This is a genomic window from Williamsia soli (assembly GCF_017377795.1).
GTDB classification, from domain to species: Bacteria; Actinomycetota; Actinomycetes; order Mycobacteriales; family Mycobacteriaceae; genus Williamsia; species Williamsia soli.
In genome coordinates this window covers 115344-769947 of sequence record NZ_JAFRDR010000003.1, presented here as the reverse complement: position 1 = coordinate 769947, position 654604 = coordinate 115344, and the positions used below count along the sequence as shown (strand labels likewise).

At 64.5% G+C, this 654604-nt stretch carries 570 protein-coding genes, 7 tRNA genes, 1 other RNA gene and 3 pseudogenes (1 of these 581 running past the window's edge); 374 read left to right on the top strand and 207 right to left on the bottom strand.

Going from position 1 to position 654604, the window contains the following annotated elements:
* The 16 genes and pseudogenes from J3S28_RS11950 to J3S28_RS11880 all read left to right on the top strand — a co-directional run.
* The coding region (locus tag J3S28_RS11950) for a GDP-mannose 4,6-dehydratase (protein ID WP_207840734.1) at window positions 1-443 on the top strand (443 nt) is incomplete at its 5' end.
* A 1180-nt stretch (window positions 444-1623) separates the two neighbouring features.
* Window positions 1624-3135, top strand: coding sequence for a sugar transferase (locus J3S28_RS11945; protein WP_207840732.1), 1512 nt, complete (start codon window positions 1624-1626; stop codon window positions 3133-3135).
* A gap of 2 nt (window positions 3136-3137) precedes the next feature.
* Entirely contained in the window at window positions 3138-3677 is a 540-nt protein-coding gene (locus tag J3S28_RS11940) for an arsenate reductase/protein-tyrosine-phosphatase family protein (RefSeq protein ID WP_207840730.1), read from the top strand.
* A 1831-nt stretch (window positions 3678-5508) separates the two neighbouring features.
* Window positions 5509-6186: a CgeB family protein gene (locus J3S28_RS11935; protein ID WP_207840728.1), complete on the top strand. Its 678-nt coding sequence runs from the start codon at window positions 5509-5511 to the stop codon at window positions 6184-6186.
* Window positions 6114-7031 carry a glycosyltransferase family 2 protein gene (locus J3S28_RS11930; RefSeq protein WP_207840725.1) on the top strand — a complete coding sequence of 306 codons (918 nt, stop codon included), beginning with the start codon at window positions 6114-6116 and terminating at the stop codon, window positions 7029-7031. Before J3S28_RS11935 ends, J3S28_RS11930 begins: the two co-directional genes overlap by 73 nt.
* Window positions 7028-8242 (top strand): polysaccharide pyruvyl transferase family protein, encoded by a 1215-nt coding sequence (locus J3S28_RS11925; RefSeq protein ID WP_207840723.1) that lies wholly within the window; start codon window positions 7028-7030, stop codon window positions 8240-8242. The genes J3S28_RS11930 and J3S28_RS11925 overlap by 4 nt, the downstream gene beginning before the upstream one ends.
* Window positions 8160-8672 (top strand): annotated as a pseudogene (locus J3S28_RS28880) (glycosyltransferase); the annotation flags it as partial. The gene J3S28_RS11925 and the pseudogene J3S28_RS28880, both read left to right, overlap by 83 nt.
* A gap of 189 nt (window positions 8673-8861) precedes the next feature.
* Window positions 8862-9560: a glycosyltransferase gene (locus tag J3S28_RS28315; RefSeq protein WP_237341371.1), complete on the top strand. Its 699-nt coding sequence runs from the start codon at window positions 8862-8864 to the stop codon at window positions 9558-9560.
* On the top strand, window positions 9550-10932 hold the full coding sequence (locus J3S28_RS11915) for a hypothetical protein (RefSeq protein ID WP_207840719.1): 1383 nt from the start codon (window positions 9550-9552) through the stop codon (window positions 10930-10932). Before J3S28_RS28315 ends, J3S28_RS11915 begins: the two co-directional genes overlap by 11 nt.
* Before the next feature lie 2 nt (window positions 10933-10934).
* The gene (locus J3S28_RS11910) at window positions 10935-12053 is read left to right on the top strand and encodes a glycosyltransferase (protein ID WP_207840717.1); all 1119 of its coding nucleotides are present in this window, start codon (window positions 10935-10937) and stop codon (window positions 12051-12053) included.
* 191 nt (window positions 12054-12244) lie between these two features.
* On the top strand, window positions 12245-13735 hold the full coding sequence (locus J3S28_RS11905) for a tyrosine-protein kinase domain-containing protein (protein WP_237341370.1): 1491 nt from the start codon (window positions 12245-12247) through the stop codon (window positions 13733-13735).
* Window positions 13736-13775: 40 nt separating this feature from the next.
* The gene (locus J3S28_RS11900; protein WP_237341481.1) at window positions 13776-31679 is read left to right on the top strand and encodes a non-ribosomal peptide synthetase; all 17904 of its coding nucleotides are present in this window, start codon (window positions 13776-13778) and stop codon (window positions 31677-31679) included.
* Window positions 31676-33460: a DUF4012 domain-containing protein gene (locus J3S28_RS11895; protein WP_237341369.1), complete on the top strand. Its 1785-nt coding sequence runs from the start codon at window positions 31676-31678 to the stop codon at window positions 33458-33460. The genes J3S28_RS11900 and J3S28_RS11895 overlap by 4 nt, the downstream gene beginning before the upstream one ends.
* Window positions 33453-34400, top strand: a complete 948-nt coding sequence (locus tag J3S28_RS11890) for an ATP-binding cassette domain-containing protein (protein WP_307797051.1) — start codon at window positions 33453-33455, stop codon at window positions 34398-34400. Before J3S28_RS11895 ends, J3S28_RS11890 begins: the two co-directional genes overlap by 8 nt.
* Window positions 34393-35235: an ABC transporter permease gene (locus J3S28_RS11885; RefSeq protein WP_307797049.1), complete on the top strand. Its 843-nt coding sequence runs from the start codon at window positions 34393-34395 to the stop codon at window positions 35233-35235. The genes J3S28_RS11890 and J3S28_RS11885 overlap by 8 nt, the downstream gene beginning before the upstream one ends.
* Window positions 35236-35350: 115 nt before the next feature.
* Window positions 35351-36160 (top strand): hypothetical protein, encoded by an 810-nt coding sequence (locus J3S28_RS11880; RefSeq protein ID WP_207840713.1) that lies wholly within the window; start codon window positions 35351-35353, stop codon window positions 36158-36160.
* Between the two features lie 57 nt (window positions 36161-36217).
* Here the strand turns inward: J3S28_RS11880 and J3S28_RS11875 are convergent, their stop codons facing one another.
* The gene (locus J3S28_RS11875; RefSeq protein ID WP_207840711.1) at window positions 36218-37396 is read right to left on the bottom strand and encodes a hypothetical protein; all 1179 of its coding nucleotides are present in this window, start codon (window positions 37394-37396) and stop codon (window positions 36218-36220) included.
* 157 nt (window positions 37397-37553) lie between these two features.
* Between J3S28_RS11875 and J3S28_RS11870 the strand changes: the two genes are divergently transcribed.
* The 3 genes from J3S28_RS11870 (at window position 37554) to J3S28_RS11860 (ending at window position 40125) form a co-directional block, all read left to right on the top strand.
* A complete protein-coding gene (locus J3S28_RS11870) occupies window positions 37554-37709 on the top strand; it encodes a hypothetical protein (protein ID WP_207840709.1) in 156 nt (51 codons plus the stop codon).
* A gap of 184 nt (window positions 37710-37893) precedes the next feature.
* Window positions 37894-38796: a diguanylate cyclase domain-containing protein gene (locus J3S28_RS11865; protein WP_207840707.1), complete on the top strand. Its 903-nt coding sequence runs from the start codon at window positions 37894-37896 to the stop codon at window positions 38794-38796.
* Between the two features lie 321 nt (window positions 38797-39117).
* Window positions 39118-40125 carry a GGDEF domain-containing protein gene (locus tag J3S28_RS11860; protein ID WP_207840705.1) on the top strand — a complete coding sequence of 336 codons (1008 nt, stop codon included), beginning with the start codon at window positions 39118-39120 and terminating at the stop codon, window positions 40123-40125.
* A 28-nt stretch (window positions 40126-40153) separates the two neighbouring features.
* Here J3S28_RS11860 and J3S28_RS11855 read toward each other — a convergent pair whose 3' ends face one another.
* From J3S28_RS11855 to J3S28_RS11845, 3 genes are all read right to left on the bottom strand, one after another.
* Window positions 40154-41560 carry a sugar transferase gene (locus tag J3S28_RS11855; RefSeq protein WP_237341368.1) on the bottom strand — a complete coding sequence of 469 codons (1407 nt, stop codon included), beginning with the start codon at window positions 41558-41560 and terminating at the stop codon, window positions 40154-40156.
* 147 nt (window positions 41561-41707) lie between these two features.
* The gene (locus J3S28_RS11850; RefSeq protein ID WP_207840703.1) at window positions 41708-42883 is read right to left on the bottom strand and encodes a polysaccharide biosynthesis protein; all 1176 of its coding nucleotides are present in this window, start codon (window positions 42881-42883) and stop codon (window positions 41708-41710) included.
* Window positions 42884-42941: 58 nt separating this feature from the next.
* On the bottom strand, window positions 42942-43874 hold the full coding sequence (locus tag J3S28_RS11845; RefSeq protein WP_207840701.1) for a glycosyltransferase family 2 protein: 933 nt from the start codon (window positions 43872-43874) through the stop codon (window positions 42942-42944).
* Window positions 43875-44141: 267 nt separating this feature from the next.
* On the opposite strand from J3S28_RS11845, the gene J3S28_RS11840 reads away from it, so the two are divergent.
* Window positions 44142-45512 carry an O-antigen polymerase gene (locus tag J3S28_RS11840; RefSeq protein WP_207840699.1) on the top strand — a complete coding sequence of 457 codons (1371 nt, stop codon included), beginning with the start codon at window positions 44142-44144 and terminating at the stop codon, window positions 45510-45512.
* Complete coding sequence (locus tag J3S28_RS11835) at window positions 45505-47016, top strand: tyrosine-protein kinase domain-containing protein (RefSeq protein ID WP_207840697.1); 1512 nt, start codon at window positions 45505-45507, stop codon at window positions 47014-47016. Before J3S28_RS11840 ends, J3S28_RS11835 begins: the two co-directional genes overlap by 8 nt.
* Window positions 47017-47042: 26 nt before the next feature.
* On the opposite strand, the gene J3S28_RS11830 is transcribed toward J3S28_RS11835, so the two are convergent.
* The 3 genes from J3S28_RS11830 to J3S28_RS11820 all read right to left on the bottom strand — a co-directional run bounded on the left by J3S28_RS11830 (window position 47043) and on the right by J3S28_RS11820 (window position 51603).
* On the bottom strand, window positions 47043-48626 hold the full coding sequence (locus J3S28_RS11830) for a glycosyl hydrolase family 28-related protein (protein WP_207840695.1): 1584 nt from the start codon (window positions 48624-48626) through the stop codon (window positions 47043-47045).
* Between the two features lie 215 nt (window positions 48627-48841).
* Window positions 48842-50416, bottom strand: coding sequence for a glycosyl hydrolase family 28-related protein (locus tag J3S28_RS11825; protein WP_207840693.1), 1575 nt, complete (start codon window positions 50414-50416; stop codon window positions 48842-48844).
* 20 nt (window positions 50417-50436) lie between these two features.
* On the bottom strand, window positions 50437-51603 hold the full coding sequence (locus tag J3S28_RS11820) for a glycosyltransferase family 4 protein (RefSeq protein WP_307797047.1): 1167 nt from the start codon (window positions 51601-51603) through the stop codon (window positions 50437-50439).
* A gap of 178 nt (window positions 51604-51781) precedes the next feature.
* Between J3S28_RS11820 and J3S28_RS11815 the strand changes: the two genes are divergently transcribed.
* Window positions 51782-52891, top strand: coding sequence for a glycosyltransferase (locus tag J3S28_RS11815; RefSeq protein WP_207840689.1), 1110 nt, complete (start codon window positions 51782-51784; stop codon window positions 52889-52891).
* Window positions 52892-52898: 7 nt separating this feature from the next.
* Here the strand turns inward: J3S28_RS11815 and J3S28_RS11810 are convergent, their stop codons facing one another.
* The 6 genes from J3S28_RS11810 to J3S28_RS11785 all read right to left on the bottom strand — a co-directional run bounded on the left by J3S28_RS11810 (window position 52899) and on the right by J3S28_RS11785 (window position 59151).
* Complete coding sequence (locus J3S28_RS11810) at window positions 52899-54227, bottom strand: glutamate-1-semialdehyde 2,1-aminomutase (protein WP_207840688.1); 1329 nt, start codon at window positions 54225-54227, stop codon at window positions 52899-52901.
* 3 nt (window positions 54228-54230) lie between these two features.
* A complete protein-coding gene (locus tag J3S28_RS11805; RefSeq protein WP_207840686.1) occupies window positions 54231-55259 on the bottom strand; it encodes an NAD-dependent epimerase/dehydratase family protein in 1029 nt (342 codons plus the stop codon).
* 1 nt (window position 55260) lies between these two features.
* Window positions 55261-55911 carry a PIG-L deacetylase family protein gene (locus tag J3S28_RS11800; RefSeq protein WP_207840683.1) on the bottom strand — a complete coding sequence of 217 codons (651 nt, stop codon included), beginning with the start codon at window positions 55909-55911 and terminating at the stop codon, window positions 55261-55263.
* Window positions 55911-56699 carry a glycosyltransferase family protein gene (locus J3S28_RS11795; protein ID WP_207840681.1) on the bottom strand — a complete coding sequence of 263 codons (789 nt, stop codon included), beginning with the start codon at window positions 56697-56699 and terminating at the stop codon, window positions 55911-55913. Before J3S28_RS11795 ends, J3S28_RS11800 begins: the two co-directional genes overlap by 1 nt.
* Complete coding sequence (locus J3S28_RS11790; protein ID WP_207840679.1) at window positions 56696-57946, bottom strand: class I SAM-dependent methyltransferase; 1251 nt, start codon at window positions 57944-57946, stop codon at window positions 56696-56698. Before J3S28_RS11790 ends, J3S28_RS11795 begins: the two co-directional genes overlap by 4 nt.
* Before the next feature lie 110 nt (window positions 57947-58056).
* A complete protein-coding gene (locus tag J3S28_RS11785) occupies window positions 58057-59151 on the bottom strand; it encodes a class I SAM-dependent methyltransferase (RefSeq protein WP_207840676.1) in 1095 nt (364 codons plus the stop codon).
* Between the two features lie 35 nt (window positions 59152-59186).
* On the opposite strand from J3S28_RS11785, the gene rfbC reads away from it, so the two are divergent.
* Window positions 59187-59744 carry a dTDP-4-dehydrorhamnose 3,5-epimerase gene (gene rfbC, locus J3S28_RS11780; RefSeq protein ID WP_207840674.1) on the top strand — a complete coding sequence of 186 codons (558 nt, stop codon included), beginning with the start codon at window positions 59187-59189 and terminating at the stop codon, window positions 59742-59744.
* A gap of 30 nt (window positions 59745-59774) precedes the next feature.
* Here the strand turns inward: rfbC and J3S28_RS11775 are convergent, their stop codons facing one another.
* Entirely contained in the window at window positions 59775-61037 is a 1263-nt protein-coding gene (locus tag J3S28_RS11775) for an EAL domain-containing protein (RefSeq protein WP_207840672.1), read from the bottom strand.
* Window positions 61038-61317: 280 nt separating this feature from the next.
* Here J3S28_RS11775 and J3S28_RS28725 point away from each other — a divergent pair, with 280 nt between their 5' ends.
* Window positions 61318-62493 carry a GGDEF domain-containing protein gene (locus tag J3S28_RS28725; RefSeq protein WP_207840671.1) on the top strand — a complete coding sequence of 392 codons (1176 nt, stop codon included), beginning with the start codon at window positions 61318-61320 and terminating at the stop codon, window positions 62491-62493.
* On the opposite strand, the gene J3S28_RS11765 is transcribed toward J3S28_RS28725, so the two are convergent.
* Window positions 62454-63206, bottom strand: coding sequence for a hypothetical protein (locus J3S28_RS11765; protein ID WP_207840669.1), 753 nt, complete (start codon window positions 63204-63206; stop codon window positions 62454-62456). The genes J3S28_RS28725 and J3S28_RS11765 overlap by 40 nt on opposite strands.
* A 396-nt stretch (window positions 63207-63602) precedes the next feature.
* Here J3S28_RS11765 and J3S28_RS11760 point away from each other — a divergent pair, with 396 nt between their 5' ends.
* Window positions 63603-65732 (top strand): Rv1355c family protein, encoded by a 2130-nt coding sequence (locus J3S28_RS11760; protein ID WP_307797046.1) that lies wholly within the window; start codon window positions 63603-63605, stop codon window positions 65730-65732.
* 85 nt (window positions 65733-65817) lie between these two features.
* On the opposite strand, the gene J3S28_RS11755 is transcribed toward J3S28_RS11760, so the two are convergent.
* The 4 genes from J3S28_RS11755 to J3S28_RS11740 form a co-directional block, all read right to left on the bottom strand.
* Complete coding sequence (locus tag J3S28_RS11755; protein WP_207840667.1) at window positions 65818-66696, bottom strand: hypothetical protein; 879 nt, start codon at window positions 66694-66696, stop codon at window positions 65818-65820.
* A gap of 161 nt (window positions 66697-66857) precedes the next feature.
* A complete protein-coding gene (locus tag J3S28_RS11750; RefSeq protein ID WP_237341366.1) occupies window positions 66858-68108 on the bottom strand; it encodes a saccharopine dehydrogenase family protein in 1251 nt (416 codons plus the stop codon).
* 174 nt (window positions 68109-68282) lie between these two features.
* On the bottom strand, window positions 68283-68438 hold the full coding sequence (locus J3S28_RS11745; protein ID WP_094647162.1) for a DUF6131 family protein: 156 nt from the start codon (window positions 68436-68438) through the stop codon (window positions 68283-68285).
* Between the two features lie 176 nt (window positions 68439-68614).
* Window positions 68615-69706, bottom strand: coding sequence for an AbrB family transcriptional regulator (locus J3S28_RS11740; protein ID WP_207840839.1), 1092 nt, complete (start codon window positions 69704-69706; stop codon window positions 68615-68617).
* A 75-nt stretch (window positions 69707-69781) separates the two neighbouring features.
* On the opposite strand from J3S28_RS11740, the gene J3S28_RS11735 reads away from it, so the two are divergent.
* The gene (locus J3S28_RS11735; protein ID WP_207840663.1) at window positions 69782-70255 is read left to right on the top strand and encodes a MarR family winged helix-turn-helix transcriptional regulator; all 474 of its coding nucleotides are present in this window, start codon (window positions 69782-69784) and stop codon (window positions 70253-70255) included.
* A 43-nt stretch (window positions 70256-70298) separates the two neighbouring features.
* On the opposite strand, the gene J3S28_RS11730 is transcribed toward J3S28_RS11735, so the two are convergent.
* Together J3S28_RS11730 and J3S28_RS11725 are read right to left on the bottom strand one after the other, a co-directional pair.
* The gene (locus J3S28_RS11730; RefSeq protein WP_207840661.1) at window positions 70299-72644 is read right to left on the bottom strand and encodes a glycoside hydrolase family 65 protein; all 2346 of its coding nucleotides are present in this window, start codon (window positions 72642-72644) and stop codon (window positions 70299-70301) included.
* On the bottom strand, window positions 72641-73378 hold the full coding sequence (locus J3S28_RS11725) for an HAD family hydrolase (RefSeq protein WP_207840659.1): 738 nt from the start codon (window positions 73376-73378) through the stop codon (window positions 72641-72643). Before J3S28_RS11725 ends, J3S28_RS11730 begins: the two co-directional genes overlap by 4 nt.
* Window positions 73379-73497: 119 nt before the next feature.
* Between J3S28_RS11725 and J3S28_RS11720 the strand changes: the two genes are divergently transcribed.
* The 5 genes from J3S28_RS11720 (at window position 73498) to J3S28_RS11700 (ending at window position 78293) form a co-directional block, all read left to right on the top strand.
* Entirely contained in the window at window positions 73498-74145 is a 648-nt protein-coding gene (locus J3S28_RS11720) for a dihydrofolate reductase family protein (RefSeq protein ID WP_207840657.1), read from the top strand.
* 60 nt (window positions 74146-74205) lie between these two features.
* Entirely contained in the window at window positions 74206-75843 is a 1638-nt protein-coding gene (gene menD / locus J3S28_RS11715) for a 2-succinyl-5-enolpyruvyl-6-hydroxy-3-cyclohexene-1-carboxylic-acid synthase (protein WP_207840655.1), read from the top strand.
* 61 nt (window positions 75844-75904) lie between these two features.
* Window positions 75905-76393: a DUF3592 domain-containing protein gene (locus J3S28_RS11710; RefSeq protein WP_207840653.1), complete on the top strand. Its 489-nt coding sequence runs from the start codon at window positions 75905-75907 to the stop codon at window positions 76391-76393.
* Between the two features lie 26 nt (window positions 76394-76419).
* Window positions 76420-77577 carry a glycosyltransferase family 4 protein gene (locus J3S28_RS11705; RefSeq protein ID WP_207840651.1) on the top strand — a complete coding sequence of 386 codons (1158 nt, stop codon included), beginning with the start codon at window positions 76420-76422 and terminating at the stop codon, window positions 77575-77577.
* A 26-nt stretch (window positions 77578-77603) separates the two neighbouring features.
* Window positions 77604-78293, top strand: a complete 690-nt coding sequence (locus J3S28_RS11700; RefSeq protein WP_207840649.1) for a demethylmenaquinone methyltransferase — start codon at window positions 77604-77606, stop codon at window positions 78291-78293.
* A gap of 68 nt (window positions 78294-78361) precedes the next feature.
* Here the strand turns inward: J3S28_RS11700 and J3S28_RS11695 are convergent, their stop codons facing one another.
* On the bottom strand, window positions 78362-79636 hold the full coding sequence (locus J3S28_RS11695; RefSeq protein WP_207840647.1) for a geranylgeranyl reductase family protein: 1275 nt from the start codon (window positions 79634-79636) through the stop codon (window positions 78362-78364).
* A 32-nt stretch (window positions 79637-79668) separates the two neighbouring features.
* Here J3S28_RS11695 and J3S28_RS11690 point away from each other — a divergent pair, with 32 nt between their 5' ends.
* A complete protein-coding gene (locus tag J3S28_RS11690) occupies window positions 79669-80679 on the top strand; it encodes a polyprenyl synthetase family protein (RefSeq protein ID WP_207840645.1) in 1011 nt (336 codons plus the stop codon).
* A gap of 131 nt (window positions 80680-80810) precedes the next feature.
* Complete coding sequence (htpX, locus tag J3S28_RS11685) at window positions 80811-81668, top strand: zinc metalloprotease HtpX (RefSeq protein WP_207840643.1); 858 nt, start codon at window positions 80811-80813, stop codon at window positions 81666-81668.
* Between the two features lie 63 nt (window positions 81669-81731).
* On the opposite strand, the gene J3S28_RS11680 is transcribed toward htpX, so the two are convergent.
* Together J3S28_RS11680 and J3S28_RS11675 are read right to left on the bottom strand one after the other, a co-directional pair.
* Entirely contained in the window at window positions 81732-82613 is an 882-nt protein-coding gene (locus J3S28_RS11680; protein ID WP_207840837.1) for an LLM class flavin-dependent oxidoreductase, read from the bottom strand.
* A gap of 131 nt (window positions 82614-82744) precedes the next feature.
* Window positions 82745-83236 (bottom strand): YajQ family cyclic di-GMP-binding protein, encoded by a 492-nt coding sequence (locus J3S28_RS11675; RefSeq protein ID WP_084893669.1) that lies wholly within the window; start codon window positions 83234-83236, stop codon window positions 82745-82747.
* Between the two features lie 162 nt (window positions 83237-83398).
* Here J3S28_RS11675 and J3S28_RS11670 point away from each other — a divergent pair.
* From J3S28_RS11670 to rplA, 10 genes are all read left to right on the top strand, one after another.
* Window positions 83399-83479, top strand: a tRNA-Tyr gene (locus J3S28_RS11670).
* Window positions 83480-83641: 162 nt separating this feature from the next.
* Window positions 83642-83714: transfer RNA gene (locus tag J3S28_RS11665), tRNA-Thr, on the top strand.
* 66 nt (window positions 83715-83780) lie between these two features.
* Window positions 83781-83854, top strand: a tRNA-Met gene (locus tag J3S28_RS11660).
* Between the two features lie 120 nt (window positions 83855-83974).
* On the top strand, window positions 83975-84142 hold the full coding sequence (gene rpmG / locus J3S28_RS11655; RefSeq protein ID WP_084834304.1) for a 50S ribosomal protein L33: 168 nt from the start codon (window positions 83975-83977) through the stop codon (window positions 84140-84142).
* A gap of 132 nt (window positions 84143-84274) precedes the next feature.
* A complete protein-coding gene (locus J3S28_RS11650) occupies window positions 84275-85360 on the top strand; it encodes a fused (3R)-hydroxyacyl-ACP dehydratase subunits HadA/HadB (protein WP_207840641.1) in 1086 nt (361 codons plus the stop codon).
* Window positions 85361-85543: 183 nt separating this feature from the next.
* Window positions 85544-85616: transfer RNA gene (locus tag J3S28_RS11645), tRNA-Trp, on the top strand.
* Between the two features lie 106 nt (window positions 85617-85722).
* Window positions 85723-86199 (top strand): preprotein translocase subunit SecE, encoded by a 477-nt coding sequence (secE, locus tag J3S28_RS11640; RefSeq protein WP_207840835.1) that lies wholly within the window; start codon window positions 85723-85725, stop codon window positions 86197-86199.
* Between the two features lie 43 nt (window positions 86200-86242).
* Entirely contained in the window at window positions 86243-87115 is an 873-nt protein-coding gene (nusG, locus tag J3S28_RS11635; protein ID WP_207840640.1) for a transcription termination/antitermination protein NusG, read from the top strand.
* 112 nt (window positions 87116-87227) lie between these two features.
* Window positions 87228-87665: a 50S ribosomal protein L11 gene (rplK, locus tag J3S28_RS11630; protein ID WP_084834297.1), complete on the top strand. Its 438-nt coding sequence runs from the start codon at window positions 87228-87230 to the stop codon at window positions 87663-87665.
* 82 nt (window positions 87666-87747) lie between these two features.
* Window positions 87748-88458: a 50S ribosomal protein L1 gene (gene rplA, locus J3S28_RS11625; RefSeq protein ID WP_207840638.1), complete on the top strand. Its 711-nt coding sequence runs from the start codon at window positions 87748-87750 to the stop codon at window positions 88456-88458.
* A 153-nt stretch (window positions 88459-88611) separates the two neighbouring features.
* Here the strand turns inward: rplA and J3S28_RS11620 are convergent, their stop codons facing one another.
* From J3S28_RS11620 to J3S28_RS11605, 4 genes are all read right to left on the bottom strand, one after another.
* On the bottom strand, window positions 88612-89610 hold the full coding sequence (locus J3S28_RS11620; RefSeq protein WP_207840636.1) for an LLM class flavin-dependent oxidoreductase: 999 nt from the start codon (window positions 89608-89610) through the stop codon (window positions 88612-88614).
* Between the two features lie 91 nt (window positions 89611-89701).
* Window positions 89702-90316, bottom strand: coding sequence for a flavin reductase family protein (locus J3S28_RS11615; protein ID WP_207840634.1), 615 nt, complete (start codon window positions 90314-90316; stop codon window positions 89702-89704).
* A 30-nt stretch (window positions 90317-90346) separates the two neighbouring features.
* Window positions 90347-90889 (bottom strand): dihydrofolate reductase family protein, encoded by a 543-nt coding sequence (locus J3S28_RS11610; RefSeq protein WP_207840632.1) that lies wholly within the window; start codon window positions 90887-90889, stop codon window positions 90347-90349.
* Between the two features lie 8 nt (window positions 90890-90897).
* On the bottom strand, window positions 90898-91473 hold the full coding sequence (locus tag J3S28_RS11605; protein WP_207840630.1) for a TetR/AcrR family transcriptional regulator: 576 nt from the start codon (window positions 91471-91473) through the stop codon (window positions 90898-90900).
* Between the two features lie 123 nt (window positions 91474-91596).
* On the opposite strand from J3S28_RS11605, the gene J3S28_RS11600 reads away from it, so the two are divergent.
* Together J3S28_RS11600 and J3S28_RS11595 are read left to right on the top strand one after the other, a co-directional pair.
* Window positions 91597-92418 carry a DUF2786 domain-containing protein gene (locus tag J3S28_RS11600; RefSeq protein ID WP_207840628.1) on the top strand — a complete coding sequence of 274 codons (822 nt, stop codon included), beginning with the start codon at window positions 91597-91599 and terminating at the stop codon, window positions 92416-92418.
* 10 nt (window positions 92419-92428) lie between these two features.
* The gene (locus J3S28_RS11595; RefSeq protein WP_207840626.1) at window positions 92429-92941 is read left to right on the top strand and encodes a TIGR04338 family metallohydrolase; all 513 of its coding nucleotides are present in this window, start codon (window positions 92429-92431) and stop codon (window positions 92939-92941) included.
* 81 nt (window positions 92942-93022) lie between these two features.
* Here the strand turns inward: J3S28_RS11595 and J3S28_RS11590 are convergent, their stop codons facing one another.
* Window positions 93023-94936, bottom strand: coding sequence for a CocE/NonD family hydrolase (locus J3S28_RS11590; RefSeq protein ID WP_207840624.1), 1914 nt, complete (start codon window positions 94934-94936; stop codon window positions 93023-93025).
* Window positions 94937-95480: 544 nt separating this feature from the next.
* Between J3S28_RS11590 and rplJ the strand changes: the two genes are divergently transcribed.
* From rplJ to J3S28_RS11510, 16 genes are all read left to right on the top strand, one after another.
* A complete protein-coding gene (gene rplJ, locus J3S28_RS11585) occupies window positions 95481-96041 on the top strand; it encodes a 50S ribosomal protein L10 (RefSeq protein WP_084834303.1) in 561 nt (186 codons plus the stop codon).
* Between the two features lie 63 nt (window positions 96042-96104).
* Window positions 96105-96488: a 50S ribosomal protein L7/L12 gene (rplL, locus tag J3S28_RS11580; RefSeq protein WP_030165235.1), complete on the top strand. Its 384-nt coding sequence runs from the start codon at window positions 96105-96107 to the stop codon at window positions 96486-96488.
* A 424-nt stretch (window positions 96489-96912) separates the two neighbouring features.
* Window positions 96913-98070 carry an ABC transporter ATP-binding protein gene (locus J3S28_RS11575; protein ID WP_207840622.1) on the top strand — a complete coding sequence of 386 codons (1158 nt, stop codon included), beginning with the start codon at window positions 96913-96915 and terminating at the stop codon, window positions 98068-98070.
* Window positions 98071-98877, top strand: a complete 807-nt coding sequence (locus J3S28_RS11570) for an MlaE family ABC transporter permease (protein ID WP_084837491.1) — start codon at window positions 98071-98073, stop codon at window positions 98875-98877.
* A 10-nt stretch (window positions 98878-98887) separates the two neighbouring features.
* A complete protein-coding gene (locus J3S28_RS11565) occupies window positions 98888-99745 on the top strand; it encodes an MlaE family ABC transporter permease (RefSeq protein ID WP_207840620.1) in 858 nt (285 codons plus the stop codon).
* 3 nt (window positions 99746-99748) lie between these two features.
* Window positions 99749-101104 carry an MCE family protein gene (locus J3S28_RS11560; protein WP_207840618.1) on the top strand — a complete coding sequence of 452 codons (1356 nt, stop codon included), beginning with the start codon at window positions 99749-99751 and terminating at the stop codon, window positions 101102-101104.
* Window positions 101101-102168, top strand: coding sequence for an MCE family protein (locus J3S28_RS11555; protein WP_207840616.1), 1068 nt, complete (start codon window positions 101101-101103; stop codon window positions 102166-102168). Before J3S28_RS11560 ends, J3S28_RS11555 begins: the two co-directional genes overlap by 4 nt.
* Window positions 102169-102196: 28 nt before the next feature.
* On the top strand, window positions 102197-103231 hold the full coding sequence (locus J3S28_RS11550; RefSeq protein ID WP_207840614.1) for an MCE family protein: 1035 nt from the start codon (window positions 102197-102199) through the stop codon (window positions 103229-103231).
* A complete protein-coding gene (locus J3S28_RS11545) occupies window positions 103228-104493 on the top strand; it encodes an MCE family protein (protein ID WP_372435988.1) in 1266 nt (421 codons plus the stop codon). Before J3S28_RS11550 ends, J3S28_RS11545 begins: the two co-directional genes overlap by 4 nt.
* Window positions 104493-105836: an MCE family protein gene (locus J3S28_RS11540; RefSeq protein ID WP_207840612.1), complete on the top strand. Its 1344-nt coding sequence runs from the start codon at window positions 104493-104495 to the stop codon at window positions 105834-105836. Before J3S28_RS11545 ends, J3S28_RS11540 begins: the two co-directional genes overlap by 1 nt.
* Entirely contained in the window at window positions 105833-107074 is a 1242-nt protein-coding gene (locus J3S28_RS11535) for an MCE family protein (protein WP_207840610.1), read from the top strand. The genes J3S28_RS11540 and J3S28_RS11535 overlap by 4 nt, the downstream gene beginning before the upstream one ends.
* A gap of 64 nt (window positions 107075-107138) precedes the next feature.
* Window positions 107139-107786: a hypothetical protein gene (locus tag J3S28_RS11530; RefSeq protein ID WP_207840608.1), complete on the top strand. Its 648-nt coding sequence runs from the start codon at window positions 107139-107141 to the stop codon at window positions 107784-107786.
* Window positions 107786-108703, top strand: a complete 918-nt coding sequence (locus tag J3S28_RS11525) for a hypothetical protein (protein WP_207840606.1) — start codon at window positions 107786-107788, stop codon at window positions 108701-108703. Before J3S28_RS11530 ends, J3S28_RS11525 begins: the two co-directional genes overlap by 1 nt.
* Before the next feature lie 259 nt (window positions 108704-108962).
* Window positions 108963-112469, top strand: coding sequence for a DNA-directed RNA polymerase subunit beta (gene rpoB, locus J3S28_RS11520; protein WP_207840604.1), 3507 nt, complete (start codon window positions 108963-108965; stop codon window positions 112467-112469).
* A 41-nt stretch (window positions 112470-112510) separates the two neighbouring features.
* Entirely contained in the window at window positions 112511-116467 is a 3957-nt protein-coding gene (locus tag J3S28_RS11515) for a DNA-directed RNA polymerase subunit beta' (RefSeq protein WP_207840602.1), read from the top strand.
* Between the two features lie 153 nt (window positions 116468-116620).
* Complete coding sequence (locus J3S28_RS11510) at window positions 116621-117475, top strand: endonuclease domain-containing protein (protein WP_207840599.1); 855 nt, start codon at window positions 116621-116623, stop codon at window positions 117473-117475.
* A 54-nt stretch (window positions 117476-117529) separates the two neighbouring features.
* Here the strand turns inward: J3S28_RS11510 and J3S28_RS11505 are convergent, their stop codons facing one another.
* Complete coding sequence (locus J3S28_RS11505) at window positions 117530-117901, bottom strand: VOC family protein (protein WP_207840597.1); 372 nt, start codon at window positions 117899-117901, stop codon at window positions 117530-117532.
* Window positions 117902-118019: 118 nt separating this feature from the next.
* Between J3S28_RS11505 and J3S28_RS11500 the strand changes: the two genes are divergently transcribed.
* From J3S28_RS11500 to J3S28_RS11490, 3 genes are all read left to right on the top strand, one after another.
* Window positions 118020-119189 (top strand): NAD(P)/FAD-dependent oxidoreductase, encoded by a 1170-nt coding sequence (locus J3S28_RS11500; protein ID WP_207840595.1) that lies wholly within the window; start codon window positions 118020-118022, stop codon window positions 119187-119189.
* Between the two features lie 116 nt (window positions 119190-119305).
* Entirely contained in the window at window positions 119306-121075 is a 1770-nt protein-coding gene (locus J3S28_RS11495; RefSeq protein WP_207840593.1) for an N-acyl-D-amino-acid deacylase family protein, read from the top strand.
* On the top strand, window positions 121065-121514 hold the full coding sequence (locus J3S28_RS11490; RefSeq protein WP_307797041.1) for a nuclear transport factor 2 family protein: 450 nt from the start codon (window positions 121065-121067) through the stop codon (window positions 121512-121514). Before J3S28_RS11495 ends, J3S28_RS11490 begins: the two co-directional genes overlap by 11 nt.
* 2 nt (window positions 121515-121516) lie before the next feature.
* Here the strand turns inward: J3S28_RS11490 and J3S28_RS11485 are convergent, their stop codons facing one another.
* The 7 genes and pseudogenes from J3S28_RS11485 to J3S28_RS11455 form a co-directional block, all read right to left on the bottom strand.
* Window positions 121517-122314, bottom strand: coding sequence for an SDR family NAD(P)-dependent oxidoreductase (locus J3S28_RS11485; RefSeq protein ID WP_207840589.1), 798 nt, complete (start codon window positions 122312-122314; stop codon window positions 121517-121519).
* Window positions 122292-123518 (bottom strand): MFS transporter, encoded by a 1227-nt coding sequence (locus J3S28_RS11480; RefSeq protein ID WP_207840587.1) that lies wholly within the window; start codon window positions 123516-123518, stop codon window positions 122292-122294. Before J3S28_RS11480 ends, J3S28_RS11485 begins: the two co-directional genes overlap by 23 nt.
* Entirely contained in the window at window positions 123515-124852 is a 1338-nt protein-coding gene (locus J3S28_RS11475) for an LLM class flavin-dependent oxidoreductase (protein ID WP_207840585.1), read from the bottom strand. Before J3S28_RS11475 ends, J3S28_RS11480 begins: the two co-directional genes overlap by 4 nt.
* A gap of 36 nt (window positions 124853-124888) precedes the next feature.
* On the bottom strand, window positions 124889-125767 hold the full coding sequence (locus tag J3S28_RS11470; RefSeq protein ID WP_207840582.1) for an ABC transporter permease: 879 nt from the start codon (window positions 125765-125767) through the stop codon (window positions 124889-124891).
* The gene (locus tag J3S28_RS11465) at window positions 125760-126563 is read right to left on the bottom strand and encodes an ABC transporter ATP-binding protein (protein ID WP_207840580.1); all 804 of its coding nucleotides are present in this window, start codon (window positions 126561-126563) and stop codon (window positions 125760-125762) included. The genes J3S28_RS11470 and J3S28_RS11465 overlap by 8 nt, the downstream gene beginning before the upstream one ends.
* A pseudogene (locus J3S28_RS11460) lies at window positions 126560-127611 on the bottom strand (ABC transporter substrate-binding protein). Before J3S28_RS11460 ends, J3S28_RS11465 begins: the two are co-directional and overlap by 4 nt.
* A 213-nt stretch (window positions 127612-127824) precedes the next feature.
* Window positions 127825-128616 carry an IclR family transcriptional regulator gene (locus tag J3S28_RS11455; RefSeq protein ID WP_207840578.1) on the bottom strand — a complete coding sequence of 264 codons (792 nt, stop codon included), beginning with the start codon at window positions 128614-128616 and terminating at the stop codon, window positions 127825-127827.
* A 251-nt stretch (window positions 128617-128867) separates the two neighbouring features.
* On the opposite strand from J3S28_RS11455, the gene J3S28_RS11450 reads away from it, so the two are divergent.
* The 5 genes from J3S28_RS11450 (at window position 128868) to J3S28_RS11430 (ending at window position 134057) form a co-directional block, all read left to right on the top strand.
* A complete protein-coding gene (locus tag J3S28_RS11450; RefSeq protein WP_372435995.1) occupies window positions 128868-129833 on the top strand; it encodes a TauD/TfdA dioxygenase family protein in 966 nt (321 codons plus the stop codon).
* Window positions 129834-129859: 26 nt separating this feature from the next.
* Window positions 129860-130804 (top strand): TauD/TfdA dioxygenase family protein, encoded by a 945-nt coding sequence (locus tag J3S28_RS11445; RefSeq protein ID WP_207840574.1) that lies wholly within the window; start codon window positions 129860-129862, stop codon window positions 130802-130804.
* Between the two features lie 33 nt (window positions 130805-130837).
* Window positions 130838-131893, top strand: a complete 1056-nt coding sequence (locus J3S28_RS11440) for an ABC transporter substrate-binding protein (protein ID WP_207840572.1) — start codon at window positions 130838-130840, stop codon at window positions 131891-131893.
* Between the two features lie 77 nt (window positions 131894-131970).
* Entirely contained in the window at window positions 131971-133038 is a 1068-nt protein-coding gene (locus tag J3S28_RS11435) for a DNA polymerase IV (protein ID WP_207840570.1), read from the top strand.
* Window positions 133039-133094: 56 nt separating this feature from the next.
* Window positions 133095-134057, top strand: a complete 963-nt coding sequence (locus J3S28_RS11430) for an esterase/lipase family protein (RefSeq protein WP_207840568.1) — start codon at window positions 133095-133097, stop codon at window positions 134055-134057.
* On the opposite strand, the gene J3S28_RS11425 is transcribed toward J3S28_RS11430, so the two are convergent.
* From J3S28_RS11425 to J3S28_RS11390, 8 genes are all read right to left on the bottom strand, one after another.
* Window positions 134042-134821 carry a type 1 glutamine amidotransferase gene (locus J3S28_RS11425; RefSeq protein WP_207840566.1) on the bottom strand — a complete coding sequence of 260 codons (780 nt, stop codon included), beginning with the start codon at window positions 134819-134821 and terminating at the stop codon, window positions 134042-134044. The two genes, J3S28_RS11430 and J3S28_RS11425, sit on opposite strands and share 16 nt — an antisense overlap.
* Window positions 134821-135222, bottom strand: coding sequence for a hypothetical protein (locus tag J3S28_RS11420; protein WP_110468274.1), 402 nt, complete (start codon window positions 135220-135222; stop codon window positions 134821-134823). The genes J3S28_RS11425 and J3S28_RS11420 overlap by 1 nt, the downstream gene beginning before the upstream one ends.
* Before the next feature lie 204 nt (window positions 135223-135426).
* Window positions 135427-135957: a SixA phosphatase family protein gene (locus J3S28_RS11415; RefSeq protein WP_207840564.1), complete on the bottom strand. Its 531-nt coding sequence runs from the start codon at window positions 135955-135957 to the stop codon at window positions 135427-135429.
* A gap of 47 nt (window positions 135958-136004) precedes the next feature.
* Complete coding sequence (locus tag J3S28_RS11410) at window positions 136005-137798, bottom strand: penicillin-binding transpeptidase domain-containing protein (RefSeq protein WP_237341363.1); 1794 nt, start codon at window positions 137796-137798, stop codon at window positions 136005-136007.
* Window positions 137799-137913: 115 nt separating this feature from the next.
* Window positions 137914-138828 carry a serine hydrolase gene (locus J3S28_RS11405; protein WP_207840562.1) on the bottom strand — a complete coding sequence of 305 codons (915 nt, stop codon included), beginning with the start codon at window positions 138826-138828 and terminating at the stop codon, window positions 137914-137916.
* Window positions 138825-139703, bottom strand: a complete 879-nt coding sequence (locus J3S28_RS11400; RefSeq protein ID WP_207840560.1) for a LysR family transcriptional regulator — start codon at window positions 139701-139703, stop codon at window positions 138825-138827. Before J3S28_RS11400 ends, J3S28_RS11405 begins: the two co-directional genes overlap by 4 nt.
* A 13-nt stretch (window positions 139704-139716) precedes the next feature.
* Window positions 139717-140031 (bottom strand): hypothetical protein, encoded by a 315-nt coding sequence (locus tag J3S28_RS11395; RefSeq protein WP_240498310.1) that lies wholly within the window; start codon window positions 140029-140031, stop codon window positions 139717-139719.
* A 248-nt stretch (window positions 140032-140279) separates the two neighbouring features.
* Window positions 140280-142664, bottom strand: coding sequence for a phosphoketolase family protein (locus tag J3S28_RS11390; protein ID WP_207840559.1), 2385 nt, complete (start codon window positions 142662-142664; stop codon window positions 140280-140282).
* A 176-nt stretch (window positions 142665-142840) separates the two neighbouring features.
* Between J3S28_RS11390 and J3S28_RS11385 the strand changes: the two genes are divergently transcribed.
* Genes J3S28_RS11385 through J3S28_RS11375 form a run of 3 tightly spaced genes read left to right on the top strand, consistent with a single transcriptional unit; the run spans window position 142841 to window position 146051 of the window.
* Window positions 142841-143722: a DMT family transporter gene (locus tag J3S28_RS11385; protein ID WP_207840557.1), complete on the top strand. Its 882-nt coding sequence runs from the start codon at window positions 142841-142843 to the stop codon at window positions 143720-143722.
* A 7-nt stretch (window positions 143723-143729) separates the two neighbouring features.
* Entirely contained in the window at window positions 143730-144584 is an 855-nt protein-coding gene (locus tag J3S28_RS11380; RefSeq protein WP_207840555.1) for a DMT family transporter, read from the top strand.
* Between the two features lie 45 nt (window positions 144585-144629).
* A complete protein-coding gene (locus tag J3S28_RS11375; RefSeq protein WP_207840553.1) occupies window positions 144630-146051 on the top strand; it encodes a dihydrolipoyl dehydrogenase family protein in 1422 nt (473 codons plus the stop codon).
* Window positions 146052-146060: 9 nt separating this feature from the next.
* Here J3S28_RS11375 and J3S28_RS11370 read toward each other — a convergent pair whose 3' ends face one another.
* The 3 genes from J3S28_RS11370 to J3S28_RS11360 form a co-directional block, all read right to left on the bottom strand.
* On the bottom strand, window positions 146061-146735 hold the full coding sequence (locus J3S28_RS11370) for a hypothetical protein (protein WP_207840551.1): 675 nt from the start codon (window positions 146733-146735) through the stop codon (window positions 146061-146063).
* Between the two features lie 167 nt (window positions 146736-146902).
* Window positions 146903-148273, bottom strand: coding sequence for an FAD-binding oxidoreductase (locus J3S28_RS11365; RefSeq protein WP_207840549.1), 1371 nt, complete (start codon window positions 148271-148273; stop codon window positions 146903-146905).
* Window positions 148274-148323: 50 nt separating this feature from the next.
* Window positions 148324-148782, bottom strand: a complete 459-nt coding sequence (locus J3S28_RS11360; RefSeq protein WP_207840548.1) for a flavodoxin domain-containing protein — start codon at window positions 148780-148782, stop codon at window positions 148324-148326.
* Between the two features lie 149 nt (window positions 148783-148931).
* On the opposite strand from J3S28_RS11360, the gene J3S28_RS11355 reads away from it, so the two are divergent.
* The 5 genes from J3S28_RS11355 to mmsB all read left to right on the top strand — a co-directional run bounded on the left by J3S28_RS11355 (window position 148932) and on the right by mmsB (window position 153385).
* Entirely contained in the window at window positions 148932-149348 is a 417-nt protein-coding gene (locus J3S28_RS11355; RefSeq protein WP_207840547.1) for a toxin-antitoxin system YwqK family antitoxin, read from the top strand.
* 119 nt (window positions 149349-149467) lie between these two features.
* Window positions 149468-149629 (top strand): DUF5302 domain-containing protein, encoded by a 162-nt coding sequence (locus tag J3S28_RS11350; RefSeq protein WP_094647548.1) that lies wholly within the window; start codon window positions 149468-149470, stop codon window positions 149627-149629.
* 196 nt (window positions 149630-149825) lie between these two features.
* Window positions 149826-151346, top strand: a complete 1521-nt coding sequence (locus tag J3S28_RS11345; protein ID WP_207840545.1) for a CoA-acylating methylmalonate-semialdehyde dehydrogenase — start codon at window positions 149826-149828, stop codon at window positions 151344-151346.
* A gap of 9 nt (window positions 151347-151355) precedes the next feature.
* Window positions 151356-152519 carry an acyl-CoA dehydrogenase family protein gene (locus J3S28_RS11340; protein WP_207840542.1) on the top strand — a complete coding sequence of 388 codons (1164 nt, stop codon included), beginning with the start codon at window positions 151356-151358 and terminating at the stop codon, window positions 152517-152519.
* Window positions 152516-153385, top strand: coding sequence for a 3-hydroxyisobutyrate dehydrogenase (gene mmsB, locus J3S28_RS11335; protein WP_207840540.1), 870 nt, complete (start codon window positions 152516-152518; stop codon window positions 153383-153385). Before J3S28_RS11340 ends, mmsB begins: the two co-directional genes overlap by 4 nt.
* Here mmsB and J3S28_RS11330 read toward each other — a convergent pair.
* Complete coding sequence (locus tag J3S28_RS11330) at window positions 153366-154295, bottom strand: PfkB family carbohydrate kinase (protein WP_207840538.1); 930 nt, start codon at window positions 154293-154295, stop codon at window positions 153366-153368. The two genes, mmsB and J3S28_RS11330, sit on opposite strands and share 20 nt — an antisense overlap.
* A gap of 116 nt (window positions 154296-154411) precedes the next feature.
* Here J3S28_RS11330 and J3S28_RS11325 point away from each other — a divergent pair, with 116 nt between their 5' ends.
* The 3 genes from J3S28_RS11325 (at window position 154412) to J3S28_RS11315 (ending at window position 158240) form a co-directional block, all read left to right on the top strand.
* Window positions 154412-155845: an aldehyde dehydrogenase family protein gene (locus J3S28_RS11325; protein ID WP_207840536.1), complete on the top strand. Its 1434-nt coding sequence runs from the start codon at window positions 154412-154414 to the stop codon at window positions 155843-155845.
* A 148-nt stretch (window positions 155846-155993) separates the two neighbouring features.
* The gene (locus J3S28_RS11320; RefSeq protein ID WP_307797039.1) at window positions 155994-156980 is read left to right on the top strand and encodes a ribose-phosphate diphosphokinase; all 987 of its coding nucleotides are present in this window, start codon (window positions 155994-155996) and stop codon (window positions 156978-156980) included.
* Between the two features lie 81 nt (window positions 156981-157061).
* Window positions 157062-158240: an acyl-CoA dehydrogenase family protein gene (locus tag J3S28_RS11315; RefSeq protein WP_207840534.1), complete on the top strand. Its 1179-nt coding sequence runs from the start codon at window positions 157062-157064 to the stop codon at window positions 158238-158240.
* 25 nt (window positions 158241-158265) lie between these two features.
* Here J3S28_RS11315 and J3S28_RS11310 read toward each other — a convergent pair whose 3' ends face one another.
* Window positions 158266-158766 carry a MarR family winged helix-turn-helix transcriptional regulator gene (locus J3S28_RS11310; protein WP_207840532.1) on the bottom strand — a complete coding sequence of 167 codons (501 nt, stop codon included), beginning with the start codon at window positions 158764-158766 and terminating at the stop codon, window positions 158266-158268.
* 143 nt (window positions 158767-158909) lie between these two features.
* Between J3S28_RS11310 and J3S28_RS11305 the strand changes: the two genes are divergently transcribed.
* The 6 genes from J3S28_RS11305 to J3S28_RS11280 all read left to right on the top strand — a co-directional run bounded on the left by J3S28_RS11305 (window position 158910) and on the right by J3S28_RS11280 (window position 162439).
* Window positions 158910-159797: an AurF N-oxygenase family protein gene (locus J3S28_RS11305; RefSeq protein WP_207840530.1), complete on the top strand. Its 888-nt coding sequence runs from the start codon at window positions 158910-158912 to the stop codon at window positions 159795-159797.
* Window positions 159794-160564, top strand: a complete 771-nt coding sequence (locus J3S28_RS11300; RefSeq protein WP_207840528.1) for a DUF4873 domain-containing protein — start codon at window positions 159794-159796, stop codon at window positions 160562-160564. Before J3S28_RS11305 ends, J3S28_RS11300 begins: the two co-directional genes overlap by 4 nt.
* Window positions 160565-160683: 119 nt before the next feature.
* Entirely contained in the window at window positions 160684-160881 is a 198-nt protein-coding gene (locus tag J3S28_RS11295; protein WP_084893604.1) for a hypothetical protein, read from the top strand.
* 15 nt (window positions 160882-160896) lie between these two features.
* The gene (locus J3S28_RS11290; RefSeq protein WP_084837442.1) at window positions 160897-161265 is read left to right on the top strand and encodes an RNA-binding S4 domain-containing protein; all 369 of its coding nucleotides are present in this window, start codon (window positions 160897-160899) and stop codon (window positions 161263-161265) included.
* A gap of 59 nt (window positions 161266-161324) precedes the next feature.
* Complete coding sequence (locus tag J3S28_RS11285) at window positions 161325-161888, top strand: DUF3558 domain-containing protein (protein ID WP_307797038.1); 564 nt, start codon at window positions 161325-161327, stop codon at window positions 161886-161888.
* Window positions 161888-162439, top strand: coding sequence for a DUF3558 domain-containing protein (locus J3S28_RS11280; protein ID WP_207840526.1), 552 nt, complete (start codon window positions 161888-161890; stop codon window positions 162437-162439). Before J3S28_RS11285 ends, J3S28_RS11280 begins: the two co-directional genes overlap by 1 nt.
* Before the next feature lie 493 nt (window positions 162440-162932).
* Here the strand turns inward: J3S28_RS11280 and J3S28_RS11275 are convergent, their stop codons facing one another.
* A complete protein-coding gene (locus tag J3S28_RS11275; protein ID WP_207840524.1) occupies window positions 162933-163745 on the bottom strand; it encodes an acyl-[acyl-carrier-protein] thioesterase in 813 nt (270 codons plus the stop codon).
* 310 nt (window positions 163746-164055) lie between these two features.
* Between J3S28_RS11275 and J3S28_RS11270 the strand changes: the two genes are divergently transcribed.
* From J3S28_RS11270 to J3S28_RS11240, 7 genes are all read left to right on the top strand, one after another.
* Window positions 164056-165774: an FAD-dependent oxidoreductase gene (locus tag J3S28_RS11270; RefSeq protein ID WP_207840522.1), complete on the top strand. Its 1719-nt coding sequence runs from the start codon at window positions 164056-164058 to the stop codon at window positions 165772-165774.
* Between the two features lie 107 nt (window positions 165775-165881).
* Window positions 165882-167183, top strand: coding sequence for a glycosyltransferase family 4 protein (locus J3S28_RS11265; protein WP_207840520.1), 1302 nt, complete (start codon window positions 165882-165884; stop codon window positions 167181-167183).
* The gene (locus J3S28_RS11260) at window positions 167170-167883 is read left to right on the top strand and encodes a class I SAM-dependent methyltransferase (RefSeq protein WP_207840518.1); all 714 of its coding nucleotides are present in this window, start codon (window positions 167170-167172) and stop codon (window positions 167881-167883) included. The genes J3S28_RS11265 and J3S28_RS11260 overlap by 14 nt, the downstream gene beginning before the upstream one ends.
* A gap of 3 nt (window positions 167884-167886) precedes the next feature.
* A complete protein-coding gene (locus tag J3S28_RS11255; protein ID WP_207840516.1) occupies window positions 167887-168969 on the top strand; it encodes a prenyltransferase in 1083 nt (360 codons plus the stop codon).
* 79 nt (window positions 168970-169048) lie between these two features.
* Window positions 169049-169909 (top strand): LLM class F420-dependent oxidoreductase, encoded by an 861-nt coding sequence (locus tag J3S28_RS11250; protein ID WP_207840514.1) that lies wholly within the window; start codon window positions 169049-169051, stop codon window positions 169907-169909.
* Between the two features lie 55 nt (window positions 169910-169964).
* Complete coding sequence (locus J3S28_RS11245) at window positions 169965-171062, top strand: TIGR03857 family LLM class F420-dependent oxidoreductase (RefSeq protein WP_207840512.1); 1098 nt, start codon at window positions 169965-169967, stop codon at window positions 171060-171062.
* Window positions 171059-172114 carry a phosphotransferase family protein gene (locus J3S28_RS11240; protein ID WP_207840510.1) on the top strand — a complete coding sequence of 352 codons (1056 nt, stop codon included), beginning with the start codon at window positions 171059-171061 and terminating at the stop codon, window positions 172112-172114. The genes J3S28_RS11245 and J3S28_RS11240 overlap by 4 nt, the downstream gene beginning before the upstream one ends.
* Before the next feature lies 1 nt (window position 172115).
* Here J3S28_RS11240 and J3S28_RS11235 read toward each other — a convergent pair whose 3' ends face one another.
* The 3 genes from J3S28_RS11235 to J3S28_RS11225 form a co-directional block, all read right to left on the bottom strand.
* Window positions 172116-172934 (bottom strand): mycofactocin-coupled SDR family oxidoreductase, encoded by an 819-nt coding sequence (locus J3S28_RS11235; protein ID WP_207840508.1) that lies wholly within the window; start codon window positions 172932-172934, stop codon window positions 172116-172118.
* Window positions 172935-173094: 160 nt separating this feature from the next.
* Window positions 173095-173949, bottom strand: a complete 855-nt coding sequence (locus J3S28_RS11230) for an SDR family oxidoreductase (protein WP_207840506.1) — start codon at window positions 173947-173949, stop codon at window positions 173095-173097.
* A gap of 43 nt (window positions 173950-173992) precedes the next feature.
* The gene (locus tag J3S28_RS11225) at window positions 173993-174580 is read right to left on the bottom strand and encodes a TetR/AcrR family transcriptional regulator (RefSeq protein WP_207840825.1); all 588 of its coding nucleotides are present in this window, start codon (window positions 174578-174580) and stop codon (window positions 173993-173995) included.
* A 161-nt stretch (window positions 174581-174741) separates the two neighbouring features.
* On the opposite strand from J3S28_RS11225, the gene J3S28_RS11220 reads away from it, so the two are divergent.
* The 5 genes from J3S28_RS11220 to J3S28_RS11200 are packed head-to-tail and all read left to right on the top strand — an operon-like array spanning window position 174742 to window position 179651.
* Window positions 174742-176088: a flavin-containing monooxygenase gene (locus J3S28_RS11220; RefSeq protein ID WP_207840504.1), complete on the top strand. Its 1347-nt coding sequence runs from the start codon at window positions 174742-174744 to the stop codon at window positions 176086-176088.
* A complete protein-coding gene (locus J3S28_RS11215) occupies window positions 176085-177053 on the top strand; it encodes an alpha/beta hydrolase (RefSeq protein ID WP_207840502.1) in 969 nt (322 codons plus the stop codon). Before J3S28_RS11220 ends, J3S28_RS11215 begins: the two co-directional genes overlap by 4 nt.
* The gene (locus J3S28_RS11210; protein ID WP_207840499.1) at window positions 177050-177964 is read left to right on the top strand and encodes a helix-turn-helix domain-containing protein; all 915 of its coding nucleotides are present in this window, start codon (window positions 177050-177052) and stop codon (window positions 177962-177964) included. The genes J3S28_RS11215 and J3S28_RS11210 overlap by 4 nt, the downstream gene beginning before the upstream one ends.
* Entirely contained in the window at window positions 177961-179067 is a 1107-nt protein-coding gene (locus J3S28_RS11205; protein WP_207840497.1) for an NAD(P)H-dependent amine dehydrogenase family protein, read from the top strand. Before J3S28_RS11210 ends, J3S28_RS11205 begins: the two co-directional genes overlap by 4 nt.
* Before the next feature lie 11 nt (window positions 179068-179078).
* Window positions 179079-179651: a TetR/AcrR family transcriptional regulator gene (locus J3S28_RS11200; protein ID WP_207840495.1), complete on the top strand. Its 573-nt coding sequence runs from the start codon at window positions 179079-179081 to the stop codon at window positions 179649-179651.
* Between the two features lie 15 nt (window positions 179652-179666).
* On the opposite strand, the gene J3S28_RS11195 is transcribed toward J3S28_RS11200, so the two are convergent.
* From J3S28_RS11195 to J3S28_RS11185, 3 genes are all read right to left on the bottom strand, one after another.
* The gene (locus tag J3S28_RS11195) at window positions 179667-180437 is read right to left on the bottom strand and encodes an SDR family NAD(P)-dependent oxidoreductase (RefSeq protein WP_207840493.1); all 771 of its coding nucleotides are present in this window, start codon (window positions 180435-180437) and stop codon (window positions 179667-179669) included.
* Window positions 180434-181432 carry a zinc-dependent alcohol dehydrogenase gene (locus J3S28_RS11190; RefSeq protein ID WP_207840492.1) on the bottom strand — a complete coding sequence of 333 codons (999 nt, stop codon included), beginning with the start codon at window positions 181430-181432 and terminating at the stop codon, window positions 180434-180436. The genes J3S28_RS11195 and J3S28_RS11190 overlap by 4 nt, the downstream gene beginning before the upstream one ends.
* 206 nt (window positions 181433-181638) lie before the next feature.
* On the bottom strand, window positions 181639-183366 hold the full coding sequence (locus J3S28_RS11185; protein ID WP_307797036.1) for a class I adenylate-forming enzyme family protein: 1728 nt from the start codon (window positions 183364-183366) through the stop codon (window positions 181639-181641).
* Window positions 183367-183523: 157 nt separating this feature from the next.
* Here J3S28_RS11185 and J3S28_RS11180 point away from each other — a divergent pair, with 157 nt between their 5' ends.
* The 10 genes from J3S28_RS11180 (at window position 183524) to J3S28_RS11135 (ending at window position 195524) form a co-directional block, all read left to right on the top strand.
* The gene (locus tag J3S28_RS11180) at window positions 183524-184165 is read left to right on the top strand and encodes a TetR/AcrR family transcriptional regulator (protein ID WP_207840490.1); all 642 of its coding nucleotides are present in this window, start codon (window positions 183524-183526) and stop codon (window positions 184163-184165) included.
* A 97-nt stretch (window positions 184166-184262) separates the two neighbouring features.
* A complete protein-coding gene (locus J3S28_RS11175) occupies window positions 184263-185963 on the top strand; it encodes a class I adenylate-forming enzyme family protein (RefSeq protein WP_207840488.1) in 1701 nt (566 codons plus the stop codon).
* 280 nt (window positions 185964-186243) lie between these two features.
* Entirely contained in the window at window positions 186244-187494 is a 1251-nt protein-coding gene (locus J3S28_RS11170; protein ID WP_207840486.1) for an ABC transporter substrate-binding protein, read from the top strand.
* A 53-nt stretch (window positions 187495-187547) separates the two neighbouring features.
* Window positions 187548-190313 carry a branched-chain amino acid ABC transporter permease/ATP-binding protein gene (locus tag J3S28_RS11165; RefSeq protein WP_207840484.1) on the top strand — a complete coding sequence of 922 codons (2766 nt, stop codon included), beginning with the start codon at window positions 187548-187550 and terminating at the stop codon, window positions 190311-190313.
* Entirely contained in the window at window positions 190310-191068 is a 759-nt protein-coding gene (locus tag J3S28_RS11160) for an ABC transporter ATP-binding protein (RefSeq protein ID WP_207840482.1), read from the top strand. Before J3S28_RS11165 ends, J3S28_RS11160 begins: the two co-directional genes overlap by 4 nt.
* Before the next feature lie 168 nt (window positions 191069-191236).
* Complete coding sequence (locus J3S28_RS11155) at window positions 191237-191842, top strand: TetR/AcrR family transcriptional regulator (protein WP_207840480.1); 606 nt, start codon at window positions 191237-191239, stop codon at window positions 191840-191842.
* Window positions 191843-191967: 125 nt separating this feature from the next.
* Entirely contained in the window at window positions 191968-193773 is a 1806-nt protein-coding gene (locus tag J3S28_RS11150; RefSeq protein ID WP_207840478.1) for an N-acyl-D-amino-acid deacylase family protein, read from the top strand.
* Window positions 193770-194672 (top strand): alpha/beta fold hydrolase, encoded by a 903-nt coding sequence (locus tag J3S28_RS11145; protein ID WP_207840476.1) that lies wholly within the window; start codon window positions 193770-193772, stop codon window positions 194670-194672. Before J3S28_RS11150 ends, J3S28_RS11145 begins: the two co-directional genes overlap by 4 nt.
* A gap of 38 nt (window positions 194673-194710) precedes the next feature.
* A complete protein-coding gene (locus J3S28_RS11140; protein WP_207840474.1) occupies window positions 194711-195016 on the top strand; it encodes a hypothetical protein in 306 nt (101 codons plus the stop codon).
* A complete protein-coding gene (locus J3S28_RS11135) occupies window positions 194994-195524 on the top strand; it encodes a metallophosphoesterase family protein (protein WP_207840472.1) in 531 nt (176 codons plus the stop codon). Before J3S28_RS11140 ends, J3S28_RS11135 begins: the two co-directional genes overlap by 23 nt.
* On the opposite strand, the gene J3S28_RS11130 is transcribed toward J3S28_RS11135, so the two are convergent.
* Window positions 195509-196198, bottom strand: a complete 690-nt coding sequence (locus tag J3S28_RS11130) for a class I SAM-dependent methyltransferase (RefSeq protein ID WP_207840470.1) — start codon at window positions 196196-196198, stop codon at window positions 195509-195511. The two genes, J3S28_RS11135 and J3S28_RS11130, sit on opposite strands and share 16 nt — an antisense overlap.
* Before the next feature lie 40 nt (window positions 196199-196238).
* Here J3S28_RS11130 and J3S28_RS11125 point away from each other — a divergent pair, with 40 nt between their 5' ends.
* Together J3S28_RS11125 and J3S28_RS11120 are read left to right on the top strand one after the other, a co-directional pair.
* Entirely contained in the window at window positions 196239-197207 is a 969-nt protein-coding gene (locus J3S28_RS11125) for an NADPH:quinone oxidoreductase family protein (RefSeq protein WP_207840469.1), read from the top strand.
* 10 nt (window positions 197208-197217) lie between these two features.
* On the top strand, window positions 197218-197499 hold the full coding sequence (locus tag J3S28_RS11120; RefSeq protein WP_207840467.1) for a DUF2277 domain-containing protein: 282 nt from the start codon (window positions 197218-197220) through the stop codon (window positions 197497-197499).
* An 81-nt stretch (window positions 197500-197580) separates the two neighbouring features.
* Here J3S28_RS11120 and J3S28_RS11115 read toward each other — a convergent pair whose 3' ends face one another.
* The gene (locus J3S28_RS11115; protein WP_207840465.1) at window positions 197581-198480 is read right to left on the bottom strand and encodes an amidohydrolase family protein; all 900 of its coding nucleotides are present in this window, start codon (window positions 198478-198480) and stop codon (window positions 197581-197583) included.
* Window positions 198481-198555: 75 nt separating this feature from the next.
* Here J3S28_RS11115 and J3S28_RS11110 point away from each other — a divergent pair, with 75 nt between their 5' ends.
* Window positions 198556-199287, top strand: a complete 732-nt coding sequence (locus tag J3S28_RS11110) for an alpha/beta fold hydrolase (RefSeq protein ID WP_207840463.1) — start codon at window positions 198556-198558, stop codon at window positions 199285-199287.
* Here the strand turns inward: J3S28_RS11110 and J3S28_RS11105 are convergent.
* Genes J3S28_RS11105 through J3S28_RS11085 form a run of 5 tightly spaced genes read right to left on the bottom strand, consistent with a single transcriptional unit; the run spans window position 199265 to window position 203720 of the window.
* Complete coding sequence (locus J3S28_RS11105) at window positions 199265-200248, bottom strand: LLM class flavin-dependent oxidoreductase (RefSeq protein WP_207840461.1); 984 nt, start codon at window positions 200246-200248, stop codon at window positions 199265-199267. The two genes, J3S28_RS11110 and J3S28_RS11105, sit on opposite strands and share 23 nt — an antisense overlap.
* Entirely contained in the window at window positions 200245-200658 is a 414-nt protein-coding gene (locus tag J3S28_RS11100; RefSeq protein WP_207840459.1) for a carboxymuconolactone decarboxylase family protein, read from the bottom strand. Before J3S28_RS11100 ends, J3S28_RS11105 begins: the two co-directional genes overlap by 4 nt.
* Window positions 200655-201506: an NAD(P)-dependent oxidoreductase gene (locus J3S28_RS11095; RefSeq protein WP_207840458.1), complete on the bottom strand. Its 852-nt coding sequence runs from the start codon at window positions 201504-201506 to the stop codon at window positions 200655-200657. Before J3S28_RS11095 ends, J3S28_RS11100 begins: the two co-directional genes overlap by 4 nt.
* Window positions 201503-202240, bottom strand: a complete 738-nt coding sequence (locus J3S28_RS11090; RefSeq protein ID WP_207840456.1) for an SDR family oxidoreductase — start codon at window positions 202238-202240, stop codon at window positions 201503-201505. The genes J3S28_RS11095 and J3S28_RS11090 overlap by 4 nt, the downstream gene beginning before the upstream one ends.
* 13 nt (window positions 202241-202253) lie before the next feature.
* On the bottom strand, window positions 202254-203720 hold the full coding sequence (locus tag J3S28_RS11085; RefSeq protein WP_207840454.1) for an aldehyde dehydrogenase: 1467 nt from the start codon (window positions 203718-203720) through the stop codon (window positions 202254-202256).
* 66 nt (window positions 203721-203786) lie between these two features.
* Between J3S28_RS11085 and J3S28_RS11080 the strand changes: the two genes are divergently transcribed.
* The 23 genes and pseudogenes from J3S28_RS11080 (at window position 203787) to J3S28_RS28960 (ending at window position 224453) form a co-directional block, all read left to right on the top strand.
* Window positions 203787-204377 carry a TetR/AcrR family transcriptional regulator gene (locus tag J3S28_RS11080; RefSeq protein WP_084837503.1) on the top strand — a complete coding sequence of 197 codons (591 nt, stop codon included), beginning with the start codon at window positions 203787-203789 and terminating at the stop codon, window positions 204375-204377.
* Window positions 204374-205597: a cytochrome P450 gene (locus J3S28_RS11075; protein WP_207840452.1), complete on the top strand. Its 1224-nt coding sequence runs from the start codon at window positions 204374-204376 to the stop codon at window positions 205595-205597. Before J3S28_RS11080 ends, J3S28_RS11075 begins: the two co-directional genes overlap by 4 nt.
* Entirely contained in the window at window positions 205597-206391 is a 795-nt protein-coding gene (locus tag J3S28_RS11070) for an SDR family oxidoreductase (protein WP_207840449.1), read from the top strand. Before J3S28_RS11075 ends, J3S28_RS11070 begins: the two co-directional genes overlap by 1 nt.
* Window positions 206388-207740: a lanosterol 14-alpha demethylase gene (gene cyp51, locus J3S28_RS11065; RefSeq protein ID WP_207840447.1), complete on the top strand. Its 1353-nt coding sequence runs from the start codon at window positions 206388-206390 to the stop codon at window positions 207738-207740. Before J3S28_RS11070 ends, cyp51 begins: the two co-directional genes overlap by 4 nt.
* A 15-nt stretch (window positions 207741-207755) precedes the next feature.
* The gene (locus J3S28_RS11060; protein ID WP_207840445.1) at window positions 207756-207947 is read left to right on the top strand and encodes a ferredoxin; all 192 of its coding nucleotides are present in this window, start codon (window positions 207756-207758) and stop codon (window positions 207945-207947) included.
* A 15-nt stretch (window positions 207948-207962) separates the two neighbouring features.
* Window positions 207963-208514, top strand: coding sequence for a nuclear transport factor 2 family protein (locus tag J3S28_RS11055; protein ID WP_207840443.1), 552 nt, complete (start codon window positions 207963-207965; stop codon window positions 208512-208514).
* A gap of 8 nt (window positions 208515-208522) precedes the next feature.
* Window positions 208523-209788, top strand: coding sequence for a hypothetical protein (locus J3S28_RS11050; protein ID WP_207840442.1), 1266 nt, complete (start codon window positions 208523-208525; stop codon window positions 209786-209788).
* Between the two features lie 6 nt (window positions 209789-209794).
* Window positions 209795-210667, top strand: coding sequence for an SDR family NAD(P)-dependent oxidoreductase (locus J3S28_RS11045; RefSeq protein WP_207840440.1), 873 nt, complete (start codon window positions 209795-209797; stop codon window positions 210665-210667).
* A 31-nt stretch (window positions 210668-210698) separates the two neighbouring features.
* On the top strand, window positions 210699-211580 hold the full coding sequence (locus J3S28_RS11040; protein ID WP_207840438.1) for a PaaI family thioesterase: 882 nt from the start codon (window positions 210699-210701) through the stop codon (window positions 211578-211580).
* Window positions 211581-211917: 337 nt separating this feature from the next.
* Window positions 211918-212691 (top strand): TIGR03084 family metal-binding protein, encoded by a 774-nt coding sequence (locus J3S28_RS11035; RefSeq protein WP_207840435.1) that lies wholly within the window; start codon window positions 211918-211920, stop codon window positions 212689-212691.
* Window positions 212688-214397 carry an acyclic terpene utilization AtuA family protein gene (locus J3S28_RS11030; protein WP_207840433.1) on the top strand — a complete coding sequence of 570 codons (1710 nt, stop codon included), beginning with the start codon at window positions 212688-212690 and terminating at the stop codon, window positions 214395-214397. The genes J3S28_RS11035 and J3S28_RS11030 overlap by 4 nt, the downstream gene beginning before the upstream one ends.
* Complete coding sequence (locus tag J3S28_RS11025; RefSeq protein ID WP_207840431.1) at window positions 214398-215561, top strand: acyl-CoA dehydrogenase family protein; 1164 nt, start codon at window positions 214398-214400, stop codon at window positions 215559-215561.
* Between the two features lie 32 nt (window positions 215562-215593).
* A complete protein-coding gene (locus tag J3S28_RS11020) occupies window positions 215594-217129 on the top strand; it encodes an acyl-CoA carboxylase subunit beta (RefSeq protein ID WP_372435994.1) in 1536 nt (511 codons plus the stop codon).
* Between the two features lie 8 nt (window positions 217130-217137).
* The gene (locus J3S28_RS11015; protein WP_237341362.1) at window positions 217138-219099 is read left to right on the top strand and encodes an ATP-binding protein; all 1962 of its coding nucleotides are present in this window, start codon (window positions 217138-217140) and stop codon (window positions 219097-219099) included.
* A gap of 11 nt (window positions 219100-219110) precedes the next feature.
* Window positions 219111-220268 carry an acyl-CoA dehydrogenase family protein gene (locus J3S28_RS11010; RefSeq protein WP_207840426.1) on the top strand — a complete coding sequence of 386 codons (1158 nt, stop codon included), beginning with the start codon at window positions 219111-219113 and terminating at the stop codon, window positions 220266-220268.
* Window position 220269: 1 nt separating this feature from the next.
* Window positions 220270-221025: an enoyl-CoA hydratase family protein gene (locus J3S28_RS11005; protein ID WP_207840424.1), complete on the top strand. Its 756-nt coding sequence runs from the start codon at window positions 220270-220272 to the stop codon at window positions 221023-221025.
* Complete coding sequence (locus tag J3S28_RS11000) at window positions 221010-221615, top strand: TetR/AcrR family transcriptional regulator (protein WP_207840423.1); 606 nt, start codon at window positions 221010-221012, stop codon at window positions 221613-221615. Before J3S28_RS11005 ends, J3S28_RS11000 begins: the two co-directional genes overlap by 16 nt.
* An 87-nt stretch (window positions 221616-221702) precedes the next feature.
* The gene (locus J3S28_RS10995; RefSeq protein ID WP_207840421.1) at window positions 221703-222161 is read left to right on the top strand and encodes an SRPBCC family protein; all 459 of its coding nucleotides are present in this window, start codon (window positions 221703-221705) and stop codon (window positions 222159-222161) included.
* Window positions 222148-222492, top strand: coding sequence for an ArsR/SmtB family transcription factor (locus J3S28_RS10990; RefSeq protein WP_207840419.1), 345 nt, complete (start codon window positions 222148-222150; stop codon window positions 222490-222492). The genes J3S28_RS10995 and J3S28_RS10990 overlap by 14 nt, the downstream gene beginning before the upstream one ends.
* Window positions 222493-222617: 125 nt before the next feature.
* Complete coding sequence (locus tag J3S28_RS10985; RefSeq protein WP_307797031.1) at window positions 222618-223415, top strand: crotonase/enoyl-CoA hydratase family protein; 798 nt, start codon at window positions 222618-222620, stop codon at window positions 223413-223415.
* A gap of 8 nt (window positions 223416-223423) precedes the next feature.
* Entirely contained in the window at window positions 223424-223546 is a 123-nt protein-coding gene (locus J3S28_RS28575) for a hypothetical protein (protein WP_272874164.1), read from the top strand.
* Window positions 223547-223841: 295 nt separating this feature from the next.
* A pseudogene (locus J3S28_RS28965) lies at window positions 223842-224057 on the top strand (type IV toxin-antitoxin system AbiEi family antitoxin); the annotation flags it as partial.
* 87 nt (window positions 224058-224144) lie between these two features.
* On the top strand, window positions 224145-224453 hold the full coding sequence (locus J3S28_RS28960) for a PDDEXK-like endonuclease domain-containing protein (protein ID WP_237341447.1): 309 nt from the start codon (window positions 224145-224147) through the stop codon (window positions 224451-224453).
* Window positions 224454-224601: 148 nt separating this feature from the next.
* On the opposite strand, the gene J3S28_RS10975 is transcribed toward J3S28_RS28960, so the two are convergent.
* The 3 genes from J3S28_RS10975 to J3S28_RS10965 form a co-directional block, all read right to left on the bottom strand.
* A complete protein-coding gene (locus J3S28_RS10975) occupies window positions 224602-225714 on the bottom strand; it encodes an NDMA-dependent alcohol dehydrogenase (protein ID WP_207840415.1) in 1113 nt (370 codons plus the stop codon).
* Between the two features lie 27 nt (window positions 225715-225741).
* Window positions 225742-227238: an aldehyde dehydrogenase family protein gene (locus tag J3S28_RS10970; protein ID WP_207840413.1), complete on the bottom strand. Its 1497-nt coding sequence runs from the start codon at window positions 227236-227238 to the stop codon at window positions 225742-225744.
* A gap of 251 nt (window positions 227239-227489) precedes the next feature.
* On the bottom strand, window positions 227490-229127 hold the full coding sequence (locus J3S28_RS10965; protein ID WP_207840411.1) for a sigma-54-dependent Fis family transcriptional regulator: 1638 nt from the start codon (window positions 229125-229127) through the stop codon (window positions 227490-227492).
* 99 nt (window positions 229128-229226) lie between these two features.
* Here J3S28_RS10965 and J3S28_RS10960 point away from each other — a divergent pair, with 99 nt between their 5' ends.
* The 5 genes from J3S28_RS10960 to tuf all read left to right on the top strand — a co-directional run bounded on the left by J3S28_RS10960 (window position 229227) and on the right by tuf (window position 235733).
* Complete coding sequence (locus tag J3S28_RS10960; protein WP_207840409.1) at window positions 229227-230936, top strand: SulP family inorganic anion transporter; 1710 nt, start codon at window positions 229227-229229, stop codon at window positions 230934-230936.
* Between the two features lie 414 nt (window positions 230937-231350).
* Window positions 231351-231725 (top strand): 30S ribosomal protein S12, encoded by a 375-nt coding sequence (rpsL, locus tag J3S28_RS10955; RefSeq protein WP_023956148.1) that lies wholly within the window; start codon window positions 231351-231353, stop codon window positions 231723-231725.
* Window positions 231725-232195, top strand: a complete 471-nt coding sequence (gene rpsG, locus J3S28_RS10950) for a 30S ribosomal protein S7 (protein ID WP_084837384.1) — start codon at window positions 231725-231727, stop codon at window positions 232193-232195. Before rpsL ends, rpsG begins: the two co-directional genes overlap by 1 nt.
* 86 nt (window positions 232196-232281) lie before the next feature.
* Window positions 232282-234387: an elongation factor G gene (gene fusA / locus J3S28_RS10945; protein ID WP_207840407.1), complete on the top strand. Its 2106-nt coding sequence runs from the start codon at window positions 232282-232284 to the stop codon at window positions 234385-234387.
* 155 nt (window positions 234388-234542) lie between these two features.
* A complete protein-coding gene (tuf, locus tag J3S28_RS10940) occupies window positions 234543-235733 on the top strand; it encodes an elongation factor Tu (RefSeq protein ID WP_084837382.1) in 1191 nt (396 codons plus the stop codon).
* Window positions 235734-235894: 161 nt separating this feature from the next.
* Here the strand turns inward: tuf and J3S28_RS10935 are convergent, their stop codons facing one another.
* Window positions 235895-236833 carry a CDP-diacylglycerol diphosphatase gene (locus tag J3S28_RS10935; RefSeq protein ID WP_207840405.1) on the bottom strand — a complete coding sequence of 313 codons (939 nt, stop codon included), beginning with the start codon at window positions 236831-236833 and terminating at the stop codon, window positions 235895-235897.
* A 174-nt stretch (window positions 236834-237007) separates the two neighbouring features.
* Here J3S28_RS10935 and J3S28_RS10930 point away from each other — a divergent pair, with 174 nt between their 5' ends.
* The 3 genes from J3S28_RS10930 to J3S28_RS10920 all read left to right on the top strand — a co-directional run bounded on the left by J3S28_RS10930 (window position 237008) and on the right by J3S28_RS10920 (window position 239159).
* Window positions 237008-237868 carry an SHOCT domain-containing protein gene (locus J3S28_RS10930; RefSeq protein ID WP_207840403.1) on the top strand — a complete coding sequence of 287 codons (861 nt, stop codon included), beginning with the start codon at window positions 237008-237010 and terminating at the stop codon, window positions 237866-237868.
* Between the two features lie 86 nt (window positions 237869-237954).
* Complete coding sequence (locus J3S28_RS10925) at window positions 237955-238569, top strand: ClpP family protease (protein WP_207840400.1); 615 nt, start codon at window positions 237955-237957, stop codon at window positions 238567-238569.
* Complete coding sequence (locus J3S28_RS10920; protein ID WP_207840398.1) at window positions 238566-239159, top strand: ClpP family protease; 594 nt, start codon at window positions 238566-238568, stop codon at window positions 239157-239159. The genes J3S28_RS10925 and J3S28_RS10920 overlap by 4 nt, the downstream gene beginning before the upstream one ends.
* 3 nt (window positions 239160-239162) lie before the next feature.
* Here J3S28_RS10920 and J3S28_RS10915 read toward each other — a convergent pair whose 3' ends face one another.
* Window positions 239163-239558 (bottom strand): helix-turn-helix domain-containing protein, encoded by a 396-nt coding sequence (locus tag J3S28_RS10915; protein WP_207840396.1) that lies wholly within the window; start codon window positions 239556-239558, stop codon window positions 239163-239165.
* Window positions 239559-239681: 123 nt separating this feature from the next.
* Here J3S28_RS10915 and J3S28_RS10910 point away from each other — a divergent pair, with 123 nt between their 5' ends.
* The 6 genes from J3S28_RS10910 (at window position 239682) to J3S28_RS10885 (ending at window position 246768) form a co-directional block, all read left to right on the top strand.
* Entirely contained in the window at window positions 239682-241532 is a 1851-nt protein-coding gene (locus J3S28_RS10910; RefSeq protein WP_207840394.1) for an N-acyl-D-amino-acid deacylase family protein, read from the top strand.
* Window positions 241529-242143 carry a TetR/AcrR family transcriptional regulator gene (locus J3S28_RS10905; protein WP_207840392.1) on the top strand — a complete coding sequence of 205 codons (615 nt, stop codon included), beginning with the start codon at window positions 241529-241531 and terminating at the stop codon, window positions 242141-242143. The genes J3S28_RS10910 and J3S28_RS10905 overlap by 4 nt, the downstream gene beginning before the upstream one ends.
* Before the next feature lie 4 nt (window positions 242144-242147).
* Window positions 242148-243107, top strand: a complete 960-nt coding sequence (locus J3S28_RS10900; RefSeq protein WP_372435986.1) for an o-succinylbenzoate synthase — start codon at window positions 242148-242150, stop codon at window positions 243105-243107.
* A gap of 95 nt (window positions 243108-243202) precedes the next feature.
* On the top strand, window positions 243203-244540 hold the full coding sequence (locus J3S28_RS10895) for a cytochrome P450 (protein WP_207840390.1): 1338 nt from the start codon (window positions 243203-243205) through the stop codon (window positions 244538-244540).
* Window positions 244540-245148 (top strand): TetR/AcrR family transcriptional regulator, encoded by a 609-nt coding sequence (locus tag J3S28_RS10890; RefSeq protein WP_207840388.1) that lies wholly within the window; start codon window positions 244540-244542, stop codon window positions 245146-245148. The genes J3S28_RS10895 and J3S28_RS10890 overlap by 1 nt, the downstream gene beginning before the upstream one ends.
* A 3-nt stretch (window positions 245149-245151) precedes the next feature.
* Entirely contained in the window at window positions 245152-246768 is a 1617-nt protein-coding gene (locus J3S28_RS10885) for an AMP-binding protein (protein ID WP_207840386.1), read from the top strand.
* Window positions 246769-246772: 4 nt separating this feature from the next.
* Here the strand turns inward: J3S28_RS10885 and J3S28_RS10880 are convergent, their stop codons facing one another.
* A complete protein-coding gene (locus J3S28_RS10880; RefSeq protein ID WP_207840384.1) occupies window positions 246773-247087 on the bottom strand; it encodes a LuxR C-terminal-related transcriptional regulator in 315 nt (104 codons plus the stop codon).
* 182 nt (window positions 247088-247269) lie between these two features.
* On the opposite strand from J3S28_RS10880, the gene J3S28_RS10875 reads away from it, so the two are divergent.
* The gene (locus J3S28_RS10875; RefSeq protein ID WP_207840382.1) at window positions 247270-251133 is read left to right on the top strand and encodes an nSTAND1 domain-containing NTPase; all 3864 of its coding nucleotides are present in this window, start codon (window positions 247270-247272) and stop codon (window positions 251131-251133) included.
* Window position 251134: 1 nt separating this feature from the next.
* Here the strand turns inward: J3S28_RS10875 and J3S28_RS10870 are convergent, their stop codons facing one another.
* Window positions 251135-252652: an amino acid permease gene (locus J3S28_RS10870; RefSeq protein ID WP_207840379.1), complete on the bottom strand. Its 1518-nt coding sequence runs from the start codon at window positions 252650-252652 to the stop codon at window positions 251135-251137.
* Window positions 252653-252661: 9 nt separating this feature from the next.
* Window positions 252662-253534 (bottom strand): universal stress protein, encoded by an 873-nt coding sequence (locus J3S28_RS10865; RefSeq protein ID WP_207840378.1) that lies wholly within the window; start codon window positions 253532-253534, stop codon window positions 252662-252664.
* A gap of 223 nt (window positions 253535-253757) precedes the next feature.
* Here J3S28_RS10865 and J3S28_RS10860 point away from each other — a divergent pair, with 223 nt between their 5' ends.
* The 6 genes from J3S28_RS10860 to J3S28_RS10835 are packed head-to-tail and all read left to right on the top strand — an operon-like array spanning window position 253758 to window position 257968.
* A complete protein-coding gene (locus tag J3S28_RS10860; RefSeq protein WP_207840376.1) occupies window positions 253758-254387 on the top strand; it encodes an Rv1363c family protein in 630 nt (209 codons plus the stop codon).
* Window positions 254384-254863: a hypothetical protein gene (locus J3S28_RS10855; protein ID WP_207840374.1), complete on the top strand. Its 480-nt coding sequence runs from the start codon at window positions 254384-254386 to the stop codon at window positions 254861-254863. The genes J3S28_RS10860 and J3S28_RS10855 overlap by 4 nt, the downstream gene beginning before the upstream one ends.
* Window positions 254860-255486, top strand: coding sequence for an Rv1363c family protein (locus J3S28_RS10850; RefSeq protein ID WP_207840372.1), 627 nt, complete (start codon window positions 254860-254862; stop codon window positions 255484-255486). Before J3S28_RS10855 ends, J3S28_RS10850 begins: the two co-directional genes overlap by 4 nt.
* On the top strand, window positions 255483-256001 hold the full coding sequence (locus J3S28_RS10845) for a hypothetical protein (RefSeq protein WP_207840371.1): 519 nt from the start codon (window positions 255483-255485) through the stop codon (window positions 255999-256001). The genes J3S28_RS10850 and J3S28_RS10845 overlap by 4 nt, the downstream gene beginning before the upstream one ends.
* Window positions 256002-256031: 30 nt before the next feature.
* On the top strand, window positions 256032-257234 hold the full coding sequence (locus tag J3S28_RS10840; RefSeq protein ID WP_207840369.1) for an NAD(P)/FAD-dependent oxidoreductase: 1203 nt from the start codon (window positions 256032-256034) through the stop codon (window positions 257232-257234).
* Window positions 257234-257968, top strand: a complete 735-nt coding sequence (locus tag J3S28_RS10835) for a DNA alkylation repair protein (RefSeq protein ID WP_207840367.1) — start codon at window positions 257234-257236, stop codon at window positions 257966-257968. Before J3S28_RS10840 ends, J3S28_RS10835 begins: the two co-directional genes overlap by 1 nt.
* Before the next feature lie 6 nt (window positions 257969-257974).
* Here J3S28_RS10835 and J3S28_RS10830 read toward each other — a convergent pair whose 3' ends face one another.
* The 3 genes from J3S28_RS10830 to J3S28_RS10820 form a co-directional block, all read right to left on the bottom strand.
* Window positions 257975-259024, bottom strand: a complete 1050-nt coding sequence (locus tag J3S28_RS10830) for a ferredoxin--NADP reductase (protein ID WP_207840365.1) — start codon at window positions 259022-259024, stop codon at window positions 257975-257977.
* A gap of 50 nt (window positions 259025-259074) precedes the next feature.
* Window positions 259075-259716 (bottom strand): mycofactocin system transcriptional regulator MftR, encoded by a 642-nt coding sequence (mftR, locus tag J3S28_RS10825; RefSeq protein WP_207840363.1) that lies wholly within the window; start codon window positions 259714-259716, stop codon window positions 259075-259077.
* A 90-nt stretch (window positions 259717-259806) separates the two neighbouring features.
* The gene (locus tag J3S28_RS10820) at window positions 259807-260694 is read right to left on the bottom strand and encodes an alpha/beta fold hydrolase (protein ID WP_372435985.1); all 888 of its coding nucleotides are present in this window, start codon (window positions 260692-260694) and stop codon (window positions 259807-259809) included.
* A 270-nt stretch (window positions 260695-260964) separates the two neighbouring features.
* Here J3S28_RS10820 and mftA point away from each other — a divergent pair, with 270 nt between their 5' ends.
* The 5 genes from mftA (at window position 260965) to J3S28_RS10795 (ending at window position 264814) form a co-directional block, all read left to right on the top strand.
* Window positions 260965-261081 (top strand): mycofactocin precursor MftA, encoded by a 117-nt coding sequence (gene mftA, locus J3S28_RS10815; protein ID WP_207840361.1) that lies wholly within the window; start codon window positions 260965-260967, stop codon window positions 261079-261081.
* 1 nt (window position 261082) lies between these two features.
* Window positions 261083-261373, top strand: a complete 291-nt coding sequence (mftB, locus tag J3S28_RS10810; protein ID WP_207840359.1) for a mycofactocin biosynthesis chaperone MftB — start codon at window positions 261083-261085, stop codon at window positions 261371-261373.
* 43 nt (window positions 261374-261416) lie between these two features.
* A complete protein-coding gene (gene mftC, locus J3S28_RS10805; RefSeq protein ID WP_207840357.1) occupies window positions 261417-262643 on the top strand; it encodes a mycofactocin radical SAM maturase in 1227 nt (408 codons plus the stop codon).
* Between the two features lie 46 nt (window positions 262644-262689).
* The gene (gene mftD / locus J3S28_RS10800) at window positions 262690-263877 is read left to right on the top strand and encodes a pre-mycofactocin synthase MftD (protein ID WP_207840355.1); all 1188 of its coding nucleotides are present in this window, start codon (window positions 262690-262692) and stop codon (window positions 263875-263877) included.
* A gap of 133 nt (window positions 263878-264010) precedes the next feature.
* Window positions 264011-264814, top strand: coding sequence for a mycofactocin-coupled SDR family oxidoreductase (locus tag J3S28_RS10795; RefSeq protein ID WP_207840353.1), 804 nt, complete (start codon window positions 264011-264013; stop codon window positions 264812-264814).
* 79 nt (window positions 264815-264893) lie between these two features.
* On the opposite strand, the gene J3S28_RS10790 is transcribed toward J3S28_RS10795, so the two are convergent.
* Window positions 264894-265985: a CaiB/BaiF CoA transferase family protein gene (locus J3S28_RS10790; RefSeq protein ID WP_207840351.1), complete on the bottom strand. Its 1092-nt coding sequence runs from the start codon at window positions 265983-265985 to the stop codon at window positions 264894-264896.
* Window positions 265986-266264: 279 nt separating this feature from the next.
* Between J3S28_RS10790 and mftE the strand changes: the two genes are divergently transcribed.
* The 5 genes from mftE to J3S28_RS10765 are packed head-to-tail and all read left to right on the top strand — an operon-like array spanning window position 266265 to window position 271206.
* Entirely contained in the window at window positions 266265-266993 is a 729-nt protein-coding gene (gene mftE / locus J3S28_RS10785) for a mycofactocin biosynthesis peptidyl-dipeptidase MftE (RefSeq protein WP_207840349.1), read from the top strand.
* A complete protein-coding gene (gene mftF / locus J3S28_RS10780) occupies window positions 266990-268492 on the top strand; it encodes a mycofactocin biosynthesis glycosyltransferase MftF (RefSeq protein ID WP_307797026.1) in 1503 nt (500 codons plus the stop codon). The genes mftE and mftF overlap by 4 nt, the downstream gene beginning before the upstream one ends.
* Entirely contained in the window at window positions 268489-269808 is a 1320-nt protein-coding gene (gene mftG, locus J3S28_RS10775; RefSeq protein ID WP_207840347.1) for a mycofactocin system GMC family oxidoreductase MftG, read from the top strand. The genes mftF and mftG overlap by 4 nt, the downstream gene beginning before the upstream one ends.
* Window positions 269809-269848: 40 nt before the next feature.
* A complete protein-coding gene (locus J3S28_RS10770; protein ID WP_207840345.1) occupies window positions 269849-270733 on the top strand; it encodes a glycosyltransferase family 2 protein in 885 nt (294 codons plus the stop codon).
* 47 nt (window positions 270734-270780) lie between these two features.
* Complete coding sequence (locus J3S28_RS10765) at window positions 270781-271206, top strand: PPOX class F420-dependent oxidoreductase (protein ID WP_207840343.1); 426 nt, start codon at window positions 270781-270783, stop codon at window positions 271204-271206.
* 42 nt (window positions 271207-271248) lie between these two features.
* On the opposite strand, the gene J3S28_RS28715 is transcribed toward J3S28_RS10765, so the two are convergent.
* The 4 genes from J3S28_RS28715 to J3S28_RS10745 all read right to left on the bottom strand — a co-directional run bounded on the left by J3S28_RS28715 (window position 271249) and on the right by J3S28_RS10745 (window position 275842).
* The gene (locus J3S28_RS28715) at window positions 271249-272640 is read right to left on the bottom strand and encodes a wax ester/triacylglycerol synthase domain-containing protein (RefSeq protein WP_207840342.1); all 1392 of its coding nucleotides are present in this window, start codon (window positions 272638-272640) and stop codon (window positions 271249-271251) included.
* A 21-nt stretch (window positions 272641-272661) separates the two neighbouring features.
* Window positions 272662-273543 carry an ABC transporter permease gene (locus tag J3S28_RS10755; RefSeq protein ID WP_372435993.1) on the bottom strand — a complete coding sequence of 294 codons (882 nt, stop codon included), beginning with the start codon at window positions 273541-273543 and terminating at the stop codon, window positions 272662-272664.
* Between the two features lie 416 nt (window positions 273544-273959).
* On the bottom strand, window positions 273960-274775 hold the full coding sequence (locus tag J3S28_RS10750; RefSeq protein ID WP_207840340.1) for an ABC transporter permease: 816 nt from the start codon (window positions 274773-274775) through the stop codon (window positions 273960-273962).
* Window positions 274772-275842, bottom strand: coding sequence for an ATP-binding cassette domain-containing protein (locus J3S28_RS10745; RefSeq protein ID WP_207840337.1), 1071 nt, complete (start codon window positions 275840-275842; stop codon window positions 274772-274774). Before J3S28_RS10745 ends, J3S28_RS10750 begins: the two co-directional genes overlap by 4 nt.
* 360 nt (window positions 275843-276202) lie before the next feature.
* Between J3S28_RS10745 and J3S28_RS10740 the strand changes: the two genes are divergently transcribed.
* From J3S28_RS10740 to J3S28_RS10725, 4 genes are all read left to right on the top strand, one after another.
* Complete coding sequence (locus J3S28_RS10740; protein WP_207840335.1) at window positions 276203-276475, top strand: hypothetical protein; 273 nt, start codon at window positions 276203-276205, stop codon at window positions 276473-276475.
* 95 nt (window positions 276476-276570) lie between these two features.
* Window positions 276571-276792, top strand: a complete 222-nt coding sequence (locus J3S28_RS10735) for an MbtH family protein (protein ID WP_084837346.1) — start codon at window positions 276571-276573, stop codon at window positions 276790-276792.
* Window positions 276793-277034: 242 nt separating this feature from the next.
* Complete coding sequence (locus J3S28_RS10730; RefSeq protein WP_207840333.1) at window positions 277035-277463, top strand: hypothetical protein; 429 nt, start codon at window positions 277035-277037, stop codon at window positions 277461-277463.
* 435 nt (window positions 277464-277898) lie between these two features.
* Complete coding sequence (locus tag J3S28_RS10725; RefSeq protein ID WP_237341360.1) at window positions 277899-311801, top strand: non-ribosomal peptide synthase/polyketide synthase; 33903 nt, start codon at window positions 277899-277901, stop codon at window positions 311799-311801.
* Between the two features lie 112 nt (window positions 311802-311913).
* Here the strand turns inward: J3S28_RS10725 and J3S28_RS10720 are convergent, their stop codons facing one another.
* Both J3S28_RS10720 and J3S28_RS10715 read right to left on the bottom strand, forming a co-directional pair.
* Window positions 311914-312834: an esterase/lipase family protein gene (locus tag J3S28_RS10720; RefSeq protein WP_207840331.1), complete on the bottom strand. Its 921-nt coding sequence runs from the start codon at window positions 312832-312834 to the stop codon at window positions 311914-311916.
* 361 nt (window positions 312835-313195) lie between these two features.
* The gene (locus J3S28_RS10715) at window positions 313196-314071 is read right to left on the bottom strand and encodes a glycosyltransferase family 2 protein (protein WP_207840329.1); all 876 of its coding nucleotides are present in this window, start codon (window positions 314069-314071) and stop codon (window positions 313196-313198) included.
* 331 nt (window positions 314072-314402) lie between these two features.
* On the opposite strand from J3S28_RS10715, the gene J3S28_RS10710 reads away from it, so the two are divergent.
* Window positions 314403-314750 carry a hypothetical protein gene (locus J3S28_RS10710; protein WP_207840327.1) on the top strand — a complete coding sequence of 116 codons (348 nt, stop codon included), beginning with the start codon at window positions 314403-314405 and terminating at the stop codon, window positions 314748-314750.
* Window positions 314751-314765: 15 nt separating this feature from the next.
* Here J3S28_RS10710 and J3S28_RS10705 read toward each other — a convergent pair whose 3' ends face one another.
* The 7 genes from J3S28_RS10705 to J3S28_RS10675 all read right to left on the bottom strand — a co-directional run bounded on the left by J3S28_RS10705 (window position 314766) and on the right by J3S28_RS10675 (window position 321927).
* On the bottom strand, window positions 314766-315500 hold the full coding sequence (locus J3S28_RS10705; RefSeq protein ID WP_207840325.1) for an aspartate/glutamate racemase family protein: 735 nt from the start codon (window positions 315498-315500) through the stop codon (window positions 314766-314768).
* 93 nt (window positions 315501-315593) lie between these two features.
* Window positions 315594-317138 (bottom strand): NCS1 family nucleobase:cation symporter-1, encoded by a 1545-nt coding sequence (locus J3S28_RS10700; RefSeq protein WP_207840322.1) that lies wholly within the window; start codon window positions 317136-317138, stop codon window positions 315594-315596.
* Window positions 317139-317323: 185 nt separating this feature from the next.
* Entirely contained in the window at window positions 317324-318049 is a 726-nt protein-coding gene (locus tag J3S28_RS10695; protein ID WP_207840320.1) for a GntR family transcriptional regulator, read from the bottom strand.
* 85 nt (window positions 318050-318134) lie between these two features.
* Window positions 318135-318623 (bottom strand): hotdog fold domain-containing protein, encoded by a 489-nt coding sequence (locus J3S28_RS10690; RefSeq protein WP_207840319.1) that lies wholly within the window; start codon window positions 318621-318623, stop codon window positions 318135-318137.
* 26 nt (window positions 318624-318649) lie between these two features.
* The gene (locus J3S28_RS10685) at window positions 318650-320158 is read right to left on the bottom strand and encodes a DUF4153 domain-containing protein (protein WP_207840317.1); all 1509 of its coding nucleotides are present in this window, start codon (window positions 320156-320158) and stop codon (window positions 318650-318652) included.
* Window positions 320159-320209: 51 nt separating this feature from the next.
* Window positions 320210-321205 carry a HAMP domain-containing sensor histidine kinase gene (locus J3S28_RS10680; RefSeq protein WP_207840315.1) on the bottom strand — a complete coding sequence of 332 codons (996 nt, stop codon included), beginning with the start codon at window positions 321203-321205 and terminating at the stop codon, window positions 320210-320212.
* Window positions 321205-321927, bottom strand: coding sequence for a response regulator transcription factor (locus J3S28_RS10675; RefSeq protein WP_207840313.1), 723 nt, complete (start codon window positions 321925-321927; stop codon window positions 321205-321207). Before J3S28_RS10675 ends, J3S28_RS10680 begins: the two co-directional genes overlap by 1 nt.
* Window positions 321928-322465: 538 nt before the next feature.
* Between J3S28_RS10675 and rpsJ the strand changes: the two genes are divergently transcribed.
* Genes rpsJ through rpsQ form a run of 11 tightly spaced genes read left to right on the top strand, consistent with a single transcriptional unit; the run spans window position 322466 to window position 327801 of the window.
* Window positions 322466-322771, top strand: a complete 306-nt coding sequence (gene rpsJ / locus J3S28_RS10670) for a 30S ribosomal protein S10 (protein ID WP_003938093.1) — start codon at window positions 322466-322468, stop codon at window positions 322769-322771.
* A 17-nt stretch (window positions 322772-322788) separates the two neighbouring features.
* The gene (rplC, locus tag J3S28_RS10665; protein ID WP_207840311.1) at window positions 322789-323439 is read left to right on the top strand and encodes a 50S ribosomal protein L3; all 651 of its coding nucleotides are present in this window, start codon (window positions 322789-322791) and stop codon (window positions 323437-323439) included.
* A gap of 3 nt (window positions 323440-323442) precedes the next feature.
* Window positions 323443-324114 carry a 50S ribosomal protein L4 gene (gene rplD, locus J3S28_RS10660; RefSeq protein WP_084895858.1) on the top strand — a complete coding sequence of 224 codons (672 nt, stop codon included), beginning with the start codon at window positions 323443-323445 and terminating at the stop codon, window positions 324112-324114.
* A gap of 5 nt (window positions 324115-324119) precedes the next feature.
* A complete protein-coding gene (gene rplW / locus J3S28_RS10655; RefSeq protein WP_207840309.1) occupies window positions 324120-324425 on the top strand; it encodes a 50S ribosomal protein L23 in 306 nt (101 codons plus the stop codon).
* A gap of 40 nt (window positions 324426-324465) precedes the next feature.
* Complete coding sequence (rplB, locus tag J3S28_RS10650) at window positions 324466-325302, top strand: 50S ribosomal protein L2 (protein WP_207840306.1); 837 nt, start codon at window positions 324466-324468, stop codon at window positions 325300-325302.
* A gap of 19 nt (window positions 325303-325321) precedes the next feature.
* A complete protein-coding gene (gene rpsS / locus J3S28_RS10645) occupies window positions 325322-325603 on the top strand; it encodes a 30S ribosomal protein S19 (RefSeq protein ID WP_084835380.1) in 282 nt (93 codons plus the stop codon).
* Between the two features lie 2 nt (window positions 325604-325605).
* On the top strand, window positions 325606-326007 hold the full coding sequence (gene rplV, locus J3S28_RS10640; RefSeq protein WP_084835381.1) for a 50S ribosomal protein L22: 402 nt from the start codon (window positions 325606-325608) through the stop codon (window positions 326005-326007).
* Window positions 326007-326849, top strand: coding sequence for a 30S ribosomal protein S3 (gene rpsC, locus J3S28_RS10635; protein ID WP_084835382.1), 843 nt, complete (start codon window positions 326007-326009; stop codon window positions 326847-326849). The genes rplV and rpsC overlap by 1 nt, the downstream gene beginning before the upstream one ends.
* Before the next feature lie 3 nt (window positions 326850-326852).
* Window positions 326853-327269 carry a 50S ribosomal protein L16 gene (gene rplP / locus J3S28_RS10630; protein WP_084835383.1) on the top strand — a complete coding sequence of 139 codons (417 nt, stop codon included), beginning with the start codon at window positions 326853-326855 and terminating at the stop codon, window positions 327267-327269.
* Window positions 327269-327511: a 50S ribosomal protein L29 gene (gene rpmC, locus J3S28_RS10625; protein ID WP_084835384.1), complete on the top strand. Its 243-nt coding sequence runs from the start codon at window positions 327269-327271 to the stop codon at window positions 327509-327511. Before rplP ends, rpmC begins: the two co-directional genes overlap by 1 nt.
* Entirely contained in the window at window positions 327508-327801 is a 294-nt protein-coding gene (gene rpsQ / locus J3S28_RS10620) for a 30S ribosomal protein S17 (protein WP_207840304.1), read from the top strand. Before rpmC ends, rpsQ begins: the two co-directional genes overlap by 4 nt.
* 135 nt (window positions 327802-327936) lie before the next feature.
* Here rpsQ and J3S28_RS10615 read toward each other — a convergent pair whose 3' ends face one another.
* From J3S28_RS10615 to J3S28_RS10605, 3 genes are read right to left on the bottom strand one after another with little or no spacing between them, the layout of a single operon-like run.
* The gene (locus J3S28_RS10615) at window positions 327937-331185 is read right to left on the bottom strand and encodes an ATP-binding protein (RefSeq protein WP_207840302.1); all 3249 of its coding nucleotides are present in this window, start codon (window positions 331183-331185) and stop codon (window positions 327937-327939) included.
* Window positions 331182-331856 (bottom strand): hypothetical protein, encoded by a 675-nt coding sequence (locus J3S28_RS10610; RefSeq protein WP_307797023.1) that lies wholly within the window; start codon window positions 331854-331856, stop codon window positions 331182-331184. Before J3S28_RS10610 ends, J3S28_RS10615 begins: the two co-directional genes overlap by 4 nt.
* Window positions 331853-332917 (bottom strand): endonuclease domain-containing protein, encoded by a 1065-nt coding sequence (locus J3S28_RS10605; RefSeq protein ID WP_207840300.1) that lies wholly within the window; start codon window positions 332915-332917, stop codon window positions 331853-331855. Before J3S28_RS10605 ends, J3S28_RS10610 begins: the two co-directional genes overlap by 4 nt.
* Window positions 332918-333017: 100 nt before the next feature.
* On the opposite strand from J3S28_RS10605, the gene J3S28_RS10600 reads away from it, so the two are divergent.
* Together J3S28_RS10600 and J3S28_RS10595 are read left to right on the top strand one after the other, a co-directional pair.
* Window positions 333018-333515, top strand: a complete 498-nt coding sequence (locus tag J3S28_RS10600; RefSeq protein ID WP_207840298.1) for a DUF4190 domain-containing protein — start codon at window positions 333018-333020, stop codon at window positions 333513-333515.
* A gap of 204 nt (window positions 333516-333719) precedes the next feature.
* On the top strand, window positions 333720-334928 hold the full coding sequence (locus J3S28_RS10595) for a lipid II:glycine glycyltransferase FemX (RefSeq protein WP_207840296.1): 1209 nt from the start codon (window positions 333720-333722) through the stop codon (window positions 334926-334928).
* Here the strand turns inward: J3S28_RS10595 and J3S28_RS10590 are convergent, their stop codons facing one another.
* The gene (locus J3S28_RS10590) at window positions 334929-335822 is read right to left on the bottom strand and encodes a C39 family peptidase (protein WP_207840294.1); all 894 of its coding nucleotides are present in this window, start codon (window positions 335820-335822) and stop codon (window positions 334929-334931) included.
* A 187-nt stretch (window positions 335823-336009) separates the two neighbouring features.
* Here J3S28_RS10590 and J3S28_RS10585 point away from each other — a divergent pair, with 187 nt between their 5' ends.
* Window positions 336010-336291 carry a hypothetical protein gene (locus J3S28_RS10585; RefSeq protein WP_207840292.1) on the top strand — a complete coding sequence of 94 codons (282 nt, stop codon included), beginning with the start codon at window positions 336010-336012 and terminating at the stop codon, window positions 336289-336291.
* 81 nt (window positions 336292-336372) lie between these two features.
* Here J3S28_RS10585 and map (J3S28_RS10580) read toward each other — a convergent pair whose 3' ends face one another.
* Entirely contained in the window at window positions 336373-337164 is a 792-nt protein-coding gene (gene map / locus J3S28_RS10580; RefSeq protein WP_207840290.1) for a type I methionyl aminopeptidase, read from the bottom strand.
* A 170-nt stretch (window positions 337165-337334) separates the two neighbouring features.
* Between map (J3S28_RS10580) and J3S28_RS10575 the strand changes: the two genes are divergently transcribed.
* The 6 genes from J3S28_RS10575 to J3S28_RS10550 all read left to right on the top strand — a co-directional run bounded on the left by J3S28_RS10575 (window position 337335) and on the right by J3S28_RS10550 (window position 344455).
* Window positions 337335-338429 (top strand): LLM class flavin-dependent oxidoreductase, encoded by a 1095-nt coding sequence (locus tag J3S28_RS10575; RefSeq protein WP_207840288.1) that lies wholly within the window; start codon window positions 337335-337337, stop codon window positions 338427-338429.
* Window positions 338429-339052: an FMN reductase gene (locus J3S28_RS10570; RefSeq protein WP_207840287.1), complete on the top strand. Its 624-nt coding sequence runs from the start codon at window positions 338429-338431 to the stop codon at window positions 339050-339052. The genes J3S28_RS10575 and J3S28_RS10570 overlap by 1 nt, the downstream gene beginning before the upstream one ends.
* A gap of 148 nt (window positions 339053-339200) precedes the next feature.
* Window positions 339201-339710 carry a lipoprotein LpqH gene (locus J3S28_RS10565; RefSeq protein WP_207840284.1) on the top strand — a complete coding sequence of 170 codons (510 nt, stop codon included), beginning with the start codon at window positions 339201-339203 and terminating at the stop codon, window positions 339708-339710.
* A 103-nt stretch (window positions 339711-339813) separates the two neighbouring features.
* Window positions 339814-341544: a hypothetical protein gene (locus J3S28_RS10560; RefSeq protein WP_207840282.1), complete on the top strand. Its 1731-nt coding sequence runs from the start codon at window positions 339814-339816 to the stop codon at window positions 341542-341544.
* A complete protein-coding gene (locus tag J3S28_RS10555; protein ID WP_207840280.1) occupies window positions 341535-342884 on the top strand; it encodes a CHAT domain-containing protein in 1350 nt (449 codons plus the stop codon). The genes J3S28_RS10560 and J3S28_RS10555 overlap by 10 nt, the downstream gene beginning before the upstream one ends.
* A 296-nt stretch (window positions 342885-343180) precedes the next feature.
* Window positions 343181-344455 carry an HNH endonuclease signature motif containing protein gene (locus tag J3S28_RS10550; protein WP_207840278.1) on the top strand — a complete coding sequence of 425 codons (1275 nt, stop codon included), beginning with the start codon at window positions 343181-343183 and terminating at the stop codon, window positions 344453-344455.
* A 107-nt stretch (window positions 344456-344562) separates the two neighbouring features.
* Here the strand turns inward: J3S28_RS10550 and J3S28_RS10545 are convergent, their stop codons facing one another.
* Window positions 344563-345180 (bottom strand): hypothetical protein, encoded by a 618-nt coding sequence (locus tag J3S28_RS10545; RefSeq protein ID WP_207840276.1) that lies wholly within the window; start codon window positions 345178-345180, stop codon window positions 344563-344565.
* A gap of 84 nt (window positions 345181-345264) precedes the next feature.
* Between J3S28_RS10545 and J3S28_RS10540 the strand changes: the two genes are divergently transcribed.
* Both J3S28_RS10540 and J3S28_RS10535 read left to right on the top strand, forming a co-directional pair.
* Window positions 345265-346605 (top strand): hypothetical protein, encoded by a 1341-nt coding sequence (locus J3S28_RS10540; protein ID WP_207840274.1) that lies wholly within the window; start codon window positions 345265-345267, stop codon window positions 346603-346605.
* A complete protein-coding gene (locus J3S28_RS10535) occupies window positions 346602-347735 on the top strand; it encodes a hypothetical protein (protein ID WP_207840272.1) in 1134 nt (377 codons plus the stop codon). The genes J3S28_RS10540 and J3S28_RS10535 overlap by 4 nt, the downstream gene beginning before the upstream one ends.
* Before the next feature lie 78 nt (window positions 347736-347813).
* Here the strand turns inward: J3S28_RS10535 and J3S28_RS10530 are convergent, their stop codons facing one another.
* The 5 genes from J3S28_RS10530 to J3S28_RS10510 form a co-directional block, all read right to left on the bottom strand.
* Window positions 347814-348596 (bottom strand): ABC transporter permease, encoded by a 783-nt coding sequence (locus J3S28_RS10530; RefSeq protein WP_207840806.1) that lies wholly within the window; start codon window positions 348594-348596, stop codon window positions 347814-347816.
* Between the two features lie 125 nt (window positions 348597-348721).
* Window positions 348722-349708, bottom strand: a complete 987-nt coding sequence (locus J3S28_RS10525; RefSeq protein ID WP_207840270.1) for an ATP-binding cassette domain-containing protein — start codon at window positions 349706-349708, stop codon at window positions 348722-348724.
* Window positions 349701-349961 (bottom strand): MbtH family protein, encoded by a 261-nt coding sequence (locus J3S28_RS10520; RefSeq protein ID WP_237341359.1) that lies wholly within the window; start codon window positions 349959-349961, stop codon window positions 349701-349703. The genes J3S28_RS10525 and J3S28_RS10520 overlap by 8 nt, the downstream gene beginning before the upstream one ends.
* Complete coding sequence (locus tag J3S28_RS10515) at window positions 349942-363768, bottom strand: non-ribosomal peptide synthetase (protein ID WP_272874163.1); 13827 nt, start codon at window positions 363766-363768, stop codon at window positions 349942-349944. The genes J3S28_RS10520 and J3S28_RS10515 overlap by 20 nt, the downstream gene beginning before the upstream one ends.
* 281 nt (window positions 363769-364049) lie before the next feature.
* The gene (locus J3S28_RS10510) at window positions 364050-364637 is read right to left on the bottom strand and encodes a TetR/AcrR family transcriptional regulator (protein ID WP_207840266.1); all 588 of its coding nucleotides are present in this window, start codon (window positions 364635-364637) and stop codon (window positions 364050-364052) included.
* A 102-nt stretch (window positions 364638-364739) separates the two neighbouring features.
* Here J3S28_RS10510 and J3S28_RS10505 point away from each other — a divergent pair, with 102 nt between their 5' ends.
* On the top strand, window positions 364740-365735 hold the full coding sequence (locus tag J3S28_RS10505) for an alpha/beta hydrolase (protein ID WP_307797022.1): 996 nt from the start codon (window positions 364740-364742) through the stop codon (window positions 365733-365735).
* A 72-nt stretch (window positions 365736-365807) separates the two neighbouring features.
* Window positions 365808-366548 carry an SDR family NAD(P)-dependent oxidoreductase gene (locus J3S28_RS10500; protein ID WP_207840800.1) on the top strand — a complete coding sequence of 247 codons (741 nt, stop codon included), beginning with the start codon at window positions 365808-365810 and terminating at the stop codon, window positions 366546-366548.
* Window positions 366549-366574: 26 nt separating this feature from the next.
* Here the strand turns inward: J3S28_RS10500 and J3S28_RS10495 are convergent, their stop codons facing one another.
* From J3S28_RS10495 to J3S28_RS10485, 3 genes are all read right to left on the bottom strand, one after another.
* On the bottom strand, window positions 366575-367090 hold the full coding sequence (locus J3S28_RS10495; protein WP_207840264.1) for a VOC family protein: 516 nt from the start codon (window positions 367088-367090) through the stop codon (window positions 366575-366577).
* The gene (locus J3S28_RS10490; RefSeq protein WP_207840262.1) at window positions 367087-367602 is read right to left on the bottom strand and encodes a DUF4190 domain-containing protein; all 516 of its coding nucleotides are present in this window, start codon (window positions 367600-367602) and stop codon (window positions 367087-367089) included. The genes J3S28_RS10495 and J3S28_RS10490 overlap by 4 nt, the downstream gene beginning before the upstream one ends.
* Before the next feature lie 175 nt (window positions 367603-367777).
* Window positions 367778-368308 carry an MTB12 C-terminal domain-containing protein gene (locus tag J3S28_RS10485; protein WP_207840261.1) on the bottom strand — a complete coding sequence of 177 codons (531 nt, stop codon included), beginning with the start codon at window positions 368306-368308 and terminating at the stop codon, window positions 367778-367780.
* Between the two features lie 331 nt (window positions 368309-368639).
* On the opposite strand from J3S28_RS10485, the gene J3S28_RS10480 reads away from it, so the two are divergent.
* The 8 genes from J3S28_RS10480 (at window position 368640) to J3S28_RS10445 (ending at window position 373545) form a co-directional block, all read left to right on the top strand.
* Window positions 368640-369311: a helix-turn-helix domain-containing protein gene (locus J3S28_RS10480; protein WP_207840259.1), complete on the top strand. Its 672-nt coding sequence runs from the start codon at window positions 368640-368642 to the stop codon at window positions 369309-369311.
* A complete protein-coding gene (locus J3S28_RS10475; RefSeq protein WP_207840256.1) occupies window positions 369272-370492 on the top strand; it encodes a sensor histidine kinase in 1221 nt (406 codons plus the stop codon). Before J3S28_RS10480 ends, J3S28_RS10475 begins: the two co-directional genes overlap by 40 nt.
* A complete protein-coding gene (locus tag J3S28_RS10470; RefSeq protein WP_207840255.1) occupies window positions 370489-371520 on the top strand; it encodes a DUF8320 family protein in 1032 nt (343 codons plus the stop codon). Before J3S28_RS10475 ends, J3S28_RS10470 begins: the two co-directional genes overlap by 4 nt.
* Window positions 371521-371668: 148 nt before the next feature.
* The gene (locus tag J3S28_RS10465; RefSeq protein WP_207840253.1) at window positions 371669-371941 is read left to right on the top strand and encodes a helix-turn-helix domain-containing protein; all 273 of its coding nucleotides are present in this window, start codon (window positions 371669-371671) and stop codon (window positions 371939-371941) included.
* 152 nt (window positions 371942-372093) lie between these two features.
* Entirely contained in the window at window positions 372094-372462 is a 369-nt protein-coding gene (gene rplN / locus J3S28_RS10460) for a 50S ribosomal protein L14 (protein WP_110471413.1), read from the top strand.
* Between the two features lies 1 nt (window position 372463).
* A complete protein-coding gene (rplX, locus tag J3S28_RS10455) occupies window positions 372464-372778 on the top strand; it encodes a 50S ribosomal protein L24 (RefSeq protein ID WP_207840251.1) in 315 nt (104 codons plus the stop codon).
* A gap of 1 nt (window position 372779) precedes the next feature.
* Entirely contained in the window at window positions 372780-373358 is a 579-nt protein-coding gene (gene rplE, locus J3S28_RS10450; RefSeq protein WP_084835417.1) for a 50S ribosomal protein L5, read from the top strand.
* A gap of 1 nt (window position 373359) precedes the next feature.
* Entirely contained in the window at window positions 373360-373545 is a 186-nt protein-coding gene (locus J3S28_RS10445) for a type Z 30S ribosomal protein S14 (protein ID WP_023955966.1), read from the top strand.
* Window positions 373546-373579: 34 nt separating this feature from the next.
* Here J3S28_RS10445 and J3S28_RS10440 read toward each other — a convergent pair whose 3' ends face one another.
* The 3 genes from J3S28_RS10440 to J3S28_RS10430 form a co-directional block, all read right to left on the bottom strand.
* A complete protein-coding gene (locus J3S28_RS10440) occupies window positions 373580-374095 on the bottom strand; it encodes a DUF4262 domain-containing protein (protein ID WP_307797057.1) in 516 nt (171 codons plus the stop codon).
* A gap of 108 nt (window positions 374096-374203) precedes the next feature.
* Entirely contained in the window at window positions 374204-375580 is a 1377-nt protein-coding gene (locus tag J3S28_RS10435) for an AIM24 family protein (protein ID WP_207840249.1), read from the bottom strand.
* A gap of 28 nt (window positions 375581-375608) precedes the next feature.
* Window positions 375609-377366, bottom strand: coding sequence for an alpha/beta hydrolase (locus tag J3S28_RS10430; RefSeq protein ID WP_372435984.1), 1758 nt, complete (start codon window positions 377364-377366; stop codon window positions 375609-375611).
* Between the two features lie 387 nt (window positions 377367-377753).
* On the opposite strand from J3S28_RS10430, the gene rpsH reads away from it, so the two are divergent.
* From rpsH to map (J3S28_RS10385), 9 genes are all read left to right on the top strand, one after another.
* Window positions 377754-378152 carry a 30S ribosomal protein S8 gene (gene rpsH, locus J3S28_RS10425; RefSeq protein WP_084835419.1) on the top strand — a complete coding sequence of 133 codons (399 nt, stop codon included), beginning with the start codon at window positions 377754-377756 and terminating at the stop codon, window positions 378150-378152.
* A gap of 12 nt (window positions 378153-378164) precedes the next feature.
* Complete coding sequence (rplF, locus tag J3S28_RS10420) at window positions 378165-378701, top strand: 50S ribosomal protein L6 (protein ID WP_084835420.1); 537 nt, start codon at window positions 378165-378167, stop codon at window positions 378699-378701.
* 1 nt (window position 378702) lies between these two features.
* Window positions 378703-379107, top strand: a complete 405-nt coding sequence (rplR, locus tag J3S28_RS10415) for a 50S ribosomal protein L18 (RefSeq protein WP_084895903.1) — start codon at window positions 378703-378705, stop codon at window positions 379105-379107.
* A gap of 37 nt (window positions 379108-379144) precedes the next feature.
* Window positions 379145-379813 (top strand): 30S ribosomal protein S5, encoded by a 669-nt coding sequence (rpsE, locus tag J3S28_RS10410; RefSeq protein ID WP_084835422.1) that lies wholly within the window; start codon window positions 379145-379147, stop codon window positions 379811-379813.
* Between the two features lie 4 nt (window positions 379814-379817).
* A complete protein-coding gene (gene rpmD / locus J3S28_RS10405) occupies window positions 379818-379997 on the top strand; it encodes a 50S ribosomal protein L30 (RefSeq protein ID WP_084835423.1) in 180 nt (59 codons plus the stop codon).
* A 5-nt stretch (window positions 379998-380002) separates the two neighbouring features.
* Window positions 380003-380443, top strand: a complete 441-nt coding sequence (gene rplO, locus J3S28_RS10400) for a 50S ribosomal protein L15 (RefSeq protein WP_207840247.1) — start codon at window positions 380003-380005, stop codon at window positions 380441-380443.
* Window positions 380444-380629: 186 nt separating this feature from the next.
* Window positions 380630-381955 carry a preprotein translocase subunit SecY gene (secY, locus tag J3S28_RS10395; RefSeq protein ID WP_207840245.1) on the top strand — a complete coding sequence of 442 codons (1326 nt, stop codon included), beginning with the start codon at window positions 380630-380632 and terminating at the stop codon, window positions 381953-381955.
* On the top strand, window positions 381952-382497 hold the full coding sequence (locus J3S28_RS10390; protein ID WP_207840243.1) for an adenylate kinase: 546 nt from the start codon (window positions 381952-381954) through the stop codon (window positions 382495-382497). Before secY ends, J3S28_RS10390 begins: the two co-directional genes overlap by 4 nt.
* A gap of 45 nt (window positions 382498-382542) precedes the next feature.
* The gene (gene map / locus J3S28_RS10385) at window positions 382543-383334 is read left to right on the top strand and encodes a type I methionyl aminopeptidase (RefSeq protein WP_207840241.1); all 792 of its coding nucleotides are present in this window, start codon (window positions 382543-382545) and stop codon (window positions 383332-383334) included.
* A 104-nt stretch (window positions 383335-383438) separates the two neighbouring features.
* Here the strand turns inward: map (J3S28_RS10385) and dtd are convergent, their stop codons facing one another.
* A complete protein-coding gene (gene dtd, locus J3S28_RS10380; protein WP_207840239.1) occupies window positions 383439-383876 on the bottom strand; it encodes a D-aminoacyl-tRNA deacylase in 438 nt (145 codons plus the stop codon).
* Window positions 383877-383885: 9 nt separating this feature from the next.
* Entirely contained in the window at window positions 383886-384527 is a 642-nt protein-coding gene (locus J3S28_RS10375; RefSeq protein WP_207840237.1) for a hypothetical protein, read from the bottom strand.
* Between the two features lie 112 nt (window positions 384528-384639).
* On the opposite strand from J3S28_RS10375, the gene J3S28_RS10370 reads away from it, so the two are divergent.
* Window positions 384640-385449, top strand: coding sequence for an LLM class F420-dependent oxidoreductase (locus tag J3S28_RS10370; RefSeq protein ID WP_207840235.1), 810 nt, complete (start codon window positions 384640-384642; stop codon window positions 385447-385449).
* Window positions 385450-385490: 41 nt separating this feature from the next.
* On the opposite strand, the gene J3S28_RS10365 is transcribed toward J3S28_RS10370, so the two are convergent.
* From J3S28_RS10365 to J3S28_RS10330, 8 genes are all read right to left on the bottom strand, one after another.
* Window positions 385491-387743, bottom strand: a complete 2253-nt coding sequence (locus J3S28_RS10365; protein ID WP_207840233.1) for a molybdopterin-containing oxidoreductase family protein — start codon at window positions 387741-387743, stop codon at window positions 385491-385493.
* A 113-nt stretch (window positions 387744-387856) separates the two neighbouring features.
* Entirely contained in the window at window positions 387857-388867 is a 1011-nt protein-coding gene (locus tag J3S28_RS10360) for a LacI family DNA-binding transcriptional regulator (RefSeq protein ID WP_207840231.1), read from the bottom strand.
* 56 nt (window positions 388868-388923) lie between these two features.
* Complete coding sequence (locus tag J3S28_RS10355; RefSeq protein WP_207840229.1) at window positions 388924-390168, bottom strand: alpha-hydroxy acid oxidase; 1245 nt, start codon at window positions 390166-390168, stop codon at window positions 388924-388926.
* Window positions 390165-391640: a rhamnulokinase gene (locus J3S28_RS10350; RefSeq protein WP_207840227.1), complete on the bottom strand. Its 1476-nt coding sequence runs from the start codon at window positions 391638-391640 to the stop codon at window positions 390165-390167. The genes J3S28_RS10355 and J3S28_RS10350 overlap by 4 nt, the downstream gene beginning before the upstream one ends.
* A complete protein-coding gene (locus tag J3S28_RS10345; protein WP_207840225.1) occupies window positions 391637-393673 on the bottom strand; it encodes a bifunctional aldolase/short-chain dehydrogenase in 2037 nt (678 codons plus the stop codon). Before J3S28_RS10345 ends, J3S28_RS10350 begins: the two co-directional genes overlap by 4 nt.
* A 40-nt stretch (window positions 393674-393713) precedes the next feature.
* Entirely contained in the window at window positions 393714-394883 is a 1170-nt protein-coding gene (gene rhaI / locus J3S28_RS10340; protein WP_207840224.1) for an L-rhamnose isomerase, read from the bottom strand.
* Between the two features lies 1 nt (window position 394884).
* Entirely contained in the window at window positions 394885-396279 is a 1395-nt protein-coding gene (locus tag J3S28_RS10335; protein WP_207840221.1) for an MFS transporter, read from the bottom strand.
* An 80-nt stretch (window positions 396280-396359) separates the two neighbouring features.
* Window positions 396360-396677 carry an L-rhamnose mutarotase gene (locus J3S28_RS10330; RefSeq protein ID WP_207840219.1) on the bottom strand — a complete coding sequence of 106 codons (318 nt, stop codon included), beginning with the start codon at window positions 396675-396677 and terminating at the stop codon, window positions 396360-396362.
* A gap of 334 nt (window positions 396678-397011) precedes the next feature.
* Here J3S28_RS10330 and infA point away from each other — a divergent pair, with 334 nt between their 5' ends.
* From infA to truA, 8 genes are all read left to right on the top strand, one after another.
* The gene (gene infA / locus J3S28_RS10325; protein ID WP_020109371.1) at window positions 397012-397230 is read left to right on the top strand and encodes a translation initiation factor IF-1; all 219 of its coding nucleotides are present in this window, start codon (window positions 397012-397014) and stop codon (window positions 397228-397230) included.
* Between the two features lie 84 nt (window positions 397231-397314).
* Complete coding sequence (rpmJ, locus tag J3S28_RS10320) at window positions 397315-397428, top strand: 50S ribosomal protein L36 (RefSeq protein ID WP_040515091.1); 114 nt, start codon at window positions 397315-397317, stop codon at window positions 397426-397428.
* A 180-nt stretch (window positions 397429-397608) separates the two neighbouring features.
* Window positions 397609-397977 (top strand): 30S ribosomal protein S13, encoded by a 369-nt coding sequence (rpsM, locus tag J3S28_RS10315; RefSeq protein ID WP_084835438.1) that lies wholly within the window; start codon window positions 397609-397611, stop codon window positions 397975-397977.
* Window positions 397978-397980: 3 nt separating this feature from the next.
* Window positions 397981-398388: a 30S ribosomal protein S11 gene (gene rpsK / locus J3S28_RS10310; protein ID WP_084835439.1), complete on the top strand. Its 408-nt coding sequence runs from the start codon at window positions 397981-397983 to the stop codon at window positions 398386-398388.
* A 22-nt stretch (window positions 398389-398410) separates the two neighbouring features.
* Window positions 398411-399016: a 30S ribosomal protein S4 gene (gene rpsD, locus J3S28_RS10305; RefSeq protein WP_084835440.1), complete on the top strand. Its 606-nt coding sequence runs from the start codon at window positions 398411-398413 to the stop codon at window positions 399014-399016.
* Between the two features lie 132 nt (window positions 399017-399148).
* A complete protein-coding gene (locus J3S28_RS10300; protein ID WP_084835441.1) occupies window positions 399149-400204 on the top strand; it encodes a DNA-directed RNA polymerase subunit alpha in 1056 nt (351 codons plus the stop codon).
* A 52-nt stretch (window positions 400205-400256) separates the two neighbouring features.
* Window positions 400257-400838, top strand: coding sequence for a 50S ribosomal protein L17 (rplQ, locus tag J3S28_RS10295; protein WP_084835442.1), 582 nt, complete (start codon window positions 400257-400259; stop codon window positions 400836-400838).
* An 81-nt stretch (window positions 400839-400919) separates the two neighbouring features.
* Window positions 400920-401762 (top strand): tRNA pseudouridine(38-40) synthase TruA, encoded by an 843-nt coding sequence (truA, locus tag J3S28_RS10290; RefSeq protein ID WP_237341356.1) that lies wholly within the window; start codon window positions 400920-400922, stop codon window positions 401760-401762.
* Window positions 401763-401843: 81 nt separating this feature from the next.
* On the opposite strand, the gene J3S28_RS10285 is transcribed toward truA, so the two are convergent.
* Window positions 401844-402329, bottom strand: coding sequence for a TM2 domain-containing protein (locus J3S28_RS10285; RefSeq protein WP_207840217.1), 486 nt, complete (start codon window positions 402327-402329; stop codon window positions 401844-401846).
* Window positions 402330-402358: 29 nt separating this feature from the next.
* The gene (locus J3S28_RS10280; protein WP_207840215.1) at window positions 402359-403816 is read right to left on the bottom strand and encodes a MinD/ParA family ATP-binding protein; all 1458 of its coding nucleotides are present in this window, start codon (window positions 403814-403816) and stop codon (window positions 402359-402361) included.
* A 231-nt stretch (window positions 403817-404047) separates the two neighbouring features.
* Between J3S28_RS10280 and J3S28_RS10275 the strand changes: the two genes are divergently transcribed.
* The 15 genes from J3S28_RS10275 to ahcY all read left to right on the top strand — a co-directional run bounded on the left by J3S28_RS10275 (window position 404048) and on the right by ahcY (window position 415303).
* Window positions 404048-404320 (top strand): hypothetical protein, encoded by a 273-nt coding sequence (locus J3S28_RS10275; protein WP_307797019.1) that lies wholly within the window; start codon window positions 404048-404050, stop codon window positions 404318-404320.
* The gene (locus J3S28_RS10270; protein WP_207840211.1) at window positions 404317-404682 is read left to right on the top strand and encodes a YbaB/EbfC family nucleoid-associated protein; all 366 of its coding nucleotides are present in this window, start codon (window positions 404317-404319) and stop codon (window positions 404680-404682) included. Before J3S28_RS10275 ends, J3S28_RS10270 begins: the two co-directional genes overlap by 4 nt.
* 98 nt (window positions 404683-404780) lie before the next feature.
* The gene (locus J3S28_RS10265; RefSeq protein WP_207840209.1) at window positions 404781-405098 is read left to right on the top strand and encodes a type VII secretion target; all 318 of its coding nucleotides are present in this window, start codon (window positions 404781-404783) and stop codon (window positions 405096-405098) included.
* 19 nt (window positions 405099-405117) lie between these two features.
* Window positions 405118-406446: a hypothetical protein gene (locus J3S28_RS10260; RefSeq protein ID WP_307797018.1), complete on the top strand. Its 1329-nt coding sequence runs from the start codon at window positions 405118-405120 to the stop codon at window positions 406444-406446.
* A gap of 41 nt (window positions 406447-406487) precedes the next feature.
* Window positions 406488-406793 (top strand): PE family protein, encoded by a 306-nt coding sequence (locus J3S28_RS10255; protein WP_207840207.1) that lies wholly within the window; start codon window positions 406488-406490, stop codon window positions 406791-406793.
* 20 nt (window positions 406794-406813) lie between these two features.
* Window positions 406814-407854 (top strand): PPE domain-containing protein, encoded by a 1041-nt coding sequence (locus tag J3S28_RS10250; RefSeq protein ID WP_207840205.1) that lies wholly within the window; start codon window positions 406814-406816, stop codon window positions 407852-407854.
* Window positions 407855-407859: 5 nt separating this feature from the next.
* A complete protein-coding gene (locus tag J3S28_RS10245) occupies window positions 407860-408681 on the top strand; it encodes an ESX secretion-associated protein EspG (RefSeq protein WP_237341426.1) in 822 nt (273 codons plus the stop codon).
* Between the two features lie 130 nt (window positions 408682-408811).
* On the top strand, window positions 408812-409132 hold the full coding sequence (locus J3S28_RS10240) for a WXG100 family type VII secretion target (protein WP_207840201.1): 321 nt from the start codon (window positions 408812-408814) through the stop codon (window positions 409130-409132).
* A 97-nt stretch (window positions 409133-409229) separates the two neighbouring features.
* Entirely contained in the window at window positions 409230-409520 is a 291-nt protein-coding gene (locus tag J3S28_RS10235; RefSeq protein ID WP_084895952.1) for a WXG100 family type VII secretion target, read from the top strand.
* Between the two features lie 214 nt (window positions 409521-409734).
* Window positions 409735-411273, top strand: a complete 1539-nt coding sequence (locus J3S28_RS10230; protein WP_207840199.1) for an APC family permease — start codon at window positions 409735-409737, stop codon at window positions 411271-411273.
* Between the two features lie 171 nt (window positions 411274-411444).
* Window positions 411445-412689 (top strand): alkane 1-monooxygenase, encoded by a 1245-nt coding sequence (locus J3S28_RS10225; RefSeq protein WP_207840197.1) that lies wholly within the window; start codon window positions 411445-411447, stop codon window positions 412687-412689.
* The gene (locus J3S28_RS10220) at window positions 412686-412850 is read left to right on the top strand and encodes a rubredoxin (protein ID WP_207840195.1); all 165 of its coding nucleotides are present in this window, start codon (window positions 412686-412688) and stop codon (window positions 412848-412850) included. Before J3S28_RS10225 ends, J3S28_RS10220 begins: the two co-directional genes overlap by 4 nt.
* Window positions 412851-412859: 9 nt before the next feature.
* On the top strand, window positions 412860-413039 hold the full coding sequence (locus J3S28_RS10215; RefSeq protein WP_030164608.1) for a rubredoxin: 180 nt from the start codon (window positions 412860-412862) through the stop codon (window positions 413037-413039).
* 88 nt (window positions 413040-413127) lie between these two features.
* A complete protein-coding gene (locus J3S28_RS10210; RefSeq protein ID WP_237341354.1) occupies window positions 413128-413784 on the top strand; it encodes a TetR/AcrR family transcriptional regulator in 657 nt (218 codons plus the stop codon).
* 40 nt (window positions 413785-413824) lie between these two features.
* A complete protein-coding gene (ahcY, locus tag J3S28_RS10205; RefSeq protein WP_207840193.1) occupies window positions 413825-415303 on the top strand; it encodes an adenosylhomocysteinase in 1479 nt (492 codons plus the stop codon).
* 87 nt (window positions 415304-415390) lie between these two features.
* Here ahcY and J3S28_RS10200 read toward each other — a convergent pair whose 3' ends face one another.
* The 4 genes from J3S28_RS10200 to J3S28_RS10185 form a co-directional block, all read right to left on the bottom strand.
* Entirely contained in the window at window positions 415391-416233 is an 843-nt protein-coding gene (locus J3S28_RS10200; RefSeq protein WP_207840191.1) for a hypothetical protein, read from the bottom strand.
* 22 nt (window positions 416234-416255) lie between these two features.
* Window positions 416256-417143 carry an Rv0361 family membrane protein gene (locus J3S28_RS10195; protein ID WP_207840189.1) on the bottom strand — a complete coding sequence of 296 codons (888 nt, stop codon included), beginning with the start codon at window positions 417141-417143 and terminating at the stop codon, window positions 416256-416258.
* 200 nt (window positions 417144-417343) lie between these two features.
* The gene (locus J3S28_RS10190) at window positions 417344-417826 is read right to left on the bottom strand and encodes a hypothetical protein (RefSeq protein ID WP_207840188.1); all 483 of its coding nucleotides are present in this window, start codon (window positions 417824-417826) and stop codon (window positions 417344-417346) included.
* Window positions 417827-417962: 136 nt separating this feature from the next.
* Window positions 417963-418598 carry a dTMP kinase gene (locus J3S28_RS10185; RefSeq protein WP_207840185.1) on the bottom strand — a complete coding sequence of 212 codons (636 nt, stop codon included), beginning with the start codon at window positions 418596-418598 and terminating at the stop codon, window positions 417963-417965.
* Window positions 418599-418701: 103 nt separating this feature from the next.
* Here J3S28_RS10185 and mtrA point away from each other — a divergent pair, with 103 nt between their 5' ends.
* From mtrA to J3S28_RS10115, 14 genes are all read left to right on the top strand, one after another.
* Entirely contained in the window at window positions 418702-419379 is a 678-nt protein-coding gene (gene mtrA, locus J3S28_RS10180; protein ID WP_084835465.1) for an MtrAB system response regulator MtrA, read from the top strand.
* Window positions 419376-421019, top strand: a complete 1644-nt coding sequence (mtrB, locus tag J3S28_RS10175; protein WP_207840183.1) for an MtrAB system histidine kinase MtrB — start codon at window positions 419376-419378, stop codon at window positions 421017-421019. The genes mtrA and mtrB overlap by 4 nt, the downstream gene beginning before the upstream one ends.
* Complete coding sequence (lpqB, locus tag J3S28_RS10170; RefSeq protein WP_207840181.1) at window positions 421012-422778, top strand: MtrAB system accessory lipoprotein LpqB; 1767 nt, start codon at window positions 421012-421014, stop codon at window positions 422776-422778. Before mtrB ends, lpqB begins: the two co-directional genes overlap by 8 nt.
* Before the next feature lie 123 nt (window positions 422779-422901).
* Window positions 422902-423591 carry a ComF family protein gene (locus tag J3S28_RS10165; RefSeq protein WP_207840179.1) on the top strand — a complete coding sequence of 230 codons (690 nt, stop codon included), beginning with the start codon at window positions 422902-422904 and terminating at the stop codon, window positions 423589-423591.
* A gap of 383 nt (window positions 423592-423974) precedes the next feature.
* Window positions 423975-424634 (top strand): ribosome hibernation-promoting factor, HPF/YfiA family, encoded by a 660-nt coding sequence (gene hpf, locus J3S28_RS10160; protein ID WP_307797056.1) that lies wholly within the window; start codon window positions 423975-423977, stop codon window positions 424632-424634.
* Between the two features lie 129 nt (window positions 424635-424763).
* Complete coding sequence (secA, locus tag J3S28_RS10155; protein ID WP_207840175.1) at window positions 424764-427583, top strand: preprotein translocase subunit SecA; 2820 nt, start codon at window positions 424764-424766, stop codon at window positions 427581-427583.
* A gap of 161 nt (window positions 427584-427744) precedes the next feature.
* Entirely contained in the window at window positions 427745-428257 is a 513-nt protein-coding gene (locus tag J3S28_RS10150; RefSeq protein ID WP_207840173.1) for an Rv3235 family protein, read from the top strand.
* Between the two features lie 78 nt (window positions 428258-428335).
* Window positions 428336-429763 carry a WS/DGAT/MGAT family O-acyltransferase gene (locus J3S28_RS10145; RefSeq protein WP_307797015.1) on the top strand — a complete coding sequence of 476 codons (1428 nt, stop codon included), beginning with the start codon at window positions 428336-428338 and terminating at the stop codon, window positions 429761-429763.
* A 31-nt stretch (window positions 429764-429794) separates the two neighbouring features.
* Window positions 429795-430319: a DUF6912 family protein gene (locus J3S28_RS10140; RefSeq protein ID WP_207840169.1), complete on the top strand. Its 525-nt coding sequence runs from the start codon at window positions 429795-429797 to the stop codon at window positions 430317-430319.
* Between the two features lie 64 nt (window positions 430320-430383).
* Entirely contained in the window at window positions 430384-430695 is a 312-nt protein-coding gene (locus tag J3S28_RS10135) for a type VII secretion target (protein WP_207840167.1), read from the top strand.
* A gap of 6 nt (window positions 430696-430701) precedes the next feature.
* Window positions 430702-432999 (top strand): TPR repeat domain-containing protein, encoded by a 2298-nt coding sequence (locus tag J3S28_RS10130; protein ID WP_207840165.1) that lies wholly within the window; start codon window positions 430702-430704, stop codon window positions 432997-432999.
* Window positions 433000-433142: 143 nt separating this feature from the next.
* Window positions 433143-433772, top strand: a complete 630-nt coding sequence (locus tag J3S28_RS10125; RefSeq protein ID WP_207840163.1) for a hypothetical protein — start codon at window positions 433143-433145, stop codon at window positions 433770-433772.
* Entirely contained in the window at window positions 433765-434046 is a 282-nt protein-coding gene (locus tag J3S28_RS10120) for a hypothetical protein (protein ID WP_207840161.1), read from the top strand. Before J3S28_RS10125 ends, J3S28_RS10120 begins: the two co-directional genes overlap by 8 nt.
* Before the next feature lie 84 nt (window positions 434047-434130).
* Window positions 434131-435252, top strand: a complete 1122-nt coding sequence (locus J3S28_RS10115) for a ferredoxin reductase (RefSeq protein ID WP_307797014.1) — start codon at window positions 434131-434133, stop codon at window positions 435250-435252.
* Between the two features lie 94 nt (window positions 435253-435346).
* Here J3S28_RS10115 and J3S28_RS10110 read toward each other — a convergent pair whose 3' ends face one another.
* A complete protein-coding gene (locus J3S28_RS10110) occupies window positions 435347-436801 on the bottom strand; it encodes a DEAD/DEAH box helicase (protein WP_207840157.1) in 1455 nt (484 codons plus the stop codon).
* Window positions 436802-437218: 417 nt separating this feature from the next.
* Here J3S28_RS10110 and J3S28_RS10105 point away from each other — a divergent pair, with 417 nt between their 5' ends.
* Together J3S28_RS10105 and J3S28_RS10100 are read left to right on the top strand one after the other, a co-directional pair.
* On the top strand, window positions 437219-438517 hold the full coding sequence (locus J3S28_RS10105; RefSeq protein WP_207840155.1) for a fatty acid desaturase family protein: 1299 nt from the start codon (window positions 437219-437221) through the stop codon (window positions 438515-438517).
* 111 nt (window positions 438518-438628) lie between these two features.
* Entirely contained in the window at window positions 438629-439882 is a 1254-nt protein-coding gene (locus tag J3S28_RS10100) for a fatty acid desaturase family protein (protein ID WP_207840153.1), read from the top strand.
* 79 nt (window positions 439883-439961) lie between these two features.
* Here J3S28_RS10100 and rsgA read toward each other — a convergent pair whose 3' ends face one another.
* Together rsgA and aroA are read right to left on the bottom strand one after the other, a co-directional pair.
* The gene (rsgA, locus tag J3S28_RS10095; RefSeq protein WP_207840151.1) at window positions 439962-440954 is read right to left on the bottom strand and encodes a ribosome small subunit-dependent GTPase A; all 993 of its coding nucleotides are present in this window, start codon (window positions 440952-440954) and stop codon (window positions 439962-439964) included.
* Entirely contained in the window at window positions 440951-442213 is a 1263-nt protein-coding gene (gene aroA, locus J3S28_RS10090; protein ID WP_207840149.1) for a 3-phosphoshikimate 1-carboxyvinyltransferase, read from the bottom strand. Before aroA ends, rsgA begins: the two co-directional genes overlap by 4 nt.
* A gap of 157 nt (window positions 442214-442370) precedes the next feature.
* On the opposite strand from aroA, the gene J3S28_RS10085 reads away from it, so the two are divergent.
* The 3 genes from J3S28_RS10085 to J3S28_RS10075 all read left to right on the top strand — a co-directional run bounded on the left by J3S28_RS10085 (window position 442371) and on the right by J3S28_RS10075 (window position 444335).
* Entirely contained in the window at window positions 442371-443120 is a 750-nt protein-coding gene (locus tag J3S28_RS10085) for a hypothetical protein (RefSeq protein ID WP_207840147.1), read from the top strand.
* 91 nt (window positions 443121-443211) lie between these two features.
* Window positions 443212-443949, top strand: coding sequence for an SOS response-associated peptidase (locus tag J3S28_RS10080; protein ID WP_207840787.1), 738 nt, complete (start codon window positions 443212-443214; stop codon window positions 443947-443949).
* On the top strand, window positions 443946-444335 hold the full coding sequence (locus J3S28_RS10075; RefSeq protein WP_207840145.1) for a DUF5313 family protein: 390 nt from the start codon (window positions 443946-443948) through the stop codon (window positions 444333-444335). The genes J3S28_RS10080 and J3S28_RS10075 overlap by 4 nt, the downstream gene beginning before the upstream one ends.
* Here J3S28_RS10075 and J3S28_RS10070 read toward each other — a convergent pair.
* The gene (locus J3S28_RS10070) at window positions 444332-445246 is read right to left on the bottom strand and encodes an NADP-dependent oxidoreductase (protein WP_207840144.1); all 915 of its coding nucleotides are present in this window, start codon (window positions 445244-445246) and stop codon (window positions 444332-444334) included. The genes J3S28_RS10075 and J3S28_RS10070 overlap by 4 nt on opposite strands.
* A 109-nt stretch (window positions 445247-445355) precedes the next feature.
* Between J3S28_RS10070 and J3S28_RS10065 the strand changes: the two genes are divergently transcribed.
* Window positions 445356-445751 (top strand): winged helix-turn-helix transcriptional regulator, encoded by a 396-nt coding sequence (locus tag J3S28_RS10065; RefSeq protein WP_207840142.1) that lies wholly within the window; start codon window positions 445356-445358, stop codon window positions 445749-445751.
* Window positions 445752-445754: 3 nt separating this feature from the next.
* Here the strand turns inward: J3S28_RS10065 and J3S28_RS10060 are convergent, their stop codons facing one another.
* Entirely contained in the window at window positions 445755-446234 is a 480-nt protein-coding gene (locus J3S28_RS10060) for an aminoacyl-tRNA deacylase (protein ID WP_207840140.1), read from the bottom strand.
* A 108-nt stretch (window positions 446235-446342) separates the two neighbouring features.
* On the opposite strand from J3S28_RS10060, the gene J3S28_RS10055 reads away from it, so the two are divergent.
* Together J3S28_RS10055 and rsrA are read left to right on the top strand one after the other, a co-directional pair.
* Complete coding sequence (locus J3S28_RS10055; protein WP_372435983.1) at window positions 446343-447074, top strand: sigma-70 family RNA polymerase sigma factor; 732 nt, start codon at window positions 446343-446345, stop codon at window positions 447072-447074.
* Window positions 447071-447379, top strand: a complete 309-nt coding sequence (rsrA, locus tag J3S28_RS10050) for a mycothiol system anti-sigma-R factor (protein WP_084896007.1) — start codon at window positions 447071-447073, stop codon at window positions 447377-447379. Before J3S28_RS10055 ends, rsrA begins: the two co-directional genes overlap by 4 nt.
* A gap of 75 nt (window positions 447380-447454) precedes the next feature.
* On the opposite strand, the gene J3S28_RS28875 is transcribed toward rsrA, so the two are convergent.
* Window positions 447455-447529 carry a 50S ribosomal protein bL37 gene (locus J3S28_RS28875; protein WP_369758845.1) on the bottom strand — a complete coding sequence of 25 codons (75 nt, stop codon included), beginning with the start codon at window positions 447527-447529 and terminating at the stop codon, window positions 447455-447457.
* 184 nt (window positions 447530-447713) lie between these two features.
* Here J3S28_RS28875 and J3S28_RS10045 point away from each other — a divergent pair, with 184 nt between their 5' ends.
* On the top strand, window positions 447714-447932 hold the full coding sequence (locus tag J3S28_RS10045) for a biotin/lipoyl-binding carrier protein (RefSeq protein WP_207840138.1): 219 nt from the start codon (window positions 447714-447716) through the stop codon (window positions 447930-447932).
* Window positions 447933-447995: 63 nt separating this feature from the next.
* Complete coding sequence (locus J3S28_RS10040) at window positions 447996-449492, top strand: sensor histidine kinase (protein WP_207840136.1); 1497 nt, start codon at window positions 447996-447998, stop codon at window positions 449490-449492.
* A gap of 140 nt (window positions 449493-449632) precedes the next feature.
* Here J3S28_RS10040 and J3S28_RS10035 read toward each other — a convergent pair whose 3' ends face one another.
* Together J3S28_RS10035 and J3S28_RS10030 are read right to left on the bottom strand one after the other, a co-directional pair.
* Entirely contained in the window at window positions 449633-449887 is a 255-nt protein-coding gene (locus J3S28_RS10035) for a WhiB family transcriptional regulator (RefSeq protein ID WP_023955875.1), read from the bottom strand.
* Between the two features lie 269 nt (window positions 449888-450156).
* Window positions 450157-451137 carry a diacylglycerol/lipid kinase family protein gene (locus J3S28_RS10030; protein ID WP_207840134.1) on the bottom strand — a complete coding sequence of 327 codons (981 nt, stop codon included), beginning with the start codon at window positions 451135-451137 and terminating at the stop codon, window positions 450157-450159.
* A 112-nt stretch (window positions 451138-451249) separates the two neighbouring features.
* Between J3S28_RS10030 and J3S28_RS10025 the strand changes: the two genes are divergently transcribed.
* Complete coding sequence (locus J3S28_RS10025; RefSeq protein WP_207840132.1) at window positions 451250-451720, top strand: hypothetical protein; 471 nt, start codon at window positions 451250-451252, stop codon at window positions 451718-451720.
* Between the two features lie 31 nt (window positions 451721-451751).
* Here the strand turns inward: J3S28_RS10025 and J3S28_RS10020 are convergent, their stop codons facing one another.
* Complete coding sequence (locus tag J3S28_RS10020; RefSeq protein ID WP_372435982.1) at window positions 451752-452405, bottom strand: acid phosphatase; 654 nt, start codon at window positions 452403-452405, stop codon at window positions 451752-451754.
* 75 nt (window positions 452406-452480) lie between these two features.
* Here J3S28_RS10020 and J3S28_RS10015 point away from each other — a divergent pair, with 75 nt between their 5' ends.
* Window positions 452481-453272: a ParA family protein gene (locus tag J3S28_RS10015; RefSeq protein WP_207840129.1), complete on the top strand. Its 792-nt coding sequence runs from the start codon at window positions 452481-452483 to the stop codon at window positions 453270-453272.
* Window positions 453273-453375: 103 nt separating this feature from the next.
* On the opposite strand, the gene J3S28_RS10010 is transcribed toward J3S28_RS10015, so the two are convergent.
* Together J3S28_RS10010 and J3S28_RS10005 are read right to left on the bottom strand one after the other, a co-directional pair.
* Window positions 453376-454596 carry an Rv3212 family protein gene (locus J3S28_RS10010; RefSeq protein WP_207840127.1) on the bottom strand — a complete coding sequence of 407 codons (1221 nt, stop codon included), beginning with the start codon at window positions 454594-454596 and terminating at the stop codon, window positions 453376-453378.
* A 5-nt stretch (window positions 454597-454601) separates the two neighbouring features.
* Window positions 454602-456281, bottom strand: coding sequence for a DEAD/DEAH box helicase (locus tag J3S28_RS10005; RefSeq protein ID WP_207840783.1), 1680 nt, complete (start codon window positions 456279-456281; stop codon window positions 454602-454604).
* Window positions 456282-456590: 309 nt separating this feature from the next.
* Between J3S28_RS10005 and J3S28_RS10000 the strand changes: the two genes are divergently transcribed.
* Window positions 456591-457286, top strand: coding sequence for a ferritin-like fold-containing protein (locus J3S28_RS10000; RefSeq protein WP_207840125.1), 696 nt, complete (start codon window positions 456591-456593; stop codon window positions 457284-457286).
* A 98-nt stretch (window positions 457287-457384) separates the two neighbouring features.
* Complete coding sequence (locus tag J3S28_RS09995; RefSeq protein ID WP_084834953.1) at window positions 457385-457618, top strand: DUF3107 domain-containing protein; 234 nt, start codon at window positions 457385-457387, stop codon at window positions 457616-457618.
* Window positions 457619-457634: 16 nt separating this feature from the next.
* Here J3S28_RS09995 and fasR read toward each other — a convergent pair whose 3' ends face one another.
* Window positions 457635-458300, bottom strand: a complete 666-nt coding sequence (gene fasR / locus J3S28_RS09990) for an HTH-type transcriptional activator FasR (RefSeq protein ID WP_084834927.1) — start codon at window positions 458298-458300, stop codon at window positions 457635-457637.
* Window positions 458301-458386: 86 nt separating this feature from the next.
* Between fasR and J3S28_RS09985 the strand changes: the two genes are divergently transcribed.
* The 10 genes from J3S28_RS09985 (at window position 458387) to J3S28_RS09940 (ending at window position 471910) form a co-directional block, all read left to right on the top strand.
* Window positions 458387-459595, top strand: coding sequence for a DUF3152 domain-containing protein (locus J3S28_RS09985; RefSeq protein WP_207840123.1), 1209 nt, complete (start codon window positions 458387-458389; stop codon window positions 459593-459595).
* A 127-nt stretch (window positions 459596-459722) separates the two neighbouring features.
* Window positions 459723-460898, top strand: a complete 1176-nt coding sequence (moeZ, locus tag J3S28_RS09980; RefSeq protein ID WP_207840121.1) for an adenylyltransferase/sulfurtransferase MoeZ — start codon at window positions 459723-459725, stop codon at window positions 460896-460898.
* 93 nt (window positions 460899-460991) lie between these two features.
* Window positions 460992-461846, top strand: coding sequence for a TIGR02569 family protein (locus J3S28_RS09975; protein WP_207840781.1), 855 nt, complete (start codon window positions 460992-460994; stop codon window positions 461844-461846).
* 202 nt (window positions 461847-462048) lie between these two features.
* Window positions 462049-463485 carry a nitrate/nitrite transporter gene (locus tag J3S28_RS09970; RefSeq protein WP_207840119.1) on the top strand — a complete coding sequence of 479 codons (1437 nt, stop codon included), beginning with the start codon at window positions 462049-462051 and terminating at the stop codon, window positions 463483-463485.
* Between the two features lie 86 nt (window positions 463486-463571).
* Window positions 463572-465611, top strand: coding sequence for a molybdopterin oxidoreductase family protein (locus tag J3S28_RS09965; RefSeq protein WP_237341413.1), 2040 nt, complete (start codon window positions 463572-463574; stop codon window positions 465609-465611).
* The gene (locus tag J3S28_RS09960) at window positions 465608-467059 is read left to right on the top strand and encodes an FAD-dependent oxidoreductase (RefSeq protein WP_207840115.1); all 1452 of its coding nucleotides are present in this window, start codon (window positions 465608-465610) and stop codon (window positions 467057-467059) included. The genes J3S28_RS09965 and J3S28_RS09960 overlap by 4 nt, the downstream gene beginning before the upstream one ends.
* Window positions 467056-469632 (top strand): nitrite reductase large subunit NirB, encoded by a 2577-nt coding sequence (gene nirB, locus J3S28_RS09955; RefSeq protein WP_207840113.1) that lies wholly within the window; start codon window positions 467056-467058, stop codon window positions 469630-469632. Before J3S28_RS09960 ends, nirB begins: the two co-directional genes overlap by 4 nt.
* Entirely contained in the window at window positions 469616-470005 is a 390-nt protein-coding gene (nirD, locus tag J3S28_RS09950; RefSeq protein WP_207840112.1) for a nitrite reductase small subunit NirD, read from the top strand. Before nirB ends, nirD begins: the two co-directional genes overlap by 17 nt.
* Before the next feature lie 19 nt (window positions 470006-470024).
* On the top strand, window positions 470025-471194 hold the full coding sequence (locus J3S28_RS09945; RefSeq protein ID WP_307797010.1) for a uroporphyrinogen-III synthase: 1170 nt from the start codon (window positions 470025-470027) through the stop codon (window positions 471192-471194).
* Window positions 471191-471910 (top strand): sirohydrochlorin chelatase, encoded by a 720-nt coding sequence (locus J3S28_RS09940; RefSeq protein ID WP_307797008.1) that lies wholly within the window; start codon window positions 471191-471193, stop codon window positions 471908-471910. The genes J3S28_RS09945 and J3S28_RS09940 overlap by 4 nt, the downstream gene beginning before the upstream one ends.
* A gap of 169 nt (window positions 471911-472079) precedes the next feature.
* On the opposite strand, the gene J3S28_RS09935 is transcribed toward J3S28_RS09940, so the two are convergent.
* The 5 genes from J3S28_RS09935 to J3S28_RS09915 all read right to left on the bottom strand — a co-directional run bounded on the left by J3S28_RS09935 (window position 472080) and on the right by J3S28_RS09915 (window position 475290).
* Window positions 472080-472994: an SDR family NAD(P)-dependent oxidoreductase gene (locus J3S28_RS09935; protein WP_207840109.1), complete on the bottom strand. Its 915-nt coding sequence runs from the start codon at window positions 472992-472994 to the stop codon at window positions 472080-472082.
* Window positions 472995-473092: 98 nt separating this feature from the next.
* The gene (locus J3S28_RS09930; RefSeq protein ID WP_207840775.1) at window positions 473093-473953 is read right to left on the bottom strand and encodes an LLM class F420-dependent oxidoreductase; all 861 of its coding nucleotides are present in this window, start codon (window positions 473951-473953) and stop codon (window positions 473093-473095) included.
* A 19-nt stretch (window positions 473954-473972) separates the two neighbouring features.
* On the bottom strand, window positions 473973-474359 hold the full coding sequence (locus tag J3S28_RS09925; protein ID WP_207840107.1) for a nuclear transport factor 2 family protein: 387 nt from the start codon (window positions 474357-474359) through the stop codon (window positions 473973-473975).
* A gap of 100 nt (window positions 474360-474459) precedes the next feature.
* Window positions 474460-474855: a nuclear transport factor 2 family protein gene (locus J3S28_RS09920; RefSeq protein WP_207840105.1), complete on the bottom strand. Its 396-nt coding sequence runs from the start codon at window positions 474853-474855 to the stop codon at window positions 474460-474462.
* A gap of 39 nt (window positions 474856-474894) precedes the next feature.
* Window positions 474895-475290, bottom strand: coding sequence for a nuclear transport factor 2 family protein (locus J3S28_RS09915; RefSeq protein WP_207840103.1), 396 nt, complete (start codon window positions 475288-475290; stop codon window positions 474895-474897).
* Window positions 475291-475799: 509 nt separating this feature from the next.
* Between J3S28_RS09915 and J3S28_RS09910 the strand changes: the two genes are divergently transcribed.
* From J3S28_RS09910 to J3S28_RS09895, 4 genes are all read left to right on the top strand, one after another.
* Window positions 475800-477044 carry an ABC transporter substrate-binding protein gene (locus J3S28_RS09910; protein WP_207840101.1) on the top strand — a complete coding sequence of 415 codons (1245 nt, stop codon included), beginning with the start codon at window positions 475800-475802 and terminating at the stop codon, window positions 477042-477044.
* A 199-nt stretch (window positions 477045-477243) separates the two neighbouring features.
* Window positions 477244-478566 (top strand): MFS transporter, encoded by a 1323-nt coding sequence (locus J3S28_RS09905; protein WP_307797005.1) that lies wholly within the window; start codon window positions 477244-477246, stop codon window positions 478564-478566.
* A gap of 107 nt (window positions 478567-478673) precedes the next feature.
* Complete coding sequence (locus tag J3S28_RS09900; protein ID WP_207840097.1) at window positions 478674-481436, top strand: ABC transporter permease subunit; 2763 nt, start codon at window positions 478674-478676, stop codon at window positions 481434-481436.
* Window positions 481436-482143, top strand: coding sequence for an ABC transporter ATP-binding protein (locus tag J3S28_RS09895; RefSeq protein ID WP_207840095.1), 708 nt, complete (start codon window positions 481436-481438; stop codon window positions 482141-482143). Before J3S28_RS09900 ends, J3S28_RS09895 begins: the two co-directional genes overlap by 1 nt.
* 147 nt (window positions 482144-482290) lie before the next feature.
* On the opposite strand, the gene J3S28_RS09890 is transcribed toward J3S28_RS09895, so the two are convergent.
* Window positions 482291-482920 (bottom strand): carboxymuconolactone decarboxylase family protein, encoded by a 630-nt coding sequence (locus J3S28_RS09890; RefSeq protein WP_207840093.1) that lies wholly within the window; start codon window positions 482918-482920, stop codon window positions 482291-482293.
* A gap of 91 nt (window positions 482921-483011) precedes the next feature.
* Between J3S28_RS09890 and J3S28_RS09885 the strand changes: the two genes are divergently transcribed.
* The gene (locus J3S28_RS09885) at window positions 483012-483506 is read left to right on the top strand and encodes a nuclear transport factor 2 family protein (protein ID WP_207840091.1); all 495 of its coding nucleotides are present in this window, start codon (window positions 483012-483014) and stop codon (window positions 483504-483506) included.
* A gap of 90 nt (window positions 483507-483596) precedes the next feature.
* On the opposite strand, the gene J3S28_RS09880 is transcribed toward J3S28_RS09885, so the two are convergent.
* A complete protein-coding gene (locus J3S28_RS09880) occupies window positions 483597-484667 on the bottom strand; it encodes an NADH:flavin oxidoreductase/NADH oxidase (protein ID WP_207840089.1) in 1071 nt (356 codons plus the stop codon).
* 204 nt (window positions 484668-484871) lie between these two features.
* On the opposite strand from J3S28_RS09880, the gene J3S28_RS09875 reads away from it, so the two are divergent.
* The 3 genes from J3S28_RS09875 to J3S28_RS09865 all read left to right on the top strand — a co-directional run bounded on the left by J3S28_RS09875 (window position 484872) and on the right by J3S28_RS09865 (window position 487643).
* A complete protein-coding gene (locus J3S28_RS09875; protein WP_207840087.1) occupies window positions 484872-485906 on the top strand; it encodes an NAD(P)-dependent alcohol dehydrogenase in 1035 nt (344 codons plus the stop codon).
* Window positions 485903-486688, top strand: coding sequence for a crotonase/enoyl-CoA hydratase family protein (locus tag J3S28_RS09870; RefSeq protein ID WP_207840085.1), 786 nt, complete (start codon window positions 485903-485905; stop codon window positions 486686-486688). Before J3S28_RS09875 ends, J3S28_RS09870 begins: the two co-directional genes overlap by 4 nt.
* Before the next feature lie 82 nt (window positions 486689-486770).
* A complete protein-coding gene (locus J3S28_RS09865) occupies window positions 486771-487643 on the top strand; it encodes an amidohydrolase family protein (RefSeq protein ID WP_207840084.1) in 873 nt (290 codons plus the stop codon).
* Window positions 487644-487709: 66 nt separating this feature from the next.
* Here the strand turns inward: J3S28_RS09865 and J3S28_RS09860 are convergent, their stop codons facing one another.
* The 4 genes from J3S28_RS09860 to J3S28_RS09845 are packed head-to-tail and all read right to left on the bottom strand — an operon-like array spanning window position 487710 to window position 491729.
* Window positions 487710-488963 carry an MFS transporter gene (locus tag J3S28_RS09860; protein WP_207840082.1) on the bottom strand — a complete coding sequence of 418 codons (1254 nt, stop codon included), beginning with the start codon at window positions 488961-488963 and terminating at the stop codon, window positions 487710-487712.
* Entirely contained in the window at window positions 488933-489370 is a 438-nt protein-coding gene (locus J3S28_RS09855; RefSeq protein WP_207840080.1) for a nuclear transport factor 2 family protein, read from the bottom strand. The genes J3S28_RS09860 and J3S28_RS09855 overlap by 31 nt, the downstream gene beginning before the upstream one ends.
* Complete coding sequence (locus tag J3S28_RS09850; protein WP_207840078.1) at window positions 489367-490515, bottom strand: acyl-CoA dehydrogenase family protein; 1149 nt, start codon at window positions 490513-490515, stop codon at window positions 489367-489369. The genes J3S28_RS09855 and J3S28_RS09850 overlap by 4 nt, the downstream gene beginning before the upstream one ends.
* Before the next feature lie 44 nt (window positions 490516-490559).
* Window positions 490560-491729, bottom strand: a complete 1170-nt coding sequence (locus J3S28_RS09845; RefSeq protein ID WP_207840076.1) for an acyl-CoA dehydrogenase family protein — start codon at window positions 491727-491729, stop codon at window positions 490560-490562.
* A gap of 161 nt (window positions 491730-491890) precedes the next feature.
* On the opposite strand from J3S28_RS09845, the gene J3S28_RS09840 reads away from it, so the two are divergent.
* The 10 genes from J3S28_RS09840 (at window position 491891) to J3S28_RS09795 (ending at window position 503274) form a co-directional block, all read left to right on the top strand.
* A complete protein-coding gene (locus J3S28_RS09840; protein WP_207840074.1) occupies window positions 491891-493282 on the top strand; it encodes an MmgE/PrpD family protein in 1392 nt (463 codons plus the stop codon).
* Entirely contained in the window at window positions 493279-493758 is a 480-nt protein-coding gene (locus J3S28_RS09835) for a MaoC family dehydratase (RefSeq protein WP_207840072.1), read from the top strand. The genes J3S28_RS09840 and J3S28_RS09835 overlap by 4 nt, the downstream gene beginning before the upstream one ends.
* Window positions 493755-494912 carry an acyl-CoA dehydrogenase family protein gene (locus J3S28_RS09830; RefSeq protein WP_207840070.1) on the top strand — a complete coding sequence of 386 codons (1158 nt, stop codon included), beginning with the start codon at window positions 493755-493757 and terminating at the stop codon, window positions 494910-494912. Before J3S28_RS09835 ends, J3S28_RS09830 begins: the two co-directional genes overlap by 4 nt.
* Window positions 494909-495433: a MaoC family dehydratase gene (locus J3S28_RS09825; RefSeq protein WP_207840068.1), complete on the top strand. Its 525-nt coding sequence runs from the start codon at window positions 494909-494911 to the stop codon at window positions 495431-495433. Before J3S28_RS09830 ends, J3S28_RS09825 begins: the two co-directional genes overlap by 4 nt.
* Window positions 495433-496623 carry a CaiB/BaiF CoA transferase family protein gene (locus tag J3S28_RS09820; RefSeq protein WP_207840066.1) on the top strand — a complete coding sequence of 397 codons (1191 nt, stop codon included), beginning with the start codon at window positions 495433-495435 and terminating at the stop codon, window positions 496621-496623. The genes J3S28_RS09825 and J3S28_RS09820 overlap by 1 nt, the downstream gene beginning before the upstream one ends.
* The gene (locus tag J3S28_RS09815; protein ID WP_207840064.1) at window positions 496623-497528 is read left to right on the top strand and encodes an HpcH/HpaI aldolase/citrate lyase family protein; all 906 of its coding nucleotides are present in this window, start codon (window positions 496623-496625) and stop codon (window positions 497526-497528) included. Before J3S28_RS09820 ends, J3S28_RS09815 begins: the two co-directional genes overlap by 1 nt.
* A 588-nt stretch (window positions 497529-498116) precedes the next feature.
* A complete protein-coding gene (locus J3S28_RS09810; protein WP_207840062.1) occupies window positions 498117-499787 on the top strand; it encodes a flavin-containing monooxygenase in 1671 nt (556 codons plus the stop codon).
* Window positions 499788-499848: 61 nt separating this feature from the next.
* Window positions 499849-500790: an enoyl-CoA hydratase gene (locus tag J3S28_RS09805; protein WP_207840060.1), complete on the top strand. Its 942-nt coding sequence runs from the start codon at window positions 499849-499851 to the stop codon at window positions 500788-500790.
* Window positions 500790-502361 carry a class I adenylate-forming enzyme family protein gene (locus J3S28_RS09800; RefSeq protein ID WP_207840058.1) on the top strand — a complete coding sequence of 524 codons (1572 nt, stop codon included), beginning with the start codon at window positions 500790-500792 and terminating at the stop codon, window positions 502359-502361. Before J3S28_RS09805 ends, J3S28_RS09800 begins: the two co-directional genes overlap by 1 nt.
* Window positions 502354-503274, top strand: coding sequence for a TIGR03620 family F420-dependent LLM class oxidoreductase (locus J3S28_RS09795; RefSeq protein WP_207840056.1), 921 nt, complete (start codon window positions 502354-502356; stop codon window positions 503272-503274). Before J3S28_RS09800 ends, J3S28_RS09795 begins: the two co-directional genes overlap by 8 nt.
* A gap of 152 nt (window positions 503275-503426) precedes the next feature.
* Here the strand turns inward: J3S28_RS09795 and J3S28_RS09790 are convergent, their stop codons facing one another.
* Complete coding sequence (locus J3S28_RS09790) at window positions 503427-504191, bottom strand: cyclase family protein (RefSeq protein ID WP_272874171.1); 765 nt, start codon at window positions 504189-504191, stop codon at window positions 503427-503429.
* 313 nt (window positions 504192-504504) lie between these two features.
* On the opposite strand from J3S28_RS09790, the gene J3S28_RS09785 reads away from it, so the two are divergent.
* Window positions 504505-505248, top strand: a complete 744-nt coding sequence (locus tag J3S28_RS09785; protein WP_207840052.1) for a FadR/GntR family transcriptional regulator — start codon at window positions 504505-504507, stop codon at window positions 505246-505248.
* Between the two features lie 23 nt (window positions 505249-505271).
* On the opposite strand, the gene J3S28_RS09780 is transcribed toward J3S28_RS09785, so the two are convergent.
* Window positions 505272-506924: a thiamine pyrophosphate-binding protein gene (locus tag J3S28_RS09780; RefSeq protein WP_207840050.1), complete on the bottom strand. Its 1653-nt coding sequence runs from the start codon at window positions 506922-506924 to the stop codon at window positions 505272-505274.
* Between the two features lie 246 nt (window positions 506925-507170).
* Here J3S28_RS09780 and J3S28_RS09775 point away from each other — a divergent pair, with 246 nt between their 5' ends.
* From J3S28_RS09775 to J3S28_RS09745, 7 genes are all read left to right on the top strand, one after another.
* The gene (locus J3S28_RS09775) at window positions 507171-508280 is read left to right on the top strand and encodes an alpha-hydroxy acid oxidase (protein ID WP_207840048.1); all 1110 of its coding nucleotides are present in this window, start codon (window positions 507171-507173) and stop codon (window positions 508278-508280) included.
* Between the two features lie 67 nt (window positions 508281-508347).
* Window positions 508348-509094, top strand: a complete 747-nt coding sequence (locus J3S28_RS09770; protein ID WP_207840046.1) for an NADPH-dependent F420 reductase — start codon at window positions 508348-508350, stop codon at window positions 509092-509094.
* A 180-nt stretch (window positions 509095-509274) separates the two neighbouring features.
* Window positions 509275-512655 (top strand): pyruvate carboxylase, encoded by a 3381-nt coding sequence (locus J3S28_RS09765; protein WP_207840044.1) that lies wholly within the window; start codon window positions 509275-509277, stop codon window positions 512653-512655.
* A 190-nt stretch (window positions 512656-512845) separates the two neighbouring features.
* The gene (locus tag J3S28_RS09760; protein WP_207840042.1) at window positions 512846-513577 is read left to right on the top strand and encodes an SDR family oxidoreductase; all 732 of its coding nucleotides are present in this window, start codon (window positions 512846-512848) and stop codon (window positions 513575-513577) included.
* Between the two features lie 48 nt (window positions 513578-513625).
* Complete coding sequence (locus J3S28_RS09755) at window positions 513626-514387, top strand: SDR family NAD(P)-dependent oxidoreductase (protein ID WP_207840039.1); 762 nt, start codon at window positions 513626-513628, stop codon at window positions 514385-514387.
* Window positions 514388-514433: 46 nt separating this feature from the next.
* Window positions 514434-514892: a MaoC family dehydratase gene (locus J3S28_RS09750; protein WP_207840037.1), complete on the top strand. Its 459-nt coding sequence runs from the start codon at window positions 514434-514436 to the stop codon at window positions 514890-514892.
* A 44-nt stretch (window positions 514893-514936) separates the two neighbouring features.
* Window positions 514937-515848 (top strand): NmrA family NAD(P)-binding protein, encoded by a 912-nt coding sequence (locus tag J3S28_RS09745; RefSeq protein ID WP_207840036.1) that lies wholly within the window; start codon window positions 514937-514939, stop codon window positions 515846-515848.
* A gap of 179 nt (window positions 515849-516027) precedes the next feature.
* On the opposite strand, the gene J3S28_RS09740 is transcribed toward J3S28_RS09745, so the two are convergent.
* A complete protein-coding gene (locus J3S28_RS09740) occupies window positions 516028-516432 on the bottom strand; it encodes a MerR family transcriptional regulator (RefSeq protein WP_207840034.1) in 405 nt (134 codons plus the stop codon).
* A gap of 96 nt (window positions 516433-516528) precedes the next feature.
* Here J3S28_RS09740 and J3S28_RS09735 point away from each other — a divergent pair, with 96 nt between their 5' ends.
* The 5 genes from J3S28_RS09735 (at window position 516529) to J3S28_RS09715 (ending at window position 521641) form a co-directional block, all read left to right on the top strand.
* On the top strand, window positions 516529-517272 hold the full coding sequence (locus J3S28_RS09735; RefSeq protein ID WP_207840032.1) for an NADPH-dependent F420 reductase: 744 nt from the start codon (window positions 516529-516531) through the stop codon (window positions 517270-517272).
* 56 nt (window positions 517273-517328) lie between these two features.
* Window positions 517329-518597, top strand: coding sequence for an MFS transporter (locus J3S28_RS09730; RefSeq protein ID WP_207840029.1), 1269 nt, complete (start codon window positions 517329-517331; stop codon window positions 518595-518597).
* Complete coding sequence (locus J3S28_RS09725; protein WP_207840026.1) at window positions 518594-519931, top strand: NtaA/DmoA family FMN-dependent monooxygenase; 1338 nt, start codon at window positions 518594-518596, stop codon at window positions 519929-519931. Before J3S28_RS09730 ends, J3S28_RS09725 begins: the two co-directional genes overlap by 4 nt.
* A 193-nt stretch (window positions 519932-520124) precedes the next feature.
* The gene (locus J3S28_RS09720) at window positions 520125-520886 is read left to right on the top strand and encodes an EthD domain-containing protein (RefSeq protein WP_207840024.1); all 762 of its coding nucleotides are present in this window, start codon (window positions 520125-520127) and stop codon (window positions 520884-520886) included.
* An 89-nt stretch (window positions 520887-520975) separates the two neighbouring features.
* Window positions 520976-521641, top strand: coding sequence for a nitroreductase family protein (locus J3S28_RS09715; RefSeq protein WP_207840022.1), 666 nt, complete (start codon window positions 520976-520978; stop codon window positions 521639-521641).
* Between the two features lie 130 nt (window positions 521642-521771).
* Here the strand turns inward: J3S28_RS09715 and J3S28_RS09710 are convergent, their stop codons facing one another.
* On the bottom strand, window positions 521772-522677 hold the full coding sequence (locus J3S28_RS09710) for a TauD/TfdA dioxygenase family protein (protein ID WP_207840020.1): 906 nt from the start codon (window positions 522675-522677) through the stop codon (window positions 521772-521774).
* Between the two features lie 336 nt (window positions 522678-523013).
* On the opposite strand from J3S28_RS09710, the gene J3S28_RS09705 reads away from it, so the two are divergent.
* From J3S28_RS09705 to J3S28_RS09690, 4 genes are all read left to right on the top strand, one after another.
* Window positions 523014-523928 (top strand): SDR family NAD(P)-dependent oxidoreductase, encoded by a 915-nt coding sequence (locus J3S28_RS09705; protein WP_207840018.1) that lies wholly within the window; start codon window positions 523014-523016, stop codon window positions 523926-523928.
* Window positions 523929-524343: 415 nt separating this feature from the next.
* The gene (locus tag J3S28_RS09700; RefSeq protein ID WP_207840016.1) at window positions 524344-525471 is read left to right on the top strand and encodes a Re/Si-specific NAD(P)(+) transhydrogenase subunit alpha; all 1128 of its coding nucleotides are present in this window, start codon (window positions 524344-524346) and stop codon (window positions 525469-525471) included.
* 1 nt (window position 525472) lies between these two features.
* Window positions 525473-525802: an NAD(P) transhydrogenase subunit alpha part 2 gene (locus J3S28_RS09695; RefSeq protein WP_084839465.1), complete on the top strand. Its 330-nt coding sequence runs from the start codon at window positions 525473-525475 to the stop codon at window positions 525800-525802.
* On the top strand, window positions 525799-527241 hold the full coding sequence (locus J3S28_RS09690; RefSeq protein WP_207840014.1) for an NAD(P)(+) transhydrogenase (Re/Si-specific) subunit beta: 1443 nt from the start codon (window positions 525799-525801) through the stop codon (window positions 527239-527241). The genes J3S28_RS09695 and J3S28_RS09690 overlap by 4 nt, the downstream gene beginning before the upstream one ends.
* Window positions 527242-527426: 185 nt before the next feature.
* Here J3S28_RS09690 and J3S28_RS28300 read toward each other — a convergent pair whose 3' ends face one another.
* The 4 genes from J3S28_RS28300 to J3S28_RS09675 form a co-directional block, all read right to left on the bottom strand.
* On the bottom strand, window positions 527427-527858 hold the full coding sequence (locus J3S28_RS28300; RefSeq protein WP_237341353.1) for an LLM class oxidoreductase: 432 nt from the start codon (window positions 527856-527858) through the stop codon (window positions 527427-527429).
* A gap of 92 nt (window positions 527859-527950) precedes the next feature.
* Window positions 527951-528325, bottom strand: coding sequence for an LLM class flavin-dependent oxidoreductase (locus J3S28_RS28295; RefSeq protein WP_237341352.1), 375 nt, complete (start codon window positions 528323-528325; stop codon window positions 527951-527953).
* Between the two features lie 146 nt (window positions 528326-528471).
* Window positions 528472-530037 (bottom strand): DHA2 family efflux MFS transporter permease subunit, encoded by a 1566-nt coding sequence (locus J3S28_RS09680; RefSeq protein WP_207840012.1) that lies wholly within the window; start codon window positions 530035-530037, stop codon window positions 528472-528474.
* Between the two features lie 389 nt (window positions 530038-530426).
* Window positions 530427-531038 carry a TetR/AcrR family transcriptional regulator gene (locus J3S28_RS09675; RefSeq protein ID WP_207840010.1) on the bottom strand — a complete coding sequence of 204 codons (612 nt, stop codon included), beginning with the start codon at window positions 531036-531038 and terminating at the stop codon, window positions 530427-530429.
* A gap of 40 nt (window positions 531039-531078) precedes the next feature.
* On the opposite strand from J3S28_RS09675, the gene J3S28_RS09670 reads away from it, so the two are divergent.
* The gene (locus J3S28_RS09670) at window positions 531079-532026 is read left to right on the top strand and encodes a zinc-binding dehydrogenase (RefSeq protein ID WP_307797053.1); all 948 of its coding nucleotides are present in this window, start codon (window positions 531079-531081) and stop codon (window positions 532024-532026) included.
* A 295-nt stretch (window positions 532027-532321) separates the two neighbouring features.
* On the opposite strand, the gene J3S28_RS09665 is transcribed toward J3S28_RS09670, so the two are convergent.
* The gene (locus tag J3S28_RS09665; protein WP_307797002.1) at window positions 532322-533206 is read right to left on the bottom strand and encodes a helix-turn-helix transcriptional regulator; all 885 of its coding nucleotides are present in this window, start codon (window positions 533204-533206) and stop codon (window positions 532322-532324) included.
* A 179-nt stretch (window positions 533207-533385) separates the two neighbouring features.
* Here J3S28_RS09665 and J3S28_RS09660 point away from each other — a divergent pair, with 179 nt between their 5' ends.
* Complete coding sequence (locus J3S28_RS09660) at window positions 533386-534237, top strand: SDR family NAD(P)-dependent oxidoreductase (RefSeq protein ID WP_207840004.1); 852 nt, start codon at window positions 533386-533388, stop codon at window positions 534235-534237.
* A 117-nt stretch (window positions 534238-534354) separates the two neighbouring features.
* Here the strand turns inward: J3S28_RS09660 and J3S28_RS09655 are convergent, their stop codons facing one another.
* The 3 genes from J3S28_RS09655 to glpK (J3S28_RS09645) are packed head-to-tail and all read right to left on the bottom strand — an operon-like array spanning window position 534355 to window position 538398.
* The gene (locus J3S28_RS09655) at window positions 534355-535101 is read right to left on the bottom strand and encodes an MIP/aquaporin family protein (RefSeq protein WP_207840002.1); all 747 of its coding nucleotides are present in this window, start codon (window positions 535099-535101) and stop codon (window positions 534355-534357) included.
* On the bottom strand, window positions 535098-536834 hold the full coding sequence (locus J3S28_RS09650; protein ID WP_207840000.1) for a glycerol-3-phosphate dehydrogenase/oxidase: 1737 nt from the start codon (window positions 536832-536834) through the stop codon (window positions 535098-535100). Before J3S28_RS09650 ends, J3S28_RS09655 begins: the two co-directional genes overlap by 4 nt.
* A 49-nt stretch (window positions 536835-536883) precedes the next feature.
* Window positions 536884-538398 (bottom strand): glycerol kinase GlpK, encoded by a 1515-nt coding sequence (glpK, locus tag J3S28_RS09645; RefSeq protein ID WP_207839998.1) that lies wholly within the window; start codon window positions 538396-538398, stop codon window positions 536884-536886.
* Between the two features lie 142 nt (window positions 538399-538540).
* On the opposite strand from glpK (J3S28_RS09645), the gene J3S28_RS09640 reads away from it, so the two are divergent.
* Genes J3S28_RS09640 through J3S28_RS09630 form a run of 3 tightly spaced genes read left to right on the top strand, consistent with a single transcriptional unit; the run spans window position 538541 to window position 542282 of the window.
* Window positions 538541-539314 (top strand): IclR family transcriptional regulator, encoded by a 774-nt coding sequence (locus tag J3S28_RS09640; RefSeq protein WP_207839995.1) that lies wholly within the window; start codon window positions 538541-538543, stop codon window positions 539312-539314.
* Window positions 539311-540828: a glycerol kinase GlpK gene (gene glpK, locus J3S28_RS09635; protein WP_207839993.1), complete on the top strand. Its 1518-nt coding sequence runs from the start codon at window positions 539311-539313 to the stop codon at window positions 540826-540828. The genes J3S28_RS09640 and glpK (J3S28_RS09635) overlap by 4 nt, the downstream gene beginning before the upstream one ends.
* A 29-nt stretch (window positions 540829-540857) precedes the next feature.
* On the top strand, window positions 540858-542282 hold the full coding sequence (locus J3S28_RS09630; protein WP_207839991.1) for a phytoene desaturase family protein: 1425 nt from the start codon (window positions 540858-540860) through the stop codon (window positions 542280-542282).
* A gap of 5 nt (window positions 542283-542287) precedes the next feature.
* Here J3S28_RS09630 and J3S28_RS09625 read toward each other — a convergent pair whose 3' ends face one another.
* The 4 genes from J3S28_RS09625 to J3S28_RS09610 form a co-directional block, all read right to left on the bottom strand.
* Entirely contained in the window at window positions 542288-543646 is a 1359-nt protein-coding gene (locus J3S28_RS09625; protein ID WP_207839989.1) for a phosphotransferase family protein, read from the bottom strand.
* A 2-nt stretch (window positions 543647-543648) separates the two neighbouring features.
* Entirely contained in the window at window positions 543649-544935 is a 1287-nt protein-coding gene (locus J3S28_RS09620) for an acyl-CoA dehydrogenase family protein (RefSeq protein WP_207839987.1), read from the bottom strand.
* 141 nt (window positions 544936-545076) lie between these two features.
* Window positions 545077-545382 carry an MGMT family protein gene (locus tag J3S28_RS09615; protein ID WP_084834648.1) on the bottom strand — a complete coding sequence of 102 codons (306 nt, stop codon included), beginning with the start codon at window positions 545380-545382 and terminating at the stop codon, window positions 545077-545079.
* Between the two features lie 13 nt (window positions 545383-545395).
* Window positions 545396-546175: an alpha/beta fold hydrolase gene (locus J3S28_RS09610; RefSeq protein ID WP_207839985.1), complete on the bottom strand. Its 780-nt coding sequence runs from the start codon at window positions 546173-546175 to the stop codon at window positions 545396-545398.
* Between the two features lie 132 nt (window positions 546176-546307).
* Here J3S28_RS09610 and J3S28_RS09605 point away from each other — a divergent pair, with 132 nt between their 5' ends.
* Window positions 546308-549616, top strand: coding sequence for an ATP-dependent helicase (locus J3S28_RS09605; protein WP_207840773.1), 3309 nt, complete (start codon window positions 546308-546310; stop codon window positions 549614-549616).
* The gene (locus J3S28_RS09600) at window positions 549609-552977 is read left to right on the top strand and encodes an ATP-dependent helicase (RefSeq protein WP_207839983.1); all 3369 of its coding nucleotides are present in this window, start codon (window positions 549609-549611) and stop codon (window positions 552975-552977) included. The genes J3S28_RS09605 and J3S28_RS09600 overlap by 8 nt, the downstream gene beginning before the upstream one ends.
* A 24-nt stretch (window positions 552978-553001) precedes the next feature.
* Here J3S28_RS09600 and J3S28_RS09595 read toward each other — a convergent pair whose 3' ends face one another.
* The 6 genes from J3S28_RS09595 to J3S28_RS09570 all read right to left on the bottom strand — a co-directional run bounded on the left by J3S28_RS09595 (window position 553002) and on the right by J3S28_RS09570 (window position 557190).
* Window positions 553002-554543 (bottom strand): polyamine aminopropyltransferase, encoded by a 1542-nt coding sequence (locus tag J3S28_RS09595; RefSeq protein ID WP_207840771.1) that lies wholly within the window; start codon window positions 554541-554543, stop codon window positions 553002-553004.
* A gap of 30 nt (window positions 554544-554573) precedes the next feature.
* Window positions 554574-555002, bottom strand: coding sequence for a DUF350 domain-containing protein (locus J3S28_RS09590; protein WP_372435981.1), 429 nt, complete (start codon window positions 555000-555002; stop codon window positions 554574-554576).
* A 27-nt stretch (window positions 555003-555029) separates the two neighbouring features.
* Complete coding sequence (locus J3S28_RS09585; protein ID WP_207839981.1) at window positions 555030-555548, bottom strand: DUF4247 domain-containing protein; 519 nt, start codon at window positions 555546-555548, stop codon at window positions 555030-555032.
* Window positions 555545-556036 (bottom strand): DUF2617 family protein, encoded by a 492-nt coding sequence (locus tag J3S28_RS09580; protein WP_207839978.1) that lies wholly within the window; start codon window positions 556034-556036, stop codon window positions 555545-555547. Before J3S28_RS09580 ends, J3S28_RS09585 begins: the two co-directional genes overlap by 4 nt.
* Window positions 556037-556038: 2 nt before the next feature.
* Window positions 556039-556668, bottom strand: a complete 630-nt coding sequence (locus tag J3S28_RS09575; RefSeq protein WP_207839976.1) for a DUF4178 domain-containing protein — start codon at window positions 556666-556668, stop codon at window positions 556039-556041.
* 120 nt (window positions 556669-556788) lie between these two features.
* On the bottom strand, window positions 556789-557190 hold the full coding sequence (locus tag J3S28_RS09570) for a DoxX family protein (RefSeq protein WP_207839974.1): 402 nt from the start codon (window positions 557188-557190) through the stop codon (window positions 556789-556791).
* Between the two features lie 113 nt (window positions 557191-557303).
* Between J3S28_RS09570 and J3S28_RS09565 the strand changes: the two genes are divergently transcribed.
* Window positions 557304-558374 (top strand): potassium channel family protein, encoded by a 1071-nt coding sequence (locus tag J3S28_RS09565; RefSeq protein ID WP_207839972.1) that lies wholly within the window; start codon window positions 557304-557306, stop codon window positions 558372-558374.
* A gap of 42 nt (window positions 558375-558416) precedes the next feature.
* Window positions 558417-559370 (top strand): NAD(+) diphosphatase, encoded by a 954-nt coding sequence (gene nudC / locus J3S28_RS09560; RefSeq protein ID WP_207839970.1) that lies wholly within the window; start codon window positions 558417-558419, stop codon window positions 559368-559370.
* A 2-nt stretch (window positions 559371-559372) separates the two neighbouring features.
* Here nudC and J3S28_RS09555 read toward each other — a convergent pair whose 3' ends face one another.
* A complete protein-coding gene (locus J3S28_RS09555; protein ID WP_207840767.1) occupies window positions 559373-559597 on the bottom strand; it encodes a mycoredoxin in 225 nt (74 codons plus the stop codon).
* Window positions 559598-559818: 221 nt separating this feature from the next.
* Between J3S28_RS09555 and J3S28_RS09550 the strand changes: the two genes are divergently transcribed.
* Both J3S28_RS09550 and J3S28_RS09545 read left to right on the top strand, forming a co-directional pair.
* Entirely contained in the window at window positions 559819-561894 is a 2076-nt protein-coding gene (locus J3S28_RS09550) for an ATP-dependent DNA helicase UvrD2 (RefSeq protein ID WP_207839969.1), read from the top strand.
* Window positions 561895-562451: 557 nt separating this feature from the next.
* Window positions 562452-562742, top strand: coding sequence for a WhiB family transcriptional regulator (locus J3S28_RS09545; RefSeq protein WP_207839966.1), 291 nt, complete (start codon window positions 562452-562454; stop codon window positions 562740-562742).
* An 80-nt stretch (window positions 562743-562822) separates the two neighbouring features.
* On the opposite strand, the gene J3S28_RS09540 is transcribed toward J3S28_RS09545, so the two are convergent.
* The 3 genes from J3S28_RS09540 to J3S28_RS09530 form a co-directional block, all read right to left on the bottom strand.
* Window positions 562823-564139 carry an ABC1 kinase family protein gene (locus tag J3S28_RS09540; RefSeq protein WP_207839964.1) on the bottom strand — a complete coding sequence of 439 codons (1317 nt, stop codon included), beginning with the start codon at window positions 564137-564139 and terminating at the stop codon, window positions 562823-562825.
* A gap of 33 nt (window positions 564140-564172) precedes the next feature.
* A complete protein-coding gene (locus J3S28_RS09535) occupies window positions 564173-565069 on the bottom strand; it encodes a hypothetical protein (protein WP_207839962.1) in 897 nt (298 codons plus the stop codon).
* A 104-nt stretch (window positions 565070-565173) separates the two neighbouring features.
* Window positions 565174-566544: a zinc-dependent metalloprotease gene (locus J3S28_RS09530; protein ID WP_207839960.1), complete on the bottom strand. Its 1371-nt coding sequence runs from the start codon at window positions 566542-566544 to the stop codon at window positions 565174-565176.
* Between the two features lie 221 nt (window positions 566545-566765).
* On the opposite strand from J3S28_RS09530, the gene J3S28_RS09525 reads away from it, so the two are divergent.
* Entirely contained in the window at window positions 566766-567800 is a 1035-nt protein-coding gene (locus J3S28_RS09525; protein WP_207840765.1) for a YlbL family protein, read from the top strand.
* Window positions 567801-567823: 23 nt separating this feature from the next.
* Here J3S28_RS09525 and J3S28_RS09520 read toward each other — a convergent pair whose 3' ends face one another.
* A complete protein-coding gene (locus J3S28_RS09520; RefSeq protein WP_207839958.1) occupies window positions 567824-568447 on the bottom strand; it encodes a PPA1309 family protein in 624 nt (207 codons plus the stop codon).
* Window positions 568448-568708: 261 nt separating this feature from the next.
* Between J3S28_RS09520 and J3S28_RS09515 the strand changes: the two genes are divergently transcribed.
* The 3 genes from J3S28_RS09515 (at window position 568709) to J3S28_RS09505 (ending at window position 572121) form a co-directional block, all read left to right on the top strand.
* Entirely contained in the window at window positions 568709-571702 is a 2994-nt protein-coding gene (locus J3S28_RS09515) for a UPF0182 family protein (RefSeq protein ID WP_207839956.1), read from the top strand.
* Between the two features lie 88 nt (window positions 571703-571790).
* Window positions 571791-571864: transfer RNA gene (locus tag J3S28_RS09510), tRNA-Met, on the top strand.
* 183 nt (window positions 571865-572047) lie between these two features.
* Window positions 572048-572121, top strand: a tRNA-Met gene (locus J3S28_RS09505).
* A 65-nt stretch (window positions 572122-572186) separates the two neighbouring features.
* On the opposite strand, the gene J3S28_RS09500 is transcribed toward J3S28_RS09505, so the two are convergent.
* The 4 genes from J3S28_RS09500 to J3S28_RS09485 all read right to left on the bottom strand — a co-directional run bounded on the left by J3S28_RS09500 (window position 572187) and on the right by J3S28_RS09485 (window position 574434).
* Window positions 572187-572459, bottom strand: coding sequence for a DUF4235 domain-containing protein (locus tag J3S28_RS09500; RefSeq protein WP_207839954.1), 273 nt, complete (start codon window positions 572457-572459; stop codon window positions 572187-572189).
* Window positions 572456-572734, bottom strand: a complete 279-nt coding sequence (locus tag J3S28_RS09495) for a DUF3618 domain-containing protein (RefSeq protein ID WP_207839952.1) — start codon at window positions 572732-572734, stop codon at window positions 572456-572458. Before J3S28_RS09495 ends, J3S28_RS09500 begins: the two co-directional genes overlap by 4 nt.
* Entirely contained in the window at window positions 572734-573129 is a 396-nt protein-coding gene (locus J3S28_RS09490) for a phage holin family protein (protein WP_207839950.1), read from the bottom strand. Before J3S28_RS09490 ends, J3S28_RS09495 begins: the two co-directional genes overlap by 1 nt.
* An 87-nt stretch (window positions 573130-573216) precedes the next feature.
* A complete protein-coding gene (locus tag J3S28_RS09485; RefSeq protein ID WP_207839948.1) occupies window positions 573217-574434 on the bottom strand; it encodes a TerD family protein in 1218 nt (405 codons plus the stop codon).
* Window positions 574435-574658: 224 nt separating this feature from the next.
* Here J3S28_RS09485 and J3S28_RS09480 point away from each other — a divergent pair, with 224 nt between their 5' ends.
* The 3 genes from J3S28_RS09480 (at window position 574659) to J3S28_RS09470 (ending at window position 577596) form a co-directional block, all read left to right on the top strand.
* Complete coding sequence (locus J3S28_RS09480) at window positions 574659-575891, top strand: ammonium transporter (RefSeq protein ID WP_207839946.1); 1233 nt, start codon at window positions 574659-574661, stop codon at window positions 575889-575891.
* Between the two features lie 63 nt (window positions 575892-575954).
* Window positions 575955-576440 carry a DUF5709 domain-containing protein gene (locus J3S28_RS09475; protein ID WP_207839944.1) on the top strand — a complete coding sequence of 162 codons (486 nt, stop codon included), beginning with the start codon at window positions 575955-575957 and terminating at the stop codon, window positions 576438-576440.
* Complete coding sequence (locus J3S28_RS09470; RefSeq protein WP_207840762.1) at window positions 576424-577596, top strand: CaiB/BaiF CoA transferase family protein; 1173 nt, start codon at window positions 576424-576426, stop codon at window positions 577594-577596. Before J3S28_RS09475 ends, J3S28_RS09470 begins: the two co-directional genes overlap by 17 nt.
* Before the next feature lie 48 nt (window positions 577597-577644).
* Here J3S28_RS09470 and J3S28_RS09465 read toward each other — a convergent pair whose 3' ends face one another.
* From J3S28_RS09465 to J3S28_RS09445, 5 genes are all read right to left on the bottom strand, one after another.
* Complete coding sequence (locus tag J3S28_RS09465; protein ID WP_207839942.1) at window positions 577645-578754, bottom strand: glycosyltransferase; 1110 nt, start codon at window positions 578752-578754, stop codon at window positions 577645-577647.
* A gap of 9 nt (window positions 578755-578763) precedes the next feature.
* Window positions 578764-579351: a TetR/AcrR family transcriptional regulator gene (locus tag J3S28_RS09460; RefSeq protein ID WP_207839941.1), complete on the bottom strand. Its 588-nt coding sequence runs from the start codon at window positions 579349-579351 to the stop codon at window positions 578764-578766.
* Window positions 579352-579467: 116 nt separating this feature from the next.
* The gene (locus tag J3S28_RS09455; RefSeq protein ID WP_207839939.1) at window positions 579468-579800 is read right to left on the bottom strand and encodes a transglycosylase family protein; all 333 of its coding nucleotides are present in this window, start codon (window positions 579798-579800) and stop codon (window positions 579468-579470) included.
* A gap of 408 nt (window positions 579801-580208) precedes the next feature.
* Window positions 580209-581432 (bottom strand): acyl-CoA dehydrogenase family protein, encoded by a 1224-nt coding sequence (locus tag J3S28_RS09450; RefSeq protein WP_207839937.1) that lies wholly within the window; start codon window positions 581430-581432, stop codon window positions 580209-580211.
* A gap of 47 nt (window positions 581433-581479) precedes the next feature.
* The gene (locus tag J3S28_RS09445) at window positions 581480-582847 is read right to left on the bottom strand and encodes an acyl-CoA dehydrogenase family protein (RefSeq protein WP_207839935.1); all 1368 of its coding nucleotides are present in this window, start codon (window positions 582845-582847) and stop codon (window positions 581480-581482) included.
* Between the two features lie 284 nt (window positions 582848-583131).
* On the opposite strand from J3S28_RS09445, the gene J3S28_RS09440 reads away from it, so the two are divergent.
* Together J3S28_RS09440 and J3S28_RS09435 are read left to right on the top strand one after the other, a co-directional pair.
* On the top strand, window positions 583132-583551 hold the full coding sequence (locus J3S28_RS09440; RefSeq protein WP_207839933.1) for an NINE protein: 420 nt from the start codon (window positions 583132-583134) through the stop codon (window positions 583549-583551).
* Window positions 583548-583994, top strand: coding sequence for a DUF2752 domain-containing protein (locus J3S28_RS09435; protein WP_207839931.1), 447 nt, complete (start codon window positions 583548-583550; stop codon window positions 583992-583994). The genes J3S28_RS09440 and J3S28_RS09435 overlap by 4 nt, the downstream gene beginning before the upstream one ends.
* A 175-nt stretch (window positions 583995-584169) precedes the next feature.
* On the opposite strand, the gene J3S28_RS09430 is transcribed toward J3S28_RS09435, so the two are convergent.
* The gene (locus J3S28_RS09430) at window positions 584170-584832 is read right to left on the bottom strand and encodes an MBL fold metallo-hydrolase (RefSeq protein WP_207839928.1); all 663 of its coding nucleotides are present in this window, start codon (window positions 584830-584832) and stop codon (window positions 584170-584172) included.
* A 16-nt stretch (window positions 584833-584848) separates the two neighbouring features.
* Window positions 584849-585634 (bottom strand): histidinol-phosphatase, encoded by a 786-nt coding sequence (gene hisN / locus J3S28_RS09425; RefSeq protein WP_207839926.1) that lies wholly within the window; start codon window positions 585632-585634, stop codon window positions 584849-584851.
* A 78-nt stretch (window positions 585635-585712) separates the two neighbouring features.
* Between hisN and J3S28_RS09420 the strand changes: the two genes are divergently transcribed.
* From J3S28_RS09420 to J3S28_RS09375, 10 genes are all read left to right on the top strand, one after another.
* Window positions 585713-586120, top strand: a complete 408-nt coding sequence (locus J3S28_RS09420; protein WP_207839924.1) for a hypothetical protein — start codon at window positions 585713-585715, stop codon at window positions 586118-586120.
* Window positions 586121-586157: 37 nt separating this feature from the next.
* Window positions 586158-587270, top strand: a complete 1113-nt coding sequence (gene prfB / locus J3S28_RS09415) for a peptide chain release factor 2 (RefSeq protein WP_084896209.1) — start codon at window positions 586158-586160, stop codon at window positions 587268-587270.
* A gap of 103 nt (window positions 587271-587373) precedes the next feature.
* Window positions 587374-588315 (top strand): mechanosensitive ion channel family protein, encoded by a 942-nt coding sequence (locus J3S28_RS09410; protein ID WP_504970635.1) that lies wholly within the window; start codon window positions 587374-587376, stop codon window positions 588313-588315.
* Window positions 588312-588758, top strand: a complete 447-nt coding sequence (locus J3S28_RS09405; protein ID WP_237341350.1) for an Rv3103c transmembrane domain-containing protein — start codon at window positions 588312-588314, stop codon at window positions 588756-588758. Before J3S28_RS09410 ends, J3S28_RS09405 begins: the two co-directional genes overlap by 4 nt.
* A gap of 54 nt (window positions 588759-588812) precedes the next feature.
* A complete protein-coding gene (gene ftsE, locus J3S28_RS09400; RefSeq protein WP_207839920.1) occupies window positions 588813-589502 on the top strand; it encodes a cell division ATP-binding protein FtsE in 690 nt (229 codons plus the stop codon).
* A gap of 63 nt (window positions 589503-589565) precedes the next feature.
* Complete coding sequence (ftsX, locus tag J3S28_RS09395; RefSeq protein ID WP_207839918.1) at window positions 589566-590471, top strand: permease-like cell division protein FtsX; 906 nt, start codon at window positions 589566-589568, stop codon at window positions 590469-590471.
* Window positions 590472-590554: 83 nt separating this feature from the next.
* A complete protein-coding gene (gene smpB, locus J3S28_RS09390; protein ID WP_207839916.1) occupies window positions 590555-591028 on the top strand; it encodes an SsrA-binding protein SmpB in 474 nt (157 codons plus the stop codon).
* Window positions 591029-591128: 100 nt separating this feature from the next.
* The gene (locus J3S28_RS09385; RefSeq protein ID WP_307796998.1) at window positions 591129-592100 is read left to right on the top strand and encodes an alpha/beta hydrolase; all 972 of its coding nucleotides are present in this window, start codon (window positions 591129-591131) and stop codon (window positions 592098-592100) included.
* A gap of 276 nt (window positions 592101-592376) precedes the next feature.
* Window positions 592377-592744: a transfer-messenger RNA gene (gene ssrA / locus J3S28_RS09380) on the top strand.
* A 167-nt stretch (window positions 592745-592911) separates the two neighbouring features.
* Window positions 592912-593757 carry an aldo/keto reductase gene (locus J3S28_RS09375; RefSeq protein ID WP_207839914.1) on the top strand — a complete coding sequence of 282 codons (846 nt, stop codon included), beginning with the start codon at window positions 592912-592914 and terminating at the stop codon, window positions 593755-593757.
* Between the two features lie 160 nt (window positions 593758-593917).
* On the opposite strand, the gene J3S28_RS09370 is transcribed toward J3S28_RS09375, so the two are convergent.
* The 3 genes from J3S28_RS09370 to J3S28_RS09360 form a co-directional block, all read right to left on the bottom strand.
* Window positions 593918-595201: an alpha/beta hydrolase gene (locus J3S28_RS09370; protein WP_307796997.1), complete on the bottom strand. Its 1284-nt coding sequence runs from the start codon at window positions 595199-595201 to the stop codon at window positions 593918-593920.
* A 74-nt stretch (window positions 595202-595275) separates the two neighbouring features.
* The gene (locus J3S28_RS09365) at window positions 595276-595860 is read right to left on the bottom strand and encodes an alpha/beta hydrolase (protein WP_207839912.1); all 585 of its coding nucleotides are present in this window, start codon (window positions 595858-595860) and stop codon (window positions 595276-595278) included.
* Window positions 595854-597059 carry a lipase family protein gene (locus J3S28_RS09360; RefSeq protein ID WP_207839910.1) on the bottom strand — a complete coding sequence of 402 codons (1206 nt, stop codon included), beginning with the start codon at window positions 597057-597059 and terminating at the stop codon, window positions 595854-595856. Before J3S28_RS09360 ends, J3S28_RS09365 begins: the two co-directional genes overlap by 7 nt.
* A gap of 251 nt (window positions 597060-597310) precedes the next feature.
* Between J3S28_RS09360 and pgm the strand changes: the two genes are divergently transcribed.
* Window positions 597311-598954 (top strand): phosphoglucomutase (alpha-D-glucose-1,6-bisphosphate-dependent), encoded by a 1644-nt coding sequence (gene pgm / locus J3S28_RS09355; protein ID WP_207839908.1) that lies wholly within the window; start codon window positions 597311-597313, stop codon window positions 598952-598954.
* Between the two features lie 15 nt (window positions 598955-598969).
* Here pgm and J3S28_RS09350 read toward each other — a convergent pair whose 3' ends face one another.
* Complete coding sequence (locus J3S28_RS09350; RefSeq protein ID WP_207839906.1) at window positions 598970-599719, bottom strand: VIT1/CCC1 transporter family protein; 750 nt, start codon at window positions 599717-599719, stop codon at window positions 598970-598972.
* 136 nt (window positions 599720-599855) lie between these two features.
* Here J3S28_RS09350 and J3S28_RS09345 point away from each other — a divergent pair, with 136 nt between their 5' ends.
* The 3 genes from J3S28_RS09345 to J3S28_RS09335 all read left to right on the top strand — a co-directional run bounded on the left by J3S28_RS09345 (window position 599856) and on the right by J3S28_RS09335 (window position 602015).
* Window positions 599856-600602, top strand: coding sequence for a DsbA family protein (locus J3S28_RS09345; protein WP_207839904.1), 747 nt, complete (start codon window positions 599856-599858; stop codon window positions 600600-600602).
* Window positions 600603-600704: 102 nt separating this feature from the next.
* Window positions 600705-600777, top strand: a tRNA-Ala gene (locus J3S28_RS09340).
* Window positions 600778-600908: 131 nt separating this feature from the next.
* Complete coding sequence (locus J3S28_RS09335; protein ID WP_237341349.1) at window positions 600909-602015, top strand: Fic family protein; 1107 nt, start codon at window positions 600909-600911, stop codon at window positions 602013-602015.
* An 82-nt stretch (window positions 602016-602097) separates the two neighbouring features.
* On the opposite strand, the gene J3S28_RS09330 is transcribed toward J3S28_RS09335, so the two are convergent.
* The 3 genes from J3S28_RS09330 to J3S28_RS09320 are packed head-to-tail and all read right to left on the bottom strand — an operon-like array spanning window position 602098 to window position 605806.
* Window positions 602098-602940: an SDR family oxidoreductase gene (locus tag J3S28_RS09330; RefSeq protein ID WP_207839902.1), complete on the bottom strand. Its 843-nt coding sequence runs from the start codon at window positions 602938-602940 to the stop codon at window positions 602098-602100.
* A complete protein-coding gene (locus tag J3S28_RS09325) occupies window positions 602937-604214 on the bottom strand; it encodes a cytochrome P450 (protein ID WP_207839900.1) in 1278 nt (425 codons plus the stop codon). Before J3S28_RS09325 ends, J3S28_RS09330 begins: the two co-directional genes overlap by 4 nt.
* Window positions 604215-604246: 32 nt before the next feature.
* Window positions 604247-605806, bottom strand: coding sequence for an acyl-CoA synthetase (locus J3S28_RS09320; protein WP_207839898.1), 1560 nt, complete (start codon window positions 605804-605806; stop codon window positions 604247-604249).
* Between the two features lie 234 nt (window positions 605807-606040).
* Between J3S28_RS09320 and J3S28_RS09315 the strand changes: the two genes are divergently transcribed.
* The gene (locus J3S28_RS09315) at window positions 606041-606670 is read left to right on the top strand and encodes a TetR/AcrR family transcriptional regulator (RefSeq protein WP_207839896.1); all 630 of its coding nucleotides are present in this window, start codon (window positions 606041-606043) and stop codon (window positions 606668-606670) included.
* Window positions 606671-606848: 178 nt separating this feature from the next.
* The gene (locus tag J3S28_RS09310; protein ID WP_207839894.1) at window positions 606849-607469 is read left to right on the top strand and encodes a DUF1707 SHOCT-like domain-containing protein; all 621 of its coding nucleotides are present in this window, start codon (window positions 606849-606851) and stop codon (window positions 607467-607469) included.
* An 11-nt stretch (window positions 607470-607480) separates the two neighbouring features.
* Here the strand turns inward: J3S28_RS09310 and J3S28_RS09305 are convergent, their stop codons facing one another.
* Window positions 607481-608059, bottom strand: a complete 579-nt coding sequence (locus J3S28_RS09305; protein ID WP_272874161.1) for a sigma-70 family RNA polymerase sigma factor — start codon at window positions 608057-608059, stop codon at window positions 607481-607483.
* A gap of 377 nt (window positions 608060-608436) precedes the next feature.
* Between J3S28_RS09305 and J3S28_RS09300 the strand changes: the two genes are divergently transcribed.
* From J3S28_RS09300 to J3S28_RS09290, 3 genes are all read left to right on the top strand, one after another.
* A complete protein-coding gene (locus tag J3S28_RS09300) occupies window positions 608437-608997 on the top strand; it encodes a type 1 glutamine amidotransferase domain-containing protein (protein ID WP_207839890.1) in 561 nt (186 codons plus the stop codon).
* A 183-nt stretch (window positions 608998-609180) separates the two neighbouring features.
* Window positions 609181-609900 (top strand): SDR family NAD(P)-dependent oxidoreductase, encoded by a 720-nt coding sequence (locus J3S28_RS09295; RefSeq protein ID WP_307796992.1) that lies wholly within the window; start codon window positions 609181-609183, stop codon window positions 609898-609900.
* Window positions 609901-609949: 49 nt separating this feature from the next.
* Complete coding sequence (locus tag J3S28_RS09290) at window positions 609950-610585, top strand: LON peptidase substrate-binding domain-containing protein (RefSeq protein ID WP_207839889.1); 636 nt, start codon at window positions 609950-609952, stop codon at window positions 610583-610585.
* A 37-nt stretch (window positions 610586-610622) separates the two neighbouring features.
* Here the strand turns inward: J3S28_RS09290 and J3S28_RS09285 are convergent, their stop codons facing one another.
* Window positions 610623-611120: a DUF4190 domain-containing protein gene (locus J3S28_RS09285; protein ID WP_207839887.1), complete on the bottom strand. Its 498-nt coding sequence runs from the start codon at window positions 611118-611120 to the stop codon at window positions 610623-610625.
* Between the two features lie 88 nt (window positions 611121-611208).
* A complete protein-coding gene (locus tag J3S28_RS09280; RefSeq protein ID WP_207839885.1) occupies window positions 611209-611889 on the bottom strand; it encodes a hypothetical protein in 681 nt (226 codons plus the stop codon).
* 19 nt (window positions 611890-611908) lie between these two features.
* On the opposite strand from J3S28_RS09280, the gene trhO reads away from it, so the two are divergent.
* The 4 genes from trhO to J3S28_RS09260 all read left to right on the top strand — a co-directional run bounded on the left by trhO (window position 611909) and on the right by J3S28_RS09260 (window position 616430).
* Window positions 611909-612766 carry an oxygen-dependent tRNA uridine(34) hydroxylase TrhO gene (gene trhO / locus J3S28_RS09275; protein ID WP_207839883.1) on the top strand — a complete coding sequence of 286 codons (858 nt, stop codon included), beginning with the start codon at window positions 611909-611911 and terminating at the stop codon, window positions 612764-612766.
* Window positions 612763-613782 (top strand): CobW family GTP-binding protein, encoded by a 1020-nt coding sequence (locus J3S28_RS09270; protein WP_207839881.1) that lies wholly within the window; start codon window positions 612763-612765, stop codon window positions 613780-613782. Before trhO ends, J3S28_RS09270 begins: the two co-directional genes overlap by 4 nt.
* Before the next feature lie 421 nt (window positions 613783-614203).
* Window positions 614204-615451: an N-acetylmuramoyl-L-alanine amidase family protein gene (locus J3S28_RS09265; RefSeq protein WP_372435977.1), complete on the top strand. Its 1248-nt coding sequence runs from the start codon at window positions 614204-614206 to the stop codon at window positions 615449-615451.
* A 28-nt stretch (window positions 615452-615479) separates the two neighbouring features.
* Window positions 615480-616430, top strand: a complete 951-nt coding sequence (locus J3S28_RS09260; RefSeq protein WP_207839879.1) for an SDR family oxidoreductase — start codon at window positions 615480-615482, stop codon at window positions 616428-616430.
* On the opposite strand, the gene nadE is transcribed toward J3S28_RS09260, so the two are convergent.
* Window positions 616399-617223 carry an NAD(+) synthase gene (nadE, locus tag J3S28_RS09255; protein ID WP_207839877.1) on the bottom strand — a complete coding sequence of 275 codons (825 nt, stop codon included), beginning with the start codon at window positions 617221-617223 and terminating at the stop codon, window positions 616399-616401. The genes J3S28_RS09260 and nadE overlap by 32 nt on opposite strands.
* 45 nt (window positions 617224-617268) lie before the next feature.
* Between nadE and J3S28_RS09250 the strand changes: the two genes are divergently transcribed.
* Window positions 617269-618036: a fructosamine kinase family protein gene (locus tag J3S28_RS09250; RefSeq protein ID WP_307796990.1), complete on the top strand. Its 768-nt coding sequence runs from the start codon at window positions 617269-617271 to the stop codon at window positions 618034-618036.
* A 105-nt stretch (window positions 618037-618141) separates the two neighbouring features.
* Here J3S28_RS09250 and J3S28_RS09245 read toward each other — a convergent pair whose 3' ends face one another.
* The 5 genes from J3S28_RS09245 to J3S28_RS09225 form a co-directional block, all read right to left on the bottom strand.
* Entirely contained in the window at window positions 618142-618957 is an 816-nt protein-coding gene (locus tag J3S28_RS09245; RefSeq protein WP_207839873.1) for a DUF6542 domain-containing protein, read from the bottom strand.
* A 129-nt stretch (window positions 618958-619086) separates the two neighbouring features.
* The gene (locus J3S28_RS09240) at window positions 619087-619587 is read right to left on the bottom strand and encodes a hypothetical protein (RefSeq protein ID WP_207839871.1); all 501 of its coding nucleotides are present in this window, start codon (window positions 619585-619587) and stop codon (window positions 619087-619089) included.
* 149 nt (window positions 619588-619736) lie between these two features.
* A complete protein-coding gene (locus tag J3S28_RS09235; RefSeq protein ID WP_207839869.1) occupies window positions 619737-620888 on the bottom strand; it encodes a DNA recombination protein RmuC in 1152 nt (383 codons plus the stop codon).
* Between the two features lie 30 nt (window positions 620889-620918).
* A complete protein-coding gene (locus tag J3S28_RS09230) occupies window positions 620919-621443 on the bottom strand; it encodes a methylated-DNA--[protein]-cysteine S-methyltransferase (protein WP_207839867.1) in 525 nt (174 codons plus the stop codon).
* Window positions 621440-622966 carry a DNA-3-methyladenine glycosylase 2 family protein gene (locus tag J3S28_RS09225; protein ID WP_207839865.1) on the bottom strand — a complete coding sequence of 509 codons (1527 nt, stop codon included), beginning with the start codon at window positions 622964-622966 and terminating at the stop codon, window positions 621440-621442. Before J3S28_RS09225 ends, J3S28_RS09230 begins: the two co-directional genes overlap by 4 nt.
* A 195-nt stretch (window positions 622967-623161) precedes the next feature.
* Here J3S28_RS09225 and J3S28_RS09220 point away from each other — a divergent pair, with 195 nt between their 5' ends.
* Complete coding sequence (locus J3S28_RS09220) at window positions 623162-623401, top strand: hypothetical protein (protein ID WP_207839863.1); 240 nt, start codon at window positions 623162-623164, stop codon at window positions 623399-623401.
* A gap of 4 nt (window positions 623402-623405) precedes the next feature.
* On the opposite strand, the gene J3S28_RS09215 is transcribed toward J3S28_RS09220, so the two are convergent.
* Entirely contained in the window at window positions 623406-624509 is a 1104-nt protein-coding gene (locus tag J3S28_RS09215; protein WP_207839861.1) for a DNA glycosylase AlkZ-like family protein, read from the bottom strand.
* A 118-nt stretch (window positions 624510-624627) separates the two neighbouring features.
* Here J3S28_RS09215 and J3S28_RS09210 point away from each other — a divergent pair, with 118 nt between their 5' ends.
* Together J3S28_RS09210 and ychF are read left to right on the top strand one after the other, a co-directional pair.
* The gene (locus tag J3S28_RS09210; RefSeq protein ID WP_207839859.1) at window positions 624628-625854 is read left to right on the top strand and encodes an AI-2E family transporter; all 1227 of its coding nucleotides are present in this window, start codon (window positions 624628-624630) and stop codon (window positions 625852-625854) included.
* Between the two features lie 125 nt (window positions 625855-625979).
* The gene (gene ychF / locus J3S28_RS09205; RefSeq protein ID WP_207839857.1) at window positions 625980-627059 is read left to right on the top strand and encodes a redox-regulated ATPase YchF; all 1080 of its coding nucleotides are present in this window, start codon (window positions 625980-625982) and stop codon (window positions 627057-627059) included.
* A gap of 80 nt (window positions 627060-627139) precedes the next feature.
* On the opposite strand, the gene J3S28_RS09200 is transcribed toward ychF, so the two are convergent.
* On the bottom strand, window positions 627140-627355 hold the full coding sequence (locus tag J3S28_RS09200) for a tyrosine-type recombinase/integrase (protein WP_207840750.1): 216 nt from the start codon (window positions 627353-627355) through the stop codon (window positions 627140-627142).
* Window positions 627356-627363: 8 nt separating this feature from the next.
* On the opposite strand from J3S28_RS09200, the gene J3S28_RS09195 reads away from it, so the two are divergent.
* The 4 genes from J3S28_RS09195 (at window position 627364) to J3S28_RS09180 (ending at window position 631136) form a co-directional block, all read left to right on the top strand.
* On the top strand, window positions 627364-627684 hold the full coding sequence (locus tag J3S28_RS09195; protein WP_207839855.1) for a hypothetical protein: 321 nt from the start codon (window positions 627364-627366) through the stop codon (window positions 627682-627684).
* 60 nt (window positions 627685-627744) lie between these two features.
* Window positions 627745-628074: a hypothetical protein gene (locus J3S28_RS09190; protein WP_207839852.1), complete on the top strand. Its 330-nt coding sequence runs from the start codon at window positions 627745-627747 to the stop codon at window positions 628072-628074.
* A 765-nt stretch (window positions 628075-628839) separates the two neighbouring features.
* On the top strand, window positions 628840-629994 hold the full coding sequence (locus J3S28_RS09185) for an acyl-CoA dehydrogenase family protein (RefSeq protein ID WP_372435991.1): 1155 nt from the start codon (window positions 628840-628842) through the stop codon (window positions 629992-629994).
* Window positions 629991-631136 (top strand): acyl-CoA dehydrogenase family protein, encoded by a 1146-nt coding sequence (locus tag J3S28_RS09180; RefSeq protein ID WP_207839849.1) that lies wholly within the window; start codon window positions 629991-629993, stop codon window positions 631134-631136. The genes J3S28_RS09185 and J3S28_RS09180 overlap by 4 nt, the downstream gene beginning before the upstream one ends.
* Window positions 631137-631220: 84 nt before the next feature.
* Here the strand turns inward: J3S28_RS09180 and J3S28_RS09175 are convergent, their stop codons facing one another.
* From J3S28_RS09175 to J3S28_RS09160, 4 genes are all read right to left on the bottom strand, one after another.
* Window positions 631221-633071: an AMP-dependent synthetase/ligase gene (locus J3S28_RS09175; protein ID WP_207839847.1), complete on the bottom strand. Its 1851-nt coding sequence runs from the start codon at window positions 633069-633071 to the stop codon at window positions 631221-631223.
* Window positions 633072-633104: 33 nt separating this feature from the next.
* Window positions 633105-635129: a flavin-containing monooxygenase gene (locus J3S28_RS09170; RefSeq protein WP_207839845.1), complete on the bottom strand. Its 2025-nt coding sequence runs from the start codon at window positions 635127-635129 to the stop codon at window positions 633105-633107.
* A 126-nt stretch (window positions 635130-635255) separates the two neighbouring features.
* Entirely contained in the window at window positions 635256-636407 is a 1152-nt protein-coding gene (locus tag J3S28_RS09165) for a CaiB/BaiF CoA transferase family protein (protein WP_207839843.1), read from the bottom strand.
* Entirely contained in the window at window positions 636404-637723 is a 1320-nt protein-coding gene (locus tag J3S28_RS09160; protein WP_207839841.1) for an oxygenase MpaB family protein, read from the bottom strand. The genes J3S28_RS09165 and J3S28_RS09160 overlap by 4 nt, the downstream gene beginning before the upstream one ends.
* 158 nt (window positions 637724-637881) lie before the next feature.
* On the opposite strand from J3S28_RS09160, the gene J3S28_RS09155 reads away from it, so the two are divergent.
* The 3 genes from J3S28_RS09155 to J3S28_RS09145 all read left to right on the top strand — a co-directional run bounded on the left by J3S28_RS09155 (window position 637882) and on the right by J3S28_RS09145 (window position 640834).
* A complete protein-coding gene (locus tag J3S28_RS09155) occupies window positions 637882-638613 on the top strand; it encodes a nitroreductase (RefSeq protein ID WP_207839839.1) in 732 nt (243 codons plus the stop codon).
* A 76-nt stretch (window positions 638614-638689) separates the two neighbouring features.
* A complete protein-coding gene (locus J3S28_RS09150; protein ID WP_207839837.1) occupies window positions 638690-639508 on the top strand; it encodes an alpha/beta fold hydrolase in 819 nt (272 codons plus the stop codon).
* A gap of 39 nt (window positions 639509-639547) precedes the next feature.
* Complete coding sequence (locus tag J3S28_RS09145) at window positions 639548-640834, top strand: TetR/AcrR family transcriptional regulator (RefSeq protein WP_207839835.1); 1287 nt, start codon at window positions 639548-639550, stop codon at window positions 640832-640834.
* A gap of 7 nt (window positions 640835-640841) precedes the next feature.
* Here the strand turns inward: J3S28_RS09145 and J3S28_RS09140 are convergent, their stop codons facing one another.
* A complete protein-coding gene (locus J3S28_RS09140; protein ID WP_207839833.1) occupies window positions 640842-641657 on the bottom strand; it encodes an enoyl-CoA hydratase-related protein in 816 nt (271 codons plus the stop codon).
* Window positions 641658-641846: 189 nt separating this feature from the next.
* Between J3S28_RS09140 and J3S28_RS09135 the strand changes: the two genes are divergently transcribed.
* The 12 genes from J3S28_RS09135 (at window position 641847) to J3S28_RS09080 (ending at window position 654202) form a co-directional block, all read left to right on the top strand.
* Window positions 641847-643235, top strand: coding sequence for an aldehyde dehydrogenase family protein (locus J3S28_RS09135; protein ID WP_207839831.1), 1389 nt, complete (start codon window positions 641847-641849; stop codon window positions 643233-643235).
* A 120-nt stretch (window positions 643236-643355) separates the two neighbouring features.
* On the top strand, window positions 643356-644261 hold the full coding sequence (locus tag J3S28_RS09130; protein ID WP_207839830.1) for an MlaE family ABC transporter permease: 906 nt from the start codon (window positions 643356-643358) through the stop codon (window positions 644259-644261).
* Between the two features lie 86 nt (window positions 644262-644347).
* Window positions 644348-645130 (top strand): MlaE family ABC transporter permease, encoded by a 783-nt coding sequence (locus J3S28_RS09125; protein ID WP_237341386.1) that lies wholly within the window; start codon window positions 644348-644350, stop codon window positions 645128-645130.
* A gap of 4 nt (window positions 645131-645134) precedes the next feature.
* Entirely contained in the window at window positions 645135-646217 is a 1083-nt protein-coding gene (locus tag J3S28_RS09120) for an MlaD family protein (protein WP_207839826.1), read from the top strand.
* Entirely contained in the window at window positions 646214-647224 is a 1011-nt protein-coding gene (locus J3S28_RS09115; protein ID WP_207839824.1) for an MlaD family protein, read from the top strand. The genes J3S28_RS09120 and J3S28_RS09115 overlap by 4 nt, the downstream gene beginning before the upstream one ends.
* Entirely contained in the window at window positions 647221-648213 is a 993-nt protein-coding gene (locus J3S28_RS09110) for an MlaD family protein (RefSeq protein ID WP_307796988.1), read from the top strand. Before J3S28_RS09115 ends, J3S28_RS09110 begins: the two co-directional genes overlap by 4 nt.
* A 1-nt stretch (window position 648214) precedes the next feature.
* Window positions 648215-649258 carry an MlaD family protein gene (locus J3S28_RS09105; protein WP_207839820.1) on the top strand — a complete coding sequence of 348 codons (1044 nt, stop codon included), beginning with the start codon at window positions 648215-648217 and terminating at the stop codon, window positions 649256-649258.
* A gap of 11 nt (window positions 649259-649269) precedes the next feature.
* Entirely contained in the window at window positions 649270-650262 is a 993-nt protein-coding gene (locus J3S28_RS09100) for an MlaD family protein (RefSeq protein WP_237341344.1), read from the top strand.
* Window positions 650259-651218 carry an MlaD family protein gene (locus tag J3S28_RS09095; protein WP_207839816.1) on the top strand — a complete coding sequence of 320 codons (960 nt, stop codon included), beginning with the start codon at window positions 650259-650261 and terminating at the stop codon, window positions 651216-651218. The genes J3S28_RS09100 and J3S28_RS09095 overlap by 4 nt, the downstream gene beginning before the upstream one ends.
* Before the next feature lie 48 nt (window positions 651219-651266).
* Entirely contained in the window at window positions 651267-651926 is a 660-nt protein-coding gene (locus J3S28_RS09090) for a hypothetical protein (RefSeq protein ID WP_237341343.1), read from the top strand.
* Window positions 651927-652002: 76 nt separating this feature from the next.
* A complete protein-coding gene (locus tag J3S28_RS09085) occupies window positions 652003-653067 on the top strand; it encodes an oxidoreductase family protein (RefSeq protein ID WP_237341342.1) in 1065 nt (354 codons plus the stop codon).
* Between the two features lie 43 nt (window positions 653068-653110).
* Complete coding sequence (locus J3S28_RS09080; RefSeq protein WP_207839812.1) at window positions 653111-654202, top strand: ABC transporter ATP-binding protein; 1092 nt, start codon at window positions 653111-653113, stop codon at window positions 654200-654202.
* 20 nt (window positions 654203-654222) lie between these two features.
* On the opposite strand, the gene J3S28_RS09075 is transcribed toward J3S28_RS09080, so the two are convergent.
* Window positions 654223-654604, bottom strand: the end of a protein-coding gene (locus J3S28_RS09075) for a TetR/AcrR family transcriptional regulator (RefSeq protein ID WP_207839810.1). Its footprint extends 932 nt past the window's final position; 382 of the gene's 1314 nt are visible here — the last part of the coding sequence; the start codon falls outside the window, past its right edge — the gene reads right to left on this strand; it ends in the stop codon at window positions 654223-654225.

Below are 654604 nucleotides of genomic sequence, written 5' to 3'. Positions count from 1 at the left end.
TCCCCCGCCAGATCACCAACGTCCTGGCCGGCATCCGCCCCAAGCTCTACGGCCACGGCACCAACGTCCGCGACTGGATCCACGTCCACGACCACAACGACGCCGTCTGGACCATCATCGACAAAGGCACCATCGGCGAGACCTACCTCATCGGCGCCGACGGCGAAGTCGACAACCGCACCGTCATCGAAACCATCCTCGAACTCACCGGCAACCCCACCGACGCCTTCGACTTCGTCACCGACCGCCCCGGCCACGACCTGCGCTACGCCATCAACTCACACCGCCTCCGCACCGAACTCGGCTGGCAACCCCAATACACCGACTTCCGCAGCGGCCTCACCGACACCATCGCCTGGTACCGCAACAACCCCGACTGGTGGCAACCACTCAAAACCCAGGTCGAAAAGACCTACGCCACCACCGAGAGGATCGTTCGCTGATCATGGCGGGCTGGGCAGGCGACCGAGTCAGCAGCGAAAGGCCGTTGCAATGTGTGAGGGCCCGGGGTGTTCAGGGATAGACATCGGTCCGAAGCCGCGGTCTGGTGCACCCATAGGCAGGTCTTGGTCAGGGGACGGAGTTTGGACCTACCTTAGTGAGTGACATCTGACGGTCGCTAATCCCCCTGGGGTGATTCCGTAGGCCAGCGCGCACCAGACAACACGAGTGTCCTCATCTCCGGATCGTGCCTCACGACGGGGACCCTTGGCGTTGCGAACGCCTTCGGCTGACTCGGGGCATACACGTGTGACATCCGACTGGCGGGGTCAGCAGCCCCGAGTTCGCAGGCAGCGACTAGTCGGAAGTCACGATGGTGGCTGTAACAAGCCTCAGCGGACAACGATGTAGTGCGTAGGCGGTTCACCACGAGCTCGTAGACATTGGTGTCTACGAAGTGGTCAGGCGAGGAGCCACCGAGGCGGACCCTGTCATCGGCCGAGATCTACGGTCCAAGCGGACTTGACCAACGAATGGACACGAGCGACCCACTGCGATATAAATGACCGTAACGATCATTATGGCGCGGACGCTGACTTGGCGAACACGTCAGAAATGGCAGTGGAGAGTTTTCGGCGGTCTCGAACTGATGCGTCCGCGTTGGCAACGGTAAAAGTAGGGGGAAGTTCTGATGACATGGAGTTTAAATTTGTGTCACAGTGCGACCCGGGTGAAGCGACGAACCAGTTTCTAAGCCTATAAGTTACGAACGCCAATCGCGTAACAACTCGATCTGAGTGATTTTAATCGACCTGCCTACTGGTTGATGTAGTCGGATTAATTAGGTGCATCGACACGAAACATGTTGTGCTGCAGAAAGCTTCACTGGGCGATGCATCGCTACCCATCGCACTGGAATTCCTACCCGACCGAAAAGTGTGACGCCGGACATAGTCCATATGGTTGTCTAGATTACCGTGAGTTATGAAAAGTAAATAGTGCGTTTCGACTCGCAGTGCAGAAACATAAGCGCTAATGTTCGACTATTAAGTACGAGCGCAGGGCGATCTCAATAGGTGATATTCGTAGGACAAGATGCCCTTTAGTGATAGTTGATTTCTTTCTTGGCAGGGGACAGCTGTCCTATGGACGAGATCCCGACGAAGCGTTGGGGAGGTAGGGATGACACGTAGCACGAGGCTTGTGAGCACTGACTGGCGGCGCGCGCCCCAGGTGCCCCCGCTTGCCGTCCGGCCTCGTCTGCGGACGTGGGCGGATGCCTACATCACCCGCGTTCAGGTCGTGGACGCCGTGATCATCGCTGTCGCCGTTTTTGGTGCCCAACAGATTCGATTCGGATTCCCGTCAGTCTTGGACCCCATCGGTAGATTCAGTACACCGGGAGTGCTTGTCTCAGCGGGATTCGTCCTTGCCTGGATCGTCGCCCTCCGCGTCGTGCAGAGCACAGATCGGCGGATAGTCGGATCGGGTGCCGAGGAATATAGCCGAATCGTTCGAGCTTCCCTCGCCGTCTTCGGGCTGTTGGCAATCGTTGACCTACTGTTCAAGTGGAACGTGGCGCGGGGGCTCCTCGCAATCGCATTGCCAGCCGGCACGCTCGGGTTGCTGCTCGCCCGCTGGTTGTGGCGCTGGAGTCTCGCCCGCGCACGGCGAGACCGTCGGAACCTCAATCAACTCCTGGTTGTAGGTAGTCCGGCATCTGCAGCTCCTTTGATTCGCCATCTCGATCGGAACCCTGGTCTGGGCCTCGAAGTAGTTGGCTTATGCGTTCCTCCGGGGGACCCAGCGCGGCATCGCGACGTGGTTGAAATCGGTGGCCGGAACCACCCGGTCTTCGGCGACTCTAGTGATGCCCGTGATGGGGTGGCGCAGTCCCAAGCGACGGCAGTTGCGGTTACATGCGCCGAAACCCTCGGCCACACGGCGATGCGCGAGTTGTCTTGGGATCTTGAAGGAATGCACGTCGACCTGCTCGTATCCCCCGGAGTTGCGGACGTCGCGGGGCCACGCATGTTGGTTCGCCCGGTAGCAGGGCTGCCGCTCCTCCATATAGATAAACCCCGCTACGAGGGTGCCAACAAGTTCTTCAAGGCAGCCTTCGACCGGCTAGGTGCAGGGTCCATCGTGCTTCTGCTGTCTCCTGTGATGATTGCGTGTGCGATCGCTGTGAGAGTCGGATCCCGAGGACCCGTGTTCTACCGTGCGGAGCGTATCGGCCTGAACAACGAGCCATTCCAGATGTGGAAGTTCCGGACGATGGTTGACGGTGCGGATCAGCAGAAACTCGCACTCGCTCAACAGAACGAGGGCGCCGGGGTTCTGTTCAAGATCCGCGACGATCCTCGGGTAACGCCAATCGGAAAGATATTGCGGCGCTACAGTCTTGATGAGCTGCCACAGTTGTTCAATGTACTTGCGGGCACCATGAGCCTCGTGGGCCCTCGTCCACCTCTACGTGCTGAGGTTGAACAATATAGCGCACTGGTGACGCGCCGAATGCTTGTGCGGCCTGGTATCACGGGGCTTTGGCAAGTTTCGGGTCGGTCTGATTTGGACTGGGACGAATCCGTGCGCTTGGACCTCTCCTATGTCGAAAACTGGTCAATTATGCAGGACGCGATGATTCTCTGGAGAACTTTGCGGGCCGTACTGCGAAGTGAAGGCGCGTACTAGTCGTGAAGGTGCTGTTCGTATATACGGGAAACATATGTCGATCACCCGTCGCTGAGCGCATGCTCGCTGCTAACAGCGACAACATGGGACTGAACCTTGTCGTGCAGAGCGCTGGTACTCGTGCGATGAATGGACACGATATGCATCCGGAGAGTCAACGGACGTTGATCGAAAGCGGCACCGATGCGAGCGGCTTTCGTTCGAGGCTATTGACGCCATCGATCGTCGCTGAATGCGATCTTGTTCTCGGAATGACTCGAGAACATCGTGCGGTTTCCAGACAACACGCGCCAGCGCAGTGGAAGCGCATGTTCGCACTTCGAGAGCTTTCGGAAATTTACAGGCGCGAAACATCTACGGAGAACTACTATCCCACACTCGATCCAATGAGTCCGAACTTGGATATAGCAGATCCGATCGGCCGGAGATCCACAGTATTCGATTTGGTCGCTGTCGACATCGAGACCTGCATCGTGCAAGTAGCACGATGGATAAACGATAACCGCAGCGCTGTCGGCGTCTCTGCTCTTAACCAGCGATAAATGGCCAACGTGGACCGACCGATTGAAATCGGCACTGTTAAACCGTCGCCGGCCCAGCCCCAGCGCACGACGAACTCAAGGCGCCGGGGGGACCAAATAGCAGAAAACGCTCAAGGGCAAGTGCTAGGAACACCAGCCCCTTGCCGGGAACACGCCGTGCACAGACCGCTTAGAGCGCATTGCGACCCAAACGCACCCAAACGCAAAGTCTCCGACTCTACACTTAAGGCGGCAGCAGAGCGATGGTGAGAACCGCCACACGTGCACGCGGCCGACACGCGAAGAGCAGCCGTGATCAGAGAAGCGGTGCGAGTCTGCTAGGCATCGCTAGAGTCTGCTACCTGGCCCTCGTGGGTCTGGGTTTCTTGTGGGCGGCCGAGAGGGGCGTACCGGCTGAAATCGGATACTACTCACTTGCGGTGTCAGTCGGCGCTATTGCCACGGTCATACTCCAGTACGGAATCGACAGGATGCTCCTAGTCGAGCTGAGTGACACTGCCGAAATGACTGTGTCGAGTTGGAAAGTCTGGCTACGAAGACGTTCCATATCGCTTGTCGTTGCACTATCGGCGCTCGTAGTTTCGCTATTCTTCCTACCAATCGGCGTGCCGGTGACGATATTAGTCCTGTCGCGAATATTGCTGTCCGACTTCGAAAATATTGCGATCCCATCTGGAAAGATGAGGCTCGTTGCGTGCGCAACTTTGGTGAACGGGATTGTGTCGGGGTGCGCGATCGCTGCAGCGGGAACTAGCGGAGCCGTCATGCTTGCCTGGGCGTCAACACTGGGCAATTTGGTCGGACTAATTGTGATTAGTCCTGCGCTGCTGCTTTCTACACGCGCCATTAGTACCCGATTCAAGAAAGATGGCGACCTGGCGGCGCCGATTAAACTGAGCTGGCACGCAAGCTTGCCGTTTGCCGGAATGGCGATATCCGCAACTGTATATCAGCGGGCAGACCTCGGAGTGATGGGTCTGCTCGGGGTTACCGCGGCGCAGTTGGCGGCCTACGCAATCGCCCTCCGCGCATTCGAGGCTGTGGTCGCATTTCGTGGGGCATTGGTCCAACATCACGCGTCAAATTCACTAAGCCGAAACAGAGATGCAGCACAATTCTTACAGTGGTCGAAGCGCCTCTGCCTAGCGGCTACCGGCGCCGGACTTTCCATAATTGTCGCAGCTATACTGTTCCGCAACTTGGGAATCTTGTCTGATTACGGAAACATATGGACACTGGTAGCAATAATAGGCGTCGGTACCCCGTTGATCGCCTCACATACACTGACTTCGACTTGGATCTACAGTAACCGAGGTTCTTACGCCACGATGTCAGTGAGTATCGGTTTGGCGACACTATCTGTGCTTATGACATGTGGTGCAATGGTGCTAGGTGGAGTTGCACTAGTCACTGTGGCCGCCACCGTGAAGGAATACGTGTCCTTCCTAGTGTTTTGGAAGCCAATGAAGCGAGAAAAGTATCCTACGCTCGGAATGCAGATCGCAATGATGTGGCCCATTTCTTCGGCCCTACTAGCACTAATATTCCTGGGTTGGGCAGCGACATGAATGCGCCGCATAGATCTGTGACTGCGGGCTCCGTTCTGTTCCTCGGGTTCAAGTGGTGGGGACCTGGACCACACGACTTCGCGGCCGCTGTGTCGCAAAGAACTTCCACCCCGCTCGCCCTTGCAAATCTCTCTGGTACGCCGAGTAGGTTTCTGGTGCGCAACAGCGAGGTCCTCAACTGCGCCACTCGACTTCAGCTTCTAGCTCGACCTGGGGAAAACGAACTCGCAATTGTCATGGCACCGCACAGGTTGGGAGGTGGAGTGCTCCGTCAACTCAAGAAGCGCTCTAAACATCTAGTGGCGTGGATTGGAGACGAGCCGATCGGCGAGCGCGACTTCGCTACGACATTCGACTACTACGATGCGGTCTTTGCGGCAGATTCCTGTTGGAATCAATCGGGGCCGGTCGAAAATATCCATATGCCGTGGCCTCACCTCTTGCCTAGTTACCTCACCACTCTGATATCGCAAACGGTTTCGACGAGCCACAGTCTAGTTATCGTCGGAACCGCGTATCGAGAACGAGTCGAGAGCGTAAGAGCGTTAATTGCACGCGGAATGGACGTGCGGATTATCGGGTCGGGTTGGCCACCGGACTTAAACTCTGAAAAGCCGGTAGATCGTCTCGCTCTAATCGAACGCCTCAGGCGTACGTCCGAGGTTGTCATCAATCTGCCGCACAAGCAAATGAGAAACACCCGCAACCCATTCTTCTTTGATCTTGCCGCTGCAGGTATTCCACAAATTATTGTCGGCGGCTCTGAGGCCGTAGATATTGCTCCACCGCACGCAGTCATATCCAGAATTGAGGATCTCGATATGAACATTATCGAGACAGCAAGAGACGTTTCGGAAAGGCTTCAACAGTGGGCAACGAACTCGCAGACGGTGGACGACCGCATAAACTTGATGATTCAGAGGGTGTCATTGTCTGCGTAATAACCTACGGTCACTCGGAACAGGAAGTACGGCAGGCGCTGGCATCAGCGAAGTCGCTGTCAGACAGAGGCCTGGCGCTGAAGTTGTACGTAATCGATGACTCGTCGGGGCGCGCGCCTCGGGTCGAGTTCGCGACCACACTGACCACACACGCAAACGAGGGATATTCTGCGGCGCTCAACTTCATTTTGAAAGACGTCGTCCAGTCCGAGAAGAGACTGGTGATGATTAACCCTGACGTCGTTATCGATGAGGCGTCCTTGCGTGCACTGTGTTGGCCACCGCAATCTGCGGCTCCCATTCTGGTTCCGAAGATAGTAGACGCCGATCGTCTAGAGAACGTGCGCGAGATCTACACCACTCGGAACGCTCTGATGCAGCTCACGTATGGCAGTCTCTCTAAACAGAAGCAGATGCTTGCGCAGCTTGGAAGCGGAACCTTTCCTCTAGGAAAACCATGGGTGCCGGCCGGTACAGTACTTTCACTAGACCCGCGCTTGCTAGACGGGATCGTGCTTGACCCAGAGATGTTCTGGATCGAAATGAGCGCATTGGCGAGAGACTTAGCGAGCGACACCCAGTTCGAGGTACTTGCTGTCTCAGCGCAACATCTCGGCAATAGTTCCAAGAAAATAGCTTCTGCAACAGTGGAGGCAAGCCTGCTCAATGCACGTTGCGCTTATGTGAGAAAGTACGGGTCGGTCTGGGAGCGGCGACTTATTCCATTTGTGGTCGCGATCGGTCTGGTTGTCAAGATCGCCGCCAGACGTACTACTCCTATTCAGGCGGGACGCATGTGGCTAGTTTCTCGAGGTGCGCTGAACTGGAATAAGGTAAGCAAATGATACTCATTACCGAGTGTTATTCGGGTGAAAATTTGGGAGACCGCGAGCTGGTCGATGCCACGCTAGACAAGGTGACACAGATTCACCCAAACGAAGAAGTGCACATAGTCGCGCTCGATGACAGGATATTCAAAGTCATGTACCCGCGCGTGACAATCCATAAACGAATGTTTGATCGAATTGAATACAATTCGAGAACGGGGATTCCACGCCTCCACCTTTTAGTACAGTGGATGCTCTCAATTACGCTGTTATCTGGAGCTTCGATGTTGCCATCGAAGTATCGGCGGCAAGCAACTGAGCGCGTAGGCATGGCTCTGCCGAGGGGCTTGAAGCCGACTGCCTTGGCATACATGACCGCGACTCACGTATATCCGGTTGGCGGCGGATATATAGGCGATCGATATATCAAGGAGAGCGCACTCACTCTCTGGACCTGGTGGTTCAGTCAACGCTCGGGCGCGGCTGTGACTACTATGCCGATAAGCATCGAAGCAGAAGGTTCACTACTCAAGACGCTCCTCCGGAAGCTAGCTGGCGAAGTCAACATCAACGTTCGTGACCGGTCTAGCAAAGCTGTCGCCGAGAGTTGCGCGTTGGACGCTACTTACGTTCCTGACCTCGCGTTTCGCAACTACGAAAGTCGTCACGACGGGTTGCCGAGCTCGCAGAACGATTCACTGCGTGTGCTGATTGTGCCGGTAGCGGGCGACTATTTCGATGAGAGGACCTGGCAATGGCAGGTCGACGAGATTCTCGCCTATATTCTGAACCATCCACAGAAGGTATTAACCTCGACCTTCGAGATGCATCACCGTGTTGCCCAGTCAAGCGCTGGTCAGGACGGCGACGCGGTCAAGTATATCGAGCAGTCGTTGCCGAAGCACGCAAGTGCGGGACGCTTGGAAGCTGCAAGTTATAGAGCGCTGTGCGAAAGCATACGCCTGGACTTCGACTTGGTGATCAGCGCGCGTATGCACGCCGGAATTGCAGCGCTTTGCAGTGAAACGCCACTTGTTTTGCTCGGCTACGAAGAGAAGCATTCGTCGCTAATGAATGAGATCGGTATGACTAAACAGGCAGGCTACTATGGACGAACAACGGAGGCAGCGCTAGCGGTGATGGTCGATGCGGCTATCAATTTTGACGAAACCGCTCGGTCAGTCGCGATCAAGCAGCTTAAGACCCGTCTCGACGATTGGGCTTCGTAAAATGAGTCGTATCCTTGTCGTTAGTAAGTTCATGCATCACGTTGGTGGAGTGGAAACATATATCGATTGGCAGGCTCGGAACCTACCCGCCGCGGGCCACGACTTGCACTTTTTCGGAATGGAGCCTCCTCTTGGAGAAGTGCCGATGGAATCAGTTAATGGTCGTGTTTCATATTCTCCTACTCGGATTTATGACGTAGATGGAGCCCTAGCAAAAGTTAACAACGGCGTACGGTCGGTGTACTCGCCGGCTGTTAAGAGAAGGTTGTTACGCGTAATTGATCAGTTTAGGCCCGACGTCGTTCATTTTCATGGAACCTGCTACCAGTTGACGCCTTCGGTTGCTCGTGCCTGTGTAGCGCGTGCCACACCCTGCGTTATCACGGCGCATGAGTACAAGACCGTTTGCGCGAACCAGCGGCTCTGGGACGACAGGGCGGGCGCCGCTTGCTTCGCTTGCGTCGGCGAAATGTCAAATGCGCGGCGGTCAATAAACATAATTTCGAAGCGTTGTGTAAAGTCCAGCGCGGCTGCGTCTGCGCTTGCGGCTGTTGAACATCCACTCTCATCAAGGCTGTGGGGGACTGCAAGCCCGGTTATTCATACCCCATCTGCTTATATGAAGTCGGTAATTGAACGATCGGGAGTTGGTGTCGGACCTGTATTGCATTTGGACTTGCCATGGTCACGTGAATCTGCTGCGCAGCGCAATGGTGCCGGAGAGGCCAACGATAAGGCGGACGGCCGTTTTGTCGTTGCGTATATGGGTCGTCTTGCGGTCGAGAAGGGCGTAGACGACCTTGTCAGGGCGTGGCGATTCGTTGAAATTGAGCTACCAAATGCTGAATTGCGCATCTACGGTGACGGTTCCGAGCGGGCAAGGCTAGAATCTCTGGCGTCAGAAATGAAGCTGAAAAAGGCGACCTTCCACGGCGTATACCGCCATGAGGACCTGGAACGGATTCTGCGCGACGTCGATTTGACTGTGCATCCTTCGCGCTGGGCGGAAAATAGTCCGTACACGGTGCGGGAAAGTCTGCAATACGACGTTCCCGCAGTAGTCAGTGATATGGGCGGAATGCCGGAGCTTGTTAATGATCGAACCGGTGCAGTTTACCAATCTTCCGACATTGTGGCGCTCGCCAAGGCGATCTGCGACGAGAGCGGCGTTAGGCGTGCTCGTTCAGCGGGCCTTCGGTCTGGAGTCGCTGAGTTGCGCGTTGACTCTTCCGAACACGTCGCTGCGCTGGCCGATTTGTATGGGCTGGCAATGAGACATGCCGAACGGAGACGGAAGGTTGTTACCAATGGCAGTTAGGCAGCATCAGGGAAAATCGCTGGAGCATGAAACTGAGTCCGGCGCAACGCAGCTAGCAGTCTCATCTGGTCGCGCGACCTTCGGAGGACTCGCGTTCTCGCTTCTGGCGGTTCCTGCGATCTTCGATCTCCCGTTGGCCGGCCTAGCGGTGCTTTGCCCGTTGGTTTTTGCAATTACATTCAAAAGGCTGCGTCCTTTATACCTTGCCATATTTGTTGGATGTTCGCTGACCTGGCTTGGTACGGCTGGCCAGCTGAGTTATCTCGGAGTCTCGTCGATCTCGAGTGAATCATTTAGATTTGCTCTCCTATTCGGCATAGTTTTGGCGGCAATCATCGCAATTCTTGGTTCGTTGCGGTCTGGTAGTCGTTCTAAAGCGTATGGAATCGAAGTATCGACACGGTCTCATGTGTTTCTGCTGATGCTGGCCTTGCTGTTGTTGGCAAATAGGCTGTCATCGGGCATTCCCCTATTGCAAGGAAATGAAGCGCGCCTGCAGTCGGTGGCTAGTGAATCGCCCATCATGGGTATTGCTCTCGGTTCTGCGGTAATTTCTGCGGCCTTTCTCCGGTCTAGCCCGCGGGCCTCGATAGGTGCTCTCCAAATCCTTCTGGTGATCATGACCTTAGGGACGGCAAGCCGACTGCTCATCGTAGCTGTCCTCTTGGGCGTGGCTACTGGCTACCTGGGCCATCTCAACAGGTTCAGTGGAATCGCTCGGAGCCTTGTCGCCGCCTCCGCGGGGTTTGTTGTTTTGGGCGCCGCTCTCTTGACCTATGGTGCCCGCACCGAGGGGCGTCTGGAGGCAATCCAGTCTGAACGCGCAAATGCCATCGGTGGGTTTGCTGGTTTCTTTAATGAGACGCTGGGACCAAGCCTTTATCTGTCGGCGCGAAATGGTTTGTCGGTAAACGAACTCATTCAATCTGGGGGCCTGCAGCCCCCGGGGGGATTTATAATCGGCGGAGCGACGAAGTCCTTGGGTCTGTCCGGGGGGTTCGCCGACCCAGAACGCTGGTTGACAACGGCACTCGGTTTTTCTGTAGATTCTACGGGCGCTATTGCTACACCAATTTGGTCGGGCGCGTTGAGTGACTATGGCTTCTTGGGTGGTCTGCTACTCGCTGCAGTGGTGGGAGCGCTCTGCGTCCTGTATGTCGATTTTGTCCCAGGATCGGTTGTATGGCTCAGCGTGGGGATTGTCTTTTCTTTTTACGGTAGCTATTTGGTATCTGCGCAATTTATCGGTGCCTCGCTACTACTTGCGATGATCTCGATCGGAACTAGGTATCTGCGGGCCGGAGAAGTGCCAAAGTCTGAACCTCGGTCCGCTTCGGTGGCACCTGACTGCTCTACGAACAAGGGAATGTGAAGATGCCCAAGGTTGCGATAATCGGTTCGCGTGGTTACCCCAGCTACTATGGTGGTTTTGAGACCCTCATCAGGCATCTGGCGCCGTACCTTGCCGATGAGGGTTGGGATGCTGTTGTCTATTCGCGGCGCGGCGCAACCGTTGAAGAAGAAGCTTCAGGCAGGCGCGACAAGGGTTCTATAGTCAGCATTCTTACGCCGGGTATTGAGTCTCGATCCATTAGTACCTTGTCTTACGGGTTGTCGTCGGTTTTGCACGCAGCTTTTAAACGCCCAGACGTGGCATTGGTGTTGAATGTCGCCAACGGATTCTGGTTGCCGATTTTGAAGTTGTCGCGCGTGCCTACTGTCGTTAATGTTGATGGAATTGAATGGGAGCGCGAGAAGTGGGGCCGCCTGGCCAAGGCTGTTTTTAAGTTTGGCGCTCGATTTACTGCAAGGTTTGCCGATGTGATCGTAAGCGATTCTGAGGAGATCGCAGCGCGATGGCGGCGCGACTTTGGGCGTGAATCGGAGTTTTTGCCATATGGCGGCACTGTTTCGGCCGACAATGATCCTGTGCCGGGTCTAGCGCCAGGAACGTACATCTTGTATGTCGCCCGGTTTGTGCCCGAGAACTCGACGGAGACATTCTTTGATGCGGTGAGCATTCTTGCTGAGCGTCGTCAAGTGGTGATTGTGGGGTCGACTGGGTACGGCGGCGAGCTCGACGACCGTGCGGCTGCCCTCTCGGCAAGTCACGACAACGTTGAATGGTTGGGTCACCTCAGGGACGACAAGAAACTATTCGCGCTTTGGAGTAATGCTGGCGCATATTTTCATGGGCATAGCGTCGGGGGAACGAATCCGGCTCTAGTTCAGGCTATGGCCTGTGGAGCGCCGACAGTAGCAAGGGACACGGTCTATAACCGCGAAGTCTTGGGTGACGGAGGCGCGGTTTTTACTGCTCCCGACCCACAAGAGATTGCACGCGCTTTGGATGCGCTGATGGAGGATCCAAACCTGAGGCAGCGGCTAACTATGGCCGTTCGTGATCGTCAGTCAGAAGCGTATACCTGGGAGGGGGTCTGTTCTGGTTACGCGAGTGTTTTGCGTTCGGCGATACGACAGCGTCGTGGCTAGCAGTTTAAGAAGGCGTCTGAAGTGCAGAAGGTCGTGATAGGCGCCCGTTGTCCATCGTGCGGGTATTGTCTCCGCGGGTTAGACTTCAGGCTGGAGCCGTTTAGTTCAGTTCGGAGCTGGCCGATGTCGGGGGATGTCTCCGGAGTAGTAATTTTTTCCTGTAGCCACGATTGGGGCTTAAATTGGTGACTATGACCTCGCGCAAGCCGATCAAACCGGCTAAGGCGTCCTCCATGCGTTCATCCCTTGTGGCGCTTCGGCGCGGCTGGCCGATCGTAATTATTCTTGCGCTGCTTGGCGGAGCGGTTGGTCTGGGTCTGAGTTTGTATCAGGATCCTACGTACAGATCAACCGCCACAATGTACGTAACTTCAGGCAACGAAGATAACGCGCAATCCGCTTACCAAGGCTCGCTGGCGTCTCAACAGCGAGTTACGTCGTACACACGGCTGGTGAACTCAGAAGCGGTGTTGACGGGAGCGCTCGGCTCTTTTCAGTCCGGTATCTCCCTTTCTGAAGCTAAGGTTGCGGTCAGTGCGACTACTACGCCTGACACGGTGCTTCTGAATGTCTCTGCTGAGGGGACAAATGCCGTGCGTGCCGCGGAGTTGGCGAATGCAGTCGCAGCATCCCTTGAGGAGTACGTGAGTGAGCTCGAGACTCCGAGCGGTGGTGGGTCGCCACTTGCGAAGATCACTACAGTCTCGCCGGCAAATGTTGAGGACAGCCCGATCGCGCCGCGCACCGAACGGAATGTGCTAGCGGGCATAGCAGTAGGACTGATCCTCGGACTGGCGTGGGTCGCTATTCGTAGCCGGTTCGACAACCGCGTTCGCGACGGCGAGGGCGTCGAGGGAGTAACGAGTGCACCGGTCATGGCGTCAGTGCCATCTGACGACACTTTGAAGGGTCGTGGTCTGATCAACTTTGGGTCGGGTGCGACACTTGCGGCAGAATCGTACAGAAAGCTCCGAACAAATTTGTCATTCGCCAGTGTTGACAGGCCGATCCGGCGAATCTTGGTAACAAGCGCGTTAGCCGCTGAGGGCAAGACCACTACTGCGATGAACTTGGCAGCGGCACTTGCCGAGACGGGTAAACGCGTCGTGTTGGTCGACGCCGACCTTCGACGACCGCAGGTCTATCACCGCACGGGCGGCATCGGGGATATTGGTTTTACGAACTATCTAAAAGGCGACGGAACCATGGCTGACTTGCTGCAATCCAGCGATGTGGTTGGCTTGCATATCCTCGCGAGCGGTCCTCAACCTCCCAATCCGGCTGAGCTGTTGGGGTCCAAGAAGGCCGGTCAGGGTATCGAGAACTTGTCAGCAATGTTCGACTATGTGGTAATCGATTCGCCGCCGCTGTTGCCCGTAACGGATGCTGCTGTGTTGTCGCAGTGGGCGGACGGCGTGCTACTCGTAGCTCGTGCCAATCAGTCTCGGTTGCCCGATGTTGCGGCAAGCATAGAGCAGTTAGAGGCGGTAAACGCCGATCTGATTGGCGTCGTTCTCACTGATGTTCCTACACGAGGCGGTGCGTACAAATATGGCTACTACTACACCTCGTCAGATGTCTTGAAGAATCAGCGCGTCGGCGGTCTCTTCGGAAGGAAGCGAAACAAACACCAAAATATCGAGGTTGCTCTAGAACCAACATCGAACATCGAAGTTAGGTGATATTGCGCCTCAACCCAAGTGAGGAGGGGCCCTCGTGGGCATGGTGCTCCGCCAGCAGCTGACTCGCGCCCAGCGAGCGCTCTGGTCGGCGCAGCAGGCGATGCCCCTGTGCCCGATCAATATCGCCGAATATGTTGAACTGACCGGCGATATCGATCCGGACCTCCTTCGTACGGTGACACAAGAGGTCGGCCGGCAGACCGGGATCGCCTTCACCCGGTTCGAACAGACCTCGAGCGGTGTCGAGCAGGTTATTGACCATGATCTGAGCGGTGATATCACCGTGTCGGATCTGCGTGGCGAAGCCGATCCGATGAACGCGGCCCATGAGTGGATGCGCGCCGATTACACGCGGCCGGTGGATCTGTTCACCGACCGTCTGATGGCGTCTGCGATCCTGCGCGTTGCCGACGACAAGTGGCTGTACTACCAGCGCGGGCACCACCTCACATTCGACGGCACCGGCGCTTTCAAGACGCTCAAACTCGTTGCGTCTGCATATAACCAGCGCGTTGCCGATGGACCCGTCGATGACATTCCTGCCGCGGACTTGGCGGGTCTCGCTCAGGCAGACATCGACTACCGAGCGTCGTCTCGGTACGAAAAGGACCGCGAATATTGGCGTGAGCACGTGGCTGAATTGACGTCGCCGGCGTCTTTGAGTCATCGAGTAGGTCACGCCGGGGCTGACCCTCGACGGGTTTCATGCCTGATTCCGGCTGAGTTGGTGGAACTGCTGCAGCGGGCGGAATCAGCGCTGAAGACCTCGCTACCGGTGCTGGTCGGCGCCGCAGCCTCCGGTTACCTGAGCAGAATGACCGCACGCGACGATGTGGCGCTCAGCCTTCCGGTCGCTGCTCGTACCACCGCGACGCTCCGGAACACGTACAGCACTGTCTCCAACGTCGTCCCGCTGCGGACTGCCGTTGGCGCGGAATCAACGCTCGCGTCTGCGGTCGCATCCACCCAGGCCGCCATGATGGGCGCGCTCCGGCACCAGCGGTTCCGGTTCGAAGACATACGCGAGCTCATGGACGGTGCAACGTCGTCGTTGGCCGCTCGGGAGTTCGCCGGACCGCTACTGAACCTGATGCTGACCGTCGATCCTCTGCAGTTCGGAGACGCCACCGGGTCGTTGCACATCCTCACCACCAGCGCTGTCGATGACTTGGCGGTGAACCTGTACCGCACCGGCAATCCGCACAATTCCAACGAGTTCAGATTCGATCTCGAAGCAAATCCGAATCGGTATGGCCTCGAGGAACTGCGTGGCCATCACGGTCGGTTGCTGGCGTTCATCGAGTCCTTCGCCGCGACAGCGGTTTCGGCGCCGGGCACCACAGTCGACGATCTGCCGTTGCTGTCCCGGTTCGAACGAGACCGAGTTCCGCTCGCCGCCGCACCGCCGCTGTCCGCGATGACACTCCCGCAGCTGTTGGATGAGGCGGCCTTCCGTCACAGTGACCGCCCAGCGTTGCATGCCGGGTGGGCGCACTGGACGTACGACGTACTGGCGGCACGGTCTCGCCAACTCGCGCACATCTTGCAGGCCCGTGGAGCGAAACCCGGGACCACCGTTGCAATCGGCACCGGACGCGGACTCGACCAGGTGCTGTCGTTCTGGGCGGTGGCTCACACCGGCGCCACCATCATGCAACTCGACCCCGCGCATCCCGCGCCACGGATCGCAGCGCAATTGGCAGACTCCGATCCCGTCCTCGTCCTCACGGCCTCGGGCGGCATAGCGGCCGAACACGGTGATCGCTGGTTCGATCTGACCAACGTCGACCTGGCAGGTGCCTCCGATGCCCCTCTGGTCTTCGAACGTCCGATTCAGCTCGCGGACGTTGCCTACCTGGTCTACACCTCGGGATCCACCGGAACCCCGAAGGGCGTGCAGGTCACCCACCGTGGCCTGTCGGCGCTGATGCAACAGCAGCGGCACCTGGGTGCCGACGACGTATTGCGCGTATCCGGACTGGCATCACCGGCTTTCGACGCATCCATCTTCGAGATCCTGTTCGCTGCTGCGGGTGGAGGGGCGTTGTGCCCGGCCCCTTCAGGAATCGTCGGCGGCGCCGAGCTCGCGGATTTCCTCAACGGCAGCTCCGTTACACACACGGTGATCACCCCCAGCGTGCTGTCGTCGATGGACCCGGCCGCGTTACGCGACGGCGTGTCCACCACGTTGATGCTCGCCGGTGAAGCCTGCCCGCCTGATGTGGTGCGGCGCTGGGGAACCGGACGTGAGGTGTTCAACCTCTACGGTCCCGCCGAATCGACCGTCATGGCGACGGGCACCGAACCCCTCACTGCAAGCGGCAGTGCACGTCCTCCGATCGGCAGGCCGATCGTGGGCATGTCCTGCTACGTGCTGGATCACCGTCTCCGCCCGTTGCCGCCCGGAGCGGTAGGTGATCTGTATCTCGCGGGACCTGCACTGGCACAGGGATACTCCAAGCACGCGGGCCTGACCGCAGCTGCCTTCATCGCCAACCCGTGGGGTGGGTCAGGGAGCCGGATGTACCGCACCGGCGACCGCGTTCGCTGGAGTGAGAACTTCGCAGAACTCCACTACGTGGGCCGCAGTGATGATCAGGTCCAGATCCGTGGTGTGCGTGTGGAACCGGGCGAAATCGCCATGGCAGCGATGACCCATCCGGCAGTCCACCAGGCTGCCGCGATCGTGGTCGGCGACGAAGCTGATGCGCGCCTGGCCCTGTACATCGCCTCGCCCGACAACGACAGGCGCCTGACCAAACGGGTCCGCAACCACATCAGTCTGCGATTGCCGACGTCGATGTGGCCGGCCCACATCGTGCAGCTCGACGCGCTACCCATCACCACCACCGGAAAACTCGATCGGGCGGCCCTTCCGCACCCCAGCGACGTCGACACCAGGACTCATCGGGCTGCAGTCACTGAGTCGGAGAGGCTTCTCGCCGAAGCGATCTCCGATGTCTTGACCATCACGAACCCGTCGATGGACGACGACATCCTTGCACTCGGTGGTTCGTCTCTCGATGCCACTCGAATCGTCGCCCGGATCAAAGCGGTCACCGGGTCGACGCTGGGCGTTCGGGACGTCCTCGAGGCCGCGGACCTCGCTGAGTTGGCGGAGGTCATCGACCGAACCGCGTCGGGCCCTCAGCGTGAGGACGCCGTGACGATCCGCCCGCCGCGACCCGAGGCCTCGTCCGGACAGATCTCATTGATTCTCGCCGACCGACTCCAGCCGGGGTCGACCGCAAACCACCTCAGCGCCGCCATCGAACTGCGGGGGACGCTGGATCGGGACGCGCTGATCGTAGCGATCACGGACGTGGTGGAGCGGCACGAGGCGCTGCGCACCATCATCCGGATGGAAACCGACGGCACGGACTGGCAAGAGATCGTCAGTGCGGCCGAAGCTCTGTTCTCCGCAGACTTCGGCTTCGAGGCCCCGGAGACCGACTTCGACCTGCTGAGCGCCGATACGATCGATCCGACCGTCCGGCCTCCGCTCGCCCTGCAGCTCAGAACAATTGACGAAGGCGTCCACCAACTGTTGGTGCGCACCCACCACGCAGCGGTGGACGGCTGGTCGCTCGGCGTGCTCGTCGCCGACCTCGCCATCGCGTACCGCGCTCGGATCGCCCGCGCGGACCCGGCGTGGGCCCCGACGACGCAGTACATCGATGCCGGGGTGGATGCGCGGGTGGCCTCTGAGGTCTCCGCTGCCCAGCTCGAACGCTGGCAGCGACGGCTCGAGAACCTGCCGTCCCGTCCCGAACTGCCGACCGACCTCTCCGTGGCACGAACCAGAACCGAACCCGCGCCGGCCGCGGTGGTGCGTCGCGCACTCGGTCCAGAAATGTCGTCAGCGCTGAATGAGGCTGCGACGCAGCGGGGGACGAGTACCTTTGCCTGGCTGCATGCATGCCTTGCCGTGACCATTGCCCGCTACACCGGCGCCGACGACCTCGTGATCGTCGTTCCCCAAGCGGGACGGTCGGGACCCGACCTCGACAACGCAGTCGGGATGTACGTCAACCCCGTGGCGACCCGTATCCGGATCGCGGCGGCGGAAACCTTCGACGGCGTCCTCGTCAAGTCCACTGATGCAATCGATTTCGCACTCGACAACGCTGACGTACCGTTCTCGACGGTGGCTGCCGCAGTCGAACCCCGGCGCGACATCACCGTGTCACCGCTCGCGGACATCCTGCTGACGTATCAAAACCAGCCACTCGGACAATGGAATGTCGACGACCTCCAGATCGAGGTACACCCATCCGATTCCCGTCATGCACGGGCCGCGCTGCAGTGGAGTGTCGACGACACCGCCGACGGACTGCGCATCGAGCTGACCTACCGCAGTGATCTGTTCAGTCAGTCGATGGCGGCGGCTTTGTGCCACGCATATGTGACGGCGATTGCGCAGTCCGTCGCTGTTCCGAGTTCTTCACCCGCAGAGCTGGTGCCAGGATCACAGACACCCGTGCGCAATGCTGTTCGCCCGGCCGGCGGCACACTGGTAGATCGAATCCGCGACGTCGCACAGCACACCCCGAACGCACCCGCCCTGACATTCGGGGACGAGACCCGCGACTACGGCAGACTCGTCGCGGACGCGGAGACCTTGGCGACAGAACTCCAGGACGTCGGTGTCGGGCGTGGTGACCTGGTCGCGGTGGCTCTGCCGCGCAACGCTGATGCACTCGCGGTCCAACTCGCGGTCCTGTGGGCCGGCGCAGCCTACGTTCCGATCGATCCCGACTACCCTCAGCAGCGGATCGCGGCGATCCTCGAGGACGCCAACCCCCGAGCGGTGGTGGTCAGTTCATCGACCAAGCATCACTTTTCAGCCTCTCTGCCGCAGATCGATCTGGATGGCGGGCGGAGACCTATTGAGTCCAGTGCGCCTTTCACGCCGGTCGACATCACCCCGTCGGACGGGGCGTATGTGATCTTCACGTCGGGATCCACGGGCCGACCCAAAGGCGTGTCGGTCACCCACGGCAACGCGATCGCGCTTCTCGACGCCGCGCGGCAGAGCTACACCTTCACCCCACACGACGTGTTCAGCTGCACCCATTCCACGGCGTTCGACGTCTCGGTCTTCGAGATCTTCGCTGCATGGACCGCGGGCGCACGCGTGGTCTTGGTGGACAGGCCAACGGTTCTCGACCCCCAGCTGCTCTGGCCGCTGCTGCGTCAGAGCGGGGTCACGATCTTGTCGCAGACCCCGTCGGCGTTCTATCCGCTTGCTGTGGTCGCGACCCGCGACGCAGACCCCGGGCAGCTCCGGGCGGTGGTGTTCGCGGGTGAGGCGTTACGACCGGCCCGCCTGCTGGACTGGCGCGCTGCTTTCGGTGAGCGGGTGCTGCTGTCGAACATGTACGGGATCACCGAGACCACCGTGCATCTCACGATCGGTCCGGTCACGCCCTCGGACTCACGGTCGCTGATCGGTGAACCGCTCGCCGGAACGACCCTGTTGATTCTCGATCGCCACCTGCACCCCGTACCGGTAGGGGTGTGGGGGGAGCTGTACGCCTGCGGCCCACAGGTCACCCGTGGCTACGTGGGCAAGCCCGCACTGACCGCCGAGAGATTCGTCGCGTGCCCGGAAGGTCTCGGCGGCGGCAGAATGTACCGCAGCGGCGACGTCGTGCGGATGACGATCGACGGCGACCTCGAGTATCGGGGTCGATCCGACCGCCAGGTCCAGGTCCGCGGCCACCGCGTCGAACCCGGCGACATCGCCTCCGCGCTGACGACCATTTCCGGTGTGGCAGAGGCCGAAGTGCTGATCCGCAACACCGAATCAGCCGGTGGCGGCGACATCACCGGCTACGTCCGGCTGCGCACCGATGATCTGATCGACGACGTTCTCGACGAAGACCGGTTGCGAGTTGCTGCGGGGCAGGTCCTGCCCGGATACCTCGTTCCTGCACGCATCGTCGTGGTGCAGCAGTGGCCGCTGAACGCATCGGGCAAGCGCGATCTGGCGGCGCTGCCCATCCCGGCCGCGCACGCGGAACCGGTGGGCGAGGGGGTCATCTCGCCGGTGCGGGCGGTCGTCGCGGAGGTGCTCAGAATCGACCCGGGCGCCATCGGCCCCAATGTCGGCCTGTTCGATCTGGGTGCGAACTCGTTGTCGGCCATGCACATCGCTTTGCTGTTGTCTGAGCGCACCGGTCGCGACGTCGGCGTTCGGATGGTGGCCGACTCGACGTCGATCGCAGACCTCGAGACGGCGGTCAACGCAGCGCCGCGACACACCAACCCCGGTCTGCCGACGGGCCAGACGTCGCCGCCGCCCCCGACGTCGCAGCAACGGGCCCTGTGGGTTCTGAGCCGTATCGACGCCGGCAGCGCCGTCTACCATCTCCCGGCGGTCCTCGACCTTCCCGGAGCCGCGACCCCACGGACGGTCGTCGACGCATTGACCGATGTCGTTGCGCGGCATGAGGTTCTCCGCACTGTCCTGGCCGACAATGCCGGACTGCCCCAACCCCAGCTCCTTCCGATCGACCGGGTCCGCAACCAGCTGTCCGGATTGCTCTCCCCACGTCCACTTCCCACTGCGCACGCAGCTGCGAACCTGCAGGCGGAGGCTCTGCGGCCCTTCGATCTCGCCACCGACCTGCCGTGGCGTGCCGATCTGTTCAGCGCGGAACCGGGCACCGAACAGAACGACGCACCGGGTGCGGCCCCCACGTTGCGCCTGCTGCTCGTCGCGCACCACGTCGCCGTGGACGGCTGGTCGATGACAGTGCTGGCGGAAGACTTCGGCCGAGCCTTGCGCGCCCGAATCGCGAACACCGCACCCACCTGGCCGGCACCCGCGGCTCAATACCGCGATCATGCCTGGGCCGCGACGAGGGCACTGGGAACTCCTGGCCATTCGAGTGCGTATCGGGATCAGTTGCTCGACCACTGGTCGCGGGTACTCGATGGCGCGCCGATTCATCTGCAGTTGCCGTTCCAAGCGAACCCGGCTCAGATGCCGTCGGGCCCCGAACCCGCGCAGTACCTGGACGTCGCGGTCTCCGAACGCACCCGTGCCGCCCTGCAGCAGTTGGCGGTCGGCGAAAGTGCCAGCGTGTTCCACGTACTCCACGCGGCGCTCGCAGCCACCCTCGGACAGTTCACCGGAACCGACGACATCGTCATCGGTACACCCACCGCGGGCCGGACGACGGACATGATGTCGGCGGTGGGAATGTTCGTGCAGACGGTCGTGCTGCGGAGTGACACTGCGCCCGCAGCGTCGTTGCGTACCGCAATCCGGTTGAGCCACCACGTCGTGACCGATGCGATCGCCCACGCAGAAGTCTCGTTCGAGGAGGTGAAGGAACAACTCGCGCCGCCGCGAACCCTCGATTCCGATGCCTACCTCGACGTCATGATCGCCTACCAGCTCGCCCCCAGCAGTCCCGCAGAACGTGACGTCACACTGACACCGATCCGAGTGGGACAGGCCCGTGTACCCCTCGAGTTCACGATCACCGACAACGGCGAGGGCGCGCCTCTGCAGATCACGCTGACCTACGGGCTGTGGCACGTCCGCCCGGCCATGGCGCAGCGATTGATCGGGGCTCTGGTCCGGACCATCGAGGCGATGTCCCGCACCGTGGATCCGGCAACGGTGACCATGCATGAGCTGACGGCCCCCGACGCCGAACATCTCGCCGACGCCCAGATGCCGGCGGTTCCGGCGCTACGAGACGACTTCGTCGACGTCACCGAAGCCATTGTGCTGCGCGCCTATACAGATCCGGACGCGGTTGCCGTGAGCGACGCCGACGGCGCCGTCACCTACTCCGAACTCGTGAGCCGGGCGATCGATGTCGCAGGGGTCCTGCGCGACCGGAGCGTGGGCCGGGGCGACTTCGTCGCGGTGCTGGCCGACCGAAACACCGACACCGTCGTCGCGATGGTCGGTGTGTTGCTCGTCGGCGCCGGCTATGTGCCCATCGAGCCCACCTACCCGGCCGAGCGGATCGCGGGGATCCTGCGCGACGCGAACCCCGCAGCGGTATTGGGCGCCTCCCGCTACGCAACAGCAGCAACCGGTCTCGCGGACATCGTCGACATCGGGTCGACCGCCCCCTCACCGACGGCACTGGCCGACCTCCGCGACACGGCTGTCGCACCACGCCCGAATGATCCCGCCTACGTCATCTACACCTCGGGTTCCACCGGAACCCCCAAGGGAGTGGTGATCACCAGATCGAACATGGCGACGCTGCTCGAGTCCGCGTTGTCGACGATCGATGCACGCACCGACGACGTGTGGACCTGGTTCCACTCCGCGGCATTCGACTTCTCCGTCTGGGAGATCTTCGGACCGTTGACGTCGGGCGGCAGGGTGGTGGTCGTCGACCACGACACCGCACGCGAACCGGCGGCACTGGTCGAATTGCTGAACCGCCAGGCCGTCACCATCTTGAACCAGACCCCAACCGCGTTCTCACGGTTGCTGCAACTGCCCACGGTGGCGACAGGCAACGGCCGCGCGATCCCGGAGTCGCTGCGAGTGGTGCTGTTCGGCGGCGAAGCCCTGGACCCGAAAGCGTTGGCGTCCTGGCACGCCCGGCATCGCCAGGTGCGACTGGTCAACATGTACGGCATCACCGAGACCACGGTGCACGCCTCGGTCACCGAGGTCGACGTCACGGATTCGCGAAGCCTGATCGGGTCGGCACTCCCGGGCGTGGGCCTGGTCGTCCTCGACCGGTATCTGCGGCCGCAACCGGTGGGAGCCACCGGCGAGCTGTACATCACCGGCCCCCAGGTCACCGCGGGCTATGCCAACATGCCGGGGTTGACCGCCACCCGATTCGTCGCCACACCGTGGGGACCTGCCGGATCCCGGATGTACCGCACCGGTGACCTCGCGCGCTGGGTCGATGACAGCAGGCTGGAGTACCTGGGACGCGGGGATCAGCAGCTCAAGATCCGTGGGCACCGGATCGAACCGGGGGAGATCACCGCCGTCCTGCGCGCGCAGTCCGGAGTGGCGGACGCAAAGGTGTTGCTGCGCAACAGCGATCGGGTCGGCGAAGAGGTGCTGGTCGCCTACGTGGTGGTCGACGACGCAGGTGTCTCATCGACCCGGCTGCGTACGGCGTGCGCGGCGATCCTGCCGGCGCATCTGGTTCCGGCCCAGGTCCAGATCATCGATGACTGGCCGCTGACCTCCACCGGCAAACTCGATGTCGCCCGGTTGCCTGCGCTGACCGCACCTGAGGCCAGTCGGCCGTTGCACGGCACGGAGGTCGCCGTCGCGGCCGCGGTCGCGGAGGTCCTCGACATCGAGGCCGGTGCCATCGGCCCCGACACCAACTTCTTCGAACTCGGCGGGAACTCGCTGTCCGCTGCGCGCCTGTCCGCAGCCATCAGCGCGGTGACCGGCGCCGACCTACCGGTCCGGGCGATCTTCGAACAGCCGACCATCGCGTTGCTGGCCGCCGACATCGACACCGCCTCGGTCCGCCCGCAGGCGCTGCCGGTCGCGACACCTGTGCGGCGAGAACGTCCGAGCCGTGTGCCGTTGACGGCTCAGCAGCAGGCGCTGTGGCTGAACTGGCAGCTCGACCCCGAACGCACCGATTACAACCTCGGCGGTCTGGTCCCGATGGCGGACATGTCTCCCGAACGGATCGGCGTCCTGGTGCGCACACTGGTGGCGCGGCACGAGGGTTTGCGCACACGTTTCCCGGCCGATTCGGCAGGTCCCTGGCAGCAACTGGTCGATACGATCGAGGTCGATACGTCCGCGCAGGTGGTGGCAGATCCCATGGCGGCGCTGGCCGAGCTGGACCGTCCGTTCGATCTCGAGCGTGAACTGCCCTGGCGGATAGCGGTGTTCGAATCCCCGATGGGTGGGGTGGAACTCGCCGTGGTCGTGCATCACATCGTCGTCGACGGTGAATCCGTTCGGGTGCTGCACGCGGAAGCCGCTGCACTCGCCGCGGGAATCGAGCTGCCCCCGGTGTCCCTGGACTACGGGGACTACACCGCGTGGGCCGGCGAGACGCTGGCGCACAACGGTCAGATCCTGCGTCAGTACTGGGAAGGTGTGTTCGCCGAACCGGTCTCACGACCACAGTTGCCATGCCTGCGACCACCGGTGGGAGAGGCCGGACCGGCCTCGATCGCCGAGGTGGTCATCGATCCGGTGCGCATGCGGCAGCTGCGGGAGCAGGCCCAGGCGCATCACAGTTCGCCCTTCATGGTCGTGCACGCGGTGCTGGCCGTTCTCCTCGCCCGGCTCGGGGATGAGCCCGACGTCGTCATCGGGACGGTGGCGGCCGGGCGAGACACCCCGGAGTTCGCGAGGACGGTCGGCATGCTTGCGCGAACCGTGCTGCTGCGCACGGACATCGACATCGAGCGACCCTTCTCGGCGATCGTCCGACAGGTCACGCGGACCGATCTCGACAGCCTCGCGCACGGCGCATACCCGGCGGAGGCGATTGCCGACCTGGCGGATCCAGAACACCGCCGCGGGGTCCGTCCCGTTGTCGATGTCTTCGTCGCCGACCTGGGAACTGCGCTCGAGGGCAACCACACGAATGTCGAACGTCCCTACGCCCGTTTCGGCCTCGACCTGACGGTCGCCGAGGTCGGAGACGCTCTGCAGATCAGGTTGGCGTATTCGGAGTCCCGGATGGACACCGCAGACGCGAAGCTGTTCGTCGACCGGCTGGCGACCCTGCTCTACGCGGTCTTGGACGACCCAGCGGCGCCACCGGCGCGCCACCTCGTCGGATCGACCGGGGACATCGAGTCGATTCCGCAGATCACCGACTTCGAGCCGTTGCCTGATCTGTTGCGTCGCAGCGTGATGACGCAACCCTTGGCCACCGCGGTGGAGGACGAGGCGTGGGTCCTGAGCTATCGCGACCTGGACTCGATCAGCACCACGATTGCCCGGGCCCTCATCGCCCGCGGTATCGGCGCCGGCGACGTCGTCGCAATCTGCGTGCAGCGGTCGGCATGGTCGATCCTGGCCACCTGGGCCATCGCGAAGACCGGTGCTGCCTTCGTCACCCTCGGCGTGAACGATCCGCTGAGTCGGCAACGCACCATGGCGCGCGCTGCCGGGGCGACGATCGGCCTGCACGGGCCGGGGCAGCGGCCAGAACTCTCGGTGGTGGACTGGCTCGATCTCGCGGACGTCGGCAGGGACGCGGCGTTCGCCGGGGACGCCAGTGCGTTCCGGGCCGACGAACGCCGGCGGTCGATCCGCCCGGACGACGTCGCGTACATCATCTTCACCTCCGGTTCGACCGGAGAACCCAAGGGCGTCAGCGTGACCCACGCCGGCCTGCGACCACTCGTCGACGCCGTCATCACGCACGTGGATCTCACGCCGGACAATCGGGTACTGCACAACTACGCCACGACCTTCGACGCCCACCTCATCGAACTGATCCCCGCCTTCGCCGCGGGAGCCACCGTCGTCGTCTGCCCACCGGAAGTGATCGGCGGCAACGAACTGGGCGAACTGCTGACCCGCAGGGCAATCACCACGTTCTTCTCGACACCTGCCGTGATGGCGACGATCGATCCCGAGACCCTGAGCTCGGTGCGAATCGTCGTGACCGGTGGCGAGGCGCTGCAGGAATCGGTGGCCGCACGCTGGGCACCCGGCCGGCGCATCGTCAACTTCTACGGCCCCACCGAGGCCACCATCGCAGCGACGGCCAATCCCTCGGTGGTGGCGGCCCCGGTCATCCCGATCGGACGCTCGATGGCAGCCGCCGCGGCATACGTGCTCGATCACCGGTTGCGGCCCGTGCCCCACGGGATCGTCGGCGAGCTGTACCTGGCGGGCCCCGCCGTGGCGCGTGGTTACACCGGCGCCAGCGCGCTCACCTCGACGAGATTTGTCGCGCATCCGTTCGATCCCAACGGTTCCCGCATGTACCGGACCGGTGACCTCGTACACCGCAACGCCTCCGGTGACATCGTGATGCACGGCCGTAGCGATGAACAGATCAAGGTCCGGGGTGTCCGCCTCGAACCGGCCGAGATCGACGCGGCCCTGATGTCCCTTCCCGGTGTCGAACGGGCAACCACGGCCATCTCGACTGGTGGTGTCGAACCGGTTCTCGCATCCTGGCTCATCCCCGACCCCGACCACCCCTTCGATGCCGGCTCGATCCGCGACCAGTTGCGTGCGATCCTTCCCGGCACGCACATCCCGACACACATCACCGTCGTGGACCACTTCCCGATGACGCCGAGTGGCAAGCTCGATCGCCGAGCGCTGCCTGCGCCGTCACCGGTGATCGACGACCTGGTGCCGCTCCAGACGCCCACCGAGGACATCCTTGCCGCGATCTGGGCCGAGGTGCTCGACGTGCCCGCCGAATCGCTCGGACGGCAGAGCGAGTTCTTTGCCACCGGTGGTACGTCATTGTCGGCCAGCCGAGTTGCCGGCCGGCTTCGTCAGCAGCTGAACCGCGACGTGACGGTGCGCCACGTGCTCGACGCGCGCAGTCTCGCCGCTCTCGCGGCATCCGTGGATCTGCTCGCACCGTCGCTGTCCTCGCGCGACGCACCCCACCACCGGCCCGTTCCCGCCGACCTCGGGTTGGCCTATCCGCAGCAACGGCTCTGGGTCCTGAACCGGATAGACCAGAACTCGACGGCCTATGTGATTCCGATGGTCCTGCGCCTCACCGGTGCACTCGACACCGAGCGGCTCGCCGATGCGGTGGCCGAACTGCAGCGCAGACACGGAACCTTGCGGGCCACATACCCGCAGACCTCGCTCGGGCCAAGGCAACTCGTCGGCGAGCCCGCCGAGGTCCGGCGTGCGCCGGTGACCGACATTCCTGGCGACGGTGTCATGGGGCGGATCGCCGAGCTGATCACCACGCCGTTCGATCTCACGACCGAACCGGGTTTCCGTGCTGAGGTGCTGGTCGCGGGCGAGAGTGAGGCATGGCTGGTGATCGCATTGCACCACGTGGCCGCCGACGGATGGTCGATGCCGATCTTGCTCGGCGATCTCGTCGGTGCCTACTCCGGAGAACTCACGCCCGGACCGGCCCTGACGTACGCAGACTTCACGCAGTGGCAGGGTGCCCACCTCGGCGACCCGGCCGATCCTGCGAGCCGATACGCGCAGCAGATCGCATTCTGGCGGCGTGAGATGGCCGATGTGCCGGGCCCCGTACGCCTTCCGGGTCGAGCGACCGACCCCTCCGACGTCGGCGACGGGGGAGCGGTTCACGGAACCATCGATGCGACGACGCTGGCGTCGCTCACAGCGGTCGGGCAGGCGGAATCGTCGACGCTCTTCCACGTCACGCACACGGCGTTGGCGGCGTTGCTGGCGCAGCGGACAGGATCGCGCGACCTGGTCGTCGGCGCACCGGTGCTCGGGCGTGACGACCCGGTGTGGGAACCGGTCGTGGGCATGTTCGTCAACACCCTGGCGCTGCGCACCGTCGTCGACCCCGAATCAACAGTCCGCACGGCCCTGCGCCGCACCCGTGACACCGACCTGACCGCTCACGCGCACGCCGACGTGCCGTACGACGCGGTGGCGCGTGCCGTGAGCCCGGCCGGTCGAGCCGGGACTGCTGCAGTCGCCGGTGCCGACCCCCTGATCTCGGTGCTCCTGGTCCACCAGGAAGCGCTCGGCGCAATGACGTCCGACCAGTTGGCCCTGCCCGGGCTCGAGGTCGAGGTCCTTTCCGACACCGCACGGCTCGTGGCGCCGAAGTACGACCTTGAGTTCGTGCTGTCGGCCGGGGCCGGCGGCGACCTCGACATCACGGTGGTGCACGGTCCGGCGATTCCCGCCGGGTTGGCGGACGAGTTGCTCGCCGAGTTCACGCGTCTGCTCCTCGCGGCGGCCACCGCACCGGATCAGCCGTTCCCCGTGGTGCACATCCGCGAGATCGCGCCGCGCCCGGAGCCGGCCGAGATCTCCGTCGCCGCGCCACCGAGCTGGTCGCCGGCAGCGGAAGATCTCGAGCTCGAGGGGATTGTCACCGCCGCGATGGCCACGGTGCTGGGCCTGTCCGTTGGCGAGATCGATCGCGACGCAAGCTTTTTCGACATCGGTGGTACCTCGCTGTCCGCCACCCAGGTGGTCGCGATCATCGGCGAGGCCACCGCGACGGCGATACCGGTCAGGCACGTGTTCGCGGCGCCCTCGCCGATTGCTCTGACGTCGCTCTTGCTGCAATCGGAATCCCCGGGCGTCGAAGCGCTCCCGCCGCTGACCGGTGCCGGTGCACCGCCCGACCTCGGACCGGTGCCCCTCTCACCTGCCCAGCAACGGCTGTGGCTCATCCAGCAGATGTTGCCGGAGCGTCCGCTCTACGCGGTGCCGGTGGTGGTCGGTGTTCCCTCCGGCGCGGATCCTTTTGCTGCGTGGAACGCGGTCGCTGCCCGGCACGCGCCCCTGCGCACCATCTACCCGGACCGCAGTGGCGCACCCGTGCAGGTCACGCTCGATGAGATCCCGCCGATCACAGATCTCGGCGACCGCGAGTTGACCGACGTCGTCGCGACGCTGCTGGCAACGCCTTTCGACTTGACCGCATCCGTACCGGTCCGTCCTGCGCTGGTCGATCAGTCCGGACACCGGTTCTTGGTGATCGTCGCCCATCACATCGCGATGGACGGTGAATCGGTCGCAGTGCTCCGCCGGGACCTCGACGCCGCGTTGGCGGGCCGCCCGCTACAGCCGCTGCCCGTCGACTACGGCCAGGTGTCGCGCTGGCAGAACGTCGTCAACGCCGGCACGCGCGACGAGATGCTGAGCTACTGGCAGCAGGCGTTGGCCGGCTACCCGGGGGTACTCGAACTGCCCGACTGCGCTCCCCGGGATCCGCAGCGGTCACTGCGCACGGCCACCGTGGCGGTGCCGGTCGACGAACCGACCACGGAGGCTGTCGCGCTCACCGCCCGCCGCCGCGGCGTCAGCGAGTTCCACGTCTATCACGCAGCTGTGGCCCTCACGCTCTCCATTGCGTGCGGCACAGACGATGTCGCGGTCGGCACGCCGGTGTCGCTGCGGCGGCATCCGGAGACCGCGGACATGGTCGGCATGTTCGTCTCGACGGTGGCGCTGCGGACGACGCTTCACACCGGAATGACGACCGACGATCTACTCGAACTCGTTCGCGACATCGATCTGGCCGCGCTCGATCACGCGCTTCTGCCGTTCGATGAGGTGGTGGCACAGCAAGATCCGATCCGGGAGCTGGGCAGACATCCGGTCGTCCAGGTGACCCTGTCGGTCAATGACGAACCCGGCGGCCATGTACCGAACGAACTGAGCCCGAACTCGGAGTTCGACCTGCAGGTGACCGTCGGCCGCGACACCGCGATGTTCACCTACGCGACGGCGCTCTACGACAAGCGCGCCATCGAGACCCTCGCGCTGCGCTGGAAAGTGGCCCTGCGACTGATCGTCGCCGACGAGATCACGTCGCTCGAGGCGGCCGATCTACGCACCGAAGAGGAGCGGGCCGACCGCTTGCACCGCGTCCCCAGTCGACCCGAGGTGACCTTGGGAGAGCTGCTGCAGGACTCGCTGCGCAGGCGCCCCGCCGCGGTGGCCGTCGACGACGGCGTCACCGCCGCCACCTACGCGCAACTCGACCACTGGTCGGCCGCTGTGGCCGCAGACCTGCAGGCTGCCGGGGTCGAGTGGGGTGACCCGGTGGCGATGATGTTGCCGCGCAGCGTGGAATCGGTGGTTGCATTCTGGGCCATCGCACGACTTGGCGCGGTGTACGTCCCCGTCGACCCGCGGTACCCGTCCGAACGCATTGAACGGATGATCGCGATCAGCGGCGCCCAGGTCGCGGTGACGGCGCCGAACGCGGCCCACCACTGCCGGGTCCAGGTACCCGTAGCCGCACCCGACGACAACGCGCCTGTTGTCGGTTGGACGCCGATGCGCGTCGATGATGCCGCCTACCTGCTGTTCACCTCCGGTACCACGGGAAATCCGAACGGTGTCGTGGTCTCGCACCGGGGATTGCGCAATCTGGTGGAGCCTGCGGTGTTCTCCGCCACCGACGACGACCGCGTCGCCCACCTCGCCAGCCCCAGCTTCGATGCATCGATCCTGGAGATGGTGTGGGCGTTCGCATCCGGGGTGACCCTCGCCGTCGTCCCCGCCGACGACGCCAGCGGCAGGACCCTCACCGACCAGTTGCAACAATTGGGTGTCACGCAGGCATTCGCCACCCCCTCGGTTTTGGCGACCCTCGACGAGACCGCACTGCCCGCGCTGCGTGCCCTCTTCGTCGGCGGCGAGGCATGTCCTCCGGAACTCGTCCGGCGGTGGAGTCATGGTCGTAGCCTGACGAACCTGTACGGACCTACGGAGACAACCGTTCTCGGTACCGCACGTGGTTCGATGCAGCCCGAGAGCGCGGCCGTGATCGGTCGCGGAGTGCCCGGATTGCGCAGCCATGTGCTCGATTCGCATCTCCGTCCGACTCCGGATGGAGCCGTCGGCGAGCTGTACTTCACCGGCTCGGCGTTGGCGCTCGGTTACCGCCGGGACCCTGCACTCACCGCCGCTCGGTTCGTGGCGGCGCCCGGGGGTGAGCGGATGTACCGTACCGGAGACCTGGTGCGCCGGTTGGAAAGTGGCGATCTCGAGTACCTCGGTCGAGCCGACCGTCAGGTCAAGATCCGTGGCCAGCGGATCGAGCCCGGCGAGGTCGATGCCGCACTCGTCGCCGCCGGTGCGCGTACCGCGGCCACCGTGTTGCGCACCGGTCCCACCGGGCCCGTACTGGTGTCGTACGTGATCGCCGCCGATCCCACCGATTCGGTTCCCGAACGCTTCATGGACGTCCTGGTCGCGCAACTCCCTCATCACCTCGTGCCGGCCGCCGTCGTCCTGGTCCCGGAGCTCCCACGCACGCCGGTGGGCAAACTCGACACCGCAGCCCTTCCCGAACCGGTGTGGACCGTCGCCGGCGGCGTGCCCCGTACCCCGACCGAAGCCGCTGTGGTCGAGGTGTTCCGCGACGTCGTCGGCAACCACGAACTCGGCATCTATGACGACTTCTTCGCTGTCGGCGGCAATTCGCTGCTGCTGGCCTCCGCGGCCGCGGCACTGACCGCCCGTCTGGGTCGACCGGTGCCGGCAGCTGTCCTGTTCGCACAGACGACACCCGTCGCGTTGGCCGCCGTCCTCGATCAATACGCAGACCTGGCAGCGGGTCTGGGCGCGGTCGTGGACCTCTCCGCCGGTCGGGCAGGGACGCCGCTGTGGTGCATCCACCCGATCAGCGGGCTGGTGAACGACTACCGTCCGCTCGCTGCCACACTGTCGATCCCGGTGCTCGGGCTGCAGATGCCCGGACTCGACGACCCCGCCGCACCCCACCTGCTCACGATCGAAGAGCTGGCGGCCCACCACGTGGCGACGATCCGCAGCACCCAGCCGAGCGGCCCTTACCGCCTTCTCGGATGGTCGCTCGGTGCGGTCCTCGCACACGAGGTGACCCGCCAGCTCACGGCTTCCGGCGCCGTCGTCGACACACTCGTACTGCTCGATCCGCGCCTTGATCACGAGGCGTCCCGCGGCGCCGCCATCGATGCGTCGCTGGAGGCGGCGCTCAGAGCCATCGACCACGAGAGATTCGAGCAGTACCGGGTACGCTGCGTCGAGGCGATCACCGCCGCCGCAGCCTATCAACCAGGTCCTTCCCGGGCGGAGAGAACGATTTTGATAGCAGCACAAGACAATCCGGACCCCACTCAATGGGAACAGCTGGTCACAGGGACGATGAACCTCGAACGGGTGCCGGTCGCGCATCACGCGATGGGTAGCGAAGAGGCAATGACGGCGATCGCCGGCCTGGTGGGCGGCCACATCGATGCTCCCGTCTCGGACGGCCTGAGCAGCAACACAGATCTCGACATCACCGATGGCACCAGGAGAGAGAATTGACCAGCGCTGCAACGCCTGAACCCGCCCCGAGAAGAAGGTCGCGCCTGCGGTGGTGGCTGCTCGGGATCTTCGTGGTGTTGGTGCTGCTCGTCGCGGCGGCCCTGTATCTCGGCTACCTGGGATTGAAGGCGAAGGATTCCCTGGATTCGGCCCGCGGGCATGCCTCGTCGGCGCAGCGGGCCTTCCTCGACGGCGACACCGACAAGGCTGTCGGCGAAGCGGAGGCCGCCGTCTCCGACGCCCGGTCGGCGAAAGACGATGCGCACAACCCGGTGTGGTCGGCGGCTGCCGCGATCCCCTGGCTCGGCGATCCGCTGCAATCGGTGCAGGAGATGACCGATTCGGTGGATGCGCTGGCGTCGGATGTGCTGGCGCCGACGGCGGAGCTGGCCGGGGTCATCAACCCTGACAACCTTCGATCGGCAGACAACACGATCAACACGGCGGCGCTCGCGCAGGCGCAACCGCAGCTGGCAGTCATCGCCGACCGCGCCGAAGCGATCCAGGCCGACGTGACGTCCACGGACGGAAGCTGGTTCGGCACGGTGTCCGATGCCCGGACCAAGTTGCTCGACCAGCTCACCGAATCCGCGCGGTTCATCCGCGGTACCGACACCGCTGCCCAGTTGCTGCCTCCGATGCTGGGAGGAGGAGGCGAGCGCAACTACTTCTTCGGATTCCAGACACCGGCCGAATCCCGCCCCACGGGTGGACTTCTCGGTGCCTACGGGGTGGTGAGCGCCGAGAACGGACGGGTGAACGTCGACGACCTGGGGACCAACGCCGAAATCGATGCGCCGGCAAACCCTGTCGACCTCGGGGAAGAGTACGACTACAACTACAAGTACAGCCGTCCCTACACCGACATCCGGAACAGCAACATCAGCGCCCACTTCCCGTACGCGGCGCAGATCTGGATGAACATGTGGCAACAGCAGTCGGGTACGCAGCTCGACGGTGCGGTCGCGCTCGATCCCGTCGCGCTCAGTTACCTCCTCGACGCCACCGGGCCCGTGACTCTCGACAACGGCCAGAAGGTGACCGGCGACGATGTCACCGAGCTGACCCTGTCGACGTCCTACCAGCAGTTCGCGAACAACAACACCGCTCGCAAGGCGTACTTGCAAGAGATCGCCCAGAAGTCGGTGTCGGCGCTGACCTCGATGCGCGGGAACACGTCCAAGGTGCTGGAGGCGCTGGGGCGTTCGGTGCACGAACAGCGACTGATGGTCTACAGCGCCGACGAGAAGGAGCAGCAACTGCTCACCGACGCCGGTCTCGCGCACGAGGTCGCCGAAACCCCCGCGCCGTACGCGAACGTCGTGGTCGGAAACCTGGCGGGCAACAAGATCGACTACTACCTGGAACGGGAGATCACCTACAAGGCCGGCAGCTGCGATTCCGACACCCGGACGTCGACTGTCGAGGTGAAGTTCACCAACACATTGACCGACCTGAGTCTGCCGCCGTACGTGATCGGCAGTCTGGGTAATCCGCAGCTGCAGCTACCGAACGGTACGAACTTCTCCGCGGTGACCCTCTATGGAACCGAGGGCGCGACCATCGATTCGGCCACTGTGAACGGTGATCCGATGTTGATGGCCGTCGGCACCGAACGCGGACATCCCTTCGCCACCGGCCAGGTCCAGATCCCGCCCGGTGAGACGGTGACGGTGACGTATCAACTGACGGAACCGACCTCACCCGGTGAACCCGTCGTGCCGGTGCAGCCACTGGTCGACGATCCGGAAGTGAAGGTCGAGGTCCCTGTCTGTGAATGACGCCCACGCAATCGAGGTCGCAGACCTGCGGATGAGCTACCGCGGTGTCGACGCGCTGAAGGGGATCGACCTGGTGGTCCCGGCCGGCACCGTGATGGGACTGCTGGGCCCCAACGGTGCGGGCAAGACCACCACCGTCAGGATCATCGCCACCCTCTTGTCGCCGACGTCGGGTTCGGTACACATCAACGGGATCGACGCTCGGACGCATTCACACCAGGTGCGCAGTCTCATCGGACTGTCGGGACAACATGCCGTCGTCGACGACAACCTGACCGGACACGAGAACCTGGTGATGATCGGGAGACTGTCGGGTCTGGGGCGCACACAGGCCACCCGGAGGTCGCGAGAGTTGTTGGAGCAGTTCAATCTCGCCACGGCGGGCAAACGCCGAGTCGCCACCTACTCGGGCGGGATGCGACGCCGGATCGATCTGGCGGGCGCCATCATCATCAGGCCGCCGGTACTGCTGCTCGACGAGCCGACCGCAAGTCTCGATCCCATCAGCAGAACCGAATTGTGGTCGGAGATCAAAGCTTTGGTGTACGAGGGGACAAGTGTTCTGCTGACCACCCAATACCTCGAAGAGGCCGATCAACTCGCGGACGCGGTGACCGTCATCGTCGGCGGTGACGTGGTCGCGCGCGGCACTCCCGCGGAACTGAAGTCGACACTCCGCACAGCGCAGGTGCGCCTGCAGCTGACCCGCGCGGGCGACGCGAGATCCGCCTCCGAGGTGATCGGCCGGATGGACGGTGTGCACGCCGTTGACGTCGACGGCTCAGTGATCACCTATTCGACGCACGACGCCAGTCGCAGTCTGACCCACGCCATCGGCGTACTCGCCAGAACGGGTATCGAGGTCGCTGACTCGAGTGTCTCCGAACCGACCCTCGACGACGTCTTCGTGTCCCTGGCAGGGAGCGCACCCCGTGGCTGACACACTCGCCGTGGCGGAACCGATCGTTGGCCCGCGGCCACGGAACGCCGGAACCTTCCTGGTCGATTGCGAAGTGGTGGCGCTCAGGAACATCCGAACAATCCTGCGTAACTGGCAGATGATCCTCGGTGTCGTGTTGCAGCCGCTCATGTTCGTGCTGCTGTTCTCGTACGTCTTCGGCGAGGCTCTCGGGGGTGACCGCTATCGGGAGTTCCTGATCGGCGGCATCATGACGCAGACCGTCGCCTTCAATGCAGGCTTCACCGCACTCGGGCTTGCCACCGACATCAAGAGCGGCATGGTCGACCGGTTCCGGGCGCTGCCCATGTCCCGGCTGGCCTTCGTGGTCGGCCGGTCGGTGTCGGACATCACGGTCAACGTGGTGGGGCTGATCGTGATGTCTCTGGCCGGGCTCGCGATCGGGTGGCGCATCGACACCAGCTTCGGCGAGGCACTCACCGGCTATGCGATCGCGCTGTTGTTCGGATTCGCGCTCTCGTGGGTGGGGGCGGTGGTGGGGTTGCTGGCAGGGTCCGCAGAGGCGGCGCAGAGCCTGCTCCTGACCGTGCTCTTTCCGCTGACGTTCATCTCGTCGGCGTTCATCCCGGCCGCCACGCTGCCGGGTCCGCTGCGCGCTGTCGCGAATTGGAACCCGGTGACCGCTGTCGCGCAGAGTCTTCGAGAGTGCTTCGGGAACCCGGTGACGGTGAACCCGCTACTGCCGAATCCCGTGACCTGGGCGTCGGAAAATCCCCAGCTCTACTCGCTGATCAGCATCTGCGCGCTGCTGGTGGTGACAGTTCCGCTGGCGTCGCGGGCCTTGCGTCGCCTCTGACCACCAGATTCAGCCCCGTGTGGGTGCGCCGAGGGCATATCGCCCTCGGTGACGTCGTACGGGGCCGAATGTGGTGGGACAGGTGCCGTGATGGCCTCTGCTGCGTCAGATTCCCATGGATGTCGGGGTGTACAGCCGGGCCGAGCTTCGGGAGCGCGGCCTGGACGGGTGGCAACTGCGTAAGCAGTTGGCAGGCGGGCTGCTGGTCAGCGTGCGGAACGGGTGGTATGCGTTACCGACTGCGGATTCTCTTGTCGTGGAGGCGGTTCAGCTCGGGGGAGCGTTGAGCTGCGTATCCGCGTTGCGCAAGCATGGGCTCTGGGTCCCGGTTGGCTACGAGCGCGTGCACGTGCGGACCACCAGACACGGCAAGCAACATCGGAGCCGCTCGTGCCAGGGTCCGGGCCGTCCTGTTCCGGTGAGCACCGCCCTCGACCCGATCCCGATCGCACTCGGGTGCGCGTTCCGCTGCATGTCGGCCGAGGATTGGATCGCGGTGTGCGACTCGGTCATGAACACTCTCGGGCTGTCGGTCCCGGCGCTCCAGTCCGAGATGGGCAGGGTCTCGCAGAAGATGTTCGACCTGATGGGCAAGTGCGACCCCAACTCCCAGTCGGGGACCGAATCGCTTGCGCGGCTGCGACTGCGGGCAGCAGGTTTCACTGTTCACGTTCAACCATCGATCCACAGGGTCGGTTACGTGGATCTGCGGATCGGCCGTCTTTGGATCGAGTGCGACAGCATCAGTCACCACACGAGTCTGGAGAACTACCGCAACGACCGCCGCAGAGATCGCAACGCCCTGGTGGGCAGGTGGTTGACCATGCGGCTCACCTACGACGATGTTGTCTACGGCTGGGATGAGGTGATGGCCGACATCCGAGCCATCACATCCTCCGATCGCCACCGAATTCGGTCCGGATAGGGGTGGCCGAGGGAAGATAGCCCTCGGCGGTCGCTTACGGGACTGAATGTGGTGGAGCTACCGGGACGGTTCCTCTGACGGCGAGGGCGGTGGGGTGGTCGACGTCGACCTGGTCACCGACGGCCGGGACGGCGGTGTGTAGGTCCACGGCGTGGTGGTCGGAGTCGACGATGTCGTGCGACCGGGCACCCGAATCGGCACCGGACGGTCCGAGGTCGTCTCGGGGGTGACGTCCACCGTCACCGCGGTGGTGGTCGTCGGCTCGACGGTAGTCGTCGTCGACGGCCCCCGGCTGGGCGACGTGATCCGCGGTGATGTTGCGCTGGGCGTCTTCGTGGAGGTCGCCGTGGTTGAACTGACGGAGAAAGGTGCAACCACATCGGCGTTCCGCGGGCTCTCGGAGTCGCCGTTCTTGATCAGGTACGCCGAACCCCCGATCAACGCGGCAGAGACGGCCAGACCGGCCGCGCCGGCGAGCAGCATGCCCTTCCGCTTACCCGGGCCGGCCGCCGCGGCCATAGGCGCAGGTTCGTTCGACTTCGTGAGCGCAGCTGCGCCATGGGCGACAGCGAACTCACCGTGGTCAAGGGGCTGAACTCCCAGGCCGGTGGCTGCGCCCAGCGTGCTCGCGAGGTGGGGGATATCCGATCCCGCGCCGGCCGAGGCGATCATCTCGACGTCACGGCCGCGGCCGGGCATCTTCGACATCGAGTCGGCGACAGCGTTGGCGCCGGCCATCTCCTGCACCGGGGGTGTCCCCGCCGGCAGCGTCGCGGTGTCGACGACGGATTCGGTCAGCGGGTCGACGAGCACCATCGGCTGCACTGCTGCGGTGTGGCCGGCGCCGTCGACGTTGACCACCAGGATCTTGCCCATTCCGGCGAATTGGCGGGCGGCCACCACGGCCACGGCGGTGGCGATCGAGGTGATGCTGGCGGCCAAGAGCCACGCCGGGATGGCGTCGTCGTCGTCTTCTTCGTCGGTCTGCGGGGCGGGGGAGCTTCGTCGTGCTTGATTCAGCAGGATCTGGGTGGAAGGGTCGGCGCACGCGATCCCCACCGAGGTGATCGTCTCGGGGGCCGACCGGATCAGTCGGTCGATGGTGGCGATCAGATCGGACTGCGGCGAGATGGGCATGCGGTTCTGGGCCAGCAGCTCGCCACTGGCGCCGTCGATGAGCACCGACAGGATCTCTCCGGCATCGATGGAGATCCCCAGGACGACGTCGTTCCGCATGACTTCCTTCGTTTGAGGTTCGATCGTGAATGTTAACGCTCGGAAGACCCGAAAATCGACGTCGCATGACGAACGATCGACACCGCGGGAGATAAAAGCTCCCTGTGAATCTTGGTCAACCGTGTCCAAAACGGCAATCTGTTGGCACTATGGACTGGTGCTTGCCGTTGTGATAACCATCGCGGTGCTGGTGTGGATCGCCATCTCCGTGGCTGTTGCAATCCTGGTGGGCCGGGCGATACGGCTACGCGACATCAAGGAGGCGCGGCCGGAGTCGCCCGACGGCGACGACATGAGATCCAGGGCTTCCTGAGGGCACTGAAGTCGTGGTTGGCCCTGCTCTTTTGCTGCAACATGCTGCATACTGTGTCGAAAGGTGATCGTGAAACTCACTTTCGATGGTCTAGGGATACCAGGGGTCGGGAATGCTGTCTGAATCCGAGATCGCCGCCAATAATGGGCGGTTGGTTAATCATGCGCGGGGGCGATCAGAGCTCATGGCGTTGGTGGATACGTTGTCGCCTGGAGTGCTGATCCTGTCGCCCCACGGTGACATCGAGGTAGCCAACGACACGGCGCGGGAGCTGCTCGCGATACTCGAGGGCCGCGGTGGTGCCCGGGTGGACATCGCCCGCCCCCAGACGATGTATCTGGCGGATGGCAAGGAAATCACCTTCGAGCAATTGCCCCACAACACCATCGTCAGGGATCGGCGAGCGGTCAGGGATCTGGAGATCCAGATCGATCGACCCGACGGCGAACGAATGTGGTTGTGTTGCAGCGTATCTTTGATGGACGAGTCCGATCCGGAGTCGTCTGTGGTGGTGGCCTTATCCGACATCACCGAGCTGCACAGGCTGCGTGAGCGCGTGCACAAGAGTGACAACTACGACGCCGTCACCGGACTCCCGAACCTGACCTTCGTCCTCGGGCAGATCGGTGACCTGCTCGCCGCCACCCGCAGCGACGACGCCGACGTGTCGACGGTGGTGATGGTCATCAACTTCGACAAGCTCAAAGAGCTGAATGTTTCCCTCGGGCACCTGCGTGGTGACCGGGCGCTGGCGATGACCGCCGAGCGGCTTCGTGCGGCATTGCCGTCGCGGCATCTGGTGGGCCGCGTCGTCGGGGCCGAGTTCGTCGCCGTCCTGACCGGACTCGACGAGGACGGCATCGAGGACATCTCTGATCTGATCCACCTGTTGCTCACCGATCCCACCGACATCGACGGCAACGACCTGCGGATGCGGGCGAGTGTGGGACTCGTTCGGTTGCGACCCAACGACAGCCGCAGCGCCGAAGACATCATCAGCGACGCCGACACCGCGATGTACCACGCGAAGATGAAGGGCGGCGGCCACACCGTCGACTTCGATCGCCTCCGCCTCACCGGCGTCTGAACCGGCTGTTAGCCACGCGCCGCCTGTGGTTTGAAATATTTAATTTGCACAGATGTCAAGCCAGTGAAATGCGTCATAGCACTGGCGATGGCATGAGTTGACGGCAGGCCGCACGACACCAATCTTGGGGGCCTGCTGTGGGGTCGTCACGGGCTGGGCGTCTACTCACACTCGCAAATGATCGTTGCGATCACGGTGCCCCGTTTAACTTTAGTTAGCCGCTCCGAAATCCGTTGTTGCGGGTATCTGAGCAGCCGTACAGGATCGACAGCAGACGATACGCACGTACTCGGCCATGACTACCAAGGGGACTCGCAAGAGATGAAAACTTTTGCGCGACACAACACACCGAATCGCACAGCCCCGACGCCCGGATCCGACGGCCGAGACGCGGGCCTCGATCACGCGTCCGTCATCAGCTCGCTGCTCGAAGCGGTCGTTGTTGTCTCCGCTCGCCAGGGCATCCGCGTCGCCAATCCCGCGGCACGCGAGCTGCTCGAATTGGATGCACGTCACCTCGGCCTCGGCGGCGGTTTGGCCGGCGTGCTGAGCTTCACCGACGCGGAGGGCTCACCCCTCACTCCGGGCTCGTACCCGGATCGGATGGTGATCCGGACCGGACGGCCCGTCAGCGGAATGATCGTCGGCTACGTGCTGCCCAGCGGGCGACGTGTGCATCTGAAGTGCAACGCAGTGCTCGTCGACGGGAGCGCCGACGACGATCCGACCATCGCGGTGTCGATCCGGGACATCACCGAAAAGCAGGCGTCATGGCGACGGTTGGCCTACGCCGCCCAGCACGACCACATGACCGGACTCCTGAATCGGCCCGCCGCGCTCGCGCGGCTGCAGACGACACTGACCGAGCGACTGCAAGGCGATGGACAGCCACGATCTCTCGCGGTCATGTTCGTCGACCTCGACCACATGAAACGGGTCAACGACACGTTCGGCCACGCAGGCGGGGACCGGGCGCTGATCGCGGTGGCCCGGCGCCTGCACTCGCTGACCCCTACACAGGGGTTCGTCGGCAGACTCGGAGGCGACGAGTTCATCGCTGTGATCGACAGCGACGATCGGGACGAGGTGGACTGGATCTCACGCATGATCCACCAGAGCCTCGCCGAGCCGGTTGCCATCCGCGGACAGAAGTTTGTGATCAGTGCAAGCGTCGGTGTGGTGTGGGTTCGGGGTCGAGGCGATCAGCCGGCTGCCGACATCATCCGCGACGCCGACGAAGCGATGTACGCGGCGAAGATGGCCGGAGGCGGGCGCACGGTCGACTTCGACTCCATCGGACGCGACGGCCTCCGGTCGATCGGGGCGTAGGGGACGCGTCCGTAGCTGTGCCGGGGCGCTACGAGCCGGTGCCGCGGACGACAGCCCGAATCGTCAGGATGATGATCTTGATGTCGAGCCACACCGACCAGTTCTCGATGTAGAAATTGTCGTAGAGCGCCCGGTCTCGGATGCTGGTGTCGCCGCGCAGGCCGTTGATCGCGGCCCACCCGGTCAGTCCGACATCGACGCGATGCCGATCTCCGTACGACGTCACGGACTCTCGGAACTGTTCGACGAAATGTGGTCGCTCCGGACGCGGTCCGACGAGCGACATGTCGCCGCGCACGACATTCCACAACTGGGGGAGTTCGTCGATGGAAGTCTTGCGGAGAATGCGGCCGACAGTGTTCAACCGCGGCGACGCCGTGCCGGGATTCCAGTCCTTGTCCGAGGCGGACGCAGCCACAGGGTTCATGGAACGGAACTTGTAGAGGGTGAACTCTTTGCTGTGCCGGCCGACCCTGACCTGCCGGAAGATGATGGGTGCACGACGATTGCCGAGGTACACGGCCACTGCGGCTGCGGCCATGAGCGGGGACAACACGACGAGGGCGATCAGAGCTGCTGTGCAGTCGAACACCCGCTTACAGCGCCAGTACCAACTGCGGTACGCGTTGCGGCGCACCTTCATCAGGGGAATGGTGTGCACTCGATCCATGTCTGCGCTGAGATGGGTGAACTCGAACAACCGCGGCACTATGTAGATTTCGCAGTCGAGTTCTCCGCACTCGCGCAGTGGTGAGACCAGTGCGGAGTCGGCGGTATTGGTGAAAGCGACGATGACTGTGCCCACGCGTTCGCGCACCACGAGTTCGCGCAAAGAGATGTCGGCGATGACCGGAATGCGGAGCGAGCGCGTATCGAAGAGCGGGTCCCGATCGATGACGGCGACGGGTTCGAGTCCGAACTCCGGGTGCTCGGCAATCCGTTCGATCAGCTCGGCAGCCACCACCCCACCGCCGATGATGACGGTGCGGCTTCGCGAACTGACGTTGCGTGCCCGCCGCCTCCGCCGGACCCCGTAATAGATGACCCGTAGCGCGAACAATGCGGCGAAGAGCAGCAGTGCCCTGGTGAAGATCTCCAGGGTTGTCGTCTCGACATCGAACAAGACGGTGATCAGGAAGATCGCAATGATGCAGGTGCCGGCCAGTCGAGGTATCTCATCGAGCGCCGACAGGGTGATCTGATTCTGGTAGTGGCCGGCCAATTCGATGAGTAGGACGACCACTACGCCGGCGACGAGGGCCTCGATCATCGAATGCCAGAGGACACTCAGGCCTATGGTAACCAGCAAGAAGTCCAGCGCGGCCAAGATCACGTCGACGCGATAACGGAGAATCGACATTCGCGGTCGCGTGGAGTCGCCCGAAGCGCGGGTTTCCTGCTGTTTGCGTTCGGGGGTGAAGTTGGACAATTTCAACGTTGCTCTCCGGCTGTTCGACCCAAGCGGGCGACTATCTCGCGGTGCATCCGTCGGCTCCCCGTCCACGCAACGTGGATGCTTCCCATTGCGTGATCACTGTACTGATACTTGGTCGAATACCGCCAGCTGAGCCTATATTTCGGGTCATTCTTTTCCAGGTTCCCCTGCTGTGCGATCGCCTCGCACAGTGGTACTTGCCCGGTAGTCGGGAGAGTATTTTCTGGCGGCCAGGTGATAGGGAACGAACATGATGACCTCGGTGACCACAAACGACAAGAACACGGCGACTCCGCTGTCGAACGCGAACAGAAACCCCAGCCCCAACGCGACGTACAACGCGGTATTCGCCGCACGGAGCCAGAACACCTGCCTGGTCTGGCCGACTCGCCGCAAGGCAGCAAAGGGAATCGTCGAGAACAGCATGGTCGCTTTCCACAGGCAGGCTATTGCCAGCCCGGGAAGTAACGTGCTGCTCCATGCGGGGCCGAAAATCATGCTCCATAAACCCAGATACGCCGCAACGAATATCGCGGCCGTTCCGAGGACGAAGATCAGCGCCACGTGAGCGACCTCGCCGCGGTGACCGTGGGCGAGCTGTCGGACGCGGCCGTACGCAAGAATCGGTTCGAGCACGCCCGAGATCGTCGAGATGACCCGGAATCCGACCGAGGCGGCGGGTCCGAGCAGAACGAGGATGAAGGCCTGCAGGGTCGGCTGCACGCTTCCGACCGTTGCGGTCTCGCCGGTGACCCAGGCTGCTCGGCGGAGGTCCGGCGGCATCCCGGTGTCGCGGTGCGCGGGACGCGGCCAGTACCTCACGAGGATCGCGACGACCGCACTCGCCGCAAGGACCCTCACACAGTTGGGGTTGTCGAACACGGCCAGCAGGAGCGCTGCGAGGCAGCCACCGACCAACAGGAAGGCCGCCGCCGACTCGAGTTTCCATCTGCCTCGCACCACCCCGATGGTCCGGGCCATCAGGAGACCGGAGGACAACCCGAGGACGCCGATCAGAATGATCGGAGTCGGCGGAACCGTGGGACTCACGATGAGCAGGACCCCGGACACGACGCTGAGCAGTGCCATCCACCACGGCATGAACAGGTCGTGATCGGCCTCGGGCGTGGCCAGACGAGACTCGACGACAAAGGCCGAAAGAAGCTGGGCGACGTAGGTTCCGACGGTCAGCGAGACCGCGAGCTGGCCCTGTTGTTCGATCGGCGCCACCCGCGCGAACACCGCGATGAATATCGCGGGGAACACGTTGAGCGCGAGACCGGCAACGATTTGCGTCGCTGCCTGCAGATGCTTGGCGGTCACCCGGATCGACCGGAGCCTCCTCAGCACGCGACAGGCTCGAATGTCTGGAGTCTGAACCTCACCGCAGGACAGCTCGATGGTCAGATTTCCGAGTGAACTTGCGGCCGAGAATGCCCTCGCTGCGCCCGATGAGCAGTACGAGACCGTCCCGGAATCGATATTTCTTGGGTTCGCGTAGCGGGAGACTAGCGGCCCCGGCGAGGAAACGGATCTTGTCGCGCGCCGGGTAATCCCAGCGCCGGAACATATAACCGGTGCCGCGCCCGTAATTCCGCAATTTGCGGCGCCGTTCCTCAGGGGTGAGGTGGGTGAAGTCCGTGTGTCCTGTGACCGTGATCTCAGGCACCCAGCGGATCGAGAAGTCGTCCGCCTGAGCGAGCTTCAACACGAGGTCGGTCTCGTCCCCGCTCTGCCACGGGGATTCGGACCCTGAACCGATCGTGGTGTCGAACCCGCCGATCGCCTCATAGTGTCGCCGGCTGATCGCCATCGCCGGCACAACTGCCGACCACGCGTTGCGCCTGTTGAACGGCGTACCCGGGGCAGGCACCTTGTTCCTGTTCCCGTCTGCGTCGACAAGGCGCATCGCGCACAACGTTGCCGGAGACACGCAATGCGGAGCGAGCCGTTCGAGGAGGTCGGGTTCCAGCCTGCAATTGTCGGTGAGCAGATAAATCCAATCGACCTCGTCATCGAGCACCGACACCGCGGTGTTGTGCCCCGCTGTGCTGCCACCATGTTTCACAACTGTCCGAATCGTCAATTTCGGCGAGAACTCGCGCATGACTCTCTCCAGGCCGGACGCGGCATCTTCGTTGTCGTCGTAGGCGATGGAAACCGTGTGAGGTGGGAAAGTCTGAGCGGCAAGATCATCGAGAAGCCGGCAGATGTGATCCCACCGTCCGACCGTGGTGATCGCCATGCCGAACGAGGGGCGGGAGTCGGCGGTGTCACGGTTTTGCGGCATGGATGAGCGCGAGTTGTCAGTCATGTTGTTTAGATGTGTCGCGGCGAATCGACGTTCCGTTACCGACCGTTCTTCTCAGCTGCTGGGAACAGAGTGCCGATTCGCACAGAGCGCAGAATCGCTGATCGGTGCCGTAGGATACGCTTCACCTGCGTCAGTGTAAGCGACGATGTGGCGCTTTGCTCGCGGGAATCGAGCCATCTTTGAGCGACAACTGGAGGGTCTGGCGATGATGGACGCAACTCGCGCTCTCGTTGCTCTGGACCTTGTGCGGCACAGAATGTTCTCGTCTTGACCCAGGCGCAAAGCCTGCTGTCCGAGAGCGGCTCCGATACTCCGCCCAGGCGCAGCGCCGTCGCACGATTGCTCACTCCGGCCGTATTGATCCTCGTTCCGGTTGCCGCCTCTTTCATCTCGTGGATGTCGTTGATCGGGTGGTGTTCCGCGGGCGGGTGTCCTGCCGGATCGGTGATGCAACTCCGTGGATTCCTGCAACCGGCATCGATCACCGTTCCCGGGGTGACGATGCTCTTCGTCTGGTACGGAGCAGTGGTCGTGCTCGCGACGATCGGCTGGCGGCTGGGGTCGGGAACCGCACCGGACCCGGAGCTGAACGAGCGGTCCAGCACCGCGACCTTCGAGCGTCGCTACTTCTTCACGATCCTGGCTGCTGCGACGATCGGGGTCGGCTTCTCGTTCTACACGATTGCCGGTGCGACCTCGATCATCGGCTCATTGACCTCGCAGACGGGCAATTCGTTCACCGAGGCTCTCCCGGACTCGGCCGGGATACCCACTCTCCGGTACGCGACCATCCTCGCCGCACCGATTGCCGTCTACCTGTGGCGCAAAAAGGTGATCGGCATCGTCTGGATGCTGATCGCGGTGGCTCTCCTGCTGCTCAATTCCCTGATCGCATCGCGCCTCTCGCTGCTGATGGCGATCGTCGTCTATGTCTTCATCTGGGCAGTCGCCCACCGCCGTAGGAGACCAGGTGGTCAGAGATCTGTCCGGCCGTGGCACCTCGTCGTTGCCGTCCTGATCCTGTTCTCGCTCCTGACGGCTTTGAATTTCGTCCGGAATGGAAACTATTACCGCGATGCGGGAGTCACCAATCCCGTGGCCATGAATCTGTATCAGTCAGGCGCATATCTGGCGGTGCCGGCGCAGGTGTCGCTCGGCGTCTCGGACGCCATCATGCGGGGTAGCTTCGAGAGGCCCGGGGGACCGGTGGAGTCGATCTACGCCGCGCTCCCCAGCTTTGTCGTTCCGGCAGAGGTCAACCGTTCCAAGGAATCGGTGAGCGCAGACGCATACGAATTCACCGTGTCGTCCGCGTCCAACTTCACCACCAACTCCGAGTTCGCCGACACCTATTCTGAGTTCGGTGCCTGGGGCTGGTTGTACACACTGCTTCTCTTCCCTTTGGCCGGGTACATCTTCGGCCGTTTCATGACTTATGGGCCGGTACTCGCGGGCTCCGCGGGAGTGATCGGTTACTGCTTCGCCGAGGTGTGGCGAATCCAATTGTTGACCCAAGGAATTGTCGTATTCCTCGTACTTCTCACGCTCGTCGGCGCGTTCTTCGCCAGTGCGAGCACGAAGGCGGGGAGGGCGCGGGGACTCCGCGCCTCGAGAGGGGAACTGAAGTCCGGTGAGTAACAATCAACGTGGAATCGCCTATCGACCCGACAACGTCGGAAGTGATTGGCTTCGTTCGACGATCGGCGCGCTGCGGAGCAGCTGGATCGTCGTGCTCGTGTGCGTGGTGGTCGGTGGCGCACTCGGCCTCATCCTGACCACACAGCAGGCACCGGCCTACGAGTCGACCGCTACGATCTACCAGACGCCGCGGACCAGCGACAGCGAGAGCACCAGTCGGCAGCGGACCGAGGCCTTCACCGAATTGTTGACGTCGGACCGACTCATCGCGACCGCGCTGGCCGACAGCGGGATTCAGATGTCGGTGTCGCAGGTGCGGGATGCAACGACTGCAGGTGCGAACGAGGGCAGCGCGATCTTGACGGTCACCGTGCGGACCGATGACGCCGACGAGTCGGCTGCCCTCGCCAACGCGCTCGCGGCGGCTCTCCCACCGACTGTCGCCGCCCTCGACGGCGAGCAGGCGAACGGTGCGCCAGGTGACGACGCGGCGGCCCCGACGCGACTGTCACTGGTGACCCCGGCGACACCCGACACCTCGGGGGTCGGCCGCAACTACGGGCGCAACATCGCGCTCGGGATCGCCGCCGGACTGTTGGTCGGCTTGTTGTACAGCTACCTGCGGGCCCAGCTCAGCCGCCGCGTCCAGGGCGACACCGCGCTCGGTACGTTCCTGTCGGGGCCGGTGGTGGCCAGCATTCCGGCAGACAAATCGCTCTCCTCATCCGGCCTCGTCGACTTCCGCGGTTCGGGCGGCGCTGCCGAGGCCTTCCGCCGACTGCGAACCACGATCACGGGTGAGCAACCGGACAACCACGGCTTCCGGACAATCGTCGTGACGAGTGCGACCGATGGCGATGGAAAGACGACAACTGCTGTCAATCTTGCGGTGGCACTTGCCGAAGCGGGCTCGGACGTCGTATTCGTAGACGCCGCTCTGGTAGCCGGGGAGGAGGGTGCTCACCACGCAGGTGGTGGCACCGCCGACGGGTTGTCCGACTATCTGCGCACCCAGCGCGACATCGGCGAGTTCCCGAGCGCGAGTTGGCAGCCGCGTCTGTGGGTCGTCTCGGGTGGCTCGTCCGCGGACAGTCCCTCCGAGTTGCTGGCCACAGGACGGATGAGGGCAGGGCTCGCGGACCTGGCGACGCGCGCCGACTATGTCATCGTCGACTCGACGTCGCTCGGTACCTCTTCTGACGCGATCGTGCTGGCGCGCGCAGCCGATGGCGTGCTGGTCGTCGCGCGGTCCAATCGCACCCGGTACAACGACTTGAGTGATGCCCTCGAACGGTTGTCGCTCGCCGATGTCCCGGTGGTCGGCGTAGTCCTCAACGGATACCCCCGAGCAACGTCGAGGTCGGGCCGCGGTCGCACCGCGGGCCTTTCCGTGGACCGTCTTCTCTCCACGTTGCCGCGTGCGAATGGCAGTGCGGGGGGCACGTTCCTATCCACCGGCGGAGAAGGTCGCCGACGGGCGGTGCCGCCGACGACAGAGAGGTGACGTTCCCTGTCTCGCACCCGCTTTCGCTAGCACCGGACCTCTCGTGGTCTGGTGAGCGTGGTGGGCACGACGCGGAGCGTGGTGATCTTCACCGGAGGGTTGGTCGGGGAGCAGCCGGAGTTGGCGCGTCCGACGATCACGACGGGCGTCCACCCGACATTGGCTGCGGTCCACGTGACATCAACTGTTCTGACCGTCCCGTCGGAGCCCTGGAATTGGACCGCCGGCCCGGCCGAAGCGTTGGCCGGGGCAGTCACGATCACGCGGATCAGAGTGGCTGTGATGAGACTCGAGTTGTCCCCGGAGAAGGCGACGACCGGAGCGTCACTGTTGATCGTGATGTTTCCCAAGATCACACCACGGGTTGTTGCCAGACCGAATATCCCCGTTCCGGAGGCGATCTGAGACGCAGTGGCCGTGCAGTCCCGGATTGTTATCCCGCTGGCAGCGGCGCCCAATGACTCGAGGATCACCGACCAGCGAGGACACGAGCGGATCGTCAGTCCGGAGACATCGATGCCGAAGCGGCTGAACATGTCTCCCGTCGACCCGTTCGGACGCGCGAGAACCTGCAGTCCGGTCTGACAGTTCTCGATGGTGACGCGGTCGAGGCGGATTGCGCGGGACGCGGCATATTGCCAGCCCGCGTCTGCGCCGGGCGACGCGGAGTCGAACACCACGCCGGCGGCGGATTGTGCTCCCCGGATCGTCAGGTCCGTCAGGGTGGCCCCGTTTGCCCCGGCGATGCGTACCCCGTTGGCGCGACTGCCGGCGACGGTGACGGCAGAGATCGTGAAGTCGGCATCGGACCAGCTGCCCAGCTGTGCCAGGGAGAACGTCTGCGAAGCGTTGTCGAATCCGTTCGTCGCGGAGTAATAGGTGACCAGCGCCAGTGCGTCGTCGCCGGTATCGGTGGCGATGTAGTCGCTGACCTTCCCACGACGGCACGCATTGAAGTGGAGTCCGTCTGCCATCGTCTTGTTGACGCGGAGGCCGGTGACGGTGGGATTGGATACGCCCATCATGATCACCCCGGCCTGGGGGCTGGACGTGACCGAGCAATTCAGTAGGGACACATACGAGGCCGGCCCCTTCGAACCGGTCCAGCCGGCCGGCACACTGGTGGACGTCGAGGGGTACCCGACCACGCGGATCCCGTCTCCCATCGACCGAAGTGCGGGCTGCGTCTTCCAGCGCACGACGACACCTCGGAGCGTGACTCGCGATGCCGGACCACGGACAACGATGCCATGACTCGTACCGGCCCCATCGGATGCCAGGTTGTCCATCAAGAGTTCGGCACCGGGTTCGAACTCGACGGTGACGTTGGACAGGCCGGCAATGGTCATCGCGGCCCCACCGGCCGGATTTCGTTGTGCAAAACGATATTTCCCGGGAGGGAAACGTAGGGTGTCCCCGGATCGCAACTGGGACACGGCGTTGGTGATGGCTGCGGAGTCGTCGCGGATCCCGTCGCCGACAGCGCCGAAGTCGCGGACGATCCGGGTCGCCCCCGACGCGACGGCCGGGCAGGCGCTGAGAACCCCGGCCGCAGCGACGATTCCGATGAAACCTCGTCGTGACAACCGCGAGATGGACCTTTCGGGCACAATCACTAGCTTTTCAGTGCTGCGCATATTGCCTCGAATAGTTGGTGGAGAGCCAATAGATCGAGCGACGCACGGAAGATGAACGCCACGATCAAAAACGTACGTCTCGAATAGTCGGCAAAACGGTTAGTTACGCAAACGTGTCGCTTATGACTCCGAATCGTTGGCGTCGACGACGTCGAGACATCGGTGCGCCCGACAGGTCGCAGCCGCGGTCAGCAGCCGTCGTCGATGGGTCCGGCAGCGGTGGTCGGCCGGGTGGTCAGGGTGCCGAATTGCACCAGTGAACTGGTCGTTTGTGACCCGTCGGTGCATGTTGCGCCGGTGATCGCAATGGGGCTCCAGCTCGACGGCGCCTGGGGCCATTGCACATTCGCGGTCGATATCGAGCCCGTCGAGTTCTGGAACTGTGCCAGCGGTCCCGCAGCGGTGGGGTCGGGGCCCGCCGAGGTCACCACGATGCCGAGTTCGTCGACCTGCAGTCGTGCCGAGTCGTTGGCAGAGAACGCCACTGCCGGTTCACTGCTCGTGATGGAGATCTTCCCCAACGTCACGCCCTGGGACGTCTGCAGGCCGACGATGCCCGTACGGTCGTCGATTCCGCTCGCCGACACCGTGCAGTCTCGCAATCGAACGCCGCTGACGGGCCTGTCCGAGAGTGATTCGACGAGTACCGACCACCGGGGGCAATCGCGAATCTGCACGCCGGACACATCGACGTCGAAGCGGCTGAATCTGTCGTCGGTCGCACCTGCTGGTCGTGCGAGTACGTGGAATCCGCTGTCGGAGCTGTCGACGGTCAAGCCTTCGATGGAGACCCCGCGAGAAGCGAGATAGTCCCAGTCCGCATCCGAGTCGGCGGCGGCGGAGTCGATGATGACACCGGCCCCGGTGCGCACTCCCCGGACACTCACGTCGGTGAGTGTCGATCGGTTGACGCCTGCGAGACGGACGCCGTTTGCGTTGCCCCCGTTGATCGTGACGTTGCTGATGGTCAGGTCTGCATCGGACCAGTCGCTCAGCTCGGACAGCGAGAAGGTCTCCGCGCTGTTGTCGAAGGTGTCGTCGGACGAGTAGTAGGTCACCAGTGCCAGACCGTCATCTCCGGTGTTCGTCGCCGTGTAGTTGGTGACCTGTCCGCGCCGGCAGGCGTTGAAGTGGAGACCGTCGGCCATGGTGTCGTGCACCTCGAGGTCGGTGACCGTGAGGTCGGACACCCCCATCATGATCACGCCCGCCTGAGGCGATGACTGTATTCTGCAGCCTTGCAGTGTTATCCGGGACGCACGGCCCTCGGAACCGGACCACCCGTCCGGCACGCCGGAAGATTCTGATGGGTAGCCGACCACCCGGATCCCGTCGCCCATGGACCGTTCCGCCGGCTGCGTGGCCCACCGCACGGCGACACCGAGGAGCGAGATACCCGTCGCCGGGCCGCGGACCACGATGCCGTGACTGGTGCCGGCCCCGTCCGATGCCAGATTGTCCATCACGAGTTCGGCGCCGGCGTCGAAATCGATGGTCACGTCAGAGAGTCCGGCAATCGATATCGCAGCGCCGCCCGCCGGATCCAGCCGGCCGAAGCGATACGTGCCCGCCGGGAAGGCGAGCGTGTCCCCGGACTTCAGTTCGGCGACGGCGGCCGTGATGGCAGCGGCATCATCGCTGACCCCGTCTCCCACTGCGCCGTGGTCACGAATGTTGCGCGTCGAGCCGCGAACCGGCGCCCCGGAACATGCGGCAAGAACGGCGACAACGGGTATCGCGCCGAGAAGGCGTCGTCGGGACACCTTGGGCACCTTCCCGTTCGTCACGGGCTCGTGCCGTCGAGCGCGGCGCAGATCGCCGTCGCGGTCTTCGTCGGGTCGATGGCGGCCTGGCGCCGCGTCACATGCGACCACCCGCGATCGCGCAATTCGCCTCGCGCGGAGTCATCGTCGGAGAACTTCCGGAGTAGTTCCGCGAGGGCGCCGGCGTCGTACGGATCGAAGTAGTCCGCGCCATCGCCACACGTCTCCTGCAGCACCGCGATGTTCGACGACAGGACTGCCGTATGTGAGGCCATCGCTTCGACAGGTGGGAGGCCTGCGCCCTCGTAGAGCGAGGGCATGACCAGCAGGTCGGCACGGGCGACCATGGCGCGTAGCTGGTCGAACGGCAGCCTGCCGGGCACCTCGACGCGGTCACCGAGCTCGTCGACGAGTTGGTTGACGCGCTCGTCGAGCGTTCGGAGGGTGTCGCCGCTGCCGGCGATCACCAACGTGTGTGGCACCGAGTCCAAGACCTTGGTGAAGGCGTCGAGGAGAACGAGGAGGTTCTTGTGGCGCTTGATGTTTCCGACGTAGAGAAAGTACCGGGGCGCAAACGGTGACAGCGCAGGGTCCACCGGCGCCAGCCACGCGTCGTCCACAGGGATGGGCGTCACCGAGACGTTGGCCGACGCCGTGAAGTCGGTCAGCGCCCGCGCCGTCGCCTCGGATGGGGTGAAGATCGTCGCGGCCCGCTTTGCCGTGAGGCGGAGCATCACGCGCGCGTAGGTGCGCCGTGCCGTCCCCTGATTGCTGAGCGATTCGTCCTCGATGTGGAGGGTGTCGTGCACAGTCGAGAAGAACTGGACGCCGCGGTGGCGGCGTCGCAGCAGGGCCACCGGGAACGGGTAGTGCGGGACCCACAGTGCCCGTGGTCGGGCCACTGTCAGTGCGTGATCCCACGCCCGCTGCTCACCGGCGGAGTACATCCGGGCGCCGGCAGGATCGGAATGGATCACCCGAGTGGTAGGGCTGACCGCCGGTGCTGTGTCTCGATCGGCGAGGATCGCGAGGGTCATTCCCCGCTCGCTCATCACCTGCTCGAGGTAACGCAGCTGGGTCCTGATGTAGGTGCCGATGCCGCTCTGCCGGATGTGGCGTACATCGAACAACAGGTCGACCGGAGGCCCGGCGTCGTCAGGCGATTCGTGGGGGAGAGGCGCGGACACGTCGTCCATCCTTCCAGTTGGTGCGTATATCGGCTCACGCCTCGTCGTTTGCGCACGTCAGGCGGCGACGGAGCAACCTGCCGATCGCTAACCGGGGTGGTAGGTTCGGCAATGACACACCGCGTACGCAGGTGCGGGGAGGACCAGCAGGGAGAGGGCGAAGCGGCGTGGAGCAAGCATGAGCGAACCGCGGATGGCGATCGTGCACGAGCGGTTCACCGAGGTTGCGGGCTCTGAGCACGTTGTCGAACAGTTCTCGAAGACCTGGCCGCAGGCAACTGTCCACGTCCCTATCGCCCGCCAGTCCGGCACGCCGGCCGGATTGTCGTCGCCGCCGGTGACCACGTGGCTCGACGGTCCCTACCGACTTCTCGGTCACAAGTCGTACGCCCCATTGGCACCGTTGTTGCCGAGGGCATTTCGTGGCATGGATCTCGGCGCGGTGGATGCGGTCGTCGTGAGCCACCACGCATTCGCCACCCAGGTGGCCTTTGCCACCGAGGCCCCCGTGATCGCCTACGTGCACAGCCCGGCGCGCTGGGCCTGGGACGCGACGTTCCGCGCGCAGGAGGCGGGCGGTGCAGCCGGCGCCGCCGTGCTGTCGGGATTGTCGCGGATGGCACGGAGGGGTGAGCTCGCGGCCGTCGATCGCCTCGATCAGATCGTCGCTAACTCCAGCGCCGTCGCGGACCGGATCCAGCAGTGGTGGGGCCGCGAGGCCGTCGTCGTCCATCCTCCGGTGGACACCCACGGCTTCACTCCGGACTTCTCGGTGGAGCGCGAGGACTTCTTCCTGCTCGCCGGACGGATGGTGCCCTACAAGCGGCCAGACCTTGCGGTCAAGGCGGCACGGCGGGCCGGCAAGCGCCTCGTCGTCGTCGGTGATGGCCGGTCGATGGAAGCCTGTCGGGAGATGGCCGCTGACGACACCGTCTTCCTCGGTCGCGTCCCCCACGAGCAGTTACTCGATCTCTATCGGCGGACCACAGCGCTTCTCATGCCCGGCATCGAGGATTTCGGGATCGTCCCCGTCGAGGCGATGGCGACCGGAGCCCCCGTGATCGCCCTCGGTGCGGGCGGTGCACTCGACACCGTGATCCCGGGTTCCACCGGAAAACTGGTCACGCCAGGCACTGATGACGACGTGGTTGCCGGTCTCGCCGAGGCGATGTCGACGTTCGAGACGAGCGAGCACGATTCGCGGGAGATCCGAACGTGGGCCGAAGGGTTCTCGCGTCACAACTTCGGCGAACGGATGGCGAAGGTCGTCGACGACGTCCTCGCGTAGCCCCCGGCTAGGGGAGGCGGCGCGGGTGTGCGTATCGGCGTACGGCAGGTGCGACCGGGCGGCCGCGGAGCAGTCCGTCGGTGGTGCCGGCCTCCAGTGCGCGGGCATAGGGCCCGAGCGCGGCGCGTGTGGCCTCGATGGTGAGTTCGATGTCGGCGTCGGTGTGGGCGGCGGAGGTGACAAAGGACTGGCCGAGCACTCCGCGGTCGAGGAGTTCCTGCATGAACAGGGTTCGGAACGGTTGCGAGGCATTGCCTTCGGGATCGCGGGTCACGAAGATCTCGCAGGATGGTCGGCCGATGACCTCGACAAAACCTTCGACGCCCGCCTCGCGTGCCGCGGCGTTGACGCCGTCGGCGAGCAGGGCGCCGACCCGTTCCATCTGGCCGATCGGATCGCTCTGGCGGTAGGCCGCGACCACCGCTCGAAACGCCGCGAGGGAACCCCGTTCGGGGCCCTGGGTTGTCGACAGCAAGAAGACGCGTTCGTGATCGGTGCGTAGGCCACCGCGTTCCATGAACTCCCGGCGTCCGGCGAGCGCAGCGATCGGAAACCCGTTGCCCAGGCCTTTGCCCCACGTCGACAGGTCAGGGGTGACGCCGTACAGCGACTGTGCGCCGTGTTCGGACCAGCGGAACCCGGTGATCATCTCGTCGAAGATCAGCAGGGCGCCGTACTTGTCGCATGCCGCTCGTACGCCCTCGAGAAATCCCGGTTCGGGTTCGGCGAGAGCGGTGGCGGCCTCGAGGATCACGCAGGCGATCGACCGCCCACTCAGCACCCGATCGAGCGAATCGAGATCGTTGTAGCTGAACTGATGCGACTGTGCCGTCTGCGAATCCGGGATGCCGCCGTTCATCTCGGATGTCCCGATGAACCAGTCATCGACGGAGAAGAAGGGCTGCGTGCACATCGCCACGCCCTCGCGGCCGGTGACCGCTCGGGCCAGCCGGATGGCGGCGGTGGTGACGTCGGAGCCGTTCTTGGCGAACTTGACCATCTCTGCGGTCGGGACCAAGTCGAGGAAGTCTTCGGCCGCAGCCAGTTCCAGCTCGGTGGGACGCGAGAAGTTGACCCCGTCCACGATTGCCGCAGAGACCGCCGCCACCACGGGTTCGTAACCGTGGCCCAGGGTGACCGACCGCAGCCCCATCCCGTATTCGACGAATTGGTTGCCGTCCACGTCCCAGACGTGCGCACCCTTGCCCCGAACCAGGATCGGCGCCATCTCCTCGGGGTACTGGTCCGAACCCCTGGCGTAGGTGTGTGCCCCGCCGGGGACCAGGTCGTGCAGGCGGGCCTGCAGCTCCGTCGAACGGGTGAACGAGCGGCCCACGGCTCAGCTGCCGACCGGGAGGCGGCGCATGGAATCGTCGAGAACGCCTGCCGCCTGGAGCTTCTCGAGATGCGTCAGACGCGTGAACCGGCTGAAGAACTCGTCGCCGGTGATCCCGGCCGCCTGGTACTCGCGGGTCAGCTCGACGGCACCGTCGGCGATGCTCCACTGCGCCTCGTAACCGAGGGCCTTGCGAATCGCGCTGAAATCGACCCGGTACGACCGCGGGTCGGCACCGTTCTCGCCGGTGATCAGCAGCTTGGAGCCGGGTACCGCGTCGACGACCGCCTCCGCGATCTCCGCGACGGTGACGTTGTTGAGTTCCGAGCCGACGTTGAACGCGGCGCAGTGGATGGCCTCTGTCGGCGCCGACAGCGACAGCGAGAACGCGAGCGCGATGTCGCGGGCGTGGACGAGCGGTCGCCACGGGGTGCCGTCGGACAACACCCGCACGTCGCCGGTGTAGACCGCGTGTCCGACGAGGTTGTTGAGGACGATGTCGGCGCGCAGACGAGGGGAAAAGCCGAAAGCGGTTGCGTTGCGCAGAAATACCGGCGAGAACGACGAGTCGGCGAGTTCGGCGACGTCGGCCTCGACGCGCACCTTGCTCTCGGCGTACGGCGTCAGCGGATTGAGCTCGGCGTCTTCGGTGACGAGGCCGTCACCGGCCGCGCCATACACCGAGCAGGTGGACGCGTACAGGTACCGGCTCACGCCGGCCTCCTTGGCGGCCCTCGCCAGCCGCACCGAGGCGTGGTGGTTGATGTCGTGGGTGATCCCGGGTTCGAGGTAGCCCAGCGGGTCGTTGGACAGCGCGGCGAGGTGGATGACGGCGTCGATGCCTGCCAGGTCGTCGGGGGTGACGTCGCGGAGATCTTTGTTGATGGTCACCGGATCGGTGGGCGCCGCGCCCATCACACAGTCGGCGAAGTACCCGGAGTCGAGCCCGGTGACCGAATGTCCTTCTGCGGTGAGGACTTCGGTCATCACGGTGCCCAGGTACCCCTGGTTGCCGGTGATCAGTACACGCATGTCATGGCCTTTCGAAACTCAATTGGGCTTTTTCCAGTATCAGCGCTTCGGCGTGGGGCGCGCGGCACTGCACGCCCCGGAGGCGGGAGAGGGCGAGGAACGCCGACCCGTCCCCGAACCAGTCATGTCTGACCTGCGACGGATAATGCTCGATGAGCAGTTCGACCTTGCGTTGCGCGACGTCGGTGGACAGCGGCAGGAACACCTGGGGCTGTGGGGTGTCGGTCTCCCACTTGAGGATCTCGTACCCGAGGATCAGGTGATCGCGGAACTCGGTGGGGGCGATCTCGGCGAGGAGCCGGTGATCCTGGTGGGCGTCGTGTCGCTGCGGCGCGAAAACCACGTCGGCAGAGGTGGTTCGGGCGAACGCCGCCACGGTGTTCTTGACCTCGTTCCAGTGCGCGGGCAGGCGGCCGTCGGGGAAATCGCCGATGGTCACCTCCACTGCCCCGCCGGGGCAGAACGCGTCGAGCGCGCCGCGTTCCTCGGCTTCGCGCTCGCTGCCCCCGCCGGTCAGGATCAACGCCCGCACCCGCAGGCCCGGGTTCGCCGCGGCCAGGGTCAGCAGGGTCCCACCCATGCCGATCGCGATGTCGTCGCAGTGCGCACCGATCAGCGCCACCTCCGACACCGACGCCAGCAGAGAAATCATCAGACCGGCGCTTCCGGGCGATTCCACAGCACCCAGGGGCGGTCGCCGCGATGGTAGGACTCGTCGAGTTCGGCGCGCTCCTTGAAGGTGTCGGCCGGCTTCCAGAAACCGAGATGCTGGTAGGCATACAGCTTTCCGGTCCCGGCGAGGCTGCCGCAGACATCGGCGACCAGATCGCCGCCCGGGGGGAGCAGGTCGAAAATGGCCTGGGACAACACAAAGAAGCCGGCGTTCTCCCAGATCGGGAACTCGCTGACCGGGGTGATGCCTGTGACGGTGCTGCCCTCACCGAGCTCGACACAGTGGAAGGACGACTGCGGCGGCACGACCATCATCGATGCGGTGGCCCCCGATTCGTGGAAGCGCTTGATGATGTCGTCCATCGGTGCATCCGTCAGCACGTCGGCGTAGTTCGCGAGAAAGTGCTCGTCGTCGCCGAGGTGCTTGCGGACCCGGCGTAGACGTTCACCGATCGGTGACTCCAACCCGGTGTCGGCGAAAGTGATCGACCAATCGCTGATGTCGGAGGAGAGGAGCTCGACCTTGCCGTCGCTCAGGACGAAGTCGTTGGACTCGGTCTCGGCGTAATTGAGGAAATACTCCTTGATGTACTGGGCGCCGTAGCCGAGGCAGAGGATGAACTCGGTGTGGCCGAAGTGGGCGTAGTACCGCATCACATGCCAGAGCAGGGGACGCGAGCCCACCATCTGCATGGGCTTGGGCAGACCCTCGCCGACATCGTTGCGCATGCGCATGCCGTAGCCGCCGCAGAACAAGACCACCTTCATGTGAGCTCCACTCCCTTGTGCTTCGAATCGATGACCGTGAGTTCCGGTAGTGGATAGACGAGTTCGCCGCCCCACTCGAGTACGTACTGCAGCTGCGCGGTGAGTTCGGTGCGCAGGTTCCAGGGCAGCACCACCACGACGTCCGGCCGGTCGGCCTCGATCCGGTCGGGGTGGAAGATCGGTATCCGGGTGCCCGGGGTGAAGCGGCCGTGCTTGTACGGGTTGCGGTCGACGATGTATTCGATGAGATCGGGCCGGATCCCGCTGTAGTTGAGCAGGGTGTTGCCTTTACCGGGCGCGCCGTAGGCAACCACCCGCTTGCCCAGATCCTTCTGTTCGAGTAGGTATTTCAGCAGATCGCGGCGGATCTTGTCGGTCTGGTCCTGGAGGCTGCGGTAGCCGTCCAGCTCGTGCAGTCCGGCCTCGCGTTCGAGGGCCAGAGCGGCCTCGACCGACGGCTCCGGCGTGTGATCGACGGTGTCGGGCCTGGCCCACAACCGAATCGAGCCACCGTGTGTGGGCAAGAGTTCGACGTCGACAAGAGTGAGGCCGGCGGTCGCGAGAGCCCGGCTCGCAGCGAGCACCGTGTAGTACTGGAAATGCTCGTGATAGACAGTGTCGAATTGGGCCAGCGCAACCAGATTCAGCGCGTGATGGACCTCGATGCTCAGCCAGCCGTCGTCGGCCAGCAGGGTCCGCAGGCCCTGGGTGAAGCCGAGGAGGTCGGGGATGTGCGCGTAGACGTTGTTTGCCGCGACGAGCGCCGCAGGGCCGTGTTCGGCGCGCACCGCGGTTGCGGTCTCCGGGGTGAGGAAGGCCGTGAGGGTCGGTACCCCGCGATCGCGGGCCGCCTCGCCCACGTTCACCGAGGGTTCGATCCCGAGGCATCGAATGCCTGCCGCGACGACGTGCTGGAGCAGGTAGCCGTCGTTGCTGGCGACCTCGACGACGAGTGAGTCGGAGTCGAGGCCGACCCGCTCGATGGCGCCGTCGACGAACGCCTTGGCATGCGCGACCCAGCTGTCGGAGAACGACGCGAAATACGCGTAGTCGGTGAAGGTGTCCTCGGGGGTGATCAGCGCGGGAATCTGCAGGAGGAAGCACTCCTCGCAGATCCTCATGTGCAGCGGGAACGTGGCCTCGGGCTGATCGAGTTCTTCGGCGCGCAGGAACTTTTCACACGGAGGCGTGGCCCCGAGATCGAGCACACTGAGCAGCGCATCGCTGCCACACAAACGGCACGTCAACGTCTTAGTCCTCCCTTGACCCGGCGATCACCGAGTCGAACTGTCTCCCGACAGCAAATAGTTAACCTCAAACTCGGACACGAGACCGGCTCCGGGGCTCCGGATCGGACTCATCGACCGTCGGGGTCGTCGAGGACCCACCGGCCGTCGAGCTGGGGAAAGTGGGCCGAGACCTCCGCGAGAAGGTCCGGAAGCATTAGTAACACCTGATCCGGACGCATGTCGATCATCTCTTCGGGCGATGTGATGGGGACGTCGGTGCCGGGCATCCGGCGTCCCTGCTTGGCGGTCGAGGCGTCGGCGATCGCGGTCACCAGGGACCGGTCGACCCCGGCGCGGTAGAAGACCGCACTCGCCCGGGACGCGGCGCCGTAGGCGCACACCCGCCGGCCCGCGTTCCGCTGATCGACCAGCCATTGTTCGAGGCGCCCGACGTGTCCGTCGGCTGCGGTCTGCAGTCCGGCGACCACCTCGGGCTCGGTGATGCCGAGCTGCGCCTCGTGGTCGAGGATCTCGGTGACCTTCGCCGACGGGGCAACCCCGGCGCCGTGCACGGCCGCGATCAGGTGGGTACCGCCGTAGAGGTCGAAGCTCCAGGCCTCGACCACAGACATCCCGGCGGCCGCGAGCAGCTTCTGCAGTGCTGCCAGCGAGTAGTAGGCAAAGTGCCCGTGGCGCAGGGCGTTCCACTGGCCCTGTTCGACAATGGTGACCAGTGAGTGGAATTGGAGCAGGAGCACACCATCGGGGGTGACGGTTCGGGCGCGGGTCGCGAACGCCGCGGCCTGGTCCGGCTCGTGCATCACCGAGAAGGTGTCGACGACCACGGCGGCGGCATCCCCATCGGCCACCGGGGACAACCCGCGCTCGAACAGATGCGGTAACCACGAGCCGCCGTGGGGGCTCGCGAACTCGGTGACGGAACCGCGGCCGTCGAGCCAGCCGGCCCCCGCGACCTGTGTGATCGCGTCGACGGCCTGGTCGATCAGGGCCTGGGGTTCTACCCCGCGTGGTTCGTCGGTGACGGTGTCGTCGTCGGCCAGTTGGGCCAGACCGCACGTCAGGCACAGATCCATTGCGAGAGGATGAGCTGTCTCTGCTGCGACCACCGGCGCATCGGCAGGCGGGAAGTTGTCCGCGGCAGGCTGATCGCCGAGATCCAGGACACGCTCGGTGACCGCCCCGCCGCAGGCTCGGCAAGTCATCTCACGGACCTCGTTTCTGGTGCAGCATAGGTGGGGTGCGCATTGAAGTTACCGAATTACACGACGTCCTGCTCATGGTGCCGCAACCGCATCGAGATGCGCGGGGGCTGTTCACCCGAACTTTCGACACCGAGATCTTCGACGAGGCCGTGGGTCAACCGGGGCGGTCGAGCACATTCGTCCAGGATTCCCAGTCGAGGTCGGTGCAGGGTGTGGTCCGCGGCATGCATGGTCGATCCGGAGAGGGTGAGGCGAAACTGGTCCGGTGTGCCCACGGCGCGGTGTACGACGTGCTGGTCGACATCCGGCCCGGCTCACCGACCTTCGGCAGGCAGCAGGCGTTCCAACTCGACGACGAGACGTTCGCGCACCTGTTCGTTCCCGCGGGCTTCCTCCACGGATTCCAGGCGCTGACGCCGATCGCCGACGTCTGCTACCGCATCGACCGGACCCATGACGCCACCGAGGACATCAGCGTCGCGTTCGCCGATCCCGACCTGGCGATCGCGTGGCCGCTGACTCCCACGCACGTCTCCGAGCGAGATACGCGGGCGATGAGCTGGCAGACACTCGCCGCGGGTTTGGGAATGTAGCGGGTTTGTGAATGTAAAGGCGAGCGCCGATCACGCGTCGAGGGTGATCTCGTCGGCCGGGGCGGGTTTGCCGAACAGGTAGCCCTGCCCATGGGTGAATCCGATCTCTCGCAGCTGCGCGATCTGTCCCGGATCTTCGACACCTTCGGCAACGGTCGCCATCCCGAGTGAGCTCGAGAGAGCACAGACGGCCTTGACGATGCTGTGCATGGTGTTGTCGTCTGTGCCCACCTTCGCGACCAGGGACCGATCGACCTTGACCACCTGCACGGGCTGCTCGACCATGTACCGCAGCGCCGCGAACCCGGTGCCGAGGTCGTCGACGCAGACGGTGCACCCCAGCGCGTCGAGCTCGATGAGCGTCGCCGACGCGGGCGAACCGACCTCGATGAGATCCCGCTCGGTGACCTCGACCCACAGCGCGTCGGCGGGTACACCGGTGGTTTCGAGGGTCGTGGCAATGAGTTCGGGCAGTGTCCGGTCTTGCAACTGCCGAGCAGAGAAGTTGACCGAGACGAACAGGCCGGGGGGCGCGGATGCGGCCCGCCAGATCGCGAGCTGTTCCAGGGCCTCCTGCACTCCCCAGCGGCCGATCGGGACGATGAGCGACGTGGCCTCAGCGGCGTCGAGGAAGTCGTGGGGCTTGCGGACCTCGTCGGCCACCCGCCACCGCAGCAGCGACTCGTAACCGACCGTCTTCATCGTCGTGATGTCGATGATCGGTTGGTAATAGAGCGCGAAGTCGGTTCCGACCGCGTTCGACAACTCGGTGGTCCTCGAAACCTCGGTCTGCAATCGGGCGATCGAGTCAGGGGTCGCGTGCGCCACCGTGTCGCCGTCGACGATCGCGTAGTGGACCGCGGAGATCGCTGCCTGGACGAGGTCGGCCACGTCGGTGGCGGTGGTGACCACCGAAGAGATGGCCAGACCCTGACAGGCCGGGACGAAGTATCCGCCACCCTCGATATCGAGTTGTCGCGTCAGACACTCCGAGATCAGGCGTTCCACCGTTTCCGGTGCGATGGCCCTGACGTCGAAACACACGGTGAGAAGGTCGTTGTAGGGTCCCACCGACACCGTGCATGCGCGCCCGAGCATCTCGACCAGCGCACTGTGGGCCGCAGGCCTCATCTTCTCTGACGGATCCCAGCCGACCGCGCCTGCGAGGAGGCCGGTCGGGTCCAGGCAGACCACCGAGACGCCGAGGAAATCGAAGTCGAGGTGAGCGGTGCAAGCGCGGATCTCCGTGATTCCGTCGCGGGCGGACCCGGGCGACGATGGGGGGAGCGGCATGCCCAACCTTCCTGCCCACCTGCGGAACCGACACCGGGTCGGGCTCCCATTACACGAGCTGGGTCGCCTTGAGAATACCTCCATCGGACGATTGCGCTCTATGTGCCTGGTCGGGTTCCCGTCGGCTGTCTACACTGCATGGAGCCGTGCGACCCGAGCTGGGTGCACCATCGGGTTTCGTGAAGCCTCCGCGGGATACGATTGTGCAACCCCATCTTCGGCATCGACGAATGCGCGGTGGGTTCGAGCTACTTTCCACGGGGATGGGCAGGCTGCGACAGTGAGTTCACGGTATTTCGAACGCTTCGACGCGCGTTCGACTGCCGTACTCATCAGCACCTTCGGCGCAATCGGGTTGCCGGTCTTCGCATTGATCGCACCGTCGCTCATCGTCGCCGGCGGATTCAAGTATCTCACGGTGATCTGGCTTTTCTCGGCCATTACATTTGCGATCACTCTTTACGTGGGGCGGTTGACCGATCGGCAGTTCGCGATACTCGGTTTCGGTGGGATGGTCGGTGTCGCCTGGGCTGCCTATCTCGTGACAGATCCTGCCGTTTCGCGAGCAATTGTCGCTCTGCTGGCCGCAATTCCCGCCATCGCGGCCATGGCCTCGTCGCTTCGGGTGACCATTTCGTTCGCGGTGTTCGCGATGGGGCTCGCCGTTTACCTGTCCACTCTCAACGCCACGTCGTGGGTCGCGGTGATGGTTGCCGGTGGTGCCTCGGTGACCACCGTCCTGGTACCGGTTTTCATGGTCGGTGCACTACGCCGATCGCTCGATTTCGCGTTGTCGCGCGTGGCCAAACTGGGTGACACCGATCCGCTCACCGGCATCCTCAACCGGCGTGGATTCCTCAACAGCAGCAGTCGTCTGCTGGAATGGATTGTTGTGCACGGAAAGTGCGTGGGCTTCATGATGATCGACATCGACGACTTCAAAAAGGTCAATGACGCCCTCGGCCATGCAGCAGGCGACGCGGTGTTGGTGGACGCCGTCGCGAAAATCGAGAGCGCGGCGCCGCCCTTTTCTCTCATCAGCCGATTCGGCGGCGAGGAGTTCGTCGTCATGTACGCCTCCGACAATCGAGAAGAGTTCTTCGAGATAGCCGAAAACATTCGGTTGGCAGTCGCGGAAAAATGTCCTGTCACGATCAGCGTCGGCGCCGTGCAGGCGCCTTTGGGAAAAACCGCCGCCGGGACACCCAATATCGACAAGGTCATCGATACGCTCACCCGAATGGCCGACCAGAGCGTCTATTACGCGAAGAACGGTGGCCGCAACAAAGTGGTGTCCATGGTGGCCCCGGCGATCCAATGGACCCCAGGGCCACCATCTGAGCCGACCGTCAGGATCGTGGACACGACCCGCAACGTCGGCGTGTTGGCACTGATGCGTCGGGTCACCGACAAAGATCAGGCGGCTCCCGCACGCGACGGCGAGAACAGACTCTGACGGTTGGTGGTCAGCGGCGCCGAGGTGGCCACCATCTGTGCGTACACCGCCGGGTCGGCGTCGGCGGCCAGGGTTTCCCGGTCCCACCACATCAGGCTGGTGCGGTAGCGGTTGTCGGGGTACGGCGAGGCCGGGATGTCCTCGGCCACGCGACCGCCGGCCGACTCCCACCGGCGCAGTACGTGATCGGCGGCCGTCGCCATGATGTAGCGCGTACCCATCAGCGTGAACGTTGGAATGGCCAGGCGTGCGAGCATGCCGGCGACGGTCGGTGCGGCGGGACCGTCGGCCGCCCAGGCGGTCTTCATCTCGACGATGCCCTCGTCCAGCCGTGACCGGATCGCCTCGGTGACCAGTTCCAGGCCGGGCTGGCCCGCCCACTCCAGCAGTGCGTGTGATTGATGCGGGTCGACGTACGGACCCTGAGCGCGGACGCCGCCGATGACGGTGCCGTCCTCGTCGACTGCCGCGTAGAACAACGAGGTGCACTCACCGCGCACCACGGTGTCGTATTCGAGGGCCATGGAGACGCCGTGTGACGCGTACGACGCCCGGGCGCCGTCGAGGTAGTCGAGCCATAGGCCCGGGTCGGACGAGGGTGTTGCGACGACGAGCGACGTCGAACCCCTGACAGTCAGGACCTGCGTCTGGATATCACTCGCGGGGATGTCGGTGCGCGAGAAACGGTGGGCGTTCACATAGTCTGTAGTCACTGAGACTCCTGGGTTGAGGGGTTTGCACTGATACATCATCAATTCATTAAAGACAATTGTTGATGGGTGATGGCTTGCGGCGCCACTTAGTTCGGCGTAGAAAACGGGTTCACCGCGAGGTTCATCTGGTCAATTGTCGCTCGTGGAGTGTGGACGTGTCATCGCCGCTGTGGGCGTCGCCATATCCCGGACTACGATGAGATATCGTTAAGATGTGATTTTCTTTTGTTCGATCCCGCGTATTCGCTTGCTGCGAGCCTTTATTGGCGAACTTTCTCACGCCACGCATTTCAGTTTCCCCCATTTCTGAAGAGACGACTGCATCGGTATAACGTCTCACTACAGCTGGCCACTTGGCCAGGAAACGACGTAGAAGACGGATGAGGAGGCGGTGCCGTGCCCGCGCCAGCGCAGGATCACACGCCGGCAGGAGGGGCGGCCGTCGAGATTCTCGATCCGCGATCCTCGAAGGACCAGCTCAAGCTGGATGGACTCCGAGCCGATGGCGCGGTCGACTTCATCGATCTGACCGCCGAGTTGACCGAGGCGGCAGAGAAGCTTGTGCCCCCTCCGAGCGGCTCGCCGGAAGCCGACGGCAGTCGCTGGATCCACTACCCGTGGCGCGGCAAAGCGGTGCATCTACTCGGCCCGGCCGCATACCGGAGGTTGCGGCTCGATCGGAACCGAAACAAGCTGTCAGCCGTCGAGCAAGATCACGCGGCCACGCTGCGTATCGGTGTGGTCGGTCTGAGTGTCGGTCATGTGGTCGCGCACACGCTCGCTCTGGAAGGGCTCTGTGGGCAGTTGCGACTGACCGACTTCGATGAGATCGAACTCACCAACCTCAACCGGGTGCCGGGGTCGGTCTTCGACATCGGGGTGAACAAAGCAGTGGTCGCGGCCCGCCGGATCGCCGAACTCGACCCCTACCTCGATGTGCAGGTGCATCAGGGAGGCGCCGAGGCGGCGACGATCGATGCGTTTCTCGACGGGCTCGATGTGGTGATCGAAGAGTGCGACTCCTTCGACGCCAAAGTGTTGGTACGGGATCGGGCCAGGGCTCTGGGGATTCCGGTGATCATGGAAACCAGCGATGGCGGCGTGCTCGACGTCGAACGTTTCGATCTCGAACCCGACCGGCCGCTGTTCCATGGCCTGCTCGGAGATTTCGACTCCGAGGCCCTCGCCGGACTCACCACCGAGCAGAAGGCGCCGTTCGCGGTGAAGATCCTCGACGGGGCACGGCTGACGGCGCGCATGGCGGCGTCGGCGCTGGAGATGGGCCGAACCCTGTCTGCCTGGCCGCAGCTCGGCGGCGACGTGGCTCTCGGCGGTGCGACGGTCGCTGCGGCGGTGCGCCGGATCGTCCGAGGCGAGGACCTCCCCTCCGGCCGGGTGCGCGTGGACCTCGATTCGATTCTCGACGGCCTGGAATCCCCGGTTGTCGACGAGGTTGTGCCCGAACGTGTTCCGGCAGATGTGCACACCATCATCGACGGTCTCACCGCCCGCGATGCGGTGCTGTTCGCAGGATCGCGCGCACCGTCCGCCGGCAACTCGCAACCGTGGCGGTTCTCGTCCGACGACGACGGGGTGACCGTGCGGCTGGACGCGACGCCGACGTCGAGCGCCGATGTCGGGCGCCGGTCGTCGGCGGTGAGTCTTGGTGCAGTGCTGCACAACCTGACTGCCGCAGCCGCAGCCGTCGGGGTGTACGGCAAAGCCGGCATCGTCGGGGACGGCGACGACGTCCAGGTGCGGGTCGACTTCGGCGACATCGCCGAAACCGGCGCGAGCATTACACCCATCCTCGACCGTCGCACCAACCGCGCGTTCGGGGACGGCAGCGAACTCGATGCGGGTGTGATCGCGGCGTTGTCGTCCGGCGGTTCCGCCGGCACCGGTGTCCGATTGATCACCGAGCGCAGTGCCCTCGCCGGATTCGCGGCCGTTGCCGGAGCCACCGAACGCCTCCGGTACCTGACCCCCGAGCTGCACGCCGAGATGATGGCCGAGATCATCGATCCATCAGACGTGCACTCCGACACCGGTATCGATGTGGACGACCTGGCGTTGCTGCCGCAACAAGCGCCACTCATGGTGCTGCTGCGCAGGCCCGACGTGATGGCTCACCTGAACGCGTGGGGCGCCGGATCGGTACTGGGTGCCGACGCCCAGGGCCGCGTCATGACGTCGTCGGCGCTGGCTGTGGTGACCCAGGAAGGACGCAGCACAGCAGACTACGTCCGCGGTGGGCAGACGATGCAGGAGCTGTGGATTCGTGCCGAGATGATGGGCCTCGCGGTGCATCCGATGAACCCGGTTTTCCTCTACGCCGACGGCCGTTCGGAGTTGGCGCAGATCGCGCCGGATCGGGTGGACGAATTGGAGTCGTTGGCAAAGCAATTCGCGGACGTCCTGAGTGTGGCCGACGGCGAGGTGGTCACCACGGTGCTGCGCCTGTTCCGCACGGACGCGACACCACCGGCGAGCCGGCGTCGGTCCTTGGCAAACCTGTTGGCCTGACGCCGCTCGAATCTGCTCCGGTTGTGGGAATTTGCTCCGGTTCCAGGGTTCTGGAAGCGGAGCGTCTTTCTGGAAGTGGAGCAAGTTAGGTGGGTCGGGTGACGATGACGCCGAGACGTGCGAGTTTTTGCTCGCGCTTCTTCTCCCGTTCATAGGCGTCGGCAATGGTCTCGCCAGGTTTGAGGTAGCGGATGTACTTGGCGTAACCGTCGAACTCGCCGGCTACCACTCCGTCCCAGTCGAAGTCGGTACGTGCGACGAAGGCGCCGCTCGCGTCGTGAAACCTGTGCTGTAACCGTGGTCTCGGGATGTCGCCGAACGTGTGCATCAACGCGCGTGAGAGTGATTCACCGATGCTCTCCGCGTCACCGTCGGCAATCGCGAACGCGCGGATCGCGTTGGCGACGCCCGTGCGACCGCGGCTGCGGTCCAGAATCGACTCCACGTCAGCGCGCGTCGCGCCCATCCGGAGGGCGCCGTCGAAGGCACACACCGCCTGCAGGAAGCTTCCGATACGAGCGAGGTCGACGGCCGTCCTCGCCAATGAGGTGACCAGCAGGCCGTCGATCTCGATGACTTCGTCTGAGAGCCAGGGCGCCGCATGAAGGACGTTCGCCCGTCCCTTCTTTCGTCCACCCGTTTTCCGATTCGCGGTGAAGTGGACCTGTGTTGTTCGGCCGCCCAGTAGGGGCAGGCCATGCAGGACCGCAGCCGAGTGATGACTGACAGCTTTCGACCCGTCGCCCGCGTTCGCGGCTCCGAGCACCGTGCGTCGATACTGCAACTGTTCACGCTCGTGTTCGGCCAGATCGGTGAGGTCGCAGCTGAACGTGTAAAAGCCACGGTAGAGCCGGGTCAGTTGCCCGGTCTTGACCCGAACCTTCAGTGCGTCGTCCCCGAGGCCGACGGACGCGGCATCGCGTCGCCGGATGAGCCTGTCGTCATCAGAAGTGTTGTCCCCCATGAATCTGATGATGGGCTACGGCTGCGGCCCAGACTGGCGGCCGGAGGGTGGGTTGTGGATGGCCGGCGGAGGTGTGGATAACTTGATCTGCTCCGGTTACAGAGAAATGCTCCACTTCCAGGGCTCTGGAAGTGGAGCATTTCTACAGAAGTGGAGCAGATTCAGCTGAGGCGCTCGGTCTCGAGGCGGAACCCGGCGCCGCGGAGGCGTTCGATGAGGACGTCGCCGATGGCGGCCGCGGTGGTGAGGACTCCGGTGCGCGGCGGCAGATCGTCGCGATGGAGGGCGAGCGACAGAGCGCTCTCGGCGAGCATCACCGCGGTGGCCTTGTATCCGGGATCGCCCTTCGCGACCATCCGCGAGCGATAACGCTTACCCGTCGTGGTGGTCGTGTAGGTCTCGGTGGTGAAGTGTCCGGTCTCCCTGGCCTTCTCGGACGGTCCCTCGCCGGGCTTGGGGAGCAGCCGGTCGAGGACGCTGCGGATCGGCCCGATCGACATCGCGCCGAGGAACGCGGCGGTTCCTGCGGTCACGGCGCCGGCGATGGCCGTCGAGACCCCGGGGATGCCGCCGACGTACATCGTTTCGCCGTAGTGGAAGTCTGGGCCGTATGCGTTGTCGAGAATGGCGTTGCTGCGACGCACGATGCGGGTGTTGTAACTCGCCATGAAGAATGGGGCAAGGGTGCCTCGCAGGCTCGGATCGACCTTGGATCCGCTGACCATGGCCATGTCGCTGGGCTCGGCACTGCGTTTGATGCCGGCATATCCGCCCGGCTCGGTGGACAGCGCGTGTGGGTCGAGAAGTGTGCGACGGGTGTTCGCATCTCCGGCTTCCTTGGCGATCACCCGCATCGAGTCGACGGTGCCGCCGCTGATCCCGCCGCGGAAACTACGTACGACCATGGTGGTGTCACCCATCGTGCCCTCGCCGTCCTCGGCGACCTTCTTGTGGAGCAGGTAGGCGCCGATATCGGAAGGGACGGAATCGAATCCACAGGAGTGGACGATGCGGGCGCCGTTGGACGCTGCCTGATCATGGAACTTGTCGATCGAGAGTCGGACGAACGGCACCTCGCCGGTGAGGTCGACGTAGTCGGTGCCGGCGTTGACGGTGGCGGCGAGGACGTTCTCGCCGTACTTGAGGTACGGCCCGACGGTGGTGCAGACGACGCGGGTGCGCGCGGCCATCGCGTCGAGCGAGGCCGGTGAGTTGCTGTCGGCGATCACCAGCGGCCACTCGTTCGCCGGTGCGGGAAGGTTGAATCGAACCTGCGCGAGCTTGTGCTCGCTGCGGCCCGCCAGCGCGACCTTGGTGCCGGCGGGAGCGTGTTTGGCCAGGTACTCGGCGGTCAGCTTGCCGACAAAACCCGTGGCCCCGTAAACGATGACGTCGAACTCGCGATCACTCATGCCCACGACCTTACTGATCTCGGTGGGGTCGTCGATGCCGGTCGCCGATCCCCATGACTGTTGCGCAGATGACTGTGGCGCGGTACCGCGGGAATGTCCCGTCGTACCGCGCCACCTGAGTCAGTTGTGACTGTGCGGGCCCCTACCCGGCAGAGCCACTCGCTCATTGCGTGTCTAGTAGTAGTGCGCTCGCCCGCCGACCTTGCGGCCCGTGGCGCCGAGGATCCAGAGGACCGCTCCGATGACGATCAGCACGATGCCGATGGTCCACAGAATTGAGATCCCGAAGACGAAACCGAGAATAAGAAGAAGTAAACCGAGAAGAATCATCGTTGATCTCCATACACCCCGAGTTGGAAGCGTTCACGGACTGGTCCGCTCACACCTACGAACCCCCTTTGTCTTTGCACGGCTGCTGTGCCGGGGGTCACGCTCAGAGGGAATACCCCGGTGTCCGGACCATAAACCTACTTTTGCAAACAAATCTGAACAGGTAGGTGCTCGGGTCAGACGGGCACCAGATCATCTGGCGCCGCGGCTCGTCTGCGGCGAAGCCACCACTGATAGCCCCGAGCCGCGAACGGCGCGATGAACAGCATGATGAGGACCCTGACCATCTGGGCGGCCACGATGAAGGCGATGTTGCCTCCGGTCGCCGACGCCGTCGCGAGTACCGCATAGATCCCGCCCGGCGTCGTCGCGAGGTAGCAGTCGAACATCGATTCGCCGGTCCACAGACTCAGCAGCACACCCAACCCGGCGCAGGCCGCGGCGATGACGACGATGAGAAGAGTTGCCAGCGGGAGGATCTTTCCGATCGCAACCAGCGAGGCCCTGGTGAAACCCAAACCCGCCTGCCACCCGATCGCCGCGTACGCCAACTGCACGAGGATGACCGGGACCGCGGCCGCCGACGTGATGCCGAGGAGCTGACCGGCCACGGACAGGATCAGGGGTCCGAGCAGGCCGGCTGCGGGAAGGCGGATCAGCCGGCCCGCGCAGTAGCCGCCGACCATGCAGACCACGAGCATGAGCAGGCCCCACCATGGGTTTCCGGTGTTGCCGGAGAACTCACTGCCGCCTGAAATCGATTCGTGGAACACGAAGATCGCCACGAGCGGCATCGACATAGTGATGATCGCGACCCGCAGGTACTGGATCACGGCGACGATGCGCTCGTCGCCTCCGAGTTCGCGGGCCAGGGCAACCAGTCCCGAGGCGCCGCCGGCGACCAGGGCCAACGATCCCGTCAGCGGGTCGACCCGGCGGTGTAGGCCGAGCAGTGCGCCGCCGATCACCGAGAGTGCAAGGGTCACGAACGCCATCGCCAGGACCGCAGGCCAATGCGACCCGAGACCGGCGAGGGTGTCGGGGGAGATGAGGGTCCCGATGTAGACGCCGAGTACCCCTTGCGCGGCCAGTCCGATCGAGCGGGGCATCGGCGGTTTGTCGCCGCGAGCACGGGGTCCCCAGCCGGCGATGGCCAGCGCCGCCGCGACCACGAGCCCGGCGAACAATGCCGCCGACGGGACTCCGACGGCGGACAGTCCGATGGACGCTCCGCCGGTGATCACCATCAGTCCGATCCACCGCAGCATTGTCATGAGTCTACGCTTGCTAATCGTCACTCGCGAACTGGACAAATAGCGACAGATAGCAAGTATTGTCTTGGTATGTCTGAATCAGGGGTTCACCTGTGGTCTGTCGGCACCGAAGAGGCCACGTCGTTGCGCGAGGCAATGATGGCCGTGACCCGCCAGGCCCGACGCCACCGGCCGGCGCACGGGATGACGATGACGCAGGTCGGAATCCTCGGGGACCTGGACCGCCACGGCGTCAGTACCGTGGCCGAACTGGCCGAACGTGCGCAGGTGAAGGTGCAGTCTCTGACGCTGAGCATGAACAGGCTCGAAGAGCTCGGCCTCATCACCCGCCGCGCCGACCCCGAAGACCGGCGTCGTCAGCTCGTCGAACTGACAGAGGACGCCCACCCTCTGCTGGCGTCGGATCGTCGTCAACGTGATGAGTGGCTGGCCCAGGCGCTCAACACTCTCCCCGACACCGAGCGTGGGCTACTGATGCTCTGCATCCCGGTGCTGCGGCGGCTCGCAGAAACCGGTGGTGAAGCTCAGCCCGAGGACGGGTAGGCGAGGAAGATAGACCCTCGGAGAGCGGCGAGGGGGACGAACTTCACCGAGGGCTTTCCCGCTGATACGGCTCGCAGTGGCGGGGCTGCTGCGGGGGCTCGCGATGGTGCAGTGTCGGGATCGGCAGCACGGTCTCGCCGGAATGCACCGTGAAGGGCGTGCCGTGATGCCGCAACTCCATCGGTTCGCCATAGGTGAGTTGATACGTCGCTTCGTCCGCCCGCACCCGGACCTCGATGCACCGGTCGCGCACGGACAGGCGGAACGTCAGTCCATGCAGACGGGCCGGCAGCCGCGGCGCGAATGTGATCGACCCGTTGTGGTCGCGCATTCCACCGAAACCAGCAACACAGCACAGCCAGGTCCCGGCGAGTGAGGCGATGTGCAGACCACTCGAAGCGTTGTGATGCAGGTCGTGCAGATCGGTCAGGGCTGCTTCGGCGAAGTAGTCGTACGCGAGGTCGAGATAGCCGACCTCGGCCGCGACGATCGATTGCGCACACGCCGACAGCGACGAGTCCCGCACGGTGATCGGGTCGTAGTAGTCGAAGTTCTTGAGCTTCTGTTCCGGGGTGAACGCGTCGCCACGGAGGTACATCGCCAGCACCAGGTCGGCCTGTTTGACGACCTGCTTGCGGTACAGATCCTGATACGGATAGTGCAACAGCAGTGGATAGTTCTCTTTCGGGGTGTTCTCGAAGTCCCACAACGCCTGCCGGGTGAACGACTCGGATTGCTGATGGACGCCCAGGGCGGGATCGAACACCACCAGCATCCGGTCGGCGCAATCGCGCCAGTACGCCGTCTCCTCGTCGTCGACCCCGTGGTGGCGGGCGGTGGCCGGATGCTTCTCGCAGGCGTCCGCCGCATCCCGAAAGTTCTTCTGCGCCATCAGGTTGGTGAAGACATTGTTGTTGGCGACCGCCGAGTACTCATCGGGCCCGGTCACGCCGTCGATGCGGAAATCGCCGCGCAGGTCGTGGTGGCCGAGGGAGGCCCACGATCTCGCGGTCTCGATCAACAGTTCCACGCCTTGCCCGAGCTCGAACTGTTCGTCGCCGGTCGCGGCGATGTACTGCGACACCGCGTGGGCGATGTCGGCGTTGACGTGGACGGCGGCGCTACCGGCGGGCCAGTAGCTCGAACACTCGTCACCGTTGATGGAGCGCCACGGGAACATCGCGCCGACCTGCCCCAATTCGATGGCCCTGGCCTTGGCCTTGTCCAGCGTCGAGTGCCGCCACCGCAGCGCGTCCGCCGCGGCCGCGGGCACCGTATAGGTGAGGACCGGCAGCACGTAGGTCTCGGTGTCCCAGAACGCATGTCCGTCGTAGCCGGGGCCGGTGAGGCCCTTGCCCGGGATCGCGCGGGTCTCCCCGCGGGCCCCGGCCTGCAGCACGTGGAAGAGCGCGAACCGTACCGCCTGCTGCAGTTCGGCATCGCCGTCGAGGGTGACGTCGGCCGAGCGCCAGAAGTCGTCGAGGTACTGGCGCTGGCGGGCCAGGAGTTCATCCCAGCCGTTGTCCAGTGCGGTGGCCAGCGCGGCATCGACCTGCGCGCGCAGCGCCGACGGCGACCGCTGGCTCGACCACCCGTAGGACAGATACTTCACAACAGTGAACTTCTGCCCTGCTTGGACTTTCGCCGTCACCGTGAGTCGGGCGAGGTCGTCACTGAGGATTTCGCAGTTGACCGAATTGGTGCCGAACAGTTCGTGATCCATGCCGGCTGCCATGCGCAGTCCGGACTCTTTTGTGTGGTGACCGAGAACTCCGCGGTGACCCTTCGCTTCGGCGAAGTCGCCGACCAGTGGCCGATCGAGAGCGGCGGCCAGTCGCGGATCGTTGCCCGGCCGCGGGACGTCCTCGTTCGCCAGGAGGTCCGACTGCACCACGATTTCCATCTCCAGGTCGAGCGGTTCGACCTCGTATCGGATGGCGGCGATGGCGCGTTCGGTGAACGAGACCAGGCGCGTCGAGCGCACCCGGACCTTTCGGCCGGTGGGTGAGGTCCAGTCGGTGACGCGCTCCAGAGTGCCTGCCCGGAAATCGAGCTTCCACTCGTGCTCGTCGGCGTTCCCGTACCGCATGTCCATCGGCTCGTCTTCGACCAGCAATCTGATGATCTTGCCGTTGGTCACGTTGACAACCGTCTGGCCGTCCTCGGGATAACCGTAACCGCCTTCGGCATAGGGCAATTCACGCTGCTCGTAGAAACCGTTGAGGTAGGTGCCCGGATTGAAGACCGGCTCACCCTCCTCGAGGTTCGCGCGCAAGCCGATGTGTCCGTTCGACAGCGCGAAGATCGACTCGATCGCGGCCATCGCGTCGGGATCGGTACCCCTCCACGACAGGTGCCAGGGCGCGACCTCGAATCCCGCGAGCCTCATGCGGGCTTCAGCAGGTCGGTGAGGGCGGTGACCACGACATCGGCGCCTCCGCTGCGGAGGTTGCTCGCATGGGTGTCACCTCCGGTTCGATCGACCCCGACCACATATCCGAAACCGCCCGCATGCCCGGCCTGCACCCCGGACACCGCATCTTCGAAGACCGCGGCCTTCTCCGGTGGCACCCCCAGCGCAGCGGCCCCGGCCAAGAACGAGTCGGGTGCCGGTTTCCCGGCGAGCCCACGTTCGGCGATCACCTTCCCGTCGACACGGGCGACGACAAACGGGCTCAATCCGGTTGCCTCCAAGATCTGTTCGCCGTTCTTCGACGACGTCACCACCGCGATCTGCAACGAGACCTCCTGAGCTGCTCTCACATACGTCACGGCGTCGGAGTAGGCCTCGGCACCGTCCTTGTCCAGGAGTTCGAGGAACAGCTTGTTCTTCGCATCGCCGATAGCGGTCACCGACGCCCCGGTGTCGCTCTGTGTCGGCAAGGCGATGTTCCGGGACTGCAAGAAGCTGACGATGCCGTCGTCCCGGGATCGTCCGTCCACGTAGGTGAGGTAGTCGTCCTGGCTGAAGGGTCGCCGTTGCTCGTCGGTGACGTCGGGGTACCCGGCCAGGAACGAATCGAAGGCCTGTGTCCAGGCCTGACTGTGTACGACTGCAGTACTGGTGAGGACACCGTCGAGATCGAAGAGAAGTGCGGTGACGGAATCGGGTAGGCCAATCACGGGTTCGACGGTACCCGTGCTGCGGAGTGGTTGCCCTGTGGCGCGCTGCATCGATGAGTTTCGTCGGTGGGAGGTGTCAAACTCATCGACAACGACGAAAGTGACGAAGGGGACAGTCCATGGCGAAACTGCGAGTGCACAACATCACGATGTCTTTGGACGGGTTCATGGCCGGGCCGGACCAGACTGCTGACGCGCCGATGGGCGCCGGAACAGAAAAATTGCACTCCTGGGTGTTCGACACCAAGTTCGGCCGAGCGATGATCGGCCAGGAAGGTGGTTCGGAAGGGCTCGACAACGACTACCTGGAGCGTGGTGACAACGGGATCGGCGCAACCATCATGGGACGCAACATGTTCGGTCCTATCCGTGACGAGTGGGACGACAGCGGCTGGCAGGGATGGTGGGGCGACACCCCTCCATACGGTCACCCCGTCTTCGTGTTGACCCACTATCCGCGTGACCCGCTGCCCATGAAGGGCGGCACCACCTTCAATTTCGTCGACGACGGTATCCACAGCGCGCTGGAGCAGGCGTTCGATGCGGCCGACGGCGCCGACGTGCGGCTCGGCGGCGGAGCGTCTGCGATCCGCCAGTACCTGGCAGCAGGATTGGTCGATGAGCTTCATCTGGTCATCTCACCGGTGGTGATCGGTGGCGGGGAACGTATCTTCGACGGCCTGGACGCCGGGTGGCCGGCGGGTTTCGAGGTCGCCGAGTTCGTGCCGTCCGAGACAGTGACCCACGCGGTGCTGCGGAAAGTCTGATGCGGTGACCTGCAGGTCATGTGATCGCGACCACGACAGGCGCGAGGCTAGCCTGGTCTGATGAACCCTTCGACCCTGCAGGCCCGAGTGATCGTCGACGAGATGATCCGCGGTGGGGTCCGGGACGCCGTGTTGTGTCCGGGGTCGCGGAACGCCCCGTTCGCATTCGCGCTGCATGCGGCCGATGCCGCGGGTCGACTGCGCTTGCATGTCCGGGTCGACGAGCGCACCGCCGGGTATCTCGCCCTGGGGCTCGCCATCGCGTCCGGCCAGCCCGTTCCCATTGTGATGACCAGCGGTACTGCGGTGGCGAACATGAGTCCGGCCGTGTTCGAGGCAAATTACGCACGCCAGCCACTGATCGTCGTCAGTGCGAACAGGCCCTACGAGCTGCTGGGGTCGGGCGCGAACCAGACCATCGAACAGTTCGGGATCTTCGGCACCCAGGTGCGCGCCGCGATCAGCCTCGGGCTGGCCGAGCAGAACCTCGACACCAACAGTCAGTGGCGTTCGGGCGTGGGCCGCGTCCTGGCCGCGGCACGCGGCGCCCGGACCGGTAATGCCGGACCGGTCCAGTTCGACATCCCGCTACGTGAGCCGCTGGTACCCGACGCCGGGGTCGCACCCACCGACGATCTCGGCGAGTACTCCGGACGTCCTGGCGGTGCGCCATGGACCGTCACCGCCGTCGGCAAGCTCGATGTGCCCGTCGAGATCGACATCACCGAACCGACCGTGGTGGTCTCGGGTCACGGTGCCGGTTGTCTGCCCGAACTCGCCGCGCTGCCGACCGTCGCGGAACCCACCGCGCCGGCGCCACAGAATCCGTTGCACCCCTTGGCATTGTCGGCGCTCCGTCCGACCCAGGCCATCATCTGCGGTCGCCCGACGCTGCATCGACAGGTGTCGACCCTGCTCGCCGACCCCGAGGTGCGGGTGTACGCGCTGACCACCGGCCCGCGCTGGCCGGATGTGTCCGGCAACGTCCTGGCCACCGGATCGCGGGCAGTGACCAGCGGTGAACCCGACGAGGCGTGGATCAAGTCGTGCGCGCAGGCGCACCAGCGTGCGGTGAGCGCGGTGGATGTAGAGCTGGAGCAGTCCGAACACGTCACCGGATTGCACGTGGCGAAGGTGGTGAGCGCCGCGATGGCCCCCGGTGAGCAGCTGGTGGTGGGGGCATCGAACCCCATCCGCGACGTTGCGCTGGCCGGTCACGTGGGCGCCGACGTGCGCGTGCTCTCCAATCGCGGGGTCGCGGGGATCGACGGCAACGTCTCGACCGCCATCGGTGCCGCGCTCGCCGCCGATGTGCGGACCGTCGCGCTGATGGGCGACCTCACCTTTGTGCACGACGCGACCGGACTGCTGATCGGTCCGGCCGAACCACGTCCGCGTCGCCTGACGATCGTCGTCGCCAACGACGACGGCGGCGGCATCTTCGGGCTCCTCGAACAGGGCGATCCGAGGTTCGAGGGCAAGGATTACCTCGGTGCGTACGAGCGCGTCTTCGGCACCCCTCATCACACCGACCTCGCCGCGGTCTGCGCCGGCTTCGGCACCCCGCACCGGGTGGTCACGTTGGCGGAGCTGCCCGCAGTGCTCAACGCCCCGAGTGAGGGGATCGAAGTGATCGAAGTTCGCACCGACCGGTCCCGGCTGCGGTCGCTGCACGCCGCGATCCGCGCGAGGTTGTGATCGCCCGACCGATCACCGCGATGGATTGGGGCGTCGATGACCGGTTGACTATTGTGGCGTCATGTCTCCCACCGTTCTGCGCCGAGTTCAACTCGGCCTGATCTCGCTGGGAGTGATCATCACCATCATGATGGCGATCATGGTGGCCGGGACGTACCGCAACGACATCCTCATCAACCAGGACGAGGCGACCGCCGTGGCCGAGGTGGTCAGTGCGACCCCGACGAAGGCCACCGTCAACTTCTCCACCCCGGACGGCATGTTCCACAGCCCCCGCCTCGGTGTCTTCTACCCGGGGCGGCTGGCAGAGGGACAGCGGATCAGTATCGAGTACTCGCGGGCGAGTCCCGAACTGGTGCGGGTCGCTGGTCGAAACGCAAGCCTGGCGATCGTGCCTGCGCTGTCGGTGCTGATCTATTCGTACCTCGTCATCGGTGCGCTCATGGTCCTCTTCGCTGAGGTCTCCCGGCGCAAGGGCACCGGAGTGGAGCCCGACAAGGGACGTTCATCCGAGGTTCCACCACAGGTCACGGCGACGAAGACCTCCTGACATGTGCCCTGCCCACACTGGGCATCGTGCGAGTGGCAATTGTGTCCGAGAGTTTTCTCCCGAACGTGAATGGCGTCGTCAACTCCGTCCTGCGGGTGGCCGAGCACTTCGACCACACCGGACACGAGGCGATCATCGTCGCGCCCGATACGCCGTGGTCGATGCGGCGAACCGACCGCGACACCTCGGGGCCGAGTCGGGTGACCGGTGCCGACGTCCACTACATCCCGTCGGTGATGGTGCCCAAGGTGAGTTCGTTGCCGGTCGGTGTGCCGGCGCCGTCGATGTTCCGGGTTCTCGCCGATTTCCAGCCCGACATCGTCCATCTCGCGTCGCCGTTCGTGGTCGGAGCGGCCGGTGCTGCGGCCGCACGTCGACTGGACGTTCCCGCGGTCGGGGTGTTCCAGACCGACGTCGCCGGATTCGCGGCGAGCTATGGCATGAAGCTCGGCACCCGGGCGGCCTGGGCATGGACCCGCAAGCTGCACAGTGCCTGCGACCGGACGCTGGCACCGTCGACGGTTTCGGTGAAAGCCCTTCGTGATCAGGGTATTCCGCGAGTCTTCCAGTGGGGGCGCGGTGTTGATGCCGAACGATTCAATCCTGGGCGCCGCGACGAGGAATTGCGCGCCCAATGGAGTCCGGACGGCAAGTTGATCGTCGGATTCGTGGGCCGGCTCGCACCGGAGAAGCATGTGGAACGGCTCGCGATCCTGTCCGGTCGCAGTGACGTGCAACTCGTGATCGTCGGCGGCGGACCCGAACGCGCCCGACTGGAGCAGGTGATGCCGGACGCTGTCTTCACCGGTGAACTGCGTGGCCTCGACCTCGCCCGCGCCTACGCCAGTCTCGACGTGTTCGTGCACGCCGGCGAACACGAGACGTTCTGCCAGGCCGTACAAGAGGCGATGGCCAGCGGGGTCCCGGCCATCGGACCGGACGCCGGTGGTCCGCGGGACCTGATCGGGCACTTCCGGACCGGCTATCTTCTTCCGGTAGAGGGGTTCTCGGAGCGCCTCGTCGATGCTGTGGGGACTCTTCAGGACGCGGGGGTTCGCGCCGAGTTCGGCTCAGCCGCGCGCCGCTGGGTACAGGGACGCACCTGGTCGGCCATCAGCGATCAGCTACTGGGGCACTACGACGCGGTGCTCGGCCGGGATCTGGTTGCGCGCCGGTCGGCCTAGGGTCGCGACGCGGTAGCGTGGCTCTCATGTCACGTGCATCGCTGGCCAAAGAGCCCGCCGACGTCGCCGCCATGTTCGACGGAGTCGCCGGGCGGTACGACCTGACCAACACGGTGCTCTCGTTCGGCCAGGACCGCGGCTGGCGCACAGCGACTCGCAAAGCCCTGGCGCTCGGCCCCGGCGACGTGGTCCTCGACCTCGCGGCGGGAACAGCTGTGTCCACCGTCGAGCTGGCCCGCTCGGGCGCCGAGTGCATTGCGGCCGACTTCTCGCTGGGAATGCTCAAAGCGGGGGCGGGGCGGCCTGTCCCGAAGGTTGCCGCAGACGCGCTGCATCTCCCGTTCGGCGACGAAACGTTCGACGCCGCGACGATATCGTTCGGGCTGCGCAATGTCGCGGACGTCGACGTCGCATTCGCAGAGCTGTTCCGGGTCCTCAAACCGGGTGGGCGAGTGGTGATCTGCGAGTTCTCCACCCCGGTCTTCAACCCGATGCGCGTGGTCTACATGGAGTACTTGATGAAGGCGTTGCCCGCGGTTGCCACGAAGGTGTCGAGCAACCCGGAGGCGTACGTCTACCTCGCGGAGTCGATTCGCGAATGGCCCGATCAGCCGGCTCTGGCCCAGCGGATGCGCGATGCCGGGTTCAACGAGGTCCGCTGGCGAAACCTGACCTTCGGCATCACTGCTCTGCACCGCGGTATCAAGCCCCGGTAGACCCGGAATTGGTGGGTTCTGGCGGACCTCACCTGCGGAAATGCTCGCCAAAACCCACCAAGATCGGGTCAGGAGAAGGGCGGGCGGCTGTCGATCTTCGAGCTGACGATGCCTGCGGTACGCCAGGCGCGCGCGATCAGGTCGGAGTCGTCGTCGGTGATCAGGTTGCCCATCACCCGCACGACCATCGACATCAGGGCCGCCGAGCGGATGCCCGGACGGCCCAGCACCGGAACCACCTTGGGGACCGTCAGCACCGCTGCGAGCCGGCGGGCCGCCGAGAACGCCAGCGAGTACCGCTCCCGGAGCAGGTTGGGCCAGAGCCCCGAAAGATCCTTCTCGCCAAGGACTTCCACTGCGAATCGTGCGGTTTCGAGCGCGTAGTCGATCCCCTCACCGTTGAGTGGATTGACGCAGGCGGCGGCGTCGCCGATGAGCACCCAGTTGGCGCCTGCGACGTTGCTCACGGCACCGCCCATCGGCAACAATGCGGACGCGATCCGCACCGGCGGGCCGGTGAGCTGCCAATCGTCGCGTTGAGAGTTGGTGTAATGCTCGATGATCGGGCGCAGCGCCATGTGTGCGGGCCGTTTTTCGGTCGCCAGCGCGCCGACGCCGATGTTCACCAGACCCGATTTCGCACCCAATGGGAAGACCCAGCCGTACCCGGGTAGCAGCGCCCCGGCGCCGTCGCGCAGTTCCAGATGCGAACCCATCCAGTGGTCGTCGCACCGGCCGGACTCGACATACGCCCGCGCCGCGACGCCGTATGCGGTGCCCCGGTGCCAGGCGCGGCCGAGTGACGTGCCCAAAGCGGACTTCACGCCGTCCGCGACAATCAACTTCTCGACCTCGATCTGGTCCGATCCATCCGCTGTATTGACTTGCACAGCAGTGACTTTGCCGCCGGTGATGGTGGCGCCCACGGCCTTGACCCCGGACACCATCGTGGCGCCGGCGTCGAGCGCGTGGCGACGAATGCGATCGTCGAGCTCGGTACGCGCAACTGCACTGCCGTAGTCGGGGAAGTGGTCGGAGGCCTGCGGCCACCGCACCTGCTGTCGTCGGCCCCAGCCCTGTAGGTCCAGGCCCTCGATCCGCGGGCCGGTGAAGGCATCACCGAGCCCGAGTGCGTCGAGCTCGGCGATGGCACGCGGGGTCAGTCCGTCGCCGCAGGTCTTGTCGCGGGGAAACACTGCGGCGTCGAGGAGCGTCACCTCGTGGCCGGCCTTGGCTGCCGCAGCGGCGGCAGCCGAACCGCCGGGACCTGCACCGACGACCAAGACCTCTGTCCGCGCCGGAATCGGGGTGGGTGCACTCACCCAGTCAGTATCCCGCACCATTAGGCTCGTCCTATGACGGGAGCAGGTCAGGCGTGAAGACGACGTTCGCAGGTCTTGAATTGGAGCCGGAGGCCTTTGCCGCCGATGTGGGTGCCTCGCTCGAGCGTGTCGAGACGTTGCTGCTGGGGGAGCTGTCTTCCGGCGAGGATTTCCTCACCGAGGCGGCCACGCATCTCGCGAAGGCCGGGGGTAAGCGGTTCCGGCCGATCTTCTCCATCTTGTCGGCGCACTTCGGCCCGAATCCCCACGCGGAGGATGTGATCATCTCGGCGACCGTGGTGGAGATGATCCACCTGGCCACGCTCTACCACGACGACGTGATGGACGAAGCCGAACTCCGCCGAGGTGCGGTCAGTGCCAACAGCCGGTGGGGCAACAGTGTCGCGATCCTGTCGGGGGACTTCCTGTTCGCCAGGGCATCCCGCCTCGTCTCGACGCTCGGGCCGCACGCGGTCCGGATCATCGCCGACACGTTCGCCGAACTGGTCACCGGTCAGATGCGCGAGACCGTCGGCGCCCAGGGCAAGGCCGATCCCGTCGAGCACTACCTGCGGGTGGTGTGGGAGAAGACCGGATCGCTGATCGCGGCCAGCGGCCGATTCGGCGCCATGTCGTCGGGTGCGGACGCCGAGCAGATCGAACGGCTCTCCCGCCTCGGCGACAACATCGGGACCGCTTTCCAGGTCTCCGACGACCTCATCGACATCACCTCGGTCGCCGGGGATTCCGGTAAGAACCCGGGCACCGACCTACGTGAGGGTGTTCACACTCTTCCGGTGCTGTACGCCCTCGCCGACCCCGCCGAGACCCGGATCCGTGAGCTGGTCCTGAACCCGGACGGCACGAACCGGCCTATCACCGACGACGCCGAGGTCGCCGAGGCGCTGGCATTGCTCAACAAGTCTGATGGCCTGGTCAGAGCCCGCGCCACCCTGCAGCGCTATGCGGATGCTGCGGAGGAGGAACTGGCTCAACTGCCTGCCGGCCCGGCCCATGACGCGATGAGTTCGCTGGTTCGGTACACGATCGCCAGAATCGGCTAGCAAGCCCGATTGTGGTGGGTTCTGGCGGACCCCACCTGGGCGAACGGTCGCCTGAACCCACCATCTCGGGAACCCTGGTGAGGCTTTCGTTCGTTGCGGCTCCAGTGCAACACCGGACAGGAGTGAGATACATGGGCGGCCATGCCAACGGACTGAAGACGGTTCTTCTACTGGGCTTCATGTCGGCGATCATCGTGGGGATCGGGGCGGCCTTTCGAAGTCCGGCAATCCTGCTGTTCGCCATCGTGCTCGCGGTCGGGTTCAACGCCTACATCTACTTCAACAGTGCCAAGATGGCTCTCAAGGCGATGCACGCGCAGCCGGTGACCGAGGTGCAGGCACCCGCGCTGTACCGCATTGTCCGGGAGCTGGCGACGGTTGCCCGACAGCCCATGCCGGCGCTCTACGTCAGTCCCACCGAGGCGCCCAATGCCTTTGCCACAGGCCGTAATCCGAAGAACGCCGCGGTGTGCTGCACGGCCGGTATCCTGCAGATCCTCGACGAGCGCGAATTGAGAGCCGTTCTCGGGCACGAACTCTCCCACGTCTACAACCGCGACATCCTCATCTCGTCCATTGCAGGTGCCATGGCGGCGGTGATCAGCGGCATCGCCAACTTTGCGTTCTTCTTCGGAGGCAACCGAAACGGTGGTGCCAATCCCGTTGTGTTGCTGCTCATCACGTTTCTCGGTCCGATTGCGGCGACTGTCATCAAACTCGCGGTGTCGCGATCACGTGAGTATCAGGCGGACGCATCCGGCGCCGAGTTGACCGGCGACCCACTGGCTCTGGCTTCGGCGCTGCGCAAGATCTCCGGCGGCGTACAGATGGCGCCGTTGCCGCCCAATCCCGACCTCGCCGCGCAGTCACATCTGATGATCGCCAACCCATTTCGCGCCGGTGAGCGGATGAGCAAGGTCTTCGCCACCCATCCGCCGATGGAAGATCGCATCCGCCGACTCGAAGAAATGGCGGGCGGTCGGCGGTAAGGGCCCGCTCGGCGGTCAGGTCGGCCCGCTGGGCGGCGTTTTCGACACGGTGGGCGGGTCAGGTCACGACAGGTCGCGGACGACCTCCGCGACCTTCTCGAGTTGGCCGAGGTCAGAGCTCGTCGGGATGAGATGGATTTCATCGGTGCCGGCGGCGGCGAACGCCGACAACGTCTCGGCGAGTTCATTTGTCGAGCCCGACCAACCGGTGGTGGGTGCGATCGCGTCGACGAATTCGGATGGAATCCAATTCATGTAACGCCGCAAATGATGGTGTATCTGCCCCCTCGCGGGTTCGGCATCGCCGATCGCGAACCAGAACGACGTCGCCAGATGCGGCGGCTTCTTACCCGCCTCGGCCCATGCCGTCGTCGCGACGTCGAAGAGTTCGCGCTGCTTGGCGACGTCGAGGTCGAGGGTGGTGCCCGCGAGGCCGTCAGCCCACGCGGCCGCGCTGCGCAGGGTCTTGGGCCCGATCGTCCCGACGAGCAACGGCGGCCCGCCTTCCTGGATCGGCGTGGGCCCGACCGGGAGCACAGAATCGGTCTGCCGCTCACCCGCCCAGACCCGCTTCATCACATCGACGCGGTCCGCCATCTGCCGCATCGTCTGCGTCTTGGGGTCCGCGCCCACCGATCGATAATCTTCGTGCCTGCCGCCGACCCCCAACCCCACCGTGAGCCGGCCGTCACTGATCACGTCGCCAGTGGCGAGGGCCTTGGCCAGCATCACCGGGTCGTGCAGCTGGGGGACGATCACCGTGGTGACCAGGCGCACTCGCTCGGTCCACGCCGCGACGGCGCCCAGCAGCGTCAGGCTGTCCGGATTGTCGAACGCGATGCGTTCGCCCCAGCAGAGCGACGAGAACGGTCCTTCGTCGATCGCTTTCGCCCAGCTTCTGAGCATGGTCGCATCGAGGTCCGGTTCCATCACCGGCAACGTCATTCCCACCTGCACGGGCTGATTCTGCGGCATCGATGGCCCGTACGTCCCTGAAATCATCCCCCTGAGGGGTGGCAGGCGGAAATATGCCGTCGGTGACCCGTCACGGGGACGATCTCAGGGGCAATTCACAGCTACCGGTAGTTCACGAACTGCAGAGCGATCTCGAAGTCCTTGCCCTTGAGCAAAGCGATCACTTCCTGCAGGTCGTCGCGTTTCTTGCTCGAAACCCTGAGCTCCTCGCCCTGGATCTGCGCTTTGACACCCTTAGGGCCTTCGTCGCGGATGGCCTTGGTGATCTTCTTCGCCTTCTCGGAGTCGATGCCTTGCACCAGGGTGCCGGTGACCTTGTACGTCTTTCCCGAGCCGATGACCTCGCCGGCGTCGAACGCCTTGAGGGAGATGTCGCGTCGGATGAGTTTTTCCTTGAACACCTCGAGTCCGGCCTGCGCGCGTTCCTCGGCGTCGGAGGTGATCACGATGTTCTCTTCACCGGACCATTCGATCTTGGTGTTGGTGCCACGGAAGTCGTAGCGCTGCGACAGCTCTTTGGCCGCCTGATTGAGGGCGTTGTCGACCTCTTGCCGATCGAGCTTGCTGACCACGTCGAACGATGAATCTGCCATAACGGTCAAGCGTAGCCGCGCCGGTGCCCCCGCTCGCGCAGCATGGGTGCAAAACGTCAAAAGAGGCCCGCTTGTACTGGGCATTTGTGTTCTTGGGCCCTGCCCGATGTAATGTTTCCCGCGTTGCTTTCCGCCGGTCCAAAAGACTGCGGGAGGCAGCTTGCCAGGTTGCCCGAGCGGCCAAAGGGAGCGGATTGTAAATCCGCCGCGCAAGCTACATAGGTTCGAATCCTATACCTGGCACAGCACCAAGAACTCGGCCTCGAGCTGGCTCGACCAGCCCGGGGTCGTTTGGTGCGAGGAGGATGAGAGAACACACGATTTGGCACGCGCCAGCGCCGCTGTGTAATCTCGTTAAGGCCCTTCGCGAGGGCGCCGGAGACGGTGCCGATGTGAGAGGCGAACGCCCCCTTAGCTCAGTCGGTAGAGCGTTTCCATGGTAAGGAAAAGGTCGACGGTTCGATTCCGTCAGGGGGCTCGCTGGACTCAGAACTCGATGAATGCGCAGCCGGCAGCGGCGCGCGGAAGTCGGTTTCCGGGCCATGGCGGTGTAGCTCAGTTGGTTAGAGCGAACGACTCATAATCGTTAGGTCGCCGGTTCGAGTCCGGCCATCGCTACGATGCACACGACGTGCCGCTCACGGCGACACAACAACGTGGAGCCCTTCGGGGGCAACACACCAGACGTGACGTCCCTCGGGGCCGTCGCACCACACGATCCACCTGAAAGGCAATCCCGTGGCCTCCTCAACAGACGTGCGCCCCAAGGTCACCTTGGCCTGCGAGGTTTGCAAACACCGCAACTACATCACCAAGAAGAACCGTCGCAACGATCCCGATCGTCTCGAGATCAAGAAGTTCTGCCCGAACTGCGGCAAGCACCAGAACCACAAGGAATCGCGCTAGACCGCTACAGGCGGTCAGCAGACTGCCTGACATGACCGGGGACGCGAAAGTGTGCCCGGTCTTTGGTCTTTTCTGCGCACCCGGCACTGCCCGGCCGGCGAGGCGATAGTCGAAAGTTAGAGGTCTTCTCGAGTGACGGATGCGAGCCAGAGCAAGGTAGCCGAGCGGGTCGAAGCCCTGCAGCAGGGCGTCAAGCTGACTCCCGACGAGATCGCGGCGCACACCCAGGAAATGGTCGGCTTCAAGTACACCGTCGACGATTACTACGAGGTCGGCCGTGAAAAGGTGCGCGAACACGCCCGAGCCGTCCAGGACACCAACCCGGTGCACTGGAATGAAGCCAAGGCGCGCGAGATGGGTCATGACACCCTCGTCGCAGCACCGACCTTCGTCTCCGTCCTCGGCATCATCGCCCAGCGACGTCTGTTCGAAGACGTGATCACCGGCTACGACCTCTGGCAGATCATGCAGAGCGATCAGCGGCTCGTCTTCCATCAGCCGATCAAGGTCGGCGACCACCTGATCTGCGATGTGTCGCTGGATTCGTTCCGGCAGATGTCCGGGACCGATCTGATGGTCACCAAGAACGTCATCTGGAATCAGCGGAACGAACCGGTGATGACCACCTGGACATCTCTCGCGGCACGCGCAGCGATCGAGGTCGATCCGGAACTGGTCGACAAGATCGAACACGTGATGATGCAGGAGCCCGTCGGTATCGACCCCGGCAAGACCGTCGCCGGTCCCTTCGCCCGTTACGACGACCCCGACCCCGAGGTCGCCCCCCAGCCGTACGGCGCGATCAACTTCGACGAGTTGACCGTCGGCCAGGAGATCCCGGCTCGCACGTTCAAACTCACCCGCGGCAACCTCGTCAACTACGCGGGCGTGGCGGGTGATCCGAACCCGATTCACTACAGCGACGAGGTCGCCAAGGTCGCCGGACTGCAGGACGTCGTCGCGCACGGCATGCAGACGATGGGACTGGGCGCCAGTTTCATCGGTGAGTTCATCGGCGACCCTGCCGCGATCCACGAGTACAACGTCCGCTTCACCAGCCCGGTGTACGTGCCTGCCGGCGATTACGCGGCCGTGGACTTCACGGGGAAGGTCAAGTCGCTGGACCCGCAGACCCGCCGCGGCCAGCTCTCGATCGTGGCCAAACAGGGTGATCGCAAAATTTTCGGGCGAGCACTCGCCAGCGTGCAGTTCAACTGATCTTGTGCGTCGACGGAGCTGGTTGGAGTTCCACCCACCCGGTGACGTACACTCGAATAGTCGTCAGCTCTATTTCAACTTGCGCGCTGCCCTAAGGGTGGCGCGTTGGTTTTGTGTAGTGCAGACGCCGGGTCGACGGAGCCCCGGTGATCACCTCGGTGGTCGTCGGCGAAATCGGCCCAAAGGGGCGTAGCTCAACTGGCAGAGCAGCGGTCTCCAAAACCGCAGGTTGCAGGTTCAAGTCCTGTCGCCCCTGCCCTTGATCGTGTGAAAGCACCTCAGGGCACCCGATGTCAGCTGCCACGCAGCCGGATCAGCTGGTCCAACTGCAGGCATCCGACTTCAGCCACGAGAGGAACAAGTTGAGCAAGCGCGACCGTGCCGAACGCGCCAAGAACGCGGCTGAGTCGACCGACGAGGTCGAGCTCGACAGCTCTGTGGACTCCGAGGCGGATTCGGCGGGCGAGACCGGCAGCGGCGACACCGCGACCGTGGCCCGTCCGAGCGGCAAGCGTTCACCCCGTGGCAAGCGTCCGAGCCTCGCCAAAGACGGCGACGATGACGCGGGGTCGGCAGTTGCCACCAAAGAAAAGACCAAAGACAAGAAAACCGACGGCAAGCGCAAGCGCGTCAAGCCTGAGGACAGCCGCAACCCGTTCGTCAAGTTGTGGGTGTTCCTCACGCAGGTTGTCAGCGAGCTCAAGAAGGTCATCTGGCCGACTCGCAAGCAACTGATCCAGTACACGATCATCGTGCTGATCTTCGTGATCATCATGGTCGCGTTCATCTCCGCACTGGATCTGGGCTTCGCAAAGGCCGTTTTGTGGCTGTTCGGGTGAGAAACCCGTTCGGCTGCTTCGAGGAAAGGGAGCGTGGGCTGCAGTGAGCACCCCCGAGAACGACGCTGTTACCAGCGAGACAGAGACCGACGTCATCGACGAGACAGTCGGTGATTCGGAGGCTGTCGACAGTGCCGTCTCCGATTCCGAAGAGGCAGACGTGGACGTGACCGGCGAGGCCGAGATCGCCGCGCAGGTCACCGAGGACGCCTCCGGCGAGGTCACCGAGGACGCCTCCGGCGAGGTCACCGAGGACGCCTCCGGCGAGGAAGCGGTCGTAGAGCCCGAGGAAGAAGAAGATCCGGTCGAGGCGCTGCGCAAGTCCCTGAAGAAGGCTGCGGGCGACTGGTACGTGATCCACTCCTACGCCGGCTACGAGAACAAGGTGAAGGCCAACCTCGAGACCCGCGTGCAGAACCTCGATGTCGGTGACTACATCTTCCAGGTCGAGGTTCCGATCGAAGAGGTCACCGAGATCAAGAACGGCCAGCAGAAGAAGGTCAACCGCAAGGTCCTTCCCGGCTACATCCTCGTTCGCATGGAGCTCAACGACGAGTCGTGGGGCGCGGTGAGGAACACCCCTGGCGTCACCGGCTTCGTGGGATTGACTTCGCGTCCGTCACCGTTGTCCATGGATGACGTGCTCAAGTTCCTGCTTCCGCGCGTCGAGCCCAAGAAGGCCGCAGGCAAGTCCAGTTCCGACGGTGGCGCCGATCTGGCCGCCGCATCGGCACCGGTCATCGAGGTCGACTTCGCGGTCGGCGAATCGGTCACCGTCATGGACGGCCCGTTCGCGACGTTGCCCGCCTCGATCAGCGAGGTCAACGCCGAGCAGCGCAAGGTGAAGGTGCTCGTCTCGATCTTCGGTCGCGAGACCCCGGTCGAGCTCGCCTTCAACCAGGTAGAGAAGATCTGACGATCCTGCAGGTGGAAAAGATCTAACAGATTTTCGCGTCTCCAGCGGGCGCGAAACCGGGCTGAGTCAAGATTTTCAGCCCAAACGCAATCAATCAGAAACAGGGAAAAGGATGCCCCCCAAGAAGAAGAAGAAGATCTCCGGGATCATCAAGCTCCAGATCCAGGCAGGCGCCGCCAACCCGGCACCGCCCGTGGGTCCGGCACTTGGTCAGCACGGCGTGAACATCATGGAGTTCTGCAAGGCGTACAACGCTGCGACGGAAAGCCAGCGCGGCAATGTCGTGCCGGTGGAGATCTTCGTCTACGAAGATCGCTCCTTCGATTTCAAGCTGAAGACCCCGCCTGCGGCGAAGCTGCTGCTCAAGGCCGCTGGTCTGCAGAAGGGTTCGGGAGAGCCGCACAAGACCAAGGTCGGCAAGGTCACCATGGATCAGGTCCGTGAGATCGCCAAGACCAAGCAGGAAGACCTCAACGCCAACGACGTTGACCAGGCCGCCAAGATCATCGCCGGAACTGCCCGCTCCATGGGCATCACGGTCGAGGCCTGATCTTCCAATAAAGCAAGCGTGGGAGGGCCGGCTCGGTCCGCACCACCAACCCGCATGTGTTGCGGAGAAAGAGAGAGCCAATATGAGCAAAACCAGTAAGGCATACAAGGCCGCTGCTGAGAAGGTCGACAAGTCCAAGCTCTACAGCCCGCTGGAGGCTGCAAAGCTTGCCAAGGAGACCTCCTCGACCAAGACCGACGCAACCGTCGAGGTTGCCGTTCGTCTCGGCGTCGATCCCCGCAAGGCAGACCAGATGGTGCGCGGCACCGTCAACCTGCCCCACGGCACCGGTAAGACCGCTCGCGTCATCGTGTTCGCGGCAGGCGACAAGGCCAACGAGGCCGTCGCAGCCGGAGCCGACGAGGTGGGCGCCGAAGATCTGATCGAGCGGATCCAGGGCGGGTGGCTCGACTTCGACGCCGCCATCGCCACCCCCGATCAGATGGCCAAGGTCGGCCGCATCGCACGGGTCCTCGGACCGCGTGGCCTGATGCCGAACCCTAAGACGGGCACCGTCACCACCGATGTGACCAAGGCCGTCAACGAGATCAAGGGCGGAAAGATCAACTTCCGCGTCGACAAGGCAGCGAACCTGCACTTCGTCATCGGCAAGGCGTCGTTTGATCAGAAGCAGCTCGTCGAGAACTACGGCGCAGCCGTAGACGAGATCCTGCGTGCGAAGCCGTCGGCGGCCAAGGGCCGGTACCTGAAGAAGGTCACCGTCTCCACCACCACCGGACCGGGCATCCCGGTGGACCCGGCGATCAACCGCAATTACCTTGAAGAGGACTGACTCTCTCTTCTAGACCGATGAAAGCCGGGACTCCCTGACGGGGGTCCCGGCTTTTGCTTTCGGGCGGTCTCGCCCTGAAATCGTCCCCAGATGGCGGGTCAATTGGCAATATGCCCGGCGACCCTCCAATCGGGGACGATGTCAGGGCGAAAGTCAGACCTTCGCGGTCTTCATGGCTTCGGCGGTGAGTTCCAGGGACTTCAGCCGGCCCTCGGCGGTCACCGACTGATGCGCGACGATGACCTCGTCGGCCTGGGCCAATTCAGCGAAGTCCTCTAGGAATTCACGCACGTCAGACCCGGTGCCGACCCCGGTGTACTTCATCATGTTTGCGATGCCCTGACCTTCCCGGGTGGTGAGGAAGGCATCGATCTCTTCATCGCTGTAATGCGGGCTCGACGGTCCGCGTGAGATCAGCATGCGCACCCGAATCCGGCGCAAGGCTTCGAAATCGCGGGCGGCGGCCTCGGGATCGTCGGCGGCGACAGCGTTCGCGCCCGCGATCACGTACGGCTCGGACAGCTGACGTGATGGCTTGAAGTCGCGGCGATAGAGAGCCACCGCCTGCTGCAGCGCGTCAGGAGAGAAGTGCGAGGCGAACGCGTAGGGCAGGCCCAATGCGGCAGCGAGCTGCGCCCCGAAGAGCGACGAACCGAGGATGTACAGCGGCACGTCGGTGCCTGCGCCGGGGATCGCCTTGATGCCGGGGATGCGGGACTCGTCGCGCAGGTAACCCTGCAGTTCCAGCACATCCTGCGGAAAGCTGTCGGCCGAACTGTGGTCACGACGCAGCGCGCGCATCGTGGCCTGATCGCTACCCGGCGCGCGGCCGAGCCCGAGGTCGATGCGACCCGGATGCAGCGTCTCCAGGGTGCCGAACTGCTCGGCAATGGTCAGCGGCGCGTGGTTCGGCAGCATGATGCCGCCGGCGCCGAGGCGAATGGTCTCGGTGTGCGCCGCGATGTGCGCGATCAGCACACTCGTCGCCGACGACGCGATGGACTCCATGTTGTGGTGCTCGGCGTACCAAACTCGTTTGTAGCCGTGTCGTTCCGCAGCGCGCGCCAGATCCACGCTTGCGGCGAAGCTCTCCCGGGCGTCGTGTCCGGGGGAGATGGGAGCGAGGTCGAGAATGGACAGGGTGAGGGACATACCTATGGGCCTTCTTAATCCGCGAATACGTTGAACAAGATGTACCTCTGTTCCAACGTCGCGGCGGCCGAGTACCTTCCCGCCCGACAGGTCAGGGTCGTTCGAGCTCGACGACCTTGCTCGGCAGGCCCCACTCGGAGCGGCCGAGGCGGGCCATCGGAGCGAGCTTGGCGAAGTCCGGATGACCGTCGGCGGCAGCCACCGCGGGGTCGACCGTGACCGCCACGACCTTGCCCATCACCACCTGGGAGTTACCGATCTGGAGGATTTGGAACAGCTCGCACTCGATGGCGACCGGGCTGTCTTGGACCCGCAGGCAGTCGACGACCGTCGCCGGTGCCGAAGCGACGCCGACCGCCTCGAACTCGTTGACGTCCTCGTCGAAACCGGCAGAGGTCGCATTGACCTGCTGCATCATGGGCTCGGTTGCCACATTGATGACATACTGCTTGGTTGCTGCGGCGTTGTCGGCGCTGTGTTTGCCGCCGACCGCCGTGAACTGCACGATCAGCGGATCGGTGGAGCTGACGGAGAAGAAACTGAACGGCGCGAGGTTGTCGACGCCATCGGCGTTGCGCGAGGACACCCACGCGATCGGTCGCGGTACGACGGACGCGGTGATCAGCTTGTAGAAGTCCCTCGTCGAGGTGTTGCTGTGGTCGAAGAGAATGCGCTCGGCTGCGGCCGGATTCGGATCTGAGGTCACCCGACCAGCATGGCACCCGCGGCGCGGTGCTCAGTCGGTGACTCGGTAGACGGACTGCGTGATGCCTTGTCCCAGGGTCGTCGACCGCAGCAGTTCCAGCGACACGTCGTGGTCGATGACGCCGAACAGCGGTAGCCCCGACCCGAGGATGACCGGGATCGTGGTGATGGTGAGTTCTGTGATGAGGCCACGTTGCAGAAAACTTGTGATCAGGCGTCCGCCATCGGCGTAGACGTGGTGGATGTCCTCGGCCGCCGCAGCGACGAGTAGCTCGTCGATCGTGCGGTGGACTGTGACGCGGTCGTCGACATCGGTGTCGAGCTGGGTGCTGAGCACCATCACGCGCAGGCCGGTATAGGGCCACTCGTCAAAGGTGGTCCCGATCTCATAGGTGTTGCGGCCCATGACAATCGCGCCGGTGGTCTCGATGAAGGCGTCGTAGCCGGTCTCACCGATGTCCTGGCTGCGGCTCAGCAGCCAGTCGATGTCGCCGTCGGTGCGGGCGATGTAGCCGTCGAGGCTGGTGGCGATGAAGACGGCGCCGGTGACGGCGGGTATCGGGGTGGTGGTCATGGGATTCCTCATTTCCAGGTGGTGGTCAGTCGCTCGAACTCGTCGTCGAGGATCGCGGTGAGAGAGCCGTGCGGTTGCACGGTCCAGGCCAGGAACGTGCCTTCCAACAGGGCGAACAGGGTGCGGGCCGCGGCAGTCGGTTCAAGCGCGCGGGAGAGCTCTCCCGCGTCGATTCCACGGGCGACGACGCCGGCCAGTTGCTGACGTTTGCGTTCCCAGCCCAGCCCCAGCAGCCGGGTGAGCTCGGGGTCGCCGAGGTCCATCGCGAGCGAGGACACGTGATTGGCTGCGTCCGAGATCCGATCGCTGTCGGCGTAGGAACCCACGGACAGCCGCCGGAGCGCGTCGAGAGCGCTTTCCTCGGTGCCGAAGAGCGGGGTCACGTCGATGGAGTCGACCCAGCGTTGGGATACCGCGAGTAGAACGGCCCGTTTCGATCCGAACCGTTTGACGAGCGTCGGAGCGGAGACGCCGGCCTCCTGAGCTGCGAGCTCCAGGGTGAACCGGGCAGAACCCACCCGCGCCAGGACGACGTCCGCGGCGTCGAGTAGCTGCTCGTCGGTGTGAAGCCGGGGGCGGACCATGCGAGTTAGTAAACCAGAATTTCCTAACTCGGCCAAGTCGGATTTCTCCACAGAGCTGGGGCTATCAACAGGCTGAGCCGTCATCTCGTCCCGGTGTCGGTCGAGACGCCTAGGGTTGATCGGGTGCGAGACGACAAACTCCTGACCCGTATCTCCGGGCTGTTGCGGCAGGCCGAAGGCACCGACAACGAACACGAGGCCCAGGCATTCATGCAGGCGGCGCAGCGGCTCGCCACCTCGGCGTCCATCGACCTGGCGGTGGCCCGTGCCCACGCCGGCGGCAACCGTCGGGTCACCCCGGAGCAGCGCAATATTGCGATCGGCGCCGCAGGCAAGCGGGGACTGCGCACCTATGTGCAGCTGTTCGTCGCGATCGCCCGCGCGAACGACATCACCTGCGATGTCGCGAGCAACTCCACCTTCGTCTACGCCTACGGGTTTCCCGGCGACATCGACACCTGTGAGGCGCTGTACGGCTCGCTGGTGGTGCAGATGGTCGCCGCGAGCGACGGGTACCTGAAATCGGGTGCGTACAAGGGTGAGACATTCGCCCGCGTCGTGACCGAACGTCGTGGCTGGGTGTCTCGGCGGGTTGTCGAGGAGAAGCCGCTCTCGCCGATCACCGCGCGCCTCAACTTCCAGTCGGCCTTCGCCGAACGGATCGGTAAGCGGCTGGCCCAGGCGCGCGACGAAGCCCGGGCGCAGGCGGTCGCCGACGATGGCGGAAAGGCCGATTCGGGAACGGCGCTGGTATTACGCAACAAGGAGATCGAGGTCCGCGATTTCCACCAGGAGACCTCGACAGCCCGTGGTACCTGGCAGTCGCAGAGCGCGTCGGCGGGGTACTCGGAGGGTGCACGCCGCGCGGGGGACCGGGCCGGGCGCCGAGCTCGCCTCGGCGACGACGCGCAGCTCGATGGAACCCGCGGGGCACTCGAGGCGTGACCGTGCGCCGATGACGGAACGGGACAGCCAACGATCGGCTCTCTACGCAGCGGAACGATTGGTGCACAACGTGTTCGAACGGGCAAGCGCCGGTTCGGGCGCACTGACCATTGCCGGTACGGCGTTGACGTTGCCGCCGGAGGCGAGGTTCGGGTCGGTGGAGTCGGTGCGTTCCTACGTCGACCGGGTACTGGCGTTGGCGACGGTGGCAGCGCAGTTCCCGCGGGCGCAGGTGCCGGTCAGCGTCCGCGCCAGACGCGGCCAACGGCAAGCTCACTACGAATACAACCCGGCAGGCGGCGCCGGGGTCATCGCTGTTCCCGTCGCCGATGATCGCTGGGCCATGCGCGAGCTCGTGGTGCTCCACGAGGTGGCCCACCACCTGAGTCCGGGGTCCGCGACGGACAAGCACGGACCCCGTTTCGCCGGCACGCTCATAGAGTTGGTCGGCTTGGTTCTGGGCCCCGAGGCCGCCTTGGTCTACCGAGTCACCTTCGGCGACAGCGGTATCGAAGTGGCATAACGGCGGGCACAAATGCACACCGTTCAGTCATTTGCACACGTTCGAACGTGTGCAAATGACTGAAGCGTGTGCATTTGCGCGCTACATCCCCTGGAAGGTGAGATAACTCTGGTGGTAGGGGTCCAGGACGACTTTCTGGGAACGCCAGCCCGACTTGATCAGGTCAGGGACCACTGCGAGGAATCGCGGCATGCTCGCTGCGTAGATGTTGATCCGAAGCCGGTGGCCCTCTTCGATGATCGCGTCGGTGGGGACCAGGTCGATGTCGAGATCGATGGGGGAGTTGGGGGTCACCTTCAGCTTGCGCTTCTTGCTCAGCGGATGGTGGGCAACCAGTAGCGAGCCGTCCTCGGCGTATTCGCAGAGTCCGGGGTCGAGGGACCGGTTCGATGCCGTCAGCGAACCATTCGTCAGGACCGTGGACGTGCCGTCAGGGGCGACATCGTTGAGGGTGATGGCCCACAGAGCTTCGTGACCACCGCAGGTGGTGCGCAGGTGAAGGTTCATCGACCCCGAGATCTGCATCGGCTCGGACATCGGCTCGGTGGTGAAGGTCAGCGCGCCGACCTCCTGGAACTTCGCCTTGGTGGTGAAGGAGCCGCCGAGGAGCATGGTCGCGCCGGCGGTCACCTGGGTCATGTCGCGGGAGATGAACCCGCGCGCATCCGCTCGCAGCTTCAGCTCGCCCGCGGTGGAATTGACGGCGGCGCCGAGGCTGCCGTCATGCCTGCTGTGCTTCGCGGTATGCGACGACGCCGGGGACAGATACAGCCGCTGCACCCGAGCGTCTTTGCGAGGGAACGACTCTCCGGACGTCCAGGATCCGCCCTGCTGCTGCAGGGTCACCGGGCCGTACTCGTCCACGCCGTTGTCGAGACCTTTGAGCCACTTGTCGAACCAGGCCCGCTCGAGCACGTCGACGCGCGGTGGGGCGATGTGCTTGCCGAAGCCGCGACCGGCGTCGAGGTGATAGCCGTCCGCCATGACGAGTTGCTTCTGCCCCGGTTGCAGCTTCAGTTGGTTGTAGATGCGGGTCGCGCTGCGTCCGAACAGGTCGTGCCACCCGCCGAACACGAATGTCGGCGCGGTGATCATGTCGATCTTCGGGTCACGCTCGTCGAAGTATGGGTCGTCGTAGATGCGGGGGTCCCGGCCGGTGAGGAAACCCCATGCCAGAGAGCCGATCTCGGTGGCGGGAGAGGCGACTCGGTCCTTCAGCCAGCGCACGCCGTTGCTGCCGAACGCGTCCGCCAGTGCCGCGGACGGGTTGGGGAGCCACTTGAGCATGTTCACCCCAGCGAGCCAGATCGGGATGAATGCCGATGGGGCGCCGCCGGTGATGTAGATGTCCCGCACGATGTCTTCGCACCCCTCGACCGCGAAGACGGCCTTGAGGTGTGGCGAACCATTGCCCGCGGCCTGCAGAGAATTGATGGCTGAGTACGACCAGCCGGCCATCCCTACGTTGCCGTCGCACCACGACTGATCGGCCGCCCAATCGATGACCTCGATGGAATCGCGCTGTTCGCGTTCTCCGAGGATCTGCCAGCGACCATGCGAGGCGCCGGTGCCGCGCACATCGACGACCAGCTGGACGTAGCCGCTCTGCACGAGCTTGCGGTTGATGCCGAAGACGTCGAGTGTGCCGCCGGAGATGGGAGGTAACGGCAGGCGGTGTGTGGTCTGGTCGATGAGGTCGAGAACGGCGCGGTTGTAAGGATTGATCGTCACCACCGTCGGCATCGGTGATTCCACGATCTGACCGGAGGCGTCGATCGGCCGGACCAGCGTTGCGCGCAGACGTACCCCGTCGCTCATCGTCAGATGAAGGGAGCGATCGATGGAGACCTTGGGGAACTCCGGCTGCCCATCGACCTGTTCGCGCCACCAGAGTGCGTTGGCGCCGCCGGTCGGGTCGCCGAGGGGGAGTGTCGGAGCGCTTCGCGGCGAGGGTGCTCTGCCCGTGCGTTCGTAAGGACTGACCTGGTAGACCATGGCGCTACCTCTCCGCTGGGGAATGGGGCCACGCCGAGCGCGAATCACCCGGTGTGAACCGAGTAATTGCAGGTCGCGGCAACACTCCGTCGTGTTGCTGCCAGTGCTGTTGGTGTTGATAGTGGTTCGTGACCGACCTCACACTGGACTGGTTCGATTCAACGTACCCGAGCGGGTGTTCGGTCGCGACCTTTGGGGTGTTCCGCCGTCACACCTTGATCCCGACGTGGCTGATTTGTAACCGGTGACCCACTGCCGGTACTGTGGCTTCTTGGTGTTCGCAGGCCATATGCCTGCGGACGTCAGTTCAACCAGAGACCGTTGGTCACCGGGGCGCGACTATCGCGAGCCGGCCGAAGGCCCGACACATACGTCGGCGGCCCACGCAGGGAGAACGAGGAATCACTGCTGCAATGCTCTGCCATTGAAGCTCGTGTGCGCCCCGTGCCCTGTGCCGGGGCGTTTGTCGTTGGTGGGGTCAGCGGCCGTTCACGAGACTCGCGCTCCTACGTGCCAACCGACACGTCATGAGAGGAGGCGAAGTATGGCAAATAGTGAAAAGGTCACCGCGGTTGCGGAGATCACCGAGCAGTTCAAGGGAGCCACTGCGGCAGTCGTCACGGAATACCGTGGTCTGACCGTCAAGCAGATCTCGGAGCTGCGTCGCTCACTGGGCGAAGGTGCTGTTTACTCCGTCGCCAAGAACACCCTGGTCAAGCGCGCTGCTGCTGATGCGGGCGTGGCCGGTCTGGACGAGCTGTTCACTGGTCCCACCGCAATTGCCTTCATCGAAGGTGAACCCGTTGTGGCGGCCAAGGCGATCAAGAACTTCGCCAAGGACAACAAGGCCCTCATCATCAAGGGTGGATTCATGGACGGCCGCGCGCTGTCTGTGGACGAGGTCAATCAGATCGCTGATCTCGAAACCCGTGAGGTGCTCCTTGCAAAGCTCGCCGGTGCCATGAAGGGCAACTTGGCAAAGGCTGCGGGCCTGTTCAATCAGCCCGCTTCCCAGGTCGCACGTCTTGCGGCCGCACTGCAAGAGAAGAAAGCTGCCTCCGGCGGCGAAGAAGCCGCGGTCGCACCCGCAGAAGCGGCCGAATAAAACCCCAACACCTCCCTGGTCGCATCACTCTGCGGCCGAGGAAAGAACGAAAGGATTGCCCACATGGCAAAGCTCTCCGCTGACGAGCTCATCGATCAGTTCAAGGAATTGACCCTGCTGGAACTCAGCGACTTCGTGAAGAAGTTCGAAGAGGTCTTCGAGGTCACCGCTGCCGCTCCCGTCGCCGTCGCCGCTGCCGGTGCACCGGCCGCTGCCGAAGCCGCTGTCGAGCAGGACGAGTTCGACGTCGTGCTCGAGTCGGCTGGCGACAAGAAGATCCAGGTCATCAAGGTCGTCCGCGAGGTCGTCTCCGGACTGGGTCTGAAGGAAGCCAAGGATCTCGTCGAGTCCGCTCCCAAGGCGATCCTCGAGAAGATCGACAAGGATGCCGCCGAGGCAGCCAAGACCAAGCTCGAAGAGGCCGGCGCCAAGGTGTCGGTCAAGTAGCTTGCGGATTGCCTTATGGCAGTCAAGTAAGACCGTTTCTTCGCTTTACCCACGATGGCCCGCAGCGTTTGCTGCGGGCCATCGTGCTGTCTCGGGGCCTCTATATAGGCGGCTCCGGACGCCACCCTCACAGGCCCGCTCAGGGGCTCAGTTGCCCCGAAGGTTACCGGCTAGTAGGTTTCAGAACCGATCACGATCAGAGCGCGAAAAAAACTTTTCGGCATAACGTAAGTTACTCCCGAGTAACCGCGGATCTGGTCTACCAGCAACAACCCGTACGGCTCGCCCGACCCAGCACGACCTCGGGAGAACCGTGAACCTGAGAAACGGCGACGGCGCGTATATTCGTCACGCCAAGTGGGTTAGAGTGAGCCGAACCACAGGCTCCGCACGGGGGCGGACTTCGTTTTGGAGGGACATTTCAGTGGGTGTTGAGGTCAGTGTTGAGGGGCTTACGAAGTCGTTCGGGTCGCAGAACATCTGGCGGGATGTCTCGCTGACTCTCCCGATGGGTGAGGTGAGTGTGTTGCTGGGCCCGTCGGGTACGGGTAAGTCGGTGTTCCTCAAGTCGTTGATCGGTTTGCTGCACCCGGAGCAGGGTTCGGTGATCGTCGACGGCACCGACATCACGAAGTGTTCTTCGCGTGAGCTGTATGAGATCCGTAAGTTGTTCGGTGTGCTGTTCCAAGACGGTGCGCTGTTCGGGTCGATGAGTTTGTTCGACAACATCGCTTTCCCGCTTCGTGAGCACACGAAGAAGAAGGAAGACGAGATCCGTCAGATCGTGATGGACAAGATCGAGTTGGTCGGTTTGACCGGTGCGGAGAACAAGCTCCCCGGTGAGATCTCCGGTGGTATGCGCAAGCGCGCCGGCTTGGCTCGCGCCCTGGTGCTGGATCCGCAGATCATCTTGTGTGATGAGCCGGACTCGGGTCTGGATCCGGTGCGTACGGCGTATCTGTCGCAGTTGCTGATCGACATCAATGCGCAGATCGATGCCACGATTTTGATCGTGACCCACAACATTCAGGTCGCTCGTACGGTGCCGGACAACATCGGGATGCTGTTCCGCAAGGAGCTGGTGATGTTCGGTCCGCGTGAGGTCTTGTTGACCTCGGATGAGCCGGTGGTCGAGCAGTTCCTCAACGGTCGTCGTATCGGGCCGATCGGTATGTCGGAGGAGAAGGACGACGCGCAGCAGAAGCGTGAGCAGGAGATGGTCGACGCCGGGCATTCTGATGGTGGCACCGCCGAGGATGTGCGTGGCATCGTTCCGCAGCTGCAGGCGACGCCGGGTCTGCCCGAGCGTAAGGCGGTCGGTCGTCGTCAGGCCCGTGTGCGGGAGATCCTGCATACTCTGCCCGAGCCTGCCCAGCGTGCGATCGAGGAGAGTTTCGAGGTCGAGGACGCCGCGCAGGAGAACCAGCGCGAGGCCTACCGCAAGACCCAGCAGCAGCCGGTGGGGGTCGGCTCGGGTTCCAATTCCGGATACGACGAGACTCAGCAGCAGTCTTCCTACCAGGGCTCCGATGCCCAGACCGAACAGTTCCCCGCATATCGCGCCGGTGACAAGGCTCTCTAAATGACAAGTGCCACCACACGTGGCGTCGACAAGGTTTCGAAGGCTGGCTCTGGGGCGTTGTCCCAGACGGGCAACATAGTCCAGCTGTTCGTCGACGTCGCGCGCCAGACCTTTGTGCGTCCATTTCAATGGCGCGAGTTCATCCAGCAGGCCTGGTTCATCGCCAGTGTGACGATTCTGCCGACCGCGCTGGTCGCCATTCCGTTCGGCGCGATCGTGTCTCTGCAGACCGGTTCGCTGATCCGGCAGCTCGGCGCCGAATCGTTCACCGGTGCGGCCAGCGTCCTGGTGGTGATCCAGCAGGGCGCGCCCCTGGTGACGTCACTACTGGTGGCCGGTGCCGCCGGCTCTGCGGTGACGGCCGACCTCGGATCTCGGACCATTCGCGAAGAGATCGATGCCATGGAGGTACTCGGCATCAATCCCGTTCAGCGACTGGTGGTCCCACGCGTCCTGGCCATGATCTTGGTGGCTGTCCTACTCTGTGGCCTCGTCTCGGTGGTCGGCATCGGCGGTGGTTACTTCTTCAACGTCATCGTCCAAGGCGGTACCCCGGGTGCCTATCTGGCTTCGTTCAGTGCATTGGCACAATTGCCAGACCTCTACGTGGCCTTGCTCAAAGCTGCAGTCTTCGGTGTGATCGCCGGAGTCGTGGCCGCGTACAAGGGGCTCCACCCCGGTGGTGGACCCAAGGGTGTGGGTGATGCGGTCAACCAGGGCGTCGTCATCACCTTCTTGTTGCTGTTCTTTGCGAACTTGATCATCACTGCGGTCTACTTGCAGATCGTTCCGGCCAAGGGTTCATAGGAGAACAAGGGTGACGATCGCCAAAGGCCGAGGAGACATCGGTTACCGCGCGGGCAAAATCGCGCGGGTCCCGCTACGCGTACTGGACGGCGCGGGCGACCAGATGTCGTTCTACGGACGCGCCATCGGATGGTCTCCGCGCACCATTCGCCGCTATCCCAAGGAGCTGCTCCGGCTGCTCGCCGAGGTCGCCTTCGGGTCCGGTGGCCTCGCGGTCATCGGCGGCACCATCGGCGTCATGATCCTGATGTCCGGATTCACCGGTGTGGTGGTCGGGCTCCAGGGTGCAAACGCACTGGACCAGCTGGGGTCGCAGGCGCTGACAGGATTCCTCGCCGCGTACGCCAACACCCGTGAGGTCGCGCCGCTCGTCGCCGGCCTCGCGCTGTCGGCAACAGTCGGTTGTGGCTTCACCGCTCAACTCGGCGCCATGCGGATCTCGGAAGAGATCGACGCGCTCGAGACGATGGCCGTGCCGTCGATCCCGTTCCTCGTGACCACCCGCGTACTCGCCGGCTTCATCGCAGTCATCCCGCTGTATGTCCTCGGTCTGTTGTCGGCCTACTTCGCGTCCCGCCTGATAGCCACGCAATTCACCGGTCAATCGTCCGGTTCGTATGACCACTACTTCAATCTCTTCTTGCCACCTGCAGATGTGTTGTGGTCGTTTGGCAAGGTCATGATCTTTGCGTTCGTGATCATTCTCGTGCACTGCTACTACGGCTACTACGCCACTGGCGGGCCCGCCGGCGTCGGCGTGGCGGTCGGACACGCCGTTCGAGCCGCACTGGTGATCATCGCGGTCCTCGACTTTTTCCTCGGTCTGGCCATCTGGGGCACCACGACGTCCGTCAGAGTGGGGGGCTGATCGATGCAGGCACTCAAACGCCGGGCGCTCGGTCTGGTGTTCTTCCTGGTGGTCGCTTTGTTCCTGACGCTGACGATCATGCAGTACAACAAATCGTTCACGAAGTTCGTCGACGTGAAGCTGATGACGACCTCGGCGGGCAACGCGTTGCCCAACAACGCCGACGTCAAGGCTCGCGGACTCATCGTCGGGGAGGTGCGCAGCGTCGAGCCGAACCTGGAAGACGGCTCGGTGGTCGTCACCCTCGGTCTGCAGCCCGACAAGGTGGACCTGCTGCCGGCCGACACGACGGCCCGGATCCTGCCGAAGACCTTGTTCGGCGAGCGGTACGTGGCGTTGCAGATCCCGGACGGTCAAGAGGGCAGCAAGGGCGATCACCTGACCAACGGCTCGACGATCGACGAGGACAAGTCCGGTAACGCTGTCGAGCTGCAGGAGTTGTTCGATCAGCTGCTTCCCGTGCTCGAGGCCATCCCGCCGGCTGACCTGAACGTGACCCTGTCCGCGCTGTCGAAGGCGCTGGCGGGCAACGGCGAGCGCCTCGGTGCGTCGTTCGAGCAGCTCAATACCGTCTTCAAGGGGATCAACGAGAACATGCCCGAACTCCAGGGCACGCTCCGCGGTCTCGCCAGCTTCTCGCAGACCTACTCCGAAGCCCTGCCCGACGTCATCGATTCCCTCGACACCCTGCGCACCACGACCAACACCCTGGTCGAGCGTCAAGGCGATCTCCGCACAGTGATCGCGGCGGTCACCCAGGTGGCGATCGACGGCACCGGGTTCCTCGAGACCAACCGCCGCGACCTGGTCGATCTGGCGATCCAGTCCGAACCGTTGCTGACGGCGTTGGCACGACAGTCACCGGCGTTCGGCTGCACGTTCAAGAACTTCGCAGGACTGGTTCCCGAAGCCAACGTCATCACCGGCGCCGGGACCGAGAACCCCGGTGTGCGGGTCAACCTGCAGTTCGTCAACCCACGCGGCCGGTACCTGCCGAACCAGGACGAGCCACGACTGTTCGACGAGCGTGGACCGATCTGTTACGAGCAGGCCCGAAACGGCAGGCCTTTCCCGCAGTATCCCGCGGGCTCGGTCAACGACGGCTCGTACCAGCCGCCGTCCCGCAACGCCGGACCCCGGAACATCCCCACGCTCCCTGAGCCGCAGTACTCGGCGATGCCCGACGGCACCGCCACACAGGCTCAGGAGCCCGCCACCAACTACAGCGATCCGAGGAACAAGCTGCAGATACAGGCCATCGTCGCCGCCGCGGCGGGTAAGGAGCCGGCAGAAGTGCCCAGCTGGATCGGTTTGATCGCGGCTCCCACCGTGCAGGGACAGCAGGTGAGCATCCGATGAAGAGTTTGGTCGGACCGCTCATCAAGCTGATCATCTTCGCAGTGGTCACGGTGTTCGCCACCGCAGTCCTCGGGTTCGCCGTCGCCAACGGCGGTGCCGGAGGCGGTACGGACTTCAAGGCGGTGTTCACCGACGCCACGCAGGTGGCCCCGGGCGACGACGTCCGGATCGCCGGCGTCCGCGTCGGTCAGGTCAGTGGCGTCGAGATCGTCGACCGCGACAAGGCAGAAGTGGCTTTCTCGGTGGACCGCGGTGAACTCCCTGCCGGTGTCCGGGTCGCGATCAAACTCCGTAACCTGACCGGTCAGCGCTACCTCTCACTCGAGAAGGGTCCGGGCGACACGGCCGACACCATCGGTGGCGGCACGACGATCGGTCTGTCCCAGACCACCGAGGCGATCAATCTCACCGAACTGTTCAACGGCTTCCGTCCGCTGTTCCAGCAGCTGACCGCGGACGACGTGAACAAACTGTCGGCCGAGATCATCAAGGTCTTCCAGGGTGAGAGCGGGACCATCTCCGAGCTGGTCCGTGACACCGCGAGCCTGACCAACACGATCGCGGACCGCGATCAGGTCATCGGGCAGCTGATCGACAACCTGAACGTCGTCCTCAAGAACCTCAACGAGCACGACGACCAGTTCACCCAGCTGTTGACGAACACAGAGAAGTTCGTCACCGGGCTGGCGAACCAGAAGGAGTCGGTCGGATCGGCGATCACGTCACTGTCCAACCTGACGGCCGTGACCGCCTCGATCCTGCAGCCGACCCGGCCCGCCATCCAGGGATCGATCGCAGCACTGAACGACCTCGGACAAACCGTCGTCGAACGGCAGGACGAGATCAAGCAGACGCTGACCACCCTGCCGATCAAGCTCCAGAAGATCGGCCGGGCAGCGACCTTCGGTTCATGGTTCCAGTTCTATCTCTGTGGTCTCGACGTCACGGCGGGGAACGGTCAGAGCAACCTGCTCACGCAGCCGCTGATCCCGCTGCCGGACATCAACCACGTCCTGTACACGAGCGCAGCGACCCGCTGCTGGGCGAACGAGGATCCACCGTGACCAACACGACGACCAGGGGGGTGACCGCATGACCGATCGACGAACCATCAAGCGCAGTCCTGTCACCATCGGATTCATCGGCATCTTGATCCTGCTGATGTTGTCGACGTCGGCGTTCTTTCTGCAGTCCCTGCCGTTGATCGGCGCGGGCATCATTTACAAGGCCGACTTCTCCGAAGCGGCCGGCCTCCAATCCGGCGCCGAGGTCCGAGTCGCCGGCGTCAAGGTCGGCAACGTACGCAAGGTCGAGCTCAAAGGCGACCGCGTACGAGTGGACATGCAGGTCGACAAGGCCTGGATCGGCAACCAGACGTCGGCCTCGATCCAGATCAAGACCGTGCTGGGCCAGAAGTACATCGCCCTCGACCCGGCGGGTAACGAATTGGCGGATCCGAAGAAGGTCATTCCGCTGGATCGGACCACGTCGCCGTACGACGTCATCGAGGCGTTCTCCGATGCCGCCGATCAGGTCGAGGAACTCGACACCAATCAGCTGGCAACCAGCATGCGAACGCTGTCGGACGCGTTCTCCGGGACCCCGGCGGATCTTCGGTCGTCACTCGACGGCCTCACCCGCCTCTCGGAGACCATCGCCAGCCGTGACCAGAAGGTGCAGGAGCTTCTCGCCGCCACCGCGGACACCTCGAAGCTACTGGCGGATCGCAACCAGGAATTCGAGCGACTGATCTCCGGTGCGGGCGAACTGCTCGGGGAATTGAACAATCGGCAGCAGGCGATCTCGGTACTCCTCTCGAGCACCATCACGCTGTCCGACACGTTGACGGGAATCGTCAAGGACAACCAGGAGCAGATCGGTCCCACGCTGGAGACCCTGCGCCAGGTGATCGAGATCCTCAACGACCAGAACGAGAACCTGCGGCAGTCGCTGACGTACATGGCACCCTTCTATCGCCTGTACGCCAACGTGCTGGGTAGCGGCCGCTGGTTCGATTCTGTGGTGACGAACCTGCTTCCGCCGGCACTGCCGCAGCAGAACACGACACGACTCCCTGTTCAGCAAGAGCAACTGGCGAACGGTGGCGGAACGGTGGCCGGACAATGATGACGTCGGCAAGCAACATGCAGGACACCCGCGGACCGGGGCGGTGGTTCACGCCACGGCACATCGTGTTCCTGGTGATCGGGCTGATCCTCGCCCTGCTGGTCGCCGGTTCGCTGTGGTGGGTGTTCCAACGGGTCACCGCCACCAAGATCACGGCGTACTTCCAGAGCAGCGTCGGTATCTACGACGGCAGCGACGTGCGGGTGCTCGGCGTGCCGGTGGGCACGGTCAGCAAGGTGACCCCCGAAGGCGAGCGCGTGAAGGTCGAGATGACCGTGCAAGGCGATGTCTCGCTGCCGAAGGACGTGGGCGCCGTCCAGGTGACCCCGTCCGTGGTGGCAGACCGCTACGTGCAGCTGACCCCGGTCTATGTCCGTGGGCCGAAGGCGCCGCAGGACTTCACGCTCCAGCTCGACAAGACAATGGTTCCGGTCGAGGTCGACGAGCTCTACGCCTCGGTGCAGAAGCTGTCGGATTCGCTGGGGCCCGAGGGTGCCAACAAGAACGGGGCGGTCTCCGAACTGGTGACCACGGGTGCGGAGAACCTGGCCGGCAACGGCGAGGCGCTCAACGAGACGATCAGCGGCCTGACCAAGGCCGCCAACACCCTGAACGAATCTCGGGGAAATCTCGTCGACACCATCAAGAACCTCGACAGCTTTGTCGGCATGCTTGCCCGCAATGACGCACAGGTGCGCCGATTCAACACCCAGATGGCTGATTTCACGACGTTCCTCGCCGGTGAACGCGATCAGCTCGGGACCGCGCTGGACAAGCTGTCCATCGCGCTCGGTGACGTCGCCGGCTTCGTCGAGGACAACCGGGAGTCCCTGGGCGCGCGGGTCAGTGAGCTGATCCCGACCACCCAGACCCTGGTGGACACGAAGGAGTACCAGAAAGAAATCCTGACGTCGCTGCCGTTGGCTCTGTCGAACCTGGTGAACGCGTACAACGCGGAGTCGGGAACGCTCGACCTGCACCTGACGCTGCCCGAACTCCAGGACCTGCTGGGAGCTCAGTGTGGGCTGCTCGATCTGGGACAGCTCAAGCCAGGGGACCCAGCGTTCGTGGAGTTCAGCAAGACGCTGCGACCGCTCATCGACCAGTGCACCAACGTTGCCGACCAGATCCAGGACGGCATCAAGACGCCGACCCTGAATCTCCCGTTCGGCATCTTCAGCACCGAGAACCAGCAGCGCAGTGGCCCCGTCCCGGGGACGGTGCCAGGCATTCCCGATCCAGGACTGGAGGGTGAGAACTGATGAGATCACCCAGACGCGCGACGGTCCACAAAGCCGGTGCCGCCGCCATGATCGGTGCCGCGGTCATCGCGATCGCCGGTTGCGGAACGCAGGGCCTGCAGTCGGTTCCGTTGCCCGGTGGGGTGTCGGTCGGCGACAACCCACGGACGTACAAGCTGCAGTTCACCGACGTGCTGGACCTGGTTCCGCAGGCGACGGTGAAGTTCAACGGCATCCAGGTCGGGCGCGTGACCGAGATCAAGGTCGCGCCGGACCAGTGGACGGCCGAGGTCGCCATCGAGGTGCAGAACAGTGTCGACCTGTCGGACAAGGCCATGGCGGAGGTCCAGCAGACCAACCTGCTGGGTGAGAAGTACGTCGCGCTCGAAGATCCCGAAAAGAACGCCGATCTGCCACGCCAGAACCCCGCTCAGGTCATCGGCTGCCCCGAGGTGGGGGCGCCCGACTGCCGGACCCGCACCGCGACCGACGTCGAGCAGGTTCTCGGTGCGCTGTCGCTGCTGCTCAATGGCGGCGGCCTCAACCAGCTCAAGCCGATCGTGGACGAGCTGAACGATGCCCTCGAAGGCCGCGAGAGCGAGGTCAAGGGTCTGCTCAACGAGACTGCTCGGCTCATCAACGGTCTCGACGAGCAAAAAGAGAACATCGTCACCGCACTGGACGGCCTCGACAAATTGTCGAACCGTGCGCGCAGTCAGACCGATCAGATCAACCGGGTTCTCGACGAGTTGCCGCGAGGCATCGCCGTTCTCGAAGAGCAGCGGCCGCAGTTCGTGACCATGTTGCAGCAGGTCGACCGGCTGGGCCAGGTGGGTGTGCAGGTGCTCGGGACGGCCCGTGAAGAGATCATCACCGATCTCAAGGCGTTGCGGCCCACGCTGCAGGCATTGGCCGGCGCAGCGCCGGATCTGATCACCGCGTCGCCGCTGCTGTTCACCTACCCGTTCCCGGATGCTCTGCTGCCGGGCGTCAAGGGTGACTCGACCAACCTGTTCGCCAATCTCGACCTGCGGTTGCTCAACCAGCTCGAGGCGCTCGGTGTCGGTCAAGGTGAACCGGTGTACAGCCCGCCCAAGACGGGCCCGACGCCGATCATCGATCCGCAGAACCCGTACTACAACGGCAACGGCCCGCGGCTCGGGTGGCCGACGATCACCCTGCTGCCGTTGCCCAACGCGAGACCGGGACCCAACACCCCGCCGTCGGGTGGCCAGTACGCACTGATGCCCGAGGACCGCGCTGAGCACAGCTTCCTGCAGGCCCCCCTCGCGCTGCTCTCCGGAGCAGTCGGGCAGGGTTCGGGCACGCAATCCACGACGACGCAGCCTGGAGGTGCCCCGTGATCTCGAAACTGGTCAAGTGGCAGCTCGCCATCTTCGTGATCGTCGGTGTGGTCGCCATCGTCTACGTCGGTGCCACGTACGCCAAACTCGACCGTCTCGTCGGTATCGGCTCGTACACGGTGAAGGCCGAGTTCACCGATTCCGGCGGCATCTTCACCAACGGTGAGGTCACCTACCAGGGTGTGCCGGTCGGTCGCGTCGGTGCGCTGACGCTCTTGCCGGACGGTGTCGAAGTGGCTCTGATCCTCGACTCCGACGGCCCGAAGATTCCCGACTCGGCCATGGCTGTCGTCGCGAACCGGTCGGCGATCGGCGAGCAATACGTCGATCTGCGCCCGACGAGCAACGAGGGGCCGTACCTGAAGAACAATTCCGTCATCACCGACACCGACGTCCCCCCAGCGCTCGACGGGGTCCTCAAGTCGGCGGTCGACTTCACCGACTCGATCCCGGTGGAGGACCTGACGACGGTGGTGACCGAGTTGGGCAATGCGTTCAACGGCAACGCCGACAATCTGCGCTCGCTGATCGACTCGCTGACCAACCTGTCCCAGGCCGGGGTGGACAATCTGCCCGAGACCATCTCGCTGATCCAGAACAGCGATGTGGTGCTCGGGACGCAGGCCGAACAGTCAGACGAGATCCTGGCGTGGTCGAGCAATCTGAAGTTGATCACCCAGACGCTGCAGGCCTCCGACCCGGCCATCCGGAGACTGCTCACGACCGGTACGACCAGCGCCACGCAGATCTCCCGGCTGTTGCAGGACAGCGGCGGCGACATCACCACCGTTGTCCGCAACCTCGCCGAAGACGTCCGGACGATTTCGCCCACGTTCTTCGCGGTGAGTCCGTCCCTGGCGTTGCTGTCGGCGCTCTCGAGCGGTAGCTACAGCCCGGCGCCGGGCGACGGCACCATTCACTTCGGCATCGTGCTCGAGGTGAACAACCCGCCTGCGTGCACGCTCGGCTACGAGGGCACCGAGGACATCATCGCCGAGGAGAAGCGGAAGAACCCCGACTTCGACATCAACTACGACGACTTCCCGTTCAATACTGACGCGAAATGTACTGTCGCGCAGGGAAATCCGACTGATGTTCGCGGTGCGGCCCGCTCGGTCTACTCGAACCCGAACATCCCGCAGCCGTGGGACGACAACCCGAAGAAGATGCCCGACACCCTCAACCTCAACCCCATTGCGGAACAGATCGCGTTCCTTCTTGGCGTGCGCGACAAGTGATCTGGGTGGCGGCGCAGACGGCGCGGATCGACCTCTCAGGCGGAGTGTGTACCTTGGGCGGGCGATGACTGACAAACCCAAGCCCGGCCGACAGCGACGTCTAGGTTCAAGGCGGCTGTGGCTGCGGATCTCGGCTGCCCTGGCGGTGGTCGGACTCGTAGCCGCAGTGGTGTGCACCGGCGTCTTCGGATACCAGTGGTACGACGCCAAGTTCAACGTCCAGGCCACGCAGCAGGCCCGCGACGATGCCCAGGACGGTGCCGAGCAGGTGATGCTGAACGTCACCAACATCGATCCCGCGAACATGACCGCGTACCGAGAACAGCTCAACTCGTCGCTCGTCGACGAAGCGGCGAATCAGGTGACCCCGGAGACGTTCCAGCAGCTGGTCGCCGAAGGTGAGGCAAACGGCGGCGCCTCGGCGAAGCTGACGTCGTCGATCGTGCGCAGTGGGGTCGTGGAGTTCAACAAAGAAGACGAGACGGCGAAGGTGATCGTCTACGTCGAGTCGGTGCGCTCGGTGGCGAATCAGGAACCGGTGACCCTGCAGTCGGGTTTCTCGGTCGGAGTCCGCAAGGTGGACGGCACCTGGAAGGCCTCGGACATCCAGCCTCTCGATGCGTTCGCACTGCAGGACCCGGCCGGCGCACCCGCGCCCGCCGACCCCTCCGCAGTTCCTGCGCCCGCCACCACCGCGCCGGGAGGAAACTGATGACCAACCAGCCACCCCGCAGACCCGGCCGACCGGCCGGGCCGCGCGGCAAGATCCGTGTCGCAGGCAGCGGCCCGGCCAAGGGTAAGGTGCGCAGCGGCGCCGAGGACGAGGTCGCCGAGACCACAGCCGTCGAGACCGGCCAGGCGGCCCCCGAGGGAGCTGACGCCGTGGCACCTGATGCGGTGGCAGCCGACGCGGTGGCAGCCGACGACGGGGAAGCGAAAGCTGCAGATGTCGCGGAGCCGTCGGCTGCTGTCGCCGACGACACCGTGTCGCTCGACAAGGGCGGCCGCAAGAGTCGGCCCGTGGCCAAGAGTGCATCCCTGAAGAAGCCCGGACGGGACGATGAGAGCGTCGCCGGCCCGGAGGGGCGTCCGACAGCGAAGGGTACAGCTGCGACGAAGACTCGCAGTGGGTTCCTCACCTGGCGCAAGGTCGCCGCGGTGGCGACCGTGGCCGTGGTGTTCGCGGTCCTGGCCGTCGTACTCGCGTTCAAGCCAGGCGCGAAGACCGAGTCGAATGACGCTTTTCTCGATGCCGCGGCCACCAGCGAGCTCAAGGCGCAGGCCGGTGAGCGGATGTGCACCGTCCTGGGTGTGGACCCGGTGAAGTTCGACGACTGGGCCGCGCGCGCGAAGGCAGCACTGACGGGTGAGTACATCAACGAGTTCAACGAGTACCTGCAGGCCAACCGGGATCTGGCCACCCAGACCGGGCAGGGCGCAGAGTGCAAGGTCGACCTCATCGGGATCAGCAACATGGACGACACCCGCGCCAACGTGATCGGGACCTTCGTGCTGAGCAACACCCAGCAGGGCGTCGCAGTTCTGGGCACTCCCAATCTCGCGCGCGTGGACGTCGGACTGCAGAAGGTCGACGGGCAGTGGCTCATCAGCCGCATCTCTGATTTTTAACCCGGACGCCGCAGACTTTTTTACCAACCTATCCGCGCGTTCCTCTTGACGCAGGGCCGTCTTGGTTGCAGTCTGTTCGCAGTAACCAAAAGGGGTTGTTTACGTGCGCCCTTTTTCTGGTACAGTTGGACGTTGCGCTGGCTGCCTCCTGTCCACCTCACGATTTCACCTTCCGACCACACAAACGTGGAGCCTCGGGTGATCGCCGTTGACCAGGTCGTACAGCAGCGAAACACCACCTAGGCACTACGAGTAATTCGTGTTGGAAGGACATATCTTGGCAGTCTCCCGCCAGTCCACCTCAACCATTCCAGGTGCGCCTCGGCGCGCCTCGTTCGCAAAGCTCAGCGAGCCCCTTGAAGTACCCGGACTGCTTGATGTGCAGCTCGAGTCCTTCGAATGGCTGGTCGGGTCCGCGGAATGGCGTGAGCGCGCTGCATCTCGCGGCGATGCAAACCCTACCGGCGGTCTGGAGGACATCCTCACCGAACTGTCTCCGATCGAAGACTTCTCCGGGTCCATGTCGCTGTCCTTCTCCGACCCTCGGTTCGACGAGGTCAAGGCCTCCGTCGAAGAGTGCAAAGACAAGGACATGACGTACGCGGCTCCGCTGTTCGTCACCGCGGAGTTCATCAACAACAACACCGGCGAGATCAAGTCGCAGACCGTCTTCATGGGCGACTTCCCGATCATGACCGACAAGGGCAGCTTCGTCATCAACGGCACCGAGCGTGTCGTCGTGAGCCAGCTGGTGCGTAGCCCCGGTGTGTACTTCGACGCCAACATCGACAAGACGACCGAGAAGACGCTGCACAGCGTCAAGGTCATCCCGGGCCGTGGTGCGTGGCTCGAGTTCGACGTCGACAAGCGCGACACCGTCGGTGTCCGCATCGACCGCAAGCGTCGCCAGTCGGTGACCGTGCTCCTCAAGGCCCTCGGCTGGACCAAGGAGCAGATCGAAGAGCGCTTCGGGTTCTCCGAGATCATGATGTCGACGCTGGAGAAGGACAACACCGCCGGCACCGATGAGGCGCTGCTCGAGGTCTACCGCAAGCTGCGTCCGGGCGAGCCCCCCACGAAGGAGTCCGCGCAGACCCTGCTGGAGAACCTGTTCTTCAAGGAGAAGCGTTACGACCTGGCCAAGGTGGGCCGCTACAAGGTCAACAAGAAGCTCGGCCTCGTCGAGAACCCGATGGCCGGCGCCCCGGTGCTGACCGAAGAGGACATCGTCGCGACGGTCGAGTACCTGGTGCGTCTGCACGAGGCCGATCCCAACATCACCACCACGATGACCGTGCCCGGTGGCGTCGAGGTCCCGGTCGAGGTCGACGACATCGACCACTTCGGTAACCGCCGCCTGCGTACCGTCGGCGAGCTCATCCAGAACCAGATCCGCGTGGGCCTGTCCCGCATGGAGCGTGTGGTCCGCGAACGTATGACGACCCAGGACGTCGAGGCCATCACGCCGCAGACCCTGATCAACATCCGTCCCGTGGTCGCCGCGATCAAGGAGTTCTTCGGAACCTCGCAGCTGTCGCAGTTCATGGACCAGAACAACCCGCTGTCGGGTCTGACCCACAAGCGTCGCCTGTCGGCGCTGGGCCCCGGCGGTCTGTCCCGTGAGCGTGCCGGCCTCGAAGTCCGTGACGTCCACCCGTCCCACTACGGCCGTATGTGCCCGATCGAGACCCCGGAAGGCCCGAACATCGGCCTGATCGGTTCGCTGTCGGTGTACGCCCGGGTCAACCCGTTCGGCTTCATCGAGACGCCGTACCGCAAGGTCGTCGACGGAACCGTCACCGACGAGATCAACTACCTGACCGCCGACGAGGAAGATCGTTACCTCGTGGCCCAGGCGAACTCGCCGATCGGCGCCGACAACCGGTTCACCGACGATCGCGTCATGGTCCGCAAGAAGGGCTCGGAGATCGAGTACGTCCCGATCACGGACGTCCAGTACATGGACGTCAGCCCGCGGCAGATGGTGTCCGTGGCCACGGCCATGATCCCGTTCCTCGAGCACGACGATGCCAACCGTGCCCTGATGGGCGCGAACATGCAGCGTCAGGCGGTGCCGCTGGTGCGCAGCGAGTCGCCGCTCGTCGGTACCGGCATGGAGTTGCGTGCCGCTGTCGACGCCGGTGACGTGATCATCTCGGCGAAGGCCGGCGTGGTCGAAGAGGTCTCGGCCGACTACATCACCGTGATGGCGGACGACGGCACCCGGGATACGTTCCGGATGCGCAAGTTCGCCCGGTCGAACCAGGGCACCTGCGCCAACCAGCGTCCGATCGTGGACGAGGGTCAGCGCGTGGAGACCGGCCAGGTCCTGGCCGACGGACCCTGCACCGATCAAGGTGAGATGGCCCTCGGTAAGAACCTGCTCGTGGCGATCATGCCGTGGGAAGGCCACAACTACGAGGACGCGATCATCCTGAGCCAGCGTCTGGTCGAAGAGGACGTGCTCACCTCGATTCACATCGAAGAGCACGAAATCGACGCCCGCGACACCAAGCTCGGTGCCGAGGAGATCACCCGGGACATCCCGAACGTCTCCGATGAGGTGCTCGCCGATCTCGACGAGCGCGGCATCATCCGTATCGGTGCCGAGGTTCGTGACGGCGACATCCTGGTCGGAAAGGTCACGCCGAAGGGCGAGACCGAGCTGACCCCGGAAGAGCGCCTGCTGCGCGCCATCTTCGGTGAGAAGGCGCGAGAAGTTCGCGACACCTCGCTGAAGGTTCCGCACGGTGAGACCGGCAAGGTCATCGGCATCCGCGTGTTCTCGCGTGATGACGACGACGATCTGCCTCCCGGTGTCAACGAGCTGGTCCGGGTGTACGTGGCCCAGAAGCGCAAGATCCAGGACGGCGACAAGCTCGCCGGCCGTCACGGCAACAAGGGCGTCATCGGCAAGATCCTTCCTGCCGAGGACATGCCCTTCCTGCCCGACGGCACCCCGGTCGACATCATCCTGAACACCCACGGTGTGCCGCGTCGTATGAACATCGGTCAGATCCTGGAGACCCACCTCGGGTGGATCGCCAAGACCGGCTGGAACGTCAACGTCGCGGAAGGGACGCCTGAATGGGCGTCGAAGCTGCCCGAGGACATGCTCTCGGTGGAGCCCAACACCAACACCGCCACCCCGGTGTTCGACGGCGCCACGGACGCGGAGCTGAACGGCCTGCTGGGCTCGACGCTTCCCAACCGTGACGGTGAGGTGATGGTCAATGCCGACGGCAAGGCCACCCTGTTCGACGGTCGCAGTGGCGAGCCGTTCCCGTACCCGGTCTCGGTCGGCTACATGTACATCATCAAGCTGCACCACTTGGTCGACGACAAGATCCACGCTCGTTCGACCGGGCCGTACTCGATGATCACGCAGCAGCCGCTCGGTGGTAAGGCGCAGTTCGGTGGACAGCGTTTCGGCGAGATGGAGTGCTGGGCCATGCAGGCCTACGGTGCGGCGTACACGCTGCAGGAGTTGCTCACCATCAAGTCGGACGACGTCGTCGGTCGCGTGAAGGTGTACGAGGCCATCGTCAAGGGCGAGAACATCCCGGAACCGGGTATCCCCGAATCGTTCAAGGTGCTGCTGAAGGAACTTCAGTCGCTGTGCCTGAACGTCGAGGTGCTCAGCTCCGACGGTGCCGCCATCGAGATGCGTGATGGCGACGACGAGGACCTGGAGCGGGCTGCGGCCAACCTGGGTATCAACCTGTCGCGCAACGAGTCAGCCACCGTCGATGACCTGGCCAACTGATCACCCTTGCTGTTTCTGACTGAGCTACTGAAAGGTAAATAGTGCTCGACGTCAACTTTTTCGATGAACTGAAGATTGGCCTGGCCACCGCCGACGACATCCATAACTGGAGCTTCGGAGAGGTGAAGAAGCCGGAGACGATCAACTACCGCACGCTCAAGCCAGAGAAGGACGGCTTGTTCTGCGAGAAGATCTTCGGTCCCACCCGGGACTGGGAGTGCTACTGCGGTAAGTACAAGCGCGTCCGCTTCAAGGGCATCATCTGCGAGCGCTGCGGCGTCGAGGTCACTCGCGCCAAGGTGCGTCGTGAGCGGATGGGCCACATCGAGCTGGCCGCTCCGGTCACCCACATCTGGTACTTCAAGGGTGTGCCGAGCCGGTTGGGTTACCTGCTCGATCTGGCGCCGAAGGATCTCGAGAAGATCATCTACTTCGCCGCCTACGTGATCACCGCTGTCGACGACGAACTGCGTCACAACGAGAAGTCGACCCTCGAGGCCGAGATGGAGGTCGAGAAGAAGGGTGTCGCAGACACCCGGGACGCCGACCTCGAAGAGCGCGCCAAGAAGCTCGAAGAGGACCTGGCAGAGCTGGAGCGCGAAGGCGCCAAGGCCGATGCCCGCCGCAAGGTCAAGGATGCCGGCGAGCGCGAGATGCGTCGTATCCGTGACACCGCGCAGCGCGCCCTCGACGATCTCGACGAGATCTGGGACAAGTTCGTGAAACTTGCTCCCAAGCAGATGATCATCGACGAGAAGCTCTACCGCGAGATCCAGGATCGCTACGGCGAGTACTTCACCGGAGCGATGGGTGCCGAGGCCATCAAGCGTCTGCTCGAGGACTTCGACATCGCGGCGGAGGCCGAGATCCTGCGCGACACCATTCGCAACGGCAAGGGGCAGAAGAAGCTCCGCGCGCTCAAGCGTCTGAAGGTCGTCGCAGCATTCCACCAGTCGGGCAACTCCCCGCTGGGTATGGTTCTCGACGCCGTGCCGGTGATCCCGCCGGAGCTGCGCCCGATGGTCCAGCTCGACGGTGGCCGTTTCGCGACGTCCGACCTGAACGACCTGTACCGCCGCGTGATCAACCGCAACAACCGCCTCAAGCGACTGATCGACCTCGGTGCTCCCGAGATCATCGTCAACAACGAGAAGCGGATGTTGCAGGAGTCCGTCGACGCCCTGTTCGACAACGGCCGTCGTGGCCGTCCGGTCACCGGACCGGGCAACCGCCCGCTGAAGTCGTTGAGCGATCTGCTCAAGGGCAAGCAGGGTCGTTTCCGTCAGAACCTGCTCGGCAAGCGCGTCGACTACTCGGGCCGTTCGGTCATCGTCGTCGGCCCGCAGCTCAAGCTGCATCAGTGTGGTCTCCCCAAGCTGATGGCTCTCGAGCTGTTCAAGCCGTTCGTCATGAAGCGTCTGGTCGACCTGAATCAGGCACAGAACATCAAGTCCGCGAAGCGGATGGTGGAGCGTCAGCGCCCCGCCGTGTGGGACGTGCTCGAAGAGGTCATCGCCGAACACCCGGTGCTGCTCAACCGCGCTCCGACCCTGCACCGTCTGGGCATCCAGGCGTTCGAACCGCAGCTCGTCGAGGGCAAGGCCATCCAGCTCCACCCGCTCGTGTGTGAGGCGTTCAACGCCGACTTCGACGGCGACCAGATGGCAGTGCACCTGCCGCTGAGCGCCGAGGCACAGGCCGAGGCCCGCATCCTGATGCTGTCCTCGAACAACATCCTGTCGCCCGCGTCGGGTCGTCCGCTGGCCATGCCGCGTCTGGACATGGTGACCGGTCTGTTCCACCTGACCACGCTGAAGAACGACGCGATCGGTGCATACACCGCGTCGTCGAACGACGACATCGAGCGCGGTGTGTACTCCACTCCGTCCGAGGCCCAGATGGCCGTGGACCGTGGGTTGCTCAGTGTTCAGGCTCCGATCAAGGTTCGGCTGACGCACCAGCGTCCGACGCGCGAGATCGAGCGGGCTCAGTACCCGGAGGGCTGGAAGTTCGGCACCCCGTGGACCATCGAGACCACTCTCGGTCGCGTGCTGTTCAACGAGCTCCTGCCGAACGACTACCCGTTCGTCAACGAGCAGATGCCGAAGAAGCGTCAGGCCACGATCATCAACGACATGGCCGAGCGCTACCCGATGATCGTCGTCGCGCAGACCGTCGACAAGCTCAAGGACGCCGGCTTCTACTGGGCCACCCGTTCGGGTGTCACCATCGCCATGTCCGACGTGCTCGTCTCGCCGGACAAGGCAGCGATCCTCGACAAGTACGAGGAGCGGGCCGACGGCCTGGAGCGCAAGTTCCAGCGTGGTGCCCTCACCGGCGCCGAGCGTCGGGACGCCCTGGTGGAGATCTGGAAGCAGGCAACCGAAGAGGTTGGCGCCGACATGGAGCGGCACTACCCCGACGACAACCCGATCCCGATGATCGTGCAGTCCGGTGCTGCGGGCAACATGACCCAGATCCGCTCGCTCGCGGGCATGAAGGGTCTGGTGACCAACCCGAAGGGTGAGTTCATCCCGCGCCCGATCAAGTCCTCGTTCCGTGAGGGCCTGACCGTTGCCGAGTACTTCATCAACACGCACGGCGCCCGTAAGGGTCTGGCCGACACCGCGCTTCGTACCGCCGACTCGGGTTACCTGACCCGTCGTCTGGTGGACGTGTCGCAGGACGTCATCGTGCGTGAGACCGACTGTGGCACCGAGCGTGGCATCAACACGATCATCGCCGAGAAGCAGTCGGACGGGTCGCTCATCCGTGACGCCCACGTCGAGACGTCCACGTACGCACGTACGTTGGCGACCGACGCGGTCGACGCGAACGGCAAGGTCATCATTGAGCGTGGATTCGATCTCGGTGATCCCGCGATCGAGGCCCTGCTCGAGGCCGGTATCTCCCAGGTCAAGGTCCGCTCGGTCCTGACCTGCAGCACAGGCACCGGCGTCTGCGCCACCTGCTACGGCCGTTCGATGGCGACCGGCAAGCTCGTGGACATCGGTGAGGCCGTCGGTATCGTCGCGGCTCAGTCGATCGGTGAGCCCGGTACCCAGCTGACCATGCGTACCTTCCACCAGGGTGGCGTCGGCGACGACATCACCGGTGGTCTGCCGCGTGTGCAGGAACTGTTCGAGGCTCGTGTCCCCAAGGGCAAGGCCCCGATCGCCGAGGTCTCCGGACGCATCCGTCTCGAAGACGACGATCGCTTCTACAAGATGACCATCACACCCGATGATGGCTCGGAAGAGGTCGTCTACGACAAGATCTCGAAGCGTCAGCGTCTGCGTGTCTTCAAGCACGACGACGGCACCGAGCGTCTGCTCGCCGACGGCGACCACATCGAGGTCGGTCAGCAACTCATGGAAGGTGCTGCCGATCCGCACGAGGTGCTGCGCATCATGGGCCCGCGTCAGGTGCAGGTCCACCTCGTCGGCGAGGTCCAGGAGGTCTACCGGAGCCAGGGTGTGTCGATCCACGACAAGCACATCGAGACGATCGTTCGTCAGATGCTGCGTCGCGTGACGATCATCGACTCCGGTGCCACCGAGTTCCTGCCCGGTTCGCTCACCGAGCGTGCCGAGTTCGAGGCGGCCAACCGTCGCGTCGTGTCCGAAGGTGGCGAGCCCGCCGCCGGACGTCCGGTGCTCATGGGTATCACCAAGGCATCGCTGGCAACCGAGTCCTGGTTGTCTGCGGCGTCGTTCCAGGAGACCACTCGCGTGCTCACCGATGCGGCCATCAACAGCCGTAGCGACAAGCTCGTCGGCCTCAAGGAGAACGTGATCATCGGTAAGCTCATCCCGGCCGGAACCGGTATCAACCGGTACCGGAACATCCAGGTGCAGCCGACCGAAGAAGCCCGAGCAGCTGCGTACGCGGTGCCGTCCTACGACGACACCTACTACAGCCCGGACGGCACCTTCGGTGCCCCGTCGGGTGCGGCTGTCCCGCTGGACGATTACGGATTCAGCAGCGACTACCGCTAGGTAAACGCATCAAAGGCGGGCGTCCTCTTCGGAGGGCGCCCGCTTTTGTGTGTCGAGCGTGTAGTAGTTGCGATGTCGTCTCGATCGATGCCGCAACAACTACACGCTCGAGCTGGTGAGGATCCGTTCGCTGCGCAAGCACGTCGAAGGTGCATGGGGGAGAGGCCCTTTCTGGGCGCAGAGGCGGTGGCGGTTGGCCGTCTCACGCCATACGAGTTGCGCAAGGACTACGTGTCGATCTACCGGGGTGTGTACGTCCACCGCTCGGTCGAGCCCACGCTGCGGGTGCGGACCGAGGCCGCGGTGTTGTGGGCGGGGTCGCCCGTCACCGTCGTCGGCTTGGCGGCGGCGGCCCTGCACGGAACCAAATGGATCGAATGTGATGCAGCGGTCGAACTCAATCGGATGGAGCGACGATCGCCGCGAGGGATCGTGGTGTGGAGCGGTAGGTTGTCTGACGACGAGATCTGCCAAGCAAGTGGGTTGCCTGCCTCCACCCCGGCCCGGACGGCGTTCGATATCGGCAGGCGGCTGGATGCCGATCGTGCCGTCGAGGTTCTGGACTCTTTGATGGGTGCCACCGGGGTCAAAGCGATCGACGTCTGTGCACTCGCCGACAGGCACCCGGGTGCGCGCGGTCTCGCACAGATGCGAGGAGTCCTCGAACTCGTCGACGCCGGCGCAGAGTCGCCGCCCGAGACTCGAACGAGATTGCTGCTGATCAGAGCTGGACTGCCTGCGCCAGAGACCCAGATCGAACTGCGCGATGAGTACGGGCACGTCTACATCCGTCTGGACATGGGGTGGCGGAGGTGGAAAGTCGCCGTTGAATACGACGGCGGGCACCATTGGACAGACCGTCGGCAGCGTTCACGGGACATCGACCGGTGGGCGGACCTAGAGGCTGCGGGCTGGCGCGTTGTGCGGGTCAGCGCTGAGTTGCTCGCGGAACGTCCCGGAGTTGTCGTCGCCCGGGTTCGGGAGGCGATATCCCGATCGAGCGTGTAGTTAGCGCGAAGGATTCTCGGCCGATGCCGCGACAACTACACGCTCGAAAGGAAGCTAGGCGTTGCGGTAGGGCATGTATTGCACGGACCACTGGTTGCCATCGGGGTCGGCGAAGCCGACGAAGTGGCCCCAGGGTTGGATGTCGATCTCACCGGGGTCGATGCCGACGGACTGCAGGTGGTCGTGGGCTTCCTGGATATCGGAGACAACGACCTGCATCCCCTTCACAGAGCCGGGTTCGGCGTCGGTGATGCCTTTGCCGAAGGCGATCGAACAGGCCGAGCCGGGCGGCGTCATCTGGACGAAGCGAACCTCGTCGGAGACGACGTGGTCGTGGTCGACGTTGAAGCCGACCTTCTCGTAGAAGTCCTTTGCCCGGTCGACGTCGGTGACGGGAAGGATGACGAGTTCGAGTGTCCAGTCCATGATGTTCCTCCAGTGCGTGTGCTGAGTTGTTCTTTGCTGCTGAGAACATCATCGCAACCAATGAGGACAGTTTCGGTCCTCAATGTTCGTCGGAGTTCAAATCGGGTACGCGAGGCGCATGAACAGCACCGAGCTTCTGATCATCGGCAGCGGTCCGGGCGGGGTGTCCGCGGCCGAAAGTTATCGCGACAACGGCGGCAGCGGACGAGTGCTGATCGTGACGTCGGACCCCGATCTGCCGTACTTTCGGCCCCCTCTGAGCAAGGATTACCTGCAGGGGGACAGCGGCCCCGACGATGTCGCGCTGCACCCGCGGGAGTGGTACAGCGAACGCAACATCGAAGTACGCACCGACACCTCGGTCCTCGAGCTCGACACCACGGCCAAGAACGCGAGGCTCTCGACCAGCGAGACCATCGATTTCGGCACCGCGATCATCGCAACCGGTGCCCGGCCGGTGCCGATTCCGGTGCCCGGCGGCGAACACGCACTGTTACTGCGGTCCTTCTCCGAGGCCTCGAGCCTGCGCGAAGGCGCCGAGAAAGCGGCTTCGGCCGTGGTCATCGGCGCAGGGTTCATCGGTTGTGAAGCTGCTGCCTCGCTCGCATCGCGCGGGGTGACCACGACCCTCGTCGCGCCCAACGATGTCCCGCAGGAAAGCCGTCTCGGCCCCGATGCCGGCGCCAGGATCCGGGCGATGCTCGACGACTCCGGCGTGCGCTACGTCGGCGGTCCGAACGTTGTCAAGATAGAACCGGGGGCGGTGACCCTGGACGACGGAGTCCGCATCGACGCCGACCTCATCCTCGCGGCGACCGGGATCACGCCATGCGCGGACATCGCGGAGTCGGCCGGCCTGAAGGTCGACGACGGCCGGATCGTCGTCGACGAACACATGCGCACCAGCGCGGCCTCTGTTCTCGCCGTCGGCGATGTCGCAACCGCGCACAACACGGCGGCCGGGCGTCAGGTCGCGACCGAACACTGGCAGGACGCGGTGGACCAGGGGGAGGTTGCCGGCGCGACGGCAGCCGGGGTCGACACATCGTGGGATTCCGTCCCTGGATTCTGGACGACCATCGGCAATCACACACTCAAGTACGCGGCATGGGGCGACGGCTACGATTCCGCGCACCTCGTCGAACGCAATGGGGGCTTCCCGGAAGGTGGCTTCACCGTCTGGTATCAGCGCGGCGGGGTCACCGTCGGTGGGCTCACCTTCAACAGCAACGACGACTACGACCTCGCGGAAAAGTTGGTTGCCGATCATAAACCGCCGCCGGGCTGACGGTAGAGGCGAAAGCGAGCGCAGACTATTTGCGCTATGCCAACATGATTCGCGAGTTCGAGCCAATTCGCCCATTCAACTGACGCGCCGACTCCTACAGGGTTGTAATCCGACCCATGGCCTTCGACACAGTGATCCGCCGAGGCCGGTGGTTCGACGGCACCGGCGCGGCTTCGGGTGTCCGCGACATCGGTATCCGCGACGGCCGCATCGCCCTGATCTCTGCCGAGCCGATCGATGCCGACGGTTGCGCCGACGTCATCGAGGCAGCGGGGCTGTGGGTGCTCCCGGGCATGATCGACATCCACACCCACTACGACGTGGAGGTGCTCGGCGGTCCTGACCTGAGCGAGTCGTTGCGCCACGGCGTCACCACCGTGCTGCTCGGTTCGTGCTCGCTGTCGACCATCCACGTCGACGCCGAGGTGGCCGGGGATCTGTTCGGGCGCGTGGAAGCGATCCCGCGCGGCCACGTCATCTCCAACATCGATCGGCACCGGACGTGGCGCAACGCCCGCGAGTACGTCGACACGCTCTCGTCGCTGGCTCTCGGCCCGAACGTCGCGGCCTTCATCGGGCACTCCGACATCCGGGCCGCGGCGATGGGCCTCGACCGCGCGACCCGTGGCGACGTGGTCCCCACGGCAACGGAACAGGTTCGCATGGAGCGCATGCTCAACAAGGCCCTGGATGCGGGTTTCGTCGGGCTGTCGTCGCAGCAACTGCTGTTCGACAAACTCGACGGCGTCGTCTGCCGCTCCCGGACCCTGCCGTCCACGTACGCGAAGCGGCGGGAGTTGCGCCGACTCAATGCGATCTTGCGCAGGCGTAAGCGGGTGCTGCAGTCGGGGCCCGACATCTCGCGCCCGCTCAACGTGCTGTCGCAGCTGTTCACGTCGCTGGGAGTCGGACGGCCGCAACTGAAGACGAGCCTGTTGTCCGCGGCCGACATCAAAGCCCGACCCGAGGTCGTCCACGCCATGGGCCCGATGGCCAGGCTGATCAACAGGCTCGGCGGCGACTTCCGGTGGCAACACCTGCCCGTGCCATTCGAGGTCTACGCCGACGGCATGGAACTGGCCGTGTTCGAGGAGTTCGGTTCCGGCGCGGCGGCATTGCACCTGCAAGACGCGATCGACCGCAACGAGTTGATGCGGGACGAGAGCTATCGCCGCCGGTTCCGCCAGGATTACGACAAGAAATACGGGCCGAGGGTCTGGCACCGGGACTTCTTCGACGCGGAGATCGTCGAATGCCCGGACGCGGCCGTGGTCGGTAAGACCTTCGGCGACGTCGGACTCGACCGCGGCGGCCTTCATCCGGTCGACGCGTATCTCGACCTGCTACTCGAGCACGGATCGAAGATCCGCTGGCGCACCACCATCTCCAATCATCGGCCCGAGTTGCTGAAGAAACTCGCCAGGGATTCCGGGATCCAGATCGGGTTCTCCGACGCGGGCGCGCACCTGCGGAGCATGGCGTTCTACAACTTCGGGCTGCGACTGCTCCGGCACGTACACACCGCGGCAGAGGCCGGTGAGCCGTTCATGAGTGTCGAACATGCCGTGCACCGCCTGACCGGTGAGCTCGCCGACTGGAACGGCATCGACGCCGGGCACCTGCGCGTCGGTGATCGGGCCGACCTGTTCGTGCTCGACCCCGAACACCTGGACGCCTCCCTCGAGGACTATCGCGAGGCGCAGGTCGAGCAGTTCGGTGGGCTCTCGCGCATGGTGAACCGCAACGAACGTACCGTTCGCATCGTCATGGTGGGCGGTGAGACGGTGTTCGTCGACGACCGCCCAGCAGATGCGCTGGGGCACAAACGCATCGGACGTTTCCTTCCTGCACACTCGAATGAGAAGAGGTACGAACGTGTCAGCTGACAACAAGTCCGTAGTGCTGGGTCTCTGGGCCGCGCTGAGCAAGCGAGACTGGGAGGGGGTCAAAGGTTTTGTGTCCGACGATTGCATCTACATCGACATGCCGGTCGGTCCCGGACTCGCTGCCCGAGGCCCCGATGACATCGTCAAGCGGCTGAAGGTCGGGCTGGAGAGCCTCGCCGACTACATCAACCACGACGGTCTGCTGATCTCCGACGGCGCCGACGTGATGTACGAGCACAGCGAGACGTGGACCTGGGCGACAGGCGAGACCGCGACCCTGGCCTTCGTGACCGTGCACAAAGTGGTCGACGGCAAGATCACCCTCTGGAAGGACTACTGGGACTTCGGTGGCCTGGCGAACACGGCTCCATCGGACTGGATGGATACGCTGGCCGCCGCCGACACGTCGTGGATCTACGACGCCACCGGCCAGGTCTGATCTCAGTAGTAGACGGGTCCGACCACCCCGCCGCCGACGGCGATCGCGTCGCCGGTGATCCCGACACTGCGTGGTGAGGCGAGGAACGCGACCACGTCTGCGACCTCGGAGGCGTCGACGATCCGGCGGATCGAGTTGGTGGCCAGCTCTCTTTCCAGATCGGCCACGGACTCACCTGATTCGGCGGACTTTTCCGCGAGTTGCTCATCGAGACGTGCGGTCCGGGTCCGGCCGGGGTGCACCACGGTGACGTTGATCCCGTGCGGGCCGAGTTCGTCGGCCAGGTTCTTGGTGAGCGCCGACACACTGACGTTCCGGATGGTCTGGGCGATCGAATTGGCCTGTCGGGCACCGAGTCCGCTGATGTTGATGATGCGTCCCCAGCCCTGGTCGATGAGGTGTGGCGCCACGGCCCGAGCCGTCCGCAGGTAGCCGAGCACCTTGATCTCGACCTCGCGGCGGACGACGTCGTCGGTGGTGGCCGCAAAGTCGGTCGGCTTGCCCGCGCTCCACGGTGTCGCGGCCGAGTTCACCAGGATGTCGACACCACCCAACTTTGCGACCACGCGCGCCACCAGCGCCTGCACGGACGCGTCGTCGCCGGTGTCCACCGGGACGTCCACGACCGTGCGGCCCGACTTCCCTGCGATGTCGGCGGCTGCCGCGCTCAGCGCCTCCGCCCCGCGCGCCGCGATGACGACGTCGGCCCCTTCGGTGGCGAGGGCGGTGGCGATCGCGAGGCCGATGCCCTTGCTGCCACCGGTGACGATCGCCCGTTTACCGGTCAGACCCAGATCCATGTGCCTTCTCCTTACCCAAGACGAACTTCGCCCGCGTGTACTGCGGAACATATTTACCCAACAACACCGCTCCACCGGCGGAGAGCCCCGACACCGTGAACGCGGCGATCGACAGCGGGAAGAGCGCAGCCGCGCCTGCGATCGCCAGCGGCCCCGCGAAGAACCCCGCGTCGTGGGTCAGTCGCCAGGCCGCCAGGAACTCGGCGCGACCGGTCGCAGGGGCCACGTCGGCGCCGATGGTCATGATCACCCCGTTGCCGAAGCCGTTCCCGATGCCCATCACGATGGCGACTGCCGCGAAACCGGCCACGGCCGTGGTGAAGGGCAAGGCCACGTACGACACGGCCAGTACCAGGATCGACGGGATCGCCACGAAGGTCCGCCCGAAGCGGTCCATCAGGTGTCCGGCCGGGTAGGCGCAGATGACGTCGGCTGCGGCGCCGACTCCGAACAAGATGCTGGCGACGGCGGGGGACAGGCCGATGTGGTTGGCCCACAACGGCAATATGGCATCACGTGAGCTGCGGGCGACACCGAGCAGCAGCGATCCCGCACCGAGGGTGGACAGCAACCGGCCGTGTTCGGCAAACACCCCGCGGAGGCTGACCGGCGATTGCACCGCGCCTGCGCCCGGTGGATCCGCCAGCCGCGCCATCATCAGCCCGGCGACGACGACTGCCACCAGCTGCACGACGAAACCACCTCGAGCCCCCATCAGCACGATCCCGCCCGCACCGATGAACGGGCCGGCGAAAAAGCCGAATCGCATGGCTCCACCGAACAGCGACATCGCCCGCGCCCGCCACTCGAACGGCACCGCCAGTGACAGGTAGTTCTGCCGCGCCAGGCCCCACACCGCGTTGGCCAGGCCAACCATCGAAATCCCCACGGCCAGCAACCACACAGTCTGCGCCAGTAGGCAGGTCAGTGCACCCGCCGCCGCCACCGAACTCGCGACGATGATCGAACGGCGTTCACCGATGCGCGCGACTATCTGGCCGGAGCAGGTGTCGCCGACCACCTGTCCGAGTCCGACCAGCGCCACCGCCAGGCCGGCGATCGCGACGCCCGCACCGAGGTCGAGGGCGGCCAGCACCATCACCGGTGCGGCCGCCCCCTGCCCGATGCCGTATGCCGCAGCCGGAAGGTAGACGGTCCCTGCCAGCGACCGCAACGGACGCTGAGCATCCAGGGTCGCCGTCATACCGCGGTGGCTGCTTCCTCCCGTGACTCGGCGGCGGTGGGTACGTCGAGACCGTAGTGGCCCCGCAGGGTCGACTCCGTGTAATCCGTGCGGAAACGGCCGCGTGCCTGCAGGATCGGGACCACCTGGTCGACGAAATCATCGAGTCCACCGGGCAGGTAGGGCGGCATGATGTTGAACCCGTCAGCCGCACCGGCGTCGACCCATTCGATGAGGTCGTCGGCGATCTGCTCGGGGGTGCCTGCGATGCTGCGGTGGCCTCGACCGCCACCGAGTTCGCCGATCAACTCCCGAATCGTCAGGTCACCCTTCGCGGCGAGCTGCCGGACGAGTGTCGAGCGGCTCTTGTGTCCTTCGATCTCCGACTCCGGTGGGAGCTCGGGGAGTCGGGCATCGAGGGAGAGTCCCGTGAGGTCGACATTGAAGAATGCCGAGAGCTGCCCGAGCGCGTAGTCGGGAGAGATGAGGTCGGTGAACTCTCGTTCGAGGGCTTTCGCCTCTGCCTCGGTGCCACCGATGAACGGGACGATGCCCGGCAGGATCTGCAGATCGGAGAACGTGCGGCCGTACTTCGGCAACCGGCTCTTGAGGTCCTGATAGAAGCTTCGGCCCTCGGCGATCGTGCGCTGTGCGGTGAAGACCACCTCGGCGTAGTGCGCTGCGAGTTCCTTGCCGTCTTCTGACGACCCGGCCTGCACCAGCACCGGCCTGCCTTGCGGGGATCGCGGCGAATTCAATGGCCCGCGAACCGAGAAATGCTCTCCCACATGGTCGATGGTCCGGACCCGATCGGGGTCGGCGAAGACTGCGCCTTCCACATCGAGCACCACCGCGTCCTGATCCCAGCTGTCCCACAGTTTCGTCACGACGTCGACGAACTCTTGGGCCCGGCGGTACCTGCCGGCGTGCTCGGGGATGGAGTCGAGGCCGAAGTTGAGGGCTTCCTGACTGTTGCCGGACGTGACGATGTTCCAGCCTGCCCGGCCGCCACTGATGTGTTCGAGCGAGGCGAATGCGCGGGCCAAGGTGTACGGATGGTTGTAACCCGTTGAGGCGGTGGCGATCAGACCGACCTTGCTGGTCCCGCCGGCAATGGCCGACAGCAGGGTGATCGGTTCGAAGATCGCCTGGGTGTTGCGCCGGATGTTCGGGCCGATCGCCAGTCCGTCGGCGAAGAAGATCGAATCGAGCTTGCCGCGCTCGGCGATCTGACCGAGCCGGACGAAGTGATCGACGTCGAGGACGTGATGTTCGGCGGTGCGGGGATGCCGCCAGGCGGCCTCATGGTGGCCGACGCCCATGACAAAGGCATTGAGATGCAACGTGCGTGACATGCTATTCCTAGGGTCGAAAGGTCAGGAGGACGACGTTTACCCGTTCGAGGGGGTGCGCCAGCGCGAGAATCGGCGTTCTATGACGACCAGCACGAAGTTGAAGACGAGACCCACCAGGGCGATGGTCACGATCCCGGCGTACATCTGTGGGATCTGGAAATTGAGCTGGCTGGCCATGATCAGGTAACCCAGTCCCGAACGCGCTCCGACCATCTCGGCGGCGATGAGGACAAGGATCGACGCGGCCGCAGACAGGCGGATGCCGGTGAAGATCGTCGGCAGTGCCGCCGGCAAGATCACCTTCTGGAAGAGCCGAAACGACGACAGGCCCAGTGAACGGGCCGATTTGATCAGCAGGGGATCGACGGTGCGCACGCCCGAGATGGTGTTCAGGAGGATGGGGAACATGCACGCGTAGATGACGAGCGCGACCTTGGACGTCTCGCCGATACCCAGGATGAGCACGAACACCGGCAGCAGTGCCAAGGCCGCAGTGTTCCGGAACAACTCGAGGACCGGGTTGAGCAGCTGCGCCACAGGGCGGTACCAGCCGATCACGATTCCGAGCGGGACGGCGACGACGACGGCGACCGTGAAGCCCTTGAGCGCGCGACCCACACTCGCTGAGATGTGTTCGGACAGTTGGCCGCTCTGGGCCAAGGTGATCAGCGCGTCGACGACATCGGAGAACGGAGGCAGAAACGTCTTGTCGACGAGGCCGATACGCGGGGCCACCTCCCAGAACACGAGCAGCAGAGCCAGCACGATGGTCGTGCGGAACACCCAGGTGCCGGTGCGCAGGATGGTCCGTCCCACCGGCTTGCGGGTCCTGGGCTTCTCGGGTGTCGGTGTCGCGACCGGCGGTGCTGCAACCTCGGCGACCGGGGACGCCTTCTCCAGGGTGACGTTAGACATGTGAACCTGCTCCAATCAGTGTGGTGGCCTGCACTTCCGGCCGCAACGAGAGCCAGATCCGGTGCCGGTAGTCGCGGAACTGTTCGGAGGAGCGCAGATCGTCCACCGCCTCGCGGTCGATGTCGATATCGAGGATCTCCTTGATGCGCCCGGGACGTTCGGTCAGTACGGCAACGCGTTGCCCCAGATAGATCGCCTCATCGATGCCGTGAGTGATGAAGAGGATCGTCTTCCCGGTGGCCTTCCAGATGCGGAGCAACTCGTCCTGTAGCGACTCCCGAGTCTGTGCGTCGAGCGCTGCGAACGGTTCGTCCATCAGCAGGACCTCGGGGTCGTAGGCGAGGCTGCGTGCGATGGCGACGCGCTGCTTCATGCCGCCGGAGAGCTCGTGCGGTAGGTGATCGGCGAAACCGTCGAGGCCGACCAGGTGCAGGTACTCATCGGCGATCACCTTGCGGCGACGGCGCGGAATGCCCTTCGCCTCCAGCCCGAACTCCACATTGGCACGCGCGGAACGCCAGGGCAGGAGTGCGTATTGCTGGAAGACGACACCCCGGTCGAGGCCAGGGCCGGTGATCGGTCTGCCGTCGAGCAGGATCTCACCGGACGTCGGCTTGGTCAGTCCGCCGATGAGGTCAAGCAGCGTCGACTTACCGCTACCGCTGGGTCCGACCAGAACAAGGAACTCGCCTTCGGCCGCGGCGATCGTGATGTCGTCGACCGCCACGAAGTCGGGCTTGCCGGGGGAGGGGAATGCCTTTCGTACCGAACGTAGCTCGAGCTTGGGTGTGGTCATGATGCAGCCTCCACAGGGGCACCGTCGGGTCCCGACTCAGGCGGGTAGGTGCCGTTGGCGTAAGGGTTGTCGTCGTTGGTGAAGACGTCTTCCGGGGTGAGCTTTCCCTTCTCGAGTTCACCGTTGCGTACCAGCCAGTCGATCCAGAGCTGGAACTCTTCAGGCTTGATGACTCCGCCGGCGGTCGGGATGGACGAGCTCTGCCAGTAGTCGGCGAGTGCCGGGTCCTCACCCCGACCGCGCTTGCCGATGATGTCCTTGAAGCGTGCGACGACTTCGTCGCGCGGGGTCACCTGGGTCCATCGGACGGCGCGGGCCGTACCTTGCACGAAGTCCTTGACGGCCTCGGGGTTCTTCGCGATGAAGTCGTCGCGCAACACAAGGCTGCCGTAGCTGAAGTCGCCGAACACCGCGTCGGTGAAGAGCTCCCGCAGTCCACCGGTCTCGAGGGCCTTGTCGCGGAAGATGTTGTTGAAGGCGCCGACGTCGATCTGTCCTTGACGAAGGGCGGTCTCGGTGTTGATGGGTGGCACCACCAACAGCTGTACCGAGGCGATCTCATCCTTCGAAAGACCCTCACGTGCAAGCCATTCGCGAATGACGAACTCGGAGTGCGCACCCAGGGTGTTGATGCCTACCTTCTTGCCGATCAGGTCGCGGGCGCTGCGGATCGGGGAGCCGTCGAGTACGTAGAACCCGTTGTAGGTCTTGGAATCAGCGCCGTAATAGTCGACGACAGCGGTGATGGGCGACCCGGCTGACTTCAACTTGACGATGGCTCCGTTGAAGGCGCCGCGCCGAAGTCGGAGTCGCCCGTTGCTGTCGCCTGGATGGACTGCGGTCCGCTGGTTGTTTCACCCACGGACTTCAGTGTGACTTCGCTGAAGTAGCCGAGATCGGCTGCCAGTTCTGGGAATACGACGGTCGATGGTGAGGTGAGATAACGCAGTTCGGTCTTGCCGTCTGCGGTCAGGGTGGCCTCATCGGAGGACGACCCGCACGCGGTCGTTGCCAGTCCGAACGAGAGCGTCAGTGCCAGAACCGCAATCGTGCGCAGACGTCGCGGTGGTGTTAGTTTCACGAGATTCCCCTTCGGTTTTCCGCGCGGTGGATCCCGCGGAAAGTAATTGTTCGAAATCGACGTCCTGCCGAGCCCCTGACAGCGGACACCGCTGATCGATTTCGTGTGCTGGGTCAATGATGTTGGGCGCCGAGCGCCCGTCACAACAAGCTATTTCACGACGTGGAATATGCGGCGCTATTAAATCGTGCCGCGTAAAAGGTCCGGAGAAACCGCCAGCGCTCCCACCGGTGAACCCGGCTTCTGCGGCGATGACTCAGATACCACATCGGTGAGCAGGGCCGCGGTATTCCGCATCGCCGGATAGATCTGGGAGATCAAGTTCTGATTCAGTCGCACGCTGAGTGCTTGCACACCGACCGAGGCGCGGACGCGTCCTCCCGCGTCGAAGACCGGGACGGCAATCGCGGTGACCTCGGCCGGATCCGAGATCGCGTAGCCACGTCGGCGGGCGGCGTCGCCGGCGGCGACTCGCTGTCGCCCTTTTCGCCCTGTGAACGCGACAATCGCGCGACCCATCGCGGTCGCGTCCAGTGCGGCGCGTTGCTCGGGGATCTGGTGGTCACAGAAGGCAACCGGAGGACGCGCCGAGTAGACCGTGACTGCCTGGTCGTCCTCGGCGATACCCAGGCTCGCGGTGATCTTGATCTGGGACGACAGGGTGTGCAGGTGTGGCGCGGCGGCGTCGACGTCGATGCGCTTGGTGGTTGAGGTGGCCAGGGTCAGCAGGCCGTCGCCGATGCCGTAACAATCGGTCTGCGGGTCCTGGGTGAGCAGTCTGCCCCGCACCAGTGCCTGCGCGATCCGGTGAGTGGTGCTGATCGGCAGTCCCACCCGGCGGGCCAGCTCGCTGATCGGGATGAACGCGTCGGTGTTCTCCAACGCGTACAGCACCGAGATCGCCCGTTCGATCGCCTGAGACCCAGTGCGCGGCCGCAGGGGCACTGCGGCCCCGCCCTCGCTTGTGTCCATCGCTGTCTCCCCGCCGACTCGTCAACTCTGTTGGTCACGATCCCCGGTGCGCCGTCCGAGCGGAAGGATTGTGCGCGCCGTGATCTTTTCACCGCGAATTTCGGGCGGATTCGCGTGCTGGTTCCACGTTGTGGAAGCCGCGCTGGTGTTAATTTCCGGCGCCTTCGATATTTCGACTCAGGCCGTGTTCACGGCAACTCGAGTATTCATCCATCGCCAGTTGAGTTATCTCAAGGCCCGAAGAAAGGATCATCACGGTGACCATCACAGCAACCCAGACGGCGGCCGCGTCGACGGTACAATCGATCGAGGTCGCACCGATCGCCGGATATCTCGGCGCAGAGGTCTCCGGCCTCGATCTCACGCACGTGCAGAGCGCGGCAACCCAGCGTGCCCTGAATGACGCCCTGTACGAGTACAAGGTGCTCTTCTTCCGTGATCAGGTCATCGATCACGCGCAGCAGGTGCAGTTCACCGAGTACTTCGGCCGGGTCACAGATGCTCATCCGCTGGGATACGCGGACAAGTCGCCGGAAGGTTATCCGCAAGTGCTGGAGGTGGATTCGCGCACGTACGCCAACCGGGGCGGCTCCAAGCAATACAGCTACGCCAGCTTCTGGCACCAGGACGTCACAGCGCTGGTCAATCCGCCCGCCGTCACGGTGCTGCGGGCGGAGCTCGTACCCGACGTCGGTGGCGACACGACGTGGGCCGATCTCGGCGCTGCCTACGACAACCTTCCGGCCTCACTACAGCGGTTCCTCGAGGGTCTGTACGCGGAGAACCGTTTCGGCGGTCGCGAAAAGCGTTGGGAGAAGCAATCGGAAGCGGCGGCCCTGACCCAACAGAATCCGATCATCAGCGAGCACCCTGTGGTGCGGGTACATCCCGTCACCGGGCAGAAGCTGATCTACGTCAACCCGGGATTCACCAGCCGAATCGTCGGACTCAGTGCTGCGCAGAGTGATCGGCTGCTCGATCTCTTGTTCGCGGAGATCACGAACCCCGCGTATACCGTCCGAGTCCGCTGGACCCCGAACAGTATCGGAATCTGGGACAACCGCGCGACGATCCATCAGGCGCCCACCGATCTCGGCCACCTCGATGTCGTGCGCGTACTGCACCGCACCACCGTCGAGGGCGACATACCGGTCGGTGTTGCGGGTCAGCAGTCGCGCTCGATCTCCGGCGCTCCGTTCTACGCCCGAACCGCCTGAAAACCCGACTCACACAAGGAAAAGCCATGACCATCACCGATCTCCACACCAACGAAGACGATACGTCCACCGTCCACTTCGCTCGGGTCGCCGGCCACATCGGCGCCGACGTCACCGGCGTCGACCTGACCCGACCACTTGATCCCGAGGTGGCAGACGCCATCGTCGCCGGACTCCACCGGCACAAGGTGATCTTCTTCCGTGATCAGTTCATCGATCACGCCCAGCAGATCGCGTTCGCCCGGAACTTCGGTCCGGTGACCGCCTCGCATCCGTACGACGACGATGCGCCGACCGATTTCCCCGAGATCCTGAAGATCGACAACCGCGACTACGAGCGCAAGTTCGGGGTCAAGGCCGCCAGTTACACCAACGAGTGGCACACCGATGTGACCGCGCTGGTCAACCCGCCTGCGGTGTCGATCCTGCGGGCAGGCAACACCCCGGTCCGGGGCGGGGACACCAGCTGGGCCAACCTGGCCGCCGCGTATGCCGGACTACCGGAGTCCATCAAGGAGCTCGTCGACGGACTGCGGGCCGAGCACCGGTTCGGTGGCCGTCACCCGGTGTTCAAGGAGGGCAGCAACTATGGCGACAAGGTGGCCCGGACGCCGCTGATCGCCGAACATCCGGTGGTCCGGGTCCATCCCGTGACCGGCGAGAAGATCCTGTTCGTGCAGCCCGGCTTCACCAGCCGGATCGTCGGCTACAGCAGGCGACAGAGCGACGCCCTGCTCGATCTCCTCTTCGAGGAGGTGACCAACTCGGCGTACACGGTCCGATTGCGGTGGCGCGAAGGCACCATCGCGGTGTGGGACAACCGCGCGACCGCGCACCTGGCGCCGGGGGACGTCAATCACCTGGACGTGGCGCGAGTGCTGTATCGCACCACCATCGAAGGGGACATCCCGGTCGGCGTCGACGGTGCCTCATCGGTCGCGATCTCCGGCGAACAGTTCATCGGGTCCTGACCGGTACCCGAATCACTCACAAGGAAAATGAAGATGCGAAGTCGACCAAAGTTCCTCTCCGGTACCGCGATCGCGGTGTTCACCGTCCTCACGGTGGTCTTGGCATCGTGTTCGACAAGTGAGACTGCGGAGGTCGGGGCGGACGGCAAGGTGACGGTGCGATACCAGGGATGGGCGTCGCAGGTCGGTTGGTCGGAACTCGCCGAATCGCTGGGCTATTTCCAGAAGGTCAAACTCGAGTGGGTCGGTGACACCACGAGCGGGCCGCAGGACATCCAGGCGGTGGCGACCGGTGAGATCGACACCGGCTCGGCATTCAACGGGTCGGTGGCCAAACTGCAGCAGGCCGGTTCGAAGGTGACCGGGGTCGTCTCCACCAATGGTTCGGACACCGAGACGTTCCACGGCTATTACTCCCTCGAAGGCAGCGGCATCGAGACCGCGCAGGATCTGGTGGGTAAGAAGGTCGGCATCAACACGCTCGGCGCTTATCACGAGTACGCCATCAAGGAGTGGCTGCACCGCGAGGGGGTCTCAGATGCAGACATCAAGAATGTGGGGCTGACCGTGGTCCCTCCGATCAACACCGAACTGGCGCTCCGCGAAAAACAAATCGAAGTAGGCAATCTCGGTACGATCTTCAAGGACGTGGCCCTGCAGAAGGGTGGTCTGCACGAGATCTTCCGGGACACCAGTCTCATCGGGAATCTGTCCATCGCCACCGCGGTCTTCCGGGATGAGTACATCGACGAGAATCCGGAGGTCGTGAAGGATTACGTCCAGGGGGTGGCCCGCGCCATCCGGTGGGCGCAGCTGCGTCCGCGTGAGGAAGTGGTCAACCGGTTCGTCAAGATCATCGAAGACCGTGGCCGCAACGAGAACACGGAGTTCGTGAAGCAGTGGAAGAGTCCCGGTGTCCCGGTGCCCGGTGGGGTGATCGAGCCCGAGGAATTCACCCTCTGGGTCGACGAGGCGGTTCGGCTCGGTGAGCTGCCTGCCGGGGTCAAGGTCGAAGAGCTCTACACCAACGAGTTCAATCCGTACGCGAACGGGACGTATCCGCCTGCCTCCAACGAGGAGGGTGTCTGAGTCACTTTCGCTTCATGAGGTCAGGCGCCTGCGATAGCGCGGGCGCCTGACCTCGTTTTGCAATAACGTCGGCAGGGATGACTGAGCCGCTCCGGCGCTACCGCGCGATCATGCACGTCGACCTGGACCAGTTCCAGGTGTCTGTCGAGCGCCGCGGAAACCCGGACCTCGTCGGTGTGCCGGTGATCGTCGGCGGCACCGGTGATCCGACCGAACCCCGCAAGGTCGTCACGTGCGCGTCGTACGAGGCCCGCGATGTCGGAGTGCGGGCCGGGATGCCGCTGCGGTCGGCGTTTCGGAAGATGCCCGATGCGGTGTATCTGCCGCTGGACCATGCGTCCTATGACGCCGCGTCCGCCGAGGTGATGAACACGCTGCGAAGTCTCGGATATCCGGTCGAGGTCATCGGCTGGGACGAAGCGTTCCTGGGTGTGCCCGCGGCGGAGGCGGGGGTCGATCCGATCGAGTTGGCCCAGTCCATCCGGCAGCGGATCCTCGACGAGCGTGGACTGCCGTCGGCCGTGGGGATCAGTGACAACAAGCAGCGGGCAAAGATGGCGACGGGCTTCGCCAAACGCGATCCCGAGCACATCTTCGTACTGAACAGCACCAACTGGATGCCGATCATGGGCGAGCGTGGGGTCGGCGACTTGTGGAGCGTGGGACCGAAGACCACCGCCAAACTGAACGCGCTCGGGATCTCGACCGTCGAGCAGCTGGCCAGCGAGGATCGCGGACGGCTCATCGCCGAATTCGGCCCCCATCTCGGCAACTGGCTCAACCTGCTGTCGCGGGGAGGCGGCGACATCACTGTCGAGACAGAGCCGTACATCCCGCGCTCGCACAGCAAGGTCGAGACGTTTCCCAAGGATCTGTCCGAGCCCGCTGAGATCGATGACGCGATCCGAAAGCTGACGCGAGAGTTGTTGGCGCAGGTGGTGTCCGAAGAGCGGGTCGCGTTCCGGGTCGCTGTCACGGTTCGAACGATGACGTTCTACACGCGCACGAAGTCGCGCAAGTTGCCTGCACCGACCACCGACATCGACGTCATCGAACCGGCGATGCTCGAGGTCCTGCACAAGTTCGAGTTCGATCGGCCGATTCGCCTGCTCGGGGTGCGCCTGGACCTGGTGATGCCGGAATAGACCCTCGGCGCCGGCCGCGGTGCTAGTTTTCCTCCGAGGCAGCGAGAGGAATCAGCATGAGGTGGACGAAGCGATCAGGTGTGGTGGCCGCCGCTCTGGCACTGATCATCGGAATGGGTTTCGCCCCCGCCGCGACCGCTGCGCCGCTGCCGGTCGACCACAACTTCCTCGCCGGGATCCCCGCTGAACTCGCGAACCCGGGTGGATCCCTTCCCGGCTCCAATGACTACGGCTGTAAACCCTCGCCGGAGCATCCCAATCCGGTCGTCCTGGTGCACGGGACGGCCGGCAGCCAGCAGACGAATTGGATCTCGCTGGTGCCTGCGCTCAAGAACGAGGGCTATTGCGTCTTTGCGCTGACCTACGGGGAGCTGTCACCGCAGTGGCCGCTCTCGCGGATCGGCGGCCTCGGCGACAAGACCATCAGTGCCTGGCAGCTCAAGCTCTTTGTCGACAACGTCCTCGCCAAGACCGGTGCGGAAAAGGTTGACATCGTGGGGCATTCGCAGGGTACCCAGATCCCGACCTACTGGGCGAAGTACTACGGAGGCGCCCGCCACATCGACAAGTACGTGTCGCTGGCGCCGTTCTGGCAGGGATCTGACGGTGACGGTCAGGGGCGTTCCGACCTCATCGCGATGTTCGCCGACGCGTTGGGGCTGCCGCCGGCTGCGGTTCCGCAGACCGACTGCCCCGATTGCGTCGCCGCCCCCGGTGACGACGACTTCGCCGCGGCCATCGACGCGCCGAATGGTCCCTACGTCGAGGGCATCACGTACACCAACATCGCCACCCGCTACGACCAGCTCGTCACGCCGTACACCAGCGGCATCCTGGCGGGTCCCGCCGGCATCGAGGTCACGAACATCGTTGTGCAGGACACATGTTCGCTCGATCGTTCCGATCATCTGTCCATCGTCGCGAACCAGCGGACGGAGGCGATGGTCCTCAATGCACTCGACCCGCAGCACCCTCGTCCGGTGCCGTGCCTGGCGGTGCCGCCCTACACGGGTGCGTGAACGAGCTTCAGGAAGGCATCGAGCAGGATCCCGCAGTTGCGGTGCGATTCCTCTGCGCGCGCGGTGATCTCGGCGGTGATCTTCTGGAGATCGATACCGCGCTCGACGACCAGTTGCCCCTCGCGACTCACCGCCCAGCTGGCCTGCCAGGTTGCCCACACCGCAGGGGAGATCTCCGGATGGAACTGCACGGCGAGGTTGCGGCCGAACGTGAACGCTTGCAGCGCAGCCCCGTTGCGCGCGATCTCGCGGGCGCCCGGGGGGAGCGAGAAGCGGTCGAAGTGCATTTGCATCCACGGCCCGTTCGACACCAGCTCGGGCGCCACGCTGTTGACCGTCACGTACCCGTGTTCGGGGTGGTCGGAGCGCTTCACGGTGCCGCCCAGCACCCGACTCAGGAGTTGCCCGCCGAAACACACACCGAAGATCGGCACGTTCGCCGCCAGCGCGGCCCGCAGGTAGGTCAACTCCGCGCCGAGCCAGGGCACGGAATCGTCGTATGCCGACTCCGATGAGCCCATGACGACGACGAAGTCGAAACCGCTGACGTCAGGGAGTTCGCTGGAGGGGTGCACGATCTGGACCTCGTAGCCGCGGTCTGCCACGTGTCCGCGGAGCGTCCCGGTGTCGGCGATACCGCGGTCGGTGTCGGTGTCGTGGACCACGAAGAGGGCTTTGCCGCGCCGGGCCGTCGAGTTCTCGATGCGCTGGGCCGTCGAGGAATCGCTTCGCTGGGCTGTCGAGGTATCGCTTCGCTCGGCCATCAGGTCTTGTCGGGGATCTGTGCGGCGATGTAGACCCCGAGCGCGGCGTAACTCACGGCCACGGCGGTCAGGGCGTACTTCGGCAGCTTCGGGATGCCGCCGGTGGTCAGTGCCGCGGTGGCGTCCCAGGCGTCCACGCCTGCGCCCGAGAGCAGGAGTTTCTTGAGCAGCGGATTCTCCTGCGCCTGCGCGGCCGCGATGACCACGCCACCGAGGTAGACCTCGCGGGCGCCGAACATCTTGTTGGTCAGCTTCGCGCCGGGCAGTGCGGCCTCGGTGCCGATCACACCCTGGGCGGTCGTCTTGGGGGCGAACATGTAGCCGAGGCCGAGCCCCGCGCGTCCCGCCCCGAGCAGTATGGCCATGGTCTTCACGTCGATCTTTGATGCGGGAAGCTTCATTGCTGTCTCCTGGGCCGGCGTTGGGAGTTTTGTCCAGTATGGCCAAAACCGTCTGACTCTGGACATTCTGGGGCCTGCAGCGGCGGTCGTGTGCCTTTTTCGCGTGGTCACTCTTGGGTCGACTCGATCACACCGCCCACCTGTTTTTGCGCGGCCCACTGGAAATAACATGGGGAAGACGCAAATTCGGGTGGGGGAGAGGCGTCAGGGCTCCCGCGGAATCGCCATCTGAACCAGCCGAGCTGTCGGGTCGGGGTCAAGACCTAGCTGGTCCCAGGGTGTTTCGGTGTTGACCACGGCGTATGCCGATGTCGGAAAACGTTCGATCTGCCCTTCCGGGTCAAGGGTCAGTGCCGTGGCAGGCATTCCGGGCTCGTGTCCGACGACGAGCAGCGTCTGCGCCTGCGACGGTGCGTGCAACCGGATCGCCTCGAGGATGTGGTCTGGATGCCCGCCGTAGATGTCGTCGACGTAGGTCACCGGCGCAGCGATGCCCGTCCGTTCCAGAGTCTGCCGGGTGCGGGTCGAGGTCGAGCACAACACGTGGTCGACGGTGAGGCCGGCGTCAGCGATCCAACGGCCTGCGAGGGCCGCTTCGCGCTGTCCGCGTTCGGCCAACGGGCGCTCGTGGTCGCGGACCCCGTCCGGGTAACCGGACTTGCCGTGCCGCATCAATATCAGTGTCCTCGTCACAGCTTCGACGGTAGTCGTACGCCGGTGACGCCAGCAAAGCATCGCCACCAAGCATTGCGATCGGGATCACCGCGAACGGGAGTGCTGACCTAACCTTCGTCTGTCGTCCGGAGGAAGTCGCCGGCGACTTCGACGGCCGGCTGCGAGCTGCCGCCCCCGACGACGAGCGCTGCGAAAGCGATGTCACCGGAGATGCCGGTGAACCATCCGTGCGCAGCGCCGTTGTCGCCGTATTCGGCGGTCCCGGTCTTGCCGCCGAGACCGTTGATGTCACCGAGTGCACTCGCGGTTCCCGAGGTGACCGTTTGCCGCATCATCGCCCGCAACTGGCCGACCACCCTCGGATCAAGAGGCTCCGGCGTCTTGTCCGCCGTGGTCCGCTGGCCGACGATCAGGCTCGGCAACACCATGGAGCCGTGCCCCAGACTGGCCTCGGCCACGGCCATCCCGAATGGTGACGCCGTGACGCTGCCCTGACCGATACCGTTCTCCACCCGCAGAGCCGGACTGTCCGCACTGGGCACCGACCCGGTCACGGTGACGATCCCCGGGACAACGAAATCCACGCCGATGCCCAACTGCTGCGCCGCGGCCGGGAGTGCATCCGGACCGAGCCGGTTCGACAGCGCGGCCATCGTGGTGTTGCAGGACCGGGCGAACGCCGTCGACAGGGGCACCTTGCCGAGGTCGAAGTCGTCCTCGTTGGGTATAGTCCGGCCCTCGATGGTGGCGCGGCCGGGGCACGGCAGGACGGTGTCGGGCGTGGCGGTGCCCGACGACAGCGCTGCTGCGGTGGTGATCGTCTTGAAGGTCGAGCCGGGCGGGTAGAGACCGCTGAGGGCGATGGCGCCATCGCGGTCTGCGGCGCCGTTTTGTGCCACCGCGAGTAGTCCGCCGGTGGACGTGGACATCGCCACGAACACGGCCGGTTTGCTCTGTGCCGCAACGGCCTGCTGGGCCATCAATTGCAGTCGCCGGTCCAGGGTCAGCTGTAGCGGGTCGGTGGGCTGCGCCGCAACCGAGGTGAGCTGGTCGACGGGATTCCCGTCGGTGTCGACGATGCTGACAGACCAGCCGGCACCCTGCGAGACGCGGTCGTTCCACGCCTCGTCGACACCGGCGAACACCGGCGACTTCAACGCCTTGTCGGCGGTGAGGAGTTTCCCCTGCTCCTCGACGGTGACGCCGTTGATCGACTCGAGGCGCGTCCGCACGCGGTCGAGGTCGCGTTCGCGCAAGGTCGCGACGGTGATGGTGTCGCCCTGCTGCTGTGCGGCCGCAGTTCGGATCGATGCGTCTGTGATGGCGGGATCGATGGCGGCGAGAACAGGGGCGAGCGCGGCTGATCCCTCCGTCAGGGCCGCTCGGCGAAGGGCGATCACACCAACGGTCTGCCAGGTCATCAGGTCCGCGCCGCCGCGGTCGACCACGGGGGTCAGCAGATTCCTGTCGTCCGAGTACTGAAAGTGCGTTCCCGGCGCGAGGTTGTCGTGCAGCAGGGTCGGAGACCATTCGAGGCGCCATCCGTCGTCGGTGTCGACGGCACGCCCGCTGGTCTGGTATTCGAGTTCTCTGTCCTCACCGAACGTCCAGGACATCATCAGTTGTCCGGCACCGTTGTCGCCGTCCACGTCCCGGGCGCCCACCCGTACCTCGGCGGATTGGCCGAGGTAGGTGAACATGTCGCTGATCGCTTTGTCCGCCGCCGCAGGATCGGTGGTGTGTTCGGCTGCTTTGCTCGCGTCGCCGGAGGTCAGCGCCGACGCGAAAGCGCCGAAGGGGTCCTTCGGATCGTCACCCAGCGCGGCGCAACCTGTGCCGAGCAGGGCCATGACCATCAGCAGAACTCTTGTCGGGAACCGAGTGCGCTCAACATTTCTCATCGCTCGCGAACTCAACCAGCGCGCCTCGTGCGGGACAACCGGCGACACCCTGACTGCCGATAGCGTTTCGCTATCGGCACAGCTGAGACGACCTGTACAGGGCGCAAAGTCCGTCTCAGCCCTTCGCGCTGCGGACCTCGTTCACAGCGACGCGCGCTGCCTGACCGATCGCCGCTTCCACCGTCGGTAGCGATAGCTCCGATCGCGCGGCGTGGGTGAACACGGCGACGGCGACCGGGTGTTCGCCCGGGTATTCGACGACGGCGACCTCGTTGCGGATCGCTCCGAGGGTCCCGGTCTTGCCTGCCACCGTGGCGATTCCGAGCGGGAATCCAGATGAGATCCGCTGCTTCCACGCCTGTTTGCGCATCGTGGTCCGGATGAAGTCGCAACTGCCGGCCGAGGCGACGCGATCGGTCCAGATCAGATCGAGTAGGCAGGTTGCCTCCCGAGCGGTGGTGGCGCCGGTCAAGGCGGGATCGTAGGCGCTGATCGTTCCGGTCCGGTCGACGTCGGCGAGCGCAGCGAAGGCCTCGGCGACCGTACTCGACCCGGTGTCGGAAAGAAGCTGCTGCTGTACCTGCGCCATACCGCCGACCACGTGTGTGGAGTGCAATCCCGCACCGTCGAGGACTTCACGAACACCGCCGAGTCCGACCTCCGCGAGGATTACATCAGCTGCTGCGTTGTCGGAGACGACCATCATCTGCACGGCCAGGTCGCGCCAGCTCAAGGTGATCGGATCATGCAGGGTGGCAATGCCTGTCGGTCCTTCCGCGCACTTTCTGGGATCGACCGTGACCGTGTCGCGCAGGTTGACGTCGCCGCGGTCGGCGCGTACGCACAGGGCCGCGAGCAACGGGAGTTTGTACACCGATGCCATCACCACAGGGTCATCGGCGTACCAGCCGAACTCGCGTTCCGGCGTGCGCCCGATGGTGCGGGCGTGCAGCCAGGCGGCGCACCCGGCGTCAGCGAAGATCTCCCGAAGCCGTTGCCCGACTGCGCTGCCAGGATGTCCGACCGTCATCGGGAGAGCTTCCACAAGGCCGATTCGAGGGCGTCGATCGGTGGCCTCGGCGCCTCGGGTCGGCGAATCACCAATAACCGCAGTGGCACGTCGTCGGAAATCATCGAGACCGTCTCGATTCCCGTGACGAGACCCAGGTGCCCCGGTACCGGCGCCACGGCGAACGCTTCGCCGCCGGCCACGGCAGCCACCAACTCGCCCGGCGCCCGCACCGGCAGGAACGCCGGGTCCAGACCTCGGACGTGGAGGGTGTCGACGAGTAGATCGAATGCGGGTGGATTAGCGGCGCGCGGCGAGTGCGCCAACGCCAATCCCTGCAACATACGAACAGTCGGCCGTTTTGCCGCCGCGACCGGATGTCCGGCGGGCACCAGGAAGGTGCGATCGATCCTGGCCACCGGACCGCTCTCGAGACCATCACGCACGCAGGGGTGTTCGACGATCGCGAGGTCGAGTAACCCCTTGCGTACATCGTCGACGAGATCGACCACGGGCGCCACACTGATCCGATGCCGCCGGTCGGAGCCGAGACCGGCAAGCGCCGCGGCACACTGCGCTGCGATCGACGGATCGAGGTCGGGCGGAAGCCCGCACCGCAGCACGTCTGCGTGCTCGCGCAGGCGACGTGCCTCGCCGGTGAATCGGTCGGCGTCGTCGATCAGGACCCTCGCACGGGGCAGCAGTTCGCGTCCCGCCGGGGTCAGTTCGGCACCCTGCGGCGCGCGGCGGATCAGGTCGACCCCCAGAGTGCGCTCCAGCCGGCGCAGTCCTTGCGAGACCGGAGGCTGAGTCATCTCCAACCTGACCGCGGCGTTACCGAAATGCCCTTCATCGGCGACGGCAACAAAGAACCTCAGATGTCGGAGCAGGTCCATCAGTGGCCGGAGGTCACGACGCGCGCCGGTGCCGTCCGGTGTGCTCCTCGATACCCGCAGCGGCCAGGGCAGCGCGCAGTAGTCGGACGGTATGGCCCCAGGCCGACGCTTCCTGCTCCAGATGCTGCGCGATCTCGGCGTTGCCGCGATCCCATTCGTGTTCGGCGAGCTCGCGGAGCTCCACCACCTCGTCCATGCCGAAGCCGACGAGCTCGATCAGTGCTGTGGAGTCGGCGCACGCCCATTCGATCTGGTCGCGGCGCAGCGTCATCAGTCGCTCCAGGTCGTCAGCCAGCGCCGACTGCGCCGATGCGGTAAGACCACTCACCCGACCCAGGGTGCCTGACGTGGTGGACCAGGACCAGCTGACGCGCCGAGTACCGGCGGATCTGGTTTCGCCGCGGACCCGACCATCGGCAGTGGGGCCTACCGCCGAGCGTGCCACAATCTCCCCCGAGCGTGCCAAAAAGTACTGCTCACCAGCAGCTTCGGCACGCTCGACGGCAACTTTGGCACGCTCGACAGCGTTGTCGGCACGCTCGACGGGCGGTCGTCGTCGGGATCAGACCGGTGCCGCTAGGACCACTTCCACTCTCGGATCTCCGGCATGTCCTCGAAGTGTTCACGGACATAGTCGTGATGCCTGCGCAGTTGCGACTGGCAGAACTCGGCCAGCTCGCCGCTCTTCTCGGGCACCCGTCTGCTGCGTCGCAGTGCTTCGAGCACCAGGTGGTAGCGGCTCATCTTGTTGAGGACCACCATGTCGAAAGCGGTTGTGGTGGTCCCTTGTTCACTGAACCCGCGAACATGGAACCGTTCGGGGTTGGTGCGTCCGTGTAACTGCTGGTGTACGGCGCGGGGATAGCCGTGGAACGCGAAGACGACATCGGTGTCGGCGGTGAACAAATCGACGAACTGTAGCTCGGGCAGCCCGTGCGGGTGATCGTTCGGCGGCAACAGCACCATCAGATCCACGACGTTGACGACGCGGACACGCAACCACGGCACCCACTCCCGCAACAGATGCGCCGCTGCCAGGATCTCCTCGGTCGGGACATCGCCGGCCGCGGCGAGCACGATGTCGGGCTCCTCCTCGGCTCCCACCGCTGTCGGGTTCTCCGTTCCGGCCCACTCCCAGATCGACACCCCCGCGGCGCAGTGTTCGTTGGCCTGTTCGAGGGTCAGGTACTGAGGATGCGATTGCTTGTCCACCACAAGCACATTCACGTGATCGCGACTTCGGAAGCAGTGGTCGGCGACCGAGAGCAGCGTGTTGGAGTCCGGCGGCAGCCAGACCCTGACCACCTCGGGCGAGAGCGGGATGACCGCGTCGATCATGCCGGGACCCTGATGGCTGAACCCGTTGTGATCGTTGCGCCAGCAGGTGCTGGTGAGGAGCACGTTCAGGGAGGCGACGGGTTCACGCCACGGCAAGGCGACCGCGTGCTGCAGCCATTTGGCGTGCTGCACCAGCATCGAGACGCTGACCATCGCGAACGCCTCGTACGTGGCGAACATGCCGTGGCGACCGGTGAGGAGGTAACCCTCGAGCCAGCCCTGACAGAGGTGCTCACTGAGAACCTCCATGACCCGGCCCTCGGGCGAGAGGCCGTCGTCGTTCTCGGTACGCGGCAGTTGCCAGCACCGGTCTGTCACCTCGAAGACGGCCTGCAGCCGGTTCGACGCGGTCTCGTCCGGGGAGAACAACCGGAAGTTGCCGCCGTGCTGGGCGTCCGAGTTCTGCTCGTAGATGTCGCGCATGAGTTCTCCGAGGACCTTCGTCGTCTCATACGCCCGCGCGCCAGGGGCCTCGATCTCGAGCGCGTACGACTCCAGCGCCGGAATCTTCAGCGGCACCAGGTTGCGGCCGCCGTTGGCGTACGGCGTCGACCCCATCCGCAGATCGCCGTCCGGGGCGAGCTCGGCGAGTTCCTTGGAGAACGTGCCGTTGTCGTCGAAAAGGTCGTCTGGCCGATACTTCTGCAGCCATTCCTCGAGCAGTGTCAGGTGCTCCGGATTCTCGCGCACCCCGGACAGCGGAACCTGATGACTCCAATGGGTGCCTTCGATCAGCTTGCCGTCGACTTCGTGGGGTCCGGTCCAACCTTTGGGCGTCCGCAGCACGATCGCCGGCCACTTCTCACCAATCGACTCACCGGCCCGGGCAGCGCCCTGAATGTCCGCGATCTTCTGGTGAGCCGCCGCGAGCGCGGTGGCCAGAGCGGGGAAGACCTCGCTCGGGTCATCTCCCTCGACGAAAATCGGAGCCCATCCCTGACCCGACAGGTACGACTCGATGTCGCGGTCACTCGTGCGGCCGAGCACGGTCGGGCTCGCGATCTTCGCGCCGTTGAGATGCAGGATCGGCAGGACGGCACCATCGCGGGCGGGGTTGAGGAACGCCGGGATCTTCCACGACCCCGACAGCGGACCGGTCTCCGCCTCACCGTCGCCGACGACGCACGCAACGACCAGATCGGGATTGTCGAACGCCGCGCCCGCCGCGTGGATGAGGGCGTAACCGAGTTCGCCACCCTCGTGGATCGAACCGGGGGTCTGCACACTGACGTGACTCGGGATGCCGCCGGGCGTCGAGAACTGCCGGCACAGGGCTTTGAGCCCCGCCGAGTCGCCGGAGATGTGCGGATAGACCTCGCTGTAAGTGCCTTCGAGATACGTCGCGGCGACCAGTGCCGGTCCGCCGTGACCCGGGCCGGTCACATAGAGCCACTTCGTCCCTGTGTCGCGGATGTGCCGGTTGAGCAGCGTGTAGATCATCGACAAACCAGGGCTGGTGCCCCAGTGGCCCAACAATCGTGGCTTGATGTGCTCGACGGAGAGTGGTTCGCGGAGCAACACATTGTCCTGCAGATAAATCTGGGCGACCGTCAGATAGTTTGCCGCGGCCCACCACCGCAGATCGAGTTCGAGTTCGGAGTCGGTGTATTCGGCCAACGTCATATGCAACAACTTTCGTCGTGCGAGCAGGGCAAGGTCGATTATCGCGGCATCGCAGCGGTGCGCGCCACGGCACGAGTACCCAATGCCGGGCTTTCTCTCTCCCGCCACTGCCTATTCGCTCACACGGCCCGGCGACAGCCAGGTTTCTCTGAGGACATCCAAGTATCGTCGCCTGAGTGCACTTGTTCCTCCCAGCGCTATTGGCGACGCTGTCGGCGCTGCTCGTCGCCTGTGGAACACTCGTGCGTCAACGGTCGTCGACGTCGTCGGGGGGCATCACCAAACGGTGGTGGCTGGGTGTTCTCATCGCGGCCGCCGGCTTTGCGCTGCAGGCTGTCGCGCTCGGGTTCGGTTCCCTGCTCCTGGTGCAACCGCTGATCGTGCTGTCGGTGCTGTTCGCCTTGCCGATGGAGGCCTATCTCGACCATCGTCGCCTGAACTTCCACGAGTGGAAGTGGGGCATCATCCTGACGATCTGCATCGCCGCGTTCGTGGTGATCGCCGCGCCCAGCCCCGGCAAACACAACGTGTCGGCGGGCGTGCTCGCCGGCACGATCGTCGTGGTGATCGCGGTGCTCGCGGGACTGGTGATCGCGGCGAGACTGGTGTCACCGCATCATCGCGCGTTGTTGTTCGGCTCTGCATCCGGTTTGCTGACCGGCGTCCAGGCGTTCCTCCTCAAAGGGGTGGTGACCCAGCTCGGTGACGGTTTCGTCGAGATCTTGATCCACCCCGAGATCTATCTGATCCTGCTGGTTGCGAGTGCCTCCGTTGTCACCCAACAACTGGCCTTCGCGGCGCACGACCTGCAGACGTCGTTCCCCGCGATGACCGTCTGGGAGCCTGCTGTGGCGATGTCGCTCGGCGTGGTGCTGCTCGGCGAGCGGGTCGACGTCAACTGGATCGAAGGGGTCATCGCGGGCTTCTCGCTGGTGTTCATGTTGCGGGCGGTGTTCGTCCTGGCCAGGCATGCCGCCGAGCGCGAGACAGAGTTCGAGGTCACCAAGAGACCCGCGCCCGCACCGGGGGGCAGCGCCATGGGCCCGACGGACCATTAGCGACCCGATGCACACCATCGTCCCGGCGATGCTCGCGGTTGCCGCCGCCTGCCTCATCGCAATCGGAACCGTCCTGCGGCAACGCGCGTCCGCGGCCAGCGGGGCCATCACGCCCGGCTGGTGGCTGGGCGCAGGTCTGGCCGTGTCCGGTTTCGGGGTCCAGGCGGCCGCGCTCGGTCTCGGGTCGATCCTGCTGGTGCAACCGCTGCTCGTCCTCGCGGTGCTGTTCGCGCTGCCACTGGAAGCCTGGTTCGACCATCGCCGCCCGACCCGGATCGAATGGGCCTGGGGCGGCGCCCTCACGGCCTGTGTCGCGTTGTTCCTCTGTTTGGCCTCACCGCGTTCGTCCGACCACCGGCCAGGGCAGTTCGTCTCCGTGGTGACGATTGCCGCAGTCCTGATCTGCCTCATCGGGCTGGTCGTCGCTGCAGAGAGTTGCACCAGCCATTTCCGGGCACTCTTCTACGGGCTCACCGCAGGCGCACTGTTAGGGATCTCGGCGCTCCTCATCAAGACCGTCATCAACCAGGGGGTCGAGAACTCGGCGACCGTCGTGGTGCAACCCGAGATCTATCTTCTGGTGGTGGTGATCGGGGCGGGGATCTATGCGCAGCAGCGCGGTTTCGGATCCGGGGACCTGCAGACCTCGTTCCCCGCCATGACGGTGATGGAACCTGCCGTCGCCATGGTCCTGGGTATTGCGCTGCTGTCCGAGCGGATCTACGTCACGGTGTGGGAGGCCGGAATCGTCTGCGTGGTCCTCGCGGTCATGGTCGTCGCGGTGATCGAGCTGGCCCGTCATTCCGCGATCCGCACACCCCATAGGTTCCACCCGGAAAACCCCAGGCCTGAAAAGTCATAGCCCGCAAGACTGGAACCTCCCCACCGGCAATGGCAGGGTGGGGTGATGGCAGCTGCAAGCGCGTCGAAGTCGAGAGAAGAAGTCGCAGGACTCGATGATGAGAAATCGGGGGACGAGTACGACGTTCTCGTGATCGGTGGTGGGCCGGCAGGCGAGGTCGCCGCTCAATACGCCATCGCCGGATCGGACCGGACCGCCGCGATCATCGAACACGAACTGCTCGGCGGGGAGTGCTCCTACTGGGCGTGCATGCCCAGCAAGGCGCTGCTCCGGCCCGTCGAAGTCCACGCCGCCGCCCGCGCTCTCGACGGGATCAAGGTCGCGAAGAAACTGCTGCCCGAAGAACTCCTGCGGCGGCGCGACGCGTGGGTGAAGCAGTACGAGGACGGTGGCCAGGTGAAGTGGGCGGGTGGCCTCGGCATCGACGTCATCCGGGGCCACGGTGTGATCACCGGTGAGAAGACCGTCGTCGTCGACAACGGTGGCACCGGCCGTACGATCCGTGCCCGGCAGGCTGTCATCGTGGCCACCGGCAGTACCCCGGTGATCCCTGATGTCTTCGCCGGCACCCAGCCGTGGTCGTCCCGCGACGCCACGGGGGTGCGAGAGATCCCGGCGTCGCTCATCGTCGTCGGCGGCGGTGTGGTCGCCTGCGAGGCCGCGACCTGGATGTCTGCGCTCGGTAGCTCCGTGACGCTGCTCTCGCGAGGGACACTCCTCGGTAAGTCCGAACCCTTCGCCGGGAAACTGGTGGCAAAGGCGCTGGCCGACAGTGGAATCGATGTCCGACAGAAGGTCGACGTCACCGAGGTGCGGCGGCCGGTCGCCGACGACACCGGAATCGGCCGCATCCACGGCGATCAGGTGACCGTGGTCGCCGGGGGCGAGGAGTTCACCGCGGACGAGGTCCTCGTCGCCACCGGGCGTCGCCCGGCCCGCGATGGTGTCGGACTCGACGCCGTCGACGGCGACGCGTCCTGGCTGTATGCGGTCGGCGACGCCTCCGGCGGTCCAGCGCTGACCCACTGGGGCAAGTACCAGGCCCGCAACGTCGGGCATCTGATCGCAGCCCGCGCCGAGGGCAGACCCGAACCCGTTGTCCCTGATGATGTCCCGGTTCCCCAGGTGGTCTTCACCGACCCGCAGGTCGCCAGTGTCGGGCTGACGAAGAAGGATGCCGGTGACAAGGGCCTCGACATCACGATCGCCGACGTGGAGTTGACCGGCGTCGCCGGATTCGGGTTGCTCCGCGACGACGCCCAGGGCCGGGCCCGACTGGTCATCGACAAGGCCACCGACACGATCGTCGGCGCGACCTTTGTGGGACCCGAGGTCGATGAGCTTGTGCATGCCGCGACCATCGCGATCGTCGGCAAGGTGCCCACCAGCGTCCTGCGGCATGCGGTGCCCTCGTACCCGACCGTCAGTGAGGTCTGGCTGCAGTTGCTGGAGTCGCTCGACTCCTGATCAGGTAGCTCACGCGCGCAACACGAACCAGCCCTTGGCGTCGGTGATGGTGGTGTCCTCGGGTAGCGATGAGGTGGTGGTCTCGCTGCCGAGGCTGAAGGGCCCGTCTTCGAACAACGTGACGTCGGTGCAGGTGAACTCCCCGGCGATCATCTCGTCGTCGAGTCCGGTCAACGTGACCTCGCAGCCGCTGTGCATGCTGTCGGCGAAGTATCCACCGTCGACCTGCATACCCATGAAAGCGTCGTCGACCCGGTGCGGGACCTCGGTCGGGAGATTGCCCTCCTTCTCGCCATCGATGGTGATGAGCAATCCGGCCGAGGTGTCGCCGAATCGGATGTCTATCTCCTTGTCGGTGGAGTCGAAGTCTCCGCCGCTCGAATCAGATTCGACCACAACGCATTTCTCGGTCCCGTCGGAAAGCGTCACCGAGTAGGCGGACTCGCCGGAGGTGTACTCGGTCGACGAAGTCGGAACGGCCAGCGGACCGGTAGGGGCCTCGCGGCTGCACTCCTGCATCTCGGGCGAGACCGGCGTCTTCTCGGAGGTCGTCGCCACCTGACTCTCGGACGTTGCCGGTGACGCATCGTCTGAGCTGTCGGAACAAGCGGTGAGCAGACCCAGCCCGAGGGCGCCCACTCCCAGGACGGTGGCGACGGTTCGAGCGGAACGGATGGTGGACACGGGATTCTCCTCGGCGAGTTGCTGGCCGACGTTTTGTCGGTCGTCAAGGAAATTACCCAGCGGGCGTACGGCGGGCCAGCGGATGAAATCGTTTGAACGTCAGTGGTTCCGGCTCGGTGTCGATCAAGTGGTGGAACGTCGTCCGCGGCCCGGAACATCGCAAAGCCCTACAGCATCGTGCCCGGGTTGAGGATGCCCTGCGGGTCGAGACTGTTCTTGATGCGCTGGGTGAGCTCGATGACGTCGGCCCCGAGCTGATCGGGCAACCAGCCCTTCTTGAGCCTGCCGACCCCGTGTTCGCCGGTGATGGTGCCTCCCAGGGCGATCGCGAGATCCATCACCTCCCCGAACGCGAGGTTGGCGCGCGCGGTCTCGTCGGCGTCGTTCGGATCGTGGACGATCAGCGGATGCGTGTTGCCGTCGCCGGCGTGTGCGATGACCGAGATCAGCACGTCGCGGTTGGCGGCGATCGCCTCGATCCCGTCGATGAGGTCGGGGAGTTTGTGCAGCGGCACGCCGACGTCCTCGAGAAGCAACGGACCGATCTTCTCGATGGCCGGGATGGCGTACCGACGGGCCGCGGTGAACGCTTCGCCCTCGTCGGGATCGTCGGTGGCGAACACCTCGGTCGCCCCGCAGCGCGTGAAGGCCGCTTCGATGATCTCGACCTCGGCGGCGGCCGCCGCACCAGGTGCGTCGGACTGCGCGACGAGCAGTGCCCCGGCGCTGCGGTCGAGGCCCATCTTGAGCTGGTCCTCGACAGCATTGATCGCGACCTTGTCCATGAACTCGAGCATCGCCGGGCGGATCGTCGAGGTGATCTCGAGGACAGCCTTCGAGGCGGCGTGGACGGATGCGAACGACCCGACCACGGTCGACGCCGCCGCCTGCGGCGGTAGCAGGCGCAGGGTGACCTCGGTGATGATCCCGAGCGTGCCCTCACTGCCGACGAAGAGTTTGGTCAGTGAGAGCCCTGCGGTGTCTTTCAGGCGCGCACCGCCGAGACGTACGGCACGGCCGTCGGCGAGCACCACTTCCATGCCGAGGACGTAATCGCTGGTGACTCCGTACTTGACGCAGCACAGACCGCCTGCGTTGGTGGCAGCGTTGCCGCCGATGGAGCAGATCTCGAAGGATGACGGGTCGGGCGGGTACCAGAGGCCGTGCTCTTTCACCGCTGCCTTCACCTCGGCGTTGAGCAGACCCGGCTGACAGATCGCGGACCGCGTGATTGGGTCGACGGTGATGTCGCGCATCTTCTCGGTGGTGAGCACGATGCCGCCGTCGACAGCGGTGGCTCCGCCCGACAAGCCGGTGCCCGCACCGCGGGGGATGATCGCGATGTTGTTGGCGGCGCACCAGCGAACGGCCGCCTGGACGTCGGCGGTGCTGGTGGCGCGGACCACCGCCATGGCGGTACCCGCAGCCGGATCGAATGCGCGGTCCTGCCGATATGACGCGACGATGTCGGGATCGGTGATCACCACTCCGGCAGGCAGGGCTGTCACCAAGTCGTCGAGCGCAGTGATCGTCGTCATGGTTTCGAGGGTAGTGGCGGTCCGACGCCAGGGGTGCCGGAGCCGAGAAGTCAGTGGTTGGCGGAACTGATGACCTTCGAGATCTCGGCTGCCCACTCTGCTGCCTGGACCTTCGCGGCGATCTTCGACGACGCGTCGTGGCGGCCGTGCTCTCCGACCTGCGAAGCACCCAGGTCCACGAGCTTTTCGGCGATGATCTCGCCGCCGCGGTTGAAGGTGTCGTCGTACACGCTGTCGCCCAGTCCGAAGGTGGCGAACCGCAGGCCGTCGAGCTCCGGCTTCTCGTCGTCGAGACCTTCGGCGAACGGCTCTGCGCCGGTGGGCAACTCGCCCTCGCCGTAGGTGGAACACACGACGACGTAGAAATCGTCGGACGAGAGGTCCTCGACGGCAAAGTCGGTCATGTCGTACATCGACACATCGTGTTGCTGCGACAGCACGTCAGAGATCGCATCAGAAACCAGTTCGGCGGTTCCGGTCTCGCTGCCGTACAGGATCACCACAGACATCTAATTCTCTCTCCACGTAGATCAGGGGCGACTAAGGGTACCCTTTGGCTCGGTTGAACGGACCAGCGGGCAAGTGGCGCCGACCCGCGATTTTAGCGAACAGTTGCCGCATATCCCAGTCGCGTTCCGGCGCTCGGTAACCTTGGCCAATGACAGACGACCAGGCCGAACAGCCCGCCAATGCCACGGATGCGCAGGGTCGTAAGACCGGCTTGTGGCGCGAGTCCGACCCGCACGGCGGTGAGGCGACCGGGACCTACCGCCGGGATCGTCGAGAAGGTCTGTGGCGCCACTATTTTCGTGATGGGACGCTTCGTTCCGAATCGAACTATCACGACGGCGAACTCGACGGGGCGTGTGTGTGGTACCGAGCGGGCGGCGGCCTGTTGCAGAAGGGTTCATTCGACAGAGGTCAGAAGAGTGGGCTCTGGGAGCGCTGGAGTCCGGAGGGCAACCTGATCGATCGCGGTGACCGGATCGGCGGCAAGAAGATCGGGCAGTGGCAGTACTTCAACGCCGATGGGACGGTCGAGCGAACCACGAATCACCGGCCTATGCAGAGCTGACCGATGGTGGCGTTTCGGCCCGGTCGGGCAATGATTGCCCGGACGGCAAAAACCAGCTGACATCGGTTGTCGCCGCTGGATACGCTCACCACCATCAACCGCACGTGAAGGGGTACGACATGGCTGCAGACGACGAGACCAAGCGAAAGTTCCGCGAGGCACTCGAGCGCAAGAAGCAGAAGGGCCAGCCGACGTCCGATCACAAGGATGCGACGTCGAAGGCCGCCGGGCAGCACGGGCCGGAGAGCGGTCAGCAGAATTTCCGCCGCAAGACGGGGTAGTCGCCACCACTCGGCCGAGATGGCCCTGAAAACCGGCACATAGGTGAGCTCCGAGGGGTATACGCCCTCGAGCGGCGGCTATGTGCCGGTTTTCAGGGCCATTCGTCGTCTCGGGCCGCCTGGGGTCTTTATTACTAGGAAGTCCTAGTATATGGTGATGGGGACAACACGCTCGTAGATGACTTGTGAGGACCCCATGACCAGGCAAATCGACCATTTCGTGGACGGCGCACACGTCGCCGGGACCAGCGGGCGCACCGCAGATGTGATGGACCCCAGCACCGGCAAGGTGCAGGCAACCGTTCCTCTGGCCAGTACGGCCGAGGTCGATGCCGCGGTTGCCACCGCAGTCGAGGCGCAGAAAATCTGGGCTGCATGGAACCCGCAGCGTCGCGCTCGCGTGATGATGAAGTTCGTTGCACTCGTCGGCGAGAACATGGACGAACTCGCCGAGCTGCTCTCCAAAGAGCATGGCAAGACCGTTCCCGACGCCAAGGGTGACATCCAGCGCGGCGTCGAGGTCATCGAATTCGCGATCGGCATCCCGCACCTGCTGAAGGGCGAGTTCACCGAAGGCGCCGGCACCGGCATCGACGTGCACTCGGTTCGCCAGCCGCTCGGTGTCGTCGCAGGCATCACCCCGTTCAACTTCCCCGCCATGATCCCGCTCTGGAAGGCCGGCCCCGCGCTGGCAACCGGAAACGCGTTCATCCTCAAGCCGTCCGAGCGTGACCCGTCGGTGCCCGTGCGCCTGGCCGAGTTGTTCCTCGAAGCCGGACTGCCCGCAGGCGTGTTCCAGGTCATCCACGGCGACAAGGAAGCCGTTGACGCCCTGTTGAACAACGACGACGTGCAGGCATACGGCTTTGTCGGCAGCTCCGACATCGCGCAGTACATCTACTCGAACGCAGCCGCGAACGGCAAGCGCGCACAGTGCTTCGGTGGCGCCAAGAACCACATGATCATCCTCCCTGACGCCGACCTCGATCAGGTCGCCGACGCACTGATCGGTGCCGGGTATGGCAGCGCCGGTGAGCGCTGCATGGCGATCTCGGTGGCCGTGCCCGTGGGTGAGGCCACCGCAAATCGCCTGCGCGAGAAGCTGGTCGACAAGGTCAACGCCCTGCGCGTCGGCCACAGCCTCGACATCAAGGCCGACTACGGCCCCCTCGTCAGCAAGGCTGCTCTCGAACGCGTCAAGGACTACATCCAGCAGGGTGTGGACGCCGGCGCCGAGCTGGTCATCGACGGCCGCGAGCGCACGACCGACGACCTGACCTACGACGGTCAGAGCCTGGAAGAGGGCTACTTCATCGGGCCCACACTCTTCGATCACGTCAAGAAGGATCAGACGATCTACACCGACGAGATCTTCGGACCGGTGGTCTGCATCGTTCGTGCCGCGGATTACGAAGAGGCGCTGGCGCTTCCGTCCGAGCACGAGTACGGCAACGGTGTCGCGATCTTCACCCAGGACGGCGACGCCGCCCGCGACTTCACCGCCCGCGTGCAGTGCGGCATGGTGGGCGTGAACGTGCCCATCCCGGTGCCGGTGGCCTACCACACCTTCGGTGGCTGGAAGCGCTCCGGATTCGGCGATCTGAATCAGCACGGACCGGCAGCGATCCAGTTCTACACCAAGGTCAAGACCATCACGACGCGGTGGCCCTCGGGTATCAAGGATGGCGCCGAGTTCGTCATCCCGACCATGGACTGAGACTCCTCAATGTCTTTCGAGATTGATGAGGATGACAGGGTCATCATCGACACCGCGGCAGCGTTCGCGCGCAAGCGGATCGAACCGTTCTCACTCGACTGGGATGAGCGCAAGCACTTCCCGGTCGAGGAGTTACGGGAGGCCGCAGAGCTCGGCATGGCCGGGATCTACACCAGCGAGGACGTGGGTGGCAGCGGTCTCCGCCGGATCGACGGAGTGCGCATCTTCGAGGAACTGGCAAAGGCCGATCCCACGACCGCCGCGTTCCTGTCGATCCACAACATGTGTACGTGGATGGTCGACTCCTACGGGACCGAAGAGCAGCGGAACACGTGGGCGTCGAAGATGGCGTCGATGGAAGCCGTCGCCAGCTACTGCCTGACCGAGCCGGCCGCGGGAAGCGACGCCGCGGCGTTGCGTACCAAGGCGGTTCGCGATGGGGACGACTACGTGCTCGACGGGGTGAAGCAGTTCATCTCCGGTGGCGGCGTCTCCGACGTCTACGTGATGATGGCGCGCACCGGGGCCGAGGGTCCGCGCGGCATCTCCACGTTCATCGTCCCGTCCGACACCCCCGGGCTGTCGTTCGGGGCGAACGAGGCGAAGATGGGCTGGAATGCCCAGCCCACCGCGCAGGTCATCATGGAAGGTGCCCGGGTCCCCGCCGCCAATCTCCTCGGTGGAGAAGAAGGCAAGGGTTTCGGTATCGCCATGAACGGACTCAACGGCGGCCGCATCAACATCGCGGCGTGTTCGCTGGGAGGCGCGCAGGCGGCCTACAACAAGGCCATCAGCTATGTGTCGGATCGGGAAGCGTTCGGCGGCAAACTGATCGACGAACCGACGATCAGGTTCACGCTGGCGGACATGGCCACCTCGTTGGAGACGTCGCGGCTGATCCTGTGGAAGGCGGCCAGTTCGCTCGACGCCGGCCACCCCGACAAGGTCGAGCTGTGTGCGATGGCCAAGCGCTACGTCACCGACACCTGCTACGACGTGGCCGATCAGGCGCTGCAGTTGCACGGTGGGTACGGGTATCTGCGGGAGTACGGTCTGGAGAAAATCGTCCGCGACCTCCGCGTGAACCGAATACTGGAGGGCACCAACGAGATCATGCGGGTAGTGATCGGCCGCGCTGAAGCGGACAAGTCGAGTAAGGGGCAGTACATATGAGCACGATCGCGTTTCTGGGTCTGGGGAACATGGGTGGACCCATGGCCAAGAATCTCGTCAACGCAGGCCATACGGTGCATGGGTACGACCTGTCGGCGGCGGCGATCGCGGCCGCCGAGGCGAACGGCGTCAACGTGGTCGCCGGCGGTATCGAAGCTGTCGCCGACGCCGACGTCGTGATCACGATGTTGCCCAGCGGCAAGGCCGTCCTGGACTGCTACGCGGAGATCCTGCCGGGCACCAAGACCGGTGCCCTGCTGATCGACAGCTCCACCATATCGGTCGACGATGCCCGCACGATCAATCAGCAGGCAGCCGAGCACGGCTTCGCGCAGATCGACGCGCCGGTCTCGGGCGGGATCAAGGGCGCGGACGCGGGCACGCTGGCGTTCATGGTCGGCGGTACCGATGAGGCGTTCCTCGCCGCGCAGGGCGTGCTCGAACCGATGGCGGGCAAGGTCATCCACTGCGGGGACGCCGGCAGCGGACAGGCCGCCAAGGTCTGCAACAACATGGTGCTCGCAGTCCAGCAGATCGCGATCGGCGAAGCCTTCGTACTCGCCGAGAAGCTGGGTCTAAAAGCGCAGGCACTGTTCGACGTGATCACCGGCGCCACCGGCAACTGCTGGTCCGTGCACACGAACTGCCCGGTTCCGGGTCCGGTTCCGACGTCACCGGCGAACAACGAGTTCAAGCCGGGCTTCGCGACGGCCCTGATGAACAAGGATCTGGGTCTGGCGATGGCGGCTGTCGAGTCCACCGGTTCCACGGCCCCGCTCGGCGAGCATGCCGCAACGCTCTATGCGGACTTCGCGCAGGAGAACGGCGGCAAGGACTTCAGCGCGATCATCGAGACGCTGCGCTGATCTGATCCCACGTCGGCATCCCTGTGCGGGCGCCGACATACGACACCGACAACGCAGCCGCCACATTCGCAACCGTGGCGGCTGCGTTCGTCGTATCGCCCGCAGCAAGTCGCGCCGCGAAGACCCCGTTGAACGTGTCGCCCGCCCCGGTGGTGTCGCGGACCGTCGCTGTGCGCGCCGGTATCGTCTCGAAGTCCTGTCCCGGGATCCCGACGAGCACCCCGCCCGCGCCCAGCGTCACGACAACTGCGGCGCCGGTGGCCTCTGACAGCGCTGCCGCGGCCTCCTCGACGGTGTCGGAGTGCTGTCCGACCATGCTCGCCAGCTCGAGGCATTCCCCGGCGTTGGGGGTGAGGATGGGCCCGTACCGGATGGCGTCCGCGATCTCCGGTATCGGTGGGGCCGGATTCAGCACACACTGCGCACCGGCCGCAGCAGCGGTTTCGACGGCAGCGACGACGGCCGCCCCCGCGATCTCGGTACTGACCAGTACGCAGTCACCGGGCCTCAGGTCGGTGAGTGAAGCACGCACCTGCGCCGCGGTCAGCTCGGAGTTAGCGCCCGCGCCGACGGCAATCTGGTTCTCACCGGCCTGATCCACGACGATCAGCGCGACGCCGGTCGGGGAGTCGGTGCGCATCACGGCCCCCACGTCGACGCCCTCGTCCCGCAAGTCGGCCGACGCCCCGTCGCCGGTGTCGTCCGATCCGGCCGCACCGATCAACTCCACGGTTGTCCCGGTCCGGGCGGCGGCGACGGCGGCGTTCGCGCCCTTGCCGCCGCCGTGGCGATCCACCCTGGGGCCGACCACGGTCTCCCCGGGCCCGGGGAGGCGAGGGGTGGCGATCACGAAGTCGACGTTGATGGCGCCCACCACGATCACGCGGGCGTCAGCAGGGGTGGTGTCCATATTTGTTAACCGTACTTCGCACGAATTCCCGGAACCAATTGTGCCGTCCGGCCTACGGGACGGGCTGTCGCTGGTAGACATCAAGAGTAAGCGCAACGCTTCGCGAGGAGAGAAAAATGGCATCACCGAACACCCAGAAGTTCTACATCGACGGCGAGTGGGTGGATCCTGTTTCTTCCGCCACCCTCGACGTCATCAACCCGGCCACCGAGGCGAGTATCGCGACCATCGCCCTCGGCGACGAGAAGGATGTCGACCGCGCGGTCACCGCCGCCCGCAAAGCCTTCGACAGCTTCGCCGCGACCACCCGGGAAGAGCGGATTGCGCTGCTGGAACGGGTGATCGAGGTGTACCAGACCCGCCTCGGCGACCTGGCCGAAGCAGTCAGCTCCGAAATGGGCGCACCGGTCGGCCTGGCATCTGCAGCGCAGGCCCCCGCCGGACTCGGGCACTTCCTCAACACCCTCGAGGCCCTCAAGAACTTCGAGTTCGAAGAGACCATCGGCTCGACCACCGTTGTTTACGAGCCCGTCGGGGTCTGCGCGTTCATCACACCCTGGAACTGGCCGCTCAATCAGATCGGCGCGAAGGTGGCCCCGGCGCTCGCATCGGGCTGCACGATGGTGCTCAAGCCGTCGGAGATCGCGCCGCTGAACGCGCTCGTGTTCGCGGAGATCCTGCATGAGGCCGGCGTGCCCGCAGGCGTGTTCAACCTCGTCAACGGCGACGGCCCCACCGTCGGCGCGGCGTTGTCGACGCACCCCGAGGTCGACATGGTCTCCTTCACCGGTTCGACCCGCGCAGGCATCGAGGTCGCCAAGAACGCGGCTCCGACCGTCAAGCGGGTTGCCCAGGAACTCGGCGGCAAATCGGCCAACATCATCCTCGACGACGACGGGTTCTCGGACGCTGTGGCTCGCGACGTCGCTGCCATGGTGGTTAACTCGGGCCAGTCCTGCAATGCCGGTTCGCGCATCCTGGTGCCGGCAGCGCGGATGAACGAAGCGGCTGAGATCGCCGAGAAGACCACGGAGCAGATCGTCGTCGGCTCGCCAGAGGATTCGGGAACCCACGTGGGGCCGGTTGTCTCCGAGGCACAGTTCAACAAGATCCAGCGCCTGATCCAGACCGGGATCGACGAGGGCGCGGCCGTTGCCGCCGGTGGTGTCGGGCGTCCGGACGGTGTGGACGTGGGGTACTTCGTCAAGCCGACCGTGTTCGCCGACGTCACCAACGACATGACCATTGCCCGCGAGGAGATCTTCGGGCCGGTAATGGTCCTCATCGGCTACGAGGACGAAGAAGATGCGGTCCGCATCGCGAACGACACGAACTACGGACTGTCCGGGTACGTGTCGTCGGCGGATCCCGAAAAGGCCCGCAAGGTGGCCCGGCGGTTGCGGACCGGAAACGTCCACATCAACGGCGCCCCGATCGCGTTCGACTCCCCGTTCGGTGGATACAAGCAGTCCGGTAACGGACGCGAGTTCGGCAAGTTCGGCCTGGATGAATTCCTCGAGGCCAAGGCGATCTTCGGTGACAACGCCTGAGCTGAAGGTCTGATCTATCCGGATGTGAGGCCGGGTGGTCCGCTGCGGACCACCCGGCTTCGCGCCGCCAGCACATCAAGAGGATGATTTGCGGCGCAAGCTTCACTCCAGAGCTCGAACATCCAAGGCAGCAGGGACGGCTAACACGGTGGCAACCACGAGTACGCGGGCCGGCAACGACAAGAAACTGATGCTGTTCTCGGGCCGGGGACATCCCGAGCTCGCTCGGCAGGTGGCCGCGGAACTGGATATCGAGGTGACCCCGCAGACGGCCCGGGATTTCGCGAACGGTGAGATCTTCGTCCGTTTCGAGGAATCGGTGCGCGGCTCCGATGCATTCGTGCTGCAGAGCCATCCGCAGCCGCTGAACACCTGGCTGATGGAACAGCTGATCATGATCGACGCCCTCAAACGGGGCTCCGCCAAACGCATCACGGCTGTCTTGCCGTTCTACCCCTACGCCCGCCAGGACAAGAAGCACCGGGGTCGCGAGCCGATCTCGGCCCGGCTGATCGCCGATCTGCTCAAGACCGCGGGTGCGGACCGGCTCATCACCGTCGACCTGCACACCGATCAGATCCAGGGTTTCTTCGACGGTCCTGTCGACCACATGCACGCGGACCGCACGCTGACCGAGTACATCGGAGCGAAGTACGACCTGCAGCGCATCACGGTGGTCTCGCCCGACTCGGGCCGGGTCCGATCGGCTGAGAAGTGGGCCGACTCGTTCGGCGGCAGGCCGCTGGCGTTCATCCACAAGACCCGCGATCCGCTGGTGCCGAATCAGGTGAAGGCGAACCGCGTCGTGGGCGACGTCGATGGGCAGACCTGCATCCTCATCGACGACATGATCGACACCGGCGGCACCATCGCAGGTGCGGTGCGGGTTCTCAAGGAAGCAGGAGCGGGGGACGTGGTGATCGCCGCGACCCACGGCATCCTGTCCGACCCGGCGACTGCGCGGCTGGCCGAGTGCGGCGCCAAAGAGGTCGTGGTCACCAACACCTTGCCGATCGACGACCTCAAGCGTTTCGACACCCTCACCGTGCTGTCCATCGCTCCACTGCTCGCGCGCACCATCCGGGAAGTCTTCGAGAACGGGTCGGTGACCTCGCTGTTCGACGGGCACGCGTAGCGCGCGTTCCAATTCTTTCCGACATGGACGGTCATCCAGTAAGGTAGAACGTGTTCTAGTTTTCCGTTCTAAGGAGCCGCAATGGGCGAGGTACTCGACCGTATCGAAGAGCACGCGGAAGAAATCCGTGCTGCCGGCGTCGAAGGCGACGAACTGATGCGGTTGCCGGACACCTCGGCGCAGCGACTCCGCGAAGCGGGCGTCATCCGGCTCCTGCAGCCGGTCGAGCACGGCGGGCTGGCAGCGCATCCCCGGGAGTTCGCCGAGACCGTGATGGGCGTCGCCGCGATGGACGGCGCCGCCGGCTGGGTCTCGGGCATCGTCGGCGTGCACCCGTGGGAGCTGGCCTTCGCCGACCCGAAACTGCAGGACGAGATCTGGGGCGACGACCCGGACACCTGGCTGGCTTCTCCGTATGCACCGATGGGCGTGGCCAAGCCCGTGGACGGCGGGTACATCCTCAAGGGACGCTGGCAGTTCTCCTCGGGCACCGACCACTGCCGGTGGATCGTGCTCGGTGCGATCCTCGGCGACCAGCACGGCAAGCCGATCATGCCGCCGACCATCCTGCACGTGTTCCTGCCCCGGGCCGACTACACGATCGTCGACGATTCCTGGGACGTCGTCGGACTCCGCGGTACCGGTTCCAAAGACGTGATCGTCGACGGCGCGTTCATCCCTGACTACCGCACACTGGATTCGGCGGACGTCATGGACGGCAGCGCGCCGCGCAAAGCGGGCCGCACCGAGTCGACGTATTTGATGCCGTTCAGTTGCATGTTCCCTCTCGGCATCACCTCGGCGGTGATCGGTATCGCCGAGGGCGCCCTCGCGTGTCATATTGCCGCACAGAAGGATCGGGTCGCGATCACCGGACAGAAGATCAAAGAAGACCCGTACGTTCTCTACGCCATCGGTGAATCGGCCGCCGAGATCGCAGCGTCGCGGGCGGCGTTGCTCGAGACCGTCGACCGGTTCTACGACAAAACCGAAGCGGGCAAAGAGATCTCGTTCGACGAGCGCGCCATCGGTCGACGTACCCAAACCGCCGCCGCCTGGCGCGCGGTGCGGGCTGTCGACGAGATCTTCGCGAGGTCGGGTGGGGGAGCGCTGCATCGGAAGTTTCCGATGCAGAGGTTCTTTCGCGATGCGCACGCCGGTCTGGCGCACGCCATCCACGTCCCGGGTTCAATCTTCCACGCCTCTGCGCTCACCCAACTCGGCGGCGAGCCCGAAGGCATGATGCGTTCGATGATCTAGCGCGCTGCACGCACCACCTGTTCGATCAGATGTCGCCGGAGTGCTTGCGGACGGCATTGATCGACTTCACCAAGGCATTCGACTGGGACTCGGTCATGCCGACGTCCCCGAAGACCTCGGTGTTGAGTGCGATGGTCGCCTCGTCCACCGTGGTGCGGCCGGCGTCGGTGATCTCCACCAGCGTCGTCCGCCCGTCGGTCGGGTGCGGGACCCTGCGGACCAGGCCGGCTTCCTCCAGCCTGCGGATCGCGTGGGTCACCGACGTGACGTGCACCTGCAGACGATCGCTGGCCTTGGTGATGGGTAGCGCACCGCGTCGGCTGAAGGCCAGCAGTCGCAACAACTCGAAGCGGGAGAAGCTCAGCTCCCACGGCTTGAGGACGGCCTCGACCCGGGCGAGCAATATTTGGTGCACCCGCATCACCGACGTCACGGCCTGCATGCCTCCGGCCACGTCGCCCCAGCCGGCGTCTTCCCAGTTCTTCCGGGCTTCTGCGATCGGGTCGGGTCTGAACTCGCTGGACATCCCCCTATTGAACATCAGGAGTCGGGTGCGCCTGTGCTCTCCACGGCGCGAGCGGTGCGTCACCATCCGATGGAACAGTGATCATTGACACATTAGATAGCGGAGCCTAGCGTCAGGAGAACAAGCCTTCAGAAGGGGAACAGATGTCGGCACCAGCACGTGAGGCCATCGCAACCCGGTTGCTGGGCGGATCGGTCAAGAGATCGTATTCGCCCGTCGTCGACCTCGATTGGGACGCGCCTCTCGAAGAGGGCAAGTATTTTCTGCCGCCGCGCGTGTGCAGCCTGTACGGCACCGATCTGTGGAACGGGCTGACCGAGGAGCAGCGCATCGAGGTCTCCCGGCAGGAGATGGCAAACATCCTCTCCATCGGGATCTGGTTCGAAAATCTTCTCAACCGGGCTCTGCTGCAACGACTCATGACCGAGGACCCGGCGTCGGCGAGCAGTCACTACGCGCTCACGGAGATGGGTGATGAATGCAGGCACATGGTGATGTTCGGCCGGGCCATCGAACGCAGTGGCGCACGGCCGTATGGCATGTCGCTGCCCGAACGAATCATCATGTCGCTCTTACCCTTCGGCATGCGGGGTTCGTTGCTGTGGGTTGCGGCCCTGGTCGGGGAGGAGATCTTCGACGCACTGCAGCGCGAGATGCTCGACGATCCCCAGCTCCAGCCACTGGTGTCGCGACTGATGCGGATCCATGTCACCGAGGAGGCCAGGCACATCGGATTCGCCAGGGACGGCGTTGTCCGCAGGCGGCCGATTCGCGGACGGTGGGAATCGATGATCGCAGCAAATGTCCACGGTCTGAGCGCACTTCGATTCAAGTACCTGTTCACCAACCCGGCCATGTATGCCAGGGCGGGCCTGGACAAGCACGAGGCCACCAAGGCTGCCCGCAGTAATCCGAACTTCCACCGCATGCAGGTGCTGGGATTTTCGAGCCTGGGCAAATTCCTCGAAGACAACGGACTCATGAGCCGGTTCGCGCGCGGGCAGTGGCGGCGGGCGGGATTCCTGGAATGAGTTCGCTACGCGTTGGTGTGGTGGGTGGCGGCCCGGTGATCGACGCCATTCGGGCCCGATTACGTAAGTCGGCGCTGGATATCGAGGTCGCGGACGTCACATCCGTCGGACACTTCGACACCACTCTGGACCGCTGGGACGAGGCGGGCGTCCACGTACTGGTGACGTCGGACCCGCCGCCGTCCGAGAACTACCTGGGGGTGGCCGCACACCGGCACCCCAACCTCTTCTACGCCGGCGCGCCCACCTCGTGGCCCCGGGCGGTCGCGGGATACCTCGTGGCAGCCATCGAAGAACTCGCACTGGCCGGCGCGAGTCGGGTACAGGTGCGCCACCCGATCGAACGGTCCTGGCTCGGGTACGTCCGCGCCACCGGCGGCATCCGCAAACTGGCCCGCGAACTCAAACGATTCGACGCAGGCGACTTCGACTACACCAGCGCGGCGACACGGGATGACGACGTCTACGACGGCCCGGTGGCGATCGAGCACGACGATGAGGTGATCACCACGCGCATGCGGGTCCAAGGCTACTTCGACCCGCTCGACGGACACTTCCACTGGGCCGGAATCGCTTTCGGGGACCAGGTGCGCGATCTCAAAGACAAGCGCGTGACCGCGGTCGAGGTCGCCGTCGCCGATGGTGACCCGGTGCCTGCGCGGCTGACGGACATCACTCCCTGGGGAACCGTCCGCATCACCGGCGTGGGCAGGCCCCCCTACCCGTTGGACGACATCCACATCCTCATCCCGGCTCCATCTCCGTAGACTGGTCGAGCTCCGCCTCCGGCTTCGTCTCCGGTGATCTGGTCGAGCTCCGCCTCCGGCTTCGTCTCCGTAGACTGGCGGTGGTGGCCCGAACCGGTCACACCGGTCCAGGAGGAATCATGGCCAAAGAAATCAACAGAGCCCGCACCGATGCAGTGAAACAGACGGTCGCAGCGCATCCCGGAATGGTTGCGTTCGCACTGGCGCCTGCTGTTGTCGTATTCGGTGTCCTGTGGCTCGTCACCAACTTCTGGCTCGCGCTGCTCGTCGGCCTGGTCGTCGGCGGCGGTGCCGCCTGGACTCTGCTGCGCCGTTAGTGGCCTCGCGCGTACATGGCTGAACCCTCTGCACGAGTCGACAGCTGGATCTGGTCTGTCCGGCTCCTGAAGACCCGTTCCGCCGCTGCGTCTGCATGCCGCGGCGGTCACGTGAAGGTGAACGGGACACCCGCCAAACCCGCTCAGCACGTGGCCATCGGCGACGAGATCCGCCTCCGGGTAGGCGGCCGTGACCGCATCGTCGAAGTCGCCCGCGTCGTGGCCAAGAGAGTGGGGCCTGCAGTCGCCGCGGAATGTCTCATCGACCGCAGCCCGCCGCCACCGCCAAAGGAAGTGCTGGCCGCCCTGCCGCTCCGCGACCGCGGAGCCGGCAGACCCACCAAACGCGAGCGGCGGGACACCGATCGGCTTCGTGGGCGGTGAGACCTGGCACTTCGGGAAGCACCCGAAAGTGCCAGTCGGGCTTCTCTACACTGCAACGTGTGAACACCTCGGCGGGTAAGAGATGGCTCGGATCGCTGGCCGTCCTGGTCGCCGTCGTCCTGGCGCTTGCAGGATGCTCGGACAACGATTCCGATGATGCGGGGCCTGCCGCGACCACGGAGGCGGCTCCAGGTAAAGCGGGCGACGGCCCGTTTTTCGGGGAATGCGGGGGAGTCACCGTCGAGGACGTCGCCAGGGTGAGCAAAATCCCCGGGCTCACCAATACGGTCAACAATCCGTCTGTGTGCGAGTGGGTTACCGCGCAGGAACAGCTGGGACCGCAGCTCTCGTTCAACTGGTACCGCGGCAGCCCGATCGGGCGTGAGCGGGCCACCATCCAGCTCTCCCGCGACAACGTCGAAGACGTCACCATCGACGGCCATGCGGGCTTCATCGGGTCGAGCGAGGGCATCTGCGAGATCGGCATCGCCTTCGGCGCCGACTTCTTCGAATGGTCGGTGTCGTACGGCCTCGCCGTGGAAGGTGTACCGACACCGTCCGTCGCAGAGATCTGCGCCACCGCCAAGACCCTTGCCACGCAGTCGATCGAGAAGGCGAAATGATGCGCCGCAGAGTTGCGGGCACGGTGCTCGCGATGCTCGCTGTCCTCACCCTGCTGGGTGGGTGCACTCGCGCGGTCGACGGTGACGCCACCTCGATCGGCGGCGGCGACGGATCCTCGGACGGCAACGTCGACACCGACCGCTACGACGGCCTCCTGTACGAGTGCGAGATGTTGCAACCCGCCGTGATCGCGAAGACCGTCGGCGGGACGATCGCCGAGCCGGGGTTCTACGGGGCGATCTGCCGGTGGGTGGTCAACGGTCCGGCCATCACCGACGTGACCTTCAACTGGTTCGAGTGGGGCGACATCGAAGTCGAGAAGAGCACGGCCAAAGAACTCGGCTACACCACCGAGAACATCAAGGTCGCCAGCGTCACGGCGTTCACCCAGCGCAATCCTGCCCGCCCGGCGTCGTGTGGTGTGACTGCGCGATCACCCGATCGCGGCGTCTACACCTGGTGGGTCGAGCCGCGGACAGCAACGCCGATCGGCGATCCCTGCGCGGCCCCCACGAGGCTGATGGAACTGTTGCTGGGCGGCGGCCAGTAGGGGTTGAGTTACTGCTCGCGCCGTTGCTGTGAGGAGTATCGAGTTCGGCTCGCCAGCTGTGCTTTCTGCTCGCTACGCTCGCGGGGCAGGCGGCCGCCATCGCGTCGTCTTCCTTCCTCCTCGCATCGCTTCGCTCGCTCCTCGTCTGTCCAGACGACGCGGGCCGCCTGCCGGGCGGTGCGAGTTCGCCTTGCTCACCGCCCTGAGGCGGGGTTCCGTCGAGCGGGCCGATCCGACCGTCGAGCGGGCCGATCCGACCGTCGACCGTGCCGATACCGCCGTCGAGCGGGCCGAAACTGCCGTCGAGCGGGCCGAACTGCCGTTGACCGGGCCTTTATGTCCGTCGAGCGGGCCGAAACTGCCGTTGACCGGGCCTTTATGTCCGTCGAGCGGGCCCTTCCCGCCGGCACGGGCCCACTCGATGTCTGGAGGGGCACGCTCGGCGCACGAAAGGGCACGTTCGGCGACTGGAAGGGCCCGGTCGGCGAGTTGGTCAGGCGGGGGGACGCTTGGTGATCGTGACCGTCGCGGCGACCTTGTCTTCGACTATCAGCCACATGCGTAGCTGATCGCTGACCCGTTCCCGCTTGATGGTCACCGTCGACTCGGGGGCGATGGCACGCAGATACTCGATGACGGCGCGGTGCGGCCCCTCGACGAGATCGGGATGGTCGAGCAGCTCATCCTCGACCGCTGCCCAGTAGGCGGCATTGTTGAGGTGTTTGAACGGATCGAAATCGGTCGCGCGCAGGACGTGGTTCCGATCGGAATCCGTCGTCTCGGGTGCGGGGGCGGTGTTCATCGATTTCCATTTGAGCCGGTGCTCCTGCGCGCTCTGGCTGAGGAGGTCGAACGCGTTGTCGCTCAGACGGGTCGGAAGGCCCTTGTCGTTGACGTTGATCCAGAAGGCCTCGGTTTCGATGAGGCCGTCCTCGCGTGGTTCCGGATTGAACCGGTTGGTCTGGTGGGTCGAGGTGACCCGCACGCGCATGTTCGTCCACCGCGTCGAGAGTGCACCGCACCAGCGTTGCAGCGTCACGTCGCCGGGCCAGGAGATCGGCCTGATGACATCGATGACGGTGCGGCGGACGATCCAGTACGGATCGCTGGTGTGGAACTCGGTCGCTTCGATGTTGTCGTTCGCGATGTCTTGCAGGTAACGGCTCAGTCCGTCCAGACGCAGTCGCATCTCCTGGTCGATGTCGCCGGTGCGGACGCGGTAATTGGCCTCGTAGAAGCGGGCCTGCTCGAGGCGTTCGGGCAGATCGATCGGGGTCAGAGCGTCGGTGGTCGGCTTGTCAGACATCAGCAGATCCTCTCATCCGGAGTACTGGATCGGGGTCGGACGCTCCTACAACACCCGGTGGCAGCATAGGTGGCTTCGCGCAGAGTGAGGTCTGCCACTACCGTTGTGGGACTGACGTCGAAGAGTGTCTCTGCGGTTGGGGTTGATCGAGGGTCTGGCGGCGTCTTACACATGGTGGCCTAATCTGGACACCAATCTGGACAAGTGACAACCCCGAACGGCTCAGCCCTTGGCCGTCGGGGAAAAATCGAGTAAAAATTGGAACACGTTCCAATTCCGGGACGACGAGGATAGTCGAGGTAGAGGCCGTATGGCGCACGTGATCACGCAGCCTTGCTGCAACGATGCCAGTTGCATCAGTGTCTGCCCGGTGAACTGTATTCATCCGACACCGGATGAGCCGGAGTTCATCAGCGCGGAGATGTTGTACATCGATCCGGACACCTGCATCGACTGTGGTGCCTGCATCGACGAGTGTCCGGTGGAGGCCATCTTCCCCGACGATTCACTCGACGAGGGGCAGGAGCGTTACCTGCAGATCAACGCGGATTACTACACCGACCACGACGTCTCGGGTGGTTTGGTGCCGCCGCGCAAGAAGCCGCCGCTGCCGGCAGGCAAGGAACTGCACGTGGCGATCGTGGGGGCCGGTCCTGCGGCCTTCTATGCCGCCGAGGAGTTGGTGAAGCACTCCGCGATCCGGGTCGACATGTTCGACCGGCTCCCGACGCCGTACGGGCTCGTACGGGCGGGTGTGGCTCCCGATCATCCATCGACCAAGGGCGTGGAGAAGACGTTCGCTGCCACCGCTGCCAAGCGGACGTTCGAGTACTTCCTGAACGTAGAGATCGGCAAGCACATCAATCACGACGAGCTGCTGGACCATTACGGCGCGGTCATCTACGCCCACGGTGCGTCGTCCGACAAACACCTCGGCATCGATGGTGAGGACCTGCCGGGATCGATTGCCGCCACCGACTTCGTCGCCTGGTACAACGGCCATCCCGACTACGCGGATCGCGATTTCGACCTGTCCGCTGAGCGTGCGGTGGTGGTCGGCAACGGCAACGTGGCGCTCGACGTCGCCCGCATCCTGCTCGACGATCCCGACCGTCTGGGCAAGACCGACATCGCCGACCATGCTCTCGACAAGCTGCGATCGAGCAACATCAAGGAGGTGGTGCTGCTCGGCCGCCGCGGTATCGCGCAGGCTGCCTACACCAACTCCGAGTTCCTGGCGATGGGCGACCTCGCAGGGGTCGATGTCATCATCGATCCCGATGAGCTGGTCCTCGATGCGGCAAACCAGGAGGCGGAGGATTCGGGCACCCTGGATTCGACGATCGCGACGAAGGTCCGCATCGCGAAGGAGTTCGCCGAGCGCACCCCGACCGACGGCAACAAGCGGGCGGTGTTCCGGTATCTCGTCTCCCCGCTGGCCATCAAAGGGTCCGAAGAAGGAGTCGAGACGATCCGCTGTGTGCGCAACGAGTTCGTCGACGCGCCTGATGAAGCGGCCGACAATCCTGGCGACACCCCGCGGCCCTCGTCGGGCCGGGTGGCGATCAGGCCCACCGGCGAGGAATTCGATCTCCCTGCCGGTCTGGTGATGCGGGCAATCGGTTACACCGGTCTGCCACTGGACGGCCTGCCGTTCGACGGTGGTCAGGGTGTGGTTCCCAACGACGGTGGCCGGGTGCTGGATGCGAAAGACGGGGACCGGGTCGAGGGTGTCTACGTGACGGGCTGGATCAAGCGCGGCGCCACCGGCGGTATCGGGATGAACAGGTTGTGCGGCCAAGAGACGGCATTGGCCGTGATCGCGGACTTCACCGAAGGCAAACTCCCCGAACCGGCCAAGCCGCGTGAGCAGGTACCCGACCTGATCGCCGAACGCGGCGCCGGCCGCATCGCGGGCGATGGTTGGAAGAAGATCGACCTGGCCGAACGAACCGCGGGCAAAGAGGCGGGCCGTCGGCGGGTCAAACTGGTCAGCATCGAGGCGATGGAAGCCGCTGCGCGGGCCTGACCGCTGACCCGCGACGGCGGGCAGACGCGAGGGAGTTCGGCCGGACAGCGAGGACATCGCTGGGCGGATAAGGTTACGGCCACCCAAGGCCCGTACGAAAGGTCACAATGCGCATAGCTCTGCTGTCGTACCGAAGTAAGCCTCATTGCGGTGGACAGGGCGTTTATGTTCGTCACCTGTCGCGGGAGTTGGCTCTACTCGGTCATCAGGTCGAGGTGTTCTCCGGTCAGCCGTATCCCGATCTCGACGAGACGGCCGTCGCTGCCGGCGTCACGCTCACCAAGGTTCCGAGCCTGGATCTCTACAACGACGAGAACCCCTTCCGGACGCCGTGGCCGTGGGAGATCAAGAGCTGGATCGACGCGCTGGAGGTGCTGACGATGTGGACGGCGGGCTTTCCGGAGCCGCTGACCTTCAGCCTCCGTGCGGCGAAGCTTCTCAAAAAGCGCACCGCCGACTTCGACGTGGTGCACGACAACCAGTGCCTCGGTTACGGGTTGCTGCAGATCGAACGCGACGGCCTGCCGGTGGTCGCCACGATCCACCACCCGATCACCCGTGACCGCGAGCTCGCGGTGAAGGCCGCGAAGGGTCTGCACAAGATCACGGCGCGGCGTTGGCACAGTTTCCTGCGCATGCAGGGAAAGGTCGCCCGGAAGATCCCGCGGTTGCTCACCGTCTCGAAGAGCAGCGAAGTCGACATCCGGAAGGCGTTCGGCATCCCCGAGGGTCGCCTGACCACCATCCCGCTGGGCGTCAACACCGATCAGTTCCGGCCATCTGCGGAGCGGATTCCGGGCCGGATCGTCTGCGTCGCCAGTGCGGATGCACCGCTCAAGGGCGTCTCGTACCTTCTCGAGGCCGTCGCCAAGCTGCGCGCCGAGCGTCAGGTCGAGCTCGTGCTGGTGTCGAAGCTGGTCGCCGGCGGCCCGTCGGACACTCGAATCGACGAACTCTCGATCCGGGATTCGGTTCGGGTCGTCTCGGGTCTCGACGACGACGAACTCGCGGATCTGCTGGCGTCGGCCGAGGTCGCCTGCGTGCCGTCGCTGTACGAAGGGTTCTCGCTGCCCGCGGTCGAAGCGATGAGTTGCGGTACGCCGCTTGTCGCGACCCGGGCGGGGGCGATCCCTGAAGTTGTCGGCGAAGCGGAAGAGGCGGCGCTGCTGGTGCCGCCCATGGACTCGGGTGCGCTGGCCACGGCACTCGGCCGTCTGCTGGACGACGCGGAGCTGCGTGACCGGCTCGGGGCGGGCGGCCGCGAGCGGGTCGAGGCCCGGTACAGCTGGGCAGCCGTCGCAGCCAAGACCGCACAGAACTACCAAGAGGCGATCGATGAGTTCGCCGGTACGACCAAATTCGGACAGTCAGAAGATCTCGCCCCAGGAGGCAGCGTTGCTAACCGTTGATTTCGACCGGCTCGGCGTAAGTGCAGGAAGCAAGGTCATCGACATCGGCGCAGGCCAGGGTAGGCACTCGTTCGAGATGTTCCGTCGTGGTGCGGACGTGATCGCCTTCGACATGTCCGAGAGCGACATGGCCGACGTCGCGGAGATGTTCGACGCCATGATCGCCGAAGGTCAGGTGCCGGCATCGGCGAAAGCACGCGCGGAGGTGGGCGACGCGCTGCGCTTGCCCTACGGCGACGGTGAGTTCGACGTCGTGCTGATGTCGGAGATCCTGGAACACATCCCCGATGACACCGATGCCATCGCGGAGATGGCGCGCATCCTGGCCCCGGGCGGCGTCGCCGCCGTCACCGTGCCGCGCTACTGGCCGGAAAAGGTGTGCTGGACCTTCTCCGACGAGTATCACGCCAACGAAGGCGGCCACGTCCGCATCTACAAGGCGTCCGAGCTCGCCGACAAGCTCCGCAGCGCCGGACTCGAGGTGACCGGCACCGATCATGCCCACGCCCTGCACTCGCCGTATTGGTGGCTCAAATGCGCTGTGGGCGTGGAGAAGAACGACAACCCGCTGGTCAAGGCGTACCACAAGCTGCTGGTGTGGGACATGATGAGTGCGCCCAAGCTGACCAGGGTCGGTGAGCAGGTGCTCAACCCGGTGATCGGCAAGAGCGTCATCCTCTACCTGCACAAGCCGGCGTAGGCAATGGCGGCGATCCCCGAGCTCGATGATCTGATCACCGCAGACGAGACGCTGGCCACGGGCCGTGCGATCGCGGCGATGCAGGAACCCTCCGGTGCCATGCCCTGGTTCCCCGGCGGACAGACCGACCCGTGGGATCACATCGAGTCCGCAATGGCGCTCAGTGCCACCGGTCTGATCGCCGAGGCCGAGGCCGCGTACGAGTGGTCGCGGCGCGAGCAGCGGGAGGACGGGTCGTGGCCGATCCGCATGGTGGTCGGCGACATCGTCGATCCCAACACCGACAGCAACTTCTGCGCGTACATCGCGGTCGGGGTGTGGCACCACTACCTGATCACCTCGGACGTGCGGTTTCTGGAGAAGATGTGGCCGACGGTCTGCTCGGCGATCGACCTGGTGGTTTCCATGCAGGCGCCGGGCGGGCAGATCTACTGGGGCGCAACCTATCCGATGCCGGACCAGGCGTCGGGATCGTTCCCGGGGATATATCACTCGGCGCTGGTGACGGGCAATTCGAGTATCCATCAGGCGCTCGGATGCGCGGTCGCGATCGCGGCGGAGCTCGATCAACCGTGTGAGCAGTGGCGGCTCTCGTTGAGTCTGCTCGGCGATGCTCTGCGTAGTCGCCCGCACCTGTTCGAGCCGAAGTCCGAGTACTCGATGGACTGGTACTACCCCGTGCTGGGCGGCGCTATCCGAGGCCGCGCAGGGCAAGAACTCATCGCGCAGCGGTGGGACGATTTCGTCGTGACCGACCTCGGTATCCGCTGCGTCGATCATCGGCCGTGGGTCACCGGCGCCGAGACCTGCGAGTTGGTGCTGGCTCTCGACGCACTCGGTGACACCGCGGATGCCCTCGAGTTGCTCGGCGACATGCAGCACCTGCGGGACCCGGACGGCTCGTACTGGACCGGACTCGTCTTCGCCGACGGGAAGCGCTGGCCGGTCGAGAAGAGTTGCTGGACATCGGCGGCCGTCGTGCTCGCGGTCGACGCATTGAGCCGGACGACGCCGGGCAACGGCATCTTCAGGGACGCCGATCCGCAGGCCGAACTCTTCACCGGTAGAGAAATCCGCGCAATCTAGAACGTGTTACTGTTCTTCGACCTAGACTGGTGTCCAGTCACTGGTCCGTATCGGGCCGGTTGGAAGAGCAGGAGACACGATGGACTACGGAATCGTCCAATTCACGAGTGATCGCGGACTGGCGCCCTCGATCCTGGCCCCGCTGATCGAGCAGGCCGGATTCGACGCCTATTTCGTACCCGAGCACAGTCACATCCCGACCAAGCGGGACGCGGCGCACCCGCAGACCGGCGACTCGTCGCTGCCTGACGACCGCTACATGCGCACGCTCGATCCCTGGGTGTCGCTCAGCGGCGCAGCGGCGGTGACGTCTCGGATCAGGCTGGGGACCGCAGTCGCATTGCCGGTGCAGTCGGATCCGATCACCCTCGCGAAGGTCGTCGCCACGCTCGACCACCTCTCGGGAGGACGCGTCACACTCGGCGTCGGCTTCGGCTGGAACCTCGACGAACTGTCGGATCATCACGTGCCCCCGAAGCGCCGTCGGACGATGCTCCGCGAGTACATCGAGGCGATGACCGCGCTGTGGTCACAGGAAGAAGCCGAGTACGCAGGCGAGTTCGTGAACTTCGGGCCGAGCTGGGTGTGGCCCAAGACCGTGCAGCAGCCCGGTCCGCCGGTCTTGGTCGGCGCCGCGGGCAACGAGAAGAACTTCAAGTGGATCGCCCGCAGTGCAGCCGGTTGGATCACCACGCCGGGTGAGCAGGACATCGAGCAATCGGTGGTGCTGCTCAAGCAGATCTGGGCCGATGCGGGACGCGATGGCGAACCGCAGATCGTGGTCCTCGACTTCAAGCCCGTGCAGGAAAAGCTGGACCAGTGGCGTGAACTCGGAGTCACCACGGTGCTGTATGGCGTCCCCGACGACAGCGAGGAACGCGCAGGTGCTTACCTGACGAAGCTCGCCGGCAAATTGGGTCTGAGTCCGGCGACGGTGTGATCCCCCGACCGTGCGGCGGGGGAGCTGTCGGGGTCATCGCGACGAAGGAAGCGACATGACAGCTGACCTCCCCCCATTGCCTGAACTCGGTTGCTATGGGCTGGCGGGACATTCGAACAGCCCTCGCGACCTGGTGGACGAGGCCAGGCTGGCCGAGCAGTTGGGCATCGGGTCTGTCTTCCTGTCCGAGCGGTTCAACACCAAGGATGCGGGTGTGCTGGCGGGCGCCGTCGGGGCGGTGACCGACAGGATCGGGATCGCCTCGGCAGCAACCAATCACAACACCCGGCACCCGTTGGTCACCGCGACGATGGGCACCACGCTCCATCGCCTGACCGGCGGGCGATACGCACTCGGCCTCGGCCGCGGATTCGACATGCTCTTCGACGTGATGGGTCTGCCGCGGGTCACTTCGGCGCAGATCGAGGATGCCGTCGGTATCTACCGCGCTCTCTGGTCCGGTGGCAGTGTCGTCGGGCACGATGGCCCGGCAGGTGAGTACCCGTTCCTGATGCAAGACGCGTCCTTCGACGAGGACATCCCCATCATGATGGTCGCGATCGGTGAGAAGACGCTGGAACTCGCCGGCCGGATCGCCGACGGTGTTGTACTACATACGTTTTTCAGTGATGAGACCCTGTCGCGGTCGGTGCAGACGATTCGTCGCGCCGCGGAGGAAGCAGGACGCGACCCCGGGGCCGTACGCATCTGGTCCGTACTCGCCACAGTCGAGGATTCGATATCCGAAGAGCTGAGGATGCGAAAGCTGGTCGGCCGGATGGCCACGTATCTACAGGGGTACGGGCACGTGCTGGTGCAGGTGAACGGCTGGGACGCGGCAGATCTCGAGCGGTTCCGAGACGACGAGTTCGTCAAGAACTTCCCCGGCGCCTTCGACGCGATCGGAACGGTCGACGACCTCACCCGGGTGGCAGAGCTGCTGCCGGACCACTGGCTCGCCGCGTCGGCGACCGGGTCGGCAGCACAGTGCGCGAAACGTGTTGCCGACCAGTTCGACTGCGGCGCCGACGGAGTGATCCTGCACGGCGCCACCCCTGAGGAACTCGCGCCGGTGCTCGACGCCTGGCGAACTGTGCGGCCCTCCGGCCGCTTCGACCATCTGCCCGCCAATCCAGGAAGGACGGCATCATGACCGCACCCGTGGTCTCCTCGGTCGCCGAGCTCACCGCCGAGTGGCTCTCCGACACCCTGGGAAAAGATGTGGAGACCGTCACCGTCGAACAAATCGGAACAGGTCAGATCGGCACCTGTTTTCGGTTGGACCTCACCGGCGTGGACGAGCCGACTCGTATGCTTGCGAAATTACCCGCCGCCGATCCCGCAACACGCGAGATGCTCTCCGGCGTGTATCGGTCGGAGGTCAGGTTCTACAGCGAGATCGCGGCCACCGTCGCGATCAGGGTCCCGGAGTGCTACTACGCCGACATCTCCGACAGCGGAGCGGACTTCACTCTGCTCCTGCAGGACATGAGCCCGGCGGAACAGGGTGATCAGCTCGTCGGATGCACGGTGGCGCAGGCCCGGGACGCGGTGGAGAACTTGGCCGGTCTCCACGGACCGCGGTGGTGCGACCCCTCGCTACTCGAGATCGACGGCCTGGCGGTGAACGGACCCGAAGACGCCAAACTCCTCGCCGAGATGTACGGTCCCGCCACGGAGATCTTCATCGACGGCCTCGGTGATCTGATCGCCGACGAGGACCGGGCAACTCTGTGGAAATGCGTTGATGTGGCCGAGAACTGGGCGCTCGCGCGTTCCGGGAGGTTCGGCCTCGTCCACGGGGACTATCGTCTCGACAATCTGCTCTTCCCGCCGAACGGTGGACCGGGTGTGACCGCGATCGACTGGCAGACGCTGAGCCTGGCGCTCCCAGCTCGCGACCTGGCGTACTTCATCGGCACGAGTCTCTCACCCGCCGAGCGTCGCGAGAACGAACGGGAGCTGGTCGCGGGCTATCACCGCGCCCTGCAGACGCACGGTGCTCCCGACTACACCTTCGAGAACTGTTGGGAAGACTATTGTTTCGCGATGATCCAGGGCCCGCTCGTGTCGGTGTTCGGTTGCGCATACGGCGCGCGAACCGAACGTGGTGACAAGATGTTCGCGGCCATGGTCGCCCGATCATGTGCGGCCATTCGCGATGTCGGCACCATCGAGTTGGCAGGCTCTGCTCAGGCCGGGTGAGTCAGCGTGCGGCAAATCCCGCATCGACGGGCAGTGCCACGCCGGTGATGTACCGTCCCTCGTCGCTGACGAGGAAAGCGATCGCGTTCGAGATGTCTTCCGGCTCGACCCAGGGCACCGGAATCAGATTGCGCGTGGCCTCGATGGCCTCGGGGAACGCCTCGAAGATCTCTTCCATCAACTTGTTGCGGATCATCGGGGTGTTCACGCCGGTCGGGTGAATCGTATTAACCCGAATGTTGTGCGGTCCCAGCCAGTTCGCCCAGGTACGCATGAGCCCGACGAGTGCGTGCTTTGCCGCAACATACCCGGTGTTGCCCGGCGCTCCGACGCCGCCGGTGCCTTTGAGGCCCTGCGATGAACTCGTGAGCACTATCGATCCGGCGTTGGCCTGGATGAGGCTTCCGACTGTGGCCATGACCGTGTTGTAGACGCCGGTGAGGTTGACCCCGATGACGTCGTTCCACGGCGTCTCGACATCGGAGCCGTCCTCACCGAAGACGGAGATACCGGCATTGGCGAGGACGATGTTCACCTTGCCGAGCTGCGCTTCGCCCTCCTTGACCGCTGTCTTGAGGGCGGCCAGATCGCGAACGTCGGCCTGGGTGGCGATGATCCGGCGATCCAAAGCCTCCACCTGCCGCACGGTCTCGGCGAGTTCTTCGGGCGTGCCGAGGGGGTAGGGCACTGTCGCGATATCGGCACACAGATCGACGGCGATGATGTCCGCCCCCTCTTGCGCGAGCCTGATCGCATGGCTACGACCCTGACCGCGCGCCGCGCCGGTGATGAATGCGACTTTCCCGTCGAGCTTGCCCACGGCGATTTCTCCCCAGTTCGTTCGAGCGCAGAGCCGAGCGGCCCGCGGTCTTTTCGGATGAACCTGTCAGACAGAAAGTTTCGATCTGGACATCTGTCTGGACTCTTGAATGCACACTAGGGCACAGCGCTGCGCGTGTCCACCGCCCCGATGACGATGCTCAGACGCCCGCCATGCCGACCCGGCCGGAACGCAGCCCGGCGACCACCCCGCCGTCGACCAATAGGTCGGTGCCGGTGATGAAACTCGACTTGCTGTTGTCCAGCAGGAATTCGGCGGCAGCGGCGACGTCTTCGGCGGTGCCGAAGCGCCCGGCGGCCGAGTCTCGGATCATCGCTTCGTAGGCCTGGTGGGCGAAGTCGGCGTTGAACTCCTCCCAGCCCATCGCGGTGGCCACCACCCCCGGGCTCACGCTGTTGACCCGTGCGCCTCGGTCGCCCCACAAAGGCGCCGCGGTCTGTACCCGGAGTTGATTCCCTCGTTTGCAGTACCCGTAGGTCAGGGCCCTGGCGAGGTCATCCGGCACATCCGGCATGTCGAAGATCGCCGCACCGGCCAGTTCGTCGGGGGTACCGCCGCTGAGCAACGCGGCAGCGGCCTGGTCGACCGCCGCTCCGAGGATGTGGCCTGCCACGCTCGCGATGTACACCCCGGCACCGCCCGGGGCGATCACGGAACCGAACACCTCGAGCGAGAGCGCGGTGCCCACGAGGTCGACGTCGACGATCTGCTGTGCGGGGGCCTGAGCGGGGGAGACGCCTGCAGTGTGCACGACGGACGTGATGTCACCGAGCTCGCCTGCTGTTGCCGCCAGGGCGCTCAGAGAGTCTCGGCAGACGACATCAACCCGTTGTGCGTGAACGTCGTAGCCGCTGTGTCGCAGCTGCTCTCGCAGGCTCTCGACCCGTTCGGCATCGTGGTCGGCGATGAGCGTCGGCCTGCCGGAGCCGAGACGGCGCGCGATCGCCTCTCCCATACCGCCGACACCGATGACCACCAGGACGGATCCGGTCATTACTCACCTCTCGCCGGCCGCCGAATGTAGGGCGGTTCGAAAACTATTGTCCGGGTGCGGATTGCAGCCCGGGTAGAACGTAACGTCTGATGTGGCGGAGCACTGCGGTTTGATCATCTGGGTCCAACGTATCGCCGGGAACCGTTGCCAGGCTGATGAGCACGCGAGCCACCCATTCCGACACCTCGGCGGTGTCGACGTCCGGATGGATCTCCTCGCGCGCCCGGGCTTCGACCACGTACGGATGCCAGAATGCTGCGAGGTCCGGTACGAGCCCCTGGACACCTGCCCCGGCGCAGGCAGCGAACTCGTCCGGCTCGGTGGTCCGGAGCTTCATCAGGAGTGCGCCGGGCTCGTCGTAGGCGGTGCGACCGATGGCGACACCGGCGGCGAGCTGGGCCTCGAGGGTGTCGAACTCGGCGAGCGCGGCATGCGATCCGGCCCAGAAGGCCTCGTTCAGCCGGACTATCGCCGCGCCGAGCAGGGTTGCCTTGTCCGGGAAGTGCCGGTACAGCCAAGCGCGCGACACCCCGGCGGCCTCGGCCACCTCGAGGACGGTGGTGGCCCGGATTCCCTTGACGCCAAGGCATTGTTCGGCGGCATCGAGCAACCGGTCCTGCACAGATGCCATGTCGGCGGTGTCGGTCACTGGTCATCCTCGCCTGTTGTCGGCCGCCGCGGGCAGCGGGTAGTGGGTCGAACATAGCAAAACTTGTAGACAGATCTGACGATCTGTGTACTCTGCGAGTGAACAAGTTCTACTTTTTGTCTACTCTGGCGCGAGGAGCTGCAATGCCCGGACCGACCACAGCCGTCATCGGCGCCGGCATCAGCGGGTTGACCGCAGGAAAGATGCTCGGCGACTACGATATTCCGTACACGTGCTTCGAGTTGTCCGACCGGATCGGGGGCAACTGGGCGTTTGGCAACCCCAACGGGTACAGCAGCGCGTACCGGTCGCTGCACATCGACACGTCGAAGCACCGGCTGTCCTTCAAGGACTACCCGATGCCCCAGAGCTATCCGGACTTTCCTCATCACACCCAGATCAAGTCGTATCTCGAGGACTATGCGGATGCCTTCGACCTCAAGAGGAACATCGAGTTCGAGAACGGCGTGACGCATGCCCGTCGGCTGGAATCGGGCGGCTGGGAGTTGCAGACGCAACGAGGCGAACAACGCCACGTCGACCTCCTCGTGGTCGGTAACGGTCACCATTGGGATCCGCGCACGCCGGTCTTTCCGGGGTCGTTCACCGGGGAGTCCATCCACGCCCACGAGTACATCGATCCCAAAGACCCGTTGTCGCTGTCCGACAAGCGAATCCTGATCATCGGGATCGGTAACAGCGCCGCAGACATCGCGGTCGAACTCTCCTCGAAGTCGACCGGCAACGAGGTGACCCTGTCGACCAGATCCGGGGCGTGGATCGTCCCGAAGTACATCGCGGGACGACCAGCGGACAAGTACTACAAGACCAGTCCATACGTGCCGCTGTCATGGCAGCGCAAGATCGCGCAATGGGGCCAGCCGCTCTCGGCCGGACGGCCGGAGAACTTCGGCTTGCCCACCCCGAATCACAAGTTCTTCGAGGCACATCCGACCCAGTCGGTGGAACTCCCTCTGCGACTGGGATCCGGTGACGTGACCCCCAAACCCAACGTCGCGCGACTCGACGGTCGTCGAGTTCATTTCGACGACGGAACGAGCGGCGACTTCGACGTGATCATCTACGCGACGGGGTACAACATCACCTTCCCGTTCTTCGACGAAGACTTCATCAGCGCACCGGACAATCACATTCCGCTCTACAAGCGGATGTTCAAGCCCGGCATCGACGATCTGGTGTTCATCGGGTTCGCGCAGTCGACGCCCACGCTGTTCCCGTTCGTCGAATGCCAATCCCGACTCCTCGGCGCATATGCCGCGGGTAGGTATCGGCTGCCGTCGCAGGAGGTGATGGAGGAGGTGATCATCTCCGATCAGCAGAAGTACACCGGCCACATGCTGGATCGTCCTCGCCACACCCAACAGGTCGACTACTTCATCTACGAGCACGACCTGCGGACCAAGGAGTTGCAGGCGGGCATGGACCGTGCCTCCGAACTCGGCGCACCGGCCTGGGCGGTGTCGGCATGACAGCGCAGGTGGACGTCCCCCGCGCCGACGCCTTCGAGACGGTGCAGTTCACCAGCGGTGGAACTGAGTGCGACGCGTGGCATTTCCGCGCCGCGAACGACGCTTTGGCGGGGCAGACCGGACGGCCGATCGTCGTGATGGCGCACGGACTCGGCGGTACAAAGGATTCTGGTCTCGCGCCGTACGCGGAGCGCCTCGCGGCAGTCGGTCTGGATGTCTTTGCCTTCGACTACCGAGGCTTCGGTGCTTCCGGGGGTGAGGTCCGTCAGTCGGTATCGATCGACGATCAACTCGAGGACTACCGGGCGGCGGTGGTGGCCGCGGCAGCGCTCGACGGGGTCGACGCCGGCAGGATCGTCCTGTGGGGGGTGTCCCTGTCGGGTGGACACGTCTTGGCGGTCGGTGCCGGTCGTGATGACGTGGCCGCGATCATCTCGATGACCCCGTTGGTCAACGGCATGGCCGCGGGCCGCTTGGCATTCGCCAATGTTCCGGTGGCTTCCATCGCCCGCTCGACGGGTCTCGGAGTTCGCAGCCGACTCCGGACCCGGGTCGGACGTACGCCGCTGATGATGCCGATCGTCGCGGGGCCGGGTGAGATGGGCGCTCTGACCCTGCCCGGGTACCGGGACGACTATCTCGGGATCGCCGGGCCGACGTGGAAGAACACCATCGACGCGGCCATCGGTTCCGAGATCGGCTCGTACAGGGCCGATCGCCGCGCCGCCGACATCAGCGCTCCGGTGCTGATGCAGATCGCGGACTTCGACCGGAGTGCGCCACCGCAGTCGGCAGCGAACGCGGCGGTCAAGGCGCGAGCCGAGGTGCGTCACTATCCGTGCGATCACTTCGGGGTCTACCACGGACAGGCCTGGTTCGAACGTGCTGTGGCGCACCAGGTCCACTTCCTGACCCGACATCTCAAACCCTCGCAACCCGAGGTCGTCGACTCGTCGGACTCGTGAGCGCCAGGCGATCGCCGCAGACGGAGCGACTCGTCGATGTCGTCGAGAGGCTTTCGGCGCCGCCCGGACGCAGTGAGAGTCTGACCGACCTCGCCGCCGCACTCGACATCGACAAGACGACGCTCTATCCGATGCTCACCGAGTTGACCAGGGTGGGCTGGGTGGTCAAACACCCGAGCGCGAAGACCTATCAACTCGGTCCTGCCCTGGCCAGGATCGGGAGCGCGGCGGAGGCGGGTATCGCGGAGTTGGCGCCCACCGCAGAAGCGCTGGCCTCTCTGGCGGAGGCCACCGGCAAGCGATGCTGTGTGGTGGTGCCCTCGGGCGACGACCTGGTCGTCGCAAAGGTGCAGTCCGCGACCGCTGGGGACGCAGGCGGTCTCCAGTTGCGCTCCGGTGACCGCGTCGGATTCAGCCCACCACTCGGTGCCGTGCTGGTCGCCTGGTCGTCCGCGGCCGCCGTCGATGCGTGGCTGGACCGTAATCCTGCACTGACCGAACACTATTCGCGGTACCGCGACATCTTGGTCGCGGTACGTCGCAGGCATTATGCAGTTGAGCAGTACCCGACGGCCGAGTCGGGTTTCGACGACAGGGCGGTCGCCGTGACGGGTGCGGACTCCTACGGTTCGCGGCGTACCTCTCGGTTCGCCGAGGGGCAGCAGAGCAGACTGGGTGCCGACATCCTTGTCGGGGCAATCGACGATCACGCCCGCTACCGGCCGCTCTCGGTCAACGCCCCGATCTTCGGCGCGAAAGGCAATCCGGTTGGCGCACTCTGTGTCCTCGACGCGCCTGAACCGATCCGCGGATCACATCTCGCCGAACTGGGCGAACTGGTGAGCTCTGTCGCCGACGACGTCACATCGCGGTTGGGTGGGCGGACGCCGTACCGCTCCGCCCGATCGTGAGCGCACGTCGCGTCATCGTCTGGGGGACCGGAGCGGTCGGGACGGAGGCGCTGCAGACCATCATCGACACCCGCGACGATCTCCAGATCGTAGGCGCGCGAGTGTATTCGAGTGGCAAGGTCGGTGTCGACGTCGGTGATCTCGTCGGTCGACCCCACCAGGGTGTGGCGGCGACCGGTGACTCGGCGGAGATCCTTGCGATGGAGGCAGACCTCGTCATCTACACGCCGCGGACCGCGTCGGTCACGGAGGTCTGCGAGATCCTGGCGTCGGGCAAGAACGTGTGCACGACCGCGTTCATGTTTCATCCGAACCGTCTCGACACCGCCGATCGCGATCGCGTCGTCGCAGCGTGTGAGGCCGGTGGAACGAGCGTGCACGGCAGTGGACTGAATCCGGGCAATCTGTCCGGCGTCCTGCCGCTGGCGCTGTCCGGGATGAGTAAACGCATCGAGAAGATAACCCTGCAGGAGCGCGCAGACTGGTCGGTGTACGAGAGCACGGGAATCACGTTCGACAACATGGCGTTTGGCGAGCCTCTGGAGACGATCAGCCCGACAGGTAGCGATTTCCTTGCCTTCAACAGTGCACTGTTCGTCGAGCAGGTGTGGTTTCTCGCCGACGCGCTGAACGCCGGCATCGACAGGGTCACGGCGGATGTCGAAGCAGTTGCTGCGGTTGCGGATCACCAGATCTTCGATCATCTGTTGCGCGCCGGGACCACCGCCGGCCAACGCTGGAGATGGGTGGGGCGTCGCGGCGACGACGAACTCATCGAGATCGAGGCGCTGTGGACTGTTGGCGGTGAGGACCCTCCGCACTGGCCGAGGCCCAGGCATGGATGGACCCTGACGATCGAAGGGGAGCCGTCGATGCAGACCCACTTCTTCTCCCTCGCCAGTTTCACACGTGACGCGCCGATCGCCGACCATGTCCACGCTGCCAGCGTCGCCACCGCCATGCAGATCGTCAACGCCATCGACGCGGTGTGCGAGGCCCCGCCTGGTCCTGCGACCATGGCCGACCTACCGCTTGTCCGCAGCCACTACGGCTTCGGCAACGCCTCATCCGACCCGATTGCGAGGCCCAACCCACTCCCGTAGTGTCTGGACGCGTGTCTGAACCGACTGCAGTTGAAGCGACCCGCCGGCGTCTGACCGGTAAGCGCGCGGACACGGTCCTCCGGCTCGGCGACGCCACGGTTGAAGTCCTGCGCCAGGTGGGTTACTCGGAGATGACGGTGCCGATGGTCGCCGCGCATGCAGGCATGGCCCGGGCCACGGCGTACATCTACTTCTCCTCGAAAGAACACCTCGTCGCGGAAGTCTACTGGCGACGATTGGCGAGCATCTCGCCGACCGACAACGATGCTCCAGCGGTGGCCGACCGCGTGGTCGCGGTACTGCGTCAGCTCGCCTTGCTCGTCGCGGACGAGCCCGAGTTCGCCGGGGCGGTGACGAAGTCATTGCTCAGCGATGACGCAGATGTGGTGGAGCTGCGAACACAGGTGAGCCGGGTGATCCACAAATCGATCGCTGCAGCCGTCGGCACCGCCGGCGACGCCCAGACCATCGAACTCATCGAGCTGATCTACACGGGCGCCATGGTGCGAGCCGGGTCGGGTCACTTCTCCTACGATGAGGTGGCGGATCAGATGGAGTCGGCCGTCCGCCGCGTTCTGGCGTGAACGGGAGTATGTGTTTCAGCCCATTGCGGCAAGGTGTTTGAGCAGGTCGGGGTATCGGCGCGTGTGTGCGCCTCCGTTGACGTCGAATGCGGCGCCGGTGATCCACGCGGCCTTCTCCGACAGCAGGAATGCGACCATCGCTGCGATCTCCTCGGGTTTTCCGCTGCGCCCGAGCGGGGTGTTCTCGTGGTAGTCCTCGAGCATGCCCGGTACCAACGACAGCCCGGCCACCAGTGGGGTATCGACCAGTCCGGGCGAGATGGCGTTGACCCGGACACCTCGTTCGCCGAGCTCGAGAGCCGCAACCTCGGTCAGCATGAGCACAGCAGCCTTGGCCGCGCAGTACGCCGCCATGCCCTTCGCCGGTTGACGGCCGTTGAGTGAAGCGATCGTGACGATCGAGCCGCCGTCGACGATGTGCCGGGACGCGTACTTGAGGGTGAGGAAGGTGCCGGTCTGGCAGACCCCGATCGTCGTGTTCCAATCCGCGAGACTCAGATCGGCGATGGCACCGGGAATGGTCAGACCCGCACAGTTGACCACGGACTGGGGCCTGCCGTACTTCTCGGAGACGTGGTCGAACAGCGCGCTCACGGATTCTTCGCTCGTGACGTCGACGTCTGCCGACACGCTCTGGCCGCCGATATCGGCTGCTCGTTCTGCAGCGGCCGCAGCGTTCACGTCGGCGATGACGACGAGATCGCCGGTGCCACTGAGTTCTTGCGCCGTGGCCAGCCCGATTCCGGACGCGCCGCCGATGATGATCGATACTTCAGATGAGCTCACGGGGTACTCCTCGTCAGGGGCGTGATGATGATCTTCTGCTGATCAGTGGGACGGCCAAGATTCTCGGCGACCTCCTGGAGGTCTTCCAGGGCCGCAAAAGCGCTGACGTAGCCGTCGAGCCGCAGCTCCCCGGCGCCCAAAGCGCGGGCCGTGATGGCGAACTCATCACGCGAGTAGTAGCTGACGAAGCTCATGGTGATGTCCTTGACGACCGCGCCGACAGGCATGAAGGTGTCCTCGGTCATGCACACACCCGCGATGACGACGTGGCCGCCTGCGGCGATCGCATCAACGCACGCGGCGACCATGCCGCTCTTGCCGACGCACTCGATCACCACGTCGAAGTCGGTTCCCAGGGGCGTGGTCGTCGGATCGATGACACGGCTGGCACCCAGGGCGGTGGCACTGTCTCGACGTCCTGACACCGGGTCGACCACAGTGATGTCGGCGATACCTCGATGTCGAGCCCAGACCACAACAGACAGTCCCACGGGGCCGGCTTCGATGACCAGCACCCTGTCGCCGATGCGGGCGCGCCCGCGATTCAACGCGTGCAGACCGACCGCGAGTGGCTCGACAAGGGCACCGGTTCGTAGGTCGATCGACGGTTCGAGCGCCACGGTCTCAGAAGCGGCGACGGCGACGTACTCGGCGAAACCGCCGGAGCGAACACCCAAGCCGAGAGGTTGCGGGGTGACGCAGCGCGCCGGATCGCCTTCCGCGCAACGGCGGCATCGCCGGCAGCCGATCACCGGCAGAGCCGCTGCGGGGGTGCCGATCGGCCAAAGACCGGCTACGTCGGGTCCGGCTGCGACGACTTCGCCGGCGAACTCGTGACCCATGATCGTCCCGTCCGGCAGGAGCGGATAGGTCTTGAGATCCGAGCCGCACACTCCGCAGCCGTGGACGCGGAGGATCAGTTCGTCCGGTCCTGGCTGCGGATCGGGTACCTCGCGGACGGTGAACTTTCCATTGTCGAGCACTGCAGCTCTCATGATGATCGATTAGCTCACATGCGCGTTGTCGATGTCAACAGTGTCATCCGAGGATTACTTGCCGCACAATGGTTTTCGAAAGACATTTGCACTATGCGAACATCGTGGGTGCCAGATTCGTGGCCATGATCACGGGTGCCTTTTCGACTCGAGGTCTGGCCTGGGGAGCCGACGGCGGCCTGCGCTGCGCTGTCGATGAACTCGGCTCACTGTCCTGGGGTGTTGTGATCCAGAAATGTTTGTCGCAGAACCCGTTTGAGGAGCTTTCCGGTGGCGTTGCGGGGTAGCGGCTCCGTATTGAAGACCACCTCGTCCGGGATCTTCAGTGAACTCAAGGTCGCGCCGACAATGGCCTTGACCTCGTCGCTGCTGATGCGTGCATACTCTGCCCGCGGGCAGACCGCGGCGATCAGACGTTCGCCCAGCCGTGGATCCGGCACTCCGAACACCGCTACCTCGGTGAATCGATCAGACGCTGCGAGAACGGATTCGACCTCCACGCACGAGATGTTCTCCCCCCGGGTGATGACCAGATCCTTCTTGCGGTCCACCAGATAGACCAGGCCGTGCTCATCGACGTAGCCGATGTCACCGGTGCGCAACCAGGACCCGTCGAACGCGGCATCGGTGTCGGCCGGGCGTCCGAAATATCCCTTCATGATCAGACCGCCCCGCAAGTACAGCTCGCCGGCATGGCCCGCGGGCAGTTCGTGTCCGTCTGCGTCGACGACGCGGACATCCATGGTCGGGCTCATCGGCCCTGCGGTCTCCGGGAACGCTGCGAGGATGTCGCCGCCCGCGGTACACACACTCCCGCCGACCTCGGTCATGCCCCATCCGGCACTGCGGCGAGAATTCGGGAGGCGCGTGGATATCTGGGCGGTGATGTTGGGTGGTGTGGCCTGACCGCCGGGAACCACGTTGACCAGGGTCCCGAGCTTGTCCTCGGCACTCTCGATCGTCATGAGGTCGCTGACCACCATGGGCGGGCCCGACATCAGGGTGATCCCGTGCTGCTGGATGAGGTCCGCGGCCCGGACCGGATCCCAACGGTCCATGGTCACGATGAAACCGCCTGAACCCATTGCCGATGAAAGTGCGGCCAGGCCCGACACGTGGAAGAGCGGGAAGATCAGCAGCGCGCTGATCTGTGGCATGAAGCTGCGCACTTCATCGACCGACAGGCCGTACGTGTTGGCGGCGAAGGCGATGTTGGTATCGGCGACGAATCGCATGTTGAGCACGACATTGCAAATGTTGCGGTGCGTGAGCTCAACACCTTTCGCGGCGCCTGAGGTTCCTGAAGTGAACAGTATCAGCGCCGTCGAATCAGGGTCTGCCTGCGGGGAAGGGGGGTCGGGGTGATCACGGGCGATGATCTCCGAAAGGTCGGCCGTGTCGTCGACTGTGGCCTGCGTCGCGATGACCCTGGTGCGTGGATCAGCCGTCCGCACGAGGTCGATCCTTCGCGGGTCGACCACGGTCACCGACGACGGGACATCCGTCATCGCAGCGGTCAGTTCGGTGGTCGAGCTACGTGCGTTGTAGAGCACCGCGACACCGCCGGCGCGCAGGATCGCGAAAAGTGTTACCAGATAAGCATACTGATTGCTCATCACGACGCCGACGTGGTCGCCGGTGGTGATGCCGTAGTCGCGGACGAGCGCGGCGGCCAGTCGGTCGGCATCGGCGAACACCTCGTCGTACGTGTGGGTGGTCTCGCCGTCGGTGACCAACAGGTTGTCGCCGTGGTCGCGGCCGAGTGCGGCGAAGACGTCGTAGAGGCTGGATTCGGCGTGTCGGTAGGTACGAATCGGCTCGCCGCGCACGATTGTCGAGGTCATCTCGAAGGGTGCGCCGGGTGAGGTCAGAGACCGTTCGATCTCACGGTAGGTCTGGACGACGGACTGGGTGTCCACGGTTCCCTGGCTCACACGCCTGCTCCTTGATGCGAAGTCCGCAGTGGACCGCGCGAGATTTGCACTGTGCAAACAATGAGATCTGGGTCACAGTTTGCTGTGCCCATTTAGTCATAGTGGCCTTTATGTGTCAATTGCCGCGAAGTGGCTCGGAACTCGCTACTGTGCACCGATGGTCATCAGCGCCAAGGGAACCCGGCTCAATCGGCGCGGGCTGGAAACGCGTCGTCACGTCCTCGAGGTGGCGATCATGTGTCTGGCCGCCCATGATGCGGCCGACCCGGCCAGTGCGAGTCAGATAGCAAGAGAAGCGGGCGTGACGTGGGGGACGGTCCAGCATCAGTTCGGTGACGTGGACGGGCTCTGGGCGGAGGTACTGGCGCTCATCTTGGACGAGTGGGAACTCCTGCCGTCGAAGTCGGCCCCGTCGTCCAGTGCTTCCCTCGAGTCGACGGCGGATCGCGTTGCCGCGATCGTCGACCGGTTCTGGAATCTGCTGGGGACACCCCGCGCCCGGGCCGTCAACAACCTCCGAACAATGCTGCCGGGGGACCGGGCCGAGCTCGAGTCGGCGTACCCGCGGACCGCAGGTGCCATCGCTGACTGGGACCGGGTGTGGACTGCTTCCTACGAAGGTTCCTTCATCGGCCTGCCCGTGAACTCCGAACGCCTGCGTCGCGTTCGGATCTTCTTGCCCGGAGCGCTGCGCGGGCTACGCGCCGAGTTCGAGATGAGTACCTATGCCGATGAGCCCGAGGGGCGCCGTGGTCTGGTCGAAGCCATCGTCGTTTATCTGGCCACAGAGGATCGATGATGGATTCTGCTGAATCGGACACCGTCGGTGGTCTATCTTCGACTAGAACGTGTTCTCATTGGAGTCCCCGTGACGCTCGTTCCAGAGGAGATGACTCATGACCGCCGCTGTCGAATCGGTGTCCCTGTACCGAGAACTCGAGTCGGAGTTGACCGGTCCGCAGGGTCCGTTCGCGCTGACGACGCTCGACGTCGCGGGAGAGTCCATGAGGGTCTACCGCGAGACCCCGGCCAGTCTCGACGACGTCTTTCGTGGTCTGACCGATGCCTACGCGGATGGCGTTCTCCTGATCGAGGAGGGCGTCGAGTACACCTACCGCGACATCGCCGAGCTGGCGGAGCGGTTGGCCGGCGCGCTGGCTGCGGAGTATCGGATCGAGGCCGGGCAACGGGTCGGTGTGATCATGAGAAACCAACTCGCGTTTGTGGTTTCGCTGATGGCCATCGCGCGACGCGGCGCAGTGGCGGTGCTGTTCAACAGTCGTGAGACGCCCGGTCAGATCGGCGCGGCGGTGGCCGACGCGTCGTGCGTCGTGGTGATCGCAGACGGCGAACGTGCCGCTCTCGTCCGCGAGAGCGACGTACTGGCCGAGCTGATCGTGGTCGACGGTGAGCTGCCCGCCGGCCCGGCGCGGAACTATGCCGACCTCGTCGCGAGCGGATCGGTGAGCCCGGAACCGGCGGCCGTGACAGCCGACTCCCCCTGCCTGATCCTGTTCACCTCCGGTACGTCGGGGCGGAGCAAGGGTGTGGTCCTCACGCAGCGCAACGTCTGCACGATGATCATGAATCTCCGACTGATCAAAGAGATGAACATCGCGGTGAACGCCCGTAAGTACGGCATGGAAACCGACGCCCTGCGCGACTTGATGCCGAAACTGTCGGCGCTGCTGATCTTTCCGCTGTTCCACACCTCGGGGCTCGTCTCGTTGCTCACGACGATGACATCGGGTGGTTTCGTGGTGATCCTGCGGAGATGGGATCCTGCGGCGGCGATCGACATGATTTCCCGGCACAAACTGGCGATGCTCGCCGGCCCGCCGATGGTCATCACCGACCTGTTGTCGGTGAACCCTCCGCCGGAGGCGGTGGCCAGTCTGGTGAACATCTCGCCGGCGGGCCAGGCGACCCCTCCGGATCTGGTGGCGAGAATCGGTGCGGTGCTACCGTCTGCCGGCCGTAGTGTCGGATGGGGGATGACCGAGGCCACCGGGAGTATCTGCACGGCGGGTGGGGATCTGCTGGCGGCGCACCCGGATTCGTCCGGACCGGTGAGTCCGGTGATGGATGTTCGGGTCGTCGACCCGGCGGGTTCCATCGCGCCACCCGGTGCAATCGGTGAACTCCAGGCCCGCGGACCTCTGATCATGGCCGGATACCTCGATCGACCGGAGGAGACGGCGGCGGTATTTGACGGGACCTGGTATCGCACCGGCGATCTCGGATATGTCGACGACAACGGACTCGTTTACGTGGTGGACCGGAAGAAGGACATCGTCATCTCGGCCGGCGAGAACATCTACTGCGCCGAGGTCGAATATGCGCTCATGGCGTCGGGTTTCTTCACTGAGGTCGCGGTGTTCGGGGTCCCTCATGAGCGTCTCGGTGAGACGGTGGTCGCCGTTGTGAACACTCACGACGGCCGGGAGATGACGACCGCCGAGGTCCAAGACATTGTTCGACAGACGCTGGCAGAGTACAAGATACCCACCGAGGTGGTCTTCGACCTCGGGCCGCTGCCCAGGAACGCCACCGGAAAGATCCTCAAGCGGAAGGTGCGCGAAGCCTATTCGGCCTGAGTTCTGACCCGGGCGGTCACGTTTGGAGCTATCAGCAAACGTGATCTTTTGTGCTGTGCGAGAAAGTATCTCGCAGAATGGACGATTGTCTATTCGGTTGACGATACGACCCTCCATGCGTAATGTTCCTTACGTTCCACAACAGAAGTGACGTGTATCACCATCGCTTCGTCCTCCACCCTCGCGCGCCGGATTCGCCGGCCGAACAGTCGCCACCGCGAAGGTGAATCGGCGTCGCACATCTCGTTCGCCCCATCACGGACTGAATAGGACACCACATATGAAGGCACGCAACGTGAATTGTCGAAGGCATCGGGCCGTCGTCGGAGTCGGCATCTCGCTGCTGGTCGCGTCGCTGGGCGTCACTGCGTGCAGTGACGGCTCGGACAGCACGGGCGACAGCGTCGAGTCCTCGTTGGCAACGACCGCTCTGCCGGCAAACGAAGCGACCGGGGCCCCGATCAAGATCGGGTTCATCAACAGTGAGGGTGGCTCCTTCGCGTCGTTCCCGGCCAACCGCGAGAACGCGGAAGCCGCGACCGAATACATCAACGCGAACCTGGGTGGAATCGGCGGGCGGCCCATCGATCTCGTCGTCTGCAAGCAGCAGGAAGAGCCTGCGTCGGCGACCAGCTGCGCCAACCAGATGGTGGAGCAGAAGGTGTCCGCCGTCGTCGTGCCCGGTGGTGCTCAGGGCGGGGCGATGTTGCCGATCCTGGCAGGCGCGGGCATCCCCTACACCGGTCCGGTGGGCGTGACTCCCCTCGAACTCACCTCGCCGGATTCGTTCATGTACACGGCGGGCCTCCCCGGCGTACTGTCCGGAATGGCCGAGTACTCGGCAAAGAACGGCATCAAGAAGGTTGCACTCCTGTCCGGTGATGGTGGTGGCACTCCCGCGGCGATCTCGGCGATCGGCGCTCCGATCTTCCAGGCGGCGGGGCTCGAATTGAAGGTCGTCCCGATCCCGGCAGGAGTGCCGGACCCGACCCCGCAGGTGACTGCGGGTCTGTCAGACAACCCGGATGCGGTGGCCATCGTCGGTGACGCGAACATGTGCATCACGGTTCTCAAGACCATTCAGACCGTGGCTCCCGGGAAGGAACGATTCGTCGTGCCGACCTGTGTTGCACCCGAGGTCGTCGAAGCGGTCGGTGGGTCGGTCATCGAAGGCATCAAAGACTTCACCACCGTCGACCTGTATTCGGACGAGCCTGATTCGGTGGAGTACCGCTCGGTCATGGCGCAGTACGCACCGGACACCGACATTCGCGGATACGGGTACACCGGTTATCAGGGTGTGATGGGCCTGTATCGCGTCATCCAGAATTTGACCGGGGATGTAACCCCGGCAGCGGTGACCGAAGCACTTCGGACAGCGAAGGACGTTCCGCTGCCACTCGGTAGCGGCCTGACGTTCACGTGTGATGGGACGGCGATCCCGCAATTGACATCGATCTGCAGCAAGTCGCTGCTGATCGGTGAAGTGGACAGCCAGGGCCGTCCGCAGAATCTCACCACCGTCGGCTAGATCCGTCGACCTGGCGATCCGTCTGTGTCGTGAAGAAGTTGGGAATGAAGTAGATGACCGAACACTTTGCCTATCTGTTCCTAGGTCTGGGCAATGGTGCGGTGTACGCCGCCCTCGGACTCGCGTTGGTGATGACCTTCAAGAGTTCGGGGGTGGTGAACTTCGCAACGGGTGCTGTGGCGCTGTACACCACGTACACCTATGGCATGTTGCGTCAGGGTGAGCTACTGAACCCGATTCCCGGCTTTCCTTCGTCGATCGATCTCGGTGGTGAGCTGGGACTTGTTCCAGCTGTTGTGATTTCGCTGGTGATCGCGGCGGTGCTCGGGGCCGTGCTGTATCTGGCGATCTTTCGCCCGATGCGGTCGGCACCGGTGGTCGCCAAGGCGGTGGCCTCGATCGGCTTGATGCTGACGATTCAGGCACTGCTCGCGTTGCGGTTGGGGACGTCGTCGGTGCCGGTGGCGCCGATCTTCGAGCCGGGCACCATCTCGATCGGTGAGAGCCAGGTGCCCACGGACCGGATCTGGCTCGCGGTCGTGATCGTCGCGCTGGCGACCGTGGTCGCGTTGGCCTACCACTTCTCCAGATTCGGGGTCGCGACGGAGGCTGCGGCGGAATCGGAGAAGGGCGCCTTCGTCACGGGCCTCTCGCCGGATCGCATCGCGATCAGCAACTGGGCCCTGTCGTCGGTGATCGCCGGGCTCGGCGGCATCTTGATCGCGCCGATTGTTCCGCTCAGTCCGATCGCTTACACGATGTTCATCGTGCCGGCGTTGGCCGCGGCCCTGGTCGGGAATTTCTCGTCCATGGCGTTGACGGTGGCGGCCGGGATCGGTATCGGTGTCTTGCAGTCGGAGGGTACCCACTTCCAGAGCATTTATGACTGGGTTCCCGATTCAGGTGTGTCCGAGGCGATTCCGCTGATCTTGATCTTGGTGTTCCTCGTGGTGAAGGGTCGTCCGCTGCCCAGTCGTGGTGCGATCGTGCATCAGAATCTGGGTCGTGCGCCTCGCCCGAGACGGGTCCTGATCCCGGCCATCGCGGGTACGGGCATCGCGGTCGTGGCGGTGTGCCTGACCTCGGGCAGCTACCGAGGGGCGATCATCGCGACGTTCATCTTCGCGATCCTCGGGCTCTCGCAGGTGGTGGTCACCGGATTCGCCGGGCAGGTCTCACTGGCCCAGCTGACCCTGGCGGGGGCGGGTGCGTTCGGACTCAGTGCGGTCAACACCGAGCTCGGCATCCCGTTTCCGTTTGCTCCGATCCTGGCCGCTCTCATGGCCACGGTGATCGGTGTGGTGGTCGGTCTGCCGGCGTTGCGGATCCGCGGATTGCCGTTCATGGTCGTGACTCTGGCACTCGCGGTCTTCCTGGAGGCCTTCTGGTTCCGCAATCCCTCGTTCAACGGCGGGATCGAGGGCGCGAACTTCGACGCGCCCGACATCTTCGGTGTCGACCTGGGAATCGGTGCGGGGGAGAACTATCCGAGGATCTCGTTCGGTCTGATGTGCCTGGTCATCGTCGTCGCTGCGGCGGTCGGCGTTGCCTTGCTGCGGCGTAGTCGGCTGGGTTCGTCGATGCTCGCGGTGCGGGCGAACGAGCGGGCCGCAGCCGCGGCGGGGATCAATGTGTCGCGAACCAAGTTGGCCGCCTTCGCGATCGGGTCGTTCCTGGCCGGGATCAGCGGCACGCTCCTGGCCTACCAGCAGACGCTCGCGACCGCCGGGTCTTACAGCGTCTTCGCGGGTATCGCCATTTTCGCCGTCATCTACACCGCCGGGATCACCTCGGTGTCCGGTGGTTTGCTGGCCGGGGTGCTGGCACCTGGCGCACTGTTGTTCGTCTTCCTCGACCGGGCCTTCGATTTCGGCGACTACTACGCGTTGGTCAGCGGGGTGCTGCTGATCATCACCGTGATGGTCAACCCAGACGGCATTGCCGGGCGAGTGCAGCATGCGATCGCCTCGCGCCGACAGCCTGGCGGCACGGCGCCGACGGGCTCGGAGGTCGCCCGGTCGGACGAGGAGGCCGATGGCGTCGCGCGCGTGCCGACATCGGATGTGCCGCTACTGACGATCTCCGGGGTGGGAGTCCGGTATGGAGCCGTGGCAGCGGTCAGCGAGGTCTCCTTCGAGGTGTTCGAGGGTGAAATCGTCGGCCTCATCGGTCCCAACGGCGCAGGCAAGACGACTCTCATCGACGCCATCAGCGGATTCGCTGCCGCCGACGGCACCGTGACCCTGGGTGGGCAGAGCCTCGATGGCGTCCCGCCGCACCAGCGCAGTCGCCGCGGGCTGGGCCGCACCTTCCAGGACGTGGAACTGTACGACGACCTGGCGGTACACGAGAACGTCGCGGTCGGGGCTCGCGGCGGCGCAAGCGGATCCGCCGATGTAGACGCGGTCCTGGAACGACTGGGACTCGGTGGTGTCGCCGACGTCACCGTCGCATCCCTGTCGCAGGGACAACGCCAACTGGTGTCGGTGGCGCGAGTGCTCGCAGGCAACCCCTCGTTGGCGTTGCTCGACGAACCAGCCGCCGGCCTCGACAGCACCGAAAGCCGTTGGCTGGGTACGCGTCTGCGCGCCGTCCGCGACACCGGTGTGACCATGCTCCTGGTCGACCACGACATGGAACTGGTGCTGTCGGTGTGCGATCGAATCGTCGTGCTGGACCTGGGCAAGGTCATCGCTACGGGAACCCCCGAGGTCATCCGGGCCAACGAGGAGGTCATCCGCGCCTACCTCGGTGTACCGAAAGGCACGGGCACGTCGTCTCCACCCACCGAACTGACCAAGCCAGGAGCGATGTCATGAGTGCGCTGGTGTGCACCGGGCTCGAAGCCGGATACTTCAAGCGCAGTCCCTGCGTGCGCAACGTCGACCTCACCCTCGAGGCCGGACAGGTGCTGTGTCTGCTCGGGCCCAACGGTGCCGGGAAGACGACCTTGCTGATGACCCTGGCTGGGCTGCTGCCACGCTTCTCCGGGCAGGTGAGCGTCGGTGATGCCGTCATCAAGAGTGGAAGTCCCCGTGCTGCAGTGGGTTCAGGCCTGGTCCTGGTCCCCGACGACCGAGCCTTGTTCCGCGGCCTGAGTGTGCGCAAGAACCTACAGCTGGCCACCCGGGGCCGAGGTCGCGGCAAACAGGCACTCGGGGAGGTTCTCGACTACTTCCCCGCGCTCGGCGCACGTCTGAAGGTCGACGCCGGACAACTCTCCGGCGGCGAGCAACAGATGCTCGCGATCGGACGCGCCCTGATCCAGCAACCCAAGGTGCTGCTGATCGACGAACTGAGCATGGGACTGGCCCCGGTCATCGTCGAATCCATCCTGCCGATCCTGCGGACCGTCGCAGAACAACGAGGAACTACAGTCGTTCTGGTCGAACAACACATACACCTGGCACTCGAAGTCGCCGACCGCGCGGCCATCCTGGTGCACGGAGAGATCGTCCTCGAACAACCCGCTGCTGCCCTCCGCGCTGATCCTGGGCTGGTAGAACGGGCCTATTTGGGCGCGCGTAAGGACGACTCCGAGAGTGTGGTCGCCGCGGCCGATCCGACGAACTGATTGCCCGGGCTCCTCCCATTCGGCATCGTCGCACCGCAGGATACGGACGGCAACGTCGTCGACCGGACCATCGCCAAGATGCAGATCTCGGGCGGCAGCCCACCACTATGATCAGTGTCGTGCAGATGACTCCGGGTTACGTCCGGCCGGCGAGGCGTGAGAAGTTGCATGCGTAGTCACGGCTGGTCGGGCAATGCACCCGCTTCTGATGAGGAAGCCATCGACCGGATTCTCGATGCGGCGGCCGCCATGGTCGCCGAGCCCGGCTCGACGGTCAGGATCGCCGATGTCGCACGGTCTCTCGGGGTGACGCGACAAACCGTCTACCGGTATTTTCCGGGCAGCGATGCGCTCCTCATCGCTGTCGCCATGCGATCGGCGAATGGTTTCCTAGATCAACTGGCGCGGCACCTCGAAGGTATGACCGACCCGGTGGAGGCGATGGTCGAATCGATGGCCTTCAGCGTGGAGAATCTGGCCGGCGATGAGCGCATCAGATTCTTGCTCGGTGGTTCAGGCCAGACGGGAGCAACTGTGTCGCTGACCGGGGACGCCGCGATCACGTTTGGTCGCAGCATGTTGCGCCGCTTCGACGTCGATTGGGAGTCCCGCGGTTTCGATGACGATGCCGTCGACGAATTGGCCGAGTTCACGCTTCGACTGCTGCACTCCTACCTGGTCGATCGTGGCCCGGCCCCTTACGACGGAGCGCAGTTGCGGCGCTTTTTCGCCCGTTGGTTGGGCCCGGCGCTCGCTTGGCCCCAACGGGCCTGAGCCATCCGCGGTGGCGATCTCCTGAATCGCCACCATACGTTTTCCCTGAGGTGTATGGTCAACCGCACAAGTGTCGCCGTCGTGGGGTGACAAGGGGTCGACCCCGCCAAAGGGGAGGATTTTCAATGGCTTTCGATACGATCATCCGCAACGGGCGGTGGTTCGACGGGACAGGTGCACCGTCTGCGATCCGGGATCTCGGCATCACAGACGGCCGCGTCGCAGCGGTTTCCGCCGAACCCCTTGATGCCGACGGGTGCGATGACGTCGTGGATGCGTCGGGCATGTGGGTGGTGCCGGGATTTCTCGATATCCATACGCACTACGACATCGAGGTCCTCGAGGGCGCGGGGCTGGCAGAATCGGTTCGGCACGGCGTGACCACGGTTGCGCTGGGATCGTGCTCCATATCGACGATTCACGCCGATCCCGTCGTCGCGGGCGATCTGTTCGGCAGGGTGGAAGCCATCCCGCGCGACCATGTGATCTCGTCCCTGGAAGCAAACAAGACGTGGAACAGCAGTGAAGAGTACATCCGGGCAATCGAAACCCGTCCTCTCGGCCCCAACGTCTGTTCGTTCATCGGGCACTCGGACATCCGTGCCACCACGATGGGCCTCGAGCGTGCGACCGACGATGACATCAAGCCGACGAAGGCCGAGCTCCGCCGCATGGAACGCATGCTGGGCGAGGCCCTTGATGCCGGATTCATCGGCCTGTCGACGAATCAATTGCGATTCGACAAGCTCGACGGCGAGCTGTGCCGATCGCGCACGCTGCCGTCGACGTATTCGAAGTTTCTCGAGAAGAGGCGACTGAAGGGCATCGTGCGCAGGCGCGGTCGTATCCTGCAATCAGCTCCTGACATAAAGATGCCGCTAGACCTCGCCTTTCAGGCATTCGGATCGATCGGTCTGGGTCGCAAACCCCTGAAGACCACCCTGCTCGCCGCCGCGGACGTCAAATCCAACCCGGTGTCGCCGTACGTGCTCCAGGGCCTGGCAACCGTCGCCAACCGGCTGGGAGCAAATGTGCGCTTCCAGCATCTTCCGGTGCCGTTCACGGTCTACGCCGACGGCATCGATTTCGTCATCTTCGAGGAGTTCGGTTCGGGGGAATTGGCGATGCACCTGACCGACTGCATCGAGCGGGACGACCTGATGCGCGACGAAGACTATCGTCGGCGCTTCCGCAAGGATTACGACCAGAAATTGGGCATCCGGGTGTGGCATCGAGACTTCTTCGATGCCGAGATCACCGATTGCCCTGACCCGTCCGTCATCGGTAAATCGTTTGGTCAGGTTGGCCTCGACCGCGGCGGCATACATCCCGTGGATGCCTTCCTCGATCTGGTCCTCGAGCACGGCCGCACACTTCGGTGGTACACCACCATCTCGAACCACCGTCCGGAGGTGCTCAAGAAGTTCGCGACGGCAGACTACATCCAGTTGGGGTTCTCAGACGCCGGTGCGCACCTGCGGAACATGGCGTTCTACAACATGGGTCTACGCCTGCTCAAGCACGTGCGCGACGCCGAACTCGCCAGCACCCCGTTCATGTCGGTGGAGAGGGCGGTCCATCGGCTGAGCGGCGAGATCGCTGACTGGTACGACATCGACGCCGGCCATCTTCGGGTGGGGGACCGCGCGGATCTGTCGATCCTCGATCCGGAGCATCTCGACGAGACACTCGAGGGGTATCACGAGGAGCAAGTGGCCCAATATGGTGGGCTGTCGCGAATGGTCAACCGCAACAACGAGACTGTGCGCGCCGTGTTCATCAGTGGCCGGCGGGTGGTTCTCGACGGACAACCCACCGCAGTCCTGGGAACGGACCGAACCGGGAGCTTTCTCCGCGCCGGCCGCCCCACGGCCCCGACGACCTCGGCGCAGACCGGTGTTGAGGTGCGCCCGTCGGTCGTCGCACCGTGACCGGCGCCTCGTCCCCGAGCACGCTTCGGATCGAGTTGCCCGAACTCACCATCGCGGCATTGACCTGGGGTCCCGCCGACGGGCCGTTGGCGATATTGCTGCACGGGTACCCCGATTCAGCGTGGTCGTGGCGATATCTGGGACCAGCATTGGCCGGTGAGGGGTACCGCGTCGTCGCACCGTTCACCCGCGGATACGCGCCCACCGACATCCCGTCCGACCGCGACTTCAACATCGGCGCCCTGATGCATGACGTACTCGGGGTGCACCGTGAACTGGGAGGCGGGAAGGACGCCGTGCTCATCGGGCACGACTGGGGCGCGGTGACCGCGAACGCCCTGGCGGCGTATGAGAATTCACCGTTTCGGTCGGTTGTGTCGATGTCGGTGCCGCCGGTGCCGGCGATGACGAAGTCCGATCTGTCGACCTGGAGTCGGTTGCGGCTATCGCGCCGACAGGCGCGCAACAGTTGGTACATCATGTTCAACCAGCTGCCCCTGATCTCGGAGCGATCTCTCGGTCGCCTGATCCCATGGCTGTGGAGTGATTGGTCTCCGGGTTACGACGCGACCGAGGACCTGGAATACGTCTTCGCTTCGCTGCCCACTCTCGAGAACCGCTGGGCCGCCTTACGGTATTACCGATCGGTCCCGTCGCCGCGACGTCCGAAGGCGCGTTACCGAGAGTTACAGCGAGTCTGGCGTGGGGCACCGATAGTGCCCACCCTGTATCTCCACGGCGCTGACGACGGATGTATGCAGGTCGAATACGTCGCTCCGGTTCGAGAGGTGTTACCTCAGGGCAGTCGAGTGCACATCATCGACAAAGCAGGACATTTCCTGCAGGTCGAGCAACCAACGGCTGTGAACGAGAACATCATCGCCTTTCTGACGGACTGATACGAAACCCTCTCGAGCTGTCCAACGGGACACTGCCGGTGCTCGAGCTGGCGGTGCTGATCCCGCAATGGAATCGTGAACGACGAGGTGGGCAGGGACCGGTCCCGAATCAGTTCGTGCGCGTCTTCGGCCCGATCTACCTGCTGGTCCTTGCTGCACTCTGGATATCGGCGCTGCCGGACTATTTCGGCGCACGCGACGGGTTCACCTCGGACGGCACGCAGGTCGGTAGCCTCCTCTACGCGTCCGTCTGCTTCGTCGTAGCGGCCATTCTTGTCATCGCCACCTCCATCGGCGCCCGGCGCACGCTACGTTCGACCAGTGGACCTGCTGCTCATCTCTGACACCCATATCCCCAAGCGCGCCCGGGACCTGCCCGGGCAGGTCTGGGACGCGGTGGACCGTGCCGATGTGGTCATACACGCCGGCGACTGGGTGGACCTTGCGTCATTCGAGGCGCTCGAGGCCCGGTCCCGACGGCTGATCGCATGCTGGGGCAACAACGACGGCGACGATCTGCGTGCCCGGATGCCCGAACGCGTCGATGTCGAACTCGGCGGGCTGCGGTTCACGATCACTCACGAAACCGGTGCGGCGACCGGCCGCGAGAAGCGGATGTCGCTGGCGTACCCCGACACCGACGTTCTCGTGTTCGGGCACAGCCACATCCCCTGGGACACGACCAGCGACACCGGGCTGCGGCTGCTCAACCCGGGTTCACCCACCGATCGCCGCAGGCAGCCGTACTGCACGTACATGACGGCAACGATCGGCGAGGGGACGATCGGTGAGGAGCCGGTGCTCGAGGTCCGGGTGCACAAGCTCCCGGTCAGGAATCAGAAGAGCGGCTGACCGGGCTCGCCTGAGTCGCGTCGCAGCACCCGCAAGGATCCCTGGACACCGACCTCGGTGAACTGGCCGGTCGAGAGGGCCTTCTCGTAGATCTCGAATGGGGGACGTCCGCCGTCCGCAGGGTCGGGGAAGACGTCGTGGATCAGTAGGGCGCCGCCGACGCGCACCCATGGGGCCCAGCCGGCGAGGTCGTTCTGAGCTGCTTCGCTGCTGTGACCACCGTCGATGAAGATGAAGTCGGCGGGCCGGCCCCACACCTTCGCGGCTGCGGTCGACGTGGCCAGCAGCCCGATGACGGTGTCTTCGAGTCCTGCATCCCACATGGTCTGCCGGAATCGGGCGGACGTGTCGAGGGTGCCCGTATGCGGATCGACGAGCGAGGTGTCGTGATACTCCCAGCCTGGCTGGTGTTCCTCGGAACCGCGGTGATGATCGATGGTCACGATGGTTGCGCCCACGGGCTCGGCCGCTGCGCCGAGGAACACGGTGGACTTGCCGCAGTACGTGCCGATCTCGACGCCGATTCCGACGGCATCATCCTTCGACAGATACTGTCCGGCAACCTGATACAGCGCGATGGCCTCGTCGATGGGCATGAAACCGGGGGCGTCGGCGGCCGCTTGGAGATGCCGCTCGGACGGTTGCTCGGTGCTGATCTCGGGTACTGATGTCATGCCTGTGATCCTAGTGGCGTGCCGCGTAGGGTTGTGCGTTATGAAGGCGCAGATACTGAACGAAGAAGCCGGCCCGAGCGGACTCACCCTCAATGACGTCCCCGATCCCGTTCCCAACGACGATCAAGTGCTCGTCGACGTCAAATCGTGCGGGGTGTGCTTTCCCGACCTGCTGATGAGTCAGGGCAAGTACCAGCTCAAGGTGCCGGTTCCTTTCACTCCTGGAACCGAGGTCGCGGGCGTGGTCGCGCAGGCGCCGGCCGGTTCGGGATTCTCCGTCGGCGATCGCGTCCAGGTCATGTCGATCGTCGGCGGTTTCGCTGAGAAGGTGGTTGCGTCCCCCGACCAATTGCTGCGGATCCCGCCGGAACTGAGCTTCGACGAGGGTGCGGCCATGGGTATCAACCTGCAGACCGCGATCTTCGCGCTCAAGACGCGGGCGAACCTGCAGCCGGGGGAGACCGTAGGTGTCCTGGGTAGTGCGGGCGGTGTCGGAGTCGCAACCATCCAGGTCGCAAAAGCCATGGGCGCGAAGGTCATCGCGATCGTGCATCGGAAGGGCGCCGAGGACTTGCTCCGCTCGGTCGGAGCCGACGAAGTCGTCCAGCTCGAAGAGGGCTGGGGCGCAAAGATCAAAGACCTCACCGGCAGTGGTGTCGATGTGCTGATCGATCCGGTCGGCGGAGAGGTCTTCGACGAGGCCCTGCGCCAGGTCGCACCTGACGGGCGCTTCGTGGTCATCGGGTTCGCGGCCGGCGGGATCCCGACGGTCAAGCTGAACCGCGTCCTGTTCCGGAACATCTCGGTGGTGGGCGCGGCCTGGGGCGAGTACGTACGTACGCATCCGGCTTTGCCTGCCCAGTTGCACGAGGACCTGACGGCCATGGTCGCAGACGGGATGCGTCCGCCGGTCAATGTCACGTACACGCTGGACCAGCTTCCGCAGGCGCTCGACGATCTCGCAAACGGCAAGATCCTGGGCAAGGCGGTTGTCAAGATTTCTGAATGAGGGAGTACCGATGTGCCGCAACATAACTGAACTGCGCGGTCTCGAACCGCCCGCGACCGACGTCGAGATCGAGGCGGCGGCGCGGCAGTACGTACGTAAGGTCAGCGGCGTACAGAAGCCGTCTGCGGCGAGCGTCGACGCCTTCGAACTCGCGGTGCAGCGGGTGACGGCGGCGACGACGGAGCTACTGCAGTCGCTGCCGGCCCGGCGCCAACCGCCGAAGACGGTTCCGCCGCTGCGCAGGCCGGAGGTGCAGGCCCGGATCGCGGCCCGGGCGGCTGCCCAGACCTGAAACCCCCTGTAAATCCACATGTTTCAGTCAAAATCACACGTTGCAACATGTGGTTTTGGCTGGAACGTGTGTATCTGCGGGTCAGGCGATAGCGAACAGCCGGGCGGCGTTGTCGTAGAGCACCCCGCGCGTCCAGTCATCACCCAGGCCGAGCCGCGTCACGGCGTCCAGCGCGCTGGTGTAGGTGTAGGGAATGTTGGGGAAGTCGCTGCCCCAGAGGATGCGATCGCCGAGGTCGCGAAGCTTGTGGGCCGAGGGGGCCGGGAACGGCGCCATCTCTTCGGCGAAGTCGGTGAACGCCATGGTGGTGTCGAGATGAACCCGGTCGTATGTTGTTGCCAGATCCAGGAACTCGTCGTACTCAGGCATGCCCATGTGGGCGATGACGAGCGGAAGTCTCGGAAATCTGCGCAGCAGTTCGGTGATCGGCTGCGGTCCGGTGAACTGTCCGGGAGCCGGGCCCGATCCGCAATGGATGACCACCGGTACTGCCGCGTCGGAGATCGCGCCCCAGACGCCGTCGAGCAGCGGATCAGTCGGACTGTAGTTGCCGACCTGGATGTGGGACTTGAACACTTTCGTCCCGGCCTCGATGGCTGCGCTCACATACTCGGGCGCGGAGGCTTCCGGATAGAACGTCGCCGTGTGGAGGCAATCCGGCGTGTGTGCGGCGAAGTCGGCGGCCCAGCTGTTGAGCCACGCAGCCATCTCCGGTTTGTGGGGATAGATCATCGACGTGAACGCGCGAACACCGAACTCGCGAAGGACCTCGACCCGCCGGTTCTCGTCAGCGCGGTAGGTGATCGGCCACTCCCGGCCGACCAGGGGTCCCACCGAATCGAAGTACGCCCAGACCTTGTCCATGACCGGCTTCGGCATGAAGTGGGTGTGCACATCGATCAGTCCGGGCAGGCCGAGTTGCTGCCAGACGGCGCGAACGGCTTCGGCCTCGGCGGCGGACAGCGCTTCGGGTTCAGACACAGTTCTTCACGTTACCCACCGACGGTGTTCATCCCGGAGACGCCTGGTGATCGGCAGCGTAGGCATACTGGCGACGTGTCTGCGCCTGCACCTACGCCAGTCGTCCTCGTCCATGGGATTCGCGTCAGCGGTGCCTCACTGCACCGGATTGCCGCTGCCATTCCCGGTCGAAGGGTGGTGTATCCCGACCTTCCTGGTCACGGTGAGCGCAGGGAGGAGACCTTCACCCTCGCCGGCGCTGTCGACACCATCGTCGATGCAATCGACTCGCTCGGCCGGCCGGCGGTGGTGGCCGGTATGTCGATGGGTGGCTACGTCTCGATGGCGGTCGCGGGCAGGCGTCCAGAACTGGTCGCAGGCCTGGTCGCGATGTGCGCGACCGCGCAACCCAGCCGGCTCTTCGCCACCCCGTTCCGTGCCTTCGGGGCCGCAACCGCGTACCTGCCGGAGCAAGCTGCGACCATGAGCCGGTGGCTGACCCGCGCCGCGGTCGGACGACAGGTGTCGAGCGACATGGAGATCGGTGGCCTTGCGTTGGCATCGATCAAGGACGTCGTTGCCGAGGTTTCCCGGTTCGATGCTCTGGGCGAACTCGCGCAGTATCCGGGTCCGATCGAGTTCATGAACGGTGGGTGGGACCAGTTCCGCGTGAACGAACGTCGCTTCGCAGCGGTGTCACCGCGCGCGAACCTGACGGTGATACCTCGAGCGAGTCATCTGTTCCCACTCATCCAGCCAGAGCTCACGGGCGCGTCGATCACTGAGTTCGCGGAGTCCATCGACGTCAGGCCTTCAGAGCGGGGATGACCTTCTCGCCGATCAGGTGAACGCTCTCCCAGGACGGCTTCTCTGGCATGCCGCCGCACAGAGGGTGGCTGGTGACGAGCTTGAACTCCCGGCTCCGGCAGCGCGCGATGAGATCATCCGGAGTGCACACGACGTAACCTGTGCCACTTCGTAATTCGGCCACGCTCGTCGAACTGTCCCTGACATGAGACGCGTGGTCGCCGTGCCAGGCGTCGTAGGCTTTGGCGTCGGCGAGGAGGAACTCACCGTACTCGCGCCAGAAATGATCGGGATCCTCGGCACAGAACACCGTCGACGGTCCCGGTGGCGGAGTCATGACGAAGCCGGGTTCTCGACCGTGGGCCCGACATTCGGCGTTGTACAACTCCCGCAGTTCAGGGTCGGCGACTTGAGGCTGAAAGCCGAGGTTCAGACGTGCCGCCCGGAGCGCTGCCGCTCGAGATCCTCCGCCGTAGGACAACATGGGATGCGGCTGCGACAGGGGTGTCGGGGTGACCGTCACCGGGCGTCCGTCGAACTCGAACTCCTGACCGGTCCAGGCCTGGCGCAGAACCGTGATCGTGCGTTCGATGTCGGCGCCGCGGGTTTTCCAGGACGCGCCGAGCTGGGCGTATTCGTCGGGGAGGTAGCCCAGTCCGAGGGTGTACGACACCCGGCCACCACTGAGGTGATCGAGCACCGCGATGTCTTCGGCGAGCCGGAGCGGGTGATGCAGATTGACGACGACGGCGGAGATCGTGAGCATGATCCGCGATGTGACCGCCGCAAACGCCGAGGCAACCATCAACGGGTTCGGAAGATACCCGTCGGGGGAGCCGTGATGCTCCGACAGCATCACGACATCCTGATCGTGGGTATCGAGATAGGAGACCTGCTCGACCGCGCGCGCGAACAGTTCGGCACGCGCGGTCGGCGAGGCGCCAGGCGCCCGGAAGTCGTACCGGGTCGCGAAGAAGGTCATGAGCTCGCTGGGGTCCCGTTGCTCTCAGCCTGCTTCCGCTGCGCTTTCTCATACTTGCCGATGACGTCGCCGAACATGAAGTTGAGCCGGGTGCCCTGCGGCCACCCGATGTAATAGCAGAGAAAGAGGGCGATCTCGCGAAGCTGGTCACCGTCGAGTTCCCCGTTGCCAAGGGCGGCACCCGCTTGGATCTCTGCGACATCTGTTTGGCCGGTCGCCGCCAGTGCGCCCAGGAGAAGCAACCGACGATCCCGGATCGAGAGCCCCTCACGCGTCCATACCTCGCCGAAGAGGTGATCGGCAGTGTGCGCGAAAAAGTCTCCCGGCCCGTCCTTCATCTCCCAGCCGTAGACCTTGGACATCATGTCCAAGCCTTTCTGACGCTGCTCAGTTGTTTCTTCCGATGTCATGCGTTGTCCCTTCCCACGCCCAAGCCGTCGGCAAACCGTTCCAGGGCGATCTCGCCCAGTGGAAGTTCCACGCCCAGTTCAGCTCCCAGTTGCAAAGCCAATCCGAGGTCCTTCTCCCCGAGTCCCCGCACGTGGGTGAAGATGTCGTACCAGAAGTCGTCTTTGGCAATCGGGGCAGTGCTGTCCCGCAACATGATCGCTCCGGCCCCACCGGTGATCGCATCGGTGTGGCGAACCACCTTGCCGAGCTTGACGATGTCGATCCCGGCCGCCTCGGCGAGCCGAGAGGCCTCGGTGGTGGCGGTGAACGAGATGAAGTGAAGGAGATTCCGGGCCAGCTTCATCTTGGTACCGGCCCCGATGGGCCCGGCATGGATCATCATGTCCGAAACCAGCGAGTACGGTTCCTTCAGTTTCAGATAGGCGTCCCGCTCGCCACCGACCATGATTGCCAGACGGCCCTGTTTTGCTCCGTCCGCACCCCCGGATACCGGGGCGTCGACCAGGGCCACGCCCTCTGCTGCACAACGCTTTTCCAGGTCGACTGCTGTCTGGGGGCTGATCGTCGAATGGATCGCGATCACGGTGCCCGGCGCCGCCGTTTCGAGGATGCCCTTCGGCCCGGCCACCACGGCGAGAACCTGCTCGTCGTTGAGGACCGTCACTCCGATGACGCTCGCGGACTTGGCAAGTTCGGCAGCGGAATCAGCCCGTGTCGCGCCCTCCACGTCGATGTCCGGGTTCAGGTCGGAGAAGGTCAATCCGCCTTCCCATCCGGCCAGCTGCTGCGCCATCGGCAGTCCCATGTTGCCCAGACCGATGAAACCGACGGGTGCGTGTTCGCTCATGACCGGATGATCTGTCCGCCGTCGACATTGAAGATCTGCCCGGTGATCCAGCTCGCCTCGTCGGAGAGCAGGAACAGGAGCATGCCGACGAGGTCGTCGGGGGTTCCCATCCGGGACAGTGGCAACTTGGCGACCATGTCCTTGACCATGTTGCCCGGCGTGGTCGACTTGGTGGCCTCGGTGTCGATCGGTCCTGGTGCGATGGCGTTGACACGGATGCCGGAACCGCCGAGTTCGGTCGCCAACTGCTGGGTCAGGCCGTTGACACCGACCTTGGCCAGTCCGTAGAAACCGCTGTAAAGCCATGCTGCAGTCGAGGACTGGTTCACGATTGCACTACCGGGTTTCATGTGCCCGTAGACGGCCCTGGTCACGTTGAGTGCACCGTCGAGGTTCACGCTCATGAACTTCTTGTAGTAGTCCCAGGGAACGGTGATGAGGAAGTCGAGCTGCATCCCGCCGTAGATGGCGGCGTTGTTGACGAGGTAGTCGATCTGTCCGTACGCGTCGAGCGTCGCGGTGGCCAGGGCCTGCGCGGACTCGGGATCGGCGACATCGGTGCTGACGTAGAGGCCTCCGATATCTGCGGCGACCTGCTTGCCGGCCTCGTCGTTGAGGTCGGCGACGACGACGTTGGCACCCTCGGTAGCCAGCTGCCGTGCGTAGACCTCGCCGATCCCACCGGCGGCACCGGTCACAATGGCGGTCTTGCCTGCGAATCTGTTGTTGCTCACTGTTTCTTGCTCCCTATGCTGGTGTCGCGATGGCTTTTGTTTCCAAGTACTCCTCGAAGCCGGCCACACCCATCTCGCGGCCGATTCCGGACTGTTTGTAGCCGCCGAAGGGGATGTCGGCGGAGTACCAGATCCCGCCGTTGATGCTCATGGTCCCGGTGCGGACGCCGTCGACCACCTTCTTGATGCGGTCGGGATCGGTGCCCCAGACCGCGCCGGACAGTCCGTAGGGGGAGTCGTTGGCGATCCGGATCGCGTCGTCGTCGCCGTCGTGCGGGATGATCACGAGCACGGGGCCGAAGATCTCTTCCTGGGCAACCCGAGCCGAGTTCTCGACGCCGGAGATCAGCGTCGGCTCGATGAAGTAGCCCTTGTCCTTGTTCGCGGGGCGTCCGCCACCGATCTCGATGGTGCCGCCTTCGTCGCGGGCGAGCTGGATGTAGCTCTCGACGCGGTCACGTTGCACTGCGGAGATGACCGGTCCGCAGATCGTCCCGGAATCGGACGGATCGCCAGCAGGCAGTCCCGCCATGCTGTCGCGCACGTGTCCGATTGCCTCGGAGTACTTTTCGCGCGGCACCAGGAGGCGGGTGGTGATGGCACATCCCTGGCCTGCGTGGGTGACCACAGAGAATCCGGCCATCGAGCAGGCCGAGGCGAGGTCGGCATCGTCGAGGACGATGAACGCCGATTTGCCGCCGAGTTCGAGGAAGACCCGCTTGAGCGACTCGGCCGCGGCGATCATCACCTTTTTGCCGGTGGCGGTGGAGCCGGTGAACGAGACGATGTCGACTCGAGGGTCGGTCGAGAGCAATGCTCCGACGCTGTGGTCACTCGAGGTCACGATGTTGATGACGCCTGGGGGGATGTCGGTTTCCTCGGCGATGACCTTGCCGACCAGTGCCGCACACCAGGGGGTGTCGGGGGCAGGTTTGAGCACGACGGTGCAGCCGGCGGCCAGCGCGGGCCCGATCTTGGCGAAGTTGATCTGGTGCGGGAAGTTCCACGGTGTGATGGCGCCGACGACGCCGGCGGCCTCGCGTTGCACCACGCGGTCGTTCTTGATGCCCATCGGCTTGGCGCGACCGAGGTCGGCACTCCACTCGTAGTTCTCGGCCAGGTCGGCGAAGTAGCCCAGGTCGGCGATGGGTCCCTCGAGTTGTGGACCCGAGGTGAGGAAGTGTGGTGCCCCGACCTCGGCGATGGTGATCTCCCGGAGTTCGTCGACGTGGCCCTGCAACGCATCGCGTAGTTGCCTTAGGCACTTCGCGCGGAACGCCGGATCACGTGACCAGGTGGTCGTGTCGAAAGCGGTTCGTGCTGCCGCGATGGCCGCGTCCATGTCGGCTGCGGTGCCGTCGGCGGCTTGCCCGATCACCTCCTCGGTGGCCGGGTTGATGATGTCGAAGGTGCCGCCGGATCCCGGTACCAATTTCCCGTCTATCAACAGCTCGGAGCTGCTTTCTGGCCTCAGCGTCATCGCCGATCGCCTCCTTCTGGACACGTGTCTGGACTCGCGTTTGAACCTAGTGTAATGTCACTGTCCATGTCCAGTCCGGTTTCTTTCGAATCCACTCGCCGTCGGCTCACCACCGCGCAGGCAGACACGGTGAACAAGCTCACCGAGGCTGCGGTCGAGGTGCTCCGCGAAGTCGGTTACGACGCCCTGACGGTGCGGTCGGTGGCCAAGCGTGCCGGTGTCGCGCCCGCAACCGCCTATACCTACTTCAGCTCCAAGGGGCACGTGGTCGCCGAACTGTTCTGGCGCCGTTTGGCAGAAGAAATCGTGGAGCCCGATCCGTCGCTGCCCAGGGCGGAGCGGGTGGCTGTTGTCCTTCGTTCGGTGTCACTGGCGGTAGAAGACGACAACCAGTTGGCGCGGGCGGTCACGGCGTCGCTTCTCGGATCGGATCCCGACGTCGAGCACCTACGGGTGCGTATCGGCGTGCTGATCCGGCAGCGGCTGTCGTCGGCACTGGTGGCAGACACTGGGGCGCCGGCCGACGAGAGCCTGCTCGAAGCACTCGAAATGCTGTACTCCGGCGCTCTGGTCCGCGCCGGCATGGGTTACGAAACGTATTCCGCCATCGCCGACCGGCTCGTCGCCGCGGCCAATCTACTGCTGGAGAACCGATGACCGCAGGTATGCAGACACAGGTCCCGTTCGACCCGTACGACTACAACTTTCACGAGGATCCGTACCCGACCTATGCGCGGCTCCGAGCCGAGGCGCCGGTTTATCACAACGCGGACATGGACTTCTGGGCCTTCGCCAAGCACGAAGACGTGCGCAACGGGTTCCGTGACGCGGCCCGGCTGTCGAACAGCTGGGGTGTGTCGATGGATCCCGCCGCCTACGGGCCCGACGCGCACAAGTCGATGTCCTTTCTGGCACTCGATGATCCGAAGCACATGCGGATTCGCAAACTGGTGTCGAAGGGGTTCACGCCCAAGCGCATCGGTGAACTCGCGGATCGGATCGCCGAACTGACCCACCAGCACTGGGACCGGTGCCTGGAGATGGGGGAGTTCGACTACGTGACAGAGTTCGCCGGACTGCTGCCGATGGATGTCGTGTCGGAGTTGCTAGACGTTCCGGTGGCCGACCGAGCTCACCTGCGTACCCAATCGGACCTGCTGATCCACCGCGAAGAGGGTGTTTTCGACGTCCCGGAGGCCGCCGTCTACGCGTACTTCGAATTGACTCGCTACTACGGCGAATTGCTCGTCGATCGCCGCAAGAACCCCGGCACCGACCTCGTCTCGGCGCTGCTGGACGCCGAGGTCCTCGATGACGAGACCGGTGAGAAGACCAGACTGACCGAAGACGAGATCATCGGCTTCATGATCCTGATGATCGTCGCGGGCAACGAGACCACCACCAAACTGCTTGCCAACGCCGTGTATTGGGGCTGGCGCTATCCAGATCAGCTAGCGATCCCGATGGCCGATCCAGAAGCCGTGCCCGCGTGGACCGAAGAGACACTGCGCTACGACAACTCGACGCAGATCGTGGTACGCCGCGTGCTCGAGGATGTCGAGTACGGCGGCTACACCATCCCCGCAGGCCAGCGAGTGCTCTTGTTGCTCGGTTCGGCCAACCGAGACGAGGAGGTGTTCGACCATGCCGACCGCTACGAGATCGGTAGGGACAGCGCTCAGACACTCACCAGCTTCGGTCTGGGAACACACTTCTGCCTCGGTGCGCACCTGGCCCGGCTCGAGTCGAATGTGGCATTGGGCCAGATCGTGAAGTCGATCAACCAGGTCGACATCGATATCGACAACGCCGAGCGGGTCCACTCGGTCAACGTGCGCGGCTTCGCGTCGCTTCCCATGAAAGTGAGGGCGCGCTGATGCCCAGATTTGCACCACACCCGGACCGTAGGCCGGTGATCGTCGCCGGAGCATCGTCGGGCATCGGCGCCGCCACCGCCGTCATGCTGGCAGCGGCCGGCTTCCCGGTCGCGCTGGGCGCCCGGCGGGTGGCGAAGTCGCAGGAGTTCGTCGACCAGATCACCCAAGCCGGCGGCGAGGCGGTGGCCCTGCCGCTCGACGTCACCGACGCCGCGTCGATCGACGAGTTCGTCACCAAGGCCGAGGCCCAATTCGGGCCGACCGAGGTCGTGGTCTCCGGGGCGGGTGATCTCGATCCGGGACGCGCACACGAGTTCAGCAACGAGGAGTTCGCCGCGCAGGTCAACATCCACCTTCTGGGCGCCCAACGCTTGTACCGACGGGTCGTACCAGACATGGTCACAAGGCAGCGTGGGGATTTCGTCTTCATCAGCTCCGACGTCGTCGAGCGTCCGCGGCCACACATGGCTGCCTACGTCGCCGCCAAACGTGGCGTCGAGGGACTTGCCGAAGTGGCCCAGATGGAGCTGGAGGGCACCGGTGTGCGGGCCAGCCTCGTCCGACCCGGTCAGGTGATGACGGGTATGGGGATGAACTTCACCCCTGAGGTCGGCGCAGCGGTTCTCAATGACTGGATTCCGTTCGGCTTGGCCCGCCACAGCAATTTTCTCAAGCCCATCCATCTCGCCACAGCGATTCACACGATCGTTTCCATGCCGCGAGGAGCGCACATGCGCTTGGTCGAGGTCGAGGCCGAAGCCCCGGTCCCACGCATCGAAGGAGACAAGAAATGACCCTCACAAAACCCAAGCGCGTATCCGGTGGCGAAGGGGAACACGGCCACCTCGAAGAACTGTCGACTGATCCGATCGGTCTCTTCTGGCGGGTTCGCGAAGAGTGCGGCGACGTCGGGGTCTTTCAGCTCGCCGACCGTGAGGTCGCGCTGGTCTCGGGGGCCGTCGCAAACGAGGCGTTCTTCCGTGCCTCGGAGGAAGACCTCGACCAGGCAGCCGCCTACCCGTTCATGACCCCGATCTTCGGTGAGGGTGTGGTGTTCGATGCCAGCCCCGAGCGACGATCGGAGATGCTGCACAATCAGGCGCTCAAGGGTGCTCATATGAAGCAGCACGCGATCACGATCCCGCTGGAGACCGAGCGCATCATCGCCGATTGGGGCGACGAGGGCGAAATCGACCTTCTCGAGTTCTTCGCAGAATTGACGATCTACACCTCCTCGGCCTGCCTGATCGGCAAGAAGTTCCGAGAGCAGCTAGACGGTCGGTTCGCGCACCTCTACCACGATCTCGAGAAGGGTACCGACCCGATCGCGTATGTCGACGCCCATGCCGACATCGAGAGTTTTCGCAAGCGGGACGCGGCCCGAAAAGGGTTGGTGGAGTTGGTTCAGGAGATCATGGACACCCGGATTGCCGGTGAGCCCGCCACCGATGAGGACAAAGACCTTCTCGATGTGCTGATCTCGATCCGCGACGACGAGGGCAACCTGCGGTTCACCGCGGACACCATCACCGGCATGTTCATCTCGATGATGTTCGCCGGTCATCACACCACCTCGGGTACCGCCGCGTGGACGCTGATCGAGTTGCTGCGGCATCCGGAATACATGGACCAGGTGCGCGCCGAACTCGACGACATCTATTCGGACGGTGCTGAATACAGCTTCGGTGCGATGCGTCAGATCCCCAAACTCGAATCAGCGCTCAAAGAGGCGCTGCGCCTGCACCCGCCGTTGATCGTGCTGATGCGGGTCGTTCAGAACGAGTTCGAGGTCGAGGACTTCCTGATCGAGCCGGGGCAGACCATCGCGGTGTCGCCGGCGACGTCCAACCGCCTGCCTGAGGACTTTCCGAACCCGGACAGCTTCGATCCGGACCGCTACCTCGAGCCGCGCCAGGAAGATCTGGTCAACCGGTGGACGTGGATTCCGTTCGGTGCCGGCCGGCACCGTTGCGTGGGTGCTCAGTTCGCCATCATGCAGCTCAAGGCGATCTTTTCCGTGTTGCTGCAGAACTACGAGTTCGAATTGGCGCAGCCGTCGGAGTCGTACAAGAACGATCACTCGAAGATGGTTGTGCAGATGTCGCAACCGTGCAACGTCAAGTACCGCAAGCGCGCACGTTAGTCAGCGGAGGTTCCCGTGAGGATCGAAGTAGATCTGGATCTGTGCCAGGGGCACGGCATGTGCGAGATGGAGGCCCCGGACTTGTTCGAGGCTGAGCGTGACTCGGTGAATCTTCTTGACCCGCAACCCGATAGCAGTCATTTGCCGGACGTGGAGCGCGCCGTGCGTTACTGTCCGACTCAAGCCCTCAAAGTCATTCAAGAATGAAAGATGGTTACTGTCATGTCTTTTGATCGCGCCGAACTAGACGAGATGAAGGAACGCTGGCTGCAGGCCAACGTAGATTGTGAGAAGACCGGGGACTGGCGACCGCTCTCGGAGTTCTACACCGAAGATGCCACCTACGGCTGGAACTACGGCGCCAAGCACGACTTCATGGCGATCGGACGCGAACAGATCCGGGACTACGCGATCGGATACGAGATGGACGGCCTGGACGGTTGGACCTACCCGTACCAGTCCTGGGTGATCGACGAGAAGACCGGCGACATGCTGGGGTTGTGGAAGCAGATCTTCGAGGCCACCCGGCCGGACGGGAGCCACTACGGACTCGAAGGCATTCAGGGAAGCTGGTTCAAGTACGCTGGCGATTTCAAGTGGGGCTGGCAGCGAGACTTCTTCGATTACGGCAACGTCACGGCCCTGTTCATGGAGATGATGAACGACGGCGTGATGAGCAAGGGAATGCAGGGCCGCATCGATCGTGTGCTCACTGCCGAAGAGCTGCTGCCGGGTTGGTACCCCCTCGGCAAAACGCCGGTTCCGATGTGGTGATCTGACCCATGTCGTACGCAGCCCTCGACCGCACGACCCTGGCGAAGCTGGTCCCCGAGCTCCTGCTGTCGGGCCAGTTGATCGACCGGTCCGGAATGGCGCACTGCATCGCAGCATTTGGACGCGAGACCATGGCCCAGATCGCCATCGAAGAATGGATGGCGGCAAGTCCCGTCTACACCAAGCGGATGCGCACCGCGTTGCAGATCGACGGAGACGGGGTGGCGGACATGTTCAAGTGTCTCCAGCTCGACATCGGCGCACCGCCACAGTTCATGGACTTCCGCTACACGATCTTCGACGAGTACCACGGTGAATTCGTCCTGAACCACTGCGGGGCATTGCTCGATGTCGAGCCGATGGGGGACGACTACGTCACCTCGATGTGCCACGACATCGAGGATCCGACCTTCGACGCGACTGCCATCGCCACCAACCGGCGTGCCCGGATCCGACCGATCCACCGCCCGCCGCGCAGGCCGGAGGGGCGGCACCCGCACTGTGCCTGGACGGTGACGATCGAACCCGACCGGGAAGAGCTGCCACTGCCTCCGGAGTCGATAATCATGTCGGGCACCCGGGCCGCCCATGTCGAATTGTCGGTGATCGAGCCCGGGGGCGGAGGCCACGATGACTACCTCGGTCCGGTCTGGGAGGACCTGAAGTTCGAGGACTGGTCTCATTCGGCGCTGGTGCGTATTGCGGAAGAGGTTGCGCTGCAACATCAGTTACTGGCTCTCGGCTTTCTCATGTCGGTCCGTGGCAAGACCGACGAGGACGGGGCCATCGAGATCTTCCGGAAGCAGCTCACCGGGATCAGCGGGCTGACCGCGGACCGCCTGCGGAAGAGTCTCGGTCTCGACCGGGGAGCCGAAGATCTGGCAACGGTGTTGCGACTTCATCCGATTCTGGGTCCCGTCCAGTACACCGGCGTCCAGATCGAGACGGCCGGCTCGGGAGAGGGCGCCATCGTCAGAGTGCGACTGCCCCGGACATCCGACGCAGTCGTGGATGACGGATGGTTGGCGCACCTCGATCCTGAGCACCTCGAGCCTGTGTTGGCGATGGCCACCGCGGTTGACCTGCGCTGGTCCGAAGTGTCCGGATATGTGGACGGCGACGACCTGGTGATCGAGATATCCCATGGCACCCCGCTCAAGAAAGAACTAGGGGAAGTCGCGATTGCCCGGTTCAGCGGTGGCGCAACGTTCGAGTTCGAAGACCGTGGCCGCGGCATCCCCTTGTCGATCACTCCGGTGACGGCAGGCACCTGAGCGGCCGTGACCACACAACAGCTGCTCGGCAAACGCGCGGTCGTCGCGGGTTCGAGTCGGGGCATCGGACTCGCCGTCGCGAAAGCGCTTGTCGCCGAAGGTGCGTCGGTGATCGTCAACGGACGGGACGATTCGACGACCGAGGCCGCTGCTCGAGAGTTGGTGAGCGGAGGTGGCCGGTCCATACCGGTTGTGGGGAACGTCGCCGACGAGGAGGTGGCGCATCGGTTGGTCGAGGCGTCGGTCAGCGAGTTCGGTGGCATAGACATCGTCATCAATTGCGCGGGGGTCGCTGAACCCGCGGGTTCGTCGATCCTGACGATGAGTACCTACGAGTTCTTCGCCCAACTCGATGCCCATCTCGTGAGCACCTTCGAACTGACGAGAGCCGCGGCCCCGATTCTGGTGCGGCAAGGATCGGGCGCGATCGTCACCACCGGTTCCGCCGCATCGGCGGGCAACTTCGGCGGCACCGGCTATCCGGCGGGGAAAGGTGGGGTCAACAGCCTGTCGGTTGCGCTGGCCGCGGACCTCGCGCCACACGGCGTACGGGTGAACGTGGTGTGCCCGGGTGGTAAGACGCGCTTGTCCACCGGACCCGAGTACGAGGCGCACATCAACGACCTGTTCGAGCGTGGGCTACTCGACGCCGGTACGCGCGACGCTGCGCTCGACCCGGCACCTCCCGACTACGTCGCGCCGCTCTACGCCTACCTCGCGAGTGACCTCGCATCGGGGATCACCGGCCAGATCTACAGTGCTGCCGGTGGATTCATCGGTCGATACCCGGCCTTCGAGCCCTCGTTCGTGGCGTACCGGGGCCACGACGACGAACCGCCCTACACCCTCACGGAGCTGGCAACGCTGGTCACCGAATAACCAGGTTCACGCACGTGGTAGGTGTTCAGTCATGACTGCAGCACCTGACCCCCTGGCCGCCCTCGCCATCTCCTCGTTTCCCGGCGAGCCTTACGGCACCGTGCTGCGACAGCACATCGGCGCCGGGCTCGTCGACCACCGCGGTGAGGTGGGGCTTTCTGCGATCGCGACTCTCGCCGAGATGGTCGGCGGGTCGAGTTTCTATCACTCCCAGCCGCCGGGGACGGCGACAGTGCAATCACGGCTTTCGCTCTCTGTTCCGGAACCGGTCACCCTCGGAGCGCGGGTGACCGGGCGCGGTCGGGTCGTCGGCGCGGTCGAGGGTCACGGCACGACCTATGCCGAGCTCGTCGACGACGCCACCGGAGCCGTGGTGTGTTCGGCCACGGGGCGCGCCGTTGTCGTCAGTAGGGCGACCGGGGAGATACCCCGACGCGACGCGATGGCGACAGAGTCCGAGATGCTCGGCGCGAGTCTGCCCGAAACGTTGGATCCAGCCCTGACCGGACGCGAAATCCTTCGCGGCCTGGCCGACGGAACCATTGCTCCGGGGCCCATCCAGAACGTTCTGGGGATGGCAGTCACCGCCGTGGGGGAGTCGAATGTCGTCGTGACCGCGACGCCGAGCTCGGCGATGGCCAACCAGATGGGAACGATGCACGGCGGGGTCGTCATCGCACTCATGGCCGAGGTGTGTTCGCTCGGTGTCGAACTCTCGGCCGCAGCCGGGATCCGCTACCGGATCAGCGACATCACCGTCAGTTTCCTTCGATCACCCGCCCTCGACGCCGGAGATCTGACGATCACCGTCGAACAGGTGAAATCCGGTCGACGCATCGCATCGGTCATCGCCACCATGGTCGATCCCGCAGGAAAACTTCTGACCCAGGCGGTCGCTGACGGAACTCTGTAAATTTTTGCTCGCCCGCTCGCTGGGTCGTCGCGGCCCTGATCGCACGTTCTTCCCTCGTCGGTCGCATCGCTGCGCTCGCTCCTCCTCAGTCCAGAACGTGCGGGGCCACGAGACCGTGGTGGCTGTGTTGAACTTGCTCGCTCGCTCGCTGGGTCGTCGCGGCCCTGATCGCGTCGTCTTCCTTCCTCTTCGCATCGCTGCGCTCGCTCCTCGTCTGTCCAGACAACGCGGGGCCGCGAGACCGTGGTGGTTCACTCGGCGGCGTTACTGGCACGGTCGGGCCTAAAAACAAGCACCAGTGCTTGCTTTTGGTCAGGGCCCGTGTGATGCTGGCGGCGTGAGCATCGTGGACGAACTGGTGTCAGACCTGTCTGCCGAGACCGAGTTGGTCGACCGTTTGGTGGCCGATTTACCCGAATCGGGCTGGGAAACACCGACTCCGGCTGCCGGCTGGACGGTGAAGGACCAGATCGCGCACCTGTCATGGACTGACGAACAGGCGCGGATCGCGGCCACCGACAAGGTGGCCTTCGACGACATCCTCAAGGTGGCGTGGCAGAACCCGACCGGCTTCGTCGACGACGGCGCCCGGGAGGAAGCCGCCAAACCGACCGGGCAACTCCTCGACGAATGGCGACAACGGCGGCAAGCACTCGCGGACGCCTTGGTCGCCACCCCGAGCGGAGAGAAGCTCCCGTGGTTCGGGCCGCCGATGTCCGCGGCGTCGATGGCCACCGCGCGACTGATGGAGGTCTGGGCGCACGGCCTTGATGTCGCCGATGCGCTCGGTGTGGTGAACGCACCGACCGGTCGTCTGAAATCCATTGCGCATCTGGGTGTGCGGACCCGGGACTTCGCGTATCAGGTCAACGGTGAAATACCGCCCACCGACGCCTTCCGGGTCGAACTGGCAGCGCCGGACGGTTCGACGTGGACCTGGGGGCCGGATGATGCCACCCAGCGCATCACCGGATCCGCACTCGACTTCTGCCTGCTCGTCACCCAGCGGCGCAATCCTTCAGAGCTCGACATCGAGACAACCGGCGAAGACGCGGCGCACTGGGCAACCATCGCGCAGTGCTTCGCCGGACCTCCGGGACGTGGCCGATGACGGCCTCGATCCGGGTCGGTAACTCGTCCGGCTTCTACGGCGACCGGTTCTCGGCGATGCAGGAGATGCTCAACGGCGGGCAACTCGACTACCTCACCGGCGATTATCTCGCCGAGCTCACCATGCTCATCCTCGGCCGAGATCGGCTCCGGGATCCCGGGCTCGGTTACGCCAAAACGTTTCTGCGGCAACTGGAATCCAACCTGGGGACCGCCCTGGATGCGGGAGTGAAGATCGTCAGCAACGCCGGCGGAGTCAATCCCGCCGGCCTGGCGCAGGCGCTCACCGAACTCGCGGACAAACTGGGACTGTCGCCGACCATCGCCTACGTCGACGGCGACGACCTGACCAAGAATGCGGCCGATCTCGGGTTGGGATCACCGCTCACCGCGAACGCCTACCTGGGTGGGTTCGGGATCGCCGCTGCTCTGAGCTCCGGCGCCGACATCGTCGTCACCGGCCGGGTCACCGATGCGTCCCTGACCGTTGGGCCGGCCGTCGCCCACTTCGGTTGGAAACCAGACGATCTCGATCGATTGGCCGGAGCGGTTGTGGCAGGTCACATCATCGAATGCGGAGCACAGGCCACCGGCGGAAACTACTCGTTCTTCACCGAGATCAAAGACATGGCGCACCTGGGGTTCCCGATCGCCGAGATCGCAAGTGACGGCAGTTCGGTCATCACCAAGCACGCGGGCACCGGCGGGGCGGTCACCGTCGGTACCGTCACCGCGCAATTGCTGTACGAGATCACCGGTCCCCGTTATCTCGGGCCCGATGCGACCACACGTCTGGATTCGATTGCCCTCTCCGACCTCGGCGACGACCGGGTCCAGGTCAGCGGCGTGAAGGGCGAAGCACCGCCTGACACGCTCAAGGTGTCTCTCAACCACCTCGCGGGTTTCCGCAACGAGGTCACGATGGTGCTGACCGGCCTCGACATCGACGCCAAGGCCGAACTGGTCCGTAGCCAATTCGAGGCTGCGCTCGACCCGGCACCTGCCGACCTCGCCTGGACCCTGACCCGGCTCGACCAGCCCGATGCTCCTACCGAGCAGCAGGCCAGCGCGTTGTTGCAATGCATCGCCAAGGATTCTGACCCGAAGGTGGTCGGACGGCAGTTCCCCTCGGCAGCAGTCGAATTGGCCCTGGCCAGTTACCCCGGGTTCACGATGACCGCACCTCCGGGGCAGGGCGCGCCGTTTGCGGTGTTCGAGGCCGGTTACGTGCCTGCTTCTGCGGTTACGCACACTGTCCACCTCGCTGACGGCACCGAGCAGGTGATCGCGCCGAGCCCACTGGCGACGTCGGAGATCCCTGAGTCGATCACCGAACGGACGACGCCGGACATGACGGCCAGCTCGTGGGGGCCTACCCGGGTCGCACCACTCGGGGAGATCGCCGGCGCGCGGAGTGGAGACAAGGGGGGCAACGCGAACGTCGGTGTCTGGGTCCGGGATGCCGGGCATTACGACTGGCTGGCAGCGACTCTCACCGTCGAGGCGTTCAAGCACCTCATACCGGAAGCAGCTGAGCTCACGGTTCACCGCCACGAGCTACCGAACCTCCTCGCCGTCAACTTCGTCATCGAAGGCATCCTCGGCCGAGGAGTCGCCGACAACGTCAGGTTCGATCCACAGGCAAAAGGGCTGGGGGAGTGGCTGCGTTCGCGTCACGTCGCCATCCCTGTCGAGTTTGGAGAATGAATGAAGACTCTCGAAGCACCGGCGTGGGGCACGCCGGAACGATCTCAACTACGCAGCACCGTCAAGGCTTTCGCAGAACGGCACATCCTGCCCCATCAGGATGAGTGGGAGCAGATCGGCGAGCTGCCGCTCGACCTCCACAAGCAGGCGGCCGAGGTCGGTCTGCTGGGTCTGGGATTCGGCGAAGACGTCGGCGGATCCGGCGGCGACCTGATCGACGCCACCATCCTGGGTGAAGAACTGCACTATGCGGGCGTTGCCGGCGGTGTGTTCTCGTCGCTGCTCACCTGCGGCATCGCGCTGCCGCACCTCATCGGAGCCGGTGAGGGCGAACAGATCGACCGCTGGGTTCGGCCGACACTTGCCGGCGAGAAGATCGGCAGCCTGGCCATCACCGAACCCGGTGGCGGCAGCGATGTCGGGCATCTGACCACCGCGGCAGTGCGCGACGGCGACGATTACATCGTCAACGGATCGAAGACCTACATCACCTCGGGGGTGCGAGCCGACTTCGTGGTGACCGCCGTTCGGACCGGCGGGCCCGGCGCCGGTGGTGTGTCCCTGCTCGTCGTGGAGAAGGGCACACCGGGGTTCACGGTCACCCGCAAGCTCGACAAGATGGGTTGGCGCGCGTCGGATACCGCCGAGCTCGCCTACGTCGACGTCCGGGTCCCGGTCGGCAATCTCGTCGGTGCCGAGAACTCCGGGTTCCTCCAGATCGCGCAGGCGTTTGTCACCGAGCGGGTCGGGCTCGCAGTGCAGGCCTACGCGAGCGCGCAGAGATGTCTCGACCTCACCCTCGACTGGGTGCGCGAACGCGAGACGTTCGGCAAACCGCTCATCGCCCGCCAATCGGTCCAGGAGGCCGTGACCGAGATGGCGCGCAAGATCGATGTTGCCCGCACGTACACCCACGCGGTCGTCAATGCTGCGATGGCCGGTGAGACAGACCTCATCGCCGAGGTGTGCTTCGCCAAGAACACCGCGGTCGAGGCAGGTGAATGGGTGGCGAACAAGGCGGTTCAGCTCTTCGGCGGCGCCGGATACATGACCGGAACAGAGGTCGAACGGCAATACCGCGACATGCGGATCATCGGCATCGGTGGCGGTACCACCGAGATCCTCACCGGCCTCGCCGGCAAGAGATTGGGATACCACCCATGAGCGCACCCGAGACCACGACTGCGACCGAGTCGATGCTCGGCAAGATCGCCGAGCTCGAAGAATTGTTCACGCAGGCCCTTGCGGGTGGCGGTGAGAAGAAGATCGCCAAGCATCGTCAGCGAGGGAAACTTCTTCCGCGCGAACGGATCGAACTCCTCATCGACGAGGACAGCCCGTTTCTCGAACTGTCTCCGATCGCTGCCTACGGATCCGATTTCCCGGTCGGCGCCTCGATCGTCACCGGCATCGGGGTCGTCGAGGGCGTCGAATGCGTTCTGGTCGCCAACGACCCGACCGTGCGCGGCGGCACCTCCAACCCCTGGACACTCCGTAAAGGGCTGCGCGCCAACCAGATCGCCCTGGAGAACCGGCTGCCGCTGATCAACTTGGTGGAATCCGGCGGCGCCGATCTCCCGACGCAGAAGGAGGTCTTCATCCCGGGCGGCGCGATGTTCCGGGACCTCACGCGACTTTCCGCGGCGGGGATTCCGACACTGTCTCTCGTCTTCGGCAACTCGACGGCCGGTGGCGCCTACCTGCCGGGCATGTCTGATCACACGGTCATGATCGAAGGGCAGTCCAAGGTCTTCCTCGGTGGCCCGCCTCTGGTGAAGATGGCCACCGGTGAGATCAGCGACGACGAGTCGCTCGGTGGTGCCCAGATGCACGCCCGAACGTCGGGCCTCGCGGATTACTACGCCGCCGACGAACAGGACGCCATCCGGATCGGCAGGCGGATCGTCGCGCGTCTGAACTGGCGTAAGAAGGGTCCGGGCCCGGTCGCGGAGACGATCGAACCACGCTTTCCGGCAAGCGATCTGCTCGGCATCGTCCCGGGCGATCTGCGGATCCCGTTCGATCCCCGTGACGTGATCGCCCGCCTCGTCGACGACAGCTTGTTCGACGAGTTCAAACCCGAGTACGGATCGTCACTGTGCACCGGATGGGCACGCATCCATGGTTATCCCATCGGCATCTTGGCAAACGCCCAAGGTGTGCTGTTCAGCGCCGAGGCGCAGAAGGCGACACAGTTCATCCAGCTCGCCAATCGTTCGAACACACCGTTGCTGTTCCTGCACAACACCACCGGCTACATGGTCGGTCAGGAGTACGAGCGGGGCGGCATCATCAAACACGGCTCGATGATGATCAACGCGGTGTCCAACTCGACCGTTCCCCACATCTCGATGCTCATCGGTGCGAGCTACGGCGCCGGTCACTACGGAATGTGTGGCCGCGCCTACAACCCGCGATTCCTGTTCAGCTGGCCGAGCGCGAAGTCGGCGGTGATGGGCGCCGCGCAGCTCGCCGGCGTGATCTCGATGGTCTCGCGCGCCGCCACCGAAGCGCGCGGAGGCACAGTGGACGAGGACGCAGACGCCGGTATGCGAGCGATGATCGAGGCCCAGATCGAGAAGGAGTCCATGCCCGCCTTCTTGTCCGGAATGATGTACGACGACGGCATCATCGACCCGCGTGACAGCAGAACCGTTCTGGGTCTCTGTCTCTCGGCGATCGACAACGGACCGGTGGAGGGCACCAGCAACTTCGGCGTCTTCCGGATGTGATGGAGAACATGCACACAGTATTGGTAGCCAACCGCGGCGAGATCGCCCTTCGGGTCTTCGCCACCTGTCGTCGACTCGGCATCGGCACCGTCGCGGTGTACTCCGACCCCGACGCCGACGCGCCCCACGTGGCGGCCGCCGATGTGGCGGTGCGCCTTCCGGGCAACACCTCGGCGCAGACCTACCTCGACATCGACCTGTTGATCGCTGCGGCAGTTGCGGCCGGCGCCGACGCGGTGCATCCCGGATACGGTTTCCTGTCCGAGAACGCGGCTTTCGCACGTGCGGTCCACAATGCCGGACTGACCTGGATCGGGCCGCCTGCAGCCTCGATCGACGCCATGGGTTCCAAGGTCAATGCCAAGGCGATCATGGAGCGTGCCGGTGTGCCGGTGCTCGGCAACCTCGACCCAGGCACCATCACCGCCGGGGAACTGCCGGTGTTGATCAAGGCGTCGTCCGGAGGCGGTGGGCGCGGCATGCGGATCGTGCGTGACCTGGCCGACCTCAAAGAGCAGGTCTCCGGAGCGGCTCGGGAGGCCGCCTCCGCGTTCGGCGACGACACCGTCTTCTGCGAGCCCTACATCGAACGGGGCCACCACATCGAGGTACAGATCCTCGGCGACGACGCGGGCACCGTGTGGGCGGTCGGTGAACGTGAGTGCTCCATCCAGCGCCGCCACCAGAAAGTCATCGAAGAGGCGCCGTCCCCGCTGGTCGAGCGAGTGGGACAAGGCCTGCGCGACAAGCTGTTCGACGCGGCGCGATCTGCGGCGTCGGCCATCGGCTACACCGGGGCGGGTACGGTGGAATTCCTCGCCGATGACGACGGCCGGTTCTACTTCCTGGAGATGAACACCCGACTGCAGGTGGAGCATCCGGTCACCGAGGAGACCAGCGGTCTGGATCTGGTGGCTTGGCAGTTGCAGATCGCAGGCGGTGAGTCGTTGCCGCCCACCCCGCCGGAGCCGCACGGCCATTCCATCGAGGTTCGTCTCTACGCCGAGGACCCGGCTGCCGATTGGCAACCCCAGTCCGGACACATCCACCACTTCGGTGTCGCCGCCGACACCAGCTTCACCCGACTCGGGGCTGCCGGCGTCCGGCTCGACTCCGGGATCGTCGACGGCAACGAGATCTCCACCTACTACGACCCGATGCTCGCCAAGGTCATCAGTTGGGCGCCCGACCGCACGACCGCCATCAATCTGCTGGCCGGTGCGCTGGGATCGGCCCGCCTGCACGGACCCAGGACCAATCGGGACATGTTGGTCAACATGCTGCGGCACAGTCAGTTCCGTGCAGGCGACACGACCACCAAGTTCATCGACGAGATCGGAATCGACGTGTTGTCGGCGCCGCTGGCCGGCCCCGAACAAGTGCGTCTGGCCGCGATCGCGGTGGCCCTCGCCGACGCAGCGGCGAACCGACAGCGTGCCGCGATCTCGCCGGGATTGCCTGCCGGGTGGCGCAATCTTGCGTCGGGTCCGCAGTCGAAGGGGTACCTGCACGACGACAACGAGATCGAGGTCCGTTACCGGAACACGCGGGACGGTGTGCTGCTGCCGGACGATCCCGAGGTCTCCGTGGGGGCGATCACCCCCGATACGGTGATCCTCACCGTGGGTGGCGTCGACAGACGATTCGTCGTCGACCGACTCGGGGACTCGGCATGGGTGGACTTCACCGGTGGATCGGCAGCCCTGACGCGCAAGCCGCGCTTCGTCGATCCGGCCGAGGTCAGTGCACCCGGATCCCTGCTGGCCCCGATGCCGGGTTCGGTCATCCGGATCGCGGTGGTGTTGGGGCAGGAGATCAAACGCGGCGATCCACTGATGTGGCTCGAAGCGATGAAGATGGAACACACGATCGCTGCGTCTGCTGACGGGATCGTCGAAGAATTGCCGGTGGCAGCGGGACAGCAAGTGGCGGTCGGGGAAATCCTCGCTGTCATCACGGAACAGGATTGAGGGAAGACATCGTGAGCTTTGTAGAGACCGACGAACAAAAGGCACTGCGCAGTTCGGTGGCCGCCCTCGGTGGCCGATTCGGGAGCGAGTACTTCCAGGAATGTGCCCGCGCCGGCCGAAAGACCGACGAATTATGGACCGAGGCGGGCAAACTCGGGTTCATCGGTGTGAACCTGCCCGAGGAGTACGGCGGCGGTGGAGCCGGGATGTACGAGCTGTCGATCGTGATGGAGGAACTGGCCGCGATCGGCAGTGGTCTGCTGATGATGGTTGTGTCGCCGGCCATCTGCGGCAACGTGATCGCCCGGTTCGGCACCGAGGAGCAGAAGCAGAACTGGCTGCCGGGTCTTGCGGACGGCTCCGTCACGATGGCTTTCGGTATCACCGAGCCGGACGCCGGTTCCAACTCTCACAACATCACCACGACCGCACGCCGCGACGGCAGCGATTGGTTGCTCTCGGGACGAAAGATCTACGTCTCGGGTGTCGACCAGGCGCAGGCCGTTCTCATCGTCGCCCGGACCGAGGACGCCAAGACCGGGCGACTCAAGCCGGCACTGTTCATCGTCCCGACCGACGCTCCGAGTTTCGAGTTTCAGAAGATCGAGATGGAACTCCTCAACCCCGAGAAGCAGTTTCTCCTGTTCCTGGACGATGTGCGCTTGCCCGCCGATGCACTGGTCGGGTCGGAGGACGCCGCGCTGAGCCAACTCTTCGCCGGACTCAACCCCGAACGCATCATGGCGGCGGCGTCTGCGGTGGGTATGGGCCGCTACGCGCTCGGCCGGGCCGTCGAGTACGTCAAGGAGCGCACGGTCTGGAAGACACCGATCGGCGCGCACCAGGCGATTGCGCATCCGTTGGCGGTCGGCAAGATCGAGATGGAACTGGCCAAGCTGATGATGCAGAAGGCCGCGACGCTCTACGACGCCGGTGACGACTGGGGCGCCGCGGAACCGGCGAACATGGCGAAATACGCTGCCGCCGAAGCCTGCGTGAAGATCGTCGACCAGGCGGTGCATTCGCTCGGTGGAAACGGACTTTCCACCGAATACGGGTTGGCACCCTTGCTCAACCTGTGTCGCATCGCCCGTGTGGCGCCGGTGAGCCGAGAGATGATTCTCAACTTCGTGGCGCAGAACAGCCTGGGCCTTCCGAAGTCGTACTGACATGAGCGACGTCGTTCGGTACGCGGTCGATGCCGGGATCGCGACCATCACCTTCGACTCACCGGCCAACCGCAACGCCATCTCGGTCGCGCTGGTCGAGCAACTGAGCGATTGTCTCGTCGACGTCCGGGACGACGATGCGGCTCGCGCCGTTGTCCTGACGCACACGGGTGGGACATTCTGTGCGGGAGCTGATCTCAGCGAGGCTGGTCGCTCCCGGCCCGACGTGATGATCGACCTCATGCGGTCGATTCTGGAATTGCCGAAGCCGGTGATCGGCCGGATAGACGGCCACGTCCGGGCCGGTGGATTCGGTGTCGTCGGCGCCTGCGATCTGGTGGCCGCCGGGCCGAAGAGCACGTTCGCACTGACCGAAGCACGCATCGGGGTGGCCCCGGCGATGATCTCGCTGACGGTTCTGCCCCGGTTGACGTCGCGGGCCGCGTCCCGCTACTTCCTGACGGGGGAGAAGTTCGACGCCGCGACTGCGCAGGACATCGGGCTCATCACGGCCGCCGTCACCGACAGCGCCGCGTTGGATGACATCGTCGCCGGGTGGTGTGCCGACCTCCGGAAGGGCTCACCGCAGGGCCTGGCCGCGAGCAAAGCCCTGACCACGGCGTCGACACTTCGTGACTTCGACCGAGATGCGGAGCGGTTGGTGGAGCAGTCGGCAACGTTGTTCGCCTCCGATGAAGCCAGGGAGGGGATGACGGCGTTCCTGACCAAGCAGCCGCCACCATGGGTGACATCGTGACCACCCGTGTGCCACAGCAAGATCGCAGCCGGGCAACACGGCAACGGCTGCTCGACGCGACCATCGAGGTCCTGGCCGTCGACGGCTGGGCCGCGTGCACGGTCGGGGTCGTCGCCGGCCGCGCCGGGGTCTCTCGCGGCGCAGCACAGCATCATTTCCCGACGCGCGAAGACCTGATCACCGCAGCGCTGGAGCACGTGTTCGAATCACTGACGATGCGCGCCACCGACGCGGCCGATCGGCTCCCGCCGGGCGGAGAACGCATCGAGGTCGCGGTCGCGACGGCTGTCGATTTCTACACCGGGCCGGAGTTCAAAGCGGCGCTGCAGGTCTGGTCCGCGGCAGCATCCGACGACGCACTCAAGAAGCTGATCCTTCCGCTCGAGGGTCGGTTCGGTGCCGCGGCTCATCGCCGGACGGTGCACATGCTGGGCGTCGACGACAGTGACCCCCGAGTGCACCGCCTTGTCCAGGCGACGCTGGACTTCGCGCGTGGACTCGGACTCGCAGACACTCTCTCCGACGACTCTGCTCGTCGTAAGCAGGTGGTCGCGGCGTGGGCCGAGCAATTGCAGACGTCGCTCCGCTGAATTTTGTGCAACCGTGGGGTTGCGGGTCATATCGGGAATGTGCAATCCTGGGGTTGCAAGTCGCCAATTCGCGAACTGGAGGACATCATGACCGACGAATTCGACCGCATCGAGAAGCAGATCGACATCGCCGCCGCTGCCGACCGCGTCTGGTCGTTGATCAGCGAACCCGGGTGGTACATCAATGACAAAGCCATCAGAGACCATCGGATCGAGCGGTCCGGTGATGTGGACATCGTCCACGATCCGGTCCACGGCGCCTTCGCAATCCGGACGGTGACGCTCGACCCGCCGAGATATGCGGCATTTCGGTGGATTGCCGATTCGGCAGAGGTTGATGGACCGTCCACCCTGGTCGAGTTCTGGATCGATGAAACAGGCTCGGACTCTGTGGTTCTCAAAGTCGTCGAGAGCGGATTTGCGTCGTTGCCCGGCGATGCGGCCGAGCGGCGCAGGAAGTTCGACGACAACACCGAGGGCTGGACCATCGAACTCGGAGTCGCCAAGGATCATCTCGAAGATGTTCAGGTCGATGTCCGGAGCTGAGGAGACCCTGCCCGCGGTCTTTGCGGCCCTCGCCGACGACACGCGCTGGAACCTCCTGGTTCGGCTGGGTCGATCGTCGGCGTCGGCGTCCGCGCTGGCGGCTGAGTTCCCGGTGTCTCGGCAGGCGATTGCCAAACACCTTGCGGTGCTGGAAGAAACCGGTCTCGTGTCAGCTGAGAAGGCTGGTCGCGAGGTGCGCTTCTCGGCTGTTGGTGCACGCCTGAGTCGCATCGGCCGGGAACTCGACACCATCGCAGCGGGCTGGGACCGCCGATTGGCCGACATCAAGGCGCAGGCGGAGACGTCTGCATCCGAGGGAACCGACGTCTGAGAATCAGGCCAGCTCATCGACCTCGAGGACTTCGTGTCACGCGAAATGGCGCCCAGGGCCGCCGACACAGCGTCGCCCGCCGCTGCAGGCGGTGATCTCTGACCGTTTCTGATAGGAAGTCTGGTGTGACTACCAACCGGGTGACGTGCGATGTTCAAGACGGTGTGGCGCAGGTTCGCCTCAGCCGCCCCGAGAAGATGAATGCCCTCGACCCGGCGATGTTCGAGGCGCTCGTGTCGGTGGGGTCGAGCTTGATCGACCGGATCGATGTGTCCGCCGTGGTCATCGCGGGCGAGGGTCGCGCATTCTGTGCCGGCCTCGATACGGGACAGTTCGCCAAAATGGCAGGTGGCGTCGATGACCTCGTCGTGGAGACCGAGCGCATCGGCGCGGCGAAGGCGCTCGGGCAACAGGCGGCGCACATCTGGTCGTTGGTACCGGTCCCCGTGATCGCCGCGCTGCACGGCGTCGCATTCGGTGGCGGCCTGCAGGTGGCCCTCGGTGCGGACATCAGAATCGCGGCGCCCGATACGAAATTGTCGGTGATGGAAATCGTGTGGGGTCTGATACCGGATATGACGGGCACCCAGTTGCTGCCCGAACTCGTGGGGCGAGACGTCGCCAAGGAGCTGGTCTTCACAGGCCGCCGGCTCAGCGGAACCGACGCTGCCGCGCTGGGTTTGGTGACCCGCGTCGACGACGATCCGCTGGCCGCCGCGACGGCCCTGGCGACTGAGATCGCGGGGAACTCGCGCAATGCGCTCGTTCACGCCAAGCATCTGCTGGATCTGGCCGGGCGGGCGACGCTCGCCGACGGTTTCGACGCCGAACAGGTCGCGATCCGCGAATTGATCGGTTCGCCCGAGCAGACCGAAGTGGTCCGCAAGCGCACTGAGGAGCTCGCCGCCAAGCGCAAGTCCTGACGCCGACCGTGCCCTTCCTGACGCTGATCGTGCTCTTTCGGACGTCGATCGTGCCCTTCCTGACGCCGATCGTGCCCTTCCTGACGCCGACCGTGCCCTTCCTGACGCCGACCGTGCTGTTGGGTAGTTGAGTGGGCTGCTGCTTTTTGCAGCGGATGGAACCGGTCAGGCTCATTCAACGTCGTTTATTGCATTGAATCGGATGGCCCAACACTCTGGGGAGCGGCCCGATCACGGGCTGCGTCGCGTCGGCTGTACCGCGGTGTGCACGTCCCGTTGGACGCGGAGGTCGACCCGGCCTGGCAGATGCGTAGTGCACTGAAGCGGGCTGGACCCGGTGCTGTCATCAGCGGTCTGTCAGCCGCCATCTTGCATGGCATCGCGTAGTTCGACGACGAGTTCGAGGTCGAGGTTTGTCGGCCGGCCACCGGGCAGGGGCGAAATCGTGGCGGAATCAAGGTGGTGCGCGCAGATCTGGATCCGGGTGATGTGACGACTGTCGAGGGTATCCCGGTCTTGTCAGTGGTGCGGACCGCTTACGATTTAGGTCGAAGGCCCCCTGAATGGAGGGCCCTGGGCCATCTCGATGACCTGCTGAAGGTAACCGGCCTCAACACGTCTGACCTGTGGGCGTACATCCGCGCACATCCGGCGACGCGCGGGGTCTGCCAGATTCGTGGACTGATTCCTCACATCGATACGAGTTCTGAGTCTCCACCGGAGAGTTGGTTGCGACTGCTGATCGTTAGAGGCGAGCTGCCCAAACCGGAAACGCAGATTTCTCTGTACGACCAGAGCGGCCACGAGTTCGCTCGCTTCGACCGCGGGTATCGAAAGTATCGCATCGGAGTCGAGTATGACGGTGAAGAGTTCCACTCTACCGAGCAGCAACGTCTTCGCGACAAGGCTCGCGACGCGAAGACCGCAAGCCTGGGGTGGGTAACCGTTCGTGTTCGTGCCGAGCAACTTCGCAACGATCCGCAGGAAGTAGTGAGCGAGATGCGAAAGCATCTGTGGGACAGAGGGTATCGAGAATGAGCGCGGTCGTCGCCGCTAAGGGCACGGTCGGCGTCTGGAAGGGCACGGTCGGCGTCTGGAAGGGCACGGTCGGCGGGTGGGGGCATGGCAAAGGCCCGCACCGCGAGGGGGGACGGTGCGGGCCTTGCCTTATCCGGGTGCCGCGGAACTAGCCCGCGTGGTGGATCACACCCCGAATGTTCTTGCCGTCGCGCAGATCCTGGTATCCCTCGTTGACTTCCTCGAGACTGTAGGTCTTCGTGATCAGCTCATCGAGCTTCAACTGCCCGGCGTCGTACAGCCGAAGGAGTTTGACGATGTCGTACTGGGGGTTCATCGATCCGAACAGGCTGCCCTTGATCGTCTTCTGATTCAGCGTGAGATCGGTGCCCGAGACCTGCACTGTCAGCTTGGTGGGGTCGGCGAGACCGGTGATGACGACCGTGCCGCCCTTGCCGATGACAGCGGTTGCCGCCGAAACGACTTCCTGGTCGACCGTACCGACGAGGATCAGGGCAGCGTCTGCACCCTGGCCCCAGGTCAGTTCGTTGACCTTCTCGGCAGCACTGGCTGCGTCGGCGAAGGCATGTGTCGCACCGAACTTGAGCGCGGTCTCGCGCTTGAGGGCCACCGGGTCGACGACGACGACGTACTTGCAGCCCGCGCCGACGGCACCCTGAACGGCGTTGATGCCCAGGCCACCGATGCCATAGATGACCGCGGTGTCACCGTTGCGCAGGTTGCCCGCGTTCACTGCCGTGCCCCAGCCGGACGGAACGCCGCAGCCGACGAGTACCGCGGTCTCGAGGGGCAGCCAGTCATCGACCTTGACCACGGAGTGCTGTGAGATGGTGGCGCGTTCGGCGAAGGTTCCGAGCATGCACATGGCGCCGAAATCTTTACCGTCACCGTGGAATCGGAAGGAACCGTCGGGCATGGAGCCCTCGAGGATCGTTGCGCCCATGTCGCAGAGGTTCTGGCGGCCGGTCGAGCAGTAACGGCAGGTGCCACAGTTCGGGATGAAGCTGCACACCACATGGTCGCCGGGATTGACCTTGGTGACGCCGGGGCCCACTTCTTCGATGATGCCCGAGCCCTCGTGTCCGCCCACGATGGGGTAGCGGGGTGGAAGATCACCGTCGGTCAGGTGCAGGTCGGAATGACAGAGGCCGGCTGCGGTGTACTTGATGAGGACCTCGCCGGGGCCGGGCCCGTCGAGTTCGAGTTCCATGATCTCGAACGGTCTACCTGCTTCGAGGAGTACTGCTGCTTTGGTCTTCATGTGATTTCCCTCTCGTGAGTTCGATTGTCAGAGTGCGATGTTGACGGACTTGGTTTCCGTGTACAGATCGATCGCCGAGCTGCCGAGCTCGCGTCCCCAACCCGACTGCTTGTAGCCGCCGAACGGCATGGCGGTGTCGAAACCGTTGTATTGGTTGACCCACACCGAACCGGCCTTGATCCGGCGGGCGGTTTTGTGCGCCTTGGACAGATCCTTGGTCCAGATCCCTGCCGCCAGGCCGTAGATCGAGTTGTTCGCGGCCGAGACGACGTCGTCGCCGTCGAACGGCATGGCCGCCACGACCGGTCCGAAGATCTCTTCCTCGACGATCGAAAAGCTCGGTTCGACGTCGACGAACACGGTCGGTTCGATGAAGTAACCATCGGTGCCCCAACGCTTTCCACCGGTCAGCGCGCGGGCGCCGTCGGCTAGGCCCTGGGCCAGGTAGCCGCTTACCTTGTCGAACTGCTCCTGGGAGATCAGCGGTCCGAGCTCGGTGGTGGGGTCGAGCCCGGGACCGATCTTTGCCTTCGAGGCGGCCTCGGCAACCGCCGCGGTGAAGTCGTCGAAAATGGGGCGTTCGACGAACAGCCGGGTGCCGGCGACACAGCATTGACCGTGATTGAACATCCACGCGGCCACCGAGCCGGCGACTGCTTGCTCGAAGTCGGCGTCGGCAAACACGATGTTGGGGCTCTTGCCGCCGAGTTCGAGAGAGACCTTCTTCAGGTTGCCCTGCGCGGCGGCGACGATCTTCTTGCCCACCTCGGTCGAGCCGGTGAACGCGATCTTGTCGACGTCGGGATGTGCGGACAGGGCTGCGCCGGCGTCGCCGAATCCGGTGACGATGTTGACCACTCCGGGCGGGAAGCCTGCTTCTTCGAAGACCTCACCGAGGAGCAGCGCGGTGAGAGGGGTCTGCTCGGCCGGCTTGAGGATGACGGTGTTGCCGGCGGCCAGTGCGGGGGCCAGCTTGAACGAGGCCATCAGCAGCGGGAAGTTCCACGGCACGATGAGTCCGCAGACACCCACAGGGTCGCGCAGGGTGTAGGCGTGGAACTCACCGCCGGGGACGAACGGCATCGACACGTTGACGGTGGAACCGAAGATCTTGGTCGCGAGTCCGGCGTTGTAACGGAAGATGTCGGCCGACCACTGGGTGTCGACGGCGGCGGCGATACCGGCGGACTTGCCGTTGTCGAGGGCTTCGAGCTGGCCGAACTCCTCGGCGCGTTCGGACAGGATGTCGCCGACGCGCCACAGCAGACGCTCACGCTCGTTGGGCTTCATCCGGGCCCAGTGGCCGTCGTTGAACGCCTTGCGAGCAGCGCGGACCGCGCGGTCGACATCGGACGCGTCGCCGTGGGCGACATCGGTGATGGGGGCGGTGGTGGCCGGATCGTAAGTGGTGAAGGTCTTGCCGGACGCGGCAGCGACCCATTCACCACCGATCAGCATCCTGCGTTCGGTCGAAACGAAGTCCCTGACCCGTGAGGTCAATCGGGGTTCGGCAATGGCGGTCATTCACATCTCCTCGTTGAGCATGCACAGTCATGAATATGTGACTGCCGTCATAGTGCCAACGAAGTGTGATGCGTAACTGTCCGGAATTTGTACACCGCGTCGTCTCCGGACACTTCGGTCGAGCTCCGCTTCGCTTCGTCTCCGGACACTTCGGTCGAGCTCCGCTTCGCTTCGTCTCCGGACACCCGGAAGTGGTGGGTTCTGGTGAGCGCGACCTGGGGAAACGGTCGCCAGAACCCACCAAGACCGGGTCAGTGGTCGATGCCGAGGGCCCGGATCCGGGTGTACAGCGTGCTGCGGCTGATGCCGAGCATCTTCGCTGCGTGCACCTTGTTGCCTGCACAGGCACTCATTGCGTCCACGATGGCCGCGCGTTCGGCCCGATCGCGTCCGGACAGCCGGTGCGCGCGTGCTGTCGTCTGGTACTGACTCGGCAGATCGGCGACGGTGATGGTCGTGTCCCCGCGTCGGCCCGCCTCGTCGGCGGCTGTTCGCAGCACCATCGTCAGCTCGGTGAGATTGCCGGGCCAATCGCACGCCAGCAAGGCCTCTCCGGCGGCGGCGCCGAGTCGGGCCTGCGGCGCGACCCGGCTGAGCACCTGGCCCGCGAGTGCCGGGATCTCGGTACTGCGCCTGCGTAGGGGAGCGAGGTCTATTCGTTTGGGGCACAGGGAAATCAGGGCAGCCACCGGACTGCTCAACTCGGCGATGGGGGGAGCGGTCAGCACGATCGGGCCCGCCCCGGCCAGGATGGCGGCCCGTAGCGCGTTGAGGCCCACGGGATCGAGCAGATGCACGTTCTCGACCACGACAGCGTCGTCGGCGCCCAACGCCGTCCCGAGGTCGCTGGCGCTGCGGGTGCCGAGGAACCCGGCCGCGTCGATGACCCGCGCGGATCGTGCGCCCATCAGGTCGGTCGCGGCGCTCGTGCGTCCGGTACCCGGTTCCCCCGTGATCGCGGCGTGGGTCCAGCCGGTGTGCGACGCAACGGGTGCGACCGGGTCAGAGGAGGGTTGCTTGCGCGGCACGACCACACGTGAGAACTCGCTCGGCCGAATCCGGAACAGGGCGCCACCGGCGCTGCCGGGGACCGGGTTCGCGAGCAGGTCCACCGCGTTGCCCGAGGACAGCGTCATCGTGGTGCTACGTTCGCGCGAGTCGAGGTCGGCGGCGACGGCCCGGAGCGTTCCGAAGTCGGCGGACGCCAGGATGTCGGCGGCCAGGGCATTGGTGAGCAGCAGGTCGTCGCCGATCGCCACCACCGCGACGTCGCGTCTCGGGGCGACCCGCTGGAAAGCCTCGACCACCGCGAGCTGGCGGGCACGTGAGTTGTCGAGCAACCTCTGCTCGATGTCGCCGGCGATCCGGTCGACGAAGGGCGCGAACAACGGGTTGACGGTCTGCTCGAGGTTGCTCATGCAGATGATGCCCTCGAGGCGCCGCGACACCGGATGCAGGATGGGCCGCCCGTAGCAGCTGATCGCCTTGAACTGATCGAGAAAGTGCTCGGACGCGTTGATCGTGATGCCACCCCGGATCTCCAGCGGAGTGCCCAGCGCGGTGGTGCCCATCGCGTCCTCGGCGAACCCGACTCCGCTGACCGCGCCGACGGACTCCATCACCCGCTCGACGCGGACGCCACCGAAGGTTCGGGACACGAGCCGTGCATCGGAGTCCACGAGAAGGATCGCGGTGTCGGAATCGGCGAGCTGATGGGCGACCTCATCGAGTACCGGGTTCGCAGCCCGGAGCAGCGGATGGTCGCGGGCGGAGATCGACACCGGCCGTACATCCGGCGAATCCTCCGGATGCAGTCCGCTCATCTGCGACCGTCGCCATGATTGAGCGATGACGGGACGGTCTACCGGGGAGCTGGATCCTGTGGTCATGATCACAGTTGACGTTACCCCCGCCGGCGCGCGTTCTCGTCGAGAGTTGACGTTCCACAACGACGCATGTCTGATCTGCCCCGTTCCGAGGAGAAGTCGATGAGACCCCGAGACGTCGTGTGGTCCGCCGGCCTGGCGCGGCTTCCTGGAATCGCCACCGCGCGGACGTATCGCCGGGAATGGCTCCGCCCGGACATCACGGCCGGTCTCGTGTTGACCGCCCTGCTCATCCCTGCCGGGATGGGGTATGCGGAGGCGGCCGGGTTGCCCGCATACGCGGGTCTCTACGCCACCATCGTCCCGTTGCTGGCCTACGCAATCGTGGGACCGTCGAAAATCCTTGTCCTCGGACCTGATTCATCGCTCGCGCCGCTGATCGCCGCGGCCGTTCTGCCGCTCGCGGTGACCGACGATCCCGAGGATGCACTGGCATTGGCCGGCGTTCTCGGTGTCCTGGTCGGCCTCATCCTGCTACTCGGCGGGTTCTTGCGACTCGGGTTCGTCACCGACCTCCTGTCGAAACCCATCCGGCTCGGCTACCTCAACGCGATCGCCCTGATCGTCGTCGTCGGCCAGCTACCCAAATTGCTTGGTTTCTCGGTCGACGCGGACAACCTGATCGGCGAGGTCGCCGAGACGCTGAAGGCCATTGCCGGCGGCGACGTCGACCCCATCGCCGCCGGCGTCGGGTTCGGCTCACTGGCCATCATCATCGCGTTCCGCATCTGGATCCCGAAGGTCCCCGGTGTGCTCGTGGCGGTGGTCGCCATGATCATCGTGTCGGCTGCTCTGGGGCTGGTCGACGACATCGGGATGGTCGGCGCGCTGCCGGAGGGTATGCCGTTGCCCTCCTTCGGTGGCGTCGACTGGGGCGACGTGGCCGAACTCATCGGGCCCGCTGCCGGCATCGCGTTGATCGCGTTTGCCGACACCGGTGTTCTGTCCCGCACGTTTGCCGCGCGCCACGGCCAGGACGTGAACGGCAGTACCGAGATGAAGGCGATCGGCGTCGCCAACATCGCCGGGGGGATGTTCAGCGGATTTCCGATCTCCGCGAGCGGATCGCGGACCCCGGTGGCCGAACAGAGCGGTGCCAAGACCCAGCTTGCCGGTGTGGTCGGAGCGCTCGCGGTCCTGGTGTTCATCCTGGCCTTGCCCGGCGTCACCGAGTACCTGCCCGACGCCACGCTCGGTGCCGTGGTGATCGTGGCGGCGATGGCCCTGGTCGATGTCTCCGGGATGGTCCGCATGTGGCGGATGAGCAAAGTCGAGTTCGGTCTCGCGGCCGCAGCATTCCTCGGTGTCGCCCTGGTGGGAGTTCTACAGGGCGTGATCGTCGCCATCGGGTTGTCCTTCGTCGCGGTGGTTGCCCGGGCTTGGCAGCCGTACCGCACCGAACTCGTCGAGACTTCCGACGCACCGGGCTTCCACGACGTCGAACGGCACCCCGACGGTCGGCGTATCCCGGGATTGGTGTTGGTGCGTTTCGATGCTCCGCTGTTCTTCGCCAACGGTGACATCTTCGACAATTACGTGCGCTCGGTGGTCGCGGCCGCGGAGGCGCCCGTGCAGTGGGTTGTCGTCGCCGCCGAGCCGCTCACCGGACTGGACACGACGGCGGTGGACGAAGTGGTCGACCTCGACACCTATCTCGAGAGCCAGGGCATCACGTTGGTGTTCGCGGAGATGAAGGGCCCGATCAAGGATCGGCTCGTCCGGTTCGGGGTCGGGGATCGGTTCGACGCCTCGCATTTCTACCCGACCATCGACGCCGCGGTCGAGGCATTCCGGTGCCGTGCGGACGACTGAACCACGACGGAATGGAACTGCGCTCGCGGTGGTTGTAAACGCCGTATAGGACCTCTGCCAGCACTTGGCCGCTCATCTTCGGCAAAAGCCTCGCGACATCGTCGCTGAACTGCAGGATTCCCGCCGCCCGCTGTGGTATCGAGCGATTTTGACCTGGGCATCGCTGGTCGGTACAGTTGACCGCTGGTGCTCGGCCTCCGCTTTCGTCAAGATACGGCCGGGTCCCATCTGCGTGCCTTCAACTACCGCGCCGGGCAAGTTCGACACGCCCGACTGTGGGGTAGGGAAGGCCACACCTGACCAGGGCTTTGTCTTGGTGGGGCGTACTGCGGAGGTTCCGATCTGATCGGGAACTTGCCCGGAGCAGAAACCGCAGCAGAGTACGAAGAACGCCAAACAAAGGAAGAACTCTCAGTGCCAACTATCAACCAGCTGGTCCGCAAGGGCCGTCACGACAAGCCTGCCAAGCAGAAGACGGCAGCGCTGAAGGGCAGCCCGCAGCGACGCGGCGTCTGCACCCGCGTCTACACCACCACTCCGAAGAAGCCGAACTCCGCGCTCCGGAAGGTGGCACGTGTTCGTCTCACCAGCTCGGTCGAGGTGACCGCATACATCCCCGGTGAAGGCCACAACCTGCAGGAGCACTCGATGGTGCTCGTTCGCGGTGGTCGTGTGAAGGACCTCCCGGGTGTGCGTTACAAGGTCATCCGCGGCTCGCTCGACACCCAGGGTGTCAAGGCCCGCAAGCAAGGCCGCAGCAAGTACGGCGCGAAGAAGGAGAAGGGCTGATGCCACGTAAAGGACCCGCGCCGAAGCGCCCGCTGATCAACGATCCCGTCTACGGCAGCCCGCTGGTCACCCAGCTGGTGAACAAGATCCTGCTGGACGGCAAGAAGTCGACCGCCGAGCGCATCGTCTACAAGGCTCTCGAGCAGGCTCGCGAGAAGACCGGCACCGATCCGGTCGTCACCCTCAAGCGTGCGCTGGACAACGTCCGCCCCGCGCTCGAGGTCAAGAGCCGCCGCGTCGGTGGTGCCACCTACCAGGTGCCCATCGAGGTCAAGCCGGGCCGCGCCAACACGTTGGCACTGCGCTGGCTGGTCACCTTCTCCCGGCAGCGTCGTGAGAAGACCATGGTCGAGCGTCTCGCCAATGAGCTCCTCGACGCCAGCAATGGTTTGGGCGCAGCAGTCAAGCGTCGCGAGGACACCCACAAGATGGCCGAGGCCAACCGGGCATTCGCGCACTACCGCTGGTGACCTTCCGAAGCTTGCTTCGGTGGGCGCAGTAGTCGCGCTCGCAATCAAGACAGTCTTCAGTCAGAAAACTTCCCGAAGGGAATCAAGTGGCACAGGAAGTGCTCAGCGACCTGAACAAGGTTCGCAACATCGGCATCATGGCCCACATCGATGCCGGCAAGACCACCACCACCGAGCGAATCCTCTTCTACACCGGCGTCAACTACAAGATCGGTGAGACGCACGACGGCGCGTCGACCACCGACTGGATGGAGCAGGAGAAGGAGCGGGGTATCACCATCACCTCCGCTGCGGTGACCTGTTTCTGGAACAAGAACCAGATCAACATCATCGACACCCCCGGGCACGTCGACTTCACCGTCGAGGTGGAGCGAAGCCTGCGTGTGCTCGACGGTGCTGTCGCGGTGTTCGACGGTAAAGAGGGCGTGGAGCCGCAGTCCGAGCAGGTCTGGCGGCAGGCCGAGAAGTACGAAGTTCCCCGTATCTGTTTCGTCAACAAGATGGACAAACTGGGCGCCGACTTCTACTTCACGGTGCGCACCATCGAAGAGCGTCTCGGTGCCAAGCCGCTGGTTCTCCAGCTGCCCATCGGTGCCGAGGACGACTTCGACGGTGTCGTCGATCTCATCGAGATGAAGGCCATCACCTGGCGCGGCGTCGTGCCGACCGGTGCCGAGCCGACCATCGAGGAGATCCCGGCCGATCTGCTGGAGAAGGCCAAGGAGTACCGCGAGAAGCTGATGGAGACGGTCGTCGAGACCGACGAAGCACTTCTCGAGAAGTACTTCGGTGGCGAAGAGGTCACCATTCCCGAGGTCAAGGCCGCCATCCGGAAACTGACGGTTACCCGTCAGCTGTACCCGGTGCTGTGTGGTTCGGCGTTCAAGAACAAGGGCGTCCAGCCCATGCTCGACGCGGTCATCGACTACCTGCCCTCGCCGCTCGACGTTCCTTCGGTGGAAGGTCACGCGGTCGGCAACGAAGAAGAGATCCTGTCGCGTAAGCCGTCGTCCGACGAGCCGTTCGCGGCGCTGGCGTTCAAGATCGCCGCACACCCGTTCTTCGGGAAGCTGACGTTCGTGCGTGTCTACTCCGGACACATCACGGCAGGCACCGGCGTGCTCAATGCCACCAAGGGCAAGAAAGAGCGCATCGGCAAGCTGTTCCAGATGCACGCCAACAAGGAAATGCCGGTCGAGGACGCCACGGCGGGCCACATCTACGCGATGATCGGCCTCAAGGACACGACCACCGGTGACACCCTGTGCGATTCGAACGCACCGATCGTCCTGGAATCGATGAGCTTCCCGGACCCGGTCATCAACGTCTCGATCGAGCCGAAGACCAAGTCGGACCAGGAAAAGCTGGGTGTCGCCATCCAGAAACTGGCCGAAGAGGATCCGACGTTCTCCGTCCAGCTGGACGACGAGACCGGCCAGACCGTCATCGGCGGTATGGGCGAGCTGCACCTCGACATCCTGGTCGACCGCATGAAGCGGGAGTTCAAGGTCGAGGCCAATGTCGGTAAGCCGCAGGTTGCCTACCGAGAGACCATCCGCAAGACGGTTGAGAAGCACGACTACGTCCACAAGAAGCAAACGGGCGGAAGCGGGCAGTTCGCCAAGGTCATCGTCAAGCTCGAACCGCTGGTCGACGCCGAAGACGGCGCCACCTACGAGTTCGTGAACGCCGTGACCGGTGGCCGCGTTCCTCGCGAGTACATCCCATCCGTGGATGCCGGCGCGCAGGACGCAATGCAGTACGGCGTGCTCGCCGGGTACCCGCTCGTCAACTTGAAGTTCACTCTGCTGGACGGCGCCTACCATGACGTCGACTCCTCTGAGATGGCGTTCAAGATCGCCGGATCGGCCGCCATGAAAGAGGCGGCCCGGATGGCGGGCCCAGTGATCCTGGAACCGTTGATGGCCGTCGAGGTCACCACGCCAGAGGATTACATGGGTGACGTGATCGGTGACCTGAACTCACGCCGTGGTCAAATCCAGGCCATGGAAGAGCGCAGCGGCGCACGTGTCGTCAAGGCACTTGTTCCTCTGTCGGAGATGTTCGGCTACATCGGTGACCTGCGGTCACGGACCCAGGGCCGGGCGAACTACTCCATGGTGTTCGACTCGTACGCTGAAGTTCCGGCGAACGTGTCGAAGGAGATCATTGCCAAAGCAACGGGTGAGTGAATACTCTTCCCCTCGCCTTGGCGATAGCGCCGCCACCGGCGCAAAGCAGATAAAGAAACACCTGCTGCGCACGAACTGAATATTCAATGCAGTGGGATTACACCCAGTGACCAGGACAACCCCGGTCACTACAACAAGTCCAGGAGGACAATCAAGTGGCGAAGGCGAAGTTCGAGCGGACCAAGCCGCACGTGAACATCGGCACCATCGGTCACGTCGACCACGGCAAGACCACGCTGACGGCGGCCATCACCAAGGTGTTGCACGACAAGTTCCCGGATCTCAACGCGAGCTTTGCGTTCGATCAGATCGACAAGGCTCCGGAAGAGAAGGCTCGTGGTATCACGATCAACATCTCGCATGTTGAGTACCAGACGGAGAAGCGTCACTACGCCCACGTCGATGCTCCTGGTCACGCGGACTACATCAAGAACATGATCACCGGTGCAGCCCAGATGGACGGCGCGATCCTCGTGGTTGCCGCCACCGACGGCCCGATGCCCCAGACGCGTGAGCACGTGCTGCTCGCCCGCCAGGTCGGCGTGCCGTACATCCTGGTCGCGCTGAACAAGGCCGACATGGTCGACGACGACGAGATCATCGAACTCGTCGAGATGGAGGTGCGTGAACTTCTCGCAGCTCAGGAATTCGACGAGGACGCCCCGGTCATCAAGGTCTCGGCTCTGAAGGCGCTCGAAGGCGATCCCGAGTGGGTCAAGACCGTCGAAGAGCTCATGGACGCAGTCGACGAGAGCATCCCGGAGCCGGTCCGCGAGACCGAGAAGCCGTTCCTCATGCCCGTGGAGGACGTGTTCACGATCACCGGTCGTGGCACCGTCGTCACCGGTCGTGTGGAGCGTGGCGAGGTCAAGGTGAACGAGGAAGTCGACATCGTCGGCATCCGCGAGAAGAGCACCAAGACCACCGTCACCGGTATCGAGATGTTCCACAAGCTCCTCGACTCGGCACAGGCGGGCGACAACGCCGGTCTGCTGCTGCGTGGTCTGAAGCGCGAAGATGTCGAGCGTGGACAGGTTGTCATCAAGCCGGGCACCACCACCCCGCACACCGAGTTCGAAGGACAGGCCTACATCCTGTCCAAGGACGAAGGCGGACGGCACACCCCGTTCTTCAACAACTACCGTCCCCAGTTCTACTTCCGTACAACTGACGTGACGGGCGTTGTGACCCTTCCCGAGGGCACCGAGATGGTCATGCCCGGTGACAACACCGAGATGTCCGTCAAGCTGATCCAGCCGGTCGCCATGGACGAGGGCCTGCGCTTCGCGATCCGTGAAGGTGGCCGCACCGTCGGTGCCGGTCGCGTCACGAAGATCAACAAGTAGCACTCAGCTAGAACCAGAACGGCGCTCACCCTCACGGGTGGGCGCCGTTTTTGCTGTGTCCAGTAGCGGTCACCCTGAGATCGTCCCCATCCAGGGGTGCCGATGGCATATAGCCCTCGGTGACCCCTCAGGGGGACGATCTCAGGGGCGCCGGTCTGCCCTCACGAGTAGTACAGGAGTGCGTCGCATTCTCCGGTGCCGTGTGGCATGTCGTGCTGACTGTTGATGACGTAGAAGCCGCCCTGCGGGGACGGCGTCACGACCAACATCTGTGTCGCCATCGCCTGGTTGGACAGAGCGATGTGATCACGCAGCAGTGCGAAGATGTTCGTCTCCAGATCCGGTACGTGCAGCACGCGGTACTCCTTGCCGTTGCCGAGGAGGTCGACCTTGGTGACAGAGGCCCAGCCCTGCGGAGTCGTCGCGATGTGGCCGGCCTGCTGCGCGGCCGCGAGATGGTTCGCGGCCGATGTCTGGAGCTGGCTCAGATGGATGTGGAGCTGATTCTCGTGCCGCGCAGCGACTGAGTTGATGCCCAGGGCGGTGACGTGACCCGCCTTCTTCACCGCCTCGGCATACGCCCACTTCCAGTAGTTGATGGTCGTCTTCTTCCAAATGCGGTCGCACTCGATGCCCGAGATGCGTTGCAGCGGGATGAACAGGTTGTCGAAGTCTCGTGTCTGCCCCTTCTGGCCGCCGCGAATCGCATAACCCTGATCTGCATCTCCCGGGGGCTGCGGAGGCGGGGGCGCAGGTGGCGGCGGTGTCGGATTCGGCTTTCGCTGCCACGGATCCATCTTGATCCCGCCGAACACGACCACCCGCTCGTTGGGCGCCGGATAGATCGGCGTCGCATCCTGCACGCCCTCCCAGAGTGCGTAATGCTTGCCGGAGTCGCCCACGTGACCGCACACCGAGGAACCAAGTGGCCCGCACAGCTCCGGCCCGGCCGACCCCGTCCCCGGTAGGTCGCACAGGCCGGGTGCCGCTTGTGCCGGCCCCGACGACGCGAGCGCTCCGACTGCGAGTCCGGCCACGGTGGTGGCGGTGATCGACAGCATTCGCCGCCGGTTGATCTCGGGTGGGTTGATCTCGACCATCGCGGCTACCTCCACACGTGCACTTGCGATGCGAGAAAGTATGCGCCGGGTCATCGCGTGAGGCGTGTCATTGCGAAGAAATCCTGCCGGTCGAATGACTTGGCATCAACACGCTCGACCGGCAAACTGCAGTGCGCGATACTGATCTGCAGACTTCGAGAACAGGGGTGGGCGATGGGCCTTTTCGGGCACGGCAGCAGAGACACAGAGCCGAGTTTCGTGCGGACGTTCGTGCCGATTCTGGCGTTCTCGCTCCTGTGCGGGATCGTCGGCCCGATCTTCCTCGTCGCGTACTTCGTCATCGGCGATCCCATGGTGGGCTGGATGTTCTACGCCGGGCTCGGGATCACCATCCTGGATGTCGTCATCGCCTTCTTCATTTCGCAGTTCACCTACCGGGGAAAGCGCCGGCGGTTCGAACTCGAGCAGACCGGGCGGCTAGGGGTCGCCGACGTGCTGTCGGTGGAGCAGACCAATGTGCAGGTCAACAACCAGCCGATGATGAAGCTCAAGCTGCGGATCCACGGCGATGGGATCGCGCCGTTCGACGCCGACAAGCGGCTTGTCGTCCCGCTGATGCATCTGTCAGCACTCAACGCGCGACGGCTGGCGGTCCTCGTCGACCCGTACTCGGGCCAATTCGAGATCGACTGGCAGCGGACGCCTTTGCTCGCCGGGTCGGCCCCGGCGCGGTTCACCGACACCGACACCGGCCGCGAGTTCGACCTGTCCGGGCAATCGGATGCCCTCCTCGAGATCATGAACGTGTTCAAGAACAACAACATCCCCTTCGGCGGAACGGTCGATCTTCGCTCCAACCCGGTGGCGCGCCAGCAGGTCATGGACATCGTGCGCCGCGTCGGAGGACAACCCGCGGGCGGCCCGGATCTGCGGAAGGCCGACTACGCGGCGCCTCCTGCGCCACCGCGGAGCCCGAGTCAGCGGCTGGCCGAACTCGAGGCGATGCGTGGCGCCGGGAACATCAGCGACGCCGAGTACCAGGCGGTTCGGACGCGGATCCTCGGCGAGTTGTAGACCCGAATTCTGGCCGCTGCTGAGGGCAGAACTGCTCACGGCAGCAACGGCTTTCGTGATCGCCATCGGCCACACAGGATTGGTTCATGACGGATGACAAGACACCCAGTCCCATCGACGACGAACTGGTCACCAGACTTTTTCATCAACGCGTGATCGTGCTCGGCGACCAGCTCGATCAGCAACTCGGCAACCGACTCTGCAGCCAACTGCTGCTGCTGTCGGCCGAAGATTCTCACAAAGACATCAGCTTCTGGATCAATTCGCCCGGTGGATCGGTTCCGGCGATGCTGGCCATCATGGACGTCATGCGTGCCATCCCCAACGACGTGAGCACGCTCGCCCTCGGTATCGCTGCGAGTGCCGGTCAGTTCCTGCTCTCCGCGGGTACTCCCGGTAAGCGGTACGCCTTGACCCACTCGCGAATCCTCATGCACCAGGGTTCATCCGGCATCGGCGGCACGGCTGTCGATGTCGAGTTACAAGCCGACGACCTGCGGCACACCCGCGACACCGTGCTCGCCCTGATCGTGGCCAACACAGGTCGTCCGGCCGAGCAGATCTGGACGGACTCACTCCGCGACCGCTGGTACACCGCGCAGCAAGCCGCCGACTACGGGTTCATCGACAGGGTCATCGACAGTGTCGAGGACATCTATCCCTCGTACTCCAGGCCGGCAGCGCTGGGAGGCCGGCGATGAGCGGCTACACGATTCCGTACGTGGTCGAGAAGACCGCAGGCGGTGAACGGTCGATGGATGTGTACAGCCGACTGCTGTCCGAGCGGATCGTGTACCTGGGTACCGAGATCGACGACGGGGTGGCGAACGTTCTGATCGCCCAGATGCTGCATCTGGAGTCCGACAGCGCCGACCTCCCGATCAATCTTTACATCAATTCCGCGGGTGGATCACCCGAGGCGATGCTGGCCGTGTACGACACCATGCAGTACATCCGCTCCGAGGTGGCCACCACCTGCGTCGGGCAGGCGGGTGGACCCGCGGCGGTGCTGCTCGCGGGAGGCGCTCCCGGACAACGCGGGATCTTGGGCCACGGGCGGGTGGTGCTGCACCAGCCGTCCATCCAGGGGCAGGGTTCCATTCCCGACCTCATCATCCACGCGGACGAGGTGGTGCGGGTGCGTTCGGAATTGGAAGAACTGCTGGCCCGGCACACCGGGAAGGATCTTCAGACGTTGCGCCACGACACCGATCGCGACCTCATCCTGCCGGCTACAGCCGTTGTCGAGTACGGGCTGGCCGATGAGGTGCTCACGACCAGGCCTCGATGAGGGTCAGGACACCATGCGAAGGTGCGCGCGTCCGGTCGCCGGACTCGCGGCAGGCGAGCGGGCTCCGCGGCGGATGCCGCCGACAGCGACGACGGACCGCGACTGCGCGTGTTCGAGCAACGTTGCGACGCCCCTTGTGACGTCGAGCAGCGTGAGTCCGAGAGCGCCGGTGACTGCGGACAGGATCTCGGACGAGGGCTCTTTGCGCCCGCGTTCGATCTCCGAGAGGTACTGCGGCGACACCCCGGCCACCGACGCGATGTCGGTGAGAATACGTCCCTGTGCGGTTCGTTCGGCGCGCAGGTACGACCCGAGCACGCTGCGCCACAGCTCGTCTGGCCGGAAGGGAGTGAACGCGCGTTCCCCGCGGTCGGGGAGGGTCCTCGAGGTGTCGCCCATGTTCCGAAGGTAGTTCGAAGGCCCGCCCCGTGGTGCGGATATCTGCTCTGGGCAGAATTCAGACGAATCTTTGCGAGCGGTCACTCTCTATGTTACCTTTGTCGAGAGTGATGGAGGTCACATATGAGTCTGCAGCAGGAATTAACGGGATCGGTTGTCGGCGACGACGGCGGTCGCTACGACATGGTCGTCCGTGGGGGAACCTGGTTCGACGGGACGGGGGCTCCCGGCCTGCGCCGCGACCTCGGGATCCGTGGCGGCAGGGTCGTGGAGATCTCCAACGCTCCGCTGCCGGTCGGACCCGACACGAAGGTCATCGAGGCCGGCGGTCAGTGGGTCATGCCCGGGTTCATCGACGTGCACACCCACTATGACGCCGAGGTGTTGGTCGCCCCCGGACTCGGCGAGTCCATCCGGCACGGCGTGACTACCGCGATCATCGGGAACTGCTCGCTGTCGACGGTGTACACGACTCCGGTCGATGCTGCCGACCTGTTCAGTCGGGTCGAGGCGTTGCCGCGCGACCACGTGATCGGGGCCCTCGAGCAAGGCAAGGATTGGACGGACCCCGCGTCGTACATCGAGTCGCTCGAGTCGCTTGCGCTGGGCCCGAACATCGCGGCCTTTCTCGGTCATTCGGACATCCGCGCATCGGTGATGGGGCTGGGGCGATCCACGGATCGCGCGCACAAGCCGAGCCGCTCGGAGATGGCCGCGATCAGCAGGGCGATCGAGAACGCACTCGACGCCGGATTCCTCGGGGTCTCGTCGATGACCAATCCCTGGGACAAGCTCGACGGGGACCGCTACCGGTCCCGGTGCCTGCCGTCGGTGTATGCGCACTGGAGCGAACGCCGCAAGATCAACCGAATTCTGCGGAGGCGCGATCGGGTCTTGCAGACGATCCCGAACCTGAACACCAAGTACGACATCCTCTTCTTCCTCGCGGGCAGTACGGGGCTTGGTCGCAAACCACTGCGCACCTCGGTGCTCGCGGCCGCCGACGCCAAATCGGATCGTTGGGTGCGCCGGATCTTCGGACCCCTTGCGACGCTCGCGAACGACATCGGCCGCGGTGCGTTGCGGTGGCAGCATCTCCCCGTGCCGTTCGAGGTCTACAGCGATGGCATCGATCTCGTGGTGTTCGAGGAGTTCGGTTCCGGCCGTGCGGCGCTGCATCTGCGCGAAGAGATGGGCCGAGGCGATCTGCTCTCCGATCCCGAGTACCGTCGGTGGTTCCGCGAGGACTTCGAGAAGAAGTTCAGCTCGCGGGTGTGGCATCGCGATTTCGACGACGCCGAGATCAGCGAGTGCCCAGACGAATCCATGATCGGCAAGACGATCGAGCAGGTGGCTCGCGAACGCGGGGTCCACAGCACCGACATGTTCCTCGATCTGGTGGTCGAATACGGCACGGCCTTCCGCTGGCACACCGTCATCACCAACGACCGACCCGAGATCGCCGATTGGCTGATCAAACAAAAGGGCGTCACCATCGGTTTCTCCGATGCCGGTGCGCACCTGCGGAACATGGCTTTCTACAACTACGGGATCAAGCTGCTGCAGCGGGTGAAAGAGGCCGAACACGGGGCCCGGACGCCGTTCCTCACGATCGAAGAAGCGATTCACAAACTCACTGGCGAACTCGGTGAGTTCTATGGCCTGGACGCGGGATTCCTGCGGATCGGTGATCGAGCGGACTTCGTCGTCGTCGACCCGGCCGGCCTCACCGACCAGACGAAGGAATACGCTGAAGAATCAATGCCCGAATTCGGAGGAATCAAGCGGATGGTCAATCGCAACGACGATGCGGTGACCGCCACGGTTGTCGCCGGTGAATACCTTTATGGCAGCGGCGTATTTGCTCCCGGATTCGGAAACACGCTGCGCAGCGGTCAGTTCCTACGCGCGGGCCAGCCGCGGGGCACGGTGAAGAATCAGCCCGAACAGCTCAGGCACACGGTGGTTGGATGACCCCTGCCACGGACACCACCGGGGATGGCCGACGGACCCAGCAGCAGCGCCGGGACGCGACCAAGGCCCGGCTGGTCGATGCATGCGTGAGCTCGCTGTGCGAGATCGGCTACCAGCGCAGCACGATCAGTGAGATCTGTGGACGGAGTGGGGTCTCGCAAGGTGGATTGTTCAGGCACTTCCCGACCCGGCTCGACCTCGTGATCGCGGCCGCCGACGAGGTGCGACGCAGGCAATTCGAGGCTTTCTCTCAAAGCCTCGCGATGCTGGGGACCGATACTCTGGCCGACTGTCTGTTGCTGGTCCGGGCCGCCTGCCGGGCTCCGGTGAACGGCGCCTGGTACGAGTTGCTGGTGGCGGCCCGTACGGACGCGGGCCTGCGCGAACGCCTTGCTCCCATGCTGGCCGAATATCACACCCAGATCGCCGACTTCGCCAGGATGATACCTTCGGTACAGGGCCTGCCCCCGGGGCAGATCGAGGTGGTCGCGTTGACGGTGGTTCACCTGTTTGACGGTGAATCCGTTGCCGCAGCGGTCAATCCGCAGCCCGCACTCGACGATGCGCGCCTCGAACTCGTTCTCGGCTGGCTCGCCGGGCTCGCGGGATAGGCCGATGCCGATGCCCACAGGGCCGTCGTATTCCGATCTCGCGTCCTCGGCTGTTGTCGTCGCGTTGCCGATGCGGATGCGTTTTCGGGGGATCATGGTTCGCGAGGTGATGATCTTTCGCGGCCCCGCGGGATGGGGTGAGTTCGGGGCGTTCGAGGAATACGACGACGTCGAGGCGTCGGCGTGGTTGGCAGCAGGTATCGAAGCCGCCTATGAGGGCCCGCCGCCGCCGGTGCGCGCGGCCGTCCCCGTCAACGCCACGATCCCCGCGATTCCCGCAGACCAGGTCGCAGAAGTCATCGCGCGGTTCCCGGGTGCGCACACCGCGAAGGTCAAGGTGGCGCAGGAGGGGCAGACCCTTGCCGACGATGTGGCCAGGGTCGAGGCCGTACGCGAGCACATCACCAACGTCCGCGTGGACGCCAACGGAAAATGGACTGTGCAGCAAGCGATCACAGCTCTGCGCGCACTCGGTGAGCTGGAGTACGCGGAGCAGCCCTGCGCCACGATCGAGGAACTCGCCCAGGTGCGCAGGGCCACGACGACGCCGATAGCCGCCGATGAGAGCATCCGCCGCGTCGCGGATCCGCTGCGGGTGATCGCTGCGGGTGCCGCTGATGTCGCCGTCCTCAAGGTCGCCCCGCTCGGTGGGATGCGGCGCGTTCTCGAGCTCGCAGCGGACATCCCGATACCCGTGGTCATCTCCAGCGCGCTCGACTCGGCGGTCGGGATCTCCGCGGGGGTGGCCGCGGCGGCGGCGTTGCCGGATCTCGATTTGGCGTGCGGTCTCGGCACCGGAGGGTTGTTCACCACCGACGTCGCCGAGCCTTTCGTCCCCGACGGCGGCGCGCTGATGCCGCGAACGGTCGACGTCGACGTGGCGGCTCTCCCGCGGGCTGATGAAGCACGAACCCGCTGGTGGATGGACCGCTTACGACGCTGTCATGCACTTCTGAACGGGTAGCCGGGCGATCGGTAGTGGCCTTCGTCACCGACAGAAGATACAATTTCCGCAAAACGTTCCAACAGCGGGCGTTCAGCACAGCGGAGGTTTGGTAAATGTCGGTCATCCTGGCGCAGGCCCCACCTGACAGCGGTCTGAAATCGGTGCGCGGGTCGAAGACCAACGGCGCGATCCAGATCATGAGGATGCGCCGCGATCCGTTCGCCTTCGCCGACGCCCAGCAGTCCGAGTTCGGGCGGGTCTCGTTCATCAATGCGTTCGGGCAGAAGTTGGTGACCTGCCGCGGTCCGCAGGCGGCCGACCAGATCCTGATGAACAAGGACAAGGCGTTTGCGAACGGGCCCGCCTGGAGTTTCTTCATCGGCCCGTTTTTCAACCGTGGCGTGATGCTCCTCGACTTCGAGGAGCACCGCCATCATCGGCTGATCCTGCAGCAGGCATTCACCCAGCCCGTGCTCAAGGGCTACATGCAGGAGATGCAGCCGATGATCACCGAGCGCATCAAGCAGTTCCCGGTGGGTGAGGTGAAGCTCTTCAGCCAGTTCAAGGCCCTCACGCTCGACGTCGCCCTCGAGGTATTCATGGGTCTGGAGTTGCCGCAGGCCGAGGCCGATCGGATCAACAAGGCCTTCATCGACACCGTGCGGGCAGGAGTAGCGCTGGTACGCCACCCGGTGCCGGGCGGACGCTGGTGGAAGGGTCTGCGCTCACGCAAGGTACTCGAGGACTTCTTCATGAGTCATATCGCCGAGAAGCGGGCGGGGGAGTCGCCTGATCTGTTCTCGGTGCTGTGCCACGCCGAGAGCGAAGAAGGCCACCGGTTCACCGACGAGGACGTGGTCAACCACATGATCTTCGTGTTGATGGCCGCCCACGACACCTCCACGATGACGATGACGCAGATGGCCTATCGCATGGCCAAGTCGCCTGAGTGGCAGGAGCGCGCCCGCGTCCAGTCTCTCGAACTCGGCCCGGAACTCGCGTACGAGGATCTGGCCACATTGACCGACCTCGACATCATCATGAAGGAGTCGCTGCGCATGTGCGCGCCGGTGCCGGGTCAGCCCCGCATGGCGATCAAGGACACCGAGGTCCTCGGGCACTATGTACCCAAGGGCTCGATCGTCACGGTGCCGAGCCTGACCAATCACTACGACGCCGAGTATTGGTCGAATCCCTACGTTTTCGACCCCGAGCGGTTCACTGCCGAGCGTCGTGAGGACAAGTCGCACCGGATGGCGTGGTCGCCGTTCGGTGGTGGGGTGCACAAGTGCATCGGGCTGTATTTTGGCCAGATGGAGATTCGGACGATCATGCACCAGTTGCTGCGCGGATTCGAGTGGTCGGTTCCGGCGGACTACACGATGCCGATGGATTTCAGCGCCCTGCCGGTGCCCAGGGACAACCTCCCCGTGACGGTGCGGCGCGTCTGATGCCGCAGTCACCGACCCGTCCCGCACGTAAGGTCCGCAACACCGCATCGCCGCGTGAGCAAGAAGGCGCGATTCTGCAGGCGGCGCGTAAAGAGTTCGAAGAGAACGGCATCCGGCGTACCGGTGTCGACGACGTCGCCAAGCGTGCGGGCGTGAGCAGGAGCACCCTGTACCGACGGTTCCCGAACAAGGAAGCACTCCTGCTCGGCGTGGCCGAGCGGATCTACCTCGACGGCATGATCGTCCTCGAGGAGGCCACCGTCGGGCACGGGCCGCAGGAGGCCGTGGTCGAGGCCTTCCTCGCCGGCGCAGAGCTGGTCAACGAAGACCCGCTCATCCGCAGGATGATGGTCGACGAACGGGACGCGCTCAAGGGCATCACGAACTCGGTCACCGGTCTGTTCATCGAGATCGTCACCGGGCGGATCATGCAGACCCTGCGCGGCGCAGGGGCCCAGATGCCGGACGACGACCTCCATGCTGTGACAGAAATCCTTGTTCGGCTGGTCATCTCGTACCTGGACACCCCGTCGATCGACGAGGCGCGGTCCGAGCCGGAGTCGGTACGCGACTTCGCTCAGCGCTACCTCGCGCCGATGGTGTGGTGAGCGGTGTCGAAGCTCGGCCATCTGAAGACGGAACTGCTGGCGGTCCGAGAGCTGGGGCGCGCGGGCGCGTTACCCGGCGCGAAGCTGGTGCCCCAGATCGCGAGATTGCGCCGCCAGGCCGGTGAGGCCTCCGGGCCCGCGGTGTACGCCGCGATGTACGGCGAGAGGGTCGCAATCATCGACCCCCACGGTGAGGTCACCTACAACGGTCTCGCGGAGCAGTGCCACGGGGTCATCAACGGACTGCGCGAGGTCTTGGCGCCCAGAGGCCAGCCGACGGTCGGCGTGATGTGCCGCAACAGCCGGTATGCCGTGATCGGCCTGCTGTCCGCGATCGGTCTCGGCGCCCGGGTGGTGTTGCTGAACACCGACCTCGGGGCCAAGCAGATGGCCGAGGTGGTATCCCGCGAACGGGTGGATGTGATCCTGCACGATGCGGAGTTCGCCGCAGTCCTCGAACTCGTGGACGCGGATGTACGCCGGTACGTGGCGTGGACGGATGAAGTGACCAGGTCGGCGACGGTGGATGGGCTGGTGGCGGGCAATTCCACGGCACTGCCCCCGGCCCCGTCGTCGAAGTCCTCCCTGGTGATCCTCACCAGCGGGAGCACCGGAGCACCGAAGGGCGCGCCCCGCGATGGCGGTCCGGCGATGTCATTGCCTGCGGGGTTCGTGTCGAAGATCCCTATCCGTGGGTCGGACACCGTGCTCATGTGTGCGCCCGCATTTCACGGCTGGGGGCTGCTCGCGACCATGGTGTGTCTGCTCACAGGCGCCACCGTCGTCATGGACCGCAGATTCAGGGCGCAGGCCTCACTGGATCTGTTGGTCGACAATCGCTGCACCGCGGTGATGATGGTACCCACGATGCTGCGGCGTCTGATGGCTCTGGACGATCGTGATCTCGACCGGATCGACCGAAAGCGACTGCGCATGATCGCCTCCGGCGGCGCGAAGCTCGACGAGTCGTTGGTGCGATCGGTTCAAGCCCGATTCGGCGCGGTACTCCACAACCTCTACGGCGCCACCGAGGCGTCCTACATCACGATCGCCACCCCGGAGGATCTGGCCGCGGCACCGACGACCGCAGGTCGTGCACCGCTGGGGGTCGCCGTGGCGATCATCCGCGACGGCGTTCCGGTTCCCGGGGGAGAGACCGGTCAGATCTTCGTTCGGTCGGGTAGCCAGATCAGCACGTACACCAATGGCACCAGCAAAGAGACGCTCGGCGGCATGCTGGCGACCGGGGACACCGGTCGCTTCGACTCCGCCGGACGTCTGTTCGTGGAGGGCCGTAGCGACGGCATGATCGTCTCCGGCGGCGAGAACGTCTTCCCAGAAGAGGTGGAACTGGCGCTCGGTCGGCACCCCGACATCGTCGACGCCGCAGTGATCGCGGTCGCTGATGCGGATTTCGGAGAACGACTGCGTGCCTTCGTCGTGGCCCGTGACGGCGCGACGGTCACCGAGGAAGAAATCAAGCACTACGTCGGCACCGAGTTGTCCCGGTCGCGAGTCCCGCGCGAGGTGATCGTGGTCCCCGAACTGCCCCGCGGGGCTCAGGGAAAGGTCACGAAGCTGACCCTCGACGCATTGGCCGCCGCACACATGCCGCGCTGAGCGCTCACCAGTCCTCGAGGCGGGTGTACCCGTCCTGGACGGCTCTGGCGAACAGGCTCGATTTGGTTTTCGCCGGCCTGCCGCAGGCCGCATATTTGGCCCGTATTCGTGTCACGTGGGTGCTCACCGTCGCGGCCGAGATATAAAGTCGTGCTGCCGCAGCATCTTTGGAATCGGCGTCGAACCAAGCCAATAACACCTCTATTTCGCGAGATGACAATTGCGGCTTGTCATTCGTTTCGCGAACGAGTCTAAGCGGTGTGGGCCGCGAATCCTTTTCATCTGAATAGACGATTGAATCGCTTGCCTCTGTGTGCATTTGAAGCTCCCCTTCGCCTATCGACCCAGGCGTGTCATTGCCGCACAAGCGGACCTGTCTATCATTTCCAGGATCAGGAAACGATCGCCACCTGAAGTGGCGTATCGGGGCAAGTCGATACGGAATCCGTACAGCGAAGTGGCTGTTCAACGAGGAAGATCGCCAGACGGGATTGGTATCGCATGTATGCGGAAACAGTTCAGACACGGGAGGACCTGGGCCGGGCACTCACCGAACTTCGCGAGAATGCCGGTCTCACGGTCAGGGAATTGGTCGAGCAATCCGACGCCCTGCTCGGAACGGTGAGCGGATGGCTGGCCGGCAATCACGCGCCGACCGCCGCCAGTAAAGAAATGTTTTTCGCCGTGCTCAGAACGTGCGGGGTGGATGATTCCGACACCGATGTCTGGTGGTCCGCGGTACGGCGGGCGCGTCGAAAAGTATCGACCCGTTCGGAAATCGCCCCGACGCCTTATCGCGGATTCGAGTCATTTCAGATCGATGACAGAGAGTGGTTTTTCGGCCGAGAAGATGTGACCGACCGCCTCGTCGACGCTGTCTCGTCGGCAGCATCGAGCAGGGATCCCCGTCGGCGCATGGTGATCGTGGTGGGGCCGTCGGGCGCCGGCAAATCGTCGGTGGTCCGCGCCGGTCTGCTTCCCTCGGTGGGGAGCGCGTCGCTGGCGGGTTGGCGGTCGACCCTGATGGTGCCCGGAACAGATCCTGTCGCGGCTCTCGCCTCGGTCGTTGCGGACGGGACCGGCGACGGAGACGGGCCGCTGCTCGTTGTCGTCGATCAACTCGAGGAGCTCTGGACGTTGGCTCCCGCGGTGGCCCGGGAGAAGTTTCTGGAGGCCGTGACGGAATTGGTCGCCGACAGTGGTGGTCCCGGGGCAGTGGTCGTCGGTGTGCTGCGCGCCGACTACTACGCGCGGGTCTCGGCGGTGCCATTCCTGGTCGAGGTCCTGCAGCATTCGCAGGTGGTGGTGGCGGCGATGGACGTCGACCAGCTCCGTGAGGTGATCACCGGGCCGGCCCGCAGGGCAGGATTGGACATCGACGACGATCTGGTCGAGCTGCTGCTGGCCGACGTGGCTCCAGCCGCGGGGTATTCCGGAGCCACCGCATTGCCGATGCTCTCGCACGCGCTGTTGGCGACCTGGTCGCACTCGGATCGTCGCCGGCTCACCGTCGCCGACTATCTCGCCACCGGCCGCATCAGCGGCGCCGTCGAGCGCACCGCCGAAGCGGTCTACTCCGATCTCGACGACGCGGAGCGTGATCTCGCCAGGCGCCAGCTCCTCGCCATGGTCAACGTCGACGACGACTGGGTCAGTCGACGGAAGGCACCGCTCGAGGCGCTCGGTATCGCGATCGCCGACCCGGTGCCGGGCAGGGATTCGCAGGCAGAGCTGAGCCCACAGACCGCGCGGGCCGTCGAGGTGCTCGAACGGTTCGCGGCGGCGCGGCTGGTCAGTGTCGACGCCGACTACGCGGAGGTGACCCACGAGGCCCTGCTGACCGCCTGGCCCAGACTCCAGCAGTGGATCGATGGTGATCGTGCTCGGTTGTTGATGCACAAACGCTTCCGGCAAGCGTTCACCTTGTGGGAGTCGGGTGACCGCGCCGACGAACTGCTGATCCGCGGCGCCTGGCTCGGCATGGTCAACGACTCCATCCCGGGCGAGCGAGATGAACCGCGACTGACGAGCGCCGAATCGGAATTCCTGCGCGCGAGCAATGAAGAGCAGGACAGGCTCGAGGCGGGTGAGCGGCGCCGGGTGCGGCAACTGCGGCGAACCGCCTTCGGCGTCGCCGTGGTGGCGCTGGTCGCTGCGCTCGCCGCGACGTTCGCGGTGATCGCACGCGGAGACGCGGTCGAGGAGCGGAATCGGGCCGAGCAGCTCCAGAGACAGGCCCTGAGCCGACAACTCGCAGTGCAGTCGGGCGAACTCACCGAGCGCGATCCGGCTCTCGCCCGGCAGTTGGCGATGATCGCCTATCGCACGTCACCGACCTTGGAGGCGCGGTCCAACCTGATCGACAACAGCGCGATCGCCACCCCCGCCCGGTTCCTCGGCCCGGTGGGTCCGGTCAAGGTCGCCTACAGTCCCGGGCGTGGACTGCTGGCCATGGCAGATGCCGGCAATCGCGTCACCCTCTACACCACGGCGCCAGGGGCGACCGGTCCCGTGGTGCTGGGCGGGCTTGCGCACCGGCTCGGTGATTTCGGCGGCCACGACTCCAACGAGGCACTACGTGCTCTGTCGTTCAGTGCTGACTCGAACACCCTCGTGCTCGGGGGGCGTGCCGCGGTGGAGGTGTGGGACATCCGCGATCCGCTGACACCGATCCGCGCGGCGGTGCTGCCGACCGGCCAGCCGGTGAACGGGGTGGCGCTCAGCCCCGACGGCAGGACGCTCGCGGCCGCCGTGGAGCAGGTCGGTGTGTTGGGCTGGCAGCGCGAAGGTGCGAACTGGGTGGCCGCGACCATGCCGAACGTCGCCGGGACCGGGCAGGCTGTCGCCTTCTCGCGTGACGGTTCGGTACTCGCCACGAGCAGCGTGGCACGACGCGTCGATCTGTGGACGGTCTCGGGATCGGGCCTGGTGCCACTGCCGCCCATCGAGCTGAACCAGTGGGCCGACAACCAGCAGGCCCTGAGTCTGGTGTTCGCTCCGACCGGAGAACTTGCGATGGGACTGAAAAGTCACCAGGTGCAGTTCTATGCGCTGATCACCGGCGGTGGCTCGTCTCTGGTGCGGACCATCGAAGGATTCGGGAACTACGTCAACGGCATCAGCATCAGCGACGACGGCAGTCGGCTCGCAGCAGCGGGGTCGGACAACACCGTCCGCGAGTTCGACCTGCGCGCCTCGGATCCTGACGCGGCTCGCATCTGGCACGGGCCGTCGACGTTCACGTCCGTCGTGTACGTCGACGGTGAGGTCGTCGCCACGGCCGACGACGGGGTCGTCACCGCGTGGCGCAGGACGTATCCCGTGATCCGCTTGGGACCGGAGACCATCTTCCAGATACCGGCAGGCTCCCGAAGCCCAGACATCCTTGCCGGCAGTGGGCCGTCGGGAGAGGTCACCCGGTTGCGCGTCTCGGATGGCCCGAACCTAGTCAGGGTCGGGCCCGAGCTCGTGCCGCCGCCGGATGCTTCGTTCTCCGGAGCAATCGGTGTCTCGGCGACCGGTCGGCTGGCCGCACTGGGATCTGCTGACGGCACGATCTACTTCGCGGACTACTCCGATCCCGGGGAACCGAAACTCCTCGGCCCGGGAGTGCGAGCCCTGCAGACGTTGAACGAGACCGTCGACATCAACGAGGACACCGCAATCGCGGTGACCGGCGGTCTCGAGTCGAATTGGCTGCCGGTCATCGACGTGTCCGACCTGGCTGCCCCGAGAGTCGTCTCGAGTATCGAGGTGGGCGAGGGCGTGACCTGGGCGTCGCTCAGCCCGGACGGGAAATCGGTCGCCTTCGCGACCCCGGGCGGATCGGTGTCGGTGTACGACCTCACCGATCCGACGCGGCCGCAGCAGCTGACGGCGATCGAGGTCTTCGACACCGCCGCCCTCTCGGTCCGTTTTCGGCCAGACGGCGACGCGCTGTTGGTGACGTCGTCGACCAAGGAACTCGCCACCATCGACATCACCCGTCGCCGCAGTCCTGAGATCACCGCCCGACTGTCGGGTCCGGTCGGTCAGATTTACAGCGGTGCCTATTCATCCGATGGAGAAACGATCGTGGTCGGGGGCGGCGCCGGTGAGATCTGGACGTGGGATGTCTCCGATCAACGCCGTCCCGACCTCCTGGTGGTGCTCAGGGCGTTCGGTGGGAAGGTGTTCGACGTCCGGTTCGCCGACGACGACCGCACTGTCCTGGCCGCCGGGGACGGCGGTGCGGTGATGTCCTGGACGGTGGACACCGATCTGATGCTGTCCAGGGCCTGCAGCGAGGCCGGTGACCAGATCACCGAAGCCGAATGGCGACAGTATCTTCCGGCCAGTCCCTACGAACCGCCCTGTGGCGGGTGACCTACGGGGATCGATCGGGGGGCGACTGACCCGGTGGTGCGCCGTGGCCCGGAATGGTCGCGGCGCCGCCGAGGGGGTCGGACGTGACGTTCAGCAGTGAGTGTTTACGTCCGTAGACCAGGTAGTACACGAGCACCACCGACACCCACAGCAAGAAGAACACGTAGGTGTACCAGTGCAATCCGTACAGGATGTAGATACATGCCGCGATCGCGAGGACGGGTGTGACCGGATAGAACGGCACCTTGAACGGCCGGTAGAGATCGGGCTCGCGACGCCGCAGGAGGATCACCCCCAGGCTGACGACGCTGAACGCTGTCAGCGTGCCGATGGACACCATGTCGATCAGGTAGTCCAGCGGAACGAATCCCGCGAGCAACGCAACGATGACCGCGACGACGACGGTGTTGTTCACCGGCGTCAGCGTGCGGGCGTTGACCCGGGTGAAGAACCTGGGGAGCATGCCGTCGCGGCCCATCGCGAACAGGATGCGGGTCTGTCCGTAGAGGGTCACCAGGGTCACCGAGAAGATCGAGATGACCGCTCCCAGGGACAGCACCATCGATGGCCAGGTCTGGCCGGTCACCTCTTCGAGGATCGCGGCGAGTCCGGCTTCCTGTCCCTCGAAATCTGCGGCGGTCTGGGCGCCGACAGCGGCCAGCGCCACCAAGACGTAGACGAGGACAACGGTGACCAGGGCAGCGATCAGCGCCCGCGGCATCGTCCGCTGGGGATCCTTGACCTCCTCGCCGGCCGTCGACACCGCGTCGAGGCCGATGAACGAGAAGAAGATCACTCCGGCGGCGACGGTCACGCCGTCCGCCCCGTGGAGGAAGAACGGGCTGAGGTTGTCGGCATTGAAACCCACGAAGGCGATTCCGATGAACATGGCGAGTACGGCGAGCTTGATCGCGACCATCACGAAGTTGGCCTTCGCTGATTCGCTGGCGCCGCGGATCAGCAACAGTGCACATAGTCCGACCAGGATGATGGCGGGCAGATTGACCCACCCGGAATTGTCGTCCCAGGGTGCGGCACTCAGGGCCTGCGGGATCTGCGGGATGTGCAGATAGCCGAGCAGTGCGTTGAGGTACTCACTCCAGCCCACCGCGACAGCCGCCGTCGACACCCCGTATTCCAAGAGCAGGCACGCGGCCACCGCCATTGCGACGATCTCGCCGAGCGTGGCGTAGGCGTACGAGTACGTCGAGCCCGAGACCGGTACCGAAGACGCCATCTCGGCATAGCAGATTGCTGCCAGTCCGGCGGCGATGCCGGCGACGATGAACGCCACGACCACCGATGGGCCCGCGTCCGGCACGGCCACGCTCATCACAAAGAAGATGCCGGTGCCGATGGTGGCACCGATACCGAAACAGGCCAGCTGTGTGGTGGTGATCGTGCGCTCGAGGCCGGTGTCGGCCTCGGCTTCGTCGCCTTTCGGAATCGGCTTTCGCCGGAAGAGGGTTTTCGTGTTCAGTGCGCCGGGCTGCTGCGCCGGGTCTTTGCTCAAATCCATGTGGACACCTCAGCCTGGGAAGATTATTGCCGGAACAGTTGCGGAGGCAACGATTTTCGCCGCCCTCGAGCCCAAGAACACCCGCTTGATCGCGTCTCGTGGCGTGGTGCCGATCGCCAGCACCTCACCGTCGGACCACTCGATGGCGTCGAATGCGGCGTCCCAGTCGTTGCCGGTGCTGATCTTCGTCGGAACACCGTCATCGATGATTTTGTCTGACACCAACTTCTGCATCGATGCGGTCATCTGTTCCTTCCACGCCTCCAACACGCTGCGTTCGACGTCGAAACCGACCTCGGGTGGGAACATGTCCGCGGGTGTGACGCCGAATGTGGCCACCCGCAACGGAACACCCATCCGGGCGGCGAGCGCCTTGGCTGACGTGACCACGTCTTCGCTGTGGTCGTCGCCTGAATACGCACAGGTGACGCCCGTGATACGGGCGCACCTGTATCCCTTGGGCGCCAGCGCCAGCGGGATGGAGCTCGAGTGCATCAGTCGACTGGTCGTCACGCCCAAGGACATCCGGCCGTCGTCGGACCCGTGGGTGGTACCCAGGACGAGGATTTCCCCGTCGTGCTCGGTGAGTACCTTCTGGATCGACTTGGACACCGACCGCTCGCTGACCCGGAGGTAGGTCACCTCGGTGTGCGGAGCACGCAGGGCCAGATGCGCGCGGGCGGCAGCCTCGGCGTCGTCGCCGTACCGTCGGGCGTATGCACTGAATTCAGCGTCCACCCGCGCCAGGGATGGGGTCGTCCACGGTTTCGGTGTCGCGATGACCATGACCAGATTGGTGGACAGTGCGATTGCCAGGCTGGCTCCGAGTTCGACCGCTTCATCACCACCCCGGCCGGGCTGGTACCCGACGATGACACTCATGGTCGCGCGGTATCTGCCGGGCGCGACACCGGATTCGCAGGCGGCGAACCAGCCAGTGTCGGGTGAGTGGCCATCGAGGACCTCCGAATCAGTGTGGTGGAAAACCATGTAACCATCGCAGGCGCGATTCGGCGCGGTTAGCGACAAATCGTTTCTTTACACGCCCTTGTGCCGGACGGACGGGTTCACCGATTCACTGAACGTGTTCTACTAGGCTGTACCGGTGCTGAACGTCCGCGCACTGCGCCCTGCCGTATCCGGGGAGCAACGCGCCCTGATCGCCACGGACAAGGCTGCCCGTGCGCACCTGCGGGCCGCCGAGCGCGAACTGGCCGCCTTGGAGACCGAACTGGGCGAGCGCGAGCCGGATACCCGCCCGCGGTGGCTCACGGGTCTGGTGGTCGCAGTCCTGATCGCGGCAGTCGTCGCAGCCATCGGCGGATATCGATACGCCCACACCGACCGCGGGTTCACCGACGCCCAGTACATGCAGGCCGCCGCCGAGCGGGTCGAGGTGTTGCTGACGCCCGACGCGGGCGACGGTGGCAAGCGCGCCAGGCAGATCCGCGCGGGCGCCACCGGCAGGTTCGGGGACGAGTTCGCCCAATCCACCGACGCGTTCACGGCATTCGTCCAGAAGATCGGCACGGTCTCGACAGGGACTGTCGACGGTGTCGGGATCTCGTCGAGGTCAGGTGAGCGCGCGACACTGCTCGTCACCGCGGCGATCGAGGTGAGGACCGGTCTCGACGACCAGACGCAGGTTCCCGCGGTGCAACGCTTCCGATTACAGGTCGACATGGTGCCCGACGAGGGTGCCCTGAAGATCTCGGCCCTGGAGTTCTACCCGTGACCGCGCGACGCATGTGGTGCTGGTATCTGGCGAATCTGGTGGTGGTCGTCGTCTGCGCGGTCGCTCTGATGGCGGCCTGGCAGCTCCATCGAGGCGACGAAGAATTGGCCACCAACCGTTCCGAGGTACTCGAGCTGGCGGGACCGGCTGTGTCGGAGCTGTTCTCCTCGGACCCGGGCGAGACCGAATCGCAGCGCCGGCGGGCGCTGGCCGTGGTGACCGACGAGTTCGCCCGGGAGTACGGGCAGCTGCTCGACTCGCCGACCGCCCCGACCCAGGCGGTGACCGTGACGTGGAGGCCGGTGCACACGTCGATCGCGTCGGTTGCGGCGGACCATGTCGACACCGTGGTGTCGGCAGCGGTGACCGAAGAGCGGCCCGGTGCCGAATCCGTCGCCTACACCAAGGTTCTGGACGTCAGGTTCGAACGATCCGGCGGGGACTGGAAGATCGCCAGGGCGGACGAGGTGCTGTGAGCGCAGGCGAGGATGAGTCGTCGGCTGCCTCGTCGCGGCGGTTGCTGGCAGCGCGCGAGCGGGTCGCGGAGGCCCGTGTCGACGCCGAGCGCGCGAGCGTGGCGGCGGAGCAGGCGTGGGCGGCCCGTGCGGTCGGGCGTCGGCGTGCGGTGATAGCGGTGACAAGCGGCTGTGCGGTGGTGTGCGTGGCAGCCCTGGTCGCCGCGATCGTCCTCATCGCCATGCATCGCGGCGCGGTGTCGGACCGCGCCCGCGATGCGGATGTCCTGGCGGACACGCGTTCCGCGGTGACAACCCTGCTCACCATCGATCCGGCGCGGGCTGAGGAGTTCGTGGACGGTGCGTTGGAGGTCACCACCGGCCCGCAACGCGAACGCCTAGAGAACGCACGAATCGAGTTGATGGACGTCATCGGCGGGCTGCGGGTGCCGAGCACCGGGCAGGTGCTCTCCGCAGGCATCGTCGGCGAGGCCACCGACGACTCGGCCGACGTCCTCGTGGTTGCCGAGGGCACCAATCCGACCGTGCTGGGAGCCGACCCGGCTCAGAGTCGGGTCGCGTTGCTGGTCACGATGAAAGAGGTCGACGGCCGCTGGAAGATGGATCGGACGCAGCTGCAATGAGCGCCACCGGGGAGAACCTGACCAGACCCGCTGTGGCGGGGCCGATCCTGACGATCGTGTTGGTGGTGCTGATCGCCATCTCGGTGGTGGGTTTCATGGGGCCGGCCGCCCCCGGCCGGGCCGATGAGGATGCGCGACAAGAGGTCCAGCTGGCCACCGCCGACGCGGTCGGCTCCCTGATGACCTTCGGCCCGGATTCGCTGACCGCGCAGCAGCGGACCGTCGGGACCAAACTCACCGGGCGGCTTCTTCTCGAGTTCCGCAGCCAGGGGCCCGCGGTGGTGTTGCCGACCGCGGTGGAATCGAAGGTCGTGATGACGGGTCGGGTGCTGGCCACCGCGGTGAACCGGATGAGCAAGGATGCCGCGCGGGTGCTGGTTTTCGTGAACCAGAGCATTGTGTTACCTGCTGCACGTGCCGAGCCGGAGGTGGTGGCTGTCACTCGCTGGGCGGACATGCGTAAGGTCGACGGAAATTGGCTGCTTGCCGGGTTGCAACAGGTCGGGCCCGGATAGCACGAGGATCCGTGGGGATGTGAGGTGGCGATGAGTGCCGCAATAGTGATTGTCGGGGCCGGTCTCGGTGGCGCGCGACTGGTGGCCGATCTCCGGAACGAAGGCTATGAGGGCGAGCTGATCCTCATCGGCAAGGAGACCCGGATCCCTTACGACCGACCGCCACTGTCGAAGGCGGTGTTGACCGGGGACAAGGACGACGTCGACCTGCAACCGCAGGAGTTCTACGCCGAGAAGAATGTCGATCTGCGGACCGGAACACGCGTCACCGCAATCGATCCGGATGCACACACCGTGACCGTCGAGCCGGTCGAGGGTGGGGCAGCGGAGACCGTCGCGTACAGCACCCTGATTCTGGCAACCGGTCTCGATCCCCGCAGCCTTCCGTTCGCGGCGGGCAGATCCGGCGTGCACACCCTGCGCACCTACGACGATGCGATGGCGCTGCGCTCGGAGATCGAGGACGCGTCCACCGCGGTGGTCATCGGGGCAGGGTTCATCGGCTGCGAGGTCGCTGCGAGCCTGAGCACAAAGGGCCTGAAGGTCACCGTCGTCGAGCCGGCCCTCGCGCCGCTGGCGATCGCACTCGGTGAACAGGTCGGCACCATGGTCGGCCGGATCCATGCGGATCGCGGTGTCGAGATCCGCACCGGCGTCGGCGTCACCGGCATCACCGGAGACGACAGGGTGTCGGGCGTGACGCTTGCGGACGGGACGGAGTTGCCCGCCGACATCGTGGTCCTCGGCATCGGTTCGACCCCGGTGGTCGACTACCTGGAGGGGTCCGGCATCGCGCTGGCCGACCGTGAGTTCGGCGGCGGCATCGCGTGCGACGAGGTGGGCCGCACCAGTGCGCCGGATGTCTACGCCATCGGAGACGTCGCCAACTGGCGCGACGAGCACGGCGTGCCGTCGCGGGTCGAGCATTGGAACAACGTCATCGAGCAGGCCGCGAAGGTCGCGTACGCAATCCTGGAGGTCGACGAATCGAACGCCCGCCCGTTCGTGCCGTATTTCTGGAGCGACCAGTTCGAGGTCAAGGTTCAGGCCCTGGGGCATCCCTCGGCCGGTGACGACGTACACGTGATCTCCGACGACGGCACCAAGTTCGTGGTCTACTACAGCCGCGGTGGCGTCTTCACCGCAGTGGTCGGCGCAGGTAAAGCCGGCGCCGTCATGAAGATGCGGGCCAAACTGCTCGAGAAGACCCCGATCTCGGAACTGATCGGCTGATGCCCGCCGCCGGGCCGGCGCCGACCGCGGCGGCGGTCAAGGCGGCCCTGGCCGGTCTTGCCGATCCTGCCCGCGCGGAGAGCTCGGCCTGGTTCTTCAAGACCGGGCCCGGTGAGTACGGCGATGGAGACCGGTTCATCGGTGTGAGAGTTCCGGCGCAACGCCCCGTGGCCAGAGCTTTTCGCGGTCTCGACCGGGCGGGTGTCCGCGACCTGCTCTCCAGTGAGATCCATGAGCACCGGCTGACCGGCCTGCTGCTGCTCCGGTCGGGTTTCGAACGGGCGCATTCGGAGTCGGACCGTCGGGAATGGGTGCAGTGCTATCTCGACGCGGTCTTCGAGGGCCGCGTCGACAACTGGGATCTGGTGGACTCGTCGGCTCCCTACATCCTCGGCGAATCGCTTGTCGGAGGGGATCATTCGCTCTTGTTCGAGCTGGTCGCGGAGGTCGATCTGTGGCGGCGGAGAGTCGCGGTTCTCGCGACGCACGCCTTCATCAAACGCGGCGACGGCACAACCTTGCTCGAGTTGGCACCGTTGATTCTCGATGATCGTCGTGATCTGATCCAGAAGGCGGTGGGCTGGATGCTCCGCGAAACCGGTAAACGGGTGGACCGTGCTGTCCTACTGGACTTCCTGGAGCAGCATGCAGCCGAGATGGGACGCACCGCCTTGAGCTACGCCACGGAACACCTGGCCGGAGAGCAGCGAAAGTACTTTCGTGAGATGCGCTGACGTGGTTCAGAACTCGATTTTCAAAGTGTTCGACGTCGGCCGGGCCTGGCATCCGAGGATGTAGCCATCGGCGATGTCCTCCTCGTCGAGCGCGCCGACGTTCTCCATCTCCACCGTGCCCTCGGTGACCGTGCACGCGCACGATCCGCACTCACCCTCGCGGCACGAATACGGCACGTCGAGTCCGGCCGACAACATGATGTCGACCAGGGTTTGACTTCTGGGCCAAGACATCTCGTGGACCTCACCGTCGAGCTCGACCTCCACCGACGCGGCGTCTGCGATCTCGTCCTCGGTGAGTTCGGCGGGTGCGGTGTCCTCGAAAGGGTCGCCGGACAGCGAGCTGAAGACCTCGGCGTGCACCTGATGATGTGACATCTCGATGGCGGCCAGGGCTTTGTGCACCGCGTCCATGAACGGTCCCGGACCGCACATGTAGGCGTTGTACGCCTTGAACGGGCGCAGCAGAGTGGCGAGCGACTCCACCGACGGCATGCCCTGCACGGACTGCAGCCAGTGCACCACGGTGAGACGTTCGTGGAACCGCTGCTGCAGATCGCGCAATTCGGCGGCGAAGATCACGTCGTTCTCGCTGCGGTTGGCGTAGACCAGCAGCACCCGACCGCTGCCCTGAGACAGTGCAGATTTGAGGATGGACATCACGGGGGTGATGCCACTGCCTGCACCGAGTAGCAGGATCGGCGCATTCAGGTCCGCGGGGGTGAACACACCCGACGGTGGCAGGACCTCGATCTGGTCACCGACTCGGATGTTGTCGCAGATCCAGTTCGAGCCGTACCCGTCGGTTGTCCGCTTGACGGTCACCTTGGGCTTCTCATCGCCATAGGGGGACGAGGCGAGCGAGTAGCAGCGGGCCACGGATCCCGTTTGGTCGCTCGGGATCCGCAGGGTCAGGAACTGCCCGGGTTTGTAGTGAAAACGCTCGGCGCTGTCTTCCGGCACATCGAAGACCAGCGATTTCGCGTCGCCGGTCTCCTCGATCACGTCGGCCACGGTCAGCACAACGCTCCGGGTGCTGTGCGGGGACACGGTCACCGGCGTACCTCCTAGTCGTGGAGAACTGTGCCCGAAAACAGGAACACGTTCTAGTTTAGATTACCAGTGCCCACACCCGGCCCCGACCTGCTGTCGGTCACGGGTGTGAGAACCTCGTCCAGTCCGTGGGTCAGTATCCGACTGCCCTGGGTCAGGAGTTCGTCGAGGTCCGCATTCGCATCGTCGAGCCACTGTTCGTAAGCGGCCAGGGCCGTGGCCAGCAGTGTCCACGCCACGGTCTGGGGGATGAGACCGGACGGGTCGCTACCGGTTCGCGACGCGACGAACTCGGCGACAACGTTGCGCCACCCGGTGTACATCAGCATCGAATGTGCCTGCAGGGCGGGAACGCCGAGCAACAGGCGCATCCGTCGCCGATGGTGTTCGCGATGTTCGGCGGGCACCTCGTTGAAAGCGAGCAATGCGGTGTGTAAGGCGTCGGCCATCGGCATGTCCGTCGGCAGTTCGGCGAGCAGGCGGCGCATGTCCTGGAGATGTTCATCGAAGTCGCCCCAGGCGATCGCATTCTTCGACGGGTAATAGCGGAACAGAGTCCGGCGGGCGATCCCGGCGGCGGCCGCCACATCGTCCACGCTCGTCTCGTCGAAACCGGACTCGGTGAAGAGATCGATCGCAGCGTCGGTGATCTTCGATTTCGTCGTGCTGGGTCGCCTGCCGATCGGGGCGGTCATGGCACCCGCAATCTGCTGGTCAACGGACAATCCTTCCATGCCCCGGGCATCGGCTCGGGTCGCGGGTGCGACAGATGCAATGGTAGTTGCTCACCGATCCACGAAGTCGAGTACTGCGGCAGTGAACGCGTCGTTGTCGTCACCTGCTGCCGTGTGTCCCGCGCCGGCGAGTTCGACCACTTCGACCGTCGGGACGAGTTCGACGAAACCGCGGACGGCTTGTTCGCTGACAACGTCCGAGAGTCGGCCTCTGATCAGCTGGATCGGAATGGTCAGTGACTGGGCCTGCCGTTCCAAGAGATCGGTGCGAATCATGGACTCGTCGCTCGGGGGCGTGAGGAACGCAGGATCCCAATGCCAGTACCAGCGGCCGTCGTCGCGCCTGCGAAGGTTCCGTTTGAGTCCTGCCGTGGAGCCCGTGCCCCGGCGGTGCGGCAAGTACTCGGCGATCGCGGCGGCGGCCTGATCGAGATCGTCGAATCCGTCGACATTGCCGGCCATGAAGTCCCGAATACGCTGACTGCCGGACTTTTCGAAGCGTGGGACGACATCGACCAACACGAGTTTGTCGACCGCGCCGGTGGGAGCCAGTGCAGAGATGCCGATCCCTGCCATGCCGCCCATGCTTGCGCCGACGATCGTCACCGGATCATGTCGTCCGGTCAACTCGGGGATCTGGTCGAGTACCCCCAGCCCATCCCTGTTCTGCGCCTGCAGGCTGTAGTCGGCTTCCGGGTCCCAGTCGCTGTCACCATGACCTCGGCTGTCGAGTGCGATCACATCGGAACCACGCTGCGACAGGATCCGGCCGGTGCTCTTCCATGAATGGCGGGTCTGACCACCGCCATGCAGCAGGAGAATCGTTCTCGCGGGGGAGTCGTCGCCCCGGACCGGCCTCCAGTGGTCGGCCGCCAGCGAGAGTCCGCCGGAGCCGCGCAATCGCACCACTGTCGGTTGCGGTGCATCAGCTGAATCCACGTCACGCTCCTCTCGGTGTTCTCTGGGTCCAGCCGCCTCCGGCTTCCTCCAGACCCCCTCGACCATCTCACTGAGCCCGGTGGACATGGTGTCCAGGATCGCCGCCGGAGGTGATCGCATCACCGGGGATGGCACGCGCAGCCCTGGGCCACCTGTCCTTTCGGGTGGTTTATGGCGTTTTTCAAAGGACTTCTACTCAAAGCTGGTATTTGTGCACTGAGTGCCATTATGGTGGTGGTCACAGTCCCGACTACATCTGGAGGCAACCACATGACCGCTCAGAACCCGGCTTCGCAGTCCGACAGCGTCACCTCGACCGAAACCGAACTGGTCTCGGAGTCGTTGGTCGAAGAAGTATCGATCGACGGCATGTGCGGCGTCTACTGACATGACCGCTGCCACGACTGATCGTGTGTTCGATGCTGATCGGGCGTGGGTGCTGAATTCTTCGGTCGCACTGCGGCCGGAACCGTTCGGAGCGCTGCTGTACCACTTCGGCACTCGTAAGCTGTCGTTTCTCAAGAATCTGACAGTGGTCGAAGTGGTGCAGTCGCTGCCCGATCACCCCAGCGCCAACGACGCCCTGGCCGCTGCCGGTATCGCCGATACCGACCGTCCGCTCTACCTGAATGCGCTTGCCGCACTAGCTGCTTCGGGCATGATCGTCCACCCCTCTTGAGCTCGCGCGCCCTCGCGAACTCCACCCCCTTGAGGACTCTGCCATGACTTCAATTCTCGAGCGCCCCGCCGCGCCCCGCCAACCTGTCGGTCGCCTTGTCGATCAGTTCGAAAAAGGACTCGACGCCCCGATCTGCCTGACCTGGGAGCTGACGTACGCCTGCAACCTGTCGTGCGTGCACTGCCTGTCGTCATCGGGCAAGCGTGACCCGCGTGAACTCGACACCGCTCAGTGCAAGGCCATCATCGATGAGCTCCAACGCATGCAGGTCTTCTACGTCAACATCGGCGGTGGTGAGCCGACCGTCCGCTCGGACTTCTGGGAACTGGTCGATTACGCGACCGATCACCAGGTGGGCGTGAAGTTCTCGACCAATGGACTCAAGATCGACAAGAAGGTCGCCCAGCGCCTGGCCGCCTCCGACTACGTCGATGTGCAGATCTCTCTCGATGGTGCGACCGCCGAGGTCAACGACGCGGTGCGTGGTCCGGGTTCATTCGACATGGCCATCAAGGCGCTCGAGAACCTGCACGAGGCAGGCTTCGCCGACGCCAAGATCAGCGTCGTCGTGACCCGCCAGAACGTCACCCAACTCGACGAGTTCAAGGCGCTCGCAGATCGTTTCGGTGCCACGCTGCGTATCACCCGACTGCGTCCGTCCGGTCGCGGTGCGGACGTGTGGGACGACCTGCATCCGTTGCCCGAACAGCAACGAGGCCTGTACAACTGGCTCGTCGAACACGGCGACGGTGTGCTGACCGGGGACTCGTTCTTCCACCTGTCGGCGTTCGCCGAACCAGGCCAGGGTGCCCTGCCCGGCCTGAACCTGTGCGGCGCGGGGCGCGTGGTCTGCCTGATCGACCCGATCGGTGATGTCTACGCCTGCCCGTTCGCGATCCATGAGAACTTCCTCGCCGGAAACATCCTGTCCGACGGTGGTTTCAAGACCATCTGGCAGGAATCGGATCTGTTCCTGGAACTGAGGGAGCCGCAGAACGCAGGCGCGTGCACGAAGTGTGCGCACTTCGACGCCTGCCGTGGTGGTTGCATGGCCGCCAAGTTCTTCACCGGTCTGCCGCTGGCCGGCCCCGATCCCGAGTGTGTGCAGGGCTTCGGTGAATCCCTGCTCGCCGAGGACCGCAGTGTGCCCTCGGCCAACAAGGACCACTCCCGCGGTGTCCCGCTGACCCTGATGACGCGGCCACCGTCCCGAGATTGCGACGAGAACCCACTCGCGGGGTTCACGCCGGAATTGACCTCCTCCAAGTAAACGAAGAACCCCGGCAGTGCTGCCGGGTGAGCAAAGGAATATGGCGATGGCGAACCCCTGGTTCGAGACAGTTCTAGAAGCCCAGCGGCGGGCAAAGAAACGCCTGCCCAAGTCGGTGTACTCCTCCTTGGTCGCCGGCAGTGAAAAAGGTGTCACGCTCAGTGACAACGTCGAGGCCTTCTCCGAACTGGGGTTCGCCCCGCATGTTGTCGGTGCCAGCGCCGAGCGCGAACTCTCGACAACGATCATGGGACAAGAGATCTCGCTGCCGGTGATGATCTCGCCGACCGGCGTGCAGGCCGTCGACAAAGACGGCGAGGTCGCGGTCGCACGCGCCGCTGCGGCCCGCGGCACCGCGATGGGACTGTCGAGCTTCGCCAGCAAGCCCATCGAAGAAGTGACCGCGGTCAACGACAAGATCTTCTTCCAGGCCTACTGGCTCAACTCCCGCGAGGACATCCTCAAGCGCGCCGAGCGGGCCCGCGAAGCCGGCGCCAAAGGCCTGATCGTCACCACAGACTGGTCCTTCTCGATGGGCCGGGACTGGGGTAGCCCCGAGATCCCCGAGAAGGTGGACTTCAAAGCTCTCCTCAAGTTGGCGCCCGAACTCGCGGCCCGGCCGCGGTACGCCTGGGACTGGTTCAACAAGGGCAACTTCACCATCCCGGACCTCACCGCACCCAACGTCGTCGACAAGGGGCAGACCGGTCCGACGTTCTTCGGCGCCTACGGACAGTGGATGCAGACCGCGCCCCCGTCGTGGGAAGACCTGGCCTGGCTGCGTGAGCAGTGGGGCGGAGAGTTCATGGTCAAGGGCATCACCCGCCTCGACGACGCCAAGCGCGCCGTGGACATCGGCGCCACTGCGATCTCGGTGTCGAACCACGGTGGCAACAACCTCGACGGCACCCCGGCCACCATCCGCATGCTCGGACCCATCGCCGACGCGGTCGGCGGCGACATCCAGGTGCTGCTCGACGGCGGCATCCGCCGCGGCAGTGACGTCGTCAAGGCGCTCGCCCTCGGCGCCGACGCCGTCATGATCGGTCGCGCCTACCTGTGGGGCCTGGGCGCCAACGGCCAGACCGGCGTCGAGAACGTCCTCGACATCCTCCGCGGCGGTATCGACTCCGCTCTGATGGGTCTGGGCCGCAAGAGCATTCACGAGCTCACTCGCGACGACATCATCATCCCCGAGGGCTTCGAGAAGCGGTTCGGCGAGACCACCGCATAGATCTCCACCGCACACCCACCCGTTTCGGTCACACCCAGTGGTCTCCGGCCCCCTGGTCTTGACCGGAGCGGGTGGGTGTGTTTCTCGGGACCAAACCTGGCCACGCGCCACTAGAACACGTTACAGTTCTGCTATGGGAGATTTCGACGGCAAGGTCGTCTACATCACGGGTATCGCCCGCGGGCAGGGTCGCAGTCACGCGATCAAGTTCGCCGAAGAGGGTGCCTCGGTCATCGGTCTCGATGTCTGTCGGGAGATCACGGCGATCGGATATCCGGCCGCCACACCTGAGGACCTCGAGGAGACGGTTCGCCTGGTGAAGGAAGCCGGCGGCAACATCCTTGCCATCCAAGCGGATACCCGCGATCTCGCCGCGCAGCAGCAGTTGGTGGCCGACGGAGTGGCGCAGTTCGGCCGCCTCGACTACGTGATCGCGAACGCCGGCGTGCTCACCTGGGGTGCGGTCCACGAGCTGACCGAGAGCCAGTTCATGGACGTCATCGACGTCAACGTGAACGGCACCTGGAAGACCCTCAAGGCCACCATCCCGGCGATGATCGACGCGGACAACGGAGGGTCGATCGTGATCATCTCCTCGGTGGCGGGTATCAAATCGATGCCCATGCAGGCCGCGTACTCGGCGTCCAAGCATGCCCTGGTCGGTTTGTCGCACACCACGGCAAAAGAACTGGGCAAGCACCGCATTCGGGTCAACACCGTTCACCCGTACGGAGTCGACACCCCGATGTGTATCGAGGACACCGACGCATTCGCGGTCTTCGAGATGCCCGAGTACCAACCACATTTCCTGCCGATCCTGCCCGGGATGGCCAAGTCCGCAGACATCAGTGACGCCGTGATGTACCTGTGTTCGAAGAAGGCCCGGTTCATCACCGCGTCGTCGATCGAGGTCGACATGGGCGCGACCAAGATCTGACAGACACAAAAGCACACCGTCCAGTCATGTGCACACGTTGCAACGTGTGCCTATGACCGGACGATGTGCATCTGTGGGATCAGTCGAGCCAGAGGGTCGCCGGATCTGTCGCGGCGCGGGCCGGCGCGGCGGGAACGTCCGGCACGGAGCGCGAAAAGCGCGGTGCCACAGCCGGTTGCGTGACCCCGTCGACCTCGATGAGTGTCTGTCGCGCGGCGAGGTGCTTGTTCTGCGTCGCCTCGTCCCAGTCCAGGACCGGCGATGCGCAGGCATCGGTGCCGTCGAAGATCGCGGTCCACTCGTCGCGGGTCTTGGACTTGAACACTTCTGCGAACCGCACCTTCATCGCCGGCCACTGAGGCATGTCGAGCTGATGGGGCAGGGTCTCGTCGTCGGTCAGGCCCATGCCGTCGAGGAGAAGAGCGTAGAACTGGGGCTCGATGGCACCCACGGCGAAGTATTTGCCGTCAGCGGTCTCGTAGACCTCGTAGAACGGCGCGCCGGTGTCGAGGAGGTTGGCGCCGCGTTTGTCGCCCCAGAAGCCGGTTCCGCGCCAGGCCCACATCATCTGACCCAGGACGGAGACCCCGTCGACCATTGCGGCGTCAACGGTTTGGCCCTTCCCGGACTTCTCTCGTTCCAGCAGCGCAGCCAGGATTCCCTGCACCAAGAACATCGATCCACCACCGAAATCACCAAAGAGATTCAGCGGCGGCGTCGGCCGTTCCTCGGCGCGCCCCACCGCGTGCAGCAGGCCCGTCAGAGAGATGTAGTTGATGTCATGGCCGGCCACCTGTGAAAGAGGTCCGTCCTGACCCCAGCCTGTCATCCGGCCGTAGACGATGCGCGGGTTGACTGCGGCGACGTCGTCAGGACCGAACCCCAGTCGCTCTGTGACACCGGGACGAAAACCCTCGATCACGACGTCAGCCTTGGCGATCAGGTTCATGATCGCCTCCTTGTCGACGGGGTCCTTGAGGTTCGCCTCCACGATCGTGCGGTTGCGCAGCAGCTGGTCGGCCACCTGGCCGTCTTGCGGGAGCTTGCCGGGGCGCTCGATGCGCACCACCTCGGCGCCCAGATCGCCCAGCATCATTGCCGCGTGCGGTCCGGGTCCGATCCCTGCGAACTCGATTACCCTTGTCCCGCTCAGCGGTCCGCTCTTTGCCATGTGTCGCCCCTCATCGTCGAGTGGTTGACCACCTGCGCTGCTCGCTCGCATGATGATTTCAAACCAGTACAGTCGGTTCCCCAGTAAACCAGGTACCGAGCATTTGCTCGGGTCGAGCTCCGCTTCGCTTCGTCTCCTTTGCTCGGGTCGAGCTCCGCCTCCGGCTTCGTCTCCTTTGCTCGGGTCGACCTTCGTTTACATGCTCGGGTCGAGCTAGGCCTTTCGGTTCGCCGAGGCAAACCCTTCAGACCGCGACACAGACGGGCTAGCATTGTCCGAATGACATCGTCTGGCGGACTCGGTTTCGAGAGCTGGACCGAATTGGACGGGCGCCGCGCAACCGTGATCGTTCCACTGGGTTCCATTGAGCAACACGGTCCCCATCTGCCCCTTGATACCGACGTCCGGATCGCGACGGCCGTGTCAGAGGCCGTTGTCGGAACGGGCCGCATTGCCCCGCGCGACGGAGGCCCCGACCTGCTCGTGGCGCCTGCGCTGAACTACGGCGCGGCGGGGGAGCATGAAGGGTTTCCCGGCACCATCTCGATCGGCCGGGACGTGTTGATGTCGCTGTTGGTGGAGTACGGTCGCAGTGCGTGCCGCTGGGCTGAACGCGTGGTGTTCGTGAACGGACACGGTGGCAACGGATCGGTGCTGGCCAACGCGGTGAAACAGTTGCGTTACGAAGGCCGTGAGGTTGCCTGGTACGGCTGTGGCGCGCCAGGGGGAGATGCGCACGCGGGTTTCACCGAAACATCCCTGCTGCTGCATCTTTCACCTGAGGCGGTGCGGCAGGAATCGATGGTACGTGGCAACGTGGCGCCGGTGTCGGAGCTGATGACAGCGATGCGCTCAGGGGGTGTGGCAGCAGTGAGTGGCAACGGGGTTCTCGGCGATCCGACGCAGGCGTCGGCCCCCGACGGGAGGCGAATGTTGAACGAGATGGTCGCGCGACTGACCGAGGCACTCGAACGTTGGCACCCCGACGCGATGGGAATGTTGCGGTGATCTCTGATCAGGACAACCGCCGCGATGCCACGGCTGCGGCAGAACAGACGGCGGTGGGTGTCGACCCGGGGTCTGCGTTACCCCCGACGGGTTTCCAGGTTCAGATCGATCCGCACTGCACCGTGTCCGACGACCGACGTCACATCGTGGGCGGCTCACCACTGCGGCTACTGAACCTCTCTGAGGTGGCCGGCGGACTGCTCGACGCCGACGGCAGGCTGATGGTGCACAATCGGCTCACCTCACAGCTCGCCCGCAAGTTGCTGGACGCCGGGGTGGGCCACCCGCGGCCCATGTTCGGACCTTCCGAAACCGACATCACGGTGGTTGTGCCCGTGCGGGACAACCAAGCCGGGATCGACCGGCTGCTCCCTCGACTGACCGCACACCGGGTCGTCATAGTCGACGACGGCTCAGCGGTACCGGTCCTGGCCCCAGGGGCAACGGTGCTGCGGACCGAGCGCAGCGAGGGTCCTGCTGCCGCCCGGAACCGTGGGGCCGCGCTGGCGGACACCGAACTGCTGGCATTCCTCGATTCCGACGTCGTTCCCGAGCACGACTGGCTGACAAAACTGGTGGGGCACTTCTCCGACCCCAAGGTCGCGCTCGTGGCGCCGCGCATCGTGGCTCTCGAATCCGGTGGTGGCGCCACCTCGCGGTACGAGGCGCTGTGTTCCTCGCTCGACATGGGCCGCCGCGAAGGCCCCATCGCCCCGCGCTCACGCATCCCGTTCGTACCCAGTGCCGCAATGGTGATGCGACGCAGCTGTTTCGAAGGTTTCGACGAGACCATGGAGGTCGCCGAAGACGTCGACCTGTGCTGGCGGTTGCACGAGCGTGGCTGGTCACTGCGGTACGACCCGATCGCGACCGTCGCCCACGACCATCGCAGCCGGTTGTCCAAGAGTCTCGATCGCAAGCGCTACTACGGCACCGGTGCCGCACTGCTGTCCGGCCGCCACCCCGGCCTCGGAGCACCGCTGGCCCTGACCGTCCCGATGGCTGCCGCCATGGCCGCCCTCGTGACCGGGACTGCGTGGGGGGTGTTGGCTGCACTCGTCGTCTTCGGAGTGATCGGTGGGCGGCTCCACAAACGCGTGTCGCCGATGCCGGACGCGGCACGCATGGCAGCGAAGCTGACGGCCCAGTCGGTGGGCTTCGGATTGCTGCAGTCAGCATCCGCGCTGTGTCGGCACTATTGGCCGCTCTCGTTCCTGCTTGCTTTGGTGTCCAAACGTTTTCGGACCCTGCTGCTGGCGGTGGCGGTCGGTGAGGCGGCGTACGAGTGGGTCCGTCTGGAACTGTTGAATCCCGAACCGGGTGCCAGGGTCGGGTGGTGGCGCTTCATGGCGCTCAAGCGGCTCGATGATCTCGCCTATGGCGCCGGGCTGTGGCAGGGGGCGCTTGCCGGCCGTAGCGCCGATGCCCTCTACCCCAGGATCAGCAACTCGGTGACCACCGAATCGCGACCCTCGGCAACACGTAGCGGAGTCGGGTGACCGCTGCAGCAGACGCCGGTGCCGACGTGATCGTGGTCGGCGCCGGTAGCAGTGGTTGTGTTGTCGCCGAGCGTCTCTCGCGTGAACCGGAACGCAAGGTGATCGTGCTCGAGGCCGGCGCCGGCGCCCCGTCTGCTTCCTCACTTCGGCTTGATCGGCTTCCTATCGGGGTGGGTTCGGACCGGGTCGTGCATTACCCGAGTCAGCAGGGGTTCGACCTACCCCGAGGGCGGGGGCTCGGCGGGTCCTCAGCCGTGAACGGTGGATACTTCGTTCGCTGGCATCGGGCCGATTTCGACGGCTGGTCGCCGCAGATGTGGCCGATGAGCGCCATCGAAGAGGCCTACGACCATCTTGACGGTGGTAGTCCGGGCGGTGGGGTCATGAATGTGTCGTTGTTCGCCGACGACGAACTGCATTCGTACGCCCACGCTTTCGAAAAATATTGGCAGAAGCAGACTTTCGACACGGGGACGTCGCCGTGGCCCGATGTCGGGATCGTGCGGGTCCGCTCCAATCGTGACGGCTGGTCGCGGCATTCTGCCGCGGGCCTGCTGGAGAAGGCGCGTGCCAGGCCCAACGTGCGAGTGCTGACCCATTCCCAGGTCGTCGGGCTCCGACGGGCAGGTGGTCGCGTCAACGGCGTCGTGGTAGGGGAGCAGGTGCTCTCGGCCGACGAGGTGATCTTGTGCGCCGGAACCCTCGGCACGGCAGAGCTCCTGGCGCGATCGGAAGTGGTCGAGATCGAAGGCGTCGAGGTCTGGGAGCATCGTGAACAACTGGTGCGGTTCACGGCCTCCGGTGGCCGCCCTGAACCTGCCAGGGCGCTGCTCCAGTCCGTGCTGCACACGGCAGATGGTGTGGAAGTGCGTTGTTACAACGACGATTTCGCACAATTCATCGATGGTCTGCCGCCCTCGTCACCCGCATTCGGCGTTGCGCTCATGCACCCCGAGCTTTCCGGATCGATGTCGTGGGATCCGGTGGCGCGGCTGCGCGTCGACCTCGGTGAGATGTCCTCGGAGGATGAACACAAGATTCGCCGCTGCGCGGAACAGGTCGTCTCCATGCTCGGCGGAGATGACTTCGAGACACTGGTGCAACCGGGGTCGCCGCGGATCGAACCGGTGATCCGGACCTCCCAACATGCCTGGGGAACGATGCCCATGGGTGTGCGCACCGATTGGCTCGGAGGAGTCGGGGAGATGCCGGGGCTGCGCATCGTGGATGCGTCCATCCTGCCGACCGCCGGATCGAGCGGGCCACACGCGACGGTGATGATGGTCGCCTGGCAGATCGCGGAATCCATCGCGTGAGTGACGTGCATTCACCTGGCCGTGTCGTTAGCTTGGTCTGGTGACCACATACCGACTATCGGTCGTCGTTCCTGCGTACAACGAAGCCGAGGCCCTACGGGGATGCCTGGACAGTTTGCTGAGCCAGATCTCGCTGATCGACGAGGTTGTCGTCGTCGACAACAACTCGACCGATGACACGGCAAAGGTGGTCGAGGGGTTCACGCAGATCAGCCAGAAGTTCAGGCGTGTCGAGGCGAAGCAGCAGGGTGTCATGTTCGCACGCACCGTGGGTTTCGACAGTGCGCGCGGTGAGCTGATGGCTCGCATCGACGCCGACGCTCGGGTGAACCCGTCGTGGGCGCAGGCGATCCTCGACTTCTTCGCCGCACACGGCGACACCTACGAAGCGGGCGTGGGTATGTGCACCGCGTACGACCTGCCATTCCAGGAACGATTCCGACGCTCACATCGTACATTGACCGAGCAGACCAGGATGAAGCTTGCGGCAGGAGAGCGGGCCGACACACCAAGGCTTTTCGGGTCGAACATGGTCATCACCAAGTCGGCGTGGGACGCTGCGCGCCCGATGAGCTGCATGCGCGACGATGTGTTCGAAGACCTCGATCTGACCCTGTGTATCGAACGCAACGGTGTTCACATCGGACTCATCCCCGGAGCAGACGCCACGATCTCCGGTCGCCGGTACCTGACCCCGGTCGGGCCCTACTTCCGTTACTGCTTGAGGGATCAACGCACGTTTGGGGTCCACGGGCTTCCCGATCGCCGCCGTAAGGCAATCATCCAGATGTTGTTGGTGGCCATGCCGTTCTATCTCGTGCAGTGGATCCCCTTTCGGGCCTACGATCCCGCAACGGAGTCGTTCTCTCTGCGGATGTTGCGCCAACCGGCCGACAACCGGCCGACGCCGCGGGCGCATCGATGATCGAGCGGCAATGGCCACCGGGATGCAACGCCGGTTAGGCTGCCGGTATGACATCTCTGACAGATCCAGCAGTGCGGACCTTTCTCGAGACCGGCACGCGGACCGGGCATCTCGGTTACACGGCGACCGACGGCCGCCCCTTGGTGGCCCCGGTCTGGTTCGTGGTCGACGGCGATCGTCTGGCATTCAACACCGGTGCCGGGACGGCCAAGGGCAAAGCAATCGCCCGCGATGGAAGACTTGTCATGTGCGTCGACCTACAGGAGCCGCCGTACGCGTTCGTCCAGGTACAGGGCATTGCGGAGGTCAGCGACGATCCTGCCGAGGTTCATCGGATCGCGACGGCGTGCGGCGGTAGATACATGGGTGCCGATCGGGCGAAGGAGTTCGGCGACCGAAACGGGGTACCCGGGGAATTGGTGATCTGGATCCGGCCCACGAAAGTCATTGCCTCCTTGGACGCCACGGCCTGACCGAGCACGCTCGCGGGTAGTTGCCACACTGTCCGGGACGACTCAGGAGAGTGCCTTCTGATGTTCCCGAAATGATTCGCGAACACGATCGCAGTAGTCGCCGGTGTCGGGCATCACCGATCCGTCGACGGTGATCGAGATGTTGATCATGTTCTGCCGGTTCAGCACCGAATGTGCAAGTGTCGTCCCGGTCGCGATGGGCTGAATGGCGAAACCGTTGACGATGTTCCAACCGAATATTTTTCGTTCGATGTCAGGTGTGCGTACGTTCGACACCACGGTGTTGAACGGCGCCCGTGTCTGGGCTGTGCGACGCCGTCGGCTGCGGCGACCCAGGTAGGCGAGCAAGCGCAGGACGGGAGCGGGAGTCACCTCCACCATCGCGTTGTCCGTGCGATCGGCATGTGCTGCCAGCGCACGTGCCTTCTCGGCTTTGGTGCCGGCTGCGATGTTCTTCAGACGCACGGCCCTGTCGGGCTCGTCTGTGTGCATGTTCGCGACCATGAATGTGAATTGATTCAGCGTGTTCGACGGTCTCTCTGATCTGGTGGCGACCGGAACCAACGACGACAGTGAGGCCTGCGGCGATTCGCCGTGAGAGGCGAGATAGCCGGCGAGCGCTTCGCCGATGACGGAGAGCATCAGGTCATTGACCGTCACGCCCTCGACGCGCGACTTCAATTCGAGGACTTCGTCACGCGGCAGAGAAACCAGGTCCGCGGTACGTGGCCCGGTGAACGTGCCGTTGAAGCGGGTGACGGGCCAGGCAGTGTCCGGAACCGACGGAGTGTCGGACGGTCGTTGCCGGGCATCGCGGAAGGCGGTGTGAGCGCCGCGGATGAACCGGTACGCGACAGCAGGCAATCGGGCGCTCTCACGCCGGATCAAGGCAGCACGGGACACGACCGCCTCGCCGACGACCTCGTCGGGGCGGATGAGCCTCTCGTCCCCGAACATCTGCGTGGAGATCAGACCGAGCGTCATACCGTCGAAGGCGGCGTGATGACAGTGGAATGCGACCAACGAGACCAGTCCGTCGCGGTCTGGGAATCCCTCGATGTCGGGTATGACATGCAACTTCCACGGTGGGCGGCGCAGATCGAGTGGCGCGTCTGCCAGCCGGGCCAACTGCGCGCGTACCGAACCCCAGTCGCGGCGACCGGACCGATGGATCTCGATGTGGTCACCGATGTCGAAGTCGGCATCGCGCATCCAGTACGGGAGCGCGAAATCGCCAGGGAGTCGAACGAGCTTGCTCCGGAAGAGATCACTGATCTGGATGCGTACCTGCGCCCAGGCGGCGATGTCCTCGACGGTGATCTGGAGAGGTTGACCGTCGGGGTTCTCGACGACGTTGCACGAGAGAACAGTCGAGGCGGACCCGTCGTCGCCCAGATACAGGAACACCGCGTCGCGACCGTTGATCTGTCTCACGTCATCGCCGTTCTGCCGTCGTCAGGTTCTCGAAGCTGCGGCACGACGGTACCCGCGCATCGCGGGGTAGATGAAGAGCAACAGTGCGGCGACCGCCCACAGGACGGTCTTGGTCAGGTTCTCCGCGACCGGCCCCCCGGTCGCGAGCGCGCGCATGGTCTCGATCGCACATGTCATGGGCTGGTTGCGCACGAGCGGTTGAAGAACTTCGGGATAGGCCTCGATCGGTGAGAAGCCCGAGTTGAAGAACATCAACAGGCTGGTGCACAGCGACATGATCGGAACCAGGGGAGCGTTCGAAGCGGAAACCGCCAGCGTCAGAACAATGGTCGAGTACGCGGCTCCGTAGAGCAACGCGACACCGAAGATCCCGAGCGCGGGAAGTATGCCCTGATTGAAGCGCCAGCCGATCAACATTCCTGCCGAGGTGAGCACGAGCGTGCTTGCCAGAATCCTGACCATCTCGACGTTGACGCGGGAGGTGAGGTCGGACCCGCGGTGTACCGGCATGACGTAAAGCCTTGTCAGCAAACCGGTTCTGCGCTCGCTGATCAACCGGGTCCCGACAGCGAGCGAGCCGAACATCGCCCCCACCAGCACAACCAGGGGCACGGTGCCGTACGCGCTGTTCTGTCCGGTCGCCTGACCGATCGCATCACCGAGCACAACCTTGAACATCACCATGCTCAGCAGCGGGAAGAGCATGCTCTGCATCAGCGTGAGCCGGTCGCGGGTGACGACCCGCAGCTGTCGACCGGTCAGGATCTTGGTGTGCCGGAGATATGCCCGGAGTCCGCGTTCGTCGGTCTCCGCGGCCGACGGGAACCGGGTCGCCAGGCCCGATGTGGCATGTTCGGCGGCGTCCGCCTCTGCGGCTCGGGCGGCGATCTGACCCAGATCCAGCCGCTCTGTCTCGGCTTGCTGCAGTTCAGGAGACAACTCGACATAGTCGAGCGACCCACGATCGGTGAACGTGGTGACCTGGCGGTCGACGCGCTGGCCGACACCGGCTGTCGCCTCTGCATGCCGTTCCGCGATCTGTTCGGCGGTCCAGTCCGAGGTCGCGGCTCCGGGAGAGAGCATGGTCCACGGCCCGACCATGGTTCGGCGTGAACCGATGCCACGGATCTCTTGTCGGGACTTCGACATGTCCAGGCGTGTGGTGGGCTCGTCATCGGGAGAGGCTCGCCGGCGCGTTCGAGGTGCCGAATCGCTCGTCCGCCACCAATGATCGCTCTGCGCGGCGTCGTCGCCACGATGCCGCGGGCGGCGAGGCTCAGAACTCCAGCCGCCGCCCGGGCGGTCGACATCTGCGTCGCTCATCGCCTGCTGCTCCGGATGGTCACCCAGGCTCCTCCGATGATGCCGATCGCTGCGATACCTGCGGCCCAGCACACCGACGGCAAGGCCATGTCCCAGGTCGCGGTCCCGCTGTCGAAGCCACGCATCAGTTCTGCGAACTGGGAGATCGGCTGGTTACGGGCGAAGGGCCTGATCCAGTCGGGAAAGCGCTCCTCCGGAACGAACCCGGTCGAGAGCATTCCGAGGATCAACTGGGGGAGAGCGAGCGCCTGGCTGGTCGCCTGAGGGTTCTTGCTGATCGCTCCGATGGTGTCTGCGCCGAACGCGAGAATGATCCCCACGACCATCGACACGGAAAGAAACCCCAGAAAGTTCAGCAGTCCGGCCTCCGGGCGCCATCCGATCACCAGGCCGGAGATCAGCGCCCAGCTCAGCGATATGACGAGCAGGACGACATTGGCGCACAATCGGGCCATCAGCGGGACGATCACGCTGACCGGCATGCTGCGGAGCCGGTTGGTCAACCCGAGGCTGCCGTCGGTCGCCGCGCGCATCGCTGCCGAGGTCGCGACGAAGCCGACCGATTGAAGGCAGATCACGGGCATCAGGAACTGCGCGTAGTTCATGCCCGGGTAACCGTCCATGATCGTGCGCAGCGGGATGTAGAAGCAGATCGTCAGCAGAACGGGCGCCGTCACGCACAGGAAGAACTCACCGCGGCGTTTCATTCCGATCAGCGAACGAGTCGTCAGTGCGAGCCACTGCCGAACAGGACGAACCGTCGGATGGTTGTCGCCGGACGACACGACCCGGGCCGGGGTCAGCGTCGTCATGGGCGCGCTCCGGTGGCCTTTGGGCCCTCGGTGAGTTTGAGGAACACGTCGTCGAGCGAGGGGCGTCGGAGGCCGACGTCGGTCAACTCGATCCCGGCAGCGTCTGTGCGCCGAACTATCTCGACGAGGGTCTGGGTCGCCATGACTGCGGGGAGGGTCAGCGATGTCCGGGCGAGGTCGATGCGGATCTGGTCGGGCGGCACCAGGTCGGACAGCAATGCCTTGATCTTCTTCAGGTCATCGGGGTAGCTGGGCACCACCTCGCAGAACGTGCCGCTGACCTGTTCTTTGAGTTCTCCCGCGGTGCCTTCCGCGATGACCTTGCCCTTGTCGATGACCACGATGTTGTCGCTGAGGAGGTCCGCCTCTTCGAGATACTGGGTGGTGAGCAGGGTTGTGATGCCCTGCTCGCGTAACGACGTGACGATGTTCCACACGTCTTGACGGCTGCGGGGGTCGAGGCCCGTGGTCGGCTCGTCGAGAAACACCACTTCCGGACGGACGACCAGTCCGCACGCGATGTCGATCCGCCGGCGCATACCGCCGGAGAACTTGCCGACCCGCCGCGATGCGGCCTCGACGAGGTTGAACGCTTCGAGCAACTCGTCGGCGCGGGTCAGGGCGTCGCTTTTCCTCAGACCCATCAACCGGCCGAAGAGGATGAGGTTCTCACGGCCGGTCAACGACTCGTCGAGGGCCGCGAACTGGCCGGTCAGCATGATGGACTTTCGGACCGACGCGCGATCCTTCACCACGTCGTAGCCGGCGATGTGGGCGCTACCCCCGTCGGGTGTGAGCAGAGTGGCGAGCATGTTGACGGTGGTGGTCTTGCCGGCACCGTTGGGGCCGAGCAAACCAAGGACTGTTCCGGTCGGCACCGCGAAACTGATTCCGTCGACCGCGGTGAAGGTGCCGAACCGTTTGACCAGACCGTCCGCCACGACGCTGTTCGTCCGGCGGTTGCCGCCCGCGCCCCTGAGCCCGTCGTCTGCAGAAGCGAACGCTGTTGTCGCCGGTTCGTCCCGCGCACTGCTGGTTCCCGTAACTCGGCCTCGCCTCGCTTGCATGTCCGTCCCGTCATCGTCATGGTCGCATGGCGATGCGATCGCCCCTGCCGATTCATAGCGAACCTAGCGCAGAAATCCCGGCGTAACACTACGCGGCGACACGGCGATATCGTCTCTGTGAATGTAATGTCGGCCAATTGGTATTCAAAGGTCGAGCAATAGCTATAGTTTGGTGACCTGGGTTGGGGCAAATGCAGGTCACCGATCAACGAGAACGTGTTTCGTAGGTCGCATTCGACGCACGAGGCGAGATGGGAGGGCGTTGTGGTACTGCAGCTCCGCCATATTGGCAGGGGACCGTCGGCCCGACCCGACGAACGTGGATTTCGCGATCGGGGTACTAGGACCCTCACTCAGCTGGTGCTCGCGGCGGCGGACGCTGCGCGGGACAAACCGGCAGTGATCAGCCGCGACAACGACCACGCCGTGAGCTTCGGCGAATTGAAGGCTCGCGCGCAGAGCGCCGCGATCGCGATGGCCAGTGAAACCGGTATCGACGATTCCGCGTTGACCGTCGCGCTGATGACGGCAGTTCCGGGACTGGCGGTTGCGGGACCGAAGGGGCTCGCGGATACGCTTACCGCGATACGTATTCAAGCAATGATGGTTCTCGCAGAACCACAACAGGTCTGACCTGCGGTTGCCTACGCCCGGTGCCTGGGCGTCGGTGACCATCCGGCGGGCTCGTCGTGGGCTGCGCGAAGCGAGACACGACAGGAGGGTCTGCCATGAGCAACCCATTCGATGACGAAGACGGCCGTTTCTTTGTGCTGGTCAACGACGAGAATCAGCATTCCCTGTGGCCTACGTTCGCCGACATCCCTGCGGGCTGGAACAAGGTCTTCGGCGAAGCGTCTCGCTCGGAGTGCCTCGACTATGTGAACGAGCACTGGACGGATCTGCGGCCGCAGAGCCTCATCGATGCGATGGAAGCAGATTCGGCGAAGTAAGTTACAGTTGATCGTCAAGATCATTACTGTTTGACGTTGCCGCACCATCAGATGTGCGGCAATCGGTCGTGGCTCGAGTCTGTTTTCGCAGGTCAGCGCCCAGCGGACGCTGAGTGTGGCGTGGATCACACTTCAATCGTGTAACAGCTTAGCCATTCTCTCTTCCCTTCTCGTTCGGGTACTGTGAATATAGCTACGCTGGCCCAATTGGGGTCGGGGTACACGCACAGGTTGGTGAGCAGATGGCTATTTCCACAGTCCGGAACGAAGAGGTCACCGCGGAGTTCGCCGTGCCCCTGGCTCAGCTGCCGGAAGCGGTGTCACGACTGACTCGTGTGACGCCGGATCGTGTTGTGGTCCGGTACCGCGCCCGCGGGCTCAACTACCGCGATCTGTTGGCCGCCATCAACCTGATGATGCCCGTCACCCGCAGTCAGAACATGGACGATCGCTCGGCCGTGGTGGCGGCTATCTTTGCCGGCATACCCAACCTTGGTTCGGAACCCGATTCAGCGGTCGTGGCCTCGGTCGTAGACGCCGCGTTGGCCCGGATCGGCGCCGATTTGAACCAGTTGGACATGGCCACCGAGCCGCCGCGTCAGCCCGTGCGTGCGAATCGGACGAGCGAGATGGACCTCCGCGTCATCGCCAGCCGGTTGTCGAGCGCATAAGCCGTCGTCCGACCGAGTCGTCGCCGCACACGCGGCCTACCGTTGTTTGATTTGTCTCCAATGAGCCGGGTGTGTGACCCATTCAATTGCACGACAGGCGTTTGCGGTATCTCTGCTGTTCGGTATTGCCTCTCATGAGGGATATTTAGCATAGAGAACTACAAGTTGGTGCAGCTTGCAGCTGCATCGCGGAACCGGTCCAGGGCCGCTTTGAACTCCTGTAACGCGTGTGACAGCCTGGTCGATAGGTCACAGATAGACACGCCATATCGCGTGTCTGTTAACCGCGGCCCGCTCGCGTGGTTACTGTTGGACTAACCCGTTGCTCGGCACAATGTAAACGATGAAGACTTCGGTCGATACATTTGTCGGAGCACGCAAACGTCATGATTTGAGGCCGAGCCGAGCAGTCGTTCGAGATTGGAGCGCGAGATTTTGAGTGCTGGCCGCTTCGACGAACCAGCAGACGCGCCCGGCGACTCATTCGAGCTGTCGGCAGCGCAGCGTGGGATTTGGTTTGCCCAGCAGAGTCTGGGACAGGTTGCGATCAATATCGCCCAATACGTCGAGCTGTTCGGAAGCATCGACCTCGATACCCTCACCCGTGCGTCTCAGATGGTCGGCCGCGAGATGGGCTCGGGGTACCTGAGCCTCGTCGAGACGGATGCGTTGCCCCTGCAATATGTCGACCGTTCCATCGACGACAGCATCGCGCTTGTCGACGTATCGGACGCCCAAGACCCCGAGCACACCGCTCAGGCCTGGATGCGCGACGAGTACCGCGCTCATGTGGACCTGTTGTCGGATCGGCTCACCACCAGCACCCTCATCCGCCTCGGTGACGACCACTACTACTGGTACATCCGCACCCACCACATAGCACTGGACGGGTTCGGGGCAATGGCCACCGTCACCCGTATCGCAGAGGTCTACACCGCCCTGATCGCCGGCGCCGACATCCCGCCCGGCAAGGGTGCGGAGCTGTCCGAAGTGGTCGCCGAGGAACGCCGCTATCGCGACTCCGACCGGTTCGGGAAAGATCGGGACTATTGGTCGCAACGGACCATCGACCTGCCTGCCCCGCTTTCGCTCGCGCAACACCGCGCCGCGCCGGGCGACTACTCCCGGGTGGCGTCGGTGACCCTGCCGGACGACACCGCACAGCTCCTCGACGAGGCCGCCCGTGAGGCTGCTGGGAGCACGGCGCCCGCGGTCATCGCTGCGTTCGCTGCCTACCTGGCGCGGATGACCGACAGCGAAGACATCGTGCTGAGTTTGCCGGTATCGGCGCGAAATACGGCCAAACTCCGGCGTGCGGGCGGAATGGTCTCGAACATCGTGCCGTTGCGCCTGACCGTCACCCCCGGGACGAGCATCGGCGAACTCATCCGTACGGTCCAGACCGAGCTCACCGGCGCCCTACGTCGGCAGCTGTACCGGCACGAGGACATGAGACGGGACATCGGGCAAGGTACCGGGCAGCGAGGCCTGTTCGGTCCGTCGGTGAACCTCATGATGTTCAAACCGGTGATCAATCTCGGTGACGTCGTAGGACACACGCACGTGCTGACCACCGGTCCGGTGGAAGACCTGTCGATGAACATCTATCCGGGTGTGCACGGAAGCAACTTGCGGGTCGACTTCGAGGCGAATCCGCAGTCGTACTCCGATGACGAACTACGCAGGCACCACGACCGGTTCATCGACTTCCTCGGACAGGTGCTGCGCGTCGGGCCCGACACCACAGTCGGTTCTCTGAACCTCGGCTCGCCCGCAGAGATCGCCGCCACGATGGAGCAGTGGAACTCGACCGAGCATCCGATCGAGTCCGGTGATCTCACCCAGATGTGGGCTCGCCAGGCGGCGCTGACCCCTGACGCGATCGCCATCGTCGACGCGGGGCGGCGGGTGTCCTTCGCCGAGTTCGACGCGTGGACCAATCGTCTCGCCCGCCGCCTCATCGAGGTCGGTGTCGGGCCAGACGTACGGGTCGGGGTGGCGCTGCGGCGTTCGCTGGACATGATGGTCGCGTTGTACTCCGTACTCAAGGCCGGCGGCGCCTATGTGCCGATTGATCCAGACCATCCCAGCGCCCGGATCGCGGACGTCCTGGCGACTGCCGAACCGGCGTGTGTACTGGCGGCGTCCGGTGATCACGAGCAGTTCACGGACTCCGGTGTCCCCGTCATCGCGCCGCAGTCCTTGGATCTCTCCCACATGTCCGATGGCGAGATCACCAACGCGGACCGTTCCGGTCCGCTGACACCGAAAACGCTGGCGTATGTCCTCTTCACGTCCGGTTCGACCGGAAAGCCGAAGGGCGTGGCCGTGCCTCACGGCGCGGTGGTCAACCAACTCGAGTGGATCGCAGGACATTACGGTATCGGCCCGAACGATGTCGTTCTGCAGAAGACCCCGAACACGTTCGACGTGTCGGTCTGGGAGTTGTTCTCCCCGGCGGTCGGTTCCAGGATGGTCGTGGCGAAACCGGATGGCCATCTCGACCCCGAATACCTGGAACAGGTCATGGTCGACGAGGGCGTCACCGCGACCTCGTTCGTACCGGCCATGCTGCAACTCTTTCTCGGGTCGGGAGGCCTGAGAGACGCCGCCGCGCTGCGACTGCTGCTCGTGGCCGGTGAGGCCTTCCCCGCGAAACTTGCAACCCAAGCCCGCCTGGCGCTACCCGAGGTCAGGATCGAGAACCTTTACGGGCCCACCGAATTCACTGTGCACGCCACCTACGCACCAGTCGATTCGACGGTTGTGCAGGGTGTTCCGATCGGCCGTCCGGTATGGAACTGTCGCGCGTGGGTTCTCGACCGCCAGTTGCGTCCCTGCGTCGTTGGCGCGGTGGGGGAGTTGTACCTCTCGGGCGCACAGTTGGCTCGAGGGTACTTCGGCAGGCCGGATCTGACGGCGGAGCGCTTCGTACCCTGCGTGTTCGGTCCGCCCGGAACGCTGATGTACCGGACCGGAGACCTGGTCCGCTGGAACGCCGCGGGTTCCCTGGAGTATGTGGGGCGCAGCGACTTCCAGGTGAAGGTGCGGGGCCTGCGGATCGAACTCGGCGAGATCGAGTCGGCAGTGCTGGCCGACGACGCGGTCCGGGAGACCGTGGTGGTGGTCCACCAGAGCACCCACGGGCAACGCCTGGTCGCGTATGTCGTGGGGGGCGGGACGCCGCTCGACACCGCCCGGTTGATGAACATCGTGCGGGCGCGCGTGCCCGAGTACATGGTTCCCGACGCCGTTGTCGAGTTGCCGCAGATGCCGCTGGGCCCCAGCGGAAAGGTCGATCGCAAGGCACTGCCTGAGCCCGACTTCTCCGCTCATGCAGTGGCTTTCAGGGCGCCGACCACCGACGTGGAACGGGCGATCGCCACCATCGTCGGTGATCTGCTGGGACATCCCGAGGTCGGCCTGGACGATTCCTTCTTCGGCCTCGGTGGCGACAGCATCATGTCGATCCAGCTCGTCTCGCGGGCGCGTGCCATGGGCTTCCACTTCTCGTCACGAGATGTGTTCGAGTGCAAGACGATCGCCGAGTTGGCCGCCGCGGCCAGCGACGAGAGTTCTACGGTGGTGGTCGACGAGCTCCCTGGCGGCGGTACCGGATCTGTCGACGTCACGCCGATCGTGGCGTGGATGTCGGAAGTGCCGGCTTCGGTTGGCCCCTACTCACAGTCGGTGGTCGTGCCTGCGCCGGCCCCCTTCGACATGGAACTGCTGCGACGCACGGTTGCCGCGGTCGTTGCGCATCACGACGTGCTGCGTTCTCGGCTGTACATCGGCGGCGACGGCCGCCCCGAGCACGTTGTCGTCCCGGTGGCCGAGGCCCCGACGGTCGACATCGTCGAACGAAGCGTGTCGGCCGTCCCGGGTACTGCAGGATTCGACGAGCAGCTGACCGCTCTCGCTGAAAGTGCCACGGCGGCAATGGATCCGGCTACGGGCCGGGTCATGAGCGTGACGGTGGTGGATTCGACCGGCGAGCCCCAGGCTTCTCGACGGTTGCTGTTCGTCCTCCACCACCTCGCTGTGGACGGAGTGTCCTGGCGGATCCTGCTGCCCGACCTGGCGATGGTGTGGGCGCAGCTCGCAGCAGGTGAGGAGCCCGCGCTGCCGGCAGTGGGGACCTCGATGCGCCGGTGGGCCCGGGGACTGAACGAACTCGCTGCTGATCGACGTGTCCTCCATGAGCTGGATCATTGGCGATCGACGTTGGCCGCGGTCGACGATTCCACGCTCACCCTCGACCGTGGCCGCGATGTGGTGTCGACCCTGCGGCATCGGGAACTCACCCTCTCCACGAGCCTGACAGACACGCTCCTCACCCGCGTGCCGCAGGCGTTCCATGGGGGCGTCAACGACGGTCTGCTCGCTGCGCTCACACTCGCGACCACCCACTGGCTGCGGTCCAGGGGCGCATCGGCCGATTCCGTGGTCGTCACCCTCGAGGCACACGGCCGGGAAGAGGAGTTGCTCCCGGGTGCGGACCTGTCGCGCACCGTCGGTTGGTTCACCACGATGTACCCGGTTGCTCTGCGCACAGCGGGGATCGACGTCGATGATGCGCTCGCCGGTGGTAAGGCAGCAGGCGATCTGGTCAAGTCCGTCAAGGAGCAACTGGCTGCGGTTCCCCGGCGAGGTGTCGGCTACGGATTGCTTCGTTACCTCAGTACCGAAGGCGCCGCGGCACTTTCGTCGTATCCCGAGCCGGTCATCACATTCAATTACCTCGGGCGCCTCGCCGGGTCCGGTGTGTCGGGCCCCTGGGTTCCGGACGGGGAAAGTGCCCTGCGGGGAACTCGCGGAGCTCACGTACCCGTGCGCACAGCGCTCGACATCAATGCGGTCGTCACCGAATCGCCCGGCGGACCGCAATTGTCGGCCGGAATCGACTATCCCGCGGGGGTCGTCGACGACGAGCAGGTCGACGAGCTCATCGAATTGTGGCAACGGGCCCTCGAGTCCATCGCGCTGCATGCGGTATCGGCCGGTGCCGGTGGACTGACTCCCTCGGATCTCGACCTGGTCAATCTGGAGCAGCCCCAGATCGAGGAGCTCGAGGCACGCTTCGACGACATCGCCGACGTGTGGCCGCTGACGCCGTTGCAGAACGGATTGCTGTTCCACGCCGAACTCGCCGCCGGTGACGTCGATGTCTATGCAGCACAGATGGTCCTCGATCTGAGTGGGCTCGACCCGGAACGGATGCGGCGCAGCGCGGAGGCGCTGATCGCCAGGCACCCCAATTTGCGAAGCGCCTTTTTCACGGACTCGTCCGGTAGTGCGGTGGCGGTGATCCCGGCGTCTGTGCAGACCCCGTGGACCGACCACGACCTGACCGATCTGGAGCCGGGCGCACAAGAGGTCGCGGTGTCCGAACTCACCCAGGACGAACGGCTTCTGCCCTTCGCGATGGACCGGGCGCCCCTGATCAGATTCACGATGATCAAGCGCGGCGACTCTTCCTATCGGTTTGTGATCACCAACCATCACATCCTGCTCGACGGTTGGTCGTTGCCGATCTTCATGAGCGACCTCCTCGGTCTCTACCGTGCCGGAGCAGACGCGAGCTCCTTGACTGCGCCGAGCCCGTACCGGAGCTATCTGACCTGGCTGCACGCGCAGTCTGCGCAGCAGTCGCTCGACGCATGGAAAGCTGCGCTCGACGGGGTCGAAGAACCGACACTGCTCTTCCCAGGTACGGAGGCCCACGGCAGGGGACAGGTACCGCGGCAGATCGAGGTCGTCGTGGCCGATGACCTGATGTCGGGGATCACCGACTACGTCCGTGAATCGGGCGTCACCCTGAATACCGTCCTGCAGACCGCATGGGCGCTCGTGTTGTCGCGGCTGACCGGTAGCAACGACGTGGTCTTCGGCACCACCGTGTCCGGACGACCGCCGCAGGTGCCCGGCATCGAGTCGATGCTCGGACTGTTCATCAACACGTTGCCGGTGCGAGTCGTGCTCGATCCCGGTGATGAGCTGGCGAGCCTGGTCTCCGAGATCTCCGGTCGGCAGACCGCACTGCTCGATCACCACTCCGTGGGTCTGGCGGACATCACCGCCGCCACGGACGTCGACTCGCTGTTCGACACGATGCTGGTCTACGAGTCGTACCCGTTGGACCGCAGCGCGCTGAGCGCCGCCGCAGACATCGATGGCCTACGGGTTGATCACGCGGACGTCCTCGACGCCACCCACTATCCGCTCACCCTGATCGCCGTGACCGATCCCGTGCTGCGGTTGTCGGCCAAATACCTGCCCGGAATCGTCGATCATGAACGCGCGGAATCACTTCTGCACATGATGGTTCGGGTGCTGGAGCTCATCTCGTCGGACGCGGCGCTGCGCGTGGGAGACGTGGACGTCCTCACCGCCACGGAACGGGCGGAAGTCCTCGGTCAGGCCGGTAGCGACGACCTCGACTCGGCGACGTTGCCGGAGTTGCTGGCGGCGGCCGTGGACCAGGCGGCCGATCGCGACGCTGCCGTCTCGCCCGCCGGTTCCATCACCTATCGCGAGCTCGACGAGCGGTCCAACGCCCTGGCCCGCCTTCTCATCGCGCGCGGCATAGGACCAGAGCAGATCGTTGCGCTCGGCATGGGACGGTCGATCGAGTTCATGGTCGGTCTCTGGGCAGTGGCCAAGACCGGCGCGGGCTACCTGCCGGTGGACATGCGTTACCCGGTCGAACGCATCGAACACATGCTGCGGGACTCAGCTGCAGTCTTCGGCCTGTCGACCTCGCGCTGGCGACAGGATCGGCCGACGCTGATCGAGTGGCTCGAACTCGATTTCGCCCAGACCGCTGAGACGGTGGGATCGTATTCGTCAGCTCGTCTGACCGACGACGATCGACGCGCACCGATCCGAGTGTCCAACACGGCGTACATGATCTACACCTCCGGAACCACGGGACTGCCGAAGGGCGTGACCGTGACCCACGGTGGGCTCGCCAATCTCACGCGTGAGCAATCCGACCGGTTCGTCCTGAAGCAGGACTCGCGAACCCTGCACTTCGCGTCGCCGAGTTTCGACGCGTCCGTCCTCGAGGTGCTGCTGGCTCTGGCCAACGGTTCGACGATGGTCATCGCGCCGACCGAGGTCTACGGCGGCGAAGAACTTCACGACTTCCTCGCCGAGTTCGGCGTCACACACGGGTTCATCACGCCCGCCGCATTGGCGTCGGTGGATCCCTCGGGTCTCGAGAAGCTCGAGTCCGTGGTGGTCGGCGGTGAGGCGTGCCCGCCGGAACTGGTGGATCGGTGGGCTCCGGGGCGCCGGATGTTCAACGGGTATGGGCCAACCGAGACAACCTGTTTCGCGGATATTGCCGGTCCCATGCAGCCAGGTGACGACATCACGATCGGGTCGCCGGTCCGAGGACTCACCTCGCTTGTCCTCGACCATCGACTACAGCCGGTACCAGTGGGTGTGACGGGCGAGTTATACCTCAGCGGCCCGGCCATGGCTCGCGGTTACAACGAACGTCCTGGACTGACCGCTGAGCGTTTCATCGCGAACCCCCACGGCACCCCCGGTGACCGGATGTATCGAACCGGCGACGTCGTCCGCTGGGAAAGGCGAGGAGAGCGCCTCGAGATCAAGTACATCGGCCGCAGCGACTTTCAGGTCAAGGTCCGCGGTTTTCGCATCGAACTCGGTGAGATCGACGCAGCTCTCGCGGCGCATCCGGACATCGAGTTCGCCTCGACATCCGGCGCGACGCTGCCATCGGGCGCGACCGCCCTGGTCGCGCATGTACTTGCGTCGAGGCCACTCGACGCCAAAACCGTTCGTGATTTCGTCGGCACCCGGCTGCCGTCCCACATGGTGCCGGGAGCCGTTGTCTTCCTCGACGAGATCCCGCTGACCCGTTCGGGCAAACTCGACCGAGGCGCGCTGCCTTCCGCGGATCTGGAATCGCTGGCCGGCGGCGGGACCGAGCCGTCGACCGAAACAGAACGAGTCCTGGCCGAGGTGCTGGCGGAGGTGCTCGGACTACCGTCGATCGGGGTCACCGACTCGTTCTTCGATCTTGGTGGGAACTCGCTGGTGGCCACCAAGGCTGTCGCGAGGATATCTGCGCTGGTGGGTCGACGGGTCGCGGTCCGAGAGATCTTCGAGAACCCGACGGTGGAGTCGCTGGCAGCACAACTGGATTCGGGACCGAGCGCTACCGCAATGCCTGACCTCGTGGGTGGGGTCGCGGGGGAGCGTCCACCGCTGTCGCTGGCCCAGCAATCGATGTGGCTGCTGAACCGATTGGACCCTGAGTCCGCCGCCTACAACATCGTCTTGCCGTTGACGATGTCAGGCAACGTCGACGTCGATGCCCTGCGGACGGCGGTCGCCGATGTGGTGACCCGCCAGCAATCGTTGCGAACGGTGTTCCCGGACAGTGCCGACGGCCCGTATCAGCGGGTGATCCCCGCCGCAGAGGTGTCGATCGACCTTCCGGTCGTCGATGTCGCCGACATCGACGAGATGCGCTCGTCCGCGCTGCGATTCGCGAAGGATGGCTTCGACGTCACCGGTGGCCCGTCCGGCGACGTCCCTCCGGTTCGTGGAGTGCTGCTGCGTTCGGGTGCCGAGCACCTCTTGCTGGTCACCGTGCACCACATCGTCGCCGACGGAGCGTCGATGGCTCCGCTGGCGCGCGATCTGGTGACCTCGTATCTGGCGAGGACGGCCGGTGGCACACCGGAGTTCGAACAACTCCCCGTGCAGTACACCGACTTCGCACAGTGGCAGCGCCGCGTCCTGGGGTCGCCGGACGATCCGACATCGACAGCGGCCGGTCAACTGGACTTCTGGCGGGGTCGACTGGCCGGAGTGCCGGAGGTACTCGAACTGCCGCTCGACCGCTCCCGGCCGGCTCGCCGGACCATGCAGGGCGACGCCGTGCCGCTGGAGATCCCGCATCGGGTGGTCGCGGCGCTCGACGAACTCGCGCAGCGCAACCAGGCATCGCTCTTCATGGTCGTGCATGCGCTGGTGGCCACGTTGCTTTCGCGGTTGTCCAATTCCACCGACATCACGGTCGGTACGCCCGTGGGCGGCCGCGACCACGCGGACCTCGAAGAACTGGTCGGCATGTTCGTCAACACCGTCGTCCTGCGCACCGAGGTCAACCCTGATGACGTCTTCGGTGACCTGCTCGATCGAGTACGTGCGGCAGACCTCGACGCGTTCGCCAACGACGACATACCGTTCGAAAGTGTTGTGGGCGAGCTCGTCCCGCGCCGGCAGACGTCCCATTCGCCGCTCTTTCAGGTGTTGCTGTCGTTCGAGAACAACGAGACGGCCCGGGTGGACCTGCCAGGCCTGAGCGTCGGGGTCATCGACGACATGGCCACCGGGGCGAAGTTCGATCTCACGATCACGCTGGATGACACCACCGACTCGAGTGGTGACAGGGCGTTGATCGGACGCCTCACCTTCGCGACGGACGTCTTCGACCGGCCGACGGTGGAGGCCATCTCCGCCCGGCTGTTGCTGCTCGCCGAGGCAGTCGCCGATGATCCGTCTTCGGTCGTGGGCGACATCGATATTCGCACCGCCACGGAGCGGCTCGAGGACAGTGCCCACGGTGCTGCTCCGGTGCAGGCACCGAAGGTGTACACAGCGCGCGATCTCGCTGCCTTGCTGGCAGCTGCCGTCGACATCGATCCGGATGCGATCGCGATCGACCACGACGGCACCCGGGTGACCTATCGCGAATTCAACGATCGCTTCGCCCAGCTCTCCGGGCCACTGACCGAGCGCGGGATGGATGCCGACGCCATCGCCTCGGTGGTGCTCACCGGCCTGGTTCCGACCATCATGCTGGCACCCGAAGGCTTCGCCAACGCCCTCGACAACGTGATCGCCGCCGCCGCAACGCTCGTCGGCGACCGTGACCTCGCGGACTACCGCGCCCCGGCCGGTGACGTGCCACTGCAGGTCGAATCGGCGACAACCCAGACCCCGCTGTCCGAGTGGGCCACGCGGGTCCGGGAGAAGCCGGGAGCTGTGGCGGTCCGCGGTCCCGAGACGGCATTGAGTCGGCTCGAACTCGATCAGGCCGCGAACCGGCTCGCGCGAGAACTGATGTCGCATGGCGTCGGTCCCGACGACGTCGTGGGACTGCTGACGCCCCGGTCCGTGAACTGGGTGGTCGGAATGCTCGCGGCATGGAAGGCGGGGGCTTCGTACCTGCCGCTCGATCCAGGCGCACCGGCAGAGCGAGCGGTGGCGGTCGTCGCCGACACCGGCGCCACCGTGGTCGTGGCGAGTCATGCTGCTGTGACAGACGAATTCCGTACCGGTCTCACCGGTGTCGGGGCCCTGCTGATCGAACTCGGGGAGCCCGGCACCGATGATCGCCTGGGCGAGATCGACGCCACCGGATTGCCGGACCGGTGGGTGGAACCGGGCGCAGCCGATCGGCTCGCGTACGTGATCACCACCTCCGGATCGACCGGACGACCCAAACCAACCCTGGTCCCTGCCGCGGGTCTGCTGAACATGTGGAACTGGTACCGCGAGCAGATCGACTTCGGTGACGGTGACGCGGTCCTGGTTGCCTCATCGCCGCGTTTCGACCTGACACAGAAGAACATCTGGACCGCGCTGCGGGTCGGTGGCGTGATCCGTTTGGCACGAGAAGGTTTCGATCCCGAGGAGATCCTCGGGATCCTGAAGTCCGAACGGATCTCGCTTCTCAACCTCGCGCCGAGTGCGCTGGAGCTGCTTGTCGAATTGGATGCCGACGCCGTCATTCCCCAGGTGACGACAGTGGTCGCCGGTGGCGAAGCCCTGCTACCCCGGGCCTACCGGACTCTGCTGGGCTCTCCGGTTCGGCTGATGGCGGCCTACGGTCCCACCGAAGCTGCCGCGACCAGTTCTGCGACGTTGCTGGAGATGTCCGACCACCAACCCAACGAGCCGGGGCAGGTGCAAGACATCGGTCCGATCCCACTCGGACTGCCGATCCCGAATGTGACCTACAAGATCCTCGACGCGCGACTGCGTCCGGTTCCGGTGGGCGTGGTCGGCGAGCTCTATATCGGCGGGATCGCACCTGCACGCGGGTACGGGGGGATGTTCGGCCTCACCGCAGCACGGTTCGTGGCGGACCCGGGCAGCAGCACCGGCGGTCGGATGTACCGGACCGGAGATCTCGTCCGTCGGCTACCTCACGGCAACGGCCAGTTCATCGGCCGCAGCGACTTTCAGGTCAAGGTCCGCGGTCTGCGCATCGAACTCGGTGAGATCGAAGCTGCGCTGACGGCGATCGAAGGCATCCGGCAGGCCGTCGTGTCGGCTCATGGCGAGTCGTCCGATCGTCGATTGGCCGCGCACGTGGCGGGCGCCGAAGATCTGGACCAGGGGGAGATCCGCGCAGCATTGTCGCGGTCGCTCCCTGATTACATGGTTCCAGAGGCCATCGTGATCCTGCCGCTGCTGCCACTGAATGCGAACGGCAAGGTCGACCGAAAAGCCCTGCCCGCACCGGAATTCGGTCAGAGTCAGGTCGAGGAGTTCGTCGCACCCCGTACCCCGCTCGAAGAGATTGTCGCGGGGGTGTTCGCGGATGCCGTCGGCGTCGACAGGATCAGCGTCACGTCCTCGTTCTTCGAGCAGGGCGGCAACTCGCTCAGCGCGGCACGCCTTGCGAACCGGCTTTCCGATGCTCTGGGCACCACGGTGGCGTTGAGGGACGTCTTCGAGAAGCAGTCGCCCGCCGAACTGGCGGCGGTGGTCGAGCAGCGACGTACCAGCGGAGGAGAGTCGGCCGTCACGCCTGCGCGCTTCGTGAAGCCGACCGGCCCGGCGCCCGAACGTATCCCGTTGTCGCTGGCTCAGCAGCGGCTGTGGTTCATCAACCGGTACGACCCGGAATCCGGGGCGTACAACATCCCGATGACGCTGTTGCTCACCGGTGAACTCGATGTCGAAGCTCTCGGAGCCGCTGTCGTCGACCTGGTGGAACGCCAGCAGGTCATCAGAACGATCTATCCGGAATCGTCGGCAGGCCCCGAGCAGGTCGTGGTGCCGATCATGGACGCGTTGCCACCGCTGCGTCTCGACTCGATTCCGCAGGCGCAGGTGTGGGAACGACTGCAGGCGTTCTCCAGAATCGGATTCGACGTCACCTCGACCGTCCCGTTCAGGTCGGCTCTCTGGCGAATCGAGCCGGAGGTGCCGACAGCAGACGGCCCGGATGAACACCTTCTGGTGATCGTGGTCCACCACATCGCGTCTGATGGATTGTCGATGCGTCCGCTGGCCACCGACCTCCTGACGGCGTACCAGGCGCGCCGCGACGGCCGTGAACCCCAGTGGGCACCACTGCAGGTCCAGTACGCGGACTTCGCCATCTGGCAACAGCAGAACTTCGGGGAGGGAGCTCGGCCGGACAGTCTCGCCGGTGTGCAGCTGGCCTTCTGGCGACGAAACCTCGTCGATCTGCCGGAGGTCATCGGCCTGCCGACCGACCGGCCGCGCACCAACGTGCGCAGCGGGGTCGGCGCGAGCCACATGTTCTTCGTCCCGGCAGAACTCCACCAGAAGGTGGTGGACCTGGCAGGGGCCAACGGTCTCTCCAACTTCATGGTGTTCCATGCAGCGCTGGCCTTGACACTGGCCCGCTCCGGCGCGGAGAACGATGTCGCGGTGGGCACTCCGATCGGCGGACGCGGTGCGCCCGAGCTCGATGCACTGGTCGGAATGTTCGTGAACACTCTCGTCCTGCGGACCGAGGTGCCCCTGGCGAACACGGTCGCCGAATTCCTGGCCGCTGTTCGGGCGCGCGATCTCGACGCGTTCGAGCACAGCGACGTCCCGTTCGAGCAGATCGTCGACGCCCTCACCGTGCACCGGTCGACCGCGCACACTCCGCTGATCCAGGTCATCCTCGGCCTGAACAACACGTCGCGGCCCATCCTCGACGTCGAGGGACTCTCGGTGACGCCGGGCGCGGTCGACACCGAGTTCAGTAAGTTCGATCTGGCCTTCGAGTTCACCGAGCAATGGGATGCGGATGGACAGCCCGCAGGACTGGCGGGCTTCCTCGGTTACGCCACCGACATCTTCGATCGATCGACCGCGCAGGCGCTCGCCGAGCGGCTGATCCGCGTCTTGGAGGGCATGGTCGCCGACAGCGGTGCGATCATCGGTGAGATCCCACTTCTCGACGAACGGGCGTTGGCAGAGCTCGTTCCGGTCCGAGGCGTGCAACCGGCCCCGCCTGCGACCCTGATCGAGTTGCTCGAGCGCGCCGCGATGATGGATCCCGCAGGCATCGCACTCGTATGCGGCAGCCTGAACATGACCTACCGGGAGTTGGACGAGAGGTCCAACAGGCTTGCCCGAGAACTGATCTCGCGTGGCCTCGGCCCCGAGGACGTGGTCGCGCTCGGCATCACCCGCAGCATCGAATCGGTGCTCGCGGTGTGGGCTGTGGTCCGCTCCGGCGCCGCCTTCGTACCTGTCGATCCCAACTATCCGGCCGACCGTGTGGCTCATATGCTGGTCGACTCGGGCGCCACGATCGGCCTCACCCGCCGGGTCGATGCGGTGCTGCTGCCCGGCACCGTGGAGTGGCTCGACATCGATGACCCGGGTTTGCACCGGCATCCCGGCGGCCGGATCGACCCGGCGGAGCGCCGCGGCCCGGTGCGAACGTCGAACTGCGCGTACATCATCTACACCTCGGGGACCACGGGTAAGCCCAAGGGCGTCGAGGTGACCCACGGTGGTCTTGCTGCCTTCAGTGAGGAGCAGCGTCGCCGATACGGAACGGACAGTCACTCGCGGACTCTGCATTTCGCCTCGCCGAGTTTCGACGCGTCGGTACTGGAACTGCTGCTGGCAACGGGCCCGGGCGCAACCATGATCATCGTTCCGCCCGGTGTCTACGGCGGAACGGAACTCCATGAGTTGCTGGCGGAGAACGCGGTCACGCATGCGTTCATCACCCCGGCGGCCCTGGCATCGGTTGACCCCGAGGGGCTTCCGTCGTTCTCGGACGTCTCGGTCGGGGGCGAGGCGGTGCCTGCGGATCTGGTCGCGCGCTGGGCACCGGGCCGTCGACTCTACAACGGCTACGGACCCACCGAGACGACCATCATGACCAACATCAGCGATCCGATGGTGCCCGGGGAGCCCATCACCATCGGTGGGCCGATCGCCGGGGTCAGCGCGCTGGTGCTCGACAGCCGCTTGCGTGCGGTTCCGGCAGGTGTTCCGGGTGAGCTCTACATCAGCGGTCCGGGTGTCTCTCGTGCATACCGGGGCCGGCCGGATCTGACGTCGCACCGATTCGTCGCGAACCCTTACTCGACCGGTGAACGGATGTACCGGACCGGTGATGTGGTGCGATGGGTCGAGGTCGGCAAACCTGATGGACGCACGGCTTACGAGGTGGCCTATCTCGGTCGTTCGGATCAGCAGGTCAAGGTTCGCGGCTTCCGCATCGAACTCGGCGAGATCGACGCGGTTCTGGTCGGGCATCCGGCGATCGACTTCGCAGTGACGATCGGGGTCGAGGGCCCTACCGGTGACACCGCCTTGGCGGCGTACGTGAAGGCGAAACCGGGCAGCACGGTGGACGCAGGAGACCTGGCGGACTACGCCGGTGGCTTCCTGCCGAAGTTCATGGTGCCGTCGTCGATGGTCTTCCTCGACGAGGTTCCGCTGACACCTGTCGGAAAGCTGGACAAGCGGGCCCTGCCGAAGCCGGAATTCCGGGGCGGGGCGACGCAACACCGCGACCCGTCGACGCCGATGGAGCAAGCGATCGCGGTGGCGTTCGCAGACGTTCTCGGAGTCGACTCGGTCGGCGCAGACGACTCGTTCTTCGACCTCGGCGGCAACTCACTGGCGGCCACTCGGGCGATCGCCCGGGTCAACGAGATTCTCGGTATCCGCCTGGGCGTCCGAATCCTGTTCGAGGCCCCTGTCGTGGCGGATTTGGCGGAGGCCATCGCGTCCTCGCCGGATCTTGACGGCGTGGCCGTGCGTCCGTTGACCCCGCAGCCCAGGCCGGACCGCATCCCGCTGTCGCTGGCGCAGCAACGCATGTGGTTCGTGAACCGGCTCAACCCCGACGCCGCCGACTACAACATCCCGCTGGGATTGCGTCTTCGCGGAGATCTCGACGAAGAAGCGCTCGCAGCGGCGTTGATGGACGTCATCGACCGTCAGGAGATCCTGCGAACGGTGTATCCGGATTCGGTCCAGGGCCCTTACCAAAAGGTGCTGCCGGTCGCGGAGGCCGTTCCGCAGTTGACCACGCGAGCAGTGGCTTCCGAGCAAGAGCTGCTCGATCTGTGTGTCGAGCTCGCGACCGAGGGCTTCGACGTCACCGGCGCGCCGCCTTTGCGTGCGATGTTGCTGGAAGTGTCGCCCCAGGACCATGTGGTGCTGCTCGTGATCCATCACATCGCTGCGGACGGTTCATCTCTGGTACCACTCGCGACCGACCTCATGGCCGCCTACACGGCTCGGGCCGCAGGTGTCGCGCCGGTTCAGCGACCGCTGAGTGTGCAGTACGCGGACTACGCCATCTGGCAGCGTGCCGTGATGGGATCCGAAGACGATCCGGATTCTCTTGCTGCCCGGCAGATCTCGTTCTGGCGCGAACACCTCTCGGGCCTGCCGGAGCTACTGGACATCCCGACCGACCGGCCTCGCACCGAGAAGCGGTCGGTGGCAGGCGGCGAGGTGTCCTTCACCATCGGCGAGGAGCTGCAGGCGCGGTTGCACGCCGTTGCCCGCGAGAACGAGACCACCATGTTCATGGTGATCCACGCTGCGTACTCGATACTGCTCGCCAGGTTGAGCGGTTCGACGGACGTGGCGGTCGGAACTCCGACTGCCGGGCGAAACGCCACCGCGGTCGAAGGTTTGGTCGGCATGTTCGTCAACACCCTCGTGCTGAGGGCGCAGGTACAACCGTCGGATTCGTTCCTCGATACCCTCGCGGCCACCAAGGCGGCCGATCTCGCGGCCTTCAACAATTCGGAGTTGCCGTTCGAGCAGGTGGTAGAAGCCGTCGCGCCGGTTCGTTCCCGCAAGTACGCACCCCTGGTGCAGGCGATGTTGACGATGCAGAACATCGACATCCCGACCGTGACGTTGCCAGGACTCGAGGTCAGCGGTCTCGAGTCTCCGATTCGATACGTGAAATCGGATCTGGGACTGACCGTCTCGGAGTCGTTCGGTGCCGACGGTCGGGGGCGGGGTATCGACGCGATACTCGACTACGCCGTCGACATCTTCGACGAGTCGACGGTCGCGGCGATGGCCGAACGCTTCCTCGCCGTGGTGACGGCGATCGCCGAGGACCCGAACGTGGTCGTCGGAGACATCGACATCTTGACCGAGTCGGAGCGGCGCTCGGCGGGCGTCGCCCCGAGTGCCGGTGAGGTCGAAGGATTCGGGTCAGCCCTGCAGGACCTGCAGGGCAAGTCGCTCTCGGAGTTGCTGGAGACCGCCGCGCGGATCAACCCGGACGGAATAGCGCTTTCCCACAACGGAACCGACGTCACCTACGGTGCCTTGCACGCGAAGTCGACCGAGCTGGTCGTGACGCTGGCCGCAGTCGGGGTAGGCCCGGAAGCTGCCGTCACGGTCGCCTTGTCGACCCTGTTGCCGGGACTCCTCGAGGGTGAATCCGCAGAAGGCTTCGCAGACCAGTTCGCAGGGATGCTCGCCTCGGTCATCGCCGAGTCGGGACAGGGTCCTGCCGGTCCGTCGACATTGGTCGAGTTGTTCGATGAGCGGGTTGCGCTGGCGCCGGAAAACCGCGCGCTGGTCGACGGGCGATCGGTACTGACGTACGCAGAACTCGACGACCGCGTGAACAGGTTGGCCCGGTTGCTCATCGCGAGGGGCGTCGGACCAGAGAAGCTGGTCGCCATCGCGCTCGACAAGAACGCCGACCTCGTCGTCGCTCTGCTTGCGGTGCTCAAAGCCGGTGGCGGGTACCTGCCGATCGACACCAGTCACCCGCGTGAACGCCTGCAGTTCATCTTCGAGGACGCAGCGCCGACCGTCCTCGTGACCACCGAGGGACACCGCGCCGCCCTCCCGGTCGACCTGCCTCCGAACCTCGTGCTCGACGATCCCGCCGTGATCGAAGAGCTTGCGGCCGCCGGCGGCTCAACTGTGCTGCCAGAGCATCGAACAGGTCCCTTGCGGTCCGAGAACACGGCGTACGTCATCTACACCTCTGGGTCCACGGGTCGTCCGAAGGGTGTGGTCGTACCACACGAGACGGTGGTCGCCCTGATGCGTAACACCGAGGCGGACTTCGGTTTCGACGAGAACGACGTGTGGACGATGTTCCACTCGTACGCCTTCGACTTCTCGGTATGGGAATTGTGGGGACCGCTGCTCTACGGTGGCGCACTGGTGATGGTCGACTTTGCAACCTCGCGGTCGCCGCGGGAGTTCAGGGAACTTCTCGTACGCGAACGGGTCACCGTCCTCAACCAGACGCCCTCTGCCTTCTACCAATTGGCCGAGGCGGATCGGGTCCAGGGCTCCGAGGGGTTGTCGTTGCGTTACGTCATCTTCGGTGGCGAGGCACTCGATCTCGGACAGCTGGACCGCTGGTTCGCCAGGCACGGCGACTCACAGCCGGTTCTGGTGAACATGTACGGCATAACCGAGACGACGGTGCACGTCACCAGGATCCGTCTCGATCGCGAGTTCGCCGCGGCGGCCACCTCATCGGTGGTCGGCGATGCGATAGCGGGATTGCGCGTGCACGTCCTCGACGGCAGACTCCATCCGGTATCTGCCGGAGTGGCCGGCGACCTCTACGTCTCCGGCGTACAGCTCACGCGCGGCTATCTCGACCGCGCCGATCTGACCTCACAACGCTTCGTCGCCGACCCGTTCGGTGCTCCCGGCACTCGCTTGTACAGGTCGGGCGACATCGCTCGGTGGAACTCTCGTGGTGAACTCGAATACCTCGGCCGTAGTGACTCCCAGGTTCAATTGCGGGGATTCCGAGTAGAACTCGGCGAAGTCGAATCGGCCTTGCTGCGTGTCGACGGAGTGGCCTCGGCGGTTGCGTTGGTCGACAGTGCCCAGGATTCGGAACACCCCGGGGAGGACCGTCTCGTCGCGTACGTCGTGCCCACCTTCGGCGCCGAACTCGTCGCGTCGGAGATCCGCAGTGCCGTCGGAGACTTCCTGACCAAGTACATGGTGCCGGATGTGGTGGTGTTCCTGGACGCACTGCCGCTGACGGTCAACGGAAAGCTCGATCGCGCGGCACTTCCGCGGCCGGAATCGGCAGGTGGTGGCCGAGATCACGTGGAACCTCGTACGGCGGCGGAGCAGGCTGTCGCGGAGGTGTACGCGGAGGTCGCCAGGACGTCCTCCGTCGGTGCCACCGACTCCTTCTTCGACATCGGCGGGACGTCGCTGGGTGCAACCCGCGTCGCAGCCCGCGTGTCGGCGGCATTGGGTACGGAGATCACCGTTCGCGACGTCTTCGATCATCCGACGGTGGCCGAACTCGCAGGACTGACGATGAGCCGTGCGAGCGGAAGTCGTGTCCGCCTTCCGCTGGTACGTGCCGAGCGCCCCGAACGGATTCCGCTGTCGCTGGCCCAGGCCCGGATGTGGTTCATCAATCAGTTCGACACCTCTTCGCCCGCGTACAACCTGCCGTTGCCCCTGCGATTGTCGGGTGAGCTGGACGTGGCGGCGCTGCGATCGGCGATCGGCGATGTGGCAGAGCGGCACGAATCGCTACGAACCACGTTCCCGGACACCGCGGACGGGCCATATCAGCTCATCCATCCGGCGCAGGAGTCGCTTGCGGACATCTATCGCGAGATCGAGGTCCGTAACACCTCGGAGGCGATCGCCGACGAGTTGCGGCGCCACGCACTGGCCGGTTTCGATGTCACCAACGAGCTCCCGCTACGGATCGTGTTGCTGCACATCAGCGAAACCGAACACATCCTGATGTTGGTCGCGCATCACATCGCTGCAGACGGCGCCTCGATGGCACCACTGTTCGGTGATCTGGTGCTTGCCTACGAGGCCCGCCGCAGCGGTTCGCAACCGGAGTACGCACCGCTCGCGGTGCAGTACGCGGACTTCTCGATCTGGCAGCGTGCAGTGCTCGGCGACGAGAAAGACCCGAGCTCGCTCGCCGCTCAGCAAATCGATTTCTGGCGTACCGCGCTGACCGGTTTGCCGGAGTCCGTGGAACTGCCCACTGATCGGCAGAGGCCCGCGTTGCAGTCGTTGCGGGGGGCAAGCCTGCCCTTCACCGTGCCCGCGTCGGTCCGGGAGTCTCTGCAACAGGTGGCGCGATCGCATGACGTCAGCATGTTCATGCTGATGCATGCAGCGCTGGCGGTGTTGCTGGAAAGGCTCAGCGGGCAGACCGATATCGCAATCGGTACCCCGATCGCCGGGCGTGGCGAACAAGATCTCGATCCGCTGGTCGGAATGTTCGTCAACACCGTGGTGCTGCGTGCCGAGGTCGACCCGGCAGAGACGTTCGTCGACCTGCTCGATGCAGTGAGGGCATCGGACATCGACGCCATGGCGCACGGCGACATACCATTCGAGCGACTCGTCGAGGTGCTCGATGTCCACAGGTCGACGGCGCATCACCCGTTGTTCCAGATCGCGCTCTCATTCGACAACAATCAGATGCCCGAACTGAATCTTCCCGGGCTCCGGGTGTCGCCGGTCCGCGCGGACTTCGACGTCGCGAAGTTCGACCTGCAGTTGTCGATCGGTGACAACGACGCGCCGGGTGCCGACATCCAAGCGTTGTTCACCTACGCGAGCGATCTGTTCGACGAATCGTCGGTCGCGTTGTTCGCCGACCGATTCGTTCGGATCCTCGACGCTGTCGCCGACGACCCGAACGTCGTGGTCAGCGACATCAATGTCCTCGGCGAAGACGAGTTGGCCTCCCTCGCCGAGACCTCCGGACCCACCGGGGTTGCGCCAGAGACCCTGCCGGCGTTGCTGACCCGCGGTGTGGCGGAGAACCCCGACGGCGTCGCGGTGTCCTACCAGGGCCGCACGCTCACCTACACAGCGCTCGACGAACTCACCAACCGCCTGGCCCGGAGGCTCATCGCGTTGGGGGCCGGTCCCGAGACGGTGGTGGCACTGGGAATCAGGCGGTCGCTGGCGTCGATCGTCGGAACCTGGGCGATCGCCAAGACTGGCGCCGCATACCTGCCGATCAACCTCGACTACCCGCGCGAGCGCATCATCGAGATGATCGAAGATTCGGGGACCCGCTTCGGTGTGAGCGCGTCCGGCGAGCGGAACCTCCCCGCGAGCGTCGACTGGTACGAACTCGACGAGCTCGAGGCCGACGCGGAAGGTGAGCTGTCGACATCGGTGACCGACGAGGACCGCATCGCGGGCCTGCGACTCGACCACCCCGCCTACCTGATCTATACCTCGGGTTCGACAGGCAAACCCAAGGCGGTCGTCGTCACCCACCATGGCCTCGCGAATCTTGCGACCGATGTCCGTGAGCACTACGACGTCGACACGACGTCGCGCTTCCTGCACGTGGCGTCACCGAGTTTCGACACCTCGGTCGGTGAACTGCTGGCGGCATTCAGTGCCGGCGCTGCTCTGATCGTGTCGCCACAGGACGTATTCGGCGGCTCCGAACTCGCCGAACTGATTGCGGCGGAACGAATCACCAATGTCGTTATGACTCCCACCGCCTTGATGACGGTGGATCCCGACGGACTGGACTCGGTTGGTTCCGTGGTGGTCGGCGGCGACATCTGCCCGCCTGAGCTGACCGAACGTTGGTCGGGTGCATTGCGGAATGCGTACGGCCCCACCGAGGCAACGGTCATCGTGACGATAACCAATCCGCTGGCCGCGGGTGACCGGGTGACGATCGGCAGTCCGTTGCGCGGCGTGACGACCCGTGTCCTCGACTCGCGGATGCGGGTCGTGCCGCGCGGGGTCGTGGGCGAGCTCTATCTCGCAGGCCCGGGCATCGCCCGCGGATATCACAACCGTCCGCAGATCACCGCGCAGCGATTTGTGCCTGATCCGTACGGTGAAGCCGGCGCGAGGCTCTACCGCACAGGTGACCTCGTCCGGTACAGCAACGACCCCTCGGTGGCACCGAACTCACTGGAGTACATCGGGCGCAGCGACTTCCAGGTGAAGGTGAGAGGGTTCCGGGTCGAACTCGGAGAAATCGATCGTCTTCTCGACGCGCATCCTGACGTCGATTTCGCGGTGACAGTGGGTACGCCGGGCCCCGGCGGAGACACGGTGCTGGTGTCGTACATCCTCCCGAAGGATCTTCGAGACGTCGATGTCGATGCCCTCAAACGCAGTGTAGGCGAACACCTCCCACAACACATGGTGCCGTCGGTGGTGACGGTGCTCGACAGCATTCCACTGACCCCGATCGGAAAGCTCGATCGGCGCGCTCTGCCCGAACCCGTTTTCACCGTGGGAGACCGCGTGTATCGCGCGCCCAGGAACCCGGTGGAGGAGACCTTGGCGCAGGTGTTCGCCGAGGTTCTCGACGTCGACGAAGTGAGCATCGACGAGAGCTTCTTCGATCTCGGCGGCAACTCCTTGAGCGCCACCAAGGTGGTCGGCCGTGCGGGGGCTGCGCTCGGAAGCAAGATCGGCGTGCGCGAACTGTTCGCCGCGCCGACGGTCGAAGAATTGGCGAGCCGGCTTGCGGCGGGGACGGACGTGCGCGCGCAGCGACCGCCGCTCATCGCGCGGCCTCGGCCCGTACGGATCCCGTTGTCGCTGGCTCAGACCCGGATGTGGTTCCTCAACCGTTTCGATCCGGATTCCGTGGCGTACAACATCCCGGCCGCGGTGTCTCTCACCGGAGATTTGGATGTTGCCGCACTCCAGCGCGCGATCGTCGATGTCGTGGCACGTCACGAATCGTTGCGGACGGTCTATCCGGACTCGCCTTCCGGCCCACATCAGGTGATCCTCACCATCGACCAGGCCGCACCATCGATGGAGCTCCTGGACGTCACACCGGAATCGTTGCCGACCGAACTGCGTCGTTTCGTGGCAACCGGATTCGATGTCACAGTCGCGGTACCAGTGCGGATCGCACTCTTCCGGTTGGACGACGCACGGCATGTCCTGGCGATGGTCGTCCACCACGTGGCAGCAGACGGGCAGTCGATGGCCCCGTTCGTCGGTGATCTCGCAATGGCATATGCGGCGCGGTCGCAGGGGGAGTCCCCACGCTGGGTCCCGTTGGCCGTGCAATATGCGGATTACTCGATCTGGCAGCGCGACCTTCTCGGCGACGAATCGGACCCGACGAGCGTTCTCGCGACCCAGATCGAGTTCTGGAAGCGGAATCTGTCGGGAATCCCCGACCAGCTCGAACTGCCAGCTGATCGGCCCCGGCCTCCGGTGCAGTCGCTGCGGGGTCGACAGACATCGTTCCAGGTGACGGCAGATCTGCACCGCGGACTGGCAGATCTCGCCCGAGGCCACGGTGCGAGTACCTTCATGGCCTTCCACAGTGCCTTCGCGCTGCTCCTCGCCCGGCTGAGTGGATCCGGCGACATCACCGTGGGTACACCGATGAGCGGACGCGTGGAGAGCGAGGTCGAGGGCGTCATCGGTATGTTCGTCAACACCCTTGCCTTGCGGACCGAGATCGACCCCGGACGCAGCTTCAACACGCTTCTCGAAAGCGTCAGGGATCGGGACGCCGAGGCGTTCTCGAACGCAGATGTACCGTTCGAGCGGTTGGTCGAGGTGCTCAACCCGGTGCGTTCGACCGCCCGGCACCCGATCTTCCAGGTCGGCCTCTCGTTCCAGAACATCGACAGGGTCAGCCTCGAGTTGCCGGGTCTGCGTATCGAACCGGTCGAGATGCCCGAGGGCGTCGCACAATTCGACCTCCACCTGATACTTTCCGACAACTATGACGCCAGCGGTGAGCCGACCGGGGTGGACGCGGTGTTCACCTATGCCGACGACCTCTTCGATGAGGCGACGGTGGCAGCGGTTGCGGAGCGGTTCGTCACCTTGATCGCGGAGATCATCGCTGAGCCTTACACGGCCGTCGGTGATCTGCCGCTCATCTCGGACCGCCACCGCCGCGAGCTCGTGCGTGGTCGTAACAACACATCCGTCGTGCTCGCGCCCGGCACTCTCGCGAGCGCGTTGTCGACGTCGCTGCAGGACAACGCGAGTGAGGTCGCGTTGGAAACCGATGACGGGACAACGCTGAGTTATGCGGAGCTCGCGCATCGTGTGAACGCCCTCGCCCGCGTACTGATAGACAACGGCGTCGGCCCGGAAATCGTTGTCGGACTTGCGATGGAGCGGTCCGTCGATCTGCTCGTCGGAATGTACGCGGTCACCATCGCGGGCGGCGCATATCTGCCGGTCGATCCGGATCATCCGGCCGAACGCATCGCGTACATCGTGGGCAGCGCGCGACCTGCGCTGGTCCTCGTCTCGGGAGACCGGCCCACGGGTCTGCCGGAGCAGGCCAGGACCCTGGACATCTCCGATCTCGACCTCGCTGCGGTCTCGTCGTCACCCGTCACCGACCTCGACCGCCTCGCTCCGCTGCGACCGCAGAACACCGCCTACGTGATCTACACGTCGGGTTCGACCGGCCACCCCAAGGGGGTGGCGGTGCCACACGCGGCAATTGTCAACCAGCTCAACTGGATTGCTGCGGAGTTCCGTCTCGGTGGCGACGATGCGCTGCTGCTCCGGACGCAGGCCACTTTCGACCTCTCGGTATGGGAGTTCTGGTGGGCCGTCACCTCGGGCGCACGTCTGGTCGTCGCTTCCCCACAAGGACATCGGGATCCGATCCATCTCGCCGACCTGATCGAGAGGACTCGGGTCACCACGGTCACGTTCGTGCCCTCCCTGCTCGGGGCGTTCCTGCAAGAAGCGCACCCCGAACAGCTTGCGTCGCTACGTCATGTGCTCTGTATCGGAGAGGCTCTCACGCCCGAGATCGTCGACAGGTTCCGGCAGGTGGCTGGAGGCCAAGGGACAGGCGCGGCGATGCACAACCTCTACGGGCCCACAGAGGCCGCGGTGAGTGTCACCCACCAACCCGTGCCCGAGCAGGTCGGCAGCGTCGTCCCGATCGGTCGGCCCGAGTGGAACAGTCAGGTCTACGTCCTCGATGGCAGGCTGCATCCGGTTCCGGACGGCGTCACCGGTGAGCTCTACCTGGCCGGTGCACAGCTGGCCCGGGGTTACGAGGGTCGAAGCGACCTGTCGGCGGAACGGTTCGTCGCCAACCCGTTCGGCGGTCCCGGTACCCGCATGTATCGCACAGGCGACCTCGCTCGCTGGACCGTCGTAGCCGGTGACACCGAACCCACGCTGGCATACATGGGTCGCAGCGACTTCCAGGTCAAGGTCCGTGGATTCCGCATCGAACTGGGTGAGATCGAACGCGTCCTGGCGCTGTCCGATCAGGTCCAGGCGGCAGTCGTCACCGTGCATTCCGATCCCCACGTCGGTGAGCAGCTGGTCGCCTATCTCGTTCCGGCGCCGGGCATCACTGTCGACGTGCGCGCGGTGCTCGCAGCCGCTGCGGAGGACCTTCCGGCCTACATGGTGCCGGCACTCGTGGTTCCCATCGACTCGCTGCCGCTGAACATCAACGGCAAACTGGATCGAAAAGCACTGCCGGAGCCGGTGTTCGCTGGATCAGAGAACTACCAACCGCCGAGCAGTCCGGTGGAAGAGATTGTCGCCGGGATATTCGCGGACATCGTCGGCGCCGATGCAGTGGGTGTGCACGACAGCTTCTTCGCTCTCGGCGGTAACTCCTTGTCGGCGACGCGGGTGATCGCCCAGATCAATGCTGCTGTCGGATCGGACCTGGCGGTCCGAGACCTCTTCACCGAGCCGACCGTGGCCGGCCTGGCGCTGCTCGCCGAACGCGCCGAAGGTGGCCGCAGCCGCCCGCAGCTGATCGCAGGCACCCGACCCGAGCGATTGCCGTTGTCTCCGGCGCAGAGTCGTATGTGGTTCATCAACCAGTTCGACACGTCGTCCGCCGCCTACAACATCCCGGCTGTCATCCGGATGTCGGGCACACTCGACGTCGAGGCATTGCATGACGCTGTCACGGACGTCGTCAGCAGACACGAGATCTTGCGGACCAGGTATCCCGACGATGGGCAGGGGCCGCGTCAGCTGATTCTCGACACCGACCAGGCTCCTGCCTCCGCTCCGGTCCTCGACGTGCGCGAGGTGTCCGACGAAGGGGAACTGCACGCCCAACTGGGTTCGGTGATCGGCACCGGATTCGATGTCACAGAGACGGTTCCGGTTCGCATCGCACTACTGCGACGATCGTCTACGGAACATGTACTCGTGGTGGTGATCCACCACATCAGTGGCGATGGTTCGTCGGTGGCGCCGCTGGCCCGCGACGTGATGGTTGCATACACGGCGCGGGCAGCGGGCATCGAACCCAACTGGTCGCCACTGCCGGTGCAGTACGCCGATTACGCGCTGTGGCAACGGGCCGTACTCGGCGACGAGCAGGATCCGGATTCGCTGGCGGCGAAGCAGATCGAGTTCTGGAAGAACGAGCTCGCCGGATTGCCCGATGTGATCGACCTTCCGATCGATCGGCCGCGTCCTCCGGTGCAGTCCATGGCCGGCGCGTCGTTCGAGTTCGCGCTGGACGCTGAGTTGCGAACGGGACTGCAACGCGTTGCGAACGCACATCACGCCACCATGTTCATGGTGTGCCACGCGGCGCTGGCGGTACTGCTGGCGCGTTCGGGGACCACCGACGACGTCGCGGTGGGCACCGCAATCGCCGGGCGGGGCGAGCCCGAACTCGATGATCTCGTCGGGATGTTCGTCAACACATTGGTGCTGCGTACGCAGGTCGACACCGGCGAGCGGTTCGCCGAACTCCTGGCCCGGACGCGGCGTGCGGACATCGCTGCCTTCACGCACACCGAGGTGCCGTTCGAACGGCTGGTGGAGTACCTGGCACCGGAACGAGAAACGTCGTACGCGCCGCTGTTCCAGGTGGCGCTGGCATTCCAGAACAACGAGCGCGCTGAACTCGAGCTCCCGGGCATGCGGGTCTCCGGACTCGAGATGGACACACCGACAACCAAGTTCGACCTTCAGTTGACCTTGGCAGACCAGATCGACCACGAGGGCGGTGCTGGGCTGACCGCTGTGTTCACCTACGCAACGGCGTTGTTCGATCCAGCGACGATAGCCGGGCTGGCGCAACGATTCACCGCGATCGTGTCGGCAATCGCGTCCGATCCCGGTGTCCGGGTCGGCGACATCGAGCTGTTGACCCCCGAGGAGCGACAAGCGCTTTCCCCGGTCACCGGTCCGCCGGATGCCGCGCCGCGCACCATGATCGACATCTTCGAGGACGCGGTGGCGAACAACCCCGACGGCGAGGCGCTGGTCTGCGGTGACGAGTCGTTGAGTTACGCAGAACTCGATCGAAGGGCGACGGTCTACTCGGACCTGCTCATCGAACGCGGCGTACGTCCGGGGACGCCGGTTGCGTTGGCGATCGGACGATCGACCACGTCGATGATCGCCTTCTGGGCGATCGTCAAGGCCGGTGGTGCCGTGTTGCCGATCGACCCGAACTATCCGGCCGAGCGGATCGAGGGGATGGTCGCGGACGCCGAGGTCACCATCGGCCTGACCACCGAGGAGATCGCGGGACGGCTACCACAACTCGCGAAATGGCTCTCGGTCTCGAGCGAGGGCCGGCCGGGTGGGCGCACTGGGTCGCAGCCCGATGGGGTCACGACACCCGCCTCCCCGGTGCGTAGCCGACCGAGCATCGACGATCTCGCCTACGTGATCTTCACGTCGGGTTCGACCGGCAGGCCCAAGGGCGTCGGAACCACGCACCGTGGTCTGGCGAACCTCGTTGCCGAGATGCCTCCGCGCTTCAAACTCACCCAGAACTCGCGCGTCCTGCATTTCGCCTCCCCGAGCTTTGATGCCTCGATCTTCGAGATCATGATGGCCATCACGGCGGCGTCGACCCAGGTGATCGCACCCGCCTCGATCTTCGGAGGCGAAGACCTGGCCAGGCTGCTCGCGGAACATCGCGTGACGCATGCCTTCGTGACCCCGGCAGCACTTGCCACGGTCCCGTCCGACGGTCTCCGGAGCGTCGAGATGATCGCCGTCGCCGGTGACGTCTGCCCGCCAGAACTGGTGCGCCGCTGGGCGCCCGGACGTTCGATGTTCAACCTGTACGGTCCGTCGGAGGCGACCATCTGGTCGACATCGACAGCGCCCATGGACCCGGCTGCGCCGGTGACCATCGGTGGACCGGTGACCGGTGTGCGTGCGTTGGTGGCGGATTCACGCTTGCAGCCGGTTCCGCCGGGGGTGGCCGGCGAGCTCTACGTCTCCGGTGCCGCGGTCGGACGTGGATATCTGGGCCGCTTCGATCTGACGGCACAGCGCTTCGTCGCGGATCCCTACGGTGAGCCGGGTTCGCGGATGTACCGCACCGGCGACGTGGTTCGCTGGAAGCAGGTGTCCACTCACCGCCTGGAGCTGGAGTTCCTGGGACGCAGTGACTTCCAGGTCAAGGTCCGCGGCTTCCGCATCGAACTCGGCGAGATCGACTCGGTGCTCGGGGATCAGCCCGACATCGACTTCGCCGTCACCGTCGGTCACAAGAATCCGAACACCGGCCAGACGTTGCTCGCGTCCTACGTGTACCCACGTCCGGGGCGGAGTGTGTTGCCTGCGGAGATCGGTGCCCGCCTCGGCGAGAGGTTGCCGGCACACATGGTGCCCTCGTCGATCATGGTTCTCGACTCCGTGCCGTTGACCCCTGCGGGCAAACTCGATCGAAAGGCGCTGCCGGAGCCGACCTTCGACAGCAGTTCCGAGGGATACCGCGCGCCGACCACGCCGATGGAAGAGCAACTGGTCGCGCTGTTCGCAGACGTCCTCGGGGTAGAGCGCCTCGGTGTCGACGACTCGTTCTTCGCACTCGGCGGCGACAGCATCGTCTCCATCCAGTTGGTCTCGCGCGCACGAGCTGCGGGGATCGTTTTCACCCCTCGAGACGTCTTCGACCGCAGGACCGTCGCCGAACTCGCGGCGGTCGCCCAGCGTGACGCCGACGCCGAGGTCCGGATGCTCGCCGAACTGCCAGGTGGTGGTGTGGGGCAGGTTCCCCTGACACCGATCCTGCGATGGCTGGTGGATACCCGCCGCGAGTACCGGCAGTTCTCTCAGGCGAGTTTCCTGACGTTGCCCGCCGACCCGGGACATGAACGGCTGCTGTCGGCGGTGGCTGCCGTCCTCGAACGTCACGATGCCCTTCGCGCCACCCTCGTCGTCGACAGCGACGATCCCGGGCGATCACACCTCGTCATCCCGCCCGCCGATGCAGTCGATGCGGCCACCCTGTTCACCAGGGTCGAGTTCGACGATGCCCCAGGCACACCGGGCTTCGAGGCAACGGTCGCGACGGCAACCCGGGCGGCAATCGACCGGCTCGATCCGGCCGCCGGCTCGATGATGCAGGTGGTGTGGTTCGACCCGTCTGCGAACGCCCCCGCAGGAGTGACCGGACGACTGTATGTGCTGATACATCACCTCGTGGTCGACGGTGTTTCTTGGCGGATCCTGCTACCCGATCTTGCTGTGGCCTGGGGCCAGAGTTCGGACGGAACGCGGCCGCAATTGCCGGAGGTGGGTACCACGGTGCGCGCGTGGTCCACGGCACTCGTCCGGACCGCACCAAACCGCGAGGACGAGATCGGCTATTGGGCAGATGTTCTCGCCGCAGCAGACCCTGTGCTGGGGCGTCGCCGGGTAGACCCGGACCGGGATGTCGCGGCGACCATAGAACGCCTGAGTGTCGAGTTCCCCGAGAACGTGACCCAGTCCATGCTCACCGGCGTCAGCGCTGCCTACCGCGGCGGAGCCAACGACGCCCTGCTCGCTGCGCTGGCCATGGCTGTCGCCCGGTTCCGGCAGCGCCGCGGAGTTGCATCGGACACTGTGCTCATCGATCTCGAGGGACACGGTCGCGACGAGGATGCGGTCGGCGGGGCAGATCTGTCACGCACGGTGGGTTGGTTCACCTCCCTGTACCCCGTCGCCCTGGATCTGTCCGGAATCGACATCGAGGACGCGTTCGCCGGTGGAGACGCGGCCGGCGCTGCCTTCAAGGCGGTCAAGGAGCAGCTGCGCTCTGTGCCCCACAACGGAATCGGATACGGCGTCCTGCGGCACGGTGTCGACTCGACGCTGTTGGCGTCGGCCGACGACCACGCCCCCCAGATCGGGTTCAACTATCTTGGCAGGATCGCTGCCGCACACGACGACGGCGACGACGCTGCCTCCGCCTACGGCTGGCAGCGCGCAACCGACGGCGGCGAGGTGAGCGGCGCGCAGGATCCGGGCATGGTCGTCCCGGCCGCGCTGAGCATCAATGCGGTGACCACCGATCACGCCGAGGGGCCACGACTTTCGGCTTCCTTCGCCTTTGCCGGTGGCATCCTCGACGTCGAGGAGGTCCGCGAGCTGTCCGATCTGTGGCTGGAGGCCGCTGCCGCGCTGGCCGCTCATGATCGCCGGGGCCTGGCCGGAGGACTCACTCCGTCGGATGTGCCTCTGGTGCAGATCGAACAGCATGAGATCGAGGCGCTCGAACGCGAACATGTCGAGGTCCAGGACATCTGGCCGCTGTCTCCGTTGCAGATGGGCATGCTCTTCCATGCGGAGGTGGCAGGCGAGTACATCACGGACGTCTACACGGCCCAGGTCGTGCTGGAACTCCGCGGCGTGGTCGATGAGCAGAGGTTGCACCGGGCCGCGACCGCACTGATTGCTCGGAACCCTAACCTGCGGGCCGGTTTCCGGCATATCGACGACGGATCGGTGGTTCAGGTCATCACGGCGGGGGCGCACGCGCCCTGGGAGGTGGTGGACCTCTCGGACCTGTATCGCGAAGATGCGTCTGCCGCCGACCACGAGGTGGATCGACTGCTCAGAGTCCATCGCAGCGAACGCTTCGACATGGCGGCACCCCCGCTGATGCGACTGCTGTTGCTGCGCCTCGGAGCGGATGACTCGGGGCAAGACCGGTACCGGATGTCCATCACGAACCATCACATCCTGCTCGATGGATGGTCGGGTCCGTTGCTCATGGAGCAACTGTTCACCTTGTATGCCACGGGTGGCGATGACACGCATCTCCCGCGGTCACGGTCTTACCGGGACTTCCTGGCCTGGCTGGGCGATCGCGACCCGTCCACCGCTGTCGCTGCGTGGAAGCATGCTCTCGACGGCGTCGATTCGTCGACGCTGCTGATCGATCCGGGCACCCAGAGTGCCCAGGTGGATCAGACACCGGTCGAACTTGCCCTCCGGGTGGATCGGCGCACGTCCGAAGGTCTGGCGGATCTCTCCAGAGATCGTGGGATCACGATGAACACGTTGGTCCAGGCGGCGTGGGGATTGGTGCTCGCCAGGTCCCTCGGCAGCGACGACGTCGTGTTCGGTGCCACGGTGTCCGGTCGGCCGCCCGAGATCTCGGGTGTCGAATCGATTCTCGGTCTCTTCATCAACACCATTCCGGTTCGGATCAGGCTCGATGAGCACGAGACCGTTCTGGCCATGCTGGAGCGGATCCAGTCGGAGCAGGCCGGACTTCTCGACGCCCATCACGTGGGTCTGCCGACGATCCAGCGGGCGGTCGGACTCCCGATCCTGTTCGACACGCTGACCGTTTTCGAGTCGTATCCGGTCGACCGCTCCAAGCTCGACGCCCAGTCGAACATCGACGGTATGTCCATCGCAGGTGCTCAGATCAATGACGCCTCGCACTACCCCGCCACGCTGCTCGCGCAGTCGGATCCGGATCTGGCCCTGACGCTGAAGTATTTGCCGGCGCTCGTTCCGCACGACCGAGCCGAGCTGCTCGCAGCCCGGATGGCCCGAGTACTCGACGTGTTCGCACAGGCGAGCTGGCGCCCCGTGCGCGAGCTCGATCTGCTCGACGCCGACGAATGGCGTGCTCAGCTCGAAACCTGGAACGACACTGCTCAGCACATTCCCGACCGCAACACGATGGACCTGTTCTCCGAGCAGGTCGCGCAGACTCCGAATGCCGTGGCCTTCGTCAGCGGTGGACGTGAGGTCTCCTTCGCCGAGTTCGATGCACTGACGAACAAGCGTGCCCGGGCCTTGATCGCCAGGGGTGTGGGACCCGATTCGGTTGTGGGCGTGGCCTTGCCGCGAAGCCTTGAGCAAGTGGCGACCGTCTACGGCATCCTCAAGGCGGGCGGTGCTTACCTTCCTCTGGACATCGAGGCCCCTGACGACAGGATCCGCGCCATCGTCGGCGACGCGGAGGTCAACTGTGTCGTCACCGACGGGACCCGCCTCGGCCACCTGCGTTCGGTTCTACCCGGCGTCACCTCTCTGGATCTCACGGCCGCCGATCTGCAGTCGATCGATTCCGGCCCGCTGCGCGAGGTGGAGCTGCGCGGAAAGGTGCTCCCGGAATCCCTGGCGTACGTGCTCTTCACATCGGGGTCCACGGGCAGGCCGAAGGGTGTCCAGATCACTCAACGCGCCTTGCTCAATCAGTTGCGGTGGATGACGACCGAGTTCGAGTTCGCGGCCGATGACGTCGTCCTCCTCAAGACACCGTTCACCTTCGACGCATCGGTCTGGGAGATCTTCGCACCTGCGTTGGTCGGCGCCCGCACCGTCATCGCCGAACCGCAGGCGCATCGCGACGCGGATGAGCTGGTGTCGTTGGTGAAGCGGCACGAGGTCACTGTCGTCCAGTTCGTCCCATCGGTGCTGGCGGTGTTCGCCGACGTCGCGAAGCCGGAGTCGCTCTCGTCTCTGCGGACTGTGTTCAGTGGAGGTGAGGCGCTGCCGACCTCCCTTGCTACGCAGGTTGCGACCCTGGCGGATGCACGCGTGGTGAATCTCTACGGCCCGACCGAGGTCACCGTCGACGCGACGTCTTTCGTGGCGACCGACGGACGCGGACCCGGGGAGGGCTCCGCCACCAACGGGCATGCGCCCGAGGCCGACGTCGCGCCGATCGGGCGGCCAGTCTGGAACACCCGCAGTTGGGTACTCGACCGCTGGCTGCGGCCGGTGATGGTCGGTGCCGTCGGCGAGTTGTACCTGTCGGGTGACCAGCTCGCGCGTGGGTACCTCGGCAGGCCCGATCTCACCGCGGAACGCTTCGTCCCGGGCATCTTCGGTCCGGCGGGTTCGCGGATGTACCGCACCGGCGATCGGGTTCGTCGGTTGGCGGACGGAAGTCTCGAGTACGTCGGACGCGTTGACTTCCAGGTCAAGGTTCGTGGCCTCCGTATCGAGTTGGAAGAGATCGAGAACGCTCTCGCCCAGCATGATTCGGTGGCACAGGCGGCCGTGGTGATGCACGAGGAGGCCGGGAGGCAGCGCCTGGTCGGTTACGTCACCGGCAACAACGTGGTCACCCAGGACGTGCGTGAGCACGCCGGCCGAAAGCTCGCGCCCTATATGGTGCCCGAGGTCATCGTCGTCCTCTCGGAGTTCCCGCGTGGCCGGTCGGGCAAGATCGCCCGCCGTGAACTACCCGCACCCGAGCTGTCCACCAGTGCCAGCCGCGAGCCGGCGACCCGCGGTGAGCGGATTCTGTGCGAGATCGTGGCCGAGTTGACCGGCACCGAGGCAGTGAGTCCCGACGACTCGTTCTTCGAGCTCGGTGGCGACAGCATCTTGGCGATGCAATTGGTGAGCAGGGCTCGTTCCGCGGGCTTGACCTTCACCGCGCGGGATGTGATCGAGAAGCGGACGATCGTCGCGCTCGCCGCAGCGGTCGGGGAGCGCGCGGACCAGACCCCTGAGGTCGTGGATGCGAATGCCGGTGACGGACTGGGGAGGGCGCCGCTCAGTCCGGTCGCCGCGAGGATGTTCGACAGAGGCGGTGACTACCGGCGTTTCGTGATGCCGATGGTGGTCAACCTGCCTGTCGGCGTCACCGCCGACGACATCGTCGCGACATTCGCGGGAGTCATCGACCTGCACGATGTGCTTCGCTCGCGAGTCGTCGACGACGCGCTGCTGATCGGTGGGCCGGGCTCCGTCGATGTCGCTGCGCTGATTCGCCGTGTCGACCTGGTGGCAGGACAGCGTCCGGGCGAATCGGGTTATCAATCCGCGCTCCGAGACGCACTCTTCGCCGGGATGGACGACCTCGACCCAGCCGCCGGGATCATGCTGCGGCTGATGTGGCTCGACCCCGGACCGGCGATGGCAGGCCGTCTGCTGATCATCGCGCACCACCTCGTTGTCGATGCGGTGTCGTGGCGGATCCTCGCGGCCGACATCGCGACAGCCGGGTCCCAGGTGTCGGCGGGTGCGCCGATCGACCTACCGGATTCCGGGATGTCATGGCAGCACTGGACAACTCAGCAGCACGAGCAGATCGCCTCCCGCCGCAACGAGCTGAAGCACTGGGTCAGCGTCCTCGACGGTGAGGACCCGGCGATGGGCAGACGGCGGCTCGATCTCGCCCGAGACCGAGTCGACCAACTCACCCGGGTCGAGGTACGGGTACCGCCGGAGATCGTCGAACCCCTGTTCTCGGCGGCTGGATTCGATGTGACCGTCGCCGATCAGTTGGCTGCCGGACTGGCAGCCGCCGTGGTCGGCTGGCGTCGTGATCGAGGTTTCGACGTCCCGAGTGCCTTGCTGACGCTCGAGGGCCACGGTCGACAGGAAGAGCTCGTCAGCGGTGCCGATCTGTCGCGGACCGTCGGCTGGTTCACGACGATGTTCCCGGTGCGAATCGATCTCGGTGGCCTCGACATCGAGCGTGTGTACGCCGAGCCGGCCGTCGCCGGTGAGGTGCTCGCGCGCACGGTCGAGGCGATGGCCTCCAACCCGGACAGGGGTATCGGGTACGGCATGCTCCGCTACCTGGACCCGGCATCGTCGGCCGAACTCGCGCCGCTCGGTGAGCCTCAGATCGTGTTCAACTACATCGGGACGGTCGCAGGCGGAGACGTGGACGATCAGATCGCTCAAGCGCCGTGGTTCCCGGATGTGCGTGGTCCGCAGCTCGGTAGCACCGACGCCGAGGTGATGGCGCGGGGTAACCGGATGCCTGCGCAGGCAGAGATAGACATCCAGTCGATGGCGACCGAGACGTCTGACGGCATGGTGGTTCGGGCATTCGTGACCTTCGTGGCGGACGCCATCGATCCCGAGGACCTCGACGAACTCATCGAGCATTGGCTACTGGCACTCGCTGCACTGTCGCGCCGCGGTCAGGCCTGAGGGGACAGCCCGGACAGTCTGGAGGGGACAGCCCAGTCAGACTTGAACAAACAGAACATCCGGCATTCCGAAGAGGAATGCCGGATGTGTCGGTTGTCGCGTACGGGTCAGATCAGGGACAGGGCGCCGGGTGATTGCGGCCGTACTCCGGGTCGAGGGCGTTGAGGACGATCCACACCGAGCGCGGGCTGCTGGTCACCTTCATGTGGTCGACTCGCGCGGAAGCGCATCCGTCTTGAACCCATACGTTGGTCACATCGCCGCCGGCCCCGGGCCGCAGGAACGCGTTCTCCGGCGGGGTCACCATGGTGTCGTTCTTGGTGGCGACCGCGACGTAGCGGACCCCTGGCCTGGTGTCGCCCCCTGCGTTGAGGTCACGCAGGAACGGCGAACCGGCCATCTGCTCGACATACGAGGGCCCCACGGTTGCCGCTGCGAGGCGAACCACGGGAATACCGAGCATCTCGGCGATCGCGCCGAGTTGCTGGTTGATGTTGAAGCTGGTGCCCTGATTGGTTCCGGCCAGGCTCACCAGAGAGTGCACTGCATTGCGTGCGGGTCGCGTGGCGTCCGAACCGCCCGAGGACTTGAGGTACTCACGAGCGACGAGCGCACCCTGCGAATGACCGACGAGGTCGACTTGACTGCCACCGCTGGCCGACCGGACGCGGGAGACGAATTCGGCCAGTGCGTCGGCGGAGTGTCTGATCGTGTTGCCGCCGACGAGATCGAGGAGGTTCTGGCCACTCTGTGGGTCGCGGGTTCCGTAATTGAGGGCGTACACGCAGTAGCCCTGCTCCTTGAGCGCGGGGGACAGCGTCTTCCACGTCGTAGCCATGTCAGCCCACGTCCCGTGCACCAGCACGATCGGGCGGGGATGCTCGACTGTGGGTGTGCAGCCCCAGTCGTTTGCTCCGGCGGGCGATTCAGACGCAGGATCGGCCGAGGCCGGCACGGCGAAGCCGCACAACGCGATGAGGCATACCAGAATGGTGACGACTAGCGGCCGAATCTGACGATTCGAAAAATGCATCTAACTGTTTCTCCCAGCGTTCGCCCCGCACGTCGTTCTACTCGACATTCGCTCCTGAGCTGAACGAGTGGTGAGAGGTCACAATGTCAGGCTTGGTCGAGTGACGATATCACGCAGGTAGATGGTCGCCTCAACGCAAAGCGTTGCAGGTAGGGGAGGTCGCCACACCGAGTCCGGAAAAAGAAATTCATATGTCGAGTTACGTCAGCCTCGAGTCATTGAATTGATTGGGCTCCCGAATGCAAGAAAACTCTGCAGGTCTTTGTCGCGGCGTTTATTCGCATAATCTGGCTGGATATTGATGTTCGGGCAGAGCGTTCGGATGGGAGGAATAGGGCCCTGTTTCCCGAACGCCCACAGTTCACGCGTCGTGCGCCGTGGCGTAAGGCAACGCGCGTTGTTTGTGCTTCGAGAAGAGATGCCGAAGCGAATAACGTTCGGTTGTCGGATTCCAGGCTCGCGACGGCACCCAGAAGATGAGGTGGAGGGCTCGCATCGTCCTGACGTTTGCCCACGATCGTTTCGCCGCTGCGGGCATGCCGCGCGCTTCGAGGGTGGCCGGCATGTAGGCGGTGAACTTTGCGTAGGTCTTGGTGTCGGACAGCATGCGTCGACCAGAGGCACTGATGTGCATGTCCGGGATCACGACGCTGCGCTTGCCGACCTCGTTCACGCACAGGGTTATGTCGAGATCATCGAAGATGCCATCTTGCTCCAGCAGCAGTGGCCGGATCTCTTTCCAGGTGTCAGCGCGGACGGCCATGTTCGCGCCGAACAGCGAGTGGACGTTGCCGTTGTTCTTTCGTGCGTGATCGAACGCTTTGCTGAGCAACTTCTTGTGCAAGAACTGCAGGGGCATGTCGTACTGGTCGAAGAAACCGGTACCCGCACCGATCGATGTGTCCGCGTTCGCAAAGAAAGTACGCGTTGCCTTCGCCCATCCGGGCTTGGCGCGGGCATCGGCATCCAGTCGGCCGATGATGTCGCCCTTGGCGAGGTCGAAGCCGGCGTTTCGTGCAGCGACGACGCCTCGCCTGGACTCGGAGATCACCTTGAGCTGGGGGATTGCCGGGCGAAAACCCTCGACGATGTCGGCCGTCTCGTCAGTAGACGCGTTGTCGACCACGATGATCTCCTCGATGTGGTCCAGCTCGGTCTGCAGAGAGGTCAGAAGTGATCCGATCGTGTCGGCCTCGTTGTACGCCGGGATCACCAGCGAGAGCGTTGGCTGAGTCATGAGAACCAATTGTGGCACGCTAACTAGCTATGCTACAGGTCTGAGGAACATCGATTGCTCGTCTGTGATCAAGGCGACTCTCGCTCGTCGGGCGACTGACGACGCTGCGAGTGCCACCGCGACTTCTCCACTTGACGGACAGAACTGACTCTGAAGCTCACTTATTTGCGATCCGTTGTTTACCTCCGCTAACGCTCTGACCTGCAGTGATGCAGGTCATAAGAAATCTTATGGTTTTCCTGCAGACAGGGCCTGTGACGGTGCTGTACACATAGCACCAATAAAGAACAGCGCATTCTCGCGCCCGCGCAGAAACCGAAGGTAGATCCTCGTGAGCGATACGATCCCGGCGCCAGGGCGCCCCGCCCCATCCGCTCTTCCCGCGGTCGCGGTGATCGAGATGGTGGCAGCCGCACGCCCCGCTCGGGTCGCGGCGGAGTGTGGCGACGACTTCGTCACGTACGGGCGTTTGCACGCAACGATCCAGGCCTATCGAACGGTGATGGAGGCGAACGGCATGGATGCGAACGCGGCCGTCTTCGCGGCCGTCCTGAGCACCCTGCCGGGGCTGGCCGACGAGACCCCGGGCCGCGTCGCCGATCGGGTTGCGGACATTCTGCTCGGAATCACCGGGGATACCGGGTGGGAGCAGACAGCGCCGAGCAGACAGGTCGGCTGACTGAGGGGACCGAGCTCACTCGCCGAACTGCGCGAGGATCCCCGTGTAGTGCTTGGGCAGTGGGGCTGCCAGTTCGCCCGATGATGCGGGGGTCACCTGCATCGTGACGAGCGATTGCAGCAACAGTGTGCCGGCGGCCACACCGTCGATGACGGGGATGCCGATCTTCTGACCGATGAGATGTGCGAGGTCCGCCATTCCGGCGCAACCCAGCACGATGGCATCTGAGCCATCTTCCTCGGCGGCCGCCCGGCAGGCCTCGATCAGGATCGCGGCGGTGTCCGGATTCGTCTCCAACTCGAGGACCGGGATCTCGCACGCGTGGACGCCGCGGCATCTCTTGGTCATCCCGTAGCGCTCCACCAACTCCTCGGCGCGGCCGATCGTGCGGCCCAACGTGGTCACCACGGAGAACCCCCGTCCGAGCAGTGACGCGGTATGCATCGCGGCTTCGGCTATCCCGATCACCGGAACCGGAGCGATCTCGCGAGCGGCGTCCAACCCTGGGTCGCCGAAGCAGGCCACCAGATAGCCGTCGGCAGGCGTGTCGCTGCGCTGGCTCCTGATGATCGCCTCGAGTAGCCCCGGGACCGCCAGGGCCTCGTCGTAGTGGGATTCGATCGATGCCGGACCCATCGTCGGGGTGACGCCGACGATCGCGGTGCCCGGCGCCGCAACCGATCGCGCGGCAGCGGCGATCTGGTCGGTCATCGCGACGGTGGTGTTCGGGTTGATCACGCTCAGTAACACGCGTCCATCCTTCCATCGGTACCGAAAATGGGGCCTTTTGGCGAGGAAACCCGCAGGTCGCGGTCGCCAAAAGGCCCCATCATCGGAAGGTTGTCAGACTGCTGCGGCCGTCGTGCGGGTTCCGTAGATGAGCTCCTTGGGCAGGAACCTCATGCCGACCAGGTACATCGCGAATCCGATGGCGGCACCGATGAACCAGGTGAAGCTGGCTTGGTAGGCGGTACCCCAGATGACGACGCCGATCGGGATCAGCGCGCCCACGGCGGTGGCCACGACCGCTACCGGGTTGACCCCGCCCCGGAAGTAATACGTGGACGTCTCATCCATGGTGAACAGATCATCGACGATGATCTTCTGCTTCTTGATCAGGTAGTAGTCGGCGATCAGGATGCCGAACAGTGGCCCGATGACAGCTCCGAGGGTGTCCAGTGTGTAGTGGATCGCGTCGGGATTGTTGTACAGGTTCCACGGCGTGATCAGGATGGAGCCGACGGCCGCGATCATTCCGCCGGTACGCCAGGTGATCTTCGTCGGCGCCACATTCGAGAAGTCGAATGCGGGAGAGACGAAGTTGGCGACGATGTTGATGCCGATGGTGGCGATGGCGAAGGTCAGCACACCGAGCACGGCCGCGGTGGTGTTGTCGATCTTGTCCACGATGTGGACCGGGTCGGTGATGATGTTGCCCTCGCCGTCTTTACCGATCACGGTGGCGCCGGCCGAGACCGTGCAGACCACCAGGATCGAGAAGAACAGGAAGTTCACCGGCAGGCCCCAGAAGTTGCCCTTCTTCACGTCGCCGTAGGTCTTGGCGTAGCGAGAGAAGTCGCCGAAGTTCAACATCGGTCCCGAGAAGTAGGACACCACAAGGGCTATCGCTGAGATCAGTGCGGTGATCGATGCCCAGCCCGATTTGCTGGGTCCGACGGAGAGGTCGAAGCTGACGTTGTCCCAGCCGGCTTTCCAGATCAGGTAACCGGCGAGGATGACCATCACCACATAGACCGCGGGACCACAAAAGTCGATGAACTTGCGGATGGTCTCCATGCCGTTCCAGAACACGACCGCCTGTAGGACCCACATGAGCATGAAGCCGGCCCAGCCGAGCGGGGACAGGCCGAGGAATGCCATATCACCGCTCTCGCTGTACTTCTCGAGCGACGGCCAGAACTTGAGTGCAAGCAAGCCGAATGCCACGGAAGCCAGATACGTCTGGATTCCGTACCAGGCGACGGCGATCAGACCGCGAATGATCGCGGGTAGATTGGCGCCGCGAACGCCGAACGCCACGCGGGTGGTGACGGGGTAGGGCACGCCCGCCTGTTGCGATGGTTTGGCGACCAGGTTGCACAGGACGTTGACGATCACGATGCCGATGACCAGTGCGACCAGCACTTGCCAGGCCGCGATGCCGAGCGCAAACAGGCTGCCCGCGAACACATATCCGCCCACGCTGTGCACATCTGACATCCAGAACGCGAAGATGTTGTACCAGGTCCAGCTCTGGTTCTTCAGTGGAGCGAGATCTTCGTTGGTCAGGCGTTGGTCGTAGCTGAGCTTGATCACGCTCTCGCCCGCACCGTTGTTGTGGCTTGTCGGTACCTCGGGATCTGATCCCGACGTCTTGACGTCTGTCATGGGCTTTCCCTGCTCTTGGTGTGGACCGGTCACCCGGTTCTTCAATGGCTGAGAAAAACCTAAGTCTCCGATGTTGCCCTCGGATTACATGCGTAACAAATTGCCGACGACAAGTGCAGGGAACCGGATATATTCGCAGAATATATTCTGCGCGAGTGGCGATTTGGCTGATTGTATTCGTGCGCCTAATCGGCTGTGGCGGGGTCCTCGCCGGCGACATTGAGTTGAGCCGCGGTCTCGATGATGACGGATTCCAGCCGGAGGTGATGTGCCTTGGCCACCGCGATGAGGTCAGCCGGATCACGGCGGGCCATCGCGTCGATCATCTTCTCGTGGTCTCCGTGCAGCTGTAGTTGCGTGGGTCCGGTGGCGCCCTGCATCACCTGGAAGGGCTCGGTGATGTCCCAGGTGGAATCGAACATGTTGAGCAACCGGTGCATGCCGCACGGGTTCGCGAGCGCCTGGTGAAACCGGCGTGAATGCACGTGATAGGCCCGGCGATCGCCGGCGATCGTCGCCTCTTGGAGGGCTTCGTGTTCGGCGCGCGCCCGGTCGAGGTCGGCGTCGGTCGCCAGTTCGCAGGCCCGTCCGAGTGCCGCCTGTTCGAGCACACCCCGGACGAAGTAGATCTCCCGCAGTTCGGTCAACGTCAACTGCGCGACGAAATACCCGCCGCCGGTCCGGTGACCCACCAACCCCTCGCCGATGAGTGTCTTGAGTGCCTCGCGAACCGGGATCGCGCTGACGCCGAACAGGTCGGCCACGTCGCCGACCGGAATGGGCGACCCCGGCGCTGCGCTGCCGTCGAGGATGACCCGCCTCAGTTCGCCGAGCACGCTCGCGTGGGCGCTGCCTGAGCGCTCGCCGTTCAGGTAGGACACCAGCGGGCGATGGGGGCGGGGAGGTGGCACGACTTCCTCTAGGCGATCAGGCGACGACGATGTGGAGAAGCGTAGGCCCAATGTCGGCGCTCGGCCTGTCGAGGGGCGCGTGTCCCTACGCCGGGTTCACCCAGGTCGTGATGTCGCAGTGCACGACCTCGACGCCGTGATGGTCCGTGATCGCGATGTTCACGACGACCTCGCGGCCCTCGGTGATCTCCGCCCAGTCGATCGGCTCGGTGATCGTCGCCACCGCGCGCAACCCGGTCTTGGCCTTGGTCAGGTACCGGGTTGTCATCGCCTTCGGAATCCATCGGTGGGTGGTGGGGGCGGTTGCCTCCATCAGCATCCCCATCGCCGTCTCGGCCAGATTGCAGGCGGCGATCGCGTGGAAGGTTCCCAGGTGATTGCGGATGCCGAACCATGTGGGCGCGGTGACCTCGCAATAGCCGGGTTCCATCGTCTTGACGTAGGGCAGGATCGTCGCGAAGTAGGGGACGCGGACACACATGCCCGCAGAGAAGAGGACGGCGCCGAGTCGCCCTGCCGGGAGTTTCTGCCGAAAGCGATAGGTGGGGCTGGACGGGGCGCTGGTGGTGGTCATGAGCGCTGATCTTACTGCTCGGTAAGTTACCGTGATCCGCAGGATGTGAATGTCCCGACCGGAGCGAGTCGTAGGTCCTGGAGCTGCTCTTTTGCCTGCGCCCGCCCGATGTTGGCGTCCATGGGACCGCGGTCGGCGCGCACGTCCCGGGCGATGGCCCGGAGTACACAGCGGCGCAGGTCCGCGGGCAACTCGAGCAGCGCTCCGGTCGCGTCCGGGGAGAGCTGGGACAAATACCCGAGGTCGATCTTCCCGGTCTTCTCGAACCGGTCGACATTTGCCTGCGCGACCCGGTGGTCGGGGTTGTACACGGCAAAGCCCAGCGCTGAGGCGATGGTCAGGACGCCGATGACGCGGGGGAGATGGCGCGTGCCCAGTCCGAAACCTGCGGCGATCAGGATGACGAGAATCGCGCCGAGCCACAGTTCGGCGGCCAGCACACTCATTCGTAGCCGGGTGGCACCGAAGGCGTCCATGTACAGATCCATCCGGTGCAACGCCGACATCACCACCGCGAGCGCACACAGGCAGAGCCCACCGAGGATCGTTCGCGCCAGCGCTCGCCGGCCCGCGGTGTTCCGGGCTGCGCGCTGCCAGCCGATGGACACCACCACGATCGTCAGAGCGGTGATCGCGAACAGTTGCCAGAATCCGGATCGTGCGTACTCGGCGTAGGTCAGGTCCGCCGTGCGCTGCACGTAATCGTCGCCGCCGAACATCGCCCGGGCCTGGGTGAGAAGAAAGGCGACGTAGAGTGCCAGCACGGTGCCGGTCGGGACAGCCCACGTCCACGTGTCACCGACAGGACGGTGAGGCCGCGGCGGCACCTGCGGCTTCGCGAACCGGAGATAGCACCCTAGGGCGGTGAACGCGGAAATCATCAGTCCCAGAACGATGTTCGGTCCGATGCTTGCATCGCCCAGGTCTGGAGCGAGGGCGCTCAACAGTGACGCGAACGTGGCGTCGGCCCCCGCGAAGAGTGCACCGAAGACCACCAGCAGGACGACGGTTGTCGCACTCACCTTGATGATCGTCCCGAGGTTCCTGATCGGCTTGCCGGCGCGCGCCGTTGCGGCACCGCGGTACAGCCAACTGATCGTGCCCAGGGACAACATGATCGGTGCCACGAGGGTGAACGCCATGTCGCGGATCGACCGGCCCCCGATCAGCAGCACGCCTGTTGCGAGTACGGCGAGCAGGATGCACCAGCCCGACAACCATTCAGCACTACGCCACCCTGCAACCATCAGCAGAGCCAGAATGCTTGCGGCGATGATCAGTTGCGGTGGAGTCGGACGCTCGGGTGAGCCGATGAACAGCGCTGTGAGCACTCCGATCCCGATGAGCACGATGCCGATGCCGATGAGCGATGACGGCATCAGCATGGGGGTGGAGAGTGCCACCAGAGCGACCACCGCCAGCACCCTCGACGGTGCTGCGCCCGGAAGTGCAGTGGACAGCGTGATCCTGAAGGCACGTGGGGTCTTCTTCTCGAGTGAGACCGGAGGAGCCTGGGGCAGAGCGATTTCGGGCATGGGGTATCGCCTCTCGAGGGTGATGATGAGCGTGCTGGAAGAAAAAAGGGGTTAGGCCACGGAGCGAACCGGCAGGCGGATCCTGATCCGACATCCGCCGGGGTCGTCGACGACCGCGATCTCGCCGCTGTGGAGGTTGATCACCCACTGGGCGATTGCCAGGCCCAGGCCGGTGCCGCCATCTCGAGAACCGCCGCGAGTGAACCGGTCGAAGATCCGCCTTCGTTCGGCGGGCGCGATGCCCGGGCCCTGATCGGCGACCTCGAGGACGATCACATCCAGGTCCTGCCGGCCGACGACGCGAACCACGCCGTCGGGCGGGGAGTGGCGTGCGGCGTTGTCGAGCAGATTGGCCAGCACCTGGTGCAGCCGCGCCTCGTCGGCCACAACGGTGAGATCGGGCGGGATCTCTGTCGTGAACCTGATGTCGCGGCGCGATCGCAGTCGGCATTCGGCTATGGCATCGGTGGCGAAACGCAGGACGTTCATCGATGCGATGTCGAGCTGGGCGACGCCGCCCTCCACTCGCGAGAGATCGAGCAGTTCGTTGATCAATCGACCGAGACGATCGGTCTGCGACAGGGTCAGCTCCAGCGTGTCCTGATCGGGTGCGCTCACTCCGTCCACGAGGTTCTCGAGGACGGCGTGGAGCGCCGCGACCGGGGTACGCAGCTCATGAGCGACGTTGCCGATCACCTCGCGGCGATACTTGTCCTCGTCGGCGAGGTCGTCGGCCATCTGGTTGAACGCGGTGGCAAGCGTCCCGATCTCGTCCTTCGATGTTGCGCGGACGCGGACTGTGTAGTCGCCCCGCGACATCCGCCGCACGGCTCCGGTCATCTCGCGCAGCGGCGACGTCATGCCGTGGGCCAGAACCAGCGTCACCAGGAAAGCCACGAGCAGAGCCACGAGCAAGGCGTACCTGAACTGCCACTGGGCGGTGACCCAGAACGAGACGCTCGACAGGGTCAGTGCGGACCCCACGACAACCGCGGTCTTGAACTTGAACGAGTGCAACGCATCGAGCGGACGCGGGAAGTCGAGCATCATGGCCTGCTGCCGTCGAGTGCGTAACCGACGCCGTGGACGGTCCGGATCCGGTGGGCCCCGACTTTCTGTCGCAGCGACCGGACGTGGGAGTCGACGGTCCGGGTCTCGCCGGCGCTGGGCCATTGCCAGACGGTCTCGAGCAACTGGGTGCGGCTGAGCACCGCGCCCGGGTGCCGCGCCAGAGACGCCAGGAGATCGAACTCGGTCCGCGTGAGATGAACCGTTGCTCCTGCGACGGCGACCTGGCGGGCGGAGTGATCGATCTGAAGGTCTCCGATCACCTGGGCGACGGGGGGTTCGTCGGCCGTGTCGGGCTCAGGTGCCCCGTAACGCTCGGCCCGCCGCAACAGCGCCCGGGTCCGTGCGACCAGCTCGCGCATGGAAAAAGGCTTCGACAGGTAGTCGTCCGCCCCGACGCCGAGCCCGATGACCAGATCGGTCTCGCCGGAACGGGCGGTCAGCATCAAGACGGGAGTCGGCGAATGTGACTGCATCCGGCGACAGACCTCCAATCCGTCCATACCCGGGAGCATGAGGTCGAGGATCACCACATCGGGCCTGCTCTCGGAATGCAGGGTTACTGCGGCGGTGCCGGAGTCGGCGGTCTCCACCTCGAACCCCTCTGCCCGCATCCGATCGGCGATCGACGTCCTGATCAAAGGCTCGTCGTCCACGATCAACACGGACGGAGTTCGTTCCCCGGATGGATGTGAGGTCATGGAGGCGACGTTAGCTTCGGAATGTCGACGGCCAGCGCAGATGTTGTGAAGAGACTGTGTAGATCCGGCGCAAGGTCGCCGCTGGTCGGGGCAATTTGGACCTGCGCCCGATCTGTTGCATACTTGTCGGGTTGCCTTGATCGGCAGCTCGACTCCGTATGCGTCTTCATCGAGCGTCAGAGCGCCTGTCGATCAGAGAGCACCACCGGACGAACCAAGCGGCTTCCGAACTGGTTCGAGCACCCGTCGTGGCGCACAACATGCAAGCTAGACCCCGCGTTCGCAAGGATGCACCCGGTACGAGCGGTAAGCGCATGCGCATAAGTGTGTGTAGCGATCGCGACACGCCCGAGTGCGTGGACCGGAGGCCCGCTCAGGCGGGCGCAGCTCGAAACGGCTCGCGCAAGCGGGCTTTGAACAATGACAGATGAACAGCGTCGATCACCACCGCGAGGTTTTGGTCACGAGGGTGCGGCCACTGCGTCGCGACCGCGAGGTGTTCATCTGTGCAGCCGAAAATGACGGAAGAGGACACAGCGTGGCGGGACAAAAGATCCGCATCCGGCTCAAGGCTTACGACCATGAGGCGATCGACGCGTCGGCGCGGAAGATCGTTGAAACCGTGACCCGTACGGGTGCACGCGTGGTCGGCCCTGTGCCGTTGCCCACCGAAAAGAACGTGTATTGCGTCATCCGCTCGCCGCACAAGTACAAGGACTCGCGCGAGCACTTCGAGATGCGTACACACAAGCGACTGATCGACATCCTCGATCCCACGCCGAAGACCGTTGACGCTCTGATGCGCATCGATCTGCCGGCCAGCGTCGACGTCAACATCCAGTGAGTGGCGGGATTTAACAGATGACTCAGAGAAATGTGAAGGGAATCCTGGGCACCAAGCTCGGGATGACCCAGGTCTTCGACGAAGACAACCGGGTGATCCCGGTGACCGTCGTCAAGGCCGGACCCAACGTGATCACCCAGATCCGTACCGAAGAGACCGACGGCTACACCGCCGTGCAGCTCGCCTACGGTGCCATCGATCCGCGCAAGGTCACCAAGCCTGTCGCCGGACAGTTCGCCAAGGCCGGGGTCACCCCGCGCCGGCATGTGTCCGAGATCCGCGTCCACGATGTGTCCGACTACACCGTGGGTCAGGAACTGACGGCCGAGATCTTCGCCGACGGCGCACTGGTCGACGTGACCGGAACCTCCAAGGGCAAGGGCTTCGCCGGTGTCATGAAGCGTCACGGCTTCAAGGGCCTGGGCGCGAGCCACGGCGTGCACCGCGTGCACCGCTCGCCAGGATCCATCGGTGGTTGCGCCACCCCCGGTCGCGTGTTCAAGGGCATGCGGATGGCCGGCCGGATGGGCAACGACAAGGTCACCACCCAGAACCTCAAGGTTCACAAGGTGGATGCCGAGTCCGGCCTCCTGCTGATCAAGGGAGCGATCCCCGGTCGCAAGGGCGCCATCGTCATCGTTCGCGACGCAATGAAGGGTGGTGCGTAGCCAGTGAGCGTCAACACTGAAAAGCAGCAAACCCGCACGGTCGACGTCAAGGTGTTCGGCGGCAAGACCGACGGCACCGTCGAACTGCCTGCCGAGATCTTCGACGCACCGGCGAACATCTCGCTGATGCACCAGGTCGTCGTCGCCCAGCAGGGCGCCGCACGTCAGGGCACCCACGCCACCAAGACACGGGCCCAGGTCCGTGGTGGCGGCGCGAAGCCCTACCGTCAGAAGGGAACCGGCCGCGCCCGTCAGGGTTCGACCCGCGCACCCCAGTTCGCCGGTGGTGGCGTCGTGCACGGCCCGCAGCCGCGTGACTACAGCCAGCGCACCCCCAAGAAGATGAAGGCCGCCGCCCTGCGCGGAGCCCTCTCGGACCGGGCTCGCAACGAGCGCATCCACGTGATCACCGAACTCGTTGCCGGACAGGATCCGTCGACCAAGACGGCCCGTCAGTTCCTCGCGGAACTGTCTGATCGCCGCAAGTTCCTGCTCGTCGTGGGTCGCGAGGACATCGCAGCCTGGAAGAGCGTGCAGAACCTGCAGCACGTCCTGCCGATCGCTCCGGATCAGCTGAACACCTACGACGTGCTCGATGCGGACGAGGTCGTCTTCAGCCGTGAGGCCCTGGGCGCGTTCATCGACGGTGCTTCCAAAGAGCAGAAGGAGGCCTGAGAAACATGACAGTTCAGGCAAACCCACGCGACATCATCTTGGCGCCGGTGATCTCCGAGAAGTCCTACGGACTGATCGAGGACAACGTGTACACGTTCTTCGTGCACCCGGACTCCAACAAGACCCAGATCAAGATCGCCATCGAAGAGATCTTCGGTGTGCAGGTCACGAGCGTGAACACCGCGAATCGGCAGGGTAAGCGCAAGCGCACCCGCGCCGGCTACGGCAAGCGCAAGGACACCAAGCGCGCGATCGTGACCCTGGCAGCCGACAGTAAGCCCATCGAGATCTTCGGAGGCCCGGTCGGCTGACGCCGCCCGGACTCAGAAGAAGTAGAGGACAAGAAGACTCATGGCTATTCGTAAGTACAAGCCGACGACGCCTGGTCGTCGTGGCGCTTCCGGCGCGGATTTCGCGGAGGTCACTCGTGACACCCCGGAGAAGTCGCTGGTTCGCCCGCTGCACGGTCGCGGCGGTCGAAATGCCCACGGACGCATCACGACTCGTCACAAGGGTGGCGGCCACAAGCGGGCCTACCGCCTCATCGATTTCCGTCGCCACGACAAAGACGGCATCAACGCCAAGGTCGCTCACATCGAGTACGACCCCAACCGCACTGCGCGGATCGCGTTGCTGCACTACGTCGATGGTGAGAAGCGCTACATCGTTGCACCCAAGGGCCTCGGCCAGGGCTCAGTGGTGGAGAGCGGCCCCAACGCCGACATCAAGCCCGGCAACAACCTCCCGCTCCGCAACATCCCGACCGGTACTCAGATCCACGCGATCGAGCTCCGTCCGGGTGGCGGTGCCAAGCTGGTCCGCTCCGCCGGAGCGGGCGCTCAGTTGCTCGGTAAGGAAGGCGCCTACGCCACGCTGCGTCTGCCGTCCGGTGAGATCCGTCGCGTCGACGTGCGCTGCCGCGCAACCGTCGGCGAGGTGGGCAACGCCGAGCAGAGCAACATCAACTGGGGTAAAGCCGGCCGTATGCGGTGGAAGGGCAAGCGCCCGACCGTCCGTGGTGTCGTGATGAACCCGGTCGACCACCCGCACGGTGGTGGCGAGGGCAAGACCTCCGGTGGTCGCCACCCGGTCAGCCCGTGGGGCAAGCCCGAGGGCCGCACCCGCAAGAACAAGCCGAGCGACAAGCTCATCGTCCGCCGCCGCCGCACCGGCAAGAACAAGCGATAACCCAGGAGGGAGTTAGAGAATGCCACGCAGCCTCAAGAAAGGCCCGTTCGTCGACGACCACCTGTTGGGCAAGGTCGATGTTCAGAACGAAAAGGGCACCAAGCAGGTCATCAAGACCTGGTCCCGTCGGTCCACCATCATTCCGGACTTCATCGGACACACCTTCGCCGTCCACGACGGTCGCAAGCACGTGCCGGTGTTCGTCTCGGAGTCGATGGTCGGTCACAAGCTCGGCGAGTTCGCGCCGACCCGCACCTTCAAAGGTCATATCAAGGACGACCGGAAAGCGAAGCGCCGGTAATCATGAGTACTGAAACAACGAATCCGACCGCCAAGGCGACCGCGAAGTTCGTGCGCGTCACGCCGATGAAGGCTCGTCGTGTCATCGATCTGGTTCGCGGCAAGAACGTGGACGAGGCCCTCGACATCCTGCAGTTCGCTCCGCAGACCGCGAGCGAGCCGGTTGCCAAGGTGCTCGCCAGCGCTGTTGCCAACGCGGAGAACAACCTCGACCTCGACCGTCGCACCCTCGTGGTGGCACAGGCGTTCGCCGACGAGGGACCGACCATGAAGCGGTTCCGTCCGCGTGCCCAAGGGCGTGCGTTCCGGATCCGTAAGCGGACCAGCCACATCACCGTCGTCGTCGAGAGCATCGCCGACAAGGGTGCGGCCACCAGCCGCAACCGCCGGAAGGGAGCTCAGTAGTGGGCCAGAAGATCAACCCGCACGGCTTCCGTCTCGGTATCACCACGGACTGGAAGTCCCGTTGGTACGCAGACAAGCAGTACGCGGAATACGTGAAAGAGGATGTTGCCATCCGCAAGCTCCTGGCCACCGGCCTCGAGCGGGCCGGCATCGCCAAGGTGGAGATCGAGCGCACCCGTGACCGGGTTCGCGTCGACATCCACACCGCCCGTCCGGGCATCGTCATCGGTCGCCGCGGCGCCGAGGCCGACCGGATCCGTGGCGACCTGGAGAAGCTGACCGGCAAGCAGGTGCAGCTCAACATCCTCGAGGTCAAGAACGCCGAGTCGGAAGCTCAGCTGGTGGCACAGGGTGTCGCCGAGCAGCTCAGCAACCGCGTGGCTTTCCGCCGGGCGATGCGTAAGGCCATTCAGTCGGCCATGCGTCAGCCCAACGTCAAGGGAATCCGGGTCCAGTGCTCGGGTCGTCTCGGCGGTGCGGAGATGAGCCGTAGCGAGTTCTACCGCGAAGGCCGTGTGCCGCTGCACACCCTGCGCGCTGACATCGACTACGGCCTGTACGAGGCCAAGACCACCTTCGGCCGCATCGGCGTGAAGGTCTGGATCTACAAGGGCGATATCGTCGGTGGCAAGCGCGAGGCTCTGTCCTCGGCCGCTGCTCCGGCCGGCGATGACCGTCGTCCGCGTCGCCCCGCACGTCCGAAGCGGAGCGGTTCGTCGGGCACCACAGCGACCAGCACCGAAGCTGGACGTGCGGCCACCGCGACTGCAGATGCACCTGCGGCAGCCGACGCTCCAGTTACTACGCCTGCGCCCGCGCAGGCCGAGAACCAGGAGGGCTGAGGCATGTTGATCCCTCGTCGGGTCAAGCACCGCAAGCAGCACCACCCCAGCCTGAAGGGTCAGGCCACGGGCGGCACCAAGGTGACGTTCGGTGACTACGGCATCCAGGCTCTGGAAGCTGCCTACATCACCAACCGTCAGATCGAGTCAGCTCGTATTGCCATCAACCGGCACATCAAGCGTGGCGGCAAGGTGTGGATCAACATCTTCCCCGACCGCCCGCTGACGAAGAAGCCTGCCGAGACCCGCATGGGTTCCGGTAAGGGTTCGCCCGAGTGGTGGGTTGCCCCGGTCAAGCCCGGTCGCATCCTGTTCGAGATGAGCTACCCCAGTGAGGAGACTGCTCGCGAGGCCTTGCGCCGCGCGCAGCACAAGCTCCCGATCAAGACCCGCATCGTGACCAGAGAGGAGCTGTTCTGATGTCAATCGGAATCGCCGCCGCTGAGCTCCGTGAGCTCAACGACGAAGAACTGGTCGAACGTTTGCGTGAGTCGAAGGAAGAGCTGTTCAACCTTCGGTTCCAGATGGCCACCGGTCAGCTCGACAACAACCGCCGGCTGCGTACCGTGCGTCGCGAAATCGCGCGCGTGTACACCGTCATGCGGGAACGCGAGCTCGGCCTGGCCGCCGGACCTGAAGCAAAGGACGGTGACGACGCATGAGTGAGGACCAAAAGGTGACAGAAACGTCCACCACCGAAGATCGTGCGCGCCGCAAAGAGCGGATCGGGTACGTCGTCTCGGACAAGATGCAGAAGACCATCGTGGTCGAGCTGGAAGATCGTGTGAAGCACCCGCTTTACGGCAAGATCATCCGCACCACCAGCAAGGTCAAGGCCCACGACGAGAACGAGACCGCCGGCATCGGCGACCGCGTCCGTCTGATGGAGACCCGCCCGACCAGTGCCACCAAGCGCTGGCGTCTGGTCGAGGTCCTCGAGAAGGCCAAGTAGAAGTTCTGTAACTCAAGCGGCCCGTCCCTTCCAGGGGCGGGTCGCTTTTGTTTTCATCACATTCGTCCCCATCTCGCACCACCGAGGGCATATCACCCTCGGCGACCGCCGTAGGGGACGAATCTGGTGCCGCGGTCACTGTCTGCTGAGAGCGAGTACTTCCTCGTCGGACAGCGGAGACGATGGGTGAAAGCTCAGGCACAACGGGGTGTTGACTTTCTGGAACGCTGCCCCGTCGGGGGCGACATAGAACTCGCCGGTTCCTAGGCGGGCGATGTCGCTGATCCTGGTGCCCTTGGCTGCGGCCATCTCGGCGGCGGCGTCGATCTGGGCCGGGCTGTTGAGTCGGCCGAAGAACTGGGTTGACGCGTTGCCGACGATTTTCGCGTCGATCCCCTTGGGTGCCTGCGTCGCGAAGACGAGGCCCAGCCCGTACTTTCGTGCCTGGGATGCGAGTGCGACCGTACTTCGGGTGCACGGGGTGACTCGCCCGGACGGGACCAGGGTCTGGGCTTCGTCCATCACGAACAAGCCGCCGAGGGGCTTGTCGCCCGCGGGGTTCTTCTTGATCCAGGCGAACAGAGCAAGTTCGAGTTGGTTCACGAAACCTTGGCGTTGCCCCTCATCTGGTAGGCCGATGAGGCTGATGACCGAGATCCGAGCGCGCTTGCCGACAGTCGGGGTGAGCAGGACCGCGGGATCGACCGCGGCGCCCTCGCCGCCGAGCATCGGATTGTTGATCATCGCCGCTCGAAGGTGCTCCGCCATCGGCTGGGCCAGCCGGGCGGCACCGGTCAGGATGCTCATGTCATCGGTGAAGTCGGCCAAGAACTCGACGTACGCGGAGAATGATCCACTCGATTGACGTCCGTACTGCGACATCGATTCCCGCAAAACCGCTTCCTGGAGCTTGGCGCGCGCACCGCCCACCCCGGCGTAGGGCTTCAGCGCCGACACCGCGGCGTCGACGGCCAGGTCGAACTCATCCGCGTCGTCGCGTACGGCAGCGAAGTCGGGGAGTGGCTGGAAACTCAGTGGGCGGCCTGCGCTGCGTCGCGGCGTCCAGATCACTGTCTCGACGTTGGCGATGTACTCCGCTGCCTTCGCAGCATCGTCACCTGACCATCCCGACGGGGCTTCGGGCCACGCGGTCCCCAGCCGGGCGAGGTCGTTGTTGGGGTCGAGGACGATCGCCGAAACACCCTGTAGTGCGCATTCTTCGATGAGCCGGCGGATCATGACGGTCTTGCCCGAACCGGAGCCCGCGAAGATCGCGGTGTGTTTGCGGAGCGCCTCGAGTTCGACGGTGGCCTCCCTGCCGGAACGGGCCACACCCAATCGGATGCTGCTGGACGCGGGAGTCGATGCGACGGCAGGGGAGGGTGGTTGCTCGGGTTCGATCACCGGGATCTCTGCGGTGGTCTCTGCGGACACCTCGGCCGATGGCGGCGTGGGTGATGCCGGAGGTGTGTACCGTTCTGGCTCAGCCTCTTCCATCGGCGGGGCCAGGGGCGTCACTGCATCGAGCGGCGCGACCGCTTCGCTGCCGGCGTCGCCCAGTGCGACACTCAGGAACTCGATGTCGTGTGCCGGTTTACGCTCTTGGAGCCAGCGGTCCAAGCCGCCGGGCATCTTTTTGAGCATCTCGTTCAGCGCGCTGAGTTTCGAGATGTCGTCAGTCGACAGGGACAGCACCTGACCACCGTTGGCGGCGAACTCGCTGACGATGTGCGCAGTCTTGGGCCCGCCCGGCCAGTCGATGTTCCGGAGAATGAACAGGCGGCGGCGCCGGACGTTGGCGTCGAGGCCGGTTTCGATTGCGGCATTGCGCAGACGTGATTGCACTGCAACGGCATTGGGTGAGGAGATGGCGCGGAAGGCCCAGTGCTGTTCGTCGTCGATATCGGAGTCGAGGGTCAACCGTAGGCGAGCATGTAACCGGAAGTGGCCACCGACCGGATCGATCTCGAAGGCGTCAGAACCGGATTCGATGGCCCAGGCGCGCAGTCCTGCGTTCAGCAGATCAGGGACCACGTCGTCTTCCTTCTTGGGGTCCACGACCGGAGCGGTGATTGCGTTGCGAACGTGGCGCTGATACACCTCGTCGAGGTCGCCTGCGGCCGCCTCGTCGCGGATTTCCTTCCTAGGCCGGTGCGGGGCGTCTATGACAGTCGTCGGCTGATCGATGAGCGATGACAGCTCAACCACTTCGTCATTGTCGAGGCAGTCGTTGATGTGGCGGTCGATTCGCTTGATCAACAGGCGTGCGTTGAGCTCAGATGCCTGGGTGAATGCTTGATCCTTGACCGGCCAGGTCGGGTACGGCGGCGTGAAGGTTGACTTGGCAAGGGCTTTGGTGAGGCGCCTCTCGACGAGCGCCCGTGCGAACGCCTCATCGGGAAGGCCTTCGAGGACGAAGTTGGAGCGGAATCGGTCACGGACTGTGCCAGTCGCCAGAGTGTCGATGGTCGTCCATACTGCCGGTAGACACGACACCATGCACACGGTCCGCAACAGCACCTCACGAACCGACATCAGACCGTGGGCCAAGAGGTCGATGATCGAACTGGCGTAGGCATCTGCCGCCGAGGCGTCGGTGCTCGACCGCGATTGCGCGACAAGGGTGTCGATCTGGTCGATCGCCAATACCGACGGCCCGGTGGCGGCCATGAACTCTGAGATGGCGCGGATGGTCTGGTCGTGCGGCATCGCTCGTGGTGGCAGCTGCCAATCGTCCCGATCCGCCGGTTCGATCTCCTCGATGTTGTTCTCCAGGTACGCGATACCCAGATCGTTGAGGCGCGAGTTCGGCGCTGCGGTGAGAACGAGTGCACGCAGGGTCGCGTGGTGGCTTCGAATGAGCGCGGGGAGGGGCTTGCGCAGACCGTTGACGAACTCGTCCAACACTTCGGGAGTGATGATCGTGTCACCGGAGATCGCGCGACGCGCACTGCGGGTGGTGCCGGCAAGGTCGGCCAGTCTGCGCATGACTTCATGCAGCTGGGTCTTGTCGACCGGTGGTTCGATTTGGCGGTTCAACGAGTCGAGTAACGAACTGAGCAGCGTCCGCCAGAAGTCACTCGGATCCAGCAGATCGAGCATGATGAAGTAGCCGTCCTGGGCCTGGACGTATTCGCGCACCTGCCCGAGGAGATGCGTTTTGCCTGAACCCGCAGAACCCTGCAGGACCACGCCGAGCGGACTCGGTCCGCTGCTGTCACCCGCGTCGGCGACAGCGCGTTCGATCGCACGCCACGCCTTCGCATGCAGCCCCTGGACATGAATGTCGTTGTGCGACACCCAGACGTCTTCACGCGTGTGTGCGGAGTTGGAGAAGCCACTACGAGCAGCGGCGAGAGCTTCGAGCGGGGATGTCGAGGTCACACGGTCTCCACGTAGATGAGGTGTTTGTTCTGGCCGCCGATCGACACTGCTGCGGCGCGATCTTCCGGGGTCAACGACTTCTGGTTCTCTTCTGGGATAAGCGTGATCCCCGGCCGGGTGTAAAGCGATCTCAGAGCGTCGTCGAGAACATCTCGCTCGACGTCGCCGAGGGCGGGCCGTAGTCGCCGCAGCGATACCCACGCACCAGGCTTCGCCGCCAGCGACCGGTATGCCTCGACGATCCGGATGTCGACGGCAGGCTTGAGGTGGGCCGAATCGTCGACCGGGGGAGCAGAGGGTTGCAGGGTGGCGTCGGGTACCTCGGTAGGCAGAAAGACATCGGCCAGACGCAGGTCACTGCTCCGTAGATGACGTCCGAGCCCCGCCAGCACGGTGAACAGCGCTTTGCCCTGAGGAGTGGTTCCGGCCGGTGGCTGCGTACCGAGGAGTTCGTTGCACCGGGCCCATCCCCGATCGGACAGCGCGTGGCGGTGGGGTCGCGCGGAAGTGTCGCTCTCGATGAGTCCCAATTCGTTCAACTTTTTTCGGGACGGGGTGGCACGGAGTTCGGGCCCGCGTTCCTTGATCTCGGCGTTGGTGAGGCCACGTGCCTCGGCCATCAGGACCAGTAGAACGATCATCTCCGTACCGGTGAGGTCCGAAGTGGTCACGGGAGCTCCTTTGCAGCCAAACGGTCAGAACGCAGCTTCTCGATTATGTCTGCAACGCGGGGGGTATCGCTCAGTACCTGTTCGTTGGTGAACCGGACCACCGTGTAGCCGGCCAGTTGCAGGGCGACATCGCGTCGGCGGTCGTCCGCGTACTTGGCGGCGGTCCGGTGGTCGGCGCCGTCGATCTCCACAACGAGGCAGGCCTCTGGCCAGACGAGATCCGCTCTCACATACGGCGAGAGATCGCCGGTCGGCACGGTTTGGTTCCACCGGCGGCTCCCCGCCCAGTGCTGCCGGGCGAGATGGGCTTCGAGCTTCCCCTCCGCAGTGCTCGCTGGATGCGGCCGCCCGGCAAGGGGAGGGTAGGTGAGAGTGGGAAGGGTCCAGGTTTGTTCATCTGCCACCGGGGCGTCGCCGGGTTCGAGGCTCTGGATCGGGAAACGGTCGAGCGGAGACGTGATGTCGTCGAGCAGCCAGACGCCGACGTAGGTTGCCAACCAATCGCACGTGGCTGCCAGCTGCTCTTGCTGCGCGGCGGTGAACACGGCGGCGGGGTAGAGAGCGAATACGACGGCGTCCCGGACGAAACTTTCCGAGATCACCCGCACGAGGCCGGCCATGAGGCCGGCCGAGGAATACTTCAGCGACAACTCCGATGACTCGCCACCACTGTGCGCGGCAACGGCATTGGCGGCCAGGTCCATGAGGAACGGACGATGGTGGGGTGTCGATGCGGCCATGGTCGCCGCCAAGGATCGGGCGGCGACTCGGTCGATCGTGCTTCGCCCCGGCGTCACCTCTGCGCCCGGAAGCCAGGCCGGATAGAGATCGTACGCAGTGCGTTCGAGGCGGCCGATCAGTTCGTCGATCACCTGGGACGCGCCGCTCACCTGATCGATGCGCGTCAGCAGGACGGCAGGTGCATCGTCGGGAAGGTCGTCCAGCGCCAGCGCGATGGCGGCTGCACCGACTCCTTTCAGAGAGACCACGCCCGAGGCAGGCAAAGCGGACCAGTCCATGAGGAAAACGTACTCGCCTGCGATGTCACCGCGGTTCGTCATCCATTCGAGCTACAGACCGTTCAGCGGCGGGCACGCTGGTGCCGGCCAGAGTTGCCTATGGTTGTCTCGTCGACTCGACCACCCGAGAAAGGTTCTCGACATGAGCGATCCATACGACCCGACGCAGGGCTACCGGCCGGATCTGAACAAAGACGCGAACAGCGGTCAGGACAACAACGGTTACGACGGCGGTGGATACCCGCAGCAGGCCTACCCGCCACCGCCTGCGTATGGCCAGACATACGATCCCTACGGCCAGTACCCCGCGGCGGGATCTGCCTACGGCCCACCGAACCAGGGGTTCGCGCCCCAACCGTTCGGTCAGCCGGGCTATCCCCAGCAATTCCCGGTGGCCGGGCAACGCACCAACGGGCTCGCCATCGCCGCGCTGATCTGCGGATTGCTCCCGTTCTTCTGTGTGACGTCGATCATCGCAATCATCCTGGGGCACATCGGTCTCAGCCAGGTCAAGAACAGTGGCGGGGCCGAGAGCGGTGAGGGTTTGGCCCTGGCCGGACTCATCTTGGGATACGTCTTCGTCGTCGGATGGGCCCTCTACTTCTTCATCTCGATTGCCGTCGCGGCGAGCAACAGCTGATCATCAGCACGTCGTCTGATCAAATGGCCCCCTGAGCGGTAAGATTCACTCAGGGTCGGGCAGATCTTTTCGTGGTCGACACCGCGAAGAGCTACCCGAAGGGTTTCTACAGATGAACGACGGTGGAGTGCCACAACCGAAATACCGGTGTGGCCGCGATAGATCCTTCATGCCCGACTACCGGCACTTGGGTTCGTGGACCCCATGAGCGCCGTGCGTGCGACCCCTCCTATCCGCCACGGACTCGGTAGCCGCCGCGAAGCGCGCCGGCTGCGGGCCGTCGAAGGAGCTCACGTACGGTTCGCCGACGCAGACGAGATCCTCCACTGGGACGAGCTGATCCTGCGAAGTCCCGACGAAGGCAACGTCTATCGCGGCAGCGACAACATCGCCGGCATGGTCGTGGGTGGGGCGACCCCCGTCTATCTGATCGTGGGCGGTTTCGCAGTCACCGCTTTCCAAGTCAACGTTCCGGTGACCGGTCGTCTGTGGGTGCTGATCGGGCCGCCGGTAGCCGACGTACATGCCCTGATCGCTGCCGCGCGCGAGGTAGCGGCATTCGGAGCCCGAAACGGCATCACCGCGGTGCGATTGCGTACCCAGCTCAGAGCGAACTCGGGCGATGAGATGGCGCTTCGCGCAGCGGGGCTCAGACGCGCCCCGACCTGGCTCGACGACAGCACGGTGCTCGTCGACTTGCGAGGTTCTGAATTCGATGTGCAGGCCCGGTTCAAGAAGCGCGCCCGGAAGTCGATTCGTCGCGCTGCCCACGAGGGGGTCACCGTCGACCGCGTGCCGGCCACCGACGACAATTGTCGAGTTCTGTACGAGATGCTCGACGCGACGAGCGGAGGCCGATTTCGGATACCGAGCCTGCCGACGACCACCGCCGTCTTCCAGCGCTACGAGCAGTTCGGTCACGGCCAATTGTTCCTGGCGCGGCATCGCGGCGAAGTGGTGGTCGGTGCGTTTGTGACGACGTTCGGGAAGACTGCGTTGTACTTCGGGGCGGGTTCGGTGCGTAAGCGGCCGGGTGACCCCACCGAGTGTGGACTCGGTGGGAGCCGTGCGGCCTACGCGTTGCAGTGGGAGATCATGCGTTGGGCCCGCGAACAGGGATGCGAGTGGTACGACCTCGATGGCACGCCCTCGTCGGCGACCATCACCGACGAGTCCCACCAGCGCCACGGCGTCGGCCAGTTCAAGACCGCGTTCAGCGAAGAGATCACCGACTACCTCGGGGCCTACCAAATCGATGTCCGGCCGGGACGGGCATGGACGATGCGACAACTCGAGATCTGCGTGGGGCGTATCGATGAGTCACCGTTGTTGAACCGCCTGCGCCGGCGCCCGGTGCGGCCGAACCCGGATTATGTGTGGCTCCACCCGAGGCGGCGGAGTCAACAGGTGTGATCAGTTGCCGCCGATGACGAGTGGCAGCAGCGTCCACGGGCGCTCGGTGAGCCAGTCGATGGCGGCTTTGAGATCGGTGAGATCGTCACTGTCATAGCCGGAGTCGAGTAGCGGATCGGCGGAGTCGACAGGTGCGCCGTGGGTATCGGTATTCGGTGAGGGTTCGTCGCAGACGATCATCGTGTTGTTCGCATCGCCCCACGCCTGTTCGAACTCGTCGAGGGGAACCTCCATGCGGTCGCCGTCCGGGTGCCCTGGGTCGCTGAGGTAGACAACGCCTTTCTCGTAGTCGATCTCGCTGATCACCACGCAGTGGTCGCCGCCCTGATCGCGTCCAGCGGCCTCGTCCTTCGCCTCCTGCTCGGGGTCCCAGTACTCTCCGGAGTCGACGTAGAGCATCACCCCGCGGCCCTCGTCGAGTGCGACGGATAGGTCGTCCATCTCCCCGGTTTGCACGGTCGCCGGTATTCCGTTCTGTTCCAGCAGATCTGCCGCTGCGTAGATCGACATCCCGTTGTTGATCTCGCCGTCGAGGAAGTATCCGTTCTCCTGGGACAGCTCGACGAACGCCTCCTCATCCTGGATGTCTTCGCCGGTGTACTCCGCGACGATCTGAGCGACACTAGCGGGAACGCAGGTGCCGTTCTCCGCCTGCAGGAACCAGTGGTCGGAGTATTCGTCGGAGTCGCCTGCGCTGTGACCTGGTTCGGGCTCGGCCGACGAGTCGTCGATGTCAGGATCGTCGAGCGAGATGTCGGAACGGTCTCCGATGATCTCGACTCCGTCGAGGTCCGACCAGCCGGCCTGAGCCGTGTTGTCCTGCTCGTCGGTCGGGCCGGTTTCGTCCGGGACCGATATCACGTCGTGCGAGTCGAAATCGGTGCCGGCGTCCATGGTCATGTTCCTTCTGCAGTGTGCGGGTAGGTGTCGATGAGAGTCAGGGGCGGGCACAAATGTTCCCGACAACTTCCGGTCCTTGACAGCAACTTCACAGGCTGACCAAGGATGCCGGTAAGTTTCGATCCTTATCGTTGAACGCAGTCGGTTGAGATGTCACCGATGTCGACGAAGGAGTGGTCAGATGGAGGCCAGGAAGGCTATCGCGGCAGCTGCCGTCACCGGTGGAATCAGCCTGGCGGCGTTGGGAATCGGGACCGGCACAGCGACGGCGAGTACGGCTGCTGCGCCAGAGCGGACAGCTGTCGGCCAGACGTCGCAGGTTGCTCCTGCGCTCGGCGCGGTGAAGCGGCCCGATCTCGAGACGTTCGACTACCGTGGCCAATCGGTGACACCGATCTTCGACGATCGCAAACAGGGTTGGGGCTTCTGGTTCTTCGGACTCTGGGTGCCCGTGGTGCTGTGACACGCAAGCGCCCGCCGTGGATCGTCGACACCACTTTCGGCCTCTGATGGGCCGGCCGAGGGCTCTGTGCCCTCGGCGCCCTCAGACGGGGACGGATTCGGTGGACACAGTTTGCCGCGTCAACACCAACGGTTCGCCATCGGTGATTGCGATGGTGTGTTCGCTGTGCGCGGTCCGGGACCCGTCGGCGGAGCGGATGGTCCACCCGTCCTCGTCGTAGACGATCTTGTCGGTGGTGCGGGCAAGCCACGGCTCGAGGGCGAGCGTCAGCCCTGGTTTGAGTTTGAGGCCTCGCCCCGCGCGTCCGGTGTTGGAGACGTGCGGATCTTCGTGCATGGTGCGGCCCAGCCCGTGCCCGCCGAACTCGGTGTTGACCGGGTATCCGTAGTCGGCAGCCACCGCGCCGATGGCCGCGGAGATGTCGCCCAGACGGTTGCCTGCTCTCGCCGCGGCGATCCCGGCAACCAATGCCCGTTCGGTCGCCTCGATGAGGCGTTCGTCCTCGGGGCGAGGGGTGCCGACGATGATGCTGCGAGCGGAGTCGGCGACCCACCCGTTGATGGACACCGCGATGTCCATGGTCAGCAGATCGGAATCACGAAGGACGTAATCGTGCGGAAGGCCGTGTAGCACCGCGTCGTTCACCGATAAGCAGATGACGTTCCGGAACGGGCCGCGCCCGAACGAGGGTGAGTAGTCCCAGTAGCACGACTGCGCGCCGCGATCGTCGATCAACCGGCGGGCGCGGTGCTCGAGGTCCAGCAAGTTGACCCCGGGCTTGGCTTGGAGCGTGAGGTCGTCGAGCAGGTCGGCGATGAATGCGCCGGTGACCCGCATCGCTTCGATCTCCGTGGGCGTCTTCAATTCGAGCATGATCAGTCCCTTCCGTCGGCCGACGTGGCCGGTATTTAAATACCACCGTAGCGGACCTGGGCGGTATTTTCATACCGCCCAGGAGCACATGGGCGCGATAGGTCCATGAAATAAATCGGACCGCGGTCCGGTTAATGTCATCGTAGCTTCCACCCTAGGAGGTAGGCATCATGCAATTCGGAATCTTCACCGTCGGTGACGTCACCGTCGACCCCACCACCGGCCAGGAGCCGACCGAGAACGAGCGCATCAAAGCGATGGTCGCGCTGGCCACGAAGGCAGAGGACATCGGCCTCGACGTATTCGCCACCGGCGAGCATCACAACAAGCCATTCGTCCCGTCGTCGCCGACCACGATGCTCGGCTACATCGCTGCCCGGACCGAGAACCTGCAGTTGTCGACGTCGACGACGCTGATCACCACCAATGATCCGGTCAAGATCGCAGAAGACTTCGCGATGCTGCAGCATCTCGCCGACGGCCGGGTCGATCTGATGTTGGGCCGCGGTAACACCGGGCCGGTCTATCCATGGTTCGGAAAAGACATCCGTCAGGGAATTCCGCTGGCCATCGAGAACTATCACCTCCTGCGCCGCTTGTGGCGCGAAGAGAACGTGGACTGGCAGGGCAAGTTCCGTACCCCGCTGACCTCGTTCACCTCGACGCCGCGTCCGCTCGACGACGAGCCGCCGTTCGTCTGGCACGGTTCCATCCGCAGCCCGGAGATCGCCGAGCAGGCCGCCTACTACGGCGATGGCTTCTTCGCGAACCACATCTTCTGGCCCACAGAACATTACAAGCAGTTGATCGGGTTCTACCGGGAGCGCTTCGAGCACTACGGCCACGGCACGGCGGCACAGGCGATCGTCGGACTCGGTGGTCAGTTCTTCATCCGGCCGAAGTCCCAGGACGCGGTCGACGAGTTCCGTCCCTACTTCGACAACGCGCCGGTGTATGGACACGGGCCCTCGCTCGAGGAGTTCACACAGCAGACCCCGCTCACCGTCGGAAGTCCGCAGCAGTTCGTCGACAAAACGCTGGGCTTCCGCGAGCATTTCGGTGACTACCAGCGTCAGCTGTTCCTCGTCGATCACGCGGGACTGCCGCTCAAGACCGCCCTCGAGCAGCTCGACCTGCTCGGTGAGGTTCTGCCGGATCTTCGCGCGGGTTTCGCAGAAGGCCGTCCCGCCGACGTGCCCGATGCTCCGACGCACGCGGCGTTGGTGGCTGCCCGCTCAGTCGCTGACGCAGAGGCGGTCAGCTGATGAGGACCCGACGCATCGCAGTGGTCAGTGCGGGTATGAGCGAACCGTCGTCGACGCGACTGCTGGCCGATCGTCTCGGCAATTCGATTGCGCAGCAGTTGGACTCGATCGAGGTGGACGTCATCGACGTGCGGGACATCGCGGTGGACGTGGCTCAGAGCATGCTCGGCGGTTTCGCCGTGGGCGGTGCCAGGGACGCAGTCCGTGCCGTTGAGGCAGCGGATGCGGTGATCGCCGCGACCCCGGTGTTCAACGCCTCGTACAGCGGATTGTTCAAGTCCTTCTTCGACATCGTCGACAAGGACACGTTCGTGGGCAAGCCGGTACTGATCGCCGCCACGGGCGGCAGTCCGCGGCATTCGATGGTGCTCGATCACGCCCTGCGACCGTTGTTCGCCTACCTGCGCGCGGTGGTTGTCCCGACCGGTGTCTACGCGGCTTCCGAGGACTGGGCGGCGGGATCGGGCGATACGGCGACATTGGCAGATCGGGTCGAACGGGCCACCGGTGAGCTGGCGGCGTTGCTGGGCGGGCGCGACCGGCGGCCCGATCCGGTGGATACCGACCAGGCCGGGATCGACAACTTTGCACGACTGATGGGGGACTCACTGTCCCAGGGCTGAACTGGCGGGTCAACGACGCTGAGTCCCGACTGACCAGGTCTCTGCCGCCACCGGTGGGAGGAAAATTGGGATCGGTAGCCGAGGGCGTGGCTTGTACTTCTCTCATGACGGCGCCACTCCAGGCGACGCATCAACGAAGGGAAGACCAATGAAACGAGTCCTCGCAGCCACCATCGGACTGATCGCCGCAGTCGGAATACTCTCCGCCTGTTCCGATGACAGCAGCAGCAGCAACAGCAGCCCTGCCGCCACCCCGGCGGCGAGCACCGTGCAGACGGGCGGCACCGAGGTCTCCACGGGTGGTGACACCGAGGTCAAGGTCGAAGGCAAGGATCTCGCCGGCGTGGATCTCGACTCGGTCAGCTGCGTCAAGCAGGGAGGAAAGATCAATGTGGGCAGCGGGTCGACGGGTGGTCAGCAGGGCCTCGGCATCGTGATGACCGACGAGGCCACCCCCAAGGTGGAGTCGCTGGGAATCGTGGTCGACGGAAGTGCCCTGGCGGTCACGAACAGCATGGGCATGTCGGTCGGATCGGCCGAGGTGTCGGTCGATGGCGACACCTACACGATCACCGGTGAGGCCGAGGGGGCGGACATGAAGAACCCGACCGCGGGAATGATCAAGAAAGAGTTCACCGTCACGGTCACCTGCAACTGATATCTCGTCTCGAGCGGCGGGCGTGCACATGCACGCCCGCCGCGTTCGTGTTGACTGCACCTCCTTGTTGTCCAGGTGATCTCGCTGTCAATAGGATGCGTCCATGTCGGTTCCCGGTGAGCTCGAACGTGCCCGCCAGTTGGCGTTCGCCGATGATCACGCCGGCGCGCAAGCCCTGCTGCTCTCTCTGATGCCACAGATCGTGGCCCTGGACCGCGACGACCTCGCGCTCGAGGTGTTCGCGCAACTGGGCGAGGTGTACCTGGTCCGCAGCGCCTACGACGGTGTGGCCGAATGTGTTCGACGAATCCGCGACTGTGTGTCGGCTTATGTCCAGATCGCCGCGGATCCGTTCTCGAAGGACGCCGCACAGGTGACACTGCCTCCTGACATCGTCGACGAGATGGTTGTCCGGTACACCCGGCGGGCTGATCACCTCGAAATCGGGCTCGCCGCCGCTGCCGGTGACCACGAAGCGGCGGCTGCGGGTCTGGCAGATCTGATCGGCGAGAGTGATACGGGCGCCGCGCCGAACCTCGCCGACGAAGCTCGTGAACTCGTCATGCGGGCCCGTATCAGTTGCGCCCTCGCCCTCGCTGACGACGACGATCACGTCCGGGCGGAGCCACTGTGGGATGCGGTGCTGGCGGTCCTCGATGAGCGCGAGCAGGATGCCCGGTCCGATCACCTGTGGGTCCTCGTCGGAATCGGATATGGACGGTTCTGCGTTGAGACGGGGCGCCTGGCCGAGGCGGAGCCCCACCTCCGTCGCGCAGGTGCGCGTGCAGAACGTCGGGGGTGGGAGTTGGCCTCGGCGAGAGTGCTGTTGGAGCGGTCCGCTGCCGCGTGGTCGCGATCTGACGTCGTGGACACCGAACGTCTGGCCACGCTTGCTTATCCGGTCATCGCCCAGCATGCGATCGCCCACGATGTCTCGCGATGCTGGCTGTACTTCGGGCTCACCCGGATGGCTGCGGGCGCATTGGAAGCAGCCGACGAGTGCTGGCAGCACGCCCAGCGGCACTGGGAAGAACTCGGCAGGCCGCTACATGTGCATCGAATATTGTTGCAGCGCAGCTGGACAGAAATTTTCCGAGGCCGCTATGCGCAGGCCCGCGACGCCATCGAGCAGGCCCGCGGTGTGCTCGATTCGAGTCCGCGATCGACGTGGCTCCAGTACGCCCGGCTCGACGATCTGCTCGGTTCTGCCTGGCGTGCGGAAGCGCTGGCGGACATGGGATTCGATGGGGCTGGAAACCCCGATGAGGGGTGGCGTGAGCTGGAGGCGAGACTGGCCGGATCGCGTGGGGTCGTGGACGCGGCTCTCGGCACCGACGGCTACGAGAGGGCGATGACGAAGTTCGAACGTGCCGCGGACCTGAAGATTCCGGCGGCACTTGCGGTTGACAGTGTGCGGTACACCCTCGCCGACGCGACCGCGCGTCTGCGGTGGACTGCCTCGGTCTCGGCACCGATCCTCGCCGGGGCGTTTGCCGTGGCGTGGGAGTGGGAGAATGTGGAGCTGGTGGCAGAGCTCATCGAATATCAGTGTGCACGGGGTACTTTCACCACTCAGCCTGATCCCTCGACGGTCGTCGACTGGGAGGTGACAGCGACGGCCGCGACTCCCGTAACGGCTGACATCGCCGAAGTGGCGTTCGCAGCGGGTGCTGCCGTCGCCGCCACGTCAGCGTTGACCAGGCTCGGTCCGTTGCCGCCATTGCGGATGGATCCCGCGGGCCCGCCCGTGCTGGCGCGGTATCGCGAGTTGGCGCAGGAGCGTTATGGTCGCGTGGTCACCAGCGCCGAGCCGGTCTGGGCGACATGGCCGTGAACGGCACCGGTGGTATGACGCTGGTGCTGAGGTTCGCTGATGTGGGGGTCGCGACCTACGGGAGTCTGCGGGTCGTCGGCGATCCTGCGCGAACGGTGACCTGGGTGGTCGCGGATTCGCACCTGAACGCGGCGACGGCGCTACTCGACGCGGCGTTACCGGTGCCGTACGGGGAGGAATCGGCCGGGGACGCGATCGACAGGGCTCTGACGGCCGGTCCGTTGGCGTCCCCCGACTCAGAGTTGCGGTGGTCGTACCAGTTGGGATCGCTCCTGCTCTCAGTGCAGGCATGGACACTGCTGTCGGAATGTGTCGCCGATCCGCGGCCGATGCTGTTCGTCACTCCCACTGCGCGTCTCGCGCAGACACCCTTTGCGATGCTCGCGGTGCCCACCGCGTTGTCGTTGGCGAACGGGTTGGTGGACACCACACCAGCAGAATTCTCTGGTGGCCAAGAACTTCCGGACTTGCCCGAGCTGACCGACGGGTATCGACTGATGGAGATCGCCGATGTGGTGATGGCACCACCCGCCAACATCGTGCGGGCGCCGCGGCGCGTGGTGAGTTGGGAAGACCGGCGTCACAACCCTCCGGTGCTGCTCCTCGATCCGCGCGTACCGGGTCAGCGCCCGGATTCTCCGCTCGGGTCGGTGTTGGGACGACCCTCGCCGACAAGTGTCGTCGCGCAACACTTCGCGGAGATCCTCGCGGCCGAGACCGTCATTCCTGATGTCGGGACTGCGGTGGAGTTGTTCCGGCGAAGCGACATCGACCGGATCTGGATGTCGAGAACGTTGCAGGACGAACCGAGCCGGCTGCTGTTCGTGGGTCATGCGAGTGCGGCGCCGGGCGACGCCGGATACGCCGAACGCGCCGCGATCCACCTGGCGTGCAAGGAGAGCATCCCGGGATACGCGGATGTGGTGGGAACGCACCGCCCGTTCACCGCGGCTGATCTCTTGGTGGATACGTCGCGGTGGCCGATGCCGCCGCGGGTGGCGTTGGTGGCGTGCGCATCTGGCAGCGACTACCGGTTCGACGAAGCGACGGGCATGGTTGCTGCGCTGATCCTGGCGGGTGCGGAGGTCGTCACGGCGACTCTGTGGTCACTGCCCACAACGGCCGGCTACCTCCGATTTCAGGGGGAGGCGGCGGCCGGCGGCAGGGATCCGATGGCGGAGCTGATCGTCGCGGTCGACAGTGCACATCGGGCCGACGACGCGGCACGGTCCGTCGGTCGGTGGCAGCGGGCTCAGATGCGACGCTGGCGAGATGGGGACGTTGGCGCTCATCCGATCTACTGGGGTGCGCTGGTCACATTCGTCGTAGGCGCTGATTGAGCGAGCTGTGGTGACCACCGTCGATCGTGCCCAAACTCGCGCCAACCGTGCCCTTCTGACTGTCGACCGGGCCGAAACACCCACCGACCGTGCCCTTCTGACCGTCGACTGTGCCCTTCTCGTGTGTTTTCGGCGATGTCAGACCTCGCTGATATTCTGGGTGCGGTCAGCCTGCGGTTCGTTGAAACATGTTGCTGGACAATGAAATAAGTAACTTTCGAACACTTGTACTAATCCAGGTCTTGAGGTAGTTTCGAGTTATGAACTTGCGGGGGCTGTTCGAACACTTATCAACGATGGCGGCGGATCCATTGCTGCTCGCACCGCTGGACGATCTGGCGTTGTCCGAGGAGACTGTCTACGCGCTGCGGGCCAAGAACGTGTTGGATGTGCTGCTCTTTCGGTGCACTGCCGACCTCGACAAGCGTGGTGTCGCGAAAACACTCGGTGCGGACTCGACTGTAGAGCTTCTGCAGTCGGTGCAGACGCCGCCGGCTGCCGCGCAACGCTACGTGCGGGTCGGTCGCGCGCTCAGCTCTGTTCCTTCGGTCGCTGGCTACGCCGTCGACGGGACACTATCGGGGGAACACATGGACGCGATAGTGAAAGGTCTCAATCACATCGATCGACGTGATCCGGATCTGTCGGAGTCTGACCGCAACGACTGCGTGCGTGGGTTGTTGACCGAAGCTCGTGTGTCGACGCCGGCGGCAGTGAGCCGGCGAGCCCACGAGATGGCTATCGCCCTGTCCCCACCGGACAAGGAAGTACCGGACGCGGAAAACGATGACCTCAATGAGGTGTCGTTCGGGACCGGTGACGACGGCCGTACCCACGGCACTCTTGACCTCGACAAAACGCTCGGCGAGAAGCTCTCTGCTGCGTTGCGTCCGGTGGCCAAGCCGGTCCCAGAACCCGACGGGTCACCTGATCCTCGCAGCACGCCGCAACGTCTGTCCGAAGCCCTCGGCAAGATCCTGGATGTGTTCTTCGCTCACCAGGACCGGCCCACCGAAGGTGGCGTGAAACCGCGGGTGACGATGACAGTGTCGGCTGAGCAGCTCCTGGCCTTTCAGATGAACGGCATCTCCGGCGCGAAGGTACCGACCGCGACGTTCGAGTGGACCGGACCGGTGTCTTTGCCCACCGCACAGATGACGGTGTGCGATTCGGTGATCACCAAGATCCTGCTCGACAACAACGCCGTACCCCTCGATGTCGGACGCGAGTTCCGCACGGTCACACCCGCCATCCGTAAAGCACTCATCGCGCGCGACAAAGGCTGTGCGTTCCCCGGCTGCGGCTGCCCCGCCGGCTGGACAGAGGCCCACCACATCAAGTTCTGGAGTCATGGCGGCGAGACCAGCCTCGCGAACACTGTCCTGCTGTGCCGTCGGCACCACAACTACATCCACCACAAAGGCTGGACCGTGTTCATTGGCGGAGACGAAGCGGAGCGGAGCTCGACCCATGTGGCAGACGGACACCCCTGCTTCGTCAAACCCGGCACCACCACGCCCATGCGGTCGCACGCCCGGCGAACCCTGACCAACGAACCACTCGCCGCATAAACGGCCCACAAGTTCACGAGAAACTACTTCGACGACGTAGCCCGAAGTTACTACCGCAGCACCGGATGACACCGGCGCAGCTGGAACATTGACAACTCCACAGTGTGTCAGGCCCTGGGAACCGTGATCGAGATCGTCGATTCGTCTGCAGGCCGATAGTAGACGGCGATCACGCTCCCCGGCGCCACCGAGGCCACGGATGTGGCTGGAATGTAGGCGGTTTCACGGGCGGCGAATTGTCCACCGTCGGTCTTGCTGACCATCAGGTCGACCGTGACCTCTTGATGGTCCTCGATCACATCGCCGGTGACGCGCACCGCGGTCACCACACCCTGAGACCGGTTTCCCCGCCGCACGAGATCGATCTTCTCGGTGGTCGTGAGTCCTTTACGGATCAGCATGTGGTCGAACGCTGCACGCGCAGCGATCATGTCGTCGGCAAGGGTGAGAACGGCCGGCCTGTCCGGATCGAATCTGACCGCGATGACCACTCCGGGCCTCAGGTCGAGGGCCGCGCCGTGACAGGTGGAGGTGGTGAGCGCCCCGCGAAAGCGTTCGCCTGAGACGGTTTCGACGTCGACGGCCACCGCGGAGCCCTGACAGCCTTCGGCGGCGCCCGACACTGTCCCGAGGCCGATGGCCGATGCTGGGGGTCTCGCCGGGCCTCGTCGTGGTCGGATGGACGTCATCGAGGTGGTCTTCAGGTGGGAAAGTCGTGTTCGCATGCGTCAACGATCTCGTCCGCGAGCGGCTACCGATCCCAACTTCGGCACTGGTTCGACTCGGCCGCCTCGGTCTACGATCGCCTGATGAGTACGGGGCTGCAGGTGACGACCGACGTGTCGGTGGCCCGTCCACGACGGGCGGTGATCGACGAGGCGTGGCGACGTATCGGTCCGGGACTCGAGGTGCTCAGCAGCACGGACGGGGGACCGCTGCGGCGCACTGTCAAACGCATCCTCGATCCGCTGGTGTTGCGGCTGCGCGTGAATCCGCAGTTCTCCACACCGATCCTCGCGGGCGAGGCCGCCGCCGCCGTCGATGCCTTGATCACAGCCCATGGCCGCGAACTGGTGTTGACCGCCACGTGGTTCACCTTCCTGAAGAAGGCTCGCAAGCGGCTCCGGATCACCACCGGGAATGCCCAGGAGATGTACTTTCCGATCTGTTTCGAGCTTGCCGTCACCGTAGGGGTGCCGCAGGCTGACGCAGACGATGTCGCAGAGGCGACGCTGCTCGAACTACATGGGGACCGGGACCGAACTGCGGGTGCGGTTCTCACCGACCATCTGTCCGATCCTGCCGTGGTGGACAAACTCACGCGGCAACTGGCAGCCAGTTGGGGTGATGTGGCACCCGGCGGGTCAATCACCGGGCCGTTTCTTTCAGGCCTGCCCGCAGTGTTGGGGCCGGCCGACGATCACAGCTCCCGCGGCGCCCGGCAGCGGGTGTGGTCGGCGCTCATCGCCGATGAGACACCGTTCAACCTCGGGGCGCTCGCTCGGGACGAAGTATCGGTACTCCCGTGGTCAATCGTCGACGTCGGGCTGAGTTCTGTTGCTCCACAACAACGTCCGACCGTACTCGGCGAACCGCGTGGCGATCGGCCGCTCGACCGGACGGTTGCCGAGCGGGTCCGGGCCACCCTGCGCCGCGGCCTCGACCAGACCGAGCTCCCTGACGTCCCCCTGCTGTGCGACGAGGAGGTGGACCGCGCGTGTGCGCCATGGGGCCTACTCGGCGAAGATCGCCAGGCCACATTGATCGCCGGCATCGAGGTCGCCGTCGACCTCGTGCCTCTCGACGAGAAGCACACTCCCCAGACCGCTTTGGCGATGCAGATCCAAGCGCGACTGCGCAAGGAGGCGTATGTGCTGCACGCGCGACGCTGCCTTGCCGGAGACACCGCATTGCATCCGCGCCAGCAGCGGGTGGTCGATGATCTCCGGGCGTTCGCCCGGCCATACCTGAGCCGGCTGTGGGCCAGATTGCACGGTCGCGACGTGTGGCAGGAAACATGCGCCGACGTCGACGATGTTCGCGCGCTGCTGGATGGGGTGGCGCGGTCGACGAGCCTGGACCAGCGCCAGCGCATCAAGGCAATGTTGGAGAATCAACTGAACCCGGCATCGGGTGTGGCGGCGATATGAGGCTGCACCCGCAATCGAGGCTGTGGACCATCGGCCCAGAGGTAGAAGGTCCGCCACTGGTCGCCGTACTCGAGGTCGGTGGCGCGGTGATGTCGTGGACTGTTGATGCGACGGACCCGCCTCAGATCACCTTTCTCGACCACGATCAGGCCGACTGGCTGTGGCATGTGGTCGGGGAAGACGGTCACATCGCACTTGCCGCCGGTATGGCGGATCCGGCTGTCGGGCCAGACTCTCTCGAGATCGACGACGTCGAGATCGTCGCAGGGGCGCTCGAGGTGCCACGGCGGCTCGCGCTCGGACACTGGCTGCGTCGCTGGTGGCCGACCAGTGTTCGCGACGCGATCGGACCGCTGGACGCCGCCCTCCTCGACGCCGAGGTCGCAGTACTGACGGCAGATGCCCAACACTTTTTCCCCGCCGACACCTTCGACTCCGACGTGGCCGCGTTGCTCGCGCCGCATGCGGTTGCTCTGACCAGGCACGCACGTGGTGGCGATCATCGGATCGTGGAACTGGTATCTCGCGCAGTCGAACTGGTGGAGGAAACCGGCGCCGGCGCCGGCCCTGACTCGGCACTGTGGCTCGATCTCGCCGACACGCTGGACAACTCGGATCCACGCGCGACGGCCGAAGCCGGCAGGCAGGACGACTACGCCCTCGCGGCGGGCGCAACAGCCGGCACCAATTCGGGCGCGATCGCACGGGGTACGGCGTCGATCAAGTGGGGCGCTGTCCCGCCGCACACCTTCGATGCTGCCGAGAACACAGCGGAATGGCTGATACCAGCCGGTTCTGGCGACGCCGCAACAGCGGTCGTCCGGACAATGTTGATCGGGGGCGACCCGGCGGGTATCGCCGTCACCTTGCGCTCGGGTGCGATCGCCGGAGCGGCCGTACTGGACGGCAATGGTGCCGCGAGGATCGAGCTCAGCGCCGGCGATGACGCTGCAACGGAGTCAGAGCTGTGGGGCCATGATTGGTCGTCGACAGCCTTGACTGTGGGGGCGGCGGTATCAGAGCCGGTACAAGCCCGTGAACGGGTGCGGGCCTTCGTGCGTGCGCGCCTCGCCGCGCCGCCCGCCGACGCGTTCCTTGCCGAGATCTTGGCGGCCGAATCCGACTACTGACCTGTTCACGCATCCGAATTTGGTGGGTTCTGGCGACCGTGACCTGCGGAAATGGTTGCCAAAACCCACCAGGATCGGCTAATGGCTGGCGACTGAGCGGTAACGCCACAGCGACAACGGCACGAACACGACGAGGATCGCAGCGCACGTGAGGACTGAATAGAGCACTGCGTTGTCTGCCACCCAGCCCGTCGCTTGCGGGAAGTCGGCAGGCGCCGCGTTACCGAGCAACTGCCGAGATGCAGTGGCCACGGCGGTGATCGGATTCCACTCTGCGATTGTCTTGAGCGGCCCGGGCAGACTCTGCGCCGAGATGAACGCGCTCGAGAGGAACGTCATCGGGAACATCCACACGAAACCGACGCTCTGCGCCACCTCGACATTGGGCGCCATGAGGCCGGAGAACGCACCGACCCACGACATCGCGAACGCGAGCAACAGGATCAGGCCGAGGGCGATCAACGCATCGAGTGCGCTGCCGCGGATGCGCCAGCCGATGACCAGGCCACACAGCGCCATGACGGCGACGCTGACGATGCTGACCAAGAGATCGGACAGTGTCCGTCCGAGCACTACCGCCAGCGACCACATGGGCAGCGTCCGCAGGCGATCGACAATGCCGGACTGTAAGTCCTGGGCGAGTCCGACAGTGGTGAAGGCCGAGTTGAAAACAACTGTCTGCGTGAAGATTCCTGCCATCAGGAACTCGCGGTAGGACGCGCCGCCGAGGGTCGCACCGAACACGTACGCGAAGAGGAAGACGAACATGAAGGGCTGCACGGTGGCGCTCACGAGCAGCGTCGGTACCCGGCGGATGGTCAGCAGATTTCGCCCCGCCATCACCGAGCTGTCGGAGAACAGTCCGCCACCTTTCGCGGGAAGGAAGTCCTCAGAACCCATCGACGTCGCGGTCACCTTGTTCGGTTTCTCCTGCTTCTCGTTCGCACGCTTCGTGTCGTCGGGAGTCGGCTGTGCCGATGTTGTCGTCACGCAGCACGCTCCTCGTCTTTGTCGGGGGTGGTCGACGTCAGGTTCAGGAAGACGTCGTCGAGCGTGGGGGCGTCGACGGTGAAGTCCGACACCATCACGCCCGTCTCGGACAGAGCCTGGATGATCGCTGCCGCACTGGCGTTGCCGTGCGCGACTGGAACATGCCAAGCCATCGAGTGCGCGTGACTGTACGGTTCGCCCGATCCGTATTCGGTCAGCACGGCGATGAGCCGGTCCCGGTCATAGCCCTGAGCCACTTCCACTGTCAGCAGGGTGGACTGGGACGCGGCCTTCAGTTCGGCGGCGGTGCCCTTCGCGACCACCACGCCCTTGTCGATCACCGTGATGATGTCGGCGAGGGCGTCGGCCTCCTCGAGGTACTGCGTGGTCAGGAGCACGCTGGTGCCCGTGCTGACGAGATTCTCGATCAGTGCCCACATCTCGCGTCGACCTCGTGGGTCGAGGCCGGTGGTGGGTTCGTCGAGGATGACGACGCCGGGCCTCGCGATCAGCGAGCCGGCGAGATCGAGTCGGCGGCGCATGCCGCCGGAGTAGGTGCGCGAGGGACGATCTCGTGCGTCGGTGAGCCGGAAGTCATTGATCAGTTCGTCGGCGCGAGCGCCGGCGGCCTTCCGTTTGAGGCCGTACAGGCGCGCGACCATGCGGAGGTTCTCCCAACCGGTCAGGTTGCCGTCCACCGCGGCGTACTGTCCGGAGACCCCGATGCTGCGACGAACCTTGGCGGGATCGGCCAGGGCGTCGGTGCCCAGTACGGTGACCGTGCCCTCATCGGGTTTGAGCAGAGTGGATATCACCCGCACGGTCGTGGTCTTGCCGGCCCCGTTGGGTCCGAGGAGAGCATGAACGGTACCCCGCTTGACCTGCAGGTCGACACCCCCGAGTGCGCGATGAGGTTCACCGCGCCCGAACTTGCCACCGAAGGTCTTCGTCAGACCGGAGACCTCGATCGCATACTCATCCATTGATCCACCACTTGTCGTCGCGGACTGCTCGGATCTCGTGCTTACGTTCTGACATCGACTGCTTGAGGCTCATCGGAGCGATATCGCGCCAGTTCTGCTCGACGTACTGCAGGCAATCCTCGCGGCCGGACGGTCCGTGCTGGGATGTCCAGCCACCGGGCACGGGCGCGAAATCCGGCCACAGGGAATGCTGGCCCTCGTGGTTGACCAGAACGCGGAACGTACCCCGCTCGTCATCGAATGGATTCATCATGATGTGTCCTCTCCCTGGCTGATTCGTACTTGTCGGCACTGTGGAACTTGTCTGTGGTCGCGTCGTGGACCCGGTGTGCTCCGGCGAGCGCATCGAGGTGATCGCGCAGCGCGTCGGCCACCGGGGCGACGTGCTCGGAATCGAGAAGCTGGCTGTGCCGGCACGGCGCGGTGATGTGATCGATCTCGCCCGAGACATGCTCTCGCCAATCCTCGATCGCGGGTTGCCCCGCAGGCGGATCTTCTGCCGCAGTGACGAATACGACGTCACCTTCGTAGCGTCGCGGTGTCCAATCCCGGGCGACCGCGGTCGCTGCCACGTACGCCTCGTACAGCGATTCGAGAGCGGTGACCGACAGGTGGGCCAGTGGCCCTTCGGCTTGGTGGACGATCTCCGTCGCCTGCTCGATGCTCAGGTCGGCATCCACGTCGTGACCGAGGGCTTCGCGAACATCGGAGAAACCGAACTCTTCCAGTAGCTCTCCGACCGAGGGTTCGACGTTGAGCTCAGGCCTGCCCGGGATCACGTAGGAGTCGAGCAGCATCAGCAGGTCCACCTGTTGGCCTTGCTCTCGGAGCTGAACGGCCATCTCGTGGACGATCGAACCACCCAGCGACCAGCCGACCAGATGGTAAGGCCCCTGCGGCTGTACCGAACGGACCTGTTGCACATAGAAATCCGCCAGATCAGGGACCGAGCGCAACTTCGGCCCACCGGACAGTGCGGGGTTCTGCAACCCGTACAGCGGTTGGTCGGAGTCGAGATGTGTGAGCAGGGACGTGTAGCTCCAGGCGACGCCCAGCGCGGGATGTACGGCGAACACCGGATGCCGGGTGCCGGTGGCACGCAGCGACAGCAGAGGTGCCAGCGCCGGATCGTCGGCGGGTACAGCCGGGGCCGCATCGGGGTCGTTCGCCGCGCGGTGCCGCTCGCTGTCGATGCGGGCTGCGAGCTCCTCGGTGGTCGAGTCACTGAACATCCAGCCGACGGGCACCGCGATGTCGGCTTCCTCCCGCAGCGTGGCGATCACCTTGGTGGCCAAGAGTGAGTTGCCGCCGAGGTCGAAGAAGCCATCGTTTGCGGTCACCGTCTCGAGGTCGAGCGCCTTGGCGAACGCGGCTGCCACGAGCGTCTCTGTGCCGGGTGCCGGCGCGCGGCCCGTCGTCGTCGACACCTCGGGTTTCGGCAGGGCAGCCTTGTCGAGTTTGCCGACCGGGGTCATGGGGATCTCGTCGAGGACCGTGATCGCCGACGGCACCATGTGCCGAGGAAGTTTGTGCGACAACTGCTCTCGCAGCGACGCAACGTCCACATCGACACCGTCTGCGACGACGATGTAGCTCAGCAGACGTGCCTGCCGGTCCGAGTCGCCGTCCACGATGGTCGTGGAGTGCCGGACCTCGTCGAAGCCGGCGAGGACCGCATCGATCTCCCCGAGTTCGATGCGGAAGCCGCGCACCTGTACCTGATCGTCGCTGCGACCGATGTACTGCAGCGTCCGGGCAGCGGTCCACCGTACGACGTCGCCGGTGCGGTACATCCGCTCGCCGCCCACCCCGGTCGGATTGGCGACGAATCGCGCCGACGTCAGATCGGGGCGACCGAAGTATCCGCGGGTCACCTGATCGCCGATGAGGTAGAGCTCGCCGGCCACGCCGACCGGGGTCGGATGCAGGCGACTGTCGAGCACCAGTGCCCGGACACCACGGTTGGGAGAACCGATCGTGATCGGACCCTCTGGGGTCAGCGGATTGCTGCAGGTGGTGATGACGGTCGTCTCGGTCGGCCCGTAGACGTTGTACATCGTGCGGCCGTCCGACCACTTACGGACCAGGTCGCGTCCGAAGCTCTCGCCGCCGACGGCAATCGTCCGCAGGCCACGGACCCGACGGTGGTCGAGGCTCGCAAGGGCGGCCGGGGTGATGAACGCGTGCGTGACCGCGCTGAGTTCGAGGAAGTCGGCCAGTTGCTCGCCGCCGTAGATGTCCACCGGGCTGATGACCAGCGCTGCACGGCCGGAGATGGCCATCAGCATCTCGAGTACCGACGCATCGAAACTCGGTGACGCGAAATGCAGTACCCGGGAGGCGGATTCGGGGCACATCTTGGCCTTGAGCTCGTCGTGCACCGCAGCGAGACCGCGATGGGACACCATCACGCCCTTCGGTCGGCCGGTGGATCCCGACGTGTAGATGATGTACGCCAGTTGCTCGTGCCGGATCCCGTCACCGATCTCATCGCGTGTCAGCGGCAATGCCGACAGCGCCGTGGTGGCGCCGTGCACTGCCGCGTCGTCGAGGACGAACCAGTCCACTGCAGCGGGCAACGACTGTGCGTGCTCGGCCATCGTGATGCCGACGCGAACCCGGCTGTCGGACAACATGTGTTCGATGCGGGCCGAGGGATAGGACGGGTCGACGGGAAGGAATGCTGCGCCCGTCTTCGTGATCGCGAGCGTCGCGATGATCGAGTCCACAGAACGCGGGATGGCCATGGCCACCAGCGAATCGGGGCCGAGGCCCCGGCGGAGCAACAACCGGGCCAGCTTGTTCGACCGGTAGTCGACCTCTCGATAGCTGACGCTCGTGTGCGCATCGATCAACGCCGTGCCATCCGGATTGTCGCGCACCGCCGCGGAGAACAACTCGGCCAACGCCCGCGGCCGAGGCGCGGGCAGGCCGCGTACCGGTGCCAGGGTCGCCTCTTCGACGAAGTCCGTGACCGGGGTGTCGCCGATCGGCCGCTCGGGGGTGTCGGTGACGGCGCGCAGCACCCTGACCAGGCGCCCGGCAATGGCTTCCGCGGTCCGCTCGTCGTAGAGCGCGTTCGCGTAGGTCATCTTGATCCGGGCCTGACCGTCCGCACCCGGGTTGATCCCGGTGACGGTGAACTGCAGGTCGAACTTGACGGTAGGGGTGTCGACCTCGGTGACCTGTGCTGACAGTCCGGGGCCGGCATCGAGATCACCGCCGAGGCTGCTCTCGGACCAATCGTGCACCGACAGCGCGATCTGGAAGAGCGGATGCCGACCGACCACGCGCTGCGGATTCACAGCCGCCACCACGTCGTCGAACGGTATGTCCACGTGGGCAAGCGCTTCGAGATCGCTCTCGCGGATCTCCGAGAGCAGGGTGGTGAACGATGAGGTCGGGTCGAGCGCGCTGCGCAATGCAAGCGTGTTGACGAACATGCCGACCACCCGTTGCAGTTCGGGCTCGAACCGACCGGCGACCGGGGTGCCGATCAGCACATCGGAACCCGCTCCCATCCGGTACATCAGCACGGCGAGCGCTGCGTGCATGAGCATGAACGGGCTCACACCCTCATGCCGTGCCAGGTCTGCTATCGCACCTCGCAGATCGTCGTCGATGGTCAGGACGGTGTTCCCGCCACTGTGATCGGTGTCGGCGCCGGCCACACCCATCGCGTTCTCGGTGAGTGAGGGAATCGTGGAATCGGTGGGGGCGCCCTGCAATACGCCCCGCCAGTACTCGAGCTGACGGTGTGCGGCGCTCTCGGGGTCCTCGGGGGATCCCACCGTGGCGCGTTGCCAGAGGGTGTGATCGATGTAGCTCACCGGCAGCGGCTCGAACTCCGGCGCGGCATCGGAGATGCGCGCCCGGTACGCGGTCATCAGATCGCCCAAGAGGGTCGGCAGTGACCAGCCGTCAGCGGCGATGTGATGCACCACCACCACCAGGGTGTGGCTCAGTGGCCCGGTGCGGAGCAACCGGAAGCGGACGGGGGCCTGCGTCGCCAGGTCGAATCCCTGTGCAGCCGTAGCCAACACGAGTTCGTCGCGATCGGCGTCGTCGTGGTGCTCCACCGGGAGGCGATTGCCGACGATCTTCGCGGCGTCCGGTTCCGGAACCTGTACGGCCTCGCCGTCCACCTCGGGGAACAGGGTGCGCAGACTCTCGTGCCGGTCCAGCAGATCGATGAGGGCCGAGCGCAGGGCGTCCACGGACAGTTCGCCGTGGAAATCCACCGCGAACGGGACGTTGTAGGCAGCCGATTCGGGATCGGTGCTCGCGAGGAACCACAGCCGCCGTTGGGCCAGCGACAGCGGCGCGCTGGTCACGTGTTCGGCTGCGCCGGTCAGCGGGGTGCGTTCGGGGCTCGCAGAGGTGTCACCCTCGGCGGCGAACTGTGCAAGATCGCTGACGGTCGGGTGGTCGAAGACGACCTTCACGGGCAGGTCCGTGCCGAGCGAACGATTGATCCGGCTGATCAGCTGGGTGGCGGTCAACGAGGTTCCGCCGAGTTCGAAGAAGTCGTCATCGGCTCCCACCTGGTCGGCGGGGACTCCGAGAACGTCGGCGAACAGCTCGGCCAGCGACTGCTGGGTGTCGCCGGTGACGGGGCGTCGCTCGGCCCGGTTCGCCGCCGCCGGCTCGGGCAGGGCTTTGTTGTCCAACTTGCCGTTGGGAGTCAGCGGGATCTCGTCGATGGAGGTGATCGATGCCGGAACCTGATGCCGCGGAAGGCGTGACTGCAGGTGGCGCCGGACGTCCTCGAGATCGAGGGATCCGTCGACGTTCTCCTCGGGCACGACATAACTGGCGAGGCTCGCACCTTCACCATGGCCGCGCACGACCGTCACCGCGAACCGGATGTCGGGGCGGGCGGTCAGTGCCGCATTGATCTCGCCGAGTTCGATGCGGAAGCCGCGTAGCTTGACCTGGCTGTCGCTGCGTCCGAGGTAGGTGATGACCCCGTCGGGATCGGACACGACGACGTCGCCGGTCCGGTAGAGAACTTCGCCGGAATCACCGAACGGGCTGGCGATGAACCGGGTTGCCGTCAAACCTGCCCGCTGCAGGTAGCCGCGGGCGACACCGGCGCCACTGAGGTACAGCTCGCCGGGGACGCCGGCAGGCACCGGACGCAGGCGGGCGTCGAGCAGGAGCGCCCGCTCGCCGCGTACCGGGGTACCGATGGGTATGACGGTCTGTCCCGTTCCCTCGGAGGCGGCGTGCAACTCGGCCATCAGCGAGACGACGGTGGTCTCGGTCGGGCCGTAGGCATTGAGGAACGTACGGCCGGGCGCCCACTTCTCCACCAGCTCGGGACCACAGGCCTCGCCGCCGACGGCCAGGGCCCGCAGCTCCGGTAGATCCGTTCCCGGGACCGTCGCCAGCGCAGCGGGGGTGATGAAGGCGTGTGTGATGTGGTGGTCCCGCAGGAAGTTCTCCAGGTCGATCCCGCCGTAGATGCGCGGCGCGATGACCATGGTCGCTCCGGCGGATACGGCGAGGAGCAGCTCGAGGATGGACGCGTCGAAGCTGGGCGATGCGAAATGCAAGGTACGAGAATCGGTCCCGATGCCGTAGCGCTCGCGCTGCTCGGTTGCGAGCGGGGCCAGCCCGCGGTGGGTGACGGCGACGCCCTTGGGTACGCCCGTCGACCCCGAGGTGTAGATGATGTACGCGGTGTTGTCGGGTGTGGCCCAGCGCTGGCGCTTGAGCCTGCGTCCACTCATGGTTTCGACTGCTGCGCCGAGCTGTCCGTCGAGACTGATCCACCGGACACCGGTCGGCAGATCGGGTGCCGTCACCTCGTCGGTGATGCCGACGGTGGCGCCGCAATCGGCGATCATGTGCTCGATCCGCTCGGCCGGGTAGCCGGGATCGACGGGCACGAAGGCCGCGCCGGTCTTCGTGATCGCCCAGAGCGCGGCCACCGAGGCGGCGCTGCGGCTCAGCGCGATCGGCACCACATCTTCTGGCCCGATCTCGAGGCTGAGCAGGTAGCGCGCCCACCGGTTGGACCACTCGTCCAGCTCGCGGTAGGTCAGCGCGCGCTGATCGCTCGTCGCCCCGGGGGTGGACCACTGGCCGGGCTCGAACTCGAGCGCCACCGCGTCGGGGTTACGCGAGCTGGCGTCGGCGAGCAGATCGGGAAGGAGGATCTCGTTGTCCGACCAGGCATCACCCTGCTCGTCCACCGACACCTCGGCTGTAGGCCATTCGGTCTCGGCGAGGATGTCGATGTCGTCGACCGAGATACCGGGGTCGGCGGCTACGGCTTCCAGGATGCGGACGAATCGCTGCGCCATCGCCTCGACGGTGTCACGGCGATACTTGCCGCGAGCGTAGGTGAGCCGCATCGATGCGCCGGTGACGCGGAGCTCGAGATCGAACCGGGTACCGGCAGTGTCGATTTCGGACACCTCCGCGCGCAGGTCACCCAGCGCGAGATCGGGTCCGGAGTCCTCTGCGAAGGCAAGCGCCACCCGTACCAGCGGATCCTGCTGCCGTCGATCGCCCGCCACCGCTGCTGCCAGCTGGTCGTAGGGCACATCCGCATGGGAGAACGCGTCGATGTCGTTGTCGCGCACCCGGTCGACCAGGTCGGCGAACGAGGTGTGCCCCGGAACCACGGTGCGGAGCACCACGGTGTTGACGAACATCCCGACCAGTTCGGCCAGCTGGGGATGATCGCGTCCGGCGACGGGGCTGCCGATCACGACGTCCGAATCAGCACCTTCGAGGTGTACCGCGGGATCGGTGCTGAGCCGGTGCAGCAGTGTGGCCAGCGCACTGTGCATGACCATGAACAGGCTGGCGTCGCGGGAGCGAGCAACTTCGTTCAGTCGCTGCAGGATCGTGGCGTCGACGCTGAAATCGACTGTCCCACTTCCATTGAGGCCGGTGATCGTCTCAGGGAGCATCGATTGCCTGCGGACGCCGGCCAACGTACCGCGCCACCAGTCGAGGAGCGAATTGACCCGACTGTCCTGATCGCGATCGTCGCCGAGGGCTGCCCGTTGCCATTCCGCGAAATCACGGAATCGGACGGGCAGCGGCGCGAAGTCGGGCGCCAGGTTTCCGCTACGTGCCTGGTAGGCCTGCGCGAGGTCTGTAGCGAGCGGCCGCAGGGACCAGCCGTCGGCGGCGATGTGATGGATCACCATGGTCAGCACATGGTGCTGTTCGCCGGTCTTCGCCAGCTCGGCCCGGATCGGATGCTCGCTGCGGAGGTCGAAACCTTGTGCAGCCAAGCTGCTCTGGTGGTCTGCGAGCTCGGTGGGTGCGATCTCGCGGGCGGTCAGGTCGAAGGTCGGCGCTGCGAGCACGTGTACCTGCGGCTTGCCGTCGTCCTCGGGGTAGATCGTGCGCAGCGGTTCGTGGCGGTCGGTCACATCCGAGAGTGCCTGCTCGAGGGCCTGCACGTTCAGATCGCCTTCGAGACCGACGGCGAACGCGATGTTGTAGGCGCCGGATTCCGGTTCGAGCCGGTTGAGGAACCACAGTCGTGACGCGGCCAACGCCGGCACCGAGTCGAGGCCGGTGTCGGGCCGATCACGCGCGATGAGTTCGGGCAGGGGCGCGATCTGCTCTCCGTCGGCCGACGAGCAGGCGCGGGCCAGCCGCGAGATGGTCGGATTGTCGAAGAGGGTCCGGACCGGGATTCGCCGGCCCATCGATGTCTCGAGTCGCGCGACGACCTGGGTGGCCATCAACGAGTTGCCGCCCATCTCGAAGAAGTCCTCGGCGCGGCCGATCTGATCGGCGTCGCGGCCGACGACCTCGGCGAATATCGCCGCGACCTCGAGCTCGCGGCGACCACGGGGGCTGCCGCCGTTGTCGGTGGAGGTGTCGCCGGCGCCACGCGACGGTTCGGGCAATGCCCGGTAGTCGATCTTGCCGCTTGGGGTCACCGGCAACTTGTCGATCACCATGATGATCCGAGGCACCATGTGCCCCGGCAGCTGGCGGGTCAATCGATCTCGAAGGGAATCCGATTGCAGGGTCTGCGCGCGGGCGGGGCTCACGTACGACACCAATTCGGTGGAGCCGTCCCGGCCCGGACGGGCGATCGTCACCGCCTCGGCAACGAGATCGTCGCGGACCAGAGCCGCGTCGATCTCGCCGAGTTCGATGCGGAATCCGCGCACCTTGACCTGGCTGTCGGCCCGGCCCAGGAACTCGAGTTCGGCTGCCGATGTCCAGCGCACCAGGTCGCCGGTTCGGTACATACGGTCGCCGTCGCGCCCAAAGGGGTTCGCCAAGAAGGATTCCGATGTGCGACGGGTGCGCCGGTGATAACCGCGGGCGAGATGGCCGCCCGCCAGATACAGCTCCCCGACCGCGCCGACGGGTACGGGCTGCAGTCGCTCGTCGAGCACGAGGAGATCCATGCCTCGCACCGGACCGCCGATGCTGAGCGCGCCTTCAGGGGTGATGGGGGCCGAGATGGTCGCGGCCACTGTCGCCTCTGTCGGACCGTATGCGTTGAACAGGCTGCGATCTCGTGCCCAGCGGGACACGACCTCCGGGTTCGGGTGCTCGCCACCGATGATCACGGTGGACAGGGTCGGCAGAGAACTCGGGTCCATTGTCGCCAGGACGGACGGGGTCACGAACGCGTGGGTCACCGAGGCATCGGCCAGCACCTCTTGGAGTTCGTTACCGCCGAGCACGTGGGGTGGTGCGATGACCATCGTTGCGGCTCCGCCGACGGCCATCAGTACTTCCAGAACAGATGCGTCGAAGCTGGGGGACGCGAAATGCAGTGTGACGCTGTCGGGTTCGACGCGGAACCGCTGGACCTGCTCCGTGGTGAAGTCGACCAGTCCGTGGTGGCTGACCACGACGCCCTTTGGGGTGCCGGTGGTTCCGGAGGTGTAGATCAGGTATGCCGGATTGTCCAGCGTGAGCGGAGCGATCCGATCGGAGTCGCTGACGGGACGGGCGACGGCAGTGCGGAGTCGCTCGAGCAGCTCAGGGTGGTCGATTGCCATCGTGGGGGTGTCGTCGGGAGTGACCGGTGCTTCGCTGATCGTCAGGCACAGCCGCGCACCCGAGTCGGAAACGATGTGGTTGATGCGCTCCATCGGATACTTGGGATCCACCGGTACCCAGGCGGCGCCGGTCTTCGCGGTTGCCCAGAGGGCGACGATCCAGTGGATCGATCGGGGGATTGCCACGGCGACAAAGTCTTCCGGGCCGATCCCTTCGCCGATCAACAGGTGGGCGAGCCAATCGGAGCGAGCGTCGAGTTCTGCGTAGGTGAGGTGGTCCCGCGTATCGCGAACTGCGATGGCGTGCGGGTTCTCCTCGACTGCGGCAGCGAGGATTCCGGGCAATGTCCGGGGACGACGCGGGGTGGGTCCGGTGGCAGGCACCAGTGATGCTTCCTCGCCGCGGCCGAGGATGCCGATGTCTCCGATCGGGCGGGTCGGATGGGTCAGGACCCCGCGCGCGAGTCGCTGCAGGCGTTTGCCCAGTGCTCGGATGGTCGAATGATCGAAAAGATCTGAGGCGTACTCGATCTCGACCTCTACGCCGGCTGGTTCACCCCGGTCGTCGAGGTGCTCGGTGATCGTGAACTGCATGTCGAACTTGATCAGACCCGTCGGGATCGGCGCGGCATCGACACTGACGCCGGGCAACTCGATGGTGACGCGAGAGTTCTCGTTGACCGCGATGCTGACCTGGAAGAGCGGGTGGGCGGGAGTCGAGCGGTCCGGGTTGAGTTCTTGTACGACCTGCTCGAACGGGGCGTCGGCGTGCGCGAGCGCGTCGAGGGTCACCGCCTGCAACCGGGTGAGTAGTTCGGAGAACGTGTCGGACTTGCTCACCGGCGCCCGCAGCACCACGGTATTGACGAACATGCCGACGAGTTGGTCGAGGGCGTCATCGCCCCGCCCGCCGACCGGAGTTCCGACCGAGATGTCGTCGTCGGCGGCCATCCGGCGCAGCAAAGTGGCGATCAGTGCGTGGACGACGGTGAACATGGTCTGTTCGCCGGGAGCACCCGACAGCGCGAGTAGTCCGCGGTGGACCCCGGCATCGAGTGTGAGGCTGTGCCCACCCGCGCGCATGGTCGGGGCGGCGGGGCGGGGCCGGTCGACGGGCAGTTCCGTCTGCGCAGGGATGTCGGACAAGGTGTCGACCCAGTATTCCAATTGCGCAGCGATGGAATCAGCGTTCGTGTCATCGGTCAGCTGGTTCTGCTGCCACACACTGAAATCGCTGTACTGGATCGGCAGGGGCTGCCACTGGGGGGCCTGACCGGCGTGTCTCGCTGCGTAGGCGACGGAGATGTCGTGGGCCAACGGTGGCAGGGACAGGCCATCTGCAGCGATGTGGTGCAGGACGATCACCAATCGGTGCTCGTCGTCGGACACCTGAAGTAACTTGACCCGTAGTGGGATCTGTTCGCCGAGATCGAAGCCCTCGCCGGCGATCTCCCGTGAAACTCGTTCTGCCTGAGCTGGTTCGATGGCGATGGGCGTTACGGTGAGTTCCTCCGACACCTCGTCGGCGGGCAGTACCCGCTGGAAGGGGCCCTGTTCGTCGAGGGGGAAGACCGTGCGCAGGATCTGTTGTCGTGCAACCACATCGCGCAGCGCCTGACCGAGGGCGTCGATGTTCAGGTCGCCGCGGAGCTTGAGCCGGAACGGGATGTTGTACGCGCCCGATTCCGGGTCGGACCGGTTGATGAACCAGACCCGCTGCTGAGCGGCAGACAGCGGGATGCGGTCGATGTCCGCCGGGGCCACAGGGATCGCGCTGCGCCGATCCGGGACGATCTGCGTCTCGTCGATGCCCATCTCGCGCAGTGCCGCGGCGAGTTCGGCAGGGGTAGGTGCATCGAAGAGTGCCTTGATCCCGATCCGGGCGCCAACCATCGCGCTGAGCCGGGACACCACCTTGGTGGCGAGCAGCGAATTGCCGCCGAGGTCGAAGAATGAGGTCCCCGCTCCGGTGCTCTCGCGGCCGAGGATGCTCGAAAACAATTGGCACAGAGCAAGTTCGAGGTCGTCGGCGGGTTGCTGGTCCACGAGCTCGACCGCCTCGAAGTGCGGCTCCGGCAAAGCGCGTCGATCCAGCTTGCCGTTCGACGTGGTGGGGATCTCGTCGAGTTCGACTATCGCGGCCGGGATCATGAACTCGGGCAGGGTCCCACGCAGTGCCGCGCGGACCTCGGCGGCCGCAGGCAGCGCGGAACCGGTGACGTAGCCGACGAGCATGGTCTCAGAGGTCGCCGCGTCGGTGCGTGCGATGACGACGGCCTCCCTGACTCCGGTGACCGCGTCGAGTGCCGCCTGGACCTCACCGAGCTCGATTCGCTGTCCGCGGATCTTCACCTGGAAGTCGCTGCGGCCGACGTAGTCGAGAGTGCCGTCCGCGCGCCACCGGACGAGGTCGCCGGAACGGTACATCCGGCGGCCGGGCTGATGGGGGTTGGCGACAAAACGGTCGGCCGTCAGGTCGGGGCGCCGAACATAACCGCGGGCGAGCTGGTCGCCTGCCAGGTAGAGCTCGCCGATGGCGCCGACGGGCTGCGGGCGGAGCTGCTGGTCGAGGACGTAAACGGCGGTGTTCGCCACCGGACGTCCGATCGGGACGGAGGATCCCTCGGATGCAGCGCTGTCGTTCTGATAGGTGACGTCCACCGCAGCTTCGGTCGGGCCGTACAGATTGTGGACCGGGGCAGAGCTGATGGTGCCGAAGCGGACGGCCGTCGGTGTGCTCAGTGCCTCACCGCTGGTGAACACCAGGCGCAGGGAGTCGAGGGTGCCTTCGTCTGGCCGGTCCCCTGATTCGAAAGCCGAGACGAAGGTCGCGAGCATCGACGGTACGAAGTGGGCGACGGTGATGTGGTGCGCGGTGATGACCTCGCGGAGGTACCACGGGTCGCGGTGGCCATCGGGTGTCGGAACCACCAGTGCGGCGCCGCTCATCAGGGGCCAGAAGAACTCCCATACGGACACGTCGAAGGTGGCCGGGGTCTTCTGGATCACGCGGTCGTGGCGCCCGAGACCGTACTCGGCCTGCATCCACTGCAGCCGGTTGGCGATGGCAGCGTGGCTCACGCTGACACCTTTCGGCTTGCCGGTCGAGCCTGAGGTGAAGATGACGTACGCGGGATGCTCGGGCCGCAGCGGCGTAGGCCGGTCGGCGTCGGTGATCGGGTCACCGCGTGTCGCGCGGAGTTCGCCGAGCTCGACTGTCACCGTCGCCACCGGGATGTCTTGGTGGTCCGGGGTCACGAGAGCGAGCGCCGGGGTTGCTGTGGTGAGGATGTGCTCGATCCGGTCAGCCGGGTCGTCGGGGTTGATCGGCAGGTAGGCGCCCCCGGCCTTGATGACCGCGTGGATGGCGACCACTTGCTCGATGCTGCGAGGGATCATCACCGCGACGACCGACTCGGGGCCGACACCTCGCTGGATCAGGTGACGGGCGAGCGCGGTTGTGGCGAAGGAGAGTTCACCATAGGTCAGTGCGGCTCCGGCGGTGTCCGCGTCGAGAAGTGCGGGGGAGTCGACGTGCTCGGCTTCGGCGCGGTCCACAAGCTCGGTGAGTGTTTGTGCAGCGAAGTTGGCCGCGGTGTCGTTCCAGTCGGAGAGCACCCGCTGCCGCTCCTCGGGGCGGACGATGTCGAGGTGCGCAATGGTGGTCTGCGGGTCGTTGGTGACCAGTGCCTCGAGCAAGGCTTCGATCCGCTGATGGTGTTCGCGCACCTCGTCGTTGGTGTAGCGATTGGGATTTGCTTCGAGATCAAACATGATCTCGTCGCTACCGAAGTTCTCGTACACGTTGACCGAGAGGTCTTCCACCGGGCCGGTGGAGAGCAGGTGCACCTCTCCACTGACCGGGCCGAAGTCGATGTGGCTGAAGAACAGCATCACGTTGACCATCGGTCCGAAGAAGTCACGCTCTGACCCGTTGTCTCCGAGGAGGTCACGCAAGATGTCCTCGTGCCGGAATCGCTGATGCTTGAGCGCATGCTTGATCTGGAAGTTCGCGTGGGTGAGCAGCTCGGCGATGGTCATCTGAGGCGTCGCGGACACGCCGATGGGCAACACGTTGGACGTCATGCCGGCGCTCGTGCGCATCAGATCGGAGGTACGTGCCGCCACCGGCAGGCTGATGACCGTCTGGTTGCGTCCGGTGAATCCCGCGAGGTACAGCGCGACGGCAGCCGTGATCACAGATGCCGGCCGGACGCCGTTGTCGGAGGCGACCGCACGCAGAGTGGCCGCGAGCTCAGAGCTCAGCTGGCCGTACTCGATGCGTGCGATGGCCGACGCGGACGTGTCTTCGTCGGCGTCCGAACCGCGTTTGGTCTCGGTTCGCGACAGTGACGCGCGAGCAGTCTCCGCGACCTCGGGATCGATGCTGTCGAGTTGCTGCCGCCAGTACTCCCTGTCGGCTTCGAACTCCTCTGACGCGCGATAGGCGTGGTCCAACTCGGAGATCTCCGCCATGGTTGCCGAGGTCATGGCCGTGTAGTCGCGTCCATCGAGGAGGGCGCCGTAGCGCTGCCCGACGGCCGTCATCATGAACATGGCGGCGTAGCCGTCGAATGCCAGGTGGTGACCCCAGCAGTAGAAGATGCGATGGTCTTCGCCGAGTTCGAACAGGAAGACCTCGAGCAACCGGTCGGTTTGCAGGTCGACGGGCTTGGTGCGATGAGCTGTCATGAACTCCATCGCGCGTTCATGCGGGTCGGACTCGTCCCGCAGATCGACGAACTGGAGCGGGACGTCCAGGTCGCGATCGACATACAGGCGGGGTTCGGCGTCGGTTTCGACCACTCGCAGCAGTCCGGACTCGGTCTCGGATGCGGTGTAATGCACAGCTTTCGCGAGGGCTTCGAGGTCCATCGGTCCGCGGAACTCGACGTAGGCCGAAACAGAAAGTGGGACTTCAGAATCGAACTGATGTGCATACCAGATGCCACGCTGGGCTTCAGTCATCGCAAACGTCTGGTCGACCTCTGTAGGCGAATCAAGTTCCGTAAGTTCAGTTGTGGTGACGATTTTGTTGTCGCCGGTATAAGGAAAATCCATATTTGTGCTGCTCAAGGCTCGCTTCACAACGCCCCTCCCGTGGTTTTCGTTGTGCAGTCTGTCTGTATCTCGCTAGTCGTTCGGGCTGAGGTCAACGCCGGATGGGTCTTCTGTGGCATTAATGATCAGATGACCGAAGTTAGATGCGCACAGGGGCTACGTGCTACACAGGTACATCGCAAACGCTTCTGGTTTCGTTACCCTGCGACGGAAGGTGGGAAACGTAAGTCGACTTCGGTGGAAGTTTGCGTGGCTAAGCGCATTACAGCAACCCTGCGACGTCAGGCAAGTCCTGCGGTCATCATTGCGCTGAGCATGTCGACGATCTCGTCCGGCTCGGAGTCGGATTGCTCACCGAGTTCGGTGCGCCGTTCGTAGTCGGCGATGAGCGAGAACATGGCGGTCGCGACTGCTGTGACGCGGCGAATCCTGGCCGGTTTGTCGGCCCTGATCGATTTGTTTAGTTGGTCAAGAACTTTCGGCCATTCGGTGTAACCCGTCGGAATGGATTCGTCGGGCCAGTGCGGACGGATGGCCTCCAGAAAACGGGCATAATGTGTGCCCTTCATCTGCAGGATGGGCAACACCAGCACTTCGATCAGGTCGCGGACTGCCGGTTGTTTACCTTGTGCGGCAAAACTTTCGAGCATCTTCGCCCGTTCGCGTTCCATCGGGCCGAGGCGGCGGGCCACAACCGCTGCGATGAGTCCCTGGCGGTTGCGGAAGTGATATTGCACGGCCGAGTTGTTGCGGTGTCCGGCGGCCACGGCAACGTCCCGCAGGGGCACCTCATAGCCGCGCGTCGCGATCAGCCGCTCGGCGGCGTCGAGCAACTCGCGTTTCCTGTGGTCGGCCCCGTTGTCTGCCATGTGACCTCCGAGCTTATCGTCCGCTCTTCACGACGAGCGTTGACATGGTTTACTACTGCCGGATGGCGCATTCGTGGGTACCGACGTTCGGGGGAATCGCAAGTGAGACGGCAGCTTTCGGTGATCGTAACTGCAGTGATCCTCTGTGTCATTTGTGAGCTTGGAGTGCTTTCGACAGCCTCTGCCGACCCGGCCGGTCGAGAACTGGTCGAGCCGGCGGAGATGCGAGCGATGGTCATGGCCACGCCGCATCGGGCCGAGCTCACGGTCTTCTCGCACGCCATGCGTCGAGCCGTCCGGGTCGACGTACTCCTGCCGGCGAAGCCTGGGCCGAGCGCGAAGCGTCCCACCCTCTACATGCTCGACGGAATCGACGCCGGCGTGTACAGCGGGTACACCGAGAGCGGATGGACCCAGTACACGGACATCGTCGACTTCATGGCCGACAAGAATGTCAACGTCGTACTGCCGATCGGCGGTACCGGGAGTTACTACACCGACTGGCAGCGCGATGACCCTGCTCTCGGCAGGAACAAGTGGGAGACATTTCTGGTCGAAGAACTCCCACCGTTGATCGATGCGACGTTCCAGGGCAACGGTCGCAACGCCGTGGAGGGACTGTCGATGGGGGCGACGGGCGCAATGATGCTCGCGGTCCGCAACCCTGACCTGTACGCCGGTGCTGCGCTGCTCAGTGGCTGCCTCGATCTCGGCGATCCCGCGGCGCAGAACGCGACCACGGGATCGGTTCGGACCCGGGGCGGCGAACCGGAGAACATGTGGGGGTCGGTCTACAACAAAACGTGGGAGGCGCACGACCCAGGGGTGAACATTGCGGCTTTGCGCGGAAAACCGCTCTACGTGGCGGTCGGCAATGGGCTGCCCGATCCGGCGCTGGGACTGGCGGGTCTGGCTTCGCCGGTCGGCGGTGTCCTCGAGGCGGCGGCCCTGGCGTGCACCCAGTCCTTCGAAGCGAAGGCTGACGCCGCAGGTGTGGAGATCACGTTCGACTACCGCGAAGGCTTGCACTCCTGGGGCTACTGGAATGAAGACCTCCATCGGTCCTGGCCGACGATCGCCGAGGCGCTCGACATCTGAGCTGACCATCACCCTCCCGTTAAGCGGACGTGCTTATATAGTCGCATGACCGATGCCGTGCAGAACCCTGGCATGTCCGCGCTCGCCGGAAAGGTCGCGGTCGTGACCGGGGCATCGTCGGGACTCGGAGCCGCCGTCGTCCGACTGTTGTCCGCTCGTGGCGCGCGAGTTCACGGTCTCGCACGAGACGAGAGTCGTTTGTCCGAGGTGTTCGCCGAGGTGCCGCAGGGCCGGTGGCGTATCACCGACCTCGCCGATCCCGGTGCCTGCGCCGACGCGATCGCAGACACCGTCGCGGAATTCGGCCGTATCGACACGCTCGTCAACGTCGCGGGTGCGCACACCATGCGGCATACCGCCACGGTCACCGACGACGAGTGGCACCGTGACCTCGCCGTCAACCTGAACGGCCCGTTCTTCCTGAGCCGCGCTGCCCTGCCGCATCTCGTGCAGACGGGCGGCAACATCGTCAATGTCGCCTCGACCGCGGGAACGCAGGGGCAGGCATATTCGGCAGGATACTGCGCCGCCAAACACGGACTCGTGGGACTGACCAGGGCCTTGGCCGTCGAGTACGCCCACACCGCCGTTCGGGTGAATGCGGTCTGTCCGGGCGGCATGCTGACCCCGCAGGTCAGCAATTTCGTCGCACCTGACGGCGCCGACTTCGACCTCATCATGCGGACCGCATCACCGCGGGGCATGTCGAAACCCGCCGAGGTGGCCACACTCATCGCCTTCTTGGCCAGTGACGACGCTTCCGCGGTGCACGGCGCCGTGTACGCCGTCGACAACGGGCGCTCGGCCGACTGACCTCGGGGGAGGTCCGACCGATCGGCTCAACGCTGCCACGGGTTCGCGTACCCGCGCGGCACCAGGCCGTCGAACATCGACCGCATGTCGTCCGAGAGCTTCATCAGTTCGACGTACGATCCGAGGGCATTCCCCTCGATGTAGACGAATTCCATTCCCACGCCGGAGAATTCGCCTGATTGAACGATGTCGACTCCGGCGGTGCGCAATTGTTCGACGGTGCGGTCGAAGTTTTCCGGAATCCAGGCGACGTGATGCAGGCCTGGTCCACGGGAGCTCAGGAACTCGGTGTACAGATTGTCACCGGCCACCGGTTCGATGAGTTCGAGTTGTTGGCCACCGGCATAACCGAGCGACACGTGGATGGTGTAGTCGGCGGGCCGTCCGCGATAGGTGCAGCGTTCGGGCGTGAACGCGACGTCCGGGATGCGGAGCCAGGAGTCGACGCCATAGCGCGCCGTGAACTCTTTCTCGGCGGCCGCGATGTCGGCCACGACCCAGGCGAGTTGGAAGATCGGCCCATAAGCATACGGCGGCGTCACAGGCCGTCCAGAGCAAAGGCGAACCACAGCACGCCGATGAGAACGCAGAACAGGGTCAGCAACCCGCCGACGATGATTCCGGTCCACGCCTGCGCATCGCCGGATTCGTTCGGTCGGTCTCTGATCTGTCCGAGCCCGATGATGCCGAGGACCACACCGACTGGCGCGAGTGCCACCCCGAAGCACATGAAGACACCCGGGATGGCGACCAGTGAGCAGACCATGGCCGCAGTCGACATGGCGTTCGTCTTCGGCGGAGCCGTCAGATGTGGAGCCATCAGGTAGGGATTGGGGGAGTAGGGCCCCGGAAAGGGACTCGACGGGTACGCGACAGGGTAGGGCGGATACAGCTGATCGAGGGCGGCGAGGGGGTCGGCCTGGTACGGCGTGTAAGGGTCGTACGGCTGCCAATACTCGGCATCGGCCGCGGGCGGTGAAGGGTACTTGTTCAGATCCGGCCCGGTGCTCCGATCCCCACCAGTGCTCCGATCCGCCCCGTCAGCATCGGTCATCGGTGCCTCTCGTCGACTGTGTCGGCCAGTTTAAAGGAGGCTCGGCGGGCGCCGGTGGAGCTGTCCGACGTTCGAAGGACGGGGAGACCGAGAGGGCTGCAGGTGGCCGGGGAGCAGATACAGCGATGCCCGGCCACGTGAACGCGGCCGGGCATCGTCAGAGTGTGCCGTCGGATCAGCCGCCGTGGCTGCCACCCATCGAGGCGAGATCGGTGATCGAGGTGGACGAGAGCTTCCACTGCCCGCCGGCGTTGACGAAGGTGACCGGCATGGCGACGGGCGCAGGTGTGTGAGGGCTCGCGACCTCCACGTTCGCGGTCGCCGTATCGGCCCCGTCGGCGGTCACGGTGGTGACGGTGAACTTGTCGGGGGTATAGCCGGCCGCGGTGAAGCCGCGCGCGAGTCCGGACAGCTGCATCCCGATCCCGGGGTCGGTCGAGTCGACCAGCTTCGCCGACTCGGCGGGGTCGGTGTCGGGCGAGAGGACGGTGCGCAAGGTGGTTTGGGCTTCGGTGACCTCCAGTGCACTCGCGGTTTCACTGCCCGCGCTCGAACCACTCGACGTCGAGGCCTCGGCCGATGTCTCGGCGGCAGCCGAACTCGTCGTCGTGGACGAGTCTGAGCTGCTGTCGTCGCTGCACGCGGCGGCACCGAACGCGGCCAGACCGATGAGGGCAGCCGTGGCCATACTCTTGCGAATGTTCATTTCTCACTCCTCGACACCTGGTTGGTAAGCCAACACTAACCTAGGTCCCGCGGGGCCCCGGGGTCATGCTGCAGTGACGGTGTTCGCTGTCGGTGGCGCCTCATCCGCGGGCCGGGAGCAGGCCCAGCACCGGCGAAAACACCGCAGACTCACCCTGCACAATCCGGCCTCGCATAAGGCGTGGGCAATAGTTGACTTCCGGTCGGCGACAATCCGCTGTCGATCGCCGGCTACCTCTAGGTCTTGAGCATTGCGAAATATATTGGTGGCGAGCAGGTTCCGCGAGCGCACGATAAGTTGGTACGAACTGTGAGGTCGAGGAGTCTGTGCAATGACGGGCGTGGGTTCGGCGGTTCGCCGGGTTGGGATGGTCGACGATCACCTGTCTCCGGTCTGGGGTATCGAACGAGTCGTCGATGGTCTCGACGACCTCGAGTTCGCGGGGGCCGCGACCAGCGTGGCTGAATTGCTCGAGAAGTATCTCCCGCTCGACGTGGTGGTCCTCGACCTGCGGCTGACGGACGGCACCACGCCCCGAGAGAACGTCGAACGGCTGGCTGCGCGAGGTATCCACACCATCGTTTACACCTCGGGTGAGTATCCAGACCTTCTGCGATCAGCCGCTCGCGCGGGCACCCTTGGGGTCATTCTCAAATCCGCTCCGGAAGGGGTTGTGGTCGAAGCCATCAGGCGAGCCGCTGCCGGACACGAGGTGCTCACCACCGAATGGGCCGCGGCCATCGACGCCGACCCGAGACTCGACGCCGTGGAACTGTCGCCGCAACTCCAGAAGGTACTGGCGCTCTACGCGTCCGGCGAGACCTCGGCCAGTGTGGGCGAGTCTCTGGGCCTGCAGACCGACACGGTGAACGAGTACCTCAAACGCATTCGGCAGCGCTATGCCGAGGCAGGGCGTCCTGCGCACACCAAACTCGACCTGTTCAAACGCGCTGTGGAGGATGGATGGCTGCCGACCCCGCTGCACCGCATTCGTCAGCAGTGACCGACGACTCCGGCGACGGCGATCGCGTTCTGCGCGTGATGGCGCGATTCATCGGTGTCGGATTCCTGGCTTACCTGCTCGTGGCCCTGCCGGAGATCGGTCCCGATGCAGCGATCGTCGCCCCGTGGTGGACACCTGTGGCCCTGATCCTTGCATTCGGGCCTGGAATCGCGTTGCTGCTGAGTACGTTCTGGGCGGACCTGCGTTGGCTACCTCGGTGGGGTGCGGCGTGCGCCTGCGGGTATCCGATCGCAGTGCTGCTGTGGCTGCCCGCTTGGAACGACCAGCTCATCGACTCCTCACGCAGTACATGGCTGGTGAACTTCTCCGGTCTCACCAGCCTGGCGGCGGCCTTGGCGTGGCGTCCGGCGTGGACGTTCGTGCATCTGGTGTTCGTCAGCGCCGCAGTCGCCTTCGTCAACGAACTCGGTCGCGGTGGCCGCGATGCCATCGGGGCGCAGCTCGTCTACGAGACCATGTGGGCGGTTACCTTCAGCATGGTGTTCCTGGTCGCGGCAATCATGGCACTACGCACAGGAAAGTTGCTCGACGCGACCCGCGCAAATGCCCAGCAGGTCACTGCCGCGGCTGCCGCGAGCAAGGCCCAGGGCGCCGAGCGCGCCCGCTTCGATTCACTGACCCACGATCATGTGCTCGCGACCCTACTGGCCGCCGAGGGGGCAAACGGCAGCGAGAAGCTCGCCAAGCAGGCCTCGGCGGCGCTCTCTGAACTGGATCGATTGTCATTGCCCGATGATCAGCAAGAGAACTGGTGGCGGTCGGCCGACGTGGCGGCGAGCCTGCGCGCAGCGGTCTCGACGGCATCGGATCTGTTCGAGACGGAGGTACGCATCCACCCCGAAGCGGCCTACATCCAGTACCCGGCGGCGGCGGTCCGGGCGCTCGGAGAGGCGATCGGCGAAGCCTCTCGAAACAGCTCGATCCACGCCGGGCCCGACGCTGATCGTGTCGCGGTGATCGAGATCCACGAGGCCGAGGTGCGGGCGGTGGTGGCCGACAACGGCGTCGGGTTCGACCCGGTCAGGGTGCCGCCGGGACGGCTGGGCATTGAGGTGAGCATCATCCAGCGCATGGTGCAGATCGACGGCGGGTCAGCCCTGATCGATGCCCGGCCCGGCGGCGGCACGTCGGTTCAGGTGGGCTGGGCGGCGCGATCGTGAGGTTTGCTCAGGAACGTCGCGAGGACGCGTCGACGATCATCGGGATGCAGTCGCGCGGCGCCGTGGTGGTCGGCGCTCTCCTGCTGCTCGGATACCTGGTGACCACGCTGGGCACCCTCGAGCAGGTGCGATCGGTCTGGCCGCTGGTCGCGGGATTCCTGGTACTGGCGGTAGGTATAACAACCCTGCTGTTCGCCTCGGGCGATCCACTCCCACTGCGGCCTGCGCTGATGATCTCAGCGGCACCCACGATGATCTTCGCCCTCGTACTGCCGGCCCTGGCCGTGCCCCCCGGAAACAGCTTGCAGCTGGGGCCGCCGCTTGGCGGGAGCGTGGTGCTCTGCTCTTTCATGTGTGTGCGGGGCAGGGTGGCATTGGCGTGGCTCGCGTTGGCGGGGTCGTTCTTGGCACTGGCCGTGTGGGGGGTCAATACAGGTCAGGGGCCACTGTCGGCCGTGGGCCAGGGCCTCGGGAACGTAGCGGTGATGTTGATGGCAACGTTCTTCGCCTATCTCCTGCGGCCCGCGGCGGCAGCCATCTACGAGCTCAGGGCCCAATCCGTGCGGCAGGTGGCGGCACAGGCCGCGGCAACGGCGTCGCGCGTCGAACGCGATCTCCAGTTGAAAAGGCTGAACACCATGGCCAGGCCCCTGCTTGAGCCGATGACGAACCGAACCGCGATGACAGACGGACAACTCGCGGAGGCGGCGCTCGTCGAGGCGAGGTTGCGCGACGGCATCCGGGCCCGCTCGCTCGCCGGTCCTGTGGTGGCCGCCGCGGCGTGGGCGGCGCGCGAACGGGGTGTGCGGGTTGTGCTGCTCGACGACGGAGGACTGGAAGGCGCGGGTGATTCGACTCGGACGCGTCTGACGGAGGCGGTCGCGCGACACCTCGACGACGCAGTGGGCGGAGAGGTCACCGTTCGCGTCCAACCGCCGGGGCGGCCGTTCCTCGTCACGGTCATCGTCGACACCGGGGCGAAGGTGTTCCGACATTCGTATGGGGCGGACGCGGTGGCCGCGCGATAGGCCTTTTTATCCCCCAGGACTGGGACTTACTGCAGAGGACGCGGCTTCCTAATCTTGGGTGGTCAGCAGCGGCGAAGCCGAACTCGACCAGGTCTCGGGTGTTTCTTGCGCCGATGACATCGACAGATGACACCGGAAAGAGTTTCAGATGAGTGTGGACAGCTACTTCTCGGCGCCGTTGGTTCCGGAAGACCAGATCCCGCCGTTGTCGGCTCGGGAGATCGAGGTCCTTCTCGCATGGTTCGCGGCCGATTCGAAAGGGGAAGCGGCCGCCGCACTGTTCATCACCTCGGCGACTGTCAGCACGCACATCACCAGGATCCGCGGAAAGTACGATCTCGTGGGCCGTCCGGCCCGGACGAAGGCGCAGTTACTGGCCCGTGCGATCCAGGACGGGATCACGGCGCTCGACGACTGGTGAAGCGGGTTCGCTGCGACGTGATTTGGTTTCCACCAGCGAGTTCCCTACACTAGACCGGTTGCCTGGACACTCTCATGTCTCGGGTGGCAAGACCGCGCGCGTCGGGTCGGAAATCCGGCGGGCATATTTGCAAACCAGGTCAAGGAGAAAAAGTGATCCAGCAGGAGTCACGCCTGCGGGTTGCCGACAACACCGGTGCCAAGGAAATCTTGTGCATCCGCGTGCTCGGAGGCTCGTCACGGCGCTACGCCGGCATCGGGGACGTCATCGTCGCCACTGTCAAAGACGCCATCCCCGGCGGAAACATCAAGCGGGGAGAGGTCGTCAAGGCGGTCATCGTGCGCACCACCAAGGAGCGCCGTCGTCCGGATGGTTCGTACATCAAGTTCGACGAGAATGCCGCCGTCATCATCAAGAACGAGAGCGATCCTCGCGGAACCCGCATCTTCGGCCCGGTCGGCCGCGAGCTGCGCGAGAAGAAGTTCATGAAGATCGTCTCGCTGGCTCCGGAGGTGCTCTGACATGAAGGTTCACAAGGGTGACACCGTGATCGTCGTCGCAGGCAAGGACAAGGGCGCCAAGGGCAAGGTCATCGAGTCCTACCCCTCGCGTAACCGCATCCTCGTCGAAGGCGTCAACCGCATCAAGAAGCACACCTCCGCCTCGCAGAATGAACGCGGCGCATCCTCGGGCGGCATCGTCACCCAGGAAGCCGCCATCCACGTTTCGAACGTGATGGTTGTTGATTCCGACGGCAATCCGACGCGCATCGGCTACCGCACCGACGACAACGGCAAGCGCGTCCGCATTTCCCGCAAGAACGGGAAGGACATCTGACATGAGCACCACTGAGAAGATCCAGCCTCGGCTGAAGCTCCGCTACCGCGCGGAGATCAAGGACGCGCTCAACGAGCAGTTCCAGTACGACAACGTCATGCAGATCCCCGGCGTGGTCAAGGTCGTCGTCAACATGGGCGTCGGCGACGCTGCCCGTGACTCCAAGCTGATCAACGGCGCGGTCAAAGACCTCGAGCTGATCACCGGCCAGAAGCCAGAGGTCCGCAAGGCCCGCAAGTCGATCGCGCAGTTCAAGCTGCGTGAGGGCATGCCCATCGGTGCGCGCGTCACTCTTCGTGGCGATCGCATGTGGGAGTTCCTCGACCGGCTCGTCTCCATCGCGCTGCCCCGTATCAGGGACTTCCGCGGTCTGAGCGATCGCCAGTTCGACGGCAACGGCAACTACACCTTCGGTCTCAACGAGCAGTCGATGTTCCACGAGATCAACATCGACAACATCGATCGGCCCCGCGGCATGGACATCACCGTCGTCACCACCGCGACCAACGATGACGAAGGTCGGGCACTGCTGCGTCAGCTCGGCTTCCCGTTCAAAGACCCCAACGTGAAGGACAACTGACATGGCAAAGAAGGCTCTGGTCAACAAGGCCAACAAGAAGCCCAAGTTCGCCGTGCGTGGCTACACCCGGTGCAACCGTTGCGGACGCCCGCACTCGGTCTTCCGCAAGTTCGGCCTGTGCCGTATCTGCTTGCGCGAGATGGCACACGCGGGCGAGCTGCCCGGTGTGCAGAAGAGCAGCTGGTGACTGAGTAGCCTCACGGCTCTCAAACGCTCCACTTTTACAAAGACGCTCCACCTATAGGTGGAGCGTCTTTGTGTATCCGGAGCGTTTGCCGGGTTGCTACCTCCGGCGTCGGCGCGCGGCCTGTCGTCGTTGCGCTCTGTTCAGCCCCGCCGCGGGTGAGATGACTCGCGGACCCCCGGTCCTGCTGCCGCCCAACGGGGGCACGCCCTTCACGAGCTGATGATCCGGGCGGAGCGAGTATTCGTCCATCCAACAGGTCACTCTTGTCGACGATCTCGATCAATCGGACCGGGACCTCAATGGACCGCAGGGTCATCGCGACGCCGTTGTCGACGATGTCGGTCCACTCGTATCCGTGGAGCAGGTCGCCGAGTTCATTGAGAACGCCGAAACTCGTTGCGGCGTCTAACCCGTACACCGCCAGTTCGGGAAGGGCGTGCAACCCCAGGCCGGTCGTGTAGCCGAAGGAGCAGTCGGGTGGAGAGCAGCCGGCGGAGTCGCACTCGCACTTGTCGCTGACGGCTGTGACCGCCCATCCGTGAGCTCGGATCTTGCCGATGGTCGCGTTTCATCAACAACAAACCCAGTCGTTCCAGGCAAAACCAGGTGGTGGTACAGGGGGTTTTTTCTGGCGCCCCTGGGGGTGTTGGGTGGGTCCCTACCGCCCGAGCAAACCGCCGAGGCCGCCTTGCACACCGGATTGGCTGCCGCCGCCGGTGCCGCCGATGAGTCCGCCCGGCGGGAGTTCGGAGGGCTGGACGACGACGAAACCCTGTCCGCTGAACGCGAGGGTGAAACGCTCACCGGTGCTGCGACCCATCAGCGTCCCGAGATTGAAGGAGTCGTTGCGTTTGACGCTGGTCTGCAAACTCGACGACCACGCGACGGCGGCGTTCGGGTCGGCAAAGGTCTGCTGATCGACGGTCAGGACCACCGGGTTGCCGTCGGTGGTGATCGCGATGCGGCCGCGACCGGTGAAGACGCAGTTGAACAGTCCGGCGTTGCCCTGCGCGCCGGCACCTTGGACGCGTTTGACGTCGTAGGTCAGCGTGGAGTCGAACGCGAGCACGTTGGCCCCGTTGATGGTCAAACCGTCGGAGCCGTCCAAGTCGATGAGGTGGACGTCGCTGGCCGCGTCGGCGAGGAACAGGTCGCCCCGTCCGGTCACCTTCATCAGCGGCACACCCTCGCCGGTCAGGGTGTTCCGGATGGCGCGGCTGATGCCGCCCGAGCCGAGCGCCTCGAACTTCAGATCGCCCTGATAGGCGACCATCGACCCGGACCGTGCCATCACCTCGCCGTTCATCCCGACGCGGCACATCTTGCTGCCCTGCTTCTGGATGCCACTGCCGGACACCTCGGCGTGGGCGGGATTGAAAAGGTCACTGTTCATGGCGTGAACTCCCTGTTGCTGAGGCTGAGGCTGAGGCTGAGGTGCTGGGGTCGGCATATGGCCGTATTGCTGGGGTGGTGCTGGGTTCTGGCTTGCCGGCGGCCACGGCATCGGGTCGGGTGTGGGCGGCGTGGTCCCCGGATCGTCGTCGACCTGGATCCCGAAGGCCCTGGCCAGACCCGCGAGTCCGTCGTCGTATCCCTGGCCGACGGCGCGGACCTTCCAGGTGTCGCCGCGCCGGTAGACCTCCATACATACGACACCGGCCTCGGAGGTCAGTTGCGCCGGGGTGAACGAGACCGTGGGAGCGCCGGAGCCGTCGCGGAGCTCGGCCCGAAGCGTGCCCGCCGTCGCGAAGGTGGTGGGCCCGGTGCCGTCGAGGCTGGCGGTGATCGCGACCGTCTCGATGTCGCGGGGCAGGCGCGTGGTGTCGATGGTGATCACGTCTGTTCGACCGGCACTGCTGTAACTGACACCAGGACCGGAGGCCTGGTTGTAGAAGATCAGGTCGTCGTCCGAGCGGACCCGTCCGGATGTGGTCAGCAGCACCGCCGACGTGTTGACCGGCGACGCACAGGTGACCGTCACGCTGACCTGCGGTGACGGTAGGGGAGCGTTCTCTCCCGGAGCGAGTTCTCTCATGGCCTGCTCCATTGTTCCAGGCGGTGGGTCAGTCTCGATTCAGTAGCGGGACCAGTGCCTCGGTTTTCGCCTGGTTCCATCCCGGCGGGTCGAGAATCGCGGCCCACGCGTAAGGGATGGCGGACAGGTAATCGTGACCATGGCCGTCGGGGACATCGGTCGACACGGCCAAGTCCGCCGAGACCTGCAAAAACGACACGAACGGGATCCACCGGGTCGACGACAGGACGTCGTCGCCGCGGGCTTCCTTCAACCAGTCCGGCTCGTTCAGGATCAACCGGGGACTCCACCAGGCGATCGGGTCGCTGGCGTGCTGCAGGTAGACGATCCGTGACTGCTTCCACGGCGCATCCGGTCGGTCGAGGTCTGTTTCATCGGCGATGAACCGGACCTGGCTGCCGTCGTCGTAGATGGGGAGGATCTGGGGCGATCCGGCATCACGATCCGTCGTCGTGTCGTTCCACAGCGTGTTGTTGAACGTCGGACCGCTGAAGAGTGCACCGTCGGTGCGCGCGGCCAGCGCCGGGATGCTGCCGAAGGCGGACTCGCCGGCAAACGACCCGAGACTCTCTCCAAAGACCACCAGCTTCGGGCGCTGTGCCTCCGGGATGGCCTGGACCCGTTCGGAGACTGCCTCGAAGAGTGCTCGGCCGGCTTGCCGGGCACGCTCTTTGTCGACGAGGAACGACAGCCAGCTCGGGAGGTACGAATACTGCATGCTGACGATGGCGGTGTCGCCGCTGTACATGTATTCGAGTGAATCCACGGTCCCCTTGTTAAGCCAGCCGCTACCGGTGCTGGATCCGACCGCGACCACCTGGCGCTCCAGGCCGCCGGTCCGGACCAGTTCTTCGGCCGCGAGTTCGGCGATCTCGCGGACCGACTCGGCGGACTCGAGGCCGGCGTACACGCGGATCGGCTCGGTGGCGGGAACACCGTTGAACCGGGTCAAAGCCTCGACGTCCGGGCCCTTCGAGATGAACACCCGACCTTCGCGGCCGAGCGAATCCCAGGACACGAGCGACCCGGGGCCGCCGGAACGGAGTGAGGATGTCGGTGGCGACGAGTCGGCCTTTGTTTCGTCGTTTGCGGCGGCGAAGCTGGCATTGAGGGCCTGCATCGAGTAGTTCACGATCACCCCGTTGAGGATGAACACCGTCAGAACGACGACGACACCAGCACCGATGACCGCGGAGATCCGTGGCGGCGCGACCTTGTTGAGCTGTCGTACGCACCATCGCACCGCGAACCCGAAGCCCTGACCCAGAGACATTAGAAGGAAGAACACGATGAGCCCGACCACCGCGATCGTCGGGTACGCACTCCAGCTCAGGTGATCGACCCCCATCAGGTCGCGGATCTCGCTCTGCCACGAAGCGAACCAGACGAGCATCAGCGACGTGCCGACCACCGCGGACGCCGCGAGCGCGAGCCAGGCCACCCGGCCTGCGCTGCGCCAGGGTTCGTCCCGCGAGATCATGAACCGCACGAGCCAGGTGAAGAACACGCCGAGGCAATAGCCCAGCGCAGCGGAGCCGCCACTGACGACACCCTGGAACAATGGGCCCCGCGGAAGCAGTGACGGTGTCAGCGACAACCAGAGGAACACGACGGCGGCCACCATGCCGGCGTATGCGTACCGCTGCAGGTGTCGACGCCACCACGACGGCTCAGGATTGTCCGCCGATGTCTCGTCGGATACCTGCGGGTCTACGGGCTCCCCAGGTGCACGGGCACCGGAGTTGTCCGTTGTGGAGATGTCGTTGTCCGCTGCCACCGGGTGCACTCCCTGCTGTTTAGGATTCGCAACCGTATCAGCGGAGCCCGCCCTCGGTTTCCCCTTCAAAGCAGGTCGGCGATCTCGAGCAATTTGGCCTGAGCAGCGGTGTTCCCTACACTAGAACGGTTGCCCAGGGTGGGATGTGTTCGCGCACGTCCAAAACGCCCCTGGTGACCACCATTTTTCTTGGCCATCGAGCTTTGAAAACTCGCGAGTGCATCCGTGGACTCGGGGGAGCAACACCCCTGACCGGCAACGGTCGGTCAGGACGCAAAACTCACTTCGTAGTAGGCCCACGATGTGACGTGCGAGGCCCACGGCGCGCAAGCGCTCACGGGAACCGGTACGCGCATGCTGCATGGGAACCGCCGCGAGAAAGGTTGACGGTCTGTTATGACCATGACTGATCCGATCGCAGACTTCTTGACTCGTCTGCGCAACGCCAACTCGGCGTACCACGATGAGGTGACCCTGCCCGCCTCGAAGATCAAGGCCAACATCGCCGAGATCCTCAAGCGCGAGGGTTACATCACCGATTACCGCACGGAGGACGCAGAGGTCGGTAAGAGCCTCGTCGTCTCTCTGAAGTACGGCCCCACCCGCGAACGGAGCATCGCCGGCCTGCGTCGCGTCTCCAAGCCGGGCCTGCGGGTCTACGCAAAGTCCACCAATCTGCCCAAGGTGCTCGGTGGCCTGGGCGTGGCGATCATCTCCACGTCCTCGGGTCTGCTGACCGACCGCCAAGCCGCCAGCGCGGGCGTGGGCGGCGAAGTCCTCGCGTACGTCTGGTAAGGGGCAAAAACAATGTCGCGTATTGGAAAGAACCCGGTCGCCATCCCGGCCGGAGTAGACGTGAAGATCGATGGCCAGACCGTCAACGTCAAGGGCCCCAAGGGGACTCTGTCGGTTGACATCTCGGAACCGATCAATGTCGCTGTTGAGGACAACACCATTGTGGTGACCCGTCCCAACGACGAGCGCAAGAACCGTGCGCTGCACGGTTTGAGCCGCACCCTGGTTGCCAACCTGGTCACCGGCGTCACCGAGGGATATGTCCGCAAGCTGGAGATCTTCGGTGTCGGTTACCGTGTCGCGCTCAAGGGCAGCGACCTCGAGTTCGCGCTCGGGTACAGCCACCCGGTGCCGATCAAGGCGCCTGCGGGCATCACCTTCGCGGTGGAATCGCCCACCAAGTTCTCGGTTTCGGGAATCGACAAGCAACAAGTCGGACAGATCTCGGCGAACATCCGCCGCCTGCGCCGTCCGGACCCGTACAAGGGCAAGGGCGTTCGCTTCGAGGGTGAGCAGATCCGTCGCAAGGTCGGAAAGACGGGTAAGTGACATGAGTGAAGCAACAGTAAAGCCAAAGCGTCTGCCCCTGGGCAAGGACGTCTCCACCCGTCGCCGGGTGTCCAACAACCGCCGCCACTTCCGGCTGCGCAAGAAGGTCAGCGGCACTCCTGAGCGTCCCCGGCTGGCCATCAAGCGGTCGTCACGGCACATCCACGTGCAGTTGATCGACGACCTCGCAGGCAATACCCTCGCCGCCGCCTCGACCATCGAGGCAGACGTGCGCAGTGCCGGCGGTGACAAGTCGGCACAGAGCAAGAAGGTCGGCGAACTGATCGCCGCCCGCGCCAAGGCTGCCGGCGTGCAGACCGTGGTGTTCGACCACGGTGGCCACGGCTATCACGGTCGTATCGCCGCTCTGGCGGACGCCGCCCGCGAGGGAGGGCTCGAGTTCTGATGATTGATACGAATACTTGCAACGGAAGGACCATCTGATGCCGGGACGTCAGCGGCGTGACGGCGGTACCGGAAGCGGACCCGCCGGAAGCAACAGCAATGACCCGAACGCCAACAACGCAGGCGGCGACCGCCGCGGTGGCGGCGGCAACCGCGATCGGCGCGACAACCAGCGCGGCGGCGGCCGGGAAGACAAAAACCAGCTCGAGCGCGTGGTTGCCATCAACCGCGTCTCGAAGGTGGTCAAGGGTGGACGTCGGTTCTCCTTCACCGCCCTCGTCGTCGTCGGTGACGGCAACGGACTGGTCGGCGTCGGCTACGGCAAGGCCAAAGAGGTCCCTGCCGCGATCCAGAAGGGTGTCGAGGAAGCTCGCAAGAGCTTTTTCCGCGTCCCGATGATCGGCGCGACCATCACGCACCCCGTGCAGGGCGAAGCCGCTGCCGGTGTCGTGATGCTGCGTCCGGCCAGCCCCGGTACCGGTGTGATCGCCGGTGGCGCGGTGCGTGCCGTGCTCGAGTGCGCGGGTGTCCACGACATCCTCGGCAAGAGCCTCGGCAGCGACAACTCGATCAACGTCGTGCACGCGACCGTGGCTGCGCTCAAGCTGCTGCAGCGTCCCGAAGAGGTGGCCGCACGTCGCGGACTGCCGATCGAGGACGTCGCTCCGGCCGGTATGTTGCGTGCCCGTGCAGGACAGGGAGCATAACGACATGGCAGAGCTGAAGATCACCCAGGTGAAGAGCACCATCGGGCAGAAGAGCAATCAGCGTGACAGCCTGCGGACCCTCGGTCTCCGAAAGATCCGCCAGACCGTCACCCGCGAGGACAACGCCCAGAACCGTGGATTGATCAAAGCGGTTCGGCACCTCGTGACAGTCGAAGAGGTTTAACCGCAATGACAATCAAATTGCATCACCTTCGCCCCGCTCCGGGGTCGAAGACAGAGAAGACCCGTGTGGGTCGTGGTGAGGGATCCAAGGGTAAGACCGCGGGTCGCGGCACCAAGGGCACCAAGGCGCGCAAGAATGTGCCTGCTCGTTTCGAGGGTGGGCAGATGCCCATCCACATGCGGCTGCCGAAGCTCAAGGGCTTCACCAACCGCAACCGGGTCGAGTACCAGGTCGTGAATCTCGCCGACATCAACCGGCTGTTCCCCGACGGGGGCACGATCGGTGTCGAGGACCTCATCGCCAAGGGCGCCGTTCGCAAGAACGAACTGGTCAAGGTGCTCGGCGACGGAGAGCTGACGGTGGCCGTGCAGGTCACCGCCAACAAGTTCTCCGCCTCTGCCACCGAGAAGATCGCCGCCGCGGGCGGATCCACGACCGTCCTGTAGGTCGGCCGTAGTCCATCGATCACCCAGGACTCGCTACAGTGGCGGACGGCGCGGCATCATCGCTGCGTCGTCCGTCACTCCGGCGGTCACCCAACGTGGTTCCAACAAGGTGACTGTTAGAGTTCAAGAGTTGTTTGTAGCCCGGTGCAACGCTGCTGCCGGAGCGACATTGCCCAGGAGGAGTTAGTGCGTTCCGCCGTCATATCGGCCTTCAGGACACCCGACCTGAGGCGGAAGATTCTCTTCGTTCTGGGAATCATCATTCTTTATCGTCTCGGCGCGACGATCCCGTCGCCCGGTGTGGACTATCAGCAGGTCCAACAATGTCTCGACGATGTCTCGCGTGGAGATTCCGCAGGCATCTACTCCCTGATCAACATGTTCTCCGGCGGAGCCCTGCTCCAGTTGTCGGTGTTCGCGATCGGCATCATGCCGTACATCACGGCCAGCATCATCGTCCAGCTCCTGACCGTGGTGATCCCACGATTCGAGCAGCTGCGTAAGGAAGGTCAGTCCGGCCAGGCCAAGATGACGCAGTACACGCGCTACCTCACCGTGGCCCTGGCGTTGCTGCAGTCGACGGGCATCGTCGCACTCGCCGACCGCGGTGATCTGTTGCGAGACTGCCAGAACGGTGACCAGATCCTGCGGGACCAGTCCATCTTCGGCCTCTTCATCATCGTTTTGGTGATGACGGCGGGGGCGTGTGTGGTCATGTGGTTCGGCGAGCTGATCACCGAACGTGGCATCGGTAACGGTATGTCGCTGATGATCTTCGCCGGCATCGCCGCGCGTATCCCGGCCGAGGGCAAGACCATCCTTGACACCCGCGGTGGCCTGGTGTTCTTCCTGGTCATCCTGGCGGCGCTCGCGATCGTGGCCGGTGTGGTGTTCATCGAGCAGGGCCAGCGCAGGATCCCGGTGCAGTACGCCAAACGCATGGTCGGCCGCAAGATGTACGGCGGATCGTCGACGTACCTGCCGCTGAAGGTCAACCAGGCCGGCGTCATCCCGGTCATCTTCGCGTCGTCGCTGCTGTATCTCCCCAACCTGATCCTGCAGCTGACGCAGAGTCAGACCGAGGAGCCATCGTGGTGGCAGCGCGCGATCCAGACCTACCTGGTGGATCCGAGCAACCCGGTGTACATCCTCATCTACTTCCTCATGATCATCTTCTTCACGTACTTCTACGTGGCGGTGACGTTCAATCCGCAGGAACGCGCCGACGAGATGAAGAAGTACGGCGGCTTCATCCCCGGTATCCGGCCGGGTCAGCCGACGGCCGACTATCTCGGCTATGTGCTCAGCCGGATCACGCTGCCCGGCTCGATCTATCTCGGCACCATCGCGGTTCTCCCCAACCTCTTCTTGGAGATCGGCAATTCGGGTGGTGTGCAGAATATTCCGTTCGGCGGCACCGCGGTGCTGATCATGGTCGGTGTCGGTCTGGACACCGTCAAACAGGTCAATTCGCAGCTCATGCAGCGTAAATACGAAGGGTTCCTGAAGTGAGACTGGTTATTCTCGGCCCACCCGGAGCCGGCAAGGGTACGCAGGCAGAACTGCTGTCCGAGAGCGCGGGTATCCCGCACATCTCGACCGGCGACCTGTTTCGCGCCAACATCTCGCAGGGCACCCCGATCGGTGTCGAGGCGAAGAAGTACCTGGATGCCGGAAACCTCGTGCCGTCTGAGATCACCGTCGACATGGTGCGTGCGCGCGTCGCCGAGCCCGATGCGACCAAGGGTTTCATTCTCGACGGTTTCCCGCGTTCGACGGCGCAGGCGGATGCGCTCACCGAGATCCTGTCCGAGCTCGACACCAAGCTCGACGCAGTGTTGTCCTTCGGCGTCGACGAGGATGTCGTCGTCAAGCGCATGCTGGCCCGAGGCCGCGCGGACGACACCGAAGAGGTCATCCGCAACCGCATGCATGTCTACCTGCGCGAGACGGCGCCGTTGCTCGAGTACTACGCCGACACGGTCAAGACGATCGACGCGATGGGCGACGTCAACGAGGTGCATCAGCGCGTGCTCCGCGCTCTGAGTGCCTGACGTTTCGGCCCTCGCGGCACAGTTCGAGAATGCGCAGGTGTGAGAATGGGTTTTCGTAAGCCCAAGCCGGTGCCGTTTCGTAGCGCCGGTGAAATCGACGCCATGGCCGCGGCCGGCGCCATCGTCGGCAACGCCCTGGTGGCAGTGCGGGACGCTGCGCGGCCCGGGGTGAGCACTCTGGAGCTCGATCAGATCGCAGAGTCGGTGATCCGCGACGCAGGCGCGGTCCCGTCCTTCCTCGGCTATCACGGCTTCACTGGTTCGATCTGCAGCTCGGTGAACGAGGTTGTGGTGCACGGCATCCCGTCAAAGGATGTGATTCTCGCCGAGCACGACCTGGTGTCCATCGACTGCGGCGCGATACTCGATGGCTGGCACGGCGATTCGGCCTGGACGTTCGGCGTCGGCGAGTTGTCACAGGCCGACCAGGATCTGAACGCCGCCACCCAGCAAGCCCTCGACGCCGGCATCGCCGCGATGGTCGACGGCGGCCGGCTCACCGACATTTCCCACGCGATCGAAACCGCAACGCGCGCAGCGGAAAAGACCTTCGGTCGGACTTTCGGGATCGTTGCCGGTTATGGCGGCCACGGTATTGGCAGACAGATGCACCTCGACCCATTCCTCGCCAACGAGGGTAAGCCGGGCCGCGGGCCGGTCCTGGTGATCGGTTCGACGTTGGCGATCGAGCCGATGCTCTCGCTGGGTACCGTCGACACCACCGAGTTGGACGACGGCTGGACCGTGATCACCGACGATGGCACCAGGGCTTCGCACTGGGAGCACACGGTGGTCGTCACCGGCGATGGTCCGCGGATTCTCACCACGCGCCCGTAGGCCCACCTCGAAATCTCCCTGACATCGTCCCCCTGGCGGGTGTTCGAGGGCACTATGCCATTCATGGCCGCAGATGGGGACGATCTCAGGGCGCCAGGGCCGAGTCACACCTCGAGTTCGATGGTGACCGGGCCGTCGTTCACCAACGAAACCTGCATGCTCGCGCCGAATCTGCCTGTCTCGACCTGTGCTCCCGATGCTTTCAGCGCCGCGACCACTGCGTCGACAAGTGGCTCGGCGACCGAGCCGGGCGCTGCCGCATTCCACGACGGGCGCCGCCCCTTGTCGGTGTTCGCGTACAGGGTGAATTGGCTGATGACGAGAACGGGTGCACCGAGGTCTGCGGCGGACTTCTCGCCCGCCAGGATGCGGAGTCGCCAGATCTTGTCGGCGAGTTTGGCAGCGGTGTCTGGGGTGTCGTCATGCGTGACGCCGATCAACGCGACGAGTCCGTGGGCACCGGCAGGGATGGTCAACTCGCCGATCACCTGACCGTCGACGCTCACCGACGCCGACGTGACCCTCTGCAGCACTGCCCTCATCCAGCCAACCTAGCGACTGAACAGTTCGTAGGCGACGGCCACCTCCACCGTTCGGGTCGGGCCGGTGTCGTCACCGCCCTGCACCGTCCACCGATCCGACGTGCGGTCGATGACGTTCCGCACCGGATTTCCGATCTCAGCCAGGGGTTGCACGTACACACCCTGGGTCGGGCCGTCCGTGCAGCCGTAGACGTGGACGAACTGTGTGTTTCCGGTCGCCATGGCCATCGGATTGCGGCCGAGGGTGCAGTGCGAGCCGTCGGCCAGGTCGAGACCTGCGGGAACATATGGGCTGACGTCGGTCATGAACGTGAGTGTTGCTCCCACATAGCCGAATTCGGTATCTCGCGGATCGGCCAGGCACGCCGCTGTGGTCTGGCCGGCCTCGACGCAGAAGCGAAGGCCTTCCGGAGTGTCTGAGCAGCGAAGGCCACCGGTGATGTCGGTGAAGCAGTCGAGCGGTGCGAACGTCGGTACGTTCCGTCCGGTGTAACCGGGCGTCGCGTTGCCGCCTGCGTCCACCGGCGCGATCGTCCGAATCTCGGTCACGGAGTCGAATGTTGCAGTCTGGTCGGTCGAGTTCTCGTGCCCGGACGTACAGCCGACGAGACCTGTCAGGAGCGCAGCAGCGAGAACGACGGTCATCCGCATGCGGGCGACACTACGGACATGTGTCCTGGTATCCGTCGTCTCGCGACACAATTGCTGCGCGCGAATGACGCCCAGTGGAATGGTCGCCGCGGTGGGGGAGTTGCATTGAAGTATGACTGGATTCGGAACTCATGGGGTGTGGGCCGGCTTTTCGGCGATATCCCCGCAACAGGCACTGGAGATCGAGAAACTCGGCTACGGCACGATCTGGCTGGGCGGTTCGCCGCGGTCGCTGACGCCGGCGCGCACCATCCTCGAGGCGACGTCGTCGATCCGGGTGGCGACGGGTATCACGAGCATCTGGAACACCGAAGCCGCGCAGATCGCTGAGCAATTCGCCCAGCTCGAGACTGATTTTCCCGGCCGCTTTCTGCTGGGAATCGGAGTCAGCCATCCGGAGGCCGTCCAGGAGTACAGAAGTCCCTACGACTCGCTGGTCGCCTACCTCGACGTCCTCGATGAGGGTGGGGTTCCCGCGGACCGCAGGGTGATCGCAGCCCTGGGGCCCCGCATGTTGCGTCTGGCCCGAGACCGCGCGCTCGGCTCGCACCCATATCTCGTACCAGCAGCTCACACCGAGTACGCCCGGAAGATCCTCGGCCCGGACAAGTTCCTGGCACCCGAGCACAAGGTGGTACTCACCGAGGACGCCGAACTCGCGAGGTCGGTCGGACGGCCCTACGTGGACCAGCCGTACCTGCATCTGCAGAATTACACGAACAACCTCAAGCGTTTTGGCTACACCGATGCCGACATCGCCGACGGTGGTTCCGATGCATTGATCGACGCACTCGTCGCGCACGGCAGCGCGGAGGTGGTCCGTGAACAGCTCGATTCACACCTCGGTCAGGGCGCCGACCACGTCGCCATCCAGATCCTGGGTGACGTCGACATCGTCGAAGAGCTCGCCAAACTGATCTGACCCCCGATCTTGGTGGGTTCTGGTGAGTTCGACCTGCGGTTTTACTCGCCAGAATCCACCAATTCCGGAGCTTGGGCGGCCAGGTGGGCGCGAATCGAAGGCTCCAGCGGTGTCACCTCGATGGGCACGCCGGTCATGTTCGCCATGCCGGCGAGTCGTTCGAGATCCTCGGGATCGGACGAGATGAGTGCGTTCACGTTCGCCCCTCCGCTGCCGAGGTCAGTGGACGCGGCGTCATTCGCCTTCGTCCAGCCACCGGTGCCGTTGTGTCCCCAGCCGTGAGGAATGGCGACGACCCCGGGTTTGATGTCGTCGGTGACGCTGATCGGCAGGGCTATCTGCCCGTGCCTGGACGTCACCGTGACCAGGTCGCCTTCGTCGAGGCCGCGAGCGCTCGCGTCCGCAGGGTGCATTCGGGCGGTGTGAGCGCGACCACCGCGCAGGAGCATGGGTGCATTGTGCTGCCAGCTGTTCTCCGATCGGATCTCCCGCATCCCGATGAGCCGCAACGGGTACGACGGGTCGACGTCTGGATCGAGACGGTCGATCTCGGCGAGCAATTCGGGCGCGTCGAGGCGGATCCTGCGATGCCGATGGGTGACGAACTTACCCAACTGACCGGGTTCGAGATGGTCGGCGACGATGGTGCCGTGCGGGAACTTGTCGAGCAGCCGCTTGAACGTGAGTCCGCCGCGGCGTAATCCGAAGCGATCCCCACCCGTTCCCAGCCGGACCACCAGATCCGAGAGTCTTGTCGGTGTCCAGGGTTTGCCGATCCGGTCGGCGAGCTTGTTGAACAGGTGCAGCCCACGGAGTGCCGGTGCCTGGGGAGCGAGCGCGCCCACGAGCTCGTTGACGATCTGCCACTCCTCGCGGGCTTCGCCCATGGGCGGGATGACCGCGTCGGTCGCCTGTTTGAAGGGTGTGGTGAACAGAGGCTGGAAGGGGATCAGGAAGTCCGCCCGCTCGTACATGGTGGTCGTCGGCAAGATGTAGTCGGCGTGGGCATTGGTCTCGTTCTGATAGAAGTCGAGCGACACCATCAGGTCGAGCCCGCCGAGGGCTTTGACGAGTTCGTCGCCGTTCGGCACCGACAGCACCGGATTGCCCGCGCTGACGAACAGTGCCTTGAGCTGTCCCTTGCCCGGGGTCAGCATCTCTTTGGCCATCAGCGACGCCGGTGCAGTGCCGAGGACCTGCGGCAGACCGCCGACCCGACTGCGCCGACCGTTCCACGCGAAGTTCGAAACATGCTGCAGGGCAGTGACCCCGGCCCGCTGTCCGGGTACACCCAGGTCGCCGAACATCGAGCCGCCGACCGTGTCGAGGTTGCCTGCGACGAGGTTGACGATGTCGAGCAGCGCCGTGGTCAGGGTGCCGGTCCGGCCGAGTGAGGTGCCCACCCGGCCGTATAGTGCCGCGCGGTCGGTGAGCACCAAGGTGCGGGCGAGGTCCCGCACGGTGTCCGCGTCGATGCCGGTGCGCTCCGAGGTCAGCTCCGGCGGATATTTCGCCGCCAGCGACTTGATGGCCGCCACCCCGGTGGCCTGGTCGCGGAGCCGGTCGTCGTCGGCGAGCTTTTCGTCGAACATCACGTGGAGCAACGACAGCAGCAACAGGGCGTCGGTGTCGGGGACGATCGGCTGCCAGTCGAACTCTCGGGCCGTCTCGGTGCGACGCGGGTCGATGACCAAGACCCGACCGCCGCGCTTGGTGATCGCGGTGAGCCCCTCGCGGATACGCGGCGAACTCATCACGCTGCCATGCGAGACAACAGGGTTGGCGCCGATGATGACGAGGAACTGGACACGGTTGATGTCGGGTATGGGCGCGGCGACCGGGGTGCCGTAGAGAAAGTGGCTGGCCACGAAGCGGTTGTTCACGTCCTGAGAGCCTGCGGAGTAGACGTGGGGCGTGCCGAGCAGCGTGGTGAAGTTGGCGACCCAGAGGGTGTGGCCGGTCGAGAAGGTCGCGGGATTGCCGAAGTACCAACCGATACCGGACGCTCCGTCGCGCTTGTGTACCGCCGCCAGTTTCTCGGTGATCTCGGTCATCGCGGTGTCCCACGAGACCTGTTCGAACTCGCCGAATTCGTTCTTTCGAAGCGGGTGCAGCACTCGATCGGGGTCATTGACGATCTCGCTGAAGGCGATTCCCTTCGGGCAGGCGAACCCCTTCGACAGGGGGTTCTCCTTGTCCGGCCGCAGGGACAGCAACCTGCCGTCTTCGACGGTGGCGATCATCCCGCACAGCGGTTCGCAGATTCGGCAGAAGGTGGTTTTGTTCTCGGCCATGAGCAGCTCCCTGGTGATCCGTCTCACATCTGACAACGAGTGTTCCACAATGGTGGTCGATAGCACCAGGGAAAGTGCTCGAGGGCCTTGGTCGATCCAGCCCGGTCAGCGGGTCAGGCGGGCGCGGTGGAGGCCCGGATGACCAGCCGCGGCTGGAAGAGCACATGGCGGGGCGGGGTCTGTGGGGACCGGGAGATCTCGTCGACGAGCAGCTCGATGGCGCTGGACCCCAGCTGGCGGCTCGGCTGGCTGATCGACGACAGGGGGACCACGGCGGAACGGGCGAAGTCGATGTCGTCGTAGCCGATGAGCGCGATGTCGCGCGGTACCGCGATGTCGCCGAGCATCGTCAGGGCTTGCAGGATCCCGATGGCCACGAGGTCGTTGGCACAGAAGATTGCGTCGGGACGCTCGTTCGCCGGGCGCCTGCGGATCTCCTCGCCCGCGGCGCGACCCGCCAGCACACTCAGCGATGGCGTTTCGATCACCTCGAGCGTTGCGCCGGTCACCTGGGCGATCGCCTGACGCGCGCCGCGCAGTCGGTCGGCCACCTGGTGCAGGCCGCGGGGGCCGCCGATGAAGGCGAGCCGGCGCCTCCCGGTCTCGCACAGGTGCGTGCACGCCAGCGCGCCGCCGGCGACGTCGTCGACGGTGACCGACGGGAACACCGTCCCCTGTCCGTTCCGGTCGACGAGGACCACGGGCGTTCCGCGCTGATGCAACGCTTCCAGCCGACTGAGATCGTCGCCGACCGGCGACACCAGAACCCCGAAAACCCGCTGCTCGTCGAAGGTCTCGATGTACATGTGCTCGCGGGCGACGTCGTCGTCGGACGTACCGAGCAGGAGGGTCAGGTTGTTCTCCGCCGCCTGCCGCTCTGCGGCCCGGGCGAGATCGGTGAAGAACGGGTTTCCCACATCGAGGACGATCAAGCCTACGCAGCGCGACCTACCTGCTTTGAGTTGCCGCGCAGCATCGTTGCGTACGAAGCCGAGTTCGGTGATCGCCTTGTGCACTCGATCGACAGTCGCCGGTGCGACCTTGTCGGGAGCGTTCAGCACATTCGACACGGTCCCGATGGACACCGATGCGGCTGCGGCCACCTCGCGCATGCTCACCGACATCGCTGCTTCCCTTTCCGACCTCCGGGCGGGAACCCGACCCCGCGTCCACCGACAGGCTAGCGCGGAGCGAGCCGGGTCAGTTGTGTGACGTGCGCCGGGGTCAACTCTTCGAGCGAGGTGACACCCAGTAGCCGCATGGTGCGTTCGACCTGTTCGGCGAGGATGTCGACGGCCCGGTTCACCCCTGCTTCGCCGCCTGCCATGAGGCCATAGAGGTAAGCCCGGCCGATCAGGGTGAAACGGGCGCCGAGCGCGATGGCCGCGACGACGTCTGCCCCGGACATGATGCCGGTGTCGAGGATGACCTCGGTGTCGGAACCGACCTGACGGGCGACCTCGGGGAGCAGATGGAAGGGAATCGGTGCCCTGTCGAGTTGTCGTCCACCATGATTCGACAGCACGATGCCATCGACACCCAGGTCGACGACGGCTCGTGCGTCGGCCACGGTCTGAATGCCCTTCACGACGATCTTGCCGGGCCACTGATCGCGGATCCAGGCCAAGTCGTCGAAGGTCACCGTCGGATCGAACATGGTGTCCAGCAGCTCGGCGACGGTGCCCGACCAGCGATCGAGGGAGGCGAAGGCCAGCGGTTCGGTGGTGAGGAAGTCGATCCACCACTTCGGGCGCGGCAGCGCGTTGAGGACTGTGCCCGGGGTGAGCGCAGGTGGGATCGACATCCCGTTGCGCTTGTCCCGCAGACGCGCGCCGGCGACCGGGACATCGACAGTCACGAGCAGGGTGTCGTAACCGGCCTTGGCGGCCCGGTCGACCAGGGCCATCGAGCGTTCGCGTTCTTTCCACATGTAGAGCTGGAACCAGTTGCGCCCCTGCGGATTGGCCTCCTGGACATCCTCGATGGACGCGGTACCCATCGTGGACAGCGAGAAGGGGATGCCTGCCCGTGCTGCGGCATGGGCGCCGGCGATCTCGCCTTCGGTCTGCATCATGCGGGTGAAACCGGTGGGCGCGATACCGAACGGCAACGACACCGGGGCGCCGAGGACCTCCCAACCGGTGCTCACCTTGGAGACGTCACGCAAGATGGCCGGATTGAACTGGATATCCGCGAAGGCTTCTCGGGCACGGCCGATGGAGATCTCGGCCTCGGCCGAACCGTCGGTGTAATCGAAGGCGGCCTTCGGGGTGCGGCGTTTGGCGATGCGGCGTAGGTCTTCGATCGTGAGCGCGGCGTCCAGTCGCCGCTTCGTGGCGTCGAACTCAGGCTTCTTGAACTTCATGAGGGGTGCGAGGTCATGGACCTTCGGCAGTTGTCGTCTCACAGTGCTGTGTCGTGTCATCGGGTTGCCTTCAGGTGGTGTGCGTGGGCCGCAGTACGCGGCTCGAAACGTTCGGGTGGGAAGGTGGCGGCGACCAGCGCGCGTGCGCTCTCGGGATCGTCGGCGAGCAGCTCTTTGGTGCGGGCGGAGACCAGGATGTTGCCGATCGCGGTGGCTTCGACGGGGCCGGCGAATACCGGGAGGCCGAGTCGGTCTGCGGTGAGCTGACACAGCAGTCGATTTCGGGAGCCGCCGCCGACTATGTGCACCACCTCGACGTCAGTGCCCGAGAGCGATGCCGCCTCCTGGACACGACGGGCGAAAGCTCCCGCGAGGCTCTCCAGGATGGCTCGAACCATCGGGGCGCGGTCGGCCGGCACGGGAAGGCCGCGGCTGGTGTACCACTGCGCGATACGCGCCGGCATGTCGCCGGGTGCCAGGAACTCCGGGTCATCGGTGTCGAAGAGTTCGACCGGTGGGTGTGCCTGGGCTGCCTCGTCGAGCAAGCGGGACAGCTCGACGGCAGTGCCTTCGCGCTCCCATTGCCGGACGGACTCACTCAGGAGCCACAGGCCCATGACGTTGCGGAGGAACCGTATTCGACCGTCCACCCCGACCTCGTTGGTGAAGTTGGCGACTCGAGCCGCGGGATCGACGACGCGGTGGGCCACCTCGACTCCGACCAGCCCCCAGGTGCCGCACGAGATGTATGCGGCCGATTCCGGGCGCATCGGGACGGCGACGACCGCCGAGGCGGTGTCGTGCGAGGCAACGGCGCTCACTGTGACCGACGACGGCAGCCCGAGCTGCGTGACGATCTGCGGCAGTACCGCACCGAGTTCGGAGCCTGGTTCGATGAGCGCAGGGAACAACCCGCCGGGCAGCCCGAGCGTACGTTCGAGTTCACTGTCCCAGATGCCGTCCGCGCCGAGCAGCCCGGTGGTCGAGGCGTTGGTGCGTTCGGTCGCCATCTGGCCGGTGAGCCAGTACCCGATGAGGTCCGGGATCAGCAGTGCCCGGTCGGCGAGCTCGAGTGTCCCGGCCTGTTTTTCCGCCATCAGTTGGTACACGGTGTTGAAGGGCAGGAATTGCAAGCCGTTGCGGGCGTAGAGCACTGCGGGATCGATCCCTTGGTGAACCGCCGAGACGCCGGCGCGGTTCCGGTCATCTCGGTAGTGGTAGGGCAGGCCGAGCAGGCGCCCGTCGCGCAGCAACCCGTAATCGACTGCCCACGAGTCGACCCCGATCCCGATCAGATCCGTGGCCTGACGTGCTGCCGACGACAAGCCGTCGCGGATATGCGAGTACAGGGCGGGTACGTCCCAGTGCAACGCCGTCCGGTGGCCGTCCCAGATCGGGAGGGGACCATTGGGGAATCGATTCACCTCGCGAATGTCCAGCCGGCCGCCGCCGACCTGGGCCAGCATCACCCGACCGCTGGTCGCTCCCAGGTCGACGGCGGCCAGCTCGGCCATGCGTGAGCCCTTGCTCATCGCAGGAATGCCGCGGCCACACCGGCATCGACGGGCACATGCAGGCCAGTGGTGTGCGACATGTCAGAGCTGCACAGCACGAACGCCGCGTTGGCGATGTTCTCCGGCAGCACTTCGCGTTTGAGCAATGTGCGCTGGGCGTAGAACTCGCCGAGATCTTCTTCGGCGACACCGTAGACCGCGGCGCGCTTCGCGCCCCAGCCGCCGGCGAAGATGCCCGATCCACGGACCACTCCATCTGGGTTGACGCCGTTGACCTTGATGCCGTGCTCGCCGAGTTCGGCGGCGAGCAGTCGAACCTGATGTGCCTGATCGGCTTTGGTCGCCGAGTACGCGATGTTGTTGGGGCCGGCGAACACCGAGTTCTTCGACGAGATGTACAGGATGTCGCCGCCCATCTGCTGATCGATGAGTGCCTTGGCGGCAGCCTTCGACACCAGGAACGACCCGCGGGCCATCACGTTGTGCTGCAGGTCCCAATCGGCGGCCGTGGTGTCCAGCAGCGACTTCGAGAGTGAGAGTCCGGCGTTGTTCACCACCAGGTCGATACCGCCGAACGCGAGGACGCAGGCCTCGACCGCGGCTTGTACCTGCGCCTCGTCGGTCACGTCGGCTCGCACACCGATCGCGACATCGGCGGATCCGATCTCGGCCGCTGCAGCCGCTGCCTTGTCCTCGTCGAGGTCGGCGATCACGACACACGCACCTTCGGCCGCGAGCCGGGTCGCGATGGCCTTACCGATGCCCGAGGCGGCACCCGTGACGAGGGCGATCCGGGTGGCCAGCGGCTTGGGCTCGGGCATCCGGGCGAGCTTGGCCTCTTCCAGGGCCCAGTATTCGATCCGGAACTTCTCGACTTCGTCGATGGGCAGGTAGTGCGAGATCGACTCGGCGCCGCGCATGACGTTGATGGCGTTGAGGTAGAACTCGCCGGCCACCCGGGCGGTCTGCTTGTTCTTGCCGTAACTGAACATCCCGACACCGGGGATCAGCACGATCGCCGGGTCGGCCCCGCGCATGGCGGGGGAGTCTTCGGTGGCGTGTCGGTTGTAATACGCGGTGTAGTCGTCTCGGTAGGAGCTGTGGAGCTCCCGCAGACGTGCGATGCAGTCCTCGATGGGCGCATCGGCCGGCAGGTCCAGCACCATCGGCTTGACCTTGGTGCGCAAGAAGTGATCGGGACACGACGTCCCGAGTGCGGCGAGCCGGGGATGCTCGGCGCCGGTGAGGAACTCGAGGACCGGGTCGGTGTCGGTGAAGTGCCCGACCTGGGCGTTGTCGGTGGACACCAGTCCGCGCAGGGTCGGTGCCAGCGCAGCGGCTTTCGCGCGACGGCCGGCCGGACTCAGCGGGCCGAAACCCCGTAGCGGCGGACCGAATGGCTGCGGCCGGCCGTTGGTTGCAATGAATTCCTCCGCGGCCGCGATGATCTCGAGTGAGTTGGCTTCGGCCGCCTCGGAGGTCTCGCCCCACGCGGTGATGCCGTGGCCCCCGAGGATGGTGCCGATCGCCTGCGGATTCTGGCGCTTGACCTCGGCGATGTCGAGTCCGAGCTGGAATCCCGGTCGCCGCCACGGAATCCAGATCACCCGGTCGCCCCAGATCTGCTTCGTGATCGCCTCGCCGTCGGCGGCGGTGGCGATCGCGATACCGGAGTCGGGGTGCAGGTGATCGACGTGGTCGGCCTCGACCAGGCCGTGCATCGCGGTGTCGATCGAGGGTGCTGCGCCGCCGCGCCCATGCAGGGTGTAGTCGAACGCGGCCACCATCTCGTCCTCGCGGTCGACGCCGGGATACACACCCGTCAGCGCCCGCAGGCGATCCAGTCGCAGCACGGCGAGACCGTTCTCGGTGAGGGTGCCGAGGTCTCCACCGGAACCCTTCACCCACATCAGGTCGACGTCCTGGCCGGTCACCGGGTCGCGCTCGGTGCCCTTGGCGGAGGTGTTGCCGCCCGCGTAGTTGGTGTTCTTGGGGTTGGCGCCGAGTCGGTTGGAGCGTTCGATCAGTTGGGTGACGGTCTCGTTCGTCATTCGCTGTTCCTTAGAGAGGGTAGTGGGTGGTGTGGAATGCTCAAGCGCCCCAGGAGGACTGCGTACCGCCGACGCGGACGGCGGCGATCTCTTCCTGGTATCCGGAGTCGGCGAATGCGGCCATCGGATCGGCCGGGAGACCGCGCTCGGTTCGCCAAGTCGCAAGATCGGGCCGGATGTCGGTGTAGAACGCATCCATGAAGATGGCGTTGGCGCCCAGCACATCTCCCGCCTCCTGGGCGGCGGTCAGCGCGTCGGTGTCGACGAGCAGTGCGCGGGCGGTCATCTCCTGCACGTTGAGCACCGACCTGATCTGTCCGGGGATCTTTTCCTCGATGTTGTGGCACTGATCGAGCATCAGGGCGACCGGCGACCCGGTGGCGAGGCCACCGCCGCGGATGACCTCGAACATGATGCGGAACAGTTGGAACGGATCGGCCGCACCGACGATCAGGTCGTCGTCGGCGTAGAACCGCGAGTTGAAGTCGAACGAACCGAGCTTCCCCAGCCGCAGCAACTGCGCCACGATGAACTCGATGTTCGTCCCCGGTGCGTGGTGGCCGGTGTCGAGGCAGACCAGGGCACGCTCACCGAGCGCGCTGACCTGGGCGTAGGAGGTTCCCCAGTCGGGCACATCCGTCATGTACGTCGCGGGCTCGAAGAACTTGTATTCCAGCACCATTCGCTGTTCGTGGCCGATGTGCTGGTAGATGGTCGCGAGTGACTCCGCGAGGCGATCCTGCCTGCCGCGGATGTCGCCCTGTCCGGGGTAGTTCGTGCCGTCGGCGAGCCAGATCTTCAGGTCGCGCGACCCGGTTTCGTTCATGACCTCGATGCACGCGAGGTGGTGGTCGATCGCCTTCTGCCGCACATGCTTGTCGGTGTGGGTCAGGCTGCCGAACTTGTAGTCGTCGTCCTGGAAGGTGTTGGAGTTGACCGTTCCCAGGCCGACCCCCAGGTCGGCGGCGTAGCTGCGCAGGGCCCCGAAGTCGTCGACGAGATCCCAGGGGATGTGGAGTGCGACCTTCGGGGCCAGTCCGGTGAATCGGTGCACGGTCGCGGCGTCGGCGATCTTCTCCTCTATTGTGCCGGGGGTGCCGGGGGTGCCGAAGACTTTGAACCGCGTCCCGGAGTTCCCGAACGCCCAGGAAGGGAGCTCGATGGCCAGGTTCTGAAACGTTTCAATTGCATCTGTGTTGAGGTTTCTCACGTCAGTTGCCTCCTGTGTTGCCTGCTGACGCCGGTACGTGCACCGTCGGGGACGGCTCGTGTCGGACCGGATCATGTCGAGTTGCAGGTGTGGTGGTCGTCAGTTCGGGACTGATCGGCTCGCCGTAGCGTTCGATCTCGATGTCCTTGAGTTCCTTGCCGCGAGTGTTGGGGGCCCAGACGACCCCGACGATCAGCGAGGCGGTCAGGCAGATCATCAGGATGAGTCCGACCCAGGCCAAACCGGTGGCGGCGAGCAGGGTGGGGAAGAAGTAGCTCAGCAGGCCGGTGGCCGTGCGGACCACGAAGAACATGATGCCCTGAGCGCTGGCCCGGTAAGGGGTCGCGAACAATTCGCTGGCCCAGAGGCTGTAGAAGGCCTGCGCACCGACACCGCTCGAGATGCCCCAGCAGATCGCGAAGATGAGCAGGGTGGTCATGCCGCCGTCGGTGAACAGGACCAGCACGCCCCAGGCGAAGATGCCTGGGATGGCGCCGAGCGCGAACAGCAGGCGCTGCGACATGTGGTCGGCGAGACGCATGAAGACGAAGTAGGTGGCCAGTACCGTCATGCCCCAGACCAGCACCTGCAGCAGGTTCTGCTGGACCTCGCTCTCGAGGCCTGCGGTCTCGTACACCCGGGGCATGAAGATGCCCGCCTGGCCGGCGACGGTGTTCCAGAAGCCATAGATGCCGATGAGCACGAGAAGGGCGGTGATGTTGACCTTCTTCGAGAACAGGCCACGCAGGCCTTCTCCGCCCGAGGCGGACGTCTGCGGCGCATCGACGTTCTCGCGCCCCTCGTCCTTCCAGATCTTCGATTCGACCAGCCCCTGCCGGATCCACCAGACCACTGCGGCGACGACGAACAGGTGTAGGAAGATGATGCGCGATCCCAGGAGTCCGAGCGGGGCGAGTGCGGCGGCCAGCGCGAAGCCGACCAGCGGTCCGACCGACCACGCGAGCTGGGCGGTGCCGACGTGCTTGGCGCGAGCGCCAGAAGGGGCCTGCTCGGCGATGTAGGTCCACGACGCGGGGACGCCGGCACCGACCGCGATACCGGTGACCACGAACGCGATCATCAGCATTCCGAAGTTCATGGCGAACGCGGCCAGCAAAACGCCGACCATGTAGACGATCAGGTCGTAGGTGTAGATCGCCTTGCGGCCGTAGCGATCACACAGGGGACCTCCGATGGCGGCACCGATCGCGGCACCGAATGCGTTGGCGCTGAGCGCGGCGAGCAACCCGACGGCGAAGTTGCTGATGCCGAACTCGTCCTGCCAGAAGCCGAGACTGGTGGCGATGGCGATGATCGAGCCGGCCTCGATGTAGTTGGACATGGCGACCGAGATGGTCGCCTTCCAACCGGTGGTCTTCTTTGCCCCGATTTTCATGGGGTCTCCTTCAGGGGTTTATGAGATGGGAGGGTACTGCGGCACAAAACGAGGGAAAAACGAGGAAAACGAGGGGAGGGTCAAGCGAGGTGGAAATAGTCGTCGAGAACGGTCAGCGCGGTGTCGGGGTTGGTGCCGGTATTGAAGTACTCGGCCATCTGGCTCTGCCACTTCTCGTTCACCGCGGTCTGCGCCATAAGCTCGCGGGCGCGGTCGAAATCGTCGGTCTCGAGGTATCCGACGACCAGTCCGTCGTCTGGCCGCAGGAACAGCGAGTAGTTCCGCCAGCCTGTGGAGCGAAGGGCATCGAGCATCTCGGGCCAGACGTCCTTGTGGGCGGCGAGGTAATCGTCGATGCGGTCCGGTTGCAGATTCATCGTGAAACACACTCTTTGCATGCGGGGCGGCCTATCGGTGGCGAACGCTTTTGAAACGTTTCAATTTGTGAGTGGAGTCACGGTAAACCGCCAGATGTGATCGCGTCAAGGGGGAGTTTCGAGCCGGCGTCGACTGCCGGGGGTGGGGGAGATCGGACTTATTTGTCCTGAGCAGCGCAGCAGCGTAAAGTAGATCAACGGTGCACCCGCGCCGGGTTGTTTTCGTGCCCAGATCCGCAGAACTCTGTCGAGTCCTCTGCCAGCTGTCACTCGAATATCCGGGACACGGGCGTGCCACGAAGGTAATCGAACAGAACTGTTCAGGTGTGGTGAACACACCAGAATCGTGGAGGCTATGGCCAAAGAAGGCGCGATCGAGGTCGAGGGTCGAGTTGTCGAACCCCTGCCCAATGCAATGTTCCGCATTGAGCTGGAGAACGGCCACAAGGTGCTCGCCCACATCAGCGGCAAGATGCGGCAGCACTACATCCGCATCCTGCCCGAGGACCGCGTGGTCGTGGAGCTGTCGCCCTACGACCTGACCCGCGGCCGCATCGTTTACCGGTACAAGTAAAGGCTTCCCGGACACCTCCGGGTAAGAACACCAGCTGTGGTGCAGCATTGCGCTGCGCCGCGGGGCTTTGAAGGAGATCGAGACGTGAAGGTTCAGCCGAGCGTCAAGCCGATCTGCGAGAAGTGCAAGGTGATCCGGCGTAACGGCCGGGTCATGGTGATCTGCGACAACCTGCGTCACAAGCAGCGTCAGGGCTGATCAGCACCCTCGCAAGATCGCTTGCAAGAGCGAGACACAACTGAATACAGGCACTAGAAGACCTTCCAGCACCAGCGGCGATAAACGGATCACCGCCTACCCCCGGCACGGAGGCCGGGGCCCCTCGCAGAGCAGGGGACGGACTGGGAGCAGACCTCCGAGAACCAAAGGAAACGCCACATGGCACGTGTTGCTGGTGTAGACCTCCCGCGCGAAAAGCGCCTGGAGATCGCACTGACTTACATCTATGGAGTTGGCCGCACCACCTCCAAGGAGATCCTTGCCGCGACCGGACTCAGCGCCGATCTGCGGGCCAAGGACCTCACCGACGAAGACGTTCTGAAGCTTCGCGAGTACCTCGAGGCCTCGGTCAAGGTCGAAGGTGACCTGCGCCGTGAGGTGCAGGCCGACATTCGTCGCAAGATCGAGATCGGCTGCTACCAGGGTCTGCGTCACCGTCGTGGACTGCCTGTCCGTGGACAGCGCACCAAGACCAACGCCCGGACCCGCAAGGGCCCGAAGAAGACCATCGCCGGGAAGAAGAAGTAATCCATGCCTCCTAAGTCACGTAGCGCCGGCCCCAAGAAGGGCACTCGTCGTCGCGAGAAGAAGAACGTCCCGCACGGCAGCGCGCATATCAAGAGCACGTTCAACAACACCATCGTCTCCATCACCGATCCGGCCGGCAACGTCATCGCCTGGGCGTCTTCGGGCCACGTCGGCTTCAAGGGTTCGCGTAAGAGCACCCCGTTCGCCGCGCAGCTCGCCGCCGAGAGTGCTGCCCGCAAGGCGCAGGAACACGGCGTCAAGAAGGTCGACGTCTTCGTGAAGGGCCCGGGTTCGGGCCGCGAGACCGCAATTCGATCACTGCAGGCCGCCGGCCTCGAGGTCGGCACCATTTCCGATGTCACCCCGCAGCCGCACAACGGTTGCCGTCCGCCCAAGCGGCGTCGGGTCTAACGGGAAAGAAGAGGACTAGAAAATGGCTCGTTATACCGGACCCGCAACCCGCAAATCTCGCCGTCTGCGCGTCGACCTCGTCGGCGGAGACCAGGCGTTCGAGCGTCGCCCCTACCCGCCCGGCCAGCATGGCCGCGCACGGATCAAGGAGAGCGAGTACCTGCTCCAGCTGCAGGAGAAGCAGAAGGCCCGCTTCACCTACGGCGTGATGGAAAAGCAGTTCAGCCTCTACTACAAAGAAGCCAACCGTCGCAACGGCAAGACCGGTGACGAGCTTCTGCGTCTGCTCGAGACCCGTCTCGACAACGTCGTGTACCGCGCCGGACTGGCTCGTACCCGTCGTCAGGCCCGTCAGATGGTCAGCCACGGACACCTCACCGTCAACGGTGTGAAGGTCGACGTCCCGAGCTACCGCGTCTCTCGCTACGACATCATCGATGTCCGCCCGAAGTCGTTGCAGACCACCCCGTTCCAGATCGCCAAGGAAATCCAGGGCGATCGTCCGGTGCCGGGCTGGTTGCAGGTCGTGCCCAGCACGCTGCGCATCCTGGTGCACTCGGAGCCCGAGCGCGCACAGATCGACGTGCCGCTGCAGGAGCAGCTCATCGTCGAGTTCTACTCCAAGTAGAGCATTCGGGCACCGCCCGATCGAAGTAAGCCCGAACCAGCACAAGCTGATTCGTATTCCGCGGCCTCCCGCCGCAGAAGTTCCGTTGTCTAGGTCGTCATATAGCGGGCGTCCAAGAGGAGAAGAAGATAGATGCTGATTTCACAGCGACCCACACTGTCCGAAGAGATCATCGCGGAAGACCGCTCGAAGTTCGTCATCGAGCCGCTTGAGCCAGGATTCGGTTACACCCTCGGCAACTCGCTTCGTCGCACCCTGCTCTCGTCGATTCCCGGCGCTGCTGTCACCAGCATCCGGATCGACGGGGTGCTTCACGAGTTCACCACCGTCCCCGGAGTGAAGGAAGACGTCACCGACATCATCCTGAACCTCAAGGGCTTGGTCGTGAGCTCGGAAGAAGACGAGCCGGTCACCATGTACGTGCGCAAGCAGGGACCCGGCGCGGTCACCGGCGCCGACATCGTGCCCCCGGCAGGCGTCACCGTGCACAACCCGGATCTGCACATCGCCACCCTGAACGATAAGGGCAAGTTGGAGATCGAGCTCGTCGTCGAGCGCGGTCGCGGCTATGTCCCCGCCGTCCAGAACAAGGCGTCCGGCGCCGAGATCGGCCGTATCCCGGTCGACTCGATCTACTCGCCGGTGCTCAAGGTGACCTACAAGGTGGAAGCCACCCGCGTCGAGCAGCGCACCGACTTCGATCGGCTCGTTCTCGATGTGGAGACCAAGAACTCCATCACCGCGCGGGACGCGCTGGCCTCGGCCGGCAAGACCCTGGTCGAGCTGTTCGGACTGGCTCGTGAGCTCAACGTCGAAGCCGAAGGTGTCGAGATCGGACCCTCGCCCGCCGAGGCCGATCACATCGCATCGTTCAGCCTTCCGATCGAGGACCTCGAACTCACTGTCCGGTCGTACAACTGCCTCAAGCGTGAGGGAGTGCACACCGTCGGCGAGCTCGTGGCCCGCACCGAATCGGACCTTCTCGACATCCGGAACTTCGGCCAGAAGTCGATCGACGAGGTCAAGGTCAAGCTGCACGCGCTCGGCCTGGCACTCAAGGACAGCCCGGCCAGCTTCGATCCGTCCCAGGTGGCCGGATACGACGTTGCCACCGGCACCTGGTCCGACGACGCTGCATTCTCCGACGACGCTGCCGGCGAAGACTTCGCGGAAACCGAACAGCTCTAACCAGACCCCAGCTCACGACCGAGAGGTCGAGAGCGAACCCTAGGAGTTCGAAATGCCCAAGCCCACAAAGGGTACCCGCCTCGGCGGGTCGGCTTCGCACCAGAAAGCGATGCTGGCGAACCTCGCCACCTCGCTCTTCGAGCACGGCCGGATCACCACGACCGAAGCCAAGGCGAAGAAGCTGCGTCCCTACGCGGAGAAGCTGATCACCCACGCGAAGGCCGGTAACCTGGCCCATCGTCGCGAGGTGCTCAAAGACATCCGCAACAAGGACGTCGTGCACACCCTGTTCGCCGAGATCGGCCCGTTCTACGCGGATCGTCCCGGTGGCTACACCCGCATCATCAAGACGCTGCCACGCAAGGGCGACAACGCCCCCATGGCAGTGATCGAACTGGTGAAGGAAAAGACCGCTTCGTCGGAAGCCGACCGCGCGACCCGCGCAGCCGCCTCCAAGAAGAAGGCCGATGAGGCTGTCGTCGAAGCCGATTCGGCTGACGACAACGTGGTCGAGGCCGTGGAGGCCGACGCCACCGATGCCGAGGTCGAGAACGCCGAGGCAGTTGCCGAAGGTCTGACCGATGAGACGACGGCCAAGAGCGCCGCCGAGATCGTCGACGAGGACAAGAAGTAAGACGCCTGCGCGTCAACGTTTTCTGGCGAGCCCGTCACCGGAACATCCGGTGGCGGGCTTCGTCATAGGGGAAGGGTCGTTATGCGGTTGCGGATGCAGATCGGCTACGACGGAACCGATTTCGCAGGTTGGGCCAGGCAACCCGGACAGCGGACGGTATGTGGGGTTCTCGAAGAAGCGCTGAGTACAGTGCTGCGAGAGCCGGTCACCCTCACTGTTGCAGGCCGCACCGACGCGGGCGTTCATGCGACGGGCCAGGCCGCACACTTCGACGTCAGCGAAGCATCGTTTCAGACCCGGTCGATCGCGGGGGATCCGGGAAAGCTGGTGCGCCGACTGGCGAAGATGCTGCCCACCGATGTGCGGGTCAAGGACATCGAGGAGGCCCCTGTTGAATTCGATGCGCGGTTCTCCGCGCTGCGCAGGCACTACGAATACCGGTTGGCCGATGACCCGTGGGGTGCAGAGCCGGTGTCGGCCCGGACTACCGCGGCGTGGCCACGGCCGCTGAACGCCGATCTGCTCGAAGATGCGTCGGGTGTGTTGTTGGGGCTCAACGACTTCGCCGCGTTCTGCCGCCGCCGCGACGGGGCCACGACCGTGCGCGAACTGCAACATTTCAGCTGGATGCGCGACGACTTCGGGGTCCTCGTCGCGCAGGTCAGCGCCGATGCATTCTGTTGGTCGATGGTGCGTTCACTCGTCGGGGCAGTTGCGACCGTGGGTGAGGGGCGTCGATCGGTGCAGTGGTGCGCGGGACTGCTGCAGCAACGCAGCCGCTCGAGTGAGGTCCCGGTTGCGCCGGCATGCGGTCTGAGTCTGGTCGGTGTCGATTACCCGGCCGACAGCAAGTTGGCGCAGCGCAACGCCGTGACCCGCGAGACCCGTACCGCGATCGACCCGAACGGCTGCTGCGGCGACTGACCCGTCCCGAAAATGGGCTGTTCTGGCGAACGAAACCGCAGGTGGCGGCCGCCAGAACAACACATCATCGGTGGCAGCGAGTCAGTCTCTGAGTTTGAGTCCGCGGGAATCGCGGACGCTGCCGGTGAAGATCATGATCGCATCGACGATCACCCAGATGCCCAGTCCCAGCAGGATGATGTAGCCGATCAAGACGATCGCGAGTACCCATCCGGCGATCAGAGCGCACAGTTGCCCTATCGCGATGCCATTGGAGCCGATGTAGAAACGGCCGGCGCCGAACCCGCCCAGGAACAGTTGCAGCAGACCGGCAACCACTTTCGACTTGTCTGAAAGGGGTTCGCCGGTGTACGGATCGCGTCCGAAGGGTGCGCCCGGATCGCCGGAGAACCCGGCGACGGGACCGAAAGCCGACGGCCCATATGTTGGTTGTCCGTATGGAGTGGGAGCCTGAAACATCGGAGCCGGCGCCTCGTAGGGTGCCGGGTATCCCGGCGGACCCTGGTATGGCTGACTGTCCTTCCACTCCGGTGTACCTGAATTGTCATATGGGCCTGGATAACTCATCGCTTCACCTTACTGGTCGGCCGTGGGGATCAAGAACTGGTGTACGGCTCGTTACGTCTGATCGTGGTGGACGGAAAGTCGTCCGCCACCGTCGCCGCCATCTCCACCAACGCCCGCCGGGTCGCTCTGCCGAGAAGGTCGAGATCGACCTCGGCACCCTCGGCGAGGTGATCGTCGAATGGGATCTGTTGCACCGCCCGACATCTGGTCAAGAAATGTGCACTGAGCTGATCTGTGTCGATGGACGATGCGCCCGGACGTGAAGAGCTCAAGACCACCACCGCGCTGCTGACGAGGTGCCCGAAGCCGTGTGCCTGAAGCCAGTCGAGCGTGGCCCCCGCACTCCGGGCGCCGTCGATTGCCGGTGAGGTGACGAGGATGAGTGCGTTGGCCATGTCGAGAACACCGTTCATCGCCGAGTGGCTCAGGCCGGTACCGCAGTCGGTGATGATGATGTTGTAGAACCGCTGGAGAACGGTCATCACGCCGCGGTAGTCGGTTTCGCTGAATGCTTCCGCGACCGCCGGATCACGCTCTGAAGCAAGAATTTCCAGCCTGCTCGGCGCCTGTGAGGTGTGCGCGCGCACATCGGAATAGCGGTAGATCGACTCATCGGACAACAGATCGCGCACCGTCGAACGGGTTTGCTGTGGAATCCGTTGGGCAAGTGTGCCCAGGTCGGGATTGGCGTCGACGGCGATCACCCGATCACCCCGCAACGATGCAAAGGTCGAACCCAAACCCACTGTGGTCGTGGTCTTACCGACCCCGCCCTTGAGGGAGAGCACCGCGATGCGATAGTCACCGCGGACGGGTTGGTTGACGCGCTCCAGCAATTGCTTGTAGACCAGGTCATCTGGTGACTCACCCGGATTGATGGTGCCCGCCGACAGTTTGTGAACCGTACGCCGCCACCCGCTCGCAGGGGCGCGGCGCGCTTTGCGGAGCAGGGCGACCTCATCGAGACTGGCCGGGCCATAACCACCGTTGCCGTAGGGAGGGGATTGGGGAGGTTGCCCGTATCCCGGCTGTTGCAGTCCGGGTTGGGGTGGCCCGGGTTGAGGTGGATACTGCTGTCCTGGAACAGGTTGTTGCGGCGGCCCGTGCTGGGGAGGTCCCGGTGGTGGGGGATAGGCCGCCGGCGGCGCAAAGCCCTGGCTGTGCCGTGGTTCCGCTGCGAACTGAGCCGGACCGGCCGGTGGCGTGGTGTGCGGAGGCGCCTCGGCGTGCAGGGGGGCGGGTGCGAATGTCGCGCCCGACGCCTGCGTGTGAATTCCGTAGGACTGCTGCTGTGGGTACGCGGGTGGTACCTGTGCGGGCGGCTCCTGCTGCGACGGAATGGCTTGCGCATCCACCGGCGGAGGAGCGGGGGATGGATTTGGCTGTGGCGCTGAGCTTTCTGAACGTTCGAATTGCGAAAGATCGATGTCGGCGTCGGCCTGCAACCACGGCGGCGGAGCCGGCACATCGGCGTTGTTGTAGCTCACGGAACAGCCCCCTGTTGGCACGTTCGGTCTTCTGCGGCAAATCGACGCAGGCAAACCGTGCACTTTTAGCCGCCCCCGACCGTTTGTTAAGGGGAGCATAGACCAAGAGAAGAACCGGTGAATGTCTGAGCACCACTTCGCCGGTGTTGTGGGTATCGTCTCCAGCCAGGGGTCGAACAAGGGGGGACATCTATGGCTGCGGCGACTTCGCGCACCGGGACCATCACAGTGGTGACGACAGAACAGGGCTTGCCGACGGCGGTCCGGCTCGAGCCGACGGAACTACGCAAAGATCCGTCGGCCCTGGCCGCAGAGGTACTTCGGCTGTGTCAGCAGGCTGCCATGCACGCGGGGGTGGCGCGTCGGGAGGAACTCAGGGCACGCGGCGTGAGCGGCGACATCATCGACCAGATGAAACTGCCGAGGGCCGACGATCTGGCGCGGGCCGAGTATCAGGACGACGCCGACGCCGGTGCGCCGAGCAGTTGGATGAGGTCGGTATGAGCTGGGCCATGGATGAGCTGGAGGCCAGGGCCCGGCGCCAACTCGACGGACTGCATGAGGTCAACGAGCGCCTGGCCGCGATCTCGGCGCGAGAGACATCGCCGGGCGATCACGTCACCGCGGAGGTCGACGGGGTGGGGACACTGACCGGGTTGTGGTTCGCGCCGTCTGCGCTGACCCTGGGCGGCGATGCGCTCGGCGAGCTGATCGTGGCAACTGCCGGGGTCGCAGCAGGTCGGGCATTCGCCCGCCGGGCAGCGATACTCGAGGACTTCACCACCTCGTTCGCCGAACTCGTCGACTCGCGTCCGGCGTCATTGACACCGACTCCGCCGACGCGGGGAACCGGATCGGAGTCGTAGGCGTCAGATACGTCAGATGTCGCAGCCGGGGTCCCGGTATGCCGGCATCTGCGAACCAGTTCGTGAGTAATTCCGGGTTCACAACACATGGGGGAAGAATGTCCGAACTCACCGCGGTACCAGCCGCGATAGCGGCCTACGCAGACACTGCCGCGGTGATGTCCGCGGCGGTGGCCACCGCCGGGTCGATCAACGCGGCTGCCAATGTCGCGACAATGGTTCCGGTGTTCGGTCTCATCGGCCAGGAGTTCCTGCTCGCTTTCGCGCAAGCGCAGGCCGGCCACCTGCTCGCGGTGGGTCAGCTCGCAGCGGTGCACGCGGGCACTGCAGCCGCCGCGCTGGCGACCGCCGCTGAGTTCACCGAGACCGACGACGGAGCGGGTAGCCAGTTCAGGGCCATCGAGTCAGCGCTGTAGCGACCGGTCGGGGGACCACGTGAGCACACCGAACATCACACCGGATCCGGCCGCGCCGCCGCTGGATCCGACCATCCGCGAACTCGTCGAGTCGAGTCCGCTGGGTCCGATCCTGGATACACCGGTCAGTCAAGTCCTCGCGGACCTCGGCCTGCCCGGCCTACCGGAATTGCCGGCCGTTCCGCCACTGCCGGGTCTTCCGCCGCTGCCACCACTCGATCTCAGTGTGTTGATCAAGCCGATCACCGACCTGCTCGGTGGCTTCGGAACAGGCGATCTCGGTGGGGGAGATATCGATCCGACCATGATCCTCGAGGGCCTCTCGCAGATACTGGAGATGTCCATGGGGATGGGCTCGAGCGCACTCAAGGCTCTCGACCAGGTGTGGACCGGACAGGCGGCGGCGGCCACCACGGTCAAGGGCGCACAGGCAGGCGCTGACACCGCGGCGTTGTCCACCCAGGGTGGGGTGATGTCGATCGACACCCAGGCTGCCGCAGCCATCGTGGGCACCGGGCTGTCCCTGGTGCAGGGGATCATTGCGAAGACGATCGGAATCATCGCCGCGTCGGCGCCGATCCTGGTGACACCACCGGGTCAGGCGCTGGCGCTGGGGGTCGCGGCCGAGGGGCTCGCCGAGGCGACCGCCGTGGTCACCGCCACGCGTGCCCAACTTCTCGCACCCACGAGCCACATGGTGATGAACGGGCAGCCCGTCCCGGTGACGGGCGCCCCCGCTGCCGGACCCTCGCCCTTCTCCATCGCGAGCACAGTGCTCGACGGGGTCGGGAAGCCGATGGTCACCGGGGTCGGCAAACTCGGCACCATGACGAGTTCCGCGGGTGGTCAACTCCTGAAAACCCATGAGGCTCAGCTGAAGAGCGCGTATGACACCAAGAACGGTGAACTGGGGACAACAGTTCCTGCCGGACTCGCGGGTCTGGCGGGTGCGGGCCGTGGCGGCGGTGGCGGCGGTGGCGGATCGGGACCCGGCGGTGGTGGACCTGGTCCGCTGAGTGCGCGGACGGCGCCCGGTTTGATGAGTGGACCGAGCCCGGAGGGAGCGGGCGGTCCACCGAATCGCACTCAGAGCACCGTCGTGCCCGCAGGCATGGGGGGTCCGATGGCTCCGATGGGAGCGATGGGAGCCGGACGCGGCGCCGGCGCGTCGGATGATCAGCACGAGGCCGCTGACTACCTGGTGACCGAGCTGAACGGGAGCCGCATCATCGGAGAGATCTCGGATGTCGCACCTGCCGTGATCGGCGAGACTCAGGCACCGGACCCTGCGCCGTCGCCTGATGTGCGCCTGCGCCTGGGTCCACCGGCCCGCGATCACGAAGTCTGACCAGCAAAATTTTCTGACCTGACAGCAAACGGGGAGCAACAGTGGGCAGCGATCAGTTGAATGTGGATTCCGACGAGTTGTTGAGGGCGGCCATCGAATTGGACGCGCTCGCCGACGGATTGGCGGCCACACTGGCGCAGGAGAAGCCGAATCTATCGGTCGATCCGGCGGGGCGCGACGAGGTATCGGTTGCGGCGGCCACCACCCTGTCGGAGGTCGCCGAGACCTTTGCCGGGGGAGCCTCTGCCGGGGTGCACGAGCTCCGGAAGATTGCCGCAGTTCTGCGCGCGCAGGCCGTCGGATACCGGGGGGCCGAGGAGACGATCGAGGAGGCCTTCCGCCTCTGACCGGGCGGTGAGGACAGACGATGACAGGTTTCACGAATGTGGTCTGGCAGGCCAGACCGACCGAGCAGTTGGCGAAGGATCTCGGCGACGGTGCCGGGCTGGGGTCGATGGCAGACGCCGGTGCCGGCTGGACCCGGTTGTCGGCGGTCCTCGCCGACGCCGGTGTCGATTACCTGAGAATCATGGCCAGGCTGGGTATTTCGTGGGAATCGGCGCACTCGGACCATGCGTTCGCCAAGCTCAGGACGCTGGCACCGTGGTTTGTCGATGCGGCCGCGGCCGCGGCGGACAATGCAGGACGGGTCGCGGCTCAGTGCGCGGCGACCACGGTCGCCCGGCTCGCCATGCCGAATCTCCCCGAGATAGAGGTCACCAAAGGGGTGAGGGACACGGCTGCGGCTGTGGGAACAGCGCTGGGCACCCCCATCGGGGGTGTGGCAGCCGACGCCGAACGTGCGCTGCACGACCAGAAGCAACGCGCTGCGCGCGTGATGGAGACCTACGAGTCGGCGTCGGAGCCACTGGCTCGTCCATGGACAAACCCTCCTCCGCCGGAGGTCGTCTCGTCCGTAGCGCTGGCATCGGAGGAGGCTTCCCGGCAGCACCGCTCCGCGCCCGCGGCACCGGGGTTGCCGACGGCGCCAGGTGGATCGGCAGGGATGGGGCCTGTGGCCGTGCCGATCGCCGCCGCCGCGCCTCGCGAGAAGTCTCGCTTCGCGGCCACGGTGGTGGCGGGGTCGAGTGTCGGGCCGACCGTCGCGGAGCCCGCGGCCTCCACCGCAGCACCCAGGCCGACGTCTCCGATTCCGCCGATGGCTCCGATGGTGGGCGGTCTGATGCCGAACAGCGAAACGTCGGCACGTCAATCGCGTTCGGTTCCGTCGGCGGGTATCGACGCCGGCGGAACCGAGACCGCGAACACCATGATCGACTGGGCTCATTTTGATCGACCTGCCACTGCGGTCGAGCCTTCTGATCCTCGCTACAGCAGCGGGGTACTAGATTTGCCTTCGACCACATCGATACCCGCCGTGCTTGGCGCGGGGGACCAGGACCGGTGAGCGCCATGTGGACGATGGAGACCGCGCCCGGTTATGAGCTGACCGACGACCACCTGGATCATCTAGGAACGCTTCTCGGGCATCAGACGTGGCCTGTGGTCTTGGCCGTCGAACCCGGGTACGAGTATGGTTCGGCGCGCGATGCCGCACTGTCGTCGGCCGTCGAGGAACTGACCTCGCTGGGGATCCTGTGCGACGACCCGCATGCACACCGAGGCGTGGTCGAACCACTGGCGGACACGCTGTCAATACTTGCCAATCCGGAGATGCTCATCGAGACAAGGGTTTTCGCTTCCGGGCGATGTGTGCGGTCGTGTTTGGCCCGGCAGGGTCCCAGACATGTATCGGCCAGGCGCACGGGTGTGGGTGTCGACGTCCGAGAGGTACCCGTTCACTCCGTCAGGGACGTGGGTGCCATCGTCTCGACGCACCTCGGAATGGCGGACACACCGGCCCTCCCGGCGTTCAGCGCTCCGGCCGACGAACTGCGTGTGCGGCTCGATCGCGCACGTTCGGCAGCCGACTACTCGGATGCGTTGCACGCCATGGGCGCAGGCGATCAGGTGGCGGCCGGCTACGCCACCGCGTTCGAATCATGCACGGGCCACGCCGAGATCGTCGCCATCGAGTCGGAGCAGGGGCGGACAGTTCGATCCGCCGGCGCCGTCGCGATATACGACACAACGCGCGGACGGATTCTCGCTGGGCCGAGCACGTCGCCGGACGGGCGGATCTGGACGACGTTGTCGGGCGGTAGCCCACACAGGATTTCTCAGGCAGTCGAGCTTCTCGTGGAAACACTGCCGTCGGGGAGGTGGTTGCCGTGACCCGAAGGACACGGACGGACGCAGGTTGCGAAAGCAGTCCTTGTTCGCCGCGTCTGCGGGGGCGGCACCAGACGTTAGATCCGTGGACATCATCTGATGCCGCGGTAGCCATACAAAAAGGGGAAGAAAGATGACCAACGGTCTCGAACTCGACGTCTCGGCCGGCCTGGCCTCGACAAGATCGGTGGGGGATATCGTCGCCGACATGGGTACGGTACTCGCCCGTATCACGGCCGACGCCGATGAAGCGCTCGCGCTGTGGAAGGGCAATGCCAGCGGGGCATTCCAGAATGCGGTGACCGCCTGGAAAGACGAGGCAACCCAGCTGCAGACGGCTCTCGAAGGCCTCAAGACCTCGCTGTCCACGGGTTTCAACGGCTATGACGCCGAGGACCAGGACACCGCGGGCACCTTCAACAATGTCTCGGGTGGCTCCGGCCTCCGCCTGTAAACCACCGCCTATAACACCACTGTCCGTAGAGCCACTGCCTGCAGCCACCGCCTGTAGACAACCGACCACCACACACTCAGATCGAGAGGACCTACCCATGAGCATCATCCAGTACAACTACCCGCGGATGGAAGAGCTGGCCGCGCAGTTGAACAGCAACTTCAACCAGTTGGAGCATCTGGCGACCACGTTGAAGTCAGAAGTTGCCCGGCTGCACGAGAATTGGCAGTCGCAACAGGCCTCGCAGGCGTACGGCTCTGCTCAGCAGACCTGGGATACCAGCTTCACCGACTCGCGCACGCTGCTGACCGCACTGTCGTCGAAGGTGACGGAAGCCTCGACCAACATGCAGGCAGCGGATCAACGGACGGCCGGCTACTTCAGCTGACACCGGCCACCACCGAAACCCGTCGAAGCGTCGCTTCGGCGGGTTTCGGCGTCTGCCGGGCGGTCGGCTGCCGGCGGACCGCGTTTGGAGTAGCTCATCGCGGGGGATACGACTCGCGTCTTGTGATTGCCTAACAGTCACCCGTCCGGTCAGATAGTTTCGCAAGCAGACCCTGCGCACCCCGCAGCGTCTTACCGTCAAGTGAGGAGCTGTAGTGAGCAATCCGCTGACACGGACAAAATCCGTAGAGCAATCCATGGCTGACACCGAAGAACCCGGTTCACAGCTGAAGAAGAATTTGACGTGGGTGGATCTCACGGTGTTCGGCGTCTCTGTCGTCATCGGTGCAGGTATATTCACCGTCACTGCATCGCAGGCCGGCAACAACGCCGGGCCTGCAATCTCCATTTCCTTCGTGATGGCGGCAATCGCGTGCGGTCTCGCAGCGCTCTGCTACGCCGAGTTCGCTTCCGCGGTACCGGTCGCGGGATCGGCATACACCTTCGGCTACGCGACATTCGGCGAGTTCTTGGCGTGGATCCTGGGCTGGGACCTCATCCTCGAGTTCGCGGTCGGTGCTGCGGTGGTGTCGAAAAGCTGGTCCAGTTACCTCGGCTCGGTGTTCGACTTCGCAGGCGGTACCGCCGATCTATTCGGTTTGAAGGTCGACTGGGGTGCGTTGGTCATCGTCGCCTTCATCACGACCCTCCTCGTGCTGGGTACCAAGTTGTCGGCGGCCGTCAGCGCCCTGATCACGGCAATCAAGGTGGCCGTCGTGCTGCTGGTGATCGCCGTCGGCTTCTTCTACGTCAAGGCTGAGAACTTCGATCCGTACGTGCCGGAGTCGGTGCCGAGTGACTCCGGCGGCAAGTCCGTGGATTCGACGTTGTTCTCGCTGATCACCGGAGGCGGTGACTCGAGTTACGGCTGGTACGGCGTGCTTGCCGCAGCGTCCATCGTGTTTTTCGCATTCATCGGATTCGACGTCGTCGCAACCACCGCCGAGGAGACCAAGAACCCGGCAAAGGATGTGCCGCGTGGAATCCTGGGATCGCTGGCGATCGTCACGGTCCTGTACATCCTCGTGACCATCGTCGTCACCGGCATGGTGAAGTACACCGACCTCTCGACCGCTGCCGGTGACGGAGAGCCCAAGAACCTCGCCGACGCGTTCGCCCTGAACGGCGTGACCTGGGCGGAGAAGGTGATCTCGATCGGAGCGCTGGCAGGCTTGACCACCGTGGTCATGGTGTTGATGTTGGGCCAGTCCCGCGTGCTGTTCGCAATGGCACGAGACGGACTGCTACCGCGTCCGCTGGCAAAGACGAGCAAGTTCGGTACTCCGGCCCGGATCCAAATAGTCGTCGGTGTCGTGGTCGGCATCGTCGCGGCCTTCTTCCCGATCGAGAAGCTCGAAGAAATGGTCAACGTCGGTACGTTGTTCGCGTTCGTCGTCGTCGCAGCCGGCGTGATCGTGCTGCGCAAGACCCGTCCCGATCTGCCTCGCGGATTCAGGGTTCCGTGGATGCCGGTGCTCCCGATCGCGGCGATCCTTGCATGCCTGTGGTTGATGCTGAACCTGTCGGCCCTGACCTGGATCCGCTTCGCGATCTGGATGGTCATCGGTGTCGTCGTCTACTTCGCGTACAGCCAGCGGCACTCGCTGGTCGGCAAGCGCGAACGCGGTGAGTTGTCGGATGACGTCGGCGACGCGACGCGTGCCGCACATCTCGAGAAGAGTGGTGAGAGCTGACCTTCTGCTCCGTCCAGATAAGCCCCGGCTTGAGGTGACCACCTCGGGCCGGGGCTTTTCTTATGAACTGGGTCACTTTACAAATGATGCAATATGTATAGACACGCGACGAAGTAGGCGGTACTGTCCATAACAGGTTTCACACGTGTTCGATCCAGCAGGAGGCAGTTGATGAGCACCGATCTCACAACCAGTGGTGCCGGCGGCACCGACACCGGGCCGGCGCCCGAGCAGTGGCGCGACAAGAAGCGCCACCTGTGGCTATTGGGTCTCGTCCCGCCGACCGCACTCTTCCTCGCAACCGCGTTGGTCGCCGGATTCAATGGGCTCGGGCTAGACGCGGTGTCGCCGGTCTGGTGGTGGATCGGGCCGATGCTCGTGTACGTTCTGCTGCCGATCCTCGATGTGTTCTTCGGCCCGGACGGCCAGAACCCGCCAGAGGAACTCATGGAGCAGCTGGAGAACGACAAGTACTACCGCTACTGCACGTACGTCTACATCCCGTTCCAGCTGGCCAGCCTGATCTTTGCCTGCTACCTCTGGACCGCCAGCGATCTGAGTTGGCTCGGGATCGACGGCGGCCTGGGGATCGTCTCCAAGCTGGGGATCGCACTGTCGATCGGTGTCATGGGCGGCATCGGGATCAACACCGCACATGAACTGGGCCACAAGAAGGATTCGCTCGAGCGCTGGTTGTCGAAGGTCACTCTGGCGCAGACGTTTTACGGTCACTTCTACATCGAGCACAACCGTGGCCATCACGTGCGGGTGGCGACTCCGGAGGACCCGGCCAGCGCCAAATACGGAGAGACCTTCTGGGCCTTCCTGCCGCGCAGCGTGTGGGGGAGCCTGAAGTCGTCGTGGAAGCTCGAACGCACCCGGATGCAGCGACTCGATCACTCGGTGTGGAACATCCGAAATGACGTGCTCAATGCGTGGCTGATGTCCGTCGTCCTGTGGGGTGTCCTGGCGGCCGTCTTCGGCTGGCAGATCCTGCCGTTCATGGTGATTCAGGCCATCTACGGTTTCAGTCTGCTGGAGACGGTGAACTATCTCGAGCACTACGGACTGCTCCGGCAGAAGACCGAGAGCGGTCGGTACGTCCGGGCGGCCCCGGAGCACAGCTGGAACTCCGATCACATCTGCACAAACATCTTTCTCTACCACCTGCAACGGCACAGTGACCATCACGCCAATCCGACCCGGCGCTACCAGACTCTTCGGAGTTTCGACGAGGCCCCGAGTCTGCCAAGCGGCTACGCAAGCATGATCACGTTGGCGTACTTCCCGCCGATCTGGCGAAAAGTGATGGATCACAGAGTGATCGAGCACTACGCCGGAGACCTGTCGAAGGCCAACATCGTGCCCCGCCGGCGCGAGAAGATCTTGGCGAGGCACGCGGGCGGTGCACGGTGAGCGCCTTTCGCTGCCCGGTCTGCGAGTACGTCTACGACGAGGCCGCCGGAGCTCCCCGCGAGGGGTTCCCGCCCGGAACCGGCTGGCAGGACGTGCCCGACGACTGGCCATGTCCCGACTGTGGCGTCCGCGAGAAGGTCGACTTCGAGCCGAATACGTGAGGAGAAGGAATGAACTACAAACTGTACGTATGTATGCAATGTGGATTCGAGTACGACGAGGAGAAGGGTTGGCCGGAAGACGGCATCGCCCCCGGGACGCGATGGGATGACATCCCAGACGACTGGAGCTGCCCGGACTGCGGGGCGGCCAAGGCCGACTTCTATATGGAGGAAGTCACCCGATCTTGACCGGAGACGCAGCGGAGCGGAGCTCGACCCTTCTGGCCGGAGACGCAGCGGAGCGGAGCTCGACCAGGTGACCGCTACGCTTGCGGGCATGCCTGAAGTGTCCGCCAGTGTGATGTCCGCCGCGGGTGGTCCGGCTATGTCTTATGCGCAGGCCACCAAGAAGTTGCTCCGCAACAGCCTGCTCGACGGTATGCGCGAGCTGCTGCGTACGCGGGACTGGTCGTCGGTGACGATGGCGGAAGTCGCCCGTGCGGCCGGGGTCAGCAGGCAGACGGTCTACAACGAGTTCGCCTCTCGGCAGGGGTTGGCCGAGGCGTACGCACTCCGCCTCACCGACCACTTCGTCGATCAGGTCTCCGATGCGGTCCTGGCCCATGAGGGCGAAGCGAAGACAGCTCTGGCGGAGGGTTTTTCGAGATTCTTCGCCATCGCGGCGGATGACCCGCTGATCCAGTCGTTGTTGACCGGGCAGGCCAAGCCCGACCTGTTGCGGCTCATCACCACCGACGCCGATCCCCTCATCACCACCGCGAGTGCGCGGATCGTCGCGCTGCTGAGGACCAGCTGGATACAGGCCGAGGAGGCCGCCGCCGTCCGTATCGCCAGGGCCATCGTGCGGATGGCCTTGAGTTATGTGTCGATGCCCCCCGAGTCCGACCGAGATGTCGCCGACGATGTGGCCGAGATCTTCGGGCCGGTCGTCGATGCCGCAGCCGGGGGTGGGCGCCGGGAGTCCACCGGTTAGCCTGGTAGGCAACATTCAGGTGGGATTTGAGGAGTGGTATATGACATCGGTCCAGAACGGCCCGCTCACCGCGGAAAGCCGCAACGGTATCGACTTCAAGGTGGCGGATCTTTCGCTGGCCGAGTACGGCCGCAAAGAGATCGGCTTGGCCGAGCACGAGATGCCGGGGCTGATGGCTCTGCGTCGTGAGTACGCAGATGTGTTGCCGCTCAAGGGCGCTCGCATCTCCGGTTCGCTGCACATGACGGTGCAGACCGCAGTCCTGATCGAGACGCTCGTCGCGCTCGGTGCCGAGGTCCGTTGGGCGTCGTGCAACATCTTCTCGACCCAGGACGAAGCGGCCGCGGCCATCGTCGTAGGGCCTTACGGCTCGGTCGAGGAGCCGAAGGGCGTTTCCGTGTTCGCATGGAAGGGCGAGAGCCTCGAGGAGTACTGGTGGGCCGCCGAGCAGATGCTCACGTGGCCCGGTGAACCGGCGAACATGATCCTCGACGACGGCGGCGACGCCACCTCGCTCGTCCTGCGCGGCGCGCAGTTCGAGAAGGCCGGCACCGTCCCGCCGACCGACGACGATCTGGACTCTGCCGAGTACAAGGTCTTCCTCGCGCTGCTGCGCGAGCGTTTCGAGACCGACAAGGGCAAGTGGTCGGCGATCGCGGAGTCGGTTCAGGGTGTCACCGAGGAGACCACCACCGGTGTGCTGCGGCTCTACCAGTTCGCCGCGGCCGGCGAACTGGTGTTCCCGGCGATCAACGTCAACGACTCGGTCACCAAGAGCAAGTTCGACAACAAGTACGGCACCCGCCACTCGCTGATCGACGGCATCAACCGCGGCACCGACGTCCTCATCGGCGGCAAGAAGGTCCTGATCTGTGGCTACGGCGACGTCGGCAAGGGGTGCGCTGAATCCCTCGCGGGACAGGGTGCACGCGTGCAGGTCACCGAGATCGACCCGATCAACGCGCTGCAGGCACTGATGGACGGCTACGACGTCGTCACCGTGGAGGACGCGATCGGCAATGCCGACATCATCATCACCTCGACCGGCAACCTCGGGATCATCACCTTCGAACACATGAAGCAGATGAAGCACCAGGCGATCCTGGGCAACATCGGCCACTTCGACAACGAGATCGACATGGCGGGCCTCGAGTCGTCCAAGGACATGACCCGCATCAACATCAAGCCGCAGGTCGATCAGTGGATCTTCCCGGACGGCAAGGCGATCATCGTCCTGTCCGAGGGTCGGTTGCTGAACCTCGGCAACGCCACGGGTCACCCGTCGTTTGTGATGAGCAACAGCTTCTCGAATCAGGTGATCGCCCAGATCGAGCTGTGGACCAAGAACAACGAGTACGACAACGAGGTCTACCGCCTACCCAAGGTGCTCGACGAGAAGGTCGCGAAGATCCACGTCGAGGCGCTCGGTGGAACGCTCACCAAGCTCACCAAGGAGCAGGCCGAGTACATCAATGTCGATGTCGAGGGTCCGTACAAGGCGGAGCACTACCGCTACTGACACCCGACACACCAAAAATGGTGGGTTTTGGCGACCGCGACCAGCGGAAATACTCGCCAGAACCCACCATTTTCGGTTTCGTGGGGGTTAACCGGTGATGATGTCGTCCCCGCCAGTGCTCGGTGCGGTACTGGACCGTCGCTCGGACAGGCTCGGGCAGAACCGCCACTCGCCGTCTTCTTTCTTGAACGCCCAGTGGATGTCGCCGGTCTCGCTGTCGATGGCCATCTCACCATCGACTTTGCCGACGCTGCCGTCGACGTTCACGTCCTGGACGTCGATGGTGGCGACGATGCTGCCATTGCGATCGAAGAGGTCTTCGTAACCCGCCCTCGACTCGGTGCGTGAGTCGGCGTCGCAGGCCATGTCGTGCAGTCCGGCAGCGTCTTGATCGTTGATCAGCTGGACGCGTTTCTCGGCGGCGGCCTGGACGGCATTCTCGTCGCTGCTGCCACCACCTGCATCGCTCGAGCTGGTGGTCGTCGACGCCGAGGTGGACGGATCGGCGACGGAATCGCTGTCACCGGAATCGGTGAGGGTCACAGCGGCGACGGTGGCTCCGGCCAGCACTACCAGCGTCGCGACCACACTCGCGATGATCAGTCCGGTGCGGGTCTTCCGAGGCGGCTGCGGCGGCTGCGGCGGCGCGCCCCAGGGGCCATGTGGTCCCTGGGGGCCGGGCGGAAACTGTGCACCGGGAGGAAACTGTGCACCGGGAGGACCGTAGGCACCGGGCGGTCGCCCCTGAGCACCTGGACCTCTGCCGTAGGGCGGCTGCTGCGGCGGCCGACCCTGCGACCAGTACGGATTTCCCGGACCCTGCTCAGGCTGCTGGGGCCTACGCTGGCCGGGTTGCTGCGGCGGCCGGCCCGCAGGACCTGGCTGGTCGGGAGTGCCCCATCCCGACGGGCCGGATGGTGGATAACTCAACAAGTCCTCCCTCAGGCACCGATCAGATCTTGCGGGTGGTGCAGATCTTCCAGTCCCCTAAACGGTTCTCCATCTCGAATGTATATCGGTTGGTCTCGAGCGCGGACTGGTCGGCCGGGTTGACGAAGGTCAACGAGACGGTGGCCTCGGCCGAATCGCCGGTGACCTCGATACCTGTCACGGAGTTCAACTTCATCCCCGCGGTGTCACTGTTGTCGGTCTGGATCTCTCGCACCGTGGCCTGCTCGGCGCCACAGGTCACGGAGATCGCGGTGTCCCAGTCGCGGTCGGTGAACGCGGTCGTGTAGGTCCGGATGGCGGTCTCGACCTGCTCCTCGGCCTGCGCCACGGACGACTGCGACGACGTCGTCGTCACCGATGAGGTGGTGTCGGCCCTGGTGTCGGAGGAGTCGTCGCCGCCGAGGACCACGAACAGCACCACGGCCAGCACGATGACGATCACGGCAGCCGCCGCGATCCCGATGATCCACGGCGTCTTGTTCGACTTACCGCCGCCCGGAGGTGGTCCATAGCCACCGGGGCCGCCCGGCCCACCGGGCGGTGGGTTGTTCCCGTACTGCTGGTAACCGGCGGGATACTGGCCGGTCTGGCCCGGCTGCGGGTAGTCGGAGGTCGGCGGGTACTGCGGCTGCGACTGATTGCCCCAGTCGGGGGCGCCGCCGGGCTGTCCGCTCCAGGTCGGCTCGGATGCGGACTGGCCACCCCAGGTCGGCTCCGACGGAGGTTGGCCACCCCAGGTCGGCTGGTTCGGCGTTCCGCCCCACTGGGGATCCTGCCCGGGCGTTCCGCCCCAGGTGGGCTGCTGTGACCCGTCGCCCGGTCCCTGGCCCCACTGGGGGTCGCCCTGGTTGTCGCCGGATCCGTAGGGACCTTGTGGTGGTTGCGTCATGAGGGACCTCCGGCGAGAACGTGAGCGATGGACCACTGCTCGGGGCGAGTGTGAATAGCGTTTGGGCAGCGGTGCTTTGCTGCTGATGGAACCTTACTGGGCGCTTCGGACAGCCAACAACACCGTCGAAATCAGACACAAACACTGATGCCGACATGTGATGTTCGTGTCGGTCACCCCGCCGGTCAGGGGCGCGGCGATCAGACGTGGAGCAGGTCAGCCGAGTCATTACCCGGATCGCACATCTGCCAGCCGGTTTCGCCCTTTCGGAACATGCTGACCGTATCCGGCCGCAACTCGATCGCGGCGAGGTCGGCGCCGGTGAACTCCACCTGGACACGGGCCGTCGCCAGAGTCGAACCGATGCGCTGAATGTCGGTTATCCGGGCGACACGCAGCATTCGGTTGTCGGTGCGGGGGCCGAGGGCCTCGACGATCAGGCCGGCGACCTCGCCCTGCTGGTGGCAATACGTCAGTTGCAACCTGGCGGCGTCGCGAGCGTTCAGCGCGTCGATCTGCTGCTCGACCACGGTCCGGATCTGGCCGGCGTCGTCGGCCGGATCGGACCGGATGCTCAGCGCGAGCCAGACCAACGCGAGATTGGCCAGCAGGACCGCGATGAGCAGGACAACGGTCTGCCGGACCGGTACGTGGTGAACCGGGTGCAGCATGAGGTGACTCATCGACCGACCTCCCACCGGACCGGCGGTCGTGGCCGGTCCAACGTGTGCGTCGGGTGTGACGCTAGTTGCCTACAAGGGAGGGCCGGCGCACATAACGGTGGCCGTCGCCGAGTCTTGACCGGGTCGTTACCGCGGGTCAGATGGCGATGAGTCGATCTGCGAGGTCGGGGTCGGGTTCGGTGCCCAGGCGTGACCACGGAGACATCCATCCGCGTTCGGCGAGGTCGCGGTAGACGATGCCGGTTTTCTCCTGCAGGTCGTGGTCGCGTTCGTAGTGGTCGCGGGTGCGGGAGGCGTCGTTCTCGGCGCGCGACTGCGCGCGTCCGATCGCCACGTCGGTCGGTACGTCCAGCAACAGATGGTGATCGGGGACCGGTAACCCGAAACGTTCGAACTCGAGGGTCGACACCCAGTTCACGACCTCACCGTCCGCGTCCTGTCCCAGCCGGGCGGCGCTGTAGGCGGCATTCGAGGCGACGTAGCGGTCCAGGATCACCGCGTCGTTGGCGGACAACAACTTCCGGAGCTCGGCGTCGGCGTCCCTGCGGTCGAGTGCGAAGAGCAATGCCATGGCATGAACGCTCGAGCGTAGGTCCCCGTGTTGTCCGTGCAACGCCTCGGCCGCGATGTCCGCGGTGACCGACTCGGAGTAACGCGGAAAGGTCAGCGTCGCGATTCGGTAACCCTGTGTGGCCCAACGATTCACGAGCCCGGTCACCAACGTGTGCTTACCGGCTCCGTCCAAACCCTCGACTGCAATCAATACGCCCACAGTCGAAGGGTAACCGCGTCTGGTGGATAACCGCCGCAGCCGAGCCGCTCCGCGGTCGGCGCGTCAGCCACAATTAATCACGATTCGGTGACACCATGAGCCCATGAAACCCAGGATCCTGGTTGTCGACGATGATGCTGCATTGGCGGAGATGCTCACCATCGTGTTGCGCGGAGAGGGCTTCGAGCCCTTTGTGGTGGGCGACGGCACCCAGGCACTGACCGCGGTCCGCGAGATCCGTCCTGACCTGGTGTTGCTCGACCTGATGCTGCCCGGGATGAACGGGATCGACGTGTGCCGGGTGCTGCGTGCTGACTCCGGTGTGCCGATCGTGATGCTCACCGCCAAGTCCGACACCGTGGACGTGGTGCTGGGCTTGGAGTCGGGTGCCGACGACTACATGATCAAGCCCTTCAAACCGAAGGAACTGGTCGCCAGGGTCCGGGCGCGCCTGCGTCGCACCGAGGACGAGCCCGCGGAGTTGCTGTCCATCGGACCGGTCGAGATCGACGTCCCCGCGCACAAGGTCGTCCGCGAAGGTGTGCCCATCTCGCTCACCCCGCTCGAGTTCGATCTGTTGGTGGCACTCGCCCGCAAGCCGCGGCAGGTCTTCACCCGCGACGTGCTGTTGGAACAGGTCTGGGGTTACCGGCATCCGGCCGACACTAGGCTGGTCAACGTGCACGTACAGCGCCTGCGGGCCAAAGTCGAAAACGATCCGGAAAACCCTGAAGTGGTTCTCACGGTGAGGGGGGTCGGCTACAAGGCCGGACCACCGTGATCGGACGCCCTCGGCGTCGTATCAATGGCACGTTCGGGCCATCGATGCGGCGAGTGGGCTCGGTCGGTAGGGCAGTCGGACAACTGTGGCGTCGTTCGCTCCAGTTGCGCGTGGTGGTGTCCACCCTCGTGTTGTCGTTGGTCGTGTTGGGGATCCTCGCGTTCGTGCTGACCAGCCAGATCACCGACCGGCTACTCGACCTCAAACTGCAGGCCGCCACCGAAGAGCTCGAGCGCACCCGGGTGACCGTCGAACGTGACCTCTCCGGCGCGGACGGCAACACTTCTCTGACGAACAGGTTGCGGCAAACTCGCTCGATACTCACCGATCGCGATGTCGATTCGGGCGACACCTCCGGTGTGGTCGGTACCTTCGACACCGTGTTGCTCGCACCTGGATCCGGCCCCGCAGGGCCCACGGGCGTGGGTCCGATCGGCGAGATCCCCGAGAATCTGCGGCAGATGGTGCAGGGCGGTCAGATCGCCTATCGCTATTCCTCGGTGACCGGCTCCGGTGGAGCCCAGAGTCCGGCCCTGATCATCGGGACCCCGACGAACTCCGACATCCCGGGGCTGGAGTTGTACCTGGTGTTCCCGCTGACCAACGAAGAGAACACCGTGTCGCTGGTGCGCGGCACGATCTTCACCGGTGGTCTGGTCTTGCTCGGCCTGCTGGCCGCGATCGCCATCCTGGTCTCGCGGCAGGTCGTCATACCGGTGCGGTCGGCTTCGCGGATCGCGGTGAGATTCGCCGACGGCCGGCTCAAGGAACGCATGCCGGTGCGCGGTGAGGACGACATGGCCAGACTCGCGATGTCGTTCAACGACATGGCCGAGAGTCTGTCGAAACAGATCACCCACCTCGAAGAGTTCGGCGGTCTGCAGCGGCAGTTCACCTCCGATGTCTCCCATGAGCTCCGTACCCCGTTGACCACGGTGAGAATGGCTGCGGACGTGCTGTTCGAGAGCCGCGAGGACCTCGAACCCGTTCTCAAACGGTCGGTCGAGTTGCTCGACATGGAACTCGACCGATTCGAGACCCTGCTGGGCGAACTGCTCGAGATCTCGCGACACGACGCCGGTGTCGCGGAACTCGCCGCAGACAGGCTGAACATGACCATCCCGATCGATGCGGCGGTCAAGACGGTGCGGCATCTCGCGGACGAGACCGACACCGAGTTGATCCTCGACCTACCGGCCGAGCCGGTGATCGCCGAGATCGATCCGCGCCGCGTGGAGCGGATCCTGCGAAACCTGCTCGCCAATGCCATAGACCACGGGGAGCAGCAGCCCGTCACACTGACGATGCGCAGTGACGGCGACGCGGTGGCGGTGACCGTCCGCGACCGGGGTATCGGACTGCGACCGGGCGAGGAGAAGTTGGTGTTCAACCGGTTCTGGCGTTCTGATCCGTCGCGGTTCCGCCGTTCGGGTGGGACCGGGCTCGGTCTGGCGATCAGCGTCGAGGACGCCCGGCTGCATCAGGGCCGTCTCGAGGCCTGGGGCGAGCCCGGCAAGGGTGCCTGTTTCCGGCTGACGCTGCCGCTGGTCCGCGGCCACAAGGTGCTCGGCAGCCCGCTGCCACTCAAACCCCCGGGCCGGGGCAGGGCCGCGCGAGACCAGGGGCAGGGCCATGGCTGAGCGACGGTACGGCCTGGCCCATCGCCGCTTCGCGGTGTTGGTCGGGATCGTCGCAATGGCGTTGCTGTCGGCGTGTGTGTCGATCCCCAACAACTCGAGTCCGCAGCCTCTCGGATCGCTCGAGCGGCATCAGCCGACCCGCAATGTTCCGACCCCGCGTCCCGGGATGGACCCCGAGACACTGGTCCGCGACTTCCTGAAGGCCTCGGTGCAACCCGGTTCGGGCCACTTGGCAGCGCGCCAGTTCCTCACCCAGGACGCCTCGAACTCCTGGGACGACCAGGGCGGGGCCCTGTTGCTGGACGAGATCAATGTGCTCAGCGACGACCGGACCGACGACACGATCACTGTTCGGGTCAACGGCGAGAACACCGGCGAACTGCAACCGAGCGGGCAACTCGTCCCCAGCTCCGGACGTATCGAGACGCGATTGTCGCTGCGCCGCGTGGACGGCCAGTGGCGGATCGACGGGCCGCTCCCGGTCGGGGTGATGATGGACCGCGAACAGTTCGAGGCGTCCTACCGCCCGCATGTTCTCTACTACCCGAGCACCGACGACCAGCATCTCGTTGCAGATCCGCGCTGGTTGTACGCGGGGGCCGACCAGCTCTCCGACCAGCTGATCGGACTGCTCATCGCCGGGCCGGTCGACGATCTGCGTAACGCGGTGACCAATGAGTTCCCGGCCAGGTCGTCGCTGCACGGTTCCATCGAGTCGTTGCCCTCGGGAGGCATCCGACTCGATCTCGCCGGGCTGAACGGCCTTGGCGATGCCGACCGCAATCGGCTTGCTGCTCAGATCATCTGGACCTTGAGCGACTCCGACATCTCCGGTCCGTACGTGATCGACGCCGATGGCGCACCGCTCAACGAGCGCCGTGCCGCCGGGTGGCAGACCCGCGACGTCGAGTCACTCGACCCGAGCCCACCGGCCGGGGCGCTGGGACTGCACATCGTGCGCGGCGGATCCTTACAGGCCGTCGCGGACAACACCGTGGCGCCGGTGCCCGGACCGCTGGGTTCGACCAGGAGCCTGCTGGCCGCCGACATCTCCGCCGACGCCGGTCGCGTCGCCGCCGTCTCGCAGAACATCGCGCCCGGGCCCGCTCCGCGACTGTCGCTGGCGATCGGCGACTACGGCGCCGACGTGACACCGGTACTCGAAGGCGAGACGATCAGCCGCCCGTCGTTCGCCGGCGACAGCCGGACCGTCTGGGTCGTGGTCGACGAGAACCGCGTCACCCAGGTGACGCAGAGTTCGGGCGCCGGACAGGTGACAGAGGCCGAAGTGGATTCGACCGCGATCCGGTCGGTGGCCCAGGGCCCGATCACCGAACTGCAGATCTCGCAGGACGGTGCCCGGGCGGCACTGATCGTCGGCGGCCAGGTCGTCTTGGCGATCGTCGAGCGACGCGCGGACGGCAGGCTGGTGCTCTCCAACCCTCGCGGCGCTGCAGCGCTCAACATCGCGGGCGCGGTGTCCCTCGATTGGCTGAGCAGCGAGACCCTGGTCATCGCCCGTAACGCGGCGGACGGGCCGGTGGTGCAACTTCGTATCGACGGGACACCGCCGGGGGCGCTGCCCAGTGGCAATCTCACCCCGCCGGTCACGTCCGTGGTCGCCGGACAATCGACGATCTATGCTGCCGACAGTCGTGGGGTGCTGCGTCTGGGCAGCACCAACGACGAACCGGACCAGTACTGGAGCGAGATCACCCCGACTATGGGGTCGAACGCGATACCTGTTCTGCCGCACTAGATCCGACGTGTTCGGCTTACGCAGCGGCGCGGGCCCTGTGGATGGTGCGGCGATATGTGGACAACACGCCGCGACACCCGGCTGCGAGATGTCCGCCGTGTGCATCGGGGTGATGATGGGCGGATGCGTGCGCATGACGCGGGTGCCCGGATCGCCGGTGCGGTGGTGGATCTGGTGATCCCGACGGTGTGCGGAGGTTGCGGGGCGCCGGGCACGCGGTGGTGCCGCCGATGCGCCCTCGTGTTCGCCGACACCCCGATCGAGCTGCGCACCAGCGTGATGTTGCCCGTTCCCGCCTACGCGCTGGGCAGGTACACCGCAGCGCGCAGGCACGCGATCCTCGAGTTGAAAGAGCACGGGCGCACCGATCTCGCCGTCCCGATCGGACTCGCGCTCGCGACAGCCCTGCTGACGCTGGACCGGTGGTCGGCTTTGCCGAGGTCGGCCCGCCTTGTCCTCGTCCCGGCACCGACCCGATGGTGGGCCGCGCGTCGCCGGGGCGGCGACCCCGTCACCGCGCTCGCGGCAGCGGCGGCCGGTGAACTCGGTCCCGGGGTCTGTGTGGTGCCCGCGTTGGTCACCTCGTCCTGGGCGCGGGATTCGGCAGGTCTGTCGGCGCCTGAGCGTGGTGAGAACCTGTCCGGTGCGGTCAGGCTGCGACGGGGTGCCGATCTTTCGGCATGCGGCGGGGGAGCCGCCGTCGTGCTGGTCGACGACGTACTCACGACCGGTAGCACCGCCGCACACTCGATCGAGGTCCTGCGGCGAGCCGGCATCGAGGTGCACCTCGTACTGGTGGTGGCCGCCGCGTGAGGAGCCGAAAGCATCGAAATGATTGGTAGGCAAAGCCATTGGTACAGACCGGCTCGCAGGGTGTCGTTTGCGCACCGGTTGGGCGCGTAAGTGAACATGCAATGTCGAAAGTGTGGCGAACACCTGCCCGGCAGACTAACGTCGGGGGTGCACTCGTAGATGCCAGAGGTCAGATCACCCACCGGGTGACGTGGGGAGGTGAGGCCCAACTCTCAGACCGGTATGTGGCCGAGTGCGGTCGCGGTATCGGAAGTCCTGTTCACCAATCCAGGAGGTACGCCGCAGTGACGACAAGTGTCGGCAAGAATGCCGTTTCAGCCAACAATGTCAGCCCCGATCCGGGTTCAGACCCGACGACCAGCGCCGATCCCTTCGACCCGGGCATATATGTCCGATCCGACTCAGATGAACTGTCCCGACCCGACGCCGAAGTGCAGGTCAGTGGCCGCAATGTCGAGATCCCCGAACATTTCCGAATCCACGTGATGGACAAGCTCTCACGTGTCGAACGCTTCGACCCGTCGATCTTCCGATTCGACGTCGAGCTCCACCACGAAAAAAACCGCAGACAGTCGAAGATCTGTCAGCGTCTCGAGATCACCGCGGTGGGTAAGGGCCCGGTGGTGCGAGGCGAGGCGTGCGCCGAGAACTTCTACGCCGCTCTCGACGCGGCCCTGAACAAGCTGCAGTCCCGACTTCGCCGGACCAAGGACCGCCGCAAGGTCCATCACGGTCTGCGTACCCCGATCTCGGTGGCGGAGGCCACCGCCGCGGCCGACCCGATCCTGAACGGTGAGGCCTTCAAGCATGCGGACTCCGCAGACGACGACCGCTGGGCCGATCACGTACCCGAGACCGCCGGCCCGGGACAGATCGTTCGCATCAAAGAGCATGAGGCGATCCCGATGACCGTCGACGATGCGCTGTACGAAATGGAACTGGTCGGTCACGACTTCTTCCTGTTCCATGACAAGGAAACCGACAAACCATCCGTCGTCTACCGCAGACACGCCTTCGACTACGGATTGATCCGCCTCGCCTAGCCGCTCGGCGCGGGGTTGATCGGCCTCGCCGGGCCACCCCCGCCACGAGCGTGGCTACCATGGAGTCCGACCTGCGGGGATCTGTAGGTCGGATTTCGTGTGTAGTCGATCGGATTGAGGATAAAACCAGTGCTCAACAAGCTGCTGCGCGTCGGTGAAGGCCGGATGGTCAAACGCCTGGATGCGATCGCTTCGCATGTGGAGACGCTCGACAAAGAGATCGAGGCTCTGTCCGACGAGGAGTTGCGGGCGAAGACCGACGAGTTCAAGAAGCGGATCGCAGAGGGTGAAACGCTCGATGACCTGTTGCCCGAGGCGTTCGCGGTCGCCAGGGAAGCCTCGTGGCGTGTGCTGTCGCAGAAACACTTCCACGTCCAGATCATGGGCGGCGCGGCGCTGCACTTCGGAAACATCGCCGAGATGAAGACAGGTGAGGGCAAGACCCTCACCTGTGTGTTGCCCGCCTATCTCAACGCGCTGGCAGGCGACGGCGTCCACGTGGTGACCGTCAACGACTATCTCGCCAAACGTGACTCCGAGTGGATGGGTCGCGTGCACCGCTTCCTCGGACTCGAGACTGCCGTGATCCTCACCGGCATGACGCCGGACCAGCGGCGCGAGGCCTACAACGCCGATATCACCTACGGCACCAACAACGAGTTCGGCTTCGACTACCTGCGCGACAACATGGCGCACTCGCTGGCTGACCTGGTGCAGCGCGGGCATCCGTTCGCCGTGGTCGACGAGGTCGACTCGATCCTCATCGATGAGGCCAGGACGCCGCTGATCATCTCCGGCCCCGCCGACTCGTCGAGCAAGTGGTACGCCGAGTTCGCGCGCATCGCCCCGCTGCTGAAGAAAGACGTCCATTACGAGGTCGACATCCGCAAGAAGACCATCGGTGTGCACGAGGAAGGTGTCGAGTTCGTCGAGGACCAGCTCGGTATCGACAACCTGTACGAGGCGGCGAACTCGCCGCTGGTGAGCTACCTGAACAACGCCATCAAGGTGAAGGAACTGTTCGAGAAGGACAAGGACTACATCGTCCGGAACGGCGACGTGCTGATCGTCGACGAGTTCACCGGCCGCGTCCTCGACGGGCGGCGTTTCAACGAAGGACTGCACCAGGCGATCGAGGCCAAGGAACGCGTCGAGATCAAGGCCGAGAACCAGACCCTGGCCACCATCACGCTGCAAAATTATTTCCGCATGTACGAGAAGCTGTCCGGCATGACCGGTACCGCCCAGACCGAGGCCGCCGAGCTCGACCAGATCTACAAATTGGGTGTGCTGCCGATCCCGACGAACAAGCCCATGATCCGGGTTGATCAGACCGATCTGATCTACAAGACGGAAGAAGCGAAGTTCGACGCGGTGGTCGACGACATCACCGAACGGCACGAAAAAGGTCAGCCGGTCCTGATCGGTACGACCAGCGTCGAGCGGTCGGAGTACCTGGCCCGCCAGCTCAAGAAGCGCGGGATCCCGCACAACGTTCTCAACGCGAAGTTCCACGAGCAGGAAGCGCAGATCATCGCCGAGGCAGGCCGCAGCGGTGCGGTGACGGTGGCCACCAACATGGCCGGCCGTGGTACCGACGTGGTGCTCGGTGGTAACCCAGACATTCTCGCCGACATCCGACTGCGCAAGGCCGGGCTGGACCCGGTGGACACGCCGGAGGAGTACGAGGCCGCGTGGGACGAGGCGATCGCCGCGGTCAAGCAAGAGGTCGCCGAGGATGCGGTGAAGGTCAGGGAGTCGGGCGGGCTGTACGTGCTCGGCACCGAGCGTCACGAATCGCGACGCATCGATGACCAGCTGCGTGGTCGTTCCGGCCGTCAGGGCGACCCCGGCGAGTCCCGTTTCTACCTCTCGCTCGGCGACGAATTGATGCGTCGCTTCAACGGCGGAGCGCTCGAGTCGATCATGAACCGGGTCAACCTGCCCGACGATGTGCCGATCGAGGCGAAGATGGTCACCAAGGCCATCCGCAGCGCGCAGACCCAGGTTGAGCAGCAGAACTTCGAGGTCCGTAAGAACGTCCTCAAGTACGACGAGGTGATGAACCAGCAGCGCAAGGTGATCTACTCCGAGCGCCGCACGATCCTCGAAGGCGAAGACCACAGCGAGCAGGTCAAGCGCATGATCGACGACGTCGTCGGTGCCTACGTGGACGGTGCGACCGCCGAGGGTTATGTCGAGGACTGGGACCTCGAACAGCTGTGGACCGCGGTCAAGACGCTCTACCCGATCGAGCTCGACTACAAGGAGTTGCTCGAGGAGAACGAGTACGGCGAGCGCAAAGAGATCACCGCCGAGGAACTCCGCGAGACCCTCGTGGCCGATGCCCACGCGGCCTACGACAAGCGCGAGAAAGAAATCGAAGCCATCGCAGGCGACTCCGCCATGCGTCAGCTCGAACGCACGATCCTGCTCAGCGTGCTCGACCGCAAGTGGCGCGATCACCTCTACGAGATGGACTACCTGCGCGAAGGTATCCATCTGCGGTCGATGGCCCAGCGTGATCCGGTCGTCGAATACCAGCGTGAGGGCTTCGACATGTTCACGGGCATGCTCGAGGGCCTGAAAGAGGAGTCCCTCGGATTCCTCTACAACGTCAGTGTGGAGACCACGCCGGCGCAGCCGGCTGCCGCTGCACCCGCGGTGTCCACGACGAAGGCTCCGGCTGCCCCGGCACCGTTGCCCACCCAACAGGCGGCGCCGAAGCAGGCTGCACCTGCTGCGCTACGCGCCAAGGGAATCGAGGACGACAACAATTCTCGCCTGACGTACAGCGGACCCTCTGAGTCCGGTGGCACGTCGGTCCGGCAGACAGGTGGGTCGTCGAACGGTCAGGCCGACGGGACCCGCAAAGAGCGGCGTGCTGCCGCGCGGGCAGGGTCCAAGGGGTCGGGCTCGAAGCCCCCGAAGTCGCGCAGAAAGCGCTGACGCTCACAGGAAACGCGGACGATCTGAGCTCGTGGGGAACCCGGGTCCCGTAGTACACGTCGTACTGCTGGTACCCGGGTTTTCTTGGTACCGGGCCGGCGATGCCGGTCGGTGTCGCGAACTCGCCGGGGGGCGTAATGACTTCAGCTCGCAGTGCCCAGATGACCTACATCGACCAGCCGCCCGAGCGCCTGCGGGTGATTCCGGTGCCGCGGTACGAGCCGGAGGCCTGCGAATCAGGGTCGTGGCCACGCGAGCCTCTCAGTGCGCCCACCCGGCGACCGACGGCGCCGCCGCGTCCGGAGGCCGTGAACATCGAGATACGGCAATTCGCCACCGGAGCAATCAAATTGGTCCTCGAGGTCATGGATCGAAGGCGACCGATCGGGCAGTTGAGCAGGGTCGCCCTGCCGCACATCGCGGATCAGTTCCGAGTCCTGTTGGCCGCAGGAAGTACTGCCAGGGCGCCGGCGCCCTCCACCTTGCTGCGAGTGCACAGCCAGAGTTCCCGGCCGGACGCCGCGGAGATCACCGTGGTCTATCGCCGCGGAGAGCGCGTGCACGCCATGGGTGCGCGGGTGGAGAGGCGTTTGGTCACGATGCCCGCTGCCACACCGACCGCACCCCGTCGCAAACAGTGGCGCTGGGTGCTTGTCGCGATCACCGTCGAATGAACCGCACTGCCGTGGATGAATTCGCACGGCATTGCCGTGGCTGCGCCCACAACTCACCCGGCGGCTACGATTGCCGATGTGAACCGGCTGTCGCCTCAGGACTCGATGTTCTACTACCTGGACGAGCGCGGCGCCACCACTCAGGTGGGATCGCTGCTGATCCTCGAGCGTCATCCGGGCGGTTTGGACTACCCCACGTTGCTCAGCACGGTCGAAAGCCGGTTGCAGCTGGTCCCGCGGTACCGGCAGAAGATTCGTGAGGTGACGCTAGGTCTGGCACGTCCGGTGTGGGTGGACGACCGCGAGTTCGACATCACCTACCACGTCCGCCGATCCGCGCTCCCGAGTCCGGGCGCTGACGACCAACTGCACGACCTCGTCGCGCGGTTGATGTCGCGGCCCCTGGACCGCACGCGGCCTCTATGGGAGATGTATCTGGTCGAGGGGCTCGCCGACGATCGGATGGCCATCCTGACCAAGACCCACCGGGCATTGGTCGACGGGCACGACGCGCTGGAGATCAACCAGATCATCGTCGACGACACCCGCGAATCCCCGGCGATGCCAGAAGATCTCTGGTTGCCGGACCGGGAGCCCGGCAATGGGGAGCTCGTGGTCGGCGCGATCACGGACGTCCTGACCAGGCCGTGGGAGATGGTCGATCAGGTCCGCGCCGCGACCAACCAGGTCACCTCGGTGGGCCAGGCGTTTCTCGGTGCTGCCCGCCGGGTCGAGACCGTCATGAAGATGGCCACCAGTTCGGCGCCGCCGAGCCCGCTGAACGGTGGGACCGCACCTGCCCGACGGTTCACCGTCGCATCTTGTTCCGCCGATGACTGTGTCGACATCGCCGAGCGTCATGGGTGCGCACCGAACGACGTCATCCTGGCTGCGATCGCGGGCGCGTTGCGGCGCTGGCTGCTGTCGAGAGAGCAGGCCGTCGACCAGGTCGAGACGGTTCGGGCAATGGTGCCGTTGTCGGCGTATCCGCTGGCGGGCGATTCCGCCGACTTCGATGCCGGCGATTCCGGCAGCTCGACGGAATGGATGGCCGGCGGACTGCATGGCTTCGTCACCGATCTGCCGGTGGGAGAGCCGAACCCGGCAGTGCGTTTGTCGCAGGTCGCGCAACTGGCCGACCGTCACTCACAGTCGAACCGACGCGGGGCCATGGGTATGGAGCCGTGGATCCCGGAGATCGGCCCGGCGACCTTCCACGCCATGAGTGCCCGGGCAGCGGCATCGTTGTCGCGGCGCGCGTTCAACGTGCCGATCACGATCGCACGCGGTCCGAGGGCTGCGCAGTACCTCGCGGGTAACGAGGTCCTGGCCATCTACCCTGTACCGGTCATGGTGCGCAATCGCGCTCTGGCCGTAGGACTCACGTCATACAACGGGCGAATCTATTTCGCCTTCAACGCAGACCGGACAGTGATGTGGGACCTGGGTGCGATGACCGAGTACCTCACCGACTCGTTCGAAGAATTACTTCCCGGCACAAGGTGATCCACGACCGCCGTGCCCCGAGAAAGGTCACATGAGAATTTATCTGCCCGCCACGCTGTCGATGTTGGTGGCGCTCAACGAAGCCGGCGACTTCCGTCCGGTGGGAGGCACGGCGTTCGCGCTCACCCCTGCTCTGCGCGAATCGTATGTCGACGGTGACGACGAGGAACTCGCCGAAGCCGCGATCCGTGAGGCCGCACGGGCGTCGCTGCGGCTCATCGCCGCCGACAGCGACGACGAGCCCGCCGAGTCCACGGATCCACCGGCATTACCCGCGCGTCGAGTGGTCATCGCGGCCGACGTCGAGGCGGTCAAGTTGCGGCCGGATCTCGATGCCGCGGTCGTGAAAGTCGGGGGGCCGGTATCTCTTTCGGCTGTCGCCTCGATTCTTGTCGACGGCGCAGACGCGGAGGACAAGGTGATCAGGGCTGTCGCGCTGGTCGATTCCGCCGACCTCGGGGACGAGGACTCGGAGCTTGCCGTTGGCGACGTCGAAGACTTCGATCTGGGCTGGTATGCCACCCAGGAGCTACCGTTCCTGCTCGAACTGCTCTGACCGGTTCACCCGGCGGCAGGAAGGGTCTCGTTATTGTTGAATGAACTCGGCGGGGAGGCTGGGGATGAGGGTTGATCCGGGGGAGCTGCGCGGTGCGGCAACCATGTTGGACGCTTTGGGTACGGACATGGATGGTGCGACGTCGACGACGATCAGTACTGCTGGGTCCGGTATCTCGTGGTCGCAAACGTCGAAGGCTCTCCAGCCGGTTGACGAGCAGTGCACGCGAGCGGTGGACGTACTCGCCGGGCGAATGCGTGCGATGGCGGATGTCTGCGAGCGATCGGCGGCGGAGTATCGCGATACCGATGTCGACGCTGCGGAGAATTTCACCGCGATGGGGGAGCTGAACACGCTGCCTCCGGGCACCCGGTAGGCGTACGTGACCACTCCCACCTGGGGACAGGTGAAGGGGTCGGACGCGTCTGCGCTGGCCACAGCCGCGACATCGCTGGACGACCCCATCGACCGAACCACGAAGAATGGCCGCCTGGTCAACTCGACCATCGACGGCCTCGATTGGTCCGGCGATGCAAAAGACGCCGCGCTCGGTCGGGCAACGCGCGAAGAATCTGAGATGAAGAGAGTTGCAGCGGCATTCGAGAGTTTGCAGAAGGCCGTGTCCGACGGGGGTGCTTCCCTCAGTTCGTTGATCGGCGAATTGAAATCCGAGGCAGGCGGTTACGAGCAGAATCATTACACCGTCTCCGGCGCGTGGTCGGTGATCGATGACTACAACTACCAAGCCGCCTACGCGGCGGCGGGTGATGACGAGGCGACGATTGCGCGCCTCGACCATCTCAAGATAGTCAGAGCGTCGATCGCGACCAACGGCGGGATTTCGTTGGTTGCGAAGGCCGGCGAACTCGGAAGGGTCGACGACGAAACGGCGAAAGCGATCACCGCCGCGGCGGCGGCTTTGACATCGTTGGCTCCGACGGTCGCCGGCCTGAACGAGAGTATCGCCGAAGCCGACATCCACGCCATCAACAGAGGTACTGCGACTCCAGAGCAAATCGCACGATTCGCTGCGGCGACGACATTGACACCTGAGCAGCAACAAGCGCTTGATCGCGGTGATCCGGTGGTGCTACCGCAGGGACAGTTCGACTATCTGAACGAAGTCATGCGCTACCTGGATGGCAGGAGCGTCGACGACATCGCAATGATGGGTGAGCAGTGGCCGAGTCCGCGAGGGGATGCCATCAGTGCGAGCCTCGGAAACGGTATGCGCATCATCTCGACCGAGGGAGTCAGGACGGGTGGCGCCTCGTCCGACCGCGGGGGGATGGACATGTTGCCGTCGGGCGTGCGGACGCTCCTCCAAGACAATCGGTTAAAGATCTGGGAGAAGCCGATTCCTGGTTCGAAAGGAGGGAAGCTGAGCGGAGCGGAAGTGCCGCGGCTGAACGAGTTCCAGGCCCTCAGCGGGATCCTCGACCATGCTGATCCCGGAATGACAAATGGGTCGTTCCTCGACAAGGGGCTCATCAAGCAGGCGGCCGAGATCGCCTCAGTCGACGAAGGTTACGGCCGGGAATACAAGGCGGGCAGCTTCACTGCCGACCGGTACCCGGTGAACGAGGTCACCAGTCACATGCTCTCGCTTGCGAGCAGTGACCAAACTGCCGTCCACGACGCCGTGACGGGCGTTAATATGGACGCCACCTGCAACTACGGCGGCCAGTACATCGCGGACACGCATATCGCGGGTCTGCTGCAACATGATTGGGCGGGCAACGAGCAGGGGGTGACAGACCTGTTGGGCGCCATCGACAATGACTCGACCAGTGTCAACCCGTGGGCGAATCAGCAAGCAGGTGAATCGGCGAATGCCCTCGCGCACTACATTGCTGCCAACGATGAGAGTTTGATGAACATCGATGGCGCGCCGCGATCCATCGGTGAGGTGAATCCAGAGATCACCAAGGCGCTCGCAACCACGCTGGACAATTACATTCCGAGTATGGCGGGCGCTGATCAGGCCCTGACGGGTACGAGCGGGTTCTCGTCCTTCGACAACGGTGACGAGATGCGCGACCTGTTCAAGGTGATCGACACGAACGACGAGGCGGCCGCATATTTCAATCAAGCGGCGTACTCATCCGTTGCCGGGATGGAAGCCAATATCGGTCGTGACGGCGGCGAGGACTCTCTGGCGCAGGCGACGTGGGCAGGCCGAGTCTCATTCGCGGCGCAGGGGGGAATGGACGACATGCTGGAGTCGGAGTACCAGGATGAGCAAGCGCAGAAAGATGCTTTCGGAACCATCTACGATCTGACGTTGGGCGCGGTCACGACGGTAGGTGGTGACGTTCCCGTTCTGGGTCCGGGCGCAGATGCTTTCGACACATTTGCTGCAGAAGAACTGAAGGGTTTCCTGATAGGCGACGGGTCGGCAGGGTACGACAACGACGACGCAAGTCTCGATACACACGCAACGCAGCAGCGGCAGTATTACAACGTCTTCAAAGGTGCAGTGGATGCTGGGCGAGTAGATATCCATGATCCGGCAGTCTCGAGATATTTCGACGAAAACGGCCAACTGAAGTCATACGACGACATCAAGCGCGGTAGTTCCGGAAAGAAGCTTCCAGATTTCGCGGGGGACGTGGCCCGGTATGTGCCGGACAAGTTCGATGCCTTTTGGGCGGCGGGCGATGAGGCGTCATGGGAGTGAGGACGTTTCGGCTTGATCGGTTGGGGGTGTCGGTGTGTGTTGTTGCAGTGGCGCTTTCGGGCGTTGTTGCGTGTGGTGATCAGGCGACGGTTCCGGACGAGTATGCGCCACCGGAGCACATAAACAATACGTTTCGGTGGTCGGTGTCGACGCCGGAGATTGATCTGACCTCGCCGGCGGCGGTGGTGACTCGTGCCTTCATGGAGTCGTTCTGGATCACGATGTTGTCCAGGATGGAGGGTGGGTATCCGGGGTATTCCCGGGTCATCGAAACTCTTCCGAAGTATGACTTCAGGTGGACGAACGCGGAGAATCAGCAAGAGGACGGAACGGTGTATTTTCGCTTACTTCGCTTGGCGCGGACCCCTGTGGGTGGGTGGGAATCGGTGGTGTGTATGCACCTCGATGCGGCGACGACGTATCAGGTCGGTGCTAAGTATGTCTCGTCGGATGCTTCGCAAGAGACCATCGACGCCACCACGATTGTCTGGAGACCTCCGGTACCGCCGGGGCCGCAGCGGACGAGCGCTGGGTACGGGCCGGCGTCTTATCCGGTAAATGATGTGTTCAAAGGCTGGTCGGTCGAAGAGTCTCTACCGTTCACGTCGTCGAAGGCTGATCTGCTTGCCTGTATGGATCCGGCGAACAACCCCGTTCCGCAGGAGGATCGGCACGACGAGGAACTGACATTCGACCGCCCGCTGCCGGCTCTTGCGCCGGTCCCGGGGTGGCCCGAGAACGAAGACACGGTGGTGGCACCAACTGATGCCTGAATCGGAATTGCACGGTCTTCCCGCACATGTGGTGCGAGCGTTGAAGTCTCCGAAGACAGACAACTGCGAGCATCCGGCACCTCCGGCCGGCAACCCCTGGCTGACTGCGGCCGAGCAGCGGCAGGAGGCCCTCGACGAAGGGGTCTATCAGACGCTCGCCGAACAGATCGACGAGTGGCACCTTTCCAACGGTTGGTTGATGCCCGACGATGTCCTCCGCGAGATCGTGGAACGCCAGAAGTCCCACCTGGCGGGGCGAATGGCTGCCGGGTGACCGACGCCTTCTGGCGCAGGTGGTCACGCTAACCTACGGTTGCGTAAGTTAGCGTGACACGGGCTCGTCGAATGGAGGCATCAAGTGGGTTGGCGTGAACGATTGGAAGAGCCGGTACGGGACGTCGCGAGTCGCCACCGGGCGATGAACACCATTCGCGCGGTCGCGGCCCGGGTCACCACGCCTCTGCTGCCCGACGATTACCTGCATCTCGCAAATCCGCTCTGGTCGGCGCGCGAGCTGCGCGGCAAGATCGTCGAGGTCCGGCCCGAGACCTCCGACTCGGCCACGATCGTCATCAAGCCGGGATGGGGCTTCTCTTTCGACTATCAGCCCGGCCAGTACATGGGTATCGGCGTGCTGGTGGAAGGCCGCTGGACCTGGCGGTCGTACTCGCTGACGTCGGTGCCGCGGACCTCGGGTGAGGGGCGCAGCAAGCTGGTGTCGATCACGGTGAAGGCGATGGCCGAGGGATTCCTCTCCGGTCACCTCGTGAACGGACTGGCGCCGGGCACAGTCGTGCGCCTGGCCGCGCCGCAGGGCGAGTTCGTCCTCCCCGCAGAGCTTCCCGAGAAATTGCTCTTCGTCACCGCAGGTAGTGGCATCACACCCGTCATGTCGATGTTGCGCACGATGGCGTCGCGAGGGCAACACACCGACGTCCAGCTGATCCACTCGGTTCCGACCGTCGATGACGTGATGTTCGGGCAGGAATTGAACGAACTCGAGGCAGAGGGGCTGTTGCGCACGCACATTCAGCTGACCCGCACCGAAGGCAAGATCGACGACGCGCGGCTGGGCGAGCTCGTACCGGATTGGGAACAGCGACAGACGTGGGCGTGTGGTCCTGCGCCGCTACTGGATTCGCTGACCCACATGTGGACGCAGGCCGGCCTGCGCGATCACCTGCACATCGAACGGTTCGCGCTCGAGCGCGGAGAGGTCGGTGCCGAAGGCGGGACGATCACGTTCGCGACCACCGGCAAGACCACCACGGTCGACGGCGCGACGACACTCATGGCGGCGGGAGAGGCCGTGGGGGTCCAGATGCCGTTCGGTTGCCGGATGGGCATCTGCCAGAGCTGTGTCGTCATGCTCGGCAAAGGCTGTGTGCGCGACCTACGCAGTGGCGTCGAACATGTTGAGGGCGAACGTATTCAGACGTGCGTCAGCGTCGCCGCCGGCGACTGCACGCTCGAGGTCTGATCCGAACGCACAAACCCACCTCGTCCGGGCAAACCCACTCGTTGCAACGAGTGGGTTTGCCCAGAACGGGTGGGTTTGTTTGTGGTGCTGGGGTCTAGCGGGCGCTACCCGAGCCGGTACGGCTGGTGCTGGTACGACGGCTGCCGCCCTGGCCGGTGTGGCCGCGGGTGCGACCGTTCTCGGCGCGACCACCTTCTGATCGGGCGCTCTGCCCGCGACCGCGACCCTCGTACGGCGCGGAGCCGTTGGCGGTTGGACGGGCCGGACGACGGCCGCCGCCGGAACGGCTGCTGCCGGGCGCCTTGGCGGTCCGGTTCGGAACGTTCGTGACGGCCGGGGGCGCCACCAGATCGGCAGGCTCACCGACGAGTGTCTTGAGCTGCTCGGAATCGGAGGTCACCTTGATCGGGGTGGCCTTGATCGCGGCCTTGCGCAGCAGCTGCGACATGTCGCGACGCTGCTCCGGCAGGGTCAGGGTGACCACGTCGCCGGCACTGCCCGCGCGGGCGGTACGGCCCGAGCGGTGCAGGTAGGCCTTGTGCTCGGTGGGCGGATCGACATGGACGACCAATTCGACGTCATCGACGTGGACGCCGCGGGCTGCGACGTCGGTCGCCACCAGCACACGGGCCTTCCCGCTAGAGAAGGCCAGCAGGTTGCGGTCGCGAGCACCCTGCGAGAGGTTGCCGTGCAGGTCGACGCTGGGAATACCGGCATCGGTGAGCTGCTTCGCCAGCTTGCGGGCCTGGTGCTTGGTGCGCATGAACAGGATCCGGCGGCCGCGGCCCGAAGCGAGGGCGAACACCACGCCCTTCTTCGCGTCCTGGCCGGACACCTCGAAGATGTGGTGGGTCATCGCCGAGACGTGCGAGGTGGCCTCGTCGACCGAATGCATGACCGGCTGGTCCAGGAAGCGCTTGACCAGCTTGTCGACGCCGTTGTCCAACGTCGCCGAGAACAGCAGACGCTGTCCGCCGGTCGGGGTGGCGGTGAGGATGCGGGTGACGCCGGGCAGGAAGCCCAGGTCAGCCATGTGATCGGCCTCGTCGAGCACGGAGATCTCGACGCGATCCAGACGCACGAGGCGCTGGCGCATGAGGTCTTCGAGACGACCGGGGCACGCGACGACGATGTCGACGCCGCCGCGCAGCGCAGAGGCCTGACGGCCCTGCGGCACGCCGCCGAAGATGGTGGTCACGCTCAGGCCGAGGGCTGCGGCCATCGGCTGGACCACGGCGGTGATCTGAGTCGCGAGCTCACGGGTGGGAGCAAGGATCAGGCCGCGGGGGCGGCCTGCACCTGCAGAGGTGCCTTCGGCGAGACGGGCGACCATCGGGATGGCAAACGCCAGGGTCTTGCCGCTTCCGGTCTTACCGCGTCCGAGGACGTCGCGTCCCGAGAGGCTGTCAGGCAGGGTGTCGGCCTGGATGGGAAAGGGGGCGGTGATGCCGCCGGCGGTGAGCACCTTCACCAGGCGCGGGGGTACGCCGAGGTCGGCGAACGAGGCCGTGGCCGGGCTGGGTGCAGTGGAATTCGAAACAGGAGTCATCAAAAAATCACGTTTCCGTTTTACGCGGTGTCTCGAACACGATCGACCGCTGGTGGGCGCGACTGCCGCACGCCTGGGCCGGTTCAAACTCGGCCACCGGGGTGGGTGGGCAGTAACGATCGCCGTGTGAATAGCTCAGTGGGTTTGATCGACTCATAAAGACGGCACCGAATCTCTTCGGTAGCTGTATCACGAGGAAGCAGTTCCACGACGGTTCCGCGCATTTGGCGCGGAGTACCCGACAACTATAGCTCGCAGTTGGGGCAAAAGTGGACTCGGCGGAGGCGTGAGGTGAGTCTCACCCCACTGGACAACTTACGGTTCCGGAACCTACGATGGCGTAAGTTACGTACCCGTAGGTTGCTCTCAGCTTGGACGCTGACCCTCCGTGAAGAGTACCCAGAGGAGTTTTTCTCGATGGCGATTTCTGACATTCCCGAGTACGCCCATCTGACCGACGCCGACGTCGAAGCGCTCGGCGCGGAGTTCGACGCGATCCGCCGCGACATCGAGGCCGACCGCGGCGAACGCGACGCCAAGTACATCCGCAACACCATCCGATTCCAGCGGACCCTGGAGCTCTCCGGGCGGGCGCTACTCTTCGGAGCCCGCGACCGCAAGCTGTGGGCACTGGGGGCGGGCGCGCTCGGTGTCGCCAAGATCGTGGAGAACATGGAGCTCGGTCATAACGTCATGCACGGTCAGTGGGATTGGATGAACGATCCCGAAGTGCATTCGACCAGCTGGGAGTGGGACAACACCGGCCCGTCGGCGCACTGGAAGCACACCCACAACTACATCCATCACAAGTACACGAACGTCCTCGGAATGGATGACGACGTGGGCTACGGACTGATCCGCGTCACCCGTGACCAGCGCTGGAAGCCGTTCAACCTGGGCAACATCGCGTACAACACATTGCTGATGCTGTTCTTCCAGTACGGCGTCGCCGTCCAACATCTCGAGCTCGGTCGCGTCGCCGCCGGCAAGCATCCGAATCCCGAGGCCTTCAAGAAGGATCTGAAGGACGTCGGCGTCAAGGTCGGTAGGCAGATCAGCAAGGATTACGTCGTGTACCCCGCGCTGGCCGGTGGTGCCAACCGTTCCTGGAATGCCTGGGGACGGGCGATGAGCGCGACCTTCGTCGGCAACACCATCCGCAACATCTGGACCAACGCCGTGATCTTCTGCGGTCACTTCCCCGACGGCGCAGAGAAGTTCACCAAGCGCGACATGGAGAACGAGACGCAGGCGCAGTGGTACTTGCGGCAGATGCTGGGAAGCGCCAATTTCCACGCGGGTAAGCCCTTGGCCTTCATGAGCGGCAACCTCTGCTACCAGATCGAGCACCACCTGTTCCCGGACCTGCCGAGCAACCGCCTGGCCGAGATCTCGGTGCGCGTCCAGGCGCTGTGCGAGAAGTACGACCTGCCCTACACCACGGGCCCGTTCCTGGTGCAGTACGGAAAGTCGTGGCGGACGATCGCCAAGCTGTCGCTGCCGAACAAATACCTGAAGGCCACGGCTGACGACGCACCCGAAACCGCATCCGAGCGCCGGTTCAAGAGCGATCCCGAGCAGCGCCTTGTGGCATCCATCGACCCTGCGACCGGTAAGCGCAGCGGTCTGCGCAGTGCGATCAAGAATCTTCGTCGCAAGCGGTCTCCGGTGACAAAACTGCGTCGCGCTCAGGCCGACGGCATCCGGGCTGCGTGATATACGTCTCCGGTTCGCCACTACACCGGAACGTATGGACAATGAAACAACACATCACGTCCAGGCCTGCTGCGGCCCAGGAACCACGCCGGCGAGGAGTAACCACGCGCAATGGCAATCACTGACATCAACGAATACGCGCACCTGACCGAAGCCGACGTCGAAGCACTCGGCGCCGAACTCGACGCGCTGCGACGCGAGATCGAATCCGATCGCGGAGTGCGCGACGCGCGGTATCTGCGTCGAACGATTGCGGCACAGCGGATTCTGGAGGCCGGCGGTCGACTGACCCTGCTGGGCAGTCGCAATCGTGGTTTCTGGCTTGCCGGGACCGCGATGCTCTCGGTCGCCAAGATCATCGAGAACATGGAACTCGGCCACAACGTCATGCATGGGCAGTGGGACTGGATGAACGATCCGGAAATCCACTCGACGTCCTGGGAGTGGGACATGGTCTGTGCCTCCGAACACTGGAAGCACTCCCACAACTACATCCATCACAAGTACACGAACGTGATCAACATGGATCACGACGTGGGCTACCGGCTGCTCCGGGTCACGCGCGACGAGCCGTGGCAGTGGAAGCACGCGAGCCAGCCGCTGGCGAATCTGCTGCTGGCGGCCACGTTCGAGTGGGGCATCGGTCTTCACGACCTGGAGATCAAGGAATACCTGGCCGGCAACAAGCCGAAAGAGATCGCTGTTCCCCAGATCAAGGCGTTCGGCAGGAAGGTGGCCCGGCAGCTGGCCAAGGACTTCGTGATCTTCCCGCTGCTGTCCGGCAAGGCCGCCCGTCGCACGTTGACGGCCAACCTCACCGCCAACGTCGTCCGGAACTTCTGGGCCTACGTCGTCATCTTCTGCGGGCACTTCCCCGACGGCGCAGAGAAGTTCACCGAGGAGACGCTGGTCGACGAGACCCAGGGTCAGTGGTATCTGCGACAGATGCTCGGCACCGCGAACTTCAAGGCCGGACCCGCGATGGCGTTCATGAGTGGCAATCTCTGCTACCAGATCGAGCACCACCTGTACCCGGATCTGCCGTCCAACCGTTACGCCGAGATCGGTGTCCGGATCCGCGAGCTGTGCGAGAAGTACGACCTCCCTTATACGACGGGGTCACTGTCTCGGCAGTACTGGCAGACGTTCCGGACCATCAGCAAGCTGTCGCTGCCCGACCGCTTCCTCAAGGCGACCTCGGACGACGCGCCCGAGACCGCGTCGGAGAAGAAGTTCACCGGTTTGCGGGCGGCTGCGGCCGTCCGCGGCAAGCAGTTGGCCGCGGCGGGCGAAGAGAGGCGAGCCGGTCTCAAGACCGCGATCGCCGAGGTTGCCGCCCGACGAAAAGCACTGCACGCCAGCTGATCAGCAAACGAGCCACCTGAACGAAGACGCGCCACCTGTAGGTGGCGCGTCTTCTGTTTTGTGGCGCGTTTGAGGTGGGTCAGTCCCAGGGGTTGGCAACGCTGAGGGAGACGAGCAATTCGCGCACCGCCATGGCGCGCCGGTGTTGCTGACCGGTCAGCGCGTCGAGGGCACATTCCGGATCGGCCGGGGGGCCGAAATGAGTGCACCCCCGTGGACAGTTCTCGATCGCGGCGTTCAGGTCGTCGAAGGCCCGGATGACGTCTTCGGGTCCGACATGGGCGAGTCCGAACGACCGGATGCCCGGGGTGTCGACAGCCCAGCCGCCGCCGGGCAGAGGCAGGACAACCGACTGGGTCGACGTGTGCCGGCCCTTGCCGACCCCGGACACGACGGCCGTTGCTCGATAGGCGTCCGGGACGAGCCGGTTGATCAGCGTCGACTTGCCGACGCCACTGTGCCCGATCAAGGCGGTGATCTTGCCCGCCAGCAGTTCCTGGGCGGGCTCGATCGGATCGTCGCGTCCGGCGATCAGGACCGGCAACTCGAGATCGGCGAACGCGGCCCGGAACGAGTCGGGATCGGCCAGGTCGCCTTTGGTCAGACACAACACCGGCGTGAGTCCACCGACGTACGCGGCAGCCAGAGCTCGTTCGACGAATCCGGTGCGCGGCGGGGGATCCGCAAGGGCCGTGACGATGAGGAGCTGATCGGCATTGGCGACAACGATCCGCTCGTAGGGATCGGTGTCGTCGGCGGTGCGTCGCAAGACGGTTCGACGCTCGGCGACCCGCACGATGCGAGCGAGGGTGTCGGTCTTGCCGGACAGGTCACCGACGACAGACACGTCGTCGCCGACCACGATCGGGGTTCGACCGAGTTCGCGCGCCCGCATGCACACCACCCGGGTGCTCGGATCTTCTTCGAGCACAACACCCCACCGGCCACGGTCGACCGAGACCACCATCGCGGTTTCGGCATCGTTGTGTTCCGGACGGGTCTTGGTACGCGGACGACTGCTCCTGCCCGGGCGTACCCGGACGTCGGACTCGTCGTACTGCCGCTTGCTCAACCGCGGATCATCCCGGCCCACATCGCAGGAAAGTCGGGGAGTGTCTTTTCCGTGGTCTGTACGTCGTCCACCTGGACACCGTCTGTCACCAGCCCGATCAGCGCGCCTGCGGTTGCCATTCGGTGATCCGCGTAGGCACGCCAGAGCCCGCCGTGCAGCGGCGCGGGGTCGATGATCAGCCCGTCGGGGGTTTCGCTGCACCCACCGCCGAGCCTGGTGATCTCGGTGACCAGTGCGGCGAGGCGATCGGTCTCGTGCCCGCGCAGGTGCGCGATCCCCGACAACTCCGAGCGCCCTTCGGCCAGGGCGCACATCGCGGCGACGGTCGGCGTCAACTCGCCGACTGCACTCATGTCCCAGGAAATGCTCTGCAGCACATCAGGTCCGGTGATCGTCAGCACGCCATCGGTGACGTCGCTCCGGCAGCCCATCGCCTCGAGAATGTCCACGATGACGGCTCCGGGCTGGGTGGTCCGCGCGGGCCAGCGAGGCACGCTGATCTGCCCTCCGGTGACCGCTGCCGCGGCCAGGAATGCTGCAGCGTTCGACAGGTCGGGCTCGATCTGCCAGTCGACGGCATGTACCGGTCCCGGGTCGATCCGCCAGCGGTCGGCAACCGTGGTGTCGACCACGACGCCGGCCTCGCCCAACATCTCGACAGTCATCTCGATGTGCGGCATCGACGGCACCGGCGCGCCGACGTGGTGGATCGTCACACCGTCGGTGAAGCGCCTGCCCGAGAGCAGCAACCCGGAGACGAACTGCGAGGACGCAGACGCGTCGACCGTGACGTCGCCACCACGTACCGCCCCGGTGCCGCGGACGGTGAAGGGGAGCGCGCGGCCGTCGATGTCGACGCCGATGTCCGCCAGCGCGTCGAGGATCGTGTGGAGCGGACGGCTGCGGGCCTGCTCGTCACCGTCGAACTCGACCTTGCCCTCTGCCAAGGCGGCGAGCGCGGGTACGAAACGCATGACCGTGCCGGCCAGTCCACAGTCGATGACGGCCCCGTGCATCGGCGCGGGCGTGATCGTGACGGTGGTGGGGTCGGCCGGATCCACCTCGACGCCGACACCGAGCGACTCGAGGGCGGTCAGCATGAGGTCGGTGTCGCGGCTGCGCAGTGTCCCGGCCAACGTGGAGGGGCCATCGGCCTGAGCCGCCAGGATCAGCGCCCGATTGGTGATCGACTTGCTACCGGGCAGGGTGACGGTGGCGTGCACTCGCGCCGGGGCGTACGGGGCATTCCATGCATTCACGCTGACAGTCTTTCATGTGGCCCGAGGAGCCCTGTTCGTCTCGCCGATCATGCCCCGTTCACTTCACAGATCTCGCCCCGCTCGGGCGACGGCGACGAGTCTGCCGAATGACGGACAATCGGGGTTCTGACAGCGTTTTGCCCGCTATGTTCTTTTCATGAAACTTGCCCTTTCCCGTGGCGGCGCAGCGATCGCAGTCTGTGCGGCAGCACTTTTGACCCTGTCGGCATGCTCCGGCGACTCGTCTGACAACGCGGACTCTTCCTCGAGCGCCGCGCCCTCGAGCACCGCCGAGGCCGTCGCGGCGGACCTGGACGCGCGCGCAGAGGACCTCATGCTCGCAGACTCGGACTTCCCGCCCGGCGGCGAATACATCATCATGGACAAGGCCGCCATAGACGCCGATGAGGACTCCGAACCAGAGGTCACCCCGGCCACGTGTTCCGCCATCGCCGAGATGGACGAGGGCACCGAGGCATTCGACCGGGCCAAGGTCGAGTACTCCCTCGAGGACGGCAGCACCATCGAGACCGAGGTGGTCCTCGGCCAGAACGGCAGCCTCGAGCAGGTGGCGAGCGACATCGAGGCCTGCCCCGCGATGACCTTGCGTGGTCCGACCGACAGCGGTGCAGAACTCGTCGCTGAGATGGAGAACTCCGTCGAAGACGTCGAAGGCAGCACGGTGCCGGCCAAGACCATCGTGAGTACCGGCACCGCGACGGTCGGCGCCGACAGCGTGCCCATCACCATCCGGTCCACCGGCGCCTACGTGGACGGCACGACCGTGAGTGTTCAGATCACCCTGACCGGGGATACCGCGGGCAATTGGAACAATGCTGACGACGCGTTCGTGGTCGAACTCCTCAACAAGCAGATCGCCAAGGTTCAGGAAGCCGCGGCGGCCTGATGCACCCGACCCGAGCCCGGCGCCCCTCGATATCGTCGAGGGGCGCCTTGCTGCGCAGGATCTGTCCGAGGGCAGGTGGATAATGACGGTCATGTGCGGTCGATACGCCACCACGGCGAGTACCTCTGATCTGGTCGCGGCGTTCGACGCCGCTTTGGCCGAAGACGACGCGAGCACGCTGGACCGGCCGTCGTACAACGTCGCCCCGACCACGACGGTGCCGACAGTGCTCGAGCGAGCAGGGCGTTCGGATCCCGAAGACGCCGACTCAGACCCCGCCGTGACGCGGCAGCTGCGCCCTCTGCGCTGGGGTCTGGTGCCCAGCTGGGCTAAGGACCCCAAGATCGGTAGTCGCATGATCAACGCCCGATCGGAGACCCTGACCGAGAAACCGTCGTTCAAGGCAGCAGCAGCGCGGCGGCGGTGCATCCTTCCTGCCGCGGGATTCTTCGAGTGGACCAAGGACTCGGACGGAAAGAAGATCCCGTACTTCCTTCATGACCCCGACACCCCGATCCTGGGGTTCGCCGGGCTGTACGAATTGTGGCCCGACCCCGAGAAGGCCAAGGACGACCCCGATCGCTGGCTCTGGACGACCACCGTCATCACCCGTCCGGCCGCGGATGCGCTCGGCCACATCCACGACCGCACCCCGGTGATCGTGACGCCGGAACTGCAAGACCGGTGGCTGGACTGCACCAGTGGAAAGGCCGACGTGGCCCGCGAATTGCTCGACGCCCTACCCGAACCGCACCTCGAGCCCTATCGGGTCTCGACGGATGTGAACAACGTGCGCAACAACCGCGCCGACCTCATCGAGCGCGTGTGAGCACGAGGCGCACTCCTAACCCGCTGCAAGTCATCACCTACCTGATGGGCAGGCCACTGCCGGAGTCGATGCGTGATTGGGTTGTCCGCGATGTGACCGGGCCCGGGAGCAGGCGCCGTTATCTCATCCGTGGCGTGCTGCCGTTCCTGCCGATCCTGCTCGCGTTCGCGCTGTTCGTTCCCGGCCCCTTCGTCTATCGCATCGGGATGATCGCGCTCTTGCTGGTGCCGCTGGTGTACTTCGAGATCGCGTTGATGAGCATCTATCGGCGCCATCTGCTGACCAGCAACGGGCTCGACGGGAACCTCATCGACGTGAAGCGCCAGGCCCGGCGTGATGTCACCAAGACCGAGTACGAGGCCAACTACCCTCGTACGCCTGACTAAGTGGTCGCCGGTACGGTGACGAGCCACCGTCCCGGTGAGGTCTTCGCGGCCATCGACGCGTGCGCCTTCCGTGCTTGTTCGAGAGGGAAGTCGCCGGCGATACGCAGCGGCAGGTGACCCGCGCTGACCTCGGCCAGGAGCTCCGCCAGTTCCGCTCCGTCGGCGTGGACGGTGACTGCCTCGACGGCGATCCCGCGCTCTGAAGCGGGTACGGCGGCCGGGATGAAGCCGATGTAGTGGCCGGCGTCGACAGTCAACTCGAACAGGTCTGCGCCGATGACAGCGGCGTCGACAACCGCGTCGAATCGTTGTCCGGTCAACTCGTCGAGCGAGGCCACCACGGTGGCAGCACCCGATTCGCGTAGCCGCTCGGCGTCGTCGGCTTTGCCGAGGGCGGTCACTGTGAGCCCGCGCCGAGCCGCGAGCGGAACAGCGTATCCGCCGACACCACCCGACGCGCCGGTGATGAGAAGTGTTGCGACCTGTGGCCTGAGCAATCCCATGGCCTGGTTGGCCGTCTGGGCGATCAGCGGAACTGCCGCGGCCCGTACGAGGTCGAGGCCCGCGGGTAGGTGCGCGACCGCGTCTGCGTCCAAGACGACCTGTTCGCTGTAGGTCCCGATGTCGGAATCGAATCCCGTGAGCAGTCCGGCGACCTCGTCACCTGGCCGGAATGCGTCGACACCGTCGCCGACGGCGTCGACGACCCCGGAGACATCCCAGCCGATGCCGACCGTGGTGTCCGGTGCCAGCAGACCCAGCCTGTGGAACATGCCGTCCGCGGTGGACAGATCCACCGGGTTGACCGCTGCTGCCTTCACCCGGATTCGCACCTGGTCGCTGCCGGGTTGAGGCGTGGCGATATCGGTGACCTGCAGGTCACCCTGTCCGGTGGTGAGTATTGCGCGCATGAGATGTCCTTCCGTTGCGTTGTCGAGGCTTGCGAAATTCAGGTTGCTCCTGGCACTCTCTATTGGGAAGTAGGCACCTGAAAGTGCGTAACTATCTGCGAGGAGAGCCATGGCCACCACGACAGCCGCCGCGCGTCGAGATCAGGCTCGCCGCGACTACGACGCCTACCTCGCGGCCTGCCCGAGCCGGATGTTGCTCGATCGGATCAGCGACAAATGGGTGTCGCTGGTGATGGTCGCGCTGGGCGAGGGAACCCTGCGGTACTCGGAGTTGTCGCGGCAGGTGGCCGGCGTCAGTCAGAAGATGCTCACCCAGACGCTGCGCTCCCTCGAGCGCGACGGCCTCGTCGAGCGACGTGTTACCGCGAGCGTGCCGGTCCGGGTGGACTACTCGCTGACCCCGTTGGGAAATTCGTTGCGGGAGTTGATGTACGGAGTCAAACTCTGGGCCGAATCGCACATGGAAGAGGTTTTCGTGGCGCGCGAACGCTACGACGAGCGGTGACCGTCAGGCAATGATGTCGCCGACGGAGGCGGCGCACACCCTGATGAGGTCGTCCGGGGCGAGCTCGATCTCCAGGCCGCGTTTTCCGGCGCTACAGAATACGGTGTCCCACAGGTGCGCACTGTCGTCGACGACTGTCGGAAGAGGTTTCTTCTGGCCGACCGGGGACACCCCGCCGAGCACATAACCGGTGACCCGCATGACGTCCTTCGGGTCGGCCATCGCGGCTTTACCGGTGAGATTCAGGGCGGCGGCGGCCTTCTTCAGAGACAACCGTTCGGGCACCGGTATCACCGCCACAGCCAGCGAACCGCCGACGTCGAACACCAGCGTCTTGAAGATCTGTTCAGGCGTCGCCCCGGCGCCGGCCATGTGCGCGACGGCTTCAGGACCCCACGCCCCGTCCGAGGTGGTCGCGTACTTGTGGACGCGATGGTTGATCCCGCCCAGGTCCAGGGCCTTGATCGCCGCCGTTGCCGCCATAGCCGGTCATTCTCCCAGGCGATTTACGCGCAGCGTCGGCGAAAGTGGACATATCCGGAACAAGCCACCTCGTCGCGGTGTTGAGTCATCTGCGAAGGGAGGTGTGGTGTGCACAGTAACTCGGACCAGACCGGGTCGGTAGGCTTGCTCGACAGACTTGATATTCCCGCGGGTCTTGAAGGGATTGTCGTGACAGAAGCCGAAGCCACAGCCACAGCCGAGACACCGGAAGAGCAGTTCGCCCGTTTCGAGCGTGATGCGTTGCCGTTGCTCGATCAGATGTATGGAGCCGCGCTGCGTATGACGCGCAACCCTGCGGACGCAGAAGATCTGGTGCAAGAGACCTATGTGAAGGCGTTCACCGCCTTCAAGTCGTTCAAGGCCGGTACCAACCTGAAGGCGTGGTTGTACCGCATCCTGACGAACACCTACATCAACGGTTACCGCAAGCGGCAACGGCAGCCTGCGCAATATCCCACCGATGAGATCACCGACTGGCAGTTGGCCGCGACGGCGGAGCACACCTCCGCCGGTTTGCGTTCGGCTGAGATCGAAGCGCTCGACGCGCTGCCGGACGACGACATCAAAGCGGCTCTGCAGGAATTGCCCGAAGACTTCCGAATGGCTGTGTACTACGCCGACGTGGAGGGGCTGCCCTACAAGGAGATCGCCCAGATCATGGACACCCCGATCGGCACCGTCATGTCGCGCCTGCACCGTGGCCGCAAGCAATTGCGGGAACTGCTCGGCGATGTCGCGCGCGAGCGTGGATTCAACAGAGGAACTCCCGGCCCAGGCGCCGGCGGCCAGTCCGACCAGGAACAGGAGGTTGCCCGATGAGCACCGGAGACGTAGCGGGCAGCGGATCGCCCGAAGAGATCGATGAAACCGAACGCCTCGATTGTTCGGCGGTCATCGCGGACGTCTGGCTGCTGCTGGACAACGAGTGCGACACGCACGCGCGCGCACGCCTGCAGTCGCACATCGACACGTGCGCACCATGCCTAGAGCACTACGGCATAGAGCAGCAACTGAAAAGTCTGGTGAGCCGCAAGTGTGGCGGTGAGCAGGCTCCTGCCGGTCTGCGGGAGCGGCTGACCCTCGAAATTCGAAAGACCGTGATCATCCGCGAGACGCGCGGATAGTTTTCACTTCCTTCGCGTGCGCGTGACGATCACGGCCTGACAAAAGGGCCGAGCCCCGGTGAGGACCAACACCGATCAGGCGTTGGGACGCTTACCGTGGTTCGCGGCATTCTTCTTGCGGGCCCGCTTCTTACGTCCACGCTTTCCCATGGCAGTCTCCTTTCGACAGCGATCCATTGTGACACGAGGAGTGGCATCGGCCGAAATGCGGCGACGGCTGCGGAAGAAGCGACAGACGCGCCCCGCAGAAACCCGGTGACGCCGTCGCGATGAATCGGCTGCGCGCTTCGGTGCGATAGGTTGATACCGGAAAACCAACTCCGGGAGGATGGCGATGTCAGAAGAGGTCGTGGCAGAGATCGTGGCGAGCGTTCTCGAAGTGGTTGTCACCCCCGGTCAGAAGGTGGATGCGGGCGACACCTTGGTGTTGCTGGAATCGATGAAGATGGAGATTCCGGTGCTGGCCGAAGAGGCCGGCACCATCAGCGAGGTCAAGGTCAAGGTGGGCGAGGTCATCCAAGCCGGAGACCTCATCGCCGTCATCGACAACTGAGAAGTGAGAACCCCGGACCTCGAGAACCCCGGACCACTGCGACGACGATAGGTCCCGTTCCTGATGTCGACTCTGTCTGAGCTCCTTGCCGAACACACCGAGCTGATCGGCTCCGCGGGTGCCCATCTGCAACGGGTCGTGGCCGAATGGCAACTCCTCGCCGACCTCTCGTTTGCGGACCTGCAGTTGTGGGTGCATTCGCAGCACGGCTCGGCCGCCGCATCCGGCGATGACGCCGCGCAGATGGTGTGCGTCGCACAGTGTCGCCCGAACACCGCGCCGACGGTCTTTCCAGTCGACGTGGTGGGTACCTCGATAACCGTCGACGACAACCCTCAGGTTTTCGGAGCCTTGGCATCCGGGCGCATTCTCCGCGAGGAGGATCCGACCTGGGTCGGTTCGGTGGCGATCCGGCGAGAAGCAGTCCCGGTCCGATTCGACGGTGCTGTGATCGCGGTGCTCGCGCGGGCGATCAATCTGACACAGCCGCGATTGCCGTCACCACTCGAGGTGTCGTACCAGGACTGCGCCAACGACTTGTGCCAGATGGTGTCCGAGGGGACCTTTCCGCAGTACGAGGGCAACCCTCGCGGCCTGTCGACCCCTAGGGTGGGCGACGGGCTCATTCGTGTCGACGAGCACGGTGTCGTGCAGTACGCGAGCCCCAACGCACTGTCGGCCTACCACCGCATGGGGTGGAACTCCGAGCTCGGTGGGAACGATCTCGCGGACGTCACCGTCTCTCTGCTGACCGATCCTTTCGAGTCGGAAGAGGCTGCGGCGATGTTACGGGCCGCCGTTGCCGGCGAGGCCGGAATGCGGATCGAGGCGGACGCCCACCGGGCGACTGTGCTCATCCGGGCGGTCCCGCTGCGGCCGCGCGGCGCTCTCGTGGGTGCGGTCGTCCTCGTGCGCGACGTGACCGAGGTCAAACGTCGAGATCTGGCGTTGATCAGCAAGGACGCGACGATTCGCGAAATCCACCACCGTGTGAAGAACAATCTGCAGAGTGTGTCTGCGCTGCTCCGGCTTCAGGCCCGGCGGACCTCCAACGCGGAGGCAAAGCATGCGCTCGGTGAGGCCGTCCGTCGGGTGGCGTCCATTGCGCTGGTCCATGAGCTGCTGTCAGGGAGTGTGGACGAGGAAGTCGACCTCGACGTCGTGATCGACCAGTTGGTGCCCGTGATGGCTGATGTGGCCTCCGGGGGCAGTCAGGTCACCGTACGACGGATCGGCAAGATCGGCGTTCTGAAATCCGACCTCGCCATGCCGATGGTGATGGTGCTGACCGAATTGATCCAGAACGCGGTGGAACACGGTTTCGCGCCGGAACAGTCCGGGCGGGTGCTCATCGACACCTCGCGTAGCACTCGAGAGCTGGTGATCACCGTGCACGACAACGGAATCGGCTTGCCAGACGGCTTCGACCCGGCCAAGTCTGATCGGCTGGGACTGCAGATCGTGCACACCCTGGTGCAGATAGAACTCTCCGGTCAGCTCGAATTGCGAGGTGGTCCACAAGGCGGCACCGACGCGGTCCTGACCGTACCGCTGCGCTGAAAAACAGTGCGGCTCCGAGTGATTACGAGCACATCGCCGGAAATGCCTTCCAGCCCTGGAACAACACAAACCCGGTGGCATATGCCACCGGGTTGGTTGTCTGTTTGGTGGTCTCTGGGCTGTGACCACCCTCTCGGGGTCTAGACCGAGCTGCGGGTGCGGCTGCGTGCGTTACGCCGCTTGAGCGCACGGCGCTCGTCTTCGCTCATCCCGCCCCAAACGCCTGCGTCCTGTCCCGACTCCAGTGCCCATGTGAGGCAATCAGCTGTAACCGGGCAGCGGTTGCAGACGAGCTTCGCATCAGCGATCTGCGCGATAGCCGGACCACTGTTTCCCACCGGGAAGAACAGCTCCGGATCCTCGTCGCGACAAATTGCGTTGTGACGCCAGTCCATCCTACTGCTCCTTCAGGCGCCTCTTCGCGCCGCTCGTAACCGTCAGTTCATGTGTGCGTAGGTTTTGTTTCCGCACTGTTGCTTGTGAATACTTTCACGAATCCAGATGAAGTCAATGGTGTTGCGTTAACACGTGGGCAATATCACTGTGTAGGGGGTGCCTTCTTGGGTCCACCTACCTTTGTACTACTCTGCCGCCGATTGTGCCCGTGATTTATGGCAGAAACCGGGTGTGACCTCGGACTCCTCCTGTGTGAAGAGTCACTGTTTCACGATTTGGGAGCGACAACCTCGACCGCGGCGGCCCGGCAATGCACCGTCAACGCGGTCCGTGTTCCAAGGTATTCGCCATCCATCTGCATGTCGATGGGTTCGGTGCTGGTGATTTCGACGGCGTCCACATCGTCGGCCCGCAGCAGGTGCCGGACGTGGGGTGTAGATCGCTTCGAGAGCAGCTGCCGAGCGAGCGGCAGATTGCGGACCGGGTTCATCGACCGCGATGCGAAGACGCCGAGACGGTTGTCGAAGTTGGTGCCGGGGTTGGTCTCGATGGGCCGTGCACCCAGATAGGTCCACGGGCTCGCGTTCGAGACGAAGGCGAAGTGCACCCCGTCGACGGGATCGGCGTCGGGAATCCGGACGGTCAGCGTCGGTTTGTCGCGCGCGGCACCGATGAAGGTCCGCACCGTCGTCCAGAAGTATCGTCCCGCCGTGGCCTGGTGCCCGGCCGTGCGTTGTTCTTCGATCGACTTGATGACCCGGGCGTCCACACCGAGTCCGGCATTGAACAGAAACCACCGATTGTCGGTGTGTCCCAAGCTGACTCGTCGCCGCTGGCCGGCTGCGAGCAGATCCACGAGCTGACCGGTCGCCTTGAGTGGGTCCGGATCTATGCCCAGGGCACGCGCAAAGACGTTGGCGCTACCGCCCGGAACCACGGCGAGTGCCGGTGAGGGAGGACCGGCAGCCGGCATGTCGGGGGAGTCGAGCAGTCCGTTGACGACCTCGTTGACGCTGCCGTCGCCTCCGTGCACGACCACGACGTCGTATCCCTCGGCCCGAGCCTTCGCCGCCAGTTCGCCTGCATGGCCACGATGCGTGGTGTGCTCGACGGTGACGTCGAAGCCGGTCCCGGTGGTGATCGCGTCGCCGGGGCGTCGAAGCGATGCGGTCAGGGTGTCACGCAGCGCGTCCCGGCCGGCCTCGGTGGTCGAGGTGGCGAAGGGGTTGACGATCAGCATCGCGCGCACGAGAAGTGAGCCTAGCGGCAGACCGCGCGGTGGGCCCCTTTCCGCTGCGTGTGTGGCCCTTCGCCGTCCTCTGGCGGACGTGCGGTCGGCTGCAACCACTACGCTGGTCCGCGTGTCTGAAACTCCTCCTCCCCTCAATGTCCGCCGTGCCGGCGCGATAGTCGCCCTCGAAGGAGTGCTCGCTGTCGGGGCCGCGATCTGGATGGTGATCAGGGAGCTGATGGGTCACAAAGAAGATTTCATCAGCGGATATGGCACCGCGGCGTGGTTCGCGATCCTCGGTGGTGGCGTGTTGGCCGGCGGTGTCGCGCTGCTGACCGGGCGGCGCTGGGGTCGTGCGATCGCGGTGGTCGCACAGATCCTGCTCTTACCCGTCGCGTTCGCGCTGATGACCGACAGCAACCTCCCGCTGATCGGTACTCCGCTGCTCGTGGTCCTCGTCGCGGCGCTGGTCTGTCTGTTCAGCCCGTCGGCGATGAAGTGGTTCGCGGCGGCGTACGAGATCGATCCTCCGGCCGAGGACGTGGACGACCCCGCACCGCAGTTGAAGAAATCACCCGCGAAGAAGAAAAAGCGTCCCTGACGGGTTGGGCCCTGATCGCTCGGTGCGTAGGTCAGACCCCCGTGCGGACGTGCGCCGGACGCCCGGCGTCCACGTAGTCGGCGCTGCGATAGCCGGTGATCCCCATCGATTGGATCTGCCGGGTCTCGCCGTCGAAACCGAGGACCGCCACCGACGCCGGGAGCATGGCGAAATGCGCACCGAACTCGACAGGCGAACCGATCCAGCGGGCGAGCAGTGATCGGGAGAAGTGCCCATGCCCGATCACGACTACGGATCTGGTGAGCAGGCAATTCAGAAGCTCATCGATGACGCTGTCCATCCGATCGCTCATCTGCCCGGGCGATTCTCCGCCGGGGCCGCCCCGGCTCCATACGGTCCACCCGGGATCGGTCTCGCGGATCTCCGGCGTGGTCAGTCCCTCGTAGGTGCCGTAGTCCCATTCAGAGAACTCCTCGCCGGTACGGCTGATCTCCAGTCCCGCCAATTCTGCGGTGTGCATGGCACGCCGGCGTGGAGACGAGAGCACCAGTGGGTCGGTGAGCAGGAGTTCGTCGAGCGGTTCGCGCAGGCTCTTCGCCTGTTCTTCGCCGAGCTCGGTGAGGGCGATGTCACTCGATCCGGTGTGTTTACCGGTCTTTGACCACTCCGTTTCACCGTGCCGGATGAGGATGAGGCGATGAATGGCCGAAGCGGAAGCAGTCACTCCAGACATTCTGCCCGCTTGACGCATAGGGTCAAGGAAACGGAGTGTACTGCGCGAGGCGAAGGGGGTCAGGGAATGAGCAAGATACTTGCTGTGGCGAATCAGAAGGGTGGGGTCGCCAAGACCACCACGGTTGTCTCACTGGGTGCGGCGTTGGCCGACATGGGACTGTCGGTGTTGGTGGTCGATCTGGATCCGCAAGGCTGCCTTACCTTTTCGTTGGGGCATGATCCGGACAAATTGACCATTTCGGTCCATGACGTCCTGCTGGGTGAGGGTGCCATCGCCGATACCCTGCTCGACACGGAAGACAAGGTGTCGCTGCTGCCGGCGACCATCGACCTCGCGGGTGCCGAGGCGCTGCTGCTGATGCGGCCGGGCCGCGAGTACGCGCTCAAGCGTGCGCTCAAGACCGTCGAGGGCGACTACGACGTGATCATCATCGACTGCCCGCCCTCGCTCGGGGTGCTCACGCTCAACGGGTTGACCGCCGCCGACGAGGTGATCGTGCCGTTGCAGTGCGAGACGCTGGCACACCGAGGGGTCGGGCAGCTGCTGCGGACGGTGACCGAGGTCCAGCAGATCACCAACCCCGACCTGCAACTCTTGGGAGCGCTACCGACGTTGTACGACGCGCGCACCACCCACAGCCGCGACGTGCTTGCCGACGTGTCGGATCGCTACGACCTACCGGTGCTGTCGCCGGCAATACCTCGCACCGTGAAGTTCGCCGAGGCCTCGGCATCGGGTGTCAGTGTGGTGGGAGGTCGTAAGAACAAGGGGTCCACGGCGTACCGCGAGCTCTCCGAGAACCTGTGGAAGCACTGGAACGGCGGCGCAGACCTGGTGACGATCGAAGCGGTCTGACGGCGACGCACATGCAGGCCGGCAAATGCACACGTTCGAGTCAAAACCACATGTTGCAACACGTGGTTTTGACTGAAACGTGTGTTTTTGCAGCAGCTTTCGGCTACGGGCTGAGCACCGAGACGGTCGAACCCCACTGTTGCACGAGCTCATCGCCGATCACGCCGAGTGTGATCACCCCGCCGGTATAGCCGTCCCGGGGTACCGGGATCGATCGGATGGGCTGGCCGTCGACGAGTTTGTGTTCGCTGATCCCGGTGGCACTCGGGAGCAGCAGTGAGCCTGCCATCACCACTCCGGGTCCCAGCGTCTCGGGAACCTGGAAGCGGGCTTGCAGGGTCTCGGCGTCGAGCACGACGGTGGCCTTGCCCGTCCAGAAGGTGACGATGCCGTCGCCGCTGATGGGTTTGCTCTCGGCGCCGACGGGACCCCCCAGCAGGGAGGTCCGGTTCCGTAGTGTTCCGTCGAACGCGTAGGTCTCGAGCATGGGCTCGGGCGAAGACACATACACCGCGACGCTGTCGCTCCCCACAGCGACGACGCGAGGTGGCGAACCGAGATCTGCGGTGATCAGGGTCGAGCCGAACTCTTCGAGTTTCTCGTTGCTGTCGAGGGTGGATCCGAGCACCGTGAGGCGGTAACCCGGTTCGATTCCGCAGCGCTCGACGATGGCTACCTTGGGACTGCCGACGGCGCTCGAGACGAGCTCACAACCCGATCGCGGTTGCGATCCGGGATTGACCGGGGCGTCGACCCGGCCGTATTCGATGGTCCGAACCAGGTCGCTGCGCCAGATCTCGAGTCGCGTATCACCCTGCGCCACAAAATAATCCCGGTCAGAGCTGAAGTCGAGGGTGTTGTCGGCGTCGCTGCTACGCGTGGTCGCGCGCTTGCCCGTCGAGCCGAACAACGCCGTGACCTCACTGCAACCCCGGGAATTGCGGTACACCGCGATCGCGTAGTCACGACCGGACGCGCTCCAACCGGACACCCCGCACAGTGGGAGGTCTCGGCGATACGACCAGAGCTGACGGCCGGATGTCGAATCGTGGCCCACGACGGTGTCTCCGTCGCCCGTGACGACGACGCCCCCGACGATGACCGGCCCGGCCGTGGCGTCACTGGCCGCCCGCCATGCCTCGGTGTACGAGGCAGGCACCGCGGTCGCTGACGCGGGCGGCGCCGCAGCGACCGGGGACGGGTCGGACGCGGTGTTCTCCACAGAACTGGTGGCCCAGATGGCCACGCCGGCGACGATGACGACCGCCACGAGGACGGCCACGATCAACAGGTCGACCGGCGTGCGCCGCTCCGGCTTGAGCACGTCAGTTACTCCGAGGCGTTACCCGCGGTGTCGCCGGAGGCCGATGACTTGTCGGCAGATCCACCGCTCCGGCGGCGCCGCCGCCGCCGGGGGCGGTCTCCACCTTCCGAGGTCGTTGCAGCCGATCCGGAATCCTGCGCCGTCGCGGCCGCTGCGGTGTCTGCGCCGGCTGCCGCGGTCGACGCGGTGTCACCGGTTGCGGGCGCATCGCTGCTTCCCGCACGGGTGCGCCGACGCTGACGTGATGCCGGTGACGTCGACCTGCGTTGCCCGGCGAGTTCGCGCTTCTCTCCACCGGACGCGCGTCCGCCGCCGGAGCGGGAGTCGCGATCCTTACGGTCATCACGCGGGGGCTTGCCTTCGCCGATGCGACCGGTAGCAGACTCCGAGATGCCCATCTCTTCACGCAGATGCGGTGAGCTGGAATAGGTTTCGACCGGCTCGTCCTTGGCGAGGTCGAGCGCCTTGCTGATCATCTCCCAACGATGCAGCTCGTCCCAGTCGACCAGGGTGACGGCGATGCCGGTACGGCCCGCGCGACCCGTGCGGCCGATGCGGTGGACGTAGGTCTTCTCGTCATCGGGGCACTGATAGTTGATGACGTGCGTGACGTCGTCGATGTCGATGCCACGCGCGGCGACGTCGGTGGCGACGAGCACGTTGATGCGCCCCTCACGAAACGCGGTGAGCGCCTTCTCGCGAGCGACCTGCCCGAGGTCGCCGTGTACGGCACCGACCGCGAAACCGCGTTCGGCGAGATCGTCGGCGACCTTCTGAGCAGTACGCTTGGTACGGGTGAAAATCATTGTCGCGCCGCGACCTTCGGCCTGCAGGATGCGCGCGACCAGCTCGGCCTTGTCCAGCGCGTGAGCCCGGTAGACGTACTGGGTGGTGCGCTCGTGGATTGCCGAATCGTTGGCGTGCTCGGCCCGGATATGGGTCGGCTTCGTCAGGAAGGTGCGCGCCAGCGTCACGATCGGCCCGGGCATCGTCGCCGAGAAGAGCATGGTCTGACGGGCATCGGGCAGAGAACTCATGAGGCGCTCGATGTCGGGCAGGAAGCCCAGGTCCAACATCTCGTCGGCCTCGTCGAGAACGAGTACCTGGACCTTGCCCAGGATCAGGTGGCCCTGACGGGCGAGGTCGAGGAGGCGGCCGGGGGTGCCGACGACGACGTCGATACCGATCTTGAGCTCGCTGATCTGGTGTTCGAATGGCCTGCCGCCGAAGATCGACAGCAGCCGGATGGGCCGGTTCTGGCCGTCTGCGGTGTCGACGTGGAGACCCTTGGCCGCGATCTCGAGGTCATCGGTCACCTGGATGCAGAGTTCACGGGTGGGCACGATGATCAGTGCTCGCGGGGTGCCGTCCAGTTTCCAGATGCCGCGCTCGCCGGGTTCGGCGGTCGCCTGCGACACCCGCTGCAACAGCGGTACCCCGAAACCGAGGGTCTTGCCCATTCCGGTGCGGGCCTGGCCGATCAGGTCGTCGCCTGCCATCGCCAGCGGCAGGGTCAGTTCCTGGATGGCGAAGGTATTGGTGATGCCGTCGGCGGTGAGGGCGTCGACGATCTCCTGCCGGACGCCGAGCTCGGCGAACGTGGGGGAGACGTGGTCTGCCTCCACGATGACGTGCTCTTCTTCGACGATGTCGTCCAACGCGGTGTTCTTGGCTTCTTGTTCGATGTTCAGTTGATTGCCTTTCGCAATGTGCTCCCGCGCGCACTGCAAAGATCAACCGTCAGATCAGCTCACTGGCCGCGGTGCAAAGGCGGACTCGGGCAACCTGCATCTGGTCAAATCGGGCCCAACAGATATCGGACCGCCATCGGTGCGCGCACAAATTCCTGCGAGCCGGCTCGTGCGCACGGCTCACCCCTGGCAGTGTACGTGGCCTGCGACCAGGTGGTGACGTCGCATCGTGTAACACCCGGTTCAGGGCCCCGGCCGTCGTCCACAGTGCCCGGTTCCGACGTGCTGACTACACTCGTTCTCATGTCGTCTGGTTCACAAACGCAGCCGCCGGTGTCCGAAGTCGCCGCCGGATCGTCAGCCTCTCATCCCGGTATCACCGAACTGTTCGGGGTACTGGCCTGCGGCGAACTGGCCGCGTTCTACCGCTTGGCGTCGGAGGCGACGATGGCGCCCGACATGCGGGGCCGGGTCGAGATGGCGAGCATGGCCGCCGCCGAGATGAGTCACTTCGAGATCCTGCAGGAGGCGCTGGGCGCCCGTGGTGTCGACGTCTACGAATCGATTGCCGCGTACACGCCGGTGCTCGAGAAGTACCACTCCTCGACGGTGCCGAGCAATTGGTACGAATCGCTGGTCAAGGCGTACGTCGGCGACGGTCTGGCTGCCGACTTCTACATGGAGATCGCGGGAACTCTGCCGAAGGACGCCGAGGCCGTGGTGCGCACCGTGATGGCCGAGACCGGACACTCTGACTTCGCCGTCGCCGCCATCCGGGAAGCGGTCGCTGCCGACCCCGCGCTTTCGTCGCCCCTGACGTTGTGGGGCCGGCGGCTGCTCGGAGAGGCGATCACGCAGACCCAGTACGTGCTGGCCGGCCAGGAGGCACTCACCGAGCTGTTGTTCTCCGTCGAGGCCGACCTCAACCAGATCGTGGACTTCTTCGGTTCGATCCAGGATCGGCATGCACAGCGCATGGCCGATATGGGGTTGGGCTGACTGTCCGCCTGCACGCCTGTGGGGCTAGATTCAGGCCAGCAGGATTGCAACAGCAGAGTTAGACCCGAGAGTTCGAACGTATATCTGTGGAGGATTTTGTGGCCGTTGATGTGAAGATCGGGATCACCGACAGCTCTCGCGAAGTGGTGGTACACACCGAGAAGAGCAGCGACGAAGCGCACGCCGCGGTCGAGGCGGCACTGGCAGGCAACGAGCAGCTGCTGCGACTGGAAGACGACAAGGGTTCTCGCTACCTGATCCCCGTCACCAAGATCGCTTACGTCGAGGTCGGTGTCTCCGACGCCCGGAAGGTTGGCTTCGGCGCGATCTGATCGCGTGAGTTGATCCTCAGGAGAAGCCGTTCGACTGTTGCATGGGCACTCGAGAAAGTCCGCCCCAGAGCATTGTGACCGTGATGTCGACGGCTTCTTCTTTGGTCACCGGACGCTTGGCGTCGAGCCAGTGTCTGGCGTTGACCTGACTGAGGCCCACGAGTCCTGCCGCGAGCATCCGCGAGCGATGTGGGTCGAGTCCCGAGTCGTGCATGACAAGTCCGTACACGGCGTCCACACATGCTTCCGTCGCCCCTTCGACCCTGCGGATCGCTGCGGGGTCGAGTGCGTCCGACCGGAAGATCAGCCGGTATCCCTGGCTGTCCTCGTCGATGAAATCGAAGAAGGCCTGCACCGCCGCGCGAACGCGATGACGGTTGTCGGTGGAGCTGAGCAGGGCACCGGTGACACGGTTGACCATCGATTCCGCATGGGAGTCGAGTACGGCGAGGTAGAGATCCAGCTTGCTGGGAAAGTGCTGGTAGAGGACAGGTTTGCTGACGCCTGCGTGTACCGCGATCTCGTCCATACCCGCCGAGTGGTAGCCCCGTTCGACGAAGATCTCGCTGGCCGCGTCGAGGAGCTGTAACCGCCGGGCACTGCGTGGCATGCGCACGCTGCGCCGGGGCCCACCTGTCGTGGGTGCGTTCACACCTGTGCCCGCGGCGGCCGATTTGTCCATGGTCCGAGCGTATATCTGCTCTCGAGTTCCGCCACCGGTGGTTGTGCCTGCCGGGCAACGGCCGGTCCTTGTGAGAAGGTTTACGGGTGACTGGTGCTGGAGGTTCGGGGCCGACGGGCACGCGGCGCGCACCCCGTGACGCGCCGGCTGCTCCAGGCCCGCAGCAGGGTGATCCGCCGCGTCGTCGGCGTGCCCGCACCGACACCGCTGCCGGTGGCCGCGACCATGCCGAACAAGCTCGCCGAAGCGCCGAGCGAGCTCAGCGCGCGGCTCGCCGTGAGGCCGAGGCGGACGCCCGGCTCGCGAATCAGCGGACCGACGTCCATCAGCCGACGTCGGGGCGGCCCGCCCCGGACCAGCCTCTGCGCGCTCGGTGGGACCCGACGGAAGACCCCGGACGCCAGCGAACCGACCGCGACAAGGACCGCAAGAAGCAGAGCGCGATCGGCCGGTTCGTCAGCACATACGGGTGGCGGGCATACGCCATCCCGGTTCTGGCGGTCCTGACGGTCATCATGGTCGTGCTCACCGTGCAGTCCCATGGCGAGAACAAGAACAACGGAGCCGCCGAATCCGACCCGGACGACGTCCGCAACACCGACGTCAACAACGTCTCCACCGCCATCGGCGCTCCGCCGGCGCAGGTCCAGGCCGAGCAACTGCCGGCCGGTGCCCTGCCGAACGGCGGACCATTCACTGCGAAGGGTGCGGAGGGCTATCACGTCGTCCCGGGGTCGACCCCGCGGGTCGGAACCGGCGGCCAGGAGTTCACGTACACGGTCGAGGTCGAGAACGGGGTGGCCTCCGGCGACTACGGCGGCGACCCGACCTACGCAAAGTTCGTCGACACCACCCTCGCCAACCCGAAGAGCTGGGTCGGAGACGGCAAGTTCTCGTTCCGCCGCATCGACACCGGTGAACCGGACTTTCGCGTCACCCTGACTTCCCCGGACACCACCCGGGAACTGTGCGGATACGAGATCCAACTCGAGTCGTCCTGCTACTACCCACCCGAGTCGCGGGTGACCCTGAACGAGGCACGTTGGGTCCGCGGCGCGTCGTCGTATCAGGGCGACGACCTCGGGTACCGGCAGTACCTGATCAACCACGAGGTCGGCCACGCGATCGGATTCGTCAATCACGAGCCGTGCAAGGTGAACGGGGCCCTGGCGCCGATCATGATGCAGCAGACCTTCGGGACGGCCAACAGCGAGATCATGGCGCTCGATCCGGATATGAAGGCCAATCGCAGCTACGTCTGCACGCCGAATCCGTGGCCGTTCCCGGATCGGTGATCCGGCCGCCCGACGGTCGCGCTGTGCTTCGCACTGGCGGAATCTTCGCAGGCGCATACTCGTTGCAGGTAGCAGATGAGACGGCCGGATCAACGGTCGTCCGCTGATCACGCTGAGGAGATCGCCCGTGTCGACATTGCCCCCGCTGGTCGAGCCCGCCGGAGAACTCACCCGCGATGAGGTGGCCCGCTACAGCAGGCATCTGATCATCCCGGATATCGGGGTAGACGGTCAGAAGCGCCTCAAGAATGCAAAGGTTCTCGTCATCGGAGCGGGCGGGCTGGGATCTCCGACACTGCTTTACCTCGCGGCGGCAGGCGTCGGGACCATCGGCATCGTGGAGTTCGACGAGGTCGACGAATCGAACCTGCAGCGTCAGGTGATCCACGGACAGTCCGACGTGGGCCGGCCGAAGGCCGACTCCGCCCGCGACTCCATTCTGGAGATCAACCCGCTGGTCACCGTCCACACCCACAAGTTCCGCCTCGACAACGACAACGCCATCGGACTCTTCGAGCAGTACGACCTCATCGTCGACGGCACGGACAACTTCGCCACCCGCTATCTGGTGAACGACGCCGCGGTGCTCGCCGGCAAGCCGTACGTCTGGGGTTCGATCTACCGGTTCGAGGGGCAAGCGTCGGTGTTCTGGGAGGACGCCCCCGGTGGCCTCGGATTGAACTACCGCGACCTGTACCCCGAAGCGCCGCCGCCCGGGATGGTGCCGTCGTGCGCCGAGGGTGGCGTTCTCGGGATTCTCTGCGCCTCAATAGGTTCGATCATGGGAACCGAGGCGATCAAGCTGATCACGGGGATCGGGGAGACCCTGCTCGGGCGCCTGATGGTGTACGACGCGCTCGACATGCGTTACCGGACGATCAATCTCCGCAAGGATCCGCAGGCGCCCAAGATCACGGAACTGATCGACTACGACGCCTTCTGCGGTGTCGTCTCGGATGAGGGTGTGTCTGCGGCCACCGACTCGACGCTGACCGCCGTCGAACTGAAGGAACGTCTCGACGCCGGGGAGCGGATCGCCCTCATCGATGTGCGGGAGCCGGTCGAGTGGGAGATCGTCAAGATCGACGGCGCGACGCTCATCCCGAAGGGTGACATCGAGTCCGGAGAAGGGCTGGCGAAACTGCCGCATGACCGCCCCGCGGTGCTTTATTGCAAGACCGGGATCCGATCGGCGGAGGCGCTGGCGGCGGTGAAGAAGGCCGGCTTTTCCGATGCCACCCATCTCCAGGGCGGAATCACCGCCTGGGCCAAACAGGTCGATTCGACCCTTCCCGTCTACTGACCCGAGTACGCGACGATTCGAGGCGGGAACACCCGTAGCGCCTGCACGGCTGCGGCGCCTCGCGCCGGTAACCTCGACAGCGTGACCTCTGACTTGACCTCCGTCGAGCCGCCGGAGCATGTGCTGCAGACCTTCGGACTGACACAGGATCCCGTGGTGGCTCTCGGGGACGGTTGGGAAGGCGGCTGGCGGATCGGCGAGACCGTGTTGTCGTTGGTCCCCGATCATGCGCGCGCGGCCTGGTCGGCAAAGGTCCGCGAGGCCCTCTTCGTCGACGGGATCCGCATCGCTCGTCCGGTTCGATCCTCAGACGGTCGTTATGTGGTGTCGGGATGGCGTGCTGACACGTACATCGCCGGCACCCCCGAACCTCGCTACGACGAGGTGGTATCGCTGGCAGATCGGTTGCACGAGGTCACCGCGAGCCTGGAACGCCCTCGATTCCTGATGCAGCCACCCGCGCCGCCCTACACCGACGTCGATGTGTTCACCGCGTCCGATCGGGCCGCCTGGGACGACGTCCCGATGCGATCGGCCCGAGCCGCGGGGATGGGCGATCCGACGTCGCCGGACGGCGTCACCAGCCTGGAGATCCTGCACAACCTGGCCACCCTGCGGAAGAAGGTCGAGTCACCGTCGCAGTTGGTGCATGGTGACCTGTTCGGCACCGTGCTGTTCGCCGGTGCGGCGGCGCCCGGGATCACGGACATCACGCCGTATTGGCGACCCGCGTCATGGGCCGCGGCAGTGGTGGTCGTCGATGCGCTCGCATGGGGTGGAGCGGACGACGCCCTCATCGAGCGGTGGGGCGATCTGCCCGAGTGGCCACAGATGATGTTGCGGGCCGTCATGTTCAGATTGGCCGTCCATGCGTTACATCCGAGATCCACCGCAGGTGCCCTACCGGGCCTCAAGCGCGTCTCCGACATGGTCAGGTTTCTCGTCTAGCCAGCTCCTGACCTGCAATGACGCCGGTAGTTTCCGGACTGGCGTACGCCGTTCCGGGCTCTCATCTCACCTCTGCCGCCAGGGAGGTGTGAGAACACTGTGATTGTTCGGTCACTGATCGCAAAATTGCGGCAACACCGGTTTCCTACCGTTCTCCTCAAGTCAACCCGGCCCGTGCGCCGGACCTACGAGGAGGACTCCTGTGACCGTTTCGGGCACAAAACGAAAGCACTACATCACTGATTGGGACCCAGAAGATGTCGAGGCGTGGGACAAGGGCAACGCCGCGATCGCCAAGCGCAACCTCGTCTGGTCCATCATCTGCGAGCACGTCGGCTTCTCGATCTGGTCTATGTTCTCTGCGCTGGCGTTGCTCATGGGTCCCGAATACGGGATCAGCCTCGACCAGAAGTTCGTGATCGGGGCGACCGCAACCTTCGTCGGTTCCTGCTTGCGCATCCCGTATACCCAGGCAACCGCGATCTTCGGCGGTCGTAACTGGGCCATCTTCTCCGCGGTCGTCTTGATGATCCCCACCGGGCTGACCCTGATGCTGATGATGAACCCCGGTGAGTTCGGTTTCGGCTGGTTCCTCTTCGTCGCTGCCCTGACCGGTTTCGGTGGTGGCAACTTCGCCTCGTCGATGACCAACATCAATGCCTTCTACCCGCAGCGTCTCAAGGGCTGGGCGCTCGGTCTCAATGCAGGTGGCGGCAACATCGGTGTCCCCGCGATCCAGTTGGTCGGCCTCTTCGTCATCTGGATCGCCTCTGACAAACCCGAGATCCTCTGTGCCATCTACCTGGTGCTGCTTGCGATCGCCGGTGTCGGCGCGGCCATCTACATGGACAACCTGGACCACCAGACCTCCAGCGGCCGGGCGATGCTCGACACGCTGAAGTACAAGGACACCTGGTTGATCTCGCTGCTGTATGTCGGCACCTTCGGCTCGTTCATCGGCTTCGGGTTCGCGTTCAGCCAGGTGCTGAACATTTCGTTCACCGCCAACGGGGCCACCAAACCTGCCCTCGCCGCAGCCCAGATCGCTTGGATCGGGCCCCTTCTCGGGTCGATCTCCCGTCCCTACGGTGGCAAACTCGCCGACAAGATCGGTGGCGGCAAGATCACCATGTATTGCTTCGCGTCGATGATCGTGGCGTCGTCGATCCTGGTGGTGGCCAGCGCGATGTCCGACGCCAACGACAAGAAGATCACCGGCGGCACCTTGACGGCGTTCGTGGTCGGATTCGTGTTGCTCTTCATCATCTCCGGTATCGCGAACGGTTCGGTGTACAAGATCATCCCGGCGATCTGGGAGCACAAGGCGAAGGTCAATCCGGGGCTCAACGCGATCGGCAAGGCAAACTGGTCTCGCTCGATGTCCGGTGCGCTCATCGGTATCGCCGGCGCGTTCGGTGGCCTCGGCGGGGTGGCCATCAACCTGGTGCTGCGGGACAGCTACAAGTCCAATCAGTCTGCGACACAGGCCTTCGCGATCTTCATGGCCTTCTATGTGGTCGCCGCGCTGGTGACCTGGTGGTTCTACGTGCGGCGCTCCATCGAAGCACCCGCACTCAGTGCAGCGCCTGCTGACGCCCCGACCGCCGATCCTGTCAACCCGGCGCCCGTCATCCCGTGACCGCGGAGGCGTTGTCGGCCCCGGCCGTCGAGGCGGCCCCGGTGGGGACGAAGACCCATTGTCCGTACTGCGGTCTGCAGTGCGCGATGAGCATCAGCGGCAAGGGCGCCGCTGACGCCGAGGTGACCCCGCGGCAGTTCCCGACCAACAAGGGCGGGTTGTGCCAGAAGGGTTGGACCGCAGCCGATGTCCTGCGCAACCCCAACCGGCTGACAACGCCACTGGTACGCCGGGACGGCGTCCTGACCCCGACCACCTGGGACGATGCACTCGATGTGGTCGCGTCGGGATTTGCGAGAGCGCGTCGGGAGCACGGCGCCGACGCCGTCGGAATCTTCGGCGGCGGCGGGCTGACCAATGAAAAGGCCTACCAACTGGGCAAGTTCGCACGGGTGGCCCTGGGCACGTCGAACATCGACTACAACGGGCGGTTCTGTATGAGTTCGGCGGCTGCCGCCGGGATCAAGTCCTTCGGACTCGATCGCGGTCTGCCGTTTCCGCTCGCCGACATCGGGTCCGCGCGGGCGATCGTGATCCTCGGCGGCAACGTCGCGGAGACGATGCCACCGATGGTCAGTCATCTGATGACCGCGGCACGGGCCGGCGGGCTGGTGGTGGCAGATCCGCGGCGCACCGCCACCGTCGAACGTGCGGTCGCCGACGGCGGGGTGCACCTGCAATTGGCCCCGGGCACGGATCTGCCGCTGGCACTGGGAATGGCTCATATCGCCGTGACCGAGGGTTACGCCGATCTCGACTACATCGCCGACCGTACGTCCGGATTCGACGATTTCTGGCGTGTTGCCGGCCAGTGGTGGCCCGAGCGGGCCGAGCGGGTCACCGGGGTGCCGGTCGCCGCGATGCGCCGGACCGTGGCATTGCTCGCCGCGGCCCGGGACAACGGAACCGGCGCCTACGTGCTCACGGCTCGTGGCGCAGAACAGCATTCGACGGGAACCGACACCGTCAGCGCGGTCATCGGTCTGTCGTTGCTGCTCGGGCTGTGCGGCCGTAAGGGCAGTGGCTACGGCTGCATCACCGGTCAGGGCAATGGGCAGGGTGGCCGCGAGCACGGGCAGAAGGCCGATCAGCTTCCGGGCTACCGCAAGATCGCCGATCCGGCCGCGCGGGCTCATGTCGCGAAGGTGTGGGGCATCGACCCCGACGATCTGCCCGGACCCGGGCAGAGTGCGTACGAGTTGCTCGAATCGCTGGGCCAACCGGGCGGCCCCAAGATGCTGATGGTGCACGGCGCCAACCTGGCCGTGTCAGCGCCACGCGCAGGGCACGTCGTCGATCGGCTGGCGTCCCTGGACATGTTGGTGGTCAACGACTTCCTGCTCTCGGAGACCGCCGCCATGGCCGACGTCGTGCTACCCGTGCTGCAATGGGCCGAAGAAGAGGGCACCATGACCTCCCTCGAGGGTCGCGTGCTGCGCAGGCGGCAGGCGGTGCCAGTCGCAGAGGGAGCCCGCAGCGAGCTCGAGGTGCTCTCGGAACTGGCCATCCGGCTCGGGCAGCCCGCAGAGCGCTTCCCGACCGATCCCCGTGAGGTCTTCGACGAGCTCCGCAGGGCCTCGGCGGGCGGACCGGCCGATTACACCGGTGTCACCTACGACCGGCTCGACAACGACGAGGCGATCCACTGGCCGTGCCCCGAGGTCGGGCACCCCGGAACCCCGCGGATGTTTCTGCAGCGCTTCGCAACCGACGACGGCCGGGCAAAGTTCATCGCCGTCGACCACCACGGTCCCACCGAGCCGGTCGACGCCGAGTTCCCGCTGGTGTGCACCACGGGCCGGGTGCTCACGCATTACCAGTCCGGTGCGCAGACCAGGCACGTCAAGGCCCTCGCGGACGCGGCGGGACCGATGTTCGTCGAGGTGAACACCGATACCGCGGAGCGGCTCGGGATCGCCGACGGCGCACAGGTTGTGCTGACCTCGCGACGCGGATCGGCAACAGCCGCGGCCCGCTGCGTCGACTCGCTGCGACCCGACACAGTCTTCCTCCCGTTCCACTATGCCGGGGATCAGCGCGCCAATCTGCTGACCAATCCGGCACTCGACCCCACCAGCAGGATGCCTGAGTTCAAGGCCTGCGCAGTACGACTGGAGGTCTTATGAGCAAGCGCGTCGTGATCATCGGGAACGGGATGGCCGGGGCCCGCCTGCAAGAAGAACTGCACCGGCTCGACCCGACAGGTACCCAGGTGACCAGTGTGGTCATCGGTGACGAGCCGAACGCCGCGTACAACCGCATCCTGATGTCGAATGTGGTCGCCGGCCGCATCCGCGCCGCCGACACCATGATTCGCGCGGCCGGCTGGTACTCCGAGCGCAACCTGCAGACCCACACCGGGGTTCGAGTCACCTCGATCGATCGAGACGCGCAGAACGTGCGCTGCGACGACGGCACCGTGCACCAGTACGACAACCTCGTCTTCGCCACCGGCAGCCGCGCCTTCATCCCACCGATCGCCGGCGCGACGACAGACACCGGCACCCCGATCCCCGGGGTCATCGCCTTCCGCAACCTCGCCGACTGCGAGGCCATCGTCTCGGCGCTGCAAGAGAACACCCGCGTCGTCGTGGTGGGCGGCGGCCTGCTCGGTCTCGAAGCCGCTCGCGGTGCACTGCTGCGCGGCGCTCAGGTGACGGTGGTTCATCCGCGCGCGTATCCGATGGAGAAGCAGATGGATGCCGCCGGCGGCGCGGTGCTCTCTCGGGTGCTGCGTGAGATCGGGATGGACGTGGTGCTCGGAACACGGGTGACCGCGGTGCGCGATGCCCCCGGCACCGGCCGTGAAGTGGTCCTCGCCGACGGCTCGACGCTGGGAGCGGATCTGGTGATCGTCACCGCCGGCATCGCACCCAACATCGAACTCGCTGCGGAGGCAGGCATCGCCACCGAACGCGGCATCCTCGTCGACGATCATCTGCGGACGAGCGATCGAGCCGTCTTCGCGATCGGTGAATGCGCCCAGCATCGCGATATCGTCTACGGCCTGGTGCAACCCGGGTGGGAGATGGCCGAGACCGTGGCACAGAACCTGCTCGCCTCCGAACCGACCGGATACGAAGGCACGCAGCAGATCTTGCGACTCAAAGCCCACGACATCGATCTGGCCTCGATGGGCGAGGTCGACACCGATCCGGGCGATCTCGAGGCAGAGGTGCTCACCCTCTCCGATCCGCATCGAGGCCGTTACGCCAAGGTCGTCGTGCGCAAGGAGCGCCTGGTCGGTGCGGTGCTGCTCGGTAACCCAGAGGTGGTCGGGACGATCACCCAGTTGTTCGATTCGGGTGCGCCGGTACCGACAGACCGAATGCGACTGCTGCTCGGGCATCTGACCGGTGGCGCAACCGAATCGGCGAGCCCGGCGCAGATGCCCGGCGAGGCCATCATCTGCCGCTGTAACACGGTGTCCAAGAAGAACCTCACCGACGCCTGGCGTAAAGGGGCGCGGAATCCACTCGCGATGGCAGAAGCGACCCGTGCGACCACCGGTTGTGGCAGTTGCGAATCGGTGGTCGAGGGACTGTGCGAATGGTTGGCGACTGCCGATGCATGAACAAACAAACACAGGAGTTCAGCATGACCAGTAAGACCGTAGTTGTGGTCGGCCACGGAATGGTCGGTCACCGATTCGTGCAGGAGTTGCGCGAACGCGATGTCACCGACCAGTGGCGGATCGTCGTCGTCTGCGAGGAAGCCGCGCCCGCGTACGACCGGGTGGGCCTGTCGTCCTACGTCAACAGCTGGGACCCTGCTGCGTTGGCGCTCGACGGAAACACCTATCCGGGTGACCCTCTGGTGAATCTGCTGACCGGTCGGCGCGTCGCACGGATCAACCGGGTCGCGCGGACCGCGGTGCTCGACGACGACTCCAGCATCGTCTTCGATGCGCTCGTCCTTGCCACCGGTTCGTACCCGTTCGTGCCGCCGGTCGCCGGTTCGGATTCCGCACACTGTTTCGTGTACCGCACCCTCGACGACCTCGACCAGATCCGGGCGCGGGCGGAATCGGCACCGGACGGTGCCAAAGCCGTGGTGGTGGGCGGCGGTCTGCTCGGTCTCGAGGCGGCGAACGCTCTCAAACTCCTGGGGCTGGCACCGCACGTGGTCGAGTTCGCGCCCCGGCTGATGCCGTTGCAGGTCGACGAGGGCGGTGGGGCGCTGCTGGCGAATCTCGTGGAGGGGCTCGGGGTTGCCGTGCACACCGGCGTCGGGACCAGTGCGATCGAGCAGCACGACGACGGGATGATGACCGTCACGCTGTCTGATGAGAGCACCATCGATGACGCTGCGCTGCTGGTCTTCTCGGCCGGGGTCCGGCCGCGTGATCAGTTGGCCCGCGACGCCGACCTCGCGGTCGGAGAGCGTGGCGGCGTACTCGTCGACGACGGCTGCCGGACCGACGACCCAGACATCTACGCCATCGGTGAGGTCGCGGCGGTGAACGGTCGTTGCTACGGGCTGGTCGCTCCCGGCTACCACACCGCCGAGGTGGTCGCGGACCGTCTGCTCGGAGGGCATTCGGAGTTCCCGGGCGCCGATCTGTCGACGAAACTCAAACTGCTCGGCGTGGACGTGGCCAGCTTCGGTGACGCGATGGGTGCCACCGAAGGCGCCCTCGAAGTCGTCTTCAACGACCCCGTGGCGGGTACGTACGCCAAGGTCGTCGTCTCCGACGACGCGAAGACCTTGCTCGGCGGGGTCCTGGTCGGGGACGCCACGCAGTACGCACTGCTCAAGCCAATGGTCGGAGGTCCTGTTCCCGGAGACCCGGCAGCGCTGATCGCGCCGGCCGCCGGAGAAGGGGTGGGAATCTCGGCGCTACCCGACGGTGCCGAGATCTGCTCCTGCAACGGCGTCAGCAAAGGTGACATCTGCGGAGCGATAGCCCATGGCGCCCAAGATGTCTCGGCGGTCAAGGCGTGCACCAAGGCCGGTACCACCTGCGGTGGCTGCATACCGTCGATCACGAGACTGCTCGCCGATTCCGGTGTCGAGATCTCGAAGTCGTTGTGTGAGCACTTTTCCCAGTCACGTAGCGAACTGTTCGAGATCGTGCAGGCCACAGGTATCCGCACGTTCAGCGACCTGGTTGCGCGCCACGGTACCGGCGCGGGCTGCGAGATCTGCAAACCCACCGTCGCCTCGATCCTCGCGTCGACGTCCAGCGATCACATCCTGACGGGGGAGCAGGCCGCGCTGCAGGACACCAACGACCACTTCTTGGCGAACATCCAGAAGAACGGCACCTATTCGGTGGTGCCGCGTATGCCGGGTGGTGAGGTGACGCCGGACCAACTGATCGTCATCGGCCAGGTCGCCAAGGACTTCGGCCTGTACACCAAGGTAACCGGCGGTCAGCGGATCGATCTCTTCGGTGCGCGGGTCGAAGAACTCCCGCAGATCTGGCGCCGACTGGTCGAGGCCGGGATGGAGTCGGGGCAGGCGTACGGCAAGAGCCTGCGCACCGTCAAGAGCTGTGTCGGCAGCACCTGGTGCCGCTACGGGGTCCAGGACTCGGTGGGTATGGCCGTTGATCTCGAAAGGCGTTATCGCGGTTTGCGTTCACCCCACAAGATCAAGTTCGGGGTGTCCGGGTGCGCGCGGGAGTGCGCGGAGGCGCGGGGCAAGGACGTCGGTGTCATCGCGACCGAGCACGGCTGGAATCTGTACGTCGGCGGCAACGGTGGTCAGAGTCCGGCCCACGCTCAGCTGCTGGCCTCGGGGATCGACGACCAGACACTCATCGCCTACATCGACCGGTACCTGATGTTCTACATTCGGACCGCTGATCGGCTGCAGCGCACCGCCCCCTGGATCGCCGGCCTCGAAGGTGGCCTGGATCACCTCAAAGCCGTTGTGTGTGATGACAGTCTCGGCATTGCTGCCGAGCTCGAGTCGGCGATGGCAGAGCACGTCGCCGGCTACAAGGACGAATGGGCGGGGGTGCTCGACGACGAGGAAAAACTGTCCCGTTTCGTCTCGTTCGTCAATGCTCCCGCCGAGCCCGACCCAACCATCGAGTTCTCGCAGGGTGGCGGCCGCAAGGTGCCGGTACTGTTGGGAACACCGCAGCCCGGCGCAGCCCGCCGGCGAACGGAGGAATCTGACGATGAGTCTCGTCGATGACACACGCGCGACGGATGTCGCGACCAGTTGGACAGACGCGTGCCGCCTCGGCCAACTGGTGCCGGGACGTGGTGTCGCGGTGCTTCTGCCCGATGGCGAGCAGGTAGCCCTGTTCCTCGTGTCGGACGCGCACGTGGCGGGTGAGTCCGGGCCGACGCTGTATGCCGTCGGCAACATCGATCCGTTCGGGCGGGCGGCAGTGATGTCCCGCGGCCTGGTCGGGGACCGGTCCGGCGAGCCCACTGTGGCCTCCCCGTTGCTCAAGCAAGTCTTCTCCCTGGTGGACGGGCGCTGCCTGAGCGACGAGAATGTATCTTTGCCCGTCTACGACGTGCGTGTACAAGCAAACCTGATCCAGGTCAGGCCCAGATAGCGTGAAGCATGGAGGTGCTGTGAAAGCGGGTGATCCCACAACCGAATGCGAAACCGGTCCGTTGACCGGGTTCACGATCGGGATCACGGCTGCGCGCCGTGCCGACGAGTTCGCCGCGTTGCTGGAGCGACGCGGTGCGCAGGTCGAGCATGCGCCTGCCATTCAGATCATTCCCTTGGCCGATGACGCCGAGTTGCGTTCGGTCACCGAGTTGATCGTTGCCGATCCACCCGAAATCGTGGTCGCCACAACCGGTATCGGGTTCCGGGGCTGGATGGAGGCCGCCGAGGACTGGGGGATCGCCGAGAGTCTGATCGCGTCCCTGGAGCGCTCGCGGGTCCTAGCTCGTGGTCCGAAGGCGAAGGGGGCGATCCGGGCCGCAGGGCTTCGTGAGGAATGGTCACCACCCAATGAGTCGTCGAGCGAGGTCCTCGAACACCTCCTCGACGAGGGCGTCGAGGGAACCCGTATCGGCGTCCAGTTGCATGGTGCGACCACCGAGTGGGAGCCGTTGCCGGACTTCTGTGAGGTACTGCGTGAGGCGGGCGCCGAGGTGCTACCGATCCCGGTGTACCGGTGGCTGCCACCCCGCGACACCACGGCCATCGATCAGATGATCTCTCAGATCATCAACTTCGACCTCGATGCGGTGTCGTTCACGAGTGCCCCGGCCGTCGCGTCGATGCTGGGCCGTGCTCAGGACACCGGCCGGCTCGAACCTCTGCTCGCGGCGTTGCGGACCGATGTGCACGCGATGTGTGTCGGGTCCATCACGGCCGGGCCTCTGGCCGCGTTACGCGTCCCGACCTCGCGTCCGACCCGCTACCGGTTGGGCGCACTTGCCAGGCACATCACCGAAGAACTGCCGCGACGGGTTCCCACGTTCCGGGTCGCAGGGCATGACATGAGCATCCGGAGCCGTTCTGTGATGGTCGACTCCGCGCTTCGGCCTCTGTCTCCGGCGGGGCTCACCCTGCTCAAGGCACTGGCCCGCAGGCCGGGCCGGGTGGTGTCGCGGCAGGCACTGCTGACCGAACTCCCGGGCGGTGGCGACGACACCCACGCGGTCGAGACGGCGATGGCCAGATTGCGTGCCGGTCTCGGTGATTCGCGCATGATCCAGACCGTCGTCAAACGCGGCTACCGGTTGTCCGTCGACGTCGAATACGAGGAGGGGGAGAACACGTGAACATCAGAGAATCGCTGAGTATTCGCCGCATCGGTGCGACCCCGATCCTGGTTGCCCACGGCACCCGCTCGGAGCACGGGGTCGCCATGATCGCCGATCTGGCCGACAAGGTGTCAGCGCAGATCGGTACCACGCGTGTGGCATTCGTCGACGTCCTGGGACCGTCGCCATCGGCGATCCTCCGCGAGGTCGACGGGCCGGCTATCGTCGTTCCGGCGTTTTTGGCGGAGGGATATCACGTCCGCAAAGACCTGCCCGAACACATCGCCGCCAGCGGTCACGCGGCGACGTCGGTCTCGCGTGCCCTGGGCCCCGATCCTGAACTCGCCAGGGTGCTCGCGCAGCGACTCAGCGAATGTGGTTGGCGGCGTGGTGATTCGGTGGTCCTGGCCGCGGCGGGGTCGTCGGATGAGTTCGCGCTCGGTCAGGTTCGCCGGGCTGCGACGCTGCTAGGAGCGATGATCGGTGAGCGGGTCCCGGTGGGGTACGTCGCCACCGCGAGCCCGCGGATCGCGGACGTGGTCGCCGAAACGCGCTCTCGCACCGGTCGTCGGGTGTTGATCGCCTCATATCTGTTGGCACACGGACTGTTTCACGACCGACTGCACGCTGCGGGAGCAGACGGTGTCGCGCAGCCACTCGGTGCCGACCCCCGAGTGGTCGACCTCGTCGTCCGCCGGATGCGTTCGGTTCGCCCCGTCCTGGCAAACTCCTGACCACCCTAAAATGGTGGGTTCTGGTGAGGCCCACCTGGGCTTTTGTCGCCAGAATCCACCATCTTCGGGAGCGATGGGCACATGTGAAATGGATGGGGCACAGTAATATCGTCGAGGAAGTCGTGGGGAATGGATGACTCATGCTGGTCAGGTTCCCGGGAGGCCGTGGTTATCGGGCGTCCACATTCGTCGCTGCGGCGGATATCGCCCACAGCCGGTCGGCGTTGTCTGAGTCGAGCGCCCAGGGCGTGACGCCCCTTAGTCCGGCCTGCAACACTATTGGCGCTTGGTGGCAGTCCTCGAGGTATCGGGTGGGCACGCCTGCGAGTTCTGGCGCGACTGCCGCGTAGACGGAAGTGGCTGCGCCCTGCTCGGGGGTCTTGAAGGCCATCTCCTTCTCGAGTGCATCCTGTGCCGTCTTGAGGGCCTCGGGGTCGACGTGACGCTGAATCCCTGTGCGGATGATTCCCGGCATGACGGCGTGAACCGTGATGTCGTCAGCAGCCCAGCGCTTGCCGGCGCCCACCGCGAACAGCACATTCGCGGTCTTGGACTGCGCGTACGCTTCGTAGGGCTCGTACGGACGGTGATCGAAATTGATGTCGTCCCAATCGATGGGGGATTGGGAGCTTGATGCCACCACGACCACCCGTGCGCCCGGCGCCTTTTTAAGCGCTCCATGGAGCAGAACGCTCAGCGCGAAGTGGCCAAGGTGGTTGGTCGCGAACTGCTGCTCCCACCCGTCCTTGTTGTGCTGGAGCGTGGGTAGGGACATGACGCCTGCGTTGTTGACGAGGATGTCGAGAGGCCCGTCCCACTTCGCCGCGAAGGATCGGATCGATTCAGGCGCGGAGAGGTCAAGCTCGTGAACCAGTACCTCACCCTCGATACCTTGAGCGAGATCCTGGCCTCGTGCGACATTGCGTACGGCCATTATCACCTGCGCGCCCGCTCCAGCAAATGCGCGGACGGTCTCGAGGCCGATGCCGGATGTCGCGCCCGTCACCACCACGTTTTTGCCGCTCAGATCGATGTTCTCGAGAACACTGCGAGCGGTCGACTGATCGTTCAAAGGCGCTGCCATCGTAATCCTGTCGCACTAGAAGAAGTCCAATTGTCAGACTATAGCGGCGGGATTCGCACGGGTTCCAGGCTGGTCGACCGGACCTGCCGGCCGGGGGTTCAACGGATCGACTCGGCGATGGCAGCGAGCACCCCGAGATGGTCGTCGACGGACTTGAGTCCGGCGTCCATGGTGCTGATCGCAACATGGGTTGCACCGGCGTTTCTCCACTGGGTGAGCTCATCAGCTACGGCATCGACACTTCCGGTGTAGATGATGCGGCCCTCCAGGCCGATTTCTGCAGGGTCGCGGCCGGCATCGCGCGCTGCCTGCGCGACGATGTTCTTCGCCTTCTCGAGTTCGTCTCCCGGTTCGACGAGGGGAAACCAGCCATCTGCCAGCCGGCCTGCGCGTTTGTAACCCGGGGCTGAGGCCGCGCCGATCCACACCGGAATCGGACGCTGCACAGGCAACGGGCCCAGGCCGGCGCCGGTGACTCTGTGATACTCGCCGTCGAAGGTCACGGTCTGCTCGGACCACATCCTTCGCAGCAGCTCGATCTGTTCGTCGGATCGTTTGCCGCGGTTGCTGAAATCGGCACCGAGCGCCTCGAATTCCACTGCGTTCCAACCGACTCCGACCCCAAGTCGCAGCCTTCCGCCGCTCAGTAGATCGACCTCGGCAGCCTGCTTGGCCACCAGCACTGTCTGTCGTTGGGGGAGGATGATCACCCCGGTGACCAGTTCGACCGACTGTGTGATTGCGGCGAGATATCCGAACATCACAAGCGGTTCGCTGAACGTTGTCCGCACGTCGTAGGCTTTGTCCCAGCCCGTGTGGACGGTCGGGTCGGCGCCGACGACGTGGTCGTACGCCACCAGATGTCGGTACCCGAGTGCTTCGATCCCTTGTCCGTAGGCGCGGATTGCGCCAGGGTCGCCGCCCAGTTCGGTTTGCGGAAACACCACTCCGACGCGCATTGTGCCCATCCCTTCTCGGTCAGTTCGCATGTTCGACAGCGGCAAACACGGCAGCCACCGCACCCGCGTCGAAGTACTCCTCGATTCGAGTGACTCTGTTGTCGGTCACCCCAACGAACAGCGCGGCGTCCACCGCGACCTGATTTCCGTCGGGCAGCACGCCGTGAAAGGTGTGGGTCTGAAAGACTCCGCCCTCGACCTCCGACCTGCGCTTCACCTCGAACCTTGCACTTGGCATGGCGCCGAACAGCATCGCAAGATTCTGCAGATGTTCATCGACGGTCAGATCACCGGCTCCGTCGTTGTGCCAAATGGTCGCATCGGGTGCGTAAATCTTCCGCAGTTCGTCTACATCTGCGGCTTCTGCAGCAACGAAATACCGCTCTACGACATCGATCGAAGTCATATCCATCCTCGTTCTAGTGGTGACTGTGGGGGAGTGCGTCTGCCGACCGGAAGCGAGAAACGTCGCGCGTGGACAGTGATGCCGGTCGCCTGTGGACGCATCAGGACCAAAAGTCGCCTTCATCGGTATAGGCATGATATTTGGCGATCAGTCCGGCATCGTCGAAGTGGAAGACTGCGCAACCCGGACCTTCGTAACTTTTACCGTTGTCGCGCTTGAGGCGAACGGTGATCTCGGCGACGCACTGCTCACCGTCGAGGTCGTGGATGTATTGATCGACCGTCATCGTCATCTCGGTGACTCCGGTGACCGCCAGTGATTTCACGACGCGTTCCTGGAGGATCTCCACCGAGTGAGTCGGTTCGTTTCCGGCCACCTGAAAGACGATCTCGGGATGCAAGAACGCAGAGATCCGATCCCAGTCCTGCACCGAGCAGGCGTCGTAGTAGTCCTGGATCCTCTGCTCACGCAGCTTCGCTGTTTGCTCTTGGTACATGATCAATCCTGTTCTGCTGGTTGGTGCTCGACGAGGTGTTCAAAGCCAGAAGTGCCCGGGGTCGAGGTACGCGTGGTAGCTCTCGATCCGATCCTCGTCATCGAAACGGAACACTGCGACGCACGGCCCCGTGAACGTCCGTCCATCGGCTCGTGCGAGTTGAACCTCGATCTCCGACACGCAATAGCGGCCCTGCGGGTCGTGGATGAACGACTCGATCAGGTGCAACATCACAGTGACCTCACACGACTTGAGATTTCCTTCTACGTTTTCCTGCAAGACGTCGAGCGAACGTATCGGCTCGGCGTTGCCGACCCGGAATTCCATCTGGGGCGCAAAGAACGACCTGATGACGTCCCAGTCTTGAGTGTCGTTCGAGTCGTAGTAATCGCGGACGATCTGCTCCCGCCGGGCAGTGAGCTGTTCGGTCAACATAGGTATTGAACCTTCCTGAGGTGGAGACCCTGTGGTGGTAGCTCGTGAGTCATCGTGAGCTCTGTAGCGCAGGCCCGGGTCACGTCGACCAGGGGTGTTGCGGTCGAGTGTGACCACGATAACAGCGCCGTCGGATTTTTCAATAGTCCGATAATTATTCGCAGAACGAGAGTGGTAGCGGTGCGCGTCATCCAAGTAGGCCTGCGCCACACGTTGGGTTCTCGTGAGCCTCGAGCAGAGGCACTGGGGCCGCATGGGGTTGACCACTGCGAATGTGCTCGCGGCCTTTTGCGGGTCACCGTGCACTCCTTCTAAATGTCGGACTATTGCGAGAACAGACGTTTACCGCTACTGTCCCTTCTACGCATGAGACGCACCTCACATATAGAGCGGCATGAGGAGTGAATCTCAGTCCTGTGAGGTCAGAGAGACGAGGAATCATCAGCATGTTTGGCAAAACACAGCGGAACCGGAGCGGTCGGCTCAGCCGGCTCACGATTGGGGTGACAATGGTCGCCGCAGCGTCGATGGTGCTGGCGGGTTGCGGCTCAGACTCAGAGTCGTCCGGCGGGGATCGGCCATCGGCTTCCAGCAACCTGACCGGTGAGCCGATCAAGGTGATGACCATCGCTTCGGGGACCGGCCAGCTCGATCCTCACCCGGAAATCCTCAAGACCGCCGAGATGTACGGCGATTGGATCAACGAAAACGGTGGCATCGGGGGCCGGCCTCTCGAGGTCATCACCTGTGACAACGCAGACGACCCCAACAAGGATGCTGCCTGCGCGCGCAAGGCCGTGGACGAGGGTGTCGTGGCGACAGTCGGGTCGTACACCCTCAACGGCGAGTCGGTCATACCGGTGCTGGAGCAGGCGAACACGTCGTCATTCGGAATCTGTTGTGCGATCGTGGCTTCCGAGTTGGACAGCCCGGTGGTCCAGCAGCTCGGAGCCGGACTGGCCATGCAGAGCGGCATGGGCGTCAAGGCGGCCGCCGACGGCTGCAAGAACACAGTGTGGATCGGTTCGGACGCAGGCGATACGACCGACCTCCAGGTGAAACTCGCGGAGGGTGGCCTCAAGTCGATGGGTGCGGCTCCGCTCAAAGAGGTGGTGCGCATCCCGCTCAAGGCGCAGGACTATTCCGCGCAGGTGACACAGGCACTCGATGGAAGCGATTGCCTTATCTCTCCGATCCCCGAAGCGAGCCTCGCGCCCTTCCTCAGTGCATTCGCATCCCAGGGAGGAGACCAGCGGATCTACGGATTGCAGGGCCTCCTGACCGAAAACGTTGCCAAGCAGTTCTCTCAGCAGACCGACGGCGCTGTGGTCACGGGCATGTACCAAGATCTGTCGACTCCGGCCTACGCCGACCTGCGCGCAGCGATCAAACAGTACAAGCCGGATTCGGACCTCGTGTTCAACAGCATCGGAGCACTGGGCGCTTGGGCGGCATATGACGAGTTCACCTCTGTCGTCGAAGGTATTACCGGCCCTCTCGACCACAACACGTTCCTCGCCGCTGCACAAAAGCATGTGTCGACCTTCCCGGGTGTGGCCCCCGGCGTCGACTTCGCCAAGTCGTACGACGGACTGGGTGGCGCATTCAAGAACCAAGTCAATCGGTCGATCACATACTCGGTGATCAAGGACGGCAAGATCACTCCGTTCGCTGATGGTGCCTTCTATGACATGACCGCTCCGATGGCCGGCACCCCGATCCCGGCGGCGAGCACCCCGCCCAAGGGGGACTAGTTCGCGCACGCCCAAGCCCCCACCCGGGGCTTGGGCGTGTCATCGCCCATATCGCGAAATCGATATGTAGCCAGGGTTCTTCGGTTCTACCGGAGACAGGGCGCACTGCTCCAACTGTCAAATCGTCTTACAACGATGAAATCAAGAGCAAAGGAATCACATGACGACGAACCCTTCTGAATCTCGTAGCCCCCGATCAGTGAGAAGTTCGTCGTCGCATCAGCAGGGCCAACAGGGCCGGCGCGCAGCGCTTGCCGCATACTTTGGAAGTGTTCTGGAGTACTATGACTACTTCATCTACGCTTCGGCTTCAGCTCTGGTCTTCGGAACAGTGTTCTTCTCGGCAGCAGGCGATCTCGCTCTACTGGTCTCGCTTGCATCCTTCGGCGTGGCTTACGTCGCACGCTTCTTCGGTGCTCTGCTCTGGGGACATTTCGGGGACAAGTTCTCTCGTAAGAGGGTCTTGGTTCTGACGTTGGTGATGATGGGAAGTGCGACGCTGATCATCGGTGCGCTGCCCTCCTATGAGCAGATAGGTGTCGCCGCTCCGATACTGCTTGTCGTGATGCGTCTGGTCCAGGGCGTCTCGGCCGCCGGTGAGACGGCAGGAGCAGTCAGTCTGGTGGTCGAGAGCTCCGACTCGTCTCGAAAGGCCTTCAACGCCAGCTGGATTCAGTCGGGAAACCTCACCGGATTCATCCTCGCCAATCTCGTGTTCGTGCCGGTGGCAATGCTCCCGGATGATCAGCTGATGTCGTGGGGATGGCGGATACCGTTCTTGTTCAGCGGACTGTTGATCGTGCTCGGCTATGTGATCCGGCGAGGGCTCGACGAGCCGGAGGAGTTCTTGGAAGCAAAGGCACACCAGCCGGCAAAGCAGGTATCACCGCTGTGGGTGCTCTTCCGCGATCACAAGGGTGCACTACTGACCGTCGCGGCGATGGCTCTGTTCCAAGGGACCCACACGATGGTCACCGTCTTCGGCCTGGCCTACGCCACGAAGGTCGTGGGTCTGCCGAGTTCGTCCATCCTGTGGATGCTCGTAGCAGTCACCGCCGTGTCGCTCCTGACCGTGCCGCTGGGAGGGTGGCTATCGGATCGCGTGGGGTGCAAGCCGGTCTTCATCTACGGAGCGGTGTTCAGCATCCCGGCCTTCGCGGTCTATCTCTGGTCGTTCAACACACACAACATGGTCGTCATCTACGTGGCGGCGATTGCGGTGTACGCCCTCGTCTACAGCGTCGGTAACGGCAGCACCATGGCGTTCTTCGCGGGACAGTTCGACGTCGGCGTTCGATACGGCGGCCTGGCGGTCGGAATGCAGATCGCCGGCTTGCTGTTCGGGTTCATCCCGTCGATTGCGATCGGTCTCATCGATGGCACACCTGGTAACTGGGTCTACGCAGTGTCGGTGCAGGCGACGCTGTGCGTGATCGCTCTGATCGGTTGTGCCTTCGCCCGAACGACGAAACCCGGTCGCGTCCCCGAGGTCGAGGCCGCGAAAGTCTCTGCAGCTCGGTAGCCAACTCGAAGCCCGCAGGGAAGTCCCAGGCCGCCTGGGCGAGTATCCGTCTCCAACTCTCAATTTCGATACCTCACTATTCTTGACACCGCTAGGGGTGCTTCACAATGCAAGAAGTCATTACATTCGCTTTTCTGGGATTGGGTTTAGGTGCCCTGTATTCCTTGGCGGCCCAAGGGCTCGTACTGATCTATCGCGGATCGGGTGTGCTCAACTTCGCCCACGGCGCCATCGGTATGGCGGGCGCGTACATCTACTGGTCGATCAGCGTCGACCACGGGCACCCGTTTGTGGTCGGTTTGATTGCGGGCGTGGCGGCTTCGGCCGTCATCGGAGCCGCCACCCACCTGCTGGTGATGAGGCCACTGCGCCAAGCTTCTCCTCTTGCGCGGGTGGTGGCCACCCTCGGGATCCTGATCACCCTGCAGTCGTTGGTGGTCCTTGTCTTCACGACCGAAATCCGGTTTGTTCCGAGCACGCTCCCGGTTGACTCCGTCAGTATCGGCGGCGTGAAGGTCTCCACCGACCGCATCTACCTCCTCGTGATCGCCGTAGTCCTCGCGATCGCGCTGTGGGCGCTGTACAAGTTCACCAAGTTCGGCGTCGGAACCGCCGCTGTCGCCGAGAACCAACGGTCCGCCGCGACACTCGGCTGGTCGCCGGATGTGATCGCCACCGCCAACTGGGCCTTGGGCTCGGCTCTCGCCGGAGTGGCGGCTATTCTCATCATCCCGATCGTGACCTTGCAGGTATCGGTGTTGACGAACATGGTGCTGGCTGCTCTTGCGGCCGCCCTGATCGCCTCCTTCAGGTCCTTTCCCATTGCCTTGGTGGCGTCACTCGTCATCGGCGTGGCCGAAGTCGAATTGACGCGGTATGTGCAGCAACCAGGCCTTGGTACGTCAGTACCGTTCATCCTGATCGTGGTGTTCATGGTGGCGCGCGGACAAACCCTGCCGATGCGTGACTACTTCCTCCAGCGACTTCCTGCAATCGGTGATGGTCGCGTCAAGTTCGTGTATGTCGCGGCCGCAGTGGTGGTCGGGGTGCTCGCCGTCGGCTTCACCCCGGTTGCCTGGCAGGACGGTTTCACCATCACCATGGCCACCGCCTTGATCCTCTTGTCCCTGGTGGTCGTCACCGGATACACCGGACAACTCTCGTTGGCACAATTCGCGCTCGCTGGATTCGGTGCGTGGATCGCGGGTCGCCTGGTGGCAGACCAGGGTTGGCCCTTCTGGGCCGGCGCTCTTGCGGGTGTCCTGGGTACGGTTCCGCTGGGCCTCGCGTTCGTGCTGCCGGCCGTCAGGACGCGAGGGATCAACTTCGCGGTTGTCACGCTCGGTCTGGGAAGCACGCTGGAGTTGATGCTCTTCCTGAACTCCAGCTACACCGGCGACTACAGAGGCACCCAGATCGACAGCCCGCATCTTTTCGGGATAGACATCGGCGCGATCAGCCATCCTGCCCGTTATGGCTATGTGACTCTTGCTGTTCTCATCGTCGGATGTCTGGCTGTGGCCAACGTGCGAAGGGGGCGGAGCGGTCGCCGATTGATCGCAGTCCGCACCAACGAGCGCGCAGCGGCGGCCCTTGGCATCAGCGTCCAGGGAGCGAAGCTGTACGCCTTCGGACTGGCGGCGGCGCTGGCTGCGGCCGGCGGAATCCTGTTGGCTTTCCGCAACACCTCGATCAGCTACGCGACGTGGACTAGCTTCGAGTCGATCTCGGCCGTCGCATGGGCCATGATCGGCGGTATCGGTTTCATCATGGGCCCGATATTCGGGGCGACTTTGGCCCCGGGTGGGTTGGGAACAGTTGTCGGTGATCGTGTGTTTGCGGGGATCGCGGAATACGTCCCGCTCATCACCGGTGTGTTGTTGATCGTGCTCGTCCTGATGAACCAGCACGGAATCGCAAAGGAAACGGGCAACCAGATCCGTTGGGTCCGTGGCAAGCTGGGGAAGAGCTTCAGTGCGATTGCCATCAAACCGGAAAAGCCTGTCGCACTTCCAGCTGAGGTTCGTGCGAAAGTCGACCCGCGGGTGTTGAAAGTCTCCGGACTGACTGTGACATACGGTGTGACGGTGGCCGTCGATGAGGTCTCGCTGGCGGTCACCCCCGGCAAAATTGTGGGTCTGATCGGTCCCAATGGAGCCGGAAAGACGACTCTCATCGACGCCATCACAGGGTTTGCGAAGGTGTCCGATGGCACCATCGAATTGGATACGCAACCCATCAACAAGTGGAGCGTGATCAAACGTTCGCGCCAGGGCTTGAGCCGATCTTTCCAGTCGCTGGAGTTGTTCGAGGACTCGACGGTCATCGACAACCTTCGAGTTGCGTCCGACCCACGCGACCTCTTCTCCTACGTTCGTGACCTCGTGCTGCCAACCCAACCTGAGTTGCCAGGTGAGGTGGTCGCAGCGATCAAGGAATTCGGCCTCGAAGCGGATCTGCAGACCAAGGTGGAGGACCTGCCCTACGGAAAGCGGCGACTGCTTGCGATTGCACGCGCAGTCGCGACCACGCCGAGCGTTCTACTCCTCGATGAGCCTGCCGCAGGCCTCGGCGACGCCGAGACGGCGGAACTGGCCAGCTTGGTCCGGCGCCTGGCCGCTGACTGGGGGATGGCGGTGCTCCTTGTCGAGCACGACATGAACTTCGTGATGAGCGTATGCGATGAGATCGTCGTTCTTGATTTCGGCAAGAAGATAGCCGAAGGCACCCCGGCGCAGGTCCGAAACAATCCCGCAGTCATCGCAGCGTATCTGGGCGAGACAACTGACGAGCTGATCGAGGATCCAACAGTGAGCACACCGCCGGCCGTGACCATGGCCGGAACTTCTACGGCAAAGGATGGCTTCTGATGAGCGTGGTTCTGGATGTGCACGGCTTGACCACAGGATACGGTTCGCAGCCGGTCATTCACGATATCAACCTGCACGTCGACGCAGGAGAAGTCGTGACACTGCTCGGCGCCAACGGTGCCGGAAAGACAACGACCCTGCTCGCGCTGAGCGGCGTCCTCCCACTGCACGCCGGCGAGGTGTTCTTCAACGGTAAGCCTGAGACGGCCCCGCTTCACAACCGGGCACGTCGGGGCCTGTGCTATGTGACCGAAGAGCGCTCGATCTTCAAAACCCTCTCGGTCACAGACAATCTGAAGGCGGGTGGGGTCGCTACAGAGGACGCGCTTGCGCTCTTTCCCGAGCTTGAAAAGCGGTTGCATGTTCGGGGTGGGTTGCTGTCTGGAGGCGAGCAGCAGATGCTGAGCCTCGCCAGGGCGCTATGCCGTGAACCGAGCCTGCTGCTGGTCGACGAGATGTCGCTCGGACTGGCTCCGCTGATCGTCGAGCGGCTGCTCAAGGCCGTTCGTGAAGCAGCGCAATCGCGGGGATGCGGTGTTCTCCTCATCGAGCAGCACGCCCGAAAGGCTTTGCTGTACGCGGACCGGGTCTATGTCATGCGTCGTGGTCGAATCGAAATGGACCTGACTGCGGCTGACGCCCGCGCCCGAATCGATGAGATCGAAGACTCGTTCCTGAGCAGCCGCGTTCCGGAGCCGCAGGCATGACCCCACCGTTGTAGCCGAAAGCTGCAGTAAAGCAAGCTATCCGAAGTGCATGACGAGGCAGTAGCGCGAATCAGCCCAGGAGTCGAAGGACTCCTGGGCTGATTGCTCGAGCTGCATGGGAAGAATCGGATTGCCACACTCCGGGACTCAGCTGAAAGTCTGAGCGGCCTTCGCTTCGGTGACTGCAGAAAGCCGGTATCCGGGAAGGGTGCAGTGCGCGTCGATCAACCGCACTGCATGCGACAGGCGGCTGGTTCCCAGAAAGGTCGCGACGTATAGGCACAGGGTCATGATTTCTTGGTCGTCGAAGACCGATTTGAGTTCGTCCCACATTGCGTCGTCGACGAGGTGGTGATTTGTGCAGAACGCGAGTGTGTACCGAATTGCGGCTCGCTCACGCTGCGTGAAGTCTGCGGTATCGAGCTCGTCGAACAGGTCCGGCGCATCCGCGTTCATTCCCTGTTCAATTGCTTTGGGATTGCGGAAAGCCAAGCATGCTTCGCAGCCGGTTGTAGTGGCCACCGCGAGCCTTACCAGCTCGGTGAGCTTGAAGCCGAGGACGTTCTCCTCTTTCGTCAATGCGGTGTAGAACGGCAGAAATGTGTCGGCCAAGGAACCTGTCTTGCCGATGAGTCCGGTCATCGCAAGCGACGTGGGACTTGCCGTGGGTCCGGTCGCGGCTTGCATGGCGGGAGTGAAATCGGTTACCGGCATAGGGGTTACAGGCATCGGGCGGTCGGAGGGCATAGCGGTGGTCCTTTCGCGGAAGTCGGGCACTCGCTGGCTGTGAACTGCGTAATCTACAGGTCCGGTGCCGAGTGTTAGTGTACTGTCTGACTGGTTAATTGTCTGATATACAGGAGGATTCGTGGAGCAGTCTGAAGCCGTAGACATCGTTGAGATCGGACAGTTGCTCGACAACTTCGTGATTGGAATGGATCGGCTCTTCGGCATCTTTCCCATTCGAATCGATCGGGATGCTGCCGACGGGGTGCTCGATATGTTTCTGCCGGAGGGAATCCTGCACACGCCCTTCGGGCGTGCGGAAGGCCGCCAGGCGATAAACAAAGGGTGGGAGCGCGTGGCCGCGCTCGAAATGCCCTCTGATGGACCAGAATACATCCAACATCACGTCACCAGTCGCGAGATACGCCGGGTGGATCCCACCACGGCGTATACATTCGTCTATGTCCAAGCGCTCACGGACCGAGGGCTGGACCATTGGGGCACCTACGAGGACCGCATCGTGAAGGTCGCAGATGGCTGGAAGTTCGCGGAGAGATTGGTGAGCGTGCAGGGATGGGTGCCCGGCGGGTACTACTCCGGAATGCCGAATCCGCAGAACCCCGTTCGACACTGGTGAGTGTGGCGTCGGGAGGCGCCGCAGGCGCGCCTCCCGACCTGATCGCGATTCAGCGGGTTACTTTCAGCACGTATCAGTGCCCGCTCGATCTCAGCGAGCTGCGCGCCGGTATTGGACGGGCCACAGCTCGGTCAGTGATTCACCGAGCTCGCTTGCTGCATGCAGTGGCCAGTGGGGGTCGCGCAGCATCTGGCGCCCGACGAGGATCACGTCAGCAGACCCGTCGGCGAGGATGTCTTCGGCTTGCTTTGCCTCGGTGATCATTCCTACTGCGCCGGAGTGGATTTGGGCCTCCTGGCGGACGCGCCGAGCGAAGGGCACCTGGTAGCCGGGGCCGACAGGGATCTTGGCCAGCGCAGTCCCGCCCGAGGAGTTGTCGATCAGGTCAACTCCCGCGTCCCGGAGTAGCGCACTCAGCCGGACTGTGTCGTCACCGGTCCAGCCCCCTTCGGCCCAGTCGGTGGCCGAGACCCTGACCACCAGGGGAACGCCTGCAGCTACACGTCCGCGGATCTCTTGGACCACCTCGAGTAGGAACCTGACCCGATTGTCGAAAGGTCCGCCGTATTCGTCGTCGCGCAGGTTCGAGATGGGGGACAGGAACGCCTGAAGCAGATACCCATGTGCCGCGTGCACTTCGAGCACGTCGAAACCGGCCGCTACTCCACGTTCGGCCGCATCGCCGAACGCAGCCACGATTCGTGCGATCCCGCTGTGGTCCAGTGGCAGTGCGTCGTCGCGAACACCCGGGAACGAGTCGACGGACGGTGCAACCGGTTGCCAGCCACCGTCGGCGTCCGCGACGGGTCCACGGCTGTCGGTGAATCCGGAATACGTCGAGGCCTTGCCGCCGGCGTGCGCCAGCTGTAGCCCCGCCAAAGCACCCTGTCCGTGTACGAAATCTACGATGCGGGACCATTCTTGCTGCTGCTCAGTGTTCCAGATCCCGGTGTCTTCAGGCGTGATTCGACCCTCGGGCGACACTGCGGTCGCCTCGGTGAACACCAGACCTGCTCCGCCGCGGGCGAACGAACCCAGGTGGACCAAGTGCCAGTCATTCGGCAAACCATCGATGGCCGAGTACTGACACATCGGTGCCACCCAGGCCCGATTTCGTGCGGTGACGTCTCGCAATGTGATCGGACTGAAAAGAAGACTCACGTTCGTACCTTTCGATGGCGCGCTGCATTCTCGGCGGCGGACGCCTGCGGTCGTTGAACTGATTCGAAATATCAGACAATTGTATCGCAATCCATTGCTGAGGCGTACGCTCACTCACGACGGAGAAGGGGTGACCCCGCCGGCGCGCCCCGGACTACCGAGCAAAAGCCATCAGACCCGTCTGAGTCGGATCAGGAGGACGTTATGCGAGCTGTCCAGTATCGACACCTCGGAAGAGGCCCTGAGGTCGTCGACATCGACAAGCCTGAGCCGGGCCCAGGTCAGATTCGGCTACGGGTAACGGCCGCCGGCTTGTGTCACTCGGATCTTGGACTGATGAGCCAACCCGCGGATCAGTATGGATACGGGCTGCCGCTCACACTCGGACACGAGGGCGCGGGGACAGTGGACAAGCTGGGGCCGGGTGTCTCGGATGTCGAAGTCGGAGAATCCTTCGCCGTATACGGCCCACGCGGATGCGGGCGTTGTCGAGCATGCTCGCGGGGCGAGGAGAACTATTGCCCACACGCCGCGGAACTGGGTATCAAGCCGCCGGGTCTCGGTGAACCGGGTGCCCTCGCTGAATACCTGATCGTGCACGACAAGCGCTTTCTTGTCCCTCTCGACGGCCTCGATCCCGTCAAGGCGGTGTCACTGACGGACGCTGGTCTGACTCCCTATCACGCGATCCGGTCGTCTCAGGACAAGCTCTTTCCTGGGGCGCATGTCGTGGTGATCGGGGTCGGCGGACTCGGGCACGTGGCAGTGCAGATCATCCGCGCCATCACGGGAGCCACCGTTGTCGCCGTCGATCTCAACAGGGACCGGCTCGACATGGCTCTGAACGTCGGTGCTCACCACGCGCTCCTCGCAGGCGATCGAACTGCAGATGAGATCCGCACACTGACCGGAGTTGCCGGCGCACAGGTGGTGTTTGATTTTGCCGGCGCGCAATCCACCCTGGATCTTGCGCGAGACGTGGTGGCCATCGACGGCTGTATACAGATCGTGGGGATAGGCGGCGGTTCGGTCGCCACGGGATTCGGTCATACTCCGCTCGGTGTTGCGGTGCGTGCGCCCTACTGGGGTTCCCGGAGCGAGCTCGGCGAAGTGCTGGACTTGGCACGCGCGGGGCTGGTCGAGGTTCGTGTCGAGGAGTTCGCCCTGGAAGAGGCTGTGGTCGCTTACCGCAAGCTGGACGCCGGGGAACTGCTCGGACGGGCAGTCATCGTTCCATGAAGCCCATTGTCGACGAAGGAGAGCCGACGGTTACGGTCACCGTCCGGGACCGCATCCTGGTGATCACCATCAATAGGCCGGCAGTCCGCAATGCAGTCAACGGGGACGTCGCACGACGGATTGCGGACGCTGTGCAGGAACTCGATTCCGATGATGAGCTCCGCGTGGGGGTGTTGACGGGCGCGGGCGGGACATTTTGTAGCGGAATGGATCTCAAAGCGCTTCTGGCCGGAGATCTGCCGTGGGTCGAGGGTAAGGGTTTCGGTGGGCTGACGCAGCTTCCGCCGCGCAAGCCTCTGATCGCGGCAGTGGAGGGATGGGCAGTTGCCGGCGGCTTCGAGTTGATGTTGGCCTGCGACCTGGTTGTGGCTTCGGAAGCCGCTGCTTTCGGAGTGCCTGAGGTCAAATTGGCAACTGTGGCCGGCGGGGGAGCCGCAATGAGGCTGCCGCAACGGATCCCGACGGCCATCGCGCTCGAGATGCTCCTGACCGGCGACACCATCTCCGCGCGGCGAGCCGCGGAGTTGGGTTTGGTGAATCGGTTGACCGGCGAGGGTGAGGCTCTCTCGGTGGCGCTCGAGCTCGCTTCGACGATCGCCGCGAATGGTCCACTCGCAGTGACGGCAACCAAGCAGATCGCGCGGGCGGCCGCCGAGTGGTCGCGGGCGGACGAGTGGTCGGAACAGGACCGGCTGGCGCGGCCGATCTATGAGTCCCGCGACGCGCGGGAAGGTGCGACGGCTTTCGCCGAGAAGCGAGCTCCTGTCTGGTTCGGCCGCTAGGGAGCAAATTCGATCGAACGGCGCCGACATCGGTGTCGAGAGCAGGCATGTGATGCCATGAGAGAGAAGAGGATTTGGAGAAATGAGCCCGTCACAAGAGTCGACGTCGTCCGCTGCTGCGCAGACCACGCCCATCATCGATGCGCAGGTACACGTATACGAACCGGATCACCCGGGTCGCCCATGGAAAGGCCGACTGGTGGGACCCGATTCGATGACCGGCGAGGAAATGCTCGCTGCGATGGACGCGGCGGGTGTGGACTGTGCGCTGGCAGTGTCGTCGTGGGCGTTTTACCACAACGACTCGAGCTACACCGCTGATGTCTACCGGCAGAACCCAGATAGGTTCCGGATCATCGCCCCGATCAATCCTTATGTGGCCGGCGCAGTGGAAGACATCGACAGCTGGGGCGACATCCCCGGCTCGGTCGGGATCCGGCTGATGCCGGGCGTGATCGAGGGGTTCGACGCTGCGTCGGCCGAAGTCAAGGCTGTCGTCACAGCCGCGCAGAAATTCGACTTCCCGATTTGTGTCTACTGCCCTGGTCAGCTGCAGCACCTCGACCGGCTGGCCCAGTTGTACCCGGAAACGCGATTCGTTCTGGACCACCTGGGCTTGGCTCAACCTTTCGAGCCCCCCGTGCCGTCCGACCCCTTCGCGGCAATCGGCAGCGTGCTTTCCTTGGCCCGGTACGACAACGTCTCCGTCAAGATCTCGGCTGCACCTACTCTGTCGCACGAGCCGTTCCCGTTCACAGACCTGTGGTCGCCCTTGGCTCGTTACTTTGATTCGTTCGGAATTGAGCGTTGCATGTGGGGTACGGACTGGACGCGCGCCCTCAAGCTGGTGTCCTACGGCGACTCTGTCGCGGCATTCAGAGACCATCTCCCTCTGTCGAAGGACGAGAAGGCCGCACTCATGGGCGGCACTGTCTCGGCGACCTTCGGCTGGTGAGACCGCGGTCCACGGCCGCTCAGCGCAGTTGCGCGCTGAGCGGCGGACAGGGGCCCGTGTGAGGTGTCATCCTTTGGCCGCAGCGGATTCGACGGTGCCGGTGAGTAGGCCTCGGTAGCCGAGCCACACCGCTGACGCCGACACGATGAGCGCTGCTGCGCCCCAAACCAGCGCGGACCACCCGCCGACTTGCCAGAGAATGCCGGCGAGTGCGGATCCGAAGGCGCCTCCGACAAAGTTGACTGTGACAAAGGCGGTGTTGAGCCGACTACGGGCCGTAGGGTCGATCGACAAGATGCGGGTCTGATTGAGGATGTTGACCATCTGGATCGCCACGTCGAACAGGAGGACGGAGCCGATGATCACCACGATGGACTGTGCGCCGAAACCGGCGAACGCCAAGGCCACGAGGGTGAGCACCAGTGCGATGCCGGTGGCGGGTACTGACAGGCCACGGTCGTACAGTGCGCCGGCACGACGAGCGGCCACGGCGCCTGCCAGTCCGACAAGTCCGACAAGTCCGATCTGGTTGACGGAGTACGAGAACGGAGGAGAACTCAGGAGAAATGTGAGGCCGGTCCAGAACATCGTGAAGACCGCGAAGGCGGCCATTCCGATGATCATCGTCACACGGACTGTCTTGTGTTGGCGTACAGCGCCGAAAACCGAGAGGAGCAATCTGCGGTAGCCGATTGCCGGCCGCTCCGGAGCTGTCGGAAGTACAACGATGAGGACGATTGCCAGGAGCGTCATCAGCACGGCCGCCGCGAGGTAGATTGCGCGCCAACCGAAGGCGTCGGCGACAAAACCACTGACGGTCCGAGACAGCAGGATTCCTATGATGAGACCGGACACGACAGTTCCGAGAACGCGCCCACGCTGCTCGTCCCGAGCAAGGTCGCCGGCCAGCGGCGTCAGAAGCTGTGCCGACACCGTGGTCAGCCCCAGCGCGGCCAATGCGACAAGGAGCACCGCAAAGTTGGGGGCGGCAGCGCACGCCACCAATGCGGCGGCCGAGCAGAGCATGATCGACGGAATGAGGCGTCGACGGTTCACGGTGTCACCGAGTGGTACCACCAGGAAAATGCCAACGGCGTAGCCGATCTGCGTGACCGTCACCAGAAGTCCGGCCTGTCCATCCGACACGTCCAGTGACTCGCCGATGTCACTGAGCAGTGGCCCGGCCCAGTAGAGGTTGCCGACGGCAGCGCCCCCGGCGATGGCGAAAAGCAAAGTCAGGCCGCGGGACATTCCTGACGTGTGCTCACGCTGTAACTGGCCCGAACCCATCACCGCGTCGGAACTGAGGGCGCTCCCCACATGAGCGGCTCCGCCGGAGAATGCAGGAAACGGTGTGTGAAGAGCCAGCCGTCCTCGCCCAGAACGAGGCGGTCGTGATAGCGCCAGGTTCCTGCGATGACCTGGCTGCTGTCCGGTCCGGGAACGATTCCGACCATGTCTGTCCAGGCCGACGCGTGGCCTTGATCTCCCAGCTGGACGACAGTCGGGCCCAGAAGGTGCCGGCCTGGCTCCTGCGTTTGCATATTCGCCACAGCGGCGATCATTTCATCGCGGCCGGTCTGTTTGAAACTCCCCACCGCCATGACGCAGTCTTCATGCAGCATGGCGGCCAGCGCGCTGTAGTCGCGGTCGTCGAGTTTGAAAGCGTAGAGGGCGATCAGCCGCCGGATAGCGTCTTCCTGGAGTAGGTCCGAGCTGCTGCTCATGCGCCCTCCCCGGCCTGGCGGCTCACGAGGCGCGCGAAGAGAGTGGACCGGTCGACGTCCTCATCACCCAACAGCATCGAGTTCGCGACGGCGCGGCGGAAGTACAGGTGTGCCGGATGCTCCCAGGTGAACCCGATACCACCGTGAACATGGATGTTGGCGCGCGCGACCCTGTAATACGCGTCCGTGCAGTAGATCTTGGCGAGGAGGAGGTCGTCATAGGCGGTCTTTCCGCCCGCTTCGGCTTCCTCGGCGGCGGTCCACCCCGACGAGATCATTCCTTCCACAGTCACTGCCAAGTCGGCCAGCTTGTGTTTGATCGACTGGAACCCGCCGATGGGGCGGCCGAATTGCTCGCGGACCTTGGCGTAGGAGATGGCCATGTCGAGTGCCGCTTCCGCTCCACCGATGCAGTCCGCCACGAGGCACAACTCCGCTTCGCGGAGTGCTTCCCTCAACTGCGGTGCGCAATCATGCTCATCTGACACCAGCCGCGCCGGAACGCGATTGAGCTCCAGGTGGCTGAGTGAGCGAGTGAGATCAAAGCTTGTGAGCGGTTCGTCGGTGAAACCGGGATCATCTCGATCGGCTGCGAAGAGGCCGATCCCGAAGTCAGCCCTTGCGACCACGAGGACCACGTCGGCCCCGGTGAGATCGAGGACTTGCAGCTTCCGGCCGGTGAGCAGATAAGCACCGTCCTGTGACGGTGTCGCAGTCGTCGTGATGCGGTCGAGATCCCAGCCGGCCGAGTCTTCGTAGGCGGCCAACGCCGCGAGAACCTCACCCGAAGCGATACCGGGAAGGTGCTCTTTCCTGGCGGCCACTGAGCCCGCTTGTACCAGGGCCGGCGCCGCCAGCGCGATCGACGAGAACAACGGCGATGGGTGCACAACTTTGCCCCATGCTCGGAAGCCGACAAACATGTCCAATGGGGTCCCGCCCATGCCTCCGTATTGCTCCGGGATGGTGATACCGGGCAGCCCGATTGCCGAGGCTTGCTTCCACACCGTGGTGTTGCGCAGTCCATCCGCGCCCAGGTCCAGGACACCGCGAACGTCTTCGAGAGCGACGGAACGCGCGAGGAGGTGGCGAATGGTGTCGTCCATCGCGACGTGCTCGTCGTTCATCGGAATGGGTATGTACATGGGGGAGTCCTCTCAAAGCGTCCGAGTGGTCGTGGGTTGGCCTGTCAGCTTCCTCGGGGAAGCCCCAGTAGCCGCTCGGCGATCGCGTTCTTCTGAATTTCTGTGGTTCCGCCGGCGATCGACGCCATGGGGAAGCTGAGCATGAGGTGCGCCGCCTCCTGGGCGGCGGCGTCCTTCGCGGACCAGGCCATGGTGGCCTTGCCTGCGACAAGCGCGCTGGCCCGTGCGGCCGCTTCAGCTGCGGCACCGGTGCCGACCTTGACGAAGGATCCGAGCGGTCCCTGCGGGTTCGAGGTCTCGATGGCGCGGCGGATCCGGATTCCGTTGAGGTCGAGGATCCGCTGTTCGATGTAGAGGTCGAGCAGCGCTGCGGAGACGTGGGGCTCATCGATCACGCCGCGATCGCGGCTGAGTTCGACGAGTGTTTCAAAGACGTCAGCATCCATCCTCGAACCGGTCGTCCCGGCTCCGAGCGCCAGACGTTCGTGTGTGAGCATCGCGATCAGTACGGCCCAGCCCCCGCCGACTTCGCCGAGAATGGCCTCGGGGGACACTTTGACCTCGTCGAGGAAGACTTCGTTGAAGTTCGTCTCACCGGTGATCTCACGCAGCGGGCGGATCTCAACCCCGGGTGCCTTCAGGTCGACCACGATCATGGTCAGACCGTTGTGTCGGCGCTCTTCACGCGAGGTCCGCACCAGTGCCAACGCAAGATCCGACTCGACGGCGAGTGAGGTCCACACCTTCTGGCCGGTGATGACGTATTCGTCGCCCTGAAGCGTAGCGGTGGTCGAGACGCTTGCCAGGTCGGATCCTGCTCCCGGCTCGGACAGCAGCTGGGTCCAACGCTCGTCGCCGCGCAACATGCGGGGGATGTGTCGGGTTTTCTGCTCGGTTGTCCCGAAATCGCGAACCGTGGGTGCGCAGATACCCACGGTGACCGCCGAATAGGGAAGCGACCACTGGTAGTCCCGCATCTCGTCGTTCCAGACGGTCTGGTGTGCGGCACTGAGCGCTCGTCCTCCGAGCTCCGTCGGCCAGGTGAGACCCAGCAGACCGGCGTCGTACATTCGCTGGTTGGTTTCTCGTCGGGAGTCCTCAGTGCTGCTCGCGGGCGCGAGATGAGCGATGTTCTCGCCGATCCACGTCCTGAGCCGAACTCGGAACGCGCTGAGGTCCAGGTCCGATAGATCGAAGTCGCTGTTCGACGTCATCACGTCTCCTTTACAAAGAGGCCCGAACTACTGCCAAGCATGCCCGGCAGTTGTCCGACAGTCTCGCTTTATCGGCTTGCGCAAACTCTATTGCCAGCTCCACGGTTACATGTACAGTAATAGTCAGTCAATGTAATTGTCTGTCAATTGGAGGTTACTCTATGATCGCATCCGAGCTTGCCGGCTTCGCCTCGGAGCTGACGATCGAAGACGTCCCACGCCCTGTCCGCGATAGAGCAGTGCTGCACCTGGCGGATTGTCTTGGCATCGCAGTCGCCTCTACAACAATGGACTTCGGTGAATCGGTGCACCGCGCCGGAATACGTCTCGGCCGCGGTGAGGACAGCCGAGTGCTCGGCTGGGGAACACCGCTCCCGGCAGCATCGGCCGCACTGGTCAATGGGACGCTGATCCACGGCCTCGACTTCGACGACACGCACATCGAAGCCATCCATCACGCCAGTGCTCCCGCGCTCGCCTCGGCGTTGTCCGTGGCAGAGGCCGAGGATGCCGGCGGCACGGACCTGCTCTTGGCCTACATCATCGGCATCGAGGTCGGAACACGCCTGGCCATTGCAGGGCAGGGCGAGTTCCACGATCGAGGATTTCATCCGACCGGCATTCTGGGCACCTTTGGCGCAGTGTGCGCAACCGGCAGCGTCCGTGGGTCGTCGCCCGAGACAATTGTCCGCGCCATGGGTCTTGCCGGCAGCCAGGCTGCCGGGATCCTCGAACTGCATCACTCGTGGCTCAAGCGTCTGCACCCAGGATGGGCTGCTCACAGCGGCATCGTTGCGAGCACGCTGGCCGAGGAGGGTTTCATCGGCCCCGCTTCGGTGTTCGAGGGCGACAACGGGCTCTTCATGAGTCACCTCGGCCGGGTACCTGATCGCACCGCACTTCACCTGGACGATCTCGGTAGCCACTGGATGTCTGCGGAACTGGCGCTCAAGCCTTATCCCTGTTGCCATTTCACCCATGCCTTCATAGATGCCGCCCTCGAACTGCGCGAACAACTGCTCGACTCCGGACGCAGTCTCGACGACATCGCGTCGATCTCCGCACCCACCAGCGAACGGCTCATACCGGCGGTGGCAGCCCCGGTTGATCGCCGCATCGCGCCGGAGACCATCTATGACGCTCTGTTCAGTATCCAGTTCGCCGTCGCGCTGGCTCTTCAGCAAGGCCGGGTCGACCTCGCATCCTTCTACGACCAACCGCTCGACGATCCGGCAGTGCGCCGGATCGCGGCCCTCGTCACCTGCCCTGTCGATGAACAGAGCGACTACCCGGCGCACTTCCCGGGTGAGGTCGTCATCACCTTCAACGATGGATCCGTGCTGCAGAAGCGTCACGCATCGAGTCGTGGCACCCACGAGCAGCCACTCACCGAGTCAGAGGTCGTCGCCAAGTTCCGCAGCAACGTGACCCGTCGCTGGGACGAGGCAACGGCCGAGGAGGTGTCCAAGACCGTGTTGGAGGTCGAAAACCTCAGCGTCTCGCAGTTGGTCGACGCCTTCTCGGAGACGGCCGGACGGCGTGGTGCCCAGTGAGCGAGAAAACAATCCGGCGCGAGCGCGGATTGCTGTACGAAGACTTTCACGTGGGTCAGACCTTCGACCACCATTGGGGTCGAACACTTTCGGGCTCTGAGAGCAAGACGTACAGCACGATGACGATGAACTTCTGCCCGATCTATTTCAACGACCATTACGCCGCTGCCCAGGGTTATGACGGAGCGGTGATCAATCCGATGCTCGTATTCACCACTATTCTCGGGCTGTCCGTCGAGGACCTGTCAGAGGCCGGAGGGCCCTTTCTTGGCATCGATGATCTGGTGTTCGATCGCCCCGTCTACGACGGAGAGACCGTCTACGCCCGGTCCGAGACCTTGAGCTGCCGTGTTTCCTCGTCCAAGCCCGGCTGGGGAATCGTGACCTGGCGAACTGCCGGCTTCAACCAAGACCAGCAACAAGTGCTGAGCTTCCAACGCACCAATCTCGCGCGAATGAAGGAAAAGACGACGTGACCTACTTGACAGAAGACCACCTGGCCATTCAGGAAAGCACCCGCGAATTCGCGAGACGCGAGATCGAGCCGATCGCCCAAACGCTCGACCTGGAAGACAAACAGATTCCCGACGAGGTTCTCGCCAAGATGGGGGCACTTGGTCTGTTCGGAGTGACACTTCCCGAGGAACATGGCGGTCTCGGCCTGGACACAGCTGCGCTGTGTGTCGTGACCGAAGAGCTCGCAAAGGCAAGCCTTTCGGTGGGGAGCGTCATCCACCGCAACTCCACCCTCGGGCACATCCTCCATCTGTACGGCACCGATGAGCAGCGCACCAAGTATCTCGCAGGGATGGCGTCCGGTGACATCATGACGTCCAGCTCGGGCACCGAACCCGAGGCAGGTTCCGACGCAGCCAACATCAAGACCACGGCCAAGCGCACCTCGAATGGCTACGTGCTCAACGGCAACAAGCAGTGGACAACGTTTGCCAATCGCGCGGACCTGCTGTTCGTATACGCCCGCACGAGCAATGAGCACAAGCACGGCGGTATCAGCCTGTTCATGGTCGAGAAGCCTGCCGGCAAGTTCCTTCCGCCGAACCTGACCGGTACGCACATCCCGACGGCGGGTTACCACGGCATGAAGTCCTACTCTCTGGCGCTCGACGACCTCGAGGTGCCCGAGAGCGCTCTGGTCGGAGGTGTTGAAGGACAAGGCTTCCGGCAGCTCATGAGCGGTTATGAAACCGCGCGCATCACTTTCGCGTCACGGTGTATCGGTCTGGCCCAGGCTGCGTACGAAGAAGCATTGGCCTACACGCAACAACGCGTTCAGTTCGGTAAGACGATCTCGAACTTCCAAGCCGTTCGCTTTCGTCTCGCCGACATGTACACGCAGATCCAGGCGGCACGGTCAATGACGTTCGCTGCCGCAGAAGCTTTTGACACAGGAAAACGGGCCGACCTGGAAGCTGGAGCGGTCAAGCTGTTCGCGGCGGAGATGGCGCACAAGGTCGCCTGGGACGCGCTCTATCTTCATGGCGGTAACGGGTACGCCATCGACTCGAAGGTGAACCGCTACTGGCGTGATGCCGGCCTACTGCCGATCGGCGAAGGCACCAGCGATATCCAGCGCGAGATCATTGCCCGCCGGATTCTGGGTGAACGATGAGCGCGGCACCTCCCAAGGCATGGGATCTGTCTTTCGTCACCGGCAGTGAGAACTTCTTCGAGGATTTCACTGTCGGTACGGTGTTCGACCACGCCCGCGGTCGAACCATCGACAATGTCGACAATCTATGGATCACCCATACGACGCTCAACACTGCCGAAGCACATTTCAATCTTCCCTATGCCCACGGACTCATGGACGGTCGGTTCGAAGAGCGCTTGGTCATGGGCGCGGTCACGATCGCGGTGGTCATCGGACTCACCTCCGAGGATCTGTCCGAGAACGCTGTCGCCGATGTCGGGCTGACAGGGGTTCGTCTGCACAATCCCGTGTTCGAGGGCGACACCCTCCGCGCCAGGAGCGAAATTCTCGAGCTGTCACCGGACGGGAACCGCGAAAACGCCGGCCTGCTCACGTATCGATTTCACGGCCGCAAGGGAGACGACGTCCCGGTCGTCGAAGGCATCCGCACCGTCTCGATCAAGCGACGTCCCGTGCGCACCACCGAAGGAAAACACTGATGAACTCTGCATTGCACGGAATCAAAGTCGTCGACCTGACGCAGGGCGTCTCGGGGCCGATGAGTACACGGCTGCTCTCTCAGATGGGCGCACGGGTGATCAAAGTCGAGCGCCCTCAAGGCGGTGACCTCATCCGCCACTGGGACGACTACGTCAACGGCATGTGCTCGGGCCACGTCTGGGTCAACCCGGGTAAGGAGAGCATCGCTCTGAACCTCCGCTCGGAAGAAGGCGTGGACATTCTTCTGCGGCTACTAGCCGACGCGGACGTCGTGATCGAGAACTTCGTGCCGGGTACCTTGGCCGGCTGGGGCCTCGACGACGACCGGCTCCGTTCCGTCAAAGACGACCTGATCATCTGCCACATCAGCGGATTCGGACAAACGGGCCCCTCAGCGGACCGCGCGGCACTCGATCTGATCATTCAAGCCGAATCGGGCTTGATCAGCACGAACGGCACCGAAGCGGAACCCGCCAAGCTCAGCGTCTCCGTCGCCGACATCTCCGGTTCCATGTACGCGACGATCTCGATTCTGGAATGCCTATATCACCGCGAACGCACCGGTGAGGGCCAGACAATCGACCTCGCTCTCTTCGACGCCGTCATGACCTGGACCGGCTACTTCCCCTATATGGCCTGGTATCAGGGCAGAAATCCGGGCCGTGTGGGCCTGAACCACCACACGATGTTCCCGTATGGGGTGTATCAGGCGGGCGACGACAAGGGTGTCGTCATCGCTGCAGGTGCAGGCAGTCACGACCAATGGCGCCGTTTCTGCGAAGCGATGAGTCTGCCCGAACTGATCGATCACCCGGATTACTCCAGTAACGGACTCCGGCTGCAGAATAAAGACGAGCTGCAAAAGATTGTGGTCGATGCCATGGCTGCGCAGCCGCAGAGCTATTGGCTGGAGCGTTTCCACGAGTTCGGGATACCTTCCGGTGCCTACAACGAGTTCGACGAAGCACTGGAGCACCCCCGCCTGAAGCATCGCAAGCTGGTCAAGGAAATCGACAGCGCGGTCGGCCCTGTCAAGGTTTTCGATTTCGCCCCGAGTTTCTCGTCGCTCGACAGCGTGAACGAGCTCGGGCCACCGCTGCTCGGCGAGCACACGGACTCGATTTTGGCTGAGATCGGCCTCGATCCCGAAGCCATCGAAAAGCTGCGCGCGGGGGAGATCGTCGTCTGATGCTCACGCCTCCAGCGCGGCTGCGTCGAAGTGTGCTCACCACTCCGGCTTCGAATGATCGGATGCTCGCGAAGGCCGCGTCGTCGGCGGCCGACTATGTAATCCTCGATCTGGAGGATTCGGTTGCTGTCGGTGAGAAGTCTTCGGCGCGCGTCGCTGCCTGTGCCGCGATCGGTGACCTCGACTGGGGCCGCAAAGTAATTGGCGTACGCGTCAATTCGGTCGGTACTCCCTGGGTCCTGGACGACCTGCTGACGGTTGCTCGTGCCGCGGGAGCAAAGCTCGACGTTGTGGTCATCCCGAAGGTCAGGAGCGCCGCCGACGTTCAGTTCGTTTCGGCAGTACTCGATCATGTCGAGCTCGAATCGCAACACTCGATCGGTCTCGAGGTACTGATCGAAGAAGCGGCCGCAGTGGTCAACATCTCGCATATTTCGAATGCGTCACCTCGGCTGGAAACGGTGACGTTCGGCCCGGGTGACTACGCGGCCTCGCTGAGGGCCATTCTGCCCGGCCCCGGGGCGGCAGATGCCGAGAAGGCCCACGCGACATTCGCGCGGCAGTCGATCGTGGTTGCTGCGCGGGCTGCCGGCGCGATCCCGATCGATGGGCCTTATGCCGACTTCAGGGATCTGGGTGGCTTCGCCGAGGAGGCTCGGCTTTCTCGTGCGTCGGGTTTCGCCGGTAAGTGGGTGATCCATCCGTCACAGATCGAGGCCGCCAACGCCGCCTTCACTCCCACGCGAGGCGAAGCAGACCGCGCCAGGCTGATCTGTGAGACCTACGAGGAAGCCATACGTGCAGGATCGGGCGCCGTTGCGGTCGAGGGAAAGATGATCGATGCGGCTGACGTGCGGATCGCTGCAGAAGTTGTCGCGCTGAGTGATCTCCTTTCTGCGTCGTAAGCGGCGGACCTGCTTCGCGGACGGTGTGTCGTGTATCCGCCGAGGCTGAACGGGTCCTGACTGACGTTGGGATCGCGACGGCGCCTGGGAGGCGCCGTTGTCGCACGGCTTTCGTCTGCTGACCGCACGTTCCACGTCTGCATCCTGGGTCGAGGTGCAGATGTGGCGCGGTTGGTAAGTTTAAATGTCTGACTATTGTCATATCGGACCGATCACTGTTACCGTAGTCACAGATCATCAAGAAGGTTTCTTGCTTGCGCTGAGTGCGATGCGCCCGGGCGTCAGAATCCGATCAGAAGAGGTGCCTCAGTGAGGTGTTCGTGGCCCCGGGCTCGGCAGTCGCACCGACTGCAAGAGGGCGCATGCAGTGTCGTCGATCCTGCCCTGTGCCAGTACCCCCGCGGCCCGTTGACCCTGAAGGATCCGTCTCGAGCAGGTGATGTGAGACGGGCAGGCCTCCCTCGCGTCGCCGACTGCGCCCCATGGTCCCACCGCAACGGCATTGCGGATGCATTACCCGAGATCGCAAGAGCTGCCTGTTCTGTGGTGGCTCCCCAACGTCAAAGTGCGAAATAGCGAAAGGAAGCAATGAATACATTCGAAGCTGGGACACGTGCCGAAACACCCGAGAACCTGCTCGACGTTCTGGTGGTTGGAGCCGGATTCGGAGGGATAAACGCGCTGCACGTTTACCGTTCCGCCGGGTTCTCCGTCAAGTTGCTGGAGGCCGGTTCCGGCGTCGGCGGGACGTGGTACTGGAACCGCTATCCCGGCGCACGTGTCGACATCGAGAGCCTGGAGTACTCCTATGGCTTCTCCGACGAGATCCAGCAGGAATGGAAATGGTCCCGGCGCTATGCGGCGCAGGAAGAAGTCGAACAGTACCTCAACTGGGTGACGGACAAGCTCGAACTGCGCGACGATATGATCTTCGATTCGTACGTCGCTCGAGCCCAGTTCGACCAGGAGAAGGCGATTTGGGAAGTTGAAACCGAAAGCGGAGACGTTTATTACGCAAAGAACTGCGTGATGGCGACCGGCTTCTTGTCGGCTCCCAACTGGCCCGACGTGCCTGGATTCGACAAGTTCAAGGGCGAGCTGCTGCACACCGGTCAGTGGAAAACCGACGTATCGGTCGAGGGCAAGAAGGTCGGGGTGATCGGTTCGGCCGCGACCGCCGTACAGCTGGTTCCCAAACTTGCCGAGCAGGTCGAGCACTTGAACGTCTTCCAGCGCACCGCCAACTGGGCCTTCCCGATCATCGACATGACGATGCCCGAGGACTACGAGCGGTTCGTCAAAGAGAACTACGCGAAGATTCGGCAAGAAGAGCACGAGCAGCCCGGTTACGGTGTGGTCCTGGTGGACTTCAAGTTGCGCAACGCACCCACGAAGTCGGTCCTCGAGGTCACAGCGGAGGAGCGCGAACACGAGTTCTCTGAGCGCTGGCGGACGGGCGGCCTCAACGTTGCCGCCAGTTACACCGATTTGGCGGTCACGAAGGAAGCCAACGACCTGCTCCGTGACTTCTGCGAACGTCAGATCCGGAACGTGGTCAGGGACCCTGAGGTCGCCGAGCTGCTGATTCCGAAGAATCACGGGCCGCTGCTCCGACGGCCTTGTGGCGAAGACGGCTACTACGAAGCCTTCAATCGCGACAACGTGTCGTTGATCGACGTCAGGTCAGATCCCATCGCCGAGATCACAGAGCGTGGTATCAAACTCGCCAGCGGCGTCGAACACGAGCTCGACGTCATCGTTGCTGCGACCGGGTTCGACGCTGGATCCGGTGGATTGCTTCGTATCGACATCAGGGGCCGGGACGGTTTGCGTCTGAAGAACGAATGGGCCGACGGCGTCGAGGCGCATCTCGGTATCACCACCCACGGGTTCCCCAACATGTTCTTCGTCAACGGTATGCAGAGCCCGAGTGCATTCTTCTCGCCGCCACTTCTGGCGAATGCCCAGAATCGGTTCATTGCAGACGTCATCAGGGCAGCCGAAGCGCGAGACGCACAGTGGATCGAGCCCACCAAAGAGGCTCAGGCAGCCTGGGCCAGAGCCTGCGATGAGGCGATTGCCGGCACCCTGTATCCCACAGCTGACAGCTGGTGGATGAGTGCGAACGTGAAAGGCAAGAAGCGGCAGGTTGTTTCTTATGCAGGTGGGTTCAGCGCCTACCATGAGGCTCTAGAGAATGCCCTGAAGGATCTGGACCCGTACGAGCTGGGTCCGGATCGCTCCGCGCAGGCGTCGTAGCGGTCGCTGTGCGACCCCGCGAATCCGCCGTCTGTATGTACCGAACGGAAAGGTCTGAACAATGACAGACTTCGAATTCATCGAGTATGAATTGATCGATGAAGGTTCTATTGCGCTGATCACCCTCAACCGTCCCAGGCAGAAGAATGCTCAAAACCGCGGACTGCTGGTGGAGTTGGGTGAAGCATTCACCGCAGCCGAAGAAGATGACGGCGTGCGTGTCGTCGTACTCCGAGGTGCCGGTGACACCTTTTCGTCGGGACATGATCTCGGATCGAAAGCTACTGTGGCCGAGCAGACTCCGGGCCCCACCATGCACCGGTCCTACCAGATCAACGGTGGGACCCGGGAAGGCTCGGAGCAGACATTCCTGCAAGAGTGGCACTACTTCTTCGAGAACATCAAGCGGTGGCGGGACCTGCGCAAGATCACGATTGCGTCGGTACAGGGTCCGGTCTACGCGGGCGGGCTCATGCTCGCGTGGGCGTGTGACCTGATCATCGCCGCCGATGACACGCAATTCGCCGACGTGGTCGGCACTCGGCTGGGCATGTGCGGCGTCGAGTACTTTGCGCATCCCTGGGAGTTCGGTCCTCGCAAGACCAAGGAATTGATGCTGACGGGTGATGCGATCGATGCCGACGAGGCATACCGCCTCGGAATGGTGACGAAGGTTTTCCCTCGAGATGTGTTGGAGCAATCGACAATTGACTTCGCCCGGCGAATCGTCGAGGTGCCCACGATGACTGCGATGCTGGTCAAGGAGTCGGTCAACCAAACTGTCGACAACATGGGTTTCAGCAACTCTCTTGCGGCGTCGTTCAGTCTGCACCAGTTCCAGCACGCGTATTGGGCGCAGATCAGTAGTCACGGGTGGGGAGTCGGGGACGAGGCGCACGGAATCAAGCCTTGGCAGGATGCACCGCCAATCGTGTTGGCAGAGAAAGACAGCGTACGCGCCAAGAGTTCACCGGCTCCGGCAGCAGGAAAGGATCACCCGTGATGACTTCTATCGACCTCGGCTATCAGGCAACGATTCCTGAGGCGTTGAAGCACTCTGTCGAACGGCACGGTGACACCGACTTCGTTGTGTCGTTGGATCGCCGCATGACGTACCGAGAGGTCGAAGAGGCATCGGCGAAGCTTGCCCGTCGCATGCTGGCGCGCGGCATCGGCAAGGGAACGCGTGTCGGTATTTTCGAGTCCTACACGCACGAGTTCATCGTCACGTGGCTTGCTGCAACTCGCATCGGCGCTCTGGTCGAGGGTTTCAGCACGATCTACTCGCCCGCCGAACTAGGGAGGGTGATCTTTCTCGGCGACATCGACGTCCTGATCACGAGCCGTACGGTGGTCGGCAAAGACGTGGAGGAATTCCTCGAACGTGCACTGCCAGGTTTGACAGACGCGTCGGAGCCAACCCTGCGTCTCACCGAAGCTCCGTATCTTCGCAGGGTGTGGATTCACGGCACGACGACCAGGCCATGGTCTGAGTCGTTCGATCTCTACGCGGACCCGGCGCCCGGCGACCCCGATCGGGAATTGCTTGAACTCGTCGAGCAACAGGTCAAACCCGGTGATGCAGCCGTGGTGGTCTATACGTCGGGATCCAGCGCTGACCCCAAGGGCGTCGTCCATTCACACGGGTCGGTCCTTCGGGACTGCGCGACAGTGCCCGCGATGATGGCAGCCGATGCTCATGGTCTGCCGGCCAAGGCAATCTGCGGGATGCCCTTCTTCTGGGTGGGAGGTGTGCTGACGATCGCCACCGCGCTGCTTTCGCCCCTGACATTGCTCATCATGCCGAAGTTCAACGCCGGCGAGGCGCTCGAGCTGCTCGAGCGTGAACGCGGGACGTCCGTGATCGGCTGGCCTACCGTCATGCAATCGATCCGCGCTCACCCCGGCTTCGCGACCCGCGATCTCTCTTCGGCGCCGGCCGTGACCAGTGGGCCGGCCGACGTCGCCACCGCAAACGTTCCCATTCCCGGACTCTCAGCGCATCGCTCGATGAGCGAGACCATGGGCACTTTCGCCGATGTGGAGCTCAAGGTGATCGACCCGGAGACCGGTCTGACGGTCGCCTCCGGCGAAGAGGGCGAACTCTGTGTGCGTGGTCCCGGTCTGATGCTCGGTTACTACGGTCGCGAGCGCTGGGAAATCCTGGACGCAGACGGTTGGTATCACTCGGCCGATCGCGTGGTCATGATCGAAGGCGATCCGCGCCCGTTCTACGTGGGCCGTTACTCCGAGTTGATCAAGGCCTCGGGCGCCAACGTGTCACCGCGCGAGGTCGAGGTGGCGATCGAGGCTCACGAATCCGTCTTGCACTGCCTTGTGTTCGGAACAGTGCACCCACAGCGCGGCGAAGAGGTGACTGCCGTTGTGGTGGCGGCGCCCGGTACCGAGCCGACGACCGAAACCCTTGCCGAGTACGCCGCAGGCAAGTTGTCGAAGTACAAGGTCCCCACGTCGTGGTTCCTCATGGACACCGACGAGATCCCTTGGCTGGGTTCGGGAAAGCCGGATAAGCGTCGGTTGCGTACTCTGATCGAGAGCCGGGTCGATGCCTGAGACGCCGGCACCACGGCCACAGATCGACTTCGGTTCGAAGGTCGGGGTTTTCTGGGCCAACGATCACTGGCCGACGCCCCAGGTACAAGCTGTTGCGCGGGAGATAGAAGATCTGGGCTTCGGTTCGTTCTTCTATCCCGAGAGTGGCGGCAAGGACTCCATCACGCTCGCGGCAGCGCTCCTGCCGGCGACTGAGCGCCTTGTTGTCGGTACCGGCATCATGAACATCTTTGCGCGCCATGCATCGATTGCCGAGGCCGGTGCCAGGACTCTCGCTGCTGTGTACCCAGGCCGGTTCATTCTCGGTTTGGGCGTCAGCCATGCTGTGGGACTCCAGCGCCGGTTCGGGTTGGAAGTGCCCAAACCACTTGCCGCGATGCGCGGTTACCTGGCGGAGATGGCGGATCTACCGGCGTTCGTCGAAAAGGAGGTCGGTCGTCCGCCGCGGATCCTGGCCGCGTTGGGGCCGAAGATGATTGCGTTGTCGGGGGAGGCCGCCGACGGTGCGATGCCATATCTGGTGACCCCTGAACAGACGCAGAACACACGCGAGATCCTCGGCGATGACAAGTGGGTCATCACCGAGCACGCTGTGGCCTTTGAGGGATCCGAAGCTGAGATCGATGCTGCCGCAGGTCTACACCTCGACAGCTACCTTCGCTTTCCCAACTATCGCAACTCATGGTTGCGCCAGGGCTTCACCGAAGACGACCTCGTCCCCGGAGGCTCCGGCAGGCTCAAGCGTGCGCTCATCGGACTCGGGACGCTCGATGCAGCAGTGGAAGCGGTCAACAGGCAGTTGCAGGCGGGCGCCGATCATGTTGTGGTCCAAGTGGCCGGCAATGGCCCCACGCACGATCCGAGGCCATCTCTGCGCGTACTGGCGCAGGCATTGGGTCTGCAACGGGCCTGATCGACATCGATCAGATCTGCTCCGAGTTACAAACGAACACAACGTGGTCCGGTCGCAAGTCATGCCGGCCCCAAACATGAGGACCCCGGGTATCGATGTGGTCGACCACATCGATACCCGGGGTCCTCGTTTGTGTGAGTGGTGCTTTCGCGCTATTTGATGGCGATCGGATTGATCGGCGACGCGACCGCGCCGGTGATCGGCAGTGGGGGAGCGGCAAGGAAGAACTCGAAGACCTTGTCCTCGGCGCAGTCCTCGGCGAGGTCGTCCAGATCCCACATCTCGCCGATGTACACGCCCGCGTTCACGAGCAGAATGATGTGCAGCGGGGACAGCAGGTCGGCGGTTTCGTACGGCAACGCCTCGAGTCCCCAGGTGTCGGATGCGACTCCCGCAACCCGCCGGGAACACAAGAAATCCGCTGCACTCACGCCCAGGCCCGGAGCCGAACCACCTGCGTAATCTCCCCACGACCCAGCGTCTCGGTGTTGAGCCATCTGGCCCGTCCGGACCAACACCCAGTCTCCTTCGCCGACGTCGACGCCCTGCGCCTGTGCGCATGCTTCGAGATCCTCGGCTTGGATGCAGTCGCCGGGTTCCAGGGTGGCGCGGTCGTAGAAGCGAGGAAGGTCGAGCAGTACGCCGCGGCCCACCGCGTGGCGGCGCAGCGCTGTGATGCTGTTGGCGCTCACACCTGAGACGACCCCGACGGTGTCTATTCCGCGTCCGTTGTAGCCCTCGCCGTTGTAGAACACGTGGGCCAGCGAGTCCCACTGGGTCGACGACTGCAACGGCATGTAGACGGCGTCGTCGTTGTAGCGAACCGGGCCGGGAAGAGAATCGTGGGCGGTCATCAGCATTTGATGTTGCGGATTGACGCGCGAGGAAGGTCCGTGCATGGGTCCTGTGACGTCCATGGGAAGCGACAGAGAGAATGTCTTCCCCGCGCGGACGAGTTGGGCAGCTGCCACAAGCCGCTCGGGTGTTATGTAGTTTGCGCTACCGAGCTCGTCGTCAGCCCCCCACTGTCCCCACGTGCGGTATTTTGTCGCCAACTGATCCACGATTTCGTGCGAGACAGATCGACGAGCAAGGGGGCTGAACGGCGCTGTTTCAGTCATGTGAACCTTCTCCAGAGTGTTTACCTCACACTATCGGAATAAAATCAGACAATGCAATAGACTCACATTTAACCGCGGCCAGCAGGCCGTTGATCCAAAGGATGCACGCATGAATGACCGTTCCCTGCCGCTACCCACAGCGACCCCGGTGAAGCGCGCGTACGAGCAGGTTGCTGCTCAGATCCGTCAGTGGATTGTGACCGGATTCCTCGGTGTCGGTGACAAATTGCCCGCCGAGGCGCAGCTGTGCGAACAGTTCGGCACCAGCCGTAGCACTGTGCGTGAAGCGCTGCGACTGCTGTCGTCCGAGAGGCTGATCGTCACCCAACCGGGTGCGCACGGCGGAAGCGTCGTCAGCAAGCCGTCGGCAGCCAATGTGTCGGACGGCCTGACGACGTCGTTGGCCACGCTTGTCGGAGCAAGCGACCTGTCAATTGCCGAGATGGTCCAGGTACGGCTCATCCTGGAGGTTCCGGCGGCCGGCATGGCCGCAGCCAAGTGCGGTGAGGGCACGGTCGGAAGATTGGCCGGATTGGTGCCTGACACGATGCCCGACATCGAGCATCTCTTTGATCTCGACTTCGCGTTCCACCAAGAGCTACTCGAGGCCACAGGCAATCGCCTGCTCCCCATCGTGGCTCTTCCCGTATTCGAGGTCAGTGCACGGCGGGTGCCGAGACACCGACTCGAGCAGTCGATGTGGGAACGGGTGGTGCGAGAGCACAGGGCCATCGTCGACGCCATCCGCACCAAGGATGTGGAAGCAGCGGAGACTGCCATGCGGCTGCACCTTTCCGGCCTTGCCGCATCGTACGAATCGGCCATTGCTTCAGACCAGGCCTCTGCTGTGTGAGCGCAGCAGAGGCGAGTGGCCGCTCAACCCCCGTAATACCACCGTTTGAAGGGCTCGCTCGGCACTTCACCCGAGATGCGGACATCCAGCACCTCGAACCGACCTAAGCCGGTGTTCTGCTCGAGGGCGGAGGCCAACGCGGCGTCTTCTTTCACGTGAATGCCTGTGCCGCCGAATGCTTCGCCGATGGCTGCGAAGTCAGGTGCGTCGAAGGTTGCAATGGTGTCGGTGAGCCCGGCCGGACGGAGCTTGTGCACCTCGGCTCCGAACGCCCCGTCATTCGCGACGATCAGGGTCATCGGTATCCGGTAGCGGGCCACGGTGTCGAGTTCCTGGATATGCATGAGTACGCTGCCGTCGCCGTCGATGACGACGAGCCGTCGTGAAGGGTCGCCATACCAGGCGCCGATCGCAACCGGAAGGGTTTGGCCGATCGACCCGAACTGGTAAGAGAACTGCCACCGCAAGTCGGGGCGTTTGTGAATGCCCATCACGGCGAACGCCCAGAAGTGGCCGCCGCCCAGGACTACCTGGGCGCCGATCGGCAACGATTTTCTCAGCGTTTCGGCGACCGCGGCAGGGTGGATGCCGTCCGAGCGTTCGTCAATGGTCGCTGCCGCCTCGGCGCTGAGAGTCTTCAGGTGCTCCTGCTCGTCGGAGCCACGGAAGTTCACACGAACGTCCGACCGGTTGCGTGCGGCGGCCAGCAACCGCGGGACTGTCTCGGCGACATCGCCCAGGACCACGTCGTGTCCGAGCATGGCGCTCTCTGGAGTTTGCTCGAGATCGAGGGCGATGGTCGTCGCCGACGGATAAAGAGTTGTCTTGTCGGTGGTGTAGCTGGCCAGACCCGCCGCACACCCCACCACGAGGTCGGCGCGTTGCAGGAGCTCACGCGCGCCGGTGTGGGCAAACCCGCCGGATACCCCGATCGACCACTCGTCGTCGTCAACCCGTCCCTTCGCCGGAAGCGAGGTCGCCAACAACGCGCCGTAGTGCTCTGCGAGCTCTCTCACCGCCCGGATGGTCTCCTCGTCACGGCAGCCGCGTCCGACGATGAAAACCGGATACTTCGCTGCCTCGAGAAGATCGACAACGCGCTCGACTTCAGAGTCGCGCGGTGCCGGTGTGGCTGCGCGTTGCGGTCGCGCCAGGGCTTGCAGCTCCGCCTCGACGGAGGGCGCGGCCTCCTCGAGCTGGAGATCCTCCGGGATCGACAGCAGAACCGGGCGCGACTCCAACGTTGCGCGCGCGAAGGCTTCGTGTACGGCGGGAACGATGTCCTGTACACGTTTGATCGGTACGAACCCGCTCTCACACGTATCGGCGAAAGCCTGCTGGTCGAAGGCCTGGAGGCGAGCCGAGTCGCGGCGGTAGGCGTCGCCGCTGATGAGAACCTGGGGCGAACGGTACCGCGCGGCCGCGAGCAGTGACGTCGCGACCTGCGACAGTCCGGGACCCGAGGTGACCGTGGAGACCCCCACTGCGCCAGAGGTCCGGGCGTACCCGTCCGCCATCGCGACGGCGGCCGCCTCATGTCGCGCGCTCACCAGTCGCTCATCGCCCTCGGCGGACAGGGCTGCGAATATCAACATGTTGGCGTTTCCCATGACGCCGAACACCGGCGCGTCCGAGAAGTGTTGGATGGCCAATGCAATCGCTTCGTAGCCCTTCAAGGGAGCACCTCTCGTCGCGCAGTGAATCGTCAAATTCTGGATAACTCGCTAATTGTCTGATATTAACTCTATAGGACGCGGCTGGGAACGGTCCAGCACGTCGATGTGAACAGTGACAGAGAGAGAGTCGAGATGAACCCGTTCATCAAGCTGGTATCCGACCAGGTGTTGGGGGACCTTCGGCGACTTCGGACAACTCACGGAAGGCGAACAGGCGCGCCGCGCGTACTGAAAAAAGCGCACAACGTGTCAGATCTGCGCCGGATCGCTCATCGCAAGCTGCCGAAGACGATATTCGACTTCGTCGACGGTGGCGCGAACGACGAACTGACGATGCGCCGCAACCGTGATGCCCTCGATCGGATCGGGATCGTCGGGCGTGTCCTGACAGATGTCTCCGAGGTTGATCTGTCGACAACGGTGTTGGGGCAGCGAGTGGAGGTTCCCATCATCGGCGCGCCCACTGGCGTCGTCGGACTCGTCCATCACTCGGGTGAGCCCGCGTTGGCGCGTGCTTACGACTCGATCGGCACCATTTACACGCTGGCCACATCGGCGTCGTACTCGATAGAGGACGTTGCCGAATCGACCACTGGTCCGAAATGGTTTCAGTTGTACGTCTGGCGCGACCGCGACTTCGTCGTCGAGATCTTGGAACGCGCAGCGAAGGCCGGGTACGGCGCATTGGTCGTCACGGTCGATGGTTCTCGCACCGGCAAGCGTGAACGCGATCTGCGCAACGGATTCTCGCGTCCTCTGCGAGTCTCCTTGAAGACTCTGTTGTCGGGAGTGGGCCACCCGGGTTGGTCGACAGGATTCGTTCAGCATGGTCGGTTTCTCCCGGTCAACTTCAAGACCACCGGCGGACCGGCGTCACACGCCGAGTCCTTCCAAGCGAGCTTCGACCCCGGGCTGACCTGGAAAGAAATCGAGTGGATCAGAACGATCTGGGCTGGGCCTCTCGTCGTCAAGGGCATCTTGCATCCGGATGACGCCAAGCTGGCCGTCCAGGCCGGCGCAGACGCTGTGGTGGTGTCCAACCACGGCGGCCGTCAGTCTGACGACGCACCGGCCACGATCGATCTCCTGCCGGCAGTCGTCGCGGCGGTCGGGGATCAGACCGAGGTGCTGTTCGACAGCGGCGTCAGGCGTGGCAGCGATATCGCGAAGGCGTTGGCTCTGGGAGCGCGGGCGTGTCTTGTCGGACGCCCAACTCTCTACGGCCTGGCGGCGGCGGGCGAGGACGGTGCACGGCACGCGCTTGAACTGCTTCGATCGGAGCTCGAGATCGCCCTGGCGCTGGCCGGTTGTCGGAACGTGGACGAGGCCAGACAGCTCGAACTGCGGCTTTCCTGAAAGTCATCCCGACCTCTGGGTATCAAGCACTCTCCAGATCCACGAGCAGACAACGTAAAGGAATCAGATGAAAATCGGCATTGCAGGCGCCGGCCATATCGGCAGGACCCTCAGTCGGAAGCTGAGTGCGGCAGGTCATGACGTGAAAGTCGCCAACTCTCGTGATCCGGAATCGGTGCACCCGGACGCTCTCAGCACCGGTGCACGTGCGGTGTTCGCAGCTGAGGCGGTCAAGGACGTCGAGGTGGTCATCCTCTCGATGCCGCTGGACCGGCTTCCGGCGTTTGCTGAGCCGCTATCGGAGGCCCTGGCCGACGCGGTCATCCTCGACACGTCGAACTACTATCCTTTGCGTGATGGTCACATCGAAGTGATCGACGAGGGTCAGGTCGAGAGTGAATGGGTGGAGAAGCAGCTCGGGCGCCCTATTGTCAAGGCTTTCAACGCAATCAGTTCCGCTTCGTTGGCGGAGCACGGTCGGCCGGAGGGGACTGCCGGCCGAATAGCGATTCCCGTGGCAGCGAACGACGCCGACGCCCGGAAACTGGCAATCGGACTGGTCAATGAGACCGGCTTCGACGGTTTCGATGCCGGCGTCCTGGCCGAGTCCTGGCGGCAACAACCGGGCGCGCCGTGCTACTGCACAGACCTCACCAGCGACGAGATGCCAGGTGCGCTCGCCGCCGCGGAGAAGCACAGGCTGCCGAAACGGCGGGATATCTCCATTGCGGCCATTGCCGAGCGCGTAGGAGACGGCACGACGAATCCCGATGCGGGTTACGCGGTGCGGCTGACGCGCGCGATCTTCTTGTAGAAGCTCGTGAACCAGATCTACACGACCTGCGAATCAGCAACGGCAAGAATATATTTCGCAAAGGTCAGGCTGACGGCGTTTTGCGTAGCTGGTTGGTGAACGGCCTTGGCCAACTGGGCTGCGGATGACGCTTCTCGGCCGACAACTTGATTGTTTCGTGGGCGATGTGGAGGTTCGTTGATGTTTCGCAAGGTGTTGGTGGCCAATCGTGGCGAGATCGCGATCCGGGCGTTCCGTGCTGCGTACGAGCTGGGTGCGGGCACGGTGGCGGTGTTCCCGTATGAGGACCGGAACTCGATTCACCGGTCGAAGGCCGACGAGGCTTACCAAATCGGTGAGCCGGGGCACCCGGTGCGGGCGTATCTCTCGGTCGACGAGATCATCGCCGCGGCGCGGCGCGGCGGTGCTGATGCGATCTATCCGGGGTACGGGTTCTTGTCTGAGAATCCGGATTTGGCTGCGGCGTGCGCTGATGCGGGCATCACGTTCGTCGGCCCGAGCGCAGACATCTTGGAGTTGACCGGCAACAAGTCCCGGGCAATCGCGGCGGCCCGGGAGGCGGGGTTGCCGGTGTTGGCGTCGACTGAGGCATCGGTTGATGTCGATGAGTTGATGGCGGCTGCCGAATCGATGACGTTCCCGGTGTTCGTCAAGGCCGTTGCCGGTGGCGGCGGACGCGGAATGCGCCGTGTCCAAGCAATCGACGGGTTGCGTGAGGCGATCGAAGCCGCTGCCCGCGAGGCTAATTCGGCGTTCGGTGATGCGTCGGTGTTCTTGGAGCAGGCGGTGATCGAACCCCGTCACATCGAAGTGCAGATCCTGGCCGACCAGCACGGCAACGTGATGCATCTGTTCGAGCGCGATTGTTCGGTGCAGCGACGTCATCAGAAGGTGATCGAGCTGGCGCCGGCGCCCAATCTTCCTCCTGGGCTGCGGGAGAAGATCTGCTCCGACGCGGTGGCGTTTGCTCAGAAGATCGGTTACTCCTGTGCCGGCACTGTGGAGTTCCTGGTCGACCGGGACGGCAATCATGTGTTCATCGAGATGAACCCGCGTATCCAGGTGGAGCACACGGTGACCGAGGAGATCACCGATGTCGATCTGGTGCAGTCGCAGCTGCGGATCGCCGCGGGCGAAACCCTGAGTGAACTGGGGTTGTCCCAGGATACGGTGCGGATCCGTGGCGCTGCATTGCAGTGCCGCATCACAACCGAGGACCCGACGAATGGTTTCCGTCCGGACACAGGTCGCATCACCGCCTATCGCACTCCGGGTGGGGCGGGGGTGCGTCTGGATGGTGGCGCGACGTTGGGCGCGGAGGTCAGTGCGCACTTCGACTCCATGCTGGTGAAGCTGACCTGTCGTGGCCGTGACTTCGAGACCGCGGTGGCCCGGTCGCGGCGCGCGCTCGCCGAGTTCCGGATCCGCGGTGTGGCCACCAATGTGCCCTTCCTGCAGGCAGTTTTGGACGATCCTGATTTCCGGGAGGGTCGGGTCACCACCTCGTTCATCGAAGAACGCCCGCAGCTGCTCACTTCCAGGGTCTCGGCGGACCGCGGCACCCGCATCCTCAACTATCTGGCTGATGTGACAGTGAACAAGCCGCACGGGGAGCGGCCCGCGACGGTGTACCCGCGCGACAAGTTGCCCGACGTCGATGTCACTGCCCCGGCAGACGGATCCCGACAACGGCTACGCACGTTGGGGCCGGAGGGGTTCGCGGCGGATCTGCGCGCATCAAAAGCGTTGGGGGTCACCGACACCACGTTCCGTGATGCTCATCAGTCCCTGCTGGCGACCCGGATCCGCACCACCGGCTTGGTCGCGATCGCCCCGTATGTGGCGACGCTGACGCCGCAGCTGTTGTCAGTGGAGTGCTGGGGCGGCGCAACCTACGATGTCGCGCTGCGGTTCCTCAAGGAGGATCCGTGGGACCGGCTGGCGCAGCTGCGCGAAGCGATGCCCAACATCAATCTGCAGATGCTGCTGCGGGGGGCGAATACGGTCGGCTACACCCCATATCCGGAGAAGGTGACCCGCTCTTTTGTGGCCGAGGCCGCGGCCACCGGGATCGACATCTTCCGGATCTTCGACGCGCTGAACAACGTGGATCAGATGCGTCCGGCGATCGACGCGGTCCGCGACACCGGCACCACGATCGCTGAGGTCGCGCTGTCCTACACCGGGGATCTGTCGAACCCCGGCGAGGATCTCTACACCCTGGACTACTATCTTCGCCTGGCCGAGAAGCTCGTGCAGGCCGGCGCGCACATCCTGGCAATCAAGGACATGGCCGGGCTGTTGCGTCCGGCCGCGGCAGCCACCCTGGTGACGGCGTTGCGCAAAAACTTCGATCTGCCGGTGCATGTGCACACCCACGACACCCCGGGCGGACAGCTCGCCACGTATCTGGCGGCGTGGCAGGCCGGCGCTGACGCGGTCGATGGCGCCTCGGCGGCGATGGCCGGTACCACCAGCCAGCCTGCGTTGTCGGCGATCGTGGCTGCGACCGCGCACACCAGCTGCGATACCGGCCTGGATCTGGCCGCGGTGTGCGATCTCGAGCCGTACTGGGAGGCGTTGCGCAAGGTGTACGCGCCGTTCGAATCCGGGCTCCCCGCACCCACAGGACGGGTGTACACCCACGAGATCCCCGGCGGTCAACTGTCCAACCTGCGCCAGCAGGCCATCGGATTGGGGCTCGGCGATCAGTTCGAACAGGTCGAATATGCCTACGCCGCCGCAGACCGAATGCTTGGGCGGCTGATCAAGGTCACTCCGTCATCGAAGGTGGTCGGCGATCTGGCGCTGGCTCTCGTGGGCAAGGGCATCAGTGCCGACGAGTTCGCGCAGGACCCTGCCGCCTACGACATCCCCGACTCGGTGATCGGGTTCCTCCGCGGTGAGCTCGGCGAGCCTGCCGGTGGTTGGCCGCAGCCATTGCGGAGCCGTGCGCTGGCAGGCCGGGCGCCGGCCAAACCTGTCACCGTTCTTTCGGACATCGACGAGGCCGCGCTCGATGCCGACAGTGCCACCCGGCGACAGACGTTGAACCGATTGCTGTTTCCGGGGCCGACTCGCGATTACGAGGAGCACCAGAAGGCTTACGGCGACACCTCACGGCTCTCGGCGAACCAGTTTTTCTACGGACTGCGTTACGGCGATGAACACCGTGTGGAACTCGAACCCGGAGTGGAACTGCTGATCGGCCTGGAAGCGATCAGCGAGGCTGACGAACGAGGTATGCGCACCGTGATGTGCATCCTCAACGGCCAGCTCCGACCGGTCCAGGTACGCGACCGCTCCCTTGCAGTCAACGTAGTGGTGGCCGAGAAAGCAATCCCAGGCAACGCCAAACACATCGCTGCACCGTTTGCCGGAGTGGTCACCACAGTCGTCCAACCCGGAGAACAGATCGACGCCGGTGGCACCATCGGCTCGATCGAGGCCATGAAAATGGAAGCCGCCATCACCGCACCTACCGGTGGAACCGTCAAACGCCTCGCCATCGGGGTTGTCGCACCAGTCGAAGGCGGTGACCTCATCGTCGAGCTCGAATGACCGTTCCGGCTCTGTTTCGAATTGGTTGTGCAGCAACATGAATCGAACTGACGGATCACAACGCCAATTGTCGCCACTGCGCTGTTGACGTTCGTCCAATCTAGGTGCAGTATTAGCGAATGCTCATAAAATGAGCGACTGCTTAGGTCGGACCCGCTCTGGGTCGACCTCTTTCGAAAGGCTCGACTCGATGGGAAACCTGTCCTTCGACTTCACCGGTCGAACAGCAATCGTCACCGGGGCCGCCCGTGGAATCGGTCTCGCTTTGTCCCAGCGGTTTCGCACCGCGGGCGCCGACGTCGTGATGGTCGACTTCGATGCCGACGAACTCGACGCGGCGGCGACGCGTCTCGGCGCGATCGGCATCGCGGCCGACGTCAGCACGACCGAGGATGTGGAGCGCGTTGTGGCGGGTGCCATCGAGAAAACCGGTCGAGTCGACATTCTTGTCAACAATGCCGGGATACTGCGCGATCGAGTGCTGTGGAAGCTCACCGACGACGACTGGGAGCAGGTGATGGCTGTGCACACCGGCGGCACTTTCCGTTTCACCCGGGCGTGTGTGCCGCACTTTCGCAAGCAGGAGTACGGCCGCATCATCAACGTGACGTCATACACCGGCTTGCGGGGCAACCGCGGTCAGGCCAACTACGCGACGGCCAAGGCTGGAATCATCGGCTTCACGAAGACCGCGGCAAAGGAATTGGCCGCTTTCGGTATCACCACCAATGCTATCTCGCCCAACGCCGCCACCCGGATGACCGCATCGATTCCAGAGGAAAAGATCGCTGAAGTGTCGGGTCCGATCGCACGGTTTGCCGATCCCACCGAGATCACCGACGCTGTCTGCTTTCTCGCCAGCGAAGAGGCCGGCTACATCACGGGCGTGGTACTGCCTGTCGATGGTGGACTCTCCATCTGACCCGCACAACCTGGCGCCGGCCCGATCGGCGCCGAGTAGGAGTACCGCATGAGCATCCTCGACATGTTCCGGCTCGACAACAAGGTCGCCATCGTGACGGGCGCATCATCGGGTCTCGGCGTCAATTTCGCCACGGCCTTCGCTGAGGCCGGCGCCGATGTCGTCATCGCAGCCCGCCGCGCCGATCGTCTAGAGATGACGGCTGAGATGGTCCGAGACATCGGCGGCCGGGTACTGCCCGTGGTAACCGACGTCGCCGATCCAGAGAGCTGCCGGGCAATGGTCGACGCAGCGATGGAAACCTTTGGCCACGTTGATGTTCTGGTGAACAACGCCGGAATCGGAACAGCCCACCCGGCAACACGAGAGACCCCCGAGCAGTTTCGATCCGTGATCGATCTCAATCTCAATGGTGCCTACTGGTGTGCGCAAGCCTGCGGCCGGGTGATGAATCCAGGCAGTTCGATTGTCAACATCGCAAGCATTCTGGGTATCACCACCGCCGGGCTCCCTCAAGCTGCCTACAGTTCCAGTAAATCAGCACTGCTCGGTTTGTCCCGCGACCTGGCGCAACAGTGGGGCGCCCGCAAGGGCATTCGAGTCAATGCGCTTGCCCCAGGTTTCTTCCGGTCGGAGATGACTGATCAGTACAGCGCAGAGTACGTCGAAAGCCTCCAGCCGAGGTTGGTACTCGGCCGGATGGGTGACGCCACCGAACTCGCTGCCGCGGCCGTCTGGCTGGCGTCTCCCGCAGGAGGCTACGTGACCGGGCAGACCATCGTCGTCGATGGCGGGGTCACGATCACCTGACCTGTTCTTCCGTTCACACAAGCGATCTGACCCCTTGGAGCACATCATGACAACCCATCTTTCTTCGATTGACGATCTCCCGGGCCTTGTCGGCGCCGACCTCGGCTCCAGCGAATGGATCGACATCACCCAACAACGGGTCAACGGCTTCGCGGAGGACACCGAAGACCGGCAGTGGATCCACACAGACCCCGGCAGGGCCGCTCGGGACAGTCCTTTTGGTGGCCCGATTGCCCACGGATATCTCACACTGTCACTCATCAGCGCTTTCTGGGAGCAGATGCTGGTGGTCGACGGGTTGTCGATGGCTGTGAATTATGGACTCAACAAGGTTCGGTTCCCCGCTGCAGTGCCGGTAGGTTCCCGAGTCCGAATGGCGGCAAGCGTCAGTTCCGTAGACGCTGTTGACGGCGGTTTTCAGGTGGTGCTGAAAGCGGTCATAGAAGCTGAAGGTGTCACGAAACCGGTATGCGTGGCAGAACCCGTCTTTCGGCTCTACCGCTGATCGTGCCAGTGCAGAAGTCAACAGTCAGTGAGAAAGGCAACGTCATGGAATCATCCAGTTCAGCGCAAGCAACCGTGCTCGTGATCGGCACAACAGGCCAGGTCGGCAGGCTGATCGTCGAGGAGTTCGATCAAGACTCCGCGGGTGTCCGGGTCCGCTATGGTGCGCGCAAAACCGAGCAGGTCGACAAGCTGGTTTCTGAGGGCCGGGACGCGGTGCTTCTGGACCTCGACGATCCATCTACGTTCGCTCACGCACTCCATGGGGTCGATCGACTCTATCTGTTGACCGGCTACACGGTGGCGATGCTGGCGCAGAGCAAGACCATTGTCGATGCGGCTGTGAAAGCCGGTGTTCAGCACATTGTTCATCAGGGCGTGTTCGCCAACTGGGACGTCACCGACCCCCACTTCGTGTGGCATCAAATGATCGAGCGCTACATCGAAGGCAGTGGTTTGGCCTGGACCCATTTGCATCCCAACGTCTTCATGGAGGGGTTGTCCTCGATGAGCCGGGTCGAGAACGGTGTCTTCTCGGTCTATTGGGGCGAACACAGAGTCGGCTGGATCGCGGCCCGCGACATCGCCGCTGTGGCGGCCACGGTTTTACGCCAAGGTCCAGACCGTCACGCGGGCAAGAATTACTGGCTCTCCACAGAAGTGGCCTCAGGACCAGAGGTGGCAGCCATCTTGTCCGAGGTGTTGGGTACTGAGTTCCGTTGCGAGATAGGCGGCCCCGAAGACTTCAAGGCCTCACTCGCCACCGGCGAGTCGGGTGTAGAGGCGTGGTACGCCGCCGCCGGTGTGGAATTCACCCGGCAGGTGATCGACGGTCGGATGGGCTACATAGGCACGGTTCGCGACGACGTCGAGTTCGTCACCGGCCGTCCGTCGATCACGCTGCGGCAGTGGGCCGCACAGAACCGTGATCTGGTGTCGGGCAGTACGACCGGCTGAGCGAAGCGTTGTCCTGACTGGCAACGGTCAGTTCTCCGCTACTGGTGTGACCACCACAGCAGGGACCGCTCGGCGCTGGATTCGGCTCGGGCGCGTCCGTCGCCCGTGCCGAAACCGCACGACTGAACTTCGTTGATGGCTTTACCGCGGGGTGAGCGGTCCTGTGGCGCCGCTGGACGTCACCCTGTTTGCGGCAAACCTGATTCCTGTGCCGGGCCTGTGGCAGCGGCTTTCTCGAGTGCCTCGAGGTAACCGGTGATGGCGTCGCGGTTGTGGATGAGAAAGTGAATCTTCTCGTTCATTCGGTCGCGTTCCTCTGCGAGAATGGCGTGCAGTTCTGGATCGGCGTTCTGCACGACTATTGTTTGGGGCTTGCCGAGACATGGCAATATGTCGGCCACGATGCGAGTTGGGATGCCGGAGTCGATCAGGCCGCGGATCTTTTTGACCCGGTCGATCAGATAGTCGTCATAGACCCGATACCCGTTGTCGAGACGGCGCGGGGTGATCAACCCTTGCTCTTCGTAGTAGCGGAGCATCCGCGGCGCCACCCCGGTCATCTTCGCCAGTTCCCCGATGCGCATGTGTCCTCCTTCGACGATTTGACCTTCACACTAATGGCAAGGTTGAAGATGGGGAAGTCAGGATTCACAGAAGGCCTCGAAAGGGGATTTGGTCCAATGAAGATCGGCATCATCGGAGCGGGCTCGATCGGCTCGACCATCGCCCGTCGACTCAGCCGCCAGGGACATGACGTTGCGATAGCGAACTCTCGCGGGCCGGAGACCATCTCCGCTGCCGCCTTGAGCGCTGGTGCCCGAGCGGTGACAGCGGCCGAAGCCTCTCGTGGAGTGGAGGTGCTCATCGTCTCGGTGCCGATGAACCGCAACCCGGACATCGCGGTCCACGTCGGAGCGGCCCCTGCGGACGCAGTGGTCATCGACACATCCAACTACTATCCGATGCGAGACGGCGCGATGCGCGCCTTCGATGAGGGGCAGCCCGAATCTGTCTGGCTCTCCGAGCTATTCGGTCGTCCGGTGGCGAAGGCCTGGAACGCGATCACCTCTCAGTCGTTCGATGGCAAAGCCACCAAGTCGGGTGATCCACACCGCGTGGCCATTCCGGTGGCCGCCGACCTCGATGCCCACCGGGCGCTCGCGATGTCGCTTGTCGAGGAGACCGGTTTCGACGCTGTCGATGCCGGGGTTCTCGCGGACTCCTGGCGGCAGCAGCCGGGAGCCCCTGTCTACTGCACCGACCGCAGACGTGACGAGATGCCGCGCTGGCTCGCAGCCGCCGACAGAACTCGCGTCCCAGAGCGTCGAGATCTTGCGATGGAAGCCATCGGTGAGTACATCGCCGCCGGCGGACACGTCGACGGGAAGTTCCTCGTCGCCATCAACCGGGCCTGCTACAGCTGACCCTCTCGACACCAGCGAATACCCACAATTCAGACCAGAATGAGGACGAACGAGTCATGACCTCCCGAGACAAGTCTCCGGCGCAGGAAGCCGGTAGCGGTCGATCACCGTCAGAGGGCGGAGCCCCGCAGCAGAAGGCGTCCTGGCTGGGGGTGACCTCGCTGAGTGTAGGGGTGTTCGCACTCGTGATGTCGGAATTCCTGCCGGCCAGCCTGCTCTCTCGGGTTGCCGCAGATCTGGACGTCACAGAGGGCGTCGCCGGCCAGTCCGTTGCCATCACGGCCATCGTGGCGGCGATCTCAGGTCTCATCATCCCTGTGGTGTTGTCGCGCATCGACCGCCGACACCTGATGATCGCACTCTCCCTACTCGCGGTCGCATCGGATCTGCTCGTGGCGGTGGCGCCGAGCTACCCAGTGTTGTTGGCCGCTCGCGTTCTGCTCGGCATCGCGATCGGCGGTTTCTGGGCGCTTGCGATTTCGATCACCGCGCGACTGGTGCCGGCGTCGAGACTGGGCTTTGGCCTCACAATCGTGAACGTGGGCGTCTCACTGGCTACCGTGGCGGCCGTCCCGCTCGGAACGCTGCTCGGGGAGATCTGGGGATGGCGGACAGTGTTCGCATTGGCCGCGGGTGTCGGCATGATCGCAGTCGTCCTGCAGGTCGTCGCCTTGCCGTCGATCCCGAGTGTCCCGTCTGGCGGATTCCGTCCACTGCTGCAGACGCTTCGGTCCCGACTGATCCAGGTGTGCCTGTTCAGCATGGCGCTGATGGGTGCGGGTCACTTTGCCGGCTTCACCTACATCCGTCCTGCCGCAGATGAAGTGGGTGGCTTCGACGCGGACCAGCTCGCCGTGCTGCTCCTGGTCTACGGCGTCGGAATCGTGGTGGGAAACCTGGTGGCCGGCCCTCTGGCGGACCGGACACTGCGGATCGCGGCATTGCTGTTCCCACTTGTACTCGGTCTTGCGATGATCGCCTTTGCCCTGACCGGTGGCAACGCTGTCGCCTTGTTCGCCGCCGCGGCACTGTGGGGCGTCGGCTTCGGTGCTCTCCCCACCGTCATCTCGACCTGGCTGGCACGGGCGGAGCCACGCCACCTCGAGAGCGTCGGCGGACTGCAAACCGCGGTCTTCCAGGTGGCGATCGCTCTGGGCGCCTTTGTCGGCGGTCTACTCGTCGACGGCGTCGGCGTGCAATCTGCAGTGATTCTCGGCGGCCTCGCCGCTGTCCTCGGTGCCGTGATCTTGGTTGTGGTCAAGCCCCGACGGCCGCTTGGTGAGGAAGCTGCAGAGGGCGACATCAAGGGCGAGGTAACGGTATGAGCAAGCAGATCATCCTCGCGATGGGATTGACCGACGGTTACGGAAACCTGCATGGGGCCTGGCGTGCACCCAATGTCGATCCGAACAACTACGCGGACATCGACGCCAGCGTCCGATATGCGCAGGCGGCTGAGCGCGGCCTGTTCTCGTTTTTGTTCACGCCTGACTTTCCCGCTGTGCGCGGTGACCTCGAGCATGTGACCGTCAGCAACGTCCTCGACCCGATCGTGTCTCTCACAGCGATTGCTCGTGCGACGAAGCGAATCGGTTTCGTGGCAACGGGTTCGACGACCTTCCAAGAGCCGTTCAACCTGGCACGGCAGTTCAAGGCTCTCGATGTGATCAGTCACGGCCGGGCCGGATGGAACGCTGTCACGACAAGCGATGCCGCTGTCGCCGCCAATTACGGACGTCCGGTCAGCGATCGCACCGAGCGGTACCAGCGCGCGCACGAAGCCGTTCAAATCGTTCAATCGCTGTGGGGCAGCTGGGAAAAGGACGCCTGGGTGAAAGATAAGGCCCGCGACCGCTTTATCGACTCATCCAAGTTGAAGCCCATCAACCTGCAGGGCGAACACGTCGCATCACGCGGACCGCTCGCGATCCCTCCATCGGAGCAGGGACAACCGGTCATCTTCACCTCAGGCGGTCCGAGTCCGCACCTGCTCACGCTCGCGGGCCGCTACGCGAGCGGTTTCATCTCCGAGGTCTGGACTATCGAAGAAGCACGCGCGCAACGCCAGATGGTGCGTGACGCCGCGAGCGAGTTCGGTCGCGATCCGGATGAGATCAAGTATTTCCCGGGCTTGATGACGACTGTTGCGCCGACCGTCCGCGAGGGCCTTGACCGTCGGATCGCCTTGGCCGGTGATGTGATCGAGGCGCGGTTGCCGCATCTCGGGGCGATGCTCGGCCTGCATCTACACCCGGAACGCATCGATGAACCGCTCACCGAACGTGAGCTTGCTGCGGCGCGCGCGGCACCTACAGACCCTCGATCCGGGATCGCTCTGGACGTCGCTCGGCTCGGGTGGTCGTCTCGCGACATTCTTGCCCATGGTGTGATCGACTTTCACCCAACGGTCGTGGGTCCGGGTGCGCTGCACGCTGACCACATGCAGAAGTGGTTCGAGGCGGGGGCCGCCGACGGGTTCTGGGTCTCCCCGGACGTATACGAGGACGGCGTCGATGCGTTTGTCGACGAAGTCGTTCCGCTCCTTCAGGAGCGGGGGATCTACCCGAACGAGTATCCGGGCGCCACCCTGAGGGAAAACCTCGGCGTTCCAGCTCAGTACGGGATCGACTCGCGCGCCGATGGTCGGACGTCCATGTAGGTCGGGTGTCAGCCCGCTCGTGTCGCCCGCCTGCTTCTGCCCGCGAACGGTCGACGACAAGTGCGTGTGTCTGAGGGCGCCCTCGTCTATTGTCAGACTATTGATACGTCGCCTTTGCAATGTAGGGCCTCAGCCGGCAGTCCTCGACGTATGTCAGCGGGAGCGTTGGTCGACCAATCCAGGAGGTTTTCTGATGATCAGACTCATCACGATGGTTCGCCGACGTTCGGAACTGAGCCTGTCCGAGTTTCAACAGTCTTGGCGTGACGAGCATGGACCCCTGGTGGCGTCGCACCAGAGCAGGCTCGGCATTCTTCGCTACACGCAAACGCATTGGGACGGAAACCCTGTGCCGACGGCAGTTGCCGAAGCGCGGGGGTCGATGGAGCCTGCCTACGACGGTGTGAACGAATCGTGGTGGGAGTCCGAGGAGACGCTCATCGCGGCGCTGCAATCTCGAGCCGGTGAAGAGATTCTTGCTTCGGAGAAAGCTGTCTCTGACATGGCCGAATCGCCGGTCTGGGTGGCGCACGAGTACCCGCAATTCAGTTTGTCTTTGACGCCATACGTTGCTCGACCGAACAGCACCATCGTCAAGGGCCACTTCACGTTGCGCCAGCGCGCAGACCTCACTCTCGCAGAGGCGCAACTCTACTGGCGCACCGTCCACGGTCCGCTCATTCGCTCCATGTCGCCGATCCTCGGTCTTCTCGCCTATCAGCAGGTTCATCGGTTCGAGTCACCCGTAGAGGAGATGCTGCGCAATGCCAGAGGTACGGCTGCGGCTCCCTACCTCGGGCACGCTGAGATGTGGTACGACCAATCAGTAGTGCGCCGCGCACCCGAAATCGTCATCGCGAACCAACGGGCCGCGGAGGACGAGGCCAATTTCATCGATTTCGCTCGGTCGGTGAACGCAGTAGGAAAAGAGCATGTGTTCGTCGACGCCCTCTGACTGCCGATCGGCAACGGCGAGACCGCAGCTGACGGACAGCCGACTTCCGAAGAAGACCACCAAAGAACAAAAAGAGCAAGGGGACAGTAATGACCACGTCAACTGATGTCGACACAGACGCAACAGATCATCTCTTGAAAACGACGCGAGCGGTGCGCCGTCGCCTCGATCTGGACCGCCCGGTGGAGCGTGAGGTTCTGCTCGAGTGCGTGGCGATCGCCCAGCAAGCTCCCACTGGTAGCAACCAACAGGGCTGGTCCTTCGTCATCGTGACAGATGCCGAGAAGCGCAGACAGATAGCAGAGCTGTACCGCGACGGGGTGGGAGAAATGTTCACCACGATGGCGGACGAGGCGAAGGAGCGGGGTGACACGACAACGGCTCGTATCTACTCGGATGCCGACTATCTGGCCGAGATTCTCGATCGGGTACCGGCGCATGTGATCCCGTGTCTCCAGGGGCGCGTCCCGGAATCGACCGACCCGTTTGCCGGGCCGATGGCGGCGTCGATGTTCGGTTCGATTCTGCCTGCTGCATGGAGCTTTCAACTGGCCCTGCGTTCACGGGGACTGGGTTCAGCGTGGACCACTGCGCATCTGATGCGCGAGCGCGAGGTCGCTGATCTGCTGGGCATTCCCCACGACGTCACACAGGCGGCGCTGTTCCCAGTCGCGTACTACACCGGAGACACCTTTTCGCCCGCGAAACGACCGCCCCCGCAGACGATTACGCACTGGGACGGTTGGTCCGAGTAAGCGGCAGAACGGCCGGTTCGCAAGCGACCTGTACCCGTTGCCCACCACAGGCTCTGGTGGGCAACGGGCCTTCGGTGACCTCAGTACAGCGATCGAGATCCAGTGCGGAGACCTCGATCAGCGCAAAGCCTCAGGCCGCGAAGATGTCGCCGGTGGGTGGCTGCCACGGAGCGGCTTCAGCGCCTGCCCACAGGGTGCTCAATTCGTACGGGTTCGCGATCACCCGGCGGAAGGTCCGATTGCCCTCGCCATCTTGACTGACGTACCTGTGTTGGATGGCGACGTTGTCCCAGGCGACGAAGTCGTTGAGGTTCCAATCTTGGTGAATGATGTTGTCGGGCGTGTACACAGCCGCCTCGATCTCCGCGAAAAGCTCTTCGCTGGCCGCGTCATCCCATCCGAGGATATGGCTCGAGAACAACGGCGAGACATCGATGAACTCATCACCGGTCACCGGATGCCGTTCGATGATGGGATGCACCGCATGCGGGGCCTGAGGTACTTGACTCATCCGGCAGCGGGAATCGAAGCGGAACCCGGGAGTGATCGCGAGCGCATTGACGACAAACAGTTCTTCGATCTTCGCCCGAAGATCGGCCGGGAGGAGGGCGGCGGCGCGCACCACGTTGGTGTAGCTCGTCCGCGATTCCACCTCGTTCTCGATGTTGTACCAGGACTGCGCCTGCAGTGCGCCGGCCGGAGTGAACATGTAGTCGGAGTGGAAGACCACTTCGTCCGTCTCGGGACCGTAGGTTCCCTTGTCCGTGTTCGAGACGTACACATACCGATCGTTCTTCGGGACGGAGTTGGTTGCTCCTTCTGCCAGCGCGGGCTCGACGATGACGCCGCTGAGCAGCGACATGAACGCGACCTGCGCGGCGGGTGACATGTCCTGCTCAGGAAAGATCACGACGCGGCGATCGAAGAACAGCCGTCGCAATTCGGCGCCGAGTTCCTTGTCGATCGGTGCACTGAGGTCCACGTCGGTGACGATGGCTCCGAACGAGTCGGCGATGGGTTTCCACGAAACGGACATTGCTTTACTCCTTGGTTTGGGTGCAGCTGCCTTTGGTCACGCGGCCGTCGGGCGAGTATCTCGACGACTCAAACTGTGAACGAGATCACAATCTACAAGCCGATGTCAGAATTTACAACAGTCAGACATTGCGACATTTGCACAGGTGGGCACGCGGGCGGGGGGTCGCAGCTCCACTTGTTGGGGATGGCTATGGCAAGTGAGCAGGGCGCGAACCCACGGGTGGTGTCAATTGCCTGACATTGCGAGGCCCCATTTCATGGGTTACCTTCGTCACATAGCGGGGCCCCAAGCGGGGCGCCTGCACTCACTGCCTCGGTACGTCACTTTCGCCGTATGGCGAAGACAGCAGACATCACTTCTCACTCGAAGGAACTGGCCATGGAGCTGACAGGAAAAACGGTCCTTATCACCGGCGCGGCACGCGGACTGGGCGAGGCCTTTGCGATCGAACTGGCGAAGGAAGGCGCCGAGGTTTTCTTGGTCGACGTAGGGTCGGCAGTTACTGCTGTAGCTGAACGAATCAACGTAAGTGGTGGACAGGCTGCGGCGATGGTTGGATCCATTGTCGAGTACGACTTCTGTCGCGAAGTTGTTGCGACGCTTGTATCCCGGTTCGGCAAACTCGATGCCGTTGTCAACAATGCAGGCCTCATACACGAAGCGTATTTCTGGGAGGACGACCCGGAAGCCATGCGCGCACTCGTGGAGGTGAATGTGCTGGGCACCATGTACGTAGGCCGCGCGGTCGGCGCGCATATGAAAAACCACGGAGGCGGCGTTATCGTGAATGTCTCCTCCGACGGAGGTGGCGGTATGCCGCAGTACTCAGCATATGCCGCATCAAAGGGAGCGATCTCGTCGTTGACGTACAGTTGGGCTCTCGACGGCGATGGTCATGATATTCGGGTGAACGCCATTGCTCCCTTCGCTCGGACGCACATGTCGCTTCTCACACCCACTTTGGCTCCGAACCCTCCCGATCCGGCGCTTATCGCACCTCTCGTCACTTACTTGGTGAGCGATCGTTCTGAGGGAATCAGCGGACAAGTCTTCCGTTTCACGTCGACCGAGCTCGGACTACTGCAACATCCGCGAATAAAAGAGCCAATATTGAAGAGAGATGAATGGAGTGCCTCCGATATTCGGGAGGCAATCGATGATGATCTCAGCCAACATCTTGAGCTTGTCAGTTCGTTGGGTTGGCGCCCGAGTCGGATGCAAGATCCTGATCAGGTCGGAGCTGAATAGACAAGTCAGGGTAGATGATAGGCATCTACGCTCCGAACTCATGCACGACGACCGCCTCGAACGTCGCCGAGCAATCTCTTGATCATCAAACACGGCGCTAGGGCACTAGGGCACTAGGGCAGCACTATGTGTCGTGAGAAGGCTCCCACGCCGCTCACACGCCCCACGCCTGCGGAGCCGGTCTCGACTATTGTCTGACTAATGGATGTGCAATGCTGATCGTATTGGGTAGGTTCGGACCACGGCGCACCTGATGCGCGAGTACGAGGTCGCCGATCGATGGACATTTCCCACGACGTCACACGGGGCGGCGCTATTCCCGGTCGCTGACTACACCGGTGACATCTGACCTTGATGCGGCCGGTCCAGGCGTGGCTGTATTCGTGACCTTCATAGTGAAAGTGGGAGTTTGACCATGGCCGAGACGGCTGACAGTCGTGCCGTACGGACGTCCGCTCGTGTGGGTGTCGTGCGTGAGACGACGGCTGGGGAGAATCGGGTGGCGTTGGTGCCGAAGGTGGTGGCGACGTTGGTGTCTAAGGGTGTTGCGGTGGTGGTGGAGTCGGGTGCGGGTGTGGCCGCGTTGATTCCGGATCAGTTGTATGTCGATGCTGGTGCGTCGATCGGTGATGGGTGGTCGGCTGATGTGGTGGTGAAGGTCGATGCCCCGACTGATGCCGAGATCGGGAAGTTGTCGTCGGGTTCGTCGCTGATCGGGTTCTTGGCTCCGCGCAATGCGGAGAATCAGATCGGTGCGTTGAAGGCTGCCAGTGTGCAGGCCTTCGCGGTCGAGGCCATCCCGAGGATCTCGCGTGCCCAGTCGATGGACGCGTTGTCCTCGCAGGGCAACGTCTCGGGCTACAAGGCGGTGATCTTGGCGGCGGAGAAGTCGACGCGCTTTTTCCCGATGCTGACCACCGCCGCCGGGACGGTGAAGCCGGCGACGGTGCTGGTCCTGGGTGTGGGTGTGGCGGGTTTGCAGGCGCTGGCCACGGCCAAGCGGCTCGGTGCCCGCACCACGGGGTACGACGTGCGCCCGGAGGTGGCCGAGCAGGTCAAGTCCGTGGGCGGGCAGTGGCTCGATCTGGGGATCGACGCGGCCGGTGAAGGCGGGTATGCCCGTGAGTTGACCGAGGAGGAGCGCGCGAAGCAGCAGCAGGCCCTCGAGGATGCGATCAAGAGTTTCGATGTGGTGATCACGACCGCGTTGGTGCCGGGTCGTCCGGCGCCGCGTCTGGTGACCGCGGCCGCGGTCGAAGGTATGAAGCCGGGCAGTGTGGTGGTGGATCTGGCTGGTGAGACCGGCGGCAACTGTGAGCTGACCGAGCCCGGTGAGAATGTGATCAAGCACGACGTGCTGATCTGCAGCCCGCTGAATCTGCCCGCGGGTATGCCGGAGCACGCTTCGGAGCTGTATGCGAAGAACATTGTGGCGCTGATCGAACTCGCGCTCGATGATGACGGCAATTTCGCGCCGGACTTTTCTGACGAGGTATTGGCCGCGGCGTGTGTGACGCGCGAAACCGAGAAGGCAGGTGCCTGAGATGTATACGGGTTTACTCGCGAATATCGCGATCCTGGTGTTGGCGGGCTTTGTCGGCTTCGCCGTCATTTCCAAGGTGCCCAACACCTTGCACACGCCGTTGATGTCGGGGACGAACGCCATTCACGGGATCGTGGTGCTCGGTGCGTTGATCGTGTTGGGCCGGTTGCCTGATGATGCGCCGTGGGGTGTGCGGATCATCGCGTTCGTCGCGTTGATCTTCGGAACCCTGAATGTGGTGGGTGGGTTCTTGGTGACCGACCGGATGTTGGGCATGTTCAAGAGCAAGAAGGCCCCTGTGGCGGCGCCGGAGCAGGGAGCTGACAAGTGAACAATCTGGTCAATATTCTTTATATTGTTGCGTTTTCGATGTTCATCCTCGGTTTGTCGGGGCTGACTGGTCCGAAGACCGCGGTGCGTGGCAACTGGATCGCCGCGACCGGTATGGGTATCGCCGTGATCGCGACGTTGATCGAGATCCGCGACACCTATGCCATCAACTGGATTTTGATCGTGGCTGGGTTGGCGATCGGTGTGATCTTGGGTGTGCCACCGGCCAAGCGGACGAAGATGACGGCGATGCCGCAGTTGGTGGCGTTGTTCAACGGTGTCGGTGGCGGCACGGTGGCGTTGATCGCGTGGTCCGAATTCATCGAGACGGCAGGTTTTTCGGAGTTCAAGCACGGTGAGTCCCCGACCGTTCACATCGTGATCGGGTCGCTGTTCGCGGCGATCATCGGTTCGGTGTCGTTCTGGGGGTCGCTGATCGCGTTCCTGAAACTGCAGGAGTTGCTGAACAAGAATGTCGAGAAGGCGTTCGTGAAGAACGCCAAGATCTTCCAGCTCGCCAACATCGTCCTGCTGATCATCGCGCTGGCGGCGTGTGTGTTCATCGGGGTCAACGCCACCCCGGGTGAAGGCTCGAGCCAGTGGTGGATCGTGCTGGTACTCGTCGCCGCCGCGGTCATGGGGTTGTTCGTGGTCCTGCCGATCGGCGGCGCCGACATGCCTGTGGTCATCTCACTGCTCAACGCATTGACCGGTTTGTCGGCTGCGGCCGCAGGTTTGGCGCTGAACAACACGGCGATGATCGTGGCCGGCATGATCGTCGGCGCCTCGGGCAGCATTTTGACGAACCTGATGGCTACGGCGATGAACCGGTCCATCCCGGCGATCGTGTTCGGGTCCTTCGGTGGCGGCGGCGGCGCGGCTGCAGCCGGTCCTGCCGGCGAGCAGGGGACGGTCAAGGCCACCTCGGCGGCCGATGCGGCGATTCAGATGGCGTACGCCTCGCAGGTGATCGTGGTTCCCGGGTACGGGCTCGCGGTTGCCCAGGCCCAGCACGCGGTCAAGGACATGGCGAGCATTCTGGAGGAGAAGGGTGTGGAGGTGAAGTACGCCATCCACCCCGTTGCCGGCCGGATGCCCGGACACATGAACGTCCTTCTCGCCGAAGCTGATGTGGAGTACGACGCGATGAAGGAGATGGACGACATCAACGGTGAGTTCTCCCGCACCGATGTCACCCTGGTCATCGGGGCCAACGACGTCACCAACCCCGCCGCCCGCAACGATCCGTCGTCCCCGATTCATGGGATGCCGATCTTGAACGTCGACCAGTCCCGCTCGGTCATCGTCCTCAAACGCGGCATGGCCTCCGGGTACGCCGGCATCGACAACCCACTGTTCACCGCACCAGGAACCTCGATGCTCTTCGGCGACGCCAAAAAATCCGTCGGCCTGGTCATCGAAGAACTCAAAGCGCTCTAAGCGACGTACGCGTCAACACACATCGAGGTCTCGGGCCTACTTTGTCAGACCTAAATAAAAGTCCTAGTCGCGGTTGGAACCAAGGGACTAAAAGCGAGCGCCTGCTGTTTGAGTCGGTGACTCTAGGCGAACGGCGCCAGGGTCACCGCCGAGTTCGGTCTGTGGGACGACAACCCCGACGCGCATCAGAGTCGCAATGCCGCTGCGAGTGCCCGCAAATCAGGCAGCGGGTCGTCGGTCGGCGAATCGACGGCAACCTGCACGACAACGTGGTCCGCTCCGGCATCGAGATGCGCGGTCACCGAGGCGGCGGCGTCGTCGGCTGATCCCATACCGACCAGGGCGCGAACGAGCCGTTCGGACCCTCCGCCCTCGAAGTCGGTCTCATCGAACCCCTGCCGCAGCCAGGATTTTCGATAATTGTCCATTCGCGAATAGGTATTCAGGTGCGTGTGCCCGCGATGCAGTTGCTCCTCGGCGCTGCCTCCGATGGCGACCGCTTGTTCGGTGACGATCCACGGTTCGTCACCGAGCACTGCGCGGGTGCGTCGCGTGTGTTCTGGTAGCACCAGATATGGGTGTGCGCCGTCGGCGAGCTCCCCGGAGAGTTCAATCATTTTGGGTCCCAACGCAGCCAGCAGGCGGGTTGGACGCGAGCCTGCCTCGAGTTCGGCCGGCACCGAGTTCATTCGGTCCAGATACGTGCGCATCATCGACAAGGGTTTGCTGTAGGCCTTGCCGAGTGAGCCTTCGACGAAGGGGCGTGACTGACACCCAGGCCAAGGACGAAACGCCCCGGATACAGAGCGGTGAGCATTCGTGCGCCAGATTCCGCCGCCGACGGCACCCGCACATGGACGTTGGCGATACCGGTTCCGACGACCAGGCGATCGGTGGCGCTCAGGAAGGCTGCCGATTCGACCAGCACGTCTTTGCCGCTACCTTCCGGCATGAACAACGATCCGTATCCCAAGGATTCGATCTCGCGTGCCATGCTCTGCGAGTCACGAATCGGCCAGGGTTCGCTGTTCCAGAACACGCCGATTTTCGACGGAAACGTAATGTTCCCGGCCTTATTCGTCATTATCGCTACCTTCTTCCGTGGAAGTTGACGCACGCGAATGTCAGGTTGGCGCGTCAGGGAGTGGTCGGGTCGAAACCGAACTGTGAAGCGAACCCGTGCGTGTTTGTGGTGTCCACGGTCGACCTCGGCTCAGATCGCAGTCGTTGTCATCGCGCCCCCGCCTCGCAGGCTGCATGCTCGACATTTGACACGCGCTCAACCGCTTCGTCGGCGCCCGGCGCAGCGGACGTCGTGTCGGTGGCTGCCTCGTCGGTGGCCGGACTCGGGGTGCGGCGGATGAAGAAGGCGCCCACCAACACGATCAAGCCGATGACCCATGCGGTGAGAAAGGCTGCGTGTGCGGCGGATTCGGCCTGGCCCATGCTCAGCACGCCGGCGTCCTTGGCGCCGGAACCGATGGTGTAGGCCGAGATGAACACCGCACCGAAAGCGGCGCCGGCGAGCTGCTGGACGGTGGCGAACGCCGAGGCGCCGTGCGAGTAGAGCTCGGTTGTCAGGGCACCCATGGCACTCGTGGTGAGCGGTGCCCACATGGCGGCCATTGCGCTGGTGAACACCAGCCACGCGAGGATCAGAGCGACCACGCTCGTGTTCTCGTCTACCTGGCTGAGGAACCACAGGACCGCCAGCCAGACAATGGCAGCAGGAATCACCAGTGGGCGCGGGCCGAAGCGGTCGTATACCCGGCCACTCAAGGCGGCCACGATCGAGATCGCCGCACCGCCCGGGATGAGGAAGAGGCCTAGCTGCAGAGTGCTCAGGCCGGCGACGTTGGTGAGCACCAGTGGGACCACGACCAGTAGGCCGATCCCGTTGCCTGCTACGAACACCATCATGAGGATCGGCAGGGTGAACGACTTGCGGAGGAAGATCCTCATGTCGAGGAATGCGCTGTCGCGACGCTGCAGGGGGATCTGGCGGAGGACGAAGGCTGCCAGGCCGGCCAGGCCCACCGCGATCGGAATGTACGGGGAGATCGGGGTGTGTCCGGACGATGCTTCGCCGATAAGGGACAGTCCGTAGACAAGACCGCCGAACCCGATCGCGGACAGCAGCAGTGAAGGCACATCCAGGGCTACGGGCTCAGGGGTGGTGGTGTTACGCAGCTTCCACGCGCCCAGCGCCAGCGCGGCGATCGCGATCGGCAGCATCAGGATGAACAGCCACCGCCAGCTGAGCACGGACAGAACGACACCCGACAGCGCGGGCCCGACAGCCGGCGCCACGGCCGGGACGGCCGTCGTGATCGCCATCATCTGGCCGCGGCGACCTTCTGGGACCAAGCGCATCGTGGTGGTCATCAGCAGGGGCAGGAAGACCGCGGTACCGGAGGCCTGAATGACCCTGCCGGCCACCAGGACGCCGAACGTCGGCGCGATTGCGGCGAGCGTTGTTCCGACGATGAACAGCGACATGGCGACCAGGAAGACTGTTCGCATGTGGAACCGCCGCATCACAAAACCGCTGGCAGGGATCAACACCGCCAAGGTCAGCAGGTAGCCGGTGGTGACCCACTGTCCGGTACTCGGGCTGACCCCGAAGTCCGTGATCAGCGTGGGCAGAGCGACGCCCAGGAGCATCTCGTTGAGGAAGACGATGAACGTCGAGACCATGAGGACCCCGATGACCAGGGCAACGCCAGGTGGGAGCCGGTCGCTGGAGTGCGTCGTCGGTGCCGCAGCAGCGACGTCAGGTTCTGCTTGAGTGGTCATGTTCGTACTCGCCCTCTCGTGAGGCGTGGGAAAGATTAAGTTTGCTGCCAAGCCCTGGCCGGAGCGGACCGTCTCGAGTCCGGCCCGGCGTTGGGGCTTTCCGACATGCGCGCGGAAACAAGAGGCAGAGGGCCGCCGGGCCTCACTGGACCATGAGGCCTGAGGTTCGGTGCTTCGATGAACCGATAGTAAACGGATGCATCATCCGTTACTGATCGAACGATACGGATGCAGTGTCCGCTTGTCAACGGTCGACGAGCGTACGTGACCGAGGCCACGGAAGGTGCTTGTAGTCAACCGGATACGGATGGTAGGGCTAATCGCTGGTCAAACAGCGGCGAATCAGCTCATCGGGGCGTCCGGGGGTCGCCGTTTGGCGGCGGCCGGCGCTACGTGCGTGAAGGACTCGGACCTGCGGGCGGCATATGCCAACCCTCTCCCATGATGGCGCGCAGGGAGTCTGCGGACCCTTCGTCCGCCAGCTGTGCATCACTGACCCACTTGGAAGCGAGCACGGTGAGCACGAGATCCCGATCGCGCACCCATGGACGGGCGTATCCGGCCGTCTGGGCGGCAGTGAGAAACTGCCCTGTGATCTCGACGAGCAGTTCACAGGTGATCGCCAGAGGTGAGGTGGTCTCCCTCAGTGCTTCCCGGATAGGGCCGGGGAGGCCGTCGAAGACCGTGACGTAGTCACCCAACGCGGTCAACCACAACTCGAGTGCTGCGAGGGGATCGACGGGCTCGGTCTCGATCTCGGCCCGGCGGGCGTCCAATTCCTCCCAACGGGCTTGCATGAGCGCTGCCAGGAGCGACTCCCGTGTCGGGAAGTGCCGGTAGAGCGTGCCCGGCCCGAGACCGGCCCGTTTGGCGATGTCCTGCATGGCGCCGCTCACGCCGTGTTCTGAGAAGAATTCCTCTGCGACGTCCAAAATGTGTACTCGGTTGCGTTCCGCGTCAGCACGTGACTTCCGCGGCGGCGCTTCCTGGTGGACCTCCATCCGACCTCCTCTTCAAAACGGACAATACGTCCACTTGGCCGTGAGGGCAAGCGCCAGAGGGTGGCCGATCCCCGGCGCGATCTGCGGGTCAGATTTGTGGCGCTTTCGCGGCCTGACCGACTTCACCCCCGGTTTGCTGATGGGCCACGAGTGCATCGGCGTGGTCGAGGAGGTGGGGGCGGACGTCAGCTCGTTCCGCCCCGGCGACTTTGTCGTCGTGCCATTCGATCACTGCGACAACACCTGCGCGAACTGCGGAGCCGGCGTGCACAGTGCCTGCGTGAACTTCGGTGCGACACAGACCGGTCAAGGCGAGTACGCACTGGTGACACAGGTCGACGGCAGCCTGGTCAAGACCGACTCGATGCCCGACCCAGCCCTACTCCCGTCGCTTCTGGCCCTGTCGGACGTGATGCCGACTGGCTGGCACGCCGCGGTCGCGGCCGGAGTTCGACCGGGCCACACGGTAGTCGTCGTCGGGGACGGCGCAGTGGGGTTGTGTGGCGTGCTCGCCGCTGCGACGATAGGCGCCGAACAGATCATCGCGATGTCCCGCCACAAGCCGCGGGCGGACCTGGCTCGGGCTTTCGGTGCCACCCATGTGGTGGCCGAGCGCGGCGAGGAGGGCAACGCGCTCGTAATGGACATCACGAAAGGTGTTGGCGCGGACGCAGTGCTCGAGTGTGTGGGGACGGACGCTTCGATGACAACCGCCTTTGCGGTCGCGCGGCCGGGCGCCACCGTCGGGTTCGTGGGCGCCCCGCACGGCATCGAACTGCCGATCGGCTCGATGTTTTCGAGGAACGTTGGTCTGGCGGGCGGGTTGGCTCCTGTGCGTCGCTACTTACCTGAGCTGCTGGAGCTGGTGGTGAGCGGTCGGATCGAACCGGGAAGAGTCTTCGACGCAACCTTGCCACTGGACCGGGTCGCGGACGGCTACCGCATGATGGATGAGCGAACGGCGATAAAGGTATTGATCGAGCCGTGATGGCGGCGCGATCACTTGGCTGCCGGGCCGGCCCCGACAAGGTCGAGGCGACGAGGCCTGGAAATGAAACCAGGATCCCCTGTGATTGAGGCGAGATATCCCGGCCTGACCAGCTCATCGACGCAGGCAGACCCCGAAAAATGGTGGGTTCCGGTGAGGCCCGCCTGGGCTTTTGCTCGCCAGAGTCCACCGTCTTCGGGAGCATTCTCGCCGTCCCTCAAGACTGGCTTCCGACCACAAGTGTCAGGGTGCGCCGGGCGCGAGCGCTCCTGCGACGTAGTTCGTCAGTGTGCCTTCAGCTTTGGCGAATGATCCCGATGTCAGTCGTCGTCTTTTCTTCGGAGATCGCCCAACTGGCAAGAACATTGATGGCTTGCCGCGAGCTGGTGCCGGGCTCGGTCGTGTACACGAACAACGTCTGCTCAGGATCGTCCGGCAGGATGAGCGTCTCGTATTCGACCGTCAGTTCGCCGACCACCGGATGTCGCAGTCGCTTTGAACCGTAGGTGCGTTGATACACCCGATGCTGTGACCACCACTGACGGAAATCGTCACTCTTGTCGATCAAGTCATCGACAAGTGCTCGCGTGGCCCGATCATCCGGATCATGTCCGACCTCCAACCGAAGACTCTCCACGGCTGCTCGCGCCTGTATCTCCCAATCGAGGAACAGATTTCGCGGTTCGTCACCGAGGAACATCCACCTGGCGTAGTTGCGGTCGCGTGGCAGAAAGTGATCGAAATCGGCGAACAGTGCACGGGACATCCGGTTGGTGGCGAGTATGTCCGACCTCCTACCGAGGATGAGAGCCGGCTGGTTCTCGAGAGTATCGAGAAACTGGTAGAGCCCGGGGCGGATTCGCTGCACGGGCGCCGCACGACGTGAAGCGGCTGCCGACCGGCGGCCGATCAGGTTTCCCAGATGAGCTCGACCGGCGCTGTCGAGGTCAAGCGCCCTCGCAATTGCGTCGATGACCCCCGTCGACGGAGTGATGCGCCTGCCTTGCTCCAACCGCGTGTAATAGTCGGTCGACACTCCGGCCAGCAGGGCAACCTCTTCGCGACGCAGACCTGGCACCCGACGCACCCGCCCGTCGGCGGGAAGACCCGCCCGGGACGGGTCGACCTGGCTCCTCGCCCGCCGTAGGAAATCGGCGAGTTCACGATTGACCTCACTCACCCATTCATCATGGCGCATTGGGCTCACCGCAACCTGGGTCGCGGAGTCCTATGCACCCCGATCCCAGGTCGGGCAGGGCCGGATATGCAGTCCGCAGCGGCCGCGGCGGCGTCAAGACTGGAATCACCCGCCGAAATGGCACAGGGCTTTTCGGCACCCCACACAAGGAGTGAACAGACATGACTGCCGCCACCCCCACCACCTGGTTCGTCACAGGCACCTCTCGAGGTCTCGGACTGGAACTGGTCAAGCAACTACTCGAACGCGGCGACAGCGTCGCCGCCACGACCCGTTCGACCGACCGGCTTCGTGCCGCTCTGGATGGAGTAGACACCGATCGCCTCCTGGCGCTGGCCGTCGATCTGGCGTGCGCCGACGACGTCGACGCGGCGGTGCGACAGACAACCGACCGCTTTGGCGGGCTTGACGTCGTGGTGAACAATGCCGGGTACGGCTACCTCGCGGCCGTCGAGGAAACGACGGACGCCGCCGCACGCCAGATGTTCGATGTCCAGATCTTTGGGCTGTGGAATGTACTGCGGGCGGTCTTGCCGATCTTCCGTTCCCGGCATAGCGGTCACATCATCAATGTTTCCTCGGTGCTCGGCCTGACGGCGATGCCGGGCTGGGGTCTGTACTGTGCCGGAAAGTTCGCACTCGAGGGCCTCAGCGAGTCACTGGCAGCGGAGGTTTCAGAGTTCGGGGGCAAGGTCACGATTGTCGAGCCCGGTTACTTCCGGACCGACTTCCTGACGACCGGTTCTCTGGCTCTTCCCGAATCCACCATGGCGGGCTACGAATCGATCCGGGAGATGACGCAGAACCACCTCGATCTCCACGGCGGCCAGCTCGGCGACCCTGTCAAGGGAGCCGCGGCGATCCTCGCGATCGCCGACTCGGCGGATGGCCCATTGCGCCAACTGCTCGGGTCTGATTCCTACGCCTACGCCACCGCCAAGGTCGACGCGCTGACCGCCGACTTCGAGACAGGCAAAGAACTCACCCTCACCACCGACTACCCACAGACGTAAATCTGTCCATGAGTGCGTCCGTCGATACGACGCAAGCCGACCCCGAAAATGGTGGATTCCGGTGAGGCCCACCTGCGGTTTTCCTCGCCAGAACCCACCACTTTCGGGAGGCGGGAGTCAGACGTTCTTGGTCACGGCGAACAGTAGTCCGGCCAGGATACCGCCGATCACGGGACCGACGACCGGGACCCACGCGTAGTTCCACTCGCGGCTGCCCTTGCCGTTTATCGGCATCAGGGCGTACGCGATGCGTGGGGCCAGATCGCGCGCCGGGTTGATGGCGTACCCGGTGGGTCCACCGAGGCTGTTGCCGATGACGAGGACGACGAATGCCACACCGGCGTAACCGAGTCCGGAGTTGCCGAGGTCGAGCGTGTCACCACTCCCGGAGATCACGGGCGATTGCAGGATCCAGAACACCAGGACAAAGGTCCCGATCACCTCGGTGACCACATTCCAGAAGTAGTTCTTGACTTGCGGTCCCGTGCAGAAGATCGCCCGCGTGTCCTCGGGATGGGGCTCGACGTCGAAGTTCTTCTTGAACGCCAGGTAGCACAGCATCGCTCCGATGAAGGCCCCGATGAATTGTGCGCAGATGTAGATCGGAACCTGCGACCATTCGGTTTTGTCGGCAACCGCCAGCCCCAACGTGACCGCGGGGTTGAGATGGGCGCCGGACTTCCATGCGATCGAGGCACCGGCGAACACGGCGAAGCCCCAGCCGATGTTGATCATCAACGGGCCACCTTTGTGGACCGTCGATTTGAGCAACTGGTTACCGGCGACGACGCCTGCACCGAGCAGGATCAGGACCGCGGTACCGACGATCTCCCAGAGCCAGATCTGAGCATCGGTGGGAGTCATGCCGATACGTCCGCGACGTCCGCCGATCCACGAACGCCGGGTGCGCCCATGCGAGCCGCATCCGCAGTCTGGTCATCGGGCTGCCGCTGGGACTCGATCTCGGCATCGACACGGGCGCAGTAGTTCTCGATCTCGCGCTGCCGCTGCGCGTCGTCCCACCCGAGGGTCGCCGCAACGATGTCCGCGACCTCGACCGCGGCGCTCTTGCCACGGTCGGCAGTCTCGATGGAGACCCGGGTGCGACGCGCCAGGATGTCGACGAGGTGCAGGGCGCCCTCATGGGTGACCGCATAACGGATCTCAGCGCCGAGGTAGCGGTCGTCGCTGGTGGCCAAGGGCCTTCCCAACTCCGGCTCGGCCGCTATGATCTCGAAGATCTCGCTGATTGCGCTGCCGTAGCGACGCAGCAGGTGCGCGATGGTCTTCACCGGCAGGCGGTGCTCGTTGGCCAAGCGCACCCGTGCCTCCCACAGGTCGTCGAAGCCATCTGCGCCGACGAGCGGGACGCTTGCCGTGCGTGAGGGTTCAACGCCGCGCACACCGTCGACCGCGGCGTCGATGGCGTCTTCCGCCATCACCCGGTAGGTGGTGTACTTGCCGCCGGCGATCACGGTCAGACCCGGTGCGGCCGAGACGACGGCGTGTTCGCGAGACAGCTTGCTGGTCTGATCTGACTCGCCGGCCAGGAGCGGGCGTAGCCCGGCGTAGACGCCGACAATGTCATCGCGCACAAGGGGTTTCTCCAGCATGACGTTGACCTCGGCAAGGATGTAGTCGAGGTCGGCACTACTCGCCGCAGGATGGGCCAGGTCGAGATTCCATTCGGTGTCGGTGGTGCCGATGATCCAGAAGTCCTCGCTCCACGGACACGGGATCACGAATAGCAGGCTCTTTTCCGTCTCGGTGATGAGGCCGACCGCGGAGTCGATGCGGTCGCGGGGGACGACGATGTGGACGCCCTTCGATGCCTTGACGCGCATCTTGCCCTTCTCGCCGAGGATCTCCTGCAGCTCGTCGGTCCACACACCCGCGGCGTTGACCACGTGCTTGGCGCGGACGTCCACGTGTTCACCGGATTCCAAGTCTTCGATCCGCGCGCCCACGACGCGGTCGCCTTCGCGTAGGTAGCGGGACACCCGGGCACTCGAGGCGCACAGTGCTCCGTAGCTCGCCGCGGTCCGCGCGAGCATCATCGTGTGCCGGGCATCGTCGACCTGTCCCTCGTAGAACAGGACGCCGCCGCGGATCTTGCCACGTTTGGCGCCGGGGAAGATGTCGAAGGTCCGGCGCTTGCCGATGTGCCGGAGGTGATGGGGAACACCGCGTCCTGCACCCAGCAGGTCGTAGAAGCCGATACCCGCACCGGCGTAGGCGCGGTCGTAGGCAGGCGTGACGAGGGGGAAGATGAACTCCACCGGCCGCACCAGATGCGGGGCGATGGTGTTCAGCATCAGCTTCCGCTCTCGCAGCGCCTCGAAGACGAGTGAGAAGTTCAGTTGTTTGAGGTAGCGCAGGCCGCCGTGGAAGAGTTTCGACGACCGGCTCGATGTACCGGCCGCGTAGTCGATGGCTTCGACCATGCCGACGCGCAGCCCGCGGGTGGCGGCGTCGAGGGCGGCTCCGGCGCCGACCACACCTGCGCCGATGACCAGCACGTCGAGCTCGCCTTCGGTCATTGATTCCAGTGCGGCGCGCCGCGATTCGGGGCTGATTGCGAGTGGTTGCAATGTCATGAGGTTCTCCTCGAGATCAAAAGGGATGGGACGAGTTCGGGTCGGCCGGTCACACGTCGACCCAGTCGAGGGTGCGGGTGACGGCTTTTTGCCAGAGTCCGTACTTCTCGGCCCGCACGTCTTCGGACCACTCGGGCTCCCACCGGCGATCTTCTTTCCAGTGGGTTTCGAGCTCCTCGGTCGACTCCCAGAACCCGGTGGAAAGCCCGGCCGCATAGGCAGCGCCGAGCGCCGTGGTCTCGGCGACGACCGGCCTGCTGACCGGGATGCCCAGGACGTCGGACTGGATCTGCATGCACAGGGAGTTGGCGGTGACCCCGCCGTCGACGCGTAGTACCTCCAGCTTTACTCCGGAGTCCTTCTCCATCGCATCGGCGACGTCGCGGCTCTGGTAGCAGATCGATTCCAGCGTCGCCCGCGCGATGTGAGCGTTGTTGTTGAAGCGGGACAAGCCGACGATCGCTCCGCGGGCGTCCGACCGCCAGTACGGGGCGAACAGGCCGGAGAACGCCGGGACGAAATAGACTCCGCCATTGTCTGCGACCTCCTTCGCCAGTGACTCGCTCTGTGCCGCACCGGAGATGATGCCGAGCTGATCGCGCAGCCACTGCACCGCCGACCCGGTCACCGCGATCGACCCTTCGAGCGCGTAGACCGGTGCCTGCGAACCGAATTGGTAGCAGACGGTGGTGAGTAGGCCGTTGTCCGAGCGAACGAGCTTCTCTCCGGTGTTGAGCAGCAGGAAGTTTCCGGTGCCGTAGGTGTTCTTGGCCTGCCCTGCCGAGAAGCAGACCTGGCCGACCATCGCGGCCTGCTGGTCACCGAGCGCGCTTGCGATGGGGACCTCCCCGGCGAGCGGGCCGGTCGTGGTGGTGTGACCGTAGGGTTCGGTGGGCGACGACGGCGCGATCGTGGGGAGCATCTGCCTGGGGATGTCGAACAGTGCGATGAGTTCGTCGTCCCAGTCCAGTGTCTCGAGATCCATCAGCATGGTGCGGCTCGCGTTGGTGACGTCGGTGACGTGCACACCACCGTTCACGCCGCCGGTCAGATTCCAGATCACCCAGGTGTCGATGGTGCCGAACAAGGCGTCACCGTTCTCGGCGTCAGCCCGCACGCCGTCGACGTTCTCGAGGATCCATTGCGCCTTGCCCGCGGCGAAGTAGGTGGCGGGCGGAATCCCGGCCTTGGTGCGGATGGTGTCGCCGGCGCCGGAACGCTCGAGCGCTGACGCGATCTTGTCGGTGCGGGTGTCCTGCCAGACGATCGCGTTGTAGTACGGCCTACCGGTGTGCTTGTTCCAAACCACGGTGGTCTCACGCTGGTTGGTGATACCGAGCGCAGCGAGGTCGCCGGCCTTCAGGTTCTTCTTGCGGAGGCCGTTCTGCAGCACCGAGGATGTGCGCTCCCAGATCTCGGTCGGATCGTGTTCCACCCAGCCTGCCTGCGGCATGATCTGCTCGTGTTCGAGCTGGTGGCGGGCGACCTCGTTGCCCGCGTGGTCGAAGATCATGAACCGGGTACTGGTGGTTCCCTGATCGATGGCACCGATGTATTGCGTCATGTATCCCTGCTTCGTCGAAGGGTCCTGAGGGGTGATGCGTATCTCATCCGTCTTCCACGTTATGCAGGCAGCCAACCCCTGAGGAGGGCACGCGTTCGACAATGTCGAACGCCCCGGTCGCAGTTCGAGTAGCGTCCGAAGAGTGCCAGGTCTGATCCAGTCGGTGGAGCGCGCGACTGCAGTGCTGCATCTGCTCGCGACCAGGTCCGAGCCCGTGGGCCTGACAGAGATCGCATCGACCCTCGGCCTCGCCAAGACGACGGCGCACGGATTGGTCCGCACCCTGGTCGCGGTCGGCGCCGTCGAACAGACGTCGGACACCGCCGAGTACTGGCTCGCCGACGACCCGTTCGGGGCTCGGAAGAACCGCTGGGATCTCAACGAGGTCCGGGCCCGGGCGATGAACTGGACCGACGCTCTCGCGGCCAGGACGGCGATGGCGACGCAGATCAGCGTGCTCCAAGACAAGCAGGTGCGGATCGTGCACGACGTACTGTCGGCGAGCGGTGTGGGCCTCCCATTGCTGCGGACCGGTCAGATCGTGCCCGCGCACGCGACGGCTCTGGGCCGGATCCACCTCGCCTTCGATGTACGTCTGGCCCGGGAGCTCGTCGCGGGCGGACTCGATCGCTGTACGCACCGCACGATCACCGACGGCGCCGAGCTGGCTCACGAACTCGCCGAAGTCCGGGACAGGGGATGGGCCTGCGGCTGTGGTGATCTGGATCCGGAGGTGGCGACGATTGCCGCGCCCGTTCGCGATCAGGGCGGGGTCGTGGTGGCCGCGGTCGGTGTCTCGGGCGCGATCGACGAGCTGTGTGGACGGGGCGGCGTTCCGCGTGCACCCCTGTTGGACAACATCATCGGATCAGCGCGTTCGATCTCTCGTGCCATGGGTCATGGGCAGCTGCCATGACCACGAGGTACGTTGCGGCGATCGATCAGGGAACGAGTTCGACGCGGTGCATCATCTACGACCGCGGGGGCGTCATGGTGTCGATGGCCCAGCGCAAACACTCCCAGCATTTTCCCGAGCCCGGCTGGGTTGAACACGACGCGCTCGAGATCTGGAATCTGGTGGAGCGGTTGATCCCCGAGGCCCTGCATTCGGGCGGTATCGACGCGAGCCAGCTGGTGGGGTTGGGTATCACCAATCAACGTGAGACCACGGTGATCTGGGACCGAACCACCGGCATCCCGCTCCATCGGGCGATTGTGTGGCAGGACACCCGGACCACCGAGATGGTCGAGTCGTTGCGGACGCAGGGGATCGGGGCCGACGTCGAGCACCGGACCGGGGCGCCGCTCTCCAACTACTTCAGCGCGCCGCGCCTGAGCTGGCTGCTCGACGCGTGCCCTGGATCTCGCGCAGCGGCCGCGCAGGGCACCGTCCTTTTCGGGACGATGGACAGCTGGCTCGTGTGGAACCTCACCGGCGGTGTGGACGGAGGACTCCACCTCACCGACCCCACCAACGCGAGCCGCACCATGCTCATGAACATCGAGACTGCGCAGTGGGATCCGCGCCTGCTCGAACTCTTCGACATCCCCGCGGAGATCCTGCCCGAGATCAGGCCGTCCTTGAGCAAGGTGGGGGCAACGGTCTCCCCGGTCCCCGGGATTCCGATCAGCGCGATGATCGGAGATCAGCAAGCTGCGCTGGTGGGACAGACAGCGCTGAGGGCCGGAGAGTCCAAATACACTCTCGGCACCGGAGGGTTCCTGCTCTTCAACACCGGTACGACTCTGGTCCGATCCAGACACGGTCTGATCACCACGGTGGCCTTTCAGATGGACGGCCAACCGATCCGCTACGCGCTGGAGGGATCGAATCCCACGGCCGGGGCACTGGTCGAGTGGATCAGGGAGAACCTCGGCATCATCGGCACCCCGGCCGAGATCGAGACTCTCGCGTCGACGGTCGATGACAACGGCGGCTGCTACATCGTCCCTGCATTCTCGGGATTGCATGCGCCGCACTGGGTGTCCGCGAGCCGGGGGCTGATCGTGGGTCTGACGTCGTACATCACCCGGGGTCATCTGGCGCGGGCAGCGCTCGAGACCAACGCCTTTGCCGCCCGGTCCATGGTTGCGGCACTCAACGACGACTTGGCCGCCGCGGGTGTGGAGATGTCGTTGACCGAACTCGTGGTCGATGGCGGCATGACGGCCAACAACACCCTGATGCAGACCATCGCCGACATCTGCGATGTGACGGTGACACGTCCGCAGATGGCCGAGGCCGTCGCGCTCGGGGCCGCCTACGCCGCCGGTTTCAGTGTGGGTCTGTGGACCGATGAGCAACAGCTTCGCCGCAACTGGCACACCGGCGCGGTCTGGCAGCCGAGCATCGACCCTGCCGATCGCGAACGCCGAGCCGCGAACTGGTCCATGGCCGTCGAGCTGGCGTCGCAGTGGGACCCGGCCTGAGCGGGGGACGAGCGTGGAATGGTGAAAACATGAGGAACGCAGTGGTCGTGGGTAGCGGGCCCAACGGTCTCGCGGCCGCAGTGACCCTCGGGGCCGCCGGCATGCGGGTCCGGGTCCTCGAGGCGGCCCCGGTCATCGGTGGTGGCGCCCGCAGCGGCGACTACACCGACACCGGCGTCCGGCACGACGAGTGCTCGTTCGCGCATCCGCTTGCCCTCGACAATGCCTTCACGCGCAGCGTCGACCTCAGCCGTTACGGGTTGAGGTGGAGATCGCCGGAGATCGAGTACTCACATCCTCTCGACGGCGGACGCGGGGTCGGGGCGTATCGCTCGGCATCGCGCACCGCCGAGGAACTGGGCGCCGCCGGGCCTGCGTGGAACCGAGTGTTCGGCGCAGTGTCGGATCGATTCGCCGACATCAGCACCGACTTCACCAAGCCGATCCTGCATGTTCCCGCTCATCCGGTCAAACTGGCCCGGTTCGGTGCATTCGCTGCCATGCCGGCAGCTGTCCTGGCCAAGCTGTTCGCCACCGAGGAAGCCCGCGCGCTCTTCGGCGGTGTTGCAGCTCATGCATTTCGACCGTTCGGAACGGTGGGGTCTGCGGCCATCGGAGTGGCGCTCGGTTCCGCCGCGCACACCTACGGCTGGGCGGTGGCCGAAGGAGGATCGGGAGCCATCTCCACAGCGATGGCGGCAGCGCTGGTCGACCTGGGCGGAAGTATCGAGACCGGTGTGCAGGTGCGGTCGCTGGCGGACCTCGATTCGCCGGACATCGTCATGCTCGACACCGCACCCGGCGCTGCCGCCGAGATCGCGGGTGCTGCCATGCCGAGACGAATCAGCCGGGCGTATCGCCGCTTTCGGCACGGACCAGCGGCCTTTCAAATCTCATACGCGGTGCGCGAGGGCATCCCGTGGGCCGACGCCCCCTCGCGGTCGGCCGGCACGGTGCATGTTGGCGGCAGTTTCGACGACATCGCCACCGCAGAGCGTGACGTCCACCGTGGGGTCATGCCGAGGCGACCATTCGTGCTCGTCGGCCAGCAGTACCTCGCCGATCCCGGGCGATCCAACGGCGATGTCCATCCGATCGACCTGTACGCACACGTACCGTCGGGGTGGACGGGTGACGCCACTGTCGCGATCGAAGCCCAGATCGAGCGCTTCGCACCAGGTTTCAGTAGCCGAGTCGTTTCGAAACGTGTCCGTTCGGTGGCGCGCATCGAGGCGGACAATCAGAACTTTGTCGGCGGTGACGTGGTGACAGGGGCGAATACACCGTGGCGGCTGGTCTTTCGGCCGCGGCTGGCCCTCGACCCTTACTTCACGGGTATCGATGGCGTGTACCTCTGTTCGGCTGCCACCCCGCCAGGAGCGGGGGCTCATGGGCTGTGTGGATTCAACGCCGCGACGTCGGCGCTGAAGGCGCGGGCGAACCTCGACGCATGACCTGACTACTGAGCCAGATAGCGGGGATTGGCGACGGCCAGGCGATCGGTGACCGACGCCCTGACTGCTGCGATCATCGCGGGGTCGGTGGCCGCGATCTTACCGGCTCGGATAGCCAGTGCCACGTCGGTCTCGGAGCGAAAGCCGAGGGCCTCGAATCGTTCTCGGTCGGCCTGGATTTGACCTTTGCCGATCGTCAGCTCGCGCCGGACGATGTCCAGCGCATTGGCGGCAACCCGGGCTTTGAAGCCCATCTCGCGGTCGGGGCCGGGCACCACGGAGTCGCGCAGGAACTCGGCGACCGCATCGACAAGCTCGGCGGCTGTGGGACGGCCGTGCAGATCGGCCTCGTTCTGCGGCAGTGGAGCGGGTGCATCCGTGTCGGCGGGGTATCCCAGCAGCAGCAACGCATCGTGTTCCTGTTCGCACACCCGCCGTCCGATCGTCGCGAGCTCCACCGACCGCTCTTTGCCGGAGAGGTGTCGTGCGACCATCTGGGCGCAGCCGATGCTCCACCACACCGTGCGATAGAGCTGCCACCAGCGCACCGCATCCACATCTGGCCGATACCCGGCGACCTCGGCATATCCGTCCAGCAGTTCGTCGATGCTGCCGAAGCCCCCGACCTCCGGTTCGGTGCCGAATCGCCAGCACTTCACGAGCAGCCAGCCGAGGTCTTCGCGGGGATCGCCGATATGGGCGAGCTCCCAGTCGATCACGGCCGCCAGGCCCGATTCGTCGACGATGAGGTTTCCGTTGCGGAAGTCGCCGTGGACCACGGCCTCGGCAACGGGGTCGGGTTGGTGCGCGGCCAGCCAGGCCAAGGCGATCTCGGTGACCGCGGACGGGACATCGAGTTCGAGGTAACGCTCCTGAAGATCCTCGACGCCACCTGCCGGTACGGTCCTCAGCTCCGGCACGGAGTCGGTTGGGATTGCGTGGATCTGGGCAAGGGTTCGGCCGAGCTGCGCGGCCATCCCGCGGCGGGCCTGTGCGAATCGCTCGTCGCGCAGCAACTTTCGCGGGATTGTCTCACCCTCGATGTGTTCGCAGATCAGGTACTGGGCGCCCAGCGTGCTGTCTGCGCCCGCGAAGTCCACCAGCCTGGGAACAGCGATACCCGCTCGCTCGGCCGCCGCGATGACACTCGACTCCCGCGCCATCCCGAGTGGCCCGTTCGGATCACCCGGTTGCCGCCGAAGTATCAGCCGGCGTGCGCCACCGGCGGTGGTTGCCACGAATGACCAGGTCTCGCTGTTGGCGCCGCCCGTCAGGCGGACGAGGTCGGTGACCTGCGTGTCGTGTCCGGACGCCTCGGTCAGTCGTGCAGCCAGCCGGCGTTCCATATCGCTCTGGTCGATCATGCCTACTGATCGCCCGCGGCGGCGGCGCCACCCGAGCGACGCTTGCCCGGTCCCGCGAAGCCGAAGAGGTACCCGGCGATCTTGCGGATCTGCACTTCGTCGGATCCTTCGGTGATGCGGTAGCGGCGGTGGTGGCGGTAGATGTGTTCGAAGGGCATGTGGCGGGTGTATCCCATGCCGCCATGGACCTGGATGGCCTGGTCGGCGGCGTCGCATACGAGGCGGTTCGCGCGGTAGTTGCACATGGAGACGCGGTCGCTGATCTGCATGTGGGGGATGCGGTCGAGTTCCCAAGCGGTCTTGCGGACCAGGCCGCGGACGAGTTCGGCTTCGGTGTGCAGTTCGACGAGCGGGAACTGGATTGCCTGCCGGGTCGCCAATGGCGTACCGAAAGTATTTCTGCTTCGGGCGTACTCGACGCTCTGGTCGATACAGTACTGGGCGGCACCGACTCCCGACGCGGCCTGCCGGATCCGGTTCTCGTGCACAAACGACTGCGCCACGGCTAGACCCTCGCCTTCGGCACCGAAGATGGCCGAGTCGGGGACCTCGACGTCGGTGATGGTCACTTCGGCGTGGTCGGTGGGCATGTTGAAGGTCCACCACTGGAAATCGACAGAGAAGCCCGGCCGATCGGTGGGTACGAAGAACGCGGTGATGCCGCGGGCGTCGCCGTCGTTGCCGGAGGTTCGGGCGAAGACGACATCATGGGTGGCGTTGTGCATACCGGAGTTGAAGCGTTTGCCGCCGTTGATGATCCACGAACCTCCCACCTTATGGGCGGTGGTCTCCATCCAGGTGGCGTCGCTGCCATGGTCCGGTTCGGTGAGTCCGAATCCGATCCGTGCCTCGCCGCGGATCATCGGTTCGAGGAACTCGTCCTGCTGTTCGGTGGTGCCGAAGTTCATGAGCATGTGGGCGAACGGAAAGTTTCCGACGATCGAGGACTCGTTCTGCAGGTCGTTGTGCAGGCCCAATCCCTTGTGGGCGAGATGTTCTCGGATGATGGCCATGTCGAAACTCGAACCGTCGCGGCCACCGACCTGCGCCGGTAGGCCGTAGCGCAGCCAGCCGGCGGCATCCGCACGCCTGCGCATCTCACCGAGCAACTCTTCCCAGTCCTGCCGTGGCACGCCGCCGCCCTCGAAGTCGGTCCGCGCCCACTCCCTCCGGTGATCGAAGAACCGGTTGTTGTCGTCGGACTCCTGCAGCGGCCGGATCTCGGTGTCGATGAACTCGTCGATCTCCCGCAGGATCTCGGTGATGTGGTCGGGCAGGTCGTAGTCCATCGATGGCCTCTCGCCGGATGCTCTGAACAATCGTTCAGCATGACCGTATCCGCTGAGCGACGTCCGATGTGTGAATCGACGAGACCTATCTGGTAGATGGCCAACATCGACCGTCACACCTGTGTGCGAGGCTCGTCGGACTCACACCTCGTCGAGATCGACGCGCGCGACTTTCATGTCGACGCGACCGTCGAACACGGGAACCCCTTCGGCGCGGAGGTTCTCGAGCTGGGTGGTCCGCAGATGCGGGGCGGGTTTACCGCTGACCGCGATGACTCGGTGCCACGGGAGGTCGGCGGAGTCGGTGCGCATGATCCAGCCGACGATGCGGGCGCTCGAGAGTCCCGCGGCAGCAGCCACATCCCCGTAGGTGGTCACCGTGCCCACCGGTACCGAGGCCACGATCTCGCGAACCCGTTCGACCTGTTCTTCGGTGATCTGCGCCATGATCAGCCCGACTTCATTGTCCGGCCAGCGCTTCGGACACGAGTTTCGCCGTGAGTTCCGGGCGGGCGAACGGCACCATGTGACCACAGTCCTCGTCGAACACCGTCAGCAGGTCGCCCTGCTGGGCTGAGAGGGCCGCCCGGAACTCAGCGGTGACGTAGGGCGGCTGCACCTGCATCGCCTGCACCAGATCGATCGGAAGACCAGCGGGGGGCAAGACGAAAGGCCGCGCAAGTTCACTCCACGTCGTCACAACCATTCCTGGATGGATGCGCCAGTTGACCCGGTCGCCGACACTGATCAGGTGATCGGCGATCTCGCGATCCAAGATCTCCGGCTTCAGTTCCGCCCACGACTCGCCGAGTTTGCCCTCCCGCGCTGCCGCTGCGTCGGGGTAGTCGTAGTGCGACATGTAGCTGGTCGCCACGTCTGCCATCCACTGTGGTTCGAGACCGATGGCGGGGTCGAGCAGGATCAGGCGTCGGAAACAGTCTGGCATCAACCGGGACAGGTGCAGTGCCAGCGCTCCACCGTAGGAGTGGGCAACGACCACCATGGGTCCGTCGATGTATTCCTCGACCACGTCCGCCAGCGCGGCGACCTGCGCCTGGATCGACCACGGCGGAGTGAACGGCGACCGGCCATGGCCGAGCAGGTCGGGTGCGACGATCCTGGCCTGAGGAAGTGCCGCGGCGAGATCCACCCAGCGTTTGCCGTGCCCGGTCAGCCCGTGCACGGCCAGCACCGGCGGCCCATCGGCCGGACCGAACACCTCGACGTTCAACGTAGACATGACGACAATCGTGCCTGACCGGCCGCCGAGCGGCTTGCCGAGACCGTCTCGACGCCGCGCGGACGGCCGTGTCGGTCCTCCGTGACACCATCGTCGTAGCCAAGGAGAGGAGTGGGTGTGCCCGCATTGACGATGCGGCTGGTGTCGGCGCCGGTCGTGCCCGCACCCACACGAAGCTGGCCCCCGAATGCAGCCAAGCTCATCGACGGTGTCACCGAGACGCCTCCAGGGTTCCGCCCCGTTCGGGTGCACGGGGGAGCCGGCACCGGCAAGACGTCGCTGATCGTCGACATCGCGGTCGCGCGGCTGAGCAATCCGGATATCGACCCGGAGTCGATCCTGGTCCTGGCCTCCGGGCGGCGAGCCGCGACCGAACTTCGCGAGCAGATCACGGCCCGATTGCTCGCGCAGACGCCGGGTGCAACCGGGCGCGCGCCGCGGGCGACCCGAGAACCGATCGTCCGGACGATCCACTCCTACGCCTTCGCTGTTTTGCGTCTGCAGGCCGCCGCGCATGACAACCCGCCGCCCCGATTGATCACCGGTGCGGAGCAGGACGCCGTGCTGCGTGAGTTGCTCGCGGGCGACATCGAGGACGGAGCCGAGTACTGGCCGGAGCGATTGCGGCCGGCATTGGGCACCAACGGCTTTGCTCAGGCGCTGCGCGACATGATGATGCGTGCCGCCGAGCGTGGGGTTGGCCCGGAAGATCTCATCGCGCTGGGCCGCGCGCACAAACGCCCCGAGTGGCAGGCCGTCGGCAAGGCGTACCGGCAGTACGAGCAGGGCGGGCTGTTGCGAGGTGCTGTCGGCTTGGAGGCCCCGCAGGCCACAGCGCCTGCCGTGGACGCCGCCGAACTGGTGGGCTCCGCCCTCACGGCGTTCGCCACCGACCCGGAACTCCTCCGCAGTGAGCGTGCCCGGGTCCGTTATCTGCTGGTCGACGACGCGCAGCACCTCGATCCGCAGTCCGCGACGTTGGTGCGCCTGATCGGTGCCGGAGCAGCGCAGGCGGTCATCGCGGGCGACGGTGATCAATCGATCTACAGTTTCCGTGGGGCGAGTTCCCGGTTCCTCGACGACATCTCCGATCCGGATCGGGATGTGCTCCTGGACAACAATTTCCGCTCGACCAGGCCCATCAGCGATCTCGGGGGATCGATTGCGGCCCGGCTCCCGGGCCCGCGGCGGCGGCGTTCAGAGGCAGAACGTCCCGACGCTCCTGCGCCGGTTGTCCGTATCTACGGATCCGCCGCCAAAGAAGCCACTGCCATCGCGGACATGATGCGTCGCGCGCACCTGTACGACGACGTGCCGTGGTCGTCGATGGCGGTGATCGTGCGTTCGGTACCGCGGGCGATGGCACCACTGCGGCGGGCTCTGCGCTCGGCTGGGGTCCCCGTCATGACCCCGGCGAGCGAGATCCCGCTGGCGCGGCAGCGGTCGGTGGCTGCGATGTTGCTGGCTCTGCGCGCGGTGGACGGTCCGCTGGAACCGGCCGAGGTGCTCGAACTCCTCGCGGGGCCGATCGGCGGGGCCGACCCGGCGGCGCTCCGGCGACTGCGGCGCGGAGTGCGGCGCATCGAGACCGAGACCGGCCGTGACCGCGACTCCGGGACGGTGATCGCCGAGCTGGTCGGTGGGTCCACCACGGGTCGAGCCGGTGACGACGCTGACGTGACCGCCTACCTCGGAGGACTCACCGAGATCGAAAAGCGCCCTCTCGCGAGGGTGTTGGCCGTGATCGACGCCGCCCGGACGGCCGATGTTGCGCGCCGCAGCATCGAGGAGATCCTGTGGGAGGCCTGGCAGGCCACCGGCCTCGGACAGCGATGGTCGAATCAGGTGATGCGCCGCGACCACGGTCCCGGCGGGGCGCAGGCCGACCGAGATCTCGATGCGATGGTTGCGTTGTTCGACGCCGCCGCGAACTTCGCCGACAGTCTGCCCGCGGCGACCCTGGGCGGGTTCGTCGACTACCTCAGCGCACTGCAGATACCCACCGAATCGAGGATGGCGCAGTCGACGTCGGATGCGGTGACCGTTCTGTCGGCCCACGCGGCGGCGGGCCGGGAGTGGGAGGTGGTGGCCGTCGCGGGCGTACAGGACGGGCTGTGGCCGAGTCTGCGCAGTCGCGGAAGCATCCTGGGCACCGGGCAATTGGTTGATCTCCTCGACGGCGTCGATGCCGACGCGCTCGACACGATCTCCCGAACCGCCATGGCGCTGGCCGAAGAACGCCGGTTACTGCTCGTCGCGTGCAGTCGCGCCCGGAGTCGGTTGATGGTGAGCGCGGTCGACGACGGCAGCGGGGACGCCGCGCCTTCGCGTTTCGTCGGTGAACTCGCCGCCGCCGTCGGCGGGGATCTCGATGAGGCTGATGCCGAACCAGCGGAGCTGGAGTTGCCGATCGAGCCCGGGCTACGGCGGGTGTTGTCCCTGTCCTCCCTGGTGGCGGCGTTGCGCGCCGAGGTGTGCGCGGCGCCGGGAGAACCGGGCCCGCGCACGCAAGCGGCCGCGGACATGCTCGCCGAACTCGCCGATGCGGGAGTGCCCGGTGCCCATCCCGATGAGTGGTACGGCCTGGCCGGCCCGAGCACCGACACCCCGCTGTGGGCGGAATCGTCAGGGCCACTGACCCTTTCCCCGTCGAGTGTGGAGGCACTGGGGGCCTGTTCTCTGCGCTGGATGCTCGAGCGTTACGGCGGTCGTGATGGCGACTCGAAGCCTGCGGTGGCCGGAACGCTGGTGCACACGCTGGTGCAGGCGGTCGCGGGCAAGATCCCGCCCGACGACGTCACCGCGGCGCTGCGGCGGGTGTGGGATCAGGTCGACGTCGGTGCGCCGTGGTTCTCCAGGCGCGAACTCGAGCGCACCGAGGAGATGCTGACCAACTTCCGTCAGTGGCTGAAACTCTCGCGCAGCGGGCTGACAGAGGTCGGCGTCGAGATGGATGTCGACGCGCGCATCGAGGCTGCCCGGGTGACCGATCCGGAGGGCGACGTCATCGACATGCCCGAGGTTCGTCTGCGCGGGCGTATCGATCGGCTCGAGAAGGACTCCCAGGGGCGTCCGGTCGTCGTGGACGTCAAGACCGGCAAGAGCACCATCTCGGTGCAGGCCGGACAGGATCACGCTCAGCTGGCCACCTATCAGCTCGCGCTGAGCCTCGGTGGTGTACCCGAGGTGGGACCGGTGGAACCGGGCGGCGGTGCACTCGTCTACGTCAACAATTCGAACGGTAAAACCGGTGCGGCCCAGCGAGATCAGGAACCCTTGGGTCCCGAGCAGGTCGACCAGTGGCTGGCCGTGGTGCGAGCCGCAGCTCACCGCAGCATCGGACCGAATTTTGTGGCGACCGTCAACGACGGGTGCGGGCACTGCTCGCTCAAGTCGAGTTGTCCCGCACAGCTCGAAGGGCGGACCGTGACCGATGGCTGACACGATGACGACAACCACGATCTCCGCGCGCGTCCTGGCGGGTGCTCTGGCGCTGCCGCCGCCCACCGACGAACAGGTCGAGGTCATCGAGGCGCCGATGGAACCGGTGCTCGTGGTCGCGGGGGCAGGTGCGGGCAAGACCGAGACGATGGCGTCGCGGGTGGTGTGGCTGGTCGCCAACCGGCTCGTCGAGCCCGATGGCGTGCTGGGTCTGACGTTCACGCGTAAGGCGGCGCAGGAGCTCGCAGCGCGTATTCGCAGACGATTGTCGATGCTCGCCGGGTCGTCGGCGATGGGTCGCTGGGACCCCGAGGGCACCCTGCGTGCCCAGTTGCGGTCCGCCGACCCTCAGGTCAGCACCTACCACGCATACGCGGGCCGTTTGATCGCCGACTACGGGCTGTTGTGGCCGGTGGAACCCTCGGCGACCCTGCTCAGCGAGACCGAGCTGTGGCAACTTGCGTTCTCGGTGGTGGCGGGATGGTCGGACGATCTCAACACCCCGAAAACCCCCGGGGGAGTGACCGAATCGGTGCTCAAGCTCTATGGCGAACTGTCTGAGCACCTTGTCGGCCTCGACCAGCTCGCGGCGGCCGGTGACGAACTCTATGAACTCATCGATACCTTGCCGCCCACCGGCAGACAACGCCCCGAGCCTCCTCAGAAATTGCGGAACATCCAGGCCGTCATCGACGAGCGGCGTGAGCTGATCCCGCTGGTTGCCGCGCTCGGTCAGACCATGCGCGATGCCAACGTCCTCGACTTCGGCAGTCAGATGTCGCTGGCGGCGAAACTTGTTGCGACTCATCCGGAAGTAGCAGAGACCGAACGCGCCGCCATCGGTGCGGTACTGCTCGACGAGTACCAGGACACCGGCCACTCGCAGCGTGTGTTGCTCTCGCATCTGTTCGGCACGCCCCCCGGGGTCGTCTCTGGCAGCGGCATCGCGGTGACGGCGGTCGGCGACCCGATCCAGTCGATCTACGGGTGGCGGGGCGCCTCCGCGGCCAACTTGCCCCGCTTCACCAGCGACTTCCGGTGCAGCGACGGCACGCAGGCGCAGCGACTCGAACTGCTCACCAGCTGGCGTAACGCCCGCTACGCGCTCGACATGGCCAATGCCGCGTCAGAGGAACTACGTAGGCGTGGTGTTCCGGTGAGCATCCTGCGCCCGCGCGACGACGCACCGGCGGGCACCATCACCATGGCGCTCACCGAGACGGTCACCCAGGAACGAACGTGGGTCGTCGATCAGATCGAGCGGGAGTACAACGAGGCCGGCGACGTCCCGCCCACGGTGGCGATCCTGGTACGCCGCAACGAGGACTCGGCTCCGCTGGCGGCGGAGCTGACCGACCGCGGCATCGCGGCCGAAGTCGTCGGTATCGGTGGTCTTCTCGGGGTGCCCGAAGTGCAGGATGTGGTGGCCATGCTGCGCCTGATGGCCGATCCGATGGCCGGTACCGCCGCAGTGCGACTGCTCACCGGGCCTCGCTGGCGGATCGGCGCGCGAGATCTCGCTGCCCTCTGGGCCAGGGCGCGCGACCTCGCGGCCGGGACCAACATCGTCACCGGCGCGATGACCAGCCTCGAAGAGCTCGACAGTGCACTCGATTCCGCGGTCCCGACCGAGACCGTCGATCAGGCCGGACTGGGCGACGCCCTGGCCGACCCCGGACCCGCACAGCGGTATTCGCCGGACGGGTATCGGCGGATCAAGTCCTTCGGTCATCAGTTGACGATCTTGCGGGCGCGGATCGGGCAACCGTTGCCCGAGCTCGTGGCAGAAGTCGAGCGGGTCACCGGGGTTGATGTCGAGGCCCAGATCCGGGCCCGCGACCTGCGTGGAAACATCACCGGTCGCGAACATCTCGACGCATTCGCCGAGTATGTCGCGGACTACACCGAACGGTCCGCGGCCACGCTGCCCGGTCTGCTGGCGTTCCTGGAATCGGCTGCCGACATCGAGAAGGGTCTCGAACCGGGCAAGGTCGAGATCGCCGAGGACCGCGTACAGATTCTCACCGTGCATGCCGCGAAAGGCCTCGAGTGGGACGTGGTGGTCATACCGCATCTGTGTGCCAACATCTTTCCTGGCGGCAAGGTCGACGGCACCTGGCTCGGTAGTGCTCGTGAACTACCGCCGGAGTTGCGGGGCGACCTCGCCGAGGCCGTCGGCGCGGAGGGGTTCCCGCCACTCGATCTCAGGGACCTCGAGAATCGCAAAGAACTCGAAGAGGCAATCGACGGCCACAAAGAAGCGCTGCGCAATCGCAAGTTGGAGGAGGATCGCCGGCTCCTCTACGTGGCACTCACCAGAACCAAACGGGCGCTGCTGATCTCCGGTCACCACTGGTCTGACAGCGGCGACAAACCGCGAGGCCCGTCCATCTTCCTGACCGAACTGCACGACATCGCGTGCCGGTTGATCGAGACCTCCTCCGACGGTGCACCCGGGATGACCATCGCGGGGTGGGCGGACGCACCCGAAGAAGGGGCCGACAACCCGCTGGCGATGCTGACGACCGGGGTGCCCTGGCCTGCCGATCCGCTCGGAGCCCGTCGCGCGGGGACCGAACGTGGCGCAGACCTGGTCCGGGCAGCACTGCGATCGCGGGGTGAGCCGGCCTTGTTCGACATGGGGGAGGACGGCGAGTCGACTCTGCTGGAAGAAGACCCGCAGGTCCGCGACTGGGCGAACGATCTGGCGGTCCTGCTTGCCGAACGCGCAGGCGAATACGGAACCGAGATCGAGGTGACGATGCCGCAGCACCTGTCGGTCAGCCAACTCGTCGAACTCGACAAGGACGAAGACGCCTTCGCCCGGCGACTGCGGCGGCCGTTGCCGTTCAAGCCGAACCCGCTGGCGCGCCGTGGAACTGCCTTTCACGCCTGGGTCGAGCGCAGATTCGGTGCTACCCGATTGCTCGACATCGACGAGCTCCCCGGTGCCGCGGATGCCGAGGGTGGGTCGGACGCCGACCTCGAGGTCTTGCGCGAGCAGTTCCTGCGGTCCGCCTGGGCGTCCAGGAACCCGATCGAGGTCGAGGTGCCGTTCGAGACGGTCATCGCCGACACGATCATCCGGGGCCGGATGGATGCGGTCTTCTCCGAACCCGACGGCGGGTACACGGTCGTCGACTGGAAGACGGGTGCCAGGCCCACTGCTGCACAAGAGCATTCGGTCTTCGTTCAGCTCGCTGCGTATCGATTGGCCTGGGCGGAGTTGACCGGCACCGAGCTGTCGAAGGTGCGGGCCGCATTCCACTACGTTCGGTCCAACACCACATTGGAACCTGCGAACCTCCCGGATCGGGCCCAGCTGGCTGCACTGATCCGCCGGGAGAAGACGCCGCAGTGAACCGGTCGTACCCCGCCTGACGGGTCAGTACGTCGACCACTCCGACTGTGAGTATTCGAGGATTCGCGGCTCCATCAGCGTCGACGCGGGCATCCGCAGTGGTGGCCGGTCGAGCGGAAACGTACGAGCTGCCACCAACTCCTCGGGCGACAGGAAACGCAGAGGAATCACCCTGTCGACCTCGACTGCCGGGGGCACGTCGCCAGCGGCACCGAGAAAGAAACCCCAGTCACCGAACGAGGGCACGTCGACGTGGTAGGCCTCGGTGGTGATCCCCGCCTCGGCGATGGTCTGGCCGATGCACCAGAAGGAACGTGGAGCAAAATATGGTGAGCCGGCCTGTACGACGAGGCGAGCCCCGGGGGCCAGGTGGGCACGGATGAGGCCGTAGAACTCGACCGAATACAGCTTGGCCGTGGCTGTTTCATCCGGATCCGGCATGTCGACGATAACGGCGTCGAACATCTCGGCGTTGCGCCGAAGCCACTTGAACGCGTCTTCGTTCACCACGGAGACCCGTTCGTCGGCAAGGGAATTGCCGTTGAGCTCGGTCAGTCTCGGGTCGGTTCTCGCCAACTCGGTCATCCGCGGGTCCAGTTCCACCAGGTGCACGGACCGTACGTCTGGGTACTTGAGCACTTCACGCAACGCGAGGCCGTCGCCGCCACCGAGGATCAGCACCCGCTCCCGCTTCTCGGTGAGCGCGGGGTGGACAAGGGCTTCGTGGTAGCGGTACTCGTCGACGCTGGAGAACTGGAGATCGCCGTTGAGATAGAGCCTGGTGTCGGAGCCGTTGCCGGGAAGAGAACGGCTGGTCATCACGATGTCCTGGATCGCGGTCCGGTCGGCGAGCACGATCGGGTCCCGGTACAGGGCCTGCCTGGCGTTGACCTCGAATGTGCTCGCGTAGAACATCGCTGCCACCAGCACCGCGACCACCCCGACCGATCCTGTGCCGACTGCCACCCTCTGCAGACGCCCGAGGTCACGTCCGAACACGACGAGAACCAGCGCGGCCCCCGCGACGGCGTTGATCATCCCGACCACCAATGCGCCCCGGATCTGGCCGAGGAAGGGCAGTAGCAGGAACGGAAATGCCAGGCCGCCTACCAGCGCGCCGACGTAGTCGGCAGCGAACAGGTCGGCGACCGCCGATCCCGCCGATTGTGCGCGAATGCGCTGCAGCATCACCATCAGCAGCGGGATCTCGGCGCCGATCAACAGCCCCAGCAGGAACGCGACGACCACCAGCGACTGCGTGTACAGCGACATGTACGCGAACGCGCCGTACAGGACCAGCACCGACAGACCACCGAGCAGCGCGAGAACGAGCTCGATGACGGCAAAACCGATGGCCGCGTGATTCTGCAGCGGTTTGGCGGCCAACGAACCGATGCCCATCGCGAACACCATGACCGACAACACGATTGCGGCCTGGGTGGCTGTGTTACCGATCAGGTACGAGCCGAGCGTGACCAGTGCCAGCTCGTAGACGAGTCCGCAGGCCGCGCAGATGAACACCACTGCGAGGAGCGCGGATCGTGCCGCCCGCCGCAGCGGTGGCATGGGGGCGATGGAGGTTGTCAACTGGCCGAACTACAGCAGCGACGCGGCGATGATGAGACCTGTGCCGACGTGGACGGTGGCCGACACCCACACCGCTGGGTGGGGCGTGTCCTCCATCAACACCTCGCCGAGGTCACCGGGTGAGAGCGCGTCGAGCAACACGAACGTCAGTGACATGATGAGGATTCCGAGCAGGGTGTATATCGCCGTGTACACCAGTCCCTCGACGAGACCGCCCTGGCTGGCCGTGATCGCCGCGACGATGATGATCGCCACCGAGAACGCGTTGCTGGCGACCAGGATGCAGGCGTTCCGGTTGCGGTCGATCCAGACCTGTTGCCGCAGTTTGCCCGGCGTCACCACGTCGACTGCGATAAAACTCACGAGCATCAACAACACACCGACGCAGCTGTATGCCGCGGCTGATGCGAAATTGTCCCGCATTATTTCCCACTCCACTGTTGTCTCCCAGCTGTTGTTGAAGCGCTATTTTCCGGAACCGCCGCCGCCACCCCGATAGTCGGAGCCGCCACCGGAGAAGTTTGGACGCGACACCCAGAGAGGCCCGACGTATCCGCCGTAGTGGCGGTAGCCGGATTCGTAGTCATCGCTGAGCATCACGCGAGTCTTGTTGCCCTCGTACGGGAACAACCCGACGAGGTAGTCCGGGTACTGCAAGAACAGTCCGGAGGCGGTGGATCCGGTCGAGGTGTCGGTGGCCGTTCGCCGGTCCACCGGCTGCGCTGCTGCGCTGATCTCATTCGCCACCTGCTCCGGCGTGCCATCGGCGACATAGGCATCGACGGAGGACTCGTCGAGGCTTGTCTCTCGGTCGTAGTTCTTCTGAATGTAGGCGCGGGCATCGGTGGCGCCTGACGTACCAGAGACACAAGAAAAGGCCAGCAGGGCAACGGCGATGATCACGATGGCGGCGATGATGCCGTTGCGGATCCGGTTCAGCGGCCGTCGGTCGTAGCCTCCGGCGAACTGCTCCGAGGCCGTCATCGCGTCACCTCGAACACGCTCGACGTGATGACCACATCACCGGTCTGCGGATAGGCGTGCCAGGTATCCCACCGAGCCCGGCGCCCCAGGTCGGTGGCGATGATCGCCGTGAAGGCGTTGGGGTGGCCGGGGTAGTGCCCGATCAGTGAATCCGGCCCGGCGGCCCGGCTCGACACCTGGGCGGTCAGCGTGGTGAGCGATGCGGCATCGTGCCGCTCGATGCGCGAGCGGAAGGAGATGCGCCCCGTCTCGACTGTCGACGGCAAGGCCGGTGGGCGCCCGGGCAGGCAGGCCAGGGTCTCCACGATCTCGACCTCTGGGGTGACGACGCTGACCTGATGGCTCGCACCGAGCAATCGTAGTGTGACACCGACTCTTCTGAAAGCGCAGTGCACGCTCGAGAGCGCCGGGAGCAACGGCTCGTCGAACGACAGTGAGAGTTGATCGGCTCCGGTGTCCGCGTACGGCACCGCGAGGATGGACTGCATGGTCAGCTCGGTCCGGTGTCGGCGGGAAAGATGCGGTACTCGGCGCGCGCGAGCACCTGACCGCGGGCACACTCCCAGCCGGAGCCGAAATCCTCGAACGACAGCCGATCGTCGCCGGCGGCATAGTCGTGATACGACATGTTCCCCGTCGCCAGCCCGGTGGTGCCCAGGGAACTGAACCGGGCCGATCCGGCCTCGTCAGAGGTGTAGCGGCGGCCTTCGACGTCGATGGTGGCCGGGCCGGGGGTCGCGGTCACCCCGGTGAGTTCTTCCCAGAGGACGACTTCGAGGTCGGGATCCTCTTCTACCGACACCCATGCCTTGCGTCCGGTTCCGGTGTCCAGGAAGTTCTCGGTCCACGAGAAGCCACCTTGCGTCAGGGTCAGCGTGCCGCGGACAGCGAACGTCTCACCCCGGACCTCGACCAGATCACCGGGCTTGAGCGTCCGGGGGTCCCCGCGTACCGCGTCGTCATCGGCAGAGGAGAAGGGGTCACGCGGTGCGTAGGCACGGTCACGGATGCCCTGCACCTCGCGAGCCTGCCGCTCACGCCGGGTCGCTATGACGTTGAACAACAGCACCACCGCGATGATCGCGAGAATGGCGATGATGATGATCAGCAGTGCTTCCATGCGAAGAACCTATCCAACACCACGCGTCCGGACACGGACGCATAGCCCGAACGACGGACACCGGTCCGGCGTGCACCGATCGCGTTCGCCGACACCTGCACACCGGTCGGACGTCGACCGTTACGCCTTCCAGACCTTCCATCCGGCCCAGATCATCGGGAACTGAAGGGGCAGACGTCCCCACACGGCGACGCGAAAGGGCAGTGGCTTGTCTTTGAACATCCGGACCATGTTGATGTTGCCCGGGTACACGCCGACGAACAGCAGGACCGACGCGAGGCCGGCGTGTCGGCGAGTGCGCGGCGCCAGCATCGCTGCCCCGATCGCGATCTCCGCGACACCGGAGCCGTAGGTGTAGGCGCGCGGCGAGCCCGGGAGTTCGGGGGGAATGATCCCGTCGAACGGCGCGGGCGCCACGAAATGCAACACCCCCATACCCACCAGCGCCGCCCCCATTCGCTCGGCCAGCTTGTTTTCGCCGGGAAACACCAACTGCCGCAACTTCTGCTCACGCTTGCTCATGGGTACACCTTGCACGATCACCTCGCCCGCCGCTGCCGAAAAGGGCTACAGTCGCCAACTGTGCGACAGCAAATACTGCGGCTCCACCTCGGTGGCCGCGCGGGGAGGCATTGATGGCGCGCGGGCGGCTACGCCGGCGCTTCAAGGACGATGATCTGACGGACATGCCCGACCATGCACTGGTCGGTGTCGTCCGTATCCCCTCGATGCAGGAGAGCCCCGGTCGCGCGATCAGCAAACGGGTCATCTACGCGCTGATCGCGTTGTTCGCCGCAGTGTTCATCGTCTATCTGGACCGCGACGGCTATCGAGACGTGCAGGACAATGAGCTGTCGTTCCTCGATTGCCTGTACTACGCGACGGTGTCGCTCTCGACGACCGGATACGGTGACATCACGCCGTACACGTCGTCGGCCCGACTGATCAACGTGCTCGTGATCACGCCACTGCGGGTGATGTTCCTGATCGTTTTGGTCGGTACCACCCTCGAGGTGCTGACCGAACGTTCGCGGCAGGCACTCAAGATCCAGCGTTGGAGGAGCAAAGTGCGTAACCACACTGTGGTGATCGGCTATGGGACCAAGGGCAAGACTGCGGTCAAGGCGATGATCGCCGACGGCCAGAAGCCCTCGGAAATCGTTGTCGTCGACGGCGATCAGACCGTCCTCGACAACGCCGCCGCCAAGGGGCTGGTGACGGTCCGCGGCGACGCGACCCGCTCGGACGTACTTCGCCTGGCCGGTGCCCAGCACGCGTCGGCCATCGTGGTCGCCACCAACCGCGACGACACGGCGGTGCTGGCGACGCTGACGGCTCGAGAACTGGCACCGAAGGCAAAGATCGTGGCCTCCATCCGGGAGGCCGAGAACACCCACCTGATCCGGCAATCCGGCGCCGACTCCGTGGTCGTCAGCTCCGAAACCGCGGGGCGTCTGCTCGGACTGGCCACCAGCACCCCCACCGTCGTGCAGGTGATCGAGGACCTGCTGACACCCGACGAGGGATTCGCCATCGCCGAACGCGACACCGAACCCGAAGAGGTCGGTGGCTCGCCCCGGCATCTGCCTGAGATCGTCCTCGGCGTGGTGCGTAACGGCAAGCTGCACCGGGTCGACGACAGCAAGGTCGACGCCATCGAGAACGGCGACCGATTGCTGTACGTTCGGCAAGGCCCGCCGGACTAGCCACGCCGCTCCATCTGCCGCGCACCATCAGGAGGAAACCGTTTGCCGCGCTTTGAGTTCGAGATGCCACCGATGTTGTCGCGGGCCGTGTACGACCGTGCCGATGAGATCAGGCACGACGAGCAGCGGCTGAAGGCCAAGTGGCCTGATGCGCTATTGCTCCAGATCGATCCGTCCGGCCGCTATCCGGTGGGGGAGGACGGCCTGGGCTGGATCATGGCCCTGGACGCCGGCGACGAACCACCGCCGGAAGCGGTGTTCCTCGGTCTGCACCCTGAAGAGGGCCGCGACATGTGGGCAATGCGCTTCGACATCATCGACGGACCCAAGGACGACCCGCGCCGCGGTGCGCAACTCCTCGGCGCGAACGAGGCGGGCATCCTCTCGACAGCGCTCGGCGTCCTCAATTGGCATGACAATGCCCGGTTTTCGCCGGTCGACGGTGCGCGCACCGAGCCGGCCAAGGGCGGTTGGGTCCGGCGCAACACGATCAGCGGCAAAGAGGAGTTCCCGCGCACGGATCCGGCGATCATCACCGTCGTCCACGACGGCGCCGACCGCATCTTGCTCGGCAGGCAGGCGCAATGGCCCGATCGCTGGTTCTCGACCCTCGCCGGATTCGTCGAGCCAGGGGAGTCCCTCGAGCAGTGCGTACTGCGCGAGGTGCACGAAGAAGTCGGGCTCGACACCTGGGACCCGATGTACGTGGGCTCTCAGCCGTGGCCGTTCCCGCGGTCGCTCATGCTCGGCTTCGAGGTCACCGCAGACCCGGAACAACCCCTCGATTTCATCGACGGCGAGATCGCGGCGGCCGAGTGGTTCGGTCGCGACGAGGTCATCACGGCGATCGAAGCCCAGGAAGAGTGGATGGGGTCGGACGGCAAACCCATCGTCGACGACGCCCGACTACGTCTGCCCGGGTCCATCTCGATCGCCAGCGCCCTGATCAGGGCCTGGGCCTACACGCCCGCTCCTGACCAGGTCACCCGCGGATAGCGTCAGACACCCAGCTTCTTGCGCACGTCTGCGACGGTGGGGTTGGTCGCGGTGCTGCCATCGGCGAACTTGACGGTGGGGACCACATGGTTGCCACCGTTCACGCTGCCGACGAATTCCGCGGCGGCCGGGTCCTGCTCGATGTCGATCTCCACCCACTCGATGCCCTGGCCTTTGAGGCCCATCTTGAGGCGCTTGCAGTAGCCGCACCAGGTGGTGGTGTACATGGTCAAAGTCGCGTTCTCCGTAGTCACGCCTACATAACACCATGACGGCGTCAGGTGTTCCGTGTGGGAGTTGTCGAGCGGACTCTTGCGTGCGCTGAGCGTGCTCTTTTAAACGTCGAGCGTGCTCTTGCGTGCGTCGAGCGTGCCGAAGTTTGATGCCTTGTGCGCAGCGCGCGACCCGCAGCGTCAGCTCTGTCGGCAGCCGTTGGAATACTGGTGCCATGAACGCCTCACTGGACCCTCAACAGCAGGCCGCCGTGCTGGCGCCCCGCGGACCGGTCTGCGTGCTGGCCGGCGCGGGGACCGGTAAAACCCGCACGATCACCCGTCGTATCGCCCATCTGGTGGGTGACGGTCACGTCCGCGCAAGTCAGGTCCTCGCGGTCACCTTCACCGCCCGCGCCGCCGGTGAGATGCGCACCCGGCTGCGTTCCCTCGGCATCTCCGGCCAGGGAAATGCGGTGCAGGCATTGACGTTCCACGCGGCTGCGCTGCGGCAACTGCGGTACTTCTGGCCGCAGGCCATCGGTGAGAACCAGTGGGAACTGCTCGACAACAAGTTCCCGGTGGTCTCGCGCGCCGCCAGATCTGCGGGCGCTCCGACCACCACGGATACGCTGCGTGACCTGATCTCGGAGATCGAGTGGGCCAAGGGTTCGCTCATCGGGCCTGCCGAGTATCCGGCGATGGTCGCCAAATCCCGTAGGGAATCGCCTCTGCCCGCGGAGCAGGTCGCTGCCGTGTACGAGCGGTACGAGCAGCTCAAAGTGTCCTCATCGGGAGATCAGCTCCTCGACTTCGACGATCTGCTCTTGATGACCCGTGCGATTCTCGACGATCACCCGGTACTCGCGGAGGAGTTCCGGGACCGCTATCGGTGTTTCGTCGTCGACGAATACCAGGACGTCACACCCGCCCAGCAAGCCTTGCTCAACGCCTGGGTCGGGGAGCGGGACGACCTGACCGTCGTCGGCGACGCCAACCAGACGATCTACTCGTTCACCGGCGCCACCCCGAGCTACCTCCTCGACTTCTCCCGTCGCTTTCCCGAGGCCATGGTGGTGCGGCTCGAGCGTGACTACCGGTCCACCCCGGAGGTCGTGAGCCTGGCCAACCGGGTCATCGGCGCGGCGCACGGCAGGATCGCCGGCACCCGCCTGCAACTCATCGGGCAACGACCCAGCGGGCCTGAGCCGTATTTCGCGGAGTACCCCGACGAGCCCGCCGAGGCCACCGCGGTCGCCCGATCGATCAAGCGGTTGATGGCGCAGGGTGTTCCGGGCTCGGAGATCGCCATCCTCTACCGGATCAACGCACAGTCCGAAGCCCATGAGCAGGCGCTGACCGCCGCGGGTATCCCGTACCAGGTGCGCGGCGGCGAGGCCTTCTTCTCGCGGGCCGAGATCCGGCAGGCGATGCGGTCGATCAACCAGGCCGCAGCACGCGACGACCTGCCCGCCGACGCCGACACTGTGACCCTGCTGCGCGCGATCCTGGTGCCACTGGGGCTCACCGACGAACCGCCCGCGGGTGCGCAGGCACGGGAGCGGTGGGAGTCGCTGCTGGCTCTTCAGAAGATGACCGAGGACATGCTGACCGAGGACGCCGACCTCACCCTGACCGAGGTCGCGCGCGAGTTGTCGGCGCGGTCGGAGGCTCGGCACCCACCGACCGTCCAGGGCGTGACGCTCTCGTCGCTGCACGCGGCGAAGGGGCTGGAGTGGGATGCGGTGTTCCTCGTCGGACTCGTTGACGGATCGTTGCCGATCAATCAGGCGGTCAAAGCAGGCGACGACGCCATCGAGGAGGAACGCCGGTTGCTGTACGTGGGCGTGACGCGCGCTCGCGAGCACCTGCAGATGTCCTGGGCGTTGTCGCGCAACGAGGGCGGCCGGGCGTCGCGGCGTCGCTCGCGGTTTCTGGTCGATCTGGTTCCCGAGGACTCGCCGGCGTCTCGGATCGCGGAACCGAAGCGCAAGAAGTCCGGACCGCGATGCCGAGTGTGCGACAAACCGTTGCTCGGTAAGACTGCGTCCCTGCTCGGCCGGTGCGAGGGTTGCCCCTCCGACCTCGACGAGGGTCTGTTGGTGGCGCTCAAGGAATGGCGCTCCGGTCGTGCGAAAGAACAGAAAGTTCCGGCGTACGTGGTCTTCTCGGACAACACCCTGATCGCGATCGCCGAGCAACAGCCCGGCGATGTCCCTGCACTGGTGGCGATTCCGGGCATCGGGGCGAAGAAACTCGACCAGTACGGGGAGGACGTTCTCGCGCTCGTCCGGGACATCGGCACGGGATAGCTCGACGCGGGGTGGATCCGCAGTCGAGGATTCGGAAGAAACTGCAGGTCAAAAATAGGTTGTGCGATCTGGACGCCCCCGTTTACTGTGGACAACAACACGGCGGGGGTCGCATCGATCTGCTCGATCGGCCCACCGGCCACACCACGCACTCAATGCGCACGCGATTGCAAGGAAGGGAGAGGTCCGATGAACGATTTGTTCACCACCGCCGAGAGCGCTGTCGAACATGCCGGCATGGCATGCGGTTCGTGGCATCGGACGCTGCCCCTCGCCCAGCGCCCGCGAAGCGGACAAGCGCATCATCGCGCAGTCGCCGGAAAGCCGGAATTTCTGGCTCCCAAAGCAGCGATTTCGGCGGTAAACCGCTCAGCGTTCCCTGTGGACAGAGTGTTTGATCTGACCTAGTTCAGACTCCATTCGAGGCCACGGCGAATCGCGACAGCGAACCCGTGGCCTCTTTTGTGTTCTAGGAACATCCTCGTTCCACCACCACTGAAGTGCCCGGGTCTCAAGCACAACATCCGACAAGCACATTCGACAGTGGAGGAATACTGATGACCGAGGTACTCGAGTCGTGTATCGGCGGCGGGCTCGCACTGGACATCGCCAAAACAGAACTTCCGTGCCAGTTCGCGGACGCAGACCTGTGGTTCTCCGAGAACCCGGGTGACCTCGAGCAGGCCAAAGCGCTGTGCGGCGATTGCCCACTGCGGCGGGAATGCCTCACCGAGGCCCTCGACCGGCGTGAACCATGGGGAGTCTGGGGTGGTGAGATCTTCGACCAGGGTGTCGTGATCGCCCGCAAGCGCCCACGTGGCCGGCCGCGGAAGAACCAGGCTGCATGACACCGACCGTGAGAGATACGAAACGGGCGGATACGAGAGAAGTCTCGTATCCGCCCGTTTCGGTATGTGGCAGGGTCAGATCACTCCGCGAGTCCCGTGACCCACCGTTCCATGATCGCCCGGTAGGGAGCCTCGGCATCGAGTTGTGCAGCGATGCCCACGCAACCTCCAAGGACTCGGAACACCATCACATATTCTTTGGGACAGTTCAGATTTCGTGAAGTCTTGTAGACATCACCACGAGGATCCGAAGCTGCTCCTGCCGCTTTCTGCAACCACTTGCGGGTGAAGTGAAACGACTCGCTGTACAGCGGATCGACGTAGGGGCGCAAATATGCCTCGAGATCTTGCGGAGTCACCTTGTCCTGATGCGAACGCTGGATGAAGTTGGCGCGCACCATCTCTTCTTTGAGTTGGTCGTACTTCCTGTCCCTGCACAGTCGCAGGATCGGTCCGGTGGCCGCGGGAAGACCGTTCGGATAGTGGCCGACGGCGCCGAAGTCGAGGATGGCCATCCGGCCGTCGGCCTGGAACTGGAAATTCCCGGGGTGCGGATCTCCGTGTACGAGCCCGACCCGGCTCGGTGAGCTCACCTCGAACTCGGTCATCTTGGCGGCCGCGGCGTTACGCTCCTCGACGGTGCCCTCCTTGATCACCTTGGACATCGGGATGCCGGTGATCCATTCTGATACAACGACTTTGGGCGCCGACGCGACCACCTTCGGGATCACGAAATTGGGATCGTCCGCGAACGCCTTGGCGAAGGCCCGTTGGTTGTTGGCTTCCTTGGTGTAGTTCAGTTCGTCTTCGGTGCGGTCGATCAGCTCGTCCATCATGGACTTGACGTCGGTGCCGGGGGACAGGCGTTTGAGCAGGCCGGTCATTCGGGACATGGTCTTGAGGTCGGCCTTGAGAGCGTGGTCTGCGCCCGGGTACTGCACCTTCACCGCTACCTCGCGGCCGTCGTGCCACAGTGCCTTGTGCACCTGGCCGATGGACGCTGAGGCTGCCGGTTCGTCGGAGAATTCCTTGAATCGTTCGCGCCACTTGGTCCCGAGCTGGTTGTCGAGCACTCCGTGGACCTTGGCCGCGGGTAGCGGCGGTGCCTCTGCCTGCAGCTTCGTCAGTGCGTCGCGGAATGGTTCCCCGAATTCCTCGGGGATCGCGGCCTCCATGATCGAGAGCGCCTGCCCGACCTTCATCGCGCCGCCCTTGAGTTCGCCGAGAACGGCGAACAGCTGTTCCGCGGTCTTCTCCATCATGTCGGCGGCGATCTCGTCCCGGTCCCCACCCGCGAGTCTCTTACCGAAGCCGGAGGCCGCTCTTCCAGCCACCCCGAGCGGAAGCGAAGCGAGTTTCGCATTTCTGCGCGCCCCACCTCGTGTGATCTCAGCCATTGAGTTTCCCCTTTCCAATGCCCCGAGCTTAGTTCACCGGGCTGACCGGCAGCCGCAAAGCGGATGCGGTGGCCAGTGGCGCAGCACCATCGATGACGGGTTTGCCCGGAATTCGATCGTGGTGTTCAGGGTCGACGGCGGTGGCTGGTTCACCTGGCCCGAGCGGGTGACGGCGGTGATCTGTTCGATTTGCGCGGCCGCGACCGCGACGGTTCCGGCGATGGTGGCGGATCCGGCCCAGCCGCAGGTCCCCAGTAGTTGCGCGCTGACGGTCGGCCAGTCGCGATCTCGGTCGGTGCGGTGATGATCGGCACAGTGCAGGCAACTCGTCAGACCGGGTAGCACCATCGGACCGATGACCCCCACGCCGTCACGCAGCCGCACCATCAGGTGAGGAATGCGATGACGCATGAGGCTCGACACCAGCCACGGGTCGTGCGTGAGGTAGTCGGTCAGCATCACGAGGTCTGTCGCCCAGGTCGACACCCGTTCCTGATGGACCAGCGGGTCCTGGTCCTCGGTGTCGATGAGCGAAGGCCTGCGTACTGATCGCGCAAGGTCGACTCCGGCGCCGTGAAGGGCTCGTGAAATGGCCACGGCCAGCGGACCGGCGCCGTGTACCCGCACCCGCAGCCGGGTGGACGACCCGACCTCGTGATGTGCGATGCCGGCGACAACGAGGTCGTCGAGCAGCTCGGCGACCTCGTTCCGGGACAGACCTGCCTCGATCGCAGCGGCCTCGACCTCACCCGGTGGTCGCTTGCTCGTCATCGATCGCAGCAGCGCCGCGAGTTGGGCGGGATGCACGCCCTCGGACGGTTCGACGATGATCGCTGTGTCCGGGTCGCAGCCCACCTGGATGCGCCCACCGGGTCTGACGAGAACCGCGACGCCGGGGCGGAGCACGGGGAGAGAGGTGATGACGGCCATGACGTCACCCAATCAGGGCCTACACAAGCGCTGCTCTCGCCGCATCGCAGTTATCCACAGCCGAGATCGGCCCTGACCTGCACAAAATGGCACCCGGCGAAAAATCAAGCGGTGGGGTTCTCGCCGCCGTCGTCGCCGCTGTCTCCGGGCTTCTCGCCGCGTTTCTCGGCTTCGTCGGCAATGGTCTTCTCGAGCTGGGCAATCGGGTCGTCGAAGGGATCGACGCCGCCGCCGATGACCCGGTCGATGAATGCCGCCGGGTGGTCGAGGTCGTCGGCATCGGGGACGAGATCGGGGTGAGCCCACACCCCGTCGCGGGTCTCGACATCCGACGACTCGAGGAGTTTGGTCCACAGATCGGCAGCTTCGCGCAGCTTGCGGGGGCGCAGCTCCAAACCGATCAGCGTGGCGAAGGTCTCCTCAGCCGGTCCGCCGGTGGCGCGGCGTCGGCGCATCGTCTCCGTGAGCGCACCCACGGATGGGATACGGTCCGAGAGTGCCTGGGAAACAACGGTTTCCACCCAGCCTTCGATCAGGGCCAGGATTGTTTCCAGGCGCGCGAGAGCGTGTTCCTGAGCGGGTGAGGTCTTCGGTTCGAACGCTGCGCCCCCGGCCATCAGATCTTGGATCTTGCTGGGATCGGACAGGAGCGCGGTCGGGTCGATGCCGGCGGCAGCGTCCTGGATTCCGGAGAAGTCGATGGTGATGCCGCGCGCGTACTCCTCGACCGTCGAGAGCAGCCGTTGCTTCAGCCACGGAACGTGGGTGAACAGGCGTACGTGCGCGGCCTCGCGTGCGGCGAGGAAGACAATGATCTCCTGGCTCGGCTGCTCGAGTCCGTCGCTGAAGGCCGCAACTGCCTCGGGCAACAACACAGCCATGCCCGAGGGTGCCAGCGGCAGGCCGATATCGGTGGAGGTCAACACCTCTTTCGCGAGCTGCCCGAGTCCCTGACCGAGCTGGGTGCCGAAGGCCATGCTCCCCATCTGGCTGACCATCCCCATCATGGGCCCGGCGATTTCTCTGGCTTCTTCGGGAAGGTTCTTGGTCCACGTTCCGGCGATCTGTTCGGCCACCGGATTGCACAGCGTCTTCCAGACCGGAAGCGTTTTCTCCAGCCACTCGACGGAGCTCCACGCCTCGGTGGCGCTGACGCCTGCGGGCAGAGTCGTGACATTGTCCAGCCAGACCTCGGCCAGACGCACCGAGTCGGTGACCGCGGAGGTCTCCCGCTCGCTGACGGGACTGTGCTTACCGATCTGCTGGCGCGCCAGTTGGGTTGCCACCTGGTAGTTCACCGGTTCGCCCCCGGTTCCGGTGCCCATTCCGGCACCCATGCCGGAGAGCATCTGACCGAGTTGCGACAGCATCTGACCCAGCTGGTTGGGGTCGAAGTCGCCGGGCTTCTTGCCAGACGAGTCACCGTCCCCGTCATCACCGGAAGCGGCCGAGAATCCGAAAGGCAAGTCATTCATGCCCTCCACGGTACCGGCGGTCGGGTCGCACATCGGATCGAACTCATCCGCTCTCCGCGAAAGCCGACCGGCACTCTCTGGCGGGTGAGTGTGAATCGGTCGTCGCCGCCCGAACCTCTACGCTGGGCGACGTGAAAGAGCAGTCTGTTGACCCGGGGCCCGAGCACGGGCAGGAATCCAAGGCAGAGGACAGGCCGACTCCCCGAGGTCGTCGCTGGAGGATTGCACCGGGTCATCGGCGTATCGCAACGTTGTTCGTCGCGTTGGCGTTCCTCGTCGCGTTCGTGCTCCTCGGCACCCTCGTCCGGGTGCCCTATGTGGCGTTGGGCCCCGGACCCACGGTCAACACGCTGGGATCGGTTGATGACCGACAGGTGGTCGCCATCGAGGGTGAACCCACCGACCCGACGACCGGCAACCTCAACCTGACTACCGTCTCGGTGACGGACGGACTGACACTGTTCCAGTCGATCGGGTTGTGGTTGTCCGGAGACGACGAGCTGCAACCACGCGATCGCGTGTATCCGCCAGGCAAGTCCAATGAGGAGGTGACCCAGGAGAACCGTCAGCAGATGACGGGCTCGGAGAACTCGGCGACCATTGCGGCGCTTGCCTTTCTGGGGCGTCCCCTCGACCTCGTCGTCGCGGGAGTCGATGACGAAGGGCCGTCCGCGGGGCAGCTGCAGCCCGACGACGACATCACCGCGGTGAACGGGAAGCCGGTGGAGACATCGGTGGCCCTGCGCGAAGCGGTCGCCGCCCTCCCTCCCGGGACCGAGGTGACCCTCGATGTCCTGCGCGGGGGCCAGCCCGCCACGGCGACGGTCACCCTGGCCCCGAACCCGGACGACGCGAAGAAGGGCTATCTGGGGATCTCGTTGTCGGAGCAGAACGGTGACCCCGACCTCGACATCTCCTTCGACGTCGGGGAAATCGGCGGACCGTCTGCGGGTCTGATGCTCACGCTGGCGATCATCGACAAACTGAGCCCCGGCGAGTTGAACGGCGGCGAGTTCATCGCCGGTACCGGCACGATCGACTCGTCAGGCGACGTCGGCGAGATCGGCGGCATCACCCACAAGATGCAGGCAGCCCGAGAGGCCGGGGCGACAGCGTTTCTCGTGCCGTCCGGCAACTGTGCCGAAGCGAAATCCGATACGCCCGACGGCCTGACGCTGGTCCGGGTCGACACCCTCGACGACGCCATCGCGGGGTTGACCGATCTCCGAGAGGGCCGCACCCCGCCGAGCTGTTGAGGTGGCCGGTCTGTGCACCGAGCTCACTCTTCGTCGGGGGTGTTCTCCAGGGTCGCGGCGAGCGCCAAGACCAGATTGGGTGCCATGTTCGGGTGCGAGAGCAATTCGATCGGAGCGTCGTCGTCGGCCTCGACATCGTCGACTCCCGGCGCGAGCTGCAACAGGCTCAGATTGCGCCCATCACGCAGTACCGCGGCCGCCAGCCGGGCCTGACGGCTCTCGGGATGAGCCGCCGCCGCGCTGCGCGCGGCCTGATCGGCGGAGTCGGGATCAGCGAGCAGCGGACCCAACGCGTCGTCGAGATCATCCTCGGCCTCGGGTGGTAGAACGATGATCTCCTGGACCAACGCGCATCCCGCGACCTCTGCCGGCCAGCTGGTGGTGGCGAGTACGTGTTCGAGCTCGGCCATGCCGCTGTCGGGGGAGACCGGTAGGGGAGCCTGCTCGATCAACGTCAGCTCCGAGGTGTCGTGATCGTCGACCCAGTCGGGCTGGGTGTCGGCGAGCAGGGCGGTCGGCACCAGGGCGAACAACTGCGGGGGCTGGCCCCATCCGGCCGCGTCGACGAACTCGACGACCTCGCGGATCGCGCTGCCCAAGGCGTCGGGGGAGAGCACAGGTGGTTGCGATTCGGTCACAACACACATAGTGGCATCTATCGCGGTGATTCCGGTGCAGCCACCGTCTTCGCAGGCTGCCCGGCCACGATGTTCCGGCGCAGGCTACACAAGCTGCGGGCGGCTCTCAGGTAGTAATCGGTACTGTTCTAGGCGAATGCGAAAAGTTGTGTCGAATCTGACTCGTCTTACCGCCTTCGAACGCCCAGCACAGGCTGCGGGGCGCCGCAAAGTAAAGTGTTGGTCAAGTCCGGTTGCGGTGCTCCGGCATAAAAATATGGAGTAACACTCGTGGGTATCCGTGGTCCGGCAGCAATGCCATCGCTGTCGCGGCGCAGTAAGGCGCTGATCGCAACGGCCGTCATCGTTCTCGTGGTCCTGTTGGTGGGTCCGCGGTTCATCTCGATCTACACCGATTGGCTGTGGTTCGACGACATCGGTTATCGGTCCGTCTTCAGCAAGATCATCTGGACGCGGGTCGCGCTGTTCGGCATCTGCGGCGTCGTCGCCGGGCTGATCATCTTCGGCGCGCTGTGGCTCGCCTATCGCAGTCGGCCCGTGTTCGTGCCGACCAGTGGCCCCGGCGACCCCATTGCGCGCTATCGCACGCTGGTGATGAGCCGTATCCGCTGGTTCACGATCATCCCGACGGTGTTGGTCGGTTTGCTGGCAGGCCTTGTCGCGCAGGGCTCCTGGTCGACGGTCCAGGTATTCCTGCACGGCGAGAGTTTCGGCATCAAGGATCCGGAGTTCAACCACGACGTCGGGTTCTACGCGTTCGATCTGCCGTTCTACCGCTTCATTCTGAACTTCTTGTTCGTCGTCGTGGTCATCGCCTTCATCGTCAGCCTGGTGACGCACTACATCTTCGGCGGGATCAGGCTGGCGGGCCGCGGCGGCACGCTGACCAACGCTGCGCGGATCCAGCTGGCGGTCATCGCCGGCACGTTCCTGTTGCTCAAGGCGGCGGCGTACTGGCTCGACCGGTACACGTTGCTCTCCAGTACGCGCAAGCAAGAGATCTTCACCGGTGCCAGCTACACGGATATCAACGCCGTGCTGCCGTCGAAGCTGATCCTGATGGCGATCGCCGTCATCTGTGCAGTGGCGTTCTTTGCCGGGATCATCCTGCGGGACCTGCGAATCCCTGCCCTTGCGACGGCGATGATGTTGTTGTCCGCACTCGTGATCGGCGTCGGCTGGCCTGCCGCGATGGAGCAGTTCTCCGTCAAGCCGAACGCCGCGGAGAAAGAGGCCGAGTTCATCGGCCGCAACATCGCAGCGACGAAACAGGCCTATGGAATCGGGCCAGATCGGGTGACGTACGACCAGAACTGGACGTCGGAGCCGGTCGACCCGCAGCTGGTCAACTCCGACGAGCCCACCTTGTCGAACATTCGCATCCTGGACCCCAACATCATTTCCCCGGCGTTCACCCAGGTGCAGCGCCAGCAGAACTTCTACGGATTCCCCTCGCAGCTCGCCCTCGACCGGTACGAGGTCGACGGGCAGATGCGTGACTTCGTCGTCGCGGCGCGTGAGCTCGACCCGAGCCGTTTCGAGGCGAACCAGCAGAACTGGCTGAACAAGCACACCGTGTACACGCACGGCAACGGATTCATCGCCGCGCCTGCAAACCAGGTCAATGAAGCCGTGTCGAACATCGATGACGTCGCCAGCGGGGGCGGCGAACCGGTGTTCTATGTGAGCGACCTCCGGAATTACCAAAGCGACGACTACAAGGCGAATGCGCCCATCAAGGTGTCTCAGCCGCGCATCTACTTCGGCGAGCTCATCTCGAAGGTGAATCCCGATTACGCGATCGTCGGTTCGGACAACGAGGAGAACCGCGAGTTCGACACCCCGGATTCGACCTACACGTACTCCGGTGAAGCCGGTGTGCCGCTGTCGAATTGGTTCAACAAGTTCGCCTACGCGGTGAAGTACACCGAGCGCAACCTGCTGCTGTCGGGCGCCATCAACAAGAACTCGAAGATCATCTACAACCGTGATCCACGAGACCGCGTCGAGAAGGCAGCGCCCTGGCTGACCGTCGACTCGAAGACCTATCCGGCCGTGATGGACGATGGATCAGTCAAGTGGATCGTCGATGGCTACACCACGCTCGACGCATTCCCCTACGCGCAGTCGACGTCGCTGGAAGACGCGACAACCGATGCGCAGCAACTGAATCAAGGGCAGACCGGCCGAACCCAGGTCAACAAGCAGGTGTCGTACGTACGCAACTCCGTGAAGGCGACGGTCGATGCGTACTCCGGCGAGGTCAAGCTCTATCAGTTCGACGATCAGGATCCGGTCCTCAAGACGTGGATGAAGGTGTTCCCGGGCAGCGTGGAACCGAAGTCGGAGTTCGACAAACTCGACGACCTGCGCGAGCACGTCCGGTATCCCGAGGATTTGTTCAAGATCCAGCGCGAGCTGTTGACCAAGTACCACGTGGACAATCCCCAGACGTTCTTCCAGGGCGACGCCTTCTGGTCGGTTCCGAGCGATCCGACCGACAGCGCCGCGGTCACACAGGGACTCGATCAGCCGCCGTACTACTTCGTGGCGTCCGATCCGGACACAGGTAAGCCGTCCTTCCAGCTCACCGCGGTGTTGAACGTCCTGAAACAGGAGTTCATGGCGTCCTACCTGACGGTGTCGTCGGACCCCGGCAACTACGGCCGGATCACCGTCAAGGACCTGCCTGCCACGCCACAGCGCGAGGGGCCGAAACAGGTGTTCAGCGCGATGGAGACGGACGGGCGAGTGGCCGAGAGTCGTAAGAACCTCGAGAACACGGCCGACGTGACGTTCGGCAACTTGCTGACACTCCCGGTGGGCGACAACGGCATCCTGAACGTGGTGCCCATGTACGCACAGGCAAAGAGCACCGCGGGCACATTCCCGAGGCTGTTCCGCGTCATCGTGCGGTACGACGGCAAGATCGGTTACGCGCCGACGGTCGCGGGTGCTCTGGCCGGGGTGGGGATCGACCCATCGCGGGTGACCCAGATACCGGGTGCCGAGGGCGTTCCGCCGACGGGACAGGACCCGGTGCCGGGTCAGACCGAGCAGCAGGGGCAAGCCACGCCGCCGGCGACCGGCAATACCCCTGCGGTTCCCGCCTCGCCGCAGCGGGACGCGGTTGTCCAGAAAATGGATGCTGCGCTGAACGCGATGCAAGAAGCTCTGCGGACGGGCAACTTCACCGCCTACGGCCAGGCCCAGACTGACCTGCAGGCGGCAGTCGCAGAATACGAGGCCTTGCCGACGAGTTAGCGTTTGCGCTGCTCAAGGTAGGTGAGCGGCGTTACAGGCGGGCGATTTGCAGATCGGATACGCCCGCCTGTAACGTTGTGTTCACCGCCGCGGGGTGGAGCAGCTCGGTAGCTCGCTGGGCTCATAACCCAGAGGTCGCAGGTTCAAATCCTGTCCCCGCTACGAAGGTCAAGAGGCCCTCGAGACAATGTCTCGGGGGCCTCTTGCGTTGTCCTGTGCCGCGTCGAACAGTTCCTCCGACTCCGGCCATGTCCTCCGGTTGCAGTCGGAGGAAGTCGCGAAAGTCGGAGGAAGTGAGGGCGTTTCGACTTCTGCGCAGCCTCCATGTAACGTTGTGTTCACCGCCGCGGGGTGGAGCAGCTCGGTAGCTCGCTGGGCTCATAACCCAGAGGTCGCAGGTTCAAATCCTGTCCCCGCTACGAAAAGAAAACCCGCGTCCTGCTTGCAGGACGCGGGTTTTCTTTTCGTAGCGGGGCACTACATCTCAGGTCGGGTCCTCATGGGTGACCGCCTTGTACCCGCGCGCGGCTGCGCGGTCGATGGCGGCGCGGACCAGACCGACGATCAATCCCTGGATGGCAGCCGCCGCGAACACCTCGGTGTTGGAGCGGCTGAGATCGCTCGGCCGCGGCGCTTTCGCGTCGTTGTCGCCGACGCGTTTCCAAATCTGGCCGAAGACCGCAGTGGCGGCGAGGCCGCCGACCACTCCGCTGGCGATCGACAGGGGCTTGTACATGGTCTTCGAGACGGTGGTCATATCTTTCCTTTCGAACGGCGACGACGACGCAGGAGCACGATCGCGATGATGGCGATGACGCCGGCCGCGCCGAAGGCGGCCAGGGGCTGCTGATTCTCTTTGGCCTTCACCTGCGCGGTGTGCGCGGTGTCGGCGGCGGCCGACTTCACCCGGGTGGGTACATCGAGCTTCTGGGCGAGCGCTTCGACGGTCTCGGCCAGCTCGGCGCGCTGTTGCTCCACAGGCGGCGGGGGAGTCTGATCGTCCGCCGAGCCGGTAGGTGTGGGTTCGGTCATCACAGTGCCTCTCGGACGGTTGCTACGTCGGTCTGGACGCTACGGACGGTGGCTTGCGGTGCCGGCGGGACGGCGCTCTTCGCACGGGCCGCCCCGATCGCTGCGACCGCGCCGCCGACGACCAACAGCACTGCGGCGACGATGAGAGCCGCGAGCCACCCGGACACAGCAGTTGCCAGACCCAGCACGGCGGCGGCGACAAGGGTGCCGAGCCCGAAGAGCAGCAGGAGCGCACCGGCCCCCGAGATTCCGATACCCACTCCGAGGCGTGTTCCCTTTGACTTCACCTCGTCGAGGGCATTGCTCACCTCGGTCTTGACGAGCGTAGAAGTCTGCTCCGACAACCGCTCGATCAGTTGCACGGTCGACAGATCGGTCGGTGGCGTGTCGCTCACGATTCCTCCTCTGGTCTCACGATCTCCAGGCGGGATACCCACGTCACCAACTGGACAAACGGTGGGTCAGAGCGCAGATCCGTGAGATCAGAGGGCCGCTGCAGCAGGCTTTTTCATCTTTCGCACGGTCTTGCCGTCGGCGTACTGGCCCAGGGCGGTCATCACCCACCCCGAGGGTTCGCGGACCATCTTGCACATCAGCACACCCGTGCTCGGGTTCGAGTCGGACAGTTCGAATCGAACCATCTCTTCTCTGGTGCCCGCATCGACCAGCCGGCAGAACGCGCGCTGCACGTCGGTGAACTTCTGCCCGGAGAACGAGTTGACCGTGAACACCAGGCCGACGACTTCTCTGGGCAGTCGGCCGAGATCGACGGTGATGATCTCGTCGTCACCCTCACCGGCCCCGGTCAGGTTGTCACCCGAATGAGCCACGGCACCATCGAGTGTGGACAGTTTGAGGAACCAGCAGGTGGCCACGACCTTGCGTGCGGCGTCGAAGGCGATACAGGACGCATCGAGGTCGATGCGCGCCCGGCCGGGCGCGGGATCCCAGCCCAGACCCATCTGCACCTTGTGCTGCAGCGGCTTGCCGAACTTGGTCAGGAGCACCGATTGCTGCTTGCGGAGCACCACCCGGCCCTTGTCCAGGTTGGGTCGGTAGTCGGCCGCCGGTGCCGGTGGGCCGGCGTGTGCGGTCGGGGGTGGCTGGGTCGGGGTATGTGTGGGCGGCGTGCCAGCGGTTGCAGGCGACGGCACAACAGTTGGTGGCACGACAGGTGACGGGGCTGCCGGTTCGTCGTCGACCGTGATGCCGAAATCGGTTGCGATCCCGGCCAACCCGTTGGCATATCCCTGTCCGACCGCCCGAACCTTCCAGTCGGAACCCCGCCGGTAGACCTCGAAGACGACCAGTGCGGTTTCGGCGGAGAGGTTGACCGGGGTGAAGGCGACCTGGCGGTCGCCGGACGCGATGTCGATGAGTTCGGCCACCGGGTTCACCCCGGTGAAGGTGGTCGTCGGCGGATCGAGACTGGCGGTGATCACGACCTTGTCGATCGACGTCGGGAGAGACGCCGGGGCGATGACGACTGCGTCCGGTGAGGACGCGGTGCCGGGGACGTGTCGCACCCCGGGGCCGATGGGCGCGTTGAAGAAGATGAGGTCGGCGTCCGAGCGCACCTTGCCGGCGGCAGTGATCAGGAGCGCCGAGACATCGAGACGTCGACCGGATGCGCTGACCTCGATCCGGAACTCCGGCGAGGTGAGCGGGGTGTTGGCGCCGGCCGTCATGGAGATGCTCATCTGGGTCCGCTCCGGGGTGGTGTGGTGTCCACCGGTTGTCCGGTGACCTCGGTGTCGAAGCTACCGACACGACTGAAACCCCGGGGCTGCTCGCTCAATTCGGTATCGATCCGAAATCGGGCGAGTCGGACATCGAAGGACTCCGCGATCGCCGGCGCGCTCGACTACCGCTACTGTCCTGATTCATCTCGTAACTCCACCTGCCAAGACATGGGAGGGCTGCTGTGCCCGAAATCGATGGTGCCGCGACCGCGCTGGTCCTGATAGCGACCGCCATGGTGCTGCTGATGACTCCGGCGCTCGCACTGTTCTACGGCGGCATGGTCAGGAGTTTCAGCGTCCTGAACATGATGATGATGAGTTTCATCGCGATCCCACTCGTGGCACTGGCCTGGCTGCTCGCCGGCTACAGCCTCGCCTTCTCCGACGATGCGGGCTTCGGTCTCATCGGGGGAGTTCACTCGTTCGGGCTCGCGGGTATCGGGCCGGAGTCGGTACAGGGATCGATCCCGACGCTGTTGTTCGTGACGTTCCAGTTGACGTTCGCCGTCATCACGGCGGCGTTGATCAGCGGGGCCATTGCGGACCGGGCGAAGTTCGTCGCCTGGATCGTCTTCGTGCCCGTGTGGACTCTGCTCGTCTATGCGCCTGTCGCGCACTGGGTGTGGGGCCCCGGTGGTTGGATCTCAGAACTGGGCGCGCTCGACTACGCAGGCGGCCTCGTGGTGGAGGTGACCTCGGGTGCTTCCGCCTTGGCGCTGGCCCTGGTGCTCGGACCGCGGCTCGGTTTCAAACACGATCCGATGCGCCCGCACAATCTGCCGTTCGTGTTGCTCGGTGCGGGCCTGCTCTGGTTCGGCTGGTTCGGGTTCAACGCGGGGTCGGCCCTCGCGGCCGACGGGATGGCCGCGGCCGTCTTGCTCAACACCCTGATCGCGGGCAGCGTGGGCATGGTCGGGTGGTTGATCGTCGAGAACAGCCGGGACGGTCATCCGACGAGTTTCGGTGCGGCCTCGGGCATCGTCGCAGGGCTGGTGGCGATCACGCCCTCGTGCGGCTCTGTCAGCCCGTTGGGCGCGGCGGTCGTCGGATTGGCGGCCGGCGTCGTCTGCGCCTATGTGGTGCTGTGGAAGTTCAAATTCGGTTACGACGACTCTCTCGACGTGGTGGGGGTGCACTTCACCGGTGGTGTCGTCGGGACGGCTCTGATCGGCCTCCTGGCCACCGGGATGATGACCGGTGATGCCGACGGGCTGTTCTACGGCGGTGGATTGCTCCTGCTCGGCAAACAACTGGTGGCGATCCTCGCGGTTGCGGCGTACACGTTCGCCATGTCGTTCGGCATCGGCAAGGTCATCCATTGGACGATCGGCTTCCGGGTGTCCGCGAAGGACGAACGCGAGGGTGTGGACTTCTCGGAGCATGCCGAGACCGCCTATGCGGAGCTGGAGCGCTAGCCACCCGCACCTCTGGGTGGTGGCGGGGTGGTGGCCGTACCCGCGCGATGGCATCGTGAAGTGATGACGACCAATCCAGAGAGCACACCGGAAGGTTCGACCGGGGAGTACAGCCTCGACGAGGACGACCAGTTGCAACCGGAGGACACGCTCGACGACCGTGGTGTCGACGACATCCTGGACGAGGGCTATTCGCCGCCCGAGCAGCCGGACGGAATCAACCGCTACGGCACGACGGCCGATGAGCAGAGCCGAGGCGAGAGCCTGGCTCAGCATCTCGCCGAAGAAGAACCAGATCCGACGGCGCTGGCGTACCAGCCCGACGCCCCGGATCCGGAATGGCGTTCCGACGAGGCGGACAGCGATCCCGAGTTCCCGGAGGGCGAGCAGGTGGGTGGTCGCCGATCGGGTCGGCTGATCGCGCCGGACGAAGGGGTGTCCGTGCATGACATCCAGGAGCGGCTGGCGACCGATGCGGGAATCGACGGCGGCGCTGCGTCGGCGGAGGAAGCCGCGGTGCACGTCATCGATGATGACGACGAGTTCTGACCCGCGCCCACCGCTCGACGGGTTGGTCGTCGCCGATTTCAGTCGGGTGCTTGCAGGCCCGATGGCGACGATGACCCTGGCCGATCTCGGAGCCACCGTGATCAAGGTGGAGCGGCCGGGCAGCGGGGATGACACCCGGTCGTGGGGTCCACCGTGGACGCCCGCGGGATCGTCGTATTTCGAGAGTGTCAACAGGTCCAAACGTAGTGTCTGTCTCGACTTTTCGAATGAAGACGACCTCGAGGCGGCACGGGAGCTGGCTCGTCGGGCCGATGTCTTGATCCACAACTTCTTGCCGGGGCCTCTCGAGAGGTCCGGACTCGATTATCAGTCGGTCAGCAACGTCAATCCGGGCATCGTATATTGCGCGATCAGCGGCTTCGGGTCTGCCGCAGGCGCGGCACTGCCGGGGTACGACTTCGTGGTGCAGGCGATGGGTGGCCTCATGAGCATCACCGGTGAGGCCGAGGGTGATCCGATGAAAGTCGGTGTGGCACTGGTCGACGTCTTGACCGGTAAAGATGCGACCGTTGCTGTTCTGGCTGCGCTCGCCGCCCGGCATCGCGACGGTGTCGGGCAGCACATCGAGGTGAGTTTGATGTCGTCACTGTTGGGAGCATTGGCAAATCAGTCGTCATCGTATCTGGCGACCGGGCAGGCCCCAGGCCGAATGGGTAATCACCATCCGTCGGTCGCGCCGTACGAGCCTGTTCAGTGCCACGATGCGCTACTCGTCGTGGCCTGCGGCAACGATCGTCAATTTGCTTCTCTGGCCGAGGTTGTCGGTGAGCCCGGGTTGGCCTCGGATGAGCGGTTCGCGACCAATCGGTCACGCGTGGAGAATCGCGTGGCGTTGACGAAGATCCTGGAAGGGCATCTGATTCGCGACACCGCGGTGGTGTGGGAATCGCGGATGCGCAACGCCGGCGTCCCGGCAGGCCGGGTCGCCGATATCGGTGAGGCGCTGCAGACCGCAACCGATCTCGGGCTGGCGCCGGTCGCGGAAATGCCTGCCGGGTACACCGATCAGGTGGCACACCCGGTCAGATATTCGCGCAGCCCTCTACGCCCCTTCGGGCCGCCTCCTGGGCTGGGTGAGCACACGGACTCCGTACGGCACTGGCTGTCCGGCGACGCCGCCGCGCCGCCGCCATGACCGGGCCGGTGTCGACAACGTGGGCCCGGACCCCGGGCGGGTTCGACCTCACCTGATCCGGTCCAGGATGGCGTCCGCCGCGCGTGCCGTTCCACGCCCGTCGGCGAGCCGTTCTGCGATCACCCCAGCGGCCGCGGCGTAGGACTTGTCTTCGAGTACCTGGGCCAACGTGGTGGAGATCTTGTCAGGCGAGGCATTTTTTGGCAACACCACGCCGGCGCCGGAGGTGGCGACGGCCTTGCCGACCATCGGCTGATCGAGCAGTGGATGCATCGGAATGATGAGCATCGGTAGGCCGTGCGCCAAGGCCTGAACAGTGGTGGAGTGACCGCCGTGTCCCACGACCGCCGAGCACTTCGGCAGTACGTCGCGATGTGGGATGAATTGGTGCACTTGGGCATTCGGTGGCGGCTTCAGTGACGCGGGGTCGACCGCGGGACCGGTCGTCAGCACGAGGCGGATGGGCATCTCGGCCGCGGCGTCCAGAATGTTCTGCAGGGTCTGTTGTTGGCCGGGGAAGTCGGTGGTGCTCAGACTGGCCAGGACCAGCGGAAGTTCTTGTCTCACATGAGGACGCGCCGCGGGATCGGCGGGACCCGACCACACGAGTTGCTGATCCGCGGATCGTCGTCCGGCGGGGTCCAGTGTCCGGTCGGAGACCACCAGGCGGAGATCGGTTGCGTTCCAGGTCGTGCGGACACCGAGGCCACGTACCCGGGAGACCACGCCGACCGCACGGCGAAAAGATCCGTCGAGATAGGCGTAGAAGGTGTGAAAGAGCGCAACGACCGGGACGTCGCGGCCTGCCAGTGCCGAGATGACGGGCAACAGCATGCAGTCCACGACGACAACGTCCTTCCCGGCCGCGGCCGACACCGCGTCGTCGACGAGTGCGTCGGTGGTGAACATCTTCAGATAGCCGACGACGGCTGAGAGCATGCCGCGGTGCTGCGCAGAGGACCAGGGTGGCGGGTCCGTGTACGCGACGAACGACAACCCGGCCGCCTCGACCTTCGCGCGCTGCTGCTGGTGGCCGAGCACGGTCACCTCATGGCCGCGTGACGAGATCTCCCGCCCCAGGGTGATCACGGGAGGGAAGTTGCCGCCGGCGTCAAAGGTCACGAACAACACTCGGGCGCGCCGTGGTCCGGTGGGCACTTGACGACTCTAAGCGCTCGTCAAGAGCGCGGAGATCATTCGGTCGACGCGTTTTTGCGCCTGCGCCCGCGTCAGGCCGCGATCGCGACAGAGCACCTTCCAGGTGTACACGTCGGTCGCCACCAGCAGCATGTCGATGAGCTCGTTTCGGGTTCGCGTCGCAATGCCGGCCAACTGTGGCGCGAAGACAGAGGTGACCCACTCGCGATGCGCCTCGCGCTCGCCGCTGGTGAGCGACTGCGCCCGCCGATCCCAGCCCTCCTGGCCGAGGAGCATGATGATGACGTCGCCGCGGGCCTCGAAGTGGTCGAACAGGGCGTCGAGGGCGGCGCGTACATTACCGGGCGTGGTGACCGCCTGAGAGTTCAGCTGTTCGCCCACGAACGCGGTTGCTGCGTCGAGCAGTCCGTCGCGGTTACCGAACTGGCGTAGGACGGTTTGCACGCTGACCCCGGCGCGAGCGGCGACTTCGGGGAGCACTATCGTCGAAAACGGTTTCTCACCCGCCAGCGCGACGGTGGCCTGAAGCGCGCGCTGCCGGGTCAGTTCGGCGGACTCGGCACGCGAGCGCATGACGTAATTGCGCGTCGTCTTCATACCAGCACACGCTAGCGGCCTCGCAATTTCGTGTCAACGAGCACTACCGTCAAATGTGCTCGAGACACAACATCGCCCGGACCGCTGTGCGCGGCCCGGGCGAAGAAGATGTGGTGTCAGCTGTAGAGATTCTGACCGCAGACCGGCCAGGCCCCTATGCCCTGCGTTGCCAAGACGTTCTCGGCGACACGAATCTGCTCTTCACGGCTGGCGTCGGAGGCGCTGCCCACTCCGCCGTTCGCCTCCCAGGTGGACTGGGTGAACTGGAGGCCACCGTAGTAGCCGTTGCCGGTGTTGATGGACCAGTCGCCGCCGCTCTCGCATTGGGCGACTGCGTCCCAGTTGTGGGCGCCTTCCGCGGACGCGGTTGCCGCGAAGGCCCCCATCGGAGCCAGGGTCAGTGCTCCGGCGATCGCAGTTCGAGCGGCAAGTTTGCGCATGCTTGTCATGTTTCCTCCTCGCGCCGCACGACCCAGAGATATTGCAGGGTGTGCGGGTTGGTGGTTCTTCAGACATCTTCTCGGACCGTGCTCACGGCACGTCGATGACGCTACGTACAGCCCGGCCAAAGGTCACGTCGCCTTTGGCAGCAAACAAATTCAACCCGTGGCGGGGACGGCGCGCGTCGGTGCTGGTAGGCGGACAGATCTCGCGCTCGACGGGGAGTGTCACCGGCGCTCAGATGTGACTCGGAACACCACGATTTTGTGAAGTGTGCCATCGATCCTGGCGCAGGAAGATTCGCAGTCCGCGACTTCCACCGATGTGGTTCAACGCAATTGGAGACGCAAAGAGCCCCGTCCGTACCCCTCGATACGGCGGGGCTCTTCACCTGTGAGAGACGAAAAGCGTTCAGCTCACTTGAGTTCAGCGCTGCTCTTGCCGAGAACGCGACGGGCGATGATCAGATTCTGGATCTGCTGGGTGCCCTCGAAGATGTCGAGGATCTTCGAATCACGGGCCCATTTCTCCAGTAGCAGGTGCTCGGAGTATCCCAGGGTGCCTGCGAGTTCCACAGTCTTGGTGGTGACGTCGGTGACCGTACGGCCAGCCTTCGCCTTGGACATGGAGGCTTCCTTGGAGTTCGGCTCCTTGTTGTCGGCCATCCACGCGGCCCTCAGTGAATGCAGGTAGGCGGCTTCGAAGTCCGATTCCATCCGGATGAACTCGGCGGCAGCAGCATGCTGGTTGTTCGCCGGCCTGTCGTAGTCGATCTCGACGCCTGCGTCTTCGAGCAGTCGGCGCAACTCCTCGAGTGCTGCCCGCGTGACACCCACCGCCATGCCGGCCACCATCGGGCGGGTGTTGTCGAAGGTCTGCATGACCCCGCCGAAACCCTTCTTGGTGTCGACTTCTGGTGAGCCGAGCAGGTTTTCGGCGGGAACCCGGCAATTCTCGAAACGAATGGCAGCGGTGTCCGAGGCCTTGATGCCGAGTTTGTGTTCGAGACGTTCGATGGTGACGCCGGGGTGCTCGCGGGGAACCACAAAGCTCTTGATCGCGGCGCGACCGGCGCTCTTGTCCACCGACGCCCAGACGACTATGTGATCAGCGCGCGAACCGGCAGTCACATAGATCTTCTCGCCGTTGATGATGTAGTCGTCCCCGTCCCGCGTGGCAGTGGTCGACACTGCGGCGGAGTCGGACCCGAAGGAGGGTTCGGTGATTGCCATTGCGGCCCACACCTTGCCGAACTTCTCGAGTTGCTCCTCAGACGCCACCGCGGCGATGGCGGCGTTCCCCAGACCCTGGTATGGAATCGACAGCATCAGTCCGACGTCACCCCACGAGGTCTCCATCGTGTTCAGAACCGACTGCATGTTGCCGCCGTTGACGACGGCTCCTGCGGGGAGTTCCTTCTTCTCTTGCTTCTGCCCACGGCCACCATCGGCGCCCGCGCCGGCGGCGCCGGCTTCGTTCAAGCCGTCGTACAGGCTGGCGAGGGTATCGAGTTCGACGGGGTAAGCGTGTTCCGCGAGATCGTATTTACGCGAGATCGGGCGGAAGATCTGGGCCGCGGCCTGGTGGGCCTGGTCTACCGTCACATTCAGCTTCTTGGGAAGCTCGAGATTGATTGCCATGACAGAGTCTTTCGTGAAGTGTTGTGAGACAGGAGTGTTCAGGTCAGCTACAGGACGACGATGCCCTCGCCGATCGCGGCGCCGCGCAGATCGCGGAACCAGCGCTCGACGGGATGCTCTTTCGTGAAACCGTGTCCACCGAGCAATTGCACTCCGTCAGAACCGATCTGCATACCCTTGTCGGCCGTGAGCTTGCGGGCCAGGGCCGCTTCGCGGGCGAAGGACAGGCCCTGCTCGGCACGGGCAGCACCGCGCAAGGTGACCAATCGAATCGAGTCGAGTTCGGTGGCCATGTTGGCCACCATGAATGCGACGGCCTGGCGGTTGGAGATGGGTTCGCCGAACGCCACCCGCTCGTTGACGTAAGGGATGACGTAGTCGAGCACCGCGTGGGCGGTGCCGACAGCAAGCGATGACCAACCGAGGCGGGCGAGCCGCACCACGTCACGGTAGGAGGAGAAAGCCGCGTCGCCTTCCTGTTCGCCCAGTAGTGCGTTCGACGGCACCGTGACGTCGGTGAGGAGAAGGCGTCCCATACCTGCTGCGCGTACGCCCATACCGGGATCGGCTTCGACGACGAGGCCCTTGGTGCTCGACTCCACGATGAAGAGGGCGGGGCGCCCGTCCAGCTGGGCGCCGATGATGAACAGTTCGGACGACCCGGCGGCGGGCACGAAGGACTTGACGCCGTTGAGCCGGTAACCGCTGGGCACTCGGGTTGCCTTGGTCTGCAACGTCATCGCGTCGAACAGTGCTCGTGGCTCGGCGATGACGACGGCCGACTGCGGGACGCTCTCGCCCGCGTAGTCGGGCAGGTAGGTCTTCTGCTGGGCGTCGCTGCCGAACTGGGTCAGCGTCGTCGCCACACCGCTCGGTGCGAGCAGGGGCAGAGCCAGTCCCATGTCCCCGTAGGCCATCGCCTCGGCGACCAGCGAGTTGGTGACCACGCCACGCTCGGTGGCGGCGCCCTCGAACTCCTCGGGGACGTTGATCATGGTGATCCCCAGTTCCGCGCTGCGGGTGAGGATTTCGGCAGGTGCAGCTGCAGCCGCATCGGCATCGTGAGCCGCGGGCCGCAGGATCTCGGTTGCGAACTCGCGAACCGTGTCCGCGATCATCTTCTGTTCGTCGTCCGGGAACAGGTTGAAGTAGTTCTTGGGGGTGGCGGTCAGGCGCTTGGCCTTGCCGCCGCCCTGGGCCGATGCGAAGGCGCGGTTCGCGGCGCCGATCGTCTTGAAGCCGGTCTTGGTGCCCTCGTAGGCGATGCGATTCAGAGGTTCGCGGAGCTTGTACTTGTCGGCGAACTCCGATCCGGTGACCGTGGTCAACACCCGCATGGCGGTACCGATCGCGCTGCGTCGGTGCGGGTTCTTGCCAACTGCGGATGTGTCGCGGGGCTCGGTATGAGTACTCATTCTCACCAGCTTGTCTCGTGCGTTCTGCGGCCAGTTCCAGGTGCCCGGCGGTGCCGGGCATGCCGATCTTACTCGGCGGTAAGAACGATCTTACTCACGAGTAAGGTCCTTTGTCATCCACCGGCACGAGGAGCGTCGGGGAGTTGGGTGCAATCAGCAACTCAATAGCAAGACAAATCATCTATCGCCGCAGCTCAGAGGGCATGGCTCGGCAGGTCATTCAATTGATCAGAATTTCTGTCAGGAGGCGCCGATCGGTGCGCCGGTGCCATATTCTCCTCTGCATGACACAACCTCCTCCCGGGTATCCGGCCCAGCCTCCTGCGCCGCAGGGTGGCCCACACAACGACACCTTCTTCGTTTCACTGCTCGGCCAAGAACAGGGGCCCATGGGCTACCAGGATCTGGCCGGACTGGTCCGGTCCGGCCAGGTGAAGCCCGAGACCCAGGTACGCACCCAGGCGAGTAACTGGTTCCCCGTCTCGCAGGTCCCCGGCCTGTTCTCGGACAAGGAGTGGCTCACCGCGCTGCTCATCTCGGTGTTCGTCGGTGGTCTCGGTATCGACCGGTTCTACCTCGGCTATACCGGGCTCGGTATCGCCAAGCTCCTGACCTGCGGCGGACTCGGTATCTGGACCCTGATCGATATCGTGTTGATTGCGATGCGCAAGCTCCCCGACTCGAATGGTGTTCCTCTGAAGTGACCTCCCCGTCGACTTTGCCGAACCGGCGGCAATCCGAGAACTCGATTCGGATTGCCGCCGGTTTCGGCGTCGGCGCAATCGTCACGGCCTTCGCGGTCACCCCGGCCCTGAGCACCTCGGGTCCTACTTTGTGCCCGATGCGGTTGATCACCGGCCTGCCGTGTCCGGGGTGTGGCCTCACGCGCAGTTGGACTGCTGCCGCCCACGGAGATGTCGCCGATGCGTTCTCCTACAACATCTTCGGACCGGTCAGTCTGCTCGCAACGATCATGTTCGTTGTGGCGGTCGGGATACTTCTGGTCCGCGGCCGCCCGGCTGCGACCATCACCCCGGTGCTGCGGCACCCGATCGTCATCGCGGTCGTCGTTGTCTGGGTGCTCTACGGCATCGCCAGAGTTGTCGATCAACTCGTCGGCGGAGGGGTCTTTCCGGACATCGCCTGACGCTGCTCCACCCGAATTCGCGCCGCCCACCGGTAGTTGTAGGTGGGCGGCGCAAATTCGGGTGGGGGAGGGGATGGCAGATCGGTCGCAATTCACCCACCCGTTTTCGGTGCGGCCACCGGTAGTTGTCGGTGGGCGACGCAAATTCGGGTGGGGGAAGGACGAGCGAGGAGCGCTAGGTGACCTCGAGGGCGTCTTGATCCGGCAGGACCAGGAACTCGGTCGCCTCATCGCTCATCTCCGAGAAACGTCCGTAGTGCATCTTCAGTCCCGCCTCCACCAACAGGGCATTGTGGATCGGGAAACTCAGGCGCGGTTTCACCGCGCGTAGGTAGTCGATCGACTCGCTGATCTTCATCCACGGGGCCATCGTCGGCATCGCGAGCACGTCGACCTTTTCCTCCGGCACGAACAGCGAGTCACCGGGATGCATCAGTTGCGCCGGGTTGCTCTCGTCTCCGAGGAGATAGGCGACGTTGTCGATGGTCGGGATGTCCGGATGGATCACGGCGTGCGTGCCGCCGGTGATCCGGGTGTTGATCGCACCGATGGTGAACTCATCGCCCGGCGCAGCGGCGGTCCACTTCCCTGCGACGTCGTCGTCGTTGAGCTGACGCGTTGTCTGCGGGTCGGCGTAGAGAACCGCGTCGGGATTGCCTGCCACGAGATCCGGCAGGGCCGCGACGTCCACGTGGTCGGGGTGCTGGTGGGTGATGAGAATTGCGTCGAGTCCTGTGACGCCGGTGAATCCGTGTGAGAAGTTACCTGGATCGAAAAGGACTCTGGTGCCGTTCAATTCGACGAGGATGCAGGAATGTCCGAAGTGTGTGATCTGCATGGTCCCCAGTATGGACTCAGTCGGGGCGCAGCGCCGCGAGAACGGTCTCGTGCAGGATCCCGTTGGTGGCCACAGCGCTTCCGCGGTGGGGTCCAGCGCTCCCGTCGAGCCCGGTGAACGTGCCGCCCGCTTCCCGGACGAGGATGTCGAGTGGTGCCAGATCCCAGAGCGATACCTCGGGTTCGGCCGCGATGTCCACTGCACCTTCGGCGACGAGGCAGTAGTTGTAGAAGTCGCCGTAGCCCCGCACCCGCCAGACCTCATCGGTGAGGTCGATGAACTGGTTTCGGACGCCGCGGTCGCGCCAACCGGACAGGCTCGAGAAAGCCAGACTCGCCGAGGACACCTCCGTCACCTGTGAGACCCGGATCGGACGCACAGAGCCGTCAGGTTCCTGGGCGAACGCACCTTCACCCGCCGAGGCCCACCAGCGCCGGCCCAGTGCGGGGGCGCTGACGAAGCCGGTCTGCGGCACCCCGTCGATCAGCAGGGCGATGAGCGTTGCCCAGACCGGGACCCCGCGGACGAAATTCTTCGTGCCGTCGATGGGGTCGATCACCCACTGGCGTCCCGCCAATGCGACATCGCCGCCGAACTCTTCGCCGAGGACGTCATCGTCCGGGCATTCCTGGGCGATCAATTCGCGGATACGGGTCTCGACGGCCAGGTCGGCGTCCGAGACGGGGGTGAGGTCGGGTTTGGAATCGACCACCAGATCCAGGGCGCCGAAACGGGCGGTGGTGATGGCGTCTGCGGCATCGGCCAATGCCAGCGCGATCTGCAGGTCGCGGGGTTCGGTCATGAAAAGCCACGCTACTTGGCTTCGGAGCGGTGTAGTCGCGCCGCATCTTCGACCCGGATGTCCGGTTAGCCTGGACACATGTTCGAGATCGTTCTCATCCTGATGTTCGCCGCGCTGCTCGCGGCGGTGCTGATCCAGTGGCGCCGTGCCCGCTCGGGCGAAGCTACTGGTGGCAGGCCCGGCGACCCGCGCTTTTCCAACCGGGTGCCGGGCACACTGACCCTCACCGGTGTGTCGGATCAGCCCGTCGAAGGCGACAAGAACCATCAGGTCTTCTGCACGGTCTCGGGAACGATCATCGGCCCCGACACCGCACCCACCGCCGTTTACGGGCGTTTCGTGGTGCCGTTGTCGATGAGCTGGCCCTCGATCGGCGACGAGATCCCGGTGACCTACAAGCCGGGTAAGGCAGAGACCAGCTGGGAGCTCGCCGGACCCATCGGCCACGATCCCGGCCAGGCCGGACCCAACCTGCGTAAGGACTGATAGGTATGGCGCTGCCGGACCGGTACCCTGAGTGATCGTGCATCCAGACGCCTCAGCAGACATCGACGCCCTCGATTCGACCCTCACCACCGTGGAGAAGGTCCTCGACCTCGAGGAGCTTCGGCGACGGATCGATGAGCTCGAACATCAGGCCGCCGATCCCGAGTTGTGGAACAACCAGGAACACGCCCAGCAGGTGACGAGCGAGCTGTCGCACGCGCAGACCGAACTGCGCCGGGTCGCGGAGTTGCGCCAGCGCCTCGAGGACCTTCCGCTGCTGTACGAGCTGGCCGAGTCCGAGGAAGGGGCCTCCCGCACAGAGGCCATGGCCGACGCCGACGCCGAACGTGTCTCCCTGCGCACCGACATCGAGGCGATGGAGGTCAAGACCATGCTCGCCGGTGAATACGATCACCGCGACGCCCTGGTCAACATCCGGTCGGGCGCCGGCGGAGTGGACGCCGCGGACTGGGCCGAGATGTTGATGCGTATGTACATCCGCTGGGCGGAGAAGCACGACTACAAGGTCGAGGTCTACGACACGTCGTACGCCGAAGAAGCGGGTCTGAAGTCCGCGACGTTCGCGGTCAAGGGGCCGTATATGTACGGCACCCTCTCGATCGAGATGGGCACTCATCGTCTCGTCCGGATCAGTCCGTTCGACAACCAGGGCCGCCGCCAGACGTCGTTCGCCGAGGTCGAGGTACTGCCTGTGGTGGAAACCACAGATCACATCGACATCGCGGAAACCGAACTGCGCGTTGACGTTTACCGCTCGTCCGGTCCCGGCGGCCAGTCCGTGAACACCACGGACTCCGCTGTGCGGCTCACCCATATTCCGACCGGTATCGTGGTGACCTGTCAGAACGAAAAGAGCCAGCTGCAGAACAAGGCCGCAGCGATGCGGGTTCTGCAGGCCAAGTTGCTCGAGCGCAAACGAAAAGAAGAACGCGCGGAGATGGACGCCCTCAAAGGCGATGGCGGATCCAGCTGGGGCAACCAGATGCGTTCATACGTGCTGCACCCCTACCAAATGGTCAAAGACCTGCGGACAGAGTTCGAGGTCAACAACCCCACAGCGGTCCTCGACGGCGACATCGACGGATTCATCGAATCCGGAATCCGTTGGAGGATGGCGCAGACGGCCTAGGCCCTGTCGGGCCACAGCACGACTGCCGGCCCTGATTTTTCCACCGCAGCGGAGTTCGACCTGACCAGTAGGTCCGCAGCACCACACCGGAGGAGCAAATCGCTTGTTTCATGATGTAGTCGCGTTCGTGACGTCGGCCCCTTCGGGGCCCGCCGGCTCGGACCGCTTGATCCGATGGCTCTCACTGCAGGGCCTCACGATCCTGCTGTGGGTCGTCGGAGCCTTGCTGGCCACCCGCTTCGTCCAGTGGATGGTCGGCCGAATCACCACCAAGATCGATTCGAAGTTCACCGAATCCGATGCACTCGTGCGGTCGGAGGCGATCAAACACCGGCACTCCGTTGCCCAGGTCATCGCCTGGGTGACCATCGCGATCGTCTACATCATCGCGGGATTCAGCATCGTGCGCGAGCTGGGTGTCCCGATCACCGGGTTCGTCGCACCCGCGACCGTGCTCGGCGCGGCCCTCGGATTCGGTGCCCAGCGCATCGTCCAGGATCTGCTGTCAGGCTTTTTCATCATCACCGAGAAGCAGTACGGGTTCGGTGACGTGGTGTCACTGGCGATCACCGGTGCGGCGGAACCCGCCGAGGGCACCGTCGAGGACGTGACGCTGCGCATCACCAAATTGCGCTCGGCAGACGGCGAGATGATCACCATCCCGAACGGCCAGATCGTCAAGGCCATCAACCTGTCGAAGGACTGGGCCCGCTCTGTGGTCGACATCCCGCTGCCGATCGGCGCCGACATGGCCCGGGTCAACGAGTTGATCGCCCAGATCGGCCACCAGGCCTTCACCGACTCCCGCACCCGCAACCTGCTGCTCGACGAACCGACAGCGATGGGTGTCACCGACATCGAGGTCGACACCATGACCGTGCGGATCGTGGCGCGGACGCTGCCGGGCAAACAGTTCGAGGTCAGCCGCGACCTGCGCGCCAGAATCGTCAGAGCCTTCGGCCGGGCGGGAATCGCGCTCGCGCCGGGAACGGCCATCGAGACCGACTCCGTCGCGCCTGCGGCAGCAGAGGAGGGAAGCCGATGAGCGCGCAGATCGGAAAAGATCCAGAGTCAACGCCTGCTGTCGAGGCGCCGGACGCCGAGCCGAAGAAGACCTTGTGGGAGCGGATCCCGAGGCACATCTTCCATGGCCGGGTACGGACGACCACCGCGGCGCTGGTGGTCTTGTTCATCGCTGCGCTGTTCCTCTACGGCCAGCGGTCGGATCACTACGCCAACCTCGACCAAGAGAACCGGCAGAATCAGATCTCGCGGGTGCAGGCACCACGAACGACCCCACCGGAGCCGGTCCAGGAAGAACCCACCGAGACGACCACGCCGTCGACGACGACCACCCCGACCACCACGGCCCCGCCGACCGGCGAAGAGTCGTCCAGCTCGAGTTCGGAGGTGCCGACGACCACGACCACCACGCCGGGCGGCGGGTTCCGGCTCCCTGAGCTGCCGACGATCAGCATTGCGCCCTGACCGGGCGGCAAGTCTGAGGGGCACGGCAAGTATTCGTGGCTACACTGGGCGACCGTGATCAGCGTCAACAATGTGACGATGCAGTACAAGGCATCGACCCGGCCCGCACTGCGGGATCTGTCTCTCGACGTCGACAAAGGCGATTTCGCATTCCTCATCGGGCCCTCTGGTTCGGGCAAGTCAACTTTCTTCCGGTTGCTGTTGAAAGAGGACAAGCCGACCTCCGGTGACGTTTACGTGGGCGACTTCCACGTCAACAAGCTGCCGAGCCGAAAGGTCCCCAAGCTGCGGCAGTCGATCGGGTGCGTCTTTCAGGATTTCCGGCTGCTCCAGCAGAAGTCGGTGGCCGAGAACGTGGCGTTCGCCCTCGAGGTGATCGGTAAACCGCGCAACACGGTGACCAAGGTGGTGCCCGAGGTCCTGGACTACGTGGGACTGTCGGGCAAGGCGGACCGGATGCCGTACGAACTCTCCGGCGGCGAGATGCAGCGCGTGGCCATCGCCAGGGCGATCGCCAACCGGCCGCTGCTCCTGCTGGCCGACGAGCCCACCGGAAACCTCGACCCCGACACCAGTCGGGAGATCGTCGAGGTCCTCGACCGGGTGAACCGTCGGGGCACCACCGTCGTGATGGCCACCCACGATCGCCAGATCGTCGACTCGATGCGCCGGCGAGTCCTCGAGTTCAGCAACGGTCGTCTGACCCGCGACGACGCCCACGGCGTCTACGGTCTCGGCGGCTGAGCTCGGCCGAGCCCACCATTCCACTTCTTCTGTAGTCCCGACCGGGAGGACACCCGAACTCCGATGCGCGCGAGCTTCATACTGAGCGAAGTCCTGAACGGACTGCGCCGCAACGTCACCATGACGGTGGCGATGATCATCACCACAGCCATCACCCTCGGCATGTTCGGCGCCGGCCTGCTGGTGGTGCAAATGGCCGACAAGACCCAGGACATCTTCCTCGATCGCGTGGAGATGCAGATCTTCATCTCCGATTCGGTGACCGACGCCGACCCCGACTGCAAGTCGGCACCCTGCGCCACGCTCCGGACAGACATCGAGGGGACCACCGGGGTCGAGTCCGTGCAGTACATCGACCGCGCTCAGGCGTACCGCGACGCCACGACCAAGACGTTCGCCAACAATCCCGACATCGCGGCACTGGTCAGGGAAGACACCCTGCCGGCCTCGTTCAAGGTGCGGATGTCCGACCCGGATCAGTTCGGCGTGGTCCTCGACCAATTCCGGACCGCAGACGGAGTCGACAGTGTGCTGGATCAGCGCGAACTGGTGAAGCGGATCTTCAGCGTGCTCGACGGCGCTCGCAACGCGGCGTTCGCGATCGCGCTCGTGCTGGTGTTCGCCGCGATTCTGTTGATAGCGAACACCGTCCAGGTCGCCGCGTACACCCGACGGACCGAGGTGGGGATCATGCGCCTGGTGGGCGCCACCCGGTGGTACACCCAGCTGCCCTTCCTGCTCGAGGCGGTGATTGCGACCGTGGTCGGATCGGTGTTGGCCATTGCGGGACTATTCGGAGCCAAGGCGTTGTTCTTCGACCGTGCCCTGCAGGATCTGTACGGCGTCAACATCCTGGCGAAGATCGGCGTCTCTGACGTGCTGTTCGTGTCCCCGTGGCTGATCATCATCGGTGTGGGGCTGTCGAGCGTCACCGCGTACGCGACGCTCCGGTTCTACGTCCGCGAATAATCGAGGCGACGTCGTGGGCCCGGTCTGTGTAGTGTTGCGGGGCCATCAGAGACGCATAATCCGGCGAGAGTAGGTGAGAATCGATGAAGGAAAAGGGCCGTAAGGCGATTGCGACAAACCGCAAGGCGCGGCACAACTATGCCATCCTCGACACCTACGAGGCCGGCGTCGCGCTGGTCGGGACCGAGGTCAAGAGCTTGCGGGACGGCAAGGCCTCGCTGGTCGACGCGTTTGCGACCGTCGACAACGGGGAGATCTGGCTGCGCGGATTGCACATCCCCGAGTACGGCAACGGGTCGTGGACCAACCACGCACCGCGCCGCAACCGAAAGCTGTTGCTCCACCGCAAGGAGATCGACGGCCTGATCGGCAAGATCCGCGACGGCAACCTCACGCTTGTGCCGTTGTCGATGTACTTCAACGACGGCAAGGTGAAGGTCGAACTGGCACTCGCCCGAGGCAAGCAGGACCACGACAAGCGCCACGACCTGGCCAAGCGCGATGCTGAGCGGGAAGTGACCCGGGAACTCGGTCGCCGCGTCAAAGGCATGCGCTGAGTCCTCGCCGGTATCGGTGGGGTCAGGGTTCGATATCAGGCCGGTGACGGCCGGGTGAGTCGGTTGGGCGCACGAGCCACACTCGACTGCACTGGCCCGGGTGGACATTCGGGGCGGTATTTCACGGGGACTGACAGCGTGTGTCGGAGCTGTCGCAGTGGTGGTCGCGTTGTGTCAGGGGGTGGGCCCCGCGGCGTCGGCGCCGGTGGTGACCGGCAGCAAGCAGGTCACCGATCGATTGTCGATCATCTACGTGTATTCACCGTCGATGAACCGTGTGATCGGAAATCAGGTGCTACGCCCGGCGGGGAACTCCGCCGGGGCGCCGACGTTCTACCTCCTCAACGGCAAAGGGGGTGGGACCGACGGTGACAGCTGGGTGAACTACACGAATTACGAGAGCTTCTTCGCAGGCAAACGCGTCAACGTCGTCTCGCCACTCGGGGGTCGATACAGCTGGTACGCCGACTGGCGCGGTCCCGATCTCGTCACCGGGATCAACAAGTGGCAGACCTATCTGACCCGGGAACTGCCCACCGCGCTGGCGCCGGAACTGAAGTCCAGCGGCGCCAATGCGATCGCCGGATTGTCGATGAGTGGAGGGCCGGCACTCGACCTGGCCGGGCAGGCCCCGGACGTGTACCGGGCTGTCGCGTCGTACAGCGGATGTCCTGCCATCAGCAGTCCACTCGGGACAGCAGCGGTCTCGGCAACCGTGGCGTCTGGCGGCGCCAATCCGCTGGCGATGTACGGGCCACCCGGTGATCCGGCCTGGGCCTGGCACGACGCGACCCTGCACCCGCACCGGCTGCGCGGAAAAGCGATATACATTTCCGCTGCCACCGGACTCCCGCGTGCGGCGCCGGGCTCCGCAGCGGTCCCACTGTTCTTCGGACCCGCCCAGGTCGAGGTGATCACGCGGCAGTGCACCGATCAGATGGCGGGCGGACTGCGGTCGGCCGGGATCGGACACACGTACAAGGTGTTCCCGACGGGAGCGCACACCTGGGGTTCGTTCGAACAGCAGATGCGGGATAGCTGGCGTGTCATCGGCCCGGCGATAGGCGCCTGAACCTGCGGCAGTTCGCGGATGCTGACCGTGCCCTTTCGGTCGCCGACCGTGCCTTTGTTGACGTCGACCGTGCCCTTGTCGTCGAGGTTCATAGATCTGAGGGCCCAGCGATGTGGAGACAGGCCCGCTCGGCGACCGGAAAGGCCCGCTCGACGACTGGAAAGGCCCGCTCGGCGAGGAGCTGATCGGAGAGGCGGAAGGTAAATCGGAATGACTTGTCGCCGACTCTTGTTACAATTGATTGTCCCGTCGTGAACAACGGCGGGGTGCTACCAAGGGGCTGAACGGTTTCGACTGCGTGCGTCTAGGTAGGGGAAGCGTGTCGGTGCAGGCTAGAGACCACCGTAAGCGTCATAGCAAACAATTAAGCGCCGACAAAAATCAGCGCGACTACGCCCTCGCTGCCTAAGCGACGGCTGGTCTGTCGGCCCGGGTGAGCTCTCGCCCCGGGTACCGGCATCATTCAGAGAGCTAACCGTTGCGGGCGGTCGCGGACCGCAATGGGACATCAAACAGCGACTGGGATCGTCATCTCAGCTTGTTCGTGTGACTGAGAGATCCGAGTAGAGACTTAGCGAACTGCACACGGAGAAGCCCTACTGACACGGCGAAGGACCCGGGTTCGATTCCCGGCAGCTCCACCGTTCGAAGCAGGCCAGAGCCACCGGCTCTGGCCTGCTTCTCTGTCTGGACCCTCGGTCGTGGAATACCGGCGGCCCGGCGTCTTGTTGAAATTCTTTGGGGATTGACGACGACCCGCCACCGTGCAGCCGTTCGCTGTGGCGCACACACATCAGACGAAGGGACGACGATGACCCAAGTTCCGAACATCACTCTCAATGACGGCAACACCATCCCGCAGCTCGGATTCGGTGTCTTCCAGATCGAGCCGAAGGACACCGCCGACGCGGTAAAGACAGCCCTCGAGATCGGCTACCGCCATATCGACACCGCGCAGATGTACGGCAACGAGAAAGAGGTCGGCGAGGGCATCCGCGCGTCGGGGATCGCGCGCGACGAGATCTTCGTGACCAGCAAGCTCAACAACACCTTCCATGAGCCCGACGCCGCACGGAAGGCCTTCGACACCACGCTGAAGGACCTCGGACTCGACTACATAGACCTGTTCCTCATCCACTGGCCGCTGCCGACGCAGTACGGCGGCGACTACGTCTCCACATGGAACACCCTCATCGAGTTCGCGAAGGACGGTCGCTCCAAGTCCGTCGGTGTGTCCAACTTCCAGCCCGATCATCTGGAGCGCCTGGCTGCACAGACGTCGCTGGTGCCGGCGGTGAACCAGATCGAGGTCCACCCGTACTTCACCAATGAGGTCGCCCGGCGGTACGGCAAGGACCACGGCATCGCGACCGAAGCCTGGTCTCCGATCGCGCAGGGCAAGGTGCTCGATGACCCGGTGATCACCGAGATCGCGAACAAGCTCGGCAAATCGACAGCCCAGGTGGTCCTGCGCTGGCACATCCAGCGCGGCGACATCATCTTCCCGAAATCGGTCACGCCGAAGCGGGTGGAAGAGAACTTCGCATTGTTCGACTTCGAACTCGACAACGCTGCCGTCGAGGCGATCTCTGCACTCGACAAGGGGGAGGACGGCCGCAACGGCCCCAACCCCGACACGTTCGATTACATCGGCTAACCCATCGGCTAACCCATCGGCTAACCCATCGGCTAACCCATCGGCTAACCCATCGGCTAACCCCGATCACGTGGCACGATCTGCTCCACTTGTGGCAATCCGCTCCGGTTCCAGAGTCCTGGAACCGGAGCGGATTGCTGTAAGCGGAGCAGATCAGCAGTCAGTTCGACGCGTCGATCCGGGCCATCAACCACGGCAACGCATCGGTGAACGCCTGACCCGCGAACTGCCAGTTGTGGCGTCCGGGCACCGGCCGGACCACGACGTCGATGTTGTTGTCGCGGGCCACCGTCGAGAGCGTTTGCGTGGCACGTATCTGCGGCGAGGTCAGGCCGGGTCCGTGGCGGCGGTGGCCCTCCGACTGAAACCAACCACCCACCCCTGTGTACGGGCCATGGCGTCGCATGGCCGTCGCCGGGTCGAAACGGTCCCAGTCGGCCGCTCGACCCCCGAACAAGGTGGATGTGGTCTGCGCCTGGTTGCCCAGGTTGGGGCCCACATCCCCGGAGATGTCGAGAAAGGTCCGGAACAGGTCGGGGTGTTCGACCGTCAGGTCGATGGCGCAGGTGCCACCCATCGACCATCCTGCGACGGCCCAACTGCCGGGCCGATCGGAGGCGCCGAACTCGGAGATCACCGCGGGACGAACCTCTTTCGTGATGTGGGTGTCGACGTTGCCATGGGGACCGTCCACACATTCGGTGTCGTTCGACAGGCTGCCGGTGGGATCGACGAACACCAGGATCGGAGCCTGCCCGCGGTGCGTCGCCGCATACTCGCGGACCGTCTGCAGGGCCGAGCCGCTACGTACCCAGTCTTCGGGGGTGGTGACGACGCCGCCGATCATCACGACCGCCGGCAAGCGCGGCGGGACACGGCCTGCAAACCACGCGGGTGGCAGATAGACGTACTCGGTTCGATGGTGAAACCTGCTGACGGTGTCGGGCGACCGCAGCGGGACGATCTTCCCGTCCGGCTCAGGGTTGCCGCGGAGCCCGGAAAGCGTCGCGAACGAGATCTGGCCCGGCAGCGGCTGCGACGTCAGGCCCTGCCACGCGCGACCTGCGGTGGGGTAGAAGCCCGCCCACTGATTTGCTGCGAGGGCGACGCAGACGACGGTCAGGGCAACCGCCACCACCCCGGTTGTCCGCCGCCACCAGCGGGCTCCGATCCACGCGGCAGGAACCAGGAACATCAGCGCGACGGTCAGTGCCAGCCAGATCCAGAACGTCCAGGGTGCTGCGTCAGGTGCGAGATCTCGGCGGTTCAGGACCCAATAGGTCGTCAGCACTGCGGCTGCTGCCGCTGCGGCGGCGAGCGGTAGCCACAGCCGCCGGGTTCGGCGGTGTCGCCAGCGGACGGCGAAGAGGATCGCGACCACCGCCGCCAACTCGATGGACAGGACGAACCAGCCGCCGAACAGCGGCACCCCGGCAAGGTTCACCCGGTAGAGACTCGTCGCCGATCCTGTACATCAGCTGTGGACATGTATATGAGAAACCAAAGAAAATTGCTGTCTCACAGGAAACTCCGGACAAACCGGACTGCTGTCGAGTGCCACGTCCAGACGTGGTCGAGCATGGCGTGCTTACCGCCTTCGATCGGAACGAACGTGGCGTCGACGCCGACTTCCTGCAATTCGGCGACACCTTTTGCGGTGCGCTTCGGGTAGGTCCTGGTGTCAGCGGTCCCATGCAGCGCGAGCACTCTCGCGTCGACATTGATGTACCGCCAGTCTGCGTGCTGCCACCACGGGGCCAGCGCGAGGACCCCGGCCACGCGTTTATCTGCCGCGAGCCGGGCCGCCACCCGCCCGCCCATCGAATGACCGACCAGGATCACGGGGACATCGGGGTGCGCCCGCAACAGCTCGTCGAGGGCGCGCTGCGCGGGCGCCATCGGACTGTCGTCATCACCGTTCCACCCGTACAACTCGTAGGCGGCTTGATGGACGACAACGCCGGGCAGCGCCTTGAGTGAAAGTGTGAACGGGTACATCCGCATCGCCGCCGGCTGCTTCCGGCTGAACGGTTCACGCGACGAATCCGTTCCGCCGGGCAACACCAGTACCTGCGCCCGTGGCTTTCGGCCGGGGATCAGCATGTGCTGGGCGCGGGTACGCCCGACAGCCGGTCATTGATGTACGTCAGCGCGAACGGAACACCGGCGGCGATGGTGGAGCCGTGATCGCCGGGCAGGATGATCGTCTGCACCCGCGTGCCCTGGCCGCACCACTTGGCCGCGGTCGCCTGCACCCGTGCGGTCGGGGTCAACTGGTCGTTTGCACCCTGGTAGAGCAGCACCGGAATCCGTGGTGCGCCGGGATACATCTGGACACTGTTGCGGTTGAGGGCGTCGACCCCCGCCTGATCATCGGCCAGACTGCCGCTGCCGACGACGTCGGCGATCTTCAGGTTGGCCCCGGCGTCGATGATCTGCTGGGTGCAACTGTTGCGGATCTGATTGGCGAGCGCGACACCGCGCGGGTTCAGTTGCTCGGACAGCGCGAGTTCGTTCGGATATTCGCGTTCGAGGCCGAGCGATGCCGCGAAGCCGAGCCCGAAGAGTGGATTGGGATTGACGCCCAGGGTACGTGCGATCGCCTCGAGGTTGACCGGGGTGCCGCCTGCCGAGAGCCCGACGAGGTTCAGCTCGGGGGCGTAGGTCGGGGCGAGGACCGCGGCGTAGGCGCTGGCCATGGCGCCACCGGAGTACCCGGCCAGCGCCGTGCGGACCTTGCCGACCCGGAAGCCGGGATCGGACTGCACCGCCCGGATCGAGTCGAGGGTGATCGTGCCGCCGAGACGGGCCGCGCCGTAGGCACTGGTCGGGCCCAGGTGATCGGGCACGTTGACCGCAACGCCGCGGGCGAGTGCCAGACCGATCAATTGCTGCTCCTGCAGGCCACCACGGAACAGCTGATGCGACGGGGCGCATTGCAGTCCGAGCGAGTTGGTGAACGGCTGGTAGGAGAGCAGGTCGTGCCGGGCGCCACCATTCGGCACGAGCACCGTCGTCACCGCGGCGATGGGCTCACCCTGCGAATTGGTGCTACGGAACTGGATCTTTTGTGCGGTCGATCCCGGGAAGGGACTCGCTGCCGACTGGACCTTGAGGACTTGCCCGTTGGCTGCCGACGCGAGGTCGGCGGGCGCGGCATAAAACGGGTCACCATCACCGGCCGGCAGATACGGAGCAGCGCCCACGGGTGCGGCGGTGAAGCTGATGACCGCGGCAGCACTGAGCGCCGCTACCGCGAGACTCCCCAGAACCCTGCGACCGGACAAACCACGAACACGCATCGACTATCCTCCGTCACCCCAACCGAGGAATCTCCCGCCCGGGACACACGAGCGGTGTTTCGGGTCGAAGTGTAACCCGCACCCACATCGGGTGACGGTCGAATAGTCGGGGACCGGCGCGGCGGTGAGGATTTCGGCGCCGACAACACGGCGAGGGTGATCGATGGCAGAATTCATCTGGTCCAGTCAACGTCGCCGAGGACCGTGGTTGCCGCCGAGTGGTGACCCCGGGACAACCGGAAGGAAATCCAATGGCTCACCCGCGCGCGGGTACCGTCGCTCTCCCGGAGGATCTGATCGATGTGTCGGCGGTGATCGACGCGTATTACTCCGGCACGCCGGACCCGGAAAATCCGATGCAGCAGGTGCTTTTCGGCACCTCGGGTCACCGGGGCTCGAGCCTTGACAACGCCTTCAACGAGAACCACATCCTCGCCACCACGCAGGCGATCGTCGAGTATCGCGCCGGCGCCGGGATCACCGGTCCGTTGTTCATCGGCCGCGACACCCACGCGTTGTCGCTGCCCGCATGGCAGACGGCGATCGAGGTCCTGGTGGCCAACGAGGTCCGGGTGCTGGTGGACAACAAGGATCGTTTCACCCCGACACCGGCGGTCAGCCACGCGATCCTCACGCACAACCGCGGCTCGGGAGCTCAGGCCGACGGCATCGTCGTCACGCCGTCGCACAATCCTCCGCGCGACGGAGGATTCAAATACAACCCGCCCAACGGCGGTCCCGCGGACACCGACATCACCGCACTTGTCGCCGCCAGGGCGAACGAACTGCTTCGGTCCGGCGTCGAGGCCATCAAGCGGGTCCCGTACGAGCGCGCACGCAAGTCCGAGTTCTGTGGCACCTACGACTTCGGCGCCAACTACGTAGACGATCTGTCCTCCGTCGTCGACCTGGCCGTGATCCGCAATGCGGGGATCCGAATCGGCGCAGACCCCCTCGGGGGTGCGTCGGTGGGCTACTGGGCAGAAATCGGGGCCCGCTACACCCTCGAGAATCTGACGGTGGTCAATCCCACTGTCGATCCGGCCTTTTCGTTCATGACGCTCGATACCGACGGCAAGATCAGGATGGACTGTAGTTCGCCGAACGCGATGGCGTCTCTGATCGGCGCCCGCGACCGGTACGACATCGCGACCGGCAACGACGCCGACTCCGACCGGCATGGCATCGTGACCCCCGACGGGGGGCTGATGAACCCGAACCACTTCCTGGCTGTCGCCATCGATTATCTCTTCACGCACCGCGAGGGCTGGTCGCCGACGGCTGCGGTGGGCAAGACACTGGTCTCGTCGTCGATGATCGACAGAGTGGTTTCGGGAATCGGTCGCGACCTCGTGGAGGTGCCGGTCGGATTCAAGTGGTTTGTACCGGGCCTGCTCGACGGCTCCATCGGATTCGGTGGGGAAGAGAGCGCGGGGGCCTCGTTCCTGCGCACCGACGGCACGGTGTGGACCACCGACAAAGACGGCATCATCATGGCGTTGTTGGCGTCGGAAATCCTTGCCGTGACGGGTAAGTCGCCGTCGCAGCGGTATGCCGAACTCGCCGAGCAGTATGGTGGATCACCGTCCTACGCCCGCACGGACGCTCCCGCGAGCCGTGCCCAGAAAGCGGTACTCGCGAAGCTGTCGGCCGATCAGGTGACCGCTACAGAACTGGCCGGAGAGCCGATCACCGCGACGCTCACCGAGGCGCCGGGCAACGGCGCGAAGATCGGCGGGCTGAAGGTGACGACGCAGAACGCCTGGTTCGCGGCGCGTCCGTCGGGCACGGAGGACGTCTACAAGATCTACGCCGAATCCTTCAACGGCCCAGAGCATCTGGCGCAGGTGCAGGCAGAGGCGCAGAGTTTGGTGGACGGGGTGCTGGGCGGTTAGCGCCCAGGGGCGCCGTCAGCCCGCCGCCGGCACGCCGATGAGATAGCCGACGAAATAGGTTGCGCCGGCAGCGATAGCACCGAACGCGAGCTGGCGCAGCGCGCCTTTCCAGATGGGTTGATTCGTGAAGCGTGCGGCGAGCCCGCCTGCCAGCAGCAGGCCCACCGCTCCCACGATCAACGCTGCGGTCAAGGATTCGAATCCGAGCAGATAGGTGATCAGCGGGATGATCGCGCCCAGCGAGAACATCAGAAACGATGACACCGCGGCCACCATGGGCGAGGGCTGATCCTCGGGGTCGACGCCGAGTTCGTGTGTCAGGTGCAGGTTGACGGCCTTGTCGCTGTCCAAGTGGATCTCTGCCGCTGCAGCTGCGGCGGTGTCCTTGCGCATCCCGAGGTCGACGAACAGTTCGATGAGCTCGTCGAGTTCGGCCCGCGGGTGTTTCGCGAGTTCGCGACGCTCGACCAGCACTTCGGCATCGACCTGCTCGTTCTGGGTCGTCACCGAGGTGTATTCGCCGAGCGCCATCGAGAAGGCGCCTGCCACCAGTCCGGAGACCCCGCTGAGAATGATCGTCTGCCCGGACGCACCCGAGGCTCCGACGCCCGCCACCAAAATGATGTTCGTGACCAGGCCATCCATCGCGCCGAAGGTGGCCGCTCGCAGCCGTCCGCCTGCGACGTCGGCGTGGGTGTGGCCGATCTCGTCGACGCCTTCCTCGGGGGGATGGGGCTCATCGTCAGGGGGTATCAGCGCCGGCACCCAGCGATGTTAACCGTGGGTGGGAGCAATTGCTCAGAGTTCTCTCAGGCGCGCGTCGTTACGCTGATGCGGGTGGGAAACAAGCCCTCGCTCCGCGCGGGTGTCGTGACGAAGAAAGTGTTCCAGAGGAAAAGCATTGAGTAACAAAAAGAAGCAGCCCGTACCCAAGACGAGCACCTCGAAGTACCAGCCACGTAAGCAGTCGAGCACCATGACCTACGTCCTGGGCGGACTCGCTGTGGTGCTGATCGCCGCGGTCGTGATCGGCGGGATCGTCTGGAACAACAGCCGCAGCGACGGCGAAGCCAACACCGACGTCCTCGCGACGTCGGCGACGTTCACGGCAGGTAGCGCCACCGCACCCCACACGATCGACCTGTTCGAAGACTTCCAGTGCCCGGCCTGCGCCAACCTCGAGCGGACGTCGGGCGCCGCCATGACCGACGCCATCAACAGTGGTCAGCTGCAGGTCAGGTTCCACATGCTCAACTTTTTGAACAAACAGTCGGGATCAGGCGACTACAGCTCGCGGGCTGCCGGTGCCATGAAGTGTGTGGCCGACGGCGAGAGCCAGGACGTGCAACTCGCATTCCACTCGAAGCTCTTCCAGGTGCAGCCCAGGGAGGGCGGCCAGGACTACGACGACCAGCAGCTCGCGGGACTCGCGAAAGACGTCGGCGTGTCCGACGCGACCCAGCAGTGCATCGCCGAAGGCGCTCAGGTGGCAGCTGCCGAGAGTTCGGCCTCGCAGTCGCAGACCGAGCTGGCCAACGCCACCGGCGGCCAGGTGGGCACGCCCAGCGTCCTGCAAGACGGCAAGCAGATTGCGGTCAGCAACAGCCCCGAGTGGGTACAGAAGCTCATCGGCGCGAACAACAGCTGAGAACGCACAGCGGATTTGGTCGAGCTCGCGCTGATGGTGTAATTTCGGTCGAGCACGCTGCGCCGGAGCAAGTGGCCGCGTCAGGGTGTGCAAACCGAATACGGGGCTATGGCGCAGCTGGTAGCGCACCACACTGGCAGTGTGGGGGTCAGGGGTTCGAGTCCCCTTAGCTCCACCCGATAAGAGAACCGAGTCGCCCTAGGGCGGCTCGGTTTTTTTAGTCCCACAGATGCACACCGTTCAGTCAAAAACACACGTCAGAACGTGTGCTTTTGACTGAACGGTGTGCATTTACCGTTTACGAGGTTGATTGAACGCATCATGAGCTTCGAGCCGAAGATTCAGGCCGAGTGGGAGGGGCTATCAGGCAGGGCGCAGACCCACTACCTGCACCGCATGGTGATCGACGAGATTCAGGCGACCAATGAGATCGAGCAGGTCCGCTCTACTCGTAAGGAGATCAGCGCGGCGATCAAGGCGGTCCGGGCGGAGCGACCGGCCGCGAACAAGCGGTTCATGGAGATGGTTCGGCTCTACCTCGACATCGGCAGCGACGAGGCCGAAAGCCCGCAGACGCTCGATGATGTCCGGTCTATCTATGACGCGGTAACGGCGGGCGAGGTGCGTGACGAAGACGCCCCCGACGGGGTGCGGTTTCGGCGAGGTCCGGTGTCGATCGAGTCAGGAAGCAAAATCGTGCACACCGGCGTAGTGCCCGAGTCGACAATCGACGACGCGCTTGTTCTCATGCTGAGCCAAGGCCGCGACGACTCAATTCCGAAGCTGGTAAGGGCTGTAGCCGCGCACTTCGTCTTCGAATACACGCACCCGTTCTACGACGGCAACGGCCGGACCGGGCGTTACCTCCTTGCGTTGGACCTCCGACAGGTGTTGGCGCCGTACGCGAGTCTGGCATTGTCGGCGACGGTCGCCGACAACAAGGATCGCTACTACCGGGCATTCATTGACGCGGAAAATCCTTTGAACCGCGGAGACCTGACGCCGTTCCTCATCGAGATGCTCGAGATCATCGCTGAGGCGCAACATCGTCTGCTGCTTGACCTTTCCGAGCGTCGACAGAAGATCGATATGATCGCAGCGCGGCTCAGCGTGCTGGTGAAGGCTGAACAATTTCCGCTGAGCGTCGGACTGAATCCTGAGTCGGCGCCGCCCGTAGAGCCCGGCGACATTGCTGCAATCCTGTTCACCCTGGGTCAAGCTCACTATTTTGATCCAAACCGCGCCGTGAAGTTGAAAACTCTGGCTGACGCTATTGGGCGATCTGGTCAGTTCGCCCGTCCGCGGCTACAGCGCCTAGATGACGCTGGAATCATCGAAACGGTTACGAAGAAGCCGCTGCGGTTTCGCCTCACCCAGCAGGGCATATCGCTTCTCGAACTGGGCGGGGAGTGACTACCCGGGTCATTGGCTCCACCCGACAAGAGAACCGAGTCGCCCTGAAGGCGGCTCGGTTCTCTTGCATCCATGCGTCGGGTCAGGCGCGAACCATCCAGAAGTCGAGTTCGAGGTCGTCTTCGGATGCACAGAGCCGGTACTGCGAGAAGTCGGTGACACCGTCCGCTGCCAGGACTTCGTCGTCGATGAAACACTGCCCCGACACCTCACCCGCGGGTTTGGTGATGATCGAGTAGGCAGCGTCGCGCATGATGTCGGTATTGCGGCTGCGGGCGACCATGTCCGAGCCCAGCACGTTGCGTACCGCGGCAGTGTCGATGGTGGTCCGCGGCCACAGTGAGTTGGCGGCGATGCCGTCCCCACGGAGTTCCTGGGCCAGTCCGATGGTGACGAGGCTCATCGCGAACTTGGAGATCGTGTAGGCGGTGGGAACATCGTCGAACCACTTGGGGTCCAAGGTGATCGGCGGGGACAGCGTCAGAATGTGCGGATTGGACGCGCGACGCAGGTGTGGAATGGCTGTCTTCGACAACAGGAACGCACCGCGTGCGTTGATGTCCTGCATCAGGTCGTACTTCTTCATGCTGATGTGCTCGGACGGAGTGAGGTCCAAGGCGCTGGCGTTGTTCACCACGATGTCGATCCCGCCGAATTGTCGGGCGGTCTGCGCGATGGCGTCCGCGACGGACTCGTCGTCGCGGACGTCGCCGACAATCGGTAGTGCTTGTCCGCCGGCGTCCTCGATGGCCTTGGCCGCGGTGTAGATCGTCCCCGGCAATTTTGGATGCGGCTCTGCCGTTTTCGCGAGCAAGGCAATATTCGCACCGTCACGCGCGGCGCGAACCGCGATGGCCTCACCGATTCCTCGGCTACCGCCCGAGATCATGAGCGTCTTGCCTGCCAAGTTCTGCGTTTCCGTCATGCCCGACCTCCACCCGAGAAGGTGACCGGCATCGCGCGGACTCCGTGGACGAAGTTTCCGGCCACCAGCGATGGTTCGCCTGCCTGGATGTCAGGCAACTGGTGAAGGAGCTCGTCGAAAATCGCCCGCAATTGCGCTTTCGCGACGTGCGCGCCAAGGCAGAAGTGGCGTCCACCGCCGCCGAAGCTGACGTGTGGATTGGGATCGCGGCTCAGGTCGAACTGTTCGGGGTGCTCGAAGACCTCGGTGTCCCAGTTGCCCGATGCGTAGAACATGACCACCTTGTCGCCGGCGCGGACCGTCTGTCCGCTCAATTCGAAGTCCTCGACGGCGGTGCGCCGGAACGTCATCACCGGAGATGCCCAACGGATGAACTCTTCGACAGCCGAGCCGATCCGGTCGTCGAAGTCCTCGAGCAACCACGCGCGCTGCGCAGGGAAGTCGGTCAGCGCCTTCATCGCGTGGGTGGTGGTCTGCCGGGTGGTGTCGTTACCGGCCACGGCCAGCAGCACGAAGAATGCGGCGACCTCGGCATCGGTGAGTCGGTCCCCGTCCACCTCGGCGTGCACGAGGCTGCTGATCAGATCATCGGTCGGGTTTTCGCGGCGTTCTGCAGCGAGTGAGAAGGCGATCTCGTGCAGGTACATCTGCGAACCGATGAGCACTTCGATCGGGTTGCGGCCTGCCAGGTAGACCGGGTCGGCCATCGACACCATGGCGTCGGCGGCCTCTGCGACGCCGTGGCGCTCGGACTCGGGGATGCCGACCATGTCGGACAGGGTCCTGATCGGAAGCTCCTTGGCGCACAAGTCGACGAAGTCCGCACCGGTGCCCGCCGCGCCGAGCTCACCGACGATGGCGCGGGCATTCGCCTTGATGCTGTCTTCGATCCTCTTCACCTGACGTGGTGTGAACGCCGAGCTGACCACCTTGCGGATCTGGGTGTGCCGCGGCGGATCCATGGCCAGAAAGGATTGCGATGCCTCGAGCATTTCTTCGGGCACGTTTTCGAACAGCACGCCCTTCCCGGAGATGAAGATGTCACTGCGCCGGCTGATGTCGACGATGTCGGCGTGGCGGGTAACGGCCCAGTAGCCGGGATCGTCGGGATCCTGCAGCAGTGAATCCTCGACCGGTGGGTGCCACGAGATCGGACGGTCGCGGCGCAGCTCGGCGAACGTTTGTTCTCGATCGGCCGCGGTGGTCGACCAGAACGAACGCGACGACAGATCAAGGTCGTCGTAGGGTCGGGCGGTCACAGATCCTGAGGTCATGATGATTGTCCTTTCGGTGGTTGCGGGCTGACTCACGACGCCGACGGGGTCAAAGGCGCCGCCGGTGCCGAGTACTTCTGCAGCAGAAGGCGTTTGACGAGCTTGCCAGTGGGTGTGCGTGGGAGGTCGTCCACGAAGTCGAACGTCTTGGGGATCTTGTAGCGGGCGATTCGATCACCGAGGTACGCGGCGAGCTCGTTCGCGAGCGCCGGACCGACCACGGCCTCGGCTGCGGGTTGCACCACGGCCTTTACCTGTTCGCCCATGTCGGGGTCGGGGACTCCGATCACGGCCACGTCGAAGACCTTGGGGTGGAGTGTCAGGGCGTTCTCGATCTCCTGCGGATAGATGTTGACGCCGCCCGAGATGATCATGAACGACTTGCGGTCGGTCAGGTAGAGATACCCCTCGTCGTCGACATATCCGACGTCACCGGTCGTGATCCAGTTGGAGTGCTCCGGATGCTGGGCAGCAACGGTTTTGGCCGGGTCGTTGTGGTACTCGAACGTGGCGGTGTCGCGTTCGAAGTAGACGGTTCCGATGTCGCGCGCCGCCACGTCCACGCCGTCGTCGTCGCAGACGTGGATCACGCCCACCGCTGCTCTTCCGACCGATCCGGGATGGTCGAGCCACTCACGACTGTCGATGAAGGTGATGCCGTTGCCCTCGGTGGACGAGTAGTACTCGTACAGGATGGGGCCCCACCAATCGATCATCGCGCGCTTGACGTCGGCCGGACACGGCGCCGCGGCGTGGACCGCGACTCGGAGGGTGGACGTGTCGTATCTCCGACGAACCTCGTCGGGCAACTGGAGTAGCCGCACGAACATCGTCGGTACCCATTGGCTGTGCGTGACCGAGTGCTGCTCGATGGCGGCGAGCGCGCTCTGCGCATCGAACCGCTGCATCATCACCACGGTCCCACCCAGCGCCTGGACGATGCCACCGAAACGCAGCGGTGCGGCGTGATAGATCGGGGCCGGCGACAGGTAGACGGTATCGGGACCGAACCCGTACATCGGGCCGAACACTGCGGTGTACACGTCGCCGGGTTCATCGATCTGATGTTGTGGCAGGGGTGGTTTGATGCCCTTGGGGCGTCCGGTGGTACCCGAGGAGTAGAGCATGTCGGCGCCCCGTGGCTGGGACGGCAGCGGTGTGGTCGACGCGGCATCCAGGGCCTCCTCGTACGACTCATATCCGACGACGTCGCCACCGAACGTCAGTCGAATGCCGACGTCGGTGAGTGGCAGGATTGCGGCGGCCGTGTCGCCGATCGCCTGCGAGACGATGAGGGCGCCGGCGCCGCAGTCATTGACGATGTAGGCGATCTCGTCGGCCGCAAGATGACGGTTGACGGCCGTCAGGTACAGCCCGGAACGCATCGCGGCCCAGTAGACCTCGAAGACCCGCGGTGTGTTGTCGGTCAACACGGCGAGGTGGTCTCCGGGACGCAGGCCGCTGTCGAACAGATATCGAGCGAGGCGCCGGGACCGTTCTTCGAGATCCCGGTAGGTGAGCACTTCGCCGGTTTCGACGACCACGGCCGCTGCCTTGTCGGGGGACGTCGCGACGTGCGCGCCTGGGTACATGATTCTCTCCCTTGCCGGATGAGGTGATGGCGGCCGTTCCTATGGTGTGGGTCACAGCGTTTGATAGACGTTATGCTTAGACACACTGCCTAGTCAATGTGTCCAAGCAAGATTATCGGCGCCGTACGCCTGACATGGCGTCTAGGCTGTCTGCCTAGACAGCGGCACCTAGTGTGTCCAGACAGAAGACGCCCGATTGTCTGATCGGAGTCGGAACAGGCAGGAGCGAAGCTCATGGCGGTATCGGGAAAGCGAATAAGCCGGGAGGAACGCCGGGTCGCCATCGAACGACAGCTTCTCGAGGGGGCCGAACGTTTGATGGCAGACGGCGCCTCTTTCACCGAACTCAGCGTCGAGCGACTCGCCAAGGAGGCGGGGATCTCACGGGCGACGTTCTACATCTACTTCGAGGACAAGGGGCATCTGCTTCGTCAACTGACGGGCCAGGCGTTCGCCGACTTCACCGCCGCCGCCAACAATTGGTGGACGGTCGTCGATCGGCACGACCCCGCAGATACGGAGTCGTCGGTCCGCGGGATCATCGCGGCCTTTCGCGACCACCAGCACCTGATGAACGCGGTCGGAGAGATGGCTTCCTACACGCCGGGGGTCGCGGACACGCTTCGCTCGCTGATGGGCAGCGTCATCACGGAGGTCGAAGGGGTGATCGAGGCGGGCAAGGCCGCGGGCATCGTCAGGGGTGACCTCCCGGCGCACGCGACGGCGACGGCGCTGTCGTGGATGGTGGAGCGCACCTGTTCCCAGGTGATCCCGGGTGGTGATCCGCAGTACGACGAGGACCTGGCCCGTGCCATGACCGAGATCGTCTGGTCGACGCTCTACCTGACGCCGCTGGAGACGTAGCGGAGCGGAGCTCGACCGGGTTGGCTGGAGACGTAGCGGAGCGGAGCTCGACCAGGTTGTCGGAGACGTAGCGGAGCGGAGCTCGACCAGGTTGTCGGAGACGTAGCGGAGCGGAGCTCGACCGGGGTGGCTGGAGACGTAGCGGAGGGTGAATCGGACAGTCTCCTAGAGTGGGGTCATGGCTCGGGATCACGCTGACGATGAGATACGGGTGGGTAATCCAGAACGCGAGCGTGCGATCGCTTTGCTCAACGACGCGTTCTCCGGGGGGTATCTGGAGATCGTCGAGTTCGAGGATCGGTCCGGGGCGGTCTATGCGGCGAAGACCCGTGGTGATCTGCGGGTGATACTCGAGCACCTGCCGGTCGCCGGGCACCTGTTTCCCGACTCGACCGCGGCGGCGGTGGTACCGGCCGAGGCGCCCGTGGTGCCGGCCGGTCCGGTCACGTTCGATGCGGAATGGGAGACGGTGCGCCGCAAGGGTGTGTGGGCAGTTCCGTCCAACATCCTCATCACGGGCTCGATGAGCACGATCGACTTGGACTTCACCAACGCGACGTTCCCCGGGCCGCTGGTCAACCTGCAGTTGCAGGTGTCGACGAGCACGGTCAAGCTGCGTGTCGGCTCCGATCATGAGATCCGGTACTCGGAACTGGACAAGTCGGGGTGGTCGAGCCTCAAGGACAAAGGGGGCGGGCCTGCTCGTCCGGGTGGTTCGGTCATCAACGTGAGCGGGTCCATCTCGGCGATGACGGGCCTGACGATCAAACGAGCGCCGGCGTCGTCGTCGAAGTACTGACGCGGGTTGGTTCAGACTTCCGAGCGCATCTGCGTCCGCAACCGCAGGACGCCGTCCCGCAGTCGAGTCTTGAGGGCTGGAACCAGGATGTTCAGATGCTTGGCGGCTTCGCGTTGCGTCAGATCGGCGAAGTAGACGAGGTTGATGCTTTGGCGCTGCCGGTTGGTCAGCGCGCTGAGGTGGCGCATCAACCTCTGGTATTCGTCGCGGAGGAGCATCGGTTCGTCGGCGCCCGCTGCGTCGACGTCGCACGAGATCATTCCGAGCAGCGCAGTTTTGCGGCGCAGTCGTTCTTCGGAACGGACACGGTCGACTGCGCGACGATGGCTGAGCATCATCAACCACGACAATGGTTTGCCCAGTTCGGGTCGATAGGTGTCCGCTTTCAGCCAGATTTCGAGATAAACCTCTTGCAGGGTTTCCTCTGCGTAGCCGACGTCGCGCACAACTTTGTAGATCAATGCAAACAGTCGTGAGCGAGTCGCATCGTGCAACTCGCGGAACGCCTGAGCGTCTTTATCTGCAACCCGCGCAAGCAAATTCGCAAAGTCCACCAAGTTGTCTGGGTCGTGGGAGGACGCCGCGGGCATACACCATTATATGGCTCTGTTCCTGATTTGTTACACCTCGGCGATCTTTACAGAACATAACTTTGCTTATCCGGATCGCCGTTAGGATAAGTAACTTTTGCAGTCGCGATTGACGCATCGCGGCTCTGACTTCGTCTTGTGAATTTCGCCGCCGAATGTACGGAATTCTTTCACCTCCACTTCCATTGATCGGCCGCAGGTGGCGCAGTGGTGAATGACGTGTTTGCTGTAGGTCTTGGTAGCCATGCCTCACGATAAGACTGTGACCCAGGTCACGTCTAGGGCCGTTGGGCGGTGTCGCCCAAAACGTGTCCGGCGCCGCGGAGGTGACCCGGGGAAGCGTTTGGTTCCTGGCGGCCGCGGGTACCACGTCGCCTATGGCGAATGAACTCCGAGGACAGCGGATCGCGTTTCTGGTCGCGACCGAAGGTGTGGAACAAGTCGAGCTGACCGAGCCCTGGCAGGCGGTGGAGAAAGCCGGGGGCACACCGACTCTCGTGTCCACCGAGAGCGGTGAGATCCAGGCTTTCGACCACCTCGACAAGGCCGACACCTTCGCTGTCGGTGCAGTGGTCAGCGAGGTGCCTGCCGCCGACTTCGACGCCCTGGTATTGCCCGGCGGGGTTGCGAATCCGGACAATCTGCGCACTGACAAGGCCGCGGTGAAGTTCATCGCCGATTTTTTCACCGAGGGAAAGCCGGTGGCTGCCATCTGCCACGCGCCGTGGACTCTTGTGGAGGCGGGCGTCGTATCCGGCAGGACACTGACGTCGTTCCCGAGTATCCAGACCGACATCACCAACGCCGGCGGTACGTGGACCGATCACGAGGTCGTGGTGTGCGCCGACGGTCCCAACACCTTGATCACCAGTCGCAATCCCGGCGACCTGCCCGCCTTCTGCTCCACCCTGGTCACCGAGTTCGCCGCCGACAAATAGGGGTCGAGGACCACGGGTGACCGATGTGCCAAGGTGGTCACTCATGAAGACCGCACGCAGGCTCGGTGCGCGATTCGCGCAATTCGGCCTGGACCGGCCGTTGTCCCTTGATGACGGACCGTTTGGATCATCGCCGAGCCCATCCGTGGCAAGAAGGTCCTGCTGACCGGCGCGTCGTCCGGCGTGGGGGAGGCTGCAGCGCTGGCCCTGGCCGCGCAGGGCGCCGAGCTCATCATCGTTGCCCGCGGTGCTGACGAACTCAAACGTGTGCGTGACGCAATCGTCGCGCAGGGCGGCGTGGCGACCGCCTACCCCGCGGATCTGGCCGACGAAGGCGACGTCGAGCGTCTCGTGGCCGCAGTGCTGGAGGAGCATGGAGCGCCGGACGTGCTCATCAACAACGCCGGCCGCTCGATCCGTCGCACGGCGATCGACTCCGTGGACCGACTACATGACTATCGCCGGACGATGGCCGTGAACTACTTCGGTCCGGTGGGGCTCATCCTCGGCTTCCTTCCGGGTATGAAATTGCGCGGCAGTGGGCACATAATCAACATCTCCACCTGGGGAGTGCCGGCCGGCACCATGCCGAAGTTCTCTGCGTACGCGGGATCGAAGGCGGCGCTGAGCATCGTGGGCCGCAGCATCGGCGTAGAACTGGGCGCGGAGGGGATCTCCGTGAGCACGATCTACTTCCCGTTGATCCGGACTCCGAGGATCGCCCCGACCGCCGAGTACACCGACCTCCCCGCACTCAGTGCCGAGCATGCCGCAGGCTGGGTCACCCATGCCGTCCGCCATCGCCCCGAAGAACTCATGCCCCGTTATGCGCGCGTGCTGCAGCGGGTCTCGGCGATCCGCGCGGCCGGAACCGACGCTCTGATGGGGCGGACCCCGACCTGACCCGGCGGGCGAATGATTCGCCGACGACCCGGACGGGCATGCTGGAGCCATGAGCGCACATCCGATGTTTCCGCTCGGGATGACGTTGCTTCCCGGCGAACCGCTGAGCCTGCAGATCTTCGAGCCCAGGTATGTGCAAATGGTTGCGGACTGCACCGCGGACACCGGCCACAACTCTTTCGGAGTCGTGCTGATCTCCCGCGGCCGGGAAACGGGTGGCGGCGAGGAGCGGGTCGACGTCGGCACGCTGGCGCAGATCGAAGAATGCAGTCCCCGGCCGGACGGGCGGTTTCACCTCTCCTGCGTGGGCACCGACAGATTCCGTGTCCGGACCTGGCTACCCGACGATCCGTATCCCCTGGCCGAGATCGAGCTGTGGCCCAGCACCGATCCAGTTGCTGCTCCCGGTGCGCTCAACCCGGTGATCGCGCGGCTCGGGCAACTTGCCGCGACACTGGACCGGGTGCGTGGCATCGAAGTCGGCGATCGGCTCACCGAACCGTTGGAAGCCGAGGAACCGCTGGACGCGAAGGTGTACGGCACCGCGGTGCGACTGGGTCTCGGACCTGCCGACCGACAGAAGATCCTGTCTGCCCCGGGCACCCCTGCACGGATCGACGCACTGTCTCAGGCTCTCGACGATTTGATAGCCGTCATCGAGTTCTCGGGTTTGCCCAGCGACTAGGGGATCGGCGACACGCTGTGAGGCCCTGACGCGCCGATCAGGTCGAGGAAGAGGCGGCTGCTGCAATGAAGATGAGGGCGAACAGAACGATTCCGATCACCCACATCGCAACAGCAACCCAGCCGATGATCTTGCCTGCCTGGGCCATCCCGCGGCCGTCCTGCCTGCCACCGGACGCGTCGATCTCGGCGATTGCTCTGTTGCCGAAGATGATCGCGGGAATCGCGCCGAGCCCGCAGATCACGAAGGCGCCGATACCGCACACCAGCGCGATGATCGCGTTCGAGTTGGTCTCCGACACCGGCGCTCCGTAGGCCCCGGGAAAGCCGGGCTGCTGATAACCGGGCTGTTGATACCCCGGTTGCTGGCCGTACTGCTGTTGGCCGTAGTCGAAGTTCGTCGCCTGGAAGTCGGGTTGCGGGGTGTACCCGGGATCGGCCGGTGGCGGCCCCGACACGCCCTGGTCGTCACCGCTCGGATCGCGCTTGCGTAGCGGGTCGTTCGACGGTGGATCGTACGGCGGAGGATAAGTCACGGCCATCACCTTTCGAGAGTGCAGATACCGGACAGGTGTCACGACATGGGCCCTGTGACCGGCTCGTCTGCCGAGCAGTCTATCGGCCCTATCGGCCCGATGTGGTGATCGTCGGCTCTGCGCCGTCGAGGAGTGCGGCGGGAGCGGGGTCTGCCCCCGAGACCGTTCGGTAGGTGCCGTCCCGAATCGCAAAACCGTTGTCCGAACGGGTGTTGAGGCAGTAGAGACCCGAGAAGTCGCTCAGACACTGGAACGTGCCCACGGAGATGGTCGAGCCGAACGGCAACACTGATCCGCGGGTCCACACCCACGGGGTGTCCGCGCAGGTTCCCTGGGAAGCCGTGTCGGTCAGCACGATGTAACCGGCCTCCCAGGTGCAGTAGTCGCGGGTCTGCGCGGGCGTGGCGGTCATGTCGCAGGCCAGCGTCGGGACGTCGCGTTCCACGGTCGAACAGTTCACGGCCGCGTCGGGGGTGGAGAAGTGGAACTCAGAGGTGTCCTCGAGGCGGCCGCCCTCGAGAGCGGCCTCGTGGAAGTCGCTGTTGTTGACCCGAGCGGCAGTACTGATCGCGGTCCCGAGAGTCAGTCCGGCCGATCGGTTCGCCGTCGTGCTCCGCGTGGTGGTCGTGGTGCTCACCGATGTCTCGGTCGACAACTCGTCCATGGGAGGGATGTCTTTGGTGCTCGGTCCGTCCTCGGGGAAGCAGCCCGCAAGCACCGCTGCGGCTGCCCCCGCCGCAGCCACCACGCCGATCGTCCTTTTCCACATGTTAAGTACCCTTACCCCTGTGTCGACACCCAAGATTGTGCTTTTCTATGTCTTCACGCCGCTGGCCGACCCCGAAGCAATCCGGCTATGGCAGCAAACATTATGCGAAGCGGCCGGCGTCACGGGTCGGATCATTATCTCCGAGCACGGAATCAACAGCACCGTCGGCGGCGACATCAAGGCCGTCAAACGGTATGTACGGGGGACCCGCGCGTACGCCGCGTTCTCCGGCGCCGACATCAAGTGGTCCGACGGGGTAGGTGATGACTTCCCGCGGCTGAGTGTCAAGGTGCGATCTGAGATCGTCACCTTCGGGGCGCCCGACGAACTGCAGGTGGACGCGGGCGGTGTGGTCGGGGGCGGCACTCACCTGAGCCCGGAGTCGCTGCACGAACTGGTGGCCGACCGCGGCGACGACGTCGTCTTCTTCGACGGACGCAATGCCATCGAGGCGCAGATCGGGCGATTCCGCGATGCCGTCGTGCTACCGACCGAGACCACGCGTGACTTCGTCGAGCTGATCGAGCGCGGCGACTACGACCACCTCAAGGGCAAGCCCGTGGTGACCTACTGCACCGGTGGAGTGCGGTGCGAGGTGCTCTCGGTACTGATGCGCAATCGTGGTTTCACCGAGGTCTACCAACTCGACGGCGGCATCGTTCGTTACGGCGAGCGGTACGGCGACGACGGGTTGTGGGACGGCTCGCTCTACGTCTTCGACAAACGGATGAGCGTCGACTTCACTGATCACGCCAAGGTTGTCGGCACGTGCACCAAGTGTGGGGCCCCGACGAAGAACGTGGCGAATTACCCCGACGCAGGCGGTCGCGAACTGGTGGTGGTCTGCCTCGATTGCCTCGCCGGTCACGCATCGTGAAACGAATACCCGTCGTGGTCGTGGCCGGCTTCCTCGGTGCCGGTAAGACAACCATGCTCAACCATCTGCTGCGCACGCGGTCCGGTCTGCGGATCGGGGTGGTGGTCAACGACTTCGGAGCGGTCAACATCGACGCCATGCTCGTCGCCGGTCAGGTCGACGGCGCGGTGTCGCTGGGCAACGGGTGCATGTGCTGCACCGTCGACGACGACGGCCTCGATGCCACCTTTGCCTCGCTCGTCACACCTCGCGCCGGTCTCGATCTCATCGTCGTCGAGGCCAGCGGTCTCGCCGAACCCCGCAATCTGATTCGCATGGTCGCCGGCAGCGACAATCCGCGCATCGAGTACGGAGGGTTGCTCTACCTGGTCGACGCTCGCAATTACACCGAGACGAGGCAGCAGCATCCGCGGATCGATCAGCATCTCGCACTCGCCGACCTCGTCGTCCTGAACAAGACCGACCTCACCGGCGCCGACGAGGTGGAGCGGGCTCGACTGCTGATCCGGGATGCGAATGCCGGTGCGCCGATCATCACGACACGAGATGCGGTGGTCGACCTCGCGCTGCTCGTCGACCTGGAGTCCGCAGCACGCGACGACGATGCCACGCCGCGACAGCTCGGCCTCGACGAACTGCTCGCCGACGACAGCGACGACCACTGCGGGCACCTGCACCACGACTATCAATCCGTCAGTTTTGTCGATCCCGCGTCGATGAACCCCCGGGCATTGGCAGCGTTCCTCGAGCAGCCGCCCACCGGAGTGTTCCGGGTCAAGGGGTTCGTCCACTTCGACGTGGCCCGCCACCGTCGCAAGTATGTGGTGCACACCGTCGGGAGCTACGTCAGCGTGCACCCTCAGCCCTGGGACCCCGAGGAATCCCGCCGCACCGAACTGGTCGTCATCGGCGCCGGGATCGACGAAGACGAGGTGCGGGCCGTCCTCGAGAAGGCTCGCGCCGACGATGTCGTGGACGCCCAATCGATGCTGAGCATCACGAGGTACGTGCGGTAGGTGGGTTTGGGCTCGGTGTGGTGGGGTTTGTTCGTCGTCTCACCAGCTGTGTGTTTTCGCTCCGCTTCGCTACGCGGGGCGTGCGGCCGCCATCGCGTTGTCTTCCTTCCTCCTCGCATCGCTTCGCTCGCTCCTCGTCTGTCCAGACAACGCGGGCCGCACGCCGGGCGGGCGAGTTCGCCTTGCTCACCGCACCAGTCGGCTTCCGTCGACCGTGCCGAAACTGTCGAAGAGTACCGACGTCGATGCGGTCCGTCATCGTCGTGCGCCGCACGATTGTGCATCGTCCCGATCACGACCCCACAACGGTTTGCAGACCACAGGTCGAGCATTTCCCAAAAGTCTCTACTACTGCTTCACTGTTACTGAAGTGAATATTGTGACTGATGTTGCGTCTGTTGGCGCACCCGAAAGGAACACCGTGACCAAGAAGGACCTCCGCGTTGCCGGGCTCACCTGCCTGGCTCTCGCGGCCTCGCTGATCGCGATGCCCACCACTGCCTCGGCCGATCCTGCTCCTGCACAGGGTAATTCGCTCGCAGGCAAGACCATCTTCCTCGACCCCGGGCACCAGGGGTCGGCAGCAGGTAACGACCTGAACAAGCCGGTACCCGACGGTCGTGGCGGCACCAAGCCGTGCCAGACCACAGGGGCAACCAGCCCGGACGGAATCGCCGAGCACACGGTCAACTGGGACATCACCCAGCTGGTCAAGGCCGGTTTGGAGAGCCAGGGCGCGAAGGTCGTCCTCAGTCGCCAAGACGACACCGGGTGGGGCGGCTGCATCGACGAGCGCGCCAACGCGGCCAACGCCTCCAAGGCAGACATCGCCGTCAACATCCACGCGGACTCGACCTCACCCGGGACGGACGCGGCGAAGAGCGGTTTCCACATCATCGTTCCCGAATTGCCGATTCCGGACGCGACCGTCAACGAGGTCCAGTCGGGTCCCGGCCGCAAGGCCGCCGAGCAGATGCGCGATGCGTTCAAGGCGGCCGGCCTCGTACCCGCGAACTACGCCGGAGCCCAGGACGGTCTGCAGACCCGCGCCGACGTCGCCGCGGTGAACCTGACCAAGGTTCCTGACGTGTTCGCCGAGCTTGGCAATCTGTCCAATCCCACCGACGCTGCAACGCTGTCCAGCAAGGACGGGCAGCTCAAGTACGCCGTCGGACTTGTCGACGGCATCTTGCGTTTTCTGCTGACGGGATCGACCCCGGCGGCCTCCGCCACGACCACGGCACCGGCAACGACCACCACCACTGCGCCTGGCGCGACCACGCCGTCGACGGCAACGGCCCCGACCGCGGCACCACGCACCACCGCGCCCTCGGCACCGTCCGGTCGAACGACGACGACCCCGTCCACCAAGACCACCACCCCTTCCGCCAAGACCACGACGACCACGCCGGTTGTTCCCGGACTGGGGCTGCCGAGCCTGCCGCTCGAAAGTCAGAACTCGGATACCCCGAGTGAAACGGGGGAGTCGGGACTCGACCTCACCGGTTTGCAATCGATTCTGCCGCTGCTGGGTGAGCTCTCGGACACCAAGGATCCCAAGGTGATCGAGGGGCTTCTGTCGAGTGAGGGCAACGACGCCTCGTCGCAGGTCCTCAAGGCGATGCTCTCGGTGATCTATCAGATGTTTGGCGGCAAACTACCCATCTGAGTCCTGATGTGACCCGTAGGGTTGAGTCATGAGCATCAAAGATCTCCTGGTGATGAGCGTGCCCGTGAAGAACCTTCAAGGTAAACGGGTCCTGATCACCGGTGCGGGGAGCGGGATCGGCAAGGCGACTGCGATGGCGGCGGCGCGTGATGGCGCGGCCCTGGTGCTGACCGACATCGCGGCGGAGAATCTCGACGAGACCGTCGCCGAGGTCAAGCGGGCCGACGGAAAGATCCTGTTCCATCGCGCGGGCGATGTGTCCGACTACGAGTGGGTACGCAGGTTCGCCCAGCAAGTCGACGCCGAGGTGGGCGTGATGGACGTCGTCATGAACATCGCCGGTGTATCAGCCTGGGGCACAGTGGAAAATCTCGAGCATCGGCACTGGAAGAAGATGGTCGACGTCAACCTGATGGGGCCGATTCACATCATCGAGTGCTTCGTCCCGCAGATCGTGCGACGCGGCCGCGGCGGTCATCTGGTGAATGTGTCGTCGGCGGCCGGGCTGCTGGCACTGCCGTGGCACGCTGCCTACAGCGCGAGCAAGTTCGGGATCCGAGGCGTGTCCGAGGTCCTTCGCATGGACCTGCGCCGCCACAAGATCGGGGTGTCACTGGTCTGTCCCGGTGGAGTCGACACCCCACTCGTCGGCACCGTCGACATCGCGGGTCTAGACCGTGAGAATCCGGTGATCCAGCGTGAGATCGGGCACTTCCACAAGGTCGCGGTCTCCCCGGAGAAGGCGGCCGAGGCGATCCTGACGGGAATCCGCAAGAACCAGTTCATGGTTTACACGTCGTTCGACATCCGGTTCGGCTATTTCGTGGCACGCAAGTTCGCGCTGCCCTACGAGATCGTCATGCGGATCGCGAACAACCGTTTCGACCAGTTGGCCCGTATCAGCGGCCGCAATCTCGAAGACCTTGCGGCACCGTCCGATTCGAACTCTAGCTCTTCCACCACTCGTCAAAAGGGGTAACCGGTACCGTCCGCTTGTGCCTGGTCCGAAGGAACAGTGATTCGATCCGTTCGGCAACGGCGTCGTCGACCTGACCGCCCTCGAGGTAGTCGTCGATCTGGCTGTAGGTGACGCCGAGAACTTCTTCGTCAGGCAGTGCCGGGCGGTCGTCCTCGAGGTCGGCGGTCGGCACCTTGGACGTCACCGACTTCGGAGCGTCGAGATGCCAGAGTATCTGTGCGCCTTGTCTTTTGGTCAGGCCGGTCAGAGGTGTGAGGTCGACGCCGCCGTCGCCGAACTTGGTGAAGAACCCCGTCACCGCTTCTGCGGCGTGGTCGGTACCGACCACCAGGAGGTTCTCCTGGCCGGCGACCGCGTACTGCAGCACCATGCGTTCACGGGCTTTGATGTTGCCGCGGACCAGATCGAGCAGTGGCTCACCCAGCGTCTGCACCACTTCTTCCGCGGTGGAGTCGGAACCCGGCTTGACGTTGTAGACCGCGCTGCGATCGGGCTTGATGAACTGCAAAGCAATCTGGGCGTCGTCTTCATCGGCCTGCTCACCGTAAGGGAGACGGACAGCGAGGAAGGTCGCCTCGCCACCGTCGGCGCGCACGGCCTCGACCGCCAACTGGCACAGACGTCCGGCCAGGGCCGAGTCCTGTCCGCCGCTGATACCGAGAATGAAACCCTTCATCCCGGTCGACGTCAGGTACCCCTTGAGGAAGCCGACGCGTCGTTCCACCTCCGACTGGGGGTCGATGGTCGCGGACACCTCGAGTTCGGCGATGATGCTCTTTTGCAGGCTGGCCATGAGCCGATGGTAGTGCGACCGACGGTGATCCGGCACGCTGGAGGGGTGACCACCTCAGAATTCGTCAAGCGACGCCCGGGTGCCCACCCCGACTTCTTCGCCGCTGAAGCGGCCGGATTGCGCTGGCTCGGCGCTGCCGGGGCGCCGGTGGTGCAGGTGCTCGAGGTCTCGGCCGGACACATCACGCTGGAGCGGGTGGCCTCAGCTGCGCCGACGCCCGTCGCCGCTGAGGACTTCGGTGCCGCGCTGGCCCGGATGCATGATGCCGGTGCCTTTGAGTTCGGTAGTCCGCCAGCCGGTTTCGCAGGCCAGCTGTTCATCGGGAGCAGGGCAATGCCGTCGGAGCCGAGGCCTACCTGGGGCGAGTTCTATGCCGCGCAGCGGGTGTTGGCCTTCGTAGACGTTGCCGTCTCTGCGGGCAATCTCACGCATTCCGATGCCGAGGACACTCGGGCCGCCTGTGAGCTGATTGCGTCGGGGCATTTCGACGACGGTGAACCGGCAGCGCGCATCCATGGTGACCTGTGGAGCGGAAATGTGATGTGGACCCCGAAAGGGGTGGTGATGATTGATCCGGCCGCGCACGGCGGACATCGAGAAACCGACCTCGCGATGTTGGCGCTGTTCGGATGTCCTGAGTTCGAGGCGGTGATCGACGGGTATCAAAGCGCGCATCGGTTGCGCGTGGGATGGCAGGACCGCATCCCACTGCACCAGTTGCATCCACTCGCCGTCCACGCCGCCGGGCACGGTCCCGGCTACGGCACCGAACTGGGCAGAGCCGCCCGGAGCACCTTGGAGCTGGCCGCGTGAACGAGGTGCTGATCGCCTCGGCCAGCAGCTAAACGTGATGCGGCGGCCAGACCGATCGGAGTGGTTGCGCAACGTCCCGGCGTGACCTGGACGGCGGCGGTCAGGTCAGTGCAGGTCTCGATGGCGCAGGCGTGGCGCCGGCTCGTACCCGTCCGGGCTGCGGTAGGCGCGTGCGCCGGGCTGGGGTGGATTGTCGAATGACCCCGCGTGCCGGCGCCGCGGTTCCGGACCTTCCGGAGCCGCTCGTCGCCGACGCGGTATCTCGTCGCCGAGCTCGGTGTTCCGCAGCCGGGGCTCGGGGGGACGTGGAGTACGTGGGGTCTGGCCTGCCCGGGAACGCGGCGGGATCGCAGTGCTCGAGGCATCCTCTTTGATCATCGACGGCTTGGGTGAACTCGTGCGTCTCGGCCGAGCGGTGGACTCGGACTTCGCCGCCGTCTTCTTCGCTGCCGAACGGCGGGTCGGGGACGGCTTGCCGGCGTTCTTCGGGTGCGTGAGCCAGAAGCGCGCCGCCCCGATGGCGAGCACGGCCACGAAGGTCCATCCCATCAGCGGAAACAGCTTCGCCACCGGCAGGGCCACATCGAAGACGAGCTTCTTCAGGCCGGCGCCTGACTCCGACACCAAAAAGTACAGCGCGATGACCGCCACTCCGAACAACACCAGCGGCGGCTGGGCGACGGCGGTGAAGAGTGCTCGGCGGCGAACGGCGAGGACAGCGGCGAGGCAACCCACGACGTAGAGGGCCTTGAACGAGAACCCGAGATTGGTCCCGTCGCCGGACACAGCGATGACCGCACCGACCGTGGTCAGACCAACGGCGATCAGAACCGCACCCCACCAGGGCACGCCTGGTGCGGTAGGAAGTGCGGATTGCTCGTCGAGGGGTACCCCCGAGCGTGAGCGCGGGCCAGAAATCACATGTTGACCGTACCGGTAAATGCTGAGAATCCGGGTAACGAACGCAGTGGGGACGCCAGACGTGACGGAACGCGCGGCGGCCGCGCCGGTGGAAGGATCCGCCGGTCGGTATTCGTAGCTACCGCGCGGTCAGTGGCCGGAGACCGCGGAGGCGGCCTTGATCGCAGGCTTTGCAGGGGTCGCCTGCGTGGCGGCGAGTCTGCACGCCGTGGCACTGACCCGGGCCACACTCGCCGGTCCGCGACTGTTCGACGAGTGCGCCGCACGATCGGGTGCATGGACACGGGAGATGGTGAGGCCGGCTCGCTGGTTCGGGCCGCAGGCGATGTCCGCGGGAAGGGACCGCTCCTGCGGGGGCGTGGTGACGGCGGCGGTGACGCGGCCGTCGGAGAGCGCTCCGGCGCGGGTCGGCAGATACACGACGACGGCGGATCCCTGAGGATGGATCGGTGCCTCGGTGGACGCGACCGCGGGCCTGGGTGCCGGGGTACCGATGGTGCTCTGGAGGTTGTCACCTGCGGCGAAGGCAAATCCACCGACCACCGCCATGGTGAGGAGCCAGCCCCCGACGACGCATCCTGACGGGCTGGTGCGGGCGGTGGGGGCGGCTGCTGAGCGGCTGACAGACATGTGACTGACTCCAGGGGTGAAGGGCGACTGGAATCAGGTTGTCGTGTACCGCTTGGAATGGGCTTGAAGTTCGCATGGAACCCGACCGGTGATGCTTCCAAGTTGCTTGGCTCAAGTGCCCACATGCGACTGGATCCGCACGATGTGCGTCAGTTGACGCGTGATTCCGCACGCCTGGGGACGACGTCGATGGCCACCGGCGGGTCCAGATCGTCCAAGTCGGAGAACGCGTCCAGCTCCGAGAGCTTGCGGGCGGTGACGGTGACCCTCGAGTCGATGGTGCCTATCGCCGAGTTGTACGACTCGACCGCCTTGCCCAGTGATCCGCCCAACTTGTCGAGGTGGCGGGTGACCAGACCGATTCGCTGGTAGAGCTCTTTGCCGAGCTGGTGGATCTGCTGTGCGTCCCTGGTGAGTGCTTCGTGTCGCCAGCCGAGTGCGATCGTGCGCAGCAGTGCGACCAGATTGGTCGGTGTCGCGATCACCACATTGTGGGTGAAGCCGTATTCGATGAGATCGGGGTCGGCGCGGCACGCCATCTCCAGGATCGCCTCACCCGGGACGAACAGGACCACGAACTCTGGTGATTGCCGCAGCGCTTCCCAGTAGGCCTTTGAAGACAACTGGAGCACGTGCCCGCGCAGGGCACGGGCATGGGCCCGGTACGCCTGTGCGCGGACGGTGGGGTCGGTGCTCTCGGAGGCCTCGAGGTAGGCGGACAGCGGCACTTTGGCGTCGATCACGACGTCCCTGCCACCCGGCAGGTGCACCACCAGGTCGGGCCGTACTCGCGCAGAGTCGTTGGTGGTCCCGCTCACCTGACTGGTGAAATCGCAGTGCCGTTGCAGGCCCGCGGCCTCGATGACGCGCTCGAGGTGCAGCTCGCCCCACCTGCCCCGGGCCTGCGGCGACCGCAGGGCACCGGCCAGCTGCTCGGCCTGCGACCCCAGATGAGCGGAGGTCTCGCGCATTCCCGACACCTGTTCGGTCAGGCCGGCGTACGCCGCGATGCGGTTGCGCTCGGTGCGGCGCAGTTCCCCGGCAAGGGTGTCCAGCGTCTCGCGAAGCGGGGTGACGATGTGAGAGACCTGCTGGCCGATGGCGCCGGACTGCCGACGGGCGGCGTCCTCACTCGCCGCCGACAGCGACCGGACCAGTAGGTCGTGATTGGCGTGCGCCGCATCGGCCTCGGCGCGCGCCACGGCCAGTTCGGTGCCCGTCCGGCCGGCGTGGACCAGCCAGCCGAGCGCGAATCCGATGGCCAGACCGACTATCAGTAGGACGACCGCGGTGATACTCATGCGAGTGATGGTGCACGAGAGGTCTGACACTCACGCGGAGGTGAACAGCGTTTCCTCTGACTTCTCGTGCGCGAGCAGCCAGGACTTGACGTCGAGGCCGTAGCGGAAGCCTCCGAGCGTCCGGTCGGAACGCAGGACTCGATGGCATGGGACGAACAGGGCCGCCGCGTTGCGTGCGCACGCGCTGGCGGCACCACGGATCGCTGCGGGTCGGCCGCTGAGGCGGGCGTATTCGGTGTAACTGACCGGGTCGCCCGCCGGCACTTGGCGTAATACGTCCCAGGCGTGTTCGAGAAAGGCACCCGACCGTTGCTTCACCGCGATGTCGTCGATGGCCGTGACGTCGCCGCGGTGATAGGCCTCCGCGGCGGCGCTCACAGTTCCCAGATCCGATTTGTTGACGAGAACGTCCGGTCGAATCGATCTGTGCACCAGCGCATTGAGGTAGTCGGCGTCGGCGGACCATCCAGACGCAAGTACCTGACCGTCGCTGTCGACGACCATGGTGAACGGTCCGGTCGGGGTGGTGATCGTGGTCCAGGCGGCGGTACTCATGAGACCTTCTTTCGGCTTCGGGTGGTGATCGGAGGTGCCGGTGCGACGGCAAGGGTGGGTTCGACGCGAGCAACTGCGCTGCGCCACAGGTGCATCGAGGCGTAGGACCGCCACGGTGACCAGCGACTCGTGTCGGTGAGGTCGATGTTGAGGTCGGCCGCGGACTTGCGCAGGACCAGATCGGTGTTCAGCAGGATGTCCGGGTCACCCAGCAGTCGCATGATGACGTAGTCGGCGGTCCATGCCCCGATGCCGCGTTGGGCGATCAGCTGCGTCCGCAGTTCGGCAGCCGGCAGGCCCGGGTGCATTGTCAAGCGGTCCTCGGCGATGGCCCGGCTGACATCCACGATGGCTGTGGTCCGGGCCGCCGGCCCGGTGAGCACCTCATGGCCGCGTTCGGCGATGGCCGCGGCCGTCGGGAACAGGTGGGTGATCCCGCCGTCTGGGTTGTCGAGCGGAACACCCAGTGCTGCGACGAGTTTGGCCGCATGCGTGCGGGCGGCGGGCAGCGAGATCTGCTGGCCGATCATCGTTCGCAGGAGTAGTTCGGTCGGATCGATACTGCCCGGTGCCCGGATTCCGGGCATCGCGTCGACCAGCGGCGACAGGGCCGGGACCCGCTGCAAGACGTCGTTGGCGGCGGCGACATCGGCGTCGAGATCGAGCAGTTTGCGGACCCGGTGCACCGCGACGCCGAGGTCGCGCATGTCTTGCAGCCGAAGCTCGGCGCGGACATGGTCGGTGTCGATCTGCAGGCCGACGATGGCCGGTCCGTGTGGCAGATCAAGTGAGCGGCGGTAGGTCTGTCCGTCCCAGCTCTCGATCCCGGTCACCGCATGGGCGGACAGGAACCAGTGCAGCCAAGGTGGAGAAAATGGTTGTCGAACAGCGAGTTTCAGGGTGACGGCGGCTCCGGCCACCCCGGGACCGCGCGGCGCGCCCTTGGCGCGCAGTTCGGTCGGAGTCTGCGCGAACACCTCGCGCACCGTGTCGTTGAACTGCCGGATGCTGGCGAATCCGGCGGCAAACGCGATGTCGGACATGGACATGTCCGTGCACTGGATGAGCATGCGCGCCGTGGTCGCGCGGTAGGCGCGCGCCAGAGCCAGCGGTCCCGCCCCGATCTGATCCCCGAGGACCCGATTGAGCTGGCGGGGTGAATACCCGAGTTGTCCGGCGAGGCCGCTCACGCCGGTGCGGTCCACCAGCCCGTCCTCGATCAGACGCATCGCCCGAGACGCCAGATCGGAGTTGACGTTCCACCGCGGTGATCCCGGCACCGCATCGGGCAGGCACCGCCGGCACGCGCGGTATCCCTCCTGCTGGGCGACGGCGGCGGTCAGCACGAACGACACGTTGTGTGGCTTGGGGGTGATGGCGGGGCATGACGGGCGGCAATAGATGCCCGTCGTGCGCACTGCTACGAAGAACTGGCCGTCGAATCGCGCATCCCGGGACTGGACGGCTCGGTAGCAGCTGTCGAAGTCGAGCTGACGTGCGCTCGCAGCGGGACCTGGGCTCATGCCACCACTCTGGCAGGGTTCACGGGACATCACTAGCGGAAATCGGACGTGGCGGTGGACGGCCCTTCTGTAGGCTCAGTTGGTGTGGTCCAGATCACTCTTCGATTCCTGGGGACGGTCTTCCTGATGTCGCCTTTATGCCCTCTACGCAGCAAAAGGGGGACAAAACTGCCGATGCGTGCCAGAGTGTGAAATATGTACGTAACACGATGGGGACGCAAAGAGGCGCCGTTGTCGCAGTTTCCGGGCTGGGGCATCGAGATCATGATGGGTCTGTACGGCGAACAGTCCGTGAAGTCGGCGATCGAGGCCGAGAAGCCGACAACGGCGGCGCCGGACGCGTCGATGGAACCCGTAGCGCCGGCCGATCCCGTACAGCAGGATCTCGACGCGGTGAGTGGAATGTTCCGCTGGCTGCAGCGTCGGCGCGCCTGAACAGTCACTTCGTTTTCACGGTTCCAGGGTCGAGGCCTCGGAACTGAGCCAGTTGCGCCGCCTGCTCGTCGATGGCGGCCGTGGTTTTCGCGGTGGTCGTGGACCACAGTTCCACCGTGATGTTGAGTTTCTTGCCGGCCTTCGCCGGTCGCCAGGTTCCGATGGGCTCGGCCGCGGAGAAGATCACCCCGGGCCGTCCGAGTGCAGGCCAGGTCGCCTTGCGACGTGAAGCGTCGGGTATCAGGAGTTCACGGTCGCGGGCCTGCAGCAACGGGTCGTACGGACCGACCAGACGAAGTCCGGTGGCTTCCGGCGGATCGGTCAGCACCTCGAGTCCGTCGGACAGCGCCGATCTCGTCTGACCGTCGACGGACACGTCAGCGACATCGGAAGGCCAGTGGGCCTTGACGTCTCGAATGGGCGCGTCGAGGAACTCCGCGACCTGTTTCGGGGTGGCGGCACCGTAGAAGCGTAGGTGGTTGCGGACGACGTCGAACCGCTCGGCGGCGTCGGTTCCCAACCGACGAAAATTGTTCGGACGCAAGCCCTTGATCCGCCGCAGAACCGGGGGACTGGTGTCCGGCTGCAACTCGAGCCCCGCCTGCAGTGCAGCGAGCCGAAACGAGTTCTCGTAGGGATGAATGGCGTCGCACGGCTTGCAGTAGCGCAGAAAGTGATCGGGCAGCACCGAGGTCAGCTGCCTCGACATCTCGCCTTTGACCGTCGGAGTGGTGACGATCGTGCGCATCTCGGCCGCGAGCTCGGCCATCGCCTCGAGGGGATCGGTGCCCGCATCTCTGAACTTCTTGCTCGCGTCGTAGATCCGTTTACCCGCGTCCTCGGATGACAGGGGGCTCACGGCCACCGAGACCTCCGCGAGGTCGGCGCGCCGGTAGTAGTGCGGTGCGCCCCGGATCGTCCAGGCGACGGCCAGACTGTCGTCGGAATTATCGAATCCGCGGATGTGAAGTGCCCAGGGAGCGCCGTCGGGCCCGGAGTCCTGGATGCCGTAGTCGAGGAGGTCACACTCGTCGGCGCCGGGCTCGCGGCCGACCTGCTGGACGTGCCAGCGTGCCGCAAGGAGTTGAGAACGGGTGATGGTGTCCATGCGGCCTCCCGATACCAGATGTCGCTCCGGTGACGACCGTACGCACAAAGGCCGACATTCTGCAGGGCCGATGCCGTCCGAGGCGTCGAACGTCCGCCGGGTGTGTGACCATCAACCAATGGCAAAAACATCGTCGGGGGAACCACTCAAGGGTGCGGCGGGGGCGGATGAAAAGGACGTGGTGTCGAGTTCGTCCGCCGCGTTGACCCCGAACCGGGGATTCGTGATCGGGCAAGGCACCCAGTGGCTCGCCAAGCACAGCCTGCGCCTGATCCTCATCGCCGGCGGTGCCTGGGTGCTGGCGTGGATCATCGGTAAGACCTGGGTGGTCTTGCTGCCCATCCTCCTCGCCATCATCGTGTGCACGGTGCTGTGGCCACCGGTTGGCTGGCTTCTGCGCAAAGGCATGAACGCTGCGGCAGCGTCTGCTGTGGTCTTGCTGCTCGCAGTCGGGGTGGTCGCCGGGATCATGGGTGCGATCGCGCCATCGGTGGTCGATCAATCAGGAGACCTGGCCTCTCAGGCCACCGACGGTGTTGTGAAGATCCAGGAGTGGCTGCACGGCCCGCCGTTCAATTTCAGCGACGATCAGCTCGACAATGCGGTCAACGCGATCACCAGCCGGATCCAGGACTCCAGCACGACCATCGCATCGGGGGTGTTCACCGGCGTCACGGCCGCGACGTCGGTGTTGATCACGCTCTTCACCGTCTTGTTCTTGACGTTCTTCTTTCTCAAAGACGGTCCAAAGTTCGTCCCGTGGTTGCGTCGCACCAGCGGGGCGCCCGCTGCCGAGCACTTGGCCGAGGTGCTGACCAGGATCTGGTCGACTCTGGGTGGCTTCATCCGGACCCAGGCCCTCGTGAGCGCCATCGATGCCGTGCTCATCGGGCTCGGACTCGTCATTCTCGGTGTGCCCCTTGCCTATGCGCTCGCCATCATCACGTTCTTCGGCGGATTCATTCCGATTGTGGGCGCGTTTGTCGCCGGGGCCCTCGCCGTTCTGGTGGCACTTGTGGGCAACGGTCCCTGGACGGCGCTGATCGTGCTCGGCATCATCGTCGCGGTGCAACAGCTCGAGGGCAACGTGCTGCAACCGTGGCTCCAGTCGCGGTCGATGAACCTGCATGCGGCGATCGTGCTGCTCGCGGTGACCGGCGGCGGCACTCTGTTCGGCATCATCGGCGCATTCCTCGCAGTGCCGGTGGCTGCCGTGGTCGCGGTGATCCTGCGATATCTGAACGAACAGATCGCGATCAGGGCGGGGGAGAAGGTGGTGGCCGACGACGAGGACGACGACCTCGTCGTCCCAGACGACGGCGTCGCCAGACCCGAGCAGGCCTGACCCGGACAAAAGCACATGGTTCAGTCAAAAGCACACGTTGCAACGTGTGCTCATGACTGAACCATGTGCATCTGTGAGACGGCGGCGCGCAAGGTGAGTGCGACCGGGAACTAGACTGGTCACCCGTGAGTCTTACCCTCGGAATCGTCGGATTGCCCAACGTCGGCAAATCCACCCTGTTCAATGCGCTGACCCGCAACGATGTGCTGGCTGCGAACTACCCGTTCGCCACCATCGAGCCCAATGTCGGTGTGGTGGAGCTGCCCGATTCCCGGTTGGCGAGACTGGCTGAAATCCACTCCAGCGAGCGCATCCTGCCCGCCACGGTGTCGTTCGTCGACATCGCCGGCATCGTCAAGGGTGCGTCCGAAGGTGAGGGGATGGGCAACCAGTTCCTCGCGAACATCCGCGAGGCCGAGGCGATCTGTCAGGTCGTGCGCGTGTTCGCCGACGACGATGTGGTGCACGTCGACGGGCGCGTCGATCCGATCTCCGACATCGAGGTAATCGAGACCGAGCTGATCCTCGCCGACATGCAGACCATCGAGAAGGCGCTGCCGCGGCTCGAGAAGGATTCGCGCAAAGACAAAGGCCTCGTCGAGGTCGTCGCCGCTGTCCAGGAAGCGCAGAAGATCCTCAACGAGGGCAAGACCCTGTTCTCGCAGAAGGACAAGCTGGATTTCGCGAAGCTGCGTGAGCTGCATCTGATGACCACCAAGCCGTTCCTGTACGTGTTCAATGCCGACGAGTCGGTACTCACCGACCCCGAACGGATCGCGCAGCTCAAAGAAGTTGTCGCACCAGCCGATGCAGTGTTCCTCGACGCAAAGGTCGAGAGCGAGCTCCTCGAACTCGACGCCGAGGACGCCCAGGAGCTCCTGGATTCGATCGGTCAGGAAGAGCCCGGCCTGCATTCGCTGGCCCGCGCCGGCTTCCACACCCTTGGCCTGCAGACCTACCTGACCGCCGGACCAAAAGAGTCGCGCGCCTGGACGATTCACAAGGGCGACACCGCTCCCAAGGCTGCCGGTGTCATCCACACCGACTTCGAAAAGGGCTTCATCAAAGCCGAGATCGTGTCGTTTGCCGACCTCGACGCTGCCGGTTCGATGGCCGCCGCGAAGGCTGCGGGCAAAGTGCGGATGGAAGGCAAGGACTACGTCATGGCTGATGGTGATGTCGTGGAGTTCCGCTTCAACGTGTAGAGGTGCGGGTCAGAGGGCTGATCAGTGCCCTCCGTCGCAGTGCGTACGCAGCAGGTTTCACCGCAGCCGTGAACATCGCCTCAGCAGCGTCCCGGGTCCGGTCTGCAGCCTGTGGCCCAAAATTGGCTGTAATTGTTCACAGTGACGGTTGCGTTGCTGTGGCCGAGGGCACGCTGAACGGTTACTACGTCGTACCCCGTGGCGATGAGGCCGGAGGCGTGGAAGTGCCTCAGATCGTGGAGTTTGTAGTCCATCCCGGTGCGCTCACATCTGTGACGAGTGCGGTACGAACACATTGCTGAAAGTGGCTGCACCGCTACTCCGCGCGGCCGCACTCGCACGCACCGAACGTCATCGGTACCGCGACTACGTCGACGCCGGCATCGCCGCCACCACGTTCACCACGGGCGCGAACTACTCCGTGGGCGCGAAGGTCATCTACAACGGGCCGCCCTACCGCTGCATCGCCGCGGTGGCAGGAGTTCCGGCCGTTCTCGCTCCACGTTGCTGGACGCCGAATACGTCGCGGACAGGTTGTTCCCTTCTCGAACTCTTGGGGGCTGATCGTATTAAAAATAGTCAACACAGAATTGTTTACTTTAAATCCGGTTGGGTATTGCTGTGAACGAGAGCGGATCGTTCCCGAGGCCATCGCCTCGACCAGCCACCACCAAAGGACATTGAAATGACCAGCAGTCACAACCCGATGCAGCACGGCAACCAGGGCAGCGGCTTCCAGCCCGGACCTGCCGGCGGCGATGTGCGCCAGGCCGCGAACCCGGCCCGACGTAGCACCGAGACCAAGGTATCGACCAAGACCAGCGAACTGATCGTGTTCGTCCTCGCCGTACTCGCCGTTGCCATCACCGCGCTCGTCGTCGGCGGAGAAGACGGAAGCTCCGACCCGTTCGGTGCCGCCGAGGCTTTGAAGTACATCACCTGGCTCACCATCGGCTACATGGTCGCTCGCGGCCTGGCCAAGTCCGGCAGCCGCGAGAACTACGACGGCCACTAAGCCAGCACCCATTGACGCTGCCGCCGAGCAACGGCCGCGATCGCACGCCTCGACACCACATCCTGGTGTCGGGGCGTTTCGGGTTACCGGGAACCCGCAGCCAATCCGAGCATTCTCCGAGTAGGCGGCACCCCGGCTTCCGTCTCAACCCGAATGCTCAAGTCGAGTTTTATACTCTTAGAGCCTGGAACGCAGCCACCTGACGTCAACCGACGCCGACGCACGAATGCACCACCTGGCGAACCGATTCGGCATTCTCCTGTTCGAAATAGCGACCGTGGTTGTCGACGTCTGCCCATAAAGGCCAGCCATACGCGTGTGCGCGGCCACTCGATGAGTTCCGCGTCCAGACCAGCGCTTCAGTCAGCACTGCGGGATTCGGATGTTCGTCCTACGCCGACAACCATTGAGCCATCACTTCCAGCATGAGGCGGATCGTCTTCTTTTCTCCCTCGCCAGCAGCCTTCGCCAAAACCTCAGTGCACGAACAAATCTTGTTGCGAACAATCGTCGGCCGCCACCCACACGTCGGCCGAGAACGACCGTTTGTCAATTCCATGGTGTTCGCGCCAATGTATGGCAGGTCCCCGTTGGCGACCGTGTACGCGTTCTGGAGCGACTGACCTGGCTCTGTAGCGGTGGCAGTAGTCGCCTCCGCTTTGACGTTTGATCTCCACCCGGTACGAATCGAGCCTGGGTTACAGTTTCCGACTGAACGACTATACATAGTGTATAGACGAATAGTATGGTGGGTCGATGACCACCATGATCAGCACAGTCCCTGAATCTGTATATGAAGACGAGCACGAGGACTTCCGTGCCAGCTTTCGCCAGTTTCTCGAGTCCCGGGTCGTCCCCGACTACCTGAAGTGGGAAAAACAAGGCATCCTGCCTCGAACGCTGTTCGCAGAAGCCGGATCCCACGGCTTCCTCGGTATAGAGATCGGTGAGGAGTACGGCGGCGGAGGGGTCGAGGACTTCCGGTTCAATGCGGTGATCGCCGAAGAGATCGCTGCTACCGGAGCCGTGTCCTTCGGCATCAATCTGCACAACGACATCTGCATCCCATACTTTCAGAGGTACGCAAGCGACAACCAGAAGCGGCGCTGGCTGCCAGGGCTGGCGTCGGGTGAGCTGATCGCCGCGATAGCGATGACCGAGCCCGGCACCGGTTCGGACCTGGCCGGCATCGCGACGACTGCTGTTGTCGACGGTGATCACTTCGTCCTCAACGGCGCGAAGACGTTCATCTCGAACGGCGTGAACGCTGATGTGGTGATCGTTGCCGCGCGCACGGAATCCGGCTCGCGCCACGGTGGGTTGTCACTACTGGTGGTCGAGCGCGATACCCCCGGTTTCACTCGCGGCCGCAATCTCGACAAGATCGGGATGCATGGTCAAGACACTGCTGAACTCTTCTTCGACAACGCCCGCATTCCGACGTCGAATTTGCTGGGTGAGCTCGGCGGCGGTTTCAAGGCGCTGGTGTCGAATCTGGCGCAGGAGCGGTTGACGATCGCGATCGCGAGTGCGGCGTCGGCTCGGCGCGCCGTAGAACTCGCCGCGGAATACGTTCGCGAACGACAGGCTTTCGGGAAAGCGATCGGGTCTTTTCAGAACACCAGATTCACTCTCGCAGGGGCACTCACCGAAGTGGAGATGCTCGACACCTTTGTCCGTAGCTGCCTGCGGGCGCACGTGGCCGGTGCGCTCACCGCAGACCGCGCCGCGATGGCGAAGCTTGCAGCGACCGAGATCCAAGGACGCGTCACCGATCAGTGTCTGCAGATGTTCGGCGGCTATGGGTTCATGACCGAGTACCCCATCGCTCGCGCCTTCGTCGATGCCCGCGTGCAACGCATCTACGGCGGAACGAGTGAGATCATGCGCGAGATCATCGGGAAGGGGATGGGCCTGTGAGCTTCGATCGCACCCTATTCGAGCCCGAACACGAGGCGTTCCGGGATTCGGTTCGAGGATTTCTGGAAAAGGAGGCGGTACCCCACACAGACCGATGGGAGGCCGAGGGGCTGGTGGATCGGTCGTTCTGGAAGCTGGCGGCGACCCAGGGGCTCGTTGGCTTCAACGCACCCGAAGCCTTGGGCGGAGGAGGGTTGCGCGACTTCAGGTTCAACGCGGTCCTGAACGAGGAAGTGGTCCGGACCGGCACTGTCGGAGATGGTTTCTCGCTCACCAACGACATCGTCCTGCCCTACTATCTCGACATCGCTGACACCGAACAGCAGCAGCGGTGGGTTCCTGGCATCGTGCAGGGCGACAGCGTGATCGCTATCGCCATGAGCGAGCCGGGGACGGGATCCGACCTGCGAGCGATCAAGACCACCGCGAGGCGAGCGGGGGACGGTTGGCGGCTGTCGGGTTCGAAGATCTTCATCACGAGCGGGATCCAGGCCGACCTGATCATCGTCGCGGCCCGGATCGCGGACGAGGACGGAGGTGGCTTCGGTTTGTTCGTGGTGGAGGCCGGTCAGGACGGATTCGAACGCGGACGGAAACTGCACAAGGTCGGCCGAAAAGCCCAGGACACCGCTGAACTGTTCTTCAACGACGTCCACGTCAGTGGCGACAACGTTCTCGGCACCCCGGGCAAGGGGCTGCATTACATGATGAAGAACCTCGCTCAGGAGCGACTGTCCATGTCGGTGGTCGCGGTGGCCAGTGCCGAGTACGCGGTAAATCTCGCGCTCGAATACGGCAAGGAGCGAACGGCTTTCGGAAAGCCGATCGGCAGCTTTCAGGCGAACAAGTTCGCACTGGCCGAGTTGTCGACGAAGGTGTCGATCGCGCGGGTGTTCGTCGACCGGTGCATCGAGGTCCACAATGCGGGTGACTTGTCGCCGGCGGACGCGGCAGGCGCGAAGTTCTGGACCACGGAGTTGGAGTTCGAGGCACTCGACAGGTGCCTGCAGCTGTTCGGTGGATACGGCTACATGGACGAGTTCGAGGTGTCGCGGCGCTGGCGCGACGCGCGGGTGCAACGCATCTACGGCGGCACCAACGAGATCATGCGTGAGATCGTCGGACGGTCCCTCGGTCTCTGACAGCTCATACGCGAAAAGCCCCAGATACCGGAATCCCGGACATCTGGGGCTTTCGCTGTGAATCGAGGTTCTAAAGAAGCGGCGTCACCTCGATGAGGATGCGTAAATGTCCTCGATGACATCGTGGTACTTGGTACCGATGCCGCGGCGTTTGAGTTTCATCGTCGGCGTGAGCTCCTCGGAGTCGGGTAGCCACTCCGCGTCGAGCAGCCGGTAGGTCTTGATCTGCTCTACGCGGGACAGTTGTGCATTTGTCTGTGCCACAGCAGTATCGACCGCTTCTTTCACGCTGGGATCACCGATCAGTGCCGCAAGCGAGGCGTCGGGGAGACCGTGCTCGGTGGCGAAAGTGCGCGCGGAATCGGGATCGAGAACGATCAGCGCGACGTTGTACGGTCGCCCGTCGCCGATGACGCAGACCTGACCGATGAGTGGCGTGGCACTCTTGAGCTTGCTCTCGATGTTGACCGGCGACATGTTCTTGCCCGCCGCGTTGATGATCAGTTCCTTCTTCCGATCGACGATGCTGACCCAGCCGTCGGGGTCGATGGTCGCGATGTCCCCGGTGTAGAGCCAACCCTCCGAATCGACGGCTTCGGCGGTTCGTTGGGGATCCTTGCGGTAGCCCCGCATCACATGAGGTCCGCGCAGCAACAGTTCGCCGTCCGCAGCGAGCTTCGCCTCCGTACCCGGCTGGGCCAGACCCACTTTGCCGACCCGGATGTCGGACGGGATATTGGTGAAGCCCAGAGCTCCGGTCTCCGACATACCGAAACCTTCTTGCAGCGGCAACCCGAGAGCAAGGAAGAACTCGTGGACGGCCGGCGCGATCGGTGCAGCGCCGGTCATGAGCAGCGAGACGCGGTCCAGGCCCAACTGAGCGCGTAGTGGTCCGAAGATCGCAGACTCAGCTCGCGTCGCGGCCACCTCCAGGTCAGCAGGGACCACCTCGCGGCGTTGTTGAAGCTGCACTCGTTCGTTCGCCGCGTCGAGCGCGCCCAACAGGCCTACCCGCTGCGCGTCGGGCATGCCGTTGAACCGTGCAAGGAGCGCCGCCCTGAGCTTTTCCCACACCCGCGGAACTCCGAGGAACCACGACGGGCGAGCTTGTGCGACGGCACCGAACACCGAGCCGGCGTCCGCCACCGTGGTGATCGGCCACCCGGTCACGGTCGAGAGGTAGTGCGAGAACACGCGATCAGCAGCGTGTGCAGTCGGCAGGTAGGAGATCGCCGCACCGTCCTCGTCGAACGGGAACCGTTGGTTGCATGTGTGCATCACGAACATCAGGTTGGCGTGGGTCAGCTCCACCCCTTTGGGTGCGCCCGTGGTGCCCGAGGTGTAGATCAGGGTGGCCAAGTCAGAGGGCTGCACCGACCGCCAGGCCTGTTCGAAATCGAAGCCGGCAGTTCGGCGACGACGCACGTCGTCCAGTGTGAGGATGTTCGACGCTGCCGCAGGAGCCGTGGTCTGCACCGGCAGCGCGTCCACTACGACAACGGTGTCGAGGCCGGGAGTGTCGGTGCGGGAGATGACGTCGAGGAATCGGCTCTCGGCGACCAGCACCTTGTTGTCGGCGTTGTCGAACAGATAGCTGATCTGTTCGGGTGCCGACGTCAGATAGATCGAGAAGGGTGTGGCGCCCAAGTGCTGCACGGCGGTGTCCACGATGTGGAACTCGGGGCTGTTCGACAGCATGAGAGCCACGGTGTCTCCGTGTCGGACCCCGATGTCGTACAGACCCGTGGCGATCTCTTCGACGGCGGCGGAGTACTCGGCCCAGGTCAGCGTGCGGTCGTCGCCGAATGCGATCAGTGCGATCTGATCACCGCGCGCGGCGGCGGTTGCTTGGAACGCCGCGGGCAGGGTGGGTTCGCCGACCCCGGGAGCTGCGGAAGGTGATGCAGGGATGGGTGTTTCGATGGTGTCTGACATGAGAACCTCGTCTCTCGGGCGAATGAGCGGTGATCAGATCTGGTCGGCGTGACCGGCCGGTGCGCTGGAACTCTCCGCCACCGGGCGTCGACTGGCGAGCCGGAACTCATCAAGCCGTGGTTCGTGTACCCGCTTCCAGTAGTCGATGTACTTCCACGGACTGTTGGTCACGATGCGCCCCCGCTTGTTCCTGTAGTAGGTGCTGGTGCCGCCGAAGTCCCAGACAGTCTGCGCCAGAGCCTTGTCCAACTCGGAGTTGTACTCGTCATGGATGTCAGCGCGTACCTCGATCTCGGCCACGTCGTCGTCGATCATGGCGGCGAACAGCGCAGATACATGCTGTACCTGCATCTCGGTGCCGGCGATCACGGTCCCGCCGTGTCCGGTGTTCGTGTTGGGGCCATACAGACAGAAGAAATTAGGGAAGCCCGGCACCGTGATGCCCAGATAGGCCCGGCCGTCACCCTCGCCCCACACTTCTTGGAGCGTCTTGCCTGCGCGGCCCCGGACTTCGAGCGATGCCAGGACATCGACAGCCTTGAACCCGGTAGCCAACACGAGAACGTCGGCGGCGTAGTGGGTTCCGTCAACCGTTCGGACCCCATCGGCGGTGATCTGCTCCACACCATCGGTGACGAGGTCGACATTCTCGCGACGTAGCGTCTTGAACCAGTTGGCGTCGATCAGCAGGCGTTTGCCGTACGGGGGATAGTCGGGGAGGGCTTTGGCCAACAGGTCCGGCCGACCGTCGAGTTCGTGCTCGATGAACGCGGTGAGCCCTGCGCGGAGGCGGTCGTTGGCCTTGTTCACCGCGCGACCGAGGTGCGGGTACTCGGGATCCACCTGTAACAGGCGCCACACCTTGTCACCCATCCTCCAGAAGAGTGCTGCGCGGTGCCAGGCGAGGTAGTAGGGGACATGGCTGTTGAGAAAATGAGTCGCGTCGTCGACGGCCTTGCCTTTCAACGGATGCGGCATCGACCATTGCGGTGTGCGTTGGAACACCCGGACCTCGGCGGCGATCTCGCTGACCGCGGGGACGAATTGCATGGAACTGGCACCCGTCCCGACGACCGCGACCCGTTTGCCGGTCAGGTCCAGGTTCTGTTCCCACCGGGCGGTGTGCAGCGCGGGTCCCTCGAAATCCGCCAGCCCCGGAAGATCCGGGATGCTCGGTTGATTGAGCAATCCGACCGCGCTGACCACAGCGTTGGCGGTGAGAGTCTCTTCGTTCCCCGACCCGTCGGCGGCGCGGACGGTCACGTTCCACACGAACGCGTCCTCGTCGTACGCGGCCGTACTCACCTCGGTGCCGAACCTGATGTGTGTCAGCACGTTGTGCTTTCGGGCGAGAGTGTTCCAGTATTCGGCAAGTTCGGACTGTGGCGCAAAATGACTCGACCAGTCGGGCTTGGGGTCGAAGGACAACGAGTACAGGTAGCTCGGCGTGTCCACCCCGCAACCGGGATAGACATTCTCGTGCCAGGTGCCACCCGCTGCATCGTTCTTGTCGATGAGCAGATAGTCGATTCCGGATTGTTCGAGGCGCACGGCCATCGCCAGACCGGAGATGCCGGCTCCGATGATGATCACCCGGAACTCCGGATCCACCGGCGCGGTCGGCGCGGTGTACCGGGCATAGATGCCCATTTCTTCTCCGAGCAGCGTTCCATAGTCGGAGGGGATTCGATCGGAGAGCATCACCGAGAGGATGTGGCTCAGTCGTTCCGGGGTGGGTGGTGCCGCGGGGAAGTCCGTCGACCCATCACGCCAGTCCCGCAGGATTGCGCTCGCGGCCAACCGGATCGCCCGGCCAGTCTCCTCGTCGAACCCGCCGGAATCGTTGTTGCCCAGATCTTTCGGTGCTGTGGGCAGAAAAGGCGCAGAGATCCACCGATCATTGCCCGTGAGCAGCGCCAGTGAACCCAGCAGGTACGGGAGATTGGCGTCGCTGAGCGCACGATCCAGGTCGACGTCGGTGAAGTCACTGGACGGAACGAAGCTTCCGCGAGGGTTATCGCTCGGCGCAGGTTGTGCTACGGGAGGAGTCTGGGACATTCTTTGACCATACAGTCTGTCCAGACGTGGCGTCAATCACAATATGTTGGAGAATGGTTCCGGCACAACGCAAACGGTGGTTGCCCGGCCCAATCCGAGCAACCACCGCCTGCCCACGGCAGCTTGTCAGGTCTCGACGACGCCCTGGCTGATCAACTCGTCGATGTCATCGGCGTCGAAACCGGCGTCGGACAGGATGTTTCGACTGTCGGCGCCCGGGGAGCGCCGCGGCGTCGGCCTGGTGGGAGGTGCGCCGTCGAATCGCGGTGACGGTGCCGGTTGCACGACCCCCGCGACATCGACAAAGGTGCCACGCGCGGTGTGGTGCGGATGCTCGATCGCCTCGGCCATCGTCAGAGCCGGTGCGTAGCAGGTGTTCCGCCCCTCGAACAGCGTGTCAAGCTCGCTGCGGGTGAACTGGGCGATCCGGGCTGCGACGATTGTTCGGAACTCATCCCATCGGGACTGGTCGAACTGATTGTCCCGCACGTTCTGCGGAAGTTCGAGCAGGTCGCACAGCTCATGCCAAAACGCCGTCTCGATGGCACCGATGCTCACCCAGTGGCCGTCTTTCGTCTGATAGACGTCGTAGAAGAACGCGCCGGTGTCGAGAAGGTGGGTCCCGCGTGCCTCGGTGAAACTGCCTTCGGCACGCAGCGAGTGGAACATCGCCATCAGAGCCGAGACGCCATCGATCATTGCTGCATCGACGACACGTCCACCGCCGCCACCGCGGACCGACAACAGCCCGGCGAGCATCCCGATTCCGAGAAGCATTCCGCCCCCACCGAAATCACCCACGAGATTGAGCGGGGGTGTCGGCGGAGCGCCCTTCCTGCCGATCGCATGCAGCGCCCCCGTCAGTGCGATGTAGTTGATGTCGTGACCAGGCATGGACGCCATGGGGCCACTCTGACCCCACCCGGTCATCCGCCCATAGACCAGATTCGGATTGACAGCGAGGCAGTCATCCGGACCGACACCGAGCCGCTCGGCAACCCCGGGACGGAACGTCTCGATGATGCCGTCGGATTCGGCGCACAGCCGTCGCACGATCTCGGCGCCCTGTGGTGCCTTCAGGTCCACCGCCAGATGTCGGCGGCTGCGGAACATGATGCCGTGCCCGCCGACCGCCCAGGGATTCCCTTCGGGGCGATCGACGCAGATCACTTCCGCGCCGAGATCGGCGAGAAGCATGCCCGCGAACGGACCGGGGCCGATGCCCGCGAGTTCGACGATGCGGATGCCGGCAAGCGGAGGCGTGGGGGCGCTGGTCAACGGCGTGCCACCGTCGGCATGCCACCCTTGTTCGCGGCGATGTCTGCATGGACTTCGTCGGGTACCGCGACTGCTCGCGCCTTCTCCGATTCCGGAATGGCGATTGCGTCGTTGAACTGGCGCAACATGGCGAATGCCCTCTTCTCGTCGTCGTGCGGCAGCAGGCGGCCGATGCGGTCGGTCGCGGCCAGGAGCGGCCGGATCGTGGGCAGGACTGCCCGCCACGGAGTGCGCTCGGCCTCGAGTGCCTCCATGACGTCAGCCGGAATCCACGAGTGCAGCATTCCGTAGGCGAGGGACAGTCGACGATCGGTGGTCATGAACTTCGCTATGGGGGCGGGCAACACCTCGACGTCGCCGGGCGGATTCTCGACGCTGTACTTGATGACCGAGTGCACCACGTCTCGGCAGAGCTGGTCCGGTGGCTGCTCGATGAGTGTGTGCAGATCGGACTTCTTCCTTGCGTCGTCCGGGTCCGTGTGCAGAATTTCCTCCGGGACGCCGATGACATAACCGACGTAGCGGCTGAGCGCGAAGATGTCTTCCAGCTCCCGATCGGAGAATCGGATGCCCGAACTCTGTACGGCATCGACGAACTTCACGCCGAATTGCCCGGCCTGCGTCTCCATGCTGTCGAGGTTGTTGATGGGAATGCCCCAGTTCTCCCAGTCCCAGGCATCGGACTGATTGAGGCTGTGCCGCACCGCGGCGTGGATCATCCGCACTTTGGCGGTGAGGCGGAAACCTTCTTCGAAGCGATGCATCCCACCGGGCGTATACGCGGCGACGACGTACCGAAAGCTTTCGATCAGGCGGGTGCCGACCTTGTCGGGTTTACGCAGCCGGCCGCTGAACAAGACGGGGCGAGTGGCGCTGAACATCGAGAAACCGCCCGCGATCGTCGCCCAGGCCAGGATCGGCGGAACGATCGGTCCTGCGCGCCAGAACGCAACTGCACCTCGGTAGAGCTGATCGTGATCAACCCATTCCGGAACGCGATCGAGTTGCCTGAAGAAGTCGACCATCGCAGGTCCCGGTTCGTCGACCGCGTCGATACCCTGCTCGAGCGCGACGTCGAAGGTGCGCCAATTAGAGGCATTCGACTTGCCCTTGAACTCGAGCATGGCGCGGTATGCGTAGTCGTCGGCGAGTAGTGCGTGGTCGGTCAGCGTGGTGACAAACTCACGTCCGTACATGGCAATTGCTTTGTCGCGATTTGCGATTCGTCCCAGATCGATACCCCGGGGAAGTCCGCTGGGTACATCGAGATCGCCGGTGACTGCGGTTCGCCCGATTGTGGGTTCGGTGATGGTCATGGGGCACTCCCTCTGCGGGCCTCTGCCTGCATTGTGTGATGGCCGTTACAGCGATGGTAGACCGCGACTGAACACTATGTCTACACTCTGTGTATAGAACATCGGGAGGGCTGTGTACGGGAGGCGGCCAGGCCCGCTCACAGGGAAAGAAGGTCGAGATGTCACGGAGTTCGGGAACTGGCGCCCGCGCCACAGAGGTGGACCGGTCGGAAGCGGGTGATTCGACGGCAGTTCTGCGCGACCTGGTCGAAGGGCGATGGAGTTGCCGGTCCTTTGATCGGAAGCAGGTGCCCCGCTCCGACATCGAAGACATCTTGCAGATCGCCCGACGAACGCCATCCTGGTGCAACACGCAACCATGGCACGTGCACATCACCGAGGGATTCGCCACCGAACAGCTCAGACAGGCGATCGCCGAGCGTATTTCGCGGCAGTTGACCCAGGAACCCGACATCGACTTCCCGGCCGAGTACGAGGGCGTCTACCAAGACAGGCGTCGGGAGAGTGGATGGCAACTGTACGAGAGTCTGGGGATCGCCAAAGGTGACCGCGTGGCATCGGGCAAGCAGATGCTGAAGAACTTTGATTTCTTCGGTGCTCCACATGTCGCGATGATCACGACGGAGCGGAATCTCGGACCGTACGGCGCGGTGGATTGCGGGTTGTTCGTGAGCAACTTCTTGCTGGCGGCGCACAGCATGGGTATCGCCACGGTGCCCCAGGCTGCTCTCGCCGCGCAGGCGCCAACGATCCGTGAGTTCTTCGACATCCCCGCGGAGCGCCAGGTCCTGCTGGGGATCTCGTTCGGCTACCCGGACCTCGGCGATCCGGTCAATTCTTATCGCACCGGGCGCCAGAGCACCGCCGAGGTGGCCACCTTCATCCGCTGACCGTCGGTCGGCTGCTTGTTTCGCACGTTCATACGGGACGCACCTGCGGTGCGCCGGCTCGGAAACGGAGATCGACATGTCCGAACATCTGGTGGATATTCCTGGGGGACTGCGCGTCAACGTGCAGATCGTGGGGGACGGGGATCCGGTTCTGCTGATCCACGGGTGGAGTCTGAGTTCTGAGGTCTGGGATCGGCAGATCAGGGTTCTTGCCGAGTCGAACCGCCGCGTGCTGGCCATGGACATGCGTGGGCACGGAAAATCAGACGCGCCGCTCGATGGTTACGGCATCGAGCAGCTGAGTCGAGATGCATTTGCGGTGTTGGATGCATTCGATGTCGAACGTGCCGATGTCGTCGGGTGGTCTCTCGGCGGAATGGTGGCACTTCGGATGGCGTCCATGTCGCCGGATCGGGTCAGCTCGGTGGTCCTGGTCGCGTCCAACGGTGTGTCTGCATCACGGACCGAGAGCTTTCCCTTTGGGATGCCGGCCGACGTGCCACTCCCGAGAATCATCAACGGCGAGAAGGGCGACCGGATCAACTCGCGCCGCAGTGCGGTTGCAGACCCGTTCAAATCACCACCGCCACCGGAAGTTCTCGACTGGCTCCACCGCATCTCGCTGCAGACCCCCAGCTGGGCGGGTATTGCCGCCATGCAGACTTTGCTGTGCACAGATCAGGTTCATGTGCTGAACGGTTTGGCGACAACGGTGAGTCAGATCATCGGGGTGGCCGATCCGGCCTTGTCGGTGCGAGGAGCACGCTGGCTCAGCGCTGAGATCGGCAGCCAGTTGACCGAATTGGATTGTGGCCATTACCCGATGCTCGAGATGGCGGATGAGTTCGACGAGGCCTTGCTGATGGCTCTCGGTGCGACAGGGCCCGTACGCTAAGCCTGGACATGGTGTTCAGACAGCGCGTAGGGTGGCCTGATGAGCGAGGGGGCCTTCACGAGGCAACGGCCTCGTGACTTCGATGGCACGACTGCCGCGGAATTGGCGGTGTTCGAAGCGACAGAGGAGCTTCTGAGCGAGACAACGCTACAGGAGCTGACGGTCGCCCAGATCCTCGAGCGCGGGGGGTTGTCCCGCGCCAATTTCTACCACTACTTCGCCAACAAACACCAGGTCCTTGTCGCTATGACGTCGCGGCTGTTCGACCAGGTCTACGGGCAAGATGCACCGTGGGACAGTTCTCCAGGGCGTGGGCGCGCCAGAACGATGGGCGCGAGCCTCGAGCACACGCTTCGGCTCTGGTCGGTGCATGGTCCCGTCATCTGCGCTGTGGTCGAGCACATGCACGGCGAGCCTGCCGTCGCACGGGCGTGGCAACCCACCTACCGGCGCTTCCAGGCGGCGGTGAGTGAACAGATCGAGCACGAGCGCGTCGCCGGTCGCGCATCGGTGGGCCCGCCTGCCGACATGGTGGCGGCCATGCTGATCTGTGGTGTCGAGCGTGCACTTTACGTCGGTTCGCGTGGTCTCGATCCCAGACTTCCGACCGTCGGTGACGCGGTCGAATCGCTCGTGGCACTGAACGAAATCGCCATCTACGGTGGCCGACCGGCGCCGCCGGTGGCGCTGGTCGACCGGCGTGAGGTGAACAACCAGGTCGGCCCCTCGGTTCCCGAGCGCAAGGCTCGATCCGAGACAGCGCAGAGCATCCTGGATGCGATGCGCGAGCTGCTGCTGACCCACCCCTTGGGGGACCTCAGCGTTGCGAAGATCATCGACTGCGCTTCGGTGTCGCGCGCATCGTTCTATTTCTATTTTCGAAATCGCGACGACGCTTTTGCGGCCCTGTTCCAAGAAGCTGCCGAACGGATGGTGGCGAGCATGTCCGAGATCGCACATGCCGAACGAGGTGATCCCGAGCAGGTGGCGTCGGCGTTGCAGGGTTGGCTGAATCTGGACGAGATGACCACGTCGGTCATTCGAAATGCCGTGCACGAGTGGCCTCGTCGTGCCGAGCTGCGGGTCCACTATCTCGCGGCGATCGGACATCTCGCCGATCAGCTCGAATCGATCATCGAGGTTGATCGGGAATGTGGGCTGGCGCCACCCGGACCGCCCGCTCCGCAGTTCGCGGCCACGTTGCTCTGGATGGTCGAACGCACGGTCGCAGGGTCGCTGGCGGGAGAAGCGCATCTGGAAGACTTCGCGAGCGTCAAAACCATGCTGGCAGGGTTGTTGTCGACGGCCATCTACGGTCGACGCTGAGAGCGGTTCAGCTACCGGTGAAGCTGGGCTTTCGTCGGTTCGCGAATGCGTTCACACCTTCTCGGAAGTCTGCGGAGTCGACGAGCCGGGTCTGCGCGCACACCTCGTACTCGAGCACCGCATCCAACGTCGGGAGCAGCGCGACATTCAAGCCGTGCTTGATGGCGGCGAACGCGCGTGTCGGGCCGGCAGCGAGCCCACTGGCGAGTTCGATGACCCGCTCGGCGAGTTGCTCGTCATCGACCACCTCGTCGACCATGCCCCACGTCAGCGCGGTGTCCGCGCCCACCGGCTCGGCCGTGAACGCCATCCGCGCCGCGCGTCCGAGTCCGATGCGCGCGCCCAGAAGAAGGGAAGCGCCGGCATCCAGCGTCAATCCGACTTGTGCGAATCCCATCGTGAACGAGGCGGATCGGCTCGCTATGACCTGGTCGCAAGCGAGTGCAAGCGAACAACCGGCGCCCACAGCGGGCCCGTTGACAGCTGCGACGACGGGCTTGGGCATCCGGCGCAGTGCCCTGATGATGGGGTTGTAGTGCATGCGCAACTCGTTCTCGGTCCTGGGCGCCAGTCGGACGCCCTCCGCGACGTTATCGAGATCGATGTCGGCGCCCGCCGAGAATGCTCTCCCCGCGCCACCGAGTACCACGCAGCGAACGGTCGTGTCGGCCGCCGCTGCATCGATCGCGTCTCGGAGTTCCGCCTGCAGAGCCTCATCGAACGCGTTCAACGCCTTGGGTCTCGCCAACTGTAACCAGCGTAATGAATCGGACTGTCGGACATCGAGGACTTCGCTCTGCGAACAGTTTTCCCATTCAGCCATGACGACATCTTAGACTGGTTACTTTGTATGAACATAATGTCTTTAGGTTTCCACTCCGAAGACGCGCAGTGATTGACATCACGTCTGAACACAACGTATGGTCCACGACATGCTCGATTCGGATTCGGCACGCAGGATGCTTGCTGGACGATTCTCATGTCCCGTCTCGCCTCTAACAGGAGCAATCGAATGACCATCGCGTCACCGGCACTGCGTATCTCACCATCAGTTCACGATGAGGTCGCCCGCGCACGTAACGCCTTCACCACTGGACGGACCAAGCCGCTGTCGTGGCGCAAAGCGCAACTCGAGGGCCTGCTGCGCTTCATCGACGAGAATGAAAAGGAGCTCGCAGCCGCGGTTTCGGCGGATCTGGGACGCAGCGCGATCGCGACGTTCATGGCGGACATCGGTCCGGTTCGGCATGAGGTGCGGCACACCCTGGCATCGCTGCCGCGGTGGATCAAACCGGCCTCGGTCCGGATGAGCTCGGCCACGATGCCGGGAAAGGCCTGGTCTGCGCCCGAGCCAAAGGGCGTGGTGCTGATCATGGGTGCGTGGAATTTCCCGCTCCTCCTGACTTTGCAGCCGCTCGTCAGCGCTCTCGCCGCCGGAAATGCGGCAGTGATCAAGCCGTCGGAGATCTCGGGTGCAACGGCTGCGGTGCTGGCAGATCGCCTGTCGGACTACCTTGATCCTGACGCGGTGCGGGTGGTCGTCGGCGACGTCGAGGTCGGCAAGCAACTGCTCGAGGTCCCCTTTGATCACGTGTTCTTCACCGGCTCGACCACTGTCGGGAAGTTGGTGATGGGTGCCTGCGCGCAGCACCTGACGCCGGTCACGCTCGAACTCGGGGGCAAGAGTCCCGTGATCGTGGCCCGCGACGCAGATCTCGCTGTCGCGGCGCGCCGCATCGCGTGGGCGAAGGCGATCAATGCTGGACAGACATGCACGGCGCCCGATTACGTCCTCGTCGAGGAGTCGGTGCGGCCTCAACTGGTCGAACGTCTTCTCGAGGAACTGCCGAGGGCAGCCGCCGCTGACACCACACACATCGTGAACCGGCAGCACCTCGATAGACTCAGCGGGCTGTTGCATGATCACGGCGGGCACCGGTCAGGCGGTGAGGTCGATGTCGACAAACTCGCGATCAGCCCGGCTCTGGTCACCGACCCGGACGTGGACTCACCGCTCATGCAGGAGGAGATCTTCGGCCCGATACTTCCGGTTGTTTCGGTCGAGAACGTGGCCGCAGCGATCGATTTCGTCAGTTCGAGGCCGAAACCGTTGGCCCTGTACCTCTTCACCGAGTCGAGGGATGTCGAACGGCAGGTGCTGGATCAAACATCTTCCGGCTCAGTGGTTGTCAACCATTTGCTGTATCAGCTTCTGGTGCCGGAACTACCCTTCGGTGGAGTAGGTCAATCCGGTATCGGCAACTATCACGGCAAACATGGATTTGACACGTTCAGCCACCAGAAGGCGGTTCTCCGTAAGCCGAGCCGCCCGGACCTGGATGCCACGTACCCACCCTACGGCCGCCTGATGGAGAAGATCCTTCGCCGATCCATGGGGTGAATGCGTGGTATCGCATGAATGGGTCGGGGGATCCAATCGTTCGAAACGACCAAAGGGGTGGGAGATCTTCTCGCATCAGATGACCGGTGCCGCAACAGGTCCGGATTGGGGAATGCAGCGATGACTCTTTCGACATTGCCCGAGGCGAAGCCGGCGCAGCCTGGTCCCGAGGGGACACCTGCGCAGGGGAGTCACTCGGGTCAGTGGCCTTCCGCGATTGCCAAGCGTTTGCGTGGGGTGTTCACCGATCGCGTGATCCGGAGTTTCGGGACCATCGGCCGGTCGGCGCGTCTGACCGGGGAGATCGCCCGCTTTGCGGTGGTCGACACAGTCCGACTGCGTTTGCCCGTACAAGAGGTCCTGGAGCAGATGTGGAAGCTGTTCAAGGTGACCGCACTGCCGGCTCTGCTCATGGCGGTGCCGATCGGCGCGGAGGTCTCGGTGCAGGTCGGTGGCGTCATGGATCAGGTCGGAGCGAACTCGTTGGCCGGTGCGGCGAGTGGACTCGGAGTCGTGGGCCAGGGCGCCCCGATGGCAGCCGGACTGCTGATGAGTGGGGCCGCGGCATCGGCAATCGCCTCCGACCTGGGTGCCCGGGCGATCCGAGAAGAAATCGAAGCGATGCGGGTGATGGGTATCAATCCCGTCCAGCGCCTGGTTGTCCCGCGGTTCATCGCCATGGTGGCCATCTCGCCGGCCCTGTGCATCATGATCATCGCGGCGGGCGTCGGTGCGGGCCTGACCATCTCTGCAAACGTCAACGGCGTTGTGCCGGCGAGTTTCTGGCAGTCATTCGGGGCGTTTGCAACACCCGTGGATCTGATCTTCTCCGTGCTCAAGACGCTCATCTTCGCAGTCATTGTCGTCGTGATCGCCAGCTTGCGCGGACTCGAAGCAAAGGGCGGTCCGAAAGGTGTCGCCAACGCTGTGAATGCATCTGTGGTCCTCAGTGTGTTCTGCATCTTCATGACCAACTTGTTGGTCAGCCAGTTGCAGACCATGTTCTTCCCGGCGCAGCTGGCGTAGGGGTGATGACAATGACAATGCAGTCCTTCACCCGTGCACCCGGCCGCGCCCTGGGCGCCGTGCAACGCAGCATCCGAAATGCCACCATGGAGTTCGGTCAGATCGTGATCTTCATCTGGAAGACGCTGACGCTGCTGCCCAAAACGGTTCGTCACTATCGGAAGCAAACCTCCAAGACCATGAACGACATGGCCTGGGGAAGTGGCTCGCTGATCGTCGACGGCGGCGTCATCAGTCTGATGTTCTTCCTGGGCACGGCCGTCGGCGCGGTGGTCGCGATCCAGGCCTTCATGGCCTTCGACCTGCTCGGCTTCGGTGCCTTGACCGGAATCATCGGCTCCTTCGGCAACATCCGTGTCATAGCGCCGATCATCACCGGTATCGGGTTCGCGGCACAGGCGGGTTGCCGAATGACGGCCGAGATCGGCGCCATGCGAATCTCCGAAGAGATCGACGCGACCGAGGCAATGGGCTTGCAGGCCATCCCGTTCGTGGTGGGGACGAGGTTGATCGGTGGGATGCTGGTGGTCCTGCCTGGATACCTGATGGCAATTGTCGTCAGTTTCATAACCGGTGGGCTGATCATCAAGCTGTTCCACGACCAACCAGGTGGTACTTACGACCACTACTTCGCCCAATTCGTGAGCCTGCCGGACCTTTTCGCCTCGGTGGCAAAGGCGTTGGTCTTCTGTGCCGTGGTCACCTTGATCCACTGTTACTACGGCTATTTCGCGAGCGGTGGTCCAGCCGGGGTCGGCGCCGCCTCGGGACGGGCGATCCGGGCCAGCCTGGTCGCCATCGTGGTGCTGAACTTCTTGATGACCGTGGCGATCTGGGGTCTCAATCCAGACCTCCCGTTCAAGGGCTGAGAACATGGCTGTTTATTCATTCCAGGATTTCGTCCGCGGAGATTCCCGCCGACAGCAGCGTTCGCTGGGCGTTGCCGGAGCCGTCGCAATAGTGGTGGTGATCGTTGCGGTGCTGATCGGAGCGTGGGTGTACCCCGCCGTGACGGCGCCATCCGGTACTCGGGTTCAGTTCGTGGTGCCTGCCCTCGGCCCGGGTGTCGAGCCCGGCACCAAGGTGCTGCTCCACGGAGCCGAGGTGGGTGAGGTCACCGAGGTGTCCGCCAAGAACGCGGACTCGGTGACCATCGCAGTCGTATTGCAAAGCGCGAGTGCGTCATTGATCACTGACAGTGTCGAGGTCGACTTCCGGCCCGAGAACTATTTCGGGGTCACTGCGGTGAACCTCGCCGATGCCAGCAGTGGCGTGCCACTGGCGGATGGTCAGGTCATCAGGCGGTCGGCTGCGCCCGACTTCACGATGTCGACGATGCTCGAGCAAGGTTCTCTCGTGATCGACGGAACCCTGACCGAGTCGATGATCTCAAGTTTGGACAAGGTGGTCCGATACGCGGACGGACTGGCTCCGCTGATCCGAACCGGCATCGTGGTGGCCGACTCGGTGGCTCGCGCGCAACGCGAGTTGCCGAGCGTGCTGATGAATCGGATGAACGATGTGCTGGCCGAGTTCCCCGCGTTCAGTCGCGAAGCTGCTGGTGCGCTGTACTCGATCTACGACAGTGCCTACAACCGGCGTCCTGATGGCTCGATCGGTGTCGACGATGCCTTCATGGACGAGACCGACCAGGCTCTCCAGGTTGCCGCCAGTGATCTGTTCGGCAAAGCGGGCGCTCTGCTCGCCTCGCACGATTCAGAGCTGGTCCCGCTCACGCAGTTGCTCAAGACGTTGACAGACCCACTGCCGGCCATCATCGGCTCCGGCGCAACCATCGACAAGCTGATCACCGCTGTGACACAGGTGGAATCGGCATTCACCGGGACGCAGGAGCAGAAGACGTTGCAGTTGCGAATCGTATTGGACGATCTGCCGGGCCTGGCCGGCCCACTGACTCGAGCAGGCGCGTTCACACGTGGAGGAGGGGCCCGATGATCTCACGACATGGCGTTGTGCTCATCGCCGTCAAGCTGGTGGCCGTGGGGGCGGTGACTGTGTTCCTGTTCATCCTGGTCATCAACGCCATGCGCAACCCCGTGGACACGGAAACCCGCGGTTACAGCGCGGACTTCACCGATGCCTCCGGATTGCGGGAGAACGGTGACGTCCGGATGAACGGGTTGCGGATCGGAAAGGTGTCGGACGTCGAGCTGGAGCAAACGCCCGACGGAGCGGTGGCGAAGGTCGAGTTCTCGTTGGAAACCGATCTGCAACTGACAGATTCGTCCACCTTGTCGATCAAGTATCAGAATCTCACCGGCGTCCGATATATCGATGTGGACTTGGGCGAGGCCTCGGGCCCCAGGGTGTCGCACCTGTCGACCCGGTCGACGAACCCGTCCTACGACATCACCGAACTCTTCAACGGGTTGCAACCGGTGCTCTCGACGATGAACACCAGTGAGATCAACGCGTTCACCGAGAACGCGATCTCCCTCTTACAGGGCGATGGACGAGGGCTTGGACCAATGCTCGACAGCACTCAAAAGCTCGCCGAGTTCGCAAAGGATCGTCAGCAGGTGATCTCCACGTTGATCACGAACATGAGCCGGATCTCGGACGTGATGGGTGGCCGCTCCGAGGCGGTGGTCGGATTTTTGGAGGCGGTGAACATTCCGATGAGCAATGCGATGACCGTTCTCGACGAATTCCCCAAGACTGCGGCGACGGGACCGGCCCTGGTGGAGCTCGTGGAGCGACTGCTCGTCGCCCTTGGCATCTCGGAGGACCTGGACGTCAATGTCTTCTTGAAAAACGCATTCCACTCGCTCGAGGAGGCCGCCGGGTCGCTACGGCTACTACCCGGCGCCCTTGCCGGATTGAAGCTACCGGCAGCAACTTCACGCACGCCGACCACGTGCAGTAACGGGGTCGCGGCGCTGCCCACCGATGTGGGCGTCCTGCTGGCCGGAAATGAGGTGGTCCTGTGCAACGCCAAGTGAATAGATCGCACCGGGGTCTGCGGTCGATCTGGTCCAACGACGTGGTCATCGGAGTGTCGGTCGTGGCTGTCGCGGTGATCGTGCTGATTGCCTTCGGCCTGCTGTACATGCGCCCCCCGAACCAGAAGACCATCACCTTCGAGACAACCGACGCCTCGGCAATCACAGTGGGTCAGGATGTGCGCGTCGCGGGCATCAGCATCGGCACTGTCTCCGATATTGCGATGGAACCGAACACCGTGAAGGTGTCGGCGCGAGTGGACGATACGACCTTCGTGGGGGATCAGTCCCGGATCGAGGTGCGGATGCTGACGCCGGTGGGTGGGTACGCGATCAGCCTCGTCCCGCGCGGCGCGCAGCAGAAGTCGGATGTGCTCATCCCCACCGAACGGGTCAGCGTCCCCTACTCGATCGGTGACGTGCTGCAGAGTGCGCCGACCGTGACCGAGGAGGTCGACGCCTCGACAGTGCAGGCGAACCTGGACCAGGTAGCTGATGCGCTGAACGGCAACTCGACGTCGTTGACGTCCATAGTCGACGGGCTGAACAGCATCACAGGAGTGTTCGAGCGGCAACGTGGTCAGGTCGATCAGATAGCCGCCCTCGCTCGCGAGTATCTGCACACCTTCGAAGCGAACCGCCAGTTCGTATTCGAGCTGATCACCAAGATCGACACGGTGGTGAACACCTATCTGAACAATGCCGCGGGGTTCAACTACGCGTATCTGTTGCTCGGAAATGTCCTGTCCAAATTGACGCCGTTCATGAAGTTCTTTCTCGAGAACTCCGACCTCGTGCGGACTCATGTCGAGGGCCTGAAGTCAACGGTCGCCGACATCCAGCAGAACCTGGGACCGGCGATCGACAATCTGCAGTCGCTACGCGGACAACTGGAACAGTGGCTCGGCCCTGACGGGATGAAGCAGTTCGGTGGCGGGAACCTCTGGACATCGCAAGTGTGTGTTCCGATTCCGGGGCGGGAGTGCTGAGATGAAGAAATCTGAACTGACAAAACGAATCGTCGCATTGGCCGCGGTGGTGGTGACGGTAGGCGGCGCTGTGACGACGGTGCGCTACCTGAATGCTCCGCAGGCATCCGCGGCAAGTGCGCAGGGTGGCTCCGGATTCTGCGCCGAGATGGCCGATTCCATCGGGCTGTACGAAGGAAACCCGGTGACTCAGATGGGATATCAACTCGGTTCCGTCACCTCGATACACCCGCTCGGCGACCACGTGAAGGTTGTCTTCGAACTCGATGCAGGACGTTCATTTCCCGCCGATGTGCAGGTGGTGACCAGATCCAAGTCTCTGCTCGCGGATAGGAGTCTCGAACTCGTCGGCAACTATGCCGGTGGCCCGACACTGAAATCGGGCACCTGCGTCGAGATGGAGCGGACCCACACACCGAAGAGCATCTCCGAGATCACCGGCTCTGCATCCGACTTCATCGAGGCACTCTCGGCCACCGACGAGGACACCGTCGAATCGGCCATCACCGGTCTGGACAAGGCGCTCGATGGCACCGGCACCAACGCCAATTCGATGATGCGGCAGGCCGCCGCCGCGGCGCGCAACCCCGAACAGGTCACCGCAGACATCGGCTCCTCCATCATGAACATGGCGCCGCTGACCGAGGACGCGCTGGCGCACTGGGGCGAGATCACCTCCATCCTCAACCAGATGCCTTCGGTCGCTCGGCTCGGAACGACGCTGTTCGGCGATGTTGCACGCTTTGACCGAGGTGTGGGCTGGCTGGTGGCGACGATCTACGACATCCAGCGCAACTACGGCGACGATCTGTGGCCGCTGATGCAGGGGGGTGTGGCCGATGTGATCCATCTCGCCGCCACCCGGGCTCCGGATCTCCAACAGCTCTACGCCACAGTCCCTTCCATCGCGGCGGTGCTGAATCAGCAGGAGGCGTCAAGTGGTCTCTCCGTTCCGTACCAGGCGCCCACTGTGAGCGTTAAGGGGAACAACGTGCCCGCAACGAGCATTCTCGACGTGATCCTGCAGACGGCTGGGCAGCGATGACCATGAACAAGATGACAAGAGCTCTGGGGCTGGCTGTCACCGCCGCTGTGGCGATCGTGACGGCAGGGTGCTCGTTCGGCCCCAACGAGCTGCCCTCGGTGCGCGCGGGAGTCAGCAGCGATTACGAAGCGACGCTCGAGTTCAGCAGCGTGCTGAATCTTCCACCTGGCGCCGATGTGGTGATGAATGGGTTGCGGGTGGGTCAGGTCCAGGATCTGAAGCCGGGCGACAAGGGGATCGACGTCACGGTGGGGCTGACCGATGACATCAAGGTCCCCGCTGATGTGCGAGCCATCATCAGGCAGAACACGCTGCTGGGAGACACGTATATCGCACTGACCCCGGGCAGCGAGCCTGCGGTCGGAGCACAGTATCTCGCCCATGGGGGAGTTGTTCCCGTGGAACGAACGACGTCTCCCCCGCAGTTGGAGGACACGATCGCGGTCCTGGCGTACTTCGTGAACGGTGGCAGTATCCAGAAGGTCCAGGACACCATGGCGACCCTGAACAAGACGATGCCACCGCCGGACGACATCAGGAAACTCGCGTCCGTGGTGTCTGTCGATCTGAGGGATCTCGCAGGCAACACCTCCGAGATCGACCGGACGCTCCAGGGTTTCAACGACGTCTCGCTGTCGGTGACCGACCGGAGTGACCAGTTGCGAGCCGTCTTCGGTGACGAGGGGGTCTACTACTGGAAGCGGGTCGCCAAGTCTCTCGTCGGCCACATCAGTACGCTCCTGCCGTCGGTGGGCAGCATCTTCGAGGGCGGACTCTGGCTGATACCGATGCTGAACTCGTTGGCCGACACCGCGGAGGCCGGACGGGGCACGTGGGACCGCGCACCTGAGGTGACCACGCAGCTGAGCAATTTCTTGCGGACGACGTTGTTGCCGTTCTCCGAGAACCCTTCGGTCAACATCACCTCGGTGCGTACCGACGGCGGAAAACAACTGATCGGCGATGCGACAACGATCCTGCGAATGCTGGGAGCAGTGCGATGATCACCCGGACGAAGATCTCAGTGCTGGCCATGGTTCTTCTGGCAGTGTCATCGGTGTTCTACATGACCCGCGTTGGGCTGCACGTCGATGCGCTCAGCAGCACCAGGAGTGCTTCGATGGTGGTACCCGACACCAACGGGCTGCTCGCCGGGTCGAGGGTCCTGTTGCGTGGGGTGCCCATAGGTCACGTGACCGACCTCGAACCCGCCGCGGAGGGCATCGATGTGACGTGGGACTACGACGACGAACGAAAAATACCGATCAGCAGCGCATTCCGCGTGGACAATCTCTCGGCCCTCGGTGAGGCTTATGTGTCCGTGTTGCCTTCTTCTATCAACGGCCCTTTTCTGGACGACGGCGATGTCGTTGCCAGGGAACAGGTGTCGACGCCGACAACGTTCAAGGAATTGTCCGAAAGGCTGACCGATATCTTGGGCCAGGTCGACCCTGACCAAGTTCAGGGCATCTTCAAGACACTGGATGTCGGCCTGCCCGACGACGTGCGGGTGATCGGTGATCTCAATCGTGCCGGTACGTATCTCGCGGAGGAGTTCACACAGCAGCAGGACAATCTGGTGACACTGTTGTCGACACTGCAGCCCTTGCTGATGCGATCGGGTGACATGCCGGAAAACCTCCGGGCGACGGCGCCGCTGATGGCCGACTTCGGTACGGGGTTCCAGGATCTCCTGAACTCGGTGCGAGACGCAACAATCCGCGGACCGCTGCTGGCCGGTATCCGAGACGGCGCGAGTCCGCTGTTCACCGAGCTACAGACGTTCCTGGACCTGACATCGGCTGACCTCAACGTGATCGGGGTGAACCTGCTTCCGGCGGCGAGTGCCGGTGCTGCGTCGCTACGCACCGTGGACATGGGTCGCATGCTCGACAAGGTCCTCGCCGCGACCTCGCCTCAGGGTGCGGTGACCATCACCATCCCCGCCGGCGCGAACTGACCGGCGCCAACCGAGAAACTGACGACAGAAGGAAGGAAGGTGGCGATCATGAGCAAGGGAACATCCGTAGCGGAGATCACCAAGGCCGACGACAATGTGGAGGACCGCGAATCCGCGGTGACGACAACGGCAGCTGAACCCGCACGCGGCAAGCAGGCGGCCGCGGCGAGGTTCACCGACCGTCCGATTCGGTTGAAGACCATCCTGTCGGTCGTGCTGGTGGCAGGATTGGTCGGGCTGAGTGTCTTCTTGGCGTGGCAGTGGCGCTCGACATCGGAAGATCTCAACAGCTTCGAGCAGAGTCAATCAAATAATGCTCGGGCAGAGAAGATTTCACTTGATTACGCGACCGGCGCCGCTGAGATGAACTTCCAGAGTCCTGATGAGTGGCGCGGTCGGCTGACGGCCGGGACATCACCCGAGCTGTCGAACCGGCTAGAGCAGGCGGCAACGTCCATGGAGCAGTTGATCCAGCCGTTGCAGTGGTCATCCACCGCGTCGCCGATCGCAGCCAAGGTCGAATCCGTCACCGATGGGGTGTATCAGGTCGTGACGTTTGTCGATGTACTGACGAAGAACACTCAGACGCCGGACGGAACGTCGTCGACCGCGACCTACAAGATGAGTATCGACAGCAAGAACGGTTGGGTCATCACCGAGATCAGCGGTATGGATGCGGCAATCGACCCGGCGAGCGCGCCGAAATGAGCTGGTCGAGCGATGGCTCACATCGTCGTCAGAATGTGATTGACATCATGTTCATACGCTCTGTATGGTCACCTCTATGAACGAGTTGGCTGCCACGAACACGTTGCCCAGAGCGGTTGAGGATGTGACTCCCGAGTGGCTCAGTCGTGCATTGTCCAAGGGCCGCGCCGCGGTTCGGATCACGTCGATGAGCGTGGACAGAATCATCTGGGGATCGGCGACCAAGGTCTTTGCGACCCTGACCTTTGATGGCGATTCGCAGGGGGTGCCGGATCGCGTCTGCATCAAGGGCGGGTTCGACGAGCGGAGCCGGGCCTTCGGGCTAGGGGCGGCGTATGAGCTCGAGGGCAACTTCTACCGCGACCTGGCGGCAGGATTCGGTGCGGAGGTACCGAAGTGCTACTACGCAGAAGCTGAACCAGAGCAAGGCATTGTGATTCTCGAGGACCTCACTCTCCGCGGTGCAGAGTTCGGGGACGCGACTGATCTGTGGTCGATCGACGACGTGGCGAACACCCTCGCCGTGCAGGCGGCGTGGCACGCGCCGCTGTGGGGGAGCGCGAAAGGCGATCACACGTGGTTGCCTGTCGGATGCCAGGCTGCGCGGGAGGCATTCACCGTGATGCTGAGTCCGGAACAGTTTCATCCGCTCATCGAGCGCGAGGAGATTCCCGAGCTCTCGGCCGGACTCCGTGACGATGCGCGTGTCCGAGCGGGTTTCCGGGCGTTATGGGAACACGACGACAGCTCGGTCCACACCATCAACCATGGCGATGCCCACTTTGGGCAGCTCTACCGGGTGCCCGGACAAGCGCCTGCGTACCTCGATTGGCAGACTGCATGCCTTGCGCCCTGGGCACACGACGTCGCCTACTTCATGGGATCAGCTCTGAGCGTACCTGACCGCCGCGCGAACGAACGAGAGTTGTTGCAGCACTACGTCGATGTGTTGCATTCTGCCGGTGGTCCGGCGATCCGGCAGGACGACGCGTGGCGTGAGTATCGCCTCCATACACTGCATGGTTTTGCGTGGATGTGTGTTCCGACCGTGATGCAGCCCTCGGAAGTTGTTGCTGCAATGGCGGCCCGCTACGCCGCTGCCATCGAAGATCACGATCCGATCGGTCTCCTCCTGGGCTGACCGCCAGGGTAAGTGTCATGGAAAGTACGGGAGGGACATTTCAGTGGGTGTTGAGGTCAGTGTTGAGGGGCTTACGAAGTCGTTCGGGTCGCAGAACATCTGGCGGGATGTCTCGCTGACTCTCCCGATGGGTGAGGTGAGTGTGTTGCTGGGCCCGTCGGGTACGGGTAAGTCGGTGTTCCTCAAGTCGTTGATCGGTTTGCTGCACCCGGAGCAGGGTTCGGTGATCGTCGATGGCACCGACATCACGAAGTGTTCTTCGCGTGAGCTGTATGAGATCCGTAAGTTGTTCGGTGTGCTGTTCCAGGACGGTGCGTTGTTCGGGTCGATGAGTTTGTTCGACAACATCGCTTTCCCGCTTCGTGAGCACACGAAGAAGAAGGAAGACGAGATCCGTCAGATTGTGATGGACAAGATCGAGTTGGTGGGTTTGACCGGTGCGGAGAACAAGCTCCCCGGTGAGATCTCCGGTGGTATGCGCAAGCGCGCCGGCTTGGCTCGTGCCCTGGTGCTGGATCCGCAGATCATCTTGTGTGATGAGCCGGACTCGGGTCTGGATCCGGTGCGTACGGCGTATTTGTCGCAGTTGTTGATCGACATCAATGCGCAGATCGATGCCACGATTTTGATCGTGACCCACAACATTCAGGTCGCTCGTACGGTGCCGGACAACATCGGGATGCTCTTCCGTAAGGAGCTGGTGATGTTTGGTCCGCGTGAGGTTTTGTTGACCTCGGATGAGCCGGTGGTCGAGCAGTTCCTCAATGGTCGTCGTATCGGGCCGATCGGTATGTCGGAGGAGAAGGACGACGCGCAGCAGAAGCGTGAGCAGGAGATGGTCGACGCGGGGCATTCTGATGGTGGTACTGCCGAGGATGTGCGTGGCATTGTTCCGCAGCTGCAGGCGACGCCGGGTCTGCCCGAGCGTAAGGCGGTCGGTCGTCGTCAGGCCCGTGTGCGGGAGATCCTGCATACTCTGCCCGAGCCTGCCCAGCGTGCGATCGAGGAGAGTTTCGAGGTCGAGGACGCCGCGCAGGAGAACCAGCGCGAGGCCTACCGCACAACCCAGCAGCAGCACTACGGCTCAGAGGCCGAGACCGAACAATTTCCAGCGTATCGCGCTGCCCCGGTGTGAGTGCGCGGCCGATTCCGGTGTCAGCGTCCGTATATCGTTGCCACGAGCAGATTTCCGAGCATGGCGGCAACGGTGGGAGCGTCCTCCAGGTGCTTCTCCCCGGCGAGTGACCCCGCGTAGCTTCTCTCGATTGTCCAGACGAGTACTGCTGCGAGTTCGCCCGCCGGGGGGCCTTCGAGTGCGAGACCTGAGGCCCGGTCGACTTCGATCGCTGATTCGAGGGCGTCGGCCATCGTTGCTATCGTGCCGAGATAGACATCGCGCAACTCGGGCCGCCTCGGCCATTCGTGGATCGCGTTGCGTACCACGGCGAGGGACCCCGGATCGAGGTCCAGCCAATTCTGCACCAGTGCACCGGCTTTCGCCGGCTTCGAACGATCCATCGCGGCAAGCGCGGAGAAT

What these genes read in the sequence shown, in the direction of transcription:
- J3S28_RS11945 (WP_207840732.1), top strand. Translation starts at nt 1,624, where the DNA reads ATGACACGTAGCACGAGGCTTGTGAGCACTGACTGGCGGCGCGCGCCC.
- J3S28_RS11925 (WP_207840723.1), top strand. Translation starts at nt 7,028, where the DNA reads ATGATACTCATTACCGAGTGTTATTCGGGTGAAAATTTGGGAGACCGC.
- J3S28_RS28315 (WP_237341371.1), top strand. Translation starts at nt 8,862, where the DNA reads ATGAAGTCGGTAATTGAACGATCGGGAGTTGGTGTCGGACCTGTATTG.
- J3S28_RS11915 (WP_207840719.1), top strand. Translation starts at nt 9,550, where the DNA reads ATGGCAGTTAGGCAGCATCAGGGAAAATCGCTGGAGCATGAAACTGAG.
- J3S28_RS11910 (WP_207840717.1), top strand. Translation starts at nt 10,935, where the DNA reads ATGCCCAAGGTTGCGATAATCGGTTCGCGTGGTTACCCCAGCTACTAT.
- J3S28_RS11905 (WP_237341370.1), top strand. Translation starts at nt 12,245, where the DNA reads ATGACCTCGCGCAAGCCGATCAAACCGGCTAAGGCGTCCTCCATGCGT.
- J3S28_RS11900 (WP_237341481.1), top strand. Translation starts at nt 13,776, where the DNA reads ATGGTGCTCCGCCAGCAGCTGACTCGCGCCCAGCGAGCGCTCTGGTCG.
- J3S28_RS11880 (WP_207840713.1), top strand. Translation starts at nt 35,351, where the DNA reads ATGGATGTCGGGGTGTACAGCCGGGCCGAGCTTCGGGAGCGCGGCCTG.
- J3S28_RS11875 (WP_207840711.1), bottom strand. Translation starts at nt 37,396, where the DNA reads ATGCGGAACGACGTCGTCCTGGGGATCTCCATCGATGCCGGAGAGATC.
- J3S28_RS11865 (WP_207840707.1), top strand. Translation starts at nt 37,894, where the DNA reads ATGGCGTTGGTGGATACGTTGTCGCCTGGAGTGCTGATCCTGTCGCCC.
- J3S28_RS11860 (WP_207840705.1), top strand. Translation starts at nt 39,118, where the DNA reads ATGAAAACTTTTGCGCGACACAACACACCGAATCGCACAGCCCCGACG.
- J3S28_RS11845 (WP_207840701.1), bottom strand. Translation starts at nt 43,874, where the DNA reads ATGACTGACAACTCGCGCTCATCCATGCCGCAAAACCGTGACACCGCC.
- J3S28_RS11815 (WP_207840689.1), top strand. Translation starts at nt 51,782, where the DNA reads ATGAGCGAACCGCGGATGGCGATCGTGCACGAGCGGTTCACCGAGGTT.
- J3S28_RS11805 (WP_207840686.1), bottom strand. Translation starts at nt 55,259, where the DNA reads ATGCGTGTACTGATCACCGGCAACCAGGGGTACCTGGGCACCGTGATG.
- J3S28_RS11800 (WP_207840683.1), bottom strand. Translation starts at nt 55,911, where the DNA reads ATGATTTCTCTGCTGGCGTCGGTGTCGGAGGTGGCGCTGATCGGTGCG.
- J3S28_RS11795 (WP_207840681.1), bottom strand. Translation starts at nt 56,699, where the DNA reads ATGAAGGTGGTCTTGTTCTGCGGCGGCTACGGCATGCGCATGCGCAAC.
- J3S28_RS11785 (WP_207840676.1), bottom strand. Translation starts at nt 59,151, where the DNA reads ATGACTTGCCGAGCCTGCGGCGGGGCGGTCACCGAGCGTGTCCTGGAT.
- J3S28_RS11775 (WP_207840672.1), bottom strand. Translation starts at nt 61,037, where the DNA reads ATGCCGCTCCCCCCATCGTCGCCCGGGTCCGCCCGCGACGGAATCACG.
- J3S28_RS11755 (WP_207840667.1), bottom strand. Translation starts at nt 66,696, where the DNA reads ATGGGGGACAACACTTCTGATGACGACAGGCTCATCCGGCGACGCGAT.
- J3S28_RS11750 (WP_237341366.1), bottom strand. Translation starts at nt 68,108, where the DNA reads ATGAGTGATCGCGAGTTCGACGTCATCGTTTACGGGGCCACGGGTTTT.
- J3S28_RS11745 (WP_094647162.1), bottom strand. Translation starts at nt 68,438, where the DNA reads ATGATTCTTCTCGGTTTACTTCTTCTTATTCTCGGTTTCGTCTTCGGG.
- J3S28_RS11740 (WP_207840839.1), bottom strand. Translation starts at nt 69,706, where the DNA reads ATGCTGCGGTGGATCGGACTGATGGTGATCACCGGCGGAGCGTCCATC.
- J3S28_RS11735 (WP_207840663.1), top strand. Translation starts at nt 69,782, where the DNA reads ATGTCTGAATCAGGGGTTCACCTGTGGTCTGTCGGCACCGAAGAGGCC.
- J3S28_RS11730 (WP_207840661.1), bottom strand. Translation starts at nt 72,644, where the DNA reads ATGAGGCTCGCGGGATTCGAGGTCGCGCCCTGGCACCTGTCGTGGAGG.
- J3S28_RS11720 (WP_207840657.1), top strand. Translation starts at nt 73,498, where the DNA reads ATGGCGAAACTGCGAGTGCACAACATCACGATGTCTTTGGACGGGTTC.
- menD (WP_207840655.1), top strand. Translation starts at nt 74,206, where the DNA reads ATGAACCCTTCGACCCTGCAGGCCCGAGTGATCGTCGACGAGATGATC.
- J3S28_RS11710 (WP_207840653.1), top strand. Translation starts at nt 75,905, where the DNA reads ATGTCTCCCACCGTTCTGCGCCGAGTTCAACTCGGCCTGATCTCGCTG.
- J3S28_RS11700 (WP_207840649.1), top strand. Translation starts at nt 77,604, where the DNA reads ATGTCACGTGCATCGCTGGCCAAAGAGCCCGCCGACGTCGCCGCCATG.
- J3S28_RS11695 (WP_207840647.1), bottom strand. Translation starts at nt 79,636, where the DNA reads ATGGTGCGGGATACTGACTGGGTGAGTGCACCCACCCCGATTCCGGCG.
- htpX (WP_207840643.1), top strand. Translation starts at nt 80,811, where the DNA reads ATGGGCGGCCATGCCAACGGACTGAAGACGGTTCTTCTACTGGGCTTC.
- J3S28_RS11680 (WP_207840837.1), bottom strand. Translation starts at nt 82,613, where the DNA reads ATGACGTTGCCGGTGATGGAACCGGACCTCGATGCGACCATGCTCAGA.
- J3S28_RS11675 (WP_084893669.1), bottom strand. Translation starts at nt 83,236, where the DNA reads ATGGCAGATTCATCGTTCGACGTGGTCAGCAAGCTCGATCGGCAAGAG.
- rplK (WP_084834297.1), top strand. Translation starts at nt 87,228, where the DNA reads ATGCCCCCCAAGAAGAAGAAGAAGATCTCCGGGATCATCAAGCTCCAG.
- rplA (WP_207840638.1), top strand. Translation starts at nt 87,748, where the DNA reads ATGAGCAAAACCAGTAAGGCATACAAGGCCGCTGCTGAGAAGGTCGAC.
- J3S28_RS11620 (WP_207840636.1), bottom strand. Translation starts at nt 89,610, where the DNA reads ATGTCCCTCACCCTGTCCATTCTCGACCTCGCTCCCATCTCCCCCGGA.
- J3S28_RS11610 (WP_207840632.1), bottom strand. Translation starts at nt 90,889, where the DNA reads ATGACCACCACCCCGATACCCGCCGTCACCGGCGCCGTCTTCATCGCC.
- J3S28_RS11605 (WP_207840630.1), bottom strand. Translation starts at nt 91,473, where the DNA reads ATGGTCCGCCCCCGGCTTCACACCGACGAGCAGCTACTCGACGCCGCG.
- J3S28_RS11595 (WP_207840626.1), top strand. Translation starts at nt 92,429, where the DNA reads ATGACGGAACGGGACAGCCAACGATCGGCTCTCTACGCAGCGGAACGA.
- J3S28_RS11590 (WP_207840624.1), bottom strand. Translation starts at nt 94,936, where the DNA reads ATGGTCTACCAGGTCAGTCCTTACGAACGCACGGGCAGAGCACCCTCG.
- rplJ (WP_084834303.1), top strand. Translation starts at nt 95,481, where the DNA reads ATGGCAAATAGTGAAAAGGTCACCGCGGTTGCGGAGATCACCGAGCAG.
- rplL (WP_030165235.1), top strand. Translation starts at nt 96,105, where the DNA reads ATGGCAAAGCTCTCCGCTGACGAGCTCATCGATCAGTTCAAGGAATTG.
- J3S28_RS11570 (WP_084837491.1), top strand. Translation starts at nt 98,071, where the DNA reads ATGACAAGTGCCACCACACGTGGCGTCGACAAGGTTTCGAAGGCTGGC.
- J3S28_RS11560 (WP_207840618.1), top strand. Translation starts at nt 99,749, where the DNA reads ATGCAGGCACTCAAACGCCGGGCGCTCGGTCTGGTGTTCTTCCTGGTG.
- J3S28_RS11555 (WP_207840616.1), top strand. Translation starts at nt 101,101, where the DNA reads ATGAAGAGTTTGGTCGGACCGCTCATCAAGCTGATCATCTTCGCAGTG.
- J3S28_RS11550 (WP_207840614.1), top strand. Translation starts at nt 102,197, where the DNA reads ATGACCGATCGACGAACCATCAAGCGCAGTCCTGTCACCATCGGATTC.
- J3S28_RS11545 (WP_372435988.1), top strand. Translation starts at nt 103,228, where the DNA reads ATGATGACGTCGGCAAGCAACATGCAGGACACCCGCGGACCGGGGCGG.
- J3S28_RS11540 (WP_207840612.1), top strand. Translation starts at nt 104,493, where the DNA reads ATGAGATCACCCAGACGCGCGACGGTCCACAAAGCCGGTGCCGCCGCC.
- J3S28_RS11530 (WP_207840608.1), top strand. Translation starts at nt 107,139, where the DNA reads ATGACTGACAAACCCAAGCCCGGCCGACAGCGACGTCTAGGTTCAAGG.
- J3S28_RS11525 (WP_207840606.1), top strand. Translation starts at nt 107,786, where the DNA reads ATGACCAACCAGCCACCCCGCAGACCCGGCCGACCGGCCGGGCCGCGC.
- J3S28_RS11510 (WP_207840599.1), top strand. Translation starts at nt 116,621, where the DNA reads ATGGGGGAGAGGCCCTTTCTGGGCGCAGAGGCGGTGGCGGTTGGCCGT.
- J3S28_RS11505 (WP_207840597.1), bottom strand. Translation starts at nt 117,901, where the DNA reads ATGGACTGGACACTCGAACTCGTCATCCTTCCCGTCACCGACGTCGAC.
- J3S28_RS11500 (WP_207840595.1), top strand. Translation starts at nt 118,020, where the DNA reads ATGAACAGCACCGAGCTTCTGATCATCGGCAGCGGTCCGGGCGGGGTG.
- J3S28_RS11495 (WP_207840593.1), top strand. Translation starts at nt 119,306, where the DNA reads ATGGCCTTCGACACAGTGATCCGCCGAGGCCGGTGGTTCGACGGCACC.
- J3S28_RS11485 (WP_207840589.1), bottom strand. Translation starts at nt 122,314, where the DNA reads ATGGATCTGGGTCTGACCGGTAAACGGGCGATCGTCACCGGTGGCAGC.
- J3S28_RS11480 (WP_207840587.1), bottom strand. Translation starts at nt 123,518, where the DNA reads ATGACGGCGACCCTGGATGCTCAGCGTCCGTTGCGGTCGCTGGCAGGG.
- J3S28_RS11475 (WP_207840585.1), bottom strand. Translation starts at nt 124,852, where the DNA reads ATGTCACGCACGTTGCATCTCAATGCCTTTGTCATGGGCGTCGGCCAC.
- J3S28_RS11470 (WP_207840582.1), bottom strand. Translation starts at nt 125,767, where the DNA reads ATGTCTAACGTCACCCTGGAGAAGGCGTCCCCGGTCGCCGAGGTTGCA.
- J3S28_RS11465 (WP_207840580.1), bottom strand. Translation starts at nt 126,563, where the DNA reads ATGACCACACCCAAGCTCGAGCTACGTTCGGTACGAAAGGCATTCCCC.
- J3S28_RS11455 (WP_207840578.1), bottom strand. Translation starts at nt 128,616, where the DNA reads ATGGACACAAGCGAGGGCGGGGCCGCAGTGCCCCTGCGGCCGCGCACT.
- J3S28_RS11445 (WP_207840574.1), top strand. Translation starts at nt 129,860, where the DNA reads ATGACCATCACCGATCTCCACACCAACGAAGACGATACGTCCACCGTC.
- J3S28_RS11440 (WP_207840572.1), top strand. Translation starts at nt 130,838, where the DNA reads ATGCGAAGTCGACCAAAGTTCCTCTCCGGTACCGCGATCGCGGTGTTC.
- J3S28_RS11435 (WP_207840570.1), top strand. Translation starts at nt 131,971, where the DNA reads ATGACTGAGCCGCTCCGGCGCTACCGCGCGATCATGCACGTCGACCTG.
- J3S28_RS11430 (WP_207840568.1), top strand. Translation starts at nt 133,095, where the DNA reads ATGAGGTGGACGAAGCGATCAGGTGTGGTGGCCGCCGCTCTGGCACTG.
- J3S28_RS11425 (WP_207840566.1), bottom strand. Translation starts at nt 134,821, where the DNA reads ATGGCCGAGCGAAGCGATACCTCGACAGCCCAGCGAAGCGATTCCTCG.
- J3S28_RS11420 (WP_110468274.1), bottom strand. Translation starts at nt 135,222, where the DNA reads ATGAAGCTTCCCGCATCAAAGATCGACGTGAAGACCATGGCCATACTG.
- J3S28_RS11415 (WP_207840564.1), bottom strand. Translation starts at nt 135,957, where the DNA reads ATGCTTTGCTGGCGTCACCGGCGTACGACTACCGTCGAAGCTGTGACG.
- J3S28_RS11410 (WP_237341363.1), bottom strand. Translation starts at nt 137,798, where the DNA reads ATGAGAAATGTTGAGCGCACTCGGTTCCCGACAAGAGTTCTGCTGATG.
- J3S28_RS11405 (WP_207840562.1), bottom strand. Translation starts at nt 138,828, where the DNA reads ATGACGGTCGGACATCCTGGCAGCGCAGTCGGGCAACGGCTTCGGGAG.
- J3S28_RS11400 (WP_207840560.1), bottom strand. Translation starts at nt 139,703, where the DNA reads ATGGACCTGCTCCGACATCTGAGGTTCTTTGTTGCCGTCGCCGATGAA.
- J3S28_RS11390 (WP_207840559.1), bottom strand. Translation starts at nt 142,664, where the DNA reads ATGACGTTGGCCGAATACACCGACTCCGAACTCGAACTCGATCTGCGG.
- J3S28_RS11380 (WP_207840555.1), top strand. Translation starts at nt 143,730, where the DNA reads ATGCACACCATCGTCCCGGCGATGCTCGCGGTTGCCGCCGCCTGCCTC.
- J3S28_RS11375 (WP_207840553.1), top strand. Translation starts at nt 144,630, where the DNA reads ATGGCAGCTGCAAGCGCGTCGAAGTCGAGAGAAGAAGTCGCAGGACTC.
- J3S28_RS11365 (WP_207840549.1), bottom strand. Translation starts at nt 148,273, where the DNA reads ATGACGACGATCACTGCGCTCGACGACTTGGTGACAGCCCTGCCTGCC.
- J3S28_RS11360 (WP_207840548.1), bottom strand. Translation starts at nt 148,782, where the DNA reads ATGTCTGTGGTGATCCTGTACGGCAGCGAGACCGGAACCGCCGAACTG.
- J3S28_RS11355 (WP_207840547.1), top strand. Translation starts at nt 148,932, where the DNA reads ATGACAGACGACCAGGCCGAACAGCCCGCCAATGCCACGGATGCGCAG.
- J3S28_RS11350 (WP_094647548.1), top strand. Translation starts at nt 149,468, where the DNA reads ATGGCTGCAGACGACGAGACCAAGCGAAAGTTCCGCGAGGCACTCGAG.
- J3S28_RS11345 (WP_207840545.1), top strand. Translation starts at nt 149,826, where the DNA reads ATGACCAGGCAAATCGACCATTTCGTGGACGGCGCACACGTCGCCGGG.
- J3S28_RS11340 (WP_207840542.1), top strand. Translation starts at nt 151,356, where the DNA reads ATGTCTTTCGAGATTGATGAGGATGACAGGGTCATCATCGACACCGCG.
- mmsB (WP_207840540.1), top strand. Translation starts at nt 152,516, where the DNA reads ATGAGCACGATCGCGTTTCTGGGTCTGGGGAACATGGGTGGACCCATG.
- J3S28_RS11330 (WP_207840538.1), bottom strand. Translation starts at nt 154,295, where the DNA reads ATGGACACCACCCCTGCTGACGCCCGCGTGATCGTGGTGGGCGCCATC.
- J3S28_RS11325 (WP_207840536.1), top strand. Translation starts at nt 154,412, where the DNA reads ATGGCATCACCGAACACCCAGAAGTTCTACATCGACGGCGAGTGGGTG.
- J3S28_RS11315 (WP_207840534.1), top strand. Translation starts at nt 157,062, where the DNA reads ATGGGCGAGGTACTCGACCGTATCGAAGAGCACGCGGAAGAAATCCGT.
- J3S28_RS11310 (WP_207840532.1), bottom strand. Translation starts at nt 158,766, where the DNA reads ATGTCCAGCGAGTTCAGACCCGACCCGATCGCAGAAGCCCGGAAGAAC.
- J3S28_RS11305 (WP_207840530.1), top strand. Translation starts at nt 158,910, where the DNA reads ATGTCGGCACCAGCACGTGAGGCCATCGCAACCCGGTTGCTGGGCGGA.
- J3S28_RS11300 (WP_207840528.1), top strand. Translation starts at nt 159,794, where the DNA reads ATGAGTTCGCTACGCGTTGGTGTGGTGGGTGGCGGCCCGGTGATCGAC.
- J3S28_RS11295 (WP_084893604.1), top strand. Translation starts at nt 160,684, where the DNA reads ATGGCCAAAGAAATCAACAGAGCCCGCACCGATGCAGTGAAACAGACG.
- J3S28_RS11290 (WP_084837442.1), top strand. Translation starts at nt 160,897, where the DNA reads ATGGCTGAACCCTCTGCACGAGTCGACAGCTGGATCTGGTCTGTCCGG.
- J3S28_RS11280 (WP_207840526.1), top strand. Translation starts at nt 161,888, where the DNA reads ATGCGCCGCAGAGTTGCGGGCACGGTGCTCGCGATGCTCGCTGTCCTC.
- J3S28_RS11275 (WP_207840524.1), bottom strand. Translation starts at nt 163,745, where the DNA reads ATGTCTGACAAGCCGACCACCGACGCTCTGACCCCGATCGATCTGCCC.
- J3S28_RS11270 (WP_207840522.1), top strand. Translation starts at nt 164,056, where the DNA reads ATGGCGCACGTGATCACGCAGCCTTGCTGCAACGATGCCAGTTGCATC.
- J3S28_RS11265 (WP_207840520.1), top strand. Translation starts at nt 165,882, where the DNA reads ATGCGCATAGCTCTGCTGTCGTACCGAAGTAAGCCTCATTGCGGTGGA.
- J3S28_RS11255 (WP_207840516.1), top strand. Translation starts at nt 167,887, where the DNA reads ATGGCGGCGATCCCCGAGCTCGATGATCTGATCACCGCAGACGAGACG.
- J3S28_RS11250 (WP_207840514.1), top strand. Translation starts at nt 169,049, where the DNA reads ATGGACTACGGAATCGTCCAATTCACGAGTGATCGCGGACTGGCGCCC.
- J3S28_RS11245 (WP_207840512.1), top strand. Translation starts at nt 169,965, where the DNA reads ATGACAGCTGACCTCCCCCCATTGCCTGAACTCGGTTGCTATGGGCTG.
- J3S28_RS11240 (WP_207840510.1), top strand. Translation starts at nt 171,059, where the DNA reads ATGACCGCACCCGTGGTCTCCTCGGTCGCCGAGCTCACCGCCGAGTGG.
- J3S28_RS11230 (WP_207840506.1), bottom strand. Translation starts at nt 173,949, where the DNA reads ATGACCGGATCCGTCCTGGTGGTCATCGGTGTCGGCGGTATGGGAGAG.
- J3S28_RS11225 (WP_207840825.1), bottom strand. Translation starts at nt 174,580, where the DNA reads ATGGCATCTGTGCAGGACCGGTTGCTCGATGCCGCCGAACAATGCCTT.
- J3S28_RS11220 (WP_207840504.1), top strand. Translation starts at nt 174,742, where the DNA reads ATGCCCGGACCGACCACAGCCGTCATCGGCGCCGGCATCAGCGGGTTG.
- J3S28_RS11215 (WP_207840502.1), top strand. Translation starts at nt 176,085, where the DNA reads ATGACAGCGCAGGTGGACGTCCCCCGCGCCGACGCCTTCGAGACGGTG.
- J3S28_RS11190 (WP_207840492.1), bottom strand. Translation starts at nt 181,432, where the DNA reads ATGAGAGCTGCAGTGCTCGACAATGGAAAGTTCACCGTCCGCGAGGTA.
- J3S28_RS11180 (WP_207840490.1), top strand. Translation starts at nt 183,524, where the DNA reads ATGGTCATCAGCGCCAAGGGAACCCGGCTCAATCGGCGCGGGCTGGAA.
- J3S28_RS11175 (WP_207840488.1), top strand. Translation starts at nt 184,263, where the DNA reads ATGACCGCCGCTGTCGAATCGGTGTCCCTGTACCGAGAACTCGAGTCG.
- J3S28_RS11170 (WP_207840486.1), top strand. Translation starts at nt 186,244, where the DNA reads ATGAAGGCACGCAACGTGAATTGTCGAAGGCATCGGGCCGTCGTCGGA.
- J3S28_RS11165 (WP_207840484.1), top strand. Translation starts at nt 187,548, where the DNA reads ATGACCGAACACTTTGCCTATCTGTTCCTAGGTCTGGGCAATGGTGCG.
- J3S28_RS11160 (WP_207840482.1), top strand. Translation starts at nt 190,310, where the DNA reads ATGAGTGCGCTGGTGTGCACCGGGCTCGAAGCCGGATACTTCAAGCGC.
- J3S28_RS11155 (WP_207840480.1), top strand. Translation starts at nt 191,237, where the DNA reads ATGCGTAGTCACGGCTGGTCGGGCAATGCACCCGCTTCTGATGAGGAA.
- J3S28_RS11150 (WP_207840478.1), top strand. Translation starts at nt 191,968, where the DNA reads ATGGCTTTCGATACGATCATCCGCAACGGGCGGTGGTTCGACGGGACA.
- J3S28_RS11130 (WP_207840470.1), bottom strand. Translation starts at nt 196,198, where the DNA reads ATGACATCAGTACCCGAGATCAGCACCGAGCAACCGTCCGAGCGGCAT.
- J3S28_RS11125 (WP_207840469.1), top strand. Translation starts at nt 196,239, where the DNA reads ATGAAGGCGCAGATACTGAACGAAGAAGCCGGCCCGAGCGGACTCACC.
- J3S28_RS11120 (WP_207840467.1), top strand. Translation starts at nt 197,218, where the DNA reads ATGTGCCGCAACATAACTGAACTGCGCGGTCTCGAACCGCCCGCGACC.
- J3S28_RS11105 (WP_207840461.1), bottom strand. Translation starts at nt 200,248, where the DNA reads ATGACCTTCTTCGCGACCCGGTACGACTTCCGGGCGCCTGGCGCCTCG.
- J3S28_RS11100 (WP_207840459.1), bottom strand. Translation starts at nt 200,658, where the DNA reads ATGACATCGGAAGAAACAACTGAGCAGCGTCAGAAAGGCTTGGACATG.
- J3S28_RS11095 (WP_207840458.1), bottom strand. Translation starts at nt 201,506, where the DNA reads ATGAGCGAACACGCACCCGTCGGTTTCATCGGTCTGGGCAACATGGGA.
- J3S28_RS11085 (WP_207840454.1), bottom strand. Translation starts at nt 203,720, where the DNA reads ATGACGCTGAGGCCAGAAAGCAGCTCCGAGCTGTTGATAGACGGGAAA.
- J3S28_RS11080 (WP_084837503.1), top strand. Translation starts at nt 203,787, where the DNA reads ATGTCCAGTCCGGTTTCTTTCGAATCCACTCGCCGTCGGCTCACCACC.
- J3S28_RS11075 (WP_207840452.1), top strand. Translation starts at nt 204,374, where the DNA reads ATGACCGCAGGTATGCAGACACAGGTCCCGTTCGACCCGTACGACTAC.
- J3S28_RS11070 (WP_207840449.1), top strand. Translation starts at nt 205,597, where the DNA reads ATGCCCAGATTTGCACCACACCCGGACCGTAGGCCGGTGATCGTCGCC.
- cyp51 (WP_207840447.1), top strand. Translation starts at nt 206,388, where the DNA reads ATGACCCTCACAAAACCCAAGCGCGTATCCGGTGGCGAAGGGGAACAC.
- J3S28_RS11055 (WP_207840443.1), top strand. Translation starts at nt 207,963, where the DNA reads ATGTCTTTTGATCGCGCCGAACTAGACGAGATGAAGGAACGCTGGCTG.
- J3S28_RS11050 (WP_207840442.1), top strand. Translation starts at nt 208,523, where the DNA reads ATGTCGTACGCAGCCCTCGACCGCACGACCCTGGCGAAGCTGGTCCCC.
- J3S28_RS11040 (WP_207840438.1), top strand. Translation starts at nt 210,699, where the DNA reads ATGACTGCAGCACCTGACCCCCTGGCCGCCCTCGCCATCTCCTCGTTT.
- J3S28_RS11030 (WP_207840433.1), top strand. Translation starts at nt 212,688, where the DNA reads ATGACGGCCTCGATCCGGGTCGGTAACTCGTCCGGCTTCTACGGCGAC.
- J3S28_RS11025 (WP_207840431.1), top strand. Translation starts at nt 214,398, where the DNA reads ATGAAGACTCTCGAAGCACCGGCGTGGGGCACGCCGGAACGATCTCAA.
- J3S28_RS11020 (WP_372435994.1), top strand. Translation starts at nt 215,594, where the DNA reads ATGCTCGGCAAGATCGCCGAGCTCGAAGAATTGTTCACGCAGGCCCTT.
- J3S28_RS11015 (WP_237341362.1), top strand. Translation starts at nt 217,138, where the DNA reads ATGCACACAGTATTGGTAGCCAACCGCGGCGAGATCGCCCTTCGGGTC.
- J3S28_RS11005 (WP_207840424.1), top strand. Translation starts at nt 220,270, where the DNA reads ATGAGCGACGTCGTTCGGTACGCGGTCGATGCCGGGATCGCGACCATC.
- J3S28_RS11000 (WP_207840423.1), top strand. Translation starts at nt 221,010, where the DNA reads ATGGGTGACATCGTGACCACCCGTGTGCCACAGCAAGATCGCAGCCGG.
- J3S28_RS10995 (WP_207840421.1), top strand. Translation starts at nt 221,703, where the DNA reads ATGACCGACGAATTCGACCGCATCGAGAAGCAGATCGACATCGCCGCC.
- J3S28_RS10990 (WP_207840419.1), top strand. Translation starts at nt 222,148, where the DNA reads ATGTCCGGAGCTGAGGAGACCCTGCCCGCGGTCTTTGCGGCCCTCGCC.
- J3S28_RS10975 (WP_207840415.1), bottom strand. Translation starts at nt 225,714, where the DNA reads ATGAAGACCAAAGCAGCAGTACTCCTCGAAGCAGGTAGACCGTTCGAG.
- J3S28_RS10970 (WP_207840413.1), bottom strand. Translation starts at nt 227,238, where the DNA reads ATGACCGCCATTGCCGAACCCCGATTGACCTCACGGGTCAGGGACTTC.
- J3S28_RS10965 (WP_207840411.1), bottom strand. Translation starts at nt 229,127, where the DNA reads ATGACCACAGGATCCAGCTCCCCGGTAGACCGTCCCGTCATCGCTCAA.
- J3S28_RS10960 (WP_207840409.1), top strand. Translation starts at nt 229,227, where the DNA reads ATGAGACCCCGAGACGTCGTGTGGTCCGCCGGCCTGGCGCGGCTTCCT.
- rpsG (WP_084837384.1), top strand. Translation starts at nt 231,725, where the DNA reads ATGCCACGTAAAGGACCCGCGCCGAAGCGCCCGCTGATCAACGATCCC.
- J3S28_RS10935 (WP_207840405.1), bottom strand. Translation starts at nt 236,833, where the DNA reads ATGGTCGAGATCAACCCACCCGAGATCAACCGGCGGCGAATGCTGTCG.
- J3S28_RS10930 (WP_207840403.1), top strand. Translation starts at nt 237,008, where the DNA reads ATGGGCCTTTTCGGGCACGGCAGCAGAGACACAGAGCCGAGTTTCGTG.
- J3S28_RS10925 (WP_207840400.1), top strand. Translation starts at nt 237,955, where the DNA reads ATGACGGATGACAAGACACCCAGTCCCATCGACGACGAACTGGTCACC.
- J3S28_RS10920 (WP_207840398.1), top strand. Translation starts at nt 238,566, where the DNA reads ATGAGCGGCTACACGATTCCGTACGTGGTCGAGAAGACCGCAGGCGGT.
- J3S28_RS10915 (WP_207840396.1), bottom strand. Translation starts at nt 239,558, where the DNA reads ATGGGCGACACCTCGAGGACCCTCCCCGACCGCGGGGAACGCGCGTTC.
- J3S28_RS10910 (WP_207840394.1), top strand. Translation starts at nt 239,682, where the DNA reads ATGAGTCTGCAGCAGGAATTAACGGGATCGGTTGTCGGCGACGACGGC.
- J3S28_RS10905 (WP_207840392.1), top strand. Translation starts at nt 241,529, where the DNA reads ATGACCCCTGCCACGGACACCACCGGGGATGGCCGACGGACCCAGCAG.
- J3S28_RS10900 (WP_372435986.1), top strand. Translation starts at nt 242,148, where the DNA reads ATGCCGATGCCCACAGGGCCGTCGTATTCCGATCTCGCGTCCTCGGCT.
- J3S28_RS10895 (WP_207840390.1), top strand. Translation starts at nt 243,203, where the DNA reads ATGTCGGTCATCCTGGCGCAGGCCCCACCTGACAGCGGTCTGAAATCG.
- J3S28_RS10890 (WP_207840388.1), top strand. Translation starts at nt 244,540, where the DNA reads ATGCCGCAGTCACCGACCCGTCCCGCACGTAAGGTCCGCAACACCGCA.
- J3S28_RS10880 (WP_207840384.1), bottom strand. Translation starts at nt 247,087, where the DNA reads ATGCACACAGAGGCAAGCGATTCAATCGTCTATTCAGATGAAAAGGAT.
- J3S28_RS10875 (WP_207840382.1), top strand. Translation starts at nt 247,270, where the DNA reads ATGTATGCGGAAACAGTTCAGACACGGGAGGACCTGGGCCGGGCACTC.
- J3S28_RS10870 (WP_207840379.1), bottom strand. Translation starts at nt 252,652, where the DNA reads ATGGATTTGAGCAAAGACCCGGCGCAGCAGCCCGGCGCACTGAACACG.
- J3S28_RS10865 (WP_207840378.1), bottom strand. Translation starts at nt 253,534, where the DNA reads ATGAGTGTCATCGTCGGGTACCAGCCCGGCCGGGGTGGTGATGAAGCG.
- J3S28_RS10845 (WP_207840371.1), top strand. Translation starts at nt 255,483, where the DNA reads ATGAGCGCCACCGGGGAGAACCTGACCAGACCCGCTGTGGCGGGGCCG.
- J3S28_RS10840 (WP_207840369.1), top strand. Translation starts at nt 256,032, where the DNA reads ATGAGTGCCGCAATAGTGATTGTCGGGGCCGGTCTCGGTGGCGCGCGA.
- J3S28_RS10835 (WP_207840367.1), top strand. Translation starts at nt 257,234, where the DNA reads ATGCCCGCCGCCGGGCCGGCGCCGACCGCGGCGGCGGTCAAGGCGGCC.
- mftR (WP_207840363.1), bottom strand. Translation starts at nt 259,716, where the DNA reads ATGACCGCCCCGATCGGCAGGCGACCCAGCACGACGAAATCGAAGATC.
- mftA (WP_207840361.1), top strand. Translation starts at nt 260,965, where the DNA reads ATGACCGCTCAGAACCCGGCTTCGCAGTCCGACAGCGTCACCTCGACC.
- mftB (WP_207840359.1), top strand. Translation starts at nt 261,083, where the DNA reads ATGACCGCTGCCACGACTGATCGTGTGTTCGATGCTGATCGGGCGTGG.
- mftC (WP_207840357.1), top strand. Translation starts at nt 261,417, where the DNA reads ATGACTTCAATTCTCGAGCGCCCCGCCGCGCCCCGCCAACCTGTCGGT.
- mftD (WP_207840355.1), top strand. Translation starts at nt 262,690, where the DNA reads ATGGCGAACCCCTGGTTCGAGACAGTTCTAGAAGCCCAGCGGCGGGCA.
- J3S28_RS10795 (WP_207840353.1), top strand. Translation starts at nt 264,011, where the DNA reads ATGGGAGATTTCGACGGCAAGGTCGTCTACATCACGGGTATCGCCCGC.
- J3S28_RS10790 (WP_207840351.1), bottom strand. Translation starts at nt 265,985, where the DNA reads ATGGCAAAGAGCGGACCGCTGAGCGGGACAAGGGTAATCGAGTTCGCA.
- mftE (WP_207840349.1), top strand. Translation starts at nt 266,265, where the DNA reads ATGACATCGTCTGGCGGACTCGGTTTCGAGAGCTGGACCGAATTGGAC.
- J3S28_RS10765 (WP_207840343.1), top strand. Translation starts at nt 270,781, where the DNA reads ATGACATCTCTGACAGATCCAGCAGTGCGGACCTTTCTCGAGACCGGC.
- J3S28_RS10750 (WP_207840340.1), bottom strand. Translation starts at nt 274,775, where the DNA reads ATGACGACGCTGACCCCGGCCCGGGTCGTGTCGTCCGGCGACAACCAT.
- J3S28_RS10745 (WP_207840337.1), bottom strand. Translation starts at nt 275,842, where the DNA reads ATGCAAGCGAGGCGAGGCCGAGTTACGGGAACCAGCAGTGCGCGGGAC.
- J3S28_RS10735 (WP_084837346.1), top strand. Translation starts at nt 276,571, where the DNA reads ATGAGCAACCCATTCGATGACGAAGACGGCCGTTTCTTTGTGCTGGTC.
- J3S28_RS10730 (WP_207840333.1), top strand. Translation starts at nt 277,035, where the DNA reads ATGGCTATTTCCACAGTCCGGAACGAAGAGGTCACCGCGGAGTTCGCC.
- J3S28_RS10720 (WP_207840331.1), bottom strand. Translation starts at nt 312,834, where the DNA reads ATGCATTTTTCGAATCGTCAGATTCGGCCGCTAGTCGTCACCATTCTG.
- J3S28_RS10715 (WP_207840329.1), bottom strand. Translation starts at nt 314,071, where the DNA reads ATGACTCAGCCAACGCTCTCGCTGGTGATCCCGGCGTACAACGAGGCC.
- J3S28_RS10700 (WP_207840322.1), bottom strand. Translation starts at nt 317,138, where the DNA reads ATGACAGACGTCAAGACGTCGGGATCAGATCCCGAGGTACCGACAAGC.
- J3S28_RS10690 (WP_207840319.1), bottom strand. Translation starts at nt 318,623, where the DNA reads ATGACCACCACCAGCGCCCCGTCCAGCCCCACCTATCGCTTTCGGCAG.
- J3S28_RS10685 (WP_207840317.1), bottom strand. Translation starts at nt 320,158, where the DNA reads ATGCCCGAAATCGCTCTGCCCCAGGCTCCTCCGGTCTCACTCGAGAAG.
- J3S28_RS10680 (WP_207840315.1), bottom strand. Translation starts at nt 321,205, where the DNA reads ATGCTCGACTTCCCGCGTCCGCTCGATGCGTTGCACTCGTTCAAGTTC.
- J3S28_RS10675 (WP_207840313.1), bottom strand. Translation starts at nt 321,927, where the DNA reads ATGACCTCACATCCATCCGGGGAACGAACTCCGTCCGTGTTGATCGTG.
- rplC (WP_207840311.1), top strand. Translation starts at nt 322,789, where the DNA reads ATGACTCAGAGAAATGTGAAGGGAATCCTGGGCACCAAGCTCGGGATG.
- rplW (WP_207840309.1), top strand. Translation starts at nt 324,120, where the DNA reads ATGACAGTTCAGGCAAACCCACGCGACATCATCTTGGCGCCGGTGATC.
- rplB (WP_207840306.1), top strand. Translation starts at nt 324,466, where the DNA reads ATGGCTATTCGTAAGTACAAGCCGACGACGCCTGGTCGTCGTGGCGCT.
- rpsS (WP_084835380.1), top strand. Translation starts at nt 325,322, where the DNA reads ATGCCACGCAGCCTCAAGAAAGGCCCGTTCGTCGACGACCACCTGTTG.
- rplV (WP_084835381.1), top strand. Translation starts at nt 325,606, where the DNA reads ATGAGTACTGAAACAACGAATCCGACCGCCAAGGCGACCGCGAAGTTC.
- rplP (WP_084835383.1), top strand. Translation starts at nt 326,853, where the DNA reads ATGTTGATCCCTCGTCGGGTCAAGCACCGCAAGCAGCACCACCCCAGC.
- rpmC (WP_084835384.1), top strand. Translation starts at nt 327,269, where the DNA reads ATGTCAATCGGAATCGCCGCCGCTGAGCTCCGTGAGCTCAACGACGAA.
- rpsQ (WP_207840304.1), top strand. Translation starts at nt 327,508, where the DNA reads ATGAGTGAGGACCAAAAGGTGACAGAAACGTCCACCACCGAAGATCGT.
- J3S28_RS10605 (WP_207840300.1), bottom strand. Translation starts at nt 332,917, where the DNA reads ATGACGAACCGCGGTGACATCGCAGGCGAGTACGTTTTCCTCATGGAC.
- J3S28_RS10600 (WP_207840298.1), top strand. Translation starts at nt 333,018, where the DNA reads ATGAGCGATCCATACGACCCGACGCAGGGCTACCGGCCGGATCTGAAC.
- J3S28_RS10595 (WP_207840296.1), top strand. Translation starts at nt 333,720, where the DNA reads ATGAGCGCCGTGCGTGCGACCCCTCCTATCCGCCACGGACTCGGTAGC.
- J3S28_RS10590 (WP_207840294.1), bottom strand. Translation starts at nt 335,822, where the DNA reads ATGGACGCCGGCACCGATTTCGACTCGCACGACGTGATATCGGTCCCG.
- J3S28_RS10585 (WP_207840292.1), top strand. Translation starts at nt 336,010, where the DNA reads ATGGAGGCCAGGAAGGCTATCGCGGCAGCTGCCGTCACCGGTGGAATC.
- map (WP_207840290.1), bottom strand. Translation starts at nt 337,164, where the DNA reads ATGCTCGAATTGAAGACGCCCACGGAGATCGAAGCGATGCGGGTCACC.
- J3S28_RS10575 (WP_207840288.1), top strand. Translation starts at nt 337,335, where the DNA reads ATGCAATTCGGAATCTTCACCGTCGGTGACGTCACCGTCGACCCCACC.
- J3S28_RS10570 (WP_207840287.1), top strand. Translation starts at nt 338,429, where the DNA reads ATGAGGACCCGACGCATCGCAGTGGTCAGTGCGGGTATGAGCGAACCG.
- J3S28_RS10565 (WP_207840284.1), top strand. Translation starts at nt 339,201, where the DNA reads ATGAAACGAGTCCTCGCAGCCACCATCGGACTGATCGCCGCAGTCGGA.
- J3S28_RS10560 (WP_207840282.1), top strand. Translation starts at nt 339,814, where the DNA reads ATGTCGGTTCCCGGTGAGCTCGAACGTGCCCGCCAGTTGGCGTTCGCC.
- J3S28_RS10555 (WP_207840280.1), top strand. Translation starts at nt 341,535, where the DNA reads ATGGCCGTGAACGGCACCGGTGGTATGACGCTGGTGCTGAGGTTCGCT.
- J3S28_RS10550 (WP_207840278.1), top strand. Translation starts at nt 343,181, where the DNA reads ATGGCGGCGGATCCATTGCTGCTCGCACCGCTGGACGATCTGGCGTTG.
- J3S28_RS10545 (WP_207840276.1), bottom strand. Translation starts at nt 345,180, where the DNA reads ATGCGAACACGACTTTCCCACCTGAAGACCACCTCGATGACGTCCATC.
- J3S28_RS10540 (WP_207840274.1), top strand. Translation starts at nt 345,265, where the DNA reads ATGAGTACGGGGCTGCAGGTGACGACCGACGTGTCGGTGGCCCGTCCA.
- J3S28_RS10535 (WP_207840272.1), top strand. Translation starts at nt 346,602, where the DNA reads ATGAGGCTGCACCCGCAATCGAGGCTGTGGACCATCGGCCCAGAGGTA.
- J3S28_RS10525 (WP_207840270.1), bottom strand. Translation starts at nt 349,708, where the DNA reads ATGGATGAGTATGCGATCGAGGTCTCCGGTCTGACGAAGACCTTCGGT.
- J3S28_RS10520 (WP_237341359.1), bottom strand. Translation starts at nt 349,961, where the DNA reads ATGATGAATCCATTCGATGACGAGCGGGGTACGTTCCGCGTTCTGGTC.
- J3S28_RS10515 (WP_272874163.1), bottom strand. Translation starts at nt 363,768, where the DNA reads ATGGATTTTCCTTATACCGGCGACAACAAAATCGTCACCACAACTGAA.
- J3S28_RS10510 (WP_207840266.1), bottom strand. Translation starts at nt 364,637, where the DNA reads ATGGCAGACAACGGGGCCGACCACAGGAAACGCGAGTTGCTCGACGCC.
- J3S28_RS10500 (WP_207840800.1), top strand. Translation starts at nt 365,808, where the DNA reads ATGTCCGCGCTCGCCGGAAAGGTCGCGGTCGTGACCGGGGCATCGTCG.
- J3S28_RS10490 (WP_207840262.1), bottom strand. Translation starts at nt 367,602, where the DNA reads ATGACCGATGCTGACGGGGCGGATCGGAGCACTGGTGGGGATCGGAGC.
- J3S28_RS10485 (WP_207840261.1), bottom strand. Translation starts at nt 368,308, where the DNA reads ATGAACATTCGCAAGAGTATGGCCACGGCTGCCCTCATCGGTCTGGCC.
- J3S28_RS10480 (WP_207840259.1), top strand. Translation starts at nt 368,640, where the DNA reads ATGACGGGCGTGGGTTCGGCGGTTCGCCGGGTTGGGATGGTCGACGAT.
- J3S28_RS10475 (WP_207840256.1), top strand. Translation starts at nt 369,272, where the DNA reads ATGGCTGCCGACCCCGCTGCACCGCATTCGTCAGCAGTGACCGACGAC.
- J3S28_RS10465 (WP_207840253.1), top strand. Translation starts at nt 371,669, where the DNA reads ATGAGTGTGGACAGCTACTTCTCGGCGCCGTTGGTTCCGGAAGACCAG.
- rplX (WP_207840251.1), top strand. Translation starts at nt 372,464, where the DNA reads ATGAAGGTTCACAAGGGTGACACCGTGATCGTCGTCGCAGGCAAGGAC.
- rplE (WP_084835417.1), top strand. Translation starts at nt 372,780, where the DNA reads ATGAGCACCACTGAGAAGATCCAGCCTCGGCTGAAGCTCCGCTACCGC.
- J3S28_RS10445 (WP_023955966.1), top strand. Translation starts at nt 373,360, where the DNA reads ATGGCAAAGAAGGCTCTGGTCAACAAGGCCAACAAGAAGCCCAAGTTC.
- J3S28_RS10435 (WP_207840249.1), bottom strand. Translation starts at nt 375,580, where the DNA reads ATGAGAGAACTCGCTCCGGGAGAGAACGCTCCCCTACCGTCACCGCAG.
- rpsH (WP_084835419.1), top strand. Translation starts at nt 377,754, where the DNA reads ATGACCATGACTGATCCGATCGCAGACTTCTTGACTCGTCTGCGCAAC.
- rplF (WP_084835420.1), top strand. Translation starts at nt 378,165, where the DNA reads ATGTCGCGTATTGGAAAGAACCCGGTCGCCATCCCGGCCGGAGTAGAC.
- rplR (WP_084895903.1), top strand. Translation starts at nt 378,703, where the DNA reads ATGAGTGAAGCAACAGTAAAGCCAAAGCGTCTGCCCCTGGGCAAGGAC.
- rpsE (WP_084835422.1), top strand. Translation starts at nt 379,145, where the DNA reads ATGCCGGGACGTCAGCGGCGTGACGGCGGTACCGGAAGCGGACCCGCC.
- rpmD (WP_084835423.1), top strand. Translation starts at nt 379,818, where the DNA reads ATGGCAGAGCTGAAGATCACCCAGGTGAAGAGCACCATCGGGCAGAAG.
- rplO (WP_207840247.1), top strand. Translation starts at nt 380,003, where the DNA reads ATGACAATCAAATTGCATCACCTTCGCCCCGCTCCGGGGTCGAAGACA.
- map (WP_207840241.1), top strand. Translation starts at nt 382,543, where the DNA reads ATGGGTTTTCGTAAGCCCAAGCCGGTGCCGTTTCGTAGCGCCGGTGAA.
- dtd (WP_207840239.1), bottom strand. Translation starts at nt 383,876, where the DNA reads ATGAGGGCAGTGCTGCAGAGGGTCACGTCGGCGTCGGTGAGCGTCGAC.
- J3S28_RS10375 (WP_207840237.1), bottom strand. Translation starts at nt 384,527, where the DNA reads ATGCGGATGACCGTCGTTCTCGCTGCTGCGCTCCTGACAGGTCTCGTC.
- J3S28_RS10370 (WP_207840235.1), top strand. Translation starts at nt 384,640, where the DNA reads ATGACTGGATTCGGAACTCATGGGGTGTGGGCCGGCTTTTCGGCGATA.
- J3S28_RS10365 (WP_207840233.1), bottom strand. Translation starts at nt 387,743, where the DNA reads ATGGCCGAGAACAAAACCACCTTCTGCCGAATCTGCGAACCGCTGTGC.
- J3S28_RS10360 (WP_207840231.1), bottom strand. Translation starts at nt 388,867, where the DNA reads ATGTCGGTGAGCATGCGCGAGGTGGCCGCAGCCGCATCGGTGTCCATC.
- J3S28_RS10355 (WP_207840229.1), bottom strand. Translation starts at nt 390,168, where the DNA reads ATGACACGACACAGCACTGTGAGACGACAACTGCCGAAGGTCCATGAC.
- J3S28_RS10350 (WP_207840227.1), bottom strand. Translation starts at nt 391,640, where the DNA reads ATGAGCAAGGGCTCACGCATGGCCGAGCTGGCCGCCGTCGACCTGGGA.
- J3S28_RS10345 (WP_207840225.1), bottom strand. Translation starts at nt 393,673, where the DNA reads ATGACGAACGAGACCGTCACCCAACTGATCGAACGCTCCAACCGACTC.
- J3S28_RS10335 (WP_207840221.1), bottom strand. Translation starts at nt 396,279, where the DNA reads ATGAAAATCGGGGCAAAGAAGACCACCGGTTGGAAGGCGACCATCTCG.
- J3S28_RS10330 (WP_207840219.1), bottom strand. Translation starts at nt 396,677, where the DNA reads ATGCAAAGAGTGTGTTTCACGATGAATCTGCAACCGGACCGCATCGAC.
- infA (WP_020109371.1), top strand. Translation starts at nt 397,012, where the DNA reads ATGGCCAAAGAAGGCGCGATCGAGGTCGAGGGTCGAGTTGTCGAACCC.
- rpsM (WP_084835438.1), top strand. Translation starts at nt 397,609, where the DNA reads ATGGCACGTGTTGCTGGTGTAGACCTCCCGCGCGAAAAGCGCCTGGAG.
- rpsK (WP_084835439.1), top strand. Translation starts at nt 397,981, where the DNA reads ATGCCTCCTAAGTCACGTAGCGCCGGCCCCAAGAAGGGCACTCGTCGT.
- rpsD (WP_084835440.1), top strand. Translation starts at nt 398,411, where the DNA reads ATGGCTCGTTATACCGGACCCGCAACCCGCAAATCTCGCCGTCTGCGC.
- J3S28_RS10300 (WP_084835441.1), top strand. Translation starts at nt 399,149, where the DNA reads ATGCTGATTTCACAGCGACCCACACTGTCCGAAGAGATCATCGCGGAA.
- rplQ (WP_084835442.1), top strand. Translation starts at nt 400,257, where the DNA reads ATGCCCAAGCCCACAAAGGGTACCCGCCTCGGCGGGTCGGCTTCGCAC.
- truA (WP_237341356.1), top strand. Translation starts at nt 400,920, where the DNA reads ATGCGGTTGCGGATGCAGATCGGCTACGACGGAACCGATTTCGCAGGT.
- J3S28_RS10285 (WP_207840217.1), bottom strand. Translation starts at nt 402,329, where the DNA reads ATGAGTTATCCAGGCCCATATGACAATTCAGGTACACCGGAGTGGAAG.
- J3S28_RS10270 (WP_207840211.1), top strand. Translation starts at nt 404,317, where the DNA reads ATGAGCTGGGCCATGGATGAGCTGGAGGCCAGGGCCCGGCGCCAACTC.
- J3S28_RS10265 (WP_207840209.1), top strand. Translation starts at nt 404,781, where the DNA reads ATGTCCGAACTCACCGCGGTACCAGCCGCGATAGCGGCCTACGCAGAC.
- J3S28_RS10250 (WP_207840205.1), top strand. Translation starts at nt 406,814, where the DNA reads ATGACAGGTTTCACGAATGTGGTCTGGCAGGCCAGACCGACCGAGCAG.
- J3S28_RS10245 (WP_237341426.1), top strand. Translation starts at nt 407,860, where the DNA reads ATGTGGACGATGGAGACCGCGCCCGGTTATGAGCTGACCGACGACCAC.
- J3S28_RS10240 (WP_207840201.1), top strand. Translation starts at nt 408,812, where the DNA reads ATGACCAACGGTCTCGAACTCGACGTCTCGGCCGGCCTGGCCTCGACA.
- J3S28_RS10235 (WP_084895952.1), top strand. Translation starts at nt 409,230, where the DNA reads ATGAGCATCATCCAGTACAACTACCCGCGGATGGAAGAGCTGGCCGCG.
- J3S28_RS10225 (WP_207840197.1), top strand. Translation starts at nt 411,445, where the DNA reads ATGAGCACCGATCTCACAACCAGTGGTGCCGGCGGCACCGACACCGGG.
- J3S28_RS10215 (WP_030164608.1), top strand. Translation starts at nt 412,860, where the DNA reads ATGAACTACAAACTGTACGTATGTATGCAATGTGGATTCGAGTACGAC.
- J3S28_RS10210 (WP_237341354.1), top strand. Translation starts at nt 413,128, where the DNA reads ATGCCTGAAGTGTCCGCCAGTGTGATGTCCGCCGCGGGTGGTCCGGCT.
- ahcY (WP_207840193.1), top strand. Translation starts at nt 413,825, where the DNA reads ATGACATCGGTCCAGAACGGCCCGCTCACCGCGGAAAGCCGCAACGGT.
- J3S28_RS10195 (WP_207840189.1), bottom strand. Translation starts at nt 417,143, where the DNA reads ATGACGCAACCACCACAAGGTCCCTACGGATCCGGCGACAACCAGGGC.
- J3S28_RS10190 (WP_207840188.1), bottom strand. Translation starts at nt 417,826, where the DNA reads ATGAGTCACCTCATGCTGCACCCGGTTCACCACGTACCGGTCCGGCAG.
- mtrA (WP_084835465.1), top strand. Translation starts at nt 418,702, where the DNA reads ATGAAACCCAGGATCCTGGTTGTCGACGATGATGCTGCATTGGCGGAG.
- lpqB (WP_207840181.1), top strand. Translation starts at nt 421,012, where the DNA reads ATGGCTGAGCGACGGTACGGCCTGGCCCATCGCCGCTTCGCGGTGTTG.
- J3S28_RS10165 (WP_207840179.1), top strand. Translation starts at nt 422,902, where the DNA reads ATGCGTGCGCATGACGCGGGTGCCCGGATCGCCGGTGCGGTGGTGGAT.
- J3S28_RS10150 (WP_207840173.1), top strand. Translation starts at nt 427,745, where the DNA reads ATGACCTACATCGACCAGCCGCCCGAGCGCCTGCGGGTGATTCCGGTG.
- J3S28_RS10140 (WP_207840169.1), top strand. Translation starts at nt 429,795, where the DNA reads ATGAGAATTTATCTGCCCGCCACGCTGTCGATGTTGGTGGCGCTCAAC.
- J3S28_RS10135 (WP_207840167.1), top strand. Translation starts at nt 430,384, where the DNA reads ATGAGGGTTGATCCGGGGGAGCTGCGCGGTGCGGCAACCATGTTGGAC.
- J3S28_RS10120 (WP_207840161.1), top strand. Translation starts at nt 433,765, where the DNA reads ATGCCTGAATCGGAATTGCACGGTCTTCCCGCACATGTGGTGCGAGCG.
- J3S28_RS10110 (WP_207840157.1), bottom strand. Translation starts at nt 436,801, where the DNA reads ATGACTCCTGTTTCGAATTCCACTGCACCCAGCCCGGCCACGGCCTCG.
- J3S28_RS10105 (WP_207840155.1), top strand. Translation starts at nt 437,219, where the DNA reads ATGGCGATTTCTGACATTCCCGAGTACGCCCATCTGACCGACGCCGAC.
- J3S28_RS10100 (WP_207840153.1), top strand. Translation starts at nt 438,629, where the DNA reads ATGGCAATCACTGACATCAACGAATACGCGCACCTGACCGAAGCCGAC.
- J3S28_RS10085 (WP_207840147.1), top strand. Translation starts at nt 442,371, where the DNA reads ATGAAACTTGCCCTTTCCCGTGGCGGCGCAGCGATCGCAGTCTGTGCG.
- J3S28_RS10080 (WP_207840787.1), top strand. Translation starts at nt 443,212, where the DNA reads ATGTGCGGTCGATACGCCACCACGGCGAGTACCTCTGATCTGGTCGCG.
- J3S28_RS10070 (WP_207840144.1), bottom strand. Translation starts at nt 445,246, where the DNA reads ATGCGCGCAATACTCACCACCGGACAGGGTGACCTGCAGGTCACCGAT.
- J3S28_RS10065 (WP_207840142.1), top strand. Translation starts at nt 445,356, where the DNA reads ATGGCCACCACGACAGCCGCCGCGCGTCGAGATCAGGCTCGCCGCGAC.
- J3S28_RS10060 (WP_207840140.1), bottom strand. Translation starts at nt 446,234, where the DNA reads ATGGCGGCAACGGCGGCGATCAAGGCCCTGGACCTGGGCGGGATCAAC.
- rsrA (WP_084896007.1), top strand. Translation starts at nt 447,071, where the DNA reads ATGAGCACCGGAGACGTAGCGGGCAGCGGATCGCCCGAAGAGATCGAT.
- J3S28_RS10045 (WP_207840138.1), top strand. Translation starts at nt 447,714, where the DNA reads ATGTCAGAAGAGGTCGTGGCAGAGATCGTGGCGAGCGTTCTCGAAGTG.
- J3S28_RS10040 (WP_207840136.1), top strand. Translation starts at nt 447,996, where the DNA reads ATGTCGACTCTGTCTGAGCTCCTTGCCGAACACACCGAGCTGATCGGC.
- J3S28_RS10035 (WP_023955875.1), bottom strand. Translation starts at nt 449,887, where the DNA reads ATGGACTGGCGTCACAACGCAATTTGTCGCGACGAGGATCCGGAGCTG.
- J3S28_RS10015 (WP_207840129.1), top strand. Translation starts at nt 452,481, where the DNA reads ATGAGCAAGATACTTGCTGTGGCGAATCAGAAGGGTGGGGTCGCCAAG.
- J3S28_RS10000 (WP_207840125.1), top strand. Translation starts at nt 456,591, where the DNA reads ATGTCGTCTGGTTCACAAACGCAGCCGCCGGTGTCCGAAGTCGCCGCC.
- fasR (WP_084834927.1), bottom strand. Translation starts at nt 458,300, where the DNA reads ATGGACAAATCGGCCGCCGCGGGCACAGGTGTGAACGCACCCACGACA.
- J3S28_RS09965 (WP_237341413.1), top strand. Translation starts at nt 463,572, where the DNA reads ATGAGCATCAGCGGCAAGGGCGCCGCTGACGCCGAGGTGACCCCGCGG.
- J3S28_RS09960 (WP_207840115.1), top strand. Translation starts at nt 465,608, where the DNA reads ATGAGCAAGCGCGTCGTGATCATCGGGAACGGGATGGCCGGGGCCCGC.
- nirB (WP_207840113.1), top strand. Translation starts at nt 467,056, where the DNA reads ATGAACAAACAAACACAGGAGTTCAGCATGACCAGTAAGACCGTAGTT.
- nirD (WP_207840112.1), top strand. Translation starts at nt 469,616, where the DNA reads ATGAGTCTCGTCGATGACACACGCGCGACGGATGTCGCGACCAGTTGG.
- J3S28_RS09935 (WP_207840109.1), bottom strand. Translation starts at nt 472,994, where the DNA reads ATGGCAGCGCCTTTGAACGATCAGTCGACCGCTCGCAGTGTTCTCGAG.
- J3S28_RS09930 (WP_207840775.1), bottom strand. Translation starts at nt 473,953, where the DNA reads ATGCGCGTCGGAGTGGTGTTTCCGCAAACCGAACTGGGCGGCGACCCT.
- J3S28_RS09925 (WP_207840107.1), bottom strand. Translation starts at nt 474,359, where the DNA reads ATGACTTCGATCGATGTCGTAGAGCGGTATTTCGTTGCTGCAGAAGCC.
- J3S28_RS09920 (WP_207840105.1), bottom strand. Translation starts at nt 474,855, where the DNA reads ATGTACCAAGAGCAAACAGCGAAGCTGCGTGAGCAGAGGATCCAGGAC.
- J3S28_RS09915 (WP_207840103.1), bottom strand. Translation starts at nt 475,290, where the DNA reads ATGTTGACCGAACAGCTCACTGCCCGGCGGGAGCAGATCGTCCGCGAT.
- J3S28_RS09910 (WP_207840101.1), top strand. Translation starts at nt 475,800, where the DNA reads ATGGTCGCCGCAGCGTCGATGGTGCTGGCGGGTTGCGGCTCAGACTCA.
- J3S28_RS09900 (WP_207840097.1), top strand. Translation starts at nt 478,674, where the DNA reads ATGCAAGAAGTCATTACATTCGCTTTTCTGGGATTGGGTTTAGGTGCC.
- J3S28_RS09895 (WP_207840095.1), top strand. Translation starts at nt 481,436, where the DNA reads ATGAGCGTGGTTCTGGATGTGCACGGCTTGACCACAGGATACGGTTCG.
- J3S28_RS09875 (WP_207840087.1), top strand. Translation starts at nt 484,872, where the DNA reads ATGCGAGCTGTCCAGTATCGACACCTCGGAAGAGGCCCTGAGGTCGTC.
- J3S28_RS09870 (WP_207840085.1), top strand. Translation starts at nt 485,903, where the DNA reads ATGAAGCCCATTGTCGACGAAGGAGAGCCGACGGTTACGGTCACCGTC.
- J3S28_RS09865 (WP_207840084.1), top strand. Translation starts at nt 486,771, where the DNA reads ATGAGCCCGTCACAAGAGTCGACGTCGTCCGCTGCTGCGCAGACCACG.
- J3S28_RS09855 (WP_207840080.1), bottom strand. Translation starts at nt 489,370, where the DNA reads ATGAGCAGCAGCTCGGACCTACTCCAGGAAGACGCTATCCGGCGGCTG.
- J3S28_RS09850 (WP_207840078.1), bottom strand. Translation starts at nt 490,515, where the DNA reads ATGTACATACCCATTCCGATGAACGACGAGCACGTCGCGATGGACGAC.
- J3S28_RS09845 (WP_207840076.1), bottom strand. Translation starts at nt 491,729, where the DNA reads ATGACGTCGAACAGCGACTTCGATCTATCGGACCTGGACCTCAGCGCG.
- J3S28_RS09840 (WP_207840074.1), top strand. Translation starts at nt 491,891, where the DNA reads ATGATCGCATCCGAGCTTGCCGGCTTCGCCTCGGAGCTGACGATCGAA.
- J3S28_RS09825 (WP_207840068.1), top strand. Translation starts at nt 494,909, where the DNA reads ATGAGCGCGGCACCTCCCAAGGCATGGGATCTGTCTTTCGTCACCGGC.
- J3S28_RS09820 (WP_207840066.1), top strand. Translation starts at nt 495,433, where the DNA reads ATGAACTCTGCATTGCACGGAATCAAAGTCGTCGACCTGACGCAGGGC.
- J3S28_RS09815 (WP_207840064.1), top strand. Translation starts at nt 496,623, where the DNA reads ATGCTCACGCCTCCAGCGCGGCTGCGTCGAAGTGTGCTCACCACTCCG.
- J3S28_RS09810 (WP_207840062.1), top strand. Translation starts at nt 498,117, where the DNA reads ATGAATACATTCGAAGCTGGGACACGTGCCGAAACACCCGAGAACCTG.
- J3S28_RS09805 (WP_207840060.1), top strand. Translation starts at nt 499,849, where the DNA reads ATGACAGACTTCGAATTCATCGAGTATGAATTGATCGATGAAGGTTCT.
- J3S28_RS09800 (WP_207840058.1), top strand. Translation starts at nt 500,790, where the DNA reads ATGACTTCTATCGACCTCGGCTATCAGGCAACGATTCCTGAGGCGTTG.
- J3S28_RS09795 (WP_207840056.1), top strand. Translation starts at nt 502,354, where the DNA reads ATGCCTGAGACGCCGGCACCACGGCCACAGATCGACTTCGGTTCGAAG.
- J3S28_RS09790 (WP_272874171.1), bottom strand. Translation starts at nt 504,191, where the DNA reads ATGGACGTCACAGGACCCATGCACGGACCTTCCTCGCGCGTCAATCCG.
- J3S28_RS09785 (WP_207840052.1), top strand. Translation starts at nt 504,505, where the DNA reads ATGAATGACCGTTCCCTGCCGCTACCCACAGCGACCCCGGTGAAGCGC.
- J3S28_RS09770 (WP_207840046.1), top strand. Translation starts at nt 508,348, where the DNA reads ATGAAAATCGGCATTGCAGGCGCCGGCCATATCGGCAGGACCCTCAGT.
- J3S28_RS09765 (WP_207840044.1), top strand. Translation starts at nt 509,275, where the DNA reads ATGTTTCGCAAGGTGTTGGTGGCCAATCGTGGCGAGATCGCGATCCGG.
- J3S28_RS09760 (WP_207840042.1), top strand. Translation starts at nt 512,846, where the DNA reads ATGGGAAACCTGTCCTTCGACTTCACCGGTCGAACAGCAATCGTCACC.
- J3S28_RS09755 (WP_207840039.1), top strand. Translation starts at nt 513,626, where the DNA reads ATGAGCATCCTCGACATGTTCCGGCTCGACAACAAGGTCGCCATCGTG.
- J3S28_RS09750 (WP_207840037.1), top strand. Translation starts at nt 514,434, where the DNA reads ATGACAACCCATCTTTCTTCGATTGACGATCTCCCGGGCCTTGTCGGC.
- J3S28_RS09745 (WP_207840036.1), top strand. Translation starts at nt 514,937, where the DNA reads ATGGAATCATCCAGTTCAGCGCAAGCAACCGTGCTCGTGATCGGCACA.
- J3S28_RS09740 (WP_207840034.1), bottom strand. Translation starts at nt 516,432, where the DNA reads ATGCGCATCGGGGAACTGGCGAAGATGACCGGGGTGGCGCCGCGGATG.
- J3S28_RS09735 (WP_207840032.1), top strand. Translation starts at nt 516,529, where the DNA reads ATGAAGATCGGCATCATCGGAGCGGGCTCGATCGGCTCGACCATCGCC.
- J3S28_RS09730 (WP_207840029.1), top strand. Translation starts at nt 517,329, where the DNA reads ATGACCTCCCGAGACAAGTCTCCGGCGCAGGAAGCCGGTAGCGGTCGA.
- J3S28_RS09725 (WP_207840026.1), top strand. Translation starts at nt 518,594, where the DNA reads ATGAGCAAGCAGATCATCCTCGCGATGGGATTGACCGACGGTTACGGA.
- J3S28_RS09720 (WP_207840024.1), top strand. Translation starts at nt 520,125, where the DNA reads ATGATCAGACTCATCACGATGGTTCGCCGACGTTCGGAACTGAGCCTG.
- J3S28_RS09715 (WP_207840022.1), top strand. Translation starts at nt 520,976, where the DNA reads ATGACCACGTCAACTGATGTCGACACAGACGCAACAGATCATCTCTTG.
- J3S28_RS09710 (WP_207840020.1), bottom strand. Translation starts at nt 522,677, where the DNA reads ATGTCCGTTTCGTGGAAACCCATCGCCGACTCGTTCGGAGCCATCGTC.
- J3S28_RS09705 (WP_207840018.1), top strand. Translation starts at nt 523,014, where the DNA reads ATGGCGAAGACAGCAGACATCACTTCTCACTCGAAGGAACTGGCCATG.
- J3S28_RS09700 (WP_207840016.1), top strand. Translation starts at nt 524,344, where the DNA reads ATGGCCGAGACGGCTGACAGTCGTGCCGTACGGACGTCCGCTCGTGTG.
- J3S28_RS09695 (WP_084839465.1), top strand. Translation starts at nt 525,473, where the DNA reads ATGTATACGGGTTTACTCGCGAATATCGCGATCCTGGTGTTGGCGGGC.
- J3S28_RS28300 (WP_237341353.1), bottom strand. Translation starts at nt 527,858, where the DNA reads ATGATTGAACTCTCCGGGGAGCTCGCCGACGGCGCACACCCATATCTG.
- J3S28_RS28295 (WP_237341352.1), bottom strand. Translation starts at nt 528,325, where the DNA reads ATGACGAATAAGGCCGGGAACATTACGTTTCCGTCGAAAATCGGCGTG.
- J3S28_RS09680 (WP_207840012.1), bottom strand. Translation starts at nt 530,037, where the DNA reads ATGACCACTCAAGCAGAACCTGACGTCGCTGCTGCGGCACCGACGACG.
- J3S28_RS09675 (WP_207840010.1), bottom strand. Translation starts at nt 531,038, where the DNA reads ATGGAGGTCCACCAGGAAGCGCCGCCGCGGAAGTCACGTGCTGACGCG.
- J3S28_RS09660 (WP_207840004.1), top strand. Translation starts at nt 533,386, where the DNA reads ATGACTGCCGCCACCCCCACCACCTGGTTCGTCACAGGCACCTCTCGA.
- J3S28_RS09655 (WP_207840002.1), bottom strand. Translation starts at nt 535,101, where the DNA reads ATGACTCCCACCGATGCTCAGATCTGGCTCTGGGAGATCGTCGGTACC.
- J3S28_RS09650 (WP_207840000.1), bottom strand. Translation starts at nt 536,834, where the DNA reads ATGACATTGCAACCACTCGCAATCAGCCCCGAATCGCGGCGCGCCGCA.
- glpK (WP_207839998.1), bottom strand. Translation starts at nt 538,398, where the DNA reads ATGACGCAATACATCGGTGCCATCGATCAGGGAACCACCAGTACCCGG.
- glpK (WP_207839993.1), top strand. Translation starts at nt 539,311, where the DNA reads ATGACCACGAGGTACGTTGCGGCGATCGATCAGGGAACGAGTTCGACG.
- J3S28_RS09630 (WP_207839991.1), top strand. Translation starts at nt 540,858, where the DNA reads ATGAGGAACGCAGTGGTCGTGGGTAGCGGGCCCAACGGTCTCGCGGCC.
- J3S28_RS09625 (WP_207839989.1), bottom strand. Translation starts at nt 543,646, where the DNA reads ATGATCGACCAGAGCGATATGGAACGCCGGCTGGCTGCACGACTGACC.
- J3S28_RS09620 (WP_207839987.1), bottom strand. Translation starts at nt 544,935, where the DNA reads ATGGACTACGACCTGCCCGACCACATCACCGAGATCCTGCGGGAGATC.
- J3S28_RS09615 (WP_084834648.1), bottom strand. Translation starts at nt 545,382, where the DNA reads ATGGCGCAGATCACCGAAGAACAGGTCGAACGGGTTCGCGAGATCGTG.
- J3S28_RS09610 (WP_207839985.1), bottom strand. Translation starts at nt 546,175, where the DNA reads ATGTCTACGTTGAACGTCGAGGTGTTCGGTCCGGCCGATGGGCCGCCG.
- J3S28_RS09605 (WP_207840773.1), top strand. Translation starts at nt 546,308, where the DNA reads ATGCGGCTGGTGTCGGCGCCGGTCGTGCCCGCACCCACACGAAGCTGG.
- J3S28_RS09600 (WP_207839983.1), top strand. Translation starts at nt 549,609, where the DNA reads ATGGCTGACACGATGACGACAACCACGATCTCCGCGCGCGTCCTGGCG.
- J3S28_RS09595 (WP_207840771.1), bottom strand. Translation starts at nt 554,543, where the DNA reads ATGCCACCGCTGCGGCGGGCGGCACGATCCGCGCTCCTCGCAGTGGTG.
- J3S28_RS09585 (WP_207839981.1), bottom strand. Translation starts at nt 555,548, where the DNA reads ATGACGGCCTCGGAGCAGTTCGCCGGAGGCTACGACCGACGGCCGCTG.
- J3S28_RS09580 (WP_207839978.1), bottom strand. Translation starts at nt 556,036, where the DNA reads ATGCAGTCCATCCTCGCGGTGCCGTACGCGGACACCGGAGCCGATCAA.
- J3S28_RS09575 (WP_207839976.1), bottom strand. Translation starts at nt 556,668, where the DNA reads ATGGAAGCACTGCTGATCATCATCATCGCCATTCTCGCGATCATCGCG.
- J3S28_RS09570 (WP_207839974.1), bottom strand. Translation starts at nt 557,190, where the DNA reads ATGAGCAAGCGTGAGCAGAAGTTGCGGCAGTTGGTGTTTCCCGGCGAA.
- J3S28_RS09565 (WP_207839972.1), top strand. Translation starts at nt 557,304, where the DNA reads ATGGCGCGCGGGCGGCTACGCCGGCGCTTCAAGGACGATGATCTGACG.
- J3S28_RS09555 (WP_207840767.1), bottom strand. Translation starts at nt 559,597, where the DNA reads ATGTACACCACCACCTGGTGCGGCTACTGCAAGCGCCTCAAGATGGGC.
- J3S28_RS09550 (WP_207839969.1), top strand. Translation starts at nt 559,819, where the DNA reads ATGAACGCCTCACTGGACCCTCAACAGCAGGCCGCCGTGCTGGCGCCC.
- J3S28_RS09545 (WP_207839966.1), top strand. Translation starts at nt 562,452, where the DNA reads ATGACCGAGGTACTCGAGTCGTGTATCGGCGGCGGGCTCGCACTGGAC.
- J3S28_RS09540 (WP_207839964.1), bottom strand. Translation starts at nt 564,139, where the DNA reads ATGGCTGAGATCACACGAGGTGGGGCGCGCAGAAATGCGAAACTCGCT.
- J3S28_RS09535 (WP_207839962.1), bottom strand. Translation starts at nt 565,069, where the DNA reads ATGGCCGTCATCACCTCTCTCCCCGTGCTCCGCCCCGGCGTCGCGGTT.
- J3S28_RS09530 (WP_207839960.1), bottom strand. Translation starts at nt 566,544, where the DNA reads ATGAATGACTTGCCTTTCGGATTCTCGGCCGCTTCCGGTGATGACGGG.
- J3S28_RS09520 (WP_207839958.1), bottom strand. Translation starts at nt 568,447, where the DNA reads ATGTGTGTTGTGACCGAATCGCAACCACCTGTGCTCTCCCCCGACGCC.
- J3S28_RS09500 (WP_207839954.1), bottom strand. Translation starts at nt 572,459, where the DNA reads ATGACCACCGTCTCGAAGACCATGTACAAGCCCCTGTCGATCGCCAGC.
- J3S28_RS09495 (WP_207839952.1), bottom strand. Translation starts at nt 572,734, where the DNA reads ATGACCGAACCCACACCTACCGGCTCGGCGGACGATCAGACTCCCCCG.
- J3S28_RS09485 (WP_207839948.1), bottom strand. Translation starts at nt 574,434, where the DNA reads ATGAGCATCTCCATGACGGCCGGCGCCAACACCCCGCTCACCTCGCCG.
- J3S28_RS09475 (WP_207839944.1), top strand. Translation starts at nt 575,955, where the DNA reads ATGACGACCAATCCAGAGAGCACACCGGAAGGTTCGACCGGGGAGTAC.
- J3S28_RS09470 (WP_207840762.1), top strand. Translation starts at nt 576,424, where the DNA reads ATGACGACGAGTTCTGACCCGCGCCCACCGCTCGACGGGTTGGTCGTC.
- J3S28_RS09460 (WP_207839941.1), bottom strand. Translation starts at nt 579,351, where the DNA reads ATGAAGACGACGCGCAATTACGTCATGCGCTCGCGTGCCGAGTCCGCC.
- J3S28_RS09455 (WP_207839939.1), bottom strand. Translation starts at nt 579,800, where the DNA reads ATGACAAGCATGCGCAAACTTGCCGCTCGAACTGCGATCGCCGGAGCA.
- J3S28_RS09450 (WP_207839937.1), bottom strand. Translation starts at nt 581,432, where the DNA reads ATGGCAATCAATCTCGAGCTTCCCAAGAAGCTGAATGTGACGGTAGAC.
- J3S28_RS09445 (WP_207839935.1), bottom strand. Translation starts at nt 582,847, where the DNA reads ATGAGTACTCATACCGAGCCCCGCGACACATCCGCAGTTGGCAAGAAC.
- J3S28_RS09440 (WP_207839933.1), top strand. Translation starts at nt 583,132, where the DNA reads ATGACACAACCTCCTCCCGGGTATCCGGCCCAGCCTCCTGCGCCGCAG.
- J3S28_RS09430 (WP_207839928.1), bottom strand. Translation starts at nt 584,832, where the DNA reads ATGCAGATCACACACTTCGGACATTCCTGCATCCTCGTCGAATTGAAC.
- hisN (WP_207839926.1), bottom strand. Translation starts at nt 585,634, where the DNA reads ATGACCGAACCCCGCGACCTGCAGATCGCGCTGGCATTGGCCGATGCC.
- J3S28_RS09420 (WP_207839924.1), top strand. Translation starts at nt 585,713, where the DNA reads ATGTTCGAGATCGTTCTCATCCTGATGTTCGCCGCGCTGCTCGCGGCG.
- J3S28_RS09405 (WP_237341350.1), top strand. Translation starts at nt 588,312, where the DNA reads ATGAGCGCGCAGATCGGAAAAGATCCAGAGTCAACGCCTGCTGTCGAG.
- ftsX (WP_207839918.1), top strand. Translation starts at nt 589,566, where the DNA reads ATGCGCGCGAGCTTCATACTGAGCGAAGTCCTGAACGGACTGCGCCGC.
- smpB (WP_207839916.1), top strand. Translation starts at nt 590,555, where the DNA reads ATGAAGGAAAAGGGCCGTAAGGCGATTGCGACAAACCGCAAGGCGCGG.
- J3S28_RS09375 (WP_207839914.1), top strand. Translation starts at nt 592,912, where the DNA reads ATGACCCAAGTTCCGAACATCACTCTCAATGACGGCAACACCATCCCG.
- J3S28_RS09365 (WP_207839912.1), bottom strand. Translation starts at nt 595,860, where the DNA reads ATGCTGATCCCCGGCCGAAAGCCACGGGCGCAGGTACTGGTGTTGCCC.
- J3S28_RS09360 (WP_207839910.1), bottom strand. Translation starts at nt 597,059, where the DNA reads ATGCGTGTTCGTGGTTTGTCCGGTCGCAGGGTTCTGGGGAGTCTCGCG.
- pgm (WP_207839908.1), top strand. Translation starts at nt 597,311, where the DNA reads ATGGCTCACCCGCGCGCGGGTACCGTCGCTCTCCCGGAGGATCTGATC.
- J3S28_RS09330 (WP_207839902.1), bottom strand. Translation starts at nt 602,940, where the DNA reads ATGACGGAAACGCAGAACTTGGCAGGCAAGACGCTCATGATCTCGGGC.
- J3S28_RS09325 (WP_207839900.1), bottom strand. Translation starts at nt 604,214, where the DNA reads ATGACCTCAGGATCTGTGACCGCCCGACCCTACGACGACCTTGATCTG.
- J3S28_RS09320 (WP_207839898.1), bottom strand. Translation starts at nt 605,806, where the DNA reads ATGTACCCAGGCGCGCACGTCGCGACGTCCCCCGACAAGGCAGCGGCC.
- J3S28_RS09315 (WP_207839896.1), top strand. Translation starts at nt 606,041, where the DNA reads ATGGCGGTATCGGGAAAGCGAATAAGCCGGGAGGAACGCCGGGTCGCC.
- J3S28_RS09310 (WP_207839894.1), top strand. Translation starts at nt 606,849, where the DNA reads ATGGCTCGGGATCACGCTGACGATGAGATACGGGTGGGTAATCCAGAA.
- J3S28_RS09305 (WP_272874161.1), bottom strand. Translation starts at nt 608,059, where the DNA reads ATGCCCGCGGCGTCCTCCCACGACCCAGACAACTTGGTGGACTTTGCG.
- J3S28_RS09300 (WP_207839890.1), top strand. Translation starts at nt 608,437, where the DNA reads ATGGCGAATGAACTCCGAGGACAGCGGATCGCGTTTCTGGTCGCGACC.
- J3S28_RS09290 (WP_207839889.1), top strand. Translation starts at nt 609,950, where the DNA reads ATGAGCGCACATCCGATGTTTCCGCTCGGGATGACGTTGCTTCCCGGC.
- J3S28_RS09280 (WP_207839885.1), bottom strand. Translation starts at nt 611,889, where the DNA reads ATGTGGAAAAGGACGATCGGCGTGGTGGCTGCGGCGGGGGCAGCCGCA.
- J3S28_RS09260 (WP_207839879.1), top strand. Translation starts at nt 615,480, where the DNA reads ATGAGCATCAAAGATCTCCTGGTGATGAGCGTGCCCGTGAAGAACCTT.
- nadE (WP_207839877.1), bottom strand. Translation starts at nt 617,223, where the DNA reads ATGGCCAGCCTGCAAAAGAGCATCATCGCCGAACTCGAGGTGTCCGCG.
- J3S28_RS09240 (WP_207839871.1), bottom strand. Translation starts at nt 619,587, where the DNA reads ATGTCTGTCAGCCGCTCAGCAGCCGCCCCCACCGCCCGCACCAGCCCG.
- J3S28_RS09235 (WP_207839869.1), bottom strand. Translation starts at nt 620,888, where the DNA reads ATGAGTATCACCGCGGTCGTCCTACTGATAGTCGGTCTGGCCATCGGA.
- J3S28_RS09230 (WP_207839867.1), bottom strand. Translation starts at nt 621,443, where the DNA reads ATGAGTACCGCCGCCTGGACCACGATCACCACCCCGACCGGACCGTTC.
- J3S28_RS09225 (WP_207839865.1), bottom strand. Translation starts at nt 622,966, where the DNA reads ATGAGCCCAGGTCCCGCTGCGAGCGCACGTCAGCTCGACTTCGACAGC.
- J3S28_RS09220 (WP_207839863.1), top strand. Translation starts at nt 623,162, where the DNA reads ATGTACGTAACACGATGGGGACGCAAAGAGGCGCCGTTGTCGCAGTTT.
- J3S28_RS09215 (WP_207839861.1), bottom strand. Translation starts at nt 624,509, where the DNA reads ATGGACACCATCACCCGTTCTCAACTCCTTGCGGCACGCTGGCACGTC.
- J3S28_RS09210 (WP_207839859.1), top strand. Translation starts at nt 624,628, where the DNA reads ATGGCAAAAACATCGTCGGGGGAACCACTCAAGGGTGCGGCGGGGGCG.
- J3S28_RS09200 (WP_207840750.1), bottom strand. Translation starts at nt 627,355, where the DNA reads ATGTGTTCGTACCGCACTCGTCACAGATGTGAGCGCACCGGGATGGAC.
- J3S28_RS09190 (WP_207839852.1), top strand. Translation starts at nt 627,745, where the DNA reads ATGACCAGCAGTCACAACCCGATGCAGCACGGCAACCAGGGCAGCGGC.
- J3S28_RS09185 (WP_372435991.1), top strand. Translation starts at nt 628,840, where the DNA reads ATGATCAGCACAGTCCCTGAATCTGTATATGAAGACGAGCACGAGGAC.
- J3S28_RS09175 (WP_207839847.1), bottom strand. Translation starts at nt 633,071, where the DNA reads ATGTCAGACACCATCGAAACACCCATCCCTGCATCACCTTCCGCAGCT.
- J3S28_RS09170 (WP_207839845.1), bottom strand. Translation starts at nt 635,129, where the DNA reads ATGTCCCAGACTCCTCCCGTAGCACAACCTGCGCCGAGCGATAACCCT.
- J3S28_RS09160 (WP_207839841.1), bottom strand. Translation starts at nt 637,723, where the DNA reads ATGACCATCACCGAACCCACAATCGGGCGAACCGCAGTCACCGGCGAT.
- J3S28_RS09155 (WP_207839839.1), top strand. Translation starts at nt 637,882, where the DNA reads ATGTCACGGAGTTCGGGAACTGGCGCCCGCGCCACAGAGGTGGACCGG.
- J3S28_RS09150 (WP_207839837.1), top strand. Translation starts at nt 638,690, where the DNA reads ATGTCCGAACATCTGGTGGATATTCCTGGGGGACTGCGCGTCAACGTG.
- J3S28_RS09145 (WP_207839835.1), top strand. Translation starts at nt 639,548, where the DNA reads ATGAGCGAGGGGGCCTTCACGAGGCAACGGCCTCGTGACTTCGATGGC.
- J3S28_RS09140 (WP_207839833.1), bottom strand. Translation starts at nt 641,657, where the DNA reads ATGGCTGAATGGGAAAACTGTTCGCAGAGCGAAGTCCTCGATGTCCGA.
- J3S28_RS09135 (WP_207839831.1), top strand. Translation starts at nt 641,847, where the DNA reads ATGACCATCGCGTCACCGGCACTGCGTATCTCACCATCAGTTCACGAT.
- J3S28_RS09130 (WP_207839830.1), top strand. Translation starts at nt 643,356, where the DNA reads ATGACTCTTTCGACATTGCCCGAGGCGAAGCCGGCGCAGCCTGGTCCC.
- J3S28_RS09125 (WP_237341386.1), top strand. Translation starts at nt 644,348, where the DNA reads ATGGAGTTCGGTCAGATCGTGATCTTCATCTGGAAGACGCTGACGCTG.
- J3S28_RS09120 (WP_207839826.1), top strand. Translation starts at nt 645,135, where the DNA reads ATGGCTGTTTATTCATTCCAGGATTTCGTCCGCGGAGATTCCCGCCGA.
- J3S28_RS09115 (WP_207839824.1), top strand. Translation starts at nt 646,214, where the DNA reads ATGATCTCACGACATGGCGTTGTGCTCATCGCCGTCAAGCTGGTGGCC.
- J3S28_RS09105 (WP_207839820.1), top strand. Translation starts at nt 648,215, where the DNA reads ATGAAGAAATCTGAACTGACAAAACGAATCGTCGCATTGGCCGCGGTG.
- J3S28_RS09100 (WP_237341344.1), top strand. Translation starts at nt 649,270, where the DNA reads ATGACAAGAGCTCTGGGGCTGGCTGTCACCGCCGCTGTGGCGATCGTG.
- J3S28_RS09095 (WP_207839816.1), top strand. Translation starts at nt 650,259, where the DNA reads ATGATCACCCGGACGAAGATCTCAGTGCTGGCCATGGTTCTTCTGGCA.
- J3S28_RS09090 (WP_237341343.1), top strand. Translation starts at nt 651,267, where the DNA reads ATGAGCAAGGGAACATCCGTAGCGGAGATCACCAAGGCCGACGACAAT.
- J3S28_RS09085 (WP_237341342.1), top strand. Translation starts at nt 652,003, where the DNA reads ATGAACGAGTTGGCTGCCACGAACACGTTGCCCAGAGCGGTTGAGGAT.